This is a genomic window from Enterobacter cloacae complex sp. ECL72 (assembly GCF_019056635.1).
In the GTDB taxonomy this organism is placed as follows: domain Bacteria; phylum Pseudomonadota; class Gammaproteobacteria; order Enterobacterales; family Enterobacteriaceae; genus Enterobacter; species Enterobacter hormaechei_C.
In genome coordinates this window covers 2,866,091-3,788,836 of the sequence record NZ_CP077659.1, presented here as the reverse complement: position 1 = coordinate 3,788,836, position 922,746 = coordinate 2,866,091, and the positions used below count along the sequence as shown (strand labels likewise).

Genomic DNA, 922,746 nt, shown 5'->3' with positions numbered 1-922,746 from the left:
CCCGAAAACCACTCAGGAAATTCTCGACTTCTCCGAAGTTGATATTCTGGGTTGGCTGTCTTCCGAAATCACCGACACCTTCACTGCTACCGAAGAAACCGACTTTGTGAACGGCGACGGTGATAAAAAATCCAAAGGGTTCCTGTCCTATCCGCGTGCGGCCACCAGCGATAAAACCCGTCCGTTCGGCACGCTGGAGAAGATGGAAGCTGCTGCCGTTTCCTCTGATGGCTTGATCGACCTGCTGTATAAGCTGAAAGCCAAATACCGCAAAAATGCCGTATGGGTGATGAACTCCAACACTGCCGCTACGCTGCAAAAGCTGAAAAACGGCAACGGGGATTACATCTGGCGTGATCGTCTCGTCGCTGACTCTCCCGATACCCTCCTTGGCCGTCCGGTTCAATATCTGGAAACCATGCCTGATGCGGCTGCGGGTGAAGCGTTCCTGGCAGTCGGGGACTTTAAGCGCGGTTACTTTATCGTGGATCACACTACTGGCGTGCGTACCCGCCCCGACAACATCACCGAACCTGGTTTCTACAAGGTGCATACCGATAAATACCTGGGCGGTGGCGTGGTGGACTCCAACGCCATCAAGGTGCTTGAGCTTTCCGGTTCAGGTTCCTGATCTGACGTTTAAGGGGCTTCGGCCCCTTTTTGCCCTCTGTGGAGTCCAACAATGAAAACAATCGATTTTGAAATCCGTACCTCCGAACTGAGCGCCAGCAACAAAAAGCTGGTGGGCTATGCCGTGCGCTGGAACAGCCTGTCAGAGGTGATTTGGGATGAGTTCCGCGAGCAGTTTGCGCCGGGGGCGTTTAAAGACAGCCTGGCATCCGGTAGCGATGTGCGTGCACTGTACGAGCATAACTATACCCAACTGCTGGGGCGTACCAAATCCGGCACGCTGGTGTTGTCCGAAGATGATACCGGGCTGCGTTTCGAGCTGACCCCGCCAAACACCCAACTTGGCAATGATGTGCTAGAGCTGGTGGAGCGTGGAGACATTTCCGGCATGAGCTTCGGGTTCCGTGCGCTGAAAGAGTCCTGGGATATTACTCCTACACCGTATATTCGCACTGTTACCGCTGCCGAGCTGCGGGAGATCACCGTTACTTCTATGCCTGCTTACCCTGAGTCCGGCGTGGAAATTGCGCACCGTTCTCTGTTCTCCCAACATCCTGAACTGCGCCGTGCTGGTGATAACCGCCGACGCTGGGCTGACTTAGCGGGGCTGTGATATGTGGAATATCTGGCCTTTTGGCCGTAAATCTGAGCCATCCGAACAGCGCAGCATGACGATTGATGAGTTTCTGGCGATGGCAGGGATTCCAAATACCGGATCAGGCGAATATGTGTCTGCTGGTACTGCGGAATCTCTGCCGGCGGTGATGAACGCCGTGTCAGTTATCAGTGAGGCAGTGGCAACAATGCCCTGCTATCTCTACCGCGTGCGCAACGATAACGGGCGAGAAGCGCGAGAGTGGTTGAGTAATCATCCGGTAGATTTTCTCCTGAATGAGCAACCTAACGACTGCCAGACGCCTTACCAGTTCAAGCGCACGATGATGCGTCATTGCCTACTGAATGGTAACGCCTATGCGGTGATCCAGTGGGGCCGTGACGGCCAGCCGCAATCCCTGCATCCGTATGCGCCGGGGGCGGTTGTTCCTGAGCGTATCGGCCAGCATAAGTACAAATACACTGTTACTGAGCCGTTTACCGGGGCAGTGCGCACCTACTTGCAGGAAGAGATTCTGCACCTGCGTTACTCGACCGATGATGGTTTTCTGGGGCGCTCGCCGATCACCATCTGCCGTGAAGCGCTGGGGTTAGGCCTGGCCCAGCAGCGCCACGGTGCCAGCATTATGAAAGATGGCATGATGGCGGCGGGCGTAGTCACTACTGCTGAATGGCTCGATAGTGTGAAGGGTAAGCAGGCGCTGGACGCGCTTGAGCGCTACAAAGGTGCCAGAAATGCCGGTAAAACGCCGATCCTTGAAGGTGGCATGGACTATAAGCAGCTTGGCATGAGCAATCAGGATGCTGAGTGGTTGGCCTCCCGGCGCTTCACCATCGAAGATATTGCCCGCATGTTTAACGTTTCTCCCATCTTCTTGCAGGAATACAGCAACAGCACCTACAGCAATTTTAGTGAGGCGAGCCGTGCCTTTCTTACCATGACAATGCGCCCGTGGTTGGCGAACTTTGAGCAGCAGATTAAATCCGCGTTGCTGGTGGCATCGCCTGTACCCGGAATCCGTTATCAGGTGGAGTTCGACTCTGCCGATCTTCTTCGAGCCACTCCAACCGAACGGTACGCAACTTATGAGCGCGGTATCAAGAACGGGATCATGAACCCGAACGAAGCCCGCGAACGCGAAGGGATGCCGCCGCGTGAAGGTGGCGACGAATACAGCCAGGCATGGAAGCAGGAAGTGAAGGTCAGTACCGGTTCTGAGACTAAGGAGGATGCGTCATGAGGCCGGGAGGATTAAGGCAACGCGTCACGATTCAGAATTTTACTACCAGCCGAACCCCTTCTGGTGGCGTCATTCAGGAATGGTACGACGTTGCGACAGTCTGGGCAGAAGTGAAGGGGATCAGTGGCCGTGAGCTGATTGCTGCGGGTGCTGAAATGTCCGAGGTTACATTTCGTATGTGGGTACGTTACCGCTCTGACGTAACCAGCGCCAGCCGGATCATCTGGAAACAGAAAGGACATGATGCAAAAGCATTTGATATTCAGTCGGCAATTCCTGATGAAAAGGCTACCAGGCTGGAGTTGCTTTGTAAGGGAGGGCTTAAGCCGTGAGTGAACTAATTGGGCTTGATGAGGCAAAACTTCACTGCCGCATCGATAACGATGATTCCTATGAAGATGCAATGATTCAGGCATACATCGAAGCGTCACTGGAAGTCTGCCAGAAGCATATCGGTAAACGGTTCGGTGCTGGCCTGGAATTCACTCCTGCCATCAAGATCGGATGCCTTATGTACGTTTCCCAACTGTACGAATACCGCACGATGATTAGTGATGTGGAGGCGAAAGAGATCCCCCTTGCTATCTCTGCATTGTGGTCTGTGTATCGCGATGTGGGGGTGTACTGATGCCGTGGCAACCAATGCGCCGGTGCACTGAGCCGGGATGCAATAAGCGGGTGAAGTCTGGTAAGTGCGATGAGCACAAGCGGGAAGCCTGGCGGGCGGAAGGTGCCAGACGCGGCCACCGTCGCGCCCGTGGTTACTCAGCATCATGGGAGAAGTACCGCGCTCAGTATCTGAAACGTCAGCCGCTATGTGTCGAGTGCCAGAAGCTGGGCCTCTACGTTCCTGCAAAGATTGTCGATCACATCATCCCTATCGACGGCGGTGATGATGTTCTGTTCTGGCCTGAGTGGAATCACCAGCCGTTATGCCAGATGCATCATAACCAGAAGACCACGCAGCAAGACCCCATCACCAAAGCGAACCGTAAGGCAGGGCTGTACCGAGAGCAGGAAGAGCGTGCAGCCCATCGCAATGACTGGATGTATGAGGCCAGAAATGAATGAGAAAGACGTGGTGAATCTGTACCGATCATTGATGCGCTGCCGTGATGGCTTCATGCAGGGGCGAAGCAGACGCAATGAGCGCCAGCCTGTGCAGCGTATGAGCGAGCGTGAACGGGAGTTGCGGGAATGCTTCCGCAACCGCTGACAGGTCGCATGGACGGGGTGGGGGAGGTTTTCAGGACAAACCTCAAGGTGCTAGGCACCGCCCGCCCCCTCAAATTTTTACGCACGGTGATTTTTTTGAAAATAAAATGCGATGGAAACGAGAAATTTTTATGGCAAGACCACCAAAACCGCCAGCTTACCTTGATGAGTTAGCCGCGCAGCAGTGGAAAGCGAAAGCGAAGCAACTGGCCGAGCGTGGCGATCTGACACCCGCCGACTGGAACAACCTTGAGCTTTTTTGCGTCAACTATTCGATGTACCGCAAAGCCGTGGAAGACCTTGCCAGCCGTGGGTTCAGCATTGTTAACAGCCAGGGCGGTGAGAGCCGAAATCCGGCGCTGAGCGCAAAGGCCGATGCTGAAAAAATCATGATTAAAATGTCGTCGCTGCTGGGCTTTGATCCGGTAAGCCGCCGCCGTAACCCGGTAGAAACGGAAGAGGAAGACGAGCTTGACCGTCTGGAATGAATACGCAAATGCGATAAAAACGGGTGAAATTCCAGCTTGTAAGCGCGTAAAACAGGCCGTGGGAAGGTACTTTTCAGACCTGAATGACCCCCGTTATGAGTTCGATACGGCGACCGTAGAACGGTTTATTGCGTTCTCGCGGCTCTGTCCACACGTCAAAGGCCCGCTTCGGGGCCAGCCAATCGAGCTGGAGCCGTGGCAACAGTTCGCCTTTGCTAACCTGCTGGGATTTAAGGTCAGGGCGACGGGACGCAGAAAGTACAGCAGCGCCTTTATCGAGGTGCCGCGCAAGAATGCTAAATCCACCGTGGCAGCTATGCTGGCTAACTGGTTTCTGGTCATGGAGAAGGGCCAGCAGGATATCTACACGGCTGCGGTAAGTCGGGATCAGGCCCGTATCGTGTTCGACGATGCCCGCCAGATGTGCCTGCTGTCAAAACCGCTGAAAAAGCGCGTCAATATTCAGGCGCACAAGGTCATTTACCCAAAGAGCAACAGCCTGCTAAAGCCGCTGGCGGCGAAAGCGGCCACCATTGAAGGGACTAACCCCAGCCTGGCGATTGTCGATGAATACCACCTTCACCCGGATAACGGCGTTTATTCCGCGCTTGAGCTAGGTATGGGCGCACGTCCTGAGGCGATTTTGTTCGCCATCACGACAGCCGGGAGTAACGTTGTCTCCGCCTGTAAACAGCATTATGACTACTGCTGTCAGATTCTGGCCGGGGAAGAGAGCAATGACTCGCTGTTTGTCCTGATCTACGAGCTGGACGACGAAAGCGAGGTTGAGCAGCCGGAAATGTGGATCAAGGCAAACCCTAATCTGCATGTATCCGTTGACGCGGCGAAACTGGAATCCACCATCCAGAAAGCGCGGGGGATACCTTCGCAATGGGTGGAGATGCTGACCAAGCGTTTCAATATCTGGTGTCAGGGTTCCACACCGTGGATGGGTGCTGGGGCATGGGATGCCTGTGCACTCGATTATGCCGAAGAAGATCTGGCCGGGATGGAGTGTTACGCCGGATTTGACCTGTCCTCAACCAGCGATATTACCAGCGTGAGTTACGCTTTCCCGTTTGAACGCGAGATCAGGCTTCTTACCCGGCACTATCTGCCCGAAGCGCAGCTACTTAACGTTGCTAACAAAAACCGCGCCATCTATCGCCAGTGGGTAAAAGCGGGCTGGATACGAACCACCCCCGGCGACTGTATCGACTATGACCGCATCCGTGACGATATCCTGCGCGACGCTGAAACATTCAATATCCGGCTGGTGGGCTTTGATACGTGGAACGCCACACACTTGCGCACTCAGTTGCAGGGGGCTGGCCTCGATGTGGAGCCGTTCCCGCAAACCTATCTGAAATTCAGCCCGGTAGCGAAATCCTTTGAGGTTTTTGTTAACCGCAAGGTGGTGCGTCATCGTGGCGATCCGGTTCTGGCTTGGGCGATTGGTAACGTGGTGATGGAGTCCGACGCCAATGCCAATATCAAGCCCAACAAAAAGAAATCCTCTAACAAGATAGACCCTGCGGTTTCTGCGCTTATGGCGTTCGGCACATTCCAGGCAGAGCACGAGGATTTTGCATTCGATATGAGCGATAGCCATAAGCAGCGACTTGCCGAATTTACCGGGATTTGAATATGCTCAAACACAAGAAAATTGAGTCTGTGATCGACGAAATGGCACGTCAATTGGGCCATGAACTTAACGGGCAGGATAAGCTGGTAATCCGCACTAAAACAGCTATGGTCTTGGCCGCTAAACAGCGGCACCGCCAGCGCATGGAAGCGCCACCCTATCAGTGGCGAAAGCCAGATAAATTAAGGCGTTGAAAGAGGTTAATCCCCTATAAAGCACCAGTATTGTTCTGGTGCTTTTTTGTTTGTTCAGACAAAACTGTATAAACATCTGTATAAACATTAATAAAAAAGGCGCTATCCCATGCCGAGTAGCGCCTTTTTATTCAATAACATAACTGACTAGTATCAGTTCATGCCGTATTTTTTCAGTTTCTTACGCAGGGTACCACGGTTGATGCCCATCATCAGGGCAGCGCGGGTTTGATTACCACGGGTGTATTGCATCACCATGTCCAACAGTGGCTGTTCAACTTCAGCCAGTACCAGCTCATACAGGTCATTAACATCCTGACCGTTCAGTTGAGCAAAATAGTTCTTCAGTGCCTGTTTAACCGAGTCACGCAGGGGCTTTTGAGTCACCTGATCCTGAGAGTTAACGGTAGAAACGGTCAGTACGTCAGAATTTACGCGTTGTTCGAACATAGTTCTGTCAGCTCTTTATTTCATTACGCAAGATTTTCGAAGTATGCCTCCAACGCCTCCAGCTGTTCGCTGGCATCCTCAATGGCGTTGAATGTGCGCCGAAACTGGTCATTTGGAGCGTGCTCCTGGAGATACCAGGAGACGTGTTTACGCGCAATTCGGTACCCTTTTGCCTGGCCGTAGTGGTCATGCAGTTCCCGAACATGCGAACAAAGCAAGCGCTTGACCTCTGCCAGAGGCAGTGGGGCAAGCAGCTCCCCAGTGTCCAGATAATGCTGGATTTCCCGAAAGATCCAGGGTCTTCCCTGAGCGGCACGTCCTATCATCAGAGCATCAGCTCCCGTATAGTCGAGCACAGCTCTGGCTTTAAGCGGGTCAGTAATGTCGCCATTCGCGATAACCGGAATGGAAACTTTCTGCTTAACTGCCCGAATGCTGTCGTATTCAGCTTCACCGTTGAACAAACAGGCGCGAGTGCGTCCATGAATGGTCAGGGCCTGAATGCCACAGTCTTCGGCCAGTTGGGCAATCTCTACGCAGTTACGGTGTTCCGGCGACCAACCCGTGCGAATCTTCAACGTAACAGGAACGTCCACTGCGCTGACAACCGCCGTCAGGATTGACTTCACCTGGTCGGGGTATTGCAGAAGGGCTGAACCTGCAAGCTTGCGATTCACCTTTTTGGCCGGGCAACCCATATTGATATCAATAATCTGGGCGCCACTTTCCACGTTAATACGCGCGGCATCTGCCATCTCTTCAGGCACGCTTCCGGCAATTTGCACGGTGCGGATACCTGGTTCATCAATGTGCACCATCCGTAGGCGGGACTTATCGCTTTCCCAAACCTGCGGGTTAGACGACATCATCTCGGAAACGGTCAGGCCTGCTCCCATCTCATAACACAGCGTCCTGAACGGCCGGTCGGTAATACCTGCCATTGGGGCTGCGATCAGGCGATTTCTGAGCTGGTGGTGTCCGATGCGCATGAGTTAAGAAATGACCATACTGTGACTGCAAGGCGGCGTATATTACGCATTTTTTGCACGAGATGAAAGGCCAAACTTTGAACAATCCTCTGTTGTAGATCAAGGAATCGCCAGTCATTCTTTTTGGATAAGATTATTCGCTATTTAAATCATTGTGTTATGAATAAATGAACATTTTGTGGGCGCTTACAATTTCCCGTAACTTCTCATCATTTCTGAATAAATGAATCAATTGTCCGGGATAATCTGCTGCTATAAGCAGCAGATTATGGCGCTTCTTTGCGATCTGCGTCGCATTTCAGCACAGGATATCAGCGTAAAAAAATCGACTTATTCAACAACCAGACGGCCATGAAGCGGTTGAACCGGGCGGCTGTTTTCATGGTGCATGGTGTGAGTGAATTTTTGCAGCTGTTCAGCAGAGACGGTCAGCGGGTGCTTGAGCACCAGCCATGTCACCCCTTCTGAACACGGTGGCGTGGTCAGAGAGCCGCTAAAACGCCAGTAGGTTTTATCCGTGGGCAGTAATTTATTCATATCGAGGGTTGGCTTAATCGTGACGTTCTGGTCAACCTGTCCGGGCATCACGCCCCAGAGTTTATCCAGTTCAGTGTTTGCCGCGCCCTGATCGAACATAACGGCAACGACCGTCAGTTCGCCGTCAGCGTTTTTATGGACCAGATGCATTTCCATTGCGTATTTTTTACCGTGCACCGTGTTTTCGGATGGCGCATGGAAATGGAACTGCTGTAACGTCCAGCGCTGTTTATCAAGCGTGATGCTGTCGCGTGTATCGGCATTTTCACTTGCCTGGATAGTATGGCCGTTGTTTGTCAGAATGACCGGGCCGTCGATATAGTGCGTTTCCAGCGGAGAGATGTGGGCTTTGACCGTGTTATCTATGTTGACCGGCGACTGATACATTCCGCTTTTACACGTCTTGTACGCCTCGTCCAGTTCGCCCCAGTGTTCCGGTGCGCCTTCTCCCTGATAACTCCAGTGTGATGCGTAAGCCGTAGCCGAAATTATGCTCAGCGCCAGCAGCGCTGCCTTGCCTGAAATGTGTTTCATCATATTCTTCCTGTGAATTTTATTATCCAAATCAATGATTAACATTATGATTTGTGCGGTTATTTTATCGAAGAAAGGAAGAAGGCGGGAGAAAAAACCGAAGGGAAAAGGCGTGGTCAGACGACCACGCCAAACGCTTATTTTTTACGGCCGGTGATGCGACACCACTCTTCTTTCTCGACCACCGGGTCGAGCGCGAAGAGATCGGCGTAGGCTTCACAGACGCTGTCTGCCTGGCTGGCAAGGATACCGGACAGGCCCAGCAGACCGCCTTCAACCGGCAGCACGCTGATTAACGGCGCCAGCTCGCGTAACGGGCCAGCCAGGATATTCGCGACCACAACATCGGCTTTCATCGCCTCTGGCTGTGCATCGGGCAGATACAGTTCAAGGCGATCGGAAACGCCATTACGCTCGGCGTTATCACGGCTGGCCTGAATCGCCTGCGGATCGATGTCGATCCCGATGGCTTTTGCCGCGCCCAGTTTCAGCGCCGCGATAGCAAGGATTCCGGATCCGCAACCGAAGTCGATCACGGTTTTGCCTTCCAGATCCAGGCCATCCAGCCATTGCAGGCACAGGGAGGTTGTCGGGTGGGTGCCGGTGCCGAACGCCAGACCCGGATCCAGCATCACGTTGACGGCGTTTTTATCGGGAACTTCACGCCAGCTTGGGCAGATCCACAGACGCTGACCAAACTGCATCGGATGGAAGTTGTCCATCCACTCGCGTTCCCAGTCTTTGTCTTCCAGCTGTTCAATTTTATGCGCGAAACCCACGCCCAGCAGCGGATGGTTTTCCAGAATCGCCACGACCTCTTTCATGTCGGTTTCTGCATCGAACAGGCCGATAACGTCCGTATCACCCCACAGGCGCGTTTCGCCTGGCAGCGGCTCAAAGACCGGCGTGTCATGCGTGTCCTGGAAGGTGATAGAGACCGAACCGGCCTCCATCAGCGCATCACTCAGTTCTTCGGCGTTCGCGCCGGTTGTGTTCAGTTTTAATTGGATCCACGGCATGGCAAAACTCTTTATTTATCAGTAGAAATCAGGGCAGTTTGTGGCACCGGTCGACCAAAACGGTTTCCCACCACAAACGCCAGTAAACTTACCAGTAACGAAGGCACGATCGGATGGAAGCCCAGATACTGAATTTTAAACGTGGCGAGAACGGCATACAGGACGCCCCCGACAATCATGCCGCTTAATGCACCCGCGGCATTCGCGCGTTCCCAGTAGAGCCCCAGCACCAGCGGCCACAGGAAAACGGCCTCCAGCCCACCAAAGGCGAGCAGGTTCAACCAGATGATCATCTCCGGTGGACGCCACGCGGCCAGCAGCAGCAACGCCCCCAGCACCAGGGTAATCACCGCCGACATGCGCTTGAGGCGTCGCTCATTTTCGACCTGTTCAGGACGCAAATTCAGATAGAGATCTTTAATGATCGTAGCGGAACTTTGCAGCAACTGAGCGTTGATGGTCGACATAATGGCCGCCATGGGTGCGGCGAGGAAAATCCCGGCGGCAAACGGCGGAAGCACTTTCACCATCAGGGTCGGAATGACCAGATCTGGTACGGTAAGGTCAGGGATCACCGCGCGTCCCAGCGCGCCCGCCAGATGCATACCGAACATCAGGATCGCCACCACAATTGTCCCGATAATGATCCCGCGGTGCACCGCTTTGCTGTCTTTATATGAGATGCAGCGCACGGCAGTATGGGGCAGGCCAATCACGCCAAAGCACACCAGTACCCAGAACGAGGTCATAAAGGTTGGAGAGAGGATGTCATCCGCCCCCTGCGGTGAGACCAGTTTCGGATCGATCGCTTCCAGGGTTTCAACCGCATGGCTCAGGCCTCCTGCGGCATGCACGATACCTACCAGCAGAACGAGGGTGCCAATGAGCATCACCATCCCCTGCATTGTGTCGTTGAGTACGCTGGCGCGGAACCCGCCAAACGCGGTATACAGCGCGATACTCACACCGAAAATGACCAGACCTGTTTCATAGGGGATACCGGCTGCCGTCTCCAGCAGACGTGCGCCGCCGATAAACTGCACCGTCATTGCGCCAATAAACGCCACCAGCAGACTCAGGCTTGCCAGCCATACCAGCAAGCGACTCTGATAGCGGGCAAACAGCATATCGTTCAGCGTTACGGCATTGTAGCGACGGGCCAGAATGGCAAACTTTTTACCCAGTATGCCCAGAGAGAGCCAGATGGCAGGCAGCTGGATCATTGCCAGCAGTACCCAACCCAGCCCGTACTTATAAGCGGCGCCGGGGCCACCAATAAACGAACTGGCGCTGATGTACGTGGCGGTCAGCGTCATGGCCAGCACGACGCCACCCATAGAGCGGCTCCCGAGGAAATACTCGTTCAGAAAGGTGCCGGTCGAACGTTTACGCATCGCATAAACCGACAGGCCAAACACCAGGAACAGGTAAGCGATAAGGGGCAGAATGACTTCAAGCTGCATCATCGTCCTCCAGTGATATATCGCGATAGATGAATTTCACCATCGCCCAGCACAGCAGGATAAACACCAGCGGCAGCAGCAGGCAGGCCATTTCAAACCAGTGCGGGAGGCCGGTAATGCCAATCGCCGAATCAGGTAAGTAAGCAGTTACTAACCACGCGGCGAGATAGAGAAGGGTCAGCCACAGCGCCCAGCGCGCTTCTTTATGGGCCTGAACAAAACGTTTGTCCATTTTTTGTCCCTTGTGGATGAAGAAAGCGGGGATTGTACATGATGGGGCTTAGCGATCCCCAGAAATAAAAAAGGCCGGATAATCCGGCCTTTTAGCAACACTGGTCTCTTACTTCTCGTTTAGACCGAGTTTTTTCTCCAGGTAGTGGATGTTAGTCCCACCATTCTGGAAGTGCTCGTCGCTCATAATGCGCATCTGGAGATCAACGTTGGTTTTGATCCCGTCGATGATCAGCTCCTGAAGGGCGTTCTTCATGCGGGCAATGGCCACGTCACGGTTTTCGCCGTAGCAGATCAGCTTACCGATCATTGAGTCATAATACGGCGGTACGGTGTAACCGGCGTAGATATGGGACTCCCAGCGCACACCAAAGCCACCCGGCGCGTGGAAACGCGTGATTTTACCCGGGCTTGGCAGGAAGGTATTCGGGTCTTCGGCGTTGATACGGCACTCTACCGCATGGCCTTTAACCACAACTTCTTCCTGTTTGATGGACAGCGGCTGACCGGCTGCGATACGCAGCTGTTCTTTGATCAGGTCAACGCCGGTGATCATTTCGGTAACCGGGTGTTCAACCTGAATACGGGTGTTCATCTCGATGAAGTAGAACTCGCCGTTTTCGAACAGGAACTCAAAGGTACCCGCCCCGCGATAGCCGATATCGACACACGCTTTAGCGCAACGCTCGCCGATGTAGCGACGCAGTTCAGGCGTAATGCCCGGCGCTGGCGCTTCTTCGACCACTTTCTGGTGACGACGCTGCATGGAGCAGTCACGTTCTGCCAGATAGATTGCGTTACCCTGACCGTCAGCCAGCACCTGAATTTCGATGTGGCGTGGGTTTTCCAGGTATTTTTCCATGTACACCATGTCATTGCTGAAAGCCGCTTTCGCTTCCGCTTTGGTCATGGAGATGGACTGCGCCAGTTCAGCATCGCTGCGTACAACGCGCATACCGCGACCGCCGCCGCCGCCGGACGCTTTGATGATCACCGGGTAGCCAATGCGTTTAGCATGGGCGCGGTTAGCATCCATATCGTCGGTCAGCGGGCCGTCAGAGCCCGGTACGGTTGGCACGCCGGCTTTTTTCATCGCGGTGATGGCAGACACTTTGTCACCCATCAGGCGAATGGTGTCGGCTTTCGGGCCAATGAAGATAAAGCCAGAGCGTTCAACCTGCTCAGCAAAGTTGGCGTTCTCAGAGAGGAAACCATAACCCGGGTGAATCGCGACCGCGCCAGTGATTTCGGCGGCGCTAATGATAGCCGGGATGTTCAGATAGCTTTTTACGGACGGAGCCGGACCGATACAGACCGTCTCATCCGCCAGCAATACGTGTTTTAAATCGCGATCCGCGCTTGAGTGCACGGCCACGGTCTTGATGCCCAGTTCTTTACAGGCACGAAGAATACGCAGTGCAATCTCGCCACGGTTGGCGATAACAATTTTATCCAGCATGTTCGCCTCGTTACTCGATGACGACCAGCGGCTCGTCAAATTCTACCGGCTGACCACTTTCGACCAGGATCGCTTTCACAGTACCTGATTTGTCTGCTTCGATCTGGTTCATCATTTTCATGGCTTCAACGATGCACAGGGTATCGCCTACGTTGACTTTCTGACCCACTTCGATGAACGCCTTCGCGTCCGGGCTCGGGGTGCGGTAGAAAGTACCAACCATTGGGGAACGTACGATGTGACCACTGATTTCTGTTGCAGCCGCAGGTGCCGCTTCTGCTGCCACTGGTGCAACGGCTGCGGAGAGCGCAGGCTGCTGCACTGGCGCAGCGTAAGCTTGCTGCATTACCGGGAAGCTAGCGGCCGGGGCTGCACGGCTGATGCGTACAGACTCTTCGCCTTCAGAAATTTCCAGTTCGGAGATGCCTGATTCTTCAACCAGCTCGATCAGTTTTTTAATCTTACGAATATCCATGAGTGGGTTCCGTACTCTTGTTTAGTGTGATTGTGACAAGCGTTTTACCGCTGTCTGTAAAGCGTATGAATAGCCGTCTGCACCCAGCCCACAAATCACGCCAGCGGCGATATCTGACAGGTAGGAATGGTGGCGGAACGGCTCTCGGGCGTGCACGTTACTCAGGTGGATCTCGATAAACGGGATACTCACCGCGAGCAGTGCGTCGCGTATAGCAACACTGGTGTGCGTAAACGCGGCCGGATTGATCAGGATATAGTCCACAGTGTCTTTAGCCTGATGAATACGGTCGATGATTGCGTACTCCGCGTTTGACTGAAAATGGTCCAAATCCACATTCAGCGAGGCTGCTTCCGTACTCAGACGGTTAACAATTTCGCTCAATGTCAGCGTGCCGTACTTCTCTGGCTCACGGGTGCCGAGCATGTTCAGGTTCGGACCGTTCAATACTAAAATTTGGAATTTGTCAGCCATTGTGCCGCTATCTCCTGCGATTTTCGGGTAAAAAACAACATATACCCTCAAAGCGCAATTGTCACCCTTTCAGAGGCCTAAAACCCCTGTCCGGAAAACCGAAGTCGCACATTATAACGATTTCGTAGCATTTGGCAGCTAAATACTGGTCTTATCAGGGAAGATTATCAACCGCTATCCGAAAAAGATTCGCGGTTGATAAATAATCTGCGGGAAAACGCACAGTTTCGTGAACTATCGCAACCACTGGCGGAACTTCTTGTAACGCCACGCTAAAAGGGCCAGGGCCAGCAGGGCGTAGATGACCGGCTGAGGGGATAAAATCTTCACCGACCACAGGTAATGAATCGGGGCGAGGATCGCGACAAGATAGACGAAGTTGTGCAGCAGTTGCCAGCGTCGACCCAGTTTTCGCTGCGCATACTGCGTGGATGTCAGCGTCAGCGCCAGTAAAACCAGCCAGCTTACGATACCCAGCGTCAGATAGGGACGCGTCACCAGTTCGCTGCCAAGGAGTGCCAGGTTGTTAATGCCCAGTTCCAGCAGGGCGTAGCTGGTGAGATGCAGCGTCGCCCAGGCAAAACACCATAGCCCTAAAAGCCGACGGGTGCGTATCAATAATGGCTGTTTAGCGTAGCGCGCCAGCGGTGAGACGAGCAAGGTCGCCAGCATAAATTTCAGAGCCATCCGACCCGTAAAATGCTGAATATCTTTCGCCGGATCGGCACTGAACTGTCCCTGGCTGGCTGCCCAGAAGAGCCAGATAAAGGGGAGCAATCCGGCTAAATGCAGGAGTACCTTCAGCCAGGTTATCTGCTTTGCCGTTAAACGCACTTAGAAGTTCTCCCGTAAATTCAGCCCACGGTAGAGGGATGCCACCTCATCCGCATAGCCGTTAAACAGCAGCGTTGGCTGGCGTTTAACATCCAGCGCGCCGCCGGAGCCGATAAAACGTTCCGTTGCCTGCGACCAGCGCGGATGGTCAACGTGCGGGTTAACGTTGGCAAAAAAACCATACTCGTCAGGCGCTGCCAGGTTCCAGGTGGTGGGGGGGCGTTCACGGGTGAGCTTAATGCTGACGATCGATTTGATGCCCTTGAAACCGTATTTCCACGGTACGGTCAGGCGAATGGGCGCCCCGTTTTGCGGCGGTAGCGCTTTGCCATAAACCCCGACGGTAAGCAGCGTAAGCGGATGCATGGCTTCGTCGAGACGTAAACCTTCAACGTAGGGATACTCCAGCCCGCCGCCGATAAACCGATCCTTCTGGCCTGGCATCTCGTCCGGGGCGTAGCGCGTCTGGAAGGAAACATACTTCGCGTTGCTGGTGGGCTCAACCAGCGCCAGCAGTTTATGCAAAGGGAAACCTACCCACGGCACCACCATCGACCAGGCTTCCACACAGCGCATACGGTAAATGCGCTCTTCAAGTGGGAAGCGGGTGGTGAGGTCATGATGATCCAGCGTCAGCGGTTTTGCCACCTCGCCATCTATCTTCAGCGTCCAGGGATCGGTTTTCATGCTCCCGGCGTTGGCGGCAGGATCGGCCTTATCGAGACCAAACTCATAGAAGTTGTTATAGCCGGTGACTTTATCTTCCGGCGTCAGCGCCAGTTTATTCTGCCACTGCGCCGGTTTGGTGAAGTTAAGCGGTGCGCCGGAGGGGGCTTTCGGGCGATCGTTGCCCTTAAACCAGTCGAGCAGATCGGCATGGGCCGCAGGGGTGAGCGTCAGGGCGGTGGCGCTGATGCCAAGCATTTTCAGGATCTGGCGGCGCTGTAGCATAAAGACAGATTCAGACGTTACGTCGGCTTCCGTCAGTTTTCGGGTTTTCATGGCATCCTCCGTCAGGCGTTTTTCTAAGCATGACGGAGGAGGAGGGTTAGCGCGAATATGTCACGAAAATTTGAAGATTAGGCGATTTTAACAAGCGCACGACCGTGGAACTGGTTGTCCATGATTTTATTGGCGAACTCTGGCGCCTGGCTCAGGGTAATCTCAGTGGCGCTCTGGTCAAAGAATGAGGCTGGCAGATCCTGCACCAGACGTTCCCAGGCCTCAGCCCGCCGCTCGGCTGGGGTCATGACCGAATCGACACCCTGAAGACGCACGTTACGCAGAATAAATGGCATCACCGTCGTCGGCAGGGCAAAACCACCCGCCAGTCCACAGGCCGCCACGCAGCCGCCGTAATTCATTTGCGCCAGCACCTTCGCCAGCACTTTGTCGCCGACGGTATCTACTGCGCCAGCCCAGACCTGTTTTTCCAGCGGGCGGGTCTCGGCAAATTCGTCGCGGCTCAGAATGCGGCTTGCGCCCAATTGACGTAGATAATCATGCGTACTTTCGCGGCCTGAGACGGCAGCGACCTGATACCCCAACTTGTGCAGCAGCGTGACGGCCGTGCTGCCCACGCCGCCGCTGGCGCCGGTGACGACAATTTCGCCAGAGTCAGGGCGGATCCCGGCCTCTTCCAGCGCCATCACGCACAGCATGGCGGTGAAACCTGCCGTGCCGATGATCATCGCCTTACGACCGTCCAGGCCTTTCGGCATCGGGACCAGCCAGTCACCTTTTACGCGCGCCTGCGCTGCCAGTCCGCCCCAGTGGTTTTCACCTACGCCCCAGCCGGTGAGCAGCACCTGCTGTCCGGCGTGAAAACGTGGATCTTCACTGGTATGTACGCGGCCTGCAAAGTCGATTCCTGGCACCATCGGGAAATTTCGGATGATTTTACCTTTTCCCGTAATGGCCAGCGCATCCTTATAGTTCAGGCTGGACCAGTCGATATCTACGGTCACGTCGCCCTCCGGCAGGCGGCTCTCCTCGATGGCTTGCACTGAGGCAACGGTTTTGCCGTCCTGCTGTTCTAAGATCAAAGCCTGCATACTGGGTCCTCACTAGGTTTGATGATGGGAAAATATGTTCTGATGACTATACTCGCTCAATGAAACGCAGTGCCGATTTAACGCAATAAATTGCCAGATACGCCAGGTTTGGTAGTATGCCGCATTTGAAATGCAAGTTAGTGCTCACTTGCACCCCCTTCAACCCACGGAGTAATCTCAAGGATGCGATTAACGACGAAGTTCTCAGCTTTTATCACCTTGCTGACGGGGCTGACCATATTTGTCACGCTAATCGGCTGCTCGCTGAGCTTTTACAATGCCATCCAGGATAAGCTGGTTAACCGGGTTGAATCGGTTGCATCGGTTATCGACACTCGCCTGATTGCAACCTCCTTCCCGGCGCTTTCGCGTGAGCTGGATGAGTTAATGGTGCCTGTGGATATCGTGCAGATCGACATTAAACAGGGGAAGCAGACCGTTTTCCGCCATACCCGCCAGGGCAGCTATCGTCCTGCCGGCACGGTAGATCAGTATCGGAACGTCACGGTTAATTCACTTAAACATCCGGGTATGACAATTCATCTGATGTACCAGGATCCGATGAGCAACTATTTACGCTCGCTTATGACCACCGCGCCCTTAACCATCGCCGTTGCCTTTATCGTACTGCTGATTTTCCTCGCCGTTCGCTGGCAGCGTCGTCAACTTTCCGGCCAGGAACTGCTGGAAACACGCTCCGTGCGGATACTGAATGGCGAACGGGGTCCACAGGTGCGGGGATCGGTTTATGAATGGCCATCACGCACCAGTAGCGCCCTGGACGTGCTGCTCTCCGAAATCCAGTTTGCCAGCGATCAGCGTAGCCGTATGGACACATTGATTCGCTCTTACGCCGCGCAGGATAACAAAACGGGCCTCAACAACCGTCTCTTCTTTGATAATCAGCTGGCTACCCTTCTTGATGACCCCGAAAAGGTGGGTACGCATGGCGTGGTAATGATGATTCGCCTGCCCGACTTCGATCTGCTCCGTGATACCTGGGGTCAGCGCGTGGCGGAAGAGAACCTCTTTACGCTGATTAACCTGCTGTCCACCTTTATTATGCGCTACCCCGGCGCGTTACTGGCACGCTACCACCGCAGCGATTTTGCCGTCTTGCTGCCGCATCGCACCTTAAAGGAGTCCGAGAGTATCGCCAGCCAGCTGCTGAAAGCCGTCGATGCGCTGCCCCAGAGCAAAATGCTCGACAGAGACGATATGGTGCATATGGGCATCTGTGCCTGGCGCGGCGGTCAGTCGACGGAGCAGGTGATGGAACATGCGGAAGCGGCCACGCGTAACGCCGTATTGCAGGGGGCGAACGGCTGGGCAGTCTATGATGATACGCTGCCGGAGAAAGGGCGCGGCAACGTGCGCTGGCGAACCCTGATTGAACAGATGCTGAGCCGGGGCGGACCGCGCATCTATCAAAAACCGGCGGTCATGAAGAATGGTCATGTTCATCATCGTGAGCTGATGTGCCGTATTTTTGATGGCACTGAAGAGGTTATCTCCGCGGAATATCTGCCCATGGTGTTGCAATTCGGATTGTCCGAAGAGTATGACCGTCAGCAAATCACCCGTCTCATTCCGTTTTTATCGTACTGGCCTGAAGAAAATCTGGCTTTACAGGTGACCGTCGAATCGCTGATCCGTCCGCGTTTCCAGCGCTGGTTACGTGACACGTTAATGCAATGCGAAAAATCGCAACGCAAACGCATTATTTTTGAACTTGCAGAGGCAGATGTAGGTCAACACATCAGCCGGTTGCGCCCGGTAGTGCGTTTAATCAATGCGCTTGGGGCTCGCGTGGCGGTAACCCAGGCGGGTTTGACGCTGGTGAGCACCCGCTGGATCAAAGAGCTGGATGTTGAATTATTGAAGCTGCATCCGGGTCTGGTAAGGAATATTGAAAAACGCACGGAAAACCAGCTGCTGGTACAAAGCCTGGTGGAAGCGTGCAAAGGAACGCAAACGCAAGTATTTGCCACAGGCGTACGTTCACGTAGTGAATGGCAGATGTTGACAGAGCGCGGCGTGACGGGCGGTCAGGGGAATTTTTTTGCCGCCTCTCAGCCGCTTGACACCAATGTGAAAAAATATTTGCAAAGATACTCTGTTTGACCTGCCGTTTACTTTGTTTTCACGTAGAATATCGCGCCTGTAGCTTTGAGTAAGACGAGCATAAAAGCCAGTGAACGACCTTTAGTGGGTTACAAGTGAAAGTGAGGGACGCTGCTGTTTACTCAGCCCTGAGGGATTCAGGGGATGAATTTGTAACAAAGGAAACGTGCTGCACTAATTTTCACCGTAGCAGACGATTTTTGCGCCTTGTCGCTGCTGCGTGTGGTTGGTAAAGTAAGCGGATTTTGTTTTCCGCCCCAGCTTTCAGGATTATCCCTTAGTATGTTGAAAAAATTTCGTGGCATGTTTTCCAATGACCTGTCCATTGACCTGGGTACCGCGAATACCCTTATTTATGTAAAAGGACAAGGCATCGTATTGAATGAGCCTTCCGTTGTGGCCATTCGTCAGGATCGTGCCGGCTCGCCAAAAAGCGTGGCCGCAGTAGGTCATGATGCGAAGCAGATGCTGGGCCGTACGCCGGGCAACATCGCCGCGATCCGCCCTATGAAAGACGGCGTTATTGCTGACTTCTTCGTGACCGAAAAAATGCTTCAGCACTTCATCAAGCAGGTTCACAGCAACAGCTTCATGCGCCCAAGCCCGCGCGTGCTGGTGTGTGTGCCGGTTGGCGCAACCCAGGTTGAACGCCGTGCGATCCGTGAATCCGCTCAGGGTGCCGGTGCGCGTGAAGTGTTCCTGATTGAAGAACCGATGGCTGCGGCAATTGGTGCGGGTCTGCCGGTTTCTGAGGCTACCGGTTCTATGGTGGTGGATATCGGTGGCGGTACCACTGAAGTGGCCGTTATCTCCCTGAACGGTGTGGTGTACTCCTCTTCCGTGCGTATCGGCGGCGACCGTTTCGACGAAGCCATCATCAATTACGTTCGCCGTAACTACGGCTCTCTGATCGGTGAAGCAACCGCAGAGCGCATCAAGCATGAAATCGGTTCTGCCTATCCGGGTGATGAAGTACGCGAGATCGAAGTTCGCGGTCGTAACCTGGCTGAAGGCGTGCCACGCGGATTCACCCTGAACTCCAACGAAATCCTGGAAGCGTTGCAGGAGCCGCTGACCGGCATCGTGAGCGCGGTGATGGTTGCGCTGGAACAGTGCCCGCCAGAGCTGGCTTCCGATATCTCCGAGCGCGGTATGGTTCTGACCGGTGGTGGTGCGCTGCTGCGTAACCTCGACCGCCTGTTAATGGAAGAGACAGGTATTCCTGTCGTAGTTGCAGAAGATCCACTGACTTGCGTCGCCCGTGGTGGTGGCAAGGCGCTGGAAATGATCGACATGCACGGCGGCGACTTGTTTAGCGAAGAGTAGTCGGGTGTGAGAGGGTAGCAATTCGCTACCCTTTCTCTCTGACGCGAGAATACGCATAGCCTATGAAGCCAATTTTTAGCCGTGGCCCGTCGCTACAGTTTCGCCTGATCCTGGCGGTTCTGGTTGCGCTCGGGGTCATTATTGCCGATAGCCGCCTCGGTACGTTCAGCCAGATCCGAACGTACATGGATACCGCCGTCAGTCCTTTCTACTTTATTTCAAATGGTCCCCGTGAACTGCTCGACTCCGTGTCGCAAACGCTCTCATCGCGTGACCAGCTCGAACTCGAAAACCGTGCGTTACGCCAGGAACTGCTGCTGAAAAATAGCGAGCTGCTGATGCTGGGGCAATATAAGCAGGAAAACGCCCGTCTGCGCGAACTGCTCGGCTCGCCGCTGCGCCAGGATGAACAGAAAATGGTCACCCAGGTAATCTCCACCGTAAACGATCCGTACAGTGATCAGGTGGTGATTGATAAAGGCAGCGTGAACGGCGTATACGAAGGTCAGCCTGTCATCAGCGATAAGGGCGTCGTGGGCCAGGTTGTGGCGGTTGCCAAACTGACCAGCCGCGTGTTGCTGATTTGCGATGCCACCCATGCACTGCCGATTCAGGTGCTGCGTAACGATATTCGCGTGATTGCCGCCGGTAATGGCTGCACGGACGATCTGCAACTGGAACACCTGCCTGCCAACACGGATATCCGAGTGGGCGACGTGCTGGTGACGTCCGGTCTGGGCGGTCGTTTCCCTGAGGGCTACCCGGTTGCGGTTGTCTCTTCCGTGAAGCTCGACACTCAGCGTGCCTACACCGTGATTCAGGCGCGTCCAACGGCCGGCTTGCAGCGTTTGCGCTACCTGTTGCTGCTGTGGGGCGCCGATCGTAACGGCGCTAACCCGATGACCCCGGAAGATGTGCATCGCGTGGCCAACGAACGCCTGATGCAGATGATGCCGCAGGTGCTGCCTGCGCCGGATGCGATGGGACCACCTGCACCCGTACCGGCTCCGGCGACGGGGTTAACGCAGCCGCTGCCGGATGCGCCCCCACCGCCGCAAGTCTCGGGTGGAGGGCAGTAGTGGCCAGTTATCGTAGCCAGGGGCGCTGGGTAATCTGGCTCTCATTCCTCGTTGCACTGTTGCTGCAAATTATGCCCTGGCCGGACGACATTCTTGTTTTCCGGCCAAACTGGGTATTGCTCATTTTGCTCTACTGGATCCTTGCCCTGCCGCACCGCGTAAATGTCGGCACAGGTTTTGTGATGGGTGCCATACTGGATCTTATCAGTGGCTCTACGCTTGGCGTCCGCGCCTTATCCATGAGCATTATTGCGTATCTCGTCGCACTCAAATTCCAGCTCTTTCGTAACCTTGCGCTCTGGCAACAGGCGCTGGTAGTGATGTTGTTGTCGCTCGCTGCGGATATCGTTGTTTTCTGGGCAGAGTTTTTAGTGATCAACGTCTCTTTCCGACCGGAAGTGTTCTGGAGTAGTGTAGTAAACGGTGTGCTCTGGCCGTGGCTGTTCCTGCTGATGCGTAAAATTCGCCAGCAGTTTGCCGTGCAATAAAAGGTTTCTATGACGTCTTTGTATCTTGCCTCCGGTTCTCCGCGTCGCCAGGAACTGCTCGCGCAGTTGGGTGTCTCCTTCGAACGCATCGTTACCGGTATCGAAGAAAAACGTGCTGAGGGTGAAAGCGCTCAGCAGTATGTCTCTCGTCTGGCGCGTGAAAAAGCGCAGGCGGGCGTGGCATGCGTGCCGCGTGACTTACCGGTGCTGGGTGCGGATACCATCGTTATTCTCAATGGTGAGGTGCTTGAGAAACCCCGCGACGTAGACCATGCGGCGCGGATGCTGCGTAATATGTCCGGACAAACCCATCAGGTGATGACGGCGGTAGCGCTGGCAGATAGCCAGTACGTTCTGGATTGCCTTGTGGTAACGGAAGTGACGTTCAGAGTCCTCACCGACGAGGAGATCGCCGGCTATATCGCCAGCGGTGAACCTATGGATAAAGCAGGTGCATACGGTATTCAAGGGTTGGGTGGCTGTTTTGTCAGGAAGATAAATGGCAGCTATCACGCCGTAGTCGGCTTACCGCTGGTGGAAACGTATGAGTTGCTGAGCAATTTTAACTCACTGCGTGAGGGAAGGGATAATTATGACGGCTGAATTGTTGGTAAACGTAACGCCATCGGAAACCCGTGTGGCCTACATTGATGGTGGCATTCTCCAGGAAATTCATATTGAGCGTGAAGCGCGACGCGGAATCGTAGGCAATATCTACAAAGGTCGTGTCAGTCGTGTCCTGCCGGGTATGCAGGCGGCTTTTGTAGATATTGGGCTCGATAAGGCGGCGTTTTTACATGCCTCCGATATCATGCCGCACACCGAATGTGTGGCAGGCGAAGAGCAAAAGCAGTTTGCCGTGCGCGACATCTCTGAGCTGGTGCGTCAGGGCCAGGATCTGATGGTACAGGTGGTAAAAGATCCGCTTGGCACCAAAGGCGCGCGTCTGACCACCGACATCACCCTGCCTTCACGCTATCTGGTCTTTATGCCGGGGGCGTCGCACGTCGGCGTGTCACAGCGCATTGAGAGCGAAAGCGAGCGTGAGCGCCTGAAAAAGGTGGTCAGCGCCTACTGCGACGAGCAGGGCGGGTTTATTATCCGTACCGCGGCGGAAGGGATCAGCGAAGAAGATCTGGCCTCGGATGCGGCCTATCTGAAGCGCGTCTGGACCAAAGTGATGGAGCGTAAAAAACGCAACCAGACCCGCTACCGGCTGTACGGTGAGCTGGCGCTCGCTCAGCGCGTATTACGTGATTTCGCCGACGCCCAGCTTGACCGCATCCGCGTGGACTCCCGTCTGACGTACGAAGCCTTACTGGAGTTCACCGCCGAGTACATCCCGGAAATGCCGGGTCTGCTGGAGCATTACACCGGACGCCAGCCAATATTTGACCTCTATGACGTTGAAAACGAAATCCAGCGTGCGCTGGAGCGTAAGGTTGAGCTGAAATCGGGTGGCTATCTGATCATCGATCAAACCGAAGCGATGACCACCGTCGACATCAACACCGGCGCGTTTGTCGGCCATCGCAACCTCGATGACACCATCTTCAACACCAACATAGAAGCGACGCAGGCCATCGCGCGTCAGCTTCGTCTGCGTAATCTGGGCGGCATTATCATCATCGACTTTATCGATATGAACAATGAAGATCACCGCCGTCGCGTGCTGCACTCACTGGAGCAGGCGCTGAGTAAGGACCGCGTGAAAACCAGCATCAATGGCTTCTCGCAGCTCGGTCTGGTGGAAATGACCCGGAAACGGACCCGCGAAAGCGTGGAACATGTCCTGTGTAATGAGTGTCCAACCTGCCATGGACGCGGAACGGTAAAGACGGTGGAGACGGTCTGCTACGAAATCATGCGTGAGATTGTCCGTGTCCATCATGCCTACGACTCAGACCGTTTTCTGGTCTATGCTTCCCCTGCGGTGGCGGAGGCCCTGAAAGGGGAAGAGTCGCACGCGCTGGCAGAAGTGGAAATCTTTGTCGGCAAACAGGTAAAAGTGCAAATTGAGCCGCTCTATAACCAGGAGCAGTTTGACGTCGTCATGATGTAAACGCAGTTCGCTGCGAGATTTAAGGCTGACAAGGAGAGACGCGTGAGGCGATTGCCGGGGATTTTACTGCTTACAGGGGCAACGCTGGTCGTGATTGTCGCGTTGCTCGTGAGCGGGCTGCGTCTCGCCTTGCCGCATCTGGACAGCTGGCGGCCGCAGATCCTGGCAAAAATCGAATCCGCCACCGGCCTGCCGGTGGACGTGAGCCATATCGAGGCAAGCTGGCAGAACTTTGGCCCGACGCTTGATGCGCGCGATATCCGCGCCAGCCTGAAAGATGGCGGCCACCTCGAAATCAAACGCGTCACCCTGGCGCTGGATGTCTGGCAAAGCCTGCTGCATCTGCGCTGGCAGTTTCGCGATCTCACCTTCTGGCAACTTCAGCTGATGACTAACACGCCGCTGCGAAGCGGCGACAGCGATCGGGGGCTGGAAACCAGCCGTATCAGCGATCTGTTCCTGCGGCAGTTCGATCATTTCGATCTGCGCGACAGCGAAGTGAGCTTTATTACTCTTTCCGGCCAGCGCGCTGAGCTGGCGATCCCACAGCTGACCTGGTTAAACGGGAAAGATCGCCACCGCGCCGAGGGGCAGGTGAATCTCTCCAGCCTGAACGGGCAGCACGGCGTTATGCAGGTGCGGATGGATCTGCGTGACGACAATGGCTTGCTGAACAACGGCAGGGTGTGGCTACAGGCGGACGACGTGGACGTGAAGCCGTGGCTCGGTGAGTGGCTACAGCAGAACATGCAGCTGGAGACCGCGCGCTTCAGCCTGGAAGGCTGGATGACCCTGACGAACGGGACGTTCGCCAGCGGCGATATCTGGCTTAAGCAGGGGGGCGCGAGCTGGAAAGGGGAAAACCATCAGCATCAACTTTCCGTCGATAACCTCACCGCACACGTGACGCAGGATAAAGGCGGCTGGCAGTTCGCTATTCCGGATACGCGCATCTCCATGGATAACAAACCCTGGCCGCGCGGCGCGCTGACGCTGGCGTGGATGCCGGAGCAGGACGTCGGCGGGATAAACGGTAAACGCAGCGACGAGCTGCGTATCCGCGCCAGTAACCTGGATCTGACGGCGATCGAAGGGCTGCGTTCAATGGCCGCAAAACTCTCCCCGGAGCTGGGCGAAATCTGGCTGGCGACGCAGCCGAGCGGGCAGATAAACCGGCTGGCGCTGGATATTCCGCTCCAGGCTACGGAAAAGACGCGTTTTCAGGCGGCATGGAAAAATCTCGCATGGAAACAGTGGAAACTGCTGCCGGGTGCCGAGCACTTCAGCGGTAAACTGGAAGGAAGCGTGGAAAACGGCAGGCTGACGGCAGAAATGCAGGACGCGAAAATGCCGTACGAAACGGTCTTCCGTGCGCCACTGGAGATCGAAAAGGGAAATGCCACCCTCAACTGGCTGAAGAATGACAAAGGTTTTCAGCTCGATGGCCGCGATATCGATGTGAAAGCCAAAGCGGTACATGCCCGCGGTAATTTCCGTTATCTACAGCCTGAAGGCGATGAGCCGTGGTTGGGTATTCTGGCGGGCATCAGCACGGATGACGGTTCGCAGGCGTGGCGCTACTTCCCGGAAAACCTGATGGGGAAAGCGCTGGTGGACTATCTCAGCGGCGCTATTCAGGGCGGCCAGGCGGATAACGCCACGCTGGTCTACGGCGGCAACCCGCACCTGTTCCCGTATAAGCACAACGAAGGCCAGTTCCAGGTTCTGGTGCCTCTACGCAACGCCACCTATGCCTTCCAGCCGGACTGGCCGGCGCTGAAGAATCTGGATATTGAACTCAACTTCCTGAATGACGGCCTGTGGATGAAGACGGACAGCGTTGCGCTGGGCGGCGTAACGGCAAGCAACCTGACGGCAAACATCCCGGATTACTCCAAAGAGAAACTGCTGATTGATGCGGATATTAAGGGGCCAGGTAAAGCGGTTGGCCCGTACTTTGAAGATACGCCGCTGAAAGACTCCCTGGCAGCCACCCTTCAGCAGTTGCAGTTAGATGGCGATGTGAATGCTCGCTTACATCTGGATATCCCGCTGGACGGTGAAATGACCACCGCCAAAGGCGACGTTCGCCTTAATAACAACAGCCTCTATATCAAGCCGCTGGACAGCACGCTGAAAAACCTCAGCGGTCAGTTCAGCTTTGTTAACGGCACGCTGAAAAGTGAGCCGCTGAAAGCGACCTGGTTCAATCAACCCGTCAATATCGATTTCTCCACCACCGAGGGCGATAAAGCCTACCAGGTGGCGGTCAATATGGACGCGAACTGGCAGCCGTCACGCATGGATGTTCTGCCGAAGCCGATTGAAAATGCGGTGGACGGCGCGGTGTCATGGAATGGCAAGGTCGCCATCGACCTGCCTTATCATGCCGGTGCGCGCTATAACGTCGACATTACGGGCGATCTGAAAAACCTCAGCAGCCAACTTCCCGCGCCGCTGAATAAGAAAAGCGGTGAAGCATTGCCCGTCAATGTTAAGGTTGCGGGCAACCTTAACAGCTTCGATTTAACCGGAAACGCTGGTGGAACAAACCACTTCAACAGCCGCTGGCTGCTTAACCGCAAGCTGACGCTGGACAGAGCGATCTGGACGACGGACAGCCGTACCACGCCGCCGCTGCCGGAGCAGGCGGGCGTTGAACTGAATCTCCCGCCGATGGATGGCGCAGAGTGGCTGGCACTGTTCCAGAAAGGTGTCGGGCAAAACGTCGACCAAACGGCGCAGTTCCCACAGTCCATTACCTTGCGCACGCCTGCGCTGACGCTGGGCGGGCAGCAGTGGAACAACCTGAGTATTGTCTCCCGGCCGACGGTAAACGGCTCAAAGGTCGAGGCGCAGGGGCGTGAGATTAACGGTTCGTTGACCATGCGCGATCACGCGCCATGGCAGGCGGCTATCCGTTATCTCTATTACAATCCGACCTTTACGGCGTCTAAAGCAGAGTCGACAAGCGCTTCTCCTGTCAGTGGCAGTGGGAGGTCGCGCGTGGATTTCAGCGGCTGGCCCGATCTCCAGTTGCGCTGTGCGGAGTGCTGGCTGTGGGGGCAAAAATATGGCCGTATCGACGGTGATTTTGCTATTCAGGGCAATACGCTGAGCCTCTCTGGTGGGCTGGTGGATACCGGCTTTGGCCGCATGACTGCCGCTGGCGAATGGGTGAACAAACCGGGTGAACAGCGCACCTCGCTGAAAGGCGATATTAAAGGCAACAAGCTGGACGCCGCAGCTAACTTCTTCGGCATTAGCACGCCGCTTCGCGGATCGTCCTTCGATGTGAATTACGATCTGCACTGGCGCGCAGCGCCATGGACACCCGATGAAGCTTCGCTTAACGGCATCCTGAAAACCCACTTCGGTAAGGGGGAGATTGCCGATGTGAGCACGGGGCGCGCCGGGCAGATCCTGCGTCTGCTGAGTTTTGACGCGCTGCTGCGCAAGCTGCGCTTCGACTTTAGCGACACCTTCAGCGAAGGTTTCTACTACGATTCCATTCGCAGCACGGCGTGGATCAAAGACGGCGTTCTGCACACCGACGACACGCTGGTGGACGGCCTGGAAGCGGATATCGCGATGAAAGGGTCAGTGGATCTCGTGCGCCGCGAGCTGGATATGGAAGCCGTGGTGGCGCCGGAGATTTCCGCAAGCGTGGGCGTTGCGGCAGCCTTTGTGGTCAATCCTATTGTCGGGGCGGCGGTGTTTGCGGCCAGTAAAGTGCTGGGGCCGCTCTGGAGCAAAGTCTCGATTCTGCGCTATCGCATTACCGGGCCGGTTGATAAACCACAGATTAATGAGGTGCTGCGCCAGCCGCGCAAAGAAGCACAGCAATGATTTGACGTGGGCAGGTAATTGCCTCACTCTCAATAAATACGATCTTTATACCGCCACTGGCGGCAACGAACGAGTAGCAATAGATGAGTCTGAACCTGGTAAGTGAACATTTGCTCGCAGCGAACGGCCTGAGCCATCAGGACCTGTTCTCCATTCTTGGTCAACTGACCGAACGCCGCCTCGACTACGGCGATCTCTATTTCCAGTCGAGCTATCACGAATCCTGGGTTTTAGAAGACAGCATCATTAAAGATGGCTCTTATAACATTGACCAGGGCGTCGGCGTGCGCGCCGTCAGCGGCGAAAAAACCGGTTTTGCCTATGCAGACCAGATAAGCCTGGCCGCGCTGGAGCAGAGCGCGCAGGCGGCGCGAACCATTGTGCGCGATACGGGCGACGGACGGGTGAAAACGCTGGGTGAAGTGCAGCACGCTGCGCTCTATACCAGCATCGACCCGCTGCAAAGCATGAGCCGCGAGGAGAAGCTGGACATCCTGCGTCGCGTGGACAAAGTGGCTCGCGCGGCGGATAAACGCGTGCAGGAAGTCTCTGCCAGCCTGACCGGGGTTTATGAACTGATCCTGGTGGCAGCGACGGACGGTACCCTGGCGGCGGATGTTCGCCCGCTGGTGCGTCTCTCTATCAGCGTGCAGGTTGAAGACGACGGTAAGCGCGAGCGCGGCTCCAGCGGTGGCGGTGGTCGTTTTGGTTATGACTGGTTCCTGGGTGATGTCGACGGCGAAGCCCGTGCGGATGCATGGGCAAAAGAAGCCGTGCGCATGGCGCTGGTCAACCTGTCTGCCGTGGCTGCACCAGCCGGTACGTTGCCGGTGGTACTGGGCGCAGGCTGGCCGGGCGTGCTGCTGCACGAAGCGGTCGGTCACGGCCTGGAAGGTGATTTCAACCGTCGCGGGACGTCCGTATTCAGCGGTCAGATGGGGCAGCTTGTCTCCTCAGAGCTGTGTACCGTGGTGGATGATGGCACCATGCTCGACCGTCGCGGCTCGATTTCTATCGACGATGAAGGTACGCCGGGTCAGTACAACGTGCTGATCGAAAACGGCGTACTGAAAGGCTACATGCAGGACAAGCTTAACGCGCGCCTGATGGGCGTTGCGCCGACGGGTAACGGCCGTCGTGAATCCTACGCACATCTGCCGATGCCCCGCATGACCAATACTTACATGCTGCCGGGCCAGTCCACGCCGCAGGAGATTATCGAATCCGTTGATTACGGTATCTTCGCGCCAAACTTTGGCGGCGGTCAGGTGGATATCACCTCCGGCAAATTTGTCTTCTCTACCTCAGAGGCGTATCTGATTGAGAAGGGCAAAGTGACCAAAGCGGTGAAGGGCGCAACCCTGATTGGCTCCGGCATTGAGGCCATGCAGCAGATTTCCATGGTCGGTAACGACCTGAAACTGGATAACGGCGTGGGCGTTTGCGGCAAAGAGGGCCAGAGCCTGCCTGTGGGCGTCGGTCAGCCTACGCTGAAAGTGGATAATCTGACGGTGGGCGGCACGGCCTGATCTTAGGATGCTTAAAAAAGGCGCTACAGATGTAGCGCCTTTTTTTTAACGTAAGTTACCCAGCGGTATCTCTGGATCAGGCTCGTGAGTAATGCGGTTACGCAAGTCACGACGAATGATTTCGATCGACCAGAACCAGACCAGATGCCCCACGATCTCTGACACGTGTTCATACCACGGCAACTCAAGCAGCGGTGGCGTCAGACCCATCAGCGGGAAGGAGATCATATGCACAAAAAGCTGGGCTAACGCACCCGCCAGCAAACCCTGCCAGAGTTTAATTTTCGGAAAGACTTCCGCAACAACGCAATACCCCACAGCGAAGACGATTGAGAAAATAATATGGGTCACACCGACCCAGTTAAATATATGTCCGGCAAATGTATAAACGGCTGCGTTAGGATCAGCAACGCCCAGCCAGTCGCGTAAAAATACATAGGGAGGGTTTAAAAAATTGCGGGAGCAGTCAATCTGGCTTGCGGCTCTTATTAATTGCTCAGGTCCGCATGCGCCGGTGAATAAATCGGTGGGACTGCGTGGCGGAAGTGGCACTTCGGCTCCCCATTTGACAAAAGCGGAGACGATCCCTGCAATTAAACCGATGAACGCGGCGAGTCCATAGCGCCTGCGTGAAGGCGGTGTTTGTTCGAATATATTCATCTCTTTTCCTTGTTTAACGTCATCCTGCGAAATACATTTTATTATTCATATTGGTAACAAATATATAACAGTCTGATGTTCAGACTGCTTATAAGGTAAATGGCGGGTGGCGGGAGTGTCAATTAGCCATTCCTGAGAGGAGGGCGGAAATATTCCTGGACGAATGTGAGTGCCATCCGGGGAATATTCATGCCAGATATGATTATAGCGATTACTTTATTACTCCTTTCTTCTGCCGCGCATCCCCTGAAACAGCTCCGCCACTTCGACAAAATACTCGGTCAGATAGTTAATACACACCTGTACTTTGAGAGGCAGTTTGTCCTTCTCGGTATACAGAGCGTAGACCGGACGTGGATCGGACTGGTAACGCGGGAAGAGGATCTCCAGTACGCCGCTGTTGATCTCATTGATCACCCACATCAGCGGTACGTAGGCGATCCCGGCTCCGGCCACCAGCCAACGTGAGATGGTCATCGGATCGTTGGTCACGAAGCGGCCTTCAGGCAGCAGTTTAGTGGAAAGCCCTTCCGGCGCGATCAGTTCAAATTCGTTATCTGGCCGAACGCTGTATTCCAGCCACGAGTGGTTGCTCAGGTCGGCAGGTTTTTCCGGCACGCCATACTGTGCCAGATAGCTTTTCGACGCGCAGACCACCATCGGCATGCTGCCCAGTCGACGCGAGAACAGGCTCGAGTCCTGCAACGCGCCAACGCGGATCACCACGTCTAACCCATCGGCAATCAGGTCCGGTGCCGGAATGCCCGTTACCAGATTAACGGTTAAACCGGGATACTCTTTCAGCATTTCCGCCGTCATGGCAGCGAGAACATTTTGTGCCATAGTTGAAGAACAACCGATACGCAGCGTGCCGATAGGCGTGTTGTTAAAGGCATAGAGCTGCTCGTGAACATCCTGCACCTCATGCAGCATTCGACGGCAGCCCTGATAGTAAATTTTACCCGCTTCCGTCAGCCCGATGCTGCGGGTGCTGCGGTTGAGCAGCTTCACCTGGAGCTCATCTTCCAGTTTTGACACTGTCTGGCTAATGGATGAGACGCTCATTTGTAGCTGACGTGCTGCGGCGGTAAAAGAGCCTTGCTCAACCACTTTCGCAAAGACGGACATGCGTTTTAGACGTTCCATTATTCACTCTGGCTTAAAAGTGATTTAGATCACATATGATAGATAACAGCATAACAGTTACGTTAATATATTATTAATTACATAACGGCTGCGCCACTCTCGCCCGGCAATTCTTGCTCTCCTGCGGCGGCGCGAGCTTAAAAATCCAGTAACCTGCACTCTCTTTAATCAAGGTCAACATGAGTCTGTTTCCCGTTATCGTGGTGTTCGGTTTGTCGTTCCCACCGATATTTTTCGAGCTTCTTTTATCACTGGCGATCTTCTGGCTGGTGCGCAAGGTGCTGGTCCCTACCGGGATTTATGATTTCGTCTGGCATCCTGCATTGTTCAATACCGCGCTGTATTGCTGCCTGTTCTATTTAATATCGCGCATGTTTGTCTGAGGTTGATGTGAAAACGCTAACAAGAAAAATCTCCCGCACTGCCATCACTATGGCGCTGGTCATCCTGGCGTTCATCGCTATTTTTCGCGCCTGGGTTTATTACACCGAATCCCCGTGGACGCGCGATGCGCGTTTCAGCGCGGAGGTGGTCGCGATAGCGCCCGATGTCGCCGGTCTCATTACGGCGGTCAACGTCCACGATAACCAACTGGTGAAAAAAGATCAGGTGCTGTTCACCATCGACCAGCCGCGCTATCAAAAAGCGCTGGAAGAAGCGGAAGCCGACGTGGCGTATTACAACGCGCTGGCCGCTGAAAAACGCCGTGAAGCAGGTCGCCGTAACAAGCTGGGCATCCAGGCTATGTCCCGGGAAGAGATTGACCAGTCTAATAACGTGCTGCAAACCGTGCTGCATCAGCTGGCAAAAGCGCAGGCGACGCGCGATCTGGCGAAGCTCGATCTGGAACGTACCGTTATCCGCGCGCCGTCCGATGGCTGGGTGACCAACCTCAACGTCTATGCGGGTGAGTTTATCACGCGCGGCTCAACTGCCGTGGCGCTGGTGAAACAGAACTCCTTCTACGTCCTCGCCTATATGGAAGAGACCAAGCTGGAAGGCGTGCGTCCGGGCTATCGCGCCGAAATCACGCCGCTCGGCAGCAACCGGGTCCTGAAGGGAACCGTGGACAGCGTGGCCGCGGGGGTGACCAACTCCAGCAGTACCAATGATACAAAAGGGATGGCGACCGTCGATTCTAACCTCGAGTGGGTTCGCCTGGCGCAGCGCGTACCGGTACGCATTCGTCTGGATGAGCAGCAGAGCAACCTCTGGCCCGCAGGCACCACCGCGACGGTGGTGATCACGGGTGAAAAAGACCGTGATGCCAGCCAGGATTCTATCTTCCGTCAAATCGCCCATCGCCTGCGCGAGTTTGGTTGATCGCTATGGGCATTTTTTCCATCGCCAGCCAGCACATCCGCTTCGCCGTGAAGCTGGCATGCGCCATTGTGCTGGCGCTGTTTGTTGGCTTCCATTTCCAGCTTGAAACACCGCGCTGGGCCGTTCTGACCGCCGCGATCGTCGCCGCCGGTCCTGCCTTCGCGGCGGGTGGCGAACCTTACTCCGGGGCAATTCGCTATCGCGGGATGCTGCGTATTATCGGCACCTTTATCGGCTGTATCGCCGCTCTGACCATTATCATCCTGATGATCCGTACGCCGCTGCTGATGCTGATTGTGTGCTGTATCTGGGCGGGTTTTTGCACCTGGGTCTCTTCGCTGGTGAAGGTGGAGAACTCGTACGCCTGGGGCCTGGCGGGATATACCGCGCTGATTATTATCATCACCATTCAGAGTGAACCGCTGCTTGCTCCGCAGTTCGCCGTCGAACGTTGTAGCGAGATTGTCATTGGTATCGTCTGCGCGATTGTCGCAGATCTGCTCTTCTCTCCGCGATCCATCAAGCAGGAAGTCGATCGTGAGCTGGACGCGCTGATTGTTGCTCAGTACCAGCTTATGCAGCTGTGCATTAAGCACGGCGACAGCGAAGAGGTCGACAAGGCCTGGAGCGCGCTGGTGCGCCGCACGCAGGCGCTGGAAGGGATGCGCAGTAATCTCAACATGGAGTCTTCCCGCTGGGAGCGGGCCAATCGTCGTCTGAAAGCGATCAATACCGTCTCGTTAACGCTGATCACCCAGGCGTGTGAAACCTACCTGATTCAGAACACCCGCCCCGAAGTGGTAACGGATACTTTCCGCGAACTGTTTGATGAGCCCGTGGAGACGGTGCAGGACGTGCATCGACAGCTTAAACGCATGCGTCGTGTGATTGCCTGGACAGGAGAACGGGATACGCCAGTCACCATTTATACCTGGGTAGGCGCCGCAACGCGCTACCTGCTCCTGAAACGCGGCGTGATTAGCAACACCAAAATCAGTGCGGCGGAAGAAGAGGTATTGCAGGGCGAAGTGGTGATCAAACCGGAGTCCGCCGAGCGCCACCATGCGATGGTTAATTTCTGGCGTACCACCCTGGCTTGTATACTCGGCACGCTGTTCTGGCTGTGGACCGGCTGGACGTCCGGCAGCGGCGCGATGGTGATGATTGCCGTCGTCACCGCGCTGGCGATGCGTCTGCCCAACCCGCGCATGGTCGCGATCGATTTTCTGTACGGCACCATTGCGGCGTTACCCATTGGTGCGCTCTACTTCCTGGTGATTATTCCCTCGACGCAGCAAAGCATGCTTTTGCTCTGCATCAGCCTGGCGGTGATGGCGTTCTTTATCGGGATTGAGGTACAAAAACGCCGTCTGGGATCGTTGGGTGCGCTGGCGAGCACGATTAACATCATCGTGCTGGATAACCCGATGACCTTCCATTTCAGCCAGTTCCTGGATAGCGCATTAGGTCAGCTGGTGGGCTGTTTCCTGGCGATGATGGTGATCCTGCTGGTGCGGGATAACTCTCAGGCGCGGACAGGGCGTGTGCTGCTGAATCAGTTTGTGTCGGCCGCCGTATCGTCATTGACTACCAACACCGCGCGGCGCAAGGAGAACCACCTGCCGGCGCTCTATCAACAGCTGTTCCTGTTGCTGAATAAATTCCCGGGCGATGTCGCCCGCTTCCGCCTGGCGTTAACCATGATTATCGCGCACCAGCGTCTGCGGAACGCGCCAGTGCCGATCAACGACGATTTGTCCGCCTACCACCGCCAGCTACGGCGAACGGCGGACCATGTGATATCGGCATCCAGTGATGACAAACGTCGCCGCTACTTTAAGCAACTGCTGGAGGAACTGGATATCTACCAGGAGAAACTGCGGATCTGGGAAGCGCCGCCGCAGGTTACCGAGCCGGTAGAGCGGCTGGTGTTTATGCTGCACCGCTACCAGAATGCGCTGACAGACAGCTAACGAAGAGAAAACCGACGCCAAAAGCGTCGGTTTTTTTGTGGCTATACTTATTCTTGCAGGTTCAAACATTCAGGAAGGGAGGACACATGACAACCCAGGCTCTTCAGGACAGTATCCTTTTTCAGACCGGGTATCTGGTTAACGGTATCTGGAAAACACTCGACACCACGTTTGATGTGCTAAACCCGGCCACGGGCGAGGTGGTCGCGAAAGTGGCGAAAGCAGGGAAAGCCGAAACCGAAGAGGCCATTGCGGCCGCGACGAAGGCCTTTCCCGCATGGCGCGCAAAAACGGCAAAAGAGCGCTCCACGATCCTCTATCGCTGGTATGAACTGATTATCGAGAATAAAAGCTGGCTCGGGCGACTGATGACTACCGAGCAGGGCAAGCCGCTGAAAGAGGCTGAAGGTGAGGTGGACTACGCTGCCAGCTTCATTCAGTGGTTTGCCGAGCAGGCCAAGCGCGCCAACGGTGAAATCATTCCTCCGGTTAAACCCGGCTCCCGTATTCTGGCCACTCGTGAACCTGTCGGGGTGGTTGCTGCTATCACGCCATGGAATTTCCCGATGGCCATGCTCACCCGTAAGCTCGGCCCGGCGCTGGCAGCAGGATGTACCGGCGTCATCAAGCCTGCAAACAACACGCCGCTGAGCGCCTTTGCGCTGCTGACGCTGGCGAAGCAGGCCGGTGTGCCGGATGGTGTGCTGAATGCGGTCGCGGGGAGCACCTCAGAAATTAGTGACGCCATTATGGCCAGCCATGACGTGCGCAAAATCTCGTTTACCGGATCAACCGCCGTCGGGAAAACGCTGGTTCGCAATTCCGCAGAGACCATGAAAAAGGTATCGATGGAGCTGGGCGGTAATGCGCCATATATCGTTTTCGAGGACGCGGATATTGAGGCCGCCGTCAAAGGCGCGATCGCCAATAAGTTCCGTAACGCTGGGCAGGTCTGCGTCAGCGTAAACCGTTTCTATATTCAGGAGACGGTCTATGACAAGTTTGTCAATCAACTTGCCGATGCGGTGAAGGCGCTGAAGGTGGGGAATGGTCTGGACGAGGGCGTCGTTGTCGGCCCGCTGATTGAGCCTTCGGCTGTCGAAAAAGTCCGTGAGCACGTCGAAGATGCGGTAGCGAAGGGCGCCACGGTGCTGGCTGGGGGTAAACCGCACGAACTTGGCGGCAACTTCTGGATGCCAACCGTACTCGGTGACTGCCATGAAGGCATGAAGCTGGCAGAAGAGGAGACCTTTGGTCCCGTTGCCGCCTGCTTCCGCTTCACGTCGGAAGACGAAGTGGTTATGCGCGCTAACAATACGCCTTACGGGCTGGCAGCCTACTTTTATACCCAGAATCTCTCGCGCGTGTTCCGCGTCTCGCAGGCCATTGAGAGCGGCATGATCGGAATTAATGAATGTGCGGTCTCGACCGAGCTGGGTCCGTTTGGGGGCGTAAAAGAGTCCGGGCTGGGCCGCGAAGGGTCCGTGCTGGGGCTGGAGGAGTTTCTGGAAGTCAAAACCCTGCATATCGGGGGATTATAATAGACAGGGCGGCATTTGCCGCCCGCCTGTACCGGGTGGCTGGCAATGAAAATTTATACCTTTGATTTTGACGAAATTGAGAGTCAGGAAGACTTCTATCGCGAGTTTATTCGGGCGTTCGACCTGGAGCGGGGCAGCGTAAGCAATCTTGATATGCTGTGGGATGTGGTTACCGGCGATCGTCTGCCGTTACCGCTGGAAATCGAATTTACCCATCTGCCTGAAAAACTACGCAGACGCTTTGGTGCATTGATTTTATTGTTTGATGAAGCGGAGGAGGAGCTGGAAGGGCAACTGCGTTTCAACGTGCGCCAGTGATAAAAAAGCCCCTGACCGGGAGGTCAGGGGCAAGTCGTATGATGAGATACGACGAGGGTTTATTTGTACAGTTCTGCGGTAGCGTGCCAGTGGTCGCCACTGCGCGCTTCGATGATGCGATAGGATGACGCACCCTGTTCTTCCGCTTTTTTGTTCAGCATTTCGTGCATGTCCATCGGAGACGTACCGATGGCGCCAACAGAAACAGTCCCGATAGCCTGACGGGATTGTGCCTGTTCAGCATTGATGGTGTCGGCTGCAAACGCACCGAATGACAGGACTGACAGTACGCTCAGGGCAGCTACAGTGGTTTTAATTTTCATGATTATTTACCTCGTCAATTATTTTACTGGGGTCTTTGTTCTGTGACCCTCATCACAAAATCAAGTATACACTAATCACGCAAAAAATTAATACCAGACTAATGGTTTCGTCTGTTATTACGCGTTAAAAAATTCATTTTTTATAACGAGAATGCATAAAAAAGGGCGTCACAATGCGAGGTTTGTGGTTTTTTCTTATTTAAATCAAATGGGTATGGTAATTTGATTTTTTGTGCGATTTTGCGGCAGATCATTAACTGAATGAATGTTAACAGGCGGTAAAAAGCACTATTTGCAAAAGTAGCAGGCAGAGAAAAGCAGGGTAAAACGCGGTAAAAGCAGAATGATCCCCGCAGCCAGGCGCTACGGGGCAGACAATTACAGCTCCTGTTCGAACAGGACCAGAATCGCTTCGTAGAGGTCTTTCACCGAGAAACCATTTGCCGGGGTGGTAAAAATGGTGTCATCGCCGGCGATGGTCCCGAGGATCCCCTCTGCTTTACCCAGCGAGTCCAGCAGGCGGGCAATCAGCTGGGCTGCGCCCGGGCTGGTGTGGATCACGACCACGGCATCGTTATAGTCGATGTCCAGAACCAGGTTTTTCAGCGGGCTGGAGGTCGTTGGCACGCCAAGTTCAGCAGGCAGGCAATAAACCATTTCCATTTTGGCGTTGCGCGTACGCACCGCACCAAACTTGGTTAACATGCGAGAGACCTTCGACTGGTTGATGTTGTCGAAGCCTTGTTCCTGCAACGCCTGAACAATTTCTCCCTGAGAACTGAATTTCTCTTCTTTGAGTAGCGCTTTAAACGCCTTCACTAATTCTTCTTGCTTAGACGAGCTTCGCATAAGTCACCCGGAATATGACGATAGAAACAACATTATTATGCATGTGGATGAATTTTTATGCAAATTATCTACCTGGCACCAGGCTGAAATAATGTTATGAAAGGGAGAGATTTTATCAGATTTCGTTATCGGAAAACATGCATGGGTCACGCCGCGCAAATAAGCTTAAAAGTAAATTAAATGTTATCAAAATGATGTTGTTTTGGTGGCGTGGCAGGGTGTATTGTAACCCCCTCTTAATTCGTTGTTGCCTGCATCCCGATAGTATTCAGGTGAAGGCGAAAGACGTGCGACCTCAAATTCTTTAGCGATGAAAATTGTAATTAATGACGTGCTGAATTATGGTCGCCGCAACGGAGTTACAGATACTTAAGTTAACCATAATAAGGAGTTTAGGATGAAAGTCGCAGTCCTCGGCGCTGCTGGTGGTATCGGCCAGGCGCTTGCCCTACTACTGAAAACCCAACTGCCTTCAGGCTCAGAACTCTCCCTGTACGATATTGCTCCGGTAACCCCAGGTGTGGCGGTTGACCTGAGCCACATCCCGACAGCTGTGAAAATCAAAGGCTTCTCCGGTGAAGATGCGCGTCCTGCGTTGCAGGGTGCCGACGTGGTGCTGATCTCCGCGGGTGTTGCGCGTAAACCGGGTATGGATCGTTCAGACCTGTTCAACGTCAACGCGGGCATCGTGAAAAACCTGGTTCAGCAGATTGCTGAAACCTGCCCGAAAGCGTGCATCGGGATCATCACCAACCCGGTGAACACCACCGTTGCTATCGCAGCAGAAGTGCTGAAGAAAGCGGGCGTTTACGACAAGAACAAACTGTTCGGCGTAACTACGCTGGATATCATCCGCTCCAATACCTTCGTGGCTGAGCTGAAAGGCAAGCAGCCAACGGAAGTGGAAGTGCCGGTTATCGGCGGTCATTCTGGCGTGACCATCCTGCCTCTGCTGTCGCAGATCCCGGGCGTGAGCTTCACCGAGCAGGAAGTGGCTGACCTGACCAAACGTATTCAGAACGCAGGCACCGAAGTGGTGGAAGCGAAGGCGGGTGGCGGTTCTGCAACCCTGTCTATGGGCCAGGCGGCGGCACGTTTCGGCCTGTCTCTGGTTCGCGCGTTGCAGGGCGAAAAAGGCGTTGTTGAATGCGCCTATGTTGAAGGCGACGGTGAACACGCGCGCTTCTTCTCTCAGCCGCTGCTGCTGGGTAAAAACGGTGTTGAAGAGCGTAAGTCTATCGGCACGCTGAGCGCGTTTGAGCAAAACGCGATGGAAGGCATGCTGGATACGCTGAAGAAAGACATTACGCTGGGCGAAGAGTTCGTTAACAAGTGATCTTATCCCGGTAAAAAAAACGGAGCGTTAAGCTCCGTTTTTTTATGCCCGTCAGTTAGTGGCCGGGTATTCCTGGATGGTGACCTGAATCGTCAGCTTCTTGTCATTACGCATGACTTCAACAGGGATGATGGAGCCCGGGCGAATCTCAGCCACCTGGTCCATGGTTTCCAGCGCAGAGACCGCTGGCGTACCGTTGACGGAAAGGATAACGTCGTTCACCTGGATACCTGCGTTGGCCGCCGGGCCGCCAGGCGCCACTTCGTTGACCACAATCCCCTGGATCTGATCGATACCACCGCCCTGCGTATGCATCGGCGCGATTTCACGCCCGCCAATACCGATGTAGCCACGGATCACGCGGCCATCACGGATCAGCTTGTCCATGATCTTGGTCGCCAGCTGGAACGGAATGGCAAAGCCAATCCCTTCCGGCGTTTCGCCGTCGTTGCTCTTGTCGAAGGAGAGGGTGTTAATGCCCATCAGTTCGCCCAGAGAGTTCACCAGCGCACCGCCGGAGTTACCGTGGTTGATCGAGGCATCGGTTTGCAGGAAGTTCTGCCGCCCTGACGGGTTCAGGCCGATACGACCGGTCGCGCTGATGATCCCCTGAGTGATGGTCTGGCCCAGGTTGTACGGGTTACCGATCGCCAGCACCACATCGCCGATGTGCGGCGTGCGTTTGCGATTAATCGGGATAGTCGGCAGACCGCCCGTGGCGTTGATCTTCAGCACCGCCAGATCGGTCAGGCTGTCCGACCCCACCAGCAGGGCTTCAAACACGCGGCCATCCTGCAAGGCGACGATAATCTGGTCGGCATCGTTAATGACGTGTTTATTGGTGATGATGTAGCCCCGGTCATCCATGATCACACCGGAACCGAGCGTGCGGATCTCCAGCTGGTTATGAGCGGAACTGTTAAGCCCGCGGTTATAGACGTTAACCACGGCGGGGGCAGCACGGCGTACCGCCTGATTGTACGTCGCAGGCGTTTCATCCGTGCTGTCGAACTGAGGAGCCGACAGTTTGTTGAACTGGCGTAAAGATGGCATAGCCACCAGCAGCAGACCGGCAACGATCAAACCAATGACAATTGAACGAAAGAGCTTTAAAAGCATGATGCGTGTGTCGTTAAAATAGGAACGGTTTGCAGCATAACATGAGTTATCCGGACATCACACGCAGCGGCGATGTCCGGAGTCGCAAATGGTTAACGCAGTAAAATGTAGAGGGTGTCGTTGCCACGGATAATTTGCAGGGCAATGACCGCCGGTTTACTCTCCAGCACCTTACGCATTTCGGCAATAGACTGCACGCGAGTGCGGTTCACGCCCACGATCACGTCGTCCTGATGTAAACCTGCCTGCGCGGCCGGGCTGCTCTTCTCAACGGTAGTGACGGTAATGCCTTTCGTGCCGTTTTTAAGCTGACCGTCGCTCAGCGTAGCGCCCTGTAGAGCAGGGGAGATCTGTTCTGCGCTGGCGGAAGAGGAGGTGCTCTTGTCCAGCGTCACTTCCACGGTCAGCGGTTTGCCCTCACGGATCAGGCCCAGCTTCACTTTAGCGCCCGGCTCCGTGGTGGCAATACGTGACCGTAATTCAGCGAAGCTGCTCAGCGGTTTATCGTTCAGGCTGACAATAATGTCGCCGGATTTCACGCCCGCTTTTGCAGAGCCTGAGTTGGGCAGCACTTCGCTGACAAACGCCCCGCGCTGGACGTTGAGCTTAAAGGCTTTGGCGATATCGGCGCTCATCTCCATGCCTTTGATGCCCAGCAGACCGCGCTTAACCTCGCCAAATTGAATCAGCTGTTGAGACAGGGTTTTCGCCATGTTACTCGGAATGGCAAAACCAATCCCGATGCTGCCGCCGCCTGGCGCGAGGATAGCGGTGTTGATGCCGATCAGCTCGCCGTTCAGATTAAGCAGCGCACCGCCGGAGTTGCCCCGGTTGATGGAGGCATCGGTCTGGATGAAGTTTTCCAGCCCTTCGAGATTCAGGCCGCTGCGCCCCAGGGCGGAGACAATTCCGGAGGTGGCGGTCTGGCCTAAACCGAACGGGTTACCGACCGCGACGGCAAAATCACCGACGCGCAGCTTATCGGAATCTGCAATGGCGATCTGGGTCAGGTTGCTGGGGTTTTGCACCTGTAGCAGGGCGATATCACTCTGATCGTCACCGCCGATCAGTTTGGCGTCAAACTCCCGACCATCGTTCAGCTGAACGCTGATTTTATCGGCCTGGCTGATCACGTGGTTATTGGTCAGGATATAGCCCTTAGCCGCGTCGATAATCACCCCTGAGCCCAGGCCTTCAAACGGCTGAGCCTGCTGATCCGGCGCGTCTTCGCCAAAATATTTCTTCAGCTCTTCAGGAATACGCTGGCTTTGGCGTGCCGTCCCTTCCACCTGAACGCTGACTACCGCAGGCAGGACTTTTTCAAGCATCGGCGCAAGGCTGGGAATGGCTTCTTGTCCAGGCACCTGCGAAGGCAGTGCCGCACTGGCGGGGAAGGACGCCGAGAGAGATAACCCGACACTTAACGCTAAGGCGCTCAACAGCTGGTTTTTTTTCTTCATTGATGCTGACTCTCGTATCCTGGAATGAAAAAGAACGGCCCCAAAAACATCTTGATGTTATTGAATTTTCAACCGCTGAACAATGAGGTGTTTGACTAAATAATAGCTGGGGACGGGAAGAAAGGATGGGCGCATAAGGTGCGCCCGTAAAATTTATTCAGGTTGTGCGATTAATCGCGTTTTACGCCACCGCGCAGCAGGCCGGACGCGCCGTCTGAATAGTCGCGTGGCATCTGAACCGGAGCCTGATCGTTACCGGCTTCAGAATCAGCCAGACGATTGCGGAAGGGGTTGGTCTCCGCGGTCATTTCCGGCAGCAGGCTGCTGGAGCTTTTCGCCATGTGCTGGTAGAGCTGGCGATAATCTGTCGCCATGTTGTCCAGCAGCTCAGCGCTACGGGCAAAGTGGCTGACCAGCTCTTCGCGATATTCTTCCAGTTCGGCTTTGTTCTTTTCCAGTTCGTATTGCAGTGACTGCTGCTGACGCAATTTGCGGTTACCGAAACGCATGGCCACAGCACCAATGATGATGCCGACGACTAAACCGATTAGCGCATATTCCCAGGTCATGAACTTCTCCCGTTGTCTTGTTGTTCCGTAGGGTGTTGGCTCGGCTCCTGCCTGTGCCTGATTATGCCACTATAACCGCTATTTCCGCAGAAGTGGAATCCTGACGTATCATCGCGTAGTGTAGAACGGCCTTTTTTTCATCAGCCACGCGCGCTGGTGAGGTTTAACTAAAGGAATAACAACAACATCATGCAAAACCTGTCCCCTTCATCGCGTTACCAACTGGCCCTGAGCGAGGGCACACACCAGCCGGATGATGTCCAGCGTGAAGCGGTTAACCGCCTGGACACGATTTATCAGGAACTTCTGGCGAAACCCGCCGATGCGGTGCAGAGCAGTGGGCTGAAGGCGGCATTCGGCCGTTTACTGGGCAAAAAAGAGCCCACGGTAAACGCACCGGTTCGTGGCTTATATATGTGGGGCGGCGTTGGGCGGGGTAAGACCTGGCTGATGGACATGTTCTACCAGAGCCTGCCCGGCACGCGTAAGCAGCGCCTGCACTTTCACCGTTTTATGCTGCGGGTCCATGAAGAGCTGACGGCGCTCCAGGGCGAAACCGACCCGCTGGACATTGTGGCCGATCGCTTTAAGGCGGAAACGGACGTGCTCTGCTTCGACGAGTTCTTTGTTTCCGATATTACGGATGCCATGCTGTTGGGGGGCCTCATGAAAGCGCTGTTTGCGCGTGGGATCACTCTGGTGGCGACCTCCAATATCCCGCCGGATGAGCTTTATCGCAATGGTCTCCAGCGGGCGCGTTTCCTGCCGGCCATTGATGCTATCAAACAGCACTGCGACATCATGAACGTCGATGCCGGCGTCGATTATCGACTGCGCACATTAACGCAGGCACACCTGTGGCTTTCGCCGTTGAACGCCGACACAGCCCGCGAGATGGATAAACTGTGGCTGGCGCTGGCGGGAGCGCCGCGGGATAACGCGCCAGCGCTGGAGATTAATCATCGTCCGTTGCCGACGCTTGGCGTAGAAAACCAGACGCTGGCCGTCTCGTTTGCAACGCTCTGCGTGGACGCCCGCAGCCAGCATGACTACATTGCGCTTTCGCGTCTGTTCCATACCGTTATGTTGTGGGATGTGCCCGTTATGACCCCACTCATGGAGAGCGAAGCGCGCCGCTTCATCGCGCTGGTAGATGAGTTTTACGAGCGCCACGTTAAGCTGGTGGTCAGCGCCGAGGTGCCTTTATATGAGGTTTATCAGGGCGAGCGCCTGAAGTTTGAGTTCCAGCGCTGCCTGTCGCGCCTGCAAGAGATGCAGAGCGAAGAGTACCTCAAGCGTGAGCATATGCCATAATAAATGCTCCCCCTCTCCCCGTGGGAGAGGGGCTGGGGGTGAGGGCACCAGACCGCACAATACCTGACCCCGAAAAACCCATTCCAAATCACATTTAAGGGTCGATCTTTGACCTCAACTTCTCTATAATCTTGCGACCCCACGTTACGAGAAGGTTTTTTTTTCCCGAAACTTTCTATGTGTCGGCATGTGCTATTCGAAGGGGTAGGTTTGCCGGACTTTGTCGTGTGAACCTCAACTGACTAAACGTTTGGGTGTTCACCAACGTGTAACTTATTATTTGGGTAAGCTTTTAATGAAAACTTTTACAGCTAAACCAGAAACCGTACAGCGCGACTGGTATGTTGTTGACGCGACCGGTAAAACTCTGGGCCGTCTGGCTACTGAACTGGCTCGTCGCCTGCGCGGTAAGCATAAAGCGGAATACACTCCGCACGTTGATACCGGTGATTACATCATCGTTCTGAACGCTGACAAAGTTGCTGTTACCGGCAACAAGCGTACTGACAAAATGTACTACCACCACACCGGCCACATCGGTGGTATCAAAGAAGCGACCTTTGAAGAGATGATTGCCCGCCGTCCTGAGCGTGTGATTGAAATCGCGGTTAAAGGCATGCTGCCAAAAGGCCCGCTGGGTCGTGCTATGTTCCGTAAACTGAAAGTTTACGCAGGCAACGAGCACAACCACGCGGCACAGCAACCGCAAGTTCTTGACATCTAATCGGGATTATAGGCAATGGCTGAAAATCAATACTACGGCACTGGTCGCCGCAAAAGTTCCGCAGCTCGCGTTTTCATCAAACCGGGCAGTGGTAAAATCGTAATCAACCAGCGTTCTCTGGAACAATACTTCGGTCGCGAAACTGCCCGCATGGTAGTTCGCCAGCCGCTGGAACTGGTTGATATGGTAGAAAAACTGGATCTGTACATCACCGTTAAAGGTGGTGGTATCTCCGGTCAGGCAGGTGCGATCCGTCACGGTATCACCCGCGCGCTGATGGAGTACGACGAATCCCTGCGTTCTGAACTGCGTAAAGCTGGCTTCGTTACTCGTGACGCTCGTCAGGTTGAACGTAAGAAAGTGGGTCTGCGTAAAGCACGTCGTCGTCCACAGTTCTCCAAACGTTAATCCATTCTGCTTACGCAGAACGATTGGCGAAAAACCCGCTTCGGCGGGTTTTTTTATGGATAATGCGCAGGTTATCCACAGTAACATTTCATATATCTTCTCTTTTTCCACATTTCCGGAATCCCCTCACCACAAAGCCATCAAAATCTGGTAAACTATCATCCAATTTTCTGCCCAAATATCGGTGAATACTCGATTTTTGTTCGATTCTTGAACAATGTGTCTTCTCTGGGATGGGCGATACATCATCTGGCTGGCCCCGTTGGGCTGGTAGCAGTAAAAATTCTGAATATACCTGGAGGTTTTCATGGCTGTCGCTGCCAACAAACGTTCGGTAATGACGCTGTTTTCTGGTCCTACTGACATTTATAGCCATCAGGTTCGTATCGTGCTGGCCGAGAAGGGTGTCAGTTTTGAGATCGAGCATGTGGAAAAGGATAACCCGCCTCAGGATCTGATCGATCTCAACCCGAGCCAAAGCGTACCGACGCTGGTGGATCGCGAGCTGACCCTGTGGGAATCCCGTATCATTATGGAATACCTGGATGAGCGTTTCCCGCATCCGCCGCTGATGCCTGTTTATCCTGTTGCGCGTGGTGAAAGCCGCCTGTACATGCAGCGTATCGAGAAAGACTGGTACTCGCTGATGAACGTTATCGTCAACGGTTCCTCTTCTGAAGCGGATGCTGCACGTAAACAGCTGCGTGAAGAGCTGCTGGCGATTGCGCCGGTATTTGGTCAAAAGCCTTTCTTCCTGAGCGACGAGTTCAGCCTGGTGGATTGCTACCTGGCTCCGTTGCTGTGGCGTCTGCCAACCCTGGGCGTAGAGTTCAGCGGCCCTGGCGCGAAAGAGCTGAAAGGCTACATGACTCGCGTCTTTGAGCGCGACTCTTTCCTGGCATCTTTAACTGAACCGGAACGTGAAATGCGTCTCGGCCGAGGCTAATGACTGTGGAAATGTCACAACTTTCACCACGCCGTCCGTATCTGCTGCGCGCCTTCTATGAATGGCTGCTGGATAACCAGCTCACGCCGCACCTGGTTGTGGATGTGACGTTGCCGGGCATGCTGGTTCCAATGGAATACGCGCGCGACGGACAGATTGTACTGAATATTGCGCCACGCGCAGTGGGTAACCTGGAGCTGGCGAACGACGAAGTGCGCTTTAATGCGCGCTTCGGCGGCGTGCCGCGTCAGGTTTCCGTGCCGCTGGCAGCTGTGCTGGCTATCTACGCCCGTGAAAACGGTGCGGGCACCATGTTTGAGCCGGAAGCGGCTTATGATGAAGAGGTTGCCAGCCTGAATGATGATGAGGCATCCGATGAACGCGAAAGCGACACGGTAATGTCTGTCATCGATGGCGATAAGCCCGATCATAATGACGACACCGATCCGGATGACGAGCCACCACCACGCGGTGGTCGTCCTGCACTGCGCGTTGTGAAATAAACAAACAGGCCCGACGGGCCTGTTTTGCTTTCGGTCCCTTTTCGCCCCCTCTAATTTCCTGTGTTATGATGAACTGTTTTCCTTCAATGGCACCGGACTGCAATGAAACCGACTGATCTTAAAGCTGAAAACTCTGATGAAACCATTGGTCGCAGCCTGCGCCGTCGGCCGCTGGCGCGCAAAAAACTGTCTGATATGGTGGAAGAAGAGCTGGAGCAGATGATCCGTCGGAAGGAATTTGCCCAGGGAGAGCAGTTACCCTCCGAGCGCGAACTGATGGAGTTCTTCAACGTGGGTCGCCCCTCGGTGCGCGAAGCGCTGGCGGCGCTAAAGCGTAAAGGGCTGGTGCAGATTAACAACGGTGAACGTGCCCGCGTAACCATGCCGTCTGCCGATACCATCATCAGTGAATTGTCGGGAATGGCGAAAGACTTTCTGACCCAGCCCGGCGGTATTGCCCATTTCGAGCAGCTTCGCCTGTTCTTTGAATCCAGCCTTGTTCGTTATGCCGCAGAATATGCCACTGACGATCAGATTGCGCAGCTCACGAAAGCCCTGGAGATCAACAGCCAGTCCCTGGATGACAACACGCTATTTATTCGTTCCGATGTCGATTTTCACCGCGTGCTGGCGGAGATCCCCGGCAATCCGATCTTCAATGCGATCCACGTTGCGCTGCTTGACTGGTTAATTGCGGCGCGTCCTAAAGTGCCGGACGCAGAGCTTTATCAGCATAATGAAGTCAGCTATCGCCAGCATATCGCAATTGTGGATGCGATCCGCCGCCGCGATCCCGATGAAGCGGATCGGGCGTTGCAAACTCACCTTAACAGCGTCTCCGCCACCTGGCACGCTTTCGGCCAGCATTCAAAAGCCAAAAAATAACGATCCTTTAGTGAAGCAGATCGCAATATAAGCGTTCTGTATTCTACTGCTGCTTAATTGATCTGGTATAACAGGTATAAAGGTATGTCGTTATAACAAACACACGATCGATTGAGGTAACTATGGCAACGCAATTACGCGGCGTAATGGCCGCACTCCTGACCCCGTTTAACTCTGAGCAGATGCTGGATAAAGAAAGCCTGCGCCGTCTGGTGCGGTTCAATATTGAACAGGGTATCGATGGGCTGTACGTCGGCGGTTCAACGGGAGAGGCCTTTGTACAGAGCCTTTCGGAACGAGAGCAGGTGATGGAGATTGTGGCGGAAGAGGCGAAGGGGAAAATCACGCTCATCGCCCATGTTGGCTGCGTCAGCACGGCGGAAAGCCAGCAGTTAGCCATGGCCGCCGCCCGCGTCGGTTTTGACGCTGTATCCGCCGTCACACCGTTTTACTATCCCTTTAGCTTTGAAGAACATTGCGACCACTATCGTGCAATTATTGACTCCGCGGAGGGGTTGCCGATGGTGGTTTATAACATCCCTGCGCTAAGCGGCGTTAAGTTAACGCTGGATCAGATCAACACGCTGGTAACGCTGCCTGGCGTCGGCGCGCTGAAGCAAACCTCCGGCGATCTCTTCCAGATGGAGCAGATCCGTCGTGAACATCCGGATCTGGTGCTCTACAACGGCTATGACGAGATCTTCGCCTCCGGCCTGCTGGCCGGCGCGGACGGGGGGATCGGCAGCACCTACAACATTATGGGCTGGCGCTACCAGGCGATCGCTAAAGCGGTTCGTGAAGGGGATAACGCCACCGCACAGCGCCTGCAAAGCGAATGCAACACGGTGATCGATCTGCTGATTAAAGCCGGGGTGTTCCGTGGTCTGAAAACGGTTCTGCACTATATGGACGTGGTATCCGTGCCGCTGTGCCGTAAGCCGTTTGCCCCTGTGGATGAAAAATTCGTGCCAGCGCTGAAAGCGCTGGCGGAGCAGCTAATGGCGGAAAAACGCTAACGCATAGCCGGGGGCGCTTCGCCTTATCCGGCCTACAAAAACATGCTACGTAGGCCGGATAAGGCGCAGCCGCCATCCGGCAAAACGACAGAGAAATCGTCGGGAGAGTGAAATGAGTAAGTCTACCCAAAGCATCCCGTGGTACCGCCATCTTACCCGTCCTCAGTGGCGCGCCTTCTCCGCCGCCTGGCTGGGATATCTGCTTGATGGCTTCGATTTTGTATTGATAGCCTTAGTCCTGACAGAAATAAAAAGCGAGTTTGCCCTGACGACAGTGGAAGCGGCGAGCCTGATTTCGGCGGCCTTTATATCGCGCTGGTTCGGCGGCCTGCTGCTGGGCGCCATGGGCGACCGCTATGGCCGCAAGCTGGCGATGATCACCAGCATCGTGCTCTTTTCCTGCGGTACGCTGGCCTGCGGTTTTGCGCCGGGTTACGTCACCCTGTTTATCGCCCGCATGGTGATAGGCATGGGGATGGCGGGGGAATATGGCTCCAGCGCAACCTATGTGATTGAAAGCTGGCCAAAGCACCTGCGCAACAAGGCGAGTGGTTTTCTGATTTCCGGTTTCTCCGTCGGCGCCGTGGTTGCGGCCCAGGTCTACAGCCTTGTCGTGCCCGTCTGGGGCTGGCGGGCGCTGTTCTTTATCGGCATTCTGCCCATCGTCTTTGCCCTGTGGCTGCGGAAAAATATTCCGGAAGCTGAGGACTGGAAAGCGAAGCACGAAGGCAAAGCCCCGGTGCGCACCATGGTTGATATTCTGTATCGCGGCAAATACCGCGTCATCAATATGGCGATGACGCTGTTTGCCGGTACGGCGCTGTGGTTCTGTTTTGCAGGCGAACTCAACAACGCGGGGCTGGTCGTTATTCTCGGCCTGCTGTGCGCCATCGTCTTTATCAGCTTTATGGTGCAAAGCAGCGGTAAACGCTGGCCGACGGGCGTCACGTTGATGGTTGTCGTACTCTTCGCCTTTCTCTACTCCTGGCCGATTCAGGCGCTATTACCCACTTATCTGAAAACCGACCTGGCCTATGATCCCTCAACGGTGGCGAAGGTGCTGTTCTTTAGCGGCTTCGGCGCGGCAGTAGGCTGCTGCGTGGGTGGTTTTCTCGGTGACTGGCTTGGCACCCGCAAGGCCTATGTCTGTAGCCTGTTGGCCTCACAGCTCCTGATTGTTCCCGTCTTTGCGATCGGCGGCGCCAATGTCTGGGTGTTGGGCTTGTTACTCTTTTTCCAGCAGATGCTGGGGCAGGGGATCTCCGGGATCTTACCCAAACTCATCGGCGGCTATTTCGATACCGACCAGCGTGCGGCGGGTCTGGGCTTTACCTACAACGTTGGCGCGTTGGGCGGCGCGATTGCCCCGGTGATTGGCGCGCTGCTGTCGCAGGATATGGCGCTGGGCACGGCCCTGGGATCGCTCTCCTTTGGCCTGACGTTTGTGGTGATCTTGCTTATTGGTCTGGATATGCCCTCCCGCGTTCAGCGCTGGATCAGGCCAGAAGCCCTGCGTACGCATGACGCTATTGACGGTAAACCTTTCAGCGGAGCCGTCCCGTTTGGCGGCGACAAAAGCGCTTTAGCGAAAAGCAAAAGTTAATCCGCTTGCCCGGACCTGTACCGGGCACATTCGTAAGGGATGAAGTATGTCACAACGGGATAAAAACATTTCCGAGCGGGGCGGTGCTATGACGACACTGGCGATAGACATAGGTGGAACTAAACTTGCCGCCGCCCTGGTGGATGACGGTTTACAGATCCACGCGCGACGCGAATGCCCTACGCCCGCCAGTAAGACGCCTGACGCACTGCGTGAGGCGCTGGCTGAGCTGGTCAAGCCGTTACAGACCCAGGCAACGCGTGCGGCCATTGCCTCAACCGGAATCATTCAGGACGGCAATCTGCTGGCGATTAACCCGCAAAATCTCGGAGGATTGCACCATTTTCCGCTGGTGCAGACGCTCGAAGACATTGCTGGTTTGCCGACCCTGGCGATCAATGATGCTCAGGCTGCGGCATGGGCGGAATATCACGTTAGTGCGAAGGAAATTAAAGACATGGTATTCCTGACTGTTTCAACGGGCGTGGGGGGCGGCGTAGTCAGTAACGGGAAACTCGTGACCGGAAGCGGCGGACTGGCAGGGCATCTTGGGCATACGCTCGCCGATCCAAACGGCCCGCAATGCGGCTGTGGTCGCGTGGGGTGCGTGGAAGCCATCGCGTCTGGTCGCGGTATTGCCGCCGCAGCCAGGGGAGAGCTTGCAGGATGCGATGCAAAAACGATTTTTGCGCGCGCGGCAGAGGGAAATAAACAGGCGGCGGAACTGGTCCAACGTTCTGCACAGGTACTTGCGCGGCTTATTGCCGACACGAAAGCGGTGATGGACTGCCAGCGCGTGGTGATTGGCGGCAGCATCGGGCTGGCAGGAGGGTATCTGGCGCGGGTCCGCGCGTATCTTGAGGAGCATCCTTCTGTTTATCACGTTGAATTAACCGCCGCGCACTATCGACACGATGCGGGCTTACTGGGCGCGGCGCTGTTAGCTCAGGGAGAAAGATGATGTTTTTTGGTGAGATTCGGACGCTTCCCTCCACGGGGTTGCATCCCGTTCTTCTGGAGGCGCTAACCCTCGCGCTGGCTGCCCGTCCGCTGGAAAAAGCGGCAGGACGTTATGAGCTTCGCGGTGAGGATATCTTCATGAACGTGATGACGTTTGCCACGCAGTTTCCAGACCAGAAGAAAGCGGAACTGCATGAGCAATATATTGATATCCAGGTGTTATTGACGGGAGAAGAGCGCATCCTCTTTGGCGTGACGGGCTCGGCACGCCAGCGTGAAGATTTTCATCCTGAAGAAGATTATCAGTTGTGCAGTGAGATTGCAGGTGAACAGTGTGTCACCCTCCGGCCGGGGATGTGCGCCGTATTTATGCCGGGAGAGCCACATAAGCCAGGATGCGCAATCCTTGAGCCAGGCGAGATAAAGAAAGTCGTGGTGAAGGTACGCGCCCGCTTGCTGGATACGTAGTTTATAGGCCTGATGGCGCTTCGCTTATCAGGCCTGCGGGCATAACGTAATTTGCAGGCCGGATAAGGCGCAGCCGCCATCCGGCAATGTTATTCGATATTCTGGCGCTTAAACGTCACCGCTTCCGGCTGCGTCAGGTGCAAGGTTGTCTGGCTGGGCACCGTCTCGGCAATCACCTTGCCGTGGCGAACAGAGTATCGTGCCGGCGTCTGGCGACGAACTGCATCAAACCCATTCTCTGCCGGGAGAATCACCAGGTTTGCTGTATTCCCAACGCGCACGCCATAGTCCTGCAAATCGAGCGTTTTCGCGCTGTGGGTAGTGATCAGGTTAAGCCCATCATTTATTTGCCCGTAACCCATCAGTTGGCAAACGTGCAGCCCCATATGCAGAACCTGAAGCATATTCGCGGTTCCCAGCGGATACCACGGATCGAAAACGTCGTCATGACCAAAGCAGACGTTGATCTCCGCTTCCAGCATTTCTTTGACGCGTGTGATGCCTCGGCGTTTGGGATAGGTATCGAAACGGCCCTGCAAATGCGTGTTAACCAGCGGGTTTGCCACGAAGTTAATGCCTGACATTTTTAACAGGCGGAACAGTCGGGACGTATACGCGCCATTATAGGAGTGCATCGCCGTGGTATGGCTGGCGGTCACGCGTGAACCCATTCCGTCACGATGTGCCAGTGCGGCAACGGTTTCAACGAAGCGCGATTGTTCATCATCAATTTCATCACAGTGGACATCGATCAGTCGGTCGTACTTTCTGGCCAGGGAAAACGTTTTATGCAGCGACTCAACGCCATATTCACGCGTAAATTCAAAGTGGGGGATTGCGCCGATGACATCCGCCCCTAAACGCACGGCTTCCTCAAGCAGTTCTTCACCGTTCGGATAAGAAAGAATGCCTTCCTGCGGGAATGCCACAATTTGCATATCGACCCACGGGGCGACTTCCTGCTTCACCTCCAGCATGGCTTTCAGTGCCGTAAGGGTGGGGTCCGAGACGTCAACGTGTGTACGTACGTACTGAATGCCGTTGGCGATTTGCCACTTCAGGGTCTGCATCGCGCGAGTTTTAACGTCTTCGTGGGTAAGCATCGCCTTGCGTTCGGCCCAGCGCTCGATTCCCTCGAAAAGCGTGCCGGACTGGTTCCAGTTCGGTTCACCCGCCGTTTGCGTTGTATCCAGATGGATATGCGGCTCGATGAAAGGAGGGATAACCAGCCCGCATTCGGCGTCCAGCACCTGACCGACTGGCGCAGAGGCGGTTTCCTGAGGATCGATACGGCTGAAGCGTCCGTCCTCAATCGTGATTTGCCATAAACCCTCTTGCCCCTGCAAACGGGCCTGACGGATAGTGAGGGAATTATTCTGCATGGGAAACCTCCGAAGGATTAGCAAGGGTACGTTTGGCGAATGGGTTTAACACCAAATAGCTGAAGACGCCACCCAATACTGCGTTAACGGGGACAATTCCCGGAATGTAGTGCCCGGCAGCAACACCCAGGGCGACCGAGAAAATGGCAATCCAGTTAACGGACACAAATTTTGCGTGGTCGAAGCTGGCATAGCGGCGGCGATTAATCAGGTAGTCGGCGATAATCACCCCGCCAACCGGCGGAATCGCTGCCGACAAAAAGGTCAGCCAGCCAACGAAGTTGTTGTATAGCCACAGCGCGCACAGCGTACCGATAATGCCATTAACCACCGACAGCGTACGGCTGGAAAGACCAGTAATATTGGCGAAACCCAGACCAGAGGCGTACAACGCGTTGTCATTGGTGGTCCAGATATTCAGGCCAAGAACGACAATGGCCGGCAGCAGCAGTCCCTGGGCGATCATCACGTCAGAAATATCGGCCTGTCCTACGGCGGCAGCGCCTGCCGCACCGAAGATAAACATCAGCGAGTTGCCAAGGAAAAATGCCACCATCGCCACCAGAACGGCACCTTTGGCATTGCGGCCAAAGCGGACGAAGTCGGCGGTCAGCGTGCCTGCGCTGATAAACGAGCCTACGACCAGCGCCAGCGCGCTGGAAAAGTTGAGCGGCGTCTGCGGCACAATGGATTTGAGGTGGTCCAATCCTCCCACGCCGTCCACCGCCAGCCAGACGGAGTAGCTACCCAGGATGACGATAGCGGGTACGGCGATGATGGATAAAATCGTCAGTGCCGAGATGCCAAAAAAAATGGTTAACGTCATCAACAGGCCGGAAACTGCAATCAGGATGTTCACGTCGATGCCCGTGGCTTTACTCACCGGGATGGCAAACATCGCTACGCCGACGCCAAACCACCCTACCTGCGTACCGCCTAAAAGCATGGAGGGAAGCCAGGAACCTTTTATACCGAACGAGTAACGCGCAAGAAGATGGGTTGAGAGGCCGGTTTTTGCGCCAATGTAGCCAAGAAAAGCAGTGTAAATACCGAGGAGGAGATTGCCGAAGAGAACTGCGAGGAAGAAATCATTATAGGAAAGACCGGTACCGAGCGTGCCTCCGGTCCACATACTGGCGGAAAAAAACGTTAACCCTAACATCACAAAAGTGAGTGGAACCACGCCTTTCCGCGCCGCCAGAGGGACGGGGCCCTGGCTATAATTGTTATCTTGCGACACAATGCCTCCTTGAATTTTGGCCAAAAAATCCGCCGCATAATATACATTTTTTTCACGAAAGCAAACGTTTACGTCGGGATTTACGCTGCTTTTTTGCTTAAAAAGGCACCATTAACTTAAGGGTAGGCTACTGAAAACAGGCTCCCCAGCGTTCCGCTTTATGCTTCTGCCGGGGAGTCAGAGGGGCTTACACTTCCAGGAAGTTCATGATCCCGTCAGCCGCTTTACGGCCTTCGGCAATCGCCGTGACCACCAGGTCAGAGCCGCGAACGATGTCGCCACCGGCGAAGATTTTCGGGTTGCTGGTCTGGAACGCGTTATCGCTGCCTTCTGGCGCAATGATGCGGCCTTGAGAGTCCAGCTCTACGCTGTGCTTCGCCAGCCACTCCATGCTGTGAGGACGGAAACCAAACGCCATCACCACGGCGTCAGCCGGGATCACGTGTTCAGAACCGGCCACGATCTCCGCGCGACGACGGCCTTTCGCATCTGGCGCACCCATCTCCGTGCGCGCCATCTTCACGCCGCTCACTTTACCGTTGGCATTCACTTCAATACCCAGAGGCTGGATGTTGAACTGGAACTCGACGCCCTCTTCACGTGCGTTTTTCACTTCGCGCTTAGAGCCCGGCATGTTCTCTTCGTCACGACGGTAGGCACAGATGACATGCGCCGCATTCTGGCGAATGGAGGTACGCACGCAGTCCATCGCGGTATCACCGCCGCCCAGCACCACCACGCGTTTGCCTTCCATGCTGACGAACGGCTCATCGGCGGTCTCGCCGTAGCCCATTCGCTGTTTGGTATTCGCAATCAGGAACGGCAGCGCGTCGTACACGCCTGGCGCATCTTCGTTCTCCAGACCACCGCGCATGGACTGATAAGTGCCTACGCCCAGGAACACGGCGTCGTAATCTTTCAGCAGGTCGTCGAGCTGCACGTCGCGGCCCACTTCGGTGTTGAGTTTGAACTCAATGCCCATGCCGGTGAAGATTTCGCGGCGGCGGGTCATCACCTCTTTCTCCAGCTTGAAGGCCGGGATACCGAAGGTCAGCAGGCCGCCAATCTCCGGGTGGCGATCAAAGACCACCGCCTTCACGCCGTTACGGGTCAGCACGTCCGCACAGGCCAGGCCTGCCGGGCCCGCGCCGATAATCGCTACGCGCTTGTCGGTTTGACGCACACCGGTCATATCCGGGCGCCAGCCCATCTCGAACGCTTTATCGTTGATATAGCGTTCGATGTTGCCGATGGTTACCGCGCCAAACTCGTCGTTCAGCGTACAGGAGCCTTCACACAGACGATCCTGAGGGCACACGCGGCCGCACACTTCCGGCAGGGTGTTGGTCTGATGAGACAGCTCGGCGGCTTCAAAAATACGCCCTTCGTTGGCCAGCTTCAGCCAGTTCGGGATGTAGTTATGGACCGGACACTTCCATTCGCAGTAAGGGTTACCGCAGGACAGGCAGCGGTCTGCCTGTGCTTTGGCCTGGCCTTCTGAAAACGGCTCATAGATTTCAACAAATTCAATTTTACGGATCTTCAGCGGTTTCTTTGGCGGATCAACACGCTGAAGGTCGATAAACTGGTAAACGTTCTGGCTCATCTGAATTCCTTACTGCGCCTGCACGCGCAGCTCTGCTGCGCTACGACTACGGTGACCCAACAGGGCTTTAACATCGCTGGACTTCGGCTTCACCAGCGCGAATTTCGCAGAGAACGCCGGCCAGTTGGCCAGGATCTCTTCGCCGCGCGAAGAACCGGTATGCTGCACGTGTTCGGTAATTAAACCGCGCAGGTGTTCTTCGTGGATGGCCAGCGTATCAACGTCCAGCACTTCCACCAGCTCCGGGTTCACGCGTTTGCGGAACTCACCGTCTTCATCCAGGACGTAGGCAAAACCGCCCGTCATGCCCGCGCCAAAGTTCACGCCGGTTTTACCCAGGACGCACACAATTCCGCCCGTCATGTATTCACAGCCGTTATCGCCGATGCCTTCCACCACGGTGATGGCGCCGGAGTTACGCACCGCAAAACGTTCGCCCGCACGGCCCGCGGCAAACAGACGACCGCCAGTTGCGCCGTACAGACAGGTATTGCCGATGATGCTCGCTTCATGGCTGCGGAAGGCTGAACCAACCGGAGGGCGCACCGCCAGCAGACCGCCCGCCATACCTTTTCCGACGTAGTCGTTGGCATCGCCGGTCAGGTATAACTCAACCCCGCCTGCGTTCCACACGCCGAAGCTCTGACCCGCGGTACCGCTGAAGTGCGCGGTAATCGGATCCGACGCCAGACCCTGGTCACCGTGCGTTTGCGCGATGTAACCGGAGAGGGACGCACCCACGGAACGGTCGGTGTTGCGGATATCGAACCAGAACGTTTTGCTCTGCTTCTCATCCACATACGGCTTCGCCTGTTGCAGCAGCTGTGCGTTCAGCACGCCGTTGTCGAACGGCGGGTTGTTCTCGGTACAGTAAACCGCTTTGCCAGGATGCGGCTGAGCGGTTTCCAGCAGCTTAGACAGCTCCAGCTTCTGCTGCTTGGCCGTGAAGCCCTCAAGCTCTTTCAGCAGGTCGGTACGGCCAATCAGGTCTACCAGACGCTTCACGCCCAGCTGCGCCATCAGCTCGCGGGTTTCACGGGCGATGAAGTCAAAGTAGTTGGTCACTTTGAACGGCAGGCCGTGGTAGTGATTCTTACGCAGCTTTTCGTCCTGGGTAGCAACGCCCGTTGCACAGTTGTTCAGGTGGCAAATACGCAGGTATTTACAGCCGAGCGCAACCATCGGGCCGGTACCAAAGCCGAAGCTTTCCGCTCCCAGAATCGCCGCTTTGATGATGTCGAGGCCGGTTTTCAGTCCGCCGTCCACCTGCAAACGGATCTTGTGACGCAGGCCGTTAGCGACCAGCGCCTGCTGGGTTTCCACCAGGCCAAGCTCCCACGGACAACCCGCGTATTTCACGGAGGAGAGCGGGCTTGCGCCGGTGCCGCCGTCGTAACCGGCGATGGTGATCAGATCCGCATAGGCTTTCGCCACACCGGTGGCAATGGTGCCAACGCCCGGTTCGGAAACCAGCTTCACGGAGATCATCGCTTTCGGGTTGACCTGTTTCAGGTCGAAAATCAGCTGCGCCAGATCCTCAATAGAGTAGATATCGTGGTGCGGCGGCGGGGAGATCAGCGTCACGCCCGGCACTGAATAGCGAAGCTTAGCGATGTACGGGGTGACTTTATCACCCGGCAGCTGACCGCCTTCACCCGGTTTCGCACCCTGCGCGACTTTAATCTGAATCACGTCGGCGTTAACCAGGTACGCAGGCGTTACGCCAAAGCGACCGGACGCCACCTGCTTAATACGGGACACTTTATTGGTGCCATAGCGGGCCGGATCTTCACCGCCTTCGCCGGAGTTGGAGTTGCCGCCGATGCTGTTCATGGCTTCCGCCAGCGCTTCATGGGCTTCCGGGCTCAGCGCGCCGATAGACATCGCCGCGGTGTCGAAACGTTTGAACAGCTCAGACGCGGGTTCAACCTCGTCAATGCTGACCGCTTCATCACCTGGATTGAGGGCAATGAGATCGCGCAGCGTCGCTGCCGGACGGTTATTCACCAGCTCTGCATACTGCTGATAATCGCTGTACTCGCCGCTCTGCACCGCCTGTTGCAGCGTGCGCACCACGTCCGGGTTATAAGCGTGATACTCACCCCCGTGGACATATTTCAGCAGGCCGCCCTGTTCCAGCGGCTTACGTGCCAGCCAGGCGCGTTTCGACAGGTTCACCAGATCCTGCTGGAAGTCAGCAAAACCGGCGCCGCCGATACGGCTGATCACGCCCTGGAAGCAGAGGTTGGCGACGTCGTCATGCAGGCCGACCGCTTCAAACAGCTTCGAGCAGCGGTAAGAGGCGATGGTCGAGATGCCCATTTTGGACATGATTTTGTACAGACCTTTGTTGATGCCGTTACGGTAGTTCAGCATCACGGCGCGGTAGTCTTTGTCGATCGCGCGGGTATCTACCAGGCGGGCCAGCGTTTCGTAGGCCAGATACGGGTAGATTGCCGTGGCGCCAAAGCCTAACAGCACCGCAAAGTGGTGCGGGTCGCGCGCGCTCGCGGTTTCAACGATGATGTTGGCGTCGCAGCGCAGGCTCTTGTCCACCAGACGCGTCTGGATAGCCCCCACCGCCATGGGTGCAGGCACCGGCAGACGGTTTTTCGCGATGTTGCGGTCAGACAGCACCAGCAGAACGGTGCCGTTACGCACCATCTGCTCGGCTTTATCGCACAGCGCGTTCACCGTCTCTTCGAGGCTCGTTTCGGTCACGTCGAAGGTGATATCGAGCGTGTCGGCGCGATAGTGCTCCTCGGTCATGGTGGTGAGCTGTTTGAAATCGGAGTACAGCAGGATCGGTGATTTAAAGGTCAGACGGTGCGCCTGGCCTTCAGCTTCACAGAAGACGTTCATCTCACGGCCGATGCTGGTGGCCAGCGACATGACGTGGGCTTCGCGCAGCGGATCGATTGGCGGGTTAGTGACCTGCGCAAACTGCTGACGGAAGTAGTCATAAATAATGCGTGGCTGGCTGGAGAGCACGGCAAACGGGGTATCGTCACCCATTGAGCCGACCGCTTCCTGGCCGTTTTCACCGAGCACGCGGATAACCGAGTCCAGCTCTTCCGCGCTGTAGTTAAACTGCTTCTGGAAGCTCGCGAGGGTGTCATCGTCCAGCTCGCGGCTGCCCACTTCTTCGTCCGACAGATCTTCAAACGGCACCAGACGACGCACGTTTTTCTCCATCCACTCTTTGTACGGATGGCGGCTCTTCAGATCGTTGTCTGTTTCGGCGGAATGCAGAATACGCCCACCGCGGGTGTCGATCACCATCAGCTCGCCCGGTCCGACGCGGCCTTTCTCGACCACTTCGTCTGGCTGGTAATCCCAGATCCCGACTTCAGAGGCACAGGTGATGAGCTTGTCTTTGGTAATAACGTAGCGCGCCGGACGCAGACCATTACGGTCCAGGTTACAGGCGGCAAAACGACCGTCGGACATAACGATGCCCGCCGGGCCGTCCCACGGCTCCATGTGCATGGAGTTGAAGTCGAAGAACGCGCGCAGCTCAGGGTCCATATCCGGGTTGTTCTGCCAGGCCGGTGGCACGAGCAGACGCATGGCGCGCACGATGTCCATCCCGCCCGCCAGCAGCAGTTCCAGCATGTTATCCATGGAGCTGGAGTCCGAGCCGGTTTCGTTCACGAACGGCGCGGCATCGTGCAGGTCCGGGATCAGCGGCGTCTGGAATTTATAGGTACGGGCGCGGGCCCACTGACGGTTGCCGGTGATGGTGTTGATCTCGCCGTTATGCGCCAGGTAGCGGAACGGCTGCGCCAGCGGCCAGCGTGGAACGGTGTTGGTGGAGAAGCGCTGGTGGAACAGGCAAATGGCCGATTCCAGACGCAGGTCCGCCAGGTCCAGGTAGAAGCGCGGCAGGTCAGCCGGCATACACAGACCTTTATAGATGTTCACCAGGTTAGAGAGGCTACAGACGTAGAACTCTTTATCGTCCTGGAGACGTTTTTCAATGCGGCGGCGGGCGATAAACAGACGGCGTTCCATATCACGCGGACGCCAGCCCGCAGGCGCATTGACAAAAATCTGTTCAATACGAGGCAGCGAGGAGAGGGCGATTTCACCGAGCACCCCTTCGTTGGTTGGCACATCGCGCCAGCCGACAATCGACAGGGTTTCACGCTGAAGTTCTTCTTCAACGATGCGGCGCGACGCGGCAGCTTTTTCAGGATCCTGATTCAGGAACAGCATACCGACAGCGTAGTTTTTGGCTAAACGCCAGCCGCGCTCTTCCGCTACGATACGGAAGAAACGATCCGGTTTTTGCAGCAGCAGGCCGCAACCGTCGCCGGTTTTACCATCGGCAAGGATGGCGCCACGGTGCTGCATACGGGCCAGTGCGTGAATAGCAGTACGCACTACCTTGTGGCTAGGTTCGCCTTCTATGTGGGCGATCAGGCCGAAACCACAGTTATCCTTCTCAAGGGATTTATCGTACAACATATCAGTGAACCTCCCCAGGCTCGTCGGGCTTCCCACTGAACTTTACCGTGGCGCACAGGCGCAGAAAGAGCATGGCGACGGGGTTAGCGTTTCATACGCGGACCTCGCATTCGCCCTCTTTTTCATCCTTTCGCGCAGGTAAACAAGTTTGAGGACTTGCTTCAGAGGGAATCTCAATTACTGCATAAATATGATGAGCAGGCCGCTCATCCAGAAAGCTTCCAGCGGATTTCCAACTTATCGGGAATTGGTACACAGGTCAAATGGCAATCTTATTTATACAAAAATGTGCTAAAGCGTAGTTATCTTTTTGTTTTTAATATGTATTTAACTATTTTTACAACCACTTAAAGCACCGGGGAGGTGCAGGGGAGTGTGATCTGACTCACTATATGAAAGCGGTATTATCGATGCAGCGTGCTGAAATGCAGATTTATAGCAGAATATTAATCTGGTGTTGCATTCAAACCCGCATAAAATCACTGTTTTTCAGTCCTGGCGCTATAAATGAAAAAAACCATCAGAACATAAGGAAAAGTAATTACGTACAGGGTGAATGAAATCTCGGTAATCGTGATTATTTATTCAAACAGATAAAGGCCGTCCAGGGCGATTGATCCAGGTCATCGCCGACAGAGGCTAAAAATGGCAGGCTTGTCCCCTTTCTTCGGGACGGTCTATCAGATTATGCAGTTACAGAAATTAGTCAATATGTTTGGTGGGGATCTTTTGCAGCGCTATGGGCAAAAGGTTCACAAACTGACGCTGCACGGCGGCTTTAGCTGCCCGAATCGCGATGGCACCATCGGGCGTGGTGGCTGCACTTTCTGTAACGTGGCCTCGTTTGCTGACGAGGCCCAGCAGCATAAATCTATCGCTGAACAGCTCGCCCATCAGGCGAGTCTGGTGAATCGCGCGAAGCAGTATCTGGCCTATTTCCAGGCCTACACCAGCACGTGGGCTGAGGTGCAGGTGCTGCGCTCGATGTATCAGCAGGCGGTTGCTCAAGCGAACATTGTCGGGCTGTGCGTGGGGACGCGTCCGGACTGCGTGCCGGAGGCCGTGCTGGATTTACTTAGTGAGTACAAAGAGAAGGGCTACGAGATCTGGCTGGAGCTGGGCTTGCAGACCGCGCATGACAAAACCCTGCACCGTATCAATCGCGGGCATGATTTCGCCTGCTACCAGCGCACCACGCGTCTCGCCCGTGAGCGTGGATTAAAAGTCTGCTCGCATCTGATTGTCGGCTTGCCAGGAGAAGGGCAGCAGCACGGGCTGGAAACGCTGGAAAAAGTCGTCGAGACCGGCGTGGATGGCATTAAGCTGCATCCGCTGCATATCGTGAAGGGCAGCATAATGGCGAAAGCCTGGGAAGCGGGGCGGTTAAGTGGTATCGAACTCGACGACTATACGGTGACGGCGGGGGAGATGATTCGCCACACGCCTCCGGAGATTGTTTACCACCGCATCTCGGCCAGCGCCCGCCGCCCAACGCTTCTGGCACCGCTCTGGTGTGAGAACCGCTGGACGGGGATGCTGGAAATCGACCGCTATCTACAGGAGAACGGCGTACAGGGGTCGGCGCTTGGCCGCCCGTGGGTTCCACCGCTACCGGCGACGGCCGCCTAGCAGACTCCCTAACATGCCGCGCACTATCTGGTTGGTAATCTGACGCGTCGCGCTTTTTGCCATGGTCTGCACCACGCCATCGCGTTTGCCGCCGCGTGGCCCGGTGCTGCCGAACAGAATATCTTTCAGCCCGCCGAGAATACCGTCATCCACGGCAACAGATTGCCCTTTGGCGGCAGGCGCATCCTGCGATTCAGCAGTCGCCTGCACCCCTTTTTGCAGCATCTCGAACGCGGATTCGCGATCCACCTCGTCTTCATACTTCCCGTACACCGGGGAGTGGTTGATCAGGCCGTTGCGTTCATCGTCCGTTACCGGCCCCATGCGCGAGCAGGGCGCAATCACCATCGCACGCTCGACAACTGTCGGGCTGCCTTTTGCATCGAGGAACGAAATCAGCGCTTCACCGGTGCCCAGCGCCTGAATGGCGGTTTCGGTATCAAAGGCCGGATTGGCGCGCATGGTTTGCGCCGCGGCTTTCACCGCTTTCTGATCTTTCGGCGTAAAGGCGCGCAGGGCGTGCTGCACGCGGTTACCCAGTTGCCCCAGTACGTTGTCCGGAATATCCGACGGGTTTTGCGACACAAACCAGACCCCGACGCCTTTGGAGCGGATCAGGCGGATAACCTGTTCAATTTTATCCAGCAACACCTGCGGCGCGTCGTTAAACAACAGGTGCGCTTCGTCAAAGAAGAACACCAGTTTGGGTTTTTCCAGATCGCCTGCTTCTGGCAGTTGTTCGTACAGTTCAGAGAGCATCCACAGCAGGCTGGCGGCGTAAAGCTTCGGCATCTGGTAGAGCTTCTCTGCGCTCAGAATGTTGATAATGCCTTTGCCGTTGCTGTCGGTACGCATCCAGTCTTTGATATCCAGCATTGGCTCGCCGAAGAAGTGTTCGGCCCCCTGTTGCTCCAGCGTCAGGAGCCCGCGCTGAATGGCGCCCACCGAGGCGCTGCTGATATTGCCGTACTGGTTCTGGAAGGATTTGGCGTTATCGCCAATGTACTGGGTGATGGCGCGCAGATCTTTGAAGTCGAGCAGCAGTAGCCCCTGATCGTCGGCGATACGGAAGATAATGTTCAGTACCCCGGACTGCACGTCGTTGAGGTTAAGCAGACGGGCCAGCAGCAGCGGGCCGAGGTCGGAGACGGTGGCACGCACCGGATGGCCTTTTTCGCCGAAGATATCCCAGGCCACCACCGGATTACCGTGCGGCGTCCAGTCCGTGATGCCGATATTTTTCAGGCGCTCGAGGAGTTTTTCTGACGCTGCACCTTCCTGAGCCACCCCGGTTAAATCGCCCTTCACGTCAGCCATAAAAACCGGCACGCCAGTCTCTGACAACGACTCAGCCAGCTTTTGCAGGGTGACGGTTTTTCCCGTCCCGGTCGCGCCGGTGATCAGGCCATGACGGTTCGCCATCGCGGGCAGTAAAAACAGCTCTTTTTCCAGCGTCCTGGCGATTAACAATGGTGTACTCATGATGCACGTCCTCTCGTAGTCCTGGGTGGAGTATAGGCAACCTGACGGCAAAATGTCTGCGTAAATTCCTCACTTTGCGGCGCATTATCCAGTGCGGACTATGCTTTTGCATACGGTAAACAAAATTTTGGGAAACTATGTCCAGATTCTTTTTTAACGACCGCAAACAGCTTGTCAACGATGCCATTGAAGGCATACTTCTCTCCGCGCCGCACGGTAATCTCGTCAAACTGGATATCGATCCGGCCATCCGCGTGGTGGCTCGCGGCGACTGGGATAAAAGCCGCGTGGCGGTGATCTCCGGTGGCGGCTCCGGCCATGAACCAGCACATGCCGGGTTCGTCGGTAAAGGCATGCTTACCGCAGCGGTGTGTGGCGATCTGTTCGCTTCCCCAAGCGTCGATGCGGTCCTCAATGCCATTGTGGCGGTGACGGGCGATCGTGGCTGCCTGCTGATTGTGAAAAACTACACCGGTGACCGGCTTAACTTTGGCCTGGCGGCGGAAAAAGCCAAACGCTACGGCCTGAAGGTCGAGATGGTTATCGTGGCGGATGATATCGCCCTACCGGATAACAAGCAGCCGCGTGGTATCGCGGGAACGGCGCTGGTGCATAAGATTGCGGGATATGCGGCAGAACAGGGGAAATCGCTAAACGACGTGCGGGATATTGCGCAACAGGCCTGCGATAACCTCTGGAGCCTGGGGGTTGCGATGCAAACCTGTAACCTGCCGGGTAGCGATGATGAAGAAGGACGCATCAGGCAAGGCCACGTGGAGCTGGGGCTGGGGATTCACGGCGAGCCGGGGGCATCGGTGGTGGATACGCAGAACAGCAGGGCGATTATCGATACGCTGGTGATGCCGCTAAAAGCCCAGGCGGGTGACGGGCGCTTTGCGGTGCTGATCAACAACCTCGGCGGCGTGTCAGCGCTGGAGATGGCTCTGCTCACCAAAGAGCTGGCGCATTCGGCGTTGAAAGAGAACATTGCGTATCTGATTGGCCCGGCGCCGCTGGTGAGTGCTCTGGATATGAAAGGCTTTTCGCTAACGCTGTTAAAGCTCAACGATTTCTTCGAGAAGGCGATTCACGCCGAGGTCGAGACGCTGGGCTGGCAGAAGCCCGTCGCGTTCGCGCCCCTGCGTACCGTCCCCCATAGCGCCCTTCATGATCGCGTGGAATATACCCCGTCGGACAATCCGCAGGTGAGCGAGGCCGTCGCCTCGGTAACGAAAACATTGATCCAGCTGGAAAATCGCCTTAACGCGCTGGATGCCAAAGTAGGCGATGGCGATACGGGCTCCACCTTTGCGCAAGGGGCGCGGGATATTGCGCAGCGACTTGAGGAGAACAACCTGCCCCTTAACGACGTGCCGACATTACTCCTGCTGGTTGGCGAGCGGCTGGCAACGGTAATGGGCGGATCGAGCGGCGTATTGATGTCGATCTTCTTCACTGCGGCAGGACAAAAGCTTCACGATGGACAGTCGCTACCTGAAGCATTGCTGAGCGGACTGGCGCAGATGAAGCAGTATGGCGGTGCAGATCTCGGCGATCGTACGCTGATCGATGCCCTGCAACCGGCGCTGGAGGCGTTACAGAAAGGCAATATTCAGGCGGCAGCGCAGGCCGCGCAGCAAGGGGCTGAAGCAACGGCGAAAATGGCGAAAGCCGGCGCGGGACGCTCGTCGTACGTGAATAAAGAGAATCTGGACGGGGTGATGGATCCGGGGGCGGTCGCGGTGGCGGAAGTGTTTAAGACCATGGTAGATGCAAAACGGTAACAACCGTTACCGTTTTTAGTGTTTGCGCCCTCTCCCTGTGGGAGAGGGTTGGGGTGAGGGCATCAGGCCGCACATTCCCCGGCAATCTCACATCAGAAATCCGCTTTCAACACCACGCGGTAGCGGGCTTTGCCGTCGCGCACGTGCTGGATCGCTTCGTTGATTTTTGACATCGGATACAGCTCGGTGGTTGGCGCCACTTTTGTGCGTCCGGCAAACTTCATCAGCTTGCGTAACTCATATGGTGTGCCGGTAGCAGAGCCGGATATGCTGCGATCGCCGCCGATCAGGGTAAACGCCGGAACCGGCAGCGGCTTCATCACCGCACCCACGGTGTGGAAGTTACCGCCGTAGGCCAGGGCTTCAAAGTACGGCTGCCAGTCGAGATCGACGTTGACGGTGTTGATGATCAGGTCAAACTGGCCTGCCAGAGCGGTGAGCGCCTGGGGATCGCGACTGTTCACCACTTTATCCGCACCCATCGCCAGCACTTCCTGCTCTTTCGCCGGGTTAGAGCTGAACGCCGTCACTTCACAGCCCATCGCGTGCAGCAGCTTGATGGCGATATGGCCCAGACCGCCAATCCCGATCACGCCCACGCGGCTGGTGGCGGTGACGTGATGCATCAGCAGCGGTTTAAAGACGGTGATACCGCCACACAGCAGCGGACCGGCGGATTCGATATCAATGCTGTCCGGCAGCGGGATAACCCATTGCCAGTCGGCGCGCAGCTTATCGGCGAAACCGCCCTTGTTCAGGATGGTCGGCGTAGCGCCCTCAAGGCAGTTGATCTGATTGCCGCTGATACAGGCGTCGCAGTGGCCGCAGCTGCGTGCCGTCCAGCCGATACCCACGCGCTGGCCCACTTTCAGCCCTTTGTCCTGCGCGGCGCTGCCGAGCGCCACGACGCGGCCAATGACTTCGTGCCCGGCCACCAGCGGATAGCTGGAGAAGCCCCATTCATTGTCGATCATCGAGAGATCTGAGTGGCAGATCCCGCAGTAATCAACCTGTACTTCGACGTCTTCCGCTTTTAGTTCGCCCGCATCGTACTCGTACAGCTCAAGTTCTGCACCCGCCTGCGGTGCGGCGTAGCTTTTTATCTTCGACATCGCATTTCCCCTGTTTTGGTGTGAACTGTGAGTGTAGAGCATTCAGTTTACAGACGCTTAACAGAAGACGGCAGGAACAAAACTTACAGACTTTTCAGCATCCTGACTTCGCAGTCCACGTGGCCCGTGCAGCCCAGTGGCGCATCGATATGCTCAAAGCCGAGATGTTCATACAGGCCAATGGCCTCTTTAAGGAAAGCGGTGGTTTCAAGGTAGCAACGTTTAAAGCCCTGTGAGCGTGCATGTTCCAGGGCGACCAGCGCCAGCTTTTTCGCCAGGCCTTGTCCGCGTATCGTTGGCAGGAAATACATTTTCTGGAGTTCACAGATATCCGGCTCGCTGCAAAGCAGTGGGGCAATGCCGCCGCCGCCCACGACCTGGCCGTCCTGCTCGATGACCCAGTAGGCATGACCCGGCTGGCTGTACAGCTGAAAAAGTTCGTCCAGATTTGGGTCGGCCACGGTGTAGCCTTTGTCGGCGGTCAGGCCATATTCGGCAGAAACCGTGCGGATAACGGCGGCGATAGCCGGGTTGTCCTGCTCAGTGATCCGACGCATTGTCGTCGCGACGGGGGTAATCACGCTCATAGCATTACTCATGACAAAAATTGACACACAACTGCTGTTAATAGCACCGCAGAAAGGGGAGTGCAAGCGAGGAGTTTTCAGGAAGGATACCCCTTACGCCCTGAAGCGTAAGGGGTAAAAGCATTACAGCGCCGCGATAACCGCCTGCTGCTCGATCAGTTTGGTCTTCGCATCGGCGAAGGCAACCAGACGCTCACGCTCTTTGGCGATGACCGCTTCCGGCGCGCGGGCCACAAAGCCCTCGTTCGCCAGTTTGCTTTCGATTTTGCCAATTTCCACGTCGACTTTCGCCACTTCTTTCGCCAGACGCGCCAGCTCCGCATCTTTGTCGATCAGGCCCGCCATCGGGATCAGCAGCTCCGCGCCGTCGATGATTTTGGTCACGGAAACCGGACCTTTGTCATCGGCAGGCAGCACGGTGATGCTTTCCAGACGCGCCATGGTTTTCAGGAAGGTGTTGTTCTCGGTGACGCGACGAACGGCAGCTTCGCTGCAACCGCGCAGCAGCAGCTCCAGTGGTTTACCCGGAGCGATGTTCATTTCCGCGCGGATGTTACGTACCGCAACGATCGCCTGTTTCAGCCACTCGGTATCCGCAGATGCGGCTTCATCCACTTTCGCGGCGTCGAATGCCGGGAACGGCTGGAGCATGATGGTATCGGCATTAATACCGGCAATCACCTTCACGCGCTGCCAGATGGTTTCGGTGATGAATGGAATGATCGGGTGCGCAAGGCGCAGCAGACCTTCCAGAACGGTAATCAGCGTATTACGCGTGCCGCGCAGTTCCGCTTCAGAACCGCCGTTCATGACCGGCTTCGCCAGCTCCAGATACCAGTCACAGAACTGGTTCCAGGTGAATTCGTACAGGATGCCTGCCGCGATGTCGAAGCGGTAGCTGTCCAGCGCGTCGCGGAACGCTTTCACCGTCTGGTTAAATTCCGCCAGGATCCAGCGGTCTGCCAGAGACAGGGTCATTTCGCCGCCGTTAAAGCCGCAATCCTGATCTTCGGTGTTCATCAGCACGAAGCGGCTGGCGTTCCACAGCTTGTTACAGAAGTTACGGTAACCTTCCAGACGCTTCATATCCCAGTTGATGTCACGACCGGTGGAGGCCAGCGCCGCCAGGGTGAAGCGCAGGGCGTCGGTACCGTGAGATTCGATCCCGTTCGGGAACTGCTTCTCGGTACGCTTGCGGATTTTCTCCGCCAGCTGCGGCTGCATCATGTTGCCGGTACGTTTTTCCAGCAGCTCTTCCAGAGAGATACCGTCCACCATATCCAGCGGGTCGATAACGTTACCCTTGGATTTGGACATCTTCTGGCCTTCGTCGTCGCGGATCAGGCCGGTCATGTAGACGGTATGGAACGGAACCTGCGGCTTGCCGTCTTCGTCTTTGATGAAGTGCATGGTCATCATGATCATGCGGGCGATCCAGAAGAAGATGATGTCGAAGCCGGATACCATCACGCTGGTTGGATGGAACTGACGCAGCGCGTCGGTGTTTTCCGGCCAGCCGAGGGTAGAGAAGGTCCACAGTGCGGAGGAGAACCAGGTATCCAGCACGTCTTCGTCCTGGCGCAGGGCAACGTCAGCGCCCAGGTTGTTTTCCTGACGCACTTCCTCTTCGGTGCGGCCAACGTAGACATTGCCTTCGTTGTCGTACCACGCCGGGATACGGTGACCCCACCACAGCTGACGGGAAATACACCAGTCCTGAATATCGCGCATCCAGGAGAAGTACATGTTTTCGTACTGCTTCGGCACGAACTGGATGCTGCCGTTCTCAACCGCTTCAACAGCCGGTTTCGCCAGCACGTCGGCACGCACGTACCACTGGTCGGTCAGCATTGGCTCGATAACCACGCCGCCACGGTCGCCGTACGGCACGGTCAGATCGTGAGGTTTAATCTCTTCCAGCAGGCCGAGTGCGTCAACGGCGGCTACGATGGCTTTACGCGCGGCAAAGCGCTCCAGCTTCTGGAACTCAGCCGGGATGTCGCTGGAATAAACGTCGGATTCGTTGCCTTTGGTGTCATACACTTCTGCGCTTTCGCGGATATCGCCGTCGAAGGTCAGAATGTTGATCATCGGAAGTTGATGACGACGACCGACTTCATAGTCGTTGAAGTCATGCGCCGGGGTGATTTTCACGCAGCCGGTGCCTTTTTCCATGTCGGCGTGTTCGTCGCCCACAATCGGAATACGGCGGTTCACCAGCGGCAGCACCACGAATTTGCCGATCAGATCTTTATAACGCGGATCTTCCGGGTTAACGGCCACGCCGGTATCGCCCAGCAGGGTTTCCGGACGGGTGGTCGCCACCACCAGGTAATCTTTACCGTCGGCGGTTTTTGCGCCGTCAGCCAGCGGATAGCGGATGTGCCACATGGAGCCTTTAGACTCGCGGTTTTCCACTTCCAGGTCAGAGATGGCGGTGCGCAGTTTCGGGTCCCAGTTGACCAGGCGCTTGCCACGATAAATCAGGTCTTCTTTGTACAGGCGCACAAAGACTTCTTTCACGGCGTTGGACAGGCCTTCATCCATGGTGAAGCGCTCGCGCTCCCAGTCTACGGAGTTGCCGAGACGGCGCATCTGACGGGTAATGGTGCCGCCGGATTCTGCCTTCCACTGCCAGATTTTGTCGATGAACGCGTCGCGACCGTAGTCGTGGCGGGTTTTACCCTCTTCAGCGGCAATTTTACGCTCAACCACCATCTGGGTCGCGATACCCGCGTGGTCAGTCCCCGCCTGCCACAGGGTATTTTTGCCCTGCATGCGCTGGTAGCGGATCATGGTATCCATGATGGTCTGCTGGAAAGCATGCCCCATATGCAAACTGCCGGTGACGTTCGGCGGCGGGATCATGATGCAGAAGGACTCTTTGCTTTCGTCGCCGTTAGGCTTGAAATAGCCCTGCTGTTCCCAGTGCTCGTAAAGCGGCTGTTCGATATCGCGTGGGTTATATGTCTTTTCCATTATTTCCAGGTTGCCGTATTCAGGTTAAAACCGGCCAGGCGGTACGCTTTGTAGCGTTCGCGCGCCAGTTGTTTCAAAGATTCTTCGTAAGGGACAAAGTCTACCACTTCTGTGAAAGCGGTGGCAAAATCTGCAAAGTCTGTCCGCAGGCTAATGAGAATGTCGCGCGCGCTGCTGTTGCGTTTTTGCGGCCAGGCAATCTCCACCGGTGCCCCGCCGCGTGGACCTTCGCCCGACAGGTTATGCGGAACAAAACTCTCCGGCGGGCGCGCCCATAGCGCTTCATCCAGGCGAATCGCCTGCTGCTCATCTTCACAGGCAATCAGGACGCGTTTACCTGCGCGCCAACGTTCTGCGGCAATTTCACACACCAGCTGTTCAACGGCGCTGAGGCCATCCTGATGGGTGTCATTGTCCAGAAGGTAGAACGTTGCATTCTTCATATATGGGGCTTCTTGTCGTGGATTTAAATGCAAAGCCGGGTGGCGCTTCGCTTACCCGGCCTACGGTTGAGTGATGCTGTAGGCCGGGTAAGGCGAAGCCGCCACCCGGCGTTTTTCATCACTCGTCGCCGTTAAAACCCGCACGGTTGAGCAGGAACTGCGACAGCAGCGCCACCGGACGTCCGGTCGCGCCTTTGGCTTTACCGGAGCGCCATGCGGTCCCCGCGATGTCCAGGTGCGCCCAGTTGTACTTGCGGGTAAAGCGCGCCAGGAAGCAGCCCGCGGTAATAGCTCCGCCAGGACGACCGCCGATGTTCGCCATGTCTGCGAAGTTAGACTCCAGCTGTTCCTGGAACTCGTCCCCCAGCGGCAGACGCCACGCGCGGTCGCCGGCCTGCTCGGACGCGCCGATCAGCTCATGCGCCAGCGGGTTGTGGTTCGACATCAGGCCGGTGATGTGATGGCCCAGCGCGATCACGCAGGCGCCGGTCAGGGTAGCCACGTCGATAACCGCTTCAGGTTCGAAACGCTCAACGTAGGTCAGCACGTCACACAGCACCAGACGGCCTTCGGCGTCGGTGTTCAGCACCTCAACGGTCTGGCCGGACATGGTGGTCAGCACATCACCCGGACGATAAGCGCGGCCGCCAGGCATGTTTTCGCAGCCCGCCAGCACGCCGATCACGTTGATGGGCAACTGAAGTTCCGCGACCATGCGCATGACGCCGTAAACCGCCGCCGCGCCGCACATGTCGTACTTCATCTCATCCATGCCTTCTGAAGGCTTGATGGAGATACCGCCGGAGTCGAAGGTCAGCCCTTTACCGACGAGCACGATGGGTCGCGCATCTTCTGACGGATTGCCCTTGTACTCAATGACCGACATCAGGGATTCGTTCTGGGAGCCGTTACCGACCGCCAGATAAGAGTGCATCCCCAGCTCTTTCATCTGCTGTTCGCCGATAACGCGGGTGATGACGTTCTTGCTGTACGCGTCAGCCAGCTGGCGCGCCTGAGATGCCAGGTACGCGGCGTTACAGATGTTTGGCGGCATATTGCCAAGATCTTTTGCCGCTTTAATACCGGCGGCAATGGCCAGACCGTGCTGAATGGCGCGCTCGCCGCTGGTCAGCTCGCGACGGGTTGGCACGTTAAAGACCATTTTACGCAGCGGGCGACGCGGCTCGCTTTTGGTGGTTTTCAGCTGATCAAAGCTGTAGAGGCTCTCTTTTGCGGTTTCGACGGCCTGGCGCACTTTCCAGTACGTGTTGCGGCCCTTAACGTGCAGCTCCGTCAGGAAGCAGACGGCTTCCATCGAACCAGTATCATTCAGTGTATTAATGGTTTTCTGAATAACCTGCTTGTACTGGCGCTCATCAAGCTCACGTTCTTTACCACAGCCAATCAGCAGAATACGCTCGGACAGGACGTTCGGAACATGGTGCAGCAACAAGGTCTGCCCTGGTTTGCCTTCCAGTTCGCCACGGCGCAGCAGGGCGCTGATATAACCGTCGCTGATTTTATCGAGTTGCTCGGCGATCGGGGAGAGTCGGCGTGGTTCAAAGACGCCCACAACGATGCAGGCACTCCGCTGTTTCTCCGGGCTACCGCTTTTTACACTGAACTCCATGCACTACGCTCCTGAATCTTAAAGACAACGGCGGCGGCTACGGATAGAATTGAAACCTTTCGTAACTCATGTCCGCCGTTGTGGTGACTTCGTGTTAATCTTACGTTACTACGGTTTCGACACGTCAATAAATGTCATGAAGCGCGAATCCGCCGGGTTTTTTAATCTTAGCGATGATTTCGACGACTCAAGAGAATAAATGACGTTTAAGCCATGAAACAAGCTAAATTCCTGCATAAGACGAGTTTTAACGGGCGTATTTAAAGTGATAATCATAAGATATCTGGTTCGGGAGACGCTGAAGAGCCAACTGGCGATCCTCTTTATCCTCCTTCTGATCTTTTTCTGTCAGAAGCTGGTCAGGATCCTCGGCGCGGCGGTTGATGGCGAAATCCCAACGAATCTGGTGCTTTCCCTGCTCGGGCTTGGCGTGCCGGAAATGGCGCAGCTTATCCTGCCGTTAAGCCTGTTCCTTGGTCTGCTGATGACCCTGGGTAAGCTCTATACCGAAAGTGAAATCACCGTGATGCATGCCTGCGGCCTCAGTAAAGCCGTACTGGTAAAAGCAGCCATGGTGTTGGCGCTGTTTACGGGCATTGTTGCCGCGGTTAACGTCATGTGGGCGGGGCCGACCTCCTCTCGTCATCAGGATGAGGTGCTGGCGGAAGCAAAAGCTAACCCGGGGCTGGCGGCGCTGGCGCAGGGGCAGTTCCAGCAGGCGACCGACGGTAACTCCGTGCTGTTTATCGAAAGCGTCGATGGCAACCGCTTCAATGACGTGTTTCTTGCTCAACTGCGCCCGAAAGGTAACGCCCGGCCTTCTGTGGTGGTGGCGGACTCCGGTCAGCTGTCTCAGCGTAAAGACGGCTCTCAGGTTGTCACGCTGAACAAAGGAACGCGTTTCGAAGGCACGGCTATGCTGCGCGACTTCCGTATTACCGATTTTCAGAACTACCAGGCCATCATTGGCCATCAGGCCGTCGCGCTCGATCCCACGGATACTGAGCAGATGGATATGCGCACCTTAATGAATACCGATACCGATCGTGCGCGTGCTGAACTGCACTGGCGTATCACGCTGGTCTTCACCGTATTTATGATGGCGCTGATGGTGGTTCCGCTGAGCGTGGTAAACCCGCGCCAGGGCCGCGTGCTGTCGATGCTGCCAGCGATGCTGCTGTATCTGGTGTTCTTCCTGCTGCAAACCTCAATCAAGTCTAACGGCGGGAAAGGAAAAATTGACCCGATGATCTGGACCTGGGTCGTGAATGGTTTGTATCTGCTGCTGGCAGTCGGACTCAACTTGTGGGACACGGTGCCTGTGCGTCGTCTTCGTGCCCGGTTTACGCGTAAAGGAGCCATCTAATGCAGGCGTTTGGCGTACTTGACCGCTATATCGGTAAAACGATTTTCACCACCATCATGATGACCCTGTTCATGCTGGTGTCGCTCTCGGGCATTATCAAATTTGTAGACCAGTTGAAAAAAGCCGGGCAGGGGAGTTACGACGCGTTGGGCGCCGGGATGTATACCCTGCTCAGCGTACCAAAAGATGTGCAGATCTTCTTCCCGATGGCGGCCCTGTTGGGGGCGCTGCTGGGCCTGGGGATGCTGGCTCAGCGTAGCGAGCTGGTGGTTATGCAGGCATCGGGTTTTACCCGTATGCAGGTTGCGCTGTCGGTGATGAAAACCGCGATCCCGCTGGTGCTGTTGACCATGGCGATTGGCGAATGGGTCGCGCCGCAGGGCGAACAGATGGCGCGTAACTACCGTGCTCAGGCTATGTACGGCGGTTCACTGCTCTCCACGCAGCAGGGATTATGGGCGAAAGATGGTCAGAACTTTGTCTATATCGAACGCGTGAAAGGGGACGATGAACTGGGCGGCGTGAGTATCTATGCCTTCAATAACGATCGTCGTTTACAGTCGGTGCGTTATGCCGCCTCCGCTAAATTTGATGCGAACAACAAGCTTTGGCGGTTATCCCAGGTTGATGAATCTGACCTGACGAACCCGAAACAGATCACCGGTTCGCAGACCGTTAGCGGTACCTGGAAAACCAACCTGACGCCGGACAAGCTTGGGGTGGTAGCGCTCGATCCCGATGCGCTCTCCATCAGCGGTCTGCATAATTACGTGAAGTATCTGAAATCGAGCGGACAGGATGCGGGGCGTTACCAGCTCAACATGTGGAGCAAAATCTTCCAGCCGCTGTCCGTGGCCGTGATGATGCTGATGGCGCTATCGTTCATCTTTGGACCGCTGCGTAGCGTGCCAATGGGGGTTCGCGTGGTAACCGGTATCAGCTTTGGTTTTGTGTTCTACGTCCTCGATCAGATTTTCGGTCCGCTGACGCTGGTGTATGGCATTCCGCCAATTATCGGCGCACTGTTGCCGAGCGCCAGTTTCTTCCTGATCAGCCTCTGGATGCTGCTAAAACGCTCCTGATAAACCTTCTTCCTCGCTCCCGGTTGCCCGGGGGCGAGGCTAATCTCCTGTTTCACCCCGCACTTTTTCTCACAACCTTCAACGCCTCGCCGTGAATTTGAGTATTATTGAGCGATAAAGTCGTGAAGGGATCCTCTATGAAGCAAATTCGAATGCTGGCCCAGTACTACGTCGACCTGATGATGAAGCTCGGGCTGGTGCGTTTTTCCATGCTGCTGGCGCTGGCGCTGGTCGTTCTGGCCATCGTCGTGCAAATGGCCGTGACCATGGTTCTGCATGGTCAGGTCGAGAGCATCGACGTGATCCGCTCTATTTTCTTTGGCCTGCTGATTACCCCATGGGCGGTCTATTTTCTCTCCGTGGTGGTTGAGCAACTGGAAGAGTCCCGACAGCGTTTATCGAAACTGGTGGATAAGCTGGAAGAGATGCGCGAGCGCGATCTCAAACTCAACGTTCAGCTCAAGGACAACATTGCCCAGCTGAATCAGGAAATTTCAGACCGTGAGAAGGCGGAAGCCGAGCGTCAGACCACGCTTGAGCAGCTAAAAGTTGAGATGAAAGAGCGTGAAGTGACGCAGATCCAGCTTGAACAGCAATCCTCTTTCCTGCGCTCGTTCCTCGATGCGTCGCCGGATCTGGTGTTCTACCGTAATGAAGATAAAGAGTTCTCCGGCTGTAACCGGGCCATGGAACTGTTGACCGGGAAAAGCGAAAAGCAGCTGATCCACCTGAAACCTCAGGATGTCTATTCCGAAGAGGCGGCAGCAAAAGTGATGGAGACGGATGAAAAGGTCTTCCGCCATAACGTTTCGCTGACCTATGAGCAGTGGCTGGACTATCCTGACGGGCGCAAAGCCTGCTTTGAGATCCGCAAAGTGCCTTATTACGACCGGGTGGGGAAACGTCATGGTCTGATGGGCTTTGGCCGCGATATCACCGAGCGTAAGCGCTATCAGGATGCGCTGGAGCGCGCCAGCCGGGATAAAACCACCTTCATCTCCACCATCAGCCATGAACTGCGCACCCCGCTGAATGGCATTGTGGGGCTGAGCCGCATTCTGCTGGATACCGAGCTGACCAGCGAGCAGGAAAAATACCTGAAAACGATCCACGTCTCGGCGGTCACGCTGGGCAATATCTTCAATGATATTATCGACATGGATAAGATGGAACGCCGTAAAGTTCAGCTCGACAACCAGCCGGTTGATTTTACCGGTTTCCTCGCGGACCTGGAAAACCTGTCAGGTTTACAGGCTCAGCAAAAAGGGTTGAGCTTTGTGATGGAGCCAACGCTGCCGTTGCCGCATAAAGTGGTGACGGACGGCACACGTCTGCGGCAGATCCTGTGGAACCTCATCAGCAACGCCGTGAAGTTTACCCAGAAGGGGCAGGTTGCGGTGCGCATTCGCTATGACGAAGGCGACATGCTGCACTTTGAAGTTGAGGACTCGGGTATCGGCATTCCTCAAGAGGAACAGGATAAGATCTTCGCCATGTATTATCAGGTTAAAGACAGCCACGGCGGTAAACCGGCGACCGGTACGGGCATTGGACTGGCGGTGTCGAAACGTCTGGCGAAAAGTATGGGCGGGGATATCACCGTTGCCAGCCAGCCGGGTAAAGGCTCCACCTTTACGCTTACCGTCCACGCGCCTGCCGTGGCGGAAGAGGTGGATGATACGTTTGAGAACGACGATATGCCGCTGCCAGCCCTGCACGTTCTGCTGGTGGAAGATATTGAGCTGAACGTCATTGTCGCTCGGTCGGTACTGGAAAAACTCGGTAACAGCGTGGATGTGGCGATGACCGGGAAAGCCGCGCTGGAGATGTTCACGCCGGGCGAGTATGACCTGGTGCTGCTCGATATTCAGCTACCGGACATGACCGGGCTGGATATCTCCCGCGAGCTGACGCGCAAATATGCTCCTGACGAGCTGCCGCCGCTGGTGGCGTTGACCGCAAACGTGTTGAAAGATAAAAAAGAGTATCTCGAGGCCGGTATGGACGATGTGCTCAGCAAGCCGCTGGCGGTACCCGCCCTGACGGCGATGATCAAGAAGTTCTGGGATACCTGTGATGAAGAGGAGAGCACCATGACGTCTGTTGATAGCGCTAAAGCCCAAACGATACTGGATACCGCCATGCTGGAGCAGTATATCGATCTGGTGGGACCAAAACTGATCACCGATGGCCTCGCCGTGTTCGAAAAAATGATGCCGGGCTATCTGAACGTGCTCGAATCCAACCTGACGGCGCGTGACCAGAAGGGCATCGTCGAAGAGGGACATAAAATCAAAGGCGCGGCAGGATCTGTCGGGTTACGCCATCTCCAGCAGCTGGGCCAACAGATTCAGTCTCCTGATTTACCTGCCTGGGAAGATAACGTAGGTGATTGGGTCGAAGAGATGAAACAAGAGTGGCAAAACGATGTGGCAGTGCTGAAAGCCTGGGTGGACGCCAGAAAAAAATGACCCCGGCTATACCGGGGTGCGCGAATACTGCGCCAACACCAGGGAAATCGTGGCTGCGCCTGATTTTTATGGGTTGTTTTCGCATGGACGCCGCCTGAAAATTGAGGCCGCACGCAGATAAGATAGCAAATCTTAAACAGTTTGTTACATGAATCAGTGAAATGTGTGAAGCATAGCGTTTTAATCAGAATTTTTAATGTGCTTCAGCGAGTTGCATAGAAGGATCGTCAGAATGAAAAAGATTGGTGTCGTGCTGAGCGGATGTGGTGTTTACGATGGTTCAGAGATACATGAAACCGTATTAACGCTGCTGGCATTATCGCGCCAGGGGGCAGACGTTATCTGCTTCGCCCCGGATAAAACCCAGGCAGACGTGATTAATCATCTCACCGGCGAGCCAATGGCGGAAAGCCGTAACGTGCTGATTGAAGCGGCGCGTATTGTGCGCGGCGATATTCACCCGCTGGCACAGGCCGATGCCGCTGAACTTGATGCGCTCATCGTGCCGGGCGGTTTTGGCGCGGCGAAAAACCTGAGCACGTTTGCAACGGAAGGCACGGCGTGTCATGTCGATCCCGATTTGAAAGCGCTATCGCTGGCGATGCATGCGGCAGGTAAGCCGCAGGGCTTTATCTGCATTGCGCCGGCCATGCTGCCGAAGATTTTTGATTTCCCGCTGCGGCTCACGATCGGAACCGACATTGATACCGCTGAGATTGTCGAGGATATGGGCGGCGAACACGTGCCATGTCCGGTAGACGACATTGTGGTGGACGAGGACAACAAGATCATCACCACGCCAGCGTATATGCTGGCGCAGAACATCGCCGAGGCTGCCGCAGGCATTGAAAAGCTGGTGGACAGAGTGCTGGTCCTGACCGAATGAGTCGTAAATTCTCCCCCGGCGGGTGGTTAAAACGGATCCTGCTGCGTATTGTGCTGGTCCTGGCTGTGTTCTGGGGCGGCGGTATTGCGCTGTTCAGCATCCTGCCCGTCCCGTTCTCGGCCGTGATGGCAGAGCGGCAGATTAGCGCCTGGCTCTCTGGGGATTTTGGCTATGTTGCCCATTCTGACTGGGTCAGCATGGATGCAATCTCGCCGTGGATGGGGCTGGCGGTCATTGCGGCAGAAGATCAGAAATTCCCGGAGCACTGGGGTTTTGACGTGGCGGCTATCGAGAAGGCGCTGGATCATAATGAACGTCATGAAAACCGCGTCCGCGGCGCATCGACGCTTTCTCAGCAGACGGTAAAAAACCTGTTCTTATGGGACGGTCGCAGCTGGGTGAGAAAAGGGCTGGAGGCCGGGCTGACGCTGGGCGTCGAGACGGTGTGGAGCAAAAAACGCATTTTAACCGTCTACCTGAATATCGCGGAATTTGGTGACGGCGTATTTGGTGTCGAAGCGGCATCGCAGCGCTATTTTGGCAAGCCCGCCAGCAGGCTGACTATGTCCGAAGCGGCACTGCTTGCCGCCGTGCTGCCGAACCCGCTGCGTTTTAAGGCCAGCGCCCCGTCAGGCTACGTGCGAAGCCGCCAGGCGTGGATTATGCGCCAGATGCGTCAGCTGGGTGGGGAAGGGTTTATGGAGCGAAATAATCTTAGGTAGGGCGGGTAAGCGCAGCGCTACCCGCCGACATGGCGAACGTTAGTCTTCGTCAAACCCGGCGTTGAACAGGGCAATCACTGCCGCCAGCGCTTCTTCTTCCTGCGGGCCGGTGGCTTCAACTTCAATCTGACGGCCTTTGGCAGAATCCAGCATCAGTAGCGCAATCACGCTGTTGGCTTCTGCCTCGGTTCCCTCGTCGTTGCGCAGCAGCACCTCAGCATCAAAACCCTGCATCAGTTCAAACAGCTTCATCGCCGGGCGCGCATGCATGCCCAGCTTGTTGGTGATTTCGACGGTCTGTTTTACGGTCATGTTTTGCGTTTTTCCAGCGTGCGATGACGGGACTGAACGTTCTTCCCGCGTGAGCGGAAGTAATCGGCCAGCTGTTCGGCAATGTAGACCGAACGATGTTTACCGCCGGTACAGCCAATCGCCACCGTCAGGTAGCTGCGATTGTTTGTTTCCAGCATAGGTAACCATAGCTCAAGGTAGCTTCGCGTCTGGTAGATAAAATTGTGTACTTCTGTGTGTCTGTCGAGGAACGCTGCCACCGGCTTATCCAGACCGGTCATCGGACGCAGTTTCGGATCCCAGTGTGGGTTCGGCAGGAAACGCACATCAAAAACGTAATCCGCATCGATAGGTATGCCGTGCTTAAAGCCGAAGGATTCAAACACCATCGTCAGTTCGCGCTCGCGCTTGCCGAGTAAGCGCGTACGCAGCATTTCCGCCAGCTCGTGGACGGACATTTCGGAAGTGTCGACAATCAGGTCGGCCCGGGAACGCAGCGGCTCAAGCAGATCGCTCTCTTTATCGATGGCGCTTTCCAGCGAAAGATTTTTACTGGAGAGCGGATGCAAACGACGTGTATCGCTGTAGCGACGGATCAGCGTGTTGCGGTCAGCATCCAGGAACAAGAGCTGAGGCGAGAAGCATTCCGGCAGGCTGTTCATTGCCTGCTCGAAGATTTCCGGCGATTCCGGCATGTTACGCACGTCGATACTGACGGCGGCAGAGATTTGCCTGTCCGCCAGCGTCCGCGCCAGATCGGGTAACAACACTACCGGCAGGTTATCTACACAGTAAAATCCCATGTCTTCCAGCGCGCGCAGGGCCACGGACTTCCCGGACCCCGAACGACCGCTGACGATCATCAGCACCATGTTCCGTTTCTCCTCAGGGCAGCCGTACTGAAGGCCCTTTCCCGATTATGCCTCATCCTGATTGCCTTCTGCTTCAGTGATAATTTGATAAAGCTCTTCATCACTTTGGGCTGAGCGCAGTCGACGACAAATGGTTTTATCCGCCAGACGTTTGGCAACCAGCGACAGCGTGTGCAGGTGGGTTTTGGTCTGATCGGCAGGAACCAGCAGCGCGAAAAGCAGATCCACAGGCTGGTTATCGATGGCGTCAAAAGCGATAGGCGTTTCCAGTTGCACAAACACCCCCACGGCACGCAGCGTATCTTCTTCCAGCTTGCCATGCGGGATCGCAATGCCATTGCCGATGCCGGTACTGCCCATTTTTTCACGGGTCAGAATGGCTTCAAACACGATCTGCGGCGGCAGACCCAGCTGTTTTGCGGCCAGCTCACTGATGATTTCCAGCGCACGTTTTTTGCTCTGGCAGTGAACGCCACTGCGGGTACAATCCTGGTTAAGGACATTGCTCAGTTGAAGAGCGGAATCGTTGTTTATCATAATTTCACCTAAGCGCTAACTGTACAAATGGCCTGTTGTGTTTCACAACAGGCCGTCCTGCACCCGTTAACTGCCCGGACAATTAGTGTTGTTTCAGTTTATCTTTATGTTTATTGAGCTGTCTCGCAAGCTTATCAATCAAGCCGTCGATAGCCGCGTACATGTCTTGCCCTTCCGCACTGGCATGGAGTTCCCCTCCGTTGACGTGCAGGGTCGCATCCGAGATATGCGTCACTTTCTCCACTTTCAACACAACATAGACCTGGTTGATCCTCTCGAAATACTGCTCGAGTTTCGCAAACTTAGTGTTTACAAAATCGCGTAAAGCCTCAGTAATCTCGACGTTATGTCCGGTGATATTGAGCTGCATAGTGTCTTCCTTATCGGTTGTGTCAAACCAGTTGTTTACGCTGGTTAGACGGCGGAATGGATAAAGACTCTCGATACTTCGCGACAGTACGACGTGCCACCATAATACCCTGATCGGACAGCATGGTGGTTAACTTACTGTCACTGAGTGGCTTCGCGGGGTTCTCCGCGGCGATCAACTTCTTCACCAGTGCGCGAATAGCCGTTGACGAGGCTTCGCCGCCGCCTTCGGTGTTCACGTGGCTGGAGAAGAAATACTTAAGCTCAAAAATACCGCGTGGGCTGTGCAGATATTTCTGCGTGGTCACGCGGGAAATGGTTGATTCATGCATCTCGACGGCCTGGGCGATGTCCGCCAGCACCATCGGTTTCATAAACTCTTCGCCCTGCTCAAAGAACGCCTGCTGCTGTTCGACAATACAGCGGCTGACGCGCAGCAGCGTGTCATTACGGCTCTCCAGGCTCTTGATCAACCAGCGTGCTTCCTGAAGGTTGCTGCGAATGTATTGATTATCAGCGTCGTTACGGGCGCTGGTGCACATGGAGGCGTATTGCTGGTTGATTTGCAGGCGAGGAATGCTGTCGGCGTTCAGTTCAACGACCCAGCGGCCATTGTGTTTTCTCACCAGCACATCGGGGATGACATATTCCGGTTCGCTGGTCTGGATCGACTGCCCCGGACGCGGATCGAGCGACTGGATCAGATTCACCGCTTCCTTCAGCACCTCTTCTTTCAGGCGTGTGACGCGCATCAGGGTGCGGAAGTCGTGATTCGCCAGCAGATCCAGATGATCGCTGATGATGAGCCGGGCTTCGTCAATCCACGGTGTCTCTTTGGCAAACTGCGAAAGCTGGATCAGAAGGCAGTCGCGCAGATCTTTCGCGGCGACACCTATCGGGTCGAAACGCTGAACGCGTTTCAGAACGGCTTCGATCTCTTCCAGTTCAATCTCGTCATCGCCGATGCTTTCAAGAATCTCGTCCAGCGTCACGGTCAAATAGCCCGTGTCGTCAACGGCATCGACAATCGAGGTGGCAATGGCGCGATCGGTATCGGAGAAAGGGGTCAGCTCTACCTGCCACATCAGGTAGTCCTGAAGCGACTGGGTGGTTTCGCCCTGGTAGACCGGGAGTTCATCGTCCTGGTAGTCTGCGCGCGTCCCGGAAGGGGTACCCGCGGTGTAGATTTCATCCCAGCTGGCATCCAGCGGCAGTTCGTCCGGCATCTCTTTCTGTTCGAGCGCATCTACGGAGTCGAGCGTTTCTGTGTCCTGCGTCTGCTGGGCGTCTACCTCGTCATGAAGATCGGTTTGCTCCAGCAGCGGATTGCTGTCCAGCGCCTGCTGGAGCTCCTGCTGGAGTTCTAACGTGGACAGCTGCAACAGACGGATTGCCTGCTGTAGCTGCGGCGTCATGGCCAGTTGCTGGCTGAGCCGTAATTGCAAACCTTGCTTCATGTTCAGAGCGTTTTTCTCCGGTTCGGCGTGACTTAACCTCTACCCTATCAGAGTCTGAAGTCTTCCCCAAGGTACACGCGCTTAACATGCTCATCTTCGAGGATTTGCTGCGGCGTACCGTGGGCAATCAGATGGCCCTGGCTCACTATGTAGGCGCGCTCACACACGGCCAGCGTTTCACGAACGTTGTGGTCCGTGATCAGTACGCCAAGCCCGCTGTCGCGCAGGTGCTCAATGATACGTTTGATATCGATAACGGAGATGGGGTCAACGCCCGCAAACGGTTCATCCAGCAGGATGAATTTTGGGTTTGCTGCCAGCGCGCGCGCAATCTCAACGCGGCGGCGTTCACCACCGGACAGCGCCTGGCCGAGGCTGTCACGCAGATGTTCGATATGAAACTCTTCCATCAGCTCGTTCGCACGGTCAGAGCGCTGCTCGCTGGTCAGATCGTCACGGATCTGGAGCACGGCCATCAGGTTGTCGAACACGCTTAAGCGGCGGAAAATAGACGCTTCCTGCGGCAAATAGCCGATGCCACGACGCGCGCGGGCATGCAGCGGCAGCAGGCTGATATCTTCATCATCGATGATGATGTTGCCGGCGTCACGCGGGACGATGCCCACCACCATGTAGAAGGTCGTGGTTTTACCCGCCCCGTTAGGGCCAAGCAAACCCACGATTTCGCCGGAGTTGACGGTCAGACTGACATCTTCGACGACGCGGCGGCCCTTATACGCTTTCGCGAGGTTTTTTGCAGTTAAAGTTGCCATAACGAATTAGTTACTCTTTTTCTGTGCCGGAGCCTGACCGTTGTTCTTGTCCTGCAACTGCGAAGGCACAAGCACGGTCGTGACGCGTTTGCCTTTTTCGCTGGAGGCCTGCATTTTCTGCTCTTTCACCAGATAGGTGATCTTGTCGCCTTTGATATTGCTGTCCAGCTGTTCCAGGTAAGCATTACCGGTCAGGATGACCAGATCCTTCGCCAGTTCATAGTGCATATGCGAGGCATGGCCTTTCACCGGCTTGCCGTTGTCCTGCATCTGGTAGAAGGTGGCCGGGTTGCCATAACCATCGATAATCTCTTTGCCCTGCTCGCCGCCCGGACGGGTAACGACCACTTTGTCGGCGTTGATTTTAATGGTGCCCTGGGTCATGACGACGTTGCCGGTAAAGGTGACGACGTTACCCTGCATATCCAGAGACTGGGTATCGGATTCAATATGAATCGGCTGTTCGGTGTCGCCAGTCACAGCAAGCGCGGGAAGACTGGCCGCCAGCAGCGCGCTGGCGATAACAACTTTAAGGCTGAGTTTGTTTGTTTTGAATTTCATAGGAGGTTCTAACCTTTTCAATCAGCTCGGCGTTTTTGCTGCGTAAGTTCCCGCGCATTCTTAAACCGCTGGAATTAAATGTTGTGCCATACAGGGTGACTAGATCCTGCGACGTGACATCCTGGGTGACCAGGTTGATCTGGGCGTTATCCGTCGTAATTTTTCGCAGTTGCGCGTCAGCGGTCAGGGCGTTGACTTCAACGTGACCATACAGGTAAAGCATACGGTCATTTGTCAGTTTTGCCCGGTCAGACTTGATAGACCACGTCGGCACTTTGTCCGTATCAAAGGTGGTCATGACCGGTTGGGTAAACCACGAGGTACCGTCATCTGAAAAATATTCTACATGCTGAGCAACGAGGCGATAGTTCAGCGCGCCTTCCGGGCTATAGACCACGGTGTCGCTGTGATCGCTTTTGTAGGTCGGGTCGCTCGTGTTAACCACTTCCGCTTGCGTATCATCGCGGTCAGCGAGGTTGACGCCAATCAGTACCAGGGCGACAAGCGCAAGCAGAATGATAACCCAACGTCTGGTTTTACTCATATCGATTGCCCTTTCGCCTCATCAAGCTTGCCCTGCGACAGCAGAAGCAGATCGCAGACTTCACGGACGGCGCCGCGGCCACCGTGAATATGGGTAACGTAATCAGCACGCGGGATCAGCAGCGGGTGCGCGTCAGCCACGGCGATGCTCAGACCCACCTCCGCCATCACTGGCCAGTCGATCAAATCATCCCCGACGTATGCCACATTCTCTGGTGCAATGGCCAGTTTTCCCAGCAGATCCCGGAAAGCTACCATCTTATCAGACTGCCCCTGATAGAGATGGGTAATGCCCAGCGTTTCACACCGATCTTCTACCAGTTTAGCTTTCCGCCCGGTGATGATAGCAACTTCAATACCGGACGTGAGCGCACAGCGGATACCGTAACCGTCGCGAACGTTAAAGGCTTTCAGCTCTTCGCCGTTATTGCCCATATAAATCAGACCGTCGGAGAGCACACCATCCACATCGAGGATCAACAGGCGGATATTTTCCGCCTTTGCCATCATGTGGGCGCTCACCGGGCCATAACAGGTTGCAAGGGATGCACCCGCATTACTCATTGTCTTATCCTTCATTACACTACGCCAGCGCGCAGCAGATCATGCATATGTACCACACCCAGCAGTTGGTCGCCATCGGCAACCATCACTGAGGTAATATGACGGGACTGCATCAGGTTCAGCACATCTACCGCCAGCGTGCCCGGACGGACGCGGATCCCGCCTGGCGTCATCACATCAGCAATGCCCAGCGTTCGGACATCCACACCCATATCGAATACCCGGCGCAGGTCGCCGTCGGTGAAAATGCCCTGAATCTTCATCAGATCGTCGCAGATAACCGTCATGCCCAGGTTTTTACGGGTGATCTCCAGTAACGCGTCGCGCAAAGAGGCCTCTTTGCTCACGTGCGGGATCTCATCTCCAGTGTGCATAATATCGTTAACCCGCAGCAGCAGTTTGCGCCCGAGCGCGCCGCCGGGATGAGACAGGGCAAAATCTTCAGGCGTAAAACCGCGGGCTTCCAGCAGCGCAACGGCAAGGGCATCGCCCATCACCAGCGCGGCGGTTGTGCTGGAAGTCGGCGCCAGCCCCAGCGGACAGGCTTCTTTAGGCACTTTCACGCACAGGTGAATATCCGCCGCACGCGCCATGCTGCTTTCTGGTCGGCTGGTCATGCAAATCAGCGGTACGTGCAGACGCTTCAGTACCGGGATCAACGCCAGGATTTCATTCGATTCCCCGGAGTTGGACAGCGCAATAACCACGTCCTGCGGCGTAACCATGCCGAGGTCACCGTGCGCGGCTTCACCGGGATGAACGAAGAATGACGACGTGCCGGTACTGGCAAAGGTCGCCGCCATTTTGCGTCCGATATGGCCGGATTTGCCCATCCCCATCACCACGACTTTGCCGGCACAGTAGAACATCTTCTCACAGGCCAGACTAAAATCCTGATTAATGTACTGATCTAACTGCGCCAGACCTTCACGTTCAATCTCCAGAACGTCTTTGCCTGCTTTCTGAAAGTCAAAACCCGGCTGCAATTCTATTTGCGACATAATGCGTTTCCGTTTACCCAGAGAGAAGAGGCGAAAGCCAGTACAGCATCGCCAGCCATACGATAAATCCACCCGTCAGCAGCGCGCCTGCGCCTTTGCCGATCTGCTCTTTTCGCCGCCAGCAGAGCAGGGCGATAATCACGCTGACCAGCAGCATCACACCGTAATCGCGCGTGAAAACCATAGGGTTAAACGGCCCCGGCGAGATTAGCGCCGGCAGCCCTGTCACGATTGCGATATTGAAAATATTCGAGCCAATGATATTGCCGATGGCGATATCATCTTCCCCTTTACGCGCCCCGGCGATGGCGGTGGCCAGCTCTGGCAGGCTGGTGCCGATGGCGATTACCGTCAGACCGATTGTCAGTTCGCTCATCGCAAACGCGTTCGCCAGCACCGTCGCGTTATCGACCACCATCCGCGTGGCCATTGGCATGATGATCAGCGCGACGCCCAGCCACAGCAGGGCGACGGGTAAGGTCCCTTCCCGGGGCAGCTCGGCGAGATGCTCACGCGTAAGGCTATCGTTACCCTGTTTTTCCGCCAGACGTGCGATCTTCACGCTGTAAAGCAACCAGATCACGGCCAGGGCGAGCAGGAATATACCGTCACCGACGCTCAGCACCCCGTCATAAAGTACGTAGCCTGCCAGCAGACTGACGACTAACATTAACGGCAATTCCCGGCGCAAAACATCAGAATGCACGCGAAATGGATGCAGTAATGCGGCTAAGCCTAAAATCAGTAAGATATTGACGATGTTAGAGCCAATCGCGGTGCCGATAGCGAGGTCGACTTGCCCATGCAGCGAGGCTGAAACAGAAACGATGATTTCAGGAAGCGATGTGCCTACACTGACCACCGTCATGCCGATAATGATGGGCGGCATGCCAATGAGTCGACAGAGAATGGATGCGGCAAAGACCAAACGGTCAGCACTGTAGACCACCAACAGTAAACCAATTATTAACAGTGCTGTTGCTAAAAGCATCAAAAGTCCTTTCTTCAGGTATACTCGCTGGTCCACTGCGCACGAATGTTGGCGCCAGATGAAGTCTGAGACGTAACGAATTCCTAATTTTGACTTTATGCGCCGGAAAAGTAAAACAAATGCCAGCTTTCGCTAACCCCAATAGTGAATATTCTGTAAAAATGCGGGGTTTAGGGCTGATTTACGCTTCATGCCAGCCGTGAAGCAAGGTAAGTAAGGAACCATAAATGAGCCAAACGATGGCGAATATAGTCGATGTCCGGGGCGTCAGTTTTTCTCGCGGCAACCGGTTAATATTTGATGATATTTCGCTGACCGTGCCGCGCGGTAAAATCACCGCCATCATGGGGCCGTCAGGGATCGGTAAAACCACGTTGCTGCGTCTTATCGGCGGGCAAATCCCCCCTGACAGCGGCGAAATTCTCTTCGACGGCGAAAATGTCCCGGCGATGTCTCGCTCGCGCCTCTACACGGTTCGCAAACGGATGAGCATGCTCTTTCAGTCGGGCGCGCTGTTCACGGATATGAACGTTTTTGACAACGTGGCCTATCCGTTGCGTGAGCACACCCATCTTCCTCCTGAGCTGTTGCACAGTACGGTGATGATGAAGCTTGAAGCCGTGGGGCTGCGGGGGGCTGCGAAACTCATGCCGTCCGAACTCTCGGGTGGGATGGCGCGCCGCGCCGCGCTGGCGCGTGCTATTGCCCTGGAACCCGATTTAATCATGTTCGATGAACCGTTCGTCGGGCAGGACCCCATCACCATGGGCGTGCTGGTGAAGTTAATTTCGGAGCTGAACAGCGCCCTTGGCGTCACCTGCGTGGTGGTTTCCCACGACGTGCCGGAAGTGCTGAGTATCGCTGATTACGCCTATATTGTGGCTGACAAAAAGATCGTCGCCCACGGCAGCGCGCAGGCGTTGCAGGAGAATGGCGATCCGCGCGTGCGGCAGTTCCTGGACGGTATCGCAGATGGGCCGGTGCCTTTCCGCTATCCGGCGGGCGACTATCATGACGATTTACTCGGAATAGGGAGTTAAGCCACTCATGCTGTTAAATGCGTTGGCGGGTCTTGGACACCGTGGCCTAAAAACCATCAGTACGTTCGGGCGTGCCGGATTAATGTTGTTCAACGCGCTGGTCGGCAAACCGGAGTTCCGCAAGCATGCGCCGTTATTGGTACGGCAGCTTTATAACGTCGGCGTGCTGTCGATGCTTATCATCATCGTGTCGGGTCTGTTTATTGGCATGGTGCTGGGGTTGCAGGGGTATCTGGTGCTGACAACCTACAGCGCGGAAACCAGCCTTGGCATGCTGGTGGCGCTCTCGCTGCTGCGTGAACTCGGGCCGGTGGTTGCCGCGCTGCTGTTCGCCGGGCGTGCCGGGTCAGCGTTGACGGCGGAAATTGGCCTGATGCGCGCCACCGAGCAGCTCTCCAGTATGGAGATGATGGCAGTCGATCCGCTGCGCCGGGTAATCTCGCCGCGCTTCTGGGCCGGGGTTATCTCCTTGCCGTTACTGACTATCCTCTTTGTGGCGGTAGGTATCTGGGGAGGCGCGCTGGTTGGCGTTAACTGGAAAGGCATTGATGCCGGATTCTTCTGGTCTGCCATGCAGGACGCCATCGATCTGCGGATGGATCTGGTGAACTGTCTGATCAAGAGCGTGGTTTTCGCTGTGACGGTTACCTGGATTGCGTTGTTTAATGGTTACGATGCCATTCCGACGTCGGCGGGCATTAGCCGTGCAACGACGCGTACTGTCGTACATTCGTCGCTGGCCGTTTTAGGTCTGGATTTTGTGCTCACCGCACTGATGTTTGGGAATTGAGTTCATGCAAACGAGAAAAAATGAAATTTGGGTTGGCGTGTTTCTGCTTCTGGCGCTGCTGGCCGCGCTGTTCATCTGCCTGCGAGCGGCGGACATCACCTCTGTTCGCGCCGAGCCGACGTATCGTGTCTACGCGACTTTCGATAACATCGGCGGCCTGAAAGCGCGCTCACCGGTGCGTATTGGTGGCGTCGTTATCGGACGTGTCGCTGACATTACGCTTGATGAGAAAACCTATCTGCCGCGCGTCGCGATGGATATCGAAGAGCGCTATAACCACATTCCGGACACCAGCTCGCTTTCTATCCGCACCTCTGGCCTGCTGGGGGAGCAATATCTGGCCCTTAACGTTGGTTTTGAAGATCCTGAGCTGGGAACGACTATCCTTAAAGACGGTAGCGTAATCCAGGATACCAAGTCAGCGATGGTGCTGGAAGATATGATTGGTCAGTTCCTTTACAACAGTAAAGGGGATGATAAAAAGTCTGACGATGCCCCTGCGCAGAGTGAAGACCACACCAACGTCGAACCGACGCCAGGCGCGACGAATTAATTTCAGGAGAAGTTATTCATGTTTAAACGACTGTTAATGGTTGCCATGCTGGTCATTGCCCCTCTTACCGCGGCGCACGCTGCGGATCAGAGTAACCCGTACAAACTGATGAATGAGGCCGCGAAGAAAACCTTCGACCGTCTTAAAAACGAACAGCCAAAAATCCGTTCTAACCCGGATTATCTGCGTGATGTGGTGGATCAGGAACTGCTGCCGTATGTGCAGATCAAGTATGCGGGCGCACTGGTGCTGGGCCGTTACTACAAAGACGCGACCCCGGCGCAGCGCGAGGCTTACTTTGCGGCGTTCCGTGAATACCTGAAACAGGCTTACGGCCAGGCGCTGGCGATGTACCACGGGCAGACCTATCAGATTGCCCCTGAACAGCCGCTGGGCGATGCCACTATCATTCCTATTCGCGTGACGATTATCGATCCAAACGGTCGTCCACCGGTTCGTCTGGACTTCCAGTGGCGTAAAAACAGCCAGACCGGAAACTGGCAGGCGTACGACATGATCGCTGAAGGCGTCAGCATGATCACCACTAAACAGAACGAGTGGAGCGATCTGCTGCGCACTAAAGGCATCGATGGCCTGACGGCTCAGCTTCAGTCTATCTCTCGTCAGAAAATTACCCTGGACGAGAAGAAGTAATGTCACAGCAGCTTAGCTGGGCGCGTGACGGCGAGACGTTGACGCTGACGGGAGAGCTGGATCAGGATCTGCTTAACCCGCTGTGGGACGCTCGCCATAACGCGATGCAGGGCGTGACGCTGATTGATCTCCATGGCGTTACGCGGGTAGATACCGCCGGTATCGCCCTGCTGGCGCACCTGGTGGCCACGGGCAAAAAGCAGGGGAGCAGCGTTACCCTGACGGGGGTAAGCGATAACGTGATTACCCTTGCACAGCTTTACAATTTGCCCGAAGACGTATTACCTCGCTAATTTTTTCAGTACGTTACTTCTGAAAGCCCCGACAGTTTACGCGTCGGGGCTTTTTGCTTGTTTAAGACCGCGCCACTTTGCTCTAAGATGTTGAGCTTGTTTTCACTATCAGATGATGTAGACCCCATGGAAAATAATGAAATCCAGACTGTGCTGATGAATGCACTCTCCCTTCAGGAAGCCCACGTCTCTGGCGATGGCAGTCACTTCCAGGTTATTGCTGTGGGTGAGATGTTCGACGGAATGAGTCGCGTGAAGAAACAGCAGGCTGTGTACGCGCCGCTGATGGAATACATTGCGGATAACCGCATCCACGCCCTGTCGATTAAAGCGTTCACCCCACAGGAGTGGGCACGCGATCGCAAACTAAACGGTTTTTGAGCTGAGGGCGGAACGCCCGCAGCACGGTTGAATTTATAAGAGAGCAAACGATGGATAAATTTCGTGTACAGGGACCCACGCGTCTCCAGGGCGAAGTCACAATTTCTGGCGCTAAAAACGCCGCGCTGCCCATTCTTTTCGCTGCGCTGCTCGCAGAAGAGCCGGTAGAGATCCAGAACGTACCGAAGCTGAAAGATATCGACACGACCATGAAGTTGCTCGGCCAGTTGGGCACCAAAGTGGAGCGTAACGGTTCCGTCTGGATCGATGCCAGCAACGTGAACAACTTCTCAGCGCCGTATGAGCTGGTGAAAACCATGCGTGCTTCCATCTGGGCGCTTGGTCCGCTGGTGGCGCGTTTCGGTCAGGGACAGGTTTCACTGCCGGGCGGATGCGCTATCGGCGCGCGTCCCGTTGACCTGCATATCTTCGGCCTGGAAAAACTCGGCGCGGAGATCAAGCTGGAAGAGGGTTACGTTAAAGCGTCCGTCAATGGTCGTCTGAAAGGCGCGCACATTGTCATGGACAAAGTGAGCGTGGGCGCAACAGTCACCATCATGTCGGCTGCTACGCTGGCAGAAGGCACTACCATCATCGAAAACGCCGCCCGTGAGCCGGAGATCGTGGATACCGCGAACTTCCTGGTCGCGCTGGGGGCGAAGATCAGCGGGCAGGGCACAGACCGTATCACCATCGAAGGCGTTGAACGTCTGGGTGGCGGTGTGTACCGCGTTCTGCCGGACCGTATCGAAACCGGTACTTTCCTGGTGGCCGCAGCCATTTCTGGCGGTAAGATTGTCTGCCGTAACGCCCAGCCGGATACCCTGGATGCGGTGCTGGCGAAGCTGCGCGATGCGGGTGCGGACATTGAAATCGGTGAAGACTGGATCAGCCTCGATATGCACGGGCAGCGTCCTAAAGCCGTTAACGTGCGTACTGCGCCACATCCGGCATTCCCGACGGATATGCAGGCACAGTTCACGCTGTTGAACCTGGTGGCCGAAGGCACGGGCTTCATCACGGAAACTATCTTCGAAAACCGTTTCATGCACGTACCGGAACTGATCCGTATGGGTGCGCATGCTGAGATTGAAAGCAACACGGTAATTTGCCACGGCGTTGAAAAACTGTCCGGTGCGCAGGTGATGGCGACCGATCTGCGCGCGTCTGCGAGCCTCGTGCTGGCAGGTTGTATTGCGGAAGGGACTACCGTTGTCGATCGTATCTACCACATCGATCGTGGTTACGAGCGTATTGAGGACAAACTGCGCGCGCTGGGTGCAAATATCGAGCGTGTGAAGGGCGAGTAATCGTTCCGGCACCCCCCTGCCACAACAGGCCGGGGGATTGCTGTTCCTGTCAATCCTGGTGCATCAGTCCTGATGCGCTTTCTTCGTTTTGCTCTGGCGCATCATGCGCGTTCTGTCGATAAATTCATGGGTAATGGGATCGTGGTAGCGTGACGGCCATATCACCCACGGATGCGTATCAAGCGCCGTCGCGATAATCAGTTCCCCCTTTGGCCATGGGCGGGTCAGGGCGTTTGCCAGCGTCGACGAGCTTAGCCCATGACGACGTGATTCGGCAGCCAGCGATGTTCCTTTTTTACGCAGTGCCGCAATAATGTCAGCAGAATGCCAGTCGATGAATTTTGTATCCATAATGCTGTCCTTGTGTTCGTTATCGTCCACGTCGTTTCGTGTGAAAAGACAGCATTACTATACTCACTTCGAACATGTGTTCTAAAAAGTTCATGTTACGAGAGGCAATATTCAGAATAAGGCACGGCTTTATACATGCGGCCTGTAACCCGACGGGCTTACGCGGAAATGTAATTTATTGGTGTGTACTGGAATCTCCCTGCGTGGGCGCAGGGAGATGAGAAGGGGATTATCGGTCGCGCTGGACGGCGATGTGCGCGAGGCCGATTAGCGCATCACGCCATGGGCTGTCGGGAATGACCTGAATGGCGGCGATGGCTTTGTCCGCTTCTTCTTCAGCGCGCTGACGCGTCCATTCCAGGGAGCCGCAGATAGCCATTGTTTCCAGTACCGGTTCCAGAAGATGGCGTCCATTTCCCTGCTCGATAGCCTCCCGGATCATTTTCGCCTGCTCTGGTGTGCCATTGCGCATCGCGTGGAGCAGCGGCAGCGTTGGCTTGCCTTCGTTCAGGTCATCGCCGACGTTTTTACCGAGCGTTTCGCCATCCGCGCTGTAGTCCAGCAAATCATCAATCAGCTGGAACGCGGTGCCGAGGTAACGGCCATAGTCCTGAAGGCCCTTTTCCTGAGCTTCGCTGCAGCCTGCCAGAATGCCGGAGCATTGCGCGGCGGCTTCGAACAGACGTGCGGTCTTGCTATAAATCACCCGCATATAGTTTTCTTCGGTGATGTCCGGGTCGTTGACGTTCATCAGCTGTAGGACTTCACCTTCAGCGATAACGTTCACGGCTTCTGACATCACTTCCAGCACCTTCAGCGAGCCAAGGCTGGTCATCATCTGGAAGGCTCGGGTATAGATAAAATCGCCTACCAGAACGCTTGCCGCATTACCAAACGCGGCGTTGGCGGTGGCTTTACCACGACGCATGTCTGATTCATCCACAACATCGTCGTGAAGCAGGGTGGCGGTGTGGATAAATTCGATCAGCGCCGCGATCGTGACGTGGGCATTTCCCTGATAGCCAACCGCGCGTGCGGCCAGAATGGCAATCATCGGACGAATACGTTTACCGCCGCCGCTGACGATGTAATAGCCCAACTGATTGATCAGCTGAACGTCAGAGTTGAGTTGCTCCAGGATTGCTGCATTCACACCCGCCATATCTTGCGCGGTTAACTCATTGATTTTTTCTAAATTCATCGCAAAAGCCGGGCTTTTTATCCTGTTTATCCCACACGAGATGGGTACACAAAAGGTTTCGGTTTATAAATAGTATTGCTGATTGTACTGAAAAAACGGCTCAGATAAACGTTACCGTACGTGTTGTGTTTTTTTTCTTCATGTATTGATGGTAGCACTTGTCAAAGGCTCGCGTTTTGCGTAATATTCGCGCCCTATTGTGAATATTTATAGCGCACTCTGAATCATACGAGGATGTGCGCGGAAGCGGAGTTTATATGTACGCGGTTTTCCAAAGTGGTGGTAAACAACACCGAGTAAGCGAAGGTCAGACCGTTCGCCTGGAAAAGCTGGACATCGCAACTGGCGAATCTGTTGAGTTCGCTGAAGTTCTGATGATCGCAAACGGTGAAGAAGTCAAAATCGGCGTTCCTTTCGTTGATGGCGGCGTTATCAAAGCTGAAGTTGTTGCTCACGGTCGTGGCGAGAAAGTTAAAATCGTTAAGTTTCGTCGTCGTAAACACTATCGTAAGCAGCAGGGCCACCGTCAGTGGTTCACTGATGTGAAAATTACTGGCATCAGCGCCTAAGACCTGAGGAGAGATTTAAATGGCACATAAAAAAGGCTGGCGGCTCCACACGTAACGGTCGCGATTCAGAAGCTAAACGCCTGGGCGTTAAGCGTTTCGGTGGCGAATCCGTTCTGGCGGGTAGCATCATCGTTCGTCAGCGTGGCACCAAGTTCCACGCGGGTACTAACGTAGGTTGCGGTCGTGACCACACTCTGTTTGCTAAAGCAGACGGTAAAGTGAAATTTGAAGTTAAAGGCCCGAACAACCGTAAATACATCAGCATCGTTGCTGAGTAAGGTTTTCTCGGTCCGGTAACGGATTAAAGCCCCGCAACGTGTTGCGGGGCTTTTTACATTGGAAACCCGGAAAATTTTCTGTAGGGGAAAACGGGCATGAAGCAGCAGGCCGGCATGGGTATTCTTTTGGCGCTCACTACCGCAATGTGCTGGGGTGCGCTGCCAATTGCAATGAAGCAGGTACTGGAAGTCATGGAGCCACCGACGGTGGTGTTTTATCGCTTCCTGATGGCAAGCATAGGCCTGGGCGCCATTCTGGCCGTCAAAGGTAAGCTGCCACCGCTGCGCATCTTCCGAAAACCGCGTTGGCTGGTGTTACTGGCTATCGCGACGGGCGGTCTGTTCGGTAACTTCATTCTGTTCAGCTCTTCCCTGCAATATCTTAGCCCTACAGCGTCGCAGGTGATTGGTCAGCTTTCACCGGTCGGCATGATGGTCGCCAGCGTATTCATCCTCAAGGAGAAGATGCGCGGCACGCAGATCATCGGGGCAAGCATGCTGCTTTGCGGGCTGGTGATGTTCTTTAACACCAGCCTGATTGAGATTTTTACCCGCCTGACGGATTACACCTGGGGTGTCATTTTTGGGGTGGGTGCAGCAACGGTCTGGGTGAGTTATGGCGTCGCGCAAAAGGTGTTATTGCGCCGTCTTGCCTCACAGCAGATCCTCTTTTTGCTGTACACTTTGTGTACACTGGCATTATTGCCTTTAGCGAAGCCGGGTGTAATTACCCAGCTCAGCGACTGGCAACTGGCGTGCCTCATTTTTTGTGGGCTGAATACGCTGGTCGGTTATGGCGCTCTGGCTGAAGCCATGGCGCGCTGGCAGGCAGCACAGGTGAGCGCCTTAATCACGCTTACCCCGCTGTTTACGCTGTTATTTTCAGATTTGTTATCAATGGCCTGGCCCGATGTCTTCGTCAAGCCGATGCTCAACCTGTTGGGTTATCTCGGTGCGTTTGTCGTGGTTGCGGGCGCGATGTATTCCGCCATTGGTCATCGTCTCTGGGGGCGTTGGCGCAAAAATGAAGCGGTTGTAATAGTCCCCCGCTCAGGCGAATGAGTTACGGAGAGTAAAATGAAGTTTGTTGATGAAGCGACGATTCTGGTCGTGGCAGGTGATGGCGGTAACGGTTGTGTAAGCTTCCGCCGTGAAAAATATATTCCTCGTGGCGGTCCTGACGGCGGTGACGGTGGGGACGGTGGCGACGTGTGGCTGGAGGCGGATGAAAACCTCAACACGCTGATCGACTACCGTTTCGAAAAATCTTTCCGCGCCGAGCGTGGCCAGAACGGCCAGAGCCGCGACTGTACCGGTAAACGCGGTAAAGACGTGACGATCAAAGTGCCGGTGGGTACGCGTGTCATCGATCAGGGCACGGGCGAAACCATGGGTGATATGACCAAACACGGTCAGCGCCTGATGGTGGCGAAAGGCGGCTGGCATGGTCTGGGTAACAGCCGTTTCAAATCTTCCGTTAACCGTACCCCGCGTCAGAAAACCATGGGTACCCCGGGTGATAAGCGCGACCTGCAACTGGAACTGATGCTGCTGGCGGATGTGGGGATGCTGGGTATGCCAAACGCCGGTAAATCGACGTTTATCCGTGCGGTCTCTGCGGCGAAACCCAAAGTAGCGGATTATCCGTTTACGACGCTGGTGCCGAGCCTGGGCGTTGTCCGTATGGATAACGAGAAGAGCTTTGTGGTCGCTGACATCCCGGGTCTGATTGAAGGGGCAGCAGAAGGCGCCGGTCTGGGTATTCGCTTCCTGAAGCACCTTGAGCGTTGTCGCGTACTGTTGCACCTCATCGACATCGATCCAATCGACGGTTCCGATCCGGTTGAAAACGCCCGTATCATTATTGGCGAGCTGGAGAAATACAGTGAAAAACTGGCGCAAAAACCGCGCTGGCTGGTATTCAACAAGATCGACCTGATGGACAAAGCGGAAGCTGAAGCGAAAGCTAAAGCGATTGCCGAAGCGATGGGTTGGAAAGATAAGTACTATCTGATCTCTGCCGCCAGCCAGGTTGGCGTGAAAGATCTCTGCTGGGATGTGATGACCTTTATCATCGAGAATCCGGTTGTTCAGGCAGAAGAGGCGAAACAGCCTGAAAAAGTCGAATTCATGTGGGATGACTACCACCGCCAGCAGCTCGAAGAGCTGGAAGCGGAAGAAGATGATGAAGACTGGGACGATGACTGGGATGAAGACGACGAAGAAGGCGTCGAGTTCATCTACAAGCACTAACCCCTGTATAAAGCCCCTTAACGGGGCTTTTTTTTATCCTATTTTCGCCGGTAACCAACAGCTGGCGATGAGGCCGCCCTCAGCGCCGTTCTCCAGCGTTAAATGGCCATGATGGAGCTGTACGATACGCTGTACGATGCTCAGCCCAAGGCCGCTGCCGCCGTAGCGCTGGTCGAGACGTCGGAAAGGTTCGGTGATCGACTGGCGGTGCGCCTCATCAATACCCGGCCCCTGATCGGTAACGCTCACCCGGGTACCGCCCTCCGTCGCTGTTAATGCCACTTCAATGGTTGTGCCTGCCGGGCTGTAGCGGGCGGCATTCTCCAGAAGGTTCCTTAGCATCAGACGTAACAGGACGGCGTCCCCCTGTACCGTCAGCGCGCTGTGGGCCGGCCATATTACCGTATGCTCTTTGGCTTCATGCTCCAGGCTGAGCGGAGCAATGATCGTCTCCGTCCAGTTCACGGTATCGTAATGGCCGCTGGCCATCGCCTGCCCGGCACGCGCCAGCATCAGCAGCTGTTCCACCGTGTGCATCAACTGATCGATACGGCTTATCAGTGGCGTGGCCTGCGGGGAACCGGACTGAGCCATCAGTTCCAGATGGAGCCTAATCCCCGCAAGCGGCGTACGTAACTCGTGTGCCGCATCGGCGGTAAACAGGCGTTCCTGTTGAATAGTGTGGTCCAGCCGGGCGAGGAGTTGATTGAGCGACGTGGTCACAGCGCCTATCTCTTCCATATCGGAATACATCGGCAGGGGAGTCAGATTATCCGCCGAACGGTTCGCAAGGCTGGCGCGAAGTTTGTTGAGTGGTCGGGTGATCCAGGTGACGGCCCAAAATGAGAAGAGCAGGGTAAAACCGACCATCACCAGAGAAGGGACCAGCAGGGAGGCAATGGCTTCGCGGATCTCTTTTTCGACATGGTTGTTGCGCGCTTTGGCGGACAACGTTTCGTTCACCAGAAAACCGATCTGCTCGCGGCTCTCATGCCACAGCCAGACAACGCTAATGAGTTGAAAAAATAGCAGAATAACCGCCAGCAACACCATTAATCGCCGGCGCATACTGTTCATTTCTGGCTCTCCAGACGGTAACCCACGCCGCGTACGGTTTTGATGCGATCTTTACCGAGCTTGCGCCGCAGATTATGAATGTGAACTTCAAGCGTGTTTGATCCTGGATCGTCCTGCCAGGAGTAGATGTCCTGTTGCAGCGTTTCACGGTGCACGGTCTGCCCGCTGCGCATGATCAGGCGCGTCAGCAGAGCGAACTCTTTTGGCGTCACTTCCACAGGCTGAGACTGGCGCAGCACCTGCTGAGTTTGCAGATTGAGGGTGATATCTCCGTCCGTCAGCAGGTTGTCGCTATGGCCCTGATAGCGGCGGATCAACGCCCGTACGCGAGCCTGTAGCTCGGCAAGGGCGAAGGGTTTTACCAGATAATCGTCAGCGCCAGAATCCAGCCCGTTAATTCTGTCTTCAATGGCATCGCGGGCGGTGAGAATCAAGACGGGATTCTCAACCCCGCGACGACGCCACTGGCAGAGCAGCGTCGCGCCGTCTTTATCCGGCAGCCCTAAATCCAGGATCACGAGGCTGTATTCACCGCTCTGGATCAGGGCATCTGCTTCAGCGGCCGTGGTGGCACAATCCAGGGCGTAGCCTTCATTCCCCAGCGCCAGCGCTAACCCTTCCTGCAATAACAGATCGTCTTCAACTATCAGTAGTTTCATCGCTAGTTATTCTGGTAGATGTCCTTATAGAGCCTGCTTTCGAAACGCACCAGTGGAATACGGCGATTGCGCTGGTCAGCCGGTTCGACGGCATAGCCGGAAAGATACTGCACAAATGCCATGCGTTGTCCGCTGGCGGTAGTGATAAAACCGGCAAGGTTGTAAACGCCTTGCAGGGAACCCGTTTTGGCTGACACTTTGCCATCCACGCCCGCAGCGTGAAGGCCCGCGCGGTACTGAAGAGAGCCGTCGTGTCCGGCAAGCGGCAGCATCGTAATAAAGTTTAGCTCAGCGTCATGCTGAGCAATGTACTGCAACACCTGCATCATGGTGGCCGGCGAGATCAGGTTATGACGCGATAAACCGGAACCATCAACGGCGATCGTATTGCCCAGATCGATACCCGCCTGCTGGCGCAGGATCTGACGTACGGCATCAGAACCGGCCCGCCAGGTGCCCGGCACACCAAATCGCGCGTGCCCAATCATGCGGAACACCGTGTCGGCAATCATGTTATCCGACTTTTTCAGCATAATCTTAAGCAAATCATGCAGTGGCGCGGACTGTTTGCTGGCGATCACCGTGCCTGGCTCATTCACCTGCGTCTGGCGCAGCAGCGTTCCGGTGTAGGTTATGCCCGCCTGCTTCAGTTCATCTTTAAAAATGGCACCGGCATAGCCCGCGCCATCCTGAATGGCGAAGGCCAGCGGGAGGGGATCGGACCGCTGGGTCAGGCAGCCGGTGAGCGTATAGCGATTGAGATCGCCCGGTACCACGTCCAGCTCGCAATACTGCGCCTCCGGGGAGCCTTTCGCCAGCGTCCGCACCTGGCTGAACATCGTGACCGGGTAGTATGAGGCCACGCGGATAAAAGCTAAGTCATTTGGTTTTGGCGCGCTGTAAAGCGATACGGAGAAGCAGTTACGGTCAACGATGGCGGCGGCTGGCGGGGCGCTAAAGCACTGCGTCATGTCGTTCCACGGCCAGCCAGGCGCTTTATCGTGGCTGGCGAAAATGGAGGTGTCGATCAGCACGTTGCCATCAATTTTTGTTACGCCGGATTTTTTCAGTACCGCCACCATATTGCGGACATCCTGGCGCTTAAAGGTGGGATCGCCACCAAAACGGGCGATAAGATCGCCTTTCAGTTCGCCACCCTCAACGTTACCTCTGGTTTCAAGGGTGGTAGTAAAACGGAAGTCAGGCCCGAGCTGGAGCAGGGCGGCGAGGGCAGTGATCACCTTCTGGGTACTGGCAGGCAGCGCCATCTGTTGACTGTGATAGTCAATCTCGGGAGCCTGCGCGCCAACCTTCTGCACCATCAGGGCAAGGTTCGCGCCGGCGGGCAGTTGATTAATGTACTCATCAACATTCGCGGCCTGAACGGTGAACGTTATACTGGTAGTCAATCCGATGATAAAACTGGAAAATCGCATAATCTCGCGCTAACAACCCGAAAACAAACCGTCATACTACGGTGCATGGCACTGTAAAGTAAACGATGACCCATAGTGAACTTCGCGGTAAAATGCGTATCAAATTGAAAAATTGCTGCTGACCTGGGGCGTTGCTCCCGGGTCGGTTTTCTTTTTGCTTCTGGCCTGTTCAGGTGGGCTGGAGCAGGGAACACTGCTCCCAACAGGAATGTTTAAGAGGTATAACAAATGCAAGCTATTCCGATGACCTTACGTGGTGCCGAAAAACTGCGCGAAGAGCTGGATTTTCTCAAATCCGTGCGTCGCCCTGAAATCATCGCCGCTATCGCGGAAGCGCGTGAGCATGGCGACCTGAAAGAGAATGCTGAATACCACGCGGCGCGTGAGCAGCAGGGTTTCTGTGAGGGGCGCATTAAAGATATCGAGGCGAAACTGTCTAACGCGCAGGTTATCGATATCACCAAAATGCCAAATAATGGCCGTGTGATCTTCGGCTCTACCGTCAGCGTCCTGAATCTGGACAACGACGAAGAGCAGACCTATCGCATCGTGGGTGATGATGAAGCGGACTTCAAACAGAACCTGATTTCGGTGAACTCGCCGATTGCTCGTGGCCTGATTGGCAAAGAGCAGGACGATGTGGTCACCATCCGCACCCCTGGTGGTGAAGTGGAATACGAAATTATTAAGGTTGAATACCTGTAATTCGCTTCTCTACAAAGATGTTGATACATTGTAAAGAAAAGAAAAAGGCCGCATAGCGGCCTTTTATCAACTCAAGGAGCATGGCATTTTGCTCGCCTGCTGAAAGAAATCCCTCGTTTCACACAGAAAATGTGTTCGATTCAGGATATCCTTAACGTGGCAGCGAGATTTTGCGCTCTTTAGATGGGCGATAGAGCACCAGCGTTTTACCGATGACCTGTACATTACAGGCGCCGGTTTCGCGCACGATGGCTTCCACGATCAGGTTTTTAGTGTCTCTGTCTTCAGAGGCGATTTTCACCTTGATCAGCTCGTGGTGTTCCAGCGCTTGTTCAATCTCGGCAAGCACCCCTTCGGTCAAACCATTGTTGCCAAGCATCACTACAGGCTTGAGCGGATGTGCCAGACCTTTAAGGTGCTGTTTTTGTTTAGTACTCAGATTCATCGTATATTTTTGCTTACGTTGGGATTGAAAACGGTTCATTCTACCGCCATCTCCCTAATATCGCCAAATAGCTGCGTAGAAATTTACGTCACAGGCAAGCAACGATGAACCAGGACGGAAATGTTAAATGACAGGTAAAAAGCGTTCTGCCAGCTCCAGCCGCTGGCTTCAGGAACACTTTAGCGATAAATATGTTCAACAGGCGCAGAAAAAGGGGTTGCGTTCCCGCGCCTGGTTTAAACTTGATGAAATACAGCAAAGTGACAAACTTTTTAAACCGGGAATGACGGTGGTCGACCTCGGTGCGGCACCTGGCGGATGGTCCCAGTATGCGGTTACGCAGATCGGCGGAACGGGCCGAATCATCGCATGCGATCTTTTACCAATGGATCCCATCGTCGGTGTCGACTTCCTTCAGGGCGACTTTCGTGATGAATTAGTGCTTAAAGCACTACTTGATCGTGTAGGTGACAGTAAGGTCCAGGTTGTCATGTCGGATATGGCGCCAAATATGTGTGGAACACCGGCGGTGGATATCCCCCGCGCCATGTATCTGGTGGAACTAGCGTTAGAAATGTGTCGTGATGTACTAGCGCCTGGTGGTAGTTTTGTTGTGAAGGTGTTTCAGGGCGAAGGTTTCGAGGAGTATCTTAAGGAAATTCGCTCCCTGTTTGCGAAGGTCAAAGTTCGTAAGCCGGACTCTTCCCGGGCCCGTTCCCGTGAAGTGTATATTGTAGCGACCGGGCGAAAATGATAACCGGTAGATTTCAGGCGAAAGTTTGAATGAAACTGGATATAGAGTATCCTGACGCTGTTTTTAACACAGTTGTAATATGAGGTTAATCCCTTGAGTGACATGGCGAAAAACCTAATACTCTGGCTGGTCATTGCCGTTGTGCTGATGTCAGTATTCCAGAGCTTTGGGCCCAGCGAGTCGAATGGCCGCAAGGTGGATTATTCTACCTTCCTGCAAGAGGTCAATCAGGACCAGGTTCGCGAAGCGCGTATCAACGGACGTGAGATCAACGTTACCAAGAAAGATAGTAACCGTTACACGACTTACATCCCGGTGAACGATCCTAAGCTGCTTGATAACCTTCTGACCAAAAACGTCAAAGTGGTAGGCGAGCCGCCGGAAGAACCAAGCCTGCTGGCTTCTATCTTCATTTCCTGGTTCCCGATGCTGCTTCTTATCGGCGTCTGGATCTTCTTTATGCGCCAGATGCAGGGCGGTGGTGGCAAAGGTGCCATGTCGTTCGGTAAGAGCAAGGCGCGTATGCTGACGGAAGACCAGATCAAGACCACGTTTGCTGACGTAGCAGGTTGTGACGAAGCAAAAGAAGAGGTGGGTGAACTGGTTGAATACCTGCGCGAGCCGAGCCGTTTCCAAAAACTGGGCGGTAAGATCCCGAAAGGCGTCCTGATGGTCGGCCCTCCGGGTACCGGTAAAACCCTGCTGGCAAAAGCCATCGCGGGTGAAGCGAAGGTGCCGTTCTTTACTATTTCAGGTTCTGACTTCGTTGAAATGTTCGTGGGTGTCGGTGCATCTCGTGTGCGTGACATGTTCGAGCAGGCTAAGAAGGCAGCACCGTGCATCATCTTCATCGATGAAATCGACGCCGTAGGCCGCCAGCGTGGCGCAGGCCTGGGTGGTGGTCACGATGAACGTGAGCAGACGCTGAACCAGATGCTGGTTGAGATGGACGGCTTCGAAGGTAACGAAGGTATCATCGTTATCGCGGCAACTAACCGTCCGGACGTACTCGACCCTGCGCTGCTGCGTCCAGGCCGTTTTGACCGTCAGGTTGTGGTCGGTCTGCCGGATGTTCGCGGTCGTGAACAGATTCTGAAAGTGCATATGCGACGCGTACCGCTGGCGCCAGATATCGACGCGGCAATCATTGCGCGTGGTACTCCAGGCTTCTCCGGTGCGGATCTGGCTAACCTGGTCAACGAAGCAGCACTGTTTGCCGCTCGCGGTAACAAGCGCGTGGTGTCCATGGTGGAATTCGAGAAAGCGAAAGACAAAATCATGATGGGGGCGGAACGTCGCTCCATGGTGATGACGGAAGCGCAGAAAGAGTCCACGGCATATCACGAAGCGGGCCACGCGATTATCGGTCGTCTGGTGCCGGAACACGATCCCGTACACAAGGTGACGATTATTCCGCGCGGTCGTGCGCTGGGTGTGACCTTCTTCCTGCCTGAAGGCGACGCGATCAGCGCCAGCCGTCAGAAGCTGGAAAGCCAGATTTCAACCCTGTACGGCGGTCGTCTGGCTGAAGAGATTATCTACGGTGCGGAACATGTTTCCACCGGTGCGTCGAACGATATTAAAGTGGCGACAAACCTGGCGCGTAACATGGTGACTCAGTGGGGCTTCTCCGACAAACTCGGTCCGCTGCTGTATGCAGAGGAAGAGGGCGAAGTATTCCTGGGCCGCTCTGTGGCAAAAGCGAAACATATGTCCGATGAAACGGCACGTATCATCGACCAGGAAGTGAAAGCGCTGATTGAACGTAACTACGCTCGCGCCCGTCAGATCCTGAACGACAATATGGACATCCTGCATTCGATGAAAGATGCGCTCATGAAATATGAGACCATCGATGCACCGCAGATTGACGACCTGATGGCGCGCCGCGAAGTGCGTCCGCCGGCAGGCTGGGAAGACCCAGGCGCGTCTAACAATTCTGACAACAATGGCACCCCGCGTGCGCCGCGTCCGGTCGATGAACCGCGTACGCCAAACCCGGGCAACACCATGTCAGAGCAGTTGGGCGACAAGTAAGTCACTGCTGTTGAAGCGTTTGTCTGTATCTCAAACCCTGGAGCTTGCTCCGGGGTTTTTCTTATCTGTTTAACCACATTAATCCCAGGGACTTCACCATGAAACTATTCGCCCAGGACTCGCATCTCGACCTTTCACATCCCCATGTGATGGGGATCCTGAATGTCACGCCTGATTCCTTCTCTGACGGCGGCACGCATAATTCGCTTATCGACGCGGTTAAACACGCGAATTTAATGATTAACGCGGGTGCCACTATCATTGACGTTGGAGGGGAGTCAACGCGGCCTGGCGCGGCGGAGGTTTCAGTGGAAGAAGAGCTGGCGCGCGTGGTGCCGGTGGTGGAGGCTATCGCCCGGCGCTTTGAAGTGTGGATCTCCGTTGATACCTCCAAACCCGAAGTGATCCGTGAAGTGGCGAGAGTGGGCGCTCACATTATCAATGATATCCGCTCGCTGACCGAGCCGGGCGCGATTGAAGCCGCCGCAGAAACCGGGCTACCGGTGTGTCTGATGCATATGCAGGGTCAGCCTAAGACAATGCAGGAGGCGCCAAAATATGAAGATGTGTTTGCCGACGTCACCCGCTTCTTTATTGAGCATATCGAACGCTGTGAACGTGCGGGTATCGCAAAAGAGAAATTGCTGCTCGACCCGGGCTTCGGTTTCGGTAAAAATCTCTCACACAATTACGCGTTGCTTGCGCGCTTATCAGAGTTTCATCAGTTCGGCCTGCCACTGCTGGTGGGAATGTCGAGAAAATCGATGATTGGTCAGTTGTTGAATGTCGGGCCGAGCGAACGTCTGAGCGGCAGTCTGGCCTGCGCGGTGATTGCCGCGATGCAAGGTGCACACATCATTCGCGTCCATGACGTAAAAGAAACAGTAGAAGCCATGCGTGTGGTAGAAGCCACACTGGCAGCGAAGGAAAACAAACGCTATGAGTAATCGTAAATATTTTGGTACCGATGGCATCCGTGGGCGCGTAGGCGATGCGCCAATTACCCCTGACTTTGTCCTGAAGCTGGGCTGGGCAGCGGGGAAAGTGCTGGCGCGTCATGGCTCCCGTAAGATCATTATTGGGAAAGATACCCGTATTTCGGGTTATATGCTGGAGTCCGCGCTGGAAGCCGGGCTGGCGGCGGCGGGGCTTTCAGCTTCCTTTACGGGGCCAATGCCGACCCCTGCTGTTGCCTATCTGACCCGCACCTTCCGTGCGGAAGCGGGCATCGTCATTTCAGCTTCCCATAATCCGTTCTATGACAACGGTATCAAATTCTTCTCCATCGAGGGCACCAAACTGCCGGATGACGTGGAAGAGGCGATTGAAGCGGAAATGGAAAAAGAGATCACCTGTGTTGACTCCGCTGAGCTGGGTAAAGCAAACCGTATTGTCGATGCCGCAGGCCGCTACATTGAATTCTGCAAAGGCACTTTCCCGAATGAGCTGAGCCTGGCACACCTCAAAATTGTGGTGGACTGTGCCAACGGTGCGACTTACCACATTGCGCCGAATGTGTTCCGCGAGCTGGGTGCCAAAGTGATCACTATCGGCTGCGAGCCGGATGGTCTGAACATCAACGAAGAAGTCGGCGCGACAGACGTGCGTGCGTTGCAGGCGCGTGTGCTGGCTGAAAAGGCCGATCTGGGTATTGCCCTGGATGGCGATGGTGACCGTGTGATCATGGTTGACCACGAAGGTAACAAGGTCGATGGCGATCAGATCCTCTACATCATTGCCCGTGAAGGCCTGCGTCAGGGGCAACTGCGCGGTGGCGCGGTGGGCACGCTGATGAGCAATATGGGCCTGGAACTGGCGTTGAAACAGCTGGGCATCCCGTTTGTTCGTGCGAAAGTGGGTGACCGCTACGTGCTGGAAAAACTCCAGGAGAAAGGCTGGCGTATTGGCGCGGAAAACTCCGGCCACGTGATCCTGCTCGATAAAACCACCACCGGTGACGGTATTGTGGCGGCGCTTCAGGTTGTTGCCGCGATGGCGCGTAACCATATGAGCCTGCACGATCTGTGCAGCGGCATGAAAATGTTCCCGCAGATTCTGGTCAATGTGCGTTTCACCGCGGGTAAAGGCGACCCGCTGGAAAATGATAACGTGAAAGCGGTGATGGCAGAGGTGGAAGCGACTCTTGGCAGCCGTGGGCGCGTCCTGCTGCGTAAGTCGGGTACCGAGCCGCTGATCCGCGTGATGGTGGAAGGCGAAGACGAAGCGCAGGTAACCGAATTTGCGCACCGCATTGCGGATGCAGTCAAAGCTGCATAATCTTTCAGAATAAGTGTTTAAAAAGGCGGCGTTTGCCGCCTTTGTTTTAAGCAATGAATGGCTTTTTGCTGTTTTTTTCCGCAGTTGATACAATGCCTCGAAAATGCCCTTGCGAAGGTGATTCGCTTTGGTTAGTATTCACACCCGCTTCAGTGGGAAACAAAATCCTGCTAATTGGTCGAAGCATTGGTATGCGGCAAATCCGCAAGGAACAGGTTGATTATGTACGAAGCTCTTTTAGTTATTTTCCTTATTGTAGCCATCGCTCTCGTAGCGCTGATTATGCTACAGCAAGGTAAAGGCGCTGATATGGGAGCCTCCTTCGGAGCAGGCGCTTCCGGTACGCTGTTCGGTTCAAGTGGTTCTGCGAACTTCATGACCCGTACGACGGCGATTCTGGCTACGCTGTTCTTCATCATCAGTCTGGTGCTGGGCAATATCAACAGCAACAAGACCAGTAAAGGAAGCGAGTGGGAAAATCTGAGCGCGCCAGCAAAAAACTGAGCAAACTCAGCCAGCTGCACCGGCTAAGCCAACCAGCGATATCCCGCAGTAAGTATTCCGTACCGAGGTGGTGGAATTGGTAGACACGCTACCTTGAGGTGGTAGTGCCCTAACGGGCTTGTGGGTTCGAGTCCCATCCTCGGTACCAATATTCCAGAAGAAAGACGTCGCAAGACGTCTTTTTTTTCGTCTGTACATTCTGTGTATCCGATCTTTTGTAGGGCGGGTAAGCGCAGCGCCACCCGCCGTTTTGCCCGGTGGCGCTGCGCTTACCGGGCCTACGAAGACCACAAAAAAGGCGCCCAATGGGCGCCTTTTTGCATGACTTGCTGTCGATTATTTCTTATCGCTGTGTTCCAGGTTCTCAACCTGAGGGAGGCCATTACCGGAACTGGCGGAGAGCAGGCCATTCTCAACATAGTTGAACAGCTTCTCACGGGTATCGGTGATGTCCAGGTTACGCATGGTCAGCTGGCCAATACGATCGTCCGGAGAGAACACTGACTCACCTTTCTCCATGGTCAGACGCTCTGCTTTATAGGTCAGGTTGTCAGACACGGTATTGAGGATGGAGTAATCATTGCCGCGACGCAGTTCCAGGGTCACTTCGCCGGTGATTGCGCTTGCCACCCAACGTTGCAGGGCGTCACGCAGCATCAGCGCCTGTGGATCAAACCAGCGACCCTGATACAGCAGTTTGCCCAGCTGACGGCCATGAGAGTGATACTGCTCAATGGTGTCTTCGTTGTGAATACCGGTCAGCAGACGCTCGTAAGCGATGTGCAGCAGCGCCATCCCCGGAGCTTCGTAAATGCCGCGGCTTTTCGCTTCGATGATACGGTTTTCGATCTGATCGCTCATACCCAGCCCGTGACGACCGCCGATGCGGTTTGCTTCCAGCATCAGTTCAACATCGTCGGAGAAGGTTTTACCGTTCAGGGCAACCGGATGACCACGTTCGAAACGCACGGTCACTTCTTCCGCCGGGATCTTCACGTTCTCATCCCAGAACTTCACGCCCATGATCGGGTTAACAATTTTTACGCTGGAGTTCAGGAATTCCAGGTCTTTCGCTTCGTGCGTCGCACCCAGCATGTTGGAGTCGGTTGAGTAGGCTTTCTCAACGGACATCTTGTAGTCAAAGCCGCAGGCAATCATAAACTCAGACATTTCATGACGGCCACCCAGCTCGTCGATGAAGTCGGTATCCAGCCACGGTTTGTAGATCTGCAACTCGGCGTTGGTCAGCAGGCCATAACGATAGAAACGTTCAATATCGTTGCCTTTATAGGTGCTACCGTCCCCCCAGATGTTCACGCCATCTTCTTTCATGGCGGCAACCAGCATAGTGCCGGTGACGGCACGACCCAGCGGGGTGGTATTGAAATAGGTCAGGCCGCCGGTCGTATTATGGAAAGCACCGCACTGGATTGCGGCAATCCCTTCGGCAACCAGCTGCTTACGGCAGTCGATCAGACGTGCGTTCTCTGCGCCATATTCCATGGCACGACGAGGGATCGCGTCATAATCTTCCTCGTCCGGCTGACCCAGGTTCGCAGTATATGCATAAGGAACCGCTCCCTTCTGGCGCATCCACAGCAGTGCAGCGCTGGTATCCAGGCCGCCAGAAAAAGCGATGCCAATACGTTGTCCTACCGGGAGATGCTTGAGAATCGTCGTCATATAATAAAACCCTGCTTGATTGACTGATTAGAGACCGCTTTCGCTCTCGATGCATGTTTATGCAAAATAAGTGAGTATTCATTTAATCATCTTTTATCGACGACCGAAAGAGACGTGTGCGTTTTTTGTAAAAATTTCCCTTTTATTGCCCAGGCTGAAGTTGGGTTGACAGGTGGGGTCAACTATCAATATACTGAACGCCGATTTTACGTCCCGTCTTCGGTACCAAATCCCAGCATTATTTGCAAATTCTGTCCAAAACGTGTAGAATTTGCCACGTTTCAGGCGCGGGGTGGAGCAGCCTGGTAGCTCGTCGGGCTCATAACCCGAAGGTCGTCGGTTCAAATCCGGCCCCCGCAACCACTTTCCCATAAAGTTCTTTTTCAAATATACTGTGAAGACTTAGAGCCTTCGTAGCTGGATTTGAAAAAATGCTTTCGGAGAGTGCTCCAGGCCACAGTTGTGGCTATAGGGTTCAGTTATCTAAAGCCCCGATTTATCGGGGTTTTTTGTTATCTGACTACAGAATAACTGGGCTTTACGCCCTTTTTTTATGTCTTGGGGGTGGGCTTGTCCACATTAGAGCAAAAATTAACAGAGATGATTACTGCGCCGGTCGAAGCACTGGGCTACGAACTGGTCGGCATCGAATTCGTTCGCGGCCGTACATCCACACTGCGCATCTATATTGATAGTGAAGATGGCATCAATGTTGATGATTGTGCTGATGTCAGCCACCAGGTGAGTGCGGTTCTTGATGTTGAAGATCCGATTACCGTTGCGTACAACCTGGAAGTTTCCTCACCTGGCCTCGATCGTCCGATGTTCACGGCCGAGCACTACGTGCGCTTTACCGGTGAAGAAGTGGCTCTCGTTCTGCGTATGGCCGTACAGAACCGCCGTAAATGGCAGGGAATTATCAAAGCCGTTGATGGTGAAATGATCACGGTGACAGTCGAAGGCAAAGATGAAGTGTTCGCGCTGAGTAATATCCAGAAGGCGAACCTGGTTCCCCACTTTTAACAGTCTGGATTGAGGTGAAAAGCCCGCGATGAACAAAGAAATTTTGGCTGTTGTTGAAGCCGTCTCCAACGAGAAATCACTGCCGCGTGAGAAGATTTTCGAAGCGCTGGAAAGTGCACTGGCTACAGCAACCAAGAAAAAATACGAACAAGAGATCGATGTTCGCGTAGAAATCGATCGTAAAAGCGGTGACTTCGATACATTCCGTCGTTGGGTAATCGTTGAAGAAGTGACCCAACCGACCAAAGAGATCACGCTGGAAGCGGCACGTTTTGAAGACGAAAGTCTGAACGTGGGTGACTACGTTGAAGATCAGATTGAATCTGTTACCTTCGACCGTATCACCACCCAGACCGCGAAGCAGGTTATTGTGCAGAAAGTGCGCGAAGCCGAGCGCGCGCTGGTTGTCGATCAGTTCCGCGATCAGGAAGGCGAAATCATCACTGGTGTGGTGAAGAAAGTGAACCGCGACAACATCTCTCTGGAGATCAAATCCGAAGGGCTGCCGGGTAACGCTGAAGCCGTGATCCTGCGTGAAGACATGCTGCCGCGTGAAAACTTCCGCCCAGGCGACCGTATTCGTGGTGTGCTGTATGCCGTACGTCCTGAAGCGCGTGGTGCACAGCTGTTCGTGACGCGTTCTAAACCAGAAATGCTGGTTGAACTGTTCCGTATCGAAGTGCCGGAAATCGGCGAAGAAGTTATCGAAATCAAAGCGGCGGCCCGCGATCCGGGTTCCCGTGCGAAAATTGCGGTGAAAACCAACGACAAGCGTATCGACCCGGTCGGTGCTTGCGTCGGTATGCGTGGCGCACGTGTTCAGGCGGTTTCTACCGAACTGGGCGGCGAGCGCATTGATATCGTTCTGTGGGACGATAACCCGGCGCAGTTCGTGATCAACGCAATGGCACCGGCTGATGTGGCGTCTATCGTTGTTGACGAAGACAAACACACCATGGATATCGCTGTAGAAGCGGGCAACCTGGCGCAGGCGATTGGCCGTAACGGTCAGAACGTACGTCTGGCGTCACAGCTGAGCGGCTGGGAACTCAACGTGATGACCGTTGATGACCTTCAGGCCAAGCATCAGGCTGAAGCCCACGCGGCGATCGATACCTTCACCAAATACCTGGACATTGACGAAGACTTCGCCACTGTGCTGGTTGAAGAAGGTTTCTCTACGCTGGAAGAACTGGCCTACGTGCCAATGAAAGAGCTGCTGGAAATTGACGGTCTGGATGAACCAACCGTTGAAGCCCTGCGTGAACGCGCTAAAAACGCACTGACCACCCTGGCGCTGGCTCAGGAAGAAAGCCTTGGCGATAAGAAGCCGGCTGATGACCTGCTGAATCTGGAAGGTCTTGATCGTGCGATTGCGTTCAAGCTGGCTGCCCGTGGTGTTTGTACGCTGGAAGATCTCGCTGAGCAAGGCGTTGATGACCTGGCCGATATCGAAGGTTTAACCGACGAGAAAGCCGGCGAACTCATCATGGCCGCACGTAATATTTGCTGGTTCGGCGACGAAGCGTAATAAACTGTAGCAGGAAGGAACAGCATGACTGATGTAACTGTAAAATCTCTGGCTGCTGAGATTCAGACCTCCGTGGACCGCCTGGTACAGCAATTTGCTGATGCAGGGATCCCGAAGTCCGCTGATGACTCGGTGACCGCGCAAGAAAAACAAACCTTGTTAGCGCACCTGAACCGTGAACACGGCTCTACGCCTGACAAGTTAACGCTACAGCGTAAAACGCGTAGCACGTTGAACATCCCTGGTACCGGTGGCAAAAGCAAGTCGGTACAAATTGAAGTCCGCAAGACGCGCACCTTTGTAAAACGTGATCCGCAAGAGGCAGAACGCCTTGCCGCGGAAGAGCAGGCACAGCGTGAAGCGGAAGAACAAGCTCAGCGTGAGGCAGAAGCCACTGCCAAACGTGAAGCAGAATTAAAAGCTGAACGTGAGGCCGCAGAAAAAGCGAAACGCGACGCCGGTGAAAAAGCGAAGCGTGACGCTGCGGAAAAAGACAAAGTGAGCAATCAACAGACCGACGAAATGACCAAAACTGCCCAGGCTGAAAAAGCCCGCCGTGAAAATGAAGCTGCCGAGCTGAAGCGTAAAGCGGAAGAAGAAGCCCGCCGCAAGCTTGAAGAAGAAGCTCGCCGCGTCGCCGAAGAAGCGCGTCGCATGGCAGAAGAAAACGAGAAGAACGGTGTGAATACCGCTGAACCAACTGAAGATACCAGCGATTATCACGTCACCACGTCTCAGCATGCGCGTCAGGCAGAAGACGACAACGACCGCGAAGTTGAAGGTGGTCGTGGCCGTACTCGCAGTGCAAAAGCTGCGCGTCCTGCGAAAAAAGGTAACAAACACGCCGAATCAAAAGCTGACCGTGAAGAAGCGCGTGCAGCGGTTCGCGGCGGTAAAGGCGGCAAGCGTAAAGGTTCCGCTCTCCAGCAGGGCTTCCAGAAGCCTGCTCAGGCCGTTAACCGTGACGTTGTGATCGGCGAAACCATCACCGTTGGCGAACTGGCTAACAAGATGGCGGTGAAAGGCTCTCAGGTCATCAAAGCGATGATGAAACTGGGCGCAATGGCCACCATCAACCAGGTCATCGACCAGGAAACCGCACAGCTGGTTGCCGAAGAGATGGGCCACAAAGTTATCCTGCGTCGTGAAAACGAGCTGGAAGAAGCAGTCATGAGCGACCGTGATACGGGCGCAGCGGCTGAACCGCGCGCACCGGTCGTGACCATCATGGGTCACGTTGACCACGGTAAAACCTCTCTGCTTGACTACATTCGTTCTACTAAGGTTGCCTCCGGCGAAGCGGGTGGTATTACCCAGCACATCGGTGCTTACCACGTAGAAACCGAAAACGGCATGATCACCTTCCTGGATACCCCAGGCCACGCAGCGTTTACCTCAATGCGTGCTCGTGGTGCTCAGGCAACGGATATCGTTGTTCTGGTTGTTGCTGCCGACGATGGCGTGATGCCACAGACCATTGAAGCTATCCAGCACGCGAAAGCGGCGCAGGTGCCTCTGGTTGTCGCAGTTAACAAAATCGATAAGCCAGAAGCCGATATGGATCGCGTGAAGAACGAACTGTCCCAGTACGGCGTTATGCCGGAAGAGTGGGGCGGTGAAGCGCAGTTCATCCCTGTATCTGCAAAAGCAGGTACCGGTATCGACGACCTGCTGAACGCTATCCTGCTTCAGGCTGAAGTTCTGGAGCTGAAAGCGGTTCGTAAAGGTATGGCGAGCGGCGCGGTAATCGAATCCTTCCTGGATAAAGGTCGTGGTCCGGTTGCAACCGTTCTGGTTCGCGAAGGTACTCTGCACAAGGGCGACATCGTTCTGTGTGGTTTCGAATACGGTCGCGTTCGTGCGATGCGTAACGAACTGGGTCAGGAAGTGCTGGAAGCGGGTCCGTCCATTCCAGTGGAAATTCTCGGCCTGTCCGGTGTTCCGGCTGCCGGTGACGAAGTCACCGTGGTACGTGACGAGAAGAAAGCGCGTGAAGTCGCTCTGTATCGTCAGGGTAAATTCCGTGAAGTGAAGCTGGCTCGTCAGCAGAAATCCAAACTCGAGAACATGTTCGCCAACATGACCGAAGGCGAAGTTCACGAAGTGAACATCGTTCTGAAAGCGGACGTTCAGGGTTCTGTGGAAGCGATCTCCGACTCCTTGCTGAAACTGTCTACCGACGAAGTGAAAGTGAAGATCATCGGTTCTGGCGTAGGTGGTATCACCGAAACCGACGCAACCCTGGCAGCAGCGTCCAACGCGATCCTGGTTGGCTTCAACGTTCGTGCTGACGCATCTGCGCGTAAAGTGATTGATGCTGAAAGCCTGGATCTGCGTTACTACTCCGTCATCTATAACCTGATTGACGAAGTGAAAGCAGCGATGAGCGGCATGCTGTCTCCTGAGCTGAAACAGCAGATCATCGGTCTGGCTGAAGTACGTGACGTGTTCAAATCACCGAAATTCGGTGCGATCGCGGGCTGTATGGTTACCGAAGGGACCATCAAGCGTCACAACCCAATCCGCGTACTGCGTGACAACGTGGTTATCTACGAAGGTGAGCTGGAATCCCTGCGCCGCTTCAAAGATGACGTTAACGAAGTCCGTAACGGCATGGAATGTGGTATCGGCGTGAAGAACTACAACGACGTTCGCGTTGGCGATATGATCGAAGTGTTCGAGATCATCGAAATTCAGCGTACCATCGCGTAATCTTCGTCAACTGAAGATTAATTAGCGTAGGCCGGGTAAGCGAAGCGCCACCCGGCAGTAATTTTAAAAAGGGGCTTAAGCCCCTTTTTTGTCTGGAGAATTTATTATGGCGAAAGAATTTGGTCGCCCACAGCGCGTCGCGCAGGAGATGCAGAAAGAGATCGCTCTCATTCTGCAACGTGAAATCAAAGATCCACGCGTGGGTATGATGACCACCGTGTCTGGCGTGGAAATGTCCCGCGACCTGGCGTACGCCAAAGTGTTTGTTACTTTCCTGAATGACCAGGATGAAGACGCCGTGAAGAACGGCATTAAAGCGTTGCAGGAAGCCTCTGGTTTCATCCGCTCTCTGCTTGGCAAAGCAATGCGCCTGCGTATCGTGCCAGAGCTGACCTTCTTCTACGACAACTCGCTGGTTGAAGGTATGCGTATGTCCAACCTGGTGACCAGCGTGGTGAAACATGACGATGAGCGTCGTGTTAACCCGGCGGACGACAGCAAGGAGGACTGATGAGTCGTCCTCGTCGTCGCGGTCGTGACGTGCATGGCGTGCTGTTGCTGGATAAACCACAGGGCGCATCCAGCAACGACGTGCTGCAAAAAGTGAAGCGTATTTATAACGCCAACCGTGCAGGGCACACTGGCGCGCTGGATCCGCTGGCAACCGGCATGCTGCCGATCTGCCTGGGGGAAGCGACAAAGTTTTCCCAGTACCTGCTGGATTCGGATAAGCGCTACCGCGTGATTGCCAAACTGGGCCAGCGCACGGATACCTCCGATGCAGATGGCCTGGTGGTGGAAGAGCGCCCGGTGACCTTCAGCGCGGAGCAACTTGATGCGGCGCTGGACAGCTTCCGTGGTGATACGCTACAGGTGCCGTCGATGTATTCGGCGCTGAAATATCAGGGCAAAAAGCTCTACGAATATGCGCGTCAGGGCATTGAGGTTCCGCGTGAAGCTCGTCCGATTACCGTGTATGAGTTGCTGTTCATTCGCCACGAAGGTGATGAACTCGAGCTGGAAGTACACTGTTCGAAAGGGACCTATATCCGCACCATCATTGATGACCTCGGTGAAAAGCTGGGCTGCGGCTCGCATGTGATTTATCTGCGTCGTCTGGCGGTCAGCAAATATCCGGTCGAACGCATGGTGACGCTTGAGCATCTGCACGCCCTGGTTGAACAGGCGCAAGCGCAGGGCGTTGCGCCAGCCGATCTGCTGGACCCGCTGCTGATGCCAATGGACAGTCCGGCAGTGGACTTCCCGGTTGTTAATCTTCCTTTAACATCGTCCGTTTACTTTAAGAACGGAAACCCGGTTCGCACATCGGGGGCGCCGCTTGAGGGCCTGGTACGCGTGACGGAAGGTGACGAAGGGAAATTCATCGGTATGGGCGAAATGGACGGCGAAGGGCGTGTGGCGCCGCGTCGTCTGGTCGTCGAATATCCGGTCGAAGCGTGACGGTGATAACGCCTCACCTTGCGATAAGCAGGGGAGACGAGTAGAATATCGCCGCTTAACGCCTGGTAAATTGTTTAACAATCTGCGGGGCGTACATGGGATAGCTGAATTAGAGATCGGCATCCTTACATTCTTTATACTTTGGAGTTTGAAAATGTCTCTAAGCGTTGAAGCTAAAGCTAAAATCGTTTCTGAGTTTGGTCGTGGTACTAACGACAGCGGTTCTACCGAAGTTCAGGTTGCACTGCTGACTGCACAGATTAACCACCTGCAAGGTCACTTTGCAGAGCACAAAAAAGATCACCACAGCCGTCGTGGTCTGCTGCGTATGGTTTCTCAGCGTCGTAAACTGCTCGACTACCTGAAGCGTAAAGATGTTGCACGCTACACCGCGCTGATCGAGCGTCTGGGCCTGCGTCGCTAATTCTTGCGAGTTTCAGAAAAGGGGGCCTGATGGCCCCTTTTTTCAACCAGACGGCAGCAATTCAATGGAAACTATTGTATTGTTGCTATAAATGATCTTCATTGCAGAGGTTCGCGCGGCTAATGAGAGGCTTCACCCATGGGGGTGTCGGTTGTCATTAGTCGCGAGGATGCGAAGAAGGTCGGGTTAAATCGTCAGCACACCTGAGGTGTGCTTTCAAACATTTAAGAAAGGACAGAATTTTGCTGAATCCGATCGTTCGTAAATTCCAGTATGGTCAGCATACCGTCACGCTGGAAACCGGCATGATGGCGCGTCAGGCTACTGCTGCCGTTATGGTAAGCATGGATGACACCGCTGTATTCGTTACCGTAGTTGGCCAGAAAAAAGCTAAACCAGGTCAGGACTTCTTCCCACTGACCGTTAACTACCAGGAGCGTACCTACGCTGCCGGTAAAATCCCGGGTGGCTTCTTCCGTCGTGAAGGCCGTCCAAGCGAAGGCGAAACCCTGATCGCGCGTCTGATTGACCGCCCGGTTCGTCCGCTGTTCCCGGAAGGCTTCGTAAACGAAGTTCAGGTTATTGCGACCGTTGTTTCCGTTAACCCACAGGTTAACCCGGACATCGTTGCTATGATCGGCGCATCTGCGGCCCTGTCACTGTCTGGTATTCCATTCAATGGCCCAATCGGTTCCGCGCGCGTTGGCTACATCAACGACCAGTACGTACTGAACCCAACTCAGGAAGAGCTGAAAGAGAGTAAGCTGGACCTGGTTGTTGCCGGTACTGAAGCCGCGGTTCTGATGGTTGAATCCGAAGCTGAACTGCTGAGCGAAGATCAGATGCTGGGCGCTGTGGTATTTGGCCACGAGCAGCAGCAGATCGTTATCCAGAACATCAACGACCTGGTGAAAGAAGCCGGTAAACCACGTTGGGACTGGCAGCCAGAAGCGGTGAACGAGGCGCTGAACGCACGCGTTGCTGCACTGGCAGAATCTCGTCTGAGCGACGCATACCGCATCACCGACAAACAGGAGCGCTATGCTCAGGTTGATGTGATCAAATCTGAAGTGACCGCGACCCTGGTTGCCGAAGACGAAACGCTGGACGCTAACGAGATTGGCGAAATCCTGCACGCCATCGAGAAAAACGTTGTTCGTAGCCGCGTCCTGGCAGGCGAGCCGCGTATCGATGGCCGTGAAAAAGACATGATCCGTGGTCTGGACGTGCGTACTGGCGTACTGCCACGTACTCACGGTTCTGCGCTGTTCACCCGTGGTGAAACGCAGGCGCTGGTAACCGCGACCCTGGGTACCGCACGTGACGCACAGATCATCGACGAACTGATGGGCGAGCGTACTGACAGCTTCCTGTTCCACTACAACTTCCCTCCGTACTCTGTGGGCGAAACCGGTATGGTTGGCTCACCGAAGCGTCGTGAAATTGGTCACGGTCGTCTGGCGAAGCGCGGCGTGCTGGCAGTGATGCCAGAAGCAGACAAATTCCCGTACACCGTACGTGTGGTGTCTGAAATCACCGAATCCAACGGTTCCTCTTCTATGGCTTCCGTGTGTGGTGCCTCTCTGGCGCTGATGGATGCAGGCGTGCCAATTAAAGCCGCCGTTGCAGGTATCGCAATGGGTCTGGTGAAAGAGGGCGACAACTACGTTGTTCTGTCTGACATTCTGGGCGACGAAGACCACCTGGGCGATATGGACTTCAAAGTAGCGGGTTCCCGTGACGGTATCTCTGCCTTGCAGATGGATATCAAAATTGAAGGTATCACCAAAGAGATCATGCAGGTTGCTCTGAACCAGGCTAAAGGTGCGCGTCTGCACATCCTGGGCGTGATGGAACAGGCGATTAATGCGCCGCGTGGTGATATTTCTCAGTTCGCTCCACGTATCCACACCATCAAGATCAATCCAGACAAGATCAAAGATGTTATCGGTAAGGGCGGTTCTGTTATCCGTGCACTGACCGAAGAAACGGGCACCACCATCGAAATCGAAGATGACGGTACTGTGAAAATCGCAGCAACCGACGGCGAGAAAGCGAAATACGCTATCCGTCGTATCGAAGAGATCACGGCAGAAATCGAAGTGGGCCGTATCTACAATGGTAAAGTGACCCGTATCGTTGACTTTGGCGCATTCGTTGCCATCGGTGGCGGTAAAGAAGGTCTGGTACACATCTCTCAGATCGCTGACAAGCGCGTTGAGAAAGTGACCGATTACCTGCAAATGGGTCAGGAAGTACCGGTGAAAGTTCTGGAAGTTGACCGCCAGGGCCGTATCCGTCTGAGCATTAAAGAAGCAACCGAGCAGTCTCAGCCTGCTGCGGCGCCGGAAGCTCCGGCTGCTGAACAGCAAGGCGAGTAAGGTTGCCATTTGCCCTCCGCGCAGGTGGAGGGCTTATTATCAGGCAGGACGCCTTGTTAAGCCGCCGGGGGACAGGACGTTCATCCAATAGTTGTCTTCGGGAGTGGGAAATGAAGCCTTTTTTGCGCTGGTGTTTCGTTGCGACAGCTTTAACGCTGGCAGGATGCAGCAACTCTGCCTGGCGTAAGAGCGAAGTCCTCGCAGTGCCATTGCAACCGACTTTGCAGCAGGAAGTCATTCTGGCACGCATGGAACAAATACTTGCCAGTCGGGCTTTAACCGATGACGAACGCGCACAGCTTTTATATGAGCGCGGAGTGTTGTATGATAGTCTCGGTCTGAGGGCACTGGCGCGAAATGATTTTTCACAAGCGCTGGCGATTCGACCTGATATGCCTGAAGTATTCAATTACTTAGGCATTTATTTAACGCAGGCAGGCAATTTTGATGCTGCCTATGAAGCGTTTGATTCTGTACTTGAGCTTGATCCAACTTACAACTACGCGCACTTGAATCGCGGTATCGCATTGTATTACGGCGGTCGTGATAAGTTAGCGCAAGATGATCTGCTGGCGTTTTATCAAGACGATCCTAATGATCCTTTCCGCAGCCTGTGGCTTTACATCGTTGAGCAGAAGCTCGATGAGAAGCAGGCCAAAGAAGCACTGAAACAGCGCTTCGAGAAATCGGACAAGGAACAGTGGGGATGGAACATTGTCGAGTTCTACCTGGGCAACATTAGCGAAGCAACGCTGATGGAACGCCTCAAGGCGGACGCAACGGATAACACCTCGCTCGCTGAGCATCTCAGTGAAACCAACTTCTATTTAGGTAAGTACTACCTAAGTCTGGGGGATATGGACAGCGCTACGGCACTGTTCAAATTAGCGGTTGCTAACAACGTACATAACTTCGTTGAGCACCGTTATGCATTGTTGGAATTATCGCTCTTGGGCCAGGAGCAAGACGACCTGGCAGAATCGGACCAGCAATAGCTGACGACATAAACATCAGCCCGTAATCTTTTGATTGCCATCACCTTCACTGGTGAGGGCGTTGTTGTTCGTCAATACACCTAATTTGAGCCGGTTCACACTTTTCAATGAAAATTGCTAATCATTTTCACGATGAGCTAAGTAGACTGGCCGCCATTAATATCGAGGCACTTGTACTACATGGCTGAATTCGAAACCACTTTTGCAGATCTGGGCCTGAAGGCTCCTATCCTTGAAGCCCTTAACGATCTGGGTTACGAAAAACCATCTCCGATCCAGGCTGAGTGTATCCCACACCTGCTTTCTGGTCGTGACGTGCTGGGCATGGCCCAGACTGGTAGCGGTAAAACCGCAGCATTCTCGCTGCCGCTGCTGAACAACATTGATCCGGACCTGCGCGCGCCGCAGATCCTCGTCCTGGCTCCAACCCGTGAACTGGCTGTTCAGGTTGCTGAAGCCATGACGGAATTCTCTAAACATATGCGCGGCGTAAACGTGGTAGCCCTGTACGGCGGCCAGCGTTATGACGTGCAGTTACGCGCCCTGCGCCAGGGTCCACAGATTGTTGTCGGTACGCCGGGCCGTCTGCTGGATCACCTGAAGCGCGGTACCCTGGACCTCTCTAAACTGAGCGGTCTGGTACTGGACGAAGCCGATGAAATGCTGCGTATGGGCTTCATCGAAGACGTAGAAACCATCATGGCGCAGATCCCGGAAGGTCATCAGACCGCTCTGTTCTCTGCAACTATGCCAGAAGCGATCCGTCGCATTACCCGCCGCTTCATGAAAGAGCCGCAGGAAGTGCGTATTCAGTCCAGCGTGACCACTCGCCCGGACATCAGCCAGAGCTACTGGTCTGTGTACGGCATGCGCAAAAACGAAGCGCTGGTACGTTTCCTGGAAGCGGAAGATTTTGATGCGGCGATCATCTTCGTTCGTACCAAAAACGCGACCCTGGAAGTGGCTGAAGCCCTGGAGCGTAGCGGCTACAACAGCGCAGCGCTGAACGGCGACATGAACCAGGCCCTGCGTGAGCAGACTCTGGAGCGTCTGAAAGACGGTCGTCTGGATATCCTGATTGCAACCGACGTGGCAGCACGTGGCCTGGACGTTGAGCGTATCAGCCTGGTTGTAAACTACGATATCCCAATGGACTCCGAGTCTTACGTTCACCGTATCGGCCGTACCGGTCGTGCGGGTCGTGCAGGCCGTGCGCTGCTGTTCGTTGAGAACCGCGAGCGTCGTCTGCTGCGTAACATTGAACGCACCATGAAGCTGACCATTCCAGAAGCCGAGCTGCCAAACGCAGAACTGCTGGGCAAACGCCGTCTGGAAAAATTCGCCGCGAAAGTACAGCAGCAGCTGGAAAGCAGCGATCTGGATCAGTACCGTGCGCTGCTGTCCCAGATCCAGCCTGTCGCTGAAGGCGAAGAGCTGGACATGGAAACCCTGGCCGCAGCACTGCTGAAAATGGCGCAGGGCGAACGTAGCCTGATCGTGCCACCTGATGCGCCGATGCGTCCTAAGCGTGAGTTCCGTGACCGTGACGATCGTTTCGAACGTCGTGGCGACCGTAACGACCGTGGTCCACGCGGTGACCGTCCAGAGCGTGGTGGTGAAGACCGTCCACGTCGCGAGCGTCGTGACGCTGGCGAAATGGAACTGTATCGCATTGAAGTGGGCCGTGATGATGGTGTTGAAGTTCGTCACATCGTTGGCGCGATCGCTAACGAAGGCGACATCAGCAGCCGTTACATCGGTAACATCAAGCTGTTCGGTTCCCACTCCACCATCGAGCTGCCAAAAGGCATGCCGGGCGAAGTGCTGCAACACTTTACTCGCACCCGCATCCTGAACAAGCCGATGAACATGCAGCTGCTGGGCGATGCACAGCCACGTCCTGACCGTGGCGGCGAACGTCGTGGCGGTGGTCGCGGTTTCGGTGGCGAGCGTCGTGAAGGCGGTCGCAGCGAAGGTCGCGGTGGTGAAGGCCGTCGTTTCTCCGGTGAGCGCCGCGAAAACCGTGGTCCACGCCGTGAAGAAGGCGCCAGCCGTCGTCGTTTCGGTGACGCGTAAGCCTTTCGCTTCTGACGTAAAGTAAAATATACAGCCCCGATAGTTGCTATCGGGGCTTTTTTTTATTCCCTTTGTACTCTTGTACTGGTACAGTGCAACACACTAAAAGCAGAACCACATTTTTCACTGGAGATAAGGCCGCATGGCAACACTAACCACCACCCAAACGTCACCTTCGCTGCTTGGCGGCGTGGTGATCATCGGCGGAACCATCATTGGTGCCGGGATGTTTTCCCTGCCTGTGGTCATGTCCGGTGCGTGGTTCTTCTGGTCGCTGGCGGCGCTGGTTTTCACCTGGTTCTGCATGCTCCATTCCGGGCTGATGATCCTTGAAGCAAACCTGAACTACCGCATTGGCTCCAGCTTCGACACCATCACCCGGGATCTGTTGGGCAAAGGCTGGAACCTGGTGAACGGGCTGTCCATCGCGTTTGTACTCTATATCCTGACCTACGCGTACATTTCAGCGAGCGGGTCGATTCTGCATCACACCTTCTCAGAGATGTCGCTGAACGTTCCGGCGCGTCTGGCGGGTCTCTGCTTCGCGCTGGGCGTGGCGTTTATCGTCTGGATGAGCACCAAAGCGGTCAGCCGCATGACGGCGATCGTGCTGGGCGCAAAGGTCATCACCTTCTTTCTGACCTTCGGCAGCCTGCTGGGGCACGTCACGCCGGCCACGCTGTTTAACGTTGCGGAAGTGAACACCTCCTACACGCCGTACCTGCTGATGACGCTGCCATTCTGTCTGGCGTCGTTCGGCTACCACGGCAACGTACCGAGCCTGATGAAATACTACGGCAAGGATCCGCGCACCATCGTGAAATGCCTGGTTTACGGCACGCTGCTGGCGCTGGGGCTGTATGTGATCTGGCTGCTGGGGACGATGGGTAACATCCCGCGTCCGGAATTTATCGGCATTGCGCAGAAGGGCGGTAACATTGATGTGCTGGTACAGGCGCTGAGCGGCGTGCTGAACAGCCGCAGCCTGGATCTGCTTCTGGTGGTCTTCTCTAACTTTGCGGTGGCGAGCTCATTCCTCGGCGTGACGCTGGGCCTGTTTGACTACCTGGCGGATCTGTTTGGTTTTGATGACTCTGCGATGGGGCGCTTCAAAACCGCGCTGTTGACCTTCCTGCCACCGATTGTGGGCGGCCTGCTGTGGCCGAACGGTTTCCTGTACGCCATCGGCTATGCGGGACTGGCGGCCACCATCTGGGCGGCGATTGTACCGGCGCTGCTGGCGCGCAAATCACGTAAGCGCTTCGGCAGCCCGAAATTCCGCGTCTGGGGCGGAAAACCGATGATTGCGCTGATTCTGGTATTTGGTATCGGCAACGCGGTGGTGCACGTGCTGTCGAGTTTTAATCTGTTGCCTGTGTATCAGTAAAACGTGCGGTCTGAACCCCTCACCCCGGCCCTCTCCCCATGGGAGAGGGAGAAAAGAATGTAGGCCCGGTAAGCGAAGCCACCGGGCAAAGCAAAAAACTACCCCACCAACTCCTCTTTCACCTGCATCGCTAAATCAAACGAATGCAGACGCGCCTGGTGATCGAAAATCTGGCCGTTAACCATAATCTCATCCGCCTGCGTTTCACGCAGCACCGCCTCCAGCCCGTGACGCACTTTCGCCTTATCACCCACCAGCGACATACTCAGAGCCTGCTGCACGCCATACTGCTCGGAGGCCGACCACAGCTGATGTATATTCTCTACCGGCGGCGGCAGCTGGCCCGTCTCGCCGCGACGCAGCTTCACAAACGCCTGCTGCATAGAGGTAAACAGGAATTCCGCGTCGCGGTTGCTGTCGGCGGCAATGATATTGATACACACCATCGCATACGGCTTCTCCAGACGTTCAGACGGTTTGAAGTGCGTACGATAAAGATGCAGTGCCTGATGCAGCATATCCGGTGCGAAGTGGGAAGCGAACGCGAACGGCAGCCCCAGCTGAGCGGCGAGCTGCGCGCTGTACAGGCTTGAGCCTAACAGCCATACCGGGATCTTTTCCCCGTACCCCGGCACAGGACGCACGTGCGGGTTCGGATCCCGCGCGTCAAACCAGTCCACCAGCTCGGCCACATCGCGCGGGAAGTTATCGATATCGCCGCTCATATGGCGACGCAGGGCGCGCATGGTCGGCTGGTCGCTGCCCGGCGCGCGGCCAAGCCCTAGATCAATACGGCCCGGATAAAGGGTATTCAGCGTCCCGAACTGCTCGGCAATCACCAGCGGGGCGTGGTTCGGCAGCATCACGCCGCCGGAGCCAAGGTGCAGAGTGGTGGTATTCGCCGCCAGATAGCCAATCAGCACCGAGGTGGCGGCGCTGGCGATGCCCACCATATTGTGGTGCTCCGCCAGCCAGTAGCGGTGATAGCCGCGCTTTTCGGCAAGCTGAGCAAGATCGAGAGAGTGCGTGAAGGCTTCTCTGGCCGAGGAGCCTTGTGGGATCGGCGCCAGATCCAGCACCGAAAACGGAATGGTTTTGTCAGTCATAACAGCTCACTTTGTCGACGGTCAATCTTTAATACTGCATTAAAAAATGATAACCGTTGTTAACAAAGTGAGCCTTTTTTACGCCTGCAATTCCAGCCCGGCGAGACGTCGCCAGTAACCGTTGCAGTCGCTGTTTGCGGTCAACGGTAGCGGCGAGGCGCCGTTTTCATTGGCGCGGAAGGCGTCCAGCATGGCGAAAACACCGGTATCAAGCGGCGAAAGACGCACCATATCCACCAGCCCGTGCATTGACGCCAGTTCGTTGCCGAGGTTATAGACGTAACCGCTCATGGTCTGAATGCCGTTGAGGACAAACACCTGCTGGTTCTCCTGCGACAGCATACTGCGGCCGTTCGGGTACTTAATGCAGCAGGTTTCGCACTCGTCTTTCGGGCGATCTTCGGAACGTGCGGTGAAGCAGCGGGCAGAGTAGGCCAGCGGCAGATGCCCATAGCTCAGGACTTCCACTTCAAACTTGTTGCGAATGCCCAGCTCTTCGCACTGATTCAGCAGGTTGGCCAGCCAGTCGCGGGAGAGCTCAACCGGCATGCACCAGCGGGTCATCCCCTGTTTGAGCAACAGGCGCAGGGTCACCGCGTTATAGCAGTTCAGCGCATGTCCGGCGACAAACGGCAGCTTACGCTCGGCACACAGGTTTACCACGCCCAGGTCGCTCGCCTCCAGCAGGAACTCACCGTTTTCGACGTAGCGCTTCAGCTCGCCCAGTTCAGAGGACGCCTGCACCAGCGCCAGCGTCGAGAGCACCACCTGCTTGCCGCTGCCGGCCAGGTTTTTCGCCATATCCAGCCAGTCGCCCACTTTGGTGGCGCGGCGCTTGCTGCACACCGCTTCGCCGAGGTAAATCACATCGGCGCTGCTGTTAGCCGCCTGCTGGTAAAAATCTTCCAGCGTCTCTTTTGGCCAGTAGTAAAGCACCGGCCCTAATGAATATTTCATGATTATCTCACTGCCATTTACGGTGGTACGCGCCGAGCGTAGTTTGGGTGCCTTCAGACATCGCGCCGAGCGTCTCCATCCAGGCCGCTTGTGGAGCATAGTTTTGCGGGTCCGCCATGCAGCGGTCGATGGCCTGACGCCACACCTTCGCCACCTGGCTCACGTAGGCCGGGCTGCGCTGGCGGCCTTCGATTTTCACCGAGGCAATATTGGCGGCCAGCAGTTCCGGCAGCAATTCCAGCGTGTTGAGGCTGGTGGGCTCCTCCAGCGCGTGGTAGCGCTCGCCGTCCACCAGATAGCGGCCCTTACACAGTGTCGGATACCCCGCGTTTTCACCGTCCTGATAGCGGTCAATTAACACGTCATTCAGGCGCGACTCCAGTCCCTGCGGCGTTTGCTGCCAGCGAACGAAGCGGGCAGGCGAGCAGGCGCCGACGGTATTTGGCGATTCCCCGGTGAGATAGGAAGAAAGATAGCAGCGGCCTTCGGCCATGATGCACAGGCTGCCGAAGGCAAAAACCTCCAGCGGCACTGGCGTGACGCGCGCCAGTTGCTTAACCTGATGAATAGAAAGCACGCGCGGCAGCACCACGCGGGCTACGTCAAAGTGTCGATGATAAAAACGCACGGCCTCTTCATTGGTGGCCGATGCCTGAACAGAGACGTGGCGCTCAATATGCGGATAACGTTCTGCCGCATACTCAAGCATGGCGAGGTCAGCCAGGATCAGCGCATCTGCGCCCAGCTGGGCCGCCATATCCACGGCGCGCTGCCAGCGGGCATAGCCATCAGGATGGGCAAAGGTATTGATGGCGATGTGCAGTTTGCGCCGGTGCTGGTGAACGAAGTTAACGGCTTCCTGAAGCTTTTTCTCCGTAAAGTTAAGACCCGCAAAATGGCGGGCGTTGGTATCATCTTTCAGCCCGATATAGACCGCATCGGCCCCATTTTCGATGGCCGCCTTAAGCGCCGGAAGGTTTCCGGCAGGGCAGAGCAGCTCCATAATTTATCCCGATGTTGTCGATCGCAGGGATCGTAAAAAATGTTAACGAGCTGGGATTTTAATTAACCCATACGCGACAATTTTTGATTTAAGGCAGCTAATGGCGTATTGATGGCACCAATAATGAGGTATACCGGACAACGGTTTGTTGATTTACGCCGCTATCTTCTTGTCGGGATATGGCAAAATAGCAGGACTATAGCTATCAGGGAGTAAAGCTCGTGCTGGATAAACTGCGTTCACGTCTCGTACAATTTGGTCCATCAATGCTGAGCGTGCCGGTAAAACTGGCGCCGTTCGCGCTTAAACGCCAGGTGCTGGAACAGGTACTGAGCTGGCAGTTCCGCCAGGCGCTACAGGACGGTGAGCTGGAGTTTCTGGAAGGCCGCTGGTTAAAGATTGAAGTGCGCGATATCGGGTTGCGCTGGTTTACTTCCGTTGAGAACGATCGGCTGATCGTCCGTGAAACCGCCGAGGCGGATGTCAGCTTTAGCGCGGATGCCAGCGATCTGCTGATGATCGCCGCGCGCAAACAGGATCCGGACACCCTCTTCTTCCAGCGTCGTCTGGTGATTGAAGGCGACACGGAGCTCGGTCTGTACGTCAAAAATTTAATGGATGCCATTGAGCTGGAGCAGATGCCGAAAGCGCTGCGTATGATGTTGATGCAAATGGCAGATTTCGTTGAGGCCGGGCTAAAAACCCCGCCGGACAGTAAACACACTTCAGTAGGTGAGCCATGCTGATTCGAGTCGAAATTGGGATTGATGCGCCGGGTATCGATGCGTTGTTACGCCGCTCTTTTGCAGGCGACGCCGAAGCCCAACTGGTTCACGATCTTCGCGAAGATGGCCTGATTACGCTGGGCCTGGTTGCCACCGACGATGAAGGGCAGGTGGTCGGCTACGTGGCCTTCAGCCCGGTGATTGTGCAGGGTGAAGAGTTACAGTGGGTCGGCATGGCGCCGCTGGCGGTGGATGAAAACTACCGTGGCCAGGGCCTGGCTCGCCAGCTGGTCTATGAAGGGCTGGATTCACTGAATGAATTTGGCTATGCCGCTGTCGTCGTTCTGGGCGATCCGGCGTTCTACGAACGTTTAGGTTTTAAGCCAGCGTCCAGATACGATCTGCGCTGCCACTGGCCGGGCACGGAAACATCTTTCCTGGTGCATCCTCTGGCGGATGATGCGCTCGACGGCGTTACCGGTCTGGTGGAGTACCACGATCATTTCAATCGTTTTTAAGCAGGCTTTCGCGTAGCGCCTCGAAAGAGACGTCCCCGTTGACGAGACGCTCTTTCTGGCGCTTCGTCAGCTGCTTGATGCAGTATTCCAGCCTGAGCGCCAGGGATCTGTCGCCCACGGCGGCTGAAAACGCTAACTGAAGTTCACCTTTCCCCCGCAGCGCCTTCGCCCCTTTCCCCGTTTGATGTTGTAAAAAACGCCGTGCCACATCGGTAGTGATCCCGGTGTAGAGTGCGTTATCAGCGGTTCGGACAAGATAGAGAAACCAGCACACGGTAAACAGATTCAGTATGTTAAGGTGAACGCACCATAGCATGAGAGAGAGCGAAAATGGAAACACTGGCCGCCATTAACCGCTGGCTGGCAAAGCAGCATGTCGTGACCTGGTGCGTCTGTAAAGACGAGGAGATGTGGTGCGCAAATGCCTTTTATTACTACGATCCCGAGCGCGTGGCCTTTTACGTGATGAGCGAAGATAAAACGCGGCATGCGCAGATGACGGGCCAGCGGGCAAAAGTGGCGGGCACGGTAAACGGTCAGCCTAAAACCGTTGCGCTGATCCGCGGGGTCCAGTTTAAAGGCGAAATTCGTCGCCTGGAAGGTGAGGAGAGCGACGCGCAACGTAAACGCTATACGCGCCGCTTCCCGGTGGCCGCGGCGCTAAAAGCCCCGGTGTGGGAAATCCGCCTTGATGAGCTGAAATTTACCGACAACACCCTGGGCTTTGGCAAGAAGCTGCACTGGTTACGCGCCGAGCAGGCGTAGCGCTTCACGGTTAAACGCTGGCAGATCGTCCGGTGTACGGCTGGTGATCAGCTGATCGTTATCGTTCACCACTTCCTGATCGTAGAACTCGGCTCCCGCGTTTTTCAGATCGATAACGATCGGCTTCACCGCGGTGAGCTTACGCCCGCGTACCACCTCGGCGCTGATCAGCAGCTGCGGACCGTGGCAAATGGCAAATACCGGTTTACCGGTGCCGACGAAGTCACGGGTAAAGGTGACGAAACGCTCGTCTCCGCGCAGGGAATCCGGTGAATGACCGCCCGGTAACAGCAGGGCGTCGAAATCCGACGGGCTGACGTTATCAATGGATTCGTCAATGGTCACGCTGGCTTCGCCCTTATGGCCCTTCACGGTTTTACCCGCTTCTTTCTCGATGGTGACCACCTCGTGGCCCGCCTTGCGGAATGCCTCTGCTGGCGACGTAAATTCTGAATCTTCAAACTCGTCGGTAATCAAGACTGCGATTTTTTTACCCATGCTTCCTCCGTTGTTTTCGCTTCAGACTGTTTTTTTCCCGTTTGTGGTAAATACTTACCGGTAACAGACTTTTAAGTGTGGTAGAGCAGGCCCAGAACGCAAACGGACAATTCTGTAAAGGGGATAAGATGAGTCAGGTACTGATTACCGGCGCAACCGGGCTGGTGGGTGGACATCTGCTGCGGCTGCTGATCCAGGATCGGCATATCAATTATATCGCCGCCCCGACGCGTCGCCCGCTGTTGGATATCACCGGCGTCTATAACCCGCACGATCCACAGCTCACCGACGCGCTGGCGCAGGTGCAGGATCCCATTGATATCGCCTTTTGCTGCCTTGGCACCACCCGACGGGAAGCGGGTAGTAAAGAAGCTTTTGTCCATGCGGATTACACACTGGTGGTGGATACCGCCCTGACGGCGAAAAAGCTGGGCGCAAAACATTTCCTGGTGGTCAGCGCGCACGGCGCGAACGCAGGCTCGCCGTTTTTTTACAACCAGGTGAAGGGCAAAATGGAAGAGGCATTAATCGCGCAGAAATGGGAGCGCCTGACCATCGCGCGGCCTTCCATGCTGATGGGGCACCGTGACGAACGTCGTTTTAACGAGTCTTTTTTCGCTCCGCTGTTTCGCATTCTGCCGGGTAACTGGAAGTCCATCGAGGCGCGGGATGTCGCGCTGGCGATGCTAAAAGAGGCGCTGGCTCCGTCGCAGGAGGGGGTTAATATTATCCCTTCGGCAAAACTGCGTGAAATCGCGCAGGGCGAGGCGTAAACTTCCCCGGCTTATTAAATAACACCTTCCGGGGAATGGTATGACTGGTCAGTCTTCATCTCAGGCGGCAACACCTGTTCAGTGGTGGAAGCCCGCACTCTTCTTTCTCGTGGTCATCATTGGCCTCTGGTATGTGAAATGGCAGCCGTACTACGGTAAAGCCTTCACCGCCGCCGACACCCACAGCATCGGTAAATCGATTCTCGCGCAGGCCGATTCCAGCCCGCTACGCGCGGCGTGGGATTACGCCATGGTCTATTTTCTTGCCGTCTGGAAAGCGGCGGTATTGGGCGTATTGCTGGGCTCGCTGATTCAGGTACTTATCCCGCGTAACTGGCTGGTGAAAACCCTGGGACAGCCGCGCTTGCAGGGCACGCTGCTGGGGACGATTTTCTCCCTGCCGGGCATGATGTGCTCCTGCTGCGCCGCACCGGTGGCGGCGGGTATGCGCCGACAGCGTGTGTCGATGGGCGGCGCGCTTGCCTTCTGGATGGGTAACCCCCTGCTGAACCCGGCAACGCTGGTGTTTATGGGCTTCGTTCTCGGCTGGCATTTTGCGTTTATCCGTCTGGCGGCTGGCCTGCTGACGGTGGTGCTTGTCGCTACGCTGGTGCAGCACCTGGTGAAAGACAACGAGGCCGGGCCTGCCTCCGTTGAGCTGGACGTCAGCGAGCCGCAGGGCAGTTTCTTTGCTCGCTGGGGCAAAGCGCTGTGGCAGCTTTTCTGGAGCACCATTCCGGTCTATATCCTGGCCGTACTGGTGCTGGGGGCGGCGCGCGTCTGGCTGTTCCCGCATGCGGATGGCGCTATCGACAACACGCTGATGTGGGTGATTGCGATGGCGGTGGCCGGGTGCCTGTTTGTGATCCCAACCGCGGCGGAGATCCCGATTATTCAGACCATGATGATGGCTGGTATGGGGACCGCACCGGCGCTGGCGCTGCTCATCACGCTGCCGGCGGTGAGCCTGCCGTCGCTTATCATGCTGCGTAAGTCATTCCCGGCGAAAGCGCTGTGGCTGACTGCGGGGCTGGTGGCGTTGAGCGGAGTTATTGTGGGGAGTATGGCGCTTGTGTGAAAAAAGCCCGGCGGCGCTAGCGCTTACCGGGCCTGTAGTCAGGTGGTAATTACTTAATGTAAGTAAAGGCGGTGGTGACGTGTTTCACGCCGCTCACCCGGCTGGCGATATCCGCCGCCGCTTTCCCTTCACGTTCCGTCACCAGACCCAGCAGGAATACTTCGCCGTTCTCCGTGGTCACTTTCACGTTTGAGGATTTCACCTGGTCGGTACCCAGCAGCTGGGAACGCACTTTGGTGGTGATCCAGGTATCAGATGACGCGGTGCCGAGACCAATCGGCTGGCCCTGGCGGATCTCGTTAAACACTTCCGCCGTGCCTTCCACACCCATCGCGATCTGTTTGGCGCGCGAGGCGAGTTCAGGATTTGGCGCCTGGCCTGCCAGCAGCACTTTGCCCTGATAAGCCGTCACGTTGATGCGTGCTTCCTTCTTGATCTGCTCGTCTTTCGACAGCGCACTGTTTACGCGCAGCTCAAGCGTACCGTCATCCACCTGCGTCCCAACGGTGCGCGGATCGGTCGCTGCTTTGGTGCCGACCGCTGCGGTGCCGACTACAGCGGCAGCGATGCATCCCTGAAGCAGTAATGCAGACATCACGACTGCAAGGGCCGATAAAACCTTCATGAGAACTCCTTAATCATCCTGGTGAGGGAAAAGCGTGTTATCGATCAGATCGCATAAGCAGTTCACCGTGAGCATATGCATCTCCTGGATGCGGGCGCTACGGTGCGAAGGAATGCGGATCTCCACATCCTGCGGCCCCAGCAGGCCAGCCAGCTCTCCGCCGTCGTAACCGGTCAGGGCGACAATCGTCATATCCCGGGTCACTGCCGCTTCAACCGCTTTAACGATATCCCGGCTGTTACCGCGCGTGGAGATCGCCAGCAGCACGTCTCCGGCATGGCCTAAGGCGCGCACCTGCTTGGCGTAGATTTCGTCATGCAGACGATCGTTGGCAATCGCAGTTAAGACCACGTTATCGGTGTTTAGTGCAATGGCAGGTAAACTCGGGCGCTCGGTTTCGAAGCGATTGATCATGCTGGCAGCAAAATGCTGTGCGTTAGCAGCGGACGTGCCATTGCCACAACAGAGGATTTTGTTGCCGTTGAGCAGCGACTGAACCAGCGTCATCGCTGCACGCGAGATCGCGTCCGGAAGGGCTTCCGCCGCGGCAATCTGCGTTTGAATGCTTTCTGTGAAGCACACTTTAATTCGTTCGAGCACGGTATCCCTTTAAAATCTTATTTATGCGTCTTCGCCAAACGCGTTTTTAAGCCAGTCGATCGCATTTCCGGTGAAGGCTACCACATCGAAACGGCAATCCACAGTATCAAAACTCCCATTATGGCGGGCAAGCCACAAGTGGGCAGTCTGTAATAATTTTTGTTGTTTGGCGAGCGTCACGCTGGCGGCAGCACCGCCAAAACGGGACGACTGTCGGTAGCGAACTTCAACAAACACGATGGTCTGACCGTCTTTCATGATCAGGTCAATCTCGCCGCCGCGCCCGCGAACGTTGGCGGCGACAAAGCGCAGTCCTTTGCCTTCAAGCCAGCGACGCGCCTTTAACTCCCACGCGTCGCCGGTCTGTTTACGGCTTAACTGGCCGGGACAATCTGCCCCTGCTGGTATTTGAGCCATGATAACTTCCTGTTAATCACACAATCCTGATCGGCGGTCAGATCGCCGGTATTCCCGTTAAGCTCGAAGCCCGGTACCTGACGCATCTGGGTGAAGTGGTTTGCCAGCGCCCAGGCATCGACGCCCATCGCGTACAGACGCGCCAGGGAATAGTCATTGCGCACCGCGCCCAGCGCCTGCTGCATCAACTGCGGGTTGCTGCCTGCCAGCATGGGGATCTCGCTGTATTGCAGTCCTTCCATTTCCAGACGGAAATCCGGGCCTGCGGTACCCTGTGCGCTGCGTGAGCTGGCGTAGAGCGTTGCGCCGCTCTGGCTGCCGTTACGCATGGCGATCATCGGTTTGATAAAGGCGATCTCTTCCGGGGTAGCGACGATGTATGCCGAATCCACTTTACCGCCGCCGCTGATTTGCGCGTCGGTAGGTGGCGCCGGGATCGTCAGACCGCCGATGGTGACGCTCTGCTGCTGCGGCAGGCTGGCGGATACCGGGCTACCGTTGAGGGCAATACCTGCCCCGCCGTTCACGCCCGCTCTCAGTTCGGAAGCTGAGCCAAATTTCTGCTGCAACACCACGCCACCGCCAAGGGTCTGCCACTCTTGCGCAAACGCGTTGGCAACGCGATCGCCCAGCGTGCTGCGTGGGATCAGCAGCAGCGGCGCCTGCTTGCCCTGCTCGTGAATATGGCGGGCCGCATCGCGGGCTTCATCCTCCGGAGAGAGGGCGAAGTAACAGATATTGGCGCGGTTCTGAACCTGCTCAGGCTGGTTAAGCGCCAGCACGTTCAGCGTGGTGTTGCTCTTCATCAGCGCTTCCACGTTGTTTTTCAACAGCGGGCCGACAACGATGCTGGCCCCGTCCTGCTGAACCTGCGCCAGCACCTGGTCAAGCGGCTGGGCGCTGGTGTCGTAGATTTTCAACTCTGCACCAGGATAAGCGCTGGTGGTGGCCACAGCCTGCGGCTGGGTTGCTGGCTGCTGTTCCGGCTGCGCGGTTTGCGGCTGAGGTTGTTCTGCCGTCGCGGGCGCCGGTGTTTCAGCCGGGGCCTGTGTTGCCGCAGGCGCTGGGGTAGCAGGCTGCGTCGTTGGGGCGGTAACCGGATTCTGCATGGTGCCCTGCGCAGGGGTTTGCGCGGTGGTCAGGTCGCTGGTTTCGGCGGCGGACGGGCTGACAACGTCATTCACATTCGCCGCCTGTGCAGCCTGCGCCGGAACCGCGCTGCCGCTGACGGCGGTGGTGCCGTTTTTCGCGGCTTCAAAACCTTGCTGAATGGCGCGACCAAACACCGCAGCCTGACCGTTTAACGGCAGCAGCAGGGCGATTTTGCTGGTGGAGGCGGGCTTAAAGTTTTGCACGTTCACCAGCTGCGTTGGCAGCATTTTCGCTCCCGGGTTTTGCGGGTAACGCTTTTGCCAGTCGGTAATGCCGGCTTTCAGCATGTTCGGATCGCTGCGGTTGTTGAACCACATCTGTTGCAGATCCAGCCAGCCTTGCAGGACATTTTCATCGGCGTTGATTACCAGCGCCTTGGCCTGATCCTGGGTCATGGAGGCGAGCGCCTGCCAGGTTGCGTCAATATTTTTTTGCTTGTCTGCACCCGCTAGCAGAGGCTCCTGGGCAATCAGCGCGCGGAGTAGCGTCAGGGAAGGGCGACCCTGCTCAGCGGTGATACCGGCCTGCCAGAAACGGGCCTGCTGGTTTTTATCCAGCGTGCTGAGATCGATGGTGCCGAGGATCTTCTTCGCGCCGTCGTAATCTTTTTGCGCGACCTTCAGTTCTGCCGACAGCAGCGTCTGCTCATGGCGCTGAGTGTCGTTAAGATCCTGCGGCAGCTGGCTGAACAGCTCGGCGGCCTGCTGGGTTTTCCCTTCTTTCAGCAGTGCACGAATGGCGAGTAATTGCCAGTTGATCCTGGTATCATTTGTACTCTGCGACATTTGTTGCAGATAAAAGCCAGAATCAGCCTGAGCGGATCCCTGCATATGAGCAGTGCTCTGGTCAGGTGCCTGGGTGCCGCAGCCGGTAAAGATCAGGGCTGCCAGCAGGAGGGGCACGCTGTGCGCGGCTTTTTTTCGAAGAAACGTTAACGGTACCATACTGTATCCAGTGATTTTTTTACGCAATGCTCAATATTAAATCGGCAATACGGACGAAACAATGAAACAACACGAAACGGCAGATAATTCTCAAGGCCAGCTTTATATTGTACCTACTCCTATCGGGAATTTGTCTGATATTACCCAACGTGCGCTCACCGTATTGCAAGCTGTTGATTTAATTGCGGCTGAAGACACCCGTCATACCGGTTTACTGCTACAACACTTTGCCATCAACGCCCGTTTGTTTGCCCTGCACGATCACAATGAGCAACAAAAAGCCGAAACGCTGGTGGCGAAGCTTAAAGAAGGGCAGAACATCGCGCTGGTCTCCGATGCGGGAACGCCGCTGATCAACGATCCGGGCTACCATCTGGTACGCACCTGCCGGGAAGCTGGCATCCGCGTTGTGCCGCTGCCGGGGCCGTGCGCGGCGATTGCGGCGTTAAGCGCTGCGGGTCTGCCGTCCGATCGTTTCTGCTACGAAGGTTTCCTGCCAGCTAAATCCAAAGGTCGCCGCGATGTATTAAAGGATCTGGAAGCCGAACCGCGTACGTTGATCTTCTACGAATCCACTCACCGTCTGCTGGAAAGCCTGGAGGATATGGTGACCGTCTGGGGCGAAGGGCGCTACGTGGTGCTGGCGCGCGAGCTGACCAAAACGTGGGAAACCATTCACGGTGCGCCGGTCGGCGAACTGCTGGCGTGGGTGAAAGAAGACGAAAACCGCCGCAAGGGCGAAATGGTGCTGATTGTCGAAGGCCACAAAGCGCAGGAAGACGCTCTGCCTGCCGATGCGCTGCGTACGCTGGCCCTGCTACAGGCTGAACTTCCTCTGAAAAAAGCGGCGGCGCTGGCGGCGGAGATCCACGGCGTGAAGAAAAATGCGCTGTATAAATATGCGCTGGAGCAGCAGGGGGAGTAAGACCCTGCCGCCTGTTTTGCCGGGTGGCGGCTTCGCCTTACCCGGCCTACACCGTGTCAAAGCCTCACTATTTCCCCGGCATCGCCTCAAACACCAGCGTTTCCAGCGGTTGCAGCGTAATCACCACAGCGTTTTTATACTCCTCTGGTACGGTCGAATTACTGCCGTACACGGCTTTCAGGGTAAACTGGGAACGCTCTCCTGCCGGGATCTCAAAATCTTTGGTTAAATCCAGGAAGTAACGTTGCGGTTTATCCGACGGGTTTCGTAAGCCAAAAATCGCTTTGTCTTTACTCCATGAGGCCCAGCCGTAAACCTCAAGCGAAGTTGGGTCACCGCCAATCCAGTGAGTATCCACCAGCACGCTGGCATTCTCACGCGACCATTTCGCCGCCTGCGCCAGGGTATCCCACTTCGCCTTATTCAGCATGGACGGCGTAATGTACAGCTCCTGAAGCTGAGTTCCGGTTGCAAAGTAGCTCCAGACCTGATCGGCAAAATCGCTGTCTGTTTGCACTTTCTCGAGTCCATAGTAAGCGTTCTCTGCGCTGACGATCCCGTGGTACATCAGTGAGTTCAGCGGGAACAGCGGACCTTTACGCAGGATGGATCGCCAGGTTTCGGCATCGCGGTAGGTCATCCACTGCTGCACTGGCGTGCCGGGGCCGTACAGGTTGATATCATCGCCCTGACGCCAGATTGAATCAGCATAGAACAGCCAGGACGGGCTGGCGTCGGTGCCGGTGGTCAGGTTGATAAACAGGTTCGGATTTGCGCTGCGCATGTTGTGCAGCAGGGCAATGGACGCGTCAAAATCCGATGCAAATGGGCTGCCCTTGATATGCGAATTGGCGTTACCCATTCCGTCGAGCTTGAACGAGGTAATATGCTCGTTTTTGATCAGCTTGATGATCTGATCGTTAAAGTTTTTAAAATAGTTCGGCCCCGACAGCGCCAGCTTGCCGTCTACGGTTTCGAAACCATACTCTTTTGCATGCGAGACGCGAATATCGCGCGGCTTGTTGTATCCGCCCCACGGAGAAAGCCACAGCCCAACCGAGCTATGCAGGCTGTCGGCTTTTTCCCTGACTTTGCCAAAACCGTTGCTGAATGCCGGGCCAAACAGCCAGCGTCCGGTGCGATCGTCCCAGCCATCGTCCAGCAGGAACGCGTCCAGCGCCACCCCGCGTCCGGCAATAAATTCTTTATTCCATTCGTCCATCCGCCCAATGACATCCTGCTCGGAGTAAGGGGTAAAGAAGCCGATGTCCATCCAGCTGTTGTAGTGCAGGTAAGGCTTATAAGGCCGCGGACGCACGGCATCGATAAACTGGTTTACGCTGCGGCGCAGCTGATTAGTTTCCGGGAAAGTGCCGAACCAGGTGGTAAAACTAACCGGTGTCTCAGGCAGAATTGGCGTTTTCAGCTCCACGTTGAGGTTCGTGGTGGCTTCATAAGCGTAAGTATTCACAATCGGTTTGTCTGGCAGGATGAAGAACGAGTCGGCCACGATTGGCGAGCTGTTAATCGCCCCGTCAACGTAAGGTGCCTGAGACTGCTTCTTCGTCGGGAAGAAGGTAATTTTCGCTACGTCCCGCGGCTGCCCGACGGCGGCGATGGTGTAGCCAATGCTGGCGTATTTTCCCTTCACCAGGTTCAGTTTCACCGTTACGATAAAATCCGGATGCGTAAAGTCGATGACTATCGCATTGTCCTGCTTTTCGACGTGCTTGATTTTGAAATCAGCGGTGTGGATTTTTGTTTCATCCGGTAGCGTCAGAAAGAACAACTCCTGGGGCGTGAGCGGATGGTTAGCTTTGCTGTCCGTTACCACTACCGTTGCGTTTGCATCATCAAACGAAAGGGCAATATTGTCGTTACTGAGCGCGTAGTTTGCTGCCGCCGCACCATGAGAAACACAGAGAGTCAGCAGCGAGAGAGTGAGCATTTTTTTCATCGGGGTAAGATCCTTATCAGTAATGCTTCAGCATTCGGTTGATGGACTGTTCCAGCCAGTAGCGCTGGGTGCCGAAGTTAATACGCAGGTAGTTTTCGCCGTTTTGTACGTAGTGGCTGCCATCTTCAATGACCACGCCAGCCTGTTTTGCGAAATGTTGAGTTAGCGCCGTCGCACTGCGATCGTCCGCACTGACGTCTATCCAGGCGAGATACGACGACTCCGGGTTCATCATCTTCCATGCAGGGAAATGGGTCTGAATGGCATCCGCAAGGTAGCGGGCATTGCCGCGCAGATAACCATTCAGCGCGTCGAGCCATGGCAGACCTTGCTGATAAGCCAGAATAATTCCCCACACGCCGAAGATATTGGGCGAGGTAATGGAGTTCTTCTCCAGCTGCTGGCGGAAACGCTGGCGCAGCGAATCGTCTGGAATCATTGAGTAGGATGTTTTTAGCCCGCCAAGGTTGAAGGCTTTATTGGGGGAGGTCAGCACAATCAGGTTGTCCTGGGCGGCACAGCCCGAAGTCAGACAACTGACGAATGTACCGTCCAGAATGTGCTCGGCGTGAACCTCATCAACCACCAGAATCGTGCCGTAGCGCTTACAGAGATCGGACACCTGACGTATCTCATCCGCGCGCCAGATTCGGCCCGAGGGGTTATGCGGCGAGCAGAAGAACCACAGTTTTGGACGGTGAGTTTTGAGCTGAACTTCAATCAGATTAAAATCCAGCTGATAGCGGTTTTCCTTCACGCTCAGCGGATTTGCAAGCACCCGCACGCCCTGTCGCTGTGTCGCCATCGCAAACGGGTCATACACCGGGGTATTCATCATCACGCAGTCGCCGGGTTTGCAGAACGCCTGAACCGTATAGTGCAGCGTGGAAACGGTGCCGTAGGTCAGGGTGATCCATGACTTATGCACCTCAACCTGATGACGGGTGCGCTGGAAGGCGATGACCGCATCGTAGAATTCGTCGAAGCACCAGGTGTAACCGAAGGTGCCATGCTCCACGATGCGCTGGAAGCCTTCAATCACGGCGGGTGGCGAGGTGAAATCCATGTCTGCTATCCACAGCGGGATAAATCCCTCCGGGACATCACCGAAACGCGAGCACACAAACGTATGATCCCATTTACGGCATTTATCGCTTTTACGCTCAATGATTCTGTCGAAATCAAACACAACGTCCCCCTGTTAAATTAAGGCTTCAATGCCGGATTTGACGCTCTGCACCTGCGGACCGATGATCACCTGAACGCTGTGGGCATCAAGCACCACTACTGACAAGGCGCCCGCGGCCTTCAGCGCCTGCTGGTCGATAAGCCCCATATCTTTTACCACCAGACGTAAGCGGGTAATGCAGTTGTCGAGCGACTCAATATTCTCTTTACCGCCAAGCGCGCGAAGAATAAGCCCATGATCGTATTTCGATTTTCCACGTGCCCGGGTATTGGCTTCCACCGCCTGGAGCGCACCCTGCGCGTCAACCTCACGGCCCGGCGTTTTAATATCGTGCCTGAGGATGTACCAGCGGAAGACGAAGAAGTAGATAGCAAACCAGGCGATACCCACCGGGAACAGCAGATACCATTTGGTCGACATCCCCTGCATGACGCCGAAGATCAGCAGATCCAGAATGCCGCCGTCGGTGTTGCCGATGGTGACGCCGAGCAGCGCCATCACCATCAGCGCCAGGCCAGACATAACGATATGAAACGCGTAAAGCACAGGGGCAATAAACAGGAACAGGAACTCAATCGGCTCTGAAATACCCGTGACAACTGAAACCAGCACGCCTGAAAGCAGCAGCCCTTTAATCACCGGACGGTTTTCCGGGCGCGCGGTGCGGTAGATAGCGTAAGCCACGGCAGGCAGGCCGAAGATAAATGTCGGCATAAACCCTTGCGATAAAAATGCCGTAACGTGCGGGCTAAACGGCAGGCCAGCTTTCAGCTCGGCGTAGAAAATGTTCAGCGCACCGGCCACTTCCTGGCCGTTAACCATCTCAATGCCGCCCGCCGGGGTGAAGCGCACCATCGCCAGCAGGATGTGGTGCAGGCCAAAAGGTTTGAGCAGCAGTACGCCTACGCCATACAGGAATGGCCCAAAGACGCTGGTGCTCTGGATGATATGACCAATCCCGGCAATGCCCATTGCCACATATTCCCACAGCAGGGGGATAAACAAGCCGACCAGCGACAGGGTGAGGGCGGTAATGATGGGCACAAAACGAATGCCGCTAAAGAAGGCAAACGCGTCGTGCAGCACCGTGTCCTGGAAACGTTCGTGCAGGAAGTAGGTGATCACCCCTACCACAATGCCGCCGAGCACGCCCATCTCCAGCGTTTGAATGCCAAGCACAATGGATTGTCCCACCTGTCTCATGGTGGCGGCATCCGCAAGCTGGTGGGTGGCGGTCAGGTAGTAGTTGATGCTCATGTTCATCAGCATGTAGCCAACGAATCCGGCAAAAGCGCCCACCGCTTTATTACGTCTGGCAAGGCCCATCGGGATCGCCATGGCAAACATCAGCGGCAGATAGGTAAAAGCAAAGCCGCCGACCATGGCGATAAAACCAAAGGTGAGCTGCGTTAACTCGCCGCCCAGAAAGGGAAAACTTTTGATGGTGGAAGGGCTGGTGACAGAACTACCGATACCTAACAACAACCCCATAAAGGCCAACAGTGAGACCGGGAACATAAACGTCTTTCCCAGGCTCTGGAAAAACTCCCACGCTTTCGATTTAAACGACTTTTCCTGTGTCATGTAGGGACTCCTCGGTTTTTTAGGATAATGGAAGGCGCTGTCCGGCTTAAGGACGCGCCTTCATATTTGCGAGGCTTATAGTTATTTTTTTAGGTACTAACGTTATGCGCGATGGGTTCAGGCTTCAGCCGCAAGCAGCAGCCGGTTCGCCGAGCCGCAAACGGTGATTTTGCTTCTGACCACCTCTTTCATGGCATCCATGCCGACGCGCATGTAGAAGCGCGGATCGTTGCCCTGTGGGTTCTCGGCAAACCAGGCTTTGACTGCGTCAGAGAAGGCGATTTTCAGCTCTGTTGCGACGTTAACTTTGCAGACGCCCAGCTCAATGGTGCGGCGCACATCCTCATCCGGCACATCACTCGCACCGTGCAGCACCAGCGGCACTGTCACTACCTCGCGGATCTCGGCCAGCCGCTGGAAGTCGATTTTTGGGCGTTTGGTATAAAGACCGTGCGCGGTACCGATGGCAACGGCGAGGCTGTCCACGCCTGTCATTTCGACAAAGCGTTTTGCTTCCTGCGGGTCGGTCAGGAACGCGCTTTCGGCGTCGACGCTCATGTCATCTTCCACTCCGCCCAGTCGGCCCAGTTCGGCCTCGACGCTACAGTCGTTGAGGTGGCAGAAATCGACGACCGATTTCACCAGCTTGACGTTTTGTTCGAAGGGGTAATGGCTACCGTCGATCATTGCGCTACGTACGCCGGCATGGACTTTGCGGCGAATGTCGTCCAGCGATTCGTGGTGATCGAGGTGTAGCGCCAGCGGCATGTCATAAGTAAGGGAATATGCGCTGCACAAGGCGTAGATCTCTTCCAGCGCAATATGTTTAAACGTCCCCGGCGTACCCGCGAGGATCACCGGCGATCGCATTTCGCTACAGACTTCGAGGATCGCCTGGATCGTCTCGGCGTTATGGATGTTAAAGGCCGGAACGGCATAGCCCTTCGCCTGTGCGTCCTGCAAAAGATATTTGGTAGAAATAATACTCATGAGCCTGTCCTCTTAAGCCTGCCACGGATGAATAACGACGCCCTGGACCACACGGTTAACCGTACCGCTGGCGGATGGCGTATCCGGCGTATTGCCAACGTGCAGAGACTGGGTCAGTGCGAAGACCTGGGCGTACATCAGGAAGCAGAACGCCTGCTCCATATCGTTAAATGAACGGGAAGGCGGCAGCAGGATATGCGGGCCAGCTTCAATGACCGGATCCGTTTCGGCTGCAATGGCTACCACGCGCATGGCCTGACGATCGCGTCGCAGTTCGGCGAGCAGATCCCGATCGTACTGACGCGTATACGGATGGCTGGAGACAAACACGACGACCAGCGTTTCGTTGTCCACCAGCGACTTAGGCCCGTGACGGAAACCCGTTGGCGAATCGTAGAATGCCGCCAGCTTGCCGGCGGTCAGCTCCAGCACCTTCAGCGCAGACTCCCGTGCGGCGCCCTGTAATCCACCGCTGCCCAGATAAACAATGCGTTTCCACGGTTCGTTACCAAAGACGCCGGGACTGAAATCGCCAAGCGATGTGAGGATCGCCTGACAGCGATCGGACACGTCGCGGAACGTTTTGCTGTTGATCGTTTCCGGTGCGAATACCGCCAGGCAGCTCGCCATCATGGTGGTGATGCTGCTTGTCATCGCGAACCCGCGATCGTGCGTTTCGGCTGGCATGAGCAGAGCGCAGGCGTTATCGCTGTCGACAGCATTCTGGTACAGGCTGCCTGCTTCATTACAGGTGATCGACAGGTGGTAGCACTCCGGTACAAACTGATTCGCCAGCTCAACGGCGGCGACGCTCTCCGGGCTATTGCCAGAACGGGCGAAAGAGACCAGCAGCAGCGGGTGCGAAGGGCTGAAATAATCCATCGGGTTGGTGACCAGATCGGTCGTAGGTATCGCGGTGATGTTTTTCCCCGTGTGGCTGGCAAGCCATGGCGCAATGATGTCGCCGATAAAAGCAGACGTACCCGCGCCGGTCAGAACGATCCGCAGATCGGGCTTGCGCAACAGTGGCGTCAGAAAACTGTCGATCGACGCGCGCAGATTATCAATATTGTTGAGCGAGCGAAGCCAGCTGGCTGGCTGCTGGCGGATCTCTTTTTCGGTCCAGGTGCCGGTGGTGGCGATAGTGGTTTGTGGCATAACTCAGTCCTTAGTCGTGTGAATTCCACATCAGACGCTGGCAAATGTGTCGCTATCTTTCGTTTCGTTTCACTTGTTCACTTTAGCAGTTAAATAAAATTTATAGAAAAGAAATCGAAAGTTCAATGGCGAAAAAGAAATAAAACGAAAAGTGTGATCGCGAAAGGAAAGGCGAAAATCAAGGAAAGGAAAAGAAAGGCCTTACGATCGTCTTCCGTAAGGCCAACAGGGCACACTGTGAAGGGGCTACAGGGAAAGAGCCTGACCCTGGATCCAGATCTGCCGGAGGTGTAAACCCGCATCCAGCGCAAGAACATTGGCGCGTTTGCCTGGCGCTAACGTTCCCAGCAGGTGATCCATACCGAGCAGACGAGCAGGATGCAGCGAGGCCATATGGATTGCGTTTTCTGGGGCGATCCCCGTATGCTCCACCATATTTCGCACGGCGGCATCCAGCGCGAGCGTGCTGCCCGCCAGCCCGCCTGAGGCCGTGCGGACAACGCCGCCCTGCATCTCGACATTTTCACCACACAACGTATAGCGCCCATCAGGCATACCCGCCGCCTGCATGGCATCGGTAATCAGCACCGTACGATCCTTCGCGCAGCAACAACATAGCCGCATGGCTCCAGGATGAACGTGATGCCCGTCGGCAATAAGCTCCAGCCACGCGCGTGGGTCCGTAAGCCCGGCGCCAACCATGCCGGGCTCCCGGTGGTGTAACCCCGTCATGCCGTTGTAGCAGTGCACCAGCCCGGCTGCGCCTGCATCAAATGCGGCCAGGGTTTGCGCGTATGTAGCGGCGCTGTGGCCCAGCATGACGCGTATCCCTTTTTGCTTGAGGTGATGGATCGCCTTCAGGGCATCCACTTTTTCCGGAGCAAGCGCCACTACCCGCAGCGTGTTCTGCGAAACCGCAATCAGCTCATCAAGTTCCGCGAGATCCAGTTCGCGAAACAGTTCTGGCGGGTGCGCCCCTTTGTTCTGCGGTGTAAAGTACGGGCCTTCCAGATAGCTGCCCAGGATCTGCGCGCCGGGGCCACCGGCATGACAGCGCCGGGCAATGCGCCGTAACGCGCCATGGATCGCCTCCAGCGGAGCGGTGACGGTGGTAGGCAGAAACGCCCCCACGCCTTCACGCGCTTTGTGCATGGCTAACCGGTCCAGCACGTCGGGCGCATCATCCATCACATCCACACCCGCGCCGCCGTGGACGTGAATATCAATGTATGCCGGGCAAAGCAGGTCTGCCTCGCGGGTATTAACCCCTGCCGGAATCGGCTCGATGGCGGTGATGACGCCTCTATCCATACGCAGCTGATGGTCATCCAGCCAGCCCTGCCCGGTAAGCAGACGACGCGCGCGCAGCAGTTGCCTCATATCCCTTCCTCGGCGGGCGCTTCCTCGCGACAGCGTGCAAGTTCATCCACCAGGCTGGTCAGGCCGCGATGGCCGCACTCCAGCGCCTGCAAACGAAAGGCTTCACTGCTTAACCCGTCGCGCTCCAGAACCATCTCCAGCAAAAGCTGGAGATTGGTGCCGGTGATCACTTCGCTGCCGGGGCGCTGCATCGCGAGGGTAGAGGCCACACGAAACGGCGTACCGCCGAGAAGATCGGTGAGAAACACGATATCGTGCTCTGCATCCAGTTCATTCACTGCCTGCTCAAGCTGCGCGGTCAGCCGCGCAGTGGTGGAGCTTTCCGGAAAATCGATGGCGATAAACTGCGGCTGTTCGCCGAGGATTTGCTTCATCGCCTGTTCCAGCCCGCTGGCAAAACCGCCGTGACCCGTCAAAATAATGCCTAACATCGCAACCTCTTTGCTTATTACAGGAAGTGACAGAATTTACCGACAACGCCCAGCACCACGGTGATACCAATCAGGCGCAGCGGGCTCCAGCCACGGCGTACCAGCCAGAACATGGTCAGGGTATAGACCAGCGGCAGAAAGGCGGGCATCAGTTTGTCGATCACATCGGTTTGCAGTTTGACGACTGCATCCCCGGCTTTAATCTCGAGTGTGGTATTCAGGCGCACGTAGGTAGCGACCAGCGCGCCGATCACTGTCATCCCGACAATGGACGCAGCATGACCAACCTTTTTGGTGTTGGCCTTGATCAGAGGGATCGCGGCGACACCCATTCGGTACGCATAGTGCGCCAGACCAAAACGCAGGCCGAGATGCACCACGTTAAACAGCACGATAAAGACCACCGCGCCAAGAATGGAGCCCTGTAGCGCAAGGCTGGCGCCAATCCCCCCGCAGATGGGCAGCAGGGTCAGCCAGAACATGGCGTCACCAATGCCACCGAGCGGTGCGCCGACGGCAATTTTAGTGCTCTGGATGCTGTTCACATCCTGTTTGGAACGCTCCATTGCCAGAATAATGCCGATGACGAAGGTCACCAGGAACGGGTGGGTGTTAAAGAAACCCATATGACCTTTCATGGCGCGCGCCAGGTCCCGCTTATTGGTGTGGATCTTTTTCAGCGCGGGCAGTAGCCCATACAGCCAGCCGGAGGCCTGCATACGCTCGTAGTTAAACGAGGCCTGTAGCAGCATGGAACGCCAGGCGACACGGTTAATATCCTTTTTCGTTAGTTCAGCGCCAATACGCTGGTCTTCGTAGACGTTTTCATTCACGCCGGTCAGCAGTGTCTCTTCACTTTCAGACACGCCCGGCAGGGTGGTGTGATTAGATGCCATCTTCAAATTCCTCTTTCTGGGCCGCAGGCGCCGTGGGTTCAGGCGATTTGCGCAGCAGGTCGATCAGCGCCATCGCCAGCGCAGCCGCGGCAATCGCCAGCACCGGGAGTTTCAGCCAGGCCGCGGCGACAAAGCCGATAATGAAGTAAGGGATGTAAACGTTTTTCATCATGATCTTCAGCAGCACGGCGAAGCCGATCGCTGGCATAATGCCGCCCGCGACGCCGAGACCGTCGATCAGACGTTCCGGCAGCACGTCAATGGCGGTTTTCGCATGTTCAGCCCCGAAGTAGATGGGCAGAAACGCGCACAGGAAGTAGAAGACGCCGAGCGCCAGCAGTGCCAGATAGTTGACCCGTTCAATACCACGGGTGTCTGCGTTAGCCGCCATGCGATCGCAGCGGGACATCACGCCGGACATCACCGAGAAGAGGAAAGTGATCCCCATCTGAACCGCCACGGCAAACGGCACGGCGACCCCAACGGCGACATCCGGCTTCACGCCTGTAGTAATGGCAAATGTGGTGCCAACGATGGTGCCGATAATCACGTTTGGCGGCTGCGCGCCCGCCAGCGGCGCGAGTCCCATCCAGACCAGTTCTAACGTACCGCCGGTCAGAATTCCGGTGTGCAAATCGCCCAGAATCAGGCCAACCAGTGGCCCGAGCACCACCGGACGGTGCATGTGTGTTAAGCCGTTAAACATATCCAGGCCCGCTATAAAGGCGAGAAGCCCCAGCGCGAAAGCCTGCAACAGACTGATTTCCATTGTGAATCCCTCAGAGCAGTTTAAAGAGATCCAAAGCAGTCTCTGTTGGAACGCCCTGAACGAAGCATTCCACTCCGGCCGCCTTCAGGCCGTTAAACGCGGCGATATCGTTCGCGTCTACAGATACCGTTTTGGCAATTTGCTGTTTGCCACTGGCGTAATGCATATTTCCGACGTTAATACGGGTGATGGGCACGCCGCCCTCGACCAGCGTTAAAAAATCAGCCGGTGTTTTACAGACCAGCAGAATTTTCTGCCGGTCGGCGGCGCGATGAATGTTGTCGATCACTTTTTGCAGGGACCAGAAACGCACGGCGATGCCTTCCGCCAGCACCATCTCCATCAGGTTTTGCTGAACCGGATCGTCTGCAACCTCGTCATTTGCCACCAGCACCAGGTTCGCCCCCGCAAACCCCACCCACTGTACGCCCACCTGACCGTGGATCAGGCGTTCATCAATGCGGCATAAGACAATGTTTGGCATAGCGTTTTCCTCTTTTTAATTATGCGTGTTGAGTCGTTACGCCTTCGCAGGCGGCATGGTACTGCTGGAGTATGTCCTGAATGTGGTCGAGGATGAGTTCCCGTGGTGTGGACCTGAGAGCGCCATCGCGAACTTTGCTGTACTGCAACGGCAGATACTGGCTGATCAGCGGCAGCGGGATCGGTTCATCCGCCAGGTTGCGTACCAGCCGCTCAAAGGCGTCGTCAATCTGGCTGTCTGGCCAGTAATAGCGCACGCGGTCGGAATAGCTGTAACCGCGCGCCAGGCGACGGGCATTGCCGTCGCCGTGATAGTGGCTTTGCCAGTATTCCGGGCGATCGAGCATCACGTTTTCCAGGACGTGACGCAGCCCTGAGCAGGCTTTTGCCGGCAGCAGCTCTTCTTCAATTGCTGCCAGTGAGAACAGCGCTTCGCGCAGCGCGAAGGTTAGCGCAGGGCCGACTTTCAGAATGGCGAAGTGATCTTTCACCAACTGGCGCAGCGCCTGCGGCGTCTGGTAATCGGTAGAGTGTGCTTCAAATACAAGCGTGTCGTAGGCTTCAACCATCTCGCTCAGCGCGACGGCTTTATGCGGTTGATAGTCACAAACCTGCGCATGGTCGAACTCAACGCCAGGCTGAACCACCAGGCCAATAATGCGCGGCCAGATGTCGCTTAACCCTTCCTTCTCGAATGCGTGGCGGTGTGCCTCAAGCGTGGCGCGTGCCGCCTCTGGCGTGGTGACCTCAAGCTCGGTCAGCGTCTCGTGTGCCCCACCGGGAACCGGAACTTCCGTGCCGATAACGTAGACCAGATCGGCTACGCCAAATTGCTCGAGACAGGTGGTTTCGGCAATTTTAGCCAGCCGAGCGGCACGCCCGGCAACGATTGCATCGGTTAACGGAACTGGGTCGTCTTCGCAGGACATGCTGCAATCGAGGTGAATTTTTTTAAACCCGGCCGCCACGTAGCTTCTGATCAGATCGTCGGCGTTCGCCATCGCCTGCGAACCCGGCAGGTTTTGCCAGCGGTTTGGACCTAAATGATCGCCCCCAAGGATCAGCTGCGAGGTGGGGAAACCAAGAGATCCCGCCAGATTGCAGACAAACCCATAAAAATCGGCGGGCGTCATACCGGTATAACCGCCAAACTGATCCACCTGGTTTGAGGTGGCTTCTATCAGCAGGGGCGTCTGTTGTGAATGGGCGTAACGTAGTGCAGCTTCAAGTACCAGTGGATGTGCGGAACAGACGGCATAAATCCCGTTTGTATTCCCCCGTTTATGTTGTTCCACCATTTCTGTCAGATGTTTCACTTTCCTCTCCATTTCGGATGGTGTTGGTATTCATCTTTCGTTTTGTTTCATTTGATACTGCATTATGGTGAGGTAAAAATAAAACGAAAGATAATAGTTTTCCGATCTGTTTCACAAAAGAAACATAATGAAAGGTTTCAGCGGCGATTAAGCTTGCGTCCGCACACCATACAGGGCTTGCATTCCCTCAAAAGAAAGGCGTTAATAAGCAAAACGAAATGAAACGAAAGTGTATTTACTAAGGAGCTCGTATGAGCAGCACCGATTCGTCCGCAGAGAAGCGCATCACCGGCACCAGTGAAAGGCGAGAGCAGATCATTCAGCGGTTGCGGGCGCAGGGAAGCGTGCAGGTTAACGATCTTTCTCTTTTATTCGGCGTGTCGACGGTGACGATCCGTAACGATCTGGCCTTTCTGGAAAAGCAGGGGATTGCCGTTCGCGCTTACGGCGGTGCGCTGATTTGCGAAGGCAATGCCCCCGGCGTGGAGCCGTCCGTTGAGGACAAAAGTTCCCTTAATACGGCAGTGAAGCGCAGCATCGCGCAGGCGGCGGCTGAACTGGTGAAGCCGGGTCACCGCATTATTCTGGACTCCGGCACCACAACCTTTGAAATTGCCCGCATGCTGCGCCAGCACACCGATGTCATTGCCATGACCAACGGGATGAACGTGGCAAACGCGCTGCTGGAAGCGGAGGGCGTAGAGCTGCTGATGACCGGCGGGCACTTGCGCCGTCAGTCGCAGTCCTTCTACGGCGACCAGGCGGAGCAGTCCTTACAGAATTACCATTTTGACCTGCTGTTCCTGGGCGTCGATGCCATCGATCTCGACCGGGGGGTGAGTACGCACAACGAGGATGAAGCCCGTCTGAACCGCAAAATGTGCGAGGTGGCGGAGCGTATTATCGTTGTCACTGACTCCAGCAAGTTTAACCGTTCAAGCCTGCATAAAATCATTGATACTCAGCGGATCGACATGATTATCGTTGATGAAGGCATTCCGGCGGAAAGCCTTGAAGGATTACGCAAAAGCGGGATCGATGTGGTGCTGGTCTAAAGAGGCTTTTCCCCTCTCCCTAACCCTCTCCCCATAGGGAGAGGGTTCCCCAGTAATTTGAAAGCAAAAGCGATAACGTTGCCTCAGAATAACTGAGGGCTTTCAGCGATGCCTCGGTCCGGCTGTAAATCGCTGAGGCGTTTCCTGTAGGCCGGGGCGAGGCGCAGGGATGCGCCGAGAGGGCGGGCTTTACAGGGATGTTACCTCCGCCCGTCCCCGATAAGCCGGAAGGAATAAGCCGAAGGCACCGCGAAGCGGCGATTTACCGCCGGAAGCCCGGGTCGCCAGGGTGGTGGCGACTGAGCCACCCTGGCACGTTCACCGGTCATGTCGTGACAGAGTAGCAAGGAACATAAAGTGAACGGAATGACCACCAGAGCCGTATGTTCCCCCTCACCCCAGCCCTCTCCCTCAAGGGAGAGGGGGTCGTCTGTGCAGGCATTATTTTGTGGGGAACCCTCAGCCCCATAGGGGGGAGAGGACTGCCCGGTGCGGTTTTTTACCCTCTCCCCGGTGGGGAGAGGGCAGGGTGAGGGGCCATCAGGTCACCGGCGCCGGGTTAAACACCGCCAGCGAGTTATGCAATCCCCATTGATCGGAGAAGGTTTTCTTCCGCCCGCTTGCCACATCCAGAATGAAGTGGAACAGCTTCCAGCCCACTTCTTCAATACTCTTTTCCCCGGTGGCGATGGTGCCCGCGTTGATATCCATTAAGTCATACCAGCGGTTTGCCAGCTCGGTGCGGGTCGCCATTTTGATCACCGGTACCGCCATCAGGCCGTACGGCGTGCCGCGCCCGGTGGTAAAGACCTGTACCGTAATGCCGGACGCCACCTGCTGGGTACCGCACACGAAATCACTGGCAGGCGTTGCCGCGTAGATCAGACCGCGTTTGGTTGGTCGCTGGCCAGGGGAGAGCACTTCCACAATCGCGCTCTGGCCGGATTTGGCAATCGACCCGAGGGCCTTTTCCACCACGTTGGCCAGGCCGCCTTTCTTGTTACCCGGAGACGGGTTGGCGCTGCGGTCGGTTTTGCCCATGTCGAGATAGTTATCGTACCAGGCCATCTCCTCCAGCAGGCGTTTGCCCACCTCTTCGTTGACGGCGCGCGGCGTGAGCAGGTGGATAGCATCACGTACTTCGGTGACTTCGGAGAACATCACCGTGGCGCCGCAGCGCACGAACAGATCGGAGGCATAACCGACTGCCGGGTTGGCGGTGACGCCGGAAAACGCATCGCTGCCGCCACACTGTGTCCCAACGACCAGTTCAGAGGCCGGGCAGGTTTCACGCTGGCGTTTGTTCAGCTTCTCCAGATGGTGCTCTGCCACCTGTAAAATGTCGTCGACCATCGATCTGAAGCCGACATGGTGTTCATCCTGAAGTCGCACAACACTGGCATCGTCAACCGGAATGGCTTTCACATCCTCAGTACCCTGCAACAGGCGTTCTGGCTGCAATTTTTCACAGCCGAGACCAATCACCATGACCTCACCGCCAAAGTTTGGGTTAAGGGCGATATTGTGAATCGTGCGGATCGGCACGACCGCTGCGGGCGCGTTGATCGCCACGCCGCAGCCGTACAGGTGGTTAAGACCCACCACGCCGTCAACGTTGGGGTATTTCGGCAACAGATCGCGCTCAATAATTTTCACCACATAATCCACTACGCCCGCCACGCAATGCACGCTGGTGGTGATGCCAAGCAGGTTTTTGGTTCCCACGCTGCCATCCGCGTTGCGGTAACCCTCGAAGGTATAACCCTCCAGCGGAGGCAACGGCTCAGGGACGCGGGTAGCCAGCGGCAACGACTCCAGCGGCGGGGCGGTGGGCAGCTCAACCAGCGACTCCTCAATCCAGCTACCCTGCGGGATAGCGCGCACCGCATAGCCGATGACTTCGCCGTAGCGCACGATTTCGCCCTGCGCCGGTATATCGACCAGTGCGACTTTATGCCCCTGCGGAATGTGCTCAATCAGCTCCAGGCCATCCGGAAAGCGGGTGCCAGCTTTTAAGCCATTGTCGTTGACAATAATCGCCACGTTATCGGTATCGTGCACTTTTATATAGAACGCCGTCGGCGACGCCTGTCGAATTTCAATATCGGCCATTGTTCACTCTTCTCCAGCAAAATACCTGATACTAAATATAGCCAGATGGTTAATTGTTTCTTATTGAGGAAATAAAGAATGCCAGGAGAGGAAAGGTGAGAATGTGATCGCGATCGCTCCCGAACCACTAATCGTTGATTCTGTGCATCAGCGCCCACTGTGTTGGGCATATGCTCAAAATAGCGTGCTACTCCCGTTGGATAATTGAGCATTGAGACAATGTGCTGCCGGGTGGTGACGATTATACTGAATGACGATTTTATAACGCCAAAATTCAGTCAGGAAAATAAATATAACGCTGACGCTGAGTCGGAATAAATAAGAAAAGCTACTGGCTAAAACTGCGGAATTAAAAAAGGTATAAGTAATGAGTAACGACATCTTCCCGAATAAATTTAAAGCGGCCCTCGCGGCGCACCAGATTCAGATTGGCTGCTGGTCTGCGCTGGCCAACCCCATCAGCACCGAAGTGCTGGGCCTGGCCGGGTTCGACTGGCTGGTGCTGGACGGCGAACATGCGCCAAACGATATCAACACGTTTATTCCGCAGCTGATGGCGCTGAAAGGCAGCCACAGCGCGCCGGTGGTGCGTGTGCCCACCAACGAGCCGGTGATCATCAAGCGTCTGCTGGATATCGGCTTCTACAACTTCCTGATCCCGTTTGTTGAAACGGAAGAAGAAGCGGTGCTGGCCGTGGCGGCGACCCGCTATCCACCGGAAGGGATCCGCGGCGTGTCCGTCTCGCACCGCGCCAACATGTTTGGCACCGTGCCGGACTATTTCGCCCAGTCCAACAAGAACATCACCATTCTGGTTCAGATCGAGAGCCAGCAGGGGGTCGATAACGTCGACGCTATTGCCGCGACGGAGGGGGTAGACGGCATTTTCGTCGGCCCGAGCGATCTGGCGGCCGCCTTTGGTCATCTGGGCAACGCCAGCCATCCGGACGTGCAGCGCGCAATTCAGCACATTTTTGCCCGTGCCAAAGCGCACGGTAAACCGTGCGGCATTCTGGCGCCAGTGGAAGCCGATGCCCGCCGCTACCTGGAGTGGGGCGCAACGTTTGTCGCCGTGGGCAGCGATCTCGGCGTATTCCGCGCCGCCACGCAGAAATTAGCGGACGCTTTTAAAAAATAACCATCATTGAGGAAACAGATTATGACGCTGAAAGTGGGTTTTATTGGCCTGGGTATCATGGGCAAACCAATGAGCAAAAACCTCATCAAAGCAGGTTACTCACTGGTGGTTTTAGATCGGAATTCAGACGCGGTGGCAGAGGTGATTGCGGCTGGCGCAGAAACGGCGACAACCGCAAAAGCGATTGCTGAGCAGTGCGACGTAATTATCACCATGCTGCCAAACTCCCCGCACGTGAAAGAGGTGGCGCTGGGTGAGAACGGCATTATCGACGGCGCGAAGCCGGGTCTGGTGGTGATCGACATGAGTTCTATCGCACCGCTGGCAAGCCGCGAAATCAGCGAGGCGCTGAAAGCGAAAGGCGTGGAAATGCTGGATGCGCCGGTCAGCGGCGGCGAACCGAAAGCCATCGACGGCACCTTGTCGGTGATGGTGGGGGGCGATAAAGCCGTGTTTGACAAATACTACGACCTGATGAAAGCCATGGCTGGCTCCGTGGTGCACACCGGTGAAATTGGCGCAGGCAACGTCACCAAGCTGGCAAACCAGGTGATTGTGGCGTTAAACATCGCGGCCATGTCCGAAGCGCTGACGCTGGCCACCAAAGCGGGCGTTAATCCGGATCTGGTCTATCAGGCCATTCGCGGTGGTCTGGCGGGCAGCACCGTGCTGGATGCCAAGGCGCCGATGGTGATGGATCGTAACTTCAGGCCGGGCTTCCGCATCGATCTGCACATTAAGGATCTGGCGAATGCGCTGGATACCTCCCACGGCGTGGGCGCGCAGTTGCCGCTGACTGCCGCCGTCATGGAGATGATGCAGGCGCTGCGTGCGGACGGTCTGGGCACCGCCGATCACAGCGCGTTAGCGTGCTATTACGAAAAACTGGCGAAGGTTGAAATTGCTCGCTAATGACGTCCCGCCCGGTGGCGTTACGCTTACCGGGCCTACGGCTCAGGCATACAACTATGAAAATCGTAATCGCGCCAGACTCTTATAAAGAAAGCCTGTCTGCCACCGAGGTGGCGCAGGCGATAGAAAAAGGATTTCGGGAAATTTTCCCCGATGCTCATTACGTGTCTGTTCCCGTTGCTGACGGCGGAGAAGGTACGGTTGAAGCGATGATCGCTGCGACGCAGGGCACCTGGCAGCAGGCTGTCGTCACCGGCCCGTTAGGGGAAAAGGTGAAGGCCAGTTGGGGGATCTCGGGCGACGGTACCACCGCGTTTATCGAGATGGCCGCCGCCAGCGGCCTGGTGCTTGTTCCTCCCGCGCAGCGTAACCCGCTGGTCACGACGTCGCGCGGGACGGGGGAGCTGATCCTCAGCGCGCTGGATAAAGGCGCGCGCAACATCATTATCGGTATCGGCGGGAGCGCAACCAACGATGGGGGCGCGGGTATGATGCAGGCGCTGGGCGCGAAGTTTACGGATGCGAACGGGACGGAGATCGGCTACGGCGGCGGCAGCCTGATGGCGCTTAACCGGATTGATATTTCCGATCTCGATCCGCGTCTTCAGGGATGCGCAATCCGCGTCGCCTGTGACGTGACGAATCCGCTGGTCGGTGAAAGCGGCGCGTCGCGTATCTTTGGCCCGCAAAAAGGCGCCACGGAGGAGATGATCCTCGAACTCGACGCCAATCTTAGCCACTACGCCGGGGTGATCAAAAAATCGCTGCGCATTGACGTCAACCGGGTTCCGGGGGCTGGCGCCGCGGGCGGCATGGGCGCAGCGCTGATGGCCTTCCTGGGCGCTGAGCTGAAAAGCGGCATCGAGATTGTCACTCAGGCGCTCAATCTTGAAGAACATATTCACGACTGCACGTGGGTGCTGACCGGGGAAGGGCGCATCGACAGCCAGAGCATTAATGGCAAAGTGCCCGTCGGTGTGGCGAGCGTCGCCAAAAAATACCATAAGCCGGTGATCGGGATTGCCGGAAGTCTGACGCAGGATGTGGGTGTGGTGCATCAGTACGGCATCGACGCGGTGTTCAGCGTACTGACCCGCATCGGTTCACTGGAAGAGGCGTTCCAGGGAGCGTATGACAACATTTACCGCGCCTCGCGGAATATCGCGGCCACATTGCAGGTAGGCATGCGTAGCCAGGGGTGACAGCGGCGCGCAAACCCTCTATACTGCGCGCCGAAGCTGACCAGACAGTCGCCGCTTCGTCGTCGTCCCTTTCGGGGGAGACGGGCGGAGGGGAGGAAAGTCCGGGCTCCACAGGGCAGGGTGCCAGGTAACGCCTGGGGGGGAAACCCACGACCAGTGCAACAGAGAGCAAACCGCCGATGGCCCGCGCAAGCGGGATCAGGTAAGGGTGAAAGGGTGCGGTAAGAGCGCACCGCGCGGCTGGTAACAGTCCGTGGCACGGTAAACTCCACCCGGAGCAAGGCCAAATAGGGGTTCACATGGTACGGCCCGTACTGAACCCGGGTAGGCTGCTTGAGCCAGTGAGCGATTGCTGGCCTAGATGAATGACTGTCCACGACAGAACCCGGCTTATCGGTCAGCTTCAACTTCTTACGAAACCCCGCTTCGGCGGGGTTTTTGCTTTCTGAAGGTTGCAGGCCGGGTAAGCGAAGCGCCAAACGACATCAATTCTCAATTTTGCGACGCTAAGCACATTTCACTATTTGCCTGACTGTGTGTTCCTCTCATCTGCTGCGCATGATCGTAATCACAAAATTTAACGCTGTAAAATTAGAAAATTTTAGTGTTGAGAAGATGTTGTAAATGTTTAGTCAGTGATGCCGAATGTTATTCATTTGATAATTTAATATTGAATCTAAAAACATTCTTCTGGTGAATGTGTGATATATCCCACTCTTTAACCGGAAAGTGAATAAATATTCCTGGTAAAGTTGATAAACCACAAAAATGTTTTAAAGAAATAATGGTGTTTTATTAACCTTTAATTGCCTGAAAGATAGCCTTTATTAATATTTTTAAAGCAAAAAAATTCACGCTGGTTATTGCCATAAAATAAATTTATTACCGCGTTTTTTATTGATCAATATCAGCGTAAATGCGTATTTTTATTGTGATAAGAATTTGATTTATAAAGACATAAATAGATTTCTGGTGCGATTGAAAACAGAGCGTCCTGGCAAATTGTGAGTAACAGCACATACCCCCTGAAACAATATTGGGTAGAATCCGCTGCGTCATAGGGAAATAAGCGCAGAATATTATGAATACTATTATTCTACCGAAAACACAGCACCTCGTGGTATTTCAGGAAGTCATCAAAAGTGGCTCCATAGGTTCTGCTGCAAGACAACTGGGGCTGACGCAACCTGCCGTCAGCAAAATCATCAGCGACATCGAATCCTACTTTGGGGTGGAAGTGATGGTGCGTAAGAACACCGGCGTAAAACTCACTGCCGCCGGTCAGGTGCTGCTGTCCTACGCTGAGTCGATCACCCGCGAAATGAAAAACATGGTGAGCGAGATTAACAGCCTCAGTTTCAGTACCGTCATGGACGTCTCTTTTGGCTATCCGTCGCTGATTGGCTTCACCTTCCTGTCCGGGATGATCAAAAAATTCAAGGAAGTGTTCCCGAAAGCGCGCGTCTCAATGTATGAAGCGCAGCTCTCTTCATTCCTGCCCGCCATTCGCGATGGCCGGCTGGATTTCGCCATCGGCACGCTGAGCGACGGGATGCAGCTTCAGGATCTTCACGTTGAGCCACTGTTTGAATCCGAGTTTGTGCTGGTGGCGAGTAAATCACGAACGTGCACCGGCCCGACCAGACTGGCATCGCTCACGCACGAGCAGTGGGTGATGCCGCAAACCGATATGGGCTACTACAACGAACTCCTAACCACCCTGCAAGACAACCACATAAGCATTGAAAACATCGTCCAGACCGATTCCGTCGTCACCATCTATAACCTTGTCCTCAATGCCGATTACCTGACGGTGATCCCCCGTGACATGATTGCGCCATTCGGCTCGGACCAGTTTATTGTTCTGCCGGTGGAAGATGAATTACCCGTGGCGCGTTATGCCGCCGTGTGGTCAAAAAATTACAGTATTAAAAAATCGGCGTCAGTATTAGTTGAACTGGCAAAACAATATTCGTCGATGAATATCGAAAAACGACGATAGAAATAATGATGATTTAAAACACCCGGAGCGACGCTTTTTAACGCTCTGATACCCTGACTTTGCCTGAAAACAATGAATTATTATAACGAGGATATTATGCACATTACTTACGATCTCCCGGTGACCATTGAAGATATTCAGGACGCCAGAAAAAGACTGGCGGGAAAGATCTATAAAACCGGTATGCCGCGCTCGAATTATCTGAGCGAACGGTGTAAGGGTGAGATATTCCTGAAATTTGAAAATATGCAGCGTACCGGTTCGTTTAAAATACGTGGGGCATTTAATAAATTAAGCTCGCTGACTGATGCGGAAAAACGCAAGGGCGTGGTGGCCTGTTCCGCAGGGAACCACGCGCAGGGGGTCTCTCTCTCCTGCGCCATGCTCGGCATCGACGGCAAAGTGGTCATGCCGATGGGCGCGCCGAAATCCAAGGTTGCCGCCACGCGCGACTACTCCGCCGAAGTGGTGCTGCACGGCGAAAACTTTAACGACACCATCGCCAAAGTGAGCGAAATCGTCGAGATGGAAGGGCGCATTTTTATCCCGCCTTACGACGATCCGAAAGTCATTGCCGGCCAGGGCACCATCGGCCTGGAAATCCTCGAAGATTTATATGACGTGGATAACGTGATTGTCCCCATCGGCGGCGGCGGTTTAATTGCCGGTATTGCGACAGCAATTAAATCCATCAACCCAACTATCAATATTATCGGCGTGCAGTCTGAAAATGTGCACGGAATGGCCGCATCGTATCAGGCCGGAGAAATAACCAGTCATCGTGTTACCGGCACATTAGCTGACGGCTGCGACGTGTCTCGCCCAGGTAATTTAACCTTCGAAATTGTTCGTGAATTAGTCGATGACATTGTGCTGGTCAGCGAAGACGAGATTCGCAACAGCATGATCGCGCTTATTCAGCGAAATAAGGTGGTCACGGAAGGTGCCGGTGCGCTGGCGTGCGCGGCGTTATTAAGCGGCAAGCTGGACCACTATATTCAGGGCCGAAAAACCGTCTGCATTATTTCCGGCGGCAATATTGATCTCTCCCGTGTTTCCCAAATTACCGGCTTCGTTGACGCATAAAGGATGACTTATGAGCAACACAGAAAGCATTATCGTTGGCCAGACTAAAACGTCCACCTGGCGTAAATCGGATACTACCTGGACGCTCGGCCTGTTTGGTACAGCCATTGGCGCAGGCGTGCTGTTCTTCCCTATCCGTGCAGGCTTTGGCGGCCTGATCCCTATCCTGCTGATGCTGGTACTCGCGTTCCCGATTGCGTTTTACTGCCACCGCGCGCTGGCGCGTCTGTGTTTGTCCGGCAGTAACGTCTCCGGCAACATCACCGAAACGGTGGAGGAGCATTTTGGTAAGACCGGCGGGGTGGTGATCACCTTCCTCTACTTCTTTGCCATTTGCCCGCTACTGTGGATTTACGGCGTCACCATTACCAACACCTTTATGACCTTCTGGGAAAACCAGCTCCAGATGCCCGCCCTGAACCGCGGCGTGGTGGCGCTATTCCTGCTGCTGCTGATGGCTTTTGTTATCTGGTTCGGTAAAGACCTGATGGTGAAAGTGATGAGCTACCTTGTGTTCCCGTTCATCGCCAGCCTGGTGTTGATTTCTCTCTCGCTGATCCCGTACTGGAACTCGGCGGTGATCGACCAGGTTAACCTGAGCGATATCGCCTTCACCGGTCATGACGGCATTCTGGTCACGGTGTGGCTGGGGATCTCCATCATGGTCTTCTCCTTCAACTTCTCGCCTATCGTCTCCTCGTTTGTGGTCTCCAAACGCGAAGAGTACGAACCAGAGTTCGGGAAAGAGTTTACCGAGCAGAAATGTTCCAAAATCATTGGTCGCGCCAGCCTGCTGATGGTGGCGGTGGTGATGTTCTTCGCCTTTAGCTGCCTGTTTACGCTCTCTCCGCAGAACATGGCGGACGCCAAAGCGCAGAACATTCCGGTGCTCTCTTACCTGGCGAACCACTTCGCGTCGATGTCAGGCAGTAAATCCACGTTCGCCACGGTGCTGGAATACGGCGCCTCCATCATCGCGCTGGTCGCTATCTTTAAATCCTTCTTCGGCCACTATCTGGGCACGCTGGAGGGGCTGAACGGTCTGATCCTCAAGTTCGGTTACAAGGGCGACAAGAAGAAAGTCTCCGTGGGCAAGCTGAACACCATCAGCATGGTCTTCATCATGGGCTCCACCTGGATTGTGGCCTACGCCAACCCGAACATCCTGGACCTTATTGAAGCCATGGGTGCGCCAATTATCGCCTCTCTGCTGTGCCTGCTGCCGATGTACGCCATCCGCAAGGCGCCTGCGCTGGCGAAATACAAAGGCCGGACCGAGAACATCTTCGTAACCGTGGTCGGCATGCTGACCATTCTGAACATCGTGTACAAACTGTTTTAAACCAAAGCTCAGGAAGAGCGGAGCCATACCATGATTGAGTTTCCGGTAGTACTGGTCATTAACTGCGGATCGTCCTCTGTTAAGTTCTCGGTGCTGGACGCCGCAGGCTGCGATGCCCTGATGACGGGCATTGCGGACGGCATCAACACAGAAAAAGCCTTTATTTCCGTGAATGGGGGTGAGCCGGTCAGACTGGCTCACCAGGACTACGAAGGGGCGCTGGCCGCCATCGCCCTGGAGCTGGAGAAACGCAACCTGATGGGCAGCGTGGCCTTGATTGGCCATCGCATTGCCCACGGCGGCGACCTCTTCAGCGAGTCGACCCTGATCACGGAAGAGGTGATGGCGCAGATCCGCCAGGTCTCCCCGCTGGCGCCGCTGCATAACTACGCCAACCTGAGCGGCGTGGAAGCCGCCGGGCGCCTGTTCCCCGGCGTGCAGCAGGTGGCGGTATTTGATACCAGCTTCCACCAGACCATGGCGCCGCAGGCGTATCTGTACGGCTTGCCGTACCGCTATTTTGAAGAGCTGGGCGTGCGCCGCTACGGTTTCCACGGCACCTCTCACCGCTACGTGTCGGCGCAGGCGCACGCGCTTCTCGGGCTCTCTCCCGATGACAGCGGCCTGGTGATTGCCCATCTCGGCAACGGGGCGTCCATCTGCGCGGTGCGTAACGGCGTAAGCGTGGACACGTCCATGGGGATGACGCCGCTTGAAGGACTGGTGATGGGCACGCGCTGCGGCGACGTGGATTTTGGCGCGATGGCGTGGATTGCCCGGCAGACCGGCCAGTCGTTCGAGGATCTGGAGCGCGTGGTCAACAAAGAGTCCGGGCTGCTGGGGATCTCTGGCATCTCCTCCGATTTGCGCGCGCTGGAGAAAGCCTGGCATGACGGCAACGAGCGGGCGCGGCTGGCAATAAAGACCTTTGTCCACCGGATTGCGCGACATATCGCCGGTCATGCCGCGTCCCTGCACCGTCTGGATGGCGTGGTGTTTACCGGCGGGATCGGTGAGAACTCCGTGCTTATCCGCGCGCTGGTGGTGGAGCATCTTAAGGTGTTTGGCATCATCCTCGACGAGTCCAAAAATGCCCTGCCGGGCAGCGCGGGCGAGCGCGTGATCTCCACCGAGTCGTCCCGCGCGGCCTGCGCGGTGATCCCTACCAATGAAGAAAAAATGATCGCACTGGACGCCCTCCGTCTTGGGAAGGTTACTCCGGCTGCGGCTTACGCCTGATAAAGCGAGAATCTGATGAAAGTAACAATCGATACGGGCGTCGCGCCTTACAGCGACGCATGGGCCGGCTTTCGCGGTGAAGAATGGAAAAACGGCATTAACGTGCGCGATTTTATTCAGCATAACTACACCCCTTATGAAGGCGATGAAGCTTTCCTCGCGCAGGCGACGCCAGCAACGACGGCGCTGTGGCAGAAGGTGATGGTCGGCATTAGTCAGGAGAATGCTACTCACGCTCCGGTGGATTTTGACACCAACATCGCCACTACTATTACCGCGCACGGGCCGGGCTATATTGATCAGGAGCTGGAGACGATCGTTGGCCTGCAAACCGACAAGCCGCTCAAGCGCGCCCTGCATCCGTACGGCGGGATCAACATGATCCGCAGCTCGTTCGAAGCCTACGGTCGCGAGATGGATCCGCAGTTTGAATATCTCTTCACAGACCTGCGCAAAACCCACAACCAGGGCGTGTTTGACGTTTACTCCCCGGAGATGATGCGCTGCCGCAAATCGGGGGTGCTGACCGGTCTGCCGGACGGCTACGGGCGCGGACGCATCATCGGCGACTACCGTCGCGTGGCGCTGTACGGCATCAGCTATCTGGTGCGCGAGCGTGAACTTCAGTTCGCCGATCTCCAGGGGAAACTGGAGCGCGGAGAAGATCTGGAGGCCACGATCCGCCTGCGCGAGGAGCTGGCGGAGCATAAACGTGCGTTGCTCCAGATCCAGCAGATGGCGGCGAACTATGGCTTTGATATTTCACGTCCGGCGATGAATGCGCAGGAAGCGGTGCAGTGGGTCTACTTTGCCTACCTTGCCGCAGTGAAATCCCAGAATGGCGGGGCGATGTCGCTGGGGCGCACGGCCTCGTTCCTTGATATCTACATTGAACGCGACATGCAGGCAGGACGGCTGAATGAGGTGCAGGCCCAGGAGCTGATCGACCACTTCATCATGAAGATCCGCATGGTACGCTTCCTGCGCACGCCGGAGTTCGACACGCTCTTCTCCGGCGATCCGATCTGGGCCACGGAAGTGATTGGCGGCATGGGGCTGGATGGCCGCACGCTGGTGACCAAAAACAGCTTCCGCTACCTGCATACCCTGCACACCATGGGGCCTGCGCCGGAGCCAAACCTGACGATCCTCTGGTCCGAACAACTGCCGATCGCGTTCAAGAAATACGCCGCGCAGGTGTCGATCGTCACCTCCTCGCTGCAATACGAGAACGACGATCTGATGCGCGCCGACTTCAACAGCGACGACTACGCCATTGCCTGCTGCGTCAGCCCGATGGTGATCGGCAAGCAGATGCAGTTCTTCGGCGCACGCGCCAACCTGGCGAAAACGCTGCTGTATGCAATCAACGGCGGGGTGGATGAGAAGCTGAAGATCCAGGTGGGGCCGAAAACCGAGCCGCTGCTGGAGGAGGTACTGGATTACGACACCGTAATGGCGAGCCTCGATCACTTCATGGACTGGCTGGCGGTGCAGTACATCAGCGCGCTGAATCTCATTCACTATATGCATGATAAATACAGCTACGAAGCCTCGCTGATGGCGCTGCACGACCGGGACGTCTACCGCACCATGGCCTGCGGCATTGCCGGGCTGTCGGTGGCGGCGGATTCCCTGTCGGCCATCAAATACGCCACGGTAAAACCGGTGCGCGACCACACCGGTCTGGCGGTGGATTTCGTCATCGAAGGCGACTATCCGCAGTACGGCAACAACGACGATCGCGTGGACAGTATCGCCTGCGATCTGGTTGAGCGCTTTATGAAGAAAATCCAGGCGCTGCCGACGTACCGCAACGCGGTACCGACGCAGTCGATCCTGACCATCACCTCCAACGTGGTTTACGGGCAGAAGACCGGCAACACGCCGGACGGACGTCGCGGCGGCACGCCGTTTGCGCCTGGCGCCAACCCGATGCACGGGCGCGACAGAAAAGGGGCGGTGGCGTCGTTAACCTCGGTCGCCAAGCTGCCGTTCACCTACGCCAAAGACGGGATCTCCTACACCTTCTCCATCGTGCCGCAGGCACTGGGCAAGGACGAGCCGGTGCGCAAAACCAACCTTGTCGGGCTGCTGGACGGATACTTCCACCACGAAGCGACCATTGAGGGCGGGCAACACCTGAACGTCAACGTGATGAACCGGGAGATGCTGCTGGATGCCGTCGCCCATCCGGAGAACTATCCGAACCTGACGATCCGCGTTTCAGGTTATGCGGTGCGGTTTAACGCCCTGACGCGCGAGCAGCAGCAGGACGTGATTTCGAGGACGTTTACGCAGGCGATGTAATACAGGCTTCATCTTCAGCCTCCTCAAATGGGGAGGCTTTTAATTTTGTGAACGTCGTCAATTTTAGAAAACTTACTCTCCTTTCTGCTATCCCGAAGTAATATTATTCTCTCGCTTTAGAAAATCCCTATAAAAGTTGTGACTTTTTTCTCCCGCGCTCCGGATATGATCTTCCCATATCAATAACTCACACCTGCACCCTCTGACTCGCAATCGCTGGCGATCGGAACCTTATAAAAACAACCAGTTACCCTACAAAATAAGCGAGTGCCCAATGAATATGGCAACAAACAGCAGTGTGATTGTGAGTGATTCCCCTGCGGCAAGGCGGGCGGGAATGAGCGAAAGCGAATGGCGAGAGGCGATCAAATTCGACAGCACCGATACGGGCTGGGTCATCATGAGTATCGGGATGGCTATCGGCGCGGGTATCGTTTTTCTTCCGGTGCAGGTCGGGTTAATGGGGCTGTGGGTGTTTTTACTCTCGTCGATAATTGGTTATCCGGCTATGTACCTGTTCCAGCGCCTGTTTATTAATACGCTGGCGGAATCACCGGAATGCAAAGATTACCCGAGCGTCATTAGCGGTTATTTAGGTAAAAACTGGGGCATCTTATTGGGTGCGCTTTATTTTGTGATGCTGGTGATCTGGATGTTTGTCTATTCCACGGCTATCACCAACGACAGCGCATCCTACCTACACACCTTCGGCGTAACCGACGGTTTGCTGTCGGAAAATCCGTTCTACGGCTTATTCCTGATCTGCATTCTGGTCGCCATTTCGTCGCGCGGTGAAAAACTGCTGTTTAAAGTCTCCAGCCTGATGGTGCTGACCAAATTATTTGTGGTGGCGGCGCTGGGGCTTTCGATGATTGGCCTCTGGCATTTAGCCAACGTCGGTATGCTGCCGCCGATGGGCCTGCTGATTAAAAATGCCATTATTACGCTGCCTTTCACCTTAACCTCCATTCTGTTTATTCAGACATTAAGCCCGATGGTGATTTCCTATCGTTCACGGGAAAAATCCGTAGAGGTGGCGCGTCATAAGGCGCTGCGGGCAATGAATATCGCTTTTGGCGTGCTGTTTGTGACGGTCTTTTTCTACGCGGTCTCCTTTACGCTGGCGATGGGGCACGACGAGGCGGTAAAAGCCTACGAGCAGAATATTTCCGCCCTGGCAATCGCAGCACAGTTCATCAGCGGTGACGGTGCGGGCTGGGTCAAAATCGTCAGCGTGATCCTCAACATTTTTGCCGTGATGACCGCGTTCTTTGGCGTCTATCTCGGCTTTCGTGAGGCGACGCAGGGCATCGTGATGAACATCCTGCGCCGCAAAATGCCGGCGGAGAAAATCAATGAAAGCACCGTCCAGCGCGGGATTATGCTGTTCGCTATCCTGCTGGCCTGGAGCGCGATTGTGTTAAACGCGCCGGTGCTGAGCTTCACCTCCATCTGTAGCCCTATTTTCGGGATGGTGGGCTGCTTAATTCCGGCGTGGCTGGTCTACAAAGTGCCCGCACTTCATAAATATAAAGGCGTATCGCTGGTGATTATTGTGATTACCGGGCTGCTGCTTTGTGTTTCTCCTTTCCTCGCCTTCTCATGAGGTTAAATAAGGTCGTAACGATGTCTGAGCAAATTAATCCTTTATGGAACCATTTTATTCGCGCTGTGCAGGAAGAGGTAAAGCCTGCGCTGGGCTGTACCGAACCCGTCTCGCTGGCGCTGGCGTGCGCGATGGCTGCCGGACAGCTTGACGGTGAGGTGACGCGTATCGAGGCGTGGGTATCGCCGAACCTGATGAAAAACGGGCTTGGCGTAACGGTGCCCGGCACCGGTATGGTCGGTTTACCCATCGCGGCCGCGCTGGGGGCGACAGGCGGTAATGCACACGCCGGGCTGGAGGTGTTGAAAGACGCGTCGGCCGAGGCGCTAACGCGCGCCAAAGCACTGCTGAACGCAGGTCTGGTGCAGGTGAAATTGCAGGAGCCGTGCGAGGAGATCCTCTACTCACGCGCCTGCGTTTACGTCGGTGAATCCTCGGCGATGGTGACCATCGCTGGCGGGCACACTCGCGTGGTGGAGGTAGTTTGTCAGGGCGAAACGCGCTTCAGGCTTGACGATCGTCAGAGCCAGAACAACGACGATCCGCTGGCGGTACTCTCGACCACCACGCTGTCGCAGATCCTTGAGTTTGTAGAGCAGGTGCCGTTTGACGCGATCCGCTTTATCCTCGATGCGGGGCGGCTGAACGATGCGCTCTCCCGCGAAGGTTTGCGTGGCAACTGGGGGCTGCATATTGGCGCGACGCTCAATAAACAGCGCGCACGCGGCTGGATGGCGCAGGATCTGGGTTCAGACATTATTATCCGCACCAGCGCAGCCTCGGATGCCCGCATGGGAGGCGCGACGCTGCCGGCGATGAGCAACTCGGGTTCCGGGAATCAGGGCATCACCGCCACCATGCCGGTAGTGGTGGTGGCTGAGCACGTTCAGGCCGATGACGAACGGCTGGCGCGGGCGCTGATGCTCTCGCATCTGTCGGCTATCTATATCCACTACCAGCTTCCGCGCTTGTCCGCGTTGTGCGCGGCGACAACGGCCGGAATGGGGGCAGCGGCGGGTATGGCGTGGCTGATGGGCGGATCTTACCAGACCATTGCCATGGCGATCGGCAGTATGATCGGCGACGTGAGCGGGATGATCTGCGATGGGGCCTCTAACAGCTGCGCAATGAAGGTCTCGACCAGCGTCACCAGCGCCTGGAAAGCCGTGATGATGGCGCTGGATGATACTGCGGTGACGGGTAACGAGGGGATTGTGGCGCACGACGTGGAACAGTCTATCTCTAACCTGTGCGCCCTGGCGTGCCGCTCAATGCAGGCGACGGACCGGCAGATCATTGAGATTATGGCGAGTAAGGTGTTGTGATTTAATCCAACCCGTTACCCCTCACCCTAACCCTCTCCCATAGGGAGAGGGAACCGATCGAGCGAGGGGGCGTGTTGATCTTAAACCGGCAAATCAATCAGCAGCGCGCGCAGCGGCGTATCGGCAACCAGGGTGATATTCGCTTCGTCACGAATAAACGCCCCGTCACCGCAGGTGAGCGCTTCTTTCTCTTCCGTATGCGTGACCGCATGCACCGTTCCGTGAATGGACTGCAAATAGGCACGCGGGCCATGAAGCTGGAAGCTCGCCTGTTCACCTTTTTTCAGTTCGATATGGTGCAACCACACCTGCTGGCGCAACTGCAAGCTGCCTTTGCTGCCGTCTGGCGAGGCAATCAGCTGCTGTTTACCGCCCTTCAGATCGATTTTTTGCACCAGCGGATTTTCCCGCTCCGGACAGGCATCCAGCCACAGCTGCATGCGGGTCAGCGTTTTATCTTTGCTGAGGTTATGCTCGCTGTAGCTAATACCTGGCTGCGTGGAAATTAACAGCGCCTCGCCAGCCTTCGCCTGGACATGATTGCCCTCGCTATCGCGGTATTCTGCCTCGCCTTCCAGGATCAGGTTCAGGATATCGACTTTAGGGTACGTGCGCGGCTGGAAGGACGCGCCCGGGGCGAGCACTTCCTGATTCAATACGCGCAGTGAAGCGTAACCGAGGAGTTTAGGGTCAAAGTAGTGTCCAAAGGAAAAGGTGTAGCGGGCCTGCAACCAACCGAAATCGGCTTGTCCGCACTGTTTCGCTGTTCTTGTCGTAATCATAAACTTGACCTCTCTTTACACTAAATCAATGGTAAAGGTATGGACGCTGCATTGTTAGCCAGATATTCTGCCTGGTATGTTCAAATTTCCTGAATGAGAACGAGATGGCTAAAGAGAGAGCATTGACGCTTGAGGCGCTTCGCGTCATGGACGCGATTGACAGGCGCGGCAGTTTTGCCGCGGCGGCAGATGAACTGGGGCGCGTTCCGTCTGCCCTGAGCTATACCATGCAAAAGCTGGAAGAGGAGCTGGATGTTGTGCTCTTTGACCGTTCCGGTCATCGAACAAAATTCACCAACGTTGGGCGGATGCTGCTGGAGCGCGGCCGCGTATTGCTGGAAGCGGCGGATAAGCTGACGACGGATGCCGAAGCGCTGGCCCGCGGCTGGGAAACCCATCTGACGCTGGTGACCGAAGCGCTGGTGCCCACCGAGGCGCTGTTCCCGCTGGTGGACAGACTGGCCGCGAAAGCCAATACCCAGCTGTCGATCATCACTGAGGTGCTGGCCGGGGCGTGGGAGCGTCTTGAGACGGGCAGGGCGGATATCGTGATTGCGCCGGACATGCATTTCCGCTCATCGTCAGAAATCAATTCGCGCAAACTGTACAGCGTGATGAACGTCTACGTCGCAGCCCCGGATCACCCTATCCATCAGGAGCCGGAGCCGCTCTCTGAGGTCACGCGCGTGAAATACCGCGGTGTGGCGGTCGCGGATACCGCCCGAGAGCGCCCGGTGTTAACGGTACAGTTGCTGGATAAACAGCCGCGACTGACGGTAACGTCGCTGGAAGATAAGCGACAGGCACTCCTGGCGGGGCTGGGCGTGGCGACTATGCCGTATCCGTTTGTCGAAAAGGACATTGCAGAAGGGCGGCTGCGCGTCGTCAGCCCGGAATACACCAGCGAAGTGGATATCATTATGGCGTGGCGTCGCGACAGCATGGGCGAAGCCAAATCGTGGTGTTTGCGTGAAATTCCCAAGCTCTTTGCCCACCACAACAAATAAGCGTAGGCCCGGTAAGCGTATGCGCCACCGGGCAGAATTTACGCGCTTGCCTTAGGATCCGGACCAAAGCGGTTTTCGCCCGGCGTTCCGCTCTGACAGTTGAAAATCAAAATCACGATCCAGCCGATAAGCGGGATCAACAGCAACAGCAGCCACCACGCCGAACGATCGGTGTCGTGAAGACGACGAAACAGTACGGCCCATGAAGGCAGCAGAACTAACACACCATAAATGGTGGTGAGAATGCCTTCACCCCCCTCGCGTTCCCAGCCGAGGATCTTGTCCACAATGCCCAGCACCATAATCAGGACGAAGTTCACCAGAACGAACATCCAGTACTCTTTACGGCGGGCACGGCCACCAAATCCAACGTAGTTGCGCAGTACTTTTAAATACCAGTCCATTTTTCCTTGCCTCTTAATCAGTCAATCACTTGTTTTCTAAGCGATCGAGGTAAGGATAGATGTATGCTGTGAATTAAAAAAGGGAATCAATTGATTCCCTAAATAATTATCCGAAACGCACGTCGCGCCCGTGCGGTTCATCCAGGTCCTGCCACGGGCCAATGGAGATAATGCCCGTTGGGTTGATGGTCTTATGACTGCGGAAATAGTGGGTGCGAATATGGTCAAAATTGACCGTCTCCGCAATCCCCGGCATCTGATAGATGTCGCGCAGGAAACCGTGCAGGTTCAGGTAATCACTGATGCGATGCTTGTCGCACTTGAAGTGGGTGACATATACCGGATCAAAGCGGATCAGCGTCGTCCACAGGCGGATGTCTGCTTCGGTGAGGCGATCGCCCGCTAAATAACGATGCTGGCCGAGGATCTGCTCCAGGCGCTCCAGGGATCCAAACACGTTGCCGACCGCTTCGTCGTACGCTTCCTGACTGGTGGCAAAGCCCGCTTTGTAGACGCCGTTGTTGACGTTGTCGTAGATCCAGCCGTTCAGCTCGTCAATTTTCTCGCGCAGCTCAACCGGGTAGTAATCCCCGGCGCGTGCACCGTGAGCGTCAAACGCGGTATTGAACATGCGAATGATTTCAGCGGATTCATTGCTGACGATCGTCTGGTTTTTCTTGTCCCACAGCACAGGCACCGTTACGCGTCCGGTGTAGTGCGGATCGGCGCGCAGATAGAGCTGATACAGGAAATCGTGATGATAAAGCTCATCACCCGTCGCGGCCGGGAAGCCACTGTCGAACGTCCAGCCGTTTTCCAGCATCAGCGGGTTGACCACCGAAACCGGAATTAACGATTCGAGACCTTTAAGTTTGCGCACAATCAGCGTGCGGTGCGCCCACGGACAGGCGAGAGAAACATACAGATGATAACGATCTTTTTCCGCCGCAAAGCCCCCTTCGCCACTCGGGCCGGGTGCGCCGTCGGCGGTCAGCCAGTTACGGAAGGCCGAAACAGAGCGCTTAAAGCGTCCACCGGTGGATTTGGTGTCATACCAGACATCCTGCCAGACGCCGTCTACGAGTTGTCCCATTTTTTACTCCTCCGTCAGATAGCAAAAGCGAGGAGATGTCTCCTCGCTTTGAATGTAATCATTATAGCCTGCTTACCACTTCTTATTCAGAAGACGGTCGATGCTGTAGGCGCCCGGACCCGTGATAGCCAGCAGCAGGAAGCCGCCCGCGATGGTCAGGTTTTTCATGAACATCAGGGAGTTCACGCCTTCCGCAAAGTTGCTGTGGAAGATGAACGCGGTCAGCAGGGTAAAGCCTGCGGTGAACAGCGCCGTAGTGCGGGTCAGGAAACCGAACAGCACTGCCAGGCCGCCGCCGAACTCAAGCAGAATGGTCAGTGGCAGCAGGAACCCCGGCACGCCCATCGCTTCCATATACTGCTGAGTGCCCGCATAGCCGGTAATTTTGCCCCAGCCTGCGGTGATGAACAGAACAGGCATCAGAATACGCGCTATCAGTACACCAACATCTTCTAATTTTTTCATTTTACTCTCCAGGAAACCACATCAGCGGCTAAACGTTATTTGCTTGCAAATTCGGGTAGATACCGCGTCTTTGCTGTCGATGGAGAGGAGTGTAAACGGGGCGGATGGCAAATGTTAGCAAGGAAAACTGTTAATCTTCTTCAAAGATATTGAGTAAGGGAGGGGGTTTTGCCGGGTGGCGGCTACGCCTTACCCGGCAAGAAGGCTAGCGCAACTGCTGCTGTCGCAGCGTGGTTTTCACCAGACGCCAGGCGCTCCAGGCGCCAAAGCCGCGGCGTGCCCAGCGGATCAGCATGTTAGGATGCCGAACCGACCAGATCGCCATCACGCTGCTGCCGACCAGCGCCCATGAGCGCAGGCTCAGGACCGTGTTCCAACCGCGGTCAAACCGATGCGTGGCTTCAACCCAGTCTCGACGGCTGGCAGACAAATCCAGCCGCTGCTGCTGGATTTGGCTCAACAGATACGCTTTCCGCTTTTGACGTTCGGCTTTGTCGCTCACGACTTATCATCCTCCAGCAGGGCGCGGTCGTTGGCCAGCTCCTGGCGCGTATGGCGCAGGAAGGTCGACGTGCGCGCTTTATGCAGGGTCCAGATACCGCCTATCAGCGCCGCCACCAGCAGAACCACGGTAGTCGCAATCATCGCGTTCAGACGATACTGTGGATCGATAGCCCAGATGATTAACACCATCAGGCTCATCAGACCAAACGCGGCAAAGAGCATCGTAAGCCCAAGCATGAGCAGCATCTGGAAGAGGTTGGCTTTCTCCTCTTCCAGCTCCACTACCGCAAGCCGGACGCGCGTTTCGGCAATCCCGACCAGCGTCGTAAGAATACGCTGGCCGATGCCGAGGACGTTTTTAGCAGGCCCTTGTGCGTGACGTGGATCTTCCATAATCAACGACGCGTCAGCAGGACACCCAGCACCACACCCACTGCGGCGCCAATACCTACACCCGTCCATGGATTATCACGTACATATTCGTCTGCGCGCGCTGCCGCTTCGCGGGTTTGTTTCGCCAGCGCATCACCGGTTTCGCCCAGACGGTAACGGCTCTCTTTCAGTGCCTGCTCCGCTTTGCTGCGCAGTTTACTTACTTCTTCTTTCGATTTATCCGCAGAAGAGTTCAGCACCTCTTCCAGGGTGTCCGCCAGGGATTTCAGTTCAGCGCGCAGATTTTCTGAAGTTGTATCTTTTGACATGATTCTCTCCTGTTGAGATTTCCGTTAACTCAATAATCGCGAGCTTCCAGCGCTTTCAGTTCGTCCTGCGCCTCTTGCAACTTCCTCTCGCGCTTGGCAATTTTTTCCGCATCACCTTTCTCTTTCGCTTCCTGTAGGTCTTGACGGCGCTCGGCTATCTCGTCCTTCTGTTCAGCGATTTTTTCCTGATGATCGGCACGCAGCTTGCTGTCCGTACAGTTGTCTTTCACTTCGCTCAACGCTTTTTTCAGCCCGTCGATCCGGTGCTGATTGTTATGCTTTTCGGCATAACTGATTTCGCGTTGGATATCCTGTTCTTTCTCCTGACAAAGAGACATAGCGAAGGAAGCTGTGCTTAAAGAAAAAAGGGCCAGAGCCAGAGTGATGCGGTATTTCATTATAGAAACCTTCCATTGTGTTACGGCGTAAGCCGTGTTCCAGAACTATGCGGAGAACATCTGAGGGGTGCTCCGCGTACTTAAGCATAGTAAGTAAACGGGAGTTTCACCAAAGTAGGTGAAAATATTCGGAATCTTAGTCGTTAACCAAATCGATGCGACGTGTCGCGTAACCGTGACATCCAGGAGGCTACGTGGCTGTCATCATCCTGTTGCGCAATGATGTAACCCTGCGGCAGCGTGCGGTCCAGCACGGCTTTCGCCGCGGCGCTTTGCGCACTGGAGTCAAATTTTATCAGCAGCACATCGTCTTGCGGCGTGATGCTCTTAAAGCGGATCCCGTTTGCGTCCAGATGATGCCAGATGGAAAAACCATCCGGCACGCTGGTTCCCTGGCTCACAGGACGGATAGCCAGCGTCGACTCCTGATGCTGTAGCGCAGACCACAGCAGGATAAGAGCGCTGAACATCATCAGCGCGACGATAGCGTAAGAGAAGCGGCGCAGCGCGAGCGGGGAGATAACCATCGTTAACCCCTGGCTCCGTATTTCTTCTTCCACAGTACGACCAGGGACCCGACCAGGCCAAACACCAGCAGAACGACGGGCAGCAGCATCAGGCAAGACATCAGCTGATCTTCATATTTCATAAAGACCGGCGTTTTACCCAGCGCGTAGCCGAGCGTGGTCAGGATCAGCACCCACAGCAAGCCGCTCATCCAGTTAAAGAACTGGAAGCGCGTACTGCTCAGGCCGGACAAGCCCGCAATGGTGGGCAGCAGGGTGCGTACGAATGCGATAAAGCGGCCGATTAGTAAGGCGGAAAGCCCATGCTTATGGAAAAGGTGGTGCGCTCGCTGGTGGTAATGGGCCGGAAGGTGCGAAAGCCAGTTCTGAACGATTCGCGTGTTACCCAGCCATCGCCCCTGAATGTAACTCACCCAGCAGCCCAGGCTGGCGGCAATGGTCAAAAGCAGGACCGTTTGCGGGAAAGCCATCGCCCCTTTTGCACAGAGCACCCCGACCAGCACCAGCAGGCTGTCGCCGGGTAAAAAGGCAGCAGGCAGCAGACCGTTCTCGAGGAACAGGATCATAAATAACACAAAGTAGAGCATGCCAATCATGGACGGGTTGGCCAGCGTTTCGAAATCCTGAGCCCAGAGGGCGTTCAGTAGTTGGGTCAAAAGTTCCATTCAGTGTTCCTGGAAATCGGTTAACGTCACGCCTGTCATTCGGGAAAACAGCACGGCGACATTGTTATGATTTCATTATGGTCGCTCGCGGACACATTGATGTGTGGCCAACACTGTTCCCTGTTAATTGGCTGGTTAGCAAGCACTAACTTACAAAATAACGAAGTGAATCCAATTGTAACAAAGCCCGACGTTCTGCGTCACAGAATTTGAGGGGAAACACGATTTTGGCGTAAGCCACGGAGGGGAGCGAGATATTTTACAAAGGCTGACACTATAGAGGTTTTCTTACCCTGTCTGGCCGGAAGGCGCGGCGGTGCGCCTGCCAGCCGTTCGGGGGATTATTTTGCGAGATTGGTCGCGGTATCGAGGTGAACGACCGGATTATCGGCAAAAAGATAGCGGTCAGCGTTAAATTCAAAGTCATCACTTGTTTCATTAAACAGCATCTGTTTGGTGTTCTCCAGGTGCTGCCACATTGCCAGTTTCGCCGCATGCGGATCTTTACGAATCAGAGCCTTAAGAATCTGGTCGTGGTCGTCACACCAGTTATCTACCGTACGGGAATCAATGTGATCGTGCAATTTCTTCCAGTACGGGTTGTGAACGCGCTGAGTCCACATTTTTTCAACGATTGCCGCCAGCGCCGTGTTCTGAGTCGCAAGGGCGACCTGGACGTGGAATTGCAGGTCCCATTCGGAATCGCGGAAACATTTTTCTTTACGCGCATGATCCTGGATTTCCATCAGCTTCATGATGTCCTGCTTGGTCACCTGCGTCGCAGCAAATTCCGCAATGTTGCTTTCAATCAGCTGGCGAGCCTGGAGAAGCTCAAACGGACCGTAGCTGGCAAACTCCAGACTTTCGTCCGGGGTGGGGGAGTGTTTCGCCTGGCTGGAAATCACATGAATGCCGGAACCTTTGCGTACCTCAACATACCCTTCCACTTCCAGCATGATGATGGCTTCGCGGACCACCGTGCGGCTGACGCTTTTTTCATCCGCAATGAAACGCTCAGCGGGAAGTTTATCACCGACAAGATAGACCCCTTGCTCGATGCGATCTTTCAGCTCGGCGGCAAGTTGTTGATATAAACGACGTGATTCGGTGATTTCCATATGCGCTCCAGGCAGGGTACGGCGAATGATTTGTTATACCACTTTTGCGTGCCACTCTCCAGATTTCACCATGAAAAAAGCCGCCCGGAGGCGGCTTTTGAGAAGATTTTGCCGGGTGCGCTTCGCTTGCGCGGGCCTATGGGTTTTGTAGGCCGGGTAAGGCGTAGCCGCCACCCGGCACAACAACGCTAACTCTGCGTCGCCGGTCCCCCAAGGGACTCTTTCGCCAGTTCATCGGCGGATTTGCTCTTCAGCACCGTCCAGATAACCACCGCACCCATCAGGTCGAAGATAGCCAGTACCGCGAACAGCGGGCTGAAACCAATCGTATCTGCCAGCGCGCCGACCACCAGCGCAAACAGGGTACTTGCGGTCCAGGCGGCCATCCCGGTCAGGCCGTTGGCGGTAGCGACTTCGTTACGACCAAACACGTCGGACGAGAGCGTAATCAGCGCACCGGACAGAGACTGGTGAGCAAAGCCCCCGATACACAGCAGGGCGATAGCCACGTAAGGGCTGGTGAACAGGCCGATCATGCCCGGGCCGATCATCAGCAGGGCGCCCATGGTGACCACCATCTTACGGGACACAATCAGGTTCACGCCAAACCAGCGCTGGAACAGCGGTGGCAGGTAGCCGCCGACGATACAGCCCAGGTCTGCAAACAGCATTGGCATCCAGGCGAACATCGCGATCTCTTTCAGGTTAAAGCCGTAAACTTTAAACATGAACAGCGGGATCCAGGCGTTAAACGTACCCCAGGCCGGTTCTGCCAGGAAGCGTGGCAGGGCGATACCCCAGAACTGACGGGTGCCCAGGATCTGCCAGACGGACATCTTTTTGCCGTTGTCGGTCTGATGCTGAGATTCCTGACCATTGATAATGTAGTCACGTTCTTCGTCAGACAGCTTTTTCTGATCGCGTGGGTGTTTATAGAAGATCAGCCACGCCATGGCCCAGGCAAAGCTCAGCACACCGGAGATGATGAACGCCATCTGCCAGCTGTGCATCACAATCGCCCACACCACCAGTGGCGGAGCAATCATCGCCCCGATGGAGGAGCCCACGTTGAAGTAACCGACAGCGATTGAACGCTCTTTTGCCGGGAACCATTCAGAGCTGGCTTTCAGACCCGCGGGGATCATCGCTGCTTCGGCAGCACCTACCGCACCACGCGCCAGCGCCAGTCCGCCCCAACTGCCGGCCAGCGCGGTCGCCCCACAGAAGACGGCCCAGGCTACAGCGAAGAAGGCATAACCAATTTTTGTACCCAGAATATCAAGAACATAACCTGCAACAGGCTGCATTACGGTGTAAGCGGCAGAGTAAGCCGCAATGATGTAAGAGTATTGCTGCGTGGAGATATGTAACTCTTCCATCAACGTTGGCGCCGCTGCTGCCACGGTGTTACGTGTCAGGTAGCCCAGCACGGTGCCGAGCGTCACCAGTGCGATCATGTACCAACGTAACCCTTTAATTTTACGCATGTAAAACCTCATCGTTATGTTATTTCCGTGTCGGGACACGGCAACAACTCAACCGTTGCCGGGAGCTGTTCTGTAACGGGAGGGGCGTAACCGGGAACCTGTCCCGGAACGGCCCGAACCTTGCCATAAGTAATCGTGCTAAGTCGGCTTCCGTACCGTTAAATCCGATGTATCAAACACCGGTAATGCATTCCGTCGGCTTATAGTTTGCGACGGCGAAAAGATAACTTGTCATACAACTTTAAAAGGTGAGTGACATCACAAAAGTGTGAATCTTTGTAGGGACATTATGCGGCGTGCGCAAAGCCAGAACTGGCGCGGTCTGCGAGAGGGTTTACCCCTTTGAGGGTAATTTATTTGTCGACGTTTATTGATCTAACTCACGAAAAAAACGTCGGACTCTGGAAATTGGTGTGATAACTTTGCAGCATCTGAACATAAGCTTTCTGACGCTCCCGTAATGAGGAAGACGATAATGACACCGTTTATGACCGACGATTTTCTGCTAGATACCGAATTTGCTCGCCGCCTGTACCACGACTACGCAAAAGACCAGCCGATTTTCGACTACCACTGCCATTTACCGCCGCAGCAGGTTGCAGAAAATTACCGTTTCAAAAACCTGTATGATATCTGGCTGAAGGGTGACCACTATAAGTGGCGCGCAATGCGCACCAACGGCGTGGCCGAGCGCCTGTGTACCGGCGACGCGACCGATCGCGAGAAGTTTGACGCCTGGGCCGCTACCGTTCCTCACACCATCGGTAACCCGTTATACCACTGGACGCACCTCGAACTGCGTCGTCCGTTTGGTATCACCGGCAAGCTGCTTTCTCCCGCCACGGCGGATGAAATCTGGGATCAGTGCAACGAACTGCTGGCGCAGGATAGCTTCTCGGCGCGCGGCATCATGAAGCAGATGAACGTGAAGATGGTGGGCACCACCGACGATCCGGTCGACTCTCTGGAGCATCACGCGGTTGTCGCGAAGGACAGCACCTTTGACATCAAAGTGCTGCCAAGCTGGCGCCCGGATAAAGCCTTCAACATCGAGCTGCCGACATTTAACGACTACATGGCGAAGCTGGCGGAAGTTTCGGATACCGACATTCGTCGCTTTGACGATCTGCAAACCGCGCTGACCAAACGTCTGGATCACTTTGCCGCACACGGCTGTAAAGTGTCTGACCACGCGCTGGACGTAGTGCTGTTCGCGGAATCCAGTGAAGCTGAGCTGGACAGTATTCTGGCGCGTCGTCTCTCCGGCGAAGCCCTGAGCGAGCACGAAGTGGCGCAGTTTAAAACCGCGGTGCTGGTGTTCCTCGGTGCGGAATATGCCCGTCGCGGCTGGGTTCAGCAGTATCACATCGGCGCGCTGCGTAATAACAACCAGCGTCAGTTCAAACTGCTGGGCGCGGACGTAGGCTTTGACTCCATCAACGACCGTCCGATGGCGGAAGAGCTGTCAAAACTGCTGAGCAAACAGAACGAGCAAAACCTGCTGCCAAAAACCATTCTGTACTGCCTGAACCCGCGCGATAACGAAGTGCTGGGCACTATGATCGGCAACTTCCAGGGCGAAGGGATGCCGGGCAAGATGCAGTTCGGTTCCGGCTGGTGGTTTAACGATCAGAAAGACGGCATGGAGCGTCAGATGACGCAGCTGGCGCAGCTCGGCCTGCTGAGCCGCTTCGTTGGCATGCTGACCGACAGCCGCAGTTTCCTCTCCTATACCCGCCATGAATATTTCCGCCGCATTCTGTGCCAGATGATTGGCCGCTGGGTGCACGCGGGCGAAGCGCCAGCGGATATCCAGCTGCTGGGCGAAATGGTGAGAAACATCTGCTTTAACAATGCGCGTGACTACTTCGCCATTGAACTGAACTAAGGCCGTTTGAGGTTGATATGCAATACATCAAAATCCATTCGCTGGATAACGTTGCCGTCGCGCTGGCCGATTTAGCCGAAGGGACGGAAGTGACCTTCGACAACCAGTCGGTGACGTTACGCCAGGCCATTGGACGTGGACATAAGTTTGCCCTGATCCCCATCGCGAAAGGGGAGAACGTGGTGAAGTACGGTTTGCCCATCGGTCATGCGCTGGCGGATATTGCGCCGGGTGAATACATTCATTCCCACAATACCCGCACCAATCTCAGCGATCTGGACGAGTACAGCTATCAACCTGACTTCCAGGCAGAAGAAGGACAGGCGGCCGATCGTGAGGTGCAGATCTACCGCCGCGCCAGCGGGGAGGTGGGGATCCGCAATGAACTGTGGATCCTCCCGACCGTCGGCTGCGTGAACGGGATCGCGCGTCAAATTCAGACGCGTTTCCTGAAAGAGACCAACAATGCTGAAGGCACCGACGGCGTGCATCTGTTCAGCCATACCTACGGTTGTTCCCAGCTGGGCGACGACCACATCAATACCCGCACCATGCTGCAAAATATGGTGCGTCACCCGAACGCGGGGGCGGTGCTGGTGATTGGCCTCGGTTGTGAAAACAATCAGGTCGACGCCTTCCGCGACACGCTGGGCGAGTTCGATCCTGAGCGCGTGCACTTTATGGTGTGTCAGCACCAGGACGACGAAGTGGAAGCGGGCGTTGAACAGCTGCACCAGCTGTATGAGGTGATGCGTCACGACAAGCGCGAGCCGGGCAAGCTGAGCGAACTGAAGTTTGGCCTGGAGTGCGGCGGATCTGACGGGCTTTCCGGCATTACCGCTAACCCGATGCTGGGCCGCTTCTCAGATTACGTGATTGCCAACGGTGGCACCACGGTGCTGACCGAAGTGCCGGAGATGTTCGGCGCAGAGCGCATTCTGATGAGCCACTGCCGCGACGAAGAGACCTTTGAGAAGACCGTCACCATGGTCAACGATTTCAAACAGTACTTCATCGCCCATAACCAGCCGATTTATGAGAACCCGTCGCCGGGAAACAAGGCGGGCGGGATCACCACGCTGGAAGAGAAATCCTTGGGCTGCACCCAGAAAGCGGGCGCCAGCCAGGTGGTGGACGTGCTGCGCTATGGTGAGCGTCTGAAAACGCACGGTCTGAATCTGCTGAGCGCACCGGGCAACGATGCGGTCGCCACCAGCGCGCTGGCGGGGGCGGGCTGTCACATGGTGCTGTTCAGTACCGGACGCGGCACGCCGTACGGCGGATTTGTGCCAACGGTGAAAATCGCCACTAACAGCGAGCTGGCGGCGAAGAAAAAACACTGGATCGACTTTGATGCCGGCCAGCTGATCCACGGCAAAGCGATGCCGCAGCTGCTGAGCGAATTCGTGGACACGATTGTGGAATTTGCCAGCGGCAGGCAGACCTGCAACGAGAAGAACGACTTCCGCGAGCTGGCGATCTTTAAGAGTGGTGTGACGCTATAAGTGCTTTGTCGGGTGGCGCTAGCGCTTACCCGACCTACTAAACCCTGTAGGCCCGGTAAGGCGTAGCCGCCACCGGGCTTTCCTTTTTAACTGCGCAGGGCGTTCTTCGCTAAACGCGCGTCTTCCGCCTGACAGGCCGCTGCGGTAAACAGCACGTCGGTAGAGGAGTTCAGCGCGGTTTCGCAGGAATCCTGCAATACGCCGATAATGAAGCCGACCGCGACAACCTGCATGGCAATCTCGTTCGGAATACCGAACATGTTACAGGCCAGCGGGATCAGCAGCAGCGAGCCGCCCGCCACGCCGGATGCGCCACAGGCACACAGTGATGCAACGACGCTCAGCAGCAGCGCGGTTGGCAGATCCACCGGAATGCCCAGCGTATGCACCGCCGCCAGCGTCAGCACGGTGATGGTGATCGCCGCACCTGCCATGTTCACGGTTGCACCCAGAGGAATCGACACCGAATAGGTATCGCGATCCAGATTCAGCTTCTCCGCCAGCGCCATGTTGACCGGAATGTTTGCCGCCGAGCTGCGGGTGAAGAAGGCATACACGCCGCTTTCACGCAGGCAGGTCAGCACCAGCGGATACGGGTTGCGGCGGATCTGCCAGAACACCAGCAGCGGGTTGATCACCAGCGCCACCAGCAGCATACAGCCGACCAGGACGACCAGCAGCTGCGCGTAGCCCCACAGTGCATCGAAACCGGTGGTTGCCAGCGTGGAGGAGACCAGACCAAAGATCCCGACTGGCGCAAAGCGAATCACCAGCTTCACCATAAAGGTGACAGCGTTGGACATATCGTTCACCAGGTTTTTCGTGGTCTCGTTACCATGACGCAGCGCGAAGCCCAGACCGATCGCCCAGACCAGGATGCCGATGTAGTTCGCGTTCATCAGCGCGGTGACGGGGTTAGAGACCATGCTCATCAGCAGACCGCGAAGCACTTCCACAATCCCGGACGGCGGGGTGATATCACCGGCCGCGCTGGTCAGGTGCAGCGTGGACGGGAACAGGAAGCTAAACACCACGGCCGTTAAGGCAGCAGAGAAGGTTCCCAGCAGATACAGGAACAGAATAGGGCGAATGTTGGTTTTTTGTCCGTGCTGGTGGTTGGCAATCGACGCCATCACCAGCATCAGCACCAGTACCGGGGCGACGGCCTTAAGTGCGCCAACGAAAAGGGTGCCGAGCAGCCCCGTCGCTTCCGCGGCAGGTTTTGACACCATCGCCAGCAGAATACCCAGTACCAACCCGACCAGAATTTGTTTTACAAGACTGCCCTGCGCCAGGCGCGCGAACAGACCGCGTGATTGTGTGCTCATACGTTATTCCTGAGTGAAATTGCGTTCCATCCTGGATGTGCTCTAAGTCACATTTGTGTCCGGATGTAAGTATTTGTTTGCCTGGTTGAGTATCAGGGAAAGCAGCGAAAGGCGGAAGCGTAAAATGCTGGATTTTACGTGTTGCGTCATGTTTTTTAACTATTGGTTAACGAAAGTGCCGGGTGGCGCTGCGCTTACCCGGCCTACGGGGTGACGTTGTAGGCCCGGTAAGCGTAGCGCCACCGGGCAAAACGCACTAAGCCTGCTGCTTCTTATCGTGCTGGCGGTTAACCCAGGTATTGATAATCAGCGTCACCAGCAGAATGCCAAACACCACGCCGAGCGAAATGGCGATCGGAATATGGTAGAAATCGACGATCAGCATCTTGATACCGATAAACACCAGAATCACCGACAGACCGTACTTCAGCATTGAGAAGCGCTCTGCCGCACCCGCCAGCAGGAAGTACATCGCACGCAGGCCGAGGATGGCGAACAGGTTTGAGGTCAGCACGATGAACGGGTCGGTAGTGACCGCGAAGATAGCCGGGATACTGTCCACCGCGAAAATCACGTCGCTCAGTTCGACCAGAATCAGCACCAGCAGCAGCGGGGTGGCGAACAGCAGGCCGTTCTTACGCACGAAGAAATGCTCGCTCTCGATCTTGTCCGTCATGCGCAGATGACCCCGGATCCACTTCACCAGCGGCTTATCACCGATCCCGGTATCGTCTTCTTTCGCCAGCGCCATTTTTACCCCGGTGAACAGCAGGAACGCGCCAAATACATACAGCAGCCATTCGAACTGGGTAATCAGCCAGCTACCGGCGAAGATCATGATGGTACGCAGGACAATAGCGCCCAGCACGCCGTACACCAGCACGCGACGTTGCAGAGCCGCAGGCACGGCGAAGTAGCTGAACAGCATCAGCCAGACGAAGACGTTATCAACCGCCAGCGCTTTTTCAATCAGATAGCCGGTGAGGAAGGCGAGTGCCTGAGGATCGGCCACCGCGCGGCCTTCGGTTGAGGCCAGATACCACCAGAAGGCGGCGCAGAAGAGGAGTGAGAGGGTAACCCATACCAGCGACCAGACGGCGGCGTGCTTGACGCTCATGCCGTGCTCGCCGCGACGACCCTGCAAAAAAGAGGTCGATTGCCAGCATGATGAGCACGACAACCGCGAATCCGCCCCACAGCATTGGAGTGCCGACAGAATGCATACTATTTTCCTTACACATAAAAAACAAAAACGGCCATGGTCAGAAGACGATAGCCGTTAGCTTTTTATGCATAGACCTCGCCTTCCGGCAAGGTCTCACTTACAACCACGAAGGTTGCCCGGCGACCGGATGCGGTTTTGCACGCATCGTAATGACGATCCACCGGCGAAGAAGTTACTCCCCCTTTGCAGGTAACAAATTATGTCAGACCATCGGTTTCGTCAATGGTCTGCACGATTTCATTACACAGTTTTACGCGACGGCTTCCACATTCACGCCGTCTGCGGGGAAGATCACGCCAGTCTGTCGGCGGATCTCCGTTTGCAGCTTCGCCGTGGTGCGGCTGATCGCCAGCCCCGGGTGGTTCACTTCGTTGTCTTCTACCAGACGGGCGAAGACCTCTGCCTCATAGAGCATAGTGTTAATATGCTGAGGCTGCGTCAGCTCCTGCGCTTTGCCGCCGCGGGGAACGATGCTTAGCTTCTGGCATTCGGAGATTTTTTCGATCACCAGCGAGCCGTCTTCGCCCTGAATTTCGCTTGGCAGTACGGAGTCACTGACCTTCGAGTGCTGCAACGTCACGCTAAAATCACCGTAGTCCAGCACCACAACGCCGTGTGCATCCACGCCGCTTTCCAGCAGGCTGGCGGTGGCGGTTACGCCGTGCGGTTCACCCCACAGGGCGACCGCAGAGGCCAGGCAGTAAAAACCGATATCCATAATCGAGCCATTCGAGAATGCCGGGTTAAAGGTGTTCGGGTTTTCGCCGTCCAGGTAGCGCTGGTAGCGCGAGGAATACTGGCAGTAGTTGATAAAGGCTTTACGCACTTTGCCAATTTTCGGCAGCGATTGCTGCAACAGCAGGAAGTTCGGCAGGCTGGCGGTTTTGAACGCTTCAAACAGTACCACCTGGTTTTCGCGGGCAAGCGCAATGGCGGCTTCCACTTCCTCAATATTCGAGGCGAGCGGCTTCTCGCAGATCACATGCTTTTTGTGGCTGAGGAACAGCTTCGTTTGCGGGAAGTGCAGAGAATTCGGGCTGGCGATATAGACCGCGTCAATGGCGTCGCTTTGCGCCATCTCATCGAGCGAGGTGAACAGATGTTCAACCAGGTAGTCATTCGCAAAACTCTGCGCCTGCTCAAGGCTGCGGGAATAGACTGCGGTGAGCTTATATTTGCCGGTTTCGTGGGCGGCGTCGACGAACTGGCGCGTGATCCAGTTCGTACCGATGACTGCGAAACGTATCATAAACGGTTACGTACTCCGTAGCAGGGAACCTAAAGCCACTGTAGCACGTCATCATGACATTTCGCGTGCGCTACTGCGCATTACTCTTTAACGATAAATGCGTCAGCCACAAACGGGTATCAAACTCCAGCTGGTGGTACTGCGGCTCCATATGGCAGCACAGGGAGTAGAACGCTTTGTCGTGCTCTTTCTCTTTCAGGTGCGCCAGCTCGTGCACCACGATCATCCGCAGAAAGGCTTCCGGCGCATTGCGAAAGACGGTCGCGACGCGGATCTCCGCTTTGGCCTTCAGCTTGCCGCCCTGTACGCGGGAGATGGCGGTATGCAGGCCGAGCGCGTTTTTCAGCACGTGGATCTTATTGTCGTACATCACCTTGTTGATCGGCGGGGCGCTCTTAAGATACTGGTTTTTCAGATCCTGCGTATACTGCCAGAGGGCTTTGTCAGTCGCGAAATCATGCGTGCCCGGGTAGCGTTTTTCCAGCACCGCGCCGAGCTTTCCCGCGGCAATCAGGTCACGAACCTGGGAAAGTAAATGCTCCGGATAGTCCTGGAGATAAGTCAGCTGGTTCATCAAAACCCCAAAATAGTGTGAAAACGGGTATACTCACGCACCCTTTTCAGGGATACGCCAAATTTTACCATTCAGGAGGGCCGATGAGCCACTTAGACAACGGTTTCCGTTCACTCAACCTTAAACGTTTCCCGGAAACGGACGACGTTAACCCGCTTCAGGCGTGGGAAGCGGCGGATGAATATCTGCTGCAACAGTTGGATGGGACTGAAATCAGCGGCCCGGTTCTGATCCTGAATGACGCGTTTGGCGCGCTGGCCTGCGCGCTGGCGGAACATGCGCCTTACAGTATCGGCGATTCTTACTTAAGCGAGCTGGCGACGCGTGAAAACCTGCGTCACAACGATATCGAAGAATCCAGCGTGAAGTTCCTCGACAGCACCGCGGACTACCCGCAGGCGCCGGGCGTGGTGCTGATTAAAGTGCCCAAAACCATGGCGCTGCTGGAGCAGCAGCTTCGCGCGCTGCGTAAGGTCGTGACGCCGGATACGCGTATTATCGCGGGTGCCAAAGCGCGCGATATTCACACCTCGACGCTGGAATTGTTCGAGAAAGTGCTCGGCCCGACCACCACGACGCTTGCCTGGAAAAAAGCGCGCCTGATCAACTGTACCTTCAGCGCACCGGCGCTGGCCGACGCGCCGGAGACGCTGAGCTGGAAGCTGGAAGGCACCGACTGGACCATCCACAACCACGCGAACGTTTTCTCCCGTACCGGTCTGGATATCGGCGCACGCTTCTTTATGGAACATCTGCCGGAAAACCTGGAAGGGGAAATCGTTGATCTCGGCTGCGGTAATGGCGTGATTGGCCTGACGCTGCTGGCGAAGAACCCGGAGGCCAGCGTGGTGTTCAGCGACGAATCGCCGATGGCGGTGGCCTCCAGCCGTCTGAACGTGGAAACCAACCTGCCGGAGGCACTGGATCGCTGCGAGTTTATGATCAATAACGCGCTGTCGGGCGTAGAGCCTTTCCGCTTCAACGCGGTATTCTGTAACCCGCCATTCCACCAGAAGCACGCCCTGACGGATAACGTCGCGTGGGAGATGTTCCACCACGCGCGCCGCTGCCTGAAAATCAACGGCGAGCTGTATATCGTGGCCAACCGCCACCTGGACTACTTCCACAAGCTGAAGAAGATTTTCGGCAACTGCGTCACCATTGCCACCAATAACAAATTCGTGGTGCTGAAATCGGTGAAGCTGGGGCGTCGTCGGTAAGATTGGGTATGTGCGGCCTGATGCCCGGTGGCGCTTCGCTTACCGGGCCTACAATGGCCTCGAACCCGTAGGCCGGGCAAGCGAAGCGCCGCCCGGCAATGCCCTAGATCGCCAGAGCTAACTTCGTCCCCTGCGCAATTGCCCGCCGCGCATCCAGCTCCATCGCCACATCGCACCCGCCGATCAAATGCACCGTTTTTCCCGCCTCACGCAGCGGATCCGCCAGATCCCGCTTCGGCTCCTGCCCGGCGCACAAAATCACATGATCCACGCGCAGCAGTTGCGGTTCGCCGCCGATCAGCACGTGCAGCCCGTCGTCGTCGATCTTCTGGTAGCTCACCCCCGGGATCATCTTCACCCCGCGTGAGAGCAGGGTGGCGCGGTGGATCCAGCCCGTGGTTTTTCCCAGACCTTCACCCGGCTTGCTGGCTTTACGCTGGAGCATCACAATCTGACGCGGGCTTTTCGGCAGCTGCGGACCTTCCGGGCGTAAACCACCGGACTGACTGAGGCTGGTATCAATGCCCCATTCCACGCAGAACTCAGCGATGTTCTGGCTGGTGGCTTCGCCCGGCTGGCTTAAATACATCGCGGTATCAAAACCGATCCCGCCGCAGCCGATGATCGCCACCTTCTCGCCAACCGGCGCTTTGTCCCTTAATACATCCAGATAGCTCAATACCTTCGGATGATCGATGCCTTCGATCGCAGGCGTGCGCGGGGCGATCCCACTCGCGAGGATCACCTCGTCGAAACCGATCAGATCCGCCGCGCTGACAAACTGTTTAAGCCGCAGATCGACGCCCGTCACCTCGATCATCCGGCGGTAATAGCGCAGCGTTTCGTAGAACTCCTCTTTGCCGGGGATCTGTCTGGCGATAGTAAACTGCCCGCCGATTTCCGCCAGCGCATCAAACAGCGTCACGCTGTGCCCGCGCGAGGCGGCATTGACTGCAAACGCCAGGCCCGCCGGCCCTGCACCCACCACGGCCAGACGCTTCTTGTTGACCGCAGGAACGATCGGCATTTTGGTTTCATGGCAGGCGCGGGGGTTAACGAGGCAGGAGGTGACCTTGCCGACGAAGATCTGATCCAGACACGCCTGGTTGCAGCCAATGCAGGTATTAATCTCGTCCGCACGGCCGCTTTGCGCTTTGGAGAGCAGTTCGGCATCCGCGAGGAACGGGCGCGCCATCGATACCATATCGGCATCGCCGCGTGAGATCACATCCTCCGCCACCTGCGGATCGTTAATGCGGTTGGTGGTGACCAGTGGAACGGAGACTATGCCTTTCAGCTTGCGCGTTACCCAGCTGAACGCCGCGCGCGGCACCGGCGTAGCGATGGTCGGGATGCGCGCTTCGTGCCAGCCAATCCCGGTGTTGATGATGGTGGCGCCAGCGGCTTCAATCGCCTGCGCCAGCTGCACGGTTTCGTCGAAGGTGCCGCCGCCCTCCACCAGGTCAAGCATCGACAGGCGGAAGATGATAATAAAATCCGCACCCGCACGTTCACGCACCGCACGCACCACCTCCACGGCAAAACGCATCCGGCGGGCATAGTCGCCACCCCATTCGTCGTCGCGCTGGTTGGTGCGTGCGGCGAGGAATTCGTTGATCAGATACCCTTCCGAGCCCATCACCTCCACCCCGTCGTAGCCCGCTTCCCGCGCCAGCGCCGCGCAGCGGGCGAAGTCGTCAATCAGGGCCAGGATCTCGTCGTGGCTGAGGGCATGGGGAGTAAAGCGGTTAATCGGCGCCTGAATAGCCGAGGGGGCAACCAGGTTCGGCTGATAGCTGTAGCGTCCAGTATGCAGAATTTGCAGGGCGATTTTGCCGCCCTCGCTGTGGACCGCGTCGGTTACAATGCGGTGATGCGGCAGCTGTGACGCATCGTTCAACACTGCGCCGCCCTCCATCGTCACCCCGGAAGGGGCAGGGGCTACGCCGCCGGTGACAATCAGCGCCACCCCGTGGCGCGCGCGCTCGGCATAGAAGGCTGCCAGACGTTCAGCCCCGTCCGGACGCTCCTCCAGCCCGGTGTGCATCGAGCCCATCAGCACGCGGTTTTTGAGGGTGGTGAACCCCAGATCGAGAGGGGCGAATAACGACGGGTAGCGGCTCATACTCTCTTCCAATGTAAAATTATTGTTATGTGGTCGGATGAGTTACTAATTTAGCCAGTCGCGAGGAAAAGGGAAAAGGGGAGTGTGGTGATTGTGATGGGATTCAAATATTGGTGTGGCCTGATGCCCTCACCCTAACCCTCTCCCACAGGGAGAGGGGACTTAATCTCTCTCTCCCTTAGGGAGAGGGCCGGGGTGAGGGGGATGCCCGCACCAGCCCCGGCGCCTGCCACATCGACGTGGTCAGCCCGCTGTCCACCAGCCCGAGCTGGTCGGCGTACACTGCCTGCCATTTTTGCATCATGCCGTCGTACAGCTCGCGGTGCTGCGGGTTCGGCGTGAACTCGCGGCTCCACTTCACCAGCCGCTCGCCCGTCGAATCCATATCCGCAAACAACCCCGCGCCAGCACCTGCCGCAATCGCGCAACCCAGCGCCGTCGCTTCCTTCACTTCCGGCACGCGCACCGGCAGCCCGGTAACGTCGCTTAAAATCTGGCTCCACAGGGCGCCTTTGGCCCCGCCGCCCGCAAACACCAGGCACTCAAACGTCACGCCGGAGAAGCGCGAAATCTGCGCCAGGTTGCAGGCCGAGACGATGGCCGCGTTCTCTTCCAGCGCGCGGAACAGCGTCGCTTTGTTGCACTTTTCCGGGTCGATGGAGAGGTTAATAAACGACGGCGCTGCGTGATACCACTGCTTAAAATGCATCGCGTCGGAGAAGATCGGCATTACGCCGTGGGAGCCCGCCGGGACGCGGCTCGCCATCTCTTCGAGCAGGGAGTAGGTGTCCATTCCCATTCGTTCGGCAATCAGCTTCTCTTCGGCGCAGAAGGCGTCGCGGAACCAGCGCATGGTTAGCCCGGTAAAGAAGCTGATCGACTCCGCCTGCGCCATGCCGGGGATGACGTGCGGGTTTACGCGGATGTTCATCTCAGGGTCGGTGCGCACCTGCGGCAGATTCACCACCTGCTGCCAGAAGGTGCCGCCGAGAACCGCCGTTTGTCCGGCGCGGACCACGCCCAGCCCCAGACAGCCCAGCTGCACGTCGCCGCCGCCCATCACCACCGGCGTGCCTTCGCGCAGGCCGCTCTGCTGCGCGGCCTCTTTGGTGACAGCGCCCAGCACGGTGCCGGTCTCTTTCACCGGGGAGAGGATATCGGCGCGCAGCCCGGCCATGTCGAGCAGCGCCGGACGCCAGTCGCGGGAGAAGAGATCCAGCATGCCGGTGGTGCCCGCATTGGACGGATCGACCGCCAGCTCACCGGAGAGCTTCGCCGCCATCCAGTCGCTGATCATGGTGATGGTGGCGGCTTTACGATAAATATCCGGACGATGGTGCGCCAGCCACAGCAGGCGCGGCATGGCGCTGAGGGCAAGCGTCTGGCCGGAAACATCATACACTTCGGATTCAAACCGGTAGTCGTGGATCTCTTTGAGTTCAGCCACCTCGCGGCTGGCGCGGGCGTCGACGTTGGCGCAGGCCCAGATAGCCTCGCCGTTGCGGTCGTACAGCACAATCCCTTCGCGCATCGAGCAGCAGGCGACGGACTGAATATCCGCCGCGCTCAGGCGTGCGCGCTCCAGCGCCTGATGAATACACCGGCAGGCCAGCCGCCAGTTGGTGTCGAGGTCGAACTCCATCGAGCCCGGCACGTTCTCCACGCTCAGGTGCTTCCACTCGGCCTGGCCAACGGCAATCTGGTTGCCCTGTAAATCAAAAATCACGGCGCGAACGCTGCCTGTCCCTGCATCTAACGCTAAAAGGTAACTCATGAGCTTGCCTCGTGTCAGGCGCAGGGCTGCTCTTATCCGGCCAGAGCCAGCACCGCGCGGGCTGTCGTCTCTTCCGTCACCAGGCCATTAATACGGCGACCTTTTAGTGCGGCATAAATCGCATCGGCTTTCTCTTCCCCTCCGGCCACGCCTACGATGGTGGGCAGCTGCGCCAGTTCATCGAGCGTGACGCCCAGTAATTCTTTGTGGATCTCCAGCTCCTCAACGCATTCCCCTTCGGCATTAAGGAAATAGCCAAGGATATCGCCCACCGCGCCTTTACGGGCGTACATCAGCTGTTCACCTTCGCTGATATAGCCGGAGCGCAGTATCGTCGCGTCACGGCGCTGGTTTACCGAGCCAATCCCGACCACCGCCACGTCAGCCGCGGTGGCGGCGAGGATCACGTCCCGCACGCTGGTTTCGCGCTTTAAGATCCCGGCGACTTCAGCGGATGACACGCGAAGCGGGCCGGGGATCATGCTGACGCTACAGGCTGCATCCAGCTGGCCGATACCGGTCATATACGGCCCGACGCCGCCGGAGAGCGTCACCAGGCGGATCTGCTGCGAGCTGATAAAGCCGCTTAAGTGTTGCAGACTGCTCATGGTGGTTTCACCGAAGCCCACCGCTAACAGCTGGCCGGGTTGCAGTACGCCCATCAGCGACTGTGCCGCGCCAATGCCCAGCCGCACGTTCATCGGCGGCGTATTCAGGGCGGGCATCACGCGCACCAGCTTCAGGCCAAATCGTTGTTGCAGCTCGGTTTCCAGCGCCAGGCAGCCCTCGTAGCGGGAGTTGATCTGCACGCGGATCACCCCGGACTGACGGCCTTTCTCCAGCAGGCGGGAGATCTTCAGGCGCGGCAGCCCGAGCCGTTCGCCGATGTCGTTCTGGGTCAGCCCGTCGTGGTAGTAGCACCAGGCCACGCGCGCCACCAGCTCCTCTTCCGCCAGTGCCAGCCCGGCAAACCGTCCTTCTTCCGCAGTGCGTTTATCGCTCATAATTGAACTCTTATAAAAATTTAGATCATATGTTCGTGATGGTGCGACGTGAAAATGTGAGCCACGCGACAAAACGGATCTTTTCGATCGTTTCCGCTTTATCTGAATCTCAATCGATAAAACTGTGATCCCTGCACGGTTGTAAATATAGTTCACCGTCTACGCTTTTGAACATTATTAAATCTAAAAATCATTTGTTCAATAGCGGAGCGATGATGACACCACTTCTCGACGCGCGTGATATCAGCAAGCAGTTTTCAGGCGTACCGGTCTTAAAAGGCATTGATTTCACGCTGCTTGCGGGGCAGGTGCATGCGCTGATGGGCGGTAACGGCGCGGGAAAATCGACGCTGATGAAGATCATCGCCGGGGTAGAAACCCCGGATAGCGGTGAACTTTCGGTGGCGGGTGAGTCTTTTGCACGGCTTACCCCGGCGCAGGCGCACAGGTTAGGCATTTATCTGGTGCCGCAGGAGCCGCTGCTATTTCCCAACCTGACGGTGCGGGAAAACATCCTGTTTCGTCTGCCGCGAGAGCGCGATCGGGAAAAACGCCTGGCGGAAAAACTCCGGCAGCTGCAATGCCAGCTTAACCTCGACGCTACCGCCAGCACCCTCGAGGTGGCGGACCAGCAGATGGTGGAGATCCTGCGCGGGCTGATGCGCAACGCCAGAATTCTGATCCTTGATGAACCCACGGCCTCGCTGACGCCCGGTGAAACCGAACGGCTGTTTCGCCAGATCCGCGCCTTGCAGGATCTTGGCGTCGGGATTGTTTTTATCTCGCATAAGCTGCCGGAGATTAGACAGCTGGCGAGTCACGTCTCAGTGATGCGCGACGGCGCGGTGGTGCTCAGCGGCGAAACTGCGCATTTTGACGATAACGCCCTGATCGCCGCCATGACGCCGGTAAGCCGGGAGACATCCCTGAGCGATACGCAAAAGCTGTGGCTGGCGCTGCCGGGCAACCGCCGCACCCAGGCGCAGGATTTTCCCGTGCTGCGCGTGGAAGCGCTCACCGGGGAGGGCTTTATCGATCTCAGCCTTGAGATTTACGCCGGGGAGATTGTCGGTCTGGCCGGGCTGGTGGGGTCCGGGCGCACCGAGTTTGCCGAAACGCTCTACGGCCTGCGTCCGGTTCGCGGCGGGCGGGTGTGGCTGGAGAGCCAGGAGATCACCGCCGATCCGGTCAGTTCACGCCTGCAAAAAGGGCTGGTCTATCTGCCGGAAGACAGGCAGGTGTCCGGCCTGTTTCTCGACGCGCCGATCCGCTGGAACACCGTGGCGCTGAACGAGCCGTCGCTCTGGCAGCAGCGAAAGCGGGAGTCTGGGGTAGTGGAACGCTATCACCGGGCGCTGGGGATCAAGCTCAACCATGCGGATCAAACCGTGCGCACGCTCTCCGGTGGTAATCAGCAGAAGGTGCTGCTGGCGCGCTGTCTGGAGGCCAATCCGCTGCTGCTGATCGTCGATGAACCGACGCGCGGCGTGGACGTATCGGCGCGCGCTGATATTTATCAGCTGCTGAAAAGCGTGGCGGCGCAGAACGTGGCGGTGCTGATGATCTCAAGCGATCTCGATGAGTTTCCCGGCCTCGCGGATCGGGTGCTGGTAATGCATCAGGGCGTGCTCAGCGGCGAGCTGCCGCGCCACGCCGTCAGCCTCGACCGGATGATGGCGCTGGCGTTTGGAGGGCAATCATGAAGATCTTACTGAAAAACCGCGAGCTGAGCGCGTTTCTCTCCATTCTGGCGCTGTTCGCCGTGCTGGTGGCGCTGAACCCGTCCTACCTGAGCTTACAGACGCTGGGGATGATCTTCGCCAGCTCGCAGATCCTGATCCTGCTGGCTATCGGCGCGGCGCTGGTGATGCTGACCCGCAATATTGACGTCTCCGTCGGCTCCACCGTCGGGCTTTCGGCGATCGCCGTCGGCGTGGCGCTGAACAGCGGCTACAGCCTGCCCGTTTCCATTCTCTTCGCGCTGTCGATTGGCGCGCTGGCGGGGGCGTTCAACGGTTTTCTGGTGGTGGGCCTGCGCATTCCGGCGATTGTCGCCACCCTCGGCACGCTGGGGCTGTATCGTGGGGCGATGCTGCTGTGGACCGGCGGGAAGTGGATAGAAGGGCTGCCGCCGGGGCTGAAATCTCTCTCTGAGCCCGCCGCCGTCGGCATTTCGCCGCTCGGCATGCTGGTGTTGATTATCGCGGCCATCGGCGCGTGGACGCTGTCGCGCACCGCCTTTGGACGTGATTTTTACGCCGTGGGGGATAACCTCGCCGCCGCGCGCCAGCTGGGCGTGGCGGTGAACCGCACCCGCATGATCGCCTTTACCCTCAACGGCATGCTGGCGGCCTGCGCCGGGATTGTGTTTGCCTCACAGATTGGCTTCGTGCCGAACCAGACCGGCAGCGGGCTGGAGATGAAGGCCATCGCCGCCTGCGTGCTCGGTGGCATCTCGCTGCTGGGCGGCACCGGCACGCTGGTCGGCGCCTTCCTCGGCGCGTTCTTCCTCACCCAAATCGATACCGTGCTGGTGCTGTTCAGGCTCCCGGCGTGGTGGAACGACTTTATCGCCGGGCTGGTGCTGCTGGGTGTGCTGGTGCTCGACGGGCGGCTGCGTCAGGCGCTCTCACGGCATCAGCGGGCGCTGAAATACAGCCGTTTCCAGCCGGGTAACAAAGGGGGAAAGCACGTTACCCCGTTTCCCAAACGCAAAAAAGAGGTGGCGTAAATGAGGCTTAACTGGGAAAGCGCGCTGCTGATTTTACTGGTGCTGGAGATCCTGCTCTTCGGCGCCATCAACCCGCGCATGCTTGATATCAACATGCTGCTGTTCAGCACCAGCGACTTTATCTGCATTGGCATCGTGGCGCTGCCGCTTACGCTGGTGATTATCAGCGGCGGGATCGATATTTCCCTCGGCTCAACCATCGGCCTGTGCGCCATCGCGCTGGGGGTGATGATGCAGGCAGGGTGGCCGATGGCGGTTGCCATCCCTCTGACGCTGCTGCTCGGCCTGCTGTGCGGGCTGGTGAATGCGGCGCTGATCCACTACACCGGCATCAGCCCGTTGGTCATTACCCTCGGCACGCTCTACCTCTACGGCGGCGGGGCGCTGCTGCTCTCCGGCATGGCGGGGGCGACGGGCTACGAGGGGATCGGCGGCTTCCCGGACAGCTTTACCACCTTCACTAACCTCACGGTGGTGGGCCTGCCGATCCCGCTGGTGCTGTTCGCGGTGATTACCGCTTTCTTCTGGCTGATTACCCACCGCGGGCGCTTTGGTCGGCATCTGTTTTTAATCGGCCAGAATCCGCGCGCGGCGCGCTATGCGGCGCTGTCGGTGAACGGCATGCCGTACGCGCTGTACGGCCTGGTGGGGGTAGCCTCGGCGGTTGCCGCGCTGGTGATGGTTTCCTATTTCGGTTCCGCGCGCTCGGATCTGGGGCGCGATTTACTCATGCCCGCGCTCACCGCCGCCGTACTCGGCGGGGCAAATATCTACGGCGGGTCAGGTTCGGTTGTCGGTACGGCGCTGGCGGCGCTGCTGGTGGGGTACCTGCAACAGGGTTTACAGATGGTCGGCATCCCCAACCAGGTGTCGAGCGCGCTGTCAGGGGCGCTGCTGGTTGTGGTGGTGATGGGACGTTCGCTGAGTCTGCACCGCGAATGGGTGCGTTCTCTCTTCAGAAAACTATCCGGAGCGTAAGATGAAAACAAAACTATTCGTCCTGGCAATGGCCCTCAGCTTCGCTTCGGCGCAGGCGGCGGACCGCATTGCCTTTATCCCGAAACTGGTAGGCGTGGGATTCTTCACCAGCGGCGGCAACGGCGCGAAAGAGGCGGGGAAAGATCTTGGCGTGGACGTGACCTACGACGGCCCGACCGAGCCGAGCGTCTCCGGCCAGGTGCAGCTCATCAATAATTTCGTCAACCAGGGCTATAACGCCATCATCGTCTCTGCCGTGTCGCCGGACGGTCTCTGCCCGGCGCTAAAGCGCGCGATGCAGCGCGGCGTGAAGGTCCTGACCTGGGACTCCGACACCAAACCGGAGTGCCGCAGCATCTACATCAACCAGGGAACGCCGGAGCAGCTCGGCGGCCTGCTGGTGGAGATGGCGGGCAAACAGGTCACCAAACCGAACGCGAAAGTGGCGTTCTTCTACTCCAGCCCGACCGTTACCGACCAGAACCAGTGGGTGAAAGAGGCAAAGGCCAAAATCGAGAAAGATCATCCTCAGTGGCAGGTCGTCACCACCCAGTTTGGCTATAACGACGCCACCAAATCTCTGCAAACCGCCGAAGGGATCTTAAAAGCCTATCCGGATCTGGATGCGATCATCGCCCCGGACGCCAACGCCCTGCCAGCCGCGGCACAGGCGGCGGAAAACCTGAAACGGGAAGGGGTGGCGATTGTCGGCTTCAGCACGCCGAACGTGATGCGCCCGTACGTTGAGCGCGGCACGGTGAAAGCCTTCGGCCTGTGGGATGTGGTGCAACAGGGCAAAATTGCGGTCAATGTCGCCGATCGTTTACTGAAAAAAGGCGATCTTAACCCTGGCGACAGCGTCGACGTGAAAGATATCGGGACGCTGAAGGTCGAGCCGAACAGCGTGCAGGGCTACCAGTATGAGGCGAAGGGCAACGGCATCGTGCTGCTGCCGGAGCGGGTGGTGTTCACCAAAGAGAACATCAACAAATACGATTTCTGACGGGGGAGCAAATGGCTGATTTAGATGACATCAAAGACGGCAAGGATTTTGGCATCGGCACGCCGCAGCAGAATGTGCCGTACACCCTGAAGGGCTGCGGCTCGCTGGACTGGGGAATGCAGTCGAGGCTTGCGCGCATCTTCAACCCACAGAGCAACCGCACGGTGATGCTGGCCTTTGACCACGGCTACTTTCAGGGGCCGACCACCGGCCTTGAGCGTATCGATCTCTCCATCGCGCCGCTGTTTGGTGAAACCGACGTGCTGATGTGCACCCGCGGCATCCTCAGGAGCCAGGTGCCAGCCGCCACGAACAAACCGGTGGTGCTGCGTGCCTCCGGCGGTAACTCGATTCTGGGCGAGCTGTCCAACGAGTGCGTGGCGGTGGCGATGGAGGACGCGCTGCGCCTGAACGTCTGCGCGGTGGCGGCGCAGGTGTATATCGGAAGCCCGTTTGAGCATCAGTCGATCAACAACATCATCAAGCTGGTGGATGCGGGGGCGCGCTACGGCATGCCGACGCTGGCGGTGACGGGCGTGGGGAAAGAGATGGCGCGTGACGCGCGCTATTTCTCGCTTGCCAGCCGCATCGCCGCCGAAATGGGAGCGCAGTTCGTCAAAACCTACTACGTGGACGAGGGCTTTGAAAAAGTGACCGCCAGCTGCCCGGTGCCGATTGTTATCGCCGGGGCCAAAAAGCTGCCGGAGCACGAGGCGCTGGAGATGTGCTGGCGGGCGATTGACCAGGGCGCATCCGGCGTGGACATGGGGCGCAACATCTTCCAGTCCAGCGCGCCACTCGCCATGCTGAAGGCGGTGAAGAAAGTCGTTCACGAGAACATGAGCGCCCGGGAGGCGTTCCAGTTCTGGCAGGAAGAGAAACAGGGAGAAGCAAAATGAACGTGACGCTGGTGGAGATTAATATTAAACCCGAGCGGGTGGACGAGTTTCTGGAGGTATTTCGCGCCAACCACGAGGGGGCCATCAAGGAGCCGGGAAACCTGCGCTTTGATGTCTTGCAGGACCCGCGGGTGAAAACCCGCTTCTTTATCTACGAAGCCTATAAAGACGAAGCGGCGGTGCTGGCGCATAAGCAAACGCCACACTATCTGGCGTGCGTGGATAAGCTTGAAGAGCTGATGTCAGAGCCGCGCAAAAAACGCTGTTTTGTGGGGTTGTTGCCGGAGTAGCGGCTTTGCCCGGTGGCGCTGCGCTTACCGGGCCTACGGGGGATGGTGCGATGTTTGCCCGGTGGCGCTGCGCTTACCGGGCCTACGGGGGCGAGATGGTGCGGTATTTGCCCGGTGGCGCTGCGCTTACCGGGCCTACGGGGGTGAGATGGTGCGGTGTTTGCCCGGTGGCGCTAACGCTTACCGGGCCTACGGGTACGGTGGGTGTTGATTTTGTAGGCCGGGTAAGCGAAGCGCCACCCGGCGTTGTTCACGCCAGCTCCAGCAACTGAATACGCGCCGTCGCGCCCGGCATCAGCTTTTGCAGATTGCTCACCAGCTCATCGCCAGCTTCCTGTAATGCCGCCAGCGGCATCGACGGCAGGCTTTCGAGAATAAACCACATGGATTTCGCCTGGCTGTCCAGACGCGTGCGTACCCCCTGTCGCCAGTTCCAGCGGCGGCAGGTGACGCCGAGATCGTCACGCCAGATAACTTCGCCTGGCTCCGGATTTTCTACAACCGGCTCACCTTCTTTAAAGGTATCAAACGGCTCGCTGCCGTCGGCCAGCGTCAGGCGCGGCGCTCCCGAGTAAGCCGCCAGATTTTCTCCCCCTACCGGAATAGCGTAACGGATACTGATGGCATTATAGATATCCACCACCGGGTCGAGCGGCGGCAGCGAACCGTCTCTCATCACGCGCTTGCGCAGGGCCGAGGCCGAGCAGGGCGTACGTTTGGGTTTTGCACCAAAGGTTTTAAACACCTCATCCCAGGCGGCGAGATGATTTTCTGCCCAGGGCACATCATCATTGAGCATCTGCTGGCAGGCCTGCGCCAGCGCAGCGGGCGCAACTTCCGGTTGGGTAATCGGGGCAGCTTCAACCAGAATGCTCAGTGCCCGAAAGCCGGGCGCGATCCCGACAAGTCGCGAATCTATTGACGGTGTTAGAAGAGACATAAATAATCCTGTATTGACTGTTTTATACCATGGTAGTGACCAATGACTGATAAAGTCAATATAATGACCGATGCGGGCGCCGATGTCGCCCAGGTAAGCCTGGCCGTGGCGAACCGTATCCGCAGCTGGCGGAAAGAGAAAAAGCTGTCGCTGGACGAGCTTTCCCGCCGCGCCAGCGTCAGCAAAGGCATGCTGGTGGAGATCGAAAAAGGGGCTGCCAACCCCAGCATTGCCATTCTGTGCAAACTGGCCGCCGCGCTTGGCGTCTCGGTGGCAGATATCGTTAACGTCTCCAGCGAGCCGCAGGTACACATTATTCAGGAAGAGGCGATCCCGGTTCTGTGGCAGGGCGCACAGGGCGGTTATGCCAGATTGCTGGCAGGCACCGCAGGACCGGACATGATTGAGCTGTGGCAGTGGGAGATGCATCCTGGAGAGACTTTCACCTCTCCGGGACATCCGGCGGGAACGTTTGAGCTGCTGCACGTGAACGAAGGCATATTAACCCTGACGGTGGACGAGACGGTGGTACAGGTTAATGCTGGCGCGTCGGCGGTAGCGAAAACGGAAGCGGCGCACGGCTATGCCAATGAGGGAGAAAAAGTGCTGCGCTTTACCATGACGGTAGCGGAGTTTCACCGCTAGTGTCGGTCCGCTGCCAGGATACCCCCGCGAGCAATTATTTCACCGTGCGGGCGATCGAGGGCAATATCCGCCCCTCGTCGCTCAGCGACTGCCAGGTGAGCTGGCACCTGACAGTCCCTTTACACCAGTCCGTTCGTCGCTGGCTCAGAGGGGCGACAACGCCGGCGTTATCCACCCGCGTTCCGTTAACGGAAAGCTGATACAGCGTAACGTAATAAGGCGACGGGTTTTCAACCGTCAGCCCGTCGGCGGTCAGCTGCCAGCGTAGCTGACGATAGGCCAGCGCCGGTTCGCCCTGAATCCCCTCCGGGCGATAGATAAACTTCATGCTGGAACGTACCGCCATCTGAACGTTATCGCTGTGACGCTGGCTGGCCGGAATGGAGGCAATGCTTAGCGTGAAAAGCGTTTCGCGATCGGCAGGAAGCGGCGCATCGGCGCGAAACAGACGGATCTTATTCTCACGTCCGGGCTGGAGTGCAAAAAGTGGCGGCGTCGCGGTAAACCACGCGGTGGCCGCTTCGGGGGGCTGCTGCGCCCCCGGCCATCGGCCGCCGCGATAAATTTTTGTGCCAATCAGATACGGCAGCGAGGACTTATTGCGCACGGTGACGCTGATAGCGCGCTGATCCTGAGGATAAACAAACCGCGTGCCGCCAATCACCACCCCGGCCTGAGCAGGCAAGAGCCAGAAAGACGCGGCGGTCAGCAGGGCTATCCCCGCTTTTTTCAGCAGGCTGGCCTCACGCATAGGTCAGCACAAAGGTGGCGGCAGCGTTAGCCACCCCCGGCGTAACGGCGTTCGTCACGGCGAGGTAGCGGGCGTAAAAATGCAGCGCCAGGGTGGTCTGGTCATTGCTTAGCGCGAACGGCAGGCTTTCATCCCCCATGGCGATCAGCGATTTATCAGGATTATAGAGGCCGATAGCCACGCCGGTTGCATAGTCCGGCCCGCCGGTCAGGGCCAGCAGATCGCTATTGTTACCGTCCGGCGTGCCTTCAAAATGGGTGCTGACGGCGGATAACCCGGCGCCGCAGGCTTCAAGGTTAATAGTGAACGGCTCATAGGGCGTTTCGTTTTTTTGCCCGGCCAGCTGGCGGGCCGCCACATCATGCATCTCCACTACCAGCTGTTCCGAGCCGGGGGAGACAATACAGGTTTTGCCTTTCACCACGCCGGTAATATAGACCGTGCCGTCATGGGCGAGCGTCTTGCCTGACAACAGCAGCGCGCAACAGATAAATAACCTGTTCAGGATCGTCATTCTGTCTCCTTACTGGTAAAGCAGATCGAAATACATCACGGCGGTGGCGTTGCCGGTGGTGACCGTCGGCAGCGTAGATTTATAGCGCAGGAAGAAGGTCAGCGTGTTATCGCCCGGCAGCAGGGGATATAGCGGCGACTCGGTATTATTGATCGGGACAGACGCCCGCGCGCTGTCGAGCAGCTCGACTGCCAGTCCGGTCGCCATCATGTGCTGCGTCCCTTTTCCCGTATCTGAGAGGGCAAGCAGCGTGGGATCGTTGGCGTCCGCGTCGCCGGTAAACCAGACGGTCGTGCCGCCGATTGCGCGGGTGCAGTTTTTGAGCGTGATGGCAAACTGCTTTTCCGGTGTCGTGGCGCCCACGCGCGGAAATTCCTCTGTCGTAAATTCACCCAGGTCGATCGTTTGCTCTGCGCTGTTAGTATCGACGTTACAGGATTCCCCAACGATGGTGCCGATAAACTGCACGTTAAAGCTTGTGTCGTCAGCCTTCACCAGCGGCGGGTTTAACAGGGCCACGCTCAGCCATACGGTGTTTTTCCATGAAATGGTCATTACGCTTCCTCAGGCGAAATCAATGCGTAACAGCGCCAGCGCCCTGAAGACGCCCAGCTCTGGCGACTGCCCGGTGGTGCTGATGGGGTAGGCTTGCAGCGTCACGTCCGCGCGTCCTGACATATCCGTGGTAAAGGGGACGCTGCTTGAGAACACGTTTGGCCGCAGGATCTCGCCCTGCGGGCTGGTCACGACGACGGCCACGTCCGGGTTATCCGTCGCCAGCGCGTTGGCGAAACGAGCGTCTGCCGTCCCCTGTACCCGCAGGGTGAGCTGCGCCGGTGAGTTGACATCAGCGTTGCATTCGATCGGCACGGTAAAGGTTTTTGGCGCTACGCTGTCGGGTCGCTGTCCGGCCTGGGTGAAATCGCCGTGGTAGAGTGCCCCAAAATCGACGGTGACGGTTTGCCCGGCGTTAATCACGCAGTTTTGCGGGACGGTTATTACGCCGCTGTAGGTGATCTGATAAACGATTACGGTGGGCCGGTCATTTTCCGTCGTGGTGACATAGACGTTAAACATCAGTTTCGGCGGGATCACGACCGAGCCGATGAACGGCCTGACAATCTGTATTTTGAAGGTCAGATTGCTGTCGTTCACCGGGAAGACGCCGCCCGTATCCACCTCTTCGTGCCCCCCCATGTGGACATACTCCACCGGCGGATAAAAATCGCCGATGGTGGCATCATGGATTTTCATCGCACCGATAATATAATCCGGATCAAGCTGTAAATATTTCCACTCGCCTTCCGTTTTGACCACGGGGAAAGGTGAGATATAGGTACGATAGGTGCGCTTCTCCCAGTTGCCTGGGGGACAGGTGGCGTTGACGTGGATATCCTGGGTTCGGTTCAGCTCTGTACCGTTGCCCTTGATGTTTTGATCCGTGGTGAGCGTGGTGGTCAGATCGTAATTCACCATGGAAATTCCGCCGTTAGCGTTTTTGCACGTTGCGGCCAGGCTGCTCAGCGAAAAAAGTAGCCCAGCGGCAGAGAGAAGCATCATCCTTAATTTCATTTATGAACACTCCATGGTGATCCGCAGCAGCGGCTGTTTGCTTTCAGGTAAGTGGTAGTTGGCCGTACAGCGCTTATCCGCCCCTTCTCCCCATTGCGCCTTCAACACTCCCTTTTGGCTCAGGCCGGAGAGGTAGGTTTCGCCTTCTTCGCCTACGATGGTGTCGCTGCCGTTATCGTCGCGGGAAACCATGGCGCCAAACGGCACCGGCTTGCCGTGGTAGCGCAGCGTTACCAGCGCGCGTGCGCCCAGACGGGCGTTAAACGTGGCGCGCACGATGGCGCCGTGGGTCGGCACCACGCTGGTGACGGCATCATCGATATCCATGGCGTCTGAGAGGGAGTTAATGTCCAGCGCCATCCTGTTCAGATGGTAGGCCGAGGCGTAAGGCACCACCGCATAGCCGCGTCCGTCGGTATGGATACCGGGTTCATTCTCGACGCTGACGTCCGCTGCGCCCGGTACGGCAATCAGCACGTTGGTATCACCCAGTGGCTGGCTTAAGGTGATGCCGTTGCGGTGGGCTACCACGCCTCCGCTCAGGCCGTAGGTTACTTCCCGATAATCGCCGTTATCGCTGTAGTTGTAGCCCAGGCTGGCGTTGCCGTAGGCGGCATCGTATTCCAGACTGGCGGAACCTTGCGAGCCAGCCCCCTGGCGGGCATAACCTTCCTGCACGCTGTAGTTAAGGTTGTTCTCCGCCAGCAGCGTGCCGTTAATCCCCGCGTTCTGAGATGTTTCTCCATGTTTATTGGCGCTCATGCCGTAGGTGGCATAGGCGTAGTTCCGCTTCTGGCTGACGTCATTGGCAGGTGAAAGCCACTGGCTAAGCGGGAAGGAAAGGTTAATCGCATAAATCTCATCGCTATCCGACATGCCCGGCGATTTGTTGTAGTTGTAGGTCAGGCTGTATGAGATCCCGGCCCAGGTACCGCTGTATCCCACCTGGACGAGCGTGTTTTTGTCGTCCGTGTGCCAGTAGCTCTGCTGGCTTCCGGTCACGAACAGCGAGCCGAGCCTGCGTAGCTGCTGCGAAATATTGAATTGAAGCTTGCCGCGTTTAGTCCAGTTGAGGTTGTAGTAGTCCAGCCAGTTCGTGGCCTCATTCGCGTCATCCTGCTCCGCATCGCCCGTATAGCCCTGCATATGTGTGTAGGTTGTCTCATCCAGGTTATAGAACCCGGACGTGGAGTAGCGGTAGCCCAGCAGCTGGAAGTTCGTACCCATCTTGTTGAGGGATTTGGCATACAGGAAACGAAGAGACTGCCCCGTATGGCTGGTGTCGTCGGCCAGCGTACTGCGCGCGTGGGTAACGTCGAGAGAGACGGCGCCAAAGTTGCCCATATTGAGGCCAGCGCCAAGAGCCAGCGCGTGATAATCGCCGGAAAGCTGTGAGCCGCCATAGACGGTTACGCCCTGCGGTAGCCCCCAAATCAGCGTGCCCTGGGCAAAATTCACCTCGTCCTGCTGACCGTTATTGCTGCGGTACTGTGCCGCCGTCAGGGCATACTTCACCCGCCCTTCGCGCTGGAGGAGCGGTACGGCGGAGTAAGGAACGGAATAGCGGGAGATACTGCCGTCCGTCTCCTTCACTTCCACCGTGAGGTCGCCGCTGGAGGAGGTTGGGAAGAGATCGTTAATGGCGAAGGCGCCGGGCGGAACGTAGCTCTGGTAAAGACTATAGCCGTTCTGCTTGATGGTGACCTGCGCGTTGCTTTTGGCAATCCCGCGAATGGTGGGCGCAAAGCCTTTCATGCTGTCTGGCAGCATGTTGTCGTCCGAGGCGATCTGCGCGCCGCGAAAGGGAAGGCTGTCGAAAATTTCCGACGAGGTATAGCTATCGCCCACCGTCAGTCTGCCCTTTAGCGGAATCACCGTCCGCTCAAGATAGGTGTTGATATGTTCCCATTCGCTATGGCGGTTCTCGTCGCTGTTATAGTAGTTCCACGTCGAGTAGTCCCGCAGACGCCACGCACCAAGATTCACCCCGCTGTTCAGGCCGAGGAAATAGCTTTTGTGGGTTGTGCCGTTTTCGCTGCGATCGCGGCTGTATGAGCCGCTAAAGTTATAGTTCAGCAGCAGAGCGTTAATACCTTCATCCCACTGCTCTGGCGGGATATAGCCGCGCGCGTTGTTGCGTAATGCGGCCTGCGGAATGCTGATTTCCAGACGCTGCTGTTCGAAATTAAAGAGAGTGGCAGCGGCCGGAATAATGGCGGCAATGTCCACGCAGCTGTCGGCTTTCGCGGCGGCCAGCGCCGGGAATGCCTGAACGTTGACGCCCAGGTTTTCATACGCTTTGGGCGTCAGGCAGGCCATTAGCCCCGTGTCGTCGCCCTGTACGGCTCCGTCCGTTACGGTTCTGGCGATAAAGTTGATATCGCGGGTGGTGACAAATGTTCCATTCAGCCAGAGATCCACGCGATAGACGCCCGGCGCCTGGCCATTTGTTGAAAAACGGGAGAGATCCGCCACGGCGGAAGGATCGCTCGACAAAAATGCCGGGTTAAAAAAATACTCCGCGCGCACGGTGATGGACGAAAGGAGTCCCGCAATCGTCAACGCCAGCGGCGTTAGCGACGCTCTGACGAGCGCGTAAAATCTTCGTGGCTGAACACGCTTCATGTCTTCCCTTACCTGCGAGGCTTTTAATGACAAAACGTCATACGTAACGCCGTATACGACTTATTTCGCGCATGACTGAACGGGCGTGTTGGCACCAAAGTCATTAACGGTCTGAAACCTCACGCTGCCAGTGCCGCCACCGGGGATCTCCACCACCAGGTTATTTTTGGGCGCTACCATGTTATTTGCCAGTTGCGTGCTGCCGACGAAAAACTGAACCAACGAAACGTAATAAGGCGATGGATTGGTAATAGTGACTTTTCCATTGGTGACTGAGCAGGTTAATGTTTTGGGTGCATCAATAGAGAGCGACGGCAATTTTTTTCGGCCGGATAAAAAGTTTAATAACGCTCTGGGTGGCAATTTGTAGCGTATTACCGGAAAGCTTATTTTTCTCGACGGAAGGGATGGCTTTGCTGTTCAGATAAAAAACGCTTTCACGATCGACAGGCAGATCGGGGCCCACGTACATAATACGCAGGGTATTCTCTTTTTTAGGATGGATAACAAACAGCGGCGGCGTAATGACAAAATCCGCTGATTTTGCCCCTTCGGCATTGGACACCCAGCTCTGAATTAAAAAAGTGGTATTCGTTGAAGAGTTAATAATGGCTAATGAAGCCTGCTTATCACCCTGGGGATAAATCACCCGGGTTCCCCCGAGCGCGATACCGCCTGCGCTGGCAGAACCGGCCACCCCCATCGCGAACAGAGCCGTTAGCGCGCCAGCTATCAGACAAGTCAGTTTACAGCGTGATGTAATGATACGCATTGTTCCCTCAGTTTCTCATGTGTCAGGCTTCTTGCCTGTGAGTCAGTTATTGGTAAAAAACGATGAACCAGACCTGCGCGTTCGCGGTACCAGCGTTGACGCTATCTTCGGTGGCGCGATACCTGGCGATATAGCTCAGCCGGTTTTCACCGTCCTGCAAAGGTCTGTACCAGGGGGGCGCGGTGTCTGGCTTTACCAGGTTCCCCATCGCATCGAATAGACCGATACCAATCCCGGTGGCGGCGCCAGGCCCATAGCCCGCGCGAAAAACCTGGGGATCGTTGCTGTCAGACTCGCCGCTAAACAGCACCCCGGCGCGCTGGCTTACGCTGGTGTCGCATGCTTCCAGCGTGATGAAGAAGGGTACCGGTTTGGCCCAGTCACCGGCGGCGATGAACTGGCTATTGCGTACCTGTCCCATATGCACGATTTGATCCTGGGAATCCATGCTGACGGAACAGGCCGCATTGACGACCTGACCCTGAAAGGTCACGCTTCCATCGTCCTTTGCCGCGGCTGGCAATACGGCAAAAAGCGCAGTGCCGGCTATCAGCAGCGCCCGATTTATGGATTGCTGCATTGCGAACTCTCTAACGCTTGCCGGACAACGCTTCTCCGCCCGCAGGCGAAGAAGCGAGATCGGCTAACGAATCAGGAATAAACCATCTGGAACGTTGCGACGGAGGAGACGTTGCCCGGCTCGGCCGCGCCTGTGGCCACGTAATCCACGCTCAGCGGGATGATGTTTTCGCCGTTGATCAGCTTAACGTTGGAGGAGGTATCGCCAATGTTCAGCGCCTGGCCGTCCGGCCCGAACAGTTGCAGCGCAACGTTTTTGGCCGAGCCTGCGCCAGCGGTGTTCGCCAGGCTGCCTTCTACAGCAGGGTCCTGCTGGCCGTTAAAGATCACGGCGGCATTCTGGCTAACGGTGGCGTCGCAATCTTCCAGAACGATTTTAAAATCTTCTTTCTGGTTGGCCTGCATGCCGACCGTTGTCAGCTTGACGGTACGCACCTGGCTCAGGGTAACTGTCTGGTCTACGGAGTCAGCCGCGACGGAACAGGCGGCGTTTACCACCTGGCCGACAAAGTTGACGGTCCCGCCGGAAACGGTAACGGTATCGGCCTGCGCATTAATTGCCATGCCACCAGCCAGCGCGCCGGCAACAGCCATTGCTATAACTTGCTTTTTCATACAAATCCTTTTTAGATAAACATCATGCTGTCAATTGAAATAATATATTCACAATGTCATGTGAATCTTTTTTCGAGGCAGTGGTATAGGATATGTTTTTAGATTAATATATTATTTTTACCCAGGGCGTTGTTACTGGTTTTATATCATCCGCCACTGCGCTGATGAATGAGGGGATTCTACGGATTAAATAATATTATATCAATGTGATAATGGGTTGATGTTTTATTAGTTTTACTAAATATAAAATTAACTCATAATTTATTTGTTTGAATGATATTGCACGCCGTCAGAACCGCATTTCTATTCGCTGGTCGGTTTTATTAATGTCTGCGATGAATGTCATCGTGGTTTTGTTAATAATGCAAGACGTTACGGCTGTCATTATTCGGACATGCGTTGGGAATGCGGTGGTGTTATTATCCGGCTGCTTTTACAATCTGATATTACATAAAGAAATATTTTAAATTTATATGATGAACCGTGTTTGCACTTATGCACATTATTCCTCAGTCTGACTGCATAAAGAAATCCCTGGCGTATCCCAGGGATTTCTTTGCATATCGCCCTGATACTGCTAAAAGGGCAGGAAAAATAAATGTTCAGGCGGATGTTACGGCAATACGTAATGCCGCCAGCGCTTTACGCGCCGCCTTCAGCACTTGCTCACACTGCTCAATGGTAAGCGTCAACGGTGGCTCAATGCGGATGGTTTTCGAGTTGTTAAGCGTTCCCGCCACCAGTACCCGCTGGCGGAACATCTCGCTTGCGAAGCTATAACCGGTTTCGTTATCAACGAACTCAATCGCCATCAGCATCCCTTTCCCGCGCGCATCCTGTACCAGATCCGGATATTCCCGGCCCAACTGACGGAAGCCGTCCAGCAGCATGTCGCCTTTCTGCTCCGCTTGCGCGGGCAGGTTTTGCTCCAGCAGCACGTTGATGGTGGCCAGCGCCGCCGCACAGGCCAGCGGGTTACCGCCAAAGGTGGTGGTATGTAAGAACGGGTTATCGAACAGCACCGAGAAGACCTCCTCAGTGGCGACCGTTGCGCCAATCGGCATCACGCCGCCACCGAGCGCTTTCGCCAGGCACAGAATGTCCGGCTGAACGTTCTCGTGCTCGCAGGCGAACATCTTGCCGGTGCGCCCCATCCCGGTCTGCACTTCGTCGAAGATCAGCAGCGCGCCAAACTCATCGCACAGCTGACGCACGGCGGGCAGATAGCCCTGCGGCGGGAGGATCACGCCGCCTTCACCCTGAATCGGCTCCAGGATCACCGCCGCCACGTCGTCGCCGGTTTTACGGCATTCACTCAGCACGATGCGCATGGCGTTGATGTCGCCAAACGGCACGTGGCGGAAGCCCGGCAGCAGCGGCATAAACGGCTTGCGGAAGGTAGATTTAGCGGTCGCCGACAGAGCGCCCAGGGATTTCCCGTGGAACGCGCCGCTGGTGGCGATAAAGGTAAATTTCCCGCGCGGCGACTGGTACGCTTTGGCGAGTTTAATCGCCGCTTCGACCGATTCGGTGCCGCTGTTGCTGAAGAAGCTGTATTTCAGCTTACCGGGCGTTAAGGCTGCCAGCGTTTTCGCGAGCATGGCGCGAAGCGGATCGAGCAGTTCCTGGCTATGGAGAGGTTGTTTCGCAAGTTGATTCTGTACGGCGGAAACCACAACTGGATTACGGTGCCCCACGTTGAAAATACCAAAACCACCCAGGCAATCGATAAACTCCTGTCCCTGGGTGTCGACAAGCGTATTCAGACTGCCCGCTTGCCACTCTACGGCTCCGTAATCCCCGCCGGCGGTAACAGATTTGCGATACTCCAGAAAACCTGGATTCACATGCTCCTTAAAGTAATCAATGACCTCACGGTTAAGTTGTTTCATCTCCTCATGATCAAGCGTTCGCTTCTCAATGAGATTCAGTGCGTGCGCGGTACAGGCAAGAGCCGAGGCGCTGGAAGGTAACCTGTTCAAAATATGCTCCCGGGGATCGCGTATCACATGATACTGAGTTAAGTATTGCAGGGATTACGCCACCTCAGATGCCTTAACAAAAATCGGGATAAACGCCAGGTGAAATCAAAGTTGCACAATATTTAATCATGCCATCGCGCGCCGCACGGGATAAGGGATAACGAGCCGGGGATGGGGTGTCGTCAATTGCACTGCTCCAGGGCAGGGAATGCGCCTTAAGTGTGCACCGGGGTATCATGCTTTGTAGGTAGTTTCATGCCGAAAGTATTTTAAATCAATTAATTAGAAAAACGTACGAAAAGTGCGGTTTAACCGAGATTTGCGATCTCAATCATATTTAACAACTAAAGATAAATTTTTTATCGCCGAAAAAACATAAGCCACAAAATTAACATTCAAATAACCTGCAAGGGATGCTCACTATGTCCTCTCCTGACTATGTCACCCAGAATGAATATCCGCTGGACGATGACACCACGCTTATGTCGACCACCGACCTCCACAGCTACATGACCCACACTAACGACACCTTTGTGCAAGTGAGCGGCTTTACGCTCCAGGAGCTGCTCGGGCAACCGCACAACATTGTGCGTCATCCGGATATGCCGAAAGCGGCTTTTGCCGACATGTGGTACACGCTGCAAAAGGGCGAACCCTGGAGCGGGATTGTCAAAAACCGACGTAAAAATGGCGATCACTATTGGGTACGTGCCAATGCGGTACCAATGGTGCGTAACGGCCAGATGACGGGCTATATGTCCATTCGTACCCGCGCCACGCAGGACGAGGTCGCCGCGGTGGAGCCGCTTTATAAGGCGCTCAACGAAGGACGCTGCAAAAAACGCATTCATAAAGGGCTGGTGGTGCGCAAAGGCTGGCTCGGCAAACTACCGGCGATGCCGCTGCGCTGGCGCGTGCGTAGCGTAATGGCGGTACTTTTCGCGGTGATGGCCGCAACGCTTGTTGCCAGTGCCGCGGGCTGGGCTTCGCTGGTGGCGGCAGCCGTGGTGATGCTGCTTGGCACCCTGGTGTTTGAGCAACAGATTGTCCGCCCGGTGGAAAACGTCGCACGGCAGGCGCTCAGGGTCGCTACCGGAGAGCGTAACAGCGTGCAGCATCTTAACCGCAGCGATGAACTGGGGCTAACGCTGCGGGCCGTCGGACAGCTGGGGCTGATGTGCCGCTGGCTGATCAACGACGTCTCCAGCCAGGTGGTGAGCGTGCGCGACGGCAGCGACAGGCTGGCGCAGGGCAATGAAGATCTCAACGACCGCACGCGCCAGACCGTGGCTAACGTGCAGCAGACCGTGGCAACAATGAACCAGATGGCGGCGTCGGTGCAGAGTAACTCTGAGACCGCAGCCGAAGTCGACAAGCTATCGATGGCCGCCAGCAGCGCGGCCACGCAGGGGGGCACCGTGATGCAGACCGTGGTGAAAACCATGGATGACATTGCCGACAGTACCCAGCGCATTGGCTCTATTACCTCGCTTATCAATGACATCGCCTTCCAGACCAATATTCTGGCGCTGAACGCTGCGGTTGAGGCGGCACGCGCGGGCGAGCAGGGGAAAGGCTTTGCGGTGGTGGCGGGCGAAGTGCGTCATCTTGCCAGCCGCAGCGCGAACGCGGCTAACGATATTCGCAAGCTGATCGACGCCAGCGCCAGCAAAGTGCAGTCGGGCGCCGAGCAGGTCCACGCCGCGGGACGTACTATGGATGATATTGTCGAGCAGGTGAAAAACGTCACGCAGCTCATCGCGCAGATCAGTCACGCCACCTCAGAGCAGGCGACAGGCCTGACAGAGCTGACCCGTGCTGTGGCAGAGCTGGACAGCATTACGCAGAAAAATGCTGACCTGGTCGAAGAGAGCGCGCAGATTTCCGCGATGGTTAAGCACCGGGCCGGACGCCTTGAAGATGCGGTTACCGTGCTGCATTAAGAAATGTATGCTTCGATAAAGCCGTTTATTCCTCCGGGATAAACGGCTTTTTTGTTTTTCAGAATAAGTTATGTTGTTAATGAAATATTAAGTAACTAAAAAAAGCGCCCGGTTTTTAATTGTTACAATCCAGATTCATTGAGAGTGAAAAATAAAAAAACGATCAAAGTCATAAAGTTAGCGTGTTTCCTGTCGATAACAGCGATCGTCTGAGAAATAATCACATCGATGGGGTAAATATGTTCATACATGACGTAAAGATCGGCACGAAATTATTTCTGGCGTTTGGATTATTTATTGTCCTGATGGTCGTCAGCGCAAGCTTGTCTCTGATGAGCCTGAATCGGGCAAACAATGGAATGCAAACCATCCTTACCAGCGACTATCCAACGACGGTAAAAGCGAACCAGTTAATCGACAACTTCCAGGAATTTATAAGCACGCAGCAGCTCATGCTGCTGGACGAACAGGGGACGTACACGGCGCAATCAGAGCAGCGTCTGAAGGCGATCAGCGAGCGCATCTCCTCAATCCTGAGCGAGCTGGACAACGCTCTCAAGGATAAAAAATCCCAACAGGTGCTGGCCGATATCCACGGCGTACGCCAGCAATATCTTGACTCGCGCTACCGCATTTTGCAGGCCGTGCAGAATAACGACCGTGCGGGCGCGATAAACGAAATGATGACCAACACCCTGAATCTGCAACAGTCCTATAAAGCGAAAGTGCAGGCGCTGATTGCGATCCAGGACCATGAAATGCAGAGTGCGGGCGAGCAGGTGGAAGGCGATTTCCGCACCAATCGTCTCCTGCTGGTCCTGATTACGCTTTTCAGCGTCGCGGCAGCCAGCCTGACTGGCTGGTTCATTGTGCGATCCATTACCCGACCGCTGAACGACGCGGTGAATTTTGCGGAGGCCATTGCCGATGGCGATCTCACCGGCAGCATTATCTCGCACGGTAAAGATGAAACCGGACTGCTACTCACCGCACTGATGGAGATGAAAACGCGCCTGCTGGAGATTGTGCAGCAGGTGCAAACCGGATCGGAAAACATCTCCAGCGCCGCCGCGCAGATTGTCGCGGGAAACCAGGATCTGGCTGCCCGCACGGAGGAGCAGGCCAGTTCCGTTGAACAAACGGCCGCGTCGATGGAGCAGATCACCGCTACGGTGAAGAACACCGCGTCCCACACCGGAGAAGCGACGAACCTGTCTGCCGATGCGGCTGCCGTGGTCAAAAACAACGGCGAGATGATGAAGCAGGTCACCAGCAAGATGCGCCTGATTAACGAAACATCGAACAGGATGTCCGACATTATCGACCTGATCGACGCCATTGCCTTCCAGACTAATATTCTGGCGCTAAACGCGGCGGTCGAAGCGGCGCGCGCGGGTGAGCATGGTCGCGGCTTTGCGGTGGTGGCGGGCGAGGTACGCCAGCTCGCGCAGAAAAGTGCAACATCTGCGAGTGAGATCCGCCAGCTGATTGAAAGCTCCACAAGCCAGACGCAGGACGGCATGAACCTTGTGGAGAAAGCCAGCGGGCTTATCAACGGCATGGTCGGCAACGTGGAGGAGATGGACGTAATCCTGCGTGAGATTCGCCAGGCCAGCCATGAACAGACGGAAGGCATCTCGCAGATCAACAGCGCGATTGGCCTGATAGACGCCACCACCCAGCAGAACTCCGCGCTGGTGGAGGAGTCCGTTGCGGCGGCGGCATCCCTTAACGAACAGGCGATGCACCTGAAAGAGCTGGTCCGGGTGTTCCGCGTGAGCGACGGCGTGCTGGCTTAATCCAGCTGGGAGATCTCCAGCGCCGCGCGGTCAATCACGCCGATAATCTGTTTCAACTGCGCGTCGCTGAGCTCTCCCTGATTAACCTTCAGATCCAGTACCGCTTTGAAGTTATCCAGCGCCCGCTTCATCTGCGGGTTTTTGCGCAGCTGGAACCCGACGGAGCGCGCCTTGATACGCGTCTGGATCTGCTCCAGCTGTTCCCGGTTGTCATCCAGCCATTGCTGTCCGGCGGCATTAATCGCAATCCGCTTCCGGCCGTTCTCTTCTTCGGTAATAGTGATAAGCGCCTGATCCTGCAAGTAATCCAGCGTCGGGTAGATCACGCCAGGGCTAGGCGTGTAATGTCCCTGCGTCAGGTTTTCGATCTCTTTAATCAGCTCGTAACCATGGCTCGCGTTGCGGGTCAGGATATCCAGGATCACCAGCCGCAAATCGCCATGACCAAAAAATCGTGGCCGGCGTCCGCCGCCGTCGTGTTCGTGTCGCATGTTTTTCCCTCAATTTGATATATCTAAACTATATCTAAGATATATTCAGATGTAATCTAAAAAATCTTGATTTCTTAGTTAATAGCAATCATTATCATTAAAAATTCATTCCGATATATCGTATTCACCTGAGAAGGGCATCAACATGGCATCTACCCGTTACCCTCAACGTGTCCGCAATGACCTGCGTTTTCGTGAGCTGAACGTGCTGCGCACTGAGCGAGTCAGCGCAGGATTTCAGCGCATTGTGCTAGGCGGCGAGGCGCTGGAGGGCTTTAGCTCTCGCGGCTTTGACGACCATACCAAAGTCTTTTTCCCGGCACCGGGCACCACTTTCGTGCCGCCTGTGGTGACCGATGAAGGCATCGACTGGGGCGACGGCACGCGTCCGCAGGCACGTGACTATACCCCGCTGTACGATGACGAAAAACATGAGCTGGCGCTCGATTTCTTCGTTCATGATGGCGGCATTGCCAGCAACTGGGCGGTAGAGGCTAAGGTGGGCGACAAGCTGACCATCGGCGGGCCGCGCGGTTCGCTGGTGGTGCCGGAAGATTACGCCTGGCAGCTGTACGTGTGCGACGAGTCGGGGATGCCCGCGCTGCGCCGCCGTTTAGAAGGCATCGCAAAACTGCCTGTTCGCCCGGCGATCCACGCCATCGTCACCGTGGGCGATGCGGCGTATCAGGACTATCTGGCACACCTGAGCGGGTTCAACATCACCTGGGTTATCGGCCACAACGAGCAGGCGATGGCCGACCATCTTGCCGCGCTGGCCGTGCCGGAAGAGGATTACTTTATCTGGCTGACCGGGGAGGGGAAGGTGGTGAAACGCCTGAGCCGTCAGTTTGAAAGCGACGCAATTGACCCGCAGCTGGTGCGTGCCAGCGCGTACTGGCACGCCAAATAATCAGGCAGCGGGATCCAGCTGCGCTTCGCTCACCTGATGTTCGAGCGAGGCGCATACCTCTTTCAGCGCTTTCTCCTGCTGGGCAAAGTAGGCTTCCATATTGCTGAGCGACGAGACGAGCAGCCAGGACTCTTCCTTCTCCAGCTCTGCCAGCTCGTTCACCAGGGTGTCGATTTGCTCACGCACCTGCGCCATCTTTTTACGAATACGTTCAAGGTCGTTCAGCCTGTCGCTCGCCATCATTGGTTCGAATCCTTGTTGCAGACGGGCGACCAGCGAGCGAATGGCCTTCACGTCGCCGCGCTGTTTGGCCTGGTTGAGTTGCACCATCATCCTGTTGGCTTCCTCTTTTAAATCATCGGCAACCAGATCCGGGTGGCATAGCTTGCTCGCCTGACGCCAGAGCCGCTTCAGCTCGTTCCGATCCTCTTCTGAGAGATCCTTGCCTTTACGCAGGCGAACTTCGGCATCATGATGCTGTTCGCGATACTTCTTGTACTCTTCGTTGGCCTCATCGCGCGCCTGACGTGCCGGCTCTTCTTCACGCGTTAAACCGGTCTCCAGCTCCATTGCTTCGGCCAGCAGGTTGGCAATCAGATTGCTTTGCTGCTGAAGATGTTTGCGCGCCTCTGCCGCCTGAACGGAATCCGCAGGCAGATCTCGCCAGCGCCGGGTGAGCTTTGTCAGAACCTCTACGGCCTGCGCCATATAGTCCTGGCAGCGGCGGTAATCCTCTTCCCGACGACGCGTCTCCGCCTGCTGACGACGCAGGTTAAGCTCCGCCAGCGTTTTACGCAGGGCGAGGATCTGCTGCATCAACGGCCCGAGGCGGGAGAAATAAAGATCGTTGAACTCATCTAGCTGCTGTACCCGGGCGTTACGGCGATCAATCAGATCGCGCAGACGCTCTTCCAGGGCTTTCAGCTCCAGCTTGCTGGCCGCCAGCTGTGGGTCACGCCACGGGGTAACGGCGCGCTGGCTTTGCAGCCAGGCGGTGATAGCGCGAAGGGCTGCGGTGTAGTTTTTCTGCTCAAGCGCCGCGACGATGGACAGGAGATCATCGTCAAAGGCTTCCTCTTTGAGACGTTTCAGCTGGCTCCGGATGATGTCGTCATCTTCCAGCTCAATGGCATTTTTAATGATTTCTAGCCGTTTGATCGGTGTGCTCATGATGCCTTTCGCTCTGGCGCTTAAGTATTTGAGTTAAGGTTAGTTGTTGTAAAAGCTACAGGAAATAATACACACGGATGATGATCGGCGCGATGGGGGATTTCTTTAGTTTTTAGGGTTTGTGAGGGGAAGCGGCAGGCCGGGCTACGTGTGGTGGATTACTTACAAAAAAGCCACTCAATCGAGTGGCTTAACTGGATGATTATAAAGCTAAAATTTGGTGGCCCCTGCTGTACTTGAACCAGCGACCAAGCGATTATGAGTCGCCTGCTCTAACCACTGAGCTAAGGGGCCGTGGCGGTGAATTATAAAGTAACTCCCCTCAGCAATCCAGCCATTCACACCTGCCTGCTGTTTTTATAAACAACGCATAATCAATCCTTTATACTTATCTTAAGATGCATAGACAGGAGTAGAGATGATCAACGATATTCTGGCCCCTGGCCTGCGGGTGGTGTTCTGCGGTATCAATCCGGGTAAGTCATCGGCGCACACCGGTTTTCACTTTGCTCATCCGGGAAATCGCTTCTGGAAGGTGATCCACCAGGCCGGATTTACCGACAAACAGCTTAAGCCGGAAGAAGAGCAGCAGCTGCTGGATACGCGCTGTGGCATCACCATGCTGGTCGAGCGACCCACGGTGCAGGCGAGCGAAGTGAATCTGCATGAGCTGCGCGCTGGCGGACGTGAGCTGATCGCGAAAATTGAAGACTATCAGCCCGCGGCGCTGGCGATTCTCCGCAAGCAGGCCTACGAGCAGGCGTTCAGCCAGCGCGGCGCCAGCTGGGGTAAGCAGAACATTACCATTGGCGTAACGCAGGTGTGGGTGCTGCCGAACCCGAGTGGGCTGAACAGGGCGACGCTGGACAAGCTGGTGGAGGCGTATCGGGAACTGGATGAGGCGCTGGTGGTGAGGGGGCTTTAGCTCCTCTGCGGTTTGATGCCCTCATCCTGACCCTCTCCCACAGGTAGAGGGAATAAACAAAAAAAGCTCCCGATTGGGAGCTTTTTCATTTCAGGACCGATTAATCGTCCAGGAAGCTACGCAGCACTTCAGAGCGGCTCGGATGGCGCAGCTTACGCAGCGCCTTCGCTTCGATCTGACGGATACGTTCGCGGGTAACGTCAAACTGTTTACCCACTTCTTCCAGCGTGTGGTCGGTGTTCATGTCGATACCGAAACGCATACGCAGCACTTTGGCTTCACGGGCGGTCAGGCCAGCCAGCACGTCGTGCGTAGCGGCACGCAGGCTCTCGGTGGTGGCAGAGTCCAGCGGCAGCTCGAGGGTGGTATCCTCGATGAAATCACCCAGATGCGAATCTTCATCATCACCGATTGGCGTTTCCATGGAGATTGGCTCTTTAGCGATTTTCAGCACTTTACGGATCTTGTCTTCCGGCATCAACATGCGTTCAGCCAGCTCTTCCGGCGTCGGCTCGCGGCCCATCTCCTGCAACATCTGGCGAGAGATACGGTTGAGTTTGTTGATGGTCTCAATCATATGCACCGGAATACGGATGGTGCGCGCCTGGTCTGCGATAGAGCGGGTGATCGCCTGACGGATCCACCAGGTAGCATAGGTGGAGAACTTGTAACCACGACGGTATTCAAACTTATCTACCGCTTTCATTAGACCGATGTTGCCTTCCTGAATCAGATCCAGGAATTGCAGGCCACGATTGGTGTATTTCTTGGCGATAGAGATAACCAGACGTAAGTTCGCTTCAACCATCTCTTTCTTAGCACGGCGGGCTTTCGCTTCACCGATGGACATACGACGGTTGATGTCTTTCACCTGCTCGATGGTCAGGCCGGTCTCTTCTTCAATCTGATGCAGTTTTTGCAGGCCGCGCTGTACGTCTTCTTTCACGTCGTGCAGCTTTTCAGACCACGGCTTGTTCATCGCGATAGCGGCGTTGAACCAGGTTTCGCTGGTTTCATTGCCGGTGAAGAGGGTAATGAAGTTCTTCTTCGGCATTTTGCACTGTTCAACGCACAGCTTCATGATGATACGTTCCTGGGTACGTACGCGATCCATCATCACGCGCATGCTGTTCACCAGGTAGTCGAACTGTTTTGGCACCAGGCGGAACTGTTTGAACACTTCAGACAGCTTCAGGATCTCTTCCTGAGCGGCGGCATGGCTGCGGCCTTTCGCTTTGATGGTGTCACGCGTCACTTCGTACTGGGTACGCAGCTCGGCAAACTTCTCACGCGCCAGTTCAGGGTCGATGCTGTTGTCATCGTCGCTGCTGTCGTCCTCTTCTTCTTCATCTTCGTCTTCGTCGTCATCCATCTCTTCCTGAGACAGCTCAGAACCGACGTGAGTGGCGGTTGGCGCCATATCTTCTTCAGCGTTCGGGTCGACAAAGCCAGTGATCAGATCGGACAGACGCGCTTCTTCCGCTTCGACGCGATCGTACTGCTCCAGCAGATAGGTAATCGCTTCCGGGTATTCGGCAACAGAGCACTGAACCTGGTTGATCCCGTCTTCGATGCGTTTTGCGATGTCAATTTCGCCTTCGCGGGTCAACAGTTCAACGGTACCCATTTCGCGCATGTACATGCGGACCGGGTCAGTGGTACGCCCGATTTCAGATTCCACGCTGGACAGGACCTGTGCAGCAGCTTCTTCCGCATCTTCGTCAGTGTTGTTGGAGGTTTCAGCCAGCAACAGATCATCGGCATCCGGTGCTTCTTCCATCACCTGAATGCCCATGTCATTGATCATTTGGATGATATCTTCGATCTGATCTGAATCGACGATATCTTCCGGCAGATGGTCATTGACCTCGGCATAGGTCAGATAGCCTTGCTCCTTACCGCGTTGGACAAGAAGTTTCAGCTGTGACTGCGGGTTTTGCTCCATAAGACGGTATCCACACTTAATTCGTTTGATTGGTGTCGGCGATGGGCTGCCAACCTTTAAAGCGAGGGCGTACTTATATTTTTGCCGCTGCCTCTCAGTGCGGCTGCCGGGGGCTTCCCGATCGATATTCGGCACTTAAGCCGTTAAATTTTTTATTTCTTCGCCAGTTCCTGGTTAATCATCCAGAGCTCCCGGCGTTCTTCGCTGCTCAGGCCATGGGTGCGCTCGCGAGCTATCAACTCTTCCTGGCGCAACTCAAGCATCGAATCAAACATATGGTTGAGCGAGTCGGTGAACGTTTTTTCTGCGATATCCTTATCTGCTATATCGCCCCACATCGACAGTTTTTCAAGGGTAGCGGCCTCTTTTGTGCCGCGATAATGCTCTAAAAGTTGTCCGGTGGTCAGACCTGGCTGAGACAAACAAGTGTTGACCAATTCTGAAAATAAGCCAAGCCCGGGCAATTTTTCGTGGTTCAAACCCGCCAGCGACGGCACTTGCGGAGCAAGTTCGGGGTTTTGCACCAGCAACCCTATCAGTATACGCATGGTTGTGCGTTTTAGCTGAGGCGCGGGGCGTACCGTGCCGTTTTCAGCCTGTTTCGGCATTAAACGTTCAAGCTGGCTGTCATCCAGAATGCCGAGCTTGTTGCCTAACTCCTGACGCAGATAGATGCGCAGCGTTTCGCCGGGCACCTGGCTGATTAACGGCAGCGCCAGCGTGCTGAGTTGCGCGCGCCCGTCAGGGGTACTCAAATCAACCTGCGGCATCAGGCTGTTAAACAGAAACGTGGAGAGCGGCTGTGCCTGCTCCATCCGCGCTTCAAACGCCGCTTTACCCTCTTTACGCACCAGCGTATCCGGGTCTTCACCGTCGGGCAGGAACATAAAGCGTAGCTGACGCCCGTCGGTCATATACGGCAACGCGGTTTCCAGCGCTCGCCAGGCGGCGTCGCGTCCTGCGCGGTCACCGTCGTAACAGCAAATCACGTTGTTGGTGACGCGGAACAGCAGCTGGATATGGTCCGCCGTGGTGGACGTTCCCAGCGACGCAACGGCATAATTAATGTCGTACTGCGCCAGCGCAACAACATCCATATAGCCTTCGACGACCAGAAGACGCGGAGGTTCCGCATTATCCTGCTGTGCCTCATAAAGACCGTAAAGCTGGCGGCCCTTATGGAAAATATCGGTTTCCGGGGAGTTAAGGTATTTCGGCAGGGCATCACCCAGCACGCGACCACCAAAACCTATCACCCGGCCACGCTTGTCGCGGATCGGGAACATCACCCGTTCACGGAAGCGGTCGTAGCTTCGTCCCTGGTCGTTGGTGACCAGCATGCCTGCGTCGATGAGGGATTTACGATCTTCGCTATTGCCGCCAAAACGCTTTAACACGTTGTCCCAGCCGGGCGGGGCGTAACCAATAGCGAAACGCGCAATCACATCGTCACTCAGTCCGCGCTTGTTCAGATACTGACGCGCAGGCTCAGCCGCAGAGTGCTTAAGAGACTGTTGGTAAAACGAATTCAGGCCATCCATCAGTTGGTACAGCGTTTGCCGCTGATGGCGCTCGATCTGACTTGGCCCACTGCCTGCTTCATACGGCACTTCAAGGTTATGCATCGCCGCCAGCTCTTCGACGGTTTCAACGAACTCGAGCTTGTCGTAGTTCATCAAAAAATCGACGGCATTACCGTGTGCGCCACAGCCGAAGCAATGGTAGAACTGTTTTTCACCGTTTACGGTGAAAGAGGGGGTTTTTTCGTTATGGAACGGACAGCACGCATGGTAGTTCTTGCCCTGCTTTTTTAGCTTCACCCGCGCGTCGATGAGATCGACGATGTCGGTTCTGGCAAGCAGGTCATTGATGAAAACGCGTGGGATTCTTCCGGCCATATGCCCCAAAAATTTAAGCGACTTATAAACGAAAACAAGCCGCGCATTCCTTCCGGAAGCACGGCCTTACGACTACAACTCTGTCTGTCAATTGAGGGCTGTGGCCCTCAACAGATTAGTACAGACGAGTACGGCGTGCGTTTTCGCGAGCCAGTTTCTTCGCGTGACGTTTCACAGCGGAAGCTTTAGCGCGCTTACGTTCGGTCGTTGGTTTTTCATAAAACTCACGACGACGAACTTCAGCCAGAACACCTGCTTTCTCGCATGAACGTTTGAAGCGACGCAGTGCTACGTCGAACGGCTCGTTTTCACGTACTTTAATTACCGGCATGTAACTCTCACCTTTAATAAATTCGGTTTGCCGCTGGCATCAACGCCAGCTTATTTCAAAATGGTGCGGAATTTTACTGCAAATGCTGCTGCTTTGTAAAGCACCGATGCGATTTTGAAAGGGACTTTAATAAGGGTGAGGAGTATACACGAGGCTTCTTCCTGGGGCGAACAAAGTTTTACAACAATCCGCCCAGGCTCTACACTGCGCGGTATTGAAACGAGGTAAAACAAGTCATGCGTGTACTGGGTATTGAAACATCCTGCGATGAAACCGGCATCGCGATTTACGACGACGAAAAAGGGCTTCTGGCCAACCAGCTGTATAGTCAGGTGAAATTGCACGCTGATTACGGCGGCGTCGTGCCTGAACTGGCCTCTCGTGACCACGTGCGTAAAACGGTTCCCCTGATTCAGGCGGCGCTTAAAGAGGCCGGGTTGAGTGCAAAAGATATTGATGCCGTGGCCTATACCGCAGGGCCGGGCCTGGTCGGCGCGCTGCTGGTCGGCGCAACGGTAGGGCGTTCGCTGGCCTTCGCGTGGGATGTTCCGGCCATTCCGGTTCACCATATGGAAGGGCATCTTCTGGCGCCGATGCTGGAAGACAATCCGCCAGAGTTCCCGTTTGTGGCGCTCCTGGTTTCCGGTGGGCATACCCAGCTGATTAGCGTAACGGGCATTGGCAAGTACGCGCTGCTGGGCGAGTCGATCGACGATGCTGCCGGTGAAGCCTTCGACAAAACCGCCAAGCTGCTGGGGCTGGATTACCCGGGCGGCCCGATGCTGTCGAAAATGGCGTCGCAGGGAACGGAAGGGCGCTTTGTCTTCCCGCGCCCGATGACCGACCGTCCGGGGCTGGATTTCAGCTTCTCTGGCCTGAAAACTTTCGCGGCCAATACTATCCGCAATAATGACGACAGTGAGCAGACCCGTGCCGATATCGCCCGTGCGTTCGAAGACGCGGTGGTGGATACGCTGATGATCAAGTGCAAGCGCGCGCTGGATCAGACCGGCTTTAAGCGTCTGGTGATGGCCGGTGGCGTCAGCGCTAACCGCACGCTGCGCGCGAAGCTTGCCGAAATGATGCAAAAGCGTCGCGGGGAAGTGTTCTACGCGCGTCCTGAATTTTGCACCGATAACGGGGCGATGATCGCCTACGCCGGGATGGTGCGTCTGAACGCCGGCGCAACGGCTGACCTGAGCGTGTCTGTGCGTCCGCGCTGGCCGCTGGCGGAACTGCCTGAGGCGTGAGTTTCTTTGCCCGGTGGCGCTGCGCTTACCGGGCCTACAAGATCCACGTGTGCTAACGTGCAATAAACCACCCTACACCCGCAACATTCCTTTCTCTTCCAGAAACGCAATAATCGTCGCTAAACCGTCACCCGCTTTCAGGTTGGTAAACGTCCACGGACGCTCGCCGCGCATGCGATTAGTGTCGCGTTCCATTACCTCCAGCGACGCACCGACGTACGGCGCAAGGTCGGTTTTGTTGATCACCAGAAAATCGGATTTGGTGATCCCCGGCCCGCCCTTGCGCGGGATTTTTTCCCCTTCGGCCACGTCGATGACGTAGATGGTGAGGTCCGCCAGCTCCGGGCTGAAGGTCGCGCTCAGGTTATCCCCGCCGCTTTCCACGAAGATCAGATCCAGGTTGCCGAACTTCTCGCTCAACGCTTCCACCGCCGCCAGGTTCATTGAGGCATCTTCGCGGATGGCGGTATGCGGGCAGCCGCCCGTTTCCACGCCCACGATGCGCTCTGGCTCCAGCGCACCCGCCTCGGTCAGGATGCGCTGATCCTCTTTGGTGTAGATATCGTTGGTCACCACCGCCAGGTGATAGGTGTCGCGCATCGCCTTGCAGAGCGCTTCCAGCAGGGCGGTTTTGCCCGACCCTACCGGGCCGCCCACGCCCACGCGCAGGGGATGTTTGTAATCAGCCATGTTGACTCCTCAGGAACGGAATAGTCGTGAATATTGGGTTTCATGGCGCGCGGAGGCGATGGCCGACAGCGGCGTAGCGGCCCCCAGCGCGTCGTCGCCACGTAAAAATGCCTGTTCAAACCCGGCGGCAAAATGGTCGCTCAGGTCGATAATCAGCTGTTGTGCTGCCTGCTGCCCAAACGGCACCAGCTTGACGCCCGCCATCACCGCGCTCTCAATCCAGCTGTAGCCGAGGCTCAGCGCCAGCTCGCGCGCGCTAATGCCCCAGCGCACGCCGAGCCACGCCATGCCGCCGAGCTGGCTTCGCATCAACAGCGGCAGCCATTCTGGCGGGCAGGCGGGTTCCCAGCTTTTAATCAGGCGCGTAAAGGCCGCCCCACGGTTGCGTTCTTCATCGCGCAGCTCGCGCGTTTCCCGACAGGCGAGCAGGTATGCCGTCCAGCGTTTTGCTGTCGCGACGTCCTGCTTCTCGCAGGCACGATACAGGCGGAAAAACAGCGGCAGGTCGACACAGAAAAAGCTCTGCTCCATCTGCTGGATCTGCCAGCGCCTGAAGGCCTCAGCGTCCGTGACCCACCCGGCCTCAACGGCCCACTCCAGCCCCTGCGACCAGGTAAACGATCCGACCGGCAGGCTACTGCTGGAGAGCTGCATCAGGCGCAGCCGCTGGCGGGCGTGCTCCATCAGCTCATCAGCGCCAGCAGGGCGGAGACGATCAGCCCGCCGCCGAAGGTTTTACGCAGGCCGTCGTGACGGCGCAGCAGCAGCCCTGCCGCGAAGCTGGCACACAGCACCGTGGCGCTGGCTAACATAAACCCGCTGGTGAAGAGCCAGAAGCTGTGGCCGGACATCTCCACGCCGTGCGCCCAGCCGTGGAACATCGCCAGGGCTGGTACCGCCAGCAGCAGGCGATTTTCGGTCTTAAACATCATCACGCCGCAGAGCGCCAGCGAGGCGATAATCAGCATCTCCATGCCGCTAAAGCCGCCGAGCAGGCTGCCCGCAACGGCACCAGCAAGCATCATGCCGAGCGTCGCTAACGGCAACAGCAGCTTGCGGCCGCTCAGGGCGGAGAGCACGCCAGCCCCCGTCAGCATCAGCAGGTGATCCAGCCCGGTCAGCGGATGGAGAAATCCTGCCTGGAAGCTGTCGGTCCCGTGGCCGGGATGGGCAAGCGCCGGAACGGAAAAAGCCAGCAGTAACAGCGGTAAGTACTTGCGCATGATGAGTCCTTAATGTGAATGAGCGTGAGAGTGGCTATGGCTGTGGGCATCGCTGGTGTAAGCGCCCGCTTCCGGTTCAAATGGCAGGCTGGCGAAGGTCACCTCCAGCCCGAACTGACGCAGCATATCGTCGAGGACGTGGTCGTGGTGGTAGCGCAGTTCGCCAGGCATTATTTGCAGCGGTACGTGACGATTGCCCAGGTGATAACAGGCGCGGGCGAGCAGGAACGGGTCGGCGCAGCGCACCACGGAAACCGACTCCGGGGCGGCGATCACTTCGATCACCTCGCTGCCATCGTCGGTAGTCAGCAGGTCGCCCCCGCGCAGCAGCAGGCCGCGCGGCAGCATTAGCCCGGCTTCGCGGCCGTCGTTCAGCGCCACGCGGGCGCGGCTTTTTACCCTCACATCAATCGGTAGCGTGACGCTGGCGGTAATCGGATGCGCATGGTCCAGGCGTTGGGTTAAATAGATCATCATGACTCCTCAAAACAGAAAATAGCGTTGCGCCATCGGCAAAACCTCTGCCGGTTCGCTGGTGATCAATTCGCCGTCGACGCGTACCTCATAGGTTTGCGCGTCAACGGTGATATTCGGCTGTAAATCGTTGTGGATCATGTCGGCCTTTTTCACCGACCGGCAGCCTCTCACCACCGCGGTGGCGCTTTGCAGTCCGAGCCGTTGCGGAATGCCGCTGGCATCAGCAGCCTGAGAGACAAACGTCAGCCGCGTGGCGTGGCGTGCGGCACCAAGGGCACCAAACATCGGGCGGTAATGTACCGGCTGCGGCGTGGGGATCGAGGCGTTGATGTCGCCCATCGGCGCGCAGGCGATCATCCCGCCTTTGACGATGGTGGCGGGTTTGACGCCAAAGAAGGCGGGGGACCAGACCACCAGATCCGCCAGCTTGCCCGCCTCAATAGAACCGACCTCATGGGCGATGCCGTGGGTCAGCGCCGGGTTGATGGTGTATTTGGCGACATAGCGCTTCACGCGGAAGTTATCGTTATCGCCGGTCTCTTCCGGCAGTGCGCCGCGCTGCACCTTCATGCGGTGCGCCACCTGCCAGGTGCGGATAATCACTTCCCCCACGCGGCCCATTGCCTGTGAATCTGACGAGGTGAGCGAGAACGCGCCGATATCGTGCAGCACGTCTTCGGCGGCGATGGTCTCCCGGCGAATGCGGGATTCGGCAAACGCCACGTCCTCGGCGATATCCGGGTCGAGGTGATGGCAAACCATCAGCATGTCCAGGTGCTCGTCGATGGTGTTGACCGTGTAGGGCAGCGTCGGGTTGGTGGAGGAGGGCAGAATATTCGGGTGCGCGCAGGCGGTGATGATATCCGGCGCATGGCCGCCGCCCGCCCCTTCGGTGTGGAAGGTGTGGATGGTGCGCCCGGCGATGGCGGCCAGCGTGTCTTCGACAAAACCGGACTCGTTCAGCGTGTCGCTGTGCAGCGCCACCTGAATATCCATCTCTTCAGCGACCTCCAGCGAACAGTTGATGGCCGCAGGCGTCGCGCCCCAGTCTTCGTGGATCTTAAGCCCGATGGCACCTGCCGCGATCTGCTCGCGCAGCGCGTCCGGGTTGGAGCCGTTCCCTTTACCCAGCAGGCCAATATTCACCGGTAGCGTATCGGCTGCCTGCAACATGCGGGCGATATACCACGGCCCCGGTGTGCAGGTGGTGGCGTTTGTGCCTGCCGCAGGCCCGGTGCCGCCGCCGATCATGGTGGTGACGCCAGACACCAGCGCCTCTTCCGCCTGCTGCGGACAGATCCAGTGGATGTGGGTGTCGATCCCGCCGGCGGTGACAATCCTCCCTTCGGCGGCGATCACCTCCGTTGCCGCGCCAATCGGGATCGTCACGCCGGGCTGAATGTCCGGGTTTCCGGCTTTGCCGATGGCGAAGATCCGCCCATCTTTTACGCCGATATCCGCTTTCACGATCCCCCAGTGATCGACGATTAGCGCGTTGGTGAGCACCAGATCCACGCAGTCGTCGGCGGTCATCTGCCCCTGTCCCATACCGTCGCGGATCACTTTTCCGCCGCCGAATTTAACCTCTTCGCCGTAGATCGTGAGATCGTCTTCCACTTCGATCCACAGCTCGCTGTCGGCCAGCCGCACTTTATCCCCGGTAGTGGGGCCGAACATATCGGCATACGCCTGGCGTGAAATCTCAGCCATGTTTCACCTCGCCCATGACCTCGCCGCGAAAGCCGAAAATGCGCTGTGCGCCCGTCACCTGCACCAGCGTCACTTCCCGCTTCTGGCCGGGCTCGAAGCGCACGGCAGTGCCGGCCGGGATGTTCAGCCGGTAACCTCGGGTGGCTTCGCGATCGAACTTCAGCGCCGGGTTGACCTCGTAAAAGTGGTAGTGCGATCCGACCTGGATCGGCCTGTCGCCGTGGTTTTCCACGATCACACTTCGGGTTTCGCGCCCGACGTTGAGAGCAATGTTTCCGGACTGGATCCGGTATTCGCCTGGGATCATCACGCGCTCCTTACACGATCGGGTTGTGGACGGTGACGAGCTTGGATCCGTCCGGAAAGGTGGCTTCCACCTGGATATCCGGGATCATCTCCGGCACGCCTTCCATCACCTGATCGCGCGTCAGGACGTGGCGGCCGGCTTCCATCAGCGAGGCGACGGTTTCGCCATCGCGCGCGCCTTCCATAATAAAGGCGCTGATCAGCGCGACCGATTCCGGGTAGTTGAGCTTTACCCCGCGCGCGAGGCGGCGTTCGGCAACCAGCGCGGCGGTGAACAGCAACAGCTTGTCTTTTTCTCTGGGAGTCAGTTCCATAGCGTTTCTCTTATGTCTGCCAGATGCGCGGCGAACAGGCGGTTTTGGGAGTTAAAAGCGGGCGAAGCGACTGCCAGATATCGCGCATCACCCGCTGACAAATCAGGTTGTCGTGGGAGAGAAAACGCACCGACAGCAGATCGTCGGTGAGCGTCGCCCCGCCAACGTTTTCCAGCGGGGCGAGAAGCGCACGCACCGCGTCGAGAAGTGCTTCCCGGGCCGGATAGAACAGCAGCGTGCCGACCCACGGATGGTCCGCGACGGGCGTCAGATCGCCACCGCTGAGATGCAGTCGCTCAATCAGACGCGGCTCGCCATCCACCCACACCTCAAGGCGGTTCTCCAGCGTGCCGTGGCTGAAGGTTTCGTTTATCACCGGACGGCCCAGACAGTACAGCTCCCACGCCAGCAGCGTGCTGGTGGCGTGCAGGTGAAAGACGGAACGCAGCGCGGCGTTAGCGCCGGGGAAAATAATGGTGTCCTGCGGCAGCCACTCCAGCGTGGCCTCTTCGTCGAGGTAAAAATGCTGACTGAGGCAGGCCAGCGGGCCGTTGCTGCGATAGAACTTACTGGCGCCGGGCATGGTGATGAGGGCATGGCTTTTGGCGTCGAGCCGCACGGAAATATCCAGCGTATCTCCGCCCACAATTCCGCCTGGCGGGTGCAGCAGGTAAAGGTGGCAGGTTTCCCCTTCGGGATAAAACGGACGCTGAACGGTGAGCGGCCCGCTGTGACGCGCGGAATGGAGGAGGGTTTTCTCAGGGGTATGACAAAACTGGAGGGCAAGCGAGGCCTGCCAGCCTTTGTATGAATTATCAGTGACCTGAGTTGCTAACATGGTGCTTCCATTTCCACACTATCGGGGTACGTTTCAGTATGCCCTGGCGGAAATGAAGGCTGTCATATGAGTCGCTTATGGATAAAAAAACGGCTCATGTGAGCCGGTTTCAGTAATGTAGGCCGGGTAAGCGCAGCGCCACCCGGCAAGAAAGGCTACCGATAATCCTCTGCATCCACATCATACCCCGACGGCTCCCAGCGGATCGCCAGCAGCGACGCCAGACCGATAAACGGCGCCAGCGCAATCACCCAGAACACGGCGGTATCCAGCGAGGCGACCAGCAGCGGGAACAGAAACAGTGACAGCGTTGAACTGCTGCGCATCAGCGTCTGGTTAAGCCCCACGCCCACGCCGCGCAGCGAGGTCGGGTAGCTCAGGGAGGCAAACGTCATGGTATGCGCACCTGGACCAAAACCCTGACCAAACAGGAACAGCGCCAGCATCGCGACGGCGAACACGCCTTCCGTGGCCCCGTCAGGCCGGCCAATCAACGCCAGGCCGAGCAGTGCCGCAAGCTGGCACGCATAACCCGCCAGAGACATCCGCCATGCGCCGAAGCGCGGAACATAGCGCACCGCCAGCAGCCCGCCGACAAAGGCGAACAGCAGGTTAAGCGCCAGCGAGATCAGAATGGTGGTCAGCATCGACTGCACAAAGAAGCTGGAGATGATCACCGGCAGGCCAAAGGCTACGGCGTTATAGGCGAACGAGGAGACCACTGACAGCAGCGTGGCAAGCGTGGTACGCCGCAGATAGATACCGCGGAACAGGTTCAGGTAGTTCGACCATTTTGCCTTGTTCACGACAGGCGCGGGCTGGTCGAGCGCATCCTGCGGTACGTGGGCATTAATATTGTAAGACTGCCGCAGGATGGACGCCGCCTCCTTCAGATTGCCCTGATTCGCCGCCCAGACCGGGGATTCGCTCATATAGCGGCTGCGGATGGCGATAATCACCAGCGCGGGCACCGCGCCAAAGCCAAGGATCAGACGCCAGAGCCAGTCGCTGTGGCTTTCCGGCAGCACGGCGTAAAAGAAGAGCACCAGAAGATAAGAGATGCTGATGGCCGCGTACCAGGTGGGGCACCACATTGCGACGCTGGAGGCTTTATTCCCCGGGCCTTTCAGCCTGGCGAACTCGCTGAGAAACGCCATCGCGACGGGAAGGTCGATCCCAACGCCAAGACCCATCACAAAGCGCGCGCCCGCAAGCACATATTCGTTCGGGGCCAGCGCACAGGCGATAGCGGCAACGACAAAGAACACCATGTCGGCCATAAAGACGCGGTAGCGCCCGATTTTATCCGTAAGATAGCCGCCGAGCAGCGCCCCGACAATCGCGCCAAAGGTAATCGCCGAGGCCACCATGCCGGTACCGGCGGGCGTCAGGTTAAATTCGCGGGTGATGTCTTTGATGCCGAATGCCAGCGCGCCGAGATCGTAGGCATCGAGGAAAATTCCCCCGAGCGCGATACCGACCACGATGCGGGCATTGGCCCGGCCCTGAGAGCCGTCATTAACGAGACGTGAAACGTCCGATGCGCTACGTACCCACTTGATGTCGCCATCCGGGGTATTTCCTGCCGTTGGAAGGGGAGTTGAATCTGTGATTTCTGCCATTTTCTTTTTGTGTGGTTGTGTTGTGTCTCTAACAGTTACCACAGGCAGAAGGTGACAAAAATCACATTTGGTTATAAGGCATAACGAACGGTTTACTGAGCGTCTTTCTTTTTACGCCTGAGCTTCGTCCAGATCTTCGTTTCCTTACGCCGCCACAGGCGCTGAATGTTGTCGTGGTGGCGCAACAGGATCAGACACGAGAGCATCGACACCGGGAAGGTAAACTGCGGTTTAAACCACCAGACATAAAACGGGGCGATCAGTGCGCTGACGATGGCGCCCAGCGACGAATAACCGCTCAGCAGGATGGTCAGCAGCCAGGTGCCCGCCATCACGCCGGTGAGATCCCAGCCGATCGGCGCAATCGCGCCAAACGCGGTGGCAACGCCTTTACCGCCTTTAAAACCAAAGAAAACGGGCCAGATGTGGCCGACGCAGGCGGCGATGGCAATCAGCCCCAGCCAGAAGGGTGTGACGCCGAGCGCATACGCGCCCCAGACGGGAAGCATTCCTTTCAGAACATCAAAAATCAAAACCGCTACGGCTGCTCCCTTGCCGCCAATTCGTAGTACATTGGTCGCCCCCGGATTCCCGGAACCACTTTCACGCGGGTCAGGCAACCCGGCGATGCGGCAGACCAGAATGGCGCTGGAGATTGAGCCGCAAAGGTAGGCGAGGATAATCATTCCAGGCGCGATTGCACTCATAACGCTGTTCCGTTTTGAAAATGTATCTGTATTCTCAGCATCTGTGGATAATACGCATAATTCGCCGGAAGTGGTATCCGGTTTAGCCAAAAAGCAGGCAGGTCGTGATGGATATTGTATTTATAGAGCAACTTTCGGTAATCACCACAATTGGTGTTTACGACTGGGAACAGACCATCGAGCAGAAACTGGTGTTCGATATCGAAATGGGCTGGGACAACCGCAAGTCAGCAAAAAGCGATGATGTGAATGACTGTCTGAGCTACGCCGACATCAGTGAAACGGTCATCGCCCATGTTGAAGGGCAACGTTTTGCGCTGGTAGAACGCGTGGCGGAAGAGGTAGCAGACCTGCTGCTGAGCAAATTTAACTCCCCATGGGTGCGCATTAAGCTAAGCAAGCCGGGAGCGGTGGCGCGCGCCGCCAATGTGGGCGTGATTATCGAGCGTGGCGCAAATCTGAAAGGAAAGATTTAACGTCATAATAGCTAAACCATTTTAGGTTATATCGGTCTTAAAGCTGTATCTTTCACGGTTGTCCGCGTGGGACACCGTTTTTTTATATCTTTTTAGGGGTTTATAGATGAGCGATATGCACTCGCTGCTGGTGGCGGCAATACTGGGTGTGGTCGAAGGATTGACGGAGTTTTTGCCGGTGTCCAGTACGGGCCATATGATTATCGTTGGCCATCTCCTGGGCTTTGAAGGCGATACCGCAAAGACGTTTGAGGTGGTGATCCAGCTGGGCTCTATCCTGGCGGTGGTCGTGATGTTCTGGCGTCGTCTGTTTGGTCTGATCGGTATCCACTTCGGGCGTTTGCCGCAGCGTGAAGGAGAGGGCAAAGGGCGCCTGACGCTGATTCATATTCTGCTCGGGATGATCCCGGCGGTGGTGCTGGGGCTGGTGTTCCACGACACCATTAAATCGCTCTTCAACCCGATTAACGTGATGTACGCGCTGGTTGTCGGCGGCTTCCTGCTGATTGCCGCCGAAGTGCTGAAGCCAAAAACCCCGCGTGCGGAAGGTCTGGACGATATGACGTATCGCCAGGCGTTTATGATTGGCTGCTTCCAGTGTCTGGCGCTGTGGCCGGGCTTCTCCCGTTCAGGGGCAACCATTTCCGGCGGGATGCTGATGGGCGTGAGCCGTTACGCGGCGTCTGAGTTCTCGTTCCTGCTGGCGGTGCCGATGATGATGGGCGCCACCGCGCTGGATCTCTACAAAAGCATCGGCTTCCTGACCGTGGGCGACATTCCGATGTTCGCCGTGGGCTTTATCACCGCCTTTATTGTGGCGTTGATCGCCATCAAAACCTTCCTGCAACTGATTAAGCGTATTTCGTTTATTCCGTTCGCGATCTACCGCTTTATCGTCGCGGCTGCCGTGTACGTGGTCTTCTTCTGATGACCGACCGCCCTCAGTCTTTCGGCTGAGGGCAACGTTTTTCCTTCCACGCTGCAACCGCATCAATCCGCCGCTTCGTCAGCTCTTCGCGGATCGCCGGGCCTTTAAATCCTGCCTCCACCACCTCTTTCGTTGGCACCGCTTTCGCCACGTCCCACGCCTCACGCAGCAAACGTCCCTGCGGATAATCGGACGCTTCAAACCCGGTGCGGCCGCGCACGTCGGCTTCGCTGGTCAGCGCAATTTGCTCCACGCGCTGCGGTTTGCGCCAGGCGTCGATGTTATCAAACAGCCTGACGATGGTGGCGGGTTTCAGGATCGGGAAGGTGTGGATCAGGTCGTGAAACTCGGCGACCAGTTTTGCCAGATCGCGAATGTCATTCGGCACGCGCAGGCGCTGGCAAAGCCCTTCAACCAGCTTCACGCCAGCCGGACCGTGCCCGTGGTGGCGTGGCCACAACTCCTTTGGCGTTAACCCTTTGCCGAGGTCATGGCAGAGGGTAGAAAAGCGCACGTCCACCTCCGGGCTGAGCATGGCGGCCATGCTCAGCGTCATCAGGGTGTGAATGCCGGTATCAATTTCCGGGTGCCATTTCGCCGGGGCGGGCACGCCAAACAGCGCATCTATTTCCGGGAACAGCACTTTCAGCGCCCCGCAGTCGCGCAGAACCTGGAAAAAGACCTGCGGATTACGGGTAGTCAGGGCGTTTTCGGTCTCTTTCCAGACGCGTTCTGGCGTCAGGTGTTCCAGCTCGCCCGCGTCGGTCATGGCCGTCATCAGCGCCATCGTCTCGTCGGCGATGCGGAAGCTGAGATGGGCATAACGGGCGGCAAAACGCGCCACGCGCAGTACGCGTAACGGATCTTCAGAAAAGGCGGGGGAAATATGGCGTAAAAGACGGTCGCGCAGATCGTTCTGGCCGCCGTAGACGTCGATAATATGGCCTTTTTCGTCCTGCGCCAGGGCATTAATGGTGAGATCGCGGCGCAGTAAGTCCTGCTCCAGCGTCACATCCGGCGCGGCATAGCAGGTGAAGCCGGTATAACCGGAACCGGATTTCCGTTCGGTACGCGCCAGGGCGTACTCTTCCCGGCTTTTCGGATGGAGGAACACAGGAAAATCGCGGCCTACCTGCTGGTAGCCCGCGTCAATCATCGCTTCGGGCGTGGCACCGACCACGACCCAGTCTTTATCTTTGACCGGCAGACCTAATAACGCATCACGTACCGCACCACCGACCAGATAACTCTTCACGCCAACACTCCCGTTTTCTCTTTTCGCAAGATGATACGTAAGTGTGGCAGAGAAGACGAGTTAGTTCATCCAGCGGTCTTTACGTTTACGGCTCGGGATAAGGTGAGGAAGCACCAGACCCAGCACCAGACCGACGCCAAGCACCCCGCCGCCATACATAAACCACTGCATGATGATGGTGCGTTGTTTGTCATCCAGCTGTAGATTCGCGGCGTTCACTTTCTTCTGCGCGACGATGAGCTCATTTTTCAGCTTCTGATTTTCATCTTTCAGACCGGCGATCACGCTGTCGCTTTGCGCCACTTTCTGCTGCATCTCTGCGGTGCGCTGGTTCCAGGTGCCGTCAATGTTGTTCAGCTTATCGGTCAGGGTTTTCACCTGATTTTCCAGGTCCGGCACGCGGGTGCGCAGGCTTGGCACCGTGCTCAGCTCTTTCAGCGGGATCCATGAGGTGCGGCCAGAGCTGTCACGAACCTGACCGTAATTGGTGTCTGCATTGGTTTGCAGCAGAGTCACTTCCTCGCCGGCATTTACCGTACCCACGAGGCGATAATTGTCTCCAGGGCCGCTGCGTACCCAGGTATTCAGTTCATCAGAAACGTAACGTTTCTCTTCAGCGTGGACCGCGGTTGCGGCGCTAAAAGCGAGTAAAGTAAGTCCAATCAGGCGTAATTTAAGCATATCAGTCGTTATTTTCATAAAAAGTGGAACGATAGTAGTGGTATCAGTGTCGCTACGCAAAGGATTCATCATCAATCGGAATCATCTGTGTCATGATTTCCACCGCTTTAAACTTTTACGCCCGTCAAATTGCTCATTGCGTGGCAATTTGGCGCAAAATACTATGTACTGACAAACAAATGGCGAGGAAGTTCGCCTTCATCGACGCGTCTGTGACGCACGCAAAAGTACAAGGCTATGGCACAAGAGATCGAATTAAAGTTTATCGTCGAAAAAGACAGCGCTGACGCGCTCCGCCAGCATCTGAATACGCTGTCCGGCGAGCACCATGAACCCGTACAGCTGCTCAACATCTATTACGAAACGCCGGACAACTGGCTGCGCAACCACGATATGGGCCTGCGCATCCGGGGTGCGAACGGGCGCTACGAGATGACGATGAAAATCGCCGGTCGCGTGGTGGGCGGTTTGCACCAGCGTCCGGAATACAATATCGACATCAGTAAGCCAGAACTTGAGCTGGATCGTTTTCCGGCGGAAGTGTGGCCGGAAGGAACGCTGCCCGCAACGCTGTCGGCAGAGGCGCAACCGCTGTTCAGCACCGATTTCTGGCGCGAAAAATGGCTGGTGACGGAAGGCAAGAGCCGCATTGAGATCGCGTTTGATCGGGGTGAAATTAAGGCGGGTGAAGAGCAGGAGCCGATCTGCGAATTGGAACTCGAACTGCTGGAAGGCGAGGCGAGCGACGTGCTGAAGCTGGCGCACAAGCTGGTGAACCAGCCTGGCCTGCGTCAGGGCAGCCTGAGTAAAGCGGCACGCGGCTATCACCTGGCCGCCGGGAATGCGCCGCGCGTGCTGCGAGAAACCCCGATTCTGCGCGTTGTGCCGAAAGCCTCCGTTGAGCAGGGCATGGAAGCGGCGCTGGAGCTGGCGCTCTCTCAGTGGCAGTACCACGAGGAGCTGTGGGCGCGTAACGTGAAAAATGCCAAAAAACAGGTGCTGGCCGCTATGGGGCTGGTGCGTCATACCCTGACGCTCTTTGGCGGCATTGTACCGCGTAAAGCCAGCACTCACTTACGTGATTTGCTCACTCAAACCGAAACGCTGATGCTTTCCGACGTGTCGGCACAAACGGCGATCTACAGCCCGCAAAACGCCGGCGCGAAACTGGCGCTGACCGAGTTTCTGGTGACGCGCGGCTGGCGCACGTTCCTCGATGCGAAAGGGCAGACCAAAATCGCGGAAAACTTCAAACGTTTTGCGGATATCCACCTCTCCCGTCACGCGGCCGAGCTGAGAACCACCTTTGCGCATCCGCTGGGCGACCAGTATGGCGATCAGCTTCCCCGCCTGGCGCGTAACATCGACAGCATGTTGCTGCTGTCAGGTGCGTATGAGGGCGTGAAGGCGCAGGCCTGGCTGGAGAACTGGCAGGGGCTGAAGCATGCCATAGAGACCCGTCAGCAGATCGAAATCGAGCATTTCCGCAACGAGGCCATTTCGCAGGATCCGTACTGGCTGCACAGCGGAAAACGTTAATTCTGGCAAGGAACCCCTGATATGCCGCTTTCTTCGCAGTTACAGCAGCACTGGCAGACCGTTTGCGAACGCCTGCCTGAGTCGTTACCCGCGTCATCGTTAAGCGAGCAGGCGAAAAGCGTGCTCACGTTCAGTGATTTTGTGCAGGAGAGCGTCAGCGCCAACCCGGACTGGCTGGCAGAGCTGGAAAGCGCGCCGCCGCAGGCTGACGAGTGGCGGCATTATGCTGGCTGGCTGCAAACCGCGCTGGCAGAGGTGGCAGACGAAGCCACGCTGATGCGCGTACTGCGTCAGTTCCGCCGCCGGGTGATGGTACGCATTGCCTGGGCGCAGGCGCTGGAGCTGGTGAGCGAAGAGAGTACCTTGCAGCAGTTGAGCGAGCTGGCGCAGACGTTGATTGTCGCCGCGCGGGACTGGCTCTACGCCGCCTGCTGTAAAGAGTGGGGCACGCCGTGCAGCGAAGACGGGGTTCCGCAACCGCTGTTGATTCTGGGGATGGGCAAGCTGGGCGGCTGCGAGCTCAATTTCTCCTCAGACATCGATCTGATTTTTGCCTGGCCGGAGAACGGCTCCACGCGCGGCGGTCGTCGCGAGCTGGACAACGCCCAGTTCTTTACTCGCCTGGGGCAGCGGCTGATTAAGGCACTGGATCAGCCCACCCAGGATGGTTTTGTCTACCGCGTGGATATGCGTTTGCGTCCGTTTGGCGACAGCGGTCCGCTGGTGCTGAGCTTTGCCGCGCTGGAAGATTATTACCAGGAGCAGGGTCGCGACTGGGAGCGTTACGCGATGGTCAAAGCGCGGATCATGGGTGACAGCGACGATGCCTGGGCCAACGAGCTGCGCGCCATGCTGCGCCCGTTTGTGTTCCGCCGCTACATCGACTTCAGCGTGATCCAGTCCCTGCGAAATATGAAAGGGATGATTGCCCGCGAGGTGCGTCGCCGTGGCCTGAAAGACAACATCAAGCTCGGCGCGGGCGGTATTCGTGAGATCGAATTTATCGTCCAGGTCTTCCAGCTAATACGCGGCGGGCGTGAACCTTCTCTGCAATCCCGCTCGCTGCTGCCGACCCTGAGCGCTATCGAACAGCTGCATCTGCTGCCGGAAGGCGATGCGCAAACGCTGCGTGACTCTTATCTCTTCCTGCGTCGTCTGGAAAATTTGCTGCAAAGTATCAACGACGAACAGACCCAGACGTTACCGGGCGACGAGCTGAACCGGGCGCGTCTGGCCTGGGGGATGCGGGTGGATGACTGGGCGGCGCTGACGGAACGGCTGGAAGCGCATATGGCGGGCGTGCGCCGCATCTTTAACGATCTGATCGGCGACGACGAAAGTGAATCGCAGGACGATGCGCTCTCCGAGCACTGGCGCGAGCTGTGGCAGGACGCGCTCCAGGAAGATGACACCACGCCGGTGCTGGCGCACTTAAGCGACGATGCCCGCCATCGCGTGGTGGCGCTGATTGCCGATTTCCGCTTCGAACTGAACAAACGCGCCATTGGCCCGCGCGGTCGTCAGGTGCTGGATCATCTGATGCCGCATCTGCTGAGCGATGTCTGCTCCCGCGAGGATGCGCCGGTGCCGCTGTCGCGCATGATGCCGCTGCTGAGCGGGATCGTCACGCGTACCACTTACCTTGAGCTGTTAAGCGAGTTTCCCGGCGCGCTGAAGCACCTGATTTCCCTCTGCGCCGCCTCGCCGATGGTGGCGAACAAGCTGGCGCGTTATCCGCTGCTGCTGGACGAACTGCTCGACCCGAATACGCTGTATCAGCCTACGGCGACGGATGCCTACCGCGACGAGCTGCGTCAGTATCTGCTGCGCGTACCGGAAGAGGACGAAGAGCAACAGCTTGAGGCGCTGCGTCAGTTTAAGCAGGCGCAGATGCTGCGCGTGGCGGCGGCAGATATCGCCGGTACCCTGCCGGTAATGAAAGTGAGCGATCACTTAACCTGGCTGGCGGAAGCGATCATCGACGCGGTTGTCCATCAGGCGTGGGTGCAGATGGTGGCCCGCTACGGGCAGCCGAAACACCTTGCAGAGCGCGAAGGCCGCGGTTTTGCGGTGGTGGGTTACGGCAAGCTGGGCGGCTGGGAGCTGGGCTACAGCTCCGATCTGGATCTGATTTTCCTCCACGACTGTCCGGCAGACGTCATGACCGACGGCGAACGTGAGATTGACGGGCGGCAGTTCTACCTGCGTCTGGCCCAGCGCATTATGCACCTGTTCAGCACCCGCACCTCATCCGGCATTCTGTATGAAGTGGATGCGCGTCTGCGCCCGTCCGGCGCGGCAGGCATGCTGGTCACCTCGACGGAGGCTTTCGCCGACTATCAGAAGAACGAAGCCTGGACGTGGGAGCATCAGGCGCTGGTGCGCGCCCGCGTGGTATACGGCGATCCGCAGCTCAAAACGCAGTTCGATGCGATCCGCAAGGCGGTCATGACGACCCCGCGCGAGGGCAGTACGCTGCAAACCGAAGTGCGGGAAATGCGGGAGAAGATGCGCGCGCACCTTGGCAACAAACATCGCGATCGCTTTGATATTAAAGCCGATGAAGGCGGCATTACCGATATCGAGTTTATCACTCAGTACCTGGTGCTGCTGCACGCGCACGATAAGCCGAAGCTGACCCGCTGGTCGGATAACGTGCGCATACTGGAACTGCTGGCGCAGAACGACATTATGGATGAGCAGGAGGCGCAGGCATTAACCCGCGCCTACACCACGCTGCGTGATGAGTTGCACCATCTGGCCTTACAGGAACAGCCGGGCCATGTGGCGCTGGACTGTTTCGCCGATGAACGCGCGCAGGTGACCACAAGCTGGCAGAAGTGGCTGGTGGAACCGTGCGTAACAAAACAAGTGTGATATTATCGCGCGCAAATTGTGAATCTTTCTGGAGTCAGGAATGAAAGTAACACTGCCAGAGTTTGAACGTGCTGGAGTTATGGTTGTCGGTGATGTGATGCTGGATCGCTACTGGTATGGGCCGACCAGCCGTATCTCTCCGGAAGCGCCGGTGCCGGTAGTTAAGGTCGACACCATTGAAGAGCGTCCAGGCGGCGCGGCAAACGTGGCGATGAACATAGCCTCGCTGGGCGCGCATTCGCGTCTGGTGGGCCTGACCGGCATTGACGATGCGGCGCGCGCCCTGAGTCAGTCGCTGGCGGACGTGAACGTGAAGTGCGACTTCGTTTCTGTTCCGACCCACCCAACCATCACCAAGCTGCGCGTCCTGTCGCGTAACCAGCAGCTGATCCGCCTCGATTTCGAAGAAGGATTCGAAGGCGTTGATCCTGAGCCGCTGCACGAGCGTATTAGCCAGGCGCTGGGCAATATCGGCGCGCTGGTGCTGTCTGATTATGCCAAAGGCGCGCTGGCGAGCGTGCAGACCATGATCCAGCTGGCGCGTAAAGCCAGCGTACCGGTGCTGATCGATCCGAAAGGCACCGATTTTGAGCGCTATCGCGGCGCAACCCTGCTGACGCCAAACCTCTCTGAATTCGAAGCGGTGGCGGGCAAGTGCAAAACTGAAGAAGAGCTGGTTGAGCGCGGCATGAAAATCATCGCTGATTTCGAGCTGTCTGCGCTGCTGGTGACCCGTTCCGAGCAGGGCATGACGCTGCTGCAACCGGGCAAGGCGCCGCTGCATATGCCAACCCAGGCGCAGGAAGTGTACGACGTGACCGGTGCCGGTGATACGGTGATTGGCGTGCTGGCGGCGACGCTGGCGGCGGGTAACTCCCTGGAAGAAGCATGCTACTTCGCGAACGCCGCGGCGGGCGTGGTCGTTGGTAAACTCGGGACCTCCACCGTTTCGCCAATCGAGCTGGAAAACGCGGTGCGTGGGCGTGCGGATACCGGCTTTGGCGTCATGACCGAAGACGAGCTGAAAGTGGCCGTTGCTGCCGCGCGCAAACGCGGTGAAAAAGTAGTGATGACTAACGGTGTGTTCGACATCCTGCATGCGGGTCATGTCTCGTATCTGGCGAATGCGCGCAAGCTGGGCGATCGTCTGATTGTGGCGGTCAACAGCGATGCCTCAACCAAACGTCTGAAGGGTGAAACGCGTCCGGTGAACCCGCTGGAGCAGCGTATGATCGTGCTCGGCGCGCTGGAAGCGGTGGACTGGGTGGTCTCATTTGAAGAAGACACCCCGCAGCGCCTGATTGCCGGAATTCTGCCTGACCTGCTGGTGAAGGGCGGTGATTACAAACCAGAGCAAATCGCAGGTAGCGAAGAGGTCTGGGCAAATGGTGGTGAAGTGATGGTGCTCAACTTTGAGGACGGGTGTTCAACCACCAACATCATTAAGAAGATCCAGAAAGACAGTCAGTAAAAAACGGGCCAACAGGCCCGTTTTTTTATGTCGGGTGGCGGCTGCGCCTTACCCGACCTACGCGTTCATGTAGCCGCCACCGGGCACAGCAGGCCGCACTTATGCCTGGTCATCCACCGGTGGAATAGCTGGCGCTGGCTTCACTTCTTCCGGCGCATTGCGGCTCTCCAGCTCGCTCAGACGCTGTTCCAGCAGCGCCAGTTTCTCGCGGGTGCGCAGCAGCACCTGAGTCTGCACATCAAACTCTTCGCGGCTGACTAAATCAAGGCGAACCAACTGTGCCTGCAACGTCTGGCGGATTTTCTTCTCAACGTCATCACCAAACTCACGAATACCTTTCGGCATGGACTCATGAACCTGACGCGCGATCTGCTCAATTTTCTTTGGGTCAATCATTGTCGTTTCCCTTGATGAAAAGGTGTTAGTGCCTATTGTAGCGCGTCATGCCGTGGGTTAAACAAAATTGTTTGAAGCTTATGCATTGCCCAGGGTAATCAATAGCGTTATAGTTATCTCGCTTATTCTCAGGGCGGGGCGAAATTCCCCACCGGCGGTAAATCAGCTTAACGCTGAAAGCCCGCGAGCGCTTTGGGTGAATTCTCAAAGGTCAGCAGATCCGGTGTAATTCCGGGGCCGACGGTTAGAGTCCGGATGGGAGAGAGTAACGATCCAGTCGGGCATGGCCCGCTCACGTTATTTTTTTGCCGCTAGTACGGCGCTCCTAAGACTGCCCTGATTCTGGTAACCATAAAGTTAATGAGGTTTTTTTACCATGAATCAGACGCTACTTTCCTCTTTTGGCACTTCAACTCAACGTGTTGAACATGCACTGGATGCACTGCGCGAAGGCCGCGGTGTGATGGTGCTTGATGATGAAAACCGTGAAAACGAAGGCGACATGATTTTTGCCGCCGAGAACATGACCGTTGAGCAGATGGCGCTGACCATCCGTCACGGTAGCGGCATCGTATGCCTGTGCATCACCGAAGACCGTCGCAAGCAGCTTGATCTGCCGATGATGGTTGAAAACAACACCAGCGCCTTTGGTACCGGCTTCACCGTGACCATTGAAGCAGCGCATGGCGTAACCACCGGTGTGTCGGCGGCTGACCGCCTGACTACCGTGCGTGCAGCGATTGCTGATGGTGCGAAACCATCCGATCTGCACCGCCCTGGTCACGTCTTCCCGCTGCGCGCGCAGCCGGGCGGCGTGCTGACCCGTGGTGGTCATACCGAAGCGACCATCGATCTGGTGACGCTGGCTGGCTTCAAACCCGCAGGCGTGCTGTGCGAACTGACCAACGATGATGGCACCATGGCGCGCGCGCCGGAGTGCATCACCTTTGCGCGTCTGCACAATATGCCAGTGGTGACGATTGAAGATCTGGTTGAGTACCGCCGCGCGCACGAGCGCAAAGCCAGCTGAACATGCTGATGTGAAAAAGCCGGGGAAACCCGGCTTTGTTGTTTCTAGTGGTAGTTAATTTTGAACAGTACCACGGTTTCAAACGGCCCGGACTGAATCGCTTTCCCTTCCTCCCGTGAAAGTTCAGCCGTGTAGTTTTGCTCAACATTCATCTTATCGCCCGTAAAATCGGCGTACTCCTTGTACTGGTTAAAGGTGTAAGGCTCCGTTCCGTTAAGAATACGCAGCTTTAACCCATTCCCTATCAGTACTGCGGTGTCGTCTGCGCTAAGCGTTTCGGTTGTGTAAAACGACGAGTCCATCTTAAATCCGTCCGAGCACTGGGCATCCTGCACTTTGGTGGTTCGTATTGAAAACGTGCGCATACGCGTCTGCTGATTCACAATGTCGCGCGCGCTGAAGGCGCCGAAGTCGATCTCCTGATTTTCAGGGAAAATGCTAAACGTCGCTCCACAATCAAGCACCGTAATGTTTTGCAGTCCGTTGATGTGATACTTGAGGTTCTTCGCGTCGGCCATCTGATTAACGCCACCCTTACCGTCAAACTGCACAACGATGTAATCGCTGAGCGAACTGATATAACCATGTGGCGGCATAGCCTTAATTCGCACGAAAAGTCGTAATCGGGCGACGAACGTGCGTGAAATATGGATATCATCCGGATTGCCGGAGCAGATGCGATTCTCCCAACCCATCTGGCGGATTTGATCCGCGGTGTAAATGGTGATGTTATCGTTGTCCAGGCACTGGCGGGTATCCACGCCGTTGGGCTGGCCCGTGGCATCGTAATCTATGCCTTCATAGGTGACGCCCAGTTCATAATAGGGATCGGTTGCGGCAGGATAAGGGTTCACCCATGCAAAGACATCTTCCGGCTCAAAATTGCTCGTGACGTTGTTATCACACGTCACCGGAATTTTAATGTCATCAGACTCCCATATTTTTTGACCAACCTGAGCGTTGCTGGGTATCGCAAAAGGGGTGATCGTTTTTGTCTCCTCGACGGGGCCGCCAGATCCACCCAGATAGCAGTTAAGCGCCAGCGCATCTTTCAAAGGCAGCGCTGAAAGCAGCAGTGTAAACAGGAAACTAGCGAGCTTTTGCATCTTTATCGATTTTCCGTTCGGTAAGTTTACATAGCGCCGTTCCGGTGCACTGCACGTCGACTTTTTTTAGGGCGCCGTAATCGTCGATATAGCCGATGCTGTAATAACTACCGTGGTAATCACCGGTAGAGGCGGTTGCCGTGGCGAAAGGCGCAATCATCAGACTGTCAAAACCCGGCAGCATGGTTTTGGCATTTTTGCTCAGCCACGCCAGCGTGATGTAGTACGGCGTAGGGTTGTGGACCGTGAGTCCTTTCGCGCTGGCGGTAATTTCCATGCGCATTTCAGCCAGTTCGCCGGATTTTTTGCTAATCGCTTCCGGACGCCAGAACAGCTTGATTCGGCTCTGCATGGCAACCTGCATCACGCTGCGCTCCTCGCTGGCGCTGATGCTTTTTGGCGGTACTTCACGCAGGTTGAAATAAAACAGCGATTCCCTGTCTTTTGGCAACTGGCGGGTGGCGGCTTGTTTAACAATTCTTACCTGCGACGAGGCGCCCGCTTCGATACGTTGAATGGGGGGAAGCGCCATAAAGTGCGCATCTTCTTTATGCCCCTTTTCATCTTCAATCCAGGAGAGCGCCAGATAAGGCAGCGCCTTGCTCTGGTTGTCCACTTTCAGGCTGCTGGCCTTGTCGCTTTCTGGAAAAACAATGCGCGTGCGGTCCAGATTAATGGCCGCATGGGTGGTAAATGCTGTGCTGATTAGCATCAGGCACAGGCTTTTAATCGGCGTTAATTTCATGATGATTTCTTACTGACACGGCAGTATCAACTGCATACTGTTTTCTAAGTGAGAAGGTAACGAGAAGCGACACTGTTGGTTGTCGCCCCATGTCACGCGAAACTGCTGTTCTGGCTCAACGGCGCCGAGCCAGACGTGGCCTTCATCGGCCACCATCCCAACCTGCAAATCGTTTGCTTCCAGGCGAACAATCGCCCCGAGCGGTGGCGTTCCTGATGACATCCGCAGAACACCTGCCACGTCCCGACCTGCACGCGTGGCAATCTGACGAAAACCAATGGCCCCCTCAGTCCAGGTTGAGGTCACGACGCGGTTGTCCACGTCCACGCCATCCGGAAGGTTGTTCATATTGATCTGCACGCTGGAGGGGGAATAGCTGGAGAATGACGGTAAAACGCCGATGCCAAAACGGTTGGTCTCATCTCGCGACATGTTCAGCGGGATATTGCCTACCCCGTCGGTGCTGACCATTACGCGGGGTTCATTACCGTAGCTGCGCCGGTGCAGCGCGGCGCCTTTCACCGTTGAGGTGAAGGAACCGCTCCAGCTTGCGCTGAGGGAGTTATATTCGTCAGCTTTATAGCTGCCGGAGAGATTAAGATCGCCGTACGCAGAATAATGCTGATAATTCCCGCTGAACTGCGCCCCGGAGTCTGGCTTCCCGCTCTCCGCGCCCGCGGAAACGCCCAAGGTGTTATTGCGATCCGACGTGTCGTACCACGACACGTTATGGCTCAGCGTGTCGCGGTTACGCAGGTCATAGTTAAGTCGATGATCGGGATCGAGCGGTACGCTGAGCGAGAGATAGAACTGAGTATCGTCACTTTCGTCTTTCTCATCGTAATGCGTTTTACTCCAGGACAGGGTTACGCCAAGGTTCTTCCAGCGGCCCATATCAAAGTTGTAGCCCGCCGTGATACTGCCGGTCGTGGAGGGTGAATCATTCCACCATGTCTGACGCAGCATATTGACGTACAGGTTCAGGGATAACGCCGAAATGTACTGGCTTGCCGTCACGCTCAGGGTTTGTTTTTCCGACTGGCGGTCACCGTCGTCATAATCAAGGTAGCGGGCGTAGCTCAAAAACTGTGGATCTGAGTAGCGGTAGCTGGCGAGCGTAAGCTGACTGCCGGTGGTATCGAAACGCTTGCTGTAGTTAATGCGATAGCTGTAACCCGTCTGGCTGCGCTGGTGTGGCAGCTGGCTGGTGGCCTGCGTGACGTCAAAAGAGAGCGCCCCCAGCCAGGCCATATTCTGGCCGATTCCGGCAGCGACGGAACGATAGCGGTCGCCATCGGCCAGCGTACCGCCATACAGGGAGGTGTGCGACAGCATGCCCCAGGAAAATTCGCCGCTCATGAAGGCGTTATCTTCAACGTCATGGGAGGCGCCCTGGCGCGCTTTACCCGCCGCGAGCTTGTAGCGCACCTGACCCTTGCGCGTTAAAAATGGTACGGATTCGGCCGAGACCTGGAAGGTGCTGACGCGTCCATCCTCTTCCGTGACTTTGACGTCCAGCGTGCCCTGAACCGACTGGTTAAGATCCTGAATAACAAAAGGACCTGGCGGCACTTTACTCTGGTAAATCACGCGATTGGCAAGGCTTACGGTTACCGTGGCGTTGGTTTGCGCTATCCCGGTAATCTGCGGGGCATAGCCGCGCAGCGACCATGGCAGCATACGTTCATCGCTGATTAGCGATGCGCCGGTGTAGGTAAAGGCGTCAAAAATTGCGGACTGGAAATCCGTTTCACCCAACGTCAGTTTCGCACCGATCGAGGGCAGAGGGCGGAACATATACACGCGTGAAAAACGTCCATTATGCTCCGAGCCTGCGTCAGTATGGCTTTGCGTGTACTGGTAATCGCTGCGTAGCCGCCACGCGCCCATGTTCGCGCCGGCGGTGCCATAGGTATTGGCGTTGTCATTGTTGCTGCCGCTATTGGGCTGATAATGGCTGGCAAAAAGATTGTAATCCAGCAGTACGCCCGGCACGCCGATGTCCCAGGTGGATGGCGGCATCCAGTCAACCGCACGGTATTGCAGCCACGCCTGGGGGATGGTCACTTTCAGGGTCTGGCTGCCTTGCTCAAAAGTAAATCGGATGTCGGGTCTGGCGGAGAAATCAACGCATCCCTCTTTCTCAGGCAAAGCGTGGCGAACGTCATCCTGCAACGCAAAGGTATCGACCAGCTCGGGGGGAATACAGACCTGAACGGCGTTATTTATTTCTCGCCAGCGAAGCTGCCAGCCATTTGCCAGCGGAATATCATTGACGGCAACCGTAACGAAATAGCTTCCCGGCGTAACCGATATTTGATCTTTAAACAGTGATAAATCGACGCTGCCGCGCTGATCTTTATCGATGGCGTTTATATTAAACTCGGTGGCAGAGGCAACTTTCGTCATTAACAGGGACGCAATGATGATTATCCATTGTAATTTGTATGTCATCATCCTGTTACTCGAGTAAATAGAGAGTGCCGACCGGTATGAATTACCAGTCGGCTGGTGCCGTGACGTAACAGAATTATTTGTACATCAGGACGTAGTTAGCCGTGGCTTCAACCTGGCCTGCCGTCGCAGTTTTACCTGTAGGGACTTCCATAACCGCTTTGAAATGCAGCGTCTGGGTGGTTGAACCCGCCAGCAACTCAACCTCGTTGGCCTCTCCCAGCGTGATAGCAGACTCCGCGTTATCCAGCAGACGCACCCCCACGTTCTGCGCACCGCTTGCATAGGTGTTGCTCATCAGGCTGGTATCCGCCGCGTCTGTCGCTGCGCTGGTAAAGGTCACATCCACTTTGGTAATTGGCGTGTCGGTCTCGTCTGCCGGATCGTCAAGCTGGCAGTTTTCCAGATTGATATCGACCGGTACCGGGGTAGATTTTTTGTTGGCGTTGATAACAGCCGTGGTCACTTCACCCAGATCGACTTCTTTATCAACGCTGTCTGGTGCGATACTGCACGGTGCGTCAATAACAATACCTTTGAATGTGATTTTTCCTGAGCCTTGATCATCTGCAAAAGCAGCACCCGATACAATGACTGCCATAGCCGTCGCTAACAGTAGTTTTTTACCCATATACATGAAAATATCCTTTTTCAGAGTGATTCATAATGTGAATATTAATTTCAGAATACTCGCGAAGTATACGAATTGGGGTGGGGAGACGCGATTAACATGACTTAAATATATTTTTAGATGGTTTTAATTAATATTTGCAGGCTATCTTAAGAGGCGTGGTTTTTCGGGATTTTAACAGGACTATATTTTTCAGGTTATTATAGGTGAAATATATAGGATTGTTTTTTTGAATAATATATAGCCTCCGTATAAAACGGAGGCATAAATTCTTAGCCAATACCGGCCGTTTGCAGCAGTACCAGACTCATCCCCATCACTGACATTCCACACAGTACGCCGTAGCTGGGGTTATTGTTGGGATCGATCTCTTTCGCCAGCGGCATCAGCTCATCGACAGAGAGCGCGACCATAATCCCGGCCACGGCAGCCATAATCGCAGCCATCACAATCGGGGAGACGAGGCTACCGAGGATCAGCCACGCCAGCACGCCGCCGAGAATTTCAGCCATCCCGGAGATACCCGCCCAAAAGACAGCCGTACGTTTTGAACCCGTGGCGGCATAAACGGGCCCGGCAACGGCAAGTCCTTCAGGAATATTGTGCAAAGCCACGGCCAGCGCCACACCAAAACCCATTTCCAGGTTGCTGCTGGCCGTGACATAGGTGGCGATACCTTCCGGAAAGTTATGCAGGCTGATACCCAGCGTCAGCAGAATGGCCGTGCGTTTGATATTGCCCGGGATGGGGGTAACGCTTTTTTGCATTAAATCCTGCGGGTGCGCGTGAGGAAGAATACGGTCAAGCGCAAAATAACCCAGCAGTCCAATGATAAACATGCCATAGCCCAGAACAGGCGACATACCTTCGGTGTGAAGCGCGGCGGGCAGCATCTCCATCAGCGAGATAAGCAGCATGATCCCGGCGGCGAAACCCAGCGAGAAGGCCAGAAGGCGATTAGAGGGTTTTTGCCCGAGTACCCCGAGGAACGCACCGATAAAGGTTGCGGCGCCCGCGAGTAAGGTCAAAATCAACGGTACTGACATGCATTCTCCTTAAGCGATATCTGACATTCAAATTTCCTGATGATGATCTTCACGGTTATCTGCGTTCATCTTCACCTGAATGCGCGTAATGTAGGCCCATCACATTGCCACCTCCTCTAAGGATATCACCATGTCTTCTTCTCGTATGCCAGCACTGTTTTTAGGCCATGGCAGCCCAATGAACGTCCTGGAAGATAACGTCTATACCCGCGCCTGGCGTCAACTGGGTGAGACGTTACCGCGTCCGAAGGCAATTGTGGTGGTCTCTGCGCACTGGTTTACCCGGGGTACCGGTGTGACGGCCATGGAAGCGCCAAAAACGATTCATGATTTTGGCGGCTTTCCGCAGGCGCTGTATGACACGCATTATCCTGCTCCGGGCTCCCCCGAGCTGGCGCAGCGGCTCGTTGATCTGCTCGCCCCTGTTCCGGTTGCGCTGGACAAAGAAGCCTGGGGCTTTGACCACGGCTCATGGGGGGTGTTGATCAAAATGTATCCGGATGCCGATATCCCGATGGTGCAACTGAGTATCGACAGCACCAAACCGGCTGCCTGGCACATGGAGATGGGGCGTAAGCTGGCTTCGCTTCGTGATGAGGGCATCATGCTGATTGCCAGTGGCAACGTGGTACACAATCTGCGTACGGTACGCTGGCACGGTGAAAATACGCCGTACCCCTGGGCAACAGCCTTTAATGACTATGTAAAAGACAACCTGACCTGGCAAGGGCCGGCCGAACGACACCCTTTGGTGAACTATCTGGATCACGACGGCGGTTCGCTCTCTAACCCGACGCCGGAACACTTCTTGCCATTGCTGTATGTACTAGGCGCGTGGGATGGTCAGGAGGTTATTACAATCCCGGTCGACGGTATTGAGATGGGGAGCTTGAGTATGCTGTCGGTGCAGGTGGGGTAAAAACATGTCGGGTGGCGGCTTCGCCTTACCCGACCTACATATTGAGCGTAGGCCCGGTAAGCGTAGCGCCACCGGGCAAGTCTTACTCGACGAAAATATGCGGGTAGAAACGCGACAGATCCTGCGTAATCAGCGCGCGATCTTCGCGAATGCCAATCCCGGCAGGCTGATCGTTAATAAGCCAGCTGCCGATCAACGTATAGCTGTCGCCAAACTTCGGCAGTTGATAAAACGCCTGGACGATCATCCCTTCTTCACCGTACGGCCCTTCAACCGCTTCCAGCGTTTTACCGTTTTCGATAATCGAGACGTTTGCCCCTTCACGGGAGAAGATTGGCTTAACAACGTATTTCTCCATCGGTGGGAAATCATCTTCAGCAAAGTAAGCAGGCAGCAGGTTCGGGTGATTCGGGAACATCTCCCACAGCATCGGCAGCAGGGCTTTATTGGAGATAATGCTCTTCCAGGCCGGTTCCAGCCAGCGCACGCCGGCGTCTTCCAGTTTGGTAGAGAACATTTCCCGCAGCATGTATTCCCACGGATAGAGCTTGAACAGGTTGCTGATGACCTGATCCTGCATGTCCGTAAACTGACCTTTTTCACCTAAACCGATATCTTCGATATAGAGGAATTCCGTCGCCACTTCCGCTTCGGCTGCGCAGTCCTGCAAATACTGAACCGTACCGCGATCTTCTTCGGTATCGCGGCAGCAGGCGAGGTGCAACAGGTTGAAACCGTGCTGTTCACGCAGTTCGACGAAACGCTCAATCAGCTTTTCCTGAAGGCTGTTGAACTGGTCGCTGCCTTCGGGCAAGTTTCCGGCATTCGCCTGATCTTCCAGCCAGATCCACTGGAAGAACGCGGCTTCGTACAGAGAGGTTGGTGTATCCGCGTTGTTTTCTAAAAGCTTCGGTTCACCCACGCCATCCCATGCCAGATCGAGGCGAGAGTAGAGCGAAGGCTGGTTCGTTTTCCAGGACTGACGAACAAAACTCCAGGTGTGCTTCGGAATGCGGAATTTGGTCATCAGCTCATCGCTGTCGATGACTTTTTCTACTACCTTCAGGCACATCTGGTGCAGCTCTGCGGTTACCTCTTCAAGCTTTTCGACCTGAGCGAGCGTGAGCTTATAGTAAGCATCTTCACACCAGTACGGCTCGCCGTACATGGTGTGAAAGTTGAAACCGTATTCGGTGGCTTTTTCGCGCCAGTCCGGGCGCTCAACAATACTGACTCGTTCCATGATCAGCCGCCCATTGAGCGAGTTGAGGAGCCGGTCGCACTACGCTGCATGGTGGTTTGTTTGGCAACAGACTCACCAAAGCCGCCACGGGTAATGGTGCTGGTGGTGGCTGGTTTCGGCGCCATTGCGGTTTTCGGTACGGTCATCGTACGGCCTGGCGTTGCAGCACCGTAACCCTTGCCGGTGGCATCGGTGTATTTACCGTAGGCCGGGCTGTTCGGGTTTTTGGAGCTAAACAGCGGCTGCTGCTGGTAGCCCGCACCGCCGCTCATCAAACGGCCCATCATATAACCCGCCATCAGCGGCATCCAGAAGCTGCCGCTGGACTGTGCCTGCGCCTGGTTTTCCGGTGCCATACCCGCCTGAGCAGGTGCCTGCTGGCACTGGCCTTCACCGAATTCGGCTACACAGTCTTCGCGAGAGGCATATTTCGGCGCGGTACGTTCCGCTTCTTTGAGGGCGTTGTTATAGGCCGTCGTACACTCAGCGGCTTTACCGGTTGCGCTCGCGCAGTCGTCGGCGTTTTGATACAGCGAAACCGTTTCGTCGTTTTGCTCACAGCCTGCCAGCATAAAGACGGCGGTGACCGCCAGCGCGACAGGTGTCAGGTGGCGTGCGTTCCAGCTTTTGCGGAACGACGCGTGATTCATCGTTTTTGTCCGTTTCATATTTGTCTTCCAGGACCCAGTGGTAATAACGCTCAGGATAGAGGATGAGTGGTTGAAAATGAAGCGAAGAGGGGCGAAATGCGGGGGATCTTTACGTTGGCTTACGTTCAGGTGTGATTTTGCGCCGGGTGGCGCTGTGCTTACCCGGCCTACGATTAAGTAGGCCCGATAAGCTCAGCGCCATCGGGCAAGGCCTAATGACGGAACGGATTCGTACCGCTGCTGGCAGGTGCGGTGCTACGCGCTGCCGCTGGCTGCGCAAGCGGGGCGCTGCTGTTAGGGGTGAAATTATCAACGGCGGCATCCTGCTGTGGATTTTCCGGCGCGACGCTGTCAGGCGACGTAGGGACCGGTTTGCCCAGCGTGCTGTTCAGCATTTGCAGATCCTGCTCGTTCAGCGTACCCAGCGCCTGCTTGATGTTCAGCTGGTTAATCAGATACTGATAACGTGCGCTGGAGAGCTGCTGTTTCGCGTTATACAGCGTGGTCGTTGCGTCTAACACGTCCACGATGGTACGCGTACCTACGGAGTAACCCGCTTCGTTCGCATCCAGTGAGCTCTGGGCAGAGACGACGGCCTGTTTATAGGCGTTGATGCTGCTGATAGAGGCATTTACGTTGTTGTAGGAAGAACGCACGGTCTGCACCACGTTGCGGTGTGCGCTTTCCAGCTGCTCGCTGGCACCCACAAAGTTGTACTGCGCCTGTTTAACCTGAGAGTTAACCATCCCGCCCTGGTACAGCGGCAGAGAGAAGCTCAGACCCACTTTGTTCTGGCCAACGTTGCTGTCGTCATAGGCCTGAGAGGTCGTTTTAGACCCGCTGTAGCTGGTGTCCGATACGCCGGTAGAGGCGCTCAGGCTCAGAGTTGGCAGGTGACCATCCTGTGCAAGACGGATCTGTTCGCGCGCCAGATCCTGGCTCAGGCGTGCCTGCAACAAGGTCAGGTTGCGGTTTTCCGCTTCTTTCAGCAGGGCGTTAACCGCCTGCGGTTTGTCCGTTTTGAAACTGTCCACGTTCAGAGAGGCCAGCTCAGGATAGTAGTTACCGGTGACCTGACGCAGTGCTTCCAGGGCGTTGTCGAGGTTGTTACGTGCGGTCACTTCGTTAGCCAGTACGGTATCGTACTGTGAACGGGCGTTCTGCACGTCAGTAATGGCGACCAGGCCCACGTTAAAACGCTGGGTGGTTTGATCTAACTGACGGTAAACCGCCTGTTTCTGCGCTTCGGTGTAGGAGAGGGCGTCAATCGCGCTCAGAACCTGGAAATAGGCGGTCGCGGTATTCAGGATCAGCGTCTGCTGATCGGTCTGATAGGTGACATCCTGAATGCCGGCGCTCTTTTCCTGCAAGCTCAGTTCCCGCCATTTGGACATGTCGAACAGGGTTTGTGTAAGCTGTAAAGAGGCGCTGGTGGCATTCGAATCGATGCCATTGTTATCGCGAAAACCGTTAGTGTAGGTATAATCTGCACCTAAGCCTAACTGCGGCAGCAGTGGACTACGTGCTTCGTTAATCTTTTCAAACGCAGCATCACGATCGGCCGCTGATTTACGTAAATCAGGGTTGCCCAGACGTGCCTGCTGGTAGACCTGTAACAGGTTTTCTGCCTGGCTCATTGCACTGAAGCCCGTCAGGCTCAGGCCGATAAGGATGGGGAGCAATTTCTTCATTTGCATTCCTTGTTGTGAAGCAGTATTAGCGCTGATCTAATTAAAAATAATTGCCGATTCTAACAGAATCATCCACACCAAAAGGTTGGCGTAACGTGCCATCTGGCGGTAATTTGCTCCAATCTACCATATAGCCATACAAACGGCAGCCAAACAGCCTTGAAATTCACAATTTCATCACCATTGCTACCAGGACTCGACCGATGCAAAAACCAGAAAACGTGCCTGTCACCTTCGCCAAAAACGATGTAGAAATTATTGCACGAGAAACGCTTTATAGCGGTTTTTTTTCAATGGAACTTTACCGTTTCAGGCATCGTCTGTTTAACGGTGAGATGAGCGGTGAAATCAAACGCGAAATTTTTGAGCGCGGGCATGCGGCTGTGTTGCTACCCTATGACCCTGTGCGTGATGAAGTGGTGCTGGTCGAACAGGTGCGTATTGCGGCTTATGATACCAGCGATACGCCATGGTTGCTGGAGATGGTGGCAGGGATGATCGAAGAAGGTGAGTCGGTCGAAGACGTCGCTCGCCGTGAGGCGCTGGAAGAGGCGGGCCTGGCGATCGGCCGGACGAAACCGGTGTTGAGCTACCTGGCAAGCCCGGGTGGGACAACGGAACGTTCATCTATTATGGTGGGCGAAGTGGACGCCAAGACAGCGGAAGGGATCCACGGTCTGGCAGATGAAAACGAAGATATTCGGGTTCATGTGGTGAGTCGGGAGCAGGCTTACCAGTGGGTAGAAGAGGGGAAAATCGACAACGCAGCGTCTGTCATCGCCCTGCAATGGCTACAGCTGCATTATCAGACATTACGACACGAGTGGAAAAAATGAAGCGTTATACACCTGACTTCCCAGAAATGATGCGCCTGTGCGAAACCAATTTCGCCCAGCTGCGCTGCCTGCTGCCGCGAAACGACGCGCCCGGCGAAACGGTGAGCTATCAGGTGAGCAACGCGCAGTATCGGTTAACGATAACAGAATCAACGCGCTACACTACGCTGGTGGAGATTGAGCAAACGGCGCCGAGCATCAGCTACTGGAGCCTGCCGTCGATGACGGTACGTCTTTATCATGACGCGATGGTCGCTGAAGTGTGTTCAAGCCAGCAGATCTTTCGCTTTAAAGCGCGGTATGATTACCCGAATAAAAAGTTGCATCAACGCGACGAAAAGCATCAAATTAACCAGTTTTTAGCCGACTGGCTAAGATATTGTTTAGCACATGGAGCAATGGCGATTCCGGTTTGTTAGCGTCATAAACCTACCTAAGGACACCATTTGGAAAGCCTGTTGAACCTGACTGTTGCTGGTGGGGCGCCAGTCAGGATATTACAAATCACCGACACCCACCTTTTTGCCGAAAAGCATGAGACGCTTCTGGGCGTGAACACCTGGGAGAGTTATCAGGCGGTTCTTGACGCGATCCATGCTGAAAAGCGGCCATGCGATCTGATCGTCGCGACGGGCGATCTGGCGCAGGATCAATCCTCCGCAGCCTATCAGCATTTTGCTGAAGGGATTGCGAGCTTTAGCGTGCCTTGCGTCTGGCTACCGGGCAATCACGATTTTCAACCCGCTATGTACAGTTCGCTTCAGGATGCGGGGATTTCACCGGCAAAATGTGTCTTTGCGGGGGACCAGTGGCAAATTCTGCTCCTCGACAGTCAGGTGTTTGGCGTTCCGCACGGTGAGTTGAGCGACTATCAGCTTGACTGGCTGGAGACAAAACTGGCCGCCGAACCGAATCGCAATACGCTGCTGTTGCTGCATCATCACCCGCTGCCGGCGGGCTGTAGCTGGCTCGATCAGCACAGCTTACGCAACTCTGCGGCGCTGGACGGCGTACTGGCGAAATTTCCGCGCGTGAAAAATTTGCTGTGCGGGCACATTCACCAGGAACAGGATCTCGACTGGAATGGTCGCCGCCTGCTCGCGACGCCCTCTACCTGCGTGCAGTTTAAGCCGCACTGCGCCAACTTTACGCTGGATACCATCGCACCGGGCTGGCGCTGGCTGGAACTGCATGCCGATGGCTCGCTGACCACCGAAGTTTGCCGTCTGACCGGGGCTCAATTCCGCCCGGATACCGCTTCGGAAGGCTATTGATGTCGACGCTTCTCTATCTGCATGGGTTTAACAGCTCACCACGATCGGCGAAAGCGACGCAGCTTCGCCAGTGGCTGAGCGCGAATCATCCCCACGTGGAGATGATTATTCCGCAGTTGCCCCCTTATCCGGCGGATGCGGCAGAGATGCTGGAATCGATCGTGCTTGAACACGGCGGCGAATCGTTTGGCGTTGTCGGGTCGTCGCTCGGCGGCTACTACGCCACCTGGCTGTCGCAGTGCTTTATGTTACCCGCTGTCGTCGTCAACCCGGCGGTCCGGCCATTTGAGCTGTTAAGGGACTTTCTTGGCGAAAACGAGAACCCCTACACCGGCCAACAATATGTGCTAGAGTCACGCCATATTTACGATCTCAAAGTTATGCAGGTCGACCCGCTTGAAGCGCCCGATCTTATCTGGCTGCTGCAACAGACGGGAGATGAAGTGCTGGATTACCGCCAGGCAGTGGCGTATTACGCATCCTGCCGCCAGACTGTAGAAGAGGGCGGTAACCATGCTTTCACGGGCTTTGAAGATCATTTCACCCAGATTGTCGATTTTCTTGGACTGCACAGCCACTGACAATCAATGCGAATTGCTAGCTTAAATCATGACGCAAACCTATAACGCTGATGCCATTGAGGTACTCACCGGGCTTGAGCCGGTTCGCCGCCGCCCGGGGATGTACACCGATACGACGCGCCCAAACCACCTGGGCCAGGAAGTAATTGATAACAGTGTGGACGAAGCGCTGGCAGGCCATGCCAGACGCGTGGACGTTATCCTGCACGCCGATCAGTCGCTGGAAGTTATCGACGACGGCCGCGGCATGCCGGTAGATATCCACCCGGAAGAGGGTGTTCCAGCCGTTGAGCTGATCCTCTGTCGTCTGCACGCGGGGGGTAAGTTCTCCAACAAAAACTACCAGTTCTCCGGCGGCTTGCACGGCGTGGGGATCTCCGTGGTTAACGCCCTGTCAAAGCGCGTGGAAGTGAACGTTCGTCGCGATGGCCAGGTGTATAACATCGCGTTTGAAAACGGCGAAAAAGTGCAGGATTTGCAGGTCGTCGGGACGTGCGGTAAACGCAACACCGGCACCAGCGTCCATTTCTGGCCTGACGAAAGCTTCTTCGACAGCCCACGCTTTTCCGTTTCTCGCCTGACGCACCTGCTGAAAGCCAAAGCGGTGCTGTGCCCGGGCGTGGAAATCACCTTTAAAGATCACGTAAACAACACCGAACAGAGCTGGCGCTACGAAAAGGGTCTGAACGACTACCTGTGCGAAGCGGTTAACGGCCTGCCGACCCTGCCGGAAAAACCGTTCGTCGGGAATTTCGAAGGTGACACCGAAGCGGTGGACTGGGCGCTGCTGTGGCTGCCGGAAGGCGGTGAGCTGCTGACGGAAAGCTACGTCAACCTGATCCCAACGCTGCTCGGCGGGACGCACGTCAACGGCCTGCGTCAGGGGCTGCTGGATGCGATGCGCGAGTTCTGCGAATACCGCAACATTCTGCCGCGCGGCGTGAAGCTTTCCGCAGAAGATATCTGGGACCGCTGCGCCTACGTGCTCTCCGTGAAGATGCAGGATCCGCAGTTTGCCGGTCAGACTAAAGAGCGCCTGTCGTCACGCCAGTGTGCGGCGTTCGTCTCCGGCGTGGTGAAAGATGCGTTTACCCTGTGGCTGAACCAGAACGTTCAGGCCGCAGAAATGCTGGCTGAAATGGCCATCTCCAGCGCCCAGCGTCGCCTGCGCGCGGCGAAGAAAGTGGTGCGTAAAAAGCTGACCAGCGGCCCCGCGCTGCCGGGCAAGCTGGCGGACTGTACCGCCCAGGATCTCAACCGCACCGAGCTGTTCCTGGTGGAAGGGGACTCGGCAGGCGGATCGGCCAAGCAGGCGCGCGATCGTGAATATCAGGCGATCATGCCGCTCAAGGGTAAGATCCTCAACACCTGGGAGGTCTCGTCTGATGAAGTGCTGGCCTCGCAGGAAGTACACGACATCTCCGTGGCGATCGGCATCGATCCGGACAGCGACGATCTGAGCCAGCTGCGCTACGGCAAGATCTGTATCCTCGCGGATGCGGACTCCGATGGTCTGCACATCGCCACGCTGCTCTGTGCGCTGTTCGTGAAGCACTTCCGCACGCTGGTGAAAAACGGTCACGTCCACGTGGCGCTGCCGCCGCTGTACCGTATCGACCTTGGCAAAGAAGTCTACTATGCGCTGACGGAAGAAGAGAAAGCGGGCGTGCTGGAGCAGCTCAAACGCAAGAAGGGCAAACCGAACGTTCAGCGCTTTAAAGGGCTGGGCGAGATGAACCCGATGCAGCTGCGTGAAACCACCCTGGATCCGAACACCCGCCGTCTGGTGCAGCTGACCATCAGCGATGAAGACGAACAGCAAACCAACGCCGTGATGGATATGCTGCTGGCCAAGAAACGTTCTGAAGACCGACGTAACTGGCTCCAGGAGAAAGGCGATATGGCGGATATTGAGGCCTGATGTCCCCTCACCCTAACCCTCTCCCACAGGGAGGGGGTTAGGATCGTAGGCCCGGTAAGCGTTAGCGCCACCGGGCTTTTTTACGTCAAAACTCCATCTTCACCGTAAACTGCACTTCACGCGGGTCGCCAATCTGGTTGCCCAGGTTGTTGGTCGCAATCGACGACGTGTAGTAGGTCTTATCGAACAGATTCTTCACGTTCACCTGTAGCGTCACCGGATATTGCAGCTTCATTTTGTACGCCGCAAATGCATCCGCCACGAAATAGCCCGGCAGATAATAATCCGCACCGTTAGTCGCTGAGCGGCGGCTTACGCCGTGCCCGCCGCCGCCAATTGTCAGCGTATTCCCGGCAAACGCATTGTGAATATCGTACGTCAGGAACAGGGAGCCGGTATGGCGCGGTACGTTCGGCAGCGGTTTGCCCGCGTAGTCCGGGTCTTCCAGCACCTTCGCATCGGTATAGCCGTAGCTGGCGATAATGTTGGTGTTCTCGGTCAGCGATCCGGCGAGATCCACTTCGACACCCTGCGAGCGCACGCGGCCCGCGGTTTTGGCGACGGTTTCATCACCGACGCTCTCGGTGTACAGCACGTTGCGCTTGTGGATATCAAACAGCGCGATGTTGGCGGTAATGCCGTCGAACAGGTCGAATTTAGCGCCTATTTCATACGCGTTCGACGTTTCCGGCGGCAGGTCGCCGATGTAGCTCGCAATGGACGACTGCGGCATAAACGTCTGGGAATAGTTGGCAAACAGGGAGACTGCCGGCGTGAGCTTGTATACCAGGCCCAGCTTCGGCGTCCACTGGTCGTCGCGGCTGTCGGTGTTGACGTTAAACGGACGGCCTTTGCCCGCGTACTGGGTGTAATACTGGTAGCGCAGTCCGGCAACGGCGATCCATTTATCGGTCAGGTACAGCGCGTCCTGCGCGTAGGCGGAGTAGCTCTCCTGCTTGATGGTTTGATCGCTGTCGGCTGCCGAGACGGTGGTGCACTTGCCGAGGCTGCCGTAGCTCGGGTTGTAAATATTGAAATCCTTAACGTTCTTACAACGGATCATGTCCGTGCGCAGCAGATCGTAATTCTCATACGACACGCCGGTCAGGATCTCATTGTAAAAGCCCGCGATGTCCACGTTCCCCTGCAAATCTGCCCGCGTTGTGTGCATACGCTGGGTCGAACCCTGGGTCGCATCCACGCGGCGGGTCAGGTTGCCGGTTTTTGAATCGTAGGCCATCACGCGAGCCTGGTTATCGCTGTACTTATCCTGGCTGTAGCTGTAGTCGAACTTCGCGGTCCACTGGCTGTTGAGCCGATACTCCGCGTTAAGCTGAGCGAGGTCGGACTGACCGTCGGTCACGTTAAATGGCTCATCAAAGCGGGTTTTGCGATCGACGTCGACGGCCTTTTTGGTGTTGAGATCGAAGATCGTTCCGCGATCGAACGGCGTTTTATAGTCGCGATGCGAATAGAGCACGGTCACGGTGGCATCATCGCCGAACCAGGTCAAAGACGGGGCGATAAAGGTGCTGCGTTCGGTGCCGAAATTACGCCAGTAATCCTCGTCCTGATACTCCCCCGTCAGGCGATAGGCCAGACGCGTACCTTCAATTGGACCGGTGACGTCAAACTGTCCGCTACCGCCGCCAAAGCTGGTTGATGTGGCAGAAATCGAGCCGCCGAAGGTTTTCTCCGGGCGTTTGGTCACCACGTTAATCAGGCCGCCGGGGTCGAGAATACCGTAAAGGGTCGAGGCCGGGCCTTTTAGCACCTCCACGCGCTCGGTTGCGGCATTGAAGCTGCGCGGCAGCACGGTGCGCAGGCCGTTGGTCATGATCGAGCCATCGCGGTTTGCGCCGAAGCCACGGCGCACGAAGGCATCCTGCGTGCCGCCCAGGGTGTTGGTCTGCACCACGTTGCTGACGTTATACAGCGCCTCGTCTAGCGTGGTCGCGTTTTGGTCTTCCAGCACTTTATCGCTGACGGTATTGACCACCTGCGGGATGTCCAGCATCGGCATGTTGGTCAGCGTGGCGGTGGAGGTGTTCAGGGGCTGATAGCCGCTGGTGGCGTCGGTGGAAGCGTAAGGATCGGCAGTGACGGTAAGCGTCTCACCGTCTTTTGCTGCTGCGTGCACCAGAGGCGCCATGAACAGGAGTGAAAAGAGCGCGCGCCCTTTTACCCCGGCGAATGAAGGTGTGAACTTAGCCATTACATCTGTTTTCCCAAAATATCCTGCGATGAAATGCTCGCGGAAGAATGTGTGAGTCATTGCCCTTACGGTCTGTCCGTTAGCCTCTATGGCGTCGGACTTGTAATTGAGAATCATTCAAGCATGAGGGAATGTAGTAGTAAATGAAATAAATAAAAATTTCGCTACAGAGGTTTCTCTCTGACTAATACGCTTCGTTTTCTGGTTTAAGATATTGAAAATAATTAATAAAAATGAATTTTAATTTGTGCGGTGATGCTCAATTATCCCTGGGTTTTACAGGGTGTATCTTCGCTTGACTACTACATGGAGCGGCGGCAAACTCACAAAAGAGAATGAGTTTTATTTTTATTTGTTGGTTTTTTTTCTTACGTTGGCGTTCACGTGGCTTACTACATCAAAAAGCCGGGACTGGTTCTTGAGAACCTCTCCGCGGGTTACCAGAAAAAAATCATCGTTGATGATATCTCCCTTGCGATCCCCCAGCAGAAAATGACTGTTCTGGTGGGCGCAAACGGCTGCGGAAAATCGACGCTGTTAAGTACCCTCGCACGGCTGCTTCAGCCGCTCGGCGGCAGCGCGGTGCTGGACGGCAAAGCCATCCACTCGCAACCAACCAAAGCGGTCGCCCGCCAGCTCGGGATCCTGCCGCAGTCTCCGCTGCTTCCAGAAGGGTTAACCGTATTTGAGCTGGTCTCGCGCGGACGTTTCCCCTGGCAGAACGTGATGCGCCAGTGGAGCGAGGAAGACGAGCGGGCCGTGGAAGAGGCGTTACGCCTGACCGGAACGGCAGAGTTTGCCCATCATCTGGTTGAAAGCCTGTCCGGCGGCCAGCGCCAGCGCTGCTGGATCGCTATGGTGCTGGCGCAGCAAACGCCCTATATCCTGCTGGATGAACCCACGACGTACCTCGATCTTCGCTACCAGGTGGAGATCCTCGAACTGCTGCACACGCTGACGCGCCGGCACGGGCGCACCGTGGTGGTGGTTCTGCACGATCTCAACTTCGCCGTGAATTACGGTGATTCGCTGGTCTTTTTACGTCAGGGAAAGGTTGAGGGGGTACTGCATGAGGGCGACGCCTGCACGCCGGAGCTGATCAAAGCGGTGTTTGACGTCGACGTGCATATGTCGGTTAACCCGCTGACCGGCAAGCCGTTCTTTATGCCGTTCCGTCAGGCTGACGACAAACCATGATGCGCACATCTGTGGCCTTTATTCTCTTTACGCTGCTGCTTCTGGCAGGCGCGATTGCGCACCTGAGCATCGGGGCGCGCGTTATCGCCCCCCGGACGGTAGTAGACGCATTTTTCCACTTCGACCCGCGCAATTTTGAGCATAGCGTGATCGTCAGGCTGCGCTTGATGCGGCTGTGCGCCGCCCTGGTGGCGGGCGCGGCGCTCGGCATCGCGGGCGTGCTGCTGCAATCAGTGATCCGCAACCCGCTCGGCGAGCCGCATATCCTGGGGCTGAATGCAGGGGCGGCGCTGGCGGTGGTGCTGACGAGTGCCCTCGGGCTGTCGCTGCCGTTTGGCCGCCCTCTGATAGCCGCAGCTGGCGCCGCCGCGCTCTTTTTGCTGGTGCTAACGTTCTCCTCATCCGGGCGTACCGGTCTCACGCCGATGAAGGTCACGCTGTGCGGCGTGGCAATGTCGGCATTTGCCTCATCGATAACCGCCACGGTGTTGATTCTGGATGAACAGACGCTGCTGGCCGTGCGGACCTGGCTTGCGGGGGATGTGGCGGGAGTCATCGGCGAGACGATCGCTAGCGCCGCGGGGGCCGCTGCCGTGGGTTTTGCGCTGGCGCTCTGGCTGTCGCCGTCGCTGAACATGCTGGCGCTGGGCGAGAGAATGGCGCAGGGGCTTGGCGTGTCGCTGCTGAAAACGCGCCTGCTCGCGCTGCTGGCCATCGCCCTGCTGTGCGGCGCGGCGGTTTCAGTTGCCGGACCGATCGGGTTTATCGGACTCGTGGTGCCGCAGCTGATTCGCCGTCTGGTATCGGTGGACCTGCGCGTGATGGTGCCGCTTTCAGCCCTCTGCGGGGCGCTGGTTCTGCTGATGGCGGATATCGCCGCCCGTACGCTGTTAACGCCGTATGAGCTGGCAACCGGCGTGATGACTGCACTGGTCGGCGCGCCGGTCTTTATCCTTATGGCGTCAAGGATGTTCAAATGAACCGGGCTGGATTGAGGGCAGTACGATTTTTCTCCTTCTCGGCGCTGGTTCGCCCGAGGGCGCTGCTGTATCTGGCCGTATTATCGCTTGCCGCTCTCCTGCTGCTAAGTTTTGGCCTGACGCACGGTTCGCTGCCCATTCCTGCTTCCGCCATCGGACGTGCGCTGTTTTATCCTGAACGTCTGACGGCGGATGCGCATTACATTGTGATGGATATCCGCCTGCCGCGCCTGCTGATGGCGGTGCTGTGCGGCGCGATGCTCGGCATGGCGGGGGCGGCCATGCAGTCCATTACCCGCAACGGCCTTGCTGACCCCGGTCTTATCGGCGTGAAAGAGGGCTGTAGCGCGGCGGTGCTGCTGCTGATTTTTCAGTTTCCGGGATTGGGGCCGTACTGGCGTCCACTTATCGGCATGGCCGGTGGGCTGCTGACCGCGCTGCTGGTAGTGGCGCTGGCGCGTGATATCTCGCGCCCGCGATTCATCCTGATTGGCATCGGCGTGTCATGGGCGTTTGCCGCCGCGATGGGGGTCTTTATGACGACCGCCGACGTGCGCGACGTCCAGACGGCGATGCTGTGGCTGGCGGGGAGCCTGCATGCGGCAAGCTGGACGCTGGTCAGCATCGCTGCTGCCTGGACAGTGCCAGCGTTTGCGCTGCTGCTCTTTACCGCACGCGCCGCAGACGTAGCCTTGCTCGGCAACCACACTGCGACGGGGCTGGGCGTGCGGACTTCACGCCTCGCTCTGCTGCGCGTGTTTGCCCCCGTGGTGCTCACCGCGGCCTGCGTCTCCTGCGTGGGGAGTATCGGCTTTGTCGGGCTGATTGCCCCGCACATGGCGCGCCTGCTGCTGCGCGGAGGGCAAACGGCACTGCTGACGGGAAGTGCCGTACTGGGCGCGCTGCTGGTGCTGCTGGCGGATAACGTCGGGCGGCTGGCATTTCTCCCGTTGCAGCTGCCGGCGGGAATTGTCATTTCACTGATTGGCGGACCGTTTTTCCTGCTGCTGCTCTGGCAGCGTCGGGATCGATTTTAGGGGATAAAAATGCGCGTATTTTTTGCAATGCTGGTGCTGGTGGGTTTTGCTGTAGGAGCCGCAGAGCCAACGCAGACGTTTACTGACGACCTGAACCGCAACGTGGTGGTGCCGGTTAACCCGAAGCGGATTGTGTCCCTGCACGACCTGGATATCACCATTCCGCTGATCGAGCTTGGCGTACCGCCGGTTGCCAGCCATGGCCGCACCCGACCGGACGGCAGCCATTTTCTGCGTTCCAGCGGTATGCTGACGGGCATCGATTTTGATAATTCCGACATCACATTCATCGGCACCGCGGATATCGATATTGAAGCCATCGCCGCGGCGAAGCCGGATCTTATCATCACCGAGCCGACCCGCAACACGCCGGTCGAACAGCTGGAAAAAATTGCCCCGACGGTGAGTATCGATCACCTCGACGGCGGTGCGCCGGAGATCTACCGCAAGCTGGCGCAGCTTACCGGGACAGAGGCGCGGCTGAAGATTCTGGAGCGTCGCTATCAGGAGCAGATCGAGGCGCTAAAGGCGACCATCGATACGAGCAAACTGACCGTCTCGGTGATTCAGGCCAATCAGGGCAAAATCAACGCCATGCACAGCTACCACTCGCTTGGGCGCGTGCTGCGCGACGCAGGGTTCAGGTTCCCGCCGCTGATTGAGAGCATCCCGGAGGGCGGGCGCATCGACGTCAGCGCCGAGCGCCTGCCGGAGCTGGATGCTGATTTTGTCTTTGCCACCTGGCGCGGGGACACCGGCGGAAAACCGCAGGACGAGCTGGCGGCGATGGATGCGGTGATGCCGGGCTGGTGTCAGTTTCTCAACGCCTGCCGAACCGGGCATTACGTGCTCATCTCCCGCGAGGAAGCGATCTCAAATTCATTTGCCTCGCTGGGGCTGATGGCCGCGCAGGTGCAGTCGCAGATAGTGGGCCGTCCGCTGCCGGAGGCCGCACGATGATCCGAAAAATTGATGTCTACGGCGACCGCCTCCGCTCGCGGGCGCACCAGCTGACGCCGCGTCTGCTGCAGGTGGCGAGCTATATCAATGAAAATCGTGAAGCGGTTATTGAGCAGACGGCAATGGAGATTGCCGCTGTGCTACACACCTCGGACGCCACCGTGGTGCGTGCCATTCAGGCGCTTGGGTTTGGCGGGCTGCGGGATCTCAAGCAGACCCTGGAGCAGTGGTTTGGCCCGGTGGTCACCTCCAGCGAGAAGATGTCCACCACGGTAAACACGCTTACCAGCGACGTCGACGCGAGCATCGATTTTGTGCTGGAAGGCCATCAGCACACCTGCGCGGTGTTGTCCGAACCGGGCAACCGCTACGCGATGGCGCAGGCCGTGTCGCTGCTGGCGCAGGCGAGACAGGTCGCTATTTTTGGCATTGGCGCATCCGGCATTCTGGCCGAGTACACCTCGCGACTGTTTAGCCGTATAGGCCTGCCTGCGATCCCGCTCAACCGCACCGGTATTGGCCTCGCCGAACAGCTGATTGCCCTACAGCGCGGTGACGTGCTGGTAATGATGGCGCAAAAATCCGCGCACCGGGAGGGGCAGACCACGCTGCGCGAAGCGAAGCGCCTGGGTATTCCCACCATTTTGCTGACCAACGCCACGGACTCGCGCTTTAGCAAAGAGGCAAGCGTAGTGATCCACGTCCCGCGCGGCGGCGAGAAAGGCAAAATCCCGCTGCACGGCACGGTGCTGCTGTGCCTGGAGATGATTATTCTGTCCGTCGCCTCCACCGAGCCGCAGCGCACCATCAAGTCGATGAAGCGCATCAACGAGTTACACCGCGGATTAAAGCCGGGGAAGAAGAGCGGATGATCTTCCCCCTCTCTCAGTGGGAGAGGGCTGGGGTGAGGGCGTCAAACCGCACGATGGTTCTTCCTGTACTGCAACGGCGTCTCGCCAATCCCCTTTTTAAACGCGCTGATAAACCACGTCACGTCGGAAAATCCCGCCTGTGCGGCAATGTCACGCACGCTCGAATCCGTGTGGAGTAAACACTCGCACGCCTTACGCAACCTTAGCGTGTTCAGGTAGTCGTGAATTTTTTCGCCCGTTTCCGCATGGAATCTTCGCGATACGTAACTGCGTGATTTACCCAGCTCTTCGGCCAGGGCATCCAGACGAAATTTCTCCTGATAATGCTCGTCGAGCCAGAACATTACCTGGCTGGCGATCCCCTGGCTGTTGCCCGGCTCACCGTCGTGATCGTCGGGGAGCATCGCGAACAGGCCGATCAGCAGGCTGGCGATGCTCTCGCCGTTCATCGGCGGTTTATAGCAGCTAAACAGATGGTCGATATGGTGGTGACAGTGGGCTAAATCGGCGACCCACGCTTCGCCGCCACGGCGTGACAGCCGCTCCAGGCGCTGCCGGGTCTGGGGAAAATCCCGCAGGATCTTCAGCACCGCGTGCTGGTCGAGATGAATAATGGTGCGGCGGTAAATTGCCTCCGCCTGTTCGTCCACCATGACCTTGTGCAGCGTAAAAGGCGGGAAGAAAAACAGTCGTCCGGGGCGCATGGTGTAGTGACGATTATCGACAATCGCCACGCCAAAGCCCTCTTCCACATAGAGGATCTCCAGACACTGATGCCAGTGATGGTAGCGCACCGTATTGGCAAACAGGCGGCTGAACGAGGCCACGGTATCATTCAGGGCGATCAGTTCCAGAAGGTCGGATGTCGGCGTGTCGCGCATAGTGCAATAAAACTCAACTTTTTCCCGTCTGATCGTCTTTATAAACCACCTTTTTAAATTTTCTCAACTGGAGGTTTATTCATCGTTCATGCCTGTGACATGGCTAACATTTCTGCCCCTTGCGGATTCACTATGCTTTGCCGCAGTTGATTACGAGGGCGAACCGATGTGGGCGGCAAACAAAGAAAAATCAAATCCGTTGTCTTCACGCCAGGAGGTAGTGGCGTCGTTGAATGCACTTTTACAGGCGCTGGACACGCAATTTCCGGCGAACCGTTCACGATTCCCGCTGGGCGACACCTGCGCCCATTACACCGCGGATATTGCGCAGATGGAGGGACTTTCCCGCGCGCTCTGGGGGCTGTTTCCGCTGATGGCATCCGGCGAAAGCACGCCGTTCAGCGAGAAGTACCTTACTGCCATTAAGCTTGGTACCGACCCGCAAAGCAGCGGCTACTGGGGTGAAACCGGCCCGTACGATCAACGTCTGGTGGAGATGGCGGCCTACGGTCTGGGGCTCGCTCTGCTGGGGGATAAACTCACCGCGCACTTTACCGGGCGCGAGGTGATGAACCTGCACGCGTGGCTCAACCAAATCACCGACGCGCAGATGCCGGACAGCAACTGGAACTATTTTGCCATTATGGTCCAGCTCGGCTTTAAGCGCGCCGGCCTGCCGTACGATCGGGCCGCCATTGACCACCGCTTTGCGCTGATGGACGCCTACTACCTCGGCGACGGCTGGTATTCCGACGGTCCCGGCCGCCCGAAAGATTACTACATCTCCATGGCTTTCCATTTCTACGGCCTGATTTACGCCACCCTGAGTGACGACGAGGCGAGGGCGAAGGTGCTGCGCGAGCGCTCGCGTCTGTTCGCGGAAGACTTTATCTACTGGTCCGCCGCCGATGGCGCCTCGGTGCCGTTTGGCCGCAGCCTGACCTACCGCTTTGCCATGGTTGCCTTCTGGAGCGCGGTGGCCTTTTCTCAACTGGACGTCTTCACCCCGGGCATCGTGAAGGGCATTGTGCTGCGGCATCTGCGCTGGTGGCAGCAGCAGTCGATTGTCGATCGCGACGGTATTCTTACCCTGGGGTTTGCGTATCCGAACCTGGCGATGTGCGAGGATTACAACTCCCCCGGTTCACCGTACTGGGCGCTGAAAACCTATCTGATCCTGGCGCTGCCGGAAGCACACCCGTTCTGGCAGGCGGAAGAACAACCGCTGCCCGCGCTTGCTGAAAAACATGTGATTCCGCATGCGCAGCAGATCCTGATGCATTCGAAAGATTCGCAGCACGTCGTCATGCTCACCGCCGGTCAGCTGGAGCTGAACAACTACGTCAACACCGAAGCGAAATACACCAAATTTGCCTACTCCAGCCGCTTCGGATTCACCCTTGAGCGCGGGCGTTTTGGCCTGAAGCATGCCGCCTGCGATTCCATGCTGCTGCTGGCGGACGGAGATGACTATTTCCGCGGACGTCGCGAGTGCGAAGAGGTTCGGGTGGATGAAAATTACATTTTCTCGCGCTGGTCGCCGTGGCGCGACGTGCAGATTGCGACCTGGCAGATCCCGTTCGGGGAGTGGCACCTGCGCCTGCACCGTATCAACAGCGCGCGCACTCTGCAAACCGTCGAGGGCGGCTTTGCGGTGATGAAAACCGCCCATCAGGTGCGCGAACGCGGTTGTTATCTGTTGGCTGAAAACGGCAGCAGCGTCATTGTCGATCTTTCGCCGATCATTCAGCGCCAGCCAGACAGCATCGTCACGCCGCCGAACAGCAGCATTATGTTTGCGGAGTGCGCCTCCATTCCGCTGTTAAAAGCTGACCTCCCGCAAGGGGAAAGCTGGCTCTGTTGCGCCGTTCTGGCTGGCGGAAAACAGCCCGCTGCGGCGACGCCGCAGCTGAATATAACCCATAACCAGGTCGTGATTCGCGAACCCGGAAGCGAACGTAAGCTGTCGTTCACATTATAAAAATCTGGCCCTACACCCCGGCGAGGATGATATGAAAAGCACATCGACAACCAACAGAACTGAATATTACAAAATCAGCAGCTTTATCTTTCTCTATTTCTTTACCTGGTCTGCCAGTATTGGTCTGCTGGCGATCTGGCTCGGTCAGAAAGCCAACCTGAGCGGATCGGTGATTGGAACCGTCTTTGCGGTGAACGGGATATTCTCCGTTATTCTCAAGCCGATCTACGGCTATATTCTCGATAAGATCGGCATGAGCAAATATCTGCTCTATTTTGTGGTGATCATGTCGGCCCTGATGGCGCCATTCTTTATTTACGTTTACCAGCCGCTGTTAATGTCTAATACCCTGCTGGGGATTATTATCGGCGCGCTCTATTTAAGCTTTGCCTGGTACGCGGGCGTGGCGGCGTGTGAATCCTATTCCGACCGCTTTAGCCGTTTGAATGGCATGGAGTTCGGGCAGATCCGTATGTGGGGTTCGCTCGGTTGGGCGGTGGCGTCATCTTTCTCCGGCCTGCTGTTCAACCTCTCACCGGCGTATAACTTTATTCTCGGCAGCGTGGCGTCGGTGGTGATGCTGATTGTCCTGCTGAGCCTGAAAGTGAACACTAACTCCGCTCACGCAGGCGAGGTGCTGACGAAAGAGAAAATTGCCCCGTCCGACGTTTACGCCCTGCTGCGTAACCGTAAATTCTGGGCCTTCTGCCTGTACGTGGCGGGCGTGGCGTGGATGATGTTTATCGCCGAACAGCAATTCTCGCGCTATTTCGTCACCTTCTTCGATGATATTCATGAGGGCAACGCCGTATTCGGCTATCTCGGGACCGTACAGTCGGGCATGGAATTTGTCATGTATATGGTGGTCCCGTTGTTTGTGAACTTTATTGGCGCCAAACGCGGGCTGTTAATTGTCGGGCTGGTGGTTGGGGCGCGTCTGATTATTTCCGGCATGTGTGATTCACACCTGTTAATTTCAGTACTTAAGCCGCTGTACGGTCTGGAAATTTGTCTCCTGCTGGTGTCGGTATTTAAATATATCGCCGAGCATTTCGACAAGCGCGTCAATGCCACCATGTATTTACTCGGCTATCAGGCGATGCTCTACGTTGGCAACGTGGTGGTCTCTTCCCCTGCCGGCTATATGTATGACCGTATTGGCTTTGAGCACACCTATATCATCATGGGCGCAACGGCGCTGACCTTTACCCTTATTTCTGCTTTTACGTTATCCGCCTGTCAGAGCAAATGGCGCGGGGCTCGTGCGCTGAACGTAGCAGAAACGTCAACACGATAAATTACGCCGTCAAAGAAGGAACCGAAATATGTTAAGTCGTATCAAAAAAGAACGTCTGCCTGTTATCGCTGCGCCCGTTGACTCCCGCGCATTCAGCGATGAACTGAATTCGGCGCGCAGCCACGTTCTTGACCTGATTAGCCGTCATTTAACGGAGTTCGGCGACAAATTCCCGGCGGAAACCTGCCAGAACGGTTTTTATCCGCTGACTGACAACGTGGAGTGGACCACCAGCTTCTGGACCGGGCAGCTGTGGCTGGCATGGGAGATGAGCGGCGAGGAAAAATTCCGCGCGATGGCGGAAAAACACGTGCGCTCGTTTGGCCTGCGCATCGCCGGGCGCAACGACACCAACACCCACGATTTAGGCTTCCTCTACACGCTCTCCTGCGTAGCCGCGTGGCGGCTGACCGGAAACCGCGAGGCGCGCGGCTTCTCGCTACTGGCGGCGGAAGCCCTGCTGGAACGCTTCCACGAGAAGGCGAAAATCATCCAGGCGTGGGGCGATCTCTCCGATCCGGAGCAGGCCGGGCGGATGATCATCGACTGCAACATGAACCTGCCGCTGCTCTACTGGGCAACGGAGCAGACGGGCGATCCGCGCTTTGCCGACGCCGCAAAAGCGCACGTCATGCAGGCCGCGAAGTACCTCATTCGTGACGATGCCTCAACCTTCCACACCTACTATATGGATGTGGCAACCGGCGCACCGCGCTACGGCAACACCCAGCAGGGCTACGCCGACGACTCCTGCTGGTCGCGCGGGCAGGCGTGGGGGATCTACGGTTTCCTGCTGAGCTATATCTATACCGGCGACGAAACGATGATCGCCCTGTCAAAACGGCTGGCGAACTACTTCCTCAATCGCCTGCCGGAAGACTACGTCTGCCACTGGGATCTGGCGCTGGTGGGCACCGACGCACTGCGTGACTCTTCCTCGGCGGCAATTGCGGTGTGTGGACTGCTGGAGCTGGTGAAACATCTGCCGGTCACAGATCCGGATCGCGAACGTTACCTCGAATGGGCGAAAGGGATTATGTCCTCGCTGACAAAGCACTATCTGATGGGCAAAGAAGAGAAGGGCAACGGGCTGCTTAAGCACTCGGTGTATCACCTGGCGAGCAATAAAGGCGTGGATGAGTGCGCGAGCTGGGGCGATTACTTCTACGTTGAGGCACTGGTGCGTTTTACGCAGAGCTGGAAACTGTACTGGTAAAAACAGTCGGGGGGTAACCCCCGACTTATCGATCACGCTTTCGGAATACGCAGCGTCTGACCGGGATAGATCTTATCCGGGCTGGAGAGCATTGGACGGTTAGCCTCAAAAATCTTATTGTACTGGTTGGCATCGCCGTACACGGTTTTAGAGATTGCGCTCAGGGTATCGCCGGATTTCACCGTATAGTAGGTGGCTTCATCTTTGGCATCTGTCGCGGTGATATTGTTCTCCACTTCGCTGACGCCCGCGATGTTGCCGACGGCGACCTGGATTTTTTCTTTCTGCTCCTGCGTCAGCCCGTCGCCCGTCACGCTGGCCTTGCCGTCAGTGACGTTAACCTGAACCTTATCGGAACCGGGAATGTTGAGTTTCTTGAGGTGCTCGGTGATTTTGTCGCCCTGACCTTTATGATCGGTCAGGTTATCCCACAGCTTTTCGCCTGCTTCTTTTACGAAGTTAAAAAGTCCCATTCCATCCTCCTGTTAAACATGAAGTCAGAATAAGCATAGCAGTTGAATGTTAAGGTGATGAAAAAAGCCCGGCGGCGTTAACGCTTACCGGGCCTGGGAGGGAAGTTGAAGGCCGGGTAAACGCAGTGCCACCCGGCAAATTTCACGGAACTTAAACCCCTTGCTCCAGAATACGGATGTGGGTTTCCAGAACGTCCCCTTTCACCGCGTCGCTCCACGCTTTCATATGCGCGGTCTGCAAATGCGCTTCAAGGTGCGCGACGGTTTCCCACTGCTCAACCATGATGATTGAGTCTGGCGCGGTCGCCTGAAAGCTTGCGCTGGTGGCGGCGTCCACCATCGGCGCGTAGCCGTGGCAGCCTTCTTCTTTCAGTACGGTCGGGATGATCTTCGCGAACTCATCCAGTACCGCCTGGCGGTGATGTTGGCCAGGACGCGTACGGATTTCAGCAATAACGGTAAGCATAATTAACTCCTTCTAATTCCAGGCTACCAGTTAAGCAAAAATTTCCGCGAGATGCTTGCGATATTCTGCGATATAGCGCGGGACGTCCGGCATTTTAATCACGTCGTTGACGATAAAGGTCGGCAGCGGCTCCATACCCAGGAACTGATTCGCCTTGTGGAACGGCAGATACGCGCCGTCTACGCCCACGCCTTCGAAGAACTGATCTTGCTCAGTGAACGCTTCTAGCGGGGCATTCCAGGTCAGGGAGAGCATGTATTTCTTGCCCTGAATCAGGCCGCCGGAACCGTATTTTTTAGACGCGTCTGAGCGGGTGCGGCCGTCGCTGGCATACAGCGAACCGTGACCTTCGGTAAACACATCGTCCATGTATTTTTTCACGGTCCACGGTGCGCCCATCCACCAGCCCGGCATCTGCCAGATAACCACGTCGGCCCACAGGAAGTTCTGCACTTCGGCCTTCACGTCGTAATCGCTGTCCGCGCGCACGACCTTAACATCATGTCCGGCGTCGCGCAGGAAACCATCCGCGACCTCGGTCAGGGTGTCATTGAGCTGGCCTTTAGAGTGCGCAAATTCTTTCGCGCCGTTGATAATCAGAATATTGCTCATTATTTGTCCTCGATGCTGAGAGTATGCCGGGTATTCTACGCGCGAGGACGGAGCGGAAAAATAAGCAAAATGTGCAAAGTCTTTTGCGCTCAGCGCAATAATGGCTACCAGCTGACGGTCACCTCAAAGCCCCCTTCCGGCGCATTGCCCAGCGAGACGCTCATCCCATGTAACGTCGCGATACGCTTGACGATAGACAACCCCAGACCGCTGCCGGTGGCGTCCTGGCCCGGTGGACGATAAAAGCGCTCGCCGAGACGCGCCAGCGCATCGGAAGAAATGCCCGGGCCGTTGTCGCGCACGGTAAAGCTTTGGGTATGCAGCGTCACGTCCACCACGCTGCCGCGCGGGCTGTAACGAACGGCGTTGTCCAGCAGGTTACGCGCCAGAAGGCTCAGCAGTAGCGGCTGTCCGTGACGCATCACCTCGGGCGCGTTGACGTTGAGCCGAATATCAATGCCCGCCTGCTGCGCCGGATGCCAGATATCCAGCACCGCGGATTGCAGCAAATCGGCCATCATCACGGGTTCGACGTCATCAAGATTATCCAGTGAATCCAGGCGCGACAGGGTGAGAAGCTGGTCCACCAGCCGGGAGGCGCGGTCGATGCCCGCATGCAGCTGCCCCAGCGCTTTAGACTGCGCCCCGGGATCGTCAAGGGAAAGCTGCGCCACGTCGGTTTGCACCTTCAGCGCGGCCAGCGGGCTGCGCAACTCATGGGCGGCATCCGAGGTGAAGCGGCGCTCGCGGGCCATCATCTCCTGCGTACGGGCGAAAAGATGGTTAAGCGCATCAAGCAGCGGGCGAACCTCCGTCGGCACGCCGTGGGTGGGCAGCGTATCGGTCGCATCCGGCGAGCGCGAGCGCAGGGTCTGCGCCAGTTTTTTCAGCGGTTTCAGTTCCCGGCTCAGCAGAACAATCAGCAACAGTAGCATTACGGGCAGCGCCACCAGCCACGGCGTCAGCTGCGAGCTGACCACGTCCAGCGCCATATCCTGTCGGTACTCCCACTCCTGGCCAACCACCACGCGGTATTTCCCGTCCGGAGAAGTCAGCCACAGGAAACGCCATTCGTCGTTGTCATCCTGCAAGCGACCGTCATCAAACCCGTCCCGGCGGTAGAGGTAAGGTATGTCGCGCCCGTTTTCGCCGTCGTTAAGCACCATGCTGCCGTCGGCGGTGAAGATTGCGAAGGCCAGCACATCGTCGTCCAGATGGCCGTGTTTGGCTTTTTTCGGTACCTCGCGCATGCGTTCCGGGGCGCGGAGTTCGTCCACGTCCATCGTCAGCAGCCGTTTGGCAAACAGCATCTGCTGGGTATCGAACAGCTTATCGAGCTTGTCGGTCGTCTGGTGCCAGGCCACCACGCTTGCGGCAAACCAGGCCGCCAGGGACAGCAACAAAAAGAGGAGCGTCAGGCGCAGCTTCAGGCTCAGGCGTAGGGTCAGTTTCATGCGTCACCAAGGGTATAACCGATGCCGTGCACGGTGCGGATAAATTCGCTGCCGAGCTTGCGGCGTAAATGATGAACGTGGACTTCGACGGCGTTGCTGGAGACGTCATCATCCCAGTTGTAGAGTTTCTCCTCGATGGTCTTGCGCGGCAGCACGCGGCCCGCGTTGCGCATCAGCAGCTCCAGCAGGGCGAACTCTTTGGGTTTGAGCACCAGCGTTTCGCCCTCCAGCGTGGCGACAAGGCTTGCCGGATCGAGCGTGACCTTGCCGTGACGCAGCTCGCTGCGCGCCTGCCCGTGACTGCGGCGCACCAGCGCTTCAAGGCGGGCCGCCACTTCAATCAGCGCGAACGGCTTACACAGGTAATCATCCGCCCCCAGGCGTAACCCTTCGACGCGCTGATTCAGCGCATCCCGCGCGGTCAGGATCAGCACCGGTTCGCTCTTACCGCTTTCGCGCCAGGCGCGCAGGATCTCAAGCCCGTCGATTTCTGGCAGCGTCAGGTCCAGCACCACGGCATCATACGGCGCGGTGTACAGGGCCGCCTGCCCGGTTTTACCGTCGGTAAACCAGTCCACGTTAAAGCCCATTTTGCTTAAGCCCGCTTTGATGCCGTCGCCGATGAGCCTGTCGTCTTCTACCAGTAAAATGCGCATATTTCCTCCTTGATGCCGTCAGTAAACCTTCTGCAAGCGCCTGCTGTACAGTAAAAATAAATAAATTTTCCCCTTAAGAAGTTGTTAAGGTTTACCCTGTTTAATGGATTGTGAAACGACATTAAAGGGAGAGATAAAGATGAAAAAATTCGCTGCAATTGCTGCCATCATGATGATGACCACGGCCCCTGTCTTTGCTGCACAGGGTGGCTTCTCTGGCCCATCTGTGACACAGAACCAGACGCAAACCCAGCAGGGTGGCTTTGTCGATAACAACGCCAACCTCACCACCGCGGCTAAAGTGAAAGACCTGAAGGACGATGCCTGGGTGAAGCTGCGCGGGAACATTACCGAGCGCCTGTCCGATGACCGTTACACCTTCCGCGATGAGAGCGGCACGGTGGTGGTGGAGATCGACCACAAGCGCTGGAACGGCGTGACGGTGACGCCCCAGGATAAAGTCGAACTCCAGGGTAAAATCGATAAAGACTGGAACGAGTTTGAAATCGACGTGAAGCAGGTTATCAAGCTGAACAAATAACCCGGAAAGGGCCGCTTATGCGGCCCTTTTTCTTTGTGACTCAACTCGCCAGATGAGGTAGTATCTGCGGCAATATTGCCTGAAACCCATCGGTTTCTGAGTTGAGGAATCACACGTAATGAGCGATATGGCAGAGCGCCTCGCGCTACATGAATTCACGGAAAACGCCTACCTGAACTACTCCATGTACGTCATCATGGACAGGGCGTTGCCGTTTATCGGGGATGGCCTGAAGCCCGTTCAGCGCCGCATCGTCTATGCGATGTCCGAACTGGGGCTGAATGCTACCGCCAAGTTTAAGAAATCCGCCCGTACCGTCGGCGACGTGCTGGGTAAATACCATCCGCACGGCGACAGCGCCTGCTATGAAGCGATGGTGCTGATGGCCCAGCCGTTCTCTTATCGCTATCCGCTGGTGGATGGCCAAGGGAACTGGGGGGCACCGGACGATCCGAAATCCTTCGCGGCAATGCGTTATACCGAATCCCGCCTGTCTAAATATGCCGAAGTGCTGTTGGGCGAGCTGGGGCAGGGGACGGTCGACTGGGTGCCAAACTTCGACGGTACGATGCAGGAGCCGAAGATGCTGCCTGCGCGTCTGCCGAACATCCTGCTGAACGGCACGACCGGTATCGCCGTGGGCATGGCGACGGACATTCCGCCGCACAACCTGCGTGAAGTGGCAAAAGCCGCCATCACCCTGATTGAGCAGCCGAAAACCTCTCTGGACGATCTGCTGGATATCGTGCAGGGGCCGGACTACCCGACCGAAGCCGAGATCATCACCTCGCGCGCGGAAATCCGCAAAATCTACCAGAACGGTCGCGGCTCCGTGCGCATGCGCGCGGTGTGGACCAAAGAAGACGGGGCCGTGGTGATCACCGCGCTGCCGCACCAGGTGTCCGGTGCGAAGGTGCTGGAGCAGATCGCCTCCCAGATGCGCAATAAAAAGCTGCCGATGGTGGACGACCTGCGCGACGAATCGGACCACGAAAACCCGACCCGTCTGGTGATCGTGCCGCGCTCTAACCGCGTGGACATGGAGCAGGTGATGAACCACCTGTTCGCCACTACCGATCTGGAAAAAAGCTACCGCATCAACCTGAACATGATTGGTCTGGACGGTCGTCCGGCGGTGAAAAACCTGCTGGAGATCCTCACCGAATGGCTGGCCTTCCGCCGCGATACGGTGCGCCGTCGTCTGAACCATCGTCTGGAAAAAGTGCTTAAGCGCCTGCATATCCTCGAAGGTTTGCTGGTGGCGTTCCTCAACATTGACGAAGTGATCGAGATCATTCGTACCGAGGACGAACCTAAGCCTGCCCTGATGTCGCGCTTTGGCATCAGCGAAACCCAGGCCGAAGCGATCCTCGAACTGAAATTGCGCCATCTCGCCAGACTGGAAGAGATGAAGATCCGCGGCGAGCAGAACGAGCTGGAAAAAGAGCGCGATCAGCTTCAGGCGATTCTGGCATCCGAGCGCAAGATGAACACCCTGCTGAAGAAAGAGTTGCAGGCCGATGCCGACGCCTTTGGCGACGACCGTCGTTCTCCGCTGCACGAGCGCGAAGAGGCGAAGGCGATGAACGAGCACGACATGCTGCCTTCCGAGCCGGTGACCATCGTGCTTTCCCAGAGCGGCTGGGTACGTAGCGCTAAAGGCCACGATATCGACGCGCCGGGTCTGAGCTACAAATCTGGTGACAGCTTCAAGGCGGCGGTGAAGGGCAAGAGTAACCAGCCGGTGGCGTTCATCGACTCCACGGGCCGCAGCTACGCCATCGACCCGATCACGCTGCCGTCTGCGCGCGGCCAGGGCGAACCGCTAACTGGCAAGCTGACGCTGCCGCCGGGCGCCACGGTGGACCATATGCTGATGGAGGCCGACGATCAAAAACTGCTGATGGCGTCTGATGCGGGCTACGGCTTTATCTGTACCTTCAACGATCTGGTGTCGCGTAACCGTGCTGGTAAGGCGCTGATTAGCCTGCCGGATAACGCACACGTCATGCCGCCGCTGATCATCGAGAACGAAAGCGACATGCTGCTGGCGATCACCGCTGCCGGACGCATGCTGATGTTCCCGGTCAGCGATCTGCCGGAGCTGTCGAAAGGGAAGGGCAACAAGATCATCAGTATCCCGTCAGCGGAAGCGGCAAAAGGCGTCGATGGCCTCGCGCATCTCTTCCTGCTGCCGCCGCAGAGCACCCTGACCATTCATGTCGGCAAGCGTAAAATCAAACTGCGTCCGGAAGAGTTGCAGAAGGTGGTGGGTGAGCGTGGACGTCGCGGCTCACTGATGCGCGGCCTCCAGCGAATTGACCGCGTGGAGATCGACTCGCCGGCGCGCAGCAAAGCGGACGACAGCGAAGAGTAACCTGTTTCATCCCCCCTCTTTCCGGAGGGGGAATTACCATAAAATTTCCCGTAAAAACGTTGTTAATTCGTGCGTTGCGATTAACAATACGCGCTCGTAATAAAGTCCTTACCTGGCCACAGGTGAAGTATAATTGTCAGCTGTCAGGGCTTCAGAGGTCGCTATGCTATACATTGTTCGTCTCATTCTTACCGTTATTTATTGCATTCTGGTCTGTATTTTCGGATCGATTTATTGCCTGTTCAGCCCGCGTAACCCAAAGCATGTCGCGACGTTTGGCCACATGTTTGGTCGTCTTGCGCCGCTATTTGGCCTGAAGGTTGAAAAGCGTCTGCCTGAAGGGGCGGAGAATTTCGGTAACGCCATCTATATCGCTAACCATCAGAACAACTACGATATGGTGACGGCCTCAAATATTGTTCTTCCGCCGACCGTAACCGTGGGTAAAAAAAGCCTGCTGTGGATCCCGTTTTTCGGTCAGCTGTACTGGCTCACCGGTAACTTACTGATTGACCGTAACAACCGCGCCAAAGCGCATGGTACCATTGCGGAAGTGGTGGATCAGTTTAAAAAGCGCCGGATTTCCATCTGGATGTTCCCGGAAGGGACGCGCAGCCGTGGTCGCGGCCTGCTGCCGTTTAAGACCGGCGCGTTTCATGCTGCAATTGCGGCAGGCGTTCCAATTATTCCCGTGTGTGTTTCCAATACATCGAATAAGATTAATCTTAACCGTCTGAATAACGGACTGGTCATTGTCGAAATGCTGCCACCGGTAGATACCTCAAAATACGGTAAAGACCAGGTGCGCGAGCTGGCCACGCACTGCCGCGAGCTGATGGCTCAGCATATTGCGCAGCTCGATAAAGAAGTTGCAGAGCGAGAAGCCGCCGGTAAGATTTGACCCGGTGTCGTGTAAGGGAAAACGAATTCCCGCGTTGTTAGTCGTTTCAGATGGAGCTTATATGTCACTCAGTCGGCGTCAGTTTATTCAGGCTTCGGGTATCGCCCTTTGTGCGGGTGCGATGCCGCGGACAGCCAGCGCCGCCGGGCAGCAACAGCCGCTGCCTATTCCGCCGTTGATTGAATCCCGTCGCGGGCAGCCGCTATTCCTCACGCTTCAGCGTAGCCACTGGTCCTTTACCCAGGGAACGCGCGCGCAGGTATGGGGCATTAACGGACGCTACCTCGGGCCGACCATTCGCGTGTGGAATGGCGATGACGTTAAGCTCATCTACAGTAACCGTACGACGGAAAATGTCGCGATGACCGTCAGTGGTTTGCAGGTGCCGGGGCCGCTGATTGGCGGCGCGGCACGCATGATGTCGCCGAATGCCGACTGGGCGCCCGTCCTCCCGATTCGTCAGAGCGCGGCGACATTGTGGTATCACGCCAACACCCCGAACCGCACCGCCCAGCAGGTCTACAACGGCCTGGCCGGAATGTGGCTGATTGAAGATGAGGTCAGCAAAACGCTGCCGATCCCGAATCACTACGGCGTTGATGATTTCCCGATCATTATTCAGGACAAGCGGCTGGATAACTTCGGCACGCCGGAGTACAGCGAGCCGGGCAGCGGTGGTTTTGTGGGCGATACGCTGCTGGTTAACGGCGCGCAAAGCCCGTATGTTGAAGTGTCTCGTGGCTGGGTGCGCCTGCGTCTGCTGAATGCTTCTAACTCGCGTCGCTATCAGTTGCAGATGAGCGACGGCCGCGCGCTGCACGTGATTTCAGGCGATCAGGGGTTATTACCTGCGCCGGTATCGGTAAAACAGCTGGCGCTGGCACCGGGCGAACGTCGTGAGATCCTCGTGGATATGACCAACGGGGATGAAGTGTCCGTGACCTGCGGCGAAGCGGCAAGCATTGTTGACCGTATTCGTGGCTTCTTTGAACCGTCGAGCGTTCTGGTCTCCACGCTGGTGCTGACGCTGCGCCCGACCGGCCTGTTGCCGCTGGTGACCGACAGCCTGCCGATGCGCCTGCTGCCGCAGGAGATTGTGACCGGCCCGGCAGTACGCAGTCGCGATATCAGCCTTGGCGACGATCCGGGCATCAACGGTGCGCTGTGGGACGTAAACCGCATTGATATCACCGCCCAGCAGGGAACCTGGGAGCGCTGGACCGTCCGCTCGGAGATGCCGCAGTCGTTCCATATTGAAGGGGTGTCATTCCTGATCCGCAACGTCAACGGGGCGATGCCGTTCCCGGAAGACAGGGGCTGGAAAGATACCGTCTGGGTGGATGGCCAGGTCGAACTGCTCGTCTACTACGGCCAGCCTTCCTGGCCGCACTTCCCGTTCCTGTTCCACAGCCAGACGCTGGAGATGATGGACAGGGGATCGGTAGGGCAGATGCTGGTGAATCCGGCACCGTAAAACGAGTCGGGTGGCGGCTTCGCCTTACCCGACCTACAGGCCCGTAGGCCCGGTAAGCGTAGCGTCACCGGGCAATAAATACCCCTTCATTTCCCCCGGTAAACCAGCGTATAATCCCGCTCCTTTTGTCTATTTTTTCTTCGGAAGCATTATGAGCGCTATTTCCCTGATCCAGCCGGATCGCGACCTCTTCTCCTGGCCCCAGTACTGGGCAGCCTGCTTTGGACCGGCGCCGTTCCTGCCGATGTCCCGGGAAGAGATGGATCAACTGGGCTGGGACAGCTGCGATATCATTCTGGTGACGGGCGATGCGTATGTCGATCACCCGAGCTTTGGCATGGCGATCTGTGGCCGTATGCTTGAAGCCCAGGGCTTCCGCGTGGGGATCATCTCCCAGCCTGACTGGAACAGCAAAGACGACTTTATGCGTCTGGGCAAGCCTAACCTGTTCTTCGGCGTGACCGCGGGCAACATGGACTCGATGATCAACCGCTATACCGCCGACCGTAAGCTGCGCCATGACGACGCTTACACGGCTGACAACGTGGCGGGTAAACGTCCCGATCGCGCGACCCTCGTCTACACCCAGCGATGCAAAGAAGCATGGAAAGACGTGCCGGTGATCCTGGGCGGCATCGAGGCGAGCCTGCGCCGCACCGCACACTACGACTACTGGTCTGATACCGTGCGCCGTTCGGTGCTGGTGGATTCGAAAGCCGACATGCTGATCTTCGGCAACGGCGAGCGTCCGCTGGTGGAGGTGGCGCATCGCCTGGCGCAGGGTGAACCGGTCAGCGAGATCCGCGACGTGCGCAACACCGCGATCATGGTGAAAGAGGCGCTGCCGGGCTGGAGCGGGGTGGATTCCCGCATTATCGATATGCCGGGCAAAATCGACCCTATCCCACATCCGTACGGTGACGATCTACCGTGCGCGGATAACAAACCGGTTGAGCCGAAGAAAGCGGAAGCAAAGGCCGTGGTGGTGCAGCCGCCGCGTCCGAAGCCGTGGGAAAAAACCTATGTGCTGCTGCCGTCTTACGAAAAAGTAAAAAGCGATAAAGTACTCTACGCCCACGCATCGCGCATCTTACACCATGAAACCAACCCCGGCTGCGCGCGCGCTCTGATGCAAAAGCACGGCGAGCGCTATATCTGGGTTAACCCACCGGCGATCCCGCTCTCTACCGAAGAGATGGACAGCGTCTTTGCTCTGCCGTACAAGCGTGTGCCGCATCCGTCATATGGCAACAGCCGTATTCCGGCGTACGAGATGATCCGTTTCTCGGTCAACATCATGCGCGGCTGCTTCGGCGGGTGCTCATTCTGTTCGATCACCGAACACGAAGGCCGTATTATTCAGAGCCGTTCCGAAGAGTCGATTGTTAACGAGATCGAAGCGATTCGCGACACGGTGCCGGGCTTTACCGGCGTGATCTCCGATCTGGGTGGTCCAACGGCCAACATGTACATGCTGCGCTGTAAATCGCCGCGCGCCGAGCAGACCTGCCGTCGTCTCTCCTGCGTCTATCCGAGCATTTGCGAGCATATGGACACCAACCACGAGCCGACTATCAATCTTTACCGTCGCGCCCGTGACCTGAAAGGCATCAAGAAGATCCTGATCGCCTCCGGCGTGCGTTACGACATTGCGGTGGAAGATCCGCGCTACATCAAAGAGCTGGCGACGCACCACGTTGGCGGTTATCTGAAGATCGCCCCGGAGCACACCGAAGAAGGCCCGCTGTCCAAAATGATGAAGCCGGGCATGGGCAGCTATGACCGCTTTAAACAGCTGTTTGATACCTATTCAAAACAGGCGGGGAAAGAGCAGTATCTGATCCCATACTTCATCTCCGCACACCCCGGCACCCGTGATGAAGACATGGTGAATCTGGCGCTGTGGCTGAAGCAGCGTCGATTCCGTCTGGATCAGGTGCAGAACTTCTACCCGTCGCCGCTCGCCAACTCGACGACCATGTATTACACCGGCAAAAACCCGCTGAGTAAGATTGGTTATAAGAGCGAAGACGTGGTGGTGCCGAAAGGGGATAAACAGCGCCGTCTGCATAAAGCGCTGCTGCGCTATCACGATCCGAAAAACTGGCCGCTGATCCGTCAGGCGCTGGAAGAGATGGGGAAAAAGCACCTGATCGGCTCGCGTCGTGATTGCCTGGTGCCAGCGCCAACGCTGGAAGAGATGCGCGAAGCGCGCCGCCAGAACCGCAACACGCGCCCGGCGCTGACCAAACACACGCCTATTGAGCATCAGCGTTCGAACGGTGTTGCGGGAACGAAGAAGAACGTAAAACGTAAGACCGGTTAAACCTGTAACAATGCCCGGTGGCGCTGCGCTTACCGGGCCTACAGGTCTAACCCTCTCCCCTCCGGGGAGAGGGCAGGGTGAGGGGATCACCCGCCAAACTGATCCGGGTCCGGCCCAAGCCGTTTGCCCTGATCCAGCTTCGCAATTTCACCCAGCTCGTCTTTATCCAGGCGGAAATCCCAGACGTCGAAGTTCTCGGCGATACGCGATGGCGTGACCGATTTCGGGATCACCACCAGACCGCTATCCAGATGCCAGCGAATGACGATCTGCGCCGGGGTTTTACCGTACTTATCCGCCAGTTCACGGATGATTTTCTGGTCAAACACCCCTTCGCCGCCCTGAGCCAACGGGCTCCAGGATTCGGTCTGGATCTTGTGCGTGGCGTTCCATGAATGAAGCTGGCGCTGCTGCATCAGCGGATGCAGCTCAATCTGGTTAATCACCGGCGCGACGCCCGTTTCATCAATCAGGCGTTGCAGATGATGAACCTGGAAATTACAGACGCCGATGCTTTTTATCAGCCCCTCTTTTTGCAGTTCAATCATCCCTTTCCAGGCATCAACGTAATGGTCGATAGCCGGTACCGGCCAGTGCATGAGATAAAGATCGACGAAATCGAGCTGGAGTTTCTCCAGACTCTCCTGCAACGCTTCGCGGGGACGCTTTTGATCGTCGTTCCACAGCTTGGTGGTGATGAAAAGCTCATCCCGGGGAACGCCGGCGCTGGCAAGCGCTTTTCCCACGCCGTCCTCGTTTTTATAGGCGGCGGCGGTATCGATGGACCGATAGCCGACTTCCAGGGCTTTATGAATGGCGGAGACGACCTCGTCGTTACCGGCTTTCCATACACCTAGCCCCAGCTGGGGCATCACGTTGCCGTCCTGTAGCTTGATTACGGTTTGGTTTGCCATTTTTCCTCCTTCAGGTGCTCATCGCCGGAGGGAACCTCCGACGATGTGATGTGCATTAAGTCTGGACGAAATGTCAAAAAACGAAAGTCAGGATCCTAAAAACGCTTAGCGTGCCGCTTCGTAAATACGACGGCTGACGTCCAGGGTGATGTCGCCATGCTCGCCGATCTGCGTCATACCGTGTGCTTCCAGTTTCGCCAGCAGGGCAGGGATGGAGCTGCCGTCCAGGCCGTAGCCAGAGAGACGCGTTGGCACGCCCAGGCTTTCAAAGAAGTGACGGGTGGCTTCAATCGCGGCATCAATACGCGCATCGTCGGAACCGTCGGTGATGTTCCACACGCGTTCGGCGTACTGGAGCAGTTTGGCGCGTTTAGCGTCACGTTTTTCGTTCCACAGCGCAGGCAGAACCACCGCCAGCGTCTGGGCGTGATCCAGGCCGTGCATCGCCGTTAGCTCGTGGCCGAGCATATGGGTAGCCCAGTCCTGCGGCACGCCTGCGCCGATCAGGCCGTTCAGCGCCTGGGTGGCAGCCCACATCACGTTGGCACGCACGTCGTAATTTTCAGGCTCTTTCAGCGCTTTTGGACCTTCTTCAATCAGCGTCAGCAGAATGCCTTCCGCGAAACGATCCTGAATTTTGGCGTTTACCGGGTAAGTAACGTACTGCTCAACGGTGTGAACAAAGGCGTCGACCACGCCGTTCGCCACCTGACGCGCAGGCAGGGTATAGGTGTAAACCGGATCGAGGATCGCGAACACGGGCTGAACGTGTTCGTTCATAAAGGCCTGCTTGTCACCGGTGGTTTTACGGGAGATGACCGCGCCTTTGTTGGACTCTGATCCGGTGGCCGGCAGCGTCAGCACGGAGCCCATCGGGATCGCACTGCTGATGTCGCTGCCGCCCGTTTCCAGAATATGCCACGGGTCGATGTCGTCAGCGTAATGGGCCGCCGCCGCGATGAATTTGGTGCCGTCCAGCACGGAACCGCCGCCCACCGCCAGCAGGAAGGTAATTTGCTCCTCACGGGCGATTTTTACCGCGTTCATCAGCGTTTCATAAGACGGGTTAGGCTCGATACCGCCGAACTCGCGCACGTTCAGTCCGTCCAGGGCGCTGTAAACCTGATCCAGCACGCCGGTTTTTTTCACGCTGCCGCCACCGTAGGTGATCAGCACGCGGGCGTCAGCGGGGATTTGCGCGCGCAGGTCGGCGATGGCGTCTTTACCAAACAGAATGCGGGTTGGGGTATGAAGATTAAAGTTGTTCATGGCTTGTTCCCTGTAGTGGGTAAAAAATCGTGGTGGCGCAGAAGGCAACCTGATGCTGCTCATTGTGGCGGGCAGGCGCTATCCTCTCAATGCACATTCCTGCCGATGTCTTGCCCATTTCTACAGCGCGCTGGAGAAACGGTAAGAAAATGCGCACACTGTCAGCGTCGGAAACCGTACCCGGAGTAACTGAAAATGAACCGTGATGCCATCTGCCGCCAGCTAACGTCGCAGATTAAAAGACTGATAGATAACGGAAATGATTCGGCTGAGCTGTTGCCGGATATCCGATTGCTGTACGGTACCCAGCCCGGGACGCGCACCCCGGTGATGTATCAGCCCGGCATCGTGTTTCTCTTTTCTGGCCATAAGATTGGCTATATCAATGAGCGCGTGTTCCGTTACGACACCAATGAATATCTGCTTCTGACAGTACCTTTACCCTTCGAATGTGAAACTTTCGCGACAGAGGAGGTACCGCTGGCCGGGATCCGCGTCAACGTCGACATCCTCCAGTTGCAGGAGCTGCTGATGGAGATTGGGGAGGACGAACTTTTCCGGCCGTCAATGGCGGCAAGCGGTATCAACTCCGCGACCCTGTCGGAGGAAATTCTCTGCGCGATTGAACGCCTGTTAGACGTGATGGAAAGGCCGCTGGATGCGCGTATTCTCGGAAAACAGATTATCCGCGAAATTCTTTACCATGTGCTGCTGGGACCGGGCGGCGGGGCGCTGCTGGCGCTGGTAAGCCGGCAAACGCACTTCAGCCTGATTAGCCGCGTGCTGAAGCGCATCGAGAGCCAGTACACGGAAAACCTCAGCGTTGACCAGCTGGCGGCGGAAGCCAATATGAGCGTCTCGGCGTTTCACCATAACTTTAAATCTGTCACCAGCACGTCACCGTTGCAGTACCTCAAAACCTACCGTCTGCATAAGGCGCGGATGCTGATGATCCACGATGGCATGAAGGCCAGCGCCGCGGCGATGCGGGTCGGGTATGAAAGCGCGTCGCAGTTTAATCGGGAGTTTAAGCGCTACTTCGGCGTCACGCCGGGGGAAGATGCGTCACGTATAAGAACCATGCAGGGAGCCTGAGGGGAAACGGAGGCCGGGTAAGCGGTAGCGCCACCCGGCTTTTATTTATGCGCTGCAATACTTTTTCTTAATCACCACCGCAATGGTACCCACCAGCCCTGCAACCAGCAGGAAAATCGGCAGGATCATCAGGAAGGTCATCACCTGGTCTTCATGGCGCTTAACAAAGGGGATCATATTCAGCGCGTAGCCGAGCGTGGTGACCACGCCTACCCAGAGCAGGGCGCTCAGCCAGTTGAAGAACTGGAAGCGGCGGTTAGAGAGGCCTGAAATACCCGCCATGGTAGGCAACAGGGTACGAACAAACGCCAGAAAACGCCCGGCAAGTAACGCCAGCAGGCCGTGACGGTCAAACATGCAGGTCGCGCGCTGGTGATATTTATGCGGCAGCTGCGCCAGCCAGCCTTTCACCACGCGAGTGTTTCCAAGCCAGCGCCCTTGCAGGTAGCTCAGCCAACAGCCGAGACTGGCCGCAGAGATGAGGATCACCATTGTCGGTGCGAAGTCCATCACGCCCTTGCCGATTAACGCCCCTGCGAGCAGGAGCAGGCTGTCACCGGGTAAAAATGAGGCTGGCAGTAATCCATTTTCCAGAAACAGCGTCGCGAACATCACGAAATAGACAATCCCGACGACATGCGGGTCCGCCAGCGCGGCAAAATCGTGTTGCCAGAGCGCCGTGATGATATTTTGAATAACAGCCATGGACTTTCCTGTGGAACAGCAGATATAACGCTATTGTACTCCCAATTTTGCCTGTCGGGGTTGATCGCAGGCGCATCTCATACAGACTTTTCTGCTTGCGGTGTTCAGAATAGCGTCCGGGGAGTACATTTCAGCCAGCACTTTACACGATGCGCTCAAATCCTGCCGATAAATCCGCAATTAAATCGTCCACATTTTCCAGCCCGATATGCAGGCGGATTAAGGTCCCCTCGAAGTCCACCTCGCCGCCCGGGCGCAGGGCCGCAATCTGCTCCGGCTGGTTGGGCAGGATCAGCGATTCAAACCCACCCCATGAATAGGCCATGCTGAAGAGGGTAAAGTTATCCAGATAGCTTGCCAGTTCGGCGTCATTCAGGCGCTTTTTAAGAACAAATGAGAACAACCCGCTGCTGCCCGTAAAGTCACGTTGCCAGTATTCGTGGCCCTTGCTGCCCGGCAGCGCCGGATGGTTAACGCGCTCCACCTGCGGATGCAGCGCCAGCCACTGTGCAATTTGCAGGCTGCTTTCGTGATGCTGACGCAAACGCACACCGAGCGTACGGATGCCCCGGCTGGTCATGTAGGCGGTATCGGCATCCACCATCTGGCCCATCAGGTAGGCGTTTTCACGCAATTGATCCCAGCAGCGGGCGTTAGATACCGCCGTACCGATCATGCCGTCGGAATGGCCAATCAGGTATTTGGTCGCCGCCTGAATGGAGATATCGATGTCAAATTCCAGGGCTTTAAACAGCACACCTGCCGCCCAGGTGTTGTCGATCATGATGATCGCTTCCGGCGCTATGCTGCGCACCGCCTTCACGATGGCCGGGACGTCATGCACTTCCATGGTGATGGAGCCGGGAGATTCCAGGAACACAACGCGCGTGTTGGGCTGAATAAGCGCGGCAATACCGGCCCCAATCAGCGGATCGAACCAGCTGGTGGTGACGCCGAGCTTGCTGAGTATTTTGGTGCAGAAGTCCTGGCTTGGCTCGTAGGCGGTATTGGTCATCAGGACGTGGTCACCCTGTTCCACAAACGCCAGAATGGTATTGGCGACCGCCGCCGCGCCGCACGGGAACAGCGCGCAGCCCGCGCCGCCCTCCAGTTCACACATGGCTTCCTGCAACGAGAAATGGGTTAACGTGCCACGACGACCGTAAAACAGCCCGCCCTTCGCGCGATTACGCGTAGCGATTTTTTTATCTTCAACGGTATCAAACACCAGCGAGGAGGCGCGCTGGATCACGCTGTTGACCGAGCCCTGCGTGTATTTCTTACTGCGTCCTGCCTGCACCAGCGTGGTCTCAAGCTGCTTTTTAGTCATGTTCGCTAACCCTATTTTTATACGTCTGGACGTCCAGACTACCACGATTGTCAGAATGTGCATCCGGATGCTTATCGAATAAGCAGAAAATATTATCAAAAATTCGCATAAGAAATTTTTACTGCGTAAGCGCAAGGAAAGTGAGCGAAAATTACGGCACTATGTAAATACTAATGAGAACTACTATCAATTCGACGACGTTTTGATATTATTACGTTCAGATTTTGTGATTTGCGTCCTGGAGATACAGAGTGGGTAATAATTTGATGCAGACGGATCTCTCCGTTTGGGGCATGTATCAACATGCTGACATCGTAGTTAAGATTGTGATGATCGGCCTGATTCTGGCGTCCGTGATCACCTGGGCTATCTTCTTCAGCAAGAGCGCCGAACTTCTTTCACAAAAACGCCGCCTCAAGCGTGAGCAGAAGCAGCTGGCGGAAGCCCGCTCTCTGGATCAGGCTTCTGATATCACCTCATCCTTCCATGCGAAAAGCCTGACTACCCTGTTAGTGAACGAAGCGCAGAACGAGCTGGAACTCTCCGCAGGCAGTGAAGATGACGAAGGCATTAAAGAGCGTACCGGCTTCCGTCTGGAGCGTCGCGTTGCGGCCGTGGGTCGTCATATGGGCCGCGGTAACGGCTACCTGGCGACTATCGGCGCCATCTCCCCGTTCGTCGGCCTGTTCGGTACCGTCTGGGGCATCATGAACAGCTTTATCGGTATCGCCCAGACGCAGACCACTAACCTTGCGGTCGTCGCGCCGGGTATCGCAGAAGCGCTGCTGGCCACGGCTATCGGTCTGGTTGCCGCTATCCCGGCGGTTGTTATCTATAACATCTTCGCGCGCATGATTGGCAGTTACAAAGCCACACTGGGTGACGTTGCCGCGCAGGTTCTGCTGCTGCAAAGCCGCGATCTGGACCTGAACGCCGCCGTTAAACCGGTACATGCGGCGTCCAAACTGCGCGTAGGTTGATTGTATGGCAATGCGTCTTAATGAAAATCTGGACGATAACGGTGAAATGCATGAGATCAACGTGACGCCGTTTATCGACGTCATGCTGGTTCTGCTGATTATCTTTATGGTTGCCGCACCGCTGGCGACGGTGGACGTGAAGGTGAATCTGCCTGCGTCCTCCAGCCAGCCGCAGCCGCGTCCGGAAAAGCCTATTTACCTGTCCGTGAAGGCCGATAAGTCCATGTTCCTGGGCAACGATCCGGTAACGGATGCCTCGGTTATTCCGGCGCTGGACCAGCTGACCGGCGGCAAGAAAGACACCACCGTCTTCTTCCGCGCGGATAAAACCGTCGATTATGAAACCATGATGAAGGTAATGGACACGCTGCATCAGGCGGGATACCTGAAGATTGGTCTGGTCGGCGAAGAGAAAGCGGCCGCGAAGTAAAACGAAAGCTTTTGCAGCCTTCCCTGCCGGGTGGCGGCGTCGCCTTACCCGGCCTGCATTCCGCAACAATCATTGTTGACTCACACTGAAGGCGCCGTCGGCGCCTCTTCATCAAGCGCTACACAGGTCACGTTTGAAGTTCGGTAATGACCTTCCGAGAGTTTACGGGTCAGGCGCAGGGTGGCTGTCTCGCGTGCCAGCAGGTACTGATAGTTCGCCTCCAGTCGCCCGAGGATCTTCTCTTTAAGCTCAGGGCGCTGTTCAATAATGGCGTTCATCACCGCGCCGTAAATCTCCTCCTTGGCCTGCAAGGCGTAAATCTCCCGACGATTCTGCCATTTCAGGCGCACCAGCGTGGCCGGAATCGAAACCAAATCCTGCGTAATTCGCGTCATCTCGTCATTTTTTATCTTTTTCAGGGCGTCGAGATTCTGCTTTAAGATAAATTCATCGCTTTTCTTATCATCTAAAGTCAAATAAACGTTATTACCGCTGTCATCATTCACGTTAATCTTCCCCCAGGTCATAAAAAATGGGATTGTTTTTTTCACGCGTAATTAAATTAAGCCAAATTTCATTGCCGGCCTCATTTATTTGCTGCGTTTTCTCGGTCATTATTTGACTTAGCGTCTGGGCATCTATTTCCCCTTCGGCCTGTAAATCATTTAGTAGATGAACTAAGGCTTCAATCTTGATGGCGCGAAATAAACGCTCTTTTAAATGGCGATCGTGCTCTTCCAGCACCATATTACGGGATTTGCCGGTGCGTGAAACACCAATTAATATGTCGGCTTCATAGTCGGAGAGTTTTCTTTTTCCTTGAGTGAAATTCGCCTCTTTATCTGCTTCCGTCGAAGGCTGTTCCACAGGCGTAATGTGGTACTTTGCCGGGACAAGATTGTCGGGCAGCATTTTAATTTCCTTTAATTTCAAAAAAGGTGGGGATGGAAAAAGGGTGAGATTCGTTGACAATAACATGAGGCAATTTTAAAATCAAAAAAAATGGAGCCTACCCATGAACAGCATTTTCTTTACGGTCATAACGTTACTATTACTGACCGCTGGCGTGCTTTTATTGATGCAAGAGTTAAATAAAACGAAAGCGTCAAAAGACGTCAGTGAACCGCCGCAGCCTGAATTGATGTCGAAAGAGGAGGGGGAAGATCATTTCTCCGTATTGATGAACGCCGTGACGCCGGTCTGGTACTGGCGGGTAAATCACGAATATATCGATTTTCTCCATGCGACAATTAAGCGAATGAAAATGGCTGAAATTAATGATACGCCCGGCCTGTTCGACGCGCAGCGCCGTTGTAGCGACCTTAATTCGGCGGTTTATAAATATTACGACAATATCAAAAAACGCTGTCTGAATGGCGAGAAGGTGTCGTACTCCGATTTAGACGTATTAAATCTGCGCCAGTGTTTTCGCGAGTTTAGCCTGGAAGCCTACCCGGAACTGGTCGCGCTGGTCTGGCCGGAGTATGCGCGTCCGGATGTGGATCCCAACGAGGTATAGTTGAGATATACTGAGCGCTGGTTTCGTTTGCAGACAGGATTTTATGGAACGCTTCTTTGAAAACGCAATGTATGCCTCTCGCTGGCTGCTCGCACCCGTCTATTTTGGTCTCTCCCTGGCGCTGGTCGCCCTGACGATCAAGTTCTTCCAGGAGATATTTCATGTCCTGCCAAACATTTTCTCCGTGGCAGAAGCCGATTTGATTCTGGTTCTGCTGTCGCTGGTGGATATGACGTTGGTGGGGGGATTACTGGTGATGGTGATGTTCTCCGGTTATGAGAATTTCGTCTCTCAGCTTGATATCGCCGAGCACAAAGAAAAGCTCAACTGGCTGGGGAAAATGGATGCCTCATCGCTGAAGAATAAAGTCGCGGCGTCGATTGTGGCGATTTCGTCTATACACCTGTTACGCGTCTTTATGGACGCGAAAAACGTCCCGGATAATAAGCTGATGTGGTATGTGATTATCCACCTGACGTTTGTGCTGTCGGCGTTTGTGATGGGGTATCTGGATAAGATCAGTAAGAAATAAATTCACCATGCCCCTCACCCTAACCCTCTCCCTGTGGGAGAGGGCCGGGGTGAGGGCAGCAGGCCGCACTATTTATTTATCCGACGACGCCTGCCACAAATTCAGCTCACCATCCGCAACGTGCTGGTCAATCCGCGTCAGTTCATCTTCGCTAAAGCGCAGGTTATTCAGCGCCTGAACGTTCTCTTCCAGCTGCTCCGGGCGGCTCGCGCCAATCAGCACTGAGGTTACACGCTCATCTTTCAACAGCCAGCTTAGCGCCATCTGCCCCATCGTCTGCCCGCGCGCGTGCGCCATCTCGTTCAGCAAACGAAGGCTGCTCAGGTTGGCTTCCGTCAGCATTTTCTCCGTCAGGCCGCGCACTTTTTTCCCTTCGCGTTGCATACGTGAACCGTCCGGAATACCGTTCAGGTATTTTCCGGTGAGCAGGCCCTGCGCCAGCGGGGTAAAGGCGATACAGCCCGTTCCGTTTTTCTCCAGCGCGTCCAGCAGGCCGGTCTTGTCGACCCAGCGGTTAAGCAGGTTGTAAGACGGCTGGTGGATCAAAAGCGGGATCTTCCACTCGCGCAGCAATTCGGCCATTACCGCCGTGCGTTCCGTGGAGTAGGACGAAATGCCGACGTACAGCGCTTTTCCGCTCTGCACCGCGTGCGCCAGCGCGGCGGCGGTCTCTTCCATCGGCGTGTTTTCGTCTACGCGGTGAGAATAGAAAATATCCACATACTCCACACCCATGCGTTTCAGGCTCTGGTCGAGGCTGGCGAGCAGGTATTTACGTGAACCGCCCGAACCATACGGCCCTGGCCACATGTCGTAGCCCGCTTTGGTGGAGATGATCAGCTCGTCACGATACCCGGCAAAATCCTCCCGCAGCAGACGGCCAAAATTCTCTTCAGCGCTGCCTGGTGGGGGGCCGTAGTTGTTGGCAAGGTCAAAATGGGTAATCCCGAGATCGAAGGCCTTACGCAGCAGCGCGCGCTGGGAATCGAGCGGCTGAACGTGACCGAAGCTGTGCCACAGGCCTAGCGACAGTGCCGGTAAGCGCAGGCCGCTTTTGCCGCAGTATCGGTACTGCATGTTTTCGTATCGGCCAGTGTAAGGGTGCCAGGACATGATGTCTCCTTTCTTGTCGGTGAATTTTCGAAACAACGTTTTCATTCTATGCCGACTCGATAACAAAAAAGTATATTTTCTGCGGTATCTGCCGATAAAGAGGGTAGTACTCGCCTCTGGGCGAATTCACCCTCACGGCAATGAATACTCAATGAAGATGCTTCGTAATTTCACCATCCGTTTCGTCATGCTGACGATACTGGGGATCTTTTGTGTCATGTGGGCAGGCGTGGGGCTTTACAGCACCTGGTCTCTGTCTCGTGTTTCTGATGGTAATGATGTTGACCGCCAGCTGGTCCGGCAAATGACGGTGCTGAGCCAGGGCAACGATCAGTATTTCCGTTTCGTCACCCGCCTGAGCCGGGCGATGGAAGTCAAAGCGGCGGGCGGCACGCCGGACCTGGCTCCTGCTCAGCAGGCGCTGGATAACATGAGTAAAAAGCTGGCAGAGATGAAAGCTATCTCTCCGGGCCCGATGGATGAAAAGGTGTCTGCGCAGGTGATTTCCACCTGGCAGGCGCTGCTCGATCGTGGCGTGACGCCGCAGATGGCGCAGGCGAAGCAGGCGACGCTCGAAGGCTATCGTCAGCATGCCAACAACGTCACGCCGCCGCTAAGCCGTGCATTCGGGTCAGCGGCTGAGAACTTTAACAACACCGCGGCGAAGGCGCTCGACAGCACGCGCGTGGTGGTCGACGGCCTCACCAGTATGATCCGGACGGTGATTATCACCGCCACGATCGTGGGTCTGTTGATCCTGCTGTTCACCGACCGCTACCTGGTGGCGATACTGGTAAAACCGCTGGATCGTATCCGTCAGCAGTTCCGCCAGATTGCGCAGGGCGATCTCAGCCAGCCGATTGAATCCTTTGGCCGCAACTGCGTGGGGCAACTGGTGCCGCTGCTGAGCGCCATGCAGGACAGCCTGCGGGAAGCGGTCAGCACGATTCGTTCCGGCAGCGAGAATATCTGGCGCGGGGCAACGGAGATCTCCAGCGGGAATAACGATCTCTCTTCGCGTACCGAAGAGCAGGCCGCCGCGCTGGAAGAGACCGCGGCCAGCATGGAGCAGCTAACCGCAACGGTGAAGCTGAACGCCGAAAGCGCGCGCCAGGCCAGCCAGCTTGCGGATGTCGCCTCCAGTACGGCCAGCCGCGGCGGCTCGCTGGTGGAAGATGTGGTCACAACCATGAGCGGCATTTCGGACAGCTCGAAAAAAATCGCTGAAATCACTACCGTCATCAACAGCATCGCCTTCCAGACCAATATTCTGGCGCTGAACGCCGCGGTGGAAGCGGCCCGGGCCGGGGAGCAGGGGCGGGGCTTTGCGGTCGTGGCGGGTGAGGTGCGTAATCTGGCCAGTCGCAGCGCGAATGCGGCAAAAGAGATCGAAGGGTTGATTGCAGATTCCGTTGCCCGCGTGGAGCAGGGGGCGCAGCTGGTGAACGATACCGGCACCACGATGGAAGCGATCCTGCGCGACGTGACGGAAGTGACCGTCATTATGAAGCAGATCGCCACCGCGTCAGAGGAGCAGAGCAAAGGTATTTCTCAGGTCGGCGTTGCCATCACGCAGATGGACGGCGTGACCCAGCAGAACGCCTCGCTGGTGGAGCAGGTTTCCGCCGCCGCCGCCGCACTTGAACGGCAGACCGAAGAACTCCAGCGCTCAGTGCAGAAATTCCGTCTCACCGCGTAACCTCTCGTGTCAGGCCGTCTCTGGCGGCCTGACGTTTATCGCTCTGAATAATCTGTGTCACCTGCGACAGCTGACCAATTTTCACTTCACTTGCCCGCATAAATTTACTTTTGTCGATCAGCAGCAGCGACTGGCTGGCGCGGTTTAACAGCAGCGCCTTAAAGCCCGCGTTGTGCTCGGACGGATCCCAAAGGACGCCATGCTCATCGACCCCTTCACACGAGAAGATGAACAGATCGATCTCCAGCCCTTTTAGCTGCGTCACCAGCGCCGGATTAACATAGCAGCGATACTTACGCTCAAGCGTTCCGCCGGAGCAGATAAGCGTGATCCGCTCGCGCTTTGCCATCTCGTGGCAGATAGGCAGACTATTGGTAAATACGGTGAGGTCGATGTCCGGCAACTGGCGCGCCAGATGAAAGCAGGTTGAGCTGGCGTCGAGGGCGATGGTCATCCCTTCGCTGATCCAGCCCAGCGCGTGGCGGGCAATATCGGCTTTGTCGGCATAATGGCTTTTCAGGCGTGCGCCAAAGGGTTCACCGCTGTCGCGGCTGTCCGGATGAATCAGACGCGCGCGCCCGTGCTGGCGCAGCAGCTTCCCCTGCTGCTGCAACGACTTCAGATCCCGGCGGATGGTCTCTTTGCTGACGGAGAGCTTTTCAGCCAGCACATCGGTAGTCAGCCAGTCGCTTTGACTCAGCAAGGTGATAAGACTCTGCTGTCGGGTCGCTTTTAGCGTCTGGTCTGACATACGAGGCTCCTTGCGCACGCGTGCTGACGCATTTTTCTCATCGCGGAAGAAGGGCGGCGAACCGCCCGGTCATGGATCAACCCTGACGTTTATCTTCCGTCTGGGTATCGAAGTCGCTTGCTGAATGACGCTCATGTAACTGCTCGTTCAGCTCGCCGTTGGTACGGTTAACAATGCGCCCGCGTTTAACAGCCGGACGATTCGCCACATCTTTTGCCCAGCGCTGCACGTTGGTGTACTTCCCGGCATCCAGGAACTCGGCGGCGTTATACACGCTGCCCAGCGCCACGCAGCCAAACCATGGCCAGACTGCCATATCCGCAATGGTATATTCCTCACCCGCTACGTAACGACCGCGCGCCAGCTGTTTGTCCAGCACGTCGAACAGGCGTTTAGCTTCCATGGTGAAGCGATCGATAGCGTACTCAATCTTCACCGGTGCGTAGTTATAGAAGTGGCCAAAACCGCCGCCGAGGAACGGGGCCGCGCCCTGTAACCAGAACAGCCAGTTCAGGGTTTCCGTTCGTCCTGCCGGATCTTTTGGCAGGAAGTGACCAAATTTCTCGGCCAGGTAGAGCAGGATATTGCCGGATTCAAAGACGCGCGTCGGCGGGGTGGTGGAGTGGTCACGCAGGGCCGGGATCTTCGAGTTCGGGTTCACGTCGACAAAACCGCTGGAGAACTGATCGCCCTCACCAATGCGGATTAACCATGCGTCGTATTCCGCGCCCGTCACGCCCAGCGCCAGCAGCTCTTCCAGCATGATGGTAACTTTCTGTCCATTCGGCGTACCGAGAGAGTACAGCTGGAGCGGGTGCGCGCCCACAGGTAGCTCTTTCTCGTGCGTCGCGCCCGAGACGGGACGGTTGATATTGGCGAACGCGCCGCCGTTATTCTGTTTCCATTCCCACACTTTCGGTGGCTGATAGGTGTTATCTGACATGTTGGCCTGCCTTTTTGGTGTTGTGTTGAGGCAGTGTAGCAGGAGATGCAGGAACCGTTTAACGATGCGAGCGTAATGGGCAGGGCGGGTGTATGATAACGCCACCTCTGTCAGTTAATTACAACGTGCAGACGACGACAACCCAACAAAAAAATTGCCGCCTGCCTGTTTTAGGTTGGACACATGCGTAAAGGAACGTTAAGCAGTGACGCACCCTTCGGGACGTTATTAGGTTATGCGCCGGGTGGCGTGGCGATTTACTCTTCAAATTACGGCAGTCTCGATCCGCGTCACTACCCGGAAGACGCGGAATTCCGCAGCTATATCGGCAACGAATACATGGGCCATAAATGGCAGTGCGTTGAGTTTGCGCGCCGTTTCCTGTTTCTCAATCACGGGTTTGTTTTTACCGACGTCGGGATGGCGTGGGAGATCTTCTCCCTGCGTTTTTTGCGCCAGGTGGTAAACGACAATATTTTGCCGCTACAGGCCTTTGCTAATGGCTCAAAACGCGCGCCGCAGTCCGGTGCGCTGCTCATCTGGCAAAAGGGCGGTGAGTTTCATGAAACCGGCCACGTCGCCGTCATTACCCAGCTGCTGGATGACAGAGTGCGCATTGCCGAGCAGAACGTTATTCACTCCCCGCTGCCGATGGGGCAGCAGTGGACGCGCGAGCTGCGTCTGAGCGTGGAGGACGGTTGCTATACGCTTCATGACACGTTCAACGATACCGAGATCCTCGGCTGGATGATCCAGACGGAGGAGACGGAACACAGTATTCCTCAGCCGGAGATCGACGGTGAACTGCTGAAAATCAGCGGCGCGCGATTGAAGAACAACCGTCAGTTCGACGGAAAATGGCTCAATGAAAACGACGCCCTGCAACAGGCGTACGTTCGCGCCAACGGCCACGTTATCAACAACGATCCCTGCCAGTACTTCACCATTACCGAAAGCGCCGAGCAGGAGCTGATCAAAGCCACCAACGAACTGCATCTGATGTACCTTCATGCCACCGACAAGGTGCTGAAAGACGACAGCTTACTCGCGCTTTTCGACATCCCGAAAATTCTCTGGCCGCGTCTGCGCCTTTCCTGGCAGTGGCGTCGTCACCATATGATCACCGGTCGTATGGATTTCTGCATGGATGAACGCGGCATCAAGGTTTACGAGTACAACGCGGATTCCGCCTCCTGCCATACCGAGGGCGGGCTCATTCTTGAAGAGTGGGTGAAAAACGGCTATCGCGGCACCGGCCACAATCCGGCGGAAGGCTTGCTGGAGGAGCTGACCGGCGCATGGAAGCACAGCCACGCGCGGCCGTTCGTCCATATCATGCAGGACAACGATATCGAAGAGGATTACCACGCGCTCTTTATTCAGCGCTCGCTGATCCAGGCCGGGTTTGAAACCAAAATCCTGCATGGACTGGGGGCGCTGAGCTGGGATGCCGCCGGGCAACTGATTGATGATGAAGGCCGTCACGTCAACTGCGTATGGAAAACCTGGGCGTGGGAAACGGCGATTGAGCAGATCCGCGAGGTGAGCGAAACCGAGTACGCCGCCGTGCCTATCCGCACCGGTCACCCGCAAGGTGAAGTGCGCCTGATTGACGTCCTGCTGCGCCCGGAAGTGCTGGTCTTTGAACCGCTGTGGACGGTGATCCCAGGTAACAAGGCGATCCTGCCGGTGCTGTGGCAGCTGTTCCCGAACCACCGTTACCTGCTGGATACCGATTTTGAGGTCAACGATCTGCTCAAACGGACCGGTTATGCCGTTAAACCGATCGCCGGACGCTGCGGGAGCAATATCGATCTGATCGGCGCCCAGGACGAACTGCTGGACCAGTCCAGCGGCAAGTTTGTTGACCGCAAAAATATCTACCAGCAGCTATGGTGCCTGCCGAAAGTTGACGGCAGATACATTCAGGTCTGCACTTTTACCGTGGGCGGGAACTATGGCGGAACCTGTCTGCGCGGGGATGACTCGCTGGTGGTGAAGAAAGAGAGCGATATTGAACCGCTGATTGTGGTGAAAGATAAATAACGTCTCCCTGTTATAAAAACGCCCCCGCAGGGCATGTTGCGGGGGCGTTTCATTACTGCTCTTCCTCTTCCTGCTGCTCGCTGATCTTCAAATCAATGATCCGGCCAATCTGGTCATGGTAAACCGTCAGCAGGTTGTACTGGCTCATCTCGGACATAATTTGCGGCGTGACGTTAAAACTTTGGGCAAGCTCGTCATGGCGCAACATTTCCGGATGACGCCGCCTCACATGCGCGCGGCGGCGATTGTACTGATACCACAGGATCAGCAGCCAGCCGTTGAACGCCGCAATCAGCAGATAGACCAGCACCGTATTAAAAGAGGCGATAATCACGCTCCAGCGGTGATCGCCCTCCTCGGTTAACTGCATCCACAGCCTGGCGTAAAGGAAAAACAGGAATCCTCCCCAGGCTATCAGCGTTAATGCGGCATCGAAAAGACGCGGTGCCAGCCGATGTTCAGTCAAAATTAACGTATTCTCGTTCATTGAATGCTCCCTTTACCCCGGTCCGGACTGATCCAGCGCGCGCGGGCGCGTTTACGTTTAAGCATGACTTTCGGAAATGCCACGAGGGTGGTAAACAGGCCAATCATCCAGTACACCATCGGGAACCAGATTACCCAGAACAGCGAGCCTGCCACTTTCCGCTCGTAGCGCCGCTCGATATACAAACTGACGAGGAATTGCAGCAGGCACATCACGCCCAGCAGCAGCCCGGTAAACGCCGGGGGAAACAGGCTCGCAACGGCCAGGTTCGCGGGAAGAGGGATAATATGGCTGAGAATGAACAACACCACGGTTGCCCCATAGGCAAACGCCCACAGCGTTGATAGCGCGTACTCAAGAAACAGGGGCCACATGCGATGATGCTCCCAGCGGACCATCTTGCGCAGGTTAACCAGAAACACCTCTGCCCCCCCCTGCGCCCAGCGCAGACGCTGTTTCCACAGCCCCTTTAGCGTCTCCGGCATCAGGATCCAGCACAGTGCCCGCGGCTCGAAAAAGATATCCCAGTGGCGAAGCTGAAGCTTCCAGCTTATGTCGATATCCTCTGTGATCATGTCCGGGCTCCAGTACCCGACATCCGCCAGCGCCTGTCGGCGAAAGGCGGCGATGACGCCGGCGACGGTAAAGACCCGGCCATAGATCCGCTGCGTTCGCTTGATAAGGCCAATAATGGAAGAAAACTCGCCCACCTGAATGCGGCCAATCAGCGTTGAGCGCGTGCGAATACGCGGATTCCCGGTGACGGCCCCAACGTGGGGATACTGAATCAGCGGTGCCACCAGATACGCCGCGGTGTCGCGGTCGAGCAGGGCGTCGCCGTCAATGCAGACCAGCAAATCGCCCCGGGCCGCCGCAGCGCCGGCCTTGAGCGCCACGGCTTTCCCCTGGTTCTCCGCGAGATTAATCACCCGCAGGCGCGGTTGCTCTCGCGCCAGCTGTTGCAGTACCTCCGCCGTGTTATCAGAAGAACCGTCATTGATGGCGATAACTTCCACATTCCAGTACCGCTGACCCAGCGCGGCGCTAATGGTCTCCCGTGCGTTGCGTTCCTCATTGAAGCAGGGAATAAGAATCGAGATTAACGGCTCACCGGCTAAGGCGGGGGCGGGTGTTGCGTTATCCCACGACCAGTGCCGTTCAAGCTGAAACCAGAAATAGAGGCCGCCGGTTACCCAGAGCACGGACATAAAAAGCGGCCAGAAAAAGACAAAGTCCAGAATCAGTTCGCCGGTAAATAGCGCGGCTACGCCTAACGGCAACCCGAATACCAGACACAAAATAGAGAAGGCGATAATGCGATCAGTCATTGTCAGGATACCAGTACGAAGAAAATTCAGGTCTGATACGTGAAATATCAGGTTGGTTGTTGAGGAAGTCGTCGGGGTAATAACCGTAATTTTTGATGCCATTCAGCTGGAGCACCCGCATCCACTCCATCAGACGTTCATCGGCTACGGCACGCTGCGGTTTCTGTGCCCAGTCCCTGGCCTGTAGCTCAAAAATCGTTTTATTCAGCGCGCCGGGGCGTGCGGCGACGGCTTTGACTAAACGCGTCAGCCAGGCATTGCTCTCTTCTGCCGGGACGGACTCCATCAGCGGCATTGCCATCGGCACCGTCCAGTCGTAGGCCGCCAGAAAATCATCGAGATTTTGCGCAAACCATGCCTCGCTTTCCGGCTCGAGAATGGGCAACGCGAACATGTTCCGCGCGGTTTTGATCTGCGGGCCACGGATGTTTTTCACCGCCTGGCTCAGGGTGCGGGTAAAGCCGATAAGTCGCTGACTCTTCTGTCGGGTCGTGTCCTGTCCGGCATCGTCAACGTCCGTCAGCACCGCGTCGTCATGAAATAAGATGCCATTGAAGCTGGCATAGCGGGCCAGATCTTCATAGATCTCCGTCACCTGCTGGCGAACCTGCGGACTCCAGGGGGAGAGCCTGATATAGGGCTCGGCGGCCACGGTCAACTCTCCCGTTTGACGATCCCGGCGCTGCACGCGCGGCAAGGCTGGACTGAGATCGAAAGAGAGAACCGGCATCCACGCGAAGACTTTCACTCCCGCGCGGGTTTGTAGCTGCCAGGCGACAAAATTAAAGAGATCGGCCCGGACCGGAAGCCGGCGGTTGGGGAAATAGAGCGCATCGATCCTGCCGTCGCCCCGCGGATCCGAAAACGCCTGGAGAAACACATGGCTGATTTTCATGTCGTAGACCCGCTGGACGAGTTTGTTGATGTTTTTCGTCTGCTGGGCCGGATCGGGATCGTAGACGTAATCGAGATCGACATGCATGACGCGCACCGGGTCAAACTCCTGAACGCGGCTAACCGTGTTGGCAAAGGTTTTTATCGACGGATTTCCGGCGATCAGCAGGCGCGGGATGTTGCCGAGGTCGCGCACGTTTCCCAGCCCGTCCTCCAGGGTAAAGGCCAACTGATAGCCCTGTTTTTGGGCGATAGCGAGCGACGTACCGTTGGCAGCCCCATAGGGCCACACCCAGGCACGCGGCGCTTTTCCCGTCACCTGGGTGATTTTATCGGTGACTTTGCGTACGTCTGCGGCGATCCGCTGGTTGAAGTGTTCATCGGTTTCGTAATGCCCCGTCGCGTTATCATAAAAACGGCTGGCGATGGCGGGTTCACGGCTTCCCTGCGGGTTGGCCGGAATGCCGTAATGCGAGGCCCAGGTATGCGAGCCAATCTCAATCAGCGGGGACTGGCTGAGCTCGCGAACCATATCCCAGGTGGCAAAGCGATCGCGGGGCGTCATCAGACCGCCGAAGTTAACTTTTTGATTTGCCGGCGTATCCACCCAACTGCCCACCGGCGCCCACAGCGCAGGAACGTTCCAGGCCTGAAGCAGAGGCCAGACCCGGGTGTAAAAGCTGCTGTAGCCGTCGTCAAAGCTGAGCAAAACGGCTTTCGGCGGCAGCGCTTTTTTCCCTTCATGCGCATCCAGAATGTCCTGCACGCTGATGGCGTGATAGCCGTTGTGCAAAAGCCAGCTTATCTGCTCGTTTAACGCGCTGGTGCGAACGGAGAGGTAGCGCTGATCGGCGGCATCATCTTCAACGTCGTGGTAGGCCAGGACCAGAAACTGATTCTCCGGCCAGGGTTTGCTGGCCTCCAGCTGCGGCCTCTTTTCAGGGGCCATAAAGGAGAGCGGCTGCGCGCAGAGGCTCGCGCTGAGGCAGAGCCAGCCGATGACGATCAGGCTTACAGAAAAACGTGTGTTCAGCATATTCATCCTTAAAAGCGTAAAGTCGCATCTAACGTGACGGAGAGATTGCTCTCGCGTTTGCCGTCGTAAGGGCGCTTATCCCAGTTCAGCATCACGCCAGTATCGACAACGTTGTTCCACTGGATGCGTTGCCCGTAACCCAGCAGGGTAACGGCACCCGCGGACTGATTTTTCTGCCAGTAGCTGCCCCCTCCTGCCACGAACTGCTGGCTCCAGAGGGTGTCGTAGTGGCGGTACATCTCATGGTCAACGGACAGGGCAGCCGTCACGGACAGATCCCGTGCCGGGTTGTAATAGAGCGTATTCCGCAGGCTGTTTTTACTGGCGGCGATCCCCGGTTCGAGATCCAGCGTCAGGGTCGGGGTCTGCCAGAGACGCTCTTTCCCAGAGAGGGTGTATTCCTGACGGCGGTTGTGGTCCGAGAAGCGGCTGACGGCGGCGTTGAACTGGTATTCACGTCGCTCGTTTTGATACCAGCGCACCCCACCTTCACCCCGGTTGGCGCTGATCCCATTGCGTAATGCCCGTAAGGGTGTCGCACGTGACAAGTGTTCGAGGTTACCGCTGACCTGCCAGTTATCACTCAGGCTGTAGGTTGTTGAGAGCCGTGCGCCCGGCCTGTTTGTGCCGTGATAGCGGTTGCTGGAGAGCTCGGCTTCGAGCGTGAGGTCACGTGGGCGCCACTCAACGCCGCCCAACAGGTGGCGGCTGATGCCTTTACCTTCGTCGAAATTCCCCTGGGCATAGCGGGCGCCGGCAAACAGCCGCCAGTTATCCGCCACGGGCGGGCCATAGAGCGTGGCGTCCCAGCTCATGTCGTGGCTACCGCTGACGGGGTTATCTGAGTGCAATCCTTTACCCGCGTTCAGACGCAGCTCAGACATGTGGTGGACCGCTCTGAGCCTGTCCAGGCGACGGGCGCTGCGATCGGCGGGGGCGCGAGCAATCACGTCATCAGCCAGTAAATCCATCTGACGCCACTCCTGAAGGTCCATTGCGACGTAAGCCTGCTGTTTTTCAAGCTCCAGATTCGCGGGTTCAAGCGCCTCTGCTTGTTTAAGCTTTTGCTCGGCCGCGCGCGGCAGGCCTCTGGCCTGAAGCAGGGCGGCATAATCAATCTGTAATCCCTGATTTCCCGGCGCCGTTGACGCCAGACGATACGACAGCTTTTCGGCCTCCGGCAGGGCGTTGGTCGCCAGCAAATAGTTAAGTTTGAGAGACTGTCCGGTGAGCCACCGATCGTTCGGCTGAGCGGTCGGGGATCCGAAATCGTAGCGGGTCCAGGGAACGCTGCGGGTCTCGCGCTCAACGTAGTGGCGGGCGGTCTGATACTGCCCCGTATCCAGCCAGGCGTAGAAAAGCGCATGCTCCTCATCCTGCGGATCGGAGGCGTAGTGTGGATAGCGTTGCACAAGCGAGAAGGCGGCGACGGTGTTTTTCTCCTGCAAATATGCCGAGATCACCCAGCCGATGGCCCAGTCCGGTACCGGATGCTGTGCGGCCGTCAGCGCCTCATATTCGCTAATGACCTGCCGGTAATTACCCTGCGCATACAGGGCGCCAAGCCGATCGATACGTGCAAGGACGACGTCTTCAGCCGCCTGCGGTTCGTTTTGCCAGCGGGAAAGCAGGGCGTGATAGCGATCTAACGCGTTTTGTGCCAGCCGCAGGCGCTCTTTCTCCGTTCTGCCAGGCACATCCGCCAGGCGTACCCTTTCAGCCGCGGCGTTACGCTCAAGGCGGCGGCGCTCCGCGGGAGACATCGCCGCGCTTTGCGACAGCCAGAGTGCAGGCGTGCTTACCCGATTTTCCGTTAACGCATCGATCGTCTCGCGAAGAAGGGCATTATTCCCGGGAGCGGCGTTCAGTGCACGCATGTCCGCCAGCAGCCGGTCCCCGTTTTTTCCCTGGCGCATCCAGACATAGGAGAGCGTCTCAAGGTGCGCGGGAGAAGGATTGTCCTTAACCAGCCGCCGGGCTTCCGAAAGCGCGAGGCGATCTCTGCGGGCATCGGCCAGGGTCTTAACATAGCCGATGCGGTAATCGTCGTTATCTGGCGCAAGGCTGAGCGCCTCTTTCCACAGCGATAAGGCGGATGGCCAGGCTTTTTGGTTTCTTCTGGGCTGGGCGACAGCAGCGATGGCGCGAGCGGGCAGCGGCATATAAATACCATAACGCTGCCAGACCCGGATAACCTCATCATCGCGTCCTGCCCAGGAGGCTACCTGTAACCAGTCCGCAACCTGTCCGGGTGTTAAAGCATGCTGTTGCTCATAGCGCTGTAGGTAATCAAGAAACAGAGCGTAATTACCGTTACGTGCCTGTTGTATCTGATGCTCATAAACGGATTCATCAGCCTGAACCAGAACAGGAAAGAGTAAAAGCAGGAGCAATAATATTGTGGTGCGATAAAAGAATAACGTAGTGAAGCTAAGCGATCTTTCCATATCTATTTGCCATTTGTTTATCGTGAATCCATTGCATAACACGGCCGCCTTTTAACTCTGTGTTAAAGGGCATAAAGGAGAACATTAAATCTGAATGATGCTACGTTATGGGGTACTTACTTAAAGGTAATTATGAGCCCTCATCTCAGTGGTCTGATTGGGCTTAATGTACACCCGATATGTTGGGGGATAAATAAGTTGAAAAGCGGCTGGGAGGTTTTGAGATAATTCTGGAAGAAGTAAGTTTTTTAGATAATTCAGTGCAGGATTGTTCTTTTTAACTGATTGATGTTAAATGTTTTTTCTTTTGCTGCTTCCTGTTTTTTTATATTAGAAATGAAGTTCTGCTGAGTTAATTAAAGTACTTTCTGGTGCATGTTTGGGAAGTTTCATGACAAAAATTCTTAATGTTCAGAGAAGTGACTTTTCTGAAATTCTTTTTTATTTATAATTAACGCCAGGCATTGAGTGATAGTCTACAAAAAGTCTAGCTCACCAATGTCATATTGAGGGATGATCAAAGCCAGAAAACATTTTCCGTTAATGTAAAGCGCTATAAACGAAAGCGTTCTTGTTTCTTAAGAGGCGGGCTTGCTTTAATCTAAAAGGGATGGTTAGTGGCGACTTCAATAGTGTTAGTGACTCAGGATTGTTTCCTTGTCAGGGGGATGCGGCTATTTTTCCCGGATATAATTTGCCTCAGTTCGATAGACAGAAACATATTTGATACCGACGCAAATGAATATACTGTACTGATTGATAGCCGTACGCCGCTCCGTTTATATGATTACCTGATACGCCATCCGGCCAGAACGAGAAAAACGATCTGCTGCGTTATGCTGGATATGCGTCCTCGAGAGGAGGATCTTCTCAGTATGAAGCTGTTTATGAACACGTCGCTTACGGCTCCGGATATGGCGTCGTTATTCAATCTGGTGCTTGATATGAAAGGCAGGCGTCTGACAACCAAATGGCTGCTTAACTTACGGCTGAGTCGACACGAAGCGATAATGATCAGGTTGCTGAAGGCAGGGAGGTCAATGGAAGAGATTGCAGATAAGCTGGATATGTCGGTTAAAAGCCTCTATCGCAAGCGAACGGTGCTGTCGGAGCGGTTAGGAGCAGGTAACTTCAACGAGGCGTGTTTGTTTATCTTTAAAAACAAACTGCTGGACGCGGTTGGGAACGATCCCTAGCTTCGTCAGAAGCCAAAAGCAGAAACCCGCCACGAGGGCGGGTTCTTTTAATGGAAATAATTCAGAACGACCAGCGCAGATTGGCGTTAACAGAGTTGACGCGGGTATCCGCACCATATTGTCCCTGGTAACCCACATCCAGCGTCGCAGCACGCGACAGCTTTACGCTCACGCCGATATCACCGACCATCACATCCTCATCCACGGCCTGTCCCTGAGTAATGAACGCGTCGCTGCCCGCAAACGCCATGCGCGAAGAGGTATTCTTATCGCCATAGGCGTGCTGCCAGCCCAACGAACCGTAGAGGTTAACGTGCTTCGGCAACTCGGTCACACCGCGCAACCCGAGTGTCGTATAGAAGGTGTTCATCGTTTCGTTACGGACGCTCAGCGCAGCGGCACCGCCGTCTTCCCTGAAGCTGTCGGTATGCAGCCGGATGTACGATAAATTGACGAACGGCTCAATATTCCTGTCTGGCTGGCCGAAACGGTAGCCCGCTTCGGTGAACGCCAGCAGGGAGTTCGCGTCGTAATCTGACTTCAGCCGATCCGAGAAGCCGCTGAAATCAACATTGCGCTCGCCTTCGATCTTGTGCCAGGTGTAACCCAGCGCGCCGCGAAGGGAGAACGCATCCTGTTGACCCGCCGCATACAGACCAAGGTGATAGTTGTCGGTATCCGTTGAGGAGCGACGGCTGTCGACGTCATAATCACCCCGGCTGTAGCCGAAGTAGCCGCCGACACGCACGTTATGGTCCGCCAGTTTGCGATCTGCCCCCAGCAGGAAGCCGGTGGTGTTGCCGTCCAGCTTGCCCACGTTACCGTCGCCGCTGTTTCGGCTCCAGGAGCTGAAGGTCTGGCCCCAGACGCCATTGTTTTGCGGCTCCGGCTGCTGCACCAGCGACATGGCTAACGGTGGTATCGGCAGGCTGTCGTTATCAAACGCGCGCTGCATCCGCTGGTTTAACACGTTAAACACCTGCGTGCTGCCAGCGATCAGGTTGGACTGCATTGACGGATAAACTTCACCAGAAAGCTGGTTGAACGCCTCGCGCGCTTCCGGTGCGCTTAGCAGAAGCAGCGAGTTATACAGCGCCAGCGACGGGCCGCTTTGCGTCAGCGTGGAGAGCGCGCCAGCGGTATTCCACTGGTTGCTGCTTTGGGCCACGGTCTGGAAAATGCCCGGCTTGCCGCTGCCCGGGTTTTCACCGCCAGGATTCTCACCGCCCGGGTTTTCACCTCCGGGGTTTTCACCACCAGGATTCTCACCGCCAGGATTTTCGCCTCCGGGGTTTTCACCTCCAGGATTCTCGCCACTGGTCTCTTTCTGCGCGATGGTCAGATCGACGGCGTTGGTGCTTTGCTTAAGCGCCACGTCGAGGAATGCGGATTTGGAGATCGCTCCGGCGAACTCACCGTCGATTCCCCCGTCGGAGGTCAAAATGCGGTAGCTTTGGCCCGTTTTATAGCTGGTTTGCGGATCCAGCGCGGTGACCTGTACCTTAGCCTGATTGCTGATGGTGGTTTTGCCCGATACCAGTAGCTGGTCGCTGCGGCCATCTCCTGCGATATCGACGTCATAGAAGGATTCGCCGATAAAGTTCAGATAGCGTTTCAGCGTCAACGTACCGATATTGCCGTCGCCGGGCGAGATATGTCCGCCGGACAGGATCTCGGTCTGACCCAGCGTCCCGTTGCCGCCCAGCGTGCCGCCGGACTTGATTGACGCGGCGCTGCTATAACCCACCCCGTTGCTGACGTCTGAACCCGCCGTCGCGTTGAGGATCAACGTGCCGCCGTTCTCCGCGCTAAGGGTCTGGACGTCAAAGATATCGTCTTCTGGCTGGGTATTAATATTGCTGGCAATGATGACTTTACCGCCCCGCGCGGTTACGTTCGCCTTGAGTGCGGAAAGTTCGCCGTTCAGCGTCGTCTGCCCGGAGGTGTTGATCACATCACCTTCACCGCTCATCGTGTTGCTGAAGAGGTAATTTCCGTCGGTATGGTTGAAGTAGACATAGCTGCCGAACAGTCCGCCACGAAGGCTGATTGCCGTCTTCGCATCGAGGGTACCTGCGCCGCCCGCCGTGCCAAGCGTTGGCTCAGTTAAACCCGTGCCGGTGTCCATATTGCCGCGGCTGCCGATGATGAGCGCACCCCGGTTCGAGCCGGAACCCGATGTCCCCACGATCAGCGCATTGCTGCCAGCGGAAAATGAACCGCCGTCAATCACAGACAGCACGCCATTGCCATAATCGCCCACGCTCACGCTGCTGCCGCTGGTAAAGCGCGAGTCCTTGCCCGCAATAACCAGTTCGGCGGTTTTCCCTGCGCCGGAGACGCCCGCCACCTGCACGCCGCCAACGTTAACCACCCCGCCGTTCAGCACGTCCAGGTCGCCATATAGCGTCAACGTACGGCCAACGTTCCACTGTGAGCCGCTCCCCGTGACGGTGGCTTTCGGGCTCAGCGTGTCGGTTTCACCCGGCCCGGTACCGTTGCCGATGCGCGCATCGTAAGCGGTGCTGAGCGCCGCGCCGTCTTCAATCGCAAGCGTGGAGCGTGCGCCCAGATCGGTGCCTACGCTAAGAAAATTACTGGTCACACGAGAGCCGGCACCCGTAGCGATAAGGTGGCTGTCGTAGCCGCGGGTGGTGCCGACAACGATCTCCTTCGCGCTCGCCAGCGCGCCCTCTTCGACTCGCAGGGTGCCGAGGCCAAGATTCAGGTCGCCGCGCAGGACGTACCGATCGTTCACCGCGTTAAGCTCAGCGTCTGGCCCACGGACCGTGACCACGCTTTCATAAATTTTGCCGTCGAACAGCCGACCGATATTGATGTTATAGGCGGTGATTTTGCCATTATCGATCAGCAGGTTTCCGCGTTGGTTACGTCCAACATAAACATCTCCGGTGTAACCCAGCGTTTCGGTAATACGCGACTCGCCATCAAAAAAGGCATCGGCTGCACGCGCGACATCGGCAGGTAAAAACAGTAACAGCGGCGCGGAAAATAGAGCGAGGTAAAGTCTGGAAAGCGGCGTCTTAACCGCTAAAGAATGCGATGTAGAGTTATTCACGGGCTATCTCCGTACTCATTAGCATGATGTCAGGAACATCGTTTTTATATGAAAACTCAGATACGTCAGATAAGGTAAAAGGCGTTATTTATGTACGCCTTTTAATGTGGTGCTAATTATTTATGTGTGACAACTGGTGTACAGGTTGGCGCGCTCAGCGTCGGTGCGGATCCTAAAATTCCCGGCATCATCATCGATGAACAATCGAAAATACGCCCTTTTTCTGTCGTGGCGCGATAAGAGAGTTTTTGTCCTCCCAGTGCGTCCGGCTGGGCGCCATTAACGTTGGATACGGTTATTTCATCCGATGAGCCCAGTCCCAGCATTTTAGCGGTCTCCGCCTGTAGGAGTGGAATAGCCTGATCGGTTTTCAACGTGGAACAACCGGCTAGCATCAACGTAACGGTTAAAACGATTAGTGGTTTTTTCATAAATTATCCTTGATATCCAACCAGTTAATTTCACTGATTGTATTTATGTTTTCTTTTACCCAAATCAGCGAATAATATATTTCTCTTTCCTAATCGAAAAAACCCTCCTAAAGTAGGGTGGGTAGATAATAATTCATCTGTACTCTAAGATATGCGAAGGTAAAAGGAGGCTCCTTTGGGACAGAATTATGCGTTAGTCGTTGATGACCATCCATTGGTAGCAAGCGGCATCGCCAATTTTCTGATTACACATTGCCATTTTAAGCAGGCGTGTGTGGTGACGAATGAGGATGATTGCTACCGCCAAATTAGGGATCATGGCCCGCCACGTTTGCTGGTAATCGATTTTTGGCTCTCTTCCGGAACGGCCCTGAAATTACTCAAAGAAGTAAAGCAACTTTACCCACAGGTACGACTCCTGGTGGTCAGCGGGGATGACAATAATGATATCTGGCGCAAAGTTCATGCCGCCGGGGGACACGGTTTTGTATTGAAAAGCGAGCCACCTGAGATGTTCTCGCGGGCCGTTTTCGCACTCACTGATAATCAGACCTGGTTTCCTGAGGGAAACGAAATTTCCGTTAAGACGAATAATGAGAAGTTAAGTAAATTTAACTTAACGCCGCGACAAATAGACGTGTTAAATATGATTATGCGTGGCCTGCCAAATAAACGCATCGCCGCCCAGCTTTCAATTTCTGAGCCCACGGTCAAAGAACACATCAGCAATATATTGAAAAAGATAGGCGTTAACAGCCGGGTCGAAGCCATCACGCTTCTGCATGGCAAGCAGGAACCGTCGGAATGAGGTTTTTCCAGAGCTTACAAAATGATGGTATCTCTGCTCCGGCGCAGATCCGTTTGCTAAACAACACCTTTCTGCGGCTGGTATTCAGCTTTAGTGCGGTACCCTTTGTTGGTATTCCTTTCGCCATCTGGATTTATATGCTTGGGGATGAACTCGGCCCGACGATTATCTGGATAATTATTTATCTGCTATGTGCCGTGGCGATACGAATATTGCACCGACGCTATCAGCGTGAAGCGAAAGAAAACGGTGAAAGGGACGTTCTGCGACGCTGGCTTCCGCGTATTAATAATATTGCCTTTATTCACGGGCTGGGAATTTCATCACTCTATTTAATTACGCCACAGACGCAGAATTTTGACTTTTTCCTGTTACTTAATATCAGCATTGCCGCCATCGTCGCCGCCAATGCGACGCATCTGACGCCTGTCATCAGTACCTTTACGCGTTTTTTCTTCGCCTCCTGGGGGGTGCTGAACCTCGGTATTATCTGGCGGCTGGATGAGTTGATGTTCATCGTGCTCATGCTGAATCTGCTTTACGGCTTCGCGATTTACCGCCATGCGTTAACTTCCCATGCGTTCTTTATTCAGCAAGCGCTGCTTGAGGAAAAAAGCTCACGCCTTGCGGAACAGTTTCGTCAGGCCAAAGAGGACGCGGAGCAGGCATTGCTGGATAAAAATCAGTTTCTGACCACCGCCAGTCACGATCTGCGCCAGCCCGTACACGCAATGGGCTTTCTGATCGAAGCCATCCTCCACCGAAACCGGGACGACAGCCTGACGCCGCAACTCCTTGACCTTCAGCAGAGCGTTCGCTCGGTGCATTTAATGCTCAATTCTCTGCTCGATCTGAGCAAAATAGAATCCGGGAATGTCCTCTCTGCCCCGACCAAAGTGGATATCGGTGCTCTGCTCGACTCGGTCATCACGCTGTTTCGTGAAGAGGCCAACAGCCGCGCGCTTAGGCTGTGCATCCGGCGGCCTAAACGCCGTATCGACGTGATGGGCGATCCACTGCTGGTGCGACAGTCCCTGATTAACCTGATTCAAAACGCCCTTCGCTACACGCTCCAGGGCGGGGTGCTGGTCGCCATCCGACCGCGCGGTGACGAGTGTATGGTGGAGGTGTGGGACACGGGAGTCGGTATCGCCGATGAAGAGAAGGGCAAAATCTTCTCACCTTACTACCGCCCCGAGCTGGCATGGAAGATCGACAGCGCCGGACACGGGCTGGGGCTGGCCGTCGTTGCCCGTTGTGCCAAGCTCATAAAGGTAAAATACGGGATGCAATCCATTGAAGGTAAAGGCTCACGCTTCTGGATGCGCTTTATCCAATATGCTGGCGAAGATAGCGTGCTGGACACCCCGCCCGCCGCTGACAACACCGCCACGCCGGTACGCTATGCGCCGCTGCACGGTTCCTGCCTGGTCGTCGATGACGACCCGCTGGTGACGTCTGCCTGGGAGAGCCTGATGAGCGTCTGGGGAATCGACGTACGCTGTGCGGCCTCCGCTGAAGAAGCGTTTGCCATCATCGACGACGGCTTTACGCCGTTCGCCGTGCTGTGCGACCAGCGCCTGCGATCGGGCGAAAGCGGCTTCGACATCCTGAAAGCGCTTTTTGACCGTCTGCCGGATATGAGCGGCGCGATAGTCAGCGGCGAATTTAATTCACCGGTTCTGCTGGAGGCGGAGCAGGAGGGTTACCTGGTGCTTCGCAAGCCTCTTGAGCCGGCTAAACTGCATGCGCTGCTGACGCAGTGGTCGGGGTGTCATTAAGGGAATGCAGAAGTGTCGATTCTGGCGGGTTCAGAATGCAAAAACGGACCTCCGTGGAGGTCCGTTAATATAAATTTTGGTGCCCGGACTCGGAATCGAACCAAGGACACGGGGATTTTCAAAACTCGAGTCAGATTTAGAGAGAAAATGTTAGAAATTTAAGTATTGAATCATTCCCTGATGAGCTGTGAATTTTCAGTTTTTCATCCGAGTTTTCAACATTGTCGAGAACTCAAAATCAAAACTAGCTTCGTTACTGATAGCATTCGACATGAAATCCTGACAAGACAGAATTTCGATATATTCCTTTCGAGGACTTTTTCTCTGAGAAAATGAAAGTCCTTGGAAAATAATTGGTTGAGCTGGCTCTTCATTGTCAAGTTTATCCTTATGAAGCAGAGTGTAGTTCAATCCCAATAATTCCATAATTTCCCCATTCAGTGAACGGATCGATCCAAATTGACGGTGAAACATAAGGCTGCCAGCATCACCATCAAAATAAGTATCAACCATATCCTTCCAGTTTGGACTATGTCTGTTCCACTCTATTACGCCTACAAATACTTCCTCGTGGTCCGCAAAGTTGAGCTTCACTATAAGATAAGGAAGATATCTCTGAGGATCAAATGGGGTCCAGACTAACGTTTTCAATATGTCGTCATTTGAGAAGGTTTTCAGTTCAAGAGATTCTGCTTTCCTATGAAGGGCATGGGCGACGATACTATGCACATTAGTCCTCCAGATTGGGTTAAAGAAAAACACTTCATCAGTAGCAGTTAAAAGCGCATCAATCTCGGGCTTAGACGCTAAAGATGCAACGATATCCATATTGTAGGTTGATCCACCTTGCATTCCTCGCAACTCAGCCAGTAGATCACGATCCGACAAGTTAGCTTCAACGAAAAGTCCAAACCGAATGATCTCAACATCTTTAACCATATCATCTGAGAGCCAATACTGAGCTTTTTCCGGGTGGGAAATCTGTAATCCTTCTGCATCCATTTTTTCATATAATGAGATTTCTTCGTTGTCCTCCCAGACTTTGTCGGCGAGTTCACCTAGAATGTCACTGGGCTCGGACATACCCTCCAACCATTCATTAAACTCCTCTAAATCTTCTCCGAAGAAGCGTCTATTTATGATTTCTTGGTAGAATTCAGCACTTTCCTCTTGTTGAGAAAAATATACAAGATGCGAGATGCCATGACTTCCATCGGCGAGCGTTATAACGGCGAAGATGAAGTTGTGCAGACCGATTCTCTGCATGTATTGGGTCCCAGCTTGCGCGCCAGCACGAGCTTTTTTAATATCGTTATATTCCCAAATGAAATGTCGCCGAGAGAAGGATCTCTCAGCCTGTTTTGGTAAAGGAGAAATCCATTTGATGTGTTCTGGGAGCCCATCGTTCCCCAATGAGATTTTCCCACCTTTCAGGGCGTAGCGAGTGTTATGATAGAATTCAGAAAAAGGAGTCAGCAATTCGTGCCATTCGACTGATAGTATGATCAACCTATACTCGGTCGATTTAATCAGAGATCTTGCGCGAACCAATGCTGCATACTTGGCTAGTTCTTGTAGGCCTTGACGTGCAGCAGCATCCGATTTTTTTATTTCAATGATAACGATTCGCCCTTTCTGATCACGGGCGAAAATATCAACGAAACCAGAGGCCCCATTGTCATTCTTTAAATACTGCTCTTTTTTCTGCAGCATCAATCCTGGCTCGATCATGTCGAGATTTTTGGCTAAAAAATCGCGAATGTCTGCTTCACTTTTGGCTATTTTCATGACTTACACCGTATGTTTTTCTAAAAATACCATCTATCTGTCGAAAAAGAGTTTTTATGGGGAATGCCCTCAAAATGTCGATGTATACATCACTAGAACCACTGCATGCTAATCATTAGAGGGGTAGATCGCAGCCGGTACTCTTCCGGCGTCTTTGAGAGACGCATTCCAGACCCGAATGGTGCCTCGCTCACCGTTAAAAACTCTTTGTGCTCTGTTTCCTAAGGTGTCCTTGGTGGTTCGCCAATGCTTTTTAACAGGGAGTTGTATTGATGCGGATCTGCTGCATAAATTTTGTCCAATACGTAGTTTGCCACCTTGGAAATTTCTGGAATCTCCACAGGTCTGAATCCACGATCTGGGATCGATTCGAGATGTGAAAACTCGTTGTTAAGTCTATTCACAAGAGCTATCGCAGTCGGATCCTCATCGCCAAAGAATTTCTTGATCCGTTCAAAAGCATCGTTCTTGTCATCTTGGTGGGGGAACTTAAAGAATAAAAAAGCCTCAAGGAACTTACGGAGGTTGTTACCAAATCCATAAAATGGTTCATGAGATTCATTCGCTCCACCTTGATTACGGCACTTGTAGATCTGATGAAATAGGTAGTTGAATTCTGTGATGTAGTCTCGCAGATACGAAGGCATCAGGGAAATCTGACTTGCCCCTCCGTTTCTCTCCACGATGAAATGTTGGCATCCGCCGTGATTCTTCTCATTCGGAAGTGATATTTTCTTTAGATACTTCAAGAAATCTAGGTTGTGGGTGGATATAAAAAGCTGCTTGTAGCGAAAGCTGTTAGTTCCATCTGCATTCTTGATGGGTTTCGCAATCAGGCTTTCAATCAAGCTGAACATGAAGAAGATGTGATTCCCGTCTAGGCTGGAAATTGGGTCATCTATATAAATGATCAGATCCTTACCTTTGCTGTCTGGCTCTTCCAGCTTGGCTATGAAGTAGCAGAAAGCAATCAGACTGCATTCGCCTTCGCTCAAGTTGTAGGCTGATTCACCATCTCTTGTGACTTCAAACTTAACCGAAGTCTGCTCAACATTGTCTTTGGCTTCAAGTTTGATGCCATCGTGACCAAAGAAGTGACTGAGCAGGTCATTCACTCGCTTCGCGCCCTTGCGTTCATCCTTCTGTTGGCCCTGTAGGCGGGTCACTTCGGCTTCTTGTTTGATAATTTCGACTTCTGCCTCGGTAAATGCAGTGTTGGCAGTGTCAGCATCTGTTTTAAGACTGGCAATACGGGTCAACTCAGTATCGTAGGTAATGTCTCCGATAAAGGAAGCCACATCGGTAAGTCGAAGAGATTCGCGAGCAGTATTTTTATCTTTTTCCAGTGAACTTGTACGGCTGTTGTTTCTACTGATCAGATTATTGATGTCGCCTACGCATCGCTGAATTGCATTCGAATCGTGAATGTAGACAGGTATGGCAACCTGTTGAAAAATGGTGTTCTTTCTCTTATCCAATGCAGCCTTCAGAGTTTTGATATCCTGCATGTAGCTATTCAGGTATTCAGCAAGTTCTCTCTTGCTGGCTTCAAATAAGATTTTTTCTTCTGCATAGAACTTATCACCAGTCAAAGTCAAGAAGTTAGGAATGGCTTGGATTTCACTGGCGATGGAAGTCAGGCATGAATCGATACACGACTCCAGATCCGAGGATTCTTTACTGAAGTGAGAGTCTAATACCTGCCAGATGTCATGAGGAAGGTTCTGACGACAGAAGGCGCAAGTGTCCCGCTTATCTTTATGTAGAGGTATGCCTTGCTTCACCCACGTTTGAAGAGCCGCCTCATTCAACAGTTCCTGAATCGCCGTAGTTGGCTTGATCGATCTTGAAAGGAGTTCTTCAGCCACCTTTTTTATTGACTCAAAGTTGAGGCTTATCGATACGGTATCAGCGATATCAGGTAAGGCTTCTTGCTTCAATAGGTTGACCTTGGATGCTTGTTCTTCGGTTGTCAGCGGTATGAAGCTAGGTTTTTTGACTGAGTCAATGTCTCTTTTGATGCTGTCTATATTGTAAACAGCAGGGCCGTAGATGCGGTTCTGCTTAATCTTACTGTTGGCATGAGAACGAAGTTTGCCTTCCAGAGCATCAGACGCAGTATTATGATTGCCCTTCGTTCGATCTCGTTCTTTCTTTTTAGCTTCAAGTTCATGTCGGAGGCCTGCCTTCGACTCAACACTGCCTAGCTTAGTTTGGATTGCGATAATGGCATCTTCGATCTCTTTATTCTTTTCACCAACGATAGCAAACGTCTTGATCTCTCCGTCGGTTTGATTGACCAAAAAGCTTAGGTTATCGCTCACAAAGTCCCGATTGTAGACCCGAACATCATAGCCATGACCGGCAAGGCCTACCGGTGTCACATCACCTTTGTCACCACGAATAGTGAAATTTGGATCCACGTAGTTATGTGGAATGCGCCCCGTTTCCAAAGCGCGGAAAATCCGCGAGAGTGTAGTTTTACCAGAGTAGTTCCGTCCGTAGAGGATGTTGAGCCTCTTGAAATTCTGGACATTGTTACCTGCATCCTTAAGGCTCTTTCTCCAACTGAGGCCCGCAAAACTACCGAAACTATCGATGTCAACCTGACTGAACATGAACACTCCCTTAGCGCTGGCTATTGGCTGCCGATTTGCAAGTGAAACAGATCGTTAGATAGTTTACTCCGTGCTTGAGGAAGGAGTGAATAGGTTATTGATATAAGAAAGGAATTCTTATATCTGAAGCGGAATTCAACACCCATCTAAAGATCCCTTTCAAACGTTCATCGACAGAGTTAGGGTATAAAGCCGCTAAATAGCGGCTGCAAGATAACCTTGATGCAGACAATAGAACTCAGCTGTACTGGCCCCAATCCCTATCAATTACCCATGCTGGACGCCATGAAACAAAGGAACTAGGTTCAAAATGATCGCCTGTATCAATCATATACTCGATACGTTCTTCCCTTAAAGGGAGGGTGTGATTAGTTTTATCGCTCTCAAAATCCCAAACCCAATATCGTGGGATCCCATCTTTGATTCTAGTTCCGGCAGCGTGATCCATTGGTGCACATACTCTTTCAATGTAACGCCCATCGTCTTCAGAGTAGAATCGTATTCTTAGTTTCTTTTTGGTATGTATAGCGTCTATGAACACATCATGCTGGTTGTGCATAACCCTTTCCTTACGTAGTCAATTAAAGATAAAACTCCTTAAAATACGATACCTATCTTAGGGTTATCACAATGGTAGATCTGTGGCCAAACGCTCGAAAATGACACGATTCCTTATTTCCATCTCGATAAATTTGTTGGTACAGTATGGCAATCTGGTTGCGTATCAACGTGATGGGTTGTGGTATAGGTAATGATTTACATTATTGACAGTGTCAACATTACTTACTGCACTCCTTTCAGAGCTATAGACCTAACTTCTTGGTATAACTTCTATTCACCCATCCGAACGTTTTTTCACCATGAAATATGACTTGAATATACAACCATTGTCTATTCGTAGAGTCAATTACTGCAATTGCTGTATTTTTATTTAAAGTCTCAATCACATCGGCGCTCATCGATGGTTTAGTCCTCATATTTACGTTGTCAGCGGTGATTAGTCGAAACTTATTTAGTTCTTTCCAGTTAATATCTGGGTTGGATGATATTATCTCTTTTTGGGTGATAGGATGCTCATTTAAAAGAGAGGACACATAGCTTTCTGTTTTATTAATTGCAATCAAGATATATTCCTTGCCAGCATCAGCAACGATACTTAATAAAACTTCACAAAGAATCCATGTGATTATTTGTTGAATAAATGGAGGGAGCGCATGGAATTGTTCAAAGATAGTTTTTTTATTACTTATTCTCGAAGAATGGGAGGTAACAACTTCGCTTAATTCTAACGCATCACCAATAACAGAATTATCCACATTCTGAATATTAATAATGCTCGTCATTTCCTTGCCAACAGGTGAATTACTCCAAGCTAATGCGGCTGTTAGGAAAGAATTATCTATAAGCGTCTTGTTTGGTGGGTTGTAGCTTGAGAAAGTTACTACTTTTCTAGCCATTTCTTCCATGGTAGAGTTAAGTTTCCAACTTAACAAACTATGGTTGTTTGACGAATTTGATGTGTCAGCAATGGCTTTAGCCATTTTTCCAAGACCAGAATCGACGATAGTGCTGAATAAGTTACCATCTAAAAATGATGTACTTTTCCTTATTTTTAACACATCAGTTATATTCACATTCTGTGATTCTAATGCTGAACTTAGCATGGTACTGATGCTTGGTATAGCAACAGCACTCATTGCATCTGCAATCGTATTTCGTTGTAACTCAAGTGCATAACGAAGGGATTCGTTGATACTTGGCATAGCAACCGCTTTCATGGCCTCAGTTATTGCACTGTGCTGTGCCATATTAGCGCGTAGTGATTCACTTACACTCGGAATAGCAATAGCCTTCATAGCTTCGGTTATCGCACTATGTGATGTTAGAGCAGAACTCAGAGATTCGCTGATACTGGGCATAGCAACAGCCTTCATGGCTTCGGTTATCGCACTATACGATGTCAGACTAGAACGCAATGATTCGCTGATGTTGGGCATAGCAACAGCCTTCATAGCCTCGGTCATTGCACTATGCGATGTCAGACTAGAACGCAATGATTCGCTGATGTTGGGCATAGCAACAGCCTTCATGGCTTCGGTGACCTGCCCCCACGATTAGATACAACACTCAGTTAGTAACGTCGGAATCTTCATTCTCAGAATGACCCTTTCTCCAGCCCGCTGCAAATTCAGACGGTGTCTGATAATTCAGCGTGGAGTGCGGGCGGCATTCGTTATAATCCTGCCGCCAGTCATTAATAATTTTCCTGGCATGAACGATATCGCTGAACCAGTGCTCATTCAAACATTCATCGCGAAATCGTCCGTTAAAGCTCTCAATAAATCCGTTCTGCGTTGGCTTGCCCGGCTGGATTAAGCGCAACTCAACACCATGCTCAAAGGCCCATTGATCCAGTGCACGGCAAGTGAACTCCGGCCCCTGGTCAGTTCTTATCGTCGCCGGATAGCCTCGAAACAGTGCAATGCTGTCCAGAATACGCGTGACCTGAACGCCTGAAATCCCAAAGGCAACAGTGACCGTCAGGCATTCCTTTGTGAAATCATCGACGCAGGTAAGACACTTGATCCTGCGACCGGTGGAAAGTGCGTCCATGACGAAATCCATCGACCAGGTCAGATTGGGCGCCGCCGGACGGAGCAGCGGCAGACGTTCTGTTGCCAGCCCTTTACGACGTCTTCTGCGTTTTACGCCCAGGCCACTGAGGTGATAAAGCCGGTACACGCGCTTATGATTAACATGAAGCCCTTCACGGCGCAGCAACTGCCAAATACGACGGTAGCCAAAACGCCTGCGCTCCAGTGCCAGCTCAGTGATGCGCCCTGATAAATGCGCATCAGCAGCCGGACGGTGAGCCTCATAGCGGCAGGTCGACAGGGATAAACCTGTAAGCCTGCAGGCACGACGTTGCGACAGACCGGTCGCATCACACATCAACATCACGGCTTCCCGCTTCTGGTCTGTCGTCAGTACTTTCGCCCAAGAGCCACCTGAAGCGCCTCTTTATCCAGCATGGCTTCGGCAAGCAGCTTCTTGAGTCTGGTGTTCTCTTCCTCAAGCGACTTCAGGCGCTTAACTTCAGGCACCTCCATACCGCCATACTTCTTACGCCAGGTGTAAAACGTGGCATCGGAAATGGCATGCTTGCGGCAGAGTTCACGGGCGGGTACCCCAGCTTCGGCTTCGCGGAGAATACTGATGATCTGTTCGTCGGAAAAACGCTTCTTCATGGGGATGTCCTCATGTGGCTTATGAAGACATTACTAACATCGGGGTGTACTAATCAACGGGGAGCAGGTCATCGGTTATCGCACTATACGATGTCAGACTAGAACGCAATGATTCGCTGATGTTGGGCATAGCAACAGCCTTCATAGCCTCGGTCATTGCACTATGCGATGTCAGACTAGAACGCAATGATTCGCTGATGTTGGGCATAGCAACAGCCTTCATAGCCTCGGTCATTGCACTATGCGATGTCAGACTAGAACGCAATGATTCGCTGATGTTGGGCATAGCAACGGCCTTCATAGTCTCAGTCATCACACGTTGCTTTTTTTCTGTTAGTTCGCGAATCCTGATATTAGATTTATTTTTCATATTATTTTTCCCGTCTTTTTACCCTCCTAATATGCCATATTTTGAACTTAGTCTTCATTCCCTATGTGGGGGTTATCACTGCAATCCTCACAGCCCTTTTGCAACTACCATTTTAATCGTCCCGCAGGCATACATCTCCCTGCTTTATATAGTGCGTTAATAAGTACAGGTTGAGTCCAATTTTAAATTTCATGATAAGTAATTGTTTTGCAATGCATTTTGTTTCTATGCGCATTTGTTATGTACGGACTCATCCTGTCCGCTCCTCTGTTGATAATCCATTCCTGCTTCAGTAACCCGGATGCCGGAATGGATCGACACGACAAACTTGGATACCGACTAGGATTGATACTGACGCGCCTCAACAATGGCGAGTCACTGACCGTGAGTGGTCTTGCTGACGAATTTAATGTTTGCGAAAAAACAATACGGCGAGATCTGACCGAGCGACTTGCTTATCTGAATCTGCTTCGACAGGGCAAACAGTACCGACTGCCTAAAGGTATTCTGGGGCAACGCAGCAACACGGATTTGCGTCGTTTTACCCGCATTCTCGGTATTGAAGGGTTGTTCCCCCGCTGGGAAGATCGTCTGCTGAATGTGCTATTGGGTGATACCGAAAACAATCCCTTCCTGATCAAGCAACGCCCTTATGAGAATTGCGGTGCTTTCATGTCTACCCTGAATGCCATTTCCGGGGCGATTCAGGCATCCCTGAAAATTGCGTTTACCTATAAAGACAAGATGTTTTCTGCCACTGAACCTTATCGTGTCGTGAATGACCGAGGGCTCTGGTATCTAGCCGCCCGGCACGAAGGAATGTTGAAGAGTTTTGCAGTTTCCACGATGACCCATGTGCAGGTCAGCAATATGCGATTCAGTCTTGATCCCGTTGTTAGTCAGCAAGTGGAACTTGCGGAAAGCATCTGGTATGGCGATGAACTCACCGAAGTGCTGATCGCTGTCTCAGCCCGTGTGGCATCCTATTTCTCTCGCCGCAACCTTTATCCAGGTCAGGAAATTATTCATACAACACCAACCGGTGATTTGCTCATTATTTCCCGTGTGGTGCATCCCCGGCAGATTATTCCTCTAATCAAATACTGGTTGCCTGAGGTGGAAGTTATTAAGCCAGCGTCCATCCGCAATCAAATTATTGACGACATGCGCAGTGCGCTCACCCGATATGATGAAATGAATGGAGATTCTTCAGATGAATAATGAAACAACTTTATACGACGATAATGACGTGGAAAACGCTTTTGAGGCGCTTGCAGTGAACTTACTGAGCGGGTTGCTGGGGGCGCATGATAATGCGCAAAATGCCGAGTTGAAAGACTGGCTGGACAGTCCTTTCCCCGTTCAGCCAGAGGTTTTACTCAAACATGCCGCATTTATCTGTGAGCGATTTCAGGCGGGGGACGACAGCCACCTGCTGATGCACGGCATTGATGAACAACTGGCGGCAATGACGCTTTCCCGTAAGGAACGCTTCAGCCCTATGAATAAAGGGATGGTTGGATATTCTGCTCCTCGTGACCTGGAGAAAGTGAATGCGCTGCTGAAGGTCATTATCACCTGGTATGAGTGCGAAATCGTCCGGCTGAAGGTGAAGTATGGCGAAATCACGCCACCGGGCAAAAAATAAACCGCACCAGCGAATCATTGATAAGGGAGAGCACAATGCTCTCCCTTATGTTATTGATTGACCATCACAACTTGACTATGCCACTTTTTAGCGCCAGCCGGACACACTTATTAGCTTCCTGCATAATGACATCGTGTGGATACATATTCATTGCACGATACCCGTCTGATTTCGCCATCTTTCCTTCCATGCCCGCATTATCCAGAATGGCTTTCCACGCATCGCGTATTTTCTTCGAGTCCTTTTCGCCCACGCCGCCGGAAAGCGTGCCAAACAGCTCCTTGTTGTTGTCGCCAATATTTTTGTATTCCTTTGCATCCGGGTCCAGCAGCATGGCCATTTGCGTTGACTGACGGGTGGCTTCATAGCAACGTCCTGCTGTTTCCAGTGAGATTTGAGCGGCGGATGCCGATGCAGATACCGCCATAATGCATGTGGTGAGAATGATGTTTTTCATTAATTTAACCTGTGAAAAATGGAGAGATTTGAATTCAGTTATTGTTAGCGTCAGGCTGATGACTATTCATCGCCTTTGCGGTTGGCGGCTTTGCTGTAATAGCTGACGCACTTATCCGCGAAAGCGGCCTGCTGGTATGCCCGGGGCAGTTCATTTTCCAGCGCATTGAAGTTTTCATTAATGGATTCCTGGTCAACGTCGTGGCGGGCCAGTTCGTTGTGCAGCCAGCTTTTGGTGAAAGATATGTCACGTCCACTGGACTCCATCAGGGTTTCATTCCCCTTTAGCGCCAGATAGCAAATCACCCGGTTTTCAACCTGAACCAGCCCGGCATGAGCGCTGACAAGCGGGATGAGCGAGATAAACAGCGCAGTAAAAATCTTGTTCATGATGTTTTTTCCTTAAATAACAGGCCATGCGGGATACCGCAGAATGAGCATATCGGGTGGGTGGGACAGGTTATGACCACAGGGGAAAGAATTTTCAGCGATGGATGAAGGCGCGTCGAAGTGGTGCTGAGAGTCGCCAGCAACCCGGTGATGTGGGCTCCATGATGCAGCCCATGCGGGCAAGGTCACGGCGGGCCGTGCGGGGTGAAATCCCGAATAGTTGAGTGAGTACGCGGACAGAAAGCGTCTTTCCCTGACAGAGCAAAATGACGCAGTGGCAGAGGCGTTCGGCAAGTTTTTCAGCGCGGGCCATTAGTCCTCCCATACGCGCCAGGTATTGCCGCGTTGTAGCCGTTTCAGCTGGCGATGCAGGACCACGGCGTTATCCGGTCTTCCGGTCAGGCACTCCGCTGTGAAGCGGTGGCAGTTCTCCTTCAGCAGGTGATACTGACGTCTGGAGCCCAGCGCTCGTAATGCCCGACCGGCTGCGGCAATATTTCCCACGGGCAAGCGTCCCTGACAATCGGTATAGACCGACATGGCAGGGTTCAGGCCATTCAGTCTGGCCATAAACCCTTTGCGGTCGCTGCAAAGCACTTCACCATCACCGGACAGATGCACAATCCGGTTGTTGCCGGTGTAGATACCGCTGTGAGTGACATAGCCACCTGCCAGTTCGCACCAGACGATGCCGCCTCTTGCCGGTTCATCCACCGTGTCACGGATAACATTGTCGGTGAAGCTTTCAGCCAGACTGAACAGAGACCGGTACATCGCCAGCCGGGAAATGAGCGTGAACAGCATAATGCCTCCTTATCAGTCCGGGGAAACGGTGACGGTGAAGACATCCATCGCGCAGTACGCCACAAAATTATCCTGCCAGAGCGTCCAGAACTCGCTCAACTCGCGGTTTACAGGCAGCTCCCCGATAAGGCGGTGCCAGGCATAGCGCTGTGGCCAGCTGATATCGAATTCCTTTGCCAGTTCGGGCCAGACTCGGCCCTGCCAGCTGAAGTCGGTTAGGTAATCGAGCTGCCATATTTCAGGGTGTTCGCTGCGGATAAGGCGAATTTCTACCGGATGCCAGCCGCCGCTTTCAGCGCTGTACGCCGGGTCGCGAAAGTTCAGCACGACATTCTGACAAGTGTCAGGTAGTGCCGCGAGGTGGGTGGCTATCAGCGCGATAAACTCGTCACTCAGAGGGAGGTCAAGTGTGGGCTGATGCAGCGTGGGTGAATAAGGGGTCACAGATAATCTCCTTTAAAGCGATATAAATTGGGTTGCCTCAGACAGTACAAAGATCATGAGGGAATGGGTAAGAGCCAGGGGGATAAAGGGGGTCAGGCAGAAAGGGAGATTGTCAGCAGTTTTTCCAGTCGCTTTTCCCAGTCCGGGTAACAGCGATGGCTGAACGCCCCGCCTGAACCCTCTTCGGTGAGACAGATATCAGCACAGCGAAGAATGGCGGCGAGGAAACCCGCATTATTGCGGCTGGCGCTGGTAAACAACGGGCGCAGAGCCGTGGAGGTGAAATCACCGGCTTCATGGGCTTTCAGAACGCCAGATATAGCACTCAGGGCAATCCATTCCCGGGAGAACAGACCGCCACTGTCGTTGGCGGTAATGCGCAACCCCCGTTCCCCGTCCAGATTTTCAGTCATCTCCCAGTGCAACTGGCCAGTGGAATGCGGATTAATTTTCTCGGCCTCACCAGTAAGAACGCAGAGGTCGTTTTGGGTTTCAGCGGTGGAGGCTGGAGCGGGTTTGGTCTTTTTCATCGGTTAATATCCTGAAGGTTCAGCCATAGCGATAAGTTCAGCAGCCCCGGTAAAGGTCGCTGAAGGTGGAAACAGCAGATAAAAGCCCTGCCCTGAGTCACTGAGAATGGTCAGGGCAAGAAACAGCGAAGCATCCAGACGAATGACGTATTCGGCATTGCAGGCCAGATGGTGCAGGTAAGTGGTCAGTTGTTCAGAAAGGTGCTTCTCCTCGCGGGGAAGCAGATACAGCAGTTGGGTTTGAGTTTCCTCCCACAGCGCCGTTGCCGCAGTGAGGCTGCTGTCAGCGCATTCAGTGAGTTCGTTTACCAGTTGCAATTGCTGAACCGGTGACACGGGCAGGCAGAAAGCGTCTGCCGGAGACTGTATAATGTGCATTGCGGTGTCCTTATTAATAATGGGCACCAGAATAATATGTGTCTGATTTGAATATTTATTACAGGGAGAATACGTATGAGTCTGGATAAGGAACTGAATGATTTTCTGGCAAAACTGAGAAAGCATCAGGATATACGTTATCTTCAGGGTGTCACGCCTGCGACCTTGTTCCGTTTTTTAAATGGCAGCGTCCATCTTAGTCACATCGCGGAACCGGCCAAAAATTCCGTGCTGAACGTTCTGCAGGACCCGGATCAGGCTGATTTTATCTCTTCCTTTTTTTCCGATTTACGTTACCGGGGGAAGGGGCTAAAAATACAGGCCTTCAGGGATAGCCTGATGTGGAGTTATATCCGGCTGTATCACCCGCAGCACCTTAAGGTGAATATTTATCATGATGCTTATGTTTTTAATCAGATAAATGCACTGGAGACATTCTTTGATACTTATTGTTCAGGCACCAGCGGCGTTTATTTTCCGGCAATGGATAATCTTTATGCAAATGGCAGCCTGTCTTTTTTCCCCACTATCAGGGGCCTTTCACATTCTCCCTTTGACCGTCGCACGTGTAATGATGCCCTGAAGACCATCCGAAAGACGGGGATGGACTCTCTGTATGTGCTGGATAAGGATTTAATGAAGGTACTGAGTTTTTCCGCCCAGGACGGGATACAGCAGGTTATGCAGCTCTGCCAGCCGGCGGATCCGGCATCGGCGACAGCGATTATTGAATATGCGCTGCAGCTGTACCGGGAATGCAGAAAGGATGCTGATGATTTTGCAAATAACTTTTCTGTCAGTGATTACAATGAAAAAAGAAAGGTGCTGGAAAAGAAAATCGCCTTTGATACCGTTTTCCTCTATGTGCTGTTGACCGACTTTTGTGATGCAGCCGGGTTTGGGGCCTTTGACAAAAAGGCGCTGAACACGATTAAGCCTGTCCGGCCAACACTTTCCTATATAAAAAACCGTTTCGGTTTATCCAGCGATAACGTTCTTTCCCTGCAAAAAAACATTGTCGTGAAGGCGGTGCTTTATGCTGTGCTGAAAAGAATGCAGGCAGATAGCAGTACGCAATATACCCGGCTACGTTTTCTCCGGGAGATTGATAAACATTATGCCTGGCTGGATGCAAATACTTCTCGCCGGAATGAGGATATAAACAAGCTGATAGACAGTGACACCCATGAGCATTGTATCAAAGCGCTGTGGAATGTCAGAACGTCTGTTGAACTCTTCACTGTCGGGTAGCCACATACCCCGCACCGGGGCCGCTGGTCCGTGTGCCCGGTGCTGTGATCCTACCCGCGTAATATGGACACAACCCTAAGCGAGGTTCTGGTTTTCAAATTGTTCCGGACTAAGACCGCCACAGGCACTGTGACGACGCCACCGATTGTAATCACACTCAATATAATTAAACACTGCTGTCCGCATGATTTCCCGGCTGACAAAGTCCTCTCCGTGGATACATTCCACCTTCAGCGTATGGAAGAAGCTTTCCGCACAGGCATTGTCGTAACAACAACCTCTGGCGCTCATACTCCCCCGCAGATTGTGGCGTTTCAGCAAGCTCTGGTAATCCGTTGAACAGTACTGACCGCCTCTGTCTGTATGCACGATGACGTTTTCCGGACGTTTACGCCGCCACAGCGCCATCTGTAACGCATCGCAGGCAAGTTGTGCTGTCATCCGTGAGGACATCGACCAGCCAATGACTGACCGCGACCACAGATCGATAACCACGGCCAGATAAAGCCAGCCTTCACCAGTGCGAAGATACGTGATGTCACCCACCCACTTCTGATTCGGGCCGCTGGCGTAAAAGTCCTGCTTCAGCAGATTCTCTGAGACTGGCAGACCATGTTCGCGGTAACTGACCGGACTGAACTTTCGTGAAGCTTTCGCCCGTAGCCCCTGACGACGCAGGCTGGCAGCCACGGTTTTCACGTTGAAGCGGTAACCCTGGGCACGAAGCTCATCCGTCAGGCGTGGCGCTCCATAGCGTTGTTTTGCGTCACTGAATGCTTCCCGGACGACGTTATCACAGACAAGGCGGAACTGCTGACGCCGGTTTACCTGATAACGACGCTGATGCCAGATGTACCAGCCACTACGGGTAACCTGAAGTACACGGCACATGGCTTTGATACTGAACTCAGCCTGATGTTTTTCGATGAAGACATACTTCATTTCAGGCGCTTCGCGAAGTATGTCGCGGCCTTTTGGAGAATGGCCAGTTCCTCATCCCGTTCTGCCAGTTGACGTTTCAGACGGGCGATCTCAGCGGACATTTCCTGCTCGCGTTCAGAAGAAGAGAACTGATTTTGCTGTTTGCTTCGCCAGTTGTAGAGCTGTGATTCATACAGGTTAAGTTCGCGGGCGGCAGCTGCCACCCCAATGCGTTCAGCCAGTTTCAGGGCTTCCTGACGAAATTCAGGAGTGTGCTGCTTGCGTGGCTTTTTGGTGGTTGATGTTGGTTTTGTCATGTGAGTCACCTCTGGTTGAGAGTTTACTCACTTAGTCGCGTGTCCACTATTGCTGGGTAAGATCACTGTGCACCTGTTACATTCGACATCACATCTGGTAAATAAAAGCAAGCGTCTGAAAAATTAACCGTCTGTTTTTATTGGTTTTTTTATGTGGGCTGGACATGAAATCCCGGTATTTAATCCGGGCTGACTGGCTTCCCATAAGAGAACGGCTCCGATAAAGTTAGCCCCGTGCTGTAGACGGAAGCACACACCTTAACGGCGTTACACTAACGGAGGATAATTAATATGAAGACATTATGCCTTACCCTGAATACTGCTGACTGTGATGAAGCTTGCTGACTTGTTCTTGAGGTATCTGGAATACTCCAGAATACACAAGAAATCTTTTGCCTCAGACCAGTCAAAAGTTAATAACTACTTTTTGCCGAAACTGGGGCATATTGACCTGGATATGATAAGCAGGCGTGATATTGCTGATTATATCCAGGGGCTTAATGGCCTGAAGCTCTCAACGCGAAATCGCCACATTTCGCTACTCAAGGCCATTTTTACCTGGAGCGTGGAGTTTAATTATATTTCATCGTCTCCGGTAGCCGGATTTAAAACATTCCGGGAACCGGCATCATTACGGCGGGCTATGGAGCCGTCGCAATTTTCTGCCTTTATGCTGGTGCTGGATGATGACATTAAGCAGGAGCCCCGGGACACGCTTTTAATTCTGGCTTTTCTTGCGCTGACCGGCATGAGGCTGGGCGAGGCGCGCTCTGCTGATATAAAGAATATTAACATGAGCAAGAAAACACTGTTCCTCAATGATACAAAATCAGGGGATTCGAGGCTAGTACCCTTATGCCAGAAAGCAATGGATATTGTTCTGCTGCAGATGAGCAGATATGGCAATGCGGGGCTGCTTTTTCGCTCGGGAGCCGGTGGCAGAGTCAGCGAGCCCCGACGGCTTATGACGGCAATATGTGAAAGGGCGGGGATTGAGCGCTTTACTATCCACGAGCTTCGCTATACCGCTGGAAGTGCAATGCTGGCTGCGACCCGGGACGTTTATGCCGTTAAACGGTTTCTCGGACATAAATGCATTAGTACGACCACTTTATATGCGCAGTACTTTGGCATTCAGCAGCACGACGATGTCGAACGCGCAATGGCGCTGATGCTGAACCGCTGAGAGTAGTTATTAAACCTTAAATCTGTATTACGGAATTCATTCCCTTTAACCGGGAAGGGGATTCTACAACCTGAATTTAACCTGAATAAGGATTTATCATGTCTGACATTAATAAAAAAAATGAGCTTCGTTTACCGGAAGGTTTTGCTGAAGAGAATGGTAGATTGTATTTTTGTCATGAAGATGACGATAAAATGAAACTTGTGTCCAGTCATTTACTTGAACCTGTGGCAAAGGCCTGTAATCGTGCCGGTAACGGGAACTGGCATATTATTTTAAAGTGCGCCAACCATAGTGGTGCAGAAGTTGAAATGATTATCTGCATGAAAAAGGTGAAGAAGAGTACCGATTCTGTTATCAGCCAGCTTGCAGGTAAAGGTATTTTCGTTGATGACAGTAAGTTATTCCTGGTGTTCCTGCAACGGTCATGTGAAATGGACCTGCCAGTCTATCGTGTGGCGATCCGCCCGGGCTTCCAGCCTGAAGAGCTGGTGTTTCAGTTTGGTCCTTATCCCATTTTTGTGGCCGGGCGGGAGGGGATCCAGGGGGTGATACCGGGCGAAGGGATGATGGTAAATAACACCATTGCAGTCGCGGGCTCGCTTGAGCAATGGCAGGAACAGGTTGCCAGGAAAGTCTGCGGCATGGCACCAAAACTTGCCATTCTGGTGGGGCTGAGTTCATTCCTTCTGCCTTTGCTGGGCGAAAGTGGCGCTATTTTTCATCTGTGTGGCGACAGTTCGACCGGAAAAACCGCGGCATTACAGGTAGGCGCAAGCGTGAATGGTCAGGCTGCTGAGCCCGGCAGCGGAAGTCCAACCCAAATCCAGCGCTGGAACGCGACCTCAAATGGACTGGAATTGCTGATGGTCATGAATAATGGCACCACATTAGCCCTCGATGAGCTGGGTTCTTTCACGGGTAAATTTTTTGCTGAAACGCTGTATGACATTGTATCCGGTGCAACGAAATCGAGAATGGACCCGGAGACTCTGGGGATGGCGCGACAATCTACGTGGGTGCAAAACGTACTGTCTACGGGCGAGCTGACGATTGTAGACAGAATTCGCCTTGAAAAGTCTCAGGTGATGGATGGAATGTTACATCGTGCCCTGTCGATCCCCGTCATGGCGGAGGACTCCCGCAGCGAGAATGAAAGCATTGATGCAGCCAGACAGCGTATCAGCGATATCAAGACTAGTCTGCTGACCTGCCATGGTAGTGCCGGTTATGAGTTCGTGCAGTGTCTGACGCACCTGGCGGATGAAAGTGGGAACTATTTCGACTGGAAAACGACATCGGATATTATGAAGTCATCGCTGAACGAATTTCATGATGAAATGAACCGGCGGCTGCACGCGGGGCTCACTACTCTCAGCTCTGTTGAAAGCCGGGCGCTGCGTCGTTTTGCCATTCTGTATATGACCGGAGCCTTCGCCGCGGACTGGGGTATCCTGCCATGGCAATGCTCAGATATTGCTGATGTGACATTCGAAGCGTTCGGACGCTGGTTGCAGCACTATCGCAGCGATGCAGGCCGCAAGGAGAATATCCTGATTGCTGTTCAGAACTTTATCGCTGTGAACCGTTCAAAACTGATTGACGCAAAAATGCCCTCTTTTGCGTCTCAGAAAACCGATATTGCCGGGTATATACTGGATGACGGAAGCTATTTACTCCTCCCCGATACGCTCGATAAACTGGGCAATAAGTGGGGGTTGTCTGCGAAAAATCTGGCCCGCCTGGTCGATGAGGCTGGCTACCTTACTCGCCCGGAAGGCGATCGGCTCACTGCACGCAGGACCATCCGCAAAGTCAATGTGACGGGCTACTGTTTCTCCGCTGATTTTGCAAAAGCCAGACTCTGAGTTCTTACTCATTGATATCAAAGGCCGCCCGCGCAGGCGGCCTTTATCATGTCACTTATTAATCAGATGACCCGGCAAATGTCCTGGCATTGCACGTGAGTCGCCCTGTCGACTTCCTTCCATAAAAATACGCCGGAAACGGCCAGTTTTAGATTGTAAATACATTTAACGCTCTTAAATCAACGAGGGCACCAATCCGCTTTAAATAATCGTCACCAACCAGCTGGGGATGATAAACCATGTTTTCATTAAATGCAGAATAGTGTTGAAACGCACAGCGGCCAATTGCCGATGGAACATTATTCACAATGCCATATGTGGTACCAAACGTAAGGTCTATTATTTCCATGTTCGGCGTCGTCAGCCACGCATGCAAATTTATCGTTCCGATACCTGACGTCGGATCGCCCAGATTATTTTTTAGTGTTTCTTCACATGTATAAAAGACCGGGCTTTTATCATAATCCACATAGCCTAAAGTATAATAGAGCGGAGTTTGTAAGGCTTCCTCCAAAGCATCCTGTGCGAAATACATGTATCCAAAGCATTGCTGTGAGACCTCTTTGGGTGTGTGTTTTAAAGCGATTTCCTGAATGACGTTGAGTGCGGCTTCACCCTTATCACCCGTCAGAAAAGACGTTTTGCTCAACCTGACCCTGGGGACTTCAAGCCCCCATTTTTTCGAGCGTTTTACAGCGGATGTGAACTCAGTCTCATAGTTCACGTTCTTACTCAGCCTGCTCATTAATCTTCTGAACATCACACCCTCCCTGAACTGGTTAAACCGACTGTTCTTTAGCAATCCGCGTTTCCATGCTAACAGTGGTATTGTGCTTAAAAAGTTGTTACCAGTATAATGGTAAGAAATTCTCAATAATATTATAAATAATATAAATTTCTATCATAACCCGATTTATTATTGGGTAGGCTGGCTGAGATAACATGAGTCTGGCAATCCCTGACGACACGCATAATTATTAGTGAGACTAATGGGGTGGAGCGCTGTTCTTCCCTCTGAATTTGCCAAAACCAGCTTCAGCATTCTTGCCTGTCGATGCTACAGGTCGCCCGCAAAAGCGACCTGTATTCTGCCTACGGTCAGTCTGGTTGCCCGGAAAGGGCCAACGCATTGCCAATATGCTGCTCAATCAACTGCCCGGTCGCTTTCAGTCGCTGTGGATGCAGATGGGCATAACGCTGTGATGACTGGATACTGCGATGCCCGAGCTGAGCCTGAACGTCATATAAGGTGCCTCCCCGTGAAACGATTAATGCGGCAACCGAATGACGGCAGGTGTGAATGCAGACCTCCTCATCGTAGATACCTGCCCGCCGGATAATGCGCCTAAAGGCTTTGGTGACATTGCAGACCGGTTTGCCCGGAATTTTGCCGCCAAACATCCATACATTACCGCTGAAGCGGGGTAGCTCATCAATTAGCTTTACCGCCCAGTCATTGAGATGAACCAGTCTGCCCGAGCCATTCTTGGTTTCCGGTAGCCGTAGTGTTCCCTGCTGCATACTGTAATGCGTCCATTTTGCCAGCCTGAGTTCATCGCGGCGCAGCCCGGTCAGCAGTAATAAACGAACATAAATACCGGCCACACGGCTGTTATCCTCGCTGGCAGCATCGAAAATGCGTCTGATCTCTGTTTCTGAGAAATAACGCTGACGGGCATTATTTTCACGCAGAAGAGGAATATTCGCTGCCGGGTTCACCGTCACCATCTCATGACGCAACGACCATCTAAGAAGGGCTTTCAGCAGGGCAATCACCCGGTTATTGGTGGCGGGCTGACAGGTTTCGCACAACGAAGACTGAAGGTGGGTGACGTGACGGGGCGTGATTTCATTAAGCAGCAGATTTCCCATCACAGGGGCAATGTGGTCACGAAAGCGCTGCTCATCCTTGTTCCAGCTCTTTTTATGCAGTTTTGCCCATGGGAAGTAATACTGGCTAAAGGCTTCCTGAAGAGTAGGAATGGCCCGGCATTTGTCCCGCTCATAACGCGGGTCAGTGCCGGTAGCTATCTGGCGTTTCATCTCAGTGGCAATCTTTCGGGCGACAGTGACATCAATCTCCGGCCAGTGACCGATGCTGATAGCACGTTTGCGGCCCTGCCAGAGATAGCGCAGGAGAAACTTCTTCTTACCTTCTCCCTTACCAACCAGACATTTGAGCCCGCTGATTTCGGTATCGCTGTATTCCGCTTCACGGGAGGGGGCATCTGGTTCATTAGGGGGCAGGCCATCAATGAGGCGGTGAGTAAACTTAAAACGGCGTGGTGTGGACATGCAGAAGTCTCCTTATGCAGGGGTGATTAATACGTTAGTGAGGTCAGAAAGTGAGGCAGGGAGGGAAGAGTCCCGTGCCTCAGCGTGTAATGCGCGTTAGGGCAGAAAAGGCAGCATGGCTATGTTGTGGCAGTGACGGTTACTAAGGGGGAGGAAGGTTAGCGTCAGAATTCTCCGGTCTGTCTCTGGTCTTCCCCGCAGCTTGCCCGGTGAACTTACTGAAAACGGGAGGTGAAAAAGCGTTGTGTTATAACGGCTTGGCATGGTATCCCCGGTTTTTCCGTTGATATCGAGGAGGGTGAATTCATTTGATGAGAGGTATTTATGTGTAACTGATAAATAATCTGTCTGGTGAAGCTTGCATATAAAAATAATTCATATAAATAATATATAAATGAATAGTTATGTGAAACCGTTTGTTTCTCAATAAATACAATGGTTAATTTGGATTGGTTTTATTAATTGATATGGCATTAATAATTGACTTAATTACCAAAGGGATATTGGCTACGCTAAATTACCACATTTACCGGCAGCAAGAATAAGAATCATGGTTAGCCATGCATAATATCATTTGAGAAAATAAAATGAAAAATCTTCATTGTCTGTTTAATTTATTTTTATCATTTAACGCATGTTTGTTGGATTGAATTTATTACCATTATTTTATGAATAAATATACAGAGTGATATAAATGTTGGTTTGATGACGGGCGGTAAGCATCCATACTCACCCTGTGAAAATTGAACGGGAAAACGGGGAATCTGGGTAAAAGTGTTGCTACACAAGGGATGTGTGGATTTCTGTAGCGGGAAATCTACGGGGGGAATTGCGGGGCAGTGGCGGGGGGAAATTTCCCTGTTAATGCTGATCAGTTCTTACTGGTTGGCTCTTGCTCACACCGTGAACAGAGTTAGTCTGACAAAATTCGGTGAGTGTGATGAAGACGGCATTTTTGCAACCGTAGGTTGAGTTTTTTCTGTCGAACCATGGTGGCTGTGAGCTGGATAACTAACGGTTGCTTAGTCGCGATCATAATGTGTAGTGTATAAGACTAACAGCAGAGATGATAGCGATGCCAGAGGGCAATAACTGAAGCAAAAAACTATGACAGGCATGTAATGAATGAGCATCATAAATGAATCATACTTATAAATGGAGTTAGTATGCCAGGAACACAGCACCGTATCGATTTAAATAAAGAAGTGGTCGAAATTGCGGAAAAGGCAATCGAAGCATTTGGATTATCTTATGATAAAACGGCGCATTCAAATCTTCATGATCCCCTTCTCAGATGGTGCGATTTCGTATTGCGATATATACCACCAGCAAAGAGACTTATTTATAAGTCAGATCGCTTTCCCGTGAGTGTTAGTGATGACGAAAAAATTGGTTTGAAAAGAATAGAATATTTACTTACTGCGGGTGGAGATGTTAATCCGTATCAAAGTAAAACGCTGACACTTTTTAATAATACCAGTAGTAAAAAAGAGAAAAAGAGAACCGATGGGCTATGGGCTGACTGGGATATTCATCATTTGCATTTGCCACTGAACCCGGCAGATCCCATGAAAAAATATTCTGACCGTTCTGATTGGGTTTTGTTCTTGAGGGTATACAAAAATGCAGTTCTTTTTATTGATATAAAAAAGCATGATAGTAACGTTGAGCCCGATCTCTTTTCACAACAAGATCTCATGCGAACTTTTATACGAAACTGGCCGGAGGAAGCCGAAAGACATCAGATGAAAGGCGTAGCGGGGCTCGCCAGAAAAGGACCCATCACTGATGCAGATGTTGCAAAATTGAGGAGCAATGGAATAAATGTCCCCTTTGAAATTGATGGGAAAGTCTATGTTCCATTGGGTATGGGAATGACTACGGCTGTAACTGCTACGAGGGTATCAATATTTAGAGACAAAATATATCGCTATGCCAGAGAAATAGAAGAAGTATTGCTGGATGACAAAAAACAATTCATGCAGGAATTACAACATCTCTCAATAGATAAGCCTGATTTTCAGATAATGATGTTTGATGATGGTGGTTTGGGTATTCATGAGAAAGGATCAGATAAAGCATGGAAATTTGCGCGCGTAAATCCTCAAGTACATAATGATCTTTTTTGCGTGTTCAATAATTCTTTAATGCCTGAGTGGGCTGGGCCTGTAGTAATATCTCACTGGATAAACAATCCATAGTTATGCAGGCAGAAGAGCCATGTAAATCTGGTGACCTGCTCCCGTTGATTAATGCATTGTGATTTGGAGCAAACAGTAAGTACTGCAGGGATCCTATTTTAACTCTTACCTTCAATGACTGGTAGCGTGTGAAAGTTGACTGGAGGAGTGCTCATGGCCGATTTTATTGAGAACCGTGAACGAGGCCGGTGATCCTTACCGTAATTGTGAGGGGTTGAGCAAGCCTACCGGTGCGGTAATGTTTTGCATAGCTCAGAAGGGAATCGATAATGGCTTTCTTCTCCAGACCGGACAAAGACCGGATGTTACTGTGTGGTGATAAAACCAGCTAAAGGCTGTACATGTTGGGTATAGTGTTTATTGGCGATGTGAAACCTAACAGACAACGGCACCGTGACCGGAAGGGCAGGGAGTCGCTAAAGGGAAATGCTCGGGTTGGATGCAAGAGGCCGAGTAGTAGTAACTATGGCTAAGACGACCAGAAATCTACCAGAACCCCAGAAAGCAAAAAACCAGCCCGTAGGCTGGTTTCTTTAAAATAGTGGTGCCCGGACTCGGAATCGAACCAAGGACACGGGGATTTTCAATCCCCTGCTCTACCGACTGAGCTATCCGGGCAACGGGGCGCATTAAACCCGATCCTCCCTCCGGCGTCAACGAAATTTGTTGCTTTCGGAGCAGACTGCACACTCTCTCACCATTTCGTCGCAAACTTAAGCGAAAAAGTGCGTCCAGAGCGCGGAAAGCGGCATCGCGAGCAGCAGGGCAGGGAGCATGTTCACCACTGCAAACATCTTAATGCCACAGATGCGCAGCCCTGTCGCCAGCAGCAACAGGCCGCCGACGGCGGTAAAGTCTGCCATCATCGCTGGCGTTGTCAGCGGTAGGATCAGCGTGGCGCAGGTGGCCAGCGCCAGCTGAATAAGCAACATCGGCACACAAATCGCGGCGACGGCGATGCCTAGGGTGGTGGCAAAAATGGTGGCAGTAAAGAAATCCAGAAACGCTTTCGCAATCAATATGCTGGGATCGCCGGTCATCCCTTCCTGCATCGAACCGAATATCCCCGTGCCGCTGGCGCAGAACAGAATAATGATCGCAACGTAGTTCTGAATAAACGACTCGTGCGTGCCGTGCTTTGCCTTGCCTGGTCGGGCAATCAGATTTTTGGCTTTGCCTACCGCGTGATTAATACCTTTTTCCAGATAGCAAAACTCGCCGATGAGCGCGCCGAGCAGCGTCGCCAGTACCATCACCGGCAGGTTGGCGCATTTCACCACTAAAAGGATACCAATCCCTAACGACGCCAGGCCAAAAATAGAAGGCATGGAGACGCGAATACGCTCCGGCAGGCGCTGACTTAATACTGCCCCAAGTACACCGCCCAGCAATACGGCTCCCGCATTGATAAAGGGTCCAATTACCACGTTTAACTCCTGTTATTTAAGCACTGGCATTGCATGATTATGGCACGTTCGTCCCTGATTACGCTTAGCTTTGGGAGGCGTAACGCATACTGATTCCTTCTTGCACCTGAAAATAAAAGGTGACATGATTGCGCGAATTTTCTCCTTCCTGTCTCACCGTTCGGTGAGGGTGTTTGCGCTTATGAAAACCATGAAAATTGCCGTCAGCCGTGAGCTGGTATCCAAAGTTTCTACGCATCGCGAAAAAGTTATGCTGGATAACACTGATTTCACCGATGTGGCGGCAGTCGTCATTACGGTTGTTGAAAGCTACAGCGGCATTCTCGCATTGCTGAAGCGTACGGGCTTTCAGCTACCGGTATTTATGTTCTCAACAGAGCCAGGAGAGATGCCAGAGGGTGTCACGGCGATCATCTCAGGTAAAGCACAGGAATTGCTGGAACTGGAATCTGCCGCCTGCCGGTATGAAGAGAACCTGCTGCCACCCTTTTTTGACACCCTGAGCCAGTATGTGGCGATGGGAAACAGCACCTTTGCCTGTCCGGGTCACCAGCACGGTGCCTTTTTCAAAAAACACCCGGCGGGGCGGCAGTTCTATGATTTCTTCGGTGAGAACGTTTTTCGCGCCGACATGTGCAACGCCGACGTTAAGCTGGGCGATCTGCTGATCCACGAAGGCTCCGCCAAGCACGCGCAAAAGTTCGCGGCGAAAGTATTCAACGCGGACAAAACCTACTTTGTGCTGAACGGCACGTCGGCGGCCAACAAGGTGGTGACCAACGCGCTGCTGACCCGCGGCGACCTGGTGCTGTTCGATCGTAACAACCATAAGTCCAACCATCATGGGGCGCTGATCCAGGCCGGGGCAACGCCTGTCTATCTTGAGGCAGCCCGTAATCCGTTTGGTTTTATCGGCGGGATTGATGAACACTGCTTTGATGAGGTCTGGCTGCGGGAACTGATCCGTGACGTCGCGCCGCAGAAAGCCGCCGAGGCGCGCCCGTTCCGCCTGGCGATCATTCAGCTCGGCACCTATGATGGCACGATCTACAACGCCCGTCAGGTGATCGACAAGATCGGTCACCTTTGCGACTACATCCTCTTTGACTCCGCCTAGGTCGGCTACGAGCAATTTATCCCGATGATGGCGGAAACGTCTCCGCTTCTGCTGGAACTGAACGAGAACGATCCGGGAATTTTCGTGACCCAGTCGGTCCACAAGCAGCAGGCCGGGTTCTCGCAAACGTCGCAGATCCATAAAAAGGATAACCATATTCGCGGTCAGTCGCGCTTCTGCCCGCACAAGCGGTTGAACAATGCGTTCATGCTGCATGCCTCCACCAGCCCGTTTTACCCGCTGTTTGCTGCGCTGGACGTGAACGCCAAGATCCACGAGGGCGAGAGCGGACGCAGGCTGTGGGCGGAGTGCGTCGAGCTGGGCATTGAAGCACGCAAGGCCATCATCGCCAACTGCAATATGATCAAACCGTTTATCCCGCCGGTGGTGGCGGGGCGGCCATGGCAGGATCACCCCACACAGGCTATCGCCAGCGAGCGTCGCTTCTTTAGTTTTGAACCGGGTGCAAAATGGCACGGTTTTGAAGGCTATGCCCGCGAGCAGTATTTCGTCGATCCGTGCAAGCTGCTGCTGACCACGCCGGGCATTGATGCTGAAACAGGTCACTATACCGATTTCGGCATTCCTGCGACCATTCTCGCCCACTACCTGCGCGAGAACGGCATTGTGCCGGAGAAGTGCGATCTCAACTCCATCCTGTTCCTGCTGACGCCAGCCGAGAGCGCGGAGAAGCTAATGCAGCTGGTGGCGATGCTGGGGCAGTTTGAACAGCATATTGAAGACGACACGCCGCTCGCGGATGTGCTTCCGACTATCTATCAGAAATACCCGGTGCGCTACCGCGACTACACGATCCGTCAGCTGTGCCAGGAGATGCACGATCTTTACGTCAGCTTTAACGTGAAGGATTTACAGAAGGCGATGTTCCGTCAGGAGAGCCTGCCTGCCGTGGTGATGAACCCGCAGGATGCCAACCAGGAGTACGTTCGCGGGAACGTCGAACTGGTGCGTATTCGTGACGCCGAAGGACGCATTGCCGCCGAAGGTGCGCTGCCATACCCGCCGGGCGTGCTGTGCGTGGTGCCCGGGGAAGTCTGGGGTGGAGCAGTACAGCGCTATTTCCTGGCGCTGGAAGAGGGCATTAATATGCTGCCGGGTTTCTCCCCAGAGTTGCAGGGCGTTTACAGCGAGAAAGATGCGGACGGGATTAAGCGGCTGTATGGATACGTATTGAATGTCTGAACGTAGGCCGGGTAAGCGTTAGCGCCACCCGGCGAGTTGCCCGGTGGCGCAAGCTTACCGGGCCTACAATACTGCGTCAGGCTTCTGCGCGGCGGTACATCCTTCTCGGATGCCCAATCTTCCCGTACAGCATCTCCACTGTCAGAAAACCCACCTCCACGCAGTGTTCCAGATAGCGCCGGGTGGTGGTTTTACTCAGGCCCGTCTCGCTCACCACCTCATCCACCGTAAAACAGTGCGCCGCCTTGTTGTTAAACAGCATTTGCACCCGCGCCAGCGTGTTCTCCTCTATCCCTTTGCTGCCGTTGTCCAGGCGATAGTTTTTCGCCTGCAATTGATAGAGTGAATCTACGTTCTGCTGGTCGACAATCTTCCAGACGCGCTGCTGTTCGGCAAACTGCACAAAACGTTCCAGCGACTGGCTCAGGCGCTTCCAGGAAACCGGCTTGAGGATGTAGTCGAACGCGCCGTTACGAATTGCCTGGCTACAGGTGTCCATATCGCTGGCGGCGGTGATGAAAATCACCGAGCAGTTGGCGCGGGTGAGCATCGGGTTGCTGATAAGGGTGATGCCTTTGCCGTCCGGCAGGTAGTTATCCAGCAGCATCAGCTTCGGCTGTTTGCTCTCCAGTTGTACCTGCGCGTCGGCCAGCGACGCGGCAATCCCCACCAGCCTCAGGCGCGGATGTTTACCGATAAGCTCCGCGTGCAGTTGCGCCAGTTCGTTCTCGTCTTCAACAATCAGTACGTCGATAAGTTCATGTTGCATAGTCGGTATCTTCCAGTTCCTGTACGGGGTGCCGGGCCGTTCCCGTGGCGGGAATAAACAGTGAGAAAATGGCACCGCGTGGGGTGTTATCGGCAACTTCAATTGCACCGCCAGCCTGTGTGACATAGCTTTCAATCAGATACAGGCCAATACCATGATCGCCGCGCGTTTTGGTGGTGATGCCGCGCTCAAAGATCCGGTCGCGGATCTCCGGTGTGATGCCGACGCCCTGGTCGGCGACTTCAATAATCAGTTCCTGCTCGTTCAGCTTTATCAGCACGTCCACCGGGGCATGCGGGAGCGGTGCACGCTGGGTCGCTTCAATGGCGTTATCCAGCAAGTTCCCGATGATCGAGATAAGTTCCGATTCGAGCAGCGGCAGGAACGGTTTATCCACCCGGCAGGCCGGGTCGAAACTCAGCTCAACGCCTTTTTCACGCGCGCGGGCGGCCTTTCCAAGCAGCAAACCACACAGCGTCGGAGAGCTAAAGCGGGACGAGATAAAGTCCAGCAGCTCCTGAGCGTGTTCCGACTGCGCCTGTATGTAGCGAATCGCTTCGTCATAACGGCCCATATGCAGCAGGCCGGACAGCGTAGTCATGCGGTTCAGCTGTTCATGGCGCATGATGCGCAGGTTATCAACGTAGCGCTTCACCTGGCTGAGCTGGGCGCTGAGCGAGTCGATCTCGTTGCGATCGCGAAAGGTGATCACCCAGCCCTGCAACGCATCTTCCAGCATGATCCGCACCCGGCTGGCAATAACTGTGAGATCGTTAAAGCGACAGATCTCATCGTGGGTGTCTTTCGCAAGCATGGTTTGCGCGTTGAAGAACGGGACGGGCGCGATCACCTGGCTGATGAGCTGACCCCGCAGTTCGCGGGCGGGCTGGCGTAAGCCTAATAATTTACGCGCCGCCTGGTTGATCACCTCAATGCGGAGATCGTCGTCGATGGCAATCACCCCTTCATAAATGGATTCCATCATCGCCTTTTGCTGGCGCACCAGCAGGCCGATTTCGCGCGGCTCCAGAGAGAATATCTGCTTCTTGATGCTGCGGGTGAAGAACCAGGAGAAAATAAACAGGGCGATAAGCAGCAGCACGGCGGCAATCAGGATATTAACCACCTTGTTGACGGTGATGGTGTCCAGATAGCTCGTGAGATAGCCTACCGAAACAATCCCCACCACCTGCCCGGCATCATTAAAAATGGGCGCTTTGCTGCGCAGCGAAATGCCTAACCCGCCCTTGCGGATGGTGATGGTGCTTTTGCCGTGTAATACCTCGTCGTTATCTCCGCCAACCAGCGTTTTGCCTACCCGGTCGGCAAACACGGAGTGGAAAAGATGCAGCCCCTTATTGTCACCAATCACAATAAAACTGGCGTCGCTGCGGGCGGCTATTTTCTGCATAAAGTCATGGATACCCAGGATATCCTTTTGTTCGACTTCTTTTCGCAGGGTAGGAATAAGCGCAATTTCTTCGGCCTGTATTTTTGCGCGCGCGCTCATTTCCTGATAAAGCTGCCTGCCGACATCGACATAATAATATCCGCCCAGTAATGCGAACAGCACTGAGAAAAAGGCGACCAGCGAAATAAACAGCTTGATCTGAAACGATACTTTCATAACTATCACGCGAGATATCAACAGGTCGGCTGAATATATCATCTTTTAAAGCCAGGATGCCCGCTTTGCCGAAAACTTGTGATCCCTTGCACAGCGCAGCCTGTAAAAGATTTTTCCGAAAGTCTCATCCTCTTAAGGTTAAATGAATAAATGTTATTTCTTTGTTCAGTTAAGAAAAGAAACCATAAAAACCACGGCAATAAATAAGGCGTAAATCACATTAAATAAAAGAAACCATTAAAACCATAGCGTCCATTAAAACTTCGCTTTTAATATGCCATCCCTCACATAAAGTAAGCCTTTGTGACTCTAAGCTGAACGCACAAAATAACTAAGGGGCTTATTATGAGCACAACTGACGATTCATTCTCTGTTACCCACGACCCGATTGATATTCAGCGGCCATCGCTCAAAGAGCGCTGGTGGCATATTATGGATACCTGGAAAATCGGCATTATTCCTCTGCCGCTGTTCGTTCTGGCGGGCGCGCTGATTGCGATTGATTGCCTGGGCGGAAAACTGCCGAGCGACATTGTGGTCATGGTGGCCACGCTGGCCTTCTTCGGCTTTGCCTGCGGTGAGTTCGGCAAACGCCTGCCGATTGTCGGCAAGCTCGGTGCGGCGGCAATTTGCGCCACCTTTATCCCTTCCGCGCTGGTCTATTACGGCCTGCTGCCGGACGTGGTGGTTGAGTCCACGACCAAATTCTATAAATCCACCAATATTCTCTACCTCTATATCTGCTGCATTATCGTCGGCAGCATCATGAGTATGAACCGCACCGTGCTGATCCAGGGCTTCCTGCGCATCTTCTTCCCGATGCTGTGCGGTGAAATCGTCGGCATGATTGTCGGCATGGGTGTTGGGCTGGCGCTGGGCCTCGAGCCGTTCCAGATCTTCTTCTTTATCATTCTGCCGATCATGGCGGGCGGCGTCGGGGAAGGGGCGATCCCGCTCTCTATCGGCTATGCCACCCTGCTGCATATGGATCAGGGCGTGGCGCTCGGCCGCGTGCTGCCGATGGTGATGCTCGGCGGCCTGACGGCGATCATTATCTCCGGCTGCCTCAACCAGCTCGGGAAACGCTACCCGCACCTGACCGGTGAAGGCCAGCTGATGCCGAATCGCGCCAACGCTGATGCCACTGTTTCCCAACCTGCGTTCTCCGGCAAAGCGGACGTGACGACCATCGCCTCGGGCGCGCTGCTGGCGGTGCTGCTGTACATGCTGGGCATGCTCGGTCACAAGCTGATTGGTCTGCCAGCGCCGGTGGGCATGTTGTTTATGGCGGTGCTGGTGAAGCTCTGCAACGGCGCCTCTCCGCGTCTGCTGGAGGGTTCCCAGGTGGTGTACAAATTCTTCCAGACCTCCGTGACCTACCCAATCCTCTTCGCTGTCGGCGTGGCGATTACCCCATGGCATGAACTGGTGGCGGCGTTCACCGTCAGCAACCTGCTGGTGATTGTCAGCACCGTTTCCGCGCTGGTGGCGACCGGATTCTTCGTTGGCAAAAAGATTGGTATGCACCCGATTGATGTCGCCATCGTCTCCTGCTGTCAGAGCGGGCAGGGCGGCACCGGTGACGTGGCGATCCTGACCGCAGGCAACCGCATGAGCCTGATGCCATTCGCCCAGATTGCTACCCGTATCGGCGGCGCGATTAACGTCTCTGTCTCACTGCTGATTCTGGGCAACTTCCTCGTTTAAGTTTTCAGGAAAGAACAATGAAACTCGCAAGCTTTTTATACCAGGGAAAACGCAGCTACGGCATCGTACAGGCCGAAGGCGTGATTGATTTGGGCCGCCGCCTGGGCGACCGCTATGGCGACCTTAAAGCGCTGTTGCAGGGGAACGGGCTGGCGCAGGCCACCCGTTTTCTGAACGACGCGGTGGATGTACCGCTGAACGCCATCACCTTCTTACCGGTGATTGTCCAGCCGGAAAAAATCCTCTGCGTGGGCATGAACTATGCCGACAAGCGCAAGGAGTTTGACCAGCACAACCCGGCCCCGACGCTGTTTGTCCGCTTCCCGGACTCACAGACCGGCCACAACGAGCCGGTGCTGAAGCCGCGCCACTCCAGCGAGTTCGACTACGAAGGCGAGCTGGCTGTGATCATCGGCAAAGGCGGGGAGAACATCAGCCGCGACGACGCCCTGCGCCACGTGGCGGGCTACAGCTGTTACATGGACGGCTCCGCCCGCGACTGGCAGCACACCTGGTTCACCGCCGGGAAAAACTGGCGGCAGACCGGGGCGTTCGGCCCGTGGATGGCGACGGCGGATGAGATCCCGGACCCGCACAGCCTGGCGATCCGCACCTGGCTGAACGGCCGCATGGTGCAGGAGGACAACACCAGCAGCATGATCCACAAGGTGGCGGAACTGATCGAGTATATCAGCACCTTCACCCGTCTCAGCCCGGGCGACGTGATCATCACCGGCTCGCCTGGTGGCGTGGGTAAAAAGCGCAACCCGCCGCTGTTTATGAAGGAGGGGGATCGCATTGAGGTGGAGATCGAGCATATCGGTCATCTGAGCAACGTGATCGTGGAAGCGCCAGCCGTCGGGCTCGCGGCAGCGCACTGAGTAAGGCGGCAGCATGCAATCGCAACCCATTGATTTTCGGCACACCGTTGTGGCGAAACACCCGGAACGCTTAAGCCAGATCCGCTACCTGCTGGCAGACAGCGGCCTTGGCCTGGACAACGACATCACGCTGTTTGTCGAAGCCTGGTCCGGCGCGCAGCTGGTGGGTTGCGCCGGGCTGGCTGCCAACGTCATCAAATGCGTGGCGGTCAACGAGCAGCTTCGTGGGGAAAACCTCAGCGCGCGTCTGCTGGCAGAGGTGGAAAACGCGGCGCTGGAGCGCGGCCATTTTCACCTCTTCCTCTGCACCCGTCCGTGCAATAAGGAGCGCTTTGGCCGCAGCGGTTTCTGGCCGATTGCCCAGAGCGGGAACAACGCGGTGCTAATGGAGAACACTCCGCAGGGGATCGCGCGCTACTGCCGATCCCTGCGCGCGAAGCGCCGGTGTGGGGAAAAAACGGGCGCGATCGTGATGAACGCCAATCCCTTCACCCTCGGCCATCGTCATCTGGTGGAGCAGGCGGCGACGCAGTGCGATGCCCTGCATCTGTTTGTGGTGCGTGAAGACGCCTCGTTCTTCCCGTTCAGCGCGCGCATTGAGATGGTGCGTGCGGGCGTGGCGCATCTGCCGAACGTGGTGGTGCATGAAGGCTCGCAGTACATCATCTCCCGCGCCACCTTCCCGGCCTACTTCCTGAAGGAGACCGGCAAAGTGCAGCAGGCGTGGAGCGAGATCGACGTGCTGATCTTCCGGGACTATATCGCCCCGGCGCTGGGCATCACGCACCGCTTCATCGGCTCGGAGCCGTTCTGCGACATCACGCGGCAATACAACCAGACGCTGCACGACCTGCTGGCCTCGCACATCGACGTGGTGGAGATGCCGCGCATCAAAGCCACCGGCAACGCCATTTCGGCCTCGGAAGTGCGCCGTTTACTCAAGACACAGCAGTTTTCCCGGATCCGGGAGATTGTCCCGGACTCCACCTTCGCGCACCTCGAAGCACATTATCGTGCGAGTGCGGAAGTCGCATAACTATCAGGAATTTATCATGAATATTGTAAGGGAGGCGCTGGCCGGAACGCAGGAGTCCAGCGACCTGATGGTGAAAATCGCCCCCGCTCACGGTGAGCTGGAGATTGTCATCCACAGTGAAGTGATTAAGCAGTTTGGCGAGCAAATACGCCAGGTGGTCAACGACACATTGCGCGCCATGAACGTGCACCAGGGATTAATCATTATTGAAGACAAAGGGGCGCTGGACTGTGTGATCCGCGCTCGCCTGCAAAGCGCGCTTCTGCGTGCCGCCGATGAACAGGCCATCAACTGGGGGGCGCTGAAATGAGCAAACTCCGCCGCAGTATGCTGTTCCTGCCAGGCGCCAATGCCGCCATGCTCTCTACCGCCTTTATCTACCGCCCCGACTCCATCATGTTTGACCTTGAGGACGCCGTGGCCCTGCGCGAGAAAGACACCGCACGCATGCTGGTGTTCCACGCGTTGCAGCACCCAATGTATCAGGATATCGAAACCGTGGTGCGCATTAACCCGCTGAGCACGCCGTTTGGTCTGCTGGATCTGGAGGCCGCCGTGCGCGCGGGCGTGGACGTGATTCGCCTGCCGAAAACCGACACCCCGGACGATATTTACGAGCTGGAAGGCCACCTCGAGCGTATCGAGAAGGAGTGCGGGCGTGATGTGGGTTCCACCCGCGTGATGGCGGCGATTGAATCGGCCATTGGCGTCATCAACACCGTGGCGATTGCCCGCAGCTCCCCGCGCCTGATCGGCATCGCGCTGGCCGCCTTTGACTACGTGATGGACATGCAGACCGAGCGCGGCGACGGCACCGAGCTGTTCTATGCCCGCTGCGCCGTGCTGCACGCCGCACGCGCCGCCGGTATCGACGCCTTCGACGTGGTGTGGTCCGACGTTAACGACGAAGCCGGGTTCCTGCGCGAGGTCGACCTGATCCGCAAGATGGGCTTCAACGGCAAATCGCTGATTAACCCGCGCCAGATAGACCTGCTGCACAACGCCTACGCCCCGACTCAGGAAGAGGTGGATCACGCCAAAAGGGTGATTGAGGCGGCAGAAGAGGGCGAGCGTAACGGCCTGGGCGTGGTGTCGCTCAACGGCAAAATGGTGGATGCACCGATTATTAACCACGCGCAGGTGGTGCTGGAGCGCGCGGCGGCCTCTGGCGTGCGTCGGTAAGGATGACATAATGAATCAGACAGAACTTCTCCATGTAAATTTCCCCCATCTGCGGGATCTGAAACCCTTTGATACCGCCCACAGCGCGACGCCGTGGCTGGCGGACAGCGAGGCGAAGCACAGCCGCAAGCTCTGCGCCTCAATTGAAGAGGCGGTTAAGCGCAGCGGCTTGCAGGACGGGATGACCATCTCCTTCCACCATGCCTTTCGCGAAGGCGACCGGGTGATCAACACCGTCGTGGCGCTGCTGGCGCGGATGGGCTTCAAAAATCTGACCCTGGCTTCCAGCTCGCTGATGACCTGCAACGACGCGCTGATCGAGCATATCGAGAGTGGCGTCATCACCCGGATTTACACCTCCGGCATGCGCGGCAGGCTGGCGGATGCCATCTCCCACGGGCTGATGGACGAGCCGGTGCAAATTCACTCCCACGGCGGGCGCGTGAAGCTGCTCCAGGACGGCGAGCTGAATATCGACGTGGCGTTTCTCGGCGTGCCGTGCAGCGATGAGTTTGGCAACGCCAACGGGACGCACGGCAAATCCTGCTGCGGCTCGCTGGGCTACGCCATGGTGGATGCGCACTTTGCCCGTAAGGTGGTGCTGCTGACCGAAGCGCTGGTGCCATTCCCCAATATGCCCGCCAGCCTGGTGCAGGATCAGGTGGACTACATCGTGCAGGTGGAGAGCGTGGGCGACCCGGCGAAAATCAGCGTCGGCGCGGCGCGCGTCACCAGCAACCCGCGCGAGCTGATGATCGCCCGCTATGCGGCGGACGTGATTGAACACTCTGGCTATTTCAAACCAGGCTTCTCGATGCAGACCGGCTCCGGTGCAGCGGCCACCGCCTGCACCCGTTTTATGGAAGAGAAGATGGAGCGCGGCGGCGTGAAGGCGCGCTTCGCCCTTGGCGGCATCACCGGCAGCCTGGTGGATCTGCACGAGAAGGGGCTCATCGAAAAGCTGCTCGACACCCAGTGCTTTGACGGCCAGGCAGCGGCCTCGCTGGCGCGCAACCCGAACCACGTGGAGATCTCCACCAACGTCTACGCCAACCCCGGCAGCAAGGCGGCAAGCTGCGACCAGCTCGACGTGGTGATCCTCAGCGCCCTGGAAATCGACGTCGACTTTAACGTCAATGTCATCACCGGCTCCGATGGCGTGATGCGTGGCGCATCCGGCGGACACTGCGACGTGGCGGCGGCAGCCAACCTGACCATTGTGGTCGCGCCGCTGCTGCGAAGCCGCATCCCGACCGTCGTGAAGCGCGTTACCACCCGCCTCACGCCGGGGGAGAGCATTGACGTGCTGGTCACCGACCACGGTATTGCGGTCAACCCGGCGCGCCCGGAGATCCGCGAACGACTTATGGAAGCAGGGCTGAAGGTTGTAGATATCAACGCGCTGTATGAGCGAGCGATTTCGTTGACAGGCGTACCGAAACCGATTGAGTTCACCGACAAAATCGTCGGGGTGATCCGCTACCGCGACGGCAGCGTGATCGACACCGTTCGACAGGTAAAGGAGGAAGTGTGACTATTGCGACACCCGTGCGGACGGGTGTCAGCCTGGACGAACTGCTGGCGGCGAAAGAGCGCCGCGCAGCGCGCCAGGCTGACATGCTTGCGCACTATCAACAACCGGTGATCTCCCTCACGCTGGTTACGCCCGGGGAAATCAAAGACAGCCTTCGCTATCGCAACACCATGGGCGTGGCGCTGCAAATGTGCGACCAGCTGCTGTGGGAAAACCGCTGGCAGGTGCTGGACCGTAAGGTGCTGTGGCTACCCACCGGACCTGAAGCCTTGTGGTGCATCGCGCATCCGGCGGCGGAAATTAAGGCGCACTGTGCAGAACTGGAGCAGACGCACCCACTCGGCAGGCTGTGGGATCTGGATGTGATCTGCCCTGAAAACGGCCACGTCGGGCGTCAGTCGCTGGGGGCGAATCTCAGACGCTGCCTGATCTGTGACGAGCCCGCCCACGCCTGTTCCCGTTCGCGCAATCACCCCGCTGAGCAGGTGGTTTCCCGCGTGGAGAAGATGATCGATGACTGGTTTGCTCGCGACTGAACCGCGCCCGGTTGATCTCCCTGCGCTTGCCGAAGCGGCGCTGTGGCAGGAGCTGGAGCTGACGCCAAAACCGGGGCTGGTGGACAGGCTCAATAACGGCTCCCATCGCGATATGGACCATGCCTTGTTTGTCCGCAGCATTATGGCGATTACGCCGTGGTTTGCCCGGTTTGCGGAACTGGGTGAAGCACATGCGGCCAAACCTGCCGATCGGCAGTTGCGGATTCTTCGCCCAATGGGAATGGCCTGCGAGCAGGCAATGTACGCCGCCACGGGCGGGGTAAATACCCACAAGGGCGGGATTTTTGCCCTCGGTTTGCTCTGCTTCGCCGCCGGGCGTGTGAAAAATATCTCTGCGGATAGCCTCTGTTGTGAGGTAAGTAACATCTGTCATGGGCTGGTGGCGAGGGAGCTGGCCGGGCGCAGTGGGCAGGCAACGGCGGGGGAGCGGCAGTTTCAGCTGTACGGTTTAACCGGCGCGCGTGGCGAGGCAGAAAGCGGCTTTGCCACGGTGCGTAAGGCTTTGGATGCGTGGAACGGTCAGTCGCTTCACGGCCTGCTGTTGCGCCTGATGGCGGTAAATCAGGACAGCAATCTCGTTTCGCGCGGCGGCATTGAGGGGCTGCGCTACGTTCAGGGCTACGCGCGGGAACTGCTGGCTAACGGCTGGGACTGCGAGGCGTTGCTGAAGATGGATAAGGCATTGATTGAACGCAACCTGAGCCCGGGCGGCAGCGCGGATTTGCTGTCGGTGGGGTGGGTGCTTTCTGGAATAAAATAGCCGGGTGGCGGCTACGCCTTACCCGGCCTACGGTCTGGTTTTCCAGGCCCGGTAAGCGCAGCGCCACCGGGCACAACAATCAATGCGCGATCGGCTGCGCACCGTGCGGCTCGCGCACGTGCTTGTACTTGAACAGCGCGATGAACGCGAAGAACAGCACCAGCGAGTACCCGGCGAAGATCAGCCACACTGGTTGCCAGTTGGTGATGCCGTTAGTGGTATACATCTCAACCACTTTGCCGCTCACCACGCCGCCCAGAATACAGCCGAAGCCGTTGGTCATCATCAGGAACATGCCCTGCGCACTGGCGCGGATTTCAGGCTTCACCTCTTTTTCCACAAACACCGAGCCGGAGATGTTGAAGAAGTCGAAGGCACAGCCGTAAACAATCATCGACAGAACCAGCAGCACGGTGCCGAACGCGCTCGGGTCGCCATAGGCGAACAGACCGAAGCGCAACATCCAGGCGGCGATACTGATCAGCATGACGTTCTTGATACCGTAGCGGCTCAGGAAGAACGGGATGGTCAGGATGAACAGCGTCTCGGAGATCTGCGAGATGGACATCATCACCGACGCGTGTTCGACGATAAAGCTCCCGGCAAACAGCGGATCGTTATCGAAGCTGTGCAGGAAGGTATTACCGAACATGTTGGTGATTTGCAGTTCCGCGCCCAGCAGCATGGAGAAGATAAAGAAGATCGCCATGCGCTTGTTTTTAAACAGTGCGAAGGCGTCCAGGCCAAGCATGGTGCTCCAGCTCTGGTTTTTCTGCTGATTAGATACCGGAATGGTGGGCAGTGTCAGGGTGAACAGCGCCAGCAGTACGGAGAGCGCCGCGCCGATGTAGAGCTGCATATGGCTCAGCTCGAAGCCCGCGAAGCTCACGCCCCACATCGCCATGATAAAGCCGATGGTGCCCCAGATACGGATTGGCGGGAAGTCGGTGACGATATCCAGACCGGCAGATTTCAGGCGATAGTAGGAGATGGTGTTGATCAGGCCAAGCGTTGGCATATAGGCCAGCGAGTTAAGCAGGATCACCATGAACATCGCCCCCGGCGTGGTCACTTCGGCCGCCATAAACAGCGTCCCCGCACCCACCAGGTGGCAAAGCATATACAGCCATTTCGCGCTTAGCCATTTATCCGCCACGATACCGAGCAGCGTTGGCATGAAGACAGCCGCAATACCCAGCGAGCTGTAAACGGCACCGATCGACGCACCATCGAACTTGAGCGTCACAAACATATAGGAGCCGAGTGTAGTCAGCCAGCTACCCCACAGGCAGAACTGCAGAAACGACAAGATTTTAAGCTGCAGCTTAAGGTTCATGTTACTTTCCTCACAAGTGAGCGGGAGATATGTTGTTTTGGGAACATTCAGGGTTGTTATTTGATGCAATTCTATCAGTTGGCAACGATATGTTTTGTTACCTCCCGCAAAAAAATGCAATCCACATTAATTTGCAGTCTGGATTGTGATGCAAATAGCATTTTCGTATGGGTGGGATGAGATGGGTGCGGTCTGATGCCCTCACCCTGGCCCTCTCCCACAGGGAGAGGGGAAGCAGAACACCTTCTCATTGCAGGAGAAGGTGTGTTGACTAGCGGCGACGGTAGTTCTTCTGCGCCGTATTCACCTTATACAGATAGCGGCGTGATTCCGCAGACGGGTGGCGGGTGGTGAGGGTTGAGTAGACATCCCCCGGCGCCATGCTGTTGATGATGTTCGCGGCCTGCACTTTGTCATTTGAGAAGACGCGCAGCACGCTGCCCGCCCCGCCGTTATAGGCGGTGATCACCGCATAGCGGCGTGAGGTTGGGTTATCAATCCCGCCCAGGTAGACATTGTTCAGCATCGCCAGGTAGGCCGTACCGGTATCAATGTTGCTTTGCGGATCGAACAGGTAGCTGCGGCTCGGCGTGCCGGATTTCCCCTGTGCGCGGAACACGTCTTTACCGGCGCTGTGCTGTACAACCTGCATCAGCCCCAGCGCGTCGGAACGGCTTACCGCGTAGGGGTTGAACGAGGACTCGGTCTGCATAATCGCCAGGATCAGCGACTCATCCACGCCATACTTACGCGACGCCTGACGCACCATGCCCAGATACTTATGCGCACGCTTGTCGAGGTGGTTCGGCACCAGGTTGATCGTGACGCTGTAGATCACTTTCAGGCCGTTGGTGCGGCTTTTCAGGCGCGTTTGCAGCAGGTAGTCGGCAAATTTCGTGGCGCGGCCTTCCCAGCGGATCGGCTGACCGGTCTGGTCAACGACCTGGCCATACAGAAACGGCTCTTTGGAGATGGTGATGTCATCGGCATCAGAGTAGAGGTCGATAGACCCCGGATCGTCGCCCATCAGCAGGGTTTTGATGATGGCCTGACGTAAATGCGCCGCAGGTTCAGTCCCTGCGATGGTTTCAACCGTAATCGTACCGTCATCGAAGTTGATGTGGCTACGGGTCTGATAGGCGTCAGTGTACTTAACGTAGTCCTTCGGTCCGGCAATAAGAACTTCGTTAAATCCCCATATGTTCTCGATGTTGTGGGCAAACTGCCCCATCAAAATGTCAAAACCGTTGGTGTCCTTTACCCAGGCTTCGTTGTATTCATCGCCTTTTTTTGGAAGAACAAGACACAAGCAACGGCGCAACAAGGGCTAGCGCTAAAAGTTTTTTCATCATTCCGGGAGTGCGTGTTGTGTTTGCTTTGGGGTTGCTGTTGCCGGGTGGCGCTGCGCTTACCCGGCCTACAAAACCGTAGGCCCGTGCAAGCGCAGCGCCGCCGGGCAGCAGCCGCAGAGTATTATTTTTCCGGTGGCGTATAGCCTTCGATATGGACGTCTTTACCCTCGAACAGGAAGTTCACCATCTCCTGCTCCAGCAGTTTGCGGTGTTCCGGGTTCATCATGCTGAGCTTTTTCTCGTTGATCAGCATGGTCTGCTTCTTCTGCCACTGTCCCCAGGCTTCTTTGGAGATCTCGTTGTAAATGCGCTTACCCAGGTCGCCCGGGTAGAGCTGGAAATCCCTGGCCTTCAGCGTCGCGCTGTAGGAAAGTACAAAAAATGGTTCTGGCCATACTCATTCCTCTTTGTCTTGCCGATGCTAAACCATTGCACCGACACGTAATTGCTGTAACAGGCGCTCCACGGGAGCCGCCAGCCCGACTGATGGCGGTTGCGCTAAGTTATACCAGAGAGCGTTGCCTTCATCCATGCACGACGTGAATGAGGACACGGGAAGCCACATCGGCACAATATCCAGATGGAAATGGCTGAAGGTATGACGGAACGCGTTGAGTTGCGTCAGGGTATCGGCCGCAATGCCGCGCTGTTCAAGCCATGCCCGAAGTGAGGCTTCATCCTCAAACTGTGGGAAGCAGTATAGACCACCCCACAGGCCACTCGGCGGGCGCTGAGCGAGAAACACCTCGTCGCCATGCTGCATCAGCAGCATGTACCCGGTGCGTTCAGGCAGCGTCTGCTTCGGTTTTTTCCCCGGATACTGCGCCCAGGTGTGGTTCGCATAGGCCATGCAGAGGTTGTTTACCGGGCAAAGTTCGCACTTCGGTTTTGAACGGGTGCAGACCATCGCGCCCAGATCCATCATCGCCTGGTTAAAACGCGCCACCCCTTTCGCCGGAGTGACCGCTTCACTGATCTCCCACAGGCGTTTCTCAACCTCTTTCTTGCCCGGCCATCCATCTATGGCGTAGCAGCGTGCGAGCACGCGCTTGACGTTGCCGTCGAGAATAGGGAAATGTTTGCCTAAAGAGAGGGAGAGGATTGCGCCTGCGGTTGAACGCCCGACGCCGGGCAAATCCGCCACCTCGTCAAAGGTTTCCGGGAATTTACCGTTGTGGCGGGTGGCGACCTGCTGTGCGGCTTTGTGCAGGTTGCGCGCGCGGGCGTAATAGCCGAGGCCTGTCCATAGGTGCAGTACCTCGTCCAGCGGCGCGTTGGCCAGATCGGTGATTGTCGGGAAGCGCGCCATAAAACGCTCGAAGTAAGGAATGACCGTCGCGACCTGCGTTTGTTGCAACATCACCTCGGAGAGCCATACTTTGTACGGCGTTTTTTCAATTTGCCAGGGCAGGGTTTTACGCCCGTATTTGTCGTACCAGTCCAGCACCTGGGCTGAAAATTGAGAGGCTTGCATGGTCATCGATTCGCTTAATCAGGGACGCAGATTGCAGCACAGCGTCAATCTGCTGTAAACCGGATCTTTCCCATGCTTGCATAGAAGCCTTAACTTTGGATAATGCCCGTTTCCCGAACATTCTCACAAGCAGACAACTCTTTTATGAAAAACGACGTCATTTCACCGGAATTTGATGAAAACGGTCGCCCGCTGCGCCGTATTCGCAGCTTTGTCCGCCGTCAGGGGCGCCTGACAAAAGGGCAGCAACACGCGCTGGACAACTACTGGCCGGTGATGGGCGTTGAGTTCAGCGAGCAACCGCTCGACTTCACCGACCTGTTTGGCCGCGACGCGCCAGTGACGCTGGAGATTGGTTTTGGCATGGGCACCTCGCTGGTGACCATGGCAAAAGCGCGCCCGGAGCAGAACTTCCTCGGTATCGAAGTACACTCGCCGGGCGTCGGCGCGTGCCTGGCAACGGCCCACGAAGAGGGCGTTGAGAACCTGCGCGTCATGTGTCACGACGCGGTGGAAGTGCTGCACAAAATGATTCCTGACAATTCTTTGAACATGGTTCAGCTCTTTTTCCCTGACCCATGGCACAAAGCGCGTCATAATAAACGCCGTATCGTTCAGGCGCCGTTTGCCGAGCTGGTGAAAAGTAAGCTCAAGCTGGGCGGCGTTTTCCACATGGCAACCGACTGGGAACCTTATGCGGAACATATGCTGGAAGTGATGTCGTCCCTGGACGGGTATAAAAATCAGTCTGAAAGCAACGACTACGTACCGCGTCCGGATTCACGTCCGGTGACAAAATTTGAACAGCGTGGCCATCGTCTTGGTCACGGCGTATGGGACTTAATGTTCGAGAGGGTGAAATAATGGCAAAGAATCGTAGCCGTCGTCTGCGTAAAAAGATGCACATCGAAGAATTCCAGGAAGTGGGCTTCTCCGTTGCCTGGCGCTTCCCGGAAGGCACCAGCGTTGAGCAGATCGATCAGGACGTTGATGCGTTCATCAACGAGGTGATCGAGCCAAACAAGCTGGCCTTCGACGGTAGCGGCTATCTGGCGTGGGAAGGTCTGATTTGCACCCATGAAGTGGGGAAATGCACCGAAGAGCATCAGGCGCTGATACGCAAATGGCTTGAAGACCACAAACTGGAAGATGTCCGCGTTAGCGAACTTTTCGACGTTTGGTGGGACTAATAAAGCAAGAACGGGGCCAGCATTAGCTGGCCCATTTTGTCTGAGGGAGTGTTAAAGATGCGCAAAACGTTGCTGGCTGTTGCATTACTGGCAATCGGATCCACCGCCCATGCGGAGTATAAATGTAGCGTCACCCCGCGTGATGACGTGGTGCTGAGTCCGCAAACCGTGCAGGTTAAGGGCGAGAATGGCAATCTGGTGATTACGCCGGATGGCAACGTGACCTTTAACGGCAAACCGCAAAACCTGACGGCCGCTCAGCGCGAGCAGGCGATGGACTACCAGGCCGAGTTGCGTACCGCGCTGCCCTGGATCAACGATGGCGCGCTGACCCGCGTCGAGAAAAGCCGCGTGGCGCTGGATAAAATCATCACCAAAGAGGTGGGGGAGAGCAGCAATATGCGCACCCGCCTGACGAAGCTGGATAAACAGCTGAAAGAGCAGATGAACCGTATTATCGAGACGCGCTCTGATGGCCTGACGTTCCACTATAAGGCGATCGATCAGGTGCGTGCCGACGGTCAGCAGCTGGTGAACCAGGCGATGGGCGGCATTCTCCAGGACAGCATCAACGAGATGGGCGCCAAAGCGGTGCTGAAGGGTGGCGGTAATCCGTTGCAGGGTGTACTGGGTAGCCTGGGCGGACTGCAAACCTCGATTCAGAACGAGTGGAAGAATCAGGAAGCCGATTTCCAGCAGTTCGGCAAAGACGTGTGTAAACGCGTGGTGTCGCTGGAAGACAGCCGGAAGTCGCTGGTGGGGACGCTGAAGTAAGCTCTCTGCACGCTGGGCCCCTCACCCCGGGCCTCTCCCAAGGGGAGAGGGAGTAACCAGTTCCCTCTCCCTGTGGGAGAGGGTTAGGGTGAGGGCATCAGGCATTGCAATCGTTGTAAAATAGCCATCAGCACCTCATCCTCATTAGTCCTGAATTCATTATTCCAGAACCGTACGACTTCCCAGCCGTTCGCATTCAAAAACTCGGTACGGTGAGAATCATACTTCTCTTTGTTCTGATGCTGCCTACCGTCCAGCTCAATAATCAGCTTCGCCTTAAAGCAGGCAAAATCCACGATATACGGCCCAACCGGCATCTGACGGCGAAACTTATACCCGAAGAAACGACGACCTCTGAGCATATACCAGAGGCGTAATTCTTCGGGCGTCATTTGTTTGCGGAGTTGTTTTGATTTTTCCATCCCCACACTCTGCCAGCCTTTCCCTCAGCCAGCAGAACGGGATGCAAAATCCTGAATCAGCCTTCAGGATTTTCAGCGAGGAACAGCTCAAGAAGGGAGTTTAAGAACAGCTTGCCGTGCTCGGTGATCTGCCAGGACTCATCACACTCGGTCAGATACCCCTGCGCCAGCGCCTCGTCAATCTGCGGACGAATCACTGACTCCGGCAGCCCGGTATAACGCGTAAATTCCGCGCGCGGTGCGGCTTCCAGCAGACGGAAGCGGTTCATAAAGAACTCAAACGGCTTATCCGCCGCCTCGACGTCGTGCTGACGCTCCAGGTAGCGGCCTTCCATATACCCGCGCGGGTGACGCGTTTTGGCGGTACGCAGAATGCGTCCGTCCGGGAAGGTCACTTTGCCATGTGCGCCGCAGCCAATTCCCAGATAATCACCAAAACGCCAGTAGTTCAGATTGTGCTGACACTGATAGCCCGGCTTCGCATACGCCGACGTTTCGTATTGCTGATACCCCGCCGCGGTCAAAAGCTGGTGGCCCTGCTCGAAGATATCCCACAGCGCGTCATCGTCCGGCAGCACCGGAGGACGGGAACCAAACAGGGTGTTAGGCTCAATGGTCAGCTGATACCACGACAGATGCGGCGGATTCAGTTCAATCGCCTGACGCAAATCGTCCAGCGCTTCTTCGAGCGACTGATCCGGCAGGCCATGCATCAGGTCGAGGTTAAAGCTGCGCAGCCCAAGCCCCGTTGCCAGGTTTGCCGCGCGTTTTGCCTCTTCCGGGCCGTGGATACGCCCCAGACGCTTCAGCTTTGGCTCGCTAAAGCTCTGCACGCCGATAGAGATACGGTTCACGCCCGCACGCTGATACTCGACAAAACGGTCGGCCTCAACGGTACCGGGGTTGGCTTCCATCGTAATTTCAGCATCCACTGCCAGGTTCAGGCGTGCGCGCACGCCATCCAGCAGCGTCTGCATCGCCGGGCCTGAAAGCAGGCTCGGTGTACCGCCACCAATAAAAATGGTCTTCACTTCACGTCCCTGTGCGTACGATACATCAGCATCCAGATCGGCCAGCAGATGCGCGACGTAATCATCGTGCGGCACTTCGCCCTTCAGCGCGTGCGAGTTGAAATCGCAGTACGGGCATTTCTGCACGCACCATGGGATGTGAATATAAAGACTCAGAGGCGGCAAATTAGCCATTACGCAGTGCTTCCAGTAACAGTTTCAGGGCGCGTCCACGGTGGGAGATCGCGCTTTTCTCTTCGCGGGTGAGTTCCGCAGCGGTTTTTCCCTCGGTCGGGACAAAGAAAATCGGGTCGTAACCAAAGCCGCCGTTGCCCGCCGCTTCACGGGTGATCACGCCCGGCCAGCTGCCGTGACAGACAATCGGCGTGGGATCTTCCGCGTGACGCATGTAGACCAGCACGCAGTGGAACTGCGCGGTACGCTGTTCGTCAGGGACGTCTTTCAGGGCCACAAGCAGCTTTTCCAGATTCTGCTGGTCGGTGGCGTCCACCCCGGAATAGCGGGCGGAGTAAATCCCCGGCGCACCGCCCAGAAAATCCACGGCCAGACCGGAGTCATCGGCTATCGCGGGCAGTCCGGTGATCTGCGCGGCGTGGCGCGCTTTCAGAATGGCGTTTTCGATAAACGTCAGGCCGGTCTCTTCGGCGGAGTCCACGCCCAGCTCGGTCTGGGCCACCACGTCCAGCCCAAAATCATTTAATAGCGAGGCCAGCTCGCGCACTTTACCGGCGTTACCGGTGGCGAGAACAACTTTCTGCATGGTTTAGTCCTGTTCTTTCAGAGCCGCGACTTCCGTCGGGATAGATTGCGGGTTAAGGATTTTTACCTGTTTATGCCGGCCAAGTTCACCTTTCTCAATGATGACCTGGCTTTTAGCGACGCGAAACTGTTTAGCCAGATATTTGGTCAGATGCGCATTCGCCTGGCCGTCAACCGGCGGGGCAGTGATGGCGACTTTTAGCTCGTCGCCATGCAGCCCAACAATACTGTCGCGGCTGGCTTTCGGCTGAATGTACAGCCGCAAAACCAGCCCGTCGGCGCAGGGGCTAACTGCACTCATAACGCCATCCACAGCCCCGGCAGCAGCATATTACCCGTCGCCTGTAACAGTTCCGCGATACCCATATTCAGCACGTACAGCAGAAGAACGAGAAGCATCGGGGAGAAGTCGATTCCGCCCATTGCAGGCAGCAGGCTACGAATCGGACGCAGCAACGGTTCAGTCAGCTGAATCAACGCGTACTCCACCGGGCTACGGCCCCGGCTTACCCAGCTCATGATCGCCATCACCAGCAGGACCCAGAAGATCAGCGAGCCGACGGTTTTAACCAGGATCAGAACGGCTGAAATCCAGATAATCGGCTGGAAAGTGATGACCATAAACAGCACGATCGCTTTGATAACGCTCAGAATAAACGCCATCAGCAGAGATGAACTGTCAATTGGCCCCATTGCCGGAATGACGCGGCGAAGCGGCCCCACAACGGGCTGCGTGATTTTCACGATAAATTGTGAGAATGGATTGTAAAAATCACAACGGGCCCACTGCATCCAGACGCGCAACAGCAGCGCCATCGTATACAGTTCAATGACCGTTGAAAGCAGGAAAGTCAACGTCTTCATGGCGTTCCTCAGGTTTCCTTATTATTGGGGGTAATCGCGCGCACCGAAAATTGCCGTGCCGATGCGCACCATGGTGCTGCCTGCCGCGATGGCGGCTTCCATATCGTCCGACATGCCCAGAGAAAGCGTGTCTACCGTGTCATAGCGCGCCTTAAGCGCCTCAAATGCTACAGCCATTTGCTGTGCCACGGCAAACTGCCTTTCATAACTTGACTCTGGCGCCGGGATAGCCATCAGCCCGCGCAGGGTTAAGCGCGGCAGCGCCGCCACGTCTGCCGCCAGCGCCTCCAGTTCGCCCAGTGTAATGCCGGACTTGCTGTTTTCATCGCTGATGTTGATTTGAATCAGCACGTTAAGCGCTGGCATCTCCATAGGGCGCTGGTCGCTCAGACGGGTAGCGATGCGCAGACGATCGATGGTGTGGCACCAGTCAAAGTGCTCTGCTACCAGACGGCTTTTGTTCGACTGTAGCGGACCGATAAAGTGCCATTGCAGGTCTGTATTTCCCCGTTCCCGGAAAGCGCGAATTTTATCCACGCCTTCCTGCACATAGTTTTCACCAAAGGCACGATGACCGGCGGCTATCGCTTCTGCGATGGCGCTCGCAGGCTTGGTTTTGCTGACTGCAAGCAACGTAATTTCTTCTGGAGCACGGCCGCAACGCGTTGCCGCGGCTGAGATTTTGTCCCGGACCTGTGCCAGGTTATGCGCAATGTCGTTCATTTTCCGAGGAGTAGTCTATGGATGTGGAAGAAATTGTGGCCCTTAGTGTAAAGCATAACGTCTCCGATCTACACCTGTGCAGTGATTCGCCACCGCGCTGGCGCAGGTCAGGCCGTCTTGAACCTGCGCCGTTTCCGCCCCCGGATGTGGAGGCGTTATTAAAAGCGTGGCTCAACGACGAACAGCAGGGCGCATGGTGGGCAAACGGGCAGGTGGATTTTGCCGTTACCCTCGCAGGCCGTCAGCGGCTGCGCGGCAGTGCGTTTAAGCATATGCACGGCGTTTCGATTGCGCTGCGGCTGTTGCCGCTGACGTGCCCGCAGCTCTCTGCGCTAGGTGTGCCGCGAGCGATCCCGGAGCTGCTGTCCAATGACAATGGCCTGATTCTGGTCACCGGCGCCACCGGCAGCGGGAAATCGACCACCCTGGCCGCTATGGTCGATTTCCTCAATCACCAGACGGACGGGCATATTCTGACCCTGGAAGATCCGGTGGAGTTTATGTACCAGAGCGAACGTTGCCTGATCCAGCAGCGGGAGATAGGCCAGCACAGCCCGTCCTTTGCCGAGGCGCTGCGCAGCGCGCTGCGTGAAGATCCGGATGTGATTCTGCTTGGTGAGCTGCGCGACAGCGAGACGATACGCCTGGCGCTGACGGCGGCGGAAACCGGCCATCTGGTGTTGGCCACGCTGCACACGCGCGGTGCGGCGCAGGCGATCGAGCGCCTGGTCGACACCTTTCCGGCTCAGGAGAAAGATCCGGTGCGTAATCAGCTGGCGGGAAGCCTGCGTGCGGTCCTGGCGCAGAAGCTACGTCAGGATGTCCAGGGCGGGCGCGTGGCGCTGTATGAGCTACTGGTGAATACCTCGGCGGCGGCAAACCTGATCCGCGAAGGCAAAACCTGGCAACTGCCGGGCATTATTCAAACGGGGCAGCAGGCGGGAATGCAGAACTTTGAGCAGAGTCTGGCGGAGCGACGGGCGCAGGGGCGGCTGTAGCCCCGGCGCTCAGTAACCCTGTTCGAAATAGCTTTCGAGGATAATGACGGCTGAAGCTGAATCCACGCTGCCTTTGTTCAGCGCCCGGAAGCCACCGTGCTCGAACAGGCCAGCGCGTGCCTCGACGGTGCTCAAACGTTCATCGTGCAGCTTAACGGAGACGCCAAAGCGGCCATGGATTTTGTTCGCGAATTTGCGCGCGCGGGCGGTAAGCGGTTGCTCGGTGCCGTCCATGTTTAGCGGCAGGCCGACAATCACGTCGTCCGGCTGCCACTCTTTGAGCAAGCGCTCAATAAGGTTCCAGTCCGGCGTGCCGTCGTTAGCTTTCAGCGCCGTGAGCGGGCGAGCGGTGCCGGTGATCCGTTGACCCACAGCGACGCCGATGCTTTTGGTGCCGAAGTCGAAGGCGAGAAGGGTGCCGCTCATTACGCGTGCCCCGCAACACCAGGCATGATCAGAATATCAATGCCAATCAGTTTTGCCGCGTCACGCCAGCGATCGGCGATAGGGGTTTTAAACAGGATATTCATATCCGCAGGGGCTGTCAGCCAGGCGTTGTCCAGAATTTCTTGTTCCAGCTGCCCTTTTTCCCAGGAGGCGTAGCCGAGCGCAACCAGCACCTCAGAAGGCTGACTGGCAGTGCCCAGCGTTTCAAGCACGTCGCGAGAGGTGGTGACGACGGTGTTATCAGAGATACGAATGCTGGACGAGAAAACCGGCGGGGTATGCAGGATAAAACCACGATCTTCTGCAAGCGGGCCGCCGAGCATCACCGGTTTATCGAGACGGATTTCCGGCAGCCGCGCTTCAGCAGGGATTTTCAGCTTGTCCAGAATGCCTTCCACCTGGAGGTTTTCCAGCGGCTTATTGATGATAATCCCCATCGCGCCGTCTTCGTTGTATTCGCAAATATAGACCACGGAGCGGCGGAAAATCGGATCCTGGAGAGCAGGCATGGCAATAAGAAAGTGATGCTGTAAATTCATTGTCAGAGGTACTGTTTCCTGGTTTAAAAAGCGACAGCGCCCAGTATGGGGATAAACACAGGCGCTGTCACAGGTTATTTCTGTAAACGTTTTTCGATAGCGTCCATCAGCATTCCGGTGATCGAGATCGGGAATTCCGCTTCGATTTCACGAATGCAGGTCGGGCTGGTGACGTTCACTTCGGTCAGGCGATCGCCGATGATATCGAGACCGACGAAGATCAGGCCTTTGGCTTTCAGCGTAGGGCCGACGCGGCGGGCAATTTCCCAGTCGCTTTCGCTTAACGGACGCGGTTCGCCACGGCCGCCAGCCGCCAGGTTGCCACGGGTTTCCCCTCCCTGCGGGATACGCGCCAGGCAGTAAGGCACCGGCTCGCCGTCTACGACCAGCACACGCTTGTCGCCGTCTTTAATGGCTGGCAGATAGTTCTGCGCCATGCAGTAGCGGGTTCCCAGCTCGGTCAGCGTTTCGGCAATCACGCCAATGTTCGGATCGCCCTCTTTCACGCGGAAGATCGACGCGCCACCCATGCCGTCCAGCGGCTTCATGATGATGTCGCCGTGCTTCTGCCAGAATTCTTTCAGCTGCGTTTTGCTGCGGGTGACGAGCGTTTCCGGCGTCAGGTCAGAGAACCATGCGGTATAGAGCTTCTCGTTGCAGTCGCGCAGGCTCTGCGGCTTGTTGACGATCAGCGTTCCTTTCTCTTCGGCACGCTCAAGGATATAGGTGGCGTAAATGTATTCGGTGTCGAACGGCGGATCTTTACGCATCAGGATCACGTTAAGGTCGGCCAGGGCAATATCCTGCTCGGTACCGAATTCGTACCATTTTTCGTAGTTCTGCTCGACGTTAACGATGCGGGTGCGTGCGCGGGCTTCACCGTTGATCAGGTAAAGATCGTTCATCTCCATATAGTGGAGTTCATAGCCGCGACGCTGCGCTTCCAGCAACATAGCGAAGCTGGAGTCTTTCTTGATGTTAATGTTTGCGATGGGGTCCATCACGATGCCGAGCTTAATCATCTTCTTCTCCGGTTATGGGTCAGGCTTTGCTTCAACCCAGATCGCCAAATCGCACCTGTAGCGCGGTAATGGCGGTGAGTGCCGTTGTCTCAGTGCGCAGAACGCGAGGTCCCAACAGAATATCAGTAAACTGGTAACGCGCCGTCATGGCAATTTCGTCAGCCGACAGGCCGCCTTCCGGGCCAATCAGCAGGCGTACACGCTCAACGGGCAGCGGCAGCGTATTGATGCTGGCGCTGGCGCGCGGATGAAGATTGAGCTTAAGCCCGCTTTCCTCTTCTGCACACCAGTCCTCCAGATCCATCGCCGGGCGGATCTCAGGGATACGGTTGCGGCCGCTCTGTTCGCAGGCCGCAATGGCAATTTTTTGCCACTGCTGGATCTTTTTGTTCAGACGTTCCGCATCCAGTTTAACGCCGCAGCGCTCAGAAAAAAGTGGCGTAATGAGGCTTACACCCAGTTCAATGGATTTCTGAATGGTGAACTCCATCTTTTCCCCACGCGACATCACCTGGCCCAGGTGAATGTGCAGCGGGGATTCCCGGTCGTCCACGTCGCCACGCAGCACCTTCACGTGCACGCTTTTTTTATCGGCGCGCGTAATTTCAGCGTCGAAAACCTGATTAGAGCCGTCAAAGAGCTGAATCGCCTGGCCTGCCCCCATGCGCAGCACGCGACCTACATGGTTTGCGGCATCATCAGACAGGGCGATTTCGCCGCCTGGGGTAATCAGTTCAGGGTGATAGATGCGAGGGATGCGCATAGTCAGAAATTCCATGTGTCATGCGATATAAGCGAATTGCCGTAGTGTAGGTTAGCTCTTTTGCGCCTGGCAAGCCCGCTGGACGTAAGGGTTATGATTCCCCTGGACTTTGGCGATACGTTCGTCGCGCTGGCATTCCCAGTCCGTCACCGGGTAGAGCTTGTCCCAGGCATTGAAGAGCTGCGTCTGCTGGCGGGAAAGATTGAGATCGTAGCGGTCGCGCATATAGAAATAAGTGCGGGCGATGCTGCCGCGTGCGCGGGCAGGTGGTTCGGCGACTTTCTCTTTGAAATCGACCTTCATGGCGCACTGACCGTACTGGCCTTCGCCACCGTTCCACTGGCTGTACATGAAGTTTCCGCGGTCGCCATTAACCTCACCCACGGCGGGTTGCAGGTTGTGCATATCGCTTTCCATCTGGCGGTAGACCGGATCTTTTGCGCAATTTTTACGTCCACCGTCCTGCCAGCACTGGCGCTGGTGGCCAAACTGCCAGGCCGGAACAACGTGTTCCCATTCGATTCGGCTGGCGCGATTCTCGTTCTTGCGCACCTTATAGCCGCAGGATCCAAGATCCACGACCCCTTTCTTACCCTGCCAGTTAATTTTACAGCCGCAGTAGAAATCACCCGGTACGTCGGCGTTAATCTTTACGCCCGCGGTTTTTGCCTGAGAGAAACTGTGAATACCGTCGGCCAGAGCATGGCCGGAGAGCGCTGTCGCCAGAAAAGCGACCGCGAGAGAAACATTACGGGACATCTTACACTCCGTGTCAAAACGAGCCCGCAACGTAACGAATGTTGTTCCCGTATGCAATCAGTCAGATCAGGAAAGTTCCTGAAAGTTCGAGTGATTATTCCGCAACCAGCGGTTCGCCGCATTTAACGCAGCGATAGGTCGCTTCGCCGCGCACCACGCGGTTATGGCGGCGGACGGTAAGCTGGTGCTGCTGACACTGGCAGCGGTAGGGGAAGGTATTGCGGCGTACCGATTCCAGCTCGAACTGATGGGTGCGGCGGGCCGGAACCCCGAGCACCGCCTCCATCATCCATTTCCACTCTTTGCCGTGCGGCGCGACGCGGCCAAAGTGTTTCCACACCAGCAGGTGCGCCAGTTCGTGCGGGACGACTTCGTCGATAAACGCCTGCTGGTTTTCCATCATCAGCACCGGATTCAGGCGGATCTCATACGATTCCAGCCAGGCGGTGCCTGCCGCGGTGCCACGCTGCTGATAGACCAGCTTCGGTTCAGGATAATTGCGGCCGAGCTTCAGGTTGGCCTGGGCGAGTTTTTCCCGCAGGCTGCGCATGACGGCTTGCTGAATGGCGATGGGGAGACGGGGAGCTTTCATAGGGGCAGAGCATAAAGCGGGAAGCGGGGAGGCGCAAGAGGCGCCTCCCGCAGGAGGATCAGTCGTGTGCGCCGATTTCGCGCAGAGGACGACCTTTCATCAGGTTACGTTCAATGTGTTCCAGTGAAACATGTTTGGTTTCAGGAACCAGCCAGATAGTGAGAACGATAAAGAACAGGTTCAGACCGGCGTAGACCCAGAAGGTATTGGCGTTACCAAGGGTATTGAGCATGGTCAGGAACGTTGCGCCGACGATCATGTTGGCAATCCAGTTGGTTGCGGTAGAGCAGGTGATGCCAAAATCACGCCCTTTCAACGGCTGGATCTCAGAGCACAGCACCCAAATCAGCGGACCGGCGCTCATCGCAAACCCAATGATAAACATCAGCAGCATCGCCACGGCGAAGTACTGTGCCGTTGGGGAATGAATGCCCATGTGCATCATGGTACCCAGCACGCCCATCCCGACGGCCATCACCAGGAAGCCCAGCGTCAGGGTTGGCTTACGTCCCCAGCGGTCCACCAGACCGATAGCGATAAAGGTCGCCAGCACGTTGGTCAGGCCGACGATCACGGTGCCCCACATCTGCTCGGTGGTGTTGGTGTAGCCCGCCAGTTCGAAGATTTTCGGCGCGTAATACATGATGACGTTCATCCCGGTGAACTGTTGCATGATCTGTAACAGCACACCGAGGAACACCGCGCGGCGGAAGTTGCTGTTCTCTTTGAACAGCGCCCAGCCGGACTGTTTGACCTTCAGGCTTTCGCGGATCTCTTCCAGCTCGTTTTTGGCTTCGGCGCTGGTATCACGCAGGCGTAAGAGCACGCGTTCGGCATCATGGAAGCGGCGTTTGGCGGCAAACCAGCGCGGGCTGTCTGGCAGGAAGAAAACGCCAATCAGCAGCAGGATGGCAGGAATGATGATTACGCCCAGCATCCAGCGCCATGCGCCGCTGTAGCTGAATGCGGTATCCGAGAGATAAGCCCCCAGAATACCGATGGTGATCATCAGCTGATACATGGAAATCATGCTGCCGCGGATTTTTTCCGGAGCGATTTCAGACAGGTACAGCGGGGCAGTATAAGACGCCACGCCCACTGCCAGACCGAGCAGCACGCGGGAGATGATCAGCACTTCAACGTTAGGCGCAGCGGCAGAGAACAGTGAGCCGGCAACGAACAGGATCGCGCCGATCATCAGGCTCTTTTTACGCCCGAGCTTAAAGGAGAGCCAGCCGCTGCCGACCGCGCCGACGGCGGCACCGAACATCATGGAGCTAACCACCCATTCCTGAGTGTGTGCGCTAATCTGGAACTCATCGGTGATGAAAGGTAATGCACCGGCAATTACGCCAATATCCAGGCCAAAGAGTAATCCTGCCAGAGCGGCGAGGAAGCAGACGAAGAACGTCATTGCCTTATTGGACGTACGCCCCTGTTTATTATTGTCAGGCATTATGCCCTCCAGTTGGGTTATCAGTTTTTTACGATATTAAGAGTAGGTGAGCGGCTCATAAAAATATGTGAGTCAAATCACAACGGTGTAATCGGTTACACTGGCTTGTAACCGTAAAAATAATTAAAGCTTTGAAAATATAGAGGTAAATTAATTGATGTGCATCGCGTTTGCACAAATTTCAGACTTAACTGAAAGGGAATGTAACAGCAGAAGAAATGCGATCATGCAAAGAGAATATTCTGAAAGCGGGGTATAGAGAGTGAGGTGTAAACGGTTCCAAACATTGCCGGGTGGCGGCTGCGCCTTACCCGGCCTACAAAAACTCACTACCCGTAGGTCGGGTAAGGCATAGCCGCCACCCGACATAAAAAAGGCCAGCACAAAGGCTGGCCTGTTTAAGCTACTGGCAGTCGATTATTTCAGACCGGCAGCATCACGCAGCAGGGCGGCTTTGTCGGTTTTTTCCCATGGGAAATGTTCGCGGCCAAAGTGACCGTACGCTGCGGTTTCCTGGTAGATTGGGTGCAGCAGATCCAGCATCTGAATCAGACCGTATGGACGCAGGTCGAAGAACTCACGCACCAGCAGGGTCAGCTGTTCAGAAGGCACTTTTTCAGTACCGAAGGTTTCCACCATGATGGAGGTTGGCTCAGCCACGCCGATGGCGTAGGGAAACCTGGATCTCACAGCGGTCAGCCAGACCGGCAGCAACGATGTTTTTCGCCACATAACGTGCAGCGTACGCCGCAGAACGGTCAACTTTAGACGGATCTTTACCGGAGAATGCGCCGCCGCCGTGACGTGCCATGCCGCCGTAGGTATCTACGATGATTTTACGACCGGTCAGACCGCAGTCACCCATTGGGCCGCCGATAACAAAGCGTCCGGTTGGGTTGATGAAGAATTTGGTCGCAGAGCTCAGCCATTCAGTTGGCAGAACCGGCTTGATGATCTCTTCCATCACCGCTTCTTGCAGGGATTTCTGGTCAATCTCTTCAGCATGCTGCGTGGAAAGAACCACTGCATCGATACCGACGATTTTCCCGTCGTCATACTGGAAGGTCACCTGGCTTTTCGCATCCGGACGCAGCCACGGCAGGGTGCCGTTTTTACGCACTTCAGCCTGACGCTGCACCAGACGATGGGCGTAGGTTACCGGCGCTGGCATCAGCACGTCGGTTTCGTTGGTTGCGTAGCCGAACATCAGGCCCTGGTCACCCGCGCCCTGTTCCAGCGGATCGGCACGGTCAACGCCCTGGTTGATATCCGGAGACTGTTTGCCAATCGCGCTCAGTACGGCGCAGGAGTTGGCATCAAAGCCCATATCAGAATGTACATAGCCAATCTCACGCACCGTGTTACGGGTGATCTCTTCGATATCAACCCATGCGCTGGTGGTGATCTCACCGCCAACCAGAACCATGCCGGTTTTGACATAGGTTTCACACGCTACGCGCGCCTTTGGATCCTGCGCCAGGATCGCATCCAGCACCGCATCGGAGATTTGGTCAGCAATTTTATCAGGATGTCCTTCTGATACGGACTCGGACGTAAACAGGTGTTTTGCCATGTTTTATTTCACCTAAGAGGAATTTGGTTAGCTCAAGCTGCTGTGTGGAATAGCCATAGGAGATAATTCTACCAAGGCCTACAGGATTTTGACACTGGCAGTCTGAGTGTTAATCGGTATGGATGGATTAACATCTGGACGTCTATTTTAGGTCACTTCTTCACCCGATTTCCAGTTTTTTTTGACTCACCTCTCACTGCGTTGAAAACACGGCTGGAAATTTTTCCTGACGACGCTGGCAACCTGCGCATTTTTGTTTTGCTTTTTAGCGACCTTCTCGGTATAAAACGCGGCGCGCGGCTCATATAAAATAAGCGCTCGATGAACACATCGTGTCGCCACTTCCAGCCGGGTTAAGCAGTGAACTTTTAGCTTTGGCTTGTGGTCCGTTTCAGCAGAGGCGGCCGTGGAGGTGATACCAGATAATGAACCATCGTTTTCCGCTCATTCAGCGCAGCCGTTCTGGCGCGCATTTGATTCCCACCCGCACTTCTGGTCTAAACACCTGCCGATGTTATACCCATCTCGGTGCTTCTCAGGATTCCAGAGCCGGTCACGCTTTGTGAAAACTGAACAAGGGCGCTCTTGTTAATACAGGAGTTTTCTCGTGGTTTCGCCGAACCTTGTCATACAGAGTTCGGATACGTGTTTTACAATGATATGAATAAGAAACCGGTCGCACGGTCTGGATTTCAGCATACTCTGCTGGGAAATGGAGCCGTTAATGGGTTGTTATCGCCGTATAACGCTGCGATAGTAGTCAACTGTTTTACACTTAATACAAAGAGTTGAGGTTCGCTATGTCTGACGACATGTCTTCGCTTTCGCCTTCGTCAGCAGGCGAACAGGGTGTACTACGTTCTATGCAGGAGGTTGCGATGAGCTCCCAGGAAGCCAGCAAGATGCTGCGCACTTACAATATTGCCTGGTGGGGCAATAACTACTACGACGTTAACGAGCTGGGCCACATCAGTGTCTGCCCGGATCCGGACGTCCCGGAAGCGCGCGTGGATCTCGCTAAACTGGTGAAAACCCGTGAAGCGCAGGGTCAGCGCTTGCCTGCACTGTTCTGCTTCCCGCAGATCCTGCAACATCGCCTGCGTTCTATTAATGCCGCGTTCAAACGCGCGCGGGAATCGTATGGTTATAACGGCGACTATTTCCTCGTTTACCCGATCAAGGTCAATCAGCACCGTCGCGTGATTGAGTCCCTGATCCACTCCGGCGAGCCGCTGGGCCTGGAAGCAGGCTCTAAAGCGGAGCTGATGGCGGTTCTGGCGCACGCGGGCATGACCCGGTCGGTGATCGTCTGTAACGGCTATAAAGACCGCGAATACATTCGTCTGGCGCTGATTGGCGAGAAGATGGGCCACAAGGTCTATCTGGTGATCGAGAAGATGACCGAAATCGCGATCGTGCTGGAAGAGGCCGAGCGTCTGAACGTGATCCCACGCCTTGGCGTGCGTGCGCGACTGGCGTCGCAGGGTTCCGGTAAATGGCAGTCTTCCGGCGGTGAAAAATCCAAGTTTGGCCTCGCGGCGAACCAGGTGCTTCAGCTGGTGGAAATTCTGCGCGAGCGCGGTCGTCTGGACAGCATTCAGTTGCTGCACTTCCACCTCGGCTCGCAGATGGCCAATATTCGCGACATCGCCACTGGTGTGCGTGAATCCGCGCGTTTCTACGTTGAGCTGCATAAGCTCGGCGTGAATATTCAGTGCTTTGACGTGGGCGGCGGCCTGGGCGTGGACTACGAAGGGACCCGCTCGCAGTCTGACTGCTCGGTAAACTATGGCCTGAACGAATATGCCAACAACATCATCTGGGCGATTGGCGATGCCTGCGAAGAGCACGGCCTGCCGCACCCGACGGTAATCACCGAATCCGGCCGCGCGGTCACTGCACACCATACGGTGCTGGTCTCTAACATCATCGGCGTTGAGCGTAGCGAAATCACCGAAGCCACGCCTCCGGCAGACGATGCTCCACGTTCCCTGCAAAGCATGTGGGAAACCTGGCAGGAGATGCACGAGCCGGGCACGCGTCGTTCCCTGCGCGAATGGCTGCACGACAGCCAGATGGACCTGCACGATATTCACGTCGGCTACTCGTCAGGCACCTTCAGCCTGCAAGAGCGCGCGTGGGCGGAGCAGCTCTATCTGAATATGTGCCACGAAGTGCAGAAACAGCTCGATCCGAGCAACCGCGCGCACCGTCCAATTATCGACGAGTTGCAGGAGCGTATGGCGGACAAAATGTACGTCAACTTCTCCCTGTTCCAGTCGATGCCGGATGCCTGGGGTATCGACCAGCTGTTCCCGGTTCTGCCGCTGGAAGGGCTGAACCACGCCCCGGAACGCCGCGCCGTGCTGCTGGACATCACCTGTGACTCCGATGGCGCAATTGACCACTACGTCGATGGCGACGGTATCGCAACGACGATGCCAATGCCGGAGTACGATCCGGAGAACCCGCCAATGCTGGGCTTCTTTATGGTGGGGGCGTATCAGGAGATCCTCGGTAACATGCACAACCTGTTCGGTGATACCGAAGCGGTTGACGTGTTTGTCTTCCCTGACGGCAGCGTGGAGGTTGAGCTGTCCGACGAAGGGGACACCGTGGCGGACATGCTCGAATACGTTCAGCTGGATCCGAAAAAACTGCTCACCCAGTTCCGCGATCAGGTGAAAAACACCGGTCTGGACGATGCCTTGCAGCAGCAGTTCCTGGAAGAGTTTGAAGCGGGTCTGTACGGGTATACGTATCTGGAAGACGAGTAAGAAAACCTCCCTCTCCCTGTGGGAGAGGGGCGGGGTGAGGGCATCAGGCCGCTGTGCCGCCGATGCCCGGTGGCGCTGCGCTTACCGGGCCTACGAATGTAGGCCGGAGAAGGCGAAGCCGCCATCCGGCAGAATGCTATACTCACTTGAACCCATATGGATTAACGGCGATAATTCGCCCCAATATGCGATTTACGAATCAATCCCTTCCTCGTCGGGTTTAACGACGCGGAGGGGATTTTTTTTCATCTGTTTTTAATGTATCGACTTTATAAGAGGTCAGGACATGAGCACTTTAGGTCATCAGTACGATAACTCTCTGGTATCTAACGCGTTTGGTTTTTTACGCCTTCCGATGAACTTCCAGCCGTACGACAGCGATGCGGACTGGGTGATCACCGGCGTACCGTTCGACATGGCAACGTCCGGTCGCGCGGGTGGACGTCATGGCCCGGCGGCGATCCGTCAGGTTTCCACCAACCTGGCCTGGGAGCACAACCGCTTCCCGTGGAACTTCGACATGCGCGAGCGCCTGAACGTGGTGGACTGCGGCGATCTGGTGTACGCCTTCGGTGACGCGCGTGAAATGAGCGAAAAATTGCAGGCGCACGCCGAGAAGCTGCTGGCGGCCGGTAAACGCATGCTCTCCTTCGGCGGTGACCACTTCGTGACCCTGCCGCTGCTGCGCGCCCACGCGAAGCACTTCGGCAAAATGGCGCTGGTGCACTTCGATGCGCACACCGACACCTACGCGAACGGCTGTGAATTCGACCACGGCACCATGTTCTATACCGCGCCGAAAGAAGGCCTGATCGATCCAAACCACTCCGTGCAGATCGGCATCCGCACCGAGTTCGACAAAGACAACGGCTTCACCGTACTCGACGCGGGCCAGGTGAACGATCGCGGCGTGGACGATATTCTGTCTCAGGTTAAGCAGATCGTCGGCGATATGCCTGTCTACCTGACCTTCGACATCGACTGCCTTGATCCGGCATTCGCACCGGGTACCGGTACGCCGGTGATCGGCGGCCTGACATCAGACCGCGCCATCAAGCTGGTGCGCGGCCTGAAGGATCTGAACATCGTCGGGATGGACGTGGTGGAAGTAGCTCCGGCCTATGACCAGTCCGAGATCACCGCGCTGGCCGCGGCGACCCTGGCGCTGGAAATGCTTTACATCCAGGCGGCGAAAAAAGGCGAATAAGCCTTACGCGCTGATTGCTGCTGCGCGCCGCATGCGCAGCAGCAACATTCCCCCGGCAAGCAGGGTGACAACCTGCGAGACGACCAGCACCGAAAAGCCTGAACTGACCGACCCCACCGATCTCATCACCATCCCCATCAGCAGCGGAATAAACGCCGCGCAGATATTGCCGATCCCATTGATTATGCCGTAAGCGCTGCCCACCGCTTCCCGCGCGGCGTGATGCTGGATCACCGCCGGAATAGCCGCTCCCTGTAGCCCCCAGAAGACGTTAGCCGAAAGCATAAAGAGCGCCAGCCATGCGGGTTGATGGCTGAGCATCAGTGCGATCACGGAGAGTGCCGTCAACGTACCGCCCACCACAAACAGTACCGGCGCCTGTTCCGGCCGCATTTTGTCGAGCAGCACGCCGCCCAGAAACTTTGACCCCAGGCTCAGCAGGAAGGGGACCGCCGCAAGCATGCCCGTCGCGTGCAGCGAGAAGTGGTGCTCGTCACGCAGCCATGCGGGCAGCCACGCGCTGCTGCCCCACAGATAGCTCAGCGTGGCGATTTCAACCAGCAGGATCCAGCCCAGCAGCGGCGTCTGCCAGGCCAGCGTGAAGGTGTGAACAAACCCCGGTTTTTTCATCTTCACCGGGCTGTGTGGCGCGGGCAGAAAACGCCAGATGAGCCCGCCGCCCAACACCAGATTCATCACCGCCAGGGCGTAAAACGACCCGGCCCAGCCCAGATGCGACATCAGCCAGGTCACCAGCGGAAAGCCCACGGCCAGCCCGAGCGAGACGCCCAGCGCGGTCACGGCGTTGGGTTTGCCGATCTCTTGCGCGCTAAAGTTATCGCTGATAAAGCGCGTTTTCAGTGAAAAAAGCGGTCCCTCCGCGATCCCCAGAATCACGCGGGCGATGAGCATTCCCGTCAGCGAGCCGAGCAAAGGTGAAGCCGCGCAGACCGCGGCCCAAATCGCAATGCTGCTTAATAATCCTTGCCGATAATGAAGTTTGCTTTCAATAACTGGCGTTAATAATAAAGCGGAAAACCCATAACCCAGAAGAAAGCAGGTCATGAGCAGGCCCTGTAACATTCTGTTTTCATTTAACTGAAAATGTTCGGCAAATTCCGGGTTTAAAATCATTACCGAGATATTTACCCGATCGACGTAGGAAATAATAATGAGTAATAAAAGCGCTATCGTGCCTTGCCATCTTGCCGTCATCATGTCCGCCTTACGTTTTTTGTAACTTATATTTTTCATCAATGTGATTGTCACGGAGCTAAAATGGTTCACCTGTGAAACTCTTTGTTTATTAAAGATAAATTAAAGTTTCGTTTCACAGGTGAAACGCGAAAGAGGTGACGTTCATTTATTTTTAGAGAGTAAAAAGAAAAGAAGTCAATATCTTTTATTGAAAATAAGAGACCATTAAAAAAACGTATTTCTCACGCTGCAATAATGAAAATTTCATATCGCTGCATTTTTTCGTGATCCCTTGCACACTTAGTTAATTAATTGCCGATCGATTAACAAATTCGTCACATTGTCGCTTGACGAAACATTCATCGCTTTTATATTGACCGTATTAAATAAGAAACATAGTTTCATATATGAAACAAAAGCCTGGAGGATCGTGATGAGCTGGATAGGCGTATGTGACGCAGAACAAGTACAGGAAGATTTCCCTTTTAGCGGCAACGTCGACGGTAAAGAGATCGGCGTTTACCTGATCGACGGTGAATATTACGCGCTGGAGGACGTATGCCCGCACGCCTATGCCCTGCTGAGCCAGGGCTTCGTGGAAGACGGCAAGGTGGAATGCCCGCTGCACGAGGCGGTGTTCGACGTCAAAACCGGCCAGTGTCTGCACGGCCCCGGAGGACGCAACCTCAACCGATACCCGGTTCGGGTCTTTGAAAACCAGATTCAGATTACCTTCGTTGAGGAGACCGTGGCATGAGCGACACGCTGAACTACAACCCGGCGCTGCCGGAAAGCCGCCAGTTTACCCCGCCGGCAGAGGGCGGTAATGGCGCCATTCATAAGCCGGGTGATTACACCAACCTGATCTGGCAGACCCGCAGCCGCGAGCCGGAAAGCTGGGAAGTGAAGCTGATTGCGACGCTGGAAGATCTCTTCGAGCAGGGCGTTGAAACCTTGCCGGAGCTGGTAAGCGGGCTGAACGCGGTGCGTATGCACGACCAGCAGGGCGAGCCGTGGAGCGACGCCAGCTTCCAGGCATTCTTACAGGTTAACGGCTACTGAGGGCAACGCGATGACGACGACCGTACAAAACTATCTTGATAAAGGCCTGCGCGGCCTCTGGTATCCGGTGCTGGCAAGCTGGGAAGTGCAGTCTGCTCCTGTGGGCATCACCCGCCTGGGCGAGCAGATTGTGGTCTGGCGCAATAAAGATGGCCAGGTTCAGGCGCTGGAGGACCGCTGTCCGCATCGCGGTGCGCGCCTGTCGATGGGCTGGAACCTCGGGGACCGCATTGCCTGCTGGTATCACGGCGTTGAGGTGGCGGGCAACGGCGAGGTGAAAGACGTGCCCGCCGTGGATAAATGTCCGCTGGTCGGCCAGCAGTGCGTGCGCAGCTATAACGTGCAGGAGGCGCACGGCGCCATCTTCCTGTGGTTTGGCGTCACCGCGGACCAGCAGCCGGACGAACTGACCTTCCCGGATGAACTCGCCGACACGGAAAACTTCAGCAACTTCCTCTGCACCGCCGCGTGGAAATGCAATTACCAGTACGCGCTGGAAAACGTGATGGACCCGATGCACGGCACCTATCTGCACTCCTCGTCGCACTCGATGGCGGAAGGGGATCGCAAGGCCGACATGGTGCTCCAGCCGACCAAAACCGGTTTTATTTTCGAGAAGAAAGGGCAGAGCGGCGTCAATTTTGACTGGGTGGAGCTGGGCAACAGCGGCACCTGCTGGATGCGCCTCTCCATTCCGTACAAGAAGCGCTTCGGACCGGGCGGCCACTTCTTTATCGTCGGCATGGTGGTGCCGGAAGATAACGACAACTGCCGCGTCTTCTTCTGGCGCATCCGCCGCGTACAGGGCTGGCAGCGCGATATGTGGCGCTTCATGTACCGCAACCGGCTGGAAAAACTGCACTGGGAAGTGCTGGAGCAGGACCGCGTGGTGCTGGAGAGCCTGGCGCCAAACGCGCGCGATCATGAATACCTGTATCAGCATGACGTTGGCCTCTCGCGCCTGCGCCGCATGATGCAAAAGGCCGCCAAAGAGCAGCTGGCGATGCGTGAAGCACAGCAGGGAGCCGCCTGATGAATGGGCTGCTGAGCGGCAAGCGCATCGTGGTGACCGGCGCCGCGCGCGGGCTGGGCTACCACTTTGCCCAGGCCTGCGCGGAGCAGGGCGCGGCGGTGGTGATGTGCGACATCCTCAAAGGCGAGCTGGCCGAGAGTGCCCACCGGCTGCGCGAGCAGGGCTATGCGATCGAATCGCACGTTATCGATCTGGCCGATCAGCACTCTATCGACCAGGTGTTCAGCGCCATTGGCGAGCAAGGGCAGATTGACGGCCTGGTGAACAACGCGGCGATGGCGACGGGCGTGGGCGGCAAAAACATGCTTGATTACGATCCGGATCTCTGGGATCGGGTGATGAGCGTCAACGTCAAAGGCACCTGGCTGGTGACGCGCGCCGCCGTGCCGCTGCTGCGCGAAGGGGCAGGCATTGTGAACGTGGCGTCCGACACCGCGCTGTGGGGCGCGCCGCGCCTGATGGCCTACGTTGCCAGCAAGGGGGCCGTGATTGCCATGACCCGTTCAATGGCGCGCGAACTGGGGGAAAAACGTATCCGGATCAACGCCATCGCACCGGGGCTAACCCGCGTCGAGGCGACGGAATATGTCCCCGCCGAACGGCATCAGCTCTACGAAAACGGACGCGCGTTAACCGGCGCGCAGCAGCCGGAAGATGTCACCGGCAGCGTGGTCTGGCTGTTAAGCGATCTGTCGAGGTTTATCACCGGACAGCTGATCCCGGTCAACGGCGGTTTTGTCTTTAACTAAGGTAGGGCGATGATGGCAAACGATCAGGAAGTGAAGTATCTGGTGCCGGGGCTGGAGCGCGGTTTACAGCTGCTGTTGGCCTTTGGCGAGCAGCATCGCGATCTGACCTTTGCCGAACTGCACCGGCTGGTGGATATGCCGAAGGCCACCGCCTATCGCGTGGTACAGACGCTGGAGTACATGGGATTTCTGGAGCGCAACACGCGCACCAATACCTTTTCGCTGGGCATGAACGTGCTGCGTCTTGGCTTTGAGTACATCGCCTCGCTGGACGTGGCGCAGGTCGGCCAGCCGGTGATCGAGCAACTGCGCGACGTGAGCCAGTGCAGCAGCCATCTGGCGATCCGCGACGGGCGCGACATTATCTACATCGCCCGCGTCAGCGCCGCCGGGTCGCGCATCAACCAGGTCAGCATTGGTACCCGCCTGCCGGTGCACTGCACCTCGCTGGGCCGCATGCTGTTGACCGATATTTCCCGCGCTGATTTCGAACAGCTGTTCCCGCATGAGCGTCTGCCGGGCAACACGCCGGGGCAGCTTCACGACCGCGAAGCCCTGTGGCAGATGGTGCAGCAGGACAAAGCCCGCGGGTATGTCATCGGCGAATCCTTCTTCCGCCACGGCATCTCTTCCATCGTCTACCCGGTGTATGACCGAAGCGGCCGCGTGGCGGCGGTGGTCAGCATTCTGGTGCCGTCGGAGGAGATCCCGCAGAGCGACCGCGAGCGCCTGCAAAACGAGGTTCGCCTCGCGGCGGATAAAATTTCTGGCTTCTTAGGGTATTTGTCACAGGCCAGTTAAATCAGTGAGTTAACGTCAGGCGCTTGACTGCGTCGGGCATGTTTTACGCCCAATCTGGGCCAGATGAGGCAACGAACGATGAGTGTAACCGGAATTGAAAAGCTGGAATTTGGTGTGCAAGACCTGACGCACTGCGCCAAATTTATGCGTGATTTTGGCCTGACGGGCGATGCCAGCGGCCAGCGTTTCACCACCCTGAGCGGCGCGCGCGTGGAGCTTAACCCGATCGACAGCCCCGACCTGCCGCCCGCGTTTGAAGCGGGCAACACCCTGCGCCGCATGACCTGGGCGGTTGCCAGCCAGTCTGATCTGGACGCGCTGCGCCCGAAGCTGGCGCAACAGCCAGGTTTTCGTGAAGTGGGCGACGCGCTGGAGTGCCTGGACCCGAACGGCATGACGCTGCGCGTGCAGGTGACCCAGCAAACTGACGTGGAGCTGAACGTCGAGCCGATTAACCAGTGGGGCGATGCCCGCCGTATCGACACCCCCAGCCCGGTTTACGATCGCGCCCAGCCGATCAACGTGGGGCATGTGGTGTTCTTCGTGGAAGAGCTGGCGGCAGTGGAGAAATTCTACCGCGAGGTGCTCGGCTTCCAGGTCTCGGACCGCTATATCAACCGCGCCGTGTTCCTGCGCTGCGGCGTGCGCGGCGGCCATCACAACCTGTTCCTGCTGCAACTGCCGAACCGCAAGCGCGGCCTCAACCACGTGGCCTTCACCGTGCGCGACATCCACGAGGTGATCGGCGGCGGTATCGCGATGAATAAACATGACTGGAGCACCTTTATCGGGCCGGGCCGTCATCCGGTGTCGTCGGCGTACTTCTGGTACGTCAACAGCCCGACCGGCGGGCGTTTGAGTATTACACCAACGATGATTACCTGACGGAAAACTGGCAGCCGCGTGAGCTGGAGCATTCCCTGGTCTCCTTTACCGAGTGGGCGGTGGAAGGCGGGATTGACCATGACACACGCCGCCAGCAGAAAAAGCCGGAGGCGGTATGACGTCGCGCATTGTCATTATCGGCGGCGGCCAGGCGGGCGGCTGGGCGGCGAAAACCCTGCGCGATGAGGGTTTCGACGGCGAGATTTGCGTGGTAGCGGAAGAAGAGTGGGATTTCTACGAGCGCCCGCCGCTGTCAAAAGCGTCTTTGCTGGAGCCGGACGCGGCGCTCCCAAGGCTGTTTAGCGACGAGGTGCAGCAGGCTCTGAACCTGGCCTGGTACCGGCCGCTGCGCGCTGAATCTGTCGATCGCGATGAGAAAAAAGTTGTTCTTAGCAACGGCGAGCATCTTAGTTACAACATCCTTTTAATCGCTACCGGCGGTCGGGCGCGCCTGCCTTCGCAGGCGTGGGCCAGCCATCCGCAGGTCTATACCCTGCGCCACTGGCAGGACGCGCAGCGCCTGAAAAGTCGTCTGGCGGAAATTAAAAAACTGGCGATCGTCGGCGGCGGCTGGATCGGACTGGAGATTGCTGCCTCGGCGCGGAAAAGCGGCGTGGCGGTCACCCTGTTCGAGCAGCAGCCAGCGCTCTGCATGCGCTCGGTGAGCGGCGAGGTATCGCAGCGCTTAAAGGCCCTTCACCGCGAGCAGGGCGTGGATATCCGTACCGGCTGCGGTGCGCTGGAGCTGGAGGACGACGGCGGCCTGCCGGTCATCCACTGCGACGGCCAGCGTGAAACCTTTGATGCGGTGGTGGTTGGGATCGGCGTCGATCTCAATCTGGAGCTGGCGCGCGATGCGGGGCTGAAAACCGGGCGTGGGATCGTGGTGGATGCCCAGGGACGCACCTCGGATCCGTTCATCTTTGCCGCAGGAGATGTCGCCCAGCACCATCACTACGGCCTGTGCATCCAGTCCTGGGCCTTCGCCCAGAATCAGGCGGTGGCAACGGCGAAAGCGATGCTCAACCCCGATGCGCCAGGCTACGACGACGCGCCGTGGCTGTGGTCGGATCAATATCAGCACAATATTCAGATCCTCGGTATTCCGCAGCCAGGCAGCAGAACGGTCGTGCGTGAAGAGGCGCTGTACTTCTCGCTGGACGACAACGGGAGGCTGACGCAGCTGGTGGCGTTCGACGATGCGCGTACCGTCAAGCTGGCGAAGCGCTGGATGGCGGCGGGGCGGGATCTGTCCGACGTGCCGCTCGCCGACCCGACCTTTTCACTGATGTCACTGCGATAGCTAACCCGCACCCGTAGGGGGAGAGATGACCACACTAGAGACTAACACCGCACCGGTTGAGGCGAGCGGTGAGGGGACCCGCACGCCCGAAAAAGCGGTGCGCTGGGCCATCCCGCTGTCGCTGCTGGCCTGCGTGCTGCTGGCGTTTTTCGACAAAATCAGCATCGCGGCGCTCTTTTCGGATACCCATTTCCAGCAGGCGATGGGCATTGATTTCGACACCACGCGTCTCGGCATTTTGATGAGCGCTTTCCTGCTGAGCTATGGCTTCTCATCGGTGTTTTTAAGCGGTTTAGGCGACAAAATCGCGCCGCTGCGCCTGCTCACCGGGATGATGGCGGTGTGGTGCGTGCTGATGGTGGCGATGGGCTTTACCCATAACTACACGCTGATGATCGTCCTGCGTATTCTGCTGGGCGTGGCGGAAGGACCGCTGTTCCCGCTGGCCTTTGCCATCGTACGTCACAACTTCCCGCAGCATTTACAGGCACGCGCCACCATGCTGTGGCTGCTGGGTACCCCGGTGGGCGCGGCGATTGGTTTCCCGCTCTCCCTCTGGCTGCTGAACACCTTTGGCTGGCAGAGCACTTTCTTTGTGATGGCCATGCTTACCGTGCCGGTGCTTATCTTTGTGCGCATTGGTCTGCGCGGGATCCGCCTGGAGGCAAAACCCGGCACCTCGCAGGCGTCCCGGGACGAGCGGCGCGCGGCGCGGCGTGAGCTGTTCGTCAGCCCGCACTTCTGGATCATCTGCATCTTTAACATCGCTTTCCTGACCTATCTGTGGGGCATCAACGGCTGGCTGCCGGGCTACCTGATCAAAGGCAAAGGCATTCATCTGGAGCACGCGGGCTGGCTGTCGTCGATGCCGTTCATCGCCATGCTGGCAGGGGAAGTGATTGGCGCGTGGCTCTCGGACAGGGTCGATAAGCGCGCGGCGGCATGCTTTATCTCCATGGCGGGGGCGGCCGTCGGGCTGGCGGCGGTGATGCACCTTGATACCCCGCTGGCCGTCATCGCGGCGATGAGCTTCAGCACCTTTATGTGGGGCACCGGCGCACCCAACATTTTCGCCCTGCTGGCGAAGGCCACCCATCCCCGGGTGAGCGCCACGGCGGGCGGTATCTTCAACGGGCTGGGAAACTTTGCGGGCGCGCTGTCGCCGGCGGTGATGGGCGCGCTTATCGCCTTCACCCACAGCATGGATTCCGGGCTGATTTTTCTGGCGGTGATGGCGGCGGTGGGCTGCGTCCTGTTACTGCCGCTGCTGAGACGTTACTGAGGAGAGTGTCATGACTGATTCAACCGTAACCAACACAACAGGCATCAAACCTGACCATCTGACGATGGAAGAGTGGGTCGAGTCGCGCATCGCGCGCTTCGAAGGCCGTAAATACGACTGGAACGCGCTGAAGTTCCAGGCCGATTTTGACCCGAAATACCGCCGGGCGCAGATGCGCTACATCGGCACCGGCGCAACGGGCGTCGCGAACGACACCAACACCGTGCAGGCGGACCATTTTACCTTCTCCACCATGGTGCTGCCGTCGAAGTGCGAAGGACCGCTGCACCTGCACGACGACGTGGAAGAGGTGTTCTTCATGCTCAAGGGGCAGATCACGCTGATGATCCAGGACGGCGACAACTACACAGAAACCGTGCTGCGTGAGCGTGACCTGATCTCCGTTCCGCCGGGCATCTATCGCGGCCTGTTTAACCACGGCGAAGAAGAAGCGCTGATGTGCGTCATGCTGGGGACCAACAAGCCGGAAATCCCAACCTATCCGTCCGACCATCCGCTTTCCAAAGTGAAGCGGAACTAAGGGGGGCATGATGACGGGTTTTCGTGAACAGGGAAGCGGTATTCCGCTGATGCTGCTGCACGGGATCAGCTCCGGCGCCGCCTCCTGGCACAAGCAAATGGCGCTGAACGGTTTTCGCGTGCTGGCGTGGGACATGCCCGGTTACGGCGAAAGCCCGATGCTGGCCGTAGCGCGGGCGAACGCGGGGGATTACGCCGACGCGCTGGCGGCGATGCTGGATCGCGCCGGTGTCTGGCAGGCAGTGCTGGTCGGCCATTCCTTGGGGGCGCTGGTGGCCAGCGCCTTTGCGGCAAAGTTCCCGGATCGCGTCATTCATCTGGTGCTGGCCGACGCCGCGCAGGGGTACGGCAATGCCGCGCCGGAGCAGCGGGAGCAGGTCTGGCGTAACCGCGAGCAGCAGATGGCGCTGGGGGGCGACATCCTCGCCCAGACCCGCGCCGCGAAGCTGCTGCGCCCCGGCGCGCGCGCGGAAGATATCGCCACCGTCGCGGCGGGCATGCGGGCGCTGCGCCCGGAAGGCTACCTTGCCGCCGCGTGGATGCTGGCGCATGACGATATCCACGGCTGGCTTAAACGCTACTCCGGCACGTTTGAAGTCTGGTGCGGCGAGCAGGATGCCATCACCCAGCCGGAACTGGTTCAGGGTCTGGCGCTGCGCTACGGCATGCCGTTTATCGCCATTCCGCAGGCCGGGCACGCCAGCTATCTCGATAACGACGCGTTTTTCAACCAACAGCTTTTACGCATTAACGAAGAGGTGCGCGATGAATGCACAAATTGACGGGCGCGTAGCGGTCGTTACCGGCGGTTCTTCCGGCATTGGCTTTGAAACGCTGCGCCTGCTGCTGGGTGAAGGGGCGAAAGTCGCCTTCTGCGGCCGTGACCCGGACCGGCTCGCCAGCGCCCATGCGACGCTGCAAAACGAATTTCCCCACGGGGAGATTTTCGCTTACCGCTGCGACGTGCTGAACGCCGACGAAGTTCAGGCCTTTGCGGATGCGGTGCAGGCGCGCTTTGGCGCGGCGGATATGCTGATCAACAACGCCGGGCAGGGCTACGTGGCGCACTTCCATGACACCCCGCGCGAGGCGTGGCTGCACGAAGCCGAACTCAAACTGTTCGGGGTGATTAACCCGGTGCAGGCGTTTCAGCCTCTGCTGGAGCAGTCCGACATTGCCTCTGTTACCTGCGTGAATTCCCTGCTGGCGCTACAGCCGGAGGAGCACATGATCGCCACCTCCGCCGCTCGTGCCGCGCTGCTGAACATGACGCTGACGCTGTCGAAAGAACTGGTGGGCAAGGGCATTCGCGTCAATTCCATACTGCTCGGCATGGTGGAATCCGGCCAGTGGCAGCGCCGCTTTGAAAACCGGGCGGACAAAAGCCAGAGCTGGCCGGAATGGACGGCGGATATCGCGCGCAAGCGCGGCATTCCAATGGCGCGCCTCGGCAAGCCGCAGGAGCCCGCGCAGGCGCTGCTGTTCCTCGCTTCGCCGCTGGCCTCGTTTACCACCGGCGCGGCGCTGGACGTTTCCGGCGGCTTCTGCCGCCATCTGTAAGGACACATCATGAAAAAGGTAATGTTGATTGGTTTTGGCGCCATGGCACAGGCGGTGATTGAGCGCCTGCCCGCCGGCGTGGCTATCGGCTGGATCGTGGCGCGCGCGTCTCACCATGCCGCCATTCACGACCAGTTTGGCGATGCGGTTGAGGCGCTGACGTCGCCGATGGCGTGCGCACAAACGCCGGATCTGGTGCTGGAATGCGCTAGCCAGCAGGCGGTGGCCCAGTACGGGGAAGAGATCCTGCGTCGCGGCTGGCATCTGGCCGTCATTTCCACCGGCGCGCTGGCGGACAGCGCGCTGGAGCAGCGTCTGCTCGCTGCGGGCGGAAAAATGACCCTGCTTTCCGGTGCGGTGGCCGGTATCGACGGGCTGGCGGCGGCGAAAGAGGGCGGCCTTGAGCGCGTTACCTATCAGTCGCGCAAAAGCCCGGCCAGCTGGCGCGGCAGCTATGCTGAGCAGCTTATCGATCTGAATGCGGTGTCAGAGGCAAAGGTCTTTTTTGAAGGCAGCGCCCGCGAGGCGGCGCGCCTGTTCCCGGCGAACGCCAACGTGGCGGCGACCGTGGCGCTCGGCGGCGTCGGGATGGACGACACCCGCGTGCAGCTGATGGTTGACCCGGCAACGAAACGTAACACCCACACGCTCCATGTGGAAGGATTGTTCGGCGAGTTTCATCTGGAGCTGAGCGGACTGCCGCTGGCATCGAATCCTAAAACCTCCACCCTGGCGGCACTGAGCGCGGTGCGCGCCTGCCGCGAGCTGGCCCTGAGCTGAGGAGTGACGATGGACGATCTGAAGATTTTTATCGGCGGCCAGTGGCGACACGGCGGCGGCAACCCGATGCAGAGCCACTTCCCGGCAGACGGGTCGATCAACGCGACGCTGAATGCCGCCAGTCTGTATGACCTGGAGGAGGCGGTAGACGCCGGAGAGCGCGCCTGGCGCGATCCCGCATGGCGTAACAGCCTGCCGCATATGCGCGCGAAGATCCTGCATAAGGTTGCCGATCTCATTGAATCCCGCGTCGACGCGCTGGCGCAGATGCAGAGCCGTGATAACGGCAAGCCGCTGGCGGAAGCGCGCGGGCTGGTGATGAGCGCGGCGGGAACGGCGCGCTACTTTGCCGCCGCCTGCGAGCTGCTGGAAGGGGAACTGCCCACGCCGCGCCAGCCGGATCTGCTGACGCTGAGCCGCTATGAGCCGCTCGGCGTGGTGGCGGCCATCACGCCGTGGAACTCGCCGATTGCCAGCGAAATGCAGAAGGTCGCACCGGCGATTGCCGCCGGGAACGCGATGATCCTCAAGCCCGCCGAAGCCACGCCGCTGATGGCGCTGGAGCTGGCGCGGATTTTTGAACAGGCCGGGCTGCCCGCCGGGCTGCTGAGCGTGCTGCCGGGCAAAGGGGCGGTGATTGGCGATGCGCTGGCGCGCCATCCTCGCGTGCGCAAAATTTCCTTTACCGGCGGTACCACCACGGGCCGTCATCTGGCGCACGTGGCGGCGGAAAAACTGATCCCGGCCTCGCTGGAGCTGGGCGGCAAATCGCCGACCATTGTGCTGGAGGATGCTGATATCGAACAGGCCGCGCGCGGGATCTGCTATGGCATTTTCAGCTCGGCGGGGCAGGCGTGTATCGCCGGGTCGCGGCTGTTTATCCACGAGAGCATTTACGCCCTGCTGATGGCGAGGCTGCTGGAATTAACTCGCGGGCTGCGCGTCGGACACCCGTTTACCGACGGCGTGCATGTCGGACCGCTGATCGGCGAAAAACATCGCCAGAGCGTGATCGAGTACGTCGAACTGGCGAAGCGTGAAGGGGGCCGCGTGCTGTGCGGCGGCGAGATCCCCGCCGATCCCGCTCTGGCAAACGGCAGCTTTTTCCAGCCCACGATTATCGAAGGGCTGAGCAACAGCGCCCGCGCCTGTCAGGAGGAGATCTTCGGCCCGGTGCTGGTGGCGATGTCGTTTGCCGATGAAGCCACGCTTATCCGCGAGGCGAACGACTCGGTTTACGGCCTGGCGGCGGGGATCTGGACGCGCGATACCGGGCGCGCCCTGCGTCTCAGCGAGCAGCTGGAGGCAGGCACGGTGTGGATCAACACCTACAAAGTCTTTGCGATTTCGACCCCGTTCGGGGGCTTTAAAGAGAGCGGTCTGGGCCGCGAGAAGGGTATTCAGGGGCTGAAAGCCTGGATGCAACAAAAGAGCATTTATCTGGCGACGGGTAACAGCGTCAACCACTGGTGCGACTGAGAAAGGGTGAGCAATGAGCGAAATGATAACCGTCGGCGACGCCATCGCCAGAACGCTGGAGCAGTATCAGGTTGAGGCCATCTACGGCGTCATCTCTATTCACAACCTGCCGATCGCGGATGCGGTTGGGCAGCGGGGCAATATCCGCTTTGTGCCCGCCCGCGGTGAAGCCGGTTCCGTCACCATGGCCGATGCCCACGGGCGCTTTTCCGGCCTCGGCGTGGCGCTGACCAGCACCGGCGCGGGGGCGGGTAATGCGGTAGGCGCGCTGGTGGAAGCCATGAATGCCTGCACGCCGCTGCTGCATTTAACCGGGCAGGTTGAGAAAGCCTGGCTGGACGCCGACACCGGGTTTATCCATGAAACCCGTGACCAGCTGACCTTCCTGAAGGCCAGCTCAAAACGGGCGTACCGCATCAGCAATGCGAATCAGGCGATAGCGATTCTGCATAAAGCTATCCAGGACGCGCAGACCGCGCCATGCGGACCGGTCTCGGTGGAAATACCGATTGATATTCAGGGCGCCAAAATTCCGCTGTCGCTGGTGACTAAACCGGTTAAACCGGCATCGGTTCCAGCCGTGGATACCGGAATGGTTGACGCGCTGTGGGCGCAGCTCAAGCAGGCGAAACAGCCGCTGCTGTGGCTGGGGGGCGGGGCGCTGGGCAGCGCTGAGGCGGTGAAAACGCTGGCGGATGCGGGCATCACCGTGATTTCCAGCACCCACGCGCGCGGCGTGCTGCCGGACAGCCACCGCGCCAGCCTTCGCGCGTTCCACAACTCGCCGTCGGTTGAGGCCCTGATTGCGCAGTGTGATTTTACGCTGGTGGCCGGTTCTCGCCTGCGCAGCAACGAAACCCGATCCTGGACGCTTGAGCTGCCTTCCCCGCGGGTGCAGATCGATATCGACCCGGCGGCGGCAAGCCGTAACTACCTGATGGATAGCACGTTGATAGCCGATTGTTCAGCGGTGCTTTGGCGCGCTGGCTGAAAAAGTACAGGGCCGCGAGTGGGGCAGTCCCCAGTGGGATATGCAGGTGCAGCAGGCGGTCGGGCAAGCTGAGCAGGGGCTGCGCGAGCAGTGCGGCGCCTATGCGAAGCTTAACGACGCCATAGCAAAAGCCCTGCCGAAAGACGGCCTGCTTGTGCGCGATATCACCGTGTCCGGCAGCCTGTGGGGTAGCCGCCTGTTCAGGGCTAACGGTCCGCTGATGAACATTCACTCCCCTCGCCGGGGCGATTGGTATGGGGCTGCCGATGGCCATCGGCACCGCGATTGCCAACCCGCAGCGCAAGGTGGTGGGGCTGGTGGGCGACGGCGGCCTGAGCCTCAATTTAGGCGAGCTGGCGACGCTGGCGCAGGAGAAAGCCAACGTGACGCTGCTGGTCATGAACGACGGCGGCTACGGGGTGATGCGCGGTATTCAGGATAAGTATTTCGGCGGGCGTCAGTATTATAACGCGCTGCATACGCCGGACTTTACCCTGCTGGCGCAGGCGATTGGCCTTCAGGCGTGGAGCGTTGAGCGGGCAGAGGATTTTGATGCGGTGATGACGGAGGCGCTGGCGATGCCGGGGCCGTCGGTAGTGGAAGTGCGGATGGGGCAGATTGGCGCCCTGAAGTTTGCCGGGCCGCCGCAGAAGACGCTTTACTAGCTGTTTCCCCTCATCCTAACCCTCTTCCACAGGGAGAAAACGGTAGGCCGGGTAAGGCGAAGCCGCCACCCGGCTTTTTTCATCAGAACACGTTAAACGGGTATTCCACGTAAGCGCGGATCTCGTCCCCGCCGACGTTGTACTCGCTGGCGTTGCTGGAGACGCGCAGTACGGAGTAGCGCAGCTTCAGCTTCAGATCTTTCGCCGGGCCATCCTGCACCTGGTACTGGATCTGGTTAAACCACTCGTGTTCTTTGCCATTGCTGGTTTCAGAGGTTTTGATGTTATCGCCGCGCACGTAGGCGGTGGTCCAGCTCAGGCCCGGTAAGCCAAGGCCGCCAAAGTCCAGACCGTAGGATGCCTGCCAGGAACGTTCATCTTCGCCGTTGAAATCAGACCAGTAGGAGTTCGCCAGCCAGATGGTGTTACCGCCGTCACCCACTCCGCCTTTGTCGCGATAGCCGCCGTAGTTGTAGCCGGTACTGCCGCTGCTCTGCTGGTACGCCACTTTGAACGTGTGAATGTCCCAGATATAGCTCGCTGCCAGGCTCCAGATGGTGTTGCTGCGGCCCGTGTTGAGGCTGTCCGCGTAATGCTGGTCGAGACGGGAGTTATAGCCGTTGAAGTCGAGCACCAGCTGCTGCCCGGTACTGAACGGCTGTTTGAAGTTCATGCCCAGGTACTGCTTGTTCATCACCTCTTCGTTATGAGAGGCGTACAGCGCGCCGCTGAACTGGTCGTTAAACTGATAGCTCGCACCGCCGAAGGAGAGGCTCTTCAGTCCGCTGTCGTGGCGGTCATCGCTTTTACGCTGCTCGTCGGTGAAGTAACCGGCGTTGACTTCCAGACCGTCGATCTCTTTCGAGGTCAGCAGGGTGCCGGTGTAGCTTTCAAACAGCAGGCGGGAGCTGTCGGATGTAATGATTGGCAGTTCAGGACGCTGGTTCCCGTAGCTCAGCACGGTATTGGAGATGCGCATTTTGGCCGTCGCGCCAAACTTTGCCAGATCGGATTTTGCCCGGCCGTCGTCTTCCTGCTTAAAGAAGTCGATGCCGCCCGCGCCGCTCTTGCCGCGGCCACCGTCCAGACGCACGCCATACTGCGCGATACCGTCCACGCCGAAGCCCACCAGCCCTTCGGTATAGCCGGATGCAAACGTGGCGATGATCCCCTGACCCCATTCGGCTTTGTCCTGCTGGCCCTGATGGTAGTCGCGGCTGATATACGCATTGCGTAAAAACAGATCCAGATGGCTGTCGTCAATAAAACCCTTGCTGTCGGATTGCTGGCTTGCGGCGGCAGGTAATGCGGCAAATAAACTTAAAGCAATTAATGATAATTCTTTTTTCACGGAGGGAACGTCTCTGTCTGGATATATTAATTTGAATAACTGCGGAAGAGATAATTACCGGAAAAAGTAACCTTTGCAATAATTATGTGACCAGGAATTTCAGAGTGGCAGGGTAGATTTGGCGGGGCTTTCAGGGGGGTTATCGATACGTGCTTTTAAGTTAACAATTCATGCGAAATAAAAAGGAGGCAAAACTGCCTCCTTCTGAAATTATTTAATTCCGTCTGCCGCCATACGGTCGCGAATATGCTGTGCACGCTCTTCCGAAGCCGGGTGATCGTCAAACATGGAGCTTTGACGGCCCTCCTCCAGTTTCGCCAGTTTTTCGAAGCTGGTAGCTAAACCCGATGGATTGATGCCGCGTTTGCGCAACAGATCGTAAGAGTAGTCATCCGCTTCCGACTCCTGACGCTGGGAGAACTGCGAGTTCACCAGTTTTTCGCCCACGTCGCCCAGCTGCGACTGGGACAGGCTGCCGACGATGCCGCCCGCAGAGGCCGCCGCTGCACGCACGGCATTGGTGCCCAGCGCAACCTGCATCCCTTTCTTCACGTGACCCAGTGCAACGTGACCCATTTCATGGCCGATCACCGCTTCCACTTCGTTGTCGGTCATCATGTCCATCAGGCCGCTGTAAACGCGAATACAGCCGTTCGCCATCGCAAAGGCGTTGACGTCTTTCGCCATATACACCTTGTAGTTCACCGGCTGACCGTTAATGTTGTCGCCCAGCGCGGAAGCAATCTTGTTCAGACGCTGCGTGTAGGTGCTGTTTGCCGGGGCAAGCGTAGCTTTTCCATCCATATCCTTACAGGCCTCGTCGCTCAACGCTTTCACCTGCGCATCGCTCAATGAGTAGGCCTGAAAAGCTTCTGCGCCTGAGGTCATCAGGCCGTTAGAATCCATATTCTGACAGCCGCTTAGCAGGAGCGTTGTTCCCACAGCCAGCCCGATTGCACGCATTTTCATGATGTTGCTTCCGTACTCGTTAATCTGAATTAATTCCGAAAAATGCACCGTCAACGAAGCCGGTGTCGGGCTAAGTATAAGGAATATCGACAGAGGCGGGCGAGCAGATTGCGCAACATGCGAGCATGATCCAGAGATTTCTTAAGCTGCAAAAGAATGGTCCATGTACATGCCCTGCGGCTTGGGTTACATTGTTGGCACTTTTTTCCGGCGTAGCCCAAAACGCGCTGTCGTCAAGGGCATGGCCTTTAACAGTCCGATCTGGAGTTAAAATGTCCTCACGTAAAGAGCTTGCTAATGCTATTCGTGCGCTGAGCATGGACGCAGTACAGAAAGCCAAATCCGGCCACCCGGGCGCCCCTATGGGCATGGCTGACATCGCCGAAGTCCTGTGGCGTGATTTCCTTAACCACAACCCGCAGAACCCGGCATGGGCAGACCGCGACCGTTTCGTGCTGTCTAACGGCCACGGCTCTATGCTGATCTACAGCCTGCTGCACCTCACTGGCTACGATCTGCCAATCGAAGAGCTGAAAAACTTCCGTCAGCTGCACTCCAAAACTCCAGGTCACCCGGAAGTGGGCTACACCGCTGGCGTTGAAACCACTACCGGTCCGCTGGGTCAGGGCATCGCTAACGCCGTAGGGATGGCGATTGCAGAGAAGACCCTGGCGGCGCAGTTTAACCGTCCTGGCCACGACATCGTTGACCACTTCACCTACGCCTTCCTGGGCGACGGCTGCATGATGGAGGGCATTTCTCACGAAGTGTGCTCCCTGGCAGGCACCCTGAAGCTGGGTAAACTGGTTGCGTTCTACGACGACAACGGCATCTCCATCGACGGTCATGTTGAAGGCTGGTTCACTGACGACACCGCCGCACGTTTCGAAGCCTACGGCTGGCACGTTGTGCGCGGCGTTGATGGCCACGATGCTGACTCGATTAAACGTGCCGTAGAAGAAGCGCGCGCCGTGACCGACAAACCGTCCCTGCTGATGTGCAAAACCATCATCGGCTTCGGTTCTCCGAACAAAGCGGGCACTCACGACTCCCACGGCGCACCGCTGGGCGACGCGGAAATCGCACTGACCCGTGAAGCACTTGGCTGGAAACACCCTGCCTTCGAAATCCCGTCTGAAATCTACGCTCAGTGGGATGCGAAAGAAGTGGGCCAGGCGAAAGAAGCGGCCTGGAACGAGAAGTTCGCGGCATACGCGAAAGCCTTCCCTCAGGAAGCGGCTGAATTCACCCGTCGTATGAAAGGCGACATGCCGTCTGACTTCGACGCGAAAGCGAACGAGTTCATCGCGAAGTTGCAGGCGAACCCAGCCAAGATCGCCAGCCGTAAAGCATCTCAGAATGCGATCGAAGCGTTTGGCCCTCTGCTTCCAGAATTCCTCGGCGGCTCCGCTGACCTGGCGCCATCAAACCTGACCCTGTGGTCCGGATCTAAGCCAATCAACGAAGATACTGCCGGTAACTACATCCATTACGGTGTACGTGAATTCGGGATGACCGCGATTGCCAACGGTATCGCTCTGCACGGTGGCTTCCTGCCGTACACCTCTACCTTCCTGATGTTTGTGGAATATGCACGTAACGCCGTGCGTATGGCTGCGCTGATGAAACAGCGTCAGGTGATGGTCTACACCCACGACTCCATCGGTCTGGGCGAAGACGGTCCTACCCACCAGCCAGTAGAGCAGGTGGCTTCTCTGCGCGTGACCCCGAACATGAGCACATGGCGTCCATGTGACCAGGTTGAATCTGCGGTGGCGTGGAAATACGGCGTTGAGCGTCATGATGGCCCGACCGCACTGATCCTCTCCCGTCAGAACCTGGCGCAGCAGGAGCGTACCCCAGAGCAGCTGGCAAACATCGCGCGCGGTGGTTACGTGCTGAAAGATTGCGCAGGCCAGCCTGAGCTGATCTTCATCGCGACCGGTTCTGAAGTTGAACTGGCCGTTGCCGCATGGGAAAAACTGACTGCTGAAGGCGTGAAAGCGCGCGTAGTCTCCATGCCGTCTACCGATGCGTTCGACAAGCAGGATGCCGCGTACCGCGAATCCGTACTGCCTAAAGCGGTCTCCGCTCGCGTGGCGGTGGAGGCGGGTATCGCTGACTACTGGTACAAATACGTGGGCCTGAACGGCGCTATCGTCGGTATGACCACGTTTGGTGAGTCTGCGCCGGCTGAACAGCTGTTTGAAGAGTTCGGCTTCACCGTTGAGAACGTTGTCGCTAAGGCGAAAGAACTGCTGTAATTGCCGTTTTGCCCGGTGGCGCTAACGCTTACCGGGCCTACAAATGGCATAAAATGTAGGCCGGGTAAGCGTTAGCGCCACCCGGCTTTTTTGTATGCACGATTCCTCAGACATGTAACTGCTCTGTAAATTATTCCACCGAAAATGTGATGCAAGTCATATAGCTCGCTTATTCATCTGGACAGAGATTCCTTTTATTCCCCGATTCGCTTATTCTTGCTGAAGCGTTTCAGTCGATTAAATGTTCGACAATTGACCAATCAATCGCAGTTTGTGACAGCAAGGATTCCCCTTCGGGCGTCGCTGGATTACTCTTTCAGCCACCTCAAACTCAGGGATAGCTTTGCAGGAGATCTATGACCGTACGCGTAGCGATTAATGGCTTCGGTCGCATCGGGCGCAACGTGGTTCGTGCTTTATATGAATCCGGGCGTCGTGCGGAAATCACCGTGGTGGCAATCAATGAACTGGCGGATGCTGCGGGCATGGCGCATTTGTTGAAATATGACACCAGCCACGGTCGCTTTGCCTGGGACGTTCGCCAGGAAAGGGAACAGCTGTTCGTCGGTGACGATGCCATCCGCGTGCTGCATGAGAACAGTATTGAAGGGCTGCCCTGGCGCGAACTGGGTGTGGATGTGGTGCTGGACTGTACCGGCGTGTACGGTAACCGTGAACATGGCGAAGCGCATCTGAATGCTGGCGCGAAAAAAGTGCTGTTCTCCCATCCCGGCAGTAACGACCTCGACGCCACCGTCGTGTTTGGCGTCAACCAGCACGAGCTGCAAGCTGAACACCGCATTGTCTCCAACGCCTCCTGCACCACCAACTGCATTATTCCGGTCATTAAACTGTTAGACGATGCGTATGGCATTGAATCCGGTACCGTGACCACGATTCACTCCGCCATGCACGATCAGCAGGTCATCGACGCCTACCATCCGGATTTACGGCGCACTCGCGCGGCGAGCCAGTCCATCATTCCGGTGGATACGAAACTGGCTGCCGGGATCACCCGTATTTTCCCGCAGTTTAACGACCGTTTCGAAGCGATTGCCGTGCGCGTGCCGACGATAAACGTCACCGCAATCGATCTTAGCGTGACGGTGAAAAAACCGGTAAAAGCCTGTGAAGTCAACCTGTTGCTGCAAAAAGCGGCACAGGGAGCATTTCATGGTATAGTTGACTATACGGAATTACCGTTGGTCTCAGTAGATTTTAACCACGACCCGCACAGCGCCATCGTGGATGGCACGCAGACGCGAGTCAGTGGTGCGCACCTTATCAAGACGCTGGTCTGGTGTGATAACGAATGGGGCTTTGCTAACCGAATGCTCGACACCACGTTAGCCATGGCCGCAAAAGGTTTCAGGTAGAGCGCACCTTGCGCTTGCAAAACTTTAAGAATCAACGAGAGGATTCACCATGTCTGTAATTAAGATGACCGATCTGGATCTGGCAGGTAAACGCGTTTTCATCCGTGCCGATCTGAACGTACCGGTTAAAGATGGCAAAGTGACCAGCGACGCGCGTATCCGTGCATCTCTGCCAACCATTGAACTGGCTCTGAAGCAGGGCGCTAAAGTGATGGTCACCTCCCACCTGGGCCGTCCAACTGAAGGCGAGTACAACGAAGAGTTCTCTCTGCTGCCGGTTGTTAATTACCTGAAAGACAAACTGTCCAGCCCGGTTCGCCTGGTGAAAGATTACCTGGACGGCGTGGAAGTTGCCGAAGGTGAGCTGGTTGTTCTGGAAAACGTTCGCTTCAACAAAGGCGAAAAGAAAGACGACGAAACCCTGTCCAAAAAATACGCTGCGCTGTGCGACGTATTCGTGATGGATGCATTCGGTACGGCTCACCGTGCGCAGGCATCTACCCACGGTATCGGTAAATTCGCAGATGTCGCCTGTGCAGGTCCGCTGCTGGCTGACGAACTGGAAGCGCTGGGTAAAGCACTGAAAGAACCTGCTCGTCCAATGGTCGCTATCGTTGGTGGTTCTAAAGTGTCTACCAAACTGACCGTACTGGATTCCCTGTCCAAAATCGCTGACCAGCTGATCGTTGGCGGTGGTATCGCGAACACCTTCGTTGCTGCGCAAGGCCACAACGTAGGTAAATCCCTGTACGAAGCGGATCTGGTTGACGAAGCCAAACGTCTGCTGGGCACCTGTGATATCCCGGTTCCAACTGATGTTCGCGTGGCAACTGAGTTCTCCGAAACCGCTACCGCAACCCTGAAATCTGTTAACGACATCAAAGATGAAGAGCAGATTCTGGATCTGGGCGACGTTTCTGCACAGAAACTGGCTGAAATCCTGAAAAACGCAAAAACTATCCTGTGGAACGGTCCTGTCGGCGTGTTCGAATTCCCGAACTTCCGCAAAGGGACTGAGATCGTGGCTAACGCTATCGCAGACAGCGAAGCGTTCTCTATCGCAGGCGGTGGTGACACCCTGGCAGCTATCGATCTGTTCGGTATCGCTGACAAGATCTCCTACATCTCCACTGGTGGCGGCGCATTCCTCGAATTCGTGGAAGGTAAAGTCCTGCCAGCAGTAGCAATGCTCGAAGAGCGCGCTAAGAAGTAAGCCATTCAGGGGCAGGGAAACCTGCCCAATTTTCAGCGCGCTTATCAGAGCTCGCACCTTTTCTAACGGCCGAAGATACAGGACTAAGCAACATGTCTAAAATTTTTGATTTCGTAAAACCTGGCGTTATCACTGGTGATGACGTACAGAAAGTGTTCCAGGTAGCTAAAGAAAACAACTTCGCTCTGCCAGCAGTTAACTGCGTAGGTACCGACTCCATCAACGCCGTACTGGAAACTGCTGCTAAAGTTAAAGCACCGGTTATCGTTCAGTTCTCTAACGGCGGCGCTGCGTTCATCGCAGGTAAAGGCGTGAAAACTGACATCCCTCAGGGCGCTGCTATCCTGGGTGCTATCTCTGGCGCACATCACGTTCACCAGATGGCTGAGCACTACGGTGTTCCGGTTATCCTGCACACTGACCACTGCGCGAAGAAACTGCTGCCATGGATCGACGGTCTGCTGGACGCAGGTGAAAAACACTTCGCAGCAACCGGTAAGCCACTGTTCTCTTCTCACATGATCGACCTGTCCGAAGAGTCTCTGGAAGAAAACATCGAGATCTGCTCTAAGTACCTGGCGCGTATGTCCAAAATGGGCATGACCCTGGAAATCGAACTGGGTTGCACCGGCGGTGAAGAAGACGGTGTGGACAACAGCCACATGGACGCTTCTGCTCTGTACACTCAGCCAGAAGACGTTGATTACGCTTACACCGAGCTGAGCAAAATCAGCCCACGCTTCACCATCGCAGCGTCCTTCGGTAACGTACACGGCGTATACAAACCAGGTAACGTGGTTCTGACCCCGACCATCCTGCGTGATTCTCAGGAATACGTGTCTAAGAAACACAACCTGCCGCACAACAGCCTGAACTTCGTCTTCCACGGCGGTTCCGGTTCTTCTGCTCAGGAAATCAAAGACTCCGTAAGCTACGGCGTAGTGAAAATGAACATCGATACCGACACCCAGTGGGCAACCTGGGACGGTATCCTGCAATACTACAAAACCAACGAAGCTTACCTGCAAGGTCAGCTGGGCAACCCGAAAGGCGAAGACCAGCCGAACAAGAAATACTACGATCCACGCGTATGGCTGCGCGCTGCCCAGACTTCTATGATTACTCGTCTGGAGCAGGCATTCAAAGAACTGAACGCGGTTGACGTTCTGTAATTTGAGCTGTTCATAGCGTCAAGAAGGTCCGCATATGCGGGCCTTTTTTTATGCCTTTTCAATAGCCTGATGCCTCTGTTTTTGTGATCTGTTTGGCAATATCATGGCTTTTTGTTTACCCTTTACTGACCTGCCTGTCTCCGTGTGGGATAGATTTTGTGGTTTTTATGAGCATAAGGAAAGATAAATGGAAGATCTCGGTGTTGTAGATAGCATCAATAACGCTGGCTCCTGGCTGGTGCGCAACCAGGCGCTCCTGATTAGTTACGCTGTGAATATTGCGGCGGCAATCGCCATTATTATTGTGGGGATGATCGTTGCCCGCACGGTTTCCCGGGGCGTTAATCGCGTAATGCTATCCCGTCATATCGATGCAACCGTTGCTGATTTCCTTTCTGCGCTGGTGCGTTACGGGATTATTGCGTTTACCCTCATTGCGGCAATGGGGCGGGTCGGTGTACAGACCGCTTCGGTCATTGCCGTACTTGGTGCCGCTGGTCTGGCCGTAGGTCTCGCTCTTCAGGGCTCGCTGGCTAACCTTGCAGCTGGCGTACTGTTAGTGACGTTCCGTCCTTTCCGTGCCGGAGAGTATGTTGATCTCGGTGGCACTGCGGGCACCGTGCTGAACGTGCAGATTTTTTCTACCACGCTGCGTTCGGCAGACGGCAAAATCGTCATTGTGCCAAACAAGAAAGTGATTGATGGCAACATTACTAACTTCTCTCGTGAGCCGGTTCGCCGTAATGAACTCATTATCGGGGTTGGCTATGATTCAGATACTGAGTTGGTGAAAAAGCTGATTACCGATATCATCGAATCAGATGACCGCATTCTTAAAGATCGCGAAATGACCGTTCGCCTGAACGAGTTGGGCGCGTCATCCATTAATTTTGTGGTGCGCATCTGGAGTAAAAGCGGCGATCTGCAAAACGTTTACTGGGACGTGCTGGAGCGCATTAAGCGTGATTTCGATGCCAACGGCATCAGCTTCCCTTATCCGCAGATGGATGTGAACTTCAAAAAAGTGAAAGAAGCTGACTAACGCTCGTCAGTTCAGACAACGCCCGCATTGTATGCGGGCGTTGAGCCTATCGCTTTTGCCGGGCGTTAGCCTCCAGCAATAGGCGTAGCTCGTGCATCAATTTGCCTGCGTCCGTATTACCCTTACTTTCCTGTTGCCGTACCCATTCCTCCTGAACCTCTTGATATCGCGTTGCTTTCTGCCATTCCAATTGCTCATCACGGCTCAGAAGATGAAGCTTAGCGCCTTCGTTTTCCAGACGCGTGGTGAGAGAAGCCAGCCCGCTGTCCAACGCAGCACCGAGTTGTTTCTCCGTGGTTTCGGCTGCACGACGAATAGCAAGACGATCCCGCTCGTCCAGTGCGTTTAAGGTGTCCTTATTTATAACCAGAAGGTAGACATGCCCCAGCCAGAGCGCAGGAGAATAATGAATGTAGGGCGCCGCGCGCTGCGCATGTATGTCATCTCCGCTGTCGAGATTCACCATAAGGCCATTCAACTGTCCCGTGCGCAACGCGTCGGTAATCTTGTCATTCCAGGGCATTACCAGGGTAGCTCCGCCAGCATTGCGCAAAAATGACTGGTGCCAGAAGCTGGCGGTTCGCCATTTTGTTCCCTCTAGCTGCTTCAGCTTAACGTCTGGCTGACGGGTAAAGAACCCGACCGGATAACCCAGGAAGAACTGCAAATTCACCAGGTTATTCTGCCCAAGCTCGCGGGCAAACTGTGGGTATTGCTGGAACACGCGATGAAAGAAGCGCACCTGGGCCTCGCCGTTTGCAGGCCCAAGGGGAAAGCTTTTGAATATTTGATGAAGCGGCAGTTGCTCAGCCGTATATTCAGGGACAACGATGCCAATATCAGCTCTGGTTCCCTGGCCAAGCGTACTTAGCGCATTGTAACTACTTGATATATCACCTTTCCAGTGGGCTTCAATTTTCAGGCGGCCTTGCGATTCTTTTTCAATCTCACTAAAGAAAACGTTTTTGATAAATTGCGTACGCATATTGCCGTACGGTTCATGGTCCGTGTAGCGAAGTATCTTTCCTGCACTCGCTATGGCCGGAAATGCAGTTAAGAGCGCAAATATGGCGGAGATGACCATTGCAACGCCTTGATGTTTCATATGATTTCCTGTGAGAATTTTTCGGCCTGGGGCATTACAGCATACGCCGGGTCGCGAGAGGGCAGGTTTTATAAAATCTTAATATTGTATACAGCAGGGTTTTATTAGTGATTCTAATTAACCATTAAAATTTTAAATTTTATCTAATGATGGTCACGCAGTATAGTCTGCACGTAGAGAAAACTGCCTGAGAGTTATCAATGTTAACTTACTATTTTCAAGGGCTTGCATTAGGTGCGGCCATGATCCTTCCCCTTGGTCCACAAAATGCGTTTGTGATGAACCAGGGCATTCGCCGCCAGTATCATCTGATGATTGCCCTGCTGTGCGCGGTGAGCGATTTGCTACTGATTTGCGCCGGGATTTTTGGCGGCAGCGCCTTGCTGATGCAGTCGCCGTGGCTGCTGGCGCTGGTTACCTGGGGCGGCGTAGCGTTTCTGCTGTGGTACGGGTTTGGCGCCCTGAAAACGGCCATGAGCAGCAATCTTGAGCTGGCGAGCGCCGAAGTGATGAAGCAGGGGCGCTGGAAGATTATCGTCACCATGCTCGCCGTGACGTGGCTTAACCCGCACGTCTACCTTGATACCTTTGTGGTGCTCGGCAGCCTGGGTGGACAGCTGGACGTTGAGCCCAAGCGCTGGTTTGCGCTCGGTACGGTCAGCGCCTCCTTCCTCTGGTTCTTTGGTCTTGCGATCCTGGCGGCATGGCTGGCGCCCCGTCTGCGTACCGCTAAAGCGCAGCGCATTATCAATACCCTGGTTGGGCTGGTGATGTGGTTTATTGCCTTCCAGCTGGCGAAAGAGGGGATTCATCACGTACAGGGACTGTTCAACTAAGCGTTGTCTTATGGACATCTGAACAAGACCCGCTAAGCTTGCTGGCATGAGCCCTGTTGATGGGGCACTCTTCGCAACATGGAGGAATGACAGTGAAGTTTAAGGTGATGGCCCTGGCGGCATTAGTAAGTTTAGGTGCGGTGTCGGTGCAGGCGAATGAACTGCCAAACGGCCCGCACATTGTCACTTCAGGCACGGCAAGCGTGGATGCGGTACCGGATGTTGCAACCCTGGCAATTGAAGTGAACGTGGCGGCGAAAGATGCTGCTTCCGCCAAGAAACAGGCAGACGATCGTGTTGCGCAATACCTCTCTTTCCTGGAACAGAACGGTGTCGCGAAAAAAGACATCAGCTCTGCGAACCTGCGTACCCAACCGGATTACGACTACCAGAACGGCAAAAGCATCCTGAAAGGCTATCGCGCCGTGCGTACTGTGGAAGTGACTGTACGCCAGCTTGATAAGCTCAACGGATTGCTGGATGGTGCGCTGAAGGCTGGGCTGAACGAAATTCGTTCCGTCTCGCTGGGCGTTGCGCAACCGGAGAAATATAAAGACGAAGCGCGTAAAGCGGCGATTGATGATGCCATTCATCAGGCGCAGCAGCTGGCATCCGGCTTCAAGACCAAGCTCGGTCCGGTTTACAGCGTGCGCTACCACGTTTCAAACTACCAGCCAAGCCCGATGGTTCGGATGATGAAGGCGGACGCCGCGCCGGTTTCTGCTCAGGAAACCTATGAGCAGCCAACCATTCAGTTCGACGATCAGGTTGATGTGGTGTTCCAGCTGGAGCCGACTGAAAAGCCCGCTCAGTAACCCGTAGGCCGGGTAAGGCGAAGCCGCCACCCGGCTAGTTTTTCAATCCTGTCTTAACACCTTATGCCCAAACGCCAGCAGCGCGTCAGTGACGTTGCGCATCATGCGGCTTTCCGGCGCAAAACGGTGCCAGTACAGCATCCGGCGCTGATACAGCCCCGGGGTTAAATCAATCAGCTCACCGCTTTTCAACTCTTTCTCAATCTGCAAATGCGGGATCATGCAGCAGGTGGTTCCCTGACGCGCGAGCTGTACGAAGGCTTCGGACGAGTTAACGATATGACACGGTACGCTGCCCGGCGGCAGATCGAAGTTTTGTTGCAGGAAGGCCTGATGCATATCGTCCAGATGGTCGAAAGCGACGGCAGGCGCTTTCAGCAGCGCGGCGCGGGTCACACCGTTCGGGAAGTAACGCTCGGCAAAGGCTTTTGAACCGACAAACAGGTAATCCAGCGCGCCCAGCTGATCCACCAGACAGCTTGGCAGCGCCTGAGGCTGAATACTGACCGCCCCAACCACTTCGCCACGGCGCAGGCGCTCCTGGGTGCGGGTCTCGTCTTCAACCTGGAGATTCAGGCGGATAGGGGAGTCGGCCAGCACCGGCGCAAGGGCCGGCAGCAGCCAGGTCGCCAGACTGTCGGCGTTCACCGCCAGCGACAGCAGCAGCGGCGTGGAGCCGGTCTGTTCATCGCCCAGCCATTCATCTTCCAGCAGTTCAACCTGACGCAGCAGCGCGAGGAGCTTTTGTCCTTGCTCCGTCGGACGCGGCGGCACGGTACGCACCAGCAGCGGCTGCCCGAACATGTTTTCAAGCTGTTTGATACGCTGTGATACGGCGGACTGGGTGATGCACAGCTTTTGCGCCGCGCGCTCAAAACCGCGTTCACGAATAACTGCATCAAGTGCCTGTAGTGTTCTGTAGTCCGGACGTTTCATTGCTCTGGCTGACTCCTTAATTTTGCTTAATCTGCACTATGACACAATTTTCCCTTCGTGGCAGACGAAATCCATTCGACGTGTTCTATAATGCGCCCTGAGTTTTCACACCACAGGCAAAACGATCATGACGCAGGATGAACTGAAAAAAGCAGTAGGATGGGCCGCTCTCCAGTACGTACAGCCGGGTACCATTGTCGGTGTTGGTACGGGGTCGACGGCGGCGCACTTTATCGATGCGCTGGGCACGATGAAGGGGCAGATCGAGGGCGCGGTTTCCAGCTCCGATGCTTCCACGGAAAAGCTGAAAAGCCTCGGCATTACCGTTTTCGACCTCAACGAAGTGGACCGTCTGGGCATTTACGTTGATGGCGCGGATGAAATCAACGGCCACATGCAGATGATCAAAGGCGGTGGCGCGGCGCTGACCCGCGAAAAAATCATCGCTTCCGTGGCGGATAAGTTCATCTGCATCGCGGACGCCTCCAAGCAGGTCGACATTCTGGGGAATTTCCCGCTGCCGGTCGAAGTGATCCCGATGGCGCGCAGCGCCGTGGCACGTCAACTGGTGAAGCTGGGTGGTCGTCCGGAATACCGTCAGGGTGTGGTGACCGACAACGGCAACGTGATCCTCGACGTTCATGGCCTTGAGATCCTCGATGCCATTGCGCTGGAAAATGCGATCAACGGCATTCCAGGCGTCGTTACCGTAGGGTTATTTGCCAACCGTGGCGCGGACGTGGCGCTGATCGGCACGGCTGACGGTGTAAAAACCATCGTAAAATGATCTGACGGGGGGAGCGCTCCCCCCGCTAAAAAAATTTTGAAAAGCTAAATTCGGTGACTTGTGTCACGTTTTTCCGCCTCTTTTGCCGATCCTGCCACGTTCGTAATTATCCGCAGCATTTTCCTCTGCCATTTTGCTCTGTATGACTTTTCTTCAGAGTGCCGACGCAAACGTTCATATTGCTGCAATAGTTTTTTTTGATATGTTGGCTGCACGGGATTTATATCCAGCACAACATCAGTTCAGATAAAAACAGGGTCGGGTAAATGGCAAAGGTATCACTGGAGAAAGACAAGATTAAATTCCTGCTGGTTGAAGGCGTGCACCAGAAAGCGCTCGATAGCCTTCGCGCAGCAGGCTACACCAACATCGAATTTCACAAAGGCGCGCTGGACACTGAAGAGCTGAAAGCGTCCATCCGTGATGCCCATTTCATTGGCCTGCGATCCCGTACCCAACTGACTGAAGACGTTATTGCTGCGGCGGAAAAGCTGGTGGCGATTGGCTGTTTCTGCATCGGCACCAACCAGGTTGATCTGAATGCCGCCGCAAAACGCGGTATCCCGGTCTTTAACGCGCCGTTCTCTAACACCCGTTCCGTGGCGGAGCTGGTGATTGGCGAGCTGCTGCTGCTCCTTCGCGGCATTCCGGAAGCTAACGCCAAAGCGCACCGTGGCGTATGGAATAAGCTGGCCGCGGGCTCCTACGAAGCGCGTGGTAAAAAGCTTGGGATTATCGGTTACGGCCACATCGGTACGCAGCTCGGTATTCTGGCGGAATCCCTCGGCATGCACGTGTTTTTCTACGATATCGAAAGCAAGCTGCCGCTGGGTAACGCGACGCAGGTGCAGCATCTCTCTGATCTGCTGAATATGAGTGACGTGGTCAGTCTGCACGTGCCGGAAAATGCGTCCACCAAAAACATGATGGGGGCGGAAGAGCTGGCGCTGATGAAGCCGGGCTCTCTGCTGATCAACGCCGCGCGCGGCACTGTAGTTGACATTCCTGCGCTGTGCGACGCGCTGAAGCGTAAGCATCTGGCGGGTGCGGCGATTGACGTATTCCCGACGGAACCGGCCACCAACAGCGATCCGTTCACCTCTCCGCTGTGCGAGTTCGACAACGTGATCCTGACGCCGCACATCGGCGGTTCTACTCAGGAAGCTCAGGAGAATATCGGCCTGGAAGTGGCGGGTAAGCTGAGCAAATATTCCGACAACGGTTCAACGCTCTCTGCGGTGAACTTCCCGGAGGTGTCTCTGCCGCTGCACGGTGGGCGTCGTCTGCTGCACATCCACGAAAACCGTCCTGGCGTGCTGACCGCCATCAACCAGATCTTTGCTGAGCAGGGTGTTAACATTGCCGCGCAGTATCTGCAAACTAACTCGCAGATGGGTTATGTGGTGATTGATATCGAAGCGGATGAAGACATCGCCGAGAAAGCATTGCAGAGCATGAAGGCCATTCCGGGGACGATTCGCGCGCGCCTGTTGTACTGATGGTGCGGTCTGTGGCGTCGGGTGGCGGCTACGCCTTACCCGACCTACAGTTGTCGTGCGGTCTGTGTGTCGGGTGGCGCTTACGCTTACCCGACCTGCAATGTTCGAGGATTTATGTAGGCCGGGTAAGGCGTAGCCGCCACCCGGCTTTGTTCTACCAGGTCCAGGTTTTACTGGGCGTCACCACCGCCGGCAACGGCACATCCCATTTTCTCTACGGGTAATGCCTCCACGCCCTGGCAATCATGCGCATACCCCACCGGCTGCAATCCGTACTGCTGCCAGTTTTGTAGCGTCCTGTCATAGAATCCCCCCGCCCATGCCTAATCGCTGGCCCTGCTCGTCAAACGCCACCAGCGGCGTAATCAGCACATCCAGCCCGGAAAGCGGGAGCACGTCGCGCACGTCGAGTTTGGGTTCGGTGATTTTCAGACGATTCACCACCAGCTCGCTGTGCGGATGGTAGTGCAGAAACAGCAGATTGCCCGGGCTAAAGGGATGCAGAACCGGCAGGTAAACTTTTTTCCCGGCGCGCCAGAGCTGGTCGATAAGCGGTTGGGTATCCAGCTCACCATCAAACGAGAGAAACAGGGCGACGGTGTTTGCCATCACCACAGGGGGATAGGCCATCATGCGGGCGGCGGCCTGCTGAGCAAACTGTGCCTGTTGCTCGGCGCTTAGAGCGCGACGACGCTGGCGAATAAGCTGACGGATGTCCTGGCGTGAAGCAGAAACTTCAGGGAGTTGAGTCATGGTAGTCGGTAGAAGAAAAGAGAGGGAATCTCCGAGATGCCGCCGCAGGCTGTAACCCTTGAACCCTTGGTTCAAGGTGAATGTGTCGTCATAGTTTTAAGGCTTCTCGGACGAACCGAGCATGCTCACCAACCATGGAGCGCCACATTCTTGTGGTATGAAATATCGGCTCAGGGGACTGGCCCGCTTGCGAACATCTCAGAGAAATTTTGTCTTCACAGTTACTCTACCATAGTCAACTGAGAAGTGTTATTCAAACTTTGGTCCCGGTCTTTCGGGACTGCGACCTTGATCAAGCAATGCCTGTTCTATGGTCTGCTGGAGCATTTTAATGCGCTGCTCCATGCTTGCCGCGTAATCGCGGGTCTTCGCTTTTTCCTGAGTCAGTTCATAGCTGATGTTCAACGCGGCGATGAAAACCAGCTGCTCAGTATTTGTGACTCTAGTGCGTTCTTTTAGATCTTGCAACCGCTGATTCAAATCGTCCGCAGCCTGATTCAAGGCATCCCTTTGTTCAGGCGGACAATTCACTCGCAGTGAACGGCCAAAAATCTGGAGATCGACGGGTTGTGCAGACATGCCACCTTCCTGCTGATTGACTGCGCTGCCTTCGCTTACTGCCCCGGGGGCTGCGAAGGGGCGACACTATAGCTACCCTGATGTGAAGATACAAGCCCTTTTCTGGTATCACCAGGGTCCAAAGTGGTAGCATATCATGAATATCCTCCCTTTGATGACGAATGCGTATGTCTATACAGAACGAAATGCCTGGTTACAAGGATTTAAACCAGTTACTGAACCAGCAGGGAGTCGGTCTGACCCCTGCCGAAATGCACGGTCTGATCAGCGGCATACTGTGCGGCGGAAACAGCGACAGCTCATGGCAGCCGCTGATCCACGACCTCACCAACGAAGGGCTGGCGTTTGGCCACGAACTGGCGGAAGCGCTGCGTAAAATGCACGCCGCAACCAGCGATTCCCTGGAAGACGATGGCTTTCTTTTTCAGCTTTATCTGCCTGAAGGCGACGATGTCAGCGTCTTCGATCGCGCTGATGCGCTCGCGGGTTGGGTAAACCACTATCTTCTTGGCCTGGGCGTAACCCAGCCTAAACTGGATAAAGTGACCGGCGAAGCGGGTGAAGCGATCGACGATCTGCGTAACATCGCCCAACTCGGCTACGATGAAGACGAAGACCAGGAAGAGCTGGAGATGTCTCTCGAAGAGATTATCGAGTACGTGCGCGTGGCGTCTCTGCTGTGCCACGACAACTTTACGCGCTCGCAGCCGACCGCGCCGGAAGTTCGCAAGCCAACATTACACTAAGAAAAATAACGCACAGGAGGGTGTCATGGTTATCTCCAGTCAAGAGTATTCTCGCCGTCGTCAGGCGCTGCTGGCAAAAATGCAGCCGGGAAGCGCTGCCCTGATTTTCGCCGCGCCGGAAGTGACGCGCAGCGCCGACAGCGAATACCCCTATCGCCAGAGCAGTGATTTCTGGTACTTCACCGGGTTTAACGAGCCGGAAGCGGTACTGGTGCTGATTAAAAGCAATGACACCCACAACCACAGCGTGATTTTTAACCGCGTGCGCGATCTGACCGCGGAAATCTGGTTTGGCCGCCGCTTAGGGCAGGAGGCGGCGCCAGAAAAACTGGGCGTGGACCGCGCGCTGGCCTACAGCGAAATCAACCAGCAGCTCTACCAACTGCTGAACGGTCTGGACGTGCTCTATCACGCGCAGGGCGAATACGCGTATGCGGATGACATTGTTTTCACCGCGCTGGATAAGCTGCGTAAAGGCTCACGTCAGAATTTGTCTGCACCTGCCACCCTGACGGACTGGCGACCGATGGTGCATGAGATGCGCCTGTTCAAGTCTGAAGAAGAGCTGAACGTGATGCGCCGCGCGGGCGAAATCAGCGCCCTGGCGCATACCCGCGCCATGGAAAAGTGCCGTCCCGGTATGTTCGAGTACCAGCTTGAAGGGGAAATTCACCATGAATTTAACCGTCACGGCGCGCGCTTCCCGTCCTATAACACCATCGTAGGCGGCGGGGAAAATGGCTGCATTCTGCACTACACCGAAAACGAAAGTGAACTGCGCGACGGCGATCTGGTGCTGATTGACGCTGGCTGTGAATATCAGGGTTACGCGGGCGACATCACCCGTACCTTCCCGGTGAACGGTAAATTCACCACCGCGCAGCGTGAAATCTATGACATCGTGCTTGAGTCTCTGGAGACCGCGCTGACGCTGTTCCGCCCTGGCACCTCCATCCAGGAGGTTACGGGCGAGGTGGTGCGCATCATGATTACCGGGCTGGTGAAGCTCGGCATTCTGAAAGGCGATGTGGACACCCTTATAACCGAAAACGCCCATCGTCCGTACTTTATGCACGGCCTGAGCCACTGGCTGGGGCTGGATGTGCATGACGTCGGGGCATACGGTCCGGAACGTTCGCGCGTGCTGGAGCCTGGCATGGTGCTGACCGTTGAGCCGGGGCTGTACATCGCGCCGGATGCCGACGTGCCGGAACAGTACCGCGGGATCGGCATTCGTATTGAAGATGATATCGTCATCACCGAAACCGGTAACGAAAACCTGACCGCGACCGTGGTGAAAAAAGCCGACGACATCGAGGCGCTGATGGCGGCGGCACGCGGATGAGCGTAATCATTGTTGGCGGAGGCATGACCGGCGCTACTCTGGCGCTGGCTATTTCGCAGTTAACCCAGGGCCAGCTTCCGGTGCATCTCGTTGAGGCGGTCGCGCCGCAGGCTGCCGATCATCCCGGTTTCGACGCCCGCGCTATCGCGCTGGCGCAGGGGACCTGTCAGCAGCTTGCGCGTATTGGGATCTGGCAGGCGATAGCGGATTGCGCAACGGCGATCGGCACCGTTCACGTCAGCGATCGCGGGCATGCCGGGTTTGTGACGCTGGATGCCCACGATTACCGGATCGAGGCGCTGGGGCAGGTTGTCGAGCTGCATGATGTAGGGCTGCGGCTGTTCCGTCTGTTACAGGACGCGCCTGGCGTCACGCTGCACTGTCCGGCGCGCGTCGCCAGCTTTAGCCGTCGTGACGAGGCCGTCAGCGTGACGCTGGACAACGGCACCACGCTGGAGGGGCAACTGCTGGTGGCGGCAGATGGTTCACGCTCCGCGATCGCCACGCAGTGCGGCGTCGAATGGCGCTCTGAACCCTATGGGCAGGCGGCGGTCATCGCTAACGTCTCTACGGCTGGCGCGCATAACGGCAGGGCATTTGAGCGCTTCACGGAGCACGGCCCGCTGGCCATGCTGCCGATGTCGAACGGGCGCTGCTCGCTGGTATGGTGCCATGCGCAGGATCGGGCCGATGAGGTTCTCTCCTGGTCCGACGAACGTTTTTGTTCCGAGCTGCAAAAAGCCTTCGGCTGGCGGCTTGGGCGCATCACCCATGCCGGAAAACGCGTGGCCTATCCGCTCGCGCTGACGACCGCATCGCAGACTGTCTCCCATCGCGTCGCCCTGCTCGGCAACGCCGCGCAGACGCTGCACCCCATCGCCGGGCAAGGCTTCAACCTTGGCCTCCGTGACGTGATAAGCCTGGCAGAGCTACTGGCCCGGACGTGGAGCGAACAACAGGATTGTGGCGCATACTCGGTGCTAAGCCATTACCAGAAACGACGCCAGGCGGACAAAGCGGCGACCATTGGCGTCACCGACGGTTTAGTCCACCTGTTTGCCAATCGCTGGGCACCGCTGGTTGCGGGTCGCAACCTTGGGCTGATGGCGATGGAACTGTTCATTCCGGCACGTGACGTGCTGGCGCAGCGGACCCTGGGTTGGGTCGCGCGTTAAGGAGTATTGACCGTGCAAAATGTTGATGTCGCCATTGTGGGTGGCGGAATGGTAGGACTGGCGCTGGCCTGTGGTTTACAGGGCAGCGGCCTGCGCGTGGCCGTGCTTGAGCAAAAAGCGCCGCAGCCTGTGGCGCAGGATGCACCGCCGGAGCTGCGCGTCTCGGCGATCAATGCCGCCAGCGAAAAGCTACTGACGCACCTTGGCGTCTGGTCTGAAATCGTGGCGCTGCGTGCCAGCTGTTACCATGGCATGGAAGTGTGGGACAAAGACAGCTTCGGCCATATCGCGTTTGACGATGAAAGCATGGGCTATAGCCACCTTGGACACATCGTTGAAAACGCGGTGATCCACCACGCGCTGTGGCAGAAAGCACAGCAGTGCAGCGACGTCACGCTGATCGCACCGGCGAAACTCCAGCAGGTGGCGTGGGGCGAAAACGACGCGTTTATCACTCTTGAAAGTGGCGACATGCTGACCGCGCGTCTGGTGGTGGGTGCCGACGGCGCCAATTCCTGGCTGCGTAACAAAGCGGATATTCCGCTGACCTTCTGGGATTACCGCCATCACGCGTTGGTGGCCACAATCCGCACCGAAGAGCCGCACGGCGGCGTGGCGCGCCAGATTTTCCATAATGACGGCATTCTGGCCTTCCTGCCGCTTGCCGATCCGCATCTCTGCTCCATCGTCTGGTCCTTAGAGCCGGAGAAAGCGCAGCAGATGCAGGAGGCGACGCCGGATGCCTTCAGTCAGGCGCTATGCGTGGCGTTTGATAACCGTCTGGGCCTGTGCATGCTTGAAAGCGAACGCCAGACGTTTCCGTTAACCGGTCGCTACGCGCGTCAGTTTGCCGCGCACCGTCTGGCGCTGGTGGGGGATGCGGCGCATACCATTCATCCGCTGGCCGGGCAGGGGGTGAACCTCGGCTTTATGGACGCGGCTGAGCTGGTTGAAGAGCTGCGTCGCCTGCATCGGGAAGGCAAAGATATTGGCCAGCATCTGTATCTGCGTCGCTACGAGCGCAGCCGCAAACACAGTGCGGCGATGATACTGGCGGGGATGCAGGGTTTCCGCGAGCTGTTTGCCGGAGCGAATCCGGCGAAAAAACTGCTGCGCGATATTGGCCTCAAGCTGGCCGACACTCTTCCCGGCGTAAAACCGCAGCTTCTTCGTCAGGCAATGGGCCTCAACGATCTTCCCGACTGGTTACGTTAATCTCGATCCCCGTCACACTTTATTTTCCCGGCCTCCGCGCCGGGGAAATTTCCTCGTTTGAAATAATCTAATTTCACGTCATTTTTCGCATTAGAAAATCTAATCTTACTATTTTTATGTTACGGAAATTCGGCCCGTTTTTCCGCACGAAATATCACCATCTGCTAAATTCTGTTAGATCATTGTTAATTTTATGCGGGTTTAATCGCATTTTCCCAGTGAATATCTCTGTAGGCTTTTCAGCGATTTTTGGTCATAAGCTAATGTGATGACCCGTTTTACCTTATGGTTAACCGCCGGTTTCGGTGGTAAGTTCAGGTAAAAGAGAACGTTTGCGTCGGCCCCCGATCGCGAGGCCGACACCGGGTTTCACGGTGAATTTTTCAACGAGGAAAAGATGGCTCAACAGACTCCTTTGTACGAACAGCACGTGTTGTGCGGCGCCCGCATGGTGGACTTCCACGGCTGGATGATGCCGCTGCACTACGGCTCGCAGATTGATGAGCACCACGCGGTGCGCACCGATGCCGGTATGTTCGACGTGTCTCATATGACGATTGTCGACCTGCGCGGTAGCCGCACCCGGGAGTTTTTGCGTTATCTGCTGGCAAATGACGTCGCCAAACTGAAGACGCCGGGCAAAGCGCTCTATACCGGCATGCTGAATGCCTCGGGCGGCGTGATTGATGACCTTATCGTCTATTACTTCACTGAAGATTTCTTCCGCCTCGTTGTAAACTCCGCCACCCGCGAAAAAGACCTCTCCTGGATCACCCAACACGCCGAACCTTATGCCATCGACATCACCGTCCGTGACGATCTGTCACTGATCGCCGTGCAGGGGCCGAACGCGCAGGCGAAAGCCGCGTCTCTGTTCAGCGACGAGCAGCGCAAAGCCACCGAAGGCATGAAGCCGTTCTTCGGCGTGCAGGCGGGCGATCTGTTTATCGCCACCACCGGCTACACCGGTGAAGCGGGCTACGAAATTGCCATGCCAAACGATAAGGCCGCTGATTTCTGGCGTGCGCTGGTGGAGGCGGGCGTGAAGCCTGCGGGCCTGGGCGCGCGCGATACGCTGCGTCTGGAAGCGGGGATGAACCTCTACGGTCAGGAGATGGACGAAGGCGTCTCTCCGCTGGCGGCCAACATGGGCTGGACCATCGCGTGGGAACCGGCTGACCGTGATTTTATTGGTCGTGAAGCGCTGGAGATGCAGCGCGAGAAGGGCACTGAACAGCTGGTCGGCCTGGTGATGAAAGAAAAAGGCGTTCTGCGCGGCGAGCTGCCTGTACGCTTCACCGATGCCGATGGCAATCATCGCGAAGGCGTGATCACCAGCGGAACGTTCTCCCCGACGCTCGGCTACAGTATTGCCCTGGCACGCGTGCCGGCGGGGATTGGCGAAACGGCGGTGGTGCAGATCCGCAACCGCGAAATGCCGGTCAACGTGACCAAACCGATTTTTGTTCGCGCCGGTAAGCCGGTCGCCTAACTATTTTTATCAGGAGAACTTCAATGAGCAATGTGCCAGCAGAACTGAAATACAGCAAAGAACACGAGTGGCTGCGCAAAGAGGCGGACGGCACTTACACCGTTGGGATCACCGAGCACGCGCAGGAGCTGCTGGGCGACATGGTGTTTGTTGACCTGCCGGAAGTGGGCGCAACCGTGAGCGCAGGCGACGACTGCGCGGTGGCGGAATCCGTTAAAGCGGCCTCTGACATCTACGCCCCGGTGAGCGGTGAAATTGTTGCCGTGAACGACGCGCTGAGCGACTCCCCGGAGCTGGTCAACAGCGAACCGTATGAAGGCGGCTGGATCTTCAAGATCAAAGCCAGCGACGAAGCGCAGGTTGCCGCGCTGCTGGATGCGACCGCGTACGAAGCACTACTGGAAGACGAATAACGTTGTGCCGGATGGCGCTGCGCTTATCCGGCCTACAGGTCAACGTAGGCCCGGTAAGCGTTAGCGCCACCGGGCAACAGCGTTACAGATAACTACGATTCACTGCACGTTTCAGGAACCATCGCTCATGACACAGACTTTAAGCCAGCTTGAAAACCGTGGCGCCTTCATTGAACGTCACATTGGGCCGGATGCTCAGCAACAGCAGGAGATGCTGAAGACAGTTGGCGCGGATTCATTAAACGCACTGATCGGCCAGATCGTGCCAAAAGACATCCAGCTTGCTACGCCGCCGCAGGTAGGCGAGTCCACGACGGAGTTCGCCGCGCTGGCGGAGCTGAAGGCCATCGCCGGCCTTAACAAGCGCTATAAGTCTTACATTGGCATGGGCTACACCAACGTGCAGTTACCGCCCGTGATCCTGCGTAACATGCTGGAAAACCCGGGCTGGTATACCGCTTATACCCCGTATCAGCCAGAAGTCTCCCAGGGCCGTCTGGAAGCGCTGCTGAACTTCCAGCAGGTGACGCTGGATCTGACCGGTATGGATATCGCCTCTGCCTCGCTGCTGGATGAAGCGACCGCCGCCGCCGAAGCGATGGCGATGGCGAAGCGCGTGAGCAAGCTGAAAAACGCCAACCGCTTCTTCGTGGCGGCGGACGTGCATCCCCAGACGCTGGACGTGGTGCGCACCCGTGCGGAAACCTTCGGCTTTGAGGTGATTGTCGACGACGCTGAAAAAGTGCTGGATCACCAGGACGTCTTCGGCGTGCTGTTGCAGCAGGTGGGCACCACCGGGGAAGTGCACGACTACGGCGCACTGATCGCCGAGCTGAAATCCCGTAAGGTTATTGTTAGCGTCGCCGCTGATTTTATGGCGCTGGTGCTGCTGACGGCGCCAGGTAAACAGGGCGCGGATATTGTCTTCGGCTCAGCTCAGCGTTTCGGCGTGCCGATGGGCTACGGCGGCCCGCACGCGGCGTTCTTTGGCGCGAAAGATGAATTTAAACGTTCCATGCCAGGCCGTATTATCGGCGTATCGAAAGATGCCGCCGGTAACACCGCGCTGCGCATGGCGATGCAGACCCGCGAGCAGCATATCCGCCGCGAGAAAGCGAACTCCAACATCTGTACCTCGCAGGTGCTGCTGGCTAACATTGCCAGCCTGTACGCGGTGTTCCACGGTCCGGCTGGCCTGAAACGTATTGCCAGCCGCATCCACCGTCTGGCCGATATCCTGGCCTGCGGTCTGCAACAGAAAGGTCTCAGACTGCGTCATGAACACTATTTCGATACCCTGTGCGTCGAGGTGGCAGACAAAGCGGCCGTGCTGGCGCGCGCCGAGGCAGCGCAAATCAACCTGCGCAGCGACATTCACAATGCGGTCGGCATTACGCTGGACGAAAGCACCACCCGTGACGATATCCTGACCCTGTTCAACGTATTGCTGGGTGACGCACACGGTCTGGACGTTGATACGCTCGACAAAGAGGTTGCGCTCGACAGCCGCTCCATTCAGGAAAGCATGCTGCGCGACGACGCGATTCTGACTCACCCGGTGTTCAACCGCTATCACAGCGAAACCGAGATGATGCGTTACATGCACTCTCTGGAACGTAAAGATCTGGCGCTGAACCAGGCGATGATCCCGCTGGGCTCCTGCACCATGAAGCTGAACGCCGCGGCTGAGATGATCCCAATTACCTGGCCTGAATTCTCTGAGCTACACCCGTTCTGCCCGGCTGAGCAGGCGGAAGGTTATCACATGATGATCAACCAGCTCTCCGACTGGCTGGTGAAGCTGACCGGGTACGACGCGCTCTGCATGCAGCCGAACTCCGGTGCGCAGGGTGAATACGCTGGTCTGCTGGCGATCCGTCACTATCACGAAAGCCGCAATGAAGGCCACCGTGATATCTGCCTGATCCCAAGCTCTGCCCACGGTACCAACCCGGCTTCTGCCCAGATGGCAGGAATGGAAGTGGTGGTTGTGGCGTGCGACAAAAACGGCAACATCGATCTGGCCGACCTGCGCGCCAAAGCCGAGCAGGCGGGCGACAAACTCTCCTGCATCATGGTGACCTACCCATCCACCCACGGCGTGTACGAAGAAACTATCCGTGAAGTGTGTGATGTGGTGCATCAGTTCGGCGGCCAGGTTTACCTCGACGGCGCAAACATGAACGCCCAGGTGGGCATCACCTCTCCGGGCTTTATTGGCGCGGATGTGTCGCACCTGAACCTGCATAAAACGTTCTGCATTCCGCACGGCGGTGGCGGCCCGGGCATGGGTCCTATCGGCGTGAAGGCGCACCTGGCACCGTTTGTGCCGGGCCACAGCGTGGTGCAGATTGAAGGCATGCTGACCCGTCAGGGCGCAGTCTCCGCGGCACCGTTCGGCAGCGCCTCTATCCTGCCAATCAGCTGGATGTACATCCGCATGATGGGCGCGGAAGGGCTGAAGCAGGCCAGCCAGGTGGCGATCCTCAACGCCAACTACATCGCAACGCGTCTGAAGGACGCCTATCCGGTGCTCTATACCGGCCGCGACGGTCGCGTGGCGCACGAATGCATCCTCGATATTCGTCCTCTGAAAGAAGAGACGGGCATCAGCGAGCTGGATATTGCCAAGCGCCTGATCGACTACGGCTTCCACGCGCCAACCATGTCCTTCCCGGTAGCGGGTACGCTGATGGTTGAGCCGACCGAATCTGAAAGCAAGGTGGAGCTTGATCGCTTTATCGACGCCATGCTGGCGATCCGCAGCGAAATCGACCGCGTGAAAGGCGGGGAGTGGACGCTGGAAGATAACCCGCTGGTGAACGCGCCGCATACACAGAACGAACTGGTGGCAGAGTGGAACCACGGTTATACCCGCGAGCTGGCTGTCTTCCCGGCAGGTGTGGCAAACAAATACTGGCCAACCGTGAAACGTCTTGATGATGTTTACGGCGACCGTAACCTGTTCTGCTCCTGCGTACCGATGAGCGAATACCAGTAACGTTGTTCCTGTAGTAACGTAGGCCGGGTAAGGCGAAGCCGCTACCCGGCTTTTTTATTGGGAGAAAAGAATGGCAATTGCACTGGTCACCGGCGCCAGCCGGGGTATTGGTAAAGCCACCGCGCTACAGCTGGCAAGCGAAGGCTACACCGTTGCGGTGAATTTTCATCACAACATCAAAGCCGCGACGGACGTCATTAATCAGATCGTGGACGCGGGCGGTAAAGCCTTTGCCGTACGCGCGGACATCAGCGATGAAGCGCAGGTGATGGCGATGTTCGACAGCATCGATCGCGAAGGTGAGCCGCTCGCCGCGCTGGTGAACAACGCCGGGATTTTGTTTGAACAATCCACCATCGAAAACCTCTCCGCTGAACGTATTAACCGCGTGCTGGCTACCAACGTCACCGGCTATTTTCTCTGCTGCCGTGAAGCGGTTAAGCGCATGTCGCATAAACACGGCGGCAAGGGCGGCGCGATTGTGAATGTCTCCTCGGCGGCATCACGGCTGGGCGCGCCGGGGGAATATGTGGATTATGCCGCCTCAAAAGGGGCGGTGGATTCCCTGACCACCGGCCTCGCGCTGGAGGTGGCGGCGCAGGGCATTCGCGTTAACTGCGTGCGGCCAGGCCTGATTTATACCGATATTCACGCCTCCGGCGGCGAGCCGGGGCGTGTGGATCGGGTGAAGTCGATGTTACCGATGCAGCGTGGCGGTCAGCCGGAGGAGGTCGCCCAGGCCATTGTCTGGCTGCTGAGCGACAAAGCCTCCTATGTCACCGGTAGCTTCCTGGAGCTGGCTGGCGGGAAGTAACGCTACGACGCCAGCCACAGCCGCAGGCGCATTCCCCAGCCGCTGGTCCAGCCGGTGGTGATCGACTTTACCTCGCCGTGAGAGATCACCACCAGCGTTGGCGTAACCTTAACGTCCCACTTACGCGCCAGTTCTCCGCTGGCGTCGTTGACCGTGGGCATCGTCGCCTTCTTCTTCCTCATCCAGGTTTCGAGCGTCGCGTTATCGCCCGAGCGCAGCGCAACCGACATCACGTTACCCCCGTCCGCGGCAAGCGCCGCCACCGACGGCGTGGTGTAGCGGCAGACGCCGCACCATGTCGCCCAGACGTAGACCAGCAGCGGTCGCTCCTTACTCATGGCGATAAGATCGACGGGCTGGCCGTCGAGGGTGTGCAGTGCCGTCGCGGAGAAATTCTGCGGCAGCGCGGGCTGGCGGAAATAGTCCACCGCCAGGCTCACGGCTACGCCAATCAGCAGCCACACGCCCAGCTCGCGCAGCAGGCGCGGAAGCTTACTTGCCACGGGCGTTTGCCAGCTGTTCTTTGACCAGCCCCTCCAGGTCGTCATACGGAATTGCGCCCGCCACCATCTGGTCGCCGATAATGGTCGCCGGGGTACCCTGAATATTCAGCACCTGCGCCAGGATGAGGTTCATCTTTAGGCTGTCCATGGTTTTATCATCCGTTTTAATGCTGTCCGTTCCGGTCTTTGCCTTCGCGGCGGCGATGCTGGCGTCATCGTGATAGCCCTTTTTCATCATCAGCCGCTGGTGCAGCGCCCAGAATTTATCCGGCGCCTGCTGCCACGTTGAGAGTGCCGCTTTCGCGGCATTTACCGAGCTTTGTCCCTTGAACGGCAGCAGTTTGACGATGAGCTGCACGTCGGGATTTTCCTGCACGATTTTCTCAAGCATTGGGTCGAACTGCTTGCAATACGGGCAGTTGTAGTCCGTGAAGGAGACGATGGTCAGCTTCGGCGATGTCGCGCCGGTTTGCGGGCTGTTGGGGTCGTTAAACAGCAGTTTTGCCAGCTGGTCGCTGGAAGCGTCATCAGAAGGTGCGGCGAAACCGAACGTTGATAACGACAGCAGAAGTAAGGCAACGAAGGCTCTCATGTTATTTTCCTTTTGCATCGGACAGGTTGCTCAGCACCGCTTCGCGGCTTAACAACGCAGGCAGCACGTGGCCCTGCGGTAATCCCGGTCCGTAGATCTGGTTAAACGGCACGGCGGCGCTGCCGCGCGTGGTTAAGAACTGGCTGATGGTATCTGAGGGGCGGCTCCAGTCGCCGCGCAGGGCGACAACGTCCGGGGCGGAGAGCGCATCCTGCACGTCGTCGCGCAGCAGCACGTTGTATTTATTGGCTTTACAGGTCACGCACCAGTCGGCGGTCACGTCGACGAACACCCATTTGTTCTCCGCCAGCGCGCGGGCAATGGCCTGCTCGCTGAGCGGCTGCCAGTGAATACGATCGCGGCGGGAACCCTCGCCGCCGGAACCGGATACAAACGCGACCGCCCCGGCCACCACTACAGCTAATACCCCGGCGCGCAGTGCCGTTTGCCAGCGGTAGCGCCAGGCGGTGACCAGCAGCAGCGTAAGGATCAGGAGCACGCCCAGCGTGATGACGGGCAGGCTGCCAATGTGCACCGTCAGCAGGCTCAGCAGCCACAGCGATGAGCCGAGCATCATCATCCCCAGCACTACGCGTACGACGTTCATCCAGCGTCCCGGACGCGGCAACCGCTGGGCCAGCCCCGGCCAGGCCGCCACCAGCAGCCACGGCAGGCTCATGCCGATACCCATCGCCAGGAAGATCCCCCACAGCAGGGGAAGCGGCGCCGCCAGCGCGACCGAGACCGCCGTACCCAGGAACGGCGCGGTGCAGGGTGTCGCCAGCAGCGTGGCAAACGCGCCTTGCCAGAAATGACCCGCAAGCCCGTTGCCGCCGCGCGTGGCGAGGAAGGTGCTGGCGCCGGAAGGGAGACGGATTTCAAACAACCCCAGCAGGCTGGCGCTGAAAAGCACCATCACCAGCGCCATCGCGCCAATAAACCACGGATTCTGGAACTGGATCCCCCAGCCGAGCGCCTGATTGCCTAAGCGTAAAACCGTCATCATCAGCGCCAGCGCGAGGAACGAGATCACGATCCCGGCTACCGACGCAAGAAACTGTCGGCGTACCTGACTCCGCGCCTGCCGTTCGGTTTGCATCAGCGTGCCTAGCTTCATGGCCAGCACGGGCAGTACGCAGGGCATGACGTTAAGGATCAGACCGCCCGCCAGCGCCATCAGCAGTACCCAGCCTAACGAGAGCGTCGGCGCGGCGTTCCCCGGCTGAATGCTCAGGCTGGACTCCTGCGCCTGCCCGCTATCGGCCAGAACCAGCGACAGGGTTTTGCCGCTGAGGTTGGGCGCGGCCTCGCCCCAGTTGTCCGTCACGGGCACGGTGGCGACCAGCGAGTCACCGCGCACGGTGAGGGCCGGTTTGCCGAAATCAACATCATCCATACCGTCGATAAACAGGGACGGCGCCTGCCAGCCTGCGTCACGCTGCGCCGTTACGGTCAGCTTGCCGGGGGCATAGGTGGCGTTAAGCGTTGAGGTCAACCCGCCGCTGAGCGGAAGGGTGCCCATGGCCCGACTGAAATCGTAATCAAAACCGGCGCCTGCGGATGCGGTCATGTTCAGCGAAAACGGGTAGTCGGTAAGAATACAGACGTTGCTACAGGTGGAGAGCGTCAGTACGCCGCTCAGGATCTTCGGGACGTCGCCCCGCAGAGTGATGGGAAAGCTGACATCGCCGTGGTAGCCCTGCGTGGTGATGCCCGCGACGTCGAAACGCTGCGGCACAGGCCAGCGCCAGATCGCCTCGACGGGCTGATGCCATTTAATCGCGGGTGCGACGCCGCCTTCGCCCGGCGAGCGCCAGTAGGTTTTCCAGCCTTTTTGCAGGGCGACGTCCAGCAGCAGGCGGGTTTCGCCAGTGCTTTCGGGTTGCGCACGCAGCCTGACGCTGGCGTGCTGATTATCGGCGGCGCGCAGCCAGCCGCTGTCGGCAGCCTGGCTGAGGGGCAGCCATAGCCAAAGCAGGCAGACCAGCAGTCGCCTGAATACAGTAAACATAAATTTTCTCCGTAAATAATGAATTAACCTGAAGTAACAGGCGAAGGCTCATTCACGGAAGACGCATAATCGCAGATGCACCCTTAACCGGGGCGGGGAGATAACGCGGGGAGGCCACTGCCGTTCGCGGCGCGGTGGACTGGCTGCCAGCAACGCCAGCAGCAGGGTGACGGCAATCAGGGCGCCTTCAAACAAAACAGGCGGGACCGACATCAGCGACTTGGCGCTAAGCTCACACGGGGTTACCGGTGCGTCGGTACTCTCCTGCCCCTGCTGGACAGACTGGCTCGTGGCGGTGACGTTCATGACAAGCGCGTGTATCCCGGCCATCCGCTGGGCGGTGCATATCAGCACCACCAGGCAGGCCAGGGCTACAAGCAGGATAGCGTTGCGTTGTCGCTTGATCATGTTCGCCTCAAATATTCAGGACGCCTATATTATCGGGCGAACATATTTTGGCAACGCAAAAGCTGTAAAGAAGTGTCTGGAAGATAAGCGGTTTGCCCTCTCCGCTTGCAGAGAGGGCGAGCCATTACAGCGTTTCGCCGTTGCTGGCAATGACGGTTTTATACCACTCAAAGCTCTTCTTACGGGAGCGGGACATGTCACCGGTACCGTCGTCGTGCTTGTTGACGTAGATAAAGCCGTAGCGCTTACTGTACTGGCCGGTGGTGAAGGAGACGCAGTCGATGCAGCCCCACGGCGTGTAGCCCATCAGATCCACGCCATCCCAGGTCACCGCCTTCATCATCTCTTCCACGTGGGCGCGCAGGTAGTCGATGCGATAGTCATCGTTGATGCTGCCGTCCTCTTCCACGGTGTCGTAGGCGCCGAAACCATTTTCCACGATAAACAGCGGCTTCTGATAACGTTCGTACAGTTCACACAGCGAATAGCGCAGGCCTACCGGATCAATCTGCCAGCCCCAGTCGGACGCCTTGACGTGTGGGTTCGGCACGCTGCCCTCGAAGCCGGAAATGGCGTCACCGGTACCGCCTTCCGCTTTGACCGCGTTGGTCATGTAGTAGCTGAAACCTAAGTAATCGCAGGTGCCTTCACGCAGGATCTGCTCGTCGCCAGCTTCCATTTTGATGGAGAAGCCACGGCGCTCCCACTCGTTCAGCACGTAAGACGGGTAATAGCCGCGCAGCTGTACGTCGGTAAAGACGTAGCGCTCGCGCATGGATTCCTGAGCGAACATGACATCTTCTGGCTTGCAGGAGTACGGATAGAGCGCCACCATCGCCAGCATGCAGCCGACTTTCATTTCCGGGTTAATGCGGCGTGCGGCTTTCACCGCCAGCGCGCTGGCCACGAACTGGTGGTGCAGCACCTGGTACATGGTCTCTTCCGGGTTGTCGTGCTCGGTATAGACCACACCAGAGCAGCAGTAGCCGAACAGCGGCGCACGCCAGTTGCGCTGGTTGTTGATTTCGTTGAAGGTCATCCAGTATTTGACCTTATTTTTGTAGCGCTCAAATACCACTTCCGAGAAGCGCACAAAGAAATCGACCACTTTACGGTTGGTCCATCCGCCATATTCCTGAACGAGGTGCAGCGGCATTTCAAAGTGGGAGAGGGTGATAACCGGCTCGATGTTGTACTTCAGCAGTTCATCGAACATGTCGTCGTAAAACTTCAGCCCCTCTTCGTTTGGCTGAGTTTCGTCGCCTTTCGGGAAGATGCGCGTCCAGGCGATGGAGGTACGGAAACATTTGAAGCCCATCTCGGCAAACAGCCTGATGTCTTCTTTGTAATGGCCGTAGAAGTCGACGGCTTCGTGGTTGGGGTAATATTTGCCTTCAATCACTTCCTGCGTGATTTCTCGCGGAACGCCGTGTGCGCCGCCGGTGAGCACGTCGCAGATGCTTGGCCCTTTGCCGCCTTTGTTCCAGCCGCCTTCAACCTGGTGCGCCGCTACCGCGCCGCCCCATAAAAAATCTTTCGGTAAGGTGAGTTTTTTCATCTTTGCTATTCTCAATTCAGGACTTATTGATTTCGAGTCTAGCAAAGCGGAATTAAATGTCACGATATAACATTTTGCGGAAATTGTAATTTGTCACATCAAAAAAACAGGATGTTTTATTCTGTTAATTTCTTCGCCAGTTTCCGGCCTAATGATTCCAGAATATAGATGACGGGAATTTGCGTGGTGATATCGTAAACGCCGCCAATGCGCGTTTGCGGTACGTGCCAGGAGAGGTTAAAGTCCGCCAGCTTTGCGAGACGTGAATGTTCGTGGCTGGTGACTGAGAGCACCTTGCAGTGGTGCAGGCTGAACTGGCTGGCGAAGCGCAGGATCTCCTCGGTCTCGCCGGAGACGGAGAGTACAATGGCCAGCGCATTTTTAGCCATGTCGTTAGTGACCGGGAAATAAGGATCGTCGATATGGTTACTGAATTTCCCGATATTTGAAAAGAAACGTGCGCCATATTTTGCCAGCGATCCGGAGGTGCCCGCACCGACAAAAATAATTCGTTCAGATGATAAAATAATATCGACCGCGTTATCTAATAGCGCATCAAACTCTTCGTTATTTACGCTTTTAAAGAAGCTGATGATTTCACTGGCACCAAAATTCGCCTGCTGCGGCTCGTTCTGCTCCAGATAGAGTTTAAAGCGCACCCGAAATTCCGAGTAACCATCGCAGTTGAGCTTGCGGCAGAAGCGCAGGATAGTGGTAGTGGAAACGCCCGCCGCATCCGCCAGCTCGCGGATGGTCATGTACATCACTTTATCGCGGTTCTTAATGACATAGTTGTAGACCATCATTTCCAGATTGTTGAGGCTGGCAATGGCGGAATGGCTGAACATACTCACAATGGCTAAACTCGCTGTCGGACACTATTCCTGAAGCATACCATGATGACGAAGGGCGGGAGACGGATTTATCTCCTTGATTACTTAGATGTTAATGAAATCATTTACACCTGTGCGGTGAATTGTTTTTACATTATGCTGATTTATAAGGATAAATCTTGAATGTGGATTTATTTTAGCTAACAGGTGTTCACTGGAATCATTCTCAGTTAGCATAGACTGGCGATGAATAATCATCTTTTGTTTTCCCGGAGTTAAGTATGGTGAGCAGACCATTAATCGCACAGGGATATTCGCTGGCTGAGGAAGTAGCCAACAGTATAAGCCACGGCATTGGCCTGGTTTTTGGGATTGTCGGCTTAGTGTTATTGCTGGTACAGGCAGTGGATACCAACGCCAGCGCGATGGCCATTACCAGCTACAGCCTGTATGGCGGGAGTATGATCCTGCTTTTCCTGGCCTCAACGCTGTATCACGCTATTCCGCATCAACGGGCGAAGATATGGCTCAAGAAATTTGACCACTGCGCTATCTATCTTCTTATTGCGGGTACCTATACGCCGTTTTTGCTGGTGGGGCTCAACTCACCGCTGTCGCGTGGCCTGATGATTGTGATCTGGAGCCTGGCGCTGCTGGGGATCCTTTTTTAAGCTGACTATTGCGCACCGGTTTAAAGTGTTGTCGCTGGTTACCTATCTGACAATGGGCTGGCTGTCGCTGATTGTGGTGTATCAGTTAGCCATTAAGCTGGCGGTGGGGGGCGTGACGCTTCTGGCGGTGGGCGGGGTAGTCTACTCGCTGGGCGTGATTTTCTACGTCTGCAAGCGTATTCCGTACAACCATGCCATCTGGCACGGCTTTGTGCTGGGCGGCAGCGTGTGCCACTTCCTGGCAATTTATCTGTATGTTGGGCAGGTGTAGTTTTTTTGTAAGGTGCGGTCTGATGCCCTCACCCCCGACCCTCTCCCACAGGGAGAGGGAGAATATCAACACCGTAGGCCCGGTAAGCGCAGCGCCACCGGGCGATACAGCATCAATCTTCCAGAGAATACGGTAGCGGCTCAATGCTGAGCGTGTTTGCATCATCCCGCACGCGGAACACGCTGTCGGGCTCCATATCATTATTCATGACAACCTGCACCAGCAGGCGGCCATCATCGAGCTGGACGGCGGCTAACACGGTGCCGGTACGGCGCCAGTTTTCGCCCATCTTCATCTCAAGATCTTCACCCGCTTCCGGCACACGGCTGGCGTGACCAGCCAGCGTCCACAGGGCGCGTTTGTTCGCGCCGCGGAATTTCGCACGCGCCACCATTTCCTGACCGGTGTAGCAGCCCTTCTTAAAGCTGATACCACCCAGCGCCTGGATGTTTGTCGCCTGCGGGATAAACTGCGCGCTGTTTGCCGCGTCAATCACCGGCAGGCCCGCTTCGATGTTCAGCGCCAGCCACTGCTGGCTGTTGTTGAGCTGTGCTTCACCGCGCAGGGCGTCAGTGACGCGTTCCGCCGTTGCTTCGTCGGTTACCAGCAGGAAGCGCTCCGCCGGGTGTTCGAACCACAGAATGGAGGTCGCTCCCTCGCTGACCAGCTGTTTTTCAGCATCCGGCAGCTCGGCAAACAGGTTTTTCAGCGCTGCACGCGCCTGGAAACCCGCGACCCCCAGCAGAACGTGTTCATCGTCCGGGGCGATGGTGACTTTAGAAAAGACCGCGTATTTTTTCAGCTCTTTAAGCTGGGCGTCACGCAGGCTGCGGCGCTCAATAAAGGCGAATCCGTCCTGACGGCGGAACAGACGCAGGTTGCTCCACATTTTGCCTTTTGGATCGCAATGCGCGGCCAGCAGATGCTGGTGCTCAGTCAACTGCGCCACGTCCGCCGTGACCTGGCCTTGCAGGTATTTTTCACTGTCCGCACCAGTCAGTGTCGCCAGTGCCCAGTCATCAAGAGTAATCAGCGTCAGCGGCAGACGCGCAGAGGCGGCGGGCTGGCGAGGAGAAAATGGTGTAAATGCCATAGTGATGTCCTGAATTGCTTAACGCTTTGATAATACCTAATGGTAAAAGAGACTGTATTCAATGCAAGCGCTTTCAGCAGGCCATTCGTGCCATTACGCGGTTATGCGTGGCGCTACGCAAAATAGTGTAATCCGCTGTCTTTATAAGGATTATTCAGGGAGCCTGCTCGAGGTTCGCAATATTCCAGTAAAGAAACGGTCAAAAACACGTTACACTAGCAGGTGTTCCCGGAGAGCAATAATGAATACCAAACGGGATACCGACTGTGCCAAACGTAATGCAGGAAACAGAACATGGATATTAACAACAAGGCCCGTATTCACTGGGCGTGCCGTCGCGGCATGCGTGAACTTGATATCTCCATCATGCCTTTCTTCGAGTATGAGTACGACAGCTTAAGCGATGACGATAAGCGCCTGTTTGTCCGTCTGCTTGAGTCTGACGATCCGGATTTATTCAACTGGCTGATGAATCACGGCAAGCCCGCCGACACCGAGTTGCAACGGATGGTGCAATTAATTCAAACACGGAATCAGGAACGTGGTCCTGTGGCAATCTGATCTTCGCGTCTCGTGGCGCTCACAGTGGATGTCCTTACTGCTCCACGGGCTGGTGGCGGCACTGGTGTTATTGGTGCCGTGGCCGCTTAGCTATACCCCTCTGTGGTTGCTATTGCTGTCGTTTGTGGTGTTTGACAGCGTGCGCAGCCAGCGTCGAATCAACGCCCGTCAGGGTGAAATTAAGCTGCTGATGGATTCTCGCCTGCGCTGGCAGGGAAAAGAGTGGGAGATGATGGGGACGCCGTGGATGCTTAATACCGGGATGATGCTACGGCTGCGTCGGGTCGAGGATAACCGTCGCCAGCACCTGTGGCTGGCCGCAGACAGTATGGATCCCGCGGAGTGGCGAGATCTGCGCCGGTTGATCGTGCAACAGCCGACGCAGGAGTAAATCAGCTGAATTGCTCGGCCATCTCACCCAGAATCTGCTCGCACCAGCTCTGGAGGCGCTCGTCGCTAAGATCGTACTGGTTGGTTTCATCCAGCGCGAGCCCGACAAACAGCTGACCGTCGGCAATAATCGGTTTTTGACTGGTGAACTCATAGCCTTCCGTAGGCCAGTAGCCGATAAAGGTCGCGCCCTTTGGCGCCAGTTTGTCGTGCAGCATGCCGAGTGCGTCAAGGAACCACTCCCCGTAGCCCAACTGGTCGCCCATGCCGTACATCGCAATGATTTTGCCTTCAAAATTGACTGAATCGAGCTGATCCCAGATGGCTTCCCAGTCTTCCTGAATCTCACCAAAGTCCCAGGTAGGGATACCCAGAATCAGCACATCGTACTGCTCCATCAAGGCAACCGCGTCATCTTTCAGGTTATGCAGCGTCACCAGTTCCGGGCCAATGATGTCACGAATTTTCTCCGCCGCCATTTCGGTGTAGCAGGTGCTGGAACCATAGAACAGACCAATATTCATCGCGTAACTATCTCAATTCTTGCTATGACTTTGCGCGTAGTGTACCAGAAACCGATGGCATTCAGGCATAATGGCCAGATTGCAGAACCAAAGGGGCTGATGTGGAAAAGGATCTCGCACTCATCGAACAGTTTGTCGACGCGCTGTGGCTGGAGAAAAACCTCGCTGAAAATACGCTCAGCGCCTATCGTCGGGATCTCACGCTGCTGGTCGAGTGGCTGGCACATCGTGGGCTGACGCTTGAAAGCGCGCAAAGCGATGACCTGCAAGGGTTACTGGCTGAGCGGATGGAAGGGGGGTACAAAGCCACCAGCTCTGCACGCCTGCTGAGCGCCATGCGCCGCCTGTTCCAGCACCTGTACCGCGAGAAGATCCGCGCGGATGACCCCAGCGCACTGCTGGCATCGCCTAAACTGCCTCAGCGGCTGCCAAAAGATCTCAGTGAAGCACAAGTTGAGAGATTATTACAGTCGCCCGCAGTTGACCTTCCGCTGGAGTTACGCGATAAAGCCATGCTTGAACTATTGTATGCCACGGGCTTGCGCGTTTCCGAGCTGGTGGGCCTGACGATGAGCGATATCAGCCTGCGTCAGGGCGTGGTGCGCGTTATCGGTAAAGGGAACAAAGAACGGCTGGTGCCGCTGGGTGAAGAGGCGGTCTACTGGCTGGAGACGTATCTGGAACACGGGCGTCCGTGGCTGCTGAACGGCGTCTCCATAGATGTATTGTTCCCGAGCCAGCGCGCGCAGCAGATGACGCGACAAACGTTCTGGCATCGCATTAAACATTACGCCACACTGGCGGGTATTGACAGTGAGAAGCTGTCGCCGCACGTTTTGCGTCACGCCTTCGCGACGCATCTGTTAAACCACGGCGCTGATTTACGCGTGGTGCAGATGTTGCTTGGACACAGCGATCTTTCAACGACGCAAATATACACCCATGTCGCGACGGAACGCCTGCGGCAGCTACACCAACAGCACCACCCTCGCGCGTGAGTGCCGACGAATTGTTACAGGAACAAATATGAAAAAGTCTTTAGCGCTGCTCACCCTGCTGGCAGCTTCGATTTCCGGTATTGCCCATGCGGACGATGCCGCCATTAAACAGTCTCTGACGAAACTCGGCGTCGCCAGCAGCGAGATCCAGCCAGCGCCGGTGGCTGGCATGAAAACGGTGCTGACCAACAGCGGCGTGCTGTACGTGACCGAAGACGGCAAGCACATCATTCAGGGGCCTATGTACGACGTGAGTGGCGCGCAGCCGGTGAACGTCACTAACCAGCTGCTGATGAAAAACCTGAACGCGCTCGAAAAAGAGATGATTGTCTACAAAGCGGCGCAGGAAAAGCACGTTATTACCGTCTTCACCGACATCACCTGCGGCTACTGCCACAAGCTGCATGAAGAGATGAAAGACTACAACGCGCTGGGCATTACCGTGCGTTACCTGGCTTTCCCACGCGCCGGCGTGCAGAGCCAGCCTGAGCAGGATATGAAAGCGATCTGGTGTGCGAAAGACCGCAACAAGGCCTTTGATGACGCGATGAACGGCAAAGGCGTGAAGCCCGCGTCCTGCGATATCGACATCGCTAACCACTACGCGCTGGGCGTACAGTTTGGCGTGAGCGGTACGCCAGCCATTGTGCTGAGTAACGGCTACGTGGTACCGGGCTACCAGGGTCCAAAAGAGATGAAAGCGTTCCTCGACGAGCACCAGAAACAGATGGGTGGTAAATAATTCGCGTGAAAGCCCCGATAAAACTGCGCCGCCGCGATGCGGGTGAAACCGCGGATTTACCAGACACGCTTCCGCTGCTGTTAAAGCGGCTGTACGCCAGCCGTGGCGTGCGTACGGCAAGCGATCTTGAGCGCAGCGTCAAAGGCATGCTGCCCTGGCAAGCGCTGAGTGGCATCGAAAAAGCGACTGAAATGCTCTACGACGCGTTCCGGGAAGGCACGCGGATTGTCGTGGTGGGCGATTTCGATGCCGACGGCGCAACCAGTACCGCGCTGAGCGTGCTCAGCCTGCGTGCGCTGGGCTGCGAGAACGTGACTTACCTGGTGCCGAACCGGTTTGAAGACGGCTACGGCCTCAGCCCGGAAGTGGTCGATCAAGCCCACGCCCGTGGCGCACAGATGATCATGACCGTGGATAACGGGATCTCCTCTCATGCGGGGGTCGATCATGCCCATGCGTTGGGGATCCCCGTACTGGTCACCGATCACCACCTGCCAGGCGAAACTCTGCCTGCCGCCGAAGCCATCATTAACCCGAACCTGCGCGACTGCGATTTCCCGTCGAAATCGCTGGCCGGAGTAGGGGTGGCGTTTTATCTGATGCTGGCGTTACGCACGTTGCTGCGAGATAAGGGCTGGTTCGAATCGCGCGGAATTGCCGTGCCGAACCTCGCGGAGTATCTCGATCTGGTGGCGCTGGGAACCGTGGCGGACGTGGTGCCGCTCGATACCAATAACCGTATTCTCACCTGGCAGGGCTTAAGCCGCATTCGGGCAGGTAAATGCCGTCCGGGAATTAAGGCGCTGCTGGAAATTGCCAACCGCGATCCGCTGAAGCTTGCGGCAAGCGATTTAGGCTTTGCCCTCGGCCCGCGCCTGAACGCGGCGGGGCGGCTGGATGATATGTCGGTTGGCGTCGCGCTGCTGCTGTGCGACAACATCGGCGAAGCGCGCGTGCTGGCCAGTGAGCTGGACGCACTCAACCAGACCCGTAAAGAGATTGAGCAGGGGATGCAGGCCGAAGCGCTGACCCTGTGCGAAAAGCTGGAGCGCAGCGGCGATACCCTGCCGGGCGGGCTGGCGATGTATCACCCTGAATGGCACCAGGGCGTGGTGGGCATTCTGGCGTCGCGCATTAAAGAGCGTTTCCACCGCCCGGTGATTGCGTTCGCCCCCGCCGGGGACGGCACGCTGAAAGGCTCCGGTCGTTCCATTCAGGGTCTGCATATGCGCGATGCGCTGGAGCGTCTGGATACGCTGCATCCGAACCTGATGATTAAGTTCGGCGGTCACGCGATGGCGGCAGGCCTGTCGCTGGAAGAGGCGAAGTTCGACGAATTCCAGCGTCTGTTTGGCGAACTGGTCACCGAGTGGATCGATCCGGCTCTGTTGCAGGGTGAAGTGGTTTCTGACGGTGAGCTTTCACCGGCTGAAATGACCATGGAGGTGGCGCAGATGCTGCGCGATGCCGGCCCGTGGGGGCAGATGTTCCCGGAACCGCTTTTCGACGGACGTTTTCGTTTGCTGCAACAGCGCATCGTGGGCGAACGCCATCTCAAAGTGATGGTGGAACCGGTCGGCGGCGGACCGCTGCTCGATGGCATCGCCTTTAACGTTGATACCTCCATCTGGCCGGACAACGGCGTGCGCGAGGTTGAGCTGGCCTATAAGCTGGATATTAACGAGTTCCGCGGTAACCGCTCCCTTCAGATCATCATCGACAATATCTGGCCAATTTAGCGTCAGTAATCTCTATAAAAAAGGGCGTGGATTCGGTACAATCCCGCTCTTATCACCGCATTTTGACAAGCTCATAAAAGAAAACAGACCATGTTTGAAATTAATCCGGTAAAAAACCGCATTCAGGACCTCACGGAGCGCTCTGACGTTCTTAGGGGGTATCTTTGACTACGATGCCAAGAAAGAGCGTCTCGAAGAAGTAAACGCCGAGCTGGAACAGCCGGACGTCTGGAACGAACCTGAGCGCGCTCAGGCGCTGGGTAAAGAGCGTTCCTCCCTCGAAGCCATCGTAGATACGCTGGATCAAATGGCGCAGGGTCTGGAAGATGTTTCTGGGCTGCTGGAGCTGGCTGTCGAAGCCGACGACGAAGAAACCTTTAACGAAGCCGTGGCAGAGCTCGACGTGCTGGAAGAGAAGCTGGCGCAGCTGGAATTCCGTCGCATGTTCTCCGGCGAATACGATAGCGCTGACTGCTATCTCGATATTCAGGCAGGTTCTGGCGGTACCGAAGCGCAGGACTGGGCGAGCATGCTGATGCGCATGTACCTGCGCTGGGCGGAAGCGCGCGGTTTCAAAACCGAGATTATCGAAGAGTCCGAAGGTGAAGTGGCGGGTATCAAATCCGTCACCATCAAGATTATTGGCGATTACGCTTACGGCTGGCTGCGTACCGAGACCGGCGTTCACCGCCTGGTGCGTAAGAGCCCGTTCGATTCCGGCGGCCGTCGTCACACCTCCTTCAGCTCCGCGTTTGTCTACCCGGAAGTGGATGAAGATATCGATATCGACATCAACCCGGCGGACCTGCGTATCGACGTTTACCGCGCATCCGGCGCGGGTGGTCAGCACGTTAACCGTACGGAATCTGCGGTGCGTATTACCCACATTCCAACCGGGCTGGTAACACAGTGCCAGAACGACCGTTCCCAGCATAAGAACAAAGACCAGGCCATGAAGCAGATGAAAGCGAAGCTTTATGAGCTGGAGATGCAGAAGAAAAATGCTGAGAAGCAGGCGATGGAAGACAACAAGTCCGATATCGGCTGGGGCAGCCAGATCCGTTCTTACGTCCTTGATGACTCCCGCATCAAAGACCTGCGTACCGGGGTTGAAACCCGCAACACGCAGGCGGTGCTGGACGGCAGCCTGGACCAATTTATCGAAGCAAGTTTGAAAGCAGGGTTATGAGGAACCAACATGTCTGAACAACAAGCACAGGGCGCTGACGCGGTAGTCGATCTTAACAACGAACTGAAAACCCGCCGCGAGAAGCTGGCAGCGCTGCGCGAGCAGGGCGTGCCGTTCCCGAACGATTTTCGTCGTGACCACACCTCAGACCAACTGCACGCAGACTTCGACGGTAAAGAGAACGAAGAGCTGGAAGCGCTGAACGTTGAAGTGTCCGTGGCGGGCCGCATGATGACCCGTCGTATCATGGGTAAAGCGTCCTTCGTGACCTTACAGGACGTTGGCGGCCGCATTCAGCTGTACGTCTCTCGTGACGACCTGCCGGAAGGCATCTACAACGAGCAGTTCAAAAAGTGGGACCTCGGCGATATCCTGGGCGCTAAAGGTAAACTGTTCAAAACCAAGACCGGTGAACTGTCTATCCACTGCACCGAACTGCGTCTGCTGACCAAAGCCCTGCGCCCGCTGCCGGACAAGTTCCACGGTTTGCAGGATCAGGAAGCGCGCTATCGTCAGCGTTACCTGGATCTCATCTCTAACGATGAATCCCGTAAGACCTTCAAAATTCGCTCCCAGATCATGGCCGGTATTCGCCAGTTCATGGTTAACCGCGACTTTATGGAAGTAGAAACCCCGATGATGCAGGTGATCCCAGGCGGTGCCTCTGCCCGTCCGTTCATCACCCATCACAACGCCCTGGACCTGGACATGTACCTGCGTATCGCGCCGGAACTGTACCTGAAGCGTCTGGTGGTCGGCGGTTTCGACCGCGTGTTTGAGATCAACCGTAACTTCCGTAACGAAGGTATCTCCGTACGTCATAACCCAGAGTTCACCATGATGGAACTCTATATGGCGTATGCGGATTACAAAGATCTGATCGAGCTGACCGAATCCCTGTTCCGCACCCTGGCGCAGGACATTCTGGGCACCACCCAGGTGCCTTACGGTGAAGAGGTGTTCGACTTCGGCAAGCCGTTCGAAAAACTGACCATGCGCGAAGCGATCAAGAAATACCGTCCGGAAACCAACATGGCGGATCTGGATAACTTCGACTCTGCGAAAGCGATCGCTGAAAGCATCGGTATCAAGGTTGAGAAGAGCTGGGGCCTGGGTCGTATCGTGACCGAAATCTTCGAAGAAGTGGCCGAAGCGCACCTGATTCAGCCGACCTTCATCACCGAATACCCGGCGGAGGTGTCTCCCCTGGCGCGTCGTAATGACGAGAACCCGGAAATCACCGATCGCTTCGAATTCTTCATCGGTGGCCGCGAAATCGGTAACGGCTTTAGCGAGCTGAACGATGCAGAAGATCAGGCGCAGCGCTTCCAGGATCAGGTTAACGCGAAAGCGGCAGGCGACGACGAAGCGATGTTCTTCGACGAAGACTACGTGACCGCGCTGGAGCACGGCCTGCCGCCGACGGCTGGCCTGGGTATTGGTATCGACCGTATGGTGATGCTGTTCACCAACAGCCACACCATCCGCGACGTGATCCTGTTCCCGGCGATGCGTCCGGTGAAATAAGCCGTTAAGACGTAAAAAAAGCCCCGTGCGTTTATCGCCGGGGCTTTTTTATTGCGCCGCGAAGGCGCTGAGTTTTTCACGCGCGGTGTTCGCTTCCTGCACCATCCACGGGCTAAATGCCCACGGTGTGGCGTCCAGCGCGCGGAATAGCGCGTCCAGCTTCACCCACTGATACTCCATCACTTCATCGTCATTGATTGCGAGGGTATTCGTTACGCGGGCGGCATAGACCGGGCAGATTTCGTTTTCAACGATCCCTGACGGGTCGGCTTCACGGTAGCGGAACTCCGGGGCAATGGGGGTGATGTCTGTGATTTCGGCGCCGACTTCAAAGCGACAGCGGCGGATAATCGCCTGCTCTGTCGCTTCGTCGGCCTGTGGATGACCGCAAACGGAGTTGGTCCATACGCCGGGCCAGGCTTTTTTACTTAATGCGCGCCGGGTGATCAGACATTCTCCATTAGCGTTAAACAGCCATGAAGAGAAGGCCAGGTGTAGCGGGGTGTGTGACGTGTGCGCGGCGTACTTCTCCTGAGTGCCAATCACTTTTCCCTGGTCATTTACCAAAATAACGTGTTCTTGAATACTCATTGATGCTCCAGTGCCAAAATGCTTAATGGTTCAGCACCATCAGCGGAATTATTATACTGCATTCTTATGCGAACGGTTTGGCCCACAGAGCGGAAAAGGGCATGACCCGCATCAGTTTGGGCTGCTATCATAGTGCGCCATTCACGCTGACCGAGGAGCTGTTTTGTTTGCAGGAAGCCTGACGAGAAACCCGATCATTGCCGTTTTCTGCCTGACGCTGACGCTACTTGTAGCAGGATGCTCGGGGAGTAAATCTTCGGATATGGGCAGTTATTCCGGTGCAGTCTATACCGTTAAGCGCGGGGACACGCTCTACCGCATCTCACGCGCCACGGGAACCAGCGTGAAGGAGCTGGCGCGCCTGAATAATATCTCTCCACCGTATACTATTGAGGTAGGGCAGAAGCTCAAGGTTAACGGCGGTTCCTCCTCAGGGAAAAAGTCCTCAACGCGTAAAACAGCCAAAGTCACGCCATCCTATCAGGTGCCTAAATCATCCTGGCCGCCGGTCGGTCAGCGCTGCTGGATCTGGCCTGCAAGCGGAAAAGTGGTTGCGCCGTACTCGCTCTCGGAAGGTGGCAATAAAGGTATTGATATCGCTGCCGCACGCGGCACACCGGTTTACGCTTCAGGGGCCGGGAAGGTGGTCTATGTCGGTAACCAGCTTCGTGGATACGGTAACCTGATCATGATTAAGCATGGTGAGGACTACATTACGGCGTATGCGCATAACGACACGATGCTGGTCAATAACGGCCAGAACGTGAAGGCGGGGCAGAAGATTGCGACCATGGGCAGTACCGGGACGGATACGGTTAAGCTGCACTTCCAGATCCGCTATAAGGCCACGGCCATCGATCCGCAGCGTTATCTTCCGGCGCAGGGCAGTAAGCCGAAGTGCTAAGTGATTATTTAATCGCCACTTAGTGGGGGAAAGGCTTGTATGAAGAGGCGTAAGGTCTATAATGCCTTACGCACCTCAAAGCGGGCGTAGTTCAATGGTAGAACGAGAGCTTCCCAAGCTCTATACGAGGGTTCGATTCCCTTCGCCCGCTCCAGAATTTCCCCAAGAAGAACCGTTCAAAAACTCTCTTTATTTCAGTAGGTTGCTCAGTAGCGCTGACTAACTTGTTTAGGCGTTATGTCCTGTAGAGCATTGACGTCCTCCCTGCACACGAAATGCAGGTAACCCTCTGACAGTCTTATGAAATCGCTGTGCTACGCTTGTCTTCTAACCTCTAAGGGGCTTAATGGTTTCTGTTGTCTAAAACCAGAAGAGAAAGAGCCAGCGTGGCAGCTGGCTATGTTTTTAGTATGGTGATGCGGTTAAATAGACAGGGACGGAGTAGATCGAGCCACCTGCCAGATAATCCGCAGGGCTGTGAAAGGTGTAAATGGTTCCCTTCACGGAAAGGTAGATCGCATTATTCTCGACCTTCTTCAATGCATCTTTGTCCGTGGTGATCATGAAAGGCTGGTGATCGTTCTCCAGACTCGCCATAAACGCTTTATCATCTTTGGTTACATCATAGAGATAGAAACGGTAGGAAAAGCCTGTGGTGGCTCCTGCACTCGCTTCTGTGATGTAAAGATTAGCCAGATTGTTAACTTTCGCCTTCTTAATAATCACTTGCTCAAGTGGTGAAAAGTGCAGCAAGTTGTATATCCCATAGGCGACAACAGCCAACAGGATCAGAAGTAGATACCGCTTCTTAAAAACCTGTGCGTTTTGCATAGTCGATACCCGCTCTTATCCAGTACTGGTCGTTAGGATCATCACCGTAAGGCGTTGAGCCAAACCAATCACCAAAAGCCGGATCCGTTGTTCCTGCGCGGCTTTGCGTTAAGCCATAGGTAAGCTGGAATAGCCATTTTCACTTTTTCCTCATGCTGTTATAAAAAAAACCATAGAGAAAGTGTACCTATATGTGAGAGGGCAATAAACGATTAAATCTAACAAAATCATTAATTTAAATGTGATTAAATTTGAGTTAAGTTAAACTAAAGGGAAGGTAGGCATTGCACCCTCTCGATTATTGCAAAGCCCGTATGTAATCTGGCAAGGCTTTCAATTGGCTATCTTTCATCGCCGGAACAGGAATACCCCTATCAGTCTTTCCTGTACTGGCGTACCTGCTTCCCCCTTTCGTTCATTGTTATGATCGGTTGTCGGCATAACACGCTAAGTTGCACATTTCCTGTACCCTGGATACCCTGAGATTAATCCTAATAACTCAAGGGTGAGTATGGCTACCGGGAAGAGAAAGAACCAAAAGGAATCACCTGAAGAAGAGTTAGATCGCTTGCTGGATGAGCTTGAACTCACAGAGGAGCAACGGGAGTTTATCGAATCCATGCGGGAGGATAAGGGCGATCCCAGTAGTGAGTAACGCTTGCCTTCAGCCGAACGAATACGAATGGCCGCATAACGGCATTGTAAAGATCTTTTCTCCTCACGAGGGCTTTCCGTCAGCGTCGATGGCTCAGCGTACCGTGCCAGAAATTGTCCTGAAATGATGCGGTATTCAGACCGGATCGGACTACTATTCATTAGGATTTATCAATGCATTATACCCTGACCATGTGCATGTAAAATCGCGGAGCCGGGAGAGTTGACGGCAATGTAAAAGAAATCATGAGGAAAGAAATATGGCTGCTACAAACGGTATGATTGATACTGATGACGCTGTAATTTTACTCATCGACCATCAGAGTGGCTTATTTAACACGGTACGTGATGTGCCTGTACCAGACCTTCGTAATTATGTGACAGCGATAGCCAAAGTTGCCACGCTTTTAAATATCCCGGTGATCACCACGGCCTCTGTTCCTGACGGTCCCAATGGCCCGCTCATCCCGGAAATTCACAAATATGCACCCCATGCCGTGTATGTTCCACGCACCGGGCAGATTAATACCTGGGATAATCCGGCGTTTGTGAAGGAAGTGGAAAAGACGGGCAGAAAGACCCTGATTATTGCCGGCACGCTCACCAGCGTCTGCATGGCGTTCCCTGCGGTTAGCGCTGTCCAGGAGGGGTATAAGGTTTACTGTGTTGTGGATGCCTCGGGGAACTGGTCCAAAATCGCGACCGATACCACCATCGCGCGCGTGGCTCAGGCGGGGGCGATCCCTACCGATACGTTTGCCATTGTCGCTGAATTAATGAGAACCTGGAACCGCGCGGAAGGTTCTCGCTTTGCTGAGATCCTGGCAGAGCATGTCTGTCCGGAATATAAGTGCCTGATTGAAAGTTTCGGCAAAGCTCAGGAAATTGCCAGAACGGGCCCGGAAACCAATCTGGAGCATTATAAGTAAGGCCGGATAAACCTGAACAAAATTCCTGGATTTTATCGTCCTGTACCTGAGCGTATTACAGGTGCAGGACGTAGCGGTGCCTTATTCCGGACGTCGCTGAATTGTCAGAGATATTAAGAGGGGCTGAACCGCGCATAATTTAAAATTAAACCCTCTTCCTTTTTACGTCATCAGGCGCCCCTGTTATATCTGTCGGCAAATTTTTTATTTCCCGGATCGCAGATGAAAACACGACTCCTCCTGTGCGCGGGCTTATTTGCCGCCTCCAGTGCCCATGCCAGCGCCCTCTATTTTTATGAAGCCGGCACCGAAGATACCGCGCTTGCCGGAGCAGGGCAGGCGGCTCGTGCGCAGGATGCCTCGACAATCATGACCAACCCTGCTGGCATGACGCGCCTGCCGGATCATATGGTCACTGGCGGGTTACAGGTTATGGATGGCTCCATCGACAACCAGCTGGATAACCATGCCCATCAAAGCCCCGGCGACGTGATGAAAACCATCCCGAATGCCAGCGCCTTTTATAGCCAGAAGATAAACGATGATCTTTATGCCGGGATCGGGCTTTACGGTAATTACGGTCTGGGGATCGATTACGGTAGCTGGGCGGGCGACAGGCTGATTAAAAAGAGTACCCTGGTTGCAATGACGCTCAGTCCGTCACTGGCATACAAGCTCAACGACCGACTCTCAATAGGGGCGTCCGCCAACGTTAATTACGGTTATTTCTCGCTGACCCGCAACGTTAATGATAATGACTATCGGCAGCATGATGAGGACTGGGCCATGAGCTATCGGCTTGGGCTACTCATGCAACTGACCGACCAGACGCGAGCCGGTATTACATGGAACAGCGAGACGAACTATCGCTACTCTGTTAACGGCAAAGCTCGAGTACAGAATGGTGCCTACGACCTCCCGGTGTCGGCACAAATCAGCGCGCCGCAGCAAATCATGCTCAGTCTTGTGCATGATATTAACCCTCGGTGGTCGGTTATGGGCGATCTCGGCTGGCAGGACTGGAGCCAGTTCGGTGCTCCGCAAATCGTCGTTGGGGATCGGCAACTGAACAACGTCAGCCGCCTGAAGGATACATGGCACGGCGCGGTGGGCGTGCAGTATCGTCCAACACCTCAGTGGCGACTGAATACCGGTGTGGCGTTCGACAGCTCTCCGTATGAGAGTCAGAGTGATGTGGCCTTAACTTTACCCACCGGGGATGAGTGGCGATTTGGCACGGGAGCCCAGTATCAGATCACCCCGGCCAGCAATATTGGTATTGCCGTGTCGTATCTTCATATGCAGTCGTCGCATGTGAAATCCCCGACGGCGTTTGCCGGAAGTTACGATCATCCTTATCTTTGGTTTGCCAGCGTCAACTACAGCTATCAGTTTTGATCGGCTAACCGCTTAAAATATATGGTCTATAATGGCAGATATTGAATGTCAGAAGGTTGTACCATGCATATTTTACCGCCTGTTCGACCCGAAAAATCCATCGAAAGACTGACCGCCATCCTTGAGCCGATAGCGGAGAAAGTGCACGTTGTTCCGCGTAAGCGACTCACCTGGTTACGGAAGGGGAAACAGCAGATGTACCTCTTTCTGGAAGGAGAGCTGTCCCTGCTGCGGGCTTCGGATGGACTGGTGGTAGTGACCGTTTACGAGCCGCATTTGTTTGGTATTGCAGAGATGATCCAGCCTACGCAGGGGCACCTTCTCCGTGCTGAAAGAGAGTCGACTATTTTACGTCTCGATGCGGACAAGGCGGCTGAGTTGTTTCGTGCCGAGGGCGTCTGGGAGGATGTCGCCGCGCTGCTCTCATACCATACGGCCTATTTAATATTCCGTGATGCCCAGGTACTCCAGCAGCGTACCTATTCCGTTATTCGTAACCACCTTCAGGAAATGATTTTGCTCCCGGAAGAGACGCGTTTGCGTACCACGATTCTGGAATATATCCAGGATCGTACGCTGCTCTCTCGCAGCAGTATACTCAATGTATTATCTGCCCTTAAGCAGGGGGAATATATCGCCTTTAAGCGCGGTGGATATCTGCTTGAGGTCAGACATTTACCCGAGTCATTCTAGCGGAAGTTTAAAATTAAACAGAAATGCAATTAACGCTACCGTTAATTTTCTATATCGTTTGCTTTCTCAGATTTAACATTATCAAGTAAACGGTATATTTATGAAAAAGACAGTTATCGCATTGATTATGGCTAATGCATTTACCGCCACTTCCGCGTTCGCCGCCGCTGATGCGGGCACCTGGTATAGCGGGGCTAAATTCGGCTGGTCTCACTATTTTGATACCAATATGGGTTCAAAAGCGTTTGAGAACACGTATTCCGATCACTTCGATTTTAACCATGATAATGTCGGCGGGGGTGTTTATACGGGTTATCAGATTACCCCATGGCTTGCGGTAGAAGGTGGTTATGATTATTTAGGTAACATGCAGATTAAAGGTCAGCATGGCGCCGGGGCGCAAATGAAGACGCAGGGCCTGCAAATGTCTCTGAAGGCCAGTTATGCCCTGACCAGTGACTGGGATATTTACGGCCGTGCCGGCGCAATGGGCTATCGCGCTGAATCCGATGTAAGTGGTCACAATCGTTTTGAAACCGGTGTGCGCCCGCTTGCAGCCGTGGGTACTGAATACGCTTTCAATAAAAACTGGGCGGGCCGCCTGGAATATCAGTGGGTAAGCAACGTGGGCAATGTTAACCAGATCGGCGTGAGCAGCGACCTGAGTTCCGTCACCGCAGGGCTTAGCTATCGCTTTGGTCAGTACGACTGATGCCCGTGATATGCCCATTAATAAAAACCCGGCTGCTTATGTTGCCGGGTTTTTTATTTTCAGCTGGTGAATAACGGTTCAAGAATGATATGAATATTTTGCAGGCCCGTGACATTATTATCTTTCAGGTATTGCTGATTAACCATATCTAACTGTTCCAGTTTGGTCAGCGAGGCATAGACGCGTTGAATGTCACTGTCCGCAACAAAAATTTCTTTTGCGGTGGTGTCCTGTAGATACTGTGATTTTACGCTGCGCGTTAAGGTCTCGATCTGCTGTTTATTTTCCTGATAAAGAGACGCGATATGCGATATCTGTGCCTGCGGCGGTTTTTCCCCCGGCAACACCAGTGGAATTTGCAGATGATTAATTTTTTCAACATTGTCTGGTTGGGGAGAACTACAGGCTGTTAATGTGCTGAGGGTTAATACAGCGAAAAAGAACGGCAGGCTCTTCATCGAATCACTCCGGGGAAATAACTGGACTCAGCATTATCCCTTAAGGACGCAGTGACGAAAGAATAAACTAATTTATTTATAAACGTTATTTCCATAGGTTAAAGATAAGCCTGGTGATAGCCTCCTTTCCCCCCATGTACCACCAGCGTGAATATAACTCCTCGAGGAAGTATGAAATTTAAAACTCTCGTTAGTGCGATAGCCGTTGCTGGTCTGCTATTAGTGTCGTTGACCTCATTGCCTGTCCTGGCACAAAAGGAAGGGAAGGGAGCCACTGTCCATACGAAAGAGATGAATGATGCACTTTATGGTCAACTGCCCTTCTTTGATAAGACCGATTTCCGAAATGCGCACAAAGGCTTTATTGCCCCGCTGCCACCCGCGGTGATTAAAGGCGAAAAAGGCGCCGTTATCTGGAACCCCCAGAAATACGCTTTTATCAAAGAAGGGCAAAAAGCGCCGGATACCGTCAACCCGAGCCTGTGGCGTCAGGCGCAGCTGAATAATATTGGCGGTCTGTTTGAGGTCACGGAAGGCGTCTACCAGATCCGTAACCTCGATCTGTCGAATATGACGATTATAGAGGGCAAAGAGGGGATCACGGTTATCGATCCGCTGGTGTCTGCGGAAACGGCCAAAGCGGGCATGGATCTTTACGTTCAACATCGTGGCAAACGCCCGGTTGTTGCCGTTATTTATACCCATAGTCATGTCGATCATTATGGCGGCGTGCGTGGCGTAGTCGATGAAGCGGGAGTGATAACCGGCAAAGTGAAAGTCTATGCTCCAGCAGGTTTTATGGAAGAGGCGGTATCGGAAAATATCATGGCCGGAAATGCCATGAGCCGCCGTGCCAGTTATATCTACGGAAACCTGTTAAATGCCAATGTAAAAGGTCAGGTAGGGGCGGGTCTGGGGACGACCACCTCAGCCGGGACGGTCACGCTTATCGCGCCCACTCACGCCATTACCGAAGACGGGCAGAAAGAGATCATCGACGGTCTCACCTATGATTTTATGCTGGCGCCGGGGTCGGAAGCGCCGTCTGAAATGCTCTGGTATGTGGAAGAGAAAAAGCTGATTGAAGCAGCAGAGAACGTCACTCACACCCTGCACAATACTTACTCGCTGCGCGGGGCGAAAATACACGATCCGCTGGCATGGTCAAAATACATCAATAACGCCCTCGATCGTTGGGGGGATAAAGCGGAAATTATTATCGCGCAGCACCACTGGCCCACATGGGGTAATAAGAAAGTGGTGAAGCTGATGAAAAGCCAGCGTGATATCTACCGCTATATCAACGACCAGACGCTGAGGCTGGCGAATAAAGGGCTGACGAGGGATGAGATAGCCGCTAATTTCGCCCTGCCTTACGGGCTGGCAAAATCCTGGGCAGGCCGTGGCTATTACGGCTCGGTAAGTAACAATGTCAAAGCCACCTATGTCTACTATCTTGGCTGGTTCGACGGAAATCCGGCGACGCTCAATGAACTGCCTCCGGTCGAGGCAGCGAAAAAATATGTCGATTACATGGGCGGAGCCCGCGCGATCCTTGAAAAAGCCCGGGTTGATTATGCCCGGGGAAATTACCGCTGGGTGGCGCAGGTAGTGAGTAAAGTCGTTTTTGCCGATCCAAATAATAAGGCGGCGCGCGAACTGGAAGCGGACGCGGTTGAACAGCTGGGATACCAGGCCGAGTCAGGACCCTGGCGTAACGCCTACCTCACCGGTGCGCAGGAGTTGCGTAACGGGGTGAAGAGGATGCCGACGCCCAATACCGCCAGCCCGGATGCGGTTCGTGCCATGTCGACTGAGATGATTTTTGACTACTTCGGCGTTCACCTTAACGGCGTCAGAGCTGCGAATGCCAGAGGGATTTTTAACGTTGATCTGGGTCGCGAGGGCGGCAGGTACAAGCTGGAGCTGGAGAATGGCGTGCTGAACCATAGCGCCAACGCTCAGGCAGAAGATCCGGATGCAACCATCACGCTCAGCCGCGAAACGCTGAATAAAATCATCCTCAAAGAGACCACGTTGAAAAAGGCGCAACAGGCAGGAGAGGTGACGATCGTCGGCAATGCCGCGAAGGTAAACGAAATGCTGCGCTGCATGGAGAGCTTCAGCTTCTGGTTTCCTGTCGTCACCCCTTAAACGTAAAAAAGGCTGCTTTCGCAGCCCTTTAGCTTTCGCCTGCAACAATTTGCCGGGTGGCAGCTTCGCCTTACCCGGCCTACACTCTGCGCGCCTTGAGCGCTAGATGACGCCATCCCCGCCGTCTGAACACCACACCTGCCCGGAGGTGTATGAACACTCATCCGAGGCCAGGGTGACATACAGCGGTGCGATCTCCACGGGCTGTCCCGGGCGTCCCAGAGGGGTACTCTCGCCAAAATGTTTCACTTTTTCCTGTGGCTGCCCACCGCTGGGCTGAAGCACGGTCCAGTAAGGTCCCGGCGCTACCGCGTTCACGCGGATCCCCTTCGGTCCCAGCTGTTTCGCCAGCGCTTTGGTGAACACCGCCAGACAGGCTTTGGTCTGCGCATAGTCAAGCAGTACGGCGCTCGGTTTCACCGCCTGTACAGATGAGGTGTTAATGATGGAGGCGGGGGCTTTCATGTGGCGCAACGCCGCCTTTGTGATCCAGAAAGGCGCATAGACGTTGGTCTTAAAGGTCGCGTCAAAATCTTCCGTGGTCAGTTCTTCCAGCGACTCACGGTACTGCTGGCGGCCTGCGTTATTCACCAGGATATCCAGCCCGCCCAGTTTTGAGACGGCCTGCTCCACAAGGCTCTGACAAAAAGTTTCGTCCCGCACATCGCCCTGAAGCGCGACGGCATTCCGTCCTTCCGCTTTAATCAGGGCGATGACTTCCGCTGCGTCTTCTTCCTCTTCCGGCAAATAGTTAATCGCGACATCTGCCCCTTCGCGGGCATAGGCAATGGCTACCGCGCGTCCTATGCCGGAATCGCCCCCGGTAATTAGCGCCTTCTTACCGGCAAGACGACCATGCCCCTTGTAGCTCTTCTCGCCGTGGTCGGGTACGGGTTCCATCTCTGAGGCCAGGCCCGGTGGCGTCTGAGGCTGCTCCGGGAAAGGTGGCGTTGGGTAAGCGTTCGTACGTTGTTCATTATCACTCATAGCTAACTCCTTGTTAGGGGTGAGATTTGATGGATAGTTACAGCGTTAACGCTTCGCTGAATTATTTTTGCAAGTGGCTGACCCGCACTACGGGTGGGGATGATTTTTTATCGAGCGAGCCGCTAATACTGATCATGTTGTCAGGTTCCACGGTTCTGTCGTCAAATACGGCTTTCGGGATAATAACGTCGATTTTCCCGGTTTTATCCTGGAAAACGTATTTATCGCCATTGCCATCAATAAGATTGCCGCGCAATGAAATAGAGGCACCATCATGCATCTCTTTGGCCTGAGTAATGGTCATAATGCGCGCATCATCGGTACCACGATAACCGCTGTCCAGCGCATGCGGCGGTGGCGGCGCGTCACCCTTTTGTAACCCGCCGTTATTATCTGCCCATGCAGTAGGGATAATTAATATTAACAAGGCTGAAATCACTGATAATTTCATCTGATATCCTTCATTTTGGATGTCTTGACTTATTAAGTATTGTTGCTATTCCTTTATGTGGCAAATGTGATAAGTCTTAAAAGCATTTGCACAGGAAAATCATAAATTTCGGCAATTAAGCGAAACGGTGACCACAGCCATGGAACCAAAAAATGAAAAAGTGCCTGGGATAAAAGAGAGTAGCCGTTTACTGACGTTTGAGTATGCATTTCGCCAGGTGGGTTTTATTGTGCTGTTAGCTATTATCGTGGCCGCGATAGCCGGCCTGTTTTCCAGCGGCGCGGTCAGCGACGTGGAGAAAACAAACGAAGCAAAATCCCTGACCCTGAGCTATGAGCGCTTCGGTCGCCGCCAGACCGAATCGCGGATGGCACTGACGTTTCCGGTGACGTCTGAGGGGAAATATACCCTCAGCATGACCAGCGAAAGCAGCGACGCATATGAGCCCGGCAGCGTCTGGCCACAGCCGGACAGCATGTACAGCCGGGGGAATACCCTGTTTCTCGTCTACGATCGTTTACAACAGACCGATAAATTTACCGTTTTGTTATTCATCACGCCGTCAAAAGCAGGGAAGTGGACAAACAGTATCCGCGTAAACAACGAGCCAGATATCCATTTCTGGCAGTTTATTTACCCCTAGGAGTCGAATATGGACATGGTTTTTCGTGCCCTGGCAATTTACCTGTTTCTGGTCATTGTGTTTAAAGTTGCCGGGCGACGCGCTCTGCTACAAATGACCAGTTTTGACCTTATTTTGCTCTTAATTATCAGCGAGGCGACACAACAGGCGCTGCTTGGCGAAGATTTCTCCGTCACCGGAGCAATGATTACAATAACGACGCTGGTGGTTGTGGATATTATTTTTGGCCTACTGAAAAAATATTTTTCCACTGTTGAGAATATTCTTGATGGCACGCCGGTGATATTGGTGGAGAACGGTGTTCCCCTTGCCGATAAACTGAAAAAGGTCGATGTATCCTGTGATGACATATTGGTATCAGCCCGCCAGAATCACGGTATTACAGAATTGAAGGAGATTAAATACGCTATTCTTGAGCGTAATGGTCATATTTCTATTATTCCTGACGAAAATTAAGGGGCAACGCGATGAGCAACCTTATTCACGACAGCAACAGCACCATCAGCGAGCTGACGAAAAAGCTCGCCACTCAGCTTACGGACAGAGGTTTGCGGTTAACCACCGCAGAGTCCTGTACCGGCGGCAATCTCGCGGTTGCGCTTTGTGCCGAAGAGAACACGGCGGAATTTTATGACGTTGGCATGGTGGTGTTCAGCGATGCGGCGAAGGAGAGGATCCTCGGCGTGCGGCACGAAACCATTGAGCGCTTCACCGCCGTCAGTGAACAAACGGTGACCGAGATGGCCGCTAAAATTCGCGAAATTGCCGAGGCGGATATCGGCCTTGCCATCAGCGGCTATGCGGGACCGGAAGGCGGAGACGATGGCACCGCAGCCGGTACGGTCTGCTTCGGCTGGAATATTCGCGGAAAGACGGAAACCCGCACCGTGCTGTTTTCCGGTGAATGTCAGGATGTGGTGGATAAAGCGGTGCGTTATTCCCTGTCTGAACTGATCGAAATCCTCTCCGGCTGGGATAACGTCTGAAACAAGGGGAAAGGCTATGGCTGTGATCGTTATTACCGGCGGTACGGCGGGCGTGGGGAAAGCCACGGCGCTGCACTTTGCCAAAGCGGGCTACGATGTGGGCATCATTGCCCGCGACGAGCAGAGCCTGCGCTCCACAGAAGAGGAGTTGCGCCGTTTTGGGATCAACGCCCGTGCCGTTCAGGCCGACGTGGCCGACAGCAAGGCGGTGACCGATGCTGCTAACGAGATTGAATACCGGCTTGGGGCCATCGATGTCTGGGTGAATAACGCTATGGGCGGGATGCTGGCGCCGTTTCGCACCATGTCCCCGGAGGAGTTTCGCCGCGTCACCGAGGTGACCTATCTGGGCTATGTTAACGGCACCCGCGCCGCGCTGGAGTTAATGACCCCACGCGATCGCGGAACGATTATTCAGGTTGGCTCCGCGCTGGCCTACCGTTCCATTCCCTTGCAGTCAGCCTACTGCGGGGCGAAAGCCGCGATCCGCGGATTTACCGATGCCGTGCGCACCGAACTGATGCATGAAAACAGCCGGGTGCAGATCGCAATGGTACAGATGCCAGGCCTCAATACGCCGCAGTTCGAGTGGGCGAGGAATAAATTTGCCTGGGCGATGCGCCCGGTTCCTCCCGTTTTTCAGCCGGAAGTAGCTGCCAGCGCTATTTTTAAGGTGGCGCAGAAACCGGTGCGGGAACTGTGGGTGGGCAGCAGCACCGTCCAGTCGATTGTCGGGCAATTTCTTTTCCCCGGCTTTCTGGATCGGCTGATGGTTAAAAAGGCCTGGGAAGGGCAGATGACCGATACGTTAAATGCGGATGACCGTCAGGACTATCTGGATCAGCCGGTCAACGACCTGCATAAAATCCACGGGCACTTCACCGACGAAGCAAAAGAGCGCGCTATCAGCGTCACCTCCGGCATGCCGGGGAAAGTGCTGCTCGGCTCCCTTGCCGTCACGGGCGCGATCGTGGCCCGTCTGCTGCTCTCGCGGAGACGATAATCAGCGCAGTGCGGTACGATCGGTCCAGAACCAGCGGTAGCCATAGCCGCTGAGGTTAAGCGCGACGGTTTTGCCGCACACCAGCGCGTCGTCGTAGCGTTTGTCCGCCAGGCAGGCGGTCCAGGTCGCATGCCGGATCCCTCTGGCGGTAAAATTAACGGGCTTATCGCTGAAGTTAACGAAGGTCAGAATGCTGCGCGTGTCGGTTTCGTAATAGATCCCCAGTACCGCATCGCTGTCGATATTAATAAGACGAAACGGCGCGACGCCGATCTCAGGGAACTCCGAGCGCGTATTGGCGATATCGATAATGCAGTGCAGGAGTGAGTTGCGGTGCAACAGCGAATCCGCCACGTTGATTTTTTGATAGCGGTACGGGCCGTGGTCAATCATCGGGGCGACAAAAGTTTCCGGGTCGGCATCTGAGAAACCGCCGCCTTGCGATCCGGCCCACTGCATCGGGGTGCGTACGGCGTAACGCTCCTCAAGATCCAAATCATCCCCCATGCCAATCTCATCCCCGTAGCGCATGACCGGTACGCCCGGTAGCGAAAACAAGACCGCATGGCAAAAGGCCAGCCGCTTTCGATCGCCATTAAGCATCGGCGCCAGACGGCGGCGGATACCTCGCTGATACACACTCATCTCTTCGTCAGGGGCAAAGGTATCGATGACGGTCTGCTTCGCTTTTTTTCCTATCCCTTCCAGATCCAGCTCATCATGATTGCGCAGCCAGTTGGCGAAGCAGCAGGAGTCCGGCGGCACAATCATCTTCTTCACCGCGTTGCGCAGCGGTCGTGCGCTCTTCTCTGCCAGGCTGACGTAAAAGTACTTATTGAGCCAGAAATTCAGCACCAGGTTGAGCCGGTCGTTCTGACCAAAATAATCTTTGTAGGCCTCGACCTCCACGTCGACTTCGCCGAGCAGGATCGCGTCCGGGTTACGCTGCCCGATAAGACGGCGCAGATGCTCCAGGATCCACAGGCCGCGTTTTTCATCCCCACGTCCGGCCTGTTTTGTCAGGTGCGATGCCGCATCCAGGCGAAAGCCCGACACCCCGAGCTTTAGCCAGAAGATGATGATGTTCTCAATCTCCTTTAGCACCGCAGGGGAGGCCAGATTGAGATCCGGCTCGTGGTGATAAAACATATGCCGGTAGTATTGCCCCGCCTCGTCGTCCCATGTCCAGATGCTCTTCTCCACGCCGGGGAACATCGGTGGCGTATCGTCGTCGTCCGTGTCGGACCACAGGTAATAGTCACGGTAGGGTGACTGGGGGTTGCGGCGGGCCTGTTGAAACCAGGGATGCGCATCCGAGGTATGCTGGATCAGCAGCTCAATAATGACCTGCATCCCCAGCTCCCGCGCCTGTTCAATAAAGGCGATGATATCGTTGAGCTTGCCGAAGCGGGGATCGACCTGCAAATGGTCGATCACGTCATAACCTTCATCGAGAAAAGGCGTGAGGTAAAACGGGGTGATCCAGATAACCGTCGCGCCCATCCGGCGGATGTAGCGCAGCTTCGCGGTGATTCCGGCGATGTCGCCACAGCCATCGCCGTTAAGATCGTAAAACAGGGCGGTATCAATCTGGTAAATAATGGCGCGTGTATGCCAGCCTGCCATAGCAATCCTTAATGATAACCTTCGGTATCAGACACTTTGCCCCGGAAGACGTAGTAGCTCCAGGCGGTATAAACCAGGATCACCGGGATGATTAACAGTGTACCAATCAGCATAAACAGCTGGCTGGCAGGCGGCGCGGCGGCTTCCCACAGGGTGATGTGCGGCGGAATAATGTGTGGCCACAGGCTGATGCCCAGGCCGCTAAAGCCGAGGAAGATCAGGCCCAGCGTTAACAGGAACGGACGGGCATGGCTGTCGGGATTGCGCGTCAGCCGCCAGATCCACAGGCTGAATACCGCCACCAGAACCGGAACTGGCAGGAACCAGAAGAAGTTAGGCAGAGTAAACCAGCGCTCGGCGACAAACTGCCAGCCGAGCGGGGTCCAGATACTTACCACCGCAATAACGGCAATCAGCGCCAGCAGCACGTGGCGGGTCAGCTCGCGCATCCGATATTGCAGCGCGCCTTCGCTTTTCATGATCAGCCACGTGGTAGCCAGCAGGGTATAGGCGACAATTAAGCCCAGCCCGCAGAACAGATTAAACGGGGTGAACCAGTCCAGCGAGGAGCCCACAAAGCGACGCCCTTCCACGTCAAAGCCGTTGATCATCGCGCCAACCACGATCCCCTGGCTGAAGGTTGCCAGCAGGGAACCGCCGGCAAAGGAGTAGTCCCAGAATTTGCGGTGTGAAGGGGTCGCCTTAAAGCGAAACTCAAACGCCACGCCGCGGAAAATAAGCCCGATCAGCATGGCCGTCAGCGGGATGGTCAGGGCATCGATTATTACCGCGTAGGCCAGCGGAAACGCGCCGAACAACCCTGCGCCGCCGAGGACCAGCCAGGTTTCATTTCCGTCCCAGACCGGGGCGACGCTGTTCACCATCACGTCGCGCTCTTTGGCATCGCCCACAAAGCTGAACAGCATGCCGATACCGAGATCGAAACCGTCCATGATGATGTACATCAGCGTGGCGAAGACAATAATGGCAAACCAGATGACCGGGATATCGACGCCCATCAGATCTTCTCCTCTTCCGGAACAGACTCGGCGGCGGACAGCGGACGGGCAGGGGTGCCCGATGTATTAGACGTTAGCGTGCCCACAGGCTGCGGACCTTTCTTAATCAACCGGGCGAGATACACATAACCCACGCCAAATACCGAACAGTAGACCACGATAAAGGCCAGCAGGCTGATGCTCATCTGCAACGTACTGTGCAGAGACACCGCATCTATCGTGCGCAGATAGCCGTAAACGACCCACGGCTGGCGGCCCACTTCGGTGGTGACCCACCCGGCGAGCAGCGCGAGCAGTCCGGCAGGCCCCATACAGAGGGCAAACCAGTGGAATGGCCGCGAGTGATAGAGTCGACGGCGATAGCGCAGCCAGACGCTCAGCACGCCAAGGGTAATCATCAGCAGCCCCATGCCGACCATAATGCGGAAGGACCAGAAGACGATGAGCGAGTTAGGGCGGTCCTCTTTCGGGAAATCCTTCAGCGCCGGGACCTGTTTATCCAGGCTGTGCGTCAGGATCAGGCTGCCGAGCGCGGGAATTTCAAGCCCGTATTTGGTGCGCTCCTCTTCCATATCCGGTACGCCAAACAGCAGCAGCGGGGTGGCCTCGCCGGGCGGGTTTTCCCAGTGGCCTTCAATCGCGGCGATTTTGGCAGGCTGGTGCTCAAGCGTATTCAGGCCGTGCATATCCCCAACCACGGCCTGAATGGGCGCGACCAGCAGCGCCATCCACATGGCCATGGAGAACATTGTGCGAATAGCGGGCGTATCGTTACCGCGCAGCAGATGCCATGCCCCGGACGCGCCCACAAACAAGGCGCTGCACAGGAAGGCGGCGATGGACATATGGATCAGGCGGTAAGGGAATGAGGGGTTAAAGATAATGGCCAGCCAGTCTTCGGGAATGACCTGACCGTTCTGAATACTGAAGCCCTGCGGGGTGTGCATCCAGCTGTTGGAGGCGAGGATCCAGAAAGTGGACATCAGCGTGCCCAGCGCCACCATGCAGGTGGCAAAGAAGTGCAGGCCGGGGCCGACCTTGTTCCAGCCGAACAGCATCACGCCTAAGAAACCAGCTTCCAGGAAGAAGGCGGTTAGTACTTCATAGGTGAGCAGAGGGCCGGTTATGCTGCCTGCGAACTGGGAAAAGCCGCTCCAGTTAGTCCCAAACTGGTAAGCCATGACCAGCCCGGAAACCACGCCCATACCAAAGTTGACGGCGAAAATTTTCAGCCAGAAATGGTATAGCGAGCGCCAGACATCATTTTTGGTGCGAAGCCACATGCCTTCGAGAACCACCAGATAGCTCGCAAGCCCGATGGTGATCGCCGGGAAGAGAATATGAAAAGAGACGGTAAAGGCGAACTGTATCCTGGCCAGATGAAACGCATCAAGCTCGAACATGCTCCGTACCTCTGGAACTGATAGCGCACAAGGCATTGCCAGACAGCCTCAGGCTGCCTGGCAAAACCGGTTACGGTTTTTTCTTACCTGCGCCAAGCTCGGCACCGGTAAGCGGATCGGCATTAGGGTCGGATTTCGTGCGTGCGCACATCGCTTTGACCAGCGTTTCCTGCTCTGTAGTGAGCGTTACGCTTGCGCCGCCGTCACCGCCATCGACCGCTGGCTGAGGAGATTCCACGTAGTCGAAGTGCTTATCGCTGTTCCAGCTGCCGCGAACTTCTCCCCCCTCAGACATATTGTAGTACTTGTTGGTGTACTCTTCGATTGGCGGCAATTTACCCGGTGGGAAATTGTTACGGATCGACTGGAGTGCCTTCTCAAACGAGAGCTGGTGTGCTGCCTCACGCGTCATTAAAAACGCCAGCGCATCTTTAACACCCGGATCGTCCGTTACGTTAATAAGCCGTTCGTAGATAATTTTGGCGCGCGCCTCGGCCGCTATGTTAGAGCGCAGATCCGCGGTCGGTTCGCCAATGGTATCCACGTACGCCGCCGTCCACGGTACGCCTGCGGAGTTAGTAAGCGGAGTACCGCCGCCGTAGAGCAGGGAGGTGATATGACTGTCGTTGCCGTTCTCGGTCATGGAGCGGTACAGTTCCGCTTCATTTTCAACGCCTTCCGCCAGTTCGCCTTTCGCACCCTTATTGAGCATACCCACCAGGGTGCCGATAATTTCCAGGTGACTTAACTCCTCGGTCGCGATATCCATCAGCATATCTTTACGACCGGGATCGTCGTCGCTTAATCCTTGCGTAAAGTAACGACATGCCGCGGCAAGTTCGCCCTGTGGCCCGCCAAACTGCTCAAGCAGAAGATTGGCCAGGCCCGGATTCGGTTCGGCTACGCGTACCGTGTATTGCAGCTGTTTTACGTGTCGAAACATACATTCTCCCTATTTCGTTATTTTTTAGCTTCAACGCCGTCCGCGTCGGAGCGCAGCAGGAACTGTTCCGTCGTCTGTGGAATATGCTGGAGCAGCCAGTCTGCCATCTGGCGCTCTTCTTCCAGAATGGATTCAAGGGCTGGAATGGAGGCGGTATCGCCCGCTTGTTTGGCCGCAGCCAGCAGAGAGGTGTAGCAGGCAATTTCAAACTGCTCAAAAACGTAGCCGCTGATAGAGCCTTTAACAATTTCGTCGGAAGGGAACATGCCGCCAATGGACTGGCCGAGCGCCGCCATTTTACTCATGGAATCTTTTATGACCGAACGGGAAATATCATTGCGGTCGAGAATTTCTTCCAGCACGGTAATTTGGTGTTTAGTTTCATTAACATGTTGTTCAATTCGTACACGTAAGTCGGGATAATTATCAATACGGCTGGCCATTGATTCCAGCATGGATTCGGCTTGCTTTTCCATCGCATGGGCATCGCGTAGCCAATCATGGTAGTGTTCTACATGATTCATAATTAACTCCTGTGATTTATTTTCTGGTTAATTTTTGGTGCTGATGCTCATCAGATATTAATTATCCTTTCTGGGCTTTTTGATTAATATTACCGACAGCCAGATCGGTTAATTTGAGATCGGTTTCTTTTTCTTCTTCCAGCGTTTCGGCAAGAAGTTTAACGGCTTTTTTATAGCCTAATTGTTCAGCCAGGGTGGCTAGGGTGCCATAGCTGGCAATTTCGTAATGTTCAACTTTCTGAGCTGCGGCAATTAATGCAGCGTCACGCACTTCATTTTTCTCAGTGCTCTCAATAACTTCGTTGGCTTCTTCAATTAAGCCTTCCATCGCAACGCATTTCATGCGCTTCAGTTTGAGGCCGGATTCCTGCTCAATAATCTGATCGATACGTTCGATCTGTCCCTGCGTCTCTTCGAGGTGAGCCGTGAACGCGGCACTCAGCTTCTCGCTGGATGCGGCGCGAGCTAATTTGCTTAGCGCGCGGGTCAGCTGCTTCTCAGCGCTGTAGGTGTCGGATAACAGGTGAATAAATACATCTTCAACAGTTTTCATATTCATATTTTCGCTCCAGTGAAATAAAGGGAAGGTACTGCGAGCCGACGGGCCCGCAGCATGCTCTCGGTATATTTATAAGAGCTTTAAATAAGATCAGGAGTTATCAGATTTACGGCCTCCGCCGTGACTGCTCTGTCCCCCTTTCTTACCCGCTTCAGATGCGCGTTGCGGATCGTTTTTGAAATTACCGCCGCTGTGCTGGCCGCCTTTACGTCCAGCTTCTGATGCCTTTTCACGGTCTTCAGCGAAATTACCGGAACCACCACGATGTTGCTCTGCCATATATCAACCCTCATGTTGCGTTTATGTCAGGAGATACGATAAGTAATTCGTATCAGTTGTCGTTCAGAAATTAACATTAGTCGTTATGTGAGAAGAGTCAAATTTCTTGTCTGGGTTGTTTTGCGGTAATTTTGCAGGGAGTGAAGAAATACCGCTTCGTTACGAGTTTTAAAAACGGATGGGAAATCCATCAGTTAGATGAAAATAAATCCGGAGGTTAAGATTGCGCTTAGCTAATAATCCTAATGTGAACGTGGCGTGAATTATTACAAGAATTGACACAGCGCAAAAATATATCTTCGCAACGGGTGTTCTTGTATTCGGAATAATCCTATGAACGTGAAGAAGTCATGCGCTGAAAAGAGTGTGGCTAAACCTCGTTTTTGACGTGGTCAGGCGGATCGGGTGAGGGTATGCTTCTTTTGTCACCACAATAATTACAGAGGCAATGTCATGGATCAGGAGCTACTGGATGCGGGGTACCGGGCCTATACCGGTGAGAAAATCGATGTCTACTTCAACACCGGGATCTGCAAACACTCGGGCAACTGCGTGCGCGGCAGCGCGAAGCTGTTCGATCTGAAGCGTAAACCATGGATCGCGCCGGATGAAGTAGATGCAGAAACGGTTATGCGCGTAATTGATACCTGCCCGAGCGGTGCGCTGAAGTACCGCCAAAAATAAGCGAGGAACCATGGAAATTCTTGAAGGCCATAACAAGTTTTACGTCAACGACGCCGAAGGCAATCAGGTAGCGGAGATCGTCTTTGTCCCGACCGGCGAGCATCTGAGCATCATTGAGCACACCGATGTGGATCCGAGCCTGAAAGGGCAGGGTGTGGGTAAACAGCTGGTGGCGAAGGTGGTAGAGAAGATGCGCGGTGAGAATCGTAAAATTATCCCGCTGTGTCCATTTGCGAAGCATGAGTTTGATAATACGCGGGAGTATGACGATATTCGGGCGTAAAACAGATGCCCGGCATTGCGCCGGGCAGCATACTCAACCCACAAACATCACCGACACACACAGCACACCCACAATCAGCGTCAGCAGGTTACCGATGGAGCGGTACGGTTTTAATGACGGGATCAGGTACGTCGACAGCGTCGGCATGATGAACAGGATCATGGCGATAAGCGGACCGCTGATGGCATAAATCATTGAGATCGCATTCGGGTTGATGCAGCAGACCGCAAAGGTAATCAGCGACACGCCGAGAATCGAAATCGCGCGGTTAAAGGCGCGGCTTTTCTTCACACCCACCTGATTCAGCGACGATTTCACAATTTCCGTTGCCCCTTCAATCACGCCAAAATAGGTGCCGAGGAACGATTTCGACATCGCAATAATCGCCACGATAATGCCGGAAATGCCCAGCCATGCCGGGGACGATGGCATCATCGACAGCGCGGACAGGATCGTCACCCCTTCCTCTTTTGCCGCCACGATATACGACGGTGGAATCGAAAGCAGGCAGCTGAACACAAAGAACAGCACGCTGAGGCAGATGATCAGGTACGCCACTTTCATGATTTTTTTGCATTTACCCATCGCCTCTTCACCGTATTTCTCGCGACGGTCTACGGCGAAGGTCGAGATGATCGGAGTATGGCTAAAAGCGAAAACCATCACCGGGATCGAAATCCACACCTGGTGCAGCGTATGCTGGTCGAAGGCCATCTGGCTGGTCAGCAGCGACGGCTGCCAGCTGCCCGTCAGATACAGCGAGACAAACAGGAAATAGGCGATCAGCGGAAAGACAAGGAAACCCATCACCTTAATGGTGATGTGCCGCCCCATCAGGAAGATCAGATTCAAAATCAGCACTACGCCAAAGCTCACCAGCATCCGCATGCCGGTATCCACCGTCATCCGTTTCGCCAGCTGTTCAGTGAGTGAGTTGGTTATCGCCACCGCGTAAATCAGAACTACCACAAAGAAGGCCACAAAATAGAGTGTGGTGATCAGGTTGCCGATCTTTTTGCCGTAGTAATGCGAAACGGCACCGGTGATCCCTTCGTTGCCTTTCGTCTTCGACGACAGAATAAATTGCGCCAGCGCTTTATGCGGCCAGTAGGTTAAGGGATACGCCACAAGGGCGGTGATCAGCAGGACAATCGCGCCAGCAGAGCCGAGCTGAATGGGCAAGAACAGGGTTCCTGCGCCCACGGCAGTGCCGTAGAGGGCGAAACTCCAGAGAGTCTCTTCTTTTGACCAAATTTTCGACATTAGAGCAACGTATCAACTATAAAACGAACAAAAAGGAGTGCAATTTACCATAATTATGCGTTGAGGTCGCCGTTGCTTCACAGGGGGTGGGCCGGAGCAGGTCTCCGGCCGGAAGGTTATTCGCTTGCCAGGGCGCGTCGTTGCTGGCGGCGCTTGATGATTTTCTCCCGCAGGGTGTCGTACGCCCAGTTGTAGAGCATGGTGTACGGCAGGAAGAACAGAAAGAAACCAATTTCCAGGGTAAAAGCCTGGAGCAGCGTCACGCCCAGCACGGCGGCAACGATGGTTACGCCAATCACAATAAAGCCGCATTCAAAACCCAGGGCATGCAGGGCGCGCACTTTCGCCGTGCGCTTCACCCGCTGGACGGGCCAGAAACGGTCGAAGCCAAAGTTATAGATAATGTTCCAGAGCATTGCCGTGGTCGCCAGAATAATGGTGAGCCCCCCCATTTCAACCACCGAGCGCTGCATTAGCCACGCGGCCGTCGGGGCGAGGATCGCCGTAGCAATGCCTTCAAAACAGACGGCATGGAAGATCCGCTCCGGCAATTTACGTTGGAGTGCATCCTGATATTGCATATTTACCTCATATAGACGCCAGTATGGGCGTTGATGCCGCCTATTCTTATCGTTTAAGGTGATATATAAAAGATGGTATCCATCGATAAAGTAGATACATCATGCGTTACTCTCCCGAAGCACTGACCGCGTTTGTTGAAACTGTCGCCGCAGGTTCGTTTTCTGCTGCGGCACGGCGGCTGCGTAAAAGCCAGTCCACCATCAGCACCTCCATTGCCAACCTTGAAGCTGACCTTGGCTTTGAGCTGTTCGATCGCTCGGCGCGTCACCCGGTATTAACCGCCCAGGGTGAACAGGTGCTGGGCTATGTCCAGTCGATACTCGCCGCCAGCGCGCGCCTGGATGAGCTGGCCGTATCGTTAACCGCGCAAACGGAGGCGCGTTTTACCTTTGTTCTCTCCGATACGCTTAACCCGGCCGTGCTGGAAGAGATGATGAGCCAGTTCGACCAGCGTTTTCCGCACACGGAATTTGAGTGCCTGATTGGAGAAGAGGAGGACGTGATCGATCTGCTGCAAAAGGAGCGGGCGCAAATTGGCCTGACGGAAGCGCGCGACAGCTACCCGACCGATATTGGCGCGACCCGTCTGCCTATGCAGACGCGGATGGCCATCTACGTTTCTGCCGGACATCCTCTGGCAGGGCAACATGAGACGCAGGCGGACGAGCTGCATGGCTGGCGCGAGCTGCGGCTGAGCACCTATCTTGAACGGGAAGCGCCCCTTTCGCGCGGGCCGGTCTGGTCTGCGCCGAATTACCTGTTACTGCTGAGCATGGCGGTACAGGGCTTTGGCTGGTGCGCGTTACCCTGCGCGCTGGTCGACGAATTTGCCGCGTCGAAATCGCTGGTGCAGCTGAACGTGCCGGGCTGGCCGAGGTCGATTGCCATCGATCTGGTATGGAACAAACGAACCCCGCCCGGCGTCGCCGGAAGCTGGCTGCGCCAGTACTTACAGGACGCACGATAATCCTGTGACTAAACTCACTAATTTTAAACATTTGCGTCAATTGTTGATAACAATCCTCTACTATCGTCATGTCATTTTGCACAGAGGTCGTGATGAAAGATGTCGTTATAGTGGGTGCGTTACGTACGGCTATCGGCTGTTTTCAGGGAGCGCTTGCGCGTCACTCTGCGGTTGATCTTGGCAGCGTGGTGGTAAGAGCGCTGGTGGAACGCAGCGGGGTTGCCGCACATGAAATTGATGAGGTGATCCTGGGCCAGGTGCTGACCGCTGGCGCGGGACAAAACCCTGCGCGCCAGGCGGCGCTGAAGGGCGGCCTGCCTAATACCGTTTCGGCAATTACCATTAACGACGTCTGTGGTTCAGGTTTGAAAGCGCTCCATCTTGCAACGCAGGCCATCCAGTGTGGTGAAGCGGATGTGGTCATTGCCGGCGGGCAGGAGAATATGAGCCGTGCCCCGCATGTCCTGACCGACAGCCGGACCGGCGCGCAGCTCGGAAACAGCCAGCTGCTTGACAGCCTGGTTCACGACGGGCTGTGGGACGCCTTCAACGACTACCATATGGGCGTAACGGCGGAAAACCTGGCGCGGGAATACGGTATCAGCCGCGAGCTTCAGGATGCATATGCCCTCAGCTCACAGCAAAAAGCGCGTGCAGCGATCGACTCCGGGCGTTTTCGCGATGAAATTGTCCCGGTCAGTACCCAGCGCCAGAACGGCGAAGCGCTCATCGTCGATACCGACGAGCAGCCGCGCACCGATGCCAGCGCAGAAGGGCTGGCAAAACTCGATCCGGCCTTTGAAACGCTCGGTTCCGTAACGGCAGGCAACGCCTCATCCATTAACGACGGTGCGGCGGCGGTGATGATGATGAGTGAAAGCAAAGCCCAGGAGCTGGCGCTGCCGGTGCTGGCGCGGATTAAAGCGTTTGCCAGCGTGGGCGTTGATCCCGCGTTAATGGGGATCGCCCCGGTCTATGCCACGCGCCGCTGCCTGGAGCGGGCGGGCTGGGAGTTGAACGATGTGGATCTGATTGAGGTCAACGAAGCTTTTGCTGCACAGGCGATCTCGGTCGGGAAAATGCTGGAATGGGATCCGCTGCGGGTCAACGTCAACGGCGGAGCCATCGCGCTGGGCCATCCCATTGGCGCCTCCGGCTGCCGCATTCTGGTGTCGCTGGTCCACGAAATGAAAAAGCGTAACGCCCGAAAAGGGATCGCAACGCTCTGTATTGGCGGGGGGCAGGGGGTGGCCCTGGCTATCGAACGGTAATTTCTCCCTCTGCGCACAGAAAACCTCCCACGGGAGGTTTTCTGTGTCCGCAGAATCCTTTTTTAACACTTATGCGTTCTTTCTGAAGCCCGCAATAATTATTGCGCGGTTAATTATTGGCTTTGTGAAGTGCTTAATGTGATCTCACGCCTGAAATTTACGGTTAATACCCTTTTTTTGTTGATGGGGTTCACGTCAATCTTTGCCAAAAAAAATGAAACAAATAATTTCGATCCTTGTCACTAAAATAACGGTGCATAAAAAATAAACTCAAGTTTCATAAAAACGAAACGTTATTTTAATTGAGGGTTTTTTCATGTTTAAGAAATCTCTGCTCCTTGCTTCCCTTATTAGTGCCTCTTTTGCGGCTAGCGCCGTTACCGTCGATCTGCGTCACGAATATATTGACAGCGGCTCGAATGCCGACCGTGTTGCCGTCTCGCACCGCTTTGATAATGGCTTTGGTTTTTCAGTCGAGGCGAAGTGGAAATCAGGCGGGGACAAGGCAGATCAGCCATTCGCGGATGTAGTGGGGAACGGTCACGAAGATCAGATTAGCTGGCGCTGGAAAGCGACAGACAATATCGCCCTGACCCCTGCGTTTACGATTGAAAGCACAGACAGTCGCACCATTTATAAACCGAATCTGCATGTGCAATATAGCTTCGATAATGGCTTCTACGTGGCTGCGCGTTACCGTTACGAATATACCCGCTACCCGTCAAGCTCAAATAAGGACGATGATAAAGTTAACCGTGGCGATGCGTGGGTCGGTTGGGTATTAGGTGACTGGCGTACCGAGCTGAACTATGTTTACGCGAAAAGTTCTGAAGGCGTGGCCCGAAATAACAATAAAGATTATTCCAACGAATATAACGCCAAGCTGGCCTACAAATGGGATAAAAACTGGGCGCCGTATGTGGAGGTGGGCAACGTGGGGGTTAAAGACACGGACGAACGCCAGACCCGGTTCCGTTTAGGCGTGGCGTACTCCTTCTGATAATTTATCTTCTTCGCTAAAACCGCCGGGTGGCGCTTCGCTTACCCGGCCTACACCTTCCTTCCACTCCGTCGTTTCGTATGTCGCGTAATCACTCAAAAAAAAGCCCTCCGAAACGGAGGGCAAGGCCAGTTACAGAAACACTAACTCAAATCAGACATGCAACATTTCAGGTTGCTCGGGGAGTTTCGCGATATAGAGGGCCGGTTTGCCGTCTTTATCGGAACTGTACAGCACCGCTTTTTCGTCCGGCGTGAAGGACGGATGCGGGTGGGTTACCTGGCGGCTGTTCGCCACCGTAGCCCATGAGGTGTCATGACGGGCGATGCGGTAACAGGCTTTCTTCGCCACGTCAAAGGCATACAGATAAGGATCGTTATCAATGGTGTAGCCGCCGGTGTCTTTCACATCGACAGGCGTACCGGAGCCGTCGCCAACCAGCAGGGTGCCGTCGACGTTGCTCATCAGGTGCGAACAGGCGGGCATATTCATTACCGCTTCATTCACGCCGGTGTCCGGGTTGAAGCGGGAGATGGTGCGCCCTTGCTGACCTTTCAGGTAAGAAACGTAGATCAGCGCGGACCCGTCCGGCACCCAAAATTCATGTGTACAGCTTTCACCTTCCGCGTGCGTTTTCACTTTCCGCACGTTGCTGCCATCTTCGTTCACCAGCCACATGCGGGCGTCGACCAGGTCGTGCGGCCCTTCATGACAGAAGGCCACGGTATTGTCATCGAACGGGCGATATATCGGATGTCCCAGCCAGATCTTCTCGTCATGAATGGTGGTGCTTTCACCCGTTTTCAGATCAACGCGCAGCAGGCGGCAGTGCGGCCCTTTGTGGAAGAAGTCGTGGAAAATTTTCCAGTCGTTGAGTGGCGTCCAGTCACGTCTGGCAATCTCAATACCCACCAGTTTGGTGCAGTCGCTGTTCGCGACCCAGGTGCCGTAGCCGACCCACTCTTCCGGTACGCGGTACACTTCGCGCTCTGCCAGCGTCTGTAAATCCACCTCCAGCAGGGTGCGATCGTTCTTCACATAGTAGAGGGATTTATCGTCCGGAGAGAGAAACCCGCCAAAGGTGTTATCGCCCGCGCCTTCGGTCAACTGTACCGCTTCGGCGTTTTTCAGATCCAACAGGTAATAGTTCCAGTGACCGTCGAACTCCCCGGCGAACAGCAGGTGGCTGCCATCGTTAAAGAAGCACTTCTGGTAAAAGTAGTTGCGATGACAGGTTACTTCCGGTGGGGTCAGGCGGGTGACTTCCACGCCTGTATCCGGATCGCGGCTGACCTCATAGCTCAGCTTGACCCGCATACCTTTAGCCATAATGCACTCCTTTGAACGCGTAATGTGGGTTGAAAACTAGGTGATAAATTATCAAAACGTTGTTTCATTATGTGTGACTGACAGCGCACTTTCTCAGTTTGATTAACCAGATTGAGGGTCTTAAAGATTTATCGTGATCGAAACACCATTTCTGGTATAAACAAGCAGAAAAAATGAAACGTTGTTTTAAATGCAATTGAAAACCCCGTGGTCAGGGGATAATATGTGTTCATCACGAAAACGGAACGTTGTTTCGTTAATTATCTTTGCCTTCGGGCACGATCAATTCTGGAGGTTTACGTGGACGTCAGACAAAGCATCCACAGTGCGCACGCTAAAACGCTGGTTACTCAGGGGCTGCGCAGTGAGTTTTTAGTTGAGCAAGTGTTCGAAGCCGACAAGTACACCATGGTCTACAGCCATATTGACCGCATTATTGTGGGCGGGATTATGCCGGTGGCGAAAACCGTCTCCGTGGGCGGTGAAGTGGGCAAACAGCTGGGCGTGAGCTACTTCCTCGAACGCCGTGAACTGGGCGTGATTAACATCGGCGGGCCGGGCACCATTACCGTTGATGGCCAGTGCTACGAAATTGGTCACCGCGACGCGCTGTACGTCGGCAAAGGGGCGAAAGAAGTGGTGTTCGCCAGCATTGATGGCAGCAAACCGGCGAAGTTTTACTACAACTGCGCCCCGGCTCATACGACTTACCCCACCAAAAAAGTCACGCCAGCGGATGTTGCCCCGGTGACCCTTGGCGATAACCTCACCAGCAATCGTCGCACCATCAACAAATACTTTGTTCCGGATGTGCTGGAAACCTGTCAGCTCAGCATGGGGCTGACCGAGCTTGCGCCGGGCAACCTGTGGAACACCATGCCGTGCCATACCCACGAGCGCCGCATGGAGGTCTACTTCTATTTCAACATGGATGAAGACGCCTGCGTGTTCCACATGATGGGACAGCCGCAGGAGACGCGCCATATCGTTATGCACAACGAGCAGGCGGTCATTTCGCCGAGCTGGTCCATCCACTCTGGTGTGGGAACGAAAGCCTATACTTTTATCTGGGGTATGGTCGGTGAAAACCAGGTCTTCGATGACATGGACCACGTCGCTGTTAAGGATCTGCGCTAGTCGCAGGCAGTTAAGTATATATCTGCCTGTTGCTGACAGGCGCTGAACGATTAAGGAATAAACATGATTCTGGATGCATTTTCTCTGCAAGGTAAAGTGGCTGTGGTTTCCGGTTGTGACACCGGGTTGGGGCAGGGTATGGCGCTAGGTCTGGCGGAAGCGGGCTGCGATATCGTCGGGATTAACATCGTTGAGCCAACGGAAACCATCGAGCGCGTCACCGCGCTGGGTCGTCGTTTCCTGAGCCTGACCGCGGACCTGCGCAAAATCGATGCGATCCCTGAGCTGCTGGATCGCGCGGTGGCGGAGTTTGGGCATATCGATATTCTGGTCAACAACGCTGGCCTGATCCGTCGTGAAGACGCGATTAACTTCAGCGAAACGGACTGGGACGACGTGATGAACCTGAACATCAAGAGCGTGTTCTTTATGTCCCAGGCGGCTGCGAAGCACTTCATCGCCCAGGGGAAAGGGGGCAAGATCATCAATATTGCCTCCATGCTCTCTTTCCAGGGCGGCATCCGCGTGCCGTCTTACACCGCATCGAAGAGTGCCGTGATGGGCGTAACCCGTCTGCTGGCGAACGAGTGGGCGCAGCACAACATCAACGTCAACGCGATTGCGCCGGGCTACATGGCCACCAACAATACCCAGCAGCTGCGTGCGGATGAAGAGCGCAGCGCGGCAATCCTGGAGCGTATTCCAGCGGGTCGCTGGGGTCTGCCGAGCGATCTGATGGGCCCGGTTGTGTTCCTGGCGTCCCCGGCTTCGGATTATATTAACGGCTACACCGTTGCCGTTGACGGCGGCTGGCTGGCACGATAATTCACCCCGAATAAAGAACCTCTGCCCTCGGGTGGAGGTTTTTTTTGCGCCAAAATTGGCTTTATCCATATCCTTAAAGATGAAAAATCCATACTGAAAAGGAATGAATGACGGGTGTCACACATTTATCGCTTAAATATTAACTAATTAATAAAAAATAAGGTTAAACCACCCTGATTTGAAATTGTAATGTCCATCACAGATCGGTATGTCGTAGCGAAATAATCCATATCTTCACCAGTTCCGGCCTGACACTTTCTTCCGGTATCTCGTAATTTCACTTAACGAATTTCGCTGTTGAGGCAGGAAACTATGACATCTGTAAATGACTCTACCCTTATGCCCGCTGCGCTGCGCGATACCCGACGCATGAACCAGTTTGTTTCTGTTGCGGCCGCCGTAGCCGGTTTACTGTTTGGTCTGGATATCGGCGTTATCGCTGGCGCACTGCCCTTTATTACCGACCACTTTACCTTAAGCAACCGCCTGCAAGAGTGGGTGGTGAGCAGCATGATGCTGGGTGCGGCCATCGGCGCACTGTTTAACGGCTGGCTGTCGTTCCGTCTCGGGCGCAAATACAGCCTGATGGTTGGGGCGATCCTGTTTGTTGCCGGTTCCATTGGCTCGGCGTTTGCCATCAACGTTGAGGTGCTGCTGCTCTCCCGCGTGCTGCTGGGCGTGGCGGTGGGTATCGCGTCCTACACCGCGCCGCTTTACCTCTCCGAAATGGCGAGCGAAAACGTGCGCGGGAAGATGATCAGCATGTACCAGCTGATGGTGACGCTCGGTATCGTGCTGGCGTTCCTGTCGGATACATACTTCAGCTACAGCGGCAACTGGCGGGCAATGCTTGGCGTGTTGGCGCTGCCTGCGGTGCTGCTGATTGTGTTAGTCATTTTCCTGCCGAACAGCCCGCGCTGGCTGGCGCAAAAAGGGCGTCACGTGGAGGCGGAAGAGGTGCTGCGCATGCTGCGCGACACGTCTGAAAAAGCGCGTGAAGAGCTGAACGAAATCCGCGAGAGCCTGAAGCTGAAGCAGGGCGGCTGGTCGCTGTTTAAGGCAAACCGCAACGTGCGCCGCGCGGTGTTCCTCGGCATGCTGTTACAGGCGATGCAGCAGTTCACGGGGATGAACATCATCATGTATTACGCCCCACGCATCTTTAAAATGGCCGGTTTTACCACCACCGAACAGCAGATGATCGCCACGCTGGTGGTAGGGCTGACCTTTATGTTCGCCACCTTTATCGCGGTGTTCACCGTTGATAAGGCCGGACGTAAACCCGCCCTGAAAATTGGCTTTAGCGTGATGGCGCTCGGCACCTTAATACTCGGCTACTGCCTGATGCAGTTCGATAACGGCACGGCGTCCAGCGGCCTCTCCTGGCTCTCCGTCGGCATGACCATGATGTGCATCGCCGGTTACGCGATGAGCGCCGCGCCGGTGGTGTGGATCCTGTGCTCTGAAATTCAGCCGCTGAAATGCCGTGACTTTGGTATCACCTGTTCCACCACCACCAACTGGGTGTCGAACATGATCATTGGCGCGACCTTCCTGACGCTGCTGGATGCGATTGGCGCGGCAGGCACCTTCTGGCTCTATACGGTGCTGAACGTGGCGTTTATCGGCGTGACCTTCTGGCTGATTCCGGAAACCAAAGGCGTGACCCTGGAGCATATTGAACGCAAGCTGATGAGAGGGGAGAAACTACGTAATATCGGCGTGTAATGTCATTGCCCGGTGGCGCTTCGCTTACCGGGCCTACGACAGCCTGTAGGCCGGGTAAGCGAAGCGCCACCCGGCTTTGTGTTTACCGCATCGCACGTCTCAAAATACGCTCCGCCTGACGCTGGAAGTCAGCGGCCGTCTCTTCCACGGTTTTCTGCCCGTAGTCGATATACTGCAAAGAGGTACCGAACTGCGCCACAATCTGTGGGTCGTCAAAGTATGGCGAGACGGTGAGTTTCGCCGGCAGCGACTGCGCCAGGCGCAGGCCCGCCACGGATGGATCGTCCTCTTTAATGGTGCCGTCTTCGGTCAGATACTGCACCGCCACTTTGCTCAACGGCACGCCGCGCTCAAGACCCAGCGTATCGACCCCTTCTTTGCTGTTGAGCAGGAAGTTAATCAGCTTCGCTGCCGCTTCCGGGTTTTTGGTTGTCTTACCAATCGACAGCATCTGCGCCGGTTTGAAGAACAGACCCGCGTCGGTGGCTCCCGGCAGCATTGGGTAGCTGCCCAGCTCCAGTTTCGCCGGTGGCTTCAGGTTGTCGGAATATTTGTTGATGGTGGAGTTCCACATGTAGGTGCCGCCCCATTCACCCTGGATCCACGGCTTCATCTCATACATGTTGCTCTTACCGAACGAGGCATAGTATTTGGTGTCCGGCATGACGTGGCTGTCGATCAGCTTTTTGTAGGTCTGGAAAAACTCCACCCACTGTTCCTTTGTGTAGCTGAACTTTTTGGTTTTCTCATCCACCGCAGGAATGTTGTACTTCTGGATCATGTACGAATTCAGCAGCGCCAGCGTATCCTGGTGCTCCAGGATCACCGGATAGTATTGCTTGCCGAGCTTGCTCTCGAAGGTTTTACCGGCCGCCATCAGCTCGTCCCAGGTTTTCGGGTACGCAATACCCGCTTTTTTCCAGGTTTCGTCATTGAAGTAGAACACGCGCGCCGTCACCGAGATCGGAATGCCGTTCAGCTTGCCGTCCACGGTGGTGGTTTGCAGCTCTTTGGGATCGAACTGCGACAGGTCGATCACGTCCTTCATTTTGTTCAGATCGTAGAAGCCGTCACCGGTTTTGGAGAAGATCGGCAGCCAGTTCCAGTTGGTCTGCATCACGTCCGGCTCGGTGCCGCCCGCAATCTGGGTGGTCAGACGGGAGAGGTGACCGTCCCAGCCGGTGTATTCCGCTTTTACGTTGATGTCCGGGTTCTGCTTATGGAACTCTTCCAGCGCTTTCAGAGTGACCTGGTGACGGCCATTGCCGCCCCACCAGGACATCCGTAAATCCACATTCTGCGCCATCGATGGCAAAGCGGTAAGGCCCAGGGTCGCGGAGATTGCTGCGCTTAAAAGCACTTTTTTCATTTTTATCACTCCATCAGAGAGAGAGGTTCTGTTCAGTTTTTGCGTCAAAAATATGACACTTGTTCATCTCAAACGTGAAATACACCTTACGATGAAGCCCTTTATCAATCATTGGCTTAGCTTCATCGGACGGGATTCGGGCGGTCAGTTCGTAGTCCGCGACCTTCAGGTACACAAAGAATTCGTGGCCCATGTTCTCCACGCGCACCATCTCCCCGCTACAGCCGCCATTCGGGAAGGGCTCATCAGAGAGCGACACAAATTCCGGGCGCACGCCGTAGAAGATCTCCTGACCCGCGTAAGCCGCGACTTTCTCCTGCTTCTCCGCGTTCAGCGGCATGGTTTCATCGCCAATGGCGATGTGCAGCTGGCCCGCTTTTTCGACCAGCACGCTTTTGCGTATATTCATCTCCGGCGCGCCGATAAAGCCCGCCACGAACATGTTCTTCGGCTTGTGGTAGAGGTTGTCCGGCGTGTCCACCTGCATGATATGGCCGAGCTTCATCACGCAGATGCGGTCGCCCATGGTCATCGCTTCGGTCTGGTCGTGGGTCACGTAAACGGTGGTCGCCGGTTTTCCTGACTTCTTCAACTGCTTGTGCAGGTCAGAAATACGGATACGCATCGAAGCGCGCAGTTTGGCGTCGAGGTTTGAAAGCGGCTCATCGAACAGGAACACATCCGGTTTTTTCACAATCGCACGGCCTACCGCCACGCGCTGCGCCTGGCCGCCGGAAAGCTGGCGCGGCAGGCGGTCGAGCAGCTCTTCCAGCTCAAGAATTTTGGCGGCTTCATTCACCTGAGACTCAATCTGATCTTTCGGCAGTTTGCTCAGCTTGAGACCAAAGGCCAGATTCTCGCGCACCGTCATGTGCGGATAGAGGGCGTAGTTCTGGAACACCATTGCAATACCGCGCTCCTTCGGCGCGAGGTTGTTCACGATCTTGTCGCCGATGCGCACCTCGCCGCCGCTGATGGTTTCCAGCCCCGCCAGCATGCGCAGGGTCGTGGATTTGGCGCAGCCGGATGGGCCGACGATCACCATGAATTCCCCTTCAGCAATTTTAAGATCGATAGCGTGTACCGCTTTAAAGCCGTTGGAGTAGACCTTTTCCAGCTTGTTGAAAATAACTTCAGCCATGGTATTTCCCTCTTAACCTTTAATTCCGCTGCTGGTGACGCCCTGTACGAAGTAGCGCTGTGCCAGGAAGAAGACAATGATGGATGGCAGAATGGAGATGCTCGCCATTGCCAGAATTTCGTTCCACGGCGCGCCTTCGGTGACGTCGATGGACATTTTCAGCGCCAGTGCGATGGGGTATTTATCCACGCTGTAGACGTAAATCAGCGGCCCGATAAAGTCGTTCATGGACCACATGAACTGGAACAGGGCGACGGAGATAATGGCCGGTTTCAGGATCGGTACCACCACGTACCACAGCACCTGGAAGGAGTTACAGCCGTCAATCTGCGCCGCCTCTTCCATGTCACGCGGGACGCCGCGCAGGAACTGGATCAGCATGAAGACGAAGAACCCCTGAGTGGCGAAGGCCAGCGGCAGGTACAGCGGCATATAGCTGTTGAGCATGCCCATTTCACGGAACATGAGGTACTGAGGGATCAGCAGCACGGTGCTGGGCAGCAGCATGGTGGTGATGAGCGTGGCGAACCAGAACTTCTTCCACGGGATCTCGAAGCGGGCAAAGCCGTACGCCACGATGGTGGAGGAGATAATGGTCAGGATCACTTTCGGGATCACATACTTAAAGGTATTCAGCATGTAATGGCCGAAGTTGTACTCGGTCCCGGTTTTCCAGCCGTTCACGAAACCATCCCAGGTGGCGTGGGCTGGCCACAGGCTCAGTGTGGTGAAGATCTCGTGGTTCGGTTTGAACGACGCGGAGAACATCCACACCAGCGGGTAAAGCATCAGCAGGCCGACAACCAGCAGGATCACATAGCGAACGGAGGCGTTGATTTTCTCTCTGCGCAGCGTGCGGGCCACTTCGCGTTCGGCGACGCTTCTTGCCGTGGAGAGTTGTTGAATATCAGCCATTTTTGCCTCCTTTATCGGCGGAGTAGAACACCCAGTATTTCGACGACTTAAAGGCGATACCGGCGAAGACGGCCACCACCAGGAACAGGATCCACGCCAGCGCCGCGCCATAGCCCATATCGAAATACTTGAACGCGGTGTCGTAGATGTAGAGCGAGAACAGATAGGTCGAATAGGTTGGCCCGCCGCCGGTAATGACGTACGGCCCGGTAAATTCCTGGAACGCCTGCGTGGTCTGCATGATGAAGTTGAAGAAGATCACCGGCGTAATCAGCGGCACGGTCACCTTCATGAACATCTGCCATTTCGATGCGCCATCGATCATTGCCGCTTCATACTGGGACTGCGGTACGTTTTGCAGCGCGGCCAGGAAGATGACCATCGCGGAACCGAACTGCCAGACGCGCAGCAGGGTAACGGACATCAGCGCCAGCGACGGCTCGCCCAGCCAGTTCACCGGATCAAAGCCAAATACACCGATAAAGCTGTTCAGCAGACCATCAATGGCAAATAAGGCGCGCCACAGTACGGCAATGGCGACGGAGCTGCCGAGGATCGACGGAATATAGTAGGCCGTTCGGAAAAAGCCGATGCCGCGTAATTTAAAGTTCAGGACAAAGGCAATTCCTAATGCAAAGGCGAGCTTTAACGGGATGGTTAAAAATACATAGGCAAAGGTCACGCCCATGGATTTCCAGAAGAGCGTGTCTTCGGTAAACATGTAGCGATAGTTTTCGATGCCGTTAAACACCGGCGGACTCATCAAATCGTAATCCGTAAAGCTGAGGAAAAACGATGAGACGAAGGGGAATGCCGTAAAGATTATCAGCCCGATGATATAGGGTGATATCCATGCGAGCCCCAGCAGCTTGTTTTCATTCATACATACCTACCTGGCAATCAATGGTTTAATACGAAATCTGCTTTGTTACATTTTCCCGGGCCTGCGATGCGCGGCATGGGAGCTGAAATTCAGGGTGCAACGTCTGGCAACGGCAAAACCTACGTTTGTTTTTTAACGCTTTTTTGTCTTTCTTCATGCTGTAAGCGCTTCTGGTTTCAAAAGAGCTGAACCGGTGTTCTTGGATACTAAAACATCGTTTTATTTTATATTATTGCGATTTATTTCTGCGTCATTCGCTTAATGGTGGAAATGTGATCGGCGTCGAAACGCTGTTTCAATATAGTGAGGGAGGTGGCATTTTTGACTTTCCATGGACGTTCGCCGCGGCCCATGAGGAAGAGATAATGAAGCAAAAGGGGAGCAGGAATAACAATAGTCACGCAGCGTGGCTAACTACCAGATCTGATAGCAGGTCTACAGATGTACCAATTCGTCATTCAGATAATTCTTACATTCTTGTATGATTTGTTACACCGGAACCAGTCAGGCAGAATTTCACTGCATCCTTAAAAGAAGAACAGTTATGTCAGCGATGGATTTCAAAAAACATACGGATCTCAATTTTCCTCACTATGCTCCCCCGGCGGTCAGCGCTAAAGAAATAGATCTTCTGGGTCTGCTGGACGTCCTGCTGGCAGCAAAAAAACGCATCATCACCATTGTCTTTGCATTTGCACTGGTCGGCCTGGCAATCGCTTTTCTGATACCGCAAAAATGGACCAGTAAAGCGGTCATTACGCCCGCGGAACAGACGCAGTGGAGTTCGCTGCGCCAGATGATGGTGGCGCTCCAGGTGCTTGATGTCGACGTGAAAATTACCCGTGCGGATGTGTTTAATCTGTTTATCAAAAAGTTTCAGTCCCAGTCTCTGCTTGAAGAGTACATGAAGAGCTCACCTTACGTGATGGCTCAGCTCGATGGCGCTCAGGTTGACCCGCTGGAGCTGCACCGCGCGGTGGTCAATATTGCCGAAAAGATGAAGGCTGTTGATAACACGCAGGAAAAAAACGCTGATAAAGCACCGTACCTCTCCTGGACGTTAAGCTTCACTGCCCCAACGGCAGAGGACGCGCAGAAAGTGTTGAATGGTTACATTCAGTACATCTCCCGCATCGTCGAGCAGGAGACCATGCAAAACATTCGCGATCAGCTGATCCTGAGAACCAAAACGGTTCAGCAGCAGCTGGAGCTGGATCGGGTCCGTCTGACAAATATCCATAATACCAACCTGCAACGCCTGAACTACTCGCTGGAAGTGGCGAACGCGGCAGGGATCAAAAAGCCGGTCTACAGCAATGGACAGGCGGTGAAAGACGATCCGGATTATTCCGTCGCCCTCGGTGCGGACGGGATTGCGCAGAAATTGCAGATTGAAAAAAATCTGAAGGATGTTTCTGAGCTGAACGCCGATTTCCAGAACCGCGAATACTATCTGGCACAGCTGCAAAAACTTTCCTTCGAAGATGTGAGCCTGGAGCCGTTCAAATACCAGCTTTCACCTTCTATGCCGGTGAAAAAAGATGGCCCGGGCAAAGCCCTGATCGTGCTGCTGGCGTGTATTCTGGGTGGACTGTTCGCCTGTGGCAGCGTGCTGCTGCGCGAGGCAATGAGCACCCGCAACCCGCTGCCGGAACAACTTCCTGAGCCGGTTACGGAATAACTTCAAAAAAGGCGCTCAACTGAGCGCCTTTTTTTATTTCAGGAAATCTTCGCGAACCGGCGTAAAGGTATCCAGCAGGGTGCCGGGTTTCAGGCAAACGCAGCCGTGCATCACGTGCGGCGCTTTATAAAGGGTGTCGCCCGCCATCACCACATGCTTCTCCTCGCCGATGGTGAACTCAAACTCCCCCGAGAGAACGTAGGTGAGCTGCTCATGCGGGTGGTTATGCATCGGGCCAATCGCGCCTTGCTCGAAATTCACTTCCACCGCCATCATCCTGCCGTCGTGCGCCAGAATACGACGCGTCACGCCGTTGCCCAGATCCTCAAGCGTGGTCTCTTTATGGAAAATAAACATATTTTCGCCCTGTTATGTAATGAAACATTGTTTCAATTAATTTATCTCACCCGCGGCGAAAAGGAAACGTTTAGCCAAATAACTGGAAAGGCGATCACAAGTTTGCTTCACTGGGTGAAACGCACAGGAGGAAAGATGAAAACGATCGGTCTGTTAGGGGGCATGAGCTGGGAATCAACGATCCCGTACTACCGCCTGATTAATGAAGGTGTCAAACAGCGTCTGGGCGGTCTGCATTCGGCCAGCCTGCTGCTGCACAGCGTGGATTTCCATGAAATAGAAGCCTGCCAGTCGAGCGGGGAGTGGGACAAAGCCGGGCAGATGCTGGCGGACGCCGCGCTCGGGCTGGAGCGTGCGGGCGCGCAGGGTATTCTGCTGTGTACCAACACCATGCATAAGGTGGCGTCGCACATTGAAGACCGCTGTTCGCTGCCGTTCTTACATATCGCGGATGCCACCGGGCGTGCCATACGTGCCGCCGGCATGACGCGCGTGGCGCTGCTGGGGACGCGCTACACCATGGAGCAGGATTTTTACCGCGGGCGGCTGAACAGCCAGTTCGGGATTGAAAGCCTGATCCCCGAAGAGGCCGACCGGGCGCGCATTAACCAGATTATTTTTGATGAGCTGTGTCTGGGCACCTTCAGCGAAACGTCGCGCGCATGGTATGTCAGCGTGATTGAGAAACTGGCGCAGCAGGGGGCGGAAGGGGTCATCTTCGGCTGTACCGAAATTGGCCTGCTGGTGCCGGCAGACCAAAGCCCGATACCGGTCTTCGATACCGCCGCCATCCATGCCGCCGATGCGGTGGAGTTTATGCTGTCATAGTGGTTTTTGCAGGTCAGGTAAGCGAAGCGCCACCTGACGCGCGTGCGCAATCAGGTGTTCACTAAACGCATCAACCAGCGCTGAGGCGGGCCGGTGCAGCGGGCGGATCAGGCTCACGGTAAAGGGAACGGAAACGCTAAAACGGCGCAGAACCACGCCGCTGCTGGCGTAGTCCATGGCCGTGAGCGGGTTCACCACCGAAATACCCACGCCCGCGCGCACCATCGCGCAAATTGACGCCGCACTGTGCGTTTCCATTACCATCCGCCGCTTCACCTGATGTTCGGCAAACAGGCCATCCAGAAGCTGCCGGTAGCTGTCGGTCTGCGACAGGCTGATATAGTTCTCACCGTGAAAATCCGCCGGCGTCAGCTCCGCTTTGTGGGCAAGCGGGTGGCTGGCAGGTAGCACGCAGACCTCATCCAGCGACAGCAGCTCCGTGCGTTCCGTTCCCGCTGGCGTGACGAGGGTTTCGGTCAGACCCAGATCGTGGCGCTGGGCCGAAAGCCACTCCTCCAGCAGCGGCGACTCCTGCGGCACGATGGTCAGGCTGACCTCCGGATAGCGGGCCAGAAACGGCTGTAACAGTACCGGCAGGAATGACTGGGAAAAGACCGGCAGGCAGACGATGGACAGCTCGCCCTGGCGGAACTCCCTCAGGCTCTCTGCCGCGCTCACGATCCTGTCCAGCCCGTACCAGGAGCGCTGAACCTCCTCAAACAGACGTAAACCCTGCACCGTTGGATGCAGCCTGCCGCGGGTGCGTTCAAACAGCTTCAGCCCCAGCACTTTCTCAAAACGCGCCAGCTCGCGGCTGACCGTCGGCTGCGAAGTGTGCAGCATGTGCGCGGCTTCAGTGAGATTGCCGGTGGTCATTACCGCATGAAAAATCTCGATATGGCGTAGGTTAACGGCGGGCATAGGGCACCTGATGGCTGAGCGTAGTCCATATCATTTTTGCATAGACTCAAGATAAAACGATATTTTTTATTCTCTTCAGGCTATGGCGTAATGATAAAAAACAGATTTCCGGAGACGACCATGCCACGCCCACTCAACCAGACTGAGACCGATTTAAACGCCGATAACCTGCTGCGCCTGCCTGCCGAATTCGGCTGCCCGGTGTGGGTCTACGATGCGCAGATTGTCCGCGAGAAGATCGCCGCGCTGCATCAGTTTGATGTGGTGCGTTTTGCGCAGAAGGCCTGCTCCAATATTCATATTCTGCGCCTGATGCGCGAGCAGGGCGTGAAGGTTGACTCCGTATCGCTGGGTGAAATCGAACGTGCGCTGGCGGCCGGGTTTGATCCGAAAGCCGACAGCGACGCGATCGTCTTCACCGCTGACCTGATTGACGACGCCACGCTGGCGCGCGTGCACGAGCTGCAAATCCCGGTCAATGCCGGTTCGGTGGATATGCTGGAACAGCTTGGGCAGGTCTCTCCTGGCCATCGCGTCTGGCTGCGCATCAACCCGGGCTTTGGTCACGGTCACAGTCAGAAAACCAACACCGGGGGCGAAAACAGCAAGCACGGGATCTGGTATGCCGATATGCCTGCGGCGCTGGAGGTTTTACAACGCTACAACCTCAAGCTGGTGGGCATTCACATGCATATCGGGTCCGGCGTGGATTACGGCCATCTTGAGCAGGTCTGTGGCGCCATGGTGCGTCAGGTTATCGATTTTGGTCAGGATCTGGAGGCGATCTCCGCCGGGGGAGGGCTTTCGATTCCTTACCGCGAAGGGGAAGAGGCGATCGACACGGATCACTATTACGGCCTGTGGAGCGCCGCGCGTGACAGCATCGCCGCCCATCTGGGCCATGCGGTGAAGCTGGAGATTGAGCCGGGTCGTTTCCTGGTCGCCGAAGCTGGCGTGCTGGTGGCGCAGGTGCGGAGCGTGAAGGAGATGGGAAGCCGTCACTTTGTGCTGATTGATGCTGGCTTCAACGACCTGATGCGCCCGTCCATGTACGGCAGTTATCATCACATCACCGCGCTTGCCGCCGATGGCAGCGATCTGGTCATCGCCCCGCGCATCGAGACCGTTGTTGCCGGCCCGCTGTGTGAATCCGGTGACGTCTTTACTCAGCAGGAAGGCGGGAAAGTCGAAACCCGTTCGCTGCCAGAGGTAAAACCGGGAGATTATCTGGTGCTGCATGATACTGGCGCGTACGGGGCGTCTATGTCGTCCAACTACAATAGCCGCCCGCTGCTGCCGGAAGTGCTGTTTGATAACGGCGTGGCGCGGCTGATTCGCCGTCGCCAGACCATTCAGGAGCTGCTGGCGTTAGAGCTGGTCTGATTAAACCAGGGCCCTGTTGTCACCGAATCGCGTAACACCAGGGTGCCGGTGAACGGCGGGATCGCTTCAACCGGCTGGTTTTTTGCCAGCCGGATCGCCTGATCGATCGCCGTGATGATCATGTTGTCGATCGGCAGATACACCGACGACAGGGCAGGCTCCAGCCACTTTGCGCTGGGGGCATCGTCAAAACCAAACAGCGAAATATCCTGCGGGATCTTCAGCCCGGCCTGGTGTAATGCTTTGGAGGCACCAAGGGCCATATCATCGTTACAGGCAAACAGGGCGCTGAACGATGTCTTTTCCGCAATCAGCTCCTTGCACAGCTCGTAACCCCGCGTCATGCCTGCATCGCCGTATTTAATCCGCCGCTCGTCGAGACGAATACCGTGCTTCTCCAGCGCCTTACGGTAGCCCATCAGTCGCGCTTTACCCGTTGGCGTGTGGATCGGGACGGTGATACAGGCGATCTCCCGGTGGCCCTGGCTTATCAGGTAATCCACCGCTTTGAAGGCCGCGTCCTGCTGTTCAAAGAACACGCAGCGATCCGCCGCCTGGCTCACTTCACGGTTAATGATCACCAGCGGCGTCTGCACGCTGTTGATCAGCTTCAGGATCGTCTTTTCGCTCATGTAACGCGTATACAGCACGATGGCGTCGCACTTGCGATCGGCGAGCATCTGCACCGCCTGTTCTTCCTGTTCAGGGGCGTCGTGACCGTCGGTAACAATCAGCTGTTTTCCGTGCTTTTCGGTCTGCCGTGACGCCTGCTGTAGCAAACGACCAAAGTAAAAACCGTCGAACGTCGAGACGACCAGACCAATGCTGTTGCTGGTCTGGTTAGCCAGCGAACGCGCGAGAAAGTTCGGACGATAGCCCAGCTCCTCCATCGCGCGAAATACCTGCTGACGCGTGCTCTCTTTAACCTGACCTGTGCCGTTCAGCACGCGCGAAACGGTGGCCTTCGACACGCCCGCACGCAGTGAGACATCCAGCATTGTTGCCATTCGAAATTCCTGTTTCCACGTAATGGTTTGCAGTTTAACACAGACCATCCGGCGCATAAGCGACGTGGGAAGGGCAAAACCCCATAACGATCACGCTTTTCGGTAACGATCCTCGCCCGCGGGATAAATGCCTGTCATTGGCATGCCAAAATGGTGATAAATCGCAATCTGGAATACCTCTTACCTCATTGAGAGCTTAATCACAGAACAAAGCGCCTGTGGACGCTATTTTTGGCATACCAATAGTATCCGGCTGTCCATCTTATTCAATAAAAGCCCTTTTACTGAGGTATTACCCTATGGCATTTCAGGAAAAACTGATCGACGCTCTGGGCAGTTTTGCCACCACCTTCAACAGCTATCGCTATATCCAGGCGATTAAGTCTGCGTTTATTACCTTAATGCCGGTCATCATTGTGGGGGCGTTCTCGGTACTGATCTCCAATATGGTGCTGGATCCGAAAAACGGCCTGGCGAGCTTTCAGTCGCTGTCGTTTCTGGCGGCGTTAAAGCCGATCACCAGCGCGCTGAACTATGCCACGCTCAACTTTCTTAACATCGGCGCGGTGTTTTTAATCGGCATTGAACTGGGGCGTATTAACGGCATTAAGTCTCTGTTCCCCGGCCTGCTGGCGGTGATCTGCTTTATCTGCGTAACGCCGACGACGGTGGAAATGCTGGTGGACAGCGAGATGCACGTGGTGAAAGACGTGCTGCTGCGCCAGTTCTCGGATACCCGCAGCCTGTTCCTCGGCATGTTTATCGCCATCCTGTCAGTGGAGATTTACTGCTGGCTGGAAAACCGTAAGGGGCTGAAAATCAGGATGCCGGACACGGTGCCGCCGAACGTCGCCGCGTCGTTCTCTGCGCTGATCCCGGCCATTATCACCACCACCGCCATCGCCACCTTTGGCTTCGTGTTTCATCAGATTACCGGTATGTATCTCTACGACGCGGTTTACCAGGTGGTGCAACAGCCGCTGGAGCGGGTGGTGCAAAGCCTGCCGGGGATCCTGCTGCTGATGTTTGTCGCCCAGCTGTTCTGGGTGATTGGTATCCACGGCAACCAGATGATCAAGCCGATCCGCGAGCCGCTGCTGCTGGGGGCAATCACCGTTAACATGAGCGCGTTCGAGCAGGGCAAAGAGGTGCCAAACATCATCACCATGCCGTTCTGGGACGTCTATATGAGCATCGGCGGCTCCGGCCTGACCATCGGCCTGCTGATAGCCGTCATGATTGCCACCAAACGTAAAGAGATGAAGGAGATCGCCAAGCTCTCCATCGGCCCGGGTATTTTTAACATCAACGAGCCGGTGATCTTCGGGATGCCAGTCATGCTCAACCCGATCCTGGCTATCCCGTTCATCATCACGCCGCTGGTGACGGGCTCGATTGGCTACTTTGCCACCGTGACCGGATTTGCCGGGAAAGCCGTGGTGATGGTGCCCTGGACCACGCCGCCGCTGATCAACGCCTGGCTGTCAACCGCGGGCTCCATGGGGGCGGTGATCACCCAGTTTATCTGCATCGTGACCGCGGTGATTATCTATCTGCCGTTTGTGAAAATTGCCTCACGCCGCGCAGATCAGGCCGCACTGCAACAAGCCACCGATAACGCATGAGGACAGGATGAGCATAAAACAGATAACCATACCGCCAGATTTTATGCTGGGCGCGGCGGCATCGGCCTGGCAGACCGAGGGCTGGAGCGGCAAAAAGCCGGGGCAGGATTCGTGGATCGATCTCTGGTACAAGAACGATCGTCACGTCTGGCACAACGGCTACGGCCCGGCGGTGGCAACCGACTTTATCAATCGCTTTCGCGAAGACGTGGCGCTGATGAAGCAGGCGGGACTGACGCACTATCGCACCTCGATCAACTGGTCGCGCTTTTTGACCGACTATGAAAACGCCACCGTAGATGAAGAGTACGCCGCCTATTACGACGCGCTGTTCGATGAAATGCACCGTCAGGGCATTGAGCCGATGATCTGCCTGGAACACTACGAATTGCCGGGCGTGCTGCTGGAGACCTACGGCGGCTGGGCGTCGAAGCACGTCGTCGAGCTGTTCGTTCGCTATGCGGAAAAGGTGTTTGAGCGCTTTCACGGCAAAGTCACCCGCTGGTTTACCTTCAACGAGCCGATTGTGGTCCAGACGCGCGTCTACCTCGACGCGCTGCGCTGGCCCTATGAGCAGAACACCAGCACCTGGATGCAGTGGAACCACCATAAGGTGCTGGCGACGGCGAAAGTGGTGAAGCTGTTTCGCGAGAAAGGGTATGACGGCTCGGTGGGCTGTATTCTTAACCCGGAAGTGACCTATCCGCGCTCGCGCGCGCCGCATGACGTGCGGGCGGCAGAGATGTACGATCTGTTCTATAACCGCGTCTTTCTCGACCCGCTGGTGCACGGGCGCTATCCGCAGGCGCTTTTTACCCTGCTGGCGCAGCATCAGGTGCAGTGGGAATACACGGCTGACGAGCTGGCGCTGATTGCCGACAACACCGTCGACGAGCTGGGCATTAACCTCTATTACCCGCATCGCGTCAAAGCCCCGTCCCGCGCCTGGCACCTGGAGACGCCGTTCCACCCGGCGTACTACTACGAGCCGTTCGAGCTGCCGGGGCGGAGGATGAACACCTCCCGCGGCTGGGAGATCTTCCCGCGCATTATTTACGATATGGCGATGCGGATTAAAAACGAGTATCGCAACATTGACTGGTTTGTGGCGGAAAGCGGGATGGGCGTGGAGAACGAAGCGGAGTTTCGCAATCGCGACGGCATTATCGATGACGCATACCGCATCGCGTTTATCAGCGAACATCTTTATTACACGCTGCTGGCGCGGGAGGCGGGGGCTAACTGCCACGGCTATATGCTGTGGGCCTTCACCGACAACGTCTCCCCGATGAACGCGTTTAAAAACCGCTACGGGCTTATTGAGATCGACCTTGAAAACCATCGCGCACGGCGGGCAAAGAAATCGGCATCCTGGTTTCGCCAGCTGCGCGATGAGCGTGTGATGACGCTCAGGGTTGACGATGAATGGAAGTAAGCCTTCTGGTAAAATAGCGCACAAACTGGCCGGGAGGACGTCCGGCCCGCGCATTAACTGAAAAACACAGGTGAAAACGTGGATAAGGCTGTCATCCTGCCGGAAAAAAAACAGTACCAGGAGATTGGCGAGGATTTACGGGCGCAGATTATCCAGGGGCATTATCCCGTGGGATCGCGTCTGCCGCCGGAGCGCAACATCGCCGAGACGTATGGCGTGAGCCGCACTATCGTGCGCGAGGCGCTGCTGATGCTTGAGCTACAGGGGACGGTGGATATTCGCCAGGGGTCTGGCGTGTACGTGATGCGCATTCCGGAGGAGCATGAAAACGAGGAAGAACGTTTTCTGAACAGTGACGTGGGTCCGTTTGAAATTCTCCAGGCGCGTCAGCTGCTTGAAAGCAACATTGCCGCCTTTGCCGCAAAAATGGCGACGCGGGCGGATATCGACAACCTGCGCCGCATCATCGAGCAGGAGCAACGGGCTATTGCCGCCGACGATCGCAGCCAGGACAACAACAAAATGTTCCACCTGGTACTGGCGGGGGCCACACAAAACCAGATGCTGCTGGCGACCGTTGAAAGCGTCTGGCATCACATGGACAGCAGCCCACTGTGGCAGCAATTCAACGGCCACATCGCCAGCCGCGCATGGCGGCTGAAATGGCTCGGCGACAGGCAAACCATTCTCGCTGCGCTCCGCCGCCGCGACGTGATGGGGGCGTGGCAGGCGATGTTCCAGCATCTTGAAAACGTCAAAAAGAGCCTGCTTGAGCTGTCAGACGAAGACGCGCCCGATTTTGACGGCTATCTCTTTGAATCGGTCCCCCTTTTCCAGGGGAAACTGGTGTGAATATACTGCCGCTTCACGCTGCGCCGCAGTTTACACAGCGGGTGATCGACTGGATCTGGAACGCGTTTGGTGAAGGTATGCCGCGTGCCTTTTTCCAGAGCATTGTTGAGCACAGCCTGACGCCGGGCGAGTTACCGCTCACCTTTATTGCCGTTGAGGATGACCAGCTGCTGGGCACCGTTGGGTTGTGGCGTTGCGATTTAATTTCCCGGCAGGATCTCCACCCCTGGCTGGCTGCGCTGTATGTCGATGAAGCCGCCCGGGGAAACGGGCTGGCGGGAAAACTTCAGCAGCATGTTATCGGCTACGCGCGACGCGCCGGGTATCACGAGCTTCATCTCTGGTCTGCCTGCCGCGACTTCTACGAACGTTACGGCTGGCACTACATCGGCGATGCGCTGGAATACCCGGATAAAACCGTCCATCTCTATCGCTGTTCGCTCACGGCTTCCGCGGGCGATACCACCGAGTGACGGCGCACTAAGGTTGGGCTGAACAGGTGGGTAATTTCCGGTGGCGGGCGATGCTCGGCCAGCGCTAACGCCAGTTCTGCCGCCTGCGTTGCCATGGTCACAATCGGGTAGCGCACGGTGGTCAGGCGAGGGCGCACGTAGCGCGACACCAGCACATCATCAAAGCCAATCAGCGAAATTTCTGCCGGGACGTCAATCCCGTTATCATTCAGCACGCCCATTGCGCCGGCGGCCATGGAGTCGTTATAGCTGGCCACGGCGGTGAAATTCCGCCCGCGGCCCAGCAGCTCCGTCATCGCCTGCTCGCCGCCACTCTCATCCGGTTCTCCGTACGCCACAAGACGATCGTTGCACGGCAGACCGGCTTCGCGCAGCGCGTCGTAATAGCCCTGAAGGCGATCTTCCGCATCGGAAATTGGGTGGTTGGAGCACAGATAACCAATTCGGGTATGGCCCTGCTGGATCAGATGACGGGTTGCGAGCCATGCGCCGTAACGGTCGTCGAGCGCCACGCAGCGGGTTTCAAAACCGGGAATAATGCGGTTGATAATCACCATCCCCGGCATCTGTTTCATCAGATGGATCAGCTCGGCGTCGGGGATCATTTTTGCATGGACCACCAGCGCCGCACAGCGATGACGGATCAGCTGCTCAATGGCCTGGCGCTCTTTCTGTTCATTGTGGTAGCCATTACCAATCAGCAGGAAATTTCCGGTGTGATAAGAAACTTGTTCTACGGCTTTGACCATTGCACCGAAAAACGGATCGGATACATCCCCGACCACCAGCCCGATGGTTTCTGTCGACTGCTGGGCAAGGGCGCGCGCGTTGGCGTTAGGGTGATAATTCAGGTTTTCCATGGCGTCCTGCACGGCCTGGCGCGATGCATCACTCGCTTTAGGGGAGTTGTTGATCACGCGGGAGACGGTCGCGACGGAAACACCGGCCAGACGAGCCACATCCTTAATTGTCGCCATTCAATACCTTCTTATAGGGGTAAGCGTTTACACACTAACTAGTGTTGCGGAAAAGCGGCGCGCATTCAAGGGGAGCGGGTAAGCGTCCTCTGCAAACGTGAAGCAGAACATCCCTCGCGGTGTAATCGTTACACGGCCAGTCATGTCTGAATAATGTCAATCTGAACCTTTAGTTACACTTTGCCTCAGGCTGTTGCGATTGTCCGTTAGCAACGATGCGTAGTGAATTGCTAGAGTCGAGATCCCAGAGGTATTGATAGGTGGAATCAACTTCGGTTGATTAACACGATTTACACCAACCTGCGTTTTACGCAGGTTTTTTTTTGCCTGTAAGTTCAACCTGTAACAGCAAAAGAGAATATTCACACCTGGTTGCACTTCGGCTCATTCCCTTGCGTTTTCCCGCTGGCGAAGCCTGTCGCCGGAGGCCACAATCAAGATCCCAGAGGTATTGATTGGTGAGAATTCCTGGTACGTTTTCGTACTCTTCTCTTGCACCAACCTGCGCGGATGCGCAGGTTTTTTTTCGCCTCTGTTTTTGCTATCGCTCCCTCACTACTTCTCGTGTAATCTGCCACCATTTATACCTTTCACACTGGCTGGCAAAGGGAGTTGAAATGCTTTTTGGGTTCTTCCGCACACTGTTTCGTGTCCTGTTTCGCATCCGCGTGACTGGCGATACGCAGGCACTCTATGGCGAGCGTGTGCTTATCACACCGAATCACGTCTCTTTTCTTGATGGCGTATTGCTGGCGCTGTTTTTGCCCGTGCGGCCCGTCTTCGCGGTTTACAGCTCCATCAGTGAAAAATGGTACATGCGCTGGCTCAAACCGCTGATTGATTTTGTCCCGCTCGACCCAACTAAACCGATGATGATTAAACATCTGGTGCGTCTGGTTGGGCAGGGGCGCCCGGTGGTTATCTTCCCGGAAGGGCGTATTTCAGTGACGGGCTCCCTGATGAAAATTTACGACGGGGCCGGTTTTGTCGCGGCGAAGTCTCAGGCCACCGTCGTGCCGCTACGCATCAACGGGGCTGAGCTGACCTTTTTCAGCCGTCTGAAAGGGCTGGTGAAGCAGCGTCTGTTCCCGAAAATTACGCTGCATATATTACCGCCGACGTCACTGCCGATGCCCGAGGCGCCGCGCGCGCGCGACCGCCGTAAAATCGCCGGGGAAATGCTGCACCAGATTATGATGGAAGCGCGCATGGCCGTTCGCCCGCGCGAAACGCTGTATGAATCGTTGCTGTCGGCGCAGTATCGCTACGGTGCGAAGAAAAACTGCATCGAAGACATCAACTTTACGCCGGATACCTACCGTAAACTGTTGACCAAAACGCTGTTTGTCGGGCGTATCCTGGAGAAGTACAGCAAACAGGGCGAAAAGATCGGCCTGATGCTGCCAAATGCGGGTATCAGCGCGGCGGTGATCTTTGGTGCCGTCTCCCGGGGCCGCATTCCGGCGATGATGAACTACACGGCGGGCGTGAAAGGGCTCTCCAGCGCGATTACCGCGGCGCAAATCAACACCGTCTTTACCTCCCGCCAGTTCCTGGATAAAGGCAAGCTGTGGCACCTGCCGGAACAGCTGACGCAGGTGCGCTGGGTGTTCCTGGAAGATCTGAAAGCAGACGTCACGACCGCCGACAAGCTGTGGATTTTCGCACACCTGCTGATGCCGCGTCTGGCGCAGGTTAAGCAGCAGCCGGAAGATGATGCCATTATCCTCTTTACCTCTGGCTCTGAAGGTAACCCGAAAGGTGTGGTTCACAGTCACAAAAGCATTCTGGCGAACGTCGAACAGATTAAAACCATCGCTGACTTTACCGCCAACGATCGCTTTATGTCGGCGCTGCCGCTATTCCACTCCTTTGGCCTGACCGTGGGGCTCTTTACGCCGCTGCTGACCGGTGCCGAGGTGTTCCTCTACCCAAGCCCGCTGCACTACCGCATTGTGCCGGAGCTGGTCTATGACCGTAACTGCACGGTGCTGTTCGGGACGTCCACCTTCCTCGGAAACTACGCGCGCTTCGCTAACCCGTATGATTTCTTCCGCGTGCGCTACGTGGTGGCGGGGGCGGAAAAACTCCAGGACAGCACGCGCCAGATCTGGCAGGACAAGTTTGGCCTGCGCATTCTGGAAGGCTATGGCGTGACGGAGTGCGCGCCGGTGGTCTCCATCAACGTTCCGATGGCGGCAAAACCGGGAACGGTTGGCCGCATTCTGCCGGGGCTGGACGCACGTCTGCTGGCGGTGCCGGGTATTGAAGACGGCGGACGTCTTCAGTTGAAAGGGCCGAACGTCATGAACGGCTATCTGCGTGTGGAAAACCCGGGCGTGCTTGAGGCGCCGACGGCCGAGAACGTCAATGGCGAGGTTGAAACGGGCTGGTACGACACGGGCGATATCGTGCGCTTCGACGATCAGGGCTTCGTGCAGATCCAGGGACGTGCAAAACGCTTCGCCAAGATCGCCGGGGAAATGGTCTCTCTTGAAATGGTCGAGACGCTGGCGACCGCAGTCTCGGCGGAGAAAATGCATGCGACCGTGGTGAAAAGTGATGCCAGTAAAGGCGAGGCGCTGGTGCTCTTCACGACAGACGGTGAACTGAAACGTGACGCGCTGCTCAGGTATGCACGCGAACACGGTATCCCCGAGCTGGCGGTTCCCCGCGATATTCGTTACCTCAAACAGTTACCGGTGCTGGGCAGCGGTAAACCCGATTTCGTGACCCTGAAGGGCATGGTTGAAGAGGCGGAACAGCAAAATGCGTGAGTCAGTGCACACTAACACTTCAATCTGGTCGAAAGGCATGATGGCGGTTATCGCCGCCCAGTTTCTTTCCGCGTTCGGCGATAACGCGTTGCTGTTTGCCACGCTGGCGTTGCTGAAAGCTGAGTTTTATCCCGACTGGAGCCAGCCGATCCTTCAGATGGTGTTTGTGGGTGCTTACATCGTATTTGCGCCGTTTGTCGGCCAGGTGGCGGACAGCTTCCCGAAAGGTCGGGTCATGATGTTTGCCAACAGCCTTAAGCTTCTGGGCGCGGCAAGTATCTGCTTTGGTATCAATCCGTTCGTCGGCTACACGCTGGTGGGCATTGGCGCGGCAGCCTACTCTCCGGCGAAGTACGGCATTCTGGGTGAACTCACCACCGGTGATAAGCTGGTGAAGGCCAACGGCCTGATGGAGTCCTCCACCATTGCGGCTATTCTGCTGGGTTCGGTGGCGGGTGGCGTACTGGCAGACTGGCATGTGCTCGCCGCGCTTGGCATCTGCGCCCTGATGTACGGTGGCGCGGTGATCGCCAACCTGTTTATCCCCAAACTGGCCGTGGCGCGTCCGGGGCAATCATGGCGCTTCAGGCCCATGACCGGCAGCTTCTTCAACGCCTGCCGCGTACTGTGGCGTAACGGTGAAACACGCTTCTCGCTGATGGGCACCAGCATGTTCTGGGGGGCCGGCGTTACGCTGCGTTTCCTGCTGGTGCTGTGGGTGCCGGTGGCGCTGGGCATTACTGACAACGCCACGCCGACTTATCTGAATGCCATGGTCGCCGTCGGGATTGTTGTCGGGGCCGGGGCTGCGGCAAAACTGGTGACGCTGGAAACCGTCGCGCGCTGCATGCCGGCGGGGATCCTGATTGGCGTCGGCGTTCTGTTCTTCTCCCTGCAACATGCCCTATTGCCTGCCTATGCCCTGCTGTTGCTGATCGGCATGTTAGGCGGTTTCTTTGTGGTGCCGCTAAACGCGCTGTTGCAGGAGCGCGGCAAGCAGACCGTTGGGGCGGGTAACGCCATTGCGGTGCAAAACCTTGGTGAAAACATGGCGATGTTACTGATGCTGGGGATTTACTCGCTGGCGGTAAAAGCAGGGGCGCCGGTCGTGGCAATCGGGGTGGGATTCGGCGCGCTGTTCGCGCTGGCGATTAGCGGGCTGTGGGTCTGGCAGCGTCGTCGTTGAATTGTGCGGCCTGATGCCCTCACCCCGGCCCTCTCCCACGGGGAGAGGGTGAAAACCCTAAAAACGGCAACGCACGTTGCCGTTTTGCTTTTATTACGGTGCCGGGTAGGTATAAACCTGATGCACCGCTTCAATCTCCGCTAATACCTCTTCACTCAGGTTCAGATGGAAACTCTCAATATTTGTTTTCAACTGATCCATCGTCGTTGCGCCGAGCAGGGTACTCGCCACAAACGGCTGACGACGCACGAAGGCCAGCGCCATCTGCGCCGGATCGAGTCCGTGGCGTTTCGCGATATCCACGTAGGCCGCAACGGCTTTTTGCGTCTGCTCGCCGCTATAGCGGGTGAAGCGGCTGAAAAGCGTGTTACGCGCACCAGCCGGTTTCGCGCCGTTCAGGTATTTGCCCGTCAGGGTACCGAAGCCCAGACAGGAGTAGGCGAGCAGTTCCACCTCTTCGTACTGCGTCACCTCCGCCAGACCCACTTCATAACTGCGGTTCAGCAGGCTGTACGGGTTCTGAATGGTCACTATGCGCGGCAGATCGTGTTTATCGGCCAGATGCAGATAGCGCATCACGCCAAAAGCCGTCTCGTTGGAAACGCCAATGTAGCGGATCTTACCCGCCCGCTGGCACTCCGTGAGCGCTTCCAGCGTTTCCAGCAGGGTAACGGCCGGAGCACTTTCGTTCCAGGTGTAGCCAAGCTTACCGAAGCAGTTCGTCGGACGCTGCGGCCAGTGCACCTGATAAAGATCGAGATAGTCGGTTTGCAGGCGCTTGAGGCTGGCATCCAGCGCGGCACGGATATTCTTGCGATCAAGGATCTGGTTAGGGCGGATCCCGGCATCGTTATTACGGGAAGGGCCGCTGACTTTGGAGGCGATGACCAGCTTTTCGCGATTGCCGCGTTTCGCCAGCCAGTTGCCGACATACGTTTCAGTAAGACCTTGTGTTTCCGGGCGGGGAGGAACGGGGTACATCTCCGCCACGTCAATCAGGTTAATGCCCTGGCTGACGGCGTAATCGAGTTGTGCATGGGCATCGGCTTCGCTGTTTTGTTCACCAAATGTCATGGTGCCCAACCCCAGTTGGCTGATCTCCAGAGCGCTGTGGGGGATACGGTGATAATGCATAGCCGGTTTCCTTTTTTTGACATACAGACTGCGTCAGGAACCTCCCGACAAAGGAATATAAACATGGCAGAGGGAAGGCAAAAGGGGAAGGAAAAAATCAAAAAGGCCAGCAAGCTACTGACCTTTATCTGTTTAACGCTCGATGATCTGGGAGACTTCGTCGCGATTAATCTGCATTTGATTGCCTTCGCGATCGCGGTAACTCACCAGACCGGTATCGTCGTCGACTTCGGGTTTGCCATCGGTCAGGATCATACGACCATCTTTCGTTGACATGACATAGTCGCTGCTGCAACCCGATACCGCAAACGCTAAACCGACTGCTGAGATAATTACTGCCCATTTTTTCATCGTTCTCATCCTCACCTGGCTCGTATCAAATCATAGTGTAGTAATAACCTGATATTACGACAGGTGAAAGGGGGGAAATCTTAAAAAGGAGGAGATTATGTTAGCCGGAGCGCAAAATTGGTAAAAAACTATGTTTTCAACAGGAAGTGGCGTGCCAGCAGCGCCCCGGTGAAATTCTTTTTAAGATAGAAACCGCGCGGCAGCGTCAGGATCGCTTCGCCCTGTGCGCCTACCGCTTCAGTGAGCGCTTTGCTGTTGGCGGCTTTGGGACGAAGTTGCAGCACTTCGCCATGCCGGGCGGTGATACGCTCAACCTGTCCCAGCACAATCATGTCCATCAGCTCTTCCCAGTCCTGGGAAAGCTGTCTCTCCTCTTCTTCATTCGGGCTCCAGAGCAGCGGGGCGCCAACGCGACGCTCAGCCAGCGGGATCTGCCTGTCGCCCTCAACGGGTACCCACAACACCCGCTTCAGCTTATGCCTGACGTGGCTGGTTTCCCATGTCACTCCGCTGTTACCTGTGAGCGGCGCAACGCAGACAAAGGTGGTTTCCAGCGGCCGTCCCTGGCTATCGATGGGGATCGTCTTCAGTTCCACCCCCAGCGCCGCAAAATCTTGCTCGGGTTTACTGCCCGCGCTTGCGCCCAGCCAGCGTTCCAGCAACACGCCGATCCAGCCCTTATCACGCTTTAGATCGTTGGGTATCGTCAACCCCGCCATCACGGCCAGCTCGCCCAGTGAATAGCCTGCCAGACGTTGCGCCTGCTGGAGCAACTGGGCTTCACTGACGGGAGGAGAGAGCAGTGGGGCGAGAGAATGCATGCTAACGACCTTTTGATTAAAAAATGAGCTGATATTTTATCCCTTGTGGACAGAGTTTACCTTTTTCTGTGCACCTATTCCATGTGGATGATTTATATCATCTTTTTTAGAATACAATCCGTCCCGCGGCGGCTAAAAAACAGGTTGTGCAATTCTGGTCACTGACAATAAACAGGATCTTACACCATGTTATCCACAGAAAAATGGGATAACTGGGAATAACTGCCACTACTGTTTCAATTTACAGCCTTGACGTGCGATGAAAATCGAATTTTCACACAAATTGTGACTAACTTATTGGCACAAACTGTGGATAAAACCGACGCTGTTCGATCTTTCATCAGCAGGAGGATCTTTGATGTGATGATCGTCACGTTTATCGTCCTGGATACCCTTAATTTCAATATAATCATATGAATTTAAATGATTTGTTATAAGCGGGGTAAATTGGCGGCTCGTCGGGCTACAAGGTTGTTCATCGGTAATTCCGCACTTCTTCACAACTATATCCACAGAAAAGGTGAATAAAAATGGTCTCTGTCGCCCGAATCTGTTTATAACTCCGCACTAAATTGTGAGTTATTCAAATGTTATTAGGTTGCAGGCCTGTAAGAGAGTGGTTTACCGCCTCCCTGTAGTGTGAAACAATCATTCATATATCAGATTTAGTTTGGGGTAGTCCGGTGATTGATGACGATGGCTACCGCCCAAACGTAGGAATAGTAATTTGTAATCGTCAGGGCCAGGTGATGTGGGCCCGGCGATATGGTCAGCACTCCTGGCAGTTCCCGCAAGGCGGGATCAATCCCGGAGAGTCCCCAGAACAAGCGATGTACCGGGAGCTGTTTGAAGAGGTTGGTTTAAGCCGAAAAGATGTTCGCATCCTGGCTTCGACCCGCAACTGGTTGCGTTACAAGTTACCGAAACGTTTGGTGCGTTGGGACACAAAGCCGGTTTGTATCGGCCAGAAACAGAAGTGGTTTCTTTTGCAGTTGGTGGGCAACGATTCAGATATCAATATGCAAACCAGCAGCACGCCAGAGTTTGATGGCTGGCGCTGGGTAAGCTACTGGTATCCGGTTCGTCAGGTCGTGTCATTTAAGCGCGATGTATATCGTAGGGTGATGAAAGAGTTCGCAAGTGTCGTGATGCAGCTTCAGGAGACGCCTCCGAAGCCACAGAGCGCACCTGCCTGGCGACGTAAAAGAGGTTAAGCTACGCAAATCATGCTCACCCGCTTGCGAGAAATAGTTGAAAAGGTTGCCAGTGCGCCTCGCCTCAACGAGGCGCTGAATATTCTGGTGACGGACATCTGTCTTGCGATGGAAACCGAGGTCTGTTCGGTCTACCTGGCCGACCATGACCGACGTTGCTACTACCTGATGGCAACCCGCGGTTTAAAAAAACCACGGGGACGCACCGTCACGCTCGCGTTTGATGAAGGTATTGTTGGCCTGGTCGGGCGACTGGCGGAGCCAATCAACCTTGCCGATGCGCAAAAACATCCCAGCTTCAAATATATCCCTTCCGTCAAAGAGGAGCGGTTCCGCGCTTTCCTTGGCGTGCCGATTATTCAGCGCCGTCAACTGCTTGGCGTGCTTGTTGTCCAGCAACGAGAGTTGCGGCAGTACGACGAAAGCGAGGAGTCTTTCCTCGTCACGCTGGCAACGCAGATGGCTGCGATCCTCTCCCAGTCTCAGCTGGCAGCCCTTTTTGGGCAGTATCGTCATACCCGCATCCGCGCGCTTCCGGCCTCGCCGGGCGTCGCGATTGCCGAAGGCTGGATGGATGCCACGCTCCCCCTGATGGAGCAGGTCTATGAAGCCTCGACGCTGGATGAAGCGCTTGAGCGCGAACGGCTTACCGCTGCGCTGGAAGAGGCGGCGAATGAGTTTCGTCGCTACAGCAAACGCTTTGCCGCTGGCGCTCAAAAAGAGACGGCGGCCATTTTCGACCTCTACTCACACCTGCTTTCCGATGCGCGTTTGCGTCGTGAGTTATTTGCCGAGGTCGATAAAGGTTCGGTGGCAGAGTGGGCGGTTAAAAAGGTCATTGAAAAATTTGCCGAGCAGTTTGCGGTGCTGACTGACGGTTATCTGAAAGAGCGCGCCGGCGATTTACGCGCGCTTGGGCAACGTCTGCTGTTCCACCTTGATGATACTATTCAGGGGGCGAATGCCTGGCCGAGCCGGTTTGTACTGGTGGCCGATGAACTCTCGGCGACGACGCTGGCGGAATTACCGCAGGACAGGCTGGCGGGCGTAGTGGTGCGCGATGGCGCAGCTAACTCCCATGCCGCCATTATGGTGCGCGCGCTCGGTATTCCGACCGTGATGGGGGCGGATATTCAGCCCTCCGTACTGCACCGCCGTACGCTGGTGGTGGACGGATACCGCGGTGAGTTGCTGGTGGATCCTGAGCCGGTTCTCCTTCAGGAGTACCAGCGTCTTATCAGCGAAGAGAATGAATTAAGCAAGCTGGCGGAAGATGACGTCAACCTGCCCGCGCAGCTCAAGAGCGGTGAGCGTGTGAAGGTGATGCTCAATGCTGGCTTAAGCCCCGAGCATGAAGAGAAGCTCGGCAGCCGCATCGATGGCATCGGCCTCTACCGCACCGAAATACCGTTTATGCTGCAAAGCGGCTTCCCGTCAGAAGAGGAGCAGGTGGCGCAGTATCAAGGCATGTTGCAGATGTTTAACGACAAACCCGTCACGTTGCGCACCCTGGACGTCGGCGCGGATAAGCAACTGCCCTATATGCCCATCAGTGAAGAGAATCCCTGCCTCGGCTGGCGTGGGATCCGCATAACCCTCGATCAGCCGGAAATCTTCCTTATCCAGGTTCGTGCGATGCTGCGTGCCAACGCGGCCACGGGGAATCTCAGCATTTTGCTGCCGATGGTCACCAGTATTGACGAGATCGACGAAGCGCGGCGGTTGATAGAACGTGCAGGGCGCGAAGTGGAAGAGATGATCGGCTATGCGATCCCTAAACCCCGTATTGGCGTGATGCTTGAAGTGCCTTCGATGGTCTTTATGTTGCCGCAGCTGGCGACCCGCGTTGATTTTATCTCCGTTGGCACCAACGACTTAACGCAATACATTCTGGCGGTCGATCGCAACAATACGCGCGTTGCCAGCATCTACGATAGCCTGCATCCGGCGATGCTTCTTGCCCTGGCGATGATCGCCCGCGAAGCCGAGCAGCATAATATCGACCTGCGCCTGTGCGGTGAAATGGCCGGCGATCCGATGTGCGTGGCGATCCTGATTGGTCTCGGTTTCCGTCACCTGTCAATGAACGGACGTTCCGTTGCGCGTGTGAAATACCTGTTACGTCACATCGAACAAGATGAGGCGCGCGAACTGGCCGCGCGTAGCCTGGAAGCACAGCTGGCAGCCGAAGTGCGCCATCAGGTGGCTGCGTTTATGGAGCGACGCGGCATGGGCGGTTTGATCCGGGGCGGCCGCTGATCCCCACAAAATAATGACGGCTCCGACGACCCCCTCTCCCTTGAGGGAGAGGGATGGGGTGAGGGGGAACAGCGCGCATGAAACCCTATACACATCTTTTACATCTCAGGCGCATCCTCCACGCCTGCCTTATGCTATGATTCGCAACTTTGGAGCACCTGCCAACGGCGGGAATGCAATTCACCCGCTGTCCACTTTCAGCGGAATAACAACATCTTGTGGTGACAGATGAACAGTGGTTATCTGCATTTTCCGGAATTCGATCCGGTTATTTTCTCAATAGGACCTGTAGCGCTGCACTGGTACGGTCTGATGTACCTGGTGGGCTTCGTCTTTGCCATGTGGCTTGCTGGCCGTCGCGCCAGTCGTCCAGGCAGCGGCTGGACGAAGAACGAAGTGGAAAACCTGCTTTATGCCGGCTTCCTCGGCGTGTTCCTGGGCGGTCGCATCGGTTATGTCCTGTTCTATAATTTCCCGGTATTCCTGAACGACCCGCTCTATCTGTTCCGCGTCTGGGACGGTGGCATGTCTTTCCACGGCGGGCTGATTGGTGTGATCCTGGTCATGGTGATCTTCGCCAGACGCACCAAACGCAACTTCTTCCAGGTGGCTGATTTTATTGCGCCGTTAATCCCGTTTGGGCTGGGCGCAGGGCGTCTTGGCAACTTCATCAACGGTGAACTGTGGGGGCGTGTCGATCCGAGCGTGCCGTTTACTATGCTGTTCCCGGGTTCTCGCGCGGAGGACATCGCGCTGCTGCCTTCGCATCCTGAGTGGCAGTCCATTTTCGATACCTACGGCGTTCTGCCGCGCCATATGTCACAGCTCTATGAGCTGGCGCTGGAAGGCGTGGTGCTGTTCATCATCCTGAATCTGTATATCCGCAAACCGCGCCCAATGGGGGCTGTCTCCGGTCTGTTCCTGATTGGCTACGGCGCGTTTCGTATCATCGTCGAGTTCTTCCGCCAGCCGGATGCGCAGTTTACCGGGGAATGGGTACAGTACATCAGCATGGGGCAGATCCTCTCCATTCCGATGATTGTCGCGGGTGCCATTATGATGATTTGGGCGTATCGTCGTCGTCCACAGCAACAACTTTCCTGAGGAATCATGAAACAGTATCTTGAATTGATGAAAAAAGTGCTCGACGAGGGCACGCCGAAAAACGACCGTACCGGCACCGGTACGCTCTCCATTTTTGGCCACCAGATGCGCTTCAATCTGCAAGAAGGCTTTCCTCTGGTGACAACGAAGCGCTGCCATCTGCGCTCGATCATTCATGAACTGCTCTGGTTCCTGCAAGGCGATACCAACGTTGCTTATCTGCATGAAAACAATGTCTCCATCTGGGACGAGTGGGCAGATGAGAACGGCGACCTGGGGCCGGTCTACGGCAAGCAATGGCGCGCCTGGCCTACCCCGGACGGCCGCCATATTGACCAGATCACGACCGTCATGAACCAGCTGAAAAATGACCCGGACTCGCGCCGTATCATTGTCTCTGCCTGGAACGTGGGGGAACTGGATAAAATGGCGCTGGCGCCTTGCCACGCGTTTTTCCAGTTCTATGTGGCGGACGGCAAGCTCTCCTGCCAGCTCTATCAACGCTCCTGCGACGTGTTCCTCGGCTTGCCGTTTAACATCGCCAGCTACGCGCTGTTGGTGCACATGATGGCGCAGCAGTGCGATCTTGAAGTGGGCGATTTTGTCTGGACGGGCGGTGATACCCACCTCTACAGCAATCATATGGAACAGACGCATCTCCAGCTGACGCGCGAACCGCGTGCATTGCCGAAGCTGGTGATCAAACGTAAACCGGAATCGATCTTCGATTACCGTTTTGATGATTTCGAGATTGAGGGTTACGACCCGCATCCCGGCATTAAAGCTCCTGTCGCCATCTGATACGGCAAATCCTGACACAACCGGTGCTCTTTAGCGCCGGTTTTTTTTCACGCCCGTTTTGTTTTTCGAGCCTGTTTCCAGAGACGATGCAACGCGTTGCGACGGGTGAAAATCTCCGGAAAGCGGCTCGTAAAGTTCTGGTTTGACGCTCGCACCGTTTTTGCTATTCCGCCACACTCCCGCCATGAAAAACGAACAAGGCTTTACGCTTATCGAAACCCTTATCGCCGTTTCGCTGACAGTGATCCTCAGCGCCACAGGGCTCTATGGCTGGGACAGCTGGCAGCAGCGGCAGCGGCTTTGGCAAACCGCCTGCCAGGTGCGGGATTACCTGGTGTTTTTGCGCAATGACGCCAACCGTCACAACAGCGAGCACAGGATCGCGTTGCATAACGACGGTGAAAAGGAGTGTCTGGCCAGTTCAGCGGTGACCGGTTGTGACAGAGGCGGACCGTTCGTAATGAAGCCGATGTGGCCCGAGGTCACGATAAGCGACATAACCCCTGCGCTGGGATTTTACGGTTTAAGGGATACCGCATGGGCCGGACATATCCGCGTGCAGAGCCGCGCTGGTGGGTGGTGGGTTATTGTCTCAAATGGCGGACGTATCAGGCTGTGTAATGCCGCAGGAGAAGGTGCATGCCAGTAAATCGAAAAGGGTTTTCCCTGCTGGAAGTGCTTATTGCGATGACGATAAGCAGCATTCTGTTACTCAGCACGTCACGTTTTTTACCGGGGCTACAGCGGGGTGTTTTACTGCAATCCGGACAGCAGGAGCTGGAGGATGAGGTCTGGCAACGTCTGTTCGCGATCGGTAAACAGTTTCAGAGGGCAGGATATTGTGCAGGGCATTGCCAGGGGCAGGGGATGATCATCGGCAGGCAAGGACGATGTGCGATTGTGCTATGGGATGCGAACAGCAACGGCCAGTGGGATAGCACCGCGTCAGAAAACGACAGTACGGGATTCCGGCTTGAGTCCGGATCGCTTGAAACGCTGCGGGGCGCCACATCCTGTGACGGTAAGGGATGGGATAAGCTCACCGACCCGGATCGGGTCCTGATAGAGCAATTTATGGTCACTAAAACCGATCATGATGGCTTTGCGCCGGTCATCAGTATCGAGCTGCGTGCCCGCCGTAAAGGTGAACTGACCGCACCCTTTTCGGCTCGCCATACCGTAACGGGGTTTAATCTGTGAATCGTCAGCGGGGCATGTCATCGCTGGCGCTGGTCCTGCTGTTGCAGGTGCTCGGCACGCTGATCCTCACCGGATTAAATCAGCAGCTGCAAACCTTTAGCACGCTGGTAAGTGGCGAGAGTTTGTCTGTTCGCCAGCAGGCTGCCGTGCAATCTGCACTGGAGTGGGGGCGCGTTCAGGAATGGGCTTTACAGCCAGAGGTTCAGTGCAAACAGACACAACGTTTGCGGGTCTGTATAAGGCTGTTTGGGGCGCGTGTGTTGCTTATTGCCGGCAATGACAATCTATTGCTATGGCGAGGCGGGGACATCTCGGAGGGGCAGATACGCTTTTCCGCCCACGGCTGGAGTGATTTCTGCCCCCTTAAGGAAAGTACGCTATGTCAGTTACCCTGAGCAGACAAAAAGGATTTAGCATGGTTGAGGTTTTGCTGGCAATGATGTTGCTGGTTGTGGTTGTGATGGCGTTATCCGGCTATCATCGCGCGCTGGCAGCCCGGTATGCGGCGCTTAGCCAGTATCGTCAGCTATGGCATCATGCGTGGAATCAGTCGCAGATCTCAACATTAACGCTCCCGCCGGGCTGGCAGGTCAGCCGGGGGCAGACAACACAGTCCGGATGTGTCAGCATCACGGTCACACTTATTTCTCCTATGGGGCGGCAGGGCGCGTTGACGCGTCTGCATTGCCCGGTTAGCCGCTAGTCGGGAGCGTTTATGCTAAGGGTTTACCACTCAAATCGTCTGGATGTGCTGGAAGCACTGATGGAGTATATCGTTGAGCAAGAGCGTCTTGACGATCCGTTTGAGCCAGAAATGGTGCTGGTGCAGAGCACCGGTATGGCGCAGTGGCTGCAAATGTCCCTTTCGCAGAAATTTGGCATTGCGGCCAACATCGATTTTCCGCTGCCCGCGAGCTTTATCTGGGAGATGTTTGTTCGCGTCCTGCCGGATATTCCTGAGCAGAGCGCCTTCAACAAACAAAGTATGGCCTGGAAACTGATGACGCTGCTGCCGGACATGCTGGCGCATGATGAGTTTGCCATGCTGCGCCACTACCTGAATGACGACACCGACAAGCGTAAACTTTTCCAGCTTGCCTCACGTACTGCCGACCTTTATGACCAGTATCTGGTTTACCGTGCAGAATGGCTGATTCGCTGGGAAGCGGGAGAATTAGTCGATGGGTTACCGGAAGCGCAAATCTGGCAGGCGCCGCTCTGGAAAGCGCTGGTCGAGCATACCGGGAAACTCGGTCAGCCTAAGTGGCACCGTGCTAACCTGTACGATCGCTTTATCTCAATACTTGAGAACAGCGCAGAACGGCCAACCCGTTTGCCGTCACGCGTGTTCATTTGCGGTATCTCCGCGCTGCCGCCTGTCTACCTGAACGCGCTAAAAGCGCTCGGTAAGCACACTGATATCCATATCCTCTTTACCAACCCGTGTCGGCACTATTGGGGGGATATTCAGGATCCGCGCTGGCTATCACGGCTGGTCACCCGTCAGAGAAAACGCCTCTTTGAGGAACGCGCCGTGCCGCTGTTTAAAGACAGTGAAAATGCGGCGCAGCTTTTTGATGAAGAGGGGATTCAGAACCTGCCGAACCCGCTGCTTGCCTCGTGGGGCAAGCTCGGACGCGACTATATTTATCTGCTTTCTGAAATCACCTCTTCGGGAGAAGGGGATGTGGATGCGTTTGCGGATATTACGCCGGACAGCCTGCTGCACAATATTCAGCTTGATATTCTGGATTTAGAAAACCGTGCCGTTGCCGGGATCACTGCCGAAGAGTTTGCGCGAAGCGATAAGAAGCGAAAACTGGATCCTGACGATCGCAGTATCGCGATCCACGTTTGCCACAGCCCACAGCGTGAAGTTGAAATTCTTCATGACCGCCTGCTGGCCATGTTACAGGACGATCCAACCCTGACACCGCGCGATATCGTGGTGATGGTGGCGGATATCGACAGCTACAGCCCGTTTATTCAGGCGGTATTTGGCAGCGCAACGGGCGACCGCTATCTGCCCTACGCAATCTCTGACCGTCGCGCTCGTCAGTCACACCCGGCGCTACAGGCCTTTCTCAGCCTGCTTTCGCTGCCTGATAGCCGGTTTATCTCTGAGGATGTGCTGGCACTGCTGGATGTGCCAGTTCTGGCCGCACGTTTCAACATTAACGAAGAGGGGTTGCGCTATCTGCGCCAGTGGGTCAACGAATCTGGTGTCCGCTGGGGTATCGACGATGATAACGTCCAGGAGTTCGAACTCCCTGCGACCGGCCAGCATACCTGGCAGTTTGGCCTGACGCGCATGCTGCTGGGGTATGCGATGGAGAGCATCCACGGCGAATGGAATGACGTGCTGCCGTACGATGAATCCAGTGGGTTGATCGCGGAACTGGTTGGTCACTTAGCCTCGCTGCTTATGCAGCTCAACCGCTGGCGCCGTGCGTTGATGCAGCCCCGCCCGCTCGAAGAGTGGCTGCCGATTTGCCGCGAAATGCTGAATGATTTCTTTCTGCCGGACAGCGAAACTGAAGCCGCCATGGCGCTTATCGAGAAGCAGTGGCAGGCCATCGTTGATGAGGGGGTTAATTCGCACTATCACGAGGCGGTTCCTCTTTCGCTTCTGCGTGATGAGCTGACGCAACGTCTCGATCAGGAGCGCATCAGCCAGCGCTTCCTTGCGGGGCCGGTGAATATTTGTACCCTGATGCCAATGCGTTCAATCCCGTTCAAAGTGGTCTGTCTGCTTGGCATGAACGACGGTATTTATCCGCGTGCGCTTCCACCTCTGGGTTTTGATCTCATGAGCGCACAACCGAAGCGGGGCGACCGCAGCCGCCGCGATGATGACCGTTATCTCTTTCTTGAGGCGCTGATGTCTGCGCAAAGCAGGCTGTATATCAGCTATATCGGTCGTTCAATTCAGGACAACAGCGAGCGTTTCCCGTCTGTGCTGGTGCAGGAGCTGGTGGATTACATCGGACAGAGTCACTATCTGCCGGGCGATGAAGCCTGCAACTGCGACGAAAGCGAACGTCGGGTGATAGCGCATATCACCTGTCACCATAGCCGTATGCCGTTTGATCCTGTCAATTACGTTCCTGATGAACTGCAAAGCTACGCCCGCGAGTGGCTTCCCGCCGCGAAGAAAGCGGGGACGCCGCAAACCGATTTTATTCAGACGCTCGAACCGCGCGTCATAGATACCCTCTCGTTTGAGCAGCTACAGCGTTTTTGGGCGCACCCGGTCCGGGCTTTTTTCCAGCAACGCTTGCAGGTGAATTTCCGCTCTGAAGAGAGCGAAATCCCCGATGCGGAACCGTTTATTCTTGATGGGCTGGAGCGTTTTAAGCTTAATTCCCAGCTTCTGAATGCGCTGGTTGACGAAGAAGACGCCAGTAAACTGTTCCGACGTTACAGGGCGTCGGGATTACTTCCGTATGGTGCATTCGGCGAAATCGTCTGGGATGCCCAGTGCGAGGAGATGCGAGCGCTTGCTGACCGCGTTATCGCGTGTCGGCAGCCGGCGAGCAGCATTGAAATCGATCTCGATTGTAACGGTATGCACCTCAGCGGCTGGCTCACGCACGTGCAGTCTGACGGGCTGCTGCGCTGGCGGCCATCCATGCTCAGCGTTTCACATGGCCTGCAACTCTGGCTCGAACATCTTGTCTACAGTGCGAGTGGTCACGAAGGTGAAAGCCGGTTGTTTGTACGTAAGGACGGCGAATGGCGTTTCCCGCCGATGGAGCCTGAGCAGGCGTTGACGTATCTGTCGCTTTATATTGAAGGTTACCGTCAGGGCATGAACAAACCTCTGCTTTTGCTGCCTGAAAGTGGGGGGGCGTGGATAAAAGCCTGTTACGACGCGCAGAATGATGCCATGTTAACGGATGAGGCTTCGCTCCAGAAAGCGCGCAGCAAGTTTTTGCAGGCCTACGAAGGGAACATGATGGTACGTGGCGAAGGTGACGATGTCTGGTATCAACGTTTATGGCGAACGCTGGAGCCAGAATATTTCGACATTATCACCCAGGAGGCGCAACGCTACCTGTTACCGTTGTTCAAATTTAATCAGTCCTGAGTGCTGTATAAAAATTGCGCAGTATGAGGTGTTCATTTATGATGCACCTCTTATCACGGACTGATGTACCCAAAGAAAGAGATGCTGGCGTGTCCAGCACGCACGTTGTTAATGATGTAGCCGTGATAAAGAGGTCGTAATGCCAGGCAGCACCTTGTTCAAAGCGTTTGTTTTGTTTATCGCCCTTTGGGCTCCCGTCACTCAGGCCGATTCCGGTTGGCAACCTGTCAAGGAAACAATCCGTAAGAGCGATAAGGACACCCGTGAGTATCAGGCGATTCGTCTTGATAACGGGATGACCGTGCTGCTGGTTTCCGATCCTCAGGCGGTGAAATCGCTCTCCGCGCTGGTTGTGCCGGTGGGTTCGCTGGAAGATCCTGACGCCCATCCTGGACTGGCTCACTACCTTGAGCACATGACGCTGATGGGCTCTAAAAAATACCCACAGCCTGACAGCCTGTCCGAATTTCTGAAAATGCATGGCGGCAGCCACAACGCCAGTACCGCGCCGTATCGCACCGCGTTTTACCTGGAAGTGGAAAATGATGCGCTTGATGGGGCGGTGGACCGTCTGGCGGATGCCATTGCCGCACCGCTGCTGGATAAAAAATACGCTGACCGTGAACGTAATGCCGTGAACGCCGAACTGACGATGGCGCGCACGCGAGACGGTATGCGCATGGCGCAGGTTAGCGCTGAAACCATCAATCCGGCGCACCCGGGTTCGCGCTTCTCAGGCGGCAACCTTGAAACGCTGAGCGACAAGCCAGGTAGCCCGGTGCTCGATGCGCTGCATGCGTTTCGTGAAAAATACTATTCCGCCAATCTGATGAAAGCGGTTATCTACAGCAATAAACCGTTGCCGACGCTGGCAAACATGGCCGCGCAGACCTACGGCAGGGTGCCAAATAAAAATATCGATCTGCCGCAGATTAACGTGCCGGTTGTCACGGACGCGCAAAAAGGCATTGTTATTCACTATGTGCCGGCCTTGCCGCGCAAGGTGTTACGCGTTGAATTCCGTATTGATAACAACACGGCGCAGTTCCGCAGCAAAACCGACGAGCTGGTGACGTATCTTATCGGCAACCGCAGCCCGGGTACGCTCTCCGACTGGCTGCAAAAGCAGGGGCTGGTGGAAGGTATTCGCGCTGACTCCGATCCCGTTGTAAATGGGAATAGCGGCGTGCTGGCCATCTCCGCGACGCTGACCGATAAAGGGCTGGCTCACCGGGACGACGTCGTTGCGGCCATTTTCAGTTACCTCTCTCTGCTGCGCGATAAAGGCGTCGATAAGCACTACTTTGACGAGCTGGCGCACGTGCTGGATCTCGATTTCCGCTATCCCTCTATCACGCGTGATATGGACTACGTTGAGTGGCTGGCAGATACCATGATCCGCGTGCCGGTGGAACATACGCTGGATGCGGTAAATATTGCCGACCAGTATGACGCCGGAGCGCTCAAAGCGCGTCTGGCGATGATGACTCCGCAGAATGCCCGCGTCTGGTATATCAGCCCGAACGAACCGCATAACAAAATGGCCTACTTCGTTGATGCCCCGTATCAGGTTGAAAAAATCAGCGAACAGACCTTCGCGGGCTGGCAGAAAAAGGCGGGGGAAATTGCGCTGACGTTACCGGAACTTAACCCCTACATCCCGGACGATTTCTCGCTGATCAAACCCGCAAAGGCGTATCCGCACCCGGAGCTGATTGTTGATGAGCCGACGCTGCGCGTGGTCTACACCCCAAGCCGCTATTTCGCCGACGAGCCAAAAGCGGATGTTAGCGTGGTGCTGCGTAACCCCAAAGCAATGGACAGCGCCAGAAACCAGGTGCTGTTTGCGCTTAACGATTATCTGGCCGGTATTGCTCTCGATCAGCTCAGCAACCAGGCTGCCGTTGGTGGTATCAGTTTCTCCACCAACGCCAATAACGGCCTGATGGTGAATGCCAACGGCTATACCCAGCGTTTGCCGCAGCTGTTCCAGGCGCTGCTGGACGGTTATTTCAGCTATACGCCTACGGAAGAACAGCTCGAGCAGGCTAAGTCCTGGTATGCCCAGATGATGGATTCTGCCGAGAAGGGTAAAGCCTACGATCAGGCGATTATGCCAGCACAGATGCTGTCGCAAATTCCGTACTTCCAGCGCGAAGATCGCCGCGCGTTATTGCCCTCAGTCACCTTAAAAGAGGTGCTGGCTTACCGTGATGCGCTGAAAACCAATACCCGTCCGGAGTTCCTGGTTGTAGGGAATATGAGCGAAGATCAGGCTAAAACGCTGGCGCAAAACGTCCGTGCGCAACTGGGTTCAAAAGGCGATGAGTGGTGCCGTAACCAGGATGTGCTGGTAGAGAAAAAGCAGAACGTGATCTTCGAAAAAGCGGGAAGCAGCACGGATTCCGCGCTGGCCGCGGTGTTTGTCCCTGTCGGTTATGACGAATTTACCAGCTCTGCCCAGAGTGCGGTGCTCGGTCAAATTATTCAGCCGTGGTTTTACAACCAGCTGCGCACCGAAGAGCAGCTGGGCTATGCGGTATTCGCTTTCTCTATGAATGTGGGCCGTCAGTGGGGGCTGGGCTTCCTTCTGCAAAGCAGCGACAAGCAACCCGCTTACCTGTGGCAGCGTTATCAGGCGTTCTTCCCGCAGGCGGAAGCAAAACTGCGCGCCATGAAGCCGGAAGAGTTTGCCCAGATCCAGCAGGCGGTTATCGCCCAGGTGATGCAGCCGCCGCAGACGCTGGGTGAAGAGGCCTCGCAGCTGAGCAAAGATTTTGATCGCGGTAATATGAAATTTGATTCGCGTGATAAAATAGTGGCCGAAATAAAACAGCTGACGCCACAAAAGGTTGCCGATTTCTTCCATCAGGCGGTAGTAAAACCGCAGGGTATGGCCATCCTGTCTCAGGTTTCTGGCAGCCAGAACGGGAAAACGGACTACGTAAAATCAAAAGAGTGGACCGTCTGGAAGAGCGTCAGCGCGCTGCAACAAACTATGCCCTGGAGTAAGAAAGAATGACCCATACCGCTGAGCCGCTTGATCCCCTAAGTTTACCTCTACAGGGTGAGCGACTGATTGAAGCCTCAGCGGGAACGGGAAAAACCTATACCATCGCCGCGCTCTATCTGCGTCTGCTGTTGGGGCTCGGCGGCAACGCCGCTTTTTCGCGCCCGTTAAGCGTGGAAGAGCTGCTGGTGGTAACCTTCACCGAAGCGGCCACTGCCGAGCTGCGTGGCCGTATTCGCAGCAACATTCATGAGCTGCGCATCGCCTGTTTGCGTCAGACAACGGATAACCCCCTCTACGCGAGCCTGCTGGACGAGATTGCGGATAAGCAACAGGCTGCGCACTGGCTGCTGCTGGCCGAGCGGCAAATGGATGAAGCGTCCGTCTTCACCATTCACGGTTTTTGTCAGCGCATGTTAAGCCTGAATGCGTTTGAATCCGGCATGCTCTTTGAGCAGCAGCTTATTGAAGATGAATCCGAGCTTCGCTATCAGGCCTGTGCGGATTTCTGGCGTCGTCACTGTTATCCATTGCAGCGCGACATTGCCGAAGCGGTTCACGCCCTGTGGAAAGGTCCGGAAGAGCTTCTTCGCGCCATCGACCGTTACCTGCAAGGCGAAGCGCCGGTCATTAAATCTCCGCCGCCTGCCGATGAAACGCTGGCCTCGCGCCATGAAAAGATCGTCGCCAAAATTGCGGCGCTTAAGCAGAAGTGGAATGAGTCGGTTGGTGAAATTGATGCAATCATCGAAAACTCAGGCATCGACAGACGCAAGTTCAACCGTGGGAACCAGGGGAAGTGGATCGAAAAGATCAGCGCCTGGGCCCAGGAGGAGACGCGGGGCTACCAGCTTCCGGACGCGCTGGAAAAATTTTCGCAGCGCTTTTTGACCGAGCGAACCAAAGCCGACGGCATTGTGCCTGAGCATTCCCTGTTTGTGGCGATTGATGCGCTGCTTGCGGAGCCATTAACGCTCAATGACCTGATGATCACCCGCGCTATGACGGAGATCCGCCAGGCCGTCGCGCGCGAAAAACGTCGCCGGGGCGAGCTGGGGTTTGATGACATGCTGAGCCGCCTGGACGAGGCGCTATCCAGCGAAAATGGTGAAGCGCTCGCCAGCGCGATCCGTACCCGTTTTCCGGTGGCGATGATTGACGAATTTCAGGACACCGACCCTCAGCAGTACCGCATTTTTCGCCGCATCTGGCGACAGCAGCCCGACACTGCCCTGTTGTTGATAGGCGACCCTAAACAGGCGATTTACGCCTTCCGTGGGGCAGATATCTTCACCTATATGAAAGCCCGTAGTGAGGTTGTCGCGCATTACACGTTAGACACTAACTGGCGTTCCGCGCCGGGGATGGTTGAGAGCGTCAATGCGCTGTTCAGCCGTATGGAGACGGCGTTCATGTTCAATGAAATCCCTTTCCTGCCGGTGAAATCCGCCCCAAAAAACGCATCCCTGCGCTTCGAAGTCAGTAGCGCGGTGCAACCCGCCATGACCTTCTGGCTGCTGGAAGGGGAAGGCTATGGGGTTGCCGACTATCAGGCGGCGATGGCCCAGCACTGCGCCGCACAAATCCGTGACTGGCTGAGCGCAGGCGCGCGCGGCGAGGCGCTGCTTTGGCAGGGGGAACAGGCAAATCCTGTTAAAGCCTCTGATATTACCGTGCTGGTGCGCAGTCGTCAGGAAGCGGCGCTAATCCGCGATGCGCTAACGCTGCTGGATATTCCGTCAGTGTATCTCTCTAACCGCGACAGCGTGTTCGACACGCTGGAAGCCCAGGAAATGCTCTGGCTGCTTCAGGCGGTGCTGGCCCCGGAGCGCGAAAATACGCTTCGAAGCGCGCTGGCCAGCTCTATGCTGGGGTTGAACGCGCGCGATATAGATGAGCTCAACCATGACGAAAACGCATGGGATGCGGTGGTGGAAGAGTTTGTCCATTACCGTGAACGCTGGCAAAAACGCGGCGTCATGGCGATGCTGCGCGAATTGATGACGCGGCGCCAGATTGCCGAAAATATGCTGGCGTCATCGGGCGGTGAAAGGCGTCTTACCGATATTTTACACATCAGCGAACTGTTGCAGGAAGCCGGCACCCAGCTTGAAAGTGAACATGCCCTCGTGCGCTGGCTGGCGCAGCAAATCGCGGATCCAAACAGTAACGCCGCAAGCCAGCAGATGCGTCTTGAGAGCGATAAGCATCTGGTGCAAATCGTCACCATTCACAAATCGAAAGGTCTCGAGTATCCGCTGGTCTGGCTGCCCTTTATCGCCAACTACCGCGTTCAGGATCAGGCCTATTATCATGACCGCGAGACTTTCGATGCGGTGCTCGATCTCAGCAAGGCGGAAACCAGCGTTGAGCTGGCGGAAGCGGAGCGTCTGGCGGAGGATTTGCGCCTGCTTTACGTGGCGCTGACCCGTTCTGTCTGGCATTGCAGCCTGGGCGTCGCGCCGGTTTTCCGCCGTCGCGGGGAGAAAACAGGGGAGAGCGATTTCCATTTAAGCGCCTTAGGGCGGCTTGTTCAGCGTGGTGAGCCGAAAGATGCGGCGGGGTTGCGCCTCTGTATTGAGTCGCTTTGCGGAGACGATATCGCCCTGCATATCCCTTCTCTGCCAGACAACAGCCGCTGGGAAATGGCGCAAGAGCCCGCGACCGATCTTAACGCGCGCCAGATCACACGGGTGCTTGCCGACGACTGGCGCGTCACCAGCTACTCTGGCCTGCAACAGCACGGGCAAAGTATTGCGCAGGATCTCATGCCGAAGCTGGACGTGGATGCCGCAGGGGTGGGCGATGTTCCGGTTGAACCGACGTTAACTCCACATCAGTTCCCACGCGGCGCGTCGCCGGGCACCTTTTTGCACAGCCTCTTTGAAGAGCTTGATTTCACCCAGCCTGTCAGTGAGGAGTGGGTGCTGAAGATGTTGCAGAGCGGAGGCTATGACGCGCACTGGCAGCCCGTTCTCACTGACTGGATCAACGCCATTTTGCAGGCGCCGCTGACGACGCAGGGCTTCTCTCTTCGCCAGTTAACGGCCAAAAATAAGCAGGTTGAGATGGAGTTTTATCTGCCCGTCGCAGGCCCGCTTAAGGCCGACGCGCTCGATGCGCTTATCCGTCAGTACGATCCGCTGTCAGCCGGTTGCCCGCCGCTGAACTTCCGTCAGGTGCAGGGCATGCTGAAAGGGTTTATCGACCTGGTCTTCCGTCACGAAGGACGGTACTACCTGCTGGATTACAAATCGAACTGGCTGGGCGAGAACAGCGAAGCCTATACCCAGCAGGCGATGGCGGCAGCCATGCAAATGCATCGCTACGATCTGCAATATCAGCTCTATACCCTGGCGCTGCACCGCTATTTGCGCCACCGTATTGCGGATTATCGCTACGACGATCATTTTGGCGGTGTCATCTATCTGTTCCTGCGCGGGGTTGATGCTGCCGATCCGCGCTCCGGGATCTTCAGCACTCGTCCGGATGCGGAATTGATTAATAAAATGGATAACCTGTTTGCAGCAAACACGGAGGAGATGGCATGACGATGCAGGACTTATTGCTGGATGCGGTAGAGCAACGCGTGCTGCGTCAGCTGGACGTGCAGTTTGCCATGATGATTGCCGCTGACCAGCCCGCCGTGATGCTTGCCGCTGCCCTGTTGAGTAAAGATGCCGGAGAGGGGCATGTGTGTCTGCCGCTCTCGCGTCTGGTGGTTGACGAGAAAATGCCGCCTGTCCTCCAGTCCTGCTTTGCGCTGCTGGGAGATAAGGTGGACTGGCAGAAAATCTTGCGTGAATCGTCAGCCGTCGGGCCGGGAGACAACCAGGCACCGCTGATCCTTACGGGGGAGCGCTTATACCTGAACCGCCTGTGGCGAAACGAACTGACGGTAGCGCGTTTCTTTAGTGAGACCAATGCGCCGCTTCCCTGCGACGAAGCACAGCTTCGCCAGACGCTGGACAGGCTGTTTGACTCCGGTGAGGCCACAGACTGGCAGAAAGTGGCGGCAGCCGTCGCCCTGACGCGGCGGATCTCGGTGATATCCGGCGGCCCGGGAACCGGGAAAACAACGACCGTCGCAAAGCTGCTGGCAGCCCTGATACAGCTTTCAGGCGAGCAGCGATGCCGTATTCGTCTGGCGGCGCCCACCGGGAAGGCCGCGGCGCGTCTGACCGAATCACTGGGCGGTGCGATGCAACGGCTGCCGCTCACCCAGGAGCAGCTTGCGCTTTTCCCGGGTGAAGCAAGTACTCTGCACCGTCTGCTCGGCGCGCAGCCGGGTAGCCAGCGGCTGCGCTACCATGCGGGCAATCCGCTGCATCTGGACGTGCTGGTGGTGGATGAAGCCTCCATGATCGACCTGACCATGATGTCGCGCCTGATCGATGCGCTACCACCCCATGCGCGCGTGGTTTTCCTGGGCGATCGCGACCAGCTCGCCTCTGTAGAAGCCGGGGCGGTGCTGGGAGATATCTGTACCTACGCCAGTTACGGTTATACCGCCGCGCGGGCGCAGGAGCTCGCCCGTCTGACCGGTTGCTCGCTTGAACCCGATCACACGCCGATCGCGGGCGCACTGCGTGACAGCCTGTGCCTGCTGCAAAAAAGCTACCGTTTCGGTAGCGACTCCGGCATCGGCCAGCTGGCTGCGGCGGTCAACCGTGGCGACAGGCACGCCACGCGCACGGTGTTTGACGGTTCCTTCACTGACATTGAAAAGAAATCGCTGCAAAGCGGGGAAGAGTATCAGGCTATGCTTGAGGAGGCTCTCCAGGGATACCAGCATTTTCTGAGCTGCGTGCAGCAGCGCAGTCAGCCCGGGCAGGTCATCGCCGCATTTGGCGAATACCAGCTTCTGTGCGCATTGCGGGAAGGGCCGTTTGGCGTCGCGGGCCTGAACGACAGGCTGGAGCAGCTGCTGGTGCAGAAGCGCAAAATTAACCGTCAGCTGCATTCGCGATGGTATGAGGGCCGGCCAGTGATGATCTCCCGCAACGACAGTGCGCTGGGGCTGTTCAACGGGGATATCGGCATTGCGCTCGATCGCGGTAACGGTCTGCGCGTCTGGTTCCAGCTACCGGACGGTAGCGTGAAGTCCGTCCAGCCCAGCCGCCTGCCAGAGCATGAAACGGCATGGGCGATGACGGTACATAAATCTCAGGGCTCCGAGTTCAACCATGCGGCGCTGATCCTGCCGACACAGCTGTCGCCGGTTGTGACCCGCGAGCTGGTCTACACCGCCATTACCCGTGCGCGCCAGCGTCTTTCACTGTATGCGGATGAGCGCGTGTTGAGTCAGGCGATTGCCACTCGTACCGAGCGCAGAAGCGGATTAAGCGCGATATTTGAATCTGTCTGAGTGAACGCCCTCTCCAGCAGGAGAGGGTGACTGTTATCCCAGGTCCGCCATTAACACCTTCGAGCGGCGCTGGTAGTTGTACATCTCTTTCTTACTTTCCGGCAGGGAATCAATATCCACCGGCGTGAAGCCGCGCTCCTGGAACCAGTGAATGCTGCGCGTGGTAAGCACGAACAGCTTGCTCAGACCCATCTGGCGCGCCTGTGCCGCCACGCGTTCAAGCAGCAGTTCCCCCCGTGAGGAGCTACGGTAATCAGGATGCACGGCGACGCACGCCATTTCGCCAATCTGCTCTTCCGGGAACGGATAAAGCGCCGCACAGGCAATGGTCAGGTTATCCCGCTGAATGATGGTGAACTTGTCGATCTCCATCTCCAGCTGCTCGCGGGATCGGCGAACCAGAATGCCCTGTTGTTCCAGCGGACGGATCAGCTCCAGAATGCCGCCGATATCGTTGATGGTGGCACGGCGGATCTGCTCGGCGCTCTCCATGACGATCTGCGTACCGATCCCGTCACGGGAGAACAGCTCCTGCAACAGCGCGCCGTCTTCCTGATAGCTGATCAGGTGGCTGCGGCGCACCCCGCTACGGCACGCTTTAACGGCGCCGCGCAGAAAACGCACGGTACCGGAATAGTAATCGCCTTCTGCTTCCAGCGCTTCGACGCGCGCCTGGGCTTCATTCGGAAAAAGTTCTGGCACAATCACGCCCTCATCGTTCACGACACCCTGTGAGGAGCAAAAGCCGATCATTTTTTCCGCTTTCAGCTTGATGGCCAACTGGGTGGCAATCTCTTCTGAGGTCAGATTAAAACTTTCACCCGTTACGGAGACGGCAACAGGGCCCATCAGAACGATCGCGCCATTGTCTAACTGGCGGTGAATGGCTTCTTCATCAATACGGCGGATGCGGCCGCTGTGGCAGTAATCCACGCCATCGTCCACGCCGAGCGGCTGAGCGATGATAAAGTTGCCGCTCACCACGTTGATGTGCGCGCCCTGCAACGGCGTATTATTCAGGCTCATCGACAGGCGGGCGGTGATATCGAGCTGCAACAGACCCGCCGCCTGTTTGACCAGCTCGAGGGTTTTCGCATCCGTCACGCGCGTGTGTTTGTGGTAGATCGGCTCATGGTGATGGGCGGCCAGGTTGGCTTCAATTTGCGGACGTGCGCCATACACCACCACCAGACGGATGCCGAGGCTGTGCAGCAGGCCGATATCATTGACGATGCTGGAAAAGTTTTCATGCTCAATGGCTTCGCCGCCAAGCATGATGACAAACGTTTTTCCCCGATGGGTGTTGATATAGGGAACAGAATGGCGGAATCCCTGGACCAGTTCGGTTCTGCGTTCCTTAACCATGACACAACCCTTAGTGAATGTTTATTCGTAATTTCTGTATTTTTATTCGATTGTGGCCGCGTGTGCAAGCCTAAATTTTCTGCGACCCACAGAAAATAATAAGTAATCCGTGCGTTAACGTATGATTGTTTACCCTTTTATAGATGACAGTTTATGCGTCATTCGTTAAAGTTTTCGGTCAATTTGGGCGTTTTGTTCATCAATCAGATTTCTTGCTCGGGAGAAGCATGTCGGGATCCAATTCAGCAATAAGCCGCCGCCGCCTGTTAAAAGGGGCCGGGGCGATGTGGTTGCTTAGCGTCAGCCAGGTGGGTCTTGCCGCCACAAGCCAGGTAGTCGCGGTGCGCGTCTGGCCGTCGTCGACCTATACGCGCGTGACGGTCGAGTCCAATCGCGTGCTGAACTACAAGCAATTTGCCCTCAGCAATCCTGAACGTGTGGTGGTTGATCTCGAAGGTGTGAACCTCAACTCCGTGCTTAAAGGCATGGCAGCTCAGATCCGTGGCGACGATCCGTTTATTAAATCGGCGCGCGTCGGGCAGTTCGATCCGCAAACCGTGCGCATGGTGTTTGAGCTGAAGCAGAACGTGAAACCTCAGCTCTTTGCCCTTGCGCCTGTAGCCGCCTTTAAGGAGCGTCTGGTGATGGATCTCTATCCGGCGAATGCGACGGATATTCAGGATCCGCTCCTGGCATTACTTGAGGATTACAACAAAGGCGATCTCGACAGCCAGGTTCCGCCAGCGCAAAGTGGCCCACAGCCGGGCAAGGCGGGGCGCGATCGCCCGATTGTGATCATGCTCGATCCTGGCCACGGCGGAGAAGATTCCGGCGCCGTCGGGAAATATCGCACCCGCGAAAAAGATGTGGTGCTGCAAATTGCCCGTCGTCTGAAGGCGTTGATCGACAAAGAGGGCAATATGCGCGCCTACATGACGCGCAACGAAGATGTCTTTATCCCGCTGAAGGTCCGCGTGGCAAAAGCGCAAAAGCAGCGCGCGGATCTGTTTGTCTCTATTCACGCGGATGCCTTCACCAGCCGCCAGCCGAGCGGATCTTCAGTGTTTGCCCTGTCAACGAAAGGGGCGACCAGTACCGCCGCGAGATACCTGGCGGACACGCAGAACGCCTCGGATTTAATTGGTGGCGTGAGCAAAAGTGGCGACCGTTACGTCGACCATACGATGTTTGATATGGTGCAGTCGCTGACCATTACCGACAGCCTGAAGTTTGGTAAAGCGGTGCTGGGCAAGCTGGGCCGGGTCAACAAGCTGCACAAAAACAGCGTCGAGCAGGCCGGATTTGCGGTACTGAAAGCGCCAGATATTCCATCCATTCTGGTCGAAACCGCGTTTATCAGTAACGTGGAAGAGGAACGTAAGCTCAAGACGGCTAAATTCCAGCAGGAAGTGGCGGAGTCGATTCTGGCGGGGATCCGGGCCTACTTCTCAGACGGGGAAACGCTGGCGCGGCGGGGGTAGGGCATTAAGCCGGGTATCATGCCCGGCATTTTCACAAACGCCAGATACAAAAAAACACCCTTCAGGGTGTTTATTGTTTTAAGAAGTGTTGGTTGCGGGGGCCGGATTTGAACCGACGACCTTCGGGTTATGAGCCCGACGAGCTACCAGGCTGCTCCACCCCGCGTCCGTCTTTCTACACTTGTAGAAACTTACTTCTTCAAATTTGATTGGTTGCGGGGGCCGGATTTGAACCGACGACCTTCGGGTTATGAGCCCGACGAGCTACCAGGCTGCTCCACCCCGCGTCCGTCTTTTTGCTTCGTATTTCAAACCACATCTGCGTTGACTTTCCTCGTTCACCTCAGTCACTTACTGGAGTAAGTTCCTAAGGATTCACTGCGTCGTCGCCTTGCTGTGATTCGAACTACTTCGCAAAAACTTCTACTGTCGTAGAAGATACTTCATCAAATTTTAATTGGTTGCGGGGGCCGGATTTGAACCGACGACCTTCGGGTTATGAGCCCGACGAGCTACCAGGCTGCTCCACCCCGCGTCCGTGGAAGCGCACTATACTCGGATAGGTTTGTGATGCAACCCCTTTTTCACATAATTTATTATTTTGTATGCAAAATGAACGGCAAAAGCCACTTTGGACTATTTTTTGTGCAGAATTTGCCAAAGGGAAGGTGATTGCATTTCATTAACACGGTGGGTTTGTTATCTTCATCTCGCGGAATTGGGCAACTAAAAGACGAGATATAATGAAAGGACGTTGGGCGAAGTATCTGATGACAGGCGCAATGGTGGCGATTCTTGCGGCCTGCTCTTCCAAACCGACCGATCGCGGTCAACAGTATAAAGACGGGAAGTTATCCCAGCCTTTCTCTTTAGTTAACCAGCCAGACGCCGTGGGCGCTCCGATCAATGCCGGAGACTTCTCCGAGCAGGTCTACCAGATCCGCACTGCTTCTCCGCGTTTATACGGTTCGCAGAACAACGTCTATAGCGCCGTGCAGGACTGGCTGCGTGCAGGCGGTGATACCCGCAATATGCGCCAGTTTGGTATCGATGCCTGGCAGATGGAGGGGGCGGATAACTACGGTAACGTCCAGTTTACCGGTTACTACACTCCGGTTGTCCAGGCGCGACACACACGCCAGGGCGAGTTCCAGTATCCCATTTACCGTATGCCGCCGAAACGCGGTCGTCTGCCGTCCCGCGCCGAGATCTACGCTGGCGCGCTGAGCGAAAATTACGTGCTGGCCTACAGCAACTCGCTGATGGACAACTTCATTATGGACGTGCAGGGCAGCGGCTATATTGATTTTGGCGACGGCTCGCCGCTGAACTTCTTTAGCTACGCCGGGAAAAATGGCCATGCCTATCGCAGCATCGGTAAGGTGCTCATCGACCGTGGCGAAGTGAAACGAGAAGATATGTCGATGCAGGCGATCCGCGAGTGGGGCGAAAAACACAGCGAAGCGGAAGTGCGTGAGCTGCTTGAGCAGAACCCATCGTTTGTCTTCTTCAAACCGCAGAACTTTGCGCCGGTGAAAGGGGCGAGCGCCGTCCCGCTGATTGGCCGCGCTTCTGTGGCATCGGATCGTTCGATTATCCCGGCAGGTACTACGCTGCTGGCGGAAGTTCCACTCCTCGACAACAACGGCAAATTCAATGGCAAGTATGAATTACGCCTGATGGTGGCGCTGGACGTGGGTGGGGCGATCAAAGGCCAGCACTTCGACATTTATCAGGGCATCGGCCCGGATGCCGGCCATCGTGCAGGCTGGTATAACCACTACGGACGCGTGTGGGTGCTGAAGGCAGCGCCGGGTACCGGAAACGTATTCAGCGGCTGATTGTGGTATTCTGAGGGCAAGACGGATTACGGTTCAGGGTGAGGAATACCTCACCCTTTTTACATCTGAGGTTTTATGTCTGTGGTAATCAGCGATGCCTGGCGCCAGCGTTTCGGCGGCACGGCACGGTTATATGGTGAAAAAGCCCTGCAACTGTTCGCGGATGCGCATGTCTGCGTGGTGGGCATTGGTGGCGTGGGGTCGTGGGCGGCAGAAGCGCTGGCGAGAACCGGCATTGGCGCAATTACGTTGATTGATATGGATGACGTCTGCGTCACTAACACTAACCGTCAGATCCACGCCCTGCGTGATAACGTCGGTCTGGCGAAGTCCGAGGTGATGGCGGAGCGTATTCGTCTCATCAACCCGGAGTGTAGGGTGACGGTGATCGACGACTTTGTGACGGCAGATAACGTCGCGGAGTACATGAGCAAAGGCTACAGCTATGTGATTGATGCCATCGACAGCGTGCGGCCAAAAGCGGCGCTGATCGCTTACTGTCGTCGTTACAAGGTGCCGCTGGTGACAACGGGCGGCGCGGGTGGACAAATTGATCCGACGCAGATCCAGGTGGCGGATCTGGCGAAAACCATTCAGGATCCGCTGGCCGCTAAGCTGCGCGAGCGCTTAAAAAGCGACTTCAACGTGGTGAAAAATAGCAAAGGCAAGCTGGGCGTGGACTGTGTGTTCTCGACAGAAGCGCTGGTTTATCCGCAGGCGGATGGTTCGGTCTGTGCAATGAAAAGCACGGCGGAAGGGCCAAAGCGGATGGATTGTGCCTCAGGGTTTGGAGCGGCCACCATGGTGACCGCCTCCTTCGGCTTTGTGGCGGTCTCTCACGCCCTGAAGAAGATGATGGCGAAGGCGGAACGTCAGGCCTGAGCCTGACGGGCGGCATCCAGTACCGCGTCGTTTAGCGCAATCAGTCCCTGACCGCGCGAGGCGCTAAGCTGCGCGCGAAGTCCCAGCTCATCAAACAGCGCCAGCGGAGAATGCGCCAGCAGCTCTGCGGCGCTTTTCCCTTCGATTGCGGTCAACAGCACCGCCAGCAGACCGCGAACAATGCGTCCCTCGCTGTCGCCGAAGAAATGCAGTTTCTCTCCGGATACGCTAAACCCAAGCCAGACGCGGTTCTCGCAGCCTGCGATCTCCTTCGCCTGTGATTTCAGCTCGTCTGACAGCGTGGGCAACTGTTTACCCAGCAGGATCAGCTGACGATATTTATCTTCCCACTGCGTGAGCGGGACGAAGGTCTGTTTTAACGTCTCTTCAGTAATAACGGTGCCGAACGGGTGTCCGGCTAAAGCTGAACTTGTCATTAATCCACCAGTAATTCCAGGGCGCGGTCGACGGCGGAAACCAGCGCCTCGACGTCGCTTTTTGTATTATACGGTGCAAACGAGGCGCGCAGGGTACCGCTTACGCCAATGGCCGCCAGCAGCGGCTGGGCGCAGTGCTGTCCGGCACGCAGGGCAATGCCATATCCGGCAAGCAACGTCACCATGTCGCTATGGTGCACGCCCGCGAAATCAAAGGCGAGCAGGCTGGAGTCCTGGACGCGGAACGAGCGAAAACCCGGACGTTTTTTCAGTTCTTCTTCCGCCAGCGTCGCCAGACCCCGGCTCCAGCTTTCAGCCTGAACCACGTCCGTTTCTGCCAACCATTCGAGCGCTGCGCTCAGACCGATAACCCCGGCCACGTTTGGGGTACCGGCTTCCAGGCGGTAGGGTACATCCTGCGTTTTAAAACCGTCGAAGGTGACTTCGGTAATCATCTTGCCGCCGCCGAGCCACGGCGTCATCCGGGCCAGCAGTTCAGCTTTGCCGTACAGCGCGCCGATACCGGTTGGCCCGTACAATTTGTGTCCTGAGAAGGCATAGAAGTCGATATCCAGCGCCTGAACGTCAGCCGGAAAATGCACCACACCCTGCGCACCGTCGACCATCACCACCACGCCGCTGGCATGGGCAATCTCAATGGCACGCGCCAGATCCGGGCAGCCGCCGGTGACGTTGGACATCTGCCCCAGCGCCAGAATACGGCTGCGCGGCGTAATCAGCTCAGGCAGACGCGCCACGTCAGGCAGGAAGTCCGCACCCAACGGGAGCTTTACAACCTGTGCCCCGGTTTGTTCGGCCACCATCAGCCAGGGTACCAGGTTGGCGTGGTGTTCCGCCTCGCTGACGATGATCTCATCCCCGGGCTGCAACAGCGGACGCGCGTAACATTGCGCCACCATGTTAATGGCCTCGGTGGTGCCCCGCGTCCAGACGATGTTCTTACCGCTGTCAGCATTGATCAGGCGCGCGACCTGATCCCGTGCGGCTTCGTATTGCGCCGTTAAGCGCTGCGCGTCGGCATACTGGCTGCGGTGCACGTTCCCGGCGCTCAGGCTGTAAAACTGGCGGGTTGCCTCAATCACCGCCTGCGGTTTAAGGGCCGTGGCGGCGCTATCAAGATAAATGCCGGCATCGGCCAGCGCAGGAAACTGTGCGCGAAACTGCGCAGGACTGAAAGCGTTCATGGAATTCCTCATATCGATTCTACGATCGTCGCGCAAATTCATCGGCAGGGCAAGGAAGTTGATATCTATCAGATTTGTCTGCTTATCCTGGCGAGTCTGAAAAAGCAGGTTATGCTAAATAGTGTTAGGCGGATGTTTTAGCCTGTTATAAATCGAGGTTTGAATAGCATTAATTGCTAAAGGAGATAATCATGAAAAAGACAGCTGCAATCATTTCTGCCTGTGCGTTGACCTTTGCCCTGAGCGCCTGTTCTGGTAATAACTACGTAATGCATACCAACGATGGTCGATCTATCGTCTCTGAAGGGAAACCGACAACCGATAATGATACCGGGATGATTTCTTACAAAGATGCTAACGGGAACAAACAGCAGATCAACCGCAGTGATGTGAAAGAGATGAAGGAAATCGAGCATTAACAGTTAGATAAGCGAAAAAAAAGCACCGCAAGTTGGCGGTGCTACATTAATCACTATGGACAGACAGGGTAAATGTACAGGAAGTGAAAAATTGGTAGCGTTGCTACCGTGGTCTGAATCGCAGACCAATTGCAAACACAACAACACAACATCACAACCGTAAGCCAAAAGCCCTTCAGAACACGCATTCCAAAAAAAGCTTTTCGTTCCGGCTCAGGAAGTGCCGCCACTATAGGTATTTGCTGGTAGTTCCTCAACGGACAAATTATAATGGCTCAGATAAAAAAAACTAATAGGTTAAACGTTGTTTCCTATATGTTAAATCTCGTTAACATCTAAGCCAGATAACCATGTCCAAGCGATTGCCACCCCTAAATGCATTACGTGTTTTTGATGCAGCAGCACGCCACCTCAGCTTCACCCGCGCAGCCGATGAGCTTTTTGTGACACAGGCCGCAGTAAGTCATCAAATCAAGTCTCTGGAGGATTTTCTGGGGCTTAAGCTGTTCCGTCGACGCAACCGTTCGTTGCTGTTGACCGAAGAGGGGCAGAGCTATTTTCAGGATATTAAAGAGATTTTTTCCCAGCTGACGGAAGCCACTCGCAAGCTTCAGGCCCGGAGCGCAAAAGGCGCTCTGACTGTGAGTTTATTGCCCAGTTTTGCCATTCAGTGGCTGGTGCCGCGACTCTCAAGCTTTAACTCAACTTATCCGGGAATCGATGTCCGAATCCAGGCGGTGGACCGTCAGGAAGACAAGCTGGCAGATGATGTGGACGTGGCGATTTTTTACGGTCGCGGTAACTGGCCGGGCTTGCGTGTGGAAAAATTATACGCAGAATATCTGTTGCCGGTCTGTTCACCGCTGCTGCTGACGGGGGATAAAGCGCTCAAAACGCCCGCCGATCTGGCGCAACATACGCTTTTGCACGATGCTTCGCGTCGCGACTGGCAAACTTATACCCGCCAGTTAGGTCTTAATCATATAAACGTGCAGCAGGGGCCCATTTTTAGCCACAGCGCGATGGTGCTACAGGCTGCCATTCACGGGCAGGGCGTGGCGTTGGCAAACAACGTTATGGCGCAGTCCGAAATTGAGGCAGGCCGTCTGGTTTGCCCATTTAACGATGTACTGGTCAGCAAGAATGCATTTTATCTGGTTTGTCATGACAGTCAGGCAGAACTGGGTAAAATAGCCGCTTTCCGGCAGTGGATACTGGCGAAAGCGGCAAGCGAGCAAGAAAAATTCCGCTTCAGGTATGAACAATAACGTTTGTGTGCCGGGCACGCATCAATTCAGGACTTAAACATGACCAGCCGATTCATGCTGATTTTCGCCGCGGTGAGTGGCTTTATTTTTGTAGCTCTGGGCGCGTTTGGCGCGCATGTCTTAAGCAAATCTCTGGGCGTTGTGGAGATGGGTTGGATCCAGACCGGCCTTGAATATCAGGCGTTCCACACGCTGGCAATTTTTGGGCTGGCGGTGGCGATGCAGCGCCGCATCAGCATCTGGTTTTACTGGAGCAGCGTCTTTCTGGCGCTGGGTACCGTACTGTTCAGCGGCAGTCTTTACTGTCTGGCGCTGTCGCATTTACGCCTGTGGGCGTTTGTTACACCTGTCGGCGGCGTCAGCTTCCTGGCGGGTTGGGTGTTAATGTTTATCGGAGCTATCCGTCTGAAACGCAAGGGCGTTGTTCATGAATAAGGTTGTTTTATATTGTCGCCCGGGGTTTGAGAAAGAGTGCGCCGCGGAAATCACCGATAAAGCGGCGAAGCGTGAAGTCTTTGGATTCGCTCGCGTCAAAGAGAACGCGGGCTATGTGGTATTTGAATGCTATCAGCCTGATGATGCCGACAAGCTGGCGCGCGAACTGCCGTTCAGCTCATTGATTTTCGCCCGTCAGATGTTTGTCGCGGGCGAACTGCTGAAAGATCTTCCGCCGGAAGATCGCATCACGCCGATTGTTGGCCTGTTGCAGGGTGTGGTAGAGAAGGGCGGCGATTTGCGCGTGGAAGTGGCCGACACCAACGAAAGCAAAGAGCTGATGAAGTTCTGCCGTAAGTTCACCGTGCCGCTGCGCGCGGCGCTGCGTGATGCGGGTGTGCTGACAAACTACGAGACGCCAAAGCGCCCGGTCGTGCATATCTTCTTTATTGCGCCAGGATGTTGCTACGCCGGCTACTCGTATACCACCAATAATTCGCCGTTCTTTATGGGGATCCCGCGTCTGCGCTTCCCGGCAGATGCGCCGAGCCGTTCAACCCTGAAGCTGGAAGAGGCGTTTCACGTCTTTATCCCGGCGGACGAGTGGGACGAACGTCTGGCAAACGGCATGTATGCCGTCGACCTTGGCGCGTGCCCGGGCGGCTGGACCTATCAGCTGGTGAAACGCAATATGTGGGTTTCGTCTGTGGATAACGGCCCGATGGCGCAAAGCCTGATGGATACCGGGCAGGTCACCTGGCTGCGTGAGGACGGCTTCCGCTATCGCCCGAACCGCAACAACATCTCCTGGATGGTGTGCGACATGGTAGAAAAACCGGCGAAAGTCGCGGCGCTGATGGCCTCCTGGCTGGTGAACGGCTGGTGTCGTGAGACGATTTTCAACCTCAAGCTGCCGATGAAAAAGCGCTACGAAGAGGTGTCGCAGAACCTGGCCTATATTCAGCAGCAGCTGGACGAACACGGGATTAACGCGGAAATCCAGGCGCGTCAGCTTTATCACGACCGCGAAGAAGTGACGGTCCATATCCGTCGCTGGTGGGCGGCAGTGGGTGGGCGTCGCGACGAGCGATAACGTTTGTAACGCCCGGTGGCGCTGCGCTTACCGGGCCTACAAAATCGTGTAGTTGTTTTAACGTTCTAACCTTAACTGCTGTAAATTCCCGTCCAGCTGTAAATCCGTCTGTAGCGTCGCCACCTCCCGGCAGATAAACGCCATCTCTTTATGCGCCTCCAGCTTTTTGCGCCATTTTTCCGGCACTTCATCAAGCCTGGCGTAAATTCCTTCCAGACTCTGAAACTCCGTCAGCAGCTGTGCGGCGCTTTTGGGTCCAATACCGGCGACACCCGGCACTTTAGAGCTGCTGATCCCCGCCAGCCCCCAGTAATCCGGCAGTTGCTCAGGCGATACGCCAAACTCGCTGGCAATGAATGGCGCGTCCAGCCAGCGTTTTTGAAAGTAGTCCCGGATGCGGATCGTTGGAGAGAGCAGCTGGCAGTAGCCTTTGTCGGTTGAAACGATAGTCGCCTGATGCCCGGCGCTCGCGACTTTAACCGCCAGCGTTGCGGCTAAATCGTCAGCCTCATTACCGTGGGCGCCCCAGCACGGAACGCCGCGCTGCTCAAAGGCCGCGCGGATAGCGGGCATTTCTGCGTGCAGATCGTCCGGCATCGGCGCACGTCCGGCTTTGTAGTCCGGCAGGCGCTGGTGCCGCCAGCCGGTATTGCGTGCTTCATCGTCGAATACGGCAACAGCGTGGGTGGGTTCGCTATGGCGAATGAGCTGCTCCAGCGCGTGTAAACAGGTGTCCTTGCAGGGGGTGCCCTGTACCGCATGAATACGGCGAATCAGGTTAAGTGCATCGACGATAAGCAAATGAACGGCCACAGATAATCTCCCTTCTGTCTGATAGGTGAAGGGTAACACTGAGCGCAGCATGAAACTATGAATGGTGGCGAAAACAGGAAGAAGCCTCGCAAAACGAGGCTTCCTGAGAGGCTTAATCGCAGGTGACGATCTTCATCGCCAGGCCACCGCGGGAGGTTTCGCGGTATTTGGCGTTCATATCTTTACCGGTTTCGTACATGGTTTCGATAACCTTGTCGAGGCAGACGCGCGGTTCGCTGGTACGACGCAGCGCCATACGGGCCGCGTTCACCGCTTTCACAGAGGCGATGGCGTTACGCTCGATGCATGGCACCTGGACCTGTCCGCCGACCGGATCGCAGGTCAGCCCCAGGTTATGTTCCATGCCGATTTCCGCCGCAATACAAACCTGCGCAGGACTTGCGCCCAGTAATTCGGCCAGACCCGCCGCCGCCATAGAGCAGGCGACGCCCACTTCACCCTGACAGCCCACTTCCGCGCCGGAAATCGAGGCGTTCATCTTGTACAGTGAGCCAATCGCACTGGCGACCAGCATATACCGCGCGAGTGAGTTTGCATTCACTTCACGGATAAACTTGTCGTAATACGCCAGAACCGCCGGAACAATTCCGCACGCCCCGTTGGTTGGCGCGGTGACGACGCGGCCACCCGCGGCGTTCTCTTCGTTCACCGCCAGCGCGAACATGTTGATCCAGTCGACGACGGCCATCGGGTCGGTGGTGGTTTTGTCGGTGCTGACCAGCATGCGGCGCAGCGCAGCCGCACGGCGCGGAACACGCAGTTTACCCGGCAGCACGCCTTCGGTGGTGATCCCGCGCTCAATGCCGCTGCGCATCACTTCCCAGACGTTAGCGAAGTGCTGTTCCAGCTCCTCTTTGCTGTGCAGGGCCAGCTCGTTTTTCATCATCAGGCCGGAGAGAGAAAGCCCTGTCTCCTGGCAGTGACGCTGTAAGTCGGCCGCGTTTTTGTAAGGGTACGGCACATCAACGGCAGAATTGGTACTTTGACCAAAATGGTCCTCGTCGACGATAAACCCGCCGCCGATGGAGTAATACGTCTGGCTGTAAACCGCTTTGTCGCCGGCCAGCGCGGTAATGCGCATGCCATTCTCGTGCAGCGACAGGTTATCCGCATGGAAATTCATGCAGTGATCAACCGGGAATTCAACCTCATGCTCGCCGTTCGCCAGCAGCAAACGACCGTGGGTGTTCACGTCCTGGATAAAGCCAGGTATTGCATCAATATCAACGGTATCCGGCAGATTACCCGCCAGCCCCATGATAATGGCAATATCGGTATGGTGGCCTTTACCGGTCAGGGGAAAGGGAACCATATACATCGACAACCACGCGGGTGATGTCGTGCAAAATGCCGCGTGCAATCAAGTCATCCGTGAATTGTTTACCGGCTTTCATTGGTCCGACGGTGTGAGAGCTGGAAGGACCAATACCGATTTTGAAGATATCGAATACGCTAATCATGATGCGTCCATTGCTTCAGTCAGAGGGGAGAAGTGCGCCGTCCGCAGACGGCGCAGGAGGTATTAGCTGAACAGCGAGTAGAAAATAGCGGAGATGGCAATCAGGCCCATCACAACAACGAACACGTTGCTGATATGGCCGCTGTATTTACGCATCGCAGGCACTTTCTGAATCGCGTACATCGGCATCAGGAACAGGATCATCGCGATAATCGGGCCGCCCAGGGTTTCAATCATGCCCAGAATGCTTGGGTTCAGGGTGGCTACCGCCCAGGTGGTCACCAGCATGAACAGCGCAGTGATTTTGTTCAGACGGTTGATTTCAATGGTCTTGCCTTTACCACGCAGAGATTTAATCACCATGCCGTTGAAGCCTTCACGTGCGCCCAGGTAGTGGCCCCAGGAAGGATTTGGTGATGGCTATAATTGCGATGATCGGCGCCATCCACGCAATCAGCGGTGCGTTAAAGTGGTTTGCCAGGTAAGACAGAATAGAGATGTTCTGCTCTTTCGCCGCCGCCAGATCCGCCGGGGAGAGGCTCAGCACGCAGCTGAACACGAAGAACATTACGGTCAGTACCATCATGATGTGCGCGCGAGCCAGGATGCTGGAGCACTTCTTCTCTGCGCCATTGCCGTACTCTTCACGCTTCGCTACTGCGAAGGAAGAGATGATTGGCGAGTGGTTGAAGGAGAACACCATCACCGGGATCGCCAGCCACAGGGTCAGCAGCAGACCGTTGCCGGTCGTGGATGCGCTGCTCAGAGACAGGGTTTCCAGCGCAGCGCCGTTCCACTGTGGGATCAGGTACAGAGCCAGCACCATCAGAGCCGCAACAAACGGGAACACCAGCACGCTCATCGCTTTCACAATCATCTGCTCGCCGAAGCGCACGATGGTCATCATACCGACGATCAGGATCAGGGACAGAATCGCACGCGGCGGCGGGGTCATCTGAAGCTGGTGCATCATAAAGCTTTCTACGGTGTTGGTGATAGCAACGCTGTACACCAGCAGAATCGGGTAAATCGCGAAGAAGTAGAGCAGGGTAATCAGCTTACCTGCGCCGACGCCGAAGTGTTCTTCAACGACTTCAGTGATATCTTCGCCCGGGTTTTTACCGGACAGCACGAAGCGGGTCAGGCCTCGGTGCGCAAAGAAGGTCATCGGGAAGGCGATGAGGGCCATGATGATCAGCGGGATCATACCGCCGACACCTGCGTTGATAGGAAGGAACAGTACACCAGCGCCGATTGCTGTGCCGTACAGGCCAAGCATCCACATGGTATCCGTTTTGCGCCAACCGCTTCGGGATTCAATCGAAGCAACGGTGCTGGTTTGAGTGGTTTCCATCTGTATCTCCTGGAGGAAGCAAATTGTCAGGTTTTTAGTCAAATCCGATGAAAAAGCGCCTGACGGTAATATGAAATTCGTTCAGTGACGGTTTTTTAATAATTTTTGCCCGTAACTATTGGCGGGCGGAAAGATACATTCTAGTTATGAATCTATCAGTGATCGCGATCCCAAATGCAATAATCCACTTGTGATGTGGGTATCTTTAGACCATTTATCTGTTAAAAAAACATCAAAGAGAATTTACGGGCGCGAAGGCTACCATTAACGACATGTTTTCGAAAAGGTCGACCCGCGAGATAGGTGTCTTTCGCTGTAAAGAAATGGGATTTTAGGATTTTCTGGCGGGTAATTTCGATTAAGGCTGATTATTTATGGTTTCAAAAGCGAGGTAATCGTTTGCGCAGACGTCAGATTTGTTAATAACATTGAAGATCGCTATGAATTGCAACACGAATAAAAAAGCCGGATGACGATCCGGCTTGAGAGGAGAGGAATGTCGCTTTACTTGATGATTTCGTAACACGGAATATAGGCAGAGCCTGGAAGCTTCATGCGGTGCTGAGCGACAAAGCCCTGCAACATATCATCCATGCGGCGCATCATCTCCGGATCACCGTGGATCTTATACGGGCCAAACTCTTCAATTGCGCGTATCCCCACCTCTTTCACGTTCCCCGCCACGATGCCAGAGAAGGCGCGACGCAGGTCGGCAGCCAGCACTTCCACCGGCTGATCCGGATAGAGTTTGAGGTTCGCCATGTTCTCATGCGACGGCTCGAAGGGGATCTGAAGATCCGGTGCGATACGGATGGACCAGTTAAAGCTGTAGGCATCCCCGGTATCACGACGATTCTCTTTCACCAGCGGCATCGCTTTTTTCATCTGACGGGCCACTTCTGCGGCATCGTCAATAATAATGCGGTAGTGACGGCGCGCGTCTTCGCCCAGCGTATGCACGATAAACTCGTCCAGCACGCGGAAGTAGTCGGCGCTCTCTTTCGGGCCGGTCAGGATCAGCGGCAGAACCTGATCTTTGTTGGCCGGATTCATCAGGATCCCGAGCAGATAAAGCAGCTCTTCCGCCGTACCTACGCCGCCCGGGAAGATAATAATGCCGTGCGCGATACGGACAAACGCCTCAAGACGCTTTTCGATATCCGGCATAATAATCAGTTCGTTAACCAGCGGGTTAGGCGGCTCAGCGGCGATGATCGACGGCTCGGTCATGCCGATAAAACGGCCTTCTTTATAGCGTTGCTGCGCGTGTCCTACTGCCGCGCCTTTCATCGGCGCTTCCATCGCGCCAGGACCGCAACCGGTACAGATATTCAGTTCGCGCAGGCCGAGCTGCGTCCCCACGCGGCGGGCATACAGGTATTCGGTTTCGTTAATGGAGTGACCACCCCAGCAGACGACCATGTTCGGCGCTTCACCCACGTGCAGGGCACGGGCGTTACGCAGAATAGAGAAGACCAGGTTGGTGATATGAACGGAACTTTCCAGGTCAAGATGCTGGAAACGACCGGCGTTGCTGATCTGTCCGTTAACAAACAGGATGTCGCGCAGCACGGCAAACAGGTTGGCCTGAAGTGAGCGAATAATACGCCCGTCGACAAAAGCGTCTTCTGGCGGGTTGATCACTTCCAGCTTCACCCCGCGCTCGCGGCGCAGCACGTTGATATCAAAACTTTCGAAGCGGGACAGCAGCTCTTTACTGTTGTCGGTCAGGCTTCCGGAGTTCAGTACGGCAAGTGAACAGTTACGAAACAGTTGATAAAGGTCGCTACTGGCGGTGCGTTTAAGCATGTCCACTTCCAGCTGCGACAACATATCCATAGAGCCAAGCGGGCTAATATGTGTAATCAAGTGAGCTCCTTATGGGACGATTATCGTCTTTCCCTGTTGATTACAATAGCCCTGGCTTATGACGTTTCACAACACTTCGGGCGGAATACCGCCCGCATATTGTGAAAATATTTATCTTACTGGCGCACCAGCCGTCCGGTGGCAGGCACAAAATCGGTATTGGTGCGCCACGGATTGATATCCAGACCGCCGCGACGGGTGTAGCGGGCGTAAACGCTCAGCTTTTCGGGCTGGCAGAAACGCTGGATGTCGTTGAAGATGCGCTCCACGCACTGCTCGTGGAATTCGTTGTGATGACGGAATGACACCAGGTAACGCAGCAGCTTTTCACGGTCAATCTGCGGGCCGCGGTACTGGATCTGTACCGAGCCCCAGTCCGGCTGATGGGTGATAAGGCAGTTGGATTTCAGCAGATGGCTGACCAGCGTCTCGTTGACCACTTTTCCGCCCGCCGCATTTTCCAGGTAGTCGGTGCTAAATTCATAGCTTTCCACCTCAATGTCCTGATCGTCGATGCAGGTGCCGTGGAAATGGGCGACAGGCTGTCCTTCCAGCTCATGCAGATGGTATAACGAGACGGTTACGTTCCCCTGCGCGCACGCGCTTAAATCACGCTCAAGCGTCTGTTGCACCTCGTCCCAGCTGTTGAATTTGGTCTGGTTAAAGCTGTTGAGATAGAGCTTAAAGCTCTTGGATTCGACCAGGTTTACGCTGGCGTAATCCAGCTCGACGTGGCCCACGGCCACCTGCGGCAGACCGCGCGCATTCAGCCAGGAGAGTTCGTACAGCGTCCAGATGTCGCCGCCGACAAACGGCAGCGCGTCAGCGTGCAGCCCGAGCGGATCGCGGTTCAGACTGCGCGGCACGCCCTGCAACAGGCTTGCATCGTAGGTGTCGCGGTAATCGGTCGATTTACCCAGCGTTAAGCCCGTTAACGCCTGATGATTTTCGTAAGACATGTTTCATAGCCACTTTACAGGTACACTTATGGGCTGAGTTTATCCTGTCTTACAAGAAGAGAGAAATCGGTGGATATCGAAACTGCAAATGCCCTGACGTCCTTCACGACCCGCTATTGCGATGCCTGGCATGAAAAGCGGGGGACGTGGCCGCAAAGTACTGACTTATATGGCGTGCCGTCACCGTGCATTATCGCTTCGCAGGATGATTACGTTATCTGGCAACCGAAACCGTTCACGGGCGAGCACAATGTAAATGCGGTTGAACGCGCGATGGACATTGTGATACAACCTGCGCTTCATGCATTTTATACCACGCAGTTTGCCGGGGATATGACTGCATGTTTTGCAGGACAGCCGTTGACGCTGCTGCAAACCTGGAGCGAAGACGATCTGCAACGCGTTCAGGAAAACCTCATTGGTCACCTGGTCACGCAAAAACGCCTTAAGCTCTCTCCGACTCTTTTTATTGCGACGCTCGACAGTGAACTGGACGTCATTTCTGTCTGCAACCTGTCTGGCGAGGTCATCAAAGAGACGCTCGGCACCCGCAATCGCGACGTTCTCGCGCCTTCACTTGCGGATTTTCTTACTCAAATTGAGCCGCTTCTGTAATCCATGATGCTACTGGACGTGTGAGAGATCTCTTACACGCTCTGTGAGACATCGCCGAAACAATTAGAGTTGCCTTAGGAATTTCAGATTAATATTAACTTTTCTTTCAACAGGTTAGTGGTTTTCTGAAAGGGAATCCCCCGTTTCGCCTGGCTTACATTGCTTACAAGGTGGGTTGTAAGACGAAGCAGAATAGCGGATTCTATCTGTGTCGACAGGATGCCGACACGAGAAACGAACATCAGGATGATGGCGTTTCTTACCAGGGACACGTCAGGATGACGCCGCAGGAAGGCCTCAGGATGAAGCAAAGTGGATCACGCAGGATGCGTAAGGGACACCTCCAGGAAGGAGAACGAGAGCCGGTCAGGATGGTCGGTGGGTCAGGATGGCCAGGACGTTTCAGGATGAAACCTACACATCAGGACGATGTGAGCAGGAAGCAAAAGGTAAAGGGATGACCAGGCCTTCGGGCATCAGGAAAAGTTGTCACGGATGAGCAGGGAGCACGTATTGTAGCTGGAATGCTGCGAAACGAACCGGGAGCACTGTTTTTACAGTGCTCCCTTTTTTTATTTCTGTCTTCCGCAATGCTATGCTTCGCGCCATTCCGTTTTTCAGTTGAGGTATATATGTCGCATCATGACAACGTTCGTGCGCAGTTGCACGCCATCGAAGCCCTTATGCGCCAGCATCAGCTGTGGCAGGATAACGCGCCGCAGCCAGACGCGTTCGCCAGCACCCAACCGTTTTGTCTGGATACGCTGGCCCCGTTCGAGTGGCTCCAGTGGGTCTTAATTCCGCGTATGCACGCGCTGCTGGAAGGTGGTCACGCGTTGCCCGCGTCTTTTGCCGTCTCTCCCTATTACGAAATGGCGCTGGAAGCGACCCACCCGGCGCGTGCCATGATGCTGGTGGAGCTGGAAAAGCTCGATGCGCTTTTCGCCGGTGACGATGCATGACGCTTGAGATCCTTTATCAGGATGAGTGGTTAGTGGCGGTGAATAAACCGTCCGGCTGGCTGGTGCACCGTAGCTGGCTCGATCGCGATGAGAAAGTGGTGGTCATGCAAACCGTGCGCGATCAGATCGGTCAGCACGTCTTTACTGCTCATCGTCTGGATCGGCCAACCTCTGGCGTTCTGCTGATGGGGCTTTCCAGTGAGGCGGGTCGACTGCTTTCGCAGCAGTTTGAGCAGCACCAGATGCAAAAGCGCTACCACGCCATCGTGCGTGGCTGGCTGACGGATTCCGCCACGCTTGATTATCCGCTGGTGGAGGAACTGGATAAAATCGCCGATAAATTTGCCCGCGAAGATAAAGGCCCGCAGCCTGCGGTGACCGACTATCGCGGTATGGCGACCACAGAACTGCCGGTGGCGACCAGCAAATTTCCGACCACGCGATACAGTCTGGTTGAGCTTTTGCCCAAAACCGGGCGCAAGCACCAGCTTCGCCGTCACCTTGCGCACCTGCGCCACCCGATTATCGGCGACAGCAAGCACGGCGATCTGCGCCAGAACCGCAGCGCGGCAGAGCACTTTGGCTGTAACCGGCTGATGCTGCACGCCAGCGAGCTACGCCTGACGCACCCGTTTACCGGCGAACCGCTGACTATTCGCGCTGGGCTGGACGAGGTCTGGATGCAGGCGCTGTCACAGTTTGGCTGGCTGGGACAACTCCCCGAAAATGAAAGGGTTGAGTTTGCCGCAGGCAACGTTCAGGATGAACAGCAAGCGCAATAATTACGGGAGCAAAGCATGGCTGAAGTAGGCATTTTTGTCGGCACGATGTACGGCAACTCGCTGCTGGTGGCGGAGGAAGCGGAAGCAATCCTCGTAAACCAGGGCCATAAAGCAACGGTCTATGAAGATCCGGAGCTGGCGGACTGGGAAAAGTATAAAGATAAATACATCCTGGTGGTGACCTCCACCACCGGGCAGGGCGATCTGCCGGACAGCATCGTCCCGCTTTTCCAGGGCATTAAAGACCAGCTTGGCTATCAGCCAGATGTTCACTATGGCATCATCGCCCTCGGCGATAGCTCTTACGCTAATTTCTGCGGCGGCGGTAAGCAGTTCGACGCGCTGTTGCAGGAACAGCGTGCTCAGCGCGTCGGAGAGATGTTGCTGATTGATGCGGGTGAACACCCTGAGCCAGAAAGCGAATCAAACCCGTGGGTCGAGCACTGGGCAACGCTGCTTAAATAACCCTGCGCTATACCAATGGTAGGCCGGGTCAGGCGTAGCCGCCACCCGGCATTACACCCCGCCCCAAACGCCATTTCCGTGAACCACCTTCCACTCCTCTGGGCTTATGCCCTAAACAACCTCCCTCATGCCCTTCAATACTGTGTTTTTGCACGGTGAGGTGAAGAGGCACTCCTTCATATACTTTTCCCGTCACTATAAAACGGCTTCGGGCCGTACCAAAACCAAACACAAATCTCTCATTCTGATTACCCTACAGGTGCTGTACAGAATGAACCAGGCGAAAGCTATGTTTCAGGAGTGCAACAATGAGTACATTAAGCCACGCGGCGAGCAGCGCTGAGAAGCGCACCAACGCCCGCTACTGGATAGTGGTGATGCTGTTTATCGTCACCTCTTTCAACTACGGCGACCGTGCCACGTTATCCATTGCCGGCTCTGAGATGGCAAAAGATATCGGACTTGATCCGGTGGGTATGGGTTATGTTTTCTCCGCATTTTCATGGGCCTACGTAATCGGCCAAATCCCTGGCGGCTGGCTGCTGGACCGCTTTGGCTCAAAACGGGTCTATTTCTGGTCCATTTTCATCTGGTCGATGTTTACCCTGTTACAGGGCTTCGTGGATATCTTCAGCGGCTTCGGCATTATCATTGCGCTCTTTACCCTCCGCTTCCTGGTGGGCTTAGCGGAAGCGCCATCGTTCCCTGGCAACAGCCGTATTGTGGCCGCCTGGTTCCCGGCGCAGGAGAGGGGAACGGCGGTAGCCATCTTTAACTCGGCGCAATACTTTGCGACGGTTATTTTCGCGCCAATCATGGGCTGGCTGACGCACGAAGTGGGCTGGTCGCACGTCTTCTTCTTCATGGGCGGGCTGGGGATCGTCATCAGCTTCATCTGGCTGAAAGTGATCCACGAACCAAACCAGCATCCGGGCGTGAACAAGAAAGAGCTGGACTACATTGCTGAAGGTGGGGCGCTGATCAACATGGATCAGAAAACCCAGAAAGCTAAAGTTCCGTTCAGCCAGAAATGGGGGCAGATCAAACAGCTCGTCGGCTCACGAATGATGATCGGTATCTATCTCGGCCAGTACTGCATTAACGCCTTAACCTACTTCTTTATCACCTGGTTCCCGGTTTACCTGGTGCAGGCGCGCGGGATGTCGATTCTGAAGGCGGGGTTTGTCGCTTCCGTGCCGGCCATCTGCGGCTTCGTGGGTGGGGTGCTTGGCGGGGTCATCTCCGACTGGCTGATGCGTCGTACCGGTTCGCTGAATATTGCGCGTAAAACGCCAATCGTGCTCGGCATGCTGCTCTCCATGACCATGGTGTTCTGTAACTACGTCAGCGCGGAGTGGATGATTATCGGCTTTATGGCGATGGCCTTCTTCGGTAAAGGCATTGGCGCACTGGGCTGGGCGGTGATGGCAGATACCGCGCCGAAAGAGATCAGCGGCCTGAGCGGCGGTCTGTTCAACATGTTTGGCAACATTTCCGGCATTGTCACCCCAATCGCTATCGGTTACATCGTCGGCACCACTGGCTCCTTCAACGGCGCGCTGATTTATGTAGGCGTCCATGCGCTGGTGGCGGTACTCAGTTATCTGGTGCTGGTGGGTGACATCAAACGAATCGAACTGAAACCTGTTGGGGAGCGCGGATGATGACAACGCAATCAAGCCCGATCGTGACGGAGATGAAGGTCATTCCGGTGGCGGGGCAGGACAGCATGCTGCTCAACATTGGTGGCGCGCATAACGCCTGGTTCACCCGCAACATTGTGGTGCTGACCGACAGCGCAGGGAATACCGGCGTCGGGGAAGCGCCTGGCGGAGAGGTGATTTACCAGACGCTGGTCGACGCCATCCCGCAGGTGGTTGGGCAGGAGGTCGCCCGCCTGAACAAGGTGGTTCAGCGGGTGCATAAGGGTAACCAGTCGGCGGATTTTGATACCTTCGGCAAAGGCGCCTGGACGTTTGAACTGCGCGTTAACGCGGTGGCGGCGCTGGAGGCGGCTCTCCTCGATTTACTGGGCAAGGCGCTGAACGTGCCGGTCTGCGAACTGCTGGGGCCAGGCAAACAGCGTAATGCGGTAACGGTGCTGGGCTATCTGTTCTACGTTGGCGACCGGACGAAAACCGATCTGCCGTATCTGGAACGCTCGCCGGGCAGCCACGCGTGGTATCACCTGCGTCATCAGGAGGCGCTCTCTGGCGAGGCGGTGGTACGCCTTGCAGAGGCGGCGCAGGATCGCTACGGCTTCAAAGACTTCAAGCTGAAAGGCGGCGTTCTGCCCGGCGAGCAGGAGATTGACAGCGTGCGCGCGTTGAAAAAACGCTTCCCGGAGGCACGCATCACCGTCGATCCGAACGGCGCCTGGCTGCTGGATGAAGCTATCGCGCTGTGCAAAGGGCTGGGCGACGTGCTGACCTACGCGGAAGATCCGTGCGGCGCCGAGCAGGGATTTTCTGGCCGCGAGGTGATGGCCGAATTCCGCCGCGCTACCGGGCTGCCGGTTGCGACCAACATGATCGCCACCAACTGGCGTGAAATGGGCCATGCGGTGATGCTGAATGCGGTGGACATACCGCTGGCGGACCCGCACTTCTGGACCCTTTCCGGCGCGGTGCGCGTGGCGCAGCTGTGCGATGACTGGGGGCTCACCTGGGGCTGCCACTCCAATAACCATTTTGACATTTCGCTGGCGATGTTTACCCACGTTGGCGCGGCGGCGCCGGGCAACCCGACCGCCATCGATACGCACTGGATCTGGCAGGAAGGCGAAGCGCGCCTGACCAAAAATCCACTTGAAATCAAAAACGGCACCATTGCCGTACCGGATGCGCCGGGGCTGGGCGTGGAGCTTGACTGGGATCAGATCCACAAGGCGCATGAAGCGTATAAAAAACTGCCGGGCGGCGCGCGCAACGACGCAGGCCCGATGCAGTACCTTATTCCCGGCTGGACATTTGACCGTAAGCGCCCTGTATTTGGACGTCACTGATAAAAGGATCGAACGATGAGCACATTTTCTACCCCTGTAGTCACCTCCATGCAGATCATTCCTGTCGCGGGACATGACAGCATGCTGATGAACCTGAGCGGCGCCCATGCGCCGTTCTTCACCCGTAATATTGTGGTGATCAAGGACAACTCAGGGCATACCGGTGTCGGTGAAATCCCGGGCGGGGAGAAGATCCGTAAAACGCTGGAGGACGCCATTCCGCTGGTGGTGGGTAAAACGCTGGGCGAGTACAAAAATGTGCTGACTCGCGTGCGTACGACCTTTGCCGATCGTGATGCGGGTGGCCGTGGTCTGCAAACGTTTGATCTGCGCACCACTATCCATGTGGTCACGGGCATTGAAGCCGCGATGCTGGATCTGCTGGGCCAGCATCTTGGCGTCAATGTCGCCTCCCTGCTGGGCGACGGCCAACAGCGCAGCGAAGTGGAAATGCTCGGCTACCTGTTCTTTATCGGCAACCGCAAACTCACCCCGCTGCCGTACCAGAGCCAGCCGGACGAAAAATGCGACTGGTATCGTGTGCGTCACGATGAAGCGATGACCCCGGACGCGGTAGTGCGCCTGGCGGAAGCCGCGTATGAAAAATATGGCTTTAATGACTTCAAGCTGAAAGGCGGTGTACTGGCGGGTGAAGAAGAAGCAGAGGCGATCGCCGCGCTGGCGAAGCGCTTCCCGCAGGCGCGCGTCACGCTGGATCCGAACGGTGCCTGGTCGCTTGATGAGGCGATAAAAATCGGTAAGCAGCTTAAAGGCGTGCTGGCCTATGCGGAAGATCCGTGCGGTGCAGAGCAGGGGTTCTCCGGACGTGAAGTGATGGCGGAGTTCCGTCGCGCCACCGGGCTGCCAACCGCCACCAACATGATCGCGACCGACTGGCGTCAGATGGGGCACACGCTCTCGCTGCAATCGGTGGACATTCCGCTGGCAGACCCGCACTTCTGGACGATGCAGGGCTCGGTTCGCGTGGCGCAGATGTGCCATGAGTTCGGCCTGACCTGGGGCTCGCACTCCAACAACCACTTCGACATCTCGCTGGCGATGTTCACCCACGTGGCGGCTGCCGCGCCGGGCAACATTACCGCCATCGACACCCACTGGATCTGGCAGGAGGGCAACCAGCGCCTGACCAAACAGCCGTTTGAAATCAAAGGCGGTATGGTACAGGTTCCTGCTACGCCGGGTCTGGGCGTAGAACTGGATATGGATCAGGTCATGAAAGCGCATGAGCTGTACCAGAAACACGGCCTGGGCGCGCGTGATGACGCGCTGGCGATGCAATATCTGATCCCTGAGTGGACATTCGACAATAAACGTCCGTGCATGGTACGATAAGCGCATTGGGACCGCTCCCATGAGTGGTCCCTTACGTGGTGTATGCTTAACGTAACTAACATGCGTAAGGATGGCTTATGAAAATTGTTATCGCTCCGGACTCGTATAAGGAAAGCTTGAGCGCGCTGGAGGTGGCGACAGCGATAGAGGTCGGTTTTCGCGACATTTTCCCGTCAGCGGACTATGTCAAATTACCGGTTGCCGATGGTGGCGAAGGGACGGTGGAAGCGATGGTGGCAGCCACGCATGGGCGTCTTGTCCATGTTCCCGTTACCGGGCCTTTGGGTGAACGCGTGGAAGGGTTTTTCGGGTTATCCGGAGACGGGAAAAGCGCCTTTATCGAGATGGCGGCAGCGAGCGGTCTGGAGCTTGTTGCTCCCGCAAAGCGTAACCCGTTAATCACCACCTCCTGGGGAACCGGGGAACTGATCCGTCATGCGCTGGATGCGGGCGTTAAGCATATCATTATTGGCATTGGAGGCAGCGCGACCAATGACGGTGGCGCAGGCATGGTGCAGGCGCTGGGCGTAAAACTGCTGGATGCGAAAGCGCAGCCCGTAGGGCCGGGCGGCGGCGAACTGGCAAGCCTTGCACATATCGATCTTAGCGGGCTGGATAAGCGGCTGGCAGACTGTCGAATTGAAGTGGCCTGCGATGTAACCAACCCTCTGATCGGCGAGACAGGCGCTTCTGAGGTATTTGGTCCGCAGAAAGGGGCGACGCCGGAGATGGTCAGGACGCTGGACAACGCGCTGGCGCATTACGCAAAAATTATCGCCCGGGATCTGGATATTGACGTCTTAAACCTGGCGGGCGGCGGTGCGGCTGGCGGAATGGGGGCGGCGCTGTATGCATTTTGCGGCGCACAGCTCCGTCAGGGGATTGAGATTGTCACCGATGCCCTGCATCTTGATGAACAGGTCGCGGACGCCGATCTGGTGATCACGGGCGAAGGGCGTATCGACAGCCAGACGATCCACGGCAAAGTGCCCGTTGGCGTGGCGAGAGTCGCGAAACGCTATAACAAGCCAGTTATCGGCATTGCCGGCAGCCTGACGGCGGATGTTGGCGTGGTGCATGAGCATGGACTGGATGCCGTATTCAGCGTGATTTACACCATCTGCTCGCTGGAGGATGCGCTGGAAAATGCGCAACAGAATGTACAGATGGCCGCAAGGAATATTGCGGCGGTGATAAAGATGGGGCAGGGGATGTCGCGTTAACGTTCGTGCTCCTGTAAGCCCGGTAAGCGAAGCGCCACCGGGCTTTGGTCTTAGCTCCCCAACACCTTCATTGCTTCCCGCGTCACGTTGTCCATCTCGTCCAGCAGCTCCAGGAACTCCGGTTCGAGATCGGATTCTGGCGTACCCGCGCGGAGCTGCTGTTCAAGCAACTGGCAGAGATTTTTCAACCGCGGTACGCCGCTGTAGCCGCAGCTGCCATGCAGTTTATGAATGGCTTCCAGCAGTCCTTCGGGGTTTTCACCCACCAGCTGTTCTTCAACCTTGTTACGGATCTCAGGCAGGAAGTCCACCAGCATTTGCAGCATATCGCGGGCCAGATCGGGTTTGCCTGCCGCCTGGCGCAGCGCCAGTTGCCAGTCAAACGTGGCATTCTGGTTAACGCTGATCTCCGGCGATTCAGCTGTAATGGTGTATGTCCCGCCAATGTGCCCCGGCTTGTAGCGCAGCAGCAGGCTGTGCAGCTTCTCTTCGTCGATCGGTTTCGCCAGATAATCGTTCATGCCCGCACCCAGCAGTTTCTCCTTTTGCCCCGCCATCGCGTGCGCCGTCACGGCAATCACCGGCGTCTGCTGCTGGTGCGGAAGCTGGCGAATCAACTCGCAGGCGCGGATGCCATCCATGCCCGGCATCTGAATATCCATCAGGATCAGGTCGAACTGCATCTGTTTGGCTTGTTCCACGGCTTCGGCGCCGCTGGTACACAGCTCAACATGCTGAACCTGATCCTCAAGCAGCACGCCAATCAGCTTCAGGTTCGCCGGGTTATCGTCCACGGCCATCACCGTCATCGGCAGCTTATGTTCGTCGTTTTCCAGCGGCAGGGACTGATGCGTCAGACGGCAATATTCGGTCAACGCAGGTAACAGTCGTGTGGCGGTGAGGGGTTTCAGCAGACACGCCGCCGCTCCGTCGTTTTTCAGCTCTTCGGCGTTGATTTGGGCGTGGCACGGCAGCGCCAGCAGCAGGTAGTCCGTCATTGAGGCCGCCTTCGCCAGGCGTTCCTGCTGCATGGTCAGTTCTCCGGTAAACGTCACCGGAATCCCCAACAACAGGATATCGTAATGATCGTTCGCCAGCGCGGAGAAGGTCGGGCTGTAGATGACCTCCAGCGGCGTGCTGCTTAATACATCCAGCGTACACTGCGCTGCCGCGGCGTTCGGTTCCACATAGGCCAGACGCATCCCCTTCAGGCACCCGGTGACCGGGCCGTCGGTCTGCACGTTCGGGTTAAGATCAAGGTTGATATGGAACCAGAAGGTTGAGCCCCGGTTAGGCTGGCTGTGGAAGGAGATATCGCCTCCCATCTCTTTCACCAGCTTTTGGGTGATCACCAGCCCCAGGCCCGTTCCGCCGTGACGACGGGAAATGCTCGCATCGGCCTGGCGGAAAGCCTGGAACAGACGCGTCTGATCGCGCTCGGGAATACCGATGCCGGTATCCCGGATCTGCACTTCAATCTGGACTTTGTTATTACTGAGCGCCCTTTTTTCGACCAGAATGTCGATGTTGCCGCTCTCGGTGAACTTAATCGCGTTGCCCACCAGATTGGTAATGACCTGTTGCAGGCGCAGCGGGTCGCCAATGACGTTATCCGGCACATCATTTTTAATATTGAGCGTCAGTTCCAGACCCTTATCATGCGATGAGTGGGCAAGAAGCGTGACCACGTCATCCAGCGTGCTGCGCAGCGGGAAGGGAATACTCTCCAGAATCAGCTTGCCCGCTTCCAGCTTCGAGAAGTCCAGTACGTCGTTAATAATGGTCAGCAGGTTGTTGGCTGAGCGTTCAATGGTATGCAGATGGTCACGCTGGGTCGGGTTCAGCTCGCTTTTGAGCGTCAGACGGGTGAAGCCAATCACCCCGTTCAGCGGCGTGCGCAGCTCGTGCGACATGTTCGCCAGGAACTCAGACTTAATTCGTGCCGCCTCCTGCGCACGTTTTTTCGCCAGATCCAGCTCCACGTTCTGGATCTCCATCTGCTCCAGCGTTTCGCGCAGGTCAGAGGTGGCCTGGTCAACGTTGTGCTGCATCTCTTCGTGATAAGCCGCCAGCGACATCGCCATTGAGTTGATGCCATTTTTCAGCATATCCAGCTCGCCGAGCATAAAGCCTTCCACGCGGCTGTCGAGCTGACCCCGGCGGATCCGGTCAACGGTATTCACCATGTTGCGGATAGGCCCCGTGACGTCGCGCATCAGTCGCCAGCCGAAGATCAGCGCGATGCCGATGCAGAACAGCATCATCACGCCGGAGATGAATATTTCTTTGTACTGCTGGAGCCGTACCGACTTAAGATCCAGCTCCAGCGCCACATATCCCAGCATATTATTGCTGGACTTCGCATCGGACTGGGCGGATTCATCGGGTGAATAGCTTTCGGAGATAATCGGCGTGCGCAGGATCATGATATCGCCGCGCCGCAACACCGTAAGGTGACGCGGGAAGGGGGTACCATCCGGGATTTTCAGCGACGTGGGATCCAGATGGAAATTCGAGGTGACGAACAGACGGTTATGCTCATCGTAAACGGAAATGGCGCGCACAATCTCTGAATGACGGCGGTGCAGCACGCTGATTAACTGACCAATGGATTCACGGTTTTGCAGGTTCATACCGTACTCGCTGGAGACGGCCAGCGGTTCGATAATGCTGGCCCCGGCATCTTCAAGCTGTCTCTGCAAATCGTTATAGCGATGCACCACAAAGAAAATGCTCAGCAGCAAACCGATGAGAACGGTAGGAGCGAGGATCAAAATCATCATGCGCGCGCGCAGGCTGTAGTTGGTCATGGAGTTCCGTTATGGGACAATCAGGCTAATTATGTTTATTTGAGAACAATCTCGGCGATGGCGCAATTCTACTCTGCAAAACGACGCGTGACGACGCGTCAGATCATAACTGTTGAAGCCACGGACCTCGATCCTTTTGGACAGGGGGTGGCGCGTCACAAGGGTAAGACACTGTTTATCACAGGTTTGCTGCCAGGAGAACGCGCAGATATTACGCTGACGGAAGACAAACGTCAGTATGCGCGCGGTCAGGTCAAGCGCCGTCTTAATGATAGCCCGGAGCGCGTGACGCCTCGCTGCCCCCATTTTGGCGTCTGCGGCGGCTGCCAGCAACAGCATGCCAGCACAGAATTACAGCAAAAAAGTAAAAGCAGCGCGCTGGCCCGCTTGGTCGGACACGACGTGAATGACATCATTGCCGATCGGCCCTGGGGCTACCGTCGCCGCGCTCGCCTGAGCCTCAGCTACCAGCCCAAAACCGAGCGGCTGGAGATGGGTTTTCGCAAAGCTGGCTCCAGCGATATCGTCTCTGTCACGCAGTGCCCTGTTTTGGCGCCCCATCTTGGGGCGTTGCTCCCGGACGTGCACCACTGTCTTGCATCGCTGGATGGCGTGCGTTCGCTGGGCCATGTCGAACTGGTGCTGGCCAACAGTGGCCCGCTGATGGTGCTGCGCCACACCGCGCCGCTGTCAAAGGCGGATCGCGAAAAACTGGAACGCTTTTCGCATTCTCATGAGCTTGCGCTTTTCCTCGCGCCGCAAAGCGAGATACTTGAGCAGGTCAGCGGAGAAGCGCCCTGGTATGCGTCAGACGGGCTACGCTTAACGTTCAGCCCGCGGGATTTTATCCAGGTTAACGACGGCGTGAACCAGCAGATGGTAGCGAACGCGCTGGCGTGGCTGGACGTACAACCCACCGATCGGGTGCTCGATCTGTTCTGCGGCATGGGGAACTTTACCCTGCCGCTGGCGCGCAGAGCAGCCAGCGTGGTCGGGGTGGAAGGCGTTGAGGCGCTGGTGGCGAAAGGCCAGGAGAACGCCCAACAGAACGGTTTGCAAAATGTGACATTCTTTCATCAAAATCTTGAGGATGATGTCACTCGGCAACCGTGGGCTAAGCAGGGCTTTGATAAGATCCTGCTCGATCCGGCGCGCGCAGGTGCGCCGGGCGTGATGCAGCATATAATTAAACTCGCGCCTGAACGCGTGGTCTATGTTTCCTGTAACCCGGCGACGCTTGCCCGTGACAGCGAAGCATTATTGAGCGGGGGTTACCAGATTCGGCGTCTGGCAATGCTGGACATGTTCCCGCACACTGGTCATCTGGAATCGATGGTGTTGTTCGAGCACATCTAATGAGTTTGGCTTGTCGACTTCGACAGGCCCTTGTCCCTAAAGGAGAGGACGATGGTTGCGGTAAGAAGTGCACATTTAAATAAAGCTGGTGAGTTTGACCCTCAAAAATGGATCGCAAGTCTGGGGATTTCCAGCCAGCAGTCGTGTGAACGCTTAACCGAAACCTGGGCCTATTGTTTACGCACAACGCAGGGGCATCCGGACGCTGAACTGCTGTTGTGGCGCGGCGTGGAGATGGTTGAAATTCTCTCCATGCTGAACATGGACATCGAAACGCTACAGGCCGCACTGCTGTTCCCCCTGGCGGACGCCGACGTGGTGACGGAAGACGTCCTGCGTGAAAGCGTCGGCCAGTCCGTCGTGGCGCTTATCCACGGCGTGCGTGACATGGCAGCCATTCGTCAGCTTAAAGCCGCGCAAACGGACTCTGTCTCTTCCGAGCAGGTGGATAACGTCCGTCGCATGCTGCTGGCGATGGTAGATGATTTCCGCTGTGTGGTTATCAAGCTGGCCGAACGGGTTGCCCATCTGCGTGAAGTGAAGGATGCGCCGGAAGACGAGCGCGTCCTGGCCGCTAAAGAGTGTACGAATATCTATGCGCCGCTGGCGAACCGTCTCGGTATCGGGCAACTGAAGTGGGAGCTGGAAGATTACTGCTTCCGCTATCTGCATCCGGCGGAATACAAACGCATTGCAAAATTGCTGCACGAACGCCGCATTGACCGCGAGCACTATATCGAGGAATTTGTCAGCGGGCTGCGCCAGTCGATGAAAGAGGAGAATGTGCGCGCCGAGGTCTACGGGCGTCCAAAGCACATCTACAGCATCTGGCGCAAAATGCAGAAGAAACATCTCGCCTTTGACGAGCTGTTTGACGTGCGCGCCGTACGTATCGTGGCGGAGCGTCTCCAGGACTGCTATGCCGCGCTGGGGATAGTGCATACTCACTTCCGCCATCTGCCGGATGAGTTTGATGACTACGTCGCCAACCCCAAACCAAACGGCTATCAGTCTATTCATACCGTGGTGCTCGGCCCTGGCGGCAAAACGGTGGAAATTCAGATCCGTACCAAACAGATGCACGAAGACGCCGAGCTGGGCGTGGCGGCGCACTGGAAATACAAAGAGGGTACCTCCGGCGGCGGTCGCTCCGGTCACGAGGACCGTATCGCCTGGCTGCGTAAGCTGATTGCGTGGCAGGAAGAGATGGCCGACTCCGGCGAAATGCTCGACGAAGTGCGCAGTCAGGTCTTCGACGATCGCGTCTACGTCTTTACCCCGAAAGGGGATGTTGTTGATTTGCCGGCAGGCTCCACGCCGCTCGATTTCGCCTACCACATCCACAGCGATGTGGGGCACCGTTGCATCGGGGCGAAGATCGGCGGACGTATCGTACCGTTTACCTACCAGCTCCAGATGGGCGATCAGATTGAAATCATCACCCAGAAGCAGCCAAACCCAAGCCGCGACTGGCTGAATCCGAACCTCGGTTACGTTACCACCAGCCGTGGGCGCTCTAAAATCCACGCCTGGTTCCGCAAGCAGGATCGTGACAAGAACATCCTTGCCGGTCGTCAGATCCTGGACGACGAGCTGGAACATATCGGGATAAGCCTGAAAGAGGCGGAGAAGTTCCTGCTGCCACGCTACAACTTCAACGAGCTCGACGAACTGTTAGCGGCGATTGGTGGCGGCGATATCCGCCTGAACCAGATGGTGAACTTCCTGCAAGCGAAGTTCAACAAGCCAAGCGCAGCGGAGCAGGATGCGGCGGCGCTGAAACAGCTCCAGCAGAAAACCTACGCTCCGCAGCAGCGCAGCAAGGACAATGGCCGCGTGGTGGTTGAAGGGGTGGGTAACCTCATGCACCATATTGCCCGCTGCTGCCAGCCGATCCCGGGAGACGATATTGTCGGCTTTATCACCCAGGGGCGCGGGATCTCGATTCACCGCTCCGACTGCGATCAGCTTGCAGAGCTGCAATCGCATGCGCCGGAACGTATCGTGGAAGCCGTCTGGGGGGAGAGCTACTCGGCGGGTTACTCGCTGGTGGTGCGCGTCACTGCCAACGACCGCAGCGGCCTGCTGCGCGACATCACCACCATTCTCGCCAACGAAAAGGTCAACGTGCTGGGCGTTGCCAGCCGCAGCGATACCCGCGAGCAGCTTGCCACCATCGATATGACTATCGAAATCTATAACCTTCAGGTGCTGGGCCGCGTACTCGGCAAACTGAACCAGGTGCCGGATGTGATTGACGCGCGTCGTCTGCACGGCGGCTAAACATCCTCTTCTGTAGGCCGGGTAAGGCAACGCCGCCACCCGGCTCAGGCATTTAATGGAATCTGTTATGACTCAAATCGACCGCCTGCTTGGCATCATGAAACGTCTGCGCGATCCGGAAAACGGCTGCCCGTGGGATAAAGAGCAGACTTTCGCCACCATTGCGCCTTACACGCTGGAAGAGACCTACGAAGTGCTGGACGCGATTTCGCGCGAAGATTTCGACGACCTGCGCGGTGAGCTGGGCGACCTGCTGTTCCAGGTTGTGTTCTACGCGCAGATGGCGCAGGAAGAGGGGCGCTTTAACTTTGACGATATCTGCGCCGCTATCAGCGACAAGCTGGAGCGTCGTCATCCGCATATTTTTGGCGATGCCTCCGCAGGCAACAGTGCGGAAGTGCTGGCGCGCTGGGAGCAGATAAAAAGCGCCGAACGCGCTGAAAAATCCCAGCACTCGGCGCTGGACGACATTCCCCTGAACCTTCCCGCGCTGATGCGCGCGCACAAAATTCAAAAGCGCTGCTCGGCGGTAGGGTTTGACTGGAACTCTCTCGGCCCGGTGCTGGAAAAAGTGCACGAAGAGATCGACGAAGTGATGCATGAAGCGCAGCAGGCCGTTGTGGATGAAGCAAAGCTGGAAGAGGAGATGGGCGATCTGCTGTTTGCGACCGTCAACCTTTCGCGCCACCTCGGTGTAAAAGCGGAAACCGCCCTGCAAAAAGCGAACATTAAATTCGAACGACGCTTTCGCGAAGTTGAGCGGATTGTGGCCTCGCGCGGCCTGGAAATGAGCGGGATTGACCTCGACGCGATGGAAGAAGTCTGGCAGGAAGTAAAACGCCAGGAACATGATCTCTAACGAGATTTTGCGATCAAGCGCAATTTGTGTGATTTTTTAAATGACAAGCGCTTGATTTGCGTCAAAAACATTTACCCAAAAGGGGCTATTTTCTCACTCCTTATGTTTGTCATGGCCTGGAGTGGAGACGGAGAATGAAAGTTTGTGGCGCTCGTCGTGTTCGGGTATACTACTTTCCCGTCCTGGTTATTCCATCGTTTCACCCTAACTTCTCAGGTTCAGCATGACAACGAACTATATTTTTGTGACCGGCGGGGTCGTATCCTCTCTGGGTAAAGGCATTGCCGCAGCCTCCCTCGCAGCCATTCTTGAAGCCCGTGGCCTCAATGTGACCATGATGAAACTGGATCCGTACATCAACGTCGATCCTGGCACCATGAGCCCAACCCAACACGGGGAAGTGTTCGTTACTGAAGACGGCGCTGAAACCGATCTGGATCTTGGCCACTACGAGCGTTTCATCCGTACCAAAATGACCCGTCGTAACAACTTTACGACTGGCCGTATCTACTCTGACGTTCTGCGTAAAGAGCGCCGTGGTGACTACCTGGGCGCGACCGTGCAGGTCATCCCACACATCACTAACGCCATCAAAGAACGTGTCCTTGCCGGTGGCGAAGGGCATGACGTTGTGCTGGTTGAAATCGGCGGTACCGTAGGGGATATCGAATCCCTGCCGTTCCTCGAAGCGATTCGTCAGCTGGCGGTAGATATTGGTCGTGAGCACGCGCTGTTCATGCACCTGACGCTGGTGCCTTACATGGCAGCAGCAGGTGAAGTGAAAACCAAACCGACTCAGCACTCTGTTAAAGAGTTGCTCTCCATCGGTATTCAGCCTGACATCCTGGTTTGCCGTTCCGATCGCGCGATTCCGGCGAACGAACGCGCGAAAATTGCATTGTTCTGTAACGTGCCTGAAAAAGCCGTTATTTCAATGAAAGATGTCGATTCCATTTATAAAATCCCGGGCCTGTTGAAATCACAGGGTCTGGACGATTATATTTGTAAACGATTCAGCTTGAACTGTCCGGAAGCTAACCTGTCTGAATGGGAGCAGGTGATTTACGAAGAAGCCAATCCGGGCGGCGAAGTGACTATCGGTATGGTCGGCAAGTACATCGAACTGCCGGATGCCTACAAGTCAGTTATCGAAGCGCTGAAACACGGTGGTCTGAAGAATCGCGTCTCTGTGAACATCAAGCTGATTGATTCACAGGATGTAGAGACGCGCGGCGTTGAAATTCTTAAAGATCTGGATGCTATCCTCATCCCTGGCGGCTTCGGCTACCGTGGTGTTGAAGGCAAGATCGCCACTGCACGCTATGCGCGTGAAAACAATATTCCATACCTCGGTATCTGCCTGGGTATGCAGGTTGCGCTGATTGAATTTGCGCGCAACGTAGCGGGAATGGAAAACGCGAACTCTACGGAATTTGTGCCAGACTGTAAGTACCCTGTTGTGGCGCTGATTACGGAATGGCGCGACGAAGACGGTAACGTCGAAGTCCGTACCGAGAAGAGCGATCTGGGTGGCACCATGCGTCTTGGCGCACAGGCCTGCCAGCTGTCCGACGATAGCGTGGTACGCAAGCTGTACGGCGAGCCGGTCATCACCGAACGCCATCGTCACCGCTATGAAGTCAACAACATGTTGTTGAAACAAATTGAAGCTGCGGGTCTGCGTGTTGCGGGCCGTTCCGGGGATGATCAGTTAGTCGAGATCATCGAAGTGCCTAACCATCCGTGGTTCGTGGCCTGCCAATTCCACCCGGAATTTACTTCAACGCCGCGTGACGGGCATCCGCTGTTTGCAGGCTTCGTGAAAGCCGCCAGCGAGTACCAGAAGCGTCAGGCGAAGTAAAAAAAGTTAGAACGGCAACGCGTACCTTTGGTACGCGTTGTTTGTCTGGAGTTTTAGTTTAACTTGTACTGAGGAAAATCTAATGTCCAAAATCGTTAAAGTCATCGGTCGTGAAATCATCGACTCCCGTGGTAACCCGACCGTTGAAGCTGAAGTTCATCTGGAAGGTGGTTTCGTCGGTATGGCAGCGGCTCCATCAGGTGCTTCTACAGGTTCCCGCGAAGCGCTGGAACTGCGTGATGGCGACAAATCCCGTTTCATGGGCAAAGGCGTACTGAAAGCGGTTGGCGCTGTTAACGGTCCTATTGCTCAGGCTATCGTTGGCAAAGATGCTAAAGATCAGGCTGGCATCGACAAGATCATGATCGATCTGGACGGTACTGAAAACAAATCTAACTTCGGTGCGAACGCAATCCTGGCCGTTTCCCTGGCGAACGCCAAAGCGGCAGCGGCAGCTAAAGGCATGCCACTGTTCGAGCACATCGCTGAACTGAACGGCACCCCAGGCAAATACTCCATGCCTGTACCAATGATGAACATCATCAACGGTGGTGAGCACGCAGACAACAACGTTGATATTCAGGAATTCATGATTCAGCCAGTTGGCGCGAAAACCCTGAAAGAAGCGGTACGTATGGGTTCTGAAGTGTTCCACAACCTGGCTAAAGTTCTGAAAGCTAAAGGCATGAACACGGCTGTTGGTGACGAAGGCGGCTACGCGCCAAACCTGGGTTCTAACGCAGAAGCACTGGCTGTTATCGCTGAAGCGGTTAAAGCAGCAGGCTACGAGCTGGGCAAAGACATCACCCTGGCGATGGACTGCGCAGCATCTGAATTCTACAAAGACGGTAAATACGTTCTGGCTGGCGAAGGCAACAAAGCGTTCACCTCCGAAGAGTTCACCCACTTCCTGGAAGACCTGACCAAACAGTACCCAATCGTGTCTATCGAAGACGGTCTGGACGAGTCTGACTGGGATGGTTTCGCATACCAGACCAAAGTACTGGGCGACAAAATCCAGCTGGTTGGTGACGATCTGTTCGTAACCAACACCAAGATCCTGAAAGAAGGCATCGAGAAAGGCATCGTTAACTCCATCCTGATCAAATTCAACCAGATCGGTTCTCTGACCGAAACGCTGGCTGCGATCAAAATGGCGAAAGACGCTGGCTACACCGCGGTTATCTCTCACCGTTCTGGCGAAACTGAAGACGCTACCATCGCTGACCTGGCTGTGGGTACCGCTGCTGGCCAGATCAAAACCGGTTCTATGAGCCGTTCTGACCGTGTTGCTAAATACAACCAGCTGATTCGTATCGAAGAAGCGCTGGGCGAAAAAGCACCTTACAACGGTCGTAAAGAGATCAAAGGCCAGGCATAAGCCTGAATCTTCGTTCTTATGAAAAAACCCGCTTCGGCGGGTTTTTTGTTTTCTATAGCAGAAGCGGCAACGTGGCGCTTGCCGTTTGCTGGCTAACGTCACCGTAATGGCTGTCTACTGCAATAAGGGAAGTGGTTAGCAGTTCAACCAGCAGCATCACGCCAACCTTGGCATTGAGCGCACCCGCGCTCAGCGGTCCCTCGGGCTTGGCTGCAACCAGCTGTAAATCGCTCAGGGAGGCCAGCGGGCTGCGGGGCGTATTGCTGAGCGCCAGTACCTTAACGCCGCGCTTGCGGGCGAGTTTCACCACGTGAAGCAGATCCCGTGTAGAGCCGGAACTTGATATGGCTACCACCAGCGTCTCTTTCGAGAGCGTCGTCGCATTCATGGCGGCGCGATGCATATCGCTAAACAGCTGTGCAGGTTTGCCGAGTCGCAGCAGCTTGTAATGCAAATACTCCCCCAGAATTGCGCTGGCCGCCACCCCGTAAATTTGCACTGACTGCGCCTGATGCAGGGCCAGTGTCGCCTGTTCAAGCTGGGCCCGGTCGAGGAGTTTTGCGGTATCTTGCAGCGCCTGGACAGACTCATCCACCACGTTATCTATCGCATCTCCTGCCTGACGCTCCGGCAAACCCTGCTGAATATCCAGCGCAAGCGCCATTTTAAATTCGTTATATCCCTTACAGCCCAGCGTGCGGCAAAGGCGTGTGACGCTGGCCTCGCTGGTGCCGCTTTCACGCGCCAGCTCGGTGATCGTCAGGTAGAGCACCCTGGCAGGATCGTTGAGGACAAACTCCCCCAGTTTTTGTTGCGTTGGGCTGTACCCGGAAGCCTCCTGGCGTAGCTTCAGCAGCAGGTTTTCATGGTCCGACATGCTAGATCCTTAATGCGTTTCTCTGCCAACTAGTGTGGCGGAAAGCGGGGGAGAGATGCCAGTCATTTCGAAAAAGTATGATCGGCGTCCTGGTTTTTGGTGGTAATTTTCACAATTAAAAATATATGTGGTAAAAATTTTCATCAATAACCAGGGGGATAAAAAAATGATGCAAATGTTCAGCGGAGCGTCTTCCGGCGGATGGTTTGAAAAAGCGCAGCGCTTTGGCAAATCCTTTATGTTACCCATCGCCATACTGCCCGCAGCAGGTCTGTTGCTGGGGATTGGCGGGGCGCTATCGAATCCGAATACGCTTACCGCGTATCCATTTTTAGACGTTGGCTGGCTACAGGCCATCTTTACCATCATGAGCAGCGCAGGCTCGATTGTGTTTGCAAACCTGTCGGTACTGTTTGCTGTTGGGGTCGCCGTTGGGCTGGCGAAAAATGATAAAGGCACGGCAGGGCTGGCGGCGTTGCTCGCTTATCTGGTGATGAATGCCACTATCAATGCGCTGCTGATCCTGACCGGAAAACTGGCGCATGACAACCCGGGCGCCGTAGGGCAGGGCATGACGCTGGGTATTCAGACGCTTGAAACGGGCGTATTTGGTGGGGTAGTTATTGGGCTGGTGACCTGCGCACTGCATCATCGATTTAATAAAATCGCGCTTCCGCAATTCCTGGGCTTTTTTGGCGGCTCACGCTTCGTTCCCATTATCAGCTCACTGGCAGCGATACTCGTCGGCGCGCTGATGACCGTGGTCTGGCCGCATTTCCAGAAGCTGATCTTTGGCCTCGGCGGGCTGGTGGATGCCACCGGCTATCTGGGGACGTTGCTGTACGGCTTCATCCTGCGCATGCTTGGCCCGTTTGGTCTGCACCACATTTTCTATCTTCCGTTCTGGACCACCGCGCTTGGCGGCAGTGAAATTGTTAACGGTCACCTGGTTGAGGGCACGCAGCGGATCTTCTTCGCCCAGCTCGCCGACCCGAACACGCAGCATTTCTATGAGGGCACGTCGCGCTTCATGTCCGGGCGCTTTATTACCATGATGTTTGGTCTGCTCGGCGCCTGCCTTGCGATGTACCACACGGCCAGGCCGGAGAACAAAAAGCGGGTTGCCGGGCTGCTGCTCTCTGCGGCATTAACCTCATTCCTGACGGGAATTACCGAGCCCATAGAGTTCTCATTCCTATTTATTGCCCCGGTGCTGTACGTCATTCATGCGCTGTTCGACGGGCTGGCGTTCATGCTCGCGCACATGCTGCACATCACCATCGGACAAACATTCTCCGGCGGGTTTATTGATTTCGTGCTGTTCGGCATTTTGCAGGGTGAAGCGAAAACTAACTGGATGTTCGTCCCGCTGGTGGGCGTACCGTGGTTCTTCCTTTACTACTGTACCTTCCGTTATCTGATCAAACGTTTTGATTTTGCCACGCCGGGCCGTGAAAAGGAGGCGTTGGCTGACGAGGCTACCCTGCCGCAAAGCGAGCGCGCCGCGGCGGTGATCGCCGGGCTGGGAGGAAAAGACAATCTGGATGACGTTGACTGCTGCGCCACGCGCCTTCGCGTCACGGTGAAAGACGGTAGCAAAGTCAATGAATCTGCACTGAAAGCGACCGGCGCCCGCGGCGTAATCGTCCGCGGCAACGGTGTCCAGGTCATCTATGGACCGCACGTCACCATTATCAAAAACGAAGTAGAAGAGATCTTATCGTAATGAAAACTGTACTGGATAACCTGAAAGGAAAACTGGTCGTCTCCTGCCAGGCGCTGGAAAACGAACCGCTGCACAGCCCGTTTATTATGTCGCGAATGGCGCTGGCGGCGGCCCAGGGCGGTGCCGCTGCGATCCGCGCCAATAGCGTGGTGGATATTGAGGCTATCAAAGGGCTGGTCTCACTGCCGGTAATCGGCATCATCAAACGAGACTATCCGGACAGCGAGGTGTTCATCACCGCAACGCTCAAAGAAGTGGATGAGTTGATGGCGGTCGGCCCGGAGATCGTTGCGCTGGATGCGACCGCCCGGAAACGGCCCGGTGGCGGATCGCTGGACATGCTGATCGCGCAGATCCGCACCCGTTACCCTTCGCTGCTGCTGATGGCGGATATTGCCACCGTGCAGGAGGCCGTGGCCGCGCAGGCGCTGGGGTTTGATTGCGTCGGAACCACCCTTTACGGTTATACGGCGGAGACTGCGGGCCATTCGCTACCGGAAAATGACTGCGCGTTTTTGAAAGAGGTGCTGTCTGCCGTCACGATCCCCGTGATTGCTGAAGGTAACGTGGATACGCCTGAACGCGCGGCCAGGTGTCTGGCGCTGGGGGGGCACACGGTTGTCGTCGGCGGGGCGATCACCCGACCACAGCAAATTACGGAACGGTTTATGGCGGCAATTGGCGCGCAAAGCACCGATGGAGCATGATCATCTGACGGGGATCTGCGATACTTATCGTTTATCCCCTTAACAGAGTTGACTATGCAGTACCCGATTAACGAGATGTTCCAGACCCTGCAAGGCGAGGGTTACTTTACCGGCGTTCCCGCTATCTTTATTCGTTTACAGGGATGCCCGGTTGGCTGCGCCTGGTGTGATACCAAACATACGTGGGATAAGCTCGCAGATCGGGAAGTGTCGCTGTTCAGCATTCTGGCGAAAACCAAAGAGAGCGATAAATGGGGCGCGGGCAGCGCGGAAGATCTGCTTGCCATTATTGGTCGTCAGGGCTGGACGGCGCGGCATGTGGTGATCACCGGCGGGGAACCCTGCATTCACGATCTGATGCCGCTCACCGAACTGCTCGAGAAGAACGGCTATAGCTGTCAGATCGAAACCAGCGGCACCCATGAAGTGCGCTGCTCCCATTCAACGTGGGTCACGGTTTCACCAAAAGTGAATATGCGCGGCGGGTATGACGTACTGTCGCAGGCGCTTGAGCGTGCTGATGAGATCAAACATCCGGTGGGGCGCGTGCGTGACATCGAAGCGCTGGATGAACTGCTGGCGACGCTGACGGACGAAAAGCAGCGCGTGATCGCGCTACAGCCTATCAGCCAGAAAGACGATGCGACCCGTCTGTGCATTGAAACCTGTATCGCCCGCAACTGGCGGCTGTCGATGCAGACGCACAAATATCTGAACATTGCCTGATACTTTTGTGGCCCCGCTTAACGCGGGGCTTTTGTTGTTGGCAGTAAAGCCCAGGTCACGACTGCCGACCCAAGGCAAATCGCACTGTTGAAAAGCAAGGCATACTGCGCGGCACTGGCCGTTCCCATCGGCAGCCATAGCGCGTACAGCGATGCGGTGACCGCGATACCCATTGCGCCGCCCAGGGAACTGCCCATCTTATAGATCCCAGAAGCCACCCCCACTTTGTTTTCAGGGGCATTCATTACCGCCGTGTCCGTTGAGGGCGTGGCGTAACATCCGAGCCCCAGCCCAAATAAAATATTGCTCAGAAAAACGGTAACAATGTAGACCTCTTTGCTTAAGAAGGTGCATGAAATCAGCGAAATACCTGTTGCGGTCAGCAGCGGGCCGGTCATCATCGGCAGCCTGGCGCCATAGCGCTGAAGCAGTTTTTCACCCACCCGGATCATCGCCAGTACGGTAACCAGATACCCCAGCGTCATCATGCCGGTCTGTAGCGGTGACAGATGATGGCCCTGCTGCAACCAGATGCTGGCGATCATCATGGTGCCAATGCAGCCGTTGAGCAGGAAATTTGAGAATACCGAGGCGCTATAGGCCCGGTTTTTAAACAGGGCGAAATCGATCAGCGCCGCATCGCCTTTCCGCCGCCCGGTAACGATAAAGCACATCAGTGCAATCACGGCTCCACACAGTACAAGAAGCGATAAACTGCTGCTCCAGCCCCAGCTGTGTCCTTTGCTGATAAACAGATTGAACAGCACCAGCATAAGGACAAAACTCACCAGGCCGCTGATATCCAGTTTGTGTCGACACGCATCAGGGCTGCGGCTTTCCGGCGTGGCGCGGATAAGCAATAGCGCGACCAGAGCCACCACCATCGACAGAATAAAAATCCAGCGCCAGCCCAGCGTGGTGGCGATGGCGCCTCCCACAAACGAGCTCAGGCCACTCCCGCCCCATGAACCGATAACCCAGAAACTAATTGCGCGCTGGCGTGCTTTACCTTCATACCAGGTTTTAATCAGCGCCAGCGTGGCGGGCATAATGCAGGCCGCTGATAGCCCCTGTATCGCTCGTCCCAACAGAAACAGGACGGGCTCCCATGAAATGAACAGCAGACCACTCCCGATCATGCTCAGGATCAGGCCAATCATGGTCAGGCGCATGCGCCCATACTTATCGGCAAACCCACCGCAGGCGACGACAAAACAGCCGCTGAACAACGCGCTCAGGCTGACGGCCAGCGTAAGGGTTTCGAGGGCAATATCGAGGCTATTCTGCATGGCCGGAACCACGTTGATAACCGACTGGGCAAACAGCCAGAATGTCAGAACGCTCATGACGATACCCGCCAGCAGCCGATCGTTACCGGCGTAGGCGGATGCGCCTGTCAGGGAAACGGTACTCATAGTGCAGCCCTCCCGGGAAGGTGCGAATCAGCGCAGATAGTGTTCGGTCAGTGCGGCCCACAGCGCCGCGCCGGTGAGGAGAATGTTGTCGTTAAAGTCGTAGCCCGGGTTATGTACCATGCAGCGGTCAGGCTCATCCCCGGCGCCAAGCGTGAAATAGCATCCATTGGGATTTTTCTCGAGCATGAAAGCAAAGTCCTCGCTGCCCATAAACGCATTGACCTCCGCGACGGCATCCTGACCGAACAGATCGGTGGCGACGCTGCGCACCATCTCGTTGGCTTGCGGATTGTTTTTCAGCACCGGGCTGCCGTTAATGTGTCGAATGGTGGCCGTCGCATTGAAACTTTCCGCCTGTGCAACGGCGATATCATGGATACGCTGTAGCACGGTTTGCCGCACGCTTTCATCCAGCGTGCGCACGGTAAGTTTCATCAATACTTTGTCGTTGATAATGTTAGGGGCGTGCCCGGCCTGAATGCTGCCTACGGTAACGACGGCTGGCTGGAAGGGGGTAATGTTGCGCGAAACAATGGACTGCAACGCGATAGTGATATGACAGGCAACCAGGGTGGCGTCAACGGTATGTTCTGGCACCGCGCCGTGACCACCCACGCCGTTAACCTCAATATGAAGGGTGTCGGAAGAGGCCATCATGGCGCCATCGCGCAGACCAATTTTTCCGAGGGGCTGTGACGGCATATTGTGTAGACCAAAGATGTGGTCGCAGGGGAACAGGTCAAACAAACCGTCCTCTACCATAACGCGTCCGCCATACAGAAGTTCTTCCGCGGGCTGAAAAATAAGGTGCAGCGTGCCGTTAAAATTACGGGTGCGTGCCAGGTACTCCGCTGCATACAGGAGCGTTGTGGTGTGGCCGTCCTTACCGCAGCCGTGGAATTTACCCTCAACGGTACTGCTCCACGCCTTGCCGTTGTTTTCCTGCATTGGCAGCGCATCCATATCGGCGCGCAGACCCAGGCGTTTATGCCCGTTACCCACCTTCAGTGTGCCGACCACACCGGTTTTCGCCAGGCCGCGATGAACCTCATATCCCCATTCCTGAAGCAGCGCTGCAACGCGATCGCTCGTGTTGTGCTCCTCAAAACCAATTTCAGGATGCTGATGAAAATAGTGACGTAATTCAGTGAACCGGGCTTCGTTGCCACGCAGAGCTTCGATAATTGGATGTGTCATTTTTGTTATCCTTTTTCTGCCAAACGATGATAATTTCGAGTCTATGACGATCGTCCCGCCTGAAAATGCATTTTTTTGTTGTAAAGCGACGGCTTTATTTTGATTGTTTTTCATACAATTCAGTTATGACAAAAAAGATCAGGTCATTTTTTGTCTTTGGTGAGGGGTAAGATGGCGCAACGGGGAGATAAGTTTTGGATAGAGATTCAGGACATTCGCCACTGCGTGGAGGATGAAGGCGATACGCTAACGTTGCTCTGGGTGCTGGAAGGGCGGGCAGAGCTGAACACCGATGTGGGACATGACATCCTGGAGGCCAATACCCTTGCTATCATCAACCGTCATCGGCGCTGGCAGTTCACGAGCGAAACGGCAAATGTCACCCTGCGCGTAACCCTTTCCGGGCGCTGGGTCGTCCAGCTCTGCAATGATTTTTTTGCCCATGATTATGCTGTACCGGCAGAAGCCGGAGGCGTCTGGCCCCAATGCGATGCGCTTCGCGATCTGCTGCGCCAGCTTCTTGTGGTCACCCTCATCAACGACCCGCACCGCTACCGGCTGGAGGCGTACCGCTGGCTGAGCGAGATATTGCTGTTGCTGACCAGCCGCTTTCAACAGCCCGCCCGTATGCTGTCCCGGGAACTTTCCTCAGCGCACAGCAAACGCATCGCCCGGGTGATAGAGCGGATCAATGCCAGTTATTCCCGCCGTATTACGCTTGCGGAAATCGCCGCGAGTGAATATGTCTCTGAAGCCTGGCTCTCTCGTCTCTTTCGCAAGGAGGTGGGGATCAGTTTCATGCAGTACATCACCCACCTGCGGCTGGAAAAGGCGGCCGACGCTCTCCGGCTGACGAACCGACCGCTGCATCAGATTGCGCTTGAGCAGGGTTTCGCCAGCACGCGTATGATGAGCGATCGGTTCAGGCGTGTTCACAATATGTCTCCGGGTGAGTTTCGTAAGGCCCGGCGCCAGCACCCGGAGGCGGCACGTATTCGGACGGACAGGCGTGAGCAGCGCTATCCGGTCGCCGTGGACAAGCTGTTTAGCCTGCTCAATGAACCGGTGGCGCGCGGTTGGGGAGCCTCGCCGCTCATCGTTCATCCGCAGCAGGAGCAGAGCCTGGATCTTGAGCAGCTTAATCCTCTTTCTGCCTCGCTGCGCCGTATGCGGGTGGTCATTACCCTGCGTGAGCTCGACGATTTGCTGCGTGAGGACGTTCGACAAAATCTGGAGGCGATAAATGAGGCCATTCCCATTGAGGGGATTGATATCGCCGAACCTTTTCTCAGCAGTCGTCTGTTTGCCACCGGGTGGGATGACCCCCAGATGGCGGGCTACGCCTGCTGGTACAATCTGCATCAGCTCTTCACCTGGCTGGCAAAAAAGCAGTGGACGGTGCTACTGCACACCGGCGTAACGACCCGTCGCGATCTTCTTACCCGTTTTTTACAACAGTCGGTTAATCATTTTTCGCCAGAGATCACCGCGGGCTGGCACTTCGTCATGCACTGGTCAACACAGGCAAGTGAGGAGACCCGGGAGCAGGTCTGGCTGGCCCAGCAAAAGGCAATACGAACTTATCTTCCGCAGGCAAAGTTTGGTTTATGGCACCGATTTGCCCCCGTCAGCGCGGGCGTAAGCGACGATACCCTGTTCAGTTCAGCCATCCTGATGCAGGCCGATTTTCTTGCCTGTTCTGCCGATGCTAATGAACTTCTCGATCCCGCGCAGCTGGAGGCAACCCCTCTCTCTTCAACGGAAAATTATCCGATACTGAAGGTCCGCCAGATCCTCGCTGCCCTTCGCCTGCGTAAATGTTCGCTTCCCGTCTGGCTTCTCTCCTGGAATACCCTCACCGGCAACACACGGGCGACAAACGGCTGGTTTTTTCGTGGGGCGCTGCTGATGCAGAACCTGCTCGGGCTTTCGGAGCAGGTCTGGCTGGCGGGATTCTGGCTTAATTCGGGCCTTCAGGGAGAAGCTCGTGCGAACAACACCATCGATACCTCAAGCCTGGCGCTACAGTATAACCATGGTCTGCCGCGTCCGGTTTATTGGGTACTCTGGCTCTGGCAACGTCTGCGGGGCGAGGTGCTGGTCAATGATAAGCGTGTCCTGCTTACGCGCCATCGCAATGGTTATCAGCTGTTGCTGCGTAATGTGGTGGTTTTTAATCCGCTCCTTTCCAGTGAAGAAGCATTCATCCAGCGTTTTCGCCAGCAGTATCATTTACACCTGAAGGGAATGCGCGGTAAATGGCGAATTAAATGTCATCTGTTTGATCAGCACAACGGCGCGCTCTATCCGTTACTTGAAGGGGTTGGCAGCGAAAGCGGCCCTGATGAAGAGATGTGGCGCTGGATAGCGCATAAAGCGCGTCCAACGCTTTCCGTACGCGATGAACGCCTTTATGACGGCTGGCAACTGAGTGAATCACTGGAGAGTAATGCGCTGGTGCTCTACGAGTTTACGCCGCTCGTGCCTCGTGAGACCGCAACGGAGGAGATTCACTCCCCGCGGTAGACGCAGCCTGCCGTGCAGGTCTCTTTGATCATCACCGCGCTCAGCAGCGGAACCAGCGGTTTCATCTGATCCCAAATCCATTTCGCCAGCACTTCGCTGGTCGGGTTTTCAAGGCCCGGAATATCATTCAGATAGTAGTGATCGAGACGATCGTAGGTCGGCTTAAACGCAGCCTTCAGTTCGGCAAAGTCCATGATCCAGCCCGTATGGGGATCGACTTCACCGGTGATTTCAAGACGCACCATAAACGAGTGTCCATGCAGGCGGCCACATTTGTGTCCGGCAGGAACGTGTGGAAGGTGGTGTGCGGCTTCGAAGGTGAAATCTTTAAACAGTGTGGTGGACATCATAGCTCTCAGGAATGCGGAAAAAACCGCCGCATAGTACCGGAAAGCACAATTTTTATCATTAACTAAAACGGCTCTGAACGGTCACCGCCTCGTATTCATGGTGTTTATCGGCCTTTATTGTTTTATTTCAAATAGTTATTTAATCGCTTTTATCGTTAAGAACGATAACTAAAACAGGTTAGTCCATTTGGTTATTTATTATTTCCATCCCTTCTTTAATTGTTATTATCCCCGCCGTTAACCTTATCTTCAGTTTGGATTTATTCGCTTAAAGTCCGCTTTGCTACTGGAACATAACGACGCATGACAACACAGGCCCCACCTTCAAATTTGCTTCCCCTTAACCCGGAGCAACTGGCGCGCCTCCAGGCCGCGACTTCCGATTTTTCACCCACCCAGCTCGCCTGGGTCTCCGGCTATTTCTGGGGAATGCTCAATCAGCAGCCGGGTGCTGTGGCTGGCGTCCCGCCAACGGCCGTTGAAATTCCTGCCATCACGCTTATCTCCGCTTCGCAAACGGGTAATGCCCGTCGTGTGGCCGAAGCGCTGCGTGATGACCTGCTCGCCGCGAAGCTGAACGTTAACCTGGTCAACGCCGGGGATTATAAATTCAAACAGATCGCGTCAGAAAAACTGCTGGTGGTGGTGGCGTCAACGCAGGGGGAAGGTGAGCCTGCGGAAGAAGCCGTCGCGCTGCATAAGTTCCTGTTCTCGAAAAAAGCGCCCAGGCTGGAGGGCACCGCCTTTGCCGTCTTCGGCCTCGGTGATACGTCCTATGAATTTTTCTGCCAGTCCGGTAAAGACTTCGACAGCAAGCTGGCGGAGCTGGGTGCAGAGCGCCTGCTGGATCGCGTAGACGCTGATGTCGAATACCAGGCCGCCGCCGCCGAATGGCGGACGCGCATCGTTGAGGTGCTGAAGGCCCGCGTCCCGAAAGAGACGCCAGCGCAAGCCGCCGTTACCGCAGCGGGCACCGTCAACGAAATCCACACCAGCCCTTACACGAAAGAGGCGCCGCTGACGGCGAGCCTGTCGGTAAACCAGAAAATCACGGGCCGTGATTCGGAAAAAGACGTGCGCCATATCGAAATCGATCTCGGTGACTCCGGCCTGCGTTATCAGCCTGGCGATGCGCTGGGCGTCTGGTATCAGAACGATCCGGCGCTGGTGAAAGAGCTGGTCGAGCTGCTGTGGCTGAAAGGCACGGAGCCGGTCCAGGTGGAAGGTAAAACCTTACCGCTCTCTGAGGCGCTTCAGTGGCATTTCGAGCTGACGGTGAACACCGCCAATATCGTTGAAAACTACGCCACCTTAACGCGCAGCGAGTCCCTTCTGCCGCTGGTGGGGGACAAAGTGAAGTTACAGCATTACGCCGCGACGACGCCGATTGTCGACATGGTGCGTTTCTCCCCGGCACAGCTGGATGCCGACGCGCTGATCGGCCTGCTGCGTCCGCTGACGCCGCGTCTTTACTCCATCGCCTCTTCACAGGCGGAAGTGGAAAACGAAGTCCACATCACCGTTGGCGTGGTGCGTTACGACATCGAAGGCCGCGCGCGGGCGGGTGGGGCGTCGGGCTTCCTGGCCGACCGCGTGGAAGAAGAGGGCGAGGTGCGCGTCTTTATCGAACACAACGACAACTTCCGCCTGCCGGCGAACCCGGAAACGCCGGTGATCATGATTGGCCCGGGCACCGGCATCGCACCGTTCCGCGCCTTTATGCAGCAGCGTGCAGCGGACGAGGCGCCGGGTAAAAACTGGCTGTTCTTCGGCAACCCGCATTTTACTGAAGATTTCCTCTACCAGGTTGAATGGCAGCGCTACGTCAAAGAGGGCGTGCTGACCCGCATCGATCTGGCCTGGTCCCGCGATCAGAAAGAAAAAGTATACGTACAAGACAAACTGCGCGAACAGGGCGCAGAGCTGTGGCGCTGGATCAATGACGGCGCCCACATTTATGTCTGCGGCGACGCCAATCGCATGGCGAAAGACGTTGAGCAGGCACTGCTGGAAGTGATTGCCGAATTCGGCGGTATGGATGCCGAAACGGCGGATGAATTTTTAAGTGAGCTGCGCGTAGAGCGCCGTTATCAGCGAGATGTCTACTAATGAGCGAAAAACATCCTGGCCCACTGGTGGTCGAAGGCAAACTGTCTGATGCCGAGCGCATGAAGGTAGAGAGCAACTACCTGCGCGGTACCATTGCCGAAGATTTAAATGACGGCCTGACCGGCGGTTTCAAAGGCGACAACTTCCTGCTGATCCGTTTCCACGGTATGTACCAGCAGGACGACCGCGATATCCGCGCCGAACGTGCCGAACAGAAGCTGGAGCCGCGTCATGCGATGCTGCTGCGCTGCCGCCTGCCGGGTGGCATCATCACCACCAAACAGTGGCAGGCGATTGACAAGTTTGCCGGTGAAAACACGATTTACGGCAGCATCCGTCTGACTAACCGTCAGACCTTCCAGTTCCACGGCATTCTGAAGAAAAACGTCAAGCCGGTGCACCAGATGCTGCACTCCGTGGGGCTGGACGCGCTGGCGACCGCCAACGACATGAACCGTAACGTGCTTTGCACCTCGAACCCGTATGAGTCCGAGCTGCACGCCGAAGCGTACGAGTGGGCGAAGAAGATCTCCGAGCACCTGCTGCCACGCACGCGTGCCTATGCGGAGATCTGGCTCGATCAGGAGAAAGTCGCGACCACGGACGAAGAGCCGATCCTCGGTCAGACCTACCTGCCGCGCAAATTCAAGACCACGGTGGTTATCCCGCCGCAGAACGATATCGACCTGCACGCCAACGACATGAACTTCGTGGCGATTGCCGAAAATGGCAAGCTGGTCGGCTTTAACCTGCTGGTGGGCGGCGGTTTGTCCATCGAGCATGGGAACAAGAAAACCTACGCCCGCACCGCGAGCGAGTTCGGCTTCCTGCCGCTGGAGCACACGCTGGCCGTGGCTGAGGCGGTGGTTACTACCCAGCGCGACTGGGGCAACCGTACCGACCGTAAAAACGCGAAAACCAAATACACCCTGGAGCGTGTAGGCGTCGAGACGTTCAAAGAAGAAGTGGAGCGTCGCGCGGGGATCAAGTTTGAGCCGATCCGCCCTTACGAATTCACCGGTCGCGGCGATCGCATTGGCTGGGTGAAAGGTATCGATAATAAATGGCACCTGACGCTGTTTATTGAAAACGGTCGTATTCTGGATTATCCGGGCCGCCCGCTGAAAACCGGTCTGCTGGAAATTGCTAAGATCCATAAAGGCGAGTTCCGCATTACCGCCAACCAGAACCTGATTATTGCCGGCGTGCCGGAAAGCCAGAAGGCGAAGATCGAGAAGCTGGCGCGCGATCATGGGTTGATGAATGCGGTTAAACCGCAGCGTGAAAACTCGATGGCCTGCGTGTCGTTCCCGACCTGCCCGCTGGCGATGGCCGAAGCGGAACGTTTCCTGCCGTCCTTCACTGATAAAGTGGAAGCGATTCTGGAAAAACACGGTATTCCGGACGAGCATATTGTTATGCGCGTCACCGGCTGCCCGAACGGCTGCGGTCGCGCGATGCTGGCCGAGCTGGGTCTGGTGGGCAAAGCGCCGGGTCGTTACAACGTGCACCTTGGCGGCAACCGTATGGGGACGCGCATTCCGCGTATGTACCGTGAAAATATTACGGAACCGGAAATTCTTGATTCCATCGACGAGCTTGTCGGGCGCTGGGCGAAAGAGCGTGAAGCGGGTGAAGGCTTCGGCGACTTTACGGTGCGTGCGGGCATCATTCGCCCGGTGCTCGATCCCGCCAGGGATTTCTGGGAGTAACACATCCTTTGCCCGGTGGCGCTTCGCTTACGGGGCCTACGGGTTTTGTAGGCCGGGCAAACGCAGTGCCGCCCGGCAAAACAGGCAAACGAGGTTCTTATGTCCGTACTCGATCTAAACGCCCTAAATGACCTGCCAAAAGTCGAACGCATTCTGGCCCTGGCAGAAACCAACGCCCAGCTGGAAAAACTCGACGCCGAAGGGCGCGTGGCGTGGGCGCTGGAAAACCTGCCGGGTGACTATGTGCTGTCGTCAAGCTTTGGCATCCAGGCGGCGGTCAGCCTGCACCTGGTGAATCGGATCCGCCCGGACATTCCGGTGATCCTCACCGATACCGGCTATCTGTTCCCGGAGACCTACCAGTTTATTGACGAGCTGACGGACAAGCTCAAGCTGAACCTCAAAGTTTACCGCGCGACGGAAAGCGCGGCCTGGCAGGAGGCGCGCTACGGCAAGCTGTGGGAACAGGGCGTTGAGGGCATTGAGAAATACAATGAGATCAACAAGGTCGAGCCGATGAACCGGGCGCTGAAAGAGTTGAACGCTCAGACCTGGTTCGCGGGCCTGCGCCGCGAGCAGTCCGGGAGCCGGGCAACGCTGCCGGTGCTGGCGGTGCAGCGCGGCGTGTTCAAAGTGCTGCCGATCATCGACTGGGATAACCGCACGGTGTACCAGTATCTGCAAAAGCACGGGCTGAAGTACCATCCGCTGTGGGATCAAGGCTACCTGTCGGTAGGCGACACCCACACCACGCGTAAATGGGAACCGGGAATGGCGGAAGAAGAGACGCGATTCTTTGGGCTGAAGCGCGAGTGCGGATTGCACGAAGGGTAATGTTTTTTCGCCCGGTGGCGCTGCGCTTACCGGGCCTGCAACGGCACGAAACGTAGGCCCGGTAAGGCGTAGCCGCCACCGGGCTTAACGACATCAGGCTTTCCCCGCTTTCGCCAGCTCCTTCACCAGCGGCAGCATCACTTTCACGACATCCCGGCTGCGGTGCTCAATCCGCTGCGGCAGCGCTTTATCAATGTGCTGCTGATTATCCAGCCGCACATCATGCCAGCTGGTCCCGTCCGGAAAGGCTTTCGATTTGCTGCGCTGCTGATAGCCATCTTTTTTGCCCAGCGCCCAGTTCGTCGCCTCGACGTACAGCACCGGAATGCCCGCCTTATCAAACACTTCACCGTCATTACAGCAGCCTGTGCCTTTAGGATACTGCGGGTTACCGCCCGGATTTGTCGCGGCATAGACGCCATGTGTGCGGGCAAGCGCCAGCGCGCGGTCGCGGGTGAGTTTACGTACGCTGCTCGGTGTGCTCTGTCCGCTATTAAAATAGAGCTTATCCCCCACGATCAGATTATCGAGGTTAATCACCAGCAACGTATTTTTCTTCTCCTCAGCGCTCATGCGCTTAAGGAGATTCTCAGCGCCGAGTTTTCCTTCTTCTTCGCCGCTGGTCGCAACAAAGCGAATGCTGTATTTCGTCGGAATATTCTTCAGGCGTTCGGCCAGCTCAAGCATCACGCCCAGACCCGCCGCATTGTCATCCAGTCCCTGAAGCGTCAGCCCGCCGAGGTTATTATCGACATCGGCGTCGCTCAACGGCGTGTAGGTATCAAGGTGCGCCATAATAATAATCTGCTCAGCCGCCTTTCCTTCGTGCGCGGCAATGACCGTGCTGCCGGTTACGTTATGCCAGTTTTGCGTTTTATTGCGTGTGGTATAGATGTAGCGGCTGTGGAAAGCGCGAATGTCGCTCTCATAGCCCATATCCGCAAACTGCTGACGGATATAGTCTGCCGAGAGCATCTCGGCTGGGGTTCCGGTCATACGGCCCGGAAAGACCGTCGCAATATGCCGCGCCTGCATACTGGCTATTTCACCGTAAGATTGATTTTTTGCCTGAGCCGGAAGGATAAAGCAAACGCCGAGCGCCAGGGCAACGAATCGGTGGCGCATTGCGGAAAACATAGTGAGTCCTTAAAAACAGAGCAAAATTTTAACCCGCATAGTATGAAACTGTGATCGGGTAGACACAATTTGAATTGCTCCTAAATGCCCGAAATTTCGCGTGTTAAGCACTTTTTGATATTTGCTTTTCCACGGCGTTATTCCATTGAGTAACTACTCATTCCAATTCGTAATTTCATTCGATCTAAGCCGCCCCCTATAGTCCCTTTATTCGTGGTTGTTAGTGAGTTGTTGCCTGTGGACTATCTCCCCCTTTTTGCTGCCTTAAAAGACCGACCGGTACTGGTTGTCGGGACGGGTGAAATTGCCGATCGCAAAATCGCCTTCCTGCAACGCGCCGGGGCGCAGGTGCAGATCGTTGCAGAGGCGGATTTTGAAGAGTCTCAGATCGACAGCGTGGTGCTGGTGATTGCGGCAACCGAAGATCGGGCGCTCAACCGCCGCATCTCCGACGCAGCCCAGGCCCGTCACCGTCTGGTGAACGTGGTAGACGACCAGCCGTTATGCTCATTTATCTTCCCGTCGATTGTCGACCGCTCGCCGCTGCTGGTGGCGATCTCCTCCGGCGGCACCGCCCCGGTGCTGGCGCGCGTGCTGAGAGAAAAAATCGAAGCGCTGCTGCCGACCAGCCTCGGACGCATGGCGGAGAAGGCCAGCTACTGGCGCAACCATTTGAAAACGCGTCTGACCAGCGTGACGGAACGCCGTCGCTTCTGGGAGCGTGTGTTTCGCGGCCGCTTTGCCAGCCTGATGCAGGCCGGTAACGAGACGGCGGCGCAACAAATTCTCGAAGACGAACTGGATAACCCCGGCAGTACGGGCGGAGAAATCATTCTGGTGGGAGCCGGGCCGGGGGATGCCGGGCTGCTCACGCTGCGTGGCCTCCAGGTTCTACAGGATGCGGATGTCGTGTTCTATGACCACCTGGTCACCGACGGTATTCGCGAGCTGATCCGCCGTGACGCGGAGCAAATTTGCGTCGGCAAACGTGCCGGCGAGCACTCCGTGCCCCAGCACGACACCAACCAGATGCTGATTGCCGCTGCGAAAGCGGGCAAGACCGTGGTGCGCCTGAAAGGGGGCGACCCGTTTATCTTCGGTCGTGGTGGCGAGGAGTTGCAGGCGGCAGCCGAAGCGGGCGTCCCGTTCCAGGTGGTTCCCGGTATTACGGCGGCGTCTGCCGTCACGGCCTACGCCGGTATTCCGCTGACCCATCGCGATTACGCCCAGAGCGTGACCTTTGTGACCGGGCACTATAAAGCCGACAGCACGCCGTTTGACTGGTCGCATCTCGCCCAGAGCCGACAAACGCTGGCGATTTATATGGGCACGATGAAAGCGGCTGACATCAGCGAACAGCTTATTCAGCACGGTCGCGATGCGACGACGCCGGTAGCGGTGATCTCCCGCGGGACACGCGTCGATCAGCATGTCGCCATCGGCACCTTACAAGACCTTGCAACCTTGGCGAAAGACGCCCCAATGCCCGCCCTGATCGTGGTGGGCGAAGTGGTGCAGCTGCACAGCACGCTCGCCTGGTTCCAACACACAACCGACACAGAAGGCTTTGGCGCTTCTGTTATAAATTTGGCTTAAGGAACGGTTATGGACCAAAAACGACTTACTCACCTGCGGCAGCTCGAAGCGGAAAGTATCCACATTATCCGCGAAGTGGCCGCCGAGTTTTCTAACCCGGTGATGATGTACTCCATCGGTAAAGATTCCAGCGTCATGCTGCACCTGGCGCGCAAAGCGTTTTATCCGGGTACGCTGCCGTTCCCGCTGTTACACGTGGATACCGGCTGGAAATTCCGCGAGATGTACGAGTTTCGTGACCGTACCGCCAAAGCCTACGGCTGCGAGCTGCTGGTGCACAAAAACCCGGAAGGGGTGGCGATGGGCATCAACCCGTTCGTGCACGGCAGCGCCAAGCATACCGACATCATGAAAACCGAAGGGCTGAAGCAGGCGCTGAATAAATACGGTTTTGATGCGGCCTTCGGCGGCGCGCGACGTGACGAAGAGAAATCCCGCGCCAAAGAGCGTATCTACTCTTTCCGCGACCGCTTCCACCGCTGGGACCCGAAAAACCAGCGTCCGGAGCTGTGGCACAACTACAACGGCCAGATCAACAAGGGCGAAAGCATTCGCGTCTTCCCGCTCTCCAACTGGACCGAGCTGGATATCTGGCAGTACATCTATCTGGAAAATATTGAGATCGTTCCGCTGTATCTGGCGGCCGAGCGCCCGGTGCTGGAGCGCGACGGCATGCTGATGATGATCGACGACGATCGCATTGATTTACAGCCGGGCGAAGTGATCAAAAAACAGATGGTCCGTTTCCGTACTCTCGGCTGCTGGCCGCTGACCGGCGCGGTGGAATCCAGTGCGCAGACGCTGCCCGAGATCATCGAGGAGATGCTGGTGTCGACCACCAGTGAGCGACAGGGCCGCGTGATTGACCGCGACCAGGCAGGCTCCATGGAGCTGAAGAAACGTCAGGGTTATTTCTAAGGAGCCGCCATGAATACGACTATTGCCCAACAAATTGCCGATGAAGGCGGCGTAGAAGCTTATCTGCACGCCCAACAGTACAAAAGCCTGCTGCGTTTCCTGACCTGCGGCAGCGTGGATGACGGGAAAAGTACCCTGATTGGTCGTCTGCTGCACGACACGCGCCAGATCTACGAAGATCAGCTCTCTTCCCTGCACAATGACAGCAAACGCCACGGCACCCAGGGCGAAAAACTCGACCTGGCGCTGCTGGTGGACGGCTTGCAGGCGGAGCGCGAGCAGGGCATTACCATTGATGTCGCCTATCGCTACTTCTCTACCGAAAAGCGCAAATTTATTATCGCCGACACCCCGGGGCACGAGCAGTACACCCGTAACATGGCGACCGGCGCGTCCACCTGTGACCTGGCGATCCTGCTGATCGACGCCCGTAAAGGTGTGCTGGATCAGACTCGTCGTCACAGCTTTATCTCTACGCTGCTGGGGATCAAGCATCTGGTGGTGGCGGTGAACAAAATGGATCTGGTGGACTACAGCGAAGCGCGTTTCGACGAGATCCGCCAGAGCTACCTGACCTTTGCTGAACAGCTGCCGGGCAACCTCGATATTCGCTTTGTGCCGCTGTCGGCGCTGGAAGGGGATAACGTCGCCTCTCAGAGCGCGAACATGCCGTGGTACAGCGGCCCGACGCTGCTGGAAGTGCTGGAAACCGTTGAAATTCAGCGCGTGGTCGATACCCAGCCGATGCGCTTCCCGGTGCAGTACGTGAACCGTCCGAACCTCGATTTCCGCGGCTTCTCGGGCACGATTGCCTCCGGCGCAGTGAAGGTGGGCCAGCGCGTCAAGGTGCTGCCGTCCGGCGTGGAATCGGCCATTGCCCGAATCGTCACCTTTGATGGCGATCTGGACGAAGCCGGGGCAGGTGAAGCGGTAACCCTGGTACTGAAAGACGAAATTGATATCAGCCGCGGCGACCTGCTGGTCGACGCGCAGGAAACGCTGGCGGCGGTGCAGGGCGCATCCGTGGATGTAGTGTGGATGGCCGAACAGCCGCTGACCGCAGGCCAGAGCTATGACATTAAAATCGCCGGCAAGAAAACCCGCGCCCGCGTGGACGGCATTCAGTTCCAGGTGGACATCAACAACCTGACCCACCGTGACGTGAGCGAGCTGCCGCTGAACGGCATCGGTCTGGTGGACCTGACCTTCGACGAGCCGCTGGTGCTGGATCCGTATCAGCAGAACCCGGTGACGGGCGGGCTGATCTTCATTGACCGCCTGACCAACGTCACCGTCGGTGCGGGGATGGTGCGCGAGCCTGACGCGCAGGCGAGCGTGACGTCTGAGTTCAGCGCCTTCGAGCTGGAACTGAACGCGCTGGTGCGTAAGCACTTCCCGCACTGGGGCGCACGCGATCTGCTGGGAGGCAAGTGATGGCCGCCCATGATGAGAACGTCGTCTGGCATCCTCATCCGGTCACCGTCGCCCAGCGCGAACAGCTCCACGGTCACCGTGGGGTTGTGCTGTGGTTTACCGGGCTGTCTGGCTCCGGTAAATCCACGGTGGCAGGCGCACTGGAAGAGGCGCTGCATCAGCAGGGGGTGAGCACCTACCTGCTGGACGGCGACAACGTGCGTCACGGCCTGTGCAGCGATTTAGGGTTCAGCGATGAAGACCGTAAAGAGAACATTCGTCGGGTAGGGGAAGTCGCCAGCCTGATGGCGGATGCCGGGCTGGTGGTGCTAACGGCGTTTATCTCACCGCACCGCGCCGAACGTCAGATGGTGCGTGAGCGCGTTGGGCAGAATCGCTTTATTGAAGTGTTTGTGGATACCCCGCTGGCAATCTGCGAAGCGCGCGATCCAAAAGGGCTGTACAAAAAAGCCCGCGCGGGAGAGCTGCGAAACTTCACCGGCATTGACTCGGTTTACGAAGCGCCTGAATCCCCTGAGATTCATCTGCAAGGTCAACAATTGGTAACAAATTTAGTAAGCCAATTATTAGACCTGCTCAGACGGGACGATATTATCAGATCCTGAGACGGTATCGTTCGGGAGCTGTCTTCCCGAGCGATGAGTCACGGTCACAGGATTAGCTATGCGCAACAGTGAAAACTACATGATTACCACCGGGTCGGAACCGTTAACGACCGACGACGAGACGACCTGGTCCTTCCCTGGGGCGATAGTCGGCTTCGTGTCGTGGTTACTGGCGCTGGGTATCCCGTTTTTGATCTACGGTGGTAACACCCTCTTTTTCTTCCTCTATACCTGGCCTTTCTTTCTGGCGCTGATGCCCGTTGCGGTGGTTGTGGGCGTGGCGCTGCACTCCCTTTTCAACGGCAAGCTCCTGTATAGTACTTTCATCACTATCGCCACCGTTGTGGTCATCTTTGGCCTGCTGTTTTTATGGCTGATGGGCTAACTTACGGCATAATTAAAACCCCGCAGTAGAGTCCAGCGGAAAGTTATGGGATGATGATGCCGTTTTTTCAGGGGGCAGGATGGGTAAACTAACGCTGCTGTTGCTGGCTTTGCTGGTCTGGCTGCAATATTCGCTGTGGTTCGGCAAAAACGGACTGCACGACTACAGCCGGGTGAGCGATGACGTCGCGGCACAGCAGGCGACAAACGCCAAACTTAAAGCGCGTAACGATCAACTTTTTGCTGAAATTGATGACCTCAATGGCGGCCAGGAGGCGATTGAGGAGCGCGCACGCAATGAACTCAGTATGACTAAGCCGGGCGAAACGTTTTATCGCCTGGTTCCGGATGCGTCTAAACGCAATCAGGGCTCCGCACAAAACAATCGATAATCAGGCCCAGGATTACGACATGGCAGCAACTTTTTCGGACGTCTGTGCCGTGGTGCCGGCCGCAGGTTTTGGCCGGCGCATGCAGACAGAGTGTCCCAAGCAGTACCTCTCAATTGGTGATAAAACGATCCTCGAGCACGCCGTGGCAGCGCTGCTGGCGCATGCCCGGGTGAAACGCGTGGTTATTGCCATCAGCCCCGGCGATGCGCGTTTTGCGCAACTCCCGCTGGCACATCATCCTCAGATTAGCGTTGTTGACGGCGGCGCCGAGCGGGCCGACTCTGTTCTGGCGGGCATTCAGGCTGCCGGGAACGCGCAGTGGGTGCTGGTGCACGATGCCGCGCGTCCCTGTCTGCATCACGACGATCTGTCACGTCTGCTGGCCCTGAGTGAAACCAGTAACGTGGGCGGCATTCTGGCCGCCCCGGTGCGTGACACCATGAAGCGTGCCGAACCGGGTAAACCGGCGATTGCCCACACCGTCGAGCGCGTGGATTTATGGCACGCGCTGACGCCACAATTTTTTCCCCGCGAATTACTTCACGACTGCTTAACGCGTGCGCTCAAAGAAGGTGCGACCATTACGGACGAAGCCTCGGCGCTGGAGTATTGCGGTTTCCACCCAACGCTTGTTGAAGGGCGCGCTGATAATATAAAAGTGACGCGCCCGGAAGACTTACAGCTCGCGGAATTTTATCTTACCCGTACGACCCCTCAGGAGAAGGCATAATGCGTATTGGACACGGTTTTGATGTACACGCCTTTGGCGGCGTTGGCCCAATTATCATTGGCGGCGTGCGCATTCCATACGAAAAAGGTTTGCTGGCGCATTCTGATGGCGACGTGGCGCTGCATGCGCTGACCGACGCGCTGCTGGGTGCCGCCGCGTTGGGCGACATTGGTAAACTGTTCCCGGACACCGATCCTGCTTTTAAAGGCGCAGACAGCCGCGAACTGCTGCGCGAAGCCTGGCGTCGTATTCAGGCCAAAGGCTACACCCTCGGCAACGTTGATGTGACGATCATTGCTCAGGCACCGAAGATGCTGCCGCACATCCCTCAGATGCGCGTGTTTATCGCTGAAGATCTGGGCTGCCATATGGACGACGTCAACGTCAAAGCGACCACCACGGAGAAGCTGGGCTTTACCGGTCGTGGCGAAGGCATTGCCTGTGAAGCCGTGGCGCTGCTGGTGAAGGCGGTCAAATGACGGATTTCGACAACCTGACGTATCTGCACGGCAAACCGCAGGGCAAGGGTCTGCTGAAAGCCAACCCTGAAGATTTCGTGGTAGTGGAAGATCTGGGTTTTGAGCCGGACGGCGAAGGCGAGCACATCCTGGTGCGCATTCTGAAAAACGGCTGCAACACCCGCTTCGTGGCGGACGCGCTGGCAAAATTCCTCAACATTCACGCCCGCGAGGTGAGCTTTGCCGGTCAAAAGGATAAGCATGCCGTGACCGAACAGTGGCTTTGCGCCCGCGTGCCCGGCAATGCCATGCCCGATTTAAGCAAATTTGAGCTTGAGGGCTGTAAGGTACTGGAGTATGCCCGCCACAAACGCAAATTGCGTCCGGGAGCGTTGAAAGGCAACGATTTCACGCTGGTGCTGCGTGAAGTGACCGACCGCGATGACGTTGAAAAACGCCTTAAGGCCATTACCGAACGCGGCGTGCCAAACTATTTTGGCGCACAGCGCTTTGGCATTGGTGGCAGCAACCTGCTGGGCGCGCTGCGCTGGGCGCAAAGCAGCGCGCCGGTGCGCGACAGGAATAAACGCAGTTTTTGGTTGTCGGCAGCCCGCAGTGCGTTGTTTAATCAGATTGTGAGCGAACGGCTGAAAAAACCGGACGCGAATCAAGTTGTTGTCGGCGATGCGCTACAATTAGCGGGACGCGGAAGCTGGTTTGTGGCAACGGCCGATGAGATGGCCGATGCCCAGTCGCGCGTGGACGCTAAATCGCTGATGATTACCGCCGCCTTGCCGGGCTCAGGCGACTGGGGAACCCAGGGCGAGGCGCTGGCCGCTGAGCAGTCAGCGGTGGCGGATGCGCCAGAATTACAATCATTGCTGGTGCGGGAAAAAGTCGAGGCGGCGCGCCGTGCGATGCTCCTCTACCCGCAACAGCTGAGCTGGAACTGGTGGGATGACGTAACCGTCGAGTTACGCTTCTGGCTGCCGGCAGGTAGCTTTGCCACCAGTGTTGTCAGGGAACTTATCAACACGTCGGGTGATTATGCGAATATTGCTGAGTAACGATGACGGGATCCATGCGCCAGGTATTCAGACGCTGGCGAAACACCTCCGCGAATTTGCGGATGTGCAGGTCGTGGCTCCCGATCGTAACCGCAGTGGCGCGTCTAACTCATTGACGCTGGAGTCTTCACTTCGCACCTTTACCTTTGAGAATGGCGATATTGCCGTCCAGATGGGGACGCCGACCGACTGCGTGTTTCTGGGCGTAAATGCGCTGATGCGCCCGCGGCCGGATGTTGTGGTCTCCGGCATCAATGCCGGGCCGAATCTTGGCGATGATGTGATTTACTCCGGCACCGTGGCCGCGGCGATGGAGGGGCGTCACCTGGGTTTCCCGGCGCTGGCGGTCTCGTTAAACGGCCACACCCACTATGACACTGCCGCCGCGGTGACCTGCTCCATTCTCCGTGCGCTTGGCCGCGAGCCGCTGCGTACCGGACGTATCCTCAATATTAACGTGCCGGATCTCCCGCTGGACGAGATTAGAGGGATCCGCGTGACGCGCTGCGGCAGTCGCCATCCGGCCGATCAGGTTATTCCCCAGCAGGATCCGCGCGGCAATACCCTGTACTGGATCGGCCCGCCGGGAGATAAATGCGATGCCGGGCCAGACACCGACTTCGCTGCGGTGGATGAGGGTTACGTTTCCGTTACGCCGTTGCACGTAGATTTAACCGCTTATAGCGCGCATGATGTGGTGTCGGACTGGTTAGATCGGGTCGGAGTGAACGCGCAATGGTAAGTAAACGTGTACAAACTCTTCTGGAACAATTACGCGCACAGGGGATCGCCAACGAGCAGGTGCTGGATGCGCTTGCCCAGGTTCCCCGTGAGAAGTTTGTAGATGAGGCGTTTGAACACAAAGCGTGGGAAAACGTGGCGCTGCCCATCGGGCAAGGCCAGACGATTTCGCAGCCTTACATGGTGGCGCGTATGACGGAGCTTCTGGAGTTAACGCCAGACTCCCGGGTGCTGGAAATTGGCACCGGTTCAGGGTATCAGACCGCGATCCTGGCCCACCTTGTGCACCATGTCTGTTCCGTGGAACGGATTAAAGGCTTGCAGTGGCAGGCGCGCCGTCGCCTGAAACAGCTTGATTTACATAATGTATCGACACGCCACGGCGATGGATGGCAGGGTTGGCAGGCTCGCGCCCCGTTTGACGCCATAATAGTCACGGCCGCGCCACCTGAAATTCCCGCTGCACTTCTCTCGCAGCTGGACGAGGGCGGCATTCTAGTTTTGCCCGTCGGCGATGAGCAGCAGCTTTTAAAGCGCGTTCGTCGACGCGGCGGCGAGTTTATTATCGATACCGTGGAAGCCGTGCGCTTTGTGCCCCTGGTTAAGGGCGAGCTGGCCTGAGACTCGGATTTTTCCAGGGTTATTGAGGCAAATTCAGCGTATGGTGTGGCGCGATAGGTTCGTGCCATCACGGTTATTTTTAAGTCACTGGTAGTTAACACATTCCTGGGGGATAAATGAGCGCGGGAAGCCCAAAATTCACCATCAGCCGTGTTGCGGCATTATCACTGGTTTCGCTCTGGCTGGCAGGCTGTACAAGTTCTGACAATGCACCTGCGCCCGTCAGTTCCGTCAATGGAACCAGCGGCTCGGGTAACACGTCCAGCGGAATGTTGATTACCCCTCCGCCTAAAATGGGCACGTCCACGGCGCAGCAAACTCCGCAGATCCAGCCGGTTCAGCGTCCAGTTACGCAGCCTTCGCAGATTCAGCCAGTGGATCAGCCTGTTCAGACCGAAAATGGCCGCATAGTGTATAACCGTAAGTATGGGAACATTCCGAAAGGTAGCTATACCGGCGGCAGCACCTATACCGTGAAGCGCGGCGATACGCTGTTCTATATTGCCTGGATCACCGGGAACGATTTCCGCGATCTGGCACAGCGAAACAACGTCCAGGCCCCGTATGGTCTGGAAGTCGGGCAAACGCTCCAGGTAGGCAATGCAACGGGTACCCCACTGACGCCTGGCAACACGGTTTCAGCGGCAGATGTGACGGCTCAAAATAACAGCGTTAAGCCTGCACAAAAATCCACCACGGTGGTTGCTTCACAACCTGTAATTACGTATTCTGAGGATTCAGGTGATCAGAGTGCTAACAAAATGTTGCCGAATAATAAAGGTACTGCGACTGTTGTCACAGCACCGACTACGGCACCTGTGGTTAGCTCTACTGTACCGACTGCAAGCAGTCAGAATGCCAGCTCGTCAATCACCACCTGGCGCTGGCCAACTGACGGCAAGATTATCGAGAACTTTGCTACCTCTGAGGGGGGCAACAAAGGGATCGATATCGCAGGCAGTAAAGGACAGGCAATCATCGCGACCGCAGACGGGCGCGTTGTCTATGCCGGTAACGCACTGCGCGGTTACGGTAATCTTATTATCATCAAACATAATGATGATTACCTGAGTGCCTACGCCCATAACGACACTATGCTGGTCCGGGAACAACAAGAAGTTAAGGCGGGGCAAAAAATCGCTACCATGGGTAGCACCGGAACCAGTTCTACACGCTTGCATTTTGAAATTCGTTACAAGGGGAAATCCGTAAACCCGCTGCAATATTTACCGCAGCGATAAATTGATGGGACATGCCAGCCAGGGTGTCTCGTCCAGGGATCACGGGTAGGAGCCACCTTATGAGTCAGAATACGCTGAAAGTTCATGATTTAAATGAAGACGCGGAATTTGATGAGAACGGAGCAGAGGCTTTTGACGAAAAAGCCTTAGTAGAAGAGGAACCCAGTGATAACGATTTGGCTGAAGAAGAGCTGTTATCGCAGGGTGCCACACAGCGTGTGCTGGACGCGACTCAGCTTTACCTTGGGGAGATTGGTTACTCCCCACTGCTAACGGCCGAAGAAGAAGTCTATTTCGCACGTCGTGCTTTGCGTGGTGATGTTGCCTCGCGTCGTCGCATGATCGAAAGTAACCTGCGACTGGTCGTGAAAATTGCCCGCCGTTACGGCAATCGTGGTCTGGCTCTGCTGGATCTGATTGAAGAGGGCAACTTAGGTCTCATCCGCGCAGTTGAGAAGTTTGACCCGGAACGCGGGTTCCGTTTCTCAACCTACGCGACCTGGTGGATTCGTCAGACCATCGAACGGGCTATTATGAACCAGACCCGTACGATTCGACTGCCGATCCACATCGTCAAAGAGTTGAATGTTTATCTGCGTACCGCGCGCGAGTTGTCCCATAAACTGGACCACGAGCCAAGTGCGGAAGAGATTGCAGAACAACTCGACAAACCGGTTGATGACGTAAGCCGTATGCTGCGTCTCAACGAGCGCATTACCTCGGTTGACACCCCGCTGGGTGGCGACTCCGAAAAAGCGCTGCTGGACATCCTGGCCGATGAAAAAGACAACGGCCCGGAAGACACCACGCAGGACGATGACATGAAACAGAGCATCGTCAAATGGCTGTTCGAACTGAACGCTAAACAGCGTGAAGTGCTGGCACGTCGTTTCGGTTTACTGGGGTATGAAGCTGCGACACTGGAAGACGTCGGCCGTGAGATTGGCCTGACCCGTGAACGTGTTCGTCAGATTCAGGTTGAAGGCCTACGCCGCCTGCGTGAAATCCTGCAAGGGCAAGGTCTGAATATCGAAGCGCTGTTCCGCGAGTAAGCAACCATTCGTCAGAAAAGGCCCGTCGTGAGACGGGCCTTTTTTATGCCTTACGGCTGCGCCGTTTCGTGCAGCAAACGCCAGGTGATGTTATCCCCTTCCTGATTAAGCACCGCGGTTGACCAGCGCACGTTGACGGCCTGGCCTGGCCGGGTTTGCGTCTCCCGGTAATGGAGCACCGCGCCGTTGTCCCATGTCTGAAGCGTTGTTAACGCATCAATGTCGATCCTGAGCCCGGGGCGGGTTCCCCGCTGCGCATATAAAAATTGGGCAAGCGCGTGATGATCTAAAGGGTTGCCACTCGGTGGAACCATCAGAAAATCCGGACGGAAACGGGCGAGCAGGGCGTCCCGATCGCTTTCGCCTGCCCCTAACCAGTTTTCAAGGGCGACGTGAATGTCGAGGATCTCTTGTTCGAAATGGGTCATGGTTGCTCCTGTTGCAGTTGCGCAAGTAACTGCGTGTTGTTAAGAAGGTAGACGTACAGTACGGGCAGTAGGGTGATGGCTGCGGCAAAAACAAACATCCCGTGCCAGGCGGCCAGCGGCGCGAGATAATCCTGCATGAAGCTCAGCGCCTGCGCCAGCAGCAGGGCGCCCGCAAAAAAGCTCAACTGACGATTCAGATTCCATAGCGCGCTGGCATCGGGCATATCTTCCGGTCGCATCGTCAAAAACGCGCTGCTCTGAGCCGTACTGCTGCAAAGACTTCCCCCCGCGCCCATCAACGTAAATGCAACGGCAGGTAACAGCATAGCCGGGCCGACGTTAACTAAAAGCAGAATGCCCGTCGCCTGCAAAAGGCAACCGATGATCACCAGCGGCCGGGGGCCGATACGGTTGAAATAGCGTCCTGTCGCGGTGATAGCCAAAAACGAAGCCACAGACCACGGCAGCATAAGCATGCCCGTTGCAGCGGGCGTCATATTGGCCTCGCTCTGGAGGTAAAACATGCCCGTTACGTTCACGCCGATAAAGATGCCGGGTACGCACACATAGATAAGCATGGATAAGCGCAACAGCGGATCCGTCAGCAAAGACAGGTTTACTGCCCTGGTGGTGTTTATCGGCGACGGTTCTGTTTTAAGCCACGCGCAGGCCAAAGCAAAGGTGACAATGGCGACGGGCAGGGTGGCAAAAAATATCCAGCGCCAGCTGAATGTCTGAACCAGCATGCCGCCCACAGCCGGTGAGCAGGCGGGGGCAAGCAGCGCGACCAGCATCACCGCCGAGGAGAGTCTGGCCCGCTCATGAGGCTTAAACTGTTGCCAGGTCAGCGCCTGACCAACCGGGATCAGTAAACCGCCTCCGGCGCCGTGTACGACTCGCCAGGCAATCAGACTTTCCAGCGAAGAGGAGAGACCCGCCGCAACGGAGGCCGCGCTAAAGAGAAGCAGTGAGAGCAGGATAACGCGTTTCGGCCCGACGCGGCGCGTCAGGATACTGCTGAAAGGGATGACTAACGTCAGTCCGGCAATGTATCCGTTACTTACCCAGGTAAGCGCGGAAGGTGTGGTATTGAAAGCGCGAGCCATCGCCGGAAAGGCGACGCTGGCAATAAACATGTTTATCAAATCAAGGAAAAAGCCGAGCAGAAAGACGACGGCGATTTTGCTGCGATACGTCATGGAAGTTCCTCCGGTGAGGTGGCGTATCGTATCGGTCCGCGCGTTACGGATAAACGCGACAAAGCACGATATACTGTCAACATTATTTTGACAGTTAACCAGGCAAGCGATGCTTAATTTACAGCGTACGGCGATGTTTATCGCCGTAGCGGACACCGGCAGTTTCACCGCCGCGGCGGAGGCGATGGGGCTGACAAAAGCGGTGGTCAGCTTTCATATTCGTCAGCTTGAAGAGGAGCTGGGCGTCACCCTGTTGCTGCGAACCACCCGACGCCTGACGCTGACCGAGGCGGGGAAGCTCTTTCATCAACGAAGCGTGATGCTGTTACGGGATGCAGAGCGATTGCAGGATGATGTTCGCGCCAACCACGCCGGGCTGACGGGAGAACTGCGGATCACCACCACGCCCGAATATGGCTCGCAGGTGGTGGTGCCTTTGCTGGCTGAATTTAGCCAGCTGCACCCGGACCTCCGCGTGCGGCATGTCTCGTCCTCTTTGCATGCCGATCTTATCGCCGAGCGCTTCGATGTCGCTATCCGGCTCGGCACGCTTGCAGATTCGCGCTACCACGCCGCGTTGATGACCTCCTTCACCATCCTGCCCGTGGCAACGCCAGGCTGGCTGGCAAACCATCCGGTTAACTCGCTGGAGCAGCTGGCGGAAGCGGACTGGATCATTCACGAGCGTTTAACCTCGCCGCTGCGCTGGCAGATGAGAGGCGTTGATGGGCAGCCGGTTTCCTTTGAGATCAAGAAAGCGCCGCGCCTGTATGCAGACAGCGCCCAGGCGCTGATGGCTTTTGCCCTCGCGGGATGTGGAGTGGCGCTGCTGCCGGAGTGGCTGGTGCGAAACGCACTGGATGCAGGGGAACTGGTCTCGCTGTTACCGGCGTACACGTTCGCTCAGCAGGGCATCTATGCCGTTTATCCTGATGCCCGGCATGTGCCCGCGAAAGTGCGAACATTTATTGATTTTATGCGCGTCAGGGTTACTTAATCCTGCATCATCTTTTTAATGAGCGCTGAAAATTGCTCTCGTTCCGCGCCGTTAAGGCGCCCTAAAAACGTCTCATCCACCTCATTTCCAATCGGTTTACTGCTCTCAAGCAGGGCCTCACCTTCGGCCGTCAGAAAGACAAACCGACGGCGCTTGTCCGCCGGATCGTGCTCGCGCCTGACCAGGCCGCGTGCTTCCATGCGGCTCAGCATTTCTGCCAGCGTCGCTTTGGTGCTCACCGCGACTTCAGTCAGGGCAACCTGCTCAATGCCAGGATTTTCAGCAATTGACCGCATCACCGCATACTGTGGCTTTGTCAGTTCGGGCAATGCGTGCTGCCACTGGGCGGTATGCTGTTGAAAAAGCTGACGTAGCAGGTGAAAAGCTTCTTGTCTTAACTCCATGGACACTCCGACGGAAAAATACTCCCTCTATGATAGCCGCTCTCGGGCTGAATTTTAACGCGAGAGTTTTTTAGCGATTAGTGTGATCGTATGCGAACGATCTTGTCAGCAGCAGGATCGAGGCGTAGGTTAATTAATATGTTCGTATACGAACAAACTTATTGAGGTGCTGAATGAGATTGATTGTGGGAATGACGGGCGCAACGGGTGCGCCATTAGGCGTGGCGTTGTTGCAGGCGCTGCGGGAAATGCCGGAGGTGGAAACGCATCTGGTGATGTCGAAGTGGGCAAAAACCACGATTGAGCTGGAAACGCCCTTCACTGCGCATGACGTTGCTGCCCTGGCGGATGTCGTCCATAGCCCGGCCGATCAGGCTGCCACCATCTCCTCCGGCTCGTTTCGCACCGACGGCATGATCGTCATCCCGTGCAGCATGAAAACGCTGGCGGGTATCCGCGCGGGCTACGCCGAAGGGCTGGTAGGGCGTGCGGCAGACGTGGTGCTGAAAGAGGGACGCAAGCTGGTGCTGGTTCCCCGTGAGACGCCGCTCAGCACCATCCATCTCGAGAACATGCTTGCCCTTTCCCGCATGGGCGTGGCGATGGTGCCGCCTATGCCTGCGTACTACAACCACCCGCAAACCGCCGATGACATTACCCAGCATATCGTGACCCGCGTTCTCGACCAGTTCGGTCTGGAGCATAAAAAAGCCCGGCGCTGGGAAGGTTTGCAGGCAGCGAAACATTTTTCACAGGAGAATAAAGATGGCATTTGATGATTTGAGAAGCTTCTTGCAGGCGCTCGATGAGCAAGGGCAGCTGCTGAAAATTGAGGAAGAGGTAAACGCTGAGCCGGATTTAGCGGCGGCCGCCAACGCTACCGGGCGCATTGGCGATGGCGCGCCTGCGCTGTGGTTCGATAATATTCGCGGTTTCACCGATGCCCGTGTGGTGATGAACACTATCGGCTCGTGGCAAAACCACGCTATTTCGATGGGGCTGCCGGCGAATACCCCGGTGAAAAAACAGATCGACGAGTTTATTCGTCGCTGGGACAAATTTCCCGTCGCGCCAGAGCGTCGTGCAAACCCGGCCTGGGCGCAGAACACGGTGGACGGGGAAGACATTAATCTGTTCGACATTCTGCCGCTGTTCCGCCTGAACGACGGTGACGGGGCCTTTTATCTCGATAAAGCATGCGTTGTCTCCCGCGATCCGCTCGACCCCGATCACTTCGGCAAGCAGAACGTCGGGATCTATCGTATGGAAGTGAAGGGCAAGCGTAAGCTCGGCCTGCAACCGGTGCCGATGCACGATATTGCGTTGCATCTGCATAAGGCAGAAGAGCGCGGCGAAGACCTGCCAATTGCCATTACGCTGGGTAACGATCCGATCATCACCCTGATGGGCGCCACGCCGCTGAAATACGATCAGTCCGAGTATGAGATGGCCGGTGCGCTACGTGAAAGCCCGTATCCGATTGCGACGGCTCCGCTGACCGGTTTCGATGTGCCGTGGGGGTCGGAAGTGATCCTGGAAGGGGTGATTGAAGGCCGGAAACGTGAAATTGAAGGGCCCTTCGGTGAGTTTACCGGTCACTACTCCGGCGGGCGCAACATGACGGTTGTGCGTATCGACAAAGTTTCTTACCGCACTAAACCGATTTTCGAATCTCTCTACCTGGGCATGCCGTGGACCGAGATTGATTATCTGATGGGGCCCGCCACCTGCGTACCGCTCTATCAGCAGCTGAAGGCTGAATTCCCGGAAGTGCAGGCGGTAAACGCCATGTACACCCACGGTCTGCTGGCGATTATCTCCACTAAAAAGCGTTACGGCGGTTTTGCCCGTGCGGTCGGGCTCCGCGCCATGACCACGCCACACGGTCTGGGTTACGTGAAGATGGTGATTATGGTGGATGAAGATGTCGATCCGTTTAACCTGCCGCAGGTGATGTGGGCGCTGTCATCGAAGGTCAATCCGGCAGGCGATCTGGTACAGCTACCGAATATGTCTGTGCTCGAGCTTGACCCCGGCTCCAGCCCGGCGGGGATCACTGACAAGCTGATCATTGATGCCACCACCCCTGTTGCCCCGGACAACCGTGGTCACTACAGCCAGCCGGTACAGGATCTCCCTGAAACCAAAGCCTGGGCCGAAAAACTGACCGCGATGCTGGCGGCACGTCAATAAGGAGGAAAAAATGATTTGTCCACGTTGTGCCGATGAACATATTGAAGTGATGGCAACATCACCGGTGAAAGGTGTCTGGACGGTATACCAGTGTCAGCACTGTCTGTATACCTGGCGCGATACCGAACCGCTGCGCCGTACCAGCCGCGAGCATTACCCGGAAGCGTTCCGCATGACGCAGAAGGATATTGATGAGGCGCCGCAGGTGCCGACGATCCCGCCGCTGCTGTAAAAAAAGCCCGGTGGCGGCTGCGCTTACCGGGCGATAATATTGTGCGGTCCTTTGCCCGGTGGCGCTACGCTTACCGGGCCTACGGGTTTTGTAGGCCGGGTAAGGCGAAGCCGCCACCCGGCAAAAAAGACCGCAGAGAACTAAAGCAGACTCTTCAACCGATAAATCCACTCCAGCGCCTGTCGCGGCGTCAGGGTATCCGGGTCGAGATTTTCCAGCGCTTCCACGGCCGGAGAGGTCTCTTCCGGGACCGCCAGCAGTGACATCTGCGTACCATCTATCTGCGTCGCCGCCGCATTCGGTGACAAACTTTCCAGTTCACGCAGTTTCTGACGCGCGCGCTTGATCACCTCTTTTGGCACGCCCGCCAGCGCCGCGACGGCCAGGCCATAACTCTTGCTTGCCGCGCCGTCCTGCACCGTGTGCATAAAGGCGATGGTGTCGCCGTGCTCAAGCGCATCAAGGTGGACGTTAGCCACGCCTTCCATTTTCTCTGGCAGCTGTGTCAGTTCGAAATAGTGCGTTGCGAACAGCGTCAGCGCCTTGATTTTATTTGCCAGACTTTCCGCGCACGCCCAGGCCAGGGACAGGCCGTCATAGGTGGAGGTACCGCGTCCTACTTCGTCCATCAACACCAGACTGTTCTCTGTCGCGTTATGCAGAATGTTGGCGGTTTCGGTCATCTCGACCATAAAGGTAGAGCGACCGCTCGCCAGATCGTCCGCAGCACCCACACGGGTGAAGATACGGTCGATAGGGCCAATCTCAACCTTCTGCGCCGGAACGTAGCTGCCGATGTAGGCGAGCAGCGCGATAAGGGCTGTCTGGCGCATATAGGTACTTTTACCGCCCATGTTGGGACCGGTAATGATCAGCATTCTTCGCTGCGGTGACAGGTTCAACGGGTTGGCAATAAACGGCTCGTTCAGCACCTGCTCAACCACCGGGTGGCGGCCTTCGGTAATGCGAATGCCGGGTTTGTCAGTAAAGGTCGGACAGGTGTAGTTCAGCGTATCGGCGCGCTCGGCCAGGTTTACCAGGACATCCAGCTCGGCCAGCGCAGCGGCGCTCAGTTGCAGGTCAGCCAGGTGCGGCATCAGGATGTCAAACAGCTCGTCATACAGCTGTTTCTCCAGCGCCAGCGCTTTACCTTTCGACGTGAGCACTTTGTCTTCGTACTCTTTCAGCTCGGGAATAATGTAGCGCTCGGCATTTTTCAGCGTCTGGCGGCGAACGTAGTGAATCGGCGCCAGGTGACTCTGCCCACGGCTGATCTGGATATAGTAACCGTGTACCGCGTTGTAGCCGACTTTCAGGGTGTCGAGCCCCAGACGTTCACGCTCGCGGATTTCCAGCTTATCCAGATAATCCGTCGCGCCATCGGCCAGCGCACGCCATTCGTCCAGCTCTTCGTTATAACCTGGAGCAATAACCCCGCCATCCCGCACCAGAACAGGCGGCGCATCAATGATGGCGCGTTCCAGCAGTTCGCGAAGCTCGGTAAATTCGCCCATGGTTTCGCGCAGCTTCTGCACTGGCGCGCTGTCGATCTCTCCCAGCTGAGCACGCAGTTCCGGCAACTGCTGGAACGCGTGACGCATACGGGCAAGATCGCGTGGACGCGCGGTGCGCAGTGCCAGGCGCGCCAGGATACGCTCAAGATCACCCACCTGACGCAGCACCGGCTGCAAGTCGGTGTAACGATCCTGCAATGCGGCAATGGTTTGCTGGCGGCCGATCAGCGTGTCGGTATTGCGGATCGGCATATGCAGCCAGCGTTTGAGCATACGGCTGCCCATGGGGGTAACCGTGCTGTCGAGAACCGACGCCAGCGTATTTTCCATGCCGCCAGCGAGGTTCTGAGTGATCTCCAGGTTGCGGCGCGTGGCGGCATCCATGATGATGCTGTCCTGCTGACGCTCCATGGTAATGGAACGGATATGGGGCAGGGCGGTACGCTGCGTATCCTTAACGTACTGCAACAGGCAGCCTGCGGCACACAGCCCGCGCGGGGCGTTTTCTACGCCAAAGCCAATCAAATCTCGCGTGCCAAATTGCAGGTTCAGCTGCTGGCGCGCGGTATCAATTTCGAACTCCCACAGTGGACGACGACGCAGGCCGCGGCGACCTTCAATCAGCGCCCTCTCGGCGAAATCCTCTGCATAAAGCAGTTCTGCCGGATTGGTGCGCTGTAGTTCAGCCGCCATGGTTTCACGGTCAGCCGGTTCACTCAGGCGAAAACGACCGGAGCTGATATCCAGCGTGGCGTAGCCAAACCCTTTACCGTCCTGCCAGATCGCCGCCAGCAGGTTATCTTGGCGCTCCTGAAGCAGGGCCTCATCACTGATGGTTCCCGGCGTCACGATGCGTACGACTTTGCGCTCAACGGGGCCTTTCGACGTGGCCGGGTCGCCAATTTGTTCGCAGATAGCGACAGACTCACCCTGGTTCACCAGCTTCGCCAGATAGTTTTCAACCGCGTGATGCGGGATACCTGCCATCGGGATGGGCTCGCCTGCTGACGCGCCACGTTTCGTCAGGGAAATGTCGAGCAGCTGAGACGCACGTTTCGCATCGTCATAAAAAAGCTCGTAAAAATCGCCCATACGGTAAAACAGCAAAATTTCCGGATGCTGTGCCTTCAGCTTCAGGTACTGCTGCATCATTGGCGTATGCGCGTCGAAATTGTCGATTGTGCTCATGGAGTTATGATATCCATTTCTTTGAAAATATTACGCTTTGAGCGGCTCAATGGCCGATTGTTCCTTCTATTGTCGCATGAAAAAAAGGTGCGGCGCAGAAAAAAGTCACGACTTTACGAGGCATCTTCCACCATTAATTCAATGATGATTTTCCCGTGCTCGACGCCCACCCGAACCTGCGAGTTGGTGGTAAATCCCGCTTGCTCAAGCCAGTCGCCTTTCAGGCTCAGCGCTGCGTGTACGCTGTAGCGTTTTGGAATTTTCGTTTTACGGTCTTCATGACGTTTTCTGAAGTAACCCACTTTCAAGTGACGATAGGGTTTGGCGATCGCGATCTCTTGCATAAGCTCTCCGGTGAATGCGGTCAAAGGTGGTTATTTATGCCTGTATAAAATACCAGTAAAACGCAGCGGGGGGCGGGGTAATTCTGGAAGGGCGCTTCAGAAAATGGAATGCAATGACTGAAAATGTGCGGATAAAAGGGTATTATAAATGCACTTTATTGTTGAGGACGACGTTATGTCCGGTAAACGTATTTCACGAGAAAAAAAGACGATCGCCAGAATGATCGCCCTGTACGAAAACAGGTGTCCGCACGCCATAAAAGAAGAGGGGCACTATTCGGCGCTCAAGGCTTATGCCGATAAGCGGCTGGATAAATGCGTGTTTGGTGAGGAAAAACCTGCCTGCAAACAGTGCCCTGTGCACTGTTATCAGCCCGCCCGACGGGAAGAGATGAAGCAGGTGATGCGCTGGGCAGGGCCACGTATGTTATGGCGCCATCCGATTCTGACCATCCGTCATCTGATCGACGATCGCCGTCCGGTTCCGGAATTACCCGAAAAGTATCGGCCCAAAAAATAACCGGCTCCGCGCCGCAGTGGGCGACAAATTACGCGCAGGGCGACGTCGCCGGAATGACGGGTTAATTCAGGCTCTCTTTATCGATTCCCAGACGCTTCATGCGCGAGAGCAGGGTGGTACGCTTCAGACCCAGCCGTTGCGCCGCACCTTTCGGTCCGGCTACCACGCCGTTGGTCTCCTTCAGCACTCGCATAATGAGCTGATATTCATCTTCTCCCTCTTTCGCAAGCTCGGTTGCGGTCACGGTCGTTTCAGAAGGAGTAACCTCTGGCAGGGAGAGCTGGAGCACGTTCCCGCGGGTCAGCAGGACCGCGCGTTCAATGACGTTTTCCAGCTCGCGCACGTTCCCCGGCCACTCCATCGCCGAGAGTGTGCGTAGCGTTTCGGCAGGAATAATGTCGATATTTCGCCCCATCCGGCGGGCAATCTTCGCGGTAAAGGCTTTCACCAGCAGCGGAATATCTTCCGGGCGCTCGCGCAGCGGCGGCAGGCAGATCGGGAAGACGTTCAGGCGATAGTAAAGATCGCTGCGAAACTCGCGGTCGGCGACCATTTTTTTCAGATCGCGATTGGTGGCGGCAATCAGACGCACGTCGGTCTGGATCAGCTTGTTGCTGCCGAGGCGCTCGAACTCCTGCTCCTGCAAAACGCGCAGCAGCTTGGGCTGAAGCTCCAGCGGCATATCGCCCACTTCGTCGAGGAACAACGAGCTTTTATCCGCCAGTTCAAAACGGCCCAGCCGCTGGCTGCTGGCGCCGGTAAAGGCGCCGCGCTCGTGGCCGAACAGGTCGCTTTCCAGTAAGCCCGCAGGCATCGCCGCGCAGTTCATCTTCACCATCCGGCGGCTATTGCGGTTGCTCAGATTGTGGATCGCCCGGGCAATCAGCTCTTTCCCGGTACCGGTTTCACCGAGGATCAGCACCGTGCTGTCGCTCTGCGCCACCATTTCCACCTGCTTAAGGACGCTGTACATGGCATCGCTGCGCCCGATGATTTCGCCAAACTCGCTGTCCACGTTGTTGAGCTGCTCGGTCAGCGCCAGGTTTTCGTCCACCAGCCTCTCCTTCAGGCGGTGGATCTCCTGATAGGCGAGGGCGTTATCCAGCGCAATGGAGATACGCTCGGCGATCTGGCGCAGCAGCTTCAGGTTAGCGGTGGTAAATACGGCTTCATCGCACTGCGCCAGTTTAAGCACGCCGAGCATGGTGTTGCCGGACATCAGCGGCAGCAGGCACAGGGTCTGGATCTTGTTGCCCCAGGTGTTGAACAACATCCGCTCGTAGGGGGCTACCGGATCCTGTTCATTGAGATTGAGCAGCAGGATCTCTTTGCTTTTAAATACCCGCTCGGACAGCGTTCCCGCTTCGTCCACTTCGCTCTGCTCGTGCGCCGGGTTGGCTTCATCAAGGTAGTGGGTGGAGTAGATGTTGAGCTTGCCTTTCCGGTTGCCGCGTAGCGCAATGCTGATGGCATCGATTTTAAAATAGTGATGGATCTCTTTTGACACTTCGCTGACCAACTCATCCATGTCCAGGCGGGAGAGCACGGCGTTGGTGACGGCAACCAGAATGCGGAAGTTATCGCGCTCGCGGCTCAGCAGGTCGTAGTCCACATTATTGGTGACGCGGCTTTGGATCTGCTCCGCGACAACGGCCACAATCTGGGTAAAGGTGTGCAGGCGTTCGTACTCCGCCTCGCTCCAGGGCTGGTCGGTATCGCGGATAAACTCGCAGCCGCCAAAAATTTGCCCTTCCACCGCCAGCGGCAGCATGCTGTAGTGGCCGAATGGGTGGTAAAGATTGCTCTCTGCCAGCTTCGGCCAGGCCTGGCGAAACTGGTCAAAATTGCAGTGCAGCGCTTCCGGGCGGGAGAGGATACGCCGCACCGGGCCGTGGGCCAGAAACGTTTCATCTTCATATTCGAAGATTTTGCCGTTATCACGCGTTGAGAAATAGCTCGCGCGGTGGGTTGCGCTATGCCAGAGCACAATGGCGGCGCTGTCCGCCAGCGCTGATTGCCTGACCAGCCGCGTCAGGGCATCGCTCAGCGCGCCGAGATCGGGCTGTTGTAAAAGTGTGCGCGTGATGTCAAACAGGCCCTGCTGTCCAAGATCGCTCATCGGTGTATACGGCATTGTTGCTTTCCAATAGAAACTGGCAAAAAGAGAAATTCAGCGCTGACCGCTTTTGGCGCGGTCTAGCAAATTCGGGGTAACGGTTCAGCGTGCGGCAGATCCAGCGTGCGCTTCACGCCGTAAAGCCCGGTCAGGCGCACCCCTTTGCGCTCAACCACGTCGCCGATGATGGCCGCGTCTTTCCCTAAAGGATGCGTGCGCAGCTGTGCAAGTACGGCTTCCGCCGCCGCGCGTTCCACGCCGATCACCAGCTTGCCCTCATTGGCAAAGTTAAGCGGGTTTAGACCTAGTAGCTCGCACAGCCCGCGCACGGCGGGCTTAACGGGCAGGCCGCGCTCGGTCAGCTCAATCCCGCAGCCGCAGCTTGCCGCGAACTCGTGCACGACGGCATTCACGCCGCCCCGCGTGGCGTCGCGCAGGGCTTTTACGCCCGGCATGTCGCGCAGCGTCTGGATCAGCGGCGTGAGTACCGCGCAGTCACTGCGCAGCTCGCCATCCAGCCCCAGGCCTTCGCGCAGGTTCAGGATGGTTGCCCCGTGGCAGCCCAGCGTGCCGCTGACAATCAGCACGTCGCCTGCGCAAAGCTGCTGCGCGCCCCAGTGAATGTCGGCAGGGATCGCGCCCATCCCGGCTGTGTTGATGAAGAGCTTATCCGCCGCGCCGCGCTGCACCACCTTGGTATCCCCGGTGACGATGGCGATCCCCGCCTCGCGGGCGGTGTGCGCCATGCTGTTGACCACCGCCGTGAGCGTCTCCATTGGTAACCCTTCTTCGAGGATAAACCCGCAGGAGAGGTAGCGGGGGATCGCGCCGCTGACGGCGACGTCGTTTGCCGTGCCGCAGACGGCGAGCTTGCCGATATCGCCTCCCGGGAAGAACAGCGGGTCAATCACGTAGCTGTCGGTAGAGAACGCCAGCCTGTCACCGTGGGCGGTCAGGGCCGCGAGGTCAATACGCGCCTGATCTTCCTGCTCGGCGAGCCAGGGGTTATTAAAGGCTTCCATAAACAGCCGGTTAATCAGCTGCTGCATCGCCTGTCCACCGCTTCCGTGCGCCATTTCCACCGTGTTCATGCTTCACACTCCTGGTTGCGATAGTGATACCACGCGGCGCATGCCCCTTCGGAAGAGACCATCAGCGCGCCAAACGCGGTTTGCGGGTTACAGGCGTTGCCAAATAACGGGCAGTGATGAGGTTTGCATTTGCCGGTGAGTACGTCGCCACAGCGGGCGCGGGGATCGTCGCACACCTGCTGCGGCTGCGGGCGGAAATGCGCTTCGGCGTCGAAGGCGCGATACGCGGGCGTCAGGTGTACGCCGGATTCGGCAATCAGCCCCAGTCCGCGCCACTCGCTGTCGCCTTCGACGCTAAACACGTCGGCTATGGCCTGCTGTGCCCGTCTGTTACCTGCATCGGGCACCACGCGACGATACTGATTTTCCACCGCACTCAGGGCCGCTATTTTCTGCTCAACCAGCATGGTCACGCCTTGCAGTAGATCAAGTGGCTCGAAACCAGCCACCACTAACGGACGATTGTACTGTTCAGCGATAAAACCGTAGGCTTCTGTGCCGATCACCATGCTGACGTGGCCCGGCGCCAGAAACGCGTCGATACCGTTATCCGGCGCTTCAAGCAGGCTGCGCAGCGTGGGAATAAGCGTGATGTGCTGGCAGAAAAAGTAAAAGTTTGTGACGTTGCGGGCTTTAGCCTGCTGGAGGGTAATGGCGGTGGCGGGCATGGTGGTTTCAAAACCCAGCCCGAAAAAGACGACCTTACGCTCAGGATTAGCCATCGCCAGCGTCAGGGCATCCATCGGTGAGTAGACGATCCGCACGTCTGCGCCGCGCGCCTTCGCCTGGAGCAGCGAGCCATTTTTTCCCGGTACACGCATGGCGTCGCCAAAGGTGCAAAAAATCACACCGGGGCGGCTGGCGATGTCGATACAGCTGTCGATGCGCCCCATCGGCAGCACGCACACCGGGCAGCCGGGGCCGTGGATAAACTCGATGTTCTCCGGCAGCAGCTGGTCGAGGCCAAATTTAAAGATGGCGTGGGTGTGTCCGCCGCACACCTCCATGATCCGCAGCGGTTTTTCTTTCGTGTAGTCCAGCAGCGAGGCGCGGGTCTTCAGGCGATCGATAAGCTGCAACACCTGCTCAGGCGCGCGATATTCATCAACGTAACGCATGTGTTAACGTTCCTCCCCATACAACAGGGCGCCCACGTCCGGCTCGACATCGAACATATTCTGTAGCGCGTCCAGCGTGTCGCGGGCTTCTTCCTCATTAATCACGCTCATGGCAAAACCCACGTGGACCAGCACCCACTGGCCGAGACGCGATGCGCCGGTCTCATCGTGGCTGCCTACCAGCGTCAGGTCGACATCGCGCAGGATGCCGCAGACCTCCACTTTGGCCTGATTGCCGTCGAGGGAATGAATTTGTCCGGGGACGCCTATGCACATCGTTCGTTCTCCAGCCAGTTCAGCCAGGCGTCCATCCCGTCGCCACGCGTGGCGGAAACCAGCAGGATCTCAATGTCCGGGTTCACTTCCCGGGCGTAAGCCAGGCACTTATCCACGTCGAAATTCAGGTACGGCAGCAGGTCGACCTTGTTCAGCAGCATGACGGAGGCGGCGGCAAACATATGCGGATATTTAAGCGGCTTGTCTTCCCCTTCGGTCACGGAGAGCACCGCCACTTTATGCCGCTCGCCGAGGTCGAAGCTTGCCGGGCAAACCAGGTTGCCGACGTTTTCAATAAACAGGATACCGTTATCCGCCAGCGGCAGGCGCGGGGCGGCGTCGGCAATCATCTGCGCGTCCAGGTGGCACCCTTTCCCGGTGTTGACCTGAATCGCAGGCGTACCGGTTTCGCGGATGCGCGCGGCGTCGTTTACCGTTTGCTGGTCGCCTTCGATTACGGCGCAGGAGACGTGTTCGTTCAGACGTTTAAGGGTTTCGGTCAGCAGCGTGGTTTTACCGGAGCCGGGGCTGGAGACCAGGTTCAGCACCAGCTGTTCGCGCGCGGCAAAGCGGGCGCGATTGCGGGCGGCGAGCTGGTTATTCTTGTCCAGCACGTTGATCTCCACCTCCAGCATCTGGCGCTGGCTGATGCCCGGCGCGTGCGTACCCGCTTCGCCATGGCCGTAATGGAGGTCGCCCGCGTCGGAACGCTGCGGGGCAAAGGTGATGCCGGTCAGTGCCGCCGCGGGACGCGGGGCAGGGGAAAAGGGCGCGGAGCGAAACGCGGAGTGGGGACGGTGTTCATCCCCTTCTATATACAGGTTGCCTTCAGCGCAACCGCAGGTACTACACATACATTACTCCTTCTCGATTTCGAGGCGTTGGATCTGCATACCGTCATCCGCCACGATGCGCAGCCCGCTGCTCTGGCACTGCGGACAGCGCTGCACCTTCGATGACAGCAGCGTGACGTACTCCTGACACTGCTCGCACCAGCACTCTGCCTGCTGCTCTTCAATATGCAGCTCGCAGCCTTCCGCCAGCGTGCCGCGGCATACCAGCTCAAAACAGAAGGTGAGGGCGCTGGTCTCGACGCAGGAAAACGCCCCGACCTTCAGCCAGACGCCGGTGACGCGTTTCGCGTGGTTTTGCACTGCCTGCTGTTCGATAAGTTCCAGTGCCCGCTGGCAGAGGGTAATTTCGTGCATGACGCCTCCTTAATGAATTGCCCCTTCAATGCAATAACGGTGCCAGCTTGATTTGCGTTATGGCGTGACGATGTCAACGCTGTCGAAATGACACGTCGACACCGCGGCGATGACAGTGCGCTTCTCTTTAAAATCCATTTAAATCAATAAATTAAAAACTGGCACGAAATCTGCTTAACAGCCGCTAACTCCATTAACCGGATACCTTTTATGACTATTTGGGAAATTAGCGAAAAAGCGGATTACATCGCGCAACGTCATCAGCAGCTCCAGGAGCAATGGCACCTGTACTGCAATTCACTGATCCAGGGGATTACGCTGTCGAAGGCCCATCTGCATCACGCCATGAGCTGTGCGGCGCAGGGGGATATGCGTTTTGTCCTGTTCGGTCACTTTACGATTTACGTCACCCTGGCGGAGACCTTCAACAGCCACACGATTGAGTACTACGTCGAGACGAAAGAGGGCGACAGGCACTGCATCGCCCGGGCGCAGCTGATGGCGGACGGCATGGTGGACGGTCATGTCAGCAACCGCGATCGCCAGCAGGTGCTGGAGCACTATCTGGAGAAAATCGCGCCGGTTTATAACGGCCTCTACGCCGCCGTTGAGCACGATCGGCCAGTCAACCTGAAACAGCTGATCGACGGAAAATCCTCCGCGAACGTGGCCTGAAAAGCGAGTGTCGAGAAGTGTCGATAAGACAGTTTTTTTCGTCAAAAATGACTATCACCAGAGGATGACCCGGTGAACCGTTTTGTAATTGCTGACTCGACGGTCTGTATTGGCTGTCGGACCTGTGAGGCGGCGTGCTCGGAAACGCACCGCCTGCACGGGCTACAGTCCATGCCGCGCCTGCGCGTCATGCGTAATGAGAAAGAGTCTGCCCCGCAGCTCTGTCACCACTGTGAAGACGCTCCGTGCGCGGGCGTCTGTCCTGTCAATGCCATCACCCGCGTTGACGGCGCGGTACAGCTGAACGAAAGCCTGTGCGTGAGCTGCAAGCTGTGCGGCATCGCCTGTCCGTTCGGCGCCATTGAGTTTTCAGGCAGCCGCCCGCTGCATATTCCGGCGAATGCTAATACTGCGAAAGCGCCGCCTGCGCCACCGGCTCCGGCACGCGTGAGTACGCTGCTGGACTGGGTGCCGGGCATTCGCGCCGTTGCGGTGAAGTGCGATCTGTGCAGCTTCGATGAGCAGGGTCCGGCCTGCGTGCGGACCTGCCCGACCCGGGCGCTGGTCCTGGTCAACATCCGCGACATCGCTCGCACCAGCAAACGCAAGCGCGAGCTGACCATCAATACCGACGTTGGCGATCTTTCGCTGCTGCGGGCGCTTAACGAGGGGGCGAAATGAACGCGATAGTTATGATGACCAGCGGTGTGGCCTGGTTTGCCGCCGCCGCTGTCCTGGCGCTGCTTCTCTCCTTCCATAAAACGCTGAGCGGGGTGATCGCCGGTATCGGCGGGGCGGTCGGCAGCCTGATGACGCTGGCGGCGGGCGGGGTTGTCCTGATCGACGGCCAGTCTGTTGACACCCTCATCCCGCTGATTCACCACGCCGTTGAGCTTACGCCGCTGAACGCCATCTGGCTGATAACCTTTGGCCTGTGCGGGCTGTTTATCAGCCTGTTTAATATCGACTGGCACCGACATCAGCACACCAAAGCCAACGGCCTGCTGGTTAACCTGTTGATGGCCGCCGCGGTCTGTACCGTTATCGCCAGCAACCTCGGCGCGCTGGTGGTGATGGCAGAAATCATGGCCCTGTGCGGCGTGTTCCTGACCGGATGCAGCGCCTCCGGCAAGCTGTGGTTTGCGCTCGGACGTCTCGGCACGCTGCTGCTGGCGCTGGCCTGCTGGCTGGTGTGGCAGCGTTTCGGCACGCTGGATTTTGCCATGCTTAACGGCCAGCCGCTGGGCAACGACGTCTGGACGTTGGGCGTAGTTGGTTTTGGCCTGCTGGCCGGGATAATCCCGCTGCACGGCTGGGTGCCGCAGGCGCATGCCAATGCCTCAGCCCCGGCCGCTGCGCTGTTCTCCACCGTGGTGATGAAGGTCGGTCTGTTCGGCATCCTGATGATAACCCTGACGGGCGGTCAGCCGCCGCTGTGGTGGGGCGTGGCGCTGCTGATTGCAGGGATGATCACCGCGTTCGTCGGCGGGCTGTACGCGCTGATGGAGCACAACATCCAGCGTCTGCTGGCGTACCACACCCTGGAGAACATCGGGATTATCCTGCTCGGCATGGGCGCGGGCGTCACCGGGCTGGCGCTCAACCAGCCGGCGCTGATTGCCGCCGGGTTTATTGGCGGTCTGTATCACCTTATCAACCACAGTCTGTTTAAAAGCACCCTGTTCCTCGGTGCGGGCAGCGTCTGGTTCCGCACCGGGCACCGCGATATTGAAAAGCTCGGCGGGATTGGCAAAAAAATGCCCGTCATTTCGCTGGCGATGCTGGTCGGGCTGATGGCGATGGCTGCGCTGCCGCCGCTGAACGGCTTTGCCGGCGAGTGGGTGATTTATCAGTCCTTCTTCGCCCTCGGCCAGAGCGAGGCGTTTATCGGGCGTTTACTCGGCCCGCTGCTGGCGGTGGGCCTGGCGATCACCGGCGCGCTGGCGGTGATGTGTATGGCGAAGGTTTACGGCGTCACCTTCCTGGGCGCGCCGCGCACCCGCGAAGCGGAAAACGCCTGCTGCGCACCGCTACTGATGGGCGTAAGCGTGGTCGCACTGGCGCTGTGCTGCATCGCGGGCGGCGTCGCCGCGCCGTGGTTGCTGCCGCTGCTGGGCCACGCCATTCCGCTGCCGCTGGTCACGGCGCATACCGTCGTTTCCCAGCCGATGATGGCGCTGCTGCTGATTGCCGCGCCGCTCCTGCCGTTCGTGCTGATGCTGTTCTTCAGACGCGACCGTCTCGCCTCCCGCTCGCGCGGCGCGGCGTGGGCCTGCGGCTACGAACATGAGCAGTCGATGGTCATCACCGCCCACGGTTTCGCTATGCCGGTGAAGGAGAACTTCGCCGCCGTGCTGAAGCTGCGCCATTGGCTGAACCCGGTGGGCTGGGTGCCGGGCTGGCAGGGTGCCGCCGTGCCCGTGCTGTTCCGCCGCCTGGCGCTGATCGAGCTGGCGGTGCTGGTGGTGATTGTCATTTCACGAGGAGCCTGACATGAGTCTGTTACTGGCAATTCTTCAGGCGCTGGTGCTGTTCGCCGCCGCGCCGCTGCTGTCGGGCATCACGCGCGTGGCGCGCGCCCGGCTGCACAACCGTCGCGGGCCTGGCGTGCTCCAGGAGTACCGCGATCTCTTCAAACTGCTTTCCCGTCAGAGCGTCGCGCCGGACGCCGCAGGCTGGGTGTTCCGCCTGACGCCGTTTGTGATGGTGGGCGTGATGCTGACCATCGCCACCGCGCTGCCGGTAGTGACGGTGGGCTCGCCGCTGCCGGTGCTGGGCGATCTGATTACGCTGATCTACCTCTTCGCCATCGCGCGTTTCTTCTTTGCGATTGCGGGTCTGGATACCGGCAGCCCGTTTACGGGTATCGGCGCCAGCCGCGAGGCGATGCTCGGCGTGCTGGTTGAGCCAATTCTGCTGCTGGGGCTGTGGGTTGCCGCACAGGTTGCAGGCTCGACCCATATCAGTTTTATCACCGACACCGTTTACCACTGGCCGGTTTCACGTTCTCTCCCGCTGGTGCTGGCGCTCTGCGCCTGCGCGTTCGCCACCTTTATCGAGATGGGCAAGTTGCCGTTCGATCTCGCGGAAGCGGAGCAGGAATTACAGGAGGGGCCGCTCACCGAATACAGCGGCTACGGCTTTGCGGTGCTGAAGTGGGGCATCAGCCTCAAGCAGCTGGTGGTGTTGCAGATGTTCGTCGGCGTTTTCTTCCCGTGGGGGCAGATGACGCACTTCTCTGCGGGCGGCCTGCTGCTGGCCGTGGTGGTGGCTGTGCTCAAGCTGCTTATCGGCGTGCTGGTGATTGCCCTGTTTGAAAACAGCATGGCGCGCCTGCGTTTTGTTGAAACGTCACGCATCACCTGGGCCGGTTTTGGTTTTGCATTTTTAGCGTTCGTCTCCTTGCTGGTGGCGTGATTAAAGAGAGTGTTTATGTCTGAAGAAAAGAAAGGTCAGCAGTATCTCGCCGCGTTGCATCAGGCTTTCCCGGGCGTGGTGCTGGAGGAGTCCTGGCAAACCAAAGACCAGATCACCGTCACCATTAAGGTGAACTATCTGCCGGAAGTGGTGGAGTTTCTCTATTACCAGCAGGGCGGCTGGCTGTCAGTGCTGTTCGGCAACGACGAGCGTCAGCTGTGTGGCAACTATGCGGTGTACTACGTGATGTCGATGGAGCAGGGGGAGAAGTGCTGGCTCACCGTGCGCGTAGAGGTCGATCCGGCTAAACCGGAATACCCCTCCGTCACGCCGCGCGTGCCTGCCGCCGTCTGGGGCGAGCGCGAAGTGCGCGACATGTATGGTCTGGTGCCGGTTGGCCTGCCTGACGAGCGTCGCCTGGTGCTGCCGGACGACTGGCCGGATGAACTCTATCCGCTGCGCAAGGACAGCATGGACTATCGCCAGCGCCCGGCCCCGACCACCGACAGCGAAACCTACGAGTTCATCAACGAGCTGGGCAGCAAGAAGAATAACGTGGTGCCGATTGGCCCGCTGCACGTTACCTCCGACGAACCGGGCCACTTCCGCCTGTTCGTCGACGGCGAGAACATTATCGACGCCGACTACCGCCTGTTCTACGTCCACCGCGGCATGGAGAAGCTGGCGGAGACCCGCATGGGCTACAACGAAGTCACGTTCCTCTCTGACCGCGTGTGCGGCATCTGCGGCTTTGCCCACAGCACCGCCTACACCACCTCGGTGGAAAACGGCATGGGGATCGTGGTGCCGGAACGCGCGCAGATGATCCGCGCCATTCTGCTGGAGGTGGAGCGCCTGCACTCGCACCTGCTCAACCTCGGCCTGGCCTGCCACTTCGTCGGCTTTGACTCCGGGTTTATGCAGTTCTTCCGCGTGCGCGAGGCGTCGATGAAGATGGCGGAGATCCTTACCGGGGCGCGTAAAACCTACGGCCTGAACCTGATCGGCGGGATCCGCCGCGACCTGCTGAAAGACGACATGATCCAGACCCGCCAGCTGGCGCAGCAGATGCGGCGGGACGTGCAGGAGCTGGTGGACATGCTGCTCAGCACGCCAAACATTGAGCAGCGCACCGTCGGGATTGGTCGTCTTGACCCGGAAATCGCCCGCGACTTCAGCAACGTCGGCCCGATGGTGCGCGCCAGCGGCCACGCCCGCGATACCCGCGCCGATCACCCGTTCGTCGGCTACGGCCTGCTGCCGATGACCGTGCACAGCGAGCAGGGCTGCGACGTCATCTCCCGTCTGAAGGTGCGCATCAACGAGGTATTCACCGCGCTGAACATGATCGACTACGGCCTCGATAATCTGCCGGGCGGCCCGCTGATGGTGGAAGGCTTCACCTACATTCCAAACCGCTTTGCCCTCGGCTTTGCCGAAGCGCCGCGCGGGGACGACATCCACTGGAGCATGACCGGCGACAACCAGAAGCTCTACCGCTGGCGCTGCCGCGCGGCGACCTACGCCAACTGGCCAACCCTGCGCTACATGCTGCGCGGCAATACGGTCTCTGACGCGCCGCTGATCATCGGCAGCCTCGACCCGTGCTACTCCTGCACCGACCGCATGACCGTCGTGGACGTGCGCAAGAAGAAAAGCCAGGTGGTGCCGTACAAAGAGCTTGAGCGCTACAGCATTGAGCGTAAAAACTCGCCGCTGAAATAAGGACTCGCCATGTTTACCTTTATCAAAAAAGTGATCAAAACCGGCACGCAGACCAGCAGCTATCCGCTGGAGCCGATGCCGGTGGATAAAAACTTTCGCGGCAAGCCGGAGCACAATCCGCAGCAGTGCATCGGCTGCGCGGCCTGCGTCAACGCCTGCCCGTCGAATGCCTTAACGGTGGAAACGGACCTGAAAACCGGCGAGCTGGCCTGGCAGTTTAACCTCGGGCGCTGCATCTTCTGCGGCCGCTGCGAGGAGGTCTGCCCGACGGTGGCCATTCGCCTGTCTCAGGAGTACGAGCTGGCGGTGTGGAAAAAAGAGGACTTCCTCCAGCAGTCGCGCTTTGCGCTGTGCAACTGCCGCGTCTGCAAGCGTCCGTTCGCCGTGCAAAAAGAGATCGACTACGCCATCGCGCTGCTGAAGCACAACGGCGACGTCCGCGCGGAGCATCACCGCGAAAACTTCGAAACCTGCCCGGAGTGCAAGCGTCAGAAGTGCCTGCTGCCGTCCGACCGTATTGATATCACCCGCCATATGAGAGAGGCCAGCTGATGGAAAACCTACTGGGCCCGCGCGATGCTAACGGCATTCCTGTGCCGATGACGGTGGACGAATCCATCGCCAGCATGAAGGCGTCGCTGCTGAAAAAAATCAAACGCTCGGCCTACGTCTACCGCGTGGACTGCGGCGGCTGCAACGGCTGCGAGATTGAGATCTTCGCCACGCTGTCACCGCTGTTTGACGCCGAGCGCTTCGGCATCAAAGTGGTGCCGTCCCCGCGCCATGCGGATATCCTGCTGTTCACCGGCGCGGTCACCCGCGCGATGCGTTCGCCTGCGCTGCGCGCCTGGCAGTCTGCGCCGGATCCGAAAATCTGTATCTCCTACGGCGCCTGCGGCAACAGCGGCGGCATCTTCCACGATCTTTACTGCGTCTGGGGCGGCACCGACAAAATCGTGCCGGTGGACGTCTACATTCCGGGCTGCCCGCCGACGCCCGCCGCCACGCTGTACGGTTTTGCCATGGCGCTCGGCCTGCTGGAGCAGAAGATCCACGCTCGTGAGCCGGGCGAGCTGGACAACCAGCCAGCCACTCTCCTGCACCCGGATATGGTGCAGCCGCTGCGGGTGAAGATCGACCGCACGGCGCGCAGGCTGGCGGGCTACCGCTACGGACGCCAGATTGCCGACGATTACCTGCGTCTGCTGGGCCAGGGCGACCATCAGGTAGCGCGCTGGCTGGAGGCCGAGAACGATCCGCGTCTCAATGAGATCGTGGCGAACCTGAACAGCATTGTGGATGAGGCGCGTATCCGATGAGTGAAACGGTGGTGTTCAGCCAGCTGAGCCGTAAGTTTATTGATGAGAACGATGCCACGCCGGATGCGGCGCAGCAGGTGGTCTATTACAGCCTGGCGATTGGGCACCACCTCGGGGTGATCGACTGCCTTGAAACGGCGCTGAGCTGCCCGTGGCCGGAATACCTGGCGTGGATCGCCACGCTGGAGGAGGGCAGCGCGGCGCGGCGCAAGATGGAGGGCGTGCCGAAGTACGGCGAGATTGTGATCGACGCCAACCACATCACGATGCTCGCTAACGCCTTTGACGCGGCGCTGAGCGTACAAACCCCGGCGCAGCAGGCGTGGAGCAAAACGCTGCTCGGCATGCTGCACGATATTCATCAGGAGAGCGCCATCTACCTGATGGTGAGGAGATTACGTGACTGACGTTTTACTGTGTGTCGGCAACAGCATGATGGGCGACGACGGCGCGGGCCCGCTGCTGGCGGAAAAGTGCGCTGCGAACCCGCCGGGCAGTTGGGTGGTGATTGACGGCGGCAGCGCGCCGGAAAACGACGTGGTGGCCATTCGTGAACTGCGCCCGGACAGGCTGTTAATCGTCGATGCCACCGATATGGGGCTCAACCCCGGCGAGATCCGCCTGATTGACCCGGACGACATCGCCGAGATGTTTATGATGACCACCCACAACATGCCTCTCAACTATCTGGTGGATCAGATTAAAGACGACGTGGGCGAGGTGCTGTTTCTGGGCATTCAGCCGGACATCGTCGGGTTTTATTATCCGATGACGCCGCCGGTGAAAGAGGCGGTGGACGTGGTGTATTCACGGCTTACCGGGTGGGTTGGGGATGGAGGATTTCCTCAGCTCTGAGCAGTGCCGGGTGGCGCCTTCGCCTTACCCTGCCTACCAAACCCATCTCCCTCTCCCTGTGGGAGAGGGCTGGGGTGAGGGCAACAGGCTACGCCAGATCCCCCCCGTTACTCGCAATCACCTTCTTATACCACCAGAACGATTTCTTGCGCTTGCGGTCCAGCGTGCCGTTTCCGGCGTCGTCCCGGTCGACGTACACAAACCCGTAGCGCTTGCTCATTTCCCCCGTTGAGGCCGATACCAGATCAATGCAGCCCCAGGTGGTGTAGCCCAGCAGCGGTACGCCGTCCTCAATCGCGTCGCCCATCGCGCGGATATGCTCGCGCAGGTAGCTGATGCGGTAGTCGTCGTTGATCTCGCCGTTTTCATCAATAACGTCCTTCGCCCCGAGGCCGTTTTCCACCAGGAACAGCGGCTTCTGGTAGCGGTCGTACATCATGTTCATGGTGATGCGCAGGCCGAGCGGGTCGATACCCCAGCCCCACTCGCTCACCTGAATGTGTGGGTTACGCAGGGACTTCACGATGTTCGCCGCGCTGGTGTTGCTCGCGTTCATGTCCGCCGACGCGCAGCGCGAGGCGTAATAGCTGAACGAGACAAAATCGACGGTGTTTTTCAGCAGTTCATCGTCGCCCGGGTCTTTCACAATCACCACGCCTTTCTCGCGGAACACGCGGGCGGAGTAGGCCGGATAGCTGCCGCGCGCCTGCACGTCGATAAAGAACAGGTTCTCGCGGTCTTTCTCCAGCGCCATCCACACGTCTTCCGGCTTGCAGGAGTACGGGTAGAAATTGCCGCCCGCCAGCATGCAGCCGACCTGGTTTTCCGGGTTCACCTCGTGGGCAATTTTGGTCGCCAGCGCGCTCGCCACCAGCTCGTGGTGCGCGGCCTGGTATTTCACCTGATCTTCGTTTTCCCCTTCCTCAAACACCAGCCCCGCGCCGGAGAACGGGCTGTGCAGCATGATGTTGATTTCGTTGAAGGTCAGCCAGTATTTCACCAGCCCGTTAAACGCTTCAAAGCAGGTGCGGGCGTAGCGGGCGAAGAAATCCACCATTTTGCGGTTGCGCCAGGAGCCGTACTCCGTCACCAGGTGCATCGGCACGTCGAAGTGGCAGAGCGTGACCAGCGGCTCGATGTTGTACTTTTTGCACTCCTCGAACACCGCGCGGTAGAAGGCAATGCCTTCCTGATTCGGCAGCGGTTCGTCGCCGTTCGGGTAGAGGCGGCTCCAGGCAATCGAGGTGCGGAACACCGTAAAGCCCATCTCCGCCATCAGGGCGATGTCTTCTTTGTAGCGATGGTAAAAATCAATCGCCTCGTGGCTCGGGTAGAATTCGTCGTCCCGCAACGAAAACCGTTTTTCCTTGCCGACTTTTACCGCCAGACGGTTTGCGCCGTGGGGGATCATATCGACCGTCGTCAGTCCTTTGCCGCCTTCACGGTAAGCCCCTTCACTCTGGTTGGCGGCAAGCGCGCCGCCCCATAAAAATCCTTGTGGAAAAACAGACATTCTTACCTCGCTTTCAGTTTATGCTTCTGCTGCTTTGTTCTGTACCGGTGCGGTTTGCAGGGCGCGTGCTTTTTCGGCTTCGTCTTCTACCGGGATATCCTCAAACCCTAACAGCAGGGTCAGCACAAACGACAGCACCACCGCCAGACCCATCACGCCAAACACCCAGACGATGGTCATCGGGTTGGCCGGGTCGAAGAACTGCACGCTGGTGAACAGCCCCGGCGCCGCCATCGAGTGGCTGGCAAGACCGGCCATGCCCGCCACCGCACCGCAGATAAAACCGCTGATCAGGCTCGCAATCAGCGGACGCTTCAGGCGTACCGCCACGCCGTACAGGGCCGGTTCAGAGATCCCCGCCATGATGGCGGAGGCCGCCGCGGCCAGCGCCGTCTGGCGCAGTTCCGGGTTTTTGGTTTTCCACGCCACCGCCAGCGACGAACCGCCGAGCGACAGGTTGGCGCCGATTTCCGACGGCATCACCATCCCTTCTTTGCCCGTTTCGGCAATGGTCTGGATGATGGTCGGCGTAAACACGCGGTGCATCCCGGTCATCACCAGCAGCGGCCACAGCGCGCCCATAATGGCAACGGAGAGCCAGCCCAGATAGCCGTGAATGGTGTAGACCAGCGCGGAGATGGCGCTGCCGATCCAGATCCCGAGCGGGCCAATCAGTACGATGGCGAGCGGGGCGGCAATCAGCACGATCAGCATCGGCTTGAGGAAGTTTTTGGTCACCGCCGGGGTAATGCGATCCACCCAGCGTTCGATGTACGACAGGCACCAGGTCATCACCAGGGCGGGGATCACCGTGTAGGTGTATTTCACCGCCGTCACCGGAATGAAGGCGAACTCAACGTGCTCGCCCTGCGCGGCCTTGGCCATCAGCTCGATAAAGCTCGGGTGAACCAGTACGCCCGCGATAGCAATCGCCAGCGACATGTTGGTTTTGAACTTCACCGCCGCGGATGCCGCCACCATCAGCGGCAGGAAGAAGAACGCGCCGTCGCCGATAACGGTCAGGATCGTCAGCGTCGGGTCGCCTTTGCCCAGCACGCCGGTCATCTCAAGGATCATCGCCAGCAGCTTGACCATCGACCCGCCGATGATCGCCGGGATCAGCGGAGACATGGTGCCGATCAGCGCGTCGAGGATCCCGGCGCCAACCCGGCGCAGCGTGAGCTTCTGTGGACCTTCCGCTACGGCAGGTTGCAGGTTGGCGGGCAGCAGGCTCACTACTTCACGGTATGCCTGGGACACGGTGTTGCCAATAATCACCTGGCACTGGTTGTCGTTGCGCACCACGCCGAGCACGCCGCTGATGCTTTTCAGGCGTGCGGCGTCGGTAAGGCTTTCGTCTTTAAGAACGAAGCGCAGGCGCGTCATGCAGTGGGTGACGGCGACGATGTTCTCTTTACCGCCCAGCGCGCTGACAACGTCTTTTGCCAGCGCAGCGTAATTTTTTGCCATCGGATGTGATCCTGTTATCGTTGTGTGAAATGTAGGAAACCGGTTTCACATAATCATCATGAGTTTCTTTTAATGAAACAAGACCACTTTTTATGCATTTTTTCGTTTCGTGATGACGATCACTCGTGGCCGTAAAAAGCGTGATAACGCCGCTGGGACAATTTTTCTGCGGTGCAGTACACTGCGCCCATCAGGTTCAGACGGAATAATAATATGACCACGATGCTGGAAGTGGCGAAGCGGGCAGGCGTATCAAAAGCGACGGTCTCCCGGGTACTGTCGGGGAACGGTTACGTCAGCCAGGAGACGAAAGACCGCGTGTTTCAGGCCATCGAAGAGAGCGGGTATCGCCCCAATCTGCTGGCGCGAAACCTGGCGACCAAACGCACCCAGACCCTGGGGCTGGTGGTGACGAACACCCTGTACCATGGGGTCTACTTTAGCGAGCTGCTGTTTAACGCCGCGCGGATGACGGAAGAGAAGGGGCGTCAGCTGATCCTGGCGGACGGCAAGCACAGCGCCGAAGAGGAGCGCGAGGCGATCCAGTACCTGCTCGACATGCGCTGCGACGCGGTAATCATCTATCCGCGTTTTCTGAGCGTGGAAGCGCTGGACGAGATCATTGAGAAATGCGAGCAGCCGATCATGGTGCTCAACCGCCGTTTGCGGAAAAACAGCAGTCACAGCGTCTGGTCCGATCATAAAGCGTCGTGTCAGGACGCAGTATCGCAGCTGATCGCGAAAGGCCACCGGGAGATTGCGTTTATCACCGGTTCGCTGGATTCCCCCACCGGGGTGGAGCGTCTTTCCGGCTACAAGGACGCGCTGGCGCAGCACGGGATTGCAGTTCGCGACGCGCTGATCGCCGAAGGGAAGTGGAACCCGGCCAGCGGCGCGGCGGCGGTCTCTCAGTTGCTCACCCGCGGCGAAACGTTTACCGCGCTGGTGGCGAGTAACGACGACATGGCGATTGGCGCCATCAGGCAGCTGCACGAGAGCGGCGTCGCCACGCCGGGCGCAGTGTCCGTCATCGGCTTTGACGACGTGGCAATCGCGCCCTATATCGTGCCGTCCCTCTCCAGCGTGCGTATTCCGGTAACGGAGATGATTCAGGAGACCATCAGCCGTATGATTTTCATGCTCGACGGCGGTGAGTTTAAGCCTCAGCAAACCTTCTCCGGCGAGCTTATCCTGCGCGACTCCGTCATTGACGGCCCGCATCGCTGACGTCGACATCTGTCATCGTCACTAATGACGATGACAGATCCTTCTCTTTTAAATTTCCCTATAAAATCAAAGCATTAAATATTGGCACGGTTTATGAATAGCTTCGCGCATAACAGTTATGCCGGAGAAGCAGATGAACCGTTTTATTATGGCCGATGCCAGCAAATGCATTGGTTGCCGTACCTGTGAAGTGGCGTGCGTGGTGTCCCATCAGGCAGAGCAGGATTGCGCCTCTCTCACCCCTGATACCTTCCTGCCGCGCATCCACGTCATTAAAGGCGTGAATATTTCTACCGCCGCTATCTGTCGCCAGTGCGAAGACGCGCCGTGCGCCAACGTCTGTCCGAACGGGGCGATTAAGCGCGAGAAAGGCTTCGTGCATGTGATGCAGGAGCGCTGCATCGGGTGCAAAACCTGTGTGGTGGCGTGTCCGTATGGCGCGATGGAGGTGGTGGTTCGCCCGGTGGTGCGCAACAGCGGTATCGGGCTGAGCGTACGCGCGGAGAAAGCCGAAGCCAATAAATGTGACCTCTGCTACCACCGCGATGCCGGTCCGGCGTGTATGGAAGCCTGTCCGACGCATGCGCTGGTCTGCGTCGATCGCGACAAGCTCGAACAGATGAGTGCCGAAAAACGCCGCCGCGCGGCGTTCGACACCTCATCATCGCTGCTGTTTTAAATTGCGATGCGCGTTAACGGCGTACAGCTTCGGGTGCGCGGCAAGGTGCAGGGGGTAGGATTTCGTCCCTTCGTCTGGCAGCTTGCGCACCAGCTGGGGCTGGCAGGCGACGTCTGCAACGACGGAGAGGGTGTCCTGGTGCGTCTCGCGGGCAGTGGGGGTGACTTTACCGCGAGACTGCGCCAGGACTGCCCACCGCTGGCGCGCATCGATCGCATTGAAACGCAGCCGTTCAGCTGGACGACGCTGCCGGATGAGTTTGTCATCCGCCACAGCGAGAGCGGGGCGATGGACACGCAAATCGTCCCGGATGCCGCCACCTGTCCCGCATGCCTGGTGGAGATGCGCGATCCCCGCGAACGTCGCTACCGCTACCCGTTTATCAACTGCACCCACTGCGGGCCGCGGTTTACCATTATCCGCGCCATGCCCTATGACCGCCCGGCCACGTCAATGGCGCCATTCCCGCTCTGTGTGCCCTGTGAAACGGAGTACCGCAACCCGGCTGACCGGCGTTTTCACGCCCAGCCGGTGGCCTGCCCGGATTGCGGACCGCAGCTGGAGTGGCGAGCCGGGGAGGCTGCTGCCACCCGCGAATCGGCGTTAAGCGCGGCGGTGGCGATGCTGGAAGGCGGCGGGATTGTGGCGGTCAAAGGGCTGGGCGGTTTTCACCTGGTCTGCGACGCGCTTAACCCGCAGGCGGTTCGGAAATTACGGGCACGCAAGCAGCGCCCGACCAGGCCGCTGGCGGTGATGATCCCGCATGCGGACGATCTGCCGGAGGCCATCCAGACGCTGTTACGTTCACCCGCTGCGCCGATTGTGCTGACGCCAAAAGCCTGCCTTCCTGCGTTTCCTGAGGAGATTGCGCCGGGGCTGGATACGGTCGGCGTGATGCTGCCTGCGAACCCGCTCCAGCATTTGCTGATGCTGGACTGCCAGCGCCCGCTGGTGATGACCTCCGGCAACCTCAGCGGCCATCCACCCGCCATAAGCAACCAGCAGGCGCTGGAAGAACTCAGTGACATCGCTGACGGCTTCCTGCTGCACAACCGCGACATCCTGCAACGGATGGATGATTCAGTGATGGACCAGGAGGGCACGATGCTGCGTCGCGCACGCGGTTTTGTGCCGGATGCCATCACATTGCCCGCCGGATTCCGCGACATCCCGCCCATGTTATGCACCGGCGCGGAGATGAAAAACACCTTCAGCCTGGTGCGTGGCAACCAGGCGGTGCTGAGCCAGCATTTTGGCGATCTGAGCGACGAGGGGGTAGAGGCGCAGTGGCGCAGTGCGCTCTCGACGATGCAGGACATCTACGCCTTTCAGCCTGAGCGCGTGGTGTGCGATGCCCATCCGGGTTATCACGCCCGACTGTGGGCCCGGGCGCAGGCGCTGCCCGTTGAGACCGTGCTGCATCATCATGCGCATGCGGCAGCGTGTCTGGCGGAGAATGGCTGGCCGCTCAACGGCGGGGATGTTATTGCCCTGACGCTGGACGGGATCGGCATGGGCGAGAACGGCGCGCTGTGGGGCGGCGAGTGCCTGCGGGTGAACTATCGCGACTGCGAACGGCTGGGCGGTCTGCCAGCCGTTGCGCTGCCGGGGGGCGATCTGGCGGCAAAACAGCCGTGGCGCAATTTGCTCGCCCACTGTCTGGCGTTCGTACCTGACTGGCAGCAGTACCCGGAAACAGAGGTGGTACAGCGTCAAAACTGGCCGCTGCTGGCAACGGCTGTGTCGCGCGGTATCAATGCGCCGCGGGCCTCCTCCTGTGGTCGTCTGTTCGACGCCGTGGCCTGTGCGCTGGGCATTGAAACGCAACGCTATGAGGGCGAAGCCGCGTGCCGGCTGGAGGCGCTGGCCGAACGCTGCGCAGGGGTTGATCATCCGGTGACGCTCCAGACGGATAACCTTGCGCTGTTCTGGCAACAGTGGCTTACCTGGCGGGCGGAACCCGGCGAGCGTGCCTGGGCTTTTCACGATGCGCTGGCAAAAGGGCTGAGCGAACTGGCGGCAACGCATGCCCGCCGACGGTCGCTCACGACGGTGTGTTTCAGCGGCGGCGTCCTTCACAACCGCCTGCTGCGCGCGCGCCTTCGTCATTACCTTTCTGATTTCACGCTTCTTTTTCCTTCGCGCCTGCCCGCAGGCGACGGAGCGATCTCCTTCGGGCAGGCGGTGGTTGCTGCCGCCCGATCATGTTCACAAGGGATTTAAAATGTTACGACTTTTACGCAATGAACCTCGTGCAGCGTGCCTGCTGCTGGCTCTCGGGATGGCTAACCTGCTGGCCTGGGGGCTGGCGTGGCACACCTTTAGCGGCAGTACGGCGCTGATGGCGGCCAGCCTGCTGGCCTGGTGTTACGGACTGCGTCATGCGGTGGATGCCGACCATATCGCCGCGATTGATACCGTGACGCGTAAAATGATGCAGCAGGGCAAGCGCCCGTCCGGCGTGGGCGCATGGTTTTCCCTCGGACACTCCACCATCGTGGTGCTGGCCTCCATTGCCATCGCCGCGACCGCCACGGCATTTCAGAAGAATATGGCGTGGTTTCACGAGACCGGCAGCCTGATCGGCACGGCGGTGTCGGCAACCTTCCTGCTGGCGATGGCGCTGGTGAATATGGTGATCCTGCGCGGCGTCTGGCGCAGTTTTCAGGCGCTGAAACACGGCAATCCCGTGCAGGGCGACATCACGCTGCCTGCACAGGGCGGCGTCATGAACTGGCTGTTCGGCAAAACCTTCCGCCTCGTCAATAAAAGCTGGCAGATGTACCTGGTCGGTTTCCTGTTCGGCCTGGGGTTCGACACCGCCACCGAAATCGGCGTGCTGGGGATCTCCGCCGCCAGCGCCTCCAGCGGGATGTCGGTGTGGTCGATCATGATCTTCCCGGCGCTCTTCGCCAGCGGCATGGCGCTGGTCGATACGCTCGATAACCTGCTGATGGTGGGTGCCTACGGCTGGGCGTTTAACAAGCCGCAGCGCAAGCTCTACTACAACATGACCATCACCGGCACTTCGGTGGTGGTGGCGCTGTTTATCGGCGGCCTGGAAGCGCTGGGTCTGCTGATGGACAAGTTCGCCCTCAGCGGCGGCGTGTGGGATCTGATTGGCGCGGTGAACGATAACCTGGGCGACGCCGGATTTGTGGTGGTCGGGCTGTTTGTCGCCTGCTGGCTGATCTCGATGGCGAACTATCGCTGGCGCGGTTATGACGCGCTGGTGGTGCGCCCCTGACGCTGAAAGTGTAGCGATAAAAAAAGCCCCGGGACATCGGGGCGGTGGACAACAAAATCCAAAGGTTAAGTAAGCGTGGCAGTACTGTAGGCCGGGTAAGCGGAGCGCCACCCGGCATGACGAGGGTTAAGCTGGTAGCGATTTCAGCAGCGCGAAGGCCTCCTTCATTCTGTCTTCGCTGACGACAAAGGCGCGCATCTGACCGTCGGTATCGGTGCCGCGCGCCACCATGCCCTGAGGCGAAAGGACAATCTCCCAGTCCAGATCCTGACGCTGCGTTTCACCTGCGAGATGCAGCGGTAGTTCCGGCGTTTTTACCTTCACCAGCATGGCGGGTAATTTCACCGGGGCGTTGCCGCCGAGCAGGTTTTTCGCCAGGAACATGGCGCTTAACTGAATCGGTTGCAGGAACGGCAGCACCTGGCCGTTAATTTCCGCGCAGTCGCCCAGGGCATAAATGTCCGGCTGGGTGGTTTGCAGGTAGCTGTCCACCTTCACGCCGCGATTGATCTCTGCGCCCGCGCGGTGCGCCAGCGCGGTTTCCGGGCGCAACCCCGTCGCCGCAATAACCACATCCACTTCAACGCTGCGGTTGCGGTCGAGCGTCGCACAAATGCCGGTTTCGGTTTTGCTCAGGCTCTGTAACTGCGATTTCAGCAGCAGATGCACGCCCATGTCGGTCAGACGATGCTGTAAGCGACTGCTTACTTCTGCTGGCATCAGCGCTGACAGAATGCTGGCCGCGTGGTCAACCAGGGTGACGGATTTTCCCGCCCGGCAGAAGTCCATCGCCAGCTCGGTGCCAATCAGTCCGCCGCCGACAATCATCACCCGCGTGGCGTCGCGTAACAGGGTCTCGCTGGCCTGATACTCCTGCTGGCTGTTGAGCGTGACCATCAGCTCGCGGCCCTCAACCGGCGGCACAAACGCCGATGCCCCCGTCGCCAGCACCAGTTTGTCGTACTGCCAGGTTTTATCTTTCGCGTTCACCACGTGGGCGTCGGCGTCGATATCGGTGACCCAGGTGTACGGAAACAGACGCAGGTTAAACTGTTCTGCGAACTCCCCCGCCGTCTGGCGGGTGAGATCGTCGGCGCGCTGATTCTGGCTAATGACGTGGCTTAAATCAGGCTTGTTGTACTCATCCATGCTGTCGGCGGCGATCACCGTCAACGGCACGTTAGCATCCTGTTTGCGGATATTTTTCACCAGCTGGCGGGCGGCAAAGCCCGAGCCGATAATGACGATGCCGTGGCTCATTTTGCCTCCGTTGCCAGTTCATCAAAGACGTCTTTCCCGAGGGAACATTCCGGGCAGAGGAAGTTGTCCGGCACCTCGCTCCACGGCGTACCCGGCGCGACATCCTGCAACGGCTCGCCCAGCTCAGGATCGTAAATCCACTGGCAGACGCTGCACTGCATGCAAGGGCCGAGGTCGGCAGCGGCAGGAGCGGCTTCTGCTACAGCTTCCGGCGTAACCGCCGCGGCGGGTGCGGTTTCCGGCAGCGGCGCAAGCGCCCACTGGCGGGCAATGTCGCGACCGTGCTGGCGACAGATTTCCAGCGCGTCGAGATCCGGACGCCATTTCGCCTTCAGGCTCAGGGACATCTCAAAACCGGCATCCTGTAAACGGGTGGAGAGACGGTCTACCGCGCCGCCGCTCCAGCCGTGTGAACCAAAGGCGCTGGCGCGTTTGTTACGAAAGCGCAGGCCGGTCATCTCTTCCACCAGTCCGGCAATTTTCGGCATCATCACGTTATTCATGGTGGAGGTACCCACCAGCACGCCTTTGGAGCGGAAGACGTTGGTCAACACCTCATTCTTATCGCTGCGCGCCACGTTGAAGATTTTCACCGCCACGTTCGGGTCCACTTCGTTGATGCCCTGGGCAATGGCGTCCGCCATCATGCGGGTGTTGTTGGACATGGTGTCGTAGAAGATGGTGATGCGATCTTCCTGATAGTCCGCCGCCCACTTCAGGTACAGTTCGACAATCTGGGTTGGATTTTCACGCCATACCACGCCGTGGGAGGTGGCAATCATATCCACCGGCAGGTTGAAGCCGAGGATCTCGGTGATTTTTGGCGTGACCAGACGGCTGAACGGGGTCAGGATGTTGGCGTAGTAGCGCTGGCACTGTTCGAACAGCTCGGTCTGATCCACTTCGTCGTTGAACAGACGTTCGTCGCAGTAGTGCTGGCCGAAGGCGTCGTTACTGAACAGCACCGCGTCACCGGTCATGTAGGTCATCATGCTGTCCGGCCAGTGCAGCATTGGGGTTTCCACGAAGATCAGCTGTTTGCCATTGCCGATATCCAGCGTGTCGCCGGTTTTCACGGTGTGGAAGTTCCACTCCGGATGGTGGTGGTGGCCGTTGATGGAGTCAATGGCGTTGGTGGTGCAGTAGATCGGGGTATCCGGAATGTGGGACATCAGCTCGGTCAGCGCCCCGGCGTGATCCTCTTCCGCGTGGTTGATGATGATGTAGTCGATGTCATTCAGATCGATTTCGCTGCACAGGTTCTGCACGAACTCGCGGCTGAATTTGTGATCGACGGTATCGATCAGGACGTTTTTACCTTCACGAATGAGATAGCTGTTGTAGCTGCTGCCACGCAGCGTTTTGTATTCCGTCCCGTGAAAATCACGTACTTCCCAGTCACGTTGACCCACCCAATGAATGTTATTTTTAACCAGAATAGACATAGCAACCTCAACTTAATACGGCGTTTTCAAATAAGATGACTGTCATATATCAAGTTGCGTGCCAACTTTTTAACTTGTTGAAAATAATGTGTTTTCGTTTCGATGCTCCTTAGTGGGTAGTCATTTTGACTATCTTAAAAATTGTCAATATGACATTATGTATTGTCAAAATGACAGTGAGGCAGAGATGAGCTTTTCCGTAGATGTGCTGGCGAAGATCGCCATAGAACTGCAAACCGGTATTGGTCATCAGGACCGCTTTCAGCGGCTGATCTCCACGTTGCGCCACGTGCTGGATTGCGATGCGTCGGCGCTGCTGCGTTACGAAGGGCGGCAGTTTATTCCGCTGGCTATCGACGGTCTGGCGAAGGACGTACTCGGGCGGCGCTTTACCCTGGAGGGCCACCCGCGTCTGGAAACCATCGCCCGCGCGGGTGACGTGGTGCGTTTCCCGGCAGACAGCGATCTGCCCGATCCTTACGACGGCCTGATCCCCGGACAGGAGAGCCTGAAGGTGCACGCCTGTATCGGCCTGCCTCTGTTTGCCGGGCAGAACCTGATTGGCGCGTTAACCCTCGACGGCATGTCGCCTGATCAGTTCGATACCTTCAGCGACGAAGAGCTACGGCTGATTGCCGCGCTGGCGGCCGGGGCGCTGAACAACGCCCTGCTGATAGAACAGCTGGAGAGCCAGAATATTCTTCCGGGTAGCCCGACGGCGTTTGAGCAGGTGGCGCACACCGAAATGATCGGCCTTTCGCCGGGCATGGCGCAGCTCAAAAAAGAGATTGAGATTGTCGCCGCGTCTGATTTGAACGTGCTGATCTTCGGGGAGACCGGCACCGGTAAAGAGCTGGTGGCAAAAGCGATCCACGAAGCCTCGCCCCGTGCGGTGAATCCGCTGGTCTATCTCAACTGCGCGGCGTTGCCGGAAAGCGTGGCGGAAAGCGAGCTGTTCGGACACGTCAAAGGGGCCTTTACCGGGGCGATCAGCAACCGCAGCGGCAAGTTCGAAATGGCTGATAACGGCACGCTGTTCCTCGATGAAATTGGCGAACTCTCCCTTTCGCTCCAGGCCAAACTGCTGCGGGTGTTGCAGTATGGCGATATTCAACGCGTGGGAGACGATCGCAGCTTACGCGTGGATGTGCGCGTGCTGGCGGCGACGAACCGCGATCTGCGCGAAGAGGTGCTGGCGGGGAATTTCCGCGCCGATCTGTTCCACCGTCTGAGCGTGTTCCCGCTCACGGTGCCGCCGCTGCGCGAGCGGGGCGAGGATGTGGTTCTGCTGGCGGGCTTTTTCTGCGAACAGTGTCGGCTCAAAATGGGGCTTTCCCGCGTGGTGCTAAGTCCTGGCGCGAGGACGCACCTGCTGAGCTACGGCTGGCCGGGTAACGTGCGTGAGCTGGAACATGCGATCCACCGCGCGGTGGTGCTGGCGCGGGCAACGCGTTCGGGGGATGAAGTGGTTATTCATGCGCGCCATTTCGCGCTGCATGAGGAAACGATGCCGCCCGTGAAGCCGGTGATACCTGAGAGCGTGAACGAAAACCTGCGCGAGGCGACGGATGCGTTCCAGCGTCAGATGATCGCCCGCGCGCTGGAGCAGAATAACCGCAGCTGGGCGGCGTGCGCGCGGGCGCTGGAGATGGACGTCGCCAACCTTCACAGGCTGGCGAAACGTCTGGGGCTGAAGGGTTAAATAATCCCCGCCTGGTAGAAGTCTTGCAGGTTGATCGCGCCGCACAGCCTGCCGTGCTCGTCCACCACCGGCGCGGCGGTGATTTTGCGCTTCATCAGCACCTCTTTGGCTTCAATCGCGCGGCTGTCGGCATTCAGCGTCAGCCCGCCCTGGGTCATTGCTTCGGATACCCGCGCCTCCAGCTTGCCGCCGCCCACCAGCCAGCGGCGCAGGTCGCCGTCGGTGAAGACGCCCTTCACCTGGCGGTCATTGTCGCATACCGCAACCAGCCCCAGCCCGGTGCGGCTCAGCTCCAGCATGGCGTCCATCACGCTGGTGTCGAGTTTGACCTGAGGAATGGCATCGTCCGTGCGCATCAGGTGGTGAACTTTGTTGAGCAGACGAGCCCCAAGCGCACCCGCAGGATGGGAGCGGGCGAAATCTTCCTCATTAAAACCGCGCGCCTGCATCACCGCCATCGCCAGGGCGTCGCCCATCATCAGCGTGTTGACGGTGCTGGAGGTCGGTGCCAGGTGCATCGGACAGGCTTCGCGCTCAACGGAAATATCCAGGGTTGCTTTCGCGGCCAGCGCCAGCGGCGAACGGGATTTGCCGGTCATCGCTAACAGGGCCACCGATTTTTCTTGCAGGCGAGGGATGATGAGATCCAGCTCTTTGGCTGAACCGGAGTAGGAGATAAACAGCATCACGTCGCGGCTTTCGATCATCCCCAGATCGCCGTGCAGCGCTTCGGCAGGATGCACGAAGAACGCCGGGGTGCCGGTGCTGGCAAGCGTCGCGGCAATCTTCTTGCCGATATGACCGGATTTACCGATACCCGCCACGATCACTTTGCCCTCGCAGTGGATAATGGTGTTGGCTGCACGAACAAAATCCTCACCCAGACGTTCCGGCAGGCGGCTGGCTTCCTGTAGCTCCAGCAGCAGGGTCTGACGGCCTGCGTTTAACAGAAAATCACTCATTTTTCTCTCCGGTTACGATCACGTCGATGCCCTTCGCTTCCAGCGCTTTTTTAAATGCCGGATCGATACCTGCGTCGGTAATCAGCTTATCGACGCTTTCAAGGCTACAGACAATGTTGGGGCTTTTACGGCCAAACTTCGACGAGTCCGCCATCAAAATCACTTCCCGCGCGGCGTTGCACATCGCTTTGCTGACGCTGAACACCTCGTTGAAGGTGGTCACGCCCGCGTTGAGGTCGATGCCGTCCGTGCCCATAAACAGCTTATCGAAGCTGAAGTGGTCGAAGGCATTCTCCGCCAGCTGCCCGTGAAACGACGCCGATTTTTTACGAAAGGTGCCGCCGGGCATCAGGATGGTCTGCTCGCTGTCGAACTCTGACAGGGCATTGACGATGTGCAGGCTGTTGGTCATCACGGTGATGTTATTAAAGCGGCTGAGCAGCGGGATCATCTGTAGGACGGTACTGCCTGCGTCGAGGATAATGGAATCGCCGTCCTGGATAAATTTGACGGCGGCTTCGGCAATCAGCGCTTTCTGGTGAGTATTGATCAGCGTTTTGTGGTCGATAGGCGGGTCGGCTTCGTCTTTATTGAGCACCACGCCGCCGTAGGTACGAATGACGGCGCCGGAGTTTTCGAGCAACACCAGGTCCTTGCGTATTGTCGTGCCGGTGGTGTCAAAGTAGTGGGCCAGATCCTCTACCGAGCACTTTCCCTGCTTTTGCAGATGCTCAAGTATGGCCGCCTGCCGCTGACGTGGTTTCATAGGCGCTTCGTTCCTTACGTTGCGAAATGATAATTCCGCAAGTTTATAACTTTCACAACGAAATTATCCATGTTTCAGATTAAGCGCTAATGATAGTGCATTCTGACAGAGTGAATCATGGGGGAAGATCACATCAGGTTGTAAATCATGCAGCGAAATGCCGTCGATCGCCTGGATTTTGGTCGGACGGGCAAACACCGTTACGCCGCGCATGATGAGGGAATCGCAAACCATATTGTTTTCATCCAGCGCAATAGCGACGACAACCCGCGGTTTAAAGCGTCCGCCGGAACGCCCAACGCCCACGCGGCCTTTCTGGCACAGGGCGTCAAAGGCGCGGTTAAACTGATGGATTTGCCAGCCGCCAAACGCCATCTGGCAAAGCCAGGCGAGGGCGGCGACGGTGATGAGTGCGGTGACCATATCGGCTCCTTAACTGCCGGGTGGCGGCTGCGCCTTACCCGGCCTACGGGGATTGTAGCCCAGGTAAGCGCAGCGCCACCGGGGAATGAACTCAGAACATCACCTGCCCACCGGTGACGTTAATCGACTGCCCGGTGCAGTACGAGGCTTTCGGGCTGGCGTAAAACAGCAGCATGTTCAGCACGTCCTGATAATCGCACCCGCGCTTCAGCGGCACTTTGTCGATGTAGTACTGTTCGACGTCCTCCGCTTTGATGCCAAGTTTGGCGGCATACTTCGGCAGCAGGGACTGGAACATCGGGGATTTCAGCAGGTTACCTAGCATCAGCGCGTGCACGGTTATGCCGTATTCGGCCAGATCCAGCGCCAGAGACTGCGTCAGCCCGACGCCGCCAAACTTCGCCGCGCTGTAGCCGGAGTTGTGCTTGCTGCCCACTTTCCCCGATTTTGAGTTGATCTGAATGATGCGACCCTGAATACCGTCGCGGATCATCAGACGGGAAAATTCGCGGGCGCAGAGGAAATAGCCCACCAGATTCACCTGCAACGAGCGATCAAAATCCCCCAGTTCGACATCGCTGATAAAGGCCGCTTTCGCAATCCCCGCGCTGTAGACCAGCAGATCGGTGCGACCAAAAATCTCATCCACGCCGCGGGCCAGCGCCATCACGCTCTGCTCGCTGGTGGCGTCGGCGCCAAATCCATACGCCATCCCTTCGCCAAATTCGGTGTTGATGGCGTCCGCTACGCGGGCGGCTTTCTCACTCTGAATATCCACGACCGCCACGCGGTAGCCCTCTGCGGCAAGCCCATGGCAGAGGAACTCGCCTAAGGTTTGTCCCCCACCAATGACAACGGCAACCTGACTCATGTGTCTCTCCTTTATTACGAAATAAATTTTAACGTGCAGCCTGGGGTGACAGCCTGCGGAACCGGCCCCTCAACGTGAACCGTGCCGGGATACTCCGCCCGCGGCTGGCCGTCGAAACGCAAGGTGATGTGCCCCAGCTCGCGCAGGTTTTGCTCGGCGACGTCACCGACGGCGGTTACGGCATAGCGCGCCTTGCCCAGCTCCAGCTGGCCACCGGCCTTCAGCTTGCCGTTTAACTCGCCGTGGCAGTGGATAAAGCAAAACTCTTCGATATCTGCCGGGGCGCCTTCGCGGAAGGTGATCAGCATCTGGTCGCTCAGCGCATCGGCCGCGCTCTGGCCGATGCGGGTAATGGTGGTCTGGTAAATCACGGTCATGGCAGGAACCTCTTATTGATAAATAAAGCCGGAGACAAACCAGGCAATTAGCACCGTTGGCGCGCCCGTCAGGAAGCGGCTCACCAGCACGGAGGGGACGCCCACGCGCACGGTCTCCTGGCGCGCTTCCGCCAGCGACAGCCCGACGGGGATGAAGTCGCACGCCGCCTGAGCGTTAATGGCAAACAGGGCGGGCAGGGCGAGGTGCGGGGGAATATTCCCCAGACCAATCTGCACGCCAATCAGCACGCCAATGACCTGGGCAATCACCGCGCCCGGGCCAAGAAACGGCGACAGCAGCGGGAAGGAGCAGATCAGCGCCAGCGTCACCAGGCCGAGCGGGTGGCTGGCGAGCGGGGCGAGGCCGTGGGCAATCCAGTCGCCGAGGCCGGAGGCCATGATGATGCCGATCAGCGCCGAGACGAACGCCATAAACGGCAGAATGGTTTTCAGCACCGTGTCGATGGTGTCGCGCCCGGACTGAAACAGCACCGCCACGGCGGACCCCATCCCCATCCCGACCTTCGCCAGCAGGCCGTCGCTCTGCTCGGTGATTTTTTTGCTGGTGTCGTAGTCGCGCGGGGATGCTTTTTGCGGCGCGGGTGTGCCATTCACCAGCGTGATGTTGTCCTCCTTCACGCCCGAGACATAAATGTCCTCAAGGATGTACTGCGCCAGCGGGCCTGATTTGCCCGTGGAGTGAATATTCACCGTCGGAATGCGGCGCTTCGGGTAGATGCCGCAGCGCAGGGTGCCGCCGCAGTCGATTACCGCCACGCCGATTTCCGCTTCCGGCGGCTCGCCTTCCTTGAAGCCGTCGACCGCTTCCCAGCCGGTCAGCTCGCGCAGCCTGTCGACGATCGCCGGGCGCGTGCCCGCGGTGATGTAGACGATCTTTTTGCCTTCGGTGGCGTCGAACTCCAGCGGGCCGCCCCAGCCGCCCGTGCCTTTATCTATGCGGATCCGGTTCATACTGTGGCTCCCGAAAGCTGGACTTTCTCATCAAGCTGAATGCCCATTTTTTTCTCAAAAATGGCGGTAGTGAGGTCCGTTACCCAGCCGCGGAAGAAGTTGGTCACCAGGCCGACCAGCAGATAGCTCACCGCCAGCGGGCCGAGCGGCAGTCCCAGCGTAGTGAGACCGCTGGCAATCCCGAGGTAAACAAACAGCTCGCCGGGGTTAATGTGCGGGAACAGGCCGTTCATTGAATGGCAGCTGTAGGAGGCGGCGGCGTAATAACTCGGCTTGTACTTCTCTGGCATAAAGCGGCCGAGGCTTAAGGTCATCGGGTTGCAGAACACAAAGGTGCCGATGAAGGGCAGGATCAGGTAGCGGGACAGCGGATTGCCGGCACAGCGCTGGGCGAAGCGTTCAATACGCTGCTGGCCGATAAAGTTAATCAGGGCGTTCATGATCACCAGCAGGCTGATCAGCAGGGGCAGGATCCCGGTCACCATGCCGGTGAATACCTCGCCGCCTTTCTGAAACAGCCCGATGAACCACTCGGCGCCGTGGGTGATGGTTTCTATCATTCTTCTCTCCTGTAGGGCGTTTGTTTTTGTCTATCTGCGGCTAATAATAATCACTTTGAAAGGTTTTAAAGTGTTAATCAGATCTCACAATGAAAGAAAAATGTATTATTTTGAAAGTTTATTGGTGAGGTGAATAATTTTTGGTGGAAAAAAGCGCGGATTTGCGTCGGGGAGGTGTGTACCGCTTCCTTGAGGAGTTGGGGATGCTTTACCATACTGGATTCTTACCGAACTCGTTAAATGGATGCCACATGTTCAAGCGTCGTTATGCAGCGCTGTTGCCTGCGCTTATTCTCCTGTCCGCCTGTAGTAGCAAACCCAAGACCGAAGCCGCTCAGCCAACGGCGGGCGCGCCTTCCGGAGGATTCCTGCTGGAGCCGCAGCACAATATGATGCAGATGGGCGGCGACTTCGCGAATAACCCTGCGGCCGAACAGTTCATCGATAAAATGGTGAGCAAGCACGGTTTTGACCGCCAGCAGCTGCATGCCATTTTGTCTCAGGCGAAGCGTCTGGACTATGTGCTGCGCCTGATGGACAGGCAGGCGCCGACAGCCCAGGTGCCGACCGGGCCAAACGGCGCGTGGCTGCGCTATCGCAAACAGTTTATTACCCCGGACAACCTGCAGAATGGCGTGGTGTTCTGGAATCAGTATGAAGACGCCCTGAACCGTGCGTGGCAGGTCTATGGCGTGCCGCCGGAGATCATCGTCGGTATTATTGGGGTCGAGACCCGCTGGGGACGCATTATGGGTAAAACCCGCATCCTTGATGCGCTGGCGACGCTCTCCTTCAACTACCCGCGCCGCGCCGAGTATTTCTCTTCCGAGCTGGAAACCTTCCTGCTGATGGCGCGAGACGAACAGGACGATCCGCTCGATCTGAAAGGGTCGTTCGCCGGGGCAATGGGCTACGGCCAGTTTATGCCGTCCTCCTATAAGCAGTACGCGGTAGATTTTAACGGGGATGGTCACATCAACCTGTGGGATCCCGAAGACGCCATTGGCAGCGTGGCCAACTACTTCAAAGCGCATGGCTGGACGCCGGGCGGCCAGGTGGCGGTGCAGGCGAACGGCGAGGCGTTTGGTCTGGAAAACGGATTTAAAACCAAATACAGCGTGGCGCAGCTGGCAGCGGCAGGCTTAACGCCGTCGCAGCCGCTGGGCAATGTTGACCAGGTGAGCCTGCTGCGCCTGGATGTCGGAACCGGTTATCAGTACTGGTTCGGGCTGCCGAACTTCTACACCATTACCCGCTACAACCACAGCACGCACTATGCGATGGCGGTGTGGCAGCTGGGGCTGGCGGTGTCTCAGGCGCGTGTGCCGGCAGCGTCACCGTTTAGCCAGTAAGTTACCCTGACGGGTAGGCCGGTTAAGGCAACGCCGCCACCCGGCATGGCTGCCCGCACCCTGACCCTCTCCCACGGGAGAGGGAAGTTTGCAGAAACATTTCGCCACACTCCCATTTCACTCCCACCGTTTACATCTTAATCGACTTTCATTATTGTTATGTTATAACATTATTTTTGAATTGAGATATCCATGTCCCTGTTTTCTCTCTCATCCCCGGTTCGGCTGCTGCTGGCGCTGGTGCTCATTCTGTTTCTCGGCCTGGCCGTGCGCTGGGCGGTGGCGTTGCCATGATCGTGATGAACGACCTGGTGGCGGGTTACGATCGCCAGCCCGTTACGCGCGCGCTGTCCGGCGTGATTGAACGCGGGAGCATGACCGCTATCGTCGGGGCCAACGGCTGCGGCAAATCCACGCTGCTGAAAACGCTCGCCGGCTTTATTCCGCCCGTCAGCGGTACGTTTCGCTGGCAGGGGAGACGTCCGGTGGTGGGCTGGCTGGCGCAGCGTCACGCGCTGGAGGCGCAATTTCCTCTGACCGTGCAGGACGTGGTGAGTATGGGCTGCTGGCCAGCAATCTCACTGTTTGCCGGTTTTCGTCGGGATACCCGCATGCGCATTGCCGGCGCGCTGGAGCGCGTGGGGCTGGAGTCCATGGCGTTCTCTACCATAGATGAACTTTCCGGCGGCCAGTTTCAGCGCATGCTGTTTGCCCGCGTTTTGGTGCAGCAGGCGCCCCTGGTGATGCTGGATGAGCCTTTCACCGGCGTCGATGAAGCGACCTGCAACGTGCTGATGGATCTGATGCTGGAGATGTATATGCAGGGGCAGACCCTGCTGGCGGTACTGCACGACAGCGAACGCGTCTCGCGCCACTTCCCACAAACGCTGCGGCTGGATGCTGATACGCCGCACTGGAAAACCGAGCGGGTGAGGGTGGCATGATCTGGCATCTCTTCTTCCAGCCGTTTATTGAGTACGGCTTTATGCGGCGCGCGCTGGTGGTTTGCCTGGCGCTCTCCGTCAGCACCACTGCGCTGGGCGTATTTCTTCAACTGCGTCGGATGAGCCTGATGGGGGACGCCCTTTCTCACGCCATTTTGCCGGGTGTCGCGGTGGGCTATCTGCTCAGCGGGATGTCGCTGCTGGCAATGACTGTCGGCGGGTTTATTGCCGGGATCGCCGTTGCGCTGGTGGCCGGGCTGGTCAGCCGCCGCACGCCGCTTAAAGAGGATGCCAGCTTCGCGGGGTTTTACCTGGGCTCGCTGGCGCTGGGCGTCACGCTGGTGTCGCTGCGCGGTTCAAATGTCGATCTGCTTCATCTTCTGTTTGGCTCCATTCTCGCCGTGGATAGCGCGTCAGCCCTGTTCGTGACGGGCGTTTGCATGTTCACGCTCCTCACGCTGGCGATTTTTTATCGGGGGCTGGTCAGCGAAGCGTTTGATACCGCGTGGTTGCAGGTGAACGCGCGCTGGCTGCCCGGGATGTTACACGGTCTGTTTCTGGCGCTGCTGGTGCTCAACCTGGTAGCCGGTTTTCAGGTGCTCGGCACGCTGATGGCCGTCGGGCTGATGATGTTACCCGCCGTGGCGGCACGCTGCTGGGTGCGCACACTGCCAGGGTTACTTTTGATGGCGGGTATCAGCGGTATTTTTTGCGCGTGGCTGGGCTTAAGCCTTTCCTGGGCAGTGAGTCTGCCCGCCGGGCCCTCCATTGTGCTGACCGCCAGCGCATTGTTCTTTATTTCAGTTTTATTTGGCACGCGCAGCAGGCTGGCGGATAGCCTGCGGGCGCTTTTTTAACGCAAGGGGAAACGATGAAACGTACAGGATTAGCCGTGGCGCTCGCGCTCGGCATGATGACGCACGGCGTAATGGCGAAAACGCTTAATGTGGTGACCAGCTTTTCCATCCTGGGAGACATCACGCAGCAGGTTGGCGGCGATCGTGTGAAGGTGACGACGCTGGTGGGGCCGGACGGTGATCCCCATACTTTCGAACCTTCGCCCAAAGACAGCGCGGCGCTGAGTAAAGCTGACGTGGTGGTGGTCAATGGGCTGGGGCTGGAGGGCTGGCTCGACCGTCTGGTGAAAGCCTCCGGATTCAAAGGCCAACTGGTGGTTGCTTCGGACGGCGTGAAAACGCACACGCTGGAAGAGGACGGTAAAACCGTGACCGATCCGCACGTGTGGAACAGCGCGGCGAACGGCGCGCTGTATGCGCAAAATATTCTCTCAGGGCTGGTGAAGGCCGATCCTGAAGATACGGCGGCGCTTGAAGCTACCGGTAAACCCTATATTGCGCAGCTCTCTCAACTGGACGGTTGGGCTAAAAAGCGTTTCAGCGACATCCCACAGGCGAAGCGCAAAGTGCTGACCAGCCACGACGCCTTCGGCTATTTCAGCCACGCCTACGGCGTGACGTTTATGGCGCCGCAGGGGCTGTCGTCTGAGAGTGAAGCCAGCGCGGCGCAGGTAGCGGAGATCATCAATCAGATTAAAGCTGACGGCGTGAAAACCTGGTTTATGGAAAACCAGCTTGACCCACGCCTGGTGAAGCAGATTGCGACCGCCACGGGCGCCCAGCCGGGTGGTGAACTTTACCCGGAAGCGCTGTCCGCGAAGGGCGGCGTGGCGGACACCTACGTCAAGGCGTTTCGCCACAATGTGGACACCCTCGCTAACAGCATGAAATAAGCGTCTCTCTGGCCGATGCGTCCGCATCGGCTTTTTTCTGAAGCCCCCTCGTAAAACCCGACGCGCATCCCCATATTTGATGAGAAAGTGCTATCTTGTGCTGCATGTTTTTCTAAGGCCTGGAGCGAGAATGACTGACCATGAATTGATGCAGCTAAGCGAAGTGGTGGGGCTGGCGCTGAAACAGCGCGGCGCGACTCTCACGACCGCAGAATCCTGCACCGGCGGCTGGGTGGCGAAAGCAATTACCGATATTGCTGGCAGTTCCGCCTGGTTTGAACGCGGCTTTGTGACCTACAGTAACGAGGCGAAAGCGCAGATGATCGGCGTGCGTGAAGCCACGCTTGAGCAGCATGGCGCGGTCAGCGAGCCGGTGGTGATCGAGATGGCGATTGGCGCGCTGAAAGAGGCGCGCGCAGATTACGCTATCTCCATCAGCGGTATCGCGGGGCCGGACGGCGGCAGCGACGTGAAGCCTGTCGGCACCGTCTGGTTTGGCTTTGCCACCTCAAAAGGTGAAGGGATCACCCGCCGGGAATGCTTCAGCGGCGACCGCGAAAGCGTGCGTCGTCAGGCAACGGAATACGCGTTAAAAACGCTCTGGCAACAATTTCTACAAAATACTTGATACTGTATGACTATACAGTATAATTGCCTCAACAGAACAGAAGTCCATGGTGAAGCGCAGTTGCTTCTCCCGGCATGACAGGAGTAATAATGGCTATCGACGAAAACAAACAGAAAGCGTTGGCGGCAGCACTGGGCCAGATCGAAAAGCAATTCGGTAAAGGCTCCATCATGCGCCTGGGTGAAGACCGTTCCATGGATGTGGAAACTATCTCCACTGGTTCGCTTTCTCTTGATATCGCACTGGGCGCTGGCGGTTTGCCGATGGGCCGTATCGTAGAAATCTACGGTCCGGAATCCTCGGGTAAAACTACCCTGACGTTGCAGGTTGTTGCGGCGGCACAGCGCGAAGGTAAAACCTGTGCGTTTATCGATGCCGAGCACGCGCTGGACCCGGTCTATGCCCGTAAACTAGGCGTTGATATCGACAACCTGCTGTGCTCCCAGCCGGACACCGGCGAGCAGGCACTGGAAATTTGTGACGCGCTGGCGCGCTCAGGCGCGGTTGACGTGATCATCGTCGACTCCGTTGCGGCGCTGACGCCAAAAGCGGAAATTGAAGGTGAAATCGGTGACTCTCACATGGGCCTCGCGGCACGTATGATGAGCCAGGCGATGCGTAAGCTGGCGGGTAACCTGAAGCAGTCCAATACGCTGCTGATCTTCATCAACCAGATCCGTATGAAAATTGGTGTAATGTTCGGTAACCCGGAAACCACCACCGGCGGTAACGCTCTGAAATTCTACGCTTCTGTCCGTCTGGATATCCGCCGTATCGGTGCGGTGAAAGAGGGGGATAACGTAGTCGGTAGCGAAACCCGCGTGAAGGTTGTGAAGAACAAAATCGCAGCACCGTTCAAACAGGCTGAGTTCCAGATCCTCTACGGCGAAGGTATCAACTTCCTCGGCGAGCTGGTTGACCTGGGCGTGAAAGAGAAGCTGATTGAAAAAGCGGGCGCATGGTACAGCTACAACGGTGACAAGATTGGTCAGGGTAAAGCGAATGCTATCTCCTGGCTGAAAGAGAACCCGGCGGCGGCGAAAGAGATTGAGAAGAAGGTGCGTGAACTCCTGCTGAACAACCAGGACTCTAAACCTGATTTCGTGGTCGACGGCGCGGATGCTGAAGAAACCAACGAAGACTTTTAATCCTCTCGGATAAAAATGAAGGGCTGCTGATGCGGCCCTTTTTGCATTTCTGAATCGACAGGTTTTTTATGAGTGAACCGACATCACGCCGACCAGCCTACTCACGCTTGCTGGATCGGGCCGTGCGTATTCTTGCCGTGCGTGACCATAGCGAACAGGAGCTGCGGCGGAAACTGTCAGCGCCCGTCATGAGCAAAAACGGTCCGGAAGACATTGATGCCACCGCGGAAGATTATGACCGCGTGGTTGCCTGGTGCTACGAGCATCACTATCTGGATGACGGCCGTTTTGCCGCTCGCTTTCTTGCCAGCCGTGGTCGTAAAGGCTATGGGCCAGCGCGTATCCGCCAGGAGCTGAACCAGAAAGGGGTAGCCCGTGAATCGATTGAAAAAGCCATGCGCGAAAGTGAAATTGACTGGTGCGAACTGGCGCGTGAGCAGGCGGTACGAAAGTACGGTGAGCCGCTGCCGCGTGAATTTTCAGAAAAAGTTAAAATCCAGCGCTTTTTGCTCTACCGCGGCTTCCTGATGGAAGATATTCAGGATATCTGGCGTAATTTTACCGATTGAACGCATGCGGGATTTTACTTCCCACTAAAGAAAACTTATCTTATTCCCACTTTTTCCAGTAGCTGGTCCGTCCAACTGTTTACAGATACAGATCTGCTGCGACATTTCGTTAGCTTGATTTCAGGATAATTATGAGCAAGAGCACCGCTGAGATCCGTCAGGCGTTTCTCGATTTTTTCCATAGTAAGGGACACCAGGTTGTTGCCAGCAGCTCCCTGGTACCGAACAATGACCCGACTCTGCTGTTTACCAACGCCGGGATGAACCAGTTCAAGGATGTGTTCCTTGGTCTCGACAAGCGTAATTATTCCCGCGCCACAACCTCACAGCGTTGCGTGCGTGCGGGCGGTAAACACAACGATCTGGAAAACGTCGGTTACACCGCGCGCCACCACACCTTCTTCGAAATGCTGGGTAACTTCAGCTTCGGCGACTATTTCAAACACGACGCCATTCAATACGCGTGGGAACTGCTGACCGGTGAAAACTGGTTCAATCTGCCGAAAGAGCGTCTGTGGGTGACCGTGTATGAGACCGATGACGAAGCGTTCGACATCTGGGAAAAAGAAGTGGGTATCCCGCGCGAACGTATCATCCGTATCGGTGACAACAAAGGCGCGCCTTACGCGTCTGATAACTTCTGGCAGATGGGCGACACCGGCCCTTGCGGTCCGTGCACCGAGATCTTCTACGATCATGGCGACCACATCTGGGGTGGCCCTCCGGGAAGCGCGGAAGAAGATGGCGATCGCTACATTGAGATCTGGAACATCGTCTTCATGCAGTTCAACCGTCAGGCCGACGGCACCATGGAGCCGCTGCCAAAACCGTCCGTAGATACCGGTATGGGCCTTGAGCGTATCGTGGCCGTTCTGCAACACGTTAACTCCAACTATGAGATTGACCTGTTCAGCACCCTGATCAAAGCCGTTGCTGAGGTAACGGGCGCAACCGATCTGAGCAACAAATCACTGCGCGTTATCGCAGACCATATTCGTTCCTGTGCGTTCCTGATTGCTGACGGCGTTATCCCGTCGAATGAAAACCGTGGCTATGTGCTGCGTCGTATCATTCGTCGTGCGATCCGCCATGGCAACATGCTGGGCGCGAAGGACACCTTCTTCTATAAACTCGTTGGGCCACTGATTGGCGTGATGGGCTCTGCCGGTGACGAGCTGAAACGCCAGCAGGCGCAGGTTGAACAGGTTCTGAAAACCGAAGAAGAGCAGTTTGCCCGTACGCTGGAACGCGGTCTGGCGCTGCTGGACGACGAGCTGGCGAAACTCAAGGGCGACACGCTGGATGGAGAAACCGCTTTCCGCCTGTACGACACCTACGGCTTCCCGGTTGACCTGACCGCGGACGTTTGCCGCGAGCGCAACATCAAAGTTGACGAAGCAGGCTTTGAAGCCGCAATGGAAGAACAGCGTCGTCGTGCGCGTGAATCCAGCGGTTTTGGCGCGGACTACAACGCGATGATCCGCGTTGATAGCGCGTCTGAATTTAAAGGCTACGAAGAGCTGGCCCTGACCAGCAACGTGACCGCGCTGTTTGTTGACGGTAAAGCCGTAGACAGCATTAGCGCGGGCCAGGAAGCGGTTGTTATCCTGGATAAAACGCCGTTCTATGCGGAATCGGGCGGTCAGGTTGGCGATAAAGGCGAACTGAAAGGCAATGGCTTCAGCTTCAGCGTAAGCGATACCCAGAAATACGGTCAGGCGATTGGTCACCAGGGCAAACTGGTTTCCGGCTCTCTGAAAGTGGGCGAGGGCGTTCAGGCCAACGTTGACGAAGCTCGCCGCGCGCGCATTCGTCTGAACCACTCGGCAACCCACCTGATGCACGCAGCCCTGCGCGAAGTGCTGGGTACGCACGTTGCACAGAAAGGTTCTCTGGTTAATGACAAAGTGCTGCGTTTCGACTTCTCGCATTTTGAAGCGATGAAGCCGTCTGAAATTCGTGCGGTGGAAGACCTGGTGAATGCCCAGATCCGTCGTAACCTGCCAATCGAAACCCACATCATGGATCTTGAGGCAGCGAAGAAGAAAGGTGCGATGGCGCTGTTTGGCGAGAAATATGACGACCGCGTTCGCGTGCTGAGCATGGGCGACTTCTCTACCGAACTGTGTGGCGGTACTCACGCATCCCGCACCGGTGACATCGGCTTGTTCCGCATCGTTTCCGAGTCGGGGACGGCGGCAGGCGTGCGTCGTATTGAGGCGGTGACCGGGGAAGGCGCGATTGCCAGCCTGCATGCGCAGAGCGACCAGCTGCACGAGATCGCGCAGCTGCTGAAAGGCGATAGTCAGAACCTGGGCGAAAAAGTGCGTGTCGCGCTGGATCGTACCCGTCAGCTGGAAAAAGAACTCCAGCAGCTGAAAGAACAGGCTGCGGCGCAGGAGAGCGCAAACCTCTCCAGCAAAGCGGTAGACATTAAGGGCGTCAAACTGCTGGTCAGCGATCTGGCGGGCGTTGAGCCTAAGATGCTGCGTACCATGGTCGACGATCTGAAGAACCAGCTTGGTTCGACGGTTATCGTGCTGGCAACGGTCGCAGAGGGTAAGGTTTCTCTGATTGCGGGCGTCTCTAAGGATGTGACGGATCGTGTTAAAGCAGGGGAACTGATTGGCATGGTCGCCCAGCAGGTGGGTGGCAAAGGTGGCGGTCGTCCGGACATGGCGCAAGCCGGTGGTACGGATGCGGCGGCACTTCCCGCGGCATTAGCCAGCGTTGAAAGCTGGGTAAGCGCGAAACTGTAATAACTACAAAGCACAAGCAGACGCCATAGCGGTAACGTTATGGCGTCTTGCTCACTGCGCTATCGATAACGATAAAGTCAGGTTGAGTTTGTGTATATCGGCTAAACTTACGTTTAACAGAATGTGATGCCGTGACTGCTTACACTTTACGTGTTTGTCATCGCTTACTTTTTGGCGTTATATGATGGATAATGCCGGGATACAAGAGACCCGACTCTTTTAATCTTTCAAGGAGCAAAGAATGCTGATTCTGACTCGTCGAGTTGGTGAGACCCTCATGATTGGGGATGAGGTCACCGTGACAGTTTTAGGGGTAAAGGGTAACCAGGTACGTATTGGTGTTAACGCTCCTAAAGAAGTATCTGTCCACCGTGAAGAGATCTACCAGCGTATCCAGGCTGAAAAATCCCAGCAGTCCAGTTACTGATATTGTCGCGTCTCGCTGTCGGGCGAGACGCAACCCTCCTGCTATTTTTCCTGCATAAAGTTACCGTTCTATTTCAAACGCTTCGTTTTTGACCACTCTCATAATTTTATCTCATCCAAAAGACGCGCTTCTCTCAACACAATTCTGTGAAGATGCCTGCAAAATCCGCTTATAAAACACTCTCTTTGCGGCTTTCACATGCGAATTGGGTGCGAATTGTGCAAACGAAAAAAGCATGTGGAAAATTGTTTGACTTATAAGTCCCAGAAAGTAATATATGCGCCACGCAGCGACGAGAAGCTCTTAACGAGTTGCTCGAAGCACTCGAAAGAGGCGTTGTGTGGTGAGGTGGCCGAGAGGCTGAAGGCGCTCCCCTGCTAAGGGAGTATGCGGTCAAAAGCTGCATCCGGGGTTCGAATCCCCGCCTCACCGCCATTTTGCATCCGTAGCTCAGCTGGATAGAGTACTCGGCTACGAACCGAGCGGTCGGAGGTTCGAATCCTCCCGGATGCACCATCTATTACTTCATATAGCTTTCGAAGTGATATGAATATCGAGCAGTACAGTAGTAAATCCCGATGCATCCGTAGCTCAGCTGGATAGAGTACTCGGCTACGAACCGAGCGGTCGGAGGTTCGAATCCTCCCGGATGCACCATTTTTTACTTCATATTGCTTTTGAAGTGATATGAGTATCGAGAAGTACAGCAGTAAATCCCGATGCATCCGTAGCTCAGCTGGATAGAGTACTCGGCTACGAACCGAGCGGTCGGAGGTTCGAATCCTCCCGGATGCACCATTTTTTAATTCATATTGCTTTTGAAGTGATATGAGTATCGAGAAGTACAGCAGTAAATCCCGATGCATCCGTAGCTCAGCTGGATAGAGTACTCGGCTACGAACCGAGCGGTCGGAGGTTCGAATCCTCCCGGATGCACCATATTCTCCTCCTTTGTTTATTCCTTCGACGTTTCGTCAGCAATCACTCTCTCTGTCAGCGACAAAGATCCCCTTTTACGATAAAGTAATGCTTTGTTAATCGTTTAGCGAGAGCACGATGTACGCACAGTATGACGGTTTGATCTTCGACATGGACGGCACCCTCCTGGATACCGAACCCACGCATCGTCAGGCCTGGACCGAAGTCCTGGGCCGTTACGGTATGCGTTTCGATTTACAGGCGATGATTGCCCTCAATGGATCGCCCACCTGGCGTATCGCACAGGCCGTGATTGAGCTGAATCAGGCCGATCTCGACCCGCATCAGCTCGCGCGTGAAAAAACCGACGCGGTAAAAGCCATACTGTTAGACACCGTGCAGCCTTTACCACTCATTGACGTCGTCAAGGAGTGGCACGGGCGTCGTCCTATGTCTGTCGGTACGGGCAGCGAGAGCGCGATTGCTGAAGCGCTACTCAACCACCTTGGCCTGCGCCACTATTTTTCTGCCGTCGTTGCCGCCGATCATGTTAAACATCACAAACCCGCACCGGATACCTTCCTGCTCTGTGCAGAATTAATGGGTGTTCCACCTGCAAAATGCGTGGTGTTTGAAGATGCTGATTTTGGCATTCAGGCCGCGCGTGATGCCGGAATGGCGGCGGTGGACGTTCGCTTACTGTGAGTGACGCGCTGTCACTCGCTTCATTATTCGCCAGCAGTTTTTTAAGCTCCACCCTCTTACCGGGGAATTCGGAAGTGGTGCTGGTGGCGATGCTGTTGTCCGGCGTAAGTCAGCCCTGGTTGCTGGTCTTAATAGCAACAATGGGTAATAGCCTTGGAGGGCTGACTAACGTTATTCTTGGACGTTTCTTTCCGCTACGCGAAAAATCTCGCTGGCAGGAAAAGGCAGTGGGCTGGCTAAAACGCTATGGCGCTGCCACGCTGTTATTAAGCTGGATGCCTGTAATAGGCGATTTACTGTGTCTGCTGGCGGGATGGATGCGCATTTCCTGGGGACCGGTGCTCTTTTTTTTGTGCCTTGGCAAGGCGTTACGCTATGTTTTACTGGCATGGGTAACACTACAGGGTATGACGTGGTGGCACTAATTGGTGGAATGAATTCGCGACCTTCAATCGTCAACCATTACAATTATGCTGAGTGACAATTTTTTGACAGGCGGGAGGTCAAATTGATCCCGGACGTATCACAGGCGCTGGCCTGGCTGGAAAATCACCCTCAGGCACTGAAGGGGATTCAGCGTGGGCTTGAGCGCGAAACGCTGCGCGTAAATGCGGATGGTAGCTTAGCGACTACGGAACACCCGAAGGCGTTAGGCTCGGCGCTGACACATAAATGGATCACAACCGATTTCGCCGAAGCGCTGCTGGAGTTCATCACGCCAGTAGACGGTGATATTGATCATATGCTGACGATCATGCGCGACGTGCATCGCTTCACCGCCCGCAACCTCGGCGACGAGCGTATGTGGCCGCTCAGCATGCCGTGCTATATCGAGCAGGGGCAGGATATCGAGCTGGCGCAGTACGGCACCTCGAATATTGGTCGGCTGAAAACGCTGTATCGCGAAGGACTGAAAAATCGCTACGGCGCACTGATGCAGACGATCTCTGGCGTGCACTACAATTTCTCTCTGCCGATGGCGTTCTGGCAGGCGAAGTGCGGTGAAACGGATAAAGAAGCGATCTCCGCGGGCTATTTCCGCCTGATCCGCAACTACTACCGTTTTGGCTGGGTTATTCCGTATCTGTTCGGCGCTTCACCGGCCGTCTGTTCTTCGTTCCTGCAAGGGAAACCGACCACGCTGCCGTTCGAGAAGACCGAATGTGGCATGTATTACCTGCCGTATGCGACCTCCCTGCGCCTGAGCGACCTTGGCTATACCAATAAATCGCAAAGTAATCTCGGAATTACGTTTAACGATCTGCACGAATATGTGGCAGGCTTGAAGCGGGCGATAAAAACCCCGTCGGAAGAGTACGAAAAAATCGGCCTCGAAAAAGACGGTAAGCGCCTGCAAATTAACACTAACGTGTTGCAGATTGAAAATGAACTGTATGCGCCGATTCGTCCGAAGCGCGTGACGCGCAGCGGTGAAACGCCGTCGGATGCGCTACAGCGCGGCGGGATCGAATACATTGAAGTGCGCTCGCTGGATATCAACCCGTTCTCACCGATTGGCGTTGACGAACAGCAGGTTCGCTTCCTTGACCTGTTTATGGTCTGGTGCGTACTGGCGGATGCGCCGGAAATGAGTTCCGACGAACTGCTGTGTACCCGTGCCAACTGGAATCGCGTGATTCTGGAAGGGCGCAAGCCGGGTCTGACGTTAGGTATTGGCTGTGAAACGGCTCAGTTCCCACTGTCTAAGGTAGGGAAGGATCTGTTCCATGACCTGAAGCGCGTAGCCCAGACGCTGGACAGCGTGTACGGCGGCGAAGCTTACCAGAAGGTCTGCGACGAACTGGTTGAAAGCTTTGATAACCCGGAACTGACATTCTCAGCACGAATTCTGCGTTCTATGATTGAACAGGGAATTGGTGGCACAGGGCGTTCACTCTCAGCGGAGTACCGTGAGATGCTGATGCAGGAGCCGTTAGAGATCCTGAGCGAAGCGGATTTTGTGGCAGAGCGTGATGCGTCCGTTGTGCGTCAGAAAGAGGTCGAAGCGGCGGATACGGAGTCGTTTGAGGCGTTTCTGGCGAAGCAGGCCTGAACCAAAAGAAAAAGGCCACATCGCTGTGGCCAAAATATACATCTCTGAATTCAGGGATGATGATAACAAATGCGCGTCTTTCATATACTCAGACGCGCATTCTGTAGAAGAGTTCAGTTTATTTTAAAAAAATCACTATCGGAGGTGACGTATGCCGTTATTAGATAGCTTTACTGTCGACCATACCCGTATGGAAGCACCAGCAGTCCGCGTGGCGAAGACCATGAACACGCCGCACGGCGACACGATCACCGTTTTCGACCTGCGCTTCTGCGTGCCCAATAAAGAAGTGATGCCAGAGAAAGGCATTCACACGCTGGAACACCTGTTCGCCGGATTCATGCGCGACCACCTGAACGGCAACGGCGTGGAGATCATCGATATCTCTCCGATGGGCTGCCGCACCGGTTTCTACATGAGCCTGATTGGTCAGCCTGATGAGAAACGCGTCGCGGATGCGTGGAAAGCGGCGATGGAAGACGTGCTGAAGGTGAAAGAGCAGAACCAGATCCCTGAGCTGAACGTTTACCAGTGCGGCACTTACCAGATGCACTCTCTGGAAGAAGCTCAGGAGATTGCCCGTCATATCATCGAACGTGATGTTCGTGTAAACAGCAATGACGAGCTGGCCCTGCCAAAAGAAAAACTTCAGGAACTGCACATTTAGTATCGTGCCTGTGGATGCCCGGTGGCGCTTCGCTGACCGGGCCTACAATCCTGATGACGACAACCACCACCTTCTCCTTTACCCATCGCCCGCTTGTGCCGTTTTCGCATGATTATGCTCATGGCGACAGCGAGCCGTGGCATCAGCACGACTGCGCGCAGCTCCTGCACAGCCTCACCGGCGTCGTGCGGGTCGATACCGCATCCGGCTGCTGGGTGGTGCCGCCCGGTCGCGGCGTCTGGCTACCTGCGGGTACGCAGCACGCCTTGCGCATCACCGGCAACGTTGCTGCCCGCACGCTGTTTATCGACCCGCTGGCGCGCGCCGATCTTCCGGCGACCTGCCAGATCGTGCAGATCTCGCCCCTGCTGCGCGAGCTGATCCTGACCTCCCTTACGCTTCCTGAATCTTACGCACCCGGAAGCCGCGATGAACGTGTTTATGAGCTGATCCTCGATGAAATTCGCCTCATGCCGGTACTGCCGTTTCACCTGCCCGAGCCGGAAAGCGAAGCGCTGCGCCACCTCTGCCAGCAGATTCGAATGGCCCCGGGAGAAAGCTGGAGCAGCGCCCAGGCCGCAGGTATTGTGGGGATGAGCGAACGCACGCTGAACCGTCATTTTCAGCAGCAGACAGGCCTGAGCTACGGCGAGTGGGTGAGAAGGGCGCGACTGCTGGAAGCCTTGGTGCGGCTGGCGCAGGGCCAGCCAGTATTACGCGTGGCGCTGGATCTGGGGTATGGTAGCCACAGCGCCTTTACGGCAATGTTTCGTCGGGTGATGGGTCTCTCACCCAGCGATTACTTCAGGAATGACTGACCGCGTTAAAAAGCGCCTGAATCGACGCGCGTGCCACGTCGCTGTCGATGCCCACGCCCCAGCGGCTGGTCCCATCCTGGAACAGGCAGCGGATATAGGCCACCGAGCGGCTGTCGCTGCGTTCGCCTAACGTATGTTCGTGATAATCCTTGATCACAAACGGTGCGTTGATCCAGCGGCTTAAGCCGTGAGCGGCGGCGGAGAGCAAACCGTTTCCCTGGCCTTCCAGCTGGCGGGTGCCCCCTTGCGTGGCGACGCTTGCCGTCAGCCGCAGCTGGCCGTCCTGCTGGCTGTCGCTGCGGTACGATTGCAGCGCTAATGGCGGGCTCGCCACCAGGCCGTAGCGGGCGCGGAACAGCTGCCAGAGCGCATTCTGCGTCATCTCTTTTCCATGGTTATCCGTTTCCTGCTGCACGTGCTGGCTAAAATCCTGTTGCAGGGCGCGAGGCAATTTCAGGCCGTGGTTTTGCTCAATAAGCCAGGCGCTTCCGCTTTTTCCTGACTGGCTGTTCACGCGGATCACCGCTTCATAGGTACAGCCAATATCCTGCGGGTCGACGGGCAGATAGGGCATCTCCCAGCGTTCGCCAGGCTTACGGGCATCGAAACCTTTCTTGATGGCATCCTGGTGCGAGCCGGAGAAGGCGGTGTAAGCCAGACGACCCGCCCACGGATGGCGCGGATGGACGGGCAGCTGGTTGCAGGTTTCTACCGTTTCAACCACCCGATTCATATCACTGAAATCCAGATTCGGGCTAATGCCCTGGCTGTAGAGGTTCATCGCCAGCGTCACCAGGCAGACGTTGCCCGTGCGCTCACCGTTACCAAACAGGCAGCCCTCCACGCGGTCAGCCCCGGCCATGACGGCCAGCTCTGCGCTGGCGACGCCGGTACCGCGATCGTTATGCGGGTGCACGCTGATACAGACGTCACTGCGGCGGCTGAAGTGGCGGCAGAAATACTCGATCTGGTCGGCATAGACGTTCGGCGTGCTCACTTCGACGGTAGCGGGGAGGTTGAGGATCATCGGACGCGCCGCGCACGGCTGCCAGATCTCCGCTACGGCTTCACAAATCTCCAGCGCAAACTCCGGTTCGGTAAAGCAGAAGGTTTCCGGGGAGTACTCGTACTGCCAGCGGGTGTCAGGGTTCTCTTCACACAGCTGACGAATCAGGCGCGTCGCGCGCGTCGCCAGTTCGACGATTTGCGCTTTCTCCATGCCGAATACCAGACGGCGGAACAGCGGGGCGGTGGCGTTATACAGGTGAACGGTGGCCTGCTTCGCGCCGCGCAGGGAGTCGAAAGTGCGACGGATAAGATCGTCCCGCGCCTGCGTTAACACCTGAATGGTGACGTCATCCGGGATGCGGTTCTCCTCAATCAGCTGACGCACAAAATTGAAGTCCGTCTGCGAGGCGGACGGGAAGGCGACTTCGATTTCTTTAAACCCGCAGCTCAGCAGCAGATCCCAGAATTGCAGCTTGCGCGCGCTGTCCATCGGCTCGGCCAGCGCCTGGTTACCGTCGCGTAAGTCGGTCGAGAGCCAGCGCGGGGCGCGGGTGATAATCTGCTCCGGCCAGCGGCGGTCGGGCAACGAAAGGGTGGGGTAAGGCTGGTATTTTTCGGCGGGTGTGTTCAGCATGGTGCGCTCCTGTTGTCTTTTCACTATCGTGAATCGATTTCAGGCGCGCTGCTTTATCGGAACTGACAATCGCTGTCGCGTTTTGGACAAGGGGGGCGATTGTTGCCCGGTAGCGCTGCGCTTACCGGGCCTACGATCGTAGGCCGGGTAAGGCGTAGCCGCCACCCGGCAACCCGTGCACAGGGCTAGTGCGCCCCACCGCCCCCGCTACCGGCCCCAAACGGTGGTTTGGCAAACCACACCAGCCCCAGCAGGACGATGAAGATCCCCGCCGATATCCAGAAAATCTCGTTTGCCGAGATAATCAGCCCCTGGTTGGTGATCTGCTGGGCAAGCCAGCCGGACGCCTGCTGCTCCGTCATCCCCATCCCCTCAAGCTGGCTATACATCTGCTGAGCGTTAGGGTTGAACGGGTTCACCGCTTCGGTGAGTTGAGCATGGTGCATCGATTCCCGGTTGGTCCACAGCGTGGTAGTGATCGAAGTCCCGATGGAGCCCGCCAGCGTACGGGTGAAGTTCGACAGGCTCGATGCCGCCGCCATCCGCTCAGGCGGTAAGCCGGAAAGCGTAATGGTGGTCAGCGGCATAAAGAAGCACGCTACGGCGAAGCCCTGAATAAACTGCGGCCACGCGGAGGCGCCAAAGTCCATTCCCGGTTCAAACGTATACGCGCGCCAGTAGAAGCACACGGCGTACATGATGAAGCTGAACGTCACCAGCCTGCGCATGTCGAGCTTATGGGCGAAACGGCCAATAATCGGCGACAGCAGAACCGGAATTAACCCCACCGGCGCGGAGGCCAGCCCCGCCCAGGTTGCGGTATAGCCGTACACCTCCTGCAACAGCTGCGGCAGCAGAACAATCGCGCCGAAGTAGAGCATATAGGCGAGGCTGATACAGAGGCAACCGATGGTGAAGTTTCGCGATTTAAACAGCGAGAGGTCGACTATCGGATTATCGTCCGTCAGCTCCCAGACAATCAGGAAGCTGATGGCCACCACGGCGACCACCGTCAGCACAATAATTTCCGTAGAGGCAAACCAGTCCAGCTCTTTGCCGCGGTCGAGCATGATTTGCAGGCTGCCGATGCCGACAACCAGCAGTGCCAGCCCGATGCCGTCGATCCGCCGCTGTTCGGTCCGCGTTTCGCGACCACGCAGAGACTGTAGCGTCATCAGCACCACCAGCGCACCGATGGGCACGTTGATGAAGAAGATCCAGCCCCAGTGATAGTTATCGCTGATATAGCCGCCGAGGATTGGCCCGCAAATTGGGGCGACGATCACCGTCATCGACCACAGCGCGAGCGCGATGGAGCGCTTGGCGGGCGGATAGTTGTTCAGCAGCAAACTCTGCGACAGCGGAATCAACGGCCCGGCGACAATCCCCTGGATGACGCGGAAGAAAATCAGCATCGTCAGGCTGCTGGACATGCCGCAGGCCCAGGAGGCCAGCACGAACAGGATCGTCGACCAGAGGAACAGCTTCACTTCACCGACGCGCTTCGCCAGCCAGCCGGTGATGGGAATGGAGATGGCGTTCGCCACCCCGAACGAGGTAATGACCCAGGTCCCCTGGCTCAGCGATGAGCCAAGGTTCCCGGCGATCGTAGGGATCGCCACGTTTGCGATGGTGGAGTCCAGCACCTGCATGAATGTCGCCAGCGACAGCGCAATGGTCATAATGACCAGCTGCGCCCCCTCCAGCGGTTTTTGCGGCTTTTGCTGTTGCATAACGCTCACCTTCGGCTTAACCGGCGTTTGCCTTCACGATGTCATCGATCAGCTTATTGACCGGATCGAGGCTAATTTCACGGGCGTTACTTTCATAAGCTGGCGTACTGCGCACCTGGCTTGCGAGGATCTGACCGTCGCGGTTGGCGGTATCGACCGTCACCAGCGTGGAAAGGCCAATTCGTAGCGGATGGTCTGCCAGCTGCTTAGGATCCAGCTCGATACGCACAGGCAAGCGCTGTACCACTTTGATCCAGTTGCCGGTGGCGTTCTGTGCAGGCAGCAGGCTGAACGCGCTGCCGGTCCCCATGTCCAGACCGACCACTTTTCCGGTGTACTTGACGTCATCGCCGTAAATATCGCTGACCACGGTCGCGGTCTGGCCGATACGCATATGCGCCAGCTGGGTCTCTTTGAAGTTCGCATCGACCCACAGATTGTTTGCCGGAACGACCGCCATCAGCGGCGTGGTGGTGCTAATCTGCGCCCCTGGCTGTACGGAACGACGGGAAACGTAGCCGGTCATCGGGCTGACGATTTTGGTACGTTGCAGGGCAAGCCATGCGTTACGCACTTCGGTCGCCGCCTGTTTCACCGCTGGCTGGTTTTCCAGAGAGGTACCCAGCACCATCGCCTGATTAGCGTTGTACTGTTGGATCGCCACGTCCAGTTGCGCCTGTGCGCTGGCCACCGCGTCGCGGGCGTGCTGCAACTCTTCACGGCCAATCAGGTTGGCGGTGCCGAGAGGAACACGACGATTGAGGTCGCTCTGCGCCTGAGCCAGGGCCGTTTTCTGCACGTCGATATTGGCCTGAAGCTGCTTGCTGTTGATCATCAGCTGGCGGGTCTGGCGAACGCTGGAGGCCAGCGCCGTCTGTGCTTTTTCAAACGCCTGTTGGGCGTCGGTCGGGTCGAGCGTGACCAGCACATCGCCTTTTTTCACAAAGTCGGTGTTATCAGCCCAGACTTTCGTCACGCTGCCTGACACCTGGGCCATGATTTGAACCTGATTCCCTGCCACGTATGCATCGTCTGTCTCTTCAACATGACGCAAGACTAAAAACCAATAGATCCCATATGCCACGGCAATAATAATAAAGAGCAAGGTCAGCAGAATAAGGGCGCTCTTACGTTTGCCCTTTTTGTTGGCCGGTTGCTGCGGGAGGGTGTTCTCCGCATTTGCGCTCATTGTTGTTCTCCACGATCTTTTTATTTTCACATCGGCTGAGCCGACCTGTTGTCAGAAAGGCCAGCAGTTTCACGTGCTGGCCTGTCAGTTTTTCTTTTTAGCAATCTGGAATGTTGAGCGGATCGTCGCGTTAGCGCAGCGCCTCAAGGATGACGCCGTCTTCATCCATCTGGTCCAGACGGGTGAGCAGCTTGCGAGTAATGTGCTCAAGCTGGTCGCGCTCGGCGGTGCTGAGGGCAGACCAGAGCTGGTGCAGGCAGTTGTGCTGCGGTGGCAGCACTTCGCGCAAGAATTCGTGACCTTTCTCGGTCAGTTGCAGATGCAGGCAGCGGCGATCGTTATCGCTTTCACGGCGTTCAATCCAGCCGCGCTTTTCCAGTTCATCCGCGATACGGGTCGCATTGGTACGGGATGACCCCAGCGCACAGCTCAGTTCCGACGGCTGAATGCTGTGATTTTCCTGAGACTCCAGCGTAATCAACGCCATAAACAACGTCTCGTTAATCCCCTGCGCTTTCAGCATCTTGTTACGATTTTCCAGCAGCTTACCCTGCATGTGCATGCACAGGCGGGTCAGCAGGATTTCCTGATACGGGAAGTCCTCATGACGACTGGCGCGGAACTTAAGCATTTGTTCAATGGGCGTAAACGAACTATCCATTTTGGGCATAACCTCATTAATTACAGCCGATATAGTAACGACAGTGACAAATAATGTAAATGAATTATTTGTGCGGTTATATCCGCCAAACGTATGTCACCATCAGAAAGCGCCGGGTAAATCCGTGACCCGGTGAGCACAGAGAGCGTGGGGTGTGTACCCGCGAAAGAGGGGATGTGAGGACAGGGGTCTGAACTATTCATGCCGGTAGTAAATATGTCACCCACAGTAAAATTTCTGGGATAAATGATTACCGTTACCTTAACAGATGCAGGCCCCCTTTACACCCCAGGGGGCCCAAAGCAATGTAAAACTTAGTGAATTGCTTCCTGACGGTGATAGCCGCGCCACCATACCAGCAGATTTATCGCCGCGACGATGGCGCCGATGGCGCATACGCCCGTCCAGCCCGCGTGCTGCCAGGCGGAGGCTGAGATTAGCGAGCCCGCCGCGCCGCCGATAAAGTAGCTGGTCATGTACCCGGCCGTCAGACGGTTACGGGCATCCGGCTTCACGCGGTAAATCACGGTCTGGTTGGTGATATGTACACCCTGCACGGTGAGGTCGAGCACCAGAATACCGACAATCAGCGCCAGCACGGAGACGTGTCCGTACCAGATGGCCGCCCAGGAGAGCAGGAGTAAAACCAGCCCTGCGGAGGTGGTCATATGAGATTTGCCTTTGTCGGCCAGCCCACCCGCCGGGCGCGCGCCCAGTGCGCCAGCCGCGCCTGCCAGCCCGAAAAGGCCAATCACGCCTTCTGAGTAGTTAAACGGCGGTGCGGCGAGCAAAAACGCCATCGACGTCCATAAGATGCTGAAGTTAGCGAAGGTAAGACACCCCAGAACGGCGCGCGTGCGCAGGAGTTTATCCCGGGTGAAGAGGCTGAAAACGGAGGCGAGGAGCTGCGGATAGTTCAGGTGATTTTCCTGCTTCACCTTTGGCAGGCCGCGCCACAGGGCCAGCGCCATGATAACCATCAGCACGCTCGCCACCCAGTAAACGGTGCGCCAGCCGCCGAGGCTCGCCAGCAGCCCGGCAACGGTTCGCGCGAGCAGGATGCCCAGCAGCAGGCCGCTCATGATAGTGCCGACCACTTTGCCGCGTTTTTCCGGGGAAGCCAGCGTCGCGGCGAGGGGAACCAGAATTTGCGCCACCACCGAGAACAGCCCCGTCAGCGCGGTGCCGATAATCATCATCGTTAACGACTGGCTGCTGGCGGTGATCAACATCCCGCCCGCCGCCAGCAGTGTCATGGAGACGATAAGCATCCGGCGCTCAAACATATCGCCTAATGGTACCAGGAACAGCAGCCCGGCCGCATAGCCGAGCTGCGCGGCGGTGACAATAAACCCGGCGGAGCTGGCTGAAAGATCGAAGGCGCGTGCGATGGTGTCGAGCAGTGGTTGTGCGTAATAGTTGCTGGCGACGGCCAGACCCGTTGCCACGGACATTAAAAGGATGAGTGCGGGGCTAAGCCCTTGAGTTGTTTTTGTCATTAGTTTCAGGAATCGTGAGTTAAGTGATTATTTTTCCGGAAACATAATAACCAATGATGGTGAATGTTGGGGAATTGTTACGTGGTGGATTGTGCGGTTAAGCCCCTCACCCCCGGCCCTCTCCCCTGGGAGAGGGTTAGGGTGAGGGTTGTGTTTTTTACTTCTGCGCCTCTAGCGCCTCTTTCACCCAGCCATCGAACTGCTGCTGGTGGGCTTTGATCCAGCCATCCACGTGGCCTTTGATATCAGCTTCGGATGATTTACCCGCGTGCATCATCGCGTTCTGGGCGTTAATGTCTGCCAGCGGCAGTTTCATCACCGAGAACAGCTTCGCCGCCGCCGGGTTTTTTCTCGGCCCAGGCTTTGTTCGCCACAATATGCATGGTGTTCACCGGGAAGCCATAGTTCATGCCGTTTGGCAGTTTGGTATCGATATCTTTCTGCTCGCCTGGCAGGGAGGAGAAGGGCACCTGCAACCACACCACGTCTTTGCCCGGCTTCAGCACGTCGCTCACCCAGTACGGCGTCCAGGTGTAGTAGATCACCGGCTTGCCTTCTTTAAAGCGGGCGATGGTGTCGGCCATCATCGCAGAGTAATTGCCGTGGCTCACGTCGACGGTCTTCGCCAGATCGAAGGCTTTGTTCTGGTGGTTAATCACCGCTTCACAGCCCCAGCCCGGCGAACAGCCCATCATGTCGGCTTTACCGTCACCGTTGGTATCAAACAGTTTTGCAATCTTCGGATCTTTCAGCTGTTCAATATTGGTGATGTGATACTTATCGGCGGTTTTCTTGTCGATCAGATATCCCTGCGCAGCGCCGGTCACAAAGGTGCCTTCGCGGTAGAATTTCTTGTCACCGCCTGCGGCGGCATACATGTCGTCGTGCAGCGGCTGCCAGTTCACGGCGGTAAAGGTGGCGTCACCGGAGGCAATGGAGGTATAGCCCACGTTGTAATCCACTTCGCTGGCGGTATTCACCGTATAGCCCAGTTTCTCCAGCGCACGGCTGACAATCTGGGTCTGGAAGGACTCTTCCGAAATGGTGCTCTGCACCGGCTGCACGGTAATGCCTTTGCCCGGCAGGTCAGCGGCAACTGCGCTGGTGGAGACAAGGGTCGCAAACGCTGTGGCAAAAAGTACGTTATGTCGCATCGTTGTTCCTTATTTTGTAAATGGGCGGGTGAGTAACCCGACAGGGCCGGTGGTGTACCAGCGACGGTTGCCGCGACTACGTGAATCACGACCGACAGCCTGGGTCAGGCGGTCAAGAATGATGGCGAGGATCACAATCCCGACGCCGCCGACGGTCGCCAGCCCCATATCGAGACGGCCAATGCCGCGCAGTACCATCTGACCTAACCCGCCAACGGCAATCATCGAGGCGATCACCACCATCGACAGCGCCAGCATCAGCGTCTGGTTAACACCTGCCATAATGGTCGGCATCGCCAGCGGAAGCTGAACCTTAAACAGCATCTGACGCGGGCTGGCGCCGAACGAGCGCGATGCCTCTATCAGATCCGCAGGCACCTGGTTAATGCCCAGAATGGTCAGGCGAATAATCGGTGGCAGGGCGAAGATAATGGTCACGACCACCCCCGGTACGTTACCGATGCCGAACAGCATCACGATAGGCACCAGGTAAACGAACGCTGGCGTGGTCTGCATCGCATCCAGCAGCGGGCGGATAATCTTCGCGGCCCGGGGGCTGCGCGCCAGCCAGATCCCCATCGGCAGGCCGATCACCACGCAGAACAGCAGGGCGGTCAGCACCAGCGCCAGGGTGATCATCGCCTGAGACCACGCGCCAATCGCGCCGATGGCAATCAGGGAGATCAGCGTGGCGATCCCCATACCCGCGCTGCCGAACTGCCATGCGATCAGCGAGAACAGGATAATCGCCACCGGCGCGGGCATGCCCAGCATCAGCTGCTGGAAGCCGTTCAGGATGTAATCCACCGGGATGCGGATCCCCTGGAACACCGGACGGAAGTGGGTAACGACCCAGTCGATCCCCTCCGTTACCCAGCTATCCAGCGGGATCAGCGTCTTGTGGAACGGATCCATAATATTGAAATGCTCTGGGGCAGGCGCTGGTGCGCTGTTGAGCCAGTCTGCCGCGCCGCCGCCATCGGCAGGCGCAGGCGTCGACCCCCACGCATCGGCAGATTGCGCCGCGCTGTCCGCTGCTTCAGTGGTGCCCCATGGGTTTGATTGATCAGCCATTGTTTGTCCCCTCGCGATCTAAAGCCTGTAGCAGCATCCGTTTTGAGATGATGCCAACGTACTGTTGTTCTTCACCGACGACCGGAACGGCGCACGGCGCCTGACCCACGTGAGAGAGCAACTCGCTGAGCGGCGTTTCGGCGTCCACGGCAAGCGGAGCGTCAATCAACGCCGCATCGATTCCCTGGTTTTCGCTCAGGGCGGTTTTCAGAGAGTCGATGGAGACCACGCCGACAAATTTATTGCCGCGTTCAACCAGATAACCGTATTCACGGTCTTCGTCCTGCAACAGCTTCAGCGCGGAGCGCGGGCCAAAACCTGGCGTTTTACGAATAATGCCGTTTGGTGTTCGACGGGCAATATCTTTCGCACTGAATACGTGGCTAATATCCACGCCGCGGAAGAAGGTGCGCACATAATCATTCGCCGGATTATTGAGAATTTCATCCGGTGTGCCGACCTGCACCACTTCACCATTTTGCATAATGGCGATACGGTCGCCAATACGCATGGCTTCATCCAGATCGTGAGAAATAAAAACAATGGTGCGCTGATGTTTGGCCTGTAATTTTACCAGCTCATCCTGCATCTCGGTGCGAATTAAGGGATCGAGCGCCGAGAAGGCTTCGTCCATTAATAAAATGTCCGGATTAATCGCTAATGCACGCGCTAATCCCACACGCTGACGCATACCGCCGGAGAGTTCATCCGGATACGCATGAGCATAATTTTCCAGCCCGACCTGACGCAGTGCATCAAGGGCTTTTTCCTGACGTTCCTGAGCGGGCGTGCCGGCTAACTCCATGCCAAAGGCGGTATTATCGAGTACCGTCATGTGCGGCATCAGTGCAAATGACTGAAACACCATCGCAATTTTCTTTCTGCGCACCTCGCGGAGATCTGCGTCTGATATTCTGGCGATATCCACGCCGTCTATCAGCACCTGTCCGCGGGTGGGTTCAATCAGGCGATTGAGAAGGCGAACCATAGTGGATTTACCCGAACCGGATAATCCCATGATGACAAAAATCTCGCCTTCTTCAATGGCCAGACTGGCGTCTTTGACGCCAAGCGATAGCCCGGTTTTTTCCAGAATTTGCTCTTTCGAAAGGCCTTTCTCAATATATTTGAATGCACGCTGCGGGTGCTCGCCAAATACTTTATAAAGATTTTTCACTTCTAATTTAATTGCCATGCAATAGAGAGTGTCCTGTTATTTGTTTATGTCGATATGATTACCATGGTAAATAGTTAACTGGCATTACCCTAACATACTCAGAATCTGAGACAACCCTGGACCGGCCTGAGGCCGGAATTTTGCCGCAAGCGAAACGGCTGAATTTCCCATGAATAAAGGGCTGAGGGCGGTTTGAATTTTTCTCAATTTTTTGCTGTTGCATGGGAGAATTTCGCCTGAATCGGTGTGATTCAGGCGAATATGACGGGGAAATTACAGTGTAGTACGTCGTGGAATATTCGGCTGGAAATAATGAAATGCAGAGTTAATTAATGAACGTTAATTCATTCATTAAAAATCCCAGTCCTCGTCTTGCGTTTCCACCGCTTTACCCATCACGTACGACGAGCCGGACCCGGAAAAGAAGTCGTGGTTTTCATCGGCGTTGGGCGACAGCGCCGCGAGGATCGCCGGGTTCACCTCCGCCATGTCTGGTGGGAATAACGCTTCGTAGCCCAGGTTCATCAGCGCCTTGTTGGCGTTGTAGCAGAGGAAGGCTTTTACGTCCTCTTCCCAGCCCGTTCCGGCGTACAGCTCTTCGGTATAGCTCAGCTCGTTGTCATACAGATCCATCAGTAAATCGAGGGCAAAACCTTTGAGTTCCTCGCGTTTTTCCGCGCTGACTTTCTCCAGCCCTTTCTGATACTTATAGCCGATGTAATACCCGTGTACCGCTTCATCGCGGATGATGAGGCGAATCAAATCGGCGGTGTTGGTGAGCTTGCCCCGGCTCGACCAGTACATAGGCAGCCAGAAGCCGGAATAGAAGAGGAAAGATTCCAGGAACACGCTGGCGATCTTCTTCTTCAGCGGCTCGTCGGCCCGGTAATATTCCAGCACCAGATCTGCCTTGCGCTGCAATGACGCGCTCTCTTCACTCCAGGCGTAGGCCGCGTCCACGTCTCTGGTCTGGCACAGGGTGGAGAAAATCGAGCTGTAGGAGCGGGCATGGACCGCCTCCATAAAGCTGATGTTCGACATTACCGCCTCTTCGTGCGGGGTCAGCGCATCACTCATCAGCGCGGGCGCACCCACGGTATTCTGAATGGTGTCCAGCAGCGTCAGGCCGGTAAAGACGCGGATTGTCAGCTGCTGCTCGGCATGGCTCAGGGTTTGCCAGGCCGGAATATCGTTGGAGAGCGGGACCTTTTCCGGCAGCCAGAAGTTGCTGGTCAGGCGGTTCCAGACCTCCAGGTCTTTATCATCCTGAATTTTGTTCCAGTTAACGGCACTTACGCGTGACAGTTTCATCCTTTCTCCTTACAGCGCGCAGGACACGCAGCCTTCAATTTCGGTGCCTTCCAGCGCGAGCTGGCGCAGGCGAATGTAGTACAGCGTTTTGATGCCTTTCTTCCAGGCGTAGATCTGCGCTTTGTTGATATCCCGCGTGGTGGCGGTGTCCGGGAAGAAGAGCGTCAGCGACAGCCCCTGGTCCACATGTTTAGTCGCCTCGGCGTAGGTATCAATGATCTTTTCCGGGCCAATCTCATAGGCGTCCTGGTACAGCGCCAGATTCTCGTTGGTCATAAACGGGGCAGGGTAGTAGACACGCCCGGTTTTGCCTTCCTTACGGATTTCAATCTTCGACACGATGGGGTGGATGCTCGACGTGGCGTGATTGATATAGGAAATGGAGCCGGTTGGCGGCACCGCCTGAAGGTTCTGGTTATAAATGCCGTAGCGCATCACCTCTTCACGCAGCTGTTGCCACATCTCACGCGTCGGCAGGGTGATGCCAGCGCGGGCAAACAGCGCGCGTACTTTTTCGGTTTTCGGCTGCCAGTCGCCTTCCAGATACTGGCTGAAATACTCTCCGCTGGCGTAGCGGGACTGCTCAAAGCCTGCGAACCGCTGGTGGCGTTCGCGCGCCAGCATCATCGAGGTATGCAGCGCATGCCAGGTGATGGTGTAGAAATAAAGGTTGGTGAAATCCAGCCCTTCCGGGCTACCGTAGGCGATGCCCTCCCGCGCCAGATAGCCGTGCAGGTTCATCTGCCCAAGGCCGATGGCATGCGACGCGGCGTTGCCCGCCTCAATGGACGGTACGCTGCGGATGTGGCTCATGTCCGATACCGCCGTCAGCCCGCGAATGGCGGTCTCTACCGTGCGGCCAAAATCGGGTGAATCCATGGTATGGGCAATATTTAGCGACCCGAGGTTACAGGAGATATCCTTGCCCACGTCCGCGTAGTCGAGGTTTTCGTCGTAGGTGGACGCGCTGTTGACCTGCAAAATCTCCGAGCACAGATTGCTCATGTTGATGCGCCCGGCAATCGGGTTAGCGCGGTTCACCGTGTCCTCGTACATGATGTACGGATAGCCGGACTCAAACTGAATTTCAGCCAGCGTCTGGAAGAAATCGCGGGCGTTGATGGTTTTTTTGCGAATGCGATCGTCGGCCACCAGCTCGTCGTACAGCTCGCTTATCGCCACGTCGCCAAAGGCTTTGCCGTAAATCCGCTCAACGTCATACGGTGAGAAGAGCGCCATGTCGGCATTCTCTTTAGCCAGCTTAAACGTGATATCCGGGATCACCACGCCAAGCGACAGGGTTTTGATGCGGATCTTTTCGTCGGCGTTTTCACGTTTGGTATCCAGAAAACGCAGAATGTCCGGGTGGTGCGCGTGCAGATAAACCGCACCCGCGCCCTGACGTGCGCCAAGCTGGTTGGCGTATGAGAAGGCATCTTCCAGCATCTTCATCACCGGGATGACGCCGGAAGACTGGTTTTCGATGCGCTTAATCGGCGCGCCCGCTTCCCGCAGGTTCGAAAGCAGAAACGCCACGCCGCCGCCGCGTTTCGAAAGCTGTAGCGCCGAATTCACCGCACGGCCAATCGACTCCATATTGTCTTCAATACGCAGCAGGAAGCAGGAGACCAGTTCGCCGCGCTGGGCTTTCCCACAGTTAAGGAACGTTGGCGTGGCGGGCTGGAAGCGACCGGAGAGGATCTCCTCCGTGAGTCTTTCGGCCAGCGCTTCATCGCCCTGCGCCAGCGTCAGCGCCACCATCACCACCCGATCTTCAAAGCTTTCTAAATAGCGTTTGCCGTCAAAGGTTTTCAGGGTGTAGCTGGTGTAATACTTCCACGCGCCGAGAAACGTCTGGAAGCGAAAACCGCTGGCGTGCGCCCGTTCAAACAATGCCACCACGAAGGCGCGGTCGTAGCGTGTCAGGACACGCTCTTCGTAATAACCCTCTTTTACCAGCCAGTCGAGACGTTCCTGCTGGCTGCCAAAGACGACGCTGTTCGGGCGTACATGAGCGGCAAAAAAGGCGTCCACCGCCTCATGATCTTTGCCAAACTGAATGCGCCCCTCGCGGTCATAGAGGTTTAGCATGGCGTTTAATGCGTGGTAATCCGGCGTCGCCTGAATCACGCGTTCTGCGGTTGTCGTTGCCAAAATTCGTTCACTCCTTTACGCACGTTCTCTACGTCCTGCTGTGTCCCCATCAGTTCAAAACGATAGAGATACGGCACGCCGCATTTTTGAGAGATGACATCCCCGGCGCGGGCAAAGGCCTCGCCGAAGTTGCGATTGCCTGCGGCGATCACGCCGCGAATCAGCTGCCGGTTATGGGGATCGTTCAGAAAGCGGATCACCTGACGAGGCACAGCCCCTGCGGTGCCGCCACCTCCATAGCTGGGCACCACCAGAATGTAGGGTTCGTCTACCTGAATACGCTCCCGCTCGTTCAGCGGAATGCGTATCGCGGGCAGCCCGAGACGCTCCATAAACCGAAGCGTGTTTTCCGAGCTGCTGGAAAAGTAGACCAGCGTGCTCATGCACTGACGCCCTGAGCGGCAAGGCGGTTGATCATGTCCGGACGGAAGCCAGACCAGCTGGTGTCGCCGGCAACGACAACCGGAAGCTGACGGAAACCCTGTGCCCGCAGGGTGTCTGCCGCGTCGGGCACCTGATCAATATTGACCATCTCAAATGCCACGCCGCGGCTCTCCATCGCCCGTTTCGTGGCGTGGCACTGAACACAATCGTTACGAGTGTAAATAATAATGCACATGATTCGTATTTCCATTTAGAATGAGAGAACGGCGCGAGTAAACGCGTCATGTTGTGTGTGTCTTTCTAAAGGGAATACTAGATGTAGTTGCGATAAGTTTCAACCACACAAGATATGGGAAATACAGATTAATAAGGCCCCAACGATGAGCCTGGCGGGGCAGGGCGGGCTGTGCGGGTTTTTCAGGCTGTCAGGCAAAGAAAAGCCCCGGCGCCTGAGGCGACCGGGGCTGAGAACGCGCGCTTACTTACGCAAGCTAAGCAGGGCGCCGACAAAAATCCCGACCGCCGCGACCGTTCCCAGCGTACAAAGTGGTTTTTCACGTACGAAGGTGGTGGCGCAGCTGGCCATGTCGCAGGCCGCCTGAGTGGTACGTGAGCGGCCATTCATCCTTGCCCGCGTTTCACGCAGCAGAGACTGAGCCTTACGTTTCGCGGCATCTGCTTCGTCCTTCGCGTCAGAGCCCCAGGATTTCAATACGGCTTCCAGCGTGTCCGCTAATTGGCTGACATCGTTACGAATATCCTGTGTGTCGTCATTAATATCGTTTCGGTTCGGTCTGTTAAACATACGATCCTCCATAATTTGTGTTCCCGTTTAGTTTAGTCCAGAAATGTAATATCTGAAGCGAGTCACGGCTTATCGGGCAGTTTATGGAATATTCTGAAAGCCCTGCTAATGCTGAATACTGTAAGGTTGCCGGGCAGGAATGATAATGAGGAAAAGATATGTATTTACGACCCGATGAGGTGGCGCGCGTTCTTGAAAAAGAAGGGTTCACCATGGATGAGGTAACATCAAAAGCGTACGGATATCGCCGTGGTGAGAATTATGTTTACGTCAACCGTGAAGCAAGAATGGGGCGTACTGCTCTCATTATTCACCCGACACTCAAAGACAGAAGCCTGTCATTTGCTGAGCCCGCCTCGGATATTAAAACCTGCGATCATTATCAGCAATTTCCGCTCTATTTAGGCGGCGAGACGCATGAACATTATGGTATTCCGCACGGTTTCAGCTCGCGTATGGCGCTGGAGCGGTTCCTGAAAGGGCTGTTTGGCGACGTACAATAACTCTGCGACTGGCCTGAGCCAGTCGCCTTACCTTACGCTTTTGCCTGGCTATAAGGGCTGACTTTAAACAGGCGGCGGCAGTAGTCAAGAAAGTAACCGTACACCGCACCCATCAGCATGGATACCACGATATTTGAACTTACCGCAGCGGCGATTTGATGCCAGTCTGCGCCCACCGTCAGCAAAATAACCACATACACCGGGGACTGGAACGTTACGTAAGCCAGCACGTCCGCCAGGTTTTTTACCCAACCCGCCGGGCTAATACGCCGGGCTAAACGCATCACTGCATCGCGATACAGGCCGTACGGCCAGGCAATCATGATATTCACCGGAATGGCCACCAGGCGCGACGAGAGGGATTGCTCAAAGGACATTCCCGACAGGAAAATTTCAATCAGCATATTCACGACGGAACAGTAAACGACCATCGCGAACGTATCCGCTACCGCATGGCGCAGGCGAGACTGCGGTGAGAACATGTCTGAACTCCTCGAACAGGACAAAAAAGTGGCGTTTTACCTGCGGCCCTTAGTGCTTTAGGTTGGTTTGCTATGAGTGTATAGCGTATCTCTCTGGCTTTTAACTAACAAGTAGTGATTAATTTTTATTTGCAGGCGCTTTGGCCATAAAATTCTCTAAAGTTGTGCGTTTTTTGCGCGCTTCGTTATTTTCTCTCCCTGTCTATATTTTATTAAAATAAATCAATGGATTAGTTTATCAGTGTGCGTGTAAAACCTCTGTTGTATGGGAGAGTGGAGGCGGTTTTTTGAACTGTTTTAAACAGGGGTTTTTGGCCTGGGGAAGGGCGGTATATTACGCATTAAAACAGACATATATTTCGGGGTTATATTAACGGGATATTCTAAAACATTTACAATAATGTCAAAACGTCAGGGTGGGTAGATATCAGAACAAAAATCAATTATTCTGTTGCCTGATTTATGTTATACACACGAAGAAAGGTTTTTCATTATTATGGCTTTAACGTTACAGAATCTTAATAATATTCGTACCCTCCGGGCGCTGGCACGTGAATTATCCATGGATGTTCTGGAAGAAGTGCTGGAAAAATTCCGGATTGTCACTGAAGAAAAACGCAGCGAGCAGGCTGAATTAGAGCGTCAACGCGCTGAACAGCAGGATAAAATTAATGCTCTGCTGGAACTGATGAAAGCTGACGGTATTTCTCCGAGCGATCTGTTAGGCAGTGATCTGGCGCAGGCGGGTCAGCCGACGAAAAAACGTAAAGCGCGTGCGGCGAAATATCGTTTTACTGACGCGAACGGTGAAGAAAAAACCTGGACCGGCCAGGGGCGTACGCCAAAGCCAATTGCAACCGCACTGGCAAACGGTAAATCGCTGGACGATTTCCTGATCTGATGATTATTCGGGCGGTGTATTCCGCCCGATTATTGACTTAGCAGACGCCAAAGTCACCGTCTTCGGAGTACAGAACCACGTCCGCCGCTTTCAGGTGATATTTCTCGCCCTGCGCATTGCTGGCCTGCACAGCCACAATGTTTTCACCATTCACTTCGAGCACTTTCAGTTTCGGACCGCCCTGACGCGGTTGGACATAATCACCGACAGAAAACATAGCACCTCCTCATCATTGTCATGATCTTCACCATAGCCCACGTCCGGGGCCGGGGTACAGCCTAATCTTTCAGATACTCCTTATCAGGTACGTCGGTTCCACGGCATCACTTTCAGCAATCAGCGCGTTTGCCTGCTGCGGCGAAATAAGAGGAAGAGACATTGCGTTTCCTTACGGTCAATTTCAGAACAGTAGAGCATTTAAGGCGGGGGTTTAAGCCAGTGTAAAGAGGGTAAAGGCAGGTAAAAGCGCGAGAGACGCATGGCAGTTAACCGTAAACTGGCTACGCTTAGAGAAGTGTCTTTTATAATTTTCAATTGGTTAGCTTGCACGGAGTTTTTTATGGGTTTTTGGCGCGTTGTTTTTACGATTATTCTCCCGCCGCTGGGCGTGCTGCTTGGCAAGGGGCTGGGCTGGGCGTTTATTCTGAATATCCTTCTGACCATCCTGGGCTACTTCCCCGGTCTTATCCACGCGTTTTGGGTTCAGACGAAGAGCTAGGTACGCCACAGTAAGTCACTGTAGATCCGGGTCAGCACGCCTTCGGGGCCAAACTGCTGTTTGATCCAGCGCGTGACCTGACCGGTCGCCGCATGCTGCGTGGCGAGCAGCATGCGCGAATCCTGACGTGGATTATTGATCCGCCGCGTTACCAGCAGCCCGTCCTCCACCGCCTCACGCGTCATATATTCCGGTAAAAAGCCAATACCTTCCCCCAGGATCTGACACTGGCATTTCGTGTTGAAGTCCGGCACCAGAATCGCCTCCTGACCGTGAAGCAGCCAGCCCACCTTCTTGTTGATGGTATGCGCGGTGTCCTCGACCATGATATTGGGATACAGACGCAGCTGACTTTCGGAAATGGGCTCCGGGGCGAACGCCAGCGGATGCGTGGGCGCGATGGCAAATACCCAGCGGATCGCCCCTATCTCGGTGTAATCAATGCCGCCGCCGTCCAGCAGCGTATCCGGCGCGCCAATGGCGATATTGGCCTGATTATTAATGATGGAATCCCAGACGCCGTTATACACCTCGGTCGTCACCGTGATCTGGCAGGTGGGAAACTGTTTTTTCAGCACCTGGAGCAAACGCGCGGTATGGCGTGGCGTATACAAAAGCTGGTTTATGCAGATGCGCACCCGCGTCTCAATGCCCTGAGAAATGGTATCAATCCCGCGCTTGATGGCATGAAAGTCATTCAGCAGGTCGGTCGCTTTACGATAAAAATAAAAACCGGATTCGGTCAGCTCAATGCTGCGCGTGTTACGTACAAACAGCACCACGTCCAGTCCGGTCTCCATGCGTTTGATGGTGTAACTGATGGCGGAGGTGGTCACGCCCAGCTCGGCAGCCGCTTTGCTAAAACTGCCAAAACGTGCCGCGGTGGTGAAGGCCAGCAAATTCTCTTCGGTAAAGATGGAATTCATATTATGGCTCCTGGTGACCATCAGTTTTGAACATATTTTAACAGCGGCGTTACATCATAGTTGATGTCGATCACAGTTCTGGATTTTTACGTAGAACCGCGCTGTGTAAGGCTTTTTCAGCCATAAGGATAATGCAGCCTGAAGCGCATAAAAGCGGTAAAACATAAGAAAAAGGTTGCACAGACGCACATTTCTCCCGGACTGTTGAATTTAACTCAACAATGAATTGCGTGTCGATGAATCATTTTTAAGCGGATTCTTTTATGACCAGGCTGTTGCTATTCTCAGGTCATCAGAAGTGAAACATAGGGAGTCTGAATATGTCTGCAACTGCACTGGTTACAGAATTTCTGCTGGCGGCAGAAGAGGGCAATATCGACGCGCTAAAAGCCTGCCTGGAGAAAGGCGTGGATATTAACGCGACCAACCGCCAGAAAAGAACCGCCATTATTATTGCCAGCCTGAAAAAGCATTACGCCTGTGTGGAGTTTTTAATTGCCGCCGGGGCGGATATTGATAAACAGGACCAGACCTGTTTTAACCCCTTCCTGATCGGCTGCCTGACCAATGATTTAACCCTGCTGCGCATTGTCCTTCCGGCAAATCCGGATCTCGATCGTCTGACGCGCTTTGGCGGCGTGGGCATTACCCCTGCCAGTGAAAAAGGGCACGTTGAAATCGTGCGTGAGCTGCTGGAAAAAACCGACATCAACGTCAACCACACCAATTTTGTCGGCTGGACGCCGCTGCTGGAGGCCATCGTATTAAACGACGGCGGCGCAAAGCAGCAGGAAATTGTGAAGCTGCTGCTCGATCACGGCGCGAACCCGCACATGACCGATAAATACGGCAAAACCCCGCTCGAGCTGGCGCGGGAAAAAGGCTTCAACGCGATCGCAGACCTGCTGCTGGCGGCAGGCGCATAGTGCATTCGGTCAGCCTTCCCCTGGCTGGCCGTTAATCAATAAACGCATTGTTACCGACGTGCATTTAGCACGACGGCGGCCCCCTTTTATCTTAAACAGGTGAAAATAATGCCAACCAAAATCGTCATAAAAAAGAATACGTATTTCGATTCGGTTTCCTTAATGTCGGTTTCCACCAAAGCCAATAAATTGCCGGGCGTCGAGCAGGCGTTTGTGGCGATGGCGACGGAAATGAACAAAGGGGTATTAAAAAACCTCGGGCTATTAACGCCGGAATTAGCGGACGCGAAAAACGGCGACCTGATGATCGTTATTAAAGGCGACGCGGCGAATGAGGAAACCCTGGCCGCCATTGAAGCGTTATTCACGCGTAAAGAGCGCACTGGCTCCCATGAAGCACGCTACGCGACGATTGCCAGCGCCAAAACCCATCGTCCGGACAGCAACCTTGCGGTGATTTCCGTCAACGGCACCTTCGCCGCGCGGGAAGCGCGCCAGGCGCTGGAAAACGATCTTAACGTGATGCTGTTCTCCGATAACGTATCGCTCGACGACGAGCTGGCGCTGAAGCAGCTGGCGCATGAAAAGGGTCTGCTGATGATGGGGCCAGACTGCGGCACCGCCATTATCAACGGCGCGGGGCTGTGCTTCGCCAACGCGGTGCGTCGCGGGCAGATTGGCATCGTTGGCGCCTCCGGCACCGGCAGCCAGGAGCTGAGCGTGCGCATTCACGAGTTCGGCGGCGGCGTGTCGCAGCTGATTGGCACCGGCGGACGCGATCTCAGCGAGAAGATCGGCGGCCTGATGATGCTCGATGCTATCGACATGCTGGAGGCGGACGACGCGACCCGGGTGATAGCGCTCATCTCCAAACCGCCAGCACCCGCGGTGGCTGAGAAAGTACAGGCCCGGGCACGCGCCTGCCGCAAGCCTGTGGTTGTGTGCTTCCTGGGCCGCAACGAACCGCCAGCCGATGAAGACGGTTTGCAGTTTGCTCGTGGCACCAAAGAGGCGGCCCTGAAAGCGGTGCTGCTTACCGGCATTAAAAAAGACGACCTGGATTTACATCCGCTCAACTGGCCGCTGATCGAAGAGGTACGCGCCCGCCTGACGCCGCAGCAGAAGTACATTCGCGGCCTGTTCTGCGGCGGCACCCTGTGCGACGAAGCGATGTTTGCCGTGCTGGAGAAATTTGACAATGTTTACAGCAACATCCAGCCGGATCCGGCCAGGCGTCTGAAAGACATCAGCGTCAGCCAGGCCCACACCTTCCTTGATTTCGGTGACGACGACTTCACCAACGGCAAGCCACACCCGATGATCGACCCGACCAACCGCATCAGCCGCCTGCTACAGGAGGCGCGCGATCCGCAGGTGGGGGTGATCGTGATGGATTTCGTGCTTGGCTTTGGCGCGCATGACGATCCGGTTGGGGTGATGATCGAGGCGATCAAAGAGGCACAGGCGATCGCGAAAGCCGACAACCGTCCGCTGGAAATTCTCGGCTACGTGCTCGGCACCGATCAGGATCCGCAGTCGTTGGCGCAGCAGTGCCAGCTGCTGACTGATGCAGGCGTCATCTGGGCCAGCAGCAGCACCAATACCGGATTACTGGCACGCGAATTTGTCTGCAAAGGGGAGAGAGCATAATGACGATCTTATTCAACCAGCCGCTGAACGTGATTAACGTCGGGATTGCGATGTTCAGCGACGACCTCAAAAAACAGCACGTTCCCGTGACCCAGCTCGACTGGACGCCGCCGGGGCAGGGCAATATGCAGGTGGTGGACGCGCTGGATCGGCTGGCGGAAAAACCGCTGGCGGAGAAAATTGCCGCCGCGAACAAAATTGCCCTTGAGCGGATTATTCAGTCCCATCCGGTGCTGGTGGGCTATGACCAGGCGATCAACGTGGTGCCGGGCATGACCCGCACCACCATTCTGCACGCCGGTCCGCCCGTCTCCTGGGAGAACATGTGCGGGGCAATGAAAGGCGCGGTTACCGGCGCGCTGGTGTTTGAAGGGCTGGCGAAAGATCTGGACGATGCGGCAAGGATCGCCGCCTCCGGAGATATTACGTTCTCGCCTTGCCACGAGCACGACTGCGTGGGCTCGATGGCGGGCGTCACCTCCGCGTCGATGTTTATGCACATCGTTGAGAACAAAACCTACGGCAACCGCGCCTTCACCAACCTCAGCGAGCAGATGGCGAAGATCCTGCGCATGGGGGCTAACGACCAGAGCGTGATCGAGCGCCTGAACTGGATGCGCGACGTGCTCGGCCCGATGCTGCGCGACGCGATGAAGATTATCGGCGAAATCGACCTGCGCCTGATGCTGGCCCAGGCGCTGCACATGGGCGACGAGTGCCACAACCGCAACAACGCGGGCACCACGCTGCTTATTCAGGCGCTGACGCCGGGGCTGATCCAGGCGGGCTATCCGGTGGCGCAGCAGCGTGAAGTGTTCGAGTTTGTCGCCAGCAGCGACTACTTCTCCGGTCCGACGTGGATGGCGATGTGTAAGGCCGCGCTGGATGCCGCCCACGGCATTGAGTACAGCACCGTCGTCACCACCATGGCGCGCAACGGCTACGAGTTCGGCCTGCGCGTTTCCGGCCTGCCGGGGCAGTGGTTCACCGGCCCGGCGCAGCAGGTGATCGGCCCGATGTTCGCGGGCTATAAGCCGGAAGACTCCGGGCTGGATATCGGCGACAGCGCGATTACCGAAACCTACGGCATCGGCGGCTTTGCAATGGCGACGGCCCCGGCCATCGTTGCGCTGGTGGGCGGCACGGTGGAGGAAGCCATCGATTTTTCTCGCCAGATGCGCGAAATCTCCCTCGGCGAAAACCCGAACGTCACCATTCCGCTGCTGTCTTTTATGGGCATCCCGACCGCCATCGACATCACGAAGGTCGCGGGCAGCGGCATTCTGCCGGTCATTAATACCGCCATTGCCCACAAGGACGCCGGGATCGGCATGATTGGGGCGGGCATCGTTCACCCGCCGTTTAGCTGTTTTGAAAAGGCGCTGTTAACCTTCCGCGATCGCTACGTTCTATAAGGTATGCATCCATGAAAAACATGAAACTGGAGTGGAAAAGAGGTGACTGGGCAGCTTATTTCGGGTTGATGACCAACAACCTGACCAATTTGCTGACCATGATGGGGCTGCTCATTTTTGTCGTCGGCATCCCGAAGGAGATTGTTTATGGACGCATCGCGCCAGCCTTCGGGCTGGCGGTGCTGGTGGCGAGTCTTTGCTATACGTGGTTTGGCCTGCAAATGGCGCGCGCCACCGGACGAACGGACGTCACCGCGCTGCCGTCCGGCCCAAGCGCGCCGTCGATTTTTACCGTGACCTTCCTGGTCTTAATGCCGGTTTACCAGCAAACCGGCGATGCGGATTTCGCGATTCAGATTGGCCTGGTGTGGTGCTTTGTGGAAGCGATGATCCTCGCGGGCGGTTCCTTCCTGGGGGAAACCATCCGCAAGATGATCCCGCGTACCGTGCTGCTGTCGTGCCTGTCCGGTCTTGGCCTGCTGCTGCTGGCGATGAACCCGATGTTGCAGGCGTTCGAAGCGCCGACCGTGTCGTTTATCGTCCTGCTGCTGATCTTCATTAACTGGTTCGGTAAAAAGCCGATTTTTGCCAAAATCCCGACCGGCCTGCTGCTGTTAATTGCCGGTACTCTGCTTGCGTGGATCTCCGGCCTGCAAAGCCCGGATGCCATTAAAGCGTCCATGTCATCATTCGGCTTTAACCCGCCAGAAGTGCACGTGGACAGCTTCATGCAAGGACTGCCGCACGCGCTGCCGTATCTGGCGTCCGCCGTACCGCTGGGGCTGGCGAACTACATCTTTGACCTGGAGAACATCGAAAGCGCCCACGCGGCGGGGGATGAATACCCGACCCGCAAGGTAATGCTGGCGAACGGTCTGGCCTCGATGCTCGGCTGCCTGATGGGCAATCCGTTCCCGGTCACGGTCTACGTCGGCCATCCTGGCTGGAAAGCGATGGGCGCCAGCATCGGCTACACCCTGGCGTCCGGCGTGACCATGTTCATCGTGCCGCTGTTCGGGCTGGGGGCCTTTATGCTCGCCATCATACCGATGACCGCCATCGTGCCGATTCTGGTGTTTATCGGCGTCGTCACCGCCAACCAGGTGGTGAGGGAAACCCCGAAAGTGGAGGTACCCGTCATCTTCATCTGCCTGTTCCCGTGGATCGCCAACTGGGCGCTGACCATGATGAACAGCGTGATGAGCGCGGCGGGGACCAGCGCGGCGAAAATCGGCACCGACGTGCTGCACAGCAAGGGGATCTACTACGAAGGCCTGATGCATCTCGGCAACGGCGCGCCGCTCGCCAGCATGCTCTGGGGCTGTATCGCCATCTTCGCCATCCTCAACAAACCGCTGCGTGGAGCCGTCGCGGCGGCCGGTGGAGCGCTGCTGGCGCTGTTTGGGGTGATCCACGCGCCGGTGGTGGGCTTTGCCGAGGGCAGTTCCCTGATGTTCGTCACGGCCTACCTGATGATGGGCGGGATGTTTGTGGTGAAGCATGTGCTGGATACCTCTGTTAATCCCCCTCTCCCTGTGGGAGAGGGCCGGGATGAGGGCACCAGAACGCACCTTCTAAAGGAAACAAAATGAAAGAGCTTATGGTCGTCGCCATCGGCGGCAACAGCATTATCAAAGACAACGCCAGCCAGTCGATTGAGCATCAGGCGCAGGCGGTCAAAGCGGTGGCTGAGTCGGTGCTCGAAATGCTGGCTTCGGACTATGACATCGTGCTCACCCACGGCAATGGCCCGCAGGTGGGGCTGGATCTGCGCCGCGCCGAAATCGCCCACGAGCGGGAAGGACTGCCGCTGACCCCGCTGGCAAACTGCGTGGCGGATACCCAGGGCGGGATCGGCTACCTGATCCAGCAGGCGCTCAACAACCGCCTGGCGGCGCGCGGGGAACAAAAAGCGGTCACGGTCGTCACCCAGGTGGAGGTGGATAAAAACGATCCTGGTTTTACGCACCCGACGAAACCCATCGGCGCGTTTTTCAGCGAGGCGCAGCGCGACGAACTGCAACTTGCGCACCCGGACTGGCATTTTGTTGAGGATTCAGGCCGGGGCTATCGCCGCGTGGTGGCTTCACCGCAGCCGCGGCGCATCGTTGAGTCGGATGCCATCAAGGCGCTGACGCAGAAAGGATTTGTGGTGATCGGCGCGGGCGGCGGAGGCATTCCTGTGGTGCGCAGTGAACAGGGCGATTACCAGAGCGTGGACGCGGTGATAGATAAAGATCTCTCCACCGCGCTGCTGGCGCGCGAGATCCGCGCCGACGTGCTGGTGATCACCACCGGCGTGGAGAAAGTGTGCATCCACTTCGGCAAGCCGAATCAACAGGCGCTGAGCACTGTGAACGTGGCGCAGATGACGCGCTACATGGAAGAAGGGCATTTTCCGGCGGGCAGCATGTTGCCGAAAATCGTCGCCTCGCTGGAATTTTTACGCCATGGCGGCAGGCGGGTGATCATTACCTCGCCGGACTGCCTGCCCGCGGCGCTGCGCGGTGAAACGGGTACCCACATTATTAATGAAGGAAGATAAGATGAGTGAGAATAAAAGCCGCCGCGAGTTTATCAGCCAGAGCGGCAAAATGGTTACCGCCTGCGCGCTGTTTGGCGCCACGGGTTCCGTCGCGTATGCTGCCGATTCAGCAAAGGCAACCTGCGAGACGGGTAAACCGATGAACATCACCGCAAAACATTACTATCTCGACAACGTGCTGCTGGAAGCCGGGTTTAACTTCGACGGCAGCGTGGCGACAAGTACCCGCACCGAGCTGAAAACGCTGGAAATCAAAGACGGGAAAATCGTCGCCCTGCGCGACAACAACAGCCACGCGGACGCGACCCTGCCGCACTTCGACGCGGGCAAAAAGCTGATGCTCCCGGCGACGCGCGACATGCACATCCATCTGGATAAAACCTTCTACGGCGGCCCGTGGCGCTCCCTGAACCGTCCGGCGGGCACCACCATTCAGGACATGATCCGCCTGGAGCAGAAGCTGCTGCCGGAGTTACAGCCCTACACGCAAGAACGCGCCGAAAAGCTGATCGACCTGCTCCAGTCCAAAGGGTCCACCATCGCCCGCAGCCACTGCAACATAGAGCCGGTTTCCGGCCTGAAAAACCTGGAAAATTTGCAGGCGGTACTGGCGCGCCGGGGCGCAGGCTTTGACTGCGAAATCGTTGCCTTCCCGCAGCACGGCCTGTTGCTGTCTCATTCTGAAAAGCTGATGCGCGAGGCGATGCAGGCGGGGGCGCATTACGTGGGCGGGCTGGACCCGACCAACGTCGACGGCGCGATGGAGAAATCCCTCGACACCATGTTCCAGATTGCGCTGGATTATGACAAAGGGGTGGATATCCATCTGCATGAAACCAGCCCGGCGGGCGTGGCGGCGGTGAACTACATGGTGGAAGCCGTGGAGAAAACGCCTGCGCTGAAGGGGAAGCTGACCATCAGCCACGCCTTCGCCCTGGCGACGCTTAACGAGCAAGAGGTGGATGAGATCGCCACCCGCATGGCGGCACAACAGGTGACCATCGCCTCCACCGTGCCGATTGGCACTCTGCACATGCCGCTGAAGCAGCTGCGTGATAAAGGCGTGTTTGTCATGACCGGTACCGACAGCGTGATCGACCACTGGTCGCCGTACGGTCTGGGGGACATGCTGGAGAAAGCCAACCTCTATGCACAGCTCTATATTCGCCCGAATGAGCAGACACTTTCGCGTGCGCTGGGCATCGCCACCGGCGACGTACTGCCGCTGAACGACAAAGGCGAGCGCGCGTGGCCGAAAGCGCAGGATGACGCCAGCTTTGTGCTGGTGGATGCCTCCTGTTCCGCCGAGGCCGTGGCACGCATCTCTCCGCGTACCGCGACGTTCCATAAGGGGAATCTGGTCTGGGGCTCTGTGGGCTAATGTGGTGCCGGGTGGCGCTGCGCTTACCCGGCCTACGGTTCGGAGATTTTGTAGGTCGGGTAAGGCGAAGCCGCCACCCGACAATGCAGTATACTGCTATGCACATTCTTAAAGAGGGATCTGCCATGGCACAAAACATCTACGACAATCCGGCGTTTTTCGAAGGCTACGCTCAGCTTCCGCGCTCGGTGCAGGGGCTGGACGGCGCGCCGGAGTGGCCTGCGCTCAGGGCGATGCTGCCGGATTTAACCGGCAAATCGGTTATCGATCTCGGCTGCGGCTATGGTTGGTTCTGCCGCGCGGCGCGTGAGCTGGGCGCGTCTGACGTCACGGGCGTGGATATCTCCGAAAAGATGCTCGCTCGCGCAGTGGAGCTCACCGCCGATCCACAGATTCACTATCAGCGTAGCGATCTGGAGTCTCTCAAGCTCAACGAGAACAGCCTCGATCTGGTCTACAGCTCGCTGGCGCTGCACTATCTGCCGGAACTGAACACATTATTTGCCCACGTTCAGCGCGCGCTTAAACCCGGCGGTTGCCTGGTCTTCTCAATGGAGCACCCGATTTACACCTGCGCCTCCCGTCAGGGCTGGCTGACGGACAACAGCGGCGAGCGGTTCTGGGGCGTGAACCATTATCAGGACGAAAGCCAGCGCGTCAGCAACTGGCTGGCAGACGGGGTGATTAAATACCACCGTACGCTGGGCACCACGCTTAACGCGCTGATCAAGGCCGGATTAACAATAAGCGAAGTCAATGAGTGGGGACCAACGCAGGCGCAAATTGACGCCTGGCCCGCGCTGGCAGAAGAGGCAGAGCGCCCGATGCTGGTGCTGATCGCCGCCCGTAAGGCTTAATAACCGACTTTATACACCCGCCCGCTCTGCACCCCTTCGACGCTGCGGCGGTAAGCCTGCGCAACGGTCGCGGCGGGAACGCTTTCAAAGCCCGGGAAGAAGCCGTCGTACGCTTCGGCGGATTCGGTCAGCACCGTCGGGCTGATCAGATTAATGCGAATACCGCGCGGCAGTTCACAGGCCGCGGCGCGCACAAACCCTTCCAGCGCGGCGTTAACCGTGGTGGCATTCACGCCCTGGGCAATCGGCTCGTGCGCCACAATCCCGCTTATCAGCGTAATCGAGCCACCTTCGTTCAGGTAGTGCTGGCCGGTCAGCGCCAGACGAACCTGCCCCAGCAGCTTATCCTGCAAACCCTGGTTGAACTCGCCGTCGGTCATGGTTGAGAGCGGGCCGAAGTGCAACCCTCCGCTGGCGGAGACAATCGCATCCACCGGACCGATCTTTTTGAACAGCGCCTGCACGCTCGCCTGCGAGGTGATATCCACCTGATGATCGCCCTGCGTGCGACCCACGCGGATCACCTCGTGGCGACGGCTTAGCTCTTCTGTCACAGCACGACCGACGGTACCGCTGGCACCAATAATGACGATTTTCATAGAAGACTCCTTATGTTGTGAGCCTTCATTCTTTAATAAATAAAAATTCAGATAAACTGGGCTGATGTTAGAAGATTGCTAACCAGAGGTTCGTAATATGGATAAGCTTCGCGGCATGGAGACGTTCATCGCGGTGGTGGAAAGCGGCAGCTTTACCGGCGCGGCGGCCCGGCTGGAGATGTCGGCGGTAATGGTCGGGAAGTATATTGCGCAGCTGGAATCGCAGCTCGGTACGCGGCTGCTGGAGCGCAACACCCGTCGCCAGAGCCTGACGGATGCCGGACGCGTTTATTTCGAAGAGGCCAGGCGCGTGCTGGAGCAGGTCTCGATTGCTGAAAACGCGGTTGAGCGTCTGCGAGCCACGCCCGCCGGCACCCTGCGCGTGACGGCGCCTACCTCGTTTGGCGGCTGCGTTATCGCGCCTCTGACGGCCACGTTTTTGCAGCGTTACCCGGAAGTGCGCATCGAACTGGATCTCACCAACCGAATGGTGGATCTGGTAGAGGAAGGGGTCGATCTGGCCATTCGTATCGGTGAGATCCGTAATGAGGATCTGGTGGCGAAATATCTGTGTCCCTACAACATGGTGATCTGCGCCGCGCCGGATTATCTGGCGCGTCACGGTACGCCGCAAACGCCAGCCGATCTGGTGGATCACCTGTGCCTGTCGCACACGGTCTGGACGGCGCGTAACGAGTGGCGGCTGCCGGGAGTGGAAGGCGAAGTGCGCTGGAAGCGTGATGCCGTCTTACGATGCAATGACGGCTACGGCTTACGCATGGCGGCGCGAGCCGGGGCGGGACTCCTGCTGCAACCGGAAGTGCTGGTGGCGGAAGAGCTGGCGAGCGGCAGGCTGGTTCGGGTTCTGGAAGCGTTTACGCCCGCGCCGAGGCCGGTGCATTTACTGTGGCGTCAGGATTTGCGGCCGCTGCCTAAGCTAACGGAATTTATTGCCCATATTCTGCTAAGATTGGGCACAATATAAAAAAAGAAGGTAAGTAAAGAATGTCTGCAAACAAACTCGCCAGCAGCGCGCAGGGCCTGCAATCCTCTGCCATCCGTGAATTATTAAAACATAGCAAAATGGCAGGCGTGATTTCGCTGGGTGGCGGTATTCCAAATCCGGACCTGTTCGATCATGAGGGTTTAAAAATCGCTGCTGATGCCGTGCTGTCTCAGCATTTTGGCGAAGCGTTCCAGTATGGCCTGACGGAAGGCGTCCCGGGGCTGCGCGAAGAGATCCAACGCATCTGTGAAGGTCGCGGCATCGCCTGTAAAGCCGATGACTTGGTCATTACTTCCGGCTCGCAACAATCGCTTGACGTGCTGGCGCGGGCGTTAATTAACCCGGGCGATACGGTCGTCGTGGAGCGGCCTACCTACCTCGCCGCGTTGCAGGTCTTTGGCCTGGCGCAGGCGAATTTTGAATCCGTTGGCACCGACGGCGACGGCATGAAAGTGGATGAACTTGAAGCGCTGGTAGCCACCAAAACCATCAAAGCGGTTTATATCGTGCCAACCTTTGGTAACCCGGGCGGCGTGACGCTCTCCGAAGCGCGTCGTAAACAGCTGGTGGAATTATCGAAGCGCTATGACTTCGTGATTATCGAAGACGACCCGTACAGCGAGATCAACTACACCGACGAAGCGTTCCGCCCGCTGATTGCTCATGCCAAAGATATCGGCAATGAGGATAACGTGGTGTACACCTCCACCTTCTCTAAAATCCTCGCGCCGGGCACCCGCGTGGGCTGGGTGCTGGTGCCGGAGTGGCTGAAGCGCGCGGTGGTGAACCTCAAGCAAACCACCGATCTGCACACCAGCACGCTGTCGCAGCTGATGACGTACGAGTATCTGAAAACCGGTCGTCTGGCGAATCAGATTAAAATGATCCGCGAAGCCTATCGCCAGAAATACCAGACCTTTGCAACGGAACTGGAAGCGGAGCTGGGCGATGTGATGTCGTTCCACAAGCCAAAGGGCGGCATGTTCCTGTGGGCGAAAATGAACAACGGCATCAATACGACGAAATGGCTGGAAAAAACGTTGAGCAACGGCGTCGTGTTTGTGCCGGGTGAGTTCTTCTACTGCAACGAGCCGGACCATACCACGCTGCGCATGTCTTTCGTTACCCCAACGGATGAGCAGCTTAAAGAAGCGGTTCGACGCCTCAAAATTTCCCTGTAACAGGATGCGCATAATGGCAGATGCCGTTATGCGCTGTTCCCGTGCAGGGTAACGTCTGGCTTGCCGGATTTTCGCTTCGCCATGACTTCCGCAACGGTTTTTATCCGGCTTAACTCCTCCTGCGTGCGGGAGTTAGATTGCGCTTCCCAGATATCAACGTTTAGCTGTAAGTTCAGCCAAAATTCAATAGTGGTATTAAAGGCTTTTGCCAGTTTGATCGCCATATCGGCAGTAAGTTTGCGATTGTTATTGACCAACGCGCTTACGGTATTGCGGTGTACATTTAGCATCTCTGCCAGATCGTTGATTTTCAGATTGAGCGGTTCAAGATACTCATACTGCAACACCTCGCCCGGCGTGGTGGGTTTGCGGAGTGCCTGTTGAAGTGTCATAGGTGATGCCTCACTTGTGTTGCGTGTACTTGTGTGGAGAGAGATAGAGATCGTCTGCTTTTCCCTCTGACCAGCGAAATACAAGCCTGTATTGTCTGTTTACCCGGATAGAGGAATATCCCTTCAACGGAGGACTCAATGCTTCATACATATTGCCCGGTGGCGATCGTAAATCCAGGTGCGACATGGCCGCATTGATGATGTCGAGCTTTCTTGCAAGCGCTGTTTCCAGATTCAAAGGAATAACATTGCTCGATCTCCCGTAGAGAAAAAAATCCTCAAGCCATTGATCCCGAAAATGATTAATCATAATGCTGGTAAGCTCCAGTCCTTGAAGCTGAGTGGATAGTAATGCACTCCTGCACTGTGCGCAAGTGCGTTTTGTCTGCGAGTAATATTACCCTGGTCATGGCTGAAGGGAAGTGTGATGCATGACTAAAGGTTAATTCTTCGAGGCGGATTCCACGTCTTGCGTGCGGATTAATGCCCGGCGGCGCTGCGCTTGCGCGGGCCTGCGAGAATGTAGGCCGGGTAAGGCGCAGCCGCCACCCGGCGTTTGACTACCGCTCCCTCAGCGCCTCCTTCGCCCGGTTAAACGGTTTGATCATATAATCCAGCACCGTTTTCTCCCCGGTCTTAATATCCACCGTCGCTATCATCCCCGGCACGATCGAGAAATGCCTGCCCGCCTTATTCACCAGATAATCCTGGCTGGTACGGATAAACACCCGGTAATAGAACACCTCCGGCTTCGCTTCGTCCTGAATAGTGTCCGGCGAAATGGTCTCCACCACCCCGTGTAGCCCACCGTAAATCGCGTAATCGTAGGCGGTGATTTTCACCAGCGCCTCCTGATTAGGGTGGATAAAGGCGATATCCCGCGGCGAGAGGCGGGTTTCAATCAGCAGGTGATCGTCCACCGGCACAATTTCCATCAGCTCACCGTTGGGCGGGATCACACCGCCAATCGTTGTCACTTTGATGTTTTTCACGATCCCGCGCACCGGAGACTTCACCGTCAGACGGGTAACGGAATCCTCGCGGCCTTTCAGGATCGCTGACACCATATCCACCTCGGCGTTGGCCTTCGACAGCGCTTCACGGGCCTGCACGTAATACTGGGAACGTACGTCGGTGAGCTTCAGCTCCAGGTCGCTTTTCTGCCGTTGCAGGCGCAGCACTTCCACGTGGCTGGCGGCCCCGGTTTTCACCAGCCGCTGGGTGATCGCCAGCTCTTTGTTCGCGAGATCTAACGCGGCGCGCAACTCCCGCTGGGTATCCTCAAGCTGGGCGCGGCGCGAGTTGTAGAGCCGCGTTTCAGCGGCGGTCAGGTCGGTCCATTTCGCCAGGGACGGCGGGAATTTAAGCGGCAGATCGTTCACCTCGGCATACAGACGCGCGCTGGAGGCCAGCGACGCGCGGTAACGCGCCGCGCTTTCGCCGACGTTGGATTCCGAGCGGGTAGGATCCAGTCGCGCCAGCACCTGTCCGGCCTGCACCTGATCCCCTTCGTGCACGTTCAGCTCGGTGAGGATGCCCCCATCCAGCGACTGCAATACCTGCTCGCGTGAACTGGGGATCACTTTCCCGGTGCCGGTTGAGACTTCGTCCAGCACCCCGAACCACGCCCAGACGCCAAGCACCACAAACATCAGCAGGGAGAAGAAAACAATGCGCCGGGCACCGGTATAACCGCTTTCTGAGTCGAGCGCGTTATCCAGATCTTCTACTGCGGCAACGTCACGCTGACTGATTTTCATTTTTCCACTCCCGTCCGGTTGCCTGCTGCTGTTGCTGCATACGGCTGTTGTTCAGCGCCTGGGCTTTTGGCGCGTCCATCACCAGCATGCCATCTTTGAGTACCACCACGCGCTCCACCAGCTCCAGCACCGGCACGCGGTGGGTCGCGACAATCAGCGTGCGGTTGCCAAGCCACGCTCCGAGGCGCTGAATAAATTCCCGCTCGGTATGCTCATCAAGGGAAGCGGTCGGTTCATCCATCAGCACGATATTCGGATCGCGCAGTAGCATCCGTGCCAGCAGGATGGACTGCCGCTGCCCGCCGGACAGCCCGACACCGTTCTCCATAATCGGGTAATCCAGCCCCTTCGGCAGCTTCTGCACAAAGCTGGCCGCGCCGCACATCTCCAGCACCTCGAAGATCTCTTTATCGGTGGCGCGCGGCATGCCGAGCGTGATGTTCTCGCGCAGGGTGCCGTAAAACAGCCGGGCGTTCTGGGTCATAAAGCCGACGTTTCGCCGCACGTCAGCCACGTCCAGATGCGGCAGGCTGAGGTTGTCGAGCCGCAGTTCACCGCCCGCCAGATCCATCCCGCCCGCCATCGCCTGCAACAGGGTTGATTTGCCCGCGCCGTTGCGCCCGAGGATCGCCACTTTCTCGCCCGCTTTGATCTCCAGACGGTTAATGCGCAGCGCCATGCGCGGATCTTCCGGGTGATAGCGGAACTGCGCCTGCTCGAACAGGTAATGTCCGCGCAGCACGTCCTGACGGATCGGCGTCTCTTCGCGCTGATTCTCGGTCGGCAGCTGCATAATGCTGTCCAGCCCCTCTTTGGCCGCCTTCACCTGCTGCCAGCGGGCCAGCACGCCGCACAGCGTCGCCATCGGGGCGATCATCCGTGAGGCGAGCATTGAGGCGGCCACCACTGAACCGGTGGTTAAGGTGCCGTCGATCACCATCGGCGCGCCCACCACGATCACCCCGGCATACACCAGGCTCTGAATGGTCATCCCCCAGCTGATCAGGTTCTGCGTCAGCTCGCGGGTGCGCAGGCCGGATTCGGCGGTGATCTGGATATAGCTGTTCCACTGCTGCAAAAAGCGGTTCTCCGCCTGCATCAGCTTGATATCCTCCAGCCCCTGCACGCTCTCCACCAGCACCGCGTTGCGCAGGGTCGATTCATGCGCCGACTGCTTCGCCAGCTCCGCCAGCTTCTTTTGCAGCAGCAGGCCGGGCAGGACCATGATCACCGCCGCCACCGGGGCGATCCACGCCAGCTGCGGGGCGATGATCGCCAGCACAATCACAAACAGGATAAAAAACGGCAGATCGACGATGGTGGAGATGGTGGAGGAGGTGACCATCTCGCGGATCTGCTCCAGCTCGCGCAGCTGGGAGATAAAGCTGCCGGTGGATCGCGGAATGGCGCTGTGGCGCAGCCGCAGCGCGTGGCCGAACACCCGATCCGAGACGCGCAGATCCGAGCGTTTACCCAGCAGATCCATAATGTGTCCGCGCGCCACGCGCAGCACAAAGCCAAACAGCGTGGCGATCAGCACCCCGATGGTCAGCACATAGAGCGTCGGATAGGACTGGGCGGGGATCACCCGGTCATACACCTGCATGGAAAAGACGATGCCCGAGAGGGAGAGCACGTTAATGAACAGTGCAGCCAGCATCACCCAGCTGTAAGGGCGAAGGTCGCGCATCACCAGCCGGTAGAGCCAGTCCGGGCGGTATTTTGAGATATAGGCATCCACGCGGCTGTCCTTCAGCGCCGCCAGCGGACGCAGGGCGATGACGTGGCGGATGGCAGGCAGCATCGCGCTCATCGACAGGCGGTTGGTGTGCGTGCTGTCGTCGAAAAAGCTGACCTCAAGCGTATCCTCGCCGTCGAAATTGTCGATCACGCCGATTTTACCGTCGTTCAGCTCCACCACCACCGGCAGACGCCAGCTGTTGATGGCGTGCTGATCGGCCGTCAGCAGCTGGAATGTCAGCCCGGCTTCACGGGCGAGCTGCGTCAGCGCGGGCACCATCGGTTTGCCTTTCAGCCACGGCGCGCCGGCGATCAGCGAGCCTGGCGAGCAGGCAACGCGATAGCGCGTCGCCACATAGCCAAACGCCTGCGCCCACTGCTCCAGCGCCTCATCCGTCATATTTTCACCCTGCGGAATATCGCGTTGCTTCATGGCTGGATCTCCACGGTCTGGATGGTGCGGTTTTCAAGATCGAACGCGTGACGCAGGCGCCCGGTGTTGTACAGACAGTTGAGCTGAAGCTGATGCAGCTGTCCGGCGGTTTGCTGTTGGGTAAAGCGCGCCTGATACACCTCCTGCTCGGCGTTGAGCACGTCGAGCAGCGGGCGGGAACCAAGATCGAGATACTGCTGCTGATACAGCTCGCGGGTGCGGGCGCTGAGCGCTTCCTGACGGCCCTGGATCTGAAGCGTGCTCATCAGGCTCATCACCTGGCTGCGCGCTTCCAGCAGTTTTTGCCGCACCTCAAGACGGGTGCGCTGGATGGTGGACTGGGCGGATTCCACCGCGTGTCCGGCAGCGTTACGCCGGGCGGTGAGGCCGCCGCCCTGATAGAGCGGCATCTGCACTTTTACCCACGCGGAGTACTGGGTGCGGTCCCGCGTTTCGTTGCCGGCGTAGCGGTCGTTCAGGTAGTGACGAACTTCCGGCTCCAGCGAAACGGTAGGGGTCATTTGCGCGTTGGCATAGTCGAGATTAGCCTGCGCGACGTTGGCCTGCGCCCAGGCCGCTAATACCGAGGGCACCAGACGATCGTCCGGCTCGGCGATGTCGCAGCTGCGGGCCAGGCTCTGCGGAAAGTCATTGCTGACCTCGTTCAGGCTGTCCCAGCCCAGCAGGCTCATCAGCGTGGCGCGCGAGCTGTCGAGGCTGGCCTGATACTGCATCAGCTGCGCACGCGCCCCTTCGATGCGGGCGTCGGTCTGCACCACGTCAGAGAGTGACGTTGCGCCTTCATCATTACGTTGTTTCGTCAGGGTGCCGATGGAGGACAGGGCATCCAGCTGTTCTTTGGCGGTCTCGACCATCTGCTGCCAGGTCTGCACCTGCACCATGGCGATGGCGGTATCGTGGGCGATGGTGTCGATGCTCACCAGCACGTTGGCCTGCTGCTGGGCGACGCCCGCGTTTTCCGCGCGTACCTGGCTTGCGACTTTGCCGAAGTCGTAAAGCATTTGCGAAAGAGAAAGCACCAGCGAAGGGGTAAAGCCATTATCGTCACCGTCGTGGCTATAGCCGTTATCCATGCCGGCGTTAATTTGCGGATAATATTTCGATTTGGCGACGTCCACATTTTCGCTCTGCTGATAAAGTTTGCCGACGGCTTCACTGATGGCCGGATGCCAGGTCACGGCGCGGTTAACCGCTTCATTCAGCTGTAGCGTGCCGGGGGCGGCTTTGCTGGCTACGGGCGCCACGCGACCATTTAAAGAGGGGAGTTCCTGCGTTTCGCTTAATTGTCCGGTATTAATCATCGCCGCAGGGTTTGCCGCGATAGCGGGCACAGATATCAGGCAGCACGAGAGCCACCAGTAAGGCATCTTCTTTCCCATGTCTTGTCCCTAATAAAAAAGTACTGCTTTTTTGTTTATGCCCGGGCGCTGTGCGCGCCCGGGTCATTTATTGCAGGTGCTATCAGGTAATGATGTGTTGCTGGTTTACAAGCTCGTCGTAGGTGGTCTGAACGTTGTCCAGCGTAACGAGCGCAGATTTAGTGTAGGCGGCTCCCGTGCCGTCACGGTCGATGGAGATAACAGTATTGTTACCGCTTTGTGAAACAGACACATAGTTCCCCAGCGTCGACGCACTACCGTTCCAGCCCACCAGCAGATCGCCAATGTCGATCTTGTCTCCCTGCGTGAGGGAGAAGTTCGTCCAGTGGTCGCCCGTGCTGTTACCTGCGGTAGCGTTACCCGCCGTATTGTTCAACACCTGATAAATCAGCGTGTCGCCGTAGGCCGTGCCGCTAATCACATCGTTATGCTCCGAACTGACAAATTTCGGCGCCATGTCAATGGTCAGCGACGCGGTATCCGTGGTGCCGCTGGCATCGGTCAGGGTGTAGTTAAAGACCTCCTTGCTGGTAATGGTAGAGAGCGAGATCCCCGGGTTGAGGGTATAGGTGTAACTGCCGTCAGCGGCAATCGCCAGCGTCCCGTAGTGGCCCGTGATGTTGGACATCGTGCTGCCGGTGTACGGATCGAGCGTGGTGGTCATGCCGTCGAAGCCGGTGATGCTCACGCGGGTATCAACCGAGTGTAGCTGGTCCATCGCCCCTGCGGAGCCGGTGCCGTCGAAGATATTACCGTCAACGGTGTGGGTGCCCGTCGCGTCGTACTGCGACAGGGAGTAGGTCGTGCCGTTTACGCTTGGGGTAATGGTGATGTTCCCCACGCTCAGCCCCGGTACGCTGCCGGTAAAGTTCAGCGTATAGGTCCCGGCGTTGAGATCCAGCCCGGTCAGCGGAACGTCGATGCTGCCGCCCAGCAGTGAGCCTCCGCTGAAGGAGCCGCTGCGAATCACATTCGTCCCGTCAGTGATTGACCAGTTCACCGTCAGCCCGCCCAGCGACAGCAGCGAGGCCACGTTAAAGTGCAGCGAGGCGTTATGCAGCGCGGTGTTTGCATCCACCACGAAGGTTCCGCTTCCGCTGCCCTGCGTTGACCCCAACAGGGCGGTAGTCCAGCTGGCGGTGCCGACGGAGGTATCCGTATAGGTTGACGTATGGTGAACCGACGTGACGTCCATCGCGGTGCTGACATCGTTTACCGCATCCATTGGGCGCGCGGTTGGGGTGATGTTCAGCGATGCCGTGTCTTTCGAGCCGTCAGGCGCGGTGATGGTGTAGACGAAGGTATCCGGCGTGCTGATATGGTCCGCGCCGACCCCGCTGTCCAGGGTGTAGGTGTACTCCCCGGCCGCGTTGATCCGCAGCGTACCGTACTCGCCGGTGATCTCCGTCAGGCCGCTGCTGTTCACCGCCACGCCGTTAACGTCGGAGACCACGGTACCCGCTGGCGCAATATCATCCGCCAGCACATCCCCGGTGGTGCTCTCGCTCACGCTTGCCACGCTGTAGACATGATCCTGCAAGACGTTCAGCGTGTAGGCCGTCAGCGCGGTGATCCCCGCCGCCGTATTGAGCAGGAACAGGTACTCGCCGGCGGGCAGATTCAGCGTCAGCTGCGAGGAGGTGCCGCCCAGCAGCGGCGCGCGCAGCCAGCCGGGTTCAACGCGCATCTGCTCGAAGGTCTGCGTCGCATTGTTGAACTTATAGATGTAGAGGTCGAACACCGAGGCCAGCGCCACGCCGCCCACGGACGCCTGAACGGTCATGGTGCGGGTGGTGCCTTCTTCTACGGAGTAGATGATCGGGTTGGCCAGATCGTCCAGCAGGTTCAGCCCCAGCGTATTGCCAAGGTTGATCCCCACCAGGGTAAAGCCGCCCTGCGACGAGGTGCCGTTGTTAATCGCCTCCACGGTGGTATCGAAGGTCAGCGAGGCGGTATCGTCCACTGCCACGATACCGCTGCTGCTGGTGCCTTCGCCCAGCGACAGAACCAGATTTGCCGAGGCGCTGGTGCCGTTGTGGGTGATGGTGTAGGTAAAGTTCTCCGTGCGCCCAATGACGGCGGCGCTGGTGTTGGTCAGGTTATAGGTATAGCTGCCGTCCAGGTTGATGGTCAGCGTGCCGTACTGCCCCTGAATCACCGTGCCGTCAGCCGTGACGCTGGTGGTGGTGCCCTGGGCGTTGGTGACCGCGGTGACGGTGGTGCCCGCCGGGGCGTTGTCGCTGCCTGCGGTTGGGTCCACGTCGGTGATGACGTTCCCGACAACGCTGGTCTCGCCGGACACGGTGCCTGCGCTGGTCTCTTTCACCGCCACATCGAGGCTGGTGTAAGAGCCGGTTGCCAGCAGGTTAGTGTTGTAGCTCAGGACGCGATACTGACCATCCGCCAGGCCGGTCAGGTTCAGCGACACCCCCGTCGCGCCGAGGGTCAGCAGGTCAGCGAACTGCGGCTGTCCGGTGTCGACCACGGTGGTCCAGGTGTTGTTGGCGGCGTCAAAGCGCTGTACCACCAGCTCAAGGGTATTGAGCAGGGAGAGTACGGCCCCCGTGGCGTTGGCGTTCACGGCAATATCCGCACTGCCGCCGCTGCCGACGGTGAAACCTACCTGTGCGGTGTCGTTGCCGAGCAGCGTCAGCACGTTACCTACGGCGCCCACCAGCAGGAAACCATAGTCGCTGTACTGCGAGTTGGTCACCGTTGCGGTGGTTGTCAGCGCCAGCTCTTCAACGTTGGTGCTGGCTGAGAGCGGCACCACCGGCGCAAGGGCTGAGCCGGGCAGCGAGACGTTGCCTGCCGCGTCGGTGGCGGTGATTTGCAGCGTCTGGCCTTCCGTCTGTTTATTGAGGAAGGTGTAGCTCCAGGAGCCGTTGCTGTCTGCCGTGGCGGTGACCGTTGAGTTATCCGCCAGACGGATGGTGACGGTACTGCCCGCTTCGGCGCTACCGGTCAGTACACTGCCGTCTGCGTTGAAGGTCCCGGTCGGGGCCGTTGGCGCAGTGAGATCGACAATGACGGTGGTCGAGGTGGAAATCGGGCTGGTGCCCGAGCCGTTGCTCGCCGTGGCGGTGAAGGCATGCGGCCCTTCGCTCAGCACCGGCGTGGTGAAGCTCCAGTTGCCGCTGGCATTTGCGGTGACCGTGCCCATCAGCACCCCGTTGTTATAGAGGGTGATAGTCGCGTTTGGCTGCGCCGTGCCGCTCAGGGTTGGCGTGGTGTCATCGGTGGTTTTCCCGTTGGTCAGGTTGCCCGTCACCGTGCCGACGTTATCGTCGATGTTAGCGATAACCGGCGCGTTCGGGATCGTGGTGATCGGAGCAATCACGGAGGTGGTGATACCCGCGTTACCGGCCTTATCGGTAGCAAAGACAATCAGTGACTCCCCGCCGGTCTGTGGAGGGGTGAGGGTGGCGCTGAAGTTTCCGCTGCCGTCCGCGACGGCGGTACCAAGCACGGTTCCGGTGCTGCTGGTAATGGTGACGGTACTTCCTGCTTCCGCCGTACCGGTAACCTGCGTCCCGTTGGTGATCACCGCCAGCCCGGTTGGGGCTGGTGGCGGCGTCAGGTCAACGTTGATCGTGATAATCGGCGATGGCGCGCTGGTATTGCCCGCGGCATCGGTGGCGGTGGCGGTGAAGTTATGCGCGCCTTCGGTCAGCGTGGTGCTGGTTTGCGGCAGCGTCCAGTTGCCGTTGGCATCGGCAGTGACGGTTCCCACCAGCGTTGTGCCGTCGTAAATACGTACGGTGGCATTGGCTTCCGCCGTACCGTTTAAGGTCGGACGGGTGTCGTTGGTTGGGTTGGTGCCGGTGACAGGGCCGGTGACGGTTCCCACATCATCCACAATCGAGGTGATTGCCGGTGCGACAGGGGCGGTGGCATCCACATTGATGGTGTAACCCCCGGTCTGCGCGCTGGCGTTGCCCACGGCGTCGGTGGCGGAGAAGGTCAGATTATGCGGCCCGTCAGCCAGCGGGGTGGACGGCGTAAAGCTCCACGCGCCGCCGGTGGCGACCGCGGTGCCAATCTGTACCCCATTGTCATAGATGGTTACCGTCGCGCCAGCTTCTGCCGTACCGGTGAGCGTTGGTCGTGCATCGTTGGTTAACCCGCCGTTGGCGACAGGCGTCGCAGCATTACCGACGTCGTCGGTGATGCTGGTCAGTACCGGTAGCGCTGGCGGCGTGGTGTCAATGGTCAGGCTGAAATCGGCGGACGGCGCGCCGGTGTTCCCCGCCTGATCCGTTGCTTCTGCGGTAAAGGTGTGTGACCCGGTGCCCAGCGGCACGGTGATATCCACGGTCCAGTTGCCGTTAGCATCGGCAGTACCGGTGCCCACCAGCGTCGTGCCCTCGTAGATATTCACGGTGGCCAGCGGCTCGCTGGTCCCCACCAGACGCGGGAGAGGATCGTTCGTGGTCTGGCCGGAGCCAATCGCCCCGGTGATGGTGCCAACATCGTCAATCGCCTGGGTGATAACCGGCGCGGCAGGCGCAGTCGTATCCACAACCAGCGTAAAGCCTGGTGAGGCAGGACTGACGTTGCCCGCGGCATCGGTTGCCGTGGCGGTCAAGGTGTGGCTGCCGTTTGCCAGCGTGCCGGTGGTGAAGCTCCATACGCCGTTGGCATCAGCCACGGCGGTGCCCACCTGCTGACCATTCTCATAGATGGTGATGGTCGCGTTGGCTGCCGCGGTGCCGTTCAGCGTTGGCGTGGTGTCGTCTGTGCTTTGTCCCGAGGCGACCGGGCCCAGCACGGGACCGGCATTGTCGGTGGCAGGGGTAAAGACTGGTGCGTCGGGCACCGACGTATCCACCGTCAGGTTGAACGGTGGCGAGGTGACCCCGGTATTGCCTGCGGCATCGGTGGCGTTGAAGGTAATGGTATGCGGCCCTTCACCCAGCGCGGTGGTCGGCGTGAAGGTCCAGTTACCCAGGGCGTTGACGACCGCCGTGCCGATTTCCACATCATCGACAATAACGTGCACCGTTGCGCCCACTTCCCCCGTACCGTTGAAGGTTGGACGGGTGTCGTTGGTGGAACCGTTGCTGGCGATGATTCCCGTTCCCGGGCTGACATCGTCTATCACCGTGGTGACCACCGGGGCCGCAGGGCCGGTGGTATCCACCGTAAAGGCGAATACTGGCGAGTTGGCGGAGACGTTTCCGACATCATCGCTGGCGTTGACGCGCAGGTTATACGTCCCGTCAGTCAGAACCGGATCCGGCGTAAAGGACCAGTTACCGTTGCCGTCGACCGTAGTGGTACCAATCTCCACGCCGTTATTCAGAACGTGAATGGTGGTACCCGCCTGGCCGGTGCCGCTCAGGGTTGGCGTGGTGTCATTGGTGACCTGCCCGGCGGTAAGCGGGCCGGTTACGCCACCCGGAGCGTTGTCGCTGACCGTATCGATCGTCGGCACCTGTGGCGCCGTCAGATCGATATTGATGCTCCAGACGCCGGACGGCTGGCTGACGTTGCCCTGCGGATCCGTCGCTCTGACCGTAAAGTCATGCGTCCCTTCGCCGAGGGCGGTTTCTGGGGTAAATGTCCAGGCGCCGGTACCGTCTGCCGACACCGTACCAATCTGCGTGGCGCCATCAAAAATGGCGACGACGCTATTCGGCTCGGCGGTACCGGTCAGGGTTGGCGTGGTGTCGTTGGTTGGATCGCCGCTTGGGACAGGCGTTGCCGCATTGCCTGCGTTATCCGTCACGCTGGTAATCACCGGCGTGGTGGAGACGGTGTCGACCACAATGGTGATCCCGGCCGACGGGGTGCTCTCATTGCCCGCCGGGTCGGTGGCGGTCACGGTCAGGGTGTGGCTGCCGTCGTCCAGCGCAGGCGGCGTGTAGCTCCAGGTGCCGGTCGGACCGACAACAACGGTGCCCAGCGGGTCGCCGTCATCGTACACCGTAATAGTGTCCCCGGCCGTGCCTGTCCCGGTCAGGGTAGGACGGTTGTCATTGGTACTCTGCCCGTCGGCGATTGGGCCGGTGATCGGACCTACGTCATCAGTCACCGCACCGATGGCTGGCGCTGTCGGGGCGGTAAGGTCGACGGTCACGGTCGCGATCGGCGACTGTCCGCTGGTCTCGCCGGTGGTGGTATTCGTGGCGGTCACGGCAAAGGTGTGTGGCCCTTCCGTCAGCGGCAACAGCGGCGTGTAGCTCCAGTTGCCGTTGGTATCCGCAACGACAGTGGTCACCGGAAGCAGCGATCCATCCTGATAAATGGCGATCACGCTGCCCGGATCGGCGGTGCCGGTAAGGGTAGGCGTGGTGTCATTGGTGGTTTTATCTTTCACATCACCAATGACGGGATCGGCGTCATCGTTGATCGCCGTAATCACCGGCACCGTAGGCAGATCGAGCGGAGAGTCCGGCACGTCAAAGGTGGTTGACGGGCTGGCATTGCCTGCGGGGTCCGTGGCGGTGAGCGTCAGCGTCGCGGCATCCAACTGGGCCGGGGAGAGGGCAATGGAGAAGGTGCCTCCCGTCGCGACCCCGGTCCCGATGACATTGCCGTTGGCGTCACGAACCGTCACCGTGGTTCCGTCATCTGCCGTCCCGGTCAGCGGGGTGCCCTCCGCGGCAATGGTGATATTCGTTGGCGTTGCAGGCGGCAGGGTATCCACCGTCACGCTGAGATCCCCGGAGCTGGCGGAGGTATTCCCCGCCGCGTCACTCGCGGCCACTGAGAAGGTATGCGGCCCCTCGGTAAGCGCAGGGTCGGCGGTCCAGGACCATGTCCCGTTCGGCTGAACCTCCACGACCACCGGCGAGGCGACACCATCAACAGAAACGGTGACGCTCGAACCCGGCTCGCCAATCCCGGTGAGGGTTGGCGTACCGTCGCGGGTGTAAAGCACGCTGTTGGTCAGCTGGCTGTCAGAGACGGCGTCAATTTGCGGCACGGTTGGCGCCTGCGTATCAACCTCCACCGTAAAGACCGGGCTTACCGGGCTAACGTTACCGGCATCGTCCACCGCGGCGACGGTGATATTCAGCGGGCCGTCGGTCTGCGTCGGCAGGGTATAGGACCATCCGCCATTGACGACTTCAACGCGATCCACTTCCACGCCGTTGTTGTAGATGATCACCGTCTCGCCGGTGGTGCCGGTTCCGCTCAGGGTCGGTGTGGTGTCGTTAGTGGACCCGCCGTTCTGCGCGCCGGCGATGTCGCTGATAACAGGGGTGTCCGGGGCGAGGGTATCGACCGTTATCGTGATACCGGCTGATGGCACAGATTCGTTCCCGGCTTCATCGGTGGCGGTCGCCGTGTATTCATGCGTCCCTTCGCCAATGTTGCTCTCAGGACGCCAGCTCCAGTTACCGTTACCGTCCACCGTAACGCTGCCCACGGCCTGCGGCTCGCCTGTACCCACCTGGTCATAGATGGTAATGACGTCATTCGGCGTACCGGTGCCGCTCAGGACCGGACGCGGATCGTTGGTGGATTCGCCATCCAGCACGGGACCGGTGATCTGGCTTACGCTGTCTGTCACCGTTGGGGTTCCCGGCTGGGCAGGCGCGTCGGTATCAATGGTAATGGTCACCGGCGTGGACGGGGCGCTTTCGTTCCCGGCGCTGTCCTGGTTGGTCACCGTCAGGGAGAGATCGTAGGTGCCGTCAGGCAGCGGAGTGGTGGGTGTCCAGCTCCAGTTACCGTCGCCATCGATCTCGGCTTCACCAATTTTGGTGTCGCCATCGTAAATGTTGACGGTATCGCCCGGCGTGCCCGAGCCGCTCAGGGTTGGCGTGGTATCCCGGGTGGTCTCCCCAGGATTCAGGGCCGTCCCCGGCGTGCCGCCGTCCGGGTTGACGGTGATCTCAGGAATATCCGGCGTTGCAGGCGCTGTCGTGTCGATCGCCAGTTCAAACGGCGGCGAAATGGTGGTGTTACCCGCCTCATCCGTTGCGTGGACCGTCAGCGAGTGCGGGCCGTCCGTCAGCGGCGTGGTTGGCGTGAAGCTCCAGCCGCCGCTGCCGTCGAGCACCGCCGTGCCGAGCAGGGTGGTTCCGTCATAGATCGTGATGGTGGTGCCGTCCGGTGCGGTTCCCTGCAACTGCGGCAGCGTGTCGTCGGTGGTGTCCCCGCTGTTAAGCGGAAGCTGCACGGGCCCCACGTTATCGGAAACGGTGTCAATGGTGGCCGCCGGTGGCGGAGTCGTATCGACGGTAAAGGTAAAGCCGGCTGATGGTGCGCTGGCGTTGCCCGCCGCATCGCTCGCGACGACGGTGAACGTATGCTGCCCGTTCACTAATGGGGTAGTAGGCGTGAAGGTCCATGCGCCACCGCTGTTGACAACGGCAGTACCAATATCCTGTCCGTCCAGACGGATCGTCACGGTGGAGCCCGGCTCGCCGGTACCGTTCAGCGTCGGGAGCGTGTCGTTGGTGGTTTCATTGGTGTCGAGCGCACCCGTGCGGCCCGGTACGTCATCAATGACCTGCGTAATGGCCGGCGCGCCCGGGGCGGCGGTATCCACCGTGATGCTCCAGGTGTTCGATGTCCCGCTGAGGTTATTGTTGGCGTCAACCGCCGTCGCCGTCAGTACGTGCCCGCCGTCCGGTAGCGCGGTTTCCAGCGTGATGGACCACTGACCGTTCGCCGACACGACTGCGGTGCCAATTTCGGTAGTACCGCTGTAGAGGGTGATGGTGGTGCCAGGCTCGCCCGTTCCGTTGATGGTTGGCGTGCTGTCGTTGGTGAGACCGTTCTGGCTGACAGGACCGGTGACGCCGGGGGCATCATCCACCACGCCCGTGATGACCGGGGTTTGTGCCGCGGTGATGTCCGGCGCGTCAAACGGCGCGGTCGGACCGGTGTTTCCGGCGGTATCAGTGGCATCGGCGGTCAGGGCTTCGCCGTTGGCTTTCGGCGGGATCAGATCTACGCTGAAATTCCCCTGATCGTCGGCGACCGCTTCCCCGACCTTCACGCCATTTTCACGAATGGTGACGGTACTGCCCGGCTCGGCTGTACCGGTTACGGTGGTGCCGTCGGCAGAGATCACCACGTTTTCCGGCGCCAGCGGTGGGGTGCTGTCTGGCGCGTCGGCAAAGCCAGACGGGCTGGTGTTACCGCTGCCGTCGGTGGCCGTCACTTCAAGGGCTTCGCCGTTGGTCTGGGCTGGCGAAATCGGGATGGTAAATGTGCCGTCCGGACCGGCGGTTGCCTGGCCGATGATCGTACCGTCCGGCGCTTTAATGATGATTGTGCTGTTTGGCTCGGCGGTTCCGCTGACGCTGGCCCCGTCTTCCGCCACCACCAGGTTGCCCGGTGCGGCAGGCGGGGTGATATCCGCTGCGTTAACCAGCGCCGGTGAGCTCTGGTTGCCTGCGGCATCGGAGGCGACCACGGAGATAATCTCACCGTTGGTCTGCGCAGGGTTCAGGTTGGCGACATAGTTGCCGTTGCTGTCGGCAGTGGCGGTCCCGATTTGCAGCCCGGCATTGTTGGTGATGACGATTTTACTGCCCGGCTCGGCGGTACCGGTGATCTGGGTGCCTGCGGAGTTGAGCGTCGCAACCGGCATGTCTGGCGGCGTAAGATCGACGGTAAAGTTGATCGGCTGAGACAGACCGCTCTGGTTGCCTGCCGCATCGGTTTCCCGCAGGGTAATCGAGTGTGTGCCTTCTGCCAGTGGACTCGTCGGCGTGATGCTCCAGGTACCGTTCGGCAGAACGGTGGTGGTGCCGATAACAACGCCGTTATCGTAAACCGTGATCGTGCTGCCCGGTTCGCCTCTGCCCGTCAGGCGCGGCTCTGAGGCATCGGTAAATTGCCCGGCACCGATCGCCCCTTTCAGTACGCCCGTGTCGTCGTTAATGATAAATCCGGAAGGCGTTTGCGGCGCGGTGACATCTACCGTGACGGTAAAGACCGGCGAGGCCGGGCCAGTGTTACCGGCGACGTCGGTGGCGCGCACGGTAAGCTGGTGGCTGCCTTCGCTCAGATTCACCGACGGCGTAAAGCTCCAGCTTCCGTTACTGCCCACAACCGCTGTGCCAATGGCAATGCCGTTATCATAGATGGTGACCGTCGAGCCCGCTTCCGCCGTGCCGGTGAGCTGTGGCCGCGGGTCGTTGGTGCTGCTTCCACTCACGAGCGTGCCGGTGCCAGGCGCAACATCATCGGTGATGCTGACGATCGCTGGCGCGCCAGGCGCGACGGTATCGACCAAGAAGGTTACCGCCGTGGACGCCGGGCTGGTATTGCCTGCGGCATCGGTCGCGGTGGTGGTAATGGCGTGGTTGCCTTCAGACAGGTTGGTCGACGGGGTAAAGCTCCATTTCCCGGTGGCATCGGCTGTGGCGGTGCCAATCGGTTTCCCGTTGTCATAGAAGGTAATGACGGTGCCGGCTTCACTGATGCCGCTGAACGTCGGACGCGCATCGTCCGTGCGTTGTCCGTTGCTCAGCGGGCCTGTTTCGGCGCCCACGTTATCATTGACGGTGACAATCTCGGGTGCATCCGGCGCGGTTAAATCCGGTGCCGTGACCTGAACGCCCGGGCTGGTATTGCCGGACTGATCGGTGGCGGTAGCGGTGATCTGTTCTCCGTTGGTAAGCGGCGTACCGAGATCAATCGTAAATTTCCCGTCGCTGCCCGCTTTGCCCGTTCCGATGGTGTTGCCATCGGCATCTTTCAGGGTAACGGTGCTGCCCGGCTCAGCGGTACCGGTGACGGTTTTGCCGTCAGGGGAGACCTCCAGATTGGCCGGGGCATCCGGCGCGGTGAGATCCGGTGCCGTAACCTGACCGCCCTGGCTGGTATTGCCGGACGGATCGGTGGCGGTGGCGGTGATCTGTTCCCCGTTGGTGAGTGGCGTACCGAGATCAATCGTAAATTTCCCGTCGCTACCCGCCTTGCCCGTTCCGATGGTGTTGCCATCGGCATCTTTCAGGGTAATCGTGCTGCCCGGCTCAGCGGTACCGGTGACGGTTTTGCCGTCAGGTGAGACCTGTAGATTGGTGGGGGCATCCGGAGGCGTGGTATCTGGCTCGGAAGGATTTCCCGGATTGCCGGGATTCGGACTGTTGTTATCGTCATCCCCGCCACCTCCACCGCCGGTTCCCGCCGCAATGGCAATCCCACCTGCGACGGCCAGGCCACCCAGCACCCAGGGCCACGCTGCGGCGCCGCCGGTATCACTCCCTGACGCCGCCAGTAGGGCGTCCGTGGAGGCGATGGATTCATAGGTGGCGGCACCGGTTGGATCTTCAATCCACCACAGCGCACCGTCGCTCTCCTCAAGCACCAGCTGGCTCACGCCCTGCGCGTCGGTGATGTAGAAATTCTTGAGGGTAATCACTTCGCCCGAGTGGAGGGTAATCACCAGATCGTTTCCGCTGCGGGAGTAACCTGAGATATCGGCGCGATCCACGTTAAGTTTAACAATAGACGAATGGCCGAGTGTTACCTGTGTTCCCTCCGTGGTCGTTTCCACGCCAGTTAGTTTCGATATAACAGATATTTGGCTCATACAGTTATTACTCCAACAGAGTTATTGTTTACGGCGTGTCAGACGTGGCCATATTTTCTGAAGGGATGAGGGCGCTCCCGGCGAAAATACTGTGAATAAAACAGTATTTACCGTTGCTTTCTTTAGAGCGACCGAGATCCGCCAGCAATCAACGTGGCAACATCAGGGCGAAGCTAATTATTTACATGAGAAACTGTTATTTATTTATATTTTCGTGTTTTATAAACCTTATTATTTGTGAAGGTATTATTTATTTTGCTGTAAAAATGATATAGCTATAAATATCTGAATGTGCAAATTAAGTGTCTGTAAACCCTGCACTGTGATTGCAGAGAAAATTAATTGATAGCGCGAATATATTTTGTTGGCTATGCGGACCGCGCCACAGAGGCGTTGGCGTACAGGCGGTCGGGATTAGGTAGTGGAAGAGATGATAGGGGGATAATACTGAATACACAGGCTTTATTTATAATTCCAGCGAATATTAATGACTGCTTAATTATGATTTAAGTTAGGGTAAATCATCTGCTGTATGATATATTTCAAAGAATCGCATTAATAAAATATATTTTCGGTTTGGGTTTGGATTCTGCTACGCATAAAAATAAACTGTCGACTTCACATATTTCATAAATAAAAAGGCCGCAAATGTGGCCTTTCTGAGGGGGGAGGTTTAGCCGAAAGAGATAATCCCCATTTCAATCAGTGCGGCGAGCGTCAGAAGAATAAAGAGGATAACGACTATGGGTCTGTACATTTGATTTTCCATCCATGTTTATCATGCAATCCGTTTTATGTGCATCATTATTGATGATGGTGCAGGCGATCCCTACCCCCCTATTTTGCGCCACTTTGCCGTAAAAATCAGTTAGCTGCTGGCACTTTTTCTACTTTTTCTCCGGCCCGACGGGCCGTGGCTGGCAGGATGTCGGCATCCGCCACGTAGCCATCAGGATCGAGACAGCGATTGTGTTCTCTCGCCTGGTGCAGGATCGCTTCGTCCCAGTACAGGCGCTTACGCTGATCGCCCCGGGTCGTCAGAATAAACTCCACATTGCCATCAACCGCGCGGTAGCGGCGCCAGCTGTTTGCCGGAATGGAGATCACCGAACGTTCCGGGGCGATAATGCTGACTTCCTTACCCGCCTCGTTCCAGGTCACCTCCAGCTGGCCTTTAAAGACCATGATCACCTGAATATCCGGGCAGAGATGGCGACCGACAATGTGGTCGTCAGCAAGCCGCAGCCATTCGACGGAAAAACCGTGCGGGCTCAGGATAGCGGGAGCGGAATCCCGATCCTGTGAAATGCCGAAACCGATAACCGGCGCAATTTCGCCGCCGTGTCCCGGCAGCACCGAGTCCAGCAGTCCCTGCGCTGACCAGCAGCGATCATCGCCGGTTACCGCACGCTGGCGCATCTCCTCAACGCTGTAGTCACGCAGACCGGCAATATATTGCTCTGACAGCGGCGTCAGCAGCGTGGCGGGATCGGGCGTTGGTTCACCTGCCTCCTGCGCAATCAGCATATTATCCTTGCTGAGATACATACCGTACTCGCTGGCGGCCGCCAGCACTGATGGGTGCCAGATGATGCCGCCCGTGTTGTCCCCGCCGAGCACCGTAAACACCATGCCGCAGGTATCTTCTTTACTGACGTTGGTAAAACCACGGAAGATCCAGGTCGGTATTGAGAGGATAGTGGGTGCGCTAAATTCAGCTTCATGCTCGCCGTTGGCGCCCCAGCGAAAACGCCATGTCCCTTCATGGATCAGGAACACTTCTGCGGTGAAATGCAGATGCAGGTTATTGGTTACCCCTTTCGGCATAGCCGCCGCGCCAATGTTAAAGCCGTGCGGCTCGGGGATATTAACAATCTGCTCGCTGGACTGGGTTACACCCGGGCCAATGAAGGAATAGTTTTGTTTGAGATGCGAACCGGGCAGCTTGCAATCAATAAAAGCAAGATTGCAGGAAACCATATCGTCGGGGGCGATTAACCGTGTTCGTGCCTGGCTCTGGCTAAGATGGATAGTTTTCATCATTTCTCCTTTTAATAACCGGATGCACCGGTGGTAGGGATGGCGTTGCCGCGGGCGAGAGCAATTGCTTCACGTGAGGCGCGACCCAGCTGCATAACGTCGTTTGCTGGGGTAACAAACTGGAAACCCTGCGCAATACGCGCTGCGGCGGCCGCGCCGGAAGTACAGAAAATACCGGCAATCTTCTGCTGCTGGCGGCAGCAGTGAATCACCCGCTCAATAGCAGCAAGCATTTCGGGATGTTGGGATTCGGCGCTGGCGCTGCCGGTCAGCGTCAGCGAGAGATCGTTGGGGCCAATAAACACACCGTCCAGCCCTTCGGTATCAAGGATGGCGTCAAGATCCGCCAGCCCTTCGCGGGTTTCGATCATTGCCAGCGTCAGGATCTCGTCGTTAGCGTGCTGTGGATAATCACTGCCGCCGTAGAGTAGACCTCTGGCCGGACCAAAGGAGCGAACACCCAGCGGTGGATAGCGACAGGCAGCGACAAAACGGCGAGCCTGTTCCGCGCTGGAGATCATCGGACAGATTACGCCATACGCGCCGGCGTCTAATACGCGCATGATTTGCGCCGGATCGTTATCTGCCACCCTCACCAGCGGCACGGCAGGCGTGCTCGATAGCGCCTGTAGCATCGACAACGCGCTGGCAAAATCAATCATGCCGTGCTGCAAATCGACGGTGACGGCGTCGTAACCCTGATGGCCCATAATTTCCGCGCTATACCCGGACGGGATCGCCAGCCAGCCGTTAACGATCGGGGTATTTTCCAGAAATGCGGTCTTTAAACTGTTTTTGCGCACTGTATGCACTCCGTTATCCACTGACGCAGCAGCGGCGCGATCTCATCCGGGGTTTCCAGCGGAATAAAATGCCCGCCAGCCTCCACCGTATGCCTGGTCACGTTCGCGTTGCCTGCTGCCAGTAGCTGATGATGATGGGGCGTGCAGATAACGTCCTGCGCGCCGTTTAGAAGTAATGTGGGGCAGGAGAGGGCGTTAAACGCAGCCCGGTTGTCCTGCCGGTGAATGGCCATTTCCGTTTGCTCCGCAAAGGTCTCAATGCCGCACTCTTGCGCCATTCGGCAAATAGTCTCTTGCAGGATCCGATCGGACAGATGTGACGGGGCGACATAGCTCTGCCACAGCGACGAGACCAGCCAGTCGGCCAGGCCCCGCGCCTGTGCGGTGTGTACCGCTTCCCGGCGTGAAGCGAGGGTGTCTGGCGCAACGGGCAACGGATTAACGGAAATCAGCGCCAGCCCGTTCACTCTTTCTGGTGCGTCGGCGGCCATTTGCAGCGCGACAATCGCGCCGAGCGAAAAGCCTGCCAGCAGAAAGCGCGGCGGCAGAACCTTTAACAACCGCCGTGACGCCTGCGGCGCGGACTCTGCGCCCGTCAGCGTGATGCACAGCACCACTGAGACGTTCAGCCGTTCAATGACGGGCTGCCAGAGCCGGGCGTTACACAGCGTGCCGCCAAGCAGAACCAGCGGCAGATCGGTATTGTCCAGAAGCGGATATTCCATTGCATCCCTCATGTAGCCGTCCAGCCGCCGTCAACCATCAGGGCGCTGCCGGTGATCAGCCCGGCGGCTTCAGAGGCGAGGAACACCACCGGCCCCATAATGTCCTCCAGCCTGCCTGGCCGGCGCAGTTTGATGTTGTCCAGCACATAGCGGCGAAATGCCGGGTCGGCGAGCGACGAACGCGTCAGGTCGGTTTCAATGAAGGTCGGGCACAGCGTATTGACACGGATCCCCGCATCGCCCAGCTCCAGCGCCATCGTTCGGGTTAACCCTTCAAGCGCGAATTTGGAGGCACAGTACACGCTACGCTCGGGGCCACCAACGTGTCCCATTTGCGATGAGATGTGAATAATCGATCCCCCCTTACCGTCCGCCCGCATTCTGCGCGCCACATGCTGGCTGATAAAAAAGGTGGCGCGCAGGTTAAGCGCCATCACCGCATCGAAATTTTCCTCGTTCACCTCAAGAAACGGCTGGTGGCGGGCCAGCCCGGCACTGTTCACCAGAATGTCGGGCGTGGGCAACGTCGCCAGCACACGCGCCACCTCCTGAGTGTCGGTAATATCCAGTTCCAGCGGGTGAAATGCGAGACTGTGTTCCGCTGCCAGACCTGTGGCATGCGCCAGCGCCTCGCGGCCCCGGGCGGCGATCCATACCTCTGCTCCCGCCTGTGCGAGGGCGACGGCGGCGGCGAAGCCAATCCCTCTTGACCCGCCGGTCACCAGCGCGCGTTTGCCGTGCAGGGTGAAAGAGGGCGTTTGCAAAAGCGTCATGGCTTACACCTTTTCCCTGACCGGGGCCGGTGTGGCGTAGGGAACTTCCGTCTTGCCATAACGGCGCACGCGAATATTGGCCTGCTCGGCATGTCCGGCGAACCCTTCCAGCAGCGACAGACGGGAACAATAGCTGCCGATTTCGGCAGTGGCTTCGTCGCTGAGGACTTTCTGGAAGGTGCAGGTTTTCATGAACTTGCCCACCCACAGGCCGCCGGTATAACGTGCGGCTTTCTGCGTGGGCAGTGTGTGGTTGGTGCCGATCACCTTATCGCCGTAGGCCACGTTAGTACGCGGTCCAAGGAACAGCGCGCCGTAATTGGTCAGGTTAGCCAGGAACCAGTCGTCCCGGTCGGTCATCACCTGAACATGTTCGGAAGCGATACGATCTGCCTCCAGCAGCATCTCTTCGTGGCTGTCGCAGACGATGATTTCCCCGTAGTCCTGCCACGACTGGCGGGCAATGTCGGCGGTAGGGAGCTTTTCCAGCAGCCGTTCCACTTCGCTGAGCGTCTCTTTGGCAAGTTGAAGCGAGTTCGTCAGCAGGATGGCAGGGGTGGTGACGCCGTGTTCGGCCTGGCCCAGCAGGTCCGTGGCGCACATTTCCGCGTCAACAGTGTCATCGGCAATCACCAGCGTTTCCGTCGGACCGGCAAACAGATCGATACCTACCCGGCCGAACAGCTGGCGTTTGGCCTCCGCAACGAAGGCGTTACCGGGCCCGACCAGCATGTCGACCGGTGCCAGCGAGTCCGTGCCCAGCGCCATGGCGCCTATCGCCTGAATGCCGCCAAGGGCATAGATTTCCGTTGCGCCAGCCATTTTTTGCGCCGCGACAATCGCCGGGGCGGGCTGACCGTTAAACGGCGGGGCACAGCTGATGATTCTTGAGCACCCCGCCACGCTGGCAGTGATGATCGACATGTGCGCGGAGGCGAGCAGGGGATATTTTCCGCCAGGCACGTAACATCCTACGGCGTTAATCGGAATATTTTTATGCCCGAGGATCACCCCGGGACGTGTTTCAATTTCTAGGTCCCGCAGACATTCTTTCTGCGCGCGGGCAAAATTCGCCACCTGCTGTTGGGCAAATTCAATATCCTGAATATCCTGGCGGCTTAACTGTTTTATGCAGCGGTCAATCTCCGCGGACGTCAGACGATAATCCTGACGGTCATAACGATCGAATTTAATGGATAATTCGCGAATGGCTTTATTTCCGCGTTTTTCAATATCCGCAAGTATTTGTTCAACCGTTTCTCTTATTTGCTGGTTGGCTTGCTGGCGCTCTTCGGTAGATTTACCGGTTTTTAATTTCCAGGACACTCGCTTCTCCTTACCTTTTTCAGATGTCAGTTATCCTCCCGGCGAGCCGGGAAAGGGTGTTTACTTCAGAAAGAGTTATTGATCCGGCGCGGCAGCGTACGCACCGTTTTTTAATAATTGGGCTGAGGTTTGCGTTTTACGGGCATATACCCATCGAGCGGACAGCGGCGTGGCAATAGCGGCCACAACGGAAAGGGCGGCAATCAATATATAACCGGACGACAGGTTAATATGTTGCATCATTACGCCCATCATTACCGGCCCGACAAACATGCCGCAGGAATAAATGGTCTGGAATAGTCCCATTCGCGTGGATTGTTCATCAGACGAGGTATTCACTACGCTGAGCGACATGAATGCGGCAAAGGCCATACCAAACGAGAACCCCGCCAGCGCCTGCCACAGGTAAATCACATAGATATTGCTGGTAAAGGGAATGCCGAAAGTGGAAATCACCTGTAAAACGATGCCGAGCACGGCGGTTTTTACCAGCCCAAGGCGCTGATAAAACACCGAGCTGCACAGGGCGATGGCCAGCCCGTAAAAAAGAAGGTGAATGTTACCCAGCAGCGCGAGGATCCCCGCCCGGGCGCCAAGCTGCTCGGCATAGACCGGCGTCAGCGTGTCGCGGGTGGCGAAGGGCACCAGAATGACGACGGTCGCCAGGATGCCAATCAGCCAGACGGAACGGTCGGCCAGCTGCTGGCGCGCGCCGGTAATGCAGGCTTTAAGCGTGGGGGCCTGAACCGGGTCGTGCACGTCCTGAATGCGGGTCGTCAGGAATAACGCCACCAGGGCGGAGATGCAGGAGACAAAAAAGGCGATGTTATTGGCGAAATAGTGAATCAGCACCGCGCCAATACAGTTACCGAGAAACACGCCGATGGGCCCTGCCAGCGCCAGCAGCGCGACGGCGGCAGGCGCTTCGTTGCGACCGAAGTAACGCATGAACAGGATGTTGTACAGCACCCAGGTCGCCGCCGTGACACCGTCTGCCGCTTTCGCCAGATACAGCGTAATGGCGTTGGGTTCAAGCCAGGCAATCGGCCAGGCGATAATTGGCAGCAGCAGGCCAATCTGGATGAAGATCCTGCGGCTTTTAACCACGTCGGAAATAATGCCTAACGGGAAGCGTATCAGAAGGGTTGCCAGACCGGACGCGCCCATGATGATGCCCATGATCTGTGGTTCAATGCCCTGGTTGATCATCATGGGGGCCAGGAATGTATCAATGCTATGAATGCAGATAAAGAACAGGATGCTGATGATGAAAAAGAGCCGGGCTTCCCGACGGCGTAACAGTGCTTGAAACATGGTTTTGAACCTCTTAAGAATTAATGGGTTATAACCAGTCAGGGACGACGTTTACCGGTTCAATCCTTTGGGCGACTCCTGTTCTCTCCGGTACCATTGACGGTATGAAAACTCTTTGCATACGTATTCAATATTTGAAGTTACGAAAAGGTTTCACATTTGTAAAGTGATCTCGATCTTGTTGTGAGAATTTTAATTTTTTGTGTTGCATACGCATGCAAAGGTGGTGTAAGTATAAAAAACACCCACTTGCTGAGGCGTTTGAAGTACGCGCAAATGGGCAGGACGTTGATAAGGAATCAGGGGTAATGAAACGTAAGACTTTTGCAGCAGTCACATCCCAACAGGTCGCTCAGCTGGCGGGGGTATCGCAATCTGCGGTGTCGCGAACGTTCACGCCGGGGGCCAGCATTTCACCGGCAACGCGTGAAAAAGTGCTGAAGGCAGCGCGCGAGCTGGGCTATCGCCCGAATGCGATCGCCCGTTCGCTCAACACGGCTCGTTCGCGCATTATCGGTGTCGTCATTTCTTACTTTGATAACCCCTTTTACTCGCAGGTGCTGGAGGCGCTGGCGCAAAAGCTGGATACGCTGAACTATCACCTGCTGCTGTTCGTTGGCGATCGGGAAGGTAACGTAGACCGTATTTTTGACCAGATTATGCAGTACCGGGTGGATGGCATTGTGCTGGCCTCGGTGACGCTGTCGCTGGAGTTATCCGAGGAGTGCCTTGCCGCCGGGATCCCGGTAGTGCTGTTTAACCGCAGCGAAGAGAGTGGCATGGCCTCCAGCGTCAACAGTAATAACGAAGCGGCCGCGCGGCAGATTGCCGAGTTTCTGCTGGCGGGGGAGCACAAGCGTTTTGCCTACGTGGGCGGCGTGGCCGATTCCCCGGTCAATATCGCCCGCCAGCGCGGGTTCATTTCCACGCTGGAAGAACATGGCATCACCGATGTCCGGGTGGTGCACGGGAATTACGACGCTCAGCAAACCACCCGGGCAGCCTATACCCTGTTTTCGACGTCGCCAGCGCCGGATGCGGTCTTTGTCGCCAACGATCATATGGCCGTCACGGTAATGGATGTGGCGCGCTATGAGTTTGGTTTGCGCATTCCGGAGGAGGTCTCCGTTGTCGGCTATGACGACATCGGCCCTTCCGGCTGGCCCTCTTATGCGTTGACCTCGGCGTCGCAGCCGGTCGGCGCGATGGTGGATGCCACGGTGGAACTGTTAATGAAGCAAATTGACAGCGGAACCATAGAGCCTGAACAGATTACGGTGCCCGGTACGCTGGTGATACGCCACTCGGCGCGTCGCCCACGCAGCGGCGTTATCGAAACCAATGGTTTAACGCTATTCCAGTCTAAGGAGCGCACATGACCAGATTGCGGGGCTTCAGCCCTCAATTCGACTCTATCCAGCAGTTCATTTTGACGCTGACGCACGTGGTGTGGGAGCAGAAAGATATCGGCCAGCTGGCGGATTTTTACGCCACGCCGGTGGTTTTCACTACCCCGGAAAAACAGCTGCATGAGCTTTCCCAGTTTATGCGCCTGACGCTTGAGGCGATGCACAGCTTCCCGCAGCGAGCGGTGCTGACGGAGGATATTCTGTGCAGCCAGAACCCGGGGGACGAGTACTATGCGGCGCAGCGTACCGTAGCCCGCATTCAGCACCAGGGGGAGGGATTTTTTGGCCCGCCGACCGGGAAAAATGTCTGGGTCCGCACCTGGGCCGATCGCATCTGTGTTGATGGTGCCGTACGCCAGGAGTGGCTGCTTCAGGATCGTGCCGCGATTGTGGCGCAACTGGGGCTGGATGTCCGCGACTTTGCTTTTAACCTGGCGACCATGCGCCAGCAGCTTGGGCTGGAATCTGTGTCTGCTGAGACGCTGGACGCCCGCTGGGCGGGTGGGCCTGAGGGCGACGACGTGGAAGGGGCGCTGGCCGGGGTCGTTGAGCGCTACTTAACGATGTGGGCGGGCGGTAACAGCGGCGTGGTGCCCGGTCTCTATCACCCGGCGGCGACGCTGTACGCGCCGGGGCACTGCCTCTGCACCGGCGAACAGGAAATTGGCGCACAGCTTTCCGGTTATCGCGCTTCATTTGCCGACAGCGAAACGCAGCTTCATCACCTGATTGTGCGTAAAGATCCTAATGAGCCGATTCGACTTTCATTGCGCTGGTCGTTGTTAACCTGGCATGACGGTTACGGCAAATTTGGTGCGCCGACCCGTAAACCCATATCAATTACCGGTATCAGCCAGCTTGAATTACGTGATGGTTTAATTTTCCGTGAATATCTGGGGATCGATGAATTAGCGATTTGGTCGCAAATATTTAATTAATGGGGCGGCAGCCCCCTTATTCCGGCTGCAAAAAATAACCGTGTTTGATTCACCCTCACTTACGGGTGCGGGTTCTTATTGTCTGAAAACAGAGCAGGAGTTTATATGTCTTCCACCGAAGCAACAAATAAAGCACCAGCCGTACCCGAAAAAAGCAGCGTGAAATCGCTGAAAGAGGAACCTGTATTACAGGTGGAGCGTCGTGATTTTGTCGATCTGGTACCGGAAAAAAGACCGCGCGTGCAATCATTACGCGGCTTTGATGACTGCTATACCGATATTGTCGATTATATCGTTCGCTGCACCCATAAAATATGGGACGAGCGCGATGTCGGCTTAATTTATTCTCACTATACCCATAACTGCGTGCTGTATAACGCGCTGGGGACACTCTATAACCGCGAACAGGTGGTGCAGGATACGCTGCAACGCTTAATTGCCTTCCCGGAACGGCGCGGAATGGCAACCCAGGTTATCTGGAACGGAAATGATGTTGACGGTTTTTATACCTCTCACCTGGTGACGGGAAGCGGGCGGCATACACAGTACAGCCATTTAGGCAAACCGACGAACCGTACGTTTGTGACGCGTACCGTGGCGGATTGCATGATCCACGAGAATAAAATTTATCGGGAGTGGGTAGTCAGCGACAATATGTCACTGATGAAACAGCTTGGCCTGAATACCGATCAAATCGCATTTAATATGGCAAAGGAGCAGTTCGATAAAGGCTTCCGCGTGATGGACATCGGCGAAAACGGCCGCATGCTGGGGCAATATCCGCCGGAGATGGAGTGCGATGTTTCCATTGCGCACACCGATACGGAGGAGCAGTGCCTGCGCTGGCTGCATGAGATCTACAACCGCCGGATGTTTGGCAAGATCAAAGAAGTGTATGCGCCTAACGTACAGTGGCACGGTCCGCTGATGAAAGAGCTGTACGGCACCGCGGCGGTAACCCATCAGACGCTGGCGCTGGTGGGGATGATCCCTGACGGCGCGTGGCTGCCGCAGCATATTTGTTCCAACCCGTGCGATGAAGGCGGCGTCAAAGTGGCCGTACGCTGGATTATCGAAGGACATCACCTGGGTTACGGCGAACTCGGCAAGCCGACCGGAGAACGACTGTTCGTGATGGGCATGTCGCACTACCACATCGTCAACGGAAAAATTGTTGATGAGTGGGTGGTTTATGACCATCTGGCGCTGCTGGCGCAGATCAAACTCGGCCAGATGGAGGACGCGTAAATGTTAAATCAGGTGAGCTGGATTAAGCGCCCGCAGGGGCAGGATGCGCAGGCCGATCGTTCCCTGACGGAGAAGGTCAGCGCCATTATCGAGCGCGTGAAAACCGAGGGCGATACGGCGCTAAGAGCCTTTTCGCAGCAGTTTGATCATGTCGTACCGGCGCAGTTTGAGGTGAGCGAGCAGGAGATTGCCGAAGCACTGGAGGGGATGGATGCCCAGACGCGCCGCGACAGTGAGTTTGCCATTAATCAGGTGCGTCGTTTTGCGCAGGCGCAGCTGGCGACCATGCTGCCGCTGGAGGTAGAGACGCTGCCTGGCGTGCATCTCGGTCACCGGATCATCCCGGTGCAGACGGTGGGCTGCTACGTGCCGGGCGGACGGTATCCGATTCTCTCCGCACCCGTGATGTCGATTGTTCCTGCGACGGTGGCGGGCTGTGAACAGATTATCGCCTGTCTGCCCCCGGGCGCGCATCCGGCGATGATTGCCGTTTGCCATCTGGCGGGCGCGCACCGCATTTTCAAAGTTGGCGGCGCGCAGGCCATTGCGGCTATGGCCTGGGGAACGGAGAGTATTCCGTCAGTGGACAAAATCGTTGGGCCAGGCAACGCCTTCGTTAACGAAGCGAAACGCCAGGTGTTTGGTCGAGTCGGCATTGATGCCCTCGCCGGGCCGAGCGAGATTTTTACTATCGCCGACGACAGCGCCGATCCGCGCATTCTGGCCGCCGATATGCTGGCGCAGGCAGAGCACGATATTCATACCCGCGTCGGGCTGGCGACAACCAGCCGGGATATCGCTGAGCGTACCCTGGCGGAGGTTGAGCGTCAGCTTGCGACTCTGCCAACGGCCGCCACGGCGGGCGAGGCGTGGCGTCGGCAGGGTGAGATTGTGCTCTGCGAAGATGAAGCGCAGCTGATTGCGTTTGCTGACCATATGGCGACGGAGCATTTGCAGGTGCATACCCGCGATCCGCACGCGACGGCAGCGAAGATCCGCAACTATGGCTCGCTGTTTATTGGTCAGAACGCCAGCGTGGTGTTCTCCGATAAATGCTGCGGTACCAACCATACGTTACCGACGATGGCGGCGGCACGCTATACCGGCGGTCTGTGGGTAGGGGCATACGTCAAAATCTGTACCCATCAGTGGATTGACGAGCAGGGTATCCCGGCAATCGCAGAACCGGCGATCCGCCAGAGCCGTACCGAGGGGATGCAGGGGCACCGACGGGCGGCGGAAATTCGTCTGCGTCCGCAGGACATTGATGCCATTACTACCGGCATGCGGGACTAAAACGTATCCCGGGCAGCCTTCTGCCCGGTTTTCAGCACGGGGAGCCTGAGACTATGAAGCGCCTGATACCGCCAGACGACTGTCCGGAGGAAATTGCCCGCCGTCTCGACGTCATACAGCAGCACCGGGCGCTCAACGCGATCCTCGGGGTTAACCCTGACGCCATGTCTCAGGCGGAACAGCATCAGCAGCAGCGTCGGCGTGGAGAGCCGATCGGCCCCCTGCACGGCGTGCCGCTGATCGTCAAAGATAATATTGCCTGCGCGCCGATGCCGATCACCCTTGGCTGCCGTGCGCTGGCCTCACTTAACGCGACAGCGGATGCTCGGGTCGTGCAGCGATTGCGCAGAGCGGGGGCGATTATTCTTGCCAGGGCCAATATGTCCGAGTTCGCGTTCGATGTGCGCTCGCGTAGCTCGCTGGGGGGTGATGTGGCGAATCCACTTTGCCCGACACTCACCGCCGGAGGTTCCAGCGGAGGATGCGCCGCGGCGGTGGCGGCTGGAATGGCGGATGGCGCATTGGGTACCGATACCGGCGGCTCTATCCGCATTCCCTGTAGCTATACCGGGCTGGTGGGGCTACGGCCTGCCTTTCGCCGTTCACAGCTGGACGGCGTGGCGCCGCTCTCACCCAGCAAAGATACCGTTGGGCCAATGGTACATAGCGTTGAGGATGCCGCCTTGCTGCATGCGGTGATCCATGGCCTGCCGCCGGTTGCGCTTCCTGTGCGTTCGCTGAAAGGCGTTCGCTTTGGCGTGGTGACCGCGTTACAGGGAGAGGATGAGGTACAGCTGGAGGTCTGGCAGTCGGCGCTGCACACGTTGCGCCGTGCCGGAGCGACGCTGGTGGAGGTTTCACTCCCCTTCCTTGAAGAGGTGAGGCAGGCCACCTGCCTCAGTCTGTATGAATTTCGCGTGGCGATTGACGACTGGCTTAGCAAACAGCCTGGCGCTCCCTCCGGACTGACAAGCATTGTGGACTCCGGCGCTTTCCTGCCAGAGTTTGCGCCGTTTCTACGTCAGATGCTGGCGAGTAACACGCTGAAAACCCCGCTCTGGCTGGCGGGGCGTCGCTTTCAGCGCCTGTTGCGGCAGAACCTTTGCCAGGGGGCGGAGGTGCAGCGCATCGACGGATTTGTGTATCCCACCGTACAACGATTACCAGAAAGTATGGCGAAGATGCCGCCAGGCTGCGCGCCGGAACTGGCCGCCATCAGCGGCCTGCCTGCCATTACGTTGCCCTGTGGCGTAAGCCGTATCGGGCTGCCGGTAGGGATGGAGATGTTATCGGCGCAGGAGGATGAGACGATGCTGATGACGCTGGCGCTGGCATGTGAGGGGGCGCTGGGCGGGATAAATGAGGTGCTGAGGTTTAAGGCAGGATATCGCCAGAGCGGTACCGTTTGTCAGAACCTCTCTTAAGGCGCCGATGGCCCCTTGCCGCGATACCTTATTGTGATTTCATTTTTCAGTATTGTCAGCGGCGGCGTCATTTCGCCGCGCGCTACCGACTGATACTCAAAGCGAAAGGGGCCCGCGGCCGGGAAACCCGCTGGCAACGGGATTTCGCCCGCCAGTTCCCTGAGCATCAGACAGCGCAGGTTGTTACAGACGCGAATGCGAAAGCCCGGCGGCGTGGGGCCGTCCGGTGTAATCTTCCACAGCAGATGCGTCGGCGTAACCCCTTTCGGAAGGGGCGCGGCGGGCTGAACTGGACGACTTTTCAGTACCTGCTTGCCGCGCGACAGCGTGCCGCCAAAACTATGGCTGCTCCATGAACCGTCCGCAGCAAACGCCGGTGGCGCAAGCAGCAGAACAAGCAAGGCGGCTCTTATCACGATTTACCTCCAATGAGATACGTCATTCTCACGTTGCGCTGAGTGTTTATCTCCTGGCTGGAGAGCACTGCAAGCTGAGGGAAGATGCGACGAAGATAGCGGGACAGCATCAAACGCAGCGCCGGGTTCACCAGCAGAACCGGCGGCGCACCCAGCGCTTCCTGATGCTGCAACGCCTGCTCGGTCTGTTTCATTAAATTCTCGGCAATTCCCGGCTCGATAGCGCTTCCGCTCTGGGTTGCCTGTACCAGCAACTGCTCAAGTGACATATCAAGGCCGATTATTTGGATATCGTCGTCGCCAGGGAACCACTGCTGCGTAATCGCCCGGGAGAGGCGAGCGCGCACGCGGGCCGTCAGCTCGTCAGCGTCAGACTGAGGAGTGGCATACTCAGCCAGCGTGTCGATGATGGTCCGCATATCGCGGATCGGCACGCGCTCGGAGAGCAGATTTTGCAGTACTTTGTGCAGCGTGGTCAGGCTGATTACCCCGGGGATCAAATCCTCTATCAGCTTCGGCGACTGTTTGGTGAGCTGGTCAAGCAGCTGCTGCGCCTCCTGGCGACCGAAAAGTTCGTCCGTGTGGGTGCTGATAAGGTGGTTCAGGTGCGTAGCGACGACGGAACATGGATCGACTACGGTATAGCCCAGCGTCTGCGCCAGCTCGCGATGGACTTCATCGATCCATAGAGCGGGAAGTCCAAAGGTTGGTTCTTTACAGGGCGTACCGGGCACTTCTCCCTCTGCACAGCCTGGATCGATCGCCATCCAGCGATCGGGCTGGACCTCGCCTTTACCAATCGTCACCCCTTTTAGCAGAATACGATAGTGAGTCGGCGGCAGGTCGAGATTATCGCGAATATGAACTGCTGGCGGCAGAAAGCCCATCTGCTGCGCGAACTTCTTACGAATACCCCGTACGCGGGTTAACAGCTGGCCCTGCTGTTCATGATCGACCATAGGGATCAGTCGATAGCCAACCTCCAGCCCCAGTACATCTTCCATCTGTACGTCAGACCATGTCGCTTCATTAACCTGCGCCACGTCAGCTTCAGCTCGGGTAGGGGCGGAGGGGGCGGCGCCCGTTTTTTTCGCCTTACCTTCCTGGCCCCGCAGCCACCATGCAATGCCTAAAAGTGAGGAGGTAAAGAGTAAAAAGACCAGATTGGGCATGCCTGGGATTAGCCCCAGCAAACCAGTTACGGCCGCAGAGAGGGCAAGCACGCGAGGCGAGGTAAACAGCTGGCCGACCATCTGCTCGCCTACGTCCTGCTCGTTGACCACACGCGTTACAACGACACCTGCCGCGGTGGAGATCACAAGACCAGGGATCTGCGCAACCAGGCCGTCACCGATGGTCAACAGCGTGTAGGCTTCTCCCGCTGCGCTGAGGGTCATATCATGCTGCATTACGCCGATAATCAGGCCACCGATAATGTTTATTGCCATGATCAGCAGGCCTGCGATGGCATCGCCACGCACAAATTTGCTCGCACCGTCCATGGAGCCGTAAAAATCTGCCTCCTGAGTCACCTCTTTTCGACGGCGTTTGGCCTCCTCCTCGCCGATCAGACCGGCGTTCAGGTCGGCATCGATTGCCATTTGTTTACCGGGCATACCGTCAAGGGTAAAGCGGGCACCCACTTCTGCAATACGCCCGGCCCCCTTGGTGATGACCATAAAGTTTATAATTATCAATATGATAAAGACGACAATGCCGATGGCAAAGTTGCCGCCTACCAGGAAGTGGCCGAACGCCTCGATAACCTGGCCCGCGGCGTCAGCGCCGTTATGGCCGTGCATCAGGATAACGCGCGTTGAGGCGACGTTTAGCGCCAGGCGAAGCAGCGTTGAGAAGAGCAGTACCGTCGGGAAGGCGGAAAACTCCAGCGTATTCTGGGTAAACATGGCGACCAGAAGGATCATGATCGCCAGTACAATATTAAAGGTAAACAGCAAGTCCAACACGAAGGTTGGCAGCGGCAGGATCATCATCGCAAGGATCGTCATGATCAGGACTGGACCGGCCAGTACCTGCCACTGGGTCTCCTTGATGCCGGGCAAACGTAATTTGGTGGCGATATTAGCCATTACTCTTTACTCTCTTGTGCAAAATCGAGCGCCGGGGGAACCGGCAAATCTTTAGGTTCTGTTGGGCGCAAGCCAAAGCCTTTACGCCACCGGCGCAGGCTATATACCCAGGCCAGGACTTCGGCAACAGCGTTATATAATTCACCGGGCACCGGCTGACCCGGCTCGCAGTGCCGGTAAAGCGCACGCGCCAGCGGTGGCGCTTCCAGCATCGGAACCCGATTTTCTTCAGCCATCTCGCGGATGCGCAGGGCAATAAGTCCACTGCCGCTTGCGACGACGATCGGTGCGCCCATGGTGCCTTCCTGATACTTCAGCGCCACGGAATAGTGGGTCGGGTTGTTGACGACCACATCGGCGGTGGGCACCTCGGCCATCATGCGGCTTTGTGCCATCTGGCGCTGAATCTGCCTGACGCGACCCTTAATGTGCGGGTCACCTTCCTGGTTTTTAAATTCATCCTTTATCTCCTGGCGGCTCATTCTCAGCTTCTTAAAGTTGCTCCAGAGCTGATAAATCACGTCGAAGGCCACCATGGGGATCAGTGACAAAATCACGTACAGCATGCAGCCAATCAGCAGGTTGCTGATGTCGTTTAGCGCGCCGCCCAACGGTTCATACATTAGATTGATGAACCTGCTTTTATTGAGCAGTAAAAACAGTCCTCCCCCCGTGGCGGCCAACAGCACCTTGAGGATGCTTTTGATCATCTCTGATACCATTTGGGCAGAGAAAAGACGCTTGATACCGGTGACGGGATTAAGTTTTTTAAGATTAACCTTTAGCGCCTTACTGCTTGCGTTCAGGCCGCCGATAATCGACGGTGCCGTTATTGCGGTCACGTACAGCCCGCCGGCGAAGGGCAGAATGGCGAGAAAAGCCATGCTCAACAGCGAGGCTGCACGATGTAACATATTCTGCGGGTCGCGGATCAGCAGTCGATCAAAGGTCAGCCCGTTGTGCAGAATAGATTCAAGCTGCGTCGCCAGATGGCTACCTGCGCCGACGATAAGCCCCCAGCCCACCAGAAGCATGGCAAGGGTGGTCAGCTCGCGCGAACGCGGAACCTGACCTTCCTCCCGCGCTTTCTGTTTTCGGTGGGGTGTGGGGTCTTCTGTTTTGTCGCTCTCGCTCTCTTCAGACATAGTGTTGGCCTGGGGTCATCAAAAGCCCAGCGACTCCAGCAGGTCATCCACCTGTTCCTGAGAGGCGACAATCCCGGCGACGCTGGTATCAATCTGCGGGCCGTTCTTGAGATGGGCGTCACCGCTCTGTTCGATACCCGCGTCACGTTCGCGCATGTTTTCAACCAGCACGCTGATCAGCTCGGTTTCGACGGTCTGAATCACCTGCATCAGGCTTTGTAGCACCTGGCCGGTGAGATCCTGGAAGTCTTGCGCCATCATTATTTCGGTGAGCTGTTGGTTGGTTTGCTGAGCGGTGGCCGGCACGTCCAGCAGAAAGGTACGTGTCTCTTTCACCAGTTCTCGCGCCTCGTCAAGCGGCTGTGGCTCTTCAAACCAGGCGTCCCACCGTTCAGTAAGCTTACCGGCATTTTCACCTAATCTTTCCTGGAGCGGTCGTGCCACCTCGACGGCCGTCAGCGCGCGATCGGCGGCCTGAGACGTTTTGCCAACAACGTAGTTGAGACGGTCACGCGTGTTGGGGAACGCGTCCGCGACTTCTTTAATGGCCTGCTCCAGGCCAAGATTTGCCATACTGTCGCGCAGCAGCCGGGTTAATTGACCGATACGCAAAAAGAGATCCTTTGGCGGTTCCGCGATCTCGCCAGGCTGAGTGGTCATAGTATTCACCCGAGTTTTTCAAAAATTTTGCCAAGCTTTTCTTCCAGCGTGGCGGCAGTAAACGGTTTAACGATGTAACCGTTGGCACCCGCCTGCGCGGCGGCGATAATGTTTTCGCGCTTTGCTTCCGCAGTAACCATCAGTACCGGCAGCTTTGACATCGCCGGGTCGAGGCGAATGGTTTTCAGCAGCTCAAGGCCATCAAGGTTGGGCATATTCCAGTCGCTCACAACGAAATCAAACTCACCGGCGCGCAGCTTGTTCAGCGCGTCCTGGCCATCTTCCGCCTCTTCAATATTTGAATAGCCCAGATCCTGAAGCAGGTTACGTACGATACGTCTCATGGTGGCAAAATCGTCCACCACCAAAAAACGCAGGTTTTTATCCGACATGTGTGTTCTCTCCTGAACGTCGTGGTTTATGGCTGAAACTTTCCAGCAGACGCTGGCTAATTTTATTGAGATCGACGATTTCTCGGGCAGCGCCAAGGGCAATCGCTTCGCGAGGCATACCGAACACCACGCAGCTCGCTTCGCTCTGAGCGAGGGTAAACGCCCCCGACTCCCGCAACGCCAGCAACCCACGTGCGCCGTCGGCTCCCATTCCGGTAAGGATGGCGGCGCTGGCATGTGCGCCCACCAGCTGTGCAACGGAGTTAAAGAGAACGTCTACAGACGGGCGATGACGGTTGACGGGGGGCGCGTCGGTCAGCCTGACGGCGTACCCTTTTCCGTGACGGACGATCTCCATATGCTTATCGCCGGGGGCGATCAATGCCGTACCCGGAAGTACCGGTTCGCCGTCATCCGCTTCATGCACCTTTATCTGGCAAAGTGAATCAAGACGCTGGGCGAAGGAGCGGGTAAATCCAGCAGGCATATGCTGGGCGATGACGATACCGGGGACGCTGGCTGGCAGCGGCGTTAATACCTGGCGCAGCGCCTCCGTCCCGCCGGTCGAGGAGCCAATCGCCACAATGCTTTGTGGATCCACGGTAATGCCCCGCAGTATCGGCGAGGCCACTTCAGCCTGACGTCCCAGTTTTGCCTTCGCGGCAATGCGGATCTTCTCTGCGACCTGCACACCCCACAGTTCCAGATTTCCGGCGATACGCTGATCGGGTTTGGCCAGAAAATCGACGGCGCCGTGTTCCAGCGCGGCCATTGTCGCCTTCGAGCCTCGGGTGGTCATCGAGGAGATCATCACCACCGGCATTGGACGAAGGCGCATCAAACGGGAGAGAAACTCCAGCCCATCCATTTTCGGCATGTCGATATCCAGCGTCAGCACGTCGGGGTTCAACTGCTTAATCATCTCGCGTGCGATCAGCGGGTCTGGCGCGGTGCCGACCATCTCCATATCTGGCTGTTGATTGATCACTGCGCTCAGGATGTTGCGCATGAGCGCAGAATCATCAACTGTCAGCACCCGTATCCGTTTCACCGTAAGGCCTCCGTAAGTTCATACACCGACTGGCCGCGAAGCCTGAGTGGAATGTGCGGATGATTAAAATGTTCAGAGTGACCAACAAACAGCAGGCCGTCTGGCTTCAGCATGCGGGCAAAGCGCTCAAGCAGACGCTTCTGCGTCGGCGCATCGAAATAGATCATCACGTTGCGGCAAAAGATGGCGTCAAACGGTCCGGGCAGCGGCCAGCTGTTGTCCAGCAAGTTGAGCCGCTGATAGTGAATAGCGGCCAGCAGTTCTGGCTTTACCTTCACCCGATCGCTGTTCTCACCCGAGCCGCGCAAAAAATAGTGGCGTTTTTGCACCAGGGTCAGCGAGTGTAGGTCGGACATGCGGTATACCCCTGCCTCCGCTTTGGCCAGCACCTCGGTATCGATGTCAGAGGCCCAGACGCGTGGCCCTCCCGTCGCGCTCCCCAGAGTCTCGTCCAGCGTCATGGCGATGGAGCAAGGTTCTTCCCCGGTGGAAGCGGCGGTACACCAGACGCGGTAGCCGTTGGGCCGCTGACGGGCGTGTTCTGCGAGCACCGGGAAGTGGTAGGTTTCGCGAAAGAAAGAGGTCAGATTGGTTGTCAGCGCGTTGACAAAGTTCTGCCATTCCGGATGCTCGCTGTGGGATTCCAGAATGCTGATGTACTCAAGAAATGTGTCAATCCCCAGCGCCCGTAGCCGCCGTGATAAACGATTAAAAATCATCTCTCGTTTTTGTGCGTTGACTACAATCCCGGCGCGGCGATAGATCAGTTGCCCAATACGCTGTAATTCAGAATCGGATAACGTAAGCTTATTTGGCGATAAGCGCACGGGAATGTCTTTAAATTCACTCATAGACAGGGCGAGGCCTTATACCGGGGTATTCATGATTTCCTGGTAGGCACTGAGCATTTTATTGCGCGCTTGCACGCCGAAGCTAAAAGAAATTGAGGACTTCTGCATTGCTAGCATTACGTCATTTAATCCAATATCGCTACTGCCAGACATCCACTGCTGCGTCATTTCTTTCGCGTTAACCTGAGTTTCATTAATTTCATTGATACTATTGAATAAAATGTCAGAGAACGACGGCGTGTTTTTCAGCGCGGCAGGCTGGTTTCGGCTCATGCCGGCTATTTGCTGTGACTGAGTGTTAATTTGATCGAGTACGCCACGCATTAAAGTTGCTGACATTGTTGACTTCCTGAATTAATAAGGGAAAAGCACACATTTATTACATATCTTTTAAACGTTGATAGTTTAACACGTAGGCAAAATGGCCATAAAATCCAATAAGCGAACATTACTTTAAGCTTATTTATCCTTAAAAAATCGGCCTTTCAGACGATAATGCCCGCCTGAAAATTTCTCTTAATTTGAAATCGTCGTTATCAGCCCTGCGATATCACAGGCGCTGACGCGCATTATTGTGCGTGCTATTTCTTACAGGATCACGGCATGAGTGCCACATTAAATGATTTAACGAATAATCCGGCTGACCGAATTAAATCGGCTCTGTCATGGCTTCGCGCCAGCCCGAAGCTATCGCTGGTCATTTGCGCCGCGGCTGCCGTATCGGTATTAATTGCGCTTATGTTCTGGGCAAAAGAGCCAGGCTATCGCGTGTTGTTTAGCAATATCAGTGATGAAGACGGTGGGGCCATTGTTGCCCAGCTGTCGCAGATGAATGTCCCTTACCGCATCGACGCGCCGGGTGGCGCTATTCTGGTTCCTGAAGGGCAGGTCCATGAAGTGCGTATGAAGCTGGCCCAACAGGGGTTGCCAAAAGGCGGCTCCGTAGGGTTTGAACTGCTGGATAAGGAAAAGTTTGGTATTAGCCAGTTTAGCGAACAGGTTAATTATCAGCGGGCGCTTGAGGGAGAGCTGGCGCGTACTATTGAAAACCTGGGGCCGATCAGATCGGCGCGCGTTCATCTTGCCACACCCAAGCAGACGATGTTTGTGCGTGAGCAAAAACAGCCGACGGCTTCCGTTACCGTCAACCTGATTCAGGGGCGTACCCTGGATGAAGGACAGGTCATTGCCATTACCCATCTGATTTCCAGCGCCGTGACGGGGCTGACGGCAGAAAATGTCACTATCGTCGATCAGCGGGGTGAGCTGCTCACCCAAAGTGGTTTGCGCGGCCTGCAAACGTCACAGCTGAAGTACACCAGTGAGATCGAAAGTGATTACCAGCAGCGCATCCAGCGAATCCTGGCGCCGCTGGTGGGCAGCAAAAATATTCGCGCCCAGGTCACGGCACAGATTGATTTTACCCAGCAGGAGCAGACGCAGGAGCAGTATCAGCCCAACGCCGATCCGCAAAAAATGGTGATTCGAAGCCGCCAGACGAGCCAGTCCGAGCAGGGTAATGGACGCGGCAATGGCGGCGTACCGGGCGCGCTGACGAATCAGCCGCCAGCGCCTGCCACTGCGCCACTTACGCAGCCGCTTGACAAGCCTGCCGCTCAAACCAGTACCGCTGGTACCGGAAATGACCGTTCACAGCCCTACAACAATCACAACGATGAGACCACCAATTTTGAGGTCGATCGCACGCTAACCCACATTAAAAATGCCATGGGGCGCATCGATCGTCTTTCAGTCGCGGTGGTGATAAACCATCTGCCGCAAGGCGCTGAGGGCAAGCCGGGTCCGCTGAGTGAGGCTGAACTGAACCGTATTAATGCTCTGGTTAAAGAGGCTGTCGGCTATACGGCCTCACGCGGCGATAGCGTCAATATTTTGAACTCGCCGTTTAACGGGGTTGAGGAAGAGGAACTCCCGCCATTCTGGAAACAGGATAAGTTTTATCAGTTGATGATGGCGATTGCGCGTTATCTGGTTATTGCGATTATCGCCTGGGTTATGTGGCGTAAGCTTGTTCATCCGGCCTGGATCCGCCATCAGGAAACCAGCCTGCGCCGCATGGAAATGGAAAAAGAGGCGCGTCAGGGCTGGCGGAGTCTGAATAAATTTCCCAACCTATTAAAAGTAAGAGATTTTTTCGTATTCAACTTTCAGTTGTGTACCTAAGCGTGTACCAATTTTCTCACTGTAGCAGTGTTGTATCTCGTATAAACAGGGAACTAAATATGCTGTTAATCATGGGGCAGCATCATTAGGAGGGTATACATTGACCGATGTACTTACACGATGAAACTCTAGTATGTTGCCAGTATGGTGACCAGGGATAGCTTCAAACACCCCAAGAAATCGGTACAGTGTCCTGTTCAACTCATCACGAGAATGTGCCATAACAATTCGTTTATCCCAGCGTTCTGTGTATCCCTCATCATCTTTTATATTCCGCTCTATGATTTTGTTACCATCATCAGTCAATTCATTTCCCCAATCTGAATTTCCATATAGTTTTGGAAACCAAACCATGCATTTTCCTGATAGACCCATTGCTTCACTTATGTGAGAAGGAATGCTCCAACCGCCAGACTGATGATGTCCTTTGTTGTAACCGAAACAGTTCAAAGCATCCCGGTGGTATCTGAAGACGGCATCTGGACCTACAGATATCCTTCCTGCCTTAAGATGTGGACGAGCTGTATATTTATTATCATAATCCCATTCTTTGAATTTTTTATCTTTAATCATTCTATTTTTACGATTGCGTATCAACTCAATAAATTCATTGATATAACGATCGAAAATTTCAAGACTTATTTCGCTGGCGGGAATTCTTTTCTCTAAAAATCCTGTAGCTTCAGTAATATCCATACGACGTTTCGCATCATCTATTTGTGATTGCTCACTGTTGTGATGCCCTTCATCAATTTCAAGATAAAGTTCCAGTTGTGGGAAAAATAAATCTGCCAAATAGATTTTTCCATTTTCTTTTCTGACACATTGCTGGCAGACAAATTCAATGTCGGGATCATTTAAAAGATGATAAATGCGAGTTACTGCATAATGTTCCCATCGTTTTTTTGAGGTTTTCGTAAGTGAACGTAGGATGTAATCAGTTTTATCCATTTATATGCCTTCCTTCTTTGTTCTTCATGTAATGTGCTTTTTCTTATGGCGATAGTGTTACCTATCGCCATAAGATGCGTTAGTATTTTTTTAATCTAACTGTTTATACTGTTAACTTCGACGATTTTCTATTTTATATCATGTGGTTAAGCGGTGGTGAGTTGGTGAGGAGTGAAAAGTCGAATCTTCCCCTTTGTGATTTTTGCTCGTTCTGGATCTGCCCGGTCAGGCGATGTGGTGGGGGGATAAAAAGTTTTTTTAGGTTTTACTGTTCACACTGTTCACCTCTGGTTTTTTATTAATAATTTCATGATGATACAGGGTGAAGATACGGTGAAGGGTGAACAGTGGATTGTTCACCTTGTGGCAATGGCCAGAAAGGAAAAGACCGGCTGTAGCCGGTCTGGAGTGGGTTATGTCGCTGCGGGTTCGTCGCATTTCGGCAGCCAGTCGCCGTAGCTTTCCTCTTTCAGCGACAGGTTGGTCTGTATCCCCTGCTTTGTGTGCCGCTTTTCATAATTCAGGCCGTACTCTTTCAGCATCATGGGCAGTCCCAGCCCGAACATTTTCAGGCTGAGCACGTTTCTGTACCCGTTGGCCTCCATATAGGCCAGATACGCGTGATAGAGATACTTACGGTAATTACGCGGGACGATACTGGCATTACCTATAAACATCCCGCTGGTCTGCGGCAGCATTTCCAGATAACCGCAAAAATCAAACGTCGGGTCAGCATCGCGCTTGATATTGAGTGCCTCGTCGGAGTTCTGCTGCGACTGGAGCAGTGCGCGGGCGGTCATCGGGTCGCTGAATTTCTGCATAAGCTGGCGCACGATAACGGCCAGCTCGCGCGCAATTTTATCCCTGAGCTGCGGGTCGCGTTCCTCCGGGGCAATCTGCTCCGGGAAATGAATAATCACCCGGCGACGGGATACACCGCCGCTGCGGTCGGTGAAGCGCATCGGGTTGTTGTTCACGGCCAGAATCACCGCCGGAATATGCGTTGAATATGGATTCTGGTATTTCGGGTCAACCGAGACCGCATCGCCGCCGGTGATGGCCTTGAGTCCTGCCCCGTCACCGCTCCATTTTTCCTGGTCTGGCAGACGGATAAGCGAGAAGCCAATCAGGGATGCACGCTTGCGCGGGTCTTCCAGTGTGTCGATATCGGCTGACGTGGCGTTATCTTCCCCGGCGAGCAGGGTCGCGATTTCAGCCAGAATACTTTTGCCGCTCCCGCCGGGACCGGTGACTTCGAGAAAGAGCTGCCAGTCGTAGCGGTTCGCCAGCACCATAAACAGCGCAGCGAGTATCACGTCGCGCTTTTGTGGATTTTTACCGGCCGCCCGGTCGAGCCAGCGCCAGAAGTTCGGCGCGTGAGTGTCCAGCATTTCGCCTTCCACCGGCGGGGTAAAATCCACGTCGCACAGCGTGCGCAGCCAGTGCGATTTATGATGTGGACTGAATATGCCGCTTTGGGTATCGAGCACCCCGTTGCGAAAGCCAATCAGACGCCGTGCCGGTGCGGCCTGCTGCGGAATAATCAGTTTCAGGGTCTCCACCACCGAGGCAATTTTCCCGGATGAGAACGGGGCGCGTAAGCGCTGGAATAAATCAGCCACATTTCGTGAGAAAGTGGCGGCCGGGATATTTTTCCAGATGCCGTTTTCATAGCGGGACAGGAGCTGGCCGTTCGCATCCACCGCCAGCGCTTCGCCGTAATGCTCATGGACCCGCAAAGCCTTGTCGCTGGCGCTCATGGCGGTAAATTCTGCCTCGCTCATGGTGTCGAACGGACTTTGCGCCGGTGGCCGGATGGCGTCATAAATGGCTTTGCGCGTGGCTTCCTCGCCGTACTGTATAAATGCATCATTCCAGTCACCGAACACCGGCGGCAGGGCAACAATGCCCTCACACACTCCAGCGGCTGCTGTGGCTTTGCTCTGGCCGTCGCCGTTCAGGTCACGGTCGGCGGCGAGGACAATCTTACAGGCCGGGGATTTCTGACGGGAAAGGCTCGCCAGAGAAAGGAGGTTCACGGAGGACAGCGCCACCATGACGGTTTCCCCGGTCAGGTGATGCACGGTGAGCGCGGTTGCATAGCCCTCCGCAATCCACAGGCGTTTGCCTGCCTGTTTTTTCCCTTCGATGACATGACGAGCCCCTTTAACCTGACCGCCTTTCAGGGTGCGTTTGAGACCGTCAGAACTGATAAGCTGAAGGTTAACCAGTGCGCCGGTATCGTCATACAGCGGGACAACCACATCCCCGGCGCGGAACGTCACGCCGCCGGTTTTATGCATGACCGTCAGTACCGGACATTCCCGGTCGGGGAAGCCCTTGCGGGTCAGGTAGGCGTTGCCGCTGGCAGGTCGGGTGTTCTCCATGAGCCTGACGGCCAGTGCGGCCGCCGCTTTACGGTCAGCTTCGGTTTCAGCCTCTGCTGTCGCAATCACTTCGGGGGCAACCGGTGGCAGGTTGCCGGTCACGGCATCCACCTTTCCGGCGGCCTCTGATGCGGTCATACCGAACACTTTCTCTACCAGCTTAAGACCGTCACCCGCACCGCACTGGTTACAGAACCATGTGCCACGCCCCTCTTTATCGTCAAAGCGGAAGCGGTCATAGCCGCCGCACACCGGACAGGCCTGATGGCGGTTTTTAATGACCTTCACACCCAGCGCCGGGAGAATGCGCGGCCAGTGGCCGCACGCCTGTTTTACGGTCTCTGTTACGTTCATTTTCATCGTTATTTTCTCCCTCAGTGCACAACAGGTGATTGCATGTGACGGGCGCAGAGTTCATCCATCACGGCCAGCCCGAGGAAGGACAGTGACGGCGCGGCTTTGAGTGGTCCGGCTTCCATTAAATCTTCCAGCAGTGCACAGGCAATCTGGCGGCCTTTTTCCTCGCCGTGCTGGCGCAGGTAGAAGCCCTCCAGCTCGGCGGCAATGGCGCTTTCCAGCGCGTCAAGGGTGAGGTGCGGATAGCGGTGCTGGCGTTCGCACAGGGTCAGCCATGCACAGGCCACGGCGCGCCGATATAGCGCGGCGTGTAATACGGGCGGTAATGGCTTTTTCATACGTTGCCCTCCCCGGTCAGCCAGCGCTGATTGCAGCGCTCTACCACGCCGTCGAGCTGGGCGGTCATAAGGTAAATCACGGAGGTGAGCTGTGACTGCTGCGCAGGGTCACGACGAACGGTGGCGCAGTCCTGCACCTGCATCAGCTCATTGACGAGCTGGCCGACGTTGCGCATATGCTCCAGACATTCGAGGTCACGGGCGGTAATGGTGGTGTGTCTCATGCACGCACCTCCGCAACCGGCAGGCGACCAGCGAACGACAGAACGTAGTCGCGAACGAGCGACAGGCGTGCGGCGTGTTCATCACCGGCAACGGTGCGGAGCATACAGATACGGGGTTTACGGTCTGCACGACGAACGGCGGCAAACACAAAGACAAACTGCGGGTACGATGGGGTGAGGGTAGTAGCCATGATGGCAGCCTCCTTGAAGTAGTTTGAAAAACTACCACCGGAAACGCCAATTTCACTGGTGGCAGCCCGAACGGGGTTGGCGTAACCGGCCTTCAAGGAAACCGGCCAGCCCGAAGGCTGCCCCGCCCGGACTACCATTATCAGAAAAGGACTCGGGTGCACGAATAAACACCACAGCCCTGAAAATGGGTGTGCCTGAGCAACGACATAAAAAAACACGCATGGCGCGTGTCGTGTCGCCTTGAAGTTATTCGGAACGCCAATTCCGGCTGCCGATTTTGCGACAGCGGGAAAACTATACCTGGAAACGACGACAGGAAGCAAGCCAGAAAAAGGGGCTGAATGCTGAACGGTCATCATCATGCGTCATAGCCCCGGTTGCGTTCGGCAATGCGATCTGCCATCCATGCGGTGATTTCAGACTGCGCCCACGCCACATTTTTTCCACCGAGGGAGATTTGTTTCGGGAAGGCTTCCCGGCTGATGAGGTCATAAATGGTCGACCGGGACAGGCCACACAGATGCATCACTTCGGGCAGGCGGATAAAGCGCTCCTGAACGGCATCAGAAACCGTCATCAGTGGTGCGGCAGGGGCAGAAGACGGGGAAGAAAAAGCAGTGTACATCGGGCTACCTCATAAAGTCCATACAGTGCCGGGCGTGTCCGTCCGGCCTCGGGTAGCTCTCTATTCTGTGAATATTTTCCCTCAGGGCAACAAGTCATTTTGCAGTACTTCACCACACAGCAGACTGTTTTTTATACAGCGACAATCTCTGACAATGTTCTGGTATATCGTGGGTATCCTTTGGCACATTCTGGCACATCCATACATAACCAAAAGTGGTTAATGGCTTATTTTTTATTAATAAAAAATATATACACCTCCAGGAGAGTTCAGAAGATGGGTGAACAGTGGCGAACAGACGGTGAACAGTCAGACCCTCAACTGTTCACCCTTTATCTTACTGTATTACTTATATTTTTATTTAAGGTGAACAGTGGTGAATAGTTATAAGTAAAAAAACAAACGGTGAGTAAGGTTTTGCTGAGACCTTTCTCTGGCCAGCCGGGTTTTAAGTGTTGTTTGTGCCAGAACTGCCACAACTGCAATGAATCGAGATGTTGTGTGATGAAGGGCAGAATCATTTCAGGTTGAATAAACGGAGAGCCTGAACATGAAACCCGAAACAGTCATTACCGCCCTGCAAGACGTTGCCGCCAAGCAGTACGCAGAGAACAGCCAGCACGTCACCGACAAGCTGAGCGCATTCACTGCGGCCAGAGACACCCACGCGGCCAGCATGCAGGCGCTGAAAGAGATTGATACGTCCATTGAACGCTGTAAGCAGGAGCGGCAGACAGCCCTCGATGAGAGCGCTGAGGCGGAGCAGGACTGGCGCAGCCGCTTTCGCACCCTGCGCGGCAGTCTCACGCCTGAAATGAAAGCTGAGCACAGCAGGCGTATCGCCTGTCGCGAGCTGGCCGACGAGTTTACCGGCCTGATTGCGGAGCTGGAGACTGACCGGACACGCGCCATGCTGAATGCCTGCTCCACCGGCAATAAATACCTTTCAGCGCATGAAGATGCCTTTACCGCTTACGCCGGTGCGGAATGGGCTCAGGCTGTCAATGCGGTTCCTGTCACCCTCATCCGCGCTTTCCTGCTGCGCATTCGTGCCCTCGAAATGAAGGGAGAAAGCGCCCCGCAGTCCGTGGCCACTGGCGAGCTGCGCGATGCGCTGAGTCGTCAGGGCAGCCTGTATCACTTCGATATGACGCAGGAGCCGGTGTTGTCCGTGACGGGCATGCACCGGCCGCAGATTACTGACGTTGATACGGAGCTGTTACGCAGCCCTGCGAAGAGAATGATGCTTGCCAGAAAGCTGGCTGAAAATGGCGAGACAGAAGCGGAGGGGTAAGCATGTTTCACTGCCCGTTCTGCAAAACCAGCGCGCATTCCCGCACCAGTCGCTATCTGTCCGATAACGTCAAACAGCGCTATCACCAGTGCATGAACATCGAGTGCTCGGCCACGTTCCGCACGCTTGAATCCATCGACGGGGTTATTCGTTCACCGGTGACAGAGCCGGTTATCCCGCTACCCGCACCGGCGGCCACCGTTAACCGTGCCGGTGCGTAAGCACGGCCAGTCATCAGGAGAAACATACGTGACCACACTGACGCTACAGAAAGCCTTTGAGGCCTGTCAGGCAAATAAATCCGCCTGGCTGCAACGCCGGGAAGAACTGACGCAGGCCGAACAGGCATACCGCGAACAGCTTGCCGGCAGCGGCCACAGCGGCCGGAGCCTGCAAACGCTGCGTGAGTTTATCGACGTGAAAAAATGGGAAATTAATCAGGCTGCCGGTCGCTACATCCGCTCGCATGAGGAGGTGCAGCGCATCAGCATCCGCGACCGATTAAATGATTTTATGCAGGTGCACGGCGCGGAGCTGGCCGCCGCCCTTGCCCCGGAGCTGATGAATTATTCCGGGCAACACTCCGCCGTTCAGCGCTGTGCCATGCAGCACTCACTCGACTGTCTGCGTGAGGCGCTACAGCTCTGGCTGTCAGCCGGTGAAAAAATTAATTATCCGGCGCAGGATTATGACATTTTAAAGGCCATCGGATTCAGGCCTGACGCGGCTTCGCGCGATGATAATCGTGAAAAATTCACGCCTGCACAGAACCTGAATTACACCCGCCGTCGCGCAGAACTGTCCGTGCAGTAGTCCGCTTAAAAATGCCCCGAAAATCCCGCCATTTTTACGTATAAAAGCCATGCATGCATAAGGTGCATGGTTTTGCATGCGCTTTACCGACACTGAATTCCCCGCCAGCGCCAGCACTGGCGCGCCCTGAGGCCGGTCATGCACCTGCATTAAAAGCGCCCCCTTAAGCGGGCAGGCGGGGCGGGGAGAGCATTGCGCGCCAGAGTTATTAGCCAATGGACAGAAATTTATTTTCTCTGTTAGCCCAATATTCTTGGGGCGCAACTTGTAACCCAGTACAAAATGAATCCAGATGCTCTTCAATTAACTGTGATTCAGCATATATCTTCCATGCTTTCGGATAGAATGAGCGTAGAATGAACGCGGTAAATGATAGCGGAGTCAGCATTTTCTTCGTTGCTATTCTACCTTCATTTTCTGAACCGAAATGAAAGTGGCAGTACGGATGAGAATGTTCACAATAATGTTCATCATCTATATCATATCTTACAGGCATAGGCGGGAAGTTCTTTGTGTGAGTATCGATGTAATTATCATATTCTTGACTTATCATTACTCTGTACTCCTCTACATCCTGCCACTCCTCTTCTGGATAATAGGTATCCAAATACTCTCTGTAGTCCAGGGTTTTAACAGGTGTCATTAAGTAGGTATAACTATTATACTTGAAAATGAATAATGAACCATCGTCAAGTTGTATGTTAAACCATTGATTTAATGTGCATTTTTCCCATGCCTTTTCGTAAGTCAAAGGGCGTAGCTCTCCAGGCATATTGTCAGGGTAATAAACGTCATTGTTATAATTACCTAGTAAATCAACATGTCGCACAAGATTAATGGACGCTTTAGCGGTTGTATTAAATGTGGCTAAGTTGATCATGACTTTTTCATCCTTTTCGCTTCATACTCGCGTAATAAAGCTTTTAACCCGTCGACACCGTGAGCCTCAAGTAATTTTTGAAAATCTTCCGGACTTTCATCATGAGCAAATCTTTGTAGGTCGATCTCGATTTTATCAAGGGTCTGTCCTGATGGATAATTGAATTTAAGATAAGGAATGTTGTTTTTTGCTTCTTGAATTTCATGGAAAAGTTCAATGGCAGGATATCCAATCCCAGTCATTGTAAGCCAGCCTTTGGTGCGAGTCATCGCTGTGAAAAGTAAGTTTCTATTTTTTACATTTGGGTTGTGATATAAACATTCACTACCAATTATGTAAACGCTATATCCTTCGTTTCCTTTTGCTTTATGGATTGTGGAATAAGTAACTTTGTTATCCACAGAAAAATCACTAATATTATATTTATCAGCATTAACATTATTTACGTCTATTCCATACTCAGATAAAAAGTATGAGATTTGGTTGTAATAATTTTTATAGTGTTTGTCATCAGCGCAAACTATCAATATATCAGAAGCATTTAGACCTTCGCTCACGATATCAAATTGTATTTTTTGCGCCACCCATTGGCATTCTGATGATAAATTTTCATGGTGCTGAGTTATGATTAGTTTATCTTTATCCGCATCATATAATGTTGGGGATGTTTCAATCGTTCTAAATACAGATATTTTCTCACCAGACACAAAGCGTTCACCATGATTACCTTCCACTTGATAACCAAGATTTTTCCAGTCCTCAGGTGTCTTTATAGCTTGCACTGGATTGCCATAAACACCTAAACCGACAGCATGGGCACATATAAGTGTCGCGCATGGGGTTCGGTAACAACTATTAAGAAACTTGTCTAAACTTAAATTTTTGCCTTCACCTAATATTTCTTCAATGGTTGGCGCTGTTGTCTGAAAAATGTTTTGGAATACGTCCAATCCAAATACCATTTTGTCATTATGAGCCAGTTTCAGACAAAGTTGTAGGAAAGAGCTATCAAAATCTTGAGCCTCGTCGACAAAAACATAGTCATATTGCTTTTTGATTGCATAATTTTCTATTAAATTTCTACAGGCATATGAAAATGGTTCTTTAGGAGCAACACGCTGTGCCTCGCCAAAATTAATGAATCGAGCAGAATTATTCTGGCAGGTGTTATAATATACTCCGGGCGCATTGCCTCCTCCCCAAGCATGAAGAATATCTATTGTCCCCTCAAAGTCTGGATCTAAATCATTGAATTGCCTATAGAATCTGGTTATTAGCCTTTTGACGTGTTGATATAACGCTTTGGTACTAAAAGTATAAAGTATTTTTTTATCAGGGTTGCGCAAATGAGTGATTGCCACTTTCATTGCGAGAACCACTGTTTTGCCTGAGCCAGCTAAGCCACGAATTCGTTCAATCCCTTCTACTTCATTGACGCAACTTCCTAGCTGATTGCTATCAAATCGTGCAATTGATGATTCTAGCTTGCTAACGATTTGTACTTTTGATTCTTCAGAAAAACCATCAGTATCACGTTGTTTTACTCTGATTAATCCTTTTCCGCCTTCAATGGTCGAAGCTGCTTCACTATAAATATCCTCACTTACAGGGTTTTCAAATTGTTCTATGAATCTTTCTATTGATGTTTTAGAGACAATGACTTCACTATCAGTATCATAATCTTTTTGTGGATCTACATATGGAGCAAAAATAGCAGATTCAACAGTTATGTTCAGTTCTCTCCTGTTTTTTCGTAAGGCTTTTTGTTTTAAAAGGCGAGAATAAATCTGGCTGTATATGTTTTCTAACAACGTGTCATTATTTGGTAGCGTCGTTTCAGCGTCTCTTTCATGACAATCTGAAAGATAAAAAATAATAATCCCATACAGTCGAGAGACTAACATTAATGGAGAAATAACTAAGTTGTCGTCATCATCTTTGTATAAAGGAAAATCGTAGTACAATTCGGACTCTTGAAGATGCAATTTTTGTTCTTGATCTAACTCATTAAGGATTGTATACAATCTTCCTGCTTCTTGGTTAGCGAATAATTTGTTTCTGTCTGCATTTAATTTCATATTAATATTCCTTAGGAAATATCTTTTTTGCAGTAGGAAGTAGTTACAAAGGCTCCCCACCATTGCATTAATTCTTCCCTTTGTGACAAATACGTCGAGCGATTGTATGCTCTTCTGACTTCGTTTTTGTCACTATGAGCTAGTGCTGCCTCAATTACATCAGAATTGAATTCAGCTTCATTCATGGCAGTGCTAGCTATAGACCTTAATCCATGAGCAACTAATTTGCTAGCATATCCAATTCTCTTTAATGCAGCATTCGCTGTTTGGCTGTTCATTGGCATTTTCGGATCATTTCTGCTCGGAAAAATATGTTCACGATGAGCACTAATAGGCTTCATCACATCAAGAATATCTAATGCCTGAGGAGACAAAGGAACAATGTGCTCACGCTTGGCCTTCATTCGTTCGGCTGGAATCGTCCAGAGTTTGGCATCAAGATCGATCTCTGCCCATCGAGCGCCAGAAGCCTCGGAGGGACGCACAAGGGTCAGGAGCTGCCATTCAATTAGACAGCGAGTCGAAACAGAGAGATTCGACATAACCAAAGAGCGCATTAGCTTCGGCAATTCTTCTGGCCGCAGTGTCGGCATATTTTGTTTTTTGGGTTTTTCAAACGCCATGCCTACACCTGATGCCGGATTTGTATCAATCAGGCCCGTGTTGACTGCGAAAATCATGATTTCGTTAATACGTTGCACAAGGCGACGAACAGTCTCAAGTGCTCCACGCGCTTTGATTGGTTCCAATGCTTCAACTATCGTTCTCGCCTTAATCTCCTGAACAGGTATCGCACCTATTTCAGGGAATACATCTTTATCTAAAGAGCGCCAAATGTCCTTTGCATAATCGTTTGTGATACTTCTGCTTTTTATCTGGAACCAGTTAGCAGCCACGGTTGAAAAAATGCTGTCTAACTCAATTTGGCGTTGTTCTGACGCTTGTTCCTGTTGCTGTTGCGGATCCATGCCCTGCGCTAGCGTGGTTAAGTGCTGGTCGCGTATCTGGCGAGCTGCTGCGAGTGTAAGGGCAGGGTATGAGCCGAGACTCAAATTTGTGCGGCTGCTGCTTCCCGGTCGTTGATAACGGAAGCGCCAAAGTTTTTTACCGGAGGTTTTGACGAGTAAGAACAGGCCATCACCATCATGCAGGGTGAAGTCTTTTTCTCGGGGTTTCGCTTTGAGGATTTCGTTATTAGTTAGGGGGCGTGTAATGCGCGCCATGTCTGGATCCCTTCCATAATTGGTACACGTTTAATGGACCACAGTATAGCGTGTACCTAAACGTGTACCAATTTTCTCTGGATTTAGCCGGATGTTCTCGGACAAAGGCAGACACAAAAAAGCCCACAGGGCTTGTGCCATGCGGGCTTTCCGTACTTCACCGGACTTATCCGGATCATTATTTGGTGGAGCTGGCGGGAGTTGAACCCGCGTCCGAAATTTCTACATCCTCGGTACTACATGCTTAGTTTGTCTTTACATTCGCACGCCAGCTGCGGACAAACACGCCACTGACGAACTAGCCTGATTAGTTTTAACGCTTCAACCCCAGGCAGGGTTTCCACGCGATCTCTTTTGGGTTTGACCTCTCTTTGATCCCCGTCTTAAGAGCGGAAGCTAGGGAGAGAGGGCTCTTAGCAGGTTATTAAGCTGCTAAAGCGTAGTTTTCGTCGTTTGCGACTATTTTTTTGCGGCTTTTTACGAGGCAAACCGCCCCTCGGCATGCACCTTGGGTTTCGCAAATCCCGTCGAATCCAGAATCAGCCCCAATAGTGTTGAACTCAGTATACCAGATTTTACTTCCTCGACACCAGCCCGAAACGCTAACTTATTGAATAGTACAATAAGTGTGCAGAATCAACGTCCTGCGTTTTTCATGATACGTGCTTTGTCGAGCTGCCACTCGCGTGCTTTCAGGTCAGTACGTTTGTCGTGCTGTTTCTTACCTTTCGCCACGCCGATTTTCACTTTGCACCAGGCGTTTTTCCAGTACAAAGAGAGCGCCACCACGGTGAAGCCTTCGCGGTTGATGCGTCCGTAGAGGGATTCCAGTTCGCGCTTGTTCAGCAGCAGCTTACGGGTGCGGGTAGGATCGCAGACGTAATGTGAAGAGGCGACGGTCAGCGGCGTAAAGTTCGCGCCGAACAGGAAGGCCTCACCGTCTTTCAGGATCACGTAGCTGTCGCCGATATTGGCTTTCCCGGCACGCAGCGATTTTACTTCCCAGCCCTGCAACGCAAGGCCGGCCTCGAATTCTTCTTCGATGAAATACTCGTGGCGAGCACGCTTGTTAAGCGCAATGGTCGCCGAACCAGGTTTATGTGCTTTTTTCTTCGTCATAAGTGTCGTAAAGCCGTCGGTAATCTGATTTTAAAAAGTCACCTCATTGCGTCCTGTGAGGTCTAACGCGCTATCTTAGCACGAGATAAGGCTTAGCGTTTTTTTAACAGGTGATAAATGTTATTATTTGTCTGTTGTGTGACCATGGAAAATGCTATGCCTCAGATTAGCCGTACCGCGCTTGTTCCCTACAGCGCGGAACAAATGTATCAGTTAGTGAACGACGTTCAGTCCTATCCGGAATTTATTCCGGGATGCACCGGTAGCCGGGTGCTGGAATCCGGCCCGACGCAGATGACTGCGGCCGTGGATGTCTCCAAAGCGGGGATCAGCAAAACGTTCACCACGCGCAATACCCTGACGAGCAATCAGAGTATTTTGATGCATCTGGTGGATGGTCCGTTTAAAAAACTGATGGGAGGGTGGAAGTTTACGCCACTGAGCGCTGACGCCTGCCGCATTGAGTTTCATCTGGATTTTGAATTTACCAATAAGCTGATCGAACTGGCGTTTGGCCGTATCTTTAAAGAGCTGGCCTCGAATATGGTTCAGGCGTTCACCACGCGCGCCAAAGAGGTTTACAGTGTCGCATAAGATTGCTGTTGAGGTGGTGTATGCGCTGCCGGAGAAGCAGTATTTGCAGCGCGTGACGCTTGAAGAGGGCGCCACCGTTGAGGCGGCTATCCGGGCCTCCGGCATCCTTGAACTTCGCCGTGATATTGACCTGGCGAAGAATAAAGTCGGCATTTATAGCCGTCCGGTAAAGCTTGCTGATACGCTGAAGGATGGCGATCGGGTTGAGATTTATCGCCCGCTGATTGCTGACCCGAAAGAGCTGCGCCGTCAGCGAGCGGAGAAATCGGGTAAGTAGCGCTTTCTCCCCCGGTGGCGCTTCGCTTGCCGGGACTACGATTCTGCGTAAGAATTCAGATACAAAAAAGGTGCTCAATGAGCACCTTTTTGCGTTGCTGACGCCTGATTATTTGGCCAGGGCAGGCTTGTTGTCGATGTTGGTCAGCACGCCGGCACTGCTGAAGGTCAGCGTCAGGGTTTGCTGGGTCACATCTTCATGACCAGGCTGCTGGCGGAATACATAGAACCAGGTGTTTGTGCCGAACGGATCGGACATCATCGGGGTTCCCAGGGCATAAGCGACCTGCTGTTGTGTCATACCCACGCGGATTTTGGACACATCGTTAGGGGTAAGGTAGTTCCCCTGGTTGATGTCAGGACGGTAAACCACTTTCTCCAGAGTGGAACAGCCTGCGGTCAACATCAGAAGAACCGCTGCGGCAGCGGTCAGCGTTTTACAGCGCATAGTGATTTGATTCCTTTTCGGGCCCGAGCAGTACGCGGCTCATATGTAATATGCCGATGATAATAGACCTTGCCCCACTTTGAAACCGGTCTGGCGGCGTTTTTGTTGTTCTGTATGACCCTGAGATCCCGAAAAAGTTTATGCCGCCAGCAGTTCTTTCGCATTCGCAAGCGTATTGCGGGTGACTTCACTGCCGCCGAGCAGGCGTGCCAGCTCCTGCAAGCGTGAGCGTTTATCCAGCGGCTTCATGTGCGTTTCCGTCATTTCGCCATCGGTTTCCTTGCTGACGATAAAGTGGTGATGACCACAACCGGCGACCTGCGGCAGGTGAGTCACACACATGACCTGCGTCGATTCACCTAACTGACGCAGCAGTTTGCCGACAACGGCCGCGGTCGGGCCGCTGATCCCCACATCCACTTCATCGAAAATCAACGCCGGGGTTTCCATTTTACGGGCGGTAATCACCTGAATGGCCAGGGCGATACGCGACAGTTCACCGCCGGAAGCCACTTTCGAAATCGCCTGCAAAGGCTGGCCCGGGTTGGTGGTGACGCGGAATTCTACGCGATCTGCGCCTTCCGCCGTCAGGTGATTCTCTTCAAAGCGAACATCTATGGTGAACACCCCATGCGGCATCGCCAGCGTATGCATGCTGTCGGTAATGTGCTGGCTAAGCTCCAGCGCATAGTGTTGCCGCACGTCATGCAGCCGTTTCGCCGTTTCCAGCGCCTGCTGATGATGCAGATTGACCGCCAGAGACAAGGTTTCAAGGGAATCGGCCTGATCGTCCAGCTGCTGCTGTTCCTCCAGCAGAGACTGATAGTAATTCGGCAGCTCTTCCGGGGTTACGTGATGCTTACGCGCCAGTGAAATCTGACGGGAGATGCGTTGCTCAAGTTCGAACAGACGGTTCGGGTCGAGATCCAAACGTTCACAATAGTGGCGCAGCTCATCCCCGGCTTCTGAAATCTGAATCGCGGCCTCTTCCAGCATTTCCAGTACGCCAGAAAGCTTATTGTCCATGCCGGTCAGTTCGGTCACAAGCTGACGCACGTTATACAGCTGGCTCTGCAAATTCACGTCTTCGCCATCCGCCAGCATGTTAAGGGCAGTCTGGCTGGTGGAAAGCAGCTGACCGCTGTTGGCCAGACGCTTGTACTCTTCGTCGATTTGCTCAAATTCACCCGCCTGGGGGTTAAATTCGTTCAGCTCTTTCAGCTGATATTCCAGCAGCTCGGCGCGCGCGGTACGCTCCTGGCTTTGCTGCTGATGCTGCGCAAGTTCGCGGCAGCTTTGATGCCACTGACGATAGTGCTCCGCCATGAGTTGAGTAAGCGCGTACTCACCTGCGTAGCCATCAAGCAGGGCTTTCTGTTGTTCGGGTTTGATTAACTGCTGGTGCGCATGCTGACCATGGATCTGGATGAGCAGCTGGCCCAGCTCGCGAAGCTGGGAAAGGGGAACCGCTGTACCATTGATAAAACCGCGGGAGCGGCCATCGCTGCTGATGACGCGGCGAAGTAAACACTCACGTCCGTCTTCGAGCTGGTTCGCTTCCAGCCAGCGCAGGGCGGCAGGTGTGTCTTTCAACGAGAAGCGGGCGCAGAGATCGGCACGGGCGGCGCCTGTGCGCACCATATCCCCCTCAGCACGACCGCCGAGGCACAAGCCGAGGGCATCAATGGCAATGGATTTACCTGCACCGGTTTCTCCGGTAATTGCCGTCATTCCGCTATGGAAGTCGATCTCAAGCTCACGAACAATGGCAAAGTTGCTGATGGTCAGTTGTGCCAGCATAATTGTTTTCCTGTATGAAAAACCATAACTGTGTTTGTATACAGTATAAACTGGTTTTATATACAGTAAAGTGCTGGATGCAAAATCAGAACAATTTTTTTGACCAGCCGAGCTTGGAGCTTAATGTGTTGAAATAGCTGTAATCTTTCGGGTGAATCAGGTTCAGATGGTAATCGCAGCGGCGAATGAGGACATCTTCACCTTCCTGAATGGGGAGCGCAATCTGACTGTCGCAGCTGATCTCCAGGTCGTTACGGCGATGGGAAAAACGCAGGCGGATGGTGCTGTCGCCGTTGATCACCAGCGGACGCGCCGAGAGCGTATGCGGGAACATCGGCACCAGGGTAATGGCATCCAGCGATGGCGTCAGGATTGGGCCTCCGGCTGAAAGTGAGTAGGCGGTTGACCCCGTCGGGGTTGAAATAATCAGCCCGTCAGAACGCTGCGAGAAAGCGAATATTTCGTCGATATAGACTTCGAACTCGATCATGTGCGCCACTTTACCGGGATGGAGAACCACCTCGTTAATGGCGGTGCTGATGCGCTTCTGGCAGTCTTGCTGACACACCTGGGCTTCCAGTAAAAACCGTTTTTCACTGATATAGTGGCCTTCCAGCACGTCCGCCAGCTGCTGCTGCGCATTGTCCGGGTCGAGGTCGGTCAGGAAACCGAGATTGCCACGGTTAATACCAATAACCTTAATATCATAGCGAGCCAGCGTTCGCGCCGCGCCCAGCATATTGCCGTCGCCACCGACCACCACGGCGAGATCCGCCTGCTGGCCAATTTCCGCCAGCGTGCCGGTTCTGACGCTTTTAAGCTGCAACTCCTGGGCGATCTGCTGCTCGACCATCACTTCATAGCCTTTACCACACAGCCAGCGATACAACATTTCATGTGTCGTCAATGCGGTAGGGTGACGCGGATGGCCGACGATCCCAATACACCTGAAATGATTATTCATTTTCTGGAGGTCCTTGTGCCTGATGAATGATGACAATCTGCCTTGTTCCCTTGAATCCAGGAAACTGATCCCCATAATAAGCGAAGTTAGCGAGATGAATGCAGAAAAACGCGGAGAAATTCATGAGTAGTAAAGAACAGAAAACGCCTGAGGGGCAAGCCCCTGAAGAAATTATCACGGAACAGCACGATGAAGTTGAGGCAGTAGAGCCAGACACGTCTGCTGAGCAGGTGGACCCGCGCGATGAAAAAATTGCCAACCTGGAAGCTCAGTTGGTAGAAGCGCAGAATCGCGAACGCGATGGCGTACTGCGTATCAAAGCGGAAATGGAAAACCTGCGCCGTCGTACCGAGCTGGACGTTGAAAAGGCGCACAAATTTGCGCTGGAGAAATTCGTCAACGAACTGCTTCCGGTGATCGACAGCCTGGATCGCGCGCTGGAAGTGGCGGATAAAGCTAACCCGGATAACGCGGCGATGATTGAAGGCATTGAGCTGACGCTGAAATCCATGCTGGATGTGGTGCGTAAGTTCGGTGTTGAAGTGATTGCCGATACGGATGTACCGCTGGATCCAAATGTTCACCAGGCCATTGCGATGGTGGAATCCGAAGACGTTGCCGCGGGTAACGTGCTGGGCGTGATGCAGAAAGGGTATACCCTGAACGGTCGTACTATTCGCGCTGCGATGGTGACCGTGGCGAAAGCGAAAGCATAACGTGCTGCCTGTAGTGCCGGGTGGCGGCGTTCGCCTTACCCGGCCTACATTTTATTCGGCGATACTTTCGCGTAAAGGTTTAACGGGCAGGACCTTCACCTGCTTAATCATGTTGTCCTGAACGTCCAGAATATCAATATCATACTGTTCAATGCGCACGCGCGTGCCTGCCGCCGGGATCTCTTCCAGCGCTTCCAGGATCATACCGTTCATCGTCCGCGCTTCGTCTTCCGGCAAATGCCAGTTGAACGCTTTATTGATTTCACGAATGTTGGCGCTGCCGTCGATAAGCACTGACCCGTCGTTTTGCGGGGTGACTTCTTCCGCAAGGGAAGGCGACATTGACGTGGTAAAGTCCCCGACAATCTCTTCCAGAATATCTTCGACCGTCACCAGCCCCTGTATATCGCCGTATTCATCCACCACCAGGCCGACTTTCTTCTTGTTTCGCTGGAACTTCACCAGTTGCGTGCTGAGTGGGGTGCCTTCCGGCACGTAGTAAATTTCGTCGGCGGCGCGCAGCATCACCTCTTTGGTGAACTCGTTTTTCTCAGTCATCAGACGATAGGCCTCGCGCACGCGCAGCATGCTGATGGCATCGTCGAGGGAATCGCGATAGAGGACGATACGCCCGTGCGGGGAGTGTGTCAGCTGGCGGACAATGGCCTTCCAGTCGTCGTTGATATCAATCCCGACGATTTCATTGCGCGGCACCATGATGTCGTCAACGCTGACCTTTTCCAGATCCAGCACCGACAGGAGCATGTCCTGATTGCGGCGGGAGATCTGCGAGCGGGATTCATTCACGATGGTACGCAGTTCGTCTTTGCTGAGCGCGCTACTAATGGTGACGTCTGCCTTTATACCGACCATGCGCATCAGCACCCGTGTCACCATATTCAGCAGCCAGACCAGCGGCATCATCAGAATAAGCAGCGGTGCTAACAGGAAGCTGCTCGGGTAGGCGACTTTTTCCGGGTAAAGCGCGGCGATGGTTTTGGGCAGCACTTCCGCAAACACCAGCACCACAAACGTGAGCACACCTGTGGCAATCGCCACGCCTGCGTTGCCGTATAGACGCATCCCGACGATGGTGCCCAGTGCAGAGGCGAGAATATTGACCAGGTTGTTACCGATAAGCACCAGGCTAATCAGCCGGTCCGGCTTACGCAGAAGCTTTTCGACACGACGCGCGGCACGGTTACCCTGCTTGGCGCGATGGCGTAACCGGTAGCGGTTCAGCGTCATCATGCCGGTTTCAGAGCCAGAGAAATAAGCGGAGATGACCACCATGATGACCAGAATGACGATCAGCGTGGTGGTAGAGATGTGTTCCAGGGGGAACTCCTTTTGTTACTTAGCCAGCAAATTGCTGTATGAAGCGGCTACCAAAATAGGCAAGCGTGAGAATGCCCGCACCCGCTACGTTGAACCAGACCACGCGACGACCGCGCCAGCCTTCATGATAATGGCCCCATAACAGGACAATATAGACAAACCACGCGATGATGGAGAGGACCGCTTTATCGATATTCTCCACGCTGAACAGGTTCTTCATATAAAACAAGCCCGTGCACAGCGTCAGCGTCAGCAGAACCACACCGACCTGGGTGATGTGGAACATCTTACGCTCAATCACCATCAGCGGCGGCATTTCGTGGTTAAACGCCAGCTTTTTATTTTTCAGCTGGTAGTCAATCCAGGCGAGTTGCATGGCGTAAAGGGCGGCGATGATCAGCGTCGCGTAGGAGAACAGCGACAGGCCAATATGCACCAGCATCCCCGGCGTGGCTTCCAGGTGAGTAATAAACTCATTGGGCATGAACGTGGCTAACGCCAGGTTGATCAGCGCAAAGGCGTAGACTATCGGCAGCAGCAGCCAGCCACGGTTTTTAGACGCGACAATGGTCATGACCGTACAGATCATCAGGCTGACCAGCGAGCCGACGTTCAGTACGCTCAGATTTTGCACGCTGCCGTCGCCGGGAATGATGCGTGATTCCAGCGCAAACGCATGGCTAATCAGTGCGATCACTGCCGAAAGAATAGCCATGCGCCGCCAGCCGCTGTTTTTTTGCAGCAGGCCAGGAATGATCAGCGCGAGGCTGACAGAGTAGGCAACAAGGGCGATCAGTGCGAAAACAGGCATATAGGCGTCGACAGTTGTCTTAATAAGAAAGAGAAGCAGTATAACGTTACGTGACGCCTGCTCCAACCGTTGCATAACAACAAAGGCGCCTTCATGTTATACTCCGGCAAAATTCTGTGTATGTGTCGCCCAGGCGACCTAACGTTTCTACCCCAGGCGAGAGACAATGTTTGATAATTTAACCGATCGTTTGTCGCGCACGCTGCGCAACATCAGCGGCCGTGGACGCCTCACCGAAGAGAACATCAAGGAAACGCTGCGCGAAGTGCGCATGGCGCTGCTGGAAGCAGACGTCGCGTTGCCGGTCGTGCGTGATTTTATCAACCGCGTGAAAGAGAAAGCGGTTGGCCATGAAGTGAACAAGAGCCTGACTCCGGGTCAGGAGTTCGTCAAAATCGTCCGTAACGAACTGGTTTCGGCGATGGGTGAAGAGAACCAGGTGCTTAACCTGGCGGCTCAGCCGCCGGCCGTCGTACTGATGGCGGGTCTGCAAGGTGCGGGTAAAACCACCAGCGTTGGTAAGCTGGGGAAATTCCTGCGCGAAAAGCACAAGAAAAAGGTGCTGGTGGTGTCGGCGGACGTGTATCGCCCAGCGGCGATCAAACAGCTGGAAACGCTGGCCGAGCAGGTTGGCGTAGACTTCTTCCCGTCCGACGTGGCGCAGAAGCCTGTCGATATCGTTAACGCGGCGCTGAAAGAGGCGAAGCTGAAATTCTACGACGTGCTGCTGGTGGATACCGCCGGTCGTCTGCACGTTGACGAAGCGATGATGGACGAAATCAAGCAGGTGCATGCCTCTATCAATCCGGTAGAGACCCTGTTTGTTGTTGACGCCATGACCGGTCAGGATGCGGCAAACACCGCGAAAGCGTTTAACGAAGCCCTGCCGTTAACCGGCGTGGTGCTGACCAAAGTCGACGGCGATGCCCGCGGCGGTGCGGCGCTCTCTATTCGTCATATCACCGGTAAGCCAATCAAGTTCCTCGGCGTGGGCGAGAAAACCGAAGCGCTGGAGCCGTTCCATCCGGATCGTATTGCCTCCCGTATCCTCGGCATGGGCGACGTGCTGTCGCTGATCGAAGATATTGAAAGCAAGGTTGACCGCGCGAAGGCGGAAAAACTCGCCAGCAAGCTGAAAAAGGGCGACGGTTTCGATCTGACCGACTTCCTTGAGCAGCTGCGTCAGATGAAAAACATGGGCGGCATGGCAAGCCTGATGGGCAAACTGCCAGGCATGGGCCAGATCCCGGACAACGTCAAATCCCAGATGGATGACAAAGTGCTGGTGCGTATGGAGGCCATCATCAACTCGATGACGCTGAAAGAGCGCGCGAAGCCAGAAATCATCAAAGGTTCCCGTAAACGCCGTATCGCAGCCGGTTGCGGCATGCAGGTGCAGGACGTTAACCGCCTTCTGAAACAGTTCGACGACATGCAGCGCATGATGAAGAAAATGAAGAAAGGCGGCATGGCGAAGATGATGCGCGGCATGAAAGGCATGATGCCTCCCGGTTTTCCTGGGCGTTAATCGCTTTTGAGATTGCTTTTTGCCCGAAAATGAGTAAAATTTTCGGGCTTTTAATATGACACCCGGGCTCCGTTCCTCGATGGGGCCCGGTTGTTTTATTCACACAAGAGGATGTTATGGTAACTATTCGTTTAGCTCGTCACGGCGCTAAAAAGCGTCCGTTCTACCAGGTTGTTGTGACTGACAGCCGTAATGCACGCAACGGTCGCTTCATCGAGCGCGTTGGTTTCTTCAACCCACTGGCCGCTGGCGCAGAAGAAGAAACCCGTCTGGATCTGGATCGTATCGCTCACTGGGTTGGCCAGGGCGCTACTGTTTCCGATCGCGTTGCTACGCTGATCAAAGCAGCAAACAAAGCAGCTTAATCTGTCACGGTGGTCATGATGAGCAATAAAGCACCTGTTGAACCGATCGTATTGGGAAAAATGGGTTCTTGCTACGGTATCCGTGGTTGGCTCAGAGTGTTTTCCTCCACTGAAGACGCTGATAGCATTTTTAATTACCAGCCCTGGTTTATCCAGAAAGCCGGTAAGTGGGAAGAGGTCGAGCTGGAAAGCTGGCGTCACCACAATCAGGACATCATCATCAAGCTGAAAGGCATTGACGATCGTGATGCCGCGAATGCGCTGACTAATTGTGAAATTGTTGTGGATTCGTCGCAGTTGCCACAGCTGGAAGAGGGTGACTACTACTGGAAAGACCTTATGGGTTGCCAGGTAGTGACCACTGAAGGCTACAGCCTGGGGAAAGTCATCGACATGATGGAAACCGGGTCAAATGACGTTCTCGTCATTAAGGCAAACCTGAAAGATGCATTTGGCATCAAGGAGCGGTTGGTTCCGTTCCTCGATGGACAGGTTATCAAGAAAGTCGATCTCACTACTCAAACCATTGAAGTAGATTGGGATCCTGGTTTTTAAATTCTCCGGATAAACGGTAAAAGACGGCGCTATGTGGATTGGCATAATTAGCCTGTTTCCTGAAATGTTCCGCGCGATTACCGATTACGGGGTAACTGGCCGGGCAGTAAAGAATGGCCTGCTGAGCATCCAGAGTTGGAGTCCTCGTGACTTCACGCACGACCGGCACCGTACCGTGGACGATCGTCCTTACGGCGGCGGACCGGGGATGTTGATGATGGTGCAACCCTTACGGGACGCCATTCACACAGCAAAAGCCGCGGCAGGTGAAGGCGCGAAGGTGATTTATCTGTCACCTCAGGGACGCAAGCTTGATCAAGCGGGCGTGAGCGAACTGGCGACGAATCAAAAGCTGATTCTGGTCTGTGGTCGCTACGAAGGGATAGATGAGCGCGTAATTCAAACCGAGATTGACGAAGAATGGTCTATCGGCGATTACGTTCTCAGCGGTGGTGAGTTACCAGCAATGACGCTGATTGACTCCGTTGCCCGGTTCATTCCGGGTGTACTGGGCCATGAAGCTTCGGCGACAGAAGATTCGTTTGCCGATGGATTGCTGGACTGTCCACACTATACTCGTCCTGAAGTGTTAGAAGGGATGGAAGTCCCGGCAGTATTACTGTCTGGAAACCATGCCGAGATACGTCGCTGGCGTTTGAAGCAGTCGCTGGGCCGAACCTGGCTTAGAAGACCTGAACTTCTGGAAAACCTGGCTCTGACTGAAGAGCAAGCAAAGTTGCTGGCCGAGTTCAAAACTGAACACGCGCACCAGCAGCATGAACATGATGGGAATGCGTAATACGCTCCCGAATATCAGTTTACCCAGGATAAGAGATTAAATTATGAGCAACATTATTAAGCAACTTGAACAAGAGCAGATGAAGCAGGACGTACCTTCCTTCCGTCCAGGTGACACCGTGGAAGTGAAAGTATGGGTTGTTGAAGGTTCCAAAAAACGTCTGCAGGCATTCGAGGGCGTGGTTATCGCTATTCGTAACCGCGGTCTGCACTCTGCATTCACTGTTCGTAAAATTTCCAACGGCGAAGGCGTTGAGCGTGTCTTCCAGACTCACTCTCCGGTAGTTGACAGCATTGCTGTTAAACGTCGTGGTGCTGTACGTAAAGCTAAACTGTACTACCTGCGTGAGCGTACTGGTAAGTCTGCTCGTATTAAAGAGCGTCTGAACTAAGATTCGCTTAAGCGACATCCTGTTAGAAAGGGCTGGCCGAAAGGCTGGCCCTTTTTTTATCCCATCGCACCTCTCGCGTTAACCCTTCCGTCATAAATCATTTACAATGTTCGCCTCTTGGGTGGAGGGTAAGTGGATAACGTACTGCATCAGCGTAACTGGAAACGCGCAGCGGCATTGACCGCGCTGTTTGCGATCCTGCTGATCGTCGTGGCGCCGCTGATCTCCGTCTCGCTGCAAAAAGATCCCATGAGCGCCATGCCGGGTATGCACCATGACATGAGCATGATGTCGATGGACGAGCATCATGGTGATATGCCGCATTCTATGCCAGTTGACCATGCGGAAGCATGCGGCTACTGCGTGCTGTTAGCGCATGTGCCGGGCGTGATGCTGGCGCTTATCGTTCTGCTCAGCGTGGTGTTGCAGCGGCTGCGCGTGAAACCGCCTCGTCAGGCGGTCAGCCACTGGCACTTTTTCCCCTGGCTTTACCCCGATACCCGCGCGCCGCCGCGTCGGTCTGCTTTCTCCCTTTAAAACAAAATCACTCACTTTTTGCCTTAAAAAGGAAAAGTATGACTACCTGCACTCCGCGCGCGGCATGGGGAAACCTGCTGCGTCGCCTCCATTTCTATATCGGGCTGTTTGTCGGTCCGTTTATCTTCTTCGCAGCGCTGACCGGAACGCTGTATGTCGCCACGCCGCAGCTTGAAAAGGCGCTGTACCATCATGCACTCCACACGGATGCCGTGGGTGAGGCGCAGCCTCTTGCTGAACAAATTGCCGTGGCGGAAAAGGCCGTGGGTTCAGCGCTGCGTTTACATGCTGTACGTCCGGGGCTGGAAGGGGGCGAAACGACCCGCGTGATGTTTGCCGACCCGGCGCTGGGTACCTCCGAGCATCGGGCTATTTTTATTGATCCCACCAGCCTTGAGATTCGAGGGGATATGACCGTGTACGGCACCAGCGGGATTTTACCGCTGCGTCAGACTATCGATTATCTGCATACCTCGCTGATGCTGGGCAACATCGGGCGGCTCTATAGCGAGTTAGCCGCCTCGTGGATGTGGGTTGCTGCCCTGGGCGGGATCGCGCTGTGGTTCTACACCCGACCGAAGCGCCGTATTAACAATCGTTTCCAGAATCGTCGTCGCCTGCATGTGATCTTAGGCTGGACGTTACTGGCGGGAATGCTGTTGTTCTCAGTCACCGGGTTAACCTGGTCACAATGGGCCGGTGGCAACGTCGATAAGCTGCGTGCAGAGATGAACTGGCTGACGCCGCAGGTAAACACCACCCTTTCCGGTGCGCCGGAAATGAGGGATGAACACGCCGAACATCGTGGTCATCACGGGGGAATGACGATGCCTGAAATGCCAGTCAAACTGTCGCTTTTTGACAACGTATTGCAGGTCGCCCGCCAGTCAGGGATTGATGCGAACAACGTTGAGATCCGTCCGGCAAGCAGGGTCGACCAGGCCTGGACGGTGACGGAAATCGATCGCCGCTGGCCTACGCAGGTTGATGCCGTTGCCGTGGATCCCCACTCACTGAAGGTGCTGGACAGCACTCGCTTCGGGGATTTCCCGCTGATGGCTAAACTCACCCGCTGGGGCGTGGATTTCCATATGGGGATCCTGTTTGGTCTGGCAAATCAGCTGCTGCTCATCGCGTTTGGCGTTGCGCTGTGTGTGTTGATTATCTGGGGATACCGGATGTGGTGGATGCGTCGCCCTGCAACGTCAGCCGCGAACCCGGTACAGACGCTCTGCCAAAGCTGGCTGGCATTGCCGCTGTGGGGAAGGGGAGTGTCGTTCCTGATAAGCCTCCTGCTGGGGCTGGCGTTGCCGGTAATGGGCGTCAGTCTGGCGGTCTTTATTGTGATTGACTGGCTGCGCTGGCGAGCGGTTTCAGGCGTGTCGCTCGCCGGAACATCCGTTAAATAGCCTTAAGGCGTGCTGATGACTACCGCAACCCGGCGGTTTTCAGCGCGCCCCTGCGCAGTGCGGTTGCTGCTGACAGGGTATTTTTTGCCTAAGCCCCGCGTAGTGAGATTGCTGCGCGGGATGTTCGCGCCCTTCGCCCAGGCATCCGCCACAACATTGGCACGTTTTAACGAAAGCGCTTCGTTGTAGCTCTCTTCGCCATAATTATCCGTATGGCCATCCATCCTGGCGTGGTTCAGACCGGTTGCCGCCAGGCGTGAGGCCATAGTCTGGATCTGCGTTTCACTTTCCGGGCGCAGCCTGGCGTCATTTTTATCAAACAGGATCTTATCCGACAGGCCCAGAGACCAGTCGCCATTCAGTTCGTTAAAGCCGTAGGATTTCATGGCCGCAATTTGCTCTGGCGTGAATTTCCCTTCAGGGGATGACTGGCATCCGGACATTACCAGTGATGCCAGTATTAACGGCGCAAAGTATCGCTTTAACATATCGTCTTCCTTTCAGGATATTGTTTTCGAACGCTGGTTTTTGACCAGATACATATTGCGATCGGCTTGCTCCAGTAATGCTTCAACGGAGGCATTTTCCCACGCCAGAGCAAAGCCAATGCTGAGGGACATTGATGCTGTGTGCCCGTTATGCAGATCAAACGGACGGATAAATTGCTGCGACAGCGCAGCGCAAATAAATTCGACCTCACGTGCGGTGTGGACGCCGTAAAGGATCATGGCAAATTCATCGCCGCCAAGACGGTAAGACTGATGACGTTTTTCGCCAAACTCGACCATCCTTTTGGCGGCTTCGATCAGTACGCAGTCACCTGCGGCATGACCCCAGGTGTCATTGATAACCTTGAAGTTATCACCGTCCAGGAAGAGCAGGGCAGAATTGGTTTTTGCTGAAGCGTCGTTCATTAATGCCGCAATGTTGTTGCGAAACGCGGCGCGGTTTGCAAGCCCCGTGAGCGGATCGTGCATGGCGGTACGCAACAGTTGAGCGTTTTTCGCCTGTAGCTTGAGCTGCCACTCTTCCATTTCATCCAGCAGGCTGTTGAAGTCTTCACCAAACTGGTGGAACTCTTCAATGCGGCCTTCCGTTACCCGGCGAGAGAAGTTGCGGTTAGTGCGAACGTCATGCACAACGTCAGTGATGTTTTGCATTTCAACAACCATGCCATGATGTAGCGAGCGGGTGATGGTCAATGCGACGGCAGAGGCAAAAAGAATGCAGCCGGTGAGGACCGCAAATGAGAGCCAGATAAAGTGGCTAATCAGGCTGTCTCGCGCGGTCAGACGAATTTCGCCAATCACATTGCCATTATGTATGATGGGCTGTGCGACAGGAACAGGGAACAACCACCGGTTGACCAGCGCGCCCAGCGTGTCGGTATTATCCGCCGGGTTCCATGACCACCAGGCAAACCGTTTATGATGTGCGTTAAGCACTTCCGCCACGGCGAACTGCCCCTGCTTGCCGAGGGTCGCCAGCGTTTCATTTGCCGCCACGGCATCGTTGAACACCAGAGAGGCTTCAAGGCTGTGGCTCATGGTGGCGCCGGTAAGTTCGAGGTTTTTTTGCGCGTATTGCTTTAATGTCACCACGGAAGCGAAACACAGCAGCAACCATATAAACGTCATCGTTATAATGACGCTTATCATGCTGATTCGTCGCAACGTTCTTTTAAACGTCGGACGCGGTGTTGGTGCGACTTCCTTATTCATGCTTCTTATTCCGTGCGAGCATTAATACATCCGGATTGACTCTTACGCCACTGCGCGCCAGCGCATCCAGATTTACGGAAAACCTGACGAGGTTGTGCTCTATTATCAGACAAAATGCGCTGCCAATAACGCATTCAGGATTTTGTTCTGACATTAATAGCAACGCCTGGCCCTGATATTGATTTATTATTTCCTGTTGTTTTGCCGGCGACTCGCTCCCGAAATAGAGGGCATCACACCTTGCTGCGAGTGCTTCCCGATCGCTATGCACAATGACAGGACTATAGGGCAACGGGTTGTGTTCATCTTCACTGCTGAGCGCCTGTCTGTAATGGGAAGAGGCATAAATACAGAGCTTAGGCTGGCCGGACAGTGCTGGCCATCGGGTGTAGCTCACAATGCCAGAAACAATCGAACGTACTGATTTATCCGTTTCCGTGAACGAGCCTGCCGTTGCAGGGGCTACTAAAATGAACAGTATTAGCGCCAGGGGGAGTCGGAGCAAAGCGATCAAGATTGCATTTCTCATCAGAATCCGCCAAACCGCCCCGGAAATAGATGTCCTTAAGAATTGTCGGCAGAATACCATTGTTTATCAAAGCCGTCATTATGTCAGAAATATCCCTGTTTTGACCTAAGCTAAATCTTACAGTGAGCTATATTCAGAGGAATTAAGGCAGGCTCAATTAAGCCTGCTGGAACGCATACTTTCATCCAATCCTTGTTGCCAAGATTCATGCAGTTTTACTGCATTTTCAGTTGCATCGCAGCTGGCAGGAAATGATTTGCCCGCTAATCCCCAGGCGTGAATAAAGCCCTCTTCGCATATTTTTTTCTGTCCGTCAGCGTAGCCACGAAGATATTCCGCTCGATCAACCTGAGGGTCATTAAAACTATCGGCCAGAGCCTGGTTATCTTTAACCGGAACACCATTCATAGCGTCTTCTTTACCGGCCGTGAACCAGTCCGGTCTGGTCCAGTTAGGCTGAAAAGTATAAGGATTGATCTGGCAACCCGACAAAATCAGCGACAACAACATAAAAGCAATTGAACGCATGGCTATTCTCCTTTTTGTGAGCATAGCCTGGCTTACAGGCGTGCGTGTGTAATTTTAACTTTACGATTTTAGGCCATTATTTTTGCAATTAAAGGGTTGGTGTAAAGCAATGTGTACGTATTTTGGATTGAAATCTTTACTTAATGTGATATCGTTGTGTCACCTCTTCGAGGAAAACCACTATCGCAAACGAGTTTGACAGGATCGCAATCATGCAAAAAGACGCGCTTAACAACGTACATATCACTGACGAACAGGTGTTAATCACCCCGGATCAACTGAAGGCGGAATTCCCGCTGAGCGTCGCGCAGGAAGCTCAGATTGAGCACTCGCGCCAGACCATTTCTGACATTATCGCTGGCCGCGATCCGCGCCTGCTGGTGGTATGTGGTCCTTGCTCTATTCACGATCCTGAAACCGCCATTGAGTACGCTCGTCGATTTAAAGCATTAGCGGAGGAGGTCAGCGATAGCCTCTATCTGGTGATGCGCGTCTATTTTGAGAAGCCACGTACGACCGTTGGCTGGAAAGGGTTGATCAACGATCCGCACATGGATGGCTCGTTTGATGTGGAAGCAGGACTGAAAATTGCGCGTCGCCTGCTGGTGGAACTGGTGAGCATGGGGCTGCCGCTGGCTACCGAAGCGCTGGATCCGAACAGCCCGCAGTACCTGGGCGATCTCTTCAGCTGGTCTGCGATTGGGGCGCGCACCACCGAGTCACAAACCCACCGCGAGATGGCGTCTGGCCTGTCTATGCCGGTTGGTTTTAAAAACGGTACCGACGGCAGCCTGGCCACGGCGATTAACGCCATGCGCGCCGCCGCCATGCCCCATCGTTTTGTCGGGATCAACCAGGCGGGCCAGGTATGCCTGCTGCAAACGCAGGGCAACCCGGACGGGCATGTGATCCTGCGCGGTGGTAAAGCGCCAAACTACAGCCCGGCGGATGTCGCGCAGTGTGAAAAAGAGATGGAACAGGCGGGACTGCGTCCGGCGCTGATGGTAGATTGCAGTCATGGTAATTCGAATAAAGATTACCGTCGCCAGCCTGCGGTTGCAGAATCTGTGATTGCTCAGATTAAAGATGGCAACCGTTCAATTATCGGCCTGATGATTGAAAGTAATATTCATGAAGGCAATCAGTCATCGGAACAGCCGCGTAGCGCGATGAAGCCCGGCGTCTCGGTCACCGATGCCTGCATTAGCTGGGAAACCACCGATGCGCTGCTGCGTGAGATCCACAAAGATTTGAACGGCCAGCTGGCGACGCGTCTGGCATAAGAGGGTAGTTATGGTTGCTGAATTGACCGCATTACGCGATCAAATTGATGAAGTGGATAAGGCGTTGCTGGATCTTCTGGCGCGCCGCATGGCACTGGTTGCTGAGGTCGGCGAGGTTAAAAGTAAATACGGCCTGCCGATTTACGTTCCGGAGCGCGAGGCCTCTATGCTCGCCTCCCGCCGTAAAGAGGCGCAGGCCCTGGGCGTATCACCTGATTTGATTGAGGACGTTCTGCGTCGCGTGATGCGCGAGTCCTATTCCAGCGAAAACGACAAGGGCTTCAAAACCCTCTGTCCGTCGCTGCGCCCGGTGGTTATCGTCGGTGGTGGCGGGCAGATGGGGCGTCTGTTTGAGAAAATGCTGACGCTTTCTGGCTATCAGGTGCGCATTCTGGAGAAAGAGGACTGGTCGCACGCGCCGGAGCTGATGAAAGACGCCGGAATGGTTATCATCAGCGTGCCGATCCATGTGACGGAGCAAATAATCGCGAAACTTCCTCCGCTGCCGGAAGATTGCATACTGGTGGACCTGGCCTCCGTTAAAAATAGTCCGCTACAGGCAATGCTGGCGGCGCACACTGGCCCCGTGCTTGGGTTACACCCGATGTTTGGCCCGGACAGCGGAAGCCTGGCGAAGCAGGTAGTGGTTTACTGTGACGGACGGCAGCCGGAAGCCTACCAGTGGTTCCTGGAACAGATCCAGGTCTGGGGAGCACGTTTGCACCGCATTAGCGCGGTAGAGCATGACCAGAACATGGCGTTTATTCAGGCGCTGCGCCACTTTGCAACCTTCGCCTATGGGCTGCACCTGGCGGAAGAGAACGTTCAGCTTGAACAATTGCTGGCGCTTTCCTCGCCAATCTATCGTCTGGAGCTGGCGATGGTCGGGCGACTGTTTGCCCAGGATCCGCAGCTTTACGCCGACATCATCATGTCGTCTGAAAATAATCTGGCGCTGATCAAGCGCTATTATCAGCGTTTTGGCGAAGCGATCACCTTGCTGGAACACGGCGATAAACAAGCCTTTATCGACAGTTTCCGTAAAGTGGAGCACTGGTTCGGTGATTACGCCACGCGATTCCAGAGTGAAAGCCGCACGCTGTTGCGCCAGGCAAATGACAGTCGCCAGTAATGCGATGATGTATATACTGAAAGCCAGCATTGCTGGCTTTTTTCATTTTGGGGAACTGTCATGGCTGAACCGCAGCTGCTGTTGAACTATACCGGGCATCTGCCCGAATGCCCGACATGGAGTGCAGACGAGAAGGCGCTCTACTGGGCGGATATCCTGGAAGGGGAGATCCATCGGTACCATCTGCCCACCGCGGAACACTCGGTGCTCTCATTCCATGAAGAAGTTGGGTGTTTTGCCCTGCGTGAACGCGGCGGATTTATCGTCGCGATGCGAAACGCCATCTGGCTGACCGATAAACACGGCCTGCTCCAGCGTAAGGTTTGCGATAACCCGTCCAACCCGCAGCTTGCACGCTTTAACGATGGCGGTACCGATCATCAGGGACGGTTTTATGCGGGCACGTTCTGGGGGCTGGGAGATTATAACGGCGCCATGCTGATGCGTATCGACAACGACCTGACGCCGCAAGTGATCCAGTGCGATATTCACGGGCATAACGGTTTAGCGTTTAGTCCTGATAAACGGTGGATGTTTACTTCTGATACGCCGAACGGCGTGATCTACCGTACGCCGCTTGATGAGCAGGGAGAACCCGGTAAGCGCGAAGAGTTTCGCCGGTTTAGCGAGGGAGAAGGTATACCCGACGGTGCGGCAATGGATGAGGAAGGCTGCTACTGGAGCGCACTGTTTGACGGCTGGCGTATCGCACGGTTTTCACCGCAAGGCGAACAGCTGGAAGAGTATCGGCTGCCGGTACGCTGCCCGACAATGGTCTGCTTTGGCGGCGACGATATGAAAACGCTGTTTATCACCACCACGCGGGAAAATATGGAGGCGGAGGAGCTGGCGAAATATCCGCTTTCCGGTGCCATCTTCACCCTGCCTGTAAATGTGGCAGGGATGAAGAAAAGCCGCTTTATCGAACGTTAAGCCGGATCGACCGGGACCACGTTTTCGCTCGGATAGCAGCCCAGCACTTTCATGGAGCGTGTGATCTCGCCCAGTTCGCGCAGGGCTTTCTGCATGGACGCAGACTCCAGGTTGGCCTGAACGTCGAGATAAAACATTTCTTCCCACGGGTTGCCATGTATTGGGCGGGATTCCAGCTTCGTCATGATCAGGTTGTGATTACGCAGCACCAGCAGCGCTTCAACCAGCGCACCCGCCTGCTGGCCGGTCGCCATCAGCAGGGTGGTTTTCGCCGGGACCTGGTCCGACACGTTGATGGCCTTGCGGGCCAGAACCACGAAACGGGTGATATTCTGCGTCTGGTTGGCCAGATTGCGTTCCAGCACCTGTAAGCCATACAGCGCGCCGCCCGCTTCGCTACCGAGAGCCGCGACGGCAGAAGAGTTTGCCTGCGCCACTTTTTCCATCGCCGCCGAGGTGCTTTCGGTGTATTCAATTTTCCAGTGCGGATAACGGTTCAGGAACTGGCTGCACTGCTGGAACGGCTGCGGGTGGCTGTACACCGTTTCGATCTGACTCAGATCGGTTGAGCCAGAGACCAGCACGCAGTGATCGATAGGGATAGTCAACTCGCCGACTAACGACAGGCTGGTGTGCTGGAGCAGATCGTAAACATCATTGATGGCACCGGAACTGGTGTTCTCAATAGGCACTACGGCGTAATCTGCCTGGCCGGTTTCGACCTGGTTGAAAATGTCTGCAAATTTCGCGCAGCCGCTCTCAATAAACTCTTCGAAATGGCGGGCTGCGTACTGGCGAGCTGCCAGGTGAGAATAGGACCCTTTCGGGCCGAGGAAAGCGATACGAGCAGAGTGCGGGTTGGTTTTGTTCAGATGCTGCTGGAGCAGGGCTTGTTGCGTCAGAACGGAGTCTTCGATGATGAGCTGGAACAGGCGGGTGATGTAGTGCGCATCCAGATGATGCGCTTTGCCGAGTTGAATCAACCGTTCCAGTAAATCACGTTCGCGATCGATATCGCGCACCGGCCGATGGGACTCGAGCTTGGCTTTGCCCACTTCAACGGCGAGCGCGCGGCGTTCTGCCAGCAGGGCCAGTAATTTTTCGTCGAGTGCACTGATTTTTACGCGTAAATCCAGGAGCGGGTTTTCCGGTGTCATAGTGTTGTCTGTCTCATTTTATCGTTATCAATAAAAAAGGCCTCCCGGTGTGGGAGGCCTTGTTGTTCGTCTTCGCATTCTTTATCACACGACGAAACGCCTCCCGGTCAGGGGAAGGTAAAAAAGAATGCGAAGAAAAACGGCGTCTGTTTCATAAGGTCATCCTGAAATTGATAGGTTAAAGTACCTGCACTGTTTTGATCCTGTCAATAAAAAACGCGCCCGAAGGCGCGTTGTCGGTACACTCAATTTTAGAGGATTACTCTTCTTCAACTTCTTCCGCGAAGCTGGCGTCTTTCACCGAGGTTGCGGCGCGACGTGCTTCACCTTTGTGTTGCACTTTATTGAGCTGCCGTTCCAGCTTGTTGATCAAATCGTTAATTGCGGTGTACATATCCTCGTGTTTTGCGCTGGCGACCAGATGGCCGTTTGGAGTATTGATAGTTGCATCAGCGATGAAACCCTGCGGCTCCTTGGACAGGATGATATGTGGATTAATCAAATGTGTTTGCCATTTATCCAGTTTGGCGAGACGGTCTGCGACGTGCTGGCGGATTGCCGGAGTAATTTCCATTTGTTTACTGGTAATGTTCATTGTCATAAATTTTACCTCTTGTCTTTCCGTCTTGGTGATTCCAGCATACCCGACCTAATGTCAAAATGTGTGATTTAGATCACGTTATTTTGTCGGTTTTTGTCAGGGAATCTTTTTTGTGAGGCAGGGCAGGAAGAGGTGAGATTTACCTTGTCGAAGCCAACAATTGCGGTCATAGTTGAATGGATGTGTTGAAGCTAAACCGCTTCAGCGTAAGTGTGAAAGAATAAAAAAACGGCAGCCCGCGGGCTGCCGTTATGCGTTGTAGCGGTATCAGGTGTTGCTGCTGTTCGCGGCGATGATTTTCGCCACTTTGTCAGCCTGAGCCGTCATCTGCATCTGGCGATACGCATTTTCCATCAGCTTCAGGCCATCACGCGTGGCCTGGGTATCCGGATAATCACGCAGCATGCCTTCTACACGGTTAACCACGGCAACCCATGCGCCACGGCGGGTGTAGTATTCCGCAACGGAGTACTCATATTTCGCCAGACGATCTTTCAGGAATACCAGACGCTTAGTGGCATCGGTAATGTACTGGCTGTTCGGGTAGCTACGCACCAGTTTGGAGAAGTCATTGAAAGCATCACGCGCATGTTGCGGGTCACGGTCGGAACGATCCACCCCGAAGAAGCCCTGCAATGCACTATCATCCAGCGCCATGTTAGTCAGGCCGCGCATGTACATCACGTAATCGATGTTAGGATGGGTAGGGTTCAGACGCATGAAACGATCGATGGTTGCCTGAGCCAGCGGCAGATCGGCATTTTTGTAGTAGGCGTAGATAAGATCTAACTGTACCTGCTGCGAATACGGGCCAAACGGATAGCGATTATCCAACGCTTCCAGTTGCGTTATCGCCTGTTTCCAGTTACCGTCCTGCAACTTTTGTTGTGCAGTCGCATAGATTTCATTCGGCGGATTGTCAGGGACCTGTTCATTCGAACCGGAGCAGCCCACCAAAGCCAGGCTCAACGTGGCCGCTGCCACCAGATATTTCATGCGCGTCATGACGTTTTGACTTTCCTCAAATGTTTGTCCGGGAGAAACTCAGTTCCTGCTCCCGATTAAGACCAGCTACAATAGCACACTATATTAAACGGCAAAGCCGTAAAACCCAACGTTAAACGAAGAAGCAGTTTATGGCACAACGAGTAGAACTCACCGCAACAGTCTCCGAAAATCAGCTCGGTCAACGCTTAGATCAGGCTTTGGCCGAATTGTTCCCTGATTATTCGCGTTCACGCATAAAAGAATGGATCCTTGACCAGCGCGTGCTGGTAAACGGCAAGATCTGGGACAAACCAAAAGAGAAAGTGTTTGGTGGGGAAGCTGTCGCCATCAATGCTGAAATCGAAGAGGAAGTCCGCTTCGAGCCGCAGGATATCCCGCTGGATATCGTCTACGAAGATGACGACATTCTGGTCATCAACAAGCCGCGCGACTTTGTTGTTCACCCGGGCGCGGGCAATCCTGACGGTACGGTACTTAACGCTCTCCTTCATTATTATCCGCCGATTGCCGATGTACCGCGTGCCGGTATCGTTCACCGTCTGGATAAAGACACCACGGGTCTGATGGTGGTGGCGAAGACGGTTCCCGCCCAGACTCGCCTGGTGGAATCGTTGCAACTGCGCGAAATCACCCGTGAGTATGAAGCGGTGGCGATTGGTCATATGACCTCTGGCGGCACGGTGGAAGAGCCTATCAGCCGTCACCCAACCAAGCGTACGCATATGTCTGTACACCCGATGGGCAAACCGGCGGTAACCCACTACCGCATCATGGAACATTTCCGTATTCATACGCGCCTGCGTCTGCGTCTGGAAACCGGGCGTACTCACCAGATCCGCGTGCACATGGCGCATATTACCCATCCGCTGGTGGGGGACCCTGTTTACGGCGGTCGTCCGCGTCCACCAAAGGGCGCATCGGATGAATTCATCTCCGTGCTGCGTAAATTCGATCGCCAGGCGCTGCATGCGACGATGCTACGTCTTTACCACCCAATCACCGGAATTCAGATGGAATGGCATGCGCCGATCCCACAGGATATGGTGGAACTTATCGACGCGATGCGCGCAGATTTCGAAGAACATAAGGATCACGTGGACTGGTTATGACCAAACTGATTGTCCCGGAATGGCCACTGCCTGAAGGCGTGGCCGCCTGTAGTTCAACCCGTATCGGTGGCGTGAGCCAGGGCGCGTGGGAGTCACTGAACCTCGGTGCGCACTGTGGTGATAACCTGGAGCACGTTGAAGAGAACCGTAAACGCCTCTTTGCTGCGGGAAACCTTCCTTCAAAACCGGTCTGGCTTGAGCAGGTGCATGGTAAAGCGGTGCTGAAGCTGACGGGGGAGCCCTATGCGTCTAAGCGCGCCGATGCTTCGTACAGCAATACGCCGGGAACGGTTTGCGCGGTGATGACTGCTGATTGCCTGCCGGTGTTGTTCTGCAATCAGGCAGGGACTGAAGTGGCTGCTGCCCACGCCGGATGGCGAGGCCTGTGCGAAGGCGTGCTGGAAGAGACCGTTGCCTGCTTCCATGACGATTCTGCAAATCTCATCGCCTGGCTTGGCCCGGCGATTGGCCCGCAGGCGTTTGAGGTAGGGCCCGAAGTGCGGGATGCCTTTATGGAAAAAGATCCGCAAGCGGTCGAAGCGTTTGTGGCTTCCGGAGATAAATATCTGGCCGATATTTATCAGCTTGCCCGCCAGCGCCTGAATAACGTCGGCGTGACCCAAATCTTCGGCGGAGATCGCTGTACCTTCACCGAAAAGGGTGATTTTTTCTCCTATCGCCGCGACAAGACGACAGGTCGTATGGCAAGTTTCATTTGGCTGATATAACCTAAAGAATCAAGACGATCCGGTACGCGCCGTTTTCTTTTCACATAATTCAGGTTATTAACCTTGAATAATTGAGGGATGACCTCATTTAATCTCCAGTAGCAAATTTGACCTGTTATGGGAGGAGTTATGCGTCTGGATCGTCTTACTAATAAATTCCAGCTTGCTCTCGCCGATGCCCAGTCCCTTGCACTGGGGCACGACAACCAATTTATCGAACCTCTTCATTTAATGAGCGCCTTGCTGAATCAGGAAGGGGGATCGGTACGTCCTTTATTAACGTCCGCTGGCATTAATGCCGGCCAGTTACGCACCGCCATCGATCAGGCGCTGAGCCGTTTACCGCAGGTAGAAGGTACCGGCGGCGACGTGCAGCCGTCGCAGGATCTGGTGCGCGTGCTGAACCTTTGCGACAAGCTGGCGCAAAAACGTGGGGACAACTTTATTTCGTCAGAGCTGTTTGTTCTGGCGGCGCTTGAATCACGCGGTACCTTAACCGACCTGCTGAAATCCGCCGGTGCAACCACCGCTAATGTGACCCAGGCGATTGAGAAAATGCGCGGAGGTGAAAGCGTGAACGACCAGGGAGCCGAAGACCAACGTCAGGCTTTGAAGAAATTTACGGTCGACCTGACCGAACGTGCCGAGCAGGGCAAACTTGACCCGGTGATCGGCCGTGACGAAGAAATTCGTCGGACTATCCAGGTACTGCAACGTCGTACCAAAAACAACCCGGTGCTGATTGGTGAGCCTGGCGTCGGTAAAACCGCCATCGTTGAAGGGCTGGCGCAGCGTATCGTTAATGGCGAAGTGCCCGAAGGGCTGAAAGGCCGTCGCGTACTGGCGCTGGATATGGGCGCGCTGGTGGCCGGGGCGAAATACCGCGGTGAATTTGAAGAGCGTCTGAAAGGCGTGCTGAACGATCTGGCGAAACAGGAAGGTAACGTCATTCTGTTTATCGACGAACTGCACACCATGGTGGGGGCGGGTAAAGCTGACGGCGCAATGGATGCCGGGAACATGCTGAAACCTGCGCTGGCGCGTGGTGAACTTCACTGCGTCGGCGCCACTACGCTGGACGAGTATCGTCAGTACATTGAAAAAGATGCCGCGCTGGAGCGTCGCTTCCAGAAGGTGTTTGTCGCTGAACCAAGCGTTGAAGATACCATCGCCATTTTGCGAGGACTGAAAGAGCGTTATGAGCTGCACCATCACGTGCAGATCACTGACCCGGCCATCGTTGCGGCGGCGACGCTTTCGCATCGTTACATTGCCGACCGTCAGTTGCCGGATAAAGCCATCGACCTTATCGATGAAGCGGCGTCCAGCATCCGTATGCAGATTGACTCGAAACCGGAAGAGCTGGACCGACTCGATCGCCGCATTATCCAGCTCAAGCTGGAACAGCAGGCGCTGAACAAAGAGTCTGATGAAGCGAGTAAGAAACGCCTCGATATGCTCAACGAAGAACTGGACGAGAAAGAGCGTCAGTATTCTGAGCTGGAAGAAGAGTGGAAAGCTGAGAAAGCCTCCCTCTCTGGCACCCAGACAATCAAGGCGGAGCTGGAGCAGGCGAAAATTGCCATTGAGCAGGCGCGTCGCGTGGGGGATCTGGCACGGATGTCCGAGCTACAGTACGGCAAGATCCCTGAGCTGGAAAAACAGCTAGAGATTGCCACGCAGTCGGAAGGCAAAACCATGCGTCTGTTGCGTAATAAAGTGACGGATGCCGAGATTGCCGAAGTGCTGGCGCGCTGGACGGGTATTCCTGTGGCTCGCATGATGGAAAGCGAACGTGAGAAACTGCTGCGTATGGAGCAGGATCTGCATCAGCGCGTCATTGGACAGAACGAAGCGGTCGAAGCGGTATCTAACGCCATTCGTCGTAGCCGTGCGGGGCTGTCCGATCCGAATCGTCCAATCGGCTCGTTCCTTTTCCTGGGGCCAACCGGTGTCGGTAAAACTGAGCTGTGTAAAGCGCTGGCTAACTTTATGTTCGACAGCGATGACGCGATGGTGCGTATCGATATGTCCGAGTTTATGGAGAAACACTCCGTCTCGCGTCTGGTCGGTGCGCCTCCGGGATATGTCGGTTATGAAGAGGGCGGTTACCTGACGGAAGCGGTTCGTCGTCGTCCTTATTCCGTCATCCTGCTGGATGAAGTGGAAAAGGCTCATCCTGACGTGTTTAACATTCTGTTGCAGGTGCTGGATGATGGGCGTCTGACGGACGGGCAGGGAAGAACGGTCGACTTCCGTAACACGGTGGTGATCATGACCTCGAACCTGGGTTCCGATTTGATTCAGGAACGCTTCGGTGAGCTGGATTATAGCCATATGAAAGATCTTGTGCTGGGTGTGGTCAGTCAAAACTTCCGTCCGGAGTTCATCAACCGTATTGATGAAGTGGTCGTGTTCCATCCGCTGGGCGAGAAACACATCGCGTCGATTGCGCAGATCCAGTTGCAGCGTCTGTACAAACGTCTGGAAGAGCGTGGGTATGAAATCCACATTTCCGACGATGCGCTGAAACTGCTGAGCGAGAATGGTTACGATCCTGTTTATGGTGCGCGTCCGTTAAAACGTGCTATCCAGCAGCAGATCGAAAACCCGCTGGCACAGCAAATCCTCTCTGGGGAGCTGGTTCCGGGCAAAGTTATTCGTCTGGAAGCCAACGACGATCGCATTGTGGCAGTGCAGTAAGTCACAAAACGCAAAAACGGGCCGCTTGCGGCTCGTTTTTGTTTAAAAACCAGGCGAAAATTGAGGTCTGGGATGTGGTTTGCCTGGAAAATGAGCGGTCAGGAAATAATTTTCACTTTATCCTTGCAGGTTCGGAATTACTCCCTATAATGCGCCTCCACTGACACGGAACAACGGCACGCAAGCCGCCGGGTCAGCAGAGAAAAGCAAAACAAACGCTTGACTCTGAAGCGGGAAAGCGTAATATGCACACCCCGCGCCGCAGCGAAAACGAAGCGGCACTGCTCTTTAACAATTTATCAGACAATCTGTGTGGGCACTCAAAGTGACATGGATTCTTAATGTCCTCGGACACTAAATGAATACCAAGTCTCAACGAGTGAACACGTAATTCATTACGAAGTTTAATTCATTGAGCATCAAACTTTTAAATTGAAGAGTTTGATCATGGCTCAGATTGAACGCTGGCGGCAGGCCTAACACATGCAAGTCGAACGGTAACAGGAAGCAGCTTGCTGCTTCGCTGACGAGTGGCGGACGGGTGAGTAATGTCTGGGAAACTGCCTGATGGAGGGGGATAACTACTGGAAACGGTAGCTAATACCGCATAACGTCGCAAGACCAAAGAGGGGGACCTTCGGGCCTCTTGCCATCGGATGTGCCCAGATGGGATTAGCTAGTAGGTGGGGTAACGGCTCACCTAGGCGACGATCCCTAGCTGGTCTGAGAGGATGACCAGCCACACTGGAACTGAGACACGGTCCAGACTCCTACGGGAGGCAGCAGTGGGGAATATTGCACAATGGGCGCAAGCCTGATGCAGCCATGCCGCGTGTATGAAGAAGGCCTTCGGGTTGTAAAGTACTTTCAGCGGGGAGGAAGGCGATAAGGTTAATAACCTTGTCGATTGACGTTACCCGCAGAAGAAGCACCGGCTAACTCCGTGCCAGCAGCCGCGGTAATACGGAGGGTGCAAGCGTTAATCGGAATTACTGGGCGTAAAGCGCACGCAGGCGGTCTGTCAAGTCGGATGTGAAATCCCCGGGCTCAACCTGGGAACTGCATTCGAAACTGGCAGGCTAGAGTCTTGTAGAGGGGGGGTAGAATTCCAGGTGTAGCGGTGAAATGCGTAGAGATCTGGAGGAATACCGGTGGCGAAGGCGGCCCCCTGGACAAAGACTGACGCTCAGGTGCGAAAGCGTGGGGAGCAAACAGGATTAGATACCCTGGTAGTCCACGCCGTAAACGATGTCGACTTGGAGGTTGTGCCCTTGAGGCGTGGCTTCCGGAGCTAACGCGTTAAGTCGACCGCCTGGGGAGTACGGCCGCAAGGTTAAAACTCAAATGAATTGACGGGGGCCCGCACAAGCGGTGGAGCATGTGGTTTAATTCGATGCAACGCGAAGAACCTTACCTACTCTTGACATCCAGAGAACTTAGCAGAGATGCTTTGGTGCCTTCGGGAACTCTGAGACAGGTGCTGCATGGCTGTCGTCAGCTCGTGTTGTGAAATGTTGGGTTAAGTCCCGCAACGAGCGCAACCCTTATCCTTTGTTGCCAGCGGTCCGGCCGGGAACTCAAAGGAGACTGCCAGTGATAAACTGGAGGAAGGTGGGGATGACGTCAAGTCATCATGGCCCTTACGAGTAGGGCTACACACGTGCTACAATGGCGCATACAAAGAGAAGCGACCTCGCGAGAGCAAGCGGACCTCATAAAGTGCGTCGTAGTCCGGATTGGGGAGTCTGCAACTCGACTCCATGAAGTCGGAATCGCTAGTAATCGTGGATCAGAATGCCACGGTGAATACGTTCCCGGGCCTTGTACACACCGCCCGTCACACCATGGGAGTGGGTTGCAAAAGAAGTAGGTAGCTTAACCTTCGGGAGGGCGCTTACCACTTTGTGATTCATGACTGGGGTGAAGTCGTAACAAGGTAACCGTAGGGGAACCTGCGGTTGGATCACCTCCTTACCTTAAAGAACCTGCCTTTGTAGTGTCCACACAGATTGTCTGATGAAAAGTAAATAGCAAGGCGTCTTGCGATTGAGACTGTACGTCCCCTTCGTCTAGAGGCCCAGGACACCGCCCTTTCACGGCGGTAACAGGGGTTCGAATCCCCCTAGGGGACGCCACTTGCTGGTTCGTGAGTGAAAGTCACCTGCCGTCATATCTCAAAACTGACTTGCGAGTCATGTTTGAGATATTTGCTCTTTAAAAATCTGGATCAAGCTGAAAATTGAAACGACACACAGCTCATGTGTGTTCGAGTCTCTCAAATTTTCGCAATCAGAAGTGAAACATCTTCGGGTTGTGAGGTTAAGCGACTAAGCGTACACGGTGGATGCCCTGGCAGTCAGAGGCGATGAAGGACGTGCTAATCTGCGAAAAGCGCCGGCGAGGTGATATGAACCCTTGACCCGGCGATGTCCGAATGGGGAAACCCAGTGCAATCCGTTGCACTATCGTTAACTGAATACATAGGTTAACGAGGCGAACCGGGGGAACTGAAACATCTAAGTACCCCGAGGAAAAGAAATCAACCGAGATTCCCCCAGTAGCGGCGAGCGAACGGGGAGCAGCCCGGAGTCTGAATCAGCTTGTGTGTTAGTGGAACGGTCTGGAAAGTCCGACGGTACAGGGTGATAGTCCCGTACACGAAAGCACACTTGCTGTGAACTCGAAGAGTAGGGCGGGACACGTGGTATCCTGTCTGAATATGGGGGGACCATCCTCCAAGGCTAAATACTCCTGACTGACCGATAGTGAACCAGTACCGTGAGGGAAAGGCGAAAAGAACCCCGGCGAGGGAGTGAAAAAGAACCTGAAACCGTGTACGTACAAGCAGTGGGAGCCTCTTTATGGGGTGACTGCGTACCTTTTGTATAATGGGTCAGCGACTTATATTCTGTAGCAAGGTTAACCGTATAGGGGAGCCGAAGGGAAACCGAGTCTTAACTGGGCGTTAAGTTGCAGGGTATAGACCCGAAACCCGGTGATCTAGCCATGGGCAGGTTGAAGGTTGGGTAACACTAACTGGAGGACCGAACCGACTAATGTTGAAAAATTAGCGGATGACCTGTGGCTGGGGGTGAAAGGCCAATCAAACCGGGAGATAGCTGGTTCTCCCCGAAAGCTATTTAGGTAGCGCCTCGTGAACTCATCTTCGGGGGTAGAGCACTGTTTCGGCTAGGGGGCCATCCCGGCTTACCAACCCGATGCAAACTACGAATACCGAAGAATGTTATCACGGGAGACACACGGCGGGTGCTAACGTCCGTCGTGAAGAGGAAACAACCCAGACCGCCAGCTAAGGTCCCAAAGTCATGGTTAAGTGGGAAACGATGTGGGAAGGCACAGACAGCCAGGATGTTGGCTTAGAAGCAGCCATCATTTAAAGAAAGCGTAATAGCTCACTGGTCGAGTCGGCCTGCGCGGAAGATGTAACGGGGCTAAACCATGCACCGAAGCTGCGGCAGCGACACTATGTGTTGTTGGGTAGGGGAGCGTTCTGTAAGCCGTTGAAGGTGTGCTGTGAGGCATGCTGGAGGTATCAGAAGTGCGAATGCTGACATAAGTAACGATAAAGCGGGTGAAAAGCCCGCTCGCCGGAAGACCAAGGGTTCCTGTCCAACGTTAATCGGGGCAGGGTGAGTCGACCCCTAAGGCGAGGCCGAAAGGCGTAGTCGATGGGAAACAGGTTAATATTCCTGTACTTGGTGTTACTGCGAAGGGGGGACGGAGAAGGCTATGTCAGCCGGGCGACGGTTGTCCCGGTTTAAGCATGTAGGCGGAGGTTCCAGGTAAATCCGGTACCTTATTAACGCTGAGGTGTGATGACGAGGCACTACGGTGCTGAAGTGATAAATGCCCTGCTTCCAGGAAAAGCCTCTAAGCATCAGGTAACACGAAATCGTACCCCAAACCGACACAGGTGGTCAGGTAGAGAATACCAAGGCGCTTGAGAGAACTCGGGTGAAGGAACTAGGCAAAATGGTGCCGTAACTTCGGGAGAAGGCACGCTGATGTGTAGGTGAAGCCCCTGCGGGCGGAGCTGAAATCAGTCGAAGATACCAGCTGGCTGCAACTGTTTATTAAAAACACAGCACTGTGCAAACACGAAAGTGGACGTATACGGTGTGACGCCTGCCCGGTGCCGGAAGGTTAATTGATGGGGTTAGCGGCAACGCGAAGCTCTTGATCGAAGCCCGGTAAACGGCGGCCGTAACTATAACGGTCCTAAGGTAGCGAAATTCCTTGTCGGGTAAGTTCCGACCTGCACGAATGGCGTAATGATGGCCAGGCTGTCTCCACCCGAGACTCAGTGAAATTGAACTCGCTGTGAAGATGCAGTGTACCCGCGGCAAGACGGAAAGACCCCGTGAACCTTTACTATAGCTTGACACTGAACACTGGTCCTTGATGTGTAGGATAGGTGGGAGGCTTTGAAGCGTGGACGCCAGTCTGCGTGGAGCCAACCTTGAAATACCACCCTTTAATGGCTGGTGTTCTAACGTAGACCCGTAATCCGGGTTGCGGACAGTGTCTGGTGGGTAGTTTGACTGGGGCGGTCTCCTCCCAAAGAGTAACGGAGGAGCACGAAGGTTGGCTAATCCTGGTCGGACATCAGGAGGTTAGTGCAATGGCATAAGCCAGCTTGACTGCGAGCGTGACGGCGCGAGCAGGTGCGAAAGCAGGTCATAGTGATCCGGTGGTTCTGAATGGAAGGGCCATCGCTCAACGGATAAAAGGTACTCCGGGGATAACAGGCTGATACCGCCCAAGAGTTCATATCGACGGCGGTGTTTGGCACCTCGATGTCGGCTCATCACATCCTGGGGCTGAAGTAGGTCCCAAGGGTATGGCTGTTCGCCATTTAAAGTGGTACGCGAGCTGGGTTTAGAACGTCGTGAGACAGTTCGGTCCCTATCTGCCGTGGGCGCTGGAGAATTGAGGGGGGCTGCTCCTAGTACGAGAGGACCGGAGTGGACGCATCACTGGTGTTCGGGTTGTCATGCCAATGGCACTGCCCGGTAGCTAAATGCGGAAGAGATAAGTGCTGAAAGCATCTAAGCACGAAACTTGCCCCGAGATGAGTTCTCCCTGAGACTTTAAGTCTCCTGAAGGAACGTTAAAGACGATGACGTTGATAGGTCGGGTGTGTAAGCGCAGCGATGCGTTGAGCTAACCGATACTAATGAACCGTGAGGCTTAACCTTACAACGCCGAAGGTGTTTTGGCGAAGAGACAGACAATCAAATTTCAGCTTTGATACAGATTAACAGAATTTGCCTGGCGGCTTTAGCGCGGTGGTCCCACCTGACCCCATGCCGAACTCAGAAGTGAAACGCCGTAGCGCCGATGGTAGTGTGGGGTCTCCCCATGTGAGAGTAGGGAACTGCCAGGCATCAATCAAGAAGAACCCCGTACCGTAAGGTGCGGGGTTTTTTGCTTTGTACGTGGAAAACATGCCGGATGGCGGCTTCCCCTTATCCGGCCTACAATTGTTAAAACAATTTTAACAATGGTGCCGCTTTGACTCGTCCCTTTGATTATCAACAAGATTTTGCCAATATTAATTTTCGCGAACATCCCGAACGGTATCAGGTGGGCCGGGGTGAGCAGGGCGTATTGATGGTCGAGCCTTATAAAAGCGAAATCCTGCCGCACTGGCGTTATAAAAATGCTGAAGTCGCAGCGCGTTCGGCAGAAGAGATCTACGCCCTTTTTGAAGAATACCGCAGGAAAAACGATTTTGTCGGCATGGATATGGCGCGTAAATTCATACAGATGGGATACACCCGTGCCCGGCGATACGCCAATCATAAAGGCGGTAAAAAGTATGATGAGAAGCGCCAGGTCAAACCCCTCGATCACGATCCAGTAAAAGCAGAAGCCGCTGCGGTGTTCAAAACGTGGTGGGATAAAATTCGTGCCGATGAAGATTATTTGCAGCGAAAAAAGGCTCACCAGCAAGCGTGGGGATAATTACTACGTCCGCTAATAATTCGATACCTGATCGAGTTCACAAAATGCAATGAAACATATTGGAAACATTTTATTTACCTAACGATTCGTTTTAAATCCGGTTTTACTGTTTGTGGGCAATGGCCCGCAATGTGAGACAGGGAATTTTAAAATGACAGAAACCGTAGCCAGTGCAGATACGGATAACACAAGTTTAGCAGGCAAGGATACTCGCCGTCGGGTTTGGGCAATCGTTGGAGCTTCATCGGGGAACCTTGTAGAGTGGTTTGATTTTTACGTCTATTCATTTTGTTCACTCTACTTTGCACATATCTTCTTCCCGTCAGGGAACACTACAACGCAGCTTCTGCAAACCGCAGGCGTTTTTGCCGCCGGGTTCCTGATGCGTCCCATTGGCGGATGGCTGTTCGGCAGGATCGCGGACAGGAAAGGGCGCAAGACATCCATGCTCATCTCCGTATGCATGATGTGCGTCGGCTCGCTGGTGATTGCCTGCCTGCCCGGATATGACACTATCGGAACATGGGCACCGGCGTTGTTGTTGCTGGCACGCCTGTTCCAGGGGCTGTCAGTGGGTGGCGAATACGGCACCAGCGCGACATACATGAGCGAAGTAGCTGTTGAAGGGCGCAAAGGTTTCTATGCATCATTCCAGTATGTAACCCTCATTGGCGGTCAGCTGCTGGCGTTACTGGTTGTGGTGATCCTTCAACAAATTCTTAGCGATGAAGATTTACGCGCCTGGGGCTGGCGCATCCCGTTTGCCCTGGGGGCCGCCCTGGCGGTTGTGGCGCTGTGGTTACGCCGTCAGCTTGATGAAACCTCCCAGCAGGAAGTCAGGGCGCTGAAAGAAGCCGGTTCGATGAAAGGGCTGTGGCGAAACCGCAAAGCATTTTTGATGGTATTAGGCTTTACCGCCGCAGGCTCGCTAAGCTTCTATACCTTCACCACCTATATGCAAAAATATCTGGTCAACACCACGGGCATGCATGCTAACGTTGCGAGTGTCGTCATGACGGTGGCGTTACTGGTCTTTATGCTCATCCAGCCGATTGTTGGCGCGCTGTCGGACAAAATAGGTCGCCGCACCTCCATGCTGATCTTTGGTGGCATGCTCACCTTGGGGACTGTTCCGCTTTTGACGGCGCTACAGCATACAACCTCTCCGTATGCCGCTTTCGCTTTGATTATGGTGGCACTTATTATTATTAGTTTTTACACGGCAATCAGTGGCATTTTGAAAGCGGAAATGTTTCCCGCACAGGTGAGGGCGCTGGGCGTAGGCCTCTCTTATGCGGTCGCTAACGCCCTGTTCGGCGGTTCGGCAGAGTATGTCGCGCTATCCCTTAAGTCATGGGGCAGTGAATCGACCTTTTTCTGGTATGTCACCATCATGGGGGCGCTGGCGTTTATTGTCTCCCTGATGCTGCATCGTAAAGGAAAAGGGATCCGCCTTTAATAATGCGCCATCTGCCAGACGGCGTAGCCGGTTGTTGCCCCGGCTACGTCCCAGGCAAAATCTTTCCAGCTCCAGCCGCTTCCCGAGGGGCGGCTATCCCAAAGTTCTTTTGATGCCCCCAGGCTGATGGAGAACATCAGTCCCATTGTGGCACTTCGATCCCGGCTATAACCCTGGTGCAGCGCATATTCATTACCCGCAGCGGACAACATTGCAGACGCCAGAAAGTGTTGAGCTTTATCCTGACCCGACCAGTTATCATTAGCCATATGGCTGCAACCGGTCAGGAAAAGAGGGATTATCAGGAAAGGCGTACGCATTAACAGACTCCATAAAAAAGCCCCGTCGATGACAGGGCTCGTGTATTACAGAATGCGGCTGATGAGGCGGTCGATACGGATCCGACGTAGACGGCGAATCAGCTTGCGAACTTTCACCGGATAATCAGCGATGCTTTGCAGATCGCGATAATGACGAACCACTGTAGTATGCGTGCGTATAAGCTCCAGCTCACGATCGCGTTTCGCGGCTAACGCATGCTGAGGATCGTGAATAAGGATGGCGTTTTCCAGATCCAGACGCCAGGCGCGTGGGTTGAGATTATTACCGGTCAGCAGCATCCACTCATCATCCACCCACATTCCTTTGAGGTGATAGCTGTTGTCTTCATCTTTCCAGAGACGCACAACCAGCTGGTCCGTGTTCACATAGTACTGTAAACGGCTCAGGAAGCGGCGCAGGTTAATCTCATAGAGATAAGGCAGTGCGCCGATGATCTTGAAAGGTTGATCTTCCGGAATGAAAAAGTCATTTGCCGTTTTATCCCCGACAATAATTTCCACCTTTTTACCATCACGCAGCAGCTGAATGATATTACGCACCAGAACGGCGGGAAGGTTGAAGTACGGGGTGCAGATGGTGAGCTTATGCTCCGCGCACGGCATCAAATGGAAGATGGTCTTGTTCAGCAGGCTGGATTTTCCCAGGCCTACCAGAGGCGTAACGGACAGTTCTTCATTACTGGCATCCCCCTGAAAACGATAAACCGCATCGCGCAGTTCCTGGCGGAAGGAGCGAACGTCGTTTTTGATTTCCGGGCTTTTCGGACGATGAGGATCGTCAAGACGGTGCACACCCCGGCCATGAACCAGGTTTTTATCAACCCAGTTGAACATGATGTCGGCCATCTGCGGATTGCGGATCAGATGGTAGCGATCGTAGCGGTATTTATTGAGCTGATGTAGATACACATCATTCAGGCTGGCACCGCTATAAAGGACGCTGTCATCAATGATAAATCCTTTAAAATGAAGAACGCCAAGCGCTTCACGGGTATTCACCGGTACGCCATACACCGGGATATCAATACCCGGATTTTCCTGGGCCGTGTGGCAATACCAGTCAGCATTGGTATTCGAGGCAGCGGCACCAATACGGCCGCGCTGAGCACGGTGCCAGTCAACCAGCACGCGAACATCCAGTTCTGGACGCTGACGTTTCGCTTCATAGAGCGCGTTCAGGATCGCACGCCCACCTTCATCTTGTTCAAGATAGAGCGCCACAATGCAAATACGTCGCGTAGCGCTGGCAATCTTTTCAAGAAGCGTCTCCCGGAAATGAGCGGGAGCATAAAAGAACTCTACATCATCAACTGACTGAGAAATCTTCGGTAGTTGAGCAAGGTGTTGTTGATGTTTATTACGCTTAAATTTTGACAACATCACAGTGCGTTTCTTCTCTGTTCATTGAAGGGTTGTCTGTACCAGGCAAACAACATAAGCGGACAATGATACCCCAGTGCCGCGAAAAGTGGGTAACATTTCCAGCAGCTTACTCTTGTTTATCCGTCGAAATCAGGCTGAGGGACAGAGAGACAATGCCTTCATCCAGCTGGATATCAACGTCAAAACCGAGCTTCCGCGCCAGGGTCACCATACCCCGATTGTTTGGCATAGTAATGCCATTCAGGCGTGACAATCCGTGATCGCGCGTATAACCAATGAGTTTTTCGAGCAGCCGTCTGCCCAACCCCAAACCCTTAAGATCGGAACGCACCAGTACGGCAAACTCCGCATCCACGTTATCCGGGTCGGAAATGGCACGCGTCACGCCGAGGATCTCCTCTCCCGCTCCGGAACGGCGGACCGCCACAATCGCCATTTCTCGATCGTAGTCGATCTGGGTCATATTGGCTAAATCGTCGTGGGTAAATTCATTGATTTCGCTGAAATAGCGATAGTACAAATCTTCCTTCGTCACCTGCGAGATGAACGCCCGCAGCAGCGGCTCGTCTTCCGGCAGGATAGGGCGAAACAGCGCCCGTTCCCCATTTTTCATCTCCACCCACTCTTCCAGATGAAGAGGATAAGGACGAATGGCGAGACGGCTTTCCCGATCACCGATAAAGGGCGCAATATCCAGCGTCACGTCCAGCGCGGTAAATTCATTTCCGGAGGCAAGAAGGGGGTGAATATCCAGGCGCTGGATCTCCGCACAGTCAACAATGAGGTTGGAGACCTTCACCAGAAACTGGCTTAATCCGGCGATATCAAGCGGCCGCAGAGCGCTTCTCCCGCGGATTTTTTTGCTTTTGATGGCCTGAATAATCAAATAACGCGCCAGGTTCATGTTTAGAGGAGGAAGCGCGACAACCGCCTGTTCTTCTGGCCGCCACTCAACGCCGCCTTCACCCAGCATAATGAGCGGACCAAAAACCGGATCGTGTTCGACAACCACGCGCAGCTCCTGTGCACCCGCACGGTTGGCCATGCTCTGCACCAGCAGGCCGTGGATCCGGGCCTGTGGCCACGTCATTTTTACGCGATCGATAATGGCATCCGCGGCCTGTTGTACTTCTGTCGCGGTGCGCAGATACAGCATGACGCCCTGTACATCCGATTTGTGCGGAATATCGGGAGAGCGCAGCTTCAGCGCGACCGGATAACCAATCTGCTCAGCGATATGTACCGCCTCAGCGCTGTCGCCGGCAATCCAGGTGGGCAGGGTTTGCATCCCATAGCTGCCAAGAATGGGTTGTACCTCATGTGTATCAAGAGAAGTGGCGCCCTCTTCGATGGCCTGCTGCAAAAGCCTGTGCACATCCACTGAATTTGCGGTGAGATTGCCCGGCAGGGCAGGCGTTTCACGCAGCTGCTTCTGGTTGCGGCGGTATTCAACCATATGCATAAACGCGGTAATGGTGCCCTCCGGGGTACGGTAGGTTGGCAACCCGGCTTCACTAAACAGACGCCGTGCCTCCTGGGAGGAGAACTCGCCGCACCAGTTGGTCAGCAGGGTAACGTATTTGCCGCGGGGATGTTTTCGGACTGCCTCAATCAGCGCACGCGCACTTTCGCTGCCTGGCGCAACCGCGCTGGGCGAATGGATAATCATCAGTGCATCAAAGTCCTGGCTATCGAGCAAAATCGTGATCGCCTTAATGTAACGATCGCTGCTGGCATCATCGCGCAAATCGAGGGGATTATCGGGAACAACGCTTCCCGGTAACGCGTCCCGCAGGCGCTGTAGCGTCTCTTCACCCAGAGTGGCCAGCTTGCCGTTGCGTAGCCAGAGCTCGTCCAGCGCCAGGGCGGCGGGAGCGGCACCGTTGCTGACAATCATCAACTTTTCACCGCGCAGGGGGCGCATGTGGCTTAACGTTTCGACGGCGGAAAAAAGCTCGTGCGTATCCTGTACCCGCAGTAAACCGGCGCGCTGGATCGCTGCATCCCATGCGGGATCCATCCCGGAACGGGAATGTAGCAGGCGCTGAGCCGCGGGGCTGCGCCCGCTTTTGATGACCAGTATCGGTTTATTTCGCGATGCGCTACGCGACGCCGACACAAAACGACGGGCGTCGCTCAGGTGTTCAAGGTAGAGCAGGATAGCGCTGGTTTTGCTGTCACGCGCCAGGAAATCCAGCAGCTCATCGACGTCAATGTCCAGGCTGTCGCCCAAAGCGATGAAGTAGGAAAAGCCCATCTCACGCTGCTGCGCCCAGTCGAGGATGGTATTGGATACCGCAGCCGACTGCGAAATAAAGGCCAGTTTGCCTTTGCGGATCGGAACCGGGGAAAAACTGGCATTCAGCCCTTGCCAGGGCGCAAGCAGACCGAGGCTGTTTGGACCAAGAATGCGCATCTGGTAGCGGCTGGCGCAGGCCAGCAGTTCGGGCTGCTGTTCAGGAGGCGAGGAAAGAATAATGCAGGTTTTACAGCCTTTCTGACCGAGCGACTCAAGCAGTTCGAGGTTTCGTTTCGCATGCGTACAGAGCACGGCGAGGTCGGGAACGAAAGGCAGGCTCTGCACATCCGGCCACGCCAGTACCCCCTGTACCGCCTTATAAGCGGGCGTAACGGGCATGACCGGGCCGTTAAACCCGCCAGCCAGCAGGTTACGCATCATCAGACACCCTGCGCGGTCCGGTTTCATCGAGGCGCCAATAACGGCAATGGATTTCGGACGGAGTAGCGCTTCTAACCCTCTCTGGCTCATGCAGGCCTCCCGTGAATGCAAGCGACCTGATGATTTTAAACGCTTTCTGTCTCTGTTGCTGTGACGCTACCCTTATGAACGGTTTTTCCCGCAAGATAACGTTCACGGAAGCAGGAGAAGTGGGAGCCCAGCGCGCCGGCCGCCTGGGTATCGCCCGCCAGATCCAGTAGCGCAATAGCGACTTCAGCGGTGCAATATTGACCGTCGGCATGCGCTTCACGCAAGCGATAGGCCGAAACGCGCGACAGATCGACGGAAATCACCGGCAGCGCATCAAGGTAAGGGCTTTTGCGAAACATCTTTCTCGCTTCGGTCCAGGTGCCGTCGAGCATAATAAACAGCGGCGGCTTACCGGATGGTGGCGCCGTAAGCACCTGACGTTGTTCGCCTGCATATGATGCCGGGAAAACGACCATAGGCTGATAGTCCGGGCTTGCCACCAGGTCGAGCAGAGCCTGAGGTGGCTCAGTGCGCGACCACTGAAACGCTGCGGTGTTGGGCAGAATATCGGCGATCAAACGCCCCGTGTTGCTGGGCTTCATCGGTTCGGTATCGAACATGACCAGACAAAAGCGGCTTTTCGCCTCGCTCGGTGCAAGCGTTTCGCACAGACACACTTTCAGCGGTAAAAGGCAGCGCTGGCAGCGGCGAATACGATTGCCTCGGGCCAGAAAAGGGCGGGTGGCGCGCGCAAGGCGCTCGGCGCGTAATTGAAGTACAGCGTTATCAGTCATGGGCGAAAAGGCAGGAAAAACCTCATTTTCGCAGAGGAGCGAACGGGGCACAAGCTATGCCCCGCGAATGTTACAGGGATTCGTTTAACCAGCTGTCGAAAGGCGCTTTCGGTACTGCACCATTGAGCATATCGATCACTTCACCATTTTTGAAAATCATAATGGTTGGAATGCTGCGAATGCGAAAACGGGCGCTGAGTTCACGTTCCGCTTCGGTATTCACTTTGACAAAACGCATTTTCCCGCTGCGCTCTTCAGCCACGTCTTCGAAGATGGGCGCAAAGTTACGGCAGGGGCCGCACCACGGTGCCCAGAAATCGACCACAACAGGCAGATCGTCCTTGAGGAGTTTGTCCAGCGTAGCACCCGTCGCGTTAATGACATCGCCATCAAATAATTCGTGGCCACAACGCCCGCATTTCGCACCGTCATCCACCCGGTCGTCCGGAATGCGGTTTACAGCCTGACAGTTGGCACATACGGTATTCATAACTAACCTCTGATAGAGCCGTGGAACAACGGCAGAACGCCGATAATGTTTCTGATATGTTACATATTATCAGTGAGCTTGTATGAAACGACAATGCGTTTTATTCAATGGGAACAATAGTCACAGGCTTTTGTACGAAATTATGGCTATGAGCTTGCACATCGGGTAATCTGCGCGCTTCGCGCAGCGCTGGTGGAGAAAAGCATGAACGACGAAATGAAAAACAAAAGCGGCAAGGTCAAAGTGATGTATGTCCGCAGTGATGATGACTCTGATAAACGCACCCAAAATCCGCGTACCGGAAAAGGTGGCGGGCGTCCGGCGTCTTCTCGTGCAGACGGTGGCCGTCGCCCCGCCCGCGATGACAGAAATAACCGCGGCGATGACCGCAAACGTGATGACCGTAAGCGTGACGATCGCAAACGCGATGATGTTGTCCGTGACGGTGGATCGCCATGGCGTACCGTTTCTCGCGCGCCCGGTGAAGAGGCGACCGAAAAAGCCGATCACGGCGGTATCAGCGGAAAAAGCTTTATCGATCCGGAAGTGCTGCGTCGTCAGCGTGCGGAAGAGACCCGTGTCTACGGTGAGAACGCCTGTCAGGCCCTGTTCCAGAGCCGCCCGGAGTGTATCGTTCGTGCATGGTTTATTCAGAGCGTGACCCCGCGTTTCAAAGAAGCGCTGCGCTGGATGGCGGCGAACCGCAAAGCCTATCACGTGGTTGACGATGCCGAGCTGACAAAAGCGTCCGGGACTGAACACCACGGCGGCGTCTGCTTCCTGATCAAAAAACGTAACGGCACTACCGTGCAGCAGTGGGTCAGCCAGGCGGATGCCGATGACTGCGTGCTGGCGCTGGAAGATGTGGGTAACCCGCATAACCTGGGCGCTATGATGCGTAGCTGCGCGCACTTTGGCGTGAAAGGCGTTCTGTTGCAGGATGCCGCGCTGCTGGAATCCGGTGCGGCGATTCGTACTGCGGAAGGCGGTGCGGAGCATGTTCAGCCGATCACCGGCGACAGCGTGCTGGAAGCCCTGGAGCAATTCCGTAAAGCGGGCTACACCATTGTCACCACCTCAAGCCGTGCCGCTACGCCGCTGTTTAAAGCGACGTTGCCGCGCAAAATGGTGCTGGTGTTAGGTCAGGAGCGTGATGGTCTGTCTGATGCGGCACTCTCCAGCGCTGACCTGAGCGTCTCTATCGACGGCACTGGCAACGTTGAAAGCCTGAACGTATCCGTTGCGACCGGCGTGCTGCTGGCGGAATGGTGGCGTCAGAACAAGGCATAAGCCTTTTATGTGCCGGGCCTGATCCGGCACATTCAAACCCTACTCGCTCTCTGCCGGTAACACAGGCATCCAGTCAATCGGCTTTTCGCCACGCTTTTCCAGCCACTCATTCGTCAGAACAAAATGATTACTGCCAAAGAAACCGCGATGCGCAGACAGCGGCGACGGGTGCGGTGCCTTCAGCACGTGATGACGCTGACGATCGATAATCGCCCCTTTCTTTTGGGCATGCGAACCCCAGAGTAAAAACACGACGCCTTCACGATGCTCATTGATCAGGCTGATAACCTTATCGGTAAAGGTTTCCCATCCCAGACTGGCGTGGGAGTGTGCCTGACCCGCCCGGACAGTTAATACGGTATTCAGCAACAGCACGCCCTGGCGCGCCCAGCTTTCCAGATAACCGTGATTAGGGCGGGTGAAACCAGGAATCGTTCCTTCCAGCTCTTTATACATATTCAGCAGAGAAGGGGGGATGGCCACGCCCGGACGCACGGAAAATGCCAGTCCGTGAGCCTGCCCGGGGCCGTGGTACGGATCCTGCCCCAGGATAACCACCTTTACATCACTCAGTTCGGTGTAGCGGAAGGCGTTAAACACATCTTTCTGCGGCGGATAAATTGTCTGGCCGGCCTGCCGTTCAGCCGCAACGGTACTGAGGGTGTTAATAAAATAGGGCTGCTGCTTCTCTTCTGCCAGCACGTCATGCCAGGTTAAAGGTGTTGTCATCTCGCTCTCCTGCGAATCTCATTCTGTGTCTAGCTTACCTGCTAAACCCCAATGAGCAAAATTACCCGCGGAAAAGCAGGCTAAGTGTCTCAATTTATGTTGAAAACCAGGCAGGATAAGTTGAATTGGTAAACCTTTAAAATTGATCTAAAACAAAAAATACAGACCACACTCTTTGTGTGGTTGGTGGTTTTGTTGATTTAAATCAATAAATCACCCGGGTCTGAATGTTATATATACACACAACAAACAATGGTTTTACCAATTGGCCGCAAAAGGCCAGCATCAGTTAATGTAGCCTAAGGGAGGCAACACATGATTACAGGTATCCAGATTACTAAAGCTGCAAATGACGATCTGCTGAACTCTTTCTGGCTGCTGGACAGCGAGAAAAACGAAGCGCGCTGTGTAGTAGCGAAAGCAGGTTTTGCGGAAGACGAAATCGTTCCGGTGAGCAAACTGGGCGAAATTGAATACCGTGAAATTCCAATGCAAGTGCAACCAGAAGTACGCGTGGAAGGCGGTCAGCACCTGAACGTTAACGTCCTGCGTCGCGAAACGCTGATGGATGCCGTTGAGCACCCGGAAAAATACCCGCAGCTGACCATCCGTGTGTCTGGCTATGCGGTGCGTTTCAACTCTCTGACCCCGGAACAGCAGCGCGACGTTATCGCGCGTACCTTTACTGAAAGCCTGTAAGGTTTCAGCTTCGGGGGTGGAATAAAAAAGCCGGGAATATCCCGGCTTTTTTTTACTCTTCCGTTTTTGTCTCTGGCGCAGCAGAACTTGGCTTACGGCGCTTACCAATATTTTTGGTATCGCGGTGGCGCTGTTTAACGCGCGGCTTCTCTTTTTCTTTCTCTTTTCTCTCAGCACGTTTCGCGAGCGCTTTCTTGGACGGTTTACCCGTCATTTTTTCACTCGGCGCACGTGTGGTCGGACGAAGCCCGTCAATCACGCGAGCTTTCAGCGGCTCCTCAACGTAGCGGCCAATTTTCTGTAGCAGCAAATGGTCGTGCGCTTCTACCAGAGAGATAGCAATACCTTTGCGGCCCGCACGGCCGGTACGACCAATACGGTGCAGGTAAGTATCACCGCTGCGCGGCATATCAAAGTTGATTACGTGGCTCACGTCCGGGATGTCGATCCCACGCGCGGCAACATCGGTGGCAACCAGCACATTCACGCGGCCATCGGTCAGGCGCTTAATCCCTTCGGTTCGCTTAACCTGCGCCATTTCACCTTCGAGATAGCAGTTGTTAATGCCGGCGTTGCGCAGCATTTCTGCCAGCTCATGCACGCGCTCACGTTTGCGTACGAAGACGATGGTACGGGTTGCCTCTTCCTGCTTCAGCAGGTGTTTCAACAACTCAACCTTATGCTCAAGGTTATCTGCGCGGTAGTACCACTGGTGGATCTTCTTACGCTCACGGGTCGATGGCGTAGCGGACACTTCCACCGGATCTTCCAGCAGACGTTCGGCGAAATCTTTAATGGCATCCCCTTCAAGGGTTGCCGAGAACAGCATTGTCTGATTACGCCAGCGCGTTTCACCCGCGATGTGTTCGATATCCTGGGCAAAGCCCATGTCCAGCATGCGGTCAGCTTCATCGAGAATCAGCGTTTCCACCGCGCGGCAGTCGAAGTTCTCTTCTTTTATGTATTGCAGCAGACGGCCCGTCGTCGCGACAACGATATCCTGGTTTTCGCTGAACACTTCGGCGTGGTTCATATACGCTACGCCGCCGGTGATGGTCGCGATATCCAGATGGGTGTTCGCCGCCAGCTCACGCGCGTGTTCGGCAACCTGCATCGCCAGTTCACGGGTCGGGGTCAGGATCAAAATGCGCGGCGGGCCTGATTTTTTACGCGGAAAGTCGAGCAAATGCTGCAACACAGGCAGCAAGTAGGCTGCTGTCTTCCCCGTGCCGGTTGGCGCAGAACCGAGCACATCGCGGCCCTCAAGCGCAGGCGGAATGGCCGCGGCCTGAATGACGGTCGGGCGTGTAAAGCCTTTGCTCTCAAGGGCATTGAGCAGGCTTTCATCGAGTTCAAGTTCGGAAAAAGTCGTTACAGTCATGTTCTACCTCTGTGTGGGGCGCTGATTATAGACGTTACGGCTGTAATCTTCATCTGTTTGTATGGATATCGCTTTTCGACCACTTCGCTTTCCCCTATGCTACTCCAGTTTCACTCAGAAGGTTGCCCTGACATGTCTCAACTCAAAGCGCAGTTGCGCCGCGATGGTTTTACGTTTAAACAGTTTTTTGTGGCGCACGATCGTTGTGCGATGAAAGTCGGCACAGACGGTATTTTACTGGGTGCATGGGCGCCTGTCGCAGGTGTAAAACGCATTCTGGATATTGGTACGGGCAGCGGACTTCAGGCGCTGATGCTCGCGCAGCGAACGGAAGAACACGTCACGATCGACGCCGTTGAGCTTGATCCTCAGGCGGCTCGGCAGGCAAGTGAAAACGCTGCCGACTCTCCGTGGGCAGATCGCATCAGGGTAGAATGCGCCGATGTCCTGACCTGGGCGTCGGAGCAAACCGCGCGTTACGATTTGATTGTCAGCAATCCGCCGTATTTCACGCCAGGCGTGGAATGTGGAACGCCAGAACGCGAGCAGGCACGTTACACCGGCTCGCTCGATCACAAGGCGCTACTGACCAGTGCGGCGGAGCTCATCTCGGAAGAGGGATTTTTCTGCGTGGTCTTGCCTGAAAGCACGGGTAATACCTTCATTGAGATCGCACGGGGGATCGGCTGGAATCTGCGTCTTCGTACCGATATTTCGGATACGGAAGGACGCTTACCGCACCGCGTGTTGCTGGCGCTCTCGCCGAAAGAGGGGGAATGCTTTATCGACAGGATGGTCATTCGTGGGCCAGACCAGCGTTATTCCGAAGATTACACTGCACTGACCCAGGCCTTTTATCTGTTTATGTGAACCTGCGGCGTCAACACCGACGGGCCGGACATTTCAAGCGGTTCGGGATAGTCCAGCGTATAATGCAGGCCACGGCTCTCTTTGCGCATCATCGCACAGCGCACAATCAGCTCGGCAACCTGCACAAGGTTGCGCAGCTCCAGCAGATTATTAGAAACGCGGAAGTTGGCGTAATATTCATCAATTTCCTGCTGCAACATCATGATGCGGCGTAACGCGCGTTCCAGACGCTTCGTTGTGCGTACAATCCCGACATAATCCCACATGAAAAGCCGCAGCTCGTGCCAGTTATGCTGGATAACCACCAGTTCGTCCGGGTTTTCTACCCGACTTTCATCCCATGCCGGCAAGTGTGTTGTCGGACGTGCATAGGGCATGCGTTTGGTAATATCTTCCGCAGCCGACCACCCATACACCAGACACTCCAGCAGCGAGTTTGAGGCCATGCGATTCGCACCATGCAGGCCGGTGTAGCTGACCTCGCCGATCGCATACAAACCATCCACGTCGGTACGACCATGATCGTCAACCATCACCCCGCCACAGGTATAGTGTGCGGCAGGTACAATCGGCACCGGATCGCGGGTTAAATCAATACCCAGACTCAGCAGCTTTTCATAAATCATCGGGAAGTGCTGGCGAATAAAGTCTTCCGGTTTATGGCTAATGTCCAGATACATACAGTCGACGCCAAGCCGCTTCATCTCGTGGTCAATGGCGCGGGCCACGATATCCCGCGGGGCAAGTTCACCTCGGGGGTCGAAGTCCGGCATAAACCGGGAACCGTCCGGACGCTTCAGATACGCGCCTTCGCCGCGCAACGCTTCAGTTAACAGGAAGTTACGTGCCTGCGGGTGGAACAGGGCGGTAGGATGGAATTGATTAAACTCCATATTCGCCACGCGGCAGCCTGCGCGCCAGGCCATGGCGATACCGTCTCCGGAGGCGATATCCGGGTTAGTCGTGTACTGGTAAACCTTGGAGGCGCCGCCAGTCGCCAGCACAACGGCTTTTGCCTGGCAGGTTTCCACCTTCTCTTTATTCCGATTCCACACCCATGCGCCGACAACACGGCGCGTGCCGGGCAGGCCAATCTTATCGGAAATAATCAGGTCGACGGCGTTGCTGCGCTCCAGCACCCGAATATTAGGATGGCTGAGGGCTTTGCTGACCAGCGTGGTTTCAACCGCTTTTCCGGTTGCATCAGCAGCGTGCAGAATACGGCGGTGGCTGTGCCCGCCTTCACGGGTCAGGTGATAGCTCTCTTCACCATTAGGCTGAACATGCGTATCAAACAGCACGCCCTGATCGATAAGCCATTGCACGCAGTGGCGGGCATTGCTGGCGACAAACTCTGCCGCATGCTCATCCACGATCCCGGCGCCGGCAATCAGGGTGTCTTCTACGTGCGAGGCTATACTATCCGTTTCATCAAACACGGCGGCAATACCGCCTTGTGCATAGAAGGTGGAACCTTCGCTCATCGGCCCTTTACTCAGCACGATTACGTTCTGATGTTCCGCCAGGCGCAGTGCGAGGGATAGGCCGGCAGCACCGCTGCCGATGATCAGTACATCACAATGAAGTTCAGGCGTCGTGTTCATGATGTTTGTTTAATTTACTAAACATGGTGTGGGGAGAATAGCATTGTGATGCGAGATATCGCACGTTTTTTTTGTTGTGTGTTGCAATGACTAAACGGAAGGCCAGAAGTTAAATCTGCGCTAAATGGCCGGAAATATTTTGCGAAGCAGATCGTTAGCTTCAGATTTTGTGGTGAAATAAAGCCTGTGTTGCGTTACTCTTCTGACGATAAAGTTGATGATTCTTGTCAGAAAGCGGGTGCGTATCGTGAACAGACTTATAATGAGAGAAAATGAACGGTCTGCGGCGCGATGAACAAAAACAAAGGCGTTACGGAACTTATTGAAGAACAGACACTCTAATTCGGTGCTTGCTCAAAGTGCAATGTTGTTAGAGTGGCGTTTCGATAACGCGTGGAATTTGGTTTGGGGAGACATTACCTCGGATGAGCGAGCAGTTAACGGACCAGGTCCTGGTTGAACGGGTCCAGAAGGGAGATCAGAAAGCTTTTAACCTACTGGTGGTGCGCTACCAGCATAAGGTAGCGAGTCTGGTTTCCCGCTATGTACCGTCAGGCGATGTTCCTGATGTGGTGCAAGAGTCTTTTATTAAGGCCTATCGCGCGCTGGATTCATTCCGGGGGGATAGTGCTTTTTATACCTGGCTGTATCGTATTGCAGTCAATACGGCTAAGAATTATTTGGTTGCTCAGGGCCGTCGTCCGCCTTCTAGTGACGTTGACGCTATCGACGCAGAAAACTTCGAAAGTGGTGGCGCGCTGAAAGAAATTTCGAACCCTGAGAACTTAATGTTGTCAGAAGAACTGAGACAAATCGTTTTTCGCACGATCGAGTCGCTCCCGGAAGATTTACGCATGGCAATTACGTTACGGGAGCTGGATGGCCTAAGCTATGAAGAGATAGCCGCCATCATGGATTGTCCGGTCGGCACGGTTCGTTCACGAATTTTCCGTGCGCGAGAAGCCATTGATAATAAAGTTCAACCGCTTATCAGGCGTTGACGATAGCGGGATACTGGAAAAGGTATTAGGCATGCAGAAAGAAAAACTTTCCGCTTTAATGGATGGTGAAACGCTGGATAATGAGCTGCTCGATGAGTTGTCTCATTCTCCCGAAATGCAACAGACCTGGGAGAGCTATCATCTTATCCGCGACTCTCTGCGCGGTGATACCAGCGAGGTTCTCCATTTCGATATCTCAGCACGCGTTATGGCGGCCATTGAGAACGAACCTGTTCATCAGACCACGCCGCTGATTCCTGAAGCGCAGCCTGCACCTCACCAATGGCAGAAAATGCCGTTCTGGCACAAGGTGCGTCCATGGGCCAGCCAGCTCACCCAAATGGGGGTCGCTGCGTGCGTATCGCTTGCAGTTATCGTTGGGGTCCAGCACTATAATACTCAGTCTGAAGCCAATCAGCAGCCTGAAGCGCCAGTGTTCAATACGCTGCCGATGATGGGTAAAGCCAGCCCGGTTAGCCTGGGCGTACCGGCAGATGCCTCCGCAAGCGGCGGACAACAACAGCAGGTACAGGAGCAGCGCCGTCGCATTAATGCGATGTTGCAGGATTACGAGTTGCAGCGCCGTCTGCACTCCGAGCAGCTTCAGTTTGAGCAGGCCCAAACCCAGCAGGCTGCTGTGCAGGTGCCAGGAAACCAAACTTTAGGAACGCAATCGCAGTAATGAAGCAACTTTGGTTCGCCATGTCTTTGATGGCGGGTAGCCTGTTCTTCTCTGCTAACGCCTCGGCTGATGTTTCATCCGGGGCGTTGTTGCAGCAAATGAATCTGGCCAGCCAGTCACTCAATTACGAGTTGGCATTTATCAGCATCAATAAGCAGGGTGTCGAATCGTTACGCTATCGCCACGCCCGCCTTGATAACCAGCCGCTCGCCCAGCTTTTACAGATGGATGGCCCGCGTCGGGAAGTGGTCCAGCGTGGGAACGAAATCAGCTATTTCGAGCCTGGCCTTGAGCCGTTTACGCTCAATGGTGACTACATCGTTGACTCCCTGCCGTCGCTCATTTACACCGATTTTAAACGTCTCGCCCCCTACTATGATTTTATCTCGGTGGGGCGAACGCGTATTGCCGACAGGCTGTGCGAAGTGATCCGCGTTGTTGCGCGGGATGGGACACGTTACAGCTATATCGTCTGGATTGACGCAGAGACGAAGCTGCCGATGCGCGTTGATCTGCTCGATCGCGACGGTGAGACGCTGGAGCAGTTCCGCGTGATCTCCTTCGATGTGAACAGTCAGGTTGGCAACAGCATGCAGAATCTGGCCAAAGCCAGCCTGCCGCCTTTGCTTTCCGTGCCTGCCGGCGATTCTGTCTATTTTAACTGGGTACCATCCTGGATCCCGCAAGGGTTCAGCGAAGTTTCCAGCAGCCGTCGCCAGCTCCCAACCATCGAAACACCAGTTGAGTCGCGACTCTATTCCGATGGGCTGTTTAGCTTCTCGGTGAATATCAATCGCGCTACGGCGAACAGTTCCGAACAGATGCTCCGTACCGGTCGCCGGACGGTCAGCACGACGGTGCGCGATAATGCGGAAATTACCATTGTCGGTGAATTACCGCCGCCAACGGCAAAACGTATTTCAGACAGCATTAAATTCAGGGCTGCGCAATGATTAAAGAGTGGGCCACGGTCGTATCCTGGCAGGATGGCGTAGCGCTTGTCAGCTGTGACGTTAAAGCATCATGCAGCAGCTGCGCTTCGCGAGCCGGTTGCGGCAGCCGCGTGTTGAATAAGCTGGGGCCGCAAACGTCGCACACTATTGCTGTGCCGAGCGATCAGCCGCTGGTGGCAGGGCAAAAAGTGGAGCTGGGCATCGCTGAAGGTAGCCTGCTCACTTCCGCCATGCTGGTTTACCTTTCTCCGCTGGCAGGTCTGTTCGTGATGGGCGGGGTTTTCCAGATGCTGTTCGGCACAGATTTGGCCGCCATGTGCGGGGCCGCTTTGGGCGGCGTGGGCGGGTTCTGGCTTGCTAAAGGCGTTTCCCCAAGGCTTGCCGCCCGGGAAGCGTGGCAGCCCGTTATCCTCAGCGTTGCACTGGCACCCGACCAACTTCGTGTTGAGACGCTCTCTTCTGAGGCCCGGTAATCTGCCGGGCTTTATTATTATTTACATCGCAATAAAGAAAACGCCGTCTCTTCGCGCTATACCTGGCTCTAAGTGCATTTCCAGCTGACGAGGATGTAGTGTAGAATGCTGCGTTTTCGCACTGAAAAACGTCAGGCTAAGAACAGCGGCCTCCAGGAATTCGTAAGGCATAATTATTTAACTATATGAAGAACATACGTAACTTTTCGATCATTGCTCACATCGATAATTGATACCCCGCCAGCCTCCGCAAACCTCCGACAAAAACGCCTCAAGATCCCCATCAAATCAGCCTTTCCAAAAATTATACTGTTTGCATGTACAGTCAACCTACGACATCATAAGTCATGGTTTTTGTGTCCACCAGTGCGTCCATATTCTATGATGGACACATAACCTCCCGTTCTGATGGACACACGCAGGGACAAATCATGGCTATTTCAGATAGTTATCTAAAGTCGTGCCTTGGGCGCGAACGAGACAAAGTTGAAGAAAAGGCAGACCGTGATGGTCTGTGGGTACGCATCTCCAAAAAGGGGGCCGTTACTTTTTTCTACCGATTCCGCTTCCTGGGCAAACAGGACAAGATGACGATCGGCAGCTATCCGGAGTTCGGATTAAAAGCCGCGCGCGATGAAGTCGCAAAGTGGGCAGCTATTCTTGCCCGTGGCGAAAACCCTCGGATCAGGCAAAGCCTCGATAAAGCCAAGATTAACAGCCAGTACACCTTCGAAGAGCTGTTCCGTGAATGGCACTCAATGGTCTGCATTCAGAAAGAATCAGCCGGGCAGGTCCTCCGCTCGTTTGAACTGCACGTTTTCCCCAAGCTCGGGAAATACCCTGCGCATCAGCTCACGCTACACAACTGGCTCACTGTCCTGGACAGATTGGCCCAGGGTTACAGCGAGATCACCCGGCGCGTGATCAGCAACGGCCGACAGTGTTATTCCTGGGCAGTGAAACGGCAACTGCTGGAAGTTAACCCGCTGTCAGAAATGTCTGGGCGTGATTTCGGCATCCAGAAACAAATGGGTGAGCGAACCCTGGACCGTAAAGAACTGGCGATTGTCTGGCGAGCCATTGAGGATTCCCGCCTCATTGAGCGAAACAAGATCCTCTATAAATTGTCTCTGATATGGGCGTGCAGGGTTGGCGAACTCCGGCAGGCTGAAGTCGCACACTTTGATTTTGAAGAAGGGATCTGGACTGTTCCATGGGAAAACCACAAGACAGGGCGGAAGACAAAGAAACCGATAATTCGACCTATCATCCCGGAAATGCTCCCGCTGATAAAACGGGCCATTGAGCTGGCGCCAGGACGCTTTGTTTTTTCAAAATATGAAGACAAGCCGATGAGTGAAGGCTTCCATATGAGCATCAGCAGTAACCTGGTTAAGTTCATGCTCAAGGCCTATAACGAGCAGGTCCCACACTTTACTATTCATGATCTGCGCAGGACTGCGCGAACGAATTTCTCAGAGCTAACCGAGCCGCATATCGCCGAAATAATGCTTGGCCACAAACTGCCTGGTGTGTGGTCAGTGTACGACAAGCACACCTATGTTGAGGAAATGAGAGTGGCATATGGTAAGTGGTGGGCCCGACTTATGAGCATCGTCGAGCCCGACATTCTGGAGTTCACGCCGCGTCAGGTCGGGTGAGACGGCCTTTATCATCACGGGTTAGGTTCAGGTGAGACATCGGCTTACGGGTTGATCGTGACATCTCTTTAATCTGCCAGGCGGTGACTTTGGTTCTGAGCCATTTATTGGGTCCACCCATGTAAGCGCAATCTGGCTCAGGGAAAGGGTTCTCGTTTGGGGCTCTTTTCCTGTAGCGTTCGAGCGTACGTGAGGAAATACACAGCTGCCCGCAGATGTCTTTAGTGCTCATCAGCTCAAATTTATTCGTTGCTTTGCTCATCTTCGTTCTCCAAGGGCCCCAACCGGGGCCGTTTGATAATTCTTTATCAGGACGCCTGGCCGGGAAGGGCACGCAAGCGGCGCATGCCTGTCATTGCCGTGGCCACATAGCTCGCCTTGCGGTTCACCACCTCCACCCAGACCTTCACGCCTTCAACCTTCACCGTATACGTCTCTTTCATCTTGCTGCGCCCATAGTCGCCGTATCTTTGCTGGTGGGCTGCCAGCGCGATGTCGCATGCCTGACGCGCTAACGGGGATTGCTGGTTACCTCGGTTAATCAGTCGCATGGCCATCTCCTTCGATACGCTTAAACTTGATCACATAGACCCATGGGTTAGCTCGCCAGCTGTCAGAACCGTAGATAGACCGCCATAACGCTGCGTAAGCCTCTTTAACGTCACGTGCCGAGGAGCCAGAAATTCCCTCCGAACGTGCGTCTTCCTCACTGATATCGTTCAGCTGCTCGACCCGTACATCGGTGATCTCCAGCAGAATACGGCTGGCCCAGCGCGGCATGTGGATGCTGGGTGTCCAGCGGACATCCTCTGCCGGCGGCACGTTCTCGTAATGAGTTGGAACATGCGCAGGGTAATTCGCGAGATAAAGTTTCAGATCCGGCGCGCTTGCTCCAGCCTCTGCCCACGTCTCCCGCACCCAGATGCGATCACCGACGACACCGAACGGGCAATGGATTGCGATATCTTCAATTTTCGGCAACAACAGTCCGTTAAGAGGCCTGCTTAACCACATACCGGATAAACTTCCGCTTAATGTTCCCTCTGGCTGCGGCTTGATGATCCGCCGCGTCTGCGTCTTCCGTCCATCGAGGATCGCCCGCACCATCTCACCGTTAAAAATCATTCCGCGTTCGATAATTTTCGTCATATCGTTACCGGGAGGGCGAACCCTCCCGCCTCCCTTAGGCCACATATTCCGGTTTCATATCATCGAGGGTGATGCGGTACTTATCGTGCAATTCATCACCCAAGTGCCGTTTAGCCGCCAAGAGCATCTTTTCAACTTCCTCGAAGCGTTCTCCCGCACCTTCCACTCCCGGTTTTGGAAGTGCTTTGATAGCTGTATCAACTTTGTTTTTCGCATTCACAAAGTGGTACCGGCGCGTAGCTTTGTTTTTCAGTTCGGTGTGCAATGCTGCACCCAGTACGGATTTAGAAGCATTGATGTCGTTTCCGACGGTAGTGGCATCGTCCAGAGTTTCAGCAGAATCAATCCGTTTACGGTATTCATCAGCCAAAGTGTCGATATTTACTGAGGACTGCTGCGCGTTCTGTGTGGTAGATAAGTTGTCATCAGTAATTTCAGTCAAACTTATGTGCTGCACAGGGGCAGGGTTTACCTCCCGTTCTTCACGCCGATCATCCAGCTCGTCCGGGGTATAAACGCCCAGAATCACATCCGGGCAGAACAGGCGGGCCCAGCGCTTCACTGCGAGATATGCAAGCTGCTGGCGCGGGTCGTCAGCCCAGAGCGTTGAGTTACGGGTGCGAGCCTGAGCCAGCAGTAAATCGAGTTCTCTCGGCTGATCTTCACCCTTCAGGGTTGCGCGGATAATAATGCCGATCCCGGCTTCGTCAGCCAGGGTCCAGCCAGGGACCCGGTACTCGCCTTTTTCGCCTTTACGAATATGGAATTTTCCAACAACTTTTTCCCATGGCCCGTACCACTCATATTCAAAGCGGCTGGCAAGCACGCCGCTACGCGAAATGACGGCATTGACCAACTGCGCTTCGTACCCGAGCACACCATTAATCAGGTGCGTCTTCTGTGCTACAGCAAAGGGATTCATCTGCCATTGTGCTGCCTGCATCGCTACGGCCATGCAATCGGCCTGATTGCCCTGAAGATGCTTAGGAACTGTCGCGGTGCCCTGAGCCATAATCTGCGCAAAAGTGCTGATGGCGTTAAGGTATTGAGAATCGAACAGTGCCACGTTGGAATTAATAACGGTGTTCTGATCAGCAACGGTAACGTTGGTATTTTGCATATATCCCCCTTATGCCTGAGTACGCAGCGCTTCGAGGCGGCGCAGGTCGAAGTCGTTCAGTTCGTCGGTGTAGTCGGCAGTGATTGGTGCTGGCCATTCACCTGTGTCGAATCCGGTTGCGATAGCGCGCATCGCTTTGCGGTACTCGAGCATGCCCAGCTCCAGCAGTTCAGCGGATGCCTCGATGATGGCGATCCAGTGGTAGTTCTCGTCTTTGTTGACGAAAATCCAGAAGAACTGGTCCAGCGCCGCGGTTTCGCAGTACATGGCTGCGCTCAGGTGATAGTCGCGGTCAATGATTTCCCGGTGCAGTCTGGCGCGCAGGCTTTCCTGCTTTACGTTCCACATGCTGATAGTTTTCAGGTCTGCGCCGATACGCACACCGTCCAGGTCGATCTCGAGGTCCGGGCGCACACGAACTTCCAGGCCCGTCTCCTCGTCAAAGCCGAAGTAACTCACCTCGACGGCACGGCTCGGGTGGGTCAGCAGCATGCTGGCGGTCGGGTGAGCCAGAAGCGCTTTTTGAATATTCAGTGCGGTGCCCAGCTGCTGGCGGGTAACCAGCACTTTCCCCTCCGGGTTATCGCGCCAGGCATCCAGCAGCTCGTCGGCAAACACGGCATCTGGTTTGACTGTCTTCACGGCCTGAATCAGATCGGTCTTAGTGCCAGATACTTTCAGCGGCCGTGGCTTCTGCGCTTCCTGCGCCACCATGTCAGGGTTGATGATCGCTAACTGCTCGAGCAGCGCGTCACGGCTGCCGCTAGTTTTAACCGGCGTCGGCAGGGTGGCGTTGTACTCTTTGATGCAGGCTTTCATTGCCGTTGCCGTCTGCTTCTGGTCTGCATCGATACGCTGGAAGTTAGCTGGCAGCGTCATATAGTTCTGCGCTGTTTCTTCCAGGCTAGCGCCCAGCGGCACCTGAGCGGGCAGCGTGGCGTTATGCTCTTCAAGAAATCTTTTGATATCGTCTGCGCTCAGCAGTACAGGCAGGCCGTTGTTGTACTCATCGATAAAGGTGCGCAGTGTCGCCGTGGTGGTGAATGCGCCTTCTGGGATAACCGGTTCAATGCTGAACTCTGCATCCAGCTGTTCAGGCTGCAACGCCAGCGCATGCACTAAGTTGCCCATGTCCAGAACTGCGGAGCGCTCTTTGACGATGGTTTTTTCAACGTGGCGCGCATTGAAGTACATCAGCGACACGCGCGCATCTTTTACCTGGGTAGAGCTGATGCCGTTAGCGGCGTGATAAACCTCGTTCGGAAGACCTTCATAGCGGCCTGGCTCGAAATAAGCAGGATATTCAACAGCTGGTTCTTCCTGATGCACTTCTGGTTCGTTTTGTGCCGATTCTGGTTCGTTCTGGTCTACTGAATCAGGAATTTGGGTTGCATCATCCCTGTCCTGGCTGGCGAGACTCGGCGCGCTGGTGGCCAGAATCTCAGCGGCAGACGGCTCTACGGTAGCTGGTTCCTCACCAGTGTCAGCACTGCTTTCACCTGGCTGCAATACGACTTTGCCCGGTGACAGCGCATCACAAGTCGGTTCTTCATTACTGTTATTCTCTTGAACCTGCACATTGCTGGTGGTCTCCACTTCCGTTTTTTCTGCTTCATTTGAGGCGCTCTGGTTGAGCAGGCCTTCAATGGAAAACATGCCGTTGCCCATACTTGTGATTTCCGGCTGCTCTTTCATTTCCTCAGCGCGGCGCGCACCTTCTTCACGAATCCGTTGTAAATTCTCTTCGTGAGTAGTGGTGGTCATACGGTGGGTTATTTCCCATTTCGGATCTGTTGGGTCGCTAATACCCTCGACAAATTCTCCACGTTCGGCTGCCAGCTGCTTGTCCACGCCTTCACGTGAAATAACTGGGGCGGCAGAAGGCAGCGGCATTAACTCGGTCGTGGAGTTGAAATTTGTGGTCATTGTTCGATTAACAAATTCCAGATGAGCAGCAGGGGTCTTGTGGATGTTCTCAGGAGCGATACGCACGAGATTGAAGATTGCTGTGCGGTTCACTGCCAGCACCCCCGGTTGATTACGCAGGATGTTGCTCCACGATTTCCACGGTTCCTCTTTTTTAGCGACGATCTCCTTCGCGCGGCGCAGCACGCTGCCTGGTATTTCGTGTGGGTTGAAATCCATGGGTAGCAGGGCGCAGGCAATTTCAAGATCAAGAGAATCAAGCGTATGGTGCGCCCCTTCGCCGCGGTCCGTTTTATAGCCCCCGTCGGCATTAGTACCGGAGTCAGTACGCTGCACGGCGCTGATGCGGTTACCTTTGGCCCATTCTTTTGTCAAAATTCCACGATCGAGGTGTGATGTTTCTGCCCATACTTGCGTAAACTTCAAAATCAGAGAGAGTTCGTGACGTTTCTCCATATCAAAAACGTCTCTGACGGCTCTGGTGTATTTCCACAGAAATGGCATATCCAGAGTCTGGATCTTTTCTACGCTTGCGGCTGCCAGCAGCAGGTTCTGGACGTATCCGTTATCAGTGTCCATTTCCAGCGTGCTTATTTCCTGATACTCCGCCTGCGTGAGGTGATAGCGAAGTTCATCCGACGTAAGCTGCGACAACAGCTGCTTGCGGAACGACATTTGCACGATCGGGTAGCGCGTGTTTTCGTCGTCGCCTTCGTCAATCTTCAGATCAGAATTGGTCGGAGGAACTGCATCAGCCTCGTTAAAAGCCTGTTCGTCGACGATTTCACCAGTAGACGTGTCAACGCCATTAACGACCGTGGCTTCGGCCATTTCCGCTTTTTGTGTTGCAGGATGCTCGGGCAGAGAAACCCCAGGGATCTGCTCCCAGTTCATTTTGCCTTTATCGAGCTGATAATAATCACAGAAGGTAAAACTGATTTCGCCTTCCGGTGGAAGTTCGTTTACAACAGGGAAATTAGTTGCGACCGCTTTGTAATAGTCTTTAAATTTGCGACCGGACTTAAGCAGTAAATAATCCAGGGTGGCATTAGCGGTTTCAAAGTCCTCGCTGCACCATAAAACTGCATCAGGCTGACCAGATTGTTTTTTTGCTCTTCGAACAAGAAATACAGGGTTCGTGTTAGTCATGACACATAATCCTCTTATCGTGTAGACTGGAGGTGCCTGAAAGACACCTCGTATTTACCTGGGGATGTCCGGTTCGCTTTGGTCGGTGAGACCGGACAGGCAGGCCCACTTCGGTGGGCTTTTTAATGGACAGTGATGAATGCACGCTCCATGAAGTTGCGCTTGTGCTGGCGATAGCTGCCGTGCCCGCTCTTTTCACCATCTTTAATTTTCACGGCCAGCAGGCTGATAGCCTCGATAGCGCAGTGCGGACAGTCGAACGAGTCAAGAACATAACCCCCATCAAGTACGACGGTGGTTTCGCCGTTTTCAGTGGTATGAATCAGGCCAGATACTTTCTTGTCGCAGTTGAATAAAGCGATGCTTTTGTTAATTGCTTTCAGATTTAATTCGACTTTTACGATTTCCATAGAATGTTCCTTTTGGTTTATTCAGGGTGTAAGAATCCACGCCAAATAAATGGCGAATTTTTTTCAAATTACAGGGCTGCTAATTACGCTTCGTGTGCCATCTGGTCTTTTTCAGCACACTGTTTTGAGCAATACTCTTTTTCTTTACGGGCAAGATTATTGCCACAAAAATAAAGCAAGGTGCGTTTAACTTCTTTCCCCGCTTCAAAAGGCTTGCGGCAGTATCCGCATTCTTTCTTCATTTCCGCTCCTTACAGGCTTGCCGGGATCTCGCCGTTACGAATAATTCCCTCTACAGGCCAGCACTCACCATTCACGTTTTGCTCGATAGCAGCTGCCTGGCACTGTTGCTGGTTGTCATATACATCGATTACTACATCCTGCGATTCACCGTTGAGGGAGATAACAGTCAGAACCAGTGCAAATAAAGTGTTCATTACGGAGTACCCTTTTGAGCCAGTAAGTAACAAAGCTGGCGGATTCTGACTTTAATCCAGTTGAGGCGAACGGCCTGCTGCTGTGCTGGTTTGCGTGCAAAATCAATCATCTCATCCTCTTTGCCTTGTCGCCGGCCAGCGGAACGTTTATTACCTGACAACGATGCGCTTGTTGTCGATGGAGATAACAATACAAATATTATTTACATCTAGCAAGCGGAATGAAATATAAATTTTCAATTAAGGGTGTGTCAATGCATCCAAACTATTGGATGCAATGAAAAAAAAGATGTGATTTTTACTTCTGAATGCTTTGGATGATGTTGGTAACGTCATCCTTGAGGAGATCTAACTCTTTAAGAGTAGCTTTTGCGTGAACGATGAGGCGAAGCTTTTCAGCTTCAGGCATCTGGTTGAATAATGAGAGCAAAGCGATTTCTTTTTCATCCAGTTGCCGTGGAGGTTTATGCATGCTCAGGTCATCATCACCTGCATCAGGCGGCATAAAAAACCAGTGCTCTGGTTTACCTGTGGCAGCTGCAAGGCGTTTCAACCTTACACCTCGAGGCGCTGACTCACCTTTAGCCCATTGCTGAACTGCCTGGGGAGTAACCATGGCTCTCCTGGCTATATCAGACATGTTCCAGCCGAATTCATCTTTGATGAGCTGAAGTCGGTAGGCGAACGCTTCATGAGGTGCTTTTTTCATGGCATTCATTCTACAAGGTAGCCTTTCATAGTGCATTGCAAAGATTTTTTTCATGCATGATTGAAAATAATATTTTCATGCTGTAATCTCATTTTTCATTCACTGAGGGCTGGATATGACCAAATCAATTAAACAGCGAGTATGCGATGTCATGACTCAAACAGAGATCGCCAAGAATCTTGGCACAACTTCTCAAGCTGTAAGTCTGTGGCTGAACCATGAGGTTCCCGCGCATCGAGTGCTACCGATTTGCAAGTTGTTGGGATGGAAAATCACTCCGCATGAAGTACGTAGTGACATTTATCCAAATCCCACAGACGGGCTGCCAAAACAGGAGTCTTGACCATGCATGCCATTTCATATCAACAAAATACCGGATTAACTCCGGTTGCGATGATAAATCGCAATCAGCCAGGCGCGGCAGATAAGCACGAACAGATCCGAGACGCCGTTCGTGCCTGGGCTGCGTCACTGGATATGGGGGTGAGCGTGGCTATTTATCGCAGCAAAAAATGGCTCGCCGCCGTCGGGCAGATCGAGCGCTGTGTTCTTTGTGGAGCATGGGGAACGCAGGTGGCACACCGAAACGAAGGGAAAGGCATGGGATTAAAAACCGATGACTGTGCGACAGCTGCGCTCTGCGTTTGCTGTCATGACAGCATTGATAACGGGAATAAGCTGAACCGGGACGAGCGTCGGCAACTTATGGACCGCGCGATTGTTCTGACAGTGATTGAAGTTGCCCGCCGCGGGCTGGTGGTGCCCGCATGAAAATTTACGAAATTACGCCGATCGGCAAACCCCGAATGACTCAGCGCGACAGATGGCATAAACGGCCAGCAACAGCAGCTTACGGGGCATACAAAGAACAGGTCCGGTTGCTGGGGATCCGCCTGCCAGATTCCGGATATCACGTCACGTTCGTTATCCCCATGCCAAAGAGCTGGAGTAAGACGAAGCGGGCGCAATATGTCGGCCAGACTCATCAACAAAAGCCGGACAAAGACAATCTGGAAAAAGCTCTGCTGGATGCAGTGTTTGACGAGGATAGCCATGTCTGGGACGGGCGGGTTACCAAAATCTGGGGAGAAACCGGGCAAATTATCATCGGGGAGGCCACATGAAGCCAGAAACGCTTGAGGTACTACGCGCGCGCTGGCAGCGCCTTCGCATTTACCGCTACCGGGGATCAGTGCTGGTGGACTACCGCATCCTTCGTAATTTTGTTCGAATCTATCATTCAGCAGGAGCCGCATAATGAACCTCGAATCAATCGCTAAATATTTCGCGCCAAAATCACCGATGTACAGTGACTCCTCGAGGGCGACTGCCACCGACAATCTGACCGGAACTGATGTTATGACCGCGCTTGGACTGGTTAACGCCAAGTGTGGGTTTGGATTCGATTTATACCTTGCAAAAATTGGTATCAGCAGCCCTGACCGGGCAATGGAGGCGCTTTATGGAGCATCGTTGGTCCTATGCCGACGCTTTAAATCAGTTACAGAACTCGATGAAAAAGTTCGGCAGCGCGTTCTTGAAATTATGTGTGCTTTTGCATACCAGGATTACGCCCGTAGTGCGGCAAGCGTTCGCAGATGTGACTGCTGCGATGGTAGCGGCTTTACCGAAGTCGAGGTATTCACCAACAAAATCCAATACCCTGACGGCAAGCCGCCAAAATGGGCAAAAGTTACAAAGGGTGTTTACCCCTCATACTGGGAGGAGTGGAAATCAGTTCGGGAGAGAGCGCGCGTTCTGTGCAAAGCGTGTAACGGCAAAGGCGTTATCAGCAATGCGTGTCGCTGCCACGGGAAAGGGAGGGTGCTGGATAAGAAAAAGACAGAGGAACAGGGCGTGCCGGTCATGAAGGTGTGTGACCGTTGCACGGGGAGAGGTTACGCCCGGCTAAAATTTTCCAATGTGCTGGAGGGCGTCCGCACCGTATGGGATGTAAAAAAAACCACCGCTTACGGTCAGCTGCAACCGCTGTTTGAATTGCTGGTGGAAGAATGCCACAGGCAAGAAGGTTATGCAGACAGCGCCTTAAAGGCAGTTACGATGTAGGCTGATTTTCTATAAAGCTCAATTGTCAGAGAAAAAAGGTGTTGAGGTTTGCGGAATTTTCGGCTAGCATCAACTCTAACGCTGGGAATCCGTTCATTCGTTCCGACCAGCAAGAAATCCTTAAAGCCCTGCGGTTAATACCGCGGGGTTTTTTCGTTTTAAACACAACGGAAAGCCTGCTTTCATGCCCTTCTTAGGCGTGACACTAAGCATTCGGGAGAGCTGGCTTCCCGTTATGAGCAAAAGGTCATTTCTGATGGCCTTTGACAGAGTGAATTTTTTCATCAGTGCTATAGTTTTTATGGCATTTGATAATGCTCTCGATACTGATAACACTGGGTGGGGTATACACCCGCTTCGCAGAGACAACTGCATGACCCATAACCAGCAACTCATTGCTGGTCTTTTTTTTCCGCCATTAGCTCAACTGGAAAGAGCACGGAGCTTCTACCTCTGTGGTTCGGGGTTCGAATCCTCGATGGCGTACAATTAAGCACAACAACATTAGTTTACTGAAGGCTACCATCCAGCGGCCTTTTATATGCTCTTGACTATGCAAGCATAAAATAGTGAAAAATGCTTGCATATGTCAGACGATAAGAAAGATCCAAAGGGTAAAGCTAAGGGCGGGATTGCTAGGGCGAAGTCTCTTACTAAAGAGCAGCGTTCTGACATTGCCAAAAAAGCAGCGGCAGCAAGATGGAAAGACAAGCCGTTGAAAGCAACCCACAAGGGAAGCTTTATGGAAGAGTTTGGCATTGATACTGAGTGTTATGTTTTAGACAATGAATCTAAAACGGCTGTGGTAACTAAAACCGGGCTGGCAAAACTCATTGGTCTTGGGGAGCGAGTAAAAGATATCGACCGAGTTCTTAACGCTCAATATATGCAAGATTACGTAGACGCAGTTTTGCTTGAGAAAATGGAAAATCCTTATATTTTTCAATGGGAGAACGATGGCGCAGTACTCGGTTCTTTTACTGGCGGACATGGATATGATATTTCAGTAGTAATTGATATTTGCAAAGCCCTTACGGCAGCTAAAGATAGTGGCGATCTTCCAGCATCTAGACTAAATGCAGCTATGCAAGCTCAAGACTTAGTTAACTCGGCGGCAAAGGTTGGTATTACTAACGTTGCTTACGCTGTAGCTGGATTCAAACCTGAAGTACAGCAAGTAATTGATCTCTTCAAAGCATTTGTTAGGGAAGAAGCTAGGCAGTATGAGAAAGAGTTTCCCAACGAACTTTATGAGGCTTGGTACAAAATTTATCAATTAAACAAGCCAGGACGAGGGCGTCCATTCTTATTCAAAAAATTGACTATTGAGCAAATTTACAAGCCCTTGGCCAAAAGCGAAGGTAAGATTCTTGACCTTGCTAAAAGTAGCAAAGATGAATTCGGAAAATCCGGAGACATGATCCACCAGTTCCTATCTGAGGTTGGCGTCAAGGCGCTCAAGCAGCAGATTGGTAAGGTTTTAGCGGTAACGACTCTATTTGATGAGAAAGACGCTTACGAATCTGCATTGGAAAAAGTAAACAAGTGATCATCAACTCGGCCACCGCGCCGGGTTTTTATTGTCTAAAGTATTTCCCAAGACTGCCGATAATCTTCGTTCTGAAATTGAAAAAAATAAATATCTGCATTCGTTGCCCGCTCCCGTGCGGGCTTTTTTTATTCCCCTCATTACTGAGAGGATACACAGCTATATGAGGGGAGACCTATGTCCGATCCATTTTCCGGCACAGGGCTGGCCGGTTTAGCTTTGACTGGAGCAAGTGTTTACGGTCTATTGACCGGAACTGATTACGGTGTTGTTTTTGGAGCATTTGCAGGCGCAGTATTCTACATAGCGACAGCAGCTGACCTGAGTGTGTTACGTCGCCTGGCCTACTTCTTCGTGTCGTATATCGTCGGCATTCTTTGTTCGGGGTTGTTGGGGTCAAAACTCACATCCTGGACGGGGTACACCGAGAAGCCTCTGGATGCTATTGGTGCCGTAATAGCTTCTGCATTAGCCGTTCAAATCCTTACGTTCCTGAACAAGCAGGACATCGGCTCGCTGGTGGCGCTGATAACGCGCCGGGGAGGTTCAGGTGGTACTAAATGACCCAACAGCAACTATCAACGCGCTGCTCTGCGCCGGAGTTGTAATTGCTCTGATGTTTTACCGCCGTGGTGATTCGCGGCATCGGCCATGGATTTCGCGTTTAGCCTGGCTGATTACCGTCACTTACAGCGCTGTACCGCTGGCGTACCTGTGTGGGATCTACCCGCATTCATCATGGGCCACCATTGCGGCCAATATCATATTCCTTTCCGTGCTGGTGGCCGTCAAAGGCAACGTTGCACGTCTGGTTGATCATCTGAGGCACTAATGAACCAATCACAATTTCAGAAGGCGGCTGGTATCAGCGCCGGATTAGCTGCGCGCTGGTTTCCGCATATCGACGCCGCCATGAAGGAATACGGCATCACCGCACCGCTTGATCAGGCCATGTTTATTGCCCAGATGGGGCATGAAAGCACCAGATTTACCCGACTGGTGGAGAACCTGAATTACGCGGTTGAAAACCTGGTACCGACGTTCGGCAGCCACCGCATCACTCAACAGCAATCCGCCGCACTTGGCAGAACGGCAACGCAACCGGCAAACCAGAAAGCGATCGCCAATCTGGTATACGGTGGTGAGTGGGGAAAAGAACACCTTGGCAATCAGGTCGCTGGTGATGGCTGGAAATATCGCGGTCGCGGGCTGAAACAGATTACCGGCCTGAGCAACTATCGCAGTTGTGGCCAGGCGTTGAAACTGGACCTTGTTACTCATCCGGAGCTGCTTGAAAAGGATGAATACGCCGCGCGCTCTGCCGCATGGTTCTATGCCTCCCGCGGTTGCCTTCTTCATTCCGGCGACGTTGAGCGCGTGACACTGTTAATCAATGGCGGCCGCAACGGGCTGGATAAACGCCGTGCGCTGTTTAACCTGGCGAAATCCGTTCTGGTATGAGGTGAATGTGGGGATCGAAACGATAATTGGGCTGGTCGCATTGGTTATTTCCGTTATCGCCGGCGCTTTTGGCCTGGGCCATATTCGCGGCACCAGCAAAGCTGAAGTGAAAGCCGACCAGCAGCGCACCGAAGATAACGCAGCGGCAACGGTCGCAGCAGCCGAACGCCGGGTAGAAGCAACGAAAGAGGCCAGCAATGTACAGCAGACTGTTAACCATATGTCTGACGACGATGTTGATCGCGAGCTGCGGGACAACTGGACCCGTAAGGGTTGAGGTAGCCGATACGTCTTGCGACTGGGTTAAACCCATCTACTGCACAGCGCACGACTGGGATGTACTGGACAGGCAGACGAAGCGCGACATCCTGGCGCATAACAAAGCGTGGCAGGCGAACTGCAAGTAGGCCTTAATTGAAAGATAACTAAATAAATTTTCCAAATGGTCGTTATATAGAGAGTGTGTTTAATTAAGGGGGCAAACAATGCCTTTTCTCATGGTGTTCTTTGTTGTCATTATGGTGTTACTCCTCTGGAAGGCAGGAATACCCCAGGCTATCATTATGTTAATCATACCCATCATGTTTAGTACTTTGGGAGGTATGGTTGCCGCCGTGGGAGTAAGCGCGTTCGCTACACCTATTGTTGGAGTGCCTGTTGGAATCGTTGTATTTTTAATGTTGATGGGTAAGTTTTTATCCAGGAGGTAACCTAAATCCAATACTGAGGACAGGCATGTCACATGAATAGCTATGGCTTTCTTATGCGCATTCTTCATCTATTACAAAGCTCATCTGCTGGTTGCTAATGATGATAAAATGCAGAGTCCCATGGATTTTGGGGTAGGAAAAGCCTGGATATGATGCTAGAAATCATAACATTAAAAAGACCGTGAGATGCATTATGAAAATCTTAGGATTGGATGAGTACAGAACCCTTCGTGAGGGAGGGACAATGAAGTATTTTGAACTGGAACGCATGCCTAACAGCACTTGGGTTGCCATTTTCGAAAGTTTGTTTGCCGAAAAGGATGAAAAGGCATGGGTAGAGGGTTACTGCATTGTGACGAACTGCTCAAACAGTGAAGTATCCACCCGGTTCATATACTTGAAAGAAAAGTGCGAAGAAGCGAACTCTATATACAGGGTTAAGCATTCTGCACTATAACTAATTAAAGAAAGTTAAACTCCTGGTGATTTGTTTGCTGCCATTTTCACTTCTTTCAGAATTGAATTCAGGTGTATGAGTTAAAAAAGACTTTTGGGCTATTAAAGGTAACGTAAATCACAGGCAAAAGATTCGTCAATGTGATTGAGTGTTCATGGGACTAACAATCTTCTCTTGTAAGGAATTATGTGTAGAAGGAGATTTTATGGCACAGCTATTGATTTTTGCTGATGATGAGCCTGCTAAGTTGCTGAAAATTCGAAGTTATCGGAGCAAGATTCTTTATCTGTATGCTAATGATGAGGTGAGGTGTTTGGATGTGGTGATTTTTTTTTCAACTTTTCTGAAAGGCGAAAGTGGAGCCATATTGGTGGCAGCCGACAGATACGTGAGCAGGAAAGAAATTATCGAGGCTTATGATGCTCTGATTGGTTGAAAGCAGCGAGACTGGCGCGTAGCAGTAGGATGGGTCATGCTTGGTTCTATACGTCAGTAGAGTGATACAGGAGTTCATATCGGCCAGACGAAGCGTGATGCTACTTTAATCCAGCGGGTGAGCGCTTAATATTGTTTGTCCCAACGGTTCGAACCCATTTCTGATTACCACATTCAAGCCACTGGCACTCGCTGGTGGCTTTTTTTATTGGAGTGAATAATGGCAAAACCGGACTGGGGAGAGCTTCAGCAACGGTTCCTGTCCGAACATGCCGCAACCGGCGTATCACCAAAGGAATGGTGTGAAGCGCAGGGACTGAACTACGCTACCGCCCGTCGATATATCAAAAAAACTTCTGCGCAAACTGCGCAAAAATCTGCGCAGAAAAAAGTGCGCATTGCGCAGAAAGAACAAAGCGCAAATGAGCAGATGGATGATGATGGACTTACTGCTCAGCAACGCTTATTTGTTGCGGAATACCTAAAGGATGGTAACGCCACACAAGCAGCTATCAGGGCGGGTTACAGCAAAAAATCCGCTGAACAAATTGGTTATCAACTCCTTCAGAAAACTTCAGTTGCCCAGGCTATTGCACAACAGCAGAAAGCCTCCATTGCGCGCACGCTTGGCGGTGCCGATGAAGTCCTCGCGCAGATGTGGCAGCTTGCCACCTTCGATGCAAACCAGCTATCGCAGTATCGCCGCGGCGCGTGTCGTTACTGCTGGGGATTCGGTCACCAGTACCAGTGGCGCGATATGGTTGAGTTCGAAGAGAAACGACTCGAAGCGCTTGAGCGGAAAAGTCGCGAGCCCGCTGATGTTGGTGGCTATGGCTATGACCATAATCGTGAGCCTAACCCTGCCTGCCCACGCTGTAACGGCGATGGTATCGGCCAGCCTTACTTCGCTGATACGCGTAAACTCTCGCCAGTCTCGCGACTCGCTTACTCCGGCGTAAAGGTCGGAAAGAACGGCGTCGAGATAACCGCTATCAGCCGTGAGCGTATGTTCGAAGCCGTAATGAAACGGCTTGGCCTGGCGGATAGCGAGTTCGCTCAGCGTCTCCAGCAGATCGAAATCGACCGCCGGCAGCTGGAGGTTGAGAAACTCCGCAAAGAGCTGGCCGGTGATGGTGATGGTGACGAACCGACCCCAGTTCAGATCAATATCAACGTAGTGGACGCGAGGGCGGAAGATGGGGATCAGCCCGACACTTAACATTCCTCAGGCGCGTTTCCTCGCGATGCAGCACAAATTCAAAGCCTACGTTGCCGGGTTCGGTTCCGGTAAGACGTGGGTGGGTTGTGGCGGCATCTGTAAGGGGATGTGGGAGCACCCTAAAATCAACCAGGGTTATTTCGCGCCGACGTACCCGCAGATCCGTGACATCTTCTACCCGACGATTGAGGAAGTGGCCTTTGACTGGGGGCTGAGCGTCATAATCAATGAGGGGAACAAAGAGGTTCACTTCTACGAGGGGCGACGATACCGCGGAACCACAATCTGCCGCTCAATGGAGAAGCCAGGCTCGATAGTTGGTTTCAAAATCGGTAATGCGATGGTGGATGAACTGGACGTCATGGCGGCTGCCAAAGCGCAGCAGGCCTGGCGAAAAATCATCGCCCGTATGCGTTACAAAGTCGACGGGTTGCGTAACGGCATCGATGTAACGACTACGCCGGAGGGCTTCAAGTTCGTCTACCAGCAGTTCGTGAAGGCGGTCCGCGAAAAGCCTGAGCTTTCTGCTCTGTATGGGCTGATTCAGGCCAGCACGTTCGACAACGCGAAGAACCTGCCCCCGGATTACATTTCCTCGCTGCTGAGTTCTTATCCTGATGAACTGATTCAGGCAGAACGTCGCTGATCAGGAGCTGATATGCGTCAGAAAACAATTGATGCAATTATGGCGCATGCTGCCGCTGAATATCCTCGTGAGTGCTGTGGTGTGGTGGTGCAAAAAAGCCGTGTTGAACGTTATTTTCCGTGCCGGAATCTTGCCGCGGCGCCGGAGGAAAATTTTGTCCTCTGCCCGGAAGATTACGCAGTTGCTGAGGACTGGGGTACGGTGATCGCCATCGTTCACAGCCACCCTGACGCCACTACGCAGCCGAGCGAACTGGATAAAGCGCAATGCGACTCAACGCTTTTACCCTGGCATATCGTGAGCTGGCCAGAGGGGGATTTACGCACCATTCAGCCGCGCGGAGAGCTGCCGCTGCTGGAGCGTCCTTTTGTGCTTGGTCACTTCGACTGCTGGGGGCTGGTAATGAGCTATTTCCGGCAAACGCATGGTATCGAACTCCACGATTACCGGGTTGGTTATCCCTGGTGGGAAAAAGACTATCCGGACAACTTCTATCAGGATTGCTGGTACGAGTGCGGATTCCGTGAATTCGACGGGCCGCCGAAACCTGGCGATATGGTAATCATGCAGGTTCAGGCTGATAAGTGGAATCATGCGGGGATTCTGCTGGAAGGTAACATGCTACTGCATCACCTTTATGGGCATCTGAGCCAGCGCGTTCCTTATGGCGGCTACTGGATGGAAAGAACCATGAAGATACTCAGACATAAAATCTTATTAGAGTGTGGTTGAAATCTGAGCACCTCCATTCAGAGGGGGCGAAATACTACAGCAATCTTTGTTGTTCTGCATTCCAACCAAGCCATACATTTTGTGCAAAAAGTGCTATTTATGCCATTCTTGAAAGCTCAAGCTGGCTCATAGGCACCGCCTATCTCCCGAGAACGTGACAATAGTTTACTATTACCTGAGGGGTAACTTCTGCGATAGTGCTGTTAACTTTCAAAATGGTCATCGCGATCATCGTCGAACGTGGGGCTATCTTGACCAAATGAGGATTGCTTAAAAGTTATAGCTAGCTATAGAATCACTGTAGAGTGCTGCTTTCATAAATGATTTAGAGGTTCAATATGTTTAGCGAAGAAAAAGTAGCTCAGATGGCTGCTTACCTGCTACTTAAACGTGGCGGGCGCATGGCATATCTGAAGCTTATGAAATTATTATACTTGGCAAATCGCCAATCTATGATCCGACATGGACGCATGATGGGTGAGGATCGTCTCTATTCAATGCCTCATGGCCCTGTGATGTCTACTACCCTGGATTTAATCCGTGGTAGAGCAGAGACTGGCGGTGAATACTGGTATCGGCTGATTCAAACAGCGGGGCATGATGTTTGCCTGAGTGCTGATCCGCGTGAAATGGATGCTGATGAAGTGTTCGATGAATTGAGCCGGGCAGATGTCCGCATCCTCGATGAAATTTATGCCCAGTATGGTCACATGAATAGATACGAGTTGCGCGATATGACTCACCTGCGTGATGTTTGCCCGGAATGGCATGATCCTCGCGGGTCTAGAACCCCTATTGACGTGCGTGAAATTTTTTTGAATGAGGGTAAAACTCCTGAAGAAGCTGAAAATATTTTCAGGAGCATGTGCGAATCACAAGAGCTCAAGGAGTTTTCTTCTCAATTGTCATGAGCACATTTCAACCATATAAAAAAGGAACCGTTTTAGCTCCAAGCGGGCCATGCAATCATCTTCATGTGATTTGCAACGATCCTGTTTATTACCCAGTAAACGACTGTTACTGCATTTTGGTTGTTAACGTGTCCAGTATTAAGCCGGGCGTTCCTCATGATGATGCGTGTGTGCTTAACCCTGGTGACCATCGATTTATCCAGCATCCCAGTTATATAGTCTATGCCGAGGCAGTTATCTGGCGTGTCGATAATGTTGCAAGAAAGCATGCAGCCGGTGAAATAACGGCGCATGATGATATGCCAGAAGCTGCATTCGAGAGAGTACTCTCAGGCTTCGATATTTCAGAACAAGCAAAACCAAAGCACATCAGGTTTAAAGAAAAGTATTGTACGAACACGTCATTAATAGATCAGCCTGAACCGACCGATGGTTTGACAGGCACATAACTTAAACCCGCCATCTGGCGGTTTTTTGCTTTATGATATCTTACACACCCGCTTCGGCGGGTTTTTTTATGGAGTAAATATGGCAATTTCACTCGATAAAGAACCGCTCAGAACAGTCCGGCTTTATGGCGTGCTAGGTGCCACATTCGGGCGTGAATATCGTTTATCAGTAGCTTCACCAAAGGAGGCCATCCGCGCCCTGAGCGTTATCGTGCCGGGTTTTGAGCGTTTCCTGAATACCAGTAAGCAACGAGGTTTAACTTATGCGGTATTCAGCGGGAAACGAAACCTCGTAAACGATGAACTCAGTATGGACAGGAGCACAGAGGAAATCCGCATCGCGCCGGTGATCATCGGCAGTAAGCGAGCCGGGTTTTTTCAGACAATCCTCGGGGTTGCCCTTGTCGCTGTTGCCGCGTTCGTCACGGGAGGGGCCGCGATCGGGATTGGTGGGACTGCTTTTGCTGGTGGATGGGGAGCTGTGGCGGGGATAGGGGCATCAATGGCGATCGGCGGCGTAGTCCAGATGCTTTCTCCACAGACTACCGGGCTAGCCAGCAAGCAATCAGCAGATAACCGCGCAAGCTATGCATTTGGTGGCGTTACGAACACAACCTCTCAGGGAAACCCTGTCCCCATTCTCTATGGTAAACGGCGAATCGGCGGCGCTGTTGCCTCTGCCGGGATTTACGTAGAAGACCAGCAATAACAAATATTTGTCAATCAGGCCACCTTCGGGTGGCTTTTTTTATGGGCGCGATATGGCTAAAACAATTACCGGACGTAAAGGCGGCAGTTCGAGTTCCCGCATCCCTGTCGAGCAGCCCGATGATCTCCAGTCCGTTGCGAAAGCGAAAATCCTGATGGTTCTCGGTGAAGGGGAGTTTGCTGGTGGGCTGACCGCGAGGGATATCTATCTTGACGGCACACCTTTACAAAACGCAGATGGTTCCCAGAACTTCAGCGGTGTCTTGTGGGAGTTTCGCCCAGGAACGCAGGCTCAGGATTACATTCAGGGGATACCTGGCACAGAAAATGAAATCAGCGTCGGTACCGAAGTATCCAGCGAAACTGCCTGGACGCATACCTTCACGAATACGCAGCTTTCGGCGGTTCGCCTGCGCCTGAAGTGGCCAACTCTTTTCAAACAGCAGGATAACGGGGATTTGGTAGGGTATTCCATCAACTATGTGGTAGAGCTTCAGACGGACGGTGGTAGCTGGCAAAAGGTCCTTGATACTAATGTGACCGGGAAAACCACATCCGGTTATGAACGCAGCCATCGCATCGATTTACCGAAAGCTGGCAGCACCTGGACCATCAGACTGCGCAAAATTACCGCTGACGCAAACAGTGCCAAAATTGGCGACACGATGACGCTCCAAAGTTATACAGAGGTCATCGATGCCAAACTGCGCTATCCAAACACAGCTCTGTTGTACATTGAGTTTGATTCCAGCCAGTTCAATGGCTCTATTCCACAAATTGCCTGTGAACCACGTGGTCGTGTCATCCGCGTACCGGATACTTACGACCCGGAAACAAGAACTTATAGCGGTACGTGGCTTGGGACATTCAAATGGGCCTGGACAGATAACCCTGCGTGGATATTCTACGACCTGGTGGTTAGCGACCGTTTCGGGCTTGGGGATCGTCTCACAACAGCGAACATAGACAAATGGACACTTTACCAGGTTGCACAGTATTGCGATCAGATGGTGCCGGATGGCAAAGGCGGAAGTGGCACCGAACCACGTTATACCTGCAACGTATACATTCAGGAACGCAACGACGCTTATACGGTCCTGCGTGATTTTGCTGCTATCTTCCGCGGGATGACCTACTGGGGCGACGACCAGATTGTTGCGCTGGCGGACATGCCGAGGGATGTTGATTTTACATACACTCATGCGAACGTTATCGATGGCCGGTTTACCTATTCCAGCAGCACCACAAAGAACCGTTATACCAATGCGCTCGTATCCTGGTCTGATCCTGATAACGCCTATTCTGATGCGATGGAACCTGTTTTTGAACAGGCGCTGGTTTCGCGTTATGGATTTAATCAACTTGAGATAACAGCTATTGGTTGTACCCGGCAATCGGAGGCGAACCGAAAAGGGCGATGGGGGATCCTCACCAACAACAAAGATCGCGTTGTTACTTTCAATGTAGGGGAAGACGGTAACATCCCACAGCCTGGCTATGTAATTGCTGTAGCCGACCGAAATCTTTCCGGACGTGACCTTGGCGGCCGTGTTTCTGTGGTGAATGGTCGTGTTTTGACGCTGGACAGGGCACCGGATGCATCTTCGGGCGACAGGATGATTGTCAATCTGCCATCAGGGGTTGCGCAGTCACGCACCATCCAGACGATAACGGGCAATAAAGTAACCGTTACGACTGCTTACAGCGAAACGCCTGTGGCTCAGGCCGTGTGGGTCATAGAGTCTGATGAACTCTACGCACAGCAGTATCGCGTTATTACGGTAACTGATAATAATGACGGCACGTTCACAATCGTCGGTGCAAATCACGATCCGGATAAATTCGATCGCATTGATACGGGAGCTATCATTGACCAGCGGCCGGTGAGCGTGATCCCGCCGGGCAACCAGTCGCCGCCTGCGAACATCGTGATCAGCTCGTTTTCTGTGGTACAGCAAAATATCAGCGTCGAAACGATGCGCGTGAGCTGGGACCAGGCGCAGAACGCTATCGCCTATGAAGCGCAATGGCGCCGCAACGACGGGAACTGGGTTAACGTGCCGCGCAGCTCCACCACGTCATTCGACGTCCCCGGGATTTATGCAGGGCGCTACCTGGTGCGCGTGCGCGCAATCAATGCCGCAGAAATCTCGTCCGGATGGGGCTATTCAGAAGAGAAAACGCTGACGGGGAAAGTGGGCAATCCACCGAAGCCGGTCGGCTTCATCGCTTCTGAAAACGTGGTATTCGGTATTGAGCTGAGCTGGGGATTCCCCGCGAATACCGACGACACTCTGAAGACGGAAATTCAGTACAGCCTGGCCGGGACGGAAGACGATGTGATGCTGCTGGCAGACGTACCCTTTCCGCAGCGCAAGTATCAGCAGATGGGCCTAAAGGCAGGGCAAATTTTCTGGTACCGCGCGCAGCTGGTGGACCGCAGCGGAAACGAATCAGGGTATACAGACTTTGTGCGCGGGCAGGCCAGCATCGATGTATCCGACATCACCGATGCAATCCTGGAGGACATGAAAGGCTCCGATACGTTCAAAGACCTGATCGAGAACGCGGTGGACAGCAATGAAAAAATTGCTGGCATGGCTAACGACATCAAACAGGCCAACGACGAACTGGAGCAACAGGCGCAGAAAATTGCCCAAAATGCCCAGGATATCGGAAAGGTTCAGACCAACGTTACAAACCTGTCGAGCAAGGTCGGAGATGTGTCTTCTTCTCTGAACGAGCTTGAGCAGACAGTGGCGACGGCCGATACCGCACTGGGTCAGCGTATCGATAGCATCAACGTGTCTATGGACGGCATGGCGGGGGGAGTGAAGAACTCCGCCATCGCGATTATTCAGGGCAACCTGGCGCAGGTGGTGGCGCGCAAAACACTGTCTGCATCGGTCGCCGGTAACAGCGCGCAACTGGACCGCATTGATGAGGTGATCGTCAACGAGAAGGAGGCAACGGCGCGTTCGCTGCTGAGTTTGCAGACTGACGTGAACGGCAACAAGGCATCCATCAACAGCCTTAACCAGACGTTCTCGGATTACCAGCAGGCTATGGCCACGCAGGTAAACAGCATCACGGCGACCATCAACGGGCATACGTCAGCCATTACCACTAACGCTCAGGCCATAGCGAACGTTAACGGGGACCTGAAGGCGATGTACAGCATCAAGGTCGGGTTATCCAGCAATGGTCAGCTTTACGCGGCAGGGATGGGGATCGGCGTGGAGAATACGCCGTCAGGCATGCAGTCGCAGGTTATCTTCCTGGCTGACCGCTTCGCCGTTACTCACCAGGCAGGAGCGACCGTTACGCTTCCGTTCGTTATCCAGAACGGGCAGACCATAATCCGGGACACGGTCATTGGAGACGGGACGATTGGAAACGCCAAGATCGGCAGCTATATCCAATCTTCAACCTGGGACGGCACCGGGAACGTTGGCTGGCACATCAACAAATCTGGCTACGCGACGTTTAACAACGTGACCGTTCGCGGCTCGATTTACGCCACAAACGGTAATTTTTCTTTCAATGGCTCCGGCAACACAACGGTGATTAATGGTAATGGCGTAACCATTAATATTCCGGGTGGAGGTCGCATCGTACTGGGGACATGGACATAAAATGCCGACAGGATTATTGATAGAACTTAATGACGGTGGAAAACGAATGGAGATCACGGCGGGCCTGCGGTGCCCGTCATTTGGGGCCAACTTTGACAGTGGCTACCAGAAAGCCAAGTACGCTGATGTTGCCGGTTATGTTTCCGGGGCGCAGGTGCTGTTTATCCCTCACGCAACGGCTTATCTTGATTCAGGGCTGCTTCATAAAATGAACTCGGTCACCATATCCGGTGGCCGCGTGACGCAGAACTCCACGATGAAGGATGTAAGCATCAGTGAGCGTGAAAGTACGTACACGTTCCCCGGTAGCCTCTGGCAGATATTTCCGTCAGGCCAGCGTAGTGGTGTGGGTCTTCTCATCAGCAACAGCACTGACTTCACCTCAATAACCAATGCTACACAGTCAGGACAGTGTATCTGGAAGGGTACCGTCAATGTTCCCACTGGCGGCTGGGCAGTTCCCACGATAGCGGGGTACGACAAGTCCAAATATATCGTCTTTGGGCGCTGCAATAGCGGTAACACAGTCGATTTCGATGGCAACACGGTCAGGTTCTTCAGCCCTCCATCCACCAACGATGATGCTCCGACGACCGGCACGATAGATATTGTCATCTTTGCCAGTGGCGTGGCGCCTCAGCCGGGCACCGGCCTCAACATCTTCAATGCAGCCGGGGCTTGCACGTTTTCGACGACAAAGCGGCCTTTCGTCTACCTCAACCAACTCTGGACGCCTTCGAAAAATGCCGTGAGCATCGGCAGCGGCTATGTTCCGCTGGGCAGGTTCGGGCTGATGGCTCACGAAGTAAATGGCATGTACGTGTATCGAATGTTCGGAATAAAAATACAGAACGGCAGTGCTTCAGTTCAGGGTGGGAAATATCTTGGGCGCGAGCGGTATGCAATTTTTGGTAATGACACGGTAACGCCACTGAACCTTCCCGTTCTTCCCGATATGTACGTCTGAATAAACTGTCTTTTTAATCAACCTCGCTCCGGCGGGGTTTTTTATTGCCTGGAGAAAATATGCTTTATAACACTGGCACCATCGCCATTAACGGAAATACAGCCACCGGCACCGGCACGAACTGGACGGCACCCGCCAGCCAGATTCGGGTTGGCCAGACGTTGTTTGTTCTTTCTAACCCGGTACAGATGTTTCAGATCACCGCCATTAACAGTGCGACGTCACTGACGGTTACGCCTGCCGCGTCTCCGGCGTTGAGCGGCCAGAAGTACGGCATTCTTGTTACTGATAGTCTCTCGGTCGACGGCCTGGCGCAGAGCATGTCTCAGCTCATCAACGAGTATGACGAGAACATCGGCGCCTGGGAGACGTTCGCCACCACCTCAGCAAACCAGAACATCACCGTTACCATCAACGGCGCTCGTGTAACCGTTCCGGCGATCGGCAAACTGGTCCAGAAAGGGAGCAATGGGGCGGTTGGAGTTTCGGACGGTGGGACCGGGGCAACGAATGCCGCTGACGCTCGCACAAACCTCGGTTTGGGAGGTAGCGATAATGTTACTTTCAGCAATTTGAATCTCGAGCGCGGTAATGACTCTTCTGCATCAGGGATTTTAACAACCACATCGAGGGACGGCAGTGGTTCGGTGAAGAACTATGCTCGCTTCTACGCTGAAAGGCGTTCTGACGGTATCGACTACCTGACGCTACACATCAACGGTGCCAATAACACCCTTAACCGCTATTTATCTCTTCGCTCTACTGACGGGGCCATCATCGCCTCAAGTGCAGCGCTAGGAACTGGTTTTGATTCGCAGATCGGGAATGTGGCGCAATGTATGAATGAGAGAAAACAAAACGGCGGTACAGCAGCATTTCGCAGTTTAAATTCAGGCCTCATTATTGGCGGGCAGAATTTTCAGTATGGTGCTTCGCTCTACTTCCGCGCGGGTGATACAGCTTCAACGTTATGGGTAGATTACAGAACCGGTAATGCAATGGTCTCCGCTGGTAATGACTCCAGCATTTCTACAGGCACAGCGCAATACAACAATCTTTGGGGAACAAAAAACACGACTGTCGATGCCAGCGGCTTTATTAAGCGTTCATCCCCCGTTGTGAAGGTCTTTTCGGATGGAGCATACCGGACGAACGACGAATCAGAAGGCTGCACTGTAACTCGTCTGGCTACAGGTCAATATCTGATTGAAGGATGCCAGGGACTGAACTCAGATGCTGCCTGGGGCGGGATTGATGGTGGTTTTGACATCCCCAACGATCGCAACAAGCAGCCGCTTATCTGGCTGGATTATGAGGTTAGTGCCGATGGTTCTGTGCTGGTGAAAACCTATCACCGTACTCACCCTGATGCACCAGCGTTCGCCAGGAACGAACTGGAAGGCGTGGGTGATGGTGATCCAGTCGACATCCCCCGTGACCAGTTTGTGTCCGTGCGCGTCGAAATGCCTGCTGATTCTTTATACAACCAAAAAATCAGAGCAGCAGAGCTGGCCATGACTGCCGATGCGGGTGAATAAAGGTCGGTTTGGGAGAGAGCAACACAGCCAACTTTGGAAGCCTCGAAATTGGTGCCAAAAAACCCTCTACTGCAAGCTTTGTGGATTTCCATTTCCTTGGCACTAACGACTATGACGCACGCATTCTGTGCGGTGGTAATTCTAATGGCGCTATGGGGAAAGGAGACTTCACATTTTACGCAGGGAAATACGTTTTTATCGGCGATAGCTTTGAATTTCGTAACCCTATCACCTGTCAGAACAGCATCAGCGCATCCGCAAAAATTGCGACCACTGCTGATATGGAATGCAAAACTAAAATTGGTGTTTTGGCCCCAGCTAACAATCAGAATGCTCATGTTTGGTTCTATGGCACAGGTGGGGCATCCAGGGGGGTTATTTATTCCGGACAAACAGGAATTATTCAGCTCCGCCCTGACAATAATGATAACGGCGGGTCCAACGGATACGCTTTTGCATTTGGGGCTGATGGTAAGTTCACCTGCGTTACGATGAATCAGACCTCAGATGAGCGGGTTAAATTCGACAAAGAGCCCGTCAGCGCGGCTCTGGATAAGATATGTTCCCTGACGGGCTTCACGTTCGGAATTCAGCTCACAGAATCGGAGTCGGTACGCAGCGCAGGCATCATCGCCCAGGATCTGGAAAAGGTTCTGCCCGTTGCTGTAAGTTCTGGCGGAACTGGCACTACGCCAGCAGGAGAGGAAATTAACGATCTTAAAACGGTGGACTACAGTGCCATGAGCGCCCTGTATGTTGAGGCCATTAAGGAGCTGGCCGAACGGTTAAACCTCATCGAAAAAGAACTGGCTGACCTCCGCGGCTCGACAGTTGCCTAATCTTCTCCGTCACTTTGCAGACTGTACTGTTCACGCCTGAAAACTGAATCAGTGGGCCTATCCAGGCGAACATCGATCCAGCTGTTCGCTGGCACGTCCATCGGTTCCCCTTTCGTTTTGACGATCTCCCCGTCATCGCCTAGCAGGTATTTTCGCTTAAACAGGCGGATAGTCAGTCCTCCGTTTTCGGTTTGTTCTGCCTCAACTACACCCAGTTCCCCCATGCCGCCAGGGTCCATTGGCGGCAGTAACTGCCATCCCTCTGACGCCAGGCCTGCCGAACCTGTGAGAACATAAACGCCGACATCAAGCCGTGAAATAGTAATGCCCTCAGCCTCGGCGTTCGCCGCACCGCAGCCGCACCATGTAAAACCATCCTCAGCAATATCTGAGCGCAGGCTGGCAGGCTGATCGCAAACGGAGTGGACAGAAAGCAGGTGGCGATTATTTACGACGTAGCGGTGTGCACCTTGTATAAGAAATTTCCGGCGCGGTAGGGGTAGAGGAAAAAAATATTGAACATTTAATCCAATTTTCGTAATAAAGCATTGAAATAATGTAATAAACTTGTTGAAATTTTGGTAAGCGGTTGGGTTGAGCATTGGGGGTATTCATGGCAAAAACAGATTCTATTACACCTGAAGAGTTTAGGGTTATTCACTTTGAATTGTCTAAAATCTCATCAACATGGGCAGACTTATGGTTAACATTGTTTTCTCTCCGTGCTGAAGGCAGCAGGGTGATTACTATTAGATATTCCGATATCGAAGATGACATGCTGCACTTGGCTGGAACTCCAAAATTTGAGCCACGAACAATTAGATTAAATTTATTGCTTTCTAAGTTAATTGCGTACAGAAAGGATTGCAATCCTTCTGATATTTATGTTTTCCAGAGTAGATCAAATCGAGTTAAAGGGTTAGCTAGGCCTGTGACTGTAATAGCAATGAATAATGCCTTAAAACAAGCATCCAAATATGTAACAAGGAAAAACATCACCATGAAAAGTGCTTTAAGGGTAATCGGAAGGAACTAGTTGGACGAGGGTTCATACACTAAATACCCACCTGTTTATGGAAAGTTAGGACGATGGTCAATGATCACGTCCTTTATCAAGTCATTATTCTCCCTGATGATTTTCGATTTACTACTCGATTGGATGTAAGATATGTAAATGCATGAATCTTAGGAGGGATTTCGAGTAAGTAAAATGAGATCCTGATCAGAATAAATCAAACCTGGCATTGAGTAGAGTAAATAATAAAGCAGCGCATGCAAGATTTAATAGTATAACAAAACGGGCAGAAACATTCACTGAACAAATCTCCTGATCATGTATTAGACAGAGAATGACTGTAATGTAAAACCATCTTACATACACCTACTAAAAAAGACAGATAAAACAAGGTGCCATCCGATGAGATAGCTAAGCATTTGCGCCTTGGATAGTTCTTACCATCGGAGCATCGGGTTATGCTCGCTTGTTGAGTGCTGAGAAATGAAGAGATTAGAGGTTTATAAGAGGTAGCCAGTTTGTCAAACGAGATAGTTTATTTATGATGCTCAACATATTGAATTATATGGCTTTATTATGGTGGGTTGAAGGGCGTTAAAACGAAATTATCACAAGCATACAGTTCTGTTTCGCTTGGGGCCTGAAAGCAGATGGGGACGGTTTTCACTTTTTCTTCTAAAGGTCCAGAATACTTTGCCGATAGTGAACATAGCGGCGCAGGAGCCAAATGGTGGAAGCCGTAAACTTAATTTAAGTTCAGTCAAATAGGAATTACTATCATGGCACAAGTCATCAATACCAACAGCCTCTCGCTGATCACTCAGAACAACATCAACAAGAACCAGTCTGCGATGTCAACAGCCATTGAGCGTCTGTCATCCGGCCTGCGTATCAATAGTGCAAAAGATGACGCTGCTGGCCAGGCGATTGCCAACCGCTTCACCTCTAACATTAAAGGTCTGACTCAGGCTGCGCGTAACGCCAATGACGGTATCTCCGTTGCGCAGACCACTGAAGGCGCACTGTCTGAAATCAACAACAACTTACAGCGTATCCGTGAACTTACCGTTCAGTCTTCTACAGGTACTAACTCCCAGTCTGACCTGGACTCCATCCAGGACGAAATCAAATCCCGTCTGGACGAAATTGACCGCGTTTCCGGTCAGACTCAGTTCAACGGTGTGAACGTGCTGGCTAAAGACGGCTCTATGAAAATTCAGGTTGGTGCGAACGATGGCCAGACTATCACTATCGATCTGAAACAAATCGACTCTGAAACTTTGGGTCTGACTGGTTTCAATGTTAACGGTGCAGGTTCAGTTGCCAATACTGCTGCTACTAAATCTGACCTGGCCGCCGCTCAGCTTGCTAAGACAGCCGCTGGCATTGCTATTGCGGATCCGGAAGCCGATTCGAATGGTGTGACTAAGTATACGGTAAGCGCTGGCCTCAATGCATCTACTAAGGCTGACGTGTTTTCCAGCATAGGTGACAAGGCAGTAATTAATGCTACTGTTTCAAGTGGTTTTGATAGCGTCACCGGTAATAACTATAAATATCATAAAGATACTAACGATTTTACTTACACGGGAACTATTAGCGCTGGAGATGCAACGACTCCAAGCAATAGCGCTAAGCTTCAATCTTTCCTGACGCCTAAAGCTGGTGATACAGCTAACCTAAAAATTGATATTGGTGGCACGTCTGTTAATGTTGTGCTGGCTAGCGATGGTAAAATCACCGCTAAAGATGGTTCTGCACTCTTCATTGATACGACAGGTAACCTGACTCAGAACAGCGCCGGTGCTGTTAAAGCTGCAACACTTGATGGTCTGACTAAAAACCATAGTGCTGCTGCCGACGATGACAATCCTGCCGTTGCTGTTGCGGTTAATATCACCACAGAAGACGGTGCTAAAATCCGTTTGGCTGGTGATGCCGCTCCTGCTAAAGGATCTGCAACTGGCGGTGCTATTACTGTAGAGGATGCTCGAATCAGCGCGGATTCCCTGCAATCAGCCACTAAAGGCGTTGCCTTTACAATTGATTCTGCTGGTGATGGTGCCACCACAACTGTTGGTGATATTAAAGTTGCTGCAAATGGTGATATTACAACTACAGCTGATGGTACAAAATTCTCTGCGGCCTTTACTAAAGCAGACGGAACTTTGACTACCAGCAATGAGCAAGAGATTTTCCTTCAGAAAGACGGTTCCATCACTAATGGTTCTGGAAAAGCTGTATATGTATCTAAGGATGGTACCTTTACCACAGATGCGACTACTAAAGCGGCAACTACAACAGATCCACTGAAAGCCTTGGACGACGCTATCAGCTCTATCGATAAGTTCCGTTCTTCTCTGGGTGCAGTACAGAACCGTCTGAGCTCTGCTGTAACTAACTTGAACAACACCACCACTAACCTATCTGAAGCGCAGTCCCGTATTCAGGATGCCGACTATGCGACTGAAGTGTCGAATATGTCCAAAGCGCAGATCATTCAGCAGGCTGGTAACTCCGTGCTGTCCAAAGCTAACCAGGTTCCTCAGCAGGTTCTGTCTCTGCTGCAAGGCTAATTTCATATTAAAGGTCAAAGCCCCATATATGTGGGGCTTTTTTATTGGCTGAATAAGGTCGTTAAAAGTAGTCAAATCCTTTAATCAAAGCTCGCACGATGATTTAGCATTTCACCAGTTTCGCTCCGTTTACACAGGTCCAGTTGTGATTAAAAAACAGGCATTCAAATTTTTGCTTGAACCAAACAAAGGTCAGTTATCTGACTTTTTGGCCTTTGCTGGTTCCTGTCGTTTTGTTTACAACAAAGGCCTTGCTCTTCTTAATGAGAATTACCGTTCGGGTAAAAAATTCATAGGCTACAATCAGCTGGCTTCTGAATTAGTGGAATGGAAGAATGAAGAGAGCCTTTCTTGGTTGAAAGAAGCTCCATCTCAGTGTTTACAGCAATCATTAAGAGATTTAGACAGAGCATTCAGAAACTTTTTCACCGGCAAATCACAATATCCAAAGTTTAAAAAGAAAGGTCGGCATGATTCTTTCCGTATACCATGCCAAAGGGTTAGAGTAGATCAAGAAAAAAAACTGGTATCTCTCCCTAAAGTCGGCTGGGTAAAGTATCGCAAGAGCCGTGAAATCATTGGTGATTTAAAAAATGCAACTATTTCCTTTAATCAGGGAAAATGGTATATCAGTTTTAATACAGAGCAAACAGTTCCTGATCCAATACACCCCTCTGAAATCAAAACTACAATTGTACTTAATAATGTGAATAGCGTTCATCTGTCATCTGGGGTTGGCGGTGATAACACTTACCAAGCGGAAGAAAAGAAAAAGTTAATCCGTCTCAATAAAACACTGACGAGAAGAAAGAAATACAGCAAAAATTGGCTAAAAACCAAAGGTAAAATTGATCGAGTAAGATCAAAGGCAGCAAGGATAAGACTTGATAATATCCATAAAGCAACCACGGCAATTTGTAAAAATCACGCAGTTGTTGAGGTTGTGAACTTGATGGATTCTGTATCTGCCAAGAACGATAACACTCTGAGTATGAGATACGAATTTGTCAGGCAGTTGATATACAAACAAGAGTGGCTGGGTGGTGAAATTATTCGCCGGGAGAGTAAACTCTTGTAACGGTTTTTTCCGTGATGATGTTGTACTATGTGATGAATTTTAAGCGGCAGGGCATGTCGTTTCTGCTTGTGGAGGAAGGTTAATTCAACTTCCGTTGAAGCAAGAATCTCTTGATTGTTATTGAGAATGTCAACGTCTGGTCCAATACTTTACAAGTAGAAGTATATAAGTATGTTGAAATGGATTTGCGAGTTTTCAGTTGTGAAAGTTAAAAGCTAACTCAAAACGTAATTTATTAACTACTCGGTATCTCAACTAGTACCGCCCCTCAGTGATTCTTGAAAATAGGCTTAAACTTACTGGGTCAGCGACAGACTCAGGTTACCAAGCTTGTTTACAAAATAGGATTACTTGACTGCTCTATTGGCTGTCTACGGAACAATGAGTGGAAATTGAAGTATAGGAGCAATTTATGAGGCAGAAAAAGAAGATAAAAAAGCTGAGTAATACACGCAATATTCTTAATAGAACGAGTAAAGTAAACTTCCGCCTGTCGTATGCAAAACGGGCGGCGACTGGCCGGTGATGGGGCGATAGTAAGAGTTGCAGAGCGAGCTTCGAAACTGATAAAGGCTTTGCGGTAATCGAACCTGTAATGAAGAAGACGCCAGGTGATGTGTTGTTGATTCTGTGCGACTGCCACACACAGTTTGCCAATCTGATGGGGCTGTCACTCATGACAGATGATGGCGAAGCGATCGAAGGTGCTGCTCTGGAAGGGGGGAGGGCTTGGTAGAGTGACGTTCTTCATCAACCGCGCGCTGGGTGATGATGACCGCCCAACAATTTAATTTACATTGCTTAACTGTAGGCACTCGTTATCACTCAATGAACAGGAGATCGTATGCTGACGATTTGGGCGCTACAGTGTAATATGCATGCCAGTCGTTGATGGGGTAGTTACTGTGGAGTGTCCACCGCTGTGTCCATCAAGAAGATTTAATCCGCATAGCGAGTAAATAAATCCATACATATGAAGAACATAAGAAATTTCTCCATCATTGCTCACATTGACCACGGTAAGTCGACGCTGTCTGACCGTATTATCCAGATTTGCGGTGGCCTGTCTGATCGTGAAATGGCAGCCCAGGTTCTGGACTCCATGGACCTGGAACGCGAACGCGGTATTACCATCAAAGCGCAGAGCGTGACGCTCGACTATAAAGCTTCCGATGGTGAAACCTATCAGCTGAACTTTATCGACACCCCAGGGCACGTTGACTTCTCTTATGAAGTGTCACGCTCGCTGGCGGCCTGCGAAGGCGCGCTGCTGGTGGTGGATGCCGGGCAGGGCGTAGAGGCCCAGACGCTGGCAAACTGCTACACCGCCATGGAAATGGATCTTGAAGTGGTGCCGGTTCTGAATAAAATCGACCTGCCAGCCGCCGATCCTGAGCGCGTAGCGGAAGAGATTGAAGACATCGTCGGTATTGATGCGACCGATGCAGTGCGCTGCTCGGCGAAAACCGGTGTCGGTGTTCCGGACGTACTGGAACGTCTGGTGCGTGATATTCCGCCGCCGGAAGGCGACCCGGATGCGCCGCTACAGGCGCTGATCATCGACTCCTGGTTTGATAACTACCTCGGCGTTGTCTCGCTGGTGCGTATTAAAAACGGCACCATGCGTAAAGGCGACAAAATCAAGGTCATGAGCACCGGCCAGGTCTACAACGCTGACCGTCTGGGCATCTTCACGCCAAAACAGGTTGACCGTACCGAACTGAAATGCGGCGAAGTGGGCTGGCTGGTCTGTGCAATTAAAGACATCCTCGGCGCGCCGGTGGGCGATACCCTGACCGGTGCACGTAACCCGGCAGATAAAGCGCTGCCAGGCTTCAAAAAGGTGAAACCGCAGGTTTATGCGGGTCTGTTCCCGGTCAGCTCTGACGATTACGAAAACTTCCGCGATGCGCTCGGAAAGCTGAGCCTCAACGATGCCTCCCTGTTCTACGAGCCAGAAAGCTCAACGGCGCTGGGCTTTGGCTTCCGCTGTGGCTTCCTCGGTCTGCTGCACATGGAGATCATTCAGGAACGTCTGGAGCGTGAATACGATCTGGATCTAATCACCACCGCCCCGACGGTTGTCTACGAAGTAGAAACCACCTCGAAAGAGGTGATCTACGTCGACAGCCCGTCCAAGCTCCCACCGCTGAATAATATTCAGGAACTGCGCGAGCCTATCGCAGAGTGTCACATGCTGCTGCCGCAGGAGTTCCTCGGTAACGTGATCACCCTGTGTATTGAGAAGCGTGGCGTGCAGACCAACATGGTTTACCACGGTAACCAGGTGGCGCTGACCTATGAAATTCCGATGGCAGAAGTGGTGCTCGACTTCTTCGACCGTCTGAAGTCTACCTCCCGTGGCTATGCGTCGCTGGACTACAACTTCAAACGCTTCCAGGCCTCGAACATGGTTCGTGTGGACGTGCTGATCAACGGTGAGCGTGTGGATGCGCTGGCGCTGATCACCCACAACGATAACGCACCGTACCGTGGTCGTGAGCTGGTTGAGAAGATGAAAGATCTGATCCCGCGTCAGCAGTTTGACATTGCGATTCAGGCGGCCATTGGTAACCACATCATTGCCCGTTCAACCGTGAAGCAGCTGCGTAAAAACGTTCTGGCTAAGTGCTACGGCGGCGACGTCAGCCGTAAGAAAAAGCTGTTGCAGAAGCAGAAAGAAGGTAAGAAGCGTATGAAGCAGGTCGGTAACGTTGAGCTGCCGCAGGAAGCATTCCTTGCCATCCTTCATGTTGGTAAAGACGGTAACGGTAAATAACCTTAAGGAGTTGGCATGGCGAACATGTTTGCCCTGATCCTGGTCATCGCTACCCTGGTGACAGGTCTGTTGTGGTGCCTGGATAAGTTTATCTTCGCCCCAAAACGCCGTGAACGTCAGGCTGCCGCGCAGGCAGCCACGGGCGATGCGCTGGACGCGAAAACCCTGAAAAAAGTCGGCCCAAAACCGGGATGGCTGGAGACAGGGGCATCGGTATTCCCGGTGCTGGCGATTGTGCTGGTGGTGCGTTCATTTATCTATGAACCGTTCCAGATCCCGTCAGGATCGATGATGCCAACGCTGCTGATCGGTGATTTCATTCTGGTTGAAAAGTTTGCCTATGGCATCAAAGATCCGATCTACCAGAAAACGCTGATCGAAACGGGTCATCCGAAACGTGGCGACATCGTGGTGTTTAAATATCCGGAAGATCCGCGGCTGGATTATATTAAACGCGCGGTAGGTCTGCCGGGCGATAAAGTGACCTACGATCCGGTGGCGAAAGAGGTGACCATTCAGCCAGGCTGTAGCTCTGGCACCGCATGTGAAAATGCGCTGCCAGTCACTTACTCCAACGTTGAGCCAGCTGATTTTGTGCAGACCTTCGCCCGCCGTAACGGCGGTGAAGCGACCAGCGGATTCTTCCAGGTGCCAAAAGGTGAAACCAAAGAGAATGGCATTCGTCTGGTTGAACGCAAAGAGACGCTGGGCGATGTTACTCACCGCATTCTGACCGTGCCCATCGCACAGGATCAGCTGGCAATGTACTACCAGCAGCCAGGCCAACAGCTGGCGACCTGGATTGTGCCGCCGGGACACTACTTCATGATGGGTGACAACCGCGATAACTCTGCGGACAGCCGTTACTGGGGCTTTGTGCCGGAAGCGAATCTGGTCGGTAAAGCAACCGCTATCTGGATGAGTTTTGAGAAGCAGGAAGGCGAGTGGCCGACCGGCGTTCGCCTGAATCGTATTGGCGGAATTCATTAATTTTCGCCAAAAATAACACGTAGCGGCTTTTATTCGCCGCTACGTGAATTATTTCAGCGATAAATCTCTTTGAACTAACGACATCCCCTGTCGTTGTGTATAGAATATTCCCCCGAAGTTTAAGGTTGGCCCTGCAAGGGTGCCACGGCACACGAAACCGCGTTGGTTTTCTCAGGTCGGTTTCGTGTGCTGCATTTTTGACGCATTCATTTATTGGTATCGCATGAACCCCATCGTAATTAATCGGCTTCAACGGAAGCTGGGCTACACTTTTCATCATCAGGAGTTGTTGCAACAGGCATTAACCCATCGCAGTGCCAGCAGCAAACATAATGAGCGTCTCGAGTTTTTAGGCGACTCTATTTTAAGTTTCGTGATTGCAAATGCGCTTTATCATCGTTTTCCGCGTGTGGACGAAGGTGATATGAGCCGCATGCGCGCCACGCTGGTGCGCGGCAATACCCTCGCTGAAATCGCACGCGAATTTGAGCTGGGTGAATGCCTGCGTCTGGGGCCAGGTGAGCTGAAAAGTGGTGGTTTCCGTCGTGAATCCATCCTTGCCGATACGGTCGAGGCATTGATCGGTGGCGTGTTCCTGGACAGCGATATCCAGACCGTAGAAAAGCTGATCCTTAACTGGTATCAGACCCGCCTGGACGAAATCAGCCCGGGCGATAAACAAAAAGATCCTAAAACGCGTCTGCAAGAATATTTGCAGGGTCGTCATCTGCCGCTGCCATCCTATCTGGTGGTGCAGGTGCGTGGCGAAGCCCACGATCAGGAATTTACCATCCATTGCCAGGTCAGTGGCCTGAGTGAACCGGTGGTCGGCACGGGTTCAAGCCGTCGTAAGGCTGAACAGGCTGCCGCCGAACAGGCGTTAAAAATGCTGGAGCTGGAATGAGCATCGACAAAACCTATTGCGGATTTATTGCCATCGTCGGACGTCCGAACGTTGGCAAATCCACCCTGCTGAATAATCTGCTTGGGCAGAAGATTTCTATCACCTCGCGTAAGGCGCAGACCACGCGTCACCGCATCGTCGGTATCCATACTGAAGGCGCGTATCAGGCGATCTACGTCGATACACCGGGCCTGCACATGGAAGAGAAGCGCGCCATCAACCGTCTGATGAACAAGGCGGCGAGCAGCTCCATTGGCGACGTAGAGCTGGTGATTTTCGTTGTGGAAGGCACCCGCTGGACGCCGGACGACGAAATGGTCCTGAACAAGCTGCGCGACGGCAAAACGCCGGTGATCCTCGCAGTCAATAAAGTGGACAACGTGCAGGAAAAAGCCGATCTGCTGCCGCACCTGCAATGGCTGGGCAGCCAGATGAACTTCCTGGACATCGTCCCGCTGTCTGCGGAAACGGGTCTGAACGTTGATACCATCGCGGGTATCGTGCGCAAGCATCTGCCGGAAGCGACTCATCACTTCCCGGAAGACTACATCACCGATCGCTCTCAGCGTTTTATGGCGTCTGAAATCATCCGTGAGAAGCTGATGCGTTTCCTGGGCGCTGAACTGCCGTACTCTGTGACGGTGGAGATCGAGCGTTTCCAGAGCAACGAGCGTGGCGGCTACGATATTAACGGTCTGATCCTCGTTGAGCGTGAAGGGCAGAAGAAGATGGTGATCGGCAATAAAGGCGCCAAGATCAAAACTATCGGAATCGAAGCCCGTAAAGACATGCAGGACATGTTTGAAGCACCGGTTCACCTGGAACTGTGGGTGAAAGTGAAATCTGGCTGGGCCGATGATGAGCGTGCGCTGCGCAGCCTCGGTTACGGCGAAGATCAGTAACCTAAGACGACGAGCATATGGATGGATGGCAGCGCGCCTTTGTCCTGCATAGTCGTCCCTGGAGCGAAACCAGCCTGATGCTGGACGTCTTCACGGAAGAGTCCGGTCGCGTGCGCCTTGTTGCCAAAGGCGCACGTTCCAGACGTTCTAATCTGAAAGGTGCCTTGCAGCCTTTCACCCCGCTGCTGGTCCGCTTTGGCGGGCGAGGGGGAAGTCAAAACCCTGCGCAGTGCTGAAGCCGTCTCCCCTGGCGCTTCCTCTTTCTGGTATCACGCTCTACAGCGGTTTGTATGTTAACGAACTCATCTCACGGGTTCTTGAACATGAGACCCGCTTCTCTGAACTTTTCTTTGATTACCTGCACTGTATTCAGGCACTTGCTGGCGCAACCGGCACCCCTGAGCCTGTGCTGCGTCGTTTCGAACTGGCGCTGCTCGGACACCTTGGTTACGGCGTTGATTTTCTGCACTGTGCGGGAAGCGGAGACGAGGTAGAAGACACCATGACCTATCGCTATCGTGAGGAAAAGGGCTTTATTGCCAGTGTCGTCGTCGATAACAGCACCTTTACCGGGCGCCAGCTCAGAGCACTGTATGAACGCGAGTTCCCGGACGCCGACACTCTGCGTGCGGCAAAACGCTTTACCCGAATTGCGCTCAAGCCGTATCTTGGGGGCAAACCTTTAAAGAGCCGCGAATTATTCAGGCAGTTTATGCCGAAACGCTAATGTTTTACCCCTCACCCCAGCCCTCTCCCGGAGGGGAAGGGAGAAGGTAAATGAACAAAAATACCGAGGATTGTCATGGCTGAATTACTGTTAGGCGTCAACATCGATCACATCGCCACGTTACGTAATGCACGCGGTACCGCGTATCCCGATCCGGTTCAGGCGGCGTTTATCGCTGAGCAGGCTGGCGCCGACGGCATTACCGTTCACCTGCGTGAAGATCGTCGCCACATCACCGACCGGGACGTGCGCATCCTGCGTCAGACGCTGGACACCCGCATGAATCTGGAGATGGCGGTCACCGAAGAGATGCTGGCGATTGCCTGCGAGACCAAACCGCATTTTTGCTGCCTGGTGCCGGAAAAGCGTCAGGAAGTGACCACCGAAGGCGGTCTGGATGTGGCCGGGCAGCTCGACAAAATGCGCGATGCCTGCAAACGCCTGGCGGATGCCGGTATCCTGGTTTCTCTGTTTATCGACGCCGATTTCACCCAGATTAAAGCCGCTGCCGACGTGGGTGCGCCGTATATTGAAATTCACACCGGCTGCTATGCCGATGCCGAAAACGATGCAGCGCAGGCGAAAGAGCTGGAGCGAATCGCCAAAGCGGCAACCTACGCCGCGAGCCTGGGACTGAAGGTTAACGCCGGTCACGGCCTGACCTATCACAACGTAAAAGCCATCGCTGCCCTGCCGGAAATGCACGAGCTGAACATCGGCCACGCCATCATTGGCCGCGCGGTGATGAGCGGTCTTAAAGAAGCGGTTTCCGAGATGAAGCGCCTGATGCTGGAAGCGCGTCAGTAATGGCTATTCTGGGCTTAGGCACCGACATCGTTGAAATAGCCCGCATTGAAGCGGTGATCGCCCGGAGCGGCGATCGCCTCGCAAGACGCGTGCTGAGCGATAACGAATGGGCTATCTGGGAGGCGCATCAACAGCCGGTGCGCTTTCTGGCAAAGCGTTTCGCGGTAAAAGAGGCGGCGGCGAAAGCGTTCGGCACGGGCATTCGTAACGGCCTGGCGTTTAACCAGTTTGAAGTGTTTAACGATGATCTGGGTAAGCCACGTCTGCGTTTATGGGGCGAGGCGCTTAAGCTGGCGGAAAAGCTGGGCGTGGCGCACATGCACGTAACGCTTGCAGATGAACGCCACTACGCCTGTGCGACGGTGATCATCGAGAGTTAAATTTTGTCCGCATGGTGCATCAGGACAAACTTATCCCACAGCTGTTCTTCGTTCTCGACGTGTGCCGGATCTTTTAAGATCGTATTGGGAATGGGGCACACCTTCTGGCAGGTCGGCGTCTCATAGTGGCCGATGCATTCGGTGCAGCGGTCGCTGTTAATCTCATAAATGCTGTCGCCCATCGAAATCGCCTCGTTCGGGCATTCGGGTTCGCACATATCGCAGTTGATGCATTTTTTGGTGATTAACAGCGCCATCAGGAAATTCTCAGAAACATCACAAACAGGGCGGGCATTATACGCTCATTCGTTGTTCAGACCAGTTTTTTTACCAGCTCTTCGCTGTGACGAATACGCTCTGGCGCACGCTCCAGATCCTGCTGAACCAGCGCCATAAACAGCAGGTCCGTCAGCATCATCTGCGCACTCGTCGACGAAATCGCCGCACTGCGAGTGGCCTGTTCCTCGGCAATGGTATACAGACAGCGGGTGGCCCGCTGCTGGAGCGCATTCGGGCTGAAGCCAGTAATCGCCAGAATTTTTCCTCCTACGCGCAGGGCTTCGTCGGTAGCCATATTAATTTCACGACGCTCGCCGGAATAGGAGATGGCCAGCAGTAAATCGTCAGGATCCATGGCCTGCACGGTCGCCAGCAGCGCGTGCATATCCTGTTCAACGATGGCGTTATAGCCGATTTTTGTCAGCTTCCAGCCAAAGTTACGCGCAACCAGTCCGGAGGCGCCGATCCCGGTCAATACAATACGCCGCGCGTCGCGAAGCATGGCTACACTTTCCAGCAGCTTCTCTTCCGTGTTCACATCCAGCGTGGCATGCATTGCCGCCACGTTCTCTTTGATCAGCTTTTCGCCGACCAGACGCATCGGATCGTCGCCGCGGATCTGGTTATGCACCGGCATTGACTGCGGATTAGGGTTGCTTACCAGTGCTTCACTGATCGCCAGTTTTAGCGCCGGAAAGCCTTTATAGCCTATCTTCTGGGCAAATTTCACCACGCTCGACTGGCTCACCCCGGCTTCGCCTGCCAGCTGCTGGGAGCTGAGGTGTCGCGCGCGATCGGGCTGGGAAAGTAAATAATCCGCCAGCTTTTTGTCACTCTGGGCAAACCCTGCGTAGCGCTGGCGAATACGAATTAAACAGTTCATACGGTCTCCTGGCGAAAATGTGATTACCCGCGCAAATACGAATTTTGCTCGCCTGAATGAATTTTATATTCCATTATAGTGCGTTTATTATGAATTAAAAATTCCAGAGGTAAATAACATGAATCTAGGCTCTCTTGTTTCTGAAACGCGTAACCCGCAAACCATGGATCTTGATGCACTGTCCACGCTGGAGCTGGTAAACCGCTTTAATCAACAGGATACCCTCGTCGCGCTGGCAGTCAAAGAGACATTGCCCGAGGTGGCGAAAGCCGTAGACGCCGCTGCCGACGCTCTGAAAGCAGGAGGACGCATTATTTACATGGGGGCGGGTACCAGTGGGCGACTCGGTGTGCTGGATGCCTCAGAATGTCCCCCGACCTTTGGCGTTCCGCACGGTCTGGTCGTTGGCCTGATTGCCGGTGGCCCCGGCGCGCTGCTGAAAGCGGTGGAAGGGGCAGAAGACAATAAACAGCTTGGGGAAGACGATCTCAGGGCGCTGAACCTGACCGCGCAGGATCTGGTCGTCGGGCTGGCGGCTTCTGGTCGTACGCCGTACGTCATTGGTGGGCTGGAATACGCCAGACAGACGGGATGTACCACGGTGGCCATCTCTTGTAACCCGGGTTCGCCGATTGCGCAGGTGGCCGCCATTGCCATCTCTCCGGTCGTCGGGCCGGAAGCGCTCACCGGCTCCACGCGCCTGAAATCGGGAACCGCGCAGAAGCTGGTGCTCAATATGATCTCCACCGGCGCGATGGTGAAATTCGGCAAGGTCTACCAAAACCTGATGGTGGATATGCAGGCCACCAACGTCAAGTTGGTGGACAGAGCCTGCCGCATGGTGATAGAGGCGACAGGGGCAGGTCGGGAAGAGGCGGAAGCGGTACTCAAACAGACCGATTACGACGTCAAACCCGCCATTCTGATGATATTAACCGGGCTGGATGCAGCCGCGGCCAGAGCCAGGCTCGAAGCCCATCACGGGTTTTTACGGGCGGCATTAGAACACCAATAAGAGGCGTGTATGGACAAAACAGCAGCGCTCGCCAGCGACATCCTGCTTGGGATCGGTGGGGAAAAAAATATTCAGCGTCTGGAAAACTGCATGACGCGTGTACGCGTCGAGGTGCACAACGACGAAAAGCTTGATTTAACGCGCCTGAAGCAGCTCCCCGGCGTGAGCGGGTACGTTAAACAGGGGCAACAGCACCAGCTGATTGTCGGTCCGGGCAAAGCGGCGCAGGTGGTTGATGCCATGCGCGCCCTGATGACGGGCAGTGAAACGGCTCCCGCCTTTGACGACGCGGAACGCACCAAAGCGCAGGCGAAAGCCAAATACAAAGCCCCCATGAGCGATGCGCTGCGCCAGCTGGCAAACGTCTTTATTCCTCTGATCCCGGCGTTTATCGCATCGGGGCTGATCACCGGGATTATCAATATCCTCAAGCGTCCGGATATTGTCGGGAATTTCGCCACCCAGTATCCGAACCTGCTGGGTATTCTGGCGATTTTCGGCAGCGCGGTGTTTGCCATCATGAACATTCTGGTGGGGGTAAACACGGCCAAAGTGTTCGGCGGCTCGCTGGCGATGGGCGGCGTAATGGCGGGTATCCTCTCCAGCCCGCAGCTGGCGCAGATTACGCTGTTTGGCGAGGCGCTTCAGCCAGGCCGCGGTGGGGTGATTGCCGTGCTGCTGGTGGTCATTCTGATGTGCTGGATCGAGAAAAAGCTGCGTGCGTTGCTGCCAGGCTCGATTGAGCTGATCCTCAACCCGCTGCTGACCACATTGATTACCGGGAGCGTGGCGATTGTGGCGCTGCAACCGTTAGGCGGCGCGATCTCTGAAGCCATCGCCCACGGCGCGTCTCTGGCGATCGATCGCGGCGGGCTGCTGGTGGGGGCCGTGCTGTCCGGGACCTTCCTGCCGTTAGTGCTGACCGGTCTGCATCAGGGGCTGGTGCCGATCCACGTCGAACTGGTACAGGCGCACGGCTATAACGCACTGCTGCCGATCCTGTCGATGGCGGGCGTTGGGCAGGTCGGCGCGGCCATCGCGGTGCTGATGAAAACCCGCAACGCGCGTCTGAAAAAGGTCATTAAAGGGGCGCTGCCGGTCGGGTTACTCGGTATCGGCGAACCGTTGATTTTCGGCGTGACCTTGCCGCTGGGTAAGCCGTTCCTGGCCGCCTGCCTCGGTGGCGCGGTGGGCGGGGCGTTAATCAGCTACTGGAAAGTGGCGACCGTCATTACCTTCGGGATCTCCGGTTTACCGCTGGCATTAACCATCGTGACCGGAAAAGTGATGCTCTATCTGTTAGGCTATCTGGTAGCGGTGATCGCCGGGTTCCTGTTTACCTGGCTGTTAGGATTCAACGACCCAGAGGAGTAAGGTTTGGCCAGTCACGAGCGTCGCGTTGTCTTTTTTGATCTGGATGGAACGCTGCATCAGCAGGATATGTTCGGCACCTTTATGCGCTACCTGCTGCGGCGCCAGCCCCTTAACGCGTTGCTGGTATTACCCCTGTTACCCGTTATTGGTATCGCGCTGCTGGTGAAAGGCCGTGCAGCGCGCTGGCCGATGAGCCTGCTGCTCTGGGGATGCACGTTTGGTCATAGCGAAGCGCGCCTTAAGCAGCTCGAACAGGATTTTGCGCACTGGTTTCGCGGGCACGTCGCCGCGTTTCCCGTGGTACAGGCGCGCCTGACCAGCTATCTCGACGCCAACGATGCCGATATCTGGCTGATTACCGGCTCCCCGCAGACGCTGGTGGAGCATGTCTATTTTGATACGCCCTGGCTGCCGCGCGTGAATCTTATCGCGACACAAATCGCGCGCGGCTACGGCGGCTGGGTGCTGACTATGCGCTGCCTCGGACATGAAAAAGTGGTGCAGCTGGAGAAACGCATCGGTACGCCGCTGCGTCTGTACAGCGGCTACAGCGACAGCAAGCAGGACAACCCGCTGCTCTATTTTTGCCAGCACCGCTGGCGCGTCACGCCTCTGGGCGAACTTCAGCAACTCGAATAGTCTTATCTGTACCGGCTGTGTATAATGCCGCCCGCTTTTCGACTGGAGTATCAGCCCTTGTCCAACCCTGAACACAATCATGAATACTGGATGCGCCATGCGCTGGCGCTGGCTCAGCGCGCCTGGGACGAGGGCGAAGTGCCCGTGGGCGCGGTACTGGTCCATAACAATCAGGTGATTGGGGAAGGGTGGAACCGTCCGATTGGCCGTCACGATCCTACCGCGCATGCTGAAATTATGGCGCTGCGTCAGGGCGGACTGGTGCTGCAAAACTATCGTCTGCTTGATACCACCCTGTATGTCACCCTTGAGCCGTGCGTAATGTGCTCCGGGGCGATGGTGCACAGCCGAATCGGTACGCTGGTGTTTGGCGCGCGGGATGAAAAGACGGGCGCTGCTGGTTCACTGATGGACGTATTTGGGCATCCGGGGATGAACCACCAGGTGAAAACTATCGGCGGGGTACTTGCACCAGAATGTTCGGGTCTGTTAAGTGACTTTTTTCGAATGCGTCGGCAGCAGAAAAAGCAACAAAAGGCAGAATTGAAACCGCAGGATGATTAAGCTCGTCCGGTGCGACCACCGGATAGCTTTCAGCCAGCTGTTGCGCCTCGGCCGCCTCTTTTTCTTTCTCCAGCAGATATCCCACCAGGCTTATCTGGTACTTACGAATATTTTCCACGTAGGCATACGCTTCATGCCCGCGCGCATAGCCGTACGTCAGCTTCTGGTACCACTGTTTCTGGCTAAGCAGCGGCAGGCGCTGTTTTACATCTGACCAGCTGTCCGGGTTACCTTTGGTTTTCGCCGTCAGCGCCCGCGCGTCGAGCATGTGCGCATAACCCATGTTATAGGCGGCCAGCGCAAACCAGATCCGCTCCCCTTCCGGGACCGTCTCCGGCACTTTCGCCATCATATCCTGTAAATACTGCGCGCCGCCGCTGATGCTCTGTTCCGCATCGGTCCGGTCGCTGATGCCGAGGCTCTGGGCGGTATTTTTGGTCAGCATCATCAACCCGCGCACGCCCGTGGGGGAGGTGGCCTGAGCATCCCAGTGCGATTCCTGGTAGGAAATCGCCGCCAGCAGCTTCCAGTCAATCTCCTGGGCGTACTTCTCAAACAGCGGTTGCAGATCCGGCAGCACGCTGTCCACCGCGCGCAGGAAGGTGCGGGTGTCAACGTAATCAAAATCGTCTCCGTGACCGAGATATTTCTCTTCCAGGCGCGCCAGGGTGCCGTCTTCATTGATGGAATTAAAGAAATCGAGCATAGCCGCAGAGACGGTTTGATCGTCGTCCAGCTGGGTAAACCAGGTCACCGGCTGTTCGTCGGTCACATCCAGCGCCACGGCAATTTCAGGATGAACGCGCTGGAAAAGGCTGATCGCCACCGAATCAGCAATGGTATAGGCCAGCTTTTTATCTTTTACCTGCTCCAGTAATTCGGTCGTGCCGAGTTTAGGATCGACCGTCCAGCTGAGGTTCGGGTATTTTTTCTCTTTCAACGCCCGCAGATCGTCAATCACCACATGGCCTGGCGCAATGGTCAATTGCTGGTCGGTGATGTCGGCCAGTGAGCGCGGGCGCAGGCTACCCACACGATAAACCACCTGCTGCGACACGGAGTAATAGGTCGGGCCCGGCTGATAGTTTTTGCTGCGTTCGCTGTTGTACACCAGACCTGCGGCGAGAATATCGGCACGGTCATGGTCCAAATCATCAAACAGCTGGTTGATGTTCTGCCGCACGGTAACTTTCAGCTTCACGCCCAGATAGTCCGCAAACAGCTGTGCCAGTTCGTAATCAAGACCGATAGTTTTACCGTTGATATCGTCGTAAATAAGCGGGGAGGAGAGGGTACTGACGCGCAACTCCCCCCGCTCCTGAATGGCGGCGATACGGTTTTCGGCCTTGCCGAACCAGGGGATAGACGGCCAGAGGGCCACTGCCAGCAGCAACGTAACAATGCCGATGAGCAGATAATTAATCTTTAATTTTTTCAATTAGTTAATTCTCTGCGACGCCGGTTGCCTCAGTGTGCTGTAGTCATGTTAAGAGTAGAGTTTGCCATTGATTGAGCGGCATTTTGCGCAAAGTAGCGCCAGTTGGCAACCAATTAGAGAGACAGGTCACATCTATTGTTAAACATAAAGGATGATTTTATTTCGACGCAAACGGTTTCGTCGGCGCTCAGGATTCTCTATAATGACGCCCGTTTTCCCCCCTTGCGCACACTGTAAGCGCCCCGGCGCTTCGAAGACGAGAGACTTATGATGGAAATTCTGCGTGGTTCGCCTGCACTGTCTGCCTTCCGTATTAACAAACTGCTGGCACGTTTTCAGGCGGCCGACCTTCCGGTAAGCAATATTTACGCTGAGTATGTCCATTTTGCTGACCTGAATGCCCCCCTGAATGCAGAGGAGCGCGTACAGCTGGAACGCCTGCTTAAATATGGCCCAAGCCTGAGCAGCCATACGCCGACCGGCAAATTAATCCTCGCCACGCCACGCCCTGGCACCATCTCCCCCTGGTCTTCCAAAGCCACCGACATCGCTCACAACTGCGGCCTGAGCCAGATTAACCGTCTGGAGCGCGGCGTGGCGTACTATGTGGAAGCATCAACCCTGAGCGACGCGCAGTGGCAGGTGGTTGCCGCAGAGCTGCACGACCGCATGATGGAGAGCGTGTTTGACTCTCTGGATGATGCGCAGAAACTGTTCTCCCACCATCAGCCTGCGCCGTTACAGAGCGTGGATCTGCTTGGGCAGGGGCGTCAGGCGCTGATCGACGCAAACCTGCGTCTTGGTCTGGCGCTCGCAGAAGATGAAATCGACTACCTTCAGGATGCATTCGTTAAGCTGAATCGCAACCCGAACGACATCGAACTGTATATGTTCGCGCAGGCCAACTCCGAGCACTGCCGCCACAAGATTTTCAACGCCGACTGGATTATCGACGGCGAACAGCAGCCGAAGTCGCTGTTCAAAATGATCAAAAACACCATGGAGCAAACCCCTGACCACGTGCTGTCTGCCTATAAAGACAACGCCGCGGTGATGGAAGGTTCCGAGGTGGGCCGCTTCTTCGCCGACCGCGAAGCGGGGCGCTATGACTTCCACCAGGAGCCTGCGCATATCCTGATGAAAGTGGAAACCCACAACCACCCGACGGCGATCTCCCCGTGGCCGGGTGCAGCGACCGGCTCCGGCGGTGAAATCCGTGACGAAGGTGCGACCGGTCGCGGCGCGAAACCAAAAGCGGGTCTGGTCGGTTTCTCCGTTTCCAACCTGCGTATTCCGGGCTTTGAGCAGCCGTGGGAAGAAGACTTCGGCAAGCCAGAGCGCATTGTCACCGCGCTGGATATCATGACCGAAGGCCCGCTGGGCGGCGCGGCGTTCAACAACGAATTTGGTCGTCCGGCGCTGAACGGTTACTTCCGTACCTACGAAGAGAAAGTGGACAGCCACAACGGCGAAGAGCTGCGCGGCTACCACAAACCGATCATGCTGGCGGGCGGGATCGGCAACATTCGCGCCGATCATGTGCAGAAAGGCGAGATCGTCGTCGGCGCGAAGCTGATCGTGCTCGGCGGCCCGGCAATGAACATCGGTCTGGGCGGCGGGGCAGCCTCGTCTATGGCTTCCGGCCAGTCTGATGCGGATCTCGACTTCGCATCCGTGCAGCGCGACAACCCGGAAATGGAGCGCCGTTGTCAGGAAGTGATCGACCGCTGCTGGCAGCTGGGCGATGCCAACCCGATTCTGTTCATCCACGACGTGGGCGCGGGTGGCCTGTCCAACGCTATGCCTGAGCTGGTGAGCGACGGCGGTCGCGGCGGACGCTTCAACCTGCGCGATATCCTGAGCGATGAGTCGGGCATGAGCCCGCTGGAAATCTGGTGTAACGAATCCCAGGAGCGCTACGTGCTGGCGGTTGCCGCCGATCAGCTGCCGCTGTTTGACGAGCTGTGCCGCCGCGAGCGCGCGCCGTATGCCGTCATCGGTGAAGCGACCGAAGAGCAGCACCTTTCCTTAAGCGACACCCATTTTGACAACCAGCCGATCGATCTGCCGCTGGACGTGCTGCTCGGCAAAACGCCGAAGATGACCCGCGACGTGCAGACTCGCAAAGCGGCGGGCAAAGCGCTGGATCGCCAGGGCATCACCGTGGCAGAAGCGGTTAACCGCGTGCTGCACCTGCCTGCCGTGGCAGAGAAAACCTTCCTGGTCACCATCGGCGACCGTACCGTGACCGGTATGGTATCGCGCGATCAGATGGTCGGCCCGTGGCAGATCCCGGTCGCTAACTGCGCCGTGACCACCGCGAGCCTCGACAGCTACTACGGCGAAGCGATGGCGCTGGGCGAACGCACGCCAGTGGCGCTGCTGGACTTCGCCGCTTCTGCCCGTCTGGCGGTCGGTGAAGCGCTGACCAACATCGCCGCGACGCAGATTGGCGATATCAAACGCATCAAACTTTCCGCGAACTGGATGGCCGCTGCCGGTCACCCGGGCGAAGATGCCGGCCTGTACGAAGCGGTGAAAGCGGTGGGTGAAGAGCTGTGTCCTGCGCTCGGCCTGACCATTCCGGTGGGTAAAGACTCCATGTCGATGAAAACCCGCTGGCAGGAAGGTAACGAGCAGCGCGAGATGACCTCTCCGCTGTCGCTGGTGATCACCGCGTTTGCGCGCGTGGAAGACGTGCGTCATACCGTTACGCCGCAGCTTTCCACTCAAGATAACGCCCTGCTGTTGATTGACCTCGGCAAAGGCCATAACGCGCTGGGCGCCACCGCGCTGGCGCAGGTTTACCGCCAGCTCGGCGATAAGCCAGCCGACGTGCGCGATGTCGCCCAGCTGAAAGGCTTCTACGACGCAATTCAGGCGCTGGTGGCGCATCGTAAGCTGCTGGCCTACCACGACCGTTCCGATGGTGGCCTGCTGGTGACGCTGGCAGAGATGGCCTTCACCGGTCACTGCGGCGTTGAAGCAAACATTGCAACGCTTGGCGAAGACCGCCTGGCGGCGCTGTTTAACGAAGAGCTTGGCGCGGTCATTCAGGTACGCGCCGCAGATCGCGACGCGGTGGAAGCGATTCTGGCGCAGCACGGTCTGGCAGACTGCGTACACTATCTCGGTAAAGCGGTGCAGGGCGACCGCTTCGTGATTGAAGCCGACGGCCACGCGGTGTTCAGCGAAAGCCGCACCACGCTGCGTATGTGGTGGGCGGAAACCACCTGGCAGATGCAGCGCCTGCGTGACAATCCGGAATGCGCCGATCAGGAACACAACGCGAAGGCGAACGACAACGATCCTGGCCTGAACGTGAAGCTCAGCTTCGACATTAACGAAGACATTGCCGCGCCGTACATTGCGACCGGTGCGCGTCCGAAAGTAGCCGTGCTGCGCGAGCAGGGCGTTAACTCCCACGTTGAGATGGCGGCGGCCTTCCACCGGGCGGGCTTTGACGCCATCGACGTCCACATGAGCGACCTGCTGGCCGGGCGTACCGGGCTGGAAGATTTCCAGGCGCTGGTGGCGTGCGGCGGTTTCTCCTACGGCGACGTGCTGGGCGCGGGCGAAGGCTGGGCGAAGTCTATTCTGTTCAACAGCCGCGTGCGTGACGAGTTCGAAACCTTCTTCCATCGTCCGCAGACGCTGGCGCTGGGCGTGTGTAACGGCTGTCAGATGATGTCTAACCTGCGCGAGCTGATCCCGGGCAGCGAAGCCTGGCCGCGCTTTGTGCGTAACCAGTCTGACCGCTTCGAAGCGCGCTTCAGCCTGGTAGAAGTGACCCAAAGCCCGTCTCTGCTGTTGCAGGGAATGGTCGGTTCACAGATGCCAATCGCGGTTTCGCACGGTGAAGGTCAGGTTGAAGTGCGTGATGCGGCGCACCTGGCTCAGCTTGAAAGCAAAGGACTGGTGGCGCTGCGCTTTGTTGATAACTTCGGCAAGGTCACCGAAACCTATCCGGCTAACCCGAACGGTTCGGCAAATGGCATTACCGCCGTCACCAGCGACAGCGGTCGGGTGACGATCATGATGCCGCACCCGGAACGTGTCTTCCGTACCGTGAGCAACTCCTGGCACCCGGAAAACTGGGGCGAGGACAGCCCGTGGATGCGCATTTTCCGCAACGCGCGTAAACAACTGGGTTAAGTTTCAACGCCCTGACTGTAGGCCCGGTAAGCGCGAGCGCCACCGGGCTTTTTTGTACCTGTCGCAAAATCGCGACAATCCTCTGGGTTGAGTGTCTCCAATAAGAGACATTTAACTTGTTGATTTATATATATCAGGACGGGTTCCCGTTAAGGTGTTGCTTAATAGCGACACTTAGCCTGGAAATCATTCACCTGACAATCAATGCATTTTAATAATAAAACGATTATTAATCATAAGGATAGTATCAATTTTTGCAATCTGGCACGCGCGTTGCATAATAGTAACCAGTGGCTCATTCACCTTCTTATGTCAGCCCCTTCGGGACGTGCTACATAAACTTCGAATGACGCACAAAAAGGTGCCTGCCGTCCAACTACTGATTATTGCAATGCTTTATCAGGCCAGGGCGAAACGTCGAGTTAGGCACCGCCTTATTCCATGACAAAGCCGGGTTTTTACCCGGCTTTGTTGTATCTGAAGGGCAGACTCAGTTACGCTCTCCTCAAACCCGGATGATGAGAGTAATGTGTTGAAACGCTGGCCCGCTTTCCCTCGCTCCCTGCGACAGCTCGTAATGATGGCCTTCCTGCTGATCCTGCTACCTTTACTGGTTCTGGCGTGGCAGGCATGGCAAAGCCTGAATGCGTTAAGTGCCCAGGCGGCCCTGACTAACCGCACCACGCTTATTGATGCCCGCCGTAGCGAGGCAATGACCAACGCCGCGCTGGAGATGGAGCGTAGCTATCGCCAGTATTGCGTGCTGGACGACCGCACGCTGGAGAGGGTTTATCAGAACCAGCGTAAACGCTACAGCAAAATGCTGGATGCCCATGCCGGGGTCTTGCCGGATGACAAACTCTATCAGGCGCTGCGTCAGGATCTGAACGATCTGGCGCAGCTCCAGTGCAAAAACAGCGGTCCTGATGCCGCCGCCGCCGCCCGACTTGAAGCCTTCGCGAACGCCAATACGGAGATGGTGCAGTCCACCCGTACGGTTATCTTTTCCCGTGGGCAGCAACTCCAGCAGGAGATTGCCGAGCGCGGCCAGTTCTTCGGCTGGCAGGCGCTGGTGCTGTTCCTCGTCAGCCTTGGGCTGGTACTGCTCTTTACCCGCATGATTATCGGCCCCGTAAAGGGGATCCAGCGGATGATTAACCGCCTGGGGGAGGGCAAATCTCTCGGGGATACGGTTGTTTTTAAAGGCCCGCGCGAGCTGCGCTCGGTCGGTCAGCGTATCATCTGGCTTTCTGAACGCCTGGCGTGGCTGGAATCGCAGCGTCACCAGTTCCTGCGCCATATCTCACACGAACTCAAAACACCGCTGGCCAGTATGCGTGAAGGTACGGAGCTGCTGGCAGACGAAGTAGCGGGGCCGTTAACCCCTGAGCAAAAAGAGATCGTGGCGATTCTGGATGACAGTAGCCGCAATTTACAAAAACTTATTGAACAACTGCTGGACTATAACCGCAAGCTGGCGGATGGTGCTGTGGTGCTTGAAAGCGTTGAGATTGAACCGCTGGTGGACATGGTGATCTCCGCCCATAGCCTGCCAGCAAGAGCTAAAATGATGCATACCCAGGTGGATCTCAATGCACCTTCCTGCCTGGCAGAGCCGATGCTGTTAATGAGCGTACTGGATAATCTTTATTCCAATGCGGTGCACTATGGTACTGAATCCGGTACCATTTATATCAGAAGCAATAACAACGGTTCGCGGGTATGTATTGACGTAGCGAATACGGGAAGCCCGATTCCGGATGATGAAAAAACGATGATCTTTGAGCCCTTCTTCCAGGGGAGTCATCAGCGAAAAGGTGCGGTAAAAGGAAGTGGTCTGGGGCTGAGTATTGCCCGCGACTGCATACGACGCATGCAGGGTGAGCTTAACATCGTGAGTGATGAACGCGCCGATGTCTGTTTTCGTATCGAACTGCCTCTTGAGCCGGAAAAATCAATGAAATGAATAACAACCTGGTGAGTATGTCACACGTCTTTTACCGCGCACTGCGCGCGGTGTTTTCCAGCAAAAATGTGCGCCTGAGCCTGCCCTGCTTACTGCTGGCCGGCTGTGTAACCCATGCGCCGAAAAGTGCAATTAGCCACAAACAGGAAGATAAATGGCCGCAAAAACAGCTGGCCGATTTCCTTTCAACACGTTGCGATGATATCTGGAACCTGTCGGGGCGTGATGTTGAATCCAATCCGCTGTTCTGGCTGCGCGGAATAGACTGCGCCCAGCGGCTGGCGCCCGCCGAGGCCCGTGCCCAGGCGGCGATGCTGGTGGACGATACCTGGCAGGACGCGTTTAAACGTGGGATCGTGATGGCGGATGCCAGAATCACGCCTGTCGAACGCCGCGCCAACGTGACGCGGCTGGATACTTACGTGATCAATATTCCCCCGCAGGTGCGCCCGGTCTATCAGCTCTGGCGGGATGGACAAACCCTGCAATTACAGCTGTCTGAAGAGCGTTTCCGCTACAGCAAATTGCAGCAGTCGAGCGACAGCGAGCTTGATGCGCTTCGCCAGCAGCAGGAGTCGCTGCGCGAGCAGCTGGAAACCACCACCCGCAAGCTCGAAAATCTGACCGATATCGAAAGACAGCTCTCGACGCGTAAGCCGGCAGGCAGCTATCTGCCCGATGGGTCGAAAGGCAACTCTGCCACGACGCCAGACAGTGAGACGCCGAAACAAGAGGATGTGAAGCCATGACAAGCCGTAAACCTGCCCATCTGTTACTGGTGGATGACGATCCCGGGCTGTTAAAGCTGCTGGGAATGCGTCTGGTCAGCGAAGGCTACAGCGTGGTCACCGCTGAAAGCGGGCAGGAGGGGCTGAAAGTGCTCAGCCGCGAGAAAATCGATCTGGTGATCAGTGATTTGCGCATGGATGAAATGGATGGCCTGCAACTGTTCACGGAGATCCAGAAGCAGCAGCCCGGGATGCCGGTGATTATCCTCACCGCTCACGGATCTATTCCTGATGCGGTGGCCGCGACGCAGCAGGGGGTATTCAGCTTCCTCACCAAACCAGTGGATAAAGACGCCCTCTATAAAGCAATCGACAGCGCCCTTGAGCATGCGGCGCCATCCGGCGACGACGCCTGGCGTGAATCCATCGTGACGCGTAGCCCTGTGATGCTGCGCCTGCTGGAACAGGCGCGGATGGTGGCGCAATCCGACGTTAGCGTGCTGATCAACGGCCAGAGCGGGACCGGGAAAGAGATCCTGGCCCAGGCTATCCACAACGCCAGCCCGCGCAGTAAAAATGCCTTTATTGCCATCAACTGTGGCGCGCTGCCGGAACAGCTGCTTGAGTCTGAGCTCTTCGGCCATGCCCGCGGCGCCTTTACCGGCGCGGTGAGCAGCCGTGAAGGGCTGTTCCAGGCGGCTGAGGGGGGCACGCTGTTTCTTGATGAAATTGGCGATATGCCCGCGCCGTTGCAGGTCAAACTGCTGCGCGTGTTGCAGGAGCGAAAAGTGCGTCCGCTTGGCAGCAACCGCGATATCGATATCAACGTGCGTATTATTTCCGCTACCCATCGCGATTTACCCAAGGTGATGGCGCGCAACGAGTTCCGTGAAGATCTTTACTATCGACTGAATGTCGTCAACCTGAAAATCCCGGCGCTGGCCGAGCGTGCGGAAGATATCCCGCTGCTGGCAAATCACCTTTTGCGGCAGGCCGCTGACCGCCACAAACCCTTCGTGCGCGCGTTCTCCACCGATGCGATGAAACGTCTGATGACCGCAAGCTGGCCGGGCAACGTACGTCAGCTGGTGAACGTGATTGAGCAGTGCGTGGCGCTGACGTCATCGCCGGTGATCAGCGATGCGCTGGTGGAGCAGGCCCTCGAGGGGGAAAACACGGCCTTGCCGACCTTTGCGGAAGCGCGAAACCAGTTCGAGCTGAACTATCTGCGCAAGCTGCTGCAAATCACCAAAGGCAACGTAACCCATGCGGCGCGCATGGCCGGGCGTAACCGTACCGAGTTTTATAAATTGCTCTCACGCCACGAGCTGGAAGCGAACGATTTTAAAGAGTAATACCGCAAAATTCGCCTGAATATGATACTGTGAGCAACCGATTACGAGGCTGCTTACTGGCAAGAGTTTAAGGACCCACCATGAAAAAGATTGATGCGATTATTAAACCTTTCAAACTGGATGATGTACGTGAAGCGCTGGCAGAAGTAGGCATCACCGGGATGACCGTAACTGAAGTAAAAGGTTTTGGTCGTCAGAAGGGCCACACCGAGCTATACCGTGGCGCAGAGTACATGGTGGACTTTCTGCCGAAAGTGAAAATCGAGATCGTGGTGAGCGATGATATCGTCGATACCTGTGTGGACACCATCATCCGCACGGCGCAGACCGGCAAAATTGGCGACGGGAAAATCTTCGTCTTTGACGTGGCGCGTGTGATCCGTATCCGTACCGGCGAAGAAGACGACGCGGCGATTTAACATTCTTGCCGGGTGGCGCTGCGCGTACCCGGCCTACAAAACCCTTCGTAGGCCCGTGCAAGCGCAGCGCCGCCGGGCGATTACAGCACTTTATGCGGGCCGAAACATTCGTAATGAATGTTGTCTTTATTCACGCCCAGGTCTACCAGCTGCTTCGCGGCATACTGCATAAACGCTACTGGCCCACAAACGTAGAACTGCATCCCCGGTGCGCTGAACGCCCCTTCATGCTGCCCTAAATTCATCAGGCCTTCGCTGTCGAAACGAGCCGCTGCGCGGTCTGCCTCCGTCGGCAGGCGATACCAGGTATGCGCGGTGAAACGCGGCAGGGTCGCTCCGAGCGCTTTGACTTCATCCGCAAAGGCGTGCACATCACCGTTCTCCGCCGCGTGGAACCAGTTAACCTGCGCGCTGTGGTTTGCTTTCGCCAGCGTATCCAGCATTGCCAGCATTGGCGTCTGACCTACGCCTGCGGAGATCAACGTCACCGGGGTATTCGTTTCAACGGCCATAAAGAAATCGCCCGCCGGTGCCGCCAGATGGACCACGTCGCCCACGCTGGCTTCGTTATGCAGCCAGTTGGATACCTGACCGCCTTCCTCACGTTTAACCGCAATGCGATAGCCTTTGCCGTCTGGCTTGCGGGTCAGGGAGTACTGGCGAATCTCCTGGTGCGGGAAGCCTTCAGGCTTCAGCCAGACGCCCAGATACTGGCCCGGCTGGTAATCGGCAACCGGCTGACCGTCCACTGGCTCAAACTCAAAGCTGGTGATCAGTGCGCTGCGCGGGGTTTTCTCAACGATGCGGAAGGCGCGCGTGCCTTCCCAGCCGCCATTCTTGCTGGCGTTTTCGCTGTAGATCTGCGCTTCACGGTTGATGAATACGTTTGCCAGTACGCCATAGGCCTTACCCCAGGCATCCAGTACTTCCTGGCCCGGGCTGAACATTTCGTCCAGGGTTGCCAGCAGATGACTGCCGACGATGTTGTACTGCTCAGGTTTGATCTGGAAGCTGGTGTGCTTCTGGGCGATTTTTTCCACCGCAGGCAGCATAGCCGCCAGGTTTTCGATGTTGCTGGCATAGGCGGCAATAGCGTTAAACAGCGCTTCGCGCTGATCGCCGTTACGCTGGTTGCTCATGTTGAAAATCTCTTTGAGCTCCGGGTTATGCGCGAACATGCGATCGTAGAAATGGGCGGTCAGTTTAGGACCCGTTTCAACCAGCAGGGGGATTGTGGCTTTCACGGTAGCGATGGTTTGGGCGTCGAGCATAGCAGCTTCCTTCTGATGTTACTTTAATGATGTATTTTATATGCATCTTATAAAAATACCCCTGCAATGTAAATGGTTCTTTGCATCGTGAAAAATATGCATCACAAAGCTGAAAAGAAATCCGTTGAAAATGGCGAGAGCTTTATTGCTCAAACCCTTGCGTGGCGTGGAGGTAAACGTTTGCGTAAAATCGTTTGTCAAGACCTGTTATCGCAGAACTATTCAGTTATACTGTTGCCCGTCGTCCAACAGGACTGCCTTTTCAGGCCAAAAATTTACTTGTTAGCTGAGTCAGGAGATGCGGATGTTAAAGCGTGAAATGAACATTGCCGATTATGATGCCGAACTGTGGCAGGCTATGGAGCAGGAAAAAGTACGTCAGGAAGAGCACATCGAACTGATCGCCTCCGAAAACTACACCAGCCCGCGCGTAATGCAGGCGCAGGGTTCTCAGCTGACCAACAAATATGCTGAAGGTTATCCGGGCAAGCGCTACTACGGCGGTTGCGAATACGTTGATATCGTTGAGCAGCTGGCGATTGACCGTGCGAAAGAACTCTTTGGCGCTGACTACGCGAACGTCCAGCCGCACTCTGGCTCTCAGGCTAACTTCGCTGTTTACACCGCGCTGTTGCAGCCGGGCGATACTGTTCTGGGTATGAACCTGGCGCAGGGCGGCCACCTGACTCACGGCTCCCCGGTTAACTTCTCTGGCAAACTGTACAACATCATCCCTTACGGTATTGATGAGTCCGGTAAAATTGACTATGAAGACATGGCGAAGCAGGCCAAAGAGCACAAGCCGAAGATGATCATCGGTGGCTTCTCTGCTTACTCCGGCATCGTTGACTGGGCAAAAATGCGTGAAATCGCTGACAGCATCGGTGCGTACCTGTTCGTCGACATGGCGCACGTTGCCGGTCTGATTGCGGCAGGCGTTTACCCGAACCCGGTTCCACATGCGCACGTTGTGACCACCACTACCCACAAAACCCTGGCGGGTCCACGCGGTGGTCTGATCCTGGCGAAAGGCGGTGACGAAGAGCTGTACAAAAAGCTGAACTCCGCCGTGTTCCCAAGCGCCCAGGGCGGCCCGCTGATGCACGTTATTGCCGCGAAAGCCGTCGCGCTGAAAGAAGCGATGGAGCCAGAGTTCAAGGTTTATCAGCAGCAGGTTGCTAAAAACGCCAAAGCGATGGTGGAAGTGTTCCTGAACCGTGGCTACAAAGTGGTCTCTGGCGGGACTGAAAACCACCTGTTCCTGCTGGACCTGGTTGATAAGAACCTGACCGGTAAAGAAGCTGACGCAGCCCTCGGTCGCGCCAACATTACCGTCAACAAAAACAGCGTGCCAAACGATCCGAAGAGCCCGTTCGTGACTTCCGGTATCCGTATCGGTTCTCCGGCCGTAACTCGCCGTGGCTTTAAAGAAGCGGAAGTGAAAGAGCTGGCGGGCTGGATGTGTGACGTTCTGGACAACATCAATGACGACGCGGTTATCGAGCGCGTTAAAGGTAAAGTTCTGGACATCTGCGCACGCTTCCCGGTGTACGCATAATTCTCTGCGTCGCAGAACTGAAAAAGGCCGCTCATGCGGCCTTTTTTTATGGGCTAACGTCGGTCGAGGGAGATGGCCCCCGGCCCGGTAATCGCCAGCAAAATAAAGCCGCCAGCGATACTTACATTTTTGTAGAAGTTAATCATATTTGGCAGAACCGCATCGCCCGTCATATCCCAGTAGTGGTGACCAATCACCGCTGTTCCCAGCGTATAGAAGACAAAGATCACCGCGAGGGGGCGGGTGAAAAAGCCCAGCACAATCAGAATCGCGGCGGGGACTTCCATCACCACCGCAACAATGGCGGCCAGCATGGGCATGGGGGCGCCGAGCGACGTCATATACTGAACGGTGCCGCTAAACCCCGTCAGCTTGGGATAACCGAAAATAATAAACAGGACCACAATAGCAATGCGGGCAATTAAAAGCAGGAAAGAACGAGAGGAGCCGAAATCGAAATAACGTAAGTTGTTCATGGCAAACGACCTCTTCAGGCGATGTTCTTTAAACGTAATACAATTTTGCCGCTCTCGCCATACGCCGACCGGCTGTCCATGATGTTAATTTATCGTTAATTTATAGCGCGCTAACGACTTGCTAAAGTCAGGGATTAACGCCAGACTATCGCCTCCATTTCGGGAGGGATTCATGGTCTTGCATTCCACGCGCTGGCTGGCGCTCAGCTATTTCACCTATTTCTTTAGTTACGGTATTTTTTTGCCTTTCTGGAGCGTCTGGCTCAAGGGAATTGGTCTGACGCCTGAGACCATTGGCATCCTGCTGGGCGCGGGGCTGGTGGCACGTTTCCTGGGTAGCCTGCTGATTGCGCCCCGCGTCAGCGATCCCTCCTTACTGATTAAAGCGGTGCGAATTCTGGCCCTGCTGACGCTGGTCTTTGCGGCCTGCTTCTGGGTCAGCCATCAGTTTGCCTGGCTGATGGTGGTAATGGTTGGCTTTAATCTGTTCTTCTCCCCGCTGGTGCCGCTGACGGATGCCCTGGCGAACACCTGGCAAAAGCAGATCATCATGGACTATGGCCGCGTGCGCCTGTGGGGATCGATTGCCTTCGTGATCGGCTCTGCGCTGGTCGGGAAACTGGTCAGCCTCTATGACTATCGTGCCATTCTGGCGCTGTTAACGCTCGGCATCGCCTCGATGCTGCTCGGTATGTTGCTGCGTCCGTCGGTAATGCCGCAGGGCGAAAGCCGCCATCAGGAGAGCGCCGGCTGGCCCGCCTGGCGCTCGCTGGTGGCGCAAAGCTGGCGTTTCCTGGCCTGCGTCTGTCTGCTCCAGGGGGCACATGCGGCCTATTACGGCTTCAGCGCCATCTACTGGCAGGGGGCGGGCTACTCGGCTTCTGCGGTAGGCTACCTGTGGTCGCTCGGGGTGGTGGCGGAGGTCATTATCTTCGCGCTGAGCCAAAAACTTTTCCGTCGTTTCGGGGCGCGTGACCTGCTGCTGCTTTCCGCCGTTTGCGGCGTGGTGCGCTGGGGCATCATGGGCTGGACGACGGAGCTGCCGTGGCTGATTGTGGCGCAAATTCTGCACTGCGGAACCTTCACCGTGTGCCATCTGGCGGCGATGCGCTACATTGCGGCGCGAGAGGGTGGGGACGTTATTCGTCTTCAGGCGGTCTATTCAGCGGTGGCGATGGGCGGCAGTATTGCGGTGATGACCGTATTTGCCGGTTTCCTCTATCAGCACCTGGGGCACGGTGTGTTCTGGGTGATGGCGCTGGTCGCTTTACCTGCCATCGTCATCCGCCCAAAGGTGGCTGCTCGCTCGTAACTATGATTCGAGCATAACGCGAATATGTTCCTGCTGCTGCGTGTTCAGGGCCTCAACGGCATGAATGAGCGGCGGCGAGAACAGCGGCAAGGCGGTTGGATAAGGCGTAATGACCAGCGCCGCCTCGCGGGGGGCGCCCTCCTTCTTAAACGCCTCCAGGCTAAGATAACGAATATTGAGCGGCAGCAGCGTCAGCTCGCGAAGCTGCTGCTCAATTAACGCTTCGCAGGCTTTATCTTCCCCCGTTAACAGGACCACCTGTTTTTCATGCAGGTCGGTCTCCTGCATCAGCCAGGCACCAAAAATCACCGCCACCAGAGCCATCTCTTCACCGGAGAATCGCAGACCAAATTCGGCTTCCAGCTCAAACAGCGCCTCTTTAGTGGTGCGCAGCAGCCGGGGGTATAAACGGTGGATCTCTTCCGGCAGACTGTTGTCGATGCCGATGTCAAATAAGGAGCGGTCCAGCGCCTGAGCCAGATGAATATAAAGCTGATCGGTCAGCCCCTGCTCATCGCTGAAGTTCATCCCGGTTTGCGCCCGGAAGCGGGCAATCATACGCACGATGGCGCGACGCAGGCGCTGATCCTGCTGGTGTTTATCCATCACCGGGTCGGGTGTGCGAAGCATCATAAATAGCAGCGCCAGGAACAGCTGTTCATCGCTGTGCGTTCCCTGCGGGACGCGCCGTTTCCAGTGGCGGACAATTTCCTGCGCCGTAAAGTATTCCCCTCGGGACTGCGTCCAGCTGCGCTGAACGGGCGAAAACTCTGGCGTATTGCCCAGATGATGCTGAATCAGACAATATTGCAGATAAAGCTGTAAAAACTGTACGTCGCGGGACTCAAACTGGCGCTGAAGCTTGCGCGCGCAAAAGTTGATAAGCGCCCGAAGGTTCGCATCGTCATAAAGCGGGCGGGCAATGCCGTGCTGTTTAAGCGCGGTTTTTAAGGCAGGGGTAAACTGTTGGGCGACAAAATGTGGACAGAGCCGAAGTGCCCTGCGCAGCCAGTGCAGCAGGCACAAACGTTGATTAAGGGCGGAACCCTCAATTCGGTAGCAGCCATCATGGTGCGTGACGATATCAAGCCGATGATAGCGCTGGATTTCATCGCGCGTCTCGGCTATATCTTGCCGTGCCATGACGTCGTCCACGCCGTTGGCAGCGATTATGCTCTGTGCGGTGATGGCAGCATCGGGCAGGTAAAGCATCAAAAGCACCTGGCAGCGGCGCTGCGAACTGGAAAGCACAGATGGAATTTCAAGCGTCGTCATCATCTGTCGGGTATCCAGTGTGAATGTTTGATAAGAATAGCTAAAGGATGGGCGCTGAAAAGCGCACCGGCAGGCCTTTCACTCAGGATTGCTGGCGAACATCACAGAATTTTTGACGTGAGGAACAGATGCAAATAGTTAAACAAAGCGCGGTAGCGTTATTTTTGGCGGTTTTCACTTGTGCCGCCGGCGCACATCCTCACAGTTTTATCAGCCTGAAAACCGAACTGGTGACGGACGGCACGCAGCTCAGCGGCCTGAAAATGCGCTGGACGATGGATGAAATCACCTCCGCCGACCTGCTGTACGATGCCGGTAACGCCAGGCCTGGCGATGAGATCTGGAAAAAGCTGGCGGCGGAAGTCATGGCCAACGTACTCGGCCAGCACTATTTCACCGAGTTCTGGCACAACAGACAAAAGGTGAAGTTTCTTAATCGTCCCACGGAGTACGGCATGACCCGCGACGGTCATCAGGCTGTGCTGACCTTTATCCTTCCGCTGGCGCACCCTCAGCCGCTGGCCGGGCAGAAGTACAGGTTTTCCACGTTTGACCCAACCTACTATGTCGATATGCATTACGCCCAGGACAGCGACGTGCAGCTGCCGGAAAATTTGCAAAAAATCTGCAAAATTGCCGTGCACACCCCGAAACCCAGCGAAGAGATGCTGAACTTTGCCGTTTCTCTTGATAAAGAGGATGCGCCCCCCGAAGACATGGAGTTAGGTAAACAGTTTGCGCAGGAGGTGACGTTACAATGTCAGTGATCTCCTCTCCCGTCAGTAAGCCGCGTCGCTGGCTGCACCTCTGGCCTCTGGCGCTCTTTTTGTTGTTTGCGGTTGGCGGCGCGCTCTGGCTGTGGCAGGCATGGCCGCAGGTGATGGTGAAAAGCATCCTCTGGCAGCGGGAAGTTAATCAGCAGATGAGCGGTCTGCTGAAAGCCGTGGCGGAAAATCCGACCAAAGCGGGCGGCGCTCTTCTGGCGTTCAGCTTCATCTATGGCGTGCTGCATGCCCTGGGACCGGGACACGGCAAAATCGTTATCACGACCTGGCTTGCCACGCATCCGTCGAAGCTGAAATCGAGTATCGGCCTGACGCTGGCGTCCTCTTTACTTCAGGGCGGTGTGGCGATTGCGCTGGTCGTGGTCGTCCTTTCGCTGCTACAGCTGCCGGCCCGCCAGCTGCATATGAGCAGCTTCTGGCTGGAGAAGGGGAGTTACGCGCTGGTAGGCGTGCTGGGGCTGATCCTCTGCTGGCGGGCGCTGAAAAAATTGCGCGCGTTACTGCAAAAACCAAAATTCAAAGCCTTTACGCCACATCACGTTCACCATGAAAACTGCGGGTGCGGGCATCAGCATCTGCCGACGCAGGAACAATTACAGAACGGTGAGGACTGGCGTGCGCGCCTGATGATTGTTCTCTCAATGGGGATGCGTCCGTGCTCGGGTGCGATCATGGTTCTGCTGTTCAGTAAGGTTATTGGCGTGTTTGGCTGGGGCATGCTGTCCGCGCTGGCGATGGCGGCAGGAACGTCTCTCACCATTTCGTCTTTAGCGTTGCTGGTACACAGCTTCCGTCAGCTGGCGGTCAAACTCAGCGGCAATAAAACGCCGGTATTGTGGCGACAGGTTGGCTGGACAACGCTTGCGCTGGCGGGCGGGGTGATTCTGCTGGTGGCTGCGGTTACGATGTGGATGAGCGCGGTGCCGGTGGGAAGGGGGTTGCGGCCTTTCTAGCCGTATCTGAGGCGTGTTGTAAGCCCGGTAAACGTAGCGCCACCGGGCTTAACAGACTGAATTAACGCTTCAGCGCATCGCTCAGTTCATCACGCATGTTTGCCAGCATGGCTTTAACAACGCGCGGGTTACCTGCAACGATATTGCCGGTAGACATATAGTTATGGCCGCCGGTGAAGTCGCAAACAATCGCGCCAGCTTCACGAGCGATCAGCTCGCCCGCCGCAAAGTCCCACGGCTTCAGTGACAGCTCAAAGTAACCGTCAACGCGGCCGGTCGCCACGTAGGCCAGATCCAGTGCAGCAGAGCCGGTGCGACGGAAGTCCGCGCATTCGGTGAACAGCTTGCCCAGGATATTCATATAAGTGGTTGCGTGCTGCTTCGCCTTGAACGGGAAGCCGGTCGCCAGAATCGTGCCGTCCAGATCGCGTGCATTGCTGCAACGCAGACGGTAGCCGTTCAGCTGCGCGCCCTGACCGCGGGTTGCGGTGAACAGTTCGTTACGCATTGGATCGTAAACAACGGCGACTTCAGTACGGCCTTTGATGCGTACTGCGATAGACACAGAGAAGTGTGGCAGGCGTTTGACGAAGTTGGTGGTGCCATCCAGTGGATCGATAACCCATTGAACATCCTGATCGGTACCTTCATGTTCACCGCTTTCTTCGGTGATGATGGTGTGCTGCGGGTAAGATTTGCGAATCGTTTCGATAATAATCGCTTCTGCGGCTTTATCGACGTTCGTCACGAAATCATTGCTGCCTTTCTGGCTGGTTTCTACGGAGTCTGGGGTTTCGTAGTGTTTGGCAATTACATTACCCGCCTTGCGCGCTGCGCGCACGGCGATGGTCAGCATCGGATGCATCGGTCTCTCTCACTGGATGTTAAAGAACAGGAAAATCGGCGCAGAGTATAGCAGCGGGATCGGATTATGTCTCTCGTTTATGATAATATGCCCGAATATTCTTCAGACACTGAATCCAGACATTTAAAAATTATGCTGCAAAACATTCGAATCGTGCTGGTCGAAACATCGCACACCGGCAACATGGGCTCTGTGGCCCGCGCTATGAAAACCATGGGCTTAACGAACCTGTGGCTGGTGAATCCGCTGGTGAAACCAGACTCTCAGGCTATTGCTCTGGCGGCCGGCGCCAGCGACGTGATCGGGAATGCGCAGATCGTGGACACCCTGGATGAAGCCCTGGCCGGTTGCAGCCTGGTGGTGGGGACAAGCGCGCGCTCCCGTACGCTGCCCTGGCCGATGCTGGACCCGCGCGAATGCGGCCTGAAAAGCATCTCAGAAGCGGAACAGGCGCCGGTTGCGCTGGTGTTTGGCCGTGAACGTGTTGGCCTGACCAACGAGGAATTACAGAAGTGCCACTATCACGTGGCGATTGCCGCCAACCCGGAATACAGCTCGCTGAATCTGGCGATGGCGGTGCAGGTTATTGCCTACGAAGTGCGCATGGCATGGCTGGCGACGCAGGAGAAACCGGTCGAACCTAAAGAAGAGACGGCCTACCCGCTGGTGGACGACCTCGAGCGCTTCTACGGTCATCTGGAGCAGACGCTGCTCTCAACCGGCTTTATCCGTGAAGGCCACCCGGGCCAGGTGATGAACAAGCTGCGCCGTATGTTCACCCGCGCGCGTCCGGAAAGCCAGGAGCTGAACATCCTGCGCGGGATTCTGGCGTCGATTGAGCAGAAGAATAAGGAATAGTGTCGTCTGTTCGCCGGGTGGCGCTTCGCTTACCCGGCCTACAAAGCCCGTAGGCCCGTGCAAGCGCAGCGCCGCCGGGCAAAAAATACGGCACAGAAGGTTAAATACCTGACTAAAACAGTCAAGTAAATAGTTGACCAATTTAGTCAGGAATGTCAGACTTGGCCCTGCTATGCAATACCCCCATTTTACAATAAAAAACCCCGGGCAGGGGCGAGTTTGAGGTTAAGTAAGACATGAGACTGACATCTAAAGGGCGTTATGCCGTGACCGCGATGCTGGACGTTGCGCTCAACTCCGAAGCGGGCCCGGTTCCGTTGGCTGATATTTCTGAACGACAAGGGATCTCCCTCTCTTACCTGGAACAGCTGTTCTCCAGACTGCGTAAAAATGGACTGGTGTCCAGCGTTCGTGGCCCGGGTGGCGGTTATCTGCTGGGTAAAGACGCAGGCAGTATTGCGGTTGGCGAAGTGATTAGCGCGGTTGACGAATCCGTCGACGCGACCCGTTGCCAGGGTAAAGGCGGCTGCCAGGGCGGCGATAAATGCCTCACCCACGCGCTGTGGCGCGATCTGAGCGACCGTCTGACCGGCTTCCTGAACAACATCACCCTGGGTGAACTGGTGAATAACCAGGAAGTTCTGGACGTGTCGGGTCGTCAGCAAAGCCATGAATCACAGCGCAGCACCCGTTCGCAGGACGCTATCGACGTTAAACTGCGCGCGTAATAAAAAGATAAGTATTTCAGAATCAGGCCGGGGCGTTAGCTCGCCCCGTGTACTCGGTCGTACATCCAGCCGGTTGCCTGATTCCTTGCATTGAAGCGATGTACGGAGTTTATAGAGCAATGAAATTACCGATTTATCTCGATTACTCCGCAACCACGCCGGTGGACCCGCGTGTTGCCGAGAAAATGATGCAGTGTCTGACCCTGGACGGAAACTTTGGTAACCCAGCTTCCCGTTCTCACCGTTTTGGCTGGCATGCTGAAGAGGCGGTTGATATCGCCCGTAATCAGATTGCTGACCTGGTCGGTGCCGATCCGCGTGAAATTGTTTTCACCTCCGGTGCGACCGAATCCGACAACCTGGCGATCAAAGGTGCAGCCAACTTTTATCAGAAAAAAGGCAAGCACATCATCACCAGCAAAACCGAACACAAAGCCGTGCTGGACACCTGCCGTCAGCTGGAGCGTGAAGGGTTCGAAGTGACTTACCTGGCGCCGCAGAGCAACGGGATCATCGACCTGAAAGAGCTCGAAGCGGCCATGCGTGATGACACCATTCTGGTTTCCATCATGCACGTTAACAACGAAATCGGCGTTGTGCAGGACATCGCAACCATCGGCGAAATGTGCCGTGCGCGCGGCATCATCTACCACGTGGATGCGACCCAGAGCGTGGGCAAACTGCCTATCGACCTGAGCCAGCTGAAAGTGGACCTGATGTCCTTCTCCGGTCACAAAATCTATGGTCCGAAAGGTATCGGCGCGCTGTACGTTCGTCGTAAGCCACGTATCCGCATCGAAGCACAGATGCACGGCGGTGGTCACGAGCGCGGCATGCGTTCCGGTACGCTGCCTGTTCACCAGATCGTGGGCATGGGCGAAGCGTATCGCATCGCGAAAGAAGAGATGGAAACCGAGATGGCACGCCTGCGTACGCTGCGTAACCGTCTGTGGGACGGCGTGAAAGATATGGAAGAAGTGTATCTGAACGGCGATCTCGAGCAGGGCGCGCCAAACATCCTCAACGTCAGCTTCAACTATGTTGAAGGCGAGTCGCTGATCATGGCGCTGAAAGACCTGGCGGTTTCTTCCGGTTCTGCCTGTACGTCTGCAAGCCTGGAGCCATCCTACGTGCTGCGCGCGCTGGGTATGACTGACGAGCTGGCACACAGCTCTATCCGTTTCTCTTTAGGTCGTTTTACTACCGAAGAAGAGATTGACTACACCATCAAACTGGTTCGTAACTCCATTGGCCGTCTGCGCGACCTTTCTCCACTGTGGGAAATGTTCAAGCAGGGCGTGGATCTGAACAGCATTGAATGGTCACATCACTAATCGGTACATAAGGAGAATTTAATCATGGCATACAGCGAAAAAGTTATCGATCATTACGAAAACCCGCGCAACGTTGGCTCTTTTGACAACAGCGATGAATCTGTCGGTAGCGGTATGGTTGGCGCGCCAGCGTGTGGCGATGTGATGAAGTTGCAGATTAAAGTCAACAATGAAGGTATCATTGAAGACGCGCGCTTCAAGACCTACGGCTGCGGTTCTGCTATCGCTTCCAGCTCCCTGGTCACCGAATGGGTGAAGGGCAAGTCTCTGGACGAAGCACAGGCAATCAAGAACACGGATATTGCTGAAGAACTCGAACTGCCGCCGGTGAAAATTCACTGCTCAATTCTGGCAGAAGACGCGATCAAAGCCGCCATTGCGGATTACAAAAGCAAACGTGAAGCAAAATAATTGAGGTTTGAGTATGTCGATTACCCTTAGCGACAGCGCTGCCGCGCGAGTAAGCTCTTTTCTGGCGAACCGTGGTAAAGGCTTTGGCCTGCGACTGGGCGTACGTACCTCCGGCTGTTCTGGTATGGCTTACGTACTGGAGTTTGTTGACGAACCGGCGTCTGATGACACCGTGTTTGAAGACAAGGGCGTGAAGGTGGTGGTCGATGGCAAAAGCCTGCAATTCCTCAACGGCACTCAGCTGGACTTCGTAAAAGAAGGCCTGAACGAAGGGTTCAAATTCACGAATCCGAACGTCAAAGACGAGTGTGGTTGCGGCGAAAGCTTCCACGTTTAACCGCGCGTCATCCGAAACCCCACCGTGGCTTTGCTACGCGTGGGGTTTGTTCTAACAGGCTACCCCTGAGATTGTTATGGATTACTTCACTCTCTTCGGACTACCCGCTCAATACCCGATCGATCTCCAGGCGCTGACGGTCCGTTTTCAGGATCTCCAGCGTCAGTACCATCCGGATAAATTCGCCAGCGGGACGCAGGCAGAGCAGCTGGCTGCGGTATCACACTCCGCAACCATCAACCAAGCCTGGCAAACGCTGCGTCATCCGCTGGCGCGTGCAGAATATCTGCTCTCGCTCCACGGTTTCGATCTGGCGAGCGAACAGCATACCGTGCGCGACACCGCCTTTCTGATGGAACAGCTGGAGCTGCGCGAAGAGCTGGATGAAATTGAACAGGCTAAAGACGAAGCGCGCCTGGAAAGCTTTATCACGCGCGTAAAGGGCATGTTCGATACCCGCCATCAGCAGATGGTGGAGCAACTGAACAACGAGACCTGGGACGTGGCGGCAGACACTGTGCGCAAACTCCGTTTTCTCGATAAACTGCGAAGCAGTGCTGAACAACTCGAAGAAAAGCTGCTCGATTTTTAATTTCGGAAGCAATTATGGCCTTATTACAAATTAGTGAGCCAGGCTTAAGCGCCGCACCGCACCAGCGTCGTCTGGCGGTCGGTATTGACCTGGGCACCACCAATTCCCTCGTGGCGACCGTGCGCAGCGGCCAGGCGGAAACGCTGGCTGACGAGCAGGGCCGCCATCTGCTGCCTTCCGTGGTCCACTACCAGCAGCAGGGTCACGCGGTCGGGTTTGATGCCCGCACCAACGCCGCGCGCGATCCGGCCAATACCATCAGCTCGGTTAAGCGCATGATGGGCCGCTCGCTGGCTGATATCCAGACCCGTTACCCGCATCTGCCGTATCGGCTGCAGGCCAGTGAAAACGGCCTGCCGATGATTGCCACCGCGGCCGGTCTGCTGAACCCGATTCGCGTTTCTGCTGACATCCTCAAAGCGCTGGCGGCACGCGCCACGGCGACACTCGGCGGCGATCTCGACGGCGTGGTAATCACCGTTCCGGCCTACTTCGACGATGCACAGCGTCAGGGCACCAAAGACGCTGCGCGTCTGGCGGGCCTGCATGTGCTGCGTCTGCTGAACGAACCGACGGCGGCGGCCATTGCCTACGGCCTCGATTCCGGTCAGGAAGGGGTGATTGCGGTTTACGATCTCGGCGGCGGGACGTTTGATATTTCAATCCTGCGCCTGAGCCGCGGCGTGTTCGAAGTGCTGGCGACCGGCGGGGATTCCGCGCTCGGCGGCGATGACTTCGACCATCTGCTGGCGGACTACATCCGCGAGCAGGCGGGCATCAGCGATCGCAGCGATGCGCGCGTACAGCGTGAACTGCTGGATGCGGCCATCGACGCCAAAATCGCCCTGAGCGACGCGCAGTCGGTCACGGTTAACGTTGCGGGCTGGCAGGGTGAGATCACCCGCAATCAGTTCAGCGAACTGATTGCGCCTCTGGTTAAGCGTACCCTGCTGGCCTGCCGTCGCGCATTGAAAGATGCGGGCGTGGAGGCCAGCGAGGTGCTGGAAGTGGTCATGGTTGGCGGCTCAACCCGCGTGCCGCTGGTGCGCGAGCGCGTGGGCGAATTCTTTGGCCGCACGCCGCTGACCTCTATCGACCCGGACAAAGTGGTTGCCGTGGGCGCCGCTATCCAGGCCGATATCCTGGTCGGCAACAAGCCGGACAGCGAAATGCTGCTGCTGGACGTCATCCCGCTGTCTCTGGGTTTAGAAACCATGGGCGGCCTGGTGGAGAAAGTCATTCCGCGTAACACCACCATTCCGGTGGCGCGCGCGCAGGAGTTTACTACCTTCAAAGACGGCCAGACCGCGATGTCCATCCACGTGATGCAGGGCGAGCGCGAGCTGGTGCAGGACTGCCGCTCTCTGGCGCGCTTTGCGCTGCGCGGAATTCCGGCGCTGCCGGCGGGCGGGGCGCATATTCGCGTTACCTTCCAGGTGGATGCGGACGGCCTGCTGAGCGTCACGGCGATGGAAAAATCGACCGGCGTGGAATCGTCCATCCAGGTGAAGCCGTCCTACGGCCTGACCGATGGCGAAATCGCCTCCATGATTCAGGACTCAATGAGCTACGCCGAGCAGGATGTGAAGGCGCGTATGCTGGCCGAACAAAAAGTGGAAGCCGCACGCGTGCTGGAAAGCCTGAACGGCGCGCTCGCTGCCGATGCCGCGCTGTTAAGCGCCGCTGAGCGCCAGGTGATTGACGACGCTGCCGCGCGCTTAAGCGCAGTCGCCGAAGGCAATGACGCTGACGCAATAGAAGAAGCCATTAAAAACGTTGATAAACAAACCCAGGACTTCGCTGCTCGCCGCATGGACAAATCTGTCCGCGTCGCGCTGAAAGGCCAGTCCGTGGACGAGGTTTAATATGCCAAAGATTGTAATTTTGCCTCATGCGGACCTCTGTCCGGATGGCGCTGTTCTGGAAGCGAAGACCGGTGAAACCATTCTCGATGTAGCCCTGCGTGCAGGTATCGAAGTGGAACACGCCTGTGAAAAATCCTGTGCCTGCACAACGTGCCACTGCATCGTGCGTGAAGGTTTCGACTCGCTTGCAGAGAGCACCGAAGACGAAGACGACATGCTGGACAAAGCATGGGGTCTGGAGCCCGACAGCCGCTTAAGCTGCCAGGCCGCGGTGACCGATGAAGATCTGGTCGTAGAGTTCCCACGTTACACCATCAACCACGCACGCGAGCATTGATATGGGACTGAAGTGGACAGACAGCCGTGAAATCGGCGAGGCGCTCTACGACGCGAACCCGGATCTCGATCCGAAGACCGTACGATTCACCGATATGCATCAGTGGATTTGCGATCTGGAAGATTTTGACGACGATCCAAACGCATCCAATGAAAAAATTCTGGAGGCGATTCTGTTAGTCTGGTTAGATGAAGCAGAATAGATAACATAAACGGGCTGCCTTCAGGCGGCCCGTTTGCTAGTTGCTAATAAGGATAAATAAAATGACCGAAGCGATGAAGATTACGCTCTCCACGCAGCCAGCCGACTCACGCTGGGGCGAAAAAGCCACCTACAGCATCAACAACGACGGTATTACCCTGCACCTGACGGGCAATGATGATTTGGGCCTGATCCAGCGCGCCGCGCGTAAAATTGACGGCCTTGGCATTAAGCATGTGTCGCTGGAAGGCGAAGGCTGGGACACCGACCGCAGCTGGGCGTTCTGGGCAGGCTACAAAGGGCCGAAAGGCACCCGCAAAATCGAGTGGGCGAACCTCGACGAAGCCGGTCAGAAAGAGCTGGAAAGCCGCCTGCAAATCATCGACTGGGTGCGCGACACCATCAACGCCCCGGCGGAAGAGTTAGGCCCTGAGCAGCTGGCGCAGCGCGCCGTCGACCTGCTGTGCGGCGTGGCGGGCGACAAGATGTCTTACCGCATCACCAAAGGTGAAGACCTGCGCGAGCAAAACTACATGGGCATTCACACCGTGGGCCGTGGCTCCGAGCGTCCTCCGGTCCTGCTGGCGCTGGATTACAACCCAACCGGCGATAAAGAAGCGCCGGTCTTTGCCTGTCTGGTCGGAAAAGGCATCACTTTCGACACCGGCGGCTACAGCCTGAAGCAGAGCGCGTTCATGGATTCCATGAAGTCCGACATGGGCGGTGCGGCCACCATTACCGGCGCGCTGGCGTTCGCCATCACCCGTGGCCTGAACAAGCGCGTGAAGCTCTACCTGTGCTGCGCGGACAACATGGTGAGCGGCAACGCCTTCAAGCTGGGCGACATCATTCGCTACCGCAACGGTAAAAACGTTGAGGTGATGAACACCGACGCCGAAGGCCGTCTGGTGCTGGCCGATGGCCTGATCGACGCCTCTGCGCAGAAGCCGGAGCTGATTATCGACATGGCAACCCTGACCGGCGCGGCGAAAACGGCGCTGGGTAACGACTATCACGCCCTGTTCAGCTTCGACGACAAGCTGGCCGCTCGCCTGCTGGCCAGCGCGGCGGCGGAAAACGAACCGTTCTGGCGTCTGCCGCTGGCCGAGTTCCACCGCAGCCAGCTGCCGTCTAACTTCGCCGAGCTGAACAACACCGCGAGCGCGGCGTACCCGGCGGGGGCAAGCACCGCAGCAGGCTTCCTGTCTCACTTCGTTGAGAACTACCATGAAGGCTGGCTGCACATTGACTGCTCCGCAACCTACCGTAAAGCGGCGGTTGAGCAGTGGTCTGCGGGTGCGACCGGTCTGGGCGTGCGTACCGTGGCGAACCTGCTGACGGCTGAGTGATCTTTTTTGCCGGGTAGCGCTACGCTTACGCGCGCCTTCGGAGTCATCGTATTGCCCGGCGGCGCTGCGCTTGCACGGGCCTACGGTTTTGTAGGCCGGGTCAGCGAAGCGCCACCCGGCGTTTTTTGAAGTAGCCAAACTATGTCAGAAACCAAAAACGAATTAGAAACCCTGCTGGAGCAGGCGGCGACCGAACCCGCCCACCGTCCGGCCTTTTTCCGCACGCTGCTGGAATCCACCGTCTGGGTGCCGGGCACCGCGGCGGAAGGGGAGCAGGTTGTCGAAGACAGCGCGCTGGATCTGCTGCACTGGGAGAAAGACGACGGCACCTCGGTGATCCCGTTCTTTACTTCGCTCGAGGCCTTGCAGGAAGCGGTAGAAGACGAACAGGCGTTCGTGGTGATGCCGGTGCGCACGTTGTTCGAAATGACCCTGGGGCAGACGCTGTTCCTCAACGCCAAACTGCCGACCGGGAAAGAGTTTACTCCGCGCGAAATCAGCCACCTGATTGGTGACGAGGGCAACCCGCTCAGCACTCAGGAGGTGCTCGAAGGGGGCGAAACGCTGCTACTGTCTGAAGTGGCCGAGCCGCCCGCGCAGATGATTGACTCCCTGACCACGCTGTTTAAAACCATCAAGCCGGTAAAACGCGCGTTTCTCTGCTCCATCAAAGAGAGCGCTGACGAAAAGCCTGTTCTGCTGATAGGGATTGAGGCCGACGGCGATATCGACGAGATCATCCAGGCGGCGGGAAGCGTGGCAACCGACACCCTGCCGGGCGATGAGCCGATTGATATCTGTCAGGTGAAGAAAGGTGAGAAGGGGATCAGCCACTTTATTACCGAGCACATCACCCCGTTCTACGAGCGTCGCTGGGGCGGCTTCCTGCGCGATCTCAAGACCAACCGCATTATCTGATTACGGCGGGGTGATCTTCACCCCGTTGCTTCCAGCAGCAGTAAATCCATCAGCAGCACCAGATTCGACTCAAACGACGTCACCCCTGCGGCTTCGGCGGCGAAATGTACCGCTTCGTCATAGAGGGCAAAATGCACGTCCGCCATGCCTGCCAGCGTATTGGCCGACGCGCGGGTAAACGCGACGATCGTCATGCCGACGTTTTTGGCGATCCGCGCTTTATCCAGTACCTGCTCCGTTTCGCCGCTGCGTGAAACGGCAATAAACACCTGATAGCGCGCGGCGTTACTGAGAAAAATATTCCGGCTGTCTCCCGGCCCGGAGATGAACGCCGTTTTTCCCAGCACCTGCAACTTCTTGGTCAGGTACTCGGCAAAAAGGTACGAAAACCCGGCGCCGTAGAGAAAGAAGCTCTCTTTCTGGCGCAGCAGGCTGGCAAACTGCTGGCGTTTGTTCTGAGTGACCCACTGGAAGGTCTGCTGATAGTTGGCAATGAACCGGGCAAAAAGCGCGGGCATTTCCGCATGTTGCTCAGGCTGTACGGTGATATGCGGCGTGTCAGAAAGCAGCTGCTTGCAGTGCCAGATAAACTCGCTAAAGCCGCTAAACCCCAGCTTCTGACACAGCCGCATAATCGTCGCGGTAGAGACAAATGTCGCCTGCGCCAGCTCGCGCACCGTGATGTTGCCCACCAGCAATGGATGCTCAGTGAGGTGGGCGAGGACGCGATACTCCGCGCGGGTCAGCGACGATCCGCGCGTTAACAGCGTTGCCAGGCGGTTATCCATTATTTTGCCGGTTCAACCGGCAGATCGTCCCGTGCACCCCATTCACTCCAGGCGCCGTCGTACAGAGTCACGTCATTCGCGCCAAGGGTTGCCAGCGCCAGGATCACCACGCAGGCCGTCACGCCGGAGCCGCAGCTGGCAATAACCGGACGATGCAAATCCACGCCCTGACGTTCAAAAATGGCACGCAATTCATCGGTGGTTTTCAGCTCGCCTTCAAACACCAGATCGCCCCACGGTACGTTCAGCGCCCCCGGGATATGTCCGCGTTTCAGTCCCGGACGCGGCTCGTCCGCTTCTGCGTTGAAACGTGGAGCGGGACGCGCATCGACGATTTGCGCCGTGTTTTCGTGGCTCACGACCAGCACGTCGGTCAGGCGCTTGACCACGTTAGCGTCAAACGTGGCATCAAATTCCCCTTCCGGCAGCGTGACGTCACCCTGCTGAAGCGGTAGTTCGTTGCGCTTCCAGCCTGCAAGTCCGCCCGCCAGAATCGATACCTTTTCCACGCCGAAGTTTTTCAGCATCCACCACGCTCGCGGCGCGGAAAACAGATTACCTTCATCGTAAACAACAAGATGTTTATCTTTGCTGATGCCCAGCTCGCGCATCGCCACGGAAAACGCTTCCGGGCGAGGCAGCATGTGCGGCAGGGGAGAGGTGTGATCGGAGAGGGCTTCGATATCAAAAAATACCGCGCCAGGCAGGTGCCCTGCACGGTATTCAGCGGGAACGTCACGATGCTCCTGGCCCGGAGGGGCCATGCGCGCGTCGATAATCTGAACTTCCGGGTCGTCGCCGTGCTCAATCAGCCAGTCGGCAGCGACAAAATATGAGGTGGACATGGTTGCCTCCATTCTTTTCCGTAAAAAAGGATTGTCGGTGTTTTTTCTGACACCGACAAGCTAACCACGTTCAACTCGCGAGCAAGCCCCTATTTTTTCACCGCTTCACCGTCCTGCCAGGCCTTTTGCAGCGCAGGCCAGTAGTCGCGGTTGGCTTCGATCATCTCATCCAGAATCGCTTTCGCGTGCTCCATGGTCGGCACGGTGCGGTTCAGAGTGAACGCCTGCAACGCTTTCTCGTAGCTGCCTTCGATGGTTGCCTCAACCAGCAGCTGTTCAGAGGCCAGCTGCTGTTGCAGGAGCGTCTGGTGGAACAGCGGTACCTGACCCACGCGGACAGGCTCCGGCCCTTCGGAGGTGATATAGGCAGGCACTTCCACCACCGCATCGTACGGCAGGTTGGTAATCGCCCCGCGGTTTTCCACCATCACCAGATGGCGTTGGCGCAGGTTGAACGCCAGTGAGCAGGCGACATCGACGATAAATTCGCCGTGAACACCTACGTGGAAGGCGTCCGGTAAAATTCCGGTGCGCTGGTACTCTTCGGCGGCGGCAAACAGCTTTTTCTCACGCCCGTTCATCACTTCGTTGGCGCGGGTATAGTCAGGGTTCTGATGCTCCACAATCTGGTTTGGCATCAGGTAGTACTGTAGATACGGGTTCGGCAGGTACTCCGGGAAGTTATCCATAATCGGCTTGATGTTGCGCCAGGTTTTCACCCACGACGGATCCGAGTGCTGCGGGTCGGTTTTCGCGGCATCTTCCGTCAGCAGGCCAAACTTCGCGATATGTTTACGCAGATCCGGCAGCTTGTCCTCGCCGTCCACCCGCACGCGGGTAAACCAGCCGAAGTGGTTGAGGCCAAAATAGTCCACCTCCAGTTTATGGCGATCCACGCCCAGAATGGCGCCCATATTGCGCATCGCGGCAACCGGCATATCGCAGATGTTCAGCACGCGTGCGTTGGGGCGCAGGCGACGCACGCCCTCAGCGACAATCGCCGCCGGGTTGGAGTAGTTCACGATCCACGCCTTTTCGTGCGCGTAGCGTTCCACCCGATCGATCAGCTCTACCATCGGCAGGATAGTACGCAGGCCATATGCCAGCCCGCCGGGTCCGCAGGTTTCCTGGCCGACCACCCCGTGGCGCAGCGGGATCTTTTCATCCTGCTCGCGCATTTTGTACTGTCCGACGCGCATCTGGGCAAAAACAAAATGCGCGCCGCTGAAGGCCACTTCTGGGTCGCTGGTGACGGTGAATTTGATGCTCTGGCTGTGGTCGCGAATAACCTTCTCCACCACGGGCGCAATGGTGTTCTGGCGCGCCTCGTCAATGTCATACAGGCGGATCTCTGCCAGAGGGAAATCATGCAGACGTACCATCAGGCTTTTCACAATACCTGGCGTGTAGGTGCTACCGCCGCCGGCAATCGACAGAATAAATGGGGGTGTAAACATCTTTAGCTCCTTTCAGAGAAACGTCTCAACGGCTTCTCGCATTTTTTTGACATGCAGCCCGTAGACCACCTGAACGTTGTTACCTTGTTTGATTATCCCTTTCGCGCCGGTCGCTTTCAGGCGCGGTTCATCGATGATAGCGACGTCCTTCACCGTGACGCGTAAGCGGGTGTAGCAGTTATCCACTACCTCTATATTTTCCCGACCGCCCAGACCCACCACGATGGATTCGCCCAGCTCGTCGTTATTGCCCTTCGCCTGGTACTCCTGCTTGCTGTAAAGGCGTGTCTCCTGGTCCTCATCTTCACGCCCCGGCGTTTTCATGTTGAAGCGCAGGATCAGGAAGCGGAATACCACGAAATAAAGGGCGAACATGATCAGCCCGACCACGATGTACATGGGCCAGTTGGACTTCTCCGTGCCGAGCGGCAGGTTGTAGAGGATGAAATCGATAATCCCGTTGGCGCCGATGGCGTGAACGCCAAACAGCGAGAACAGCATCATGCCGATGCCGGTCAGCACCGCATGCACCACGAACAGCAGCGGGGCGACGAACAGGAAGGAGAATTCAATCGGCTCGGTTACGCCGACCAGCAGCGAGGTCAGCGCCGCCGGGATCAGAATCGCTTTCGCAATCGCTTTACGCTCTGGCTTCGCGGTCATGTACATCGCCAGCGCGGCGGCAGGAAGGCCGAACATCTTGCTGATGCCGCGCGCATCCCACACCACGGTACTGCTGAGCTGCTTCACGTCCGGGCAGGCCATCTCGGCGAAGTAGATATTGCGCGCGCCCTGATAGGTTGCGCCACACACCTCCTGCGTACCGCCCAGTTCGGTATACAGGAACGGCGTATAGACCAGATGATGCAGGCCCGTCGGCACCAGAATGCGTTCAAGGAAACCGTAGATCGCCACGCCAAACGGACCGGACCCTTTGATCGCCAGCGCCAGAGCGCTTATTCCATGCTGTGCGTACGGCCAGAGTTCGCTCATGACCACGCCGAGCAGCATAGAGACAGGCAGCATCACAATCGCGACAAAGCAGTGACCGGAGTAAATCGCCATCGCGCCGTTAAACTGGACACCGGAATATTTGTTGTACAGATAACCGGAGAGCGCCCCGGTCAGGATCCCGGCGAAAACGCCCATCTCCAGCACCTGGACGCCCAGCACCATGCTTTGTCCGGCGGCTTTCATCTGTTCCGCAGGGGCCAGTTCTCCCTGAAGCTGTAACGTCACGTTCATCGCGTTAATGAATACGATAAAGGTCACCAGCCCAATCAACGCCGCGTAGCCTTTGTCTCGTGTTGCCAGTCCAATGGGGATCCCGACGGCAAACACCAGCGCCAGGTTGACCAGCACCGACACGGCAGATTTGGCGATCAGCTGGCCGACACTCTGGATCAGCGGGTGGCCGAGAAACGGCAGGTACTCGGCCAGATTGCCGTTACCCAGTACATTCCCGAAGGCGATAAACAGGCCGACGATGGGTAAGATAAGTACAGGTCCGTACAATGATTTTCCGAAATTTTGTAGGGCGTTCACGGCTCGTTTCATGGCTTTCTCTCTTATTGAACCGCGCACTCGGGGTGCGTCATGGTCATAAAACTAGCAGGCCTGATGCGAGCTTATCCAGCTATCTTCTTGTTTTAAAAACAAATGACGCGAAAGGTAACATGTTACGTTATGCGCTGTGATCGCCGTTCCATCACGGTTTGGCTGCGTGATGCCATTCTGCGAGGTGCTTTCCAGATTATAAAATTGGACTTTTTGTATTAACGAAACTTGCGGATAATACTTATCCGGACGATGACCAACAGGCCCCTCAGGCCAGGGACACAGGATGAAACCGTTTCGCTTAGCTGCGATCTCTCTCGCGCTGCTCACCACCTTTACGCTTGTCGGCTGTGATAACAGCGACGACAAACCTCAGGCCGCTGCCCCCGCAGCGTCTACTGCATCAGAACAGAAAACCCCGGCAAAACCGGATCCTGAAAAGCTGGCTAAGCTGGCCGCGCAGAGTCAGGGCAAGGCGTTGACGCTGCTGGATGCCTCTGAAGTGCAACTCGACGGCGCTGCGACGCTGGTTCTGACCTTCTCTGTACCGCTGGATCCCAGCCAGGATTTTGCGAAAACGGTGCATGTGGTGGATAAAAAAAGCGGCAAAGTGGACGGCGCCTGGGAACTGGCCCCCAATCTGAAAGAGCTGCGCCTGCGCCATCTGGAGCCGAATCGTAATCTGGTCGTCACCGTCGAACGTAATTTGCTGGCGCTGAACAAAGCGACATTCGGCATCGACTATGAAAAAGCGATCACCACCCGGGATGTTGAACCGACGGTCGGATTCGCCAGCCGCGGATCGCTGCTGCCGGGTAAGGTGGTGGAAGGATTGCCGGTGATGGCGCTCAACGTCAACAATGTGGATGTGAACTTCTATCGCGTGAAGCCGGAGTCGCTGGCCTCGTTTGTCAGCCAGTGGGAGTACCGTAACTCGCTGACCAACTGGGAATCTGACAACCTGCTGAAGATGGCGGAACTGGTCTACACCGGCCGTTTCGACCTCAACCCGGCGCGCAATACGCGTGAAAAACTGCTCCTGCCGCTCAAAGATATTAAGCCGCTCCAGCAGTCTGGCGTCTATATCGCCGTGATGAATCAGGCTGGTCACTATAACTACAGTAACGCCGCGACGCTCTTTACCTTAAGTGATATTGGGCTGTCCGCTCACCGTTATCATAACCGCCTGGACATCTTCACCCAGAGTCTTGAAAACGGTGCGGCGCAGTCAGGTGTGGCCATTACCCTTCTGAACGATAAAGGGCAGACCCTGGCCGAGGCGAACAGCGACGCCGATGGTCATGCGAAACTGGAAACCGATAAAGAAGCCGCGCTGATCCTGGCCAGTAAAGATGGCCAGACCACGCTTCTCGACCTCAAACTTCCGGCGCTCGATCTGGCGGAGTTTGATATCGCCGGTAACCCGGGTTACAGCAAACAGTTCTTTATGTTTGGCCCGCGCGATCTCTATCGTCCGGGTGAAACGGTGATCCTGAACGGCCTGCTTCGCGACAGCGATGGCAAACCGCTTCCCGATCAGCCGGTAAAACTTGACGTGCTGCGCCCGGACGGACAGGTGGCGCGTACGGTCGTTGTGCAACCTGAGAACGGCCTTTATCGCTTCAACTATCCGCTCGATAGCGGCGCCCAGACCGGCATGTGGCATATTCGCGCGAATACGGGCGATAACCAGCAGCGCATGTGGGATTTCCACGTCGAAGATTTTATGCCTGAGCGTATGGCGCTGAATCTGACCGGGCAAAAAACGCCAGTTTCCCCGCAGGATAATGTCGACTTTAACGTTGTGGGCTATTACCTGTATGGCGCGCCGGCTAACGGCAATTCTCTGCAAGGCCAGCTTTTCCTGCGTCCGCTACGTGACGCGGTGCCTGCGCTGCCTGGCTTCCAGTTCGGTGATATTGCCGAGGAGAACCTGAGCCGCAGCCTGGATGAAGTGCAGCTTACGCTGGACGAACAGGGGCGTGGGCAGGTTACCACCGAAAGCCAGTGGAAAGAGGCGCACTCGCCGCTGCAACTGATTTTGCAGGCCAGCCTGCTGGAATCAGGTGGGCGTCCGGTAACGCGACGCGCCGAGCAGGCTATCTGGCCTGCGGCTGAACTTCCGGGGATCCGCCCACAGTTCGCCAGCAAGGCCGTTTACGACTACCGTACCGATACCACCGTCAATCAGCCGATTGTCGATGAAAACGGCAACGCCAGCTTTGACATCGTCTATGCCGATGCCAGCGGGGCGAAAAAAGCGGTATCCGGTTTGCAGGTGCGTCTGATCCGTGAGCGTCGCGACTACTTCTGGAACTGGTCCGAGAGTGAGGGCTGGCAGTCCCAGTTTGATCAAAAAGATCTGGTTGAGGGCGAGCAGGAGCTAAACCTCAAGGCCGATGAAACCGGTAAAGTCACCTTCCCGGTGGAGTGGGGCTCATACCGTCTGGAAGTGAAAGCCCCTGATGACATGGTCAGCAGCGTGCGCTTCTGGGCGGGGTACAGCTGGCAGGATAACAGCGATGGCACGGGCGCTGCTCGCCCGGATCGTGTGACGCTGAAACTGGACAAGCCATCCTATCAGCCAGGCGATACCATCAACCTGCATATTGCAGCGCCGGCCGCAGGCAAGGGCTATGCAATGATCGAATCCAGCGAAGGACCGCTGTGGTGGAAAGAGATCGACGTGCCAGCAAACGGTCTGGATCTCGCCATTCCGGTGGACAAGGACTGGAAACGTCACGATCTCTACCTCAGCACGCTGGTGGTTCGTCCTGGCGATAAATCCAAATCCGCCACGCCAAAACGGGCGGTTGGCCTGCTGCATCTGCCAATGGGGGACGAAAATCGTCGCCTGGCCATCGCACTGGATAACCCGCAAAAAATGCGTCCGAACCAGACGCTTTCTGTGAAAGTGAAAGCCAGCGTAAAAGAGGGGACTGTGCCACAGAAGGTGAACGTACTGGTCTCGGCTGTCGATAGCGGCGTGCTGAAGATTACCGACTACGTCACGCCGGATCCGTGGGAAGCTTTCTTCGGTCAGAAGCGCTATGGCGCGGACATCTATGATGTTTACGGCCAGGTGATTGAAGGTCAGGGACGTCTGGCCGCACTGCGCTTTGGCGGAGACGGCGATGAACTGAAACGCGGCGGTAAGCCACCGGTGAACCATGTCACCATAATTGCCCAGCAGGCGCAGCCGGTTACGCTTGCTGCCAACGGAGAAGGCACCATCACGCTGCCGATTGGCGATTTCAACGGCGAACTGCGTCTGATGGCGCAGGCCTGGACGGAAGACGATTTCGGCAGCAGCGAAAGCAAAATCATTGTGGCGGCTCCGATTATCACCGAGCTTAACACGCCACGATTCCTCGCCAGTGGCGATACCTCCCGCCTGACGCTGGACCTGACTAACCTGACGGACCAGCCGCAAACGCTGAACATTGCGTTAACCGCAACCGGTAAGTTGTCGCTCGAAGGCGCTCAGCCAGAGCCGGTTAAGCTGCCGCCTGGCGCACGTAGCACCCTGTTTATTCCGGTGCGCGCCCTGGAAGGCTATGGTGATGGTGAAGTGACTGCTCAGGTGACGGGGCTTCAGCTCCCAGGTGAGACGTTTGCGCCGCAGCAGAAAAGCTGGAAAATTGGCGTGCGTCCCGCATTCCCGGCGCAAACGGTGAATACGGGCACGATGCTGAACCCTGGCGAATCCTGGAGTGCACCAGCACAGCATATCAACGGTTTCTCGCCTGCCACGCTACAGGGGCAGCTGTTGCTCAGCGGTAAACCACCTTTAAATCTGGCGCGCTACATTCGTGAACTTCAGGCCTATCCATACGGATGTCTTGAGCAGACCACCAGCGGCCTGTTCCCGTCGCTTTACACCAACGCGGCACAACTTAAGGCACTGGGTATTAAAGGCGATACCGACGATAAACGCCGTGCGGCCATTGATATCGGGATCTCCCGTCTGCTGCAAATGCAGCGTGACGATGGCGGTTTTGCCTTGTGGGATAAAAACGGCCCGGAAGAGTACTGGCTGACCGCCTATGTCACGGACTTCCTGGTGCGGGCAGGGGAGCAGGGTTACAGCGTGCCTGCCGAGGCAGTGAATAACGCCAACAGCCGACTGCTGCGCTATTTACAGGATCCGGGGATGATGTCCATCCGCTACAGCGACGACACCCAGGCCAGCAAATTTGCTGTTCAGGCGTACGCTTCGCTGGTGCTGGCTCGTCAGCAAAAAGCGCCGCTCGGTGCGCTGCGTGAAATCTGGGAGCGCCACGCTCAGGCTGCTTCCGGGCTTCCGTTGATGCAGCTGGGCATGGCACTCAAACTGATGGGGGATGCACCGCGCAGCCAGCAGGCGCTGGATCTGGCTCTCAAAACTCCCCGTAACGACAGCCGAAACTGGATGGCGGATTACGGCAGCCAACTGCGTGATAATGCCCTGATGCTCTCCCTGCTGGAAGAGTACAAGCTGCTGCCGGATGCGCAAAACAGGCTGCTGAACGCGTTATCTGAAGACGCGTTCAGCCAGCGCTGGCTGTCTACCCAGGAGAGCAATGCGCTGTTCATGGCCGGACGTTCACTGCAAACCTTGTCAGGCGCGTGGACGGCAACGACCAGCCTCTCTGAACAGACCCAGAGCAGTGATAAAGCGCAGGTAGAAAACCTGAACGGCGACCAGCTTGATGCCTTGCAGGTGACGAATACCGGCACTACGCCGCTGTGGGTACGACTGGACACGACTGGCTATCCGGAGTACGCGCCTCAGCCATCCTCTAATGTCTTGCAGATTGAACGTCATATCCTGGCGACAGACGGCAGCAGCAAGTCGCTCTCTTCTCTGAAGAGCGGTGAGCTGGTTCTGGTGTGGCTGGAGGTGAAGGCCAGCCAGAACGTGCCGGATGCGCTGGTGGTGGATCTGCTCCCGGCAGGTCTGGAGCTGGAAAACCAGAATCTGGCGAGCAGCAGCGCCAGCTTGCAGGACAGCGGCAGTGAAGTGCAAAACCTGCTGAATCAGATGCAACAGTCTGATATTCAGCACATGGAATTCCGCGACGATCGCTTTGTGGCCGCGGTGCCGGTCAATGAAGGTCAGCCGGTCACGCTGGTTTACCTGGCCCGTGCCGTTACGCCGGGAACCTACCAGGTGCCTGTTCCGATGGTCGAGTCCATGTACGTTCCGCAGTGGCGGGCAACGGGGGGCGGCCAGTGGCCCGCTGATCGTTGTTCCGTAAGATGCGGATAGCACGCCTGATTCGCTCCCGCTGGCTGTGGCTGGCGGGAGCGCTTCTCGTTTCAGGGGGGCTGATTGTCGTCGCTGACCGCGTGTGGCCGTTGCCCCTGAAAGAGGTCAACCCAGCGCGAGTGGTGGTGGATGAGCAGGGTGTTCCGCTGTGGCGTTTTGCCGACAGCGAAGGCATCTGGCGCTATCCGGTTACCATTGAAGAGGTTTCCCCCACGCTATCTTGAGGCGCTGATCCAGTATGAAGATCGCTGGTTCTGGGATCACCCGGGCGTCAATCCGCTTTCTGTACTGCGTGCCGCCTGGCAGGATCTCACCTCCGGGAGAGTGGTTTCCGGCGGGAGCACGCTTACCATGCAGGTGGCGCGCCTGCTGGATCCGCATCCGCGTACCTTTGGCGGCAAAATCCGTCAGCTGTGGCGGGCGATGCAGCTGGAGTGGCATCTCTCCAAGCGTGAAATCCTGACGCTGTATCTCAACCGTGCCCCGTTTGGCGGCACGTTGCAGGGCGTGGGCGCGGCAAGCTGGACTTACCTTGGCAAACCGCCGTCTCAGCTGAGCTATTCCGACGCGGCGCTGCTGGCAGTGCTGCCGCAGGCACCCAGTCGTCTGCGCCCGGATCGCTGGCCGAAACGTGCCGAAGCGGCGCGGAACAAAGTGCTCGACCGTATGCTGACTCAGGGTGTCTGGTCTGAGAAGCAGGTGAAAGAGTCCCGTGAAGAGCCGGTCTGGCTGGCTCCCCGGCAGATGCCGCAGCTGGCGCCGCTCTTTTCCCGCATGATGCTGAGTAAAAGTCGTGACACAAAAATAGTCACCACGCTGGATGCAGCTTTGCAACGACAGCTTGAAGAGCTGGCAATGAACTGGAAATCACGCCTGCCTGCCCGCAGTTCGCTGGCGATGATCGTCGTGGATCATACATCCATGAAAGTGCGTGGCTGGGTAGGCTCGGTAGATATCAATGATGACAGCCGTTTCAGCCACGTGGATATGGTCAATGCGATCCGATCGCCGGGATCGGTCCTCAAGCCATTCATCTATGGCATGGCGCTGGACGATGGTCTGATCCATCCCGCTTCGTTATTGCAGGATGTGCCAAGAAAAACGGGGGATTATCGTCCCGGCAACTTTGACAGCGGCTTCCATGGGCCGGTCAGTATGAGCGAAGCCCTGGTGCGTTCCCTCAACCTGCCTGCGGTGCAGGTTCTGGAAGCGTACGGCCCAAAACGTTTTGCCGGAATGCTGAGCAACGCGGGATTACCGCTCATTCTGCCTGCGGGGGCACAGCCCAACCTCTCTCTGATCCTGGGGGGCGCAGGCGCACGCCTGGCTGATATCGCTGCCGCCTATAGCGCCTTTGCGCGTCAGGGTAAGGCGGGCCGGCTGCGTTTACAGCCGGGCGATCCGCTGATCGAACGTCCGCTGCTGTCGCAGGGGGCGGCGTGGATCATTCGACGCATTCTCGCTAATGAAGCACAGCCCCTGCCGGACAGTGCGTTGCCCCAGGTTGCGCCGCTGGCGTGGAAAACGGGCACCAGCTATGGCTACCGGGATGCCTGGGCCATCGGCCTGAATGCCCGGTATGTCATTGGAATCTGGACCGGACGCCCGGACGGCACGCCCGTTGCCGGGCAGTTTGGTTTCGCCAGCGCGGTACCGCTCCTGAATCAGGTCAATAACATGCTTCAGTCCCGCTCGATGGTGGATGAAGCGCGCCTGCCGCGCGATCCGCGTCCTGCAAGCGTAGGACGGGGCGTGATTTGCTGGCCGGGGGGCCAGTCCCTGCCTGAAGGGAGCGAAAACTGTCGGCGTCGGCTGTCAACCTGGCTGCTGGAAGGCAGTGAACCGCCTACGCTGTTGCTGCCGGAACAGGAAGGTATTCGCGGGATCCGTTTCCCGGTCTGGCTGGATAAAGAAGGCAAACGCGTTGCGGCGGATTGTCCTGATGCGACAGAGAAAGTGCTGGATGTCTGGCCGCTACCGCTGGAGCCCTGGCTGCCTGCTGCTGAAAAACGGGCTGCTCGTCTTCCCGCCCGTTCAGCTATTTGCCCTCCGCTGGATAACCATAATGCGGCGCCGATGATGTTGTCAGGCGTCAGAGAAGGGGCGGTAATTAAACGTCTTCCGGGTGAGAAAAATATGACCCTTAACGTTTCAACCAGCGGCGGGGAGGGACAACGATGGTGGTTTTTGAATGGCGAACCGCTGGACGGGCATCAGAAGAATTATTCACTGCAATTATATTTGCCGGGTAAATATCAATTAATTGTATTAGATGAAACAGGACAAACGGCGACAGTGAATTTTGAATTAGATCGCTAAGTATTACCCCTCAAGAGTTAGCTTGATAATTATCAATATTCGTTCCTGAAAAAAAACGAGAATGCGTTTTTATTTGAAGGAACGAGCAATGAAAAAAAATAAACATCAGGGAGAAGGGCTTATTCCCGCCATATCCCGGCGTCAGTTTATTCAGGCAGGGTCGGCGCTCGCCGCCCTGCCGTTTGTCGTCAAAACCGGCAAAGTACAGGCACAGGGCGCGGCGGTTTCAGACGCTACGCCTGAAGAAAAAGTGGTGCAAACCTGTAGTACGTTTGACTGCGGCGGCAAATGTGATATTCGTGCTCACGTCAGTGATGGCGTTGTGACCCGAATTTCAACGCGTCCGGATAACGCGCTGGATCCGCAGATGCCAGTAATGCGCGCCTGCGTTCGTGGTCGGGCTTATCGGAAATTTGTTTATCACCCCGATCGACTGAAATATCCAATGAAACGCGTAGGTAAACGTGGCGAAGGAAAATTTGAGCGTATTACCTGGGATGAAGCCACCACCCTCATTGCGAATCAATTAAAAACTATTACGCAAAAATACGGTGCTGCGTCACGCTATGTTCATGTGGGCACCGCGGTGTCCGGCGGGACCTTTTCCGGCGATAAAATGGTTCGTCGTCTGCTCAACTTAACCGGCGGCTATCTCGAAAGCTATCACTCGGTCAGTATGGGTAACACGGCGGCGGCAACGCCGTATACCTATGGCACCGCCGCCAGCGGCAGCTCTCTGGACACGCTGCTGGACACCAAACTGGTCATTCTCTGGGGGCATAACCCGACGGAAACCATCTTCGGGCACAGCAACCACTTCTACCAGAAGATGAAGCAAAACGGCACGCGCTTCATTGTTGTCGACCCACGCTATTCCGATACGGTTTCCTCCCTTGCCGATCAGTGGATCCCGCTGCTTCCCACGACAGACAACGCCCTGATGGACGCGATGATGTATGTGATCGTCACGGAGAATCTGCACGATCGCGACTTTATTCAACGCTACACCCTGGGCTTTGACGAAGACGCCATGCCAGAGGGCGTTCCGGCCAATGAATCCCTGATGGCTTATCTGAGCGGTGCAAAGGATGGCGTGGCGAAAACGCCTGAGTGGGCAGAGAAAATCACCCACGTGCCTGCACAAACTATTCGTCAGCTGGCGCGTGACTACGCAACCACCAAACCCGCCGCGCTGATCCAGGGCTGGGGACCGCAGCGTCACAACTGCGGCGAGCGCACCGCGCGCGGCTCGACGATACTGGCCACGCTAACGGGTAACGTCGGGGTGAAAGGTGGCTGGGCAGCAGGCTATGGCGGCTGCGCAAACCGCAAATTTGCGGCCGGGCCAGAGATGCCGGACAACCCGGTCAACGCCAAAATTTCGGTCATGAACTGGGTGCAGGCCGCGGATGATGCTTCTAAGGTAACCGCGGAAGATGGCCTGAAGGATGCTGAGAAGCTGGACAGCAATATCCGCATCCTGTTCTCGCTGGCGGGCAATTATCTGGCTAACCAGAACCCGGATCTTCATCAGGCAACCCGTGTCCTGGAAGACGAGTCGAAAATCGAGTTTATCGTCGCAAGCGATCTGTTTATGACGCCGAGCGCCAGATACGCCGACCTGCTTTTGCCGGAAACCAGCTTCATGGAACGCTGGAATATCGGCGAAACCTGGGGCACGGCAAGCTATCTGATCCTGTCAGAAAAGCTGATTGAACCTGAATTTGAACGCCGTTCAGACTACGACTGGCTACGGGAGGTCGCTGCTAAGCTTGGCGTCGAGCCAGCGTTCAGCGAGGGCCGTGACGAAAAAGCGTGGATTGAGCACATCTGGGAGCAGACGCGGCTGTCCATGCCGGATGAAAACCTGCCGGACTTCGCGACGCTACAGAAGACGCGTCAGCATCTTTTCAAAAGCGCGCCGTACGTTGCCTTTGAAGACAACATTCGCGATCCGCAGAATCATCCGTTCCCGACGCCGTCCGGAAAAATTGAGATCTTCTCGAAGCGTCTGTACGACATGCAGCACCCGGAAATCCCGGCGCTGTCGCACTACGTGCCTGCCCATGAAGGGCCGGAAGACGAGCTGGTCAAAACCTTCCCGCTCCAGCTGATCACCTGGAAAGGGAAAAACCGCGCTAACTCCACCCAGTACGCCAACCCGTGGTTAATTGAGGCGCAGCAGCAAAAGCTGTGGATCCACCCGCAGGATGCGCAAAAGCGCGGCATTGCGCAGGGGGATACCGTGCGTATTCATAACGCGCGCGGCATTTGTGAGATCCCGGCGGAGGTCACGCCGCGCATCATTCCAGGCGTGGTGGCCATGCAGGCAGGCGCCTGGTGGCAGCCGGACGCGCAGGGTATCGATAAAGGCGGCTGCGCAAACGTGCTCAGTTCCGCCCGTATTACCGCGCTTGCGAAAGGGAATTCCCATCAAACCATGCTGGTGGAGGTAGCTAGAGCATGAGTCAGTTTAAACATTACGCACCGGTGAGCGACAAACAGCTGGGTTTTTATATCGACTCTTCTCGCTGCTCGGGCTGCAAGGCATGCCAGGTGGCGTGCAAAGATAAAAACAACCTTGAGGTCGGACGTCGTTTCCGTCGCGTTTATGAAGTCAACGGCGGGAGTTTTATCCCGACCGGGCAGGGCGGCGTCAGCAACAACGTTTTTGCCTACACGCTCTCTATTTCCTGTAACCACTGCGCAGACCCTGTCTGCACCAAAAACTGTCCAACCACCGCGATGCATAAGCGTCCGGGGGACGGCATTGTGCGCGTTGATACTGATAAGTGTGTCGGCTGCGGCTACTGCGCATGGTCTTGCCCTTACGGCGCGCCACAGCTCAACGAGCAGACCGGGCAGATGTCCAAATGTGATTTCTGCGTGGATCTCCAGGCGAAGGGAGAGCAGCCCGTCTGTGTGGCAACCTGTCCACTCGAAGCGATTAAATTCGGGCCGATTGATGAACTGCGGGCGAAGTATGGTGCGGTCTGTGATGTGAAAGGCTTGCCTGATTCCTCCATCACCAAACCAAACCTGGTGATCAAAGCGCATCAGGGCGCAGAGAAAGAGGGGAAACGTCATGCATGAGTTACCGCTGCTGATTTTTACGCTGTTCCTGCAAGGATCGGTTGGCGTTACGCTGTGGCTGGCGTTCGGAAGCACGCAACGCAGCGCGCTGCTGCCGGCAGCCGGAGCGTTTGTGCTGGCGAGTCTGGGGCTGCTCGCCTCCGCGCTGCACATGGGCTATCCGCTTAATGCTCTTAACGCGCTGCGCCACGTATCCAGCTCCTGGCTGAGCCGTGAGATTATCTTTGCCAGTCTTTATCTTGCGGCGCTTGGCTTCGCAACGCTGCTGATGTTTGTCAAAAAGCCAGGCTGGAAGCCACTGTTGGTTGTGGCAGGCCTGGTTGGTTTAGTCGACGTGTTCTGCATGGCGCAGATCTACATGCACGCATCTGTGGTGACATGGCAGCACGTAAACACGCTGGTGCTGTTTTTCGGTTCGGTGGGGATTATCGGCTCAGCCTGCATGGCCGTTGGGACGCGTTCCCAGACTACCGTGCGTGCGGCGGTTGTCATTATCACGCTGCTGGTGCTTGTGCGTCTGGTGATGCAGCCCGTCTGGCTGGCAGATATTACGGCTATGGACAACACCGTGGTGACGTTCCCTCACGCACCGCTACAGATGCTGGAGCAACTGCGAACCGTTCATCTGCTGAGCTGGTGCGTATCCGTTGCGGGTATGCTGTGCTTTGCTGCGGGCGGTCTGAAAGCGGCGCGATCTCCCATGCTGCTGGGAAGCGCATTGCTGATTGTCGGTGAGCTGATGCTGCGCTTCGTTTTCTTCAGTATTGGCTGATGAGTGGATTGACCTTTGCCCCGGCGATGGACGTGACGCATGCGTGCGTCCGTCGCCGTTTTCGCCACGCTTCCTGCCTCGCCTGCGCGGACGTCTGTCCTGTGCAGGCTTTTACTTTTACCGACTCAAGCGTCTCGGTTGATGACAGCCGCTGTATTGAATGCGGTGACTGCCTGTTCGTCTGCCCCGCTGAGGCCATCACCGGCATCACGCCGCGAAAACGCTTTCTGTGTGGCGATACGCTTGTTGGGCCGTTTACTGACCGTGCGCCAGGGGTGAATGAGCTTCTGCTGTGGCACGCGCAGTACCACGTTCGTTTTATCAGTATCGACGCGGAGCAGAATCCTGACTGGTTGCTGGCGATTGCCCGGCTGAATCTGGCGCTTCGCCGACGCGGTGAAGCGGCGTGGGCGTTTAAATATATACCCGTCAACGAGGTTAATACCGCCCGGCGTGTGCTGATGCACGTTCCCCGAGAGGATGTCCAGGCCTGTAGCGTCGTGCCCGGTCAGCGTGAACTGCGCAGGGCGTTTTCTGCGTTTAGCGAGGCAGAGATAACTCTCGATACCGAATCCTGCGTACTGTGCGGCGCGTGCTGGCGGAGTTGTACGGAAAACGCGATTCGGTTTGAGAACGCTGAACTGGTCGTGGAAACCGGACGCTGTACGGGGTGCGGCGGCTGCGAAGCGGTATACCAGCATGCGGCGATAAACGTGACGCAAACAGAAGGAACAGCGAAAAGCGTGACCATACCGGCATATGAAGCCGTTTGCCTGACGTGCCACCGTCATTTCTGGTCATTTAGGTCTGATGAAAAGCAGTGTCCGCTCTGTTTTCATCATCAACACGGCATGCGAAATACGAGCTGTTGCTAATCTTCGTCTCATTTTAAAAAAATGTTATGCATAACCATAGGCAATGGCGCTATTGCTCTTTATAATCCGCGCCACACCATACTCAGGTATGCAAAAACAACAGAACATTTTACAGAGGTTATCAATGGCTATTGAACGTACTTTTTCCATCATCAAACCAAACGCGGTGGCAAAAAACGTTATTGGCAGCATCTTCGCTCGCTTTGAATCAGCAGGGTTTAAGATCGTTGGCACCAAAATGCTGCACCTGACCGTTGAGCAGGCTCGCGGTTTTTACGCTGAGCACGAAGGTCGCCCATTCTTTGATGGTCTGGTCGAGTTCATGACCTCTGGCCCAATCGTGGTATCCGTACTGGAAGGCGAAAACGCGGTACAGCGTCACCGCGATCTGCTGGGTGCAACCAACCCGGACAACGCGCTGGCAGGTACTCTGCGCGCCGACTATGCAGACAGCTTCACCGAGAACGGCACCCACGGTTCCGACTCTGTTGAATCTGCTGCGCGCGAAATCGCGTTCTTCTTCGCTGAAGGCGAAGTGTGCCCGCGCACTCGCTAATAATTTCGTAAATGCCGCGTGCAAACGTGGCATCCCTGCGCCAGACTTTGTACAATGCAACGCCCCGGACGAGCAGACTGCTTACCGGGGCGTTTCTTTTCAACCCACCAAGGGCCACAACGTGTAACAACGAGGCCGGAAAAAATTATGTCTGAATTAGTGAATACCTCCGAAGTCGCCATTCCTGCGGTTCCCAATAAAAATGGAAAAATTAACCTGCTGGACCTGAACCGTCAGCAGATGCGCGAGTTCTTTAAAGAGATGGGCGAGAAGCCATTTCGTGCCGATCAGGTCATGAAATGGATGTACCACTATTGCAGCGACAACTTTGATGACATGACGGACATCAACAAAGTGCTGCGCAATAAGCTTAAAGAAGTGGCGGAAATCCGCGCACCGGAAGTGGTGGAAGAGCAGCGCTCTTCAGATGGCACCATCAAGTGGGCCATTGCCGTTGGCGATCAGCGCGTTGAAACCGTGTATATCCCGGAAGACGATCGCGCCACGCTGTGCGTCTCTTCTCAGGTGGGCTGTGCGCTGGAGTGCAAATTCTGCTCTACGGCGCAGCAGGGCTTTAACCGTAACCTGCGCGTGTCGGAAATCATCGGCCAGGTCTGGCGTGCCGCGAAAATCGTGGGCGCGGCGAAAGTCACCGGTACACGTCCAATCACCAACGTAGTGATGATGGGGATGGGTGAACCGCTGCTCAACCTGACCAACGTCGTTCCGGCGATGGAAATTATGCTCGACGATTTCGGTTTTGGTCTGTCCAAGCGCCGCGTTACGCTCTCTACTTCCGGCGTTGTGCCTGCGCTGGACAAACTGGGCGACATGATTGACGTTGCGCTGGCCATCTCCCTTCACGCGCCAAACGACGCCATCCGTGACGAAATTGTGCCGATCAACAAAAAGTACAATATCGAAACCTTCCTGGCTGGCGTGCGCCGTTACCTGGAGAAATCTAACGCGAACCAGGGCCGCGTGACCATTGAATACGTGATGCTGGATCATGTTAACGACGGTACCGAACATGCACATGAGCTGGCTGAACTGCTGAAAGATACGCCATGTAAGATCAACCTGATCCCATGGAACCCGTTCCCGGGCGCGCCGTATGGCCGTAGCTCGAACAGCCGTATCGATCGCTTCTCAAAAGTGCTGATGGAGTATGGTTTCACCACCATCGTACGTAAAACGCGTGGCGATGATATTGACGCAGCCTGTGGTCAGCTGGCGGGTGACGTTATTGACCGTACCAAACGTACGCTGCGTAAGCGCATGCAGGGTGAGTCAATCGCGGTCAAAACCGTTTGATTATTATGCAGACACGGCGCGTTTTTTGCGCCGTGAAGCATTAATTTACTGAATATTCAGTCACAATCATTATGACTGATTAATAATTACGGTGCGTTTCATACGACTTTCGGGCAGTATGTAACGACGTAACAACAGTTTAGCGTGAAGGCCTGCCAGCGCTGTCATCTGCGGCCCGACAGTCTTATACTGTTTGTTCCAGGTTAACTGACCTAAAGTTTCGCGGTGCGGGTGGCATTGTGACTCACCGGCACCTGAACCCTTATTTTCACGTACCAGTAGTTGTAGCGAATGAATACTGAAGCCACTCACGATCAAAATGCAGCACTCTCCACTGGCGTTCGTCTTCGCAACGCCCGTGAACAACTCGGACTCAGCCAGCAAGCCGTTGCAGAACGCCTGTGCCTGAAGGTTTCCACCGTTCGCGATATTGAAGAAGATAAGGCACCCGCCGATCTGGCTTCAACGTTTCTGCGCGGTTATATCCGTTCTTACGCCAAACTGGTTCATATCCCTGAAGACGAATTACTGCCGATGATGGAGAAGCAGGCGCCTGTGCGTGCGGCAAAAGTTGCGCCGATGCAGAGCTTCTCTCTGGGTAAACGTCGTAAAAAACGCGATGGCTGGCTGATGAGCTTTACCTGGCTGGTCCTGTTCGTGGTTGTCGGCCTGACGGGCGCATGGTGGTGGCAAAACCATAAAGCGCAGCAGGAAGAGATCACGACGATGGCCGATCAGTCCTCCGCTGAGCTCAATCAGTCTGGTAATAACGGCGCGCAAAGCGTGCCGCTGAGCACCGAAGGAGCTGCGACCTCCAGCGAACCTCAGGCGGCAGCAAGCAGCACGCCTGCAACCGAGCCAGCGACGACGCCAGAAGCGACGGCGAATACCGCACCAGCCACCCAGACCCAGGATCAGAACGCGGTCGTATCACCTTCACAGGCCAATGTTGATACCGCCCCTGCGGCAACGGCACCGGCAGATAACACCGCGGCGTCACTGCCAACTGACCCGGCGGGTACGGCGGCACCTGCCGTTGACCCGAATGCGCTGGTGATGAATTTCACGGCGGATTGCTGGCTGGAAGTGACTGATGCGACAGGTAAAAAGCTGTTCAGCGGCCTGCAACGTAAAGATGGCACGTTAAATCTAACGGGCCAGGCACCTTACAAGCTTAAAATCGGCGCACCGGCAGCGGTACAGATCCAGTATCAAGGAAAACCTGTCGATCTGAGCCGCTTTATCAGAACTAACCAGGTTGCGCGTCTTACCGTTAATGCCGAACAATCAGCAGCACAGTAACAGACGGGCAATGCGGGAGATTTTACATGCATAACCAGGCTCCTATTCAACGTAGAAAATCGAAACGGATTTACGTTGGGAACGTGCCAGTCGGCGATGGGGCGCCTATCGCCGTCCAGTCGATGACCAATACGCGTACTACGGATGTAGAAGCGACGGTCAATCAAATCAAAGCATTAGAACGCGTAGGCGCGGACATTGTTCGCGTCTCTGTACCGACCATGGATGCCGCCGAGGCGTTCAAACTGATCAAGCAGCAGGTGAGCGTTCCGCTGGTTGCCGATATTCACTTCGATTACCGTATCGCGCTGAAAGTCGCTGAATATGGTGTCGATTGCCTGCGTATTAACCCAGGCAACATCGGCAACGAAGAGCGCATTCGCATGGTGGTTGACTGCGCCCGCGATAAAAACATTCCAATCCGTATCGGCGTGAACGCTGGCTCTCTGGAAAAAGATCTCCAGGAAAAGTACGGTGAGCCGACGCCGCAGGCGCTGCTCGAATCCGCAATGCGTCACGTCGATCATCTGGATCGCCTTAACTTCGATCAGTTTAAAGTGAGCGTGAAAGCGTCTGACGTCTTCCTGGCCGTTGAATCGTATCGTCTGCTGGCAAAACAGATCGATCAGCCGCTCCACCTTGGGATCACCGAGGCGGGCGGTCTGCGCAGCGGTTCGGTAAAATCGGCGATTGGTCTCGGCCTGCTGCTCTCTGAAGGCATCGGCGACACGTTACGCGTCTCCCTGGCCGCCGATCCGGTGGAAGAGATCAAAGTCGGTTTCGACATCCTGAAATCACTGCGTATCCGCGCGCGTGGGATCAACTTCATTGCCTGCCCAACCTGTTCACGTCAGGAGTTTGACGTGATCGGCACCGTGAATGCTCTGGAGCAGCGCCTGGAAGACATCATTACCCCGATGGACGTTTCCATCATCGGCTGCGTGGTGAACGGTCCGGGTGAAGCGCTGGTGTCCACGCTGGGCGTGACCGGCGGTAACAAGAAAAGTGGTCTCTATGAAGATGGCGTTCGTAAAGATCGTCTGGATAATAGTGATATGATCGACCAGCTCGAAGCCCGGATTCGCGCGAAAGCGACGATGATGGACGAAGCGAAGCGCATCAGCGTTCAGCAGGTTGAAAAATAACGTGATGGGAAGCAGGCTGCTTCCCATGTATGATTGAACCCATTCTTTGGGTTCTTTTTTGTATATAGAAAGAGAATAAACGTGGCAAAAAACATTCAAGCCATCCGCGGCATGAACGATTATCTGCCTGGCGAAACCGCCATCTGGCAGCGCATTGAAGGCACACTGAAGCAGGTGCTCGGCAGCTACGGTTACAGCGAAATTCGTTTGCCGATTGTAGAGCAGACCCCGTTATTCAAACGCGCGATCGGCGAAGTAACCGACGTGGTTGAAAAAGAGATGTATACCTTTGAGGACCGCAACGGCGACAGCCTGACCCTGCGTCCTGAGGGGACGGCGGGTTGCGTACGCGCCGGCATCGAACATGGTCTCCTGTACAATCAGGAGCAGCGCCTGTGGTATATCGGCCCGATGTTCCGCCACGAACGTCCGCAAAAAGGCCGCTACCGTCAGTTCAACCAGCTTGGCGTGGAAGTGTTTGGTCTGCAAGGGCCAGATATCGATGCCGAACTGATTATGCTGACTGCCCGCTGGTGGCGTGCGCTCGGTATTTCTCAGCACGTATCCCTGGAGCTGAACTCTATCGGTTCTCTGGAAGCGCGTGCGAACTATCGCGATGCGCTGGTGGCGTTCCTGGAACAGCACAAAGAGAAGCTCGACGAAGACTGTAAGCGTCGTATGTACAGCAACCCGCTGCGCGTACTCGATTCCAAAAATCCTGACGTACAGGCGCTGCTGAACGATGCGCCAGCGCTGGGTGACTACCTGGATGAGGATTCCCGCGAACACTTTGCTGGCCTGTGCAAGCTGCTTGAAGCGGCGGGCATTGCTTATACCGTTAACCAGCGTCTGGTGCGCGGTCTGGACTACTACAACCGCACCGTATTTGAGTGGGTCACCACCAGCCTCGGTTCGCAGGGCACCGTCTGTGCCGGTGGTCGTTATGACGGTCTGGTCGAGCAACTGGGTGGTCGCGCAGCACCGGCAGTAGGCTTCGCGATGGGCCTTGAGCGACTTGTTTTGCTGGTTCAGGCAGTTAATCCGGAATTTAAAGCCGATCCTGTTGTCGATATATACCTGGTGGCCTCAGGTGCGGATACGCAGTCTGCGGCGATGCAGCTTGCCGAACGCGTGCGCGATGCGCTGCCGGGCGTTAAGCTGATGACCAACCACGGCGGCGGCAACTTTAAAAAACAGTTTGCTCGTGCCGATAAGTGGGGCGCAAGTATCGCACTGGTGCTGGGTGAGTCCGAAGTGGCCAACGGCGAAGTGGTAGTCAAAGACCTGCGCTCTGGTGAGCAAACTACGGTAACGCAGGATGGCGTTGCGGCGCACTTGCGCACTCTATTGGGCTAAGGAGAAGGACTGCGTGGAAATTTACGAGAACGAACACGACCAGGTTGATGCGGTTAAGCGCTTCTTTGCTGAAAACGGCAAGGCACTGGTTGTAGGGGTTATTTTAGGTGTTGGTGCGCTGGTAGGCTGGCGTTACTGGAACAATCATCAGGCTGACTCTGCTCGCGGTTCGTCCCTGAACTACGAAAATACCGTTAGCGCAATTCGTGCCGATCAGCCGCAAACGTTGACGGCTGCGGAGAAATTTGCCGCTGACAACAAAAACACCTACGGCGCGCTGGCTGCGCTGGAAGTGGCTCAGCAGTATGTTGATAAAAACGAACTGGACAAAGCCGCTGCGCAACTGTCTCAGGGGCTTGCTGCTGCCAGTGACGAAAATCTGAAAGCGGTGATCAATCTGCGTCTGGCGCGTATCCAGGTTCAGCAGAAAAAAGCCGACGACGCGCTGAAAACGCTTGATACCATCAAAGGCGAAGGCTTTGCCGCTATTGTTGCCGATCTTCGCGGTGAAGCACTGCTGAGTAAAGGTGATAAAGCGGGCGCGCGTAAAGCGTGGCAAGCTGGCGTGGATAGTAAAGCTTCACCTGCGCTGAGCGAAATGATGCAGATGAAAATAAATAATTTGTCCGTCTGAGAGGGACCCAATGCAATTGCGTAAATTACTTCTGCCAGGACTGCTTTCTGTTACGTTATTGAGTGGTTGTTCACTGTTCAGTGGCGAAGAAGACGTTGTTAAAATGTCCCCGCTGCCGACGGTTGAAAACCAGTTCACCCCATCCACCGCCTGGGACACCTCTGTGGGAGATGGTATTGGCGATTTTTATTCCAACCTGCACCCGGCATTTGCTGACGGCGTTGTCTATGCGGCCGATCGCAAAGGCACCGTTAAAGCGCTGAACGCTGATGACGGAAAAGAAGTGTGGTCCATTAACCTGGCGGAAAAAGACGGCTGGTTCTCCCGTAAACCTGCACTGCTTTCTGGCGGCCTGACCGTTGCTGGCGGTCACGTGTATGTGGGTAGCGAAAAAGCGCAGGTTTACGCGCTGAATGCCAGCGACGGTTCGGTTGCATGGCAGACCACCGTTGCCGGTGAATCCTTGTCGCGTCCGGTTGTCAGCGACGGCCTGGTGCTGATCCATACCAGCAACGGCCAGTTGCAGGCGCTGAACGAAGCCGATGGTCTGGTAAAATGGACGGTTAACCTGGATATGCCAGCGCTGTCTCTGCGTGGTGAATCTGCTCCGGCGACCGCCTTTGGCGCCGCCATTGTGGGCGGTGACAACGGCCGTGTCAGCGCGGTACTGATGCAGCAGGGCCAGATGATCTGGCAGCAGCGTATTTCCCAGGCGACCGGTTCAACTGAAATTGACCGTCTGAGTGACGTGGACACCACGCCAGTTATCGTCGACGGTGTGGTTTACGCGCTGGCGTACAACGGCAACCTGACGGCGCTGGACCTGCGTAGCGGCCAGATCATGTGGAAACGTGAGCTGGGTTCCGTGAACGATTTCATCGTCGACGGCAACCGTATTTATATGGTGGATCAGAACGACCGTCTGCTGGCGCTGAGCACCGAAGGTGGCGTGACGCTGTGGACGCAGAGCGATCTGCTGCACCGTCTGCTGACCGCACCAGCACTGTATAACGGCAGCCTGGTGGTGGGCGACAGCGAAGGCTATATGCACTGGATCGATCCAGAGAATGGTCGCTTCGTGGCACAGCAGAAAGTGGATAGCTCAGGCTTCCTGACGGAGCCCGTTGTGGCTGACGGCAAACTGCTGATTCAGGCAAAAGACGGCACGCTGTACGCGATCACGCGTTAATTACACGGCGGTTGTAGTATACTAAACGGCTCCTGTTCACTCAGGAGCCGTTTTGACATTTTTAAAAACGCTGCGAAAGCGACGTTATTTTGAATTTTATGAGGCTTCAAACATGGTACCTGTGGTCGCGCTTGTCGGGCGCCCTAACGTTGGAAAATCCACTCTTTTTAACCGTTTAACACGCACCCGTGATGCGCTGGTTGCGGATTTCCCGGGGCTGACGCGTGACCGTAAGTACGGTCGTGCAGAGGTGGAAGGACGCGAGTTCATCTGTATCGATACCGGGGGTATTGACGGTACGGAAGACGGCGTAGAAACCCGCATGGCAGAGCAATCTCTGCTGGCTATCGAAGAAGCGGATGTGGTTCTGTTTATGGTGGATGCTCGCGCTGGCCTGATGCCCGCGGATTCTGCTATTGCTAAACATCTGCGTTCACGCGAAAAGCCTACCTTCCTGGTGGCGAACAAAACTGACGGCATCGATGCCGATCAGGCTGTTGCGGATTTCTGGTCTTTAGGTCTGGGCGATATTTATCCTATCGCGGCCTCGCATGGTCGTGGCGTCACCAGCCTGCTGGAAACCGTGCTGCTGCCGTGGGTTGATGAAGTAAACCCGCCGGAAGAGGTGGACGAGGACGCTGAATACTGGGCGCAGTTTGAAGCCGGAGAGGAAGGCGAGGAAGAGCCGGAAGACGACTTCAACCCGCAGGATCTGCCTATCAAGCTGGCTATCGTGGGTCGCCCAAACGTAGGTAAGTCTACGCTTACTAACCGTATTCTCGGTGAAGAGCGCGTGGTGGTTTACGACATGCCAGGCACAACGCGTGACAGCATTTACATTCCAATGCAGCGCGATGAACGTGAGTACGTACTTATCGACACCGCAGGGGTGCGTAAGCGTGGGAAAATCACCGATGTGGTAGAAAAATTCTCGGTGATCAAAACCCTTCAGTCGATTGAAGACGCCAATGTGGTGCTGCTGGTCATCGACGCACGTGAAGGTATCTCCGATCAGGATCTCTCTCTGCTCGGCTTTATCCTCAATAGTGGGCGCTCGCTGGTTATCGTCGTCAACAAGTGGGACGGTTTGAGCAATGAAGTGCGCGAGCAGGTGAAAGAGACGCTGGACTTCCGTCTGGGCTTTATCGACTTTGCCCGCGTTCACTTCATCTCTGCCCTGCACGGGAGTGGTGTTGGCAACCTGTTCGAATCCGTTCGTGAAGCCTATGACAGCTCTACCCGCCGTCAGAGCACGGCGATGCTGACCCGTATCATGAACATGGCTGCTGAAGACCACCAGCCGCCGCTGGTGCGCGGTCGTCGCGTGAAGCTGAAATATGCTCACGCCGGGGGGTATAACCCGCCTATCGTGGTGATCCACGGTAACCAGGTGAAGGATCTGCCGGACTCCTACAAACGCTACCTGATGAACTACTTCCGCAAGTCGCTGGACGTGATGGGTACGCCTATCCGTATTCAGTTCAAGGAAGGGGAGAACCCGTTTGCGAATAAACGCAACACCCTGACGCCGAACCAGATGCGTAAGCGTAAGCGTTTGATTAAGCACATTAAGAAAAGCAAATAATTCTCACCGAACTCACTAAAACCCGCGCCTGTCGCGGGTTTTTTTCGCCCATTCAAAAGGCCTGCCTTCCCTGTGTGATGTCAATCACTATTCGCTTTTAACCATGTTTATATCTAAGAAAGTAGACAATCATCGAATTTTCGTCTTAAAGTCCAGGGTTCGGTACTAGACAAAACTAGCGCCTGGTTATCAAATGGTTAACCAACATTTCGCCGCATGTAAAAAATCGATCGGATACGTAACCGTTCGGCGTACATGCTGGTGTTTACAAGCACGACACATACCTTTTCGGGAGAATTATGCAACCCTCTGTTAATCAAAAAGAGAGCCGAACCTTCTTCGGCCATCCTTATCCGCTCGGTTCGCTGTTCTTCACCGAGATGTGGGAGCGTTTTTCGTTTTACGGTATTCGCCCGCTACTGATTCTGTTTATGGCCGCCACCGTGTATGACGGCGGAATGGGCCTGGCGCGTGAAAACGCCTCGGCGATTGTCGGCATCTTTGCCGGCACCATGTACCTCGCTGCGCTGCCGGGCGGCTGGCTGGCGGATAACTGGCTCGGCCAGCAGCGGGCCGTCTGGTACGGTTCGATTTTGATTGCGCTCGGGCACCTGTCGATCGCCCTGTCGGCCATCATGGGCGACAACCTGTTCTTCATCGGCCTGATGTTTATCGTGCTCGGCTCCGGCCTGTTCAAGACCTGTATCTCGGTCATGGTCGGCACCCTGTATAAAAAAGGCGATGCGCGTCGTGACGGCGGTTTCTCGCTGTTCTATATGGGCATCAACATGGGCTCGTTCATTGCCCCTCTGATTTCCGGCTGGCTGATTAAAACCCACGGCTGGCACTGGGGCTTTGGTATCGGTGGTATCGGGATGCTGGTCGCCCTGATTATCTTCCGCGTGTTTGCCGTTCCGGCCATGAAGCGCTACGACAGTGAAGTCGGTCTGGACTCCACCTGGAACAGTCCGGTAGTGAAACGTAACGGCGTGGGTGCCTGGCTGCTGGCGCTGGCTGTGGGTGTTGCAATCATCGTAACGTTGATTGCCCAGGGCGTGATTGTGATTAATCCGGTCGCGGTCGCCAGCGTGTTGGTGTATGTGATTGCCGCCTCCGTCGCGCTCTACTTCATCTATCTGTTCATCTTCGCCGGGCTGAATCGCAAAGAGCGCGCAAGGCTGCTGGTGTGCTTTATTCTGCTGGTCTCCGCCGCGTTCTTCTGGTCCGCGTTCGAGCAGAAGCCAACCTCCTTCAACCTGTTCGCCAACGACTACACTAACCGCATGATCGGTGATTTTGAGATCCCGGCGGTGTGGTTCCAGTCGATCAATGCCCTGTTCATCATTCTGCTGGCCCCGGTATTTAGCTGGGCATGGCCGAAGCTGGCGAGCAAAAACATTCGTCCGAGCAGCATCACCAAGTTCGTGATCGGTATTCTGTGCGCGGCGGCGGGCTTTGGCCTGATGATGCTGGCGGCGCAGAACGTGCTGAGCAACGGTGGGGCAGGGGTTTCTCCGTTCTGGCTGGTGGGCAGTATCCTGATGCTGACGCTCGGGGAACTGTGCCTGAGTCCGATTGGTCTGGCGACCATGACCCTGCTGGCGCCGGAGAGAATGCGCGGCCAGATGATGGGCCTGTGGTTCTGCGCCAGTGCGCTGGGTAACCTGGCTGCGGGGCTGATTGGTGGTCACGTGAAGGCCGACCAGCTGGATATGCTGCCAGACCTCTTTGCCCGTTGCTCCATTGCGCTGCTGATTTGTGCTGCGGTGCTGATCGTCCTCATTGTTCCGGTGCGCCGCATGCTGGAAAATGCGCAGACTAAACCGGCCGCTAACGCCTGATAAACCTCGACCTTGCCGGGGTGGCGTTATGCCCCGGCAATTGACTTAACGAGGTAAGAACATGCTGTTAGGGTTTGTTGGGCTTGGTGCTGTGGTTGAAACGGCTTACTTACCGGCAATACGAAATCTTTTTCCTGATACTCCGCGCTGTTTAGGTTTTGATATTCATCCCGAGAAGCAGCCTGAAGGGGTCACACGTTGCGCGTCGCTCGGTGAACTTCTTTCCCACCCGCTGGATACCCTGTTTATCACCACTTCCTCCCTGTACCACCTCGAGGTACTTGAGCAGGCGCTGGCCTCACCCGCGTCGCGTATTGTGGTAGAAAAACCGATTGTCGCCACGCTGCCCCAAATTGAAAAACTGAAAGCGCTGCTGGCTCAACCGGGAGCCGCCGACCGCGTGCTGGCGCTCGATCACTGGATGGCGCGTCTCGATAGCGTAAAGCAATCACTGGTCGCTCATATTTCTGACATCGTCAAAATCGAAGGCTTTTTGCAGGAGCCAAGCGGGTATAACGCCGAAGGAGAGCCCATTGCGCTCAACTTCGCCACCGGCGAGCCAGACGCGCGAACGCTTCGCCATCCAGATGGTGTGATTCTGGATATCGGTACGCACGTGCTGGCGATGCTGCGTGAAACGGTGCTTTACCTGGGCGGCAGTGACGATATGACGTTGCAGGTGGTGACAGCAAAAGACCGCCTGGGCCGCGAAATCGCAACGGGCGATCTGACCACGGCGGAAGGCGAGGCGCATTTGCAGGGAAGCATCAGCGGCGTGCCGGTGGACATCTGGCTTAACAAATACGCGGGGCCAGCGGGCGGGCAAAAGGGATTACGCTTCCATTTGCGCGACGGGCGCATCGTCAGCCACGACCGACGCGGCGCAGAAGATGTGCTGGAGCTGATTAAGGGTAAAGAAATTCAGCGCTGGCATATTCCCGGTACGATCTACGAGCATTGCCTTGCGGAGCATATTCTGGGAGCAAAAAGTCTCTTTGAACGGGATCCGCACCAGGTGAGCCGCACGACGCGCCGCAGGGTCGAGGAGGTGACGCTGCTGCTGACCTTACAGCAACAGTTGCGTGGCCCGCACTGAACGCGACGTGGTAAAATTATCGCAGACCTGAACGCTTTGAAGGAGTCACCATGACGATTACCTGCCCGGATTGCCAGACACCGCTGGAGCCCCTGAACGGGGTAGCGCACTGCGAAAATTGTAATAAAGATATCGCGCTCGAAGCCCGCTGCCCGGAGTGTCATCAGCCACTCCAGGTACTAAAAGCCTGCGGTGCGGTGGACTATTTTTGCCAGAACGGCCACGGTCTTATCTCTAAAAAACGCGTGGAGTTTGTTCGGGCTGAAGGTTAATCGCACACGCAGCCTTCACCTTTCTGCCACAGTTCCACCAGCGACTCGGGTGCTTCCTGCTCGGGTACCAGCACGATGATATCGGCGTAGTGCGCCTGATTTTGGCCGGTCCAGATAATCTGGATGCGGAAATAGCGCTGGTCACCGCTGCCGGGGGAAGAGGCTTGCCCGGGCGGCTGGCCGCGCGGGAAAGCCTGCTCAAGAATGCTCACCAGGCGCTGGCGCTGGGCCTCATTAAGCGAGGAGAGCGCAATGGTGCGCTGGCCGCTCAGCTTAGGGATAAAGGCGACGCCGCCTTCCCGGGCCAGCTCAACCACGGCGTCATCCGTCAGTTCCGGAACCTGCATTTACAGTACTCCCACCTGTTCCCAGGCTTGTTTAATGGCCGCCCCAACGTCGCTACCGGAGCGTTTCTCGCCGTGCGCGATCGTCAGTTTTGCAAAGGCATCAAAATCCGCATCCTGCGCCAGGTTGCGATCGCAAACCGTGTCGTACCAGGCATAACCCGCTTTTTCCCAGGCGTAGCCACCGATCGCCGTTGCGGCCAGGTAAAACGCGCGGTTGGGGATGCCGGAGTTAAGATGCACGCCGCCGTTATCCTCGCGCGTTTTGATGAAGTCTTTCATGTGCGCGGGCTGCGGGTCTTTGCCGAGCAGCGGATCGTCGTAGGCGGTACCGGGTTCAGACATGGAACGTAGCCCTTTCCCGTTGATACCCTCCGCCAGCAGACCCTCGCCAATCAGCCAGTCTGCTTTATCGGCGGTTTGCTTAAGATGGTATTGCTTCACCAGCGAGCCAAACACGTCTGACAGCGACTCGTTCAGCGCGCCCGACTGTTCAAAATAGATCAGTCCGGCTTCGGTCTCGGTCACGCCGTGGCTCAGCTCATGCGCCACCACGTCGATGGCAATGGTGAAGCGGTTGAAGATTTCTCCGTCACCGTCGCCAAAGACCATCTGCTGGCCGTTCCAGAAGGCGTTCTGATATTCCCGGCCATAGTGCACGGTGCCGGTGAGGATCAGCCCTTTGTTATCGAGCGAATCGCGCTGATATTCTTTCCAGAAGAAATCATGGGTGATACCCAGATAATCGTACGCTTCATCCACCGCCACATCGCCGTTGGAGGGCTGGCCTTCATAGCGCACTTGGGTACCCGGCAGCTCCTGGGTCTGTTTCGCATCGTAGATGTCACGCTCAAGCTGACCGGCTTTATTCACATGCGGCGCGGCGGGTTTGCCCGGCATATGGGCCATCAGCGTCTGGACGTGGGTTAAGGTCTGACGGGCGCAGCGCTGCTGCGGCTCAGAACCGCTTTCGATAATACGGCGAAGAATATACGGAGGGATGACGCTATGAAAATGGGGCATGCTGCTCTCCTTATTAAAAAAGGCAATAGCAGCAGTATAGTTTGTAACCGGCGAAGATTTATCCGCTTTTACGCTGGCGCGTTTTTTTCACCGGTTTGATCTCTTTCACCTCACTCTCGACCCAGCCGTCAGAAAGCCGGGTGGTGAGCACATCCCCGGCTTTAACCTGTTTCGTTTGTTTCAGCACTTTGCCGTCCGTCGCAGTGGTCACACTATAGCCGCGAGCCAGCGTTGAGAGCGGGCTGACGGCTTCCAGATGGGTGACCGCATTGCCAAAACGCTCGCGCGTGGTGCTCAGGCGTGAGCGGATATTTTCCGCGAGGCGGAACTCAAGCTGCTGGATACGCGTTTGTGCGCGATAAATCTTCGGCTGCGGGTTTTGCTGGTTCAGACGCTGCGTGACGCGCTGCTGGCGAGATACCGCCCGCTTAAGCTGGTTATCCAGCGCGAAGTTCATCCGCTGACGCAGACGTTCCAGCACGGTTTGCTGACGCGCCAGACGCAATTGCGGATGCTGCTGTTGCAGACGATGGTGAAGCTGGGTAAAGCGGCGGGTACGGTTGGCGAGGAAGTAGTCCATCGCCATCTCCAGGCGCTGCTGCCCGTTCTGGATCTGACGCAGCAGCTCCTGCTGGTTACGGCTGACTACCTCTGCCGCCGCGGACGGCGTGGGCGCGCGTAAATCCGCGACAAAATCCGCTATCGTCACATCCGTTTCATGGCCGACGGCGCTTACCACCGGGATAAGGCTGGCAAAGATTGCCCGCGCCACGCGCTCGTCGTTAAAGCTCCAAAGGTCTTCCAGCGAGCCGCCGCCGCGCCCGACGATCAGGACATCACACTCCTGACGGGCATTTGCCAGTTCAATCGCGCGCACGATCTGCCCCGGCGCATCGTCACCCTGAACGGCAGTTGGGTAAATAATGACGGGCAGGGAAGGGTCACGGCGCTTCAGGACGTGCAAAATATCGTGCAGGGCCGCACCGGTTTTCGAGGTAATGACCCCAACGCAGTGAGCGGGTGAGGGCAGGGGCTTTTTAAACTGCTGGTCGAACAATCCCTCAGCCGAAAGCATGGCTTTGAGCTGCTCGTACTTCTGTTGCAGCAAGCCTTCGCCCGCGGGCTGCATGCTCTCGACGATAATCTGATAATCGCCGCGCGGCTCATACAGGGTAATGTTGGCGCGAACCAGAACCTGCTGGCCATGCTGAGGACGGAACGTCACGCGACGGTTGCTGTTGCGGAACATCGCGCAGCGCACCTGAGCGGTGTCGTCTTTCAGCGTAAAGTACCAGTGACCGGAAGCAGGCTGCGTGAAGTTAGAGATTTCACCGCTGATCCAGACCTGTCCCATTTCCTGCTCAAGCAGCAAACGTACCGTCTGATTAAGGCGGCTGACAGTATAAATTGAGGGGGATTGAGAGGATAACATGTGAGCGGGATCAAATTCTAAATCAGCAAGTTATTCAGTCGATAGTAACCTGCTGAGAGGTGAGCGCAAGCATTTTTTCCAAAAAAGTGTGGATGCAATCGGTTACGCTCTGTATAATGCCACGGCAATATTTAACCACCCAGGTCAGAGATATTGCCCATGCTACGTATCGCTAAAGAAGCACTGACGTTTGACGACGTCCTCCTCGTTCCCGCTCACTCCACCGTTCTGCCGAATACTGCCGACCTCAGCACGCAGTTGACGAAAACCATTCGTCTGAACATTCCTATGCTCTCCGCAGCAATGGACACCGTGACTGAAGCGCGTCTGGCTATCGCCCTGGCACAGGAAGGCGGCATTGGCTTTATCCACAAAAACATGTCTATCGAGCGTCAGGCGGAAGAAGTTCGCCGCGTGAAGAAGCATGAATCCGGTATCGTGTCCGATCCTCAGACCGTTCTGCCAACCACCACGCTGCACGAAGTGAAAGCCCTGACCGAGCGTAACGGCTTTGCAGGCTATCCGGTAGTCACTGAAGACAACGAACTGGTGGGTATCATTACCGGTCGTGACGTGCGTTTCGTGACTGACCTGAACCAGCCTGTCAGCGTCTACATGACGCCAAAAGAGCGTCTGGTGACCGTGCGTGAAGGCGAAACCCGCGACGTGGTGCTGGCGAAAATGCACGAAAAACGCGTTGAGAAAGCGCTGGTTGTGGACGCGAACTTCCACCTGCGCGGCATGATCACCGTTAAAGATTTCCAGAAAGCAGAACGTAAACCGAACGCCTGTAAAGACGAGCATGGCCGTCTGCGCGTCGGCGCTGCGGTTGGCGCAGGTGCGGGTAACGAAGAGCGCGTTGACGCGCTGGTTGCTGCGGGCGTTGACGTGCTGCTGATTGACTCCTCCCACGGCCACTCCGAAGGCGTTCTGCAACGTATTCGTGAAACCCGTGCTAAATACCCGGATCTCCAGATCATCGGCGGTAACGTGGCAACCGGCGCAGGCGCTCGCGCGCTGGCGGAAGCGGGTTGCAGCGCGGTGAAAGTGGGTATCGGTCCTGGCTCTATCTGTACCACCCGTATCGTCACCGGCGTAGGCGTGCCGCAGATCACGGCGGTTTCTGACGCGGTTGAAGCGCTGGAAGGTACCGGTATTCCGGTCATCGCGGACGGCGGTATCCGTTTCTCTGGCGACATTGCCAAAGCGATCGCCGCAGGTGCCGCAGCCGTGATGGTGGGCTCCATGCTGGCCGGTACCGAAGAATCCCCGGGTGAAATCGAACTCTACCAGGGGCGTTCTTATAAATCCTACCGCGGTATGGGCTCCCTGGGCGCGATGTCTAAAGGTTCCTCTGACCGTTACTTCCAGACCGATAACGCCGCAGACAAACTGGTGCCGGAAGGTATCGAAGGTCGTGTGGCGTATAAAGGCCGCCTGAAAGAGATCATTCACCAGCAGATGGGCGGCCTGCGCTCCTGTATGGGTCTGACCGGCTGTGGTACCATTGACCTGCTGCGTACCAAAGCGGAATTCGTACGCATCAGCGGTGCGGGTATCCAGGAGAGCCACGTTCACGACGTGACGATCACCAAAGAGTCCCCGAACTACCGTCTGGGCTCCTGATAAATTTCCGCGCCCGGCTCAATGCCGGGCGCTTTGTTTTGTTTCACTTGCCTCGGAATTAGCGTCAATGACGGAAAACATTCATAAACATCGCATTCTCATCCTGGACTTTGGTTCTCAGTACACTCAGCTGGTGGCGCGCCGCGTGCGTGAGCTGGGCGTTTACTGTGAGCTGTGGGCGTGGGATGTCACGGAAGCACAGATTCGCGAGTTCAATCCAAGCGGCATCATCCTGTCCGGCGGCCCGGAAAGCACCACCGAAGAGAACAGCCCGCGTGCGCCGCAGTACGTGTTCGAAGCGGGCGTACCGGTGTTCGGCGTTTGCTACGGCATGCAGACCATGGCGATGCAGCTGGGCGGCCACGTAGAAGGCTCTAACGAGCGTGAGTTCGGCTACGCACAGGTTGAAGTCGTCACCGACAGCGCGCTGGTGCGCGGTATCGAAGACTCCCTGACCGCAGACGGCAAACCGCTGCTGGACGTGTGGATGAGCCACGGCGACAAAGTCACCGCTATCCCGTCCGACTTCGTGACCGTTGCCAGCACCGAAAGCTGCCCGTTCGCGATCATGGCGAACGAAGAAAAACGCTTCTACGGCGTGCAGTTCCACCCGGAAGTGACCCACACCCGTCAGGGTATGCGCATGCTGGAGCGCTTCGTGCGTGACATCTGCCAGTGCGAAGCCCTGTGGACCCCGGCAAAAATCATCGACGATGCCGTGGAGCGTATCCGCCAGCAGGTTGGCGATGACAAAGTGATCCTCGGCCTCTCCGGCGGCGTGGACTCCTCCGTGACCGCGATGCTGCTGCACCGCGCCATCGGTAAAAACCTGACCTGCGTCTTCGTGGACAACGGTCTGCTGCGTCTGAACGAAGCCCAGCAGGTTATGGACATGTTTGGCGACCACTTCGGTCTGAACATCGTTCACGTGGAAGGCGAGCAGCGCTTCCTGGACGCGCTGAAAGGCGAGAACGATCCGGAAGCGAAACGTAAAATCATCGGTCGCGTGTTCGTGGAAGTGTTCGACGAAGAAGCGCTGAAGCTGGAAGACGTGAAGTGGCTGGCGCAGGGTACCATCTACCCGGACGTGATCGAGTCTGCGGCCTCCGCAACCGGTAAAGCGCACGTCATCAAATCTCACCACAACGTGGGCGGCCTGCCGAAAGAGATGAAGATGGGCCTGGTTGAACCGCTGCGCGAGCTGTTCAAAGACGAAGTGCGTAAGATCGGTCTGGAACTGGGTCTGCCGTACGACATGCTCTACCGTCACCCGTTCCCGGGTCCGGGTCTGGGCGTGCGCGTGCTGGGCGAAGTGAAGAAAGAGTACTGCGACCTGCTGCGTCGCGCGGACGCTATCTTCATCGAAGAACTGCACAAAGCTGACCTGTACAACAAAGTGAGCCAGGCGTTCACCGTATTCCTGCCGGTTCGCTCCGTCGGCGTAATGGGCGATGGCCGCAAGTACGACTGGGTTGTCTCCCTGCGTGCGGTGGAAACCATCGACTTCATGACCGCGCACTGGGCGCACCTGCCGTATGACTTCTTAGGCCGCGTGTCTAACCGCATCATCAACGAAGTGAACGGTATTTCCCGCGTGGTGTATGACATCAGCGGTAAGCCACCGGCGACGATCGAGTGGGAGTAAGCCCATAACCTTTCCTGCGAAGTTATAAGCAGGTAAGACTGATAAAACCCTCTGTTTACAGAGGGTTTTCCTTTTTGGCCGATATCCGGCCCGGCGGTGAACTACTGGCTCATCTGCCGCGATTCACGGCAGCCGATACTGCGTCGCCATGCGCCGGGTGCCTGACCATACTGACGCTTAAAGCTGCGGTTGAAGGACTGCTGAGAGTCAAAGCCCAGCGCGATCGCCACGTTCAGAATCGGTTCATCGCTGTGGGCCAGGCGCTCAACCGATTTTTGCAGCTTTTGCGCGCGAATATATTCGGCGAGAGGGGAGCCGGTATGCTCTTTGAAAAGCCGCTGGAGGTGCCATTTCGAATAGCCGGCTCGCCTGGAGACGGTTTCAATGTCCAGACGGCTATCGGGGTTATTGTCGATCCAGTCGAGTAAATCGTGAATGAATGCACCCGTGTTCATTTTGCTTCCCCCTACGCCGCGCATTAAAAAGCATCTTTGTTTGTTGCACTTAAAGGTGACCCGTTTTTACATTAATTGCAAGTTTTATTGTTGCATTTAAATCCCCTCTCAAAACGCGTGATTTATCTTCGCCGCAAATAGCACATAAAGTGCAACAATTATTCTTGCACTTAATTAAGCGCCTTCCTACAATCGCCGCGATAGTGTATTCGCAACTGTTACAGTTTTGTGGCGATGAACGACACAAATGGCCTTCAGCCAGCTACCGGACAAAGGAAGTGGCGCGGCGCCTCCCGCTGCGTCTTGCCCGGCGGCTACAATAACCGGAATAAAAATAATGAGCCTGCAAAAAACCTGGGTTAACTTTCATCTGAGCGCGATGGGGGTGGTTTTACTCTCCGCGCTTCTCGTCGGGTGCGATGACAGCGTCGCGCAAAATGCCGCGCCGCAAGCGCCCGTTGTCAGCGCTGCTGACGTGGTGGTGAAATCCATTAGCCAGTGGGACAGCTTTAACGGTCGCATTGAAGCGGTGGAAAGCGTTCAGCTGCGTCCGCGCGTCTCCGGCTACATTGAGAAAGTGAATTACACCGACGGCCAGGAGGTGAAAAAGGGCGAGGTGCTGTTCACGATTGATGACCGAACCTATCGCGCCGCGCTGGAACAGGCGCAGGCGAACCTGGCGAGAGCCAAAACGCAGGCCAGTCTGGCGCGAAGCGAGGCTAACCGTACCGATAAATTAGTCAATACCAACGTGGTGTCCCGCGAAGAGTGGGAGCAGCGCCGTTCCGCCGCTACCCAGGCGCAGGCCGATATTCGCGCCGCGCAGGCGGCGGTAGACGCTGCGCAACTTAACCTCGACTTCACCAAAGTGACCGCGCCTATCGACGGTCGCGCCAGCCGGGCGCTGATCACCAGCGGTAACCTGGTGACGGCGGGCGACAGCGCCAGCGTGCTCACCACCCTGGTCTCGCAGAAAACGGTTTATGTCTACTTCGACGTGGACGAGTCAACCTACCTTCACTATCAGAACCTGGCCCGCAGCGGGCAGCGGGTGTCCGGCGATCATGCGGCGCTGCCGGTGGAGATTGGCCTGACGGGCGAGGAGGGCTATCCCCATCAGGGCAAAGTGGATTTCCTGGATAACCAGCTCACACCGGGTACCGGAACGATCCGCATGCGCGCGCTGCTGGATAACTCACAGCGTCAGTTCACGCCAGGACTCTTTGCCCGCGTGCGTCTGCCGGGCAGTGCGGAATTTAAAGCCACGCTTGTTGACGATAAGGCGGTGCTGACCGATCAGGATCGTAAATATGTCTATATCGTGGATAAAGACGGGAAAGCGCAGCGCCGCGACATTACGCCCGGGCGTCTGGCCGACGGTTTACGTATCGTACAGCAGGGGCTGAATCCCGGGGATAAAGTCATCGTCGATGGTTTACAAAAAGTGTTTATGCCGGGTATGCCGGTTAACGCGAAAACCGTTGCCATGACCGCCAGCGCCGCCCTCAACTGATCCCTTACCTGAGAATCCAATCCATGGACTTTTCCCGTTTTTTCATCGACAGGCCGATTTTTGCCGCCGTACTGTCGATTCTGATTTTTATCACAGGATTAATCGCCATCCCGCTGCTGCCGGTGAGCGAATACCCTGACGTCGTGCCGCCAAGCGTGCAGGTGCGCGCCGAGTACCCGGGCGCCAACCCGAAAGTGATTGCCGAGACCGTGGCAACGCCGCTGGAAGAGGCGATCAACGGCGTTGAGAACATGATGTACATGAAATCCGTCGCGGGCTCCGACGGCGTGCTGGTGACTACCGTCACCTTCCGTCCGGGCACCGACCCGGATCAGGCGCAGGTTCAGGTGCAAAACCGCGTCGCGCAGGCCGAAGCGCGTCTGCCGGAAGACGTGCGGCGTCTGGGCATCACGACTCAGAAACAGTCGCCAACGCTGACGCTGGTGGTGCATCTGTTTTCGCCTGGCGGTAAGTACGATTCACTGTATATGCGTAACTACGCCACGCTGAAGGTGAAGGACGAGCTGGCGCGTCTGCCCGGCGTGGGGCAGATTCAGATTTTCGGCTCGGGTGAATACGCGATGCGCGTCTGGCTGGACCCGAACAAGGTCGCGGCCCGCGGGCTGACCGCTTCGGACGTGGTCACGGCGATGCAGGAGCAGAACGTGCAGGTGTCCGCCGGGCAGCTTGGCGCCGAGCCGCTGCCGAAAGAGAGCGATTTCCTGATCTCCATTAACGCCCAGGGCCGCCTGCATACCGAAGACGAGTTCGGCAACATTGTCCTGAAAACCACGCAGGATGGTACGGTCGTCCGACTGCGCGACGTGGCGCGTGTCGAGATGGGGTCCGGCAGCTACGCGCTGCGCTCCCAGTTGAACAATAAAGACGCGGTCGGGATTGGTATCTTCCAGTCGCCGGGGGCAAACGCCATCGATCTGTCTAACGCGGTACGCGCCAAAATGGACGAACTGTCCACACGATTCCCGGACGATATGAAATGGGCGGCGCCTTACGACCCGACGGTGTTTGTACGCGACTCGATCCGCGCTGTGGTGCAAACGCTGCTGGAAGCGGTGGTGCTGGTCGTGCTGGTGGTGATCCTGTTCCTGCAAACCTGGCGCGCGTCGATAATCCCGCTGATTGCGGTGCCGGTATCGGTAGTGGGCACGTTCAGTATTCTCTACCTGCTGGGCTTTTCGCTGAATACCCTGAGCCTGTTCGGGCTGGTGCTGGCGATTGGTATCGTGGTGGACGATGCCATCGTGGTGGTGGAAAACGTCGAACGAAATATCGAAGAGGGGCTCGCCCCACTTGCGGCAGCGCATCAGGCGATGCGTGAAGTGTCCGGACCGATTATTGCCATTGCGCTGGTGCTGTGTGCGGTATTCGTTCCGATGGCGTTCCTCTCCGGCGTGACCGGTCAGTTCTACAAGCAGTTTGCGGTAACGATAGCCATTTCCACGGTGATTTCCGCGATCAACTCGCTGACGCTCTCGCCAGCGCTGGCCGCGCTGCTGTTGAAGCCGCATGGCGCCCCGAAAGATTTCCCGACCCGGCTTATCGATCGTCTGTTCGGCTGGATTTTCCGTCCGTTTAACCGCTTTTTCCACCGCAGCTCGACTGGCTATCAGGGGCTGGTGGGCAAAACGCTCGGCCGACGCGGGGCAGTGTTCGTGGTTTATTTGCTGCTGCTTTGCACTGCGGGCGTGATGTTTAAAGCCGTTCCCGGCGGGTTTATTCCGACGCAGGATAAGCTGTACCTGATCGGCGGCGTGAAAATGCCGGAAGGCTCGTCGCTGGCGCGCACCGATGCGGTGATCCGCAAAATGAGCGAAATCGGGATGAATACCGAAGGCGTGGATTATGCGGTCGCGTTTCCTGGCCTGAATGCGCTCCAGTTCACCAATACGCCGAACACCGGGACGGTCTTCTTTGGCCTGAAGCCTTTCGACCAGCGTAAACATACTGCGGCGGAAATAAACGCGGAGATCAACGCGAAAATCGCGCAAATCCAGCAGGGCTTTGGCTTCTCGATTCTGCCGCCGCCGATTTTAGGTCTGGGCCAGGGATCGGGCTATTCGCTGTATATTCAGGATCGTGCTGGTCTGGGCTATGGCGCGCTGCAAAACGCAGTGAACACCATGTCCGGGGCGATTATGCAGACGCCGGGGATGCATTTCCCTATCTCAACCTACCAGGCAAACGTTCCGCAGCTGGATGTACAGGTTGACCGTGATAAGGCGAAAGCGCAGGGCGTGTCGCTCACCGATCTCTTCGGGACGCTGCAAACCTATCTGGGCTCGTCTTATGTGAATGACTTCAACCAGTTCGGTCGCACCTGGCGCGTAATGGCACAGGCCGACGGGCAGTTCCGCGACAGCGTGGAAGATATCGCGAATTTACGCACCCGTAATAGCCAGGGTGAAATGGTGCCGATTGGCAGTATGGTGAAAATCACGACCACCTACGGTCCGGACCCGGTGATCCGCTACAACGGCTACCCGGCGGCGGATCTGATTGGCGATGCCGACCCGCGCGTGCTCTCTTCCGCGCAGGCGATGACGCAGCTGGACGGTATGTCTAAGCAGATCCTGCCGAACGGGATGAATATTGAATGGACGGACCTGAGCTTCCAGCAGGCCACCCAGGGCAACACGGCGCTGATCGTCTTCCCGGTCGCGGTGCTGCTGGCGTTCCTGGTGCTGGCGGCGCTGTATGAAAGCTGGACGCTGCCCCTGGCGGTGATCCTCATCGTGCCGATGACGATGCTCTCCGCGCTGTTCGGCGTCTGGCTGACCGGGGGCGATAACAACGTCTTCGTGCAGGTAGGGCTGGTGGTTCTGATGGGGCTGGCCTGTAAAAACGCGATTCTTATCGTGGAGTTTGCCCGCGAGCTGGAAATTCAGGGCAAAGGCATTATGGAGGCCGCGCTGGAAGCGTGCCGCCTGCGTTTACGCCCGATTGTAATGACCTCTATCGCCTTTATTGCCGGGACCATTCCACTGATCCTTGGTCACGGGGCAGGGGCAGAAGTGCGCGGCGTCACCGGGATCACAGTGTTCGCCGGGATGCTGGGTGTGACGCTGTTTGGTCTGTTCCTGACGCCGGTCTTTTACGTGACGCTGCGTAAGTTCGTGACGCGCGGTAAAGCGGAAAGAGAGGTGTTGCCTGCGTAGGACGTAGCAGATAGCAAAAAGCCGCCTTCACAATGAAGGCGGCTTTTTTTTCGCAGTCTGTCAGGATTAGGGCGCTTTTTTATGCTGTGTGCAGAGTTCCGGCACCGGATCGCACCCGCTGGTATCGGCTTTTTTCACCTCTTCCAGCGCGCTGGCGACGGTATGGCGCGCTAAAACCGCTAACGAAGCCTGCTCCGCTTCATCAGCGATTGATTTGAAGTACCAGCAGGCGTTGGCGCTGACCACGCAGCGGGCCGGGACGTCAGGACGGGACGCCCACAGCTTTTTATCTTCAGTGACGGAAAGGTAGATATCACGCAGGGTAATCTCTTCCGCCGGGCGGCCAAGGTGAATAGAGCCGTTGCGGCCAAGCGTGGAGACGATAATGCCGTCGCGGGCGAGAGGAACCATTAATTTGCGGATAAAGCTCGGATTCGCTTCCAGGCCGTAAGCCAGGATTGCACTCGTCGAACGTTCACCCGATTGCTCCGCCATCGCTACGCTGAGAACCATCTGCAAAGCTGTCGGGAAGCGATAATCTAACATTTTTCTGTCCTGGGTTGCGGTGAATCTTGTTCTTTTTGGCACCGCAGAGGTGAATAATCAGTAAGTAACAATATAACAAATACGGTAATTTTATTGAAGCAATCTGCGGCATACGTGAAGTAACGCTGCGCTGACACATGTCAGGACGTGTAGCGCCGCGTTTACGTTCATGCGAACGCCGGATTCGGGAAATCAACGGTCACCATAAGACCGCCTTCGGCTGACGTACTCAGATTGACCCTGCCGTTGTGTTGTTGCGTAACGGCTTTGACGATGGCAAGCCCCAGTCCGCTCCCGCTTTGGGTCTGATTAGGATCGCGGAAGAACCTGTCGAACACACGCTCCCGCAATTCAACCGGAATGCCGGGACCCGCGTCTGAGACGCGCAGCTGAGCGGACTTATCACGCGATTGCAGTTGTACCTCAATGCGTCCACCCTCAGGGCTGTACTTCACGGCATTCTCAATTAAATTGTCGATCAGCGATACCAGACGTTCCCGAATGCCTGTGATATGGATTTCATCATCGGCGATGAATTCAAACTCAATTCTGCGCCCGGACGCCAGCGGTTCCAGGGCAGCCATTCGCTCCTGAATAAGCGTCGTCAGCGGCACAGGCGACATCACCGTGCTGATGTGCGCTTCGCTGTGCATCATCAGCAGAAGCTGATTGACGAGACGCGCAGCACGGCTATTGCTGCGAACAATGCCCGCAAGCAGCTCCTGCTGGCTTTCGCTGATGACCCAGGACTGCAACGCCTCGACGTTGATCCGCATCGCGGCCAGAGGCGTACGCAGTTCGTGTGCGGCATCGGCAATAAACATTCTTTCCCTTTCGGCGCTTTCCCGCACCCTGGCCAGAAAGTCATTAATCGCGTCGACTGTCTGGCGAAGCTCCCTGTGTCTGGGGACGGCTTTTAAAGGCGAGAGATCGTCCGGCGTGCGCAATGAAATTTCATTCACCACCTTGTTCCAGGGGCGCATCGCGATGCGGATGGACAGCCACGCGGGGAACAGAAGAAAAGGGATGCATATCATCAGCGGCATGACGTAGTAGCCGCGCGAGTTCAGATAGATAAAGAAATTCCAGCTACCGGCAGGGGTAAAAAGGGTGACTTCCACGTCGGAGTGCGCGGATTTGAGGGTACGGCTCGTCCATGTATGGTCCTCACTCTGGACATGCTGCATGACCCCCAGACGGCTATTTTTTACCCCCGTTGGCGCACCATCCGAAGAAAAAATAATCTCGTTATTCTTGCGAACAATGAGGTTGATGGACAGCTCCGGATCTTCGCCGCCGCCATAGCCCTCCCGCAGCGCCTTGCTGAACGCTGCCAGCACAGCATCACGCGCCTGCGGACGATCGTCCATGCTCTCTACCAGGGAAAACAGGGTTTCATAAGTCTCACTGCCCGTCAGTATGGGAGGGCTACGCAGGTCTTCCAGCATAATGAAGGTTAAAAAGAGACACCAGAGCAACGTAAGCAGCAGCATCTGGGCGACCAGCATTCGCCTGACCAGCGTGGGAAGCCGGAGGTGGTGCCAAAAATTACGCATCAACCTGCTGCCTTCTGAACGGGTACGGTATCGATGACATACCCAACGCCTCTTACCGTTCGCACAAAGCCATCGCCAATTTTTCGCCGCAGGTTACCCATATGCACGTCAAGCGCGTTGCTGAGGTTTTCTTTCGTGCCAAATATCCTTTCTTCCAGATACCGTCGCGTAAGCACGCGATCGGCGCGCAGCATTAACGTTTCAAGCAGCGCATATTCGCTTGCCGTCAGCTCAACGTGGCGTGCGCTCACCGTTACGCGACGCGTCGGAATATGAAGCGACAAACCGCGAATTTCTATTGCCTCATTTTCAAAACCGTAACTGCGCCGCGCAAGGGCTCTCACGCGCGCCAGCAGTTCGGCGAGAACAAAAGGTTTGACCAGATAATCGTCTGCACCTGCATCCAGCCCGCACAGGCGGTCCTGTAGCGTGCCTCGCGCCGTCAGGATGATGACAGGGACGCCCTTAAGCTGTTGACGCAGGCGCGTCATCAGGCTCATGCCATCGCCATCGGGCAGCCCCAGGTCGAGCAAAATAAGTTCCGGCACGCAGATCCCAAGCTGATGCAGCGCATCCTCTTTGCGGCGTACCCATATGACATCAAATCCTTGATCTGCAAGGGCGATACGCACGCCATTGCCGAGATCCAGGTCGTCTTCAATTAGTAGAATTTTCACATTGGTAACTGTATCAACAGTGCATGAAGAACAACTGAAGAAAAAACGGTAACAGGAATTCTTCAGGGTTTACAGAACCTTCACGTGCTTCAGCATTTCTTCATTTACGGCTCATAAGAACCTTAGGGTGAGTATTCAGAATGAGCGCTCTGGCGTTTAACACCGCTTGTATCGCAATCATCTGAATCCAAAGGGCTTCTTTAATGAGAAACATCACACTGCGTAATAGTTTCCCCCGTTCACGCATCCGTCGCAGCATGAAAAGCATCTTGCCGGGGGCCGTCCTGGCGTTACTGGCTACCCCGACCCTGGCGGCAGATCAGCCTCAGGGCAACGTGTTAACCCTGGGAGGCGGCGTGGATGTTGCGCCACGCTATTCCGGTTCGGACAAGAGCCGGGTCTCTGCGGCTCAGGTGGTTGATTACGCGATGGCCAATGGTTTTTTTGTCAGCACCACGCGGGGGATCGGCTACGGCAACAGCTTTGGTAACCTGGACTACAACGCAGCGCTGAGCTATCGCGCTGGACGTAAGGATCGCGACGTAAGCAGCGATTCGATCGCCTCCGGCAGCGACGACCTGCGAGGAATGGGTGACATTAAAGGCTCAGCTATCGTTGTGCCAGGGCTGGGATACAGGGTGACTGACTGGCTGACCGTGCAGTTGCAGGCAGAGGTCCCGGTTTCTGAGAGAGACAATGGTGAAGCTGTGCATTTCGGCATTGCCAGCCCGCTCTATACATCTCCGAAAAATGCGTTAACGCTGGCGCTGACCGGTAGCTGGGGATCCAGTAAGTATGTGCAAACCTACTACGGGGTGAATGCCGCCCAGTCGGCCGCATCGGGTTTTGCCCGACACGATGCCGGATCGGGAATATATGCGTATTCGCTGAACCTGGACTGGACCCATAAGCTTACCTCCCGCTGGAGCCTGCTTGCCGCAGCTGGCGTTACGCAGCTGACGGGAGAGGCTGGCGATAGCCCCATTGTTCAGCGAAAAACGTCTCCTGTGGGAAGTTTGAAGGTGACGTACAGCTTCTGATGGTTCAGCGAGGGGGAAGGTGCGTTTGTGACAAAACCGCACATAACCCCGTTGCAGGAGCCGGAAGTGCATAAAGCCCGCAGGATGGCGTGGCCCGAAGTCGGACCGTTCATCATGCGGGCTTTTTTATCACTGTTGACCCGATAACGCCTGTTCAATCGTACGGGTAATGACGTCCGGCTGGCTGACCATCGATACATGGCTTGCCGCTACCTCCGTGGTGTTGGCGTTGATTTTCTTCGCCATTGCGCGCTCTAGCTCAGGATTGATCATCCGGTCATTTTTGCTGACCACATACCAGCTCGGTTTGTCATGCCAGGCGGCATGCGCGATTTTCTCCCCAAACGCATCGGCCTTAATGGGGCTCTGCGTCGCGGCAATCACGCTGCGCTCAACGTCCTTCACGTCAGGGGCGAAATTCTCGCTGACCGCTTTTATCGGCAGATATAAATACCCCTCTGTGGTTTTAGCGAGGCTGGCGCTCCCTGGCGGAGCAGGGAAGCTATTTGCCAGAGCTGCCGTCGACTGGCCGGAATCCGGCGCAAAAGCGGCAACGTAAACCAGTGACTTCACGCGGGCATTGTTTCCCGCCTCGCTGATTACCGTCCCGCCCCAGGAGTGACCGACCAGCACCACATCCCCATGAGCCCGGGCGATAGCACGCTGCGTGGTGGCGACATCATCTTTCAGAGACGTGAGCGGAAGTTGTACCGCAATGACCTCGGTATGGTGTTTTTGCAGCCGGGTAATCACCTTATTCCAGCTGCTGCCGTCGGCAAACGCCCCGTGCACCAGCACTACGCTGGCTTTCGTCTCTGCCAGCGCGCTGGTGGAAACCGCCAGCACCATCGCTGTTAATACAGACAATGCTTTCATAACAGGCTCCTTAAAAGTGATGAACCGCGGCGTGTGGCGGCACGGTGAATTCAACGGTTTTATGGTCGATGGGTTTATGCGTCGGGTCGGCAACGACGATCGTCACCTTGTGCTTTCCTGCGGGCAGCCCGACCAGGATCACCGGCTCGCCGCTGGTATCAGCCCAGTGCCAGGGCGCGTCATCCACCACAACGTAAATATGGCCGATACGCGGAGTGACTTTCAGCGCGTCGGGTCCAAATACAGGTTCAATGCGCAGGTTTTCGACACGGTACTGAATAAAGACCGCACCTTTACTTAGCGGTCCCGCCAGCGGCGGATCGACAATCAGTTTTGCTGGCGGCTGGGGGTGTTCAGGCGGGGCGACGGCGGCTGGACCGTTGACATCAGCGGCGCTCAGGCCATGCAACGGTGCGGCCATTGCGCCAGCAAAGGACGTCAGCGCAAATACAGGAAGCAGGAAATATCGACGAATCATCTGTGTCTCTCCTCATCAGTTTATTATGGCGAGGGATACAGAAGACCATTTTTATGTATCGGGGATGTTTGCTTTTGCGGGCGTTTTGTACCGGTTTGTCAGCGTAGCGCTCGGGATACAGTGCGATACAGTTTGTCTTCCGGGAGCGAACACGCTTTAGCGCTCGGGCGAATCCACCACAAGACCTGATTGCTGCGACTGAATTTTGTCCTGATGGTGATACCAGGCGCCAATGGAGGAATAAACAAAGCGGCCAAAGAAAAACAGGAAACTGATAAGCAGTATGATGCGGGTCATCCGGGTGTTAAATCGATGTCGTTTTCGCATACGCGTAGCCTGACTCACTTTCTTTTCCTGAGTATACCCTTTTGGGCGATACGGCTATTAAGGCACAGCCGCAAGTCAGGGTCAATTCGGCGAAATGTAAAATAGCGTCAATGCTTACATTAATTTATGTTATTAAAAACAACGCTTTTATTTATCGCATTGATAATTACAGGAAAAATATTCAAAAAAAACGTAAGAAAGGTTTATTCAGATAAATTAATTTGATTTAGGTCAACCGCATCCCGTCGTTGATATTTAAAATCCCTCCTCCACTGTGCTTGCCAGGAATTTTCCAGGCAACGTGTACGTCAGGTTGGATGCCTGTCTTCATTTACCCTCTGGAGCGCAAGGGTTGTAAACGAGCATCTATGAATATTCACCACATCCTGAAGCAAAATAAAGACCGCTGGTGGGCACTTCCTCTTATTTTACCCGTCGTGTTACTCCCGGTGCTTAGTGTGGCTAATACCTTAACGCAGTTGGGCGACGGTATCGTTGCGCTCTATTATCTCCCGCTCTCCTTTTTGCTGACGCTGATGTTATTCTTTGGCCTGGAAGCCCTCCCCGGGGTGGTGGTGTCGCTGTTTTTACGTTATTACCCCTCCGTTGGGTTATTTGAAGCCATGGCCGGCATTCTGCATTTTATCGTTCCTCTGGTGCTCAGCTGGGGCGGTTATCGCGTGTTTGCGCCCCGGCGCAATATGACCGCTTACGGTGACATACGCCTGATGGGGCAGCGTATTTTCTGGCAGGTGTTTTGCCCGGCAACGCTATTTCTGCTGCTGTTTCAGTTTGCGGTCTATCTCGGCGTCTATGAGAGCCGCCAGAGCCTCGCAGGACTGAATCCCCTCAATATTCGGACCCTTATTAACTATCAGGGGCTGCTGGTGAGCGGGCTGACGGGCGTGCCGCTAAGCTACCTGCTGATCCGCCTGATACGTCATCCGCGCTATATCAAGGGACTGATGTCCCAGCTCCGCGCGCAAATAGACAAAAAGGTGACGGCCTTTGAGTTTGTGGTGTGGTTTATAGCCCTGGGCGGGTTGCTGGTCATGCTGCTGCTGCCCATGAATGCAAACAGTTCCATTTTCAGTACCAACTACACCTTGTCCCTGCTGATGCCCGTGATGCTCTGGGGGGCGATGCGCTTTGGCTACAAGCTGATGTCACTCATCTGGACGCCGGTCCTGCTGGTGTCGATTCACTTTTTTTATCACTACATTCCGGTGCAAGAGGGTTATGGCATTCAGCTGGCGATCACCTCATCCAGCTATCTGGTCTTTTCCTTCGTTGTGACGTACATGTCGATGCTGGCGACACGCCAGCGGGCCATCAATATTCGCTCCCGCAGTCAGGCTTTTCTCGATCCGGTGGTGCATATGCCCAACCTGCGGGCGCTGTCGCGCGAGCTGGCCAGTCATCCGTGGTCAGCGCTCTGTTTACTGCGCGTGCCCGAGCTGGAGGTGCTGGGACGCAATTACGGCGTGATGCTGCGGATCCAGTATAAACAGCAGCTGGCGCAATGGATAAACGGTACCCTTCAGCCCAATGAGCGAGTCTATCACCTCACGGGGTATGACATGGCGGTGCGTCTGGAGGCGGAGTCGCATCAACAGCGCATTGAAACGCTGGACGAGCATATCAAGCAGTTTGTTTTTATCTGGGATGGTATGCCGGTACAGCCTCAGGTCGGCGTGAGCTATTGCTATGTACGCTCACCCGTCAATCATCTCTATCTGGTGCTGGGGGAACTGGGCATCGTGGCCGATCTCTCCCTTTCTACCAACCACCCGGAAAATCTTCAGCAGCGCGGGGCTGTTCATTTGCAGCGTAGCCTGAAAGATAAGGTCGCGATGATGAGTCGTTTGCAGGCCGCGCTGGAGCAGGACGCTTTTACCCTGCTGGTTCAGCCCGTTCGCGGGCTGCGCGGTGATTGTTATCACGAGGTGCTGCTGCGAATGCGTGATGATAACGGGGCGCTGATCTTTCCCGAGCAGTTCCTGCCCATTGCACAGGAGTTTGGGTTATCGTCGCGTGTTGATTTATGGGTACTGGAGCGTACGTTGAGTTTTCTGGCACAGCACCGCCAGCGTTTGCCGGGCCAGCGCTTTGCGATCAACCTCGCACCTTCTACCGCCTACAGGGCGCAGTTCCCGCTTGAAGTGAGCCGCCTGTTAGCCAAATACGCCGTTGAAGCATGGCAACTGATCTTTGAAGTGACCGAAAGCAGCGCCTTTGGTCATGCGGATCTGGCGGCGTCGACCCTCAGGAAATTACAAAAAATGGGCATCCGGATCGCCATTGATGATTTTGGCACGGGCTACGCCAGCTATGCGCGGTTAAAAAGCGTGGACGCAGACATTCTCAAAATCGATGGCGGTTTTATTCGCAATATTGTCAGCAACAGCCTGGATTACCAGATTGTGGCTTCCATTTGCCATCTGGCCCGGATGAAGAAAATGCTGGTGGTGGCGGAATATGTGGAAACGGAAGAGATACGTAGCGCGGTGCACGCGCTAGGTATCGATTATGTGCAGGGCTATTTGATTGGGTTGCCGGCTGAGCTTGATACGTTGCTCAACACGCAGCCTTCTCAGGAGAGCGCCTGAGCCGTTACGCTGCCGCCTCAGAACTCTCTTCTTCAATCTTCAACAGCCAGCCGGTGACCGCTTCCCAGTACTGCTGCTCTTTTTCCAGATCCAGCAGCACCAGCGCGTTCTGGCTAAACCAGTCGTGCGGGAAGCTCAGCGTCCAGTGATAGTCATCCGTTTTTAGCTTCAGCGTCGGCGGCGTGGTGGTTGCCTGTCGCTGATTATTGAGCAACACGCCCAGGCGCAACAGCTGAATGAGCGGCAGGAACTGCTTTTTCTTAAATAACGTAAAGCGCGGCAGATCGTCGAGCTTGATGGCTTTGCGGTGATAGCGCACCAGCGTCGCCATCATGGTTTGCTGCTCCTGGTTGAAACCAGGCAGATCGCTGTTTTGCAGAATATAGGCTGAATGGCGATGCATTCCGCTGTGGTTAATGTTCAGCCCCACCTCGTGCAACATGGCGGCCCATTTCAACAGCGCGGCCAGCTGCGGATGCGCCAGCTTCGGATTCTGCTCCTCCCACTGCTCGTACATCTGAACCGTGGTTTCGAGCACCCGTTTCGCCTGTTCGCGGTCGATGTTGTACTGGTTGGCCAGGCTCTGCGCGGTGCGGCTGCGAATATCCTGATGACGGAAACGGCCTTCCATCTCATACAGTACGCCTTCACGCAGGGCGCCGTCAGAGAGGCGCAGCTCTTTGATCGCCAGCGCGTCAAACACGCCGCAGAGGATCGCCAGCCCCGGTACGAACACGGCTTTACGTTCGTCGGACAGACCCGGCAAACTCAGGGCGTCGAAGCTCTTATGCTTAAGCACCTCTTCGGTGAGTTTCACCAGGCGCTCAGGCGTAATAAACCCGTCTTTTTCACCCATTGCCAGCAGCACTTCATGGGCCGCTTTAATCGAACCCGATGCGCCCAGCGCCACGTTCCAGCCCTGAATACGGTATTGCCAGGCCAGATTTTCGAGTTTTTGTACGGCGGCCATGCGCGCGCGCTGGAAGTTTTCGCGGGTGATGACGCCGCCCGGGAAATACATCTGCGCGAAGCTGACGCAGCCCATACGGCGGCTTTCCACCAGACGCGGCTCGAAGTCTTCGCCAATCACCAGTTCCGTGGAACCACCGCCGATATCAATCACCAGCTTGCGGCCTTTTTCCGGCTGCGTATGCTCCACGCCCATAAAAATCAGGCGCGCTTCTTCGTTACCGGAGATGATCTCTATCGGGTAGGGGATAACCTTTTCCGCGCGCTTAAGAAACTCCGGCGCGTTCAGCGCCTGGCGTAGCGTATGCGTCCCGACGATGCAGACGCTGGACGGCGAAAAGCCTTGCAAACGTTCTGCGAACAGCGACAGACAGTTCAGCCCGCGCTCCATGGCCTCTTCGCTCAGCATGTTACGCGCGTCGAGACCATCGGCCAGATGCACACGCTGCTTCAGACGACCGATGATCTGCATCGCGCCATCCACCTCGCGGGCGATGACCATATGGAAACTGTTTGAGCCAAGATCGACCGCGGCGAACTCCTGCGGGCGTGGGGTATTATCGTTTATTGGCATAGGTTAATCGGATTGCTCAAGTGATTTAATGTAATCGTAAATCGCCAGCTGCGAGCGCACTTTACGGCGGTTGCCGCGCGGTACATAGCGATTACTGAGTTCTTTGTCGATATAACGTGCTTTCACCGTATCGCTGAACAGGATCTCGATAATGTCCAGGATACGCTGCTTCAGGCGAGGATCCAGCAGCGGTGCCGCCACTTCAATACGGTAATCAATGTTACGCGTCATCCAGTCGGCGGACGAGAGGTATACGCGCTTATCACCGGCGTTATCGAAAATATAGACGCGATCGTGTTCAAGATAGCGATCCACAATGCTGATCACGCGGATATTGTCGCTGATGCCTTCCAGTTCCGGAATGAGCGAGCACATGCCGCGAATGAGCAGATTTACCGGAACGCCGGAGCTGGAGGCCGCGTACAGGCGGTCCACCAGCCCTTTGTCCACCAGATTGTTGAGCTTCAGCGTGATGCCGGACGACAAGCCGTTCTGCGCATTGGCAATCTCTTTATCGATCATATCGTACAGCAGGCGCCGTGAGTTCTGCGGTGACACCAGCAGATAATCGAAGCTCACCGGGCGGTACGGGTTCTCAATGAAGTTGAACACCCGACGCACTTCGTTGGTGATGCGGGCATCGGCAGTCAGCAGCGAATAGTCGGTGTAGATTCTCGCGGTTTTCTCGTTAAAGTTCCCGGTACCGATATGGGCGTAGCGCACCACGTCGTCGCCCTCTTTACGGGAGATCAGGAACAGCTTGGCGTGAATTTTCAGCCCTGGCGCGGAGAAGATGACGTGTACGCCCGCTTCCGTCAGTCGGCGCGCCCAGTGGATGTTGGCCTCCTCGTCGAAGCGAGCCTGGAGCTCAACCACCACGGTCACTTTCTTGCCGTTGTGCGCCGCGTGGATCATCGCATCGATGATACGGGAATCTTTCGCCACGCGATAAATGTTGATTTTGATCGCCAGCACGTTCGGATCGAACGAGGCCTGACGCAGCAATTCCAGCACGTGTTCAAAGGTGTGATACGGATAGTAGAGCAGCACATCCCGTTCGCGGATGGCGTCGAACCCGTTGCGGAACTTATCGAACCAGATATGGCGCAGGCGCGGCAGCGGTTTGTTCACCAGATTGGCCTTGCCGACGTTCGGGAAGCCAATGAAATCTTTAAAGTTGTGGTAACGCCCACCGGGGATAATGGAGTCGTAGCGGGAGATGGTCAGCTTATCGCGCAGCATCTCCACCATCGCGTCCGGCATATCGCGTTGATAGACAAACCGCACCGGCTCCGCCGTCAGGCGCTGCTTGAGGCTGGAAGACATCAGCTCCATCAGGCTGGCCTCCATCTCATGCACCAGATCGTACTCGGCGTCACGGGTCATCTTCATCGAGTAGGCGTTGAGCGCGTCGTAATCGAAGAAGCCTTTGAAGATATCGTCCAGGCAGTAGCGCAGGATGTTATCCAGCAGGATCATCGGCTTACGCCGGCGCGGGGTTTCCGGCGGCAGGTTTACAAAGCGTGGGACTTTATCAGACGGTATTTCCAGCAGCGCGTAGTTAATGGTCTCACCCCGAATGATTTCTACCGCCAGATAGGTGTAATCATCTTTCAGGAACTGCACCAGATCGGTTTCACGGTTGATCAGAATCGGGGTGATATGCTGGCGCAGATAATGTTTGAAATAGTGGCGCAGCCAGTTTTGCTGATTCGCGGAGAGCTGGCGTTCGTTGATCAGGAAGATTTGGTTGCGTGCCATTTCCAGCAGCAGCTCGTTATAGAGGCCATCAAATTCCTGATCGGCTTTCATGACGCGAGACTGGATTTTTCCAAGCAGATGCCGGGAGTGGGAGTTCAAGCCCTGTTCTTCGCTGATGATGATTCGGCGTTTCAGTTCGGCGAAGCGAACCTTGTAGAACTCATCCAGATTGTTGGAATAGATGCCTAAAAAACGCATACGTTCAATCAGCGGGTTGCTTTTATCGGCCGCTTCCTGAAGTACACGTTCGTTGAATGCTAACCAGCTTAGCTCTTTCTCGATGTATAACTTTTCCTGACCCATTACAGCTCACACTCCAGTTCAATCACAGGACGTGGTAAATCCGTCTCGTCCTTATTATGGCGAGCATTTCCACGATATGTCCAACAGTGCCAGAAAAGTATGACAGTTATTTTTTTGTTGGGGAATTTAGAGGGTTGGGGAAGGGGGTGTCGGGTGGCGCTGCGCTTACCACGACCTACGGGACCGTAGGCCCGTGCAAGCGAAGCGCCGCCGGGCAATTCAAACAGACTACTCTTCAGCCGCATAACCCTGCGGGGGCAACTTCACGCCGTCCAGCCAGGCTGCGCCGTTGCGCATCTCCAGACGTCCATCGACAAACCAGCTTACCACCAGCGGATAAATGGCGTGTTCCTGCGTCTGCACACGTTCGGTCACGTCGTCTTCGTTGTCGCCGTCAAAGACCGGTACTTTTGCCTGCAAAATGACCGGACCGCCGTCCAGCTCGTCGGTGACGAAATGCACGGAGGTACCATGCTCCTCATCGCCGTTCTCCAGCACCTGACGATGGGTGTGCAGACCGGGGTATTTTGGCAGCAGGGAAGGGTGGATATTGAGCAGTCGTCCGGCGTAGTGTGCAACAAAAGCCGGGCTCAGGATGCGCATGTAGCCTGCCAGCACCACCACGTCAGGTGCGTAGGCGTCAATCTCCTGCACCAGCTCACGGTCAAAGGCTTCACGCCCGGCGAACTGGCTGGCTTCCAGCGCGTGCGCAGGAATGTTCGCTTCCCGCGCGCGCTCAAGGCCGAATGCATCGGCCTTGTTGCTGAATACTGCCCGAATGGTGCCATTGATTTTCTTCTGTTTGCAGGCGTCTATGATTGCCTGCAAATTGCTTCCGTTGCCGGAAATGAGCACCACGATGTTTTTCATTCAATGACCACACGCTGTTCGGAATCGGAAGCTTTAATCGTACCGATTTTCCACGCGTTTTCACCTTTTTCTGTCAGCAGTTTAACCGCTTTATCCGCTTCGCTGGCGGGCAGGGCGATAACCATGCCCACGCCGCAGTTAAAGGTGCGGTACATTTCGTGAGAGCTCACGTTGCCTGCGGTTTGCAGCCAGTTGAAGACGGACGGCCACTGCCATGAGGATGCGTCGATCACCGCCTGGGTATTGTCCGGCAGCACGCGCGGAATGTTTTCCCAGAAGCCGCCGCCAGTGAGGTGAGCGATGGCGTGCACGTCAACGTTCTCAATCAGCTCCAGCACGTTTTTCACGTAGATGCGCGTCGGGGCCAGCAGGTGATCGGCCAGCGGTTTGCCGTCCAGCTCGGTGGTCAGCGGGTCGCAACCGCTCACTTCGAGGATTTTACGCACCAGAGAGTAGCCGTTGGAGTGCGGACCGCTGGAGGCCAGCGCAACCAGCACATCGCCGTCAGCCACTTTGCTGCCGTCGATAATTTCTGATTTTTCTACCACGCCGACGCAGAAGCCTGCGACGTCATAATCTTCCCCGTGATACATGCCAGGCATTTCCGCGGTTTCACCGCCGACCAGCGCACAGCCGGATTGCAGGCAGCCTTCGGCGATACCGTTAATGACGCTGGCTGAGGTATCCACGTCCAGCTTGCCGGTCGCGTAGTAATCGAGGAAGAACAGCGGCTCGGCGCCCTGTACCACCAGGTCGTTGACGCACATCGCCACCAGATCGATACCAATCGTATCGTGACGCTTAAGATCCATCGCCAGGCGCAGTTTTGTACCGACACCATCCGTACCCGAGACCAGCACAGGTTCACGATATTTTTGCGGCAGCGCGCACAGTGCGCCGAATCCACCCAGGCCACCCATCACTTCCGGGCGGCGGGTTTTTTTCACCACACCTTTGATTCGGTCAACCAGCGCATTACCTGCGTCAATATCAACACCGGCATCTTTGTAGCTGAGAGAAGTTTTGTTGGTCACGGCTTAAATCCCCACGCGATTGCATAGCTAGTAAGAAAAATCGGCGCAATTCTAACAGTCCAGGCAAACGTTTGCGAGCCTATTCTCGGCGCGAGGATCTTTTTTTCTGTGCGGGCTGTCCAGGGCAACAAACTTGACTCTGTTCACGAAAATGAAACCGGTTTCGGCGATCTGCTTGCAACGGCTATCCCCTTTGCACATCATCAAACTGAAACCGGTTTCTGTAACTGTTTTTGCAGAAAATAACGCAGAATGAGGGATAGCGAATGTCAGGATTTAAAGCAGGTTTTCTGTGGGGTGGGGCCGTTGCGGCGCACCAGCTCGAAGGCGGCTGGAAAGAGGGCGGCAAGGGCGTGAGCGTTGCCGATGTCATGACGGCAGGCGCCCACGGGGTACCGCGTGAAATCACCAACGGCGTGCTGGAGGGGAAAAATTACCCAAACCACGAAGCCATCGACTTTTATCACCGCTATAAAGAAGACATCAAACTCTTTGCCGAGATGGGGTTCAAATGCTTCCGCACCTCCATCGCCTGGACGCGTATCTTCCCGAAAGGCGACGAGCTGGAGCCGAACGAAGCGGGACTCAAATTCTATGACGATCTTTTTGACGAGTGCCTGAAGCACGGCATCGAGCCGGTGATCACGCTTTCCCACTTCGAGATGCCTTTCCACCTGGTGACGGAATACGGCGGCTGGCGCAACCGTAAGCTGATCGACTTCTTTGTTCGCTTCGCGAAGGTCGTTTTTGAGCGCTACCAGCATAAAGTGAAGTACTGGATGACCTTTAACGAGATCAACAACCAGGCCAACTTCCACGAAGACTTTGCGCCGTTTACCAACTCCGGGCTGAAATATGCGCCGGGAGAAGATCGCGAGCCGGTGATGTTCCAGGCGGCGCACTATGAGCTGGTGGCCAGTGCCCTGGCGGTGAAGGCGGGGCGCGAGATCAACCCGTCGCTGCAAATCGGCTGCATGATTGCCATGTGCCCCATCTATCCGCTGACCTGTGCCCCGGACGATATGATGATGGCGATGAACGCCATGCATCGTCGCTACTGGTTCACCGACGTTCACGTGCGCGGCAAGTATCCGCAGCATCTGCTCAACTACTTTGAACGTCGCGGCTTCGCGCTGGATATCACCGAAGAAGATAAAGTGGCGCTGACGCAGGGCTGCGTGGATTACATCGGGTTCAGCTACTACATGTCTTTCGCCACCAAAGCGACGGCGGACAACCCGCAGCTGGACTACGACGAGAGCAAGAGCCTGGTCTCTAACCCGTACGTGCAGAAATCGGACTGGGGCTGGCAGATTGACCCGGTGGGGCTTCGCTACTCCCTCAACTGGTTCTGGGATCACTACCAGCTGCCGCTGTTTATCGTTGAGAACGGCTTTGGCGCGATCGACGTGCAGGAGAGCGACGGCACGGTGAACGACCAGTACCGCATCGACTACCTTTCCGCGCATATCCGCGAGATGAAAAAAGCGGTGGTGGAGGATGGCGTAGACCTGATGGGCTATACCCCGTGGGGCTGTATCGACCTGGTCTCTGCCGGCACCGGCGAGATGAAAAAACGCTACGGCTTTATCTTTGTCGATAAAGATAACGAAGGTAACGGCACGCTGAACCGCAGCAAGAAGAAATCGTTCGACTGGTATAAGCAGGTGATTGCCAGCAACGGAGAGCAGCTATAATTGCCCGGTGGCGCTGCGCTTACCGGGCCTACGGGATGTGTAGGCCGGGTAAGCGTTAGCGCCACCCGGCAGAATCCCGCACCCAAGCCGGAGCCCAGCCTCCGGCTTTTTTGTTTTTGATTGATGTACGTCAAGCAAGATGGGTATGGCGCAATCCGAAAAAAGCGGTATAATCCCGCGATTTTTTTGCGGATGCCACCTCAGAGGAGAAAGAGAATGAAAATTGTGGAAGTGAAACACCCACTCGTTAAACACAAGTTGGGCCTGATGCGTGAGCATGACATCAGCACGAAGCGTTTTCGCGAACTGGCTTCTGAAGTGGGTAGCCTGCTGACCTACGAAGCGACCTCTGATCTGGAAACGGAAAAAGTGACCATCGAAGGCTGGAACGGTCCGGTACAGGTTGAGCAGATCAAAGGTAAAAAAATTACCGTGGTGCCAATCCTGCGTGCGGGTCTGGGCATGATGGAAGGCGTGCTGGAGCACGTCCCAAGCGCGCGTATCAGCGTGGTGGGGATCTACCGTAACGAAGAGACGCTTGAGCCGGTCCCGTACTTCCAGAAGCTGGTCTCTAACATCGACGAGCGTATGGCGCTGGTGGTTGACCCGATGCTGGCGACCGGCGGTTCGATGATCGCCACCATCGACCTGCTGAAAAAAGCGGGATGCAGCAGCATCAAAGTGCTGGTGCTGGTTGCGGCGCCGGAAGGTATCGCGGCGCTGGAAAAAGCGCACCCGGACGTTGAACTCTATACCGCGTCTGTCGACCAGGGACTGAACGAGCACGGGTACATCATCCCGGGGCTCGGCGATGCCGGCGATAAGATTTTTGGTACTAAATAATCGAATAACGATAAAGAAGCCGACTTTGATAGTCGGCTTTTTTTTGAATAAAAACCAACAATGACACTCAGAGGAAAACACTATGACGCGCCGTGCTATCGGGGTGAGTGAAAGACCGCCGCTTTTACAGACAATCCCGCTTAGTTTGCAGCACCTGTTCGCCATGTTTGGCGCAACCGTGCTGGTGCCAATCCTGTTTCACATTAACCCGGCTACCGTGCTGCTGTTTAACGGCATCGGTACGCTACTTTACCTCTTCATCTGTAAAGGCAAAATCCCGGCCTATCTCGGGTCGAGCTTCGCGTTTATCTCCCCGGTTCTGCTGTTGCTGCCGCTGGGTTATGAGGTCGCGCTGGGCGGCTTTATCATGTGCGGCGTGCTGTTCTGCCTGGTCTCCTTCATCGTGAAGAAAGCCGGTACCGGCTGGCTGGACGTGATGTTCCCGCCTGCGGCAATGGGGGCCATCGTTGCCGTCATCGGCCTGGAGCTGGCGGGCGTGGCGGCGAACATGGCCGGGCTGCTGCCTGCGGACGGTCAGTCACCGGATTCCAAAACCATCATTATTTCGCTGGTGACGCTGGGCGTGACGGTTTTCGGTTCCGTCCTCTTCCGCGGCTTTATGGCGATTATCCCGATCCTGATCGGCGTGCTGGCGGGTTACGCGCTCTCCTTCGTGATGGGCGTTGTGGATACCACCCCGATTGCCGAGGCGCACTGGTTCGCGCTGCCAACCTTCTACACCCCGCGCTTTGAATGGTTCGCCATTTTCACTATTCTGCCTGCCGCGCTGGTGGTGATTGCTGAGCACGTCGGCCACCTGGTGGTGACGGCGAACATCGTGAAGCGCGACCTGATCCGCGACCCGGGCCTGCATCGCTCCATGTTTGCCAACGGTTTCTCCACCATCATCTCTGGTTTCTTCGGCTCCACGCCAAACACGACTTACGGTGAGAATATCGGCGTAATGGCGATCACCCGCGTCTACAGCACCTGGGTTATCGGCGGCGCGGCGATCATCGCCATTCTGCTCTCCTGCGTTGGTAAACTGGCGGCGGCGATCCAGATTATCCCGGTTCCGGTGATGGGCGGCGTTTCCCTGCTGCTGTACGGGGTGATCGGTGCCTCCGGTATTCGCGTGCTGATTGAATCCAAAGTGGATTACAGCAAGGCGCAGAACCTGATCCTCACTTCCGTTATCCTGATTATCGGCGTGAGCGGCGCGAAGGTGCACATCGGCGCGGCAGAGCTGAAGGGTATGGCGCTGGCGACCATCGTCGGCGTCGGCCTGAGCCTGATTTTCAAGCTGATCTCGGTGATCCGCCCGGAAGAGGTGGTGCTGGACGCGGACGAAAGCGAAAAAGCGCCACATTGATCGTCATGCCGGGCGAAGGATCGCCCGGTTCTCTCCTTGCAGGTTCCGTGTTAAACTCCATTCCGATTTTATGTAAGATCTCTGGTTGAGGTATTTCTGAACGGACCGGCACAGCTCTCTCTGCCACTTTATCTCCCTGACGACGAAACTTTCGCGAGTTTCTGGCCGGGTGATAACCCCTCTTTACTGGCTGCACTGCAAAACGTGCTGCGCCAGGAACACAGCGGATACATCTATATCTGGTCACGCGAAGGCGCGGGACGCAGCCACCTGCTGCATGCCGCCTGTGCGGAGCTTTCGGCGCGCGGTGACGCGGTAGGCTATGTGCCGCTGGATAAACGCACCTGGTTTGTGCCTGAGGTGCTGGAGGGCATGGAACATCTCTCCCTGGTCTGCATCGATAATATCGAATGCGTGGCGGGGGACGAACCGTGGGAAATGGCGATCTTTAACCTCTACAACCGCATCCTGGAGTCGGGCAAAACCCGGCTGCTGATCACTGGCGATCGTCCGCCGCGTCAGCTCAATCTGGGGCTGCCGGATCTGGCGTCTCGTCTGGACTGGGGACAAATCTACAAGCTGCAACCGCTGTCGGATGAAGACAAACTCCAGGCACTTCAGTTGCGCGCCAGACTGCGCGGATTTGAACTGCCGGAAGACGTGGGTCGTTTCCTGCTCAAGCGTCTGGATCGCGAAATGCGCACGCTGTTTGATACGCTCGATCAGCTCGATCGCGCCTCCATTACCGCCCAGCGCAAGCTGACCATTCCGTTTGTAAAAGATATTCTTAAGCTTTGAGTTTTTTGCCCGGTGGCGCTGCGCTTACCGGGCCTACGAAAACCCGTCATACCTTGTAGGCCGGGTAAGGCGCAGCCGCCACCCGGCTAAAGATCCCCCAACAAGTGCTCCACCAGCAGCGGAATCGGTCTTCCCGATGCCACGCTTCTGCCGTTCTCACGCCACAGCGCCGTCCCGCTGATATCCAGATGCGCCCACGGAATGGTCGGCGGGCAGAAGTGATGCAGCAGCCACGCCGCCGAGGCGCTGATCGCCGCATTGTTGGTCGGCGTGTTGCATAGATCGGCAATGGCGCTGTCGGTCTGCTTTCTCAGCCGCGCATCCAGCGGCAGGGACCACACCTCGTCGCCGCTTCGTTTGCCCGCGAGCGTCAGTGCCTGACGCAACGGCTCATCCTGGGTCATCAGCCCGCTCAGCTCATACCCCAGCGCTTTCACCACCGCTCCGGTTAAGGTCGCCATATCAATGATATAGTGCGCCTGCGGATGGCGCTGACTCGCCCAGGCGATAGCGTCTGCCAGTACCAGCCGGCCCTCGGCATCGGTATTGTTGATTTCAACGGTGGTGCCGTTGCAGGCCGTCGCCACCGTGCCGGGCTGCATGGCGTCGGGGCCGATGGCGTTTTCCGCCAGCGCCAGCACGCCCATGATGCGCACGGGTAATTTCAGCTCCGCAACGGTCAGCATCAGCCCGAGCACGTTAGCCGCGCCGCACATGTCATATTTCATGGTGTACATGCCCGCGCCTTCCTTCAGCCACAGGCCGCCGGTGTCAAAGGTAATGCCTTTTCCCACGTAGCAGCGCACCGGGCCATCAGACACGCCGTTATAGTGAATAGCGAGCAGACGCGGTGGGCAGTTCGCCCCTTTGCCAACGGCGTGCAGTAGCCCCAGCCCCTGCTCAACAATTTGCTTTTCATCCAACACCTCGCAGCGCAGGGCAGGGCTGGCGGCACACAGTTTTTGCGCCTCTTCCACCACAAACTGCGGCGTGCAGCGGTCGGACGGCATATCCGCCAGACGTCGCGCCGCAACCATGCCGAGCGCAATGGTCTGCTGCTGGCGGAAGGTCGTCTCCAGCTTCGCCTGCTGTTCCGGCAAGCAGAGGGCAGTGATGCAGGTAAGACGCAGCGCTTCGTCCGTCTTCTTCAGCTTCAGGTCACTGAGCCTGTGCGCCTGATTAAAGAGAAAACGCAGTACCTGCGCCAGCACCACATCGTCAATATCCGTCACGTCCAGCACGAGTTCGGCGCTGGCGGGGGCGGCAAGCAGCGGTCGCAGGGCGGTGAGCAACCCTTCGGTCAGGGCGTCATGCCAGAGCGCATCCGGAAACAGGGTGATGCGGGCAAACGGCGCGCAGCCAAAGCGCGCATCCGCGACGGTGCTCTGCTGGCGCATTTCAGCGATAAGAGCACTATCCGGTAACAGGGAACTGTCAGCGCGCGCAATCAAATGGCTTTGCGGCTTCGCGTCTGAAAGCGCGTTGATAAACTGGTATGTGATCATCATGACTCCTCAATCGGTGCGCGGATCCGCGCGGCATAGGCCTGCATCCACTCCTCATCTACCGCGTGATAGTGCGTTTTCTCCCGCAGGCGTTCAGTACGGAAAACGGTGAGGGGCTGGCGAGCCGTCGCCACCACAAACGAGAAGGTTTTGATGTTGGTTGCGGCGCCAAATTCTCCTTTGCTGTTCATGCACACCACGGAGACATCGCCCGCGCGACCGAAGCGCGACATCAGCTTGTCTTCCAGTTCGAACACCACCGAATCCGCCGCCTGCTGCGGCGTCATCCCTTGCGCCATCCGGCGAACGATTTCGTAGCTGGTACAGCCCTTCATCAGATCTTCACCGACGCCCGTGGCGGTGGCCGCGCCGGTTTCGCTGTCGCAGTAAAAGCCGGAGCCGATGATGGGTGAGTCACCGAGGCGACCGCGTTTTTTCATAAACAGGCCGCTGGTGGAAGTGGCGACGCTCATCGATCCCTGTTTATCGAGGCCGATGATACCGACGGTGTCATGTCCGTCGTAGGGGCTTAACCCCTTATCCAGCGTTTCGCGGCAGCGCTTACGGTAGTGTTGCATGGCGCGATCCGTGAGCATGGTTTTGTCGGCAAAGCCCTGGCTCAGCGCCCATTCGCGCGCGCCCTGGCCGACCAGCAGGCTGTTATAGCGCTGGCGGCTGAGCGCGTGCGCCACGCGTACCGGGTTGGCGATATCCACCAGATTGCCCACGGCGCCGAACGCCAGCGTGTCGCCGTCCATATAGGCCGCGTCCAGCTCTACCTCGCCGTTCTCGGTCGGCAGCCCGCCGTAGCCGACGGATTTATAAAACGGAAAGTCCTCGACGGCGGCGACGGCATCCACCACCGCCGGAGCGACAGGTTTGCCCGCAGCCAGCGCAGACGCAGATTCCGTGACGCCTTCAAGCGCCATTCGCCAGGTTGCGATAATTCCCCACATGCTTTACTCCTGTTTTGCAAGGGTGGTGTCGGTTTGCGTAGCGGTAGTCAGCTCCGCGGCGCGGTACTGTTTATCCAGGATACGCATGAAAGGCAGGTACAGCATGGCGCCAATCAGCAGGTTGATCAGCTGCATCACGCTGCCGCTCAGGTGCCCGGTGACGATAAAGCCGCTGATAACCGGCGGCAGCGTCCAGGGGATAAACACCCCGGTAGTGACGGCGACCGCACCAATTTTCATCGCCGCATACTGCACGGTGACCAGCACCAGCGGCACCAGATTGAACGGGATGAGCATGATCGGGTTCATGATCACCGGCAGGCCAAACAGGATCGGTTCGTTGATGTTAAACACCGACGCGCCCGCACCGAGGCGCGCTACTTCGCGCATGTTTTTGCTGCGGGCGAAAATCAGCATCGCAATCACCAGCGACAGCGTGGCGCCCGCGCCGCCCATCCAGATCATGTCAAAAAACTGTTCGGTGATGATGTGCGGCGGCGTCGTTACCGCCTGGATCGCGGCGATGTTGTCGGTCTGGTTCTCCATCCACAGCGGGCGAATAATCCCGTTGATCATCGAACCGGAGTTAATGCCCACTGACCACAGAATGGTGATGCTGAATACGGTCATCAGCGCCCCGAAATAAGAGGTGCCGTAGTGGCGTACCGGGGTGGCAACCACTTCATAAATAAACTGGTGGATGGTGTGGTAGTGGGTGTTTTCAAAGATGATGCGGATAAGCAGCACCAGAATCATTACCAGCAGGGCCGGGATCAGGGCCGCGAATGACTCCTGCACCGCCGGAGGCACGCCGTCCGGCATTTTGATGACCAGCTTTTTGCGCTTCAGCCAGCAGAACAGTTCCGTCCACAGCAGGGAACCGATCATCGCCACGAACAGCCCTTTGCTGCCAATCCACTCCACCGGCATCACGGTAATGCCGCCGTTTTCCGCCACTTTGATAAAGGGCGTCAGGATCAGAAACGCGACCAGCGCCAGGATGCCGCAGGAGATGCGGTCCTCACCATAATGCTCAGCCAGGCGGTAGGCCACCAGGAAGCTGATAAACAGCGACATGGTTGAGAACACCGCGTTAAACGGGATCTCTATAATTGCACTCCAGCTCTCACCAAAGGCCTGAGACATAAACTGCTGATAGGCCTGATTCGGGAAGGAGGAGATCACCAGCAGAATAGAGCCGACGATGATAAACGGCATGAATGACACGTAGGCGCCGCGAATGGCCCCAAGATGACGCTGCTGGGCCGTTTTCGCCGCCAGCGGCATCAGTTTTGCTTCAAGAAATCCCAGAACATTGTTCATTGTGAACTCCGTACAAGATTGAGAGGTGTTGTTTATGTTATGTCTGTGGATTATCAGTGAAGCGTGGCGAGCGAAAGGTGAAATCGGTCACAAAGCATTCGCTGCTCTGATATAAATCTCATAAGATTAGTTCCGGAGAGAGACGCGATGGAAATCAAACTGCATGCCAACGCCACCACCACACCGCGTATCCGTCGTTATCTTCAGCAGTCAGATAAAAGCGACAGGGAACTTGCCGTTGAGCTGGGGATCTCGGTCACCACCGTCAGGCGCTGGCGCAACCGCGACCAGGTTTCGGATAACCACACAACGCCAAAAGTGATACACAAAGCGCTGAGACAAGAGCAGGCGGCACTGATAAATGCCCTGCGGGATATCACCGGGGCACCGCTGGATGAACTGCTGCTGCTGGTGAATGACGGACTCGGGATCGCCGTTTCCCGCGCGACCCTGAACCGCTACCTCAAACCAGCTTCGGTAAAACAAAAGGGGGCGTCGTTGCAGGGCAAAAAGGCGCTGAAGGCCGGTATCATGCCGCAGAAGCTGTTTCTGCATCATCAGCCGCTGTCGCTGCATATGGACGACGGTGGCGAGCAACACCTGCTCTGGGCGCGTGAACCCGTCAGCGGCTGGTGTTACGCCCGGCTTTATGCTGGCGTATCGCCGCAGTTGCTGACCCGCTGGACGAACGAGGTGCTGGCTGCCTGTCCGGCTGATATTCAATCTGTTGAGACTTTTGGGCTGGAAGTGAACTTGCCGGAGCATAACGTCACCGTAAAAGTGCATTCACAGTATTATCTCGCCCTTCAGGTCACCGTGCCGTTACGCGAAATCATTCCGCGGGTGAACAGTGAACCGATGGGAGAGCTGTTGATCCAATTGTGTGAGTTTTACAACCGGGGAAAAGCGCAGAAAAAGCTGGGAGAGCGTACGCCGCAGGCGTTTCTGGAAGCGCTGCGGCGTAACGATTAGACGATCTCGAGCACGTCTTCCGGCGGACGGCCGATACGCGCCTTGCCATTTGCCACTACAATCGGGCGCTCAATCAGCTTTGGATTGTCGACCATCGCCTGAATCAGCCGATCTTCAGTGAGACTGGTATCGTTCAGATTGAGCGACTTATACAGATCTTCTTTCTGACGCATCAGGTCGCGTGCGCTGCCCATGTTCAGCATCTTCAGCAGCTGGCGGATAGTCTGCGCGTCCGGCGGCGTCTCCAGGTACAGCACCACTTCCGGTTCGATGCCGTTAGACTTCAGCAGGCTGAGGGTGTCTCGGCTCTTGGAGCGGCGAGGGTTATGGTAAATTTTTACCGCGTCTGTCATGACTTCTCCTTTATTACATCTTCTCGTACGGCTTAAAGCGTTGTTGCAGGCCGCGCAGCTGGTCGATTCGCGCATCGTAGCGGGCCTGTTGCAGGCTGCCAAGCTTCACCTGCGAGCTGGCGCTGCTCAGCAGGGAAATGGCCTGATCGAGACGACCCGCCAGCGCCAGACCTTCCGCACGCGCGGCCAGCTCCTGATCGCGGTTACCCAGTTGCCCTTGGGCCTGGGCGAGCAGCTCCCAGCCGTTCTGGTCATCTTTATTGTTAAAGGTGTAGCGGTTCAGAATGGTCACCGCCTCGCCGGGCTGGCCGCCCTGTAGGTAGGCGTTCGCCAGGTTAAGCTGCAATACCGGATTGTTACGAAGATCTTTCGCCCCTTTCAGGCGATTAATCGCATCGGTCGCTTTTTTCTGCCCCAGATCGATATCGGTGGCGAGGTCGAGATACCACGGATTGTCAGGCGCCGCCGCCAGCAGCGGCTGTAGCGCTTTTCGCGCTTCATCGTATTTGCTGGCCTCCATCGCCTGGAGCGCCTGACCATACTGCGCCGCGTTTTTCTCGCGCACGTTGCCTTTCGCCAGCGCGTCCAGCAGATCGCTGGTGAGCTGATTACGTCCGGAGTTGTACATGCCAAGCGTTCTCACTTTGGCCATGTAGAAATCCTGCGAAGACTGCACCACGACCGGACGCATCTGGTTGGCACGGTTACGCGCATCCGAGAGGCGGCTTTCCGGCAGCGGGTGGGTCAACAGAATTTCAGGGGGACGCGACGAGTAGCGTGCCTGGTCGAGCAGCTTTTCCAGGAAGCTCGGCATGGCCTGCGGGTCAAAGCCGGAACGCTGTAAAACCTGAATGCCGATGCGGTCTGCTTCCTGCTCATTCTGCTGGGTAAAGCTGATCATCCCCTGACGCGTCCCCGCCAGCGTCCCGGTAAGCGCCGCCATCCCGGCCTGCGGGCTGGCCATCGCCAGCAGAATAGAGCCCAGCGCGCCCACCCAGGTTAGCGGGGCGTTACGCTTCTGATCTTCCATCGCACGCGCCAGATGGCGCTGGGTGACGTGCGAAATTTCGTGCGCCATGACGGACGCCAGCTGGCTTTCGTTATCGGAATAACGGAACAACGCCGAATGCAGTACCACGTTCCCGCCAAAGAAGGCGAAGGCGTTGATTTCGTCGTTATTGATTAAATAGAAGTGGAAGGGCGTTTTTACCGAGTCGGCGTGCGCCACCAGACGCATCCCCAGGCCGTTAATGTATTGCACCAGCAAAGGGTCGTTAATCAGCGGAGCACTGCCGCGCAACTGGCGTACGTAATAATCACCCATCTGCATCTCCTGCCCGATGGAGAGCGTGCTTCCTGCCGTGGTGCCCATGTCCGGCAATGAATCGGACGAGTCAGCGAAAGCGGGCAACACCTGACCCACCGTCACGGCGGCAATCAGTGTCGCAACCAGTGTTTTTCTCAACTGCCTGAACATAACCACTGTCCTGTATGTTGGATGTGCTAATTTGACCGATGAACCCGCATAACGTTCATCTCCGCTGCTCTGCGAGTGTAGCCGTGTTAAGAGATGAAGAAAATCCCATTCATCAGGGTTTTGCGAAACCTGACAGTGAAACAAAAAGGAAAGTCTTTTTTGTGACAGTTAGATACAATTCACCGTCTCACTCCCGCCATTCGATTCAGGGAAGGGTTGTATGCTCGAAATGTTAATGCAGTGGTATCGGCGTCGGTTTAGCGACCCGGAAGCCATTGCTTTGCTGGTCATTCTGGTTGCCGGATTCGGTATCCTGTTCTTCTTTAGTGGCCTGCTGGCACCGCTACTGGTGGCAATTGTGCTGGCGTATCTGCTGGAGTGGCCCACCGCGCGTCTGGAACATATCGGCTGTTCCCGCCGCTGGGCGACCAGCATTGTTCTGGTGCTGTTTGTCGGCATTCTGCTGCTGATGTCCTTCGTGGTGATGCCCATCGCCTGGCAACAGGGGATCTACCTGATCCGCGATATGCCCGGCATGCTGAATAAACTGTCTGATTTTGCCGCCACGCTGCCGCGCCGCTATCCTGCGCTGATGGACGCCGGGATCATCGATGCGATGGCCGAAAACATGCGCGCCCGCATCATGACCATGGGTGATTCGGTGGTGAAATACTCTCTGGCCTCGCTGGTCGGCCTGCTGACGCTGGCGGTTTACCTTGTTCTCGTGCCGCTAATGGTGTTTTTCCTGGTCAAAGATAAAGAGCAGATGCTGAACGCGGTACGCCGTGTGCTGCCGCGCAATCGCGGTCTCGCCGGTCAGGTCTGGCAGGAGATGAACCAGCAGATCACCAACTACATTCGCGGCAAAGTGCTGGAGATGATTGTGGTGGGCGTGGCGACCTGGATTGGCTTCGTGATCTTCGGACTGAACTACTCGCTGCTGCTGGCGGTGCTGGTCGGATTCTCGGTTCTGATCCCGTATATCGGCGCGTTTGTGGTGACCATTCCGGTTGTGGGGGTGGCGCTGTTCCAGTTTGGTTTGGGTACGGAGTTCTGGAGCTGTTTCGCCGTATACCTGATTATTCAGGGACTGGACGGGAACCTGCTGGTACCGGTGCTGTTCTCAGAAGCAGTTAACCTGCATCCGCTGGTGATTATCCTTTCAGTGGTGATTTTCGGCGGGCTGTGGGGATTCTGGGGGGTATTCTTCGCCATTCCGCTGGCGACGCTGATTAAAGCCGTGGTCCACGCGTGGCCGGATGTGCCAGCGGTGGAAGAGAAGTAGATTTAGTGCGGGCTGATGCCCTCACCCCAACCCTCTCCCGCGGGGAGAGGGGGCAAACACTAAAAACGGTAGCGCATGCTACCGTTTTGCATTTACCTTGTAGGCCGGGTAAGCGCAGCGCCACCCGGCACTAAAATTATCACGCGTTCTCTTTCAGCCACTTCAACACTACGTCGTGGTGGTTGCTGGTTTTGAAATCATCAAACACGTGCTCAACTTTACCGTCAGCGTCAATCAGGAAGCTGATGCGGTGAATACCGTCGTACGTTTTGCCCATAAAGGACTTCTCACCCCAGACGCCAAACTGCTCGCAAACCTGGTGGTCTTCATCGGAAAGCAGCGTGAAGTTCAGCAGCTCTTTTTCCGCAAAGCGTGACAGCTTCTCTGGCTTATCGGTGCTGATGCCCAGCACTTCCACACCGACCTTTTTCAACTCATCCATGTTGTCGCGTAGACCGCAGGCCTGTACGGTACAGCCCGGGGTCATGGCTTTCGGGTAGAAATAGACCAGAACACGCTGTCCCTGGAAGTCGGTCAAATTTACTTGCTCGCCGTCTTGATCCGGTAAGCTAAATTTCGGTGCGATATCACCGGCTTTCAGTGGGTTCATTACTCAACTCCATCCTGTTCGTGCTGCGAATAATCGACGACGCTTATACTGCCTTGCGCATGTAATTCTGTACAGAGGGCTTTGAACGCTTGCTCGATATTTGACGCATCCTGCGAGGCAGGGCTGTGTGCGGTAATTTGAATAAACAGCGTCGGGATTGCGTTTTCATCGCCCGGCTGCGTGCGGGAAACCAGTTCGGCAATGTTCATCTGATGGCTGTCAAACAGCGCCGTAAAACGTTCAATCAGATGAGGTGAATCAGGCACTTCAACCTGTACCCAGACCGTGGCAGGCAGAGCCGGACGCGGGCGCGCGGTGGTGCGCTTCATCACAATCAGTAAATCCAGCTCTGCGCCTTTCAGCGGCAGGGTAGATTCAATGAGGGTAATGGCATTCCATGTTCCGGAAAGCAGCATGATGAACGTGAACTCTTCGCCAAGCATAGCCAGCCGGCTATCTTCGATGTTGCAGCCGCAGCTGCTCACGTGGCGAGTGATGGTATTCACGATACCCGGCCTGTCAGCACCCAGCGCAGTGATAACCAGGTAATGTTGTGATGAGGTTGTCAAACCTGTTCTTCCTTTGCGTGGTTAAGTCTTCCTAAGGAAAGCATAAAAAAAACATGCATACAACCGCCTGAGAGCCTCAGGTCGCTTGCTTTTATTACAGTTCCAAACGTAACATTGAGGCTCTTGTTCGCACAGAGGATGGCTCATGTTCACGGGAAGTATTGTCGCGCTTGTTACACCGATGGATGAAAAAGGTAATGTCTGCCGGTCAAGCATGAAGAAGCTCATTGATTACCATGTCGCCAATGGAACCTCGGCGATCGTTTCGGTAGGGACTACCGGTGAATCCGCTACGCTGAGCCACGAAGAGCACGGCGACGTTGTGATGCTGACCCTGGAACTGGCGGACGGGCGTATTCCGGTCATCGCGGGTACGGGCGCAAACGCAACGGCAGAAGCGATTAGCCTGACTCAGCGTTTTAACGACAGCGGCATTGTCGGCTGCCTGACGGTGACCCCTTATTACAACCGTCCTACTCAGGAAGGTTTGTTCCAGCATTTCAAAGCCATCGCTGAACATACTGACTTGCCACAAATTCTGTATAATGTGCCGTCCCGTACCGGTTGCGATATGCTGCCGGAAACCGTTGGCCGTCTCTCGAAAGTAAAAAATATTATCGGGATTAAAGAGGCGACAGGGAACTTAAGCCGCGTTCATCAGATCAAAGAGCTGGTTTCAGACGACTTTATCCTGTTGAGCGGTGATGATGCGACCGCGCTGGACTTTATGCAGCTCGGTGGTAATGGCGTGATTTCCGTTACGGCGAACGTGGCGGCGCGTGATATGGCTGACATGTGCAAACTGGCCGCAGCCGGTCACTTTGATGAAGCTCGCGTGATTAATCAGCGTCTGATGCCGTTGCACAATAAATTATTTGTCGAACCCAATCCGATCCCAGTGAAATGGGCATGTAAGGAGTTGGGGCTTGTAGCAACCGACACGCTGCGTCTGCCAATGACACCGATTACCGACCACGGTCGTGAAATTGTCGCTGGCGCGCTGAAGCATGCCGGTTTGCTGTAAAGTTTAGGGAGATTTGATGGCTTATTCAGTACAGAAGTCGCGCCTGGCGAAGGTTGCGGGTGTTTCGCTTGTTATGCTCCTCGCTGCCTGTAGTTCAGACTCGCGCTACAAGCGCCAGGTGAGCGGTGATGAATCCTATCTGGATGCGCCGCCGCTTGCTGAACTTCACGCGCCTGCCGGCATGATCCTGCCGATCCAGAACGGTGATTATAATATTCCGGTTACCAACGGCAGTGGCCTGGTGGGTAAAGCGCTTGATATTCGTCCGCCGGCTCAGCCTCTGGCGCTGGTGAGTGGCGCGCGCACGCAGTTTACCGGTGATACGGCCTCTCTGCTGGTGGAAAGCGCACGCGGTACCACGCTGTGGCCGCAGGTTGTGAGCGTTATTCAGTCGAAAAACTATACGATTGATAAACGCGACGACGCCAGCCAGACTTTAACCACCGACTGGATTGAGTGGAACCGTCTCGATGAAGACCAGCAGTATCGTGGTCGTTATCAAGTCTCCGTTAAGCCGCAGGGTTATCAGCAGGCGGTTACCGTCAAGCTGTTGAATCTTGAGCAGGCAGGTAAACCGGTTGCCGATCCGGCCGCCATGCAGCGCTACAGCACTGAAATGCTGAACGTGATTGCCGCTGGTCTGGATAAGAACGCTACCGATGCCGCAAACGCCGCGCAGAACCGTAACGGTTCAACGTTTGATGTGCAGAGCGGTGCAGACGATACCGGCCTGCCAATGCTGGTGGTGCGTGCGCCGTTTAATCAGACCTGGCAGCGCCTGCCAGCAACGCTTGAAAAAGTGGGCATGAAGGTGACCGACAGCACCCGTTCAACGGGCAGCATCACAGCGACCTATAAGCCGCTGTCTGATAGCGCCTGGCAGGAGCTGGGGGCAAGCGATCCACAGCTGCCTTCCGGTGACTACAAAATCCAGGTTGGCGACCTCGATAACCGCAGCAGCCTGCAATTTATCGATCCGAAAGGACACACGCTGACCCAGGCGCAGAACGATGCGCTGGTCGCTGCCTTCCAGGCCGCATTCAGCAAATAATAGTGAGGGCTGGTTAATCCAGCCCTTTTTATTTTCGTGCTACGCAAACGTGTGCGTGGCATAATATGGCCAGTTTTGAATACAAATCATCACACCAGGAGTAATGAAGATGCAGAAGCAAGCTGAGTTGTATCGTGGCAAAGCGAAAACCGTATACAGCACGGAAAACCCGGATCTGTTGGTGCTCGAATTCCGCAATGATACGTCAGCAGGAGACGGCGCACGCATTGAGCAGTTCGATCGTAAGGGCATGGTGAACAACAAGTTCAACCACTTCATTATGACCAAACTGGCCGAAGCCGGTATCCCGACTCAGATGGAAGCGTTGCTGTCCGATACGGAATGTCTGGTAAAAAAACTGGATATGGTGCCGGTTGAGTGCGTGATCCGTAACCGTGCCGCAGGCTCCCTGGTGAAGCGTCTGGGCATTGAAGAGGGTATCGAACTGAATCCACCGCTGTTCGATCTGTTCCTGAAAAACGACGCCATGCACGACCCGATGGTCAACGAATCCTACTGCGAAACCTTCGGCTGGGTAAGCAAAGAGAACCTGGCGCGCATGCAGGAACTGACCTACAAAGCCAATGACGTGCTGAAAAAGCTGTTTGATGACGCGGGCCTGATCCTGGTCGACTTCAAGCTGGAGTTCGGTCTGTACAAGGGTGAAGTGGTGCTGGGCGACGAATTCTCGCCGGACGGCAGCCGCCTGTGGGACAAAGAGACGCTGGATAAAATGGACAAAGACCGTTTCCGCCAGAGTCTGGGTGGCGTGGTCGAAGCGTACGAAGCGGTTGCTCACCGTTTAGGCGTTAAGCTCGACTAAACTGCGCATTTGCCAAAGGATGTTGGCATCCTTTGGCGTCTTATCCTTGTTTACTATGGTAATCCTTTCATTAACCGCCTACGATCATAGCTATTATAAATGGAATAGTTCGAGGTGTTTATGCGCTGGCAAGGGCGTCGTGAAAGTGACAACGTAGAAGACAGACGCAGCAGTGGTGGCGGTGGTCCGTCTATGGGCGGGCCAGGTTTCCGGTTACCCAGCGGCAAGGGCGGCATTATTCTGCTGGTCGTCGTGCTGGTGGCGGGCTACTACGGCGTCGACCTGACCGGTTTGATGACCGGTGAAACCGGGCAACAGCAGCAGTATTCTCAGCGCTCCATCAGCCCGAATGAAGATGAAGCGGCGAAATTTACTTCCGTTATTCTCGCGACGACCGAAGATACCTGGGGTCAGCAGTTCGAGAAAATGGGGCGGACTTATCAGCCGCCAAAACTGGTGATGTACCGGGGCGCAACCCGCACCGGCTGCGGCACCGGGCAGTCCGTTATGGGGCCGTTCTACTGCCCGGCGGACAGCACCGTCTATATCGATCTCTCCTTCTATGACGACATGAAAAGCAAGCTGGGCGCCGACGGCGATTTTGCCCAGGGCTACGTGATCGCGCATGAAGTCGGCCACCACGTGCAGAAGCTCCTCGGCATTGAGCCTAAAGTGCGTCAGATGCAGCAGAATGCTTCTCAGGCGGAGGTGAATCGTCTGTCCGTACGCATGGAGCTTCAGGCCGACTGCTTCGCTGGCGTCTGGGGACACAGCATGCAGCAGCAGGGCGTGCTGGAAACAGGCGATCTGGAAGAGGCCCTGAATGCCGCACAGGCGATTGGTGACGATCGCTTGCAGCAGCAGAGCCAGGGGCGCGTTGTGCCGGACAGCTTTACCCATGGCACCTCAGAGCAGCGCTACAGTTGGTTTAAGCGTGGCTTCGACAGCGGCAACCCGTCGCAGTGTAATACCTTCGGCAAAGCTATGTGATGTTGGGGTTTGAACAGCTGGTCAACCAGCTTCAGCGTACCGGGCACCGCCGGCTGGTGGTGCTCAGCGGCGATGAAGCGTGGACGTTGAGCCAGGCGACCATTCTGCGCGATACGTTACCAGGAGACTGGCTGTGGCTGGAGGTAAACCCCTCTAAGACCATCAGCGGCCTGCTGGGACGTGAATACCTGCACGCCGTTTTTGACGCGCGTCGCGGGTTTGACGTCTCGGCCTTCGCCGCCCTCAGCGGGACCCTGCGCGCCGGAAGCCTTCTGATGCTGCTGGTGCCGCCGTTCTCCGTCTGGGCTAACAGGCCCGACGCGGATTCTCTACGCTGGAGCGACAGCGCCGAGCCGATCGCCACCCCGCACTTTGTTCACCACTTTTGCCGGACGCTTGCCGCCGATTCAGATGCCATCGTCTGGCATCAACATCGTCCTCTGTGCCTTCCCGTTACGTCAGATTTACCCGCCTGGCAGCCTGCCAGCGGTGAACCGCAGCGCGAGCAAGCTGAGATCCTCGACGCTCTTCTGACCATGCCTGCGGGCGTGGCCGCCGTGACGGCACCGCGCGGACGCGGAAAGTCCGCCCTGGCGGGCATGTTGCTCAACGGCATTCAGGGGAGTGCAGTCGTGACGGCACCGGCAAAAGGGGCGACGGATGTCATCGCGCGTTTCGCCGGGGAACATTTTCACTTTATGGCCCCGGATGCGCTGCTGGCCTCCACAACAGAAGCTGACTGGCTGATTGTCGATGAGGCGGCCGCCATCCCCGGCCCGCTGCTGGAGAAGCTGGCGTCGCGCTTTCCCCGCGTGTTGCTGACCACCACGGTGCAGGGTTATGAAGGCACGGGCAGGGGATTCCTGCTGAAGTTCTGCGCCCGGTTTAGCGGGCTGCGGCGTTATACCTTATCCACGCCTGTTCGCTGGGCTGCCGGATGTCCCCTTGAGCGGATAGTGGCGAACGCGCTGCTGTTCGACGATGCGCTTATCGATCGCAAACCGGAAGGCGAGGTACGTTTAACGTCGCTGGAGCCCGGGATGTGGGAGAGCGATCCGACGCGCGGGGCAGGCGTGTATGAACTGCTTTGCGCCGCGCACTACCGGACGTCACCCCTCGATTTACGCCGGATGATGGACGCCCCCGGCCAGCACTTTGCTATTGCTCAGGCGGGCGCGGAGATCGCGGGCGCGCTCTGGCTGGTGGAGGAGGGGGGATTACCCCCTGAACTTAGCCGCGCAGTCTGGGCGGGCTTTCGTCGGCCGCGTGGAAATCTGGTGGCGCAGTCGCTGGCAGCGCACGGCGGCTCGCCGCTCGCGGCGACGCTGAAAGGCCGACGCGTCAGCCGCATTGCGGTTCATCCCCATCGCCAGCGGGAAGGCATCGGCCAGCGGCTGATCCGCAGTGCCAGCGGAGAAGATTATCTCTCGGTCAGCTTTGGCTATACCGACGAGCTGTGGCGTTTCTGGCGGCAGTGCGGGTTTGTGCTGGTGCGAATGGGCAGCCACCGGGAAGCCAGCAGCGGGTGCTATACGGCGATGGCGTTGCTGCCGCTGAGCGAGGCGGGGCATCAGCTCTGCGAACAGGCGCATCAGCGGTTATGTCGTGATATGCGCGTCCTGTCGGCCTGGAATGGCGAAAAGATCCCGGTGACGGATGCATGGGAAGCTACCCTTAATAGTGACGACTGGCTGGAGCTGGCGGGGTTTGCCTTTGCTCACCGGGCGTTTTCAACTTCGGTTGCGGCGCTGACGCGGTTGTTGTTAGCCGTGGACATGCCGCTCCCGGCACTGCGGGGGAAAATGGAAGGGAATATGCACGATTTCGGGCGCAAAGCGTTGCTGGCGAAGCTACGCGAGGAAACCGCTCACGCGCTTGAAAGGCTTGATTACTCCCGTAGCCAGCAGCTGAAAGCCGACATTTTGCAATGGCAATTTTTTCAATGAGTTCTTCAGTAAAGTGGCATGGTCATTACCCCGCAGAGGCGTAAAATCCTGCTTATCAATTAAGGAGATCGCCATGAAACATGACCATTATGTTGTGCAAAGCCCGGATACACCTGCTAAACAGCTCCTGCTTCTGTTTCATGGCGTGGGCGACAATGCCGTCAATATGGGACAAATTGGCAGCTGGTTTGCACCCGTTTTCCCACACGCGCTGATCGTCAGCATCGGCGGCGTGGAGCCGTGCGGTCCGGACGGGCGGCAGTGGTTTTCCGTCGAGGGCGTGACGGAGGAGAATCGTCAGGCGCGTATTGATGCCGCTATGCCAGCCTTTATCGATACCGTGCGTTACTGGCAGCAGCAGAGCGGCGTAGGCGCCGACGCAACGGCGCTGATTGGCTTCTCTCAGGGCTCAATCATGTCGCTGGAAAGCGTAAAAGCGCAGCCCGGACTGGTGTCCCGCGTGATTGCCTTTAACGGGCGTTTTGCGACGTTACCGCAAAGCGCGACCACGCAGACCACGATCCATCTCATTCATGGGGGGGAAGACCGGGTAATTGAGCTTTCGCATGCGGTTGCTGCCCAGGAGACGCTGATGCGCGAGGGCGGAGATGTGACGCTGGATATCGTAGACGATCTGGGGCATGCCATTGACGATCGCAGCATGCAGTTCGCGCTCGATCATCTGCGTTATACCGTACCGAAGCACTACTTTGATGAAGCGCTCAGCGGCGGTAAGCCGAATGACGATGATATCGTCGAGTTTATGTGAGGTGTCCCCCTCTCTTTAGGGAGAGGGGAAACAGAGCGATTACTTCTTCTGGTCCTTCTTCGGCCAGTCGTCTTCATCGTCCCACTTGTCGTTAAAATCACGGTGCGGCGGAAGATCCGGTTTGTTGGCAAGGAACTTTTTGTGGTCAACGCGCTTGAGATCTTTAATCACGTTAAGCAGCACGCCTACCAGAAATACCAACACCAGAATCCACCAGTACTTTGAAAGCCAGTCCATTCGCTAATCCTCTTTAAGCACCCGTCAGGCGACGAGCTGCTCCATAATACGTTGATACATGCGGGCCAGCAGTTGTAAATCGGCAGCGTTCACGCATTCATTGATTTTGTGAATCGTCGCGTTAACCGGACCCAGTTCGACAACCTGTGCGCCCATGCGGGCGATAAAGCGTCCGTCAGACGTGCCGCCCGTTGTCAGCAGTTGTGGCTTAATTTCATTATAGTGCGCAATGGCGTTCACCACCGCATCCACCAGTTTACCGCGCTGCGTCAGGAACGGCTGGCCAGACAGCCACCAGTCGAGGGTATAGCGCAGCTGATATTTCTCGAGCAGCGCAATCACGCGCGCTTTGATCATCTCGTCGGTCAGTTCGGTGCTGAAGCGGAAGTTAAACTGGACGAAGAGATCGCCGGGAATGACGTTGTTGCTGCCGGTGCCAGCCTTGATGTTGGCTATCTGCATGCTGGTTGGCGGGAAAAATTCGTTGCCTTTATCCCATTCAATGCCTACCAGTTCGTTCAGCATCGGCGCGGCGCGGTGTACCGGGTTATCCGCCAGGTGCGGATAGGCAACGTGGCCCTGCACGCCATGAATAGTCAAATTACAGGTCAGGGATCCACGGCGGCCATTTTTCACCACATCGCCAACCACTTCGGTGCTGGACGGTTCGCCCACCAGACAGTAGTCCAGACGTTCATTGCGCGCCATCAGCGCCTCAACGACCTTCACGGTGCCGTTGTGGGCGCTGGCTTCTTCATCGGAGGTAATCAAAAACGCAAGACGGTTTTTATGGTTCGGATGCTGGGCGACGAAACGCTCTGCCGCCACGACCATCGCAGCCAGAGAACCTTTCATGTCCGCAGCGCCGCGTCCGAAAAGCATGCCGTCGCGGATGGTCGGCTCAAAAGGCGGGTTGATCCAGCGGTCTGCGTCGCCTGCGGGAACTACGTCAGTATGTCCGGCAAATGCCAGCGTCTCTCCCTGACCGCGCCATGCCCAGAAGTTCTGCGTATCGCCAAAATCCATGTGCTCCACGGTAAAACCGATGGCACGCAGGCGCTCAATCATTAATGCCTGACAACCTGCGTCGTCCGGGCTAAGGGAAGGACGGCGAATAAGCTGCTGAGTCAGCTCAATGACCGGGCATGACATAGACTACACCTCAACGAATAAATCTGAATAAAGGGTTTCACTGAAACCCAGCAGCATAGGCTGACCTGGCTTGCAGAGCAATGGGCGTTTGATGATTGCCGGCATTTCAAGCATCAGTTTGGCTGCGCTGTCGGCGTCGTTGATCGTGGCCCGGAGAGATTCATCCAGTTTTCGCCAGGTGGTCCCGCGTGTATTCAGTAGCGCTTCCCATCCCAGTTCGTTGATGGCGGAATGGAGAAACGCGGGGTCAAGCCCGTCGGCACGGTAATCGTGGAAGCGATAGTCGATGTTGTGTGCTTCCAGCCAGCGGCGGGCTTTTTTAATCGTGTCGCAATTCTTAATGCCGTACATCACAACCATAGTGAATCCTTTTGTTCTTTTGTGGGTTAAATGTTCAATATTTTCGAAGATATATCCTTAAGTGGAATATAACACATTCGGAATTTTTCGGGATTTACAATTCTCCATAATTCAACGAACAGCTGTAAGCTGAATAGTCTTTCATCTTTTAAGCATAGTTGTCCACCCTGTTTAAATTGCCAATAAACTCAGGGGGAAATTAAAAATGCTGTCATTTTTCCGACTATTTCAAAATATTGCTGTAGGTCACATAAAATTTACCCGACAACGCTCATAGTGATCCTAAACCTACCAGCACAGCGGGGTTCAATCACAGCAATCGGTTAAAGTGGCTTCACAATGATGATACGTTTTCGTAGAATGCACATAATAATAAGAGAGGTTGTTATGATTGAACGTGAACTGGGGAACTGGAAAGATTTTATCGAAGGCATGCTTCGTAAATGAATTTCCGGTAAGAAATGCAAGAGCACTTAATTAACTAAAATAACCATAGTGTGAAAGAATCACACAATAAAAAGGCGGCCTGTAAAGCCGCCTTTTTTATTTCAACGTGTTATTCCGGCTTATCCTTCAGCGGGAAACGACGGCGTACCAGCACAAAGAACAGCGGTACGAAATAGATAGCCAGAATCGTCGCCGAAATCATTCCCCCCATAACGCCCGTTCCCACCGCGTGCTGGCTGCTGGAGCCTGCGCCGGAGCTGGTGGCCATCGGCAGGACGCCAAACACAAACGCCAGAGAAGTCATCAGGATCGGACGCAGGCGCTGACGACAGGCGTGCAGCGTGGCGGCCATCAGTTCGTGACCTTTGGCATTCATCTCATTGGCAAATTCGACGATCAGAATGGCGTTTTTCGCCGACAATCCGATTACGGTGAGGAGTCCGACCTGGAAATAGACATCATTTTCCAGGCCGCGCATCCAGGTTGCCAGCAGCGCTCCGATGACCCCGAGAGGCACCACCAGCATCACCGAGAACGGCACTGACCAGCTTTCATACAGCGCCGCCAGACAGAGGAACACCACCAGCAGCGAAAGGGCATACAAGGCAGGCGCCTGAGCGCCGGAAAGCCGTTCCTGGTAGGACATCGCCGTCCACTCCAGGCCAAAGCCGGTCGGTAACTGCTGAACCAGTTTTTCCATTATATCCATTGCGGTACCGGTACTGACGCCCGGCGCGGCTTCACCGACAATCTCCAGCGCCGAATAGCCGTTGTAACGCTCCAGACGCGGTGAACCGGTCTCCCAGCGTGACGTCGCAAACGCCGAGAACGGCACCATGCCGCCGGTGTTATTGCGCACATACCAGCGGTTGATATCGTCCGGCAGCATGCGGTATTTGGCGGCAGACTGAACGTAGACCTTCTTCACGCGGCCGCGATCCATAAAGTCATTCACGTAGCTTGAGCCCCATGCCGTTTGCAGGGTGTCGTTAATGTCGTCGATGGAGACGCCCAGCGCCTGCGCTTTACGCTGGTCAATATCCACCTGTAGCTGAGGGCTGTCATCCAGACCGTTATGACGAACGCGGGTAAGCTGCGGATCTTTCCCGGCCAGCTCCAGCAGCTTGTCGCGAGCAGCCATCAACGCGTCATGCCCGGCACCAGCGTGATCCTGAAGCTCCATATCAAACCCGGCTGAGCTGCCCAGGCCGCTGATGGCGGGCGGGCTGCTGGCGAAAACGCGCGCTTCCTTGATTTTGTTGAACGCTTTGGTTGCACGTTCAATGATGGCAAAGGAGGAGCCGGTATCGCTGTCGCGCTGGTCCCAGTCTTTCAGGCGCACAAACATACGCGCCACGTTCTGCCCGTTACCGCCAGGGCCAGAGCCGACGGTGGAGAAGACGGAGACCACGTTATCTTTCTCCTGAGTATGGAAGTAGTTCTCAACCTTCTGCACCACTTTCAGGGTCTGCTGCTGGGTCGAGCCGCTGGGTAACTGTACGGAGGTGATAAACATGCCGCGATCTTCCAGCGGCAGGAACGAGGTTGGCAGCCGCAGGAACAGGAAGACCATGCCGCCGAGCAGCAGAACATAAACCACCATCCAGCGTACGCTGCGGTGCAGAACTTTACCCACGCCCGCTTCATAGCGCGCCGCATTGCGGTTAAACATGCGGTTAAACCAGCCGAAGAAGCCTTTTTGACCGTGGTGTTCGCCCTTATGCAGCGGTTTCAGCAGCGTCGCGCACAGGGCAGGGGTAAGGATCATCGCCACCAGTACGGAGAGCACCATTGCAGAAACGATGGTGATCGAGAACTGGCGATAAATCGCGCCCGTGGTGCCGCCAAAAAACGCCATCGGGATAAATACCGCCGACAGCACCATGGCGATACCGACCAGCGCGCCCTGAATCTGTCCCATCGATTTGCGCGTGGCCTCGCGGGGCGAAAGCCCTTCCTCGCTCATGATGCGCTCAACGTTTTCCACCACCACGATGGCATCATCCACCAGCAGACCGATGGCCAGCACCATGGCGAACATGGTCAGGGTGTTGATGCTGTAACCGAAGGCATACAGCACCGCAAAGGTACCCAGCAGCACCACCGGCACCGCAATAGTGGGGATCAGCGTAGCGCGGAAGTTTTGCAGGAACAGGTACATCACGAGGAACACCAGCGCGATAGCTTCGAGCAGGGTTTTCACCACATCTTCGATGGAGGCCTTTACGAACGAGGTGGTTTCGTAGGCGACTTTGTACTCCAGTCCGTGCGGGAAGAAATGCGACAGCTCATCCAGACGCTCTAGCACCCGCTGCGCGGTCGCCATTTCGTTGGCACCGGAGGCCAGTTTCACCCCCAGCCCGGACGCGGCATTACCGTTGAAGCGGCTCAGGTAGTCATATTTTTCCGCCCCCATTTCCACGGTGGCGACATCCCCCAGACGCACTTCCGAACCGTCCTGATTCACGCGTAGCGTGATATTGCGGAACTGTTCAGGTGTCTGGAGCAGCGACTGGGAGTTGATGGTGGCGTTAAGCGCCTGGTTATCCACGGACGGGGTACCGCCGAGCTGCCCCACGGCAATCTGGGCGTTCTGCGATTCGATAGCGTCGGTGACATCTTTGGCGGTCATCTGCACGCTGTTCAGCTTGTTGGGATCCAGCCAGATACGCATGGAGTACTGCGAGCCGTAGGCGTCGATATCACCCACGCCGTTGATACGGCTGAGCGGGTCCTGAATATTACTGGCGACGTAGTCCGCGATGTCCTGCTTATCCATTGAGCCATCGGTTGAAACAAACGCGATGGTCAAAATATTGGTGTCACCGGTTTTACGCACGGTCACCCCCTGGTTCTGCACCGCCTGAGGCAGTTTACGCAGGGCCGATTGCAGCTGGTTTTGCACCTGCTGCACCGCTTCATCCGGATCCGTGCCCGCCGTAAAGCTCAGGGTTACCGTCGCCTGGCCCGTGGCGCTGCTCTGTGAGGACATGTACATCAGGTTATCGAGACCCGTCATGTTCTGCTCGATAACCTGGGTGACGGTATTTTCCAGCGTCTGTGCCGAGGCGCCAGGGTAGTTCGCCGTGATACGCACGTTGGGGGGCGCGAGGTCAGGGTATTGCTCAACAGGAAGGGACGTAATCGCCAGGACACCCGTCAGACACAACAGGATTGCAAGCACCCAGGCAAAAATGGGGCGATCGATGAAAAAATTCGCCATTAAAGTGTGACCTCGTTTTGCTACACGTCATTATTGTTTATTGCCCGCCTAACTTTAGCGGTAAGGCCCAGGTCAAACGTGGAGAAATAAAGGAGATAATGTAAATTATCATGCGCTTTTTTCAGCGCGCCTTCTTTCTCGCTATTTTTCAGCCTGCGCCGCAGGCGTCCGGAACGTTACGCTGACCTGTGTCCCACCCTGTGGCGGCTGAGAAAAGTGTAATGTCCCGCCGAGCCGTCCCGCGCGTTCGCGCATGATATTCAGCCCGTAATGCCCCGGCGGTTCACTGGCGTCGCCGATACCAATGCCGTTGTCGCGGATCGTGACCGTGTGAGTGCCGTCCGCGGTGGTGACGCAGCTGACCACAATCTCGCTGGCGTCGGCATGTTTAATCGCATTCAGCACTGCCTCACGCACAATCTGTAAGAGGTGCACCTGTTTTTGTGCGTCCAGCGCCAGCGATGAGAGACGGCAGTCGAGCACCAGCTTCGCGCGGGTCTGGCTTTGCAACCCGTCGAGAGACTCCTGTAGCGCGGCAGGAAGATTGGCGTGATTGAGCGTCAGGCGGAAGGTGGTAAGCAGCTCGCGTAGCTGATGCCAGGCATTATTCAGCTCGCGGGAGAAGTCCGTAATGATGGTCTGCGCCGGAGCATTGTCGCCCGGCACGGCATGCTTCAGCAGCGTAAGCTGAATACGCAAATAGGAGAGCACCTGCGCCAGCGAATCATGCAGCTCGCGCGCGATGGTGGCGCGCTCCTCCATCAGCAGCAACTGCTGATAATGTTTCTGCGCCTGATTGAAATAGAGCCCCCGGCCCAGCATCGTCGCCACGCTTTCCATGAGCGGCAGCGGAACATCCCCGGTCGCGCTTTGCCAGCGCAGTTCGCCGTACAGGGTGTCCTGCATTAACACCGGTAAATTGTGCATTTTCTCGCCCGGGGACTCCTGTCCTTCGTAAAGCTGCCAGTCGTCACTGGTGCGCAATTGCAGGTAATTCATCTGCGTATAGTCATGCACAATCTGCAAAATATGCCGGAAGCAGTGGCTGTCTATCTGCCCGGTATTCAACGCCTGTGAGCATTTGAACAGCATTTCGAGCTGCTGATGCGCTTCATTCAGGTGGCGGGTTTTTTCAGCAACGGAGCGCTCAAGTGAACGGTACAGGGTGTGTAATTCCGCCGACATATGGTTGAAGGCGCGGGAAAGCTGGCCCAGCTCGTTGGGAAGCGTAGTATCCGGCGCGGGAGTGTCGAATTGCCCCTGTTCGATACGCTCGCTCGCCGCCACCAGATTATTCAGCGGCAGCACAACCTGACGGCGGATGCGCCGCAGGGTCACCACCGCCAGCAGCAGGATGCCCAGGCCGCCCGTCAGCGACATGCAAATCACCAGCTGAATTTTATGTTCGGTGTAGTGCTGAAGCGCCAGCACAAAGGCATCTATCCGGCCCACGAAATCCTCTATGTGGTTCTGATACCACCCGGTATCGCCGCTGGCGATGCGCGTGTCCATCTCCTGCCAGCCAAGGTGCAACTGCTGGTAACGCTGTTTGACGTCCTCAGGCACATACCAGCGGTTTAGCTTCTGCAACGCAGGCGCGCTCAGCGTTTTCTGCCAGACCGCGCGGTGCTCCGCCAGCGACGGGCTGGCGCGCTGCATTTCGTAGCCCAGGCGGTAGCTCTGCATACGCAGCGAGCCGGCGATGTTAATCGCCTCGGCGTCGCGCTGGCTGCTGGCGAGTGTGACCAGCGCAATGGCGCTGATCAGAACGGACAAGACAATCATCGAAAAGAAAGCCCGAGCCAGGCTTCCCGATACGGGGCGTTTAACGGTCACTCATCAGCTTCCTGAATTAAATTGATCTGCCACAGGTTCACTGGAAATAGTTCGGCTTCCTGGGCATTTGAACATTGCGTCGCCATGCCGCTGTGGGTAAATACGATAACAATAGAAAGAATAAGGTTATTGAACCAAAAACAGGTGTTGTTATGAATCGTTTTATTATGGCCAATGCTCAGCAGTGTATCGGTTGTCGCGCCTGCGAAGTCGCCTGTGTGATGGCGCACAACGGGGAACAGCACGCGCTGAGCGAGCGCCATTTTCATCCCCGCATTACGGTCCTTACTTCTGGCTTGCGAAAAAGTCCCGTGACCTGCCACCACTGTGAAAATGCGCCCTGCGCGCAAAGCTGCCCGAACGGAGCCATCACGCAACACAACGACAGCGTACAGGTCAATCAACAAAAATGCATTGGCTGTAAAGCCTGCGTGGTGGCCTGTCCGTTTGGCACGATGGACATGCTGATCGCCCCGCTGGAAAACGACAGCGTTAAGGCCTCGGCGCACAAATGCGACCTCTGCCTGGAAAGGCCGCAAGGCCCGGCCTGCGTGGAAAACTGCCCGGCGGAGGTGCTTACGCTCGCCACCCCAGCCGTACTGGATAAGCTGGTTAAGCAGCGCCGACAGCGCAGCGCAAGGCTGGACGCGCTGCCGTGGCACAGCGAGGCGGTTCAGTCAGCCCCTCCGCAAACCAAACGGCAACAGATGCAAAACACCCCGGCGCGCGGTGAGCCGGATAAGCTCAGCCCCGAAGCACGCGCATACCATTTTAACGAGATCTACCTGCCGTTTCGCCCGGAACAGGCGCAGCGTGAGGCATCCCGGTGCCTGAAATGTGGCGAGCATAGCATTTGCGAGTGGACCTGCCCGCTGCATAACCACATTCCCCAGTGGATTGAGCGGATCGGGGCGGGGGATATCGTCGGTGCGGCTGAGCTTTCTCACCAGACTAACTGTTTACCGGAAATTACCGGCCGCGTCTGCCCACAGGATCGATTATGTGAAGGCGCCTGCACCCTGCGGGATGCGTCAGGGGCAGTAACCATCGGTAATATCGAACGGTATATCTCGGATCGGGCGATGGGCTGGACGCCGGACGTCAGCCACGTTAAGCCGGTCGGTAAGCGCGTCGCCATCATCGGCGCCGGTCCGGCAGGGCTGGCCTGCGCCGACGTGCTGGTGCGCAGCGGCGTCGGCGTGACGGTCTACGACCGCCATCCGGAAATCGGCGGATTGCTGACCTTTGGTATTCCGGCCTTCAAGCTGGATAAATCCCTGTTAGCGCGGCGCAGAGAGATATTCAGCGCGATGGGCATCCGCTTCGAGCTGAACTGCGAGGTGGGAAAAGACGTGTCGATGGCCCAACTGCAAAACGACTACGATGCCCTGTTCATCGGCGTAGGGACCTATCGTTCCATGAAAGCGGGTATCCCTCACGAAGACGCGCCGGGTGTGTACGACGCGCTGCCGTTTTTAGTGGCAAACACGCGGAACGTGATGGGCCTTGATCCTGCCGCAGACGAACCGTTTATCGACACACAGGGTTTAAACGTGGTGGTGCTCGGCGGGGGCGATACGGCGATGGACTGCGTGCGCACCGCGCTGCGGCATGGCGCGGCGAAAGTCACCTGCGCCTATCGGCGGGACGAGGCCAACATGCCGGGCTCAAAGAAAGAGGTTAAAAACGCGAAAGAAGAGGGCGCAGCGTTTGAATTTAATGTCCAGCCGGTTGAGCTCACGCTGGATACCGACGGGAAGGTTAACGGTATCCGGATGCTGCGCACCAGGCTGGGCGAGCCGGATGCGCAGGGGCGGCGGCGTCCTGTCCCGGTGGCGGGCAGTGAGTTTGTCATGCCAGCGGATGCGGTGATCATGGCGTTTGGTTTTAATCCGCACGCCATGCCGTGGCTTCAGGCGCAGGGCGTCGACACCGACGACTGGGGGCGCATCAGGGCCTCCGTGGAGAGCCGTTATCGCTACCAGACCTCGAATCCGCAGATTTTTGCTGGCGGTGATGCGGTATGCGGTGCGGATCTGGTGGTCACCGCGATGGCGGAAGGGCGTCATGCCGGGCAGGGGATCATGGACTGGCTTGGCGTGCCGCCGCGCAACATGCATTAATGCAGACGGGCGACAAAGCGGGCTTCACGGCGTAGTATAAACAGACTCATTTTGCCGTGGAGCCCGTATGTCCCTGAACATTACCGTTATTAAAGACAAAATCCTTTCTGAAAATTACTTTGTCCTGCGTAACATCACTTACGATCTCACCCGTAAGAACGGGGACGTCATTCGCCATAAACGCGAAGTCTACGACCGGGGCAATGGTGCAACCATCGTGCTGTATAACCGTGAAAAGCAAAGCGTGGTGCTGATCCGCCAGTTTCGCATCGCGACATGGGTCAATGGCAACGCGGACGGACGTCTGATTGAAACCTGTGCAGGTCTGCTTGATGACGATGAGCCGGAAGTGTGTATCCGCAAAGAAGCCATTGAGGAGACGGGTTTTGAAGTGGGTGCGGTGCAGAAAGTCTTTGAGCTGTTTATGTCCCCTGGCGGGGTTACCGAGCTGGTTCACTTCTTCATTGCGGAATATACCGATGCTCAGCGCACGCACCGGGGCGGCGGCGTGGACGATGAAGACATTGAAGTGCTGGAAATGCCTTTCGCTCAGGCTGTCGACATGGTGAAACGCGGCGAGATCCGCGACGGTAAAGCGGTGATCCTGTTGCAGTATCTGCAAACCAGCGGGCTGATGAATGCGGCGGCGGAAGCGCGATAAGTTGTATTTCAGATAAATCTATCCGATAAATCCGATTGAGCCAGCCCGCCCTGGGCACGAAGATACGCCCCAGATTGACCTATTCGTTTCCGGGGCTGTGCCGTTCATGCGCTACTGCGTTTATCTTCTCTTCTTCATTTGCGTGCTTCCCGCGCCTTTGGTGTGGGCTGCGCCTGCGCAGCAGTCTTTTTCAGACTGGCAGGTGACCTGCAATAACCAGAACTTCTGCGTAGCGCGCAATACCGGCGAGCATCGCGGTCTGGTCATGACGCTGAGCCGCAGTGCGGGGGCAAAAACGGACGCCTGCCTGCGCATCGATCTCGGCGGGCTTTCGGCGCCACCGGTGAAAGAGCCTGACATCGCCCCGCGCCTGCTACTCGACAATGTGCCGCTTAAACTCACGTCGCAACACTGGCAGTTAGCCCCCTGGCATCTTAAAACAGACGATACGTCCACCATCACCACGTTTCTGAAAACCATTCAGGAAGGGCAGGCGCTGACCCTGCGCGGGGGGAAGCAGACAATTTCTCTGGCCGGTCTGAAAGCGGCGCTGCTGTTTATCGATGCCCAGCAAAAACGCGTCGGAAGTGAAACGGCGTGGATTAAAAAAGGGGATAGTCCACCGCTGAGCGTGCCGCCTGCGCCGGCATTAAAAAAGGTGGCGGTGGTGAACCCCACGCCAACGCCGCTGACGCATAACGAACTCAACGATCTGCTGGATTACGGTACCTGGCGCATGAACCATAGCCAGTGCTCTCTCGATCCGAACCGGCGTGAAGTGCGCGTGACCGCGCTGACCGATGACAAAGCGCTGATGATCATCAGCTGTGAGGCGGGGGCGTACAACACCGTCGACCTGGCGTGGCTGGTGTCGCGTAAAAAACCATTTTCGGCCAGGAGCGTGAGATTGCGCCTGCCGTTTACCCCTTCCAGCCAGAGTAGCGACATGGAGCTGATGAATGCCAGCTTCGACGAAAAAACGCGCGAGCTGACCACGCTGGCGCTGGGACGCGGGATTGGCGACTGTGGGATCCAGACCCGCTGGCGTTTTAACGGCCAGCGCTTCCGCCTGGTACGCTACGCGGAAGAGCCAAGCTGTGATAACTGGAATGGGCCAGATGCCTGGCCCACGCTGTGGATCACAAGGTAGGGTTTTGCCGGGTGGCGCTGTCGCTTACCCGGCCTACTTTTTAGAACCGTAGACCCGGTAAGGCGTAGCCGCCACCGGGCACGAGGGCATCACCGATCGCTCTTACGGAAAAAGTCGTTATACAGCATATACAAATGCGCCGCGCTCCAGGAGAAGTTAGGTGCGCCCTGCTGTGCTCCGGTCAGGGGGTTATAGTTCTCCTGAATCGGGCCGTCCGAGGTTAACCCTTTCGCATGCTTAAAGAAGGTTTCGGCGAGGGTTTGCGCCTGCTCACGATAGCCGTAACGTTCCATGCCTTTTAGTCCAAACCAGAACTGATCGACCCAGACCCGGCCGCGCCAGTATATGTCTGCGCCGAACGCCGGGTTTGTCAGCGCGGCGGTGCCGAGCGGTACCCAGGTATTGAACTCCTTCGGATCCAGCATCACCTTGACCACGGCATCCGCATGTTCCTGCGTCGCGGCACCGTTAAACAGCGGAGACCAGCCTTCCGGCCCTTTACCACGCTCGACGATAGGTTTGCCCGCACAGCCGTTCGCCAGCGGCTTATCCTCGATACGAATGTCATAGTAAAACCCGCTTTTCGCATCGAACATGCAGGTGTTGATATAGGTTGCGAGCTTATCTGCCAGCTGGCGATAGTGGCTGGCCTCCTGCTCTTTACCCAGCAGGCTCGCCATCTGCGCCAGATAGTGATTGTCGCTGTACATATAGCTTGCCTGGTCAACGGACTCCTGTAATAAGGAATACCCTAACAGATCGCCTTTTTTACTCCTGTTTTCGGCAAATTTAACCGTCCAGTCGCTGCGTTTCCCGCCGTTTTCAACGTACTTATCCAGCTGCGCTTTATCGATAAATCCGAATACGGCGGCATCATCGCGCCCGGACTCCCACGAGGCGGCCACCTGCGCGGGGATCTCCAGGCTGTCGTACTGGCCGTTATCGATTATCCGTGCGTAGTTATTCAGGCCGGAAAGCGACTCTTCTTTATCACCTTTTTTCACCGTGAACAGCATCTCGCCGGTAGCGGTGTTATGGGCCTTATCACGCGTCGCACCGTACTCCGGCACGCCGTTGCCGTTATGATCGCGGTTACGCAGCCACCAGTCGTGATAGGCAACCAGTTTTGGATACATCTCGGCAAGCCAGGCTTTATCCTGCGTGGTGTTATACACCTCCATCACCGACCATGCCGCCAGGCTCGGCATGGTGTTACGCTCGTTCCAGTTACCGCCGTCGCCGCCTCGTTCCGGGCTCAGGTTCCAGGCGATTAAATCCGGCACAAATCCGGTATCCTGCGGGCGCACCGGATCGTCGGGTTTGATCTGCCAGGAGAAGACCGCGCGGATGTTCTCTTTGGCGATCTCCGGGTTGAAATGCGCCATGGCAAATGCCTGTTTCCAGGTGTCCCACGGCCAGGTCTGGTTGCCGGAGAACCAGCGTCCGGTTACGGAGGGCGTCACCGTGTTAAAACGCACCGCGCCGCCTGGCGAACGCCAGTTACCGTTCAACGTCTCGATGGCTTTCACCGCCACGCGCGTTTGTTCTGGAGTCGCGTGCGGGTTGGTTAACCCTTGTTGTAAATACCTCTCCCAGCGCGCTTGCGAGGCGGCCATAAAGTAGGCCGGACGCGCCAGAATGTCGCGGATCTGCGGCTGTTCACGCGCGACGTCATCGGCGTTCAGCAGATGGGAGTAGGTAGTGTACAGCGTGGTGCTGCCGGAAATCTGTGCCCGGCTGGTAAAGCGATGTCCGTCAACGGTGGTCTCGGCAGGAAGAGAGCGGTGTAACTGATATTCGGAACTGCCGGAGGTGAGCAGATCCCAGGTGGAGCGTACCTTGCCGAAGGTCACCTTCAGGCCGTCGCGCGTGGCTACAATTTTACGCTGATAATCAGGATATGCGCTGTCGATGGTTTTATCCGAACGCGGCTTGCCCTCTTTGGCCTCCAGTTTTTCAAGCAGCTCGCCATCCCACACCAACTCCAGCGGCGTTTTGCTGGTAATACGGGTTTCAAGCAGCGAAGTACGCGCAGAAGCAAAGCGCAGCGTCATCACGATCTGAACATCCCTGGCGCTCAGTTTCTGCACCAACGCGCCAGGGAGGCTGTAGGCTTCAAGGGTGAAATCCACTTTTTTGCCGTTCTGGTACACGGACAGGCGATCAAAATTCGTCGCCATAAAGTTGATGTACTCTTCGGTGAGCAGCGCTACGCCGGGAAATCCGCCCTGGGTCTGCGGCCCGTCCGGCAGCAAATGCCCATGCCAGGCACCCATCTCAAAAAAGGGATTAAACCGCTGGTGGTCGTCGTAGTCGAAATCCTGCATGAAGAGCGGTGCGCCGGTACGGTTGATGACGTTTTTGAAGTCAGTTGCGGTGGCGGCGTGAGCCGAAAAACTGAGCGCCAGCGCGCAGGCCAGCGGCGTGAGGACGTATTTCATGGTGGTAGATCCTTTTTACCAGTAGAAGTATTGCATCAGGAAGACCTGATCGCTCGGGTCGCCGGAGGCATTTTTCATATAGAAGCGGCTGTCGGCAGCGGTGGCAAAACGCCCGCCGCCGTACTCGTACCAGATCCCGAACTGCATAAACGAGGTAGTTTCTTCAGCCGCATCGTCCGGACGATGTTTCGCGTAGCTGTAAGCAGTGGAGAGATAAGCGCCTTTCAGGGCTTCCACCATGGCGCTGACCATAAATCCGCTCTCCGTGCCGGAGACGTTCTGTCCATCTGCCCGTCCGGTATGATGCCACGCGCGTGCCGCCAGGTTGGGTGTCAAAACGCCTGTTAAAAAGAGCTGGCCTGTGCCGTCGGTAATTTCAAGACCGTTCATCCAGGTGACATCTTTCAGGATGTCGTACTGAATATAGCCATTCGCCATTGCCGGATAGGTAATTTGTCGTCATAACGATCGTATTTGCCGAAGTGCAGCCAGGCCTTGCTTTCGTCATGGTGACCCGCTGGCGTGGCGGTGACGCTATAGCGCAGGTTGCCGGAGAGGTTTTGCACCTTTAGTGCGTACAAGATGTCGCGGGTGTTGGGGATCACATAGCCCAGATCCGGCGTAAAATCGCCCCACCATTGCAGGTCATCGAGAGACGAGTCCTGGCGCAGGCTGAGCATGATCTCGGTGTCGTTATCGGTTTTGTAACCGCCGTAGAAGCGGTTAATCCCACCTTCAAACCCGCCCCAGCTGTGATCGGGCACCCAGGCGTTGCCCTGATGATCCGCCTGTACGGTCCAGCCTTCGCCGTAAATCAGGCCGAACCAGTTCCCCTGTTTCATCTCCAGACCGCCCTCAATATAAGTACCGTCGCTGTATTTATGTTTATCCTGACCTTCTAAATCCATATACCCACCGACGCCCATCTCGCCATAAAAACGAAATGACGGGGAGGTTATTGCCGGTGTTTTGGTATCGTCATGTTCAGCGGGCCGGGCATCTTCTGCGGCAATAGCAGGGCAGCAGAAAGAGAGGGCAGCGAGTGCCCACAATGTTTTTTGTTTAATTTTCATAAACTCATCCCAATGAGATAAAATCCATGCCTTTTATTTCAGTTAATATTCGAGGCAGGTGATGCTTCAATTTGTTGTTGTTCTTTTGATAATCCGTTTACGTATTTGCTGTATTTCCACCAGGCAAATCCGAGGAATAAAAAAATGCCACCGACGTTATAGAAAATAATCGTCAGAATATTGGCACCGGTAGGGAAAGTGGATGCCACAAAACCAATGGCGAAAATAACAATCAGCATCGACACTATGGTTATACCCGTGGTTCGTGAACCCATCCTGAAATCGCGCGGCAGGTGATCGAGCTTACGACGTAGGTTGAGGTAGGCCAGCATAATAAACAGCGGCGGTAACATTGAGGCTGCGGCGGTCATATTGATGACGGTGTTCATCAGCTCCTGCGCGGTACTGGAGCCCATGGTCGGGATAATCATCAGTGGGATCACAATCAAATACTGGATCCAGGCCGCGCGCGCCGGTACGCCGTTTTCGTTCAGCGCCACGGTTTTCGGACCAAAAATGCCGGTCGGGATCTCCGAGAAAAAGATTTTGACCGGCGTCGCCGTCCACATCAGCAGGGAACCGAACATGGCGGTAAAGGAAACCAGACCGACGAAACGGTTCATCAACACTTCCGGCAGGCCAAACCACACCGCCAGACCGTGGAACACCTGCACCGAACCCCCGGTAAACTTCAACGCTTTGCTGCTGATAAAGACGTTGATCAGTACCGAGGAGATGGAGTACAGCACGCCGATAAAGATCCCCGCCAGGATGATCACTTTAACGAAAGATTTCGAACCGCCTTTCACATCGTTTACGTACACCGCGACGGATTCCGCGCCCCCGGCAGCCATAAATATCCAGGTGGTAATGCCGAGGAATGCCCAGTTAAAATGCGGGATCATCGCGTCGACGGTAATCGGATCAGCGGGCTGCACCCCACCCATTAGCGCCGCGCCCGCCAGCAGAATGTAAGAGAGCGTCAGCAGCAGCATCAGCGTGGAGGTTACAGACGTAATTGGCCCCAGCATCTTCGCCCCGTTGGTGGAGACCCACGTTGAGAAGGCGAACAGCACCATACTTAGCACCGTTGTGGCAAATGGTGTGAGAATGTACTCATAGCCAAGAAAGGCATAAGAGGCATAGGCAATGACGCGCGGTAATAACGAGGTGAAGAAGAATAAATTCACGAACCAGTATGTATAAGCGGTAATAAATGCCCAGCGCCCGCCGAGTGAACTTTTAACCCAGGCATAAACTCCAGCTTCTGAGTTTTTATTCAACGAGACAAACTCAGCGATAATTAAGCAGAACGGGATAAAATAGAACAGGGTTGCTAAAAAGAACATCGGCGCGGAGGCAAGTCCGAGTTCGATATTATTATTGATCACGTTGTTAAAACTAAACACGGCGGCAAAGGTCAGCGACAGCAGGCCGAATTTGCCGATGGTATTGCGTTTGGTGGTTTCAGACATAACGTTTCTCCGGGTAAGAGGCTAGCGGTGCTTCATTGGCACCGCTCGTTTTTTTATTTGTTATGGAAATAACCGTCTTCGATGGTCACATTGAGAATGACTTTTTTGACCGGCTCCTCGCTGATAAAGCGATACGCCTCATGGTTCTCACAAATTACGATCTGCCCCTCGCGCACCTGTTCGGTGGTACCCACGCCTTTCAGGTATTCTCGATCGGTCTCATCGCGGTAGCACTCCACTGTCTGAAGCGCATCTTTGGCGGCATATTCAATTTTCTGCGCGCCCTGAAGGTAGTAATGCACCTCGAAATAGCGGCGATGCCCGACAAACAGCGCGTCGGTGCTGGCATCATTGGTCACACGGTAGGCCAGCGAATCGCCAATCGAATGGGCTACGCCGGGCGAGATATTATCGATATTGTTAATGGCTTCTGAGCAGCGCTGCCATTTGCGACCCGTGCGGTAATGCTGTTGAAACTGTTCCAGGCTCTCAAGAACGATCATTTGTCTGCCTCGCTGTGCAAATCCATGGAGAAGAAACCGGTGCCGAATTGCTGGCGTGCCAGCGCCATCGAGGCGATGCGGCCGCCATTGAGCGGGAGCAATGTGAAGCCGTAGCGGAACGGACTGAACCAGACGCGCCAGCTCTCCAGTACCTCACTTCCCCAGGAATTGGAGCCTAAGCCCAGCACCTGGTGGTCAAGATTAAGCGTGATGTCATCGCAGCGGCGCAGTTCGTTGCAGTGCTGTGCGGCGTGAATATTCTCAGCCGTGTAGTGCCAGGCGCTGAAGTGGAGAGGCTGTTGCGGTACGACCAGCACGCCGCTGCCATGACGATCCGCGAGGGAGGCCCAGCGCACCTGCTGACGGTTGCCATTGTTTTGCGGGAACGGATAATTTTCAAACATCTTATCAACCGTGGTGTGCCACAGGTCGATGGTGCTGGCCTGCTGGCTGTCCGGATAGTTTTCACCCGGCCCTCGCCCGTAGTAGCTCACCTGATCGAAACCGCCGTTGATGCCAAGCGTAAAGCCGATGCACGGAATGATGTGCGGGTACTCGCCGTAGCGCTCACCGCATAGCTCAACGTTGATTTGCCCGTCGGCGGCGATGCGCCAGCGATAGGTACAGCGCATGCCAAAATCAAACACTGGCGGGGCAATCAGGGTACGGGTGGTGACGATGATCGCATCGTCATGCTGCTCAACCTCGAAACCGCGCAGGTGCTCCTGCATGATCTGGAAATGATACGGCTGCCACAGCCCTTCATACTCCTGCTTATGGTTATCAATCATGGGCTTGAAGAAGTTAATCTTCGGCTCACGGGTAAGGTATTCCTCACCGTTCACCTGCCAGGCGCTGAGTTTTCCCGATACTTTAGAGAAGCTCGCGCGGAAGTTATGCCCGGTCACGGTGCAGCTCAGGCGATCTTCCTCCAGACGCAGCGGAGTGGCACTGGTGTTGATAAACGGTGTCGGGCGTGCCGTGCGGCCTTTTAACGGGAACTGATACACCGCGATCTCGTGCCCGACCTCGCTGTAGCGCGTGGGACTGTTTTTGATAATACGTACAGTCAGAAATGCTTCGCGCTCGTCCAGTTCCGGCACGTGCAGGCTGACGCTGCGGGAGCTGTTGGGGGCCAACCCGGTGATGTTCAGTGGCTCGCTGTGCAGCGTTTCACCTTCCGCACGCACCTCCGTGAGCAGGGTGTAATCATCCAGGCTGGTGAACCATAAGCGGTTATCAACGTGCAGCTCACCGTTTTGCCAGCGCAGTTTGACCGGGGCGATCACCTGCTTGTACTCACGCAAACCTGGCCCGGGCGTTTGATCGGAGTAGATCAGCCCGTCGAGGCAGAAGTTGTAATTATTGGGGTAATCACCGAAGTCGCCGCCATAGGCGTACCAGATGTTGCCGCTGGCGTCTGTTTTCTGAATACCGTGGTCGCACCACTCCCAGACATAATGCCCCTGAATGCAGTCGTGGCGATCGAACACGTTCTGATACTCGGTCAACCCGCCGGGACCGTTGCCCATCGCATGGGCGTATTCGCAGATAATGCGCGGTTTGGCGTGCGGGTATTCGCCAAACAGATTCATCAGCGGTACGCGGGTATACATGGTGGAGATAATGTCCACCACCTCGGCGTCGCGATCTTCTTCGTAGTGAAGCAGGCGAGTATCATCCAGCGCTTTTGCCGCACGGGCCATCGCGCGGATGTTACAGCCGTAGCCGGACTCATTTCCGAGCGACCAGATGATGATCGACGGATGATTTTTCTGCGCGTGAATATGGCGTTCGATGCGCTCAACGTAGACCGGCTCCCACACCGGATCGTCCGTAATGCGGCTCAGGTCGCCGACGTTGGCGAAGCCGTGAGACTCCACATCCGTTTCAGCCATTACAAACAGGCCGTACAGGTCGCAAAGCTCGTAAAAGCGCGGGTCGTTCGGGTAGTGGGCGGTACGTACCGAGTTGATATTGTGCTGCTTCATCAGGATCAGGTCGCGCTCCACGCGATCCATCCCCACCGCGCGGCCCCTCAGATGATCGTTGTCATGACGATTGACGCCGTGCAGCTTCAGATAACGGTTGTTAACGTAGAACAGGCCGTCTTTCACCTTGATATCCCGAAACCCGATGCGCTGCGGGATGATTTCCAGCGTCTGGCCATGGTTATCTTTTAAAGTCATGACCAGATGATAAAGATCCGGCGATTCAGCGGACCACTGGCGGGGTTGCCTCACCTCAATGCTGAAGGCGGTTTCCGCACGCTCGCTGACGGTCAGGTTGTCGGTTGTTCCCTTGTGCAGCACTGTCTCGCCGTCGTACAGGGTATAATCCAGTTGAACACAGCCAGGGCGTGCAGCAAGGTTTTCCAGCTCAAGCTGACAGAAGAGGGTGGCATCCCGGTATGCCTCGTCGAAGGTGGTTTTAACCGTGAAATCGCGGACATGCGTGAGTGATTTTCCCAGCAGGTAGACGTCGCGGAATATCCCCGCCGTCCACCACATGTCCTGATCCTCAATGTAGGTGGAATCTGCCCACTGCATAACCCGCACGCACAACAGGTTTTGCCCGCTGTGTACCGCATCGCTGATATCAAACTCGGCAGACAGTCGGCTGCCTTTGCTAAAGCCTATATAGCGGCCATTCACGTAGACTTCGAAATAGGTTTCGACGCCGTCAAACTTGATAAGGGTCTGTTTCTCTTGCCAGCTTTCAGAAAGCGTAAACCAGCGCTGGTATGCCCCGGTCGGGTTGTCTGACGGCACCCATGGTACGTCCACCGGGAAAGGAAAGCCTTCGTCGGTGTACTGCAACTGACCGTGACCTTCCATCTGCCACATGCCCGGCACGGTAATATCGCCCCAGTCGGCCATGTATTCTGAGGTAAAGTTTTCCGGGACAAGCAGCGGGTTCGTGAAGAAGCGAAAGTTCCACTTTCCGCTTAGCGACAGAAAGTGGCTGCTGGCTTCACGCGCAAACGTGCGCGCCCGGGAAACGGTGTCATAAGAGAAGAAGTACGCACGCGGCGGGAGCCGGTTTTCATGCGTGAGTTGAATATTTTCCCAGCGATTCATGTGATCTCCCTGTAGGGGTAAAACATCATTGCTGGAGATTTTAGTAAATATTTTACTAAATAAAATCAGTAAAACCGATTTGCTTTAACTCGATCACGAAATTAAAAAAGCCGGGCGTGCCCGGCGGGAGAGTTAACAGGTGGAAATCAGCGGGTGGTGCCGCGCAGCTTCAGTACGCTCGGGACAAAGACCTGAAGCGGTAGTGCGCGGCCATCGCGGGCCTTTTCCAGCAGCAGATTAACGCCCTGGCTGCCCATCATTTCAGAGTGAATGCGCACGGTGGAAAGAGGCGGGAAGGTAAAGCGGGCGGTTGGAATGTCGTTCACGCTGATCAGTGAAATATCTTCCGGGATCGCCAGCCCTTTTTCGTGGATGGCGCGTAACACCCCGATGGCGATGGAATCGGAGGCCACGAACAAGGCGGAAGGCCAGCACTGTTGTGCCAGCATGATTTTTGCCAGTTCATAACCGGACGAACTGGAAAAACCGCCGCGCCAGATGTCCTGTTCCGATACCACCCCTTTCAGGAGCCCGTACTCCACGAAGGCGGCTTCCCGAATATCAGCCTTGCCTGGCTCATATTCGCCGCCGATAAAGCCAATCCGCTTAACTCCCTGAGCAATAAAGAAATCCACGATCTGCTTGCTGATGCGCGAAAGGTCAATATCGACAGAATCGTACTCGCTGCCTGGCTCGTGAAAGTCGATAAAACAGACGTTGTCGGTCAACGACATTGCCGCACGTCGAAGCGCAGGGGAGGGTTTGCCTACAATCAACACCCCGGTGAGCTTTTTCAGCTCCGGCAGGGTGGCATTAGCGTAGCAGTTACTCAGTTCGACCCCCAGTTTTTCGCACTGCGTCTCAATGCCGTGGCGAATGGCAAGATAGTAAGGGTCGTTGATCTCCAGTTCCTGCTGGTAGCTGTAGAGCGCCAGAATATGTTGCTGACCGGCAGCGACAGACTGCATTTTACGGGAGGTCGTGCTTTTGTATTCCAGCTTCTCGGCAATCTCGAGAATGCGGTGTTTCGTCTCTTCTTTCACATTCAGCGTCGGGTCATCGTTTAAAACCCGGGATACCGTTGCCAGCGAGACGCCAGCTTCCGTCGCGATGTCTTTCAGCGTTGCCATGTTTGTCCTCATTCCCCACGAGATAGCTTATTGTAAAGGATGCGTTCGGACATGCATTAATTTTTAGTAAATAACATCCCTGTTGCCCTCGCCAGTTACCATGTTAGTATTTAGTAAAATTTTACCAAGGAGGCAAAAGTGGAAACGGTAGCATACGATGATTTTGCAAAGCTCGAGATCCGCGTGGGGAAGATTGTTGACGTTAAACGTCACGCCAATGCGGACAAGCTCTATATTGCGCAGATAGAGGTGGGAGACAGAACGTTGCAAACCGTCACCAGCCTGGTGCCGTATTACCGGGAAGAGGAGCTGATGGGCAAAACGGTGGTGGTGTTGTGTAACCTGGCAAAGGCTAAAATGCGCGGTGAAACATCTGAATGCATGTTGCTCTGCGCGGAAACCGATGACGCCCGAGAAAGTGTGTTATTAACGCCGGAGTGGGTGATGGCGGCAGGGGTAAGAGTGGTGTGAAAAAGCCGGGTGGCGGCTACGCCTTACCCGGCCTACAAAGCCTCGAACCGCAGGCCGGGTAAACGACAGCGTCACCCGGCAAAAGCACTACAGCACGCTTAGCGCCTTCTCCACCACGTTCTCAACGGTAAAGCCGAAATATGGGAACAGCTTGTCGGCCGGGGCGGATTCACCGTAACCATGCATCCCGACAATTGCCCCTTTCAGGCCCACGTATTTGTACCAGTAGTCGGCAATGCCAGCTTCAACCGCCACGCGCGCCGCGACGTTTGAAGGCAGCACCGATTCGCGGTACGCCTCATCCTGAGCATCAAAGATATCCGTTGAAGGGAGTGAAACCACGCGCACCGCGTGACCCTCGGCGGTCAGTTTCTCCGCCGCTTTTACCGTGATTTCCACCTCGGAACCGGTGGCGATCAGGATCACGTCTGGCTTGCCGCCGCTGTCTTTCAGGATGTACCCGCCGCGGGCGATATTTTTCACCTGCTCCGGCGTGCGCTCGATCTGCGCCAGGTTCTGGCGCGACAGGATCAGCGCCGTGGGTCCGTTATGACGCTCTACGGCCAGCTTCCAGCCCACTGCCGCTTCCACCTGATCGCAAGGACGCCAGGTGCTGAAGTTTGGCGTTAAGCGCAGGCTCGCCAGCTGCTCTACCGCCTGGTGCGTCGGCCCATCTTCACCCAGCCCGATAGAGTCGTGGGTGTACACCATGATTTGCCGCGCCTTCATCAGGGCCGCCATACGCGCCGCGTTACGGGCATATTCGACAAACATCAGGAAGGTGGCGGTGTACGGCACGAAGCCGCCATGGTGGGCGATGCCGTTGGCAATGGCGGTCATCCCAAACTCGCGCACGCCGTAGTGGATGTAGTTCCCGGCAATGTCCTCCTTCAGGGATTTAGAGCCGGACCAGATGGTAAGGTTACTTGGCGCCAGATCCGCCGAGCCGCCCAGCAGTTCGGGCAGGATTGGGCCAATCGCGTTAAGGGTGTTTTGTGATGCCTTACGGGTGGCAATTTTCGCCGGGTTGGATTGCAGGTTTTCAATCAGCGCCTGGGTTTTCTCTTCCCAGTCTTCCGGCAGGCCGCCGCTCATGCGGCGGGTAAACTCAGCCGCCAGCTCCGGATACGCTTTTTTGTAGGCGGCAAACTTCTCGTTCCAGGCCTGCTGCGCTTTTTCACCTGTTTCGCGAGCATCCCAGGCCTTGTAGATCTCTTTTGGGATCTCAAAGGCCGGGTGTTTCCAGCCCAGTTTCTGGCGGGTCAGCGCCACTTCCTCTTCACCCAGCGCCGCGCCGTGCGCCTCCTCTTTGCCCGCTTTGTTCGGCGAGCCGAAGCCGATGGTGGTGCGGCAGATGATCAGGGACGGTTTGTCCTTCACGCTCTGCGCTTCCTGAATCGCTTTTTTCACCGCCTCTGGATCGTGACCGTCGATCTCGTGCACCACGTGCCAGTGATAGGCTTCAAAGCGTTTCGCCGTATCGTCGGTAAACCAGCCCTCGGTTTCCCCGTCAATGGAGATACCGTTGTGATCGTAGAAGCCAATCAGCTTGCCCAGCCCCAGGGTGCCCGCCAGAGAACAGACCTCGTGAGAGATCCCCTCCATCAGACAGCCGTCGCCCATAAAGACATAGGTATAGTGATCGACAATCTCGTGGTCGGGCTGGTTGAACTGCGCGGCCAGCGTACGTTCGGCAATCGCCAGGCCAACCGCATTCGCCAGCCCCTGGCCCAGCGGGCCGGTAGTGGTTTCAACGCCCGGCGTATAGCCGATCTCCGGGTGGCCCGGCGTTTTGGAGTGCAGCTGGCGGAAGTTTTTTAATTCCTCAAGCGGCAGATCGTAGCCGGAAAGGTGCAGCAGGCTGTAGAGCAGCATCGAGGCGTGCCCGTTGGAAAGAATAAAACGGTCGCGGTCGTACCAGGTCGGATCGGTAGGGTTGTGCTTCAGGAAGTCGTTCCACAGCACTTCGGCGATATCAGCCATACCCATGGGGGCGCCAGGGTGGCCGGAATTGGCTTTTTGTACGGCATCCATGCTGAGGGCGCGAATGGCGTTGGCGAGCTCTTTACGGGACATAGTTCACTCCGTGGCAAGGTTAAAGTTTGGCGGCGAGAAGATCTTCGAGTTTGCGCTGGTCGACGGCGAACTGACGGATGCCGTCCGCCAGTTTTTCCACGGCCATTGGATCCTGATTGTGCTCCCAGCGGAATTCCGCTTCGGTCATGGGTTTTGGTTTTGGCAGAACGGTGGAGGTTGGCACCAGCTTGCGGATCACCGTCTCTTCACTCTCCTGAAGCTTTTTCAGCAGGTCAGGGGAGATGGTCAGCCGGTCGCAGCCCGCGAGCGCGAGGATCTGCTCGGTGCGGCGGAAGCTGGCCCCCATCACGATGGTCTCGTAGCGGTGCTGCTTGTAATAATCGTAGATATTACGCACCGATTTCACGCCGGGATCTTCGTCCACCACATACGGATCCATCGGCTGTTTCGCCTGATACCAGTCGTAGATACGTCCGACAAACGGTGAAATCAGGAACACGCCCGCTTCGGCGCAGGCACGCGCCTGGGCGAAGGAGAACAGCAGCGTCAGGTTACAGTTGATCCCCTCTTTCTCCAGCACTTCCGCCGCGCGGATGCCTTCCCAGGTGGAGGCAAGCTTGATCAGGATGCGTGATTTATCGATCCCCTGCTCCTGATAGAGTTCCACCAGGCGGCGAGCCTTGCTAATGCTCTTTTCCTGGTCGAATGAGAGGCGGGCATCCACTTCGGTGGAGACGCGTCCCGGTATGCTTTTAAGAATTTCCGCACCGATATTGACCGCCAGCTTGTCACTGGCCTCGGCGACCTGCTGCTCCTGCGTTTTCCCGCGCTGTTTGCCGTAGGCAAGGGCGTCATCAATCAGATGACTAAAGTGCGCAAGACCGGCCGCCTTGAGCAGCAGCGAGGGGTTGGTGGTCGCGTCTTCCGGCTGGTAGTGACGAATCGATTCGATGTCGCCGCTGTCTGCAACCACGGTGGTAAATTGTTTGATGCCGTCTAGCTGGTTCATAATTACTCCTTGGAAATAAAAGAGTTAGTCGAGTGCGTCAGGTCACACTTCTGAGAAAATCATGATGGACTTAACAAAAAAGCATAGCAGACGGGGGAGGCATTGCTGTCTGAGACGGGTAACATGGCTGTTATAAATTGATAACAATTTTTATTCTGCAATGGTGAGAGTTTGGCAGCCTTCAAAGTTTAGGAGCCTGCCTGCGGCGATACTATGCGGCACACCAGGGTGTGCATAGGAACGTCAACATCACCCTTTTTGACCGAAACGTGAAAGGAATAACAAGATGGATGATCAGTTAAAACAAAGCGCTCTCGATTTTCACGAGTTTCCTGTTCCGGGTAAAATCCAGGTATCCCCGACCAAACCGCTCGCGACCCAGCGCGATCTGGCGCTGGCCTACTCGCCAGGCGTAGCTGCCCCGTGCCTTGAAATCGAAAAAGATCCGCTGGCAGCGTACAAATACACCGCCCGTGGCAACCTGGTGGCCGTTATCTCTAACGGTACGGCGGTACTGGGGTTAGGGAACATTGGCGCGCTGGCCGGTAAGCCGGTGATGGAAGGGAAGGGCGTTCTGTTTAAGAAATTTGCCGGTATCGACGTCTTTGATATCGAAGTGGACGAACTGGACCCGGATAAATTCATCAACGTGGTGGCGGCGCTGGAGCCGACCTTCGGCGGCATCAACCTGGAAGACATCAAAGCGCCGGAATGTTTCTATATCGAGCAGAAGCTGCGCGAGCGTATGAACATTCCCGTGTTCCATGACGACCAGCACGGCACGGCGATTATCAGTACCGCCGCCATTCTGAACGGTCTGCGTGTGGTGGAGAAAAACCTCTCCGACGTGCGCATGGTGGTCTCCGGCGCTGGCGCCGCGGCCATCGCCTGTATGAACCTGCTGGTGGCGCTGGGCATGCAGAAACACAACATCGTGGTCTGCGACTCCAAAGGCGTGATTTACAAAGACCGCGAGCCAAACATGGCGGAAACCAAGGCGGCCTATGCGGTGGAAGACGACGGCAAGCGCACGCTAGAAGACGTCATTGAAGGTGCCGACATTTTCCTCGGCTGTTCAGGCCCGAAAGTACTGACCCAGGAGATGGTGCAGAAGATGGCGCGTGCGCCAATGATCCTGGCCCTGGCGAACCCGGAGCCGGAAATTCTGCCGCCGCTGGCGAAGGCAGTGCGTGAAGACGCGATCATCTGTACCGGACGTTCGGACTACCCGAACCAGGTGAACAACGTGCTCTGCTTCCCGTTCATCTTCCGCGGTGCGCTGGACGTCGGCGCTACGGCAATCAACGAAGAGATGAAGCTCGCCGCCGTTCATGCTATCGCAGAGCTGGCGCACGCCGAGCAGAGCGAAGTGGTGGCCTCCGCCTACGGCGATCAGGATCTGAGCTTCGGCCCGGACTACATTATCCCTAAACCATTTGACCCGCGTCTGATCGTGAAGATCGCGCCAGCGGTGGCCAAAGCGGCGATGGACTCTGGCGTGGCGACGCGGCCGATTGAAGATTTCGATGCCTACGTCGATAAACTCACCGAGTTCGTCTACAAAACCAACCTGTTTATGAAGCCGATCTTCTCCCAGGCGCGCGCTGACGCGAAGCGCGTGGTGCTGGCGGAAGGGGAAGAGGCGCGCGTGCTGCATGCCACTCAGGAGCTGATCACCTTAGGGCTGGCGAAACCGATCCTGATTGGTCGTCCGAGCGTGATCGAGATGCGTATTCAGAAGCTGGGCCTGCAAATTAAGCCGGGCGTCGACTTTGAGATCGTCAATAACGAATCCGATCCGCGCTTCAAAGAGTACTGGAACGAATACTATTCGATCATGAAGCGTCGGGGGATCACCCAGGAGCAGGCGCAGCGGGCGGTGATCAGCAACACCACGGTGATCGGCGCGATCATGGTTCACCGCGGTGAGGCGGATGCGCTGATCTGCGGCACCATCGGCGAGTACCATGAGCATTTCAGCGTGGTGCAGGAGATCTTCGGCTATCGCGAGGGTGTCCATACTGCCGGCGCAATGAACGCGCTGCTGCTGCCAAGCGGTAACACCTTTATCGCCGATACCTACGTCAACGACGATCCTTCCCCGGACGAACTGGCGGAAATAACCGTGATGGCGGCGGAAACCGTGCGCCGCTTTGGTATCGAGCCGAAAGTGGCGCTGCTGTCGCATTCTAACTTCGGGTCATCCAAATCCGCGGCGGCGTGCAAAATGCGCCAGACGCTGGACCTGGTGCGCGAGCGTGCGCCGGAACTGATGATCGACGGCGAGATGCACGGCGACGCCGCGCTGGTGGAGAGCATTCGTAATGAACGTATGCCGGACAGCCCGCTGAAAGGCTCCGCGAACGTGCTGATTATGCCGAACGTAGAAGCGGCGCGTATCAGCTATAACCTGCTGCGCGTGTCGAGTTCTGAAGGGGTGACCGTAGGGCCAGTGCTGATGGGGGTGTCAAAACCGGTACATGTATTAACGCCGATTGCCTCCGTGCGTCGTATCGTCAACATGGTGGCGCTAGCGGTGGTTGAGGCACAGACGCAGCCGCTGTAATTTTTACCCTCACCCTAACCCTCTCCCTTTGGGAGAGGGCAGGGGTGAGGGGGTTACACCCAGTCCCGAACCCGAATAAAATCACGCAAGGCAGCCTCCGGGCTGCCTTCTTTGGGTTCAAAGCTGTATTCCCAGCGCACCAGCGGCGGCATCGACATCAGAATGGACTCCGTGCGCCCACCGGTTTGCAGGCCAAACAGCGTCCCGCGATCCCATACCAGGTTAAACTCCACGTAACGCCCGCGGCGGTACAGCTGGAACTCACGCTCGCGAACGCCGTAGTCGGTGTTTTTGCGGCGTTCGACAATCGGCAGATAGGCATCGGTAAAGCCTTCACCCACTGCGCGCATAAAGCTGAACGCGGTATCAAAATCCGGCGTGTTGAGATCGTCAAAGAACAGCCCGCCGATGCCGCGTTGCTCGTCGCGATGCTTCAGATAGAAATAATCATCGCACCACTTTTTGTATTTCGGGTAAACGTCTTCGCCAAACGGCAGGCAGAGGTCGCGCGCGGTGGTGTGCCAGTGCACGGCGTCCTCTTCGAAGCCATAGTAAGGCGTTAAGTCGAAACCGCCGCCAAACCACCAGACCGGATCGGCCCCCGGTTTTTCCGCGATGAAAAAGCGCACGTTGGCGTGGCTGGTTGGCACAAACGGGTTATGCGGATGCACCACCAGCGAGACGCCCATCGCCTCGAAGCTGCGGCCCGCCAGTTCAGGCCGATGCGCCGTGGCGGACGCCGGCATTGCATCACCGTGGACGTGGGAGAAGTTGACCCCGGCCTGTTCAAAAATGCCACCGTTACGCAGCACGCGGCTGCGCCCGCCGCCGCCCGCTTCGCGCTGCCAGGCATCTTCCTGGAATTCACCGCCGTCTGCGGCGGCCAGTTTCTGGCAAATCGCGTCCTGTAACTGCATCAGGAAAGTTTTGACCAGCTGTGCATTCGGTTTCATCAACGTTTCCTGGAGTGCGCTTTTTGATTATCGAACCAGTTGAAATAACTGATGACCCCGGAGGCGATAGCGTTCGCGATCTTCTGACGAAACGCCGTGGTGCCGAGTAAACGCTCCTCTTCCGGGTTGGTAATGAACGAGGTTTCCACCAGCACGGACGGAATGGACGGGGACTTCAGCACCACAAACGCGGCCTGCTCGGTGCTTTTACTGTGCAGACGGTGCACGGGCTTAATCCGTTTAAGGATATGCGAGCCGAGCGTCAGGCTGTTTTTGATGGTATCGGTCTGCACGAGATCAAACAGAACCTGCTGCAACAGATGGTCTTTGTCGGTGGCTTTTTTCCCGGCCACTTCATCCGCCCGGTTTTCGCGATCGGAGAGGTATTTCGCCATGGCGCTACTGGCGCCACGGTTGGAGAGGGCGAACACCGATGCGCCTGCGGCGGAAGGGTTTGTGAAGCCATCCGCGTGAATGGACATAAACAGGTCGGCGCCGTGCTTATGGGCAATTTCCACGCGATCGTACAGCGGGATAAACGTGTCGCCCGTGCGCGTCAGGCGGGCGTCAATGCCGTTGCTGCGTAAAATTGCGCGCACATTTTTTGCAATTGCCAGCACGACGTGTTTTTCTTTCGACCCGTTTCGGCCAATGGCGCCGGTGTCGATCCCGCCGTGGCCCGGATCGAGCATGACCAGACGCTTTGCCCCGGCTTTTTTGGTTTTCGGCTTGCTGTGTCCGTTACTGGTTTTAAGCGAGCTCTCTTCTTTTGCCTGAGCCTGCTTTGCGATGCCTGTTAACGTTAAGGCCGCCAGCCCCGCTTTGAGAACCTGACGACGCGATGTGAGTGCTTTTAATGGTTTGAATGTGCTCATGCGGCCTGAATTGTAAAAATTGGGGTCCTGGTGTTATATCGTATCGCGTTTTGCGTGACGACATTCCTTATTGAGAATTGTTTTACTTTTCATTTCAATACGTGACAAAGTGACATTATGCCAAATTTTGGCGAGTTTTTCCCCGGTTATTGGCTAAATGCCCTGTTCACGCCATAATCACTGTTTTTAAACCCGAAAAGGCGGTTAATACCATGGAGATACGCGTTTTTCGCCAGGAAGATTTCGAAGAGGTGATCACCCTTTGGGAGCGCTGCGATCTGCTGCGTCCGTGGAACGATCCGGAAATGGACATCGAACGGAAGGTGAATCACGACGTCAGTCTGTTTCTGGTCGCTGAGGTCAACGGCGAGGTGGTCGGGACGGTAATGGGCGGGTACGACGGCCACCGCGGGTCGGCCTACTATCTGGGCGTGCACCCGGAATATCGCGCGCGCGGCATCGCCAACGCGCTGCTTAACCGTCTGGAAAAGAAACTGATCGCCCGTGGCTGCCCGAAAATCCAGATTATGGTGCGGGAAGATAACGACGTGGTGCTGGGCATGTATGAACGTCTGGGCTACGAGCACGCGGATGTACTGACGCTGGGTAAGCGCCTGATCGAAGATGAAGAGTACTGAGTTCCACCCTGGCGACTATGATGTTCACGGTCGTCTGCGTCTGCCTTTTTTATTCTGGTGCGTTCTGCTGTTGCAGGCCCGCACCTGGGTGCTGTTCGTGATGGCTGGCGCGTCACGCGGGCAGGGCGATACGCTACTGAATCTCTTTTATCCCGATCACGATGCGTTCTGGCTGGGGTTACTGCCCGGTGTACCGGCGGTGCTGGCGTTCCTGTGCAGCGGTCGGCGGCAGTTCCTCCCGCGCTTCTGGCGCGCGCTTCGCTGGCTGTTGATTCTGGCGCAGGTTGTGCTCCTGATCTGGCAGCCCGTGCTCTGGCTGTACGGCGAGCCGCTTTCCGGTATCGGGATTGCGCTGGTGGTGGCGGATATTGTCGCGCTGCTGTGGCTGGTCACGAACCCCCGTTTACGCGCCTGTTTTACGCAAGAGTCAGATTAAAACGGCACTTTTTGCCGATACTGCACTCCAACAAGCGTTGATTTATTACGTAAGGACGTCTCAATGAAATCGCTGCGTTTACTTTTATGCGCTCTCCCGCTGGCGTTAACCGGCTGTTCCACGCTCTCATCCATCAACTGGTCTGCGGCCTATCCGTGGAACTGGTTTGGCTCCTCAACGGAAGTGACCGAGCAGGGCGTGGGCAAAATCACCGCCTCGACGGCGCTGGATCAGGATGCCATTCAGGAGGCCATCGGCAGTGATTATCGCCTGCGCAGCGGCATGAAAACCGAGAACGGCAACATCGTGCGCTATTTCGAAGCGTTGAAAGACGACAAGGTGGCGATGGTCATCAACGGCGATAAAGGTACGGTCAACCGCATTGCGGTGATGGATGAAGAGATCCCGACCTCAGGTGGCGTGAAGGTAGGTACGCCGTTTGGCGAGCTCTACCAGAAAGCGTTTGGCCACTGCGCCAGCGTGCCGTCGGATGATAGCGTGGCGGTCGAGTGTAAGGCCGACGGCAGCCAGCACATTAGCTATGTATTCAGCGGCACCTGGAACGGTCCGGAAGGGTTAATGCCCTCTGACGACACCCTGAAAAAGTGGAAAGTGAGCAAAATTATCTGGAAGCAGTAATTTGCGCCTGAGCAAGCCGCCTCGCTGAAATCCAGGTATAATAGCCGCCATCAATGCCACGCTGTCGTGGCATCTTTTTTTCAGGAGGAGCGATGTCTCAGGTTCAGAGTGGCATTTTGCCAGAACATTGCCGCGCGGCGATTTGGATTGAAGCCAACGTCAAAGGGGACGTGGATGCCCTGCGCGCGGCCAGCAAAATTTTCGTTGATAAACTGGCCACCTTTCAGGCCAAATTCCCCGAAGCCCATCTGGGCGCGGTGGTTGCCTTTGGCAACACCGTCTGGCGTCAGCTGAGCGGCGGCGAAGGCGCAGAAGAGCTGAAAGACTTTATTCCTTATGGCAAAGGTCTTGCGCCCGCCACCCAGTATGACGTCCTGATCCATATCCTCTCCCTGCGCCATGACGTGAATTTCTCCGTCGCTCAGGCAGCGATTGAGGCCTTTGGTGACAGCATCGACGTGCAGGAAGAGATCCACGGTTTCCGCTGGGTGGAAGAGCGCGATTTGAGCGGCTTCGTCGACGGCACCGAAAACCCGGCCGGGGAAGAGACGCGTCGCGAGGTGGCTGTAATCAAGGATGGCGTGGACGCAGGCGGCAGCTACGTGTTCGTCCAGCGCTGGGAGCATAACCTCAGGCAGCTTAACCGCATGAGCGTGCATGACCAGGAGATGATGATTGGCCGCACCAAAGACGCCAATGAAGAGATTGACGGCGATGCGCGTCCGGTCACGTCCCACCTGACCCGCGTTGACCTTAAAGAAGACGGTAAGGGGCTGAAGATTATTCGCCAGAGCTTGCCGTACGGCACCGCGAGCGGTACGCACGGCCTGTACTTCTGCGCTTACTGTGCGCGCCTCTACAACATCGAACAGCAGCTGCTGAGCATGTTTGGCGATACCGACGGCAAGCGTGACGCCATGCTGCGCTTCACCCGTCCGGTGACCGGCGGCTACTACTTTGCGCCGTCCGTTGAGCGCCTGCTGGCGCTGTAAATCGCTCTCCATTCGTAGGCCGGGTAAGCGTTAGCGCCACCCGGCAATTTCTCCCGCACCCCTTATTCCCTTTTCTGCTTCTAAATCACCAAACGGTATATAAAACCGTTACTCCTTTAGACTCCGTTATAAATATTATGACTATAAGATAGTCATCACATTTATAAGGGTGCGCAATGGCCGTTACTGTACTGAAAAAAGGATCGCTGGCACTGGCAGGTTTACTGCTGGTGGCGCAGGCGCAGGCAACCGAGTTGCTGAACAGTTCTTATGATGTTTCACGCGAGCTGTTTGCCGCCCTTAATCCCGCATTTGAACAGCAGTGGGCGAAAGAGAACAACGGCGACAAGCTGACCATCAAACAGTCGCACGCTGGTTCATCCAAGCAGGCGCTGGCCATTTTGCAGGGGCTGAAAGCGGATGTGGTGACCTACAACCAGGTCACGGACGTGCAGATCCTGCACGACAAAGGCAAGCTGATCCCGGCGGACTGGCAAAGCCGCCTGCCGAACAACAGTTCGCCGTTCTATTCCACCATGGGCTTCCTGGTGCGCAAGGGCAACCCGAAAAACATTCACGACTGGAACGACCTGGTGCGTTCTGACGTCAAGCTGATTTTCCCGAATCCGAAAACCTCCGGCAACGCGCGTTATACCTATCTGGCGGCGTGGGGCGCGGCGGACAAAGCTGACGGTAACGATAAAGCGAAAACCGAACAGTTTATGACCCAGTTCCTGAAAAACGTCGAAGTGTTTGACACCGGCGGCCGGGGCGCAACCACCACTTTCGCCGAGCGCGGGCTGGGCGACGTGCTGATCAGCTTTGAATCCGAAGTGAACAATATTCGTAAACAGTACGAAGCGCAGGGCTTCGAAGTGGTTATCCCGAAAACCAACATTCTGGCCGAATTCCCGGTGGCGTGGGTGGATAAAAACGTCAAAGCCAACGGCACAGAGAAAGCGGCAAAAGCCTATCTCAACTATCTGTACAGCCCGCAGGCGCAGACGGTGATTACTGACTATTACTACCGCGTTAATAATCCGGACGTGATGAACAAGCTGAAAGACAAATTCCCGCAGACCGAGCTGTTCCGCGTGGAAGATCATTTCGGCGCCTGGCCTGAGGTGATGAAAACGCATTTTGCCAGCGGCGGTGAGTTAGACAAATTGCTGGCGGCGGGGCGTAAGTAATGTTTGCAGGATCAACAAGACGTGTGCTGCCGGGTTTTACCTTAAGCCTCGGGACCAGCCTGCTGTTCGTCTGTCTGATTTTATTGTTACCGCTCAGCGCTCTGGTGATGCAGCTCGCTGAGATGAGCTGGTCCCAGTACTGGGAAGTGGTCACCAATCCGCAGGTGGTGGCGGCCTACAAGGTCACGCTGCTGTCTGCATTCGTGGCCTCGATTTTTAACGGCGTGTTTGGCCTGCTGATGGCATGGATCTTAACCCGCTATCGCTTCCCTGGCCGCACGCTGCTCGACGCCCTGATGGATCTGCCGTTTGCCCTGCCGACGGCGGTGGCCGGTCTGACGCTGGCGTCGCTGTTCTCCGTGAACGGCTTTTACGGCGAATGGCTGGCGAAGTTTGATATTAAAGTGACCTATACCTGGATCGGTATCGCGGTGGCGATGGCCTTCACCAGCATCCCGTTTGTGGTACGTACCGTGCAGCCGGTGCTGGAAGAGTTAGGCCCCGAATACGAAGAGGCTGCGGAGACCCTGGGCGCCACGCGCTGGCAGAGTTTCCGTAAGGTTGTGCTGCCGGAACTTTCTCCGGCCTTGCTGGCGGGGGTGGCGCTCTCCTTTACCCGCAGCCTCGGTGAATTTGGCGCGGTCATTTTTATCGCCGGGAACATCGCGTGGAAAACCGAAGTGACCTCGCTGATGATTTTTGTCCGTTTGCAGGAGTTTGATTATCCGGCCGCGAGCGCGATTGCCTCGGTGATCCTTGCCGCGTCGCTGCTGCTACTGTTTTCGATTAACACTCTGCAAAGTCGCTTTGGTCGACGTGTGGTAGGTCACTGATGGCGGAAGTTACGCAATTGAAGCGCTATGACGCGCCCCGCATCAACTGGGGCAAATGGTTTCTGATTGGTACCGGCGTGCTGGTCTCCGCATTCATTCTCGTCGTGCCGATGGTGTACATCTTCGTGCAGGCCTTCAGTAAAGGGATTATGCCCGCGCTGCAAAACCTGGCCGATCCGGACATGCTCCACGCCATCTGGCTGACGGTGATGATTGCCCTGATCACCGTCCCGGTGAATCTGGTGTTTGGCGTATTGCTGGCCTGGCTGGTAACGCGCTTTAACTTCCCGGGGCGTCAGCTGCTGCTGACCCTGCTGGATATCCCGTTTGCGGTGTCTCCGGTGGTGGCGGGCCTGGTTTATCTGCTCTTCTACGGCTCCAATGGCCCGCTGGGCGGCTGGCTGGATGAGCACGACCTGCAAATCATGTTCGCCTGGCCGGGGATGGTGCTGGTGACCGTCTTTGTCACCTGTCCGTTCGTGGTGCGCGAGCTGGTGCCGGTGATGCTCAGCCAGGGCAGCCATGAAGATGAAGCCGCGGTGCTGCTCGGCGCTTCCGGCTGGCAGATGTTCCGCCGCGTCACGCTGCCGAATATCCGCTGGGCACTGCTTTACGGCGTGGTGCTGACCAACGCCCGTGCGATCGGTGAGTTTGGCGCGGTGTCGGTGGTATCCGGCTCGATTCGCGGCGAAACCCTGTCGCTGCCGTTACAGATTGAATTACTGGAACAGGACTACAACACCGTCGGTTCCTTTACTGCCGCAGCGTTGCTGACGCTGATGGCGATTTTGACCCTGTTTTTGAAGAGTGTGGTGCAGTGGCGTTTAGAGAATCAGGAAAAACGTCAGCATCAGGAGGGAAATCATGAGCATTGAGATTGCCAATATTAAGAAGTCTTTTGGTCGCACCCAGGTGCTGAATGATATCTCGCTGGATATCCCTTCCGGACAAATGGTGGCGCTGCTGGGGCCGTCTGGCTCCGGTAAAACCACGCTGCTGCGTATTATCGCCGGGCTTGAACACCAGACCAGCGGACATATTCGCTTCCACGGTACGGACGTTAGCCGCCTGCACGCCCGCGACCGTAAAGTGGGCTTTGTATTTCAGCATTATGCGCTGTTCCGCCACATGACGGTATTCGACAACATCGCGTTTGGCCTGACCGTGCTGCCGCGTCGTGAACGTCCAGATGCCGCCGCCATCAAAGCGAAAGTGACCAAACTGCTGGAGATGGTGCAGCTTGCGCATCTGGCGGACCGCTTCCCGGCTCAACTTTCCGGCGGGCAGAAGCAGCGCGTGGCGCTGGCGCGTGCGTTAGCCGTTGAACCGCAAATCCTGCTGCTGGACGAACCGTTTGGCGCGCTGGATGCACAGGTGCGAAAAGAGCTGCGCCGCTGGCTGCGTCAGCTGCATGAGGAACTCCAGTTCACCAGCGTTTTCGTGACCCACGATCAGGAAGAGGCGATGGAAGTGGCCGATCGCGTGGTGGTAATGAGTCAGGGCAACATTGAGCAGGTTGACGAGCCAGAGCAGCTCTGGCGTGAACCGGCGACCCGCTTTGTGCTGGAGTTTATGGGGGAAGTAAACCGCCTTCAGGGTACCATTCGCGGCGGTCAGTTCCACGTTGGCGCGCACCGCTGGCCGCTGGGGTATACCTCCGCGCATCAGGGGCCAGTGGATCTGTTCCTGCGTCCGTGGGAAGTGGACGTCAGCCGCCGTACCAGCCTGGATTCACCGCTTCCGGTGCAGGTGCTGGAAGCTAGCCCTAAAGGGCACTACACCCAATTGGTGGTACAGCCCCTGGGCTGGTACACCGAGCCGCTGACCGTGGTTATGCGTGACGACGTGCCGCCGCACCGGGGGGAGCGCCTGTTTGTCGGGCTGCAACACGCGCGCATTTATCACGGTAACGAGCGCATTGAAACGCGCGAGGATATTGCTCTGGCGGAGTCAGCCTGATAGGTTATTAGTATGTTTATCGCCCGGTGGCGCTGCGCTGACCGGGCCTACAGTTATCACTGCGTCTTGTAGGCCGGGTAAGCTAAGCGCCACCCGGCTTTTTTATTGAGTAAAAATCGTGAATACACTCGAACACACCATCGGCAACACCCCTCTGGTCAAACTTCAGCGCATGGGGCCTGATAACGGCAGCGAAATCTGGGTCAAACTCGAAGGCAATAACCCGGCGGGGTCGGTAAAAGACCGGGCGGCGCTGTCGATGATTGTCCAGGCCGAAAAGCGCGGTGAAATTAAGCCCGGCGACGTGCTGATCGAAGCCACCAGCGGTAACACCGGTATCGCGCTGGCAATGATTGCCGCCCTGAAAGGCTACCGCATGAAGTTGCTGATGCCGGATAACATGAGCCAGGAGCGCCGGGCCGCCATGCGCGCCTATGGAGCCGAGCTGATTCTGGTGAGCAAAGAGCAGGGGATGGAAGGGGCGCGAGATTTAGCGTTAGCGATGGCGGAGCGCGGGGAAGGCAAGCTTCTCGACCAGTTCAACAACCCGGACAACCCGTACGCGCACTACACCACCACCGGCCCGGAAATCTGGCAGCAAACCGACGGGCGCATCACCCACTTTGTCTCCAGCATGGGGACCACGGGCACGATCACCGGTGTGTCACGCTTTCTGCGCGAACAGGAGAAGCCGGTGACGATTGTCGGCCTGCAACCGGAAGAGGGGAGCAGCATTCCGGGCATCCGCCGCTGGCCGGCGGAGTATATGCCGGGCATCTTTAATGCGCAGCTTGTGGACCAGGTGCTGGATATTCATCAGCGCGAGGCGGAAAATACCATGCGTGAGCTGGCCGTGCGTGAAGGTATCTTCTGCGGCGTCAGCTCTGGCGGTGCCGTAGCGGGTGCGATCCGGGTGGCTGAGTCCACGCCGGGGGCGGTGGTCGTAGCGATTATTTGCGATCGCGGCGACCGTTATCTGTCTACCGGCGTCTTTGGTGAAGAGAGTTATTCGCAGGGGGCGGGGATTTAAGCGTCATGGAGATGATTTTATTCCGGGATAACACCCGGGCGCAGCAAACCGATATTGTCGCCGTTCAGTCGCAGGTGGTGTACGGCAGCGTGGGAAACAGCATCGCGGTGCCGAATATTCGCACCCACCGGCTGAACGTTACCGCCGTGCCAACGGTGCTGTTCAGCAATACGCCGCACTACGACACCTTCTACGGCGGGGTGATCCCGGACGAGTGGTTCAGCGGCTACCTTAAGGCGCTGGAAGAGCGCGAGATCCTGCGCGAGCTTAAAGCGGTCACCACCGGCTATATGGGCAGCGCCAGCCAGATCGCGCTGCTGGCGCAGTGGCTGAAGGCAATCAAAGTGCAACATCCCGATCTGCTGGTGCTGGTCGACCCGGTAATTGGGGATATCGATAGCGGGATGTACGTGAAGCCGGATATTCCTGAAGCCTACCGTGAGCATCTGCTCCCGCTGGCCCAGGGCATTACGCCCAACGTGTATGAACTGGAAGTGCTGAGCGGCAAACCGTGCCGTACGCCGGAGAGCGCCATTGCCGCCGCGCAGGGGCTGCTGTCCGACTCGCTGAAATGGGTAGCGATCACCAGTGCGCCAGTGTCTGACGATCCGCAGAATATCCACGTTGTGCTGGTGAGCGAAGAAGGTGTTACCGTAAGCGCGCACCCGCGCGTAGAGACGGATCTGAAAGGAACGGGCGATCTGTTCTGTTCGGAGCTGGTCAGCGGCATTGTGGGAGGGAAAACCGTTGCCGATGCCATTCGCATGGCGGGCGATCGGGTGACTGACGTTATGATCTATACGCAGTCGAAAGGCTATGACGAGCTTATCCTGCCGGCATAAACAAAAATGGCGCCCGAAGGCGCCATTTTTCTGTGCGGCAAGAATTACTTCTTGATGCGGATAACCGGGGTTTCACCCACGGTGACGCTGCCAGACAGTTTGATCAGTTCTTTGATTTCGTCCATGTTGGAGATAACAACCGGAGTCAGGGTAGACTTCGCTTTTTCTTCCAGCAGCGGCAGATCGAATTCAATTACCGGGTCGCCAACTTTAACACGCTGGCCTTCTTCTGCGATACGTTTGAAGCCTTCGCCTTTCAGTTCAACGGTGTCAATACCGAAGTGAACGAACAGTTCGATACCGCTATCGGATTCGATAGAGAACGCATGGTTGGTTTCAAAAATTTTACCGATGGTGCCGTCAACTGGAGCAACCATTTTGTTGCCAGTTGGTTTGATAGCAATGCCATCACCAACGATTTTCTCAGCAAACACTACATCCGGCACGTCTTCGATGTTGACGATCTCGCCGGAGAGCGGAGCAACAATCTCAATAGTTCCGGAGTCTTTCTTGTCATCAGAAACCAGAGATTTCAGTTTATCGAACAAACCCATGATCTTCTCCTAAGCAGTAAATTGGGCCGCATCTCGTGGATTAGCAGATTGTTTTTTCTTCAATGAACTTGTTAACCAGCGTCATTAACTCGTCCGTTGTCGGTTGAGCAAGAGCCTGCTCTGCTAACACCTTCGCATCTTCGAAGTTCGTGTTACGGATAATCTTCTTAATGCGCGGGATGGAAATGGCGCTCATAGAGAATTCGTCCAGACCCATACCCAGCAACAGAAGTGTAGCACGTTCGTCGCCTGCAAGCTCACCACACATGCCAGTCCATTTACCTTCTGCATGAGAAGCATCAATAACTTGCTTGATCAAATTCAGTACGGACGGTGACATTGGCTGGTAGAGATGTGAAATCATATCATTACCACGGTCAACTGCCAGGGTGTACTGCGTTAAATCATTGGTACCGATACTAAAGAAATCAACTTCTTTGGCTAAATGACGCGCAATGGTCGCGGCTGCCGGTGTTTCCACCATCACGCCGATCTCAATGGATTCGTCAAATGCTTTACCTTCGTCGCGCAGTTCCTGTTTGTAGATTTCGATCTCTTTCTTCAGTGCACGCACTTCTTCAACAGAGATGATCATCGGGAACATGATGCGCAGTTTACCGAAAGCGGAGGCACGCAGAATAGCGCGAACCTGGTCACGCAGGATCTCTTTGCGATCCATGGCGATACGCACGGCACGCCAGCCCAGGAACGGGTTCTCTTCTTTCGGGAAGTTCATGTACGGCAGCTCTTTGTCGCCACCGATGTCCATGGTACGGACGATTACAGCCTGCGAGCCGCACGCTTCCGCAACCGCTTTGTACGCTGCAAACTGCTCTTCTTCCGTTGGCAGAGCGTCGCGATCCATGAACAGGAATTCAGTACGATACAGACCTACACCTTCCGCGCCGTTGCGCTCAGCGCCGTCAACGTCACGTACGGTACCGATGTTAGCGCACACTTCAACCTGATGGCCGTCCAGCGTGATGGCTGGCAGATCTTTCAGTTTAGCGAGTTCCGCTTTCTCGGTAGCAACCTGCTCCTGAACGGAACGCAGCTGCTCGATCACATCGTTAGTTGGGTTGACGTAAACCACATTGTTTACGGCATCCAGAATCAGATAGTCGTCGTTTTTCACCTGGGAGGTAACGCTACCGGTACCCACAATGGCTGGCAGTTCCAGAGAACGCGCCATGATTGAGGTGTGGGAGGTACGTCCACCTGCATCAGTAATGAAACCCAGCACCTTGTTAAGGTTCAGCTGTGCGGTTTCAGACGGGGTCAGGTCAGCGGCAACCAGGATGACTTCGTCCTGAATCGCGCTCAGATCGATGATGGCCAGACCCAGGATGTTGCGCAGCAGGCGCTTACCGATGTCACGTACGTCAGCCGCACGTTCCTTCAGGTATTCATCGTCCAGCTCTTCCAGGGCAGATGCCTGACCTTCGATAACTTCATGCGCAGCCGCGTCGGCCGTCATGCCTTTATCTTTAATCAGGGCTATGATTTCCTGCTCCAGCTCCTCATCTTCGAGCAGCATAATGTGCCCTTCGAAGATGGCTTCTTTTTCTTCACCGAAAGTTTCGCCAGCTTTAGTTTTAATCGCTTCCAGTTGCGCAGATGCCTTGGCACGACCGCTCAGAAAACGTTCAACTTCCTGATCAACCTTGTCGGCAGAAATTTTTTTCCGGTCAATGACGATTTCGTCTTCTTTCAGCAGCAATGCTTTGCCGAAAGCGATACCCGGGGATGCTAAAATGCCTGAAATCATAACCCTACCTTACTTGTGACTGATATTGAAAAGAACCCGGTAAACTTACTCGAGTTCAGCCATCAGCTTAACCAGATGCTCAACTGCTTTCTGCTCGTCTTCACCTTCAGCGGAGATGGTAACAACGGTACCCTGAGTCAGGCCCAGAGTTTGCAGCTTGAACAGGCTTTTTGCGCTAGCGCTTTTGCCGTTGGAAGTCACAGTGATTTCAGAAGTGAAGCCTTTCGCTTCTTTAACAAACTGAGCAGCAGGGCGGGTGTGCAGACCGTTCGGAGCGGTAATGGTAACTTCTTGCTGGAACATTGTATTTCCCCAACTTATAGGTTTAGTGTTGTGGAACTAAAGTCTAGCCTGGCGACTTAACTTTAGCCTGTATAGTTAGCGCTGACGTTTCAATCGTCATTAAACATTATGCAGTGAAAGCAAGACTTGAACCAAATCATAAAATCGATTCAGCAGCGCTATTTCGTTCACCGATTAATTTCGCGCATCAAAATAATTGCTGGTTTAAATACCAGACCCAACGGGGTGAAGCAATGCCAGGAGGGGTAAAACTTTGAAGCAGGCCACAAAAAAGCACCTGAAAAGGTGCTTTTTTACGCGTTTTTAACATGCTGGCATCACTGTTGCAGTTCTTTCTCAGTGAAGAGATCGGCAAACAGTGCTGTGCTTAAGTAACGCTCACCCGAAGACGGTAGGATAACCACAATGTTCTTATTGGTAAAGGTTTCATCTTCCAGCAGTTTGAGGGCTGCCGCAACCGCCGCACCGGAAGAGATACCCGCCAGAATGCCTTCCTCATCCATCAGGCGACGCGCCGTGGAGATGGCTTCTTCATTGGTAATGGCGACCACTTTATCGATCAGCTTCAGATCCAGGTTGCCTGGAATAAAGCCAGCGCCGATACCCTGGATTTTGTGAGGGCCAGGTTTGATCTCTTCGCCTGCCAGCGCCTGAGCGATAACCGGTGAGTCGGTTG

General features: G+C 55.8%; 833 protein-coding genes, 15 tRNA genes, 3 rRNA genes, 3 other RNA genes, 21 pseudogenes, 1 riboswitch and 1 other annotated feature (2 of these 877 only partly in view). Of the genes and pseudogenes, 479 read left to right on the top strand and 396 right to left on the bottom strand.

Annotated elements, in window-relative coordinates:
- The 10 genes from KTH07_RS18300 to KTH07_RS18255 form a co-directional block, all read left to right on the top strand.
- A protein-coding gene (locus tag KTH07_RS18300; RefSeq protein WP_217310814.1) for a phage major capsid protein crosses the window boundary here: on the top strand, nucleotides 1-631 show its 3' portion. The gene continues 536 nt to the left of window position 1, outside the view; the window shows 631 of its 1,167 coding nt (coding positions 537-1,167); its start codon lies off the left edge, out of view; it ends in the stop codon at nucleotides 629-631.
- 51 nt (nucleotides 632-682) lie between these two features.
- Nucleotides 683-1,243, top strand: a complete 561-nt coding sequence (locus KTH07_RS18295; RefSeq protein ID WP_001547826.1) for an HK97 family phage prohead protease — start codon at nucleotides 683-685, stop codon at nucleotides 1,241-1,243.
- A gap of 1 nt (nucleotide 1,244) precedes the next feature.
- Nucleotides 1,245-2,486, top strand: coding sequence for a phage portal protein (locus tag KTH07_RS18290; protein WP_161647787.1), 1,242 nt, complete (start codon nucleotides 1,245-1,247; stop codon nucleotides 2,484-2,486).
- Entirely contained in the window at nucleotides 2,483-2,818 is a 336-nt protein-coding gene (locus tag KTH07_RS18285; protein WP_004150961.1) for a phage head closure protein, read from the top strand. Before KTH07_RS18290 ends, KTH07_RS18285 begins: the two co-directional genes overlap by 4 nt.
- Nucleotides 2,815-3,114: a head-tail connector protein gene (locus tag KTH07_RS18280; RefSeq protein ID WP_001547824.1), complete on the top strand. Its 300-nt coding sequence runs from the start codon at nucleotides 2,815-2,817 to the stop codon at nucleotides 3,112-3,114. Before KTH07_RS18285 ends, KTH07_RS18280 begins: the two co-directional genes overlap by 4 nt.
- Nucleotides 3,114-3,557, top strand: a complete 444-nt coding sequence (locus KTH07_RS18275) for an HNH endonuclease signature motif containing protein (RefSeq protein WP_217310812.1) — start codon at nucleotides 3,114-3,116, stop codon at nucleotides 3,555-3,557. The genes KTH07_RS18280 and KTH07_RS18275 overlap by 1 nt, the downstream gene beginning before the upstream one ends.
- The gene (locus KTH07_RS18270) at nucleotides 3,550-3,702 is read left to right on the top strand and encodes a hypothetical protein (RefSeq protein ID WP_001547822.1); all 153 of its coding nucleotides are present in this window, start codon (nucleotides 3,550-3,552) and stop codon (nucleotides 3,700-3,702) included. Before KTH07_RS18275 ends, KTH07_RS18270 begins: the two co-directional genes overlap by 8 nt.
- Nucleotides 3,703-3,832: 130 nt before the next feature.
- Nucleotides 3,833-4,189 carry a phage terminase small subunit P27 family gene (locus tag KTH07_RS18265; RefSeq protein ID WP_000113647.1) on the top strand — a complete coding sequence of 119 codons (357 nt, stop codon included), beginning with the start codon at nucleotides 3,833-3,835 and terminating at the stop codon, nucleotides 4,187-4,189.
- Nucleotides 4,173-5,834: a terminase large subunit gene (locus tag KTH07_RS18260; RefSeq protein ID WP_217310810.1), complete on the top strand. Its 1,662-nt coding sequence runs from the start codon at nucleotides 4,173-4,175 to the stop codon at nucleotides 5,832-5,834. The genes KTH07_RS18265 and KTH07_RS18260 overlap by 17 nt, the downstream gene beginning before the upstream one ends.
- Nucleotides 5,835-5,836: 2 nt before the next feature.
- Nucleotides 5,837-6,028, top strand: coding sequence for a hypothetical protein (locus KTH07_RS18255; protein ID WP_001549737.1), 192 nt, complete (start codon nucleotides 5,837-5,839; stop codon nucleotides 6,026-6,028).
- A gap of 153 nt (nucleotides 6,029-6,181) precedes the next feature.
- Here the strand turns inward: KTH07_RS18255 and fis are convergent, their stop codons facing one another.
- The 12 genes from fis to KTH07_RS18195 form a co-directional block, all read right to left on the bottom strand.
- Entirely contained in the window at nucleotides 6,182-6,478 is a 297-nt protein-coding gene (gene fis, locus KTH07_RS18250; protein WP_000462905.1) for a DNA-binding transcriptional regulator Fis, read from the bottom strand.
- A gap of 23 nt (nucleotides 6,479-6,501) precedes the next feature.
- Nucleotides 6,502-7,467 (bottom strand): tRNA dihydrouridine synthase DusB, encoded by a 966-nt coding sequence (gene dusB, locus KTH07_RS18245; protein ID WP_015572023.1) that lies wholly within the window; start codon nucleotides 7,465-7,467, stop codon nucleotides 6,502-6,504.
- 330 nt (nucleotides 7,468-7,797) lie between these two features.
- Complete coding sequence (locus KTH07_RS18240) at nucleotides 7,798-8,538, bottom strand: carbonic anhydrase (protein WP_017693891.1); 741 nt, start codon at nucleotides 8,536-8,538, stop codon at nucleotides 7,798-7,800.
- Nucleotides 8,539-8,675: 137 nt separating this feature from the next.
- Entirely contained in the window at nucleotides 8,676-9,557 is an 882-nt protein-coding gene (prmA, locus tag KTH07_RS18235) for a 50S ribosomal protein L11 methyltransferase (RefSeq protein ID WP_015572021.1), read from the bottom strand.
- Between the two features lie 11 nt (nucleotides 9,558-9,568).
- A complete protein-coding gene (panF, locus tag KTH07_RS18230) occupies nucleotides 9,569-11,020 on the bottom strand; it encodes a sodium/pantothenate symporter (RefSeq protein ID WP_023304508.1) in 1,452 nt (483 codons plus the stop codon).
- Nucleotides 11,010-11,252 (bottom strand): YhdT family protein, encoded by a 243-nt coding sequence (locus KTH07_RS18225; protein WP_003860385.1) that lies wholly within the window; start codon nucleotides 11,250-11,252, stop codon nucleotides 11,010-11,012. The genes panF and KTH07_RS18225 overlap by 11 nt, the downstream gene beginning before the upstream one ends.
- Nucleotides 11,253-11,360: 108 nt before the next feature.
- Nucleotides 11,361-12,710: an acetyl-CoA carboxylase biotin carboxylase subunit gene (accC, locus tag KTH07_RS18220; RefSeq protein WP_003860388.1), complete on the bottom strand. Its 1,350-nt coding sequence runs from the start codon at nucleotides 12,708-12,710 to the stop codon at nucleotides 11,361-11,363.
- Nucleotides 12,711-12,720: 10 nt separating this feature from the next.
- Nucleotides 12,721-13,185 carry an acetyl-CoA carboxylase biotin carboxyl carrier protein gene (gene accB, locus KTH07_RS18215; RefSeq protein ID WP_015572018.1) on the bottom strand — a complete coding sequence of 155 codons (465 nt, stop codon included), beginning with the start codon at nucleotides 13,183-13,185 and terminating at the stop codon, nucleotides 12,721-12,723.
- Nucleotides 13,186-13,206: 21 nt separating this feature from the next.
- A complete protein-coding gene (aroQ, locus tag KTH07_RS18210; RefSeq protein ID WP_003860391.1) occupies nucleotides 13,207-13,659 on the bottom strand; it encodes a type II 3-dehydroquinate dehydratase in 453 nt (150 codons plus the stop codon).
- A gap of 234 nt (nucleotides 13,660-13,893) precedes the next feature.
- Entirely contained in the window at nucleotides 13,894-14,493 is a 600-nt protein-coding gene (gene msrQ / locus KTH07_RS18205) for a protein-methionine-sulfoxide reductase heme-binding subunit MsrQ (RefSeq protein ID WP_023304507.1), read from the bottom strand.
- Nucleotides 14,494-15,495, bottom strand: a complete 1,002-nt coding sequence (gene msrP, locus KTH07_RS18200; protein ID WP_015572016.1) for a protein-methionine-sulfoxide reductase catalytic subunit MsrP — start codon at nucleotides 15,493-15,495, stop codon at nucleotides 14,494-14,496.
- A gap of 77 nt (nucleotides 15,496-15,572) precedes the next feature.
- Nucleotides 15,573-16,547, bottom strand: coding sequence for an MDR family oxidoreductase (locus KTH07_RS18195; RefSeq protein WP_015572015.1), 975 nt, complete (start codon nucleotides 16,545-16,547; stop codon nucleotides 15,573-15,575).
- A 183-nt stretch (nucleotides 16,548-16,730) separates the two neighbouring features.
- On the opposite strand from KTH07_RS18195, the gene csrD reads away from it, so the two are divergent.
- From csrD to tldD, 8 genes are all read left to right on the top strand, one after another.
- Complete coding sequence (gene csrD, locus KTH07_RS18190) at nucleotides 16,731-18,671, top strand: RNase E specificity factor CsrD (protein WP_217310808.1); 1,941 nt, start codon at nucleotides 16,731-16,733, stop codon at nucleotides 18,669-18,671.
- A gap of 282 nt (nucleotides 18,672-18,953) precedes the next feature.
- Entirely contained in the window at nucleotides 18,954-19,997 is a 1,044-nt protein-coding gene (gene mreB / locus KTH07_RS18185) for a rod shape-determining protein MreB (protein ID WP_000913396.1), read from the top strand.
- A gap of 62 nt (nucleotides 19,998-20,059) precedes the next feature.
- Nucleotides 20,060-21,076: a rod shape-determining protein MreC gene (gene mreC / locus KTH07_RS18180; RefSeq protein WP_003860400.1), complete on the top strand. Its 1,017-nt coding sequence runs from the start codon at nucleotides 20,060-20,062 to the stop codon at nucleotides 21,074-21,076.
- Nucleotides 21,076-21,564: a rod shape-determining protein MreD gene (gene mreD / locus KTH07_RS18175; RefSeq protein ID WP_003860402.1), complete on the top strand. Its 489-nt coding sequence runs from the start codon at nucleotides 21,076-21,078 to the stop codon at nucleotides 21,562-21,564. The genes mreC and mreD overlap by 1 nt, the downstream gene beginning before the upstream one ends.
- A 9-nt stretch (nucleotides 21,565-21,573) precedes the next feature.
- Nucleotides 21,574-22,167, top strand: coding sequence for a nucleoside triphosphate pyrophosphatase (locus tag KTH07_RS18170; protein WP_023295509.1), 594 nt, complete (start codon nucleotides 21,574-21,576; stop codon nucleotides 22,165-22,167).
- Nucleotides 22,157-23,626 (top strand): ribonuclease G, encoded by a 1,470-nt coding sequence (gene rng / locus KTH07_RS18165; RefSeq protein ID WP_003860405.1) that lies wholly within the window; start codon nucleotides 22,157-22,159, stop codon nucleotides 23,624-23,626. The genes KTH07_RS18170 and rng overlap by 11 nt, the downstream gene beginning before the upstream one ends.
- A 42-nt stretch (nucleotides 23,627-23,668) precedes the next feature.
- Nucleotides 23,669-27,475 carry an AsmA2 domain-containing protein YhdP gene (gene yhdP / locus KTH07_RS18160; RefSeq protein ID WP_023304504.1) on the top strand — a complete coding sequence of 1,269 codons (3,807 nt, stop codon included), beginning with the start codon at nucleotides 23,669-23,671 and terminating at the stop codon, nucleotides 27,473-27,475.
- A gap of 83 nt (nucleotides 27,476-27,558) precedes the next feature.
- Entirely contained in the window at nucleotides 27,559-29,004 is a 1,446-nt protein-coding gene (gene tldD, locus KTH07_RS18155; RefSeq protein ID WP_017382710.1) for a metalloprotease TldD, read from the top strand.
- A 45-nt stretch (nucleotides 29,005-29,049) separates the two neighbouring features.
- Here tldD and KTH07_RS18150 read toward each other — a convergent pair whose 3' ends face one another.
- Entirely contained in the window at nucleotides 29,050-29,664 is a 615-nt protein-coding gene (locus KTH07_RS18150; RefSeq protein ID WP_017382711.1) for a YagU family protein, read from the bottom strand.
- Nucleotides 29,665-29,883: 219 nt separating this feature from the next.
- Nucleotides 29,884-30,810: an HTH-type transcriptional activator AaeR gene (gene aaeR / locus KTH07_RS18145; RefSeq protein WP_017382712.1), complete on the bottom strand. Its 927-nt coding sequence runs from the start codon at nucleotides 30,808-30,810 to the stop codon at nucleotides 29,884-29,886.
- Nucleotides 30,811-30,989: 179 nt separating this feature from the next.
- Between aaeR and aaeX the strand changes: the two genes are divergently transcribed.
- From aaeX to KTH07_RS18120, 5 genes are all read left to right on the top strand, one after another.
- A complete protein-coding gene (aaeX, locus tag KTH07_RS18140; RefSeq protein WP_003860416.1) occupies nucleotides 30,990-31,193 on the top strand; it encodes a p-hydroxybenzoic acid efflux pump operon protein AaeX in 204 nt (67 codons plus the stop codon).
- A 7-nt stretch (nucleotides 31,194-31,200) separates the two neighbouring features.
- On the top strand, nucleotides 31,201-32,133 hold the full coding sequence (gene aaeA / locus KTH07_RS18135; protein ID WP_017382713.1) for a p-hydroxybenzoic acid efflux pump subunit AaeA: 933 nt from the start codon (nucleotides 31,201-31,203) through the stop codon (nucleotides 32,131-32,133).
- Nucleotides 32,134-32,138: 5 nt separating this feature from the next.
- Nucleotides 32,139-34,106, top strand: coding sequence for a p-hydroxybenzoic acid efflux pump subunit AaeB (aaeB, locus tag KTH07_RS18130; protein WP_015572008.1), 1,968 nt, complete (start codon nucleotides 32,139-32,141; stop codon nucleotides 34,104-34,106).
- Nucleotides 34,107-34,192: 86 nt separating this feature from the next.
- Complete coding sequence (locus KTH07_RS18125; protein WP_017382714.1) at nucleotides 34,193-35,647, top strand: NAD-dependent succinate-semialdehyde dehydrogenase; 1,455 nt, start codon at nucleotides 34,193-34,195, stop codon at nucleotides 35,645-35,647.
- Nucleotides 35,648-35,692: 45 nt separating this feature from the next.
- Nucleotides 35,693-35,965 (top strand): barstar family protein, encoded by a 273-nt coding sequence (locus KTH07_RS18120; RefSeq protein ID WP_003860424.1) that lies wholly within the window; start codon nucleotides 35,693-35,695, stop codon nucleotides 35,963-35,965.
- A 59-nt stretch (nucleotides 35,966-36,024) separates the two neighbouring features.
- On the opposite strand, the gene yhcN is transcribed toward KTH07_RS18120, so the two are convergent.
- Together yhcN and argR are read right to left on the bottom strand one after the other, a co-directional pair.
- Nucleotides 36,025-36,288: a peroxide/acid stress response protein YhcN gene (gene yhcN / locus KTH07_RS18115; RefSeq protein WP_006812160.1), complete on the bottom strand. Its 264-nt coding sequence runs from the start codon at nucleotides 36,286-36,288 to the stop codon at nucleotides 36,025-36,027.
- A 378-nt stretch (nucleotides 36,289-36,666) separates the two neighbouring features.
- Nucleotides 36,667-37,137, bottom strand: a complete 471-nt coding sequence (gene argR, locus KTH07_RS18110; RefSeq protein WP_003860428.1) for a transcriptional regulator ArgR — start codon at nucleotides 37,135-37,137, stop codon at nucleotides 36,667-36,669.
- A 397-nt stretch (nucleotides 37,138-37,534) separates the two neighbouring features.
- Here argR and mdh point away from each other — a divergent pair, with 397 nt between their 5' ends.
- Entirely contained in the window at nucleotides 37,535-38,473 is a 939-nt protein-coding gene (mdh, locus tag KTH07_RS18105) for a malate dehydrogenase (protein WP_003860429.1), read from the top strand.
- Between the two features lie 51 nt (nucleotides 38,474-38,524).
- Here the strand turns inward: mdh and degS are convergent, their stop codons facing one another.
- From degS to zapG, 3 genes are all read right to left on the bottom strand, one after another.
- The gene (gene degS / locus KTH07_RS18100) at nucleotides 38,525-39,592 is read right to left on the bottom strand and encodes an outer membrane-stress sensor serine endopeptidase DegS (protein WP_003860430.1); all 1,068 of its coding nucleotides are present in this window, start codon (nucleotides 39,590-39,592) and stop codon (nucleotides 38,525-38,527) included.
- A gap of 92 nt (nucleotides 39,593-39,684) precedes the next feature.
- On the bottom strand, nucleotides 39,685-41,052 hold the full coding sequence (degQ, locus tag KTH07_RS18095; protein ID WP_015572006.1) for a serine endoprotease DegQ: 1,368 nt from the start codon (nucleotides 41,050-41,052) through the stop codon (nucleotides 39,685-39,687).
- 170 nt (nucleotides 41,053-41,222) lie between these two features.
- Nucleotides 41,223-41,621 carry a Z-ring associated protein ZapG gene (gene zapG / locus KTH07_RS18090; protein WP_003860432.1) on the bottom strand — a complete coding sequence of 133 codons (399 nt, stop codon included), beginning with the start codon at nucleotides 41,619-41,621 and terminating at the stop codon, nucleotides 41,223-41,225.
- Between the two features lie 189 nt (nucleotides 41,622-41,810).
- On the opposite strand from zapG, the gene zapE reads away from it, so the two are divergent.
- From zapE to nanQ, 10 genes are all read left to right on the top strand, one after another.
- Nucleotides 41,811-42,935: a cell division protein ZapE gene (zapE, locus tag KTH07_RS18085; RefSeq protein ID WP_017693899.1), complete on the top strand. Its 1,125-nt coding sequence runs from the start codon at nucleotides 41,811-41,813 to the stop codon at nucleotides 42,933-42,935.
- A gap of 295 nt (nucleotides 42,936-43,230) precedes the next feature.
- A complete protein-coding gene (gene rplM / locus KTH07_RS18080) occupies nucleotides 43,231-43,659 on the top strand; it encodes a 50S ribosomal protein L13 (protein ID WP_003860434.1) in 429 nt (142 codons plus the stop codon).
- A gap of 15 nt (nucleotides 43,660-43,674) precedes the next feature.
- Nucleotides 43,675-44,067, top strand: coding sequence for a 30S ribosomal protein S9 (gene rpsI / locus KTH07_RS18075; protein WP_003860436.1), 393 nt, complete (start codon nucleotides 43,675-43,677; stop codon nucleotides 44,065-44,067).
- Between the two features lie 307 nt (nucleotides 44,068-44,374).
- Nucleotides 44,375-45,013 (top strand): stringent starvation protein SspA, encoded by a 639-nt coding sequence (gene sspA / locus KTH07_RS18070; RefSeq protein WP_003860438.1) that lies wholly within the window; start codon nucleotides 44,375-44,377, stop codon nucleotides 45,011-45,013.
- A 5-nt stretch (nucleotides 45,014-45,018) separates the two neighbouring features.
- Nucleotides 45,019-45,516 (top strand): ClpXP protease specificity-enhancing factor, encoded by a 498-nt coding sequence (gene sspB, locus KTH07_RS18065; RefSeq protein ID WP_075606851.1) that lies wholly within the window; start codon nucleotides 45,019-45,021, stop codon nucleotides 45,514-45,516.
- 102 nt (nucleotides 45,517-45,618) lie between these two features.
- The gene (nanR, locus tag KTH07_RS18060) at nucleotides 45,619-46,401 is read left to right on the top strand and encodes a transcriptional regulator NanR (RefSeq protein WP_017382717.1); all 783 of its coding nucleotides are present in this window, start codon (nucleotides 45,619-45,621) and stop codon (nucleotides 46,399-46,401) included.
- A 122-nt stretch (nucleotides 46,402-46,523) separates the two neighbouring features.
- Nucleotides 46,524-47,417, top strand: coding sequence for an N-acetylneuraminate lyase (gene nanA / locus KTH07_RS18055; RefSeq protein ID WP_017693901.1), 894 nt, complete (start codon nucleotides 46,524-46,526; stop codon nucleotides 47,415-47,417).
- Between the two features lie 112 nt (nucleotides 47,418-47,529).
- Nucleotides 47,530-49,020, top strand: coding sequence for an MFS transporter (locus KTH07_RS18050; RefSeq protein WP_015572000.1), 1,491 nt, complete (start codon nucleotides 47,530-47,532; stop codon nucleotides 49,018-49,020).
- A gap of 88 nt (nucleotides 49,021-49,108) precedes the next feature.
- Nucleotides 49,109-49,981 (top strand): N-acetylmannosamine kinase, encoded by an 873-nt coding sequence (locus KTH07_RS18045; protein ID WP_015571999.1) that lies wholly within the window; start codon nucleotides 49,109-49,111, stop codon nucleotides 49,979-49,981.
- The gene (gene nanQ / locus KTH07_RS18040; protein WP_023295505.1) at nucleotides 49,981-50,448 is read left to right on the top strand and encodes an N-acetylneuraminate anomerase; all 468 of its coding nucleotides are present in this window, start codon (nucleotides 49,981-49,983) and stop codon (nucleotides 50,446-50,448) included. Before KTH07_RS18045 ends, nanQ begins: the two co-directional genes overlap by 1 nt.
- An 89-nt stretch (nucleotides 50,449-50,537) precedes the next feature.
- Here nanQ and KTH07_RS18035 read toward each other — a convergent pair whose 3' ends face one another.
- From KTH07_RS18035 to gltB, 4 genes are all read right to left on the bottom strand, one after another.
- A complete protein-coding gene (locus KTH07_RS18035; protein WP_015571997.1) occupies nucleotides 50,538-51,830 on the bottom strand; it encodes a cytosine deaminase in 1,293 nt (430 codons plus the stop codon).
- Nucleotides 51,820-53,070, bottom strand: a complete 1,251-nt coding sequence (codB, locus tag KTH07_RS18030) for a cytosine permease (RefSeq protein WP_017693905.1) — start codon at nucleotides 53,068-53,070, stop codon at nucleotides 51,820-51,822. Before codB ends, KTH07_RS18035 begins: the two co-directional genes overlap by 11 nt.
- A 187-nt stretch (nucleotides 53,071-53,257) precedes the next feature.
- On the bottom strand, nucleotides 53,258-54,676 hold the full coding sequence (gene gltD / locus KTH07_RS18025) for a glutamate synthase subunit GltD (RefSeq protein WP_032618931.1): 1,419 nt from the start codon (nucleotides 54,674-54,676) through the stop codon (nucleotides 53,258-53,260).
- A 9-nt stretch (nucleotides 54,677-54,685) separates the two neighbouring features.
- Nucleotides 54,686-59,146: a glutamate synthase large subunit gene (gene gltB / locus KTH07_RS18020; RefSeq protein WP_017382722.1), complete on the bottom strand. Its 4,461-nt coding sequence runs from the start codon at nucleotides 59,144-59,146 to the stop codon at nucleotides 54,686-54,688.
- 687 nt (nucleotides 59,147-59,833) lie between these two features.
- Between gltB and KTH07_RS18015 the strand changes: the two genes are divergently transcribed.
- Entirely contained in the window at nucleotides 59,834-60,775 is a 942-nt protein-coding gene (locus KTH07_RS18015; RefSeq protein WP_096152317.1) for a TIGR01212 family radical SAM protein, read from the top strand.
- Here KTH07_RS18015 and KTH07_RS18010 read toward each other — a convergent pair.
- Nucleotides 60,755-62,257, bottom strand: coding sequence for a helicase HerA-like C-terminal domain-containing protein (locus tag KTH07_RS18010; RefSeq protein WP_032618933.1), 1,503 nt, complete (start codon nucleotides 62,255-62,257; stop codon nucleotides 60,755-60,757). The two genes, KTH07_RS18015 and KTH07_RS18010, sit on opposite strands and share 21 nt — an antisense overlap.
- A gap of 137 nt (nucleotides 62,258-62,394) precedes the next feature.
- Between KTH07_RS18010 and KTH07_RS18005 the strand changes: the two genes are divergently transcribed.
- Nucleotides 62,395-64,041 carry a dihydroxyacetone kinase subunit DhaK gene (locus tag KTH07_RS18005; RefSeq protein WP_023304495.1) on the top strand — a complete coding sequence of 549 codons (1,647 nt, stop codon included), beginning with the start codon at nucleotides 62,395-62,397 and terminating at the stop codon, nucleotides 64,039-64,041.
- 92 nt (nucleotides 64,042-64,133) lie between these two features.
- Here KTH07_RS18005 and KTH07_RS18000 read toward each other — a convergent pair whose 3' ends face one another.
- From KTH07_RS18000 to pepA, 5 genes are all read right to left on the bottom strand, one after another.
- Nucleotides 64,134-65,153, bottom strand: coding sequence for an NAD(P)-dependent alcohol dehydrogenase (locus KTH07_RS18000; RefSeq protein WP_015571992.1), 1,020 nt, complete (start codon nucleotides 65,151-65,153; stop codon nucleotides 64,134-64,136).
- An 83-nt stretch (nucleotides 65,154-65,236) separates the two neighbouring features.
- Complete coding sequence (locus KTH07_RS17995; RefSeq protein WP_003861887.1) at nucleotides 65,237-65,740, bottom strand: GNAT family N-acetyltransferase; 504 nt, start codon at nucleotides 65,738-65,740, stop codon at nucleotides 65,237-65,239.
- 123 nt (nucleotides 65,741-65,863) lie between these two features.
- Nucleotides 65,864-68,719: a valine--tRNA ligase gene (locus tag KTH07_RS17990; protein WP_017382726.1), complete on the bottom strand. Its 2,856-nt coding sequence runs from the start codon at nucleotides 68,717-68,719 to the stop codon at nucleotides 65,864-65,866.
- Nucleotides 68,719-69,162, bottom strand: a complete 444-nt coding sequence (holC, locus tag KTH07_RS17985) for a DNA polymerase III subunit chi (protein WP_003861884.1) — start codon at nucleotides 69,160-69,162, stop codon at nucleotides 68,719-68,721. The genes KTH07_RS17990 and holC overlap by 1 nt, the downstream gene beginning before the upstream one ends.
- A gap of 118 nt (nucleotides 69,163-69,280) precedes the next feature.
- Nucleotides 69,281-70,792, bottom strand: coding sequence for a leucyl aminopeptidase (pepA, locus tag KTH07_RS17980; RefSeq protein ID WP_003861882.1), 1,512 nt, complete (start codon nucleotides 70,790-70,792; stop codon nucleotides 69,281-69,283).
- 265 nt (nucleotides 70,793-71,057) lie between these two features.
- On the opposite strand from pepA, the gene lptF reads away from it, so the two are divergent.
- The 5 genes from lptF (at nucleotide 71,058) to mtgA (ending at nucleotide 77,319) form a co-directional block, all read left to right on the top strand.
- Nucleotides 71,058-72,158, top strand: coding sequence for an LPS export ABC transporter permease LptF (gene lptF, locus KTH07_RS17975; RefSeq protein WP_003861881.1), 1,101 nt, complete (start codon nucleotides 71,058-71,060; stop codon nucleotides 72,156-72,158).
- Complete coding sequence (gene lptG / locus KTH07_RS17970) at nucleotides 72,158-73,240, top strand: LPS export ABC transporter permease LptG (RefSeq protein WP_001147540.1); 1,083 nt, start codon at nucleotides 72,158-72,160, stop codon at nucleotides 73,238-73,240. The genes lptF and lptG overlap by 1 nt, the downstream gene beginning before the upstream one ends.
- A 137-nt stretch (nucleotides 73,241-73,377) precedes the next feature.
- The gene (gene arcB / locus KTH07_RS17965; protein WP_032618934.1) at nucleotides 73,378-75,711 is read left to right on the top strand and encodes an aerobic respiration two-component sensor histidine kinase ArcB; all 2,334 of its coding nucleotides are present in this window, start codon (nucleotides 73,378-73,380) and stop codon (nucleotides 75,709-75,711) included.
- 232 nt (nucleotides 75,712-75,943) lie between these two features.
- The gene (elbB, locus tag KTH07_RS17960; RefSeq protein ID WP_015571987.1) at nucleotides 75,944-76,597 is read left to right on the top strand and encodes an isoprenoid biosynthesis glyoxalase ElbB; all 654 of its coding nucleotides are present in this window, start codon (nucleotides 75,944-75,946) and stop codon (nucleotides 76,595-76,597) included.
- Nucleotides 76,594-77,319: a monofunctional biosynthetic peptidoglycan transglycosylase gene (gene mtgA, locus KTH07_RS17955; protein ID WP_015571986.1), complete on the top strand. Its 726-nt coding sequence runs from the start codon at nucleotides 76,594-76,596 to the stop codon at nucleotides 77,317-77,319. Before elbB ends, mtgA begins: the two co-directional genes overlap by 4 nt.
- 39 nt (nucleotides 77,320-77,358) lie before the next feature.
- Here the strand turns inward: mtgA and npr are convergent, their stop codons facing one another.
- The 11 genes from npr to KTH07_RS17900 all read right to left on the bottom strand — a co-directional run bounded on the left by npr (nucleotide 77,359) and on the right by KTH07_RS17900 (nucleotide 85,278).
- Nucleotides 77,359-77,631 (bottom strand): PTS phosphocarrier protein NPr, encoded by a 273-nt coding sequence (gene npr / locus KTH07_RS17950; RefSeq protein ID WP_003861872.1) that lies wholly within the window; start codon nucleotides 77,629-77,631, stop codon nucleotides 77,359-77,361.
- On the bottom strand, nucleotides 77,628-78,482 hold the full coding sequence (gene rapZ / locus KTH07_RS17945; protein WP_003861870.1) for an RNase adapter RapZ: 855 nt from the start codon (nucleotides 78,480-78,482) through the stop codon (nucleotides 77,628-77,630). The genes npr and rapZ overlap by 4 nt, the downstream gene beginning before the upstream one ends.
- Before the next feature lie 45 nt (nucleotides 78,483-78,527).
- The gene (gene ptsN, locus KTH07_RS17940) at nucleotides 78,528-79,019 is read right to left on the bottom strand and encodes a PTS IIA-like nitrogen regulatory protein PtsN (RefSeq protein ID WP_003861869.1); all 492 of its coding nucleotides are present in this window, start codon (nucleotides 79,017-79,019) and stop codon (nucleotides 78,528-78,530) included.
- 82 nt (nucleotides 79,020-79,101) lie between these two features.
- Nucleotides 79,102-79,389 carry a ribosome hibernation promoting factor gene (gene hpf, locus KTH07_RS17935; RefSeq protein ID WP_003861866.1) on the bottom strand — a complete coding sequence of 96 codons (288 nt, stop codon included), beginning with the start codon at nucleotides 79,387-79,389 and terminating at the stop codon, nucleotides 79,102-79,104.
- 22 nt (nucleotides 79,390-79,411) lie between these two features.
- Complete coding sequence (gene rpoN, locus KTH07_RS17930; RefSeq protein ID WP_003861864.1) at nucleotides 79,412-80,845, bottom strand: RNA polymerase factor sigma-54; 1,434 nt, start codon at nucleotides 80,843-80,845, stop codon at nucleotides 79,412-79,414.
- A gap of 47 nt (nucleotides 80,846-80,892) precedes the next feature.
- Nucleotides 80,893-81,618, bottom strand: a complete 726-nt coding sequence (gene lptB, locus KTH07_RS17925) for an LPS export ABC transporter ATP-binding protein (protein WP_023304493.1) — start codon at nucleotides 81,616-81,618, stop codon at nucleotides 80,893-80,895.
- Between the two features lie 6 nt (nucleotides 81,619-81,624).
- A complete protein-coding gene (gene lptA / locus KTH07_RS17920) occupies nucleotides 81,625-82,179 on the bottom strand; it encodes a lipopolysaccharide ABC transporter substrate-binding protein LptA (protein WP_006812136.1) in 555 nt (184 codons plus the stop codon).
- Nucleotides 82,148-82,723, bottom strand: coding sequence for an LPS export ABC transporter periplasmic protein LptC (lptC, locus tag KTH07_RS17915; RefSeq protein ID WP_015571983.1), 576 nt, complete (start codon nucleotides 82,721-82,723; stop codon nucleotides 82,148-82,150). The genes lptA and lptC overlap by 32 nt, the downstream gene beginning before the upstream one ends.
- Complete coding sequence (kdsC, locus tag KTH07_RS17910) at nucleotides 82,720-83,286, bottom strand: 3-deoxy-manno-octulosonate-8-phosphatase KdsC (RefSeq protein ID WP_017693909.1); 567 nt, start codon at nucleotides 83,284-83,286, stop codon at nucleotides 82,720-82,722. Before kdsC ends, lptC begins: the two co-directional genes overlap by 4 nt.
- Nucleotides 83,287-83,300: 14 nt before the next feature.
- Complete coding sequence (kdsD, locus tag KTH07_RS17905; protein ID WP_003861853.1) at nucleotides 83,301-84,287, bottom strand: arabinose-5-phosphate isomerase KdsD; 987 nt, start codon at nucleotides 84,285-84,287, stop codon at nucleotides 83,301-83,303.
- A 13-nt stretch (nucleotides 84,288-84,300) separates the two neighbouring features.
- On the bottom strand, nucleotides 84,301-85,278 hold the full coding sequence (locus KTH07_RS17900; RefSeq protein WP_063162060.1) for a calcium/sodium antiporter: 978 nt from the start codon (nucleotides 85,276-85,278) through the stop codon (nucleotides 84,301-84,303).
- A gap of 227 nt (nucleotides 85,279-85,505) precedes the next feature.
- Here KTH07_RS17900 and mlaF point away from each other — a divergent pair, with 227 nt between their 5' ends.
- From mlaF to murA, 7 genes are all read left to right on the top strand, one after another.
- A complete protein-coding gene (gene mlaF, locus KTH07_RS17895; RefSeq protein ID WP_017382730.1) occupies nucleotides 85,506-86,318 on the top strand; it encodes a phospholipid ABC transporter ATP-binding protein MlaF in 813 nt (270 codons plus the stop codon).
- 7 nt (nucleotides 86,319-86,325) lie between these two features.
- Nucleotides 86,326-87,108 carry a lipid asymmetry maintenance ABC transporter permease subunit MlaE gene (mlaE, locus tag KTH07_RS17890; protein ID WP_003861848.1) on the top strand — a complete coding sequence of 261 codons (783 nt, stop codon included), beginning with the start codon at nucleotides 86,326-86,328 and terminating at the stop codon, nucleotides 87,106-87,108.
- Between the two features lie 4 nt (nucleotides 87,109-87,112).
- On the top strand, nucleotides 87,113-87,661 hold the full coding sequence (gene mlaD, locus KTH07_RS17885; protein WP_006812131.1) for an outer membrane lipid asymmetry maintenance protein MlaD: 549 nt from the start codon (nucleotides 87,113-87,115) through the stop codon (nucleotides 87,659-87,661).
- Nucleotides 87,662-87,679: 18 nt separating this feature from the next.
- Nucleotides 87,680-88,315, top strand: coding sequence for a phospholipid-binding protein MlaC (gene mlaC / locus KTH07_RS17880; protein WP_003861845.1), 636 nt, complete (start codon nucleotides 87,680-87,682; stop codon nucleotides 88,313-88,315).
- Entirely contained in the window at nucleotides 88,315-88,608 is a 294-nt protein-coding gene (gene mlaB / locus KTH07_RS17875; protein ID WP_003861843.1) for a lipid asymmetry maintenance protein MlaB, read from the top strand. Before mlaC ends, mlaB begins: the two co-directional genes overlap by 1 nt.
- A 126-nt stretch (nucleotides 88,609-88,734) precedes the next feature.
- Entirely contained in the window at nucleotides 88,735-88,989 is a 255-nt protein-coding gene (gene ibaG, locus KTH07_RS17870; RefSeq protein ID WP_003861840.1) for a BolA family iron metabolism protein IbaG, read from the top strand.
- A gap of 50 nt (nucleotides 88,990-89,039) precedes the next feature.
- Complete coding sequence (gene murA / locus KTH07_RS17865; RefSeq protein ID WP_006812128.1) at nucleotides 89,040-90,299, top strand: UDP-N-acetylglucosamine 1-carboxyvinyltransferase; 1,260 nt, start codon at nucleotides 89,040-89,042, stop codon at nucleotides 90,297-90,299.
- Nucleotides 90,300-90,362: 63 nt separating this feature from the next.
- Here the strand turns inward: murA and sfsB are convergent, their stop codons facing one another.
- Complete coding sequence (gene sfsB / locus KTH07_RS17860) at nucleotides 90,363-90,650, bottom strand: DNA-binding transcriptional regulator SfsB (RefSeq protein ID WP_017382732.1); 288 nt, start codon at nucleotides 90,648-90,650, stop codon at nucleotides 90,363-90,365.
- 229 nt (nucleotides 90,651-90,879) lie between these two features.
- A complete protein-coding gene (gene ispB / locus KTH07_RS17855; RefSeq protein WP_006812126.1) occupies nucleotides 90,880-91,851 on the bottom strand; it encodes an octaprenyl diphosphate synthase in 972 nt (323 codons plus the stop codon).
- Nucleotides 91,852-92,108: 257 nt separating this feature from the next.
- Here ispB and rplU point away from each other — a divergent pair, with 257 nt between their 5' ends.
- The 4 genes from rplU to cgtA all read left to right on the top strand — a co-directional run bounded on the left by rplU (nucleotide 92,109) and on the right by cgtA (nucleotide 94,951).
- Nucleotides 92,109-92,420 (top strand): 50S ribosomal protein L21, encoded by a 312-nt coding sequence (gene rplU / locus KTH07_RS17850; protein WP_003025032.1) that lies wholly within the window; start codon nucleotides 92,109-92,111, stop codon nucleotides 92,418-92,420.
- 26 nt (nucleotides 92,421-92,446) lie between these two features.
- A complete protein-coding gene (gene rpmA / locus KTH07_RS17845) occupies nucleotides 92,447-92,698 on the top strand; it encodes a 50S ribosomal protein L27 (protein WP_217310953.1) in 252 nt (83 codons plus the stop codon).
- Nucleotides 92,699-92,794: 96 nt separating this feature from the next.
- Complete coding sequence (locus KTH07_RS17840) at nucleotides 92,795-93,760, top strand: DMT family transporter (protein WP_015571979.1); 966 nt, start codon at nucleotides 92,795-92,797, stop codon at nucleotides 93,758-93,760.
- A gap of 15 nt (nucleotides 93,761-93,775) precedes the next feature.
- Entirely contained in the window at nucleotides 93,776-94,951 is a 1,176-nt protein-coding gene (cgtA, locus tag KTH07_RS17835; protein ID WP_032618936.1) for an Obg family GTPase CgtA, read from the top strand.
- Nucleotides 94,952-94,984: 33 nt separating this feature from the next.
- Here the strand turns inward: cgtA and pmrB are convergent, their stop codons facing one another.
- The 3 genes from pmrB to dacB are packed head-to-tail and all read right to left on the bottom strand — an operon-like array spanning nucleotide 94,985 to nucleotide 98,123.
- Nucleotides 94,985-96,028 carry a two-component system sensor histidine kinase PmrB gene (pmrB, locus tag KTH07_RS17830; RefSeq protein ID WP_017382733.1) on the bottom strand — a complete coding sequence of 348 codons (1,044 nt, stop codon included), beginning with the start codon at nucleotides 96,026-96,028 and terminating at the stop codon, nucleotides 94,985-94,987.
- On the bottom strand, nucleotides 96,025-96,687 hold the full coding sequence (gene pmrA, locus KTH07_RS17825; RefSeq protein WP_015571977.1) for a two-component system response regulator PmrA: 663 nt from the start codon (nucleotides 96,685-96,687) through the stop codon (nucleotides 96,025-96,027). Before pmrA ends, pmrB begins: the two co-directional genes overlap by 4 nt.
- A 2-nt stretch (nucleotides 96,688-96,689) precedes the next feature.
- Entirely contained in the window at nucleotides 96,690-98,123 is a 1,434-nt protein-coding gene (gene dacB / locus KTH07_RS17820) for a serine-type D-Ala-D-Ala carboxypeptidase (RefSeq protein ID WP_015571976.1), read from the bottom strand.
- Nucleotides 98,124-98,351: 228 nt separating this feature from the next.
- On the opposite strand from dacB, the gene greA reads away from it, so the two are divergent.
- Nucleotides 98,352-98,828 (top strand): transcription elongation factor GreA, encoded by a 477-nt coding sequence (gene greA, locus KTH07_RS17815; RefSeq protein WP_006812122.1) that lies wholly within the window; start codon nucleotides 98,352-98,354, stop codon nucleotides 98,826-98,828.
- 151 nt (nucleotides 98,829-98,979) lie between these two features.
- Here the strand turns inward: greA and yhbY are convergent, their stop codons facing one another.
- On the bottom strand, nucleotides 98,980-99,273 hold the full coding sequence (gene yhbY / locus KTH07_RS17810) for a ribosome assembly RNA-binding protein YhbY (protein WP_003861814.1): 294 nt from the start codon (nucleotides 99,271-99,273) through the stop codon (nucleotides 98,980-98,982).
- Between the two features lie 127 nt (nucleotides 99,274-99,400).
- On the opposite strand from yhbY, the gene rlmE reads away from it, so the two are divergent.
- The 6 genes and pseudogenes from rlmE to KTH07_RS17780 all read left to right on the top strand — a co-directional run bounded on the left by rlmE (nucleotide 99,401) and on the right by KTH07_RS17780 (nucleotide 104,993).
- Nucleotides 99,401-100,027 (top strand): 23S rRNA (uridine(2552)-2'-O)-methyltransferase RlmE, encoded by a 627-nt coding sequence (gene rlmE / locus KTH07_RS17805; protein WP_003861812.1) that lies wholly within the window; start codon nucleotides 99,401-99,403, stop codon nucleotides 100,025-100,027.
- Nucleotides 100,028-100,129: 102 nt separating this feature from the next.
- Nucleotides 100,130-102,064, top strand: coding sequence for an ATP-dependent zinc metalloprotease FtsH (ftsH, locus tag KTH07_RS17800; protein WP_003861810.1), 1,935 nt, complete (start codon nucleotides 100,130-100,132; stop codon nucleotides 102,062-102,064).
- A 98-nt stretch (nucleotides 102,065-102,162) separates the two neighbouring features.
- On the top strand, nucleotides 102,163-103,011 hold the full coding sequence (folP, locus tag KTH07_RS17795; RefSeq protein ID WP_003861807.1) for a dihydropteroate synthase: 849 nt from the start codon (nucleotides 102,163-102,165) through the stop codon (nucleotides 103,009-103,011).
- Nucleotides 103,004-104,341: a phosphoglucosamine mutase gene (glmM, locus tag KTH07_RS17790; RefSeq protein ID WP_063162062.1), complete on the top strand. Its 1,338-nt coding sequence runs from the start codon at nucleotides 103,004-103,006 to the stop codon at nucleotides 104,339-104,341. Before folP ends, glmM begins: the two co-directional genes overlap by 8 nt.
- A 222-nt stretch (nucleotides 104,342-104,563) precedes the next feature.
- A pseudogene (secG, locus tag KTH07_RS17785) lies at nucleotides 104,564-104,897 on the top strand (preprotein translocase subunit SecG).
- A gap of 9 nt (nucleotides 104,898-104,906) precedes the next feature.
- Nucleotides 104,907-104,993, top strand: a tRNA-Leu gene (locus KTH07_RS17780).
- 188 nt (nucleotides 104,994-105,181) lie between these two features.
- Here the strand turns inward: KTH07_RS17780 and argG are convergent.
- Nucleotides 105,182-106,528, bottom strand: coding sequence for an argininosuccinate synthase (gene argG, locus KTH07_RS17775; protein WP_015571974.1), 1,347 nt, complete (start codon nucleotides 106,526-106,528; stop codon nucleotides 105,182-105,184).
- 286 nt (nucleotides 106,529-106,814) lie between these two features.
- On the opposite strand from argG, the gene KTH07_RS17770 reads away from it, so the two are divergent.
- The 12 genes from KTH07_RS17770 (at nucleotide 106,815) to mtr (ending at nucleotide 120,518) form a co-directional block, all read left to right on the top strand.
- A tRNA-Met gene (locus tag KTH07_RS17770) sits at nucleotides 106,815-106,891 on the top strand.
- Between the two features lie 207 nt (nucleotides 106,892-107,098).
- Nucleotides 107,099-107,551, top strand: coding sequence for a ribosome maturation factor RimP (gene rimP / locus KTH07_RS17765; RefSeq protein ID WP_014833432.1), 453 nt, complete (start codon nucleotides 107,099-107,101; stop codon nucleotides 107,549-107,551).
- 28 nt (nucleotides 107,552-107,579) lie between these two features.
- Complete coding sequence (gene nusA / locus KTH07_RS17760; RefSeq protein ID WP_003861798.1) at nucleotides 107,580-109,082, top strand: transcription termination factor NusA; 1,503 nt, start codon at nucleotides 107,580-107,582, stop codon at nucleotides 109,080-109,082.
- Nucleotides 109,083-109,106: 24 nt separating this feature from the next.
- Nucleotides 109,107-111,794: a translation initiation factor IF-2 gene (gene infB / locus KTH07_RS17755; protein ID WP_006812117.1), complete on the top strand. Its 2,688-nt coding sequence runs from the start codon at nucleotides 109,107-109,109 to the stop codon at nucleotides 111,792-111,794.
- 106 nt (nucleotides 111,795-111,900) lie between these two features.
- Nucleotides 111,901-112,305, top strand: coding sequence for a 30S ribosome-binding factor RbfA (gene rbfA / locus KTH07_RS17750; RefSeq protein WP_003861793.1), 405 nt, complete (start codon nucleotides 111,901-111,903; stop codon nucleotides 112,303-112,305).
- Entirely contained in the window at nucleotides 112,305-113,255 is a 951-nt protein-coding gene (gene truB / locus KTH07_RS17745; RefSeq protein ID WP_032618939.1) for a tRNA pseudouridine(55) synthase TruB, read from the top strand. Before rbfA ends, truB begins: the two co-directional genes overlap by 1 nt.
- A 154-nt stretch (nucleotides 113,256-113,409) precedes the next feature.
- The gene (rpsO, locus tag KTH07_RS17740) at nucleotides 113,410-113,679 is read left to right on the top strand and encodes a 30S ribosomal protein S15 (RefSeq protein ID WP_003861789.1); all 270 of its coding nucleotides are present in this window, start codon (nucleotides 113,410-113,412) and stop codon (nucleotides 113,677-113,679) included.
- A gap of 242 nt (nucleotides 113,680-113,921) precedes the next feature.
- Nucleotides 113,922-116,060: a polyribonucleotide nucleotidyltransferase gene (pnp, locus tag KTH07_RS17735; protein ID WP_017693919.1), complete on the top strand. Its 2,139-nt coding sequence runs from the start codon at nucleotides 113,922-113,924 to the stop codon at nucleotides 116,058-116,060.
- A 110-nt stretch (nucleotides 116,061-116,170) separates the two neighbouring features.
- Nucleotides 116,171-117,055 carry a lipoprotein NlpI gene (gene nlpI / locus KTH07_RS17730; protein ID WP_003861782.1) on the top strand — a complete coding sequence of 295 codons (885 nt, stop codon included), beginning with the start codon at nucleotides 116,171-116,173 and terminating at the stop codon, nucleotides 117,053-117,055.
- A 107-nt stretch (nucleotides 117,056-117,162) separates the two neighbouring features.
- Entirely contained in the window at nucleotides 117,163-117,243 is an 81-nt protein-coding gene (gene yrbN / locus KTH07_RS17725; RefSeq protein ID WP_097397692.1) for a protein YrbN, read from the top strand.
- Nucleotides 117,236-119,131, top strand: coding sequence for a DEAD/DEAH family ATP-dependent RNA helicase (locus tag KTH07_RS17720; protein ID WP_003861780.1), 1,896 nt, complete (start codon nucleotides 117,236-117,238; stop codon nucleotides 119,129-119,131). Before yrbN ends, KTH07_RS17720 begins: the two co-directional genes overlap by 8 nt.
- 142 nt (nucleotides 119,132-119,273) lie before the next feature.
- The gene (gene mtr, locus KTH07_RS17715; protein ID WP_006812114.1) at nucleotides 119,274-120,518 is read left to right on the top strand and encodes a tryptophan permease; all 1,245 of its coding nucleotides are present in this window, start codon (nucleotides 119,274-119,276) and stop codon (nucleotides 120,516-120,518) included.
- Nucleotides 120,519-120,616: 98 nt separating this feature from the next.
- Here mtr and KTH07_RS17710 read toward each other — a convergent pair whose 3' ends face one another.
- From KTH07_RS17710 to KTH07_RS17700, 3 genes are all read right to left on the bottom strand, one after another.
- On the bottom strand, nucleotides 120,617-121,624 hold the full coding sequence (locus KTH07_RS17710; protein ID WP_017382451.1) for an LLM class flavin-dependent oxidoreductase: 1,008 nt from the start codon (nucleotides 121,622-121,624) through the stop codon (nucleotides 120,617-120,619).
- 78 nt (nucleotides 121,625-121,702) lie between these two features.
- On the bottom strand, nucleotides 121,703-122,581 hold the full coding sequence (locus KTH07_RS17705; protein ID WP_015571970.1) for a U32 family peptidase: 879 nt from the start codon (nucleotides 122,579-122,581) through the stop codon (nucleotides 121,703-121,705).
- A gap of 7 nt (nucleotides 122,582-122,588) precedes the next feature.
- The gene (locus KTH07_RS17700; protein WP_003861773.1) at nucleotides 122,589-123,584 is read right to left on the bottom strand and encodes a peptidase U32 family protein; all 996 of its coding nucleotides are present in this window, start codon (nucleotides 123,582-123,584) and stop codon (nucleotides 122,589-122,591) included.
- A gap of 221 nt (nucleotides 123,585-123,805) precedes the next feature.
- Here KTH07_RS17700 and KTH07_RS17695 point away from each other — a divergent pair, with 221 nt between their 5' ends.
- Both KTH07_RS17695 and KTH07_RS17690 read left to right on the top strand, forming a co-directional pair.
- The gene (locus tag KTH07_RS17695) at nucleotides 123,806-124,330 is read left to right on the top strand and encodes an SCP2 domain-containing protein (protein WP_003861771.1); all 525 of its coding nucleotides are present in this window, start codon (nucleotides 123,806-123,808) and stop codon (nucleotides 124,328-124,330) included.
- Nucleotides 124,324-124,827: a GNAT family N-acetyltransferase gene (locus KTH07_RS17690; protein ID WP_015571968.1), complete on the top strand. Its 504-nt coding sequence runs from the start codon at nucleotides 124,324-124,326 to the stop codon at nucleotides 124,825-124,827. The genes KTH07_RS17695 and KTH07_RS17690 overlap by 7 nt, the downstream gene beginning before the upstream one ends.
- Here the strand turns inward: KTH07_RS17690 and KTH07_RS17685 are convergent.
- Nucleotides 124,814-125,143, bottom strand: a complete 330-nt coding sequence (locus KTH07_RS17685) for a GIY-YIG nuclease family protein (protein ID WP_015571967.1) — start codon at nucleotides 125,141-125,143, stop codon at nucleotides 124,814-124,816. The genes KTH07_RS17690 and KTH07_RS17685 overlap by 14 nt on opposite strands.
- A gap of 14 nt (nucleotides 125,144-125,157) precedes the next feature.
- On the opposite strand from KTH07_RS17685, the gene KTH07_RS17680 reads away from it, so the two are divergent.
- On the top strand, nucleotides 125,158-125,592 hold the full coding sequence (locus KTH07_RS17680) for a YhbP family protein (RefSeq protein ID WP_015571966.1): 435 nt from the start codon (nucleotides 125,158-125,160) through the stop codon (nucleotides 125,590-125,592).
- Here KTH07_RS17680 and KTH07_RS17675 read toward each other — a convergent pair.
- On the bottom strand, nucleotides 125,572-126,090 hold the full coding sequence (locus KTH07_RS17675; RefSeq protein WP_015571965.1) for a type 1 glutamine amidotransferase domain-containing protein: 519 nt from the start codon (nucleotides 126,088-126,090) through the stop codon (nucleotides 125,572-125,574). The two genes, KTH07_RS17680 and KTH07_RS17675, sit on opposite strands and share 21 nt — an antisense overlap.
- A 128-nt stretch (nucleotides 126,091-126,218) precedes the next feature.
- Here KTH07_RS17675 and KTH07_RS17670 point away from each other — a divergent pair, with 128 nt between their 5' ends.
- On the top strand, nucleotides 126,219-126,863 hold the full coding sequence (locus KTH07_RS17670) for an NAD(P)H-binding protein (RefSeq protein ID WP_023304489.1): 645 nt from the start codon (nucleotides 126,219-126,221) through the stop codon (nucleotides 126,861-126,863).
- Between the two features lie 40 nt (nucleotides 126,864-126,903).
- Nucleotides 126,904-127,941, top strand: a complete 1,038-nt coding sequence (locus KTH07_RS17665; RefSeq protein WP_023295492.1) for a permease — start codon at nucleotides 126,904-126,906, stop codon at nucleotides 127,939-127,941.
- Nucleotides 127,942-127,990: 49 nt separating this feature from the next.
- Here the strand turns inward: KTH07_RS17665 and dolP are convergent, their stop codons facing one another.
- Genes dolP through KTH07_RS17645 form a run of 4 tightly spaced genes read right to left on the bottom strand, consistent with a single transcriptional unit; the run spans nucleotide 127,991 to nucleotide 131,679 of the window.
- Nucleotides 127,991-128,566: a division/outer membrane stress-associated lipid-binding lipoprotein gene (dolP, locus tag KTH07_RS17660; protein WP_006812102.1), complete on the bottom strand. Its 576-nt coding sequence runs from the start codon at nucleotides 128,564-128,566 to the stop codon at nucleotides 127,991-127,993.
- A 9-nt stretch (nucleotides 128,567-128,575) separates the two neighbouring features.
- On the bottom strand, nucleotides 128,576-129,166 hold the full coding sequence (diaA, locus tag KTH07_RS17655; protein ID WP_003861754.1) for a DnaA initiator-associating protein DiaA: 591 nt from the start codon (nucleotides 129,164-129,166) through the stop codon (nucleotides 128,576-128,578).
- A 21-nt stretch (nucleotides 129,167-129,187) separates the two neighbouring features.
- Entirely contained in the window at nucleotides 129,188-129,583 is a 396-nt protein-coding gene (locus tag KTH07_RS17650) for a YraN family protein (protein ID WP_003861751.1), read from the bottom strand.
- Nucleotides 129,541-131,679, bottom strand: coding sequence for a penicillin-binding protein activator (locus KTH07_RS17645; RefSeq protein ID WP_022651910.1), 2,139 nt, complete (start codon nucleotides 131,677-131,679; stop codon nucleotides 129,541-129,543). The genes KTH07_RS17650 and KTH07_RS17645 overlap by 43 nt, the downstream gene beginning before the upstream one ends.
- A 61-nt stretch (nucleotides 131,680-131,740) precedes the next feature.
- Here KTH07_RS17645 and rsmI point away from each other — a divergent pair, with 61 nt between their 5' ends.
- Entirely contained in the window at nucleotides 131,741-132,604 is an 864-nt protein-coding gene (gene rsmI, locus KTH07_RS17640; RefSeq protein WP_000809144.1) for a 16S rRNA (cytidine(1402)-2'-O)-methyltransferase, read from the top strand.
- 67 nt (nucleotides 132,605-132,671) lie between these two features.
- Here the strand turns inward: rsmI and KTH07_RS17635 are convergent, their stop codons facing one another.
- The 11 genes from KTH07_RS17635 to kbaZ form a co-directional block, all read right to left on the bottom strand.
- Nucleotides 132,672-134,561 (bottom strand): hypothetical protein, encoded by a 1,890-nt coding sequence (locus KTH07_RS17635; protein WP_063162063.1) that lies wholly within the window; start codon nucleotides 134,559-134,561, stop codon nucleotides 132,672-132,674.
- A gap of 16 nt (nucleotides 134,562-134,577) precedes the next feature.
- On the bottom strand, nucleotides 134,578-135,750 hold the full coding sequence (locus KTH07_RS17630) for a MalY/PatB family protein (RefSeq protein WP_023304486.1): 1,173 nt from the start codon (nucleotides 135,748-135,750) through the stop codon (nucleotides 134,578-134,580).
- A 12-nt stretch (nucleotides 135,751-135,762) separates the two neighbouring features.
- A complete protein-coding gene (gene malX, locus KTH07_RS17625; RefSeq protein WP_017382443.1) occupies nucleotides 135,763-137,334 on the bottom strand; it encodes a maltose/glucose-specific PTS transporter subunit IIBC in 1,572 nt (523 codons plus the stop codon).
- A gap of 117 nt (nucleotides 137,335-137,451) precedes the next feature.
- Entirely contained in the window at nucleotides 137,452-138,324 is an 873-nt protein-coding gene (gene kbaY, locus KTH07_RS17620) for a tagatose-bisphosphate aldolase subunit KbaY (RefSeq protein ID WP_032104419.1), read from the bottom strand.
- Between the two features lie 12 nt (nucleotides 138,325-138,336).
- The gene (locus KTH07_RS17615) at nucleotides 138,337-139,482 is read right to left on the bottom strand and encodes an SIS domain-containing protein (RefSeq protein WP_015571960.1); all 1,146 of its coding nucleotides are present in this window, start codon (nucleotides 139,480-139,482) and stop codon (nucleotides 138,337-138,339) included.
- Nucleotides 139,483-139,728: 246 nt separating this feature from the next.
- Nucleotides 139,729-140,862 (bottom strand): N-acetylglucosamine-6-phosphate deacetylase, encoded by a 1,134-nt coding sequence (gene nagA / locus KTH07_RS17610; protein ID WP_023304484.1) that lies wholly within the window; start codon nucleotides 140,860-140,862, stop codon nucleotides 139,729-139,731.
- Nucleotides 140,859-141,293 carry a PTS galactosamine/N-acetylgalactosamine transporter subunit IIA gene (agaF, locus tag KTH07_RS17605; protein WP_017382441.1) on the bottom strand — a complete coding sequence of 145 codons (435 nt, stop codon included), beginning with the start codon at nucleotides 141,291-141,293 and terminating at the stop codon, nucleotides 140,859-140,861. The genes nagA and agaF overlap by 4 nt, the downstream gene beginning before the upstream one ends.
- A gap of 17 nt (nucleotides 141,294-141,310) precedes the next feature.
- Nucleotides 141,311-142,189: a PTS N-acetylgalactosamine transporter subunit IID gene (agaE, locus tag KTH07_RS17600; RefSeq protein ID WP_017382440.1), complete on the bottom strand. Its 879-nt coding sequence runs from the start codon at nucleotides 142,187-142,189 to the stop codon at nucleotides 141,311-141,313.
- Entirely contained in the window at nucleotides 142,179-142,958 is a 780-nt protein-coding gene (agaW, locus tag KTH07_RS17595) for a PTS N-acetylgalactosamine transporter subunit IIC (RefSeq protein WP_003861730.1), read from the bottom strand. The genes agaE and agaW overlap by 11 nt, the downstream gene beginning before the upstream one ends.
- 10 nt (nucleotides 142,959-142,968) lie before the next feature.
- Complete coding sequence (gene agaV, locus KTH07_RS17590) at nucleotides 142,969-143,442, bottom strand: PTS N-acetylgalactosamine transporter subunit IIB (protein WP_003861728.1); 474 nt, start codon at nucleotides 143,440-143,442, stop codon at nucleotides 142,969-142,971.
- 19 nt (nucleotides 143,443-143,461) lie between these two features.
- Entirely contained in the window at nucleotides 143,462-144,769 is a 1,308-nt protein-coding gene (gene kbaZ, locus KTH07_RS17585; protein ID WP_032634607.1) for a tagatose-bisphosphate aldolase subunit KbaZ, read from the bottom strand.
- A 239-nt stretch (nucleotides 144,770-145,008) separates the two neighbouring features.
- Between kbaZ and KTH07_RS17580 the strand changes: the two genes are divergently transcribed.
- Nucleotides 145,009-145,812: a DeoR family transcriptional regulator gene (locus tag KTH07_RS17580; protein ID WP_017693937.1), complete on the top strand. Its 804-nt coding sequence runs from the start codon at nucleotides 145,009-145,011 to the stop codon at nucleotides 145,810-145,812.
- A 540-nt stretch (nucleotides 145,813-146,352) separates the two neighbouring features.
- Here the strand turns inward: KTH07_RS17580 and garD are convergent.
- Complete coding sequence (garD, locus tag KTH07_RS17575; RefSeq protein ID WP_217310805.1) at nucleotides 146,353-147,924, bottom strand: galactarate dehydratase; 1,572 nt, start codon at nucleotides 147,922-147,924, stop codon at nucleotides 146,353-146,355.
- A 367-nt stretch (nucleotides 147,925-148,291) separates the two neighbouring features.
- On the opposite strand from garD, the gene garL reads away from it, so the two are divergent.
- The 11 genes from garL to KTH07_RS17520 all read left to right on the top strand — a co-directional run bounded on the left by garL (nucleotide 148,292) and on the right by KTH07_RS17520 (nucleotide 162,086).
- Nucleotides 148,292-149,062: a 2-dehydro-3-deoxyglucarate aldolase gene (garL, locus tag KTH07_RS17570; RefSeq protein WP_003862676.1), complete on the top strand. Its 771-nt coding sequence runs from the start codon at nucleotides 148,292-148,294 to the stop codon at nucleotides 149,060-149,062.
- Nucleotides 149,063-149,083: 21 nt separating this feature from the next.
- Complete coding sequence (gene garR, locus KTH07_RS17565) at nucleotides 149,084-149,974, top strand: 2-hydroxy-3-oxopropionate reductase (RefSeq protein ID WP_017382435.1); 891 nt, start codon at nucleotides 149,084-149,086, stop codon at nucleotides 149,972-149,974.
- 56 nt (nucleotides 149,975-150,030) lie between these two features.
- On the top strand, nucleotides 150,031-151,176 hold the full coding sequence (gene garK, locus KTH07_RS17560) for a glycerate 2-kinase (RefSeq protein ID WP_015571955.1): 1,146 nt from the start codon (nucleotides 150,031-150,033) through the stop codon (nucleotides 151,174-151,176).
- 32 nt (nucleotides 151,177-151,208) lie between these two features.
- Nucleotides 151,209-151,585, top strand: an RNA gene (rnpB, locus tag KTH07_RS17555) — RNase P RNA component class A.
- A gap of 672 nt (nucleotides 151,586-152,257) precedes the next feature.
- Nucleotides 152,258-153,178, top strand: coding sequence for a transcriptional regulator TdcA (tdcA, locus tag KTH07_RS17550; protein ID WP_006812085.1), 921 nt, complete (start codon nucleotides 152,258-152,260; stop codon nucleotides 153,176-153,178).
- Between the two features lie 96 nt (nucleotides 153,179-153,274).
- Nucleotides 153,275-154,264: a bifunctional threonine ammonia-lyase/L-serine ammonia-lyase TdcB gene (tdcB, locus tag KTH07_RS17545; protein WP_023304478.1), complete on the top strand. Its 990-nt coding sequence runs from the start codon at nucleotides 153,275-153,277 to the stop codon at nucleotides 154,262-154,264.
- 10 nt (nucleotides 154,265-154,274) lie between these two features.
- Nucleotides 154,275-155,606: a threonine/serine transporter TdcC gene (gene tdcC, locus KTH07_RS17540; protein WP_015571952.1), complete on the top strand. Its 1,332-nt coding sequence runs from the start codon at nucleotides 154,275-154,277 to the stop codon at nucleotides 155,604-155,606.
- A gap of 30 nt (nucleotides 155,607-155,636) precedes the next feature.
- The gene (gene tdcD, locus KTH07_RS17535; protein ID WP_032618950.1) at nucleotides 155,637-156,845 is read left to right on the top strand and encodes a propionate kinase; all 1,209 of its coding nucleotides are present in this window, start codon (nucleotides 155,637-155,639) and stop codon (nucleotides 156,843-156,845) included.
- Nucleotides 156,846-156,860: 15 nt separating this feature from the next.
- The gene (pflB, locus tag KTH07_RS17530; RefSeq protein ID WP_023304476.1) at nucleotides 156,861-159,155 is read left to right on the top strand and encodes a formate C-acetyltransferase; all 2,295 of its coding nucleotides are present in this window, start codon (nucleotides 156,861-156,863) and stop codon (nucleotides 159,153-159,155) included.
- A 274-nt stretch (nucleotides 159,156-159,429) separates the two neighbouring features.
- A complete protein-coding gene (locus tag KTH07_RS17525) occupies nucleotides 159,430-160,761 on the top strand; it encodes an amino acid permease (protein WP_017693942.1) in 1,332 nt (443 codons plus the stop codon).
- Nucleotides 160,762-160,781: 20 nt separating this feature from the next.
- Complete coding sequence (locus KTH07_RS17520; protein WP_015571948.1) at nucleotides 160,782-162,086, top strand: serine dehydratase subunit alpha family protein; 1,305 nt, start codon at nucleotides 160,782-160,784, stop codon at nucleotides 162,084-162,086.
- Nucleotides 162,087-162,166: 80 nt separating this feature from the next.
- On the opposite strand, the gene KTH07_RS17515 is transcribed toward KTH07_RS17520, so the two are convergent.
- Complete coding sequence (locus tag KTH07_RS17515) at nucleotides 162,167-162,868, bottom strand: pirin family protein (RefSeq protein WP_017382430.1); 702 nt, start codon at nucleotides 162,866-162,868, stop codon at nucleotides 162,167-162,169.
- Between the two features lie 104 nt (nucleotides 162,869-162,972).
- On the opposite strand from KTH07_RS17515, the gene yhaJ reads away from it, so the two are divergent.
- Nucleotides 162,973-163,875 (top strand): DNA-binding transcriptional regulator YhaJ, encoded by a 903-nt coding sequence (yhaJ, locus tag KTH07_RS17510; protein ID WP_003862655.1) that lies wholly within the window; start codon nucleotides 162,973-162,975, stop codon nucleotides 163,873-163,875.
- A gap of 38 nt (nucleotides 163,876-163,913) precedes the next feature.
- Here yhaJ and KTH07_RS17505 read toward each other — a convergent pair whose 3' ends face one another.
- From KTH07_RS17505 to KTH07_RS17455, 11 genes are all read right to left on the bottom strand, one after another.
- Nucleotides 163,914-164,279 (bottom strand): DUF805 domain-containing protein, encoded by a 366-nt coding sequence (locus KTH07_RS17505; protein ID WP_015571946.1) that lies wholly within the window; start codon nucleotides 164,277-164,279, stop codon nucleotides 163,914-163,916.
- Nucleotides 164,280-164,385: 106 nt separating this feature from the next.
- On the bottom strand, nucleotides 164,386-165,372 hold the full coding sequence (locus tag KTH07_RS17500) for a glutathione S-transferase family protein (protein ID WP_017382429.1): 987 nt from the start codon (nucleotides 165,370-165,372) through the stop codon (nucleotides 164,386-164,388).
- A 72-nt stretch (nucleotides 165,373-165,444) separates the two neighbouring features.
- On the bottom strand, nucleotides 165,445-165,837 hold the full coding sequence (locus tag KTH07_RS17495) for a DoxX family protein (protein ID WP_023304475.1): 393 nt from the start codon (nucleotides 165,835-165,837) through the stop codon (nucleotides 165,445-165,447).
- 205 nt (nucleotides 165,838-166,042) lie between these two features.
- Nucleotides 166,043-166,339, bottom strand: coding sequence for a YqjK-like family protein (locus tag KTH07_RS17490; RefSeq protein WP_003862649.1), 297 nt, complete (start codon nucleotides 166,337-166,339; stop codon nucleotides 166,043-166,045).
- On the bottom strand, nucleotides 166,336-166,734 hold the full coding sequence (locus KTH07_RS17485) for a phage holin family protein (protein WP_003862647.1): 399 nt from the start codon (nucleotides 166,732-166,734) through the stop codon (nucleotides 166,336-166,338). The genes KTH07_RS17490 and KTH07_RS17485 overlap by 4 nt, the downstream gene beginning before the upstream one ends.
- Before the next feature lie 2 nt (nucleotides 166,735-166,736).
- Complete coding sequence (locus tag KTH07_RS17480; RefSeq protein WP_003862645.1) at nucleotides 166,737-167,042, bottom strand: YqjD family protein; 306 nt, start codon at nucleotides 167,040-167,042, stop codon at nucleotides 166,737-166,739.
- A 29-nt stretch (nucleotides 167,043-167,071) separates the two neighbouring features.
- Entirely contained in the window at nucleotides 167,072-167,440 is a 369-nt protein-coding gene (locus KTH07_RS17475; RefSeq protein ID WP_017382428.1) for a DUF1090 domain-containing protein, read from the bottom strand.
- Nucleotides 167,441-167,583: 143 nt separating this feature from the next.
- The gene (gene mzrA, locus KTH07_RS17470; RefSeq protein ID WP_003862640.1) at nucleotides 167,584-167,967 is read right to left on the bottom strand and encodes an EnvZ/OmpR regulon moderator MzrA; all 384 of its coding nucleotides are present in this window, start codon (nucleotides 167,965-167,967) and stop codon (nucleotides 167,584-167,586) included.
- A gap of 2 nt (nucleotides 167,968-167,969) precedes the next feature.
- Nucleotides 167,970-168,632, bottom strand: coding sequence for a DedA family general envelope maintenance protein YqjA (gene yqjA, locus KTH07_RS17465; protein ID WP_003862638.1), 663 nt, complete (start codon nucleotides 168,630-168,632; stop codon nucleotides 167,970-167,972).
- 341 nt (nucleotides 168,633-168,973) lie between these two features.
- On the bottom strand, nucleotides 168,974-169,750 hold the full coding sequence (exuR, locus tag KTH07_RS17460; RefSeq protein WP_003862635.1) for a transcriptional regulator ExuR: 777 nt from the start codon (nucleotides 169,748-169,750) through the stop codon (nucleotides 168,974-168,976).
- Nucleotides 169,751-169,938: 188 nt separating this feature from the next.
- Nucleotides 169,939-171,237: an MFS transporter gene (locus KTH07_RS17455; protein ID WP_015571942.1), complete on the bottom strand. Its 1,299-nt coding sequence runs from the start codon at nucleotides 171,235-171,237 to the stop codon at nucleotides 169,939-169,941.
- A gap of 475 nt (nucleotides 171,238-171,712) precedes the next feature.
- On the opposite strand from KTH07_RS17455, the gene uxaC reads away from it, so the two are divergent.
- Nucleotides 171,713-173,125, top strand: a complete 1,413-nt coding sequence (gene uxaC / locus KTH07_RS17450) for a glucuronate isomerase (protein WP_023295485.1) — start codon at nucleotides 171,713-171,715, stop codon at nucleotides 173,123-173,125.
- 17 nt (nucleotides 173,126-173,142) lie between these two features.
- Complete coding sequence (locus tag KTH07_RS17445; RefSeq protein ID WP_015571940.1) at nucleotides 173,143-174,630, top strand: UxaA family hydrolase; 1,488 nt, start codon at nucleotides 173,143-173,145, stop codon at nucleotides 174,628-174,630.
- Nucleotides 174,631-174,716: 86 nt separating this feature from the next.
- Here the strand turns inward: KTH07_RS17445 and sstT are convergent, their stop codons facing one another.
- The 4 genes and pseudogenes from sstT to KTH07_RS17425 all read right to left on the bottom strand — a co-directional run bounded on the left by sstT (nucleotide 174,717) and on the right by KTH07_RS17425 (nucleotide 179,006).
- On the bottom strand, nucleotides 174,717-175,958 hold the full coding sequence (sstT, locus tag KTH07_RS17440) for a serine/threonine transporter SstT (protein WP_017382425.1): 1,242 nt from the start codon (nucleotides 175,956-175,958) through the stop codon (nucleotides 174,717-174,719).
- A gap of 256 nt (nucleotides 175,959-176,214) precedes the next feature.
- Nucleotides 176,215-177,181: pseudogene (locus tag KTH07_RS17435) on the bottom strand (TerC family protein).
- Nucleotides 177,182-177,433: 252 nt separating this feature from the next.
- The gene (locus KTH07_RS17430) at nucleotides 177,434-178,432 is read right to left on the bottom strand and encodes a Gfo/Idh/MocA family protein (RefSeq protein ID WP_003862623.1); all 999 of its coding nucleotides are present in this window, start codon (nucleotides 178,430-178,432) and stop codon (nucleotides 177,434-177,436) included.
- A gap of 70 nt (nucleotides 178,433-178,502) precedes the next feature.
- Complete coding sequence (locus KTH07_RS17425; protein ID WP_017382423.1) at nucleotides 178,503-179,006, bottom strand: YgjP-like metallopeptidase domain-containing protein; 504 nt, start codon at nucleotides 179,004-179,006, stop codon at nucleotides 178,503-178,505.
- 83 nt (nucleotides 179,007-179,089) lie between these two features.
- On the opposite strand from KTH07_RS17425, the gene rlmG reads away from it, so the two are divergent.
- The gene (rlmG, locus tag KTH07_RS17420) at nucleotides 179,090-180,226 is read left to right on the top strand and encodes a 23S rRNA (guanine(1835)-N(2))-methyltransferase RlmG (RefSeq protein ID WP_015571936.1); all 1,137 of its coding nucleotides are present in this window, start codon (nucleotides 179,090-179,092) and stop codon (nucleotides 180,224-180,226) included.
- Nucleotides 180,227-180,329: 103 nt separating this feature from the next.
- Here the strand turns inward: rlmG and KTH07_RS17415 are convergent, their stop codons facing one another.
- From KTH07_RS17415 to lsrR, 3 genes are all read right to left on the bottom strand, one after another.
- Nucleotides 180,330-182,351: an NADPH-dependent 2,4-dienoyl-CoA reductase gene (locus tag KTH07_RS17415; protein ID WP_023304473.1), complete on the bottom strand. Its 2,022-nt coding sequence runs from the start codon at nucleotides 182,349-182,351 to the stop codon at nucleotides 180,330-180,332.
- A gap of 178 nt (nucleotides 182,352-182,529) precedes the next feature.
- Entirely contained in the window at nucleotides 182,530-184,125 is a 1,596-nt protein-coding gene (gene lsrK / locus KTH07_RS17410; protein ID WP_017694294.1) for an autoinducer-2 kinase, read from the bottom strand.
- Between the two features lie 32 nt (nucleotides 184,126-184,157).
- A complete protein-coding gene (lsrR, locus tag KTH07_RS17405; protein WP_217310803.1) occupies nucleotides 184,158-185,129 on the bottom strand; it encodes a transcriptional regulator LsrR in 972 nt (323 codons plus the stop codon).
- 215 nt (nucleotides 185,130-185,344) lie between these two features.
- Between lsrR and lsrA the strand changes: the two genes are divergently transcribed.
- The 6 genes from lsrA to lsrG are packed head-to-tail and all read left to right on the top strand — an operon-like array spanning nucleotide 185,345 to nucleotide 191,030.
- The gene (lsrA, locus tag KTH07_RS17400; RefSeq protein WP_063162064.1) at nucleotides 185,345-186,832 is read left to right on the top strand and encodes an autoinducer 2 ABC transporter ATP-binding protein LsrA; all 1,488 of its coding nucleotides are present in this window, start codon (nucleotides 185,345-185,347) and stop codon (nucleotides 186,830-186,832) included.
- Nucleotides 186,829-187,860 carry an autoinducer 2 ABC transporter permease LsrC gene (gene lsrC, locus KTH07_RS17395; protein ID WP_017382418.1) on the top strand — a complete coding sequence of 344 codons (1,032 nt, stop codon included), beginning with the start codon at nucleotides 186,829-186,831 and terminating at the stop codon, nucleotides 187,858-187,860. The genes lsrA and lsrC overlap by 4 nt, the downstream gene beginning before the upstream one ends.
- Complete coding sequence (gene lsrD, locus KTH07_RS17390; protein ID WP_023304471.1) at nucleotides 187,861-188,838, top strand: autoinducer 2 ABC transporter permease LsrD; 978 nt, start codon at nucleotides 187,861-187,863, stop codon at nucleotides 188,836-188,838.
- 1 nt (nucleotide 188,839) lies between these two features.
- Nucleotides 188,840-189,841, top strand: coding sequence for an autoinducer 2 ABC transporter substrate-binding protein LsrB (gene lsrB, locus KTH07_RS17385; RefSeq protein WP_017382416.1), 1,002 nt, complete (start codon nucleotides 188,840-188,842; stop codon nucleotides 189,839-189,841).
- A gap of 11 nt (nucleotides 189,842-189,852) precedes the next feature.
- Nucleotides 189,853-190,740: a 3-hydroxy-5-phosphonooxypentane-2,4-dione thiolase gene (gene lsrF / locus KTH07_RS17380; RefSeq protein ID WP_217310801.1), complete on the top strand. Its 888-nt coding sequence runs from the start codon at nucleotides 189,853-189,855 to the stop codon at nucleotides 190,738-190,740.
- Complete coding sequence (gene lsrG / locus KTH07_RS17375; protein ID WP_023295476.1) at nucleotides 190,737-191,030, top strand: (4S)-4-hydroxy-5-phosphonooxypentane-2,3-dione isomerase; 294 nt, start codon at nucleotides 190,737-190,739, stop codon at nucleotides 191,028-191,030. Before lsrF ends, lsrG begins: the two co-directional genes overlap by 4 nt.
- A 250-nt stretch (nucleotides 191,031-191,280) precedes the next feature.
- Here the strand turns inward: lsrG and KTH07_RS17370 are convergent, their stop codons facing one another.
- The gene (locus KTH07_RS17370) at nucleotides 191,281-191,970 is read right to left on the bottom strand and encodes a B3/4 domain-containing protein (protein WP_023304469.1); all 690 of its coding nucleotides are present in this window, start codon (nucleotides 191,968-191,970) and stop codon (nucleotides 191,281-191,283) included.
- Nucleotides 191,971-192,012: 42 nt separating this feature from the next.
- Here KTH07_RS17370 and KTH07_RS17365 point away from each other — a divergent pair, with 42 nt between their 5' ends.
- A complete protein-coding gene (locus KTH07_RS17365; RefSeq protein WP_017692633.1) occupies nucleotides 192,013-192,615 on the top strand; it encodes a helix-turn-helix domain-containing protein in 603 nt (200 codons plus the stop codon).
- A gap of 34 nt (nucleotides 192,616-192,649) precedes the next feature.
- Here the strand turns inward: KTH07_RS17365 and KTH07_RS17360 are convergent, their stop codons facing one another.
- The 9 genes and pseudogenes from KTH07_RS17360 to ygjG form a co-directional block, all read right to left on the bottom strand.
- Nucleotides 192,650-193,366: a fimbria/pilus periplasmic chaperone gene (locus KTH07_RS17360; RefSeq protein WP_017692634.1), complete on the bottom strand. Its 717-nt coding sequence runs from the start codon at nucleotides 193,364-193,366 to the stop codon at nucleotides 192,650-192,652.
- A complete protein-coding gene (locus tag KTH07_RS17355; RefSeq protein ID WP_017692635.1) occupies nucleotides 193,359-193,880 on the bottom strand; it encodes a fimbrial protein in 522 nt (173 codons plus the stop codon). Before KTH07_RS17355 ends, KTH07_RS17360 begins: the two co-directional genes overlap by 8 nt.
- Nucleotides 193,881-193,889: 9 nt before the next feature.
- Nucleotides 193,890-194,435, bottom strand: a complete 546-nt coding sequence (locus KTH07_RS17350; RefSeq protein ID WP_015571924.1) for a fimbrial protein — start codon at nucleotides 194,433-194,435, stop codon at nucleotides 193,890-193,892.
- 9 nt (nucleotides 194,436-194,444) lie between these two features.
- Nucleotides 194,445-195,452 carry a fimbrial protein gene (locus KTH07_RS17345; RefSeq protein ID WP_023295472.1) on the bottom strand — a complete coding sequence of 336 codons (1,008 nt, stop codon included), beginning with the start codon at nucleotides 195,450-195,452 and terminating at the stop codon, nucleotides 194,445-194,447.
- Complete coding sequence (locus tag KTH07_RS17340) at nucleotides 195,453-198,077, bottom strand: fimbrial biogenesis usher protein (RefSeq protein ID WP_032618957.1); 2,625 nt, start codon at nucleotides 198,075-198,077, stop codon at nucleotides 195,453-195,455.
- Nucleotides 198,078-198,137: 60 nt separating this feature from the next.
- Nucleotides 198,138-198,849 (bottom strand): annotated as a pseudogene (locus KTH07_RS17335) (fimbria/pilus periplasmic chaperone).
- Nucleotides 198,850-198,895: 46 nt separating this feature from the next.
- Nucleotides 198,896-199,429: a fimbrial protein gene (locus tag KTH07_RS17330; RefSeq protein WP_015571921.1), complete on the bottom strand. Its 534-nt coding sequence runs from the start codon at nucleotides 199,427-199,429 to the stop codon at nucleotides 198,896-198,898.
- A 71-nt stretch (nucleotides 199,430-199,500) separates the two neighbouring features.
- Nucleotides 199,501-200,043: a fimbrial protein BcfA gene (locus tag KTH07_RS17325; protein ID WP_017382405.1), complete on the bottom strand. Its 543-nt coding sequence runs from the start codon at nucleotides 200,041-200,043 to the stop codon at nucleotides 199,501-199,503.
- A gap of 602 nt (nucleotides 200,044-200,645) precedes the next feature.
- Nucleotides 200,646-202,025 carry a putrescine aminotransferase gene (gene ygjG / locus KTH07_RS17320; RefSeq protein ID WP_020480128.1) on the bottom strand — a complete coding sequence of 460 codons (1,380 nt, stop codon included), beginning with the start codon at nucleotides 202,023-202,025 and terminating at the stop codon, nucleotides 200,646-200,648.
- Nucleotides 202,026-202,447: 422 nt separating this feature from the next.
- Here ygjG and KTH07_RS17315 point away from each other — a divergent pair, with 422 nt between their 5' ends.
- Nucleotides 202,448-203,968 carry a PAS domain-containing methyl-accepting chemotaxis protein gene (locus tag KTH07_RS17315; protein ID WP_015571918.1) on the top strand — a complete coding sequence of 507 codons (1,521 nt, stop codon included), beginning with the start codon at nucleotides 202,448-202,450 and terminating at the stop codon, nucleotides 203,966-203,968.
- 239 nt (nucleotides 203,969-204,207) lie between these two features.
- The gene (locus KTH07_RS17310; RefSeq protein ID WP_032618958.1) at nucleotides 204,208-205,767 is read left to right on the top strand and encodes a methyl-accepting chemotaxis protein; all 1,560 of its coding nucleotides are present in this window, start codon (nucleotides 204,208-204,210) and stop codon (nucleotides 205,765-205,767) included.
- Here the strand turns inward: KTH07_RS17310 and KTH07_RS17305 are convergent.
- On the bottom strand, nucleotides 205,764-206,258 hold the full coding sequence (locus tag KTH07_RS17305) for a PadR family transcriptional regulator (protein ID WP_017382401.1): 495 nt from the start codon (nucleotides 206,256-206,258) through the stop codon (nucleotides 205,764-205,766). The genes KTH07_RS17310 and KTH07_RS17305 overlap by 4 nt on opposite strands.
- A 145-nt stretch (nucleotides 206,259-206,403) precedes the next feature.
- Here KTH07_RS17305 and KTH07_RS17300 point away from each other — a divergent pair, with 145 nt between their 5' ends.
- The gene (locus KTH07_RS17300; protein ID WP_017692642.1) at nucleotides 206,404-207,168 is read left to right on the top strand and encodes a siderophore-interacting protein; all 765 of its coding nucleotides are present in this window, start codon (nucleotides 206,404-206,406) and stop codon (nucleotides 207,166-207,168) included.
- On the opposite strand, the gene KTH07_RS17295 is transcribed toward KTH07_RS17300, so the two are convergent.
- A complete protein-coding gene (locus tag KTH07_RS17295; protein ID WP_017692643.1) occupies nucleotides 207,169-208,338 on the bottom strand; it encodes a DNA repair ATPase in 1,170 nt (389 codons plus the stop codon). It abuts the gene before it with no gap.
- A 218-nt stretch (nucleotides 208,339-208,556) separates the two neighbouring features.
- Nucleotides 208,557-208,632: transfer RNA gene (locus KTH07_RS17290), tRNA-Ile, on the bottom strand.
- Between the two features lie 124 nt (nucleotides 208,633-208,756).
- On the opposite strand from KTH07_RS17290, the gene mug reads away from it, so the two are divergent.
- Nucleotides 208,757-209,263 (top strand): G/U mismatch-specific DNA glycosylase, encoded by a 507-nt coding sequence (gene mug, locus KTH07_RS17285; RefSeq protein ID WP_063162065.1) that lies wholly within the window; start codon nucleotides 208,757-208,759, stop codon nucleotides 209,261-209,263.
- Between the two features lie 100 nt (nucleotides 209,264-209,363).
- On the opposite strand, the gene rpoD is transcribed toward mug, so the two are convergent.
- The 3 genes from rpoD to rpsU all read right to left on the bottom strand — a co-directional run bounded on the left by rpoD (nucleotide 209,364) and on the right by rpsU (nucleotide 213,437).
- Nucleotides 209,364-211,208 carry an RNA polymerase sigma factor RpoD gene (gene rpoD / locus KTH07_RS17280; RefSeq protein ID WP_015571912.1) on the bottom strand — a complete coding sequence of 615 codons (1,845 nt, stop codon included), beginning with the start codon at nucleotides 211,206-211,208 and terminating at the stop codon, nucleotides 209,364-209,366.
- Nucleotides 211,209-211,360: 152 nt separating this feature from the next.
- Nucleotides 211,361-213,106, bottom strand: coding sequence for a DNA primase (dnaG, locus tag KTH07_RS17275; RefSeq protein WP_032618997.1), 1,746 nt, complete (start codon nucleotides 213,104-213,106; stop codon nucleotides 211,361-211,363).
- 115 nt (nucleotides 213,107-213,221) lie between these two features.
- On the bottom strand, nucleotides 213,222-213,437 hold the full coding sequence (gene rpsU / locus KTH07_RS17270) for a 30S ribosomal protein S21 (protein ID WP_001144069.1): 216 nt from the start codon (nucleotides 213,435-213,437) through the stop codon (nucleotides 213,222-213,224).
- A gap of 236 nt (nucleotides 213,438-213,673) precedes the next feature.
- On the opposite strand from rpsU, the gene tsaD reads away from it, so the two are divergent.
- Complete coding sequence (gene tsaD / locus KTH07_RS17265; protein ID WP_015571911.1) at nucleotides 213,674-214,687, top strand: tRNA (adenosine(37)-N6)-threonylcarbamoyltransferase complex transferase subunit TsaD; 1,014 nt, start codon at nucleotides 213,674-213,676, stop codon at nucleotides 214,685-214,687.
- 72 nt (nucleotides 214,688-214,759) lie between these two features.
- On the opposite strand, the gene ureG is transcribed toward tsaD, so the two are convergent.
- The 10 genes from ureG to plsY all read right to left on the bottom strand — a co-directional run bounded on the left by ureG (nucleotide 214,760) and on the right by plsY (nucleotide 222,574).
- The gene (gene ureG / locus KTH07_RS17260; RefSeq protein ID WP_014071813.1) at nucleotides 214,760-215,377 is read right to left on the bottom strand and encodes an urease accessory protein UreG; all 618 of its coding nucleotides are present in this window, start codon (nucleotides 215,375-215,377) and stop codon (nucleotides 214,760-214,762) included.
- Between the two features lie 9 nt (nucleotides 215,378-215,386).
- Nucleotides 215,387-216,061, bottom strand: a complete 675-nt coding sequence (locus KTH07_RS17255) for an urease accessory protein UreF (protein WP_063162066.1) — start codon at nucleotides 216,059-216,061, stop codon at nucleotides 215,387-215,389.
- Complete coding sequence (locus tag KTH07_RS17250) at nucleotides 216,061-216,600, bottom strand: HupE/UreJ family protein (RefSeq protein WP_023295464.1); 540 nt, start codon at nucleotides 216,598-216,600, stop codon at nucleotides 216,061-216,063. The genes KTH07_RS17255 and KTH07_RS17250 overlap by 1 nt, the downstream gene beginning before the upstream one ends.
- Nucleotides 216,601-216,609: 9 nt before the next feature.
- Nucleotides 216,610-217,074 carry an urease accessory protein UreE gene (ureE, locus tag KTH07_RS17245; protein WP_017384028.1) on the bottom strand — a complete coding sequence of 155 codons (465 nt, stop codon included), beginning with the start codon at nucleotides 217,072-217,074 and terminating at the stop codon, nucleotides 216,610-216,612.
- Nucleotides 217,075-217,083: 9 nt separating this feature from the next.
- Nucleotides 217,084-218,787, bottom strand: a complete 1,704-nt coding sequence (ureC, locus tag KTH07_RS17240; protein WP_015571907.1) for an urease subunit alpha — start codon at nucleotides 218,785-218,787, stop codon at nucleotides 217,084-217,086.
- Nucleotides 218,780-219,094 carry an urease subunit beta gene (locus KTH07_RS17235; protein WP_015571906.1) on the bottom strand — a complete coding sequence of 105 codons (315 nt, stop codon included), beginning with the start codon at nucleotides 219,092-219,094 and terminating at the stop codon, nucleotides 218,780-218,782. Before KTH07_RS17235 ends, ureC begins: the two co-directional genes overlap by 8 nt.
- A 10-nt stretch (nucleotides 219,095-219,104) precedes the next feature.
- Complete coding sequence (locus KTH07_RS17230; RefSeq protein WP_003862556.1) at nucleotides 219,105-219,407, bottom strand: urease subunit gamma; 303 nt, start codon at nucleotides 219,405-219,407, stop codon at nucleotides 219,105-219,107.
- Nucleotides 219,408-219,417: 10 nt separating this feature from the next.
- Entirely contained in the window at nucleotides 219,418-220,245 is an 828-nt protein-coding gene (locus KTH07_RS17225) for an urease accessory protein UreD (RefSeq protein ID WP_032619000.1), read from the bottom strand.
- A gap of 155 nt (nucleotides 220,246-220,400) precedes the next feature.
- Complete coding sequence (locus KTH07_RS17220; RefSeq protein ID WP_032619001.1) at nucleotides 220,401-221,867, bottom strand: MFS transporter; 1,467 nt, start codon at nucleotides 221,865-221,867, stop codon at nucleotides 220,401-220,403.
- 92 nt (nucleotides 221,868-221,959) lie between these two features.
- Entirely contained in the window at nucleotides 221,960-222,574 is a 615-nt protein-coding gene (gene plsY / locus KTH07_RS17215) for a glycerol-3-phosphate 1-O-acyltransferase PlsY (protein ID WP_017384031.1), read from the bottom strand.
- Between the two features lie 107 nt (nucleotides 222,575-222,681).
- On the opposite strand from plsY, the gene folB reads away from it, so the two are divergent.
- Both folB and bacA read left to right on the top strand, forming a co-directional pair.
- Nucleotides 222,682-223,050 carry a bifunctional dihydroneopterin aldolase/7,8-dihydroneopterin epimerase gene (folB, locus tag KTH07_RS17210; RefSeq protein WP_032619002.1) on the top strand — a complete coding sequence of 123 codons (369 nt, stop codon included), beginning with the start codon at nucleotides 222,682-222,684 and terminating at the stop codon, nucleotides 223,048-223,050.
- Between the two features lie 106 nt (nucleotides 223,051-223,156).
- Nucleotides 223,157-223,978, top strand: coding sequence for an undecaprenyl-diphosphate phosphatase (bacA, locus tag KTH07_RS17205; protein WP_003862545.1), 822 nt, complete (start codon nucleotides 223,157-223,159; stop codon nucleotides 223,976-223,978).
- Between the two features lie 13 nt (nucleotides 223,979-223,991).
- On the opposite strand, the gene KTH07_RS17200 is transcribed toward bacA, so the two are convergent.
- Both KTH07_RS17200 and KTH07_RS17195 read right to left on the bottom strand, forming a co-directional pair.
- Nucleotides 223,992-225,233, bottom strand: coding sequence for a multifunctional CCA addition/repair protein (locus KTH07_RS17200; protein ID WP_017384033.1), 1,242 nt, complete (start codon nucleotides 225,231-225,233; stop codon nucleotides 223,992-223,994).
- Between the two features lie 60 nt (nucleotides 225,234-225,293).
- Nucleotides 225,294-225,914: a TIGR04211 family SH3 domain-containing protein gene (locus KTH07_RS17195; protein WP_001303390.1), complete on the bottom strand. Its 621-nt coding sequence runs from the start codon at nucleotides 225,912-225,914 to the stop codon at nucleotides 225,294-225,296.
- A 237-nt stretch (nucleotides 225,915-226,151) separates the two neighbouring features.
- Here KTH07_RS17195 and KTH07_RS17190 point away from each other — a divergent pair, with 237 nt between their 5' ends.
- The 3 genes from KTH07_RS17190 to hldE are packed head-to-tail and all read left to right on the top strand — an operon-like array spanning nucleotide 226,152 to nucleotide 231,801.
- Nucleotides 226,152-227,453: an inorganic triphosphatase gene (locus KTH07_RS17190; RefSeq protein ID WP_017384034.1), complete on the top strand. Its 1,302-nt coding sequence runs from the start codon at nucleotides 226,152-226,154 to the stop codon at nucleotides 227,451-227,453.
- 21 nt (nucleotides 227,454-227,474) lie between these two features.
- Nucleotides 227,475-230,330: a bifunctional [glutamate--ammonia ligase]-adenylyl-L-tyrosine phosphorylase/[glutamate--ammonia-ligase] adenylyltransferase gene (glnE, locus tag KTH07_RS17185; RefSeq protein WP_023304442.1), complete on the top strand. Its 2,856-nt coding sequence runs from the start codon at nucleotides 227,475-227,477 to the stop codon at nucleotides 230,328-230,330.
- A 40-nt stretch (nucleotides 230,331-230,370) separates the two neighbouring features.
- Nucleotides 230,371-231,801 (top strand): bifunctional D-glycero-beta-D-manno-heptose-7-phosphate kinase/D-glycero-beta-D-manno-heptose 1-phosphate adenylyltransferase HldE, encoded by a 1,431-nt coding sequence (hldE, locus tag KTH07_RS17180; protein ID WP_015571898.1) that lies wholly within the window; start codon nucleotides 230,371-230,373, stop codon nucleotides 231,799-231,801.
- 99 nt (nucleotides 231,802-231,900) lie between these two features.
- Here hldE and ubiK read toward each other — a convergent pair whose 3' ends face one another.
- On the bottom strand, nucleotides 231,901-232,197 hold the full coding sequence (gene ubiK, locus KTH07_RS17175; RefSeq protein WP_000566823.1) for a ubiquinone biosynthesis accessory factor UbiK: 297 nt from the start codon (nucleotides 232,195-232,197) through the stop codon (nucleotides 231,901-231,903).
- 120 nt (nucleotides 232,198-232,317) lie between these two features.
- Nucleotides 232,318-232,468: riboswitch (FMN riboswitch) on the top strand.
- A 105-nt stretch (nucleotides 232,469-232,573) separates the two neighbouring features.
- Between ubiK and ribB the strand changes: the two genes are divergently transcribed.
- Nucleotides 232,574-233,227 (top strand): 3,4-dihydroxy-2-butanone-4-phosphate synthase, encoded by a 654-nt coding sequence (gene ribB / locus KTH07_RS17170; RefSeq protein ID WP_015571897.1) that lies wholly within the window; start codon nucleotides 232,574-232,576, stop codon nucleotides 233,225-233,227.
- Nucleotides 233,228-233,271: 44 nt separating this feature from the next.
- Here ribB and KTH07_RS17165 read toward each other — a convergent pair whose 3' ends face one another.
- From KTH07_RS17165 to zupT, 5 genes are all read right to left on the bottom strand, one after another.
- A complete protein-coding gene (locus KTH07_RS17165; protein ID WP_017384036.1) occupies nucleotides 233,272-234,333 on the bottom strand; it encodes a fimbrial protein in 1,062 nt (353 codons plus the stop codon).
- Nucleotides 234,317-235,078 (bottom strand): molecular chaperone, encoded by a 762-nt coding sequence (locus tag KTH07_RS17160; protein ID WP_023295458.1) that lies wholly within the window; start codon nucleotides 235,076-235,078, stop codon nucleotides 234,317-234,319. Before KTH07_RS17160 ends, KTH07_RS17165 begins: the two co-directional genes overlap by 17 nt.
- A gap of 9 nt (nucleotides 235,079-235,087) precedes the next feature.
- A complete protein-coding gene (locus KTH07_RS17155; RefSeq protein ID WP_217310951.1) occupies nucleotides 235,088-237,532 on the bottom strand; it encodes a fimbria/pilus outer membrane usher protein in 2,445 nt (814 codons plus the stop codon).
- 76 nt (nucleotides 237,533-237,608) lie between these two features.
- Nucleotides 237,609-238,169: a fimbrial protein gene (locus KTH07_RS17150; RefSeq protein WP_015571893.1), complete on the bottom strand. Its 561-nt coding sequence runs from the start codon at nucleotides 238,167-238,169 to the stop codon at nucleotides 237,609-237,611.
- 266 nt (nucleotides 238,170-238,435) lie between these two features.
- Nucleotides 238,436-239,209, bottom strand: coding sequence for a zinc transporter ZupT (gene zupT, locus KTH07_RS17145; RefSeq protein ID WP_015571892.1), 774 nt, complete (start codon nucleotides 239,207-239,209; stop codon nucleotides 238,436-238,438).
- 130 nt (nucleotides 239,210-239,339) lie between these two features.
- On the opposite strand from zupT, the gene ygiD reads away from it, so the two are divergent.
- Nucleotides 239,340-240,128, top strand: coding sequence for a 4,5-DOPA dioxygenase extradiol (gene ygiD / locus KTH07_RS17140; protein ID WP_017692656.1), 789 nt, complete (start codon nucleotides 239,340-239,342; stop codon nucleotides 240,126-240,128).
- A gap of 82 nt (nucleotides 240,129-240,210) precedes the next feature.
- On the opposite strand, the gene KTH07_RS17135 is transcribed toward ygiD, so the two are convergent.
- The 3 genes from KTH07_RS17135 to tolC all read right to left on the bottom strand — a co-directional run bounded on the left by KTH07_RS17135 (nucleotide 240,211) and on the right by tolC (nucleotide 243,712).
- Complete coding sequence (locus KTH07_RS17135; protein ID WP_017384039.1) at nucleotides 240,211-241,371, bottom strand: glutathionylspermidine synthase family protein; 1,161 nt, start codon at nucleotides 241,369-241,371, stop codon at nucleotides 240,211-240,213.
- 2 nt (nucleotides 241,372-241,373) lie between these two features.
- Nucleotides 241,374-242,039 (bottom strand): DUF1190 family protein, encoded by a 666-nt coding sequence (locus KTH07_RS17130; RefSeq protein WP_003862522.1) that lies wholly within the window; start codon nucleotides 242,037-242,039, stop codon nucleotides 241,374-241,376.
- 194 nt (nucleotides 242,040-242,233) lie between these two features.
- Nucleotides 242,234-243,712: an outer membrane channel protein TolC gene (gene tolC, locus KTH07_RS17125; protein WP_017384041.1), complete on the bottom strand. Its 1,479-nt coding sequence runs from the start codon at nucleotides 243,710-243,712 to the stop codon at nucleotides 242,234-242,236.
- 203 nt (nucleotides 243,713-243,915) lie between these two features.
- Here tolC and nudF point away from each other — a divergent pair, with 203 nt between their 5' ends.
- From nudF to parE, 5 genes are read left to right on the top strand one after another with little or no spacing between them, the layout of a single operon-like run.
- Nucleotides 243,916-244,548, top strand: a complete 633-nt coding sequence (gene nudF / locus KTH07_RS17120; RefSeq protein ID WP_017384042.1) for an ADP-ribose diphosphatase — start codon at nucleotides 243,916-243,918, stop codon at nucleotides 244,546-244,548.
- A complete protein-coding gene (locus tag KTH07_RS17115) occupies nucleotides 244,545-244,967 on the top strand; it encodes a DUF1249 family protein (protein WP_032619008.1) in 423 nt (140 codons plus the stop codon). Before nudF ends, KTH07_RS17115 begins: the two co-directional genes overlap by 4 nt.
- 27 nt (nucleotides 244,968-244,994) lie before the next feature.
- Nucleotides 244,995-245,822: a 3',5'-cyclic-AMP phosphodiesterase gene (gene cpdA, locus KTH07_RS17110; protein ID WP_017384043.1), complete on the top strand. Its 828-nt coding sequence runs from the start codon at nucleotides 244,995-244,997 to the stop codon at nucleotides 245,820-245,822.
- Entirely contained in the window at nucleotides 245,822-246,403 is a 582-nt protein-coding gene (gene yqiA, locus KTH07_RS17105) for an esterase YqiA (RefSeq protein WP_015571888.1), read from the top strand. The genes cpdA and yqiA overlap by 1 nt, the downstream gene beginning before the upstream one ends.
- 28 nt (nucleotides 246,404-246,431) lie before the next feature.
- Entirely contained in the window at nucleotides 246,432-248,324 is a 1,893-nt protein-coding gene (gene parE / locus KTH07_RS17100; RefSeq protein ID WP_017384044.1) for a DNA topoisomerase IV subunit B, read from the top strand.
- Between the two features lie 85 nt (nucleotides 248,325-248,409).
- Here the strand turns inward: parE and KTH07_RS17095 are convergent, their stop codons facing one another.
- Nucleotides 248,410-250,539 carry a TonB-dependent siderophore receptor gene (locus KTH07_RS17095; RefSeq protein ID WP_015571887.1) on the bottom strand — a complete coding sequence of 710 codons (2,130 nt, stop codon included), beginning with the start codon at nucleotides 250,537-250,539 and terminating at the stop codon, nucleotides 248,410-248,412.
- A gap of 384 nt (nucleotides 250,540-250,923) precedes the next feature.
- Between KTH07_RS17095 and KTH07_RS17090 the strand changes: the two genes are divergently transcribed.
- From KTH07_RS17090 to KTH07_RS17070, 5 genes are read left to right on the top strand one after another with little or no spacing between them, the layout of a single operon-like run.
- Nucleotides 250,924-251,736 carry an ABC transporter ATP-binding protein gene (locus tag KTH07_RS17090; protein ID WP_023304439.1) on the top strand — a complete coding sequence of 271 codons (813 nt, stop codon included), beginning with the start codon at nucleotides 250,924-250,926 and terminating at the stop codon, nucleotides 251,734-251,736.
- A complete protein-coding gene (locus KTH07_RS17085) occupies nucleotides 251,733-252,716 on the top strand; it encodes an iron ABC transporter permease (RefSeq protein ID WP_023304438.1) in 984 nt (327 codons plus the stop codon). Before KTH07_RS17090 ends, KTH07_RS17085 begins: the two co-directional genes overlap by 4 nt.
- Nucleotides 252,713-253,753: an iron ABC transporter permease gene (locus tag KTH07_RS17080; protein WP_017692658.1), complete on the top strand. Its 1,041-nt coding sequence runs from the start codon at nucleotides 252,713-252,715 to the stop codon at nucleotides 253,751-253,753. Before KTH07_RS17085 ends, KTH07_RS17080 begins: the two co-directional genes overlap by 4 nt.
- A 9-nt stretch (nucleotides 253,754-253,762) precedes the next feature.
- Complete coding sequence (locus KTH07_RS17075) at nucleotides 253,763-254,713, top strand: iron-siderophore ABC transporter substrate-binding protein (RefSeq protein ID WP_023295451.1); 951 nt, start codon at nucleotides 253,763-253,765, stop codon at nucleotides 254,711-254,713.
- Nucleotides 254,710-255,585, top strand: a complete 876-nt coding sequence (locus KTH07_RS17070; RefSeq protein WP_023304437.1) for a MurR/RpiR family transcriptional regulator — start codon at nucleotides 254,710-254,712, stop codon at nucleotides 255,583-255,585. Before KTH07_RS17075 ends, KTH07_RS17070 begins: the two co-directional genes overlap by 4 nt.
- A 41-nt stretch (nucleotides 255,586-255,626) precedes the next feature.
- Here the strand turns inward: KTH07_RS17070 and KTH07_RS17065 are convergent, their stop codons facing one another.
- Nucleotides 255,627-256,466, bottom strand: a complete 840-nt coding sequence (locus KTH07_RS17065) for an AraC family transcriptional regulator (protein ID WP_032619012.1) — start codon at nucleotides 256,464-256,466, stop codon at nucleotides 255,627-255,629.
- A gap of 166 nt (nucleotides 256,467-256,632) precedes the next feature.
- Between KTH07_RS17065 and KTH07_RS17060 the strand changes: the two genes are divergently transcribed.
- The 3 genes from KTH07_RS17060 to KTH07_RS17050 are packed head-to-tail and all read left to right on the top strand — an operon-like array spanning nucleotide 256,633 to nucleotide 260,960.
- Entirely contained in the window at nucleotides 256,633-258,447 is a 1,815-nt protein-coding gene (locus tag KTH07_RS17060; protein ID WP_023295449.1) for a DUF2264 domain-containing protein, read from the top strand.
- Between the two features lie 31 nt (nucleotides 258,448-258,478).
- On the top strand, nucleotides 258,479-259,744 hold the full coding sequence (locus tag KTH07_RS17055) for an oligosaccharide MFS transporter (RefSeq protein ID WP_015571880.1): 1,266 nt from the start codon (nucleotides 258,479-258,481) through the stop codon (nucleotides 259,742-259,744).
- A 28-nt stretch (nucleotides 259,745-259,772) separates the two neighbouring features.
- Nucleotides 259,773-260,960, top strand: a complete 1,188-nt coding sequence (locus tag KTH07_RS17050; protein ID WP_032619014.1) for a glycoside hydrolase family 88 protein — start codon at nucleotides 259,773-259,775, stop codon at nucleotides 260,958-260,960.
- Between the two features lie 32 nt (nucleotides 260,961-260,992).
- Here KTH07_RS17050 and lysM read toward each other — a convergent pair whose 3' ends face one another.
- The 5 genes from lysM to qseB form a co-directional block, all read right to left on the bottom strand.
- Nucleotides 260,993-261,433: a peptidoglycan-binding protein LysM gene (gene lysM / locus KTH07_RS17045; protein WP_014885249.1), complete on the bottom strand. Its 441-nt coding sequence runs from the start codon at nucleotides 261,431-261,433 to the stop codon at nucleotides 260,993-260,995.
- 151 nt (nucleotides 261,434-261,584) lie between these two features.
- Nucleotides 261,585-261,899 (bottom strand): putative quinol monooxygenase, encoded by a 315-nt coding sequence (locus KTH07_RS17040; protein WP_003862506.1) that lies wholly within the window; start codon nucleotides 261,897-261,899, stop codon nucleotides 261,585-261,587.
- A 30-nt stretch (nucleotides 261,900-261,929) separates the two neighbouring features.
- Nucleotides 261,930-262,511: an NAD(P)H-dependent oxidoreductase gene (locus KTH07_RS17035; protein ID WP_015571876.1), complete on the bottom strand. Its 582-nt coding sequence runs from the start codon at nucleotides 262,509-262,511 to the stop codon at nucleotides 261,930-261,932.
- 104 nt (nucleotides 262,512-262,615) lie between these two features.
- A complete protein-coding gene (gene qseC, locus KTH07_RS17030) occupies nucleotides 262,616-263,965 on the bottom strand; it encodes a quorum sensing histidine kinase QseC (protein WP_032619016.1) in 1,350 nt (449 codons plus the stop codon).
- Complete coding sequence (qseB, locus tag KTH07_RS17025) at nucleotides 263,962-264,621, bottom strand: quorum sensing response regulator transcription factor QseB (protein ID WP_017692662.1); 660 nt, start codon at nucleotides 264,619-264,621, stop codon at nucleotides 263,962-263,964. The genes qseC and qseB overlap by 4 nt, the downstream gene beginning before the upstream one ends.
- Nucleotides 264,622-264,760: 139 nt before the next feature.
- Here qseB and KTH07_RS17020 point away from each other — a divergent pair, with 139 nt between their 5' ends.
- The 5 genes from KTH07_RS17020 to KTH07_RS17000 all read left to right on the top strand — a co-directional run bounded on the left by KTH07_RS17020 (nucleotide 264,761) and on the right by KTH07_RS17000 (nucleotide 272,240).
- The gene (locus tag KTH07_RS17020) at nucleotides 264,761-265,162 is read left to right on the top strand and encodes a YgiW/YdeI family stress tolerance OB fold protein (protein ID WP_023304432.1); all 402 of its coding nucleotides are present in this window, start codon (nucleotides 264,761-264,763) and stop codon (nucleotides 265,160-265,162) included.
- A gap of 118 nt (nucleotides 265,163-265,280) precedes the next feature.
- Complete coding sequence (gene parC / locus KTH07_RS17015) at nucleotides 265,281-267,539, top strand: DNA topoisomerase IV subunit A (protein ID WP_015571873.1); 2,259 nt, start codon at nucleotides 265,281-265,283, stop codon at nucleotides 267,537-267,539.
- A gap of 163 nt (nucleotides 267,540-267,702) precedes the next feature.
- A complete protein-coding gene (plsC, locus tag KTH07_RS17010; protein WP_003862497.1) occupies nucleotides 267,703-268,440 on the top strand; it encodes a 1-acylglycerol-3-phosphate O-acyltransferase in 738 nt (245 codons plus the stop codon).
- A gap of 61 nt (nucleotides 268,441-268,501) precedes the next feature.
- Nucleotides 268,502-269,914, top strand: coding sequence for a cell division protein FtsP (gene ftsP / locus KTH07_RS17005; RefSeq protein ID WP_017384056.1), 1,413 nt, complete (start codon nucleotides 268,502-268,504; stop codon nucleotides 269,912-269,914).
- Nucleotides 269,915-270,065: 151 nt separating this feature from the next.
- Nucleotides 270,066-272,240, top strand: coding sequence for a YgiQ family radical SAM protein (locus tag KTH07_RS17000; RefSeq protein ID WP_045349747.1), 2,175 nt, complete (start codon nucleotides 270,066-270,068; stop codon nucleotides 272,238-272,240).
- 86 nt (nucleotides 272,241-272,326) lie between these two features.
- On the opposite strand, the gene dkgA is transcribed toward KTH07_RS17000, so the two are convergent.
- Both dkgA and yqhD read right to left on the bottom strand, forming a co-directional pair.
- Nucleotides 272,327-273,154 carry a 2,5-didehydrogluconate reductase DkgA gene (gene dkgA / locus KTH07_RS16995; protein ID WP_003862493.1) on the bottom strand — a complete coding sequence of 276 codons (828 nt, stop codon included), beginning with the start codon at nucleotides 273,152-273,154 and terminating at the stop codon, nucleotides 272,327-272,329.
- Nucleotides 273,155-273,259: 105 nt separating this feature from the next.
- A complete protein-coding gene (gene yqhD, locus KTH07_RS16990) occupies nucleotides 273,260-274,423 on the bottom strand; it encodes an alcohol dehydrogenase (protein ID WP_032619024.1) in 1,164 nt (387 codons plus the stop codon).
- 195 nt (nucleotides 274,424-274,618) lie between these two features.
- Here yqhD and KTH07_RS16985 point away from each other — a divergent pair, with 195 nt between their 5' ends.
- Nucleotides 274,619-275,518, top strand: coding sequence for an AraC family transcriptional regulator (locus tag KTH07_RS16985; RefSeq protein WP_075606820.1), 900 nt, complete (start codon nucleotides 274,619-274,621; stop codon nucleotides 275,516-275,518).
- A 45-nt stretch (nucleotides 275,519-275,563) separates the two neighbouring features.
- Here the strand turns inward: KTH07_RS16985 and yghB are convergent, their stop codons facing one another.
- Nucleotides 275,564-276,223 carry a DedA family general envelope maintenance protein YghB gene (gene yghB / locus KTH07_RS16980; protein ID WP_032619025.1) on the bottom strand — a complete coding sequence of 220 codons (660 nt, stop codon included), beginning with the start codon at nucleotides 276,221-276,223 and terminating at the stop codon, nucleotides 275,564-275,566.
- Between the two features lie 142 nt (nucleotides 276,224-276,365).
- A complete protein-coding gene (gene metC, locus KTH07_RS16975) occupies nucleotides 276,366-277,553 on the bottom strand; it encodes a cystathionine beta-lyase (protein ID WP_015571868.1) in 1,188 nt (395 codons plus the stop codon).
- Nucleotides 277,554-277,804: 251 nt separating this feature from the next.
- On the opposite strand from metC, the gene exbB reads away from it, so the two are divergent.
- Nucleotides 277,805-278,533 (top strand): tol-pal system-associated acyl-CoA thioesterase, encoded by a 729-nt coding sequence (exbB, locus tag KTH07_RS16970; protein WP_063162068.1) that lies wholly within the window; start codon nucleotides 277,805-277,807, stop codon nucleotides 278,531-278,533.
- Between the two features lie 4 nt (nucleotides 278,534-278,537).
- On the top strand, nucleotides 278,538-278,963 hold the full coding sequence (gene exbD / locus KTH07_RS16965; RefSeq protein WP_001251472.1) for a TonB system transport protein ExbD: 426 nt from the start codon (nucleotides 278,538-278,540) through the stop codon (nucleotides 278,961-278,963).
- Between the two features lie 80 nt (nucleotides 278,964-279,043).
- Here exbD and KTH07_RS16960 read toward each other — a convergent pair whose 3' ends face one another.
- Complete coding sequence (locus tag KTH07_RS16960) at nucleotides 279,044-279,490, bottom strand: hypothetical protein (protein WP_023304419.1); 447 nt, start codon at nucleotides 279,488-279,490, stop codon at nucleotides 279,044-279,046.
- Nucleotides 279,471-279,875, bottom strand: coding sequence for a hypothetical protein (locus tag KTH07_RS16955; protein ID WP_023304418.1), 405 nt, complete (start codon nucleotides 279,873-279,875; stop codon nucleotides 279,471-279,473). The genes KTH07_RS16960 and KTH07_RS16955 overlap by 20 nt, the downstream gene beginning before the upstream one ends.
- 103 nt (nucleotides 279,876-279,978) lie before the next feature.
- Between KTH07_RS16955 and KTH07_RS16950 the strand changes: the two genes are divergently transcribed.
- Both KTH07_RS16950 and KTH07_RS16945 read left to right on the top strand, forming a co-directional pair.
- Nucleotides 279,979-280,482 (top strand): ESA_00282 family adhesion-associated protein, encoded by a 504-nt coding sequence (locus KTH07_RS16950; RefSeq protein ID WP_023295431.1) that lies wholly within the window; start codon nucleotides 279,979-279,981, stop codon nucleotides 280,480-280,482.
- A gap of 43 nt (nucleotides 280,483-280,525) precedes the next feature.
- A complete protein-coding gene (locus KTH07_RS16945) occupies nucleotides 280,526-281,014 on the top strand; it encodes a TIGR00645 family protein (RefSeq protein WP_006811956.1) in 489 nt (162 codons plus the stop codon).
- A gap of 72 nt (nucleotides 281,015-281,086) precedes the next feature.
- Here the strand turns inward: KTH07_RS16945 and KTH07_RS16940 are convergent, their stop codons facing one another.
- On the bottom strand, nucleotides 281,087-282,127 hold the full coding sequence (locus tag KTH07_RS16940; protein ID WP_032619028.1) for an aldo/keto reductase: 1,041 nt from the start codon (nucleotides 282,125-282,127) through the stop codon (nucleotides 281,087-281,089).
- A 151-nt stretch (nucleotides 282,128-282,278) separates the two neighbouring features.
- Between KTH07_RS16940 and KTH07_RS16935 the strand changes: the two genes are divergently transcribed.
- Nucleotides 282,279-283,826, top strand: coding sequence for a methyl-accepting chemotaxis protein (locus KTH07_RS16935; RefSeq protein WP_032619029.1), 1,548 nt, complete (start codon nucleotides 282,279-282,281; stop codon nucleotides 283,824-283,826).
- Here the strand turns inward: KTH07_RS16935 and fucR are convergent.
- Together fucR and yghU are read right to left on the bottom strand one after the other, a co-directional pair.
- Nucleotides 283,816-284,577, bottom strand: coding sequence for an L-fucose operon activator (gene fucR / locus KTH07_RS16930; RefSeq protein WP_023304417.1), 762 nt, complete (start codon nucleotides 284,575-284,577; stop codon nucleotides 283,816-283,818). The two genes, KTH07_RS16935 and fucR, sit on opposite strands and share 11 nt — an antisense overlap.
- Before the next feature lie 76 nt (nucleotides 284,578-284,653).
- The gene (gene yghU / locus KTH07_RS16925; protein WP_003862465.1) at nucleotides 284,654-285,520 is read right to left on the bottom strand and encodes a glutathione-dependent disulfide-bond oxidoreductase; all 867 of its coding nucleotides are present in this window, start codon (nucleotides 285,518-285,520) and stop codon (nucleotides 284,654-284,656) included.
- Between the two features lie 183 nt (nucleotides 285,521-285,703).
- Between yghU and gss the strand changes: the two genes are divergently transcribed.
- Nucleotides 285,704-287,566: a bifunctional glutathionylspermidine amidase/synthase gene (gene gss, locus KTH07_RS16920; RefSeq protein WP_217310799.1), complete on the top strand. Its 1,863-nt coding sequence runs from the start codon at nucleotides 285,704-285,706 to the stop codon at nucleotides 287,564-287,566.
- A gap of 52 nt (nucleotides 287,567-287,618) precedes the next feature.
- Here the strand turns inward: gss and pgaD are convergent, their stop codons facing one another.
- The 4 genes from pgaD to pgaA are packed head-to-tail and all read right to left on the bottom strand — an operon-like array spanning nucleotide 287,619 to nucleotide 293,758.
- Entirely contained in the window at nucleotides 287,619-288,053 is a 435-nt protein-coding gene (pgaD, locus tag KTH07_RS16915; protein WP_015571861.1) for a poly-beta-1,6-N-acetyl-D-glucosamine biosynthesis protein PgaD, read from the bottom strand.
- On the bottom strand, nucleotides 288,050-289,381 hold the full coding sequence (gene pgaC / locus KTH07_RS16910) for a poly-beta-1,6-N-acetyl-D-glucosamine synthase (RefSeq protein ID WP_032619030.1): 1,332 nt from the start codon (nucleotides 289,379-289,381) through the stop codon (nucleotides 288,050-288,052). The genes pgaD and pgaC overlap by 4 nt, the downstream gene beginning before the upstream one ends.
- Nucleotides 289,374-291,311, bottom strand: coding sequence for a poly-beta-1,6-N-acetyl-D-glucosamine N-deacetylase PgaB (gene pgaB, locus KTH07_RS16905; protein WP_032619031.1), 1,938 nt, complete (start codon nucleotides 291,309-291,311; stop codon nucleotides 289,374-289,376). The genes pgaC and pgaB overlap by 8 nt, the downstream gene beginning before the upstream one ends.
- A gap of 8 nt (nucleotides 291,312-291,319) precedes the next feature.
- A complete protein-coding gene (gene pgaA / locus KTH07_RS16900; RefSeq protein ID WP_063162069.1) occupies nucleotides 291,320-293,758 on the bottom strand; it encodes a poly-beta-1,6 N-acetyl-D-glucosamine export porin PgaA in 2,439 nt (812 codons plus the stop codon).
- A 668-nt stretch (nucleotides 293,759-294,426) separates the two neighbouring features.
- On the opposite strand from pgaA, the gene KTH07_RS16895 reads away from it, so the two are divergent.
- Nucleotides 294,427-294,954, top strand: a complete 528-nt coding sequence (locus tag KTH07_RS16895) for a LuxR C-terminal-related transcriptional regulator (protein ID WP_015571858.1) — start codon at nucleotides 294,427-294,429, stop codon at nucleotides 294,952-294,954.
- Nucleotides 294,955-295,015: 61 nt separating this feature from the next.
- Here the strand turns inward: KTH07_RS16895 and KTH07_RS16890 are convergent, their stop codons facing one another.
- Nucleotides 295,016-298,033 carry an autotransporter domain-containing protein gene (locus tag KTH07_RS16890; RefSeq protein WP_032619035.1) on the bottom strand — a complete coding sequence of 1,006 codons (3,018 nt, stop codon included), beginning with the start codon at nucleotides 298,031-298,033 and terminating at the stop codon, nucleotides 295,016-295,018.
- A 116-nt stretch (nucleotides 298,034-298,149) separates the two neighbouring features.
- Nucleotides 298,150-298,464, bottom strand: coding sequence for a lipoprotein (locus KTH07_RS16885; protein WP_017382737.1), 315 nt, complete (start codon nucleotides 298,462-298,464; stop codon nucleotides 298,150-298,152).
- Between the two features lie 175 nt (nucleotides 298,465-298,639).
- Here KTH07_RS16885 and KTH07_RS16880 point away from each other — a divergent pair, with 175 nt between their 5' ends.
- Together KTH07_RS16880 and KTH07_RS16875 are read left to right on the top strand one after the other, a co-directional pair.
- Nucleotides 298,640-299,272: a response regulator transcription factor gene (locus tag KTH07_RS16880; RefSeq protein WP_032619036.1), complete on the top strand. Its 633-nt coding sequence runs from the start codon at nucleotides 298,640-298,642 to the stop codon at nucleotides 299,270-299,272.
- Nucleotides 299,269-301,053: a hybrid sensor histidine kinase/response regulator gene (locus tag KTH07_RS16875; RefSeq protein WP_063162070.1), complete on the top strand. Its 1,785-nt coding sequence runs from the start codon at nucleotides 299,269-299,271 to the stop codon at nucleotides 301,051-301,053. Before KTH07_RS16880 ends, KTH07_RS16875 begins: the two co-directional genes overlap by 4 nt.
- Nucleotides 301,054-301,248: 195 nt before the next feature.
- Here the strand turns inward: KTH07_RS16875 and KTH07_RS16870 are convergent, their stop codons facing one another.
- The 6 genes from KTH07_RS16870 to KTH07_RS16845 all read right to left on the bottom strand — a co-directional run bounded on the left by KTH07_RS16870 (nucleotide 301,249) and on the right by KTH07_RS16845 (nucleotide 309,077).
- The gene (locus KTH07_RS16870; protein ID WP_063162071.1) at nucleotides 301,249-302,841 is read right to left on the bottom strand and encodes an endonuclease NucS domain-containing protein; all 1,593 of its coding nucleotides are present in this window, start codon (nucleotides 302,839-302,841) and stop codon (nucleotides 301,249-301,251) included.
- A gap of 221 nt (nucleotides 302,842-303,062) precedes the next feature.
- A complete protein-coding gene (locus KTH07_RS16865) occupies nucleotides 303,063-305,459 on the bottom strand; it encodes an AAA family ATPase (protein ID WP_063162072.1) in 2,397 nt (798 codons plus the stop codon).
- Between the two features lie 238 nt (nucleotides 305,460-305,697).
- Complete coding sequence (locus tag KTH07_RS16860; RefSeq protein WP_019211386.1) at nucleotides 305,698-306,018, bottom strand: hypothetical protein; 321 nt, start codon at nucleotides 306,016-306,018, stop codon at nucleotides 305,698-305,700.
- Between the two features lie 244 nt (nucleotides 306,019-306,262).
- On the bottom strand, nucleotides 306,263-307,534 hold the full coding sequence (locus KTH07_RS16855) for an SH3 domain-containing protein (protein ID WP_075606819.1): 1,272 nt from the start codon (nucleotides 307,532-307,534) through the stop codon (nucleotides 306,263-306,265).
- Between the two features lie 52 nt (nucleotides 307,535-307,586).
- A protein-coding gene (locus tag KTH07_RS16850; protein WP_085950818.1) for an IS3-like element ISSen4 family transposase occupies nucleotides 307,587-308,707 on the bottom strand; the annotation gives its coding sequence in 2 pieces (ribosomal slippage) (nucleotides 307,587-308,449 and nucleotides 308,449-308,707; 1,122 coding nt in all).
- A 49-nt stretch (nucleotides 308,708-308,756) separates the two neighbouring features.
- The gene (locus KTH07_RS16845) at nucleotides 308,757-309,077 is read right to left on the bottom strand and encodes a hypothetical protein (protein WP_077022317.1); all 321 of its coding nucleotides are present in this window, start codon (nucleotides 309,075-309,077) and stop codon (nucleotides 308,757-308,759) included.
- Nucleotides 309,078-309,386: 309 nt separating this feature from the next.
- Between KTH07_RS16845 and KTH07_RS16840 the strand changes: the two genes are divergently transcribed.
- Together KTH07_RS16840 and KTH07_RS16835 are read left to right on the top strand one after the other, a co-directional pair.
- Nucleotides 309,387-310,298 carry a YafY family protein gene (locus tag KTH07_RS16840; RefSeq protein WP_063162097.1) on the top strand — a complete coding sequence of 304 codons (912 nt, stop codon included), beginning with the start codon at nucleotides 309,387-309,389 and terminating at the stop codon, nucleotides 310,296-310,298.
- The gene (locus tag KTH07_RS16835; protein ID WP_063162096.1) at nucleotides 310,291-310,725 is read left to right on the top strand and encodes a hypothetical protein; all 435 of its coding nucleotides are present in this window, start codon (nucleotides 310,291-310,293) and stop codon (nucleotides 310,723-310,725) included. Before KTH07_RS16840 ends, KTH07_RS16835 begins: the two co-directional genes overlap by 8 nt.
- A gap of 64 nt (nucleotides 310,726-310,789) precedes the next feature.
- On the opposite strand, the gene KTH07_RS16830 is transcribed toward KTH07_RS16835, so the two are convergent.
- The 7 genes from KTH07_RS16830 to KTH07_RS16800 form a co-directional block, all read right to left on the bottom strand.
- Nucleotides 310,790-311,182 carry a hypothetical protein gene (locus KTH07_RS16830; protein ID WP_063162095.1) on the bottom strand — a complete coding sequence of 131 codons (393 nt, stop codon included), beginning with the start codon at nucleotides 311,180-311,182 and terminating at the stop codon, nucleotides 310,790-310,792.
- Between the two features lie 62 nt (nucleotides 311,183-311,244).
- Nucleotides 311,245-311,571, bottom strand: a complete 327-nt coding sequence (locus KTH07_RS16825) for a hypothetical protein (RefSeq protein WP_063162094.1) — start codon at nucleotides 311,569-311,571, stop codon at nucleotides 311,245-311,247.
- 94 nt (nucleotides 311,572-311,665) lie between these two features.
- The gene (locus tag KTH07_RS23615) at nucleotides 311,666-311,884 is read right to left on the bottom strand and encodes a DeoR family transcriptional regulator (RefSeq protein WP_072003736.1); all 219 of its coding nucleotides are present in this window, start codon (nucleotides 311,882-311,884) and stop codon (nucleotides 311,666-311,668) included.
- On the bottom strand, nucleotides 311,884-312,375 hold the full coding sequence (locus KTH07_RS16815; RefSeq protein WP_226949293.1) for a lecithin retinol acyltransferase family protein: 492 nt from the start codon (nucleotides 312,373-312,375) through the stop codon (nucleotides 311,884-311,886). The genes KTH07_RS23615 and KTH07_RS16815 overlap by 1 nt, the downstream gene beginning before the upstream one ends.
- A 12-nt stretch (nucleotides 312,376-312,387) precedes the next feature.
- Nucleotides 312,388-312,819: a DUF2787 family protein gene (locus tag KTH07_RS16810; protein WP_063162093.1), complete on the bottom strand. Its 432-nt coding sequence runs from the start codon at nucleotides 312,817-312,819 to the stop codon at nucleotides 312,388-312,390.
- A gap of 92 nt (nucleotides 312,820-312,911) precedes the next feature.
- Entirely contained in the window at nucleotides 312,912-313,349 is a 438-nt protein-coding gene (locus tag KTH07_RS16805; RefSeq protein ID WP_063162092.1) for a hypothetical protein, read from the bottom strand.
- Between the two features lie 3 nt (nucleotides 313,350-313,352).
- The gene (locus KTH07_RS16800; RefSeq protein ID WP_063162091.1) at nucleotides 313,353-313,727 is read right to left on the bottom strand and encodes a hypothetical protein; all 375 of its coding nucleotides are present in this window, start codon (nucleotides 313,725-313,727) and stop codon (nucleotides 313,353-313,355) included.
- A 75-nt stretch (nucleotides 313,728-313,802) separates the two neighbouring features.
- Here KTH07_RS16800 and KTH07_RS16795 point away from each other — a divergent pair, with 75 nt between their 5' ends.
- Nucleotides 313,803-314,978, top strand: coding sequence for a hypothetical protein (locus tag KTH07_RS16795; protein WP_063162090.1), 1,176 nt, complete (start codon nucleotides 313,803-313,805; stop codon nucleotides 314,976-314,978).
- Between the two features lie 75 nt (nucleotides 314,979-315,053).
- Here the strand turns inward: KTH07_RS16795 and KTH07_RS16790 are convergent.
- Nucleotides 315,054-316,216, bottom strand: a protein-coding gene (locus KTH07_RS16790; RefSeq protein ID WP_100249791.1) for an IS3 family transposase whose coding sequence is annotated in 2 segments (ribosomal slippage) — nucleotides 315,054-315,955 and nucleotides 315,955-316,216 — 1,164 coding nt in all. Because the reading frame shifts where the segments join, the coding sequence is not laid out codon by codon here.
- Between the two features lie 331 nt (nucleotides 316,217-316,547).
- On the opposite strand from KTH07_RS16790, the gene KTH07_RS16785 reads away from it, so the two are divergent.
- Nucleotides 316,548-317,402, top strand: a complete 855-nt coding sequence (locus tag KTH07_RS16785; protein WP_063162089.1) for a site-specific integrase — start codon at nucleotides 316,548-316,550, stop codon at nucleotides 317,400-317,402.
- Nucleotides 317,403-317,500: 98 nt separating this feature from the next.
- Nucleotides 317,501-319,270, top strand: a complete 1,770-nt coding sequence (locus KTH07_RS16780; RefSeq protein ID WP_063162088.1) for a DUF927 domain-containing protein — start codon at nucleotides 317,501-317,503, stop codon at nucleotides 319,268-319,270.
- A 148-nt stretch (nucleotides 319,271-319,418) separates the two neighbouring features.
- Here the strand turns inward: KTH07_RS16780 and KTH07_RS16775 are convergent, their stop codons facing one another.
- Both KTH07_RS16775 and KTH07_RS16770 read right to left on the bottom strand, forming a co-directional pair.
- The gene (locus KTH07_RS16775; RefSeq protein ID WP_063162087.1) at nucleotides 319,419-320,030 is read right to left on the bottom strand and encodes a hypothetical protein; all 612 of its coding nucleotides are present in this window, start codon (nucleotides 320,028-320,030) and stop codon (nucleotides 319,419-319,421) included.
- Between the two features lie 338 nt (nucleotides 320,031-320,368).
- Nucleotides 320,369-321,565, bottom strand: coding sequence for a site-specific integrase (locus KTH07_RS16770; protein WP_063162086.1), 1,197 nt, complete (start codon nucleotides 321,563-321,565; stop codon nucleotides 320,369-320,371).
- Nucleotides 321,566-322,731: 1,166 nt separating this feature from the next.
- On the opposite strand from KTH07_RS16770, the gene KTH07_RS16765 reads away from it, so the two are divergent.
- A complete protein-coding gene (locus tag KTH07_RS16765; protein WP_063162085.1) occupies nucleotides 322,732-323,766 on the top strand; it encodes a hypothetical protein in 1,035 nt (344 codons plus the stop codon).
- Nucleotides 323,767-324,308: 542 nt separating this feature from the next.
- Here KTH07_RS16765 and KTH07_RS16760 read toward each other — a convergent pair.
- Nucleotides 324,309-324,384, bottom strand: a tRNA-Phe gene (locus tag KTH07_RS16760).
- 95 nt (nucleotides 324,385-324,479) lie between these two features.
- Complete coding sequence (locus KTH07_RS16755) at nucleotides 324,480-325,193, bottom strand: DUF554 domain-containing protein (RefSeq protein ID WP_003862452.1); 714 nt, start codon at nucleotides 325,191-325,193, stop codon at nucleotides 324,480-324,482.
- 181 nt (nucleotides 325,194-325,374) lie between these two features.
- Here KTH07_RS16755 and KTH07_RS16750 point away from each other — a divergent pair.
- Nucleotides 325,375-327,513: pseudogene (locus KTH07_RS16750) on the top strand (ornithine decarboxylase).
- 76 nt (nucleotides 327,514-327,589) lie between these two features.
- On the opposite strand, the gene KTH07_RS16745 reads toward KTH07_RS16750, so the two are convergent.
- Both KTH07_RS16745 and KTH07_RS16740 read right to left on the bottom strand, forming a co-directional pair.
- On the bottom strand, nucleotides 327,590-328,282 hold the full coding sequence (locus KTH07_RS16745; protein WP_015571854.1) for a response regulator: 693 nt from the start codon (nucleotides 328,280-328,282) through the stop codon (nucleotides 327,590-327,592).
- Nucleotides 328,272-329,909, bottom strand: coding sequence for a sensor histidine kinase (locus KTH07_RS16740; RefSeq protein ID WP_017382937.1), 1,638 nt, complete (start codon nucleotides 329,907-329,909; stop codon nucleotides 328,272-328,274). The genes KTH07_RS16745 and KTH07_RS16740 overlap by 11 nt, the downstream gene beginning before the upstream one ends.
- Before the next feature lie 345 nt (nucleotides 329,910-330,254).
- Here KTH07_RS16740 and KTH07_RS16735 point away from each other — a divergent pair, with 345 nt between their 5' ends.
- Genes KTH07_RS16735 through citG form a run of 8 tightly spaced genes read left to right on the top strand, consistent with a single transcriptional unit; the run spans nucleotide 330,255 to nucleotide 337,566 of the window.
- The gene (locus tag KTH07_RS16735; protein WP_015571852.1) at nucleotides 330,255-331,616 is read left to right on the top strand and encodes a 2-hydroxycarboxylate transporter family protein; all 1,362 of its coding nucleotides are present in this window, start codon (nucleotides 330,255-330,257) and stop codon (nucleotides 331,614-331,616) included.
- Nucleotides 331,617-331,633: 17 nt separating this feature from the next.
- Nucleotides 331,634-332,497: a fumarylacetoacetate hydrolase family protein gene (locus tag KTH07_RS16730; RefSeq protein WP_015571851.1), complete on the top strand. Its 864-nt coding sequence runs from the start codon at nucleotides 331,634-331,636 to the stop codon at nucleotides 332,495-332,497.
- 13 nt (nucleotides 332,498-332,510) lie between these two features.
- The gene (gene citC, locus KTH07_RS16725; protein WP_023295419.1) at nucleotides 332,511-333,533 is read left to right on the top strand and encodes a [citrate (pro-3S)-lyase] ligase; all 1,023 of its coding nucleotides are present in this window, start codon (nucleotides 332,511-332,513) and stop codon (nucleotides 333,531-333,533) included.
- Between the two features lie 16 nt (nucleotides 333,534-333,549).
- Nucleotides 333,550-333,843, top strand: a complete 294-nt coding sequence (gene citD, locus KTH07_RS16720; protein WP_017382935.1) for a citrate lyase acyl carrier protein — start codon at nucleotides 333,550-333,552, stop codon at nucleotides 333,841-333,843.
- Entirely contained in the window at nucleotides 333,840-334,715 is an 876-nt protein-coding gene (citE, locus tag KTH07_RS16715) for a citrate (pro-3S)-lyase subunit beta (protein ID WP_023304411.1), read from the top strand. Before citD ends, citE begins: the two co-directional genes overlap by 4 nt.
- A 10-nt stretch (nucleotides 334,716-334,725) precedes the next feature.
- Nucleotides 334,726-336,249 carry a citrate lyase subunit alpha gene (gene citF / locus KTH07_RS16710; RefSeq protein WP_023304410.1) on the top strand — a complete coding sequence of 508 codons (1,524 nt, stop codon included), beginning with the start codon at nucleotides 334,726-334,728 and terminating at the stop codon, nucleotides 336,247-336,249.
- Nucleotides 336,246-336,785: a citrate lyase holo-[acyl-carrier protein] synthase gene (citX, locus tag KTH07_RS16705; protein ID WP_022651835.1), complete on the top strand. Its 540-nt coding sequence runs from the start codon at nucleotides 336,246-336,248 to the stop codon at nucleotides 336,783-336,785. The genes citF and citX overlap by 4 nt, the downstream gene beginning before the upstream one ends.
- A complete protein-coding gene (gene citG, locus KTH07_RS16700; protein ID WP_023304409.1) occupies nucleotides 336,763-337,566 on the top strand; it encodes a triphosphoribosyl-dephospho-CoA synthase CitG in 804 nt (267 codons plus the stop codon). The genes citX and citG overlap by 23 nt, the downstream gene beginning before the upstream one ends.
- A gap of 79 nt (nucleotides 337,567-337,645) precedes the next feature.
- On the opposite strand, the gene KTH07_RS16695 is transcribed toward citG, so the two are convergent.
- From KTH07_RS16695 to mutY, 4 genes and pseudogenes are all read right to left on the bottom strand, one after another.
- Nucleotides 337,646-338,902 carry a nucleoside permease gene (locus KTH07_RS16695; RefSeq protein WP_015571846.1) on the bottom strand — a complete coding sequence of 419 codons (1,257 nt, stop codon included), beginning with the start codon at nucleotides 338,900-338,902 and terminating at the stop codon, nucleotides 337,646-337,648.
- Nucleotides 338,903-339,173: 271 nt separating this feature from the next.
- Nucleotides 339,174-340,254 (bottom strand): annotated as a pseudogene (gene mltC, locus KTH07_RS16690) (membrane-bound lytic murein transglycosylase MltC).
- Between the two features lie 121 nt (nucleotides 340,255-340,375).
- Nucleotides 340,376-340,649, bottom strand: a pseudogene (locus KTH07_RS16685) (oxidative damage protection protein).
- A gap of 26 nt (nucleotides 340,650-340,675) precedes the next feature.
- Nucleotides 340,676-341,728: an A/G-specific adenine glycosylase gene (gene mutY / locus KTH07_RS16680; protein WP_169805287.1), complete on the bottom strand. Its 1,053-nt coding sequence runs from the start codon at nucleotides 341,726-341,728 to the stop codon at nucleotides 340,676-340,678.
- Between the two features lie 144 nt (nucleotides 341,729-341,872).
- Here mutY and trmB point away from each other — a divergent pair, with 144 nt between their 5' ends.
- The 3 genes from trmB to KTH07_RS16665 are packed head-to-tail and all read left to right on the top strand — an operon-like array spanning nucleotide 341,873 to nucleotide 343,692.
- Entirely contained in the window at nucleotides 341,873-342,592 is a 720-nt protein-coding gene (gene trmB / locus KTH07_RS16675) for a tRNA (guanosine(46)-N7)-methyltransferase TrmB (RefSeq protein ID WP_015571843.1), read from the top strand.
- A complete protein-coding gene (locus tag KTH07_RS16670) occupies nucleotides 342,592-342,918 on the top strand; it encodes a YggL family protein (RefSeq protein ID WP_032619063.1) in 327 nt (108 codons plus the stop codon). The genes trmB and KTH07_RS16670 overlap by 1 nt, the downstream gene beginning before the upstream one ends.
- Before the next feature lie 57 nt (nucleotides 342,919-342,975).
- A complete protein-coding gene (locus tag KTH07_RS16665) occupies nucleotides 342,976-343,692 on the top strand; it encodes a DUF2884 domain-containing protein (protein ID WP_023304406.1) in 717 nt (238 codons plus the stop codon).
- Between the two features lie 83 nt (nucleotides 343,693-343,775).
- Here KTH07_RS16665 and KTH07_RS16660 read toward each other — a convergent pair whose 3' ends face one another.
- From KTH07_RS16660 to KTH07_RS16635, 6 genes are read right to left on the bottom strand one after another with little or no spacing between them, the layout of a single operon-like run.
- Nucleotides 343,776-344,114: an endonuclease domain-containing protein gene (locus KTH07_RS16660; protein WP_023304405.1), complete on the bottom strand. Its 339-nt coding sequence runs from the start codon at nucleotides 344,112-344,114 to the stop codon at nucleotides 343,776-343,778.
- Between the two features lie 56 nt (nucleotides 344,115-344,170).
- Nucleotides 344,171-345,319 carry a radical SAM family heme chaperone HemW gene (hemW, locus tag KTH07_RS16655; RefSeq protein ID WP_017382926.1) on the bottom strand — a complete coding sequence of 383 codons (1,149 nt, stop codon included), beginning with the start codon at nucleotides 345,317-345,319 and terminating at the stop codon, nucleotides 344,171-344,173.
- The gene (locus KTH07_RS16650) at nucleotides 345,312-345,905 is read right to left on the bottom strand and encodes an XTP/dITP diphosphatase (protein WP_015571839.1); all 594 of its coding nucleotides are present in this window, start codon (nucleotides 345,903-345,905) and stop codon (nucleotides 345,312-345,314) included. The genes hemW and KTH07_RS16650 overlap by 8 nt, the downstream gene beginning before the upstream one ends.
- A gap of 3 nt (nucleotides 345,906-345,908) precedes the next feature.
- A complete protein-coding gene (gene yggU, locus KTH07_RS16645) occupies nucleotides 345,909-346,205 on the bottom strand; it encodes a DUF167 family protein YggU (RefSeq protein WP_023304404.1) in 297 nt (98 codons plus the stop codon).
- Nucleotides 346,202-346,768, bottom strand: a complete 567-nt coding sequence (locus KTH07_RS16640) for a YggT family protein (RefSeq protein ID WP_015571838.1) — start codon at nucleotides 346,766-346,768, stop codon at nucleotides 346,202-346,204. The genes yggU and KTH07_RS16640 overlap by 4 nt, the downstream gene beginning before the upstream one ends.
- Before the next feature lie 21 nt (nucleotides 346,769-346,789).
- Nucleotides 346,790-347,491 (bottom strand): YggS family pyridoxal phosphate-dependent enzyme, encoded by a 702-nt coding sequence (locus KTH07_RS16635; RefSeq protein ID WP_017692690.1) that lies wholly within the window; start codon nucleotides 347,489-347,491, stop codon nucleotides 346,790-346,792.
- A gap of 17 nt (nucleotides 347,492-347,508) precedes the next feature.
- On the opposite strand from KTH07_RS16635, the gene KTH07_RS16630 reads away from it, so the two are divergent.
- Nucleotides 347,509-348,489: a type IV pilus twitching motility protein PilT gene (locus KTH07_RS16630; protein ID WP_032619064.1), complete on the top strand. Its 981-nt coding sequence runs from the start codon at nucleotides 347,509-347,511 to the stop codon at nucleotides 348,487-348,489.
- Between the two features lie 9 nt (nucleotides 348,490-348,498).
- Here KTH07_RS16630 and ruvX read toward each other — a convergent pair whose 3' ends face one another.
- The 8 genes and pseudogenes from ruvX to metK all read right to left on the bottom strand — a co-directional run bounded on the left by ruvX (nucleotide 348,499) and on the right by metK (nucleotide 355,640).
- Entirely contained in the window at nucleotides 348,499-348,915 is a 417-nt protein-coding gene (ruvX, locus tag KTH07_RS16625) for a Holliday junction resolvase RuvX (protein WP_006811925.1), read from the bottom strand.
- On the bottom strand, nucleotides 348,915-349,475 hold the full coding sequence (locus KTH07_RS16620; protein WP_032619065.1) for a YqgE/AlgH family protein: 561 nt from the start codon (nucleotides 349,473-349,475) through the stop codon (nucleotides 348,915-348,917). The genes ruvX and KTH07_RS16620 overlap by 1 nt, the downstream gene beginning before the upstream one ends.
- 74 nt (nucleotides 349,476-349,549) lie before the next feature.
- Nucleotides 349,550-350,497, bottom strand: coding sequence for a glutathione synthase (gene gshB / locus KTH07_RS16615; protein ID WP_015571835.1), 948 nt, complete (start codon nucleotides 350,495-350,497; stop codon nucleotides 349,550-349,552).
- A gap of 31 nt (nucleotides 350,498-350,528) precedes the next feature.
- Nucleotides 350,529-351,260 (bottom strand): 16S rRNA (uracil(1498)-N(3))-methyltransferase, encoded by a 732-nt coding sequence (gene rsmE / locus KTH07_RS16610; RefSeq protein WP_017382923.1) that lies wholly within the window; start codon nucleotides 351,258-351,260, stop codon nucleotides 350,529-350,531.
- A gap of 51 nt (nucleotides 351,261-351,311) precedes the next feature.
- Entirely contained in the window at nucleotides 351,312-352,019 is a 708-nt protein-coding gene (gene endA, locus KTH07_RS16605; protein WP_003860034.1) for a deoxyribonuclease I, read from the bottom strand.
- Between the two features lie 94 nt (nucleotides 352,020-352,113).
- A complete protein-coding gene (locus KTH07_RS16600; RefSeq protein ID WP_015571833.1) occupies nucleotides 352,114-352,611 on the bottom strand; it encodes a SprT family zinc-dependent metalloprotease in 498 nt (165 codons plus the stop codon).
- 58 nt (nucleotides 352,612-352,669) lie between these two features.
- Nucleotides 352,670-354,067, bottom strand: a complete 1,398-nt coding sequence (gene galP, locus KTH07_RS16595) for a galactose/proton symporter (protein ID WP_015571832.1) — start codon at nucleotides 354,065-354,067, stop codon at nucleotides 352,670-352,672.
- A gap of 417 nt (nucleotides 354,068-354,484) precedes the next feature.
- Nucleotides 354,485-355,640, bottom strand: a pseudogene (gene metK / locus KTH07_RS16590) (methionine adenosyltransferase).
- Between the two features lie 660 nt (nucleotides 355,641-356,300).
- On the opposite strand from metK, the gene yqgB reads away from it, so the two are divergent.
- The 3 genes from yqgB to speB all read left to right on the top strand — a co-directional run bounded on the left by yqgB (nucleotide 356,301) and on the right by speB (nucleotide 359,624).
- Nucleotides 356,301-356,432, top strand: coding sequence for an acid stress response protein YqgB (yqgB, locus tag KTH07_RS16580; protein ID WP_057979949.1), 132 nt, complete (start codon nucleotides 356,301-356,303; stop codon nucleotides 356,430-356,432).
- A gap of 8 nt (nucleotides 356,433-356,440) precedes the next feature.
- The gene (gene speA / locus KTH07_RS16575; protein WP_017382922.1) at nucleotides 356,441-358,417 is read left to right on the top strand and encodes a biosynthetic arginine decarboxylase; all 1,977 of its coding nucleotides are present in this window, start codon (nucleotides 356,441-356,443) and stop codon (nucleotides 358,415-358,417) included.
- 286 nt (nucleotides 358,418-358,703) lie between these two features.
- Nucleotides 358,704-359,624 (top strand): agmatinase, encoded by a 921-nt coding sequence (speB, locus tag KTH07_RS16570; protein ID WP_003860040.1) that lies wholly within the window; start codon nucleotides 358,704-358,706, stop codon nucleotides 359,622-359,624.
- A 3-nt stretch (nucleotides 359,625-359,627) separates the two neighbouring features.
- Here speB and KTH07_RS16565 read toward each other — a convergent pair whose 3' ends face one another.
- Nucleotides 359,628-360,839 carry an MFS transporter gene (locus KTH07_RS16565; protein WP_026094259.1) on the bottom strand — a complete coding sequence of 404 codons (1,212 nt, stop codon included), beginning with the start codon at nucleotides 360,837-360,839 and terminating at the stop codon, nucleotides 359,628-359,630.
- Between the two features lie 415 nt (nucleotides 360,840-361,254).
- On the opposite strand from KTH07_RS16565, the gene KTH07_RS16560 reads away from it, so the two are divergent.
- The 14 genes and pseudogenes from KTH07_RS16560 (at nucleotide 361,255) to KTH07_RS16495 (ending at nucleotide 373,951) form a co-directional block, all read left to right on the top strand.
- Nucleotides 361,255-361,578, top strand: a complete 324-nt coding sequence (locus tag KTH07_RS16560) for a non-heme iron oxygenase ferredoxin subunit (RefSeq protein ID WP_003860044.1) — start codon at nucleotides 361,255-361,257, stop codon at nucleotides 361,576-361,578.
- Nucleotides 361,575-361,883: a recombinase-like helix-turn-helix domain-containing protein gene (locus KTH07_RS16555; RefSeq protein WP_017382919.1), complete on the top strand. Its 309-nt coding sequence runs from the start codon at nucleotides 361,575-361,577 to the stop codon at nucleotides 361,881-361,883. The genes KTH07_RS16560 and KTH07_RS16555 overlap by 4 nt, the downstream gene beginning before the upstream one ends.
- A 10-nt stretch (nucleotides 361,884-361,893) precedes the next feature.
- The gene (locus KTH07_RS16550) at nucleotides 361,894-362,916 is read left to right on the top strand and encodes an aromatic ring-hydroxylating dioxygenase subunit alpha (protein WP_006811913.1); all 1,023 of its coding nucleotides are present in this window, start codon (nucleotides 361,894-361,896) and stop codon (nucleotides 362,914-362,916) included.
- Nucleotides 362,916-363,665, top strand: coding sequence for an SDR family oxidoreductase (locus KTH07_RS16545; RefSeq protein ID WP_017382918.1), 750 nt, complete (start codon nucleotides 362,916-362,918; stop codon nucleotides 363,663-363,665). Before KTH07_RS16550 ends, KTH07_RS16545 begins: the two co-directional genes overlap by 1 nt.
- 12 nt (nucleotides 363,666-363,677) lie before the next feature.
- Entirely contained in the window at nucleotides 363,678-364,466 is a 789-nt protein-coding gene (locus tag KTH07_RS16540; protein ID WP_003860053.1) for an IclR family transcriptional regulator, read from the top strand.
- A gap of 78 nt (nucleotides 364,467-364,544) precedes the next feature.
- A pseudogene (locus KTH07_RS16535) lies at nucleotides 364,545-365,470 on the top strand (VOC family protein).
- Complete coding sequence (locus tag KTH07_RS16530) at nucleotides 365,467-366,654, top strand: NAD(P)/FAD-dependent oxidoreductase (protein ID WP_023304398.1); 1,188 nt, start codon at nucleotides 365,467-365,469, stop codon at nucleotides 366,652-366,654. Before KTH07_RS16535 ends, KTH07_RS16530 begins: the two are co-directional and overlap by 4 nt.
- A 25-nt stretch (nucleotides 366,655-366,679) precedes the next feature.
- Complete coding sequence (locus KTH07_RS16525; RefSeq protein ID WP_015571825.1) at nucleotides 366,680-367,936, top strand: MFS transporter; 1,257 nt, start codon at nucleotides 366,680-366,682, stop codon at nucleotides 367,934-367,936.
- Nucleotides 367,937-367,946: 10 nt separating this feature from the next.
- Nucleotides 367,947-368,477, top strand: coding sequence for a cupin domain-containing protein (locus KTH07_RS16520; RefSeq protein ID WP_015571824.1), 531 nt, complete (start codon nucleotides 367,947-367,949; stop codon nucleotides 368,475-368,477).
- Between the two features lie 10 nt (nucleotides 368,478-368,487).
- Complete coding sequence (locus KTH07_RS16515; RefSeq protein ID WP_032619068.1) at nucleotides 368,488-369,258, top strand: alpha/beta fold hydrolase; 771 nt, start codon at nucleotides 368,488-368,490, stop codon at nucleotides 369,256-369,258.
- Nucleotides 369,242-370,036: an SDR family oxidoreductase gene (locus KTH07_RS16510; RefSeq protein ID WP_015571822.1), complete on the top strand. Its 795-nt coding sequence runs from the start codon at nucleotides 369,242-369,244 to the stop codon at nucleotides 370,034-370,036. The genes KTH07_RS16515 and KTH07_RS16510 overlap by 17 nt, the downstream gene beginning before the upstream one ends.
- Nucleotides 370,037-370,045: 9 nt before the next feature.
- Entirely contained in the window at nucleotides 370,046-370,816 is a 771-nt protein-coding gene (locus KTH07_RS16505) for an aspartate dehydrogenase (RefSeq protein WP_017692699.1), read from the top strand.
- A 9-nt stretch (nucleotides 370,817-370,825) separates the two neighbouring features.
- A complete protein-coding gene (locus KTH07_RS16500) occupies nucleotides 370,826-372,295 on the top strand; it encodes an aldehyde dehydrogenase (protein WP_023304397.1) in 1,470 nt (489 codons plus the stop codon).
- A 13-nt stretch (nucleotides 372,296-372,308) separates the two neighbouring features.
- Nucleotides 372,309-373,951 (top strand): annotated as a pseudogene (locus KTH07_RS16495) (thiamine pyrophosphate-binding protein).
- Between the two features lie 82 nt (nucleotides 373,952-374,033).
- Here KTH07_RS16495 and KTH07_RS16490 read toward each other — a convergent pair.
- Together KTH07_RS16490 and KTH07_RS16485 are read right to left on the bottom strand one after the other, a co-directional pair.
- The gene (locus KTH07_RS16490; RefSeq protein ID WP_017382910.1) at nucleotides 374,034-375,302 is read right to left on the bottom strand and encodes an OprD family outer membrane porin; all 1,269 of its coding nucleotides are present in this window, start codon (nucleotides 375,300-375,302) and stop codon (nucleotides 374,034-374,036) included.
- Between the two features lie 210 nt (nucleotides 375,303-375,512).
- The gene (locus KTH07_RS16485; protein ID WP_017382909.1) at nucleotides 375,513-376,271 is read right to left on the bottom strand and encodes a M48 family metallopeptidase; all 759 of its coding nucleotides are present in this window, start codon (nucleotides 376,269-376,271) and stop codon (nucleotides 375,513-375,515) included.
- Between the two features lie 272 nt (nucleotides 376,272-376,543).
- Here KTH07_RS16485 and tkt (KTH07_RS16480) point away from each other — a divergent pair, with 272 nt between their 5' ends.
- The 5 genes from tkt (KTH07_RS16480) (at nucleotide 376,544) to KTH07_RS16460 (ending at nucleotide 383,338) form a co-directional block, all read left to right on the top strand.
- Nucleotides 376,544-378,535: a transketolase gene (gene tkt / locus KTH07_RS16480; RefSeq protein ID WP_015571818.1), complete on the top strand. Its 1,992-nt coding sequence runs from the start codon at nucleotides 376,544-376,546 to the stop codon at nucleotides 378,533-378,535.
- Nucleotides 378,536-378,891: 356 nt separating this feature from the next.
- Nucleotides 378,892-379,911, top strand: a complete 1,020-nt coding sequence (gene epd / locus KTH07_RS16475; protein WP_015571810.1) for an erythrose-4-phosphate dehydrogenase — start codon at nucleotides 378,892-378,894, stop codon at nucleotides 379,909-379,911.
- 49 nt (nucleotides 379,912-379,960) lie between these two features.
- The gene (pgk, locus tag KTH07_RS16470) at nucleotides 379,961-381,124 is read left to right on the top strand and encodes a phosphoglycerate kinase (RefSeq protein WP_003860077.1); all 1,164 of its coding nucleotides are present in this window, start codon (nucleotides 379,961-379,963) and stop codon (nucleotides 381,122-381,124) included.
- Nucleotides 381,125-381,216: 92 nt separating this feature from the next.
- Complete coding sequence (gene fbaA / locus KTH07_RS16465; RefSeq protein WP_003860079.1) at nucleotides 381,217-382,296, top strand: class II fructose-bisphosphate aldolase; 1,080 nt, start codon at nucleotides 381,217-381,219, stop codon at nucleotides 382,294-382,296.
- A gap of 187 nt (nucleotides 382,297-382,483) precedes the next feature.
- Entirely contained in the window at nucleotides 382,484-383,338 is an 855-nt protein-coding gene (locus KTH07_RS16460) for a small-conductance mechanosensitive channel MscS (protein ID WP_017382907.1), read from the top strand.
- A gap of 46 nt (nucleotides 383,339-383,384) precedes the next feature.
- On the opposite strand, the gene KTH07_RS16455 is transcribed toward KTH07_RS16460, so the two are convergent.
- A complete protein-coding gene (locus KTH07_RS16455) occupies nucleotides 383,385-384,443 on the bottom strand; it encodes an ABC transporter substrate-binding protein (RefSeq protein ID WP_017382906.1) in 1,059 nt (352 codons plus the stop codon).
- A 200-nt stretch (nucleotides 384,444-384,643) separates the two neighbouring features.
- Between KTH07_RS16455 and argO the strand changes: the two genes are divergently transcribed.
- Together argO and KTH07_RS16445 are read left to right on the top strand one after the other, a co-directional pair.
- Complete coding sequence (gene argO, locus KTH07_RS16450) at nucleotides 384,644-385,279, top strand: arginine exporter ArgO (RefSeq protein ID WP_017382905.1); 636 nt, start codon at nucleotides 384,644-384,646, stop codon at nucleotides 385,277-385,279.
- A gap of 92 nt (nucleotides 385,280-385,371) precedes the next feature.
- Nucleotides 385,372-386,094: an oxidative stress defense protein gene (locus KTH07_RS16445; protein WP_017382904.1), complete on the top strand. Its 723-nt coding sequence runs from the start codon at nucleotides 385,372-385,374 to the stop codon at nucleotides 386,092-386,094.
- A gap of 42 nt (nucleotides 386,095-386,136) precedes the next feature.
- Here KTH07_RS16445 and argP read toward each other — a convergent pair whose 3' ends face one another.
- Entirely contained in the window at nucleotides 386,137-387,030 is an 894-nt protein-coding gene (gene argP / locus KTH07_RS16440) for a DNA-binding transcriptional regulator ArgP (protein ID WP_003860089.1), read from the bottom strand.
- A gap of 127 nt (nucleotides 387,031-387,157) precedes the next feature.
- Here argP and rpiA point away from each other — a divergent pair, with 127 nt between their 5' ends.
- The gene (gene rpiA / locus KTH07_RS16435) at nucleotides 387,158-387,817 is read left to right on the top strand and encodes a ribose-5-phosphate isomerase RpiA (RefSeq protein ID WP_003860091.1); all 660 of its coding nucleotides are present in this window, start codon (nucleotides 387,158-387,160) and stop codon (nucleotides 387,815-387,817) included.
- Nucleotides 387,818-388,083: 266 nt separating this feature from the next.
- The gene (serA, locus tag KTH07_RS16430) at nucleotides 388,084-389,316 is read left to right on the top strand and encodes a phosphoglycerate dehydrogenase (RefSeq protein ID WP_017692705.1); all 1,233 of its coding nucleotides are present in this window, start codon (nucleotides 388,084-388,086) and stop codon (nucleotides 389,314-389,316) included.
- 154 nt (nucleotides 389,317-389,470) lie between these two features.
- On the opposite strand, the pseudogene KTH07_RS16425 reads toward serA, so the two are convergent.
- The 3 genes and pseudogenes from KTH07_RS16425 to zapA form a co-directional block, all read right to left on the bottom strand.
- Nucleotides 389,471-390,069: pseudogene (locus tag KTH07_RS16425) on the bottom strand (5-formyltetrahydrofolate cyclo-ligase).
- 24 nt (nucleotides 390,070-390,093) lie between these two features.
- Nucleotides 390,094-390,277: non-coding RNA, 6S RNA (gene ssrS / locus KTH07_RS16420), on the bottom strand.
- 41 nt (nucleotides 390,278-390,318) lie between these two features.
- Nucleotides 390,319-390,648, bottom strand: coding sequence for a cell division protein ZapA (gene zapA / locus KTH07_RS16415; RefSeq protein ID WP_003860096.1), 330 nt, complete (start codon nucleotides 390,646-390,648; stop codon nucleotides 390,319-390,321).
- 167 nt (nucleotides 390,649-390,815) lie between these two features.
- Between zapA and KTH07_RS16410 the strand changes: the two genes are divergently transcribed.
- The 8 genes from KTH07_RS16410 (at nucleotide 390,816) to KTH07_RS16375 (ending at nucleotide 400,849) form a co-directional block, all read left to right on the top strand.
- Nucleotides 390,816-391,394: a YecA family protein gene (locus KTH07_RS16410; protein WP_003860099.1), complete on the top strand. Its 579-nt coding sequence runs from the start codon at nucleotides 390,816-390,818 to the stop codon at nucleotides 391,392-391,394.
- 31 nt (nucleotides 391,395-391,425) lie between these two features.
- The gene (gene pepP, locus KTH07_RS16405) at nucleotides 391,426-392,739 is read left to right on the top strand and encodes a Xaa-Pro aminopeptidase (protein WP_086626100.1); all 1,314 of its coding nucleotides are present in this window, start codon (nucleotides 391,426-391,428) and stop codon (nucleotides 392,737-392,739) included.
- Complete coding sequence (ubiH, locus tag KTH07_RS16400) at nucleotides 392,736-393,914, top strand: 2-octaprenyl-6-methoxyphenyl hydroxylase (protein WP_017382900.1); 1,179 nt, start codon at nucleotides 392,736-392,738, stop codon at nucleotides 393,912-393,914. Before pepP ends, ubiH begins: the two co-directional genes overlap by 4 nt.
- Nucleotides 393,915-393,926: 12 nt before the next feature.
- Nucleotides 393,927-395,129 (top strand): FAD-dependent 2-octaprenylphenol hydroxylase, encoded by a 1,203-nt coding sequence (gene ubiI / locus KTH07_RS16395; RefSeq protein ID WP_023304392.1) that lies wholly within the window; start codon nucleotides 393,927-393,929, stop codon nucleotides 395,127-395,129.
- 397 nt (nucleotides 395,130-395,526) lie between these two features.
- Complete coding sequence (gene gcvT, locus KTH07_RS16390; protein WP_023304391.1) at nucleotides 395,527-396,621, top strand: glycine cleavage system aminomethyltransferase GcvT; 1,095 nt, start codon at nucleotides 395,527-395,529, stop codon at nucleotides 396,619-396,621.
- Nucleotides 396,622-396,644: 23 nt separating this feature from the next.
- Nucleotides 396,645-397,034, top strand: coding sequence for a glycine cleavage system protein GcvH (gene gcvH / locus KTH07_RS16385; RefSeq protein WP_006811885.1), 390 nt, complete (start codon nucleotides 396,645-396,647; stop codon nucleotides 397,032-397,034).
- A 127-nt stretch (nucleotides 397,035-397,161) separates the two neighbouring features.
- Nucleotides 397,162-400,035: an aminomethyl-transferring glycine dehydrogenase gene (gcvP, locus tag KTH07_RS16380; protein WP_032619074.1), complete on the top strand. Its 2,874-nt coding sequence runs from the start codon at nucleotides 397,162-397,164 to the stop codon at nucleotides 400,033-400,035.
- A 70-nt stretch (nucleotides 400,036-400,105) separates the two neighbouring features.
- Nucleotides 400,106-400,849 carry an SDR family oxidoreductase gene (locus KTH07_RS16375; protein ID WP_017382896.1) on the top strand — a complete coding sequence of 248 codons (744 nt, stop codon included), beginning with the start codon at nucleotides 400,106-400,108 and terminating at the stop codon, nucleotides 400,847-400,849.
- Nucleotides 400,850-400,851: 2 nt separating this feature from the next.
- On the opposite strand, the gene KTH07_RS16370 is transcribed toward KTH07_RS16375, so the two are convergent.
- From KTH07_RS16370 to KTH07_RS16345, 6 genes are all read right to left on the bottom strand, one after another.
- Nucleotides 400,852-401,352: a protein disulfide oxidoreductase gene (locus KTH07_RS16370; RefSeq protein WP_032619077.1), complete on the bottom strand. Its 501-nt coding sequence runs from the start codon at nucleotides 401,350-401,352 to the stop codon at nucleotides 400,852-400,854.
- On the bottom strand, nucleotides 401,342-401,944 hold the full coding sequence (locus tag KTH07_RS16365; protein WP_032619079.1) for a DsbA family protein: 603 nt from the start codon (nucleotides 401,942-401,944) through the stop codon (nucleotides 401,342-401,344). The genes KTH07_RS16370 and KTH07_RS16365 overlap by 11 nt, the downstream gene beginning before the upstream one ends.
- 1 nt (nucleotide 401,945) lies before the next feature.
- On the bottom strand, nucleotides 401,946-403,955 hold the full coding sequence (locus KTH07_RS16360) for a protein-disulfide reductase DsbD (RefSeq protein WP_032619080.1): 2,010 nt from the start codon (nucleotides 403,953-403,955) through the stop codon (nucleotides 401,946-401,948).
- Between the two features lie 48 nt (nucleotides 403,956-404,003).
- Nucleotides 404,004-404,363, bottom strand: a complete 360-nt coding sequence (locus KTH07_RS16355; RefSeq protein WP_032619081.1) for a hypothetical protein — start codon at nucleotides 404,361-404,363, stop codon at nucleotides 404,004-404,006.
- Nucleotides 404,364-404,487: 124 nt separating this feature from the next.
- On the bottom strand, nucleotides 404,488-405,921 hold the full coding sequence (gene bglA, locus KTH07_RS16350) for a 6-phospho-beta-glucosidase BglA (RefSeq protein ID WP_017382891.1): 1,434 nt from the start codon (nucleotides 405,919-405,921) through the stop codon (nucleotides 404,488-404,490).
- A gap of 116 nt (nucleotides 405,922-406,037) precedes the next feature.
- On the bottom strand, nucleotides 406,038-406,769 hold the full coding sequence (locus KTH07_RS16345; protein WP_015571796.1) for a MurR/RpiR family transcriptional regulator: 732 nt from the start codon (nucleotides 406,767-406,769) through the stop codon (nucleotides 406,038-406,040).
- Between the two features lie 266 nt (nucleotides 406,770-407,035).
- Here KTH07_RS16345 and KTH07_RS16340 point away from each other — a divergent pair.
- Nucleotides 407,036-407,696 (top strand): annotated as a pseudogene (locus tag KTH07_RS16340) (hemolysin III family protein).
- Nucleotides 407,697-407,808: 112 nt separating this feature from the next.
- Here the strand turns inward: KTH07_RS16340 and ygfZ are convergent.
- Entirely contained in the window at nucleotides 407,809-408,789 is a 981-nt protein-coding gene (ygfZ, locus tag KTH07_RS16335) for a tRNA-modifying protein YgfZ (RefSeq protein ID WP_022649306.1), read from the bottom strand.
- Between the two features lie 294 nt (nucleotides 408,790-409,083).
- Between ygfZ and sdhE the strand changes: the two genes are divergently transcribed.
- Nucleotides 409,084-409,350: an FAD assembly factor SdhE gene (sdhE, locus tag KTH07_RS16330; RefSeq protein ID WP_003863437.1), complete on the top strand. Its 267-nt coding sequence runs from the start codon at nucleotides 409,084-409,086 to the stop codon at nucleotides 409,348-409,350.
- Nucleotides 409,331-409,741 (top strand): protein YgfX, encoded by a 411-nt coding sequence (locus tag KTH07_RS16325; protein WP_017382887.1) that lies wholly within the window; start codon nucleotides 409,331-409,333, stop codon nucleotides 409,739-409,741. Before sdhE ends, KTH07_RS16325 begins: the two co-directional genes overlap by 20 nt.
- Before the next feature lies 1 nt (nucleotide 409,742).
- Here the strand turns inward: KTH07_RS16325 and fldB are convergent, their stop codons facing one another.
- On the bottom strand, nucleotides 409,743-410,264 hold the full coding sequence (gene fldB, locus KTH07_RS16320) for a flavodoxin FldB (protein WP_015571793.1): 522 nt from the start codon (nucleotides 410,262-410,264) through the stop codon (nucleotides 409,743-409,745).
- 101 nt (nucleotides 410,265-410,365) lie between these two features.
- Here fldB and xerD point away from each other — a divergent pair, with 101 nt between their 5' ends.
- The 5 genes from xerD to lysS all read left to right on the top strand — a co-directional run bounded on the left by xerD (nucleotide 410,366) and on the right by lysS (nucleotide 416,459).
- Nucleotides 410,366-411,262 carry a site-specific tyrosine recombinase XerD gene (xerD, locus tag KTH07_RS16315; protein ID WP_023304385.1) on the top strand — a complete coding sequence of 299 codons (897 nt, stop codon included), beginning with the start codon at nucleotides 410,366-410,368 and terminating at the stop codon, nucleotides 411,260-411,262.
- Between the two features lie 28 nt (nucleotides 411,263-411,290).
- The gene (gene dsbC / locus KTH07_RS16310) at nucleotides 411,291-412,004 is read left to right on the top strand and encodes a bifunctional protein-disulfide isomerase/oxidoreductase DsbC (RefSeq protein ID WP_023295380.1); all 714 of its coding nucleotides are present in this window, start codon (nucleotides 411,291-411,293) and stop codon (nucleotides 412,002-412,004) included.
- 5 nt (nucleotides 412,005-412,009) lie between these two features.
- A complete protein-coding gene (recJ, locus tag KTH07_RS16305; RefSeq protein WP_023304383.1) occupies nucleotides 412,010-413,743 on the top strand; it encodes a single-stranded-DNA-specific exonuclease RecJ in 1,734 nt (577 codons plus the stop codon).
- Between the two features lie 90 nt (nucleotides 413,744-413,833).
- A protein-coding gene (gene prfB / locus KTH07_RS16300; protein ID WP_096147815.1) for a peptide chain release factor 2 occupies nucleotides 413,834-414,932 on the top strand; the annotation gives its coding sequence in 2 pieces (ribosomal slippage) (nucleotides 413,834-413,908 and nucleotides 413,910-414,932; 1,098 coding nt in all).
- Nucleotides 414,933-414,941: 9 nt separating this feature from the next.
- On the top strand, nucleotides 414,942-416,459 hold the full coding sequence (gene lysS, locus KTH07_RS16295; RefSeq protein ID WP_003863452.1) for a lysine--tRNA ligase: 1,518 nt from the start codon (nucleotides 414,942-414,944) through the stop codon (nucleotides 416,457-416,459).
- A 48-nt stretch (nucleotides 416,460-416,507) separates the two neighbouring features.
- Here lysS and idi read toward each other — a convergent pair whose 3' ends face one another.
- Complete coding sequence (idi, locus tag KTH07_RS16290; RefSeq protein WP_032619083.1) at nucleotides 416,508-417,050, bottom strand: isopentenyl-diphosphate Delta-isomerase; 543 nt, start codon at nucleotides 417,048-417,050, stop codon at nucleotides 416,508-416,510.
- 163 nt (nucleotides 417,051-417,213) lie between these two features.
- Here idi and actS point away from each other — a divergent pair, with 163 nt between their 5' ends.
- Nucleotides 417,214-417,954: an amidase activator ActS gene (gene actS / locus KTH07_RS16285; protein ID WP_022651807.1), complete on the top strand. Its 741-nt coding sequence runs from the start codon at nucleotides 417,214-417,216 to the stop codon at nucleotides 417,952-417,954.
- Between the two features lie 80 nt (nucleotides 417,955-418,034).
- Nucleotides 418,035-418,108, top strand: a tRNA-Gly gene (locus KTH07_RS16280).
- Between the two features lie 251 nt (nucleotides 418,109-418,359).
- Here the strand turns inward: KTH07_RS16280 and KTH07_RS16275 are convergent.
- Complete coding sequence (locus KTH07_RS16275; protein ID WP_017382883.1) at nucleotides 418,360-418,785, bottom strand: hypothetical protein; 426 nt, start codon at nucleotides 418,783-418,785, stop codon at nucleotides 418,360-418,362.
- 511 nt (nucleotides 418,786-419,296) lie between these two features.
- Between KTH07_RS16275 and KTH07_RS16270 the strand changes: the two genes are divergently transcribed.
- The 5 genes from KTH07_RS16270 (at nucleotide 419,297) to KTH07_RS16250 (ending at nucleotide 423,171) form a co-directional block, all read left to right on the top strand.
- Nucleotides 419,297-419,440 carry a hypothetical protein gene (locus tag KTH07_RS16270; protein ID WP_015571788.1) on the top strand — a complete coding sequence of 48 codons (144 nt, stop codon included), beginning with the start codon at nucleotides 419,297-419,299 and terminating at the stop codon, nucleotides 419,438-419,440.
- A 259-nt stretch (nucleotides 419,441-419,699) separates the two neighbouring features.
- The gene (locus tag KTH07_RS16265) at nucleotides 419,700-420,368 is read left to right on the top strand and encodes an isochorismatase family protein (protein WP_023295377.1); all 669 of its coding nucleotides are present in this window, start codon (nucleotides 419,700-419,702) and stop codon (nucleotides 420,366-420,368) included.
- Nucleotides 420,369-420,590: 222 nt separating this feature from the next.
- Entirely contained in the window at nucleotides 420,591-421,766 is a 1,176-nt protein-coding gene (locus KTH07_RS16260) for an OmpP1/FadL family transporter (RefSeq protein WP_017382880.1), read from the top strand.
- A 63-nt stretch (nucleotides 421,767-421,829) separates the two neighbouring features.
- The gene (locus tag KTH07_RS16255; protein ID WP_015571785.1) at nucleotides 421,830-422,459 is read left to right on the top strand and encodes a winged helix-turn-helix transcriptional regulator; all 630 of its coding nucleotides are present in this window, start codon (nucleotides 421,830-421,832) and stop codon (nucleotides 422,457-422,459) included.
- Nucleotides 422,460-422,559: 100 nt separating this feature from the next.
- Nucleotides 422,560-423,171 carry an outer membrane beta-barrel protein gene (locus tag KTH07_RS16250; RefSeq protein WP_032619086.1) on the top strand — a complete coding sequence of 204 codons (612 nt, stop codon included), beginning with the start codon at nucleotides 422,560-422,562 and terminating at the stop codon, nucleotides 423,169-423,171.
- Between the two features lie 59 nt (nucleotides 423,172-423,230).
- Here KTH07_RS16250 and KTH07_RS16245 read toward each other — a convergent pair whose 3' ends face one another.
- Nucleotides 423,231-423,629, bottom strand: a complete 399-nt coding sequence (locus tag KTH07_RS16245) for a hypothetical protein (RefSeq protein WP_032619087.1) — start codon at nucleotides 423,627-423,629, stop codon at nucleotides 423,231-423,233.
- 171 nt (nucleotides 423,630-423,800) lie between these two features.
- Here KTH07_RS16245 and KTH07_RS16240 point away from each other — a divergent pair, with 171 nt between their 5' ends.
- Entirely contained in the window at nucleotides 423,801-425,783 is a 1,983-nt protein-coding gene (locus KTH07_RS16240; RefSeq protein WP_032619089.1) for an alkyl/aryl-sulfatase, read from the top strand.
- Between the two features lie 102 nt (nucleotides 425,784-425,885).
- Here the strand turns inward: KTH07_RS16240 and KTH07_RS16235 are convergent, their stop codons facing one another.
- Together KTH07_RS16235 and KTH07_RS16230 are read right to left on the bottom strand one after the other, a co-directional pair.
- Nucleotides 425,886-426,770 carry an SDR family oxidoreductase gene (locus tag KTH07_RS16235; RefSeq protein ID WP_063162083.1) on the bottom strand — a complete coding sequence of 295 codons (885 nt, stop codon included), beginning with the start codon at nucleotides 426,768-426,770 and terminating at the stop codon, nucleotides 425,886-425,888.
- A 61-nt stretch (nucleotides 426,771-426,831) separates the two neighbouring features.
- Nucleotides 426,832-427,221 (bottom strand): YdeI family stress tolerance OB fold protein, encoded by a 390-nt coding sequence (locus KTH07_RS16230; protein ID WP_003862868.1) that lies wholly within the window; start codon nucleotides 427,219-427,221, stop codon nucleotides 426,832-426,834.
- A gap of 139 nt (nucleotides 427,222-427,360) precedes the next feature.
- Here KTH07_RS16230 and KTH07_RS16225 point away from each other — a divergent pair, with 139 nt between their 5' ends.
- The 4 genes from KTH07_RS16225 to KTH07_RS16210 are packed head-to-tail and all read left to right on the top strand — an operon-like array spanning nucleotide 427,361 to nucleotide 429,853.
- Nucleotides 427,361-427,864: a hypothetical protein gene (locus tag KTH07_RS16225; RefSeq protein WP_015571782.1), complete on the top strand. Its 504-nt coding sequence runs from the start codon at nucleotides 427,361-427,363 to the stop codon at nucleotides 427,862-427,864.
- Nucleotides 427,865-427,873: 9 nt separating this feature from the next.
- On the top strand, nucleotides 427,874-428,320 hold the full coding sequence (locus KTH07_RS16220) for a DUF421 domain-containing protein (RefSeq protein ID WP_006811854.1): 447 nt from the start codon (nucleotides 427,874-427,876) through the stop codon (nucleotides 428,318-428,320).
- An 11-nt stretch (nucleotides 428,321-428,331) separates the two neighbouring features.
- The gene (locus KTH07_RS16215) at nucleotides 428,332-428,850 is read left to right on the top strand and encodes a 2-oxo-tetronate isomerase (RefSeq protein ID WP_017382875.1); all 519 of its coding nucleotides are present in this window, start codon (nucleotides 428,332-428,334) and stop codon (nucleotides 428,848-428,850) included.
- A gap of 16 nt (nucleotides 428,851-428,866) precedes the next feature.
- A complete protein-coding gene (locus tag KTH07_RS16210; RefSeq protein WP_015571781.1) occupies nucleotides 428,867-429,853 on the top strand; it encodes an SDR family oxidoreductase in 987 nt (328 codons plus the stop codon).
- Here KTH07_RS16210 and KTH07_RS16205 read toward each other — a convergent pair whose 3' ends face one another.
- The 7 genes from KTH07_RS16205 to KTH07_RS16175 form a co-directional block, all read right to left on the bottom strand.
- Nucleotides 429,854-431,479: an alpha-amylase family protein gene (locus KTH07_RS16205; RefSeq protein ID WP_032619093.1), complete on the bottom strand. Its 1,626-nt coding sequence runs from the start codon at nucleotides 431,477-431,479 to the stop codon at nucleotides 429,854-429,856. It lies immediately after the preceding gene.
- An 8-nt stretch (nucleotides 431,480-431,487) separates the two neighbouring features.
- Nucleotides 431,488-432,498 carry a cytochrome d ubiquinol oxidase subunit II gene (cydB, locus tag KTH07_RS16200; protein WP_032619095.1) on the bottom strand — a complete coding sequence of 337 codons (1,011 nt, stop codon included), beginning with the start codon at nucleotides 432,496-432,498 and terminating at the stop codon, nucleotides 431,488-431,490.
- Nucleotides 432,498-433,901: a cytochrome ubiquinol oxidase subunit I gene (locus KTH07_RS16195; RefSeq protein WP_017382872.1), complete on the bottom strand. Its 1,404-nt coding sequence runs from the start codon at nucleotides 433,899-433,901 to the stop codon at nucleotides 432,498-432,500. The genes cydB and KTH07_RS16195 overlap by 1 nt, the downstream gene beginning before the upstream one ends.
- A 70-nt stretch (nucleotides 433,902-433,971) precedes the next feature.
- Entirely contained in the window at nucleotides 433,972-434,844 is an 873-nt protein-coding gene (locus KTH07_RS16190) for a manganese catalase family protein (protein ID WP_015571777.1), read from the bottom strand.
- Between the two features lie 17 nt (nucleotides 434,845-434,861).
- A complete protein-coding gene (locus KTH07_RS16185) occupies nucleotides 434,862-435,368 on the bottom strand; it encodes a ferritin-like domain-containing protein (RefSeq protein ID WP_032619096.1) in 507 nt (168 codons plus the stop codon).
- Between the two features lie 61 nt (nucleotides 435,369-435,429).
- Nucleotides 435,430-435,927 carry a ferritin-like domain-containing protein gene (locus KTH07_RS16180; protein WP_003862851.1) on the bottom strand — a complete coding sequence of 166 codons (498 nt, stop codon included), beginning with the start codon at nucleotides 435,925-435,927 and terminating at the stop codon, nucleotides 435,430-435,432.
- Between the two features lie 90 nt (nucleotides 435,928-436,017).
- A complete protein-coding gene (locus tag KTH07_RS16175) occupies nucleotides 436,018-436,206 on the bottom strand; it encodes a general stress protein (protein ID WP_015571775.1) in 189 nt (62 codons plus the stop codon).
- Nucleotides 436,207-436,659: 453 nt separating this feature from the next.
- On the opposite strand from KTH07_RS16175, the gene yjdI reads away from it, so the two are divergent.
- Both yjdI and KTH07_RS16165 read left to right on the top strand, forming a co-directional pair.
- Nucleotides 436,660-436,890 (top strand): 4Fe-4S mono-cluster protein YjdI, encoded by a 231-nt coding sequence (gene yjdI, locus KTH07_RS16170; RefSeq protein WP_015571774.1) that lies wholly within the window; start codon nucleotides 436,660-436,662, stop codon nucleotides 436,888-436,890.
- 10 nt (nucleotides 436,891-436,900) lie between these two features.
- Complete coding sequence (locus tag KTH07_RS16165; protein WP_003862848.1) at nucleotides 436,901-437,173, top strand: GNAT family N-acetyltransferase; 273 nt, start codon at nucleotides 436,901-436,903, stop codon at nucleotides 437,171-437,173.
- 33 nt (nucleotides 437,174-437,206) lie between these two features.
- Here the strand turns inward: KTH07_RS16165 and KTH07_RS16160 are convergent, their stop codons facing one another.
- Together KTH07_RS16160 and KTH07_RS16155 are read right to left on the bottom strand one after the other, a co-directional pair.
- Entirely contained in the window at nucleotides 437,207-438,436 is a 1,230-nt protein-coding gene (locus tag KTH07_RS16160) for an amino acid permease (protein ID WP_015571773.1), read from the bottom strand.
- Between the two features lie 116 nt (nucleotides 438,437-438,552).
- The gene (locus KTH07_RS16155) at nucleotides 438,553-439,017 is read right to left on the bottom strand and encodes a multidrug/biocide efflux PACE transporter (protein WP_017382868.1); all 465 of its coding nucleotides are present in this window, start codon (nucleotides 439,015-439,017) and stop codon (nucleotides 438,553-438,555) included.
- Nucleotides 439,018-439,118: 101 nt separating this feature from the next.
- Between KTH07_RS16155 and KTH07_RS16150 the strand changes: the two genes are divergently transcribed.
- The 3 genes from KTH07_RS16150 to KTH07_RS16140 all read left to right on the top strand — a co-directional run bounded on the left by KTH07_RS16150 (nucleotide 439,119) and on the right by KTH07_RS16140 (nucleotide 442,256).
- Entirely contained in the window at nucleotides 439,119-439,985 is an 867-nt protein-coding gene (locus KTH07_RS16150) for a LysR family transcriptional regulator (protein WP_015571771.1), read from the top strand.
- Nucleotides 439,986-440,077: 92 nt separating this feature from the next.
- On the top strand, nucleotides 440,078-441,256 hold the full coding sequence (locus KTH07_RS16145) for an acetyl-CoA C-acetyltransferase (protein ID WP_017692722.1): 1,179 nt from the start codon (nucleotides 440,078-440,080) through the stop codon (nucleotides 441,254-441,256).
- Nucleotides 441,257-441,572: 316 nt separating this feature from the next.
- Nucleotides 441,573-442,256 carry an oligogalacturonate-specific porin KdgM family protein gene (locus tag KTH07_RS16140; RefSeq protein ID WP_003862842.1) on the top strand — a complete coding sequence of 228 codons (684 nt, stop codon included), beginning with the start codon at nucleotides 441,573-441,575 and terminating at the stop codon, nucleotides 442,254-442,256.
- 153 nt (nucleotides 442,257-442,409) lie between these two features.
- Here the strand turns inward: KTH07_RS16140 and KTH07_RS16135 are convergent, their stop codons facing one another.
- Nucleotides 442,410-443,585 carry an oligogalacturonate lyase family protein gene (locus KTH07_RS16135; RefSeq protein ID WP_032619100.1) on the bottom strand — a complete coding sequence of 392 codons (1,176 nt, stop codon included), beginning with the start codon at nucleotides 443,583-443,585 and terminating at the stop codon, nucleotides 442,410-442,412.
- Between the two features lie 300 nt (nucleotides 443,586-443,885).
- Here KTH07_RS16135 and kduI point away from each other — a divergent pair, with 300 nt between their 5' ends.
- The 3 genes from kduI to KTH07_RS16120 all read left to right on the top strand — a co-directional run bounded on the left by kduI (nucleotide 443,886) and on the right by KTH07_RS16120 (nucleotide 447,275).
- Nucleotides 443,886-444,722, top strand: a complete 837-nt coding sequence (gene kduI / locus KTH07_RS16130; protein ID WP_075606814.1) for a 5-dehydro-4-deoxy-D-glucuronate isomerase — start codon at nucleotides 443,886-443,888, stop codon at nucleotides 444,720-444,722.
- A 63-nt stretch (nucleotides 444,723-444,785) separates the two neighbouring features.
- On the top strand, nucleotides 444,786-445,547 hold the full coding sequence (gene kduD, locus KTH07_RS16125; protein ID WP_003862835.1) for a 2-dehydro-3-deoxy-D-gluconate 5-dehydrogenase KduD: 762 nt from the start codon (nucleotides 444,786-444,788) through the stop codon (nucleotides 445,545-445,547).
- A 312-nt stretch (nucleotides 445,548-445,859) separates the two neighbouring features.
- Nucleotides 445,860-447,275 (top strand): sugar porter family MFS transporter, encoded by a 1,416-nt coding sequence (locus tag KTH07_RS16120; protein ID WP_023295370.1) that lies wholly within the window; start codon nucleotides 445,860-445,862, stop codon nucleotides 447,273-447,275.
- Nucleotides 447,276-447,357: 82 nt separating this feature from the next.
- Here KTH07_RS16120 and KTH07_RS16115 read toward each other — a convergent pair whose 3' ends face one another.
- Genes KTH07_RS16115 through KTH07_RS16100 form a run of 4 tightly spaced genes read right to left on the bottom strand, consistent with a single transcriptional unit; the run spans nucleotide 447,358 to nucleotide 451,583 of the window.
- Nucleotides 447,358-448,644 (bottom strand): ABC transporter substrate-binding protein, encoded by a 1,287-nt coding sequence (locus KTH07_RS16115; RefSeq protein ID WP_017382862.1) that lies wholly within the window; start codon nucleotides 448,642-448,644, stop codon nucleotides 447,358-447,360.
- A 13-nt stretch (nucleotides 448,645-448,657) separates the two neighbouring features.
- Nucleotides 448,658-449,785 carry an ABC transporter ATP-binding protein gene (locus KTH07_RS16110; protein WP_023295369.1) on the bottom strand — a complete coding sequence of 376 codons (1,128 nt, stop codon included), beginning with the start codon at nucleotides 449,783-449,785 and terminating at the stop codon, nucleotides 448,658-448,660.
- Between the two features lie 12 nt (nucleotides 449,786-449,797).
- Entirely contained in the window at nucleotides 449,798-450,700 is a 903-nt protein-coding gene (locus KTH07_RS16105; protein WP_017692724.1) for a carbohydrate ABC transporter permease, read from the bottom strand.
- Nucleotides 450,693-451,583, bottom strand: coding sequence for a carbohydrate ABC transporter permease (locus KTH07_RS16100; protein ID WP_023304356.1), 891 nt, complete (start codon nucleotides 451,581-451,583; stop codon nucleotides 450,693-450,695). Before KTH07_RS16100 ends, KTH07_RS16105 begins: the two co-directional genes overlap by 8 nt.
- A gap of 544 nt (nucleotides 451,584-452,127) precedes the next feature.
- Between KTH07_RS16100 and wzz(fepE) the strand changes: the two genes are divergently transcribed.
- Nucleotides 452,128-453,264 carry an LPS O-antigen length regulator Wzz(fepE) gene (gene wzz(fepE) / locus KTH07_RS16095; RefSeq protein WP_017382859.1) on the top strand — a complete coding sequence of 379 codons (1,137 nt, stop codon included), beginning with the start codon at nucleotides 452,128-452,130 and terminating at the stop codon, nucleotides 453,262-453,264.
- A 33-nt stretch (nucleotides 453,265-453,297) separates the two neighbouring features.
- Here wzz(fepE) and KTH07_RS16090 read toward each other — a convergent pair whose 3' ends face one another.
- The gene (locus tag KTH07_RS16090; RefSeq protein WP_015571763.1) at nucleotides 453,298-453,621 is read right to left on the bottom strand and encodes a cupin domain-containing protein; all 324 of its coding nucleotides are present in this window, start codon (nucleotides 453,619-453,621) and stop codon (nucleotides 453,298-453,300) included.
- 135 nt (nucleotides 453,622-453,756) lie between these two features.
- Here KTH07_RS16090 and KTH07_RS16085 point away from each other — a divergent pair, with 135 nt between their 5' ends.
- The gene (locus tag KTH07_RS16085; protein ID WP_017382858.1) at nucleotides 453,757-454,449 is read left to right on the top strand and encodes an aspartate/glutamate racemase; all 693 of its coding nucleotides are present in this window, start codon (nucleotides 453,757-453,759) and stop codon (nucleotides 454,447-454,449) included.
- Here KTH07_RS16085 and KTH07_RS16080 read toward each other — a convergent pair.
- Nucleotides 454,444-455,370, bottom strand: a complete 927-nt coding sequence (locus tag KTH07_RS16080; protein WP_017692726.1) for a LysR family transcriptional regulator — start codon at nucleotides 455,368-455,370, stop codon at nucleotides 454,444-454,446. The two genes, KTH07_RS16085 and KTH07_RS16080, sit on opposite strands and share 6 nt — an antisense overlap.
- 120 nt (nucleotides 455,371-455,490) lie before the next feature.
- Between KTH07_RS16080 and lysA the strand changes: the two genes are divergently transcribed.
- Nucleotides 455,491-456,753 (top strand): diaminopimelate decarboxylase, encoded by a 1,263-nt coding sequence (lysA, locus tag KTH07_RS16075; RefSeq protein ID WP_032619102.1) that lies wholly within the window; start codon nucleotides 455,491-455,493, stop codon nucleotides 456,751-456,753.
- Here lysA and KTH07_RS16070 read toward each other — a convergent pair.
- The gene (locus tag KTH07_RS16070) at nucleotides 456,723-457,760 is read right to left on the bottom strand and encodes a LacI family DNA-binding transcriptional regulator (RefSeq protein WP_017692728.1); all 1,038 of its coding nucleotides are present in this window, start codon (nucleotides 457,758-457,760) and stop codon (nucleotides 456,723-456,725) included. The two genes, lysA and KTH07_RS16070, sit on opposite strands and share 31 nt — an antisense overlap.
- A 299-nt stretch (nucleotides 457,761-458,059) precedes the next feature.
- On the opposite strand from KTH07_RS16070, the gene KTH07_RS16065 reads away from it, so the two are divergent.
- From KTH07_RS16065 to KTH07_RS16050, 4 genes are all read left to right on the top strand, one after another.
- A complete protein-coding gene (locus KTH07_RS16065) occupies nucleotides 458,060-459,385 on the top strand; it encodes a PTS sugar transporter subunit IIC (protein ID WP_063162082.1) in 1,326 nt (441 codons plus the stop codon).
- Between the two features lie 7 nt (nucleotides 459,386-459,392).
- Nucleotides 459,393-460,820: a glycoside hydrolase family 1 protein gene (locus KTH07_RS16060; protein WP_023304354.1), complete on the top strand. Its 1,428-nt coding sequence runs from the start codon at nucleotides 459,393-459,395 to the stop codon at nucleotides 460,818-460,820.
- A 78-nt stretch (nucleotides 460,821-460,898) separates the two neighbouring features.
- Nucleotides 460,899-461,672 carry a GntR family transcriptional regulator gene (locus KTH07_RS16055; RefSeq protein ID WP_003862809.1) on the top strand — a complete coding sequence of 258 codons (774 nt, stop codon included), beginning with the start codon at nucleotides 460,899-460,901 and terminating at the stop codon, nucleotides 461,670-461,672.
- Nucleotides 461,669-462,145, top strand: a complete 477-nt coding sequence (locus tag KTH07_RS16050; RefSeq protein ID WP_017382852.1) for a GNAT family N-acetyltransferase — start codon at nucleotides 461,669-461,671, stop codon at nucleotides 462,143-462,145. Before KTH07_RS16055 ends, KTH07_RS16050 begins: the two co-directional genes overlap by 4 nt.
- Here the strand turns inward: KTH07_RS16050 and galR are convergent.
- Complete coding sequence (galR, locus tag KTH07_RS16045; protein WP_003862806.1) at nucleotides 462,100-463,122, bottom strand: HTH-type transcriptional regulator GalR; 1,023 nt, start codon at nucleotides 463,120-463,122, stop codon at nucleotides 462,100-462,102. The two genes, KTH07_RS16050 and galR, sit on opposite strands and share 46 nt — an antisense overlap.
- 617 nt (nucleotides 463,123-463,739) lie before the next feature.
- On the opposite strand from galR, the gene aas reads away from it, so the two are divergent.
- Both aas and lplT read left to right on the top strand, forming a co-directional pair.
- On the top strand, nucleotides 463,740-465,899 hold the full coding sequence (gene aas / locus KTH07_RS16040; RefSeq protein WP_032619103.1) for a bifunctional acyl-ACP--phospholipid O-acyltransferase/long-chain-fatty-acid--ACP ligase: 2,160 nt from the start codon (nucleotides 463,740-463,742) through the stop codon (nucleotides 465,897-465,899).
- Nucleotides 465,892-467,085 (top strand): lysophospholipid transporter LplT, encoded by a 1,194-nt coding sequence (lplT, locus tag KTH07_RS16035; RefSeq protein ID WP_032619104.1) that lies wholly within the window; start codon nucleotides 465,892-465,894, stop codon nucleotides 467,083-467,085. Before aas ends, lplT begins: the two co-directional genes overlap by 8 nt.
- Before the next feature lie 93 nt (nucleotides 467,086-467,178).
- Here the strand turns inward: lplT and KTH07_RS16030 are convergent, their stop codons facing one another.
- The 3 genes from KTH07_RS16030 to mutH all read right to left on the bottom strand — a co-directional run bounded on the left by KTH07_RS16030 (nucleotide 467,179) and on the right by mutH (nucleotide 469,391).
- Nucleotides 467,179-468,219, bottom strand: a complete 1,041-nt coding sequence (locus tag KTH07_RS16030) for an NADP(H)-dependent aldo-keto reductase (RefSeq protein WP_015571754.1) — start codon at nucleotides 468,217-468,219, stop codon at nucleotides 467,179-467,181.
- A gap of 132 nt (nucleotides 468,220-468,351) precedes the next feature.
- Nucleotides 468,352-468,570 (bottom strand): YgdI/YgdR family lipoprotein, encoded by a 219-nt coding sequence (locus KTH07_RS16025; protein WP_003862794.1) that lies wholly within the window; start codon nucleotides 468,568-468,570, stop codon nucleotides 468,352-468,354.
- A gap of 128 nt (nucleotides 468,571-468,698) precedes the next feature.
- Nucleotides 468,699-469,391, bottom strand: a complete 693-nt coding sequence (gene mutH / locus KTH07_RS16020; RefSeq protein ID WP_032619105.1) for a DNA mismatch repair endonuclease MutH — start codon at nucleotides 469,389-469,391, stop codon at nucleotides 468,699-468,701.
- Nucleotides 469,392-470,074: 683 nt separating this feature from the next.
- Here mutH and rppH point away from each other — a divergent pair.
- The 12 genes from rppH (at nucleotide 470,075) to recD (ending at nucleotide 488,437) form a co-directional block, all read left to right on the top strand.
- Nucleotides 470,075-470,605, top strand: a complete 531-nt coding sequence (gene rppH, locus KTH07_RS16015) for an RNA pyrophosphohydrolase (protein WP_003862791.1) — start codon at nucleotides 470,075-470,077, stop codon at nucleotides 470,603-470,605.
- Nucleotides 470,606-470,617: 12 nt separating this feature from the next.
- The gene (gene ptsP / locus KTH07_RS16010) at nucleotides 470,618-472,864 is read left to right on the top strand and encodes a phosphoenolpyruvate--protein phosphotransferase (protein WP_032619107.1); all 2,247 of its coding nucleotides are present in this window, start codon (nucleotides 470,618-470,620) and stop codon (nucleotides 472,862-472,864) included.
- 228 nt (nucleotides 472,865-473,092) lie between these two features.
- Nucleotides 473,093-473,968 (top strand): prolipoprotein diacylglyceryl transferase, encoded by an 876-nt coding sequence (lgt, locus tag KTH07_RS16005; RefSeq protein ID WP_003862787.1) that lies wholly within the window; start codon nucleotides 473,093-473,095, stop codon nucleotides 473,966-473,968.
- A 6-nt stretch (nucleotides 473,969-473,974) separates the two neighbouring features.
- Nucleotides 473,975-474,769, top strand: a complete 795-nt coding sequence (thyA, locus tag KTH07_RS16000; protein ID WP_015571751.1) for a thymidylate synthase — start codon at nucleotides 473,975-473,977, stop codon at nucleotides 474,767-474,769.
- Between the two features lie 184 nt (nucleotides 474,770-474,953).
- On the top strand, nucleotides 474,954-475,418 hold the full coding sequence (locus tag KTH07_RS15995; protein ID WP_032620255.1) for a prepilin peptidase-dependent protein: 465 nt from the start codon (nucleotides 474,954-474,956) through the stop codon (nucleotides 475,416-475,418).
- Entirely contained in the window at nucleotides 475,409-475,969 is a 561-nt protein-coding gene (locus tag KTH07_RS15990; protein WP_032619109.1) for a prepilin peptidase-dependent protein, read from the top strand. Before KTH07_RS15995 ends, KTH07_RS15990 begins: the two co-directional genes overlap by 10 nt.
- On the top strand, nucleotides 475,966-476,364 hold the full coding sequence (locus tag KTH07_RS15985) for a DUF2509 family protein (RefSeq protein WP_032619111.1): 399 nt from the start codon (nucleotides 475,966-475,968) through the stop codon (nucleotides 476,362-476,364). The genes KTH07_RS15990 and KTH07_RS15985 overlap by 4 nt, the downstream gene beginning before the upstream one ends.
- Nucleotides 476,349-476,672 (top strand): prepilin-type N-terminal cleavage/methylation domain-containing protein, encoded by a 324-nt coding sequence (locus tag KTH07_RS15980; RefSeq protein WP_023295356.1) that lies wholly within the window; start codon nucleotides 476,349-476,351, stop codon nucleotides 476,670-476,672. The genes KTH07_RS15985 and KTH07_RS15980 overlap by 16 nt, the downstream gene beginning before the upstream one ends.
- A 12-nt stretch (nucleotides 476,673-476,684) precedes the next feature.
- Nucleotides 476,685-480,059: an exodeoxyribonuclease V subunit gamma gene (gene recC, locus KTH07_RS15975; protein ID WP_063162081.1), complete on the top strand. Its 3,375-nt coding sequence runs from the start codon at nucleotides 476,685-476,687 to the stop codon at nucleotides 480,057-480,059.
- A gap of 139 nt (nucleotides 480,060-480,198) precedes the next feature.
- On the top strand, nucleotides 480,199-483,081 hold the full coding sequence (gene ptrA, locus KTH07_RS15970; RefSeq protein ID WP_063162080.1) for a pitrilysin: 2,883 nt from the start codon (nucleotides 480,199-480,201) through the stop codon (nucleotides 483,079-483,081).
- Nucleotides 483,078-486,620, top strand: a complete 3,543-nt coding sequence (gene recB, locus KTH07_RS15965) for an exodeoxyribonuclease V subunit beta (protein ID WP_032619115.1) — start codon at nucleotides 483,078-483,080, stop codon at nucleotides 486,618-486,620. The genes ptrA and recB overlap by 4 nt, the downstream gene beginning before the upstream one ends.
- Entirely contained in the window at nucleotides 486,617-488,437 is a 1,821-nt protein-coding gene (gene recD, locus KTH07_RS15960) for an exodeoxyribonuclease V subunit alpha (RefSeq protein ID WP_032619118.1), read from the top strand. Before recB ends, recD begins: the two co-directional genes overlap by 4 nt.
- Before the next feature lie 33 nt (nucleotides 488,438-488,470).
- Here the strand turns inward: recD and argA are convergent, their stop codons facing one another.
- Nucleotides 488,471-489,802, bottom strand: coding sequence for an amino-acid N-acetyltransferase (gene argA, locus KTH07_RS15955; protein WP_015571744.1), 1,332 nt, complete (start codon nucleotides 489,800-489,802; stop codon nucleotides 488,471-488,473).
- Nucleotides 489,803-490,029: 227 nt separating this feature from the next.
- Here argA and amiC point away from each other — a divergent pair, with 227 nt between their 5' ends.
- Nucleotides 490,030-491,283: an N-acetylmuramoyl-L-alanine amidase AmiC gene (gene amiC, locus KTH07_RS15950; protein WP_032619120.1), complete on the top strand. Its 1,254-nt coding sequence runs from the start codon at nucleotides 490,030-490,032 to the stop codon at nucleotides 491,281-491,283.
- Nucleotides 491,284-491,372: 89 nt separating this feature from the next.
- On the opposite strand, the gene KTH07_RS15945 is transcribed toward amiC, so the two are convergent.
- The 3 genes from KTH07_RS15945 to KTH07_RS15935 all read right to left on the bottom strand — a co-directional run bounded on the left by KTH07_RS15945 (nucleotide 491,373) and on the right by KTH07_RS15935 (nucleotide 491,818).
- Nucleotides 491,373-491,449, bottom strand: a tRNA-Met gene (locus tag KTH07_RS15945).
- Between the two features lie 44 nt (nucleotides 491,450-491,493).
- Nucleotides 491,494-491,570, bottom strand: a tRNA-Met gene (locus KTH07_RS15940).
- A 171-nt stretch (nucleotides 491,571-491,741) separates the two neighbouring features.
- Nucleotides 491,742-491,818, bottom strand: a tRNA-Met gene (locus KTH07_RS15935).
- Nucleotides 491,819-492,026: 208 nt separating this feature from the next.
- Between KTH07_RS15935 and mltA the strand changes: the two genes are divergently transcribed.
- Both mltA and tcdA read left to right on the top strand, forming a co-directional pair.
- A complete protein-coding gene (gene mltA, locus KTH07_RS15930) occupies nucleotides 492,027-493,124 on the top strand; it encodes a murein transglycosylase A (protein WP_015571742.1) in 1,098 nt (365 codons plus the stop codon).
- Between the two features lie 75 nt (nucleotides 493,125-493,199).
- Nucleotides 493,200-494,006: a tRNA cyclic N6-threonylcarbamoyladenosine(37) synthase TcdA gene (gene tcdA / locus KTH07_RS15925; RefSeq protein WP_006811804.1), complete on the top strand. Its 807-nt coding sequence runs from the start codon at nucleotides 493,200-493,202 to the stop codon at nucleotides 494,004-494,006.
- Here tcdA and csdE read toward each other — a convergent pair.
- Nucleotides 493,997-494,443, bottom strand: a complete 447-nt coding sequence (gene csdE, locus KTH07_RS15920) for a cysteine desulfurase sulfur acceptor subunit CsdE (RefSeq protein WP_017382839.1) — start codon at nucleotides 494,441-494,443, stop codon at nucleotides 493,997-493,999. The two genes, tcdA and csdE, sit on opposite strands and share 10 nt — an antisense overlap.
- A complete protein-coding gene (gene csdA, locus KTH07_RS15915) occupies nucleotides 494,443-495,648 on the bottom strand; it encodes a cysteine desulfurase CsdA (protein ID WP_032619123.1) in 1,206 nt (401 codons plus the stop codon). The genes csdE and csdA overlap by 1 nt, the downstream gene beginning before the upstream one ends.
- A 191-nt stretch (nucleotides 495,649-495,839) precedes the next feature.
- Here csdA and KTH07_RS15910 point away from each other — a divergent pair, with 191 nt between their 5' ends.
- From KTH07_RS15910 to rlmM, 4 genes are all read left to right on the top strand, one after another.
- Complete coding sequence (locus KTH07_RS15910; RefSeq protein ID WP_015571738.1) at nucleotides 495,840-496,067, top strand: YgdI/YgdR family lipoprotein; 228 nt, start codon at nucleotides 495,840-495,842, stop codon at nucleotides 496,065-496,067.
- Nucleotides 496,068-496,417: 350 nt separating this feature from the next.
- Complete coding sequence (gene gcvA / locus KTH07_RS15905) at nucleotides 496,418-497,335, top strand: glycine cleavage system transcriptional regulator GcvA (RefSeq protein WP_003862758.1); 918 nt, start codon at nucleotides 496,418-496,420, stop codon at nucleotides 497,333-497,335.
- A gap of 39 nt (nucleotides 497,336-497,374) precedes the next feature.
- Complete coding sequence (locus KTH07_RS15900) at nucleotides 497,375-497,770, top strand: DUF423 domain-containing protein (RefSeq protein WP_003862756.1); 396 nt, start codon at nucleotides 497,375-497,377, stop codon at nucleotides 497,768-497,770.
- The gene (rlmM, locus tag KTH07_RS15895) at nucleotides 497,763-498,863 is read left to right on the top strand and encodes a 23S rRNA (cytidine(2498)-2'-O)-methyltransferase RlmM (protein ID WP_003862754.1); all 1,101 of its coding nucleotides are present in this window, start codon (nucleotides 497,763-497,765) and stop codon (nucleotides 498,861-498,863) included. The genes KTH07_RS15900 and rlmM overlap by 8 nt, the downstream gene beginning before the upstream one ends.
- 57 nt (nucleotides 498,864-498,920) lie before the next feature.
- Here the strand turns inward: rlmM and xni are convergent, their stop codons facing one another.
- From xni to queF, 5 genes and pseudogenes are all read right to left on the bottom strand, one after another.
- Complete coding sequence (gene xni / locus KTH07_RS15890) at nucleotides 498,921-499,676, bottom strand: flap endonuclease Xni (RefSeq protein ID WP_023295348.1); 756 nt, start codon at nucleotides 499,674-499,676, stop codon at nucleotides 498,921-498,923.
- Between the two features lie 112 nt (nucleotides 499,677-499,788).
- Nucleotides 499,789-501,157, bottom strand: a pseudogene (locus tag KTH07_RS15885) (L-serine ammonia-lyase).
- Nucleotides 501,158-501,219: 62 nt separating this feature from the next.
- Nucleotides 501,220-502,510: pseudogene (locus KTH07_RS15880) on the bottom strand (HAAAP family serine/threonine permease).
- A gap of 504 nt (nucleotides 502,511-503,014) precedes the next feature.
- The gene (gene ppnN / locus KTH07_RS15875; RefSeq protein WP_003862748.1) at nucleotides 503,015-504,379 is read right to left on the bottom strand and encodes a nucleotide 5'-monophosphate nucleosidase PpnN; all 1,365 of its coding nucleotides are present in this window, start codon (nucleotides 504,377-504,379) and stop codon (nucleotides 503,015-503,017) included.
- 116 nt (nucleotides 504,380-504,495) lie between these two features.
- Nucleotides 504,496-505,338 carry an NADPH-dependent 7-cyano-7-deazaguanine reductase QueF gene (gene queF / locus KTH07_RS15870; RefSeq protein WP_032619126.1) on the bottom strand — a complete coding sequence of 281 codons (843 nt, stop codon included), beginning with the start codon at nucleotides 505,336-505,338 and terminating at the stop codon, nucleotides 504,496-504,498.
- Nucleotides 505,339-505,407: 69 nt separating this feature from the next.
- Here queF and syd point away from each other — a divergent pair, with 69 nt between their 5' ends.
- The 8 genes from syd to KTH07_RS15830 all read left to right on the top strand — a co-directional run bounded on the left by syd (nucleotide 505,408) and on the right by KTH07_RS15830 (nucleotide 513,742).
- On the top strand, nucleotides 505,408-505,953 hold the full coding sequence (gene syd, locus KTH07_RS15865; RefSeq protein ID WP_032619128.1) for a SecY-interacting protein: 546 nt from the start codon (nucleotides 505,408-505,410) through the stop codon (nucleotides 505,951-505,953).
- A 632-nt stretch (nucleotides 505,954-506,585) separates the two neighbouring features.
- Nucleotides 506,586-506,915: a YqcC family protein gene (locus KTH07_RS15860; protein ID WP_017382834.1), complete on the top strand. Its 330-nt coding sequence runs from the start codon at nucleotides 506,586-506,588 to the stop codon at nucleotides 506,913-506,915.
- Nucleotides 506,912-507,697 (top strand): tRNA pseudouridine(65) synthase TruC, encoded by a 786-nt coding sequence (gene truC / locus KTH07_RS15855; protein ID WP_015571733.1) that lies wholly within the window; start codon nucleotides 506,912-506,914, stop codon nucleotides 507,695-507,697. The genes KTH07_RS15860 and truC overlap by 4 nt, the downstream gene beginning before the upstream one ends.
- Before the next feature lie 15 nt (nucleotides 507,698-507,712).
- The gene (locus tag KTH07_RS15850) at nucleotides 507,713-508,162 is read left to right on the top strand and encodes a flavodoxin (RefSeq protein ID WP_032619131.1); all 450 of its coding nucleotides are present in this window, start codon (nucleotides 507,713-507,715) and stop codon (nucleotides 508,160-508,162) included.
- Between the two features lie 308 nt (nucleotides 508,163-508,470).
- Nucleotides 508,471-509,826 carry a galactarate/glucarate/glycerate transporter GudP gene (gene gudP / locus KTH07_RS15845; protein WP_003862734.1) on the top strand — a complete coding sequence of 452 codons (1,356 nt, stop codon included), beginning with the start codon at nucleotides 508,471-508,473 and terminating at the stop codon, nucleotides 509,824-509,826.
- The gene (locus KTH07_RS15840) at nucleotides 509,826-511,166 is read left to right on the top strand and encodes an enolase C-terminal domain-like protein (protein WP_032620257.1); all 1,341 of its coding nucleotides are present in this window, start codon (nucleotides 509,826-509,828) and stop codon (nucleotides 511,164-511,166) included. Before gudP ends, KTH07_RS15840 begins: the two co-directional genes overlap by 1 nt.
- Before the next feature lie 15 nt (nucleotides 511,167-511,181).
- Entirely contained in the window at nucleotides 511,182-512,519 is a 1,338-nt protein-coding gene (gene gudD, locus KTH07_RS15835; protein WP_032619132.1) for a glucarate dehydratase, read from the top strand.
- 77 nt (nucleotides 512,520-512,596) lie between these two features.
- Nucleotides 512,597-513,742: a glycerate kinase gene (locus KTH07_RS15830; RefSeq protein WP_032619133.1), complete on the top strand. Its 1,146-nt coding sequence runs from the start codon at nucleotides 512,597-512,599 to the stop codon at nucleotides 513,740-513,742.
- A 50-nt stretch (nucleotides 513,743-513,792) separates the two neighbouring features.
- On the opposite strand, the gene barA is transcribed toward KTH07_RS15830, so the two are convergent.
- Nucleotides 513,793-516,552: a two-component sensor histidine kinase BarA gene (barA, locus tag KTH07_RS15825; RefSeq protein WP_003862726.1), complete on the bottom strand. Its 2,760-nt coding sequence runs from the start codon at nucleotides 516,550-516,552 to the stop codon at nucleotides 513,793-513,795.
- 57 nt (nucleotides 516,553-516,609) lie between these two features.
- On the opposite strand from barA, the gene rlmD reads away from it, so the two are divergent.
- The 5 genes from rlmD to eno all read left to right on the top strand — a co-directional run bounded on the left by rlmD (nucleotide 516,610) and on the right by eno (nucleotide 524,292).
- The gene (rlmD, locus tag KTH07_RS15820) at nucleotides 516,610-517,908 is read left to right on the top strand and encodes a 23S rRNA (uracil(1939)-C(5))-methyltransferase RlmD (RefSeq protein WP_023304338.1); all 1,299 of its coding nucleotides are present in this window, start codon (nucleotides 516,610-516,612) and stop codon (nucleotides 517,906-517,908) included.
- Between the two features lie 51 nt (nucleotides 517,909-517,959).
- A complete protein-coding gene (relA, locus tag KTH07_RS15815; protein WP_063162079.1) occupies nucleotides 517,960-520,191 on the top strand; it encodes a GTP diphosphokinase in 2,232 nt (743 codons plus the stop codon).
- Between the two features lie 67 nt (nucleotides 520,192-520,258).
- Complete coding sequence (gene mazG / locus KTH07_RS15810; RefSeq protein WP_017382826.1) at nucleotides 520,259-521,050, top strand: nucleoside triphosphate pyrophosphohydrolase; 792 nt, start codon at nucleotides 520,259-520,261, stop codon at nucleotides 521,048-521,050.
- Between the two features lie 223 nt (nucleotides 521,051-521,273).
- Nucleotides 521,274-522,911, top strand: coding sequence for a glutamine hydrolyzing CTP synthase (gene pyrG / locus KTH07_RS15805; protein WP_003862718.1), 1,638 nt, complete (start codon nucleotides 521,274-521,276; stop codon nucleotides 522,909-522,911).
- Between the two features lie 82 nt (nucleotides 522,912-522,993).
- Nucleotides 522,994-524,292: a phosphopyruvate hydratase gene (gene eno, locus KTH07_RS15800; protein ID WP_006811784.1), complete on the top strand. Its 1,299-nt coding sequence runs from the start codon at nucleotides 522,994-522,996 to the stop codon at nucleotides 524,290-524,292.
- A gap of 52 nt (nucleotides 524,293-524,344) precedes the next feature.
- Here eno and KTH07_RS15795 read toward each other — a convergent pair whose 3' ends face one another.
- Nucleotides 524,345-525,169: a MurR/RpiR family transcriptional regulator gene (locus KTH07_RS15795; RefSeq protein WP_015571725.1), complete on the bottom strand. Its 825-nt coding sequence runs from the start codon at nucleotides 525,167-525,169 to the stop codon at nucleotides 524,345-524,347.
- A gap of 166 nt (nucleotides 525,170-525,335) precedes the next feature.
- Here KTH07_RS15795 and KTH07_RS15790 point away from each other — a divergent pair, with 166 nt between their 5' ends.
- Genes KTH07_RS15790 through queE form a run of 3 tightly spaced genes read left to right on the top strand, consistent with a single transcriptional unit; the run spans nucleotide 525,336 to nucleotide 528,328 of the window.
- The gene (locus KTH07_RS15790) at nucleotides 525,336-526,895 is read left to right on the top strand and encodes a maltose/glucose-specific PTS transporter subunit IIC (protein WP_023304337.1); all 1,560 of its coding nucleotides are present in this window, start codon (nucleotides 525,336-525,338) and stop codon (nucleotides 526,893-526,895) included.
- Nucleotides 526,895-527,602 (top strand): N-acetylmannosamine-6-phosphate 2-epimerase, encoded by a 708-nt coding sequence (locus KTH07_RS15785; protein WP_023304336.1) that lies wholly within the window; start codon nucleotides 526,895-526,897, stop codon nucleotides 527,600-527,602. The genes KTH07_RS15790 and KTH07_RS15785 overlap by 1 nt, the downstream gene beginning before the upstream one ends.
- A gap of 54 nt (nucleotides 527,603-527,656) precedes the next feature.
- Nucleotides 527,657-528,328 carry a 7-carboxy-7-deazaguanine synthase QueE gene (gene queE / locus KTH07_RS15780; protein ID WP_006811780.1) on the top strand — a complete coding sequence of 224 codons (672 nt, stop codon included), beginning with the start codon at nucleotides 527,657-527,659 and terminating at the stop codon, nucleotides 528,326-528,328.
- Between the two features lie 17 nt (nucleotides 528,329-528,345).
- Here the strand turns inward: queE and KTH07_RS15775 are convergent, their stop codons facing one another.
- Nucleotides 528,346-529,743: an MFS transporter gene (locus KTH07_RS15775; RefSeq protein WP_045331240.1), complete on the bottom strand. Its 1,398-nt coding sequence runs from the start codon at nucleotides 529,741-529,743 to the stop codon at nucleotides 528,346-528,348.
- A gap of 27 nt (nucleotides 529,744-529,770) precedes the next feature.
- Nucleotides 529,771-530,940, bottom strand: a complete 1,170-nt coding sequence (locus tag KTH07_RS15770; protein ID WP_063162078.1) for a M20 aminoacylase family protein — start codon at nucleotides 530,938-530,940, stop codon at nucleotides 529,771-529,773.
- A 171-nt stretch (nucleotides 530,941-531,111) separates the two neighbouring features.
- Here KTH07_RS15770 and KTH07_RS15765 point away from each other — a divergent pair, with 171 nt between their 5' ends.
- Entirely contained in the window at nucleotides 531,112-533,466 is a 2,355-nt protein-coding gene (locus KTH07_RS15765; protein WP_023304333.1) for a helix-turn-helix domain-containing protein, read from the top strand.
- On the opposite strand, the gene queD is transcribed toward KTH07_RS15765, so the two are convergent.
- Nucleotides 533,451-533,816 carry a 6-carboxytetrahydropterin synthase QueD gene (queD, locus tag KTH07_RS15760; protein ID WP_006811776.1) on the bottom strand — a complete coding sequence of 122 codons (366 nt, stop codon included), beginning with the start codon at nucleotides 533,814-533,816 and terminating at the stop codon, nucleotides 533,451-533,453. The two genes, KTH07_RS15765 and queD, sit on opposite strands and share 16 nt — an antisense overlap.
- A 303-nt stretch (nucleotides 533,817-534,119) precedes the next feature.
- On the opposite strand from queD, the gene cysJ reads away from it, so the two are divergent.
- The 3 genes from cysJ to cysH all read left to right on the top strand — a co-directional run bounded on the left by cysJ (nucleotide 534,120) and on the right by cysH (nucleotide 538,471).
- Nucleotides 534,120-535,925: an NADPH-dependent assimilatory sulfite reductase flavoprotein subunit gene (cysJ, locus tag KTH07_RS15755; protein ID WP_032619140.1), complete on the top strand. Its 1,806-nt coding sequence runs from the start codon at nucleotides 534,120-534,122 to the stop codon at nucleotides 535,923-535,925.
- Nucleotides 535,925-537,637, top strand: coding sequence for an assimilatory sulfite reductase (NADPH) hemoprotein subunit (gene cysI / locus KTH07_RS15750; protein WP_015571717.1), 1,713 nt, complete (start codon nucleotides 535,925-535,927; stop codon nucleotides 537,635-537,637). Before cysJ ends, cysI begins: the two co-directional genes overlap by 1 nt.
- A 99-nt stretch (nucleotides 537,638-537,736) precedes the next feature.
- Nucleotides 537,737-538,471: a phosphoadenosine phosphosulfate reductase gene (gene cysH / locus KTH07_RS15745; protein ID WP_017382820.1), complete on the top strand. Its 735-nt coding sequence runs from the start codon at nucleotides 537,737-537,739 to the stop codon at nucleotides 538,469-538,471.
- A gap of 93 nt (nucleotides 538,472-538,564) precedes the next feature.
- Here the strand turns inward: cysH and KTH07_RS15740 are convergent, their stop codons facing one another.
- On the bottom strand, nucleotides 538,565-539,608 hold the full coding sequence (locus KTH07_RS15740; protein ID WP_015571715.1) for an aminopeptidase: 1,044 nt from the start codon (nucleotides 539,606-539,608) through the stop codon (nucleotides 538,565-538,567).
- Between the two features lie 237 nt (nucleotides 539,609-539,845).
- Here KTH07_RS15740 and cysG point away from each other — a divergent pair, with 237 nt between their 5' ends.
- From cysG to KTH07_RS15685, 11 genes are all read left to right on the top strand, one after another.
- Nucleotides 539,846-541,204: a siroheme synthase CysG gene (gene cysG, locus KTH07_RS15735; RefSeq protein ID WP_023304331.1), complete on the top strand. Its 1,359-nt coding sequence runs from the start codon at nucleotides 539,846-539,848 to the stop codon at nucleotides 541,202-541,204.
- A gap of 9 nt (nucleotides 541,205-541,213) precedes the next feature.
- On the top strand, nucleotides 541,214-542,122 hold the full coding sequence (gene cysD, locus KTH07_RS15730) for a sulfate adenylyltransferase subunit CysD (protein ID WP_006811770.1): 909 nt from the start codon (nucleotides 541,214-541,216) through the stop codon (nucleotides 542,120-542,122).
- A gap of 9 nt (nucleotides 542,123-542,131) precedes the next feature.
- The gene (cysN, locus tag KTH07_RS15725; protein ID WP_023304330.1) at nucleotides 542,132-543,556 is read left to right on the top strand and encodes a sulfate adenylyltransferase subunit CysN; all 1,425 of its coding nucleotides are present in this window, start codon (nucleotides 542,132-542,134) and stop codon (nucleotides 543,554-543,556) included.
- On the top strand, nucleotides 543,556-544,161 hold the full coding sequence (gene cysC, locus KTH07_RS15720) for an adenylyl-sulfate kinase (RefSeq protein WP_023304329.1): 606 nt from the start codon (nucleotides 543,556-543,558) through the stop codon (nucleotides 544,159-544,161). Before cysN ends, cysC begins: the two co-directional genes overlap by 1 nt.
- Before the next feature lie 58 nt (nucleotides 544,162-544,219).
- On the top strand, nucleotides 544,220-544,546 hold the full coding sequence (locus KTH07_RS15715; protein WP_023304328.1) for a DUF3561 family protein: 327 nt from the start codon (nucleotides 544,220-544,222) through the stop codon (nucleotides 544,544-544,546).
- A gap of 79 nt (nucleotides 544,547-544,625) precedes the next feature.
- Nucleotides 544,626-544,937, top strand: coding sequence for a cell division protein FtsB (gene ftsB, locus KTH07_RS15710; protein ID WP_003862095.1), 312 nt, complete (start codon nucleotides 544,626-544,628; stop codon nucleotides 544,935-544,937).
- Nucleotides 544,938-544,956: 19 nt separating this feature from the next.
- Nucleotides 544,957-545,667, top strand: a complete 711-nt coding sequence (gene ispD / locus KTH07_RS15705; protein WP_032619142.1) for a 2-C-methyl-D-erythritol 4-phosphate cytidylyltransferase — start codon at nucleotides 544,957-544,959, stop codon at nucleotides 545,665-545,667.
- Complete coding sequence (gene ispF / locus KTH07_RS15700; RefSeq protein WP_015571711.1) at nucleotides 545,667-546,146, top strand: 2-C-methyl-D-erythritol 2,4-cyclodiphosphate synthase; 480 nt, start codon at nucleotides 545,667-545,669, stop codon at nucleotides 546,144-546,146. The genes ispD and ispF overlap by 1 nt, the downstream gene beginning before the upstream one ends.
- A complete protein-coding gene (gene truD, locus KTH07_RS15695; RefSeq protein ID WP_032619143.1) occupies nucleotides 546,143-547,192 on the top strand; it encodes a tRNA pseudouridine(13) synthase TruD in 1,050 nt (349 codons plus the stop codon). The genes ispF and truD overlap by 4 nt, the downstream gene beginning before the upstream one ends.
- Nucleotides 547,173-547,934 carry a 5'/3'-nucleotidase SurE gene (gene surE, locus KTH07_RS15690; protein WP_032619144.1) on the top strand — a complete coding sequence of 254 codons (762 nt, stop codon included), beginning with the start codon at nucleotides 547,173-547,175 and terminating at the stop codon, nucleotides 547,932-547,934. Before truD ends, surE begins: the two co-directional genes overlap by 20 nt.
- A complete protein-coding gene (locus KTH07_RS15685) occupies nucleotides 547,928-548,554 on the top strand; it encodes a protein-L-isoaspartate(D-aspartate) O-methyltransferase (RefSeq protein WP_015571709.1) in 627 nt (208 codons plus the stop codon). The genes surE and KTH07_RS15685 overlap by 7 nt, the downstream gene beginning before the upstream one ends.
- A 94-nt stretch (nucleotides 548,555-548,648) precedes the next feature.
- On the opposite strand, the gene KTH07_RS23505 is transcribed toward KTH07_RS15685, so the two are convergent.
- Entirely contained in the window at nucleotides 548,649-548,789 is a 141-nt protein-coding gene (locus KTH07_RS23505) for a peptidase (protein WP_223230135.1), read from the bottom strand.
- Between KTH07_RS23505 and nlpD the strand changes: the two genes are divergently transcribed.
- Nucleotides 548,722-549,795: a murein hydrolase activator NlpD gene (gene nlpD, locus KTH07_RS15680; RefSeq protein ID WP_223230139.1), complete on the top strand. Its 1,074-nt coding sequence runs from the start codon at nucleotides 548,722-548,724 to the stop codon at nucleotides 549,793-549,795. The two genes, KTH07_RS23505 and nlpD, sit on opposite strands and share 68 nt — an antisense overlap.
- A gap of 59 nt (nucleotides 549,796-549,854) precedes the next feature.
- Nucleotides 549,855-550,847 carry an RNA polymerase sigma factor RpoS gene (gene rpoS / locus KTH07_RS15675; RefSeq protein WP_013098493.1) on the top strand — a complete coding sequence of 331 codons (993 nt, stop codon included), beginning with the start codon at nucleotides 549,855-549,857 and terminating at the stop codon, nucleotides 550,845-550,847.
- A 50-nt stretch (nucleotides 550,848-550,897) separates the two neighbouring features.
- Here rpoS and KTH07_RS15670 read toward each other — a convergent pair whose 3' ends face one another.
- Nucleotides 550,898-551,275, bottom strand: coding sequence for a DUF4440 domain-containing protein (locus KTH07_RS15670; RefSeq protein WP_045331246.1), 378 nt, complete (start codon nucleotides 551,273-551,275; stop codon nucleotides 550,898-550,900).
- The gene (locus KTH07_RS15665) at nucleotides 551,272-552,474 is read right to left on the bottom strand and encodes an MFS transporter (protein WP_063162077.1); all 1,203 of its coding nucleotides are present in this window, start codon (nucleotides 552,472-552,474) and stop codon (nucleotides 551,272-551,274) included. Before KTH07_RS15665 ends, KTH07_RS15670 begins: the two co-directional genes overlap by 4 nt.
- A gap of 109 nt (nucleotides 552,475-552,583) precedes the next feature.
- Between KTH07_RS15665 and KTH07_RS15660 the strand changes: the two genes are divergently transcribed.
- The gene (locus tag KTH07_RS15660) at nucleotides 552,584-553,471 is read left to right on the top strand and encodes a LysR family transcriptional regulator (protein WP_023304325.1); all 888 of its coding nucleotides are present in this window, start codon (nucleotides 552,584-552,586) and stop codon (nucleotides 553,469-553,471) included.
- Here the strand turns inward: KTH07_RS15660 and KTH07_RS15655 are convergent.
- Complete coding sequence (locus KTH07_RS15655; protein WP_023304324.1) at nucleotides 553,468-553,875, bottom strand: MarR family winged helix-turn-helix transcriptional regulator; 408 nt, start codon at nucleotides 553,873-553,875, stop codon at nucleotides 553,468-553,470. The genes KTH07_RS15660 and KTH07_RS15655 overlap by 4 nt on opposite strands.
- 173 nt (nucleotides 553,876-554,048) lie before the next feature.
- Between KTH07_RS15655 and KTH07_RS15650 the strand changes: the two genes are divergently transcribed.
- From KTH07_RS15650 to KTH07_RS15640, 3 genes are read left to right on the top strand one after another with little or no spacing between them, the layout of a single operon-like run.
- Nucleotides 554,049-554,651, top strand: coding sequence for a non-oxidative hydroxyarylic acid decarboxylases subunit B (locus KTH07_RS15650; RefSeq protein WP_003862111.1), 603 nt, complete (start codon nucleotides 554,049-554,051; stop codon nucleotides 554,649-554,651).
- Nucleotides 554,641-556,068 (top strand): non-oxidative hydroxyarylic acid decarboxylases subunit C, encoded by a 1,428-nt coding sequence (locus tag KTH07_RS15645; protein ID WP_217310796.1) that lies wholly within the window; start codon nucleotides 554,641-554,643, stop codon nucleotides 556,066-556,068. Before KTH07_RS15650 ends, KTH07_RS15645 begins: the two co-directional genes overlap by 11 nt.
- Before the next feature lie 10 nt (nucleotides 556,069-556,078).
- A complete protein-coding gene (locus KTH07_RS15640) occupies nucleotides 556,079-556,300 on the top strand; it encodes a non-oxidative hydroxyarylic acid decarboxylases subunit D (RefSeq protein WP_003862116.1) in 222 nt (73 codons plus the stop codon).
- Nucleotides 556,301-556,440: 140 nt separating this feature from the next.
- Here KTH07_RS15640 and mutS read toward each other — a convergent pair whose 3' ends face one another.
- Nucleotides 556,441-559,002: a DNA mismatch repair protein MutS gene (gene mutS / locus KTH07_RS15635; RefSeq protein ID WP_075606813.1), complete on the bottom strand. Its 2,562-nt coding sequence runs from the start codon at nucleotides 559,000-559,002 to the stop codon at nucleotides 556,441-556,443.
- A gap of 113 nt (nucleotides 559,003-559,115) precedes the next feature.
- Complete coding sequence (locus tag KTH07_RS15630; RefSeq protein ID WP_017692767.1) at nucleotides 559,116-559,346, bottom strand: SymE family type I addiction module toxin; 231 nt, start codon at nucleotides 559,344-559,346, stop codon at nucleotides 559,116-559,118.
- Between the two features lie 175 nt (nucleotides 559,347-559,521).
- Between KTH07_RS15630 and KTH07_RS15625 the strand changes: the two genes are divergently transcribed.
- Nucleotides 559,522-559,866 (top strand): nitrous oxide-stimulated promoter family protein, encoded by a 345-nt coding sequence (locus tag KTH07_RS15625; RefSeq protein ID WP_022649174.1) that lies wholly within the window; start codon nucleotides 559,522-559,524, stop codon nucleotides 559,864-559,866.
- A 61-nt stretch (nucleotides 559,867-559,927) separates the two neighbouring features.
- Here the strand turns inward: KTH07_RS15625 and flhA (KTH07_RS15620) are convergent, their stop codons facing one another.
- The 6 genes from flhA (KTH07_RS15620) to hypA all read right to left on the bottom strand — a co-directional run bounded on the left by flhA (KTH07_RS15620) (nucleotide 559,928) and on the right by hypA (nucleotide 565,675).
- On the bottom strand, nucleotides 559,928-562,000 hold the full coding sequence (flhA, locus tag KTH07_RS15620) for a formate hydrogenlyase transcriptional activator FlhA (RefSeq protein ID WP_063162076.1): 2,073 nt from the start codon (nucleotides 561,998-562,000) through the stop codon (nucleotides 559,928-559,930).
- A 62-nt stretch (nucleotides 562,001-562,062) separates the two neighbouring features.
- On the bottom strand, nucleotides 562,063-563,073 hold the full coding sequence (gene hypE / locus KTH07_RS15615; protein ID WP_017692768.1) for a hydrogenase expression/formation protein HypE: 1,011 nt from the start codon (nucleotides 563,071-563,073) through the stop codon (nucleotides 562,063-562,065).
- Nucleotides 563,070-564,191, bottom strand: a complete 1,122-nt coding sequence (gene hypD, locus KTH07_RS15610; protein WP_017692769.1) for a hydrogenase formation protein HypD — start codon at nucleotides 564,189-564,191, stop codon at nucleotides 563,070-563,072. The genes hypE and hypD overlap by 4 nt, the downstream gene beginning before the upstream one ends.
- A 3-nt stretch (nucleotides 564,192-564,194) precedes the next feature.
- Nucleotides 564,195-564,467, bottom strand: a complete 273-nt coding sequence (locus KTH07_RS15605) for a HypC/HybG/HupF family hydrogenase formation chaperone (protein ID WP_023295333.1) — start codon at nucleotides 564,465-564,467, stop codon at nucleotides 564,195-564,197.
- Entirely contained in the window at nucleotides 564,458-565,321 is an 864-nt protein-coding gene (gene hypB, locus KTH07_RS15600) for a hydrogenase nickel incorporation protein HypB (protein WP_023304320.1), read from the bottom strand. Before hypB ends, KTH07_RS15605 begins: the two co-directional genes overlap by 10 nt.
- 3 nt (nucleotides 565,322-565,324) lie before the next feature.
- On the bottom strand, nucleotides 565,325-565,675 hold the full coding sequence (gene hypA / locus KTH07_RS15595) for a hydrogenase maturation nickel metallochaperone HypA (protein ID WP_006811742.1): 351 nt from the start codon (nucleotides 565,673-565,675) through the stop codon (nucleotides 565,325-565,327).
- A gap of 210 nt (nucleotides 565,676-565,885) precedes the next feature.
- Between hypA and hycA the strand changes: the two genes are divergently transcribed.
- From hycA to hycI, 9 genes are all read left to right on the top strand, one after another.
- Nucleotides 565,886-566,350, top strand: coding sequence for a formate hydrogenlyase regulator HycA (gene hycA, locus KTH07_RS15590; RefSeq protein WP_017382804.1), 465 nt, complete (start codon nucleotides 565,886-565,888; stop codon nucleotides 566,348-566,350).
- A 72-nt stretch (nucleotides 566,351-566,422) separates the two neighbouring features.
- Entirely contained in the window at nucleotides 566,423-567,031 is a 609-nt protein-coding gene (locus tag KTH07_RS15585; protein WP_017382803.1) for a 4Fe-4S dicluster domain-containing protein, read from the top strand.
- Nucleotides 567,028-568,842 carry a formate hydrogenlyase subunit 3 gene (gene hycC / locus KTH07_RS15580; protein WP_023304318.1) on the top strand — a complete coding sequence of 605 codons (1,815 nt, stop codon included), beginning with the start codon at nucleotides 567,028-567,030 and terminating at the stop codon, nucleotides 568,840-568,842. Before KTH07_RS15585 ends, hycC begins: the two co-directional genes overlap by 4 nt.
- A gap of 1 nt (nucleotide 568,843) precedes the next feature.
- Entirely contained in the window at nucleotides 568,844-569,767 is a 924-nt protein-coding gene (locus KTH07_RS15575) for a respiratory chain complex I subunit 1 family protein (RefSeq protein ID WP_017382801.1), read from the top strand.
- A 15-nt stretch (nucleotides 569,768-569,782) separates the two neighbouring features.
- A complete protein-coding gene (hycE, locus tag KTH07_RS15570) occupies nucleotides 569,783-571,492 on the top strand; it encodes a formate hydrogenlyase subunit HycE (RefSeq protein WP_015571690.1) in 1,710 nt (569 codons plus the stop codon).
- 9 nt (nucleotides 571,493-571,501) lie between these two features.
- A complete protein-coding gene (locus tag KTH07_RS15565) occupies nucleotides 571,502-572,044 on the top strand; it encodes a formate hydrogenlyase complex iron-sulfur subunit (RefSeq protein ID WP_023295328.1) in 543 nt (180 codons plus the stop codon).
- Nucleotides 572,044-572,811 carry an NADH-quinone oxidoreductase subunit B family protein gene (locus tag KTH07_RS15560; RefSeq protein WP_023304316.1) on the top strand — a complete coding sequence of 256 codons (768 nt, stop codon included), beginning with the start codon at nucleotides 572,044-572,046 and terminating at the stop codon, nucleotides 572,809-572,811. Before KTH07_RS15565 ends, KTH07_RS15560 begins: the two co-directional genes overlap by 1 nt.
- Nucleotides 572,808-573,218: a formate hydrogenlyase maturation HycH family protein gene (locus tag KTH07_RS15555; protein ID WP_023304315.1), complete on the top strand. Its 411-nt coding sequence runs from the start codon at nucleotides 572,808-572,810 to the stop codon at nucleotides 573,216-573,218. The genes KTH07_RS15560 and KTH07_RS15555 overlap by 4 nt, the downstream gene beginning before the upstream one ends.
- Entirely contained in the window at nucleotides 573,211-573,666 is a 456-nt protein-coding gene (gene hycI, locus KTH07_RS15550; RefSeq protein ID WP_023304314.1) for a hydrogenase maturation peptidase HycI, read from the top strand. The genes KTH07_RS15555 and hycI overlap by 8 nt, the downstream gene beginning before the upstream one ends.
- Before the next feature lie 88 nt (nucleotides 573,667-573,754).
- Here hycI and KTH07_RS15545 read toward each other — a convergent pair whose 3' ends face one another.
- Nucleotides 573,755-575,179 carry a 6-phospho-beta-glucosidase gene (locus KTH07_RS15545; protein ID WP_023304313.1) on the bottom strand — a complete coding sequence of 475 codons (1,425 nt, stop codon included), beginning with the start codon at nucleotides 575,177-575,179 and terminating at the stop codon, nucleotides 573,755-573,757.
- A gap of 18 nt (nucleotides 575,180-575,197) precedes the next feature.
- Nucleotides 575,198-576,649: a PTS cellobiose/arbutin/salicin transporter subunit IIBC gene (gene ascF / locus KTH07_RS15540; RefSeq protein ID WP_063162075.1), complete on the bottom strand. Its 1,452-nt coding sequence runs from the start codon at nucleotides 576,647-576,649 to the stop codon at nucleotides 575,198-575,200.
- A gap of 213 nt (nucleotides 576,650-576,862) precedes the next feature.
- Here ascF and KTH07_RS15535 point away from each other — a divergent pair, with 213 nt between their 5' ends.
- The 4 genes from KTH07_RS15535 to KTH07_RS15520 all read left to right on the top strand — a co-directional run bounded on the left by KTH07_RS15535 (nucleotide 576,863) and on the right by KTH07_RS15520 (nucleotide 581,802).
- Complete coding sequence (locus tag KTH07_RS15535) at nucleotides 576,863-577,876, top strand: LacI family DNA-binding transcriptional regulator (RefSeq protein WP_017382794.1); 1,014 nt, start codon at nucleotides 576,863-576,865, stop codon at nucleotides 577,874-577,876.
- A gap of 133 nt (nucleotides 577,877-578,009) precedes the next feature.
- Nucleotides 578,010-578,555, top strand: a complete 546-nt coding sequence (gene hydN / locus KTH07_RS15530) for an electron transport protein HydN (protein ID WP_017382793.1) — start codon at nucleotides 578,010-578,012, stop codon at nucleotides 578,553-578,555.
- A gap of 6 nt (nucleotides 578,556-578,561) precedes the next feature.
- Complete coding sequence (hypF, locus tag KTH07_RS15525) at nucleotides 578,562-580,778, top strand: carbamoyltransferase HypF (RefSeq protein ID WP_023304312.1); 2,217 nt, start codon at nucleotides 578,562-578,564, stop codon at nucleotides 580,776-580,778.
- A gap of 1 nt (nucleotide 580,779) precedes the next feature.
- Nucleotides 580,780-581,802 (top strand): HoxN/HupN/NixA family nickel/cobalt transporter, encoded by a 1,023-nt coding sequence (locus KTH07_RS15520; RefSeq protein WP_023295322.1) that lies wholly within the window; start codon nucleotides 580,780-580,782, stop codon nucleotides 581,800-581,802.
- Between the two features lie 126 nt (nucleotides 581,803-581,928).
- Here KTH07_RS15520 and norW read toward each other — a convergent pair whose 3' ends face one another.
- Together norW and norV are read right to left on the bottom strand one after the other, a co-directional pair.
- Nucleotides 581,929-583,062, bottom strand: a complete 1,134-nt coding sequence (gene norW / locus KTH07_RS15515; RefSeq protein ID WP_015571680.1) for an NADH:flavorubredoxin reductase NorW — start codon at nucleotides 583,060-583,062, stop codon at nucleotides 581,929-581,931.
- Complete coding sequence (gene norV / locus KTH07_RS15510; RefSeq protein ID WP_023304311.1) at nucleotides 583,059-584,507, bottom strand: anaerobic nitric oxide reductase flavorubredoxin; 1,449 nt, start codon at nucleotides 584,505-584,507, stop codon at nucleotides 583,059-583,061. Before norV ends, norW begins: the two co-directional genes overlap by 4 nt.
- Before the next feature lie 187 nt (nucleotides 584,508-584,694).
- Between norV and norR the strand changes: the two genes are divergently transcribed.
- The gene (gene norR / locus KTH07_RS15505) at nucleotides 584,695-586,209 is read left to right on the top strand and encodes a nitric oxide reductase transcriptional regulator NorR (RefSeq protein ID WP_017382788.1); all 1,515 of its coding nucleotides are present in this window, start codon (nucleotides 584,695-584,697) and stop codon (nucleotides 586,207-586,209) included.
- On the opposite strand, the gene gutQ is transcribed toward norR, so the two are convergent.
- From gutQ to srlA, 7 genes are all read right to left on the bottom strand, one after another.
- Nucleotides 586,206-587,171 carry an arabinose-5-phosphate isomerase GutQ gene (gene gutQ / locus KTH07_RS15500; protein ID WP_015571677.1) on the bottom strand — a complete coding sequence of 322 codons (966 nt, stop codon included), beginning with the start codon at nucleotides 587,169-587,171 and terminating at the stop codon, nucleotides 586,206-586,208. The genes norR and gutQ overlap by 4 nt on opposite strands.
- Nucleotides 587,164-587,937, bottom strand: coding sequence for a DNA-binding transcriptional repressor (locus KTH07_RS15495; RefSeq protein WP_015571676.1), 774 nt, complete (start codon nucleotides 587,935-587,937; stop codon nucleotides 587,164-587,166). Before KTH07_RS15495 ends, gutQ begins: the two co-directional genes overlap by 8 nt.
- A 63-nt stretch (nucleotides 587,938-588,000) precedes the next feature.
- On the bottom strand, nucleotides 588,001-588,360 hold the full coding sequence (gene gutM, locus KTH07_RS15490; RefSeq protein ID WP_023304310.1) for a transcriptional regulator GutM: 360 nt from the start codon (nucleotides 588,358-588,360) through the stop codon (nucleotides 588,001-588,003).
- A 91-nt stretch (nucleotides 588,361-588,451) separates the two neighbouring features.
- A complete protein-coding gene (srlD, locus tag KTH07_RS15485; protein WP_023304309.1) occupies nucleotides 588,452-589,231 on the bottom strand; it encodes a sorbitol-6-phosphate dehydrogenase in 780 nt (259 codons plus the stop codon).
- Between the two features lie 14 nt (nucleotides 589,232-589,245).
- Nucleotides 589,246-589,608: a PTS glucitol/sorbitol transporter subunit IIA gene (gene srlB / locus KTH07_RS15480; RefSeq protein ID WP_023304308.1), complete on the bottom strand. Its 363-nt coding sequence runs from the start codon at nucleotides 589,606-589,608 to the stop codon at nucleotides 589,246-589,248.
- 12 nt (nucleotides 589,609-589,620) lie between these two features.
- Complete coding sequence (locus KTH07_RS15475) at nucleotides 589,621-590,580, bottom strand: PTS glucitol/sorbitol transporter subunit IIB (protein WP_023304307.1); 960 nt, start codon at nucleotides 590,578-590,580, stop codon at nucleotides 589,621-589,623.
- Nucleotides 590,577-591,140 carry a PTS glucitol/sorbitol transporter subunit IIC gene (gene srlA, locus KTH07_RS15470; protein WP_015571673.1) on the bottom strand — a complete coding sequence of 188 codons (564 nt, stop codon included), beginning with the start codon at nucleotides 591,138-591,140 and terminating at the stop codon, nucleotides 590,577-590,579. The genes KTH07_RS15475 and srlA overlap by 4 nt, the downstream gene beginning before the upstream one ends.
- Before the next feature lie 251 nt (nucleotides 591,141-591,391).
- On the opposite strand from srlA, the gene mltB reads away from it, so the two are divergent.
- The 19 genes from mltB (at nucleotide 591,392) to KTH07_RS15375 (ending at nucleotide 605,878) form a co-directional block, all read left to right on the top strand.
- Complete coding sequence (gene mltB / locus KTH07_RS15465) at nucleotides 591,392-592,492, top strand: lytic murein transglycosylase B (RefSeq protein ID WP_169805755.1); 1,101 nt, start codon at nucleotides 591,392-591,394, stop codon at nucleotides 592,490-592,492.
- A gap of 290 nt (nucleotides 592,493-592,782) precedes the next feature.
- Complete coding sequence (locus KTH07_RS15460; RefSeq protein ID WP_017382783.1) at nucleotides 592,783-593,436, top strand: metal ABC transporter ATP-binding protein; 654 nt, start codon at nucleotides 592,783-592,785, stop codon at nucleotides 593,434-593,436.
- The gene (locus KTH07_RS15455) at nucleotides 593,433-594,293 is read left to right on the top strand and encodes a metal ABC transporter permease (RefSeq protein WP_015571669.1); all 861 of its coding nucleotides are present in this window, start codon (nucleotides 593,433-593,435) and stop codon (nucleotides 594,291-594,293) included. The genes KTH07_RS15460 and KTH07_RS15455 overlap by 4 nt, the downstream gene beginning before the upstream one ends.
- A gap of 14 nt (nucleotides 594,294-594,307) precedes the next feature.
- Nucleotides 594,308-595,186 (top strand): metal ABC transporter substrate-binding protein, encoded by an 879-nt coding sequence (locus tag KTH07_RS15450; RefSeq protein ID WP_217310794.1) that lies wholly within the window; start codon nucleotides 594,308-594,310, stop codon nucleotides 595,184-595,186.
- A 130-nt stretch (nucleotides 595,187-595,316) separates the two neighbouring features.
- Nucleotides 595,317-595,814 (top strand): nicotinamide-nucleotide amidase, encoded by a 498-nt coding sequence (gene pncC / locus KTH07_RS15445; protein ID WP_003862172.1) that lies wholly within the window; start codon nucleotides 595,317-595,319, stop codon nucleotides 595,812-595,814.
- 89 nt (nucleotides 595,815-595,903) lie between these two features.
- Nucleotides 595,904-596,962, top strand: a complete 1,059-nt coding sequence (gene recA, locus KTH07_RS15440; protein ID WP_015571667.1) for a recombinase RecA — start codon at nucleotides 595,904-595,906, stop codon at nucleotides 596,960-596,962.
- Between the two features lie 68 nt (nucleotides 596,963-597,030).
- On the top strand, nucleotides 597,031-597,531 hold the full coding sequence (recX, locus tag KTH07_RS15435; RefSeq protein ID WP_017382782.1) for a recombination regulator RecX: 501 nt from the start codon (nucleotides 597,031-597,033) through the stop codon (nucleotides 597,529-597,531).
- Between the two features lie 131 nt (nucleotides 597,532-597,662).
- Entirely contained in the window at nucleotides 597,663-600,290 is a 2,628-nt protein-coding gene (gene alaS / locus KTH07_RS15430; protein WP_023304303.1) for an alanine--tRNA ligase, read from the top strand.
- Nucleotides 600,291-600,531: 241 nt separating this feature from the next.
- Nucleotides 600,532-600,717, top strand: coding sequence for a carbon storage regulator CsrA (csrA, locus tag KTH07_RS15425; RefSeq protein WP_000906486.1), 186 nt, complete (start codon nucleotides 600,532-600,534; stop codon nucleotides 600,715-600,717).
- A gap of 342 nt (nucleotides 600,718-601,059) precedes the next feature.
- Nucleotides 601,060-601,152, top strand: a tRNA-Ser gene (locus KTH07_RS15420).
- Nucleotides 601,153-601,156: 4 nt separating this feature from the next.
- Nucleotides 601,157-601,233 (top strand) — tRNA-Arg (locus KTH07_RS15415).
- Nucleotides 601,234-601,297: 64 nt separating this feature from the next.
- Nucleotides 601,298-601,374: transfer RNA gene (locus KTH07_RS15410), tRNA-Arg, on the top strand.
- 64 nt (nucleotides 601,375-601,438) lie between these two features.
- Nucleotides 601,439-601,515 (top strand) — tRNA-Arg (locus KTH07_RS15405).
- Nucleotides 601,516-601,579: 64 nt separating this feature from the next.
- Nucleotides 601,580-601,656, top strand: a tRNA-Arg gene (locus tag KTH07_RS15400).
- Nucleotides 601,657-601,773: 117 nt separating this feature from the next.
- Complete coding sequence (gene yqaB, locus KTH07_RS15395) at nucleotides 601,774-602,340, top strand: fructose-1-phosphate/6-phosphogluconate phosphatase (protein ID WP_015571665.1); 567 nt, start codon at nucleotides 601,774-601,776, stop codon at nucleotides 602,338-602,340.
- Nucleotides 602,337-602,765 (top strand): YqaA family protein, encoded by a 429-nt coding sequence (locus KTH07_RS15390; RefSeq protein ID WP_017692791.1) that lies wholly within the window; start codon nucleotides 602,337-602,339, stop codon nucleotides 602,763-602,765. Before yqaB ends, KTH07_RS15390 begins: the two co-directional genes overlap by 4 nt.
- A gap of 83 nt (nucleotides 602,766-602,848) precedes the next feature.
- Nucleotides 602,849-604,393 carry a glutamate--cysteine ligase gene (gene gshA / locus KTH07_RS15385; RefSeq protein ID WP_032619162.1) on the top strand — a complete coding sequence of 515 codons (1,545 nt, stop codon included), beginning with the start codon at nucleotides 602,849-602,851 and terminating at the stop codon, nucleotides 604,391-604,393.
- Between the two features lie 151 nt (nucleotides 604,394-604,544).
- Nucleotides 604,545-605,060 (top strand): S-ribosylhomocysteine lyase, encoded by a 516-nt coding sequence (luxS, locus tag KTH07_RS15380; RefSeq protein ID WP_017382778.1) that lies wholly within the window; start codon nucleotides 604,545-604,547, stop codon nucleotides 605,058-605,060.
- 53 nt (nucleotides 605,061-605,113) lie between these two features.
- Nucleotides 605,114-605,878 carry a helix-turn-helix domain-containing protein gene (locus KTH07_RS15375; protein ID WP_003862181.1) on the top strand — a complete coding sequence of 255 codons (765 nt, stop codon included), beginning with the start codon at nucleotides 605,114-605,116 and terminating at the stop codon, nucleotides 605,876-605,878.
- Here the strand turns inward: KTH07_RS15375 and leuA are convergent.
- The 13 genes and pseudogenes from leuA to KTH07_RS15310 all read right to left on the bottom strand — a co-directional run bounded on the left by leuA (nucleotide 605,865) and on the right by KTH07_RS15310 (nucleotide 620,661).
- Entirely contained in the window at nucleotides 605,865-607,520 is a 1,656-nt protein-coding gene (gene leuA, locus KTH07_RS15370; protein ID WP_045331265.1) for a 2-isopropylmalate synthase, read from the bottom strand. The two genes, KTH07_RS15375 and leuA, sit on opposite strands and share 14 nt — an antisense overlap.
- A 185-nt stretch (nucleotides 607,521-607,705) precedes the next feature.
- A complete protein-coding gene (gene emrB / locus KTH07_RS15365) occupies nucleotides 607,706-609,253 on the bottom strand; it encodes a multidrug efflux MFS transporter permease subunit EmrB (RefSeq protein WP_006811709.1) in 1,548 nt (515 codons plus the stop codon).
- A gap of 16 nt (nucleotides 609,254-609,269) precedes the next feature.
- Entirely contained in the window at nucleotides 609,270-610,442 is a 1,173-nt protein-coding gene (gene emrA, locus KTH07_RS15360; RefSeq protein WP_017382776.1) for a multidrug efflux MFS transporter periplasmic adaptor subunit EmrA, read from the bottom strand.
- 130 nt (nucleotides 610,443-610,572) lie between these two features.
- Nucleotides 610,573-611,103, bottom strand: coding sequence for a multidrug efflux transporter EmrAB transcriptional repressor EmrR (emrR, locus tag KTH07_RS15355; RefSeq protein ID WP_017694792.1), 531 nt, complete (start codon nucleotides 611,101-611,103; stop codon nucleotides 610,573-610,575).
- 314 nt (nucleotides 611,104-611,417) lie between these two features.
- A complete protein-coding gene (locus KTH07_RS15350) occupies nucleotides 611,418-612,602 on the bottom strand; it encodes an MFS transporter (protein ID WP_017692795.1) in 1,185 nt (394 codons plus the stop codon).
- Nucleotides 612,603-612,759: 157 nt separating this feature from the next.
- A pseudogene (gene proX, locus KTH07_RS15345) lies at nucleotides 612,760-613,756 on the bottom strand (glycine betaine/L-proline ABC transporter substrate-binding protein ProX).
- Nucleotides 613,757-613,765: 9 nt separating this feature from the next.
- Nucleotides 613,766-614,830, bottom strand: a complete 1,065-nt coding sequence (gene proW, locus KTH07_RS15340) for a glycine betaine/L-proline ABC transporter permease ProW (protein ID WP_015571659.1) — start codon at nucleotides 614,828-614,830, stop codon at nucleotides 613,766-613,768.
- Nucleotides 614,823-616,025, bottom strand: a complete 1,203-nt coding sequence (gene proV, locus KTH07_RS15335; protein ID WP_023295312.1) for a glycine betaine/L-proline ABC transporter ATP-binding protein ProV — start codon at nucleotides 616,023-616,025, stop codon at nucleotides 614,823-614,825. Before proV ends, proW begins: the two co-directional genes overlap by 8 nt.
- A gap of 333 nt (nucleotides 616,026-616,358) precedes the next feature.
- Nucleotides 616,359-617,318, bottom strand: a complete 960-nt coding sequence (gene nrdF, locus KTH07_RS15330; protein ID WP_032619166.1) for a class 1b ribonucleoside-diphosphate reductase subunit beta — start codon at nucleotides 617,316-617,318, stop codon at nucleotides 616,359-616,361.
- 9 nt (nucleotides 617,319-617,327) lie between these two features.
- Nucleotides 617,328-619,472 (bottom strand): class 1b ribonucleoside-diphosphate reductase subunit alpha, encoded by a 2,145-nt coding sequence (gene nrdE / locus KTH07_RS15325; protein ID WP_017692796.1) that lies wholly within the window; start codon nucleotides 619,470-619,472, stop codon nucleotides 617,328-617,330.
- Nucleotides 619,445-619,855 carry a class Ib ribonucleoside-diphosphate reductase assembly flavoprotein NrdI gene (gene nrdI / locus KTH07_RS15320; RefSeq protein ID WP_015571656.1) on the bottom strand — a complete coding sequence of 137 codons (411 nt, stop codon included), beginning with the start codon at nucleotides 619,853-619,855 and terminating at the stop codon, nucleotides 619,445-619,447. Before nrdI ends, nrdE begins: the two co-directional genes overlap by 28 nt.
- Complete coding sequence (gene nrdH / locus KTH07_RS15315) at nucleotides 619,852-620,091, bottom strand: glutaredoxin-like protein NrdH (RefSeq protein ID WP_063162141.1); 240 nt, start codon at nucleotides 620,089-620,091, stop codon at nucleotides 619,852-619,854. The genes nrdI and nrdH overlap by 4 nt, the downstream gene beginning before the upstream one ends.
- Before the next feature lie 243 nt (nucleotides 620,092-620,334).
- On the bottom strand, nucleotides 620,335-620,661 hold the full coding sequence (locus KTH07_RS15310) for a DUF883 domain-containing protein (RefSeq protein ID WP_017382769.1): 327 nt from the start codon (nucleotides 620,659-620,661) through the stop codon (nucleotides 620,335-620,337).
- Between the two features lie 158 nt (nucleotides 620,662-620,819).
- Between KTH07_RS15310 and KTH07_RS15305 the strand changes: the two genes are divergently transcribed.
- Nucleotides 620,820-621,164 (top strand): DUF2002 family protein, encoded by a 345-nt coding sequence (locus KTH07_RS15305; RefSeq protein ID WP_006811693.1) that lies wholly within the window; start codon nucleotides 620,820-620,822, stop codon nucleotides 621,162-621,164.
- Nucleotides 621,165-621,196: 32 nt separating this feature from the next.
- Here KTH07_RS15305 and alaE read toward each other — a convergent pair whose 3' ends face one another.
- Complete coding sequence (gene alaE / locus KTH07_RS15300; protein ID WP_015571653.1) at nucleotides 621,197-621,646, bottom strand: L-alanine exporter AlaE; 450 nt, start codon at nucleotides 621,644-621,646, stop codon at nucleotides 621,197-621,199.
- Nucleotides 621,647-622,142: 496 nt separating this feature from the next.
- Between alaE and stpA the strand changes: the two genes are divergently transcribed.
- Complete coding sequence (gene stpA / locus KTH07_RS15295; RefSeq protein ID WP_015571652.1) at nucleotides 622,143-622,547, top strand: DNA-binding protein StpA; 405 nt, start codon at nucleotides 622,143-622,145, stop codon at nucleotides 622,545-622,547.
- Between the two features lie 37 nt (nucleotides 622,548-622,584).
- Here the strand turns inward: stpA and KTH07_RS15290 are convergent, their stop codons facing one another.
- Nucleotides 622,585-622,764 (bottom strand): hypothetical protein, encoded by a 180-nt coding sequence (locus KTH07_RS15290; protein ID WP_032619168.1) that lies wholly within the window; start codon nucleotides 622,762-622,764, stop codon nucleotides 622,585-622,587.
- 342 nt (nucleotides 622,765-623,106) lie between these two features.
- Here KTH07_RS15290 and KTH07_RS15285 point away from each other — a divergent pair, with 342 nt between their 5' ends.
- Entirely contained in the window at nucleotides 623,107-623,265 is a 159-nt protein-coding gene (locus KTH07_RS15285) for a YqaE/Pmp3 family membrane protein (protein ID WP_003862203.1), read from the top strand.
- On the opposite strand, the gene KTH07_RS15280 is transcribed toward KTH07_RS15285, so the two are convergent.
- Nucleotides 623,262-624,191: a LysR substrate-binding domain-containing protein gene (locus KTH07_RS15280; RefSeq protein ID WP_015571650.1), complete on the bottom strand. Its 930-nt coding sequence runs from the start codon at nucleotides 624,189-624,191 to the stop codon at nucleotides 623,262-623,264. The two genes, KTH07_RS15285 and KTH07_RS15280, sit on opposite strands and share 4 nt — an antisense overlap.
- Before the next feature lie 320 nt (nucleotides 624,192-624,511).
- Between KTH07_RS15280 and KTH07_RS15275 the strand changes: the two genes are divergently transcribed.
- The 7 genes from KTH07_RS15275 (at nucleotide 624,512) to KTH07_RS15245 (ending at nucleotide 632,965) form a co-directional block, all read left to right on the top strand.
- The gene (locus tag KTH07_RS15275; RefSeq protein WP_015571649.1) at nucleotides 624,512-625,117 is read left to right on the top strand and encodes an ankyrin repeat domain-containing protein; all 606 of its coding nucleotides are present in this window, start codon (nucleotides 624,512-624,514) and stop codon (nucleotides 625,115-625,117) included.
- 108 nt (nucleotides 625,118-625,225) lie between these two features.
- Entirely contained in the window at nucleotides 625,226-626,767 is a 1,542-nt protein-coding gene (gene fdrA / locus KTH07_RS15270; RefSeq protein WP_032619170.1) for an acyl-CoA synthetase FdrA, read from the top strand.
- Nucleotides 626,767-628,182, top strand: coding sequence for a DUF1116 domain-containing protein (locus tag KTH07_RS15265; protein ID WP_063162142.1), 1,416 nt, complete (start codon nucleotides 626,767-626,769; stop codon nucleotides 628,180-628,182). Before fdrA ends, KTH07_RS15265 begins: the two co-directional genes overlap by 1 nt.
- A gap of 11 nt (nucleotides 628,183-628,193) precedes the next feature.
- The gene (locus KTH07_RS15260) at nucleotides 628,194-629,774 is read left to right on the top strand and encodes a hypothetical protein (protein WP_015571646.1); all 1,581 of its coding nucleotides are present in this window, start codon (nucleotides 628,194-628,196) and stop codon (nucleotides 629,772-629,774) included.
- A complete protein-coding gene (locus KTH07_RS15255; protein ID WP_017382762.1) occupies nucleotides 629,771-630,727 on the top strand; it encodes a carbamate kinase family protein in 957 nt (318 codons plus the stop codon). Before KTH07_RS15260 ends, KTH07_RS15255 begins: the two co-directional genes overlap by 4 nt.
- A gap of 1 nt (nucleotide 630,728) precedes the next feature.
- Nucleotides 630,729-632,108: an amidohydrolase family protein gene (locus KTH07_RS15250; protein WP_063162143.1), complete on the top strand. Its 1,380-nt coding sequence runs from the start codon at nucleotides 630,729-630,731 to the stop codon at nucleotides 632,106-632,108.
- Between the two features lie 125 nt (nucleotides 632,109-632,233).
- Nucleotides 632,234-632,965, top strand: coding sequence for a bifunctional 2-polyprenyl-6-hydroxyphenol methylase/3-demethylubiquinol 3-O-methyltransferase UbiG (locus KTH07_RS15245; RefSeq protein ID WP_017382760.1), 732 nt, complete (start codon nucleotides 632,234-632,236; stop codon nucleotides 632,963-632,965).
- Here KTH07_RS15245 and KTH07_RS15240 read toward each other — a convergent pair.
- Nucleotides 632,962-633,564, bottom strand: coding sequence for a short chain dehydrogenase (locus KTH07_RS15240; protein WP_017382759.1), 603 nt, complete (start codon nucleotides 633,562-633,564; stop codon nucleotides 632,962-632,964). The genes KTH07_RS15245 and KTH07_RS15240 overlap by 4 nt on opposite strands.
- 97 nt (nucleotides 633,565-633,661) lie before the next feature.
- Between KTH07_RS15240 and KTH07_RS15235 the strand changes: the two genes are divergently transcribed.
- The gene (locus tag KTH07_RS15235; protein ID WP_015571641.1) at nucleotides 633,662-634,549 is read left to right on the top strand and encodes a LysR family transcriptional regulator; all 888 of its coding nucleotides are present in this window, start codon (nucleotides 633,662-633,664) and stop codon (nucleotides 634,547-634,549) included.
- A gap of 20 nt (nucleotides 634,550-634,569) precedes the next feature.
- Complete coding sequence (locus tag KTH07_RS15230; protein ID WP_032619175.1) at nucleotides 634,570-635,751, top strand: PLP-dependent aminotransferase family protein; 1,182 nt, start codon at nucleotides 634,570-634,572, stop codon at nucleotides 635,749-635,751.
- 26 nt (nucleotides 635,752-635,777) lie between these two features.
- On the opposite strand, the gene KTH07_RS15225 is transcribed toward KTH07_RS15230, so the two are convergent.
- From KTH07_RS15225 to KTH07_RS15170, 12 genes are all read right to left on the bottom strand, one after another.
- Entirely contained in the window at nucleotides 635,778-636,143 is a 366-nt protein-coding gene (locus KTH07_RS15225) for a HigA family addiction module antitoxin (protein ID WP_015571639.1), read from the bottom strand.
- Nucleotides 636,144-636,153: 10 nt separating this feature from the next.
- A complete protein-coding gene (locus KTH07_RS15220; protein ID WP_015571638.1) occupies nucleotides 636,154-636,453 on the bottom strand; it encodes a type II toxin-antitoxin system RelE/ParE family toxin in 300 nt (99 codons plus the stop codon).
- Nucleotides 636,454-636,703: 250 nt separating this feature from the next.
- A complete protein-coding gene (locus KTH07_RS15215; RefSeq protein WP_017382757.1) occupies nucleotides 636,704-637,903 on the bottom strand; it encodes an HlyD family efflux transporter periplasmic adaptor subunit in 1,200 nt (399 codons plus the stop codon).
- Nucleotides 637,884-640,076 (bottom strand): type I secretion system permease/ATPase, encoded by a 2,193-nt coding sequence (locus KTH07_RS15210; protein ID WP_017692801.1) that lies wholly within the window; start codon nucleotides 640,074-640,076, stop codon nucleotides 637,884-637,886. The genes KTH07_RS15215 and KTH07_RS15210 overlap by 20 nt, the downstream gene beginning before the upstream one ends.
- Nucleotides 640,073-641,476 carry a TolC family outer membrane protein gene (locus KTH07_RS15205; RefSeq protein ID WP_023304292.1) on the bottom strand — a complete coding sequence of 468 codons (1,404 nt, stop codon included), beginning with the start codon at nucleotides 641,474-641,476 and terminating at the stop codon, nucleotides 640,073-640,075. The genes KTH07_RS15210 and KTH07_RS15205 overlap by 4 nt, the downstream gene beginning before the upstream one ends.
- Nucleotides 641,477-641,558: 82 nt before the next feature.
- Nucleotides 641,559-652,982, bottom strand: a complete 11,424-nt coding sequence (locus KTH07_RS15200; RefSeq protein ID WP_217310792.1) for a BapA/Bap/LapF family large adhesin — start codon at nucleotides 652,980-652,982, stop codon at nucleotides 641,559-641,561.
- Between the two features lie 864 nt (nucleotides 652,983-653,846).
- A complete protein-coding gene (locus tag KTH07_RS15195) occupies nucleotides 653,847-655,022 on the bottom strand; it encodes a hypothetical protein (RefSeq protein WP_040118015.1) in 1,176 nt (391 codons plus the stop codon).
- Between the two features lie 11 nt (nucleotides 655,023-655,033).
- Nucleotides 655,034-655,825, bottom strand: a complete 792-nt coding sequence (locus tag KTH07_RS15190) for an HpcH/HpaI aldolase/citrate lyase family protein (RefSeq protein WP_023295301.1) — start codon at nucleotides 655,823-655,825, stop codon at nucleotides 655,034-655,036.
- Entirely contained in the window at nucleotides 655,807-656,550 is a 744-nt protein-coding gene (locus KTH07_RS15185) for an alpha/beta fold hydrolase (RefSeq protein ID WP_063162145.1), read from the bottom strand. The genes KTH07_RS15190 and KTH07_RS15185 overlap by 19 nt, the downstream gene beginning before the upstream one ends.
- Before the next feature lie 8 nt (nucleotides 656,551-656,558).
- Nucleotides 656,559-657,323, bottom strand: coding sequence for an SDR family NAD(P)-dependent oxidoreductase (locus tag KTH07_RS15180; protein ID WP_023304287.1), 765 nt, complete (start codon nucleotides 657,321-657,323; stop codon nucleotides 656,559-656,561).
- Between the two features lie 3 nt (nucleotides 657,324-657,326).
- Complete coding sequence (hisD, locus tag KTH07_RS15175; protein WP_045333240.1) at nucleotides 657,327-658,649, bottom strand: histidinol dehydrogenase; 1,323 nt, start codon at nucleotides 658,647-658,649, stop codon at nucleotides 657,327-657,329.
- A gap of 75 nt (nucleotides 658,650-658,724) precedes the next feature.
- Nucleotides 658,725-659,963: an MFS transporter gene (locus KTH07_RS15170; RefSeq protein WP_063162146.1), complete on the bottom strand. Its 1,239-nt coding sequence runs from the start codon at nucleotides 659,961-659,963 to the stop codon at nucleotides 658,725-658,727.
- 308 nt (nucleotides 659,964-660,271) lie between these two features.
- On the opposite strand from KTH07_RS15170, the gene KTH07_RS15165 reads away from it, so the two are divergent.
- The 5 genes from KTH07_RS15165 to KTH07_RS15145 all read left to right on the top strand — a co-directional run bounded on the left by KTH07_RS15165 (nucleotide 660,272) and on the right by KTH07_RS15145 (nucleotide 666,278).
- On the top strand, nucleotides 660,272-661,342 hold the full coding sequence (locus KTH07_RS15165; protein WP_003862277.1) for a LacI family DNA-binding transcriptional regulator: 1,071 nt from the start codon (nucleotides 660,272-660,274) through the stop codon (nucleotides 661,340-661,342).
- Nucleotides 661,339-662,310 carry a nuclear transport factor 2 family protein gene (locus KTH07_RS15160; RefSeq protein ID WP_015571630.1) on the top strand — a complete coding sequence of 324 codons (972 nt, stop codon included), beginning with the start codon at nucleotides 661,339-661,341 and terminating at the stop codon, nucleotides 662,308-662,310. Before KTH07_RS15165 ends, KTH07_RS15160 begins: the two co-directional genes overlap by 4 nt.
- A gap of 105 nt (nucleotides 662,311-662,415) precedes the next feature.
- The gene (locus KTH07_RS15155) at nucleotides 662,416-663,558 is read left to right on the top strand and encodes an ester cyclase (RefSeq protein WP_033487538.1); all 1,143 of its coding nucleotides are present in this window, start codon (nucleotides 662,416-662,418) and stop codon (nucleotides 663,556-663,558) included.
- Nucleotides 663,559-664,854: a histidinol dehydrogenase gene (gene hisD, locus KTH07_RS15150; RefSeq protein WP_017692810.1), complete on the top strand. Its 1,296-nt coding sequence runs from the start codon at nucleotides 663,559-663,561 to the stop codon at nucleotides 664,852-664,854.
- 53 nt (nucleotides 664,855-664,907) lie between these two features.
- Nucleotides 664,908-666,278: an amidase gene (locus KTH07_RS15145; protein ID WP_063162147.1), complete on the top strand. Its 1,371-nt coding sequence runs from the start codon at nucleotides 664,908-664,910 to the stop codon at nucleotides 666,276-666,278.
- Here KTH07_RS15145 and KTH07_RS15140 read toward each other — a convergent pair.
- The 8 genes from KTH07_RS15140 to fliE are packed head-to-tail and all read right to left on the bottom strand — an operon-like array spanning nucleotide 666,275 to nucleotide 673,222.
- On the bottom strand, nucleotides 666,275-666,694 hold the full coding sequence (locus tag KTH07_RS15140; protein ID WP_023304283.1) for a flagellar protein FlhE: 420 nt from the start codon (nucleotides 666,692-666,694) through the stop codon (nucleotides 666,275-666,277). The two genes, KTH07_RS15145 and KTH07_RS15140, sit on opposite strands and share 4 nt — an antisense overlap.
- Entirely contained in the window at nucleotides 666,691-668,784 is a 2,094-nt protein-coding gene (flhA, locus tag KTH07_RS15135) for a flagellar biosynthesis protein FlhA (protein WP_063162148.1), read from the bottom strand. Before flhA (KTH07_RS15135) ends, KTH07_RS15140 begins: the two co-directional genes overlap by 4 nt.
- Nucleotides 668,784-669,929 carry a flagellar biosynthesis protein FlhB gene (gene flhB / locus KTH07_RS15130; protein WP_015571625.1) on the bottom strand — a complete coding sequence of 382 codons (1,146 nt, stop codon included), beginning with the start codon at nucleotides 669,927-669,929 and terminating at the stop codon, nucleotides 668,784-668,786. Before flhB ends, flhA (KTH07_RS15135) begins: the two co-directional genes overlap by 1 nt.
- Before the next feature lie 18 nt (nucleotides 669,930-669,947).
- On the bottom strand, nucleotides 669,948-670,589 hold the full coding sequence (gene cheZ, locus KTH07_RS15125; protein WP_015571624.1) for a protein phosphatase CheZ: 642 nt from the start codon (nucleotides 670,587-670,589) through the stop codon (nucleotides 669,948-669,950).
- A gap of 5 nt (nucleotides 670,590-670,594) precedes the next feature.
- Nucleotides 670,595-670,981 (bottom strand): chemotaxis response regulator CheY, encoded by a 387-nt coding sequence (gene cheY / locus KTH07_RS15120; protein ID WP_015571623.1) that lies wholly within the window; start codon nucleotides 670,979-670,981, stop codon nucleotides 670,595-670,597.
- Complete coding sequence (locus KTH07_RS15115; protein ID WP_023295295.1) at nucleotides 670,971-672,032, bottom strand: chemotaxis response regulator protein-glutamate methylesterase; 1,062 nt, start codon at nucleotides 672,030-672,032, stop codon at nucleotides 670,971-670,973. Before KTH07_RS15115 ends, cheY begins: the two co-directional genes overlap by 11 nt.
- Nucleotides 672,029-672,883, bottom strand: a complete 855-nt coding sequence (locus tag KTH07_RS15110) for a CheR family methyltransferase (RefSeq protein WP_015571622.1) — start codon at nucleotides 672,881-672,883, stop codon at nucleotides 672,029-672,031. The genes KTH07_RS15115 and KTH07_RS15110 overlap by 4 nt, the downstream gene beginning before the upstream one ends.
- A gap of 15 nt (nucleotides 672,884-672,898) precedes the next feature.
- A complete protein-coding gene (fliE, locus tag KTH07_RS15105; RefSeq protein ID WP_020480519.1) occupies nucleotides 672,899-673,222 on the bottom strand; it encodes a flagellar hook-basal body complex protein FliE in 324 nt (107 codons plus the stop codon).
- Between the two features lie 264 nt (nucleotides 673,223-673,486).
- On the opposite strand from fliE, the gene fliF reads away from it, so the two are divergent.
- Nucleotides 673,487-675,067: a flagellar basal-body MS-ring/collar protein FliF gene (gene fliF, locus KTH07_RS15100; protein WP_253146097.1), complete on the top strand. Its 1,581-nt coding sequence runs from the start codon at nucleotides 673,487-673,489 to the stop codon at nucleotides 675,065-675,067.
- Between the two features lie 69 nt (nucleotides 675,068-675,136).
- Here the strand turns inward: fliF and KTH07_RS15095 are convergent, their stop codons facing one another.
- From KTH07_RS15095 to KTH07_RS15070, 6 genes are all read right to left on the bottom strand, one after another.
- Complete coding sequence (locus KTH07_RS15095) at nucleotides 675,137-676,018, bottom strand: AbaSI family restriction endonuclease (protein WP_045344984.1); 882 nt, start codon at nucleotides 676,016-676,018, stop codon at nucleotides 675,137-675,139.
- A 413-nt stretch (nucleotides 676,019-676,431) separates the two neighbouring features.
- Nucleotides 676,432-678,765: a primase-helicase zinc-binding domain-containing protein gene (locus KTH07_RS15090; protein WP_217310790.1), complete on the bottom strand. Its 2,334-nt coding sequence runs from the start codon at nucleotides 678,763-678,765 to the stop codon at nucleotides 676,432-676,434.
- A 14-nt stretch (nucleotides 678,766-678,779) separates the two neighbouring features.
- Nucleotides 678,780-679,100 (bottom strand): DUF5375 domain-containing protein, encoded by a 321-nt coding sequence (locus KTH07_RS15085; protein WP_087924339.1) that lies wholly within the window; start codon nucleotides 679,098-679,100, stop codon nucleotides 678,780-678,782.
- Entirely contained in the window at nucleotides 679,097-679,324 is a 228-nt protein-coding gene (locus KTH07_RS15080) for a hypothetical protein (protein ID WP_017692848.1), read from the bottom strand. The genes KTH07_RS15085 and KTH07_RS15080 overlap by 4 nt, the downstream gene beginning before the upstream one ends.
- On the bottom strand, nucleotides 679,321-679,878 hold the full coding sequence (locus KTH07_RS15075) for a host cell division inhibitor Icd-like protein (RefSeq protein ID WP_059353804.1): 558 nt from the start codon (nucleotides 679,876-679,878) through the stop codon (nucleotides 679,321-679,323). The genes KTH07_RS15080 and KTH07_RS15075 overlap by 4 nt, the downstream gene beginning before the upstream one ends.
- Nucleotides 679,875-680,141, bottom strand: coding sequence for an AlpA family transcriptional regulator (locus KTH07_RS15070; RefSeq protein WP_217310786.1), 267 nt, complete (start codon nucleotides 680,139-680,141; stop codon nucleotides 679,875-679,877). The genes KTH07_RS15075 and KTH07_RS15070 overlap by 4 nt, the downstream gene beginning before the upstream one ends.
- Before the next feature lie 550 nt (nucleotides 680,142-680,691).
- Here KTH07_RS15070 and KTH07_RS15065 point away from each other — a divergent pair.
- Genes KTH07_RS15065 through KTH07_RS15055 form a run of 3 tightly spaced genes read left to right on the top strand, consistent with a single transcriptional unit; the run spans nucleotide 680,692 to nucleotide 682,248 of the window.
- Nucleotides 680,692-681,435, top strand: a complete 744-nt coding sequence (locus KTH07_RS15065) for a capsid protein (protein ID WP_206227632.1) — start codon at nucleotides 680,692-680,694, stop codon at nucleotides 681,433-681,435.
- A 2-nt stretch (nucleotides 681,436-681,437) separates the two neighbouring features.
- On the top strand, nucleotides 681,438-681,656 hold the full coding sequence (locus KTH07_RS15060; protein ID WP_023323621.1) for an ogr/Delta-like zinc finger family protein: 219 nt from the start codon (nucleotides 681,438-681,440) through the stop codon (nucleotides 681,654-681,656).
- Between the two features lie 28 nt (nucleotides 681,657-681,684).
- Nucleotides 681,685-682,248 carry a phage polarity suppression protein gene (locus KTH07_RS15055; protein WP_206227633.1) on the top strand — a complete coding sequence of 188 codons (564 nt, stop codon included), beginning with the start codon at nucleotides 681,685-681,687 and terminating at the stop codon, nucleotides 682,246-682,248.
- A gap of 208 nt (nucleotides 682,249-682,456) precedes the next feature.
- Here KTH07_RS15055 and KTH07_RS15050 read toward each other — a convergent pair whose 3' ends face one another.
- The 5 genes from KTH07_RS15050 to smpB all read right to left on the bottom strand — a co-directional run bounded on the left by KTH07_RS15050 (nucleotide 682,457) and on the right by smpB (nucleotide 687,548).
- Nucleotides 682,457-683,128 (bottom strand): DUF2290 domain-containing protein, encoded by a 672-nt coding sequence (locus KTH07_RS15050; RefSeq protein WP_180241451.1) that lies wholly within the window; start codon nucleotides 683,126-683,128, stop codon nucleotides 682,457-682,459.
- Nucleotides 683,125-685,206, bottom strand: coding sequence for a DEAD/DEAH box helicase (locus KTH07_RS15045; protein WP_180241450.1), 2,082 nt, complete (start codon nucleotides 685,204-685,206; stop codon nucleotides 683,125-683,127). Before KTH07_RS15045 ends, KTH07_RS15050 begins: the two co-directional genes overlap by 4 nt.
- 11 nt (nucleotides 685,207-685,217) lie before the next feature.
- On the bottom strand, nucleotides 685,218-686,429 hold the full coding sequence (locus tag KTH07_RS15040; RefSeq protein ID WP_180241449.1) for an integrase domain-containing protein: 1,212 nt from the start codon (nucleotides 686,427-686,429) through the stop codon (nucleotides 685,218-685,220).
- Nucleotides 686,430-686,612: 183 nt separating this feature from the next.
- Nucleotides 686,613-686,976: a transfer-messenger RNA gene (ssrA, locus tag KTH07_RS15035) on the bottom strand.
- Between the two features lie 89 nt (nucleotides 686,977-687,065).
- On the bottom strand, nucleotides 687,066-687,548 hold the full coding sequence (smpB, locus tag KTH07_RS15030; protein ID WP_003863115.1) for an SsrA-binding protein SmpB: 483 nt from the start codon (nucleotides 687,546-687,548) through the stop codon (nucleotides 687,066-687,068).
- Nucleotides 687,549-687,704: 156 nt separating this feature from the next.
- Between smpB and KTH07_RS15025 the strand changes: the two genes are divergently transcribed.
- Both KTH07_RS15025 and KTH07_RS15020 read left to right on the top strand, forming a co-directional pair.
- On the top strand, nucleotides 687,705-688,142 hold the full coding sequence (locus KTH07_RS15025; RefSeq protein ID WP_003863117.1) for a type II toxin-antitoxin system RatA family toxin: 438 nt from the start codon (nucleotides 687,705-687,707) through the stop codon (nucleotides 688,140-688,142).
- Nucleotides 688,132-688,419 (top strand): RnfH family protein, encoded by a 288-nt coding sequence (locus tag KTH07_RS15020; RefSeq protein WP_023304268.1) that lies wholly within the window; start codon nucleotides 688,132-688,134, stop codon nucleotides 688,417-688,419. The genes KTH07_RS15025 and KTH07_RS15020 overlap by 11 nt, the downstream gene beginning before the upstream one ends.
- A 108-nt stretch (nucleotides 688,420-688,527) precedes the next feature.
- Here the strand turns inward: KTH07_RS15020 and bamE are convergent, their stop codons facing one another.
- From bamE to nadK, 3 genes are all read right to left on the bottom strand, one after another.
- Nucleotides 688,528-688,866, bottom strand: coding sequence for an outer membrane protein assembly factor BamE (bamE, locus tag KTH07_RS15015; RefSeq protein ID WP_023304267.1), 339 nt, complete (start codon nucleotides 688,864-688,866; stop codon nucleotides 688,528-688,530).
- 138 nt (nucleotides 688,867-689,004) lie between these two features.
- Nucleotides 689,005-690,666, bottom strand: coding sequence for a DNA repair protein RecN (gene recN / locus KTH07_RS15010; RefSeq protein ID WP_015571579.1), 1,662 nt, complete (start codon nucleotides 690,664-690,666; stop codon nucleotides 689,005-689,007).
- 85 nt (nucleotides 690,667-690,751) lie between these two features.
- Entirely contained in the window at nucleotides 690,752-691,630 is an 879-nt protein-coding gene (gene nadK / locus KTH07_RS15005) for an NAD(+) kinase (RefSeq protein ID WP_017383004.1), read from the bottom strand.
- A 122-nt stretch (nucleotides 691,631-691,752) separates the two neighbouring features.
- Between nadK and grpE the strand changes: the two genes are divergently transcribed.
- Nucleotides 691,753-692,346: a nucleotide exchange factor GrpE gene (gene grpE / locus KTH07_RS15000; protein WP_003863126.1), complete on the top strand. Its 594-nt coding sequence runs from the start codon at nucleotides 691,753-691,755 to the stop codon at nucleotides 692,344-692,346.
- Nucleotides 692,347-692,397: 51 nt separating this feature from the next.
- Here the strand turns inward: grpE and KTH07_RS14995 are convergent, their stop codons facing one another.
- Both KTH07_RS14995 and KTH07_RS14990 read right to left on the bottom strand, forming a co-directional pair.
- Nucleotides 692,398-693,684, bottom strand: coding sequence for an HlyC/CorC family transporter (locus tag KTH07_RS14995; RefSeq protein ID WP_026094274.1), 1,287 nt, complete (start codon nucleotides 693,682-693,684; stop codon nucleotides 692,398-692,400).
- A 19-nt stretch (nucleotides 693,685-693,703) separates the two neighbouring features.
- On the bottom strand, nucleotides 693,704-694,495 hold the full coding sequence (locus KTH07_RS14990) for an inner membrane protein YpjD (RefSeq protein WP_014832951.1): 792 nt from the start codon (nucleotides 694,493-694,495) through the stop codon (nucleotides 693,704-693,706).
- A gap of 166 nt (nucleotides 694,496-694,661) precedes the next feature.
- Here KTH07_RS14990 and ffh point away from each other — a divergent pair, with 166 nt between their 5' ends.
- The 7 genes from ffh (at nucleotide 694,662) to KTH07_RS14955 (ending at nucleotide 700,079) form a co-directional block, all read left to right on the top strand.
- Entirely contained in the window at nucleotides 694,662-696,023 is a 1,362-nt protein-coding gene (ffh, locus tag KTH07_RS14985; RefSeq protein WP_217310784.1) for a signal recognition particle protein, read from the top strand.
- A gap of 116 nt (nucleotides 696,024-696,139) precedes the next feature.
- Nucleotides 696,140-696,388, top strand: coding sequence for a 30S ribosomal protein S16 (gene rpsP / locus KTH07_RS14980; protein ID WP_003863133.1), 249 nt, complete (start codon nucleotides 696,140-696,142; stop codon nucleotides 696,386-696,388).
- A 15-nt stretch (nucleotides 696,389-696,403) separates the two neighbouring features.
- Nucleotides 696,404-696,943, top strand: coding sequence for a ribosome maturation factor RimM (rimM, locus tag KTH07_RS14975; protein WP_015571575.1), 540 nt, complete (start codon nucleotides 696,404-696,406; stop codon nucleotides 696,941-696,943).
- A 31-nt stretch (nucleotides 696,944-696,974) separates the two neighbouring features.
- Entirely contained in the window at nucleotides 696,975-697,742 is a 768-nt protein-coding gene (gene trmD, locus KTH07_RS14970) for a tRNA (guanosine(37)-N1)-methyltransferase TrmD (RefSeq protein ID WP_014832949.1), read from the top strand.
- 43 nt (nucleotides 697,743-697,785) lie between these two features.
- Complete coding sequence (gene rplS / locus KTH07_RS14965; protein WP_002914145.1) at nucleotides 697,786-698,133, top strand: 50S ribosomal protein L19; 348 nt, start codon at nucleotides 697,786-697,788, stop codon at nucleotides 698,131-698,133.
- Nucleotides 698,134-698,265: 132 nt separating this feature from the next.
- Nucleotides 698,266-698,670 (top strand): DUF2946 domain-containing protein, encoded by a 405-nt coding sequence (locus KTH07_RS14960; protein WP_023304265.1) that lies wholly within the window; start codon nucleotides 698,266-698,268, stop codon nucleotides 698,668-698,670.
- A gap of 38 nt (nucleotides 698,671-698,708) precedes the next feature.
- Entirely contained in the window at nucleotides 698,709-700,079 is a 1,371-nt protein-coding gene (locus tag KTH07_RS14955) for a PepSY domain-containing protein (RefSeq protein ID WP_023304264.1), read from the top strand.
- Nucleotides 700,080-700,081: 2 nt separating this feature from the next.
- On the opposite strand, the gene KTH07_RS14950 is transcribed toward KTH07_RS14955, so the two are convergent.
- The 4 genes from KTH07_RS14950 to KTH07_RS14935 all read right to left on the bottom strand — a co-directional run bounded on the left by KTH07_RS14950 (nucleotide 700,082) and on the right by KTH07_RS14935 (nucleotide 702,857).
- Nucleotides 700,082-700,567 carry an OmpA family protein gene (locus KTH07_RS14950; protein WP_017382956.1) on the bottom strand — a complete coding sequence of 162 codons (486 nt, stop codon included), beginning with the start codon at nucleotides 700,565-700,567 and terminating at the stop codon, nucleotides 700,082-700,084.
- Nucleotides 700,568-700,579: 12 nt separating this feature from the next.
- The gene (gene dgcN / locus KTH07_RS14945; protein WP_017692859.1) at nucleotides 700,580-701,800 is read right to left on the bottom strand and encodes a diguanylate cyclase DgcN; all 1,221 of its coding nucleotides are present in this window, start codon (nucleotides 701,798-701,800) and stop codon (nucleotides 700,580-700,582) included.
- A complete protein-coding gene (locus KTH07_RS14940) occupies nucleotides 701,793-702,329 on the bottom strand; it encodes a YfiR family protein (RefSeq protein ID WP_032619208.1) in 537 nt (178 codons plus the stop codon). The genes dgcN and KTH07_RS14940 overlap by 8 nt, the downstream gene beginning before the upstream one ends.
- A 153-nt stretch (nucleotides 702,330-702,482) precedes the next feature.
- Entirely contained in the window at nucleotides 702,483-702,857 is a 375-nt protein-coding gene (locus KTH07_RS14935) for a DUF2799 domain-containing protein (RefSeq protein ID WP_032619209.1), read from the bottom strand.
- A gap of 212 nt (nucleotides 702,858-703,069) precedes the next feature.
- Here KTH07_RS14935 and aroF point away from each other — a divergent pair, with 212 nt between their 5' ends.
- The 3 genes from aroF to KTH07_RS14920 are packed head-to-tail and all read left to right on the top strand — an operon-like array spanning nucleotide 703,070 to nucleotide 706,205.
- Entirely contained in the window at nucleotides 703,070-704,140 is a 1,071-nt protein-coding gene (aroF, locus tag KTH07_RS14930; protein WP_006811632.1) for a 3-deoxy-7-phosphoheptulonate synthase AroF, read from the top strand.
- 10 nt (nucleotides 704,141-704,150) lie between these two features.
- Nucleotides 704,151-705,272 carry a bifunctional chorismate mutase/prephenate dehydrogenase gene (gene tyrA / locus KTH07_RS14925; RefSeq protein ID WP_217310782.1) on the top strand — a complete coding sequence of 374 codons (1,122 nt, stop codon included), beginning with the start codon at nucleotides 704,151-704,153 and terminating at the stop codon, nucleotides 705,270-705,272.
- Between the two features lie 60 nt (nucleotides 705,273-705,332).
- The gene (locus KTH07_RS14920; RefSeq protein ID WP_063162160.1) at nucleotides 705,333-706,205 is read left to right on the top strand and encodes an SMP-30/gluconolactonase/LRE family protein; all 873 of its coding nucleotides are present in this window, start codon (nucleotides 705,333-705,335) and stop codon (nucleotides 706,203-706,205) included.
- Here KTH07_RS14920 and pheA read toward each other — a convergent pair.
- The 4 genes from pheA to bamD form a co-directional block, all read right to left on the bottom strand.
- A complete protein-coding gene (pheA, locus tag KTH07_RS14915; protein ID WP_015571567.1) occupies nucleotides 706,202-707,362 on the bottom strand; it encodes a bifunctional chorismate mutase/prephenate dehydratase in 1,161 nt (386 codons plus the stop codon). The genes KTH07_RS14920 and pheA overlap by 4 nt on opposite strands.
- Before the next feature lie 30 nt (nucleotides 707,363-707,392).
- Nucleotides 707,393-707,518: a sequence feature (Phe leader region), on the bottom strand.
- A complete protein-coding gene (gene pheL / locus KTH07_RS14910) occupies nucleotides 707,470-707,517 on the bottom strand; it encodes a pheA operon leader peptide PheL (protein ID WP_100229775.1) in 48 nt (15 codons plus the stop codon). It overlaps the preceding feature by 48 nt.
- Nucleotides 707,519-707,621: 103 nt before the next feature.
- Nucleotides 707,622-707,963, bottom strand: a complete 342-nt coding sequence (gene raiA / locus KTH07_RS14905) for a ribosome-associated translation inhibitor RaiA (RefSeq protein ID WP_003863162.1) — start codon at nucleotides 707,961-707,963, stop codon at nucleotides 707,622-707,624.
- A 267-nt stretch (nucleotides 707,964-708,230) separates the two neighbouring features.
- Nucleotides 708,231-708,968, bottom strand: a complete 738-nt coding sequence (gene bamD / locus KTH07_RS14900) for an outer membrane protein assembly factor BamD (protein WP_003863164.1) — start codon at nucleotides 708,966-708,968, stop codon at nucleotides 708,231-708,233.
- A 131-nt stretch (nucleotides 708,969-709,099) separates the two neighbouring features.
- Here bamD and rluD point away from each other — a divergent pair, with 131 nt between their 5' ends.
- The 9 genes from rluD (at nucleotide 709,100) to KTH07_RS14855 (ending at nucleotide 720,958) form a co-directional block, all read left to right on the top strand.
- Nucleotides 709,100-710,080, top strand: a complete 981-nt coding sequence (gene rluD, locus KTH07_RS14895) for a 23S rRNA pseudouridine(1911/1915/1917) synthase RluD (protein ID WP_017383977.1) — start codon at nucleotides 709,100-709,102, stop codon at nucleotides 710,078-710,080.
- Nucleotides 710,077-710,808, top strand: coding sequence for a purine nucleoside phosphorylase YfiH (yfiH, locus tag KTH07_RS14890; protein ID WP_023304261.1), 732 nt, complete (start codon nucleotides 710,077-710,079; stop codon nucleotides 710,806-710,808). The genes rluD and yfiH overlap by 4 nt, the downstream gene beginning before the upstream one ends.
- Nucleotides 710,809-710,937: 129 nt before the next feature.
- Nucleotides 710,938-713,511: an ATP-dependent chaperone ClpB gene (gene clpB / locus KTH07_RS14885; RefSeq protein ID WP_017692862.1), complete on the top strand. Its 2,574-nt coding sequence runs from the start codon at nucleotides 710,938-710,940 to the stop codon at nucleotides 713,509-713,511.
- 429 nt (nucleotides 713,512-713,940) lie between these two features.
- A 16S ribosomal RNA gene (locus KTH07_RS14880) occupies nucleotides 713,941-715,485 on the top strand.
- A gap of 84 nt (nucleotides 715,486-715,569) precedes the next feature.
- Nucleotides 715,570-715,646 (top strand) — tRNA-Glu (locus KTH07_RS14875).
- Between the two features lie 182 nt (nucleotides 715,647-715,828).
- Nucleotides 715,829-718,730 (top strand): 23S ribosomal RNA (locus KTH07_RS14870).
- A 72-nt stretch (nucleotides 718,731-718,802) separates the two neighbouring features.
- Nucleotides 718,803-718,918 (top strand): 5S ribosomal RNA (rrf, locus tag KTH07_RS14865).
- The 16S, 23S and 5S rRNA genes sit together here with 1 tRNA gene alongside, the layout of an rRNA operon.
- Nucleotides 718,919-719,046: 128 nt before the next feature.
- Nucleotides 719,047-719,499, top strand: a complete 453-nt coding sequence (locus tag KTH07_RS14860) for a DUF4385 domain-containing protein (protein ID WP_032619240.1) — start codon at nucleotides 719,047-719,049, stop codon at nucleotides 719,497-719,499.
- Between the two features lie 151 nt (nucleotides 719,500-719,650).
- Entirely contained in the window at nucleotides 719,651-720,958 is a 1,308-nt protein-coding gene (locus tag KTH07_RS14855) for an MFS family transporter (RefSeq protein WP_017383558.1), read from the top strand.
- Here the strand turns inward: KTH07_RS14855 and KTH07_RS14850 are convergent.
- The 5 genes from KTH07_RS14850 to trxC form a co-directional block, all read right to left on the bottom strand.
- Nucleotides 720,955-721,278, bottom strand: coding sequence for a YfiM family lipoprotein (locus tag KTH07_RS14850; RefSeq protein ID WP_003860739.1), 324 nt, complete (start codon nucleotides 721,276-721,278; stop codon nucleotides 720,955-720,957). The two genes, KTH07_RS14855 and KTH07_RS14850, sit on opposite strands and share 4 nt — an antisense overlap.
- A gap of 45 nt (nucleotides 721,279-721,323) precedes the next feature.
- Nucleotides 721,324-722,679: a CDP-diacylglycerol--serine O-phosphatidyltransferase gene (gene pssA, locus KTH07_RS14845; protein ID WP_063162023.1), complete on the bottom strand. Its 1,356-nt coding sequence runs from the start codon at nucleotides 722,677-722,679 to the stop codon at nucleotides 721,324-721,326.
- Nucleotides 722,680-722,788: 109 nt separating this feature from the next.
- Nucleotides 722,789-725,452 (bottom strand): protein lysine acetyltransferase, encoded by a 2,664-nt coding sequence (pat, locus tag KTH07_RS14835; protein WP_023304258.1) that lies wholly within the window; start codon nucleotides 725,450-725,452, stop codon nucleotides 722,789-722,791.
- A 35-nt stretch (nucleotides 725,453-725,487) separates the two neighbouring features.
- A complete protein-coding gene (tapT, locus tag KTH07_RS14830) occupies nucleotides 725,488-726,186 on the bottom strand; it encodes a tRNA-uridine aminocarboxypropyltransferase (RefSeq protein ID WP_015572132.1) in 699 nt (232 codons plus the stop codon).
- Between the two features lie 70 nt (nucleotides 726,187-726,256).
- Nucleotides 726,257-726,676: a thioredoxin TrxC gene (trxC, locus tag KTH07_RS14825; protein ID WP_015572133.1), complete on the bottom strand. Its 420-nt coding sequence runs from the start codon at nucleotides 726,674-726,676 to the stop codon at nucleotides 726,257-726,259.
- 204 nt (nucleotides 726,677-726,880) lie between these two features.
- On the opposite strand from trxC, the gene KTH07_RS14820 reads away from it, so the two are divergent.
- The gene (locus KTH07_RS14820) at nucleotides 726,881-727,966 is read left to right on the top strand and encodes a tRNA/rRNA methyltransferase (RefSeq protein ID WP_017383555.1); all 1,086 of its coding nucleotides are present in this window, start codon (nucleotides 726,881-726,883) and stop codon (nucleotides 727,964-727,966) included.
- Nucleotides 727,967-728,005: 39 nt separating this feature from the next.
- On the opposite strand, the gene ung is transcribed toward KTH07_RS14820, so the two are convergent.
- A complete protein-coding gene (gene ung / locus KTH07_RS14815) occupies nucleotides 728,006-728,695 on the bottom strand; it encodes a uracil-DNA glycosylase (RefSeq protein WP_003860729.1) in 690 nt (229 codons plus the stop codon).
- Between the two features lie 315 nt (nucleotides 728,696-729,010).
- On the opposite strand from ung, the gene grcA reads away from it, so the two are divergent.
- Nucleotides 729,011-729,394, top strand: a complete 384-nt coding sequence (gene grcA / locus KTH07_RS14810) for an autonomous glycyl radical cofactor GrcA (protein WP_003860727.1) — start codon at nucleotides 729,011-729,013, stop codon at nucleotides 729,392-729,394.
- Between the two features lie 52 nt (nucleotides 729,395-729,446).
- Here grcA and srmB read toward each other — a convergent pair whose 3' ends face one another.
- Nucleotides 729,447-730,775, bottom strand: a complete 1,329-nt coding sequence (gene srmB, locus KTH07_RS14805) for an ATP-dependent RNA helicase SrmB (RefSeq protein ID WP_032619243.1) — start codon at nucleotides 730,773-730,775, stop codon at nucleotides 729,447-729,449.
- A 132-nt stretch (nucleotides 730,776-730,907) separates the two neighbouring features.
- On the opposite strand from srmB, the gene KTH07_RS14800 reads away from it, so the two are divergent.
- Nucleotides 730,908-731,645, top strand: a complete 738-nt coding sequence (locus tag KTH07_RS14800; protein WP_015572137.1) for a tRNA1(Val) (adenine(37)-N6)-methyltransferase — start codon at nucleotides 730,908-730,910, stop codon at nucleotides 731,643-731,645.
- Here KTH07_RS14800 and nadB read toward each other — a convergent pair.
- Nucleotides 731,630-733,249, bottom strand: a complete 1,620-nt coding sequence (gene nadB / locus KTH07_RS14795; protein WP_017692868.1) for an L-aspartate oxidase — start codon at nucleotides 733,247-733,249, stop codon at nucleotides 731,630-731,632. The two genes, KTH07_RS14800 and nadB, sit on opposite strands and share 16 nt — an antisense overlap.
- A 425-nt stretch (nucleotides 733,250-733,674) precedes the next feature.
- Here nadB and rpoE point away from each other — a divergent pair, with 425 nt between their 5' ends.
- The 5 genes from rpoE to KTH07_RS14770 all read left to right on the top strand — a co-directional run bounded on the left by rpoE (nucleotide 733,675) and on the right by KTH07_RS14770 (nucleotide 738,019).
- Nucleotides 733,675-734,250, top strand: a complete 576-nt coding sequence (gene rpoE, locus KTH07_RS14790) for an RNA polymerase sigma factor RpoE (RefSeq protein WP_006176728.1) — start codon at nucleotides 733,675-733,677, stop codon at nucleotides 734,248-734,250.
- Nucleotides 734,251-734,281: 31 nt separating this feature from the next.
- Nucleotides 734,282-734,932, top strand: coding sequence for an anti-sigma-E factor RseA (rseA, locus tag KTH07_RS14785; protein ID WP_015572138.1), 651 nt, complete (start codon nucleotides 734,282-734,284; stop codon nucleotides 734,930-734,932).
- Nucleotides 734,932-735,885 (top strand): sigma-E factor regulatory protein RseB, encoded by a 954-nt coding sequence (gene rseB, locus KTH07_RS14780; protein WP_023304255.1) that lies wholly within the window; start codon nucleotides 734,932-734,934, stop codon nucleotides 735,883-735,885. Before rseA ends, rseB begins: the two co-directional genes overlap by 1 nt.
- A complete protein-coding gene (gene rseC, locus KTH07_RS14775; protein WP_006811609.1) occupies nucleotides 735,882-736,358 on the top strand; it encodes a SoxR-reducing system protein RseC in 477 nt (158 codons plus the stop codon). The genes rseB and rseC overlap by 4 nt, the downstream gene beginning before the upstream one ends.
- Nucleotides 736,359-736,789: 431 nt before the next feature.
- A complete protein-coding gene (locus KTH07_RS14770; RefSeq protein WP_006811608.1) occupies nucleotides 736,790-738,019 on the top strand; it encodes a site-specific integrase in 1,230 nt (409 codons plus the stop codon).
- Here the strand turns inward: KTH07_RS14770 and xis are convergent.
- The 10 genes and pseudogenes from xis to KTH07_RS14725 form a co-directional block, all read right to left on the bottom strand.
- Nucleotides 737,997-738,251: an excisionase Xis gene (xis, locus tag KTH07_RS14765; protein ID WP_229692509.1), complete on the bottom strand. Its 255-nt coding sequence runs from the start codon at nucleotides 738,249-738,251 to the stop codon at nucleotides 737,997-737,999. The two genes, KTH07_RS14770 and xis, sit on opposite strands and share 23 nt — an antisense overlap.
- A 76-nt stretch (nucleotides 738,252-738,327) precedes the next feature.
- Nucleotides 738,328-738,570, bottom strand: coding sequence for a DUF4060 family protein (locus KTH07_RS14760; RefSeq protein WP_017692869.1), 243 nt, complete (start codon nucleotides 738,568-738,570; stop codon nucleotides 738,328-738,330).
- Nucleotides 738,557-739,168 carry a hypothetical protein gene (locus KTH07_RS14755; protein ID WP_063162024.1) on the bottom strand — a complete coding sequence of 204 codons (612 nt, stop codon included), beginning with the start codon at nucleotides 739,166-739,168 and terminating at the stop codon, nucleotides 738,557-738,559. Before KTH07_RS14755 ends, KTH07_RS14760 begins: the two co-directional genes overlap by 14 nt.
- A 34-nt stretch (nucleotides 739,169-739,202) precedes the next feature.
- A complete protein-coding gene (locus tag KTH07_RS14750) occupies nucleotides 739,203-740,288 on the bottom strand; it encodes a RecT family recombinase (protein WP_022651666.1) in 1,086 nt (361 codons plus the stop codon).
- Between the two features lie 9 nt (nucleotides 740,289-740,297).
- A complete protein-coding gene (locus KTH07_RS14745; protein ID WP_063162025.1) occupies nucleotides 740,298-743,363 on the bottom strand; it encodes a RecE family exodeoxyribonuclease in 3,066 nt (1,021 codons plus the stop codon).
- Between the two features lie 122 nt (nucleotides 743,364-743,485).
- Nucleotides 743,486-743,773: a hypothetical protein gene (locus tag KTH07_RS14740; RefSeq protein WP_022651664.1), complete on the bottom strand. Its 288-nt coding sequence runs from the start codon at nucleotides 743,771-743,773 to the stop codon at nucleotides 743,486-743,488.
- A gap of 83 nt (nucleotides 743,774-743,856) precedes the next feature.
- A complete protein-coding gene (locus KTH07_RS14735) occupies nucleotides 743,857-744,015 on the bottom strand; it encodes a YdaE family protein (protein WP_032654607.1) in 159 nt (52 codons plus the stop codon).
- A gap of 9 nt (nucleotides 744,016-744,024) precedes the next feature.
- Nucleotides 744,025-744,210, bottom strand: a complete 186-nt coding sequence (locus KTH07_RS14730) for a YebW family protein (protein WP_022651662.1) — start codon at nucleotides 744,208-744,210, stop codon at nucleotides 744,025-744,027.
- Nucleotides 744,210-744,450, bottom strand: a pseudogene (locus KTH07_RS23500) (hypothetical protein). The gene KTH07_RS14730 and the pseudogene KTH07_RS23500 overlap by 1 nt, the downstream one beginning before the upstream one ends.
- A gap of 58 nt (nucleotides 744,451-744,508) precedes the next feature.
- On the bottom strand, nucleotides 744,509-744,919 hold the full coding sequence (locus KTH07_RS14725) for a helix-turn-helix domain-containing protein (protein ID WP_032645736.1): 411 nt from the start codon (nucleotides 744,917-744,919) through the stop codon (nucleotides 744,509-744,511).
- A gap of 115 nt (nucleotides 744,920-745,034) precedes the next feature.
- On the opposite strand from KTH07_RS14725, the gene KTH07_RS14720 reads away from it, so the two are divergent.
- The 33 genes and pseudogenes from KTH07_RS14720 (at nucleotide 745,035) to acpS (ending at nucleotide 775,400) form a co-directional block, all read left to right on the top strand.
- Entirely contained in the window at nucleotides 745,035-745,262 is a 228-nt protein-coding gene (locus tag KTH07_RS14720; RefSeq protein ID WP_022651660.1) for a YdaS family helix-turn-helix protein, read from the top strand.
- A 134-nt stretch (nucleotides 745,263-745,396) separates the two neighbouring features.
- Nucleotides 745,397-745,690, top strand: coding sequence for a DUF1364 family protein (locus KTH07_RS14710; RefSeq protein ID WP_032654581.1), 294 nt, complete (start codon nucleotides 745,397-745,399; stop codon nucleotides 745,688-745,690).
- Complete coding sequence (locus KTH07_RS14705) at nucleotides 745,687-746,043, top strand: RusA family crossover junction endodeoxyribonuclease (protein WP_063162026.1); 357 nt, start codon at nucleotides 745,687-745,689, stop codon at nucleotides 746,041-746,043. Before KTH07_RS14710 ends, KTH07_RS14705 begins: the two co-directional genes overlap by 4 nt.
- On the top strand, nucleotides 746,040-746,177 hold the full coding sequence (locus KTH07_RS14700; RefSeq protein ID WP_048244230.1) for a YlcG family protein: 138 nt from the start codon (nucleotides 746,040-746,042) through the stop codon (nucleotides 746,175-746,177). Before KTH07_RS14705 ends, KTH07_RS14700 begins: the two co-directional genes overlap by 4 nt.
- Nucleotides 746,177-746,986, top strand: a complete 810-nt coding sequence (locus KTH07_RS14695; protein WP_063162027.1) for an antitermination protein — start codon at nucleotides 746,177-746,179, stop codon at nucleotides 746,984-746,986. Before KTH07_RS14700 ends, KTH07_RS14695 begins: the two co-directional genes overlap by 1 nt.
- Nucleotides 746,987-747,398: 412 nt before the next feature.
- Nucleotides 747,399-747,472, top strand: a tRNA-Arg gene (locus KTH07_RS14690).
- A gap of 100 nt (nucleotides 747,473-747,572) precedes the next feature.
- Nucleotides 747,573-748,535 carry a P63C domain-containing protein gene (locus KTH07_RS14685; protein WP_217310781.1) on the top strand — a complete coding sequence of 321 codons (963 nt, stop codon included), beginning with the start codon at nucleotides 747,573-747,575 and terminating at the stop codon, nucleotides 748,533-748,535.
- Between the two features lie 177 nt (nucleotides 748,536-748,712).
- Nucleotides 748,713-749,099, top strand: coding sequence for a phage holin family protein (locus KTH07_RS14680; RefSeq protein WP_015570936.1), 387 nt, complete (start codon nucleotides 748,713-748,715; stop codon nucleotides 749,097-749,099).
- Nucleotides 749,086-749,367, top strand: coding sequence for a phage holin family protein (locus tag KTH07_RS14675; protein WP_045332224.1), 282 nt, complete (start codon nucleotides 749,086-749,088; stop codon nucleotides 749,365-749,367). The genes KTH07_RS14680 and KTH07_RS14675 overlap by 14 nt, the downstream gene beginning before the upstream one ends.
- Nucleotides 749,367-749,996, top strand: a complete 630-nt coding sequence (locus KTH07_RS14670; protein ID WP_058670585.1) for a glycoside hydrolase family 19 protein — start codon at nucleotides 749,367-749,369, stop codon at nucleotides 749,994-749,996. The genes KTH07_RS14675 and KTH07_RS14670 overlap by 1 nt, the downstream gene beginning before the upstream one ends.
- 7 nt (nucleotides 749,997-750,003) lie before the next feature.
- Complete coding sequence (locus tag KTH07_RS14665; RefSeq protein WP_045331536.1) at nucleotides 750,004-750,273, top strand: hypothetical protein; 270 nt, start codon at nucleotides 750,004-750,006, stop codon at nucleotides 750,271-750,273.
- A gap of 1,095 nt (nucleotides 750,274-751,368) precedes the next feature.
- The gene (locus tag KTH07_RS14660) at nucleotides 751,369-751,599 is read left to right on the top strand and encodes a hypothetical protein (protein WP_003859853.1); all 231 of its coding nucleotides are present in this window, start codon (nucleotides 751,369-751,371) and stop codon (nucleotides 751,597-751,599) included.
- A gap of 219 nt (nucleotides 751,600-751,818) precedes the next feature.
- Complete coding sequence (locus KTH07_RS14655; RefSeq protein WP_063162028.1) at nucleotides 751,819-752,817, top strand: terminase small subunit; 999 nt, start codon at nucleotides 751,819-751,821, stop codon at nucleotides 752,815-752,817.
- Nucleotides 752,795-753,460 (top strand): annotated as a pseudogene (locus tag KTH07_RS14650) (terminase large subunit domain-containing protein); the annotation flags it as partial. The gene KTH07_RS14655 and the pseudogene KTH07_RS14650, both read left to right, overlap by 23 nt.
- Before the next feature lie 15 nt (nucleotides 753,461-753,475).
- Nucleotides 753,476-754,195 (top strand): C40 family peptidase, encoded by a 720-nt coding sequence (locus KTH07_RS14645; protein WP_063162029.1) that lies wholly within the window; start codon nucleotides 753,476-753,478, stop codon nucleotides 754,193-754,195.
- Between the two features lie 338 nt (nucleotides 754,196-754,533).
- Nucleotides 754,534-755,106 carry a Panacea domain-containing protein gene (locus KTH07_RS14640; protein WP_045142476.1) on the top strand — a complete coding sequence of 191 codons (573 nt, stop codon included), beginning with the start codon at nucleotides 754,534-754,536 and terminating at the stop codon, nucleotides 755,104-755,106.
- Nucleotides 755,103-755,555 carry a hypothetical protein gene (locus KTH07_RS14635; RefSeq protein WP_072044163.1) on the top strand — a complete coding sequence of 151 codons (453 nt, stop codon included), beginning with the start codon at nucleotides 755,103-755,105 and terminating at the stop codon, nucleotides 755,553-755,555. The genes KTH07_RS14640 and KTH07_RS14635 overlap by 4 nt, the downstream gene beginning before the upstream one ends.
- 79 nt (nucleotides 755,556-755,634) lie before the next feature.
- Nucleotides 755,635-756,264, top strand: a complete 630-nt coding sequence (locus tag KTH07_RS14630; protein ID WP_045331483.1) for a tail assembly protein — start codon at nucleotides 755,635-755,637, stop codon at nucleotides 756,262-756,264.
- A gap of 52 nt (nucleotides 756,265-756,316) precedes the next feature.
- Complete coding sequence (locus KTH07_RS14625) at nucleotides 756,317-759,898, top strand: host specificity protein J (protein WP_063162030.1); 3,582 nt, start codon at nucleotides 756,317-756,319, stop codon at nucleotides 759,896-759,898.
- 1 nt (nucleotide 759,899) lies between these two features.
- The gene (locus tag KTH07_RS14620; protein ID WP_040117545.1) at nucleotides 759,900-760,865 is read left to right on the top strand and encodes a DUF6453 family protein; all 966 of its coding nucleotides are present in this window, start codon (nucleotides 759,900-759,902) and stop codon (nucleotides 760,863-760,865) included.
- 59 nt (nucleotides 760,866-760,924) lie between these two features.
- Entirely contained in the window at nucleotides 760,925-762,403 is a 1,479-nt protein-coding gene (locus tag KTH07_RS14615) for a hypothetical protein (RefSeq protein WP_045331488.1), read from the top strand.
- Nucleotides 762,404-762,411: 8 nt separating this feature from the next.
- The gene (locus KTH07_RS14610) at nucleotides 762,412-763,242 is read left to right on the top strand and encodes a tail fiber domain-containing protein (RefSeq protein WP_045331490.1); all 831 of its coding nucleotides are present in this window, start codon (nucleotides 762,412-762,414) and stop codon (nucleotides 763,240-763,242) included.
- 392 nt (nucleotides 763,243-763,634) lie between these two features.
- Nucleotides 763,635-763,739 (top strand): annotated as a pseudogene (locus KTH07_RS14600) (helix-turn-helix domain-containing protein); the annotation flags it as partial.
- Between the two features lie 116 nt (nucleotides 763,740-763,855).
- The gene (locus tag KTH07_RS14595; RefSeq protein WP_045331491.1) at nucleotides 763,856-764,278 is read left to right on the top strand and encodes a hypothetical protein; all 423 of its coding nucleotides are present in this window, start codon (nucleotides 763,856-763,858) and stop codon (nucleotides 764,276-764,278) included.
- Between the two features lie 758 nt (nucleotides 764,279-765,036).
- Nucleotides 765,037-766,833 (top strand): FliC/FljB family flagellin, encoded by a 1,797-nt coding sequence (locus KTH07_RS14590; RefSeq protein ID WP_045331493.1) that lies wholly within the window; start codon nucleotides 765,037-765,039, stop codon nucleotides 766,831-766,833.
- Between the two features lie 145 nt (nucleotides 766,834-766,978).
- Complete coding sequence (locus KTH07_RS14585; RefSeq protein ID WP_045331495.1) at nucleotides 766,979-767,911, top strand: RNA-guided endonuclease TnpB family protein; 933 nt, start codon at nucleotides 766,979-766,981, stop codon at nucleotides 767,909-767,911.
- Between the two features lie 973 nt (nucleotides 767,912-768,884).
- Nucleotides 768,885-770,690: a translation elongation factor 4 gene (gene lepA / locus KTH07_RS14580; protein ID WP_003860714.1), complete on the top strand. Its 1,806-nt coding sequence runs from the start codon at nucleotides 768,885-768,887 to the stop codon at nucleotides 770,688-770,690.
- 15 nt (nucleotides 770,691-770,705) lie between these two features.
- Complete coding sequence (lepB, locus tag KTH07_RS14575; RefSeq protein WP_006811565.1) at nucleotides 770,706-771,680, top strand: signal peptidase I; 975 nt, start codon at nucleotides 770,706-770,708, stop codon at nucleotides 771,678-771,680.
- 223 nt (nucleotides 771,681-771,903) lie between these two features.
- A complete protein-coding gene (gene rnc, locus KTH07_RS14570; RefSeq protein WP_003860711.1) occupies nucleotides 771,904-772,584 on the top strand; it encodes a ribonuclease III in 681 nt (226 codons plus the stop codon).
- Complete coding sequence (gene era / locus KTH07_RS14565; protein WP_003860709.1) at nucleotides 772,581-773,486, top strand: GTPase Era; 906 nt, start codon at nucleotides 772,581-772,583, stop codon at nucleotides 773,484-773,486. Before rnc ends, era begins: the two co-directional genes overlap by 4 nt.
- Nucleotides 773,487-773,503: 17 nt before the next feature.
- A pseudogene (recO, locus tag KTH07_RS14560) lies at nucleotides 773,504-774,213 on the top strand (DNA repair protein RecO).
- 75 nt (nucleotides 774,214-774,288) lie between these two features.
- The gene (gene pdxJ / locus KTH07_RS14555; protein ID WP_015572143.1) at nucleotides 774,289-775,020 is read left to right on the top strand and encodes a pyridoxine 5'-phosphate synthase; all 732 of its coding nucleotides are present in this window, start codon (nucleotides 774,289-774,291) and stop codon (nucleotides 775,018-775,020) included.
- Nucleotides 775,020-775,400, top strand: coding sequence for a holo-ACP synthase (acpS, locus tag KTH07_RS14550; RefSeq protein WP_023304228.1), 381 nt, complete (start codon nucleotides 775,020-775,022; stop codon nucleotides 775,398-775,400). Before pdxJ ends, acpS begins: the two co-directional genes overlap by 1 nt.
- Here the strand turns inward: acpS and KTH07_RS14545 are convergent.
- Both KTH07_RS14545 and KTH07_RS14540 read right to left on the bottom strand, forming a co-directional pair.
- A complete protein-coding gene (locus KTH07_RS14545) occupies nucleotides 775,397-775,657 on the bottom strand; it encodes a YfhL family 4Fe-4S dicluster ferredoxin (protein ID WP_003860704.1) in 261 nt (86 codons plus the stop codon). The genes acpS and KTH07_RS14545 overlap by 4 nt on opposite strands.
- Before the next feature lie 56 nt (nucleotides 775,658-775,713).
- Nucleotides 775,714-776,562: a MurR/RpiR family transcriptional regulator gene (locus KTH07_RS14540; RefSeq protein ID WP_003860702.1), complete on the bottom strand. Its 849-nt coding sequence runs from the start codon at nucleotides 776,560-776,562 to the stop codon at nucleotides 775,714-775,716.
- Nucleotides 776,563-776,680: 118 nt separating this feature from the next.
- Here KTH07_RS14540 and murQ point away from each other — a divergent pair, with 118 nt between their 5' ends.
- From murQ to tadA, 4 genes are read left to right on the top strand one after another with little or no spacing between them, the layout of a single operon-like run.
- Nucleotides 776,681-777,577 carry an N-acetylmuramic acid 6-phosphate etherase gene (murQ, locus tag KTH07_RS14535; protein ID WP_015572145.1) on the top strand — a complete coding sequence of 299 codons (897 nt, stop codon included), beginning with the start codon at nucleotides 776,681-776,683 and terminating at the stop codon, nucleotides 777,575-777,577.
- A gap of 9 nt (nucleotides 777,578-777,586) precedes the next feature.
- Nucleotides 777,587-778,951: a PTS transporter subunit EIIC gene (locus tag KTH07_RS14530; protein ID WP_015572146.1), complete on the top strand. Its 1,365-nt coding sequence runs from the start codon at nucleotides 777,587-777,589 to the stop codon at nucleotides 778,949-778,951.
- 3 nt (nucleotides 778,952-778,954) lie between these two features.
- Nucleotides 778,955-779,590: a phosphatidylglycerophosphatase C gene (yfhb, locus tag KTH07_RS14525; RefSeq protein ID WP_017383550.1), complete on the top strand. Its 636-nt coding sequence runs from the start codon at nucleotides 778,955-778,957 to the stop codon at nucleotides 779,588-779,590.
- A gap of 24 nt (nucleotides 779,591-779,614) precedes the next feature.
- Nucleotides 779,615-780,154: a tRNA adenosine(34) deaminase TadA gene (gene tadA, locus KTH07_RS14520; protein WP_023304227.1), complete on the top strand. Its 540-nt coding sequence runs from the start codon at nucleotides 779,615-779,617 to the stop codon at nucleotides 780,152-780,154.
- Here the strand turns inward: tadA and mltF are convergent.
- On the bottom strand, nucleotides 780,042-781,592 hold the full coding sequence (gene mltF, locus KTH07_RS14515) for a membrane-bound lytic murein transglycosylase MltF (protein ID WP_017692908.1): 1,551 nt from the start codon (nucleotides 781,590-781,592) through the stop codon (nucleotides 780,042-780,044). The two genes, tadA and mltF, sit on opposite strands and share 113 nt — an antisense overlap.
- Before the next feature lie 267 nt (nucleotides 781,593-781,859).
- On the opposite strand from mltF, the gene purL reads away from it, so the two are divergent.
- From purL to glnB, 5 genes are all read left to right on the top strand, one after another.
- Nucleotides 781,860-785,747: a phosphoribosylformylglycinamidine synthase gene (purL, locus tag KTH07_RS14510; RefSeq protein WP_032619264.1), complete on the top strand. Its 3,888-nt coding sequence runs from the start codon at nucleotides 781,860-781,862 to the stop codon at nucleotides 785,745-785,747.
- A gap of 532 nt (nucleotides 785,748-786,279) precedes the next feature.
- Nucleotides 786,280-787,713 (top strand): two component system sensor histidine kinase QseE/GlrK, encoded by a 1,434-nt coding sequence (gene qseE / locus KTH07_RS14505; RefSeq protein WP_032620271.1) that lies wholly within the window; start codon nucleotides 786,280-786,282, stop codon nucleotides 787,711-787,713.
- Nucleotides 787,710-788,462 carry a two-component system QseEF-associated lipoprotein QseG gene (gene qseG / locus KTH07_RS14500; RefSeq protein ID WP_015572149.1) on the top strand — a complete coding sequence of 251 codons (753 nt, stop codon included), beginning with the start codon at nucleotides 787,710-787,712 and terminating at the stop codon, nucleotides 788,460-788,462. Before qseE ends, qseG begins: the two co-directional genes overlap by 4 nt.
- Complete coding sequence (glrR, locus tag KTH07_RS14495; protein WP_015572150.1) at nucleotides 788,459-789,796, top strand: two-component system response regulator GlrR; 1,338 nt, start codon at nucleotides 788,459-788,461, stop codon at nucleotides 789,794-789,796. Before qseG ends, glrR begins: the two co-directional genes overlap by 4 nt.
- A gap of 80 nt (nucleotides 789,797-789,876) precedes the next feature.
- Nucleotides 789,877-790,215: a nitrogen regulatory protein P-II gene (gene glnB / locus KTH07_RS14490; RefSeq protein ID WP_003860685.1), complete on the top strand. Its 339-nt coding sequence runs from the start codon at nucleotides 789,877-789,879 to the stop codon at nucleotides 790,213-790,215.
- A gap of 80 nt (nucleotides 790,216-790,295) precedes the next feature.
- Here the strand turns inward: glnB and hmpA are convergent, their stop codons facing one another.
- Nucleotides 790,296-791,486 carry an NO-inducible flavohemoprotein gene (gene hmpA, locus KTH07_RS14485; protein ID WP_063162031.1) on the bottom strand — a complete coding sequence of 397 codons (1,191 nt, stop codon included), beginning with the start codon at nucleotides 791,484-791,486 and terminating at the stop codon, nucleotides 790,296-790,298.
- A 304-nt stretch (nucleotides 791,487-791,790) separates the two neighbouring features.
- Between hmpA and glyA the strand changes: the two genes are divergently transcribed.
- Nucleotides 791,791-793,044 carry a serine hydroxymethyltransferase gene (glyA, locus tag KTH07_RS14480; RefSeq protein WP_003860678.1) on the top strand — a complete coding sequence of 418 codons (1,254 nt, stop codon included), beginning with the start codon at nucleotides 791,791-791,793 and terminating at the stop codon, nucleotides 793,042-793,044.
- Nucleotides 793,045-793,097: 53 nt separating this feature from the next.
- Here the strand turns inward: glyA and KTH07_RS14475 are convergent, their stop codons facing one another.
- Nucleotides 793,098-793,520, bottom strand: coding sequence for a DoxX family protein (locus tag KTH07_RS14475; RefSeq protein WP_015572152.1), 423 nt, complete (start codon nucleotides 793,518-793,520; stop codon nucleotides 793,098-793,100).
- 172 nt (nucleotides 793,521-793,692) lie between these two features.
- On the opposite strand from KTH07_RS14475, the gene KTH07_RS14470 reads away from it, so the two are divergent.
- Nucleotides 793,693-794,832: a 3-phenylpropionate MFS transporter gene (locus tag KTH07_RS14470; protein ID WP_017692912.1), complete on the top strand. Its 1,140-nt coding sequence runs from the start codon at nucleotides 793,693-793,695 to the stop codon at nucleotides 794,830-794,832.
- On the opposite strand, the gene csiE is transcribed toward KTH07_RS14470, so the two are convergent.
- Nucleotides 794,833-796,110, bottom strand: coding sequence for a stationary phase inducible protein CsiE (gene csiE / locus KTH07_RS14465; RefSeq protein WP_015572154.1), 1,278 nt, complete (start codon nucleotides 796,108-796,110; stop codon nucleotides 794,833-794,835).
- A 125-nt stretch (nucleotides 796,111-796,235) separates the two neighbouring features.
- Between csiE and KTH07_RS14460 the strand changes: the two genes are divergently transcribed.
- On the top strand, nucleotides 796,236-796,874 hold the full coding sequence (locus tag KTH07_RS14460; RefSeq protein WP_023304222.1) for a DUF1007 family protein: 639 nt from the start codon (nucleotides 796,236-796,238) through the stop codon (nucleotides 796,872-796,874).
- Nucleotides 796,865-797,845: a nickel/cobalt transporter gene (locus tag KTH07_RS14455; protein WP_023304221.1), complete on the top strand. Its 981-nt coding sequence runs from the start codon at nucleotides 796,865-796,867 to the stop codon at nucleotides 797,843-797,845. Before KTH07_RS14460 ends, KTH07_RS14455 begins: the two co-directional genes overlap by 10 nt.
- 61 nt (nucleotides 797,846-797,906) lie before the next feature.
- On the opposite strand, the gene suhB is transcribed toward KTH07_RS14455, so the two are convergent.
- Complete coding sequence (gene suhB, locus KTH07_RS14450; protein ID WP_003860668.1) at nucleotides 797,907-798,710, bottom strand: inositol-1-monophosphatase; 804 nt, start codon at nucleotides 798,708-798,710, stop codon at nucleotides 797,907-797,909.
- 132 nt (nucleotides 798,711-798,842) lie between these two features.
- Between suhB and trmJ the strand changes: the two genes are divergently transcribed.
- From trmJ to sseB, 11 genes are all read left to right on the top strand, one after another.
- Nucleotides 798,843-799,568 carry a tRNA (cytosine(32)/uridine(32)-2'-O)-methyltransferase TrmJ gene (trmJ, locus tag KTH07_RS14445; RefSeq protein WP_015572157.1) on the top strand — a complete coding sequence of 242 codons (726 nt, stop codon included), beginning with the start codon at nucleotides 798,843-798,845 and terminating at the stop codon, nucleotides 799,566-799,568.
- 236 nt (nucleotides 799,569-799,804) lie between these two features.
- Nucleotides 799,805-800,296, top strand: a complete 492-nt coding sequence (gene iscR, locus KTH07_RS14440; protein WP_015572158.1) for a Fe-S cluster assembly transcriptional regulator IscR — start codon at nucleotides 799,805-799,807, stop codon at nucleotides 800,294-800,296.
- A 119-nt stretch (nucleotides 800,297-800,415) separates the two neighbouring features.
- On the top strand, nucleotides 800,416-801,630 hold the full coding sequence (iscS, locus tag KTH07_RS14435; RefSeq protein WP_003860663.1) for a cysteine desulfurase: 1,215 nt from the start codon (nucleotides 800,416-800,418) through the stop codon (nucleotides 801,628-801,630).
- A 24-nt stretch (nucleotides 801,631-801,654) separates the two neighbouring features.
- Entirely contained in the window at nucleotides 801,655-802,041 is a 387-nt protein-coding gene (gene iscU, locus KTH07_RS14430; RefSeq protein ID WP_003860661.1) for a Fe-S cluster assembly scaffold IscU, read from the top strand.
- Nucleotides 802,042-802,054: 13 nt separating this feature from the next.
- A complete protein-coding gene (iscA, locus tag KTH07_RS14425; RefSeq protein WP_003860659.1) occupies nucleotides 802,055-802,378 on the top strand; it encodes an iron-sulfur cluster assembly protein IscA in 324 nt (107 codons plus the stop codon).
- A 76-nt stretch (nucleotides 802,379-802,454) separates the two neighbouring features.
- Nucleotides 802,455-802,970, top strand: coding sequence for a co-chaperone HscB (gene hscB / locus KTH07_RS14420; protein WP_003860657.1), 516 nt, complete (start codon nucleotides 802,455-802,457; stop codon nucleotides 802,968-802,970).
- A 14-nt stretch (nucleotides 802,971-802,984) separates the two neighbouring features.
- On the top strand, nucleotides 802,985-804,835 hold the full coding sequence (hscA, locus tag KTH07_RS14415) for a Fe-S protein assembly chaperone HscA (RefSeq protein ID WP_023304220.1): 1,851 nt from the start codon (nucleotides 802,985-802,987) through the stop codon (nucleotides 804,833-804,835).
- 1 nt (nucleotide 804,836) lies between these two features.
- Nucleotides 804,837-805,172 carry an ISC system 2Fe-2S type ferredoxin gene (gene fdx, locus KTH07_RS14410; protein ID WP_003860652.1) on the top strand — a complete coding sequence of 112 codons (336 nt, stop codon included), beginning with the start codon at nucleotides 804,837-804,839 and terminating at the stop codon, nucleotides 805,170-805,172.
- Between the two features lies 1 nt (nucleotide 805,173).
- Nucleotides 805,174-805,374, top strand: a complete 201-nt coding sequence (iscX, locus tag KTH07_RS14405; RefSeq protein WP_003860650.1) for a Fe-S cluster assembly protein IscX — start codon at nucleotides 805,174-805,176, stop codon at nucleotides 805,372-805,374.
- 61 nt (nucleotides 805,375-805,435) lie between these two features.
- On the top strand, nucleotides 805,436-806,722 hold the full coding sequence (gene pepB / locus KTH07_RS14400) for an aminopeptidase PepB (RefSeq protein ID WP_023304219.1): 1,287 nt from the start codon (nucleotides 805,436-805,438) through the stop codon (nucleotides 806,720-806,722).
- Between the two features lie 141 nt (nucleotides 806,723-806,863).
- Nucleotides 806,864-807,640, top strand: a complete 777-nt coding sequence (gene sseB / locus KTH07_RS14395; RefSeq protein WP_023325069.1) for an enhanced serine sensitivity protein SseB — start codon at nucleotides 806,864-806,866, stop codon at nucleotides 807,638-807,640.
- 17 nt (nucleotides 807,641-807,657) lie between these two features.
- On the opposite strand, the gene KTH07_RS14390 is transcribed toward sseB, so the two are convergent.
- The 4 genes from KTH07_RS14390 to KTH07_RS14375 form a co-directional block, all read right to left on the bottom strand.
- Nucleotides 807,658-808,428 carry a MurR/RpiR family transcriptional regulator gene (locus KTH07_RS14390; protein ID WP_032619265.1) on the bottom strand — a complete coding sequence of 257 codons (771 nt, stop codon included), beginning with the start codon at nucleotides 808,426-808,428 and terminating at the stop codon, nucleotides 807,658-807,660.
- The gene (gene sseA, locus KTH07_RS14385; protein WP_023304216.1) at nucleotides 808,428-809,273 is read right to left on the bottom strand and encodes a 3-mercaptopyruvate sulfurtransferase; all 846 of its coding nucleotides are present in this window, start codon (nucleotides 809,271-809,273) and stop codon (nucleotides 808,428-808,430) included. Before sseA ends, KTH07_RS14390 begins: the two co-directional genes overlap by 1 nt.
- 89 nt (nucleotides 809,274-809,362) lie before the next feature.
- The gene (locus KTH07_RS14380) at nucleotides 809,363-810,730 is read right to left on the bottom strand and encodes a 6-phospho-alpha-glucosidase (RefSeq protein WP_023304215.1); all 1,368 of its coding nucleotides are present in this window, start codon (nucleotides 810,728-810,730) and stop codon (nucleotides 809,363-809,365) included.
- Nucleotides 810,731-810,742: 12 nt separating this feature from the next.
- A complete protein-coding gene (locus tag KTH07_RS14375) occupies nucleotides 810,743-812,287 on the bottom strand; it encodes a PTS transporter subunit EIIC (protein WP_017692920.1) in 1,545 nt (514 codons plus the stop codon).
- A 286-nt stretch (nucleotides 812,288-812,573) separates the two neighbouring features.
- Here KTH07_RS14375 and KTH07_RS14370 point away from each other — a divergent pair.
- The 17 genes and pseudogenes from KTH07_RS14370 (at nucleotide 812,574) to KTH07_RS14290 (ending at nucleotide 836,887) form a co-directional block, all read left to right on the top strand.
- Nucleotides 812,574-817,527: pseudogene (locus KTH07_RS14370) on the top strand (alpha-2-macroglobulin).
- Between the two features lies 1 nt (nucleotide 817,528).
- Nucleotides 817,529-819,857 (top strand): annotated as a pseudogene (pbpC, locus tag KTH07_RS14365) (peptidoglycan glycosyltransferase PbpC).
- Between the two features lie 88 nt (nucleotides 819,858-819,945).
- A complete protein-coding gene (locus KTH07_RS14360; RefSeq protein WP_023304212.1) occupies nucleotides 819,946-822,324 on the top strand; it encodes a DMSO/selenate family reductase complex A subunit in 2,379 nt (792 codons plus the stop codon).
- The gene (locus KTH07_RS14355) at nucleotides 822,321-822,950 is read left to right on the top strand and encodes a DMSO/selenate family reductase complex B subunit (protein ID WP_015572168.1); all 630 of its coding nucleotides are present in this window, start codon (nucleotides 822,321-822,323) and stop codon (nucleotides 822,948-822,950) included. The genes KTH07_RS14360 and KTH07_RS14355 overlap by 4 nt, the downstream gene beginning before the upstream one ends.
- Complete coding sequence (locus KTH07_RS14350) at nucleotides 822,943-823,722, top strand: DmsC/YnfH family molybdoenzyme membrane anchor subunit (protein ID WP_032103986.1); 780 nt, start codon at nucleotides 822,943-822,945, stop codon at nucleotides 823,720-823,722. Before KTH07_RS14355 ends, KTH07_RS14350 begins: the two co-directional genes overlap by 8 nt.
- On the top strand, nucleotides 823,722-824,597 hold the full coding sequence (locus tag KTH07_RS14345) for a 4Fe-4S binding protein (protein ID WP_217310779.1): 876 nt from the start codon (nucleotides 823,722-823,724) through the stop codon (nucleotides 824,595-824,597). The genes KTH07_RS14350 and KTH07_RS14345 overlap by 1 nt, the downstream gene beginning before the upstream one ends.
- 124 nt (nucleotides 824,598-824,721) lie before the next feature.
- On the top strand, nucleotides 824,722-825,153 hold the full coding sequence (ndk, locus tag KTH07_RS14340; protein ID WP_003860625.1) for a nucleoside-diphosphate kinase: 432 nt from the start codon (nucleotides 824,722-824,724) through the stop codon (nucleotides 825,151-825,153).
- Between the two features lie 147 nt (nucleotides 825,154-825,300).
- Nucleotides 825,301-826,467, top strand: a complete 1,167-nt coding sequence (locus tag KTH07_RS14335) for a bifunctional tRNA (adenosine(37)-C2)-methyltransferase TrmG/ribosomal RNA large subunit methyltransferase RlmN (RefSeq protein ID WP_003860623.1) — start codon at nucleotides 825,301-825,303, stop codon at nucleotides 826,465-826,467.
- Nucleotides 826,468-826,758: 291 nt separating this feature from the next.
- Nucleotides 826,759-827,769: a cytoskeleton protein RodZ gene (gene rodZ, locus KTH07_RS14330; protein WP_023304209.1), complete on the top strand. Its 1,011-nt coding sequence runs from the start codon at nucleotides 826,759-826,761 to the stop codon at nucleotides 827,767-827,769.
- Nucleotides 827,770-827,795: 26 nt separating this feature from the next.
- A complete protein-coding gene (gene ispG, locus KTH07_RS14325) occupies nucleotides 827,796-828,914 on the top strand; it encodes a flavodoxin-dependent (E)-4-hydroxy-3-methylbut-2-enyl-diphosphate synthase (RefSeq protein WP_017383528.1) in 1,119 nt (372 codons plus the stop codon).
- Nucleotides 828,915-828,995: 81 nt separating this feature from the next.
- Nucleotides 828,996-830,270 (top strand): histidine--tRNA ligase, encoded by a 1,275-nt coding sequence (gene hisS / locus KTH07_RS14320; RefSeq protein ID WP_017692928.1) that lies wholly within the window; start codon nucleotides 828,996-828,998, stop codon nucleotides 830,268-830,270.
- 13 nt (nucleotides 830,271-830,283) lie between these two features.
- Nucleotides 830,284-830,904: a YfgM family protein gene (locus KTH07_RS14315; protein WP_017383526.1), complete on the top strand. Its 621-nt coding sequence runs from the start codon at nucleotides 830,284-830,286 to the stop codon at nucleotides 830,902-830,904.
- A 10-nt stretch (nucleotides 830,905-830,914) separates the two neighbouring features.
- On the top strand, nucleotides 830,915-832,093 hold the full coding sequence (gene bamB, locus KTH07_RS14310; RefSeq protein WP_017383525.1) for an outer membrane protein assembly factor BamB: 1,179 nt from the start codon (nucleotides 830,915-830,917) through the stop codon (nucleotides 832,091-832,093).
- Between the two features lie 112 nt (nucleotides 832,094-832,205).
- A complete protein-coding gene (der, locus tag KTH07_RS14305) occupies nucleotides 832,206-833,678 on the top strand; it encodes a ribosome biogenesis GTPase Der (protein WP_023304208.1) in 1,473 nt (490 codons plus the stop codon).
- Between the two features lie 299 nt (nucleotides 833,679-833,977).
- Nucleotides 833,978-835,519 (top strand): peptide MFS transporter, encoded by a 1,542-nt coding sequence (locus KTH07_RS14300; protein ID WP_063162032.1) that lies wholly within the window; start codon nucleotides 833,978-833,980, stop codon nucleotides 835,517-835,519.
- A gap of 61 nt (nucleotides 835,520-835,580) precedes the next feature.
- Complete coding sequence (locus KTH07_RS14295) at nucleotides 835,581-836,615, top strand: Gfo/Idh/MocA family oxidoreductase (protein WP_023304207.1); 1,035 nt, start codon at nucleotides 835,581-835,583, stop codon at nucleotides 836,613-836,615.
- A 50-nt stretch (nucleotides 836,616-836,665) separates the two neighbouring features.
- Nucleotides 836,666-836,887, top strand: a complete 222-nt coding sequence (locus KTH07_RS14290; protein WP_017692930.1) for a zinc ribbon domain-containing protein — start codon at nucleotides 836,666-836,668, stop codon at nucleotides 836,885-836,887.
- Here the strand turns inward: KTH07_RS14290 and KTH07_RS14285 are convergent.
- The 3 genes from KTH07_RS14285 to xseA are packed head-to-tail and all read right to left on the bottom strand — an operon-like array spanning nucleotide 836,884 to nucleotide 839,686.
- Entirely contained in the window at nucleotides 836,884-837,234 is a 351-nt protein-coding gene (locus KTH07_RS14285; RefSeq protein ID WP_006811517.1) for a protealysin inhibitor emfourin, read from the bottom strand. The genes KTH07_RS14290 and KTH07_RS14285 overlap by 4 nt on opposite strands.
- A complete protein-coding gene (locus KTH07_RS14280; protein ID WP_032619268.1) occupies nucleotides 837,235-838,254 on the bottom strand; it encodes a M4 family metallopeptidase in 1,020 nt (339 codons plus the stop codon).
- A 58-nt stretch (nucleotides 838,255-838,312) separates the two neighbouring features.
- Complete coding sequence (xseA, locus tag KTH07_RS14275; RefSeq protein ID WP_023304205.1) at nucleotides 838,313-839,686, bottom strand: exodeoxyribonuclease VII large subunit; 1,374 nt, start codon at nucleotides 839,684-839,686, stop codon at nucleotides 838,313-838,315.
- 159 nt (nucleotides 839,687-839,845) lie between these two features.
- Between xseA and guaB the strand changes: the two genes are divergently transcribed.
- Together guaB and guaA are read left to right on the top strand one after the other, a co-directional pair.
- Entirely contained in the window at nucleotides 839,846-841,312 is a 1,467-nt protein-coding gene (guaB, locus tag KTH07_RS14270) for an IMP dehydrogenase (RefSeq protein ID WP_003860601.1), read from the top strand.
- A 67-nt stretch (nucleotides 841,313-841,379) separates the two neighbouring features.
- The gene (gene guaA / locus KTH07_RS14265; protein WP_006811514.1) at nucleotides 841,380-842,957 is read left to right on the top strand and encodes a glutamine-hydrolyzing GMP synthase; all 1,578 of its coding nucleotides are present in this window, start codon (nucleotides 841,380-841,382) and stop codon (nucleotides 842,955-842,957) included.
- A 101-nt stretch (nucleotides 842,958-843,058) separates the two neighbouring features.
- Here the strand turns inward: guaA and KTH07_RS14260 are convergent, their stop codons facing one another.
- The gene (locus tag KTH07_RS14260) at nucleotides 843,059-843,412 is read right to left on the bottom strand and encodes a helix-turn-helix domain-containing protein (protein WP_217310778.1); all 354 of its coding nucleotides are present in this window, start codon (nucleotides 843,410-843,412) and stop codon (nucleotides 843,059-843,061) included.
- 337 nt (nucleotides 843,413-843,749) lie between these two features.
- Between KTH07_RS14260 and KTH07_RS14255 the strand changes: the two genes are divergently transcribed.
- Together KTH07_RS14255 and oqxB are read left to right on the top strand one after the other, a co-directional pair.
- On the top strand, nucleotides 843,750-844,925 hold the full coding sequence (locus KTH07_RS14255) for an efflux RND transporter periplasmic adaptor subunit (RefSeq protein WP_023304204.1): 1,176 nt from the start codon (nucleotides 843,750-843,752) through the stop codon (nucleotides 844,923-844,925).
- 23 nt (nucleotides 844,926-844,948) lie between these two features.
- On the top strand, nucleotides 844,949-848,101 hold the full coding sequence (gene oqxB, locus KTH07_RS14250; RefSeq protein ID WP_032619271.1) for a multidrug efflux RND transporter permease subunit OqxB: 3,153 nt from the start codon (nucleotides 844,949-844,951) through the stop codon (nucleotides 848,099-848,101).
- A 66-nt stretch (nucleotides 848,102-848,167) separates the two neighbouring features.
- On the opposite strand, the gene KTH07_RS14245 is transcribed toward oqxB, so the two are convergent.
- From KTH07_RS14245 to KTH07_RS14235, 3 genes are all read right to left on the bottom strand, one after another.
- Nucleotides 848,168-848,647 (bottom strand): Rrf2 family transcriptional regulator, encoded by a 480-nt coding sequence (locus tag KTH07_RS14245; RefSeq protein ID WP_003860591.1) that lies wholly within the window; start codon nucleotides 848,645-848,647, stop codon nucleotides 848,168-848,170.
- 167 nt (nucleotides 848,648-848,814) lie between these two features.
- A complete protein-coding gene (locus KTH07_RS14240; protein WP_063162033.1) occupies nucleotides 848,815-850,203 on the bottom strand; it encodes a HAMP domain-containing sensor histidine kinase in 1,389 nt (462 codons plus the stop codon).
- Nucleotides 850,203-850,880 carry a response regulator gene (locus KTH07_RS14235; protein WP_017383516.1) on the bottom strand — a complete coding sequence of 226 codons (678 nt, stop codon included), beginning with the start codon at nucleotides 850,878-850,880 and terminating at the stop codon, nucleotides 850,203-850,205. Before KTH07_RS14235 ends, KTH07_RS14240 begins: the two co-directional genes overlap by 1 nt.
- 203 nt (nucleotides 850,881-851,083) lie before the next feature.
- On the opposite strand from KTH07_RS14235, the gene KTH07_RS14230 reads away from it, so the two are divergent.
- On the top strand, nucleotides 851,084-851,920 hold the full coding sequence (locus KTH07_RS14230; RefSeq protein WP_023304201.1) for a MipA/OmpV family protein: 837 nt from the start codon (nucleotides 851,084-851,086) through the stop codon (nucleotides 851,918-851,920).
- A gap of 129 nt (nucleotides 851,921-852,049) precedes the next feature.
- Here KTH07_RS14230 and KTH07_RS14225 read toward each other — a convergent pair whose 3' ends face one another.
- The 3 genes from KTH07_RS14225 to KTH07_RS14215 form a co-directional block, all read right to left on the bottom strand.
- Nucleotides 852,050-852,796 (bottom strand): alpha/beta fold hydrolase, encoded by a 747-nt coding sequence (locus tag KTH07_RS14225; protein ID WP_023304200.1) that lies wholly within the window; start codon nucleotides 852,794-852,796, stop codon nucleotides 852,050-852,052.
- Between the two features lie 10 nt (nucleotides 852,797-852,806).
- Complete coding sequence (locus KTH07_RS14220) at nucleotides 852,807-853,274, bottom strand: DUF6130 family protein (protein ID WP_032619272.1); 468 nt, start codon at nucleotides 853,272-853,274, stop codon at nucleotides 852,807-852,809.
- A 156-nt stretch (nucleotides 853,275-853,430) separates the two neighbouring features.
- Entirely contained in the window at nucleotides 853,431-853,601 is a 171-nt protein-coding gene (locus tag KTH07_RS14215) for a YfgG family protein (RefSeq protein ID WP_017383512.1), read from the bottom strand.
- Between the two features lie 368 nt (nucleotides 853,602-853,969).
- Between KTH07_RS14215 and KTH07_RS14210 the strand changes: the two genes are divergently transcribed.
- Nucleotides 853,970-856,210 carry an EAL domain-containing protein gene (locus KTH07_RS14210; protein WP_032619274.1) on the top strand — a complete coding sequence of 747 codons (2,241 nt, stop codon included), beginning with the start codon at nucleotides 853,970-853,972 and terminating at the stop codon, nucleotides 856,208-856,210.
- 4 nt (nucleotides 856,211-856,214) lie between these two features.
- Here the strand turns inward: KTH07_RS14210 and ppx are convergent, their stop codons facing one another.
- The 4 genes from ppx to purM form a co-directional block, all read right to left on the bottom strand.
- Nucleotides 856,215-857,753 carry an exopolyphosphatase gene (ppx, locus tag KTH07_RS14205; RefSeq protein ID WP_003860570.1) on the bottom strand — a complete coding sequence of 513 codons (1,539 nt, stop codon included), beginning with the start codon at nucleotides 857,751-857,753 and terminating at the stop codon, nucleotides 856,215-856,217.
- A 3-nt stretch (nucleotides 857,754-857,756) separates the two neighbouring features.
- The gene (gene ppk1 / locus KTH07_RS14200) at nucleotides 857,757-859,817 is read right to left on the bottom strand and encodes a polyphosphate kinase 1 (RefSeq protein WP_017692942.1); all 2,061 of its coding nucleotides are present in this window, start codon (nucleotides 859,815-859,817) and stop codon (nucleotides 857,757-857,759) included.
- 228 nt (nucleotides 859,818-860,045) lie between these two features.
- Nucleotides 860,046-860,687: a phosphoribosylglycinamide formyltransferase gene (gene purN / locus KTH07_RS14195; RefSeq protein ID WP_006811493.1), complete on the bottom strand. Its 642-nt coding sequence runs from the start codon at nucleotides 860,685-860,687 to the stop codon at nucleotides 860,046-860,048.
- Complete coding sequence (gene purM / locus KTH07_RS14190) at nucleotides 860,684-861,721, bottom strand: phosphoribosylformylglycinamidine cyclo-ligase (RefSeq protein ID WP_063162034.1); 1,038 nt, start codon at nucleotides 861,719-861,721, stop codon at nucleotides 860,684-860,686. The genes purN and purM overlap by 4 nt, the downstream gene beginning before the upstream one ends.
- Before the next feature lie 266 nt (nucleotides 861,722-861,987).
- Between purM and KTH07_RS14185 the strand changes: the two genes are divergently transcribed.
- From KTH07_RS14185 to KTH07_RS14170, 4 genes are all read left to right on the top strand, one after another.
- Nucleotides 861,988-863,418 (top strand): 6-phospho-beta-glucosidase, encoded by a 1,431-nt coding sequence (locus tag KTH07_RS14185; protein WP_023295128.1) that lies wholly within the window; start codon nucleotides 861,988-861,990, stop codon nucleotides 863,416-863,418.
- A 216-nt stretch (nucleotides 863,419-863,634) separates the two neighbouring features.
- Entirely contained in the window at nucleotides 863,635-864,261 is a 627-nt protein-coding gene (gene upp, locus KTH07_RS14180) for a uracil phosphoribosyltransferase (RefSeq protein WP_003860560.1), read from the top strand.
- An 82-nt stretch (nucleotides 864,262-864,343) separates the two neighbouring features.
- Nucleotides 864,344-865,633 carry a uracil permease gene (uraA, locus tag KTH07_RS14175; RefSeq protein ID WP_017692944.1) on the top strand — a complete coding sequence of 430 codons (1,290 nt, stop codon included), beginning with the start codon at nucleotides 864,344-864,346 and terminating at the stop codon, nucleotides 865,631-865,633.
- Nucleotides 865,634-865,729: 96 nt separating this feature from the next.
- The gene (locus KTH07_RS14170; RefSeq protein ID WP_211482948.1) at nucleotides 865,730-866,431 is read left to right on the top strand and encodes a DnaA inactivator Hda; all 702 of its coding nucleotides are present in this window, start codon (nucleotides 865,730-865,732) and stop codon (nucleotides 866,429-866,431) included.
- 86 nt (nucleotides 866,432-866,517) lie between these two features.
- On the opposite strand, the gene KTH07_RS14165 is transcribed toward KTH07_RS14170, so the two are convergent.
- The 3 genes from KTH07_RS14165 to celB are packed head-to-tail and all read right to left on the bottom strand — an operon-like array spanning nucleotide 866,518 to nucleotide 870,215.
- Complete coding sequence (locus KTH07_RS14165; protein WP_032619276.1) at nucleotides 866,518-867,936, bottom strand: M17 family metallopeptidase; 1,419 nt, start codon at nucleotides 867,934-867,936, stop codon at nucleotides 866,518-866,520.
- Nucleotides 867,936-868,892: a N(4)-(beta-N-acetylglucosaminyl)-L-asparaginase gene (locus KTH07_RS14160; RefSeq protein WP_032619278.1), complete on the bottom strand. Its 957-nt coding sequence runs from the start codon at nucleotides 868,890-868,892 to the stop codon at nucleotides 867,936-867,938. The genes KTH07_RS14165 and KTH07_RS14160 overlap by 1 nt, the downstream gene beginning before the upstream one ends.
- A 3-nt stretch (nucleotides 868,893-868,895) precedes the next feature.
- Entirely contained in the window at nucleotides 868,896-870,215 is a 1,320-nt protein-coding gene (gene celB / locus KTH07_RS14155) for a PTS cellobiose transporter subunit IIC (RefSeq protein ID WP_063162035.1), read from the bottom strand.
- Between the two features lie 147 nt (nucleotides 870,216-870,362).
- Here celB and KTH07_RS14150 point away from each other — a divergent pair, with 147 nt between their 5' ends.
- Nucleotides 870,363-871,187 carry a homeodomain-like domain protein gene (locus KTH07_RS14150; protein ID WP_032619280.1) on the top strand — a complete coding sequence of 275 codons (825 nt, stop codon included), beginning with the start codon at nucleotides 870,363-870,365 and terminating at the stop codon, nucleotides 871,185-871,187.
- Here KTH07_RS14150 and arsC read toward each other — a convergent pair.
- Nucleotides 871,184-871,540 carry an arsenate reductase (glutaredoxin) gene (arsC, locus tag KTH07_RS14145; RefSeq protein WP_032619282.1) on the bottom strand — a complete coding sequence of 119 codons (357 nt, stop codon included), beginning with the start codon at nucleotides 871,538-871,540 and terminating at the stop codon, nucleotides 871,184-871,186. The two genes, KTH07_RS14150 and arsC, sit on opposite strands and share 4 nt — an antisense overlap.
- Nucleotides 871,541-871,553: 13 nt before the next feature.
- Nucleotides 871,554-873,017, bottom strand: a complete 1,464-nt coding sequence (gene bepA / locus KTH07_RS14140) for a beta-barrel assembly-enhancing protease (RefSeq protein ID WP_015572197.1) — start codon at nucleotides 873,015-873,017, stop codon at nucleotides 871,554-871,556.
- Nucleotides 873,018-873,237: 220 nt separating this feature from the next.
- On the opposite strand from bepA, the gene KTH07_RS14135 reads away from it, so the two are divergent.
- A complete protein-coding gene (locus tag KTH07_RS14135; RefSeq protein ID WP_003860546.1) occupies nucleotides 873,238-874,302 on the top strand; it encodes an AI-2E family transporter in 1,065 nt (354 codons plus the stop codon).
- 139 nt (nucleotides 874,303-874,441) lie between these two features.
- Here KTH07_RS14135 and bcp read toward each other — a convergent pair whose 3' ends face one another.
- Both bcp and KTH07_RS14125 read right to left on the bottom strand, forming a co-directional pair.
- On the bottom strand, nucleotides 874,442-874,912 hold the full coding sequence (gene bcp / locus KTH07_RS14130) for a thioredoxin-dependent thiol peroxidase (RefSeq protein WP_015572198.1): 471 nt from the start codon (nucleotides 874,910-874,912) through the stop codon (nucleotides 874,442-874,444).
- A complete protein-coding gene (locus KTH07_RS14125) occupies nucleotides 874,912-875,481 on the bottom strand; it encodes a glycine cleavage system transcriptional repressor (protein ID WP_000213743.1) in 570 nt (189 codons plus the stop codon). Before KTH07_RS14125 ends, bcp begins: the two co-directional genes overlap by 1 nt.
- 145 nt (nucleotides 875,482-875,626) lie before the next feature.
- On the opposite strand from KTH07_RS14125, the gene dapA reads away from it, so the two are divergent.
- The 6 genes from dapA (at nucleotide 875,627) to ypfH (ending at nucleotide 882,084) form a co-directional block, all read left to right on the top strand.
- Nucleotides 875,627-876,505: a 4-hydroxy-tetrahydrodipicolinate synthase gene (dapA, locus tag KTH07_RS14120; RefSeq protein ID WP_003860542.1), complete on the top strand. Its 879-nt coding sequence runs from the start codon at nucleotides 875,627-875,629 to the stop codon at nucleotides 876,503-876,505.
- 16 nt (nucleotides 876,506-876,521) lie between these two features.
- On the top strand, nucleotides 876,522-877,556 hold the full coding sequence (gene bamC / locus KTH07_RS14115) for an outer membrane protein assembly factor BamC (protein ID WP_006811481.1): 1,035 nt from the start codon (nucleotides 876,522-876,524) through the stop codon (nucleotides 877,554-877,556).
- Nucleotides 877,557-877,665: 109 nt separating this feature from the next.
- Nucleotides 877,666-878,379, top strand: coding sequence for a phosphoribosylaminoimidazolesuccinocarboxamide synthase (gene purC / locus KTH07_RS14110; protein ID WP_001171626.1), 714 nt, complete (start codon nucleotides 877,666-877,668; stop codon nucleotides 878,377-878,379).
- 120 nt (nucleotides 878,380-878,499) lie between these two features.
- Nucleotides 878,500-879,369 (top strand): neutral zinc metallopeptidase, encoded by an 870-nt coding sequence (locus KTH07_RS14105; protein ID WP_001303362.1) that lies wholly within the window; start codon nucleotides 878,500-878,502, stop codon nucleotides 879,367-879,369.
- The gene (locus KTH07_RS14100; protein WP_032619285.1) at nucleotides 879,369-881,315 is read left to right on the top strand and encodes a tRNA(Met) cytidine acetyltransferase TmcA; all 1,947 of its coding nucleotides are present in this window, start codon (nucleotides 879,369-879,371) and stop codon (nucleotides 881,313-881,315) included. Before KTH07_RS14105 ends, KTH07_RS14100 begins: the two co-directional genes overlap by 1 nt.
- A 73-nt stretch (nucleotides 881,316-881,388) precedes the next feature.
- Nucleotides 881,389-882,084: an esterase gene (gene ypfH / locus KTH07_RS14095; protein WP_063162036.1), complete on the top strand. Its 696-nt coding sequence runs from the start codon at nucleotides 881,389-881,391 to the stop codon at nucleotides 882,082-882,084.
- 39 nt (nucleotides 882,085-882,123) lie between these two features.
- Here ypfH and KTH07_RS14090 read toward each other — a convergent pair whose 3' ends face one another.
- Genes KTH07_RS14090 through KTH07_RS14080 form a run of 3 tightly spaced genes read right to left on the bottom strand, consistent with a single transcriptional unit; the run spans nucleotide 882,124 to nucleotide 883,833 of the window.
- Nucleotides 882,124-882,321, bottom strand: a complete 198-nt coding sequence (locus tag KTH07_RS14090; RefSeq protein WP_000383991.1) for a YpfN family protein — start codon at nucleotides 882,319-882,321, stop codon at nucleotides 882,124-882,126.
- A gap of 24 nt (nucleotides 882,322-882,345) precedes the next feature.
- Nucleotides 882,346-883,473 (bottom strand): succinyl-diaminopimelate desuccinylase, encoded by a 1,128-nt coding sequence (gene dapE / locus KTH07_RS14085; RefSeq protein WP_017383496.1) that lies wholly within the window; start codon nucleotides 883,471-883,473, stop codon nucleotides 882,346-882,348.
- Nucleotides 883,474-883,476: 3 nt separating this feature from the next.
- Nucleotides 883,477-883,833, bottom strand: coding sequence for an ArsC family reductase (locus KTH07_RS14080; RefSeq protein ID WP_015572203.1), 357 nt, complete (start codon nucleotides 883,831-883,833; stop codon nucleotides 883,477-883,479).
- A 387-nt stretch (nucleotides 883,834-884,220) separates the two neighbouring features.
- Here KTH07_RS14080 and ypfM point away from each other — a divergent pair, with 387 nt between their 5' ends.
- Nucleotides 884,221-884,280 carry a protein YpfM gene (ypfM, locus tag KTH07_RS14075; protein ID WP_015572204.1) on the top strand — a complete coding sequence of 20 codons (60 nt, stop codon included), beginning with the start codon at nucleotides 884,221-884,223 and terminating at the stop codon, nucleotides 884,278-884,280.
- Nucleotides 884,281-884,389: 109 nt separating this feature from the next.
- Here the strand turns inward: ypfM and acrD are convergent, their stop codons facing one another.
- Nucleotides 884,390-887,503 (bottom strand): multidrug efflux RND transporter permease AcrD, encoded by a 3,114-nt coding sequence (gene acrD, locus KTH07_RS14070; protein ID WP_017383494.1) that lies wholly within the window; start codon nucleotides 887,501-887,503, stop codon nucleotides 884,390-884,392.
- 141 nt (nucleotides 887,504-887,644) lie between these two features.
- Nucleotides 887,645-889,339, bottom strand: coding sequence for a nitrate/nitrite two-component system sensor histidine kinase NarQ (gene narQ / locus KTH07_RS14065; protein ID WP_032634970.1), 1,695 nt, complete (start codon nucleotides 889,337-889,339; stop codon nucleotides 887,645-887,647).
- Nucleotides 889,340-889,491: 152 nt separating this feature from the next.
- Here narQ and aegA point away from each other — a divergent pair, with 152 nt between their 5' ends.
- The 3 genes from aegA (at nucleotide 889,492) to KTH07_RS14050 (ending at nucleotide 893,273) form a co-directional block, all read left to right on the top strand.
- Nucleotides 889,492-891,462, top strand: coding sequence for a formate-dependent uric acid utilization protein AegA (aegA, locus tag KTH07_RS14060; protein ID WP_074147569.1), 1,971 nt, complete (start codon nucleotides 889,492-889,494; stop codon nucleotides 891,460-891,462).
- 67 nt (nucleotides 891,463-891,529) lie between these two features.
- Nucleotides 891,530-892,123 (top strand): GDP-mannose pyrophosphatase NudK, encoded by a 594-nt coding sequence (gene nudK / locus KTH07_RS14055; protein ID WP_015572208.1) that lies wholly within the window; start codon nucleotides 891,530-891,532, stop codon nucleotides 892,121-892,123.
- A gap of 106 nt (nucleotides 892,124-892,229) precedes the next feature.
- Nucleotides 892,230-893,273 (top strand): DUF1176 domain-containing protein, encoded by a 1,044-nt coding sequence (locus KTH07_RS14050; RefSeq protein ID WP_023304185.1) that lies wholly within the window; start codon nucleotides 892,230-892,232, stop codon nucleotides 893,271-893,273.
- Nucleotides 893,274-893,362: 89 nt separating this feature from the next.
- On the opposite strand, the gene ygjK is transcribed toward KTH07_RS14050, so the two are convergent.
- The 6 genes and pseudogenes from ygjK to ebgR all read right to left on the bottom strand — a co-directional run bounded on the left by ygjK (nucleotide 893,363) and on the right by ebgR (nucleotide 902,975).
- Nucleotides 893,363-895,714, bottom strand: a complete 2,352-nt coding sequence (ygjK, locus tag KTH07_RS14045; RefSeq protein WP_217310771.1) for an alpha-glucosidase — start codon at nucleotides 895,712-895,714, stop codon at nucleotides 893,363-893,365.
- Between the two features lie 15 nt (nucleotides 895,715-895,729).
- Nucleotides 895,730-896,787, bottom strand: a pseudogene (gene ygjJ / locus KTH07_RS14040) (protein YgjJ).
- A gap of 38 nt (nucleotides 896,788-896,825) precedes the next feature.
- A complete protein-coding gene (locus KTH07_RS14035) occupies nucleotides 896,826-898,262 on the bottom strand; it encodes an amino acid permease (protein WP_032634971.1) in 1,437 nt (478 codons plus the stop codon).
- Between the two features lie 53 nt (nucleotides 898,263-898,315).
- The gene (locus tag KTH07_RS14030; RefSeq protein ID WP_015572213.1) at nucleotides 898,316-898,765 is read right to left on the bottom strand and encodes a beta-galactosidase subunit beta; all 450 of its coding nucleotides are present in this window, start codon (nucleotides 898,763-898,765) and stop codon (nucleotides 898,316-898,318) included.
- Nucleotides 898,762-901,845, bottom strand: a complete 3,084-nt coding sequence (gene ebgA, locus KTH07_RS14025) for a beta-galactosidase subunit alpha (RefSeq protein ID WP_032619291.1) — start codon at nucleotides 901,843-901,845, stop codon at nucleotides 898,762-898,764. Before ebgA ends, KTH07_RS14030 begins: the two co-directional genes overlap by 4 nt.
- Before the next feature lie 146 nt (nucleotides 901,846-901,991).
- Nucleotides 901,992-902,975, bottom strand: a complete 984-nt coding sequence (gene ebgR, locus KTH07_RS14020) for a transcriptional regulator EbgR (protein WP_063162038.1) — start codon at nucleotides 902,973-902,975, stop codon at nucleotides 901,992-901,994.
- Nucleotides 902,976-903,113: 138 nt separating this feature from the next.
- Here ebgR and KTH07_RS14015 point away from each other — a divergent pair, with 138 nt between their 5' ends.
- The gene (locus KTH07_RS14015) at nucleotides 903,114-903,446 is read left to right on the top strand and encodes a tRNA-binding protein (protein WP_032619293.1); all 333 of its coding nucleotides are present in this window, start codon (nucleotides 903,114-903,116) and stop codon (nucleotides 903,444-903,446) included.
- A gap of 87 nt (nucleotides 903,447-903,533) precedes the next feature.
- On the opposite strand, the gene tkt (KTH07_RS14010) is transcribed toward KTH07_RS14015, so the two are convergent.
- Both tkt (KTH07_RS14010) and tal read right to left on the bottom strand, forming a co-directional pair.
- Nucleotides 903,534-905,522: a transketolase gene (tkt, locus tag KTH07_RS14010; protein WP_015572216.1), complete on the bottom strand. Its 1,989-nt coding sequence runs from the start codon at nucleotides 905,520-905,522 to the stop codon at nucleotides 903,534-903,536.
- A gap of 19 nt (nucleotides 905,523-905,541) precedes the next feature.
- On the bottom strand, nucleotides 905,542-906,492 hold the full coding sequence (tal, locus tag KTH07_RS14005) for a transaldolase (RefSeq protein WP_015572217.1): 951 nt from the start codon (nucleotides 906,490-906,492) through the stop codon (nucleotides 905,542-905,544).
- A 286-nt stretch (nucleotides 906,493-906,778) separates the two neighbouring features.
- On the opposite strand from tal, the gene maeB reads away from it, so the two are divergent.
- Entirely contained in the window at nucleotides 906,779-909,058 is a 2,280-nt protein-coding gene (gene maeB / locus KTH07_RS14000) for an NADP-dependent oxaloacetate-decarboxylating malate dehydrogenase (RefSeq protein WP_023295115.1), read from the top strand.
- A 53-nt stretch (nucleotides 909,059-909,111) separates the two neighbouring features.
- Here maeB and hemF read toward each other — a convergent pair whose 3' ends face one another.
- Together hemF and amiA are read right to left on the bottom strand one after the other, a co-directional pair.
- Nucleotides 909,112-910,011 carry an oxygen-dependent coproporphyrinogen oxidase gene (gene hemF / locus KTH07_RS13995; RefSeq protein WP_023295114.1) on the bottom strand — a complete coding sequence of 300 codons (900 nt, stop codon included), beginning with the start codon at nucleotides 910,009-910,011 and terminating at the stop codon, nucleotides 909,112-909,114.
- Nucleotides 910,011-910,886 carry an N-acetylmuramoyl-L-alanine amidase AmiA gene (gene amiA, locus KTH07_RS13990; protein ID WP_015572219.1) on the bottom strand — a complete coding sequence of 292 codons (876 nt, stop codon included), beginning with the start codon at nucleotides 910,884-910,886 and terminating at the stop codon, nucleotides 910,011-910,013. The genes hemF and amiA overlap by 1 nt, the downstream gene beginning before the upstream one ends.
- A 212-nt stretch (nucleotides 910,887-911,098) precedes the next feature.
- Here amiA and KTH07_RS13985 point away from each other — a divergent pair, with 212 nt between their 5' ends.
- The 10 genes from KTH07_RS13985 (at nucleotide 911,099) to pdxK (ending at nucleotide 919,445) form a co-directional block, all read left to right on the top strand.
- Nucleotides 911,099-911,524 (top strand): GNAT family acetyltransferase, encoded by a 426-nt coding sequence (locus KTH07_RS13985; RefSeq protein ID WP_003861292.1) that lies wholly within the window; start codon nucleotides 911,099-911,101, stop codon nucleotides 911,522-911,524.
- On the top strand, nucleotides 911,511-911,960 hold the full coding sequence (locus KTH07_RS13980; RefSeq protein ID WP_023304181.1) for a DUF2919 domain-containing protein: 450 nt from the start codon (nucleotides 911,511-911,513) through the stop codon (nucleotides 911,958-911,960). Before KTH07_RS13985 ends, KTH07_RS13980 begins: the two co-directional genes overlap by 14 nt.
- A 63-nt stretch (nucleotides 911,961-912,023) precedes the next feature.
- The gene (locus KTH07_RS13975; protein WP_015572220.1) at nucleotides 912,024-912,599 is read left to right on the top strand and encodes an RpoE-regulated lipoprotein; all 576 of its coding nucleotides are present in this window, start codon (nucleotides 912,024-912,026) and stop codon (nucleotides 912,597-912,599) included.
- A 92-nt stretch (nucleotides 912,600-912,691) separates the two neighbouring features.
- Nucleotides 912,692-913,591 carry a Dyp-type peroxidase gene (locus KTH07_RS13970; protein ID WP_015572221.1) on the top strand — a complete coding sequence of 300 codons (900 nt, stop codon included), beginning with the start codon at nucleotides 912,692-912,694 and terminating at the stop codon, nucleotides 913,589-913,591.
- Between the two features lie 176 nt (nucleotides 913,592-913,767).
- The gene (locus KTH07_RS13965; protein WP_015572222.1) at nucleotides 913,768-914,781 is read left to right on the top strand and encodes a sulfate ABC transporter substrate-binding protein; all 1,014 of its coding nucleotides are present in this window, start codon (nucleotides 913,768-913,770) and stop codon (nucleotides 914,779-914,781) included.
- On the top strand, nucleotides 914,781-915,614 hold the full coding sequence (gene cysT, locus KTH07_RS13960; RefSeq protein WP_017383478.1) for a sulfate/thiosulfate ABC transporter permease CysT: 834 nt from the start codon (nucleotides 914,781-914,783) through the stop codon (nucleotides 915,612-915,614). The genes KTH07_RS13965 and cysT overlap by 1 nt, the downstream gene beginning before the upstream one ends.
- Nucleotides 915,614-916,489 (top strand): sulfate/thiosulfate ABC transporter permease CysW, encoded by an 876-nt coding sequence (gene cysW / locus KTH07_RS13955; protein ID WP_003861305.1) that lies wholly within the window; start codon nucleotides 915,614-915,616, stop codon nucleotides 916,487-916,489. The genes cysT and cysW overlap by 1 nt, the downstream gene beginning before the upstream one ends.
- Nucleotides 916,479-917,573, top strand: coding sequence for a sulfate/thiosulfate ABC transporter ATP-binding protein CysA (cysA, locus tag KTH07_RS13950; RefSeq protein WP_017383477.1), 1,095 nt, complete (start codon nucleotides 916,479-916,481; stop codon nucleotides 917,571-917,573). Before cysW ends, cysA begins: the two co-directional genes overlap by 11 nt.
- Nucleotides 917,574-917,691: 118 nt before the next feature.
- Nucleotides 917,692-918,603 carry a cysteine synthase CysM gene (gene cysM / locus KTH07_RS13945; RefSeq protein ID WP_017383476.1) on the top strand — a complete coding sequence of 304 codons (912 nt, stop codon included), beginning with the start codon at nucleotides 917,692-917,694 and terminating at the stop codon, nucleotides 918,601-918,603.
- 5 nt (nucleotides 918,604-918,608) lie between these two features.
- Complete coding sequence (gene pdxK / locus KTH07_RS13940; protein WP_015572224.1) at nucleotides 918,609-919,445, top strand: pyridoxine/pyridoxal/pyridoxamine kinase; 837 nt, start codon at nucleotides 918,609-918,611, stop codon at nucleotides 919,443-919,445.
- Nucleotides 919,446-919,489: 44 nt separating this feature from the next.
- On the opposite strand, the gene crr is transcribed toward pdxK, so the two are convergent.
- From crr to cysK, 4 genes are all read right to left on the bottom strand, one after another.
- Nucleotides 919,490-919,999, bottom strand: a complete 510-nt coding sequence (gene crr / locus KTH07_RS13935; RefSeq protein ID WP_003861316.1) for a PTS glucose transporter subunit IIA — start codon at nucleotides 919,997-919,999, stop codon at nucleotides 919,490-919,492.
- Nucleotides 920,000-920,039: 40 nt separating this feature from the next.
- Nucleotides 920,040-921,767, bottom strand: coding sequence for a phosphoenolpyruvate-protein phosphotransferase PtsI (gene ptsI, locus KTH07_RS13930; protein ID WP_006811455.1), 1,728 nt, complete (start codon nucleotides 921,765-921,767; stop codon nucleotides 920,040-920,042).
- Nucleotides 921,768-921,812: 45 nt separating this feature from the next.
- The gene (gene ptsH / locus KTH07_RS13925; protein WP_000487600.1) at nucleotides 921,813-922,070 is read right to left on the bottom strand and encodes a phosphocarrier protein Hpr; all 258 of its coding nucleotides are present in this window, start codon (nucleotides 922,068-922,070) and stop codon (nucleotides 921,813-921,815) included.
- A 317-nt stretch (nucleotides 922,071-922,387) separates the two neighbouring features.
- On the bottom strand, nucleotides 922,388-922,746 hold the 3' portion of the coding sequence (cysK, locus tag KTH07_RS13920) for a cysteine synthase A (RefSeq protein ID WP_006811453.1). The gene runs 613 nt beyond the window's last position; only the last 359 of its 972 coding nucleotides appear in the window; the start codon falls outside the window, past its right edge — the gene reads right to left on this strand; it ends in the stop codon at nucleotides 922,388-922,390.

Coding starts and splice junctions, on each gene's coding strand:
- KTH07_RS18295 (WP_001547826.1), top strand. CDS start 683: ATGAAAACAATCGATTTTGAAATCCGTACCTCCGAACTGAGCGCCAGC.
- KTH07_RS18290 (WP_161647787.1), top strand. CDS start 1,245: ATGTGGAATATCTGGCCTTTTGGCCGTAAATCTGAGCCATCCGAACAG.
- KTH07_RS18285 (WP_004150961.1), top strand. CDS start 2,483: ATGAGGCCGGGAGGATTAAGGCAACGCGTCACGATTCAGAATTTTACT.
- KTH07_RS18275 (WP_217310812.1), top strand. CDS start 3,114: ATGCCGTGGCAACCAATGCGCCGGTGCACTGAGCCGGGATGCAATAAG.
- KTH07_RS18270 (WP_001547822.1), top strand. CDS start 3,550: ATGAATGAGAAAGACGTGGTGAATCTGTACCGATCATTGATGCGCTGC.
- KTH07_RS18265 (WP_000113647.1), top strand. CDS start 3,833: ATGGCAAGACCACCAAAACCGCCAGCTTACCTTGATGAGTTAGCCGCG.
- KTH07_RS18255 (WP_001549737.1), top strand. CDS start 5,837: ATGCTCAAACACAAGAAAATTGAGTCTGTGATCGACGAAATGGCACGT.
- fis (WP_000462905.1), bottom strand. CDS start 6,478: ATGTTCGAACAACGCGTAAATTCTGACGTACTGACCGTTTCTACCGTT.
- dusB (WP_015572023.1), bottom strand. CDS start 7,467: ATGCGCATCGGACACCACCAGCTCAGAAATCGCCTGATCGCAGCCCCA.
- KTH07_RS18240 (WP_017693891.1), bottom strand. CDS start 8,538: ATGAAACACATTTCAGGCAAGGCAGCGCTGCTGGCGCTGAGCATAATT.
- prmA (WP_015572021.1), bottom strand. CDS start 9,557: ATGCCGTGGATCCAATTAAAACTGAACACAACCGGCGCGAACGCCGAA.
- panF (WP_023304508.1), bottom strand. CDS start 11,020: ATGCAGCTTGAAGTCATTCTGCCCCTTATCGCTTACCTGTTCCTGGTG.
- KTH07_RS18225 (WP_003860385.1), bottom strand. CDS start 11,252: ATGGACAAACGTTTTGTTCAGGCCCATAAAGAAGCGCGCTGGGCGCTG.
- accC (WP_003860388.1), bottom strand. CDS start 12,710: ATGCTGGATAAAATTGTTATCGCCAACCGTGGCGAGATTGCACTGCGT.
- accB (WP_015572018.1), bottom strand. CDS start 13,185: ATGGATATTCGTAAGATTAAAAAACTGATCGAGCTGGTTGAAGAATCA.
- aroQ (WP_003860391.1), bottom strand. CDS start 13,659: ATGGCTGACAAATTCCAAATTTTAGTATTGAACGGTCCGAACCTGAAC.
- msrP (WP_015572016.1), bottom strand. CDS start 15,495: ATGAAAACCCGAAAACTGACGGAAGCCGACGTAACGTCTGAATCTGTC.
- KTH07_RS18195 (WP_015572015.1), bottom strand. CDS start 16,547: ATGCAGGCTTTGATCTTAGAACAGCAGGACGGCAAAACCGTTGCCTCA.
- csrD (WP_217310808.1), top strand. CDS start 16,731: ATGCGATTAACGACGAAGTTCTCAGCTTTTATCACCTTGCTGACGGGG.
- mreB (WP_000913396.1), top strand. CDS start 18,954: ATGTTGAAAAAATTTCGTGGCATGTTTTCCAATGACCTGTCCATTGAC.
- mreC (WP_003860400.1), top strand. CDS start 20,060: ATGAAGCCAATTTTTAGCCGTGGCCCGTCGCTACAGTTTCGCCTGATC.
- KTH07_RS18170 (WP_023295509.1), top strand. CDS start 21,574: ATGACGTCTTTGTATCTTGCCTCCGGTTCTCCGCGTCGCCAGGAACTG.
- rng (WP_003860405.1), top strand. CDS start 22,157: ATGACGGCTGAATTGTTGGTAAACGTAACGCCATCGGAAACCCGTGTG.
- tldD (WP_017382710.1), top strand. CDS start 27,559: ATGAGTCTGAACCTGGTAAGTGAACATTTGCTCGCAGCGAACGGCCTG.
- KTH07_RS18150 (WP_017382711.1), bottom strand. CDS start 29,664: ATGAATATATTCGAACAAACACCGCCTTCACGCAGGCGCTATGGACTC.
- aaeR (WP_017382712.1), bottom strand. CDS start 30,810: ATGGAACGTCTAAAACGCATGTCCGTCTTTGCGAAAGTGGTTGAGCAA.
- aaeX (WP_003860416.1), top strand. CDS start 30,990: ATGAGTCTGTTTCCCGTTATCGTGGTGTTCGGTTTGTCGTTCCCACCG.
- aaeB (WP_015572008.1), top strand. CDS start 32,139: ATGGGCATTTTTTCCATCGCCAGCCAGCACATCCGCTTCGCCGTGAAG.
- KTH07_RS18125 (WP_017382714.1), top strand. CDS start 34,193: ATGACAACCCAGGCTCTTCAGGACAGTATCCTTTTTCAGACCGGGTAT.
- KTH07_RS18120 (WP_003860424.1), top strand. CDS start 35,693: ATGAAAATTTATACCTTTGATTTTGACGAAATTGAGAGTCAGGAAGAC.
- yhcN (WP_006812160.1), bottom strand. CDS start 36,288: ATGAAAATTAAAACCACTGTAGCTGCCCTGAGCGTACTGTCAGTCCTG.
- argR (WP_003860428.1), bottom strand. CDS start 37,137: ATGCGAAGCTCGTCTAAGCAAGAAGAATTAGTGAAGGCGTTTAAAGCG.
- mdh (WP_003860429.1), top strand. CDS start 37,535: ATGAAAGTCGCAGTCCTCGGCGCTGCTGGTGGTATCGGCCAGGCGCTT.
- degS (WP_003860430.1), bottom strand. CDS start 39,592: ATGCTTTTAAAGCTCTTTCGTTCAATTGTCATTGGTTTGATCGTTGCC.
- degQ (WP_015572006.1), bottom strand. CDS start 41,052: ATGAAGAAAAAAAACCAGCTGTTGAGCGCCTTAGCGTTAAGTGTCGGG.
- zapG (WP_003860432.1), bottom strand. CDS start 41,621: ATGACCTGGGAATATGCGCTAATCGGTTTAGTCGTCGGCATCATCATT.
- zapE (WP_017693899.1), top strand. CDS start 41,811: ATGCAAAACCTGTCCCCTTCATCGCGTTACCAACTGGCCCTGAGCGAG.
- rplM (WP_003860434.1), top strand. CDS start 43,231: ATGAAAACTTTTACAGCTAAACCAGAAACCGTACAGCGCGACTGGTAT.
- rpsI (WP_003860436.1), top strand. CDS start 43,675: ATGGCTGAAAATCAATACTACGGCACTGGTCGCCGCAAAAGTTCCGCA.
- sspA (WP_003860438.1), top strand. CDS start 44,375: ATGGCTGTCGCTGCCAACAAACGTTCGGTAATGACGCTGTTTTCTGGT.
- nanR (WP_017382717.1), top strand. CDS start 45,619: ATGAAACCGACTGATCTTAAAGCTGAAAACTCTGATGAAACCATTGGT.
- nanA (WP_017693901.1), top strand. CDS start 46,524: ATGGCAACGCAATTACGCGGCGTAATGGCCGCACTCCTGACCCCGTTT.
- KTH07_RS18050 (WP_015572000.1), top strand. CDS start 47,530: ATGAGTAAGTCTACCCAAAGCATCCCGTGGTACCGCCATCTTACCCGT.
- KTH07_RS18045 (WP_015571999.1), top strand. CDS start 49,109: ATGACGACACTGGCGATAGACATAGGTGGAACTAAACTTGCCGCCGCC.
- nanQ (WP_023295505.1), top strand. CDS start 49,981: ATGTTTTTTGGTGAGATTCGGACGCTTCCCTCCACGGGGTTGCATCCC.
- KTH07_RS18035 (WP_015571997.1), bottom strand. CDS start 51,830: ATGCAGAATAATTCCCTCACTATCCGTCAGGCCCGTTTGCAGGGGCAA.
- gltD (WP_032618931.1), bottom strand. CDS start 54,676: ATGAGCCAGAACGTTTACCAGTTTATCGACCTTCAGCGTGTTGATCCG.
- gltB (WP_017382722.1), bottom strand. CDS start 59,146: ATGTTGTACGATAAATCCCTTGAGAAGGATAACTGTGGTTTCGGCCTG.
- KTH07_RS18015 (WP_096152317.1), top strand. CDS start 59,834: ATGCAGTTACAGAAATTAGTCAATATGTTTGGTGGGGATCTTTTGCAG.
- KTH07_RS18010 (WP_032618933.1), bottom strand. CDS start 62,257: ATGAGTACACCATTGTTAATCGCCAGGACGCTGGAAAAAGAGCTGTTT.
- KTH07_RS18005 (WP_023304495.1), top strand. CDS start 62,395: ATGTCCAGATTCTTTTTTAACGACCGCAAACAGCTTGTCAACGATGCC.
- KTH07_RS18000 (WP_015571992.1), bottom strand. CDS start 65,153: ATGTCGAAGATAAAAAGCTACGCCGCACCGCAGGCGGGTGCAGAACTT.
- KTH07_RS17995 (WP_003861887.1), bottom strand. CDS start 65,740: ATGAGCGTGATTACCCCCGTCGCGACGACAATGCGTCGGATCACTGAG.
- KTH07_RS17990 (WP_017382726.1), bottom strand. CDS start 68,719: ATGGAAAAGACATATAACCCACGCGATATCGAACAGCCGCTTTACGAG.
- holC (WP_003861884.1), bottom strand. CDS start 69,162: ATGAAGAATGCAACGTTCTACCTTCTGGACAATGACACCCATCAGGAT.
- pepA (WP_003861882.1), bottom strand. CDS start 70,792: ATGGAGTTCAGTGTAAAAAGCGGTAGCCCGGAGAAACAGCGGAGTGCC.
- lptG (WP_001147540.1), top strand. CDS start 72,158: ATGCAGGCGTTTGGCGTACTTGACCGCTATATCGGTAAAACGATTTTC.
- arcB (WP_032618934.1), top strand. CDS start 73,378: ATGAAGCAAATTCGAATGCTGGCCCAGTACTACGTCGACCTGATGATG.
- elbB (WP_015571987.1), top strand. CDS start 75,944: ATGAAAAAGATTGGTGTCGTGCTGAGCGGATGTGGTGTTTACGATGGT.
- mtgA (WP_015571986.1), top strand. CDS start 76,594: ATGAGTCGTAAATTCTCCCCCGGCGGGTGGTTAAAACGGATCCTGCTG.
- npr (WP_003861872.1), bottom strand. CDS start 77,631: ATGACCGTAAAACAGACCGTCGAAATCACCAACAAGCTGGGCATGCAT.
- rapZ (WP_003861870.1), bottom strand. CDS start 78,482: ATGGTGCTGATGATCGTCAGCGGTCGTTCGGGGTCCGGGAAGTCCGTG.
- ptsN (WP_003861869.1), bottom strand. CDS start 79,019: ATGATAAACAACGATTCCGCTCTTCAACTGAGCAATGTCCTTAACCAG.
- hpf (WP_003861866.1), bottom strand. CDS start 79,389: ATGCAGCTCAATATCACCGGACATAACGTCGAGATTACTGAGGCTTTA.
- rpoN (WP_003861864.1), bottom strand. CDS start 80,845: ATGAAGCAAGGTTTGCAATTACGGCTCAGCCAGCAACTGGCCATGACG.
- lptB (WP_023304493.1), bottom strand. CDS start 81,618: ATGGCAACTTTAACTGCAAAAAACCTCGCGAAAGCGTATAAGGGCCGC.
- lptA (WP_006812136.1), bottom strand. CDS start 82,179: ATGAAATTCAAAACAAACAAACTCAGCCTTAAAGTTGTTATCGCCAGC.
- lptC (WP_015571983.1), bottom strand. CDS start 82,723: ATGAGTAAAACCAGACGTTGGGTTATCATTCTGCTTGCGCTTGTCGCC.
- kdsC (WP_017693909.1), bottom strand. CDS start 83,286: ATGAGTAATGCGGGTGCATCCCTTGCAACCTGTTATGGCCCGGTGAGC.
- kdsD (WP_003861853.1), bottom strand. CDS start 84,287: ATGTCGCAAATAGAATTGCAGCCGGGTTTTGACTTTCAGAAAGCAGGC.
- KTH07_RS17900 (WP_063162060.1), bottom strand. CDS start 85,278: ATGCTTTTAGCAACAGCACTGTTAATAATTGGTTTACTGTTGGTGGTC.
- mlaF (WP_017382730.1), top strand. CDS start 85,506: ATGAGCCAAACGATGGCGAATATAGTCGATGTCCGGGGCGTCAGTTTT.
- mlaE (WP_003861848.1), top strand. CDS start 86,326: ATGCTGTTAAATGCGTTGGCGGGTCTTGGACACCGTGGCCTAAAAACC.
- mlaD (WP_006812131.1), top strand. CDS start 87,113: ATGCAAACGAGAAAAAATGAAATTTGGGTTGGCGTGTTTCTGCTTCTG.
- mlaC (WP_003861845.1), top strand. CDS start 87,680: ATGTTTAAACGACTGTTAATGGTTGCCATGCTGGTCATTGCCCCTCTT.
- mlaB (WP_003861843.1), top strand. CDS start 88,315: ATGTCACAGCAGCTTAGCTGGGCGCGTGACGGCGAGACGTTGACGCTG.
- ibaG (WP_003861840.1), top strand. CDS start 88,735: ATGGAAAATAATGAAATCCAGACTGTGCTGATGAATGCACTCTCCCTT.
- murA (WP_006812128.1), top strand. CDS start 89,040: ATGGATAAATTTCGTGTACAGGGACCCACGCGTCTCCAGGGCGAAGTC.
- sfsB (WP_017382732.1), bottom strand. CDS start 90,650: ATGGATACAAAATTCATCGACTGGCATTCTGCTGACATTATTGCGGCA.
- ispB (WP_006812126.1), bottom strand. CDS start 91,851: ATGAATTTAGAAAAAATCAATGAGTTAACCGCGCAAGATATGGCGGGT.
- rplU (WP_003025032.1), top strand. CDS start 92,109: ATGTACGCGGTTTTCCAAAGTGGTGGTAAACAACACCGAGTAAGCGAA.
- KTH07_RS17840 (WP_015571979.1), top strand. CDS start 92,795: ATGAAGCAGCAGGCCGGCATGGGTATTCTTTTGGCGCTCACTACCGCA.
- cgtA (WP_032618936.1), top strand. CDS start 93,776: ATGAAGTTTGTTGATGAAGCGACGATTCTGGTCGTGGCAGGTGATGGC.
- pmrB (WP_017382733.1), bottom strand. CDS start 96,028: ATGAACAGTATGCGCCGGCGATTAATGGTGTTGCTGGCGGTTATTCTG.
- pmrA (WP_015571977.1), bottom strand. CDS start 96,687: ATGAAACTACTGATAGTTGAAGACGATCTGTTATTGCAGGAAGGGTTA.
- dacB (WP_015571976.1), bottom strand. CDS start 98,123: ATGCGATTTTCCAGTTTTATCATCGGATTGACTACCAGTATAACGTTC.
- greA (WP_006812122.1), top strand. CDS start 98,352: ATGCAAGCTATTCCGATGACCTTACGTGGTGCCGAAAAACTGCGCGAA.
- yhbY (WP_003861814.1), bottom strand. CDS start 99,273: ATGAATCTGAGTACTAAACAAAAACAGCACCTTAAAGGTCTGGCACAT.
- rlmE (WP_003861812.1), top strand. CDS start 99,401: ATGACAGGTAAAAAGCGTTCTGCCAGCTCCAGCCGCTGGCTTCAGGAA.
- ftsH (WP_003861810.1), top strand. CDS start 100,130: ATGGCGAAAAACCTAATACTCTGGCTGGTCATTGCCGTTGTGCTGATG.
- folP (WP_003861807.1), top strand. CDS start 102,163: ATGAAACTATTCGCCCAGGACTCGCATCTCGACCTTTCACATCCCCAT.
- glmM (WP_063162062.1), top strand. CDS start 103,004: ATGAGTAATCGTAAATATTTTGGTACCGATGGCATCCGTGGGCGCGTA.
- argG (WP_015571974.1), bottom strand. CDS start 106,528: ATGACGACGATTCTCAAGCATCTCCCGGTAGGACAACGTATTGGCATC.
- nusA (WP_003861798.1), top strand. CDS start 107,580: ATGAACAAAGAAATTTTGGCTGTTGTTGAAGCCGTCTCCAACGAGAAA.
- infB (WP_006812117.1), top strand. CDS start 109,107: ATGACTGATGTAACTGTAAAATCTCTGGCTGCTGAGATTCAGACCTCC.
- rbfA (WP_003861793.1), top strand. CDS start 111,901: ATGGCGAAAGAATTTGGTCGCCCACAGCGCGTCGCGCAGGAGATGCAG.
- truB (WP_032618939.1), top strand. CDS start 112,305: ATGAGTCGTCCTCGTCGTCGCGGTCGTGACGTGCATGGCGTGCTGTTG.
- rpsO (WP_003861789.1), top strand. CDS start 113,410: ATGTCTCTAAGCGTTGAAGCTAAAGCTAAAATCGTTTCTGAGTTTGGT.
- nlpI (WP_003861782.1), top strand. CDS start 116,171: ATGAAGCCTTTTTTGCGCTGGTGTTTCGTTGCGACAGCTTTAACGCTG.
- yrbN (WP_097397692.1), top strand. CDS start 117,163: ATGAAAATTGCTAATCATTTTCACGATGAGCTAAGTAGACTGGCCGCC.
- KTH07_RS17720 (WP_003861780.1), top strand. CDS start 117,236: ATGGCTGAATTCGAAACCACTTTTGCAGATCTGGGCCTGAAGGCTCCT.
- mtr (WP_006812114.1), top strand. CDS start 119,274: ATGGCAACACTAACCACCACCCAAACGTCACCTTCGCTGCTTGGCGGC.
- KTH07_RS17710 (WP_017382451.1), bottom strand. CDS start 121,624: ATGACTGACAAAACCATTCCGTTTTCGGTGCTGGATCTGGCGCCGATC.
- KTH07_RS17705 (WP_015571970.1), bottom strand. CDS start 122,581: ATGAAATATTCATTAGGGCCGGTGCTTTACTACTGGCCAAAAGAGACG.
- KTH07_RS17700 (WP_003861773.1), bottom strand. CDS start 123,584: ATGGAGCTGCTCTGCCCTGCCGGAAACCTTCCGGCGCTTAAGGCGGCC.
- KTH07_RS17690 (WP_015571968.1), top strand. CDS start 124,324: ATGCTGATTCGAGTCGAAATTGGGATTGATGCGCCGGGTATCGATGCG.
- KTH07_RS17685 (WP_015571967.1), bottom strand. CDS start 125,143: ATGCTATGGTGCGTTCACCTTAACATACTGAATCTGTTTACCGTGTGC.
- KTH07_RS17680 (WP_015571966.1), top strand. CDS start 125,158: ATGGAAACACTGGCCGCCATTAACCGCTGGCTGGCAAAGCAGCATGTC.
- KTH07_RS17675 (WP_015571965.1), bottom strand. CDS start 126,090: ATGGGTAAAAAAATCGCAGTCTTGATTACCGACGAGTTTGAAGATTCA.
- KTH07_RS17670 (WP_023304489.1), top strand. CDS start 126,219: ATGAGTCAGGTACTGATTACCGGCGCAACCGGGCTGGTGGGTGGACAT.
- KTH07_RS17665 (WP_023295492.1), top strand. CDS start 126,904: ATGACTGGTCAGTCTTCATCTCAGGCGGCAACACCTGTTCAGTGGTGG.
- dolP (WP_006812102.1), bottom strand. CDS start 128,566: ATGAAGGTTTTATCGGCCCTTGCAGTCGTGATGTCTGCATTACTGCTT.
- KTH07_RS17650 (WP_003861751.1), bottom strand. CDS start 129,583: ATGGCTCAAATACCAGCAGGGGCAGATTGTCCCGGCCAGTTAAGCCGT.
- KTH07_RS17645 (WP_022651910.1), bottom strand. CDS start 131,679: ATGGTACCGTTAACGTTTCTTCGAAAAAAAGCCGCGCACAGCGTGCCC.
- rsmI (WP_000809144.1), top strand. CDS start 131,741: ATGAAACAACACGAAACGGCAGATAATTCTCAAGGCCAGCTTTATATT.
- KTH07_RS17635 (WP_063162063.1), bottom strand. CDS start 134,561: ATGAAAAAAATGCTCACTCTCTCGCTGCTGACTCTCTGTGTTTCTCAT.
- malX (WP_017382443.1), bottom strand. CDS start 137,334: ATGACACAGGAAAAGTCGTTTAAATCGAAAGCGTGGGAGTTTTTCCAG.
- kbaY (WP_032104419.1), bottom strand. CDS start 138,324: ATGAGTATTATTTCTACCAAATATCTTTTGCAGGACGCACAGGCGAAG.
- KTH07_RS17615 (WP_015571960.1), bottom strand. CDS start 139,482: ATGCCACAAACCACTATCGCCACCACCGGCACCTGGACCGAAAAAGAG.
- nagA (WP_023304484.1), bottom strand. CDS start 140,862: ATGAGGCAACTGCTGCGCGCGCGTCGTCTGCTTACCGGGCAGGGCTGG.
- agaF (WP_017382441.1), bottom strand. CDS start 141,293: ATGTTAGGCATTATTTTGACGGGTCACGGCGGTTTTGCCAGCGGGCTG.
- agaE (WP_017382440.1), bottom strand. CDS start 142,189: ATGGCATCTAATCACACCACCCTGCCGGGCGTGTCTGAAAGTGAAGAG.
- agaW (WP_003861730.1), bottom strand. CDS start 142,958: ATGGAAATCAGTCTGTTGCAGGCTTTCGCGCTGGGGCTTCTCGCCTTT.
- agaV (WP_003861728.1), bottom strand. CDS start 143,442: ATGCCAAACATTGTCTTATGCCGCATTGATGAACGCCTGATCCACGGT.
- kbaZ (WP_032634607.1), bottom strand. CDS start 144,769: ATGGAGAGGAAAGTGAAACATCTGACAGAAATGGTGGAACAACATAAA.
- KTH07_RS17580 (WP_017693937.1), top strand. CDS start 145,009: ATGAGCAGCACCGATTCGTCCGCAGAGAAGCGCATCACCGGCACCAGT.
- garD (WP_217310805.1), bottom strand. CDS start 147,924: ATGGCCGATATTGAAATTCGACAGGCGTCGCCGACGGCGTTCTATATA.
- garL (WP_003862676.1), top strand. CDS start 148,292: ATGAGTAACGACATCTTCCCGAATAAATTTAAAGCGGCCCTCGCGGCG.
- garR (WP_017382435.1), top strand. CDS start 149,084: ATGACGCTGAAAGTGGGTTTTATTGGCCTGGGTATCATGGGCAAACCA.
- garK (WP_015571955.1), top strand. CDS start 150,031: ATGAAAATCGTAATCGCGCCAGACTCTTATAAAGAAAGCCTGTCTGCC.
- tdcA (WP_006812085.1), top strand. CDS start 152,258: ATGAATACTATTATTCTACCGAAAACACAGCACCTCGTGGTATTTCAG.
- tdcB (WP_023304478.1), top strand. CDS start 153,275: ATGCACATTACTTACGATCTCCCGGTGACCATTGAAGATATTCAGGAC.
- tdcC (WP_015571952.1), top strand. CDS start 154,275: ATGAGCAACACAGAAAGCATTATCGTTGGCCAGACTAAAACGTCCACC.
- tdcD (WP_032618950.1), top strand. CDS start 155,637: ATGATTGAGTTTCCGGTAGTACTGGTCATTAACTGCGGATCGTCCTCT.
- pflB (WP_023304476.1), top strand. CDS start 156,861: ATGAAAGTAACAATCGATACGGGCGTCGCGCCTTACAGCGACGCATGG.
- KTH07_RS17525 (WP_017693942.1), top strand. CDS start 159,430: ATGAATATGGCAACAAACAGCAGTGTGATTGTGAGTGATTCCCCTGCG.
- KTH07_RS17520 (WP_015571948.1), top strand. CDS start 160,782: ATGTCTGAGCAAATTAATCCTTTATGGAACCATTTTATTCGCGCTGTG.
- KTH07_RS17515 (WP_017382430.1), bottom strand. CDS start 162,868: ATGATTACGACAAGAACAGCGAAACAGTGCGGACAAGCCGATTTCGGT.
- yhaJ (WP_003862655.1), top strand. CDS start 162,973: ATGGCTAAAGAGAGAGCATTGACGCTTGAGGCGCTTCGCGTCATGGAC.
- KTH07_RS17505 (WP_015571946.1), bottom strand. CDS start 164,279: ATGGACTGGTATTTAAAAGTACTGCGCAACTACGTTGGATTTGGTGGC.
- KTH07_RS17500 (WP_017382429.1), bottom strand. CDS start 165,372: ATGGGACAACTCGTAGACGGCGTCTGGCAGGATGTCTGGTATGACACC.
- KTH07_RS17495 (WP_023304475.1), bottom strand. CDS start 165,837: ATGAAAAAATTAGAAGATGTTGGTGTACTGATAGCGCGTATTCTGATG.
- KTH07_RS17485 (WP_003862647.1), bottom strand. CDS start 166,734: ATGGAAGATCCACGTCACGCACAAGGGCCTGCTAAAAACGTCCTCGGC.
- KTH07_RS17480 (WP_003862645.1), bottom strand. CDS start 167,042: ATGTCAAAAGATACAACTTCAGAAAATCTGCGCGCTGAACTGAAATCC.
- KTH07_RS17475 (WP_017382428.1), bottom strand. CDS start 167,440: ATGAAATACCGCATCACTCTGGCTCTGGCCCTTTTTTCTTTAAGCACA.
- mzrA (WP_003862640.1), bottom strand. CDS start 167,967: ATGGTTATCTCCCCGCTCGCGCTGCGCCGCTTCTCTTACGCTATCGTC.
- yqjA (WP_003862638.1), bottom strand. CDS start 168,632: ATGGAACTTTTGACCCAACTACTGAACGCCCTCTGGGCTCAGGATTTC.
- exuR (WP_003862635.1), bottom strand. CDS start 169,750: ATGGAAATCACCGAATCACGTCGTTTATATCAACAACTTGCCGCCGAG.
- KTH07_RS17455 (WP_015571942.1), bottom strand. CDS start 171,237: ATGCGTAAAATTAAAGGGTTACGTTGGTACATGATCGCACTGGTGACG.
- uxaC (WP_023295485.1), top strand. CDS start 171,713: ATGACACCGTTTATGACCGACGATTTTCTGCTAGATACCGAATTTGCT.
- KTH07_RS17445 (WP_015571940.1), top strand. CDS start 173,143: ATGCAATACATCAAAATCCATTCGCTGGATAACGTTGCCGTCGCGCTG.
- sstT (WP_017382425.1), bottom strand. CDS start 175,958: ATGAGCACACAATCACGCGGTCTGTTCGCGCGCCTGGCGCAGGGCAGT.
- KTH07_RS17430 (WP_003862623.1), bottom strand. CDS start 178,432: ATGATACGTTTCGCAGTCATCGGTACGAACTGGATCACGCGCCAGTTC.
- KTH07_RS17425 (WP_017382423.1), bottom strand. CDS start 179,006: ATGAACCAGCTGACTTATCTCCAGGACTATCCGGAGCATTTACTTTCC.
- rlmG (WP_015571936.1), top strand. CDS start 179,090: ATGAGCCACTTAGACAACGGTTTCCGTTCACTCAACCTTAAACGTTTC.
- KTH07_RS17415 (WP_023304473.1), bottom strand. CDS start 182,351: ATGAGCCGCTACCCGTCGTTATTCGCCCCTCTCGATCTGGGGTTCACC.
- lsrK (WP_017694294.1), bottom strand. CDS start 184,125: ATGAGTTACCTTTTAGCGTTAGATGCAGGGACAGGCAGCGTTCGCGCC.
- lsrR (WP_217310803.1), bottom strand. CDS start 185,129: ATGAGCGATAAACGCACTGCGGAAGAAGGACGGTTTGCCGGGCTGGCA.
- lsrA (WP_063162064.1), top strand. CDS start 185,345: ATGACACCACTTCTCGACGCGCGTGATATCAGCAAGCAGTTTTCAGGC.
- lsrC (WP_017382418.1), top strand. CDS start 186,829: ATGAAGATCTTACTGAAAAACCGCGAGCTGAGCGCGTTTCTCTCCATT.
- lsrD (WP_023304471.1), top strand. CDS start 187,861: ATGAGGCTTAACTGGGAAAGCGCGCTGCTGATTTTACTGGTGCTGGAG.
- lsrB (WP_017382416.1), top strand. CDS start 188,840: ATGAAAACAAAACTATTCGTCCTGGCAATGGCCCTCAGCTTCGCTTCG.
- lsrF (WP_217310801.1), top strand. CDS start 189,853: ATGGCTGATTTAGATGACATCAAAGACGGCAAGGATTTTGGCATCGGC.
- lsrG (WP_023295476.1), top strand. CDS start 190,737: ATGAACGTGACGCTGGTGGAGATTAATATTAAACCCGAGCGGGTGGAC.
- KTH07_RS17370 (WP_023304469.1), bottom strand. CDS start 191,970: ATGTCTCTTCTAACACCGTCAATAGATTCGCGACTTGTCGGGATCGCG.
- KTH07_RS17365 (WP_017692633.1), top strand. CDS start 192,013: ATGACTGATAAAGTCAATATAATGACCGATGCGGGCGCCGATGTCGCC.
- KTH07_RS17360 (WP_017692634.1), bottom strand. CDS start 193,366: ATGCGTGAGGCCAGCCTGCTGAAAAAAGCGGGGATAGCCCTGCTGACC.
- KTH07_RS17355 (WP_017692635.1), bottom strand. CDS start 193,880: ATGACGATCCTGAACAGGTTATTTATCTGTTGCGCGCTGCTGTTGTCA.
- KTH07_RS17350 (WP_015571924.1), bottom strand. CDS start 194,435: ATGACCATTTCATGGAAAAACACCGTATGGCTGAGCGTGGCCCTGTTA.
- KTH07_RS17345 (WP_023295472.1), bottom strand. CDS start 195,452: ATGAAATTAAGGATGATGCTTCTCTCTGCCGCTGGGCTACTTTTTTCG.
- KTH07_RS17340 (WP_032618957.1), bottom strand. CDS start 198,077: ATGAAGCGTGTTCAGCCACGAAGATTTTACGCGCTCGTCAGAGCGTCG.
- KTH07_RS17330 (WP_015571921.1), bottom strand. CDS start 199,429: ATGCAGCAATCCATAAATCGGGCGCTGCTGATAGCCGGCACTGCGCTT.
- KTH07_RS17325 (WP_017382405.1), bottom strand. CDS start 200,043: ATGAAAAAGCAAGTTATAGCAATGGCTGTTGCCGGCGCGCTGGCTGGT.
- KTH07_RS17315 (WP_015571918.1), top strand. CDS start 202,448: ATGTCCTCTCCTGACTATGTCACCCAGAATGAATATCCGCTGGACGAT.
- KTH07_RS17310 (WP_032618958.1), top strand. CDS start 204,208: ATGTTCATACATGACGTAAAGATCGGCACGAAATTATTTCTGGCGTTT.
- KTH07_RS17305 (WP_017382401.1), bottom strand. CDS start 206,258: ATGCGACACGAACACGACGGCGGCGGACGCCGGCCACGATTTTTTGGT.
- KTH07_RS17300 (WP_017692642.1), top strand. CDS start 206,404: ATGGCATCTACCCGTTACCCTCAACGTGTCCGCAATGACCTGCGTTTT.
- KTH07_RS17295 (WP_017692643.1), bottom strand. CDS start 208,338: ATGAGCACACCGATCAAACGGCTAGAAATCATTAAAAATGCCATTGAG.
- mug (WP_063162065.1), top strand. CDS start 208,757: ATGATCAACGATATTCTGGCCCCTGGCCTGCGGGTGGTGTTCTGCGGT.
- rpoD (WP_015571912.1), bottom strand. CDS start 211,208: ATGGAGCAAAACCCGCAGTCACAGCTGAAACTTCTTGTCCAACGCGGT.
- dnaG (WP_032618997.1), bottom strand. CDS start 213,106: ATGGCCGGAAGAATCCCACGCGTTTTCATCAATGACCTGCTTGCCAGA.
- rpsU (WP_001144069.1), bottom strand. CDS start 213,437: ATGCCGGTAATTAAAGTACGTGAAAACGAGCCGTTCGACGTAGCACTG.
- tsaD (WP_015571911.1), top strand. CDS start 213,674: ATGCGTGTACTGGGTATTGAAACATCCTGCGATGAAACCGGCATCGCG.
- ureG (WP_014071813.1), bottom strand. CDS start 215,377: ATGGCTGATTACAAACATCCCCTGCGCGTGGGCGTGGGCGGCCCGGTA.
- KTH07_RS17255 (WP_063162066.1), bottom strand. CDS start 216,061: ATGGAGCACGCCCGCCAGCGGCTGCGCCTGATGCAGCTCTCCAGCAGT.
- KTH07_RS17250 (WP_023295464.1), bottom strand. CDS start 216,600: ATGCGCAAGTACTTACCGCTGTTACTGCTGGCTTTTTCCGTTCCGGCG.
- ureE (WP_017384028.1), bottom strand. CDS start 217,074: ATGATCTATTTAACCCAACGCCTGGACCATGCGCATCCGATTACCGCC.
- ureC (WP_015571907.1), bottom strand. CDS start 218,787: ATGGCTGAGATTTCACGCCAGGCGTATGCCGATATGTTCGGCCCCACT.
- KTH07_RS17235 (WP_015571906.1), bottom strand. CDS start 219,094: ATGATCCCAGGCGAATACCGGATCCAGTCCGGAAACATTGCTCTCAAC.
- KTH07_RS17230 (WP_003862556.1), bottom strand. CDS start 219,407: ATGGAACTGACTCCCAGAGAAAAAGACAAGCTGTTGCTGTTCACCGCC.
- KTH07_RS17225 (WP_032619000.1), bottom strand. CDS start 220,245: ATGTTAGCAACTCAGGTCACTGATAATTCATACAAAGGCTGGCAGGCC.
- KTH07_RS17220 (WP_032619001.1), bottom strand. CDS start 221,867: ATGGCAGAAATCACAGATTCAACTCCCCTTCCAACGGCAGGAAATACC.
- plsY (WP_017384031.1), bottom strand. CDS start 222,574: ATGAGTGCAATCGCGCCTGGAATGATTATCCTCGCCTACCTTTGCGGC.
- folB (WP_032619002.1), top strand. CDS start 222,682: ATGGATATTGTATTTATAGAGCAACTTTCGGTAATCACCACAATTGGT.
- bacA (WP_003862545.1), top strand. CDS start 223,157: ATGAGCGATATGCACTCGCTGCTGGTGGCGGCAATACTGGGTGTGGTC.
- KTH07_RS17195 (WP_001303390.1), bottom strand. CDS start 225,914: ATGCTTAAATTACGCCTGATTGGACTTACTTTACTCGCTTTTAGCGCC.
- KTH07_RS17190 (WP_017384034.1), top strand. CDS start 226,152: ATGGCACAAGAGATCGAATTAAAGTTTATCGTCGAAAAAGACAGCGCT.
- glnE (WP_023304442.1), top strand. CDS start 227,475: ATGCCGCTTTCTTCGCAGTTACAGCAGCACTGGCAGACCGTTTGCGAA.
- hldE (WP_015571898.1), top strand. CDS start 230,371: ATGAAAGTAACACTGCCAGAGTTTGAACGTGCTGGAGTTATGGTTGTC.
- ubiK (WP_000566823.1), bottom strand. CDS start 232,197: ATGATTGACCCAAAGAAAATTGAGCAGATCGCGCGTCAGGTTCATGAG.
- ribB (WP_015571897.1), top strand. CDS start 232,574: ATGAATCAGACGCTACTTTCCTCTTTTGGCACTTCAACTCAACGTGTT.
- KTH07_RS17165 (WP_017384036.1), bottom strand. CDS start 234,333: ATGCAAAAGCTCGCTAGTTTCCTGTTTACACTGCTGCTTTCAGCGCTG.
- KTH07_RS17160 (WP_023295458.1), bottom strand. CDS start 235,078: ATGAAATTAACGCCGATTAAAAGCCTGTGCCTGATGCTAATCAGCACA.
- KTH07_RS17155 (WP_217310951.1), bottom strand. CDS start 237,532: ATGACATACAAATTACAATGGATAATCATCATTGCGTCCCTGTTAATG.
- KTH07_RS17150 (WP_015571893.1), bottom strand. CDS start 238,169: ATGTATATGGGTAAAAAACTACTGTTAGCGACGGCTATGGCAGTCATT.
- zupT (WP_015571892.1), bottom strand. CDS start 239,209: ATGTCAGTACCGTTGATTTTGACCTTACTCGCGGGCGCCGCAACCTTT.
- ygiD (WP_017692656.1), top strand. CDS start 239,340: ATGTCTTCTTCTCGTATGCCAGCACTGTTTTTAGGCCATGGCAGCCCA.
- KTH07_RS17135 (WP_017384039.1), bottom strand. CDS start 241,371: ATGGAACGAGTCAGTATTGTTGAGCGCCCGGACTGGCGCGAAAAAGCC.
- KTH07_RS17130 (WP_003862522.1), bottom strand. CDS start 242,039: ATGAAACGGACAAAAACGATGAATCACGCGTCGTTCCGCAAAAGCTGG.
- tolC (WP_017384041.1), bottom strand. CDS start 243,712: ATGAAGAAATTGCTCCCCATCCTTATCGGCCTGAGCCTGACGGGCTTC.
- nudF (WP_017384042.1), top strand. CDS start 243,916: ATGCAAAAACCAGAAAACGTGCCTGTCACCTTCGCCAAAAACGATGTA.
- KTH07_RS17115 (WP_032619008.1), top strand. CDS start 244,545: ATGAAGCGTTATACACCTGACTTCCCAGAAATGATGCGCCTGTGCGAA.
- yqiA (WP_015571888.1), top strand. CDS start 245,822: ATGTCGACGCTTCTCTATCTGCATGGGTTTAACAGCTCACCACGATCG.
- parE (WP_017384044.1), top strand. CDS start 246,432: ATGACGCAAACCTATAACGCTGATGCCATTGAGGTACTCACCGGGCTT.
- KTH07_RS17095 (WP_015571887.1), bottom strand. CDS start 250,539: ATGGCTAAGTTCACACCTTCATTCGCCGGGGTAAAAGGGCGCGCGCTC.
- KTH07_RS17085 (WP_023304438.1), top strand. CDS start 251,733: ATGATGCGCACATCTGTGGCCTTTATTCTCTTTACGCTGCTGCTTCTG.
- KTH07_RS17080 (WP_017692658.1), top strand. CDS start 252,713: ATGAACCGGGCTGGATTGAGGGCAGTACGATTTTTCTCCTTCTCGGCG.
- KTH07_RS17075 (WP_023295451.1), top strand. CDS start 253,763: ATGCGCGTATTTTTTGCAATGCTGGTGCTGGTGGGTTTTGCTGTAGGA.
- KTH07_RS17070 (WP_023304437.1), top strand. CDS start 254,710: ATGATCCGAAAAATTGATGTCTACGGCGACCGCCTCCGCTCGCGGGCG.
- KTH07_RS17065 (WP_032619012.1), bottom strand. CDS start 256,466: ATGCGCGACACGCCGACATCCGACCTTCTGGAACTGATCGCCCTGAAT.
- KTH07_RS17060 (WP_023295449.1), top strand. CDS start 256,633: ATGTGGGCGGCAAACAAAGAAAAATCAAATCCGTTGTCTTCACGCCAG.
- KTH07_RS17055 (WP_015571880.1), top strand. CDS start 258,479: ATGAAAAGCACATCGACAACCAACAGAACTGAATATTACAAAATCAGC.
- KTH07_RS17050 (WP_032619014.1), top strand. CDS start 259,773: ATGTTAAGTCGTATCAAAAAAGAACGTCTGCCTGTTATCGCTGCGCCC.
- lysM (WP_014885249.1), bottom strand. CDS start 261,433: ATGGGACTTTTTAACTTCGTAAAAGAAGCAGGCGAAAAGCTGTGGGAT.
- KTH07_RS17040 (WP_003862506.1), bottom strand. CDS start 261,899: ATGCTTACCGTTATTGCTGAAATCCGTACGCGTCCTGGCCAACATCAC.
- KTH07_RS17035 (WP_015571876.1), bottom strand. CDS start 262,511: ATGAGCAATATTCTGATTATCAACGGCGCGAAAGAATTTGCGCACTCT.
- qseC (WP_032619016.1), bottom strand. CDS start 263,965: ATGAAACTGACCCTACGCCTGAGCCTGAAGCTGCGCCTGACGCTCCTC.
- qseB (WP_017692662.1), bottom strand. CDS start 264,621: ATGCGCATTTTACTGGTAGAAGACGACAGGCTCATCGGCGACGGCATC.
- KTH07_RS17020 (WP_023304432.1), top strand. CDS start 264,761: ATGAAAAAATTCGCTGCAATTGCTGCCATCATGATGATGACCACGGCC.
- parC (WP_015571873.1), top strand. CDS start 265,281: ATGAGCGATATGGCAGAGCGCCTCGCGCTACATGAATTCACGGAAAAC.
- plsC (WP_003862497.1), top strand. CDS start 267,703: ATGCTATACATTGTTCGTCTCATTCTTACCGTTATTTATTGCATTCTG.
- ftsP (WP_017384056.1), top strand. CDS start 268,502: ATGTCACTCAGTCGGCGTCAGTTTATTCAGGCTTCGGGTATCGCCCTT.
- KTH07_RS17000 (WP_045349747.1), top strand. CDS start 270,066: ATGAGCGCTATTTCCCTGATCCAGCCGGATCGCGACCTCTTCTCCTGG.
- dkgA (WP_003862493.1), bottom strand. CDS start 273,154: ATGGCAAACCAAACCGTAATCAAGCTACAGGACGGCAACGTGATGCCC.
- yqhD (WP_032619024.1), bottom strand. CDS start 274,423: ATGAACAACTTTAATCTTCATACCCCAACCCGCATTCTGTTTGGTAAA.
- KTH07_RS16985 (WP_075606820.1), top strand. CDS start 274,619: ATGAACCGTGATGCCATCTGCCGCCAGCTAACGTCGCAGATTAAAAGA.
- yghB (WP_032619025.1), bottom strand. CDS start 276,223: ATGGCTGTTATTCAAAATATCATCACGGCGCTCTGGCAACACGATTTT.
- metC (WP_015571868.1), bottom strand. CDS start 277,553: ATGACTAAAAAGCAGCTTGAGACCACGCTGGTGCAGGCAGGACGCAGT.
- exbD (WP_001251472.1), top strand. CDS start 278,538: ATGGCAATGCGTCTTAATGAAAATCTGGACGATAACGGTGAAATGCAT.
- KTH07_RS16960 (WP_023304419.1), bottom strand. CDS start 279,490: ATGACCTGGGGGAAGATTAACGTGAATGATGACAGCGGTAATAACGTT.
- KTH07_RS16955 (WP_023304418.1), bottom strand. CDS start 279,875: ATGCTGCCCGACAATCTTGTCCCGGCAAAGTACCACATTACGCCTGTG.
- KTH07_RS16950 (WP_023295431.1), top strand. CDS start 279,979: ATGAACAGCATTTTCTTTACGGTCATAACGTTACTATTACTGACCGCT.
- KTH07_RS16945 (WP_006811956.1), top strand. CDS start 280,526: ATGGAACGCTTCTTTGAAAACGCAATGTATGCCTCTCGCTGGCTGCTC.
- KTH07_RS16940 (WP_032619028.1), bottom strand. CDS start 282,127: ATGTCCTGGCACCCTTACACTGGCCGATACGAAAACATGCAGTACCGA.
- KTH07_RS16935 (WP_032619029.1), top strand. CDS start 282,279: ATGAAGATGCTTCGTAATTTCACCATCCGTTTCGTCATGCTGACGATA.
- fucR (WP_023304417.1), bottom strand. CDS start 284,577: ATGTCAGACCAGACGCTAAAAGCGACCCGACAGCAGAGTCTTATCACC.
- yghU (WP_003862465.1), bottom strand. CDS start 285,520: ATGTCAGATAACACCTATCAGCCACCGAAAGTGTGGGAATGGAAACAG.
- gss (WP_217310799.1), top strand. CDS start 285,704: ATGCGTAAAGGAACGTTAAGCAGTGACGCACCCTTCGGGACGTTATTA.
- pgaD (WP_015571861.1), bottom strand. CDS start 288,053: ATGAACGAGAATACGTTAATTTTGACTGAACATCGGCTGGCACCGCGT.
- pgaC (WP_032619030.1), bottom strand. CDS start 289,381: ATGACTGATCGCATTATCGCCTTCTCTATTTTGTGTCTGGTATTCGGG.
- pgaB (WP_032619031.1), bottom strand. CDS start 291,311: ATGCTGAACACACGTTTTTCTGTAAGCCTGATCGTCATCGGCTGGCTC.
- pgaA (WP_063162069.1), bottom strand. CDS start 293,758: ATGGAAAGATCGCTTAGCTTCACTACGTTATTCTTTTATCGCACCACA.
- KTH07_RS16895 (WP_015571858.1), top strand. CDS start 294,427: ATGCGGCTATTTTTCCCGGATATAATTTGCCTCAGTTCGATAGACAGA.
- KTH07_RS16885 (WP_017382737.1), bottom strand. CDS start 298,464: ATGAAAAAACCACTAATCGTTTTAACCGTTACGTTGATGCTAGCCGGT.
- KTH07_RS16875 (WP_063162070.1), top strand. CDS start 299,269: ATGAGGTTTTTCCAGAGCTTACAAAATGATGGTATCTCTGCTCCGGCG.
- KTH07_RS16870 (WP_063162071.1), bottom strand. CDS start 302,841: ATGAAAATAGCCAAAAGTGAAGCAGACATTCGCGATTTTTTAGCCAAA.
- KTH07_RS16865 (WP_063162072.1), bottom strand. CDS start 305,459: ATGTTCAGTCAGGTTGACATCGATAGTTTCGGTAGTTTTGCGGGCCTC.
- KTH07_RS16860 (WP_019211386.1), bottom strand. CDS start 306,018: ATGCACAACCAGCATGATGTGTTCATAGACGCTATACATACCAAAAAG.
- KTH07_RS16855 (WP_075606819.1), bottom strand. CDS start 307,534: ATGCCCAACATCAGCGAATCATTGCGTTCTAGTCTGACATCGCATAGT.
- KTH07_RS16845 (WP_077022317.1), bottom strand. CDS start 309,077: ATGAAAAATAAATCTAATATCAGGATTCGCGAACTAACAGAAAAAAAG.
- KTH07_RS16840 (WP_063162097.1), top strand. CDS start 309,387: ATGGATCGACACGACAAACTTGGATACCGACTAGGATTGATACTGACG.
- KTH07_RS16835 (WP_063162096.1), top strand. CDS start 310,291: ATGAATAATGAAACAACTTTATACGACGATAATGACGTGGAAAACGCT.
- KTH07_RS16830 (WP_063162095.1), bottom strand. CDS start 311,182: ATGAAAAACATCATTCTCACCACATGCATTATGGCGGTATCTGCATCG.
- KTH07_RS16825 (WP_063162094.1), bottom strand. CDS start 311,571: ATGAACAAGATTTTTACTGCGCTGTTTATCTCGCTCATCCCGCTTGTC.
- KTH07_RS23615 (WP_072003736.1), bottom strand. CDS start 311,884: ATGGCCCGCGCTGAAAAACTTGCCGAACGCCTCTGCCACTGCGTCATT.
- KTH07_RS16815 (WP_226949293.1), bottom strand. CDS start 312,375: ATGCTGTTCACGCTCATTTCCCGGCTGGCGATGTACCGGTCTCTGTTC.
- KTH07_RS16805 (WP_063162092.1), bottom strand. CDS start 313,349: ATGAAAAAGACCAAACCCGCTCCAGCCTCCACCGCTGAAACCCAAAAC.
- KTH07_RS16800 (WP_063162091.1), bottom strand. CDS start 313,727: ATGCACATTATACAGTCTCCGGCAGACGCTTTCTGCCTGCCCGTGTCA.
- KTH07_RS16795 (WP_063162090.1), top strand. CDS start 313,803: ATGAGTCTGGATAAGGAACTGAATGATTTTCTGGCAAAACTGAGAAAG.
- KTH07_RS16785 (WP_063162089.1), top strand. CDS start 316,548: ATGAAGCTTGCTGACTTGTTCTTGAGGTATCTGGAATACTCCAGAATA.
- KTH07_RS16780 (WP_063162088.1), top strand. CDS start 317,501: ATGTCTGACATTAATAAAAAAAATGAGCTTCGTTTACCGGAAGGTTTT.
- KTH07_RS16775 (WP_063162087.1), bottom strand. CDS start 320,030: ATGTTCAGAAGATTAATGAGCAGGCTGAGTAAGAACGTGAACTATGAG.
- KTH07_RS16770 (WP_063162086.1), bottom strand. CDS start 321,565: ATGTCCACACCACGCCGTTTTAAGTTTACTCACCGCCTCATTGATGGC.
- KTH07_RS16765 (WP_063162085.1), top strand. CDS start 322,732: ATGCCAGGAACACAGCACCGTATCGATTTAAATAAAGAAGTGGTCGAA.
- KTH07_RS16745 (WP_015571854.1), bottom strand. CDS start 328,282: ATGCAACATGAACTTATCGACGTACTGATTGTTGAAGACGAGAACGAA.
- KTH07_RS16740 (WP_017382937.1), bottom strand. CDS start 329,909: ATGAAAGTATCGTTTCAGATCAAGCTGTTTATTTCGCTGGTCGCCTTT.
- KTH07_RS16735 (WP_015571852.1), top strand. CDS start 330,255: ATGAGCACAACTGACGATTCATTCTCTGTTACCCACGACCCGATTGAT.
- KTH07_RS16730 (WP_015571851.1), top strand. CDS start 331,634: ATGAAACTCGCAAGCTTTTTATACCAGGGAAAACGCAGCTACGGCATC.
- citC (WP_023295419.1), top strand. CDS start 332,511: ATGCAATCGCAACCCATTGATTTTCGGCACACCGTTGTGGCGAAACAC.
- citD (WP_017382935.1), top strand. CDS start 333,550: ATGAATATTGTAAGGGAGGCGCTGGCCGGAACGCAGGAGTCCAGCGAC.
- citE (WP_023304411.1), top strand. CDS start 333,840: ATGAGCAAACTCCGCCGCAGTATGCTGTTCCTGCCAGGCGCCAATGCC.
- citF (WP_023304410.1), top strand. CDS start 334,726: ATGAATCAGACAGAACTTCTCCATGTAAATTTCCCCCATCTGCGGGAT.
- citG (WP_023304409.1), top strand. CDS start 336,763: ATGACTGGTTTGCTCGCGACTGAACCGCGCCCGGTTGATCTCCCTGCG.
- KTH07_RS16695 (WP_015571846.1), bottom strand. CDS start 338,902: ATGAACCTTAAGCTGCAGCTTAAAATCTTGTCGTTTCTGCAGTTCTGC.
- mutY (WP_169805287.1), bottom strand. CDS start 341,728: ATGCAAGCCTCTCAATTTTCAGCCCAGGTGCTGGACTGGTACGACAAA.
- trmB (WP_015571843.1), top strand. CDS start 341,873: ATGAAAAACGACGTCATTTCACCGGAATTTGATGAAAACGGTCGCCCG.
- KTH07_RS16670 (WP_032619063.1), top strand. CDS start 342,592: ATGGCAAAGAATCGTAGCCGTCGTCTGCGTAAAAAGATGCACATCGAA.
- KTH07_RS16665 (WP_023304406.1), top strand. CDS start 342,976: ATGCGCAAAACGTTGCTGGCTGTTGCATTACTGGCAATCGGATCCACC.
- KTH07_RS16660 (WP_023304405.1), bottom strand. CDS start 344,114: ATGGAAAAATCAAAACAACTCCGCAAACAAATGACGCCCGAAGAATTA.
- hemW (WP_017382926.1), bottom strand. CDS start 345,319: ATGGCTAATTTGCCGCCTCTGAGTCTTTATATTCACATCCCATGGTGC.
- KTH07_RS16650 (WP_015571839.1), bottom strand. CDS start 345,905: ATGCAGAAAGTTGTTCTCGCCACCGGTAACGCCGGTAAAGTGCGCGAG.
- yggU (WP_023304404.1), bottom strand. CDS start 346,205: ATGAGTGCAGTTAGCCCCTGCGCCGACGGGCTGGTTTTGCGGCTGTAC.
- KTH07_RS16640 (WP_015571838.1), bottom strand. CDS start 346,768: ATGAAGACGTTGACTTTCCTGCTTTCAACGGTCATTGAACTGTATACG.
- KTH07_RS16635 (WP_017692690.1), bottom strand. CDS start 347,491: ATGAACGACATTGCGCATAACCTGGCACAGGTCCGGGACAAAATCTCA.
- KTH07_RS16630 (WP_032619064.1), top strand. CDS start 347,509: ATGGATGTGGAAGAAATTGTGGCCCTTAGTGTAAAGCATAACGTCTCC.
- ruvX (WP_006811925.1), bottom strand. CDS start 348,915: ATGAGCGGCACCCTTCTCGCCTTCGACTTCGGCACCAAAAGCATCGGC.
- KTH07_RS16620 (WP_032619065.1), bottom strand. CDS start 349,475: ATGAATTTACAGCATCACTTTCTTATTGCCATGCCTGCTCTCCAGGAT.
- gshB (WP_015571835.1), bottom strand. CDS start 350,497: ATGATTAAGCTCGGCATCGTGATGGACCCCATCGCAAACATTAACATC.
- rsmE (WP_017382923.1), bottom strand. CDS start 351,260: ATGCGCATCCCTCGCATCTATCACCCTGAACTGATTACCCCAGGCGGC.
- endA (WP_003860034.1), bottom strand. CDS start 352,019: ATGTCCCGTAATGTTTCTCTCGCGGTCGCTTTTCTGGCGACAGCGCTC.
- KTH07_RS16600 (WP_015571833.1), bottom strand. CDS start 352,611: ATGAAAGCTCCCCGTCTCCCCATCGCCATTCAGCAAGCCGTCATGCGC.
- galP (WP_015571832.1), bottom strand. CDS start 354,067: ATGCCTGACAATAATAAACAGGGGCGTACGTCCAATAAGGCAATGACG.
- yqgB (WP_057979949.1), top strand. CDS start 356,301: ATGAATAAGAAACCGGTCGCACGGTCTGGATTTCAGCATACTCTGCTG.
- speA (WP_017382922.1), top strand. CDS start 356,441: ATGTCTGACGACATGTCTTCGCTTTCGCCTTCGTCAGCAGGCGAACAG.
- speB (WP_003860040.1), top strand. CDS start 358,704: ATGAGCACTTTAGGTCATCAGTACGATAACTCTCTGGTATCTAACGCG.
- KTH07_RS16565 (WP_026094259.1), bottom strand. CDS start 360,839: ATGACGGCAAGATGGCAAGGCACGATAGCGCTTTTATTACTCATTATT.
- KTH07_RS16560 (WP_003860044.1), top strand. CDS start 361,255: ATGAGCTGGATAGGCGTATGTGACGCAGAACAAGTACAGGAAGATTTC.
- KTH07_RS16555 (WP_017382919.1), top strand. CDS start 361,575: ATGAGCGACACGCTGAACTACAACCCGGCGCTGCCGGAAAGCCGCCAG.
- KTH07_RS16550 (WP_006811913.1), top strand. CDS start 361,894: ATGACGACGACCGTACAAAACTATCTTGATAAAGGCCTGCGCGGCCTC.
- KTH07_RS16545 (WP_017382918.1), top strand. CDS start 362,916: ATGAATGGGCTGCTGAGCGGCAAGCGCATCGTGGTGACCGGCGCCGCG.
- KTH07_RS16540 (WP_003860053.1), top strand. CDS start 363,678: ATGGCAAACGATCAGGAAGTGAAGTATCTGGTGCCGGGGCTGGAGCGC.
- KTH07_RS16530 (WP_023304398.1), top strand. CDS start 365,467: ATGACGTCGCGCATTGTCATTATCGGCGGCGGCCAGGCGGGCGGCTGG.
- KTH07_RS16525 (WP_015571825.1), top strand. CDS start 366,680: ATGACCACACTAGAGACTAACACCGCACCGGTTGAGGCGAGCGGTGAG.
- KTH07_RS16520 (WP_015571824.1), top strand. CDS start 367,947: ATGACTGATTCAACCGTAACCAACACAACAGGCATCAAACCTGACCAT.
- KTH07_RS16515 (WP_032619068.1), top strand. CDS start 368,488: ATGACGGGTTTTCGTGAACAGGGAAGCGGTATTCCGCTGATGCTGCTG.
- KTH07_RS16510 (WP_015571822.1), top strand. CDS start 369,242: ATGAATGCACAAATTGACGGGCGCGTAGCGGTCGTTACCGGCGGTTCT.
- KTH07_RS16505 (WP_017692699.1), top strand. CDS start 370,046: ATGAAAAAGGTAATGTTGATTGGTTTTGGCGCCATGGCACAGGCGGTG.
- KTH07_RS16500 (WP_023304397.1), top strand. CDS start 370,826: ATGGACGATCTGAAGATTTTTATCGGCGGCCAGTGGCGACACGGCGGC.
- KTH07_RS16485 (WP_017382909.1), bottom strand. CDS start 376,271: ATGAAAATGCGTGCAATCGGGCTGGCTGTGGGAACAACGCTCCTGCTA.
- tkt (WP_015571818.1), top strand. CDS start 376,544: ATGTCCTCACGTAAAGAGCTTGCTAATGCTATTCGTGCGCTGAGCATG.
- epd (WP_015571810.1), top strand. CDS start 378,892: ATGACCGTACGCGTAGCGATTAATGGCTTCGGTCGCATCGGGCGCAAC.
- pgk (WP_003860077.1), top strand. CDS start 379,961: ATGTCTGTAATTAAGATGACCGATCTGGATCTGGCAGGTAAACGCGTT.
- fbaA (WP_003860079.1), top strand. CDS start 381,217: ATGTCTAAAATTTTTGATTTCGTAAAACCTGGCGTTATCACTGGTGAT.
- KTH07_RS16460 (WP_017382907.1), top strand. CDS start 382,484: ATGGAAGATCTCGGTGTTGTAGATAGCATCAATAACGCTGGCTCCTGG.
- KTH07_RS16455 (WP_017382906.1), bottom strand. CDS start 384,443: ATGAAACATCAAGGCGTTGCAATGGTCATCTCCGCCATATTTGCGCTC.
- argO (WP_017382905.1), top strand. CDS start 384,644: ATGTTAACTTACTATTTTCAAGGGCTTGCATTAGGTGCGGCCATGATC.
- argP (WP_003860089.1), bottom strand. CDS start 387,030: ATGAAACGTCCGGACTACAGAACACTACAGGCACTTGATGCAGTTATT.
- rpiA (WP_003860091.1), top strand. CDS start 387,158: ATGACGCAGGATGAACTGAAAAAAGCAGTAGGATGGGCCGCTCTCCAG.
- serA (WP_017692705.1), top strand. CDS start 388,084: ATGGCAAAGGTATCACTGGAGAAAGACAAGATTAAATTCCTGCTGGTT.
- zapA (WP_003860096.1), bottom strand. CDS start 390,648: ATGTCTGCACAACCCGTCGATCTCCAGATTTTTGGCCGTTCACTGCGA.
- KTH07_RS16410 (WP_003860099.1), top strand. CDS start 390,816: ATGTCTATACAGAACGAAATGCCTGGTTACAAGGATTTAAACCAGTTA.
- ubiH (WP_017382900.1), top strand. CDS start 392,736: ATGAGCGTAATCATTGTTGGCGGAGGCATGACCGGCGCTACTCTGGCG.
- gcvT (WP_023304391.1), top strand. CDS start 395,527: ATGGCTCAACAGACTCCTTTGTACGAACAGCACGTGTTGTGCGGCGCC.
- gcvH (WP_006811885.1), top strand. CDS start 396,645: ATGAGCAATGTGCCAGCAGAACTGAAATACAGCAAAGAACACGAGTGG.
- gcvP (WP_032619074.1), top strand. CDS start 397,162: ATGACACAGACTTTAAGCCAGCTTGAAAACCGTGGCGCCTTCATTGAA.
- KTH07_RS16375 (WP_017382896.1), top strand. CDS start 400,106: ATGGCAATTGCACTGGTCACCGGCGCCAGCCGGGGTATTGGTAAAGCC.
- KTH07_RS16365 (WP_032619079.1), bottom strand. CDS start 401,944: ATGAGAGCCTTCGTTGCCTTACTTCTGCTGTCGTTATCAACGTTCGGT.
- KTH07_RS16360 (WP_032619080.1), bottom strand. CDS start 403,955: ATGTTTACTGTATTCAGGCGACTGCTGGTCTGCCTGCTTTGGCTATGG.
- KTH07_RS16355 (WP_032619081.1), bottom strand. CDS start 404,363: ATGATCAAGCGACAACGCAACGCTATCCTGCTTGTAGCCCTGGCCTGC.
- bglA (WP_017382891.1), bottom strand. CDS start 405,921: ATGAAAAAACTCACCTTACCGAAAGATTTTTTATGGGGCGGCGCGGTA.
- KTH07_RS16345 (WP_015571796.1), bottom strand. CDS start 406,769: ATGTTCAGCCATTCCGCCATTGCCAGCCTCAACAATCTGGAAATGATG.
- ygfZ (WP_022649306.1), bottom strand. CDS start 408,789: ATGGCATTTACACCATTTTCTCCTCGCCAGCCCGCCGCCTCTGCGCGT.
- sdhE (WP_003863437.1), top strand. CDS start 409,084: ATGGATATTAACAACAAGGCCCGTATTCACTGGGCGTGCCGTCGCGGC.
- fldB (WP_015571793.1), bottom strand. CDS start 410,264: ATGAATATTGGTCTGTTCTATGGTTCCAGCACCTGCTACACCGAAATG.
- dsbC (WP_023295380.1), top strand. CDS start 411,291: ATGAAAAAGTCTTTAGCGCTGCTCACCCTGCTGGCAGCTTCGATTTCC.
- lysS (WP_003863452.1), top strand. CDS start 414,942: ATGTCTGAACAACAAGCACAGGGCGCTGACGCGGTAGTCGATCTTAAC.
- idi (WP_032619083.1), bottom strand. CDS start 417,050: ATGAGTATTCAAGAACACGTTATTTTGGTAAATGACCAGGGAAAAGTG.
- KTH07_RS16275 (WP_017382883.1), bottom strand. CDS start 418,785: ATGCAAAACGCACAGGTTTTTAAGAAGCGGTATCTACTTCTGATCCTG.
- KTH07_RS16270 (WP_015571788.1), top strand. CDS start 419,297: ATGGCTACCGGGAAGAGAAAGAACCAAAAGGAATCACCTGAAGAAGAG.
- KTH07_RS16265 (WP_023295377.1), top strand. CDS start 419,700: ATGGCTGCTACAAACGGTATGATTGATACTGATGACGCTGTAATTTTA.
- KTH07_RS16260 (WP_017382880.1), top strand. CDS start 420,591: ATGAAAACACGACTCCTCCTGTGCGCGGGCTTATTTGCCGCCTCCAGT.
- KTH07_RS16255 (WP_015571785.1), top strand. CDS start 421,830: ATGCATATTTTACCGCCTGTTCGACCCGAAAAATCCATCGAAAGACTG.
- KTH07_RS16250 (WP_032619086.1), top strand. CDS start 422,560: ATGAAAAAGACAGTTATCGCATTGATTATGGCTAATGCATTTACCGCC.
- KTH07_RS16245 (WP_032619087.1), bottom strand. CDS start 423,629: ATGAAGAGCCTGCCGTTCTTTTTCGCTGTATTAACCCTCAGCACATTA.
- KTH07_RS16240 (WP_032619089.1), top strand. CDS start 423,801: ATGAAATTTAAAACTCTCGTTAGTGCGATAGCCGTTGCTGGTCTGCTA.
- KTH07_RS16235 (WP_063162083.1), bottom strand. CDS start 426,770: ATGAGTGATAATGAACAACGTACGAACGCTTACCCAACGCCACCTTTC.
- KTH07_RS16230 (WP_003862868.1), bottom strand. CDS start 427,221: ATGAAATTATCAGTGATTTCAGCCTTGTTAATATTAATTATCCCTACT.
- KTH07_RS16225 (WP_015571782.1), top strand. CDS start 427,361: ATGGAACCAAAAAATGAAAAAGTGCCTGGGATAAAAGAGAGTAGCCGT.
- KTH07_RS16220 (WP_006811854.1), top strand. CDS start 427,874: ATGGACATGGTTTTTCGTGCCCTGGCAATTTACCTGTTTCTGGTCATT.
- KTH07_RS16215 (WP_017382875.1), top strand. CDS start 428,332: ATGAGCAACCTTATTCACGACAGCAACAGCACCATCAGCGAGCTGACG.
- KTH07_RS16210 (WP_015571781.1), top strand. CDS start 428,867: ATGGCTGTGATCGTTATTACCGGCGGTACGGCGGGCGTGGGGAAAGCC.
- KTH07_RS16205 (WP_032619093.1), bottom strand. CDS start 431,479: ATGGCAGGCTGGCATACACGCGCCATTATTTACCAGATTGATACCGCC.
- cydB (WP_032619095.1), bottom strand. CDS start 432,498: ATGGGCGTCGATATCCCGGTCATCTGGTTTGCCATTATTGTCTTCGCC.
- KTH07_RS16195 (WP_017382872.1), bottom strand. CDS start 433,901: ATGTTCGAGCTTGATGCGTTTCATCTGGCCAGGATACAGTTCGCCTTT.
- KTH07_RS16190 (WP_015571777.1), bottom strand. CDS start 434,844: ATGTTTCGACACGTAAAACAGCTGCAATACACGGTACGCGTAGCCGAA.
- KTH07_RS16185 (WP_032619096.1), bottom strand. CDS start 435,368: ATGAATCATGTAGAACACTACCATGATTGGCTACGCGATGCCCATGCG.
- KTH07_RS16180 (WP_003862851.1), bottom strand. CDS start 435,927: ATGAATATGAAAACTGTTGAAGATGTATTTATTCACCTGTTATCCGAC.
- KTH07_RS16175 (WP_015571775.1), bottom strand. CDS start 436,206: ATGGCAGAGCAACATCGTGGTGGTTCCGGTAATTTCGCTGAAGACCGT.
- yjdI (WP_015571774.1), top strand. CDS start 436,660: ATGGATCAGGAGCTACTGGATGCGGGGTACCGGGCCTATACCGGTGAG.
- KTH07_RS16165 (WP_003862848.1), top strand. CDS start 436,901: ATGGAAATTCTTGAAGGCCATAACAAGTTTTACGTCAACGACGCCGAA.
- KTH07_RS16160 (WP_015571773.1), bottom strand. CDS start 438,436: ATGTCGAAAATTTGGTCAAAAGAAGAGACTCTCTGGAGTTTCGCCCTC.
- KTH07_RS16155 (WP_017382868.1), bottom strand. CDS start 439,017: ATGCAATATCAGGATGCACTCCAACGTAAATTGCCGGAGCGGATCTTC.
- KTH07_RS16150 (WP_015571771.1), top strand. CDS start 439,119: ATGCGTTACTCTCCCGAAGCACTGACCGCGTTTGTTGAAACTGTCGCC.
- KTH07_RS16145 (WP_017692722.1), top strand. CDS start 440,078: ATGAAAGATGTCGTTATAGTGGGTGCGTTACGTACGGCTATCGGCTGT.
- KTH07_RS16140 (WP_003862842.1), top strand. CDS start 441,573: ATGTTTAAGAAATCTCTGCTCCTTGCTTCCCTTATTAGTGCCTCTTTT.
- KTH07_RS16135 (WP_032619100.1), bottom strand. CDS start 443,585: ATGGCTAAAGGTATGCGGGTCAAGCTGAGCTATGAGGTCAGCCGCGAT.
- kduD (WP_003862835.1), top strand. CDS start 444,786: ATGATTCTGGATGCATTTTCTCTGCAAGGTAAAGTGGCTGTGGTTTCC.
- KTH07_RS16120 (WP_023295370.1), top strand. CDS start 445,860: ATGACATCTGTAAATGACTCTACCCTTATGCCCGCTGCGCTGCGCGAT.
- KTH07_RS16115 (WP_017382862.1), bottom strand. CDS start 448,644: ATGAAAAAAGTGCTTTTAAGCGCAGCAATCTCCGCGACCCTGGGCCTT.
- KTH07_RS16110 (WP_023295369.1), bottom strand. CDS start 449,785: ATGGCTGAAGTTATTTTCAACAAGCTGGAAAAGGTCTACTCCAACGGC.
- KTH07_RS16105 (WP_017692724.1), bottom strand. CDS start 450,700: ATGGCTGATATTCAACAACTCTCCACGGCAAGAAGCGTCGCCGAACGC.
- KTH07_RS16100 (WP_023304356.1), bottom strand. CDS start 451,583: ATGAATGAAAACAAGCTGCTGGGGCTCGCATGGATATCACCCTATATC.
- KTH07_RS16090 (WP_015571763.1), bottom strand. CDS start 453,621: ATGTTTATTTTCCATAAAGAGACCACGCTTGAGGATCTGGGCAACGGC.
- KTH07_RS16085 (WP_017382858.1), top strand. CDS start 453,757: ATGAAAACGATCGGTCTGTTAGGGGGCATGAGCTGGGAATCAACGATC.
- KTH07_RS16080 (WP_017692726.1), bottom strand. CDS start 455,370: ATGCCCGCCGTTAACCTACGCCATATCGAGATTTTTCATGCGGTAATG.
- lysA (WP_032619102.1), top strand. CDS start 455,491: ATGCCACGCCCACTCAACCAGACTGAGACCGATTTAAACGCCGATAAC.
- KTH07_RS16070 (WP_017692728.1), bottom strand. CDS start 457,760: ATGGCAACAATGCTGGATGTCTCACTGCGTGCGGGCGTGTCGAAGGCC.
- KTH07_RS16065 (WP_063162082.1), top strand. CDS start 458,060: ATGGCATTTCAGGAAAAACTGATCGACGCTCTGGGCAGTTTTGCCACC.
- KTH07_RS16060 (WP_023304354.1), top strand. CDS start 459,393: ATGAGCATAAAACAGATAACCATACCGCCAGATTTTATGCTGGGCGCG.
- galR (WP_003862806.1), bottom strand. CDS start 463,122: ATGGCGACAATTAAGGATGTGGCTCGTCTGGCCGGTGTTTCCGTCGCG.
- aas (WP_032619103.1), top strand. CDS start 463,740: ATGCTTTTTGGGTTCTTCCGCACACTGTTTCGTGTCCTGTTTCGCATC.
- lplT (WP_032619104.1), top strand. CDS start 465,892: ATGCGTGAGTCAGTGCACACTAACACTTCAATCTGGTCGAAAGGCATG.
- KTH07_RS16030 (WP_015571754.1), bottom strand. CDS start 468,219: ATGCATTATCACCGTATCCCCCACAGCGCTCTGGAGATCAGCCAACTG.
- KTH07_RS16025 (WP_003862794.1), bottom strand. CDS start 468,570: ATGAAAAAATGGGCAGTAATTATCTCAGCAGTCGGTTTAGCGTTTGCG.
- mutH (WP_032619105.1), bottom strand. CDS start 469,391: ATGCATTCTCTCGCCCCACTGCTCTCTCCTCCCGTCAGTGAAGCCCAG.
- ptsP (WP_032619107.1), top strand. CDS start 470,618: ATGCTCACCCGCTTGCGAGAAATAGTTGAAAAGGTTGCCAGTGCGCCT.
- lgt (WP_003862787.1), top strand. CDS start 473,093: ATGAACAGTGGTTATCTGCATTTTCCGGAATTCGATCCGGTTATTTTC.
- thyA (WP_015571751.1), top strand. CDS start 473,975: ATGAAACAGTATCTTGAATTGATGAAAAAAGTGCTCGACGAGGGCACG.
- KTH07_RS15995 (WP_032620255.1), top strand. CDS start 474,954: ATGAAAAACGAACAAGGCTTTACGCTTATCGAAACCCTTATCGCCGTT.
- KTH07_RS15990 (WP_032619109.1), top strand. CDS start 475,409: ATGCCAGTAAATCGAAAAGGGTTTTCCCTGCTGGAAGTGCTTATTGCG.
- KTH07_RS15980 (WP_023295356.1), top strand. CDS start 476,349: ATGTCAGTTACCCTGAGCAGACAAAAAGGATTTAGCATGGTTGAGGTT.
- recC (WP_063162081.1), top strand. CDS start 476,685: ATGCTAAGGGTTTACCACTCAAATCGTCTGGATGTGCTGGAAGCACTG.
- ptrA (WP_063162080.1), top strand. CDS start 480,199: ATGCCAGGCAGCACCTTGTTCAAAGCGTTTGTTTTGTTTATCGCCCTT.
- recB (WP_032619115.1), top strand. CDS start 483,078: ATGACCCATACCGCTGAGCCGCTTGATCCCCTAAGTTTACCTCTACAG.
- recD (WP_032619118.1), top strand. CDS start 486,617: ATGACGATGCAGGACTTATTGCTGGATGCGGTAGAGCAACGCGTGCTG.
- argA (WP_015571744.1), bottom strand. CDS start 489,802: ATGGTTAAGGAACGCAGAACCGAACTGGTCCAGGGATTCCGCCATTCT.
- amiC (WP_032619120.1), top strand. CDS start 490,030: ATGTCGGGATCCAATTCAGCAATAAGCCGCCGCCGCCTGTTAAAAGGG.
- mltA (WP_015571742.1), top strand. CDS start 492,027: ATGAAAGGACGTTGGGCGAAGTATCTGATGACAGGCGCAATGGTGGCG.
- tcdA (WP_006811804.1), top strand. CDS start 493,200: ATGTCTGTGGTAATCAGCGATGCCTGGCGCCAGCGTTTCGGCGGCACG.
- csdE (WP_017382839.1), bottom strand. CDS start 494,443: ATGACAAGTTCAGCTTTAGCCGGACACCCGTTCGGCACCGTTATTACT.
- csdA (WP_032619123.1), bottom strand. CDS start 495,648: ATGAACGCTTTCAGTCCTGCGCAGTTTCGCGCACAGTTTCCTGCGCTG.
- KTH07_RS15910 (WP_015571738.1), top strand. CDS start 495,840: ATGAAAAAGACAGCTGCAATCATTTCTGCCTGTGCGTTGACCTTTGCC.
- gcvA (WP_003862758.1), top strand. CDS start 496,418: ATGTCCAAGCGATTGCCACCCCTAAATGCATTACGTGTTTTTGATGCA.
- KTH07_RS15900 (WP_003862756.1), top strand. CDS start 497,375: ATGACCAGCCGATTCATGCTGATTTTCGCCGCGGTGAGTGGCTTTATT.
- rlmM (WP_003862754.1), top strand. CDS start 497,763: ATGAATAAGGTTGTTTTATATTGTCGCCCGGGGTTTGAGAAAGAGTGC.
- queF (WP_032619126.1), bottom strand. CDS start 505,338: ATGTCTTACGAAAATCATCAGGCGTTAACGGGCTTAACGCTGGGTAAA.
- KTH07_RS15860 (WP_017382834.1), top strand. CDS start 506,586: ATGTCGCATCATGACAACGTTCGTGCGCAGTTGCACGCCATCGAAGCC.
- truC (WP_015571733.1), top strand. CDS start 506,912: ATGACGCTTGAGATCCTTTATCAGGATGAGTGGTTAGTGGCGGTGAAT.
- KTH07_RS15850 (WP_032619131.1), top strand. CDS start 507,713: ATGGCTGAAGTAGGCATTTTTGTCGGCACGATGTACGGCAACTCGCTG.
- gudP (WP_003862734.1), top strand. CDS start 508,471: ATGAGTACATTAAGCCACGCGGCGAGCAGCGCTGAGAAGCGCACCAAC.
- KTH07_RS15840 (WP_032620257.1), top strand. CDS start 509,826: ATGACAACGCAATCAAGCCCGATCGTGACGGAGATGAAGGTCATTCCG.
- gudD (WP_032619132.1), top strand. CDS start 511,182: ATGAGCACATTTTCTACCCCTGTAGTCACCTCCATGCAGATCATTCCT.
- KTH07_RS15830 (WP_032619133.1), top strand. CDS start 512,597: ATGAAAATTGTTATCGCTCCGGACTCGTATAAGGAAAGCTTGAGCGCG.
- barA (WP_003862726.1), bottom strand. CDS start 516,552: ATGACCAACTACAGCCTGCGCGCGCGCATGATGATTTTGATCCTCGCT.
- rlmD (WP_023304338.1), top strand. CDS start 516,610: ATGGCGCAATTCTACTCTGCAAAACGACGCGTGACGACGCGTCAGATC.
- relA (WP_063162079.1), top strand. CDS start 517,960: ATGGTTGCGGTAAGAAGTGCACATTTAAATAAAGCTGGTGAGTTTGAC.
- mazG (WP_017382826.1), top strand. CDS start 520,259: ATGACTCAAATCGACCGCCTGCTTGGCATCATGAAACGTCTGCGCGAT.
- pyrG (WP_003862718.1), top strand. CDS start 521,274: ATGACAACGAACTATATTTTTGTGACCGGCGGGGTCGTATCCTCTCTG.
- eno (WP_006811784.1), top strand. CDS start 522,994: ATGTCCAAAATCGTTAAAGTCATCGGTCGTGAAATCATCGACTCCCGT.
- KTH07_RS15795 (WP_015571725.1), bottom strand. CDS start 525,169: ATGTCGGACCATGAAAACCTGCTGCTGAAGCTACGCCAGGAGGCTTCC.
- KTH07_RS15790 (WP_023304337.1), top strand. CDS start 525,336: ATGATGCAAATGTTCAGCGGAGCGTCTTCCGGCGGATGGTTTGAAAAA.
- KTH07_RS15785 (WP_023304336.1), top strand. CDS start 526,895: ATGAAAACTGTACTGGATAACCTGAAAGGAAAACTGGTCGTCTCCTGC.
- queE (WP_006811780.1), top strand. CDS start 527,657: ATGCAGTACCCGATTAACGAGATGTTCCAGACCCTGCAAGGCGAGGGT.
- KTH07_RS15775 (WP_045331240.1), bottom strand. CDS start 529,743: ATGAGTACCGTTTCCCTGACAGGCGCATCCGCCTACGCCGGTAACGAT.
- KTH07_RS15770 (WP_063162078.1), bottom strand. CDS start 530,940: ATGACACATCCAATTATCGAAGCTCTGCGTGGCAACGAAGCCCGGTTC.
- KTH07_RS15765 (WP_023304333.1), top strand. CDS start 531,112: ATGGCGCAACGGGGAGATAAGTTTTGGATAGAGATTCAGGACATTCGC.
- queD (WP_006811776.1), bottom strand. CDS start 533,816: ATGATGTCCACCACACTGTTTAAAGATTTCACCTTCGAAGCCGCACAC.
- cysJ (WP_032619140.1), top strand. CDS start 534,120: ATGACAACACAGGCCCCACCTTCAAATTTGCTTCCCCTTAACCCGGAG.
- cysI (WP_015571717.1), top strand. CDS start 535,925: ATGAGCGAAAAACATCCTGGCCCACTGGTGGTCGAAGGCAAACTGTCT.
- cysH (WP_017382820.1), top strand. CDS start 537,737: ATGTCCGTACTCGATCTAAACGCCCTAAATGACCTGCCAAAAGTCGAA.
- KTH07_RS15740 (WP_015571715.1), bottom strand. CDS start 539,608: ATGTTTTCCGCAATGCGCCACCGATTCGTTGCCCTGGCGCTCGGCGTT.
- cysD (WP_006811770.1), top strand. CDS start 541,214: ATGGACCAAAAACGACTTACTCACCTGCGGCAGCTCGAAGCGGAAAGT.
- cysN (WP_023304330.1), top strand. CDS start 542,132: ATGAATACGACTATTGCCCAACAAATTGCCGATGAAGGCGGCGTAGAA.
- cysC (WP_023304329.1), top strand. CDS start 543,556: ATGGCCGCCCATGATGAGAACGTCGTCTGGCATCCTCATCCGGTCACC.
- KTH07_RS15715 (WP_023304328.1), top strand. CDS start 544,220: ATGCGCAACAGTGAAAACTACATGATTACCACCGGGTCGGAACCGTTA.
- ftsB (WP_003862095.1), top strand. CDS start 544,626: ATGGGTAAACTAACGCTGCTGTTGCTGGCTTTGCTGGTCTGGCTGCAA.
- ispD (WP_032619142.1), top strand. CDS start 544,957: ATGGCAGCAACTTTTTCGGACGTCTGTGCCGTGGTGCCGGCCGCAGGT.
- ispF (WP_015571711.1), top strand. CDS start 545,667: ATGCGTATTGGACACGGTTTTGATGTACACGCCTTTGGCGGCGTTGGC.
- truD (WP_032619143.1), top strand. CDS start 546,143: ATGACGGATTTCGACAACCTGACGTATCTGCACGGCAAACCGCAGGGC.
- surE (WP_032619144.1), top strand. CDS start 547,173: ATGCGAATATTGCTGAGTAACGATGACGGGATCCATGCGCCAGGTATT.
- KTH07_RS15685 (WP_015571709.1), top strand. CDS start 547,928: ATGGTAAGTAAACGTGTACAAACTCTTCTGGAACAATTACGCGCACAG.
- rpoS (WP_013098493.1), top strand. CDS start 549,855: ATGAGTCAGAATACGCTGAAAGTTCATGATTTAAATGAAGACGCGGAA.
- KTH07_RS15670 (WP_045331246.1), bottom strand. CDS start 551,275: ATGACCCATTTCGAACAAGAGATCCTCGACATTCACGTCGCCCTTGAA.
- KTH07_RS15665 (WP_063162077.1), bottom strand. CDS start 552,474: ATGACGTATCGCAGCAAAATCGCCGTCGTCTTTCTGCTCGGCTTTTTC.
- KTH07_RS15660 (WP_023304325.1), top strand. CDS start 552,584: ATGCTTAATTTACAGCGTACGGCGATGTTTATCGCCGTAGCGGACACC.
- KTH07_RS15655 (WP_023304324.1), bottom strand. CDS start 553,875: ATGGAGTTAAGACAAGAAGCTTTTCACCTGCTACGTCAGCTTTTTCAA.
- KTH07_RS15650 (WP_003862111.1), top strand. CDS start 554,049: ATGAGATTGATTGTGGGAATGACGGGCGCAACGGGTGCGCCATTAGGC.
- KTH07_RS15645 (WP_217310796.1), top strand. CDS start 554,641: ATGGCATTTGATGATTTGAGAAGCTTCTTGCAGGCGCTCGATGAGCAA.
- KTH07_RS15640 (WP_003862116.1), top strand. CDS start 556,079: ATGATTTGTCCACGTTGTGCCGATGAACATATTGAAGTGATGGCAACA.
- mutS (WP_075606813.1), bottom strand. CDS start 559,002: ATGAGCACAATCGACAATTTCGACGCGCATACGCCAATGATGCAGCAG.
- KTH07_RS15630 (WP_017692767.1), bottom strand. CDS start 559,346: ATGCAAGAGATCGCGATCGCCAAACCCTATCGTCACTTGAAAGTGGGT.
- KTH07_RS15625 (WP_022649174.1), top strand. CDS start 559,522: ATGTCCGGTAAACGTATTTCACGAGAAAAAAAGACGATCGCCAGAATG.
- flhA (WP_063162076.1), bottom strand. CDS start 562,000: ATGCCGTATACACCGATGAGCGATCTTGGACAGCAGGGCCTGTTTGAC.
- hypE (WP_017692768.1), bottom strand. CDS start 563,073: ATGAACACGGTGGAAATGGCGCACGGAAGCGGTGGACAGGCGATGCAG.
- hypD (WP_017692769.1), bottom strand. CDS start 564,191: ATGCGTTACGTTGATGAATATCGCGCGCCTGAGCAGGTGTTGCAGCTT.
- KTH07_RS15605 (WP_023295333.1), bottom strand. CDS start 564,467: ATGTGCATAGGCGTCCCCGGACAAATTCATTCCCTCGACGGCAATCAG.
- hypB (WP_023304320.1), bottom strand. CDS start 565,321: ATGTGTAGTACCTGCGGTTGCGCTGAAGGCAACCTGTATATAGAAGGG.
- hypA (WP_006811742.1), bottom strand. CDS start 565,675: ATGCACGAAATTACCCTCTGCCAGCGGGCACTGGAACTTATCGAACAG.
- hycA (WP_017382804.1), top strand. CDS start 565,886: ATGACTATTTGGGAAATTAGCGAAAAAGCGGATTACATCGCGCAACGT.
- hycC (WP_023304318.1), top strand. CDS start 567,028: ATGAACGCGATAGTTATGATGACCAGCGGTGTGGCCTGGTTTGCCGCC.
- KTH07_RS15575 (WP_017382801.1), top strand. CDS start 568,844: ATGAGTCTGTTACTGGCAATTCTTCAGGCGCTGGTGCTGTTCGCCGCC.
- hycE (WP_015571690.1), top strand. CDS start 569,783: ATGTCTGAAGAAAAGAAAGGTCAGCAGTATCTCGCCGCGTTGCATCAG.
- KTH07_RS15565 (WP_023295328.1), top strand. CDS start 571,502: ATGTTTACCTTTATCAAAAAAGTGATCAAAACCGGCACGCAGACCAGC.
- KTH07_RS15560 (WP_023304316.1), top strand. CDS start 572,044: ATGGAAAACCTACTGGGCCCGCGCGATGCTAACGGCATTCCTGTGCCG.
- KTH07_RS15555 (WP_023304315.1), top strand. CDS start 572,808: ATGAGTGAAACGGTGGTGTTCAGCCAGCTGAGCCGTAAGTTTATTGAT.
- KTH07_RS15545 (WP_023304313.1), bottom strand. CDS start 575,179: ATGTCTGTTTTTCCACAAGGATTTTTATGGGGCGGCGCGCTTGCCGCC.
- ascF (WP_063162075.1), bottom strand. CDS start 576,649: ATGGCAAAAAATTACGCTGCGCTGGCAAAAGACGTTGTCAGCGCGCTG.
- KTH07_RS15535 (WP_017382794.1), top strand. CDS start 576,863: ATGACCACGATGCTGGAAGTGGCGAAGCGGGCAGGCGTATCAAAAGCG.
- hydN (WP_017382793.1), top strand. CDS start 578,010: ATGAACCGTTTTATTATGGCCGATGCCAGCAAATGCATTGGTTGCCGT.
- hypF (WP_023304312.1), top strand. CDS start 578,562: ATGCGCGTTAACGGCGTACAGCTTCGGGTGCGCGGCAAGGTGCAGGGG.
- KTH07_RS15520 (WP_023295322.1), top strand. CDS start 580,780: ATGTTACGACTTTTACGCAATGAACCTCGTGCAGCGTGCCTGCTGCTG.
- norW (WP_015571680.1), bottom strand. CDS start 583,062: ATGAGCCACGGCATCGTCATTATCGGCTCGGGCTTTGCCGCCCGCCAG.
- norV (WP_023304311.1), bottom strand. CDS start 584,507: ATGTCTATTCTGGTTAAAAATAACATTCATTGGGTGGGTCAACGTGAC.
- norR (WP_017382788.1), top strand. CDS start 584,695: ATGAGCTTTTCCGTAGATGTGCTGGCGAAGATCGCCATAGAACTGCAA.
- gutQ (WP_015571677.1), bottom strand. CDS start 587,171: ATGAGTGATTTTCTGTTAAACGCAGGCCGTCAGACCCTGCTGCTGGAG.
- KTH07_RS15495 (WP_015571676.1), bottom strand. CDS start 587,937: ATGAAACCACGTCAGCGGCAGGCGGCCATACTTGAGCATCTGCAAAAG.
- gutM (WP_023304310.1), bottom strand. CDS start 588,360: ATGGTCACCGCACTCATCACCGTCGCCGCCCTCGCCTGGCTTTGCCAG.
- srlD (WP_023304309.1), bottom strand. CDS start 589,231: ATGAGTCAGGTTGCCGTTGTCATTGGTGGGGGACAAACCTTAGGCGAG.
- srlB (WP_023304308.1), bottom strand. CDS start 589,608: ATGACCGTGATTTACCAGACCACCATTACCCGCATCGGCCAGAGCGCG.
- KTH07_RS15475 (WP_023304307.1), bottom strand. CDS start 590,580: ATGAACCGGATCCGCATAGATAAAGGCACGGGCGGCTGGGGCGGCCCG.
- srlA (WP_015571673.1), bottom strand. CDS start 591,140: ATGATAGAAACCATCACCCACGGCGCCGAGTGGTTCATCGGGCTGTTT.
- mltB (WP_169805755.1), top strand. CDS start 591,392: ATGTTCAAGCGTCGTTATGCAGCGCTGTTGCCTGCGCTTATTCTCCTG.
- KTH07_RS15460 (WP_017382783.1), top strand. CDS start 592,783: ATGATCGTGATGAACGACCTGGTGGCGGGTTACGATCGCCAGCCCGTT.
- KTH07_RS15455 (WP_015571669.1), top strand. CDS start 593,433: ATGATCTGGCATCTCTTCTTCCAGCCGTTTATTGAGTACGGCTTTATG.
- KTH07_RS15450 (WP_217310794.1), top strand. CDS start 594,308: ATGAAACGTACAGGATTAGCCGTGGCGCTCGCGCTCGGCATGATGACG.
- pncC (WP_003862172.1), top strand. CDS start 595,317: ATGACTGACCATGAATTGATGCAGCTAAGCGAAGTGGTGGGGCTGGCG.
- recA (WP_015571667.1), top strand. CDS start 595,904: ATGGCTATCGACGAAAACAAACAGAAAGCGTTGGCGGCAGCACTGGGC.
- recX (WP_017382782.1), top strand. CDS start 597,031: ATGAGTGAACCGACATCACGCCGACCAGCCTACTCACGCTTGCTGGAT.
- alaS (WP_023304303.1), top strand. CDS start 597,663: ATGAGCAAGAGCACCGCTGAGATCCGTCAGGCGTTTCTCGATTTTTTC.
- csrA (WP_000906486.1), top strand. CDS start 600,532: ATGCTGATTCTGACTCGTCGAGTTGGTGAGACCCTCATGATTGGGGAT.
- yqaB (WP_015571665.1), top strand. CDS start 601,774: ATGTACGCACAGTATGACGGTTTGATCTTCGACATGGACGGCACCCTC.
- luxS (WP_017382778.1), top strand. CDS start 604,545: ATGCCGTTATTAGATAGCTTTACTGTCGACCATACCCGTATGGAAGCA.
- KTH07_RS15375 (WP_003862181.1), top strand. CDS start 605,114: ATGACGACAACCACCACCTTCTCCTTTACCCATCGCCCGCTTGTGCCG.
- leuA (WP_045331265.1), bottom strand. CDS start 607,520: ATGCTGAACACACCCGCCGAAAAATACCAGCCTTACCCCACCCTTTCG.
- emrB (WP_006811709.1), bottom strand. CDS start 609,253: ATGCAACAGCAAAAGCCGCAAAAACCGCTGGAGGGGGCGCAGCTGGTC.
- emrA (WP_017382776.1), bottom strand. CDS start 610,442: ATGAGCGCAAATGCGGAGAACACCCTCCCGCAGCAACCGGCCAACAAA.
- emrR (WP_017694792.1), bottom strand. CDS start 611,103: ATGGATAGTTCGTTTACGCCCATTGAACAAATGCTTAAGTTCCGCGCC.
- KTH07_RS15350 (WP_017692795.1), bottom strand. CDS start 612,602: ATGACAAAAACAACTCAAGGGCTTAGCCCCGCACTCATCCTTTTAATG.
- proW (WP_015571659.1), bottom strand. CDS start 614,830: ATGGCTGATCAATCAAACCCATGGGGCACCACTGAAGCAGCGGACAGC.
- proV (WP_023295312.1), bottom strand. CDS start 616,025: ATGGCAATTAAATTAGAAGTGAAAAATCTTTATAAAGTATTTGGCGAG.
- nrdF (WP_032619166.1), bottom strand. CDS start 617,318: ATGAAACTGTCACGCGTAAGTGCCGTTAACTGGAACAAAATTCAGGAT.
- nrdI (WP_015571656.1), bottom strand. CDS start 619,855: ATGAGCACGCTGGTCTACTTTTCCAGCAGCTCGGAAAACACGCTTCGG.
- nrdH (WP_063162141.1), bottom strand. CDS start 620,091: ATGTGCATTATTATTTACACTCGTAACGATTGTGTTCAGTGCCACGCC.
- KTH07_RS15310 (WP_017382769.1), bottom strand. CDS start 620,661: ATGTTTAACAGACCGAACCGAAACGATATTAATGACGACACACAGGAT.
- KTH07_RS15305 (WP_006811693.1), top strand. CDS start 620,820: ATGTATTTACGACCCGATGAGGTGGCGCGCGTTCTTGAAAAAGAAGGG.
- alaE (WP_015571653.1), bottom strand. CDS start 621,646: ATGTTCTCACCGCAGTCTCGCCTGCGCCATGCGGTAGCGGATACGTTC.
- stpA (WP_015571652.1), top strand. CDS start 622,143: ATGGCTTTAACGTTACAGAATCTTAATAATATTCGTACCCTCCGGGCG.
- KTH07_RS15290 (WP_032619168.1), bottom strand. CDS start 622,764: ATGTTTTCTGTCGGTGATTATGTCCAACCGCGTCAGGGCGGTCCGAAA.
- KTH07_RS15285 (WP_003862203.1), top strand. CDS start 623,107: ATGGGTTTTTGGCGCGTTGTTTTTACGATTATTCTCCCGCCGCTGGGC.
- KTH07_RS15280 (WP_015571650.1), bottom strand. CDS start 624,191: ATGAATTCCATCTTTACCGAAGAGAATTTGCTGGCCTTCACCACCGCG.
- KTH07_RS15275 (WP_015571649.1), top strand. CDS start 624,512: ATGTCTGCAACTGCACTGGTTACAGAATTTCTGCTGGCGGCAGAAGAG.
- fdrA (WP_032619170.1), top strand. CDS start 625,226: ATGCCAACCAAAATCGTCATAAAAAAGAATACGTATTTCGATTCGGTT.
- KTH07_RS15265 (WP_063162142.1), top strand. CDS start 626,767: ATGACGATCTTATTCAACCAGCCGCTGAACGTGATTAACGTCGGGATT.
- KTH07_RS15260 (WP_015571646.1), top strand. CDS start 628,194: ATGAAAAACATGAAACTGGAGTGGAAAAGAGGTGACTGGGCAGCTTAT.
- KTH07_RS15255 (WP_017382762.1), top strand. CDS start 629,771: ATGAAAGAGCTTATGGTCGTCGCCATCGGCGGCAACAGCATTATCAAA.
- KTH07_RS15250 (WP_063162143.1), top strand. CDS start 630,729: ATGAGTGAGAATAAAAGCCGCCGCGAGTTTATCAGCCAGAGCGGCAAA.
- KTH07_RS15245 (WP_017382760.1), top strand. CDS start 632,234: ATGGCACAAAACATCTACGACAATCCGGCGTTTTTCGAAGGCTACGCT.
- KTH07_RS15240 (WP_017382759.1), bottom strand. CDS start 633,564: ATGAAAATCGTCATTATTGGTGCCAGCGGTACCGTCGGTCGTGCTGTG.
- KTH07_RS15235 (WP_015571641.1), top strand. CDS start 633,662: ATGGATAAGCTTCGCGGCATGGAGACGTTCATCGCGGTGGTGGAAAGC.
- KTH07_RS15230 (WP_032619175.1), top strand. CDS start 634,570: ATGTCTGCAAACAAACTCGCCAGCAGCGCGCAGGGCCTGCAATCCTCT.
- KTH07_RS15225 (WP_015571639.1), bottom strand. CDS start 636,143: ATGACACTTCAACAGGCACTCCGCAAACCCACCACGCCGGGCGAGGTG.
- KTH07_RS15220 (WP_015571638.1), bottom strand. CDS start 636,453: ATGATTAATCATTTTCGGGATCAATGGCTTGAGGATTTTTTTCTCTAC.
- KTH07_RS15215 (WP_017382757.1), bottom strand. CDS start 637,903: ATGAAAATCAGTCAGCGTGACGTTGCCGCAGTAGAAGATCTGGATAAC.
- KTH07_RS15210 (WP_017692801.1), bottom strand. CDS start 640,076: ATGAAGCAACGCGATATTCCGCAGGGTGAAAATATGACGGATGAGGCG.
- KTH07_RS15205 (WP_023304292.1), bottom strand. CDS start 641,476: ATGGGAAAGAAGATGCCTTACTGGTGGCTCTCGTGCTGCCTGATATCT.
- KTH07_RS15200 (WP_217310792.1), bottom strand. CDS start 652,982: ATGAGCCAAATATCTGTTATATCGAAACTAACTGGCGTGGAAACGACC.
- KTH07_RS15195 (WP_040118015.1), bottom strand. CDS start 655,022: ATGAAAACTATCCATCTTAGCCAGAGCCAGGCACGAACACGGTTAATC.
- KTH07_RS15185 (WP_063162145.1), bottom strand. CDS start 656,550: ATGGAATATCCGCTTCTGGACAATACCGATCTGCCGCTGGTTCTGCTT.
- KTH07_RS15180 (WP_023304287.1), bottom strand. CDS start 657,323: ATGACGCTTTTGCAAACGCCCTCTTTCACCCTGCACGGCAAACGCGCG.
- KTH07_RS15170 (WP_063162146.1), bottom strand. CDS start 659,963: ATGTTTCAAGCACTGTTACGCCGTCGGGAAGCCCGGCTCTTTTTCATC.
- KTH07_RS15165 (WP_003862277.1), top strand. CDS start 660,272: ATGAAACGTAAGACTTTTGCAGCAGTCACATCCCAACAGGTCGCTCAG.
- KTH07_RS15160 (WP_015571630.1), top strand. CDS start 661,339: ATGACCAGATTGCGGGGCTTCAGCCCTCAATTCGACTCTATCCAGCAG.
- KTH07_RS15155 (WP_033487538.1), top strand. CDS start 662,416: ATGTCTTCCACCGAAGCAACAAATAAAGCACCAGCCGTACCCGAAAAA.
- hisD (WP_017692810.1), top strand. CDS start 663,559: ATGTTAAATCAGGTGAGCTGGATTAAGCGCCCGCAGGGGCAGGATGCG.
- KTH07_RS15145 (WP_063162147.1), top strand. CDS start 664,908: ATGAAGCGCCTGATACCGCCAGACGACTGTCCGGAGGAAATTGCCCGC.
- flhA (WP_063162148.1), bottom strand. CDS start 668,784: ATGGCTAATATCGCCACCAAATTACGTTTGCCCGGCATCAAGGAGACC.
- flhB (WP_015571625.1), bottom strand. CDS start 669,929: ATGTCTGAAGAGAGCGAGAGCGACAAAACAGAAGACCCCACACCCCAC.
- cheZ (WP_015571624.1), bottom strand. CDS start 670,589: ATGACCACTCAGCCTGGCGAGATCGCGGAACCGCCAAAGGATCTCTTT.
- cheY (WP_015571623.1), bottom strand. CDS start 670,981: ATGTCGGATAAAAACCTGCGTTTTTTGGTGGTGGACGATTTTGCCACC.
- KTH07_RS15110 (WP_015571622.1), bottom strand. CDS start 672,883: ATGAGTGAATTTAAAGACATTCCCGTGCGCTTATCGCCAAATAAGCTT.
- fliE (WP_020480519.1), bottom strand. CDS start 673,222: ATGTCAGCAACTTTAATGCGTGGCGTACTCGATCAAATTAACACTCAG.
- fliF (WP_253146097.1), top strand. CDS start 673,487: ATGAGTGCCACATTAAATGATTTAACGAATAATCCGGCTGACCGAATT.
- KTH07_RS15095 (WP_045344984.1), bottom strand. CDS start 676,018: ATGGATAAAACTGATTACATCCTACGTTCACTTACGAAAACCTCAAAA.
- KTH07_RS15090 (WP_217310790.1), bottom strand. CDS start 678,765: ATGAAAATGAACGTAACAGAGACCGTAAAACAGGCGTGCGGCCACTGG.
- KTH07_RS15085 (WP_087924339.1), bottom strand. CDS start 679,100: ATGAAAAAGCCATTACCGCCCGTATTACACGCCGCGCTATATCGGCGC.
- KTH07_RS15080 (WP_017692848.1), bottom strand. CDS start 679,324: ATGAGACACACCACCATTACCGCCCGTGACCTCGAATGTCTGGAGCAT.
- KTH07_RS15075 (WP_059353804.1), bottom strand. CDS start 679,878: ATGATGATGACCGTTCAGCATTCAGCCCCTTTTTCTGGCTTGCTTCCT.
- KTH07_RS15070 (WP_217310786.1), bottom strand. CDS start 680,141: ATGTACACTGCTTTTTCTTCCCCGTCTTCTGCCCCTGCCGCACCACTG.
- KTH07_RS15065 (WP_206227632.1), top strand. CDS start 680,692: ATGAAACCCGAAACAGTCATTACCGCCCTGCAAGACGTTGCCGCCAAG.
- KTH07_RS15060 (WP_023323621.1), top strand. CDS start 681,438: ATGTTTCACTGCCCGTTCTGCAAAACCAGCGCGCATTCCCGCACCAGT.
- KTH07_RS15050 (WP_180241451.1), bottom strand. CDS start 683,128: ATGATCAACTTAGCCACATTTAATACAACCGCTAAAGCGTCCATTAAT.
- KTH07_RS15045 (WP_180241450.1), bottom strand. CDS start 685,206: ATGAAATTAAATGCAGACAGAAACAAATTATTCGCTAACCAAGAAGCA.
- KTH07_RS15040 (WP_180241449.1), bottom strand. CDS start 686,429: ATGGCGCGCATTACACGCCCCCTAACTAATAACGAAATCCTCAAAGCG.
- smpB (WP_003863115.1), bottom strand. CDS start 687,548: ATGACGAAGAAAAAAGCACATAAACCTGGTTCGGCGACCATTGCGCTT.
- KTH07_RS15025 (WP_003863117.1), top strand. CDS start 687,705: ATGCCTCAGATTAGCCGTACCGCGCTTGTTCCCTACAGCGCGGAACAA.
- bamE (WP_023304267.1), bottom strand. CDS start 688,866: ATGCGCTGTAAAACGCTGACCGCTGCCGCAGCGGTTCTTCTGATGTTG.
- recN (WP_015571579.1), bottom strand. CDS start 690,666: ATGCTGGCACAACTGACCATCAGCAACTTTGCCATTGTTCGTGAGCTT.
- nadK (WP_017383004.1), bottom strand. CDS start 691,630: ATGAATAATCATTTCAGGTGTATTGGGATCGTCGGCCATCCGCGTCAC.
- grpE (WP_003863126.1), top strand. CDS start 691,753: ATGAGTAGTAAAGAACAGAAAACGCCTGAGGGGCAAGCCCCTGAAGAA.
- KTH07_RS14990 (WP_014832951.1), bottom strand. CDS start 694,495: ATGCCTGTTTTCGCACTGATCGCCCTTGTTGCCTACTCTGTCAGCCTC.
- ffh (WP_217310784.1), top strand. CDS start 694,662: ATGTTTGATAATTTAACCGATCGTTTGTCGCGCACGCTGCGCAACATC.
- rpsP (WP_003863133.1), top strand. CDS start 696,140: ATGGTAACTATTCGTTTAGCTCGTCACGGCGCTAAAAAGCGTCCGTTC.
- rimM (WP_015571575.1), top strand. CDS start 696,404: ATGATGAGCAATAAAGCACCTGTTGAACCGATCGTATTGGGAAAAATG.
- trmD (WP_014832949.1), top strand. CDS start 696,975: ATGTGGATTGGCATAATTAGCCTGTTTCCTGAAATGTTCCGCGCGATT.
- rplS (WP_002914145.1), top strand. CDS start 697,786: ATGAGCAACATTATTAAGCAACTTGAACAAGAGCAGATGAAGCAGGAC.
- KTH07_RS14955 (WP_023304264.1), top strand. CDS start 698,709: ATGACTACCTGCACTCCGCGCGCGGCATGGGGAAACCTGCTGCGTCGC.
- KTH07_RS14950 (WP_017382956.1), bottom strand. CDS start 700,567: ATGTTAAAGCGATACTTTGCGCCGTTAATACTGGCATCACTGGTAATG.
- dgcN (WP_017692859.1), bottom strand. CDS start 701,800: ATGAATAAGGAAGTCGCACCAACACCGCGTCCGACGTTTAAAAGAACG.
- KTH07_RS14940 (WP_032619208.1), bottom strand. CDS start 702,329: ATGAGAAATGCAATCTTGATCGCTTTGCTCCGACTCCCCCTGGCGCTA.
- KTH07_RS14935 (WP_032619209.1), bottom strand. CDS start 702,857: ATGCGTTCAATTGCTTTTATGTTGTTGTCGCTGATTTTGTCGGGTTGC.
- aroF (WP_006811632.1), top strand. CDS start 703,070: ATGCAAAAAGACGCGCTTAACAACGTACATATCACTGACGAACAGGTG.
- tyrA (WP_217310782.1), top strand. CDS start 704,151: ATGGTTGCTGAATTGACCGCATTACGCGATCAAATTGATGAAGTGGAT.
- KTH07_RS14920 (WP_063162160.1), top strand. CDS start 705,333: ATGGCTGAACCGCAGCTGCTGTTGAACTATACCGGGCATCTGCCCGAA.
- pheA (WP_015571567.1), bottom strand. CDS start 707,362: ATGACACCGGAAAACCCGCTCCTGGATTTACGCGTAAAAATCAGTGCA.
- raiA (WP_003863162.1), bottom strand. CDS start 707,963: ATGACAATGAACATTACCAGTAAACAAATGGAAATTACTCCGGCAATC.
- bamD (WP_003863164.1), bottom strand. CDS start 708,968: ATGACGCGCATGAAATATCTGGTGGCAGCGGCCACGTTGAGCCTGGCT.
- rluD (WP_017383977.1), top strand. CDS start 709,100: ATGGCACAACGAGTAGAACTCACCGCAACAGTCTCCGAAAATCAGCTC.
- yfiH (WP_023304261.1), top strand. CDS start 710,077: ATGACCAAACTGATTGTCCCGGAATGGCCACTGCCTGAAGGCGTGGCC.
- clpB (WP_017692862.1), top strand. CDS start 710,938: ATGCGTCTGGATCGTCTTACTAATAAATTCCAGCTTGCTCTCGCCGAT.
- KTH07_RS14855 (WP_017383558.1), top strand. CDS start 719,651: ATGACAGAAACCGTAGCCAGTGCAGATACGGATAACACAAGTTTAGCA.
- KTH07_RS14850 (WP_003860739.1), bottom strand. CDS start 721,278: ATGCGTACGCCTTTCCTGATAATCCCTCTTTTCCTGACCGGTTGCAGC.
- pssA (WP_063162023.1), bottom strand. CDS start 722,679: ATGTTGTCAAAATTTAAGCGTAATAAACATCAACAACACCTTGCTCAA.
- pat (WP_023304258.1), bottom strand. CDS start 725,452: ATGAGCCAGAGAGGGTTAGAAGCGCTACTCCGTCCGAAATCCATTGCC.
- tapT (WP_015572132.1), bottom strand. CDS start 726,186: ATGACTGATAACGCTGTACTTCAATTACGCGCCGAGCGCCTTGCGCGC.
- trxC (WP_015572133.1), bottom strand. CDS start 726,676: ATGAATACCGTATGTGCCAACTGTCAGGCTGTAAACCGCATTCCGGAC.
- KTH07_RS14820 (WP_017383555.1), top strand. CDS start 726,881: ATGAACGACGAAATGAAAAACAAAAGCGGCAAGGTCAAAGTGATGTAT.
- ung (WP_003860729.1), bottom strand. CDS start 728,695: ATGACAACACCTTTAACCTGGCATGACGTGCTGGCAGAAGAGAAGCAG.
- grcA (WP_003860727.1), top strand. CDS start 729,011: ATGATTACAGGTATCCAGATTACTAAAGCTGCAAATGACGATCTGCTG.
- srmB (WP_032619243.1), bottom strand. CDS start 730,775: ATGACTGTAACGACTTTTTCCGAACTTGAACTCGATGAAAGCCTGCTC.
- KTH07_RS14800 (WP_015572137.1), top strand. CDS start 730,908: ATGTCTCAACTCAAAGCGCAGTTGCGCCGCGATGGTTTTACGTTTAAA.
- nadB (WP_017692868.1), bottom strand. CDS start 733,249: ATGAACACGACGCCTGAACTTCATTGTGATGTACTGATCATCGGCAGC.
- rpoE (WP_006176728.1), top strand. CDS start 733,675: ATGAGCGAGCAGTTAACGGACCAGGTCCTGGTTGAACGGGTCCAGAAG.
- rseA (WP_015572138.1), top strand. CDS start 734,282: ATGCAGAAAGAAAAACTTTCCGCTTTAATGGATGGTGAAACGCTGGAT.
- rseB (WP_023304255.1), top strand. CDS start 734,932: ATGAAGCAACTTTGGTTCGCCATGTCTTTGATGGCGGGTAGCCTGTTC.
- rseC (WP_006811609.1), top strand. CDS start 735,882: ATGATTAAAGAGTGGGCCACGGTCGTATCCTGGCAGGATGGCGTAGCG.
- KTH07_RS14770 (WP_006811608.1), top strand. CDS start 736,790: ATGGCTATTTCAGATAGTTATCTAAAGTCGTGCCTTGGGCGCGAACGA.
- xis (WP_229692509.1), bottom strand. CDS start 738,251: ATGAGCACTAAAGACATCTGCGGGCAGCTGTGTATTTCCTCACGTACG.
- KTH07_RS14760 (WP_017692869.1), bottom strand. CDS start 738,570: ATGCGACTGATTAACCGAGGTAACCAGCAATCCCCGTTAGCGCGTCAG.
- KTH07_RS14755 (WP_063162024.1), bottom strand. CDS start 739,168: ATGACGAAAATTATCGAACGCGGAATGATTTTTAACGGTGAGATGGTG.
- KTH07_RS14750 (WP_022651666.1), bottom strand. CDS start 740,288: ATGCAAAATACCAACGTTACCGTTGCTGATCAGAACACCGTTATTAAT.
- KTH07_RS14745 (WP_063162025.1), bottom strand. CDS start 743,363: ATGACTAACACGAACCCTGTATTTCTTGTTCGAAGAGCAAAAAAACAA.
- KTH07_RS14740 (WP_022651664.1), bottom strand. CDS start 743,773: ATGGAAATCGTAAAAGTCGAATTAAATCTGAAAGCAATTAACAAAAGC.
- KTH07_RS14735 (WP_032654607.1), bottom strand. CDS start 744,015: ATGAAGAAAGAATGCGGATACTGCCGCAAGCCTTTTGAAGCGGGGAAA.
- KTH07_RS14730 (WP_022651662.1), bottom strand. CDS start 744,210: ATGAACACTTTATTTGCACTGGTTCTGACTGTTATCTCCCTCAACGGT.
- KTH07_RS14725 (WP_032645736.1), bottom strand. CDS start 744,919: ATGAAAAAAGCACCTCATGAAGCGTTCGCCTACCGACTTCAGCTCATC.
- KTH07_RS14720 (WP_022651660.1), top strand. CDS start 745,035: ATGACCAAATCAATTAAACAGCGAGTATGCGATGTCATGACTCAAACA.
- KTH07_RS14710 (WP_032654581.1), top strand. CDS start 745,397: ATGGGGGTGAGCGTGGCTATTTATCGCAGCAAAAAATGGCTCGCCGCC.
- KTH07_RS14705 (WP_063162026.1), top strand. CDS start 745,687: ATGAAAATTTACGAAATTACGCCGATCGGCAAACCCCGAATGACTCAG.
- KTH07_RS14700 (WP_048244230.1), top strand. CDS start 746,040: ATGAAGCCAGAAACGCTTGAGGTACTACGCGCGCGCTGGCAGCGCCTT.
- KTH07_RS14695 (WP_063162027.1), top strand. CDS start 746,177: ATGAACCTCGAATCAATCGCTAAATATTTCGCGCCAAAATCACCGATG.
- KTH07_RS14685 (WP_217310781.1), top strand. CDS start 747,573: ATGTCAGACGATAAGAAAGATCCAAAGGGTAAAGCTAAGGGCGGGATT.
- KTH07_RS14680 (WP_015570936.1), top strand. CDS start 748,713: ATGTCCGATCCATTTTCCGGCACAGGGCTGGCCGGTTTAGCTTTGACT.
- KTH07_RS14670 (WP_058670585.1), top strand. CDS start 749,367: ATGAACCAATCACAATTTCAGAAGGCGGCTGGTATCAGCGCCGGATTA.
- KTH07_RS14660 (WP_003859853.1), top strand. CDS start 751,369: ATGGCACAGCTATTGATTTTTGCTGATGATGAGCCTGCTAAGTTGCTG.
- KTH07_RS14655 (WP_063162028.1), top strand. CDS start 751,819: ATGGCAAAACCGGACTGGGGAGAGCTTCAGCAACGGTTCCTGTCCGAA.
- KTH07_RS14645 (WP_063162029.1), top strand. CDS start 753,476: ATGCGTCAGAAAACAATTGATGCAATTATGGCGCATGCTGCCGCTGAA.
- KTH07_RS14640 (WP_045142476.1), top strand. CDS start 754,534: ATGTTTAGCGAAGAAAAAGTAGCTCAGATGGCTGCTTACCTGCTACTT.
- KTH07_RS14635 (WP_072044163.1), top strand. CDS start 755,103: ATGAGCACATTTCAACCATATAAAAAAGGAACCGTTTTAGCTCCAAGC.
- KTH07_RS14630 (WP_045331483.1), top strand. CDS start 755,635: ATGGCAATTTCACTCGATAAAGAACCGCTCAGAACAGTCCGGCTTTAT.
- KTH07_RS14625 (WP_063162030.1), top strand. CDS start 756,317: ATGGCTAAAACAATTACCGGACGTAAAGGCGGCAGTTCGAGTTCCCGC.
- KTH07_RS14620 (WP_040117545.1), top strand. CDS start 759,900: ATGCCGACAGGATTATTGATAGAACTTAATGACGGTGGAAAACGAATG.
- KTH07_RS14615 (WP_045331488.1), top strand. CDS start 760,925: ATGCTTTATAACACTGGCACCATCGCCATTAACGGAAATACAGCCACC.
- KTH07_RS14595 (WP_045331491.1), top strand. CDS start 763,856: ATGGCAAAAACAGATTCTATTACACCTGAAGAGTTTAGGGTTATTCAC.
- KTH07_RS14590 (WP_045331493.1), top strand. CDS start 765,037: ATGGCACAAGTCATCAATACCAACAGCCTCTCGCTGATCACTCAGAAC.
- lepA (WP_003860714.1), top strand. CDS start 768,885: ATGAAGAACATAAGAAATTTCTCCATCATTGCTCACATTGACCACGGT.
- lepB (WP_006811565.1), top strand. CDS start 770,706: ATGGCGAACATGTTTGCCCTGATCCTGGTCATCGCTACCCTGGTGACA.
- rnc (WP_003860711.1), top strand. CDS start 771,904: ATGAACCCCATCGTAATTAATCGGCTTCAACGGAAGCTGGGCTACACT.
- era (WP_003860709.1), top strand. CDS start 772,581: ATGAGCATCGACAAAACCTATTGCGGATTTATTGCCATCGTCGGACGT.
- pdxJ (WP_015572143.1), top strand. CDS start 774,289: ATGGCTGAATTACTGTTAGGCGTCAACATCGATCACATCGCCACGTTA.
- acpS (WP_023304228.1), top strand. CDS start 775,020: ATGGCTATTCTGGGCTTAGGCACCGACATCGTTGAAATAGCCCGCATT.
- KTH07_RS14545 (WP_003860704.1), bottom strand. CDS start 775,657: ATGGCGCTGTTAATCACCAAAAAATGCATCAACTGCGATATGTGCGAA.
- KTH07_RS14540 (WP_003860702.1), bottom strand. CDS start 776,562: ATGAACTGTTTAATTCGTATTCGCCAGCGCTACGCAGGGTTTGCCCAG.
- murQ (WP_015572145.1), top strand. CDS start 776,681: ATGAATCTAGGCTCTCTTGTTTCTGAAACGCGTAACCCGCAAACCATG.
- KTH07_RS14530 (WP_015572146.1), top strand. CDS start 777,587: ATGGACAAAACAGCAGCGCTCGCCAGCGACATCCTGCTTGGGATCGGT.
- tadA (WP_023304227.1), top strand. CDS start 779,615: ATGCCGCCCGCTTTTCGACTGGAGTATCAGCCCTTGTCCAACCCTGAA.
- purL (WP_032619264.1), top strand. CDS start 781,860: ATGATGGAAATTCTGCGTGGTTCGCCTGCACTGTCTGCCTTCCGTATT.
- qseG (WP_015572149.1), top strand. CDS start 787,710: ATGAATAACAACCTGGTGAGTATGTCACACGTCTTTTACCGCGCACTG.
- glrR (WP_015572150.1), top strand. CDS start 788,459: ATGACAAGCCGTAAACCTGCCCATCTGTTACTGGTGGATGACGATCCC.
- glnB (WP_003860685.1), top strand. CDS start 789,877: ATGAAAAAGATTGATGCGATTATTAAACCTTTCAAACTGGATGATGTA.
- hmpA (WP_063162031.1), bottom strand. CDS start 791,486: ATGCTCGACGCCCAAACCATCGCTACCGTGAAAGCCACAATCCCCCTG.
- glyA (WP_003860678.1), top strand. CDS start 791,791: ATGTTAAAGCGTGAAATGAACATTGCCGATTATGATGCCGAACTGTGG.
- KTH07_RS14475 (WP_015572152.1), bottom strand. CDS start 793,520: ATGAACAACTTACGTTATTTCGATTTCGGCTCCTCTCGTTCTTTCCTG.
- KTH07_RS14470 (WP_017692912.1), top strand. CDS start 793,693: ATGGTCTTGCATTCCACGCGCTGGCTGGCGCTCAGCTATTTCACCTAT.
- csiE (WP_015572154.1), bottom strand. CDS start 796,110: ATGATGACGACGCTTGAAATTCCATCTGTGCTTTCCAGTTCGCAGCGC.
- KTH07_RS14460 (WP_023304222.1), top strand. CDS start 796,236: ATGCAAATAGTTAAACAAAGCGCGGTAGCGTTATTTTTGGCGGTTTTC.
- KTH07_RS14455 (WP_023304221.1), top strand. CDS start 796,865: ATGTCAGTGATCTCCTCTCCCGTCAGTAAGCCGCGTCGCTGGCTGCAC.
- suhB (WP_003860668.1), bottom strand. CDS start 798,710: ATGCATCCGATGCTGACCATCGCCGTGCGCGCAGCGCGCAAGGCGGGT.
- trmJ (WP_015572157.1), top strand. CDS start 798,843: ATGCTGCAAAACATTCGAATCGTGCTGGTCGAAACATCGCACACCGGC.
- iscR (WP_015572158.1), top strand. CDS start 799,805: ATGAGACTGACATCTAAAGGGCGTTATGCCGTGACCGCGATGCTGGAC.
- iscS (WP_003860663.1), top strand. CDS start 800,416: ATGAAATTACCGATTTATCTCGATTACTCCGCAACCACGCCGGTGGAC.
- iscU (WP_003860661.1), top strand. CDS start 801,655: ATGGCATACAGCGAAAAAGTTATCGATCATTACGAAAACCCGCGCAAC.
- iscA (WP_003860659.1), top strand. CDS start 802,055: ATGTCGATTACCCTTAGCGACAGCGCTGCCGCGCGAGTAAGCTCTTTT.
- hscB (WP_003860657.1), top strand. CDS start 802,455: ATGGATTACTTCACTCTCTTCGGACTACCCGCTCAATACCCGATCGAT.
- hscA (WP_023304220.1), top strand. CDS start 802,985: ATGGCCTTATTACAAATTAGTGAGCCAGGCTTAAGCGCCGCACCGCAC.
- fdx (WP_003860652.1), top strand. CDS start 804,837: ATGCCAAAGATTGTAATTTTGCCTCATGCGGACCTCTGTCCGGATGGC.
- iscX (WP_003860650.1), top strand. CDS start 805,174: ATGGGACTGAAGTGGACAGACAGCCGTGAAATCGGCGAGGCGCTCTAC.
- pepB (WP_023304219.1), top strand. CDS start 805,436: ATGACCGAAGCGATGAAGATTACGCTCTCCACGCAGCCAGCCGACTCA.
- sseB (WP_023325069.1), top strand. CDS start 806,864: ATGTCAGAAACCAAAAACGAATTAGAAACCCTGCTGGAGCAGGCGGCG.
- KTH07_RS14390 (WP_032619265.1), bottom strand. CDS start 808,428: ATGGATAACCGCCTGGCAACGCTGTTAACGCGCGGATCGTCGCTGACC.
- sseA (WP_023304216.1), bottom strand. CDS start 809,273: ATGTCCACCTCATATTTTGTCGCTGCCGACTGGCTGATTGAGCACGGC.
- KTH07_RS14380 (WP_023304215.1), bottom strand. CDS start 810,730: ATGTTTACACCCCCATTTATTCTGTCGATTGCCGGCGGCGGTAGCACC.
- KTH07_RS14375 (WP_017692920.1), bottom strand. CDS start 812,287: ATGAAACGAGCCGTGAACGCCCTACAAAATTTCGGAAAATCATTGTAC.
- KTH07_RS14360 (WP_023304212.1), top strand. CDS start 819,946: ATGAAAAAAAATAAACATCAGGGAGAAGGGCTTATTCCCGCCATATCC.
- KTH07_RS14355 (WP_015572168.1), top strand. CDS start 822,321: ATGAGTCAGTTTAAACATTACGCACCGGTGAGCGACAAACAGCTGGGT.
- KTH07_RS14350 (WP_032103986.1), top strand. CDS start 822,943: ATGCATGAGTTACCGCTGCTGATTTTTACGCTGTTCCTGCAAGGATCG.
- KTH07_RS14345 (WP_217310779.1), top strand. CDS start 823,722: ATGAGTGGATTGACCTTTGCCCCGGCGATGGACGTGACGCATGCGTGC.
- ndk (WP_003860625.1), top strand. CDS start 824,722: ATGGCTATTGAACGTACTTTTTCCATCATCAAACCAAACGCGGTGGCA.
- KTH07_RS14335 (WP_003860623.1), top strand. CDS start 825,301: ATGTCTGAATTAGTGAATACCTCCGAAGTCGCCATTCCTGCGGTTCCC.
- rodZ (WP_023304209.1), top strand. CDS start 826,759: ATGAATACTGAAGCCACTCACGATCAAAATGCAGCACTCTCCACTGGC.
- ispG (WP_017383528.1), top strand. CDS start 827,796: ATGCATAACCAGGCTCCTATTCAACGTAGAAAATCGAAACGGATTTAC.
- bamB (WP_017383525.1), top strand. CDS start 830,915: ATGCAATTGCGTAAATTACTTCTGCCAGGACTGCTTTCTGTTACGTTA.
- der (WP_023304208.1), top strand. CDS start 832,206: ATGGTACCTGTGGTCGCGCTTGTCGGGCGCCCTAACGTTGGAAAATCC.
- KTH07_RS14300 (WP_063162032.1), top strand. CDS start 833,978: ATGCAACCCTCTGTTAATCAAAAAGAGAGCCGAACCTTCTTCGGCCAT.
- KTH07_RS14295 (WP_023304207.1), top strand. CDS start 835,581: ATGCTGTTAGGGTTTGTTGGGCTTGGTGCTGTGGTTGAAACGGCTTAC.
- KTH07_RS14290 (WP_017692930.1), top strand. CDS start 836,666: ATGACGATTACCTGCCCGGATTGCCAGACACCGCTGGAGCCCCTGAAC.
- KTH07_RS14285 (WP_006811517.1), bottom strand. CDS start 837,234: ATGCAGGTTCCGGAACTGACGGATGACGCCGTGGTTGAGCTGGCCCGG.
- KTH07_RS14280 (WP_032619268.1), bottom strand. CDS start 838,254: ATGCCCCATTTTCATAGCGTCATCCCTCCGTATATTCTTCGCCGTATT.
- xseA (WP_023304205.1), bottom strand. CDS start 839,686: ATGTTATCCTCTCAATCCCCCTCAATTTATACTGTCAGCCGCCTTAAT.
- guaB (WP_003860601.1), top strand. CDS start 839,846: ATGCTACGTATCGCTAAAGAAGCACTGACGTTTGACGACGTCCTCCTC.
- guaA (WP_006811514.1), top strand. CDS start 841,380: ATGACGGAAAACATTCATAAACATCGCATTCTCATCCTGGACTTTGGT.
- KTH07_RS14260 (WP_217310778.1), bottom strand. CDS start 843,412: ATGAACACGGGTGCATTCATTCACGATTTACTCGACTGGATCGACAAT.
- KTH07_RS14255 (WP_023304204.1), top strand. CDS start 843,750: ATGAGCCTGCAAAAAACCTGGGTTAACTTTCATCTGAGCGCGATGGGG.
- oqxB (WP_032619271.1), top strand. CDS start 844,949: ATGGACTTTTCCCGTTTTTTCATCGACAGGCCGATTTTTGCCGCCGTA.
- KTH07_RS14245 (WP_003860591.1), bottom strand. CDS start 848,647: ATGTTAGATTATCGCTTCCCGACAGCTTTGCAGATGGTTCTCAGCGTA.
- KTH07_RS14240 (WP_063162033.1), bottom strand. CDS start 850,203: ATGCGTAATTTTTGGCACCACCTCCGGCTTCCCACGCTGGTCAGGCGA.
- KTH07_RS14230 (WP_023304201.1), top strand. CDS start 851,084: ATGAGAAACATCACACTGCGTAATAGTTTCCCCCGTTCACGCATCCGT.
- KTH07_RS14225 (WP_023304200.1), bottom strand. CDS start 852,796: ATGAAAGCATTGTCTGTATTAACAGCGATGGTGCTGGCGGTTTCCACC.
- KTH07_RS14220 (WP_032619272.1), bottom strand. CDS start 853,274: ATGATTCGTCGATATTTCCTGCTTCCTGTATTTGCGCTGACGTCCTTT.
- KTH07_RS14215 (WP_017383512.1), bottom strand. CDS start 853,601: ATGCGAAAACGACATCGATTTAACACCCGGATGACCCGCATCATACTG.
- KTH07_RS14210 (WP_032619274.1), top strand. CDS start 853,970: ATGAATATTCACCACATCCTGAAGCAAAATAAAGACCGCTGGTGGGCA.
- ppx (WP_003860570.1), bottom strand. CDS start 857,753: ATGCCAATAAACGATAATACCCCACGCCCGCAGGAGTTCGCCGCGGTC.
- ppk1 (WP_017692942.1), bottom strand. CDS start 859,817: ATGGGTCAGGAAAAGTTATACATCGAGAAAGAGCTAAGCTGGTTAGCA.
- purN (WP_006811493.1), bottom strand. CDS start 860,687: ATGAAAAACATCGTGGTGCTCATTTCCGGCAACGGAAGCAATTTGCAG.
- KTH07_RS14185 (WP_023295128.1), top strand. CDS start 861,988: ATGTCAGGATTTAAAGCAGGTTTTCTGTGGGGTGGGGCCGTTGCGGCG.
- upp (WP_003860560.1), top strand. CDS start 863,635: ATGAAAATTGTGGAAGTGAAACACCCACTCGTTAAACACAAGTTGGGC.
- uraA (WP_017692944.1), top strand. CDS start 864,344: ATGACGCGCCGTGCTATCGGGGTGAGTGAAAGACCGCCGCTTTTACAG.
- KTH07_RS14165 (WP_032619276.1), bottom strand. CDS start 867,936: ATGATCACATACCAGTTTATCAACGCGCTTTCAGACGCGAAGCCGCAA.
- KTH07_RS14160 (WP_032619278.1), bottom strand. CDS start 868,892: ATGTGGGGAATTATCGCAACCTGGCGAATGGCGCTTGAAGGCGTCACG.
- celB (WP_063162035.1), bottom strand. CDS start 870,215: ATGAACAATGTTCTGGGATTTCTTGAAGCAAAACTGATGCCGCTGGCG.
- KTH07_RS14150 (WP_032619280.1), top strand. CDS start 870,363: ATGGAAATCAAACTGCATGCCAACGCCACCACCACACCGCGTATCCGT.
- arsC (WP_032619282.1), bottom strand. CDS start 871,540: ATGACAGACGCGGTAAAAATTTACCATAACCCTCGCCGCTCCAAGAGC.
- bepA (WP_015572197.1), bottom strand. CDS start 873,017: ATGTTCAGGCAGTTGAGAAAAACACTGGTTGCGACACTGATTGCCGCC.
- KTH07_RS14135 (WP_003860546.1), top strand. CDS start 873,238: ATGCTCGAAATGTTAATGCAGTGGTATCGGCGTCGGTTTAGCGACCCG.
- bcp (WP_015572198.1), bottom strand. CDS start 874,912: ATGAACCCACTGAAAGCCGGTGATATCGCACCGAAATTTAGCTTACCG.
- dapA (WP_003860542.1), top strand. CDS start 875,627: ATGTTCACGGGAAGTATTGTCGCGCTTGTTACACCGATGGATGAAAAA.
- bamC (WP_006811481.1), top strand. CDS start 876,522: ATGGCTTATTCAGTACAGAAGTCGCGCCTGGCGAAGGTTGCGGGTGTT.
- purC (WP_001171626.1), top strand. CDS start 877,666: ATGCAGAAGCAAGCTGAGTTGTATCGTGGCAAAGCGAAAACCGTATAC.
- KTH07_RS14105 (WP_001303362.1), top strand. CDS start 878,500: ATGCGCTGGCAAGGGCGTCGTGAAAGTGACAACGTAGAAGACAGACGC.
- KTH07_RS14100 (WP_032619285.1), top strand. CDS start 879,369: ATGTTGGGGTTTGAACAGCTGGTCAACCAGCTTCAGCGTACCGGGCAC.
- ypfH (WP_063162036.1), top strand. CDS start 881,389: ATGAAACATGACCATTATGTTGTGCAAAGCCCGGATACACCTGCTAAA.
- KTH07_RS14090 (WP_000383991.1), bottom strand. CDS start 882,321: ATGGACTGGCTTTCAAAGTACTGGTGGATTCTGGTGTTGGTATTTCTG.
- dapE (WP_017383496.1), bottom strand. CDS start 883,473: ATGTCATGCCCGGTCATTGAGCTGACTCAGCAGCTTATTCGCCGTCCT.
- KTH07_RS14080 (WP_015572203.1), bottom strand. CDS start 883,833: ATGGTTGTGATGTACGGCATTAAGAATTGCGACACGATTAAAAAAGCC.
- acrD (WP_017383494.1), bottom strand. CDS start 887,503: ATGGCGAATTTTTTCATCGATCGCCCCATTTTTGCCTGGGTGCTTGCA.
- aegA (WP_074147569.1), top strand. CDS start 889,492: ATGAATCGTTTTATTATGGCCAATGCTCAGCAGTGTATCGGTTGTCGC.
- nudK (WP_015572208.1), top strand. CDS start 891,530: ATGTCCCTGAACATTACCGTTATTAAAGACAAAATCCTTTCTGAAAAT.
- KTH07_RS14050 (WP_023304185.1), top strand. CDS start 892,230: ATGCGCTACTGCGTTTATCTTCTCTTCTTCATTTGCGTGCTTCCCGCG.
- ygjK (WP_217310771.1), bottom strand. CDS start 895,714: ATGAAATACGTCCTCACGCCGCTGGCCTGCGCGCTGGCGCTCAGTTTT.
- KTH07_RS14035 (WP_032634971.1), bottom strand. CDS start 898,262: ATGTCTGAAACCACCAAACGCAATACCATCGGCAAATTCGGCCTGCTG.
- KTH07_RS14030 (WP_015572213.1), bottom strand. CDS start 898,765: ATGATCGTTCTTGAGAGCCTGGAACAGTTTCAACAGCATTACCGCACG.
- ebgA (WP_032619291.1), bottom strand. CDS start 901,845: ATGAATCGCTGGGAAAATATTCAACTCACGCATGAAAACCGGCTCCCG.
- ebgR (WP_063162038.1), bottom strand. CDS start 902,975: ATGGCAACGCTGAAAGACATCGCGACGGAAGCTGGCGTCTCGCTGGCA.
- tkt (WP_015572216.1), bottom strand. CDS start 905,522: ATGTCCCGTAAAGAGCTCGCCAACGCCATTCGCGCCCTCAGCATGGAT.
- tal (WP_015572217.1), bottom strand. CDS start 906,492: ATGAACCAGCTAGACGGCATCAAACAATTTACCACCGTGGTTGCAGAC.
- maeB (WP_023295115.1), top strand. CDS start 906,779: ATGGATGATCAGTTAAAACAAAGCGCTCTCGATTTTCACGAGTTTCCT.
- hemF (WP_023295114.1), bottom strand. CDS start 910,011: ATGAAACCGAATGCACAGCTGGTCAAAACTTTCCTGATGCAGTTACAG.
- amiA (WP_015572219.1), bottom strand. CDS start 910,886: ATGAGCACATTCAAACCATTAAAAGCACTCACATCGCGTCGTCAGGTT.
- KTH07_RS13985 (WP_003861292.1), top strand. CDS start 911,099: ATGGAGATACGCGTTTTTCGCCAGGAAGATTTCGAAGAGGTGATCACC.
- KTH07_RS13980 (WP_023304181.1), top strand. CDS start 911,511: ATGAAGAGTACTGAGTTCCACCCTGGCGACTATGATGTTCACGGTCGT.
- KTH07_RS13975 (WP_015572220.1), top strand. CDS start 912,024: ATGAAATCGCTGCGTTTACTTTTATGCGCTCTCCCGCTGGCGTTAACC.
- KTH07_RS13970 (WP_015572221.1), top strand. CDS start 912,692: ATGTCTCAGGTTCAGAGTGGCATTTTGCCAGAACATTGCCGCGCGGCG.
- KTH07_RS13965 (WP_015572222.1), top strand. CDS start 913,768: ATGGCCGTTACTGTACTGAAAAAAGGATCGCTGGCACTGGCAGGTTTA.
- cysT (WP_017383478.1), top strand. CDS start 914,781: ATGTTTGCAGGATCAACAAGACGTGTGCTGCCGGGTTTTACCTTAAGC.
- cysW (WP_003861305.1), top strand. CDS start 915,614: ATGGCGGAAGTTACGCAATTGAAGCGCTATGACGCGCCCCGCATCAAC.
- cysA (WP_017383477.1), top strand. CDS start 916,479: ATGAGCATTGAGATTGCCAATATTAAGAAGTCTTTTGGTCGCACCCAG.
- pdxK (WP_015572224.1), top strand. CDS start 918,609: ATGGAGATGATTTTATTCCGGGATAACACCCGGGCGCAGCAAACCGAT.
- crr (WP_003861316.1), bottom strand. CDS start 919,999: ATGGGTTTGTTCGATAAACTGAAATCTCTGGTTTCTGATGACAAGAAA.
- ptsI (WP_006811455.1), bottom strand. CDS start 921,767: ATGATTTCAGGCATTTTAGCATCCCCGGGTATCGCTTTCGGCAAAGCA.
- ptsH (WP_000487600.1), bottom strand. CDS start 922,070: ATGTTCCAGCAAGAAGTTACCATTACCGCTCCGAACGGTCTGCACACC.